The sequence below is a fragment of the Acidovorax sp. 56 genome, assembly GCF_002749705.1.
In the GTDB taxonomy this organism is placed as follows: domain Bacteria; phylum Pseudomonadota; class Gammaproteobacteria; order Burkholderiales; family Burkholderiaceae_C; genus Acidovorax.
In genome coordinates this window covers 4,019,306-4,931,668 of the sequence record NZ_PEEV01000001.1, presented here as the reverse complement: position 1 = coordinate 4,931,668, position 912,363 = coordinate 4,019,306, and the positions used below count along the sequence as shown (strand labels likewise).

At 63.5% G+C, this 912,363-nt stretch carries 818 protein-coding genes, 6 tRNA genes, 1 other RNA gene, 7 pseudogenes and 1 riboswitch (2 of these 833 only partly in view); of the genes and pseudogenes, 358 read left to right on the top strand and 474 right to left on the bottom strand.

Annotated features, from left to right (window positions below; translation table 11 throughout):
* Window positions 1-267: the start of an NUDIX hydrolase family protein gene (locus CLU88_RS21980; RefSeq protein ID WP_233205556.1), read on the bottom strand. It extends 582 nt beyond the left edge of the window; the window shows 267 of its 849 coding nt (coding positions 1-267); the start codon lies at window positions 265-267; its stop codon lies beyond the left edge, outside the window.
* 17 nt (window positions 268-284) lie between these two features.
* Window positions 285-1,268 carry a quinone oxidoreductase gene (locus CLU88_RS21975; RefSeq protein ID WP_099658424.1) on the bottom strand — a complete coding sequence of 328 codons (984 nt, stop codon included), beginning with the start codon at window positions 1,266-1,268 and terminating at the stop codon, window positions 285-287.
* A 183-nt stretch (window positions 1,269-1,451) separates the two neighbouring features.
* On the opposite strand from CLU88_RS21975, the gene CLU88_RS21970 reads away from it, so the two are divergent.
* Window positions 1,452-2,351: a DMT family transporter gene (locus CLU88_RS21970; protein WP_099658423.1), complete on the top strand. Its 900-nt coding sequence runs from the start codon at window positions 1,452-1,454 to the stop codon at window positions 2,349-2,351.
* Between the two features lie 21 nt (window positions 2,352-2,372).
* On the opposite strand, the gene CLU88_RS21965 is transcribed toward CLU88_RS21970, so the two are convergent.
* The 3 genes from CLU88_RS21965 to CLU88_RS21955 all read right to left on the bottom strand — a co-directional run bounded on the left by CLU88_RS21965 (window position 2,373) and on the right by CLU88_RS21955 (window position 7,183).
* Complete coding sequence (locus CLU88_RS21965) at window positions 2,373-5,042, bottom strand: EAL domain-containing protein (protein WP_099658422.1); 2,670 nt, start codon at window positions 5,040-5,042, stop codon at window positions 2,373-2,375.
* On the bottom strand, window positions 5,039-6,133 hold the full coding sequence (locus CLU88_RS21960) for a TRAP transporter substrate-binding protein (protein WP_099658421.1): 1,095 nt from the start codon (window positions 6,131-6,133) through the stop codon (window positions 5,039-5,041). Before CLU88_RS21960 ends, CLU88_RS21965 begins: the two co-directional genes overlap by 4 nt.
* Before the next feature lie 222 nt (window positions 6,134-6,355).
* Window positions 6,356-7,183, bottom strand: coding sequence for an SDR family oxidoreductase (locus CLU88_RS21955; protein ID WP_099658420.1), 828 nt, complete (start codon window positions 7,181-7,183; stop codon window positions 6,356-6,358).
* Between the two features lie 62 nt (window positions 7,184-7,245).
* Between CLU88_RS21955 and CLU88_RS21950 the strand changes: the two genes are divergently transcribed.
* On the top strand, window positions 7,246-7,929 hold the full coding sequence (locus tag CLU88_RS21950) for an SH3 domain-containing protein (RefSeq protein ID WP_099658419.1): 684 nt from the start codon (window positions 7,246-7,248) through the stop codon (window positions 7,927-7,929).
* A gap of 44 nt (window positions 7,930-7,973) precedes the next feature.
* On the opposite strand, the gene CLU88_RS21945 is transcribed toward CLU88_RS21950, so the two are convergent.
* The 11 genes from CLU88_RS21945 to CLU88_RS21895 all read right to left on the bottom strand — a co-directional run bounded on the left by CLU88_RS21945 (window position 7,974) and on the right by CLU88_RS21895 (window position 21,807).
* Complete coding sequence (locus CLU88_RS21945) at window positions 7,974-8,915, bottom strand: DMT family transporter (protein ID WP_099658418.1); 942 nt, start codon at window positions 8,913-8,915, stop codon at window positions 7,974-7,976.
* A gap of 221 nt (window positions 8,916-9,136) precedes the next feature.
* On the bottom strand, window positions 9,137-10,432 hold the full coding sequence (locus CLU88_RS21940; protein ID WP_099658417.1) for a DUF3422 family protein: 1,296 nt from the start codon (window positions 10,430-10,432) through the stop codon (window positions 9,137-9,139).
* A gap of 149 nt (window positions 10,433-10,581) precedes the next feature.
* Window positions 10,582-12,093, bottom strand: a complete 1,512-nt coding sequence (locus CLU88_RS21935) for a tripartite tricarboxylate transporter permease (RefSeq protein ID WP_099658416.1) — start codon at window positions 12,091-12,093, stop codon at window positions 10,582-10,584.
* Between the two features lie 15 nt (window positions 12,094-12,108).
* A complete protein-coding gene (locus CLU88_RS21930; protein ID WP_099658415.1) occupies window positions 12,109-12,597 on the bottom strand; it encodes a tripartite tricarboxylate transporter TctB family protein in 489 nt (162 codons plus the stop codon).
* A 142-nt stretch (window positions 12,598-12,739) separates the two neighbouring features.
* Window positions 12,740-14,533, bottom strand: a complete 1,794-nt coding sequence (locus CLU88_RS21925) for a GspE/PulE family protein (RefSeq protein WP_099658414.1) — start codon at window positions 14,531-14,533, stop codon at window positions 12,740-12,742.
* 97 nt (window positions 14,534-14,630) lie between these two features.
* The gene (locus CLU88_RS21920; protein WP_099658413.1) at window positions 14,631-15,395 is read right to left on the bottom strand and encodes a spermidine synthase; all 765 of its coding nucleotides are present in this window, start codon (window positions 15,393-15,395) and stop codon (window positions 14,631-14,633) included.
* Between the two features lie 4 nt (window positions 15,396-15,399).
* Window positions 15,400-16,029 carry a DNA-deoxyinosine glycosylase gene (locus tag CLU88_RS21915; RefSeq protein WP_099659074.1) on the bottom strand — a complete coding sequence of 210 codons (630 nt, stop codon included), beginning with the start codon at window positions 16,027-16,029 and terminating at the stop codon, window positions 15,400-15,402.
* Window positions 16,030-16,140: 111 nt separating this feature from the next.
* A complete protein-coding gene (locus CLU88_RS21910; protein ID WP_099658412.1) occupies window positions 16,141-16,977 on the bottom strand; it encodes a TatD family hydrolase in 837 nt (278 codons plus the stop codon).
* A 24-nt stretch (window positions 16,978-17,001) separates the two neighbouring features.
* Complete coding sequence (locus CLU88_RS21905; RefSeq protein ID WP_158235626.1) at window positions 17,002-19,557, bottom strand: PAS domain S-box protein; 2,556 nt, start codon at window positions 19,555-19,557, stop codon at window positions 17,002-17,004.
* Between the two features lie 251 nt (window positions 19,558-19,808).
* Window positions 19,809-20,561, bottom strand: coding sequence for a lipoprotein-releasing ABC transporter ATP-binding protein LolD (lolD, locus tag CLU88_RS21900; protein WP_199173489.1), 753 nt, complete (start codon window positions 20,559-20,561; stop codon window positions 19,809-19,811).
* Window positions 20,554-21,807 (bottom strand): lipoprotein-releasing ABC transporter permease subunit, encoded by a 1,254-nt coding sequence (locus CLU88_RS21895; RefSeq protein ID WP_099658410.1) that lies wholly within the window; start codon window positions 21,805-21,807, stop codon window positions 20,554-20,556. The genes lolD and CLU88_RS21895 overlap by 8 nt, the downstream gene beginning before the upstream one ends.
* A 112-nt stretch (window positions 21,808-21,919) precedes the next feature.
* On the opposite strand from CLU88_RS21895, the gene CLU88_RS21890 reads away from it, so the two are divergent.
* A complete protein-coding gene (locus CLU88_RS21890; protein WP_099659072.1) occupies window positions 21,920-22,882 on the top strand; it encodes a phosphoglycerate mutase in 963 nt (320 codons plus the stop codon).
* On the top strand, window positions 22,879-24,603 hold the full coding sequence (gene recJ / locus CLU88_RS21885; protein ID WP_099658409.1) for a single-stranded-DNA-specific exonuclease RecJ: 1,725 nt from the start codon (window positions 22,879-22,881) through the stop codon (window positions 24,601-24,603). Before CLU88_RS21890 ends, recJ begins: the two co-directional genes overlap by 4 nt.
* 187 nt (window positions 24,604-24,790) lie before the next feature.
* Here the strand turns inward: recJ and CLU88_RS21880 are convergent, their stop codons facing one another.
* Window positions 24,791-26,551: a methyl-accepting chemotaxis protein gene (locus CLU88_RS21880; protein ID WP_099658408.1), complete on the bottom strand. Its 1,761-nt coding sequence runs from the start codon at window positions 26,549-26,551 to the stop codon at window positions 24,791-24,793.
* 168 nt (window positions 26,552-26,719) lie between these two features.
* Here CLU88_RS21880 and CLU88_RS21875 point away from each other — a divergent pair, with 168 nt between their 5' ends.
* Complete coding sequence (locus CLU88_RS21875; RefSeq protein WP_099658407.1) at window positions 26,720-27,583, top strand: 3',5'-nucleoside bisphosphate phosphatase; 864 nt, start codon at window positions 26,720-26,722, stop codon at window positions 27,581-27,583.
* 21 nt (window positions 27,584-27,604) lie between these two features.
* Window positions 27,605-28,240, top strand: a complete 636-nt coding sequence (locus CLU88_RS21870; RefSeq protein WP_099658406.1) for an L-threonylcarbamoyladenylate synthase — start codon at window positions 27,605-27,607, stop codon at window positions 28,238-28,240.
* Between the two features lie 48 nt (window positions 28,241-28,288).
* Here the strand turns inward: CLU88_RS21870 and CLU88_RS21865 are convergent, their stop codons facing one another.
* Window positions 28,289-29,485 carry a methyl-accepting chemotaxis protein gene (locus tag CLU88_RS21865; RefSeq protein WP_099659071.1) on the bottom strand — a complete coding sequence of 399 codons (1,197 nt, stop codon included), beginning with the start codon at window positions 29,483-29,485 and terminating at the stop codon, window positions 28,289-28,291.
* 241 nt (window positions 29,486-29,726) lie between these two features.
* On the opposite strand from CLU88_RS21865, the gene CLU88_RS21860 reads away from it, so the two are divergent.
* The 7 genes from CLU88_RS21860 (at window position 29,727) to CLU88_RS21830 (ending at window position 38,466) form a co-directional block, all read left to right on the top strand.
* Complete coding sequence (locus CLU88_RS21860) at window positions 29,727-30,398, top strand: site-2 protease family protein (protein WP_099658405.1); 672 nt, start codon at window positions 29,727-29,729, stop codon at window positions 30,396-30,398.
* Between the two features lie 66 nt (window positions 30,399-30,464).
* Window positions 30,465-31,763: a tryptophan--tRNA ligase gene (locus CLU88_RS21855; protein ID WP_099658404.1), complete on the top strand. Its 1,299-nt coding sequence runs from the start codon at window positions 30,465-30,467 to the stop codon at window positions 31,761-31,763.
* Between the two features lie 207 nt (window positions 31,764-31,970).
* Complete coding sequence (locus tag CLU88_RS21850; RefSeq protein WP_099658403.1) at window positions 31,971-32,231, top strand: hypothetical protein; 261 nt, start codon at window positions 31,971-31,973, stop codon at window positions 32,229-32,231.
* A gap of 184 nt (window positions 32,232-32,415) precedes the next feature.
* Window positions 32,416-33,339, top strand: coding sequence for a formylglycine-generating enzyme family protein (locus CLU88_RS21845; protein WP_233205635.1), 924 nt, complete (start codon window positions 32,416-32,418; stop codon window positions 33,337-33,339).
* 139 nt (window positions 33,340-33,478) lie between these two features.
* Window positions 33,479-34,177 (top strand): response regulator transcription factor, encoded by a 699-nt coding sequence (locus CLU88_RS21840; RefSeq protein WP_099658401.1) that lies wholly within the window; start codon window positions 33,479-33,481, stop codon window positions 34,175-34,177.
* 147 nt (window positions 34,178-34,324) lie between these two features.
* Entirely contained in the window at window positions 34,325-36,064 is a 1,740-nt protein-coding gene (locus CLU88_RS21835; protein WP_233205554.1) for a FecR domain-containing protein, read from the top strand.
* 44 nt (window positions 36,065-36,108) lie between these two features.
* On the top strand, window positions 36,109-38,466 hold the full coding sequence (locus tag CLU88_RS21830; protein ID WP_099658399.1) for a CHASE2 domain-containing protein: 2,358 nt from the start codon (window positions 36,109-36,111) through the stop codon (window positions 38,464-38,466).
* Here CLU88_RS21830 and CLU88_RS21825 read toward each other — a convergent pair.
* Entirely contained in the window at window positions 38,429-39,853 is a 1,425-nt protein-coding gene (locus CLU88_RS21825; RefSeq protein WP_099659070.1) for a short-chain fatty acyl-CoA regulator family protein, read from the bottom strand. The two genes, CLU88_RS21830 and CLU88_RS21825, sit on opposite strands and share 38 nt — an antisense overlap.
* Window positions 39,854-40,017: 164 nt before the next feature.
* Here CLU88_RS21825 and CLU88_RS21820 point away from each other — a divergent pair, with 164 nt between their 5' ends.
* The 5 genes from CLU88_RS21820 (at window position 40,018) to CLU88_RS21800 (ending at window position 46,565) form a co-directional block, all read left to right on the top strand.
* Window positions 40,018-40,416, top strand: coding sequence for an acyl-CoA thioesterase (locus CLU88_RS21820; RefSeq protein WP_099658398.1), 399 nt, complete (start codon window positions 40,018-40,020; stop codon window positions 40,414-40,416).
* Window positions 40,413-41,594: a 2-methylcitrate synthase gene (prpC, locus tag CLU88_RS21815; RefSeq protein ID WP_099658397.1), complete on the top strand. Its 1,182-nt coding sequence runs from the start codon at window positions 40,413-40,415 to the stop codon at window positions 41,592-41,594. The genes CLU88_RS21820 and prpC overlap by 4 nt, the downstream gene beginning before the upstream one ends.
* Before the next feature lie 115 nt (window positions 41,595-41,709).
* Window positions 41,710-44,337, top strand: a complete 2,628-nt coding sequence (acnD, locus tag CLU88_RS21810; protein ID WP_099658396.1) for a Fe/S-dependent 2-methylisocitrate dehydratase AcnD — start codon at window positions 41,710-41,712, stop codon at window positions 44,335-44,337.
* 21 nt (window positions 44,338-44,358) lie between these two features.
* Window positions 44,359-45,558 (top strand): 2-methylaconitate cis-trans isomerase PrpF, encoded by a 1,200-nt coding sequence (gene prpF, locus CLU88_RS21805; RefSeq protein WP_099658395.1) that lies wholly within the window; start codon window positions 44,359-44,361, stop codon window positions 45,556-45,558.
* Window positions 45,559-45,704: 146 nt separating this feature from the next.
* Entirely contained in the window at window positions 45,705-46,565 is an 861-nt protein-coding gene (locus CLU88_RS21800; protein WP_099658394.1) for an oxaloacetate decarboxylase, read from the top strand.
* Between the two features lie 99 nt (window positions 46,566-46,664).
* Here the strand turns inward: CLU88_RS21800 and CLU88_RS21795 are convergent, their stop codons facing one another.
* Both CLU88_RS21795 and CLU88_RS21790 read right to left on the bottom strand, forming a co-directional pair.
* Window positions 46,665-47,990, bottom strand: coding sequence for a nitrate/sulfonate/bicarbonate ABC transporter ATP-binding protein (locus CLU88_RS21795; RefSeq protein WP_099658393.1), 1,326 nt, complete (start codon window positions 47,988-47,990; stop codon window positions 46,665-46,667).
* A gap of 44 nt (window positions 47,991-48,034) precedes the next feature.
* Entirely contained in the window at window positions 48,035-49,771 is a 1,737-nt protein-coding gene (locus CLU88_RS21790; RefSeq protein WP_099658392.1) for an ABC transporter permease subunit, read from the bottom strand.
* Between the two features lie 282 nt (window positions 49,772-50,053).
* Between CLU88_RS21790 and CLU88_RS21785 the strand changes: the two genes are divergently transcribed.
* From CLU88_RS21785 to CLU88_RS21740, 10 genes are all read left to right on the top strand, one after another.
* Entirely contained in the window at window positions 50,054-51,070 is a 1,017-nt protein-coding gene (locus CLU88_RS21785; RefSeq protein ID WP_099658391.1) for a LacI family DNA-binding transcriptional regulator, read from the top strand.
* Between the two features lie 78 nt (window positions 51,071-51,148).
* The gene (locus CLU88_RS21780; RefSeq protein WP_369827702.1) at window positions 51,149-52,153 is read left to right on the top strand and encodes an ABC transporter substrate-binding protein; all 1,005 of its coding nucleotides are present in this window, start codon (window positions 51,149-51,151) and stop codon (window positions 52,151-52,153) included.
* A 51-nt stretch (window positions 52,154-52,204) separates the two neighbouring features.
* Window positions 52,205-53,020 (top strand): iron ABC transporter permease, encoded by an 816-nt coding sequence (locus tag CLU88_RS21775; RefSeq protein ID WP_099659069.1) that lies wholly within the window; start codon window positions 52,205-52,207, stop codon window positions 53,018-53,020.
* Window positions 53,020-53,835 (top strand): ABC transporter permease, encoded by an 816-nt coding sequence (locus tag CLU88_RS21770; RefSeq protein ID WP_099658389.1) that lies wholly within the window; start codon window positions 53,020-53,022, stop codon window positions 53,833-53,835. The genes CLU88_RS21775 and CLU88_RS21770 overlap by 1 nt, the downstream gene beginning before the upstream one ends.
* Entirely contained in the window at window positions 53,825-54,910 is a 1,086-nt protein-coding gene (locus CLU88_RS21765) for an ABC transporter ATP-binding protein (protein ID WP_099658388.1), read from the top strand. The genes CLU88_RS21770 and CLU88_RS21765 overlap by 11 nt, the downstream gene beginning before the upstream one ends.
* Window positions 54,907-55,755: a phosphodiesterase gene (locus tag CLU88_RS21760; RefSeq protein ID WP_099658387.1), complete on the top strand. Its 849-nt coding sequence runs from the start codon at window positions 54,907-54,909 to the stop codon at window positions 55,753-55,755. Before CLU88_RS21765 ends, CLU88_RS21760 begins: the two co-directional genes overlap by 4 nt.
* Window positions 55,756-55,954: 199 nt before the next feature.
* Window positions 55,955-56,989 carry a dienelactone hydrolase family protein gene (locus CLU88_RS21755; RefSeq protein WP_233205553.1) on the top strand — a complete coding sequence of 345 codons (1,035 nt, stop codon included), beginning with the start codon at window positions 55,955-55,957 and terminating at the stop codon, window positions 56,987-56,989.
* Window positions 56,990-57,033: 44 nt separating this feature from the next.
* Window positions 57,034-57,429, top strand: coding sequence for a hypothetical protein (locus tag CLU88_RS23370; RefSeq protein WP_233205552.1), 396 nt, complete (start codon window positions 57,034-57,036; stop codon window positions 57,427-57,429).
* Complete coding sequence (locus tag CLU88_RS21745; RefSeq protein ID WP_099658386.1) at window positions 57,423-58,394, top strand: IS481 family transposase; 972 nt, start codon at window positions 57,423-57,425, stop codon at window positions 58,392-58,394. Before CLU88_RS23370 ends, CLU88_RS21745 begins: the two co-directional genes overlap by 7 nt.
* Window positions 58,369-59,160: a dienelactone hydrolase family protein gene (locus CLU88_RS21740; protein ID WP_233205551.1), complete on the top strand. Its 792-nt coding sequence runs from the start codon at window positions 58,369-58,371 to the stop codon at window positions 59,158-59,160. The genes CLU88_RS21745 and CLU88_RS21740 overlap by 26 nt, the downstream gene beginning before the upstream one ends.
* Window positions 59,161-59,297: 137 nt before the next feature.
* On the opposite strand, the gene CLU88_RS21735 is transcribed toward CLU88_RS21740, so the two are convergent.
* From CLU88_RS21735 to CLU88_RS21720, 4 genes are all read right to left on the bottom strand, one after another.
* Window positions 59,298-59,387, bottom strand: a tRNA-Ser gene (locus CLU88_RS21735).
* Between the two features lie 103 nt (window positions 59,388-59,490).
* Window positions 59,491-60,003 carry a DUF1993 family protein gene (locus CLU88_RS21730; RefSeq protein WP_099658385.1) on the bottom strand — a complete coding sequence of 171 codons (513 nt, stop codon included), beginning with the start codon at window positions 60,001-60,003 and terminating at the stop codon, window positions 59,491-59,493.
* 192 nt (window positions 60,004-60,195) lie between these two features.
* Entirely contained in the window at window positions 60,196-61,518 is a 1,323-nt protein-coding gene (serS, locus tag CLU88_RS21725; RefSeq protein ID WP_099658384.1) for a serine--tRNA ligase, read from the bottom strand.
* Window positions 61,519-61,551: 33 nt separating this feature from the next.
* Window positions 61,552-62,493 carry a threonine/serine dehydratase gene (locus CLU88_RS21720; protein ID WP_099658383.1) on the bottom strand — a complete coding sequence of 314 codons (942 nt, stop codon included), beginning with the start codon at window positions 62,491-62,493 and terminating at the stop codon, window positions 61,552-61,554.
* Between the two features lie 192 nt (window positions 62,494-62,685).
* Between CLU88_RS21720 and CLU88_RS21715 the strand changes: the two genes are divergently transcribed.
* Window positions 62,686-63,384, top strand: coding sequence for an HPP family protein (locus CLU88_RS21715; protein WP_099658382.1), 699 nt, complete (start codon window positions 62,686-62,688; stop codon window positions 63,382-63,384).
* Window positions 63,385-63,449: 65 nt separating this feature from the next.
* On the opposite strand, the gene ispH is transcribed toward CLU88_RS21715, so the two are convergent.
* A complete protein-coding gene (gene ispH, locus CLU88_RS21710; RefSeq protein WP_099658381.1) occupies window positions 63,450-64,445 on the bottom strand; it encodes a 4-hydroxy-3-methylbut-2-enyl diphosphate reductase in 996 nt (331 codons plus the stop codon).
* Complete coding sequence (locus CLU88_RS21705; RefSeq protein ID WP_099658380.1) at window positions 64,445-64,909, bottom strand: peptidylprolyl isomerase; 465 nt, start codon at window positions 64,907-64,909, stop codon at window positions 64,445-64,447. Before CLU88_RS21705 ends, ispH begins: the two co-directional genes overlap by 1 nt.
* A 110-nt stretch (window positions 64,910-65,019) precedes the next feature.
* Between CLU88_RS21705 and radC the strand changes: the two genes are divergently transcribed.
* Together radC and CLU88_RS21695 are read left to right on the top strand one after the other, a co-directional pair.
* Complete coding sequence (gene radC, locus CLU88_RS21700; protein ID WP_099658379.1) at window positions 65,020-65,733, top strand: DNA repair protein RadC; 714 nt, start codon at window positions 65,020-65,022, stop codon at window positions 65,731-65,733.
* A gap of 311 nt (window positions 65,734-66,044) precedes the next feature.
* On the top strand, window positions 66,045-66,695 hold the full coding sequence (locus CLU88_RS21695) for a Smr/MutS family protein (protein WP_369827701.1): 651 nt from the start codon (window positions 66,045-66,047) through the stop codon (window positions 66,693-66,695).
* A 317-nt stretch (window positions 66,696-67,012) separates the two neighbouring features.
* On the opposite strand, the gene CLU88_RS21690 is transcribed toward CLU88_RS21695, so the two are convergent.
* A complete protein-coding gene (locus tag CLU88_RS21690) occupies window positions 67,013-69,007 on the bottom strand; it encodes a bifunctional 2',3'-cyclic-nucleotide 2'-phosphodiesterase/3'-nucleotidase (RefSeq protein WP_233205632.1) in 1,995 nt (664 codons plus the stop codon).
* Between the two features lie 267 nt (window positions 69,008-69,274).
* Here CLU88_RS21690 and CLU88_RS21685 point away from each other — a divergent pair, with 267 nt between their 5' ends.
* A complete protein-coding gene (locus CLU88_RS21685) occupies window positions 69,275-69,601 on the top strand; it encodes an I78 family peptidase inhibitor (RefSeq protein ID WP_099658377.1) in 327 nt (108 codons plus the stop codon).
* A gap of 64 nt (window positions 69,602-69,665) precedes the next feature.
* Here CLU88_RS21685 and hemW read toward each other — a convergent pair whose 3' ends face one another.
* The 5 genes and pseudogenes from hemW to CLU88_RS21660 all read right to left on the bottom strand — a co-directional run bounded on the left by hemW (window position 69,666) and on the right by CLU88_RS21660 (window position 74,476).
* Window positions 69,666-70,913, bottom strand: coding sequence for a radical SAM family heme chaperone HemW (gene hemW / locus CLU88_RS21680; RefSeq protein ID WP_199173488.1), 1,248 nt, complete (start codon window positions 70,911-70,913; stop codon window positions 69,666-69,668).
* Window positions 70,914-70,940: 27 nt separating this feature from the next.
* Entirely contained in the window at window positions 70,941-71,540 is a 600-nt protein-coding gene (rdgB, locus tag CLU88_RS21675; RefSeq protein ID WP_099658376.1) for an RdgB/HAM1 family non-canonical purine NTP pyrophosphatase, read from the bottom strand.
* Window positions 71,541-71,604: 64 nt separating this feature from the next.
* Window positions 71,605-72,333, bottom strand: a complete 729-nt coding sequence (rph, locus tag CLU88_RS21670; RefSeq protein ID WP_099658375.1) for a ribonuclease PH — start codon at window positions 72,331-72,333, stop codon at window positions 71,605-71,607.
* 142 nt (window positions 72,334-72,475) lie between these two features.
* Window positions 72,476-73,378, bottom strand: coding sequence for a PP2C family serine/threonine-protein phosphatase (locus tag CLU88_RS21665; protein ID WP_099658374.1), 903 nt, complete (start codon window positions 73,376-73,378; stop codon window positions 72,476-72,478).
* Between the two features lie 82 nt (window positions 73,379-73,460).
* Window positions 73,461-74,476 (bottom strand): annotated as a pseudogene (locus CLU88_RS21660) (serine/threonine protein kinase).
* Between the two features lie 75 nt (window positions 74,477-74,551).
* Between CLU88_RS21660 and CLU88_RS21655 the strand changes: the two are divergent.
* The 4 genes from CLU88_RS21655 (at window position 74,552) to CLU88_RS21640 (ending at window position 78,718) form a co-directional block, all read left to right on the top strand.
* Window positions 74,552-75,469: a YicC/YloC family endoribonuclease gene (locus CLU88_RS21655; protein WP_099658373.1), complete on the top strand. Its 918-nt coding sequence runs from the start codon at window positions 74,552-74,554 to the stop codon at window positions 75,467-75,469.
* A 36-nt stretch (window positions 75,470-75,505) separates the two neighbouring features.
* On the top strand, window positions 75,506-76,126 hold the full coding sequence (gene gmk, locus CLU88_RS21650; protein WP_099658372.1) for a guanylate kinase: 621 nt from the start codon (window positions 75,506-75,508) through the stop codon (window positions 76,124-76,126).
* Window positions 76,127-76,143: 17 nt separating this feature from the next.
* The gene (rpoZ, locus tag CLU88_RS21645) at window positions 76,144-76,347 is read left to right on the top strand and encodes a DNA-directed RNA polymerase subunit omega (RefSeq protein WP_005794722.1); all 204 of its coding nucleotides are present in this window, start codon (window positions 76,144-76,146) and stop codon (window positions 76,345-76,347) included.
* Between the two features lie 94 nt (window positions 76,348-76,441).
* Window positions 76,442-78,718: a bifunctional (p)ppGpp synthetase/guanosine-3',5'-bis(diphosphate) 3'-pyrophosphohydrolase gene (locus tag CLU88_RS21640; protein ID WP_099658371.1), complete on the top strand. Its 2,277-nt coding sequence runs from the start codon at window positions 76,442-76,444 to the stop codon at window positions 78,716-78,718.
* 159 nt (window positions 78,719-78,877) lie between these two features.
* On the opposite strand, the gene greB is transcribed toward CLU88_RS21640, so the two are convergent.
* From greB to CLU88_RS21585, 13 genes are all read right to left on the bottom strand, one after another.
* Window positions 78,878-79,444 (bottom strand): transcription elongation factor GreB, encoded by a 567-nt coding sequence (gene greB, locus CLU88_RS21635; RefSeq protein WP_099658370.1) that lies wholly within the window; start codon window positions 79,442-79,444, stop codon window positions 78,878-78,880.
* A 251-nt stretch (window positions 79,445-79,695) separates the two neighbouring features.
* Window positions 79,696-80,376, bottom strand: a complete 681-nt coding sequence (locus CLU88_RS22915; protein ID WP_143226067.1) for a hypothetical protein — start codon at window positions 80,374-80,376, stop codon at window positions 79,696-79,698.
* A 174-nt stretch (window positions 80,377-80,550) separates the two neighbouring features.
* The gene (locus CLU88_RS23025) at window positions 80,551-80,721 is read right to left on the bottom strand and encodes a hypothetical protein (RefSeq protein WP_158235625.1); all 171 of its coding nucleotides are present in this window, start codon (window positions 80,719-80,721) and stop codon (window positions 80,551-80,553) included.
* Window positions 80,718-81,236, bottom strand: coding sequence for a hypothetical protein (locus CLU88_RS21630; protein ID WP_233205550.1), 519 nt, complete (start codon window positions 81,234-81,236; stop codon window positions 80,718-80,720). The genes CLU88_RS23025 and CLU88_RS21630 overlap by 4 nt, the downstream gene beginning before the upstream one ends.
* Before the next feature lie 2 nt (window positions 81,237-81,238).
* Window positions 81,239-82,195, bottom strand: a complete 957-nt coding sequence (locus CLU88_RS21625) for a hypothetical protein (protein WP_099658369.1) — start codon at window positions 82,193-82,195, stop codon at window positions 81,239-81,241.
* An 82-nt stretch (window positions 82,196-82,277) separates the two neighbouring features.
* Window positions 82,278-82,517, bottom strand: coding sequence for a hypothetical protein (locus CLU88_RS21620; protein ID WP_099658368.1), 240 nt, complete (start codon window positions 82,515-82,517; stop codon window positions 82,278-82,280).
* Window positions 82,514-84,409 carry a hypothetical protein gene (locus CLU88_RS21615; protein ID WP_099658367.1) on the bottom strand — a complete coding sequence of 632 codons (1,896 nt, stop codon included), beginning with the start codon at window positions 84,407-84,409 and terminating at the stop codon, window positions 82,514-82,516. The genes CLU88_RS21620 and CLU88_RS21615 overlap by 4 nt, the downstream gene beginning before the upstream one ends.
* An 11-nt stretch (window positions 84,410-84,420) precedes the next feature.
* Window positions 84,421-84,855, bottom strand: a complete 435-nt coding sequence (locus CLU88_RS21610) for a hypothetical protein (protein ID WP_099658366.1) — start codon at window positions 84,853-84,855, stop codon at window positions 84,421-84,423.
* Entirely contained in the window at window positions 84,852-85,637 is a 786-nt protein-coding gene (locus CLU88_RS22910; protein WP_143226066.1) for a discoidin domain-containing protein, read from the bottom strand. Before CLU88_RS22910 ends, CLU88_RS21610 begins: the two co-directional genes overlap by 4 nt.
* A gap of 1 nt (window position 85,638) precedes the next feature.
* Complete coding sequence (locus tag CLU88_RS21600; protein ID WP_143226065.1) at window positions 85,639-86,823, bottom strand: hypothetical protein; 1,185 nt, start codon at window positions 86,821-86,823, stop codon at window positions 85,639-85,641.
* Window positions 86,824-86,834: 11 nt separating this feature from the next.
* Complete coding sequence (locus tag CLU88_RS21595) at window positions 86,835-90,374, bottom strand: hypothetical protein (protein WP_099658364.1); 3,540 nt, start codon at window positions 90,372-90,374, stop codon at window positions 86,835-86,837.
* Window positions 90,371-90,790 carry a hypothetical protein gene (locus CLU88_RS21590; RefSeq protein ID WP_099658363.1) on the bottom strand — a complete coding sequence of 140 codons (420 nt, stop codon included), beginning with the start codon at window positions 90,788-90,790 and terminating at the stop codon, window positions 90,371-90,373. The genes CLU88_RS21595 and CLU88_RS21590 overlap by 4 nt, the downstream gene beginning before the upstream one ends.
* A 2-nt stretch (window positions 90,791-90,792) precedes the next feature.
* Window positions 90,793-94,734, bottom strand: a complete 3,942-nt coding sequence (locus CLU88_RS21585; RefSeq protein WP_099658362.1) for a tape measure protein — start codon at window positions 94,732-94,734, stop codon at window positions 90,793-90,795.
* Between the two features lie 12 nt (window positions 94,735-94,746).
* Here CLU88_RS21585 and CLU88_RS21580 point away from each other — a divergent pair, with 12 nt between their 5' ends.
* Entirely contained in the window at window positions 94,747-94,929 is a 183-nt protein-coding gene (locus CLU88_RS21580; protein ID WP_143226064.1) for a hypothetical protein, read from the top strand.
* A gap of 2 nt (window positions 94,930-94,931) precedes the next feature.
* On the opposite strand, the gene CLU88_RS21575 is transcribed toward CLU88_RS21580, so the two are convergent.
* The 16 genes from CLU88_RS21575 to CLU88_RS21500 form a co-directional block, all read right to left on the bottom strand.
* Window positions 94,932-95,711, bottom strand: coding sequence for a hypothetical protein (locus CLU88_RS21575; RefSeq protein ID WP_143226063.1), 780 nt, complete (start codon window positions 95,709-95,711; stop codon window positions 94,932-94,934).
* 70 nt (window positions 95,712-95,781) lie between these two features.
* Entirely contained in the window at window positions 95,782-96,525 is a 744-nt protein-coding gene (locus tag CLU88_RS21570) for a hypothetical protein (protein WP_099658359.1), read from the bottom strand.
* Between the two features lie 2 nt (window positions 96,526-96,527).
* Window positions 96,528-97,466, bottom strand: coding sequence for a major capsid protein (locus CLU88_RS21565; protein ID WP_099658358.1), 939 nt, complete (start codon window positions 97,464-97,466; stop codon window positions 96,528-96,530).
* A gap of 39 nt (window positions 97,467-97,505) precedes the next feature.
* Entirely contained in the window at window positions 97,506-97,874 is a 369-nt protein-coding gene (locus tag CLU88_RS21560; RefSeq protein WP_099658357.1) for a capsid cement protein, read from the bottom strand.
* Window positions 97,875-97,919: 45 nt separating this feature from the next.
* Window positions 97,920-99,287: a S49 family peptidase gene (locus CLU88_RS21555; RefSeq protein ID WP_099658356.1), complete on the bottom strand. Its 1,368-nt coding sequence runs from the start codon at window positions 99,285-99,287 to the stop codon at window positions 97,920-97,922.
* 4 nt (window positions 99,288-99,291) lie between these two features.
* Window positions 99,292-99,615, bottom strand: a complete 324-nt coding sequence (locus tag CLU88_RS21550) for a hypothetical protein (RefSeq protein ID WP_099658355.1) — start codon at window positions 99,613-99,615, stop codon at window positions 99,292-99,294.
* Entirely contained in the window at window positions 99,612-101,249 is a 1,638-nt protein-coding gene (locus CLU88_RS21545; protein ID WP_099658354.1) for a phage portal protein, read from the bottom strand. Before CLU88_RS21545 ends, CLU88_RS21550 begins: the two co-directional genes overlap by 4 nt.
* A 3-nt stretch (window positions 101,250-101,252) precedes the next feature.
* Window positions 101,253-101,492, bottom strand: a complete 240-nt coding sequence (locus CLU88_RS21540; protein ID WP_099658353.1) for a hypothetical protein — start codon at window positions 101,490-101,492, stop codon at window positions 101,253-101,255.
* Window positions 101,489-102,235, bottom strand: coding sequence for a hypothetical protein (locus CLU88_RS21535; RefSeq protein ID WP_099658352.1), 747 nt, complete (start codon window positions 102,233-102,235; stop codon window positions 101,489-101,491). Before CLU88_RS21535 ends, CLU88_RS21540 begins: the two co-directional genes overlap by 4 nt.
* Before the next feature lie 204 nt (window positions 102,236-102,439).
* The gene (locus tag CLU88_RS21530) at window positions 102,440-102,961 is read right to left on the bottom strand and encodes a hypothetical protein (protein WP_199173487.1); all 522 of its coding nucleotides are present in this window, start codon (window positions 102,959-102,961) and stop codon (window positions 102,440-102,442) included.
* Complete coding sequence (locus CLU88_RS21525; RefSeq protein ID WP_099658351.1) at window positions 102,958-105,033, bottom strand: phage terminase large subunit family protein; 2,076 nt, start codon at window positions 105,031-105,033, stop codon at window positions 102,958-102,960. The genes CLU88_RS21530 and CLU88_RS21525 overlap by 4 nt, the downstream gene beginning before the upstream one ends.
* A complete protein-coding gene (locus tag CLU88_RS21520; protein ID WP_099658350.1) occupies window positions 105,030-106,835 on the bottom strand; it encodes a DNA cytosine methyltransferase in 1,806 nt (601 codons plus the stop codon). The genes CLU88_RS21525 and CLU88_RS21520 overlap by 4 nt, the downstream gene beginning before the upstream one ends.
* Entirely contained in the window at window positions 106,835-107,392 is a 558-nt protein-coding gene (locus tag CLU88_RS21515; RefSeq protein WP_143226062.1) for a hypothetical protein, read from the bottom strand. Before CLU88_RS21515 ends, CLU88_RS21520 begins: the two co-directional genes overlap by 1 nt.
* Window positions 107,393-107,871: 479 nt before the next feature.
* Window positions 107,872-109,575 (bottom strand): DUF5906 domain-containing protein, encoded by a 1,704-nt coding sequence (locus tag CLU88_RS21510; protein WP_199173486.1) that lies wholly within the window; start codon window positions 109,573-109,575, stop codon window positions 107,872-107,874.
* The gene (locus CLU88_RS21505; RefSeq protein WP_099658348.1) at window positions 109,568-110,638 is read right to left on the bottom strand and encodes a toprim domain-containing protein; all 1,071 of its coding nucleotides are present in this window, start codon (window positions 110,636-110,638) and stop codon (window positions 109,568-109,570) included. The genes CLU88_RS21510 and CLU88_RS21505 overlap by 8 nt, the downstream gene beginning before the upstream one ends.
* 2 nt (window positions 110,639-110,640) lie before the next feature.
* The gene (locus CLU88_RS21500) at window positions 110,641-111,036 is read right to left on the bottom strand and encodes a hypothetical protein (protein WP_099658347.1); all 396 of its coding nucleotides are present in this window, start codon (window positions 111,034-111,036) and stop codon (window positions 110,641-110,643) included.
* Between the two features lie 168 nt (window positions 111,037-111,204).
* Between CLU88_RS21500 and CLU88_RS21495 the strand changes: the two genes are divergently transcribed.
* Window positions 111,205-111,498 (top strand): TPM domain-containing protein, encoded by a 294-nt coding sequence (locus CLU88_RS21495; protein ID WP_143226061.1) that lies wholly within the window; start codon window positions 111,205-111,207, stop codon window positions 111,496-111,498.
* 116 nt (window positions 111,499-111,614) lie between these two features.
* Here CLU88_RS21495 and CLU88_RS21490 read toward each other — a convergent pair whose 3' ends face one another.
* The gene (locus CLU88_RS21490) at window positions 111,615-111,887 is read right to left on the bottom strand and encodes a YdaS family helix-turn-helix protein (RefSeq protein ID WP_099658345.1); all 273 of its coding nucleotides are present in this window, start codon (window positions 111,885-111,887) and stop codon (window positions 111,615-111,617) included.
* 76 nt (window positions 111,888-111,963) lie between these two features.
* Here CLU88_RS21490 and CLU88_RS21485 point away from each other — a divergent pair, with 76 nt between their 5' ends.
* From CLU88_RS21485 to CLU88_RS21415, 17 genes are all read left to right on the top strand, one after another.
* The gene (locus CLU88_RS21485; RefSeq protein ID WP_099658344.1) at window positions 111,964-112,464 is read left to right on the top strand and encodes a hypothetical protein; all 501 of its coding nucleotides are present in this window, start codon (window positions 111,964-111,966) and stop codon (window positions 112,462-112,464) included.
* A 57-nt stretch (window positions 112,465-112,521) separates the two neighbouring features.
* Window positions 112,522-113,076 (top strand): hypothetical protein, encoded by a 555-nt coding sequence (locus tag CLU88_RS21480; RefSeq protein WP_099658343.1) that lies wholly within the window; start codon window positions 112,522-112,524, stop codon window positions 113,074-113,076.
* Window positions 113,077-113,160: 84 nt separating this feature from the next.
* Window positions 113,161-113,652 carry a hypothetical protein gene (locus tag CLU88_RS21475; protein WP_143226060.1) on the top strand — a complete coding sequence of 164 codons (492 nt, stop codon included), beginning with the start codon at window positions 113,161-113,163 and terminating at the stop codon, window positions 113,650-113,652.
* The gene (locus tag CLU88_RS21470; protein WP_099658341.1) at window positions 113,649-114,263 is read left to right on the top strand and encodes a hypothetical protein; all 615 of its coding nucleotides are present in this window, start codon (window positions 113,649-113,651) and stop codon (window positions 114,261-114,263) included. Before CLU88_RS21475 ends, CLU88_RS21470 begins: the two co-directional genes overlap by 4 nt.
* The gene (locus CLU88_RS21465; RefSeq protein WP_099658340.1) at window positions 114,253-114,459 is read left to right on the top strand and encodes a hypothetical protein; all 207 of its coding nucleotides are present in this window, start codon (window positions 114,253-114,255) and stop codon (window positions 114,457-114,459) included. Before CLU88_RS21470 ends, CLU88_RS21465 begins: the two co-directional genes overlap by 11 nt.
* Entirely contained in the window at window positions 114,456-114,713 is a 258-nt protein-coding gene (locus CLU88_RS21460) for a hypothetical protein (RefSeq protein ID WP_099658339.1), read from the top strand. The genes CLU88_RS21465 and CLU88_RS21460 overlap by 4 nt, the downstream gene beginning before the upstream one ends.
* Window positions 114,710-114,862, top strand: coding sequence for a hypothetical protein (locus tag CLU88_RS23020; RefSeq protein ID WP_158235624.1), 153 nt, complete (start codon window positions 114,710-114,712; stop codon window positions 114,860-114,862). The genes CLU88_RS21460 and CLU88_RS23020 overlap by 4 nt, the downstream gene beginning before the upstream one ends.
* A gap of 2 nt (window positions 114,863-114,864) precedes the next feature.
* On the top strand, window positions 114,865-115,002 hold the full coding sequence (locus CLU88_RS23015) for a hypothetical protein (protein WP_158235623.1): 138 nt from the start codon (window positions 114,865-114,867) through the stop codon (window positions 115,000-115,002).
* A complete protein-coding gene (locus CLU88_RS21455) occupies window positions 114,999-115,316 on the top strand; it encodes a hypothetical protein (protein ID WP_099658338.1) in 318 nt (105 codons plus the stop codon). The genes CLU88_RS23015 and CLU88_RS21455 overlap by 4 nt, the downstream gene beginning before the upstream one ends.
* Window positions 115,313-115,999: a hypothetical protein gene (locus CLU88_RS21450; RefSeq protein WP_099658337.1), complete on the top strand. Its 687-nt coding sequence runs from the start codon at window positions 115,313-115,315 to the stop codon at window positions 115,997-115,999. The genes CLU88_RS21455 and CLU88_RS21450 overlap by 4 nt, the downstream gene beginning before the upstream one ends.
* Window positions 115,996-116,331: a hypothetical protein gene (locus CLU88_RS21445; RefSeq protein WP_099658336.1), complete on the top strand. Its 336-nt coding sequence runs from the start codon at window positions 115,996-115,998 to the stop codon at window positions 116,329-116,331. The genes CLU88_RS21450 and CLU88_RS21445 overlap by 4 nt, the downstream gene beginning before the upstream one ends.
* A gap of 2 nt (window positions 116,332-116,333) precedes the next feature.
* Window positions 116,334-118,481, top strand: coding sequence for a ParB/RepB/Spo0J family partition protein (locus CLU88_RS21440; protein ID WP_099658335.1), 2,148 nt, complete (start codon window positions 116,334-116,336; stop codon window positions 118,479-118,481).
* On the top strand, window positions 118,478-118,783 hold the full coding sequence (locus CLU88_RS21435) for a hypothetical protein (protein WP_099658334.1): 306 nt from the start codon (window positions 118,478-118,480) through the stop codon (window positions 118,781-118,783). Before CLU88_RS21440 ends, CLU88_RS21435 begins: the two co-directional genes overlap by 4 nt.
* Window positions 118,783-119,295: a hypothetical protein gene (locus CLU88_RS21430; RefSeq protein WP_143226059.1), complete on the top strand. Its 513-nt coding sequence runs from the start codon at window positions 118,783-118,785 to the stop codon at window positions 119,293-119,295. Before CLU88_RS21435 ends, CLU88_RS21430 begins: the two co-directional genes overlap by 1 nt.
* Window positions 119,292-119,684, top strand: coding sequence for an ASCH domain-containing protein (locus CLU88_RS21425; RefSeq protein ID WP_233205549.1), 393 nt, complete (start codon window positions 119,292-119,294; stop codon window positions 119,682-119,684). Before CLU88_RS21430 ends, CLU88_RS21425 begins: the two co-directional genes overlap by 4 nt.
* Complete coding sequence (locus CLU88_RS21420) at window positions 119,681-120,640, top strand: phage Gp37/Gp68 family protein (protein ID WP_099658332.1); 960 nt, start codon at window positions 119,681-119,683, stop codon at window positions 120,638-120,640. The genes CLU88_RS21425 and CLU88_RS21420 overlap by 4 nt, the downstream gene beginning before the upstream one ends.
* Window positions 120,641-120,899: 259 nt before the next feature.
* A complete protein-coding gene (locus tag CLU88_RS21415; protein ID WP_099658331.1) occupies window positions 120,900-122,090 on the top strand; it encodes a tyrosine-type recombinase/integrase in 1,191 nt (396 codons plus the stop codon).
* 57 nt (window positions 122,091-122,147) lie between these two features.
* On the opposite strand, the gene CLU88_RS21410 is transcribed toward CLU88_RS21415, so the two are convergent.
* The 3 genes from CLU88_RS21410 to hrcA form a co-directional block, all read right to left on the bottom strand.
* Window positions 122,148-122,224, bottom strand: a tRNA-Arg gene (locus CLU88_RS21410).
* Window positions 122,225-122,404: 180 nt separating this feature from the next.
* Window positions 122,405-122,481 (bottom strand) — tRNA-Ile (locus tag CLU88_RS21405).
* 42 nt (window positions 122,482-122,523) lie between these two features.
* Window positions 122,524-123,528, bottom strand: coding sequence for a heat-inducible transcriptional repressor HrcA (gene hrcA / locus CLU88_RS21400; RefSeq protein ID WP_099658330.1), 1,005 nt, complete (start codon window positions 123,526-123,528; stop codon window positions 122,524-122,526).
* Between the two features lie 28 nt (window positions 123,529-123,556).
* On the opposite strand from hrcA, the gene CLU88_RS21395 reads away from it, so the two are divergent.
* The 3 genes from CLU88_RS21395 to rapZ are packed head-to-tail and all read left to right on the top strand — an operon-like array spanning window position 123,557 to window position 126,982.
* The gene (locus CLU88_RS21395) at window positions 123,557-124,450 is read left to right on the top strand and encodes an NAD kinase (RefSeq protein ID WP_099658329.1); all 894 of its coding nucleotides are present in this window, start codon (window positions 123,557-123,559) and stop codon (window positions 124,448-124,450) included.
* Between the two features lie 2 nt (window positions 124,451-124,452).
* Complete coding sequence (recN, locus tag CLU88_RS21390) at window positions 124,453-126,129, top strand: DNA repair protein RecN (protein WP_099658328.1); 1,677 nt, start codon at window positions 124,453-124,455, stop codon at window positions 126,127-126,129.
* Complete coding sequence (gene rapZ / locus CLU88_RS21385) at window positions 126,119-126,982, top strand: RNase adapter RapZ (RefSeq protein ID WP_099658327.1); 864 nt, start codon at window positions 126,119-126,121, stop codon at window positions 126,980-126,982. The genes recN and rapZ overlap by 11 nt, the downstream gene beginning before the upstream one ends.
* Before the next feature lie 21 nt (window positions 126,983-127,003).
* On the opposite strand, the gene mutY is transcribed toward rapZ, so the two are convergent.
* The 3 genes from mutY to mutM form a co-directional block, all read right to left on the bottom strand.
* Window positions 127,004-128,053, bottom strand: a complete 1,050-nt coding sequence (gene mutY / locus CLU88_RS21380) for an A/G-specific adenine glycosylase (protein WP_199173485.1) — start codon at window positions 128,051-128,053, stop codon at window positions 127,004-127,006.
* Window positions 128,050-130,011: a dynamin family protein gene (locus CLU88_RS21375; protein WP_099658326.1), complete on the bottom strand. Its 1,962-nt coding sequence runs from the start codon at window positions 130,009-130,011 to the stop codon at window positions 128,050-128,052. Before CLU88_RS21375 ends, mutY begins: the two co-directional genes overlap by 4 nt.
* Window positions 130,012-130,121: 110 nt before the next feature.
* Window positions 130,122-130,934 (bottom strand): bifunctional DNA-formamidopyrimidine glycosylase/DNA-(apurinic or apyrimidinic site) lyase, encoded by an 813-nt coding sequence (gene mutM / locus CLU88_RS21370; protein ID WP_099658325.1) that lies wholly within the window; start codon window positions 130,932-130,934, stop codon window positions 130,122-130,124.
* On the opposite strand from mutM, the gene CLU88_RS21365 reads away from it, so the two are divergent.
* From CLU88_RS21365 to pth, 7 genes are all read left to right on the top strand, one after another.
* Window positions 130,882-132,744: a tetratricopeptide repeat protein gene (locus CLU88_RS21365; RefSeq protein ID WP_233205548.1), complete on the top strand. Its 1,863-nt coding sequence runs from the start codon at window positions 130,882-130,884 to the stop codon at window positions 132,742-132,744. The genes mutM and CLU88_RS21365 overlap by 53 nt on opposite strands.
* A gap of 95 nt (window positions 132,745-132,839) precedes the next feature.
* Window positions 132,840-133,274, top strand: coding sequence for a lipoprotein insertase outer membrane protein LolB (locus tag CLU88_RS21360; RefSeq protein WP_233205547.1), 435 nt, complete (start codon window positions 132,840-132,842; stop codon window positions 133,272-133,274).
* 20 nt (window positions 133,275-133,294) lie between these two features.
* Complete coding sequence (gene ispE / locus CLU88_RS21355; RefSeq protein ID WP_099658322.1) at window positions 133,295-134,146, top strand: 4-(cytidine 5'-diphospho)-2-C-methyl-D-erythritol kinase; 852 nt, start codon at window positions 133,295-133,297, stop codon at window positions 134,144-134,146.
* 36 nt (window positions 134,147-134,182) lie between these two features.
* Window positions 134,183-134,259, top strand: a tRNA-Gln gene (locus tag CLU88_RS21350).
* Window positions 134,260-134,307: 48 nt separating this feature from the next.
* A complete protein-coding gene (locus CLU88_RS21345; RefSeq protein WP_099659062.1) occupies window positions 134,308-135,279 on the top strand; it encodes a ribose-phosphate pyrophosphokinase in 972 nt (323 codons plus the stop codon).
* A gap of 175 nt (window positions 135,280-135,454) precedes the next feature.
* Entirely contained in the window at window positions 135,455-136,087 is a 633-nt protein-coding gene (locus CLU88_RS21340; RefSeq protein ID WP_099658321.1) for a 50S ribosomal protein L25/general stress protein Ctc, read from the top strand.
* A 110-nt stretch (window positions 136,088-136,197) separates the two neighbouring features.
* Entirely contained in the window at window positions 136,198-136,809 is a 612-nt protein-coding gene (pth, locus tag CLU88_RS21335) for an aminoacyl-tRNA hydrolase (RefSeq protein ID WP_099658320.1), read from the top strand.
* Between the two features lie 196 nt (window positions 136,810-137,005).
* On the opposite strand, the gene CLU88_RS21330 is transcribed toward pth, so the two are convergent.
* The gene (locus tag CLU88_RS21330; RefSeq protein WP_099658319.1) at window positions 137,006-137,260 is read right to left on the bottom strand and encodes a YfhL family 4Fe-4S dicluster ferredoxin; all 255 of its coding nucleotides are present in this window, start codon (window positions 137,258-137,260) and stop codon (window positions 137,006-137,008) included.
* 231 nt (window positions 137,261-137,491) lie between these two features.
* Between CLU88_RS21330 and CLU88_RS21325 the strand changes: the two genes are divergently transcribed.
* The 6 genes from CLU88_RS21325 (at window position 137,492) to CLU88_RS21300 (ending at window position 144,414) form a co-directional block, all read left to right on the top strand.
* Window positions 137,492-138,454: an ABC transporter permease gene (locus CLU88_RS21325; RefSeq protein WP_099658318.1), complete on the top strand. Its 963-nt coding sequence runs from the start codon at window positions 137,492-137,494 to the stop codon at window positions 138,452-138,454.
* A 17-nt stretch (window positions 138,455-138,471) separates the two neighbouring features.
* Window positions 138,472-139,380 (top strand): ABC transporter permease, encoded by a 909-nt coding sequence (locus CLU88_RS21320; RefSeq protein ID WP_099658317.1) that lies wholly within the window; start codon window positions 138,472-138,474, stop codon window positions 139,378-139,380.
* On the top strand, window positions 139,377-140,402 hold the full coding sequence (locus tag CLU88_RS21315) for an ABC transporter ATP-binding protein (protein ID WP_099658316.1): 1,026 nt from the start codon (window positions 139,377-139,379) through the stop codon (window positions 140,400-140,402). Before CLU88_RS21320 ends, CLU88_RS21315 begins: the two co-directional genes overlap by 4 nt.
* Window positions 140,399-141,301 carry an ATP-binding cassette domain-containing protein gene (locus CLU88_RS21310; RefSeq protein ID WP_099658315.1) on the top strand — a complete coding sequence of 301 codons (903 nt, stop codon included), beginning with the start codon at window positions 140,399-140,401 and terminating at the stop codon, window positions 141,299-141,301. The genes CLU88_RS21315 and CLU88_RS21310 overlap by 4 nt, the downstream gene beginning before the upstream one ends.
* 114 nt (window positions 141,302-141,415) lie before the next feature.
* Window positions 141,416-142,906, top strand: coding sequence for an ABC transporter substrate-binding protein (locus CLU88_RS21305; RefSeq protein ID WP_099658314.1), 1,491 nt, complete (start codon window positions 141,416-141,418; stop codon window positions 142,904-142,906).
* A gap of 101 nt (window positions 142,907-143,007) precedes the next feature.
* Window positions 143,008-144,414 (top strand): amidase, encoded by a 1,407-nt coding sequence (locus tag CLU88_RS21300; RefSeq protein ID WP_099658313.1) that lies wholly within the window; start codon window positions 143,008-143,010, stop codon window positions 144,412-144,414.
* A 180-nt stretch (window positions 144,415-144,594) separates the two neighbouring features.
* Here CLU88_RS21300 and CLU88_RS21295 read toward each other — a convergent pair whose 3' ends face one another.
* A complete protein-coding gene (locus CLU88_RS21295) occupies window positions 144,595-146,019 on the bottom strand; it encodes a YdgA family protein (RefSeq protein ID WP_099658312.1) in 1,425 nt (474 codons plus the stop codon).
* Between the two features lie 278 nt (window positions 146,020-146,297).
* Between CLU88_RS21295 and CLU88_RS21290 the strand changes: the two genes are divergently transcribed.
* Both CLU88_RS21290 and CLU88_RS21285 read left to right on the top strand, forming a co-directional pair.
* Complete coding sequence (locus CLU88_RS21290) at window positions 146,298-146,906, top strand: hypothetical protein (RefSeq protein WP_099658311.1); 609 nt, start codon at window positions 146,298-146,300, stop codon at window positions 146,904-146,906.
* A gap of 28 nt (window positions 146,907-146,934) precedes the next feature.
* The gene (locus CLU88_RS21285) at window positions 146,935-148,275 is read left to right on the top strand and encodes a tetratricopeptide repeat protein (RefSeq protein WP_099658310.1); all 1,341 of its coding nucleotides are present in this window, start codon (window positions 146,935-146,937) and stop codon (window positions 148,273-148,275) included.
* A gap of 120 nt (window positions 148,276-148,395) precedes the next feature.
* Here CLU88_RS21285 and CLU88_RS21280 read toward each other — a convergent pair whose 3' ends face one another.
* On the bottom strand, window positions 148,396-149,310 hold the full coding sequence (locus tag CLU88_RS21280) for an AraC family transcriptional regulator (RefSeq protein WP_099658309.1): 915 nt from the start codon (window positions 149,308-149,310) through the stop codon (window positions 148,396-148,398).
* A gap of 96 nt (window positions 149,311-149,406) precedes the next feature.
* Between CLU88_RS21280 and CLU88_RS21275 the strand changes: the two genes are divergently transcribed.
* Entirely contained in the window at window positions 149,407-149,952 is a 546-nt protein-coding gene (locus CLU88_RS21275; RefSeq protein ID WP_099658308.1) for a carboxymuconolactone decarboxylase family protein, read from the top strand.
* A 101-nt stretch (window positions 149,953-150,053) separates the two neighbouring features.
* Window positions 150,054-150,755 (top strand): MOSC domain-containing protein, encoded by a 702-nt coding sequence (locus tag CLU88_RS21270; RefSeq protein ID WP_099658307.1) that lies wholly within the window; start codon window positions 150,054-150,056, stop codon window positions 150,753-150,755.
* A 277-nt stretch (window positions 150,756-151,032) separates the two neighbouring features.
* On the opposite strand, the gene CLU88_RS21265 is transcribed toward CLU88_RS21270, so the two are convergent.
* The 9 genes from CLU88_RS21265 to CLU88_RS21225 form a co-directional block, all read right to left on the bottom strand.
* On the bottom strand, window positions 151,033-151,704 hold the full coding sequence (locus CLU88_RS21265; protein WP_099658306.1) for a histidine phosphatase family protein: 672 nt from the start codon (window positions 151,702-151,704) through the stop codon (window positions 151,033-151,035).
* Window positions 151,705-151,826: 122 nt separating this feature from the next.
* Entirely contained in the window at window positions 151,827-152,474 is a 648-nt protein-coding gene (locus CLU88_RS21260; protein WP_099659061.1) for a LysE family translocator, read from the bottom strand.
* 147 nt (window positions 152,475-152,621) lie between these two features.
* Window positions 152,622-152,864, bottom strand: coding sequence for a hypothetical protein (locus tag CLU88_RS21255; RefSeq protein WP_369827679.1), 243 nt, complete (start codon window positions 152,862-152,864; stop codon window positions 152,622-152,624).
* A gap of 21 nt (window positions 152,865-152,885) precedes the next feature.
* The gene (locus tag CLU88_RS21250) at window positions 152,886-153,719 is read right to left on the bottom strand and encodes a DUF429 domain-containing protein (RefSeq protein ID WP_099658305.1); all 834 of its coding nucleotides are present in this window, start codon (window positions 153,717-153,719) and stop codon (window positions 152,886-152,888) included.
* A 175-nt stretch (window positions 153,720-153,894) separates the two neighbouring features.
* On the bottom strand, window positions 153,895-154,776 hold the full coding sequence (locus CLU88_RS21245; RefSeq protein WP_099658304.1) for a DMT family transporter: 882 nt from the start codon (window positions 154,774-154,776) through the stop codon (window positions 153,895-153,897).
* Between the two features lie 244 nt (window positions 154,777-155,020).
* The gene (locus tag CLU88_RS21240) at window positions 155,021-155,443 is read right to left on the bottom strand and encodes a BLUF domain-containing protein (RefSeq protein ID WP_099658303.1); all 423 of its coding nucleotides are present in this window, start codon (window positions 155,441-155,443) and stop codon (window positions 155,021-155,023) included.
* Window positions 155,444-155,445: 2 nt separating this feature from the next.
* On the bottom strand, window positions 155,446-156,174 hold the full coding sequence (folE, locus tag CLU88_RS21235) for a GTP cyclohydrolase I (RefSeq protein WP_099659059.1): 729 nt from the start codon (window positions 156,172-156,174) through the stop codon (window positions 155,446-155,448).
* 172 nt (window positions 156,175-156,346) lie between these two features.
* Window positions 156,347-157,573, bottom strand: a complete 1,227-nt coding sequence (gene clsB, locus CLU88_RS21230; protein WP_099658302.1) for a cardiolipin synthase ClsB — start codon at window positions 157,571-157,573, stop codon at window positions 156,347-156,349.
* 33 nt (window positions 157,574-157,606) lie between these two features.
* Window positions 157,607-158,344 (bottom strand): endonuclease/exonuclease/phosphatase family protein, encoded by a 738-nt coding sequence (locus CLU88_RS21225; RefSeq protein WP_099658301.1) that lies wholly within the window; start codon window positions 158,342-158,344, stop codon window positions 157,607-157,609.
* Window positions 158,345-158,585: 241 nt separating this feature from the next.
* Between CLU88_RS21225 and CLU88_RS21220 the strand changes: the two genes are divergently transcribed.
* Window positions 158,586-160,361: a tetratricopeptide repeat protein gene (locus CLU88_RS21220; protein ID WP_099658300.1), complete on the top strand. Its 1,776-nt coding sequence runs from the start codon at window positions 158,586-158,588 to the stop codon at window positions 160,359-160,361.
* Window positions 160,362-160,378: 17 nt separating this feature from the next.
* Here the strand turns inward: CLU88_RS21220 and nudB are convergent, their stop codons facing one another.
* The 14 genes from nudB to CLU88_RS21145 form a co-directional block, all read right to left on the bottom strand.
* Window positions 160,379-160,876, bottom strand: coding sequence for a dihydroneopterin triphosphate diphosphatase (gene nudB / locus CLU88_RS21215; protein ID WP_099658299.1), 498 nt, complete (start codon window positions 160,874-160,876; stop codon window positions 160,379-160,381).
* A gap of 38 nt (window positions 160,877-160,914) precedes the next feature.
* Window positions 160,915-161,736 (bottom strand): CsgG/HfaB family protein, encoded by an 822-nt coding sequence (locus CLU88_RS21210; protein ID WP_099658298.1) that lies wholly within the window; start codon window positions 161,734-161,736, stop codon window positions 160,915-160,917.
* 112 nt (window positions 161,737-161,848) lie between these two features.
* Entirely contained in the window at window positions 161,849-163,663 is a 1,815-nt protein-coding gene (gene aspS / locus CLU88_RS21205; RefSeq protein WP_099658297.1) for an aspartate--tRNA ligase, read from the bottom strand.
* Window positions 163,664-163,708: 45 nt separating this feature from the next.
* The gene (locus tag CLU88_RS21200) at window positions 163,709-164,329 is read right to left on the bottom strand and encodes a DUF502 domain-containing protein (RefSeq protein ID WP_099658296.1); all 621 of its coding nucleotides are present in this window, start codon (window positions 164,327-164,329) and stop codon (window positions 163,709-163,711) included.
* 9 nt (window positions 164,330-164,338) lie between these two features.
* Window positions 164,339-164,662, bottom strand: coding sequence for an FmdB family zinc ribbon protein (locus CLU88_RS21195; protein ID WP_099658295.1), 324 nt, complete (start codon window positions 164,660-164,662; stop codon window positions 164,339-164,341).
* Window positions 164,663-164,743: 81 nt separating this feature from the next.
* Window positions 164,744-166,189, bottom strand: coding sequence for a sodium:solute symporter family protein (locus CLU88_RS21190; protein ID WP_099658294.1), 1,446 nt, complete (start codon window positions 166,187-166,189; stop codon window positions 164,744-164,746).
* Between the two features lie 105 nt (window positions 166,190-166,294).
* Window positions 166,295-167,860 carry a ubiquinone biosynthesis regulatory protein kinase UbiB gene (gene ubiB / locus CLU88_RS21185; protein WP_099658293.1) on the bottom strand — a complete coding sequence of 522 codons (1,566 nt, stop codon included), beginning with the start codon at window positions 167,858-167,860 and terminating at the stop codon, window positions 166,295-166,297.
* Window positions 167,857-168,435, bottom strand: coding sequence for an SCP2 domain-containing protein (locus tag CLU88_RS21180; protein WP_099658292.1), 579 nt, complete (start codon window positions 168,433-168,435; stop codon window positions 167,857-167,859). The genes ubiB and CLU88_RS21180 overlap by 4 nt, the downstream gene beginning before the upstream one ends.
* A 40-nt stretch (window positions 168,436-168,475) precedes the next feature.
* The gene (locus tag CLU88_RS21175) at window positions 168,476-169,486 is read right to left on the bottom strand and encodes a Tim44 domain-containing protein (RefSeq protein ID WP_099658291.1); all 1,011 of its coding nucleotides are present in this window, start codon (window positions 169,484-169,486) and stop codon (window positions 168,476-168,478) included.
* A 47-nt stretch (window positions 169,487-169,533) separates the two neighbouring features.
* Window positions 169,534-170,265: a bifunctional demethylmenaquinone methyltransferase/2-methoxy-6-polyprenyl-1,4-benzoquinol methylase UbiE gene (gene ubiE / locus CLU88_RS21170; RefSeq protein WP_099658290.1), complete on the bottom strand. Its 732-nt coding sequence runs from the start codon at window positions 170,263-170,265 to the stop codon at window positions 169,534-169,536.
* A 183-nt stretch (window positions 170,266-170,448) separates the two neighbouring features.
* Window positions 170,449-170,865, bottom strand: coding sequence for a gamma-butyrobetaine hydroxylase-like domain-containing protein (locus tag CLU88_RS21165; RefSeq protein ID WP_099658289.1), 417 nt, complete (start codon window positions 170,863-170,865; stop codon window positions 170,449-170,451).
* 62 nt (window positions 170,866-170,927) lie between these two features.
* A complete protein-coding gene (locus CLU88_RS21160) occupies window positions 170,928-171,362 on the bottom strand; it encodes an HIT family protein (protein ID WP_099658288.1) in 435 nt (144 codons plus the stop codon).
* 163 nt (window positions 171,363-171,525) lie between these two features.
* Window positions 171,526-175,443 (bottom strand): DUF3683 domain-containing protein, encoded by a 3,918-nt coding sequence (locus tag CLU88_RS21150; RefSeq protein WP_099658287.1) that lies wholly within the window; start codon window positions 175,441-175,443, stop codon window positions 171,526-171,528.
* A gap of 126 nt (window positions 175,444-175,569) precedes the next feature.
* Complete coding sequence (locus CLU88_RS21145) at window positions 175,570-176,445, bottom strand: MOSC domain-containing protein (protein WP_099658286.1); 876 nt, start codon at window positions 176,443-176,445, stop codon at window positions 175,570-175,572.
* A gap of 146 nt (window positions 176,446-176,591) precedes the next feature.
* On the opposite strand from CLU88_RS21145, the gene CLU88_RS21140 reads away from it, so the two are divergent.
* The 5 genes from CLU88_RS21140 to CLU88_RS21120 all read left to right on the top strand — a co-directional run bounded on the left by CLU88_RS21140 (window position 176,592) and on the right by CLU88_RS21120 (window position 181,543).
* Window positions 176,592-177,728, top strand: coding sequence for an FAD-dependent monooxygenase (locus tag CLU88_RS21140; protein ID WP_099658285.1), 1,137 nt, complete (start codon window positions 176,592-176,594; stop codon window positions 177,726-177,728).
* Between the two features lie 60 nt (window positions 177,729-177,788).
* A complete protein-coding gene (locus CLU88_RS21135; protein WP_099658284.1) occupies window positions 177,789-178,517 on the top strand; it encodes a DsbC family protein in 729 nt (242 codons plus the stop codon).
* Window positions 178,518-178,706: 189 nt separating this feature from the next.
* Window positions 178,707-180,512 carry a M61 family metallopeptidase gene (locus CLU88_RS21130; protein ID WP_099659058.1) on the top strand — a complete coding sequence of 602 codons (1,806 nt, stop codon included), beginning with the start codon at window positions 178,707-178,709 and terminating at the stop codon, window positions 180,510-180,512.
* A gap of 147 nt (window positions 180,513-180,659) precedes the next feature.
* Window positions 180,660-181,439, top strand: a complete 780-nt coding sequence (locus CLU88_RS21125; protein WP_099658283.1) for an enoyl-CoA hydratase — start codon at window positions 180,660-180,662, stop codon at window positions 181,437-181,439.
* Window positions 181,440-181,466: 27 nt separating this feature from the next.
* Window positions 181,467-181,543, top strand: a tRNA-Met gene (locus CLU88_RS21120).
* Window positions 181,544-181,703: 160 nt separating this feature from the next.
* Here the strand turns inward: CLU88_RS21120 and arsA are convergent.
* Together arsA and CLU88_RS23365 are read right to left on the bottom strand one after the other, a co-directional pair.
* Window positions 181,704-183,530 (bottom strand): arsenical pump-driving ATPase, encoded by a 1,827-nt coding sequence (gene arsA / locus CLU88_RS21115; protein ID WP_233205546.1) that lies wholly within the window; start codon window positions 183,528-183,530, stop codon window positions 181,704-181,706.
* A 136-nt stretch (window positions 183,531-183,666) separates the two neighbouring features.
* A complete protein-coding gene (locus CLU88_RS23365; protein WP_233205545.1) occupies window positions 183,667-183,912 on the bottom strand; it encodes a tripartite tricarboxylate transporter substrate-binding protein in 246 nt (81 codons plus the stop codon).
* On the opposite strand from CLU88_RS23365, the gene CLU88_RS23360 reads away from it, so the two are divergent.
* A complete protein-coding gene (locus CLU88_RS23360) occupies window positions 183,890-184,132 on the top strand; it encodes a LysR substrate-binding domain-containing protein (RefSeq protein WP_233205544.1) in 243 nt (80 codons plus the stop codon). The two genes, CLU88_RS23365 and CLU88_RS23360, sit on opposite strands and share 23 nt — an antisense overlap.
* A gap of 57 nt (window positions 184,133-184,189) precedes the next feature.
* Here CLU88_RS23360 and CLU88_RS21105 read toward each other — a convergent pair whose 3' ends face one another.
* Both CLU88_RS21105 and CLU88_RS21100 read right to left on the bottom strand, forming a co-directional pair.
* Entirely contained in the window at window positions 184,190-185,044 is an 855-nt protein-coding gene (locus tag CLU88_RS21105) for a ZIP family metal transporter (RefSeq protein WP_099658280.1), read from the bottom strand.
* Between the two features lie 122 nt (window positions 185,045-185,166).
* The gene (locus CLU88_RS21100) at window positions 185,167-186,063 is read right to left on the bottom strand and encodes a dienelactone hydrolase family protein (protein WP_099658279.1); all 897 of its coding nucleotides are present in this window, start codon (window positions 186,061-186,063) and stop codon (window positions 185,167-185,169) included.
* Window positions 186,064-186,389: 326 nt separating this feature from the next.
* Here CLU88_RS21100 and CLU88_RS21095 point away from each other — a divergent pair, with 326 nt between their 5' ends.
* The 7 genes from CLU88_RS21095 to CLU88_RS21060 all read left to right on the top strand — a co-directional run bounded on the left by CLU88_RS21095 (window position 186,390) and on the right by CLU88_RS21060 (window position 191,813).
* Window positions 186,390-186,971 carry a GbsR/MarR family transcriptional regulator gene (locus CLU88_RS21095; RefSeq protein ID WP_099658278.1) on the top strand — a complete coding sequence of 194 codons (582 nt, stop codon included), beginning with the start codon at window positions 186,390-186,392 and terminating at the stop codon, window positions 186,969-186,971.
* A 67-nt stretch (window positions 186,972-187,038) separates the two neighbouring features.
* Window positions 187,039-187,479, top strand: coding sequence for a thiol-disulfide oxidoreductase DCC family protein (locus CLU88_RS21090; RefSeq protein WP_099658277.1), 441 nt, complete (start codon window positions 187,039-187,041; stop codon window positions 187,477-187,479).
* A 54-nt stretch (window positions 187,480-187,533) separates the two neighbouring features.
* On the top strand, window positions 187,534-188,493 hold the full coding sequence (locus CLU88_RS21085) for an NAD-dependent epimerase/dehydratase family protein (protein ID WP_099659057.1): 960 nt from the start codon (window positions 187,534-187,536) through the stop codon (window positions 188,491-188,493).
* Entirely contained in the window at window positions 188,490-188,924 is a 435-nt protein-coding gene (locus CLU88_RS21080; RefSeq protein WP_099658276.1) for a DoxX-like family protein, read from the top strand. Before CLU88_RS21085 ends, CLU88_RS21080 begins: the two co-directional genes overlap by 4 nt.
* The gene (locus tag CLU88_RS21075) at window positions 188,921-189,400 is read left to right on the top strand and encodes a DUF2269 domain-containing protein (protein WP_099658275.1); all 480 of its coding nucleotides are present in this window, start codon (window positions 188,921-188,923) and stop codon (window positions 189,398-189,400) included. The genes CLU88_RS21080 and CLU88_RS21075 overlap by 4 nt, the downstream gene beginning before the upstream one ends.
* Window positions 189,401-189,744: 344 nt before the next feature.
* Window positions 189,745-190,701: an IS110 family transposase gene (locus tag CLU88_RS21065; RefSeq protein ID WP_099654889.1), complete on the top strand. Its 957-nt coding sequence runs from the start codon at window positions 189,745-189,747 to the stop codon at window positions 190,699-190,701.
* A gap of 80 nt (window positions 190,702-190,781) precedes the next feature.
* Window positions 190,782-191,813: an SRPBCC family protein gene (locus tag CLU88_RS21060; protein WP_099658273.1), complete on the top strand. Its 1,032-nt coding sequence runs from the start codon at window positions 190,782-190,784 to the stop codon at window positions 191,811-191,813.
* Window positions 191,814-191,923: 110 nt separating this feature from the next.
* On the opposite strand, the gene yghU is transcribed toward CLU88_RS21060, so the two are convergent.
* The 3 genes from yghU to polA all read right to left on the bottom strand — a co-directional run bounded on the left by yghU (window position 191,924) and on the right by polA (window position 197,080).
* The gene (gene yghU / locus CLU88_RS21055; protein WP_199173556.1) at window positions 191,924-192,775 is read right to left on the bottom strand and encodes a glutathione-dependent disulfide-bond oxidoreductase; all 852 of its coding nucleotides are present in this window, start codon (window positions 192,773-192,775) and stop codon (window positions 191,924-191,926) included.
* Between the two features lie 70 nt (window positions 192,776-192,845).
* Window positions 192,846-194,222, bottom strand: a complete 1,377-nt coding sequence (locus CLU88_RS21050; protein WP_099658272.1) for a hypothetical protein — start codon at window positions 194,220-194,222, stop codon at window positions 192,846-192,848.
* 59 nt (window positions 194,223-194,281) lie between these two features.
* Window positions 194,282-197,080, bottom strand: coding sequence for a DNA polymerase I (gene polA, locus CLU88_RS21045; RefSeq protein ID WP_099658271.1), 2,799 nt, complete (start codon window positions 197,078-197,080; stop codon window positions 194,282-194,284).
* A gap of 54 nt (window positions 197,081-197,134) precedes the next feature.
* Here polA and CLU88_RS21040 point away from each other — a divergent pair, with 54 nt between their 5' ends.
* The 9 genes from CLU88_RS21040 to CLU88_RS21000 all read left to right on the top strand — a co-directional run bounded on the left by CLU88_RS21040 (window position 197,135) and on the right by CLU88_RS21000 (window position 208,197).
* A complete protein-coding gene (locus CLU88_RS21040; RefSeq protein WP_099658270.1) occupies window positions 197,135-197,494 on the top strand; it encodes a hypothetical protein in 360 nt (119 codons plus the stop codon).
* A gap of 135 nt (window positions 197,495-197,629) precedes the next feature.
* A complete protein-coding gene (locus CLU88_RS21035) occupies window positions 197,630-198,580 on the top strand; it encodes a homoserine kinase (protein ID WP_099658269.1) in 951 nt (316 codons plus the stop codon).
* Window positions 198,581-198,838: 258 nt separating this feature from the next.
* On the top strand, window positions 198,839-199,672 hold the full coding sequence (locus CLU88_RS21030) for a BPSS1780 family membrane protein (RefSeq protein WP_099658268.1): 834 nt from the start codon (window positions 198,839-198,841) through the stop codon (window positions 199,670-199,672).
* The gene (locus CLU88_RS21025) at window positions 199,629-200,441 is read left to right on the top strand and encodes a FecR family protein (protein ID WP_233205543.1); all 813 of its coding nucleotides are present in this window, start codon (window positions 199,629-199,631) and stop codon (window positions 200,439-200,441) included. The genes CLU88_RS21030 and CLU88_RS21025 overlap by 44 nt, the downstream gene beginning before the upstream one ends.
* A 288-nt stretch (window positions 200,442-200,729) precedes the next feature.
* Window positions 200,730-202,679: a PhoX family phosphatase gene (locus CLU88_RS21020; protein WP_099658267.1), complete on the top strand. Its 1,950-nt coding sequence runs from the start codon at window positions 200,730-200,732 to the stop codon at window positions 202,677-202,679.
* A gap of 356 nt (window positions 202,680-203,035) precedes the next feature.
* Window positions 203,036-204,259 carry an imelysin family protein gene (locus tag CLU88_RS21015; protein ID WP_099658266.1) on the top strand — a complete coding sequence of 408 codons (1,224 nt, stop codon included), beginning with the start codon at window positions 203,036-203,038 and terminating at the stop codon, window positions 204,257-204,259.
* Between the two features lie 2 nt (window positions 204,260-204,261).
* Window positions 204,262-205,743 carry a di-heme oxidoredictase family protein gene (locus CLU88_RS21010; protein WP_099658265.1) on the top strand — a complete coding sequence of 494 codons (1,482 nt, stop codon included), beginning with the start codon at window positions 204,262-204,264 and terminating at the stop codon, window positions 205,741-205,743.
* On the top strand, window positions 205,740-206,915 hold the full coding sequence (locus CLU88_RS21005) for an imelysin family protein (RefSeq protein WP_099658264.1): 1,176 nt from the start codon (window positions 205,740-205,742) through the stop codon (window positions 206,913-206,915). Before CLU88_RS21010 ends, CLU88_RS21005 begins: the two co-directional genes overlap by 4 nt.
* Window positions 206,899-208,197, top strand: a complete 1,299-nt coding sequence (locus tag CLU88_RS21000; RefSeq protein ID WP_233205542.1) for a DUF1513 domain-containing protein — start codon at window positions 206,899-206,901, stop codon at window positions 208,195-208,197. Before CLU88_RS21005 ends, CLU88_RS21000 begins: the two co-directional genes overlap by 17 nt.
* A gap of 87 nt (window positions 208,198-208,284) precedes the next feature.
* Here CLU88_RS21000 and CLU88_RS20995 read toward each other — a convergent pair whose 3' ends face one another.
* The 5 genes from CLU88_RS20995 to CLU88_RS20975 all read right to left on the bottom strand — a co-directional run bounded on the left by CLU88_RS20995 (window position 208,285) and on the right by CLU88_RS20975 (window position 212,586).
* Window positions 208,285-209,394 carry a putative zinc-binding metallopeptidase gene (locus tag CLU88_RS20995; protein WP_099659055.1) on the bottom strand — a complete coding sequence of 370 codons (1,110 nt, stop codon included), beginning with the start codon at window positions 209,392-209,394 and terminating at the stop codon, window positions 208,285-208,287.
* Window positions 209,395-209,611: 217 nt separating this feature from the next.
* Window positions 209,612-209,929, bottom strand: a complete 318-nt coding sequence (locus tag CLU88_RS20990) for a BON domain-containing protein (RefSeq protein WP_099658262.1) — start codon at window positions 209,927-209,929, stop codon at window positions 209,612-209,614.
* 152 nt (window positions 209,930-210,081) lie between these two features.
* The gene (locus tag CLU88_RS20985) at window positions 210,082-210,474 is read right to left on the bottom strand and encodes a DUF883 family protein (protein ID WP_099658261.1); all 393 of its coding nucleotides are present in this window, start codon (window positions 210,472-210,474) and stop codon (window positions 210,082-210,084) included.
* 85 nt (window positions 210,475-210,559) lie between these two features.
* Window positions 210,560-210,724, bottom strand: a complete 165-nt coding sequence (locus CLU88_RS20980; RefSeq protein ID WP_099658260.1) for a DUF1328 domain-containing protein — start codon at window positions 210,722-210,724, stop codon at window positions 210,560-210,562.
* A gap of 497 nt (window positions 210,725-211,221) precedes the next feature.
* Window positions 211,222-212,586 (bottom strand): CHASE3 domain-containing protein, encoded by a 1,365-nt coding sequence (locus CLU88_RS20975; protein ID WP_099658259.1) that lies wholly within the window; start codon window positions 212,584-212,586, stop codon window positions 211,222-211,224.
* A 123-nt stretch (window positions 212,587-212,709) separates the two neighbouring features.
* Here CLU88_RS20975 and CLU88_RS20970 point away from each other — a divergent pair, with 123 nt between their 5' ends.
* Entirely contained in the window at window positions 212,710-213,342 is a 633-nt protein-coding gene (locus CLU88_RS20970) for a response regulator transcription factor (RefSeq protein ID WP_099658258.1), read from the top strand.
* A 195-nt stretch (window positions 213,343-213,537) separates the two neighbouring features.
* Here CLU88_RS20970 and CLU88_RS20965 read toward each other — a convergent pair whose 3' ends face one another.
* The 4 genes from CLU88_RS20965 to gpmA all read right to left on the bottom strand — a co-directional run bounded on the left by CLU88_RS20965 (window position 213,538) and on the right by gpmA (window position 217,188).
* The gene (locus tag CLU88_RS20965; protein WP_099659054.1) at window positions 213,538-213,912 is read right to left on the bottom strand and encodes a response regulator; all 375 of its coding nucleotides are present in this window, start codon (window positions 213,910-213,912) and stop codon (window positions 213,538-213,540) included.
* Window positions 213,913-214,056: 144 nt separating this feature from the next.
* A complete protein-coding gene (locus tag CLU88_RS20960) occupies window positions 214,057-214,812 on the bottom strand; it encodes a molybdopterin-synthase adenylyltransferase MoeB (protein ID WP_099658257.1) in 756 nt (251 codons plus the stop codon).
* Between the two features lie 79 nt (window positions 214,813-214,891).
* Window positions 214,892-216,328: a S41 family peptidase gene (locus CLU88_RS20955; protein ID WP_099658256.1), complete on the bottom strand. Its 1,437-nt coding sequence runs from the start codon at window positions 216,326-216,328 to the stop codon at window positions 214,892-214,894.
* A 116-nt stretch (window positions 216,329-216,444) separates the two neighbouring features.
* Complete coding sequence (gene gpmA, locus CLU88_RS20950) at window positions 216,445-217,188, bottom strand: 2,3-diphosphoglycerate-dependent phosphoglycerate mutase (RefSeq protein WP_099658255.1); 744 nt, start codon at window positions 217,186-217,188, stop codon at window positions 216,445-216,447.
* A gap of 72 nt (window positions 217,189-217,260) precedes the next feature.
* Between gpmA and CLU88_RS20945 the strand changes: the two genes are divergently transcribed.
* From CLU88_RS20945 to CLU88_RS20930, 4 genes are all read left to right on the top strand, one after another.
* The gene (locus tag CLU88_RS20945; RefSeq protein WP_099658254.1) at window positions 217,261-217,668 is read left to right on the top strand and encodes a rhodanese-like domain-containing protein; all 408 of its coding nucleotides are present in this window, start codon (window positions 217,261-217,263) and stop codon (window positions 217,666-217,668) included.
* A 27-nt stretch (window positions 217,669-217,695) separates the two neighbouring features.
* Entirely contained in the window at window positions 217,696-217,956 is a 261-nt protein-coding gene (gene grxC / locus CLU88_RS20940; RefSeq protein ID WP_099658253.1) for a glutaredoxin 3, read from the top strand.
* Window positions 217,957-218,092: 136 nt separating this feature from the next.
* A complete protein-coding gene (gene secB, locus CLU88_RS20935; protein ID WP_099658252.1) occupies window positions 218,093-218,545 on the top strand; it encodes a protein-export chaperone SecB in 453 nt (150 codons plus the stop codon).
* A gap of 112 nt (window positions 218,546-218,657) precedes the next feature.
* Window positions 218,658-219,668 (top strand): NAD(P)H-dependent glycerol-3-phosphate dehydrogenase, encoded by a 1,011-nt coding sequence (locus CLU88_RS20930; protein WP_099658251.1) that lies wholly within the window; start codon window positions 218,658-218,660, stop codon window positions 219,666-219,668.
* Window positions 219,669-219,736: 68 nt separating this feature from the next.
* Here CLU88_RS20930 and lysA read toward each other — a convergent pair whose 3' ends face one another.
* A complete protein-coding gene (lysA, locus tag CLU88_RS20925; RefSeq protein WP_099658250.1) occupies window positions 219,737-220,981 on the bottom strand; it encodes a diaminopimelate decarboxylase in 1,245 nt (414 codons plus the stop codon).
* A gap of 159 nt (window positions 220,982-221,140) precedes the next feature.
* Here lysA and CLU88_RS20920 point away from each other — a divergent pair, with 159 nt between their 5' ends.
* Window positions 221,141-222,112, top strand: a complete 972-nt coding sequence (locus tag CLU88_RS20920) for a LysR family transcriptional regulator (RefSeq protein WP_099658249.1) — start codon at window positions 221,141-221,143, stop codon at window positions 222,110-222,112.
* 253 nt (window positions 222,113-222,365) lie between these two features.
* Here CLU88_RS20920 and CLU88_RS20915 read toward each other — a convergent pair whose 3' ends face one another.
* From CLU88_RS20915 to CLU88_RS20890, 6 genes are all read right to left on the bottom strand, one after another.
* Entirely contained in the window at window positions 222,366-222,716 is a 351-nt protein-coding gene (locus CLU88_RS20915; RefSeq protein ID WP_099659053.1) for an RNA-binding protein, read from the bottom strand.
* A 114-nt stretch (window positions 222,717-222,830) separates the two neighbouring features.
* Complete coding sequence (locus tag CLU88_RS20910; RefSeq protein WP_199173484.1) at window positions 222,831-223,070, bottom strand: hypothetical protein; 240 nt, start codon at window positions 223,068-223,070, stop codon at window positions 222,831-222,833.
* A gap of 316 nt (window positions 223,071-223,386) precedes the next feature.
* Entirely contained in the window at window positions 223,387-223,887 is a 501-nt protein-coding gene (gene coaD / locus CLU88_RS20905; protein WP_099658248.1) for a pantetheine-phosphate adenylyltransferase, read from the bottom strand.
* Window positions 223,888-224,091: 204 nt separating this feature from the next.
* Entirely contained in the window at window positions 224,092-224,787 is a 696-nt protein-coding gene (gene rsmD, locus CLU88_RS20900) for a 16S rRNA (guanine(966)-N(2))-methyltransferase RsmD (RefSeq protein WP_099658247.1), read from the bottom strand.
* A complete protein-coding gene (locus tag CLU88_RS20895; RefSeq protein WP_099658246.1) occupies window positions 224,784-226,145 on the bottom strand; it encodes a pitrilysin family protein in 1,362 nt (453 codons plus the stop codon). Before CLU88_RS20895 ends, rsmD begins: the two co-directional genes overlap by 4 nt.
* Window positions 226,146-226,165: 20 nt before the next feature.
* Window positions 226,166-227,662 carry a pitrilysin family protein gene (locus tag CLU88_RS20890; protein WP_099658245.1) on the bottom strand — a complete coding sequence of 499 codons (1,497 nt, stop codon included), beginning with the start codon at window positions 227,660-227,662 and terminating at the stop codon, window positions 226,166-226,168.
* 241 nt (window positions 227,663-227,903) lie between these two features.
* Between CLU88_RS20890 and ftsY the strand changes: the two genes are divergently transcribed.
* The 5 genes from ftsY (at window position 227,904) to CLU88_RS20865 (ending at window position 236,003) form a co-directional block, all read left to right on the top strand.
* Entirely contained in the window at window positions 227,904-229,211 is a 1,308-nt protein-coding gene (gene ftsY / locus CLU88_RS20885) for a signal recognition particle-docking protein FtsY (protein ID WP_099659051.1), read from the top strand.
* Between the two features lie 141 nt (window positions 229,212-229,352).
* Window positions 229,353-232,025, top strand: a complete 2,673-nt coding sequence (locus CLU88_RS20880; RefSeq protein ID WP_099658244.1) for an EAL domain-containing protein — start codon at window positions 229,353-229,355, stop codon at window positions 232,023-232,025.
* A 555-nt stretch (window positions 232,026-232,580) separates the two neighbouring features.
* The gene (locus CLU88_RS20875) at window positions 232,581-233,171 is read left to right on the top strand and encodes a hypothetical protein (protein ID WP_099658243.1); all 591 of its coding nucleotides are present in this window, start codon (window positions 232,581-232,583) and stop codon (window positions 233,169-233,171) included.
* 645 nt (window positions 233,172-233,816) lie between these two features.
* A complete protein-coding gene (gene rpoH / locus CLU88_RS20870) occupies window positions 233,817-234,758 on the top strand; it encodes an RNA polymerase sigma factor RpoH (protein WP_099658242.1) in 942 nt (313 codons plus the stop codon).
* A 231-nt stretch (window positions 234,759-234,989) separates the two neighbouring features.
* Window positions 234,990-236,003, top strand: a complete 1,014-nt coding sequence (locus CLU88_RS20865) for a tripartite tricarboxylate transporter substrate binding protein (RefSeq protein ID WP_099658241.1) — start codon at window positions 234,990-234,992, stop codon at window positions 236,001-236,003.
* A 71-nt stretch (window positions 236,004-236,074) separates the two neighbouring features.
* Here the strand turns inward: CLU88_RS20865 and CLU88_RS20860 are convergent, their stop codons facing one another.
* From CLU88_RS20860 to CLU88_RS20840, 5 genes are read right to left on the bottom strand one after another with little or no spacing between them, the layout of a single operon-like run.
* Entirely contained in the window at window positions 236,075-236,686 is a 612-nt protein-coding gene (locus CLU88_RS20860; protein WP_099658240.1) for an SCO family protein, read from the bottom strand.
* A 4-nt stretch (window positions 236,687-236,690) separates the two neighbouring features.
* Window positions 236,691-237,584, bottom strand: coding sequence for a heme o synthase (gene cyoE, locus CLU88_RS20855; protein WP_099658239.1), 894 nt, complete (start codon window positions 237,582-237,584; stop codon window positions 236,691-236,693).
* Window positions 237,581-238,777, bottom strand: coding sequence for a heme A synthase (locus tag CLU88_RS20850; protein ID WP_099658238.1), 1,197 nt, complete (start codon window positions 238,775-238,777; stop codon window positions 237,581-237,583). The genes cyoE and CLU88_RS20850 overlap by 4 nt, the downstream gene beginning before the upstream one ends.
* A 1-nt stretch (window position 238,778) precedes the next feature.
* Window positions 238,779-239,522 (bottom strand): hypothetical protein, encoded by a 744-nt coding sequence (locus CLU88_RS20845; protein ID WP_099658237.1) that lies wholly within the window; start codon window positions 239,520-239,522, stop codon window positions 238,779-238,781.
* On the bottom strand, window positions 239,452-240,246 hold the full coding sequence (locus tag CLU88_RS20840) for an SURF1 family protein (protein WP_369827678.1): 795 nt from the start codon (window positions 240,244-240,246) through the stop codon (window positions 239,452-239,454). The genes CLU88_RS20845 and CLU88_RS20840 overlap by 71 nt, the downstream gene beginning before the upstream one ends.
* A gap of 15 nt (window positions 240,247-240,261) precedes the next feature.
* On the opposite strand from CLU88_RS20840, the gene CLU88_RS20835 reads away from it, so the two are divergent.
* Window positions 240,262-240,483 carry a twin transmembrane helix small protein gene (locus CLU88_RS20835; protein WP_099659049.1) on the top strand — a complete coding sequence of 74 codons (222 nt, stop codon included), beginning with the start codon at window positions 240,262-240,264 and terminating at the stop codon, window positions 240,481-240,483.
* Between the two features lie 85 nt (window positions 240,484-240,568).
* Here the strand turns inward: CLU88_RS20835 and CLU88_RS20830 are convergent, their stop codons facing one another.
* The 8 genes from CLU88_RS20830 to CLU88_RS20800 all read right to left on the bottom strand — a co-directional run bounded on the left by CLU88_RS20830 (window position 240,569) and on the right by CLU88_RS20800 (window position 246,907).
* Complete coding sequence (locus tag CLU88_RS20830) at window positions 240,569-241,450, bottom strand: cytochrome c oxidase subunit 3 (RefSeq protein ID WP_099658236.1); 882 nt, start codon at window positions 241,448-241,450, stop codon at window positions 240,569-240,571.
* A 57-nt stretch (window positions 241,451-241,507) separates the two neighbouring features.
* The gene (locus CLU88_RS20825; protein ID WP_099658235.1) at window positions 241,508-241,735 is read right to left on the bottom strand and encodes a DUF2970 domain-containing protein; all 228 of its coding nucleotides are present in this window, start codon (window positions 241,733-241,735) and stop codon (window positions 241,508-241,510) included.
* Window positions 241,732-242,349 (bottom strand): cytochrome c oxidase assembly protein, encoded by a 618-nt coding sequence (locus tag CLU88_RS20820; protein ID WP_099658234.1) that lies wholly within the window; start codon window positions 242,347-242,349, stop codon window positions 241,732-241,734. Before CLU88_RS20820 ends, CLU88_RS20825 begins: the two co-directional genes overlap by 4 nt.
* A 10-nt stretch (window positions 242,350-242,359) precedes the next feature.
* Window positions 242,360-242,470 carry a cytochrome oxidase small assembly protein gene (locus CLU88_RS23355; protein WP_233194722.1) on the bottom strand — a complete coding sequence of 37 codons (111 nt, stop codon included), beginning with the start codon at window positions 242,468-242,470 and terminating at the stop codon, window positions 242,360-242,362.
* An 11-nt stretch (window positions 242,471-242,481) separates the two neighbouring features.
* Window positions 242,482-244,113, bottom strand: coding sequence for a cytochrome c oxidase subunit I (gene ctaD, locus CLU88_RS20815; protein ID WP_099658233.1), 1,632 nt, complete (start codon window positions 244,111-244,113; stop codon window positions 242,482-242,484).
* Window positions 244,114-244,143: 30 nt separating this feature from the next.
* Complete coding sequence (coxB, locus tag CLU88_RS20810; RefSeq protein WP_099658232.1) at window positions 244,144-245,313, bottom strand: cytochrome c oxidase subunit II; 1,170 nt, start codon at window positions 245,311-245,313, stop codon at window positions 244,144-244,146.
* A gap of 57 nt (window positions 245,314-245,370) precedes the next feature.
* On the bottom strand, window positions 245,371-245,847 hold the full coding sequence (locus tag CLU88_RS20805) for a DUF2244 domain-containing protein (RefSeq protein ID WP_099658231.1): 477 nt from the start codon (window positions 245,845-245,847) through the stop codon (window positions 245,371-245,373).
* Between the two features lie 151 nt (window positions 245,848-245,998).
* Window positions 245,999-246,907: a biotin synthase gene (locus tag CLU88_RS20800; RefSeq protein ID WP_099658230.1), complete on the bottom strand. Its 909-nt coding sequence runs from the start codon at window positions 246,905-246,907 to the stop codon at window positions 245,999-246,001.
* 45 nt (window positions 246,908-246,952) lie between these two features.
* Here CLU88_RS20800 and CLU88_RS20795 point away from each other — a divergent pair, with 45 nt between their 5' ends.
* Window positions 246,953-247,675 carry a ComF family protein gene (locus CLU88_RS20795; protein ID WP_099658229.1) on the top strand — a complete coding sequence of 241 codons (723 nt, stop codon included), beginning with the start codon at window positions 246,953-246,955 and terminating at the stop codon, window positions 247,673-247,675.
* 32 nt (window positions 247,676-247,707) lie between these two features.
* On the opposite strand, the gene CLU88_RS20790 is transcribed toward CLU88_RS20795, so the two are convergent.
* From CLU88_RS20790 to CLU88_RS20770, 5 genes are all read right to left on the bottom strand, one after another.
* Window positions 247,708-248,697 (bottom strand): branched-chain amino acid ABC transporter permease, encoded by a 990-nt coding sequence (locus CLU88_RS20790; protein ID WP_099658228.1) that lies wholly within the window; start codon window positions 248,695-248,697, stop codon window positions 247,708-247,710.
* Between the two features lie 11 nt (window positions 248,698-248,708).
* Window positions 248,709-249,593 carry a branched-chain amino acid ABC transporter permease gene (locus CLU88_RS20785; protein WP_099658227.1) on the bottom strand — a complete coding sequence of 295 codons (885 nt, stop codon included), beginning with the start codon at window positions 249,591-249,593 and terminating at the stop codon, window positions 248,709-248,711.
* Between the two features lie 69 nt (window positions 249,594-249,662).
* On the bottom strand, window positions 249,663-250,865 hold the full coding sequence (locus CLU88_RS20780; RefSeq protein ID WP_099658226.1) for an ABC transporter substrate-binding protein: 1,203 nt from the start codon (window positions 250,863-250,865) through the stop codon (window positions 249,663-249,665).
* A 76-nt stretch (window positions 250,866-250,941) separates the two neighbouring features.
* On the bottom strand, window positions 250,942-251,652 hold the full coding sequence (locus CLU88_RS20775) for an ABC transporter ATP-binding protein (RefSeq protein WP_099658225.1): 711 nt from the start codon (window positions 251,650-251,652) through the stop codon (window positions 250,942-250,944).
* A 1-nt stretch (window position 251,653) separates the two neighbouring features.
* A complete protein-coding gene (locus CLU88_RS20770) occupies window positions 251,654-252,424 on the bottom strand; it encodes an ABC transporter ATP-binding protein (protein WP_099658224.1) in 771 nt (256 codons plus the stop codon).
* Between the two features lie 343 nt (window positions 252,425-252,767).
* Here CLU88_RS20770 and CLU88_RS20765 point away from each other — a divergent pair, with 343 nt between their 5' ends.
* Both CLU88_RS20765 and CLU88_RS20760 read left to right on the top strand, forming a co-directional pair.
* Window positions 252,768-254,588: an ABC transporter transmembrane domain-containing protein gene (locus CLU88_RS20765; protein ID WP_099658223.1), complete on the top strand. Its 1,821-nt coding sequence runs from the start codon at window positions 252,768-252,770 to the stop codon at window positions 254,586-254,588.
* A 213-nt stretch (window positions 254,589-254,801) separates the two neighbouring features.
* The gene (locus CLU88_RS20760; RefSeq protein ID WP_099658222.1) at window positions 254,802-255,302 is read left to right on the top strand and encodes a tRNA (cytidine(34)-2'-O)-methyltransferase; all 501 of its coding nucleotides are present in this window, start codon (window positions 254,802-254,804) and stop codon (window positions 255,300-255,302) included.
* Here CLU88_RS20760 and CLU88_RS20755 read toward each other — a convergent pair.
* Window positions 255,299-256,261: a LysR family transcriptional regulator gene (locus CLU88_RS20755; protein ID WP_369827677.1), complete on the bottom strand. Its 963-nt coding sequence runs from the start codon at window positions 256,259-256,261 to the stop codon at window positions 255,299-255,301. The two genes, CLU88_RS20760 and CLU88_RS20755, sit on opposite strands and share 4 nt — an antisense overlap.
* Before the next feature lie 229 nt (window positions 256,262-256,490).
* Between CLU88_RS20755 and CLU88_RS20750 the strand changes: the two genes are divergently transcribed.
* Entirely contained in the window at window positions 256,491-256,805 is a 315-nt protein-coding gene (locus CLU88_RS20750; RefSeq protein ID WP_099658220.1) for a DUF4148 domain-containing protein, read from the top strand.
* A gap of 204 nt (window positions 256,806-257,009) precedes the next feature.
* On the opposite strand, the gene CLU88_RS20745 is transcribed toward CLU88_RS20750, so the two are convergent.
* The 3 genes from CLU88_RS20745 to CLU88_RS20735 form a co-directional block, all read right to left on the bottom strand.
* On the bottom strand, window positions 257,010-257,474 hold the full coding sequence (locus CLU88_RS20745) for a MaoC family dehydratase (protein WP_099658219.1): 465 nt from the start codon (window positions 257,472-257,474) through the stop codon (window positions 257,010-257,012).
* Window positions 257,475-257,567: 93 nt separating this feature from the next.
* Window positions 257,568-258,188, bottom strand: coding sequence for a ParA family protein (locus CLU88_RS20740; protein WP_099658218.1), 621 nt, complete (start codon window positions 258,186-258,188; stop codon window positions 257,568-257,570).
* Between the two features lie 135 nt (window positions 258,189-258,323).
* Complete coding sequence (locus CLU88_RS20735) at window positions 258,324-258,962, bottom strand: LysE family transporter (protein WP_099658217.1); 639 nt, start codon at window positions 258,960-258,962, stop codon at window positions 258,324-258,326.
* 206 nt (window positions 258,963-259,168) lie between these two features.
* On the opposite strand from CLU88_RS20735, the gene kefC reads away from it, so the two are divergent.
* The 3 genes from kefC to CLU88_RS20715 all read left to right on the top strand — a co-directional run bounded on the left by kefC (window position 259,169) and on the right by CLU88_RS20715 (window position 263,159).
* Window positions 259,169-261,076 (top strand): glutathione-regulated potassium-efflux system protein KefC, encoded by a 1,908-nt coding sequence (gene kefC, locus CLU88_RS20730; RefSeq protein WP_099659048.1) that lies wholly within the window; start codon window positions 259,169-259,171, stop codon window positions 261,074-261,076.
* A gap of 98 nt (window positions 261,077-261,174) precedes the next feature.
* A complete protein-coding gene (locus CLU88_RS20725) occupies window positions 261,175-261,471 on the top strand; it encodes a YciI family protein (protein ID WP_099658216.1) in 297 nt (98 codons plus the stop codon).
* Between the two features lie 680 nt (window positions 261,472-262,151).
* Window positions 262,152-263,159: an integron integrase gene (locus tag CLU88_RS20715; RefSeq protein ID WP_099658214.1), complete on the top strand. Its 1,008-nt coding sequence runs from the start codon at window positions 262,152-262,154 to the stop codon at window positions 263,157-263,159.
* Window positions 263,160-263,251: 92 nt separating this feature from the next.
* Here the strand turns inward: CLU88_RS20715 and CLU88_RS20710 are convergent, their stop codons facing one another.
* Window positions 263,252-263,542: a hypothetical protein gene (locus CLU88_RS20710; RefSeq protein WP_099658213.1), complete on the bottom strand. Its 291-nt coding sequence runs from the start codon at window positions 263,540-263,542 to the stop codon at window positions 263,252-263,254.
* A gap of 217 nt (window positions 263,543-263,759) precedes the next feature.
* Here CLU88_RS20710 and CLU88_RS20705 point away from each other — a divergent pair, with 217 nt between their 5' ends.
* The 4 genes from CLU88_RS20705 to CLU88_RS20690 are packed head-to-tail and all read left to right on the top strand — an operon-like array spanning window position 263,760 to window position 268,362.
* Entirely contained in the window at window positions 263,760-265,883 is a 2,124-nt protein-coding gene (locus tag CLU88_RS20705; protein ID WP_099658212.1) for a TonB-dependent siderophore receptor, read from the top strand.
* A gap of 35 nt (window positions 265,884-265,918) precedes the next feature.
* Window positions 265,919-267,097 (top strand): PepSY domain-containing protein, encoded by a 1,179-nt coding sequence (locus tag CLU88_RS20700; RefSeq protein WP_099658211.1) that lies wholly within the window; start codon window positions 265,919-265,921, stop codon window positions 267,095-267,097.
* A gap of 39 nt (window positions 267,098-267,136) precedes the next feature.
* Complete coding sequence (locus CLU88_RS20695; RefSeq protein WP_099658210.1) at window positions 267,137-267,985, top strand: hypothetical protein; 849 nt, start codon at window positions 267,137-267,139, stop codon at window positions 267,983-267,985.
* Window positions 267,982-268,362, top strand: a complete 381-nt coding sequence (locus tag CLU88_RS20690) for a hypothetical protein (RefSeq protein ID WP_099658209.1) — start codon at window positions 267,982-267,984, stop codon at window positions 268,360-268,362. The genes CLU88_RS20695 and CLU88_RS20690 overlap by 4 nt, the downstream gene beginning before the upstream one ends.
* Window positions 268,363-268,814: 452 nt before the next feature.
* Here the strand turns inward: CLU88_RS20690 and CLU88_RS20680 are convergent, their stop codons facing one another.
* Entirely contained in the window at window positions 268,815-269,267 is a 453-nt protein-coding gene (locus CLU88_RS20680) for a hypothetical protein (protein WP_143226058.1), read from the bottom strand.
* A 134-nt stretch (window positions 269,268-269,401) separates the two neighbouring features.
* Window positions 269,402-269,761 carry a DUF6232 family protein gene (locus CLU88_RS20675; protein ID WP_099658207.1) on the bottom strand — a complete coding sequence of 120 codons (360 nt, stop codon included), beginning with the start codon at window positions 269,759-269,761 and terminating at the stop codon, window positions 269,402-269,404.
* 449 nt (window positions 269,762-270,210) lie between these two features.
* Here CLU88_RS20675 and CLU88_RS20670 point away from each other — a divergent pair, with 449 nt between their 5' ends.
* The 9 genes from CLU88_RS20670 (at window position 270,211) to CLU88_RS20630 (ending at window position 281,706) form a co-directional block, all read left to right on the top strand.
* Complete coding sequence (locus CLU88_RS20670) at window positions 270,211-270,852, top strand: trimeric intracellular cation channel family protein (protein ID WP_099658206.1); 642 nt, start codon at window positions 270,211-270,213, stop codon at window positions 270,850-270,852.
* Window positions 270,853-270,963: 111 nt separating this feature from the next.
* Window positions 270,964-271,452, top strand: a complete 489-nt coding sequence (locus CLU88_RS20665) for a hypothetical protein (RefSeq protein ID WP_369827676.1) — start codon at window positions 270,964-270,966, stop codon at window positions 271,450-271,452.
* 122 nt (window positions 271,453-271,574) lie between these two features.
* The gene (miaB, locus tag CLU88_RS20660) at window positions 271,575-272,921 is read left to right on the top strand and encodes a tRNA (N6-isopentenyl adenosine(37)-C2)-methylthiotransferase MiaB (protein WP_099658205.1); all 1,347 of its coding nucleotides are present in this window, start codon (window positions 271,575-271,577) and stop codon (window positions 272,919-272,921) included.
* A gap of 16 nt (window positions 272,922-272,937) precedes the next feature.
* The gene (locus tag CLU88_RS20655; RefSeq protein WP_099658204.1) at window positions 272,938-274,395 is read left to right on the top strand and encodes a HAMP domain-containing sensor histidine kinase; all 1,458 of its coding nucleotides are present in this window, start codon (window positions 272,938-272,940) and stop codon (window positions 274,393-274,395) included.
* Window positions 274,385-275,104: a hypothetical protein gene (locus tag CLU88_RS20650; RefSeq protein ID WP_233205541.1), complete on the top strand. Its 720-nt coding sequence runs from the start codon at window positions 274,385-274,387 to the stop codon at window positions 275,102-275,104. The genes CLU88_RS20655 and CLU88_RS20650 overlap by 11 nt, the downstream gene beginning before the upstream one ends.
* Window positions 275,105-275,115: 11 nt before the next feature.
* A complete protein-coding gene (locus CLU88_RS20645; RefSeq protein ID WP_099658203.1) occupies window positions 275,116-276,546 on the top strand; it encodes a sigma 54-interacting transcriptional regulator in 1,431 nt (476 codons plus the stop codon).
* A 192-nt stretch (window positions 276,547-276,738) separates the two neighbouring features.
* Complete coding sequence (locus tag CLU88_RS20640) at window positions 276,739-278,358, top strand: glucan biosynthesis protein G (protein ID WP_199173483.1); 1,620 nt, start codon at window positions 276,739-276,741, stop codon at window positions 278,356-278,358.
* Window positions 278,359-278,396: 38 nt separating this feature from the next.
* Window positions 278,397-280,442 (top strand): glucans biosynthesis glucosyltransferase MdoH, encoded by a 2,046-nt coding sequence (mdoH, locus tag CLU88_RS20635; RefSeq protein ID WP_099658202.1) that lies wholly within the window; start codon window positions 278,397-278,399, stop codon window positions 280,440-280,442.
* Window positions 280,443-280,848: 406 nt separating this feature from the next.
* Window positions 280,849-281,706, top strand: a complete 858-nt coding sequence (locus tag CLU88_RS20630) for a C13 family peptidase (RefSeq protein WP_099658201.1) — start codon at window positions 280,849-280,851, stop codon at window positions 281,704-281,706.
* Window positions 281,707-281,770: 64 nt separating this feature from the next.
* On the opposite strand, the gene moaD is transcribed toward CLU88_RS20630, so the two are convergent.
* From moaD to CLU88_RS20590, 8 genes are all read right to left on the bottom strand, one after another.
* Window positions 281,771-282,025 (bottom strand): molybdopterin converting factor subunit 1, encoded by a 255-nt coding sequence (gene moaD / locus CLU88_RS20625; RefSeq protein ID WP_099658200.1) that lies wholly within the window; start codon window positions 282,023-282,025, stop codon window positions 281,771-281,773.
* A 43-nt stretch (window positions 282,026-282,068) separates the two neighbouring features.
* A complete protein-coding gene (gene glp, locus CLU88_RS20620) occupies window positions 282,069-283,316 on the bottom strand; it encodes a gephyrin-like molybdotransferase Glp (protein ID WP_099658199.1) in 1,248 nt (415 codons plus the stop codon).
* On the bottom strand, window positions 283,316-283,870 hold the full coding sequence (mobB, locus tag CLU88_RS20615; protein WP_099658198.1) for a molybdopterin-guanine dinucleotide biosynthesis protein B: 555 nt from the start codon (window positions 283,868-283,870) through the stop codon (window positions 283,316-283,318). The genes glp and mobB overlap by 1 nt, the downstream gene beginning before the upstream one ends.
* A 146-nt stretch (window positions 283,871-284,016) precedes the next feature.
* Window positions 284,017-285,462 carry a threonine synthase gene (gene thrC / locus CLU88_RS20610; RefSeq protein ID WP_099658197.1) on the bottom strand — a complete coding sequence of 482 codons (1,446 nt, stop codon included), beginning with the start codon at window positions 285,460-285,462 and terminating at the stop codon, window positions 284,017-284,019.
* A complete protein-coding gene (locus tag CLU88_RS20605; RefSeq protein WP_099658196.1) occupies window positions 285,462-286,796 on the bottom strand; it encodes a homoserine dehydrogenase in 1,335 nt (444 codons plus the stop codon). Before CLU88_RS20605 ends, thrC begins: the two co-directional genes overlap by 1 nt.
* A gap of 30 nt (window positions 286,797-286,826) precedes the next feature.
* Window positions 286,827-287,444, bottom strand: coding sequence for a hypothetical protein (locus CLU88_RS20600; RefSeq protein ID WP_143226057.1), 618 nt, complete (start codon window positions 287,442-287,444; stop codon window positions 286,827-286,829).
* Complete coding sequence (locus CLU88_RS20595) at window positions 287,441-288,460, bottom strand: DUF1176 domain-containing protein (RefSeq protein ID WP_099658194.1); 1,020 nt, start codon at window positions 288,458-288,460, stop codon at window positions 287,441-287,443. Before CLU88_RS20595 ends, CLU88_RS20600 begins: the two co-directional genes overlap by 4 nt.
* A gap of 42 nt (window positions 288,461-288,502) precedes the next feature.
* The gene (locus CLU88_RS20590) at window positions 288,503-289,738 is read right to left on the bottom strand and encodes a pyridoxal phosphate-dependent aminotransferase (RefSeq protein WP_099658193.1); all 1,236 of its coding nucleotides are present in this window, start codon (window positions 289,736-289,738) and stop codon (window positions 288,503-288,505) included.
* Window positions 289,739-289,889: 151 nt separating this feature from the next.
* Between CLU88_RS20590 and CLU88_RS20585 the strand changes: the two genes are divergently transcribed.
* The 4 genes from CLU88_RS20585 to CLU88_RS20570 all read left to right on the top strand — a co-directional run bounded on the left by CLU88_RS20585 (window position 289,890) and on the right by CLU88_RS20570 (window position 293,253).
* Window positions 289,890-290,264 (top strand): Mth938-like domain-containing protein, encoded by a 375-nt coding sequence (locus CLU88_RS20585; RefSeq protein ID WP_099659044.1) that lies wholly within the window; start codon window positions 289,890-289,892, stop codon window positions 290,262-290,264.
* A gap of 190 nt (window positions 290,265-290,454) precedes the next feature.
* Complete coding sequence (locus CLU88_RS20580; protein ID WP_099658192.1) at window positions 290,455-290,940, top strand: peroxiredoxin; 486 nt, start codon at window positions 290,455-290,457, stop codon at window positions 290,938-290,940.
* 184 nt (window positions 290,941-291,124) lie between these two features.
* Window positions 291,125-292,864 (top strand): PhoH family protein, encoded by a 1,740-nt coding sequence (locus CLU88_RS20575; protein ID WP_099659043.1) that lies wholly within the window; start codon window positions 291,125-291,127, stop codon window positions 292,862-292,864.
* Window positions 292,865-292,866: 2 nt separating this feature from the next.
* Window positions 292,867-293,253, top strand: a complete 387-nt coding sequence (locus CLU88_RS20570) for a hypothetical protein (protein WP_099658191.1) — start codon at window positions 292,867-292,869, stop codon at window positions 293,251-293,253.
* Between the two features lie 96 nt (window positions 293,254-293,349).
* On the opposite strand, the gene dnaB is transcribed toward CLU88_RS20570, so the two are convergent.
* The 5 genes from dnaB to rpsF form a co-directional block, all read right to left on the bottom strand.
* Window positions 293,350-294,771, bottom strand: coding sequence for a replicative DNA helicase (gene dnaB / locus CLU88_RS20565; protein WP_099658190.1), 1,422 nt, complete (start codon window positions 294,769-294,771; stop codon window positions 293,350-293,352).
* A 174-nt stretch (window positions 294,772-294,945) separates the two neighbouring features.
* Window positions 294,946-295,398, bottom strand: coding sequence for a 50S ribosomal protein L9 (gene rplI / locus CLU88_RS20560; protein ID WP_010463838.1), 453 nt, complete (start codon window positions 295,396-295,398; stop codon window positions 294,946-294,948).
* 12 nt (window positions 295,399-295,410) lie between these two features.
* A complete protein-coding gene (gene rpsR, locus CLU88_RS20555) occupies window positions 295,411-295,692 on the bottom strand; it encodes a 30S ribosomal protein S18 (RefSeq protein ID WP_005795932.1) in 282 nt (93 codons plus the stop codon).
* 17 nt (window positions 295,693-295,709) lie between these two features.
* Window positions 295,710-296,000, bottom strand: coding sequence for a primosomal replication protein N (priB, locus tag CLU88_RS20550; protein ID WP_099658189.1), 291 nt, complete (start codon window positions 295,998-296,000; stop codon window positions 295,710-295,712).
* A gap of 15 nt (window positions 296,001-296,015) precedes the next feature.
* On the bottom strand, window positions 296,016-296,405 hold the full coding sequence (rpsF, locus tag CLU88_RS20545; RefSeq protein ID WP_094285575.1) for a 30S ribosomal protein S6: 390 nt from the start codon (window positions 296,403-296,405) through the stop codon (window positions 296,016-296,018).
* 250 nt (window positions 296,406-296,655) lie between these two features.
* Here rpsF and grpE point away from each other — a divergent pair, with 250 nt between their 5' ends.
* From grpE to accD, 16 genes are all read left to right on the top strand, one after another.
* Window positions 296,656-297,207: a nucleotide exchange factor GrpE gene (grpE, locus tag CLU88_RS20540; protein ID WP_099658188.1), complete on the top strand. Its 552-nt coding sequence runs from the start codon at window positions 296,656-296,658 to the stop codon at window positions 297,205-297,207.
* 96 nt (window positions 297,208-297,303) lie between these two features.
* Window positions 297,304-299,256, top strand: a complete 1,953-nt coding sequence (gene dnaK / locus CLU88_RS20535; protein ID WP_099658187.1) for a molecular chaperone DnaK — start codon at window positions 297,304-297,306, stop codon at window positions 299,254-299,256.
* A gap of 103 nt (window positions 299,257-299,359) precedes the next feature.
* Entirely contained in the window at window positions 299,360-300,505 is a 1,146-nt protein-coding gene (dnaJ, locus tag CLU88_RS20530) for a molecular chaperone DnaJ (protein ID WP_099658186.1), read from the top strand.
* 178 nt (window positions 300,506-300,683) lie between these two features.
* Window positions 300,684-302,048, top strand: a complete 1,365-nt coding sequence (locus CLU88_RS20525) for an MBL fold metallo-hydrolase (RefSeq protein ID WP_099658185.1) — start codon at window positions 300,684-300,686, stop codon at window positions 302,046-302,048.
* A 262-nt stretch (window positions 302,049-302,310) separates the two neighbouring features.
* Window positions 302,311-303,321, top strand: a complete 1,011-nt coding sequence (locus CLU88_RS20520; RefSeq protein ID WP_233205540.1) for a LysR family transcriptional regulator — start codon at window positions 302,311-302,313, stop codon at window positions 303,319-303,321.
* Window positions 303,322-303,441: 120 nt separating this feature from the next.
* Complete coding sequence (gene leuC / locus CLU88_RS20515; RefSeq protein WP_099659042.1) at window positions 303,442-304,863, top strand: 3-isopropylmalate dehydratase large subunit; 1,422 nt, start codon at window positions 303,442-303,444, stop codon at window positions 304,861-304,863.
* Between the two features lie 11 nt (window positions 304,864-304,874).
* The gene (locus CLU88_RS20510) at window positions 304,875-305,006 is read left to right on the top strand and encodes an entericidin A/B family lipoprotein (RefSeq protein ID WP_099658184.1); all 132 of its coding nucleotides are present in this window, start codon (window positions 304,875-304,877) and stop codon (window positions 305,004-305,006) included.
* Window positions 305,007-305,017: 11 nt separating this feature from the next.
* Entirely contained in the window at window positions 305,018-305,668 is a 651-nt protein-coding gene (leuD, locus tag CLU88_RS20505) for a 3-isopropylmalate dehydratase small subunit (RefSeq protein WP_099658183.1), read from the top strand.
* An 85-nt stretch (window positions 305,669-305,753) separates the two neighbouring features.
* Window positions 305,754-306,824 (top strand): 3-isopropylmalate dehydrogenase, encoded by a 1,071-nt coding sequence (gene leuB / locus CLU88_RS20500; protein ID WP_099658182.1) that lies wholly within the window; start codon window positions 305,754-305,756, stop codon window positions 306,822-306,824.
* 316 nt (window positions 306,825-307,140) lie between these two features.
* Window positions 307,141-308,271, top strand: coding sequence for an aspartate-semialdehyde dehydrogenase (gene asd / locus CLU88_RS20495; protein ID WP_099658181.1), 1,131 nt, complete (start codon window positions 307,141-307,143; stop codon window positions 308,269-308,271).
* Between the two features lie 287 nt (window positions 308,272-308,558).
* Entirely contained in the window at window positions 308,559-311,078 is a 2,520-nt protein-coding gene (locus CLU88_RS20490) for a FimV/HubP family polar landmark protein (protein WP_099659041.1), read from the top strand.
* Window positions 311,079-311,137: 59 nt separating this feature from the next.
* Window positions 311,138-311,956, top strand: a complete 819-nt coding sequence (gene truA / locus CLU88_RS20485; RefSeq protein ID WP_199173554.1) for a tRNA pseudouridine(38-40) synthase TruA — start codon at window positions 311,138-311,140, stop codon at window positions 311,954-311,956.
* Window positions 311,953-312,723, top strand: coding sequence for a phosphoribosylanthranilate isomerase (locus tag CLU88_RS20480; protein ID WP_099658179.1), 771 nt, complete (start codon window positions 311,953-311,955; stop codon window positions 312,721-312,723). The genes truA and CLU88_RS20480 overlap by 4 nt, the downstream gene beginning before the upstream one ends.
* Window positions 312,701-313,978, top strand: coding sequence for a tryptophan synthase subunit beta (gene trpB, locus CLU88_RS20475; protein ID WP_099658178.1), 1,278 nt, complete (start codon window positions 312,701-312,703; stop codon window positions 313,976-313,978). Before CLU88_RS20480 ends, trpB begins: the two co-directional genes overlap by 23 nt.
* A complete protein-coding gene (trpA, locus tag CLU88_RS20470; RefSeq protein WP_099658177.1) occupies window positions 313,975-314,808 on the top strand; it encodes a tryptophan synthase subunit alpha in 834 nt (277 codons plus the stop codon). The genes trpB and trpA overlap by 4 nt, the downstream gene beginning before the upstream one ends.
* Window positions 314,809-314,927: 119 nt before the next feature.
* Window positions 314,928-315,800 (top strand): acetyl-CoA carboxylase, carboxyltransferase subunit beta, encoded by an 873-nt coding sequence (gene accD / locus CLU88_RS20465; RefSeq protein WP_099659040.1) that lies wholly within the window; start codon window positions 314,928-314,930, stop codon window positions 315,798-315,800.
* Between the two features lie 150 nt (window positions 315,801-315,950).
* Here the strand turns inward: accD and CLU88_RS20460 are convergent, their stop codons facing one another.
* Entirely contained in the window at window positions 315,951-316,514 is a 564-nt protein-coding gene (locus CLU88_RS20460) for a YggT family protein (RefSeq protein WP_099658176.1), read from the bottom strand.
* A gap of 264 nt (window positions 316,515-316,778) precedes the next feature.
* On the opposite strand from CLU88_RS20460, the gene CLU88_RS20455 reads away from it, so the two are divergent.
* The 12 genes from CLU88_RS20455 (at window position 316,779) to CLU88_RS20400 (ending at window position 329,804) form a co-directional block, all read left to right on the top strand.
* The gene (locus CLU88_RS20455) at window positions 316,779-317,414 is read left to right on the top strand and encodes an LON peptidase substrate-binding domain-containing protein (RefSeq protein ID WP_099658175.1); all 636 of its coding nucleotides are present in this window, start codon (window positions 316,779-316,781) and stop codon (window positions 317,412-317,414) included.
* A 2-nt stretch (window positions 317,415-317,416) separates the two neighbouring features.
* A complete protein-coding gene (locus CLU88_RS20450) occupies window positions 317,417-319,390 on the top strand; it encodes a nucleoside-diphosphate sugar epimerase/dehydratase (RefSeq protein WP_233205539.1) in 1,974 nt (657 codons plus the stop codon).
* 13 nt (window positions 319,391-319,403) lie between these two features.
* On the top strand, window positions 319,404-320,684 hold the full coding sequence (locus CLU88_RS20445; protein WP_099658174.1) for a lipopolysaccharide biosynthesis protein: 1,281 nt from the start codon (window positions 319,404-319,406) through the stop codon (window positions 320,682-320,684).
* Window positions 320,668-321,306 (top strand): acyltransferase, encoded by a 639-nt coding sequence (locus CLU88_RS20440; protein WP_099659038.1) that lies wholly within the window; start codon window positions 320,668-320,670, stop codon window positions 321,304-321,306. Before CLU88_RS20445 ends, CLU88_RS20440 begins: the two co-directional genes overlap by 17 nt.
* Window position 321,307: 1 nt before the next feature.
* On the top strand, window positions 321,308-322,390 hold the full coding sequence (locus CLU88_RS20435) for a glycosyltransferase (protein WP_099658173.1): 1,083 nt from the start codon (window positions 321,308-321,310) through the stop codon (window positions 322,388-322,390).
* Between the two features lie 63 nt (window positions 322,391-322,453).
* On the top strand, window positions 322,454-323,485 hold the full coding sequence (locus CLU88_RS20430) for a glycosyltransferase family 2 protein (RefSeq protein WP_099658172.1): 1,032 nt from the start codon (window positions 322,454-322,456) through the stop codon (window positions 323,483-323,485).
* Between the two features lie 15 nt (window positions 323,486-323,500).
* Window positions 323,501-324,238: a methyltransferase domain-containing protein gene (locus tag CLU88_RS20425; protein WP_099658171.1), complete on the top strand. Its 738-nt coding sequence runs from the start codon at window positions 323,501-323,503 to the stop codon at window positions 324,236-324,238.
* On the top strand, window positions 324,235-325,587 hold the full coding sequence (locus CLU88_RS20420) for a UDP-glucose/GDP-mannose dehydrogenase family protein (RefSeq protein ID WP_099658170.1): 1,353 nt from the start codon (window positions 324,235-324,237) through the stop codon (window positions 325,585-325,587). Before CLU88_RS20425 ends, CLU88_RS20420 begins: the two co-directional genes overlap by 4 nt.
* A gap of 5 nt (window positions 325,588-325,592) precedes the next feature.
* Complete coding sequence (locus tag CLU88_RS20415) at window positions 325,593-326,768, top strand: DegT/DnrJ/EryC1/StrS aminotransferase family protein (RefSeq protein WP_099658169.1); 1,176 nt, start codon at window positions 325,593-325,595, stop codon at window positions 326,766-326,768.
* A 29-nt stretch (window positions 326,769-326,797) separates the two neighbouring features.
* Window positions 326,798-327,418, top strand: coding sequence for a sugar transferase (locus CLU88_RS20410; RefSeq protein ID WP_099658168.1), 621 nt, complete (start codon window positions 326,798-326,800; stop codon window positions 327,416-327,418).
* Window positions 327,419-327,568: 150 nt separating this feature from the next.
* Window positions 327,569-329,113, top strand: a complete 1,545-nt coding sequence (gene lysS, locus CLU88_RS20405) for a lysine--tRNA ligase (RefSeq protein WP_099658167.1) — start codon at window positions 327,569-327,571, stop codon at window positions 329,111-329,113.
* A gap of 28 nt (window positions 329,114-329,141) precedes the next feature.
* Window positions 329,142-329,804 (top strand): mechanosensitive ion channel family protein, encoded by a 663-nt coding sequence (locus CLU88_RS20400; RefSeq protein WP_099658166.1) that lies wholly within the window; start codon window positions 329,142-329,144, stop codon window positions 329,802-329,804.
* A gap of 55 nt (window positions 329,805-329,859) precedes the next feature.
* Here the strand turns inward: CLU88_RS20400 and nagZ are convergent, their stop codons facing one another.
* The 22 genes from nagZ to CLU88_RS20290 all read right to left on the bottom strand — a co-directional run bounded on the left by nagZ (window position 329,860) and on the right by CLU88_RS20290 (window position 349,737).
* Window positions 329,860-330,951, bottom strand: coding sequence for a beta-N-acetylhexosaminidase (gene nagZ, locus CLU88_RS20395; protein WP_099658165.1), 1,092 nt, complete (start codon window positions 330,949-330,951; stop codon window positions 329,860-329,862).
* Window positions 330,952-331,001: 50 nt separating this feature from the next.
* Entirely contained in the window at window positions 331,002-331,424 is a 423-nt protein-coding gene (gene acpS / locus CLU88_RS20390; protein WP_099658164.1) for a holo-ACP synthase, read from the bottom strand.
* Window positions 331,425-331,481: 57 nt separating this feature from the next.
* Window positions 331,482-332,258, bottom strand: a complete 777-nt coding sequence (locus tag CLU88_RS20385; RefSeq protein ID WP_099658163.1) for a pyridoxine 5'-phosphate synthase — start codon at window positions 332,256-332,258, stop codon at window positions 331,482-331,484.
* Window positions 332,255-333,019: a DNA repair protein RecO gene (gene recO, locus CLU88_RS20380; RefSeq protein WP_099658162.1), complete on the bottom strand. Its 765-nt coding sequence runs from the start codon at window positions 333,017-333,019 to the stop codon at window positions 332,255-332,257. Before recO ends, CLU88_RS20385 begins: the two co-directional genes overlap by 4 nt.
* 105 nt (window positions 333,020-333,124) lie before the next feature.
* The gene (gene era, locus CLU88_RS20375; protein WP_099658161.1) at window positions 333,125-334,159 is read right to left on the bottom strand and encodes a GTPase Era; all 1,035 of its coding nucleotides are present in this window, start codon (window positions 334,157-334,159) and stop codon (window positions 333,125-333,127) included.
* Window positions 334,156-334,839 (bottom strand): ribonuclease III, encoded by a 684-nt coding sequence (gene rnc / locus CLU88_RS20370; RefSeq protein WP_099658160.1) that lies wholly within the window; start codon window positions 334,837-334,839, stop codon window positions 334,156-334,158. Before rnc ends, era begins: the two co-directional genes overlap by 4 nt.
* A gap of 3 nt (window positions 334,840-334,842) precedes the next feature.
* Window positions 334,843-335,208, bottom strand: a complete 366-nt coding sequence (locus CLU88_RS20365) for a DUF4845 domain-containing protein (RefSeq protein ID WP_099658159.1) — start codon at window positions 335,206-335,208, stop codon at window positions 334,843-334,845.
* Window positions 335,209-335,246: 38 nt separating this feature from the next.
* Window positions 335,247-336,221, bottom strand: coding sequence for a signal peptidase I (gene lepB, locus CLU88_RS20360; protein ID WP_099658158.1), 975 nt, complete (start codon window positions 336,219-336,221; stop codon window positions 335,247-335,249).
* A complete protein-coding gene (gene lepA, locus CLU88_RS20355) occupies window positions 336,221-338,029 on the bottom strand; it encodes a translation elongation factor 4 (RefSeq protein WP_099658157.1) in 1,809 nt (602 codons plus the stop codon). Before lepA ends, lepB (CLU88_RS20360) begins: the two co-directional genes overlap by 1 nt.
* Window positions 338,030-338,041: 12 nt before the next feature.
* Entirely contained in the window at window positions 338,042-338,305 is a 264-nt protein-coding gene (locus CLU88_RS22905; RefSeq protein WP_143226056.1) for a hypothetical protein, read from the bottom strand.
* A gap of 188 nt (window positions 338,306-338,493) precedes the next feature.
* Window positions 338,494-339,957 carry a DegQ family serine endoprotease gene (locus CLU88_RS20350; RefSeq protein ID WP_369827674.1) on the bottom strand — a complete coding sequence of 488 codons (1,464 nt, stop codon included), beginning with the start codon at window positions 339,955-339,957 and terminating at the stop codon, window positions 338,494-338,496.
* 181 nt (window positions 339,958-340,138) lie between these two features.
* Window positions 340,139-341,032 carry a MucB/RseB C-terminal domain-containing protein gene (locus CLU88_RS20345; RefSeq protein WP_099659036.1) on the bottom strand — a complete coding sequence of 298 codons (894 nt, stop codon included), beginning with the start codon at window positions 341,030-341,032 and terminating at the stop codon, window positions 340,139-340,141.
* Window positions 341,033-341,240: 208 nt separating this feature from the next.
* Entirely contained in the window at window positions 341,241-341,840 is a 600-nt protein-coding gene (locus CLU88_RS20340; protein WP_099658156.1) for a sigma-E factor negative regulatory protein, read from the bottom strand.
* A gap of 138 nt (window positions 341,841-341,978) precedes the next feature.
* Window positions 341,979-342,605 (bottom strand): RNA polymerase sigma factor RpoE, encoded by a 627-nt coding sequence (gene rpoE / locus CLU88_RS20335; protein ID WP_099658155.1) that lies wholly within the window; start codon window positions 342,603-342,605, stop codon window positions 341,979-341,981.
* Between the two features lie 780 nt (window positions 342,606-343,385).
* Window positions 343,386-344,630 (bottom strand): beta-ketoacyl-ACP synthase II, encoded by a 1,245-nt coding sequence (gene fabF / locus CLU88_RS20325; protein ID WP_099658153.1) that lies wholly within the window; start codon window positions 344,628-344,630, stop codon window positions 343,386-343,388.
* A gap of 47 nt (window positions 344,631-344,677) precedes the next feature.
* The gene (gene acpP, locus CLU88_RS20320; protein WP_044397886.1) at window positions 344,678-344,917 is read right to left on the bottom strand and encodes an acyl carrier protein; all 240 of its coding nucleotides are present in this window, start codon (window positions 344,915-344,917) and stop codon (window positions 344,678-344,680) included.
* A 104-nt stretch (window positions 344,918-345,021) separates the two neighbouring features.
* Window positions 345,022-345,768, bottom strand: coding sequence for a 3-oxoacyl-ACP reductase FabG (fabG, locus tag CLU88_RS20315; protein ID WP_099658152.1), 747 nt, complete (start codon window positions 345,766-345,768; stop codon window positions 345,022-345,024).
* Window positions 345,765-346,709, bottom strand: coding sequence for an ACP S-malonyltransferase (gene fabD, locus CLU88_RS20310; RefSeq protein WP_099658151.1), 945 nt, complete (start codon window positions 346,707-346,709; stop codon window positions 345,765-345,767). Before fabD ends, fabG begins: the two co-directional genes overlap by 4 nt.
* Window positions 346,710-346,767: 58 nt before the next feature.
* Window positions 346,768-347,745, bottom strand: coding sequence for a beta-ketoacyl-ACP synthase III (locus CLU88_RS20305; RefSeq protein ID WP_099658150.1), 978 nt, complete (start codon window positions 347,743-347,745; stop codon window positions 346,768-346,770).
* Window positions 347,745-348,797 carry a phosphate acyltransferase PlsX gene (plsX, locus tag CLU88_RS20300; RefSeq protein ID WP_099658149.1) on the bottom strand — a complete coding sequence of 351 codons (1,053 nt, stop codon included), beginning with the start codon at window positions 348,795-348,797 and terminating at the stop codon, window positions 347,745-347,747. Before plsX ends, CLU88_RS20305 begins: the two co-directional genes overlap by 1 nt.
* A 104-nt stretch (window positions 348,798-348,901) precedes the next feature.
* Window positions 348,902-349,084 (bottom strand): 50S ribosomal protein L32, encoded by a 183-nt coding sequence (gene rpmF, locus CLU88_RS20295; protein ID WP_005794249.1) that lies wholly within the window; start codon window positions 349,082-349,084, stop codon window positions 348,902-348,904.
* Window positions 349,085-349,185: 101 nt separating this feature from the next.
* Entirely contained in the window at window positions 349,186-349,737 is a 552-nt protein-coding gene (locus CLU88_RS20290; RefSeq protein WP_099658148.1) for a DUF177 domain-containing protein, read from the bottom strand.
* A 25-nt stretch (window positions 349,738-349,762) separates the two neighbouring features.
* Between CLU88_RS20290 and CLU88_RS20285 the strand changes: the two genes are divergently transcribed.
* Together CLU88_RS20285 and CLU88_RS20280 are read left to right on the top strand one after the other, a co-directional pair.
* Window positions 349,763-350,362, top strand: a complete 600-nt coding sequence (locus tag CLU88_RS20285) for a Maf family nucleotide pyrophosphatase (protein WP_099658147.1) — start codon at window positions 349,763-349,765, stop codon at window positions 350,360-350,362.
* On the top strand, window positions 350,359-351,174 hold the full coding sequence (locus tag CLU88_RS20280) for an SAM-dependent methyltransferase (RefSeq protein ID WP_099658146.1): 816 nt from the start codon (window positions 350,359-350,361) through the stop codon (window positions 351,172-351,174). Before CLU88_RS20285 ends, CLU88_RS20280 begins: the two co-directional genes overlap by 4 nt.
* Before the next feature lie 130 nt (window positions 351,175-351,304).
* On the opposite strand, the gene CLU88_RS20275 is transcribed toward CLU88_RS20280, so the two are convergent.
* The 4 genes from CLU88_RS20275 to CLU88_RS20260 all read right to left on the bottom strand — a co-directional run bounded on the left by CLU88_RS20275 (window position 351,305) and on the right by CLU88_RS20260 (window position 354,612).
* Window positions 351,305-352,381, bottom strand: a complete 1,077-nt coding sequence (locus CLU88_RS20275; protein ID WP_099658145.1) for a S49 family peptidase — start codon at window positions 352,379-352,381, stop codon at window positions 351,305-351,307.
* A gap of 117 nt (window positions 352,382-352,498) precedes the next feature.
* Window positions 352,499-352,867, bottom strand: coding sequence for a Rieske (2Fe-2S) protein (locus CLU88_RS20270; RefSeq protein ID WP_369827673.1), 369 nt, complete (start codon window positions 352,865-352,867; stop codon window positions 352,499-352,501).
* A gap of 52 nt (window positions 352,868-352,919) precedes the next feature.
* Window positions 352,920-353,591 (bottom strand): HAD family hydrolase, encoded by a 672-nt coding sequence (locus CLU88_RS20265; RefSeq protein ID WP_099658143.1) that lies wholly within the window; start codon window positions 353,589-353,591, stop codon window positions 352,920-352,922.
* Between the two features lie 10 nt (window positions 353,592-353,601).
* Complete coding sequence (locus CLU88_RS20260; protein WP_099658142.1) at window positions 353,602-354,612, bottom strand: RluA family pseudouridine synthase; 1,011 nt, start codon at window positions 354,610-354,612, stop codon at window positions 353,602-353,604.
* A 582-nt stretch (window positions 354,613-355,194) separates the two neighbouring features.
* Here CLU88_RS20260 and CLU88_RS20255 point away from each other — a divergent pair.
* From CLU88_RS20255 to queF, 4 genes are all read left to right on the top strand, one after another.
* Window positions 355,195-358,230 carry an Rne/Rng family ribonuclease gene (locus CLU88_RS20255; RefSeq protein WP_099658141.1) on the top strand — a complete coding sequence of 1,012 codons (3,036 nt, stop codon included), beginning with the start codon at window positions 355,195-355,197 and terminating at the stop codon, window positions 358,228-358,230.
* Window positions 358,231-358,608: 378 nt separating this feature from the next.
* The gene (gene yaaA / locus CLU88_RS20250; protein ID WP_099658140.1) at window positions 358,609-359,385 is read left to right on the top strand and encodes a peroxide stress protein YaaA; all 777 of its coding nucleotides are present in this window, start codon (window positions 358,609-358,611) and stop codon (window positions 359,383-359,385) included.
* Window positions 359,386-359,428: 43 nt separating this feature from the next.
* On the top strand, window positions 359,429-360,325 hold the full coding sequence (locus tag CLU88_RS20245; protein ID WP_099658139.1) for a 2OG-Fe(II) oxygenase: 897 nt from the start codon (window positions 359,429-359,431) through the stop codon (window positions 360,323-360,325).
* 61 nt (window positions 360,326-360,386) lie between these two features.
* Window positions 360,387-361,235: an NADPH-dependent 7-cyano-7-deazaguanine reductase QueF gene (gene queF / locus CLU88_RS20240; RefSeq protein WP_099658138.1), complete on the top strand. Its 849-nt coding sequence runs from the start codon at window positions 360,387-360,389 to the stop codon at window positions 361,233-361,235.
* Window positions 361,236-361,326: 91 nt separating this feature from the next.
* Here queF and CLU88_RS23570 read toward each other — a convergent pair whose 3' ends face one another.
* The 5 genes from CLU88_RS23570 to CLU88_RS20220 form a co-directional block, all read right to left on the bottom strand.
* Entirely contained in the window at window positions 361,327-362,256 is a 930-nt protein-coding gene (locus tag CLU88_RS23570) for a methyl-accepting chemotaxis protein (protein ID WP_369827672.1), read from the bottom strand.
* A gap of 30 nt (window positions 362,257-362,286) precedes the next feature.
* On the bottom strand, window positions 362,287-362,889 hold the full coding sequence (locus CLU88_RS23565) for a PAS domain-containing protein (protein ID WP_199173482.1): 603 nt from the start codon (window positions 362,887-362,889) through the stop codon (window positions 362,287-362,289).
* 238 nt (window positions 362,890-363,127) lie between these two features.
* Entirely contained in the window at window positions 363,128-364,687 is a 1,560-nt protein-coding gene (locus tag CLU88_RS20230) for a PAS domain-containing methyl-accepting chemotaxis protein (protein ID WP_099658137.1), read from the bottom strand.
* A gap of 155 nt (window positions 364,688-364,842) precedes the next feature.
* Window positions 364,843-366,054 carry a DNA polymerase IV gene (locus CLU88_RS20225; RefSeq protein ID WP_233205628.1) on the bottom strand — a complete coding sequence of 404 codons (1,212 nt, stop codon included), beginning with the start codon at window positions 366,052-366,054 and terminating at the stop codon, window positions 364,843-364,845.
* Between the two features lie 156 nt (window positions 366,055-366,210).
* The gene (locus CLU88_RS20220; RefSeq protein ID WP_099658136.1) at window positions 366,211-367,140 is read right to left on the bottom strand and encodes a DMT family transporter; all 930 of its coding nucleotides are present in this window, start codon (window positions 367,138-367,140) and stop codon (window positions 366,211-366,213) included.
* Window positions 367,141-367,219: 79 nt separating this feature from the next.
* Here CLU88_RS20220 and CLU88_RS20215 point away from each other — a divergent pair, with 79 nt between their 5' ends.
* Complete coding sequence (locus CLU88_RS20215; protein WP_099658135.1) at window positions 367,220-368,095, top strand: LysR family transcriptional regulator; 876 nt, start codon at window positions 367,220-367,222, stop codon at window positions 368,093-368,095.
* Between the two features lie 71 nt (window positions 368,096-368,166).
* Here the strand turns inward: CLU88_RS20215 and CLU88_RS20210 are convergent, their stop codons facing one another.
* The 6 genes from CLU88_RS20210 to CLU88_RS20185 form a co-directional block, all read right to left on the bottom strand.
* Window positions 368,167-369,429, bottom strand: coding sequence for a type II toxin-antitoxin system HipA family toxin (locus CLU88_RS20210; protein ID WP_099658134.1), 1,263 nt, complete (start codon window positions 369,427-369,429; stop codon window positions 368,167-368,169).
* Window positions 369,426-369,866: a helix-turn-helix transcriptional regulator gene (locus tag CLU88_RS20205; protein WP_099658133.1), complete on the bottom strand. Its 441-nt coding sequence runs from the start codon at window positions 369,864-369,866 to the stop codon at window positions 369,426-369,428. Before CLU88_RS20205 ends, CLU88_RS20210 begins: the two co-directional genes overlap by 4 nt.
* Before the next feature lie 141 nt (window positions 369,867-370,007).
* On the bottom strand, window positions 370,008-371,693 hold the full coding sequence (locus CLU88_RS20200; RefSeq protein ID WP_099658132.1) for a thiamine pyrophosphate-binding protein: 1,686 nt from the start codon (window positions 371,691-371,693) through the stop codon (window positions 370,008-370,010).
* A gap of 30 nt (window positions 371,694-371,723) precedes the next feature.
* Entirely contained in the window at window positions 371,724-372,950 is a 1,227-nt protein-coding gene (locus tag CLU88_RS20195; protein ID WP_099658131.1) for a pyridoxal phosphate-dependent aminotransferase, read from the bottom strand.
* Complete coding sequence (locus CLU88_RS20190; RefSeq protein ID WP_099658130.1) at window positions 372,947-373,879, bottom strand: amino acid ABC transporter substrate-binding protein; 933 nt, start codon at window positions 373,877-373,879, stop codon at window positions 372,947-372,949. Before CLU88_RS20190 ends, CLU88_RS20195 begins: the two co-directional genes overlap by 4 nt.
* A 134-nt stretch (window positions 373,880-374,013) precedes the next feature.
* Complete coding sequence (locus CLU88_RS20185; RefSeq protein ID WP_099658129.1) at window positions 374,014-375,558, bottom strand: aldehyde dehydrogenase family protein; 1,545 nt, start codon at window positions 375,556-375,558, stop codon at window positions 374,014-374,016.
* A gap of 256 nt (window positions 375,559-375,814) precedes the next feature.
* On the opposite strand from CLU88_RS20185, the gene CLU88_RS20180 reads away from it, so the two are divergent.
* Window positions 375,815-376,732 (top strand): LysR family transcriptional regulator, encoded by a 918-nt coding sequence (locus CLU88_RS20180; RefSeq protein ID WP_199173481.1) that lies wholly within the window; start codon window positions 375,815-375,817, stop codon window positions 376,730-376,732.
* 144 nt (window positions 376,733-376,876) lie between these two features.
* On the opposite strand, the gene CLU88_RS20175 is transcribed toward CLU88_RS20180, so the two are convergent.
* The 4 genes from CLU88_RS20175 to CLU88_RS20160 all read right to left on the bottom strand — a co-directional run bounded on the left by CLU88_RS20175 (window position 376,877) and on the right by CLU88_RS20160 (window position 381,492).
* Entirely contained in the window at window positions 376,877-378,376 is a 1,500-nt protein-coding gene (locus tag CLU88_RS20175; protein ID WP_099658128.1) for a sensor domain-containing diguanylate cyclase, read from the bottom strand.
* Between the two features lie 577 nt (window positions 378,377-378,953).
* Window positions 378,954-379,436 (bottom strand): TipAS antibiotic-recognition domain-containing protein, encoded by a 483-nt coding sequence (locus CLU88_RS20170; protein WP_233205538.1) that lies wholly within the window; start codon window positions 379,434-379,436, stop codon window positions 378,954-378,956.
* Between the two features lie 647 nt (window positions 379,437-380,083).
* Window positions 380,084-380,500 (bottom strand): hypothetical protein, encoded by a 417-nt coding sequence (locus CLU88_RS22900; protein ID WP_143226055.1) that lies wholly within the window; start codon window positions 380,498-380,500, stop codon window positions 380,084-380,086.
* Between the two features lie 146 nt (window positions 380,501-380,646).
* Window positions 380,647-381,492, bottom strand: a complete 846-nt coding sequence (locus tag CLU88_RS20160) for an IclR family transcriptional regulator (protein ID WP_099658126.1) — start codon at window positions 381,490-381,492, stop codon at window positions 380,647-380,649.
* A gap of 285 nt (window positions 381,493-381,777) precedes the next feature.
* Between CLU88_RS20160 and CLU88_RS20155 the strand changes: the two genes are divergently transcribed.
* From CLU88_RS20155 to CLU88_RS20125, 7 genes are read left to right on the top strand one after another with little or no spacing between them, the layout of a single operon-like run.
* On the top strand, window positions 381,778-382,887 hold the full coding sequence (locus tag CLU88_RS20155; protein WP_099658125.1) for an ABC transporter ATP-binding protein: 1,110 nt from the start codon (window positions 381,778-381,780) through the stop codon (window positions 382,885-382,887).
* Window positions 382,884-383,756, top strand: coding sequence for an ABC transporter permease (locus CLU88_RS20150; protein ID WP_099658124.1), 873 nt, complete (start codon window positions 382,884-382,886; stop codon window positions 383,754-383,756). Before CLU88_RS20155 ends, CLU88_RS20150 begins: the two co-directional genes overlap by 4 nt.
* Before the next feature lie 5 nt (window positions 383,757-383,761).
* Window positions 383,762-384,556 carry an ABC transporter permease gene (locus CLU88_RS20145; protein WP_056061258.1) on the top strand — a complete coding sequence of 265 codons (795 nt, stop codon included), beginning with the start codon at window positions 383,762-383,764 and terminating at the stop codon, window positions 384,554-384,556.
* Window positions 384,557-384,571: 15 nt separating this feature from the next.
* Window positions 384,572-384,868: a (2Fe-2S)-binding protein gene (locus CLU88_RS20140; RefSeq protein WP_233205537.1), complete on the top strand. Its 297-nt coding sequence runs from the start codon at window positions 384,572-384,574 to the stop codon at window positions 384,866-384,868.
* Window positions 384,865-386,265, top strand: a complete 1,401-nt coding sequence (locus tag CLU88_RS20135) for an NAD(P)/FAD-dependent oxidoreductase (protein WP_099658122.1) — start codon at window positions 384,865-384,867, stop codon at window positions 386,263-386,265. The genes CLU88_RS20140 and CLU88_RS20135 overlap by 4 nt, the downstream gene beginning before the upstream one ends.
* A complete protein-coding gene (locus CLU88_RS20130) occupies window positions 386,262-387,419 on the top strand; it encodes an FAD-binding oxidoreductase (protein ID WP_099658121.1) in 1,158 nt (385 codons plus the stop codon). Before CLU88_RS20135 ends, CLU88_RS20130 begins: the two co-directional genes overlap by 4 nt.
* 50 nt (window positions 387,420-387,469) lie before the next feature.
* Window positions 387,470-388,540 (top strand): ABC transporter substrate-binding protein, encoded by a 1,071-nt coding sequence (locus tag CLU88_RS20125; protein ID WP_099658120.1) that lies wholly within the window; start codon window positions 387,470-387,472, stop codon window positions 388,538-388,540.
* A gap of 88 nt (window positions 388,541-388,628) precedes the next feature.
* Here the strand turns inward: CLU88_RS20125 and CLU88_RS20120 are convergent, their stop codons facing one another.
* From CLU88_RS20120 to CLU88_RS20100, 5 genes are all read right to left on the bottom strand, one after another.
* Window positions 388,629-389,264 (bottom strand): plastocyanin, encoded by a 636-nt coding sequence (locus CLU88_RS20120; protein ID WP_099658119.1) that lies wholly within the window; start codon window positions 389,262-389,264, stop codon window positions 388,629-388,631.
* Window positions 389,265-389,352: 88 nt separating this feature from the next.
* Entirely contained in the window at window positions 389,353-389,826 is a 474-nt protein-coding gene (locus tag CLU88_RS20115; RefSeq protein WP_099659033.1) for a group 1 truncated hemoglobin, read from the bottom strand.
* 63 nt (window positions 389,827-389,889) lie between these two features.
* A complete protein-coding gene (locus CLU88_RS20110) occupies window positions 389,890-390,822 on the bottom strand; it encodes a DUF3034 family protein (protein WP_099658118.1) in 933 nt (310 codons plus the stop codon).
* A gap of 296 nt (window positions 390,823-391,118) precedes the next feature.
* Complete coding sequence (locus tag CLU88_RS20105) at window positions 391,119-395,618, bottom strand: PAS domain S-box protein (protein ID WP_099658117.1); 4,500 nt, start codon at window positions 395,616-395,618, stop codon at window positions 391,119-391,121.
* Between the two features lie 3 nt (window positions 395,619-395,621).
* Entirely contained in the window at window positions 395,622-396,530 is a 909-nt protein-coding gene (locus CLU88_RS20100) for a diguanylate cyclase domain-containing protein (RefSeq protein ID WP_099658116.1), read from the bottom strand.
* A gap of 392 nt (window positions 396,531-396,922) precedes the next feature.
* On the opposite strand from CLU88_RS20100, the gene CLU88_RS20095 reads away from it, so the two are divergent.
* Window positions 396,923-398,482, top strand: a complete 1,560-nt coding sequence (locus CLU88_RS20095; RefSeq protein WP_099658115.1) for a methyl-accepting chemotaxis protein — start codon at window positions 396,923-396,925, stop codon at window positions 398,480-398,482.
* 168 nt (window positions 398,483-398,650) lie between these two features.
* Here CLU88_RS20095 and CLU88_RS20090 read toward each other — a convergent pair whose 3' ends face one another.
* Entirely contained in the window at window positions 398,651-399,445 is a 795-nt protein-coding gene (locus tag CLU88_RS20090) for an anti-sigma factor domain-containing protein (protein ID WP_099658114.1), read from the bottom strand.
* 13 nt (window positions 399,446-399,458) lie between these two features.
* A complete protein-coding gene (locus CLU88_RS20085) occupies window positions 399,459-400,034 on the bottom strand; it encodes a sigma-70 family RNA polymerase sigma factor (protein WP_099658113.1) in 576 nt (191 codons plus the stop codon).
* 329 nt (window positions 400,035-400,363) lie between these two features.
* Here CLU88_RS20085 and CLU88_RS20080 point away from each other — a divergent pair, with 329 nt between their 5' ends.
* Window positions 400,364-400,927 (top strand): DUF3455 domain-containing protein, encoded by a 564-nt coding sequence (locus CLU88_RS20080; protein ID WP_099659032.1) that lies wholly within the window; start codon window positions 400,364-400,366, stop codon window positions 400,925-400,927.
* A gap of 112 nt (window positions 400,928-401,039) precedes the next feature.
* Here the strand turns inward: CLU88_RS20080 and CLU88_RS20075 are convergent, their stop codons facing one another.
* From CLU88_RS20075 to CLU88_RS20055, 5 genes are all read right to left on the bottom strand, one after another.
* Window positions 401,040-402,206, bottom strand: coding sequence for an alpha-hydroxy acid oxidase (locus CLU88_RS20075; protein ID WP_099658112.1), 1,167 nt, complete (start codon window positions 402,204-402,206; stop codon window positions 401,040-401,042).
* A 154-nt stretch (window positions 402,207-402,360) separates the two neighbouring features.
* A complete protein-coding gene (locus CLU88_RS20070) occupies window positions 402,361-404,634 on the bottom strand; it encodes a diguanylate cyclase domain-containing protein (protein ID WP_099658111.1) in 2,274 nt (757 codons plus the stop codon).
* Window positions 404,635-405,085: 451 nt separating this feature from the next.
* On the bottom strand, window positions 405,086-407,419 hold the full coding sequence (pbpC, locus tag CLU88_RS20065; RefSeq protein ID WP_099659031.1) for a penicillin-binding protein 1C: 2,334 nt from the start codon (window positions 407,417-407,419) through the stop codon (window positions 405,086-405,088).
* A gap of 89 nt (window positions 407,420-407,508) precedes the next feature.
* A complete protein-coding gene (locus CLU88_RS20060; RefSeq protein WP_099658110.1) occupies window positions 407,509-407,895 on the bottom strand; it encodes a VOC family protein in 387 nt (128 codons plus the stop codon).
* Window positions 407,896-407,962: 67 nt separating this feature from the next.
* Entirely contained in the window at window positions 407,963-413,986 is a 6,024-nt protein-coding gene (locus CLU88_RS20055; RefSeq protein WP_099658109.1) for an alpha-2-macroglobulin, read from the bottom strand.
* Window positions 413,987-414,207: 221 nt separating this feature from the next.
* Between CLU88_RS20055 and CLU88_RS20050 the strand changes: the two genes are divergently transcribed.
* Together CLU88_RS20050 and CLU88_RS20045 are read left to right on the top strand one after the other, a co-directional pair.
* Entirely contained in the window at window positions 414,208-415,554 is a 1,347-nt protein-coding gene (locus CLU88_RS20050) for a tol-pal system YbgF family protein (RefSeq protein ID WP_099658108.1), read from the top strand.
* Between the two features lie 150 nt (window positions 415,555-415,704).
* Window positions 415,705-416,820, top strand: a complete 1,116-nt coding sequence (locus CLU88_RS20045; protein WP_099655172.1) for an ISAs1 family transposase — start codon at window positions 415,705-415,707, stop codon at window positions 416,818-416,820.
* Between the two features lie 888 nt (window positions 416,821-417,708).
* On the opposite strand, the gene CLU88_RS20040 is transcribed toward CLU88_RS20045, so the two are convergent.
* From CLU88_RS20040 to argH, 4 genes are all read right to left on the bottom strand, one after another.
* Window positions 417,709-419,190 (bottom strand): rhomboid family intramembrane serine protease, encoded by a 1,482-nt coding sequence (locus CLU88_RS20040; protein ID WP_099658107.1) that lies wholly within the window; start codon window positions 419,188-419,190, stop codon window positions 417,709-417,711.
* A gap of 55 nt (window positions 419,191-419,245) precedes the next feature.
* Window positions 419,246-420,682: a diguanylate cyclase domain-containing protein gene (locus tag CLU88_RS20035; protein ID WP_099658106.1), complete on the bottom strand. Its 1,437-nt coding sequence runs from the start codon at window positions 420,680-420,682 to the stop codon at window positions 419,246-419,248.
* Between the two features lie 260 nt (window positions 420,683-420,942).
* The gene (locus CLU88_RS20030) at window positions 420,943-421,938 is read right to left on the bottom strand and encodes a Bug family tripartite tricarboxylate transporter substrate binding protein (RefSeq protein ID WP_099658105.1); all 996 of its coding nucleotides are present in this window, start codon (window positions 421,936-421,938) and stop codon (window positions 420,943-420,945) included.
* A gap of 38 nt (window positions 421,939-421,976) precedes the next feature.
* Window positions 421,977-423,464 carry an argininosuccinate lyase gene (gene argH, locus CLU88_RS20025; protein ID WP_099658104.1) on the bottom strand — a complete coding sequence of 496 codons (1,488 nt, stop codon included), beginning with the start codon at window positions 423,462-423,464 and terminating at the stop codon, window positions 421,977-421,979.
* 51 nt (window positions 423,465-423,515) lie between these two features.
* Here argH and CLU88_RS20020 point away from each other — a divergent pair, with 51 nt between their 5' ends.
* From CLU88_RS20020 to CLU88_RS20000, 5 genes are all read left to right on the top strand, one after another.
* Window positions 423,516-424,718 (top strand): sensor histidine kinase, encoded by a 1,203-nt coding sequence (locus CLU88_RS20020; RefSeq protein WP_099658103.1) that lies wholly within the window; start codon window positions 423,516-423,518, stop codon window positions 424,716-424,718.
* Complete coding sequence (locus CLU88_RS20015; RefSeq protein WP_099658102.1) at window positions 424,715-425,464, top strand: LytTR family DNA-binding domain-containing protein; 750 nt, start codon at window positions 424,715-424,717, stop codon at window positions 425,462-425,464. The genes CLU88_RS20020 and CLU88_RS20015 overlap by 4 nt, the downstream gene beginning before the upstream one ends.
* Window positions 425,465-425,540: 76 nt before the next feature.
* On the top strand, window positions 425,541-425,903 hold the full coding sequence (locus tag CLU88_RS20010) for a DUF2946 family protein (protein ID WP_369827699.1): 363 nt from the start codon (window positions 425,541-425,543) through the stop codon (window positions 425,901-425,903).
* A 146-nt stretch (window positions 425,904-426,049) separates the two neighbouring features.
* Entirely contained in the window at window positions 426,050-428,257 is a 2,208-nt protein-coding gene (locus CLU88_RS20005) for a TonB-dependent receptor (RefSeq protein WP_099658100.1), read from the top strand.
* A 15-nt stretch (window positions 428,258-428,272) separates the two neighbouring features.
* Entirely contained in the window at window positions 428,273-429,913 is a 1,641-nt protein-coding gene (locus CLU88_RS20000) for a PepSY domain-containing protein (RefSeq protein WP_099658099.1), read from the top strand.
* On the opposite strand, the gene CLU88_RS19995 is transcribed toward CLU88_RS20000, so the two are convergent.
* Window positions 429,842-431,512 carry an iron ABC transporter permease gene (locus CLU88_RS19995; protein ID WP_099658098.1) on the bottom strand — a complete coding sequence of 557 codons (1,671 nt, stop codon included), beginning with the start codon at window positions 431,510-431,512 and terminating at the stop codon, window positions 429,842-429,844. The two genes, CLU88_RS20000 and CLU88_RS19995, sit on opposite strands and share 72 nt — an antisense overlap.
* Before the next feature lie 99 nt (window positions 431,513-431,611).
* On the opposite strand from CLU88_RS19995, the gene CLU88_RS19990 reads away from it, so the two are divergent.
* From CLU88_RS19990 to CLU88_RS19980, 3 genes are all read left to right on the top strand, one after another.
* Window positions 431,612-432,676, top strand: coding sequence for an ABC transporter ATP-binding protein (locus CLU88_RS19990; RefSeq protein ID WP_099658097.1), 1,065 nt, complete (start codon window positions 431,612-431,614; stop codon window positions 432,674-432,676).
* A gap of 122 nt (window positions 432,677-432,798) precedes the next feature.
* Entirely contained in the window at window positions 432,799-433,209 is a 411-nt protein-coding gene (locus CLU88_RS22895; protein WP_143226054.1) for a hypothetical protein, read from the top strand.
* A gap of 196 nt (window positions 433,210-433,405) precedes the next feature.
* The gene (locus CLU88_RS19980) at window positions 433,406-435,052 is read left to right on the top strand and encodes a methyl-accepting chemotaxis protein (protein WP_099658095.1); all 1,647 of its coding nucleotides are present in this window, start codon (window positions 433,406-433,408) and stop codon (window positions 435,050-435,052) included.
* A gap of 124 nt (window positions 435,053-435,176) precedes the next feature.
* Here CLU88_RS19980 and CLU88_RS19975 read toward each other — a convergent pair whose 3' ends face one another.
* From CLU88_RS19975 to CLU88_RS19945, 7 genes are all read right to left on the bottom strand, one after another.
* Window positions 435,177-436,340 carry a Yip1 family protein gene (locus CLU88_RS19975; RefSeq protein ID WP_099659030.1) on the bottom strand — a complete coding sequence of 388 codons (1,164 nt, stop codon included), beginning with the start codon at window positions 436,338-436,340 and terminating at the stop codon, window positions 435,177-435,179.
* Window positions 436,341-436,603: 263 nt separating this feature from the next.
* A complete protein-coding gene (locus tag CLU88_RS19970) occupies window positions 436,604-437,344 on the bottom strand; it encodes a 1-acyl-sn-glycerol-3-phosphate acyltransferase (RefSeq protein WP_099658094.1) in 741 nt (246 codons plus the stop codon).
* A gap of 45 nt (window positions 437,345-437,389) precedes the next feature.
* Complete coding sequence (locus CLU88_RS19965; protein ID WP_099658093.1) at window positions 437,390-438,691, bottom strand: dihydroorotase; 1,302 nt, start codon at window positions 438,689-438,691, stop codon at window positions 437,390-437,392.
* A 197-nt stretch (window positions 438,692-438,888) separates the two neighbouring features.
* Window positions 438,889-439,851, bottom strand: coding sequence for an aspartate carbamoyltransferase catalytic subunit (locus tag CLU88_RS19960; protein ID WP_099659029.1), 963 nt, complete (start codon window positions 439,849-439,851; stop codon window positions 438,889-438,891).
* Between the two features lie 2 nt (window positions 439,852-439,853).
* On the bottom strand, window positions 439,854-440,375 hold the full coding sequence (gene pyrR / locus CLU88_RS19955) for a bifunctional pyr operon transcriptional regulator/uracil phosphoribosyltransferase PyrR (RefSeq protein WP_099658092.1): 522 nt from the start codon (window positions 440,373-440,375) through the stop codon (window positions 439,854-439,856).
* On the bottom strand, window positions 440,372-440,791 hold the full coding sequence (gene ruvX, locus CLU88_RS19950) for a Holliday junction resolvase RuvX (protein ID WP_099658091.1): 420 nt from the start codon (window positions 440,789-440,791) through the stop codon (window positions 440,372-440,374). Before ruvX ends, pyrR begins: the two co-directional genes overlap by 4 nt.
* A complete protein-coding gene (locus CLU88_RS19945; protein ID WP_099658090.1) occupies window positions 440,788-441,387 on the bottom strand; it encodes a YqgE/AlgH family protein in 600 nt (199 codons plus the stop codon). Before CLU88_RS19945 ends, ruvX begins: the two co-directional genes overlap by 4 nt.
* Before the next feature lie 21 nt (window positions 441,388-441,408).
* Here CLU88_RS19945 and CLU88_RS19940 point away from each other — a divergent pair, with 21 nt between their 5' ends.
* Window positions 441,409-442,881: a deoxyribodipyrimidine photo-lyase gene (locus CLU88_RS19940; RefSeq protein WP_099658089.1), complete on the top strand. Its 1,473-nt coding sequence runs from the start codon at window positions 441,409-441,411 to the stop codon at window positions 442,879-442,881.
* A 123-nt stretch (window positions 442,882-443,004) separates the two neighbouring features.
* On the opposite strand, the gene CLU88_RS19935 is transcribed toward CLU88_RS19940, so the two are convergent.
* The 6 genes from CLU88_RS19935 to CLU88_RS19910 are packed head-to-tail and all read right to left on the bottom strand — an operon-like array spanning window position 443,005 to window position 453,103.
* Window positions 443,005-449,217 (bottom strand): Hpt domain-containing protein, encoded by a 6,213-nt coding sequence (locus CLU88_RS19935; RefSeq protein ID WP_099658088.1) that lies wholly within the window; start codon window positions 449,215-449,217, stop codon window positions 443,005-443,007.
* 45 nt (window positions 449,218-449,262) lie between these two features.
* Window positions 449,263-451,551: a methyl-accepting chemotaxis protein gene (locus CLU88_RS19930; protein ID WP_099658087.1), complete on the bottom strand. Its 2,289-nt coding sequence runs from the start codon at window positions 451,549-451,551 to the stop codon at window positions 449,263-449,265.
* A gap of 21 nt (window positions 451,552-451,572) precedes the next feature.
* Window positions 451,573-452,100 carry a chemotaxis protein CheW gene (locus CLU88_RS19925; protein ID WP_099658086.1) on the bottom strand — a complete coding sequence of 176 codons (528 nt, stop codon included), beginning with the start codon at window positions 452,098-452,100 and terminating at the stop codon, window positions 451,573-451,575.
* A 15-nt stretch (window positions 452,101-452,115) separates the two neighbouring features.
* A complete protein-coding gene (locus tag CLU88_RS19920; RefSeq protein WP_044398821.1) occupies window positions 452,116-452,481 on the bottom strand; it encodes a PleD family two-component system response regulator in 366 nt (121 codons plus the stop codon).
* On the bottom strand, window positions 452,481-452,879 hold the full coding sequence (locus CLU88_RS19915; RefSeq protein ID WP_044398823.1) for a PleD family two-component system response regulator: 399 nt from the start codon (window positions 452,877-452,879) through the stop codon (window positions 452,481-452,483). The genes CLU88_RS19920 and CLU88_RS19915 overlap by 1 nt, the downstream gene beginning before the upstream one ends.
* Window positions 452,880-452,929: 50 nt before the next feature.
* The gene (locus CLU88_RS19910; protein WP_099658085.1) at window positions 452,930-453,103 is read right to left on the bottom strand and encodes a rubredoxin; all 174 of its coding nucleotides are present in this window, start codon (window positions 453,101-453,103) and stop codon (window positions 452,930-452,932) included.
* A gap of 94 nt (window positions 453,104-453,197) precedes the next feature.
* Between CLU88_RS19910 and CLU88_RS19905 the strand changes: the two genes are divergently transcribed.
* The 3 genes from CLU88_RS19905 to CLU88_RS19895 all read left to right on the top strand — a co-directional run bounded on the left by CLU88_RS19905 (window position 453,198) and on the right by CLU88_RS19895 (window position 457,332).
* A complete protein-coding gene (locus CLU88_RS19905) occupies window positions 453,198-454,151 on the top strand; it encodes a bifunctional hydroxymethylpyrimidine kinase/phosphomethylpyrimidine kinase (RefSeq protein WP_099658084.1) in 954 nt (317 codons plus the stop codon).
* Window positions 454,135-455,439: a glutamate-1-semialdehyde 2,1-aminomutase gene (gene hemL / locus CLU88_RS19900; RefSeq protein WP_099658083.1), complete on the top strand. Its 1,305-nt coding sequence runs from the start codon at window positions 454,135-454,137 to the stop codon at window positions 455,437-455,439. Before CLU88_RS19905 ends, hemL begins: the two co-directional genes overlap by 17 nt.
* Window positions 455,440-455,586: 147 nt before the next feature.
* The gene (locus tag CLU88_RS19895; protein WP_099658082.1) at window positions 455,587-457,332 is read left to right on the top strand and encodes an alkaline phosphatase; all 1,746 of its coding nucleotides are present in this window, start codon (window positions 455,587-455,589) and stop codon (window positions 457,330-457,332) included.
* 329 nt (window positions 457,333-457,661) lie between these two features.
* On the opposite strand, the gene CLU88_RS19890 is transcribed toward CLU88_RS19895, so the two are convergent.
* Window positions 457,662-458,441, bottom strand: a complete 780-nt coding sequence (locus tag CLU88_RS19890; RefSeq protein WP_099658081.1) for an IclR family transcriptional regulator C-terminal domain-containing protein — start codon at window positions 458,439-458,441, stop codon at window positions 457,662-457,664.
* A gap of 395 nt (window positions 458,442-458,836) precedes the next feature.
* Between CLU88_RS19890 and pobA the strand changes: the two genes are divergently transcribed.
* Together pobA and CLU88_RS19880 are read left to right on the top strand one after the other, a co-directional pair.
* On the top strand, window positions 458,837-460,021 hold the full coding sequence (gene pobA / locus CLU88_RS19885) for a 4-hydroxybenzoate 3-monooxygenase (RefSeq protein ID WP_099658080.1): 1,185 nt from the start codon (window positions 458,837-458,839) through the stop codon (window positions 460,019-460,021).
* Window positions 460,022-460,395: 374 nt separating this feature from the next.
* Window positions 460,396-461,103 (top strand): hypothetical protein, encoded by a 708-nt coding sequence (locus CLU88_RS19880; RefSeq protein WP_143226053.1) that lies wholly within the window; start codon window positions 460,396-460,398, stop codon window positions 461,101-461,103.
* Window positions 461,104-461,241: 138 nt separating this feature from the next.
* On the opposite strand, the gene CLU88_RS19875 is transcribed toward CLU88_RS19880, so the two are convergent.
* From CLU88_RS19875 to dusB, 4 genes are all read right to left on the bottom strand, one after another.
* A complete protein-coding gene (locus CLU88_RS19875; RefSeq protein WP_099658078.1) occupies window positions 461,242-461,766 on the bottom strand; it encodes a c-type cytochrome in 525 nt (174 codons plus the stop codon).
* Between the two features lie 33 nt (window positions 461,767-461,799).
* Window positions 461,800-463,407 (bottom strand): bifunctional phosphoribosylaminoimidazolecarboxamide formyltransferase/IMP cyclohydrolase, encoded by a 1,608-nt coding sequence (gene purH / locus CLU88_RS19870; protein WP_199173480.1) that lies wholly within the window; start codon window positions 463,405-463,407, stop codon window positions 461,800-461,802.
* 106 nt (window positions 463,408-463,513) lie between these two features.
* Window positions 463,514-463,747, bottom strand: coding sequence for a Fis family transcriptional regulator (locus tag CLU88_RS19865; protein ID WP_099658077.1), 234 nt, complete (start codon window positions 463,745-463,747; stop codon window positions 463,514-463,516).
* On the bottom strand, window positions 463,744-464,790 hold the full coding sequence (gene dusB, locus CLU88_RS19860) for a tRNA dihydrouridine synthase DusB (protein WP_099658076.1): 1,047 nt from the start codon (window positions 464,788-464,790) through the stop codon (window positions 463,744-463,746). Before dusB ends, CLU88_RS19865 begins: the two co-directional genes overlap by 4 nt.
* A gap of 166 nt (window positions 464,791-464,956) precedes the next feature.
* Here dusB and CLU88_RS19855 point away from each other — a divergent pair, with 166 nt between their 5' ends.
* Both CLU88_RS19855 and CLU88_RS19850 read left to right on the top strand, forming a co-directional pair.
* Window positions 464,957-465,439: a YqaA family protein gene (locus CLU88_RS19855; protein WP_099658075.1), complete on the top strand. Its 483-nt coding sequence runs from the start codon at window positions 464,957-464,959 to the stop codon at window positions 465,437-465,439.
* Window positions 465,440-465,642: 203 nt separating this feature from the next.
* Entirely contained in the window at window positions 465,643-466,590 is a 948-nt protein-coding gene (locus tag CLU88_RS19850; RefSeq protein ID WP_099659027.1) for an IS1595 family transposase, read from the top strand.
* Window positions 466,591-466,820: 230 nt separating this feature from the next.
* Here the strand turns inward: CLU88_RS19850 and ychF are convergent, their stop codons facing one another.
* Both ychF and serA read right to left on the bottom strand, forming a co-directional pair.
* On the bottom strand, window positions 466,821-467,915 hold the full coding sequence (ychF, locus tag CLU88_RS19845) for a redox-regulated ATPase YchF (protein WP_099658074.1): 1,095 nt from the start codon (window positions 467,913-467,915) through the stop codon (window positions 466,821-466,823).
* A 228-nt stretch (window positions 467,916-468,143) separates the two neighbouring features.
* A complete protein-coding gene (serA, locus tag CLU88_RS19840; RefSeq protein WP_099659026.1) occupies window positions 468,144-469,373 on the bottom strand; it encodes a phosphoglycerate dehydrogenase in 1,230 nt (409 codons plus the stop codon).
* A 269-nt stretch (window positions 469,374-469,642) separates the two neighbouring features.
* Between serA and ugpB the strand changes: the two genes are divergently transcribed.
* From ugpB to ugpQ, 6 genes are all read left to right on the top strand, one after another.
* Entirely contained in the window at window positions 469,643-470,950 is a 1,308-nt protein-coding gene (ugpB, locus tag CLU88_RS19835; protein WP_099658073.1) for a sn-glycerol-3-phosphate ABC transporter substrate-binding protein UgpB, read from the top strand.
* 134 nt (window positions 470,951-471,084) lie between these two features.
* Complete coding sequence (gene ugpA, locus CLU88_RS19830; RefSeq protein WP_099658072.1) at window positions 471,085-471,966, top strand: sn-glycerol-3-phosphate ABC transporter permease UgpA; 882 nt, start codon at window positions 471,085-471,087, stop codon at window positions 471,964-471,966.
* Window position 471,967: 1 nt separating this feature from the next.
* Window positions 471,968-472,819 (top strand): sn-glycerol-3-phosphate ABC transporter permease UgpE, encoded by an 852-nt coding sequence (gene ugpE / locus CLU88_RS19825; RefSeq protein ID WP_099658071.1) that lies wholly within the window; start codon window positions 471,968-471,970, stop codon window positions 472,817-472,819.
* 60 nt (window positions 472,820-472,879) lie between these two features.
* Complete coding sequence (locus CLU88_RS19820; protein WP_099658070.1) at window positions 472,880-473,884, top strand: sn-glycerol-3-phosphate import ATP-binding protein UgpC; 1,005 nt, start codon at window positions 472,880-472,882, stop codon at window positions 473,882-473,884.
* A 26-nt stretch (window positions 473,885-473,910) separates the two neighbouring features.
* Entirely contained in the window at window positions 473,911-474,252 is a 342-nt protein-coding gene (locus tag CLU88_RS19815; RefSeq protein WP_099658069.1) for a VOC family protein, read from the top strand.
* Window positions 474,253-474,275: 23 nt separating this feature from the next.
* On the top strand, window positions 474,276-475,031 hold the full coding sequence (ugpQ, locus tag CLU88_RS19810) for a glycerophosphodiester phosphodiesterase (protein ID WP_099658068.1): 756 nt from the start codon (window positions 474,276-474,278) through the stop codon (window positions 475,029-475,031).
* A 98-nt stretch (window positions 475,032-475,129) separates the two neighbouring features.
* Here ugpQ and CLU88_RS19805 read toward each other — a convergent pair.
* The 3 genes and pseudogenes from CLU88_RS19805 to CLU88_RS19790 form a co-directional block, all read right to left on the bottom strand.
* Window positions 475,130-475,780, bottom strand: a pseudogene (locus CLU88_RS19805) (Bug family tripartite tricarboxylate transporter substrate binding protein); the annotation flags it as partial.
* Between the two features lie 272 nt (window positions 475,781-476,052).
* Window positions 476,053-476,271, bottom strand: a pseudogene (locus tag CLU88_RS19795) (Bug family tripartite tricarboxylate transporter substrate binding protein); the annotation flags it as partial.
* A 188-nt stretch (window positions 476,272-476,459) separates the two neighbouring features.
* Window positions 476,460-476,738: a hypothetical protein gene (locus CLU88_RS19790; protein ID WP_099658067.1), complete on the bottom strand. Its 279-nt coding sequence runs from the start codon at window positions 476,736-476,738 to the stop codon at window positions 476,460-476,462.
* A gap of 76 nt (window positions 476,739-476,814) precedes the next feature.
* On the opposite strand from CLU88_RS19790, the gene hemA reads away from it, so the two are divergent.
* The 7 genes from hemA (at window position 476,815) to CLU88_RS19755 (ending at window position 484,381) form a co-directional block, all read left to right on the top strand.
* Window positions 476,815-478,122, top strand: coding sequence for a glutamyl-tRNA reductase (gene hemA / locus CLU88_RS19785; RefSeq protein WP_099658066.1), 1,308 nt, complete (start codon window positions 476,815-476,817; stop codon window positions 478,120-478,122).
* Window positions 478,123-478,236: 114 nt separating this feature from the next.
* Entirely contained in the window at window positions 478,237-479,349 is a 1,113-nt protein-coding gene (prfA, locus tag CLU88_RS19780; protein ID WP_099658065.1) for a peptide chain release factor 1, read from the top strand.
* 72 nt (window positions 479,350-479,421) lie between these two features.
* Window positions 479,422-480,258 carry a peptide chain release factor N(5)-glutamine methyltransferase gene (gene prmC, locus CLU88_RS19775; protein ID WP_099658064.1) on the top strand — a complete coding sequence of 279 codons (837 nt, stop codon included), beginning with the start codon at window positions 479,422-479,424 and terminating at the stop codon, window positions 480,256-480,258.
* 264 nt (window positions 480,259-480,522) lie between these two features.
* A complete protein-coding gene (locus CLU88_RS19770) occupies window positions 480,523-481,236 on the top strand; it encodes a DUF3053 family protein (RefSeq protein ID WP_099658063.1) in 714 nt (237 codons plus the stop codon).
* A 124-nt stretch (window positions 481,237-481,360) separates the two neighbouring features.
* Window positions 481,361-481,684, top strand: coding sequence for a Grx4 family monothiol glutaredoxin (gene grxD / locus CLU88_RS19765; RefSeq protein WP_099659025.1), 324 nt, complete (start codon window positions 481,361-481,363; stop codon window positions 481,682-481,684).
* A gap of 211 nt (window positions 481,685-481,895) precedes the next feature.
* Complete coding sequence (locus tag CLU88_RS19760; RefSeq protein ID WP_099658062.1) at window positions 481,896-482,903, top strand: AAA family ATPase; 1,008 nt, start codon at window positions 481,896-481,898, stop codon at window positions 482,901-482,903.
* Between the two features lie 161 nt (window positions 482,904-483,064).
* The gene (locus CLU88_RS19755) at window positions 483,065-484,381 is read left to right on the top strand and encodes a hemolysin family protein (RefSeq protein ID WP_099658061.1); all 1,317 of its coding nucleotides are present in this window, start codon (window positions 483,065-483,067) and stop codon (window positions 484,379-484,381) included.
* Between the two features lie 35 nt (window positions 484,382-484,416).
* Here the strand turns inward: CLU88_RS19755 and CLU88_RS19750 are convergent, their stop codons facing one another.
* Together CLU88_RS19750 and CLU88_RS19745 are read right to left on the bottom strand one after the other, a co-directional pair.
* Window positions 484,417-485,103: a lytic transglycosylase domain-containing protein gene (locus CLU88_RS19750; RefSeq protein WP_099658060.1), complete on the bottom strand. Its 687-nt coding sequence runs from the start codon at window positions 485,101-485,103 to the stop codon at window positions 484,417-484,419.
* 2 nt (window positions 485,104-485,105) lie between these two features.
* Entirely contained in the window at window positions 485,106-486,848 is a 1,743-nt protein-coding gene (locus tag CLU88_RS19745) for a proline--tRNA ligase (protein ID WP_099658059.1), read from the bottom strand.
* Between the two features lie 91 nt (window positions 486,849-486,939).
* Between CLU88_RS19745 and CLU88_RS19740 the strand changes: the two genes are divergently transcribed.
* Window positions 486,940-487,635, top strand: coding sequence for an RNA pyrophosphohydrolase (locus CLU88_RS19740; RefSeq protein ID WP_099658058.1), 696 nt, complete (start codon window positions 486,940-486,942; stop codon window positions 487,633-487,635).
* A 128-nt stretch (window positions 487,636-487,763) separates the two neighbouring features.
* Here the strand turns inward: CLU88_RS19740 and proB are convergent, their stop codons facing one another.
* The 4 genes from proB to rplU all read right to left on the bottom strand — a co-directional run bounded on the left by proB (window position 487,764) and on the right by rplU (window position 490,877).
* Window positions 487,764-488,903 carry a glutamate 5-kinase gene (gene proB / locus CLU88_RS19735; protein ID WP_099658057.1) on the bottom strand — a complete coding sequence of 380 codons (1,140 nt, stop codon included), beginning with the start codon at window positions 488,901-488,903 and terminating at the stop codon, window positions 487,764-487,766.
* Between the two features lie 67 nt (window positions 488,904-488,970).
* A complete protein-coding gene (gene cgtA / locus CLU88_RS19730) occupies window positions 488,971-490,041 on the bottom strand; it encodes an Obg family GTPase CgtA (protein WP_099658056.1) in 1,071 nt (356 codons plus the stop codon).
* Window positions 490,042-490,292: 251 nt separating this feature from the next.
* Complete coding sequence (gene rpmA, locus CLU88_RS19725; RefSeq protein ID WP_026437555.1) at window positions 490,293-490,550, bottom strand: 50S ribosomal protein L27; 258 nt, start codon at window positions 490,548-490,550, stop codon at window positions 490,293-490,295.
* A gap of 15 nt (window positions 490,551-490,565) precedes the next feature.
* Window positions 490,566-490,877 carry a 50S ribosomal protein L21 gene (gene rplU, locus CLU88_RS19720; RefSeq protein ID WP_010462012.1) on the bottom strand — a complete coding sequence of 104 codons (312 nt, stop codon included), beginning with the start codon at window positions 490,875-490,877 and terminating at the stop codon, window positions 490,566-490,568.
* 207 nt (window positions 490,878-491,084) lie between these two features.
* Here rplU and CLU88_RS19715 point away from each other — a divergent pair, with 207 nt between their 5' ends.
* The 7 genes from CLU88_RS19715 to CLU88_RS19685 all read left to right on the top strand — a co-directional run bounded on the left by CLU88_RS19715 (window position 491,085) and on the right by CLU88_RS19685 (window position 497,866).
* Entirely contained in the window at window positions 491,085-492,014 is a 930-nt protein-coding gene (locus CLU88_RS19715) for a polyprenyl synthetase family protein (protein WP_199173479.1), read from the top strand.
* Window positions 492,015-492,291: 277 nt separating this feature from the next.
* Entirely contained in the window at window positions 492,292-494,025 is a 1,734-nt protein-coding gene (gene pilB, locus CLU88_RS19710; RefSeq protein ID WP_099658055.1) for a type IV-A pilus assembly ATPase PilB, read from the top strand.
* A gap of 23 nt (window positions 494,026-494,048) precedes the next feature.
* On the top strand, window positions 494,049-495,266 hold the full coding sequence (locus CLU88_RS19705) for a type II secretion system F family protein (RefSeq protein WP_099658054.1): 1,218 nt from the start codon (window positions 494,049-494,051) through the stop codon (window positions 495,264-495,266).
* Window positions 495,266-496,138 carry an A24 family peptidase gene (locus CLU88_RS19700; protein WP_099658053.1) on the top strand — a complete coding sequence of 291 codons (873 nt, stop codon included), beginning with the start codon at window positions 495,266-495,268 and terminating at the stop codon, window positions 496,136-496,138. Before CLU88_RS19705 ends, CLU88_RS19700 begins: the two co-directional genes overlap by 1 nt.
* 2 nt (window positions 496,139-496,140) lie before the next feature.
* Window positions 496,141-496,755 carry a dephospho-CoA kinase gene (gene coaE / locus CLU88_RS19695; protein WP_099658052.1) on the top strand — a complete coding sequence of 205 codons (615 nt, stop codon included), beginning with the start codon at window positions 496,141-496,143 and terminating at the stop codon, window positions 496,753-496,755.
* An 89-nt stretch (window positions 496,756-496,844) separates the two neighbouring features.
* The gene (gene zapD / locus CLU88_RS19690; protein WP_099658051.1) at window positions 496,845-497,600 is read left to right on the top strand and encodes a cell division protein ZapD; all 756 of its coding nucleotides are present in this window, start codon (window positions 496,845-496,847) and stop codon (window positions 497,598-497,600) included.
* 32 nt (window positions 497,601-497,632) lie between these two features.
* Window positions 497,633-497,866: a DNA gyrase inhibitor YacG gene (locus tag CLU88_RS19685; RefSeq protein ID WP_099659023.1), complete on the top strand. Its 234-nt coding sequence runs from the start codon at window positions 497,633-497,635 to the stop codon at window positions 497,864-497,866.
* A 66-nt stretch (window positions 497,867-497,932) separates the two neighbouring features.
* Here CLU88_RS19685 and CLU88_RS19680 read toward each other — a convergent pair whose 3' ends face one another.
* The 5 genes from CLU88_RS19680 to CLU88_RS19660 all read right to left on the bottom strand — a co-directional run bounded on the left by CLU88_RS19680 (window position 497,933) and on the right by CLU88_RS19660 (window position 504,556).
* A complete protein-coding gene (locus CLU88_RS19680; protein ID WP_099658050.1) occupies window positions 497,933-498,340 on the bottom strand; it encodes an NUDIX domain-containing protein in 408 nt (135 codons plus the stop codon).
* Window positions 498,341-498,421: 81 nt separating this feature from the next.
* Entirely contained in the window at window positions 498,422-499,288 is an 867-nt protein-coding gene (locus CLU88_RS19675; RefSeq protein WP_099658049.1) for an ATP-binding protein, read from the bottom strand.
* Between the two features lie 66 nt (window positions 499,289-499,354).
* Entirely contained in the window at window positions 499,355-500,584 is a 1,230-nt protein-coding gene (gene argJ, locus CLU88_RS19670) for a bifunctional glutamate N-acetyltransferase/amino-acid acetyltransferase ArgJ (protein WP_099658048.1), read from the bottom strand.
* A gap of 98 nt (window positions 500,585-500,682) precedes the next feature.
* Entirely contained in the window at window positions 500,683-503,442 is a 2,760-nt protein-coding gene (gene secA, locus CLU88_RS19665) for a preprotein translocase subunit SecA (RefSeq protein ID WP_099658047.1), read from the bottom strand.
* 130 nt (window positions 503,443-503,572) lie between these two features.
* On the bottom strand, window positions 503,573-504,556 hold the full coding sequence (locus CLU88_RS19660; protein ID WP_233205536.1) for a M23 family metallopeptidase: 984 nt from the start codon (window positions 504,554-504,556) through the stop codon (window positions 503,573-503,575).
* Window positions 504,557-504,587: 31 nt separating this feature from the next.
* On the opposite strand from CLU88_RS19660, the gene CLU88_RS19655 reads away from it, so the two are divergent.
* A complete protein-coding gene (locus tag CLU88_RS19655) occupies window positions 504,588-504,896 on the top strand; it encodes a hypothetical protein (RefSeq protein ID WP_099658045.1) in 309 nt (102 codons plus the stop codon).
* 40 nt (window positions 504,897-504,936) lie between these two features.
* Here the strand turns inward: CLU88_RS19655 and CLU88_RS19650 are convergent.
* The 6 genes from CLU88_RS19650 to petA all read right to left on the bottom strand — a co-directional run bounded on the left by CLU88_RS19650 (window position 504,937) and on the right by petA (window position 509,146).
* Window positions 504,937-505,012: transfer RNA gene (locus CLU88_RS19650), tRNA-Thr, on the bottom strand.
* A gap of 47 nt (window positions 505,013-505,059) precedes the next feature.
* Window positions 505,060-505,587, bottom strand: coding sequence for a ClpXP protease specificity-enhancing factor (locus tag CLU88_RS19645; RefSeq protein WP_099658044.1), 528 nt, complete (start codon window positions 505,585-505,587; stop codon window positions 505,060-505,062).
* Between the two features lie 45 nt (window positions 505,588-505,632).
* Window positions 505,633-506,244 carry a glutathione S-transferase N-terminal domain-containing protein gene (locus tag CLU88_RS19640; protein ID WP_044400199.1) on the bottom strand — a complete coding sequence of 204 codons (612 nt, stop codon included), beginning with the start codon at window positions 506,242-506,244 and terminating at the stop codon, window positions 505,633-505,635.
* A gap of 104 nt (window positions 506,245-506,348) precedes the next feature.
* Window positions 506,349-507,107, bottom strand: a complete 759-nt coding sequence (locus tag CLU88_RS19635) for a cytochrome c1 (protein WP_099658043.1) — start codon at window positions 507,105-507,107, stop codon at window positions 506,349-506,351.
* Window positions 507,108-507,125: 18 nt separating this feature from the next.
* A complete protein-coding gene (locus CLU88_RS19630; protein WP_099658042.1) occupies window positions 507,126-508,538 on the bottom strand; it encodes a cytochrome bc complex cytochrome b subunit in 1,413 nt (470 codons plus the stop codon).
* 11 nt (window positions 508,539-508,549) lie between these two features.
* Window positions 508,550-509,146: a ubiquinol-cytochrome c reductase iron-sulfur subunit gene (gene petA / locus CLU88_RS19625; protein WP_099658041.1), complete on the bottom strand. Its 597-nt coding sequence runs from the start codon at window positions 509,144-509,146 to the stop codon at window positions 508,550-508,552.
* 203 nt (window positions 509,147-509,349) lie between these two features.
* Here petA and mscL point away from each other — a divergent pair, with 203 nt between their 5' ends.
* Window positions 509,350-509,784 carry a large conductance mechanosensitive channel protein MscL gene (gene mscL / locus CLU88_RS19620; protein ID WP_099658040.1) on the top strand — a complete coding sequence of 145 codons (435 nt, stop codon included), beginning with the start codon at window positions 509,350-509,352 and terminating at the stop codon, window positions 509,782-509,784.
* A gap of 111 nt (window positions 509,785-509,895) precedes the next feature.
* Here the strand turns inward: mscL and pdxA are convergent, their stop codons facing one another.
* Together pdxA and CLU88_RS19610 are read right to left on the bottom strand one after the other, a co-directional pair.
* On the bottom strand, window positions 509,896-510,921 hold the full coding sequence (pdxA, locus tag CLU88_RS19615) for a 4-hydroxythreonine-4-phosphate dehydrogenase PdxA (RefSeq protein WP_099658039.1): 1,026 nt from the start codon (window positions 510,919-510,921) through the stop codon (window positions 509,896-509,898).
* A 197-nt stretch (window positions 510,922-511,118) separates the two neighbouring features.
* Window positions 511,119-511,883, bottom strand: coding sequence for a Nif3-like dinuclear metal center hexameric protein (locus tag CLU88_RS19610; protein ID WP_099658038.1), 765 nt, complete (start codon window positions 511,881-511,883; stop codon window positions 511,119-511,121).
* A gap of 150 nt (window positions 511,884-512,033) precedes the next feature.
* On the opposite strand from CLU88_RS19610, the gene CLU88_RS19605 reads away from it, so the two are divergent.
* Entirely contained in the window at window positions 512,034-513,179 is a 1,146-nt protein-coding gene (locus tag CLU88_RS19605; protein ID WP_099658037.1) for a trypsin-like peptidase domain-containing protein, read from the top strand.
* A gap of 175 nt (window positions 513,180-513,354) precedes the next feature.
* Here the strand turns inward: CLU88_RS19605 and tatC are convergent, their stop codons facing one another.
* The 10 genes from tatC to galE form a co-directional block, all read right to left on the bottom strand.
* The gene (gene tatC / locus CLU88_RS19600; RefSeq protein ID WP_099658036.1) at window positions 513,355-514,161 is read right to left on the bottom strand and encodes a twin-arginine translocase subunit TatC; all 807 of its coding nucleotides are present in this window, start codon (window positions 514,159-514,161) and stop codon (window positions 513,355-513,357) included.
* A gap of 53 nt (window positions 514,162-514,214) precedes the next feature.
* Window positions 514,215-514,676, bottom strand: coding sequence for a Sec-independent protein translocase protein TatB (tatB, locus tag CLU88_RS19595; RefSeq protein ID WP_099658035.1), 462 nt, complete (start codon window positions 514,674-514,676; stop codon window positions 514,215-514,217).
* Between the two features lie 23 nt (window positions 514,677-514,699).
* Window positions 514,700-514,945 carry a Sec-independent protein translocase subunit TatA gene (gene tatA / locus CLU88_RS19590; RefSeq protein ID WP_099658034.1) on the bottom strand — a complete coding sequence of 82 codons (246 nt, stop codon included), beginning with the start codon at window positions 514,943-514,945 and terminating at the stop codon, window positions 514,700-514,702.
* A gap of 77 nt (window positions 514,946-515,022) precedes the next feature.
* Window positions 515,023-515,379, bottom strand: coding sequence for a histidine triad nucleotide-binding protein (locus CLU88_RS19585; protein WP_099658033.1), 357 nt, complete (start codon window positions 515,377-515,379; stop codon window positions 515,023-515,025).
* A 69-nt stretch (window positions 515,380-515,448) separates the two neighbouring features.
* Window positions 515,449-516,492, bottom strand: coding sequence for a patatin-like phospholipase family protein (locus CLU88_RS19580; RefSeq protein ID WP_099658032.1), 1,044 nt, complete (start codon window positions 516,490-516,492; stop codon window positions 515,449-515,451).
* On the bottom strand, window positions 516,485-516,871 hold the full coding sequence (locus CLU88_RS19575) for a hypothetical protein (RefSeq protein WP_099658031.1): 387 nt from the start codon (window positions 516,869-516,871) through the stop codon (window positions 516,485-516,487). The genes CLU88_RS19580 and CLU88_RS19575 overlap by 8 nt, the downstream gene beginning before the upstream one ends.
* Before the next feature lie 5 nt (window positions 516,872-516,876).
* Entirely contained in the window at window positions 516,877-517,272 is a 396-nt protein-coding gene (locus CLU88_RS19570) for a phosphoribosyl-ATP diphosphatase (protein ID WP_099658030.1), read from the bottom strand.
* A gap of 4 nt (window positions 517,273-517,276) precedes the next feature.
* Window positions 517,277-517,666: a phosphoribosyl-AMP cyclohydrolase gene (hisI, locus tag CLU88_RS19565; protein WP_099658029.1), complete on the bottom strand. Its 390-nt coding sequence runs from the start codon at window positions 517,664-517,666 to the stop codon at window positions 517,277-517,279.
* Between the two features lie 122 nt (window positions 517,667-517,788).
* Window positions 517,789-518,589, bottom strand: a complete 801-nt coding sequence (gene hisF, locus CLU88_RS19560) for an imidazole glycerol phosphate synthase subunit HisF (RefSeq protein WP_099658028.1) — start codon at window positions 518,587-518,589, stop codon at window positions 517,789-517,791.
* A 114-nt stretch (window positions 518,590-518,703) separates the two neighbouring features.
* Window positions 518,704-519,717: a UDP-glucose 4-epimerase GalE gene (galE, locus tag CLU88_RS19555; RefSeq protein WP_099658027.1), complete on the bottom strand. Its 1,014-nt coding sequence runs from the start codon at window positions 519,715-519,717 to the stop codon at window positions 518,704-518,706.
* Between the two features lie 171 nt (window positions 519,718-519,888).
* Here galE and CLU88_RS19550 point away from each other — a divergent pair, with 171 nt between their 5' ends.
* From CLU88_RS19550 to CLU88_RS19495, 12 genes are all read left to right on the top strand, one after another.
* Entirely contained in the window at window positions 519,889-521,307 is a 1,419-nt protein-coding gene (locus tag CLU88_RS19550; RefSeq protein ID WP_099658026.1) for a diguanylate cyclase domain-containing protein, read from the top strand.
* Window positions 521,308-521,310: 3 nt separating this feature from the next.
* A complete protein-coding gene (locus CLU88_RS19545; protein ID WP_099658025.1) occupies window positions 521,311-522,636 on the top strand; it encodes a glycosyltransferase in 1,326 nt (441 codons plus the stop codon).
* A gap of 1 nt (window position 522,637) precedes the next feature.
* Window positions 522,638-524,815 (top strand): TolC family protein, encoded by a 2,178-nt coding sequence (locus CLU88_RS19540; protein WP_233205535.1) that lies wholly within the window; start codon window positions 522,638-522,640, stop codon window positions 524,813-524,815.
* Window positions 524,816-524,867: 52 nt separating this feature from the next.
* On the top strand, window positions 524,868-525,893 hold the full coding sequence (locus tag CLU88_RS19535) for an HlyD family secretion protein (protein ID WP_233205534.1): 1,026 nt from the start codon (window positions 524,868-524,870) through the stop codon (window positions 525,891-525,893).
* A 447-nt stretch (window positions 525,894-526,340) separates the two neighbouring features.
* Complete coding sequence (locus CLU88_RS19530) at window positions 526,341-529,187, top strand: bifunctional glycoside hydrolase 114/ polysaccharide deacetylase family protein (protein ID WP_099658024.1); 2,847 nt, start codon at window positions 526,341-526,343, stop codon at window positions 529,185-529,187.
* Window positions 529,147-533,082, top strand: coding sequence for a tetratricopeptide repeat protein (locus tag CLU88_RS19525; protein ID WP_199173478.1), 3,936 nt, complete (start codon window positions 529,147-529,149; stop codon window positions 533,080-533,082). Before CLU88_RS19530 ends, CLU88_RS19525 begins: the two co-directional genes overlap by 41 nt.
* Before the next feature lie 70 nt (window positions 533,083-533,152).
* Entirely contained in the window at window positions 533,153-533,674 is a 522-nt protein-coding gene (locus tag CLU88_RS19520) for a penicillin-binding protein activator LpoB (protein ID WP_233205625.1), read from the top strand.
* 28 nt (window positions 533,675-533,702) lie between these two features.
* A complete protein-coding gene (locus CLU88_RS19515) occupies window positions 533,703-535,079 on the top strand; it encodes a PelD GGDEF domain-containing protein (protein ID WP_099658022.1) in 1,377 nt (458 codons plus the stop codon).
* Window positions 535,072-536,088 (top strand): hypothetical protein, encoded by a 1,017-nt coding sequence (locus tag CLU88_RS19510; protein ID WP_099658021.1) that lies wholly within the window; start codon window positions 535,072-535,074, stop codon window positions 536,086-536,088. The genes CLU88_RS19515 and CLU88_RS19510 overlap by 8 nt, the downstream gene beginning before the upstream one ends.
* The gene (gene pelF / locus CLU88_RS19505) at window positions 536,078-537,640 is read left to right on the top strand and encodes a GT4 family glycosyltransferase PelF (RefSeq protein ID WP_099658020.1); all 1,563 of its coding nucleotides are present in this window, start codon (window positions 536,078-536,080) and stop codon (window positions 537,638-537,640) included. Before CLU88_RS19510 ends, pelF begins: the two co-directional genes overlap by 11 nt.
* 1 nt (window position 537,641) lies before the next feature.
* Complete coding sequence (pelG, locus tag CLU88_RS19500; protein ID WP_099658019.1) at window positions 537,642-539,015, top strand: exopolysaccharide Pel transporter PelG; 1,374 nt, start codon at window positions 537,642-537,644, stop codon at window positions 539,013-539,015.
* A 130-nt stretch (window positions 539,016-539,145) separates the two neighbouring features.
* A complete protein-coding gene (locus CLU88_RS19495) occupies window positions 539,146-540,327 on the top strand; it encodes a spherulation-specific family 4 protein (RefSeq protein WP_099658018.1) in 1,182 nt (393 codons plus the stop codon).
* A 151-nt stretch (window positions 540,328-540,478) separates the two neighbouring features.
* Here CLU88_RS19495 and hisA read toward each other — a convergent pair whose 3' ends face one another.
* From hisA to CLU88_RS19440, 11 genes are all read right to left on the bottom strand, one after another.
* A complete protein-coding gene (gene hisA / locus CLU88_RS19490; RefSeq protein ID WP_099658017.1) occupies window positions 540,479-541,222 on the bottom strand; it encodes a 1-(5-phosphoribosyl)-5-[(5-phosphoribosylamino)methylideneamino]imidazole-4-carboxamide isomerase in 744 nt (247 codons plus the stop codon).
* 56 nt (window positions 541,223-541,278) lie between these two features.
* A complete protein-coding gene (gene hisH, locus CLU88_RS19485; protein ID WP_099658016.1) occupies window positions 541,279-541,947 on the bottom strand; it encodes an imidazole glycerol phosphate synthase subunit HisH in 669 nt (222 codons plus the stop codon).
* Window positions 541,948-541,997: 50 nt separating this feature from the next.
* Window positions 541,998-542,633: an imidazoleglycerol-phosphate dehydratase HisB gene (gene hisB / locus CLU88_RS19480; protein ID WP_099658015.1), complete on the bottom strand. Its 636-nt coding sequence runs from the start codon at window positions 542,631-542,633 to the stop codon at window positions 541,998-542,000.
* Complete coding sequence (gene hisC / locus CLU88_RS19475; protein WP_099659020.1) at window positions 542,630-543,754, bottom strand: histidinol-phosphate transaminase; 1,125 nt, start codon at window positions 543,752-543,754, stop codon at window positions 542,630-542,632. The genes hisB and hisC overlap by 4 nt, the downstream gene beginning before the upstream one ends.
* A gap of 14 nt (window positions 543,755-543,768) precedes the next feature.
* The gene (locus tag CLU88_RS19470) at window positions 543,769-544,221 is read right to left on the bottom strand and encodes a PIN domain-containing protein (protein ID WP_099658014.1); all 453 of its coding nucleotides are present in this window, start codon (window positions 544,219-544,221) and stop codon (window positions 543,769-543,771) included.
* On the bottom strand, window positions 544,218-544,442 hold the full coding sequence (locus CLU88_RS19465) for a CopG family transcriptional regulator (protein WP_099658013.1): 225 nt from the start codon (window positions 544,440-544,442) through the stop codon (window positions 544,218-544,220). Before CLU88_RS19465 ends, CLU88_RS19470 begins: the two co-directional genes overlap by 4 nt.
* Window positions 544,443-544,639: 197 nt before the next feature.
* Window positions 544,640-545,296 (bottom strand): sulfite oxidase heme-binding subunit YedZ, encoded by a 657-nt coding sequence (locus CLU88_RS19460; protein WP_233205533.1) that lies wholly within the window; start codon window positions 545,294-545,296, stop codon window positions 544,640-544,642.
* Window position 545,297: 1 nt separating this feature from the next.
* Window positions 545,298-546,296 (bottom strand): protein-methionine-sulfoxide reductase catalytic subunit MsrP, encoded by a 999-nt coding sequence (msrP, locus tag CLU88_RS19455; protein ID WP_099658011.1) that lies wholly within the window; start codon window positions 546,294-546,296, stop codon window positions 545,298-545,300.
* A 273-nt stretch (window positions 546,297-546,569) separates the two neighbouring features.
* Window positions 546,570-547,907, bottom strand: coding sequence for a c-type cytochrome biogenesis protein CcsB (gene ccsB, locus CLU88_RS19450; protein WP_099658010.1), 1,338 nt, complete (start codon window positions 547,905-547,907; stop codon window positions 546,570-546,572).
* Window positions 547,904-550,072, bottom strand: coding sequence for a cytochrome c biogenesis protein ResB (locus CLU88_RS19445; RefSeq protein ID WP_099658009.1), 2,169 nt, complete (start codon window positions 550,070-550,072; stop codon window positions 547,904-547,906). The genes ccsB and CLU88_RS19445 overlap by 4 nt, the downstream gene beginning before the upstream one ends.
* A 150-nt stretch (window positions 550,073-550,222) precedes the next feature.
* Window positions 550,223-550,852 carry a cytochrome c gene (locus tag CLU88_RS19440; protein ID WP_099658008.1) on the bottom strand — a complete coding sequence of 210 codons (630 nt, stop codon included), beginning with the start codon at window positions 550,850-550,852 and terminating at the stop codon, window positions 550,223-550,225.
* Window positions 550,853-550,992: 140 nt separating this feature from the next.
* On the opposite strand from CLU88_RS19440, the gene yihA reads away from it, so the two are divergent.
* Both yihA and CLU88_RS19430 read left to right on the top strand, forming a co-directional pair.
* Window positions 550,993-551,688 (top strand): ribosome biogenesis GTP-binding protein YihA/YsxC, encoded by a 696-nt coding sequence (gene yihA, locus CLU88_RS19435; RefSeq protein WP_199173549.1) that lies wholly within the window; start codon window positions 550,993-550,995, stop codon window positions 551,686-551,688.
* 55 nt (window positions 551,689-551,743) lie between these two features.
* A complete protein-coding gene (locus CLU88_RS19430; RefSeq protein WP_099658006.1) occupies window positions 551,744-552,652 on the top strand; it encodes an alpha/beta fold hydrolase in 909 nt (302 codons plus the stop codon).
* Between the two features lie 115 nt (window positions 552,653-552,767).
* Here the strand turns inward: CLU88_RS19430 and CLU88_RS19425 are convergent, their stop codons facing one another.
* Both CLU88_RS19425 and CLU88_RS19420 read right to left on the bottom strand, forming a co-directional pair.
* Window positions 552,768-553,637 carry a lysophospholipid acyltransferase family protein gene (locus tag CLU88_RS19425; RefSeq protein ID WP_099658005.1) on the bottom strand — a complete coding sequence of 290 codons (870 nt, stop codon included), beginning with the start codon at window positions 553,635-553,637 and terminating at the stop codon, window positions 552,768-552,770.
* Window positions 553,634-554,485 carry a lysophospholipid acyltransferase family protein gene (locus tag CLU88_RS19420; RefSeq protein WP_099658004.1) on the bottom strand — a complete coding sequence of 284 codons (852 nt, stop codon included), beginning with the start codon at window positions 554,483-554,485 and terminating at the stop codon, window positions 553,634-553,636. Before CLU88_RS19420 ends, CLU88_RS19425 begins: the two co-directional genes overlap by 4 nt.
* Before the next feature lie 131 nt (window positions 554,486-554,616).
* Between CLU88_RS19420 and metK the strand changes: the two genes are divergently transcribed.
* The 3 genes from metK (at window position 554,617) to CLU88_RS19405 (ending at window position 556,771) form a co-directional block, all read left to right on the top strand.
* Window positions 554,617-555,798, top strand: coding sequence for a methionine adenosyltransferase (gene metK, locus CLU88_RS19415; RefSeq protein WP_099658003.1), 1,182 nt, complete (start codon window positions 554,617-554,619; stop codon window positions 555,796-555,798).
* Window positions 555,799-556,114: 316 nt separating this feature from the next.
* Window positions 556,115-556,300, top strand: coding sequence for a DUF1328 family protein (locus tag CLU88_RS19410; RefSeq protein WP_099658002.1), 186 nt, complete (start codon window positions 556,115-556,117; stop codon window positions 556,298-556,300).
* Window positions 556,301-556,309: 9 nt separating this feature from the next.
* Window positions 556,310-556,771: a hemerythrin domain-containing protein gene (locus CLU88_RS19405; protein ID WP_099658001.1), complete on the top strand. Its 462-nt coding sequence runs from the start codon at window positions 556,310-556,312 to the stop codon at window positions 556,769-556,771.
* 21 nt (window positions 556,772-556,792) lie between these two features.
* Here the strand turns inward: CLU88_RS19405 and CLU88_RS19400 are convergent, their stop codons facing one another.
* Both CLU88_RS19400 and CLU88_RS19395 read right to left on the bottom strand, forming a co-directional pair.
* The gene (locus CLU88_RS19400; RefSeq protein ID WP_099658000.1) at window positions 556,793-558,043 is read right to left on the bottom strand and encodes a diguanylate cyclase; all 1,251 of its coding nucleotides are present in this window, start codon (window positions 558,041-558,043) and stop codon (window positions 556,793-556,795) included.
* 191 nt (window positions 558,044-558,234) lie between these two features.
* The gene (locus tag CLU88_RS19395) at window positions 558,235-558,906 is read right to left on the bottom strand and encodes an NUDIX hydrolase (protein WP_099657999.1); all 672 of its coding nucleotides are present in this window, start codon (window positions 558,904-558,906) and stop codon (window positions 558,235-558,237) included.
* Window positions 558,907-559,070: 164 nt separating this feature from the next.
* Here CLU88_RS19395 and CLU88_RS19390 point away from each other — a divergent pair, with 164 nt between their 5' ends.
* From CLU88_RS19390 to CLU88_RS19375, 4 genes are all read left to right on the top strand, one after another.
* Entirely contained in the window at window positions 559,071-559,928 is an 858-nt protein-coding gene (locus CLU88_RS19390) for a cysteine hydrolase (protein WP_099657998.1), read from the top strand.
* Window positions 559,929-559,974: 46 nt separating this feature from the next.
* On the top strand, window positions 559,975-561,168 hold the full coding sequence (pncB, locus tag CLU88_RS19385) for a nicotinate phosphoribosyltransferase (protein ID WP_099659019.1): 1,194 nt from the start codon (window positions 559,975-559,977) through the stop codon (window positions 561,166-561,168).
* Window positions 561,169-561,170: 2 nt separating this feature from the next.
* On the top strand, window positions 561,171-562,871 hold the full coding sequence (locus tag CLU88_RS19380; protein WP_099657997.1) for an NAD+ synthase: 1,701 nt from the start codon (window positions 561,171-561,173) through the stop codon (window positions 562,869-562,871).
* Between the two features lie 119 nt (window positions 562,872-562,990).
* Window positions 562,991-564,064, top strand: coding sequence for a bifunctional nicotinamide-nucleotide adenylyltransferase/Nudix hydroxylase (locus tag CLU88_RS19375; RefSeq protein ID WP_099657996.1), 1,074 nt, complete (start codon window positions 562,991-562,993; stop codon window positions 564,062-564,064).
* 134 nt (window positions 564,065-564,198) lie between these two features.
* On the opposite strand, the gene CLU88_RS19370 is transcribed toward CLU88_RS19375, so the two are convergent.
* The 7 genes from CLU88_RS19370 to CLU88_RS19340 all read right to left on the bottom strand — a co-directional run bounded on the left by CLU88_RS19370 (window position 564,199) and on the right by CLU88_RS19340 (window position 575,670).
* Window positions 564,199-565,722, bottom strand: a complete 1,524-nt coding sequence (locus CLU88_RS19370; RefSeq protein ID WP_099657995.1) for a methyl-accepting chemotaxis protein — start codon at window positions 565,720-565,722, stop codon at window positions 564,199-564,201.
* 137 nt (window positions 565,723-565,859) lie between these two features.
* Window positions 565,860-567,896: a bifunctional diguanylate cyclase/phosphodiesterase gene (locus CLU88_RS19365; protein ID WP_099657994.1), complete on the bottom strand. Its 2,037-nt coding sequence runs from the start codon at window positions 567,894-567,896 to the stop codon at window positions 565,860-565,862.
* 438 nt (window positions 567,897-568,334) lie between these two features.
* Complete coding sequence (locus CLU88_RS19360; protein ID WP_099657993.1) at window positions 568,335-569,591, bottom strand: Zn-dependent hydrolase; 1,257 nt, start codon at window positions 569,589-569,591, stop codon at window positions 568,335-568,337.
* Window positions 569,592-569,759: 168 nt separating this feature from the next.
* Window positions 569,760-571,214, bottom strand: a complete 1,455-nt coding sequence (hydA, locus tag CLU88_RS19355; protein WP_099657992.1) for a dihydropyrimidinase — start codon at window positions 571,212-571,214, stop codon at window positions 569,760-569,762.
* Between the two features lie 79 nt (window positions 571,215-571,293).
* Window positions 571,294-572,751: an NCS1 family nucleobase:cation symporter-1 gene (locus CLU88_RS19350; RefSeq protein WP_099657991.1), complete on the bottom strand. Its 1,458-nt coding sequence runs from the start codon at window positions 572,749-572,751 to the stop codon at window positions 571,294-571,296.
* Between the two features lie 198 nt (window positions 572,752-572,949).
* Window positions 572,950-574,257, bottom strand: coding sequence for an NAD-dependent dihydropyrimidine dehydrogenase subunit PreA (gene preA / locus CLU88_RS19345; RefSeq protein ID WP_099657990.1), 1,308 nt, complete (start codon window positions 574,255-574,257; stop codon window positions 572,950-572,952).
* A gap of 45 nt (window positions 574,258-574,302) precedes the next feature.
* On the bottom strand, window positions 574,303-575,670 hold the full coding sequence (locus CLU88_RS19340; RefSeq protein ID WP_099657989.1) for an NAD(P)-dependent oxidoreductase: 1,368 nt from the start codon (window positions 575,668-575,670) through the stop codon (window positions 574,303-574,305).
* Between the two features lie 287 nt (window positions 575,671-575,957).
* Here CLU88_RS19340 and CLU88_RS19335 point away from each other — a divergent pair, with 287 nt between their 5' ends.
* The 3 genes from CLU88_RS19335 to CLU88_RS19325 all read left to right on the top strand — a co-directional run bounded on the left by CLU88_RS19335 (window position 575,958) and on the right by CLU88_RS19325 (window position 580,748).
* Window positions 575,958-576,692 (top strand): TetR/AcrR family transcriptional regulator, encoded by a 735-nt coding sequence (locus tag CLU88_RS19335; RefSeq protein ID WP_099657988.1) that lies wholly within the window; start codon window positions 575,958-575,960, stop codon window positions 576,690-576,692.
* A 160-nt stretch (window positions 576,693-576,852) separates the two neighbouring features.
* Window positions 576,853-578,862, top strand: a complete 2,010-nt coding sequence (locus CLU88_RS19330) for a tetratricopeptide repeat protein (protein ID WP_099657987.1) — start codon at window positions 576,853-576,855, stop codon at window positions 578,860-578,862.
* 20 nt (window positions 578,863-578,882) lie between these two features.
* On the top strand, window positions 578,883-580,748 hold the full coding sequence (locus CLU88_RS19325) for a glycosyltransferase (protein ID WP_099657986.1): 1,866 nt from the start codon (window positions 578,883-578,885) through the stop codon (window positions 580,746-580,748).
* A 39-nt stretch (window positions 580,749-580,787) separates the two neighbouring features.
* On the opposite strand, the gene CLU88_RS19320 is transcribed toward CLU88_RS19325, so the two are convergent.
* Both CLU88_RS19320 and cysQ read right to left on the bottom strand, forming a co-directional pair.
* A complete protein-coding gene (locus CLU88_RS19320; protein ID WP_099657985.1) occupies window positions 580,788-581,567 on the bottom strand; it encodes a sulfite exporter TauE/SafE family protein in 780 nt (259 codons plus the stop codon).
* Complete coding sequence (gene cysQ / locus CLU88_RS19315; RefSeq protein WP_099657984.1) at window positions 581,564-582,352, bottom strand: 3'(2'),5'-bisphosphate nucleotidase CysQ; 789 nt, start codon at window positions 582,350-582,352, stop codon at window positions 581,564-581,566. Before cysQ ends, CLU88_RS19320 begins: the two co-directional genes overlap by 4 nt.
* Window positions 582,353-582,976: 624 nt before the next feature.
* Here cysQ and cysD point away from each other — a divergent pair.
* The 5 genes from cysD (at window position 582,977) to CLU88_RS19300 (ending at window position 588,585) form a co-directional block, all read left to right on the top strand.
* Entirely contained in the window at window positions 582,977-583,879 is a 903-nt protein-coding gene (cysD, locus tag CLU88_RS19310) for a sulfate adenylyltransferase subunit CysD (protein ID WP_233205624.1), read from the top strand.
* The gene (gene cysN, locus CLU88_RS19305; RefSeq protein WP_099657983.1) at window positions 583,879-585,789 is read left to right on the top strand and encodes a sulfate adenylyltransferase subunit CysN; all 1,911 of its coding nucleotides are present in this window, start codon (window positions 583,879-583,881) and stop codon (window positions 585,787-585,789) included. The genes cysD and cysN overlap by 1 nt, the downstream gene beginning before the upstream one ends.
* A 414-nt stretch (window positions 585,790-586,203) precedes the next feature.
* Window positions 586,204-586,770 (top strand): hypothetical protein, encoded by a 567-nt coding sequence (locus CLU88_RS22890; RefSeq protein WP_143226052.1) that lies wholly within the window; start codon window positions 586,204-586,206, stop codon window positions 586,768-586,770.
* Complete coding sequence (locus tag CLU88_RS22885) at window positions 586,757-587,449, top strand: hypothetical protein (RefSeq protein WP_143226051.1); 693 nt, start codon at window positions 586,757-586,759, stop codon at window positions 587,447-587,449. The genes CLU88_RS22890 and CLU88_RS22885 overlap by 14 nt, the downstream gene beginning before the upstream one ends.
* Window positions 587,446-588,585: a pre-peptidase C-terminal domain-containing protein gene (locus CLU88_RS19300; protein ID WP_158235622.1), complete on the top strand. Its 1,140-nt coding sequence runs from the start codon at window positions 587,446-587,448 to the stop codon at window positions 588,583-588,585. The genes CLU88_RS22885 and CLU88_RS19300 overlap by 4 nt, the downstream gene beginning before the upstream one ends.
* A 485-nt stretch (window positions 588,586-589,070) precedes the next feature.
* Here CLU88_RS19300 and CLU88_RS19295 read toward each other — a convergent pair whose 3' ends face one another.
* The 11 genes and pseudogenes from CLU88_RS19295 to CLU88_RS19245 all read right to left on the bottom strand — a co-directional run bounded on the left by CLU88_RS19295 (window position 589,071) and on the right by CLU88_RS19245 (window position 603,599).
* Window positions 589,071-590,081, bottom strand: a complete 1,011-nt coding sequence (locus tag CLU88_RS19295; RefSeq protein ID WP_099657981.1) for an IS481 family transposase — start codon at window positions 590,079-590,081, stop codon at window positions 589,071-589,073.
* Window positions 590,082-590,209: 128 nt separating this feature from the next.
* Window positions 590,210-591,002, bottom strand: a pseudogene (locus CLU88_RS19290) (IS5 family transposase); the annotation flags it as partial.
* A 122-nt stretch (window positions 591,003-591,124) separates the two neighbouring features.
* The gene (locus tag CLU88_RS19285) at window positions 591,125-595,873 is read right to left on the bottom strand and encodes a glycoside hydrolase family 99-like domain-containing protein (protein WP_099657980.1); all 4,749 of its coding nucleotides are present in this window, start codon (window positions 595,871-595,873) and stop codon (window positions 591,125-591,127) included.
* Window positions 595,874-595,875: 2 nt separating this feature from the next.
* Window positions 595,876-597,267 carry an ABC transporter ATP-binding protein gene (locus tag CLU88_RS19280; RefSeq protein WP_099657979.1) on the bottom strand — a complete coding sequence of 464 codons (1,392 nt, stop codon included), beginning with the start codon at window positions 597,265-597,267 and terminating at the stop codon, window positions 595,876-595,878.
* Complete coding sequence (locus CLU88_RS19275) at window positions 597,257-598,075, bottom strand: ABC transporter permease (RefSeq protein ID WP_099657978.1); 819 nt, start codon at window positions 598,073-598,075, stop codon at window positions 597,257-597,259. The genes CLU88_RS19280 and CLU88_RS19275 overlap by 11 nt, the downstream gene beginning before the upstream one ends.
* A complete protein-coding gene (gene rfbC, locus CLU88_RS19270; RefSeq protein WP_099657977.1) occupies window positions 598,075-598,623 on the bottom strand; it encodes a dTDP-4-dehydrorhamnose 3,5-epimerase in 549 nt (182 codons plus the stop codon). Before rfbC (CLU88_RS19270) ends, CLU88_RS19275 begins: the two co-directional genes overlap by 1 nt.
* Window positions 598,624-598,671: 48 nt before the next feature.
* On the bottom strand, window positions 598,672-599,556 hold the full coding sequence (rfbA, locus tag CLU88_RS19265) for a glucose-1-phosphate thymidylyltransferase RfbA (protein WP_099657976.1): 885 nt from the start codon (window positions 599,554-599,556) through the stop codon (window positions 598,672-598,674).
* 5 nt (window positions 599,557-599,561) lie between these two features.
* Complete coding sequence (gene rfbB / locus CLU88_RS19260) at window positions 599,562-600,635, bottom strand: dTDP-glucose 4,6-dehydratase (protein ID WP_099657975.1); 1,074 nt, start codon at window positions 600,633-600,635, stop codon at window positions 599,562-599,564.
* The gene (locus tag CLU88_RS19255; RefSeq protein WP_099657974.1) at window positions 600,632-601,747 is read right to left on the bottom strand and encodes a glycosyltransferase family 2 protein; all 1,116 of its coding nucleotides are present in this window, start codon (window positions 601,745-601,747) and stop codon (window positions 600,632-600,634) included. Before CLU88_RS19255 ends, rfbB (CLU88_RS19260) begins: the two co-directional genes overlap by 4 nt.
* Window positions 601,744-603,219, bottom strand: coding sequence for a mannose-1-phosphate guanylyltransferase/mannose-6-phosphate isomerase (locus CLU88_RS19250; protein WP_099657973.1), 1,476 nt, complete (start codon window positions 603,217-603,219; stop codon window positions 601,744-601,746). Before CLU88_RS19250 ends, CLU88_RS19255 begins: the two co-directional genes overlap by 4 nt.
* Complete coding sequence (locus tag CLU88_RS19245) at window positions 603,216-603,599, bottom strand: DUF2304 domain-containing protein (RefSeq protein ID WP_099657972.1); 384 nt, start codon at window positions 603,597-603,599, stop codon at window positions 603,216-603,218. The genes CLU88_RS19250 and CLU88_RS19245 overlap by 4 nt, the downstream gene beginning before the upstream one ends.
* A 340-nt stretch (window positions 603,600-603,939) precedes the next feature.
* Between CLU88_RS19245 and groES the strand changes: the two genes are divergently transcribed.
* The 9 genes and pseudogenes from groES (at window position 603,940) to CLU88_RS23560 (ending at window position 611,340) form a co-directional block, all read left to right on the top strand.
* Complete coding sequence (gene groES / locus CLU88_RS19240; RefSeq protein ID WP_099657971.1) at window positions 603,940-604,230, top strand: co-chaperone GroES; 291 nt, start codon at window positions 603,940-603,942, stop codon at window positions 604,228-604,230.
* A gap of 96 nt (window positions 604,231-604,326) precedes the next feature.
* Window positions 604,327-605,979, top strand: a complete 1,653-nt coding sequence (gene groL, locus CLU88_RS19235; RefSeq protein WP_099657970.1) for a chaperonin GroEL — start codon at window positions 604,327-604,329, stop codon at window positions 605,977-605,979.
* 921 nt (window positions 605,980-606,900) lie between these two features.
* Window positions 606,901-607,263: a hypothetical protein gene (locus CLU88_RS19230; protein WP_099659017.1), complete on the top strand. Its 363-nt coding sequence runs from the start codon at window positions 606,901-606,903 to the stop codon at window positions 607,261-607,263.
* A 272-nt stretch (window positions 607,264-607,535) separates the two neighbouring features.
* Entirely contained in the window at window positions 607,536-607,985 is a 450-nt protein-coding gene (locus CLU88_RS19225) for a DUF1924 domain-containing protein (protein WP_099659016.1), read from the top strand.
* Between the two features lie 26 nt (window positions 607,986-608,011).
* The gene (locus tag CLU88_RS19220) at window positions 608,012-608,494 is read left to right on the top strand and encodes a diheme cytochrome c (RefSeq protein WP_099657969.1); all 483 of its coding nucleotides are present in this window, start codon (window positions 608,012-608,014) and stop codon (window positions 608,492-608,494) included.
* 8 nt (window positions 608,495-608,502) lie between these two features.
* Window positions 608,503-609,282, top strand: a complete 780-nt coding sequence (locus CLU88_RS19215; RefSeq protein WP_099657968.1) for a cytochrome b/b6 domain-containing protein — start codon at window positions 608,503-608,505, stop codon at window positions 609,280-609,282.
* Between the two features lie 15 nt (window positions 609,283-609,297).
* Window positions 609,298-609,963 carry a response regulator transcription factor gene (locus tag CLU88_RS19210; RefSeq protein WP_099657967.1) on the top strand — a complete coding sequence of 222 codons (666 nt, stop codon included), beginning with the start codon at window positions 609,298-609,300 and terminating at the stop codon, window positions 609,961-609,963.
* A gap of 74 nt (window positions 609,964-610,037) precedes the next feature.
* Window positions 610,038-610,790, top strand: a pseudogene (locus tag CLU88_RS23350) (sensor histidine kinase N-terminal domain-containing protein); the annotation flags it as partial.
* Window positions 610,791-610,905: 115 nt separating this feature from the next.
* Complete coding sequence (locus CLU88_RS23560) at window positions 610,906-611,340, top strand: ATP-binding protein (RefSeq protein WP_369827698.1); 435 nt, start codon at window positions 610,906-610,908, stop codon at window positions 611,338-611,340.
* Window positions 611,341-611,395: 55 nt separating this feature from the next.
* Here the strand turns inward: CLU88_RS23560 and eda are convergent, their stop codons facing one another.
* Window positions 611,396-612,025, bottom strand: coding sequence for a bifunctional 4-hydroxy-2-oxoglutarate aldolase/2-dehydro-3-deoxy-phosphogluconate aldolase (gene eda, locus CLU88_RS19200; RefSeq protein ID WP_099657966.1), 630 nt, complete (start codon window positions 612,023-612,025; stop codon window positions 611,396-611,398).
* A gap of 118 nt (window positions 612,026-612,143) precedes the next feature.
* The gene (edd, locus tag CLU88_RS19195) at window positions 612,144-613,913 is read right to left on the bottom strand and encodes a phosphogluconate dehydratase (RefSeq protein ID WP_099657965.1); all 1,770 of its coding nucleotides are present in this window, start codon (window positions 613,911-613,913) and stop codon (window positions 612,144-612,146) included.
* 99 nt (window positions 613,914-614,012) lie between these two features.
* Here edd and CLU88_RS19190 point away from each other — a divergent pair.
* A pseudogene (locus tag CLU88_RS19190) lies at window positions 614,013-614,953 on the top strand (SMP-30/gluconolactonase/LRE family protein).
* Between the two features lie 16 nt (window positions 614,954-614,969).
* On the opposite strand, the gene CLU88_RS22880 reads toward CLU88_RS19190, so the two are convergent.
* The 3 genes from CLU88_RS22880 to pgi all read right to left on the bottom strand — a co-directional run bounded on the left by CLU88_RS22880 (window position 614,970) and on the right by pgi (window position 618,419).
* A complete protein-coding gene (locus CLU88_RS22880; protein ID WP_143226049.1) occupies window positions 614,970-615,428 on the bottom strand; it encodes a hypothetical protein in 459 nt (152 codons plus the stop codon).
* Between the two features lie 33 nt (window positions 615,429-615,461).
* Entirely contained in the window at window positions 615,462-616,688 is a 1,227-nt protein-coding gene (locus tag CLU88_RS19180; RefSeq protein ID WP_099657963.1) for an AGE family epimerase/isomerase, read from the bottom strand.
* A 168-nt stretch (window positions 616,689-616,856) separates the two neighbouring features.
* Complete coding sequence (gene pgi, locus CLU88_RS19175) at window positions 616,857-618,419, bottom strand: glucose-6-phosphate isomerase (RefSeq protein ID WP_099659015.1); 1,563 nt, start codon at window positions 618,417-618,419, stop codon at window positions 616,857-616,859.
* Window positions 618,420-618,601: 182 nt separating this feature from the next.
* On the opposite strand from pgi, the gene zwf reads away from it, so the two are divergent.
* The gene (zwf, locus tag CLU88_RS19170; RefSeq protein ID WP_099657962.1) at window positions 618,602-620,056 is read left to right on the top strand and encodes a glucose-6-phosphate dehydrogenase; all 1,455 of its coding nucleotides are present in this window, start codon (window positions 618,602-618,604) and stop codon (window positions 620,054-620,056) included.
* 199 nt (window positions 620,057-620,255) lie between these two features.
* Here the strand turns inward: zwf and CLU88_RS19165 are convergent, their stop codons facing one another.
* The 7 genes from CLU88_RS19165 to CLU88_RS19130 form a co-directional block, all read right to left on the bottom strand.
* Window positions 620,256-620,675 (bottom strand): VOC family protein, encoded by a 420-nt coding sequence (locus CLU88_RS19165; RefSeq protein WP_099659014.1) that lies wholly within the window; start codon window positions 620,673-620,675, stop codon window positions 620,256-620,258.
* Between the two features lie 5 nt (window positions 620,676-620,680).
* The gene (locus CLU88_RS19160; RefSeq protein ID WP_099657961.1) at window positions 620,681-621,655 is read right to left on the bottom strand and encodes a glucokinase; all 975 of its coding nucleotides are present in this window, start codon (window positions 621,653-621,655) and stop codon (window positions 620,681-620,683) included.
* Between the two features lie 123 nt (window positions 621,656-621,778).
* Window positions 621,779-622,843 (bottom strand): ABC transporter ATP-binding protein, encoded by a 1,065-nt coding sequence (locus CLU88_RS19155; RefSeq protein ID WP_099657960.1) that lies wholly within the window; start codon window positions 622,841-622,843, stop codon window positions 621,779-621,781.
* A 14-nt stretch (window positions 622,844-622,857) separates the two neighbouring features.
* Window positions 622,858-623,739: a carbohydrate ABC transporter permease gene (locus tag CLU88_RS19150; protein WP_099657959.1), complete on the bottom strand. Its 882-nt coding sequence runs from the start codon at window positions 623,737-623,739 to the stop codon at window positions 622,858-622,860.
* The gene (locus tag CLU88_RS19145; RefSeq protein ID WP_099657958.1) at window positions 623,729-624,607 is read right to left on the bottom strand and encodes a carbohydrate ABC transporter permease; all 879 of its coding nucleotides are present in this window, start codon (window positions 624,605-624,607) and stop codon (window positions 623,729-623,731) included. The genes CLU88_RS19150 and CLU88_RS19145 overlap by 11 nt, the downstream gene beginning before the upstream one ends.
* Before the next feature lie 531 nt (window positions 624,608-625,138).
* A complete protein-coding gene (locus CLU88_RS19135; protein ID WP_099657957.1) occupies window positions 625,139-626,257 on the bottom strand; it encodes a carbohydrate porin in 1,119 nt (372 codons plus the stop codon).
* Window positions 626,258-626,338: 81 nt separating this feature from the next.
* On the bottom strand, window positions 626,339-627,589 hold the full coding sequence (locus tag CLU88_RS19130) for an ABC transporter substrate-binding protein (RefSeq protein ID WP_099657956.1): 1,251 nt from the start codon (window positions 627,587-627,589) through the stop codon (window positions 626,339-626,341).
* 168 nt (window positions 627,590-627,757) lie between these two features.
* Here CLU88_RS19130 and CLU88_RS19125 point away from each other — a divergent pair, with 168 nt between their 5' ends.
* A complete protein-coding gene (locus CLU88_RS19125) occupies window positions 627,758-628,474 on the top strand; it encodes a response regulator transcription factor (protein WP_099659013.1) in 717 nt (238 codons plus the stop codon).
* Window positions 628,475-628,622: 148 nt separating this feature from the next.
* Window positions 628,623-630,014 carry a sensor histidine kinase gene (locus tag CLU88_RS19120; RefSeq protein ID WP_099659012.1) on the top strand — a complete coding sequence of 464 codons (1,392 nt, stop codon included), beginning with the start codon at window positions 628,623-628,625 and terminating at the stop codon, window positions 630,012-630,014.
* 146 nt (window positions 630,015-630,160) lie between these two features.
* Here CLU88_RS19120 and tal read toward each other — a convergent pair whose 3' ends face one another.
* The gene (gene tal, locus CLU88_RS19115; protein WP_099657955.1) at window positions 630,161-631,108 is read right to left on the bottom strand and encodes a transaldolase; all 948 of its coding nucleotides are present in this window, start codon (window positions 631,106-631,108) and stop codon (window positions 630,161-630,163) included.
* Between the two features lie 171 nt (window positions 631,109-631,279).
* Between tal and CLU88_RS19110 the strand changes: the two genes are divergently transcribed.
* Complete coding sequence (locus CLU88_RS19110; protein WP_099657954.1) at window positions 631,280-632,125, top strand: MurR/RpiR family transcriptional regulator; 846 nt, start codon at window positions 631,280-631,282, stop codon at window positions 632,123-632,125.
* Window positions 632,126-632,182: 57 nt separating this feature from the next.
* Here the strand turns inward: CLU88_RS19110 and CLU88_RS19105 are convergent, their stop codons facing one another.
* Entirely contained in the window at window positions 632,183-633,907 is a 1,725-nt protein-coding gene (locus CLU88_RS19105) for a hypothetical protein (RefSeq protein ID WP_099657953.1), read from the bottom strand.
* Window positions 633,908-634,345: 438 nt separating this feature from the next.
* Window positions 634,346-635,632, bottom strand: a complete 1,287-nt coding sequence (gene fabF, locus CLU88_RS19100) for a beta-ketoacyl-ACP synthase II (RefSeq protein WP_099657952.1) — start codon at window positions 635,630-635,632, stop codon at window positions 634,346-634,348.
* Window positions 635,633-635,742: 110 nt separating this feature from the next.
* Here fabF (CLU88_RS19100) and CLU88_RS19095 point away from each other — a divergent pair, with 110 nt between their 5' ends.
* A complete protein-coding gene (locus CLU88_RS19095) occupies window positions 635,743-636,420 on the top strand; it encodes a TetR/AcrR family transcriptional regulator (protein WP_099657951.1) in 678 nt (225 codons plus the stop codon).
* A gap of 1,029 nt (window positions 636,421-637,449) precedes the next feature.
* Window positions 637,450-637,884 carry a DoxX family protein gene (locus CLU88_RS19085; RefSeq protein ID WP_099657949.1) on the top strand — a complete coding sequence of 145 codons (435 nt, stop codon included), beginning with the start codon at window positions 637,450-637,452 and terminating at the stop codon, window positions 637,882-637,884.
* Between the two features lie 97 nt (window positions 637,885-637,981).
* Here CLU88_RS19085 and CLU88_RS19080 read toward each other — a convergent pair whose 3' ends face one another.
* The 10 genes from CLU88_RS19080 to CLU88_RS19035 form a co-directional block, all read right to left on the bottom strand.
* Entirely contained in the window at window positions 637,982-639,898 is a 1,917-nt protein-coding gene (locus CLU88_RS19080) for a bifunctional UDP-sugar hydrolase/5'-nucleotidase (protein WP_099657948.1), read from the bottom strand.
* A gap of 186 nt (window positions 639,899-640,084) precedes the next feature.
* The gene (locus tag CLU88_RS19075; RefSeq protein WP_099657947.1) at window positions 640,085-641,113 is read right to left on the bottom strand and encodes an ABC transporter ATP-binding protein; all 1,029 of its coding nucleotides are present in this window, start codon (window positions 641,111-641,113) and stop codon (window positions 640,085-640,087) included.
* Window positions 641,110-642,090: an ABC transporter ATP-binding protein gene (locus CLU88_RS19070; RefSeq protein WP_099657946.1), complete on the bottom strand. Its 981-nt coding sequence runs from the start codon at window positions 642,088-642,090 to the stop codon at window positions 641,110-641,112. Before CLU88_RS19070 ends, CLU88_RS19075 begins: the two co-directional genes overlap by 4 nt.
* 21 nt (window positions 642,091-642,111) lie before the next feature.
* Window positions 642,112-643,023 (bottom strand): ABC transporter permease, encoded by a 912-nt coding sequence (locus CLU88_RS19065; RefSeq protein ID WP_099657945.1) that lies wholly within the window; start codon window positions 643,021-643,023, stop codon window positions 642,112-642,114.
* Between the two features lie 131 nt (window positions 643,024-643,154).
* A complete protein-coding gene (locus CLU88_RS19060; RefSeq protein ID WP_099657944.1) occupies window positions 643,155-644,732 on the bottom strand; it encodes an ABC transporter substrate-binding protein in 1,578 nt (525 codons plus the stop codon).
* 59 nt (window positions 644,733-644,791) lie between these two features.
* Window positions 644,792-646,009, bottom strand: coding sequence for a M20 aminoacylase family protein (locus tag CLU88_RS19055; RefSeq protein ID WP_099659011.1), 1,218 nt, complete (start codon window positions 646,007-646,009; stop codon window positions 644,792-644,794).
* Window positions 646,010-646,207: 198 nt separating this feature from the next.
* The gene (locus CLU88_RS19050; protein ID WP_099657943.1) at window positions 646,208-647,188 is read right to left on the bottom strand and encodes an ABC transporter permease; all 981 of its coding nucleotides are present in this window, start codon (window positions 647,186-647,188) and stop codon (window positions 646,208-646,210) included.
* A 260-nt stretch (window positions 647,189-647,448) separates the two neighbouring features.
* The gene (locus tag CLU88_RS19045; RefSeq protein WP_099657942.1) at window positions 647,449-649,023 is read right to left on the bottom strand and encodes an ABC transporter substrate-binding protein; all 1,575 of its coding nucleotides are present in this window, start codon (window positions 649,021-649,023) and stop codon (window positions 647,449-647,451) included.
* A 328-nt stretch (window positions 649,024-649,351) separates the two neighbouring features.
* Entirely contained in the window at window positions 649,352-650,500 is a 1,149-nt protein-coding gene (locus tag CLU88_RS19040; protein ID WP_099657941.1) for a porin, read from the bottom strand.
* A gap of 330 nt (window positions 650,501-650,830) precedes the next feature.
* Window positions 650,831-651,871 (bottom strand): porin, encoded by a 1,041-nt coding sequence (locus CLU88_RS19035; RefSeq protein WP_099657940.1) that lies wholly within the window; start codon window positions 651,869-651,871, stop codon window positions 650,831-650,833.
* Window positions 651,872-652,174: 303 nt separating this feature from the next.
* On the opposite strand from CLU88_RS19035, the gene coq7 reads away from it, so the two are divergent.
* Entirely contained in the window at window positions 652,175-652,792 is a 618-nt protein-coding gene (coq7, locus tag CLU88_RS19030) for a 2-polyprenyl-3-methyl-6-methoxy-1,4-benzoquinone monooxygenase (protein ID WP_099659010.1), read from the top strand.
* A gap of 17 nt (window positions 652,793-652,809) precedes the next feature.
* Here coq7 and CLU88_RS19025 read toward each other — a convergent pair whose 3' ends face one another.
* The gene (locus CLU88_RS19025) at window positions 652,810-653,259 is read right to left on the bottom strand and encodes an OsmC family protein (RefSeq protein ID WP_099657939.1); all 450 of its coding nucleotides are present in this window, start codon (window positions 653,257-653,259) and stop codon (window positions 652,810-652,812) included.
* A gap of 377 nt (window positions 653,260-653,636) precedes the next feature.
* Between CLU88_RS19025 and ilvA the strand changes: the two genes are divergently transcribed.
* The 3 genes from ilvA (at window position 653,637) to CLU88_RS19010 (ending at window position 656,701) form a co-directional block, all read left to right on the top strand.
* A complete protein-coding gene (gene ilvA / locus CLU88_RS19020) occupies window positions 653,637-655,199 on the top strand; it encodes a threonine ammonia-lyase, biosynthetic (RefSeq protein ID WP_099657938.1) in 1,563 nt (520 codons plus the stop codon).
* 75 nt (window positions 655,200-655,274) lie between these two features.
* Entirely contained in the window at window positions 655,275-656,084 is an 810-nt protein-coding gene (locus CLU88_RS19015; protein ID WP_099657937.1) for an adenosylcobinamide-GDP ribazoletransferase, read from the top strand.
* A 20-nt stretch (window positions 656,085-656,104) separates the two neighbouring features.
* Complete coding sequence (locus CLU88_RS19010; RefSeq protein ID WP_199173544.1) at window positions 656,105-656,701, top strand: histidine phosphatase family protein; 597 nt, start codon at window positions 656,105-656,107, stop codon at window positions 656,699-656,701.
* A 63-nt stretch (window positions 656,702-656,764) separates the two neighbouring features.
* Here the strand turns inward: CLU88_RS19010 and CLU88_RS19005 are convergent, their stop codons facing one another.
* The gene (locus CLU88_RS19005) at window positions 656,765-657,214 is read right to left on the bottom strand and encodes a type II secretion system protein N (protein ID WP_099657935.1); all 450 of its coding nucleotides are present in this window, start codon (window positions 657,212-657,214) and stop codon (window positions 656,765-656,767) included.
* A gap of 48 nt (window positions 657,215-657,262) precedes the next feature.
* Here CLU88_RS19005 and gspG (CLU88_RS19000) point away from each other — a divergent pair, with 48 nt between their 5' ends.
* The 10 genes from gspG (CLU88_RS19000) to CLU88_RS18955 all read left to right on the top strand — a co-directional run bounded on the left by gspG (CLU88_RS19000) (window position 657,263) and on the right by CLU88_RS18955 (window position 667,385).
* Complete coding sequence (gene gspG, locus CLU88_RS19000; protein ID WP_304528998.1) at window positions 657,263-657,715, top strand: type II secretion system major pseudopilin GspG; 453 nt, start codon at window positions 657,263-657,265, stop codon at window positions 657,713-657,715.
* Window positions 657,716-657,827: 112 nt separating this feature from the next.
* The gene (locus tag CLU88_RS18995) at window positions 657,828-658,328 is read left to right on the top strand and encodes a prepilin-type N-terminal cleavage/methylation domain-containing protein (protein WP_199173543.1); all 501 of its coding nucleotides are present in this window, start codon (window positions 657,828-657,830) and stop codon (window positions 658,326-658,328) included.
* Window positions 658,325-658,714: a type II secretion system minor pseudopilin GspI gene (gspI, locus tag CLU88_RS18990; RefSeq protein ID WP_099657933.1), complete on the top strand. Its 390-nt coding sequence runs from the start codon at window positions 658,325-658,327 to the stop codon at window positions 658,712-658,714. The genes CLU88_RS18995 and gspI overlap by 4 nt, the downstream gene beginning before the upstream one ends.
* Window positions 658,715-659,407: a type II secretion system protein J gene (locus CLU88_RS18985; RefSeq protein ID WP_099657932.1), complete on the top strand. Its 693-nt coding sequence runs from the start codon at window positions 658,715-658,717 to the stop codon at window positions 659,405-659,407. It abuts the gene before it with no gap.
* A complete protein-coding gene (gspK, locus tag CLU88_RS18980) occupies window positions 659,404-660,417 on the top strand; it encodes a type II secretion system minor pseudopilin GspK (protein ID WP_158235621.1) in 1,014 nt (337 codons plus the stop codon). The genes CLU88_RS18985 and gspK overlap by 4 nt, the downstream gene beginning before the upstream one ends.
* Before the next feature lie 62 nt (window positions 660,418-660,479).
* Window positions 660,480-661,739: a type II secretion system protein GspL gene (gene gspL / locus CLU88_RS18975; RefSeq protein ID WP_099657931.1), complete on the top strand. Its 1,260-nt coding sequence runs from the start codon at window positions 660,480-660,482 to the stop codon at window positions 661,737-661,739.
* On the top strand, window positions 661,736-662,275 hold the full coding sequence (gene gspM / locus CLU88_RS18970; protein WP_099657930.1) for a type II secretion system protein GspM: 540 nt from the start codon (window positions 661,736-661,738) through the stop codon (window positions 662,273-662,275). Before gspL ends, gspM (CLU88_RS18970) begins: the two co-directional genes overlap by 4 nt.
* Before the next feature lie 152 nt (window positions 662,276-662,427).
* Window positions 662,428-663,171, top strand: coding sequence for a type II secretion system protein N (gene gspN / locus CLU88_RS18965; RefSeq protein WP_158235632.1), 744 nt, complete (start codon window positions 662,428-662,430; stop codon window positions 663,169-663,171).
* Between the two features lie 4 nt (window positions 663,172-663,175).
* Window positions 663,176-665,785 (top strand): type II secretion system secretin GspD, encoded by a 2,610-nt coding sequence (gspD, locus tag CLU88_RS18960; protein WP_158235620.1) that lies wholly within the window; start codon window positions 663,176-663,178, stop codon window positions 665,783-665,785.
* A gap of 211 nt (window positions 665,786-665,996) precedes the next feature.
* Window positions 665,997-667,385, top strand: a complete 1,389-nt coding sequence (locus tag CLU88_RS18955; protein ID WP_099657929.1) for a GspE/PulE family protein — start codon at window positions 665,997-665,999, stop codon at window positions 667,383-667,385.
* 53 nt (window positions 667,386-667,438) lie between these two features.
* Here the strand turns inward: CLU88_RS18955 and CLU88_RS18950 are convergent, their stop codons facing one another.
* The 4 genes from CLU88_RS18950 to lpxC all read right to left on the bottom strand — a co-directional run bounded on the left by CLU88_RS18950 (window position 667,439) and on the right by lpxC (window position 672,907).
* Window positions 667,439-667,807, bottom strand: a complete 369-nt coding sequence (locus CLU88_RS18950; RefSeq protein WP_158235619.1) for a DUF2845 domain-containing protein — start codon at window positions 667,805-667,807, stop codon at window positions 667,439-667,441.
* A gap of 115 nt (window positions 667,808-667,922) precedes the next feature.
* Window positions 667,923-669,572: a methyl-accepting chemotaxis protein gene (locus CLU88_RS18945; protein ID WP_099657927.1), complete on the bottom strand. Its 1,650-nt coding sequence runs from the start codon at window positions 669,570-669,572 to the stop codon at window positions 667,923-667,925.
* A gap of 204 nt (window positions 669,573-669,776) precedes the next feature.
* A complete protein-coding gene (thiC, locus tag CLU88_RS18940; RefSeq protein WP_369827670.1) occupies window positions 669,777-671,681 on the bottom strand; it encodes a phosphomethylpyrimidine synthase ThiC in 1,905 nt (634 codons plus the stop codon).
* Between the two features lie 121 nt (window positions 671,682-671,802).
* Window positions 671,803-671,926, bottom strand: a riboswitch (TPP riboswitch).
* Between the two features lie 57 nt (window positions 671,927-671,983).
* On the bottom strand, window positions 671,984-672,907 hold the full coding sequence (gene lpxC / locus CLU88_RS18935) for a UDP-3-O-acyl-N-acetylglucosamine deacetylase (RefSeq protein ID WP_099657926.1): 924 nt from the start codon (window positions 672,905-672,907) through the stop codon (window positions 671,984-671,986).
* A gap of 205 nt (window positions 672,908-673,112) precedes the next feature.
* On the opposite strand from lpxC, the gene CLU88_RS18930 reads away from it, so the two are divergent.
* Entirely contained in the window at window positions 673,113-674,885 is a 1,773-nt protein-coding gene (locus CLU88_RS18930) for a methyl-accepting chemotaxis protein (RefSeq protein WP_099657925.1), read from the top strand.
* A 283-nt stretch (window positions 674,886-675,168) separates the two neighbouring features.
* On the opposite strand, the gene ftsZ is transcribed toward CLU88_RS18930, so the two are convergent.
* The 21 genes from ftsZ to CLU88_RS18825 form a co-directional block, all read right to left on the bottom strand.
* Window positions 675,169-676,413 carry a cell division protein FtsZ gene (ftsZ, locus tag CLU88_RS18925; RefSeq protein ID WP_099657924.1) on the bottom strand — a complete coding sequence of 415 codons (1,245 nt, stop codon included), beginning with the start codon at window positions 676,411-676,413 and terminating at the stop codon, window positions 675,169-675,171.
* Window positions 676,414-676,570: 157 nt separating this feature from the next.
* Window positions 676,571-677,800 (bottom strand): cell division protein FtsA, encoded by a 1,230-nt coding sequence (gene ftsA / locus CLU88_RS18920; RefSeq protein ID WP_099657923.1) that lies wholly within the window; start codon window positions 677,798-677,800, stop codon window positions 676,571-676,573.
* A gap of 50 nt (window positions 677,801-677,850) precedes the next feature.
* The gene (locus tag CLU88_RS18915) at window positions 677,851-678,648 is read right to left on the bottom strand and encodes a cell division protein FtsQ/DivIB (protein ID WP_099657922.1); all 798 of its coding nucleotides are present in this window, start codon (window positions 678,646-678,648) and stop codon (window positions 677,851-677,853) included.
* A complete protein-coding gene (locus tag CLU88_RS18910) occupies window positions 678,645-679,631 on the bottom strand; it encodes a D-alanine--D-alanine ligase (RefSeq protein WP_099657921.1) in 987 nt (328 codons plus the stop codon). The genes CLU88_RS18915 and CLU88_RS18910 overlap by 4 nt, the downstream gene beginning before the upstream one ends.
* Window positions 679,628-681,061, bottom strand: a complete 1,434-nt coding sequence (gene murC / locus CLU88_RS18905; protein WP_099657920.1) for a UDP-N-acetylmuramate--L-alanine ligase — start codon at window positions 681,059-681,061, stop codon at window positions 679,628-679,630. Before murC ends, CLU88_RS18910 begins: the two co-directional genes overlap by 4 nt.
* Window positions 681,058-682,122 (bottom strand): undecaprenyldiphospho-muramoylpentapeptide beta-N-acetylglucosaminyltransferase, encoded by a 1,065-nt coding sequence (murG, locus tag CLU88_RS18900; protein WP_099657919.1) that lies wholly within the window; start codon window positions 682,120-682,122, stop codon window positions 681,058-681,060. The genes murC and murG overlap by 4 nt, the downstream gene beginning before the upstream one ends.
* Window positions 682,119-683,405, bottom strand: a complete 1,287-nt coding sequence (ftsW, locus tag CLU88_RS18895; protein ID WP_099657918.1) for a putative lipid II flippase FtsW — start codon at window positions 683,403-683,405, stop codon at window positions 682,119-682,121. The genes murG and ftsW overlap by 4 nt, the downstream gene beginning before the upstream one ends.
* The gene (gene murD / locus CLU88_RS18890) at window positions 683,405-685,309 is read right to left on the bottom strand and encodes a UDP-N-acetylmuramoyl-L-alanine--D-glutamate ligase (protein WP_099659004.1); all 1,905 of its coding nucleotides are present in this window, start codon (window positions 685,307-685,309) and stop codon (window positions 683,405-683,407) included. The genes ftsW and murD overlap by 1 nt, the downstream gene beginning before the upstream one ends.
* Before the next feature lie 212 nt (window positions 685,310-685,521).
* A complete protein-coding gene (gene mraY / locus CLU88_RS18885) occupies window positions 685,522-686,700 on the bottom strand; it encodes a phospho-N-acetylmuramoyl-pentapeptide-transferase (protein WP_099657917.1) in 1,179 nt (392 codons plus the stop codon).
* A gap of 43 nt (window positions 686,701-686,743) precedes the next feature.
* Window positions 686,744-688,171, bottom strand: a complete 1,428-nt coding sequence (gene murF, locus CLU88_RS18880) for a UDP-N-acetylmuramoyl-tripeptide--D-alanyl-D-alanine ligase (protein WP_099657916.1) — start codon at window positions 688,169-688,171, stop codon at window positions 686,744-686,746.
* Window positions 688,162-689,700 (bottom strand): UDP-N-acetylmuramoyl-L-alanyl-D-glutamate--2,6-diaminopimelate ligase, encoded by a 1,539-nt coding sequence (locus tag CLU88_RS18875; RefSeq protein WP_099657915.1) that lies wholly within the window; start codon window positions 689,698-689,700, stop codon window positions 688,162-688,164. Before CLU88_RS18875 ends, murF begins: the two co-directional genes overlap by 10 nt.
* Window positions 689,700-691,445 (bottom strand): penicillin-binding protein 2, encoded by a 1,746-nt coding sequence (locus tag CLU88_RS18870; RefSeq protein WP_099657914.1) that lies wholly within the window; start codon window positions 691,443-691,445, stop codon window positions 689,700-689,702. The genes CLU88_RS18875 and CLU88_RS18870 overlap by 1 nt, the downstream gene beginning before the upstream one ends.
* On the bottom strand, window positions 691,442-691,762 hold the full coding sequence (gene ftsL, locus CLU88_RS18865; protein ID WP_099657913.1) for a cell division protein FtsL: 321 nt from the start codon (window positions 691,760-691,762) through the stop codon (window positions 691,442-691,444). The genes CLU88_RS18870 and ftsL overlap by 4 nt, the downstream gene beginning before the upstream one ends.
* Before the next feature lie 85 nt (window positions 691,763-691,847).
* On the bottom strand, window positions 691,848-692,804 hold the full coding sequence (rsmH, locus tag CLU88_RS18860) for a 16S rRNA (cytosine(1402)-N(4))-methyltransferase RsmH (RefSeq protein WP_099657912.1): 957 nt from the start codon (window positions 692,802-692,804) through the stop codon (window positions 691,848-691,850).
* Window positions 692,779-693,207 carry a division/cell wall cluster transcriptional repressor MraZ gene (gene mraZ / locus CLU88_RS18855; protein ID WP_099657911.1) on the bottom strand — a complete coding sequence of 143 codons (429 nt, stop codon included), beginning with the start codon at window positions 693,205-693,207 and terminating at the stop codon, window positions 692,779-692,781. Before mraZ ends, rsmH begins: the two co-directional genes overlap by 26 nt.
* Window positions 693,208-693,576: 369 nt before the next feature.
* Window positions 693,577-694,914 carry an ATP-dependent protease ATPase subunit HslU gene (gene hslU / locus CLU88_RS18850; protein ID WP_099657910.1) on the bottom strand — a complete coding sequence of 446 codons (1,338 nt, stop codon included), beginning with the start codon at window positions 694,912-694,914 and terminating at the stop codon, window positions 693,577-693,579.
* A gap of 94 nt (window positions 694,915-695,008) precedes the next feature.
* Window positions 695,009-695,572 carry an ATP-dependent protease subunit HslV gene (gene hslV / locus CLU88_RS18845; RefSeq protein ID WP_099657909.1) on the bottom strand — a complete coding sequence of 188 codons (564 nt, stop codon included), beginning with the start codon at window positions 695,570-695,572 and terminating at the stop codon, window positions 695,009-695,011.
* A gap of 49 nt (window positions 695,573-695,621) precedes the next feature.
* Entirely contained in the window at window positions 695,622-697,379 is a 1,758-nt protein-coding gene (locus CLU88_RS18840) for a hypothetical protein (protein WP_099657908.1), read from the bottom strand.
* Between the two features lie 109 nt (window positions 697,380-697,488).
* The gene (gene dksA, locus CLU88_RS18835; RefSeq protein ID WP_099657907.1) at window positions 697,489-698,265 is read right to left on the bottom strand and encodes an RNA polymerase-binding protein DksA; all 777 of its coding nucleotides are present in this window, start codon (window positions 698,263-698,265) and stop codon (window positions 697,489-697,491) included.
* 191 nt (window positions 698,266-698,456) lie between these two features.
* Window positions 698,457-699,539, bottom strand: coding sequence for a GTP-binding protein (locus CLU88_RS18830; protein WP_099659003.1), 1,083 nt, complete (start codon window positions 699,537-699,539; stop codon window positions 698,457-698,459).
* Between the two features lie 151 nt (window positions 699,540-699,690).
* On the bottom strand, window positions 699,691-700,926 hold the full coding sequence (locus tag CLU88_RS18825) for a class I SAM-dependent rRNA methyltransferase (protein WP_099657906.1): 1,236 nt from the start codon (window positions 700,924-700,926) through the stop codon (window positions 699,691-699,693).
* A gap of 151 nt (window positions 700,927-701,077) precedes the next feature.
* Here CLU88_RS18825 and CLU88_RS18820 point away from each other — a divergent pair, with 151 nt between their 5' ends.
* The 3 genes and pseudogenes from CLU88_RS18820 (at window position 701,078) to CLU88_RS18810 (ending at window position 703,888) form a co-directional block, all read left to right on the top strand.
* On the top strand, window positions 701,078-701,599 hold the full coding sequence (locus tag CLU88_RS18820) for a chemotaxis protein CheW (RefSeq protein ID WP_099657905.1): 522 nt from the start codon (window positions 701,078-701,080) through the stop codon (window positions 701,597-701,599).
* 92 nt (window positions 701,600-701,691) lie between these two features.
* A pseudogene (locus CLU88_RS23465) lies at window positions 701,692-703,263 on the top strand (methyl-accepting chemotaxis protein).
* 76 nt (window positions 703,264-703,339) lie between these two features.
* The gene (locus CLU88_RS18810; RefSeq protein ID WP_099657904.1) at window positions 703,340-703,888 is read left to right on the top strand and encodes a DUF2799 domain-containing protein; all 549 of its coding nucleotides are present in this window, start codon (window positions 703,340-703,342) and stop codon (window positions 703,886-703,888) included.
* Window positions 703,889-703,906: 18 nt separating this feature from the next.
* On the opposite strand, the gene lepB (CLU88_RS18805) is transcribed toward CLU88_RS18810, so the two are convergent.
* From lepB (CLU88_RS18805) to dapF, 4 genes are all read right to left on the bottom strand, one after another.
* Window positions 703,907-704,575: a signal peptidase I gene (gene lepB, locus CLU88_RS18805; protein WP_199173476.1), complete on the bottom strand. Its 669-nt coding sequence runs from the start codon at window positions 704,573-704,575 to the stop codon at window positions 703,907-703,909.
* A gap of 246 nt (window positions 704,576-704,821) precedes the next feature.
* On the bottom strand, window positions 704,822-705,799 hold the full coding sequence (locus CLU88_RS18800) for a tyrosine recombinase XerC (RefSeq protein ID WP_099657903.1): 978 nt from the start codon (window positions 705,797-705,799) through the stop codon (window positions 704,822-704,824).
* A 161-nt stretch (window positions 705,800-705,960) separates the two neighbouring features.
* Entirely contained in the window at window positions 705,961-706,656 is a 696-nt protein-coding gene (locus CLU88_RS18795) for a DUF484 family protein (RefSeq protein ID WP_099657902.1), read from the bottom strand.
* Complete coding sequence (gene dapF, locus CLU88_RS18790; protein WP_099659001.1) at window positions 706,653-707,531, bottom strand: diaminopimelate epimerase; 879 nt, start codon at window positions 707,529-707,531, stop codon at window positions 706,653-706,655. The genes CLU88_RS18795 and dapF overlap by 4 nt, the downstream gene beginning before the upstream one ends.
* A gap of 131 nt (window positions 707,532-707,662) precedes the next feature.
* Between dapF and CLU88_RS18785 the strand changes: the two genes are divergently transcribed.
* On the top strand, window positions 707,663-708,379 hold the full coding sequence (locus CLU88_RS18785; RefSeq protein ID WP_099657901.1) for a glutathione S-transferase N-terminal domain-containing protein: 717 nt from the start codon (window positions 707,663-707,665) through the stop codon (window positions 708,377-708,379).
* A 126-nt stretch (window positions 708,380-708,505) separates the two neighbouring features.
* Window positions 708,506-708,703 carry a hypothetical protein gene (locus CLU88_RS22875; RefSeq protein WP_143226048.1) on the top strand — a complete coding sequence of 66 codons (198 nt, stop codon included), beginning with the start codon at window positions 708,506-708,508 and terminating at the stop codon, window positions 708,701-708,703.
* Window positions 708,704-708,719: 16 nt separating this feature from the next.
* On the opposite strand, the gene CLU88_RS18780 is transcribed toward CLU88_RS22875, so the two are convergent.
* Window positions 708,720-709,604, bottom strand: coding sequence for a LysR substrate-binding domain-containing protein (locus tag CLU88_RS18780; protein ID WP_099657900.1), 885 nt, complete (start codon window positions 709,602-709,604; stop codon window positions 708,720-708,722).
* 137 nt (window positions 709,605-709,741) lie between these two features.
* Here CLU88_RS18780 and CLU88_RS18775 point away from each other — a divergent pair, with 137 nt between their 5' ends.
* The gene (locus CLU88_RS18775) at window positions 709,742-710,944 is read left to right on the top strand and encodes an MFS transporter (protein WP_099657899.1); all 1,203 of its coding nucleotides are present in this window, start codon (window positions 709,742-709,744) and stop codon (window positions 710,942-710,944) included.
* Between the two features lie 85 nt (window positions 710,945-711,029).
* Here the strand turns inward: CLU88_RS18775 and CLU88_RS18770 are convergent, their stop codons facing one another.
* Window positions 711,030-712,046, bottom strand: coding sequence for a Bug family tripartite tricarboxylate transporter substrate binding protein (locus CLU88_RS18770; protein WP_369827669.1), 1,017 nt, complete (start codon window positions 712,044-712,046; stop codon window positions 711,030-711,032).
* A gap of 194 nt (window positions 712,047-712,240) precedes the next feature.
* Between CLU88_RS18770 and CLU88_RS18765 the strand changes: the two genes are divergently transcribed.
* The 5 genes from CLU88_RS18765 to CLU88_RS18745 all read left to right on the top strand — a co-directional run bounded on the left by CLU88_RS18765 (window position 712,241) and on the right by CLU88_RS18745 (window position 718,479).
* Complete coding sequence (locus CLU88_RS18765) at window positions 712,241-713,920, top strand: MBL fold metallo-hydrolase (RefSeq protein WP_099657897.1); 1,680 nt, start codon at window positions 712,241-712,243, stop codon at window positions 713,918-713,920.
* Between the two features lie 42 nt (window positions 713,921-713,962).
* Complete coding sequence (locus tag CLU88_RS18760) at window positions 713,963-714,766, top strand: rRNA pseudouridine synthase (protein ID WP_099657896.1); 804 nt, start codon at window positions 713,963-713,965, stop codon at window positions 714,764-714,766.
* 193 nt (window positions 714,767-714,959) lie between these two features.
* Window positions 714,960-716,228 (top strand): YjgN family protein, encoded by a 1,269-nt coding sequence (locus tag CLU88_RS18755; protein ID WP_099657895.1) that lies wholly within the window; start codon window positions 714,960-714,962, stop codon window positions 716,226-716,228.
* A gap of 1 nt (window position 716,229) precedes the next feature.
* A complete protein-coding gene (locus tag CLU88_RS18750; RefSeq protein ID WP_099657894.1) occupies window positions 716,230-717,480 on the top strand; it encodes a M48 family metallopeptidase in 1,251 nt (416 codons plus the stop codon).
* 333 nt (window positions 717,481-717,813) lie between these two features.
* Entirely contained in the window at window positions 717,814-718,479 is a 666-nt protein-coding gene (locus CLU88_RS18745; protein WP_099657893.1) for a peptidoglycan recognition family protein, read from the top strand.
* A gap of 494 nt (window positions 718,480-718,973) precedes the next feature.
* Here CLU88_RS18745 and rnpB read toward each other — a convergent pair.
* From rnpB to rtcR, 4 genes are all read right to left on the bottom strand, one after another.
* Window positions 718,974-719,313, bottom strand: an RNA gene (rnpB, locus tag CLU88_RS18740) — RNase P RNA component class A.
* A 10-nt stretch (window positions 719,314-719,323) separates the two neighbouring features.
* On the bottom strand, window positions 719,324-720,505 hold the full coding sequence (locus tag CLU88_RS18735; RefSeq protein ID WP_233205531.1) for an AAA family ATPase: 1,182 nt from the start codon (window positions 720,503-720,505) through the stop codon (window positions 719,324-719,326).
* Complete coding sequence (locus CLU88_RS18730) at window positions 720,493-721,452, bottom strand: RNA ligase family protein (RefSeq protein ID WP_099657891.1); 960 nt, start codon at window positions 721,450-721,452, stop codon at window positions 720,493-720,495. The genes CLU88_RS18735 and CLU88_RS18730 overlap by 13 nt, the downstream gene beginning before the upstream one ends.
* A 486-nt stretch (window positions 721,453-721,938) precedes the next feature.
* Entirely contained in the window at window positions 721,939-723,567 is a 1,629-nt protein-coding gene (rtcR, locus tag CLU88_RS18725) for an RNA repair transcriptional activator RtcR (protein ID WP_099657890.1), read from the bottom strand.
* A 711-nt stretch (window positions 723,568-724,278) separates the two neighbouring features.
* Here rtcR and CLU88_RS18715 point away from each other — a divergent pair.
* The 7 genes from CLU88_RS18715 (at window position 724,279) to CLU88_RS18685 (ending at window position 733,035) form a co-directional block, all read left to right on the top strand.
* Window positions 724,279-725,421, top strand: coding sequence for a slipin family protein (locus CLU88_RS18715; RefSeq protein ID WP_099657889.1), 1,143 nt, complete (start codon window positions 724,279-724,281; stop codon window positions 725,419-725,421).
* Between the two features lie 430 nt (window positions 725,422-725,851).
* Window positions 725,852-726,685: a hypothetical protein gene (locus CLU88_RS18710; protein WP_099657888.1), complete on the top strand. Its 834-nt coding sequence runs from the start codon at window positions 725,852-725,854 to the stop codon at window positions 726,683-726,685.
* 54 nt (window positions 726,686-726,739) lie between these two features.
* Complete coding sequence (locus CLU88_RS18705) at window positions 726,740-727,963, top strand: RtcB family protein (RefSeq protein WP_099657887.1); 1,224 nt, start codon at window positions 726,740-726,742, stop codon at window positions 727,961-727,963.
* A gap of 190 nt (window positions 727,964-728,153) precedes the next feature.
* Window positions 728,154-729,014 carry a nucleotidyltransferase domain-containing protein gene (locus tag CLU88_RS18700; RefSeq protein WP_099657886.1) on the top strand — a complete coding sequence of 287 codons (861 nt, stop codon included), beginning with the start codon at window positions 728,154-728,156 and terminating at the stop codon, window positions 729,012-729,014.
* Window positions 729,011-730,084 (top strand): RNA 3'-terminal phosphate cyclase, encoded by a 1,074-nt coding sequence (rtcA, locus tag CLU88_RS18695; protein ID WP_099657885.1) that lies wholly within the window; start codon window positions 729,011-729,013, stop codon window positions 730,082-730,084. Before CLU88_RS18700 ends, rtcA begins: the two co-directional genes overlap by 4 nt.
* 113 nt (window positions 730,085-730,197) lie before the next feature.
* Complete coding sequence (cysK, locus tag CLU88_RS18690) at window positions 730,198-731,115, top strand: cysteine synthase A (RefSeq protein ID WP_099657884.1); 918 nt, start codon at window positions 730,198-730,200, stop codon at window positions 731,113-731,115.
* Between the two features lie 210 nt (window positions 731,116-731,325).
* Entirely contained in the window at window positions 731,326-733,035 is a 1,710-nt protein-coding gene (locus tag CLU88_RS18685; RefSeq protein WP_099657883.1) for an NAD(P)/FAD-dependent oxidoreductase, read from the top strand.
* Between the two features lie 33 nt (window positions 733,036-733,068).
* Here the strand turns inward: CLU88_RS18685 and CLU88_RS18680 are convergent, their stop codons facing one another.
* From CLU88_RS18680 to CLU88_RS18635, 10 genes are all read right to left on the bottom strand, one after another.
* On the bottom strand, window positions 733,069-734,649 hold the full coding sequence (locus CLU88_RS18680; protein WP_099657882.1) for a methyl-accepting chemotaxis protein: 1,581 nt from the start codon (window positions 734,647-734,649) through the stop codon (window positions 733,069-733,071).
* A gap of 223 nt (window positions 734,650-734,872) precedes the next feature.
* Window positions 734,873-735,862 carry a tripartite tricarboxylate transporter substrate binding protein gene (locus tag CLU88_RS18675; RefSeq protein WP_099657881.1) on the bottom strand — a complete coding sequence of 330 codons (990 nt, stop codon included), beginning with the start codon at window positions 735,860-735,862 and terminating at the stop codon, window positions 734,873-734,875.
* Window positions 735,863-735,975: 113 nt separating this feature from the next.
* Window positions 735,976-736,917: a tripartite tricarboxylate transporter substrate binding protein gene (locus CLU88_RS18670; protein WP_233205621.1), complete on the bottom strand. Its 942-nt coding sequence runs from the start codon at window positions 736,915-736,917 to the stop codon at window positions 735,976-735,978.
* Window positions 736,918-736,996: 79 nt separating this feature from the next.
* A complete protein-coding gene (locus tag CLU88_RS18665) occupies window positions 736,997-737,929 on the bottom strand; it encodes an electron transfer flavoprotein subunit alpha/FixB family protein (protein WP_099657879.1) in 933 nt (310 codons plus the stop codon).
* A gap of 152 nt (window positions 737,930-738,081) precedes the next feature.
* On the bottom strand, window positions 738,082-738,831 hold the full coding sequence (locus tag CLU88_RS18660) for an electron transfer flavoprotein subunit beta/FixA family protein (RefSeq protein ID WP_099655119.1): 750 nt from the start codon (window positions 738,829-738,831) through the stop codon (window positions 738,082-738,084).
* 97 nt (window positions 738,832-738,928) lie between these two features.
* A complete protein-coding gene (locus CLU88_RS18655; RefSeq protein WP_099657878.1) occupies window positions 738,929-740,164 on the bottom strand; it encodes a CaiB/BaiF CoA-transferase family protein in 1,236 nt (411 codons plus the stop codon).
* A gap of 65 nt (window positions 740,165-740,229) precedes the next feature.
* Window positions 740,230-741,366, bottom strand: coding sequence for an acyl-CoA dehydrogenase family protein (locus CLU88_RS18650; protein ID WP_099657877.1), 1,137 nt, complete (start codon window positions 741,364-741,366; stop codon window positions 740,230-740,232).
* Window positions 741,367-741,376: 10 nt separating this feature from the next.
* Window positions 741,377-742,573: an acyl-CoA dehydrogenase family protein gene (locus tag CLU88_RS18645; RefSeq protein WP_099657876.1), complete on the bottom strand. Its 1,197-nt coding sequence runs from the start codon at window positions 742,571-742,573 to the stop codon at window positions 741,377-741,379.
* A gap of 45 nt (window positions 742,574-742,618) precedes the next feature.
* Window positions 742,619-743,794, bottom strand: coding sequence for an acetyl-CoA C-acyltransferase (locus CLU88_RS18640; protein WP_099657875.1), 1,176 nt, complete (start codon window positions 743,792-743,794; stop codon window positions 742,619-742,621).
* A 122-nt stretch (window positions 743,795-743,916) separates the two neighbouring features.
* Complete coding sequence (locus CLU88_RS18635) at window positions 743,917-746,034, bottom strand: 3-hydroxyacyl-CoA dehydrogenase NAD-binding domain-containing protein (RefSeq protein WP_099657874.1); 2,118 nt, start codon at window positions 746,032-746,034, stop codon at window positions 743,917-743,919.
* Between the two features lie 181 nt (window positions 746,035-746,215).
* Here CLU88_RS18635 and CLU88_RS18630 point away from each other — a divergent pair, with 181 nt between their 5' ends.
* On the top strand, window positions 746,216-747,178 hold the full coding sequence (locus CLU88_RS18630; RefSeq protein ID WP_099657873.1) for a LysR family transcriptional regulator: 963 nt from the start codon (window positions 746,216-746,218) through the stop codon (window positions 747,176-747,178).
* 55 nt (window positions 747,179-747,233) lie between these two features.
* Here CLU88_RS18630 and htpX read toward each other — a convergent pair whose 3' ends face one another.
* The 6 genes from htpX to CLU88_RS18600 form a co-directional block, all read right to left on the bottom strand.
* The gene (gene htpX / locus CLU88_RS18625; protein ID WP_099657872.1) at window positions 747,234-748,121 is read right to left on the bottom strand and encodes a protease HtpX; all 888 of its coding nucleotides are present in this window, start codon (window positions 748,119-748,121) and stop codon (window positions 747,234-747,236) included.
* Window positions 748,122-748,291: 170 nt separating this feature from the next.
* Window positions 748,292-749,092, bottom strand: a complete 801-nt coding sequence (locus CLU88_RS18620; RefSeq protein WP_233205530.1) for a DUF3025 domain-containing protein — start codon at window positions 749,090-749,092, stop codon at window positions 748,292-748,294.
* The gene (gene pyrC / locus CLU88_RS18615) at window positions 749,077-750,117 is read right to left on the bottom strand and encodes a dihydroorotase (RefSeq protein WP_099657871.1); all 1,041 of its coding nucleotides are present in this window, start codon (window positions 750,115-750,117) and stop codon (window positions 749,077-749,079) included. Before pyrC ends, CLU88_RS18620 begins: the two co-directional genes overlap by 16 nt.
* 166 nt (window positions 750,118-750,283) lie before the next feature.
* Window positions 750,284-751,312, bottom strand: a complete 1,029-nt coding sequence (locus CLU88_RS18610) for an IS30 family transposase (protein ID WP_099655696.1) — start codon at window positions 751,310-751,312, stop codon at window positions 750,284-750,286.
* An 83-nt stretch (window positions 751,313-751,395) separates the two neighbouring features.
* On the bottom strand, window positions 751,396-752,406 hold the full coding sequence (locus tag CLU88_RS18605) for a tripartite tricarboxylate transporter substrate binding protein (protein WP_099657870.1): 1,011 nt from the start codon (window positions 752,404-752,406) through the stop codon (window positions 751,396-751,398).
* Between the two features lie 47 nt (window positions 752,407-752,453).
* Window positions 752,454-753,641 (bottom strand): M20 family metallopeptidase, encoded by a 1,188-nt coding sequence (locus tag CLU88_RS18600; protein WP_099658999.1) that lies wholly within the window; start codon window positions 753,639-753,641, stop codon window positions 752,454-752,456.
* A 109-nt stretch (window positions 753,642-753,750) separates the two neighbouring features.
* On the opposite strand from CLU88_RS18600, the gene CLU88_RS18595 reads away from it, so the two are divergent.
* A complete protein-coding gene (locus CLU88_RS18595; RefSeq protein WP_099657869.1) occupies window positions 753,751-754,671 on the top strand; it encodes a MurR/RpiR family transcriptional regulator in 921 nt (306 codons plus the stop codon).
* 144 nt (window positions 754,672-754,815) lie between these two features.
* Here the strand turns inward: CLU88_RS18595 and CLU88_RS18590 are convergent, their stop codons facing one another.
* The 7 genes from CLU88_RS18590 to CLU88_RS18560 all read right to left on the bottom strand — a co-directional run bounded on the left by CLU88_RS18590 (window position 754,816) and on the right by CLU88_RS18560 (window position 761,284).
* Window positions 754,816-755,841 (bottom strand): hypothetical protein, encoded by a 1,026-nt coding sequence (locus CLU88_RS18590; RefSeq protein ID WP_099657868.1) that lies wholly within the window; start codon window positions 755,839-755,841, stop codon window positions 754,816-754,818.
* Window positions 755,842-755,971: 130 nt separating this feature from the next.
* Window positions 755,972-756,709 (bottom strand): amino acid ABC transporter ATP-binding protein, encoded by a 738-nt coding sequence (locus CLU88_RS18585; RefSeq protein ID WP_099657867.1) that lies wholly within the window; start codon window positions 756,707-756,709, stop codon window positions 755,972-755,974.
* A gap of 23 nt (window positions 756,710-756,732) precedes the next feature.
* The gene (locus CLU88_RS18580) at window positions 756,733-757,398 is read right to left on the bottom strand and encodes an amino acid ABC transporter permease (RefSeq protein ID WP_099657866.1); all 666 of its coding nucleotides are present in this window, start codon (window positions 757,396-757,398) and stop codon (window positions 756,733-756,735) included.
* 1 nt (window position 757,399) lies between these two features.
* Window positions 757,400-758,158, bottom strand: a complete 759-nt coding sequence (locus tag CLU88_RS18575; protein ID WP_099657865.1) for an amino acid ABC transporter permease — start codon at window positions 758,156-758,158, stop codon at window positions 757,400-757,402.
* A gap of 109 nt (window positions 758,159-758,267) precedes the next feature.
* Window positions 758,268-759,167, bottom strand: coding sequence for an amino acid ABC transporter substrate-binding protein (locus CLU88_RS18570; protein WP_099657864.1), 900 nt, complete (start codon window positions 759,165-759,167; stop codon window positions 758,268-758,270).
* A 111-nt stretch (window positions 759,168-759,278) separates the two neighbouring features.
* Window positions 759,279-760,172 carry an amino acid ABC transporter substrate-binding protein gene (locus CLU88_RS18565; RefSeq protein ID WP_099657863.1) on the bottom strand — a complete coding sequence of 298 codons (894 nt, stop codon included), beginning with the start codon at window positions 760,170-760,172 and terminating at the stop codon, window positions 759,279-759,281.
* 179 nt (window positions 760,173-760,351) lie between these two features.
* Window positions 760,352-761,284 carry a LysR family transcriptional regulator gene (locus tag CLU88_RS18560; RefSeq protein WP_099657862.1) on the bottom strand — a complete coding sequence of 311 codons (933 nt, stop codon included), beginning with the start codon at window positions 761,282-761,284 and terminating at the stop codon, window positions 760,352-760,354.
* 294 nt (window positions 761,285-761,578) lie between these two features.
* On the opposite strand from CLU88_RS18560, the gene CLU88_RS18555 reads away from it, so the two are divergent.
* From CLU88_RS18555 to dld, 7 genes are all read left to right on the top strand, one after another.
* Complete coding sequence (locus CLU88_RS18555; protein ID WP_099657861.1) at window positions 761,579-762,118, top strand: TRAP transporter small permease; 540 nt, start codon at window positions 761,579-761,581, stop codon at window positions 762,116-762,118.
* Entirely contained in the window at window positions 762,115-763,413 is a 1,299-nt protein-coding gene (locus CLU88_RS18550; RefSeq protein WP_099657860.1) for a TRAP transporter large permease, read from the top strand. Before CLU88_RS18555 ends, CLU88_RS18550 begins: the two co-directional genes overlap by 4 nt.
* A 73-nt stretch (window positions 763,414-763,486) precedes the next feature.
* On the top strand, window positions 763,487-764,521 hold the full coding sequence (locus CLU88_RS18545; protein WP_099657859.1) for a DctP family TRAP transporter solute-binding subunit: 1,035 nt from the start codon (window positions 763,487-763,489) through the stop codon (window positions 764,519-764,521).
* Between the two features lie 506 nt (window positions 764,522-765,027).
* Complete coding sequence (gene lldP / locus CLU88_RS18540; RefSeq protein ID WP_099657858.1) at window positions 765,028-766,704, top strand: L-lactate permease; 1,677 nt, start codon at window positions 765,028-765,030, stop codon at window positions 766,702-766,704.
* A gap of 22 nt (window positions 766,705-766,726) precedes the next feature.
* Window positions 766,727-767,512, top strand: coding sequence for a transcriptional regulator LldR (gene lldR / locus CLU88_RS18535; RefSeq protein WP_099657857.1), 786 nt, complete (start codon window positions 766,727-766,729; stop codon window positions 767,510-767,512).
* The gene (gene lldD / locus CLU88_RS18530) at window positions 767,509-768,648 is read left to right on the top strand and encodes an FMN-dependent L-lactate dehydrogenase LldD (protein WP_099657856.1); all 1,140 of its coding nucleotides are present in this window, start codon (window positions 767,509-767,511) and stop codon (window positions 768,646-768,648) included. The genes lldR and lldD overlap by 4 nt, the downstream gene beginning before the upstream one ends.
* Window positions 768,645-770,420: a D-lactate dehydrogenase gene (gene dld / locus CLU88_RS18525; protein WP_099657855.1), complete on the top strand. Its 1,776-nt coding sequence runs from the start codon at window positions 768,645-768,647 to the stop codon at window positions 770,418-770,420. Before lldD ends, dld begins: the two co-directional genes overlap by 4 nt.
* Before the next feature lie 213 nt (window positions 770,421-770,633).
* On the opposite strand, the gene CLU88_RS18515 is transcribed toward dld, so the two are convergent.
* The 3 genes from CLU88_RS18515 to CLU88_RS18505 all read right to left on the bottom strand — a co-directional run bounded on the left by CLU88_RS18515 (window position 770,634) and on the right by CLU88_RS18505 (window position 773,916).
* Window positions 770,634-770,978 (bottom strand): nucleotide pyrophosphohydrolase, encoded by a 345-nt coding sequence (locus CLU88_RS18515; RefSeq protein WP_369827668.1) that lies wholly within the window; start codon window positions 770,976-770,978, stop codon window positions 770,634-770,636.
* Between the two features lie 100 nt (window positions 770,979-771,078).
* Entirely contained in the window at window positions 771,079-772,011 is a 933-nt protein-coding gene (locus CLU88_RS18510; protein WP_099657853.1) for a 2-hydroxyacid dehydrogenase, read from the bottom strand.
* A gap of 54 nt (window positions 772,012-772,065) precedes the next feature.
* Window positions 772,066-773,916 carry an ABC transporter ATP-binding protein/permease gene (locus CLU88_RS18505; protein WP_099657852.1) on the bottom strand — a complete coding sequence of 617 codons (1,851 nt, stop codon included), beginning with the start codon at window positions 773,914-773,916 and terminating at the stop codon, window positions 772,066-772,068.
* A 40-nt stretch (window positions 773,917-773,956) separates the two neighbouring features.
* Between CLU88_RS18505 and CLU88_RS18500 the strand changes: the two genes are divergently transcribed.
* Complete coding sequence (locus CLU88_RS18500) at window positions 773,957-774,385, top strand: acyl-CoA thioesterase (RefSeq protein ID WP_099658997.1); 429 nt, start codon at window positions 773,957-773,959, stop codon at window positions 774,383-774,385.
* Window positions 774,386-774,445: 60 nt separating this feature from the next.
* Here the strand turns inward: CLU88_RS18500 and CLU88_RS18495 are convergent, their stop codons facing one another.
* The 17 genes from CLU88_RS18495 to CLU88_RS18415 all read right to left on the bottom strand — a co-directional run bounded on the left by CLU88_RS18495 (window position 774,446) and on the right by CLU88_RS18415 (window position 791,783).
* Entirely contained in the window at window positions 774,446-775,021 is a 576-nt protein-coding gene (locus CLU88_RS18495; protein WP_099657851.1) for a polymer-forming cytoskeletal protein, read from the bottom strand.
* A gap of 149 nt (window positions 775,022-775,170) precedes the next feature.
* Entirely contained in the window at window positions 775,171-775,665 is a 495-nt protein-coding gene (locus CLU88_RS18490; protein WP_369827667.1) for a thioesterase family protein, read from the bottom strand.
* Window positions 775,666-775,882: 217 nt separating this feature from the next.
* A complete protein-coding gene (locus CLU88_RS18485; protein ID WP_099657850.1) occupies window positions 775,883-776,659 on the bottom strand; it encodes an enoyl-CoA hydratase in 777 nt (258 codons plus the stop codon).
* Between the two features lie 99 nt (window positions 776,660-776,758).
* A complete protein-coding gene (locus CLU88_RS18480; RefSeq protein ID WP_099657849.1) occupies window positions 776,759-777,592 on the bottom strand; it encodes an acyl-CoA thioesterase II in 834 nt (277 codons plus the stop codon).
* 35 nt (window positions 777,593-777,627) lie between these two features.
* Entirely contained in the window at window positions 777,628-778,518 is an 891-nt protein-coding gene (locus tag CLU88_RS18475) for an alpha/beta fold hydrolase (protein ID WP_099657848.1), read from the bottom strand.
* A 303-nt stretch (window positions 778,519-778,821) separates the two neighbouring features.
* Window positions 778,822-780,021, bottom strand: a complete 1,200-nt coding sequence (locus tag CLU88_RS18470; protein WP_099657847.1) for an acetyl-CoA C-acyltransferase — start codon at window positions 780,019-780,021, stop codon at window positions 778,822-778,824.
* A 12-nt stretch (window positions 780,022-780,033) separates the two neighbouring features.
* Window positions 780,034-780,543: a DUF4442 domain-containing protein gene (locus CLU88_RS18465; RefSeq protein ID WP_099657846.1), complete on the bottom strand. Its 510-nt coding sequence runs from the start codon at window positions 780,541-780,543 to the stop codon at window positions 780,034-780,036.
* 11 nt (window positions 780,544-780,554) lie between these two features.
* Window positions 780,555-782,978 (bottom strand): 3-hydroxyacyl-CoA dehydrogenase/enoyl-CoA hydratase family protein, encoded by a 2,424-nt coding sequence (locus CLU88_RS18460; protein ID WP_099657845.1) that lies wholly within the window; start codon window positions 782,976-782,978, stop codon window positions 780,555-780,557.
* Window positions 782,979-783,105: 127 nt separating this feature from the next.
* Complete coding sequence (locus CLU88_RS18455) at window positions 783,106-783,543, bottom strand: DUF2147 domain-containing protein (RefSeq protein WP_099657844.1); 438 nt, start codon at window positions 783,541-783,543, stop codon at window positions 783,106-783,108.
* Between the two features lie 53 nt (window positions 783,544-783,596).
* Window positions 783,597-785,393, bottom strand: a complete 1,797-nt coding sequence (locus CLU88_RS18450) for an acyl-CoA dehydrogenase C-terminal domain-containing protein (RefSeq protein ID WP_099657843.1) — start codon at window positions 785,391-785,393, stop codon at window positions 783,597-783,599.
* 4 nt (window positions 785,394-785,397) lie between these two features.
* Window positions 785,398-786,162, bottom strand: coding sequence for a TetR/AcrR family transcriptional regulator (locus CLU88_RS18445; protein ID WP_099657842.1), 765 nt, complete (start codon window positions 786,160-786,162; stop codon window positions 785,398-785,400).
* Window positions 786,163-786,438: 276 nt separating this feature from the next.
* The gene (gene slmA / locus CLU88_RS18440) at window positions 786,439-787,104 is read right to left on the bottom strand and encodes a nucleoid occlusion factor SlmA (RefSeq protein WP_099657841.1); all 666 of its coding nucleotides are present in this window, start codon (window positions 787,102-787,104) and stop codon (window positions 786,439-786,441) included.
* Between the two features lie 386 nt (window positions 787,105-787,490).
* On the bottom strand, window positions 787,491-788,954 hold the full coding sequence (locus tag CLU88_RS18435) for a sensor histidine kinase (protein ID WP_099658995.1): 1,464 nt from the start codon (window positions 788,952-788,954) through the stop codon (window positions 787,491-787,493).
* 90 nt (window positions 788,955-789,044) lie between these two features.
* Window positions 789,045-789,737, bottom strand: coding sequence for a response regulator transcription factor (locus CLU88_RS18430; RefSeq protein ID WP_099657840.1), 693 nt, complete (start codon window positions 789,735-789,737; stop codon window positions 789,045-789,047).
* 158 nt (window positions 789,738-789,895) lie between these two features.
* Window positions 789,896-790,786 (bottom strand): acetylglutamate kinase, encoded by an 891-nt coding sequence (gene argB / locus CLU88_RS18425; protein WP_099657839.1) that lies wholly within the window; start codon window positions 790,784-790,786, stop codon window positions 789,896-789,898.
* Between the two features lie 116 nt (window positions 790,787-790,902).
* The gene (locus tag CLU88_RS18420; RefSeq protein ID WP_099657838.1) at window positions 790,903-791,175 is read right to left on the bottom strand and encodes a cytochrome C oxidase subunit IV family protein; all 273 of its coding nucleotides are present in this window, start codon (window positions 791,173-791,175) and stop codon (window positions 790,903-790,905) included.
* Between the two features lie 17 nt (window positions 791,176-791,192).
* Window positions 791,193-791,783 carry a cytochrome c oxidase subunit 3 family protein gene (locus tag CLU88_RS18415; RefSeq protein WP_233205529.1) on the bottom strand — a complete coding sequence of 197 codons (591 nt, stop codon included), beginning with the start codon at window positions 791,781-791,783 and terminating at the stop codon, window positions 791,193-791,195.
* A 268-nt stretch (window positions 791,784-792,051) separates the two neighbouring features.
* Between CLU88_RS18415 and CLU88_RS18410 the strand changes: the two genes are divergently transcribed.
* Genes CLU88_RS18410 through CLU88_RS18390 form a run of 5 tightly spaced genes read left to right on the top strand, consistent with a single transcriptional unit; the run spans window position 792,052 to window position 797,636 of the window.
* Window positions 792,052-792,477 (top strand): cytochrome c, encoded by a 426-nt coding sequence (locus tag CLU88_RS18410; protein WP_099657837.1) that lies wholly within the window; start codon window positions 792,052-792,054, stop codon window positions 792,475-792,477.
* A 48-nt stretch (window positions 792,478-792,525) separates the two neighbouring features.
* The gene (locus CLU88_RS18405) at window positions 792,526-793,956 is read left to right on the top strand and encodes a cbb3-type cytochrome c oxidase subunit I (protein WP_099657836.1); all 1,431 of its coding nucleotides are present in this window, start codon (window positions 792,526-792,528) and stop codon (window positions 793,954-793,956) included.
* Between the two features lie 2 nt (window positions 793,957-793,958).
* Window positions 793,959-794,810: a CbbQ/NirQ/NorQ/GpvN family protein gene (locus tag CLU88_RS18400; protein ID WP_099657835.1), complete on the top strand. Its 852-nt coding sequence runs from the start codon at window positions 793,959-793,961 to the stop codon at window positions 794,808-794,810.
* On the top strand, window positions 794,752-795,807 hold the full coding sequence (locus CLU88_RS18395) for a 4Fe-4S binding protein (protein ID WP_233205528.1): 1,056 nt from the start codon (window positions 794,752-794,754) through the stop codon (window positions 795,805-795,807). Before CLU88_RS18400 ends, CLU88_RS18395 begins: the two co-directional genes overlap by 59 nt.
* A complete protein-coding gene (locus CLU88_RS18390) occupies window positions 795,807-797,636 on the top strand; it encodes a nitric oxide reductase activation protein NorD (protein WP_099657833.1) in 1,830 nt (609 codons plus the stop codon). The genes CLU88_RS18395 and CLU88_RS18390 overlap by 1 nt, the downstream gene beginning before the upstream one ends.
* 47 nt (window positions 797,637-797,683) lie before the next feature.
* On the opposite strand, the gene CLU88_RS18385 is transcribed toward CLU88_RS18390, so the two are convergent.
* Entirely contained in the window at window positions 797,684-798,787 is a 1,104-nt protein-coding gene (locus tag CLU88_RS18385) for a glycosyltransferase (protein ID WP_099657832.1), read from the bottom strand.
* Window positions 798,784-799,671, bottom strand: coding sequence for a glycosyltransferase family 2 protein (locus tag CLU88_RS18380; RefSeq protein ID WP_369827666.1), 888 nt, complete (start codon window positions 799,669-799,671; stop codon window positions 798,784-798,786). Before CLU88_RS18380 ends, CLU88_RS18385 begins: the two co-directional genes overlap by 4 nt.
* Between CLU88_RS18380 and CLU88_RS18375 the strand changes: the two genes are divergently transcribed.
* The gene (locus tag CLU88_RS18375) at window positions 799,663-803,484 is read left to right on the top strand and encodes a methyltransferase domain-containing protein (protein ID WP_099657831.1); all 3,822 of its coding nucleotides are present in this window, start codon (window positions 799,663-799,665) and stop codon (window positions 803,482-803,484) included. The genes CLU88_RS18380 and CLU88_RS18375 overlap by 9 nt on opposite strands.
* 310 nt (window positions 803,485-803,794) lie before the next feature.
* Here CLU88_RS18375 and CLU88_RS18370 read toward each other — a convergent pair whose 3' ends face one another.
* The 17 genes from CLU88_RS18370 to gspE form a co-directional block, all read right to left on the bottom strand.
* Complete coding sequence (locus CLU88_RS18370; protein WP_099657830.1) at window positions 803,795-804,655, bottom strand: cyclopropane-fatty-acyl-phospholipid synthase family protein; 861 nt, start codon at window positions 804,653-804,655, stop codon at window positions 803,795-803,797.
* 56 nt (window positions 804,656-804,711) lie between these two features.
* Window positions 804,712-805,653 carry a class I SAM-dependent methyltransferase gene (locus CLU88_RS18365; protein WP_233205527.1) on the bottom strand — a complete coding sequence of 314 codons (942 nt, stop codon included), beginning with the start codon at window positions 805,651-805,653 and terminating at the stop codon, window positions 804,712-804,714.
* Between the two features lie 53 nt (window positions 805,654-805,706).
* Window positions 805,707-807,035 carry an ABC transporter ATP-binding protein gene (locus tag CLU88_RS18360; RefSeq protein ID WP_099657829.1) on the bottom strand — a complete coding sequence of 443 codons (1,329 nt, stop codon included), beginning with the start codon at window positions 807,033-807,035 and terminating at the stop codon, window positions 805,707-805,709.
* Window positions 807,032-807,832: an ABC transporter permease gene (locus CLU88_RS18355; RefSeq protein ID WP_099657828.1), complete on the bottom strand. Its 801-nt coding sequence runs from the start codon at window positions 807,830-807,832 to the stop codon at window positions 807,032-807,034. The genes CLU88_RS18360 and CLU88_RS18355 overlap by 4 nt, the downstream gene beginning before the upstream one ends.
* A gap of 134 nt (window positions 807,833-807,966) precedes the next feature.
* On the bottom strand, window positions 807,967-808,881 hold the full coding sequence (locus tag CLU88_RS18350) for a peptidylprolyl isomerase (protein WP_233205526.1): 915 nt from the start codon (window positions 808,879-808,881) through the stop codon (window positions 807,967-807,969).
* A gap of 88 nt (window positions 808,882-808,969) precedes the next feature.
* Complete coding sequence (locus tag CLU88_RS18345) at window positions 808,970-810,571, bottom strand: cell surface protein (protein WP_099657827.1); 1,602 nt, start codon at window positions 810,569-810,571, stop codon at window positions 808,970-808,972.
* A gap of 187 nt (window positions 810,572-810,758) precedes the next feature.
* Window positions 810,759-811,034 carry a hypothetical protein gene (locus tag CLU88_RS18340; protein ID WP_233205525.1) on the bottom strand — a complete coding sequence of 92 codons (276 nt, stop codon included), beginning with the start codon at window positions 811,032-811,034 and terminating at the stop codon, window positions 810,759-810,761.
* A gap of 304 nt (window positions 811,035-811,338) precedes the next feature.
* Window positions 811,339-813,708 carry a type II secretion system secretin GspD gene (gspD, locus tag CLU88_RS18335; protein WP_099657825.1) on the bottom strand — a complete coding sequence of 790 codons (2,370 nt, stop codon included), beginning with the start codon at window positions 813,706-813,708 and terminating at the stop codon, window positions 811,339-811,341.
* A gap of 679 nt (window positions 813,709-814,387) precedes the next feature.
* Window positions 814,388-814,948 (bottom strand): type II secretion system protein GspM, encoded by a 561-nt coding sequence (gene gspM, locus CLU88_RS18330; RefSeq protein WP_099657824.1) that lies wholly within the window; start codon window positions 814,946-814,948, stop codon window positions 814,388-814,390.
* Window positions 814,945-816,300, bottom strand: coding sequence for a PilN domain-containing protein (locus CLU88_RS18325; protein WP_099657823.1), 1,356 nt, complete (start codon window positions 816,298-816,300; stop codon window positions 814,945-814,947). The genes gspM (CLU88_RS18330) and CLU88_RS18325 overlap by 4 nt, the downstream gene beginning before the upstream one ends.
* Before the next feature lie 11 nt (window positions 816,301-816,311).
* On the bottom strand, window positions 816,312-817,151 hold the full coding sequence (locus CLU88_RS18320) for a general secretion pathway protein GspK (protein ID WP_233205524.1): 840 nt from the start codon (window positions 817,149-817,151) through the stop codon (window positions 816,312-816,314).
* Window positions 817,152-817,216: 65 nt separating this feature from the next.
* A complete protein-coding gene (locus CLU88_RS18315) occupies window positions 817,217-817,912 on the bottom strand; it encodes a prepilin-type N-terminal cleavage/methylation domain-containing protein (RefSeq protein ID WP_099657822.1) in 696 nt (231 codons plus the stop codon).
* Entirely contained in the window at window positions 817,909-818,316 is a 408-nt protein-coding gene (locus CLU88_RS18310; protein WP_099657821.1) for a prepilin-type N-terminal cleavage/methylation domain-containing protein, read from the bottom strand. Before CLU88_RS18310 ends, CLU88_RS18315 begins: the two co-directional genes overlap by 4 nt.
* The gene (locus CLU88_RS18305; protein ID WP_233195149.1) at window positions 818,313-818,798 is read right to left on the bottom strand and encodes a GspH/FimT family pseudopilin; all 486 of its coding nucleotides are present in this window, start codon (window positions 818,796-818,798) and stop codon (window positions 818,313-818,315) included. The genes CLU88_RS18310 and CLU88_RS18305 overlap by 4 nt, the downstream gene beginning before the upstream one ends.
* A 55-nt stretch (window positions 818,799-818,853) precedes the next feature.
* On the bottom strand, window positions 818,854-819,312 hold the full coding sequence (gene gspG, locus CLU88_RS18300) for a type II secretion system major pseudopilin GspG (RefSeq protein WP_099657819.1): 459 nt from the start codon (window positions 819,310-819,312) through the stop codon (window positions 818,854-818,856).
* Between the two features lie 78 nt (window positions 819,313-819,390).
* On the bottom strand, window positions 819,391-820,662 hold the full coding sequence (locus tag CLU88_RS18295; protein WP_099657818.1) for a type II secretion system F family protein: 1,272 nt from the start codon (window positions 820,660-820,662) through the stop codon (window positions 819,391-819,393).
* A complete protein-coding gene (gspE, locus tag CLU88_RS18290) occupies window positions 820,655-822,382 on the bottom strand; it encodes a type II secretion system ATPase GspE (RefSeq protein ID WP_099657817.1) in 1,728 nt (575 codons plus the stop codon). Before gspE ends, CLU88_RS18295 begins: the two co-directional genes overlap by 8 nt.
* A gap of 287 nt (window positions 822,383-822,669) precedes the next feature.
* Between gspE and CLU88_RS18285 the strand changes: the two genes are divergently transcribed.
* Window positions 822,670-824,640, top strand: coding sequence for a beta-galactosidase (locus CLU88_RS18285; RefSeq protein ID WP_233205523.1), 1,971 nt, complete (start codon window positions 822,670-822,672; stop codon window positions 824,638-824,640).
* 31 nt (window positions 824,641-824,671) lie between these two features.
* Here CLU88_RS18285 and rfbC (CLU88_RS18280) read toward each other — a convergent pair whose 3' ends face one another.
* The 4 genes from rfbC (CLU88_RS18280) to rfbB (CLU88_RS18265) all read right to left on the bottom strand — a co-directional run bounded on the left by rfbC (CLU88_RS18280) (window position 824,672) and on the right by rfbB (CLU88_RS18265) (window position 828,195).
* A complete protein-coding gene (rfbC, locus tag CLU88_RS18280) occupies window positions 824,672-825,220 on the bottom strand; it encodes a dTDP-4-dehydrorhamnose 3,5-epimerase (RefSeq protein ID WP_099657816.1) in 549 nt (182 codons plus the stop codon).
* Window positions 825,221-825,262: 42 nt separating this feature from the next.
* The gene (gene rfbA, locus CLU88_RS18275; RefSeq protein ID WP_099657815.1) at window positions 825,263-826,159 is read right to left on the bottom strand and encodes a glucose-1-phosphate thymidylyltransferase RfbA; all 897 of its coding nucleotides are present in this window, start codon (window positions 826,157-826,159) and stop codon (window positions 825,263-825,265) included.
* Between the two features lie 66 nt (window positions 826,160-826,225).
* The gene (gene rfbD, locus CLU88_RS18270) at window positions 826,226-827,116 is read right to left on the bottom strand and encodes a dTDP-4-dehydrorhamnose reductase (RefSeq protein ID WP_099657814.1); all 891 of its coding nucleotides are present in this window, start codon (window positions 827,114-827,116) and stop codon (window positions 826,226-826,228) included.
* Window positions 827,113-828,195 (bottom strand): dTDP-glucose 4,6-dehydratase, encoded by a 1,083-nt coding sequence (rfbB, locus tag CLU88_RS18265; protein ID WP_099657813.1) that lies wholly within the window; start codon window positions 828,193-828,195, stop codon window positions 827,113-827,115. Before rfbB (CLU88_RS18265) ends, rfbD begins: the two co-directional genes overlap by 4 nt.
* A 183-nt stretch (window positions 828,196-828,378) precedes the next feature.
* Between rfbB (CLU88_RS18265) and CLU88_RS18260 the strand changes: the two genes are divergently transcribed.
* The 3 genes from CLU88_RS18260 (at window position 828,379) to CLU88_RS18250 (ending at window position 830,781) form a co-directional block, all read left to right on the top strand.
* On the top strand, window positions 828,379-828,957 hold the full coding sequence (locus tag CLU88_RS18260; RefSeq protein WP_099657812.1) for a phasin family protein: 579 nt from the start codon (window positions 828,379-828,381) through the stop codon (window positions 828,955-828,957).
* Window positions 828,958-829,248: 291 nt separating this feature from the next.
* On the top strand, window positions 829,249-829,926 hold the full coding sequence (locus CLU88_RS18255) for a TetR/AcrR family transcriptional regulator (protein ID WP_099657811.1): 678 nt from the start codon (window positions 829,249-829,251) through the stop codon (window positions 829,924-829,926).
* A gap of 75 nt (window positions 829,927-830,001) precedes the next feature.
* On the top strand, window positions 830,002-830,781 hold the full coding sequence (locus CLU88_RS18250) for a hypothetical protein (RefSeq protein ID WP_099657810.1): 780 nt from the start codon (window positions 830,002-830,004) through the stop codon (window positions 830,779-830,781).
* 266 nt (window positions 830,782-831,047) lie between these two features.
* On the opposite strand, the gene CLU88_RS18245 is transcribed toward CLU88_RS18250, so the two are convergent.
* Entirely contained in the window at window positions 831,048-831,824 is a 777-nt protein-coding gene (locus CLU88_RS18245) for a type III pantothenate kinase (protein ID WP_099657809.1), read from the bottom strand.
* Window positions 831,825-832,064: 240 nt separating this feature from the next.
* Between CLU88_RS18245 and CLU88_RS18240 the strand changes: the two genes are divergently transcribed.
* Window positions 832,065-832,379, top strand: a complete 315-nt coding sequence (locus CLU88_RS18240; protein WP_099657808.1) for a hypothetical protein — start codon at window positions 832,065-832,067, stop codon at window positions 832,377-832,379.
* A 932-nt stretch (window positions 832,380-833,311) separates the two neighbouring features.
* Here the strand turns inward: CLU88_RS18240 and CLU88_RS18230 are convergent.
* Window positions 833,312-833,656: a hypothetical protein gene (locus CLU88_RS18230; RefSeq protein ID WP_143226047.1), complete on the bottom strand. Its 345-nt coding sequence runs from the start codon at window positions 833,654-833,656 to the stop codon at window positions 833,312-833,314.
* A 293-nt stretch (window positions 833,657-833,949) separates the two neighbouring features.
* On the opposite strand from CLU88_RS18230, the gene lysM reads away from it, so the two are divergent.
* On the top strand, window positions 833,950-834,450 hold the full coding sequence (gene lysM, locus CLU88_RS18225) for a peptidoglycan-binding protein LysM (protein ID WP_099657805.1): 501 nt from the start codon (window positions 833,950-833,952) through the stop codon (window positions 834,448-834,450).
* Window positions 834,451-834,587: 137 nt separating this feature from the next.
* Here the strand turns inward: lysM and CLU88_RS18220 are convergent, their stop codons facing one another.
* The 8 genes from CLU88_RS18220 to CLU88_RS18180 all read right to left on the bottom strand — a co-directional run bounded on the left by CLU88_RS18220 (window position 834,588) and on the right by CLU88_RS18180 (window position 842,849).
* Complete coding sequence (locus CLU88_RS18220; RefSeq protein ID WP_099657804.1) at window positions 834,588-835,007, bottom strand: rhodanese-like domain-containing protein; 420 nt, start codon at window positions 835,005-835,007, stop codon at window positions 834,588-834,590.
* Between the two features lie 79 nt (window positions 835,008-835,086).
* Window positions 835,087-836,181, bottom strand: a complete 1,095-nt coding sequence (locus CLU88_RS18215) for a M48 family metallopeptidase (protein WP_099657803.1) — start codon at window positions 836,179-836,181, stop codon at window positions 835,087-835,089.
* Entirely contained in the window at window positions 836,181-836,993 is an 813-nt protein-coding gene (locus CLU88_RS18210) for a 1-acyl-sn-glycerol-3-phosphate acyltransferase (protein WP_099657802.1), read from the bottom strand. The genes CLU88_RS18215 and CLU88_RS18210 overlap by 1 nt, the downstream gene beginning before the upstream one ends.
* Window positions 836,994-837,059: 66 nt before the next feature.
* Complete coding sequence (gene gmhB / locus CLU88_RS18205) at window positions 837,060-837,674, bottom strand: D-glycero-beta-D-manno-heptose 1,7-bisphosphate 7-phosphatase (RefSeq protein ID WP_099657801.1); 615 nt, start codon at window positions 837,672-837,674, stop codon at window positions 837,060-837,062.
* Between the two features lie 216 nt (window positions 837,675-837,890).
* Window positions 837,891-840,116: a glycine--tRNA ligase subunit beta gene (glyS, locus tag CLU88_RS18195; protein WP_099657800.1), complete on the bottom strand. Its 2,226-nt coding sequence runs from the start codon at window positions 840,114-840,116 to the stop codon at window positions 837,891-837,893.
* A gap of 8 nt (window positions 840,117-840,124) precedes the next feature.
* The gene (locus CLU88_RS18190) at window positions 840,125-840,427 is read right to left on the bottom strand and encodes an antibiotic biosynthesis monooxygenase (RefSeq protein WP_099658988.1); all 303 of its coding nucleotides are present in this window, start codon (window positions 840,425-840,427) and stop codon (window positions 840,125-840,127) included.
* On the bottom strand, window positions 840,427-841,341 hold the full coding sequence (gene glyQ / locus CLU88_RS18185; RefSeq protein WP_099657799.1) for a glycine--tRNA ligase subunit alpha: 915 nt from the start codon (window positions 841,339-841,341) through the stop codon (window positions 840,427-840,429). The genes CLU88_RS18190 and glyQ overlap by 1 nt, the downstream gene beginning before the upstream one ends.
* 425 nt (window positions 841,342-841,766) lie before the next feature.
* Entirely contained in the window at window positions 841,767-842,849 is a 1,083-nt protein-coding gene (locus CLU88_RS18180; RefSeq protein WP_099657798.1) for a type II asparaginase, read from the bottom strand.
* A gap of 209 nt (window positions 842,850-843,058) precedes the next feature.
* On the opposite strand from CLU88_RS18180, the gene CLU88_RS18175 reads away from it, so the two are divergent.
* Entirely contained in the window at window positions 843,059-843,973 is a 915-nt protein-coding gene (locus CLU88_RS18175; protein WP_099657797.1) for a LysR family transcriptional regulator, read from the top strand.
* A 210-nt stretch (window positions 843,974-844,183) separates the two neighbouring features.
* Here CLU88_RS18175 and fabB read toward each other — a convergent pair whose 3' ends face one another.
* From fabB to CLU88_RS18125, 9 genes are all read right to left on the bottom strand, one after another.
* Complete coding sequence (gene fabB / locus CLU88_RS18165) at window positions 844,184-845,404, bottom strand: beta-ketoacyl-ACP synthase I (RefSeq protein ID WP_099657796.1); 1,221 nt, start codon at window positions 845,402-845,404, stop codon at window positions 844,184-844,186.
* Window positions 845,401-845,922, bottom strand: coding sequence for a 3-hydroxyacyl-[acyl-carrier-protein] dehydratase FabA (gene fabA, locus CLU88_RS18160; RefSeq protein ID WP_099657795.1), 522 nt, complete (start codon window positions 845,920-845,922; stop codon window positions 845,401-845,403). The genes fabB and fabA overlap by 4 nt, the downstream gene beginning before the upstream one ends.
* 238 nt (window positions 845,923-846,160) lie before the next feature.
* Window positions 846,161-847,840 carry an apolipoprotein N-acyltransferase gene (gene lnt / locus CLU88_RS18155; protein WP_099657794.1) on the bottom strand — a complete coding sequence of 560 codons (1,680 nt, stop codon included), beginning with the start codon at window positions 847,838-847,840 and terminating at the stop codon, window positions 846,161-846,163.
* A complete protein-coding gene (locus CLU88_RS18150; protein ID WP_099657793.1) occupies window positions 847,840-848,718 on the bottom strand; it encodes an HlyC/CorC family transporter in 879 nt (292 codons plus the stop codon). Before CLU88_RS18150 ends, lnt begins: the two co-directional genes overlap by 1 nt.
* Window positions 848,719-848,927: 209 nt before the next feature.
* Window positions 848,928-849,659: a GNAT family N-acetyltransferase gene (locus CLU88_RS18145; RefSeq protein ID WP_099657792.1), complete on the bottom strand. Its 732-nt coding sequence runs from the start codon at window positions 849,657-849,659 to the stop codon at window positions 848,928-848,930.
* Between the two features lie 165 nt (window positions 849,660-849,824).
* Entirely contained in the window at window positions 849,825-850,766 is a 942-nt protein-coding gene (locus CLU88_RS18140; RefSeq protein WP_099657791.1) for a hypothetical protein, read from the bottom strand.
* Window positions 850,766-851,596: a hypothetical protein gene (locus CLU88_RS18135; RefSeq protein WP_099657790.1), complete on the bottom strand. Its 831-nt coding sequence runs from the start codon at window positions 851,594-851,596 to the stop codon at window positions 850,766-850,768. The genes CLU88_RS18140 and CLU88_RS18135 overlap by 1 nt, the downstream gene beginning before the upstream one ends.
* Window positions 851,593-852,474 carry an ABC transporter ATP-binding protein gene (locus CLU88_RS18130; protein ID WP_099657789.1) on the bottom strand — a complete coding sequence of 294 codons (882 nt, stop codon included), beginning with the start codon at window positions 852,472-852,474 and terminating at the stop codon, window positions 851,593-851,595. Before CLU88_RS18130 ends, CLU88_RS18135 begins: the two co-directional genes overlap by 4 nt.
* A 138-nt stretch (window positions 852,475-852,612) precedes the next feature.
* Window positions 852,613-853,095 (bottom strand): Lrp/AsnC family transcriptional regulator, encoded by a 483-nt coding sequence (locus tag CLU88_RS18125; RefSeq protein ID WP_099657788.1) that lies wholly within the window; start codon window positions 853,093-853,095, stop codon window positions 852,613-852,615.
* 229 nt (window positions 853,096-853,324) lie between these two features.
* On the opposite strand from CLU88_RS18125, the gene hppD reads away from it, so the two are divergent.
* The 3 genes from hppD to phhA all read left to right on the top strand — a co-directional run bounded on the left by hppD (window position 853,325) and on the right by phhA (window position 856,396).
* Window positions 853,325-854,458: a 4-hydroxyphenylpyruvate dioxygenase gene (gene hppD, locus CLU88_RS18120; protein ID WP_099657787.1), complete on the top strand. Its 1,134-nt coding sequence runs from the start codon at window positions 853,325-853,327 to the stop codon at window positions 854,456-854,458.
* A 61-nt stretch (window positions 854,459-854,519) separates the two neighbouring features.
* Complete coding sequence (locus tag CLU88_RS18115; RefSeq protein ID WP_099657786.1) at window positions 854,520-855,488, top strand: tripartite tricarboxylate transporter substrate binding protein; 969 nt, start codon at window positions 854,520-854,522, stop codon at window positions 855,486-855,488.
* A 65-nt stretch (window positions 855,489-855,553) separates the two neighbouring features.
* Window positions 855,554-856,396 carry a phenylalanine 4-monooxygenase gene (gene phhA, locus CLU88_RS18110; RefSeq protein ID WP_099658987.1) on the top strand — a complete coding sequence of 281 codons (843 nt, stop codon included), beginning with the start codon at window positions 855,554-855,556 and terminating at the stop codon, window positions 856,394-856,396.
* A gap of 19 nt (window positions 856,397-856,415) precedes the next feature.
* Here the strand turns inward: phhA and CLU88_RS18105 are convergent, their stop codons facing one another.
* Complete coding sequence (locus tag CLU88_RS18105; protein WP_099657785.1) at window positions 856,416-857,312, bottom strand: triacylglycerol lipase; 897 nt, start codon at window positions 857,310-857,312, stop codon at window positions 856,416-856,418.
* A 299-nt stretch (window positions 857,313-857,611) separates the two neighbouring features.
* Between CLU88_RS18105 and CLU88_RS18100 the strand changes: the two genes are divergently transcribed.
* From CLU88_RS18100 to CLU88_RS18065, 8 genes are all read left to right on the top strand, one after another.
* The gene (locus CLU88_RS18100) at window positions 857,612-859,297 is read left to right on the top strand and encodes an AMP-binding protein (protein WP_099657784.1); all 1,686 of its coding nucleotides are present in this window, start codon (window positions 857,612-857,614) and stop codon (window positions 859,295-859,297) included.
* 451 nt (window positions 859,298-859,748) lie between these two features.
* Window positions 859,749-860,702, top strand: coding sequence for a sugar ABC transporter substrate-binding protein (locus tag CLU88_RS18095; RefSeq protein ID WP_099657783.1), 954 nt, complete (start codon window positions 859,749-859,751; stop codon window positions 860,700-860,702).
* A 73-nt stretch (window positions 860,703-860,775) separates the two neighbouring features.
* Window positions 860,776-862,428 carry a sugar ABC transporter ATP-binding protein gene (locus tag CLU88_RS18090; protein WP_099658986.1) on the top strand — a complete coding sequence of 551 codons (1,653 nt, stop codon included), beginning with the start codon at window positions 860,776-860,778 and terminating at the stop codon, window positions 862,426-862,428.
* 73 nt (window positions 862,429-862,501) lie between these two features.
* Window positions 862,502-863,500, top strand: a complete 999-nt coding sequence (locus CLU88_RS18085; RefSeq protein WP_099657782.1) for an ABC transporter permease — start codon at window positions 862,502-862,504, stop codon at window positions 863,498-863,500.
* Between the two features lie 19 nt (window positions 863,501-863,519).
* Window positions 863,520-864,530 (top strand): LacI family DNA-binding transcriptional regulator, encoded by a 1,011-nt coding sequence (locus CLU88_RS18080; RefSeq protein WP_099657781.1) that lies wholly within the window; start codon window positions 863,520-863,522, stop codon window positions 864,528-864,530.
* 21 nt (window positions 864,531-864,551) lie between these two features.
* Window positions 864,552-865,505: a ribokinase gene (gene rbsK / locus CLU88_RS18075; protein ID WP_099657780.1), complete on the top strand. Its 954-nt coding sequence runs from the start codon at window positions 864,552-864,554 to the stop codon at window positions 865,503-865,505.
* On the top strand, window positions 865,502-865,891 hold the full coding sequence (rbsD, locus tag CLU88_RS18070) for a D-ribose pyranase (RefSeq protein WP_099657779.1): 390 nt from the start codon (window positions 865,502-865,504) through the stop codon (window positions 865,889-865,891). Before rbsK ends, rbsD begins: the two co-directional genes overlap by 4 nt.
* Window positions 865,892-866,201: 310 nt before the next feature.
* Window positions 866,202-867,143, top strand: coding sequence for an MBL fold metallo-hydrolase (locus CLU88_RS18065; RefSeq protein WP_099658985.1), 942 nt, complete (start codon window positions 866,202-866,204; stop codon window positions 867,141-867,143).
* A gap of 275 nt (window positions 867,144-867,418) precedes the next feature.
* Here CLU88_RS18065 and CLU88_RS18060 read toward each other — a convergent pair whose 3' ends face one another.
* Complete coding sequence (locus CLU88_RS18060) at window positions 867,419-868,018, bottom strand: DUF4124 domain-containing protein (protein WP_099657778.1); 600 nt, start codon at window positions 868,016-868,018, stop codon at window positions 867,419-867,421.
* An 86-nt stretch (window positions 868,019-868,104) separates the two neighbouring features.
* Window positions 868,105-870,090, bottom strand: coding sequence for a lytic transglycosylase domain-containing protein (locus CLU88_RS18055; protein WP_099657777.1), 1,986 nt, complete (start codon window positions 870,088-870,090; stop codon window positions 868,105-868,107).
* Window positions 870,091-870,104: 14 nt separating this feature from the next.
* Here CLU88_RS18055 and CLU88_RS18050 point away from each other — a divergent pair, with 14 nt between their 5' ends.
* The 3 genes from CLU88_RS18050 to CLU88_RS18040 all read left to right on the top strand — a co-directional run bounded on the left by CLU88_RS18050 (window position 870,105) and on the right by CLU88_RS18040 (window position 871,835).
* Window positions 870,105-870,677 carry a 5-formyltetrahydrofolate cyclo-ligase gene (locus CLU88_RS18050; protein WP_099657776.1) on the top strand — a complete coding sequence of 191 codons (573 nt, stop codon included), beginning with the start codon at window positions 870,105-870,107 and terminating at the stop codon, window positions 870,675-870,677.
* A 152-nt stretch (window positions 870,678-870,829) separates the two neighbouring features.
* The gene (locus CLU88_RS18045) at window positions 870,830-871,522 is read left to right on the top strand and encodes a glutathione S-transferase family protein (RefSeq protein WP_099657775.1); all 693 of its coding nucleotides are present in this window, start codon (window positions 870,830-870,832) and stop codon (window positions 871,520-871,522) included.
* Between the two features lie 4 nt (window positions 871,523-871,526).
* Window positions 871,527-871,835: an NIPSNAP family protein gene (locus CLU88_RS18040; RefSeq protein WP_099657774.1), complete on the top strand. Its 309-nt coding sequence runs from the start codon at window positions 871,527-871,529 to the stop codon at window positions 871,833-871,835.
* A 14-nt stretch (window positions 871,836-871,849) separates the two neighbouring features.
* Here CLU88_RS18040 and CLU88_RS18035 read toward each other — a convergent pair whose 3' ends face one another.
* The gene (locus tag CLU88_RS18035) at window positions 871,850-872,311 is read right to left on the bottom strand and encodes a hypothetical protein (RefSeq protein ID WP_099657773.1); all 462 of its coding nucleotides are present in this window, start codon (window positions 872,309-872,311) and stop codon (window positions 871,850-871,852) included.
* 35 nt (window positions 872,312-872,346) lie between these two features.
* Window positions 872,347-873,246: a hypothetical protein gene (locus CLU88_RS18030; RefSeq protein WP_143226046.1), complete on the bottom strand. Its 900-nt coding sequence runs from the start codon at window positions 873,244-873,246 to the stop codon at window positions 872,347-872,349.
* 40 nt (window positions 873,247-873,286) lie between these two features.
* Here CLU88_RS18030 and CLU88_RS18025 point away from each other — a divergent pair, with 40 nt between their 5' ends.
* Both CLU88_RS18025 and CLU88_RS18020 read left to right on the top strand, forming a co-directional pair.
* Complete coding sequence (locus CLU88_RS18025; RefSeq protein WP_099657771.1) at window positions 873,287-874,585, top strand: multifunctional CCA addition/repair protein; 1,299 nt, start codon at window positions 873,287-873,289, stop codon at window positions 874,583-874,585.
* Complete coding sequence (locus tag CLU88_RS18020) at window positions 874,582-875,034, top strand: GNAT family N-acetyltransferase (protein WP_099657770.1); 453 nt, start codon at window positions 874,582-874,584, stop codon at window positions 875,032-875,034. The genes CLU88_RS18025 and CLU88_RS18020 overlap by 4 nt, the downstream gene beginning before the upstream one ends.
* A gap of 142 nt (window positions 875,035-875,176) precedes the next feature.
* Here the strand turns inward: CLU88_RS18020 and CLU88_RS18015 are convergent, their stop codons facing one another.
* Both CLU88_RS18015 and CLU88_RS18010 read right to left on the bottom strand, forming a co-directional pair.
* Window positions 875,177-875,818, bottom strand: coding sequence for an NrsF family protein (locus tag CLU88_RS18015; protein WP_099657769.1), 642 nt, complete (start codon window positions 875,816-875,818; stop codon window positions 875,177-875,179).
* A 60-nt stretch (window positions 875,819-875,878) separates the two neighbouring features.
* On the bottom strand, window positions 875,879-876,463 hold the full coding sequence (locus CLU88_RS18010; RefSeq protein WP_099657768.1) for a sigma-70 family RNA polymerase sigma factor: 585 nt from the start codon (window positions 876,461-876,463) through the stop codon (window positions 875,879-875,881).
* A 200-nt stretch (window positions 876,464-876,663) separates the two neighbouring features.
* On the opposite strand from CLU88_RS18010, the gene CLU88_RS18005 reads away from it, so the two are divergent.
* Genes CLU88_RS18005 through CLU88_RS17990 form a run of 4 tightly spaced genes read left to right on the top strand, consistent with a single transcriptional unit; the run spans window position 876,664 to window position 879,108 of the window.
* Window positions 876,664-876,957 (top strand): DUF2282 domain-containing protein, encoded by a 294-nt coding sequence (locus tag CLU88_RS18005; RefSeq protein ID WP_099657767.1) that lies wholly within the window; start codon window positions 876,664-876,666, stop codon window positions 876,955-876,957.
* Between the two features lie 34 nt (window positions 876,958-876,991).
* Window positions 876,992-877,864 (top strand): DUF692 domain-containing protein, encoded by an 873-nt coding sequence (locus CLU88_RS18000; protein WP_099657766.1) that lies wholly within the window; start codon window positions 876,992-876,994, stop codon window positions 877,862-877,864.
* Complete coding sequence (locus CLU88_RS17995) at window positions 877,855-878,619, top strand: DNA-binding domain-containing protein (protein WP_099657765.1); 765 nt, start codon at window positions 877,855-877,857, stop codon at window positions 878,617-878,619. Before CLU88_RS18000 ends, CLU88_RS17995 begins: the two co-directional genes overlap by 10 nt.
* A 12-nt stretch (window positions 878,620-878,631) precedes the next feature.
* On the top strand, window positions 878,632-879,108 hold the full coding sequence (locus CLU88_RS17990; RefSeq protein ID WP_199173475.1) for a DoxX family protein: 477 nt from the start codon (window positions 878,632-878,634) through the stop codon (window positions 879,106-879,108).
* Window positions 879,109-879,256: 148 nt separating this feature from the next.
* On the opposite strand, the gene CLU88_RS17985 is transcribed toward CLU88_RS17990, so the two are convergent.
* The 11 genes from CLU88_RS17985 to CLU88_RS17935 form a co-directional block, all read right to left on the bottom strand.
* Window positions 879,257-879,715 carry a hypothetical protein gene (locus CLU88_RS17985; protein WP_099742949.1) on the bottom strand — a complete coding sequence of 153 codons (459 nt, stop codon included), beginning with the start codon at window positions 879,713-879,715 and terminating at the stop codon, window positions 879,257-879,259.
* 152 nt (window positions 879,716-879,867) lie between these two features.
* Window positions 879,868-880,302 carry a thioredoxin TrxC gene (trxC, locus tag CLU88_RS17980; RefSeq protein WP_099657762.1) on the bottom strand — a complete coding sequence of 145 codons (435 nt, stop codon included), beginning with the start codon at window positions 880,300-880,302 and terminating at the stop codon, window positions 879,868-879,870.
* A 79-nt stretch (window positions 880,303-880,381) separates the two neighbouring features.
* Window positions 880,382-880,576 carry a DUF2905 domain-containing protein gene (locus tag CLU88_RS17975; RefSeq protein ID WP_099657761.1) on the bottom strand — a complete coding sequence of 65 codons (195 nt, stop codon included), beginning with the start codon at window positions 880,574-880,576 and terminating at the stop codon, window positions 880,382-880,384.
* Between the two features lie 50 nt (window positions 880,577-880,626).
* Window positions 880,627-881,526, bottom strand: a complete 900-nt coding sequence (locus CLU88_RS17970; protein ID WP_099657760.1) for an ABC transporter permease — start codon at window positions 881,524-881,526, stop codon at window positions 880,627-880,629.
* A complete protein-coding gene (locus CLU88_RS17965; protein ID WP_099657759.1) occupies window positions 881,523-882,395 on the bottom strand; it encodes an ABC transporter ATP-binding protein in 873 nt (290 codons plus the stop codon). The genes CLU88_RS17970 and CLU88_RS17965 overlap by 4 nt, the downstream gene beginning before the upstream one ends.
* Window position 882,396: 1 nt before the next feature.
* Window positions 882,397-883,413 carry an ABC transporter substrate-binding protein gene (locus CLU88_RS17960; protein ID WP_099657758.1) on the bottom strand — a complete coding sequence of 339 codons (1,017 nt, stop codon included), beginning with the start codon at window positions 883,411-883,413 and terminating at the stop codon, window positions 882,397-882,399.
* Window positions 883,414-883,416: 3 nt separating this feature from the next.
* Window positions 883,417-884,463, bottom strand: coding sequence for an ABC transporter substrate-binding protein (locus CLU88_RS17955; protein WP_099658984.1), 1,047 nt, complete (start codon window positions 884,461-884,463; stop codon window positions 883,417-883,419).
* A gap of 118 nt (window positions 884,464-884,581) precedes the next feature.
* Window positions 884,582-885,478: a TauD/TfdA family dioxygenase gene (locus CLU88_RS17950; protein ID WP_099657757.1), complete on the bottom strand. Its 897-nt coding sequence runs from the start codon at window positions 885,476-885,478 to the stop codon at window positions 884,582-884,584.
* 272 nt (window positions 885,479-885,750) lie between these two features.
* Window positions 885,751-888,159, bottom strand: coding sequence for a hypothetical protein (locus CLU88_RS17945; RefSeq protein ID WP_099657756.1), 2,409 nt, complete (start codon window positions 888,157-888,159; stop codon window positions 885,751-885,753).
* A gap of 13 nt (window positions 888,160-888,172) precedes the next feature.
* Window positions 888,173-889,147 (bottom strand): tripartite tricarboxylate transporter substrate binding protein, encoded by a 975-nt coding sequence (locus CLU88_RS17940; protein ID WP_099657755.1) that lies wholly within the window; start codon window positions 889,145-889,147, stop codon window positions 888,173-888,175.
* Between the two features lie 153 nt (window positions 889,148-889,300).
* The gene (locus tag CLU88_RS17935; protein WP_099657754.1) at window positions 889,301-890,419 is read right to left on the bottom strand and encodes a class I SAM-dependent methyltransferase; all 1,119 of its coding nucleotides are present in this window, start codon (window positions 890,417-890,419) and stop codon (window positions 889,301-889,303) included.
* A gap of 10 nt (window positions 890,420-890,429) precedes the next feature.
* On the opposite strand from CLU88_RS17935, the gene CLU88_RS17930 reads away from it, so the two are divergent.
* The 6 genes from CLU88_RS17930 (at window position 890,430) to CLU88_RS17905 (ending at window position 895,171) form a co-directional block, all read left to right on the top strand.
* Entirely contained in the window at window positions 890,430-891,215 is a 786-nt protein-coding gene (locus CLU88_RS17930; RefSeq protein ID WP_099657753.1) for an SDR family oxidoreductase, read from the top strand.
* 37 nt (window positions 891,216-891,252) lie between these two features.
* Window positions 891,253-891,636 (top strand): dihydroneopterin aldolase, encoded by a 384-nt coding sequence (locus CLU88_RS17925; protein WP_199173473.1) that lies wholly within the window; start codon window positions 891,253-891,255, stop codon window positions 891,634-891,636.
* Window positions 891,637-891,640: 4 nt separating this feature from the next.
* Window positions 891,641-892,615, top strand: coding sequence for a tRNA 2-thiocytidine(32) synthetase TtcA (ttcA, locus tag CLU88_RS17920; protein WP_233205522.1), 975 nt, complete (start codon window positions 891,641-891,643; stop codon window positions 892,613-892,615).
* A gap of 142 nt (window positions 892,616-892,757) precedes the next feature.
* Window positions 892,758-893,372, top strand: a complete 615-nt coding sequence (locus CLU88_RS17915) for a DUF4136 domain-containing protein (RefSeq protein WP_099657751.1) — start codon at window positions 892,758-892,760, stop codon at window positions 893,370-893,372.
* 7 nt (window positions 893,373-893,379) lie between these two features.
* Window positions 893,380-894,018, top strand: a complete 639-nt coding sequence (locus tag CLU88_RS17910; RefSeq protein WP_099657750.1) for a histidine phosphatase family protein — start codon at window positions 893,380-893,382, stop codon at window positions 894,016-894,018.
* Complete coding sequence (locus tag CLU88_RS17905) at window positions 894,002-895,171, top strand: DSD1 family PLP-dependent enzyme (protein ID WP_099657749.1); 1,170 nt, start codon at window positions 894,002-894,004, stop codon at window positions 895,169-895,171. Before CLU88_RS17910 ends, CLU88_RS17905 begins: the two co-directional genes overlap by 17 nt.
* A gap of 76 nt (window positions 895,172-895,247) precedes the next feature.
* Here the strand turns inward: CLU88_RS17905 and ruvB are convergent, their stop codons facing one another.
* The 3 genes from ruvB to ruvA form a co-directional block, all read right to left on the bottom strand.
* A complete protein-coding gene (gene ruvB, locus CLU88_RS17900; RefSeq protein ID WP_099657748.1) occupies window positions 895,248-896,324 on the bottom strand; it encodes a Holliday junction branch migration DNA helicase RuvB in 1,077 nt (358 codons plus the stop codon).
* 21 nt (window positions 896,325-896,345) lie between these two features.
* The gene (locus CLU88_RS17895; RefSeq protein WP_099657747.1) at window positions 896,346-898,265 is read right to left on the bottom strand and encodes a trypsin-like peptidase domain-containing protein; all 1,920 of its coding nucleotides are present in this window, start codon (window positions 898,263-898,265) and stop codon (window positions 896,346-896,348) included.
* Between the two features lie 129 nt (window positions 898,266-898,394).
* On the bottom strand, window positions 898,395-898,967 hold the full coding sequence (ruvA, locus tag CLU88_RS17890; protein ID WP_099657746.1) for a Holliday junction branch migration protein RuvA: 573 nt from the start codon (window positions 898,965-898,967) through the stop codon (window positions 898,395-898,397).
* A gap of 86 nt (window positions 898,968-899,053) precedes the next feature.
* Here ruvA and CLU88_RS17885 point away from each other — a divergent pair, with 86 nt between their 5' ends.
* The gene (locus CLU88_RS17885; RefSeq protein WP_099657745.1) at window positions 899,054-900,004 is read left to right on the top strand and encodes a PhoH family protein; all 951 of its coding nucleotides are present in this window, start codon (window positions 899,054-899,056) and stop codon (window positions 900,002-900,004) included.
* A gap of 60 nt (window positions 900,005-900,064) precedes the next feature.
* Window positions 900,065-900,523, top strand: coding sequence for an rRNA maturation RNase YbeY (ybeY, locus tag CLU88_RS17880; protein WP_099657744.1), 459 nt, complete (start codon window positions 900,065-900,067; stop codon window positions 900,521-900,523).
* A gap of 100 nt (window positions 900,524-900,623) precedes the next feature.
* Here ybeY and CLU88_RS17875 read toward each other — a convergent pair whose 3' ends face one another.
* Complete coding sequence (locus CLU88_RS17875; protein ID WP_099657743.1) at window positions 900,624-901,961, bottom strand: MFS transporter; 1,338 nt, start codon at window positions 901,959-901,961, stop codon at window positions 900,624-900,626.
* Window positions 901,962-902,238: 277 nt separating this feature from the next.
* Here CLU88_RS17875 and cyoA point away from each other — a divergent pair, with 277 nt between their 5' ends.
* The 8 genes from cyoA (at window position 902,239) to CLU88_RS17835 (ending at window position 910,038) form a co-directional block, all read left to right on the top strand.
* Window positions 902,239-903,306, top strand: a complete 1,068-nt coding sequence (cyoA, locus tag CLU88_RS17870) for a ubiquinol oxidase subunit II (RefSeq protein WP_099657742.1) — start codon at window positions 902,239-902,241, stop codon at window positions 903,304-903,306.
* Between the two features lie 8 nt (window positions 903,307-903,314).
* Window positions 903,315-905,318: a cytochrome o ubiquinol oxidase subunit I gene (gene cyoB / locus CLU88_RS17865; RefSeq protein WP_099657741.1), complete on the top strand. Its 2,004-nt coding sequence runs from the start codon at window positions 903,315-903,317 to the stop codon at window positions 905,316-905,318.
* A complete protein-coding gene (gene cyoC, locus CLU88_RS17860; RefSeq protein ID WP_099657740.1) occupies window positions 905,311-905,943 on the top strand; it encodes a cytochrome o ubiquinol oxidase subunit III in 633 nt (210 codons plus the stop codon). The genes cyoB and cyoC overlap by 8 nt, the downstream gene beginning before the upstream one ends.
* Window positions 905,944-906,387 (top strand): cytochrome o ubiquinol oxidase subunit IV, encoded by a 444-nt coding sequence (cyoD, locus tag CLU88_RS17855; RefSeq protein WP_099657739.1) that lies wholly within the window; start codon window positions 905,944-905,946, stop codon window positions 906,385-906,387.
* A gap of 66 nt (window positions 906,388-906,453) precedes the next feature.
* Window positions 906,454-907,236 (top strand): SURF1 family protein, encoded by a 783-nt coding sequence (locus tag CLU88_RS17850; RefSeq protein WP_099657738.1) that lies wholly within the window; start codon window positions 906,454-906,456, stop codon window positions 907,234-907,236.
* Entirely contained in the window at window positions 907,220-908,584 is a 1,365-nt protein-coding gene (locus CLU88_RS17845; protein WP_099657737.1) for an ATP-binding protein, read from the top strand. Before CLU88_RS17850 ends, CLU88_RS17845 begins: the two co-directional genes overlap by 17 nt.
* Window positions 908,574-909,107 carry a response regulator transcription factor gene (locus tag CLU88_RS17840; protein WP_099657736.1) on the top strand — a complete coding sequence of 178 codons (534 nt, stop codon included), beginning with the start codon at window positions 908,574-908,576 and terminating at the stop codon, window positions 909,105-909,107. Before CLU88_RS17845 ends, CLU88_RS17840 begins: the two co-directional genes overlap by 11 nt.
* Before the next feature lie 190 nt (window positions 909,108-909,297).
* Window positions 909,298-910,038 (top strand): sulfite exporter TauE/SafE family protein, encoded by a 741-nt coding sequence (locus tag CLU88_RS17835; protein WP_099657735.1) that lies wholly within the window; start codon window positions 909,298-909,300, stop codon window positions 910,036-910,038.
* 78 nt (window positions 910,039-910,116) lie between these two features.
* Here CLU88_RS17835 and dtd read toward each other — a convergent pair whose 3' ends face one another.
* From dtd to CLU88_RS17820, 3 genes are all read right to left on the bottom strand, one after another.
* Complete coding sequence (gene dtd / locus CLU88_RS17830; protein WP_099657734.1) at window positions 910,117-910,572, bottom strand: D-aminoacyl-tRNA deacylase; 456 nt, start codon at window positions 910,570-910,572, stop codon at window positions 910,117-910,119.
* Between the two features lie 122 nt (window positions 910,573-910,694).
* Window positions 910,695-911,522, bottom strand: coding sequence for an amidohydrolase (locus CLU88_RS17825; RefSeq protein WP_099657733.1), 828 nt, complete (start codon window positions 911,520-911,522; stop codon window positions 910,695-910,697).
* A 3-nt stretch (window positions 911,523-911,525) separates the two neighbouring features.
* Window positions 911,526-912,363: the 3' portion of a tripartite tricarboxylate transporter substrate binding protein gene (locus CLU88_RS17820; protein WP_099657732.1), read on the bottom strand. The gene runs 176 nt beyond the window's last position; 838 of the gene's 1,014 nt are visible here — the last part of the coding sequence; its start codon lies beyond the right edge, outside the window; it ends in the stop codon at window positions 911,526-911,528.

Here is a 912,363-nt window from a genome sequence, read left to right as displayed (position 1 = left end):
TGGGGTGATCTCTTCGGGCGCCACCTGCAAGTGCCATGCGGGCCCTGCACCAAACTCCTGAATTAATAGCTGGTAGCGCTTATCCAGCAAGCGCTGCAGGCCAATTTGATTCAAAAAACCCTGGGCCACCGAACCCACCACCTGCCCTGCTGCCACCAGCGGCATGCGGGCCTGGGCTGCGGGCTGGTGGGCCGCCTGTCGGGCGGTCACCAGCCACTGGGCCAGGGCCGCATGGGGTGGCACGGGGCTGGGTTTCAACGCATTCAACACAGGCACACGCACCGTCACAGCGTGAGGATGGTGCAGCCGGTGGTCTTACGCGCCTCCAGGTCGCGGTGGGCTTGCTGCACGTCGGCCAAGGGGTAACGCTGGTCGATGTGGATCTTGACTTGGCCGCTGGCGACCACCGCAAACAGGTCGTCGGCCATGGCCTGGGTGGCTTCGCGCGTGGAGATGTGGGTGAACAGCGTTTGGCGCGTGACGTACAGCGAGCCCTTGGCGCCCAGCATGCCTGGGGCAAAGGCCGGCGCCGGGCCCGATGCGTTGCCAAAGCTGGCCATTAGGCCGAAGGGGCGCAGGCAGTCGAGGGACTTGTCCCAGGTGTCTTTGCCCACCGAGTCGTACACCACCTTGACGCCCTTGCCTCCGGTGATGTCCTTCACCCGGGCGGCAAAGTCTTCGGTGCTGTAGTTGATGGTGTGGGCCGCGCCGTTGGCCAGCGCCAGCTGGCATTTGGCGTCTGACCCTGCCGTGCCGATCAGCTGCAGGCCCAGGGCCTTGGCCCACTGGCAGGCGATGAGCCCCACCCCGCCCGCTGCGGCATGGAACAGCACAAAGTCACCAGGCTGCAGGCCTTCCACCGGCAGTGTTTTCTTGAGCAGGTACTGCGCCGTCAGGCCCTTGAGCATCATGGCAGCGCCGGTCTCAAAGTCGATGGCATCGGGCAGCTTGCACACTGTCTTGGCGGGCATGACACGCGCCTCGCAGTAGCTGCCGGGGGGCGCGCTGGCGTAGGCGGCGCGGTCGCCGGGTTGCAGGTGCGTGACACCCTCGCCCACGGCCTCGACCACCCCGGCGCCCTCCATGCCAATGGTGGCGGGCATGCCCAGCGGGTACAGGCCCGTGCGGTGGTACACGTCAATGAAGTTCAGACCCACGGCACGGTGGCGGATGCGGATCTCGCCGGGCCCGGGCTCACCCACCGGCACATCAACAATCTGGAGTTCTTCGGGACCACCATGCTGGCGGATCTGGACGGCAAGGCTCATGGCAACAGGCTCCTGTGAAAGATGGAACGCGCCCATGGCGCGTGCAGGACAAACGGCCGTCATCCTGCCATGAATCCGCCGGACTTGCCTGGTAAGACTTCTGTGGAGCCAAGGCGGGATGGTGGGCAGCGGACAGTACCCCTTCCCTGCAGCGCGTACGCCAGGGCCGTTACATTTCTGGGCATGACCCAAAGACTCACGCCCGGCACGGCGGCGCTGCTGGTGACTGCCCCCCTGCTGTGGGCCGGCAACGCCGTGGTAGGCCGACTGGTGCACACCATGATTGCCCCCATCGCCTTGAACTTCATTCGCTGGCTGCTGGCCTTTGCCATCCTGCTGCCCCTGGCGCACGCGGTGCTGCGCAAGGACAGCCCGCTGTGGCCGCACTGGCGGCGTTATGCCGTGCTGGGACTGCTGGGCATTGGGCTGTACAACGCGCTGCAGTACATGGCGCTGCAAACCTCCACGCCCATCAATGTGACGCTGGTGGGCTCCAGCATGCCGGTGTGGATGCTGGCGGTGGGCACGCTGTTTTTTGGCGCCAAGGTCACACGCCAGCAGCTGGCCGGTGCGGTGCTGTCCATCGCTGGGGTGCTCATCGTCTTGAGCCGGGGCGAGTGGGGCCAGTTGCTGGCGCTGCGCCTGGTGCCGGGTGACCTCTTCATGCTGCTGGCCACGGGGTCTTGGTCGTTTTACAGCTGGCTGCTGGTGCGCACCAGCGAGCCCGCCAGCCTGCGCGGCGACTGGGCGGCGTTTTTGATGGCGCAGATGGTGTTCGGCCTGGGCTGGTCGGGCGCGTTTGCGGGCGTGGAATGGGGCCTAGGCCGCACACACATCGACTGGAGCTGGCCCCTGGCGGCGGCGCTGGCCTTCATTGCCGTGGGGCCCGCCGTGCTGGCCTACCGCTGCTGGGGCGTGGGCGTGCAGCGGGCGGGGCCCGCCGTGGCGGGTTTCTTCATCAACCTGACGCCGCTGTTTGCCGCGCTGCTGTCGGCCGCGTTCCTGGGTGAGACGCCGCACCTGTTCCACGGCGTGGCATTCGCGCTGATCGTGGGAGGGATTGTGGTGTCGTCCAGGCGCTGAGGCGCAGTCCCTTGAAGAGCCTTAGGCCTCCAGACCGGCGGCAGCCGGATCGCGGGCCAGCAGGGCTTCCAGCTCTTGCACGGGCATGGGGTGGCCCAGCAAATAGCCCTGGAAGTAGTGGCAGCCGTAGCGGGCCAATGTGTCGCGCTGCTCGGCGGTTTCCACCCCTTCGGCAATCACGTCCAGCTCCAGGTTGCGCGCCATGCCGATGATGGTCTGCACGATCACATCGTCGGTCTGCTTGGCGCCCAGGTTGCGCACAAAGGACTGGTCAATCTTGAGCTGGTCCAGCGGCAGGCGCGTGAGGTAGGCCAGAGACGAGTAGCCGGTGCCAAAGTCGTCCACCGAAAACCGCACGCCCTTGGTCTTGAGTTGCACCATCTTGGCAATGGTGTCGTCCACATCGTCCAGCACCAGTGATTCCGTCAGTTCCAGTTTGAGCAGATGGGCCTGGGCCCCGGTCTCGCGCAGCACCTCCACCACCCGGGCCACAAAGTCGCGCTGGCGAAACTGCCGCGCGCTGACGTTGACCGACACCTGCACATGCTGGTAGCGGGCATCGCCCTTCCAGGCGGCAAGTTGGGCGCAAGCGGTGCGCAGCACCCAGTGGCCAATGGGCACGATCAACTCGCTCTCTTCGGCCACGGCGATGAACTGCCCTGGCGCCACCAGACCGCGCTCAGGATGGCGCCAGCGGATGAGCCCTTCGACCCCCACGATGCGCCCATCCAGGCGCTGCTGGGGTTGGTAGTGCAGCTCAAACTGGCTGCCCGTGATGGCCAGTTGCAGGTCGTTTTCCAGTTGCACCCGCTGGTTGATGGCGATCTGCATCTGCGGATCGAAAAAGCACAGCGAGTTGCGCCCCTGCGACTTGACCTGGTACATGGCGATGTCGGCCTGCTTGAGCAGATCAGTGGGGGGCTGCATGTCCAGCCCGATAAGCGTGGCGCCAATGCTGGGGGTGCTGTGGTAGGTGTGTGCACCCAAGGCATAGGGCATATTCAAGCGGCGCAAGATCTTCTCGCCCACCCGGCGGGCCAGTGAGGCGGCCTCTTCGCTGCTAGTGGCAAGGTTCTTGAGCATGATCACGAACTCGTCGCCCCCCAGCCGGGCCACGGTGTCTTCGGTGCGCACACAGGCCTTCAGGCGCTGGGCCACTTGGCGCAGCAGCACATCCCCCACCTCATGACCCAGGGTGTCGTTGAGGGTTTTGAAATGGTCCAGGTCCAAAAACAGCAAGGCGCCATGCAGGCCGCTGCGGGCGCTGGCGGCCACCGTCTGCTGGATGCGGTCCATCAGCAAACGGCGGTTGGGCAAGCCGGTGAGCGGGTCGTAGAAAGCCAGGTTTTCGATCTCGGCGCTCGCGCGGCGCAGCTCGGTCACGTCGTGGTAGGTGATCACCAGGCCTGCATCGGGCGTGGCACGCTCGGTGACCTGGATCACGCGCCCATCGGGCAGGCCCTGCTCATGTGGGCCCTGAGGGTTGCGCTGCACTGCCACGCGGTGCTCCACCCAGCGCAATTGCTCCTCGGCACTGGCGTTGTCCAGGTGGTGGCGGGCCTTTTCCATCAGCAGTTCCCGAAAGGGCACCTGCGCTGCCAATTGGCCCTTGAGCCAGGGGTAAATTTCTTCAAAACGCCGGTTCCACTGCACCAGGCGCATCTGGCTGTCGAGCAAGACAAAGCCGCTGACCATGGACTCCAGGGCTTCGTCCAGCGTGGCCTTGGAGTGGGCAATGGCCAGGCGGGCCTGCGTCATGCGGTCGAGGTAGCGCATGGACACCGCGCCCACCAACACCATCATCACCACAAAACCCAAGGTCGTGAGCAGGATGCCGTCGCGGGTAGAACGCCAGGCCGCCAACGCATCGTCACGCGGCACGCTCGCGGCGATACGCAAGTCCTGGTACATCAAAGGCCGGTACACCACCAGGGCCAGCGCCCCACTCAAACGCGCACGCGCTTGCCATGCCGGGCCCAGCACATCCAGATCGGCCAGTGGCGGCGCCAGGGAGCGGGCCAGCGCGTCTTCTTGCCGAGGCATGGTGAGCAGCGCCTGGCCCGCGGCGCGTTCCAGCGTCACTTGCAGCCCTGCGATGTCCATGCCCTGGGTCAGCACACCCGCCAGCGCGCTGACCGGCACTTCGGCCACGGCCAACATCTGGGTGCCATCGACCAGCCGCATCTGCCGGGCCAGGTACAGCACACGCTCGGCGCTGACAAAGCTCACGGCCGGTGCGCTGACCATCAGCATCGAGACCGGTTGTTCAAACACCGATGCCGCAAAGCCCGCAGGCAGTGACACCGATAGCGAGGCCCCGGCCGCGTCAGACGAAGCGAACACGCGCCCCTGCGTGTCCAACAGCGCCACATAGCGCACCATCAGGTTCTGGCGGGCAGAGCTGCGCAGGCGTTGACTGGCCACCTCAGGGTCCAGCCACTCGGGGCGCGCGCCTGACAGCTCCAGCATCTCATCCATGCTGGCCAACAACACGTCCACCGCCAGCAAGGAGCGGTTGAGCGCCGACTCCGCGCTGGACACAAATCGATTGGCACCGCTGGCACTATCGGCCAGCGCCACCTGCCGGGCGTTCAAGATGAGGGTAACGGCCACGGCCACCACGGCCAGCACGAACGACGCGACACCGCCCCACACGAAAAGTTTGATGCGCCGGGGTACCGCCACGTTCATGGGGCTTTGGGGGCCATGATGCCGCGCACCGGCCCGATGGTGGAGTTCCAGACTTGGGCACAGCGGGCGCCACAGCGCTGCAGCCAACGTGGGAGCACGGTCGAGGCCAGGATCTCACTGCGGCGGCGCTCATCCTGCGCAGACACAGGCACCACCACCAGACGCCCCTTGCGCCCACCAACGCACTCTGCCGCCCCCCGGTTGCAGGCCATGCCATCGGCTGTCTCCCGTTCGGACTCCGCCCAGATGGAGGACTCCAGCTTGGGCAACTCGCGCCGCAACAGCTCGCGCAGGTCTGCAGGCAATGCCGCCCAGGCCGTGCGATTGGCCCCAAACACCGCCAGCCCCCAGGTCACAGGCAGGGCGTGCACATGGGTCATGAGGGTGTGCAAACCCAAGGTGTTGCCCGACATGGTGCCGGTGATGGCACAGTCGGTGTTGCCCGCCGTGAAGCTGGGAACAATCTGCGCAAAGCCCGTCAGCACGGGCTCTGCGCCCAGGGCGCTCACAAAATCAGCCTGGGTGGACGAGGACACACGCACCCGCCGCCCCGACAAGTCCGACAGTCCACGCAATGGCTTGCCGCAAAACACCACCTGGGCTGGGTATACGTAAATGGCCAGAGGCTCCACCCCATGCTGCTCGCGCAGTGCCTTTTCCAGGTAGGGGCGGAATGCCGCCAGCGTGCTGCGCAGGGTGGCAATGTCAGGGTTCAATCCCGCCAGATCGGGGGCGGTGTACTCGGGGTACTGCGCCGTGAAGGAGCTCATCAGCGCCGTGCCAAACGGCACCACCCCCAGCTGCAACAAGCGCAGCATTTCGGTGCCCGGCACGCCAGCACGGTCAAAAGGGACGATCTCTGCGCTGTAGCGCCCACCGCTCAGGCGGGCAAGGTCATGCTTCCAAAACGGCTCTTCGCGGCGCGTGTACTGGCTCAGGTCTGCCAAGCCGCCCACGACACGCAGGTGGTAAGGCGCCGCCTGCGGCTTGGCCTGGGGCCATGCCGCCGTAGCCACCAAACCGCCCGCGCAGCAGCACACCAAAGCAGCGCAGTGGCGAAGCAATCGCAGCGGACGTGATAGGCGAAACATGGCAGCCGGACAACCCTGGTTTGTGAGGAGTCTTGCTTCTCCCAATCGGAAAAGCCCAAAAGCACCACCCTGCGGGCCACAGGCGTAGCGGCGCCCATTGTGCCTACGCTACGCCCGCACCGTCCCCCAAATAACCACGTTTGGACACATTTAATTGACACTAATCAAGAGCAGGTGCCCACCTCGAGCACAGCTCACCAGCGGTGCACGACTTGACCGGGCTCAAGCCCCTGGGTAAGCGCCGCCATCGGCCAGCACATTCTGGCCCGTCATGTAGGCAGCATGCACGCTGCACAAAAAAGCGCAAATGGCCCCGAACTCCTCAGGCGTGCCATACCGCCCGGCGGGAATCTGCGCCTGCTGCGACGCGCGGATTTCATCCAGTGCCTTGCCCGTCTTGGCCGCAGCCGCGCCAATGGTGGCGGCGAGCCGGTCGGTATCGAACTTGCCGGGCAGCAGGTTGTTGATGGTGACACCCTGCGCAGCCAGCTTGCTGCGGGCCACACCCGCCACAAAGCCCGTGAGGCCGCTGCGCGCACCGTTGGACAAACCCAACACGTCAATCGGCGCCTTCACCGCGCTGGAGGTGATGTTGATCACCCGACCAAAACCGCGCGCCGCCATGCCATCCACAGTGGCCTTGATCAGCTCAATGGGCGTGAGCATATTGGCATCCACCGCTTTGATCCAGGCATCCCGGTCCCAGTCGCGGAAGTCCCCAGGAGGCGGCCCACCCGCATTGGTGACCACGATGTCAAAGTCGCGCCCCGGCCCGCCTGCTGCGGCAAACACCGCCTCGCGACCCTGCGCCATGGTGATGTCGGCCGCGACGGCGAGCACCACAGGTTGCGGGTGTTTCAGCCCTCCAGCGCTGATCTGAATGGCGCTGTCAGCTATCAATTTTGTAGCAGACTGAGCCAGCACATCGGCGTTGCGAGCGTTGATCACCACGTTCACACCCTCGCGCACCAAGGCCTGCGCGCACCCCAACCCCAAGCCTTTGCTGGCGCCACACACCAGCGCCCATTTGCCCGCAATTCCCAAATCCATAACAATCTCCGGTTTGAATGTTGATGCTTGATTCCAAAGCATCATAAATTGAGGCATCCACCATGAACTGGCTGAACCACCTAGCCCTTGCCAGCGGCTTGGCTTTGACTGTTGCGATCCCCTTTGGCACGGCGCACGCGCAGACTGCCGTGGTCAAACGCTCGACGGAACTGCGCGAATCCCCCGCAGACAACGCCCCCAGTCTGGGCTCCATCCCCGCCAACACGCAGGTCACGCGGACTTCCGAGCGCAATGGCCCGTGGGTCAAGGTGCAAACCCCTGAGGGCGCCAGCGGCTGGGTGCACAACTTCGACATGGGGGCCGCCAACTCAGCAGCCCCATCGGGCAACAACAACGCCAGCACCGGCAACATGCGCACCCTGGGCGGCGTGCTGGGCCGGGGCGGCACCAGCACCACCACCCCCACCAGCACCGCCGGCACGCGGGGCTGGGGGAATGGCAAAGGCGCACAGGCCCCCGCCGGAGCCCACCAGTCGCAGGACGGGGAAGATGACGACATGGGCGAAGAGACCCCCGCCCCTACCAAGGGACAGCAAGGGGCACGCAACGCCAACACGGGCAATGGCAACAAGGCATCGGCCTACCAGCGCCCTCCCAGCAACAACCCACAAGCCCCTGCGGCCCCGGGCCTGTCGACCTATTCGTCGGGCAACAATAACAACTGGGGCATGGGCAACAACAGCAACAACAATGGTGGTGCCAACAGCTGGGGCAACAACAAGTAAGGCAGCCCCCCAAAAAAGCAGGGGCCCGCGCTGCGGGCTCCTGGCTAGCCTCCCACCGCCTTGCGCGCCAGGCGGGTGAACACAAAGATCCCTGCCACCACCAGGCAGGTGCCCACTGCCAACCACAGCGTGAAGGGCTCCCCCAAGATCCAAATGCCCATGAAGATGGTGGACAGGGGCCCCACCATGCCCGCCTGCGCCGCCATACCGGCCCCAATGCGCTCAATGGCCATCATCACCATGAGCACTGGCGCGGCCGTGCACAGCGTGGCATTGAGCACCGACAACCACAGCACCTGCGGGGCCACGATGGCGGCACTGAGCGGCCGCAGCACCACAAACTGAACCAGACAGCAGATGCACGCCACGGTGGTGGCGAGCCCGACCAGGCGCAATGCGCCGATGCGCTGGACCATCTCTCCGCTGTACACAAGGTAAACGGCATAGCTCACAGCGCTGAGAAACACCAGCAACGCCCCCCACGCCGCCTGCCCGCCCTGCGATTGGGCCTCCAGCCCAAAGACCAGCACCACCCCGCAGTAGCTGATGAGCATGCCCACCGCCTGCCCCCAATGGATGCGCTTGCCGTACAGCGCCCAGCCCAGCAGCACCACCAAGGTGGGGTTGAGATAGAGAATCAGCCGCTCCAGGCTGGCCGTGATGTAGACCAGCCCGGCAAAATCCAGAAAGCTGGCCAGGTAGTACCCCGTCACGCCCAGCCCCAGCACACCCCACACATCCTTGCGCGACAACGGCGGCTTGCCCCGACTGGCCCACCAGGCCATGGTGGCAAAGATGGGCAGCGCAAACAGCATGCGGTACATGATGAGCGTGACCGCATCCACCCCATGCCGGTAGGCCAACTTGACGATGATGGCCTTGGCGCTGAAGGCGATGGAGCCCAGCAACGCCAGCGCAAGACCCACCGCCAAGCCAGAGGCAGGAGGTTTGGCTGGCGATGCGGAGGAGGGATTGGACACGGGCATTCTTTCAGGCAAAGGAGCAAGCGACGGGGTAAGCAACGGCCGACGAATCGGCCCGCGCTGGGTGCATCTCAAACAGCACCGGCACGTGCCAGTGTGGCACGGCCCCGAGCCTGACGGGCATCGGCACTGAGGGTGGCGGACCACGCCGCACAAGATGCCTGCAAGGCGCACACCTCGGGCAGCCTCACAGGAGCCCACAGGGCAAGCAGCCCCGTAAAACCTCAGTGCTTGCGGAACAGCCGGTGGTGCAAGCGCCGCAGCGACCACCAAACCCCCAAGGCCACCACAGGGATGGCGACGGCCGCAGTGGATTCTGGCGACAGCGGCCAGCCCAGCGCCTTGCCGCCTTTGGCCAGGTAAGACACCAAGCCCACGATGTAGTAGGTGATGGCAGCCACCGACAGGCCTTCCACCGTGGACTGCAGCTTGAGCTGCAAATCCTGCCGCTGGTTCATGGTGGCCAGCAAGGCCTGGCTGCTTTGCTGCTGCTCGATCTCGACCCGGGTGCGCAGCAGATTGCTCATGCGAGAGACCCGCTGCGACAGCGCATCCTGGCGGCGCGCGGCCCACTCACAGGTGCTGCGCGCAGGGGTCAGGCGCCGGTCCATGAACTCGCCGATGGTCTGCATGCCTGCCAGGCGCGACTCGGCAATGTCCTGGATGCGCTTGTCCACCAATTCAAAGTAAGCGCTGCTGGCCGAGAAGCGGGAATGCGTGGCCGCGTACTGGCTCTCCACCTGCCCGGCCAGCCGGGTCAGGCGGTCCAGCAGCGCGGGCTCATCGTCGCGGTTGGCCGTGCGGATGGCGTTGGCCAGCTCGGCCAGCTCGCGCTCGGCAAAGGCCAGTACAGAAGAAGCCTCGCGCGCAGCAGGCAGGCCCAGCAGCGCGGCCATGCGGTAGGTTTCAATTTCCAGCAGGCGCTGAACCAGGCGGCCCAGGCGGCGGGGTGTCATGCCCCCGGCCAGCAGCACCATGCGCGAAAAACCATCGGCATGGATGGCGAAGTCGGTGTACACCTCACCGTGCCCATCGGCCACGGTCGATGCCACTAGCGTGTCTTCGTGCAGCACATGCTTGACGAGCGTGCCGGACCCAAACTGGTGCGTAGGTAATGCCCACAAATTCAAACTACAAAGGCACTGCCCCGGCAAAGCGGCCAGCCACTCACGCGGCACCGCCGTCGTCGCACTCACGGGCTCGCGCTCTCCAAACGCGTCCATGGCCGTGGGCACCATGAAGGTCCAGGAGACAAACTCGGTGTGCAGTTCCCAGCGAATGCGAAAGGCCCCCAGGTCCATGCGCAAGTGGGTGGTGTCTGCATCGGGCAGGGCCAGATGGTGGTCTCTGAGCAGCGCGGCCACATGCGCCCGGCTGGCCTCTCGTTCTGCGGCATCGGCCAGCATCACGACATGGGCGATGGCCAGGGGCGAAGACATGGCCTCTGGCGGGCGGGCGTGGATTTCGTTGTGCAGCAAAACCCGGTGCGGGTGCTGCGTGGGGCGGATCGTGGGTGGCATGGAAATCCCTGAAGGCTGGCCACCATTGTGTATCGAGCCCCTTGAACGACCTGGGATTGAACGACAAAAAACAACGGCACCCGAAGGTGCCGTTGTTTTGGTAGGGCGCAAGTCCAAAGGGGCGCGGGCCTTTGCCCCGCCCCACTGGCTTATTCCTCGACGAAGGCTTCTTCGCGCTTGTTCTTCACGGCAGGCAGCAGCACGATGATCAGCAGCAGCAGAGCAGCTGCCAACAAACCGGCCGACAGCGGACGCGTGACAAACACGCTCCAGTCACCACGCGACAGCAGCAGCGCACGGCGCAGGTTTTCTTCCATCATCGGGCCCAGAATGAAGCCCAGCAGCAAAGGTGCAGGCTCGGTACCCAGCTTGTGGAAGATGTAGCCAATCAAGCCAAACGCGCCCACCATCCACACGTCAAACGTGTTGTTGTTGGTGGAGTACACACCCACCGCGCAGAACAGCACGATGGAGGGGAACAACCAGCGGTAAGGCACTGTGAGCAGCTTGATCCAGATGCCGATCAGCGGCAGGTTCAAGATCACGAGCATGGCGTTGCCGATCCACATCGAAGCGATCAGGCCCCAGAACAGTTCTGGGTTGCTGGTCATCACCTGGGGACCAGGCTGGATGTTGTGGATGGTCATCGCACCCACCATCAGCGCCATCACGGCGTTGGGGGGGATACCCAGGGTCAGCAGTGGAATGAACGAGGTTTGCGAACCCGCGTTGTTGGCAGACTCAGGCGAGGCCACACCACGGATGTTGCCTTGGCCGAAAGGCACTTCGCCAGGACGCAGCTTGGTCTTCTTTTCGAGCGTGTAGGCAGCAAACGCGGCCAGCAACGCACCGCCGCCGGGCAAGATACCCAGAGCAGAGCCCAGCAACGTACCGCGCAGCACGGCAGGCACCATGTTCTTGAAGTCTTCCTTGGTGGGGAACAGGCCTTCCACCTTAGCTGTGAACACTTCGCGGTCTTCATCAGGGCGCGACAGGTTGGCAATGATTTCGCCGTAACCAAACACGCCCATGGCGATGGTCACGAAGCCAATGCCGTCGGTCAGTTCAGGGATGTCGAAGCTGAAACGGGCCACACCCGAGTTCACGTCAGTACCCACCAAACCCAGCAGCAGACCCAGCACGATCATGGCCACAGCCTTGAGCAGCGAGCCCGAGGCCAGCACCACGGCGCCAATCAGGCCCAGCACCATCAGCGAGAAGTATTCGGCAGGGCCGAACTTGAAGGCCACTTCGGTCAGCGGAGGAGCGAAGGCCGCCAGGATCAGCGTGCCCACGCAACCAGCGAAGAACGAGCCCAGGCCCGCAGCCGCCAATGCAGGACCCGCTCGGCCCTTGCGCGCCATCTGATAGCCATCGATCACCGTCACCACCGACGAAGACTCGCCAGGCAAGTTCACCAAGATGGCGGTGGTCGAACCACCGTATTGCGCGCCGTAGTAAATACCGGCCAGCATGATCAACGCAGCCACAGGGGGCAGCGCGTAAGTGGCGGGCAGCAGCATGGCGATGGTGGCCACAGGGCCAATGCCTGGCAACACACCAATCAGCGTACCCAACAGGCAGCCGATAAAGCAGTAAACGAGGTTCTGGAACGTAAAGGCGACGCCGAAGCCGAGCGCCAAGTTGTTAATCAAGTCCATGGAGGTGCTCCTGCCTTAACCCGAAATGAAACTAGGCCACACCGGGAACTGCAACTTCAGCGCCCACACGAAAGCCACATAGCTGCCAGCCGCCAACACGGTGGCCAGCACAAACACGGCCTTGGCATTGAACTCATTGCCCGCCAGGCTGGCAATGAAGGTCAAGGCGTAGATGCCAACGATCAGGCCCATAGCGGGCACACCGATGCTGGGCAGGCCGCCGAGCAAGATGCCGAACGCAAAGTTGGCCGCCAGGATGAAGAACAGCGGCTTCCAGGCCCACTTACCGATCTTGTCGCCATCGGCGGTCTCCACGGTGGTCGCCTTGAAGGTGATCACCAAGCCGATGATGGCCAGCAAGATACCCAGGATCAGCGGGAAATAGCCGGGGCCCATGCGGGCTCCATTGCCGATGTTGTACGTGGTCGCTCCCCACGCAAACGCTGTCCCGACGCCCATAAACATGAGGCCGGAAAAAAAGTCTTTCTGACTCTTGATATTCACGAGTGTGTCCCCTTCAGGAAATTCGGATCGGCCGATTGTGGTGGCCAGGGTCCAGCGACTCGATGTGGATTCCACCTACATTCGGTAACGCCCCTATGGGAGAGGGGACACACCCCGGGAAAACCCCGACCCTTGCAATGCGCTATTCAAGCGGCGGTGTGGCCGCGATCACCTCGTCCAGCGAAGTCACGCCCTCGGCCACACGCAGCGCCCCAGCCAAGCGCAGCGGGCGCATGCCGTCTTGCACTGCCTGGCGGCGCAGCGCTTCGATGGAAGGGGCCTGGTTGATCTTGTCCTTGAGCGTCTCCGTCACCGTGAGCAGCTCATACAGCCCCATTCGCCCCTGAAAGCCCGTCATGCGGCAGTCCACGCAGCCCACGGCCTTGTAAGGCTGGTAGGCACCGTTGAGCTTCCAGGGCTTGACCACATCGGCCAGCGTCTCGCGCTGGGCTGCCTCGTCAGGCTGCTTGCAGTGCTTGCAAAAGGTGCGCACCAGCCGCTGGGCCAGCACGCCCAGCAGCGTGGCGTTGATGAGGTACGAGGGCACACCCAATTCCATCATCCGCGTGATGGCGCTCGGAGCGTCGTTGGTGTGCAGGGTCGAGAACACCAAGTGCCCCGTCAGCGCCGCCTGGATCGCCATCTCCGCGGTTTCCAGATCGCGGATTTCGCCCACCATGATGATGTCGGGGTCCTGCCGCATGAGGGCGCGCAGGCCCTCGGCAAAATTGAAGTCGAGCTGAGGCTGCACCTGCGTCTGGTTGAAGCTGGGCTCGATCATTTCGATCGGGTCTTCCACCGTGCTCACATTGACCTCTTCGGTGGCCACACGCTTGAGCGTGGAATACAGCGTGGTCGTCTTGCCCGAGCCCGTGGGCCCCGTCACCAAAATGATGCCGTGCGGGCGCTTGACCAAGCCTTCCCAGCGCTGCGCATCGTGCAGCGAAAAGCCCAGCGCATCCAGGTCTTTGACGGCGTTGTCGGGGTCAAAAATCCGCATCACCATCTTCTCGCCAAACGCCGTGGGCAGCGTGGACAAGCGCATTTCCACCTCTTCGCCGCGCGGGTTGCGGGTCTTGATGCGGCCGTCCTGCGGGCGGCGCTTTTCCACCACGTCGATGCGGCCCAGCAGCTTGATGCGCGAGACCATGGCGTTGTGCACACCCATGGGCATCTGGTAGACAGGGTGCAGCACACCGTCGATGCGAAACCGGATCACGCCCTGCTCGCGCCGGGGCTCCAGGTGGATGTCGCTGGCGCGCTGGTCAAAGGCGTACTGCCACAGCCAGTCCACCACCTTGACCACGCCCTGGTCGTTGGCATCGAGCTGCTTGTTGGTCTTGCCCAGCTCCACCAGTTGCTCAAAGCTGCTGCCCGCATTGGCGCCACCCGCCTTTTGGGCAGAACGCACGGACTTGGCGAGCGCAAAAAACTCGGCCGTGAAGCGGTGGATGTCTTGCGGGTTGGCCACCACGCGGCGCACCGTGCGGCGCGACTGGCGCTCGACCTCGCCCACCCAATCGGTGATGAAGGGCTCGGCCGTGGCCACCACCACCTCCTTGGGCGTCACCTGCACGGGCAGCACCTTGTGGCGCTCGGCGTATGAGGCGCTCATGGTGTCGGCCACGCGGCCCACATCCACCTTCAGCGGGTCAATGCGCAGGTAGGGCAGGCCCGCGCGCTTGGCCAGGTATTCGGTCAGGGCCTCGATATCGAGTGGCCGGCCATCGCTGGCCCGGGCCATGGCCACGTTGGCCAGGCGCACCAGCGGGTTTTGCGCACTCTCGGCCTGCGAGCAGCGGGCAATGGTGCGCTGCGCTTCTTCGGCAGATATCACACCGTCCGCGCTCAGCCAGTCCACCACCTTGCGCCAGACCAGCGGGCCTGAAAAAGAAGTGGCAGTAGTACGTGCAGCGGTCGCAGTGTGAGGGGACATGGCAAAAACCTAGAAAAGACCAAAAGAGACCAGAAGAGACCGAGAGAAAACCTGAGAAATCAAAAAGGCCCAGGGACCACCAGCCCCATCCGGCCCGCTATGCCGCAACGGGCTTGAACACGCGCACCCACTTGGTGGCAGGCAGGCCCCAGCGCTCTTGCACCACCTCGGCCCGCGCCATCAGCTCGGCACGCTTGGGGCGCGAGGGGGTGCGCTGTGCCAGCACCACGGTGTTGCCCTCGCGGGTGGGCTTGAAGGCCCACAGCGCGTCTTCGCCAAACGCGCTGGCCATGCTTTTAAGGCTGCGCTCATAGCTCGACGAGCGGCCGAACAGGTTCACCGTCATGCAGCCATCGTCCGACAGCAGCGCGCGGCAGTCAGCGTAAAAGTCTGGGCTGTCGAGTACCGGGGCTGCGGCCTCGTGGTCGTACAGGTCCACCGCCAGTGCGTCCACCGTGCCCAGCCACATGGGGTTCTTGATTTCCTCGGCGGCATCGGCCAGCACCACACGCAGCTTGGCACCATCGGGCGGCAGCTTGAACCACTGGCGGCACACCGCCAACACCTGGGGGTTTAGCTCGATGGCGGTGGCGCACAGGCGCAGCTTTTTGTGGCAGAACTTGGTGATGGCCCCGGCCCCCAGGCCCAGCTGCATGGCGTGGCGCTTGGTAACAGAGGTGGGCTCAACAAACAGCAACCAAGCCATCATGCGCTGCACATATTCCAGCTCGAGCACAAAGGGGTCGTCCACACGCATGGAGCCCTGGATCCAGGGCGTGCCCAGGTGCAGGTGGCGCACTTCGCCATCGTCAGAGACGCTGACTTCTGGCAGCTCGGGGAGGGTATTTTTTTTGCGGGTCATGGGTTCAAAGCAATCCGTGCGCGGCCATCAACTGGGCCCACGCGGTCTGTTTACGTTCAAAGCTCCAAGAGGCGTTGGCCGGGCTGGTAGAGGGCAGAAGGGCCGACTGCACCTGGGCATCGGCATGCACACCCGCCCACTGCTGGCGCACCGCCGCACTGTGCTTGAAGCTTTCCCCGCCATTGTGGGCGATGGCGCGCAGCGCGGGGCATTCGCGCAGCAACTGCGCAAAATCATTGACCACGGCGCGGCGGATGCTGGTGTCCAGGCTGCCCTCGCGCTCGCAGCTCGCGTACACATCCCACACGCCCAGGCGACGCTCCAGCAGCCAGGCACAGCGCTGTGCATAGTGCTGCGGCCCCGCAGGCGGCAGCGGGTGCTGGGGCCACAGGCTTTGCAAAATGCGCCAAAAGTGGTTTTGCGGGTGGCCGTAATACTGCTGCGCCTTGAGCGACGCAGCCCCTGGGAAGCTGCCCAGTATCAACACCACCGTGCGGCCCGACACCACCGGCGGCAACCCCACCAGCCGGGTGGGCGCGCCTGGGGCCGCCAACGAGGGGGCGGCTGCGAGGGATGGGGGGAGGTCGGCGAAACCTGGGGATTTGGGGGCTTTCACGGGCACACCGCCCTCCATCTTTTTCATGCCCGGCATTGTGATGCGCTCACGTATCTGGAATGTATCCCGCCGGTGTCCGCTCTTGAAACGCTACCAAAACCGTAGCTGCCAGCGCTTATAGGCAAAGCGCTAGGGCCATTTTTTATTAAAAACTGAAGACAGCCCCGGCAAGGCGGCACAGGCGTTGGCGGTGGTCGCCTGCGCCAGCTCTGGCAGCGCCATGCCGCGCAGCTGGGCCACCACCTGCGCAATGCGGGGCAGCTCGGCGGGGGTGTTGCGCCCTTGGGCCTGGCCCTGTGCGCGCTGCGCAGCGGTGGCGTACAGCCAGTGGGGCGGGATGTCGGGGGCATCGGTCTCCATCACCAGGCTGTCCAATGGCAACTCGGCCGCCAGGCGGCGCAGCTGCAGGGCCCGGTCGTACGTCACGGCGCCGCCAAACCCCAGCTTGAAGCCCAGATCAATGAAAGTCTGTGCCTGCTGCAAGCTGCCATTGAAGGCGTGCGCGATGCCCCCGCGCACCTTCACCTCGCGCAGTGCTTTGAGCAACAAGTCGGCCGAGCGGCGCACATGCAGAATCACCGGCAGATCCAGTTGCCGCGCCAGCACCAGTTGCGCGCGGTAAAAGCGCTGCTGGCGCACGTTGTCCAGCCCCTGCACAAAGAAGTCGAGCCCGATCTCGCCCACCGCCACCAAACGCGGGTCGCTGCGGTGCTGCTGCAGGGCCTCGGCCAAGTGCTGCAGGTCTTCGTCCTGCGCGCGGCCGGTGTACAGGGGGTGAATGCCCAGGGCGTAGCTGTCACCATGCCGGTGGGCCAGCAGGCGCACGGTGTCCCAGTTGCTGCGCTCCACGGCGGGCAGCACGCAGTGCGCCACTCCGGCCTGCGCGGCGTGCTGGCGCACCGCGTCTGCGTCGTGCGCCAGCTCGGGGGCGTCCAGGTGGGCGTGGGTGTCTATCCAGAAAGTCATGGCGGCATGATGCCCCAAGGGCGCTCACGCCTCCCCGGGCGGCCCCTCGAAGCGCCCGCGCCCGTTGCGCTTGGCCAGGTAGAGCTTGGCGTCGGCACGGGCGATCAGGTCTGTGGCGCCTTTGGCGGGGTCCACACCAAACGCCAGCCCCACGCTGGCGCCCACAAAGACGGTGGCAGCCTGCAGCTCGAAAGGCGCCTGGGCCGCCTCCACGATTTTGGCGGCCACGGTGCGGGCGTGGTCCAGCTCGCGCACCTGCTCCAGCACCACGGCAAACTCATCGCCGCCCAGGCGGGCCACCGCGTCGCGCGGGCGCACCAGCGAGCGCAGGCGCTGGGCAAACAGCTTGAGCAGCTCATCCCCCACAGGGTGGCCGTAGGTGTCGTTCACGGGCTTAAAACAGTCCAGGTCGATGTACAGCAACGCCATGCTGGCACCGCCGCCCTGGGCCAGGCTACGCTGCATGTAGGCGTCCAGCCCGGCACGGTTGAGCAGGCCCGTGAGAGGGTCGCGCTGCGACAGGGCCAGCAGCCGCCCGGCTTCTTGGCGGTGCTCGGTAATGTCCTGGGCCATGGCCACAAAACCATCGACCTCGCCCGACTCGGTGCGCAGGGGCATGTAGTGGATGGACAGGTGGCTCGCAGGCGCGCGGTGCGCATAGTCTTTTTCAAAGGTGACCGTCTCTCCCGCCAACACGCGCTGCACCATGGGCAGGCTGCGCTGGTGCTCGGCCTCGCCCAGCACCTCTTGCAGCAAATGGCCCACCACCTCGTCGCGCCGCTTGCCATGCCAGCGCTCAAAGGCGCTGTTGATGAAGCGGTATCGCAAATCGGAGCCCACCACGGCCACTTGGGCAGGCACCACCTCGGTCACCGAGCGCAAGGTGTTGGTCTGGCGCAGCAGCTCCTGGCGGGCCTGCTCGGCGTGCGAGATGTCGCGCATCACCCCGGACAAGTGCTCCAGCTTGCCCTGCAGGTCACGGTGCCCGATCACCATGTGGCTCACCGGCAGCAGGCGCCCGCCTGCGCCGCACACCGTGATCTCGCCCGTCCACAGGCTGTTGCGCTGCACCTCGGGCACCACCACCTCGGCATGCAGCTGCAGCATGTCGGGCGGCAGCAGTTGGGAGAGCTGCACGCTGGACGCAGGCACCTCGGGCGCCAACCCCAGCAGGGCCCTTGCAGCGGGGTTGAGGTAGGTGATTTCACCCTGCACCGAGGCCTGCACCACAAAGTCCGACGTGCTCTCGATGATGTCGGACAGCATGCGCCGTGCACGCTCGGCCTGCACACGCTGGGTAATGTCTTGCACCGCCCCCACCAGGCGCACGGTGACGCCGTCGCGCCGCTCTGCCTCGCCAAACGAGCGCAGCCACAGGCGCTTGCCCTTGGCGGTGACGGCGGGCAGCTCCAGGTCCCACGGCTCGCCGGTCTGGACGGCGCGCTCCACCGCCTTGTGGATCAATGGGCGGGCATGGGGCTCGTAAAAATCCAGGGCATCCCGCATGGCGGGCACCACGCCCGGCTCGGTTTCGTGGATGCGCTGCATCTGCACCGTCCAGGCCGAATGGCCAGTGACCAAATCGCGCTCCCACCCGCCCACGCCCGCCACGTTGCCGATGCGGGCCAGCAACTGCTCGCTGGCCCGCAAGGCACGGGCGGCTTCTTTTTGGGCGGAGATATCTCGCCCCACCGAATGCAGGTAGGGCCGCCCCTGGGGGTCGTGCAGCAGGCTGTTGATCCAGGAGACCCAGCGCTCCCCCCCATCCTGGGCCGCATACACGATGCGGTCTTCGCCAACGCAGGACTGGCCTGTGCGAAACAGCTCGGCCAGCCGCTGGCGCAAGACCTCGCGGTCTGCGGGCAGCACGAAATCGTAGAGATTGCGGCCGACCACGCTTTGGCCCTCTAGGCCTGAAAGCCTGGCGTAGGCGGGGTTCGCATAAAAAATTTCACCGTCGGGCCAGGACAAGGACACCATCTCGCCCTGCCCCTCCACCATGGTCCGGTAGCGGGCCTCGCTCTCAGACAGGGCCTTCTCGTAATCGTGGCGCACGCTGAAGGCCCGGGTGAGCAGATCACGGCGCATGGCCAGCGCCTGCGAGGCCAGTTGCGACAGCGACTGCAGGCTGGCGCGCTGCTGGGCGCTGAGCTGGCGCACCTGCCGGTCGATCACGCACAGCGTGCCCACCCGCTCGCCACCCGGGGCATGCAACGGGGCGCCAGCGTAAAAGCGGATATGGGGCCCATCCACCACCAGGGGGTTGCGGGCAAAACGCTGGTCTTGCGTGGTGTCTTCCACCTCCAGCAGCTCAGCGCTGCGAATGGTGTGGTCACACAACGCGACTTCACGCGCCGTTTCGCTCAAGCCCCGCAGTCCCACATTGGCCTTGAACCATTGGCGGCGCTCGTCCACCAGACTGATCAGCGCTATGGGCACACCGCACACCTCGGCGGCCATATGGGTGATGGAATCAAACAGGGGTTCGGGCGGGGAGTCCAACACCATCAGGTCGCGCAATGCGGCCAGCCGCCGGGCCTCTTCCCGGTTCTCGGTCTGGTCCTGGGTCTGGCTTGGCAAGGAACCCTCCATCGGTAACCCTTTCCCTCCTGCATGCCCGGTGCTGGGCGGCGGCTTGGCGCGCGGGGGGCTGCGCCAGCAGATGCCTCATTTTGCACACGTTCTGTAACAAAACAACCCAAATACGGCCGGGCTGCCTAGCGCGAGCCCAAAATGAGAGGCGCCCGTAGGCACAAAGCCACGGGCGCCTAATCACGGACGCCTATAGCCAAGAGCCTGTTGACGATCCCGCAGGGGACCGTCAACCGCTTTTACGCAGAGGATTCGGACAACCGCCCTTGCACCAGGCGCACCACCCGGTGGCAGCGCGCCGCCAGCGATTCGTCGTGCGTCACCATCACAAACGCCGTGCCTTGGTCGCGGGCCAGTTGCAGCATCAGGTCAAACACGCCATCGGCGGTGTTGCGGTCCAGGTTGCCGGTGGGCTCATCGGCCAGCACGCAGGCGGGGCGGGTGACCAGGGCGCGGGCGATGGCCACGCGCTGGCGCTCGCCGCCGGACAGCTCGGCCGGGCGGTGCTGCAGGCGATCCTTCAAGCCCACGGCGGTGAGCACGCGCGCCGCCTCGGCGTGGCACTGCGCCAGCGGCAGGCGGCGAATGCGCAGCGGCATGGCCACGTTGTCGAGCGCGCTGAACTCCGGCAGCAGGTGGTGGAACTGGTAGATAAAACCCAGGTGCTGGTTGCGCAACTGGCCCTGCCGCTCGGGCGAGAGGGTGGACAACTCCGAGCCCTTGAGCCGCACCGAGCCTGCCGTGGGCGCATCCAGCCCGCCCAGCAAGTGCAGCAGCGTGCTCTTGCCCGAGCCCGAAGCGCCGACGATGGCCAACGCTTCGCCCGCACGGATCTGCAGGTCCACACCGTGCAGCACCGTGACATCCAGGCGGCCTTCGGTGAAGCGCTTGGTCAGGCCCTTGGCTTCGAGCACCACCTCACCACTCAGAGAATTTTGGCCACTTTGGCCTGTAGCGCCCTCTGAATAAGCGCGAGCAGCTACATTATTCATAGCGGAGTGCCTCTGCGGGATTGACACGGCTGGCGCGCCAGCTGGGGTACAGCGTGGCCACAAAGGCCAGCACCAAAGAAATGACGCCGATGGGCACGATGTCGCTGGCCTGCGGCTCGCTGGGCATCTTGCTGATGAGGTAAATGTCCTTGGGCAGGAAGCTGGCGTTCAGCGCCCGCTCAATGGCCGGGACGATCACATCGATGTTGGCGGCAATACCCAGGCCCAGCAGCAGGCCCACGCAGGTGCCGATCACGCCCACCATGGCGCCCTGCACCACAAAGATGCCCATGATGCTTTTGGGGCTGGCACCCAGCGTGCGCAGGATGGCGATGTCCGCGCGCTTGTCCGTCACCGTCATCACCAGCGTGCTCACCAGGTTGAACGCGGCCACCGCCACGATCAGCGTGAGGATGATGAACATCATGCGTTTTTCGAGCTGCACGGCGGCAAACCAGGTGCGGTTTTGCTGCGTCCAGTCGCGGATCAGCAGGTCGCCACTCAGGCTGCCCACCAGCTGCTGCGCCACCTCGCGGGCTTGGTGCAGGTCCTTGAGCTTCAGGCGCACGCCCGTGGGGCCTTCGAGGCGGAAGATGCGCTGGGCGTCTTCGTGGTGCAGCATGACCAGGGCCGAGTCGTACTCGTAGTGGCCCGAATCGAACGTGCCCACCACCGTCATCTGCTTGAGGCGGGGCACCACGCCCGCAGGCGTGACCTGCCCGGCCGGGGCGATCAGCGTGACGGCATCGCCCACACGCGCACCCAGCGAACGGGCCAGCTCACGCCCCAGCACCACATGGAACGCGCCCGGCACCAGTTGCTTGAGCACGTCGGCATTCGTGGCAGCCAGGTCAGTCACGGCGCCTTCCTTGTCCGGGTCAATGCCGCGCACCAACGTGCCCTTCATGTCCTCACCACGCGCCAGCAGCGCCTGTGCGGCCACAAAGGGGGCTGCGCCGATGACGGCAGGGTTTTGCTGCGCCTCGGCCAGCGTGCGGGCAGGGTCGGGCAGCGCTGCGCCGTGGGGCGCAAAAATCTCGATGTGCGAGACCACGCTCAGCATGCGGTCGCGCACCTCTTTTTGAAAGCCGTTCATCACGCTCAGCACGATGATGAGCGCCGCCACCCCCAGCGCAATGCCCAGCATGGACACGCCCGAGATGAACGAGATAAAGCCATTGCGCCGCGTGGCGCGGCCAGCGCGCGTGTAGCGCCAGCCCAAGGCCAGTTCGTAAGGAAGTTGCATAGTCACCTGAAATTTCGCCCGCCACGGCGCCCGAACTGGGCGACATGGGGAATGTGGGGAGATGTGGGCGACGCGGATTGTGGCATCCCGGACAATACCGGCACCTATGCACCTGTCAGACCCCCACCATTTGCTCATCCCCTGCGCGGCCAGCACCGCCGATGGAGCCCAGCAAACCCTGGACAGCCTGGCGCTGCCCCATCTGGCCGCCCTGCTCGCCCGCCTCACCCCCGACACCGCCCGCGCCCACTGGGGCGACGAAAACAGCTACTCCAGCCCCGCCGAAGTGGCCCTGGCCCACAGCCTGGGCCTGCCCACCGAAGACGGCCGCATCCCTTGGGCCGCCTGGCACCGGGTGCAGCAGGGCCTGGGCGCCGACAGCACCGCCTGGGCGTTCATCACCCCCTGCCAGTGGCAGGTCAGCACCAACCATGTCACCCTGGGTGACCCCGCCCAACTGGCGCTGGACGAAACCGCCTCGCGCGCGCTGCTGGGCATCGTGGCGCCCTGGTTTGCCGAAGACGGCATCGCCCTCACCTACGACCAGCCCACCCGCTGGCTGGCCCAGGGCGCGCCCCTGCAGGGCCTGGCCACCGCATCGCTGGAGCGCGTGCTGTGCCGCGACGTGCGCACCTGGATGCCCCAGGGCACCGACAAACAAGCCACCCGCACCCTGCAGCGCCTGTTCAGCGAGATGCAGATGCTGCTCTACACCCACTCCTTCAACGACGAGCGCAGCAGCCAGGGCCTGCCCACCGTCAATTCCTTCTGGGTGCACGGCGCAGGCCAGCTGCCCAGCCCCCCCGCCGCAACGGCCGCGCCAAACATTGACGCCTCCCTGCAAACCGCGGCCCTGGGCGAAGACTGGCGCGCCTGGGCCGCAGCCTGGCAAGCGCTGGACGCAGGCCCCCTGGCCCAACTGCGCCAGCAGGCCGAGCAAGGCCGCCCCGTGCGCCTGACCCTGTGCGGCGACCGTGGCGTGCAGAGCTTTCACACCGCGCCCCGCAGCCTGCTGCAAAAAATTCAAAGCCTTTTAAGCCCCCAGCGCCTGAAAGACGTGCGCGAAAAGCTATGAAAATAATAGCAAGAGACATCCCCCCCCGCGCCGCCTGGGCACTGGAGCAAGCGGGCGTGCACCCCCTGCTGGCGCGCCTGTACGCCGCGCGCGGCGTGCACAGCAAAGACGAGCTGGACGACGGCCTGGCCCGCCTGCTGCCCCCCAGCGGAGAAAAAGGCCTGAAGGGCATTGACGCCGCCGCCCGCCTGCTGGCCGACGCCATGGCGCAGAACCTGCGCCTGGTCATCGTGGCCGACTACGACTGCGACGGCGCCACCGCCTGCGCCGTGGGCGTGCGCGGCCTGCGCATGCTGGGCGCAAAAAACGTGGACTACCTCGTGCCCGACCGTGTGACCGACGGCTACGGCCTCACCCCCCCCATCGCTCGCCGCGTGGCCGAGCGCGGGGCCGATGTGCTCATCACCGTGGACAACGGCATCGCCAGCGTGGAAGGCGTGGCCGAGGCCAAGGCCCTGGGCCTGCAGGTGCTGGTGACCGACCACCACCTGCCTGGCCCCGCGCTGCCTGCGGCCGATGCCATCGTCAACCCCAACCAGCCCGGCTGCACGTTCGAGAGCAAGTCCATGGCCGGGGTGGGCGTGATGTTTTACGTGCTGCTGGCCCTGCGTGCGGAGCTGCGCGCACGCGGAGTCTTCGACGCCGCCACGCAACCCAAGCTCGACCCGCTGCTCACGCTGGTGGCACTGGGCACGGTGGCCGACGTGGTCAAGCTCGATGCCAACAACCGCCGCCTGGTCGCCCAGGGCCTCAAACGCATTCGCATGGGCCAGATGCCTGCCGGTGTGGCCGCGCTGTTCACCGCCGCAGGCCGCAAGGCGCCTGCCGCCACCACGTTCGACTTTGGCTTTGCCTTGGGCCCACGCATCAACGCCGCAGGGCGCCTGGCCGACATGACGCTGGGCATTGAATGCCTGCTGACCGACGAAACCGGCCGCGCCGCCGAGCTGGCCGCCACACTGGACGGCATCAACCGCGAGCGCCGAGATATTGAAAGCGGCATGCGCGACCAGGCCATGCTGATGGCCGAGAGCCTGTTCCAGGAAGACGAAGAACCGCCCCCGGCCATCAGCGTGTTCGACCCCGACTTCCACGAAGGCGTGGTGGGCATCGTGGCCAGCCGCATCAAGGACAAGCTGCACCGCCCCACCTTCGTGTTTGCTGCCAGCAGCGCGCCGGGCAAAGAGCACGAACTCAAGGGCTCGGGCCGCTCCATCCCCGGCTTTCACCTGCGCGACGCGCTGGACCTGGTGGCCAAGCGCCACCCCGGCGTCCTCCTCAAGTTCGGCGGCCACGCCATGGCCGCAGGCTGCACGGTGGCCGAAGAGCACTTCGAGGTGTTTGAGCAAGGCCTGGCCCAGGTGGCGCAAGAATGGCTGGACGCCGCCACCCTCACCCGCAAGATCGAAACCGACGGACCCCTCGCCCCCGAATACTGCCGCGCCGACATCGTGGACACCCTGCACCGCGAGGTGTGGGGCCAGGGCTTTTTGCCCCCCACCTTCAGCGAAGAGGTGCAGGTGCTAAGCCAGCGCCTGGTGGGCGAGGGCAAGAACCATCTCTCACTCAAGCTCATCCACCAGGGCAACCCGGTGGACGCCATCTGGTTCGGCCACACCGAGCAACTGCCTGCGCGGGTGCTGCTGGCCTTCCGCCTCGACGTGAACGAGTGGAAGGGGGAGCGCAAGGTGCAGTTTCTAGTGGAAGGAGCGCAGCTCTGAAGGAATGCGCAAGGCCGCGCCCCCTGTGGAGTGCATCAAACAAAAACCCTGGAAGGGCAGCGTCGCCCTTCCAGGGTTTTTTCATTGGCAAGCAAAGTAAAACCTCAAACCAAATGACCCTCTAGCGCTTTATTTACAAGCGCTAGAAGCTATTACTTCAATAGCAACCCCTTGCCCTCGCACTGCCTCAGAAGCTCTCCCACTCATCGTCATTGCCCTTGGCTGCCGCTGCCGCTGCCGCAGGCGCCGGGGCCTTGGCCGGGGCGGGCGCCTTGGCACTGCTGGTGAGCTTGGCCGCTGGCGCCGCCTTGCTGCCCGCCACTGCAGCCCGGGCAGGGGCCGGGGCAAAGCGCTGGGCAGGGGTGGGTCGGGGGGCCGGGGCAGGCGCGCTCGCGCGGGGGCTGGCGCCCACGTTGAAGACGCTCACCACTTCGGCCAGCCGCTGCGCCTGGTCGCGCATGGAGGCAGCGGCTGCGGTGGATTCTTCTACCAAGGCGGCGTTTTGCTGGGTCATCTGGTCCAGGTTGGCCACGGCCTGGTTGACTTGGCCGATGCCGTCGCGTTGTTCGGTGGACGATGCGGTGATTTCTCCAATGAGGTCGCTCACGCGGCGCACGCTGGCGACGATTTCGTCCATGCTTTTGCCTGCCTGGGTGACTTGTTCGGAGCCGCTTTCAACGTTTTCGACCGATTTGCCGATGAGGGTTTTGATTTCCTTGGCGGCTTCGGCGCTGCGCCCGGCCAGGCTGCGTACTTCGCTGGCCACCACGGCAAAGCCTCGGCCTTGCTCACCTGCGCGGGCAGCTTCCACGGCGGCGTTCAGCGCCAGGATGTTGGTCTGGAAGGCGATGCCGTCGATCACGCCGATGATGTCGCTGATCTTGCGGCTGCTTTCGGTGATCTGCTGCATGCTGGTGACCACCTGGCCCACCACTTCTCCGCCGCGGGCTGCCGCCTGGGCGGCGGTGCCTGCGAGCTGGTTGGCCTGGCGGGCGGTGTCGGCCGATTGGGTGACGGTGGCTGTGAGCTCTTCCATGCTCGATGCGGTTTCTTCCAGGTTGGCAGCGGTTTGCTCGGTGCGGGCCGAGAGGTCGTGGTTGCCGTTGGCGATCTGCACCGAGGCGCTGGAGACGGAGTCCACGCCCTGGCGCACTTCGCTCACCACGCCGCGCAGGCGCGCAGACATGTCCGAGAGGGCACGCAGCATCTGGCCGAGTTCGTCTTTGCGGGTGGATTGCAGCTCGCGCGTGAGGTCGCCTGCGGCGATGGCGTTGGCGGTGTCTACCGCACGGTGCAGCGGGCCCGTGACAGAGCGCACCAGCAAGGCCGCCAAGCCCATGCCCAGCAAAATCAAAACCAACACCACGGCGCCAGCCACCCACACCATCTTCGTGCTGGCAGCCTTGGCCGCTTGCACTGCCTCGTCGCGCTGGCGCTCTTGCAGCGCCACGAACTTGTCGATGGACTCCAGGTACAGCGCAATCTTGGGGCGGTAGACGGTCTCCAGGAATTTCTGCTTGGCTGCCGGGTCCCCCGCCTCGACCAGCTCTTTGATCTTGTCGCCCTGGCCGCGCACGTCGGCACGCGCAGCCGCCACAGCGGCCAGCGCGGCCTTGTCAGCGTCCGAGATGGCCGACTTGTTGATCTTTTCCTGCACCGGCGTGATGCGGGCGGTGAGCGCTGGCACCCGGGCGTCAAAATCTTCTTTGAGCTTGGCGTCGGTGGTGACGAAGCCGGACATCGACATCGTCACCGCCAGCTCCGCCAAGCCACGCCAGCTCACCGCCGTGGTGATGGCGCTTTCGTACCGCTCCACCAGGGCCTCGGTCTTGTCGGTCACGCTGCGGCTGTACAGCTGGATGCTCACAGCGGCCGCCAACATCAGCAGCAAGAGACCGAGGATCACGCTCCACATCTTGTGGGCTACACGCAGGTCGTTGAATTTCATGATTTTTTGTGGGTGGGCTGAGAAAAAGAGACGGCTTGGGGCTGCACACAGGCACCAGGCAACGAGAGTGAGGCATGATGCATCACATTTATCATTTGTTTTATTTTATTCAAAATAATAGAAGCTATCCCACCCTCGTGGTCTGGGGCAAACCCGTAGAATGAAACCGTGACTACCTACCTCAACGCTGATCTGCACTGCCACTCCGTGGTGTCCGACGGGACTTTGACGCCCGAAGACCTCGCAGCCCGCGCCAAAGCCAATGGCGTCGAGCTGTGGGCCCTGACCGACCACGACGAAATTGGCGGCCAACACCGCGCGGCCGCTGCAGCGCACAGCCAAGGTCTAGCGTATCTGACAGGCACCGAAATCTCTGTCACCTTTGCGGACACCACGGTGCACATCGTGGGCCTGGGGTTTGACCCCGACAACACCGCCCTGGCCCAGGGGCTGGCCGCCACACGCGGTGGACGCGGCCAGCGCGCCCAGGAGATGGCGGCGCAATTGGCCCAGGTGGGCATTGCAGGCGCCTACGAAGGCGCGCTGCAGTTTGTGGGCAACCCCGAACTCATCTCGCGCACCCACTTTGCACGCTTTCTGGTCGAAACCAAGGTCTGCCGCGACACGGCCGAGGTGTTTCGCAAGTACCTGATCGATGGCAAACCCGGCTACGTGCCCCACCGCTGGGCCACCCTGGGCGATGCCGTGCGCTGGATCACCGAGGCTGGCGGCGTGGCGGTGATTGCGCACCCCGCGCGCTACAAGTTCACCGCCACCGAGGAATACGCGCTGTTTTCCGAATTCAAGGCCCATGGCGGCAAGGGGGTAGAGGTGGTCACAGGCAGCCACAGCGCCGCCGAATACCTGACCTATGCCGACATGGCGCAGGAATTCGGTCTGGCCGCCTCGCGCGGCAGCGACTTCCACAGCCCCGACGAATCCCACACCGACCTGGGCGCCCTGCCCCTGCTGCCGGGCCACCTCACGCCCGTCTGGGAAACGCTGGCCCACCGCGTGCGGCCCGCCGCCTGAGGGCCCCAGAACACCCAAGCCATGGCCCAATACTTCGAAGTTCACCCCGACAACCCACAGCCCCGCCTGCTCAAGCAGGCTGCCGCGTTGCTGCAAAAAGGCGGCATTGTGGCCGTGCCCACCGACTCCAGCTACGCCCTGGTGTGCCACCTGGACGACAAGGACGCCGTGGACCGCCTGCGCCGCATTCGCCAGGTGGATGACAAGCACCACCTGACGCTGCTGTGCCGCGACCTGTCTGAGCTGGCCAACTATGCACGGGTGGACAACCGCCAGTACCGGCTGCTCAAGCTGGGCACGCCGGGGCCTTACACCTTCATCCTGGAAGCCACCAAGGAAGTGCCCCGCCGGGTGAGCCACCCCTCACGCAAAACGATTGGCCTGCGCGTGCCCGACCGCAAGGGCCTGCAATTGCTGCTGGAGCTGCATGACGCGCCGCTGCTGGCCACCACCTTCATCCCGGCGGGCGAGAGCGAGCCCCTGAACGACCCTGAGCAGATCCGCGAACGCTACGAAAAGGTGCTGGACGCCATCGTGGACGCAGGTGCCTGCCCGCTGGAGCCCACCACCGTGATCGACCTGACCCCCATGGGCACCGGCGGCGACCCCGAAGTGGTGCGCGAAGGCCGGGGCAGCCTGCAAGCCCTGGGGCTTTGAGAGCGCGGGCAGCGGCAGGCATCGCACCTGCCGCCCCGCCCCCACGGATTACAGCTTGAACGCGCCCACCGCGCGCTGCAGTTCCTGAGCCCGCCCCGCCAGGCCCGAGGCCGCGCTGGCCGCCTGCTCCACCAAGGCCGCGTTTTGCTGGGTGGCGCCATCCATGTGGGCCACGGCCTGGTTCACATGCTCAATGCCCGCCGTCTGCGCGTGCAGCGCGCCCGAGATATCGCCCAGCAGTGTGGTGACCTGGCCCACGGCCTGCACGATCTCTTGCATGGTCTCGCCCGCCTTGCCCACCAGCCCGGAGCCGTTTTCCACCTGATCCACCGACTGACTGATCAGCGTCTTGATCTCGCGCGCGGCCACAGCACTGCGCTGGGCCAAGCTGCGCACTTCGCTGGCCACCACGGCAAAGCCGCGCCCTTGCTCCCCTGCCCGCGCGGCCTCCACCGCCGCATTCAGGGCCAGGATGTTGGTCTGGAACGCGATGCCCTCGATCACCTGGATGATGTCCACGATCTTGCGCGAGCTGCTGCTGATGGCGTCCATGGTCTGCACCACATCACCCACCACGGCGCCGCCGCGCTCGGCAATGTGCGACGCGTTCACGGCCAGGGTGCTGGCCGAACGGGCGCGGTCGGCGTTTTCGCGCACCGTCACCGTCAACTGCGACATGCTGGCCGCCGTATCGGCCAAGGAGGCCACCTGGTCCTGGGTGCGCCGGGCCAGGTCGCTGTTGCCTGAGTCAATTTCGCCGGTGGCGTCCGAGATGGAGTCGGAAGACTGTTTGATGCCCGTGACCAGCTCGGTCAGCGTGTCTTCCATGGACCCGAGCGCCGTGAGCAAACGCCCAAAGTCGCCATGCAGGTCGGACGAAAACTCCTGGCTCAAATCCCCCGCTGCCACGGTCTCGGCAATCAGCAAGGCCTGCTTGAGCGGAGACACGATGGCGCTGCGCAGCACGCCAAACGCCACCACAGCCACCACACACACTGCCAGGCCCAGCACCACCAGCCACACCCGCATGTTTTGCAGCAGGCCATGGGCCTGGTCAGCGGCCCGCAACAGGGGCAGCTTTTGCGCTTGCTCCAGCCCCGTCACCGAGGCCACCGCCGTGCGGTAGGCGTCTTCCGCCTGCCCCATGCCCAGCCACACCACGCCCACCAACACCGCCACCAGCAAAGCCACCGTTCCAAAACCCAACAGCAGCAGCGTTCCAATCCGCAGTCGATCCAATCCCATGTCTTTGTCTCCGTCCTTTGGTTTTTTGCGGTGCGCGCGGCTGGCAAACGCCAGCGGTGGCACCGCAGTGTGTTGCGGCATCGTACCCACGAACGCGGTCTGGCGCTGGCGAGCACCGACCGTCGTCGCACATCCGAGACAATCTACAGCGTGCCGCCGTGGCGAGCAAAGCCCCGGGCTCACACAAGCCTGCAGGCCAGGGCACGCCAGAGACGCGGGCACCTTCTGAGACAATCTTCGCGTGGACACCTCCAATCTCATCCAAACCATCCTGATCTACGCCCTGCCCGTGCTGCTTGCCATCACAGTGCACGAGGCGGCCCACGGCTACGCAGCGCGCCACTTTGGCGACAACACGGCGTACATGCTGGGGCGCATCACCCTCAACCCCATCAAGCACATCGACCCGGTCGGCACCATCCTGATGCCGCTGCTGCTGCTCTTCGCAACCTCAGGGGCTTTTGTGTTTGGCTACGCCCGGCCTGTGCCGGTGAATGTGGGCGCCTTGCGCAACCCCAAGCGCGACATGATCTGGGTGGCCCTGGCGGGCCCCGCGTCCAACTTTGCGCAGGCCGTGGCCTGGGCGGCCCTGTGGGCAGTGCTGGCTGGTGTGGGCGTTGAGGAAGAATTTTTCATCGGCATGGCCCGCGCAGGCGTGCTGGTCAACCTGTCGATGTGGGCCTTCAACCTGTTTCCGCTGCCGCCTCTTGATGGCGGGCGCATCCTGGTTGGTCTGCTGCCCTGGAAGGCCGCGCAAGCGGTATCGCGGGTGGAGCCCTACGGCTTTTTCATCGTCATGGCCCTGGTCTATTTCCAGATCGTCTCGCAGTTCTGGATGACCCCCCTCATGACCATGGGCCTGAACCTGATCAAAGCCCTGGTGCTGTCGCCGCTCAACGCGTTGCTGCGCTGAGCGCGCGGACCACACCGGGCCCCACCGCCAGACCCCATTGTCCTTTTTGACCCCGTTTTTCCCTCCATGAGCACTACCCGTTTTCTGACCGGCATCACCACCACAGGCACGCCCCACCTGGGCAACTTTGTGGGCTCCATCCGCCCCTCGGTGCAAGCCAGCCTGCGTCCCGGCGTACAGAGCTTTTACTTTCTGGCCGACTACCACGCGCTCATCAAGTGCGAGGACCCCGTGCGCATCCAGCGCTCTACGCTGGAGATTGCGGCCAGCTGGCTGGCTGCGGGCCTGAACCCCGAACACGTCACCTTCTACCGCCAGTCCGACATCCCTGAAATCCCCGAGTTGAACTGGATGCTCAGCTGCGTGACGGGCAAGGGCTTGCTCAACCGGGCGCATGCCTACAAGGCCTCGCAAGACAAGAACACCGAAGCCGGCCGTGAAGCCGACGACGGCGTGACCGCCGGGCTGTTCATGTACCCCGTGCTCATGGGTGCAGACATCCTCATGTTCAAGGCCCACAAGGTGCCCGTGGGGCGCGACCAGGTGCAGCACATTGAAATGGCGCGCGACATGGCCAGCAGCTTCAACCACCTGTACGGCGAGCACTTTGTGCTGCCCGAAGCCGTCATCGACGACAACGTGGCCACCCTGCCAGGGCTGGACGGCCGCAAGATGAGCAAGAGCTACAACAACACCATCCCGCTGTTCTCGTCGCGCGAGCAGCTCAAGAAGCTCATCGGCAGCCTGCTGACCGACTCGCGCGCGCCCGGTGAGCCCAAGGACACCGAAGGCTCCGCCCTGTTCCAGATCTACCAGGCCTTTGCCAGCGCCGAAGAAACCGAGGCCCTGCGCCGCGCCTACGCCGACGGCATTGCCTGGGGCGACGCCAAGCAACTGCTGCTGGAGCGCGTGGACCAAGTGATTGCCCCCATGCGCGAGCAGTACGACGCGCTGATCAACGACCCCGCGCGCATTGAGCAAACCCTGCTGGCCGGCGCCGAACGCGCCCGCGCCCTGGCCACGCCTTTCATCAAAGAGCTGCGCTCGGCCGTGGGCCTGCGCAGCCTGTCGCAAGCCAGCACCGCCAAAGCCACCAAGGCAGCCAAAGTGGCGCTGCCCTCGTTCAAGCAATACCGCGAGGCCGATGGCAAGTTCTACTTCAAGCTGCTGGCCGCCGACGGGCGCCTGCTGCTGCAAAGCACGGGCTTTGATGCCCCCAAGGAAGCAGGCCAGGCGATTGCACAGCTGCAAAGCCAGCCTGACGCGCTGAGCACCCTGGCCGCCAAGCTGCCTGCGGTGGCCGGTGTGGACCCGGCCGACGTGCGCGCCGCGCTGCAAGCCCTGGCAGAGGCCAACGCCGCCTGAGGCGTGGCGGCGACAGCACCGCCCATCCCAAACGCTATCAAATCAATAGCTTCTAGCGCTTACCAATCAAGCGCTAGAAGCTATTTTTCATCAAGCCCCAACGTATCTGCAAGCACGACCAACGCTCGTCGCGCAACTGCAAGGTCCAGGGTCAGGCACACCGCAAACGCCTTGCCTTACACTGGCCCTTACGTCTTGAGGCCCTCCATGCAAGCACCCTTTCATGTTGCACCGCTGATCGCCGCACTGGCCCTGCTGGGAGGCTGCAGCACCGCACCCAGCCGCTCCTCTGGCCCGCCCCTGGCGCCTGACCGGACCTTCACCGTGCCCGTGTACGCCAACGAACCAGGCCGGGCAGACGCCACCGCCAAAGCAGAGTGCCGCAGACAAGGCCTGCACCACAAGCTGCTGCGCGACGACGGCGCCCGCATGACCTACCAGTGCGTGAACGAGGCACCAGCGCGCTGACCATCCCACCTCACCCCGGCACACCATGACCACCCCTCACGCCCTCTGGCAACGCCTCATCGCATGGGGCTTTTACGGTGGGCTGGCCTGGGCCTGTGCCGCTTGCACCACCACACCCACCACGGACCACACGCCTGTTGCGACCAGCCAGCCAGCGGCCACCCGGTTGACCAACTCGCTCGGCATGGAGTTTGTGCCGGTGCCCGCAGGCAGCTTCTGGATGGGCAGCGACGAGGCCCCGGGCGAGCTGGCCCAGGCGTTTCCGCTGCTGGGCAGCGCCCGCTTCACGGCCCTGGCCGATGAAGCCCCGGTGCACCCAGTGCGCATCAGCCAGCCGTTTTACCTGGGGCGGCACGAGGTCACGGTGGGGCAGTTCCGCCGGTTTCTGGAGCTGTCTGGCTACCAGCCCGAATCCGTGGCCGACAGCACGGGCGGCTACGGCTACAACGCACAGTACGACCCCGCCAGCACGGCGCGTGGCGACGCCTTTGAGGGGCGTAACCCACGCTACAGCTGGGCCCAGCCTGGCTTTGCGCAAGGCGACGAACACCCCGTGGTCAACGTCACCTGGAACGACGCCCAGGCCCTGGCCCGCTGGCTGACCGAGCGCGAAGGCGTGCGCTACCGCCTGCCCACCGAGGCCGAGTGGGAATACGCCTGCCGCGCCAACACCCGCACCCGCTACCCCCACGGCAACGACCCAGCCCAGCTCACCCAGTACGCCAACGTGTTCGACCAGACGGCCGCCCCCCTGTGGCCGCGCTGGCAGCAGCACGCCCTGCCCGGCAGCGATGGCCAGGCATTCACCGCCCCGGCGGGCAGCTACCCGCCCAATGCCTTTGGCCTGCACGACATGCTGGGCAACGTGTGGGAATGGGTGGCCGACTGGCATGACGAGGGCTACTACGCCCAATCCCCCGCCACCGACCCCCAGGGCCCGGCCACGGGCTCGGTGCGGGTGCGCCGGGGTGGCTCGTGGCACACCTGGGCGTTTTATGCGCGCTGCAGCTACCGCAACTGGAACAGCCCGGAGACCCGCTACACCCTGGTCGGCATGCGCCTGCTGCGGGAGTGGGGCGAGGCCACTGGCGCCGCCAGCCGCCCTTGACCGCCCCTGACCTGGCATCAAGATTCAAGAATCGCAAAACGTAAACAACCGTCAACTCACCCCGCCTGTTACACAGGCAGGGCGAGAAAACGGCAGGCCCTCGGAAATAATGGGCCATGACTTATCCGACAGGCAACCCATGCGCATAGCCGCGCTGGATGACGACGCGCTTCAGCTCGATCTCTTCAAACAGGCCCTGGAAGCCATGGGCCACATCTGTCACACCCACCTGACCGGAGCCGATCTGCTGCGCGAACTGCGCCGCGAGACGTTTGACCTGCTCATCGTGGACTGGCACCTGCCCGACACCACCGGCCCCGAGGTGGTGCGCTGGGTGCGCGAACATGTGGGTGCTCCAATGCCCATCCTGTTCGTGACCCACCGCCAGGAAGAGCGTGACATCGTGGAAGGACTGGGCAGCGGCGCCGACGACTTCATGACCAAGCCCGTGCGCATTGGCGAGCTGCGTGCCCGCGTGGGCGCCCTGCTGCGCCGCGCCTACCCCGACGCCCGGGACGAAGTGCTGGAGTTCGGCCCCTACCGCTTCTTCCCCGAATCGCGCTCGATTGAAATCAGCGGCAAGCCGGTTGAGCTCAAGAACCGCGAGTACGATCTGGCCCTGTTCCTGTTTCAAAACATGGGGCGGCTGCTGTCACGCGATCACCTCAAGGAAATCATCTGGGGCCAGGTGCCCGATGTGATGTCCCGCTCACTGGACACCCACATCTCCCGCCTGCGCACGCAACTGGATTTGCGACCTGCCAATGGGTTCATGGTGACGGCGGTGTACGGTGTGGGCTATCGGTTTGAAGCGGTGGAGAGAGAGCGCAGGGCCTGAGAACCTGTTCTAAGAAGCGGGTTTCACAACCTGCGTAGGGCCATGGTGCCGCAGGGGGTGCAGTCCACCCGCCGCGCGCCCACCTCTCCCGCTATTTGCACCGCAGTCCAGAAGCCCTTGCCGCCCGCCCCTACCAAGGAGTCTCTTTTGCACCTCAGTGCCCCTTTCCAACGCCTGCCTTCTGCCTTGTTGGTGGCCGGTCTGGCGCTCAGCGCCTTTGCCGCGCCCCTGGCCCTTGCGGCCGAGCGGGGCGACGAAATCCCCCACACCGTTCAACCCGGCGACACGCTGGAAGGGCTGGCCCAAAGCTACCTGGCCGCCCCCCAGCTGTGGCCGCGCCTGCAGGCACGCAACAAGGTCAAAGACCCCAAGCACCTGCAGCCGGGCTCGGTGGTGTGGATTCCGGTGGGCCTGCAACCGGCCGAATCGGCCAGCGTGGAGTTTGTGCACGGCAATGTCAAAGCGCTGCCGCCCACCCCCAACGGAAAGGCTGGCAACGCGGCACCGGCCAGCGCCCCCCTGGCCGCAGGCAGCACCTTGGCCGAAGGCACCAAGCTGGAAGTCGGGCCCGATGGCTTTGTCGCCGTACGCCTGGCCGATGGTTCCATCGTGCGGGTGAATGCCCAGTCGGACGTGCAACTGCGCCAGCTGCGCCGCCGGGGCCGCGCAGGGTCCGTGCAGTCGGTGCTGGAGGTCCAGCGCGGCAGCGTCGAATCCACCGTCACCCCCAGCAACGACAAACTGCGGCGCTTTGAGGTGCGCACCCCCCGTGCCGTGACCAGCGTGCGCGGCACCCGTTTTGGCGTGGCCCTGAGCGAGGACGGCAAAACCACGGCCGCAGTGCTGCAAGGCGCCGTGGCCGTGCAGTCGCGCACAGGCGAAATCCCCGTGCCCGGCAACACCCCTGCCGCCCTGCTGCAGCCCGGCCAAGGCCTGGCGGTGCAGGCCGACGGCACGGTGGGCAGCCCCCGCCCCCTGCTGCCCGCACCCGACCTGCAAACCCTGCCCAAAGCCGTGCACGAGCCCGGCCTGCTGGCGCTGGATGTGCCCCCACAGCCCAAAGCCACGGCCTACCAGGCCGTGGTGGCGCGCGATGCAGACCTGACCCAGGTGCTGCGCTCAGGCACCTTTGCCAACGGCCGTTTGCGCTGGCCGGGGCTGGAAGATGGGCCGTACTACCTCTCCGTGCGCTCGGTCGATGCGGCAGGCATTGCGGGCCTGCCGAGCACCCAGCCGCTCACCGTCAAGACCCAGCCGGTGCCGCCGCTGTACCAGCAGCCCGCAGCAGCAGGCGTGGTGTCCAACGCCGGTGGCCAGCTGCTGTGCACCCAGGTTCCCGGCGTGCGCTGGTACCGCATCCAGGTGGCGGCAGACGCGGCCTTCACCCAGCCTGCGCTGGACGAAGCCCGCCTGGACAACTGCAAGCTCTCGGTCGCCTCGCTGCCCGTGGGCAACTACTTCTGGCGCGCAGCCAGCGTGCGTGAGCTGGCCCAGGGCCAGGCCGACCAAGGCCCGTTTGCTGCGGCCCAAAGCTTCGTGCTGGCGCAGCAGCCCCCAACCCTCTCGGCCCAGTCCATGCAGGCCAGCGATGGGGACACCACCGTGAATGTGCGCTGGCAGGCCCAGGCCGGGCAACGCTTTCGCCTGCAATTGGCACGCGACATAGACTTTGACAAGCCCACGCTGGACACCACGCTGGACGCCCCCCAATGGACCGCAACCGACCTGGCGGCGGGCACCTACTTTGTGCGCATCCAGGTGCTGGACCCCTCAGGCCTGCAAAGCGACTTCTCGCCACCACGCTCCATCCGCGTGGGCACGGGCTTCAGCACCAGCTCCGGCCTGCCGGTGTCGGACTCCAGCGGCGAGGCCGTGCGGCGCCCCTGAGGCGCCAGCACCGGCACCGCATCACCCCAACCGCCCGCACCGCCATGCCCAAAGCAGCACGCACGCGCGCCCAGCAGCGGCGCTTTGAATGGACCCTGCTGGCGCTGGCGCTGCTGGCCCTGGTGGCCTGGCTGAGCCCTCCGGGGCAGTTGGCAGGCCCTAACCACCTGATCCAGGACCTGGGGCTGCGCGCCCTGGCGCGGCCACCCCACCCCGACATCGTGCTGGTGGCGGTGGACGACCGCAGCATCGCCACCATCGGCCGCTGGCCCTGGCGGCGCGCGCTGCATGCGCAGTTGCTGGAGGCCATCAGCGCACAACAACCCCAGGCCATCGGCCTGGACATTCTGTTCAGCGAGGCCGACGCCGATTACCCGCTGGACGATGCCCTGCTGGCACAGGCCATTGCGGCGAGCCACCGGGTGGCGCTGCCTGTGCTGCAGCGCAACTATGCGGGGCTGTCTGCAGGGGGATCTGAAGGGATGTCCGAGCGGCCCCTGGACATGTTCGCCCAGGCCGCAGCCGCCTTGGGCCATGTGCACGTGGCCCCCGATGGCGACGGTGTGGTGCGCGGCCTGTACCTGCAAGAAGGCCCGGCGGATGCGCCCTGGAGCCACCTCAGCCAGGCGCTGCAGTGCATTGCACAGCCCCCAGTGCAAGGCTGCAAACCGCAGGCTCCGTCAGAACCCGCCAGCGCCTTGGGCAACAGCACCCCCGTCCCCTGGGCCGTGGGCCAGCATGAGCTGATTGCCTACGCCGGCGGGCCCGCCCACTACCCCACCTATTCCTACATCGATGTGCTGCGCGGGCAGGTGCCCAGCAGCGCCTTTCGCGGCAAATACGTGCTGGTGGGCGCGGCGGCATCGGGCCTGGGCGACATGTTTGCCACCCCGGTCAGCAGCGGTGCCCGGCTGATGCCGGGTGTGGAAGTCGTCGCCCATGTGCTCGACAGCCACCTGGCCCAGGTGCGGCTGCAGACCGCCCCCACCGCCGCCAACATCGCCTTCAATTTGGTGCCTGTCGCGGCGGCCCTGCTGGCCTTGCTGGTGACGGGCCCCTTGGCGGCCTTGCTCACCAGTGCGGGGCTGGCGCTGGCCACGCTGCTGCTGTCCATGCTGTTGCCTGCCTGGACGGGATGGCAGTTTGCCCCCGCCGCCGCGCTGCTGGGCCTGGTGCTGGCCTACCCGCTGTGGAGCTGGCGGCGGCTCAGCGCCGCCGCCCAGTTTTTGCGCACCGAAATCGAACACCTGCAGCGCGAAGGCATGCTGGTGCTGAAGACCCCCACGGCAGGCACCGGCGATTTTCTGGAGCGGCGCATCAACGCGGTGGAGAGCGCATCGCGCCAGCTGCGCGACCTGCACCAGTTTGTGAGCACCAGCCTGCAGCAACTGCCCTCACCCAACTTTGTCTGCGATGCGCAAGGGCACATCCTGCTGGCCAATCTGGCGGCGCAGCGCCACACCGGCCTGGGGGCGTTCGAGCCGCCATCGGCACTGCAGGGCAAACCCATCACCCAGGTGCTGCACGACCTGCAAGACCCGCGCACCCAAGAGCCCCTGATCACCCAGGACAAATTGCGCAGCGGCCAGTTGCCCGCGCAAAGCGAGGGGCAAGACGGACAAGGCCGCAGCCTGCTCATGCTGTGCAAACCGTTCACCGACTTTGCCAACGTGGGCTGGCTCATCACGCTGGTGGACATGACGGAAATCCGCCGCGCCTTGCAGCAACGCGACCAGGCGCTGCACTTCATCTCGCACGACATCCGCGCGCCCAACGCCTCCATCCTGACGCTGCTGGAGATGCAGCGCGCCTACCCTGGCCGCATGCCTGCAGACACGCTGATGCAGCGCATCGAGAGGTACGCGCAGGCGTCCCTCGGCATGGCAGAAAACTTTGTGCGCCTGGCCAGTGCGCAAACGCAGGAATACCGCATGGTCCCCCTGGACCTGGTGGCCGTGCTGAACGAAACCGTGGACGACGCCTGGGCCCTGGCCAGCGAGCGCGATGTGCAAGTCACCCTGCAATCACTGCCCGACACCGCGCCCTGCCTGGGCGACCGCGCCTTGCTGTGCCGCGCCGTGGCCAACGTGCTGAACAACGCCATCAAATACAGCCCGGAAAACGGCGTGGTGCAGTGCAGCCTGCAAGCACGCGGCACGCACTGGGTGCTGGCGGTGCGCGATGAAGGCCCCGGCATTGCCCCAGGCCAGCAAGACCGCCTGTTTGCCCCCTTTGCCCGCCTGCACGACCAAAGCCACCCCCACATCTCTGGCGTGGGCCTGGGGCTGGCCCTGGTGCACACCGTGGTGCAACGGCACGGCGGCAGCCTGGAAGTGGAAAGCGAAGAAGGCCGGGGCGCTGAATTCAGGCTGGTGCTGCCGCTGGAGAGCCATACGGCGTGAACCGGCTCTGGTTCTCATCCACCTGCAGCGCCCGGCCCACGTACGGGAAGGCGCGCTGCGTGCAGTGCTCGCGTTCGCACACCTTGCACCCCATGCCGATCGGTACCGCCGCCTCGGGGTCTTGCAGGTCCAGGCCTTTGGCGTACACCAGGCGCGTGGCATGGCGCACATCGCAGCCCAGGCCGATGGAGAAGGTTTTTTGCGGTGCGCCGTACCCGCCCGCGCAGGTGGATACGCTGCGCGCAATCCACAGGTAGCGGCGCCCATCGGGCATGCTGGCCAGCTGCGCCTGCACGCGATCAGGGCGCGCAAAGGCTTCGTACACGTTCCACAGCGGGCAAGTGCCCCCAGCGCGGCTGAAGTGGAAATGCGTGGCCGACTGGCGCTTGGAGATGTTGCCCGCACGGTCCACCCGGATGAAGAAAAACGGCACCCCCGGCGCGCCCGGGCGCTGCAAGGTGCTCAGCCGGTGGCACACGGTCTCAAAGCCCACGCCAAATTGCTGGTCGAGCAAATCGATGTCGTAGCGCAGCGCCTCTGCAGCGCTGAGAAAAGCCTGGTAGGGCAACAACAGGGCCCCGGCAAAGTAGTTGGCCAGGCCCACGCGGGCCAACTTGCGTGAGGCCGGGTCGGCGGTGAATGGCGCCACCTGGATGAGGGCGTTGATGGCCTGCTCGCACTCCAGCAAGGCCAATTGCGTGCCCAGCTGAAAGGCCCGCTGCGAGGCATCGAGCGTGTGCGACAGCCGCAGCAGCCGCGTGTCGGGGTCAAACTGCCGCTTGCCTGCCGCTGGGTCTTGCGTCAGCGCCACCCGCACGCCATGGAGTTGCTGCAGCCGCACGGTCAGCCAATCGGCCAGGGGGCCGGGGTGAGCTTGGGCCTGCACGGCCAAGGCTTCTGCCGCACGGTCCAGTCCATCGAAGTAATTCTGGTGCGCAAAGAAGAAATCCCGAACCACCTCAAACGCCATGGCCCGGGGCGCCGATGCGGCCGAGCGGTCGTCCCCCAGCTGCAGCGACAGCGCCTCCAGCCGCTCCATCGCCTCCAGGTTGCGGCGGTGCAAGGCGATGACGGCGCGCCCCACCCCGGGCATCTGCGCGGCGATCTCCTGCAGCTCGGGCAGCCCGATGGGCTCAGCGCTGCCCGCCAGGGCCTCTTTGAGCCCGGCCATCAGCCGCGCCTCTTCGTCTTCAGAAAACTGCTGGATGTCCACGCCCAAAGTGCGGTGCAACTTGAGCAGCACCGACACCGTCAAGGGCCGCTGGTTTTGCTCCAGCTGGTTGAGGTAACTGGGGGACAGCCCCAGCGTCTGCGCCAACGCAATTTGGGAAAGCCCCTGCTCGGCCCGCAGCTTGCGCAGCTTGACGCCCATGAATGTCTTTTTCAAACCCTGCCCCTTTTTGCGCGCATGGATAGCGCCTTGATCGCGCATGTGCCGCGCACTTTTCGTGCACAGCAATTCGCAAAATTTGCAAATTGAAGGTTTGCTTTCGCAAAAATTCGCCCTTTTAGCCCTTCTTCAAGGCGTGTATTTTGCGTAAATTGCGAATCATGACAACACCCTTTGGAACGATGGAACTGCACGAGCTGGTGCTGCCCATGCACAGCAACCACCACGGCCAGCTGTTTGCGGGGCAAGGGCTTCAGTGGCTGGCCAAGGCTGCGTTTCTGACGGCACGGGGCCTGGCGCAGCGCGAAGTCGTCATGGCGGGCTTGACCCGCGTGGACTTCCTCGCACCGGTGCCTGTGGGCTGCCAGCTCACGCTGCGCGGCTGGGTGAGCCGGGTCGGGCGCAGTTCAATGACCGTGTGCATCCATGGCCTGGCCGTGCGGCCCCACATGCCGGGCGAAGACGTTCTCAAAGGGGTGTTCGAGATGGTTGCGGTGGATGCCACCGGCCGCCCCGTCACCATCCACCCTTCGCACTTGAACCAGGAGACAACACCATGAACACCACCCTCGCGGGCACGGCCCCCTCAGCCCCCTCGGCCACACTCCCCAAGCCCAAAAAATCCGTCGCCCTTTCGGGCGTGACGGCGGGCAACACCGCCCTGTGCACCGTGGGCCGCACCGGCAACGACCTGCACTACCGGGGCTACGACATCCTGGACATTGCCGAGGTGTGCGAGTTTGAAGAGATTGCCCACCTGCTGGTGCATGGCAAGCTGCCCACGCGTGCCGAGCTGAAGGCCTACAAAGCCAAGCTGCGCGCCCTGCGTGGCCTGCCCGGCAGCGTAAAGGCCGCGCTGGAGCAACTGCCCGCCGCCAGCCACCCGATGGACGTGATGCGCACCGGCGTCTCGGCCCTGGGCTGTGCCCTGCCCGAGAAGGACGACCACAACCTGCCAGGCAGCAGAGACATTGCCGACCGCCTGATGGCATCGCTGGGCAGCATGCTGCTGTACTGGTACCACTTCAGCAACTCGGGCCGCCGCATTGCGGTGGAGACGGATGACGACTCGATTGGCGGCCACTTCCTGCACCTGCTGCACGGCACCCCGCCGCCCGAGGGTTGGGTGCGCGCCATGCACACCTCTCTCAACCTGTATGCCGAGCACGAGTTCAACGCCAGCACCTTCACCGCCCGGGTGATTGCGGGCACGGGCAGCGACATGTATTCGAGCATTGCAGGCGCGATTGGCGCGCTGCGCGGCCCCAAGCACGGCGGTGCCAACGAGGTGGCGTTCGAGATCCAGAAGCGCTACGACAACCCCACCGAAGCCGAGGCCGACATCCGCCGCCGCGTGCAGGCCAAGGAGGTGGTGATCGGCTTTGGGCACCCGGTCTACACCGTGAGCGACCCACGCAACGTCGTCATCAAAGGCGTGGCACAACGCCTGTCGCAAGAGGCGGGCAGCACCAAGATGTTCGACATTGCCGAGCGGCTGGAGAGCGTGATGTGGGAGGTGAAGAAGATGTTCCCCAACCTCGACTGGTTCAGCGCCGTGAGCTACCACATGATGCAGGTGCCCACCGCCATGTTCACGCCGCTGTTCGTCATCGCGCGCACCAGCGGCTGGGCAGCACATGTGATCGAGCAGCGGGTGGACAACAAGATCATCCGCCCCAGCGCCCACTACACCGGGCCCGAAGACCAGGTGTTCGTGCCCATTGAAGAACGCTGCTGACGAAAAACGATAGCAGCCAGCGCTGGTTGGACGCCACTTTCAAACCATTCATGCTTGAAAATCTCATGTAATCAGCGCAAGCAGCTATCAAAAGAATAGTGAACATTTCCGCCCCATGACGAACACCGCCCACCGCAAACCCCTGCCCGGCACCACGCTGCAGTACTTCGACGCCCGCGAGGCTGTCGAACAACTCCAGCCCGGCGCCTGGGCCGCCCTGCCCTACACCGCCCGCGTGCACGCCGAAAACCTGGTGCGGCGCGCCGACCCCGCGCAGCTGGGTGCCTACCTGCGCCAGCTCATCGAGCGCCAGCGCACCATCGACTTCCCTTGGTACCCCGTTCGCGTGGTGTGCCACGACATCCTGGGCCAGACGGCGCTGGTGGACCTGGCGGGCCTGCGCGATGCGATTGCGAAAGAAGGGGGCGACCCGGCTGCGGTGAACCCGGTGGTGCCGGTGCAGCTCATCGTGGACCATTCGCTGGCCGTGGAGTGCGGCGGTTTTGACCCCGATGCCTTCGCCAAGAACCGCGCCATTGAAGACCGCCGCAACGAGGACCGGTTTCACTTCATCGAGTGGACGAAGAAGGCCTTTGCCAACGTGGAGGTGATCCCGGCGGGCAACGGGATCATGCACCAGATCAACCTGGAGAAGATGTCGCCCGTGGTCTACGTTCAGGAAGGCGTGGCCTTCCCCGACACCTGCGTGGGCACCGACAGCCACACGCCCCATGTGGATGCGTTGGGCGTGATTGCCGTGGGCGTGGGCGGGCTCGAAGCCGAGAACGTGATGCTGGGCCGCGCCAGTTGGATGCGCCTGCCCGATATCGTGGGTGTGGAGCTGACGGGCCAGCGCCCAAGCGGCATCACCGCCACCGACATCGTGCTGGCACTCACCGAATTTTTGCGCCACGAGAAGGTGGTGGGCGCCTACGTGGAGTTCTACGGTGCAGGCGCCGAGAGCCTGTCGATTGGCGACCGCGCCACCATCAGCAACATGTGCCCCGAGTACGGCGCCACCGCAGCGCTCTTCGCCATCGACGCGCAGACGCTGCAGTACCTGCGCCTGACGGGCCGCGAGGAGGCGCAGGTGCAGCTGGTGGAGACCTATGCCAAGGCCGCGGGCCTGTGGGCCGACACGCTGCGCGAGGTGCAGTACGAGCGTGTGCTGCGCTTTGACCTCAGCAGTGTGGTGCGCAACATGGCAGGCCCCAGCAACCCGCACCGCCGCCTGCCCACCACCGCGCTGGCCGAGCGCGGCATTGCCGCCCCCTGGGTGCAAGAGCCCGGCCGCATGCCCGATGGCGCCGTGGTCATCGCGGCCATCACCAGCTGCACCAACACCAGCAACCCGCGCAACGTCATCGCTGCCGCCCTGCTGGCGCGCAACGCCCGCCGCCTGGGTCTCACGCGCAAGCCGTGGGTCAAGACCTCGCTCGCGCCCGGCTCCAAGGCGGTGGAGCTGTATTTGAAAGAAGCCGGTCTGCTGGCCGACCTGGAGGCGCTGGGCTTTGGCATCGTGGCCTTTGCCTGCACCACCTGCAACGGCATGAGCGGCGCGCTCGATGCCGCCATCCAGCAAGAGATCATCGACCGCGACCTGTACGCCACGGCCGTGCTTTCGGGCAACCGCAACTTCGATGGGCGCATCCACCCGTACGCCAAGCAGGCCTTCCTGGCCAGCCCACCGCTGGTGGTGGCATACGCCCTTGCGGGCACGGTGCGCTTTGACATTGAGAACGACGCCTTTGCGGTGGTGAATGGCCAGCCCGTGCGCCTGAAAGACCTGTGGCCCAGCGACGCAGAGATCGACGCCATCGTGGCCCAGGCGGTGAAGCCCGCGCAGTTCCGCGCCGTGTACGGGCCCATGTTTGCGATACGCCAGGACGATGGCGAGGCAGTGAGCCCGCAGTACGACTGGCGCCCCCAGTCCACCTACATCCGCCGCCCGCCCTACTGGGACACCGAAGGCGTGGGCGCGCTGGCCGCCAGCCCGCGCAGCCTGAAGGGCATGCGAGCGCTGGCCCTGCTGGGCGACAACATCACCACCGACCACCTCTCGCCGTCCAACGCCATCTTGGCCGACAGCGCGGCGGGCGAGTACCTGGCGAAGATGGGCGTGCCCGAGGAGGACTTCAACTCCTACGCCACGCACCGGGGCGACCACCTCACCGCCATGCGCGCCACCTTTGCCAACCCGCAGCTCATCAACGAAATGGCGGTGGTCGATGGCCAGGTGAAGAGGGGATCACTGGCCCGCATCGAGCCCGAGGGCCGCGTGGTGCGCATGTGGGAGGCGATGGAGACCTACCTGCACCGCCGCCAGCCGCTCCTCATCATTGCCGGGGCCGACTACGGCCAGGGGTCGAGTCGCGACTGGGCCGCCAAGGGCGTGCGCCTGGCCGGGGTGGAGACCGTGGTGGCCGAGGGCTTTGAACGCATCCACCGCACCAACCTGATCGGCATGGGCGTGCTGCCGCTGGAGTTCACGCCCGGTGTGACCCGCCTGACACTGGGGCTGGATGGCACCGAGACCTACGATGTGCTGGGCGAGCGCACGCCGCGCGCCACCCTCACGCTGGTGGTGCACCGGCGCAATGGCGAAGTGCTGCGGGTGCCCGTGACCTGCCGCCTCGATACGGCCGAGGAAGTCTCGGTGTACGAAGCGGGTGGCGTGCTGCAGCGCTTTGCGCAGGACTTTTTGGAATCCAATGCCAAATCAGCCGCTAGCGCGCTTTCTTAAATCGCAAGCAGCTATCAAAAAATGAGCAAACCCCAAATCAAAATCCCCGCCACCTACCTGCGCGGCGGCACCAGCAAGGGCGTTTTCTTTCGCCTGCAAGACTTGCCCCAGGCCGCACAGCAGCCCGGCCCAGCGCGCGACGCGCTGCTGCTGCGCGTGGTGGGCAGCCCCGACCCGTATGGCAAGCAGACCGATGGCATGGGCGGCGCCACCTCGTCCACGTCCAAGGTGGTGATCCTCTCGCCCGCCACGCAGCCGGGGCACGATGTGGACTACCTGTTTGGCCAGGTGTCCATCGACCAGCCTTTTGTGGACTGGAGCGGCAACTGCGGCAACCTCTCTGCCGCCGTGGGGCCCTGCGCCATCCACATGGGCCTGATCGATGCCGCGCGCATTCCGCACAGCGGCGTGTGCACCGTGCGCATCTGGCAGGCCAACATCGGCAAGACCATCGTGGCGCATGTGCCCATCACCGAGGGACAGGTGCAGGAGACGGGCGACTTTGAGCTGGACGGCGTGACCTTCCCGGCCGCCGAGGTAGCGCTTGAGTTTCTGGACCCGGCGGACGACAGTGAGGGCGATGGTGGCGGCGCGATGTTCCCCACGGGCAACGTGGTCGATGCGCTGGAGGTGCCCGGCGTCGGCCAGTTCCAGGCCACGCTGATCAACGCGGGCATTCCCACCATCTTCCTCAACGCCCGCGACCTGGGCTACACCGGCACCGAGCTGCAGGGCGACATCAACGAAGACAAAGCGGCCCTCGCCCGCCTGGAAACCATTCGCGCCTGGGGCGCCGTGAAGATGGGCCTGATCCGCGACGTGGCCGAAGCCGCCACGCGCCAGCACACGCCCAAGATCGCCTGGGTGGCACCGCCTGCGGCCTACACGGCATCCAGCGGCAAGGCCGTGCAGGCAGGCGATGTGGACCTGCTGGTGCGGGCTCTGTCCATGGGCAAACTGCACCACGCCATGATGGGCACAGCGGCTGTGGCGATTGGCACCGCCGCCGCAGTGCCCGGCACGCTGGTCCACCTGGCAGCGGGCGGCGGCACGCGCAACGCCGTGCCGGGGTCGGTGCGTTTCGGTCACCCCTCCGGCACGCTGCGTGTGGGGGCCGAGGCGGCGGAGGTCAACGGCCAGTGGACGGTGACCAAGGCCCTGATGAGCCGCAGCGCACGCATTCTGATGGAGGGCTGGGTGAGGATTCCGACAACCCCCTGAGCGGCTACGCCGCTTCCCCCTTCTCTCACGCTTCGCGTGGGAAGGGGGACGCCGTCAGCGCGGCGGGGCGGCCCTTGCGCGACGGCCCCCGCTGGTACCGCGCCGAGTGCAGGCAGCGCGTACTTCGATCAACAAGGAAACCAGTGATGAACACCAAACAAAAACTCAAGCAACTCGTCGAAGCCCGCAACGGCCTGATCGTGCCTGGCGCTTTCAACGCCCTCTCCGCCAAGGTGATTGCCGATCTCGGCTTTCAAGCCATCTACGTGACGGGTGCAGGCGTGACCAACATGTGGTTCGGCATGCCCGACCAGGGCTTCATGGGCCTGCACGAGATTGCCGACCACACAGCACGCATCCGCGACGCCGTGGATGTGCCACTGATCGTGGACGCCGACACCGGCTTTGGCAATGCCCTGAACGTGGTGCACACCGTGCGCACGCTGGAGCGTGCCGGGGCCGACTGCATCCAGCTCGAAGACCAGGTGGCGCCCAAGCGCTGCGGGCACTTCAGCGGCAAAGAGGTCATCAGCACCGAAGAGGCCGTCAGCAAGATCAAGGCGGCAGTGGACGCACGGCGCGACCCGGATTTCCTCATCATGGCGCGCACCGACGCTGCCGCCACGCACGGCTTTGAGGCGGCGGTGGAGCGCGCACAGAGGTTTGCCGAAGCGGGGGCCGACATCCTGTTTGTGGAGGCCGTGACGCAGGCCGAAGAAGTGCGCGCCCTGCCCCAGCGGTTGCACAAGCCCCAGCTGATGAACATGGTGATTGGCGGCAAGACGCCCCTCTTCAACGCCGACCAGTTGGGCGAGCTGGGCTACGGCATCGTGCTGTACGCCAACGCCGCGCTGCAGGGCGCGGTGATGGGCATGCAAAACGCGCTGACCACGCTGCGCAACGCCAAGGAAGTGCGCGAGGACAGTGGCCTCGTCACCCCGTTTGCAGAGCGCCAGCGCCTGGTCGGCAAGCCTGCGTGGGACGCGCTGGAAAAGCGCTACACCTGACGATCCTCCTCACCCGCAGGGATGCCAGGGGGCGACTGCGATCCCGCCGCGCAGCGGCCTTGGGCAGACCCGCTGGCGGAGTGGCTGACGCTGCTCGACTCAGGCTGACGCGTCATCTCCTGCGGGCAAGCGCATGACCCTTGTGCGCGCGTCATATTCAAACACCTCCCCGTGACGTGCCCAGGTGATGGCGGTGCGCAGCACACGTTCGGCCTCTGCGTCTCCATGCTGCTCACTCAGCAGGTGCAAGAAGGGCTCTTCGCGCAGCTCACCTGTCGGCTCCTGCTCCAGGCTGTGGCGAATGTGGGCCACCAACGGAACGTGGGCCAGCAGTTGCTGCCCGAAGATGTCTTGCCGCAGGCTGTGGCTGCCCTCCACATAGCGACGGCCCAGCGGGGTCATCTGCAAGTCGCCACCCGCCAGCGTTGCCAGCCCCAGCTGTGCCACCGCATGGGCCAGAGGGAGCAGCTCCGCATCGGTCAGGCTGGTTTCCTCAGCCAGCTGCGGCAGGTCTGCACGGCCATCGAAGGGCGGCTCGGCCAGGAGCTCCAACAACCCGTCCATGCGCACCACGTCTGCGGCGGGAAGTCGGTCGGTCAGCAGGGCGAGTTCTTCCGGCTGCTCTGTCTCGGCATCACCGGGTGTGGCGCCATGGCGTGTGGCACCGGCGGTCATGAACGCGTAGACCTCATCGATCAGCGCACGCACATGGGCGCTGTCTGCGTTGCGGGGTCTTGGCAGCTGGATCGCCAGCTGAAAGCGGATGCGGCCCGGGTCGCTCGCGAAGATCAGCACACGGTCGGCCATCATCACGGCCTCTTCAATGTTGTGCGAGACGACCAGCATGGCTTTGGTGGGCATGGTGCCACTGCGCCACAACTGCAAGATGTCTTCACGCAAGCGTTCGCCAGTCAATACGTCCAGGGCAGAGAAGGCCTCGTCCATCAACAGCACGTCCGGCTCGGTCACCAGCGCGCGGGCAATGCCCACGCGCTGGCGCATGCCGCCCGACAGCTCCCGTGGCAGCGCCCCTTCAAAGCCCGCAAGGCCAATCAAGCCAATGGCCGCAGCCACCCGCGCGTCGCTCTCCACCTGCGGCACACCGCGCGCCTCCAGCCCCAGCGCCACGTTCTGCTGCACCGTGAGCCAGGGGAACAAAGCAAACGACTGAAACACCATGCTGATCGCGCGGGCAGGACCATGCAACGGTTGCCCGCGGTATTGCACGTCCCCCTGGTCGGCGGGCACCAGGCCAGCCATGATGCGCAGCAAGGTGCTCTTGCCCGAGCCCGACTGGCCCAGAAGCGCGACGATTTCGCCCTCCTTCAGGGTGAAATCCACGCCATGCAATACAGGCCGCTCTCGGCCGTCTGAAGAGCGAAAGGTTTTCCCAACGCCTCGAAGTTCAATGATGGATTGCGTCATGGTGGCAACAGTTGCGGTCTTGTGCGGTCTTTTCCCTGGGGGCGTCAGAAATGCATGCGGTCTTCCGCCAAGCGATAGAGCCTTCGCCACAGGAAGTGGTTCAGTCCCATGACGAACACCACCATGGCGCCAATGCCCAGCGCGATGCGAGGAAAGTCGCCGCTGGCCGTCATCTGGGCGATGTAGCTGCCCAGGCCTTGGGCCTGCAAGGTGGTGTCACCCCAGGTCACATATTCGGCCACGATGCTGGCGTTCCATGAGCCACCACTGGCGGTGATGGCCCCTGTCACAAAGCTGGGAAATACGGCGGGCAAGAGGTAACGCTTCCAGCGCAGCCAGCCCTTGAGGCCCAGGTTTTGCGCGGCCAGGCGCAGTTCGTTCGGAATGCTGGAGGCCCCGGCAATCACGTTAAAGAGGATGTACCACTGCGTCCCCAGGATCATGAGTGGCGAGAGCCATATGTCGGGGTCCAATTTCCAGTGCACCATCAGCATCACGGCAATCGGAAAGAACAGATTGGCAGGAAACGCTGCCAGAAACTGCGCCACCGCCTGCAAACGCCCAGACCAGCGCGGGCTCATGCCCACCCACACCCCAATAGGCACCCACACCAGCGCCGCCAGCGCAATCAGCACCAGCACGCGGACCAGCGTGTAGCCACCCAGGACGAAGACATGTGCCACCTCAGTCCAGCCCACCTCGGTGTGCACAAACTGCACCAACCGCGCCACGGCAAACAGCACACAAGCCGCCAACAACGCATCCCACACCCGCTCGGCCCTGGCAGAGACTGCGCGTGGTCTCGCGCGGATCGAGGTGCCGTCGTAGCTGCGCCGAAACCAGCCCAAGGTGCGGCCCAACAACCGTTGCCCGCCCCCCGCCAGGCTCTGCACGGCATGTGCGCGGCGCAGCCAGCTCAACAGCCAGGAGCGCGGCGCGGCATCGGCGCCGCTTTCTTCGAAACGAAACTTGTCGGCCCACGCCACCAGTGGCCTGAACAGCAACTGGTCATACAGCAAGATGGCCACCAGCATGCAGCCAATGGCCCAGCCGATGGCGCCCAGATCGCGGGCCTCAATGGCCAGCGCAATGTACGAGCCCACACCAGGCAGCTTGATGTCCTGGTGCGAAACGGAAATGGCCTCGGAGGCGACTACAAAGAACCAGCCCCCGGACATGGACATCATCATGTTCCACAGCAGTCCTGGCATGGCGAAGGGCAACTCCAGGCGCCAAAACCGCTGCCAGCCCGACAACTGGAACACGCGCGCTGCTTCCTGCAGTTCTGCAGGCACCGTGCGCAGCGACTGGTACAGACTGAACGCCATGTTCCAGGCCTGTGAAGTGAATATCGCAAAGATGGCCGCACACTCCACCCCCAGCAAGCTGCCGGGAAACAAGGCAATGAACCCTGTCACGGTAATGGACAGGAAGCCCAGGATGGGAATGGACTGCAATATGTCCAGCAATGGCACCAGCACGCGCTCGGCCCAGCGGTATTTGGCCGCCAGCACAGCAAACACGGCGCTGAAAATCAGTGCCGCCCCCATGGCGATGAACATGCGCAGCGTGGTGCGCAGCAGGTAGTAGGGCAGTTGCCAGGGATCGAGCGACAGCGGCAGCGTGTCGCCCATTTGAAAGGGCTTGGCCATCTGCGCCGCACCATAGGCCAGCACCACCACGAAGGCGAGCACCAAGGGCAACAAGGCCCAGTCCCAGCGATTGGGCGACGCCTCCACGATCTGGCGGGGAAGAAACTCACGGCGTCGGGGCTGAGTCATGGGAAGGCCAACAGCAAGCCTTGGCCACACCGAGGGATTCGACTGTGCGCCGGGCACCGGATGGTACGCGTTTTCACGCAGTTCATGGGTGTCGGCGGCGCTACCGCTACGGAGTCCGTGCATCCCATGGCGCCACCCGCCTGAGCCGACTTGATCCGTCCCTCCCACAAAACGGTTCGCACTCAAAAAACGCTCGCCACGGGAGACATGTCAAACCCAGGTCACACCCATGTCACACAAGCGCGGCCCAATGTAATCGATTACATCAGGCCAAGGAGCTGCGTGAATATCCAGGATGTTGCCCAGGCTGCGGGCGTTTCGGTCGCTACGGTCTCGCGGGTTTTCAACCTGCCGGACAAGGTCACCCCCGCCACGCGTGCGCATGTGGCGCAGGTGGCCCGCACCCTGGGCTACCAGCCCAATGCCAGCGCCCGCACCCTGCGCACGCAGCGCAGTCGCGTAGTGGGCGTGGTTCTGCCCACCCTCACCAACCCGGTCTTCGCCGAATGCCTTGAAGGCATTGCCCGCGCTGCGGCTGCGGCGGGCTACGCCATATTGCCCTTCACCACCGACTACCGGCTGGACCAGGAAGAGCGGGCCGCGTCCCTGCTCATCGCGGGCAATGTGGACGGGATGATCCTGACCGTGTCCAACCCCGGCACCTCCCTGGCGCTGCGCCGCTTGGCAGACACGGGCCTGCCCTATGTGCTGGTCTACAACCGGCATGCCGAGCACCCTTGCGTGTCGGTGGACGGCGAGCAGGCCGTGGCCGAACTGGTGGCGCGCCTTGCAGGCCTGGGCCACCGGCGCATCGCCATGGTCACAGGCCAACTCCACGCCTCAGACCGCGCGCAGCAACGCTGCCGGGGCTTTCAGCACGGCATGGTGCAAGCAGGGCTGGGCGATGGCACCAGTGCCCCGGTGCTGGAGGTGCCCTTTGTGGACACGGCCATCCAGTCCATCTGCGGCCTGCTGCAAGCCCGCGAACGCCCCACGGCACTGGTGTGCTCCAACGACCTGCTGGCCATCCGCGCGCTGCGCAGCGCCCATTTGGCGGGCCTGTCGGTGCCGCGCGATGTGAGCGTGGTGGGCTTCGACGGCATTGCGCTGGGCGAAGACCTGGCGCCGCAGCTGAGCACCGTGGCCCAACCCAATGCCGACCTGGGCCACGCCAGTGTGGAGCTGCTGGTGCAGGCCATGGCCAACCAGGCGCTGCTGCCTGCCCAGGCCAGCCTGACGCTGCCGCATGCCTGGCGTGCGGGCGAATCGTGCGGCCAGGCACCCAGCGGTTCTGCCTGACGCCCGAGATTTCTCATTCACCTTTTTTCCCTAAACCCCTCCATCCACTCAACCCACGGAGCTTCTTCCATGCGTTCCATGCTGCCTTCCCTCTTGCGCACCACAGCGCTGGCCATTGGCCTCACCGCCTCCACCCTGGCCATGGCCCAGACGGCCATTTGCTACAACTGTCCGCCCGAATGGGCCGACTGGGGCAGCCAGCTCAAGGCCATCAAGGCCAAGACGGGCGTCACCGTGCCGCCAGACAACAAGAACTCGGGCCAGTCGCTGGCGCAGCTGGTGGCCGAGAAGGCCCGCCCTGTGGCCGACGTGACCTACCTCGGCGTCACCTTCGCCATCCAGGCGCAAAAGGACGGCGTGGTGGGCAGCTACAAGCCCGCCGCCTGGGCCGATATCCCTGACGGTCTCAAGGACCCCAACGGCCAGTGGTTCAGCATCCACTCGGGCACCCTCGGTTTCATGGTCAATGTCGATGCGCTCAAGGGCGAGCCGGTGCCCACGTCGTGGGCAGATTTGCTCAAGCCTGACTACAAGGGCCTGATCGGCTACCTGGACCCCGCCTCGGCCTTCGTGGGCTACGTGGGTGCCGTGGCCGTGAACCAGGCGCGCGGCGGCACGCTGGACAACTTTGCCCCGGGCATCGACTACTTCAAGGCGCTGCAAAAGAACGAGCCCATCGTGCCCAAGCAGACCTCGTACGCCCGCGTGCTGTCGGGCGAGATCGCCATCTTGCTGGACTACGACTTCAACGCCTACCGCGCCAAGTACAAGGACCAGGCCAATGTGCAGTTTGTGATCCCTGCCGAAGGCACGGTGGTGGTGCCCTATGTGATGAGCCTGGTGGCCAACGCCCCGCACGAGGCCGATGGCAAGAAGGTGCTGGACTTTGTGCTGTCGGACGAAGGCCAGGCCATCTGGGCCAATGCCTACCTGCGCCCGGTGCGTGCAGCGGCCATGCCCAAGGAGGTGCAGGCCCGCTTCCTGCCCGCCAGCGAATACGCCCGCGCCAAGACGGTGGACTACCAAAAAATGGCCACCGTGCAAAAGGCGTTCTCTGAGCGCTATCTGAAGGACGTGCAGTAAGCCGCTGCGGCCACTGCCTTCAGCGACTTCCTCTTGCAATCTGCCACCGCCATGCGCTCCGGCTTTGCTCCTTCCCGCACGCTGCTGCTGGCCTGCGCCGCACCGGCGGCGGCTTTCTTTGCCGCGTTCTGGTTGCTGCCGGTGGCGCGGCTGCTGGCGCTGCCCGCCCACCAAGGCTGGGCCACGTACTTTGCCGTGCTCAGCCATGGCCGCTATCTGCAAAGCCTGCTGCAAACGCTGGGCCTGTCCATCGTGGTCACCCTGGCCACTCTGGTGCTAGGGGCCCTGGTGGGCATCACGCTGGCACGCCAGCGGTTTGTGGGGCGCAGGCTGCTGTTGTCACTGCTCACGCTGCCGCTGTCGTTCCCGGGGGTGATCGTGGGGTTCTTCATGATCTTGCTGGGCGGGCGCCAGGGCGTGGTGGCAGACCTGTCTGCACACCTGGGGGGTGATCGCATCACCTTTGCCTACGGGCTCACGGGCTTGTTCCTGGCGTACCTGTACTTCTCGCTGCCCCGCGCCATCACCACCTACACCGCGGCCGCCGAGGCCATGGACGCGCAGCTGGAAGAGGCCGCGCGCTCGCTGGGCGCATCGCGCTGGCGTGTGGCACGCGACGTGTGGATGCCCGAGCTGGCTCCCACCACGCTGGCCTGCGGTGCCATCGTGTTCGCCACGGCCATGGGGGCGTTTGGCACAGCCTTCACGCTGGCCAGCAAATTTGAGGTGCTGCCCATCACCATTTACAACGAGTTCACCAACTACGCCAACTTTGCCTTGGCGGCCAGCCTTTCGATTGCGCTGGGGCTCATCACCTGGCTGGTGCTGTGGCTGGCGCGCCGCGTGGGCGGCAAGGAGGCGTTTTGATGTCTACCCCACCCAACGCCTACAAAGCCCGCCAGGCCCCCTGGCTGCTCATCGCGCTCACCACGCTGGTGGCTATTTTCATGCTGGCGCCCATCGCCTTGTCGGTGATGACGGGGCTGGTGGTCAACTACAGCAAGGGCCTCGCCAGCGGGCTCACCACACGCTGGCTCGCCGAGGTCTGGGAGCTTTACGGCGGCACGGTGGGTGCATCGCTGTGGATTGCACTGCTGTGCGTGGCAGGCAATTTGCTGCTGGGCGTGCCCTGTGCCTACGCTCTGGCGCGCAGCCCATCGCGCGCGGCGCGGTGGTTTGAAGAGCTGCTCACCCTGCCCGTGGCGGTGCCGGGCCTGGCCAGCGCGCTGGCGCTCATCCTGGCCTATGGCCAGCTTTCGGGCTTTCGCCAGAGCTTCGCCTTCATCCTGGTGGGCCACATGGTGTTCACGCTGCCCTTCATGGTGCGCACCGTGGGTGCGGCGTTTCGCAAGGGGGAGCTGCGCGCGCTTGAAGAGGCTGCACGCTCGCTGGGGGCCAGCTTTGCACAGCGCTTTTTGGGCGTGCTGGTGCCCGCCGTTCTGCCCGCCATCGTGGCAGGCAGCCTGATGGTGTTCACGCTGTCGGTGGGCGAATTCAACCTCACCTGGATGCTGCACACGCCGCTCACCCGCACGCTACCCGTAGGCCTGGCAGACAGCTACGCCTCCATGCGCATCGAAATCGGATCGGCCTACACGCTGGTCTTCCTCATCGTCATCCTGCCCGTGCTCTGGGGCCTTCAGGCCATCGGCGCCCTCATCGAAAAACACCATGGAACTTGAACGCACGCGCGTGGACATCGTCCAGTGCGCCAAAACCTATGCCGACGGCACACGCGGCCTGCAGCCCACCGACCTGGTCGTGGAGCCCGGCGAAGTGCTCGCACTGCTCGGCCCCTCGGGCTGCGGCAAGACCACACTGCTGCGCCTGATTGCGGGGCTGGAGGCCCCCGATGCAGGCAGCCGCATCGCCTTTGGCGGCACCGACGTGACGCAGTTGCCCATTGAGCGGCGCGGCGTGGGCATGGTGTTCCAACACTACGCGCTGTTTCCGCAGATGAGCGTGGAGGCCAACATTGGCTACGGCCTCAAGATCCGCGGTGTGGCCGAAGACGAGCGCCGCCGCACGGTGGGTGAATTGGTCGATCTGGTGCGCCTGAACGGCCTGGAGAAAAAACGCCCTGCCGAACTATCGGGTGGCCAACGCCAGCGCGTGGCCCTGGCCCGTGCCGTGGCCGTGCGCCCGCGTGTGCTGCTGCTGGACGAACCGCTCACCGCGCTCGATGCCAAGCTCAAGGAATCGCTGCGCGACGAGCTGGCCGAGTTGCTGCGCCGCCTGCACATCACCACCATCCACGTCACGCACGACCAGCAAGAAGCCCTGGCCATTGCCGACCGCCTGGCCGTGATGCGTGCGGGCCGCATCGTGCAAGTGGGCGATGGCGAGACGCTGTACCGCACCCCGGCGCACCCGTTTGTGGCGGCCTTTTTGGGCAAGGTCAATCGCCTTGAACGCGACGCCGCCGCCCGCGATCGCCAGGTGCTGCCCCTGGGCGGCATCGACCTGCCCTGCCCCATACCCTGCCAAGGCCTGGACACCTTGCTGGCGCGCCCTGAAGACCTGGAAGTGACCCTGGACACCACAGGCGACGCATTCACCATGGCCTGGGGCCGCGCCGAGGTTGTTCAGCGCAGCTTTCTGGGCGACCGCGTACAGCTCAGCCTGCGCGTGGCCGACCAAAGCGCCCTGCTGAGCGCCGATGTGGCCCGCGACCACCCTGCACGCACGGGCGACATCGTCGGCATCCGCATCCACCCAGAGCGCCTCATGCCCTTGGCCGAGGAATCCACGCCATGACCACCACCTTGCTGCTGCAACTGTCCGACCTGCACATCCGCGAGCCAGGCCGCCTGGCCTATGGCCGCATCAACACGGCACCGTACCTGCAGCAGGCGGTGCAGAGCATCACCCGCCTGCCCCAGCGCCCCGATGCCGTGGTCATCACCGGCGACCTGACCGACTTTGGCCGCGCAGCCGAGTACGACCACCTGCGCGCCCTGCTGGCCCCGCTGGGGTCCATGCCCATCTACCTGCTGCCGGGCAACCACGACGACCGAAGCCAACTGCGCGCCAGCTTTCCAGAACACGCCCATTACCTGGGCAACCACCTCGGTCACGACGGGTTTGTGCAATACAGCGTGCCCGTGGGTGACCTGCAATTGATTGCGCTGGACACCGTGGTGCCCGGGGCCAGCACCGGCAGCCTGTGCGCCCAACGCCTTGCGTGGCTGGAGGCCGAGCTGGAACGCCAGAGCCACCGCCCCGTGGTCATCGCCATGCACCACCCACCGTTTCAAACACTGATCGGCCACATGGACCACATTGGCCTGCTCGAAGGCGCCCAGGCGCTAGAGGCCATCGTAGCCCGCCACCCCAACGTCGAACGCGTCATCTGCGGCCACCTGCACCGCAGCATCCAGGTGCGCTTTGGCGGCACCATCGCCTCCACCGTGCCCGCCCCCGCACACCAGGTCAGCCTGGACCTATCGCCGCAAGCGGCATCCACCTGGATGCTGGAGCCCCCAGGCTTCGCCATCCACGCCCTGCCTCGCGGGGCGCGCATGGTGTCTCATCTGGCAGCCAGTGGGGCATTTGAAGGGCCGTTCCCCTTCCATGAGCCGGACGGGCAGTTGATTGATTGACGGGTTGAACTGTCATCTCTTGAACTATTCATTCAAGCCGAAGACAAGGAAAATGCAATCAAGATATTCGTGAAGAACCATAGAAGGACAGGCATGGCCGACGGTACCGCCCTAATCACGCAAAGTCCACGATAAGCTCCAATCGATCGATTGGGCACTATGGCATGCACTTGGGCCAGAGACCTCTGCAGCCTTCCCGATGGACCGCCACACTCATGAAATGAGCATTCCCCATACTGGACGATTTCATATGAATTTTTCACGCTTGGCCGCCTTGATTGCTATCAGCATGGCATCGATGAGCAGCAATGCAAATGACGATGTGATCCCTGTAGAAAAATTTCAGCCGGCGATCACCGTGCAGTTCGCGCCAGAACGACCAAACGGTTGGGAGCTAGAGCGGCCCATGGCTGCTTACGGCATGAATCTGTTTTCCGCAAACGTGCCTTCCTACGACGGCAAAGGAAAGCTGATTTCTAGTTGGTCGCCACAGCTCGGAAAAGTCTTTGACCGGCCAACCGTTATCCTCGTCCACGGTGGACATGGTGTTTCCCCTGCAAACGTGGACATGGCTGTGTGGCTGCGCAAAGAACTCAAGGCCAACGTCCTGATTTTGGACTCTTACTGGTCGCGCGGCAGGACAGAAAACTGGCTCGCGTGGACGGAGTACGGTGCCAACATGCGTGTGCTTGATCTGATCGCAGCAGCGCGTTTTACGCAAAGCCAAGGCGCTGATCCGAAGAAGACTTTCGTGATCGGTGGGAGTCAAGGCGGTTGGACTGTGTTGCGAGCTTTCAGCAATCACAACCTCAGCAGTGAGGTGAAATCCTTGCTGGTCGGCGGTGCATCGCTGTACCCCAACTGCTACGTCAAGGAGTCGATCTTTGGTAGGTCCCCCAGCGGCACCACGGACAAGCAGTTTGCCCCGCCTCTTGGCAACTATGTGGCGCCTGTGATTGCGTTTACCGGCACGAATGACTCGGCAACACCCTTGTCTCAGTGCAATGTCGAGAAAGTGTTCAAGGGCGTTGAGAAGTGGACCAACTTTGAAGGCGCGACTCACTCGTGGGATTCACCCAGTGGCGGCATTGGTCGGCCAGGAGTCGATGGCAGTTGCTCTAACGCGCTCAACAAGTACAACCAGTTCCCGGTCTGCCGCAACAACAAGTACACCGAGATCATGCGCAGCGACATTCTTACTTTTATTGAGCGACACCTGCCGTCCGCGCAATAGTCGCGATCGCCACCATAGTTGGTTGAACCCTTGTTTACACAAAAATGAATCAACAAAAGCTCTCTGCTGTTTTCATCGCGGCGATTTGGACTGCTGCCTCCCTATCTCCTGCTGTGGAGGCCGCACCACTATCAGACCTCAGTGCTGGTCAAACCGGCCGCATTGAGTTCACATCCTCGACTCCCGATCAACGCTGGGCACTGATCCGTGGCCGGTTGGGTCCTGAGGTGACGGTTTACGGCGATCTGTTGATGCCAACCCAAGCGAGCAGCGGAAAGGTACCAGCGGTGGTGTTCTCGCACGGCAGTGAGGGCGTGAGTAGCTGTCGCATCCCGGACGATTGCATAGACTCTAAACGCTATCCGCTCTTTATGGCCCGAGCTGTTTTGAAGAAGTTGATAGAGTCCCTGCAATCCACCCCAGGAGTGACTCCATGCTGATAGCCCTGCACAAGAACGCCCGTACCACACCTGCCGTGCGTGCCGAGATCGCAGCGAGCAATGAACCAGCCAGCGTCCTGGCCCAACGCTTTGGGATCACTGAGCAGACGGTCTACAAGTGGAAGAAGCGTTCCGTCTTTGCAGACCGCTCGCACACGGCCCATTACCTGCAAACTGTGCTCACGCCTGCGCAAGAAACCGTGGTGGTTCACTTGCGACGTACCTTGCTGCTGCCTTTGGATGACCTGCTGGCCGTGACACGGGAGTTCATCTGCGCCCATGTCTCGCGCTCCGGGCTGGACAGGTGCCTTCGCCGCCATGGAGCGGGCAACCTCAATGCCCTCAAACCCCAGCAGCCTGTGCTGGCCTACAAGGCCTTCAAGAGCTACGAGCCAGGCTACTTGCACATGGATGTGAAGTACTTGCCCCAGATGCAGGATGAGAGCAGCCGACGCTACCTGTTCGTGGCCATCGACAGGGCCACGCGATGGGTGTTCGTGCAGTTCAAAACCAACAAGACTGCAGCAAGTGCACAGGCCTTCCTCAAGGCATTGCACAAGGCCTGTCCGATCAGGATCAACAGGCTGCTGACCGACAACGGCAAAGAGTTCACGGACCGTCTGTTTGCCAGCAAGGAACGCGAACCCAGCGGCAACCATGAGTTCGACCAACTGTGCCAGGAGCTGGGCATAGAGCACCGCTTGACCAAGCCGAGGACGCCCAGAACCAACGGCATGGTGGAGCGGTTTAACGGCCGCATTGCGGACGTTCTGAAGACCCATAGGTTCAACAGCCGCGAGGATATGGAGCAGACCCTGCTGCGCTATGTGGCCCTGTACAACCACCAGTTGCCGCAGTCAGCGCTCAAGAGCAGTACACCGATGCAGGCTATGAAAGAGTGGTACCAGACGCATCAGCATCTGTTTCGCAAGCGACCATATGATCGTCCGGGATGCGACAAGTAGCCTGTACTTCGATGTATGGGCCAAATCACTGAACAACGCGGGCTATGCCGTGTTCGTAGTGGACAGTTTCAAGCCGCGTGGCGAGGACCGAGTGACCGGCCCCACAAAGCAATTGACTTGGAACACGGTGGCCAACACCACTGATGCCCTGTATGCGCTCAAGTTGCTGGCAACCCATCCGCAGATCGACAATAGTCGTATCTTCCACATGGGTTGGTCGCGCGGCGGGCAAGCCTTGCTGGATGCTGCATGGCCAACATACCAGCAGCATGTGCTTCCCGCCAACCTGAAATGGTCCGGCAGCATTGCGGTCTACCCCGGCTGCAACATGCGCTATAGGGTGGATCACCACAGCAAGCTACCCGCACCCCTGCTCATGATTCTTGGTGAAAAAGACGACATGACCTTGCCAAAGCCTTGTATGGAGTTGGCAGATGAGTACGCGGCAGCAGGCAATCCGGTGAGCTACAAGATTTATCCGGGTGCCACGCATGTGTTTGACCGGCTCAACCAGCCATGGAAGAAATACAACGAAGGCAACTTCAATCTCTGTTCCATGGACGTGCGAATGCCCTATGGAACGAATGACCGCAGCTGGGGGCCAGCTCAAGACAAGTATTCAGGAAAGACCTTTACGGACAACGCCGAATGGAATGCCTACATACCAAAGTGCAGGCAGACGTCCTGGGTCACGGTGGAAAGTAACCAGAAGGCCCGAGAGCAGGCCGTAAAAGACGTTCTGGCGTTTCTGAAAGGCATCCAATGAAGTACGCCGCCAACAAAGACAGCGCCCAAATTTGAACGACAGTGCACAGCCCCCTCTTGAGCGCTGAATTTCTACGAACAAGCCAAAAAGAAAAAGACCCGGTGCTATTGATTAGATAGCTACCGGGCCTTAATACATGGCGGAGAGGGTGGGATTCGAACCCACGGTAGTGTTGCCACTACGCCTGATTTCGAGTCAGGTACATTCGACCACTCTGCCACCTCTCCAATGCGTCGAAGCCTGCGATTATAGCAAGCTTTTTTGAGCAGCACGCACCTGCTGCCGCTTAACGAGCGCGGGGGCACGCTCGGCACGTGGCGCTCTGTCCGCTCAGACCTTGCCCATGTAGTCGCGCTTGCCCAGTTCCACCCCGTTGTGGCGCGCCAGCGCATAGGCGGTGGTGACATGAAAGAAGAACTGAGGCAAGCCGTAGTGCAGCAAGTAGGCTTGGCCCACAAACTGCTTTTCACGCGGAGTGCCGGGCTGCAGGGTGATCTGGCGGGTGGCGGCTTCGGCGAAGTTCTCGGCGGGCAGGCCTTCGATGAATGCCAGCACCGCATCAATGCGTTCGTTCAGCTCTGCAAAGCCGGGGCGCTCGCCGTCAGGAAACGATGGCACCTCAACGCCAGCGAGCCGGGCGCAGACGCCCTTGGCGAAGTCGCAGGCAATCAGCACTTGGCGGGCCATGGGAAACATGTCGGGGTAGAGCCGAGCTTGCAGCAGGGCATCGGGCTCGATCTTGCGGGCGGTGGCGTGGGCCTCGGTCTTGGCAAGCACGTCCTTCAGGGCGCCCAGCATCTGGCGAAACACGGGGATGCTGGAGGTGTGCATGGGGTAGGTCATGGAAATCGGTCCTGGTAGGTGGGTGTGATCGCGACGCTGTGGCGTGGCGCCCGCAGCGGCAACGGATTGCACCACAACGCCCAGGATGCTGCTGGCGGCGCCACCTTAATACCTACCGGGCATGAAAAACGGGCCCGAAGGCCCGTTTGCAAAGAGCGCAAGAAGCGCAAGAAGCGCCGCAGAGGTTCCTACTTAAGCCTGCGGCGCAAGCTCCGACACTCCGCCCATGTAGGGGCGGAGAACAGCCGGAACCTCGACGGTTCCATCCGCACGCTGATAGTTTTCCAGCACGGCCACCAGGGTGCGGCCCACGGCCAGGCCCGAGCCGTTCAGGGTGTGCAGCAGCTCGTTCTTGCCTTGGGCGTTCTTGAAGCGGGCTTGCAGGCGGCGGGCCTGGAAGGCTTCGCAGTTGCTCACCGAGCTGATCTCGCGGTAAGTGTTTTGCGCGGGCAGCCACACTTCCAGGTCGTAGGTCTTGGCGGCGCCAAAGCCCATGTCGCCGGTGCACAGGCTCATCACACGGTAAGGCAGGCCCAGCTTTTGCAGCACGGCTTCGGCGTGGCGGGTCATTTCTTCCAGCGCTTCGTAGCTCTTTTCAGGGTGCACGATCTGCACCATCTCGACCTTGTCAAACTGGTGCTGGCGGATCATGCCGCGCGTGTCACGGCCGTAGCTGCCCGCTTCAGAGCGGAAGCACGGTGTGTGGGCTGTGAGCTTGATCGGCAGCTGGTCTTCAGCCACCACCACGTCGCGCACAAAGTTGGTCAGCGGCACTTCGCTGGTGGGGATGAGGTACAGCGCCGCGTTGTCGGGCACGGGCTCGCCGTCTTGGCCACCCTTTTTGGCGGCGAACAAATCGCCTTCAAACTTGGGCAACTGGCCGGTGCCTTTGAGCGAATCGGCATTCACGGCATAGGGCACGTAGCACTCGGTGTAGCCGTGCTCCTGGGTCTGCACGTCCAGCATGAACTGGCTGAGCGCGCGGTGTAGGCGGGCGATGGTGCCTTTCATGACCGTGAAGCGCGAGCCCGAGAGCTTGACGCCCATGTCAAAGTCCAGGCCCAGCGGGGTGCCCACGTCCACGTGGTCCTTCACATCAAAAGCGAAGGTGGCGGGGGTGCCCCAGCGGCGCACTTCCACATTGCCAGCCTCGTCGCTGCCCACGGGCACGGATTCGTGCGGCAAATTGGGCACGGCCACCAGCATGGCCAGCAGCTCGGCCTGGATCTGTTCCAGGCGGGCGGCGGATTGCTCCAGCTCAACCTTGCCTGCGGCCACCTGGGCCTTGATGGCCTCGGCACCGTCCTTGTCGCCACGGCTCATCAGCATGCCCACCTGCTTGGACAGCTGGTTGCGCTGGGCTTGCAACTCTTCGGTGCGGGTCTGCAGCGTCTTGCGCTCGGATTCCAGTGCCTGGAACGCTTCCACGTTCAGGAAGGCCTGGGGCTTTTTGCGGGTTTCCAGACGCGCGATCGCAGTGTCGAGGTCTTTGCGGAGAAGAAGAATGTCAAGCATGTGAGGATTTTAAAGGGGCGCTCGGCACTGGGCTCAGGCCAGCGTTGTCGGATCGAAATTGGCACCACACAGGATCAGGCCCACGGTCTCCTGCGGCTGCGGCTTATAGGCGCCGGTTTGTAGGGCAGCCAAGCCCAGGGCGGCTGCGGGTTCCACGGCCAGTTTCAGCTCTTTCCACAGCCACAACTGGGCGGCGCGGATGGCGTCATCGGGCAGCAGCAAGGCATCGTGCACGTGGCGCTGGCTCACTTCCCAGCCAATGGCGCCGATGCGCTTGGCCCCCAGGGAATCGGCGGCCACGCCGCCCACCGCCACATCCACCGGCTGGCCCGCCGCCCGCGCAGCGTGCAGCGTGGGCGCGCGCTCGGGCTCCAGGGCCACCACATGGGCGCGACTCTCGACCCATGCGGCCACACCGCCGATGAGGCCGCCGCCGCCCACGCTGACCAGCACCGTGTCGGGGAGATGGCCCGCTTGTTCTTCCAGCTCCAGCGCCAGGGTACCTGCACCGGCCACCACCTCGGACTGGTCGTAGGCATGGGCCTGCAATGCGCCGGTGGCCTGCTGGCGCGCCACGCAGGCGTCATACGCTTCGGAATAGGCTGCGCCGGTGACCACCACCTCGCCCCCCAGGGCGCGCAGGCGGGCGCGTTTGGCTTCGGGCGAAACCTCTGGCACAAACACTTCGCAGCGCACACCCAGGGCCTGGGCCGCCGCCGCCACGGCAATGCCTGCGTTACCACCGGAGGCAATGACTACGCCGCTGCTGGGCACCGGGTTGGCGAGCAGGCGGTACAGCATGCCCCGGGCCTTGAAACTGCCGCCCACCTGCAGGTGCTCCAGCTTGAGCCAGACTTCTGCGCAGTCCACCCCCAGCGCCTGCCCGGGCAGGCGCAGCAGCGGCGTGGTCCGCAAGAAGTGGGGCTGCAAGGCCAGGCGCTGGCGGGCGGCAGAGATGGCGGCGCGGTCGATCATTCAGAGGGCTCCGATGGGAAAGGGCTTGCAGTGTAGGGTGCAACGGCCTTACCACCCCTCCGCAGCAGGACTCAATGGCCTGGCCCCTGATGCCGATACCATCCGCTAAAGGCCGATCGCGCACAGAGTGGGAGATTCGTTTATCAACAAGCCCCTATTCGGCGCGCCAGCGCAGCCCCACAGGAGGTGGTGATGTTTTTTGTATTCGGCCCATCGGGCCAGATCTACCGAGGGGGGCCTGAAAACCTGGCCCAGATTGCCGCAGTGCGGCGGGTGGAGCGCCCCCAGGCGCTGCGCACGCGGGGCACGGACATTCCCCCAGACGCAGCCGCCGCCCCTGCTCCGCAGGATGCAAAGCATGCGCCCGCAGTCAACCTGCGTCTGCAGGATGCGGTGGCCGCCTATGTCCAGACGGGCAAGGGCCCTCAGCGCCGGCGCGAGCCCCTGACGCTGGTGCGCGATGTGATGAGCCACGGGGCCTTGAGTGTGGAGCCCGGCACGCGGGTGAACGACGCCTGGCAAACCCTGGCCGAACACAAGGTGGCGCAAGCCCCGGTGGTGGACGAGCGGGGCCGCGTGGTGGGGCTGCTGCTGCGTGCCGACATGGCCCCACTGGATTTGCTGCCCGAGCCCGGGGCAGTGCAGCAGGCCATTGCCTTGGCGCGCCGCCCGGTGTCTGAAGTGATGATCAGCCCCGTGACCACGGTGGCAGCCGACACCGCCCTGCGCCGCGTGGCCAGCGTGCTGCTGACCACTGGCTTGCCCGGTTTGCCGGTGACCGACGAGGCGGGTGTGCTGGCGGGGTTCATCTCGCGCACCGACATCTTGCGCGCCGTGGCGGCAGACCCGCCGCTGGATTTGTGGAGCGGGCCTGCGCCCCATCAACCTTGAAGCAAAAAGTGCCTCTAGCGCTTTATCAGCAAGCGCCAGCAGCTATGAAATAAATAGCAAACCCCTCAATGCGCAGCCGGACCCGTCTCCGGCATGCGCTGGGAAATCTCCAGCCCCGTGGCGGCGTCGATCTTGAGGCCCTTGGGCAGCGGGAACTTGATGGTTTCTTCGATGCCCGACATGCTGCGCACCGACACCGCCCCCAGTGCCTTGATGCGGTCGATGACTTGCTGCACCAGGATTTCGGGGGCGGAGGCACCCGCCGTCAGGCCCACGCGGGCGGCGCCTCCAAACCACTCGGTGCGCAGTTCTTCGGCGCTGTCGACCATGTAGGCCTGGGTGCCCAGGCGCGCCGCCAGCTCGCGCAGGCGGTTGCTGTTGGAGCTGGTGGGGCTGCCCACCACAATCACTACATCCACCTGCGGGCTCAGCACCTTCACGGCATCCTGGCGGTTTTGCGTGGCGTAGCAGATGTCTTGCTGCTTGGGCTCGCGCACGCTCGGAAAGCGCGCGCGCACCGCTGCCGTGATCTCGGCGGCGTCGTCTACGCTCAATGTGGTCTGCGTCACCACCGCCAGCTTGGCGGTTTGCGCAGGCTGCACGCGGGCCACGTCTTCCACGTCTTCCACCAGGTGGATGCCGTGGTCCAGCTGGCCCATGGTGCCTTCGACCTCGGGGTGGCCCTTGTGACCGATCATGATGAACTCGTAGCCCTCTTTGGCGAGCTTGGCCACCTCGACGTGCACCTTGGTCACCAGCGGGCAGGTGGCGTCAAAAATGCTGAAACCGCGCTGCTCGGCCTCTTGCTGCACCGCGCGGCTCACGCCGTGGGCGCTGAAGACCAGCGTGGAGCCGGGCGGCACGTCGGCCAGCTCTTCGATGAAGATCGCGCCCTTGGCCTTGAGGTCGTTGACCACATAGGTGTTGTGCACGATTTCGTGGCGCACGTAGATGGGAGCGCCAAACTTCTGGATGGCGCGCTCAACGATCTCGATGGCCCGGTCCACGCCCGCGCAAAAGCCGCGCGGCTCGGCCAGCAATACCTCCTGGGGGCTGATCATTACAAAACCCCGATCAACTGCACTTCAAACGTGACCGGCTGGCCCGCCAGCGGGTGGTTGAAGTCAAACAGCACGGCACCGTCTTCGCGCACCTGCTGCACGGCACCGGCGTAGCTGCTCAGGCCGTCGGGCGTGGGGAACTGCACCACATCGCCCACGTTGTATTTTTCGTCCGGGTCGCCCAGCTCATTGAGCAGCTTGCGCGCCACCCATTGCTGCATGTCGGCGTTGCGCTCGCCAAAGGCCTCGCCCGCAGGCAGCTCAAACGTGGTGCGCGTGCCCTCCGGCAGGCCCAGCAGGCGCTGCTCCATGGCGGGCGACAGCTCGCCCGTGCCCAGCGACAAAGTGGCGGGCTTGTCGGCAAACGTGTTGATCACATCGCCCGCCGGGCCAGCCAGGCGGTAGTGCAAAGTGAGAAAGGAGCCCGGCTGGACGGTGGGCAAAGCAGCAGCGGTTGTGGTCATGGCAGTCTCGATAAACTCCTGCGATTGTAGAAAACCGGGCAAACCCCTACTTTGCCACCCGCCCCGCCCGCTCGTCAGCCCCTCCCCCGCCTCTTCGACACAACCGCGCCATGGCCCTCAAAGACCTGCCCACCGACGCCCAGCCGCGCGAAAAACTGCTGGCCCGTGGCCCCGCCGCGCTGGCCGATGCCGAGCTGCTGGCCATCTTGCTGCGCACCGGCATCGTGGGCAAAGGCGTGCTGCAAATGGCGCAAGAGCTGCTAGATCCGCCTGCCGTAGACCCGGACACGGGCCACCTCACCGGCGGCTTTGGTGGCATTGCCGGGTTGCTGCACACCAGCGCGCCCGATCTGGAGCGCATCAAAGGCCTGGGCCCCGCCAAGCGCGCCGAGCTGGTCGCCGTGCTCGAACTCGCGCGCCGGGCCCTGGCCCAGCAACTGCGTGAGCGCGAAGTGTTCGACTCGCCCAACGCAGTCAAGCACTACCTGCAACTGCACTTGGCCGCCAAGGGGCACGAGGTATTTGCCGTGCTGTTTCTGGACGCGCAAAACCGCCTGCTGGCGCTGGAAGAGCTGTTTCGCGGCACCCTGACCCAGACCAGCGTCTACCCCCGCGAAGTGGTGCTGCGCGCCCTGCACCACCAGGCCGCCGCCGTGGTGCTGGCCCACAACCACCCCAGCGGCAGCGTGCAGCCCAGTCGCGCCGACGAGGCGCTGACGCAAACCCTCAAGACCACGTTGGCCCTGGTCGATGTGCGCGTGCTGGACCACGTCATCGTGGCGCCGGGCCAGGCCTTGTCGATGGCGGAACAGGGGCTGGTGTGACGCAGCCCACTCCGCCACAGCAGCCGCCCGCAGCCCCCACGGCGCCAGAGCTCGGCGGCGCCCTGGCCGCTGCTTTGACACGCGCGGCGCAGCCCGCCGGCCCTGCCAAAAAAGCCATAGAGCCAGCCGCAAAGACACCTGCGCCCCCCTCGCGTGCAGCGCGCCGGGCGGCGGCCGCAGCCCGCAAGGCGGCGCTGCAAGCCTGGCGCCAAACACCGCCGCACGCACCGGTGCCCAACACCCCAGGTGCGCAAGGCGCAACACAGCCCGCCAAGGCCCGGCGCACGCCCGCCGCCCCACGCCGCCCCAGCGTGCGCCTGCATGATTTGCACGACCTGGCCACCGTGGCCCGGCAACTGCGCGAGGAGCAGCAACGCGCCGAAGCCGAGGCCCAGACCCGCCGCGAAGCCGCAGCCCGGCAGGCGTCCGAGCGCACCCTGTTCAGCCGAGCCGTGGGGCCCATCACGCCCCTGCCCCAGCCCAACCTGGCGCGGCTGGAGCCGCAACTGCCCCCGCCCCTGCCGGTGCAGCACTGGCTGGACGAAGAGCGGGTGCTGATGGAATCCATCAGCGATGACTTTGACGTGAGCACCCTGCTCGACACCGATGACCAGCTGAGTTTTCGCCGCACGGGCATCGGGGTGGAGATCACCCGCCGCCTGCGATCGGGCCACTGGAGCATTCAGCGCCAGCTGGACCTGCACGGCCTGCGCGTAGACGAGGCCCGCGAGGCCCTGGGCGACTTCATCCGCCACGCCCACAAACTGGGCGTGCGCTGCGTGCGCGTGGTGCACGGCAAGGGCTTGGGCTCGCCCGGCAAAAGCCCGGTGCTCAAAGGGCGCGTGCAGGGCTGGCTGGTGCAAAAGAAGGAAGTGCTGGCCTTTGTGCAGGCCCGCCCCATGGACGGCGGCGCCGGGGCACTGCTGGTGCTGCTGCAGCCTGCGGGCGGGCGCAGCGCCTGAGGCCCTGAATCTTTGATAAAAACACCTGATTGGCGACCTACCGCAGACACCTTCTCGTCCCCACCCGTTCGGGCTGAGCCCGTCGAAGCCTTGCACGCACGCGGCAAGCCCTGGCTTCGACGGGCTCAGCCCGAACGGATGGAGTGATATCTGAGGCAAATAGCTAATCAGGTAAAACAGGCTCTAGCGCTTTATCCACAAGCGCTAGCAGCTATATCTTTAATAGCAAAAAAGAAACCACCCCGTAGATGCCTACGGGGTGGCTCCAATCCGATACCTCAGCAGCCGCCCGCCCATCAGGCAGACGGCCCACAGGCTTACTTGGACAAATCCACGGCGTACTTGGAAGTGCCCTTGCCACTGCCATCGTCCGCCGCCACTAGGCTCACATTGGCCAGGCCCGCAGCCTGCGCCACGGCCAGCCCGTTGGCACCCGAGCTGAACACCACCGGCCCGGCCACGGTGGCCTTGGCAAAGCGCCAGCTCTTGGCGGCGCCGTTGGCGGTGCGCGTCACGGCGGGGTTCTTGCGGATGTACTCGATCACCACGTCGCGGTTGGCATCGGGCGAGGCCCAGATGGTGCCCGAGCCGTCGAGCTTGTCGATGAAGCTCTTGCCGCTGGTGGCGCGGTAGTTGTTGGTGGCGATCACGAACTCCTGTGCGGGGTCCATGGCCTTGCCCAGATAGGTCAGGTTCTTGATGCGGCTGCCCTTGGCCTGTGTCACGTCGATGTCGTACTGCACATCGGCCGTGGTGAACATGTCGAAGTTGTACCCGGGGAAGGTGCTGATGAGCGCCTGCTCGGTGGTCTTGGTCGGGTCAATCTGGTTGAAGCGCTGGGCAGCGGCCTCGAGCCAGTTCTTGATGTCCGAACCATTCACCTTCACCGCGTACACGGTGTTGGGGTACAGGTACAGGTCGGCCGCGTTGTTGATGGCCAGCGGGCCCACCGCCACGTCGGTGTAGTCCGCCCCGCCCTGGAAGCCGCTCTTGAACGGCGCACTGACCGACAGCACGGGCAGCGCTGCGTACTGCGGCAGGTTGGCCTTGATGTAGGCCGCCACGTAAGCCTGCTGGGCCTGGTTCACGATCTGGATCGCGCCGGGGTCGCCCACATCGGCAAACAGCGTGCTCATGCGGAAGTCGGTCTGGCCGATGGGTGTCTTCACGTACTTGATCGCGGCCTGGTGCTGGGTCTCGATCAGCGGGGCGATGGTCGCATCCGCATCCACATAGACCGTGGCGCCTGCGGCATTCTTGCTCTGGATGTTGCGCAGCTCACTCTTGCTGGCAGTCTTGTTGATCACCCATTTGTTGCCATCCCATTGCAGCGCCAGTTGCACCACGCCCAGGGCCTTGCCCCAGGAGCTGGCCATCACCGCGGGCACGCCGTTGATGGTGCCCGCCTTGTGGTCCACGCCGGGCAGGTTGAAGCTGGGGGTGGCTGCCGTGTCGGGGAACACGCCGTGCTGGTGGCCCATCACCATCGCGTCAATGCCCGCCACCTTCGACAGGTGCAGGCCGGGGTTCTCCATGGTGGGCGAGTAGGCCGCGCTATCGAGCCCGCCGTGCAGCAGCGCCACGACGATGTCGGCGCCCTTAGCGCGCAGCTCGGGCACGTACTTGGTGGCCGACTCGACAGCGCCTTCGGTGTAGACCTTGCCTTCGAGGTAGCGCTTGTCCCAGTTCATGATGCCGGGGGTCGTAAAGCCGATCACGCCGATCTTGATGGGCAGCTTCACCTCCTGGCCATCGGTGCCCTTGGCCACCAGCGTGCGCTCCAGCAGTGTGTAGGGCTGCACCAGCGGCTTCTTGGTCTTGCTGCTGTACACGTTGGCCAGCACAGCGGGGTAGCCCGCGCCTGCGCATTTCTTGGTGGCGTCCACACCGTCCACATCCAGCCCACCGCCCAGCACCTGGTTCAAAAAGGGCAGGCCATAGTTGAACTCGTGGTTGCCCAGCGTGCCCGCATCAAAGCCCAGTGCGCCCATGGCCTTGTACATCGACAGCTGCTGCGTGCAGGGGATGGGGCTGATGGTGGCCTCGTAGTCGGCCAGCGCGGTGCCCTGGATGGTGTCGCCGTTGTCCACCAGCAAGGTGTTGGAAAACTCTTTGCGCGCAGCGCGCACCAGCGTGGCGGTGCGCTCAAAGCCGTAGCTCTTGTCTTCAGCGAGCTTGAAGTAGTCGTAGCTGCGCACGTTGAAGTGCAGGTCGGTCGTCTCCAGCACCGCCAGGGTGGCTGTGGCACCGGCGTTGGACGGGCCCCCATCGCTGCCACCGCAGGCAGTGAGCAGGGCCGTGGATGCGGCCATGGCCACCACGCCCAGCGTGGCGGTGCGGCGCGACAAGTGCCCAGGGTGCCCGGGCTGGGCGGGGTGAGCAGAGCGGAACACAAAGGTCTTTATCGACATGGGGAACCCAGGAAGAAACAAAACCACGAGTGTGTAAAGACAGTTTGACAGCGCTGTGACGGACCTTGCCCCCAAGCCAGCCAGCGCAAGTCCCGTTACGCGCCGACACCGCATCCCGGCCCAACTGCGCTATGGTGTGGTTCATTTTTCGGCACTAGGAGTTTTGGTATGAGACACACCCTCTGGATGGTGGCCTGCAGCACCGTGGCCGCTGGTTTGATGGCAGGCTGCGCAGGCCACGGCGCAGGCGCCAACCCCGCCCCGACCGCACCCGGCGCCCCACCCGTGGGCGGGCAGTGCAATGCAGCGCCCGCGCAGTCGTTTGTGGGCAAGGACAGCACTGCCAGCGTGGTCGAAGCGGCACGCGTGCAATCCGGCGCCCACATGGCGCGGGTGCTGCGGCCCGGCCAGATGATCACCAAGGAATACAACGAGCAGCGCCTGAACCTGCTGGTGGACGACAGCGGCCGCATCACCGCCGTGCGCTGCGGCTAAGGCTGACGACGGGCGCACCTGGCTTGGCGGGCGCGCGCTGCACGTCCACGCCCTGGAGCCCTGCTCAGTCCGCCAAAAACAACTCCTGCAGGTCGCTCAAGAAGTCAAAGCCCCGCTCGGTGGGGCGCACCTGCACGCCGTCACGCACGATCAGGCCTTTGCTCTGCGCCGCCTCCAGCGCCTTGGCGATGGCGCTGATCGGCAGGCCCGTGCGCTCGGTGAACTCGGGCAACGCAAACCCACCGCGCAGGCGCAGCGCGTTGAGCATGTATTCAAACGGCAAATCAGCGCGGCGCACATCGTCGTCCTGCGCCACGGCATGGCCTGCCAGGGCGTTGTCCATGTAGCGGGCCGGGTCACGAAAACGCACCTGCCGCACCACGCGGTGCGCAAAGCTGAGCTTGCTGTGCGCGCCCGCACCAATGCCCAGGTAGTCGCCAAACTGCCAGTAGTTGGTGTTGTGAAAGCACTGGTGGCCCTCGCGGGCGTAGGCTGAAATCTCGTACCGCGCCAGCCCTGCAGCGCCCGTCATCTCGGTGATGCGGTCGAGCATGGCGTAGGCCAGGTCGTCCTCAGGGATGGCGGGCGGGAACTTGGCGAAGTAGGTGTTGGGCTCGATGGTGAGGTGGTAGATGGAGATGTGCGGCGGTGCCAGTTGCAGCGCCTGCTGCATGTCCTGCTCCATCTGCGCCAGGGTCTGGCCCGGCAGCGCGTACATGATGTCGAGGTTGAAGGTGTCGAACGCGCTGGCAGCCTCTTGCACCGCTGCCAGGGCCTGGGCACGGTCGTGCACGCGGCCCAGGGCCTTGAGGTGCGCATCGTTGAAGCTCTGCACCCCGATGGACAGGCGCGTGACGCCCGCACTGCGGTAGGCGCGGAACCGGTCTTTTTCAAAGGTGCCGGGGTTGGCCTCCATGGTGATCTCGCAGTCAGCCTCCAGCCGCAAGCGGGCGCGGATGTCGCTGAGCAAGCGATCTATCGCCTGCGGCGCAAACAGGCTGGGCGTGCCGCCGCCGATAAAGATGCTGTGCACCGAGCGGCCCCAGATCAGCGGCAGCGCGGCCTCCAGGTCGGCCATGAGCGCGTCGATGTAGCGCTGCTCTGGCACCTCACCCGCAGCATTGCCACCGCGCGCTTCGTGCGAGTTGAAGTCGCAGTAGGGGCACTTCTTCAGGCACCAGGGCAGGTGCACGTACAGCGACAAAGGCGGCAGGGCTGTGAGTTGCAGCAGGCCGGGGCGCATGTAGTGCTGGATGTCGCGCACCACGGCGGGCGCATCGTCGGTGTGCGGGGCAATCGGGATATGGGTCACGGGCAGGCTCTTCTCACCACTCAATGTTCAAAACCAGCGCTCGCGCATCAGGGCGAGCATTTGCGCGGCGGAGCGGCCCCGGTGGCTGTTGGCGTTCTTCACTTCCACGGGCAGCTCGGCAAAGGTCTTGCCAAATTCAGGGATGAACATGATCGGGTCAAACCCAAAGCCATTGCTGCCACGCGGTTCGGTGGTGATCTCGCCCACCACGCGGCCCACGGCAATCAGCGGCTCGGGGTCTTGCGGGCTGCGTACGGCGACCAGGGTGCTGACCATGGCGGCGCGGCGGTGGGCCACGCCTTGCAGTTGCTCCAGCAAGGCGCGCACGTTGTTGGCATCGCTTTTTTCGTAGCCAAACTGGGTGCAGTAGTAGGCGGTGTCCACGCCCGGCAGGCCGCCAAAGGCGTCCACGCACATGCCCGCATCGTCGGCCAGCGCGGGCAGGCCGGTGTGCTGCGAGGCGAAGCGGGCTTTGGTCAGCGCGTTTTCGACAAAGGTGCGAAAGGGCTCTTCGGCCTCGCCCACCCCCAGGTCGCCCTGGCGCACCAGTTCCACGCCCAGCGGGGCGAACATGGCCTGCAGCTCGGCGAGCTTGCCCTGGTTGTTGGATGCCAACACGAGTTTCATAGTCAAATCAGGCCCTAGCGCTTATTTATCAAGCGCAAGCAGCTATCAAATAAATAGCAATTGATTAAACGGCCAGTGCTTGCTGCTGCCGTTGGATCAGCTCGGCAATGCCCTTTTCGGCCAGCGCCAGCAGTTGGTCCATTTCCTTGCGGGTAAAGGCCACGCCTTCGGCCGTGCCCTGCACTTCCACGTAGTGGCCCGCACCGGTCATCACCACGTTCATGTCGGTGTCGCAGCCCACGTCTTCCACATACTCCAGATCGAGCAGCGGCGTGCCTTGCACGATGCCCACCGAGATGGCGGCCACGGGCTCGCGCAGGGGCGACTGGGTGATCTTGCCGGCGGCAATCAGCATGTTCACTGCGTCTTGCGCGGCCACCCAGGCGCCGGTGATGGCGGCAGTGCGCGTGCCGCCATCGGCCTGGATCACATCGCAGTCGAGCTGGATGGTGCGCTCGCCCAGCAGCTTCAAGTCAAACACCGCGCGCAGCGAACGGCCGATGAGGCGCTGGATCTCTTGCGTGCGGCCGTTTTGCTTGCCGCGCGCGGCCTCACGGTCGCTGCGGGTGTGGGTGGCGCGGGGCAGCATGCCGTATTCAGCCGTCACCCAGCCTTCGCCACTGCCACGCTTGTGTGGGGGCACGCGCTCTTCCACCGAGGCAGTGCACAGCACCTTGGTGTTGCCAAACTCGATCAGCACCGAGCCCTCGGCGTGCATGGTGTAGTGGCGGATGATGCGCACGGGGCGCAACTGGTCGGCGGCGCGTTGGCCGGAGCGTTGGAAGGTGGTCATGGCACAAGCGATGGCATCGCAAAAGAAAAGACAGGAAAAGACAGGAGCAGGCAAGGCTGCAATGGAGCGCCAAGGGCGGCCCAGGGCCGCCAATAGACACCAGTCGCCACCAATAGCCCCGGTGCAAAAGGGTCAGCGCCCCTCAACCCCTGCGGGCAGCAGAGCGGCGGATGGCTTCGTTGATTTCAGCGATCGAGCGCTCGATGGCGGCGTCGTCCAGGTCATCCACCAAACCATCGAGCGGCCCGGCCTGGATGGTGGAGGCAAACACATCGTCGCTGATGCTGTCGGTAGACACGCCCTGGGTGGATTCGAACGCATCGGGCGTTTCCCACTCCAGCGCCACCACCGTCACGTTGTCGCTGCTTTCGCCCGCCTTGCGCAGTGCTTCTTCGACCAGGTCGGGCACGGCATGCGATACCGCCTGGCGGGCCATTTGCTTGGCGATTTCTTCGTCGCTCAAGGTTCCCCAAAGGCCATCAGAGCACAGCAGAATGCGGTCGCCCTGCTCCAGGTACACCGGGCCGGTGATGTCGTAGATGGGCTTGGTCGGCGAGCCCAGGCAGGTGAACAGCACGTTGCGGTTGATGCGGTCCAGCCCAGGGGGCGGCGCGTTGCGCAGCTCCAGGTACGAGTGGTCACGCGTGCGGGTCAGCAGCTCACCATCGCGCACCATGTACAGGCGCGAGTCGCCGCAATGGATCCACGAGGCCGAGCCACCCTGCAGCACTGCCGCCACCAGCGTGGTGCGTGGCGTATCGATCATGCCTTTCTCAGAGGCATACCGCAGAATCTGGTGGTGGGCCGCCAGCAGCGCGCCCGACAGGAATTCCTGCACATCCTGGATCTGGGGCTTGGCTTGGCGCTGGAACAGGGCCGACACGGTTTGCAGCGCGATTTGCGCAGCCACTTCCCCCTCGGGGTGGCCACCCATGCCGTCGGCCAAAACGAACAGGCCCGATTCGCGCGTGTAGCAATAGCCCATGCGGTCTTCGTTCTTTTCGCGGCCACCACGGCGGCTGATCTGGAAAACCGAAAATTTCATAGCGACTCACGCAAACAAGGATGCACGCTGGCATCGTCAATGAAGATGTGCCTTGCCCCAACCCGCTTTGCGTGGGTCGCCTTCATTTGGGCTTGGCTCCGATGCCGGTGGCTTCACCCACCTTTTGCACGTTCTTTTTGGTGTCAGACACCAGGGTGTCCAGCTGCAGGCGCATTTTTTCGGCCACCGTGAGCTTGGTGTAACGGCGCTCGCCCTCACGGCTCAGTTCCTTTTGCAGGGCGAACACCGACTGCGGGCGCGACAAGGGGTCCAGCGCCATGCACCACTCCACCACCTCGATCAGGTTGTCAGAGTACACGCCACGCAGCTTGGTCAGCGCCAGCGAGAGGCGGTCTTTTTCGATGCGCTGCGGCGCCTCGTTGGGCGGGAACCCTTGCATGCAAGCGTAGATGCATGCGCCGATGGCGTAAATGTCCGTCCAAGGTCCCATGGAGGAGTCGCGCCGGTACATCTCGGGAGCCGCAAAGCCGGGGGTGTACATCGGGCGGATGAAGTTGCCCTCTTTGCTCAGCACTTCACGCGCAGCACCAAAGTCAATCAACACGGCCTTGTTGTCGTCGGTGATGAAGATGTTGGCGGGCTTGATATCGAGGTGCAGCATCTTGTGCTGGTGCACGATGCGCAGGCCACGCAACACCTCGTCAAACAACGAGCGGATGGTGGACTCGCGAAAGACCTTCTGCGTCTTCAAATCGCGTGCGGTGATGATGAAATCCTGCAGGGTCGCGCCCTCCAGATAATTCATCACCATGTAGACGGTTTCGTTTTCTCGAAAGAAGTTGAGCACGCTGACCACCGAGGCGTGCGAGATCTGCGCCAGCGAGCGCCCTTCTTCAAAGAAGCTTTTGAGCCCCAATCGGTACAGCGAGAGCTTTTCGGAGGGCACCTTGGGCAGCAACTCGCCCGGCCCGCGCGTGGCCAGAGACGATGGCAGGTATTCCTTGATGGCGACCTGCTGGCCCTCAGGGTCCATGGCGAGGTACACCACACCAAAGCCCCCGAGGAGACCCTGCGAACCACGCGGTACCCACCAAGAACGGTGTCTGGCGGCAATGGAGCCGGCTTGATTTTTGACATATTTTGCGAAGATGACTCGGGGGTAAGGCGGAACCCGGATAATCGCCGGATCGCAAGCAACCATCAAAAAGTCCAATGCCAGTTTACAGCATGACCGGATACGCCAGTGCACAGCAAGGCGCGTCTGCCGCTGGCGCTGAAACCGAGGGCCGCGCCCCCCAAAATCGCAGGCTGGGCCTGGAGATCCGTTCGGTCAACAGCCGCTTTCTGGACCTGTCCTTTCGCCTGCCCGACGACCTGCGCGCGCTGGAGCCCACGCTGCGCAGTCTGCTCACAGCCCGCCTCAAGCGCGGCAAGGTCGAAGTGCGTGCGGCCATTGAAAACGAAGACAGCAACACCCTGCAAGACCCGCCAGCGCGCCTGCTGCAGCGCCTCAACACCTTGCAAGACTCCGTCAAGGCCTGGCTGCCAGGCGCCGCACCACTGAGCGTGGCCGATGCCCTGCGCCTGTGCGCCAACGCCAACACAGGATCGGAAGACTGGAGCGAGGCTGTGCCCGCCCTGGCCGAAGAAGCCCTCACCGCCCTGCTGGCCGCCCGCGAGCGCGAAGGCAAACGGCTGGCCGCCATGGTGCTGGACCGCGCAAAGCAACTGCGCGTGCTGGCCCAGCAGGCCGTGCCGCTGGTGCCCCAACTGGTGGAGCAGCAGCGCCAGCGCTTCATGGAGCGCTGGAAGGAAGCCATGGCGTTGACCGACGGCTCCACCCTGCCCGAAGCAGCCCGCGACCGTGCGTTGACCGAAGCCACTGCCTTTGCCATTCGCATTGATGTGGCCGAAGAAATCACGCGACTGGAATCGCACCTGGACGAAATTGAGCGTCTGATGAAAAAAGGCGGAGAAGTCGGCAAGCGCCTGGACTTCCTCATCCAGGAATTGCACCGCGAAGCCAACACCATGGGCTCCAAATCTGCAGCACTGGACCTGACCCGCATCAGCGTGGACATGAAGGTGCTGATCGAGCAGATGCGCGAACAAGTGCAAAATATCGAGTAACACTCATTTTTTGATAGCGCTTAGCGCTTACCAGCTATGGACTATCCCGGAAATTTATTCGTTGTTGCAGCCCCCAGCGGGGCGGGCAAATCCAGCCTTGTCAAAGCCCTTTTGGAGTTGGACTCGCGTGTGAGCCCCTCCATCTCGCACACCACACGCGCGCCCCGCGGGCAAGAAAAGCACGGCCGCGAATACTTCTTCGCATCGCAGTCAGAGTTTGACGCCATGGTGCAGGGCAACGCCTTTGTGGAATGGGCTTTGGTGCACGGCAACCGCTATGGCACCTCCAAAAAGGCCATTGAAGAGCGCATCGCCCAAGGGGCTGACGTGATTCTGGAAATCGACTTCCAAGGCGCACTCCAAGTCAAACAGGCCTTTGCCAATGCGGTGCTGGTGTTCATCCTGCCCCCGAGCTGGGAGGAATTGCGCTCCCGCCTAGAGCGGCGCGGCGAAGACTCTCCAGAAACCATCGAGTTGCGGCTAAAAAATGCAGCCACCGAGATGGAACAGGCCAACAAATTCGACTTCGTTATAATCAACGAGTTGTTTGAGCGCGCGCTTTTCGACCTGAAAGCCGTAGTTCACGCCCAGCGACTCAAGTACGCCGCACAGCGCCGCGCCCGTGCTGACACCTTCAAGTCGCTCAATATCACCTGAATCCCCGGAGTAAAACGATGGCACGCATCACCGTAGAAGACTGTCTGGAAAAGATCCCCAACCGCTTCCAGCTTGTGTTGGCCGCCACGTACCGCGCACGCATGCTGAGCCAGGGCCACGCCCCTCGCATCGAAAGCCGCAACAAGCCTGCCGTGACAGCCCTGCGCGAAATCGCCGAAGGCAAAGTCGGCCTGGAAATGCTCAAGAAGGTTCCCGGTTGAGCTTTGTCAGGCAATGCCCTCCGAAAAGCACCGCCCTGCGGTGCTTTTTTTTGCTTCCCCGTCGGCCCGCGCGCTCCCACGCTACATTTAAGGCATGAACGCGGTGCTCAATTCAACTTCTGCAACGCAGACCCGACCTGGCGACAGCCAATCCCCTGCCAGCCAAACCACTGCAGCCGCCAACGCAGCTGCAGCCAGCTTTGCTGCGCTGACAGAAAACCTGGACTACCTGGACGCCACCAGCATTGAGCAGGTGCGCCAGGCCTATCGCTTTGCAGACGAGGCCCACCTGGGCCAGTTGCGCAACAGCGGCGAACCCTACATCACCCACCCCATCGCAGTGGCGGCCCAATGCGCCACCTGGAAGCTCGATGCCCAAGCCCTGATGGCAGCGCTGCTCCACGACGCCATGGAAGATTGCGGCGTGACCAAGGCTGATTTGATCGACCGCTTTGGTGCGCCAGTGGCCGAGCTGGTGGACGGGCTGACCAAGCTGGACAAGCTGCAGTTCAACACCCGCGAAGAAAACCAGGCCGAGTCGTTTCGCAAAATGCTGCTGGCCATGGCGCGCGATGTGCGCGTTATCCTCATCAAGCTGGCCGACCGCACGCACAACATGCGCACGCTGTCGGACATGCCGCGCAGCAAATGGGGGCGCATTTCCTCCGAGACCCTCGAAATCTATGCCCCCATCGCGCACCGCCTGGGGCTGAACCAGACTTATCGGGAGTTGCAAGACCTGTCTTTCAGGCACCTGCACCCTTGGCGCTACGCCACGCTGTCCAAAGCCGTGAACAAATCACGCAACAGGCGGCGCGACCTGGTGCAAAAGGTACAAACAGAAGTCGATGCCGCCTTCAATCGCATCGGCATGAAGGTCCGTCTCGCGGGCCGCGAGAAAACGCTGTATGCCATCTACCAAAAGATGGACCTCAAGCACCTGAGCTTTGCGCAGGTCACAGACATCTACGGCTTTCGCGTGATCGTGCCCACCGTGACGGACTGCTACACCGCACTGGGAGTACTGCACCAGATGTACAAGCCCGTGCCGGGCAAGTTCAAGGACCATATTGCGATTGCCAAGCTCAATGGCTACCAGTCTTTGCACACCACCCTGGTGGGCCCATCCGGGGTGAACATTGAGTTCCAGATGCGCACCGACGAAATGCACGTGATCGCCGAAGCCGGTGTGGCTGCGCATTGGCTCTACAAGGCGCAGGACACCGACGGAACATCGGCAGAGCGATTGGGCACCAAATGGCTGCAATCGCTGCTGGACATCCAGAATGAAACCCGGGACGCGGCCGAATTCTGGGACCACGTCAAAGTGGATCTGTTCCCAGACGCGGTGTACGTCTTCACACCCAAGAGCCAAATCATGGCCCTGCCCCGTGGCGCGACCGTGGTGGACTTCGCTTACGCCATCCACAGCAACGTGGGCGACCGCACGACCGCAGCCAAAATCAACAATGAGCAGGTTCCCCTGCGCACCGAGCTCAAGAACGGCGATGTGGTGGAAATCATCACAGCCCCCGTGTCCACACCCAACCCCGCTTGGCTAGGGTTTGTGCGCACGGGGCGCGCACGCTCCAAAATTCGCCACTACCTCAAAACCCTGGCCCAAACCGAGTCCGAGGGCCTGGGCGAAAAGCTGCTCACCCAAGCCATTCGGGCCGAGGGCCTGGAGCAACTGCCGCCGGATGAGGGCGACACACATGTCCTATGGGAAAGACTGCTGCGATTCACGGGTAACCGTAATCGCAGTGAGCTCATGACAGATCTGGGATTGGGCAAACGCATCGCAGGCATCGTGGCCAAACGGCTGGTGGTGCTGCTGGGCGAAACCGGGCATCGCCCTGACGCACTGCTGCTCACCCGAGAACGCTACACCTCTCACGAGACGTTGTCACAGGGGGCCGTCACGCTGGATGGCAGTGAAAACGCGTCCGTGCAGTACGCACCCTGCTGCCGCCCTGTGCCCGGGGATCGCATCGTGGGCTACCTGGGACGCGGTGAGGGACTGGTTGTACACAACGCCCACTGCAGTGTGGCCAAGCGGCTGCAGCACAAAGACAGCGAACGCTTCATCGCAGTGGACTGGGCCGATGAGCCAATACGCATGTTTGAAACCGGCGTGGTAGTCACCGTTGCCAATGGCAAGGGCGTGCTGGCGCGCATAGCACAGGAACTCGCCAACTCCGAAGCGGACATCACCCATGTGGACATGGACGATGAGGTCGCCCTGGACACCACCGACCTGCGCTTCATCGTCGCCGTCAGAGACCAAGCCCACCTGGAAGCCGCACTGCGCAACCTCCGCCGCACCCAGGCGGTCCTTCGCGCCTCACGGATCACTCCGCAAGCCACCTGACAACCACAAGCACCTCAAGCCATCCACCAGTCAGGATGGCTTGGGTCTTATTGAGCAGCCTCTTTGTACTTGAAATATCCGTTCGGGTTGAGCTTGTCAAAACCTTGCGCGGTGCTTCGGCGAGCTCAGTGTGAACGGTTCAAGTAGGTTCGTGCCGGATCAATAGCCGGATAACACAGGCTTTGGATAAGTCACGGACAAAACCTCCAACGACCGCACCCCGCCCGGCGTAGGCAAAGGCACCTCATCGCCCACACGCGCCTTGAGCAGCGCACGTGCGACTGGAGAAATCCAACTGACTTGGCCCGCATGGCTATCGGCCTCGTCAATCCCCATGATGGTGATGGTGCGGTCGATGCCTTCATCGTCGCCATAGGTGACCGTTGCGCCAAAGAAGACTTGGTCACTGCCCGCGTGCAAACTGGGATCGACCACCTCGGCAATCTCTAGCCGCTTGGTCAAAAATCGAATGCGCCGATCTATCTCGCGCAGGCGCTTTTTGCCATACAGGTAGTCACCATTCTCCGAGCGGTCACCATTGCTGGCCGCCCAGTGCACCGTCTCAACCACCTTGGGCCGCTCGTTGTCGATGAGGTCCAGCAGCTCAGAACGCAAACGGGCATATCCAGCGGGTGTGATGTAGTTTTTTCCACCTGCGGGGATGGGAGACAGAGCGACTTCATCACCCTCATCCCCATCAGACTCTTTGGTAAAGGCTTTACTCATAGCGCGCTCATCCCCAAAAAGAATCAAGCGATCAGACAAATGAAAAAGCCTGCAACTTTTCAGTTGCAGGCTTTAAACATTGGTGCGGCTGGCAGGAATCGAACCCACGACCCCTTGGTTCGTAGTTTGCAAGCCGTCTGCAAGTGCTTGATTTTACTTAATTGATCGCCGTTCGTTCCGACGAATCTTGCACTGTAATGTACTGGAATTCTGCCGCCAGTCCCCCAGAACTCCCCCAAAGTTGCTGGGGGTCACTCATCTTGGAGGCCCCGATCCTGCGCGTATTGCTCTGCAAATTTAGCGACCTTATCTCCATCATTGTCATAAAAGCATATCAACTTAAATGACCTATTAAATGCAAACACGTAAATTGCAGATGCCCCATCAGAAGTTCGCTCAGTTAAATATGAAAACTGATCCGACAAATCTTTGTTTGACCTTTGGATTTCATGAGTTCTACCAAGCTTCGCAAGAAAATCACGATTTATGGGCGATTGTATTTCTGCAGCATTAGCAATAAAACTAGACCAAACACCACCATCATGCGAACAAATAATTCCCGTTTCGTGGAAATGAATTGCTTTTGTTAGCTTTTTGCCAAAATCCTCAACCATCCTAACCCAGGATTTTGGGAGCCGAACCACCGGCAAGTCCCTATGGGTATAGCCTGGAGGCAACCTTAGTTTTATATTTTTGGCAGCGCGCCGCTTCTCTACAACTGAGAGGCCCATCATTGACCTCATCTCCTGGGGATAGTTGCTAGCCAGCGTATCGATGTATTTGTTGAGCTGCGCCTCCTCGCTCAGAGAATCCTTGGCGGAATAAAGCCGAGATAGAAATCCAAGAATGTTCTCAGACTCTCTTGATTCGCCATTACAAATCGCGCACGCTGGAAAAATGAAATTTTCCGGCCAACTGCGATCAACAAACACACTGCGAGGGGGCAGTGATCCACAGTGGTCGCTGATACTCTACCTCCACAAAATATACAGAATGGTGACTTTGCCAAGGCTAAATCGCGCGCCTTGTTACTTTTTATTTTCGCCTGCCCTGCCATCTTGCGCCTTTCACTGAGGTGGATGAGTGCAGATGCTACAGGGAGTACTTCAGTAGATGCGCAGCGGTGGCGCTACCTCGCCTAGAGGCATCACATGCCGGGAAGCCCGGCTTTCGATGTCTCTTTGTCGTTCGCGCAACTCATGGCGCAAGCGCTGTTGTTGTCGCCGCTCGTACTTGCGGCCACGGGCAGCGCCCCGCGCTTGAAGTTGCGGACTCATGGCGCCAGCAGGGCGCGCTCGACGTCGACCTGCTTGCGCAGCAGGACTACTTCAGCGTCTCGCCTCGTAAGGTCTGCTCGGAGCGCTCCGACCACAGCAACCCCCTCGACAAGCTGTCGGTCGAAGGCTGCAAGTCGATCTGCCAAATTGCTGCAGGCAGCGGCGTTGCCCTCGGCTTGCGCTCGATAGGTGGCGGCTCTGCGCTCGGCATCGATCCGCACGCGCTCAGCGCGAGCAAGATCAACACGGTGCACGGCATCGCGCACCGGCTGTGAAGTCGTGAATTCATCGGAGTTCTCCTGTGTTTGCTGAGCGTGTGCGGCCTCTTTTCCTGCGGTCAAGCGCTCACCCTTGAGCGTTGCCGTGGCCTGGGCCTTCACGGCCTGGACAATTGAGGTCTTGAGCTTTTCGTGTTCCAGCTGCTCGACATGAAAGCGGGCGGTCTGCACCAGCAGAAGCACGCCAAGCACCAGCGCTGCGGCCTGGAAGCCATAGGCTTTGATCTTGTCGAGCACGATCAAACCCCCAACCACTGCGCATACCGCCAGCGCCTGGGCTCCAGCAGCACTGTCGCGCGCACATGGGCGCGATTGATGTCGAAAGCGCTGGCGCCGTAGCCCTGCCAAGGGGTGCGGCTTTTGTTGCTGTGGTGCTCCACGTGCCCAAACCAGCGTTGGGGGTCACATCCAGCAGTCAATGCGCACAGGTGGCGGTCTTGGGCCAGCCCACCCCAGCCGCCGTTGTAGGCGGCGTCACACATCGCCAGGCGCTCCATGGGCTCAACCACGCCCAGCGCCTCGATGCGCGCATGGCAGTCGCGCAGCTTTACCAAGATGCCACGCACGCCCAGCTCGGCCCGCGTGTACACGTTGTCCCAAGACCACTCGCGCAGGGCATCCGGCGCCAATGCCTGAGTCTCAGCCAAGGCATCGAAACGGGGCGAGCCATCAGCACGCCAGGTGCGAGTGATCTGGCCGAGACCCGCGCCCTCTTCCCGGCTGGTCTTCAGGCGCGCGGTCGTGCTCCAGCACTGGGGGTGTGTGATCGAGCGGCACGTTTCCTTCTCGATCAATGCCCCCACGTAGCTGCGCCGAGGCAGCGCGGGCCAATGCTGCTCAATCTCTTGCACGACCAGCGGGGCCAGCTGCTGGGCGGGCAATGGCACGCCCTGCGCACGCGCAAAGCCCGTGAAGGCCAGCACCAGCACCGCAGCGACAACACAAAGGCCCAGGAAGGCCAGCCCGGCGCCGATGGGATGCTCCAGCGCTTTGAGCCACGCCTGCCGCCCGTTCGCATAGTCAAACAGTGCCTTGCGGGCACTATGGGCCAGGGCCACACACAGGGCCGTCCATGAGAGCCAAAGCAATTTCACGACAGGCTCACGCCAGCCAGCCGGGCCGATTGAGTTTGCGGCGATGACCAAGATCGGCAAGGCCAGGATGGCCCACCAACGCCAGCGCTTGAGGGGGTTCATAGTGTTTTCCTTTCAGGGTTGGACAAAGAAAAAGCCCGCCTGTGTTGCCACGGGCGGGCTGTTGGGATTGATGGTTGGTGCGCTAAACCTCGATGCGGATCACCGGCAGATCTGGCGCCTCGCCCGTGATCGCACCTCCTTTCACGTAGACGCGAACACCCACTGCAAGACCTGTCGGGTTCTGGGCCTGCAAGATGCCGCCGCTGGTCATCTGGACGCGGACAACACCGTCGCCCACGTCGCTCAGGATCTGCCCAGTCATCACGGGCAGTTCCGATTGCAGGGCCTTGAAGCGCAAGAACAAATTGATGGCGGCGGTCATTCGGTACGCTCCACCACAAGTTGCTGGCGCACTGTCGGCACACCAGTGGTAACGGTGAGCCCGCGAACCAGGCCCCGCCACACTTCGCTCGGCTCCTGCACTTCGATCAAATAGCCGGGCAGGATGAGTCCAGGGTTTGTGCCGCCCGTCAGCAACGGCACGGTCATCGAGTGCCGCCGCTTCAGTGCTGCTGATGCCAGCACAGAGATACCCCGCTGACGGGCCGAGGTGACGTCGGTCACCAGCCGCTCTGACACCTCGGGCGCCAGCACATCCCCCACTGTTCCGGTGCGAACAACGTGCCCAACAATTGCCCCTTGCACATTGCCGGAGACGTACACAGCGTTGAACTCGACACCCGCCGTGGTCTGCAGGCCATCGTTTGTGATGATCTGGCCTGGCATCCGCACGTTCGGAGTTGCACCAGCCCACTCCCACGGGGCGTGCGGGAAGCGAGGCGCTACCTGAAGCTGCGGCAGCGTGCGGTGGCTGCGAAGCACTGCTCCGGCTGCTTCAGCCACTCGCTGTGCAACAGAAAGCGGCGTGCCCTGGTGGCTCCAGGCCGTGGCCGGAACAAGCCAGTCATCAATACCCCAGTCGAGATCCACGCCGGTGAACTGCAGCGCCTGCAAGATGATTTGCTGGGCAGTGAGCGCTGTGGTCGTGCTCCAGGTACTTGCGGGCACATGAGGCGATCCGAGGAGCGCAGTGACGCTGCTGCCACGCACCTGGACCACGTGCTCCAGAAACCGCCGCGACCGCTCTGGCTGCTCGACCGCAAACAAAAAGTCGATGCCGTCAATAGTCACCTTGATCTGCTTTGGCTCGCCATTCACAGGCGAGAGCATCTCAAGCAGTGGATTTGCAGGCCCACTCGCGGTAAAGCTCCAGCCGAAACCGTCGTCGTCTGAAGACACGGTGATGCCCTTGAGCGGCAAGCGCTCAAGACTCGGCAGCAATACCGCATCAATGGTGTGAACTGTCATGTAGACCCTCAAGAGTGGGATAACGAACTGCGGCGTTTCAGGGTCAGGCCCTGGGGTGTGGCGCTCGCACACAAAGACCAACCCCACGGGCTGGCTGGCGTCGTGCGGCTCATCAAAGACCAGGTGCACAGGCACGCTGGGCACGTAGCAGGGATCTGGTTGCGGAAACACCGGGCCAGGGGTAACGCCTGGCGGTGGCTTGCGAGCCTCTTCGTAGCGGGCGGCAATCGGACGCCCCAGCTGCGCAGCGTGCCCAAAGCCACCCAGCACCACAGCGCCCACGCGCTCCGCCTGCTGGTACTGCTGGGCGGCAGAGTTGCGCAGGCTGCGTGCTTGCTCAAAGCGCTGCAGGGCCACCAGGCCAACGCGGGCGGCCTGCTGGTACTGCTGCTGCACAGCCCGGCGCAGCGGGCGGGCTTGCTCAAACCGCTGGGCCACAGGCGGCGCAGCAACGGGCAGGGCCTGCTGGTAATGCTGGGCCACCACGGCCTGCAGCTGCTGGGCGCACTCAAACCGCACTTGCACCAGAGCACAGCGCTGCACAGCGCCTTGCCACACGTTTGCCACCACCGCCTGCAGTGGCTGGGCCTGCTCATAGCGCACCAGCACAGCAGCACGCACGGGCAGTGCCTGCTGGGCCGTGCTTTGCACGATGTTGACCAGCGGGCGGGCCACATTAACGTCATAAGCCACAGCTGCCACCCCTCGCATGCCCGTGATGCGGCCAGCAGCATTCGCACGCACCAGCTTGCGCACAGGCACGCTGCCGCGCATGCCAGTGATGCGGCCAGCAGCACCCAGCACGACAGTGCCAGCGCCGCCCGCGTCGTCGTCGCCAAAGACGATTTCAACAGGGCTGCCCGGTGGGTTGGCTGCAGCGCCAAAAAGTAGGTCAGTGCTTGCCACACGTCAGGCCCTCACGTCAGCGCCGTGGCGCCAAGCTGCACCAGCCCGCCCGCGTAGAGCAGTGGCGATGTTTCACCGGGCGGGGTGTCGCCCCCTTGCAGCTGCCATCCGCCGCCGTTGGCAGCGTCGGTGCAGTTGCTGGTGGCGATGATGGAGCCATCTGCAGCCACCCAATCAGCCCAGCGTGGCATGCCAGTGGACAGCACCAGCGTGCCCTCCACGTCGCGCGGCTTGAACACCAAGACCCCACCCACGATGGCCGCACATGGCTTGAGCAGCACCAGCTCAGCCTGTGGCGCATCAGTGCGCGCCACCGTGACCGATGCAGGCTGCGGCGTTGAGTAGACGCGCACCCGGGAAAAGCCAGCGCCCAGGTCAGCGCGGGTGATGGTGGCGGCCAGCTGCGCGGCAGCTGCCTCTGGCCCAATTTCCCACACGGCACTCATGGGGCCACCTCAGGCACCAGACGGCTGGCAGCCACAGGGCGGAAGTTGCCCGCCGCATCTTCAGCAAGGGCCAAAAACTCTTGACGGGTGTCGATGCCATCAAAGGCGAAATCGCCCGTAGCCGGGTCGCTCCACACCTCACGCACGGGCAGCTTGCTGCGCTGGTGGATCAAAACCACGCGGGCCTTGGTGGGCAGGTTGCTGGGGACTGCCTTGGTTTTGGTGGTGCCAACGATGCGACCGAACCCGCCGTATTCCATATCGGCAACCGAGCGATGCTTGGGGTCAACGGAGAGCTTCAAGGGCCCGGGCACAGACCTGAACGCCCACGTGGCCCTGGAAGTGCCCAGCGCCACCCCGCCATACGGTGCGGAAACGCCCAGCATGGTGTCCAGCGCAGAAACCAACCCTCCAGAGAACTCAACCAGCGGCACCAAGGCCGACCATGCAACCCCGTCATCTGAAAACGAAAGCCGTGGATTCGTAGGGTAATAGCCACTGTTGGGGTAGCAGCGCACCCGGTACACATCAACGGGCGATGCAAAGCGATATTGCACCCACTGCGGATAAGCCACACCGGAGGCCGTGGCATACAGCGTCGATGTGTTCTTGTCGAACAAATTGGCAATCAGGTAGGCGCCACCGTACTCACTACTTGCGGCAGCCACCCCACCAACCGACACATCCACACCAGCAGCATCAAAGAACCCCACCTCGCGCAAGTCCACCGTGGACGCAGGCCCCCTGTCGAACGTGAGCCTCCAATACAAATGGGCCGCCACGTCACACCCCCCAAGGGCCAGTCACATCGACGAATAGAACCCCGGTAGAAGGGCCACCAGGATCACCGACAGAAATTGCCTCAAACACCCGGCCTTCATAGACACCCTGGCCCGCAACGCGTTGCCCAACACCGAAGTAGCCACCCATAGCCACCGGCTGAGGCGAGTGGTACACGCCGGGCAGCACACCACGCAGATCACCACCGATGTACAAATCCACCGGCCCCAGACGCAGCGAGTTGTCCGATGGGTTCGGGAACGTGAGCGTGGCGAGTGGATACGTCACAGCACCGCTAAAAACCCGCGTCACCCCCGCCAATGGCCCCAACTTCATAACACCCACGGAACCACCAATCCCCAGCGCCCCCCGTGCTGCATAGCATCCGAAGTTGGTGCTTGCAGGAAAACTCACCGCAGCAGATCCGTCCCACACAGTGCTGCCGGTCCCGTTTGTGACACCCGTGCCGCCACCTGAAACGATGCATGCATATGGATCAACCCCCTTATTGGAAGGGAAGTCACCCAGCACGTACACGCCATAAGAGGTTGGCTGCGCAGAGTTTGGGGCGATAGCCAAAATGATCGCGCGCGAAGTGACATACATGCGCCAGGGGCGTGCCGCCGAAGTGGTCAACTCACTCTTAGGCAGATAGAGCCCACCGGACACCTGGGCAGTGGTCGGAAAAGGCCCCGCCCCCGTGTTGATATCGCTCATGCTTTCGTAGCCGACCATGCGGGCGGTGCTGGTGGTTGTGTCGTCAATGCGCAGCACACAGCCCGTGGCCTCTACCGCCGCGGGCTTGAGCGCGATCACATTGGCGAGCGTGCCTGCAAACAGTTCTTGCCAACCCGCTGGCGCAGCCTTGCTGGTGATGGAGCCGGTGGCAGCACCATCTGGCACGCCAGGCGCTGCGAAGGTGACCGCGTTGGCCGTGATGGACAAGATGACCTTGTTGCCATTGAGCGCCGCAGGCGTAGCCCCTGCGTACTGGGCCACATAGCCCACTTTGAACGGGTGCGAGCCAGAATAAGTTGCCGTTGCCACGCCACCGGAGACGGTCAGCGTTGCCACAGCGCCCGCACCAAACCCATCGATGGCGCAGGCCTTGATAACACCTCGCAAAGCGCCTTGCAGGCCGCTGAGCACCGGGGCACCAAGCTGGGTTGAATCAAACGTAAAAACCATGATGACCTCGATCAGATGACTGGGGTGGTGGGTGCGCGATCAATGTCGCCGCGCTCGGTGATTTCAAAGGCGTAATCGGTGCCCGTGGCCATGCCGGGCTGCACGGCCCGAATGAGGGCGAAACCATAGAAAGCCCCCACCGTGGATAGGAAAAGCACGTTGCCTGCAGCCCAGCCGCTACCCCAGCCAGCGGCTGGCAGACGGAAGTAAGGCGCGCCGCTGACTGGGTTGATGGGGGCGATTTCTGCATTGCGGCTGAAGGTGCCAAGGTTGCCGACGTGCTCGCCAATGACTTCGACATCGGTGCCGCCCGCCAGCACGCGCAGCGCAAAGCGCTCAGTGACCGCCCCGGCGTTGGTGACCACTACCGGAAATACACCATCGTTGTAAGACGCGCTTGCCGGGCCCACTGGCCCCACCGCGTCGAGCCAGGTGACGCCATCCCAGTTGAGCTGATCCCACACCGGCAGCGCCCGGGCGCGCAGCGAGCCAGCGACCAGCGCACTAGAAACCACGGACCCCAAAGGGAAGTCGTGCGAGAGCTGACTGGTGAATTTCAGCGTACCGTCAATCTGCAGATCTGCCACGCGCGTCATCTCTTCGATGCGGTGACGCACAGTGACGGGCTGCACCCATGTGGCAGCATCCACCACGGTAATCAACCCTGCATCCAGGTCCACGGTGTAGCCCGTGCGGATCAGCTTTCCATCGGCACCGATGAGGTACACCCGAGAGAGCCGGGTGCGGGCGCAGTTGATAGTCTGGCTATTGCTGTAAGTGGCTGCAGGCACGGTGCCGGTGTGCCCCACCACCACAAAGCCGCCCACGCGGAAGATGGGCACGCGGCCATCAGGCGGCAGGCGCACAGGGTCAATGCCCAAAATGTCTGCATCCAGCGGCAAGTAGAAGTAGGCCACGCTGTTGTAGCGCAGGGTGGACGGGTCCACAGGCAAGGGGCGCCAGATCTTGCCCGCCTGCACTGCCCCCACATCGGCGGCGCTGTACCACCATTCGGCCTTTTGCGCGGCGGTGAGCGTGGCATCGTCCACATAGTCGCCAAACTGCAACTCACCGTCGCCGCCTTCGTAGTCGATCTTGCCGCGTGCATGGTCGCCGCTGAGCGTGCCGTCTGCCGCCGATGTAACGGTGAGGGCATTGCCCGACAAGTCCACCAACGTGAGCACCAGCCCCTCAGGCTTGATCGGCGCGGCCTGGGTGCGGAAAAACACGCTAGCGGTGTTCCAGGCAGCGCGGCGCGTCCACAGACTTTGCAGCGTGACGGTGCCGGGCGCTGTGCCGACCACATAGTCGGTCAGCGTGGCAAGGCCTGCGGCGTAGTCCACCGACCCGCTGGCGATGCCTGGCGCAATGTCGGTGCGCCCCCGGTACAGCACGCCTTCAAAATCGTCATAGGTGTGACCCATCCACACAAAGCGCAGGCTGCCGGGCACGATGCGATCGGATGTGTACGGGCACAAGTCGATAGTGATGGCGGGCGGCACATAAGACTCAGTGACCGCAGTGGGCGCCAGCGGTGCCACCGCATACCGCACGATGACGGCGCCCAGCTGCTGGGCGCTGACTGCAGAGGTGCCGTACTCGCCGCCCTTGTTGTTGCTGGAATTACTCGCCCCCGGGCCGTCTGTCTCAAACGCCTTTGCATCTTCGTAGTCGGACTTGTAGCTGGCGGTGGACGAATCCAGGCTCACCACGCGCAGATTGATCGTCTTGGCGGCGTAGCTGACTGTGCCCAGCGGGGCCAAGAAGTTGCCTGCGCCGTCATCGGTGGCACGGTTAAGCGCTATCACGCGGCGACTGTTGGAGGCATCTTGCTGCGCCACACGGGAGTGCTGGGCAGACGTGGATGTCGCAGGAAAACTCACCATGACACCGCCAGTGATCGGATACCCGAGCACAGCCCCATCCTGAGCGAACTCATCCCGCCAAATGCGCGTCACGCCATCTGTCACCGTCTTGGTGGCGTCCACCGCCGTGAGCGTGCCACCGCTGGTGCTGGAGACCTCTTGCGCAGTCACCCAAACCACCTCGACAGACCCCGCCACCGGCTGTTGGGCCAGCGTGAGCGTGATGCTGCCCGTGACATCCACCGCAGGCGCTGGAAGCACCTCTTCCTGCTGCGTGCTGTATTCGTACGCCACAGAGATCTCAGCACCAGGGTCCAGCATGTATGACGGGCGCAGATAGACAGAGCCGGAGGGGTAGTCGACTTCCCCCACCCCCGCGCCAGTGATCTTGCCTGCGCCGTTGTCGGTTGCCGTGCGAATCACGCCACCCGATAGCCAGGTCCAAATCACCGAGTTGCGCTTGACCCCGCCATGCGCAAGGCGCCAGGCATATTCCGGCGCACGGATCTGCGCGCCTTGGGCGCTGCGGTTGGTGAACCCCACAGCCTCACCCCACTGAATGATGATGCTGCTGCCGTCATCAGGCAGCTCCTGCAGCGTCATGTCCAGGCTACCCGTGGTGTAAATAACGCGGCCCGAGCCCGCACCAGACAGCACACCGGCACCATCGTCGGTGAGGGTGTACCACCGCCCCAGCGCCCGGTAGCTGATGACCACCGTGCCCGCAAATGGCAGCGGCTTGAGCAGGGCAACAAACGAAGAACCCCGGTTGCTCTGCTTGATGCGAATGCGGCGGGTGTGTGCGGCCACGCCCACCTCTACGTTGCGCGGCGCGGTGGCCAGCACCATGGAGCGCACAGAGGCCGGGCGCTGGTCGAGCGCGGTGGTCTCTGTGCGAGAGCTGGGCACCAGCTGGGTGTAGATGCTGCTCACCCGCACCGAGTTGCCACCCAGCGTCGCTGCGGTAGTGATGGCCGATGCGCCGTAATACTCTGCAGCATCAGCCACCGTGGTGTCGCGCACGATGGTTTTGCCCGCTTGGTTGGCAAACTCGCGATTGGGCGATGAGCCCGGAAAGTTGTAGCGCAGCGAATCGGACAGATCCAGCTTGCTGACATCGGCCTCAAAGTCCACAAAGGAGCCGTTGAGCTGGTACGTGAAGGTGCGGCGGTTGGTCTCAGTGCGGGTAACGCGCACGTATTGCACGCGCTCGCCGCTGGTGCCCGCCTGGTAGGCCAGCACCAGGGTGCGGCCAATGTCGGGCACTGCGGTGCCAGGGCGGTGGAAGATCTGGATGGACTTTTGCCCGGCCACATGGTCCTCGAGCAGCGCGCCATTCCATACCACCGACTGGATCAGGTAATTGGCAACGGCCTGGGCAATCTCACTGCGGCGGGCAAACAGGCTGCACTTGGCAAGGCTGACCGACACGTTGGGGTCAGTGGGCAGGCGCGACAGGACGACATTTGCATCCAGCAACGCATCGGTGTTGGGCGTGAGCACGCCCATATGCACCTGCCGAATAGACACATTGCCGCCAGCGCGGCCCACTTCGGTGATGTCGTCAAAGATTGCGTTGCTGGTGCCGAAAGGGATTTCGGTACCCGTGGGGCCGCCGCCGCCTTCGGGCACATCGGCCATCACGCGGCTGGCCAGCAGTTTGATATCGCCTTCGAGAATGCTCATAGGGTTTCACTCGCTTCAATAAAGCGCAGCACCAGGCTGCAGTAATAGTCACCGTTTTCTTTGTCCGCGTAGTCGATAACGGCGGACATCCCCATCGCACGGGTCTCTTCTTCTTCACCGTGGTCGAACACCACGGTGAAAGCCTCGCCTCGCACATCGAGCGTCATGCGCAGTCCAGGGGTGCGCGCCCAAAGGTTCAGGGCCTCCAAGGTGCCGCGAGTAATCCATGCGCTGTCGCCATCGCCTTGCAAGGTGATGGGACGGCCACCATTGCGGGCCATGGCATCGATGACCAAAGTGCCGAAGATCGCGCGCTCTTTGCTTTGCGCGACGGATGACCATGTCAACTCGTCAGACCAGATCAGGTCGGACGGCAGTTCAACAGTCACGCCGCCGTTGGTAAGGGTGATATCCATGTTCAGTAGCCCAGTTGGTTGCGCTGCAGTTCCAGCAAGCGGAGCACTTCGCGGGCTATGGCCTCGATGCTCTTTTGGCCGTCTTCATTGGTTGGCACGCTGTAGGGGGTGCTGTTGCCGATGTAGACGTTGACGACGCGGGTGATGGGATTGCTGCCGGAGCCCGAGCCATTCGAGGGTGTGGGCGCCGGTGATGGTGTGGGCGATGGGGCAGGACTGGCGGGCGACTTGTTCTTGTCCGCCGCTTCCTTGTTCTTCTTGTCCTGCTCGATGATGTAGGCAGCTTCGTGCTTTCCGCTCTCGTCGTATTTGTAGAACTCAGCGACTTTTCCGAGGGCCTCGGCAAGCGTTCCAAAGTCCCCCGCCCAGCGCTTTTGCGCGGAGGATGCTTCATAGTCAACGCCACCGCGACTGTTCAAGAACTGCTTGGACGCTTGCTCGGCAACGATGTCATCGACCCCGGCCTGGGTCAGGTAATCGATGATGGTTGAGCGTGTCCATGCGAACTGAGACTCGCTGGCCTTCTTGTTTGTGATGCTCGATGCCGAGGTGTCCGCGTTCTTTTGGGTCAGAGCAGCATCTAGAAACTGGCCGTTTGCGGCCTGGGCTTTGGCTGCGGCGTCGGTGTATGCAGATGCCAGGGACTGCACAGCCCCCACCTGATCTCTGGCAGCACCGGCAGCGCTGCGGTGGGCGCTCTCGACCCCACCGATGGAATCGCCAGCACGCTTCATTGCTTCGAGCGTTGTGCGGCCCGCATCATCGACTTCGAGTTTGTAGCCGCGCGTCGATGCCTGGGCGGTGACCCAAGACGGAGGAATGCCGTTGTTCGCCTTGATCGCAGCCTCTGCCGCCACCTTGAACGCGTCAGACATCTCGCGTGCGCTGGCCTTGCCACTCTGCGCCATTGCGTCGTAAGACACGCGGGCCTGCGCGGCGGTGTCTTTGAGCGATGCGTCTGATGTGATGCCGAGCTGCTTCATGGCCTCGGCAATGCTGTTGATGCCTGGCTTGGCTTTGTCGAGGGCCTCGCTCAGTTCAATGGTCTTCTGCTTGGCTTGATCCAGCAGGCCGTCTGCAACCTTGTCGCCCAGCTGGCGGCGCAGGCCTTCAATGCGCGAGCGCACTTCATCGACCGCACGCTGGCTGTCGGCTGTGTCCAGGGCTTTGACGAAGCTGGCCTCAAGGGCGCGGCCAGCATCAAGCCCTTGTGCCTTCAATCGGTCAAGGCCCCCGATGATGGTGTCAAGGTCATTGATAGCCGAGCGTGACGTCGCGCTAATGCGCCCCTCAAGCGCAGAGAACTCCACACCCGTACGCGCCACTGCAGCGTTCAGCACGGTGTCCATCATCTGGGCCACGCGCTCACCCTCACGCGCCGCTACAGACATGGCGGCCTGTAGACGCTTTTGCAGTTCAGCTACCACCTCGGGCGATGCACCAGAGTCAACGGCCTGGCGGATCTGAATGCTGAGCTTTTGGGCCTCTTGCCCCGCAGCGGCAAACGCATTGCGTGCGAGCACTTCAAACTTTGCGAGGTCTTGACCGTCCAGGGCTGTGATCCAGGCTTGTTTGACCTGGTCGGCAGAGATCTTGCCGTCTGCGGCCAGCTTGTCGAGCGCCCCCGACATGTCGCGGATGCCCTGTGTCGTGCTGGGGTCGAAGTCCTTGCCGATCTTTGCAATGGCCGCGCTGGACGATTCGCCTGCCTTCGTCAGCTTGTCGAACTCGGCGATCAGGCCTTTGGACTGGTTCGTCAGATCAAAGGAGCGGTTGCGGGCCTCTTCGTACAGCAGTGCCTGGCGCCGCAGGGTCTCTGCGTGAATCTTGGCGGCTTCATCGGCTTGGCGCAGCTTGGCTTCGGCCTCTTCCATCACCTTGCCCCAGCCCATGGCCTTGGCGGTCTGCTCACCAAGCGCGCGGGTCAGGCTGAGAATCTCAGGAGTGAGCGCAGCCACTGCAATGCCCCAAGGCCCCATCAGTGCCGAAGCACTGCGCCACACGATGCCGCCCCGCGCTGCGGCGGCGGTGTTTGCCGCAAGGGCCGCTGTGCTGGCGGTAGTGGCTGCTGTGGCTGTGGCCTGCGCTGCGGCACCCGCACGGGCAAACGCGCCGATGTCGCCCCAGGCCTTGGCATTGGCTGCGCGGGCTGCTGTGTTGGCGGTAGTGGCTGCAGTGTTGGCAGCCTGTGCCGTTGCTGTCTGGGCCTGCGCCGTGGCGTTCACGCGCTGGGCGGCGGTGTTTGAAGCCGTCGCTACAGTGTTGGCTTCGACCGCCTTGGTCGCAGCCATGGTGCTCGTGGCCCACTTGGCAAAGTCTGCGACCAACCCAGCAATCTTGATCGCAGCCCAGGCCTTGCCTGCGGCTGTGAGCGTGCTCACGACTGTGTCGAGATTCGACGCCAGCGCATTGATGACCTTGGCAGCATTGGCCGAGCTGAGTAGGCCCTTGTCGGCGTTGCCGACGTAGATAGTCCACTGGCTACTCAAATTCTGCAGCGCACGGCCCACAGTTGCGGGCAGCTTGCCAAACTCGCCGGCAACTGCATCGGCCTGGCCCTCCAAGGCCCGCATGACGGTCTCGGAGGTCAGGGCGCCCTGCTCTGCCAATTTACGCAGCTCGCCTGTGGTTACCCCCAGGCCATCCGCCATTGCCTGAGCCAGGCGGGGCGATTGCTCCATCACGCTGTTGAACTCATCGCCACGCAAGGCACCACCCTGCAAACCCTGGACCAACTGGGTGATCGCGGCTTTTGAGGACTCAGCAGAGCCACCGGACAACTGGATGGCCTGGTTGATGGTCTGGGTCAACCCAAGGGCGCGCTGTTGAGCAGCCACTGCCGCGAGACCGCCCTCTTGGGATGCCTTGGTGAGCCGCGCGAACAAAGTGCCGGTTTCGTCCAATGCACTGTTTGTAGACAGCGCAATGCGCTGCACTTCGCCAAAGGACTTGGTGAACTGCGGCCCTTCACCAGTCGCCAGCTTCACGCGGGCTTCGAGGTTGCGGAACTCGTCGGCGGTCTCTGCCACCGACTTTGCCAAACCCCCAACGTAGCTGCCCCCGAGCGCTGCCGTTGCGATCTGCTGGATGCGCTGCAATTGGGTGCTGATGGAGGTCATACCTTCACGCAGCGTGCGCTGATTCTGTGCCTGCACCTGTGTGGACTGACTGGATGCAGCGGCGGCGGACTGGTAGGCGGGCGCCATGGTGGCGACCTCTTGCCGCACTTGGGCCACTGCGGCCTTCAGGGTCGCTTCAGACTGCGCCAGGTTGCTGGTGCTGACACCCACGGACTGCATGATCTCGCGCGTCTCAGACAACGCGCGGCGCTTGTTGCCCAACTCGGTGCTCAAGCGCACCGATGAGCCGATGGCCAACTCGTATTCCTTACGCAGTGCCGCCTCTGCGTTCTGCGCCTGGGTTGTGGCTTGCCCTGTGGTGCGCAGCGTGTCTTGCTGGGCCTTGATCTCGGCGGTGGCGGCTTTGATGCCATCCTTCAGGCCTGCGACCGTGGTTTTGTATTCGTCGCTACGGCGAGCCGCGCCCTGTGTCTCTTCGCGCACGGTTTTGAGGGCATCGCGCTTGCTCTGCAGGCTGGCGCGGGCTTGCTCCAGGGCGGTGGCCGCACTACGCTCAGCCGCGACGAGCGCCTGGGTGCTGGATGTCGCCTGGGGCAGCTCAGTGCCCAGGCGATCCACCTGTGCGGTGGCTTTGGTGAGAGCGCCTTCCAGATCTTTCGTTTCACGCTTGAGCGCAGAAAACGTATCGATAGCGCGCTGCTTTGACGCCAGCGACTCCAGCGCCTGGGCCGCAGCAAGAGCACCTTCTTGCAGATCGCCTTCGAGGACGTCACCGACCCCACGCAGCGTCTTGGCAAGCTGCTCGGCATCGGCTTCGCCCTTGACGGCGGCTTCGATGTCGTATTTGATCTTGGGATCGGCCATTTGGAGGATGAAATGAAAGGTTTGGTTTGGTGCTTCGCCCTGGTGGGCGCTGGCATTCCGCTGGCCCTGCTGGGCCTGCTGGTGGATTCAGAGCGCCTGATGGCGCTGGGCGGCGGGGCCATCGCCACCGTTGTGGTGGGATGGCCCGTGTTGTTGCTGATGGGCGCCGTACAGACGTCTGGACGGCGCGGCTAACGTCAGGTGGACGCGCCAGGCAGGCGGATTTCGTAGCCTTCTGTTTTGCCGGGGGGCGTGACGATTTTTCCGCTCAGCGTGATGCTGGAGAAGTCGGAGCCCAGGAAGTCGAACCCGTTGTTGGAGCCCAGCACGCACTCGTGCACGTCTGCTTCTACGGGCGAGCCGTCCACCATGTTCTGGCCGTCAAATTGCGCCTGGCAACGCACCTGGGTAACACGCCCGCCCAGAATCTTCTTCCCATCCACTGCCCCGTATGCACCTGAGAGCTTGAGCACTGCCGCTGCAACGGGCGCCCCAGCCGCAGTCGAGTGAAAGCGCACCAGTCCGCGCAGCCAGTTCATTTCGTAGTGGGTGCCGAGGTCATAGGTAACTGTTCCAGCGGCGTTCTTGAATTCAAAGCCAGAATCACTGATAGAACGCTTGCCCAACGGCAACCACTGGTCCAGAGCAGTGAGCGTGAAGTCTTGATTTGCAAAGCTGCCGGACGCTTGCGTTAGGTTCTGCACCAGGCCCTGGAACTGCATGGCGAGGGCTTGCACAGTTGCGGCAGCCAACTCAATGGTCAGCTCTGTGGGCTTGGGCAGGACCACACTGGCCCGGGCTTGACCGTAGTCCTTATGCGACCGGGACTCGCTGATCTTTTCCTCGAAGTTGGGTTTGATCTCGAACTTGTCGGCGTCAAGTTCATCGCCGAAGCCGTTGTAGGCCTGCGTAACGGTATTCCACAGGTTCAGCTTCACCAGGCCTGCGGCCAAGACGGCACGTGCGGTAGTAGTCATGGTCATTTCCTTCAGAAACGAAGAAGCCCGCACAGAGGCGGGCTTCGGGTTGGTTGATTCGATACAGGCGTCAGCCCGGATCGCGGTAATCGACCGTGAACAGGCCGAGCACAAGGCCGCCTCCCACGTCGAGGTTCTCAAGGCGGTAAAGCACATCGCCCTCTACCAGACCACGCGCGTCCAAGCGCACCAGCGCATTAATCGCTGGCAGGCAATTGCGCACGGCCCGCTTTGCGGCCCGGTAGTCAGCATGGGCGCCACTGCGGTCGCTCTCGGTGCGGTTGATAACCCCCACCGTGAAGCTGTAAGTGCGCTTGGCCGACTGGCCCGGCTGCTCGATGAGCTTGTCGGCCTGGTCCTCGAAAAAGACGATGCGTGCACCCGTCTGCAGGTCGCTGGCGCGCTTGGGGTTGTCCAGCACCGTGACGCCTGACAGTGCGGGGTCGGCACGCAATGCATAGACAATGGCCGAGCCGATGGCAAACGGGGCGCCCTGCGGCAAGGTATCGGGCTTGAGCGTGCTCATGGCGACACGCTGCCGAGCAGCGCCTCCATCTCCGCAGCCCTGCGTGCCGCCGTTGCCAGCGCCAGACTGCTCAGCGGCCTTGCGGTTGGCCTCGGCCTGCTCAGCAGCCAGGGGATCAGCTTCGGCCTTTTCAGCCGCCTTGCGGGCGGCTGAGTCGCCTGCACGGGGCTGCTCTGCCGTGCCGTCAGGGAGCGCATCGAATTCAGCCTTGCTCAGGTCGATGGAGGCGCCCACCGCGTACTTCTTCCCATCATGTTTGATGGGGGTGCATACGGTGTACTTCGGCATGATCAGGCCACCGCGTTCTTGAACAGGAAGCCTGCAGAGGCACCAGGCAGCACGGGCTGATAGGCGTCTGTCACTGGGTAGATCCAGCTGTTGGCGTTGCGGTCTTCGTAGCCTTCTTCCACCATCGGGCGGCCTTCCAGCTGGTAGGTGTAGCCGTAGCTGGGCGAGCCCATCTCTTGCATGCTGGCGGGGGTGGTGAAGGCCAAGATGGCGTCTTTGCCCCACACGTCCAGGAACTGCGTGCCGTCGTGATAAACGGCTTCGCCTTCCACGATCTGCTGCAGCTCAAAAAGGGCTTGCAGCTGCTGGATGGTTGCTGGTGGGCGGTCGGTGGAAGTAGAGAGGCGATCAAGCACCTTGGGGTGGGTGCGGAGCGATGTGAGCACCTTTGGGCCCAACGTCAGCACATTGGGACGCTCACCTGTTTTGGAGCGGATGATTTCCTTGCCGTCCATGATGTCAGTGAACGGATCGCTGCCCGCGTTGCTCCACTGGCTTGTGCCGCTCAATGTTTCCTTGTTCGACGCGCTGTAGCGGGCTTCATCACGCGCCAGATCGGCGGCGAGCTTTTCGCGCTCCAGAGCCATGGTGTTCTGCACGCGGCGAACAGCATTGCTGGATGCGTCAATGCCCGGACCGTTTTGCGCTTCTTCGGTGATTTCGTTGGGCGCAACACCTTCGAGGCGGTGATCAACCAGCGCATAAGGTTCGCTTGCATAGCCAAACTGCACGCGCTTCGTGTTGGCGCCAGGGGCGCGAGCGGTGCTCACCAGCTTGAAATCGTCAGGGCCAAAGCTGATGATGCGGCCACCACGCAGGCCGACTGGGATGATCGGAAACAGCACGTTGGCAACGGCCGCCTTGGGACTGCGGTATCCGCGCGCAACAGCGGTGAGGATGGCGTCAACGGACCGAGCTTGGCCTGGAGTTTGTTGAGGCATGAGGATGCTCCTGAAGTTGAGAATGGAGGGGCGCGCCGGTCAGGACGCTGGCGAAACGAGGCCCGCGCTGGGGACCAGCAGCACCTCAATGAGGGCACCAGCTGCGCCAGCGGGCTCCAGCGCACGGGCCACAGGGGACTTGCTGCCCACGGTGAGCGGCACCACGCGGCCAGCGGCATCGACCATGAGGGCTGCGTCTTTGGTCACGGCGGCACCGGTCTCCACGGTGGTAGTGCCCTGCACATCCGCAGGCACGAGATCGCCTGCAGCCGCAGCGCTGGTGCGCGTGACGCCGAAAGCAGCGGCACCTGCTGCCGGATAGGCCCCCGCCTGGGTGATGAAGCGATTGGCCTCCAGCAGACCAGCTGCGGCGACGGTGAGTGTGAGAAGGGGGAAGTTGCCAGACATGGCTGTGTTCTCCTGTTCGTTGCGGGTTACGGACGGGCCTGCGCGTTAGCGCGCGAAGCCCAGTTCCTTGAGGGCGGCCACCAGATCAATGCCCTTGGCTTTGGCGTGAGCCTGGGCTTCAGCGACCTGTTGGTCCTTGGTCTTTTCGCCCTGATCGGGCGGCGTGGCGCTGGGCTTGGCTGCAGTCGGCGCATCGCTGGCATGGGCACTGGCTGCAGCGGCGCGCTGGTTCTTTTCAGCGGCGAGCACGGACATGCTGGCATCAGCGGCGGTGGTCTTGCCGTCGAAGGCCAGGGTGGCGAGCAGCTTCTCGTGGCCGGGCAGGCCGTCGCCAACGGCCAGTACAGCCTGGATGCGGTCGCGCTCTTGCGTAGCGCCGAGGGTGGTGAACTCACCGCGCAACTGCGCGAAGAGTGGCGCGTGGTCCTGCTCGAAAGACGCACGCGTGATGGGAGCTTGGTTTTCACCGGGCATGGTGGGTTCCTTTTCACGGGTTGAGGTTGTGTCTTTGGGCGCGGCACCGGCGCTTGGGGACGGAAGGATCGCCGCAGCTTTGAACACGGCCTTGCGGCGCGCGGCAAATTGGGCGGGGTCTGTGGCCATCGCCTGCAGCAAGTCGTCGAGCGTGGAAACACCGTCCACGAGCCCAGCGTTTTGCGCCTGCTGACCACGGAACACGCGGCCATCGGCCATGTGCTCCAGGACTTGATCTGCCGAGACGCCACGGTTGGCGGCTACGGCGTCGACAAACAGCGTGTACACATAGTCCACATCGGCCTGCACCACGGCGCGGGCTTCGGCAGACAGCGGCTCGGCTGCATTGGCGAGGCGCTTGTATTTGCCTGCCGTTATGCTTTCAGTGCGGTAGCGAGACTGGGGGTCGTATTCACGGTCAACCACCACGCCAATGCTGCCCACAGTGACCATAGGGCCGCTGATGTAAATAGCGTTGGCGGCACTTCCTACCCAGTAGCCAGCGCTGCAGAGCTGGTTGTCGGTGTGTACAACCAGCGGCTTTTGCGATGCCGCCCAGAGCACTGCGTCGCCCATCTCGGGCACGCCCACCACGTTGCCGCCTGGCGTGTCGAGCGCAACGACGATGCCGCGTACGCGAGGATCTACAGCCGCGCTTTCGATCTGTTGGCTGGCGAGCTGGGTGCTGATGCCACCGCTGACGCGCATGAAGAGATTGGCCTTTGGCGACATGACGCCTGACAAGCGCAAAAGGGCTACGCCCCCGGGCTCCAGCGAGTAGTCCTGCTGTTCATGCGCCAGTGGACGCCCCAAGCGGGCTTCGATGGCTGCGATGTCGATCTTGTCGCCGCGCAGGTGCGTGGCATAGATGGACTGCAGCTCGCGCAGCATGTCGGGCTCAATGGCCCAGGCGCCGAGGATGAGGTCTCGCAAGGTCATGGGGTCACTTCCGTGTGGGCGACGCCGTGGGCGTGCTGCTGAGATTGCGGTTGACGTCGTTCACCGAGCGCTGCAGTTCTTTCACGTCGCCCTTGATCTCAGCCAAGGTGTCTTTGAGGCGCAAGTCCTGCTCACGCGTGCGCTCTACCACTGTCGCGGACTGCGACTCGATAAGCGTTACGCGCTTGTCGAGTGCGCTGTACGCAGAGAAGCCGGTGATCAGGAAGCCAACAAAAGTGAGCACGTGGCCGAGGTTGATGGTGGGGTCGAACGCCACGCGGCGACGATGGTGGGCTTCGACCAGGGGTGTGAAATCGCTGCTGCTCATTGGGCGTCTTCTTCGTTGGTAGGTGGTGCGTCAGGTGCAGGCTTGCCTTCGGGCTTTGGCGCGGGCTGCGGCGCAGCGGCCCCAGCCTTGGGCGTTGGGGCCATGCCGTCTTTGTTCAGGCGCTCGTGCTCCATCAGCTTTTGGGCGTAGGTGTCATTCCAGTCGCTGCCGAACAGCTCCCACTCGGCACGCTCGCCGGTGAGCAAGCGCGCTTCGATAGCGGCCACGTAGGCGGCCACTTCGTCCTTGGGGTTGATGCTGCCCATGCTGTCGCCGGGCCAGGCTGCACGCGTGTATGCCCAGCGCAGGATGGGGTCGCTGAAGAAGCCGAGGGCTGGCACGCGACCGATGGCGACGGCCTCGGCCATCCATGTCTCAAACACCGGCTGACAGAAGCTCTGCGAAAGCCAGTAGCGCACGCTGCGGAAGTAGACCCAGGCATCGAGCAGCGCGGCCTTGCTGGCGCTGTAGCTGGCGTTGAACTGCTTGACCAGCAGCTCATAGGGCAGGCCCAGAGCGATGCCCATCTGCTTGACAACAGCGTCGATGAAGGGGCCAAAGTTGGGGTTGGGGCGGCCGGGGTTGACCATCTTGGCCGTTTCACCCGGTGCCAGGCCCACCACGCTTCCCATACCCAGTCCGACGTCCTGTTGCTGCGCCACAGCGGCCTGACCGTCAAAAACGGGCGCGGCGTTGCCATTGGGCGTTTCGATGAATACGGTTAGGTAGGCCGTGATGACTGCGGCCATGATCTCGGCTTCGGTGTAGCGCGAGATCTGCTTGACGCAGTCGATGATAGGGGCCAGGTACGGCACACCGCGTGGCATGCCTGGCCGCAACTTGCGGAAGTGGTGCAGCATGCGGCGGCGGCCACTGCGGCCCAGGCGCTCTACCCACTGCCCGGCAAAAATGCTGCTGCCCGCTGCGGGCAGGTAGCTGCCGGGGTGCTGGTCGTAGAGGTGGTACGCCAGCGGTGCGCCGCTGGGGGTGAGCTTGACGCCGCCCGCCATGGTTGCTGTGTCCATCTGACCCAGCGGGTTGCCCACGCGCTCGGCCTCCAGCACCTGCAAGCGAAGGGCATAGGGCTGGGTGGCAGTGCGGTCGCCATCGGGCAGCAGGGTGAAGCAATCGCCGCTTTCCAGCGTAGCGCGCAACACCAAGGCCTGGAGCTGGTAAAAATTGAGTTGCTGCTCGATATCGCAGTCAGTGCTGTCAGCCCAGAGGCTGAACTCACGCTGTACCAGCGCTTTCCACTCGATGGCTTGCTCAGGCGTCCATCCCAGCACTTTCAGCGCGGGCTGCATGCTCAACGCCAGGCCCGTGCCGACCACGCGGTCGATGTTGGTGTTGATGGCCCCCACTGCAATGGGCGAGGTGCGCGCCAGTTCGCGCGACTGGGCGCGCTGCGTGGGCAGCTTGCGCAGAGTGTCGCTGCGGGCATCGCGGGCCACGGCGTTCCAGAAGCGGCGCGCGAAGCCGGGAGCGTTGCCGCCCGTGCTGTCGTCGGACGCTTGCACAGCGGTGGGATCTGGCAACGCCGACACAGCAGCAAGCTGCACGCGGGCCTGCACGCGTTTGGCCGCCCAGGCTGGCGCTACCGCTGCAATAGCGCGGTCAATTGGATGAACTCTCATGGCTTAGAAGGGACGCAGGCGAAACACGCGTCGGACTTGAGGATTGGCCGCCGTTTCGAGCTTGGCGATCTCGGAGTTGCACTCGCGAATGCCTGCCTGAACCGCATCCAGGTCCGCGCGGCGGTTACGGCGGGCGGTGCCGCCCTGCCCCACTGCATATTCCTGCGATTCAAGGATGCGCTTTTCGGAAGCGATGTAGCCAGCCAGGCGCTCGCGCCACTGCTCGATGGTGAGTGTGCTCATGCCCAAGACCCCCCGCGCGACTGCATTGCAGCCACAGCTTTTTCAAACTCAGGACGAAAGCGCTCCAGCGCCACACGTTGCACCACGCCAGAGAAGTCGAAGCGGCTGCTGTAGTTAGGAGCGTCCGAAGTGAAAACGAACAGCGCGCGAATGCGCTTGCCCTCGCGGCGCCAAATGCCGTCTGGGCGGTTGCCACCATTGGGCTTGCCGACGAACAGGTCGTTGGCGAGTTTGCTACCCCGGCCTGCACGTTGCCCCTTGGCCCCAACGCCACCCCGAATCCCCTTCAGGGAATTAAGGATGGTTCGTACCTCTGCGCCTTTAACGTTGCCGTTGGCGTCCAGTGACAAACCCGCCCCTGGCATAGCGTACTGATCGCCACGCAGCACACCGCTGTAACGCATGGCGTTTTCCATGCGCTTGTGGCCGCGAACGCCACCTTCCACTTCAGGCTGCAGGAACTTTTCTTGCGCCACGCCACTGCCGGTGCCTGTGTCCTTGACCATCACCCGGGCACTCAATGCGTCCTTGGTCGCTGGCTCAATGCGCAGCGAGTTGAGGGTGTAGGCCACAGGGCTGGAGAACACCCGGCGCATTTCTGCGGGCAGCTCGGTGCGTTGCGCGTACTGGGCACAGCGGGTGAGCGCCGTAGCGGCGGCATAGGGCACCATGCGGACAGGCACGCTGCGCATATCGGCGGCGATTTCTGCGAGCGTGGGGCCGCTGCGGCGGATGGTCAACATGGGTTTCTGAAACTCCAAAACAAAACCCCCGGCTCCTTGCGGAGACCGGGGGCGATACCACTTGCGCTTGCTGCGGTGGGGTGTTGGTAACAGGTGACGGACTTTTGAGACTTACCTGATTTAGGGTGAATTTTGGGCCATTTTGTCGGGTGCCGTCGAGCGCTAAAGTGTCGCCTCCACAGGCGACAAAAAAGCGCTTGACGCTCACTCCTCCAGTGCGCTACGTGCCGCCCGTGCGTGCTGCATGTTAGACAGCCGCCCTTCTTCTTCGGCCAGGATGTGCTTCGATGCTGCGTGTATGCGCTTGCGGAAGTCTCCCAGCACCGCATAGAAGTGCTGGCGCCCGATGCCAAGCGCTGCAGCCGCCGCCTTGATGGGGGCCACGCGGTGGATGTAGTACAGGTCAAACACCCGTTTGTCGAGCGCGTCGGGCTGGCAGGTGTAGGCAACGTGCAATGCGGCAAGTTCCGCACTGCAGATGGCGTCAGGCCCGCCCTGCTTGAGCGGGCGGGTGCGTGTGCCGCTGAGCTGGCCCAGCACACTGCCCATCGTGGGTGGCGGGCCGAACAGGCGGCGCGTGGCCTTCCAGTTAACCCACCGTTCGCACAGGTCATCGAGATCGCGCTGCTCCTCGCTCAGCTCGGGCGGCGCCTCGGGGCCGTGCTGCTGCGGCGCGGGGGCTGCAAGGCGCATGGCTTCGGTGTCGTAGTGGTTGTTGTCTGTCATGAAATCCCCCTTGAAAGAATACGGCGCCCCCCTGGTGGGGCGCGATTGATGATCGGCGCGGGTGCTGGTGCAGGGCTGGAAACAGGTGTGGGCGGCGGTTGTGCTGGCGCTTCGGCAGACCGTACAGACGTCTGGACGGTGGCTGCGACGGTCGCAACGGGTGCCGGGGGTGGCAATGCAGGCGCAGCAGGTGGCGCGAACAGATCGCCAGTGGGCGGGATGAGCTTGTCGCGCAGCCTCTGCCAGTCGAGTGCGCTCCACTTGTGCAGTCCCAGGCGGTAGGCAGTGGCAAGGTTGTAAACGGACAGGTCGAGCGGCTCATTACGGGCGCCGTTGGGTTTGATCCACTCACGCACGGCCCGCCCCTTGACGTGCCTTGTACGCGGCTGCTCCACCACGAGGCCTTCAAACCACTCTGTCGGCAGCTTGTCGTGAAAGTGCATTGCCCCTGGCCCTTCGACCAAGTGAAAGCGGTTGAACAGATGGTCCTTCGCCACATCAGTACCCACCATCCAGCGCTCTACCCCGCCCGGTCGCTTGGCGCCGCCCCAGTCGATGTCCACCTTGCTGGGCGAGTTGCTGATGATGGGCCTGTTGGGCCGTGGTGAGCCGCCAATCACCGTGCAGCCCAAGTGCGCGCGGGCGGCACCGTAGTTGTAAACGTCCTGCGTGTGGTGACCGCCCGCGTCAATGCTGTCGGCGCTGATCTTGATGGCGCGTCCACTGGCATGCAGCAATGGAGTGCGCCGGATTTCGTCCAGCCGCGCCCACACACTATTGGGGTCCTCGGGCGAATCCGAGGGCAGTCCAGGCAGCACGATGTAGTCGAGCACCCAGTGCTCCATGCCAGGGCCCCAGGCTTCGAGCTGCACCTCCAGTCGGGTATCTTGGGTGTCGGTTGCCATCGTGACCACCAGGGCCTGAGCAGGGATGACGCGGGGCGGGTTGGCTTCGGCCCGGTCCTGCAGTTGCTTGGCGGTGGTTGTAGATTCGCTGTTCTTGTAGCTCAAGCCCAGGCGGGTGTTGTAGAACACCATCATGCCGTCATGATCACCGCGTGCCAGTCGATTTTTTGCATTAGCGTATTGGCGAGCAAGGTCCAGCCAAGTGATGGCGCCCACGGGCATGTAGAACGCCGACATGGTGAAGCTAATAGTCGTACCATCGCCCTTCGACGTAGCCACCCAGCGCGCTAGGCCTCCGGCCTCCACGTCGCGCAGCATCATGGTCTTGTGGTGCTCATCAATCTCGCTACCGCATTCGGGGCACACAAACCAGGCGCGGTCCATGTAGCCTGTATCCGGGTCACGCTGGAAATGGAAGTTGGCAAGTTCCAGCACATGCAGGTGGCTGCAGTGCGGGCACGGCACGTGGTACTGCTCTTGCGTACCCATGGCAAACAACTCGTCGATCTTGCTAAAGCCTTCGGTCTTGGGGCTGCTGGTGTAGAAAAATTTGCAGTCATTGGCGTACTGCGTAGCGCGCGCCTCGGCTAGATCGACCGGATCGCCTTCGCCATCGACATTCAGCTCCATGCTGTCGATCTCGTCCCCGTAGATGTAGGGCGCAGAGACCTCGGCCAGATTGGCCGCAGAGCCCGAAGTGTTCATGTACAAGGTGGCGTCGCCGAGGAAGTCCTTGGCCTGCACGGTGTTGCGGCTGTCGCGGCTTTTGGCTGCAGCCACACGCTCGCGCAACTCGGGCACGTTGCGGATCATGGTGCTGACCCGGGCCGAGAACCGCTTGACCAGGGTGTCGGTGGGTTCCAGTGCCAGGATGTTGCGTGGCCTACGGTGCATCAGCGCGCCGATCCAGTTCAAAGCGGTCTGCGTCTTGAACATTTGCGAGGCCACCTTTGCCACCACCCGCTTGCAGGGATGACTGGGGGACAACACCTGATGCACACGCCGCGCCGGGTAGCTGCGGTCGAAGCGAAACGGCCCGGGCTGGGGGCCGCTCTTGGGCAAAACCATGAACTTCTCGGCCCATTCGTCCACGCGCAGCTCGGGGTCGGGGCGCGCTGCCTCGATGGCGGCGCGAATGACGAGTTCGTGACCGTCTGCCAGGTTCATGCGGCCTTCCTCATCGGAACCTTGCTGTTCCAGTTCGCTTCGATCACCGCACGCCCCAGAGGCGGTGGCACAGCGTTGCCACACATGCGAACCTGGGTGGACTTGCTGAAGACGCGCCCATCGTGGCCCCGGTCGATGATGTATGTCTTTGGAAAGCCGTTGGCGTTGTACAGCTCGCGGGGCGTGAGCATGCGCAATTGAATATCCACGATCACATAGGGCGTTCCCCGCAGCCAGACTGTCACCAGGGCGAGTCGATCCTTTGTGGTACTGGTAGCCATCGGTTCGCGCATGTCGCCCAGTTGCCCCCCCTGACCGTAGTAGCGGATCAGGAAAGCTGCGCAGCGCAGGGCGCCCTCTTCTGCCTCTGCTGACAGCGTGTACTCGATCAGCGCGTGGTGTTCCCCGCCCGCAGTCATTGTTGGAACAGGGTCGCGGGCGTCTTGTCCAACACAGTTCTGGCGCAGGGTGGCGAGGTGAGCTGTCACCACGCGCTGCTGCGATCCCGTGGCGGTGCTTGTGGAAAGGGGATCACGCGCATCGCGGGCCGGGGTGGCATTGAAGCCGCCATTGGCCTGCTCGACAAACGCAGTGACGGCGGCGAATTTTCCAGCCCCCACCACGGTGCCCAAGGGCTGGCGCGCATCGAGGGCGCGCGGCGCCTGGCCTTCGCGTTCGCCGTAGCCCATCTGCACCAGCGTGCCAAGGGCCACGGCCTGGCCGCCGCCGCTGGCAGTGACCGTGCCCACGGGGTCGCGCACACTCTTGTTGCCATGGCTCCAGCGGGGGGCATCGGGGGTTCCCTGGCCGTGGCCTGCTTGGACCATCACCGGGGCTACCACCGCATGCGACCCACCGCGCGGCCAGGCTGTGACGGTTGAGAGCGGGTCGCGGGCACTGGTGACACCATCGCGCGACCAGTTGGCGATCTGCACGATGAACGGGTCGGCGCTGTCCAGGACGTACCGCTTCATGCCGTGTGCGACCCGGCGCAGCGTGGCGTCGGCAAGCGGCTTGTCGCGCTCAAAGATGCTTTTGCCTGGGATGCTCCAGTCGATGCACTCAGCGGCAGAGCGCCAGCGCTTCTGACCCTTGGCTGGGTTCTTGAAGTGGGTCGGGTCGGGCCAGACGATTGGGGCACCGTCGCAGCGGGCCACCATGAACAGGCGGCTGCGGGTGGTGGGAGCGCCGTAGTCGGCAGCGCACAGCACACGGGCCTCGACAGCGTAGCCCAGGCGCTCCAGCGCCCGCACAAACGCACGCCAGGTGCGGCCCGCGTGCCGAGGGTCTGGCACCAGGTGCTGCTGCTGTACTGGCACGCGCTCCCCATCGGCGGCCACGGTGCCGTCGAGCTTCACAACCCGGCCCGTCTTCGGGCAGCGCTTGGCAATCAGCGGACCCCACTGGAGGATCTGCTTGACGTTCTCCAGCGTGATGATGCGCGGGCGCTTCACTCCAGCCCATCGCACCCCGATCCAGGCCAGGCCGCGCAGCTTTTTGCTGCGCGGCTGGCCGCCCCGGGCCTGACTGTGGTGGGTGCAATCGGGCGAGAGGTGCAACAACCCAACGGCGCGGCCCTTGGTAGCCCGGCGCGGACATACCTCGAACACATCCTTCCAGTGGTGCTCGGTCTGGGGATGATTGGCCGCGTGCATGCTGCAGGCGTCTTCATCGTGGTTGACGGCGATATCGACATGGCGACCAGTGGCCTGCTCGATGGCTTCGGACATTCCGCCGCCGCAGGCGAACTCATCGACCAGCAGCTCATCGTCCAGGCCCAGGATGAATTGAGGGTTCTGCATCAGGTAGTTTCCTTGTTGGGCAAAAGCGCAGCCATGCGGGCCTCGAAGCCCTCCAGCGCCTTGCGGGTTTCATCAACGATGACGTGCTCGATCTCACGGGAGTCGGCAAGTCCGATGCATCGAGGTGCGGCACGCTGGCCGATGACCATCACGGCATCGCGGAAGGCGCGCACCGCATCGAAGATGCCGCGCTGGACGTCAGCGCGCCCGACCAGCAAGCCTTGGTCTCTGAGGTTTGCGCGCACGGCCATTTCGGCGTCGGCCTTCTCGCGCATTGCTCGGTAGTCGGCATATCCCGGGCTTGCTGGCGCACCGGGCGCGGAATCCGGGCCGCTGGAGCGCGTTTCGCCATCGAGCAAGGGGGACCCGGCGTCAATTGCATCGCCCCCCGCCGTGCGCTTGCTATCGGCGCGGGCGCGGGTGTTCTTAGCCCACTGGATGTCCGCGACATCGGGGTCGATCTTCCCGTCGATGGTGCTGATTCGCCCCTCGGCGATAGCCTTGCGCACCGCCTTCTCATCGCACCCGCGATGCCGCGCATAGGCTGCCTTGCTCAAAAGCCGGACTGCCATCGGACTACGCCCCCGAAACCGGACTAAATCCCGGACTTTTCCCAGCGCCAACGACTAGCGCGCGCACGGGGGTCGAATTACCCCCACGGGGAAGTGCTCCGGGAGTACCTACTGGGGGGTGGGGCCCCACGGTGGTCTGGGCTTTCCAACCAGCAGCAGCCCGACCTTGCTTGAACCATTCCATTCCCATTTCCTTTTCCTTTCTTCTTTCAAAAAGAACAAACCGAGTTACGCGGTTATGCGCACGCGTAACACCACAACCCGCGCCACGCCTAGCGAGTTACGCGATTACGCGGTTACGCTGCACACGCACACACATGTATGCACGCACACATGCGCCCGCCTGCATGCCTGCACACATACGCACACGCATGTGTCGCGTAACTGCGTAATCGCGTAACTACCCGCGCCAGTGCTAGCTTTCAGCGTTACGCGCATGCGTAACCGTGTAACTCCGTGGGCGCTCATGCATCACCTCCATCTGCATCACTGCCATCGTGGGAGGGGGAGCCCGAGCCATAGCCGATGTACTTGCGCAGTGCAATTGCGAAGTCACTGACCGAGCTGCTGGCCCACTCCCCTTCCGTCATAGCTACGTCGTCAGGCCCGGCATCGGGCTTGCGCAGCACCGGCTCAGACACCAGCAGCATTCGGGTGGTCTTCTTCGCTTCGCCGGGCTTGGTGACGTTCATCGCCTTGGTACGGGCTTGCTTGCCCTGCCCCTCGGAGAACCGGGTCAGCGTGGGCGTGAACTGGTTGCGCTTGAATGGGTAGCGGTCACCCGTGCGCTGGCACCACTTCAGGTAGGCCGAATACGCCTGATCCACCGCACAGGCCTGGTAGGGCAGATCCAGCTCACCAGCAGACCATTCAGCCCAAAACTGCTCAGGGCTCTTGCGGTTGATCTCGATCAGCGCCACCTTCGCCGCAGTCATTGGGGCGGGCGAGTAAGGGTGGAAGCCATCCAGCGGGTATGTCAGCAGGAAGTGATAAAACGCCTCTGCGCCCCCGCTGTCACGCCACTCGCCCAGGCTGCGGTAGTACTCAGGGTCTTTGGCCCGGGGCGTGTACACCACCAGATAGCGCCGGTCAGAGTTGTCCAGTGCGAGCGGCTGCAGCTCATTCGAGAGGAACACGATATTCATCTGGTTCTTCTCTTCCCGCCGAGCCAGGTTCTTCGGGTTGATCTGCACCGTGGGCGAAGTGATCAGCGCCTTCAGCCGGTTCTTGTTGTGCACCAGCTCAGCGCGGCTTGACACCTCATCGCCCACAACAAACATCTTGCAGCTGCGCCAGTCGTTGAACTTGTCTTCCAGCTCATCCTGGCCGACCAGGGCGCCATACTTCCCGTAGATGTCCACCATGATGTCGAACAGGAGGTTCTTACCGGCGCCCTCATCCCCATGCATCACCACCGCTGTGCGCAGCTTGGCGCCGGGGTGCTGCAGGGGGTAAGCCAGCCAGCACAGCAGCCAATGCATGATCTCGTCGCACTCTGCCTCGTACTCTGCCGCGCGGCTGGTGAGATAGCGCACCAGGTCAAGGATCGGGTCCACATTGCCTTCTTTGGGCACCATGGCCATACCGTCGTAGAGATTGACGGTTGTCTCTGGGTCGCACTTCATAGTGGGGTCAAACACCACGTCATCCAGCCGCACAGTGCGCCGCCGTTCGCTGGTCTTCCACATGCGAACCATATCGGCGCCATGGGCGTGGCCCATGTTGGCGATCTTCATCTGCAGGCGCTCAGACCCGTCCCACACTGTGTCCGTGCCGTAGATCAGCACAAAGTGCTCGACCAGGTGGTTGAACTTCCCCCAGTCGATGGTCTTTTCCTTCTTGCGGCCCTGCACCGGCTTGCCATCGTCGCCAGCGTCATCTGGCGGCTCAGAATCGCCACCGAGGTCACCACCCCCATCCCCCGACATGCGCGCAGCTGCGCTACTTTGGGGGAGGGGGGGAGCGGGCGAGACAGGGCCTTCGGCCCCGGTTGCAGACGCGCTTTCACCGCCCTGCCCCTTGCCTGCGCCAAAGTCGACGCGAACGACAGAGCTATCGTGCGGCGCTTGCGCGCCGGGGGCAACGTGCGACTGCAATGCTTCGCTTGCAGTCGGTGCGGGCTCTACCGCCCCGCCCAGTGGCCCGCTGTCTGGCGTTGTCTCAGCCATAGCGCCTCGCCATCATCGTGACGACGCCAGACAGCTGCTTGCGCACAGCATCAAGGCCCTCGCGCGCCTGCAGATCGTTGAAGTCGGTGTCCTTTTCCTGCCGGGTCGCGTGCTTGAAGATGGGCCACACCAAATCTGCCCCCTCAACCTTGCGGGCCACAGCCCTTGCGGCATAACGGCCTGGGTTCGTCAACTCGCCCGACACCTTGTCACGGGTCATCCAGTCGTCGTCGGCCAGGATAAGGATGCGGGTGAAGGGGTACAGCTTGCGCAGCAACGGCACCACGTGCGCCAAGTTGCCAGCGTCCAGGGCCACAAACACCGGGTACTTGCCGTCGATAGCCGCCCGGGCCGTCAGCCCGGTGGCATACCCCTCCACCACCAACAGAAGCGGAGTCGCATCGGCATTGACTTCGCCCAGGCGCAGGCAGCATCCGGGCTTATCCATCCCCCGCTGATAAATCTTGGCCCCATCGGGCCGAATGAACTGGAGCGACCGCAGCGCCTCCTCACGGGGCAAGTCGTACCGCAGCAGCGGCACCAACACCGTGCCCGAGGGCAGGAACACCACTGTGTCATCCTCGCCCGGCTCACCCGTCCAGCGCAGCACAAAGGGCTCGGCCAGATAGCGGCAGGCCTCGCCCTTCACGCCCTTGCGCTCCAGGTAGGGCGAGTGGCCATCCTTCACACCCCGGCGCCACACATCAATAGCCTCTGCCATTGCGTTAGCAACCTCTGCCTTCCGCTCGGCTGCTGCCTTAGCGCGTTGCGCGCGCAGCTCCTCTGCCCGGCGTGCGCGCTCCTCGGGGGAGAGGGGCGCCCACTCGACATCAACCTTTTGCGAGGCCCCACCGTGCCGATAGGTGCCAAAGGTGCCAACGATGTACACCCCGCCGCCTTTGGCGCGGTCGCGCTCAAAGGTGTAGAGCTTGTACCAATCCTTGCCACCCTTGCCGCATGTCACGCTCTTCTTCGTGTTCAGCTTCAAGGGCAGATCGCGGCCCTGGCGCAGCTCGATACCAAACTGGGCCATCTGCAAGAGAACCTGCTGCTCGTTATCCACGCTCAAGCCATCCCCGCTTGCTTCAGCAGGGCCTGCAGCTGCTCCGCCACAGCAGGCAACTGTGACAACGCAGCCTCTTGGCGCCCGTCGCGGGGCTTGATGAACTTCTCCACCAAGTAATAGATGGGTACAAGATCGCCCGTGTGCGCCACATAGCGCTCCAGGTTGTCCACGCTGAAGTGCCGCGACGGATCGTCGCTGAGCTGCACGCTCAAATTGCTGGGCGCCTGGTCCAGATCGATGGACACGCGCTTGAGCCCGCGCTGGTACACGCCCGTGGCAATGCACTCGCGCAACGAGCCATAGCGGTCGCTGATGCCCGGCTCAAATGACAAAGTGAGCTGCTGCTCATTGCTGGCGGCGCCCGCTGGCAGGCGCTTGATAACTGCTGATTTCATCTGTTATCACCCGATATCACTGGTTATCAAATGGGGGCGTCAAAAATGGAGCCATGCCCCACACGAACCAACCCCAGGAAGAAAAAGCCGCCAGCCGCGCCACCCAAGGAGGGAGGAAGGAAGGAACGGAGAGCACAGCTACCGCTGAGAGCGGCCACGTGGCGGAAAATGACCCAGGGGCCGCTTACGCCCTTGAATCGAAAAGAACCATTGAAGGAATTGAAGGAACACATGAGCGCATCGAACGACAACACCCAGTCGCTGACAGCCGAAACAGCGAATGCCATCGTCAGCGCCCTCGGCGCGCTGGTCTTTGCAACCGTGCGCAGACTGCCGCCACAAGAGCAACAAGCGTTTGCCAAAGACTTGGCGGCAATGGCGAAGGCTGCCGAAAAGTCGGGCGAGACAGCCCTGGAAACCATCCTGATCGACCTGCACAAGGCTGCGGTGAAGGCCCCATAACGGCATCCACGTACCGGCACCGCGAGGCGCACCAGCCGGCGAAAGCATCCGCCAGTCGCTGCGCAACAGCGGCCTCGGTGCAACTGGCGCACTGCGCCAGGCGGCGGCGGGTGGTGCTACGCATGGGCGGCATCCTCCAGCACCTCGGCGTCCGCTCGCGCATAGACCTCGACCAGCTCAGGCCAGTTTTCATGCCAGTCGTCGGGGAAAAGGTCGCGGCGAGACACCTCGCCTTGCGTGAACGTCTCGATCTTGACGGCCAGCTTGTGGGGACATGGACGCTTGCCATCGGCAATCGCCCTCAAGAATGCAACCGATGCTTCGCAGCCCCTTGCCATGGCTGTAGCACGACCGCGTTCCGCGCTGAAATAGGCTTTGAGTTTGCTCATAGGGCTTGCAGTATAGCGTTGCTATTCGTTAAACGGCAAGCCATGCTATCCAATTGCATGAATAGCATTGCTGTCCATGGCTGAGAGCACGAAAGAAGTTGTCCCCGATCACATCCGAACTTCGGAGGGGGAAGCACTGCGCCGACTGATTGACGCCAGTGAGTTCAGCCAGCAGACGCTTGCCGCAGCGGCAGGGGTTGGCTCCAAAGGGTTCCTCTGGCAGATCGTCAGCGGCCACCGTCCGCTCAACCTTGAAGCCGCAGCCAAACTCGCCAAGGCACTGAAAGTGAAGATCGATGCCTTCAGCCCTCGCTTGGCCGACGTCGTCCGCGAGACCAGCTCGCTCGTCCTGCCCGCCAGCTATCTGCGGGAGCCAAACGGTGATTCACACGCCAACGCGCCCATACCGATCAGCCGCGCGACAGAAGCCCCAGCGCCACGCAGCGCATGGCCGTTCAGCAGCCTAACCCCAGCGGAATACGCAATCATCAGCCCCGAGTCACGGGCTGAAATCGACGCCATAGTCAGGGGCATGTACATCGAAGCCAGCAAGCGGGGAAAGATTCAAGGAGCCTGACACGACCTTCTGCTCAGATAATCCCTTTTCCAAAGTTTCATAGCCGTGGAGGGGCGAATGCAGAGGAAACATGAAAATCAAACAGGCAAAACACTGTTGATCATTGCCGTGTTGCTAGTGCTCGGTATCGGGCTCACGGTGTACAAAAACGAATCGCGCAAAGCTGCGACCACACAGCAGGCACAGCGCGAAGCCGACTTGAAGGCTCAACAAAACCGCGCCGACCAGGAGCGCGAAGCCCTCAAGAAAGCCGCAGAAGAGGCAAAGGCCAAGGACATCCTATCTACAGCACTCAAGAGTGCAGATGACGTGATGTCTCGATGGGACGATGCAGTCACCATTGCCACCAGCACATCGCGCATGTCTCTCTCAACCCCTATCGCTAATCTCCAAGCCATCAAGCGAGACGCAACGGCCCTCACCGTCCCGCCATGCTTGGCTGCGGGCAAGACCGAACTGATCAAGGGCATGGAACTCATGCTGGAGGGCTATCTAGATTTCATGGCAAATACAGGCAAGCTGGGCAACGTCATCGCGGCGTCGAAGTTTGACGAAGCAAAACCACACATCGACAACTACAAAGCCGCGAGAAGCGCCTGCCCAACACCTTAAACGCTCACATAGGATAGCGATGCTTGTCAATTGAGATAGCTTTGCTATACTGCCTCCACGCCCACCCCGGGCGATGGAGGTTTCATGTCATTCATCGGTACAGCTTGCAGCAGCCTCGCAAAGCAAGCCAACACACCCCGGCCACCCGCAGGCCAACCCTTCCCCGCCCACTACCAAGCGCACGGTCGCCTATACCGAGCCATCGTCTCGCTGCCCGATTCGATGTGCAAGCGCGACTGCCCGCTGCAAGAGCGCTGGGTTTTCTTCGACTGCCCTACAGGCAAGCGTCCAGACGTACACCTTGAGGCCCTGCTGGCCCTGGCCTGGAACATCGACACCACCAGCTGGTGCGATAGCGGCTTCATTCACAACATCACAGAGGCCCGCGAGCTGATCAAGCAGGGCGACGCGGACGATGACACCGCGCTGTTCGAGTGCGAATGGGGCTGCGAGGGCACCAAGCACGTGGCCCTGGCCGACGTGGACTTCTTCTGCACGCCCCGCGTGCGCGCACGGCTGGAGTTGGCGCTGCTGCAGGCTCATGTCGGCAAGGTGCTGGAAGGCAGTGCCGCATGACCGCCCAACGCCTCTCGCCAGCGATGCGCGCCATGCTGCGCAACATCATCACCCGCCAGCCCAGCATCCAGGGCCTGACCGGTGGCCCCCTCAAACATGCCGCTACCCGTCGAGCCCTGCAGACACGCGGGCTACTCGATCAAGAGCTGAAGGCGACAGCCTCAGGCCTTGCCGTTTTCGGAGCCCGAAACCCTGCCCCATACGTGGTGTGGCACCTCATCGGCCCCCAAGCGTGCGGCAAAACAAGGTACGCCCAGGCCTGCATCGCAGCCATCCAAAAGCTGGGCGGCGTGGGTACTCGCATGGAGACCTATGAATTTGAGGGCATCTTCGGGGGCAACCCCGAGCGCGTAGCCGAGGAGTGGCCGGGCCTGACGGTGCTGATGATCGAGAACAACATGACGCAGGCGGGCCGCACGCCACCCCACTACATGCTCGGTGATCGGATCATTGATCTGACCCACTACCTACACAACCGACGGCCCGGGATAGAGGGCATTCAAGTAAAGCTGCGACTCAACCAGCCCGGCTGGGATGAGCAGATGGTGCAAGTGCAAGCCAAGCACCAGTACTCGCCCGCTCAATATGGGGAGGCTGCACATGCGCAATAGCACCAGCGGCCAAGTCATCTACTTCACATCGGGCAGCGCCAACCCCTGCCCGAATCTGGGCGACAGACGCTTCTTCATCGTGAAGGTTGACGGCAAAGAGCACACGATGCTCAGCAGTAGCACCGGTGCAGTCATGGACAAAGCGTTCAGCCGCTTTCCCAACAACCGCAGCATCACAGCGGGGCCAAAACGATGAAGCGCCCCCAACAGTCCTCGACCACCATCATCACCTCGCCACAGCAGCGCAAGGTGATCGAAGAGCTTGAGCAAAAGCACCTGGAAGAAGGCGGCAGCATCTTCGCGCAGGTATTCCACGATGGGCTGCGCGTGAAGGTGCTCACCCCTACGCAAACCCAGGAGCTAAGCGCGGCGTTCAGCAAGGCCCTTGGCACACACGAAACGCGGCGCATTGTGCACTCGGTGTTCGACGCAGCAGGGGACAAGCCATGAGCGCCCCCATCCAGCTCATCCACCTGAAGCCACGCCGCGCCAACAAACGCGGCCTTCGCGTGGCCGTGCGCATATCCCTGGGTGCGCTGTGCCTGGCGCTGCTGGGCACCGCCGCTGGCGTCATCACCCGCATTGCCCTGGGGGTGTAGCCATGCGCATCTTTGTTTTCTTGCTGACATACCTGCGCAACTGGTGGAGCTTCGACTGCAACCACGTGCGCACCTCAGCAGCCACGCACATGGACATGGCCCTGCGCGAGCGCCGCAAGCGGCCACGGGGCAAGCAATGACCGGCGCCCTGCAGCTGCGCATACGCGGCCCGGTCACGTCGGCGATCTGCGGCACCACCAGGGCTGGCCTGCCTGTGCTCGACGTGCACCTGACCGACTCCGAATCGGGCCAGCACGTTGTGGCCCGCCACGTCTACCCCAACGGTAGCCCTGCTAGCCACTTCGCGGCCAACGCCCTGGCCCGCAGCCTGCGCGGCCAGGTGGCCGAGCTGGACGCAACCAACCCACGCTTTCGCGCCCGCCGCCTCGACTGCGACGCCGCACACATCGGCCTGCCCTATCAAGCCCCATCCACCCGAAAGGACCTGGAATGAACGAATCCACCACCATCATCGGCCTGACGGGCCCCATCGGCAGCGGCAAAGACACTGTGGCCGACCTGCTGGCTACGCACTGCAACGCCCGCAAGCTGGCATTTGCAGACGCCCTGCGCTGCGAGATCTCTGACGCCTTCAGCATCGAGCAGGTGTTCCTCACACGCCGCGAGACAAAAGAGCACCCCATGAGCGCCCTTGCGCTGTCTCGCTGCCTTGATACGGCGTTCGTGGGCCGCGTACTCATACTGAACCAGCACCCGGTTTTCAGCATGAGTTCAGAGTTCCTGAACGCGCCACGGAGCCCGCGCCAGATCATGCAATGGTGGGGCACCGAGTACCGCCGCGCCGCACAGCCTGGCTACTGGGTCAGCAAGGCAGCTCAGCGCATCTGCTACATGCACGAGACATTGGGCACCCGGCTCATCGTCATTACGGATGTGCGCTTTGACGACGAAGCCCGCCTCGTGCGCGCCCTTGGCGGGCAGATCTGGCAAATCAAGCGCCCGGGCTGTGAAGTGGGCAGCGCCGCGCATGTGAGCGAGGTGAGCGGTGAAGGCTTTGCCCCCAATCTGGTCATCGAAAACGACCACGACATGCGCCACCTGCAGCAGCTGGTGCTGGGTGGCTGGGCTGAACGGCAATGGCGCATCCCAGGCGTGCGAGTGGAGATCCCAGCATGAAGCGGCGCCCAATCTCCCCAGCGGCAGACACTCTGCGCCTGACCAAACCCAACACCACAGGCGTCCACCTCATCCACGGGCCACCGCCCGCGCTGCGCACGAACGGCCTGCAGCCCATCGACAAGACCACCAGCGCCCAGGTGCGTGAGGCCCAGCGCCGCATGGACGAGCGCCTGGAAGTAGCCACCTGGGACAAGCCCGTGCGCAACAGCACGGTGGTGGGCGGTGCGCCCTACACCTGCCCCGAGCTGCGCACCAACCCGCACCGCAGAGGCTCGGCAGATGCCTACGCACTGCCCAGCCGCACCGCCTTCAACAAAACCTCGGCGTGACCATGGCCACCAAAGACCCACTCATTGGCCGCAAGGCCCGCATCAACGACGACGCCACCACCCTCAAGGGCGGCAAGCCCCACCCCCAGGCGGGCATGGAGGGCGAGATCATCGGCAAGACCCCAGGCGGGCGGCAGTACCAGATCCAGTGCGGCGAAGTACTTGCAACGCTGCCCATGGCCGACTTCACTGTGCTGGACACGGGCAAGGCCAATGCCCAGCCAGCAAACAACACGCTGCCGCTCACATGCTTGGTGCGCAGCAAGACCAACCGGCACATCGCTGAAGACGAAGACTTGCTGGAGATGGCCGCAACCATGAAGCTGCACGGCGTGCTCACGCCACTGCTCGTGCGCTGCCTGCCCGCTGAGCGCCTGCAAGACACGTTCGAGGACGAAGCCACCCGCCACGCTACGCATGAAATCATCGCGGGCGAGCGCCGCTTTGTCGCGGCCCGCATCGCAGGCCTGCGCCAGGTGCCCGTGCTGGTGCGGGAGGCCGACAACACCACAGCCGTGGTCATGCAGCTCATTGAGAACCTGCACCGCAAAGACCTCAACCCCCTGGACGAGGCACGCGGCATCCAGCACCTGGTTGACGACTTCAGCCTGACGCGCGACGCGGTGGCCGACGCGATCCGCAAGAGCCGCACGCACGTCTTTGAAAGCCTGCGCCTGCTCACGCTCTGCCCTGAAGCCATCGCGGCGATCAAGGCTGGCGTACTCAAGCGCAGCGTGGCCCTGCTCGTCGCGCAGCGCCCTACTCCGGCTCTGCAGACCGAGTACACCAAGAAGGTACTCACAGGCGGACCCGATGGCGGGCCTCTCAGCCACCGCAGCGCCAAGGATCTCGCGCAGCGCAACTACATGACCGACCTCACCCAGGCCCCGTTCGCCCTGGACGATGCGAAGCTGATCCCCATCGTTGGCTCTTGCATGCAGTGCCCCAAGCGCACGGGCGCCAACTCCGAGCTGTGGGACAAGGCCGGTGCAGACGTCTGTACGGACACCGCCTGTTTTGCCGACAAGAAGGACGCCCACTACGAGCGCCTGAAGGCCGACGCCCATGCCAAGGGCCGCAAGATCATCACGGGCCGCGAAGCCCGCGAGCTGATGCCCACTGAAGGCGCCACCCCCAAGGGCTACATCCTGCTGGACAAGCCCAAGAAGGGCAGCACAGAGCCCATGCGCGAGGTACTGGGCCAGGAAGTGCCCCAGGGCAAGGTGGTGCTGATCGAAACGCCCACAGGCGGCGTAGTGGAGGCCGTGCCCGTGCGCGCTGCAGGCGAAGCACTGCAGGCCAAGGGCGCGGCGGGCAAGGCCGACAAGAAGGCACCCACACGCACCAAAGAAGAGCTGGAGGATGAATACCAGCAACGCTGGCGCAGCGCCGCAGTGCGCGCCACCATCGAGGGCCTGCGCGTGGATGCCGAGCCCGAGTCATTCGACCATCTGCCCGAGCAGGCGGCCTATCGCGTGATCCTCACCCTGGCGCGGGAAACAGACGACTCAGCCCTGCGCGCCATCTTCCAGTTGCCCGCGCACTTCGACGATGACGCACTGGAAGCCGCTGTGCGCAGCGCTGCCCAGGGCGCCCCCCGACAGCAGAACATGGTGCTGCTCATGCTCGCCGCCGCGTTCGACTGGGAGCGCCTGTACAACCGCCCAGCCGACGAAGCGCTGCACCTGGAGTCTGTTGCGCCCATCGCCAAGGTCGATATCGGCGACATAAAGCGCGAGGTGCAGCAGGCAATGAACGCCGAAGCCGTCGAGCGTGCGGCCGAGGCCGACGCCGATGCTGCAGCCCCCGCAGACAAAGCCAAGCCTACGCTCAAACCCAAGGGCAAAGGCAAGACGGTGGATGGCACCGGCAAAGCCAGCAAGGCCGAGGTACTGGCGGGCATCGCCCAGGCCATGCAGCAAGCCGAAACGCCCAACAACTTCACCGAGGGTCAAACGGTCAAACTCAAGACCAACGTCAAAGGCCCGTCGGGCGGCATGATCCAGTGCAAGGACCACACAGCCACCATCGTGCGCTCCAGCGGTCGCAAGTGGGTGGTAACGCTGCTCGACCCGTGGCCCTTCCCAGGGAAAAAACCCGAGCCCATGGAACTGACCGTGGACTACACCGAACTGGAGGCTGCGCAATGAACCGCCTCGACTACTGCCACTGCTGCGGCGCTCTCAGAGGCGTTGCCGCCAGCCAAGCTCGGTTCGCCCTCACCGACTTGGTTGAAATCAGCGCCCACCGACTCACGGAGCGAGGCGAAGGCCGGTTTTACGAGCAGTCTCCACAGCTGTCTGTGCACTTCAGCGTGCAGCGCAATGGCGGCGGGCTCGCTGACCGGGAGCACGTTTGCAATGATTGCCTGCTTGTCGGCGTTCGCCATGCACTGAAGATCTTGCGCGATCTGATAGGACAGCCCGCCGAAGAAACGAAAGGTGGCGCGTGATGGGCCTGCCACGCTACCGCATCCCTCAGCGCCGCCAACCGGCGCCTGTGAATACCATGTTCAAAGCCCTGGTGCGCGCATCCCGCCTCACAGAGGCCGAGATCCGCGAGACCATGGGCGCCGTCAACCACTGCGCAGCCCGGGCACGCGAGGGCGTTGCCACCGAACTGCAGGTGCAAACCCTGCGCACCACACTGCTCATCGCCCTGGAGATTGAGCGGCTGGGCTACGTGCGCGGGATGAAGGGCCACATCGAGGCCGCGCTGATCGTCATCAAAGCCATCTTGAGCCGAGGCAACGAACTGGACGAATGGCATCCCACGGAGTTGCAGCTCTACGAGATCGACGCCATCACCAGCGCGCTGGACCTGCACGACCACCAGCTGCGCCAACTCACCGCTGCTGAGTTGCAGAACGCCACCAAGCGTGTCATCGCACAGATGCAAAGCCAGGGCGGCGGGCAACTGCTGAACGTATCGCCCGCAGATATCGGCATGGAGACAGCAGCATGATCCCCGCACTCAGTATCCGCCAGCCCTGGGCTTGGCTCATCGTCAACGGCTTCAAAGACATCGAAAACCGCGACTGGCCTACCAATTTCCGGGGCCGATTGCTGGTGCACGCAGGCCAAACGATGGCCCGCCGCTACTACGACGAGACCTGCGAGGAGCTGCTGCGCATGGGCCTGCTGCCCGCCAGCATGCCCGCATACGAAGACCTGCCGCGCGGTGGGTTCGTCGGCTGGACGCACGTCACAGACTGCCGCCAGCACCACCCTTCGCCCTGGAAGCAGGACGGCACCCAAGGCTTTGTGCTGCGCGACAGCAGCCCCATTCCCTTTGTTCCCTGGAAGGGGCGCTTGGGATTCTTCAATGTTCCAAAAGAGGCGGTTTCATCATGAGCGAAAACACCAAGATCGAGTGGTGCGACCACACTTTCAACCCATGGGAGGGGTGCCAGAAAGTCAGCCCAGGTTGCGACAACTGCTATGCCGAGGCGCGCAATACCCGCTTCGGCGGCGGTACAGCCATCAACTGGGGACCAGGTGCGCCGCGCCGCCGCACTAGTGCCACGAACTGGGCACTGCCCAAGCGGTGGGATGCCCAGGCCGACGCCTTCATGACCCAGCATGGTCACCGCCAGCGGGTGTTTTGCGCATCCCTCGCTGATGTGTTCGACAACGCGGTGCCGGTGCAGTGGCGGCGCGACCTGTTCGACCTGATCGCCGCGACGCCAAACCTTGACTGGCTACTGCTGACCAAGCGCATAGGCAACGCACGCAGCCTCTACAGCGAGGCCTATCTGGATTCCGCTCGCGCATGGCCTGACAACGTCTGGATCGGCGCCACCATCGTGAACCAAGCCGAGGCCGACCGCGATATTCCAAAGCTGCTGGACGTGCCAGCTCGCGTGCACTTTCTGAGCATGGAGCCGCTGCTGGGGCCAGTGGATCTCACGCACATTGAGGTTTTCAGCGGCGATGCTGAAATCTATCCCCTCAAAGGAACGACCGACTGCGTGGATGACGAAGGCGCACCCACTGATGACGTCCCTGCGCTGGACTGGGTGATAGTCGGCGGCGAGAGCGGCCCAGGGACGCGGCCCATGCACCCCGATTGGGCCCGAAGCCTGCGCGATCAGTGCGCAGACGCTGGCGTGCCGTTCCTGTTCAAGCAGTGGGGCGAGTGGGCCGAAGCGGGTCCCAGCCCATCCCATGCCTACGCAATATCGCCAAATGGAGCCAAGCGACCGTGCGAAGGCACGCACTCGATGTGCGAGACCTTAATGGAAAAGGTGGGGAAGAAGGCTGCAGGCCGCAAATTGGACGGCCGCACCTGGGACGGGTTCCCCTCATGAAGCGCGGCCTCACGCAACAAGAAGCCATGACCTACGTCGGCGTCAAGCGCCGCACATGGGAGTCGAACTGGGCGCCCCGCCTGACGGGCCTGCACCAGGGCGTGTGCCTCATCTACGACAAGCAAGACCTCGACCGCTTGTTCGACACGATGAAAGCCGAGGCCCAAGGCGAGCAACCAGCACCACAAGACGCGGCGAACGATAGCGCGCACAATGCGGCCAGGAACGGACGGCCCACAGAAGAGAAAGGAAGGAACACATGGGCCAAAGACAAACGGGCATCTACCCCGACAAAAACAATACCTGGCAAGTCGACAAGTGGTGGCGCGGTGAGCGCATTCGCCAACGCGGCCTCGTTAGTTATGAAGAGGCGGAGCGCTGGCTGATCAAGCAGCTGGCCGACAAGCGTGAAGTGGTGCTCCACGGAGCCCGCCAAACGCGCATCTTCGACGGCGTGGCAGCACACTACCTGCTGACGAACCAGGACAAAGCCTCACTCGTAACCGAGGCCATCTTGCTGAAATCGATCATGCCCTTCATCGGCCAACTTGAACTCGCGCAGATCCACGATGCCACCTTGGCACCGTATGTCGCTGCGCGGAAGAAAGAAGGCCGCGCACACAAGACCATCAATCTCGCTTTGGGCGTAGTGCGCCGGATTCTCAATCTGGCCGCAACCTCCTGGCGTGATGAAAATGGCAAAACGTGGCTTGAAGGCGCCCCGAAGATCACCCTGCTTCCGCTTGTCGGCCACCAGCGTGACCCCGCCCCTATCAGCTGGCAACAACAGCGCAAGCTGCTGCCGCTGCTGCCCGACCATCTAGCCCGCATGGCGCTGTTCGTTCTGAACACTGGCGTGCGCGACGACGTGGTCTGCAGCCTGGAGTGGGCTTGGGAGATCCAGATCCCCGAGCTGGGCATATCGGTGTTCGATGTGCCCCGCGAGCACGTCAAGGGCAAGAGGCGCGGACGCCTTGTGGTGTGCAACTCGGTCGCTCAATCGGTCATCGAGTCCATGCGCGGGAAACACCCGCGCTATGTGTTCGTGTACCGACGCGAGCGCAAGGTCAACACCGAGAAGGCACCGCTGATGAAGTACCGGCGCATCCAGACCATGAACAACACGGGCTGGCAAAACGCACGGGCGGAAGCGGGGCTTGGTGATCTGCACGTGCACGACCTGCGCCACACCGTTGGGATGCGGCTGCGGGAAGCGGGCGTGCCAGAAGGCACGATTTCCGATGTGCTGTGGCACAGCACCCGGAGCATGACCCAGCACTACAGCACGGCACAGATCGTGGAGCTGCATGGGGCGCTTGAGAAGATCACCGCCGACTCGGGAGCATGGAATAAATCGTTGGCAACACTGCGCGCTGAACACCAGGCGCGTATTGCTGGTGGGGATGGTCCCCCAAAAGTCCCCCAACGGGCATTGGAGCGCGTAGCTTGAAACCTACGCCACAAAGGAAAAAGCCCTGCAAATCAAAGACTTGCAGGGCTTACCTATTGGTGCGGCTGGCAGGAATCGAACCCACGACCCCTTGGTTCGTAGCCAAGTACTCTATCCAGCTGAGCTACAGCCGCTAAGCTTTGAATTATAGCATAAATTTTTATAACTTTAAAAATTTATGCAACTTGTTTCTGTCAACTTAACAAAGACATCAACTTCATCGCATGCCTCAGATTGTAATGCACTCTGATGGGTGTTTTCCCCAAAATCTCAATTTTTCATAAAAAAGTAAGAGTGCAGACAACCGCTGGCTTTGGTAGGGCGTGAGGGACTTGAACCCGCGACCAAAGGATTATGAGTCCTCTGCTCTAACCAACTGAGCTAACGCCCCGGTACCAACCCGCTCTCGCGGAAGCCCCGGATTGTAAGGTGTTTATTTGCGGTAGCTGAGCGCGTTGGAGACCAACTTGGAGGTGATGTCCACGATCTGAATCATCTTGTCATACGGCATGCGCGTAGGCCCAATCACCCCCAGAGTGCCAACCACTTTGCCATCGACTTCGTAAGGCGCACTTACAACAGACAGCTCTTCAAATGGCACCACTTGGCTTTCACCGCCAATGTAGATACGCACACCCTCTGCCTGGCTGGAGATGTCGAGCAACCGCAGTATCTGCGTCTTTTGCTCAAAAAGGTCGAAGGCCCTGCGCAGGTTGCCCATGTCGCTGGAGAAGTCACTGACGGACAGCAGGTTGCGCTCGCCAGAAATCACGACTTCATCTTGCGCTTGTGAAAGCACCTCAGAGCTGACAGTCACCGCCGCTTGCATCAATGCAGCGATTTCTCCTCGCAGCAAATCCACCTCTGACTTGAGGCGCTCGCGCACCTGCTCCATCGCGAGCCCCGCATAGTGGGCATTGAGAAAGTTGGCGGCCTCTATCAACTGTGACTGGGAATAGTCGGCGTCCGTAAAGATCACGCGGTTCTGAACGTCACCTTCAGGGGAGACGATGATGACCAGAAAGCGTCGCTCAGAGAGCCGCAAGAACTCAATGTGCCGAAACACCGAGGTACGGCGCGGTGCCATGACCACGCCCACAAACTGAGATAAGTTTGAGAGCAAATGGGCTGCATTGGCAATGACCTTTTGCGGCTGCTCTGGCCTCAGTTGCGGCGCATCCAGCCCGTCGCGCTGAACCGTGAGCATCGTGTCCACAAAAAGCCGGTAGCCCCGGGCTGTCGGAATACGCCCGGCGGAGGTGTGTGGGCTGGCGATCAGCCCCAACTCCTCCAGATCCGACATCACATTGCGGATCGTGGCAGGAGAAAGGTCCAGCCCGGACGCACGTGAAAGGGTGCGCGAGCCTACGGGCTGCCCATCAGCGATATAGCGCTCGACAAGCGCTTTGAGCAACAACTTGGCACGGTCATCGAGCATTGTTTGATTTTAATGATGTAATTTCCAAATGACCCCGAAACTCCGTCGCGTCGCCTTGATTGGCAAATACCAAGCCTCTGCAGCGTCCGGCATGACTGACAGCAGCTTGCAGGCTCTGGAAGAAATTGCCAGCTTCATGACCCATATGGGCTGTGAAGTCATGCTGGAGGCCGAGACCGCTGCGAACACAGGTCTGCGGCAATATGCGTCCATAGAGGTTGATGCGATTGCCAACTGTGATGTCGGGCTGGTCGTTGGAGGTGACGGCACCATGCTTGGGATTGCCAGAAGGCTTGCTCGGCACGGTACGCCGCTGATTGGGATTAACCAAGGTCGATTGGGCTTTATCACCGATATCCCTTTCGATGCCTATCAGACCACACTGGGGCCCATGTTGCGAGGTGAATATGAAGAAGATTCCCGGCCATTGATGCACGCCAGGGTCATGCGCAACGATGAAATGGTTTTCGAAGCCTTTGCCATGAACGATGTGGTGGTAAACCGAGGCGGAACCTCTGGCATGGTGGAGTTACGCGTGGAAGTGGGAGGCAGGTTCGTATCCAATCAGCGTGCTGACGGCTTGATCATTGCATCACCTACGGGGTCCACAGCGTACTCTTTGTCTGCTGGCGGCCCCATGCTTCACCCCTCTATTCCAGGCTGGGTGCTGGTTCCTATTGCCCCCCACACATTGTCCAATCGCCCCATTGTTCTATCTGACGCGACCGAGGTGGCGGTGGAAGTGGTGAGCGGACGCGATGTCAGCGCCAATTTTGATATGCAATCGCTGGCCTCGCTTCAGCACGGAGATCGCATCCTTGTGCGCAGGTCGGAGCATTGCGTGCGCTTTTTGCACCCGGTCGGCTGGAACTACTTTGCGACATTGAGGAAAAAGCTCCGCTGGAATGAGGGAGGGTCCTGACCATGTCACTCAAGCGGATGGTGCTGCGCGATTTTGTCATCGTGGAATCGCTTGAACTGGAGTTGCAAGAGGGATTTACCGTTCTGACAGGGGAGACCGGTGCAGGCAAATCCATCTTGGTGGATGCCTTGCAAATCGCCTTAGGCTCCCGGACAGATGCCAGCGTAGTAAGAGAGCGCGCCACCAAGGCGGACATCTGTGCAGAATTTGACGTACCAGACCATTTGCGGCCGTGGCTGGAGCATTTGGGCATTGATGCCGACAGCACCGTTTTGTTGCGGCGCACGGTGGATACCCACGGTAGAAGTCGCGCTTGGATGAACGGCACCCCTGTCACAGCCACCCAATTGCGGGCTTTGGGGGAGCAGTTGCTGGACATCCATGGGCAGCACGCGTGGCAGAGTTTGACCCGCCCCGAGTCTGTCCGTGGACTGCTGGATGCCTATGCCAACACAGATCCCAGTTTGACGGCAGCGCTCTGGGCACAGTGGCGGCAAGATCAAAAAGCTGCACAACAAGCGCACGAAGCGCAGGCTACGCTGCAACAGGAGCGCGACCGTCTTCAGTGGCAAATTTCAGAACTGGACAAGCTCGCCCCGCAGCCCGATGAATGGGATGAGCTGGAGTCAACGCACAAACGCCTGTCCAACGCCCATGCATTGATCGAAGCCGCGCAGTCGGCCATTGACCTCTTGGAAGACGAAGACTCCGGTGTGCTGGCAGCGCTTTCCAGGTCTCATCTTCTGCTACAAAATCAAGAGCGTATCGAGGCCGATTTCAGCAGCATGGCCAACATACTGGCATCCAGCTTGGCCCAAGCTAGCGATGTTGCACACTCATTGCAAAGCTATTTGCGGCGCACTGAGATTGATCCCACACGATTGGCAGAGCTGGATGCACGGATTTCGCAATGGCTCCAACTGGCCCGCAGGCACAAGCGCCCCCCGCGCGACCTACCGGCTCTGCTCAAGGACTGGAAAACTTCGCTGGCACAGCTGGACGCCTCCAGTGATCTCGCCGCTCTTGTGACCAAAGCGGATGCCAGCGGCAAAGCCTTTCACGCTGCGGCCAGGGCCTTGTCAGTGCAAAGAACCAAGGCGGCACCAAGGCTGTCTTTGGCGATCACCAAGGCCATGCAAGGGCTGGGCATGCAAGGTGGCAAATTTGAGGTGGAGTTGCGCAAACTGCACGAGCCGGCATCGCATGGCTTGGACGAAGTGTCCTTCCTCGTCGCAGGTCATCCTGGCATGGCCCCCAAACCCATTGGAAAGGTCGCGTCTGGCGGGGAGCTATCGCGCATCTCGCTGGCCATTGCCGTGACCACCAGCCAGTTGGGCAAAGCACCCACGTTGATCTTCGATGAAGTGGATTCCGGAGTGGGCGGTGCCGTTGCCGAGACCGTGGGTCGCTTGATGCAAAAGCTGGGCGCAGACAGGCAGGTCTTGGCAGTCACCCATCTGCCACAAGTTGCCGCATACGCCCACCAGCATTTGCAGGTCTCCAAGCTGCGATCCAGCACAGGCACCACCAGCACGGTGAGGCACGTTACCAAAGAAGCTCGAACTGCCGAGATTGCGCGCATGCTCGGGGGCGAGCGCTCCACGGCCACCAGCCTGGCCCATGCCGCAGAAATGCTGCAAGCGGCCAACAGCGAATGCGGGGAAACCCATGGCGCTTGAAATCGTGTTGATCACCGGAATGTCGGGTTCTGGAAAGTCGGTGGCGCTCCATGCCATGGAAGATGCTGGCTACTACTGCGTCGACAATTTGCCTCCCGAACTGCTGACCGCATTTGTCGCTCTGGAGCATCAGCACCACGGCAACAGAGTGGCGATTGCGATGGATGTGCGCAGTGCCACCTCGTTGCCCCAGGTCCCCAAAGAACTCAACCGACTAAAGTCCCAAGGGGTCGTCGTTCAGTCTCTGTTCTTGGATGCAACCACAGGCACTTTGGTACGCCGGTTTTCAGAGACAAGGCGAAGGCACCCTCTCTCCCACGACGAAACCCAACAGGGACGCCAAGCACTGGTGCAAATCATTGAGTTGGAGCGGGAGCTGCTGGCCGACCTGCGCGAACAAGCCCATGTCATCGACACCAGCAACATCCGCGCATCCCAATTGCAAAGCTATGTCAAGGGACTGTTGTCCGTAGCGCCGGGGGGCATGACGCTGGTGTTCCAGTCATTTGCCTTCAAACGGGGCATTCCGGTGGACGCTGACTATGTGTTTGACGTGCGCATGCTACCGAACCCTCACTACGAGAACGCATTGCGAGACCTCACCGGGTTGGATGCGCCTGTGGCTGATTTTTTGAAGCAGCAGCCGGACGTATCCACCATGCGCCAACACATCGAGCAATTTCTAACCCACTGGCTGGACGTCTTGGAACAAAACCACAGGAGCTATGTCACTGTGGCCATTGGATGCACTGGAGGCCAGCACCGTTCGGTGTACTTGGTAGAGCAACTGGCTCAGATCTTCGAAACACGCTGGAAGGTTCTGCGGAGACACCGAGAGCTGGATGGACGCTGAAATGCCGCACGCCGAGAGCAGCTAGACCAAAGCGTCCAGCATTTTGCGAATCGGCGCAGGCAAACCGGTTTTGGACCACTGCTCTTTCGTCAACCACTGCCCGTCTCCATTGGGGCGAGAGCCTGTGGGCACCTGAGCCACAACGGGATGCAAGTGCAGGTCCCTGTGCGTCAAAACGTGCAGGAATGCACCCACTTCCCGAGTTTGATCCACAGAGCTCAGTGACGAAGCCAACGCCCACAAAGCATCACGGTCCGAAAATGCAGGCACACATTGCAGGCCTGCCCAGATGCCTTTGGGAGGACGTGTTTCCAACCAGACGGCACCATCGTCCCGCAGCACCACCAAAAGCCACCAAGACTCAGAACGGCGCGAGAGCTTGCGTGTCTTGACAGGGTACTTCTCTGGCTCACCCAATTTTTGTGCGGCGCACAGGCCCATCAAGGGGCATATCAGGCACTGCGGATTCTTAGGCACACAGATGGTGGCACCCAAGTCCATCATTCCCTGCGTGTAGCGCGGCATGCTCACCGAAAGCTCATCCACCGGCAGCAAAGATTCCGCATGGTCCCACAGAGCCCGCTCGTTTTTGGCAACGGACAAATCCGCACCGAATCCAAGCAGGCGCGTGAGAACCCTGCGGACATTGGCATCCAGAATGGGGGCACGCTGTGAAAAACAAAAAGCCGCGATGGCACCGGCCGTAGACCGACCAATCCCAGGGAGATCGGCCAGCAATGCAACCGTACCGGGGAAGAGACCGCCGTACTCTGCGACCACCCGTTGCGCACAGCGATGCAGATTGCGTGCGCGGCTGTAGTATCCCAGGCCGCTCCACAGACCCAGGACTTCATCCAGAGAAGCCGACGCCAAGGCCCTCACATCTGGAAAACGCGCCAAAAATCGGGCGTAATAGTCGAGGACTGTCACCACCTGGGTTTGCTGCAGCATGATCTCTGAGAGCCAAACCCGGTAAGGATCTCTGGTTTGCTGCCAAGGCAAATGACTGCGCCCGTGCTCAACCTGCCACCGCACAACACGCGTGGCCACTGAATCAGCAACCACGGTCATGCGATCAAGAAGTCCAATGAAGCGTCTTGATGCTCTTCCTCTGGCAACGAAATCAATTGGGCGGTGAGTTCCTGCAAGCGGTGCTCAAGCTGAATCAACTCATCCTCACCCGCCTCAATTTCGGCAATGCGCTCAACCAGTCCGCTGGCAGCTTGCTGAATGCGATCCACCGCCTCAATGCGGCGGGAGAAACTGCGCCGACGCTCCCTTAATTGAGCGTCGAGCTGTGCTGTCGCAGACTTGCTCCACAACTCCAGATCGTTGGCTGCCGATTCGTACACGGTACGCAAACGCGTTCCAAGTGCGCGCACTAAGCGCTCGGAAAACTCTGGTTGGGCCAGCTTCAGCGCATTGCTCACGCCAAGGTACTGCAAATGGCTTTGCTCAATTTGGGCCAGGTCGTGCAAAAAGTGCTCAAGCTGAGGTGGCGGTGGCACTTGCAAAGAGAACCCGAACTCCGCATTCAATTGCCTGAATGTGCCGCCCAGCATCGCCTGAATCTCGGTACCGGAAGCCTGGGCTTTGTCCAAGGTGCCGCGCAATCTGTCAAAGGTTTCCAGATAGATCTTACGTACCCCGAGCTTCAAGCCCTTTTGCTGGAGCAACTGCGACAGCTCCGTCAGCTCGGTTTTCAGCGCCTTGGAGCCGAGCTGATGAAACACCTCGCGCAACAGTTTGAGGTGCACGGCGCGCACAGCCTGAATCTTTGCAGTGCTGAGATCAAACTCCTGCTGTTCCTGCTCGATGCGATGCCGCATGCTCTCAATGACCGAGATATTCTTGCCGCGCAAGCTACGCAGCTCCGCCATCTGGTCATCGAGGTCACGGCGCCGGATGTTGATGACACGCGATGTTTCAGCGCGGAGATTGGCCACGCCCGTGGCCACAGCGGCACGCAAAATGGCTTGCCGTCGCCCCATCACGCCTTGCGCAAGTGCCTCTTCCAATGCAGGAAGTCCACTGGACTCCAGCAAAAGGTCGTCACAGGCAATTTTTGCGACCAGTCCTTTTTGGGCTGAGACAGGCACCACCTGATTCAACGGAATGCCCAGCATCTCTGCAGAAGTCCTGCACTGGCGATCCAGTTGCGCCTGCACCTGCTCTGGCGAATTCAAGGCATCCCACAAGGTGTCGATCTTGTTCAGAACAACAAGCCGCGCGTCCATGCTGTCAGTGGATGTGGCCAGATGCTCTCGCCAAATAGAGAGATCAGAGCGGGTCACCCCGGTATCCGCACTGAGGATGAACACCACGGCATGCGCCTGCGGAATCAGGTTCACCGTCAGCTCTGGCTCGGCCCCAACCGCATTAAGTCCGGGCGTGTCCAGGATGACCAGCCCTTGCTTAAGTAACGGATGCGGAATGTTGATCAACGCATGGCGCCACATGGGCACTTCCACCATGCCTTCAGCGTCTGGCACAGGGTTTTCTTCGGCAAGATCGTCGTGCCAAAAGCCCAAGGCCCTGGCATTGTCGAGACTCACCCGCCGAATTTCTGCGACTTTTTCGAGGGCTTTCGCAATCTGATCCGCGTCATTCACATCGAGCGGAATCTCAACCCAACGATCATGCTTAAGACGCCACTCTGCCAAGCCTTGCATCTGCAGACGCGTCTCAATGGGAAGTAGTCGCAAACTTGGAGCGAATGCGGGGTCGTAACCCAACTCGGTGGGGCACATCGTTGTGCGCCCAGCGCTGGCAGGCATGATGCGCCGACCATAGTCGGCAAAGAAAATGGAGTTGATCAGCTCCGACTTGCCACGCGAAAACTCGGCCACGAAGGCCACCATGACTTTGTCAGTCCGGACCTGATTTTCCAAGCGCTGAAGCCGCTCCTGCACAGCAGCATCCATAAGATCATGGCCAGACATCCACTCAGCGAGCTGCTTGAGCTGCTGAGCAAATGCACGTCGCCATGCACCATGCTGGTCGAACTGTTCGTTGAATGAGGGTCCCACTTTGCTCCCGGAATGCGATAGTCGGTCTGCAAGCAGACATGAACAAAATATAGCACCGACCGCTCTGCCTACATAACGCAGCCCATGATCAGCCCATCAAGCTGTTACAACTATCGTTGGCAAACAGGACAATAAAAGCTACTGCGTTGACCCTGGCGCACCATTTTGATGGGCGTGGCGCACACATGGCAGGGCGCTTGGGCACGCCCATACACCTGAGCCGCCGTCTGAAAATGGCCACTGGCACCATCTGCGCTAGAAAAGTCCTTCAAGCTACTTCCCCCCATTTGCACAGCCCTCTCCAGCACTTCGCAAATACTCTGGTGCAAGTGCTTGATCCGGGCAATCGTTAACCCAGAAGACCGCACTGTGGGGCGTATGCCTGCCAGAAAAAGGGCTTCGGACGCATAAATGTTGCCCACCCCCACCACCAAGCGCCCGGCAAGCAGCAGTTGCTTGATTGGCAAACGGCTCGACCGCACGCCTTGCACAAACGTATCAACGGCAAAGGCGCCTCCCAGAGGCTCCATGCCCAACCCCCCGAGCAGCTTGACCGCGACAGGGTCGCCCTCGTCCACTGCGTAAACCACAGCGCCAAAACGCCGTGGGTCATGCAAGCGCAGCGTCCCGCTGGAAGTCACCAAATCCCAGTGGTCATGCTTGTCCGCTTCGGGCAAATGCGACGCAAATCGCAAACTCCCCGACATTCCCAAGTGAACCAGCAACATCCCCCGATCTAGGTCCAGCAAGAGGTACTTGCCACGGCGCCGAACCCGCACCACAAATCGACCAACCACCGCGTGCGGCTCACACCCCAAGGGCCAACGCAAGGGCTTCCCCATTCGCATGGAGAGTACCTGAGCACCCGCAATGGCGTCCGCAAAGCTGCGTCGAGTGACCTCAACCTCTGGCAACTCAGGCATATGCAGTCTCTTCGAGCAAGGGGGTGTACATGTGGATTATTATGGTTCGATGGAGCATATTCATCGCTTTCGCTTGATCCCCCTGACCACTGTTTTGGCGCTTGCCGCGACTTGCAGTTGGGCTCAACCAGTACAAACAGCCAAACAAAAAACAGCCACGACCGACGTCGCAGAGGAAGGTATGCCGGCAGACGGTAACCTTTTCTACGAAGTTTTGCTTGGAGAAGTCACCACACGCACGGGCGACCCAGGTGCAGGCTATGCCTTGATGCTGGACGCCGCCCGGCGCAGCCACAGCAGCCAGCTGTATCAACGGGCTGCCGACATTGCCTTGCAATCACGCTCCGGCGAATATGCGTTGGCAGCAGCCAAGGCATGGCAAGAAGACCACCCCCAATCCCGGGAGGCCAATCGCTATGTGCTCCAGATCCTGATTGCCCTCAACAGAGTCAGTGAAACCGCAGCGCCATTGCAGCAACTCATCCAGCAAGCGCCTGCGCCCGGCAAAGTCGGCATTTTGAGCGCCATCCCACAGATGTATGGGCGCGTAAGCGATAAAGCTGCCGCAGCCAGAGCAGTGCAAGAAGCACTCAAAGCCGAAATAACCAACCCGTCCACCGGGGCGGCGGCCTGGATTACCGTGGGACGCATGCGTTTGGCCGCTGGCGACCAACCCGGATCGCTGGAGAGTCTCGCGAAGGCGCAGGCGATCGACCCCGCCTATGAAGGTTTGGCCAGACTCGCGTTGGAGCTTCTGGATGAAGGTCGTAACGAAGCCAAGCCTTTTGTTACACACTTTCTACAACAACACCCAGCCCCTGAAATCCGGATGCTCTATGCACGGGTTCTGCTTGCCCAATCCCAATTTACAGAAGCATCAGACCAACTGCATCGAGTCACCCAAGACAAGCCTGATATGGCAGAGGCATGGTTTGTGCTCGCCAGCCTGCAGGTGCAGGATCAAAAGCTGACACTGGCAGCAGAATCCTTGCGCAAGTTCATGGACATAGCCCAAGCTGCGGGTGATACCGAGATCAACCAGCGGATCATGACCCAAGCCTATGTGCTGGCCGCGCAAATTGCAGAAAAGCAAGGCGACCTGAAGGCGGCGCAGGGCTGGTTGGATCGCATCGAAAGTCCCAACGATTCTTTCAGCGTGCAACGCCAACGCGCGTCCATTCTGGCCAAGCAAGGGCGCATGAATGAAGCAAGGGCCTTGCTAAAAGAGCTGCCAGGCAGCAACGCAGAAGAGCAACGGATGAAACTGTTGGCCGAAGTGCAATTGCTCAAAGAGCACAACCAAAACGAAGAAGCTTTTCAGCTGCAGGGCAAAGCACTGAACGAGTCACCAGAAGACAACGACTTGGCCTATGACCAAGCCATGCTGGCAGAAAAAACGGGGCGACTGGATGTCATGGAAAAGCTGCTGCGCCAAGTCATCGCACGGCAGCCCGACTACCACCATGCCTACAACGCTCTGGGCTATTCGCTTGCAGACCGTGGGGTGCGGTTGAACGAAGCCAAGCAGCTCATTCAAAAAGCCCTTGACCTCGCCCCCGGTGACCCATTCATCACAGACAGCTTGGCGTGGGCGGAATTCCGTTTGGGCAACAAGGCCCAGGCACAGCAACTGCTGCAAGCCGCCTTCTCCAAAAAGCCCGACGCTGAAATAGCAGCCCACCTGGGTGAAGTGTTCTGGAGCCAGGGCAATACAGAGAAAGCCAAAGCCATCTGGAAAGAGGGCTTGCGGCTGAACCCCGACAACCAGACGCTCAAAGAAACGCTCAAGCGCCTCGGGGTTTCATTTTGATGCGTGGTGCGCGCCATTTGACATGTGATGCACCGCAATCCTCCCTGCGCAGAGGGATGCTTCTGAGTATCTCAAGCACCCTGTTGGGAGGGCTTGTGGGCTGCGCACTCCCCCCTCGCACCGCCAATGCAGAGACTCCATTCTGGTCGGGGCGCATTGCGCTACAGGTAGAAGGCGACACACCCCAATCGTTTGCCGCCTTGTTTGAACTGGAAGGCGAAGAAAGCAAAGGCCAGCTCACGCTGTTCAGCCCCCTGGGCACTACGCTGGGGCAATTGCGCTGGGATGCAGGCACCGCGACCTTGCAAACCGGCCAACAAATTCAGCGCTCCGACTCGCTGGACGCCCTGGTGGTCCAACTGACCGGTGCAGCATTGCCAGTCAAAGCCATTTTTCATTGGCTAAAGGGCTCCCAAGCAGAGGCAGCCGGCTGGACTTCTGACTTGAGTGCGGCCCACCAAGGTCGCATCACGGCGCAGCGGATCCTCCCCGAGCCCAAGGCGACGCTGCGCATCTCGCTGTCCCAATGAGCCAGGCTCACCACCAACGTATGCAAGCGCTTTACGACGTTCCCGCCCCAGCAAAGCTGAATCTGTTTTTGCATATCACCGGCCGCAGAGAGGACGGATATCACCTGCTTCAGTCAGTCTTCATGCTGCTGGACTGGTGCGACACGCTCCACTTTGAACTGCGGTCCGACGGGAGACTCAGCCGCGAGGATCTCGACACTGAACTGCCCGCCATGGACCTGACCCTGCGAGCAGCCCACGCACTGCAAGAGGCCACGGGCTGCCGCGCAGGCGCGCACATTGGAGTGCAAAAAAGCATTCCAGCGCAAGCTGGCATGGGCGGCGGCTCGTCAGATGCAGCAACCACCCTGATCGCCCTCAACCGCCTCTGGAAGCTGAACCTTCCCCGCCCAGCCCTGGAGCGCATCGGCTTGGCATTGGGTGCAGACGTTCCGTTTTTTTTGCGCGGGCACAACGCCTGGGTGGAAGGAATTGGTGAGACAATCCGGCCCCTTGAGCCAGGACAACAACCACCACCAACGCAGTTTGTGGTGGTCAAACCTCAGGCCGGATTGGAGACAAAAGCAATTTTTTCTTCACCCGCCCTGAAGCGTGATTCAAGTCATGCTACAATCTTAGGCTTTGCTGCAGCACATTACGACTTTGGTCGTAACGACTTGCAGCCAGTCGCAGAAAGTTTGTGCCCCGATGTGAAAAAAGCCATAAATTGGCTGAAGTCCAAAGGAATGCATGCTAGAATGACGGGCTCGGGTAGTGCAGTGTTTGCACAAATGCCGCGCGATGTCAATTTTCAGGACGCTCCCAGCGAATGGAAAATTAAAACATGCGGCAATCTGATGATTCATCCTCTGGCAGGGTGGGTTTCAGAATGAAATTAAGGTTGATTGCCTTCGGCAGTTGACCCGTGTAGGGGAGTCGCCAAGCTGGTTAAGGCACCGGATTTTGATTCCGGCATGCGAAGGTTCGAATCCTTCTTCCCCTGCCAAATTCTCGTTTACGCATACAGGCTTTTTTTCAGACTGCTGGGATGCTCATGCAAGCCAACCAACCCGACTTCATGGTTTTCACCGGCAATGCCAATCCTGGCATGGCAGCTGAAATTGCAAAACACCTTGGCACCCAATTGGGCGCAGCCGATGTGGGCCGATTCTCTGACGGTGAAGTCACTGTCGAAATCAAGCAAAACGTTCGTGCACGCGATGTGTTCGTGGTTCAGTCCACTTGCGCACCAACGAACGACAACCTCATGGAATTGCTGATCATGGTGGATGCGCTCAAGCGCGCATCGGCCGAGCGCATCAGTGCCGTGATTCCTTATTTCGGCTACGCCCGCCAAGACCGCCGCCCCCGCTCCACACGCGTGCCCATCACCGCCAAGGTGGTGGCCAACATGCTGCAGGCCGTCGGGGTGGCCCGTGTGCTGACGATGGATCTGCACGCGGACCAGATTCAAGGGTTTTTCGATATTCCCGTAGACAACATCTACGCATCGCCTGTGCTGCTGGGTGACCTGCGCCAAAAGAACTACGAAGACCTGATTGTGGTCTCCCCCGACGTGGGTGGTGTGGTGCGCGCTCGCGCATTGGCCAAGCAACTGGGTTGCGATCTGGCCATCATCGACAAGCGTCGCCCCAAGGCAAACGTTTCGGAAGTGATGCACGTGATCGGTGAGATCGAAGGCCGCAACTGCGTCATCATGGACGACATGATCGACACGGCTGGCACGCTGGTCAAAGCCGCCGAAGTGCTCAAGGAGCGCGGCGCCAAGAAGGTGTACGCCTACTGTACCCACCCCATTTTCTCGGGTCCTGCCATCGAACGCATTTCCAAGGGCTCGGCCCTGGATGAGATCGTGGTGACCAACACCATCCCATTGAGCGAAACCGCCAAGGGATGTTCCAAGATTCGCCAATTGTCCGTGGCACCGCTGATTGCAGAGACGATCCAGCGCATTGCCAAGGGCGAGTCGGTGATGAGCCTGTTCTCGGACCAAGACAACGCCTGATGACCAGCGGGCTCCCCTCAAGGGAAGCCGCTTTTTCATCGACGCTGGAACAAGCCTCCTTCGGGAGGCTTGTCCGTTCGAGAACAACCCAGTAGGTCTGCCATACGCGATACGCAGGCAGATCTTTTTTAACAGGGAACGACTGGTCGCGGTCGACCCTTTCCAGGAGCTAACTATGAACTTCGTCGCTTTTGAGCGCGCCAAGCAAGGTACGGGTGCGAGCCGCCGTCTGCGCAATTCGGGCAAGACGCCTGGCATCGTGTACGGCGGTGCTGCGGAACCCCAACTGATCGAGATCGACCACAACGCTCTGTGGCACGCCCTCAAGAAGGAAGCCTTTCACTCCAGCGTGCTGGACATGGAAGTGGCTGGCAAGACTGCCAAGGTTGTGCTGCGCGACGTGCAATACCACCCCTACAAGCAATTGGTTCTGCACATCGACTTCCAGCGCGTGGACGACAAGACCAAGCTGCACCTGAAGGTGCCACTGCACTTCAGCGGTGCAGAAGAGTCCCCTGCCGTCAAGGTGGACAAGTGCATGGTCAACCCCATCGTGAACGAACTCGATGTGACCTGCATGCCTTCGGACCTGCCAGAGTTCATCGCTGTCGATCTGTCCAAGCTGGAAAAGGGCGTGTCCCTGAACCTCAAGGACATCAAGCTGCCCAAGGGCGTGAGCGCCGTGATCCGTGGCAACAAGCAAAACCCTGTGCTCGTGTCGGTGGTGCCTCCAGTGGTGGTGGAAGACACCCCAGCTGAAGCCGCTCCAGCGGCTGACGCCAAGGGCAAGGGCAAGGGCAAGAAGTAAGCTCAGGCTTGCATTGACTCCCCTGCTGCTGCCCTATACAGGGTTGGCAGCCCAAACGGCCCACCCATGTGGGCCGTTTTTTTTGATCTGCTCCACAGATAATCGCCGACATGATCAAGCTGTTTGTGGGCCTGGGCAATCCCGGGCCAGACTATGAGGCCACGCGCCACAACGCCGGGTTCTGGTGGATTGATGCACTGGCACGCGAGTTGAAAGTGCACTTGGTGCCTGAGCGCAGCTACTACGGGCTGGCGGGCCGCGCCACGGTGCACGGGCAAAGCGTCTGGCTGCTGCAACCGCAGACCTTCATGAACCTCTCCGGCAAATCGGTCGCATCGCTGGCACGCTTCTTCAAGATCCAGCCAGATGAGATTCTGGTAGTGCACGACGAGCTAGACCTCCCACCAGGCCAGGTCAGGCTCAAGCGCGGCGGCAGCCACGCTGGCCACAATGGGTTGAGAGACATCCATGCCCAACTGGGCTCGCCCGACTACTGGCGCTTGCGCATCGGCATCGGCCACCCAGGCGAAAAAGCCGAAGTCCCCCACTGGGTGCTCAAAAAGCCGGCCCCCGACCAGCGCACGCTGATTGAAGACAGCATTGCCCACTCGCTCAAGGCCCACCCTGCCCTGCTGGCAGGCGACATGGACAAAGCCACCTTGCTGGTGCACACCACCAAGCCCCCACGCCCCAAGCCGCCTCGGCCTACCGAAGCGCTCTGATACTTCAACATTTTGCTATGCTTTAGATAGCTTCTAGCGCTTGATTGATAAGCGCTAGAGGCCAAATTGGGTCATAAATTCCCCAGCAAACGGGGCCCCATCCCCAGCCGCCCCGTTGGGACGACCAGCCCAAGCACGCCACACATACGGCACACCGTCGCCCCAAGCCTTGCGGGGCCATACCGACCCCACCGCCTCAGGATGCAGCGGCCTGCAGGCGCTGAAATTTCTGCCACAGGGTTTCGCGGCTTTCCACATGTTGCGGGTTCACCGGGATGCAGGCCACAGGGCAAATCTGCACGCACTGCGGCTCATCAAAATGCCCCACGCACTCGGTGCATTTGCTGGGCTCGATCTCATAGATCTCCTGGCCCAGGTAAATCGCATCGTTGGGGCATTCGGGCTCACACACATCGCAGTTGATGCATTCGTCGGTGATCATCAGCGCCATGCGAGGCTCCCACAGGCGCCAGGGGCCGCCTGAATACGAAGGGACAGGGCCATGGATGGGGCCACCGAAGAGGGCAAGGCAAACGTCATGGCCGTGATTATCCCGCGACCATGGCACAAAGCTTGCACGCCTGGGCACAACCCACTGCCCGCAGAAGGGGCGCTTTGCCGCTATGCTTTGTCCGCACATGCATTGATACCTCCTCTCTTGCCTCGCCACTGACACCTCCCCATGGGACTGTTTCTCCTCAAACGATTGACCACGCTGCTCGCCACCTTGCTCGGCGCGTCTGCGGTGGTGTTCCTGGTGCTGGAGATACTTCCGGGCAATGCCGCGCAAATGCTGATGGGCCCGGATGCGTCACCCGAGGCCGTGGCCGCCTTGGCCAGCAAATTGGGGCTGGACCAGCCCGCGCTGCAGCGTTATGGGCAATGGATCGGCGGCCTGGTGGCGGGCAACATGGGCGAAAGCTACGCCTACAGCTCGCCCGTGCTGGACCTGGTGCTGGAGCGGCTGGCCCTCACCGTGCCGCTGGCGCTCATGGCCATGGTGATCACCACCGTGCTCGCTTTGCTGGCAGGCGTCTATGCCGCCTCGCGCCACAACCGTTGGGGCGATGTGGGCGTGATGGCCCTGGCCCAGGTGGGCATTGCTATCCCCAACTTCTGGTTTGCCATCCTGCTGATCCTGCTGTTCTCGGTCAAGCTGCAATGGTTTGCGGCGGGCGGTTTTCCGGGCTGGACTGAGGACAGCGGTGGTGGACTTCTGCAAGCACTTCAGGCACTGCTGTTGCCCGCCGTTGCCCTGGCCGTGGTGCAAGCGGCCATCCTGGCCCGCATCACCCGATCGGCCGTGCTGGAGGTGCTGCGCGAAGACTTTGTGCGCACCGCCCGCGCCAAGGGCCTGTCGCAACGGGCCGCACTGTGGGGCCATGTGCTGCGCAACGCCATGATCCCGGTGGTCACCGTCATGGGGCTGCAATTTGCCTCGTTGCTGGCGGGCACCATCGTGGTGGAAAACGTGTTCTACCTGCCGGGGCTGGGGCGGCTGATTTTCCAGTCCATCGCCAACCGCGACCTCATCGTGGTGCGCAACTGCGTCATGCTGCTGGCGGCCATGGTGATCGTGGTGAATTTTGTGGTGGACATCCTTTACGCGGTGATCGACCCCCGCGTGAAGGCCAGCGACATCTGAGAGGCTGAACCTGCCCCATGGCCAAAGACACCTCCGCACTCGCTTCGGCGCAGGCCACAGGCCCACAGCCCGCGCCCGCTGCCCTGCGCCCGCCCACCTGGGCACAGCGTGCACTGCGCCACCGCAGCTTTGTGCTGGGTGCCGTGCTCACGCTGTTCATGCTCGGCACCGCCGCGCTGTCCCTGGTCTGGACACCATGGTCGCCCTACGAGGTGGACATGGCCAGCAAGCTGCAAGCCCCTTCAGGTGCCCACTGGCTGGGCACCGATGCCTTTGGGCGCGACATCGTCTCGCTCATCATGGTGGGCGCGCGCAACTCCATCCTCGTCGGCGTGATTGCGGTGGGCATCGGCATGGGCATCGGCACCGCGCTGGGCCTGCTGGCCGCTGCACGGCGCGGCTGGGTAGAAGAAGCCATCATGCGCCTGGCCGACTTCACCTTCGCCTTCCCTGCCCTGCTCCTGGCCATCATGCTCACGGCCGTGTTTGGCGCGGGCATCGTCAACTCCATCATTGCCATCGGCATCTTCTACATCCCGACCTTCGCGCGGGTCACCCGGGCGTCGGCCAATGCCGTGTGGTCGCGCGAGTACATCCTGGCGGCCCGCGCCTGCGGCAAGGGGCCCTGGCGCATCACGCTGGAGCATGTGCTGCCCAACATCCTTTCCGCTTTGATTGTTCAGGCCACCATCCAGTTTGCACTGGCCATCCTGGCCGAAGCGGCCTTGTCGTACCTGGGCCTGGGCACACAACCGCCCGAGCCCTCCTGGGGCCGCATGCTGAGCGAGGCCCAGACCCTCATGTTCCAGGCCCCCATGCTGGCCGTCTGGCCCGGCGTGGCGATTGCCCTGGCCGTGCTGGGGCTGAACCTGCTGGGCGACGGTTTGCGCGACCTGATGGACCCCCGTTTGGCGAGGAAGAGATGACATTGCTTGAAGTCTCCAACCTCCGCATCCGCTTGCAGACCCATCGGGGCCCAGCCGATGCGGTGCGCGGCGTGAACTTTGCGTTGGGGCGTGGCGAGACGCTGGGGCTGATTGGCGAGTCGGGCTGCGGCAAATCGCTCACGGCCATGGCGCTCATGGGGCTGCTGCCTGACAGCGCAGAAGTCTCGGGCAGCATCCAGTTTGACGGACAAGAACTGGTGGGCCGCAGCGACGCGCAGATGTGCCAGTTGCGCGGGCACCGCATCGGCATGGTGTTCCAAGAGCCCATGACCGCGCTCAACCCCGTCCACACCATAGGCCGCCAGGTGGCCGAGCCCTTGCGCAGGCACCTGGGCCTGGATGCCAGCACCGCACGCCAGCAAGCCATTGCTCTGCTTGACCGCGTCGGCATCCCCAGCGCGGCGCAGCGCTTTGACGCCTACCCACACCAGTTCTCGGGCGGCCAGCGCCAGCGCATCACCATCGCCATGGCATTGGCCTGCGGGCCAGACCTGCTGATTGCCGACGAGCCCACCACCGCGCTGGATGTGACCATCCAGCAGCAGATTCTGGACCTCATCAGCGACCTGGTGGCCGAGCGCCACATGGCGCTCATCCTCATCTCGCACGACCTGGGCGTGATCTCGCAGAACGTGGACCGCATGCTGGTGATGTACGGCGGCAGCGTGGTCGAGAGCGGACCCACGGCCTCGGTGTTTGCGGCCATGGCCCACCCCTACACGCGCGGCCTGCTGGCCGCACGCCCGCAGATGGGCGCGCAGCGGACACCCACAGCGCGGCTCGCCACCATCGCAGGCACGGTGCCCGAGCTGGTGGATTTGCCCACAGGCTGCACCTTTGCAGGCCGCTGCGCCTTCACCGCACAAGCCTGCCACGGCACCCGCCCGCAGGCCACCGTGGTCGCGCACGATGCAGACGGTGTGCACGAGGTGCGCTGCCTGCGCCCCGAGGCCATGCAGGCGGCCAGCCACACCGCCCAGACCACTCAGGCAGCTGCATGACCCAGTCCACCCCCTCTTCGGCCCCACCAGCCCTCGACGCGCCTCTGCTCGAAGTGACCGACCTGGTGCGTGAATACACCCTGCCCCGCGAGCACCTGCTGCGTCCGCCGGCCAAAGTGCAGGCTCTCAAAGGCGTGAGCTTTTCCATGCCCAGCGGCCGCAGCCTGGGCATCGTGGGCGAGTCAGGGTCGGGCAAATCCACCCTCGCCCGCACCGTGATGGCGCTGGACGCCCCCACCTCGGGCAGCGTGCACCTGCTGGGCCGCAACCTGCACCAGCTGACACCGGCAGCGCTGCGCCAGGCCCGGCGGGATTTTCAAATGGTGTTCCAAGACCCCTACGGCTCGCTGGACCCACGCCAGACCGTGGAGCGCATCGTGGGCGAGCCCCTGCAGGCCCAGAGCGAAACCACCCGTGCCATGCAGCGCGAGCAAGCCGCCGAGGCGCTGGCCCAGGTGGGCCTGCGCACCAACGACCTGGACAAATACCCGCATGAATTCTCGGGCGGGCAGCGCCAGCGCATTGCCATTGCGCGGGCCCTCATCACCCGGCCCCGGCTCATCGTGGCGGACGAGCCGGTCAGCGCCCTGGATGTGTCGGTGCAAGCCCAGGTGCTCAACCTGCTGCAGGATTTGCAGCAGACCTTTGGCGTGAGCTACCTGCTCATCAGCCACGATTTGGCTGTGGTCAACCACCTGTGCGATGAGGTCGTGGTGCTCTACCAGGGGCAGATTGTGGAACGCGGTGCACCGGCGCAACTGTTCCACCACGCGCAGCACCCTTACACCCAGGCCCTGGTGGCCGCGATGCCCCAGGTGCAGCCGGGGCGGGCGCGTGCAAGGCGGCTGGCCGCGGCGGCCGCACGCGCCAACAGCCCTGCCCCCGCGCCTGCGGCGTGACGTCCCAAAGGCTGTCGATGGTGTACAAAGCGCTCTGTCTCCCGCCCCGCTGCCACGCACCGATGCGCGGGCGGCTGCAGGTTTTTGTCTGGTCTTAGTCTGGAGTTTGCGAACATGCTGAACCGCCGATCCGTCCTCGCCACTGGCGCCCTGGCCGCCATCCCACTCGCCGCCCCTGTGAGCGCACTGGCCCAGGGCCGCAAAGACGCCGTGGTGCTCGCCATGACCCTGGAGCCCCCAGGCCTGGACCCCACGGCCGGTGCCGCGTCGGCCATTGCCGAGATCGTGCAATACAACGTGTTCGAGACGCTCACCAAGATCAACGCCGACGGCAGCGTCACGCCCCTGCTCGCCGAAAGCTGGGAGGTCTCGCCCGACCTCAAAACCTACACCTTCAAGCTGCGCAAAGGGGTGAAGTTCCAAAACGGTGAGCCCTTCAACGCAGCCGCAGTGAAGTTCTCGTACGACCGCGCAGGCGGCGAAAAAAGCACCAACAAAGACAAGCGCACCTTTGCCAACCTGACCACCCAGGTGGTGGACGAGTACACCCTGGTGGTGCTAAACAAGGACATCGACCCCGACCTGCTGTTTGCGCTGGGCCAGGCCACCTCCATCATCGTGGAGCCCAAGAGCGCCGACACCAACGCCACCAAGCCCGTGGGCACTGGCCCCTACCAGCTGGGGGCCTGGAACAAGGGCTCGTCCGTGGTGCTGACGGCATGGGATGGCTTTCGCACCCCGGGCGCCGCCAAAATCCGCCGCGCCACCTTCCGATTCATCTCAGACCCCGCCGCCCAGGTGGCCGCCTTGCTGGCGGGCGATGTGGACCTGTTCCCCCGCGTCACGCCGCGCAGCGTGGCGCAGTTCAAAGCCAACCCGCGCTTTCAGTTGCTGGTCTGTGGCTCACGGGCCAAGACCATCCTCGCCATCAACAACGCCAAGAAGCCGCTCGATGATGTGCGCGTGCGCCGCGCCATCGCTGCGGCCATTGACCGCAAGGCCGTGATCGAAGGCGCGGGTGACGGCTACGGCGCCCCCATCGGCAGCCACTATGTGCCCGGCGCGTTTGGCTATGTGGACACCACGGGCGTCAACCCGTTCGACATCGAAAAGTCCAAAAAGCTGCTGGCCGAGGCAGGCGTCAAGACCCCGCTGGAGCTGACCCTCACCTTGCCCCCCACGCCCTATGCACGCCAGGGCGGTGAGGTCATCGTGGCCCAGCTGGCCAAGGTCGGCATCGTGGCCAAGACGCAAAACGTGGAATGGGCGCAGTGGCTCAGCGGCACCTATGGCAACAAGAACTACGACCTGACCCTCATCTCGCATGTCGAGCCCTTCGACCTGGGCAACTTCGCCAAGCCCGACTACTACTGGGGCTACCAATCGGCCAAGTTCAACGACCTGTACAACCAGATCAAGAACGCAGCCCGCCCGCAAGACCGGGCCCGCCTGCTGGGCGACGCGCAAAAGCTGCTGGCCGAAGACGCTGTGCACGCCTTCCTGTACCAGCCACAGTGGATCACCGTGGCGAACAAAAACCTCAAGGGGTTGTGGAAGGACATGCCGGTGTTCGTGAACGACCTCTCCGCCCTCTCTTGGTCATGATGCCCATGCTGCCTCTACGGCAGCGGATTACTCCTTAAATGATAGCTGCCAGCGCTTTATTCATAGGCGCTAGAAGCCATTTTCATTGATAGCCCCCCGCCATGACCGCACTGCACGACCTGCCCGCCCACGAACTGCTTGCAGCCTACCGCCAGCGCACGCTGTCCCCCGTGGAGATCACGCAGGCCGTGCTGGCGCACATGGAGCGCTGGGAGCCCCACATCCGCGCCACCTACCTGCTGCGGCCTGAGCACGCGCTGGCGCAGGCCCGCCAGAGCGAAGCCCGGTGGCAGCGTGGCGAACCCCAAGGCCTGCTGGATGGCGTGCCTGTCACCATCAAAGAAAACATCGCCACCCAGGGCGACCCCACGCCGCTGGGCACCGCCGCCGTGCCGCTGGTGCCAGCGCTGGCCGATGCGCCCCCCGCCGCCCGCCTGCGCGAGGCCGGCGCCGTGATGGTGGCCAAGACCACCATGCCCGACTACGGCATGCTGTCGTCGGGGCTGTCGAGCTTTCACCCCCTCTCGCGCAACCCGTGGGATGTGAGCAAGGGCCCGGGCGGCTCCAGCGCCGGGGGTGGCGCTGCCGCAGCTGCGGGCTATGGGCCGCTGCACATTGGCACCGACATCGGCGGCTCGCTGCGGCTGCCTGCCAGTTGGTGCGGCATCTTCAGCCTCAAGCCCAGCCTGGGGCGCATTCCCATCGACCCACCCTACACCGGCCGTGCGGCGGGCCCCATGACGCGCACCGTGCAGGACGCCGCGCTGATGATGCAGGTGCTGAGCCTGCCCGATGCGCGCGACAGCATGAGCCTGCCGCCTCAGACCATTGCCTGGGACGACCACGACCAGGGCGTGCAGCGCCTGCGCGGCCTGCGCATCGGCCTGCTGCTGGATGCCGGTTGTGGCCTGCCGGTAGAGGACGAAGTGCGCGCAGCGGTAGAGCACGCCGCCCGCCTGTTCGAGCAAGCCGGTGCCCGCGTGACGCTGATGCAGCCCTTCATGACCCAGGCCATGCTCGACGGCATGGACCACTTCTGGCGCATGCGCTCGCACATGGATTTACAAGCCCTGCCCGATGCGCAGCGCGCCAAGGTGCTGCCCTACATCCGCGCCTGGGCCGAGAGTGCGGCGGGCTTCACGGGCACGCAGGTGTTCCAGGCCAGCCAACAGTTCCACCTCACACGGGTCGCCACGGTCAAGGCATGCAGCGCGTTCGACTATGTCCTCTCGCCCGTGGCCCCCATGCCCGCCTTTGCGGCCGAGCTGCCCTCGCCCACCAACGACCCGCTGCGGCCGCTGGAGCACATTGGCTTCACGGTGCCGTTCAACATGTCCGAGCAGCCCGCAGCGTCCATCAACTGCGGCTACACCGCCAGCGGCCTGCCCATCGGGCTACAAATTGCCGGGGCACGGTTTGATGACCTGGGCGTGCTGCAGGTGGCGCGGGCCTTTGAGCTGATCCGCGACCCGCAGCGGCCTTGGCCGCAACCCTCACTTCTTGATTGACCGCGCCTCAAACCGCTCACGCTGAGCCTGTCGAAGCGCCGCGCACGGTTTCGACAAGCTCAACCCGAACGGATATTTCAAGTTCAAAGCGGCCACAAAAGCCTGCCCACCAAAAAAGCCCCGCCGACCAGAAAGGCCGACGGGGCTTTGTCTTAGCTACGCAATGCAGCCGAAGCTACGTCAGTGCATGAAGTTAGGCAAATCCATCACCTTGCCATTGAGCTTGGCCTGGCCGCCTTCCATCTTCAGCGAGCTGGTCAGGTTGTCGCCCTCTTGGCGCACATAGCCTGCCGCCTGGGCCATGCCGATCATGCCGTCCATGTCCTCGCTCTTGAACTCTTGCTGGCCAGCGGCCTTGGCCAACTGGGGCAGCCAGGCCTTGGGCAGGCGCACATCGGCGTGCAGGGTCGAGTTCTTGAGCAGCACAGGGCCCCAACCGGCCTGGGTCACTTCGTCAGCAGAAGGGGCGCGGGTCACCTCGCCGCCGTACGACAGCTCGCCTTGTTGCCCGCCCAGCGTGGCAAAGAACTTCATCGAATACGCAGGCAACGCGGCCGTGAGGCGCTGGGCGTTGTCGGCCAGCAGCTTCATCAGCTTGCCGCCTTGCTCTTCGTTGGCCATGGTCATGGCCTTGAAACCGTCCTTGCTGTAGCTCTCGACCATCAGCACCTGCAGGCTCTTGAGCACGTCGGCGTCGATGCGCTGGAGCTTCTCTTCAAAGCCGATGGACTCAAAGTCCACCGGGCCGATCAGGCCCTTGCCCTTGATCGATGTGCTGACGCTCATCAGTTTGTCCGCACGGTCAATGGTGGTGGTGCCCGCCAAGTCCTTCAGCGACATCAGCGGCTTGGCAGCGCCGTCCTTGGGGGTGCTGGTCGCTTCAATCTGCGCAAAGCGCATGTTGCCCTTGCCGGGTGCCAGCATCCACAGGCCATCGATGATCTGGTTCTCGAAGTCGCCCGTCATACCCTTCATCGACACGGCAAAGCGGTCACCCGAGCCGCCCAGGTCTTCGTCCGCAGACTTGTTCACCCCCGAGAAAGACATCTCGGGCCACTGGAGGCTGCCCTTGACGCGTGTGCGGTCGCCATTGACCGAGAACTCGGTCTTCATCTCTTGCCAGCGCAGCGTCACCTCTTCGTCACCCATCTCACCCGCAGGCACCAGCAGCGTGGCATCGTGGCCGCCCATCAGACCGTGCACGGTCGTGAGCGTGGGGGCTGTCACCTTGGCCAGGTCCTTGGCGGCTTTTTCATCCAGGCCGTCCAGGGCAAAGCGTGTGTCCACCACGGCGGCGGCCAGGCGGGCACCGGCCAGCGGGCCGTGGCGCACCGCGCTGTTCACCACCACGCGCAGGGGCTGGGCTGGCTTGTTGGTCTCGGCATCGGCAGGCGGCGTCCATTGCAGCACCAGCTTGGCCTGCGAAGTGAAAAAGCCCTTTTGGTAGTCCTGCGACACCACGGCTTCAGCGCCCAGCACCTTGCGCACTTCCTCCAGCGCCTCGTTGTAGCTGGCTTGCGCACGTTGGCCCATGTACCAAGTGGCGCCACCATAGGCCACCACGGCCAGCGCCACGGCGGCGCCCAAAGCTGTTTTTTTGCTCATTTTGAATCTGTGAATTGGGTTACCCACCCCCTCGGATGGTGCGCGGGAGAATACCAGCGCCTCTGAGCACCCAGGCCAAGCCCCTACGCTCCATATGCAAGCAGATGTGCATTTGTAGGCACTGCAGCCCACAAATTGATCTCCCGCACGACCCACCCCGCACTGCGCAGCCTTTTTGCGGTGCTGCGTTGACTCGGCGGGAATATCCGCTATCTTTGGGTAAGACCGCCCTGGCGGCTAGCCCGCCTCTCTTTTTCACGCCTTCACCGCAGCACTTCATGGACCTTCTCTTCATGGCGATCCTCATCGCCTCCGGCACCTACATGCTCAATGCCAAAGAGCAGCGCAAGCGCATCGCCATTTTGGGCATGCACCTGAGCCACTACCAGATTGAAAAGCTCATGGAAGCCCTGACCGAAGGCTACATGCGCGCCCTGGGCGAGAGCAGCGCCGAGCGGCGCGACCAAGTGTGGTCGCTGCTGAGCACCACAGAGCAGCAACTCAGCGAGCAATTCAGCCGCTTTGCCGCCGATTTCGCCAAGGTCAGCGAAGAGGATGCACGCGTGAGCCGCTTGCCCATCGCCCTGCCCTTTGCCGACAAGCTGCTGCCTGCCCTCACCTTTGACATGCGCCAGGCCCTGGCCATCCACGCCAAGGGCATCGCCCATGTGGTGCAAAACACCGCACACCTGGCCACCAAAGACCGTGCCTTCATGATGACGGCCGAGCTGTTTTTGATGCAGCACACCTGCCACTGGTACTGCAAGTCCAAAACCATCGCCTCGGCCCGCATGATGGCGCGCCACCAGACGCCGCACGCGCAGTTGGTGGACTCGGTCTCTGAGACCACCCGGCGCGCCTATCTGGCGCTCATCCAGGGCGAATAGGCGCCCCGCCCGTCGCCAGCCACCTCACATGCAAGGCCGTGCACCCTCCCTGGCCGACAGCCTGGGCAACCCGCTCACGCTGCATCACGCAGGCAGCGTGGATGCGGTGAACGACTTTGTGGAAGGCTTCATCGCCTGCGAAGCCCGGGCCGTGAACGTGCTGCAAGCCGCAGGCGATACCAGTGCCATGGTGCAGGCCTGCTGCGCCGCGCTGCACATGTTTGCCGAATCGGCCGAGGCACCGGGCAACGCCCGCCCCTTCATCACCCAGGCGCTGACCAGCGCCCCCCAGGCCAGCGAGCGCGAGCAGCGCTTTGTGGCCGCCGTGGCCGCGTGGGTGGATGGCAATGTGCCCCGCGCCATTGCCCTGCACGAAGAGCAAGCCCGCCTGCACCCGCGTGACCTGGCCTCCCTCAAGCTGGGCCAGTACCACCTGTTCAACCGGGGCGACTCGCCCGGCATGCTGCGCCTGGCCTCGCAGGCCCTGCCCGCCGCGGCTGAGGTGCCCTACCTGCACGGCATGCTGGCCTTTGGCTGGGAGCAGTGCCACCGCCTCCAAGAGGCCGAGGCTGCGGCCCGTCACGCCATCGCCCTGTGCCGCAAGGAACCCTGGGCCCAGCACGCCCTGGCGCATGTGATGCTGACGCAGGGCCGCATCCACGAGGGCGCGGCCTTCATGGCCAGCGTGAGCGACACCTGGACGGGGCTGAACTCCTTCATGGTCACGCACAACTGGTGGCACCAGGCGCTGTTTTTGCTGGAGCAAGACCTGCACGCCGAGGCCCTGCACCTGTACGACACGCAGGTCTGGGGCGTGGTCAAGGAGTATTCGCAAGACCAGATCAACGCCATCTCCCTGCTGGTGCGGCTGGAGCTGGCGGGTATGGACGTGGGCGACCGCTGGGCCGATGTGGCCCGCCACCTGGCCGCGCGTGGGCAGGACCAGGTGCTGCCCTTTCTCGACCTGCAATACCTGCTGGGCCTGGGCCGCGCGGGCGAACACGCCGCCGCCGCACGACTGCTGGCCCACATCGAAGCCCATGCCGCCAGCCGCACCGAGGCACAAGAACGGGCGGTATGGCAAGGTGTGTGCGTGCCCGCTGCGCGCGGCATCCGCGCCTTTGCGCAGGAGCAATGGGGCGATGCGGTCGCAGGCCTGGGCCAGGCCCTGCCCCAGTTGGTGGAGATTGGCGGCAGCCATGCACAGCGTGACCTGTTCAGCCAGCTGTACCTGCACGCTTTGCAGTGCAACGGGCAATGGGCATCGGCCCAGAACCTGCTGCAGCCGCAGTGCAATGCGCAGCCGCAATCGCGGCGGCTGGCGCGGCAGATGCACACGGTGAACACGGCGCTGGGTTTGCCAGATTGAGAACTTGCTTTCTCTCTCCAACCCGTTAAGCCTTCAAGCCTTTCAGGCCTCTAGCGCTCTATCCACAAGCGCCAGAAGCTATCAAATCAATAGCAAACAATCAACCAAAGCATTGGCAGCTCAAGGCCCATCCACGGTCTCCGTCGTTTCTGCCTTGAGCCATGCACGGGGCGACGCCCCCACCACCTGCGTGAACGCCCGGCTGAAGGCCGCCGGGCTGGCATAGCCCAACCCGTCACTCACCGACTTGACCGCCGCCCCGCTGCGCAACTGTGCCCGGGCGATGGAAACCCGCCAGCGCAGCAAATAGTCGCCCGGCGGGGTGCCCACCGCCGCCTTGAATTCGGCGGCAAAGCCGCTGCGCGACATGCCTGCCACCTGGGCCATGCGGTCCAGCGACCAATCGGCGCCGGGTTGCTCGTGCACGGCAGTGAGCGCGCGGGCCAGCTTGGGGTGGGCCAGGCCCGCCAGCACGCCGGACTGGATACCGCTGTGCGCGGGCTGGTCCAGCAGCCAGCGCAGCATCTGCAGCAGCAGCACCTCAAACAAGCGGTCGGCCAGCAGGCGCTGGCCGCAGCGCACGCGCTCGGTCTCGGCAAACAGCAAGTCCAGCGTTTGCCCAATGCCCTGCACCTGGGCCACGGGCAGCGCCAGCACCGAGGGCAAGGCCTGCACCAGCGGGTGGCGCACGCCGCCATCAAAGTCCAGCGTGGCGCACACAAAGTCGCTGCCATCGACCGGGGCGTTGTGAAAGTCGTGGTCCAGCGGCCGGGGGTAGAACAGCAGCGTGGGCTCGCTCACCTGCAGGCGGCGCGGGGCCCCGCTGCGCGGCTGGTGCGTGACCACCATGTCGCCCCGCCGCAGCACATGCAAAAAGGCCCGGCCCGGCTGCGCCGCAAAGTGCGTGACGCCACACAGCGGCCCCGCGTGGAACAGGTGCGCCCGCACGCGAAAACGCTCCAGCAGGGCCGAGAGGCGGTCCACCCCTGCGTTGGGCGCCACTGGGGCTTCTGAAGAAGGGGTTGGTGCACTCATTGGACGATCTGCATTGTTTTATTGATTTTATGAGCCCAATCATACAAACATCCGCCCCACACTAGAGGCTCTTTCACACCACCCACAGGAGTCTTTATGAACCGCATCCCCCTCATCGACCGCGCCCACACCAGCCCCGACCGCAAGGCACTGCTGGACCAGATCCACGGCGCCTTTGGGGCCACCCCAAACATGTTCCGTGCCGTCGCCAATTCGCCCGCCGCGCTGCAAAGCATGTGGGCCGCCTTTGGCGCGCTGGGCAGCGGCACGCTCAGCGCCAAGCTGGGCGAGCAGATTGCCGTGGCCGTGGCCAACCGCAACGCGTGCGAGTACTGCCTGGCCGCCCACACGGCGCTGGGCCGCAAGGCCGGTGCCACCGCCGACGAAATGGCCGCCGCCCAGGTGGGGCAAGCGGGCGATGCAGCCACCCAGGCGGCGCTGAACTTCGCCCTCAAGGTGGTGGAGCAGCGCGCCCAGATCACCACCGACGATGTGCAGGCCCTGCGCACCGCGGGCTTCAGCGACGAAGCCGTGATGGAAATCCTGGCCCATGTGGCGCTGAACCTGTTCACCAACTATGTGAACGTGGCTTTTGAGGTGCCGGTGGATTTCCCAGCCGTCAAACTGCGCCCTGCGGCCTGATCTGCACGCGCAGCAATAGCCCACATCGCCCGCCCGTGGCGCGCAGGGCCCAAGTCGGGCCCTGCGCGCCACACCTTTGACCAAGAAACGCGAAACACCCCATGACACCACCCACCGCCCACATCCTGCAAGTGCTGACCGGGGCCGTGGCCCCACTGGGCGAAGCCGGTGCCACCAGCGCCATCGCCAAGCAGCCCGTGGCCCATCCGGTTGCCATCGGCCCGCTGGGGCTGGCGGGCGATGCCCAGGCCGACCTGCGCGTGCACGGCGGGCAGGACAAGGCGGTGCACCTGTATGCCTGGGAGCACTACGCCCAGTGGCAGCGCGAGCTGGGCGACCTGCCCCTGCTGCAAGCCCCCGGCGCGTTTGGCGAAAACCTGGCCTTGACGGGCCTGGACGAGGCCGGTGTGTGCCTGGGCGACCACTGGCGCGCGGGCAGTGCGGTGCTGGAGGTGACGCAGGGCCGCCAGCCGTGCTGGAAGCTCAACCTGCGCTTTGGCGTGCCCGACATGTCGGCCCGGGTGCAAAACACCCTGCGCGCGGGCTGGTACTGCCGCACGCTGCAAGGCGGTGTGGTGCAGGCGGGCGACAGGCTGAAGCTGCTGGAGCGACCCCACCCCGGCTGGACGGTGCAGCGCCTGCTGGCGCTGATCCGCGACCGGGAATGCGATCCCGCAGCGTTGAGCGGTGTGCTGGAACTGCCCCTGCCACACTCCTGGCGCAAGCTGTTTGCGCGGCGGCTGGAGCAGGGGCTGGCGGAGAACTGGGAGGCGCGGCTGCAAGGCGCCCAACCGGAACGCTAAGAACCTGTTCAAGATCTTTTTGGGGTCGCACAAGTGCCTTGCCGGGATGGGCTGCTAGGCGCAGCGCGCCGCCAATAGCCCGTGCTATTGGCAAGCGTTGCAACAACGCAGACCGCCCGGCAAGACACTTGCCCGAAGGGTTGGAGTGAAATCGGGCGATTGGACGCCCCGGCTGCTTGCATGGGCACGAGCCCATGCAGCGCATCCGAGGCATCCACTCATCCCGATTGCACTCCAATGCGATCCCCCAAAAAGATTTTGAACAGGTTCTAAGAACTCAGCGCACCAGCAATTTCTTCTGGTCGTACACCGGCTGCGCGGGCAGGTCTGCCAGGTGGCGGGTGTCGGCCCAGTGCAGCACCTCAATGGCATCGCCCTGCAGGCGCACACGGCTCAGGCCTGCGTTGGGGATGTCGCTTTGCCGGGGGCCGCTCAGGCCCAGGCCCTGGGCGGTGCGCCACACCATGTCCAGCACGCCGCCGTGGGTCACGACCATCACCGTCTGCCCCGCGTGCTGCGCAGCCAGGCGGCGCACGGCGTCCATGACACGGGCGTGGAACTGGCGTGTGGTTTCGCCCCCGGGCATGGCGTGGTCGGCATCAAAGCGCAGCCAGTCGGCCCAGGCCTGGGCGTGCTGCTGCTGGATGTCGCTCACCCGCATGCCATCCACCTCGCCAAAGTGCTGCTCGCGCAGCCCGGCATCGGTCAGCCCCTCCAGCGCCAAATGCGGCAGCAAGGCCTGGGCCACGGGTTGCGCAGTTTGCTGGGCACGGATGAGGTCGCTGCACACCAGGTGATCGACCACGCACTGCTCTTGCGCCAGCCGCTGCGCCAAGCGGCGGGCCTGCTCATGCCCCATCGCGTTCAGGGGCACGTCCACCTGGCCCTGAAAACGCAGCTCACGGTTCCAGTCGGTTTCGCCATGGCGGATGAGGATGAGTTCGGTCATGGTGTCATTTTTGAAGATACAGACACAAATGACAAGCAAAAACAGCGCCTAGCGCTTGAACCACAAGCGCTAGCAGCTATTCAATTCATAGCAAACTCTACAGCCTCTGCGCTGCAGGGGATTCAACGCTGTGAGGTCGCAAGGCGCACCGCCAGGCCCAGAAACACCACGCCTGCAATGCGGTTGAGCCACTGCTGCGCCCGGGGCGAGCGCAACAGCAGCGCGCCAAAAACGCCTGAGAAGCAAGCAATGGCACCAAACACCAGCAGCGCCGCCACGATGAACACCAGTCCCAGCACCATGAGCTGCCCGCCCATGGGTCCACGGGCAGGGTCGGCAAACTGCGGCAAAAAGGCCAGGAAGAACACCAGCACCTTGGGGTTGCTGAGGTTCATGACCACGCCGCGCCCCACCATGCGCCACAGGCTGGGGGCTACCGCGCCCGCCGATGCGGCCGCAGTGCCGCCCGCATCGCCCGACGGAGCCGGGGCCCGCAGCGCTTGCCATGCCAGCCACGCCAGGTAGGCAGCGCCCAGCAGCTTGAGCACCGTGAACGCCACGGCCGAGGCCGCAAACACCGCCGCCAGCCCCAGCGCCACGGCCGCCGTGTGCACCACCAGGCCCATGCACAGCCCCACCACCACGGCCATGCCCGCACGCCAGCCGCGCTGGGCCGATTGCAGCAGCACAAAGAGGTTGTCTGGCCCAGGGGTCAGGCCCAGAAGAATGGAGACGCCGAAAAAGGCCAGCAAGGTATCGGTAGAAGGCATGAATCCATCGCCACGCGAATGGCGCAAAGGTGCAAAAAAGCCCGTGGTGAAAGTGACGGGCAAACGGAACAAGCAGGCCGCCACGCCACGCCGGGCAGCAACCTGCCATTGTGCCGCTACGGCGCAGGCACAGCGCCGCAACAGGCGCTATCGCACAGGCACCACGATGACCTTTCGCCGGGGCTGGCAGCCGGGGCCGTCATAGGGCGGGCTGTCGCGCTCCCAGCCAGGGCCGGGCGAGGTCTGGGCGCATACCCGCGCACCATCGACCTTGCTGCGCCAGTAGTACCAGGGCGCTGGGGCGGCCTGCAATGCAGAGGCGGCCAGGCCCATGCACAACGCCAGGGCCGACAGACGGATACACCAGTGCAGGGGTTGGGGGTGGTTCATGGTGGGCAGAGATTCGAGGCACTAGGGAACAGGGGCGGTCACGATCCAGCCTTCCAGCGCATCGAGCCCCGGTGGCAGGCCATACAGCGCGTCGCCCTGTGCATGCTCGCGTTGCGCCCAGGCGGCTTGCAGCAGGCACAGCGTGGCGTCCAGGCTGTCGCCGCTGGCGTCTGCCACCAGTGCATCGCGTTGCGCGTGGCTGAGCTTAAGGCGCAGGCCCAAGCGGGTCTGCCCCATCTCCAGCGCGTTGACCAAGTCTTTGCGGGCGATGAGGCGCTCGGGCGTTTGCTTGGCACGGTCGTCGCTTTTGTAGCTGCGCCGCTGCAGCACCTCGCGCGCCAGCAGGCCAGGGTAGGCCTCCAGCGCCACGCGCTGGGCATCGCCTGCGCCGGGGGGCATCAGGCCGGGCAACCAGACCCCGGCCTCCAGCAACAAGGGCACACCGGCGTGCAGCATGTAGGCCACCGGCGGGTTCACCCACTTCATCGAGGGGCTGGAGCCTGCAGGGCCATCGGTGGCGCGGTGGGCAAACTTGCCGCCCACGGGCCGGGCATCGCAAAAGCCCGCAAATGCCTCGCGGATCTGCTCGCGCATGAGGCTGCGGTAGTGCTGCATGCAGGCACGCCAATCGGTGGGCCAGCGCAGCGTCTCCACCAATTCACGCGGCAGGCCAAAGGGCAGATCAAACCCGCCCACCCACGGCCGGGGTTGCGCCAGCCACTGGGCAAAGGCAGGCAAGGTCTCGATGCGCTCCAGCGCCAGCAATTGCACACGCACACCGTCGCTGCGACCCAGCGCCAGCACGATGGGTTTGCGGCGACTGGGGCTGCTGGAGAAATCGCAGCCGACTAACATGCCTATTCCTTTCAGACTCTGAACTACCTACGGGACGCAACCTACGCTACTGGCACGACAAACGCCAGCGCCCCCGCGCAAGGGCCGCCCCGCCCCGCAGGGGGCGTCCCCCACCCAACTCGCGCCGCAAGATGAGAGAGGGGGAAGGCGCGAAGCGACTCAGGGGGTGCATCTTTCATCCTAAGGCAAGCGCCGTGACACCCGCCGCAATGCACACGGCCCCGCACACACGCGCCAGCCGGTCGCCCTCGCCCAGCAAATGCCCGCCAATCAGCGCGGCAAACAGCATGGACACCTCGCGCGCCGGGGCCACATGCGACATGGGGGCCTGCTGCATGGCATACAGCACCAGCACATAGGCCACCGGGCTCACCACGGCCACCAGCAGGGCAAAGCGCCATTGCGCCAGCCACAGCGTGCGGGCCGTGGGCAAGTCGCGCAGCACCACGGGGGCCAGCAAACCCACGCGCACAAAGTTGCCCATGTAGTCGATGAGGATGGGCGACATCAGCAGCACCTTGACGGCATAGCCGTCCACCACCGTGTAGCTGGCAATGAACGCCCCGGTGAGCAAGCCGTAGGCCATGCCTTTGTGCACGCGCTCGCGTGCAGCGGGGTCGTGCGCGGCGCGCAGCAGGCCGGGGCCACCGGCAATCAAAAACACCCCGCCCACCACGCCTGCAATGCCCAGCGCGCCCAGGGCCGAGATCTGCTCACCCAGCAACGTGATGGCCACCAGTGACGACAAGAGCGGCCCCGAGCCCCGCGCCAGCGGGTACACCACCGTGAGATCGGCCACGCGGTAGCCCCGCAGCAAGATCACGTAATACAGCACATGCAGCAAGCCGCTGGCGACCACAAAGCCCCACTCCACCGCGCCCCAGCCCGGCACCACATCGCGCCCCAGCCACCAGCCCAGCGGCGCCCAGAAAAACATCATCAGCGCCGAGGTAAAAAACGCAAAACGCGAATCGCCCCCCGCTTTCTTGGCTGCAATGTTCCAGCAGGCATGGATGAGCCCGGCGAGGATGATGAGGGCGAAGGCGTTAAGGGTCACGGCTGAAAAGAAGAACGGCTTGAATGCAAAAAGCCGCAGCGCCTGGGGCTGCGGCTTGGTGTGGCGCGAAAGGGTCTGTCTATTGCAGGGTTGAATACCGCTCAGGGCATCTGCAACTGGCGCGACCCAAGCCAGCGGCCACCGTGCAAGGGCCGCCCCGCCGCACTGGTGGCGTCCCCCTGCCCGCACCGTGCAGCGGTGCGAGAGCGGGGGGAAGGCGCGCAGCGCCTCAGGGGGGTGATCTCTATGCCCTGCCGATGATGGAGGCCGTGGCCATCAGCTCTTCGAGCAGCGCAAACGACACCTTGCCCGACACGGCATACGGGTCCAGCTCGGGCTTTTCAGAGTATTTGAGCAAGATGGAATGGTTGATCTTGTTGAGATTGACCTGCCCCATGGTCCAGCCGCCAAAGCGGCGCTCGGAAATCTCTTCGTAGTGCAGCAGTTCCACATCCTTGTGGCGCACATCGCGCTGGATGTGGCCGTACAGCTCGCTGACGGCCGAGCGGCCGCCTTCGATGGCTTGCAGGAACACACCGCCGCCGTAGCAAAGCACGCCGGTGATGCCGCAGCCCGGGTTGTGCTGGCGCGACTGGGTGAGGATGGCTTCGATGGCGGCGGGCGAGGTGTCGACCGCGCGGCTGGCGTAGAGCAGGCGTACCAACATGGTCAGTTCTTTCTGGGGATGAGGGACAGGAATTCGCGGCGCAGGGCGCTGTCCTTGAGGAACACGCCGCGCATGACGGAGTTGATCATCTTGCTGTCCATGTCGCGCACACCGCGCCAGGACATGCAGAAGTGGCTGGCCTCCATGACGATGGCCAGGCCGTCGGGCTGGGTCTTTTCCATGATCAGATCGGCCAGTTGCACCACGGCTTCTTCCTGGATCTGAGGGCGGCCCATGATCCAGTCGACCAGGCGCGCGTACTTGGACAGGCCGATCACGTTGGTGTGCTCGTTGGGCATGACGCCGATCCAGATCTTGCCGATGACGGGGCAGAAGTGGTGGCTGCAGGCGCTGCGCACGGTGAGCGGGCCCACGATCATCAGCTCGTTGAGGTGCTCGGCGTTGGGAAATTCGGTGATGGGTGGCGCGGCCACGTAGCGGCCTTTGAACACCTCGTTGAGGTACATCTTGGCCACGCGGCGCGCGGTGTTGTGGGTGTTGTGGTCGCCCGCCGTGTCGATCACCATGCTGTCGAGCACGCCCTGCATCTTGGCTTCGACTTCGTCCAGCAGCTTTTCCAACTCGCCGGGCTCGATGAACTCGGCAATGTTGTCGTTGGCGTTGAAGCGTTTGCGAGAGGCGTTGATCCGCTCGCGGATCTTCACGGAAACGGGAGTGCCTTCTTCATCCGGCGGGGTGGGCGTCATAGCGGCAGCGGGTTGACTGGACATGGGCACATCCTACCAGCGATCGCACCACGCAGTGCTGCAAAGGTTTTAGGCCCCTAGCGCTTATTGGATAAGCGCTAGCAGCTACCAAATACATAGCAAACCACACAACCAATGCCGGCCAGGCCCGGCCATGCAGCACCACCCCAGGCGGCCAGGCGCCACGGCAGTGGTGTCAGTAGCGGTTGCCGGTGATCCACAGCGCCAGCCGCATCAGGCCAAAAGCCACGCGGTCCAGCACGCGCTGGCGCAGGGGGCGCCCAGCGTAGCGGGCCGGGTCCATGCGCCGCCCAGCGTGCTGCATGGCGTGTACCAGGCGCTGGCGCAGGTCGGCGGCAAAGGCGGAGTCTTCCACCACCACGTTAGCCTCGCGGGCCAGCAGCAGGCTCAGGGGGTCGAGGTTGGACGAGCCCACCGTGGCCCAGGGCTTGTCGCCCTGCGCATCGACCACGGCCACCTTGGCGTGCAGGAAGCTGGGTTCGTACTCGTGGATTTCCACGCCCGCCTCCAGCAGCGTGCCGTACACAGGGCGCGCCGCGTGGTACTGCATGAAGTATTCGTAGCGCCCCTGCAGCAGCAGGCGCACACGCACGCCCCGGCGGGCCGCCATCAGCAAGGCCTTGCGCAGCTTGCGCCCGGGCATGAAGTAGGCGTTGGCGATGATGACCTCATGCCGGGCGGCACCAATGGCACGCAGGTAGGCTTTTTCAATGCGGCTGCGGTTGCGCACGTTGTCGCGCAGCACCAGGGCCGCGCGCACGGGGGACGAACCCTGGCCTGGCCCGGCAGGTTGCTGCGCGTGGTGCTGGGCACTGGCCGTGCGCAACGCCAGCAGGGCTTCGGGCAGGCGGCGTTTGCGCACGTCGCGCACGGCCTGCATGCGCCACCACAGCTGCTCCATGGTGTCGCTGGCCTGCGCCACCAGGCTGCCCGTGGCGCGCACGGCAAAGTCAAAGCGCGGGGCGTCGAGGGCGCCGTGGTTGGGGTCGTGAAAGTCGTCCAGCACATTGATGCCGCCGCAAAACAGCACCCGCCCATCGACCACACACAGCTTGCGGTGCAGGCGCCGCCAGCGGTGGGGCAGCAGCAGGCCCAGGGTGCCCAGCGGCGAGTACACGCGCCACTGCACCCCGGCGGCACTCAGGCGCGCCGCCCAGGGCTCGGGCAGCCGCCCGGTGCCCACGCCGTCCACCACCAGGTGGGTGCGCACGCCCCGCTGCGCTGCGCGGATCAAGGCATCACCCACGCTGGCGCCCGCGCCGGTGAAGTCGAAGATGTAGGTTTCAAACTGGATGTCGCTGAGCGCGGCATCCATGGCCTGCACCAGCGCAGGAAACAATTCCTGCGCGCCTTGGTACAGCTGCACGTCGTGGTCGCGCGCAAACTCTGGCGTCTGGGTCATAGCCTGGGCGGAGATAAAGACAGGGCCACGGGGTCAGAGCTTGAATTCAGCGATCAGCGGCAGGTGGTCTGACATGCGCCACCAGATGCGGCCACGCGGCACATGCAGGCCCAGGGGCGTGAGGCCCCGCACGTAGACATGGTCCAGTTGCGCCAGCGGCAACCGCGCCGGGTAGGTGTAGGCCCGGGGGGCATCGAACTCGTGCAGCCCGTACCCCGCCAGGATGCGCTTGAGCTGGGGGCCCCAGTCGTTGAAGTCGCCTGCTACCACCACGGGTTCGCTGCGGGGAACCTCGCGCTCGATGAACTGCTGCAGCCGCTCGACCTGCCGCACGCGGCTGCCGGGAATCAGCCCCAGGTGCACCACGATGGCGTGCAGTGGCCGCCCCTGCACCTGCACCTGCACATGCAGCAGCCCGCGCTGCTCAAAGCGGTGGTCAGAGATGTCTTCATGCTGGTGGCCCACCACGGGCCAGCGTGTCAGCAGCGCGTTGCCGTGCTCGCCATGCTTGGTCACGGCATTGGTGCGGTACACGGCCTCATAGCCCTCGGGGGCCAGAAAGTCGGCCTGCGGCAGCTCGGGCCAGTGGTGAAAGTAGGCCTGCTCGCGCCGGTGCAGCTTGCGCACTTCCTGAAGGCAGACCAGGTCGGCGTCCAGTTGCTCCACGGCCAGGCCAAGGTTGTGGATCTCCAGCCGTCGCGCGGGCCCCAGGCCTTGCACGCCTTTGTGGATGTTGTACGTGGCTACGCGCAAGATGTCGGTGTGATCCATGGCGCTGATTGTGTCGCAACGGCGCCGCGCAGAGCGCATCAACGGGCTTTCCCGCATCCGCAAAGCCACCAAAGTGGGCATACACTAGCCGCAATTCACCCACAGGCCGTGTGCTTAAACACAGCCCAGTGGCTGCGCCACGAGCAAGCGGCGGAAACAAAGCCTTTGGCTCGTGCCGTTCGCAGTGGCAGAGGTGAACGCGCGATTTCAGCGGACCGTTATTTGCGAGACAGCACCCCCGATGGCCACAGGCAAAGATCAGGACCCTCAGGACAGCCAGGCACTGGTGATTGACAGCAATGCCACGTCACGCAGCATCCTGGTGGCCCAGTTGCGCGAATACGGGGTGACCAAGATCGTGCAATGCAGCCGTGTGCGCGATGCCCGCAACCGGCTGGAGCACACCGTGTTTGACTACGTGCTGTGCGAGCAATACTTCACCGAATCCAACCACTCGGGCCAGACCCTGCTGGACGATCTGCGCCGCGCGCAGTTGCTGCCGTTCTCCACCGTGTTTTTCATGGTGACGGCCGAGGCGTCCTACGCCGCCGTGGCCGAGGCGGCCGAGTCCGCACTGGACGGCTACCTGCTCAAGCCCTTCACGCCCAGCGCCCTGTTTGAACGCATGAGCCTGGCGCGGCTGCGCAAAGTCCACCTCAAGCCCATCTTCGACGCCATTGAGCAAGACGACTTCAAGCTGGCGGCCAGCCTGTGCGCAGAGCGCTTTGAGGCGCGCCAGCCGTATTGGCTGTATGCCGCGCGCATCGGCACCGAGCTGCTGCTGCGCCTGGGCCGCCACGCCGAGGCCCGTACTCTGTTCGAAGCCGTGATTGCAGCGCGTGCCCTGCCCTGGGCCAAGCTGGGGGTGGCGCGCGCGCAGATTGAGTCGGGCCAGGCCCAGCGGGCCATCACCACCCTGCAAGGATTGATTGGCGAAGACGCATCGTTTGCCGACGCCTACGACGTGCTGGGCCGCGCGCAGGTGGAGCTGGGGCACTTCAGCGAGGCCATCGAAACCTACCGCGTTGCCAGCGAACTGACCCCGGACTCGGTGGTGCGCCTGCAAAAGCTGGGAATGATGTCGTACTACATGGGCGAGCGGGCCACCGCCACCCGGGTGCTGTCGCGGGCGGCCATTCTGGGGCTGGACTCCAAGCTGTTTGACTGCCAGTCGCTGGTGCTGCTCACGTTCGCCTACTTTGCCGACAACGACCGCAAGGGCATTGAGCGCTGCATGGCGGACTTTGCGCGCCTGCTCGAACGCCACGAAAACACCAACAGCCCGCGCATCCTGCGGTTTGTCGAAATTTCCCGCACCCTGCAGCTCATCCAGCAACGCCAGTTCTCCCAGGCCGTGGCCTCGGTCAAGCAGATGGCGCTGGAAATCATGGAGAGCAGTTTCGACTTTGAAGCGGCCTGTAACCTGGGCAGCCTGCTGGCCGTGCTGGCCACCACGTCGATTGAGCTGGACGAGGGACCGATGTGGGTGAATGCCATTGGCATGCGCTACGCCAACACGCGGGGTCTCTGCGAGTTGATGGCCAATGCCTGCAACCTGTACCCCCCTTATGCAGACAGCGTGCGCGAGTGCCTGCAGCACATCAACAAAAGGGCCGAAAAGGCCATGGCCCGCAGCCTGTCCGGCGATGCCGCCGGCGCTGTGCGCAATCTGATCCGGCACGGAGGCGAGACACTCAACTCCAAACTGGTGGACATGTCGCAGCAGGTGTTGCTGCGACACCGCGAGCGCATTGAAGAAAGCGACGAGCTTCAGCAGGAGATTGACGCATTGCGTGCCCGCTGCGGCACGGCCCCAACGCGTGCGGTGCTGGGGCAAGACAGCGAACGGCACCCAGGCGGCGTGGTCATCCGCACACGCTCATCGTCGGGCGATGCCGAAGGAGCGGCGCGGCCACGCACGGACAGCGCGCCCCCCACTCCGGCCCCGGCGGAAGACCCCGCAGCGCAGTGGAGCGAGGCGGACCCGCTGGACAAGCTCAGGCTGCGCCCCGGTTGAAGCGGAGCCAGGCCGTGTCACCGCACCTGGGCTGCGAAGCGCGGCAGCCATAGGCAAGCCTCTGCATTGGAGGCTGAAAAACACAAGTCGGCAGCCTCCAGCCAAGGCAGCCACTGCCAGCGCATATGTTCACGCGGGTTGAGCCGCACCGGCGTTCCGACCGGCACACACAGACCAAACACCCGCTCGCGGTTGCGCTGCACCCCAGGCGCATAGCGGTGCAACCACTGGGGCCAGATGTCGTAGTGGTTTTCCAGCTGCCAGTCGGTCAATCTGCTGCCGGGGGCGCCGACGTCCATGCCGGTTTCTTCCTGCACCTCGCGCGCTGCCGTCTCGTGCCACGGCTCGTCCCAACGGTCTTTGCTGCCGGTGACCGACTGCCAGTGCTCCACACCCACCTCGGTGCCCGTGCGCTGGACCATCAACACGTCCAGCCTGGGGGTGTAGATCACCACCAAGACCGATTCAGGGATCTTGAACAAATCCTGGGCGGGCGCAGCGGGCGTGGCGGCCATGGGGGCAGGCAGTTCTGTGCAAACCGTTGGGGCCAGCATCAACGCTGGTTCTTCACCGCCACGGGGGGCGGCAACTCCTTGGCCTGCAGCAAACGCACCTGGGCCACCAGCTTGTTGTGCGAGTCCAGGAAGGCTGCGGCAATCACCTTGCCTTCGTTGGTGTTGCTCCAGCCCGCACCCGCCCCACCGCCCAGGCGGCCAAACAGAACACCGGCGGCGCCCAGGTCCGTGGTGCGGGCCGAGCCCGTGGCGGCAGCGACTTGTTCAGTGGTTTCGTTGTCGGTCAGCAGCAGCGCCGTCTGCGCCTCCTTGAGCTTGACCTGCTCTGCCAGCCCGATCAGCCCGGCAATGTCGCGCAGCACCGGAATCATGGCGATCACCCCCGCAATGCTGCGGCCCGCATCCTGCTCACTGAACGTCAGGCTGGGGATGAGGGTGTACTGGGCCTCGTAACCGCGCCCTTTGGCCACAGTGGACTTTTGCCGCAGGATGCCCGCGTCTTTCAGCTCTTGCTCCTGCACCGTGCCGCGCAGGCCCGCCGAGCGGTCCACCACCCGAAAGCAGCCGCTTTGCTGGGCGATCAGCCGAATCAGGGGCACGGGCGACGCGGGCAGGTGGTAGCTGCTGGAGACGGTGTAGCCGTTCGGGTTCTCTGCCAGGGCCAGCGTCGCCACCGGGGCGTCGCACTGCGTGAGCGACTTGTCTGCCCCCTTGGCGCCGGCAGGGCCTGCAGACCCTGAAACCACCGAGCCACCCTCGCCCAGCTCGGTTTTCTTCTCACCACAGCCGGCCAGAGCCAGGGCTGCGGCCAACACCACCAGACGGACACCCACACGGCGGCACAGCACGTTTTTTTTCATCTCTTACTCCCTGAATCGAAAAGGTAGGCTCCAACGAAAAAGCGGCCCAGACCAACGCCTGTGCCGCTTGGGTTCCTGCTACTGCATGCAACAGGCCTTGGTTTGTGTCCTATCAGCTGGCTTTGGCAGCATCCAGGTTGCGCAGGCGAATGTGCAGCTCGCGCAGTTGCTTCTCGTCCACGGGCGAAGGGGCCTGGGTCAGCAGGTCCTGGGCACGCTGTGTCTTCGGGAAGGCAATCACGTCACGGATGGACTCGGCACCGGTCATCAACGTGATCAGACGGTCCAGGCCAAATGCCAGGCCACCGTGTGGAGGCGCGCCGTACTGCAACGCGTCCAGCAGGTAACCAAACTTGGCGCGCTGGTCTTCGGGACCGATGTTGAGCGCCGCAAACACCTTGGCCTGCACATCTGCACGGTGGATACGCACCGAGCCACCGCCCAGTTCCCAGCCATTGAGCACCATGTCGTAGGCCTTGGCAATGCACTTGCCTGGATCGGTGTCCATCAGGTCCTCGTGGCCATCCTTGGGGCTGGTGAAGGGGTGGTGCACGGCTGTCCAGCGGTTTTCTTCCTCGTCATGTTCAAACATCGGGAAGTCCACCACCCACAGCGGCGCCCAGCGGTTTTCGAACAGGCCATTCTTCTTGCCGAATTCGCTGTGGCCGATCTTGATGCGCAGCGCGCCAATGGCGTCGTTGACGATCTTTTCCTTGTCGGCACCGAAGAACAGCAAGTCACCGTCTTGTGCGCCCGAGCGCTTGAGCACTTCGGCCAGCGCAGCGTCGTGGATGTTCTTGACGATGGGCGACTGCAGGCCGTCGCGCCCCTTGGCCAGCTCATTGACGCGGATGTAGGCCAAGCCCTTGGCACCGTAGATCTTGACGAATTCGGTGTAGGCATCGATCTCACCACGGCTGATGCCGCCGCCTTCGACCGAGCCACCGGGCACGCGCAGGGCCACCACACGGCCGCCCTTCATGTTGGCGGCCCCCGAGAACACCTTGAAGTCCACGTCCTTCATCACGTCGGTCAGCTCGGTGAATTCGAGCTTCACGCGCAGGTCGGGCTTGTCCGAGCCAAAGCGGTAGGCCGCGTCCTGGTACGTCATGATCGGGAACTCGCCCAGGTCCACACCCAACTGGGTCTGGAACACCTCGGTGATCATGCGCTGGAAGATGGCGCGGATTTCTTCTTCGTTCAGGAACGAGGTCTCGCAGTCGATCTGGGTGAACTCGGGCTGGCGATCGGCACGCAGGTCTTCGTCGCGGAAGCACTTGGTGATCTGGTAGTAGCGGTCATAGCCCGCCACCATCAGCATCTGCTTGTACAGCTGGGGCGACTGGGGCAGCGCGAAGAACTGGCCATCGTGCACACGGCTGGGCACCAGATAGTCGCGTGCGCCTTCGGGCGTGCTCTTGCCCAGCATGGGCGTTTCGATGTCGATGAAGCCTTCCTTGTCCAGGAAGTTGCGCACCTGGATCGCGGTCTTGTAACGCAGCATCATGTTGCGCTGCATGTGCGGGCGGCGCAGGTCCATCACGCGGTGCGTGAGGCGGGTGGTCTCCGACAGGTTCTCGTCGTCCATCTGGAACGGAGGTGTGACCGAAGGGTTCAGCACATTCAGCTCATGGCACAGCACTTCGATCTTGCCGCTCTTGAGACTGTCGTTGGTCGTGCCCTCCGGGCGGGCGCGCACCAGGCCCTTGACCTGCACGCAAAACTCATTGCGCACGCCTTCGGCGGTCTTGAACATCTCGGCACGGTCAGGGTCGCACACCACCTGCACGTAGCCTTCGCGGTCGCGCAGGTCAATGAAGATCACACCACCGTGGTCGCGGCGGCGGTTCACCCAACCCGACAGGGTCACGGTTTCGCCCATCAGGGCTTCGGTCACAAGACCGCAATAGTGGGAGCGCATGGCCATGGCATTACTTCCGGCGCCGCTGTGGCGCAATGAATGAAAAGAAAATTATTTGAGAGGCAACTGATTGGGGTCGGCTGGCGCGACAACCCCCATCGAGACGATGTACTTGAGCGCGGCATCCACGCTCATGTCGAGCTCCACACAATCGCTCTTGCGCAGCATGACGAAGTAACCGCCCGTGGGATTGGGGGTGGTGGGCACATACACGCTCACAAACTCGTCGCGCAAATAGGCTGCGACTTCACCATTGGGAGCCCCAGTGATGAACGCAATCGTCCAGACCCCTTCGCGCGGCCACTGCACGAGCACGGCGGTGCGAAAGGCGTTGCCGCTTTCTGAAAACAGGGTGTCAGAAACCTGCTTGACGCTGGAGTAAATGGAGCGCACCACCGGAATGCGGTGTACCAGGGCATCGCCCCATTGCACCAGTTTGCGTCCTGCAAAATTGCTGGCTACAGCCCCGACCACCAACAGGATCAGCAGCGTCAGCAGCACGCCAAACCCTGGGATGTGAATCCCCAGGAGTTTGTCTGGCTGCCACGCACCGGGCAGGATTTGCAGCGTCTGGTCCAGCGTGCTGACGATCCAGTTCAGCACCCACGCGGTGATGACGCCGGGCACGATGACCAGCAATCCGGTGAACAGCCATTTGCGCAAGGCGGACATGGCGGCCTGTCAGGTCGAAGAAGAGGAGCCACCGCCGCCTGCCGAAGGGGCAGGAGCAGCTGCGGGGGCAGGCGCTGGCGCGCTGGCAGCAGGCGCTGCGGCATCGGACTTGGATTCAGTTGCAGGGGCAGGGGCAGAACTGCCACCGCTGCCGCCACGAAAATCCGTCACATACCAGCCTGATCCCTTGAGCTGAAAGCCCGCGGCAGTGACTTGTTTGGAAAAGGCTTCTGCTCCGCAAGCGGGGCAAGTGGTCAACGGCGCGTCGGAGATTTTTTGCAGCACATCCTTGGCATGGCCGCAGGAGCCGCATTTGTAGGCGTAGATAGGCATGTCAGAGCGTTGAGGGAAAGTGCAAAACCTTTAATTATAGGCGGGCGTCTCTGCGCCACAGCCCTCGCCAGGCTCTGGGCGTCACTCCACCCCCACCACGCGGTGGTGCCCCGCATGGCTGTTGCGAATGGCCTGGGGGCCCAACGAGCCCGCAAGCATGCCCACCAGGGCGGCCAGAATGCCTGCCAACTGGGCCGGAAACTCCTTGCCAGCGGGTGTTGCCAAGAACAGCAGCCAGGTCAGCAACCCCAGCACAATGGCAAAAATAGCCCCCTGGGTAGTGGCACGCTTCCAATACAAACCAAACACCAGGGGCACAAACGCCCCCACCAAAGGCACCTGGTAGGCGCCCGAGACCAGTTCATAGATGGGCGTACCCTGCATGTAAATCGCATATGCCAGCACAAACAGACTGAACACCAGTGTGGTGACGCGCATGGTCAGCAGATGCTGGCGGTCAGACGCGTGCGGGCGGAACTGGCGCCAGATGTTCTCGGTAAACGTCACGCTGGGCGCCAGCAAGGTGGCCGAGGCGGTGGATTTGAGGGCGGACAGCAAGGCGCCAAAGAACAGCACCTGCATCACAAAAGGCATCTTGGACAACACCAGCATGGGCAGCACTTTTTGCGGGTCGTCCTTGAGCAGCTCGGCGGTTTCGCCCGGCATGATGATCAACGCACTGGCCACCAGAAACATGGGCACAAAGGCAAACAGGATGTAGCAGATGCCACCAATCACGGGGCCGCGCGTGGCGGCCTGGATGTTGTTGGCCGACATGACACGCTGGAACACGTCTTGCTGCGGAATGGAGCCAAACATCATGGTGATGGCAGCTGCCACGAAAAACACGATGTCGTGGAACTTGGGCTCGGGCAGGAAGCGGAACAGCTCGCGGCTGGAGGCGAACTCCAGCACCTTGCCGGCGCCGCCAGCCATGTTGCCCGCAAACACGGCAATGATGGCCAAGCCCACCACCAGGATGATCATCTGGATGAAATCGGTCACCGCCACGGACCACATGCCACCAAACAGGGTGTAGGCCAAGATGGACACCACCCCAATGACCATGCCTACCGAGATGCTAATGGCCCCGCCCGAAAGCAGGTTGAACACCAACCCCAGCGCCGTGACCTGTGCAGACACCCACCCCAGGTAGCTGAGCATGATGATCAGCGAACACACCACCTCCACCGTGCGGCCAAAGCGCTCGCGGTAGTAGTCGCTGATGGTCAGCAGGGTCATCCGGTACAGACGTCCCGCAAAAAACAGCCCCACCAAAATCAGGCAAAAGCCTGCACCAAAAGGGTCCTCGACCACATTGCCGAGCCCCCCTTCAATGAACTTGGCCGGAATGCCCAGCACGGTTTCCGACCCAAACCAGGTCGCAAACGTGGTGGTGATGATCATGTACAGCGGCAAATGTCGCCCGGCAATGGCGAAATCGGCCGCGTTCTTGACGCGCCTGGCGGCCAGCAGGCCAATGGCGATAGTGATCAGCAGATAGACGATGACCAGGGTCAACAGCACGGCATGCTCCTTGATGTCGCGGACGTTGGAGGAAAGAAAAACCTAAGCGAAAGTGGTGCCAGGGGCCCCGCAGGGCCCCTGGAATCTGCCCACGGCAAACGGGACTTAAAACAACCGAATGCGCACCAGCACCTGCATGGCCAGCAAACCCAGCACAAAGCCCAAGCCCACGCTGCAGATCAGTTGCAGCAAGCGGTTGGTCCGCTTCTGGGTCTCCACCAGCTCTCGCAGGGCTGTGTGCTCTTCGGAGGGGCGGCGGCGCAAAAAGTCGTGGAGCAGCCTGGGCAGCTCGGGCAGCAGCTTGGCGTAATGCGGGGCCTCGGCACGCATGTCGCGCCACAGCCTCTGCGGCCCCATTTGCTCCAGCATCCACTTTTCCAGGAAGGGCTTGGCCGTGCTCCACAGGTCCAGCTCAGGGTCCAGCTGGCGGCCCAGGCCTTCGATGTTGAGCAGGGTTTTTTGCAGCAGCACCAGTTGGGGCTGGATTTCAACATGAAACCGGCGCGAGGTCTGGAACAGGCGCATCAGCACCATGCCCAGCGAAATCTCTTTGAGCGGGCGGTCAAAATACGGCTCGCACACCGCCCGAATGGCGGATTCGAGGTCATTGGCCCGCGTCTCGGGCGGCACCCAGCCGCTTTCAATGTGCAGCTCGGCCACGCGCTTGTAGTCGCGGCGGAAAAACGCCACGAAGTTCTGCGCCAGGTATTCCTTGTCCACCTCGGTGAGCGTGCCAACGATGCCGAAGTCCAGCGAGATGTAACGCCCAAAGGTTTCAGGCTCCAGGCTGACCTGGATGTTGCCTGGGTGCATGTCGGCGTGGAAGAACCCATCGCGGAACACCTGGGTGAAGAAGATGGTGACGCCATCGCGCGCCAGCTTGGGAATGTCCACCCCCGCGTCGCGCAAGCGATCCACCTGGCTGATGGGCACGCCCTTCATGCGCTGCATGACCATCACTTCAGGGTGGCAGAAGTCCCAGAAAATCTCAGGGATCAGCACCAAATCCAGCCCCAGCATGTTGCGCCGCAGCTGCGCGGCGTTGGCCGCCTCGCGCACCAGGTCCAGCTCATCGTGCAGGTAGTTGTCAAACTCGGCCACCACCTCGCGTGGCTTGAGGCGCTTGCCGTCGGCCGACAGGCTCTCGACCCAGCCCGCCATCATCCGCATGAGGCTCAGGTCTTTTTCAATCACAGGCAGCATGCCAGGGCGCAGCACCTTGACGGCCACCTCGCGCTGCACGCCATCGCGGTCAATCAGCGTGGCGAAGTGCACCTGCGCAATCGATGCGCTGGCCACGGGCACGCGCTCGAACGAGGTGAACACGGTATCGACCGGCTTGCGAAAAGCCCGCTCGATGGTGGCAATGGCCACGTTGGGGTCAAACGGCGGCACCCGGTCTTGCAGCAATGCCAGTTCGTCGGCAATGTCGGGCGGCAACAGGTCGCGCCGGGTGGAGAGCACCTGGCCAAACTTGACGAAGATGGGGCCCAGTTGCTCCAGCGCCTCGCGCAGGCGCTGGCCTCGCGGTGCGTCCAGCTTGCGCCCAAACGACAGCATGCGCGACAACCAGCGCAAGCCGGGCTTTTGAAAGCTGTCCAGAACCAAACCGTCCAGACCGTACCGGAACACCACCCACAAGATGGTGCAGCCGCGCAAAAAACGCTTCATGCCGCAGCCCGGTCCACGCCGTCTGGTGCAGAGGCGGGCACCACGGCGCCCTGGGACACGCGGGCACCGACAAACTGGCGCAGTGCCTGCGCGGCGCGACGCGCCACGTTGCACAGTTGGTGGGCGGGCGCATCGCCCATCAAGCGGGCCAGGTCTTCCTCCAGATCCCAGCGCACATGGTCGGCCAGCCAGTTGATTTCTGCCGCCAGTTGCACATCACCCTCAATGCGAATGGCGGGCTTGTCGCCCCGCAAGGCGCCTTGGGCCAAGGCCAGCGGCGACAGCTCGGTCACCTCCAGCCGCAGATCAGGGGTATCGCCCTCGCCCGCCAGGTTGAACAACCCGGCAGGTGTGACCAGCAACGCCATGGAATAGTGGCGCCACTGCACGCGCGCAACGCGGCCCTTTTGGCGGCGCAGGCGCTCCATGGCCTCGGGCTCTTGCATCAGAACGTGGTTGATGAACAGCACGGCGCGCTGATGCACTTCGTGGACCAGCCATTGCGGAGGCTGCGGTCCAGAAGTGACGCGGTCAAAAATGCCATCCAGAAATGAAAAAGGGGACTGTGTTGCCATAGTCCCCGATTATTCCCTGAACTGGGATGACCCTGCGCGTTTACTGCAGAGCTTGCACGCCAGCCACCAGCCAGCCGCTGTTGCCAGTCTTGCCCTTGGTCATGTTCCAGACTTCGCGGAAGGGGCTGGGGCCCGCCGAGAGTTCTTCACGGATCATGCCGGAGAACTCCACGCTCGCCATGTAGCGGTCGTCCATTTCTTCGATGCCCAGCAACTGCGCTTCGATCATGACCACATCGGTGTGGTTGGGCTCTGCACCGCGCTGCGACTCGCGCTCGGCCAGCTGGGTGCGGATTTCTTCGAGCATGCTGTCCGTCATCATCGAGCGCAGCGTGGAAATGTCAGAGCGGTCCCAAGCGGCTTGCAGCGTCACGAAGTTGCGCTTGGCGGCCGACAGGAAACCGTCGGTGTCAAAGCCTTCTGGAACGCCCCAGTTTTGCGAGCCTGCCAGGCCAGAGCCGATCACCACGCCAGAGCCTTGGGCCTGGCGCGAGGCATCAAAGGCCATGCTGCTGCGCTCCCAGGGGCGGGCCGACGCGTCGTTGCCCACGTTCTCAGGACGGTAGGTGTTGGGAACCTGGGCCGCTGCCGGTGTGGCAGCCCCAGCGCCCGCACCTTGGAAGGCGAACGGTGCGCCACCTGCCGGGCTGGCAGCACCCGAGCGGCGAGCGCGCATGACCATGCCAATCACCGCAACCGCCGCCAAGGCCAGCAGTGCAATCATCAAGAACTGGCCGAACCCGGCACCCAGGCCCAAAGAGCTGGCCAGCCACGCCAGGCCCAAGCCTGCGGCCAAGCCACCCAGCATGGCGCCCCAAGGCCTCTTGGGCGCTGCGGCAGCAGGCGCTGCACCCGCCGGTGTGGCGGGCTTGGCAGCGGCTGCGTTGTTTGTGGCGTTCTGGGCAGGTGCCGCGCCGCCAGACGATTCGCGTTGGGTCACGTTGCTCGATTGCTGTCCAACGGACTTACCGCCCCCCATGCGCTTGGCTTCGGCGTCCACATGGACCACCGCCATCAGCGCCACCAAAACCACAGACCACAGTTTCATCATGTCATCTCCGTTGAGTCATTCATCAGCATTGAGCGCAAACATTGCGTTCAGCACTTGATTCCAACATGCAAAGCCACTACTCCGCCAGTCATGTTGTGATAGTCCACATGCCCAAAACCGCTTTGCTGCATGAGGGATTTGAGATCTTCCTGGCTTGGATGCATGCGAATGGACTCGGCCAGGTAGCGGTAGCTAGCGTCGTCGCCCGCCACCAGCTTGCCCAGTTGCGGCAGCACCTTGAAGGAATACCAGTCGTACACCTTCTCCAGCGGCTTGGCGACCTTGGAAAACTCCAGCACCAGCAGCCTGCCGCCGGGCTTGAGCACACGGCACATTTCTGCCAAGGCGCGGTCTTTGTGGGTCATGTTGCGCAGGCCAAAGGCCACGCTCACCACGTCGAAATGCGCGTCAGGAAACGGCAGTTGTTCGGCGTCGCACACCAGCGTGGGCAGCACCACGCCTGCATCGATCAGGCGGTTGCGCCCCGTGCGCAGCATGGCCTCGTTGATGTCGGTGTGCACCACGCGCCCGGTGCTGCCGACCTTTTTGGCAAACGCCAGCGACAGATCGCCCGTGCCCCCGGCAATGTCCAGCACCTGGCTGCCTTCGCGCAGGTTGGCCACCATCACGGTGTAGGCCTTCCAGGCGCGGTGCAGACCGCCCGACATGAGGTCGTTCATCACGTCGTACTTGGACGCAACCGAATCAAACACACCGCGCACGCGCTGTGCTTTTTCCGTTTCGTCGACCGACTCAAATCCAAAGTGGGTGTTGCTCATGGCATTGATGCTAGGCGCCTGCGCGCCTGCCGTACAGCGACAACCCCGCACTGATATGGGGCATCCATCGCAGGGTTGATATTAAAAAGGGGGCTAGCGCTTTCAGAACAAGCACCAGCAGCTACTATTTTTATAGCATTTTGCACGACCGCGTGGCCCCCCCACGAACGGACGGGCCGCACTTCAGTGGCTACCGCAGGCATGGCCACCACCTTTGGCGGCCATGGGGGCATCACGCTCCACACCGGCAGCGGCCAAGCGCTCAGCATATTGCTGCCACAAGGCGTCTTGCTGCTGGCCCAGCTCGTAGAGATAGTCCCAGCTGAAGATACCGCTGTCGTGGCCGTCCGAAAACGTGGGCTTGACGGCATAGTTGCCCACCGGCTCTAGGTTCACCAGCGTCACCTCGCGCTTGCCGGTTTGCAGCACTTCCTGGCCGGGCCCGTGGCCCTGCACTTCGGCCGAGGGGGAGTACACGCGCATCAGCTCAAACGGGATGCGGAACGCGGCACCGTCCGAAAATGCCACCTCCAGTACGCGAGAGGCCTCGTGGACCGTGAGCGCGGTGGGCGTCGGAGCGCCTGTTTTCAAACCAGCCATGCAATCACCTGTCAAAAAATGGAAGCGGGCCTGCGCCCGTCAAAAACTGGGAAAGCTACCGCTCAAGCGACAGGCATCACGGCATCCAGACGCGCCCGCAGTGCAGACTCCAGCGCGGGCAGCAGCGCATGCACGGCAGCCTCTTGGTCTGCAGGGCCAGGGCGTTGCGCTGCGGCCCAGACCGGCGCGGGGAAGTGGCTGTCCCAGTCAAAGCGTGCAATCACGTGCCAGTGCAGGTGCGGCACCATGTTGCCCAGCGCCGCGATGTTGACCTTGGTGGGGGCCAGGTGCTGGCGCAGGGCTTGCTCCACCACCGTCACCGCCTCCATGCAATGGCTGCGATCGGCGGCCGACAGATCAGAAAATTCGGCCACATGCGCTGCCCACACCACGCGGTAGAAGGCCGGAAAACCCGCCTCCTGCGCGCGGATCACGCGCAGCTTCTCGCCACACCAGACCAGCGCACCGCCGTCTTCTTCGCACAGGGGGCAGCTCATTGAGATAACTCCACGGAGCTTCTCATATCAAATGCAGCCCGCAACCGGCGCAGCCTATAGCCGTGGACGCCGAGCAAGGGCCGCCCCGCGGCGAGGGCGTCGTCCCCCTCCCGCGCAGCGAGAGAGGGGGAAGGAGCGAAGCGACTCAGGGGGAGCTTCATTGCTACACCAGCACCCGCTCGATGCCACCCTGGTTGGCGCGCTGCACATACTCAGGCATCCAGTTCTCACCCAGAATCTGCCTAGCCATCTCGATGACGATGTAGTCGGCTTCGAGCAGGCCGTTTTGCAGATCGCCCTCGTAGCGGTTCAGGCCCTGCAAGCAGCTGGGGCAGCTGGTCAGTATCTTGACGTTGTCCTGTGCCCCCACAGCACCGCTGGTGCGCAAGGCGGCTTCGCCCTTGCGGATTTCTTCTTCCTTGCGAAAGCGCACTTGCGTCGAAATATCGGGCCGCGACACGCCCAGCGTGCCGGATTCGCCGCAGCAGCGGTCGCTCTTGAGCACCTGCTCGCCCACCAGCGCCTTCACGGTCTTCAGGCTGTCCTGCTGCTTCATGGGGTTGTGGCAAGGCTCGTGGTACAGGTACGCGCCCTTGCCTTGCAGGGTGATGCCCTTTTCCAGCAAGTATTCGTGGATGTCGATGATGCGGCAGCCCGGGAAGATCTTGTCGAACTGGTAGCCCTGCAGCTGGTCGTAGCAAGTGCCGCAGCTCACCACCACGGTCTTGATGTCCAGGTAGTTGAGCGTGTTGGCCACGCGGTGGAAGAGCACACGGTTGTCCGTGATCATCTTCTCGGCCTTGTCGAACTGGCCGCTGCCGCGCTGCGGGTAGCCACAGCACAGGTAGCCCGGTGGCAGCACCGTCTGCACGCCCGCATGCCACAGCATGGCCTGGGTGGCCAGACCGACTTGCGAGAACAAGCGCTCGGACCCGCAGCCGGGGAAGTAGAACACCGCCTCCGACTCGGCCGTGGTGGCCTGTGGGTTGCGGATGATGGGCACGTAGTTCTTGTCTTCGATGTCCAGCAGCGCGCGGGCGGTCTTCTTGGGCAGGCCGCCGGGCAGCTTCTTGTTGATGAAGTGGATCACCTGCTCCTTGATCGGCGCGGTGCCCACCGTTGCAGGCGGCTTGGCCGTCTGCTTGCGGCCCACGGTGCGCAGGATGTCCACCACGGCGCGCTGGGCCTTGTAGCCCACGTCCACCACAGCGGTACGCAGGAACTTGATGGTGTCCGGGTTGGTGGCATTGAGCATGGCCATGGCCAGCGCGTTGCCGGGGCGGAAGGTCTTCTTGCCCATCTTGCGCAGCAGGTTGCGCATGTTCATGGTCACGTCGCCAAAGTCGATCTTGACCGGGCAGGGCGTGTAGCACTTGTGGCACACCGTACAGTGGTCGGCCACGTCTTCAAACTCTTGCCAGTGCTTGATGGACACACCACGGCGCGTTTGCTCTTCGTACAAGAAGGCTTCGACCAACAGCGAGGTGGCCAGGATCTTGTTGCGCGGGCTGTACAGCAGGCTGGCGCGCGGCACGTGCGTGGAGCACACGGGCTTGCACTTGCCGCAGCGCAGGCAGTCCTTCACGCTCTCGGCAATGGCGCCAATGTCGCTTTGCTGCATGATCAGCGACTCGTGCCCCATCAACCCGAAGCTGGGCGTGTAGGCATTGGTCAAGTCGGCATGCATCACGGGTGCATTAGAAGCATTTTTGGCCTCTAGCGCTTTCCCATCAAGCGCTGGCAGCTCCTGATTTCGTAGCAGCTTACCCTTGTTGAAACGGCCCTCGGGGTCCACCTTGCGCTTGTAGTCGGCAAAGGGACGCAGCTCGTCGTCGGTCAGGAACTCCAGCTTGGTGATGCCAATGCCGTGTTCGCCCGAGATCACGCCATTCAAGCTGCGCGCCAGCACCATGATGCGCGCCACGGCCTCGTGCGCGGTCTGCAGCATTTCGTAGTCGTCGCTGTTGACCGGCAAGTTGGTATGCACGTTGCCATCGCCCGCGTGCATGTGCAGCGCCACCCACACGCGGCCCTTGAGCACGCGCTTGTGGATGGCCACGGCCTCGTCCAGGATGGGCTTGAACGCCGCGCCGGTGAAGATGCCTTGCAGCGGCGTGCGCAGCTGGGTCTTCCAGCTGGCCCGCAGGGTGTGGTCTTGCAGTTGCGGGAACAGCGTTTCGACGTTGTTCAGCCAGCCTTGCCACAGGGCACGCACTTCGGCCACCTGGGCAATGGCCTGGGCCACGCGGTCTTCCAGCAGCTCGGCCGCGGGCACGTCCTCGGCAGCGTCTTGCTTGCCCAGGGGCAGGTTGCCACGCTCGAAAAAGTCGGTCAGCGCATCGCACAGCTTGAGCTTGTTGCGCAGGCTCAGCTCGATATTGATGCGCTCGATGCCGTCGGTGTACTCGGCCATGCGCGGCAGCGGGATCACCACGTCTTCGTTGATCTTGAAGGCGTTGGTGTGGCGGCTGATGGCGGCCGTCTTCTTGCGGTCGGCCCAGAACTTCTTGCGCGCATCGGCGCTGATGGCAATAAAGCCCTCGCCGCTGCGGGTGTTGGCCAGGCGCACCACTTCGCTGGTCACGCGGGCCACTTCGTCGGCGTCGTCCCCGGCAATGTCGCCGATCAGCACCATCTTGGGCAGGCCGCCATTGCCCTTCTTGCTCTTGGTGGCGTAGCCCACGGCCTTCAGATACCGGTCGTCCAGGTGCTCCAGGCCCGCTAGCAACACGCCACTGCGCTTTTGCTCGGCAAACATGTAGTCTTTGATGTCCACAATGCTAGGCACGGCGTCCTTGGCGTTGCCAAAGAACTCCAGGCACACGGTGCGCGTGTGCTCGGGCATGCGGTGCACCACCCAGCGCGCGCTGGTGATGAGGCCGTCGCAGCCTTCCTTCTGGATGCCGGGCAGTCCGGCGAGGAACTTGTCCGTCACGTCCTTGCCCAGGCCTTCCTTGCGGAAGGTGCGGCCTGGAATGCTCAGGCGCTCGGTGCGCACAGGCGTCTTGCCATCGGCCTCGAAATACTGCAGCTCGAAGGTGGCGATTTCCACATCATGGATCTTGCCCATGTTGTGGTCCAGGCGCGTCACCTCCAGCCACTGGGCATCGGGCGTCACCATGCGCCAGCTGGCGAGGTTATCGAGCGCCGTGCCCCACAGCACGGCCTTTTTGCCGCCTGCGTTCATGGCAATGTTGCCGCCAATGCAGGAGGCCTCGGCACTGGTGGGGTCCACCGCAAACACAAAACCGGCGCGCTCTGCCGCGTCGGCCACGCGCTGCGTGACCACGCCCGCTTCGGTCCAGATGGTGCCCACATCCCGGTCCAGACCCGGCAGGCGGCGCAGCTCCACCTCGGTCATGGCTTCGAGCTTTTCGGTGTTGATGACCACGCTCTTCCAGGTCAGCGGAATGGCGCCGCCGGTGTAGCCCGTGCCGCCCCCACGCGGGATGATGGTCAGGCCCAGCTCGATACAGCCCTTGACCAGCGCGGCCATTTCGGCCTCGGTGTCGGGGGTGAGCACGACAAAGGGATATTCGACACGCCAGTCGGTGGCGTCTGTCACGTGGCTCACGCGCGAGAGGCCGTCGAACTTGATGTTGTCCTTGGCCGTCAGGCGGCCCAGCGTCTTTTGCACCTGGCGGCGCAACTGCGCCGCGTTCTCGAACGTGGCGTTGAACTCTTGCACCGCACGGCGCGCAGCCACCACCAGCTCACCCACCAGGCGGTCGCGCTCGACGTCGTCGTTGGGGGTGCGGCGTTTTTCGATTTCGCCCAGGCGGTGGTTCAGTGCATCGACCAGCAGCTTGCGGCGGTCGGGGTTGTCCAGCAGGTCGTCCTGCAGGTAGGGGTTGCGTTGCACCACCCAGATGTCGCCCAGCACTTCGTACAGCATGCGGGCAGATCGGCCCGTGCGGCGCTCTTTGCGCAGTTGGTCCAGCAGGTCCCAGGCGGAGGAGCCCAGTAAGCGGATCACGATCTCCCGGTCAGAGAACGAGGTGTAGTTGTACGGGATTTCACGCAAACGGACAGGCTCGGCAGCCTGCGCCTGCAAGGCGGCCAACGCAATCGGAACATTCATGGGGATCAACCTGGGGTGGGCGCCGCGCGCCCATGAGCCTCGGGGGCGTGATTTTATGTCAGCGGCCCCAGCGGCGCGCAAAGCGGCAGGTAGAGCCCCTTTTCTGCTGAAAAAGAGCCCCCAACCTCAATCAAAACAATAGTTGGCGCCAAACCGCTGTCCTACGCGCAGCAGCGTGCCCGCACCGCGGACCACCACCGCGTTCATGCCAAAGGTGATAGCCCCCTGCAAGCGCTTGTCACTGCGGTAGGCGCTCAGGGCATCGCCTACCACCGGGCTGCTTTCGGCCGTGGTGGGGTCGATATTGGGGATCGGGCAGCGGGCGCAGGGCTTGACGTGGCGCAGGTGCACCACACTCTGCGCTCCTGCGTCAATGCGCAGGTCCTCAATGCGGTCTTCGTCATGTGCATCCACCCCGCCCAGCACCAGGTTGGGTCGAAACCGCTCCACCCCCACAGCCCCATGGCCTGCGGCCGCCAGCCGTTCGTTGAGCCCGTCCACGGACCCCTCACTCGTCACCAGCAGCGAAAAGCCATCGGCAAACTGGGTGTGGGCCTGCACGTCACCCGCCCACTGCTTGCTGGACCAGCGCCGGTGGTCGGGGTCAAACCGCACCAAGCGGCAAGGCTGGCCCAGAAAGTCACTGAACCACTGCGCTGCCACGGCCCCCATGTCCCAGGCAGGCACGGTGTCATCCCACACCGTGACGGTGGCGGGCGCCTCCACCACGTCCAGCGCCACATGCAGGGCCAGCATGCCGGGGGCGCGCAGCACCAGTTCGTCCAATTTGAGCTGCGGACGGATGAGTGCCATGCGCGGCAGGCTGCGCTGGGTCAGAAACTGGCCCTGGGCATCCACCACCATCCAGGCACGGTCCAGGTCCAGGCCGGTTTCGGTCAACAGGGCTTCTTGCACTTCAATGCCCGCACAGGACTTCACGGGGTAAACAAACAACCGGGCAATGATTCCTGTCACATCGGATTCGGCTTCAAATGACGACACGCTGCAGCGCTCCTGAAAAATGGGGACAAAAGGGGCGCACCAGCTCGCTTGCTTCGGTGGCACAGCCAAAAGCCCGAGCACGGGCGCCCATGCGGCGATTCTGCACTGCACCAGCAGGCTGCCGGGCCGCTCCTACAATCCCTGCCATGGCGCACACCTTTGATATCTGTATCCGTGGGGCTGGCATTGTCGGCCGCACCCTGGCTTTGCTGCTGGCCCGCGAACGCTTGCGTGTGGCCCTGGTCGCGCCCCCTGCCATCCAGCCACCTGCCACCGACGTGCGGGCCTATGCCCTCAACACCGCTTCGCGCACGCTGCTGGAGTCGCTGCGCAGCTGGCCCGACCCTGAACACGCCACAGCCGTCACCCGCATGCAGGTGCAGGGAGACCAAGGCAGCGCTGTGCACTTCGACGCTGCCACCCAGGGCGCCGATGCCCTGGCCTGGATTGTGGACGTGCCCGCACTGGAGCAGCGTCTGGCCGAAGCCGTGCGCTACCAACCCCAGGTGGAGGTGGTGCCTGCGCCGGTGGACGCCGCCCTGACCATCGTCTGCGAAGGCCGCGCCAGCAGCACGCGGGCCGAGTTTGGCGTGGAATTTGACGTCACCCCCTACACGCAGCACGCCATTGCCACCCGCCTGGTGTGCGAACACCCCCACGGCCAAATCGCAAGGCAGTGGTTTTTGCCGCAGGGCATCCTGGCCTTTTTGCCCCTGGATGGCGCCGATGGGCACACCGTGGCGGTGGTGTGGTCGGTCGAGCGCGAGCAAGTGGCCCCACTGCTGGACATGGCACCCGAGGCCTTTGCCGAAGAACTGCAGGCCGCCAGCCAAGGCGCGCTGGGCCAATTGGAGCTGGTCGCTCCCCGCGCAGCATGGCCTTTGCAACAGGCCCAGGCGGCGCGCTGGTGCGGGCCCATGGCCGAGTCGGGCAAAACCACACGCAGCTGGGTGTTGGCGGGCGATGCCGCCCACAATATCCACCCCCTGGCAGGCCAAGGCCTGAACCTGGGCCTGGCCGACGCCCAGGCGCTGGCCGCAGTGCTGCATGGGCGTGACTACTGGCGCAGCGTGGCCGACATGCGCCTGCTGCGCCGCTACGAGCGCGAGCGCAAAGCCGCCATGCTGCCCATGAGCCTGGCCACCGATGGCCTGCAGCAATTGTTCTCACGCCCCGAAAACCCGCTGCAAGCCCTGCGCAACTGGGGCCTTCGCGGCGTGGAGCGCAGTGGCCCGATCAAAAACTGGATTGCCCGCCAAGCCATGGGAACCCACGGGCTTTGAGCACACTCCCACCGACCTGAGCCCCCCAGACAACCCCCCTCTTTTTTGATTGATCTGCCCATGAAACTCATCTCCCTCCTGCTGGCTGCTGCGGCCCTCACCCTGGGCCTGTCGGCCCAGGCCCAGGAATCGGCCATCCGCAAAACCCTGGCCGAGCGCATTCCACAAATGGGCAAGATTGACGAGGTGCGTCCCACCGCCATGCCGGGCCTGTATGAAGTGCGCATTGGCACCGACGTGTTCTACGCCGATGCCAAAGGCAATTACGTCATCCAGGGAGAGCTGATCGACACCAAGGCCCGGCGCAACCTGACCGAAGACCGCATCAACAAGCTCACGGCGGTCGATTTCTCGGAGCTGCCCCTGAAAGACGCCTTCCCCATCGTGCGTGGCGACGGCAAGCGCAAGGTGGCCGTGTTTGAAGACCCCAACTGCGGCTACTGCAAACGCTTTGAGCGGGATTTGCAGAACGTGGACAACGTCACCATCTACCTGTTCCTCTACCCCATCCTGAGCCCGGATTCGGCCGAAAAGTCGCGCAACGTCTGGTGCGCCAAAGACCGCGTGGTGGCCTGGCAAGACATGATGGTGCGCGACAAGCAACCCAGCAACGCCAGCTGCGACACGGCCGCCATCCAGCGCAATCTGGCCTTTGGCCGCAAGCACAAGATCACCGGCACCCCCACCCTGATTTTTGCCAACGGCACCCGTGTCCCCGGCGCCGTGGACGCGCAAGAGGTGGAAAAGCGCCTGGCCGAAGCCGCCAGCGACACCACCAGCAAGAACTGACACGGCTGACGCAAACCGGGACGTGGCACCTGCCCCACCGCAGGACGAACCGTTTGCCTGAGCCCTGTTTTGCGTCAATCATGACTAAGCGGCGCCCGCCCGGCGGGCGCCCCAGAGGGTTTGAACCAAGCCCAAATCGGCACCCCACACGCCCCCACCCACACGCCCTGCGCACCCCGCAGCAACGCCATGCCCAAAACCACTGCCGCCCCCGCACCGGTTCACTACGAGGTGGCTGCAGCCAACTTGCAAGCCCACCTGTACCAAGTCACGCTGACCATTGCGCAGCCCCAGGCGCGGCAGATGGTGTCGCTGCCGGTGTGGATTCCGGGCAGCTACCTGGTGCGCGAGTTTGCAAAGAACCTGCAGAACCTGCAGGCCCGCCAGGGCAAGCGCGCGGTGCCGCTGCACCAGGGCGACAAGCAGTCCTGGGTCGCGCAGTGCCGCGAGGACGCGCCGCTGGTGCTGACCTACGAGGTGTATGCCTACGACAACTCGGTACGCACCGCCTGGCTGGACAGCGCCCGGGGCTTCTTCAACGGCACCAGCCTGTGCCTGCGCGTGCACGGGCAAGAAGCCGCCCGCCACAGCCTGTACATCGCACCCACGCCTGCCACAGCAGCGTGGTCGGTGGCCACGGGCCTTGCGCCGCTCAAGACCGACAAAAAGGGCTTTGGCCTGTATGGCGCAGCCCACTACGACGAACTGGTGGACTGCCCTGTGGAGATGGGCGACTTTTGGCTGGGCCACTTCACAGCCTGTGGCGTAGCCCACCGGTTTGTGGTGGCCGGGGCCGCTCCATCGTTTGACGGCGAGCGCCTGCTGGCCGACACGCAAAAAATCTGCGAAACCGCCATTCGGTTCTGGCACGGCAAAGGCAAGGCGCCGTTTGGCAGCTACCTGTTCATGCTCAACGCGGTGCACGACGGCTACGGTGGGCTGGAGCACCGCAACTCCACCGCCCTGATCTGCGGGCGGCGTGACTTGCCCCGCGTGGGCGACAAGCGCCAAAGCGATGGCTACACCACCCTGCTCGGGCTCATCAGCCACGAGTACTTTCACACCTGGAACGTCAAGCGCCTGCGGCCTGCCGAGTTTGCGACGTACGACTACGACCAGGAAAACTACACCCAGCTGCTGTGGTTCTTTGAGGGCTTCACCAGCTACTACGACGACCTGCTGCTGCGCCGCGCCGGGCTTATCGATGACGCCACCTACCTCAAGCTCATCACCAAAACCATCAACCAGGTGCTGCAAACCCCGGGGCGCAAGGTGCAAACGGTGGCGCAGGCCAGTTTTGACGCCTGGGTGAAGTACTACCGCCAGGACGAAAACACCCCCAACGCCACGGTGAGCTACTACACCAAAGGCTCGCTGGTGGCCCTGTGCCTGGACCTGCGCCTGCGCCAGGAAGGCAAGACCACGCTGGACGATGTGATGCGCGGGCTGTGGAGCCGCTGCAAGGCAGGCCCCATGGCCGAAGCCGACGTGCTGGCCGTGTTGGAGCAGTTGGCAGGGCGTTCCTACGCCCGCGAGCTCCAGCAATGGGTGCACAGCACCGATGAGCTGCCCCTGGCCGAGCTACTGGCCGCCCACGGCGTGGCCGCGAAAAGCGAGCCCGCCCAGCTGGCGCAGCGCCTGGGCCTGCGCGTGGCCGAAAACCACAGCGTGCAGATCAAGACCGTGCTGCGCGGCGGCGCCGCCGAGAAGGCAGGCCTGGCCCCCGGCGACGAATGGCTGGGCGTGCAGGTCAAGGGCCAGGGCTGGCGCATCAGCAAGCTCGACGATGTCGGCTTTTACGCAGGCAGCCAAAAGCAGCTGACCGCCGTGGTGGCACGCGACGGGCGCCTGCTGGAATTGCCCTTGCAACTGCCGTTGCCCGGCACCCCACCCGCCCCCGCCAAGGGCCGCAGCCGCCCGGCAACGCCCGACAACGTGGGCCTGACCTGCACGGACGCCACTGCCACCAGCCGCTGGCTGGCAGGCTCCGCCTGACGGCGGCTTGACGGTGGCGCGACAGCCCCGTGCAAGCCGCATGGGTATAGTCATTGGCTACCGTTTTGAACAGGCTTGGGCCACAGATTCCAAGAATCTGTTCCAAGCGATTCCCACCGGTTCTGATACCCCAAACCAGGAGACAACATGGCTTACGAAACCATTGAAGTGCGCACCGAAGGCGAGAAGGTCGGCATCATCACGCTCAACCGCCCCAAGCAACTCAACGCGCTGAACGACCAGCTCATGAACGAGCTGGGCGAGGCCCTCAAGGCGTTCGATGCCGATGAAAAAATCGGCTGCATGATCGTGACGGGCAGCGAAAAAGCGTTTGCCGCCGGTGCCGACATTGGCGCCATGGCCAAGTACAGCTTTGCCGACGCCTACAAGGGCGACTACATCACCCGCAACTGGGAAGCCATCCGCAGCATCCGCAAGCCCGTGATCGCCGCCGTGAGCGGCTTTGCCCTGGGTGGCGGCTGCGAGCTGGCCATGATGTGCGACTTCATCATTGCCGCAGACAACGCCAAGTTTGGCCAGCCCGAAATCAAGCTGGGCGTGATCCCCGGCGCGGGCGGCACGCAGCGCCTGCCACGCGCTGTGGGCAAATCCAAGGCCATGGACATGGCGCTGACCGGCCGCATGATGGACGCCACCGAGGCCGAGCGCGCAGGGCTGGTGAGCCGTGTGGTGCCCTTTGACAAGCTGCTGGACGAAGCCCTGGGCGCCGCGCTGATCATTTCGGACTTCTCGCGCATCGCCGTCATGGCGGCCAAGGAATCGGTCAACCGCTCGTTTGAAGGCACGCTGGCCGACGGGGTCATGTTTGAGCGCCGCCTGTTCCACGCGCTGTTTGCCACCCAAGACCAAAAAGAGGGCATGGACGCCTTCGTTGCAAAGCGCAAGGCCAATTTTGTGCACCAGTGATTTTTTTGGTCTATAATTTGAGGCTTCGGTGGTATAGCTCAGTTGGTTAGAGCGCAGCATTCATAATGCTGATGTCCCAGGTTCAAGTCCCGGTACCACCACCAAATCAAAAACCCTGCTTGGTTCGCCAAGCAGGGTTTTTTGTTGCCTGTGAGGGTTTGCGCCCTTCACGCCACGGCCTGCCACTGAGTGCCTGTTTTTTAGGTATTTTTGGGCTCCAAGGCAATATCGACAAGCGCAAGCAGCTATTTATTTCATAGCAAATTACGGCGCATCCACCAAAGCCCCCAGCGCCGCAACCCCCACCGGCGGCTGTGCCAGCCAGGGCAACACATAGGTGCGTTGCGCCAGGCCGTTGGCAATGCGTGCGGCCTGCTGTTGCTCGCCCGCCAGGCGGGCCTGCAGCAACGGGTCGCTGGTGCCGGTGGCCGCCACGCTTTTGTTGATGACCCAGGCCCAGGGCTTGATGCGGGCGCGGCGCAGGTCGTCCTGCAGCGCGGCGGCCTGGCTCACGGGCGTGACCTCGGGCAGGGTGACGATGACCACATGGGTCATATCCGCGTCCTGCAGGCGCATGAGCGGCGTGATGATGTGTTTGGCCATCGCGCCGCCCGCGCGGCCTTCGTACTGCTGCGTCATCTGCCGGTGGTAGGCGCCGGTGGCGTCCATCAGCAGCAGGCTGTGGCCGGTGGGCGCCGTGTCCAGCACCACAAAGGCGCTGCGGGCCTCGTTCACCACGCGGCTGAAGGCGTGGAACACGGCCACTTCTTCGGTGCAGGGCGATTGCAAGTCTTCCAGCAGCAGGGCGCGGCCCGCGTCGTCCAGCACCTTGCCGCGTGTGGCCATGATCTTGTCGATGTAGGCCTGGGTTTCGGCCTGTGGGTCGATGCGCCCCACTTTCAGCCCCGACAGGCTGCCATCGAGCTGGCTTTGCACATGGGCCGCCGGGTCGGTGGTGGTGAGGTGCACGCTGTGCCCGCGCTGCACCAGGCCCACGGCGAGCGCGGCGGCGATGGTGGTCTTGCCCACGCCGCCCTTGCCCATCACCATGATGAGGCCGTGGCCCTTGGCGGCCAGCGCGTCGGCCAGGGATGACAGCGGTTCTGCCTGCAACAGCACACCCGCCGTGGCGGCAGGCGCACCCAATGGCACATCGCCACCGCCCAGCAATGCCCGCAGCGCGGGCAGGCCCACGGTGTCAAAGGCGCGCAGCGGCACCTCGTCGCGCGGCAACTGGGCCAGCGCATCGGGCATCTGGTCCATGGCCTGACGGCCCAGGGCTTCAATGGCGTCGGCCACAGCGTCCTGCCCCGGTCGGCTGGCATGGAACACGCCGTTGATGGCCAAGCGCTGGTTGGCCAGGCCCAAGGCGCGCAGCTCCAACGCGGTGCGCGCGGCCTCTTGCATGGGTCGGGGGTCGGGGCGGGTGACCAGCACCACGGTGGTCAGGGCCGGGTCGCTCAGCGCGGCCAGGGCGGCGTTGAAGCGAGCCTCCTGCATCTTGAGACCCGAGTGCGGCCCCAGGCACGAGGCGCCCCGGTCATTGCCGGCCAGGAATCCGGTCCAGGCCTTGGGCAGGCTCAGCAGGCGCAGCGTGTGGCCGGTGGGGGCCGTGTCGAACACCACATGGTCGAACACATGGCCGGTGTCATTGCCCTCGCTGGCCAGCAGCGCGGCAAATTCGTCAAATGCAGCGATCTCGGTGGTGCAGGCGCCCGAGAGTTGTTCGCGCACCGTGGCGCGTTCATCGCTGGTGGCGGTGGCCTCCAGCTGCGCCAGCACACGCTGGCGGTAGGCCTCGGCGGCGGTATCGGGGTCGATGTTGAGCATGTGCAGCCCCGGCACCCCGGGCACAGCCACCGGCTGGTTGGACAGCGGCACGCCCAGCATTTCGTCCAGGTTGGAGGCCGCATCGGTGCTGACCAGCAGCACCTGCCGGCCTGCATCTGCCAGGGCAATGGCCGCAGCCGTGGACAGCGAGGTCTTGCCCACCCCGCCCTTGCCGGTGAAGAACAAGAAACGCGTGGGCTGGGCGAGCAGGCCCAAACGTACCCCAGTGGAATGGGACGGGGCAGATGCGGCAGAGTTCATGCCATCAGGATGGCACAGCCACCGCCTTTTGTCTGGCGCAAATTGCCCTCGGGTCTCAAGCACTCGCCAACCCACTGACCTGCATCAAGGGCCAGGGGGCACGGCGCCGCACGGCAAGCAGCAACCCGCTGGCCGCTTATTCCTTGATGTTCGCGGCCTTCACGATTGCGGCATACCGGGCGCTTTCGGTCTGCACAAACCGCGCAAACTCGGCCGCACTGCCCTTGCCCGCTACGGCGCCGCCGTCGGCCAGTTTGGCGCGCACATCGTCCATGCGCAGCACTTCGCCCAGTTCGCGGTTCAGGCGTTCCACCACGGCCGGGGGCGTCTGCGCGGGGGCAAACAGGCCCGTCCTGCGCGTGGCCGCCCTGCCCTCGGCCATGCACCTGCTGGCCGCGCCCTTGCAGCAATGGCTGGCGCAGCACCCCGATGTGGACCTGCGCCTGTACGACCCGCTCAACGACGACCTGCTGGCCGCGCTGCAGCGCGGTGAAGTGGACCTGGCGCTAGGCGTGGCCTTGGACTTGCCGCCGCAGATCAAAGCCATCGCCCTGGTGCAAAACTGCCTGGAGTTCCTCACCCAGGCTCTGCGCAACGCTTGAAACGGGGACTTGATCTGGGCGCCTTAGCTGGGTGCCTGCCCAACCCGTTCGACAACCTCAGTGGCTGTGCGCCGCCCCGCTCACCATAGTGACCACGACCATGCCCGCAATCAGCCAGGCAATCTGCGCAATGGTTTCGCGCGCCGTCAGGCGCTTTTGCAACTGCGGGATCAAATCGGCCAGCGCCACATACACAAAGCTGCTGGACGCCACGGCCAGGAAGTACGGCAGGAAGTCTTGCAACTGCCCCACCAAGAAGTAGCCCACCACGCCGCCCAGCGCCGTCACGGCGCCTGCCAGCGACACCTTCACCAGCGCCATGCGGCGGTTGGGGCTGGTTTGGCGCAGCACCACCAGGTCGCCCATGTGGTGCGGCACCTCGTGCGCCAGCACCGACACGGCGGCGATCACGCCCAGGCGCAGGTCGGCCATGAAGGCCGAGGCAATCAGGATGCCGTCGCCAAAGCAATGCACGCTGTCGCCCGTCAGCACCGCCCAGCCGCCCGCGCGCGGGCCGTGGTGGTGGGCGTGGCCATGGTCGTGCCCCTCATGGTGTTCATGGGCATGCGCAGGGGGGTGTGCGTGGGCATGCGCGTGACTATCGCCGTGACCGTGGTGGCTGTGCTCATGCCCGTGGTGCCACAGCTCAGCCTTGTCGAGCAAAAAGAAGAACACCACGCCCACCAGCAGCGTGGCAAACAGGTCGTGTGCGCCCGCCTGGCTTTCAAACGCCTCGGGCAAGAGGTGCATGAAAGCCGTGGCCAACAGCGCGCCGGCCGCCAGGCTCAGCAGGTGCTGGGGCCCCACGCCGTCGTGGCGCCCACCCAGGCCCATGCGCATCAAAAGGGCTGCCGCCCACACGCTGCCAATCCCCGCAGCCAGGGTGGCGATCAAGATTGCTATCAAAGTCATAGCTGTTAGCGCTTATTAATAGTGCCTTAGAGGCATTTTTCTTATCAAACGCTTGTGGTACACCCGAAAAAAAGCCGCCCCGAAACATCAGGGCGGCTGCGGGTTGCGGACCAGGGAGCGGCTTAAACCACTCCGTGGGTCTTGAACCAGGCCAGGGCACGCTTGTAGCCGTCTTCCGCCGCTTCCTTACGGTAGCTGGGGCGGTAGTCGGCATGGAAAGCGTGCGGGGCATCGGGGTACACCACAAACTCGGAAACCTTGGCTGCAGCAGAACCGCTGGCTAGGGCTGATTTCATCTTATCAACCGTGTCAAGAGGGATGCCGGTGTCTTTTTCACCATAGAGGCCCAACACGGGCGCCTTGAGGATGGGCGCAATCTCCACCGGGTGCTTGGGCGTGAGGTCGGTGGGCTGGCCCACCAGGCGCCCGTACCAGGCCACGCCCGCCTTCACCGGGCCGTGGGCTGCATACAGCCAGGTGATGCGGCCGCCCCAGCAAAAGCCCGTCACGCCCACACGGGCGGCATCGCCACCGTTGGCGGCGGCCCACTTCACGGCGCCGTCCAGGTCGCCCATCACCTGCCCATCGGGCACCTTGGACACCAGCTCGGCCATGAGCTTGGACACCTCGGTGTAGCTGGCCGCATTGCCTTGGCGCGCATACAGATCGGGGGCGATGGCCAGGTAGCCCGCCTTGGCAAAGCGGCGGCACACATCGGCAATGTATTCGTGCACGCCAAAGATTTCCTGGATCACCAGCACCACAGGCAGCCCGGTCTTGCCCGCAGGCGCGGCGCGGTAGGCGGGCACCTTGAAGCCGTCCACCTCATAGCTCACCTGGCCCGCCACCAGCCCCTCGGCAGACGTGGCAATGGCGGTTTGCGCCATCACAGGGGCCGCAGCGGCAGCGTAGCCCAGGCCCAGCGCAGCTTGCAGGGCCGTGCGCCGGGTGGCGCCCGCCTCGGTAGAACGCCCGGGCAGCAGGGCTTCGGTGTCCAGTTGGTGGTCACGGTTGAGCATCAGATACCTCCAGAGTGCAATCAGAACAAAGGAAACAAAGGCGCAAGCCCTTGCAAGGGAAACCCACAGAGCGGCTGGGCCGCCCCAGGGCCCATGGGAATGGGCGCAGGCATCGCCGCACCAGCGCGTGGCTCAGCCCAGGCCCTGCACAGCGCCATGGCTTACAGGTGGGCAGCCAGCGTCGGCGGCCCATATTAGCCATTTGTGCTTCAACGCGCTGGCTGCGCCCCCGTATCCATGCGGACCGCACCAAGGATTGAACGGCTACTTCACATCCTTCAATTTCTTTCTTGACAGAAATTACAGAAACCATGAGACTGCCCCCCATGGAACTCACACCGATCGCCAAGCAATTCGTCGTCCACTGGGGTGAAATGGGCAGCGCCTGGGGCGTGAACCGCACGGTGGCCCAGTTGCATGCCCTGCTGTTCTTCCATGGCCGCCCGCTCAACGCCGAAGAGATCGCCGACACCCTGGTGGTGGCGCGCTCCAACGTCAGCAACAGCCTCAAAGAGCTGCTGAACTGGCAGCTGATCCGCGTGACCCACGTGCTGGGCGACCGGCGCGACTATTACGAGACCAGCAGCGATGTGTGGGAGCTGTTCCGCACCGTGGTGCGCGAGCGCAAGACGCGCGAGTTTGACCCCACCACCCGCATGCTGCGCGAGCTGGTGCGCAAGCCCGACTTTGCCCAAGAGAGCCCCGACGCCCAGGACCGCGTGCGCGAAACCCTGCACCTGATGGAGTCGCTGGGCACCTGGGCGGACGAGATGCTGCGCCTGTCCCCCAACACGCTGGAGAAGGTGCTGCGCATGGGCGCCACGGTGCAGAAATTTGTGCGCGGTGGCGATGCGCCTGCAGCGCCAGCAGCCCCCAGCAGCACGGACCGCACGCCCCCTGCCTCGTAATTTTTTGGTGAAATTTTTTTGCCTTCACATTTCTCTTTTGACAGAAATTTCAGAAAGGATCGAGACCATGACCACAGCCCTCTATCCCCTCACGCTGTACTACGACAGCGCCTGCCCGCTGTGCGACACCGAGATGCACAACCTCATGCTGCGCAATCAGGCCGGGCAGTTGCGGTTTGAAGATGTGCAGGCCAGCGGCTTTGCCTGCCCCGAGGGCGTGACACGCGAGGCGCTGCTGAAGCTGATGCACGCCCGCACCGCAGGCGGGCAATGGCTGAGCGGCGTGGCCGCCTTTGAAGTGGCCTACGCCGCCGTGGGCCTCGCCTGGGTGATGGCCCCCGCCCGCATCCCCCTGCTGCGTGCGGGCATGAACGCGCTGTACCCCGTGGTGGCGCGCAACCGCTACCGCGTGCCAGGGTGGGTGATACGAACGTTTTTTGGCAAGGCCCTGCGCCGTGCCGCAGAGCGGGCAGCGGCCCAGCAATGCACGGACCAATGCATGCGTTAAGCCCCAAAGCCTAGAAGGCCCGCCATGACCACGCCCCTCACACACACAGTCCCCCTGCAGGTGCTCCTGACCGGGGCCACCGGCTTCATCGGCCGGGCCATTGCCGCCGCGCTGCGCCGGGCCGGGCACACGGTGCACACGGGCCACTCGCCCAACTCACCACGGCAGCCACACGCTGGCGGCGTGCCCATGGACTTTGCCCGCGACACTGACCCCGCCACCTGGCTGCCGCGCCTGCAGGGCATCGACGCGGTGGTCAACGCCGTGGGCGTGCTGCGCACCACCAACGCCCGCCCCATCGATGCCGTGCACCACCACACCCCCGTGGCGCTGTTTGAGGCCTGCCGACAAGCGGGCGTGCGGCATGTGGTGCAAATATCGGCCCTGGGCGTGCAGACCGGCAGCACCCGCTACGCCCGCACCAAGCGCGCTGCAGACGAGCACCTGCTGGGTCTGGCAGCGGCAACCAACGATTCCACCATTCCCCTGCGCGGCGTGGTGCTACGCCCCAGCGTGGTGTTTGGCCACGGTGGCGCCAGTGCCACCCTGTTCATGCGGCTGGCCCGCCTGCCCGTGCTGGCGCTGCCTGGGCCGGTGCTCACCGCACGCGTCCAGCCCGTGGCCGTGCACGACCTGGCCGATGCCGTGGTGGCGCTGCTGGGCAGCCACAGCCACGTGCGCGGCGTGGTGCCCTGCGTGGGCCCAGAGGCCCTGCCCATGGCCGCGCTGATAGCCAGCCTGCGGGCGCAACGCGGCCACCCGCCCGCCCATGCGCTGCGGCTGCCCACGCCGCTCACCCGCCTGTCGGCCCGGCTGGGCGACTGGTTGCCGGTGTCCCCCTGGTGCAGCGAAACGCTGGCCATGCTGGCCACCGACAACGTGGCCGACCCAACGCCGCTGCAAGCCCTGCTGGGCCACCCCGCCACGCACTACAGCCAGCTGGTAGAGCGCGCCTGGGCCCCATCCCCCACCGCCGCAGCGCCTGACGCCCTCCACCCCGGAGCCCCCTCATGACCCAATCCGTACACCGCCCAGCCCCACTGCCCGCCCCCACCGGCCCCACCGCCTCCTTTGTCCGACTTCTGCGCGCCAGCCTGGTGGCTGTGTGGCTGGGCACCGCCGTGGTCAGCGCCATCACCCACCGCACGCAAGGCGATGCCCTGCTGCGCCAGGCCGGGCTGACAGACAACGCATGGATACAAGCCCTCATCTGGGGCGGTGCAGCGGCCGACCTGCTGATGGGCATAGCGCTGTGGCGCTGGCCCGGCCGCTACAGCGCATGGGCCGCCCTAGGCCTGATGGGGGTGATGACCCTCACCGCCACCGTGCTGCTGCCCCACCTGTGGCTCGATCCACTCGGCTCCCTGCTCAAGAACCTGCCCATCGCCGCCATCCTGGTGGTTTTAGGAACCAGCTCCGCCCGCACCGAGGAAACCGCACCATGAACACCTACCTCATCCTCAAGACCCTCCACATCATCTCCAGCGTTCTGCTGGTGGGCACGGGCCTGGGCTCTGCGTTCTACCTGTTCTTTGCCAACCGCAGCGGCAGCGTGGCCGCGCAGGCCGTGGTGGGCCGTCTGGTGGTGCGGGCCGACTGGTGGTTTACTACCCCCGCCGTGATCGTGCAGCCGCTCACGGGCATTGCCATGGCCCACATGGCAGGCTGGCCCATCACCACCCCATGGCTGGCCTTGTCGATTGCGCTGTACCTGCTGGCCGGTGCCTGCTGGCTGCCCGTGGTGGCCATCCAGATCCGCATGGCCCGCATGGCGCAGGCCGCCCACGCCGCAGGCACCCCGCTGCCCGCGCAATACATGCGCCTGCAGCGCTGGTGGGAAGGCCTGGGCTACCCCGCCTTCATCGCCATGGCCGTGGTCTTTGCGCTGATGGTGAACAAGCCCGCGCTGTGGGGTGGGTGAGCCCAATGCCGCTGGCCACAGACACAAGGCACGGCATCCAATCACCCCACACCGTTCACGCTGAGCCTGTCGAAGCGCAGCGCAAGGCTTCGACAAGCTTGTATGGTTTAGCTCCCATCAACCAACCTGTAAGAAAGGGCGAGGAGCCGGGATGCAGGGACATCGACAAGCATCGGCAGTTGCTTCAGATCCAACTGACCGACCTACTGAGTCATTACCCCATCCCTGCGCCGAGCGTCGATAAGGAACCTGACGAGGGCAAGCTGCGCTTGGCAGCACCGATCGTCAATTCTTGCAAGCTCACGCCGACAGCAGGACACATCCCGGCGCTCGTATTTTGAGCGATGAACCCTCAACAAGCTACTGAGTTTGTCGGCGTGGATGTCGCCAGCGCCCATCTGGACGTGGCCGCGCAGGGCCAGGCCAGCGTGCGCCGGTTTGCCAATACACCCCAGGGCATTGCCCTGCTGCTGCGCACGTTGCGCCCCGCAAGCGTACTGGCGCTGGAGTCCACCGGCCGCTACCACGTGCCGCTTGCGCTGGCAGCGCACGCCGCAGGCCTGCGTGTCTATGTCCTCAATCCGCTGGATGCACGCCGCTACGCCCAGTCGGTGGGTCAGCGCGGCAAGACCGATCGGATGGATGCGCTCGTGCTGGCACGCTATATCTGCCACGAACATGCGCATTTGCAGCAGTGGCAGCCACCCACCGCTTGCCAAGCCGTGTTGCGCGAGCTCCTCGCACACCGGGCAACTCTGGTGCGTCAGCGCAGCGCACTGGCTCAAGCCGGCTGCCACAGCAAGACGCTTGCACGCCTGGACGAGCCAGTGCTGGCGGCCTTGCAACAAGCCATCAAACATGTCGATGGGCAAATAGAAACTACCCTGCGGGCTGATCTCAGCAGCCACCAAGCGTTTGAACACATCACCTCCGTGCCCGGCCTGGGGCTGGTTTGTGGCGCTTTGCTGGTGATGCTGTTTGGGCGGATGCAAGGCGGCAGTGCTGATGCGGTCATCGCATTTACCGGGCTGGACCCTCGCCCCAACGACTCTGGCAAGAAAACGGGGCAAAGGCGCTTGTCCAAGAGGGGCTGGCCAGAGATCAGGCGCTTGATGTACGCAGCAGCCATGTCGGCGGCGCGCACGAAGACGTGGAACGGCTATTACTGTGCTCAGCGTGACAAAGGCTTGAGCACGACCGCTGCACTTGTCGTGCTTGCCCGTAAGCTCTTGCGTGTGGCTTTCTCACTGTTCAAGCAGCAAGCTCTGTTCGATCCCGCGCTGGTCGCTGGCAGAGCTTGACGGGAACCATAGAACCTCAGCCCGAACGGATCTTTCTCATCCAGACAAACGACACACCACAACACATCCCGGGAGGAACCATGTCTGACAGCCCCACCAAGCCCCCCGCAGAGCCCATCGAGCCTGTAGACCCGTCGCCGTGGGACGCTGCCGACAACCCCTCACGCCTGCCCTTTGGCAAGTTCGCCCCCATCGTCTGCGGCATGGTGTTTGGCGTGCTGCTGCGCCTGGCGTTCAGCGGCGCACCCAGCAGCCGCTGGTCGGCCATGGTGGGCGCCTTCATCTGGCTGGCGCCCCTGGCCACCGGAGCCATCACGGTGTACCTGGCCGAGCGGCAGCAGCGGCGCAGCTGGTCTTATTACGCCTGGGCCCCGGCGCTGGCCACCTGCCTGGTCGTCATCGGCTCCATGCTGGTGCTGATCGAAGGGTTGATCTGCGCCATCGTCATCGTGCCGCTGTTCACCTTCATGGGCATGGCGGGCGGGCTGTGCATGGGGCTGGTGTGCCGCCTCACCCGCTGGCCCCGCCACGCCGCCTATGGCTTTGCTGTGCTGCCCCTGGTTGCCGCACTGGTCATGCCGCAGGGCGCACCTGCCCAGATGGGACAGGTAGAGCGCAGCCTGTGGATCAACGCCCCCGCCTCGGTGGTGTGGGAGGGCATCACCCACATCCGCAACATCCAGCCGCACGAAGTGGAAACCTCGTGGACCTACCGCATCGGCGTGCCCCCACCCGTGGAGGCCGTGACGGTGCAAGAAGGCACCGAGCGCGTGCGCAAAAGCCGCTGGGCCAAGGGCGTGCACTTTGACGAAATCATCCAGGAATGGGAACCCGGCCGCCACCTGCGCTGGACCTACCGCTTCGGGCCGGACTCCATCCCCGCAGGCGCGCTGGACGACCACGTTGCCATTGGCGGCGCCTACTTTGATCTGAACGACACCGCCTACACCCTGACCCCAGAGGCAGGCGGCACCCGGCTGCACCTGCGCGTCAGCTACCGCGTGTCCACCGACTTCAACACCTACGCCAACTGGTGGGCCCAGGCCCTGCTCGACAACTTTGCGCAGACCGTGCTGCAGCTCTACAAAACGCGGCTGGAAGGGTCGGCATAAACGACAAAGCGCCCCGGAATTCAGGGCGCCTTGCGTGCATTTCACTATCAAAAATATAGCTGCTCGCGCTTATTTATCAAGCGCTAGCGGCCATTTTTACTTCAATACCATCAAACCTTGGGGGCCGTAGCCAGCTTGTCCTGCGTCTTCGTCTCAAAGTCGCTGGCGTCGTGCCGCTCATGCAACTGGCTCGCCAGGTCGCCACGCACCCGGTTCACCATGCGGCCGCGCTGCACCGCGCGGCGCTGGCCCACCTGCTCGGCCCAGCGCAGCACATGGGTGTATTCATGCACCTGCAAAAACTCGCCCGCGTCGTAGGCCTCGCCCTTCACCATCAGCCCATACCAGGGCCAGATCGCCATGTCGGCCACGGTGTACTTATTGCCCGCCACGTACTCCGTCACGGCCAGGCGCTGGTTCAGCACATCCAGCTGGCGCTTGGTTTCCATCGCATAGCGGTCAATCGCGTACTCGATCTTGACTGGCGCGTAGGCATAAAAGTGCCCAAACCCGCCGCCCACAAACGGCGCACTGCCCATTTGCCAGAATAACCACGACAGGCACTCGGCCCGCGCCGCGCCGTCCTTGGGCAAAAAGGCACCAAACTTCTCGGCCAGGTACATCAGGATGGCCCCAGACTCAAACACCCGCACGGGGTTGGCAGGGTCGGTGCGGTCTTGCAGCGCCGGAATCTTGGAGTTGGGGTTGATGCCCACAAACCCGCTGCCAAACTGGTCGCCATCGCCAATGCGGATCAACCACGCGTCGTACTCCGCCCCGCTGTGGCCCAGCGCCAGCAGCTCCTCAAGCATGATCGTGACCTTCACGCCATTGGGCGTGCCCAGCGAATACAGCTGCAGCGGGTGCTTGCCCACGGGCAGCTCTTTATCGTGCGTAGCCCCGGCAATGGGCCGGTTGATGCTGGCGAACTGGCCGCCGTTTTCTTTGTTCCATTGCCAGATGGCGGGGGGGTGTAGGGGGTAGACATGTGCGCTCCGAGCTAAATATAGAAAAATGGGTGGGCAGCGGTTCCTACTGTGGGGTCGGAACTGACTTCGGTATCTTTCCAGGCTTGTCGTATTCAATCTTGCTGTCCCCAACAGCTAAGGAAATCTTGGATGCGCTACCGACTAGTGCAGAGGCCAACTCGTCTGCGGGATGAACCACCGGAGGCCCCTGATCGTTTTGCGTAAATAGGCCTCTGGTGAGACTCTCAATCAGGGGAAGAGGAATAGCAGAGTCGGACTCTTTTCGCCACTCTAAGCACGTCTCCACTACCCAATTCGCACGATTTACGTCCAAGTGAAACTGTTTAAGCGAATTCTCAGTAGCTGCAAATTGCTCAGCCCAACGAGTCTCCCAGCGGATGTAGTAGAGGATTGCTCCAACGAGACCAATCGTTAACAAGGAAAAGCGAATCCAAAGTGCAATCCGTTCGGTAGAAGCGTCATGCACCATTGCCGTTGCAAGCCCTAAATTTGCAGATGCAGCGGATGCGGAAGAGGTGGTCGGTGGTGCGGCCTGCAGGAGATTGGAAACCACCGCGGTGACCGACGACTGTGACTCGCGGCTCATATACAGCTCAATCGCAGTCCATCCCATCAACAAAATAAACAAGCCGATGAGACCCCACATGCCTAACGCCACAGGGTGGCGAGCATATCGGGTCACACCGGACACATCAAAATTTTTGACTCGCTCAGTTACATCATTCAGCATCCCATCGCGAATCTTTCGACGCGCAAAGGTGTTATCGCTGTCATCCAACTCCTGAGCGCGACGCTGAAGCTCCTCCTGCCTTTCTTTCAAATCGGCTTGCAGTCTTTTGATCTCTTCATCAGCAGCATGCTGCTTGGCTAAAAACGCCACCTCCAACTCTTCAGTCTTCTGCCGCACAGAATCATCGAGCTGCTGACGAACTTGAATCGTCTGCGCAAAAAGCTCTTCGAGTTGCTTTTGGAGTCGGGCAAAAGTCGACTCTTGGATGGCTTGTTGCGCCAAAACCGCTTCGCTGGCTTTGGCTGATTTCGGTACAGATACCGGGCGAAAAGCCGCAAGAACTGCGGCTGCTGCCTTCAGGCGTCCTGGATCGACGCCATTGAGATCAATCAAAAGATCATCAAGCACAGGTGACTTTTGAGCTGCGTCTCCAGAACTCCCCCCCCGGTAATAAATTACAGTTATGCCGCCAATACCTGCAGCGAAATAGTCAATGAGCTCACTATTCAGATCAATGACTTGCTGCCAGGTCGGCGGCGTTGGTTGGGCGGGAAACCTCACAGATCCCAGCCCATGCTGCAGCGCATTGGCGGAGACATCGAAATCTCCAAACTCTTGGCCAAGTTTGGTCAACGCGTGCACGATTTGAACGTCTGTCACACGCGGAATTTTGTAGAGCTGATTCGGCATACGTTCCCTCCCATACTATGAAGCGCGACAGACAGTTATCGTCCGTCGGCCACGGTCACTCAATGCGCCTTATCCCAATTCGCCCCCACCCCCACCTCCGCCAGTAACGGCACCTTCAGCGCCGCCACTTCCGCCATCAGGCGCGGGATGTGGGTCTTGAGCCAGTCCACCTCGCTCTCGGGCAGTTCGAACACCAGTTCGTCGTGCACCTGCATGATCATTTGGATGTCCGGCTTGTGGGCATCCAGTTCCTTCTGCACGGCCACCATGGCCAGCTTGATCAAGTCCGCCGCCGTGCCCTGCATGGGCGCGTTGATGGCGGCGCGTTCGGCCCCGGCGCGGCGGGGGCCGTTGGGGGAATTGATTTCGGGCAGGTACAGGCGGCGGCCAAACACGGTCTCGACATAGCCCATGGACTTGGCGGCGGCCTTGGTGTCATCCATGTACTGCTTCACGCCGGGGTAGCGCTGGAAGTATTTGTCGATGTACGCGGCAGCGGCCTTGGTTTCGATGCCCAGGTTCTTGGCCAGGCCAAAGCTGCTCATGCCATAGATAAGGCCGAAGTTGATGACCTTGGCGTAGCGGCGTTGCTCGCTGGTGACCTGATCGACCTCCACCCCAAACACTTCGGCGGCGGTGGCGCGGTGCACGTCCAGGCCCGCGTGGAAGGCGTGTAGCAGCGAGTGGTCGCCGCTCAGGTGGGCCATGATGCGCAGTTCAATCTGGCTGTAGTCGGCGCTGGCAATCACGCGGCCTGCAGGGGCCACAAAGGCCTCGCGCACGCGGCGGCCTTCGGGGGTGCGGATGGGGATGTTCTGCAGGTTGGGGTCGTTGCTGGACAAGCGCCCGGTCACAGCCACAGCCTGCGCGTAGTGCGTGTGCACGCGGCCTGTGCGCGGCAGGGCCAGTTGGGCGAGCTTGTCGGTGTAGGTGCCTTTGAGCTTGACGAGGCTGCGGTGCTCCAGCAGCTTGGCGGGCAGGGGGTAGTCCTCGGCCAGTTTTTCCAGCACTTCTTCGTCGGTGCTGCGGGCGCCAGTGGCCGTCTTCTTCACCACGGGCATGCCCAGCTTGTCGAAGAAGATTTCGCCGAGCTGCTTGGGGCTGCTCAGGTTGAAGGGCTGGCCTGCAATCTCATACGCCTCGGTTTCGAGCTGCAATATGCGCTGGCCCAGCTCATGGCTTTGCGCAGCCAGCGTGGGCGCGTCGATCAGCACGCCGTTGCGTTCGATGCGGTACAGGGCTTCGCTGCTGGCAATCTCCAGCTCGTAGATGAAGCGCAGTTTGTCGTCCGCCTGCAGCAGGGGCCACAGGGCGTTGTGCACGTCCAGGGTCTGGTCGGAGTCTTCGCACGAATAGGCGGCGGCTTTGTCTACGGGCACCTGCGCAAACGGTATCTGGTGCGCGCCTTTGCCGCACAGGTCTTCGTAGGTGATGCCCTTGCGGCCCGTGTGGCGCTCGGCCAGGCTGGTCAGGTTGTGGGGCTTGTGCACTTCGAGCACGTAGCTTTGCAGCATGGTGTCGTGCGCGTAGCCCTGCACCTCAATGCCATGGTTGGCAAACACGTGGCGGTCGTATTTGATGTGCTGGCCCAGCTTGGGGTGCTTGGGGTCTTCCAGCCAGGGTTTGAGGCGGGCGAGCACTTCATCCAGCGGCAACTGCGCGGGCGCATCGGGCCCTTCGTGCCGCAGGGGGATGTAGGCGGCTTCGCCGGGCTGCACGCTAAAGCTGATACCGACGATTTGCGCGCGCATTTCGTCGAGCGAGTCGGTCTCGGTGTCGATGGCCGTGAGCGGGGCCTTGTGCAGGCGCTCCAGCCATTGGTCAAAGTCGGCCCAGTTAAGGATGGTGTCGTACACCACCGTGCGGTGCTGGGCTTCTTCGGCCACGGTGCTGGCGGAATGGTCGGCAAACAGATCACCGCTTTGGCCGGGCATGGCAACGGTGGGGGCCGTGGTGGCAGAAGCAGTAGCGCCCTTGATGGCGGCAGCCAAGCCCTTGAAACCGTACTTTTCGTAAAACGGCAGCAGGCCAGCGTTGTCCGGCGCGTCCAGCGTGATGTCGTCAAACGCGGGCAGGCCGGGGATGTAGTCGGCCAGCGCGCAGTCTGTCTTCATGGTGACGAGCTGGCGGCTCAAAGCCAGCTGGCCGCTGGCAATGGCTTCGCGCAGGTTGTTGCCCGCCACGCCCTTGATGGCGTCGGCGTTGGCAATCAGGTTGTCGAGCGAGCCATATTCTTCCAGCCACTTGGCGGCGGTCTTGGGGCCCACCTTGGTCACGCCGGGCACGTTGTCCACGGTGTCGCCTACCAAGGCCTGGTAGTCCACCATCAGCGCGGGTGGCACGCCAAACTCGGCCGTCACGCCCGCCACGTCGCGGCGCTTGCCGCTCATAGTGTCGATGATGGTGATGTGCTCGTTGACCAGCTGGCTCAAGTCTTTGTCGCCGCTGGACACGATGACTTCAATGCCTTGCGCTGCGGCCGTGTGGGCCAGGGTGGCGATCACGTCGTCGGCCTCCACGCCGGGCACGGCCACCACCTTCCAGCCCAGCAGGTCCACCACCTCGTGGATGGGCTCGATCTGGCTGCGCAGGTCGTCGGGCATGGGCGAGCGCGTGGCCTTGTATTCGGTGTACAGCGCATCGCGGAAGGTGGGGCCCGAGGCGTCGAACACGCATACAGCGTAGTCGGCAGTCACCTCTTTGCGCAGGGCCTGCATCATGTTGATCATGCCGCGAATGGCGCCTGTAGCAGGGCTGGTGGGGTCGCCCGGCACGGCCCGCAGGTCGGGCATGGCGTGGAAGGCGCGGTACAGGTAGCTGGAGCCGTCCACCAGCACCAGGGTCTTTTTGTCAGTCATGCACGGATTGTGCACGGGCAGGCTGCCTCTGGACGGCGCTCTACAATCGGCCCCATGCGCGCACTCCACCTCTTCCTTTTGCTGGGCCTGGCGTCCAGCCCCCTGCTGGCCCAAAATACGAACCAAAATGCCCCTCAGGGCACAACGGAAAAGCGCGAGCAGCTATCAAATCCAGAGCAACTGGAAGGCCGCACCAACCAGCGCACCGAGCGCATTCGGGTGGAAGACGGCGGCAGCCGAGTGGACGAGGTGCGTGTGGGTGGCCAGACGCAAAGCATCAACGTGCAGCCCAAGGGCAGCGAGATGCCCGCCTATGAAGTGAAATCGCCCGACGGCGCCCGCAGCCGCGCTGGCAGCAACAGCGGTGCAGAGACCAACACCGCCCCGCGTGTGTGGAACGTGATGAAGTTCTAAACCCCTGCGCGGGCCTGCCTTGAGGGCCCGCCGCACTGCACGCCCTGCCCCGCACCCGCATGGGGGCCATGGCCTCGGCACGGGCTGGGCCCGTGATTCCCCCGCCCCTTACTTTCTCCCCTGCTGAGCTGAACGATGGCTGTTTTTACCGAAGTCTCCAAAAAAGATGCACGCGAAGTGCTGCGCCGATTGCAAATTGGCGAACTGGTGGAACTGCGCGGCATTGAGGGCGGCATTGAAAACACCAACTATTTTTTGACCAGCTCGCAAGGCGAGTTCGTCCTCACGCTGTTCGAGCGCCTGACGGCGGTGCAACTGCCGTTTTACCTGCACCTGATGAAGCACCTGGCGCACGGCGGCATCCCCGTGCCCGAGCCGCGTGGTGACAAGTACGGCGAAATCCTGCACACCGTGGCGGGCAAGCCTGCGGCGGTGGTGAGCAAGCTGCGCGGCAAGAGCCAACTGGCCCCCGAGCCCGTGCACTGCGCCGCCGTGGGCGCCATGCTGGCGCGCATGCACCTGGTGGGGCGCGATTTTGACCGCCACCAGCCCAACCTGCGCGGCCTGCCCTGGTGGAACGAAACCGTGCCCGTGGTGCTGCCGCACCTGGACACTGCCCAGGCCGCGCTGCTGCAGTCTGAGCTGGCCTACCAGAACCATGTGGCAGCGTCGTCCACCTACGCCGCCTTGCCCCGTGGCCCGGTGCATGCCGACCTGTTCCGCGACAACGTGATGTTTGCCGAGGACACCCTGACGGGCTTCTTCGACTTTTACTTTGCGGGCGTGGACACCTGGCTGTTTGACCTGGCGGTGTGCCTGAACGACTGGTGCATTGACCTGCCCACCGGCACACACCACACCGAGCGCGCCACGGCCATGCTCACCGCCTACCAGTCCGTGCGCCCCCTGACAGCGGCAGAGCGCGAGCTGCTGCCCGCCATGCTGCGCGCCGGGGCGCTGCGCTTTTGGATCTCGCGCCTGTGGGACTTTTACCTGCCCCGCGAGGCGTCCATGCTCAAGCCGCACGACCCGACCCACTTTGAGCGGGTGCTGCAGGGGCGCATTGCGCACCCGGTGCAAGCCTGACGTCCCATCGATCCATCCATCGCGCCCCTGCAACGCCAAAGCGCCAGAGCGCTCCCGGGTGCCGTCTGCACCGGCACACACGGTAGGTTTGCGGGGCCAGCAGCGCCCCTCAACCTCGGGCCCCGCACCAACACAACCCCAGGCGATAGCCCTTTGCCCAGACCGGCTGCAGCGCGCTGGGGTAAATTCACTCTCTGGCGCGCGATGAGCTAGCAGGCACACACACCGCCCGCCACGGACCACACCACCACCCACTCCATGAAACTCCACATCGTTCCCGCCAAGACTGGCTTCACCTGGGTCAAACTGGGCGTGCAAGCGTTCCGGCGCCAGCCCATGGCCCTGGCGGCGCTGTTCTTTATTTCGTTTGTTGCGATGCAGCTGCTGGCCAGCGTGCCCGTGCTGGGCAGCATTGCCTCGCTGGTGCTGCTGCCCTCCGTCACACTGGCCATGATGGTGGCCACGGGCGAGTCCATCCAGGGCCACCGACCCACACCGGCGCTGCTGCTGGTCACCTTCCGCAAAGGCCGCCAGCACCTGCGCCACATGCTGCTGCTGGGCGTGCTGTATGCGCTGGGCTTTCTGGGCATCATGGGCCTGTCGGCGCTGGTTGATGGCGGGCGCTTTGTGCAGGTGTACATGGACGGCACACCAGTCACCGCGCAAATGACGTCAGACCCGAGCTTTCAGAAAGCCATGTGGCTGGCCACCTTGCTGTCACTCCCTCTGTCGCTGCTGTTCTGGCATGCGCCGGGCCTGGTGCACTGGCACGGCGTCCCGCCCGTCAAGGCCTTGTTCTTCAGCATGATGGCCTGCGTGCGCAACGCCGGGGCCTGCCTGGTGTTCCTCTTCACCTGGCTGGGCATTGGGGTGCTGGGGGCGCTGGTGATCAGCATCATCTCGCTGCTGCTGGGGCTGGGTGGCGAAGGCATTGGCAGCCTGCTGATGGCCGCCGCCATGATGATGGCCACCATGATCCTGACTTGCGCGGTGTTTATCTTCAGGGACTGCTTTGAGCCGCCCGAGAGCCTGCTGCACGAGGCACCCCATGACACACCACCCTCCGACGCCCCAACTGCTGGGCCGAACTGAAGACGAGCTGCGCTGGCACCGGCGTCGCGGCCTGCTGCAAGCCGCCGCCGCATGGGCCACCACCGGTGGCTGGATGGCAGCGCAGGCCCAGTCCCGCAGCAATATCGTTGAGCTGCGTGGGGACGTGCTGCGCAATGGCCGGGCGCTGACGGCACACGACAGCATTGCCACGGGCGACCGCATTGAGACGGGCCCAGGCTCCACCGCCGTGTTTGCCGTGGGCAGCAGCGCCTTCATGCTGCGGCAGAACACGCGTGTCGCACTCGAGGGCGACGGCAAGGGCGAGGAGTCCACCACCGTCAAGGTGCTGCGTTTGCTGACCGGCGCAGTGGCCAGCGTGTGGGGCAAGGGCACAGACCGGCAGGTGGCCCTGCCCACCCTCACGGCGGGCATCCGGGGCACGGGGGTGTATGCCGAGGTGTTCCCCGAGCAGGCCCTGCGGGGCTATTTCTGCAATTGCTATGGCACGGTGGACCTGGCCGCTGGCAGCGAAAGCCTGGTCAGCCAGTCGGTGTACCACCAGTCCTTCTGGGCCGAGACCGCGCCGCGCAATGGCCGGCTGCTCACGCCTGCGGGCGCCATCAACCACACCGATGAAGAGCTGGAGTTCCTCGCCAGCCTGATCGGCCAGCGCACCGCTTGGCAGATTGCCGGGCGCAAAGGCACCAAGGATGGCAGCGGGCAGATGAACTACCCGGCGCCAGCCAGTGCGGCACCCAAGCCTGCGCGCACCGTGCAGCCGTCTTACGGGGAAAACAGCCCCTACTGAGCGGCCCAGGGCCCCGCAACAAGTCGCCCAGGCCACTGATTTTGGTGTTTGGTGGGTCTCTCATCCCCTGTCTCAAGGGACTCGTCGGGGTGCCACGCGTGCGCACAGACAACGCGGCGGATAGTGGGTGTCCGTCACGTAATTGACACAAAAGCATCAACGAAGTGTCACAGGATATTTCTAGCATCGCTGGCTGGTGATCACGACCACCGACCGCAGTGCCTGGCCCACTGGGTCGAACGTGGTGTGGTCTGCAGTAACGCAATACCCCACTGGAAATACCAAGACATGTCCCAATCCTCGCTGACCACCCGCCGCAAAGCACTGCAATTTCTGGCGGGGGTTCCCATGCTACCCCTGGGCGCAACGGCTGCCACCTCCTTTTTGACAGCCTGCGGCGGTGGTAGCGACAGCACCAGTGCCAGCTTTGTTTCCGCCAGTTTCACCTCGATGGCCGCACCCACGCTGGCCAACCCTGCCGCCATGGCAACCACCACGGTGGGCTCGGCACTGAACGTGACCCTGAGCGACAACTCCGTGCGCTCGTTCCAACTGGCCTACCAGCCCTTCTTCGTCACGGGCGACATGGTGTCTGATGGCAAGGGCGGCAAGCTGCTGGCTGGCGGCTACTACGACATCAACAACAAGGCCATCACGGACACCTCCGTGGCAGGGTCTGAGCGCCAGTTCTTCTCTGACTCGCCTGATGGCACCTCGCTGCTGACCGTGGCCAATGCCAAGGTGGACGGTGTCAAGGGCAAGCCTGTGTTTGCCGTGGTGCAGTTTGAATACACCACTTGGGCGCAAGACGGTAAGACCGACATGTACGGCAAGCTGCCATCGCCCATCGCCGTGCTGACGCTGGACCAAGACCAGGACACAGGCAAGCTCAGCCTGGTGAAGTACCACAACGTGGACACCTCCAAGGTGCACGGCCTGTGGATCACCTGCGGCGCCAGCCTCTCGCCCTGGGGCACGCACCTGTCCAGCGAAGAGTACGAACCCGATGCCTTCAGCATCGCCAGCAACACCATGTTCAAGGCCTACAGCAAGAACCTGTATGGCAACGAAGCCACGGCCAACCCCTACCACTACGGCCACATGCCCGAAGTGACCGTCAACGCCGATGGCACCGCCAGCATCAAGAAGCACTTCTGCATGGGCCGCATTTCGCACGAGCTGGTGCAGGTCATGCCCGACCAGCGCACGGCATTGATGGGCGATGACGCCACCAACAGCGCCTACTTTGTGTTTGTGGCAGACAAGGAAAAAGACCTGTCCTCGGGCTCGCTGTATGTGGCCAAGGTGGGCTCTGGCTTCTCCATCGACCCCGCAGCCAACAGCGCCGCTGCGCTCACCTGGATCAAGCTGGGCTCTGCCACCAGCGCCGAGATCGAGAACCTGGCCAACACGCTCAAGCCCACGGACATCATGACCGTGAAGACCACCGACCCGGCCGATGCCAGCTACACCAAGATCGTGGCCAACGGCAAGACCGAGTGGATCAAGCTGAACCCCGGCATGGAAAAGGCCGCTGCCTTCCTGGAAACCCACCGCTATGCCGCCTACCTCGGCGCCAGCCTGGGCTTCACCAAGATGGAAGGCACCACAGTCAACGCCAAGGACAAGATTGCCTACTCTGCGCTGCAGAACATCCAGTCGTCCATGGTGGCAGGCAACGCCGCCAACGTGCCCGGCAACGGCATCTCTGTGCCCAAGCAACTGGTGGCCGGTGCTGTCATGGCACTGAACCTGCGCGGTGGCCAGAAGGACACCGATGGCGGCGCCATCAACAGCGAGTGGATGCCCGCAGACACCAAGGTGCTGATGGCCGGTGAAGACATCACCGCCGACGCCCTGGGCAACACCGCCAACCCCAACAAGGTGGCCAACCCTGACAACCTGAAGTTCTCTGAAAAGCTGCGCACCCTGTTCATTGGCGAAGACAGCAGCCAGCACGTGAACAACTTCCTGTGGGCCTACAACGTGGACACCAAGCAGCTGTCCCGCCTCATGTCGATCCCGGCAGGTGGCGAATCCACCGGCCTGCACGCTGTGGACGAGATCAACGGCTGGACCTACATCATGAGCAACTTCCAGCACGCAGGTGACTGGGGCAGCATTCACAGCGTCGTCAAAGACACGCTGGACCCGATGATCCGCGCCAACTACAAAAACAAGTCGGGCGCTGCTGTGGGCTACCTCACCGGCACACCCAGCCAGATGAAACTGGGCTAAGCGCAAGCCTTGCCCCCAGCAAAAGGGGCACTACAAAAAGCCAGCCGGGCCATACAGCCCGGCTGGCTTTTTTGCTGGCCTGGGCAACACCGGAGCGATCAGACACCCGACCAGCACCCGCACGGCAACGCCTGCTGCGCAGTGCCTCCACAGGGTCAAGTATTCCCTGGCGTCAGGCACTGCATTAAATGCAAATCACTCTTATTAACTTACAATTCACTGCGGCACGACCCAGCGATCAGCTTGCGTGCCCAGCCCCCTAGCGTTGGCACCTCTGCCGCACGCACCTTCTTCCTATCCCTGGCCATGCACTGCTGCGGCAGCGCACAGGCCAAGCCATCTCTAAGGAGCCCAGCATGCACACACCTTTCACCAAAACCATGCCTGTCATGGCACTCCTGATCAGTGCACTGGGCTCGGCCGCATCGGTGGCCCAAGCCCAGGCTCCTTCCAGCCCAGCGGCGGTGGCCGCCCCCCAGGCTGCGGCAGCCGCCGTGGCAGCCCCCCAGGTGGTGGCGCACTACGCCCACCTGGTCCACACCAGCTACAGCGACACCCTCACCGCTGCCAAGGCTCTGCAAACGGCGGTGACAGCCTTCACCGCGCAGCCCTCGGCCGCCACGCTGGCCGAGGCCCGCAAGACCTGGCTGGCGGCGCGCGAGTTCTACGGGCAGACCGAGGCCTTCCGCTTTTATGGCGGCCCCATCGACAACGACAACGGGCCTGAGGGCCGCATCAACGCGTGGCCCATGGACGAGTCGTTTGTGGACAGCGTGCAGGGCAAGCCCAACGCGGGCCTGGTGAACAACCGCAAGTTCGTCATCAACAAGAAAAACCTCTCGGCGCAAAACGAGCGCGGCGGCGAGGAGAACATTGCCACGGGCTGGCACGCCATCGAGTTCTTCCTGTGGGGCCAGGACCTGTCTGAGACCGGCCCGGGCGATCGCAACTTTGAAGACTTTGTGGACGGCAAGGCCCCCAACGCCGACCGCCGTCGCCAGTACCTGAACGTGGTGACGGACCTGCTCATCGATGACCTCACCACGCTGGTGAAGGCCTGGGCCCCGGACGCCAAGAACAACTACCGCGCCCGCTTCGTCAAGGGCAACCGCGAGTCGGTGCGCAAGATGCTGGTGGGCCTGGGCTCGCTCTCGCGCGGCGAGCTGGCGGGCGAACGGCTGGAGGTGGCCCTCAACAGCCAGGACCAGGAAGACGAGCACTCGTGCTTCTCGGACAACACCCACCGCGACGCAGTGACCAATGCGCTGGGCATCCAAAACGTGTGGCTGGGCCAGTACAAGCAGGCCGATGGCACGGTGCTCATGGGCCCATCGCTGCGCGACCTGGTGGCCGCCAAGGACGCGGCCCTGGCCGAAAAGACCACGCAGCAAATCGCCGCATCGGTGGCAGCGGCCGAGGGCATCCAGGCGCCGTTTGACCGCGAGATCATTGGCGGCAAGGAAGCGCCAGGCCGCCAGCGCATCCAGAAGACCATCGACAGCCTGACGCAGCAAAGCAAGGACCTGGTCGCCGCCGCCAATGCCATTGGCATCACCAAATTGACCCTGGTGCAGCCTTGAGCATGCAGCGTCCGCAAGCCATTCGCCGCCAGCGCGCCGCGCGCCTGGCAGCAGCCAGCACCGGTATCGCCGCCCTCGCCTGCCTGAGCGTGGGCCTTTTGACGGCCGCGCCCCAGCCCGACCCCTTGGGTGAAAAAACGGGCGGCGACACCACGGTGTTTGCCACGGGGCGCAATGCGTTCTCGTTCCCCGCCGCCAACCTCAGCGACGAGGAGCGCACGCGCTTTGTCATTGGCAACTCGTTCTTTCGCCGCAACTGGGTCGAGGCCCCCGCATCGACCAAGGCCCGGGATGGCCTGGGTCCGCATTTCATTGCGCGATCGTGCGGTGGCTGCCATGTGCAGGACGGCCGGGGCGAGCCGCCAGCCATCTTCAACCGCCTGGGCGAGACCAAAGACCCGACGGTGGCGCTGCTGATTCGCCTGTCCATCCCTGGCGCCGATGCGCATGGCGGGCCCAAGCACGAGCCCACCTATGGCGACCAGTTCAACAACACAGCCATCCAGGGCGTGAAGCCCGAAGGCCGCGTGACGCTGCGCTACGACACCGTCAAAGGCAAGTTTGCCGACGGCACACCCTACGCGCTGCAAAAGCCCGCGTACGGCTTTGCCGACCTGGGCTACGGCCCCATGCACCCCGACGTGATGCTGAGCCCCCGGATTGCGCCGCAGATCATCGGCGTGGGCCTGCTCGAAGCCATTGCCGAGGCCGACATCCTGGCCAATGCGGCCGACCAGGCTGCTGCGGCAGGCCCCATCAAGGGCACGCCCAACCAAGTGTGGGATGCGCCATCAGGCCGCATGATGCTGGGCCGCTTTGGCTGGAAGGCCAACGTGGCCACCATTGCGCACCAGACGGGCGGAGCGTTTGTGGGCGACATGGGCATCACCTCGCGCCACTTTGCCGCCGAGGCCTGCACCCCTGCGCAAAAAGACTGCCTGGCTGCGCCCAGCGGCCAAAGCGCTGCAGTGCAAGGGCAACCCGGCGTGGAGATTGACGACAAGACCCTGGCCGACGTGATCTTCTACCAGGCCACGCTGGCGCCGCCTGCGCGCCGCAGCATCAACGATGCCCAGGTGCTGCGCGGCCAGGCCTTGTTTGCGCAGGCCCAGTGCGCCACCTGCCACCGGCCGAGCTACGTCACGCAAACCGGCCCCTTCCCGCACCTGACGAGCAAGGCGCTGAGCGGCCAGCGCATCTGGCCCTACACCGACTTGCTGCTGCACGACATGGGCGAGCGCCTGGCCGATGGCCGCCCTGACTTTGGCGCCAATGGCCGCCAGTGGAAGACCCCGCCGCTGTGGGGCACCGGCCTCATCAAGGACGTGAACGGCCACACCCGTCTGCTGCACGATGGCCGCGCCCGCGGTGTGCTGGAGGCCGTGCTATGGCACGGTGGCGAGGCCGAGGCAGCCAAGGACCAGGTGCTCAAGATGAAGAAGGCTGACCGCGAAGCGCTCGTGAAATTTGTGGAATCGCTATGACCCATGCACCCCAAAGCCGCACAAGCACGCCTGCAAGCACGCGCAAACCGTTGAGCCAGGCATGGGCACTGTGCGCACTGCTGCTGACCGTCGCGCCAACCCTGCACTTGGCTGCCCATGCACAGGTCAAAAACACGCCCCCCCACGCAGCGCCCACCTGGCAACGCGAGGCCGTGCCGTTTTATGACACGGTGCACGCACTGCAAGGCATCTACAGCCACTGGGCCCTGCCCCGGGCGCAGGCGTTTGACCGCAGCGCGCAGGCACTCACCAACGCGATGGCGGCAATGTGCAGTGGCAACGCGGACACCAACGCATCCAAGGCCGCACTGGAATCAGCCCGCAACGCATGGCTGGGCACCACCCGCGCTTGGGAAGAACTCTCGGCCATCGCCATCGGCCCGGTGATTGCGCGCCGCACGCAGCGCGCCATCGACTTCGCCCCCACACGCCCGGCCCTGATTGAAAAAGCCATCCAGGCACAACCCCAGGGCGCCAAGGCTTTTGAACGCATCGGCACCCCTGCCAAGGGCCTGCCAGCGCTGGAGTGGCTGCTGTGGACGCGCCCAGCACAGCCCGGCACGCCCGCTTGCAGCTACGCGCACGAAGTGGCCTTGGACGTGGCCCGCGAGGCCACCGCTGTGGCCGCCGACTTTGCCCGCACGGCGTCCAGTGACTGGGGTGCCGAGGAACAGCAAGAACAATCCACCCAGGCCATGAGCGAATTCGTGAACCAGTGGGTGGGCGGCATTGAGCGCCTGCGCTGGGCCCACATGGAAAAGCCCCTGCGCGCAGCCCAGGGCAGCAAGCCGCCCGAGTACCCACGCAGCGCCAGCCAGGACACGCTGGCCGCCTGGGCCGCCACCTGGAAGGGGCTGAGCACCGTGACCCAGCAACCCGCCCAAGCGCCCACGCCCGCCCCCGGCGAAGCGCTGGTGCCGCTGGAGACCTATCTGCGTGGCAAGGGCATGAACCCGCTGGCCGACAAGCTCCACCAGGCGGCGCAGAAGGTGGATGCCTCGATGGCGCAGGTGCAAAAGGCCGGGGTCAAAGGCAAGCCCGCCATCCAGCAGGCTGCGCGCGACCTGGCGGCGCTCAAGTTCCTGGCCGAATCGGAAGTGGCGCCTGCACTTCAGGTGAGCATTGGTTTTTCAGATGCCGATGGGGATTGAGCCCACATCAGCTACGGGCCAGGCTGCGCCAGCGGCGCTGCAGCGCCGCACCGCCCTGGCCCTGCTGGCAGGCCTGGGGGGGCTAAGTACCTGGGCGCTGCTGCCCCGCACAGCGCAGGCTGCCGCAGCCAGCACCCGCCCAAACAACGCCACCCACACCAACAGCGCCACCTTGGCCGCAGCGTGGGAGGCGCAGGGCAGCTTTCACATCGGGCTGCTGTCGGTGGCGGGCCTGCAACTGCGCGTGCAAGCGGCGTTGGAAGTGCCCTCGCGCCCCCACGGGGTGGTCGCCTTGCCCGATGGATCGGTGCTGGCCGTGGCCCGCCGCCCTGGTGACTGGATGGTGCGCTGGCACCCGGGCCGCCACACAGCACCGCTGTGGCGGTGGCAGACCGCCGAGGCTGCGTTTCCAGACCGCACCTTCAACGGCCATGTGCTGGCGGGCCCAGACGGCCAAACGCTCTACACCACAGAGACCGACGTGGAAACCGGCGTCAGCCTGGTGGGCGTGCGCGATGCGCGCACGCTGGAGAAAGTGGCCGAATGGCCCACCCATGGCATGGATGCGCACGAGCTGATCTGGGACCGCCACAGCACCAGCAGCAAAACCGGCGCCCCCACCCTCATCGTGGCCAATGGTGGCGTGCCCACCGCCCCCGAAACCGGCCGTGCCAAGCGCGACATGCACCGCATGGATTCATCGCTGGTGCGGCTGGATGGCACCACCGGCGAGTTGCTGGGCCAGTGGCGGCTGGACGACCCGCGCCTGAGCCTGCGCCACCTGGCCTGGAACCCGGCGGGCACGGTGCTGGGCATTGCGCTGCAGGCTGAGCACGATGACCCGGCCCTGCGCCACGCCGCCCCCGTGCACGCCCGCTTTGATGGACAGGCGTTGCACGCAGAGCCCCAGGTGGGCCATGCAGCGCAGACTGGAGCCAGTGCGCTGGCGGAGGCCTCCGTGCCCGCTGTGCAAGCGCCGACCAACTTGCAGGGCTATGGCGGCAGCATTGTGGCCACGCCCGAGGGCTGGGCCGTGAGCTGCCCCAAGGCAGGCTGCGCAGTGCTGTTCAATGCCCAAGGGCTGCGCACCGGGCAGATCGCGCTGGCGGAAGTGTGCGCGCTGGCATCCGACGGGGCCCGGCTGTGGGCCGGTGGCCTGGGCCAGAGCCTGTTGCACCAGCGGGTGCCTGGAGCCCCCGTCAGCACGCAGGCACTCACCCACCCGGGCGCGTTGCACCAGGCCAGGCTAGACAACCATTGGGGACTGGTCCGGGCCGCCTGAAGTCACGCGCCACCATCCAATTCATAACAAAATTGACCTCTAGCGCTTGATAAATAAGCGCTAGCAGCTATATTTTTTATAGCAAACTCACTGCATGTCGCTGCGACGGGCGTCGTCCGCCAGCCGCACAGACTGCACCAGCTCGTGCACAAACCGGAGCTTGCCCATGGCCCCAGCCGACAAGGCAAACGGGTAGGCATCGCTTTGCCCCAGGCTGCGGTTCAGGCTGTTGAGCAGCAGGGTGAGCGGCACCCATTGGCGCACCATGTCGTCAAACCCCGGCGGCGGGGTGCCAAAGGGGTCTTGCATGCTGTGCAGCCAAGAGGCATGCGGCTCGGGCACCATCACCGTGGTTTGGTAGCTGGCTGCGGTTTCCAGCAAGTCCACCAAGTGCAGGTAGTGCGCCCAGGTCTCGGCCCAGTCTTCCCAGGGGTGTGCTGACGCATAAGCGCTCACATGGCGCTGCGCCCAGTCGCCCAGGTCGTTGCCCTTGGCGTAGTGCGCGCTCAGGGCCTGGGCATAGTCTTGCCGCTCGTCGCCAAACACGCTGCGAAAGGCATCGAGCCTGCCGCCATCGCGCACCAGTTGATCCCAGTAAAAATGCCCGGACTCGTGCCGCAAATGGCCGATCAGCGTGCGGTAGGGCTCGCCCAATGCAATGCGCCTGCGGGCGCGCTCGTCGTCATCGGCCTCGGCCACATTCAGGGTGATGGTGCCACCCAGGTGGCCCGTCAGCACCTCTGGGCCGCCGGGCCAGTCGGCCAGAAACTCAAACACCGGCCCTGATCGACCGGGCACGGGCTCCAGCCCCAGGCGCGCCAGGGTGTAAAAAAGCTGCCTTTTGGCGGCCTCGACTTGCTGCCAGCGCCCCAGGTTGGCGGGCTCTGAAAGGTCTGGCAGCACGCGTGTCTGCCGGCACGAGACGCACAGCGGCGAATAGTCGTTGGCAGGCACAGCAAAGTTGCAGGCACCGTGGGCCGTGCGGTTGTGGCACATGCGGTAGAGCTTGCCGCTGTGGGCCGAGCCGCCGCGCTCGCCCATGCGCCGCCACAGGTCAGGGCCATCCTGGGGTGCAGGGGTCAGCGCCGCCATGCTGAGCTGGTCGGGCACAAATGCCAACGTGCTGCCGCAGTGCAGGCATTGCACGCTGTCAAAAAAAACCAGGTGACCGCAGTGGTCGCAATTGAATACGCGCATGGTGCCGAAGCTTACCCCTTGAGCAGGTTCGTCCGCACACGCCCCATGCAGCAAGCATGGGCCCATGCGGCAAGACTCTGGAAAAAAACAAACCCACCCGCTGCATGGCAACGGGTGGGCTTGCGATGAGCGACGGGGACTGCGTGGGCACCTGCGCCCTGTCGCTGTTGGGTCCAGGGGCCTTCACAGACCCCCGATCCGTCAAGGCATTACAACATCAAGGGCGCACCACGATGCTGTTGCGCACTTCGCGCACATGCTTGGTGTTGCGGGCGATGTTTTCGGCCTGGTTCTTCTCGGCCTGCGACTTGGCAAAGCCAGACAGCTGTACGGTGCCGTTCAAGGTCTCCACGCTGATGGAGGTGGCGGAAACGGTTTTGTCTTCTGCCATCTTGGCCTTCACGGCGGTGGTGATGCCTGCGTCATCGACGTAGGCACCCACAGTCTGCTGGTCTCGGGCCACGGAGCAACCCGTAGCGGCCAGAACGGTGATGCCGGTCACGGCAGCAAAAGCAAGGGCACGTGCGTATTTCATGGGAATTCCTTCGTTGGAGATTGGAGAACGCGGGTGCTGACAACACAATCAACCCACTGGCCTGTTGCACCCTCCGTGGCCAAGGGATTGAGGCTGGCGCAAAGGTGCGTGCCAGACACGGCACCCGCCCCTGCGCCCGCAGAAAATCAAATTCAATGCATGCGGTTGCGGCGCGACAACCACAGGGCCAATGCCCCCAAGGCGGCCCCCGAGGCCACAGCAATCGCAACCGATTTGCCGGGTTGCTCTGCCACATAGCGCGAGGTGGCTTCAGAGGCGTGGCGCAACTGGCGGCGGGCGCGGTCACTGGTTTCAGCGCAGTATTCAATGCTGCGCGCAGCGATGTCTTGTGCACGGGAAGCCAGGTCTTGAATCGCGGGGCTGGCGTCTTCGCGCAACTGGCGCACCCTGCCTTCGGCCAGGCTCAAAGAGGCATCTGCCTTGGTGCGGGTGGCCTTGACGGCTTCTTCTGCGCTTTGCAGCACGTCATCGGCCAGGTTGCGGGCGGTGTGGCTCAACTTCTCGGTACTCGTTTGGATGCTCATCGGTAACTCCTTGTCAGTGGTAACAGTGGATGTGGCAGTGAAGGACACGGGTGGCGGTGCACTGCAGGCGGGTGGGCCTTGAAGCTCAGCCCCGCTTGAGCAAGCCAAACACGAAGGTCACAACGGCCATGATCACAAACACAAAGAACAGAATCTTTGCGATGCCCACGGCCCCGGCTGCGATGCCACCAAAGCCAAACAGGGCGGCAACCAGCGCAATCACCAAAAACACAACGGCGTAATGCAACATGAACTTCTCCCAGAAAGTGCCAGCAGATCACCGGCGGTTGAAGAGCGCGCCGCCATCTCGGCGCTTGGCGTGATGGGCCACAGGTCACTGCACACGGCTCGGCAGTGTCAGGCCATGCCTGTTGTCTGCCCAGACTTTCCGGTAGGCCCGGCCCGTTCTGTTTGATGTGCAGAGAGTTGTGGAGCAACTCGCTGGGTTCCACTGTAGGTTTTCAAGCGGCCTGCCCGTGCCGGTGGCTGGCGCAGCCGCATGTCAGTGGGCAGACGGGGGCGGTGTAGGACGGCGCCTGACGGCCTGGGCCTGGGCGATGCCACGGGCCTGCGCTAGGCGCGAAAGTGCCCAGAAAGTGCCCAGAAAGTGCAGCCTGCCATGCGGTCGATGACGGCACGCCAGGGCCATCGCGGGCAACGGCCGGGCCTTATGCCGCGATGCCGCGAAGTGCGATCCGCTGGCCTGCTGGGCATGCCAGGAGCCCTCTGGCAGGCCAGCAGCAGCGATCAACGCTGCAGGGGCAGCACAGCAGACAGCAACGTGCCGTTGCCTGGGCTGGAGTGCACGCTCAGGCGCCCGCCGGCAGCCTCCACCCGGTGGCGCATGCCCGCCAGCCCGTGCGAGGAAACGCGCACGCTGGCGGGGTCAAAGCCCGTGCCGTTGTCATGTACCTGCACCGCCACATGCTTGGGGTGGGCGTGCACCGACACCAGCACTTTGGTGGCCTGGGCGTATTTGCCAATGTTGGTCAGTGCTTCTTGCACCATGCGGTACACCGTCAACTGCGCGCCCCCAGGGAGCTCCACCTGCTCCAGGTTGGTTTCCACCTCGATGCCAGCGCGCTGTGCGTATTCGCGGGTCAAAATTTCTAGCGCAGCCGTCAGCCCCAGGTGCGAGAGCGATGAAGGCCGCAGGTCTTCGATGATGCGGCGCTTGAGGGCGATGCCGCTGTTGAGCGTGTCTGTCAGGTGTTTGAGGCGCTCGGCCACGTCGGGCACCGTGGCGTCGATCTTGGACTTCAACCGCGCCACATCGAGCTTGGCCGCCGTGAGCAGCGCTCCCAGTTCATCATGCAGCTCGCGGGCCAGGTGGCCGCGCTCGTCTTCGCGCACTTGCTGCAGGTGGTTGGCCAGCTCGGACAGCGTGGCCGTGCGCTCGCGCACCAGGCCCTCCAGCCGGTCACGCTCGTACTCCAGCAGTGCCTGCTCGCGCTGGTTGACCAACAGCAGCGCATGGGCTTGGCGCAGGTACATGAAAAACGCCAGCAGGCCAATCGCCGTCACCGTCGCAATGCCAATGCGCGAGAGCATCAGCGATTGCAGAATCTGCTCCTGCCCCAGTTGGACCTTGGCCGAGCTGCGCTCAATCAGCGCATGCGCGTGTTTGCGGATTTCGTCCATGTTCTCGCGCCCCATGTCGGTGTGCAAGACGAACTTCCAGGCATCTTCATTGCCTTGCCTGCGCAGCCGCAGGCTCAGCTCCATCTCGGCCAGCTTGCGCGACACCTGGCGCGACAGGTGGGCCACCTCTTGCAAATCTTCTCTCGAATCCACGAACTGGTTGCGCAGCGTATCCAGGTGGCTTTGCACCGCCGTCATGGCCTTGTCGTAGGGCTCGAGGTAGGTGTCGTTGCCCGTGAGCAGATAACCCCGCTGGCCCGTTTCTGCGTCCAGCATGCTTTGCAGCAAACTATTGACCGCGCCGCGCGTTACCTGCCACTGGCTCATCTGGCGCACGGCATCCTGCGAACGCATGTGCCCCGTTTCATTGATACCCACCAATACTGCAGCGGCGAGTAGGGCCATGGGCAGGCTCAGCGCCATGCGCCGCACCTTGGGAAGCCAGCGCTGAAAGGTTGCTTGCAGTGTCATAGATTGGAATCAGGATAGAGTTTCATGGTCTGCGTGCTGCGCGCTACCGGCCAAACAGCACCCACCGCAGGGTTTCAACATCTCACCGCAGGCGGCTTGTCCGCCCTTTTGAAAGAACGTTCAATGATCAAAATTGGCATTGTGGATGACCACGCAATTGTTCGCACTGGCTTGCGCCAGTTCCTGTCGGAGCATGTTGATCTGCGGGTGGAAGGCGAAGCGTCTAACGGCCGTGAAGCCATCGACCTGGTGCGCAACCATGAAATCGACGTGCTGCTGATGGACCTGTCGATGCCCGGCCAAAGCGGCCTGGATGCACTGGCCATGCTGCGTGCCAAGGCGCCAGACATGGGCATCCTCATCCTGAGCGGCTACCCTGAAGAACACTACGCCATCAACCTCATCCGCCAGGGTGCCAGCGGCTATCTGAACAAGGAGTGCGAGCCTTCCGAGATCGTGGAAGCGATTCGCGTCATCTCGCTGGGAAAACGCTACCTCACCCCCACCGTGGCAGACCTGCTTGCGCAGCAGCTCAACCGCAAGGACGATGCCCCGCCGCATGAACAACTGTCCGAACGCGAGTTCCAGGTCTTCTTGAAACTGGCCAAAGGCGAAACCGCCGGAGACATTGCCAAAGACTTGTCGCTGAGCGTCAAAACCGTCAGCACCTACCGCACGCGGCTGATGGAGAAAATGGCACTCTCGTCCAACAGCGACCTGACGTACTACGCGCTCAAGAACCAGCTGATTGATTGACAGGGAGGGCAGGCTTCGCCTGCCCGATGGGCCATTGGGGTTGCGCCGCGCCCTAGGCCTTGCCACAAGCACGCAAGCCGCCATACCAGAGTCTCCAGCGCGTGAGGAAAGCGGCTCCCAACGATGGCCCCCACCGCGTGGGCGGCAGTGCAAAAACACAGTCAGTGCCACCGCACGATCACTGCAAAGCGCACCTCAAGGGCGGCTGCGTTCCATGCAGTAATCCACCAGCGCATCGATTTCGTTGGACTTGTCAAACACCGCATCCACGCCCAGTTGGGCGCAGCGCATGCGGATGTCAGGGGTGGCGTAGTTGCTCAGCACCACCATTTTTTGATCGGGGTTGCGTGCACGGCAAGCCTCCAGCACCCCCAGGCCGCTGCCTTGGCGCAAGAAGAGATCCACAATCGCCAAGTCCCACTGGGCTGCGCGCTCTGTGAGCCAGGTCTTGCCTTCGTCCTCGGTTTCGGCGAAACCTACCGGCTCTATCGACGCAAGCTCTTCCAGAGTGCCAATGAGATTTTCGCGGATGGTGGCGTTGTCTTCAACAATGTAGGTACGGAGTTTCACAGGCTGGCCCAATGCTCTGGCCTCCCACAAACGAGGTGCGGCCGAGCCCTTACTGTACGTGCATCTTTTTTACAATTTTGCCAGCCAGCACTGGCGCAGACCGTAGGAATATTCCTACTCCCTGCCCCATCGGCAGGCCTGTCGTTACGGGCCGCGATGGCTGCAAACCTTGCAGCCGCTGTCGCGCGGAACGTTCATCGTGCTCCACTCCATGCTGCGTCCGTCCAGCATCAAGAGCCGCCCCGTCATCGCTGGCGCAGCCCCCGACACCAGCTTGAGCGCCTCTGCCGCCTGCATGGCGCCTATCACCCCCACCAGCGGCGCAAAGACGCCCATGGTGGAGCATTGCACCTCTTCAAACTCTGCATCCGGCGCAAACATGCACGCGTAGCAGGGCGACGCCGCATCGCGTGGGTCGAACACCATGATCTGGCCATCAAACCGGATCACCGCCCCCGCCACCAAAGGCACACCATGGCGAATGCAGGCTGCATTGACGGCATGGCGTGTGGTGTAGTTGTCGCTGCAGTCCAGCACCACGCTGGCCTGGGGCACCCAGGTGTCGAGCAGCGCTTCATCGGCCTTCTGCTGCAAGGTCGTGATGTGCACATCGGGGTTGATGGCGTGCACCGCCTGCGCAGCCGACGCTACCTTGGGCTGCCCCACCCGGTCGGTGGTGTGGGCCACCTGCCGCTGCAGGTTGGTCAGGTCGACCACATCATGGTCTACCAGCGTGATGCGCCCCACCCCGGCAGAGCCCAGGTACAAGGCTGCTGGCGAGCCCAACCCACCGGCACCAATGACCAATGCATTCGCGGCCAGCACCCGCTCCTGTCCTTCAATCCCTACCTCATCGAGCAGGATATGGCGCGAGTAGCGCAGCAGCTGTTCATCGGTCATTGTTTGTCATCCACCACGTTAAAAAGGCCGGGCTCCTTGCGGGAGCCCGGCCTTGTTCACACAGAAAACCAAGCGGGGCTTAGTTTTCCTTCTTTTCTTCCTTGCGCTCGGTCAGCGTCTTGCTCACCAGGACTTCACGGCCCTTGAGCTTATTGAGCGCCTGCGTGAGCTGGAAGTCTTTGTCGGTACCAAACTCGGGAAGCTTGCGCTCAGCTGCTGGCTTTTTGGCTTCTTCTTCCAGACGCTTGCGCGCTTCCTCACGGGCCTTTTCGCGGGCCTCGTCCTTTTGCTCTTCGCCTTGGCCGCTGCCCAGGTGCTTGTCCAGGTCGGCTTCACGCATGCGCAGGGCGGCAAACACGTTACCCTCTTCCGACTCGTCGATCATGACGTCAGGCACGATGCCCTTGGCCTGGATGGACTTGCCGCTGGGGGTGTAGTAGCGGGCGGTGGTGAGCTTGATGCCCGTGTCCGGCCCCAAAGGCCGCACGGTTTGCACCGAACCCTTGCCGAAGGTCTGGCTGCCCATGATGGTGGCGCGCTTGTGGTCTTGCAACGCACCGGCCACGATTTCGCTGGCAGAGGCGGACCCCTCATTGACCAGCACCACCAGGGGCACCGATTTGATCCCTGCGGGCAGGCGGCGCAGAGGGTCGCTGCCGCTGCGGCGCTGGTAAAACTCGGGCGACGCCTTGTAAGTCGCTTTGCTCTCAGCCAACTGGCCGTTGGTGCTGACCACGGTCACGTTCTCAGGCAAGAAAGCTGCCGAGATCGCCACCGCCGCATCCAGCAAACCACCGGGGTCGTTGCGCAAGTCCAGCACCAGGCCCTTCAGGTTAGGGTCTTGCTTGTAGACGTCTTCGACCTTGCGCACAAAGTCGTCCACCGTACGTTCCTGGAACTGAGACAAGCGGATCCAGGCATAACCTGGCTCCATCACCTTGCCTTTGACGGACTGGGTCTTGATTTCTTCACGGATGATGGTCACCGGGAAGGAGCGGTTTTCGTCCTTGCGGAAGATGGTGAGCGTGACCTTGGTGTTGGGCTCGCCCCGCATGCGCTTGACCGAATCGCTGAGCGACAGGCCCTTGACGGCGGTGTCGTCGATCTTGGTGATCAGGTCGTTGGTCTTGAGCCCAGCGCGGAAGGCAGGTGAGCCCTCGATGGGGGACACCACCTTGATGAGGCCCTCTTCCTGCGTGATCTCGATGCCCACGCCCACAAAGCGGCCCGTGGTGCCTTCGCGGAATTCCTTGAACGACTTCTTGTCGAAATACTGCGAGTGCGGGTCCAGGCTAGAGACCATGCCCGAGATGGCATCGGTCATGAGCTTCTTGTCATCCACAGGCTCGACATAGTCGGTCCTGACAAGGCCAAACACGGCAGACAGCTGCTGCATTTCTTCCAGCGGAAGCGGCACCATGGCACCGCGTGCCACGGTCTGCAATGACACGGTGGTCAGCGCACCGGCCACCACACCTACCGACACCCATCCTGCAATTTTGAGTTTCTGGCCCATACAACACCTTTTACCGCTTCAATATACACCTTGGAAGGGCCGCGCCCGTCGCAGTTCCGCGCGGGCGCTCACTTTGGCAGGATCTGGAGGGATTTTCCCGCAGATTTACAGCGTCTTTACGCTTTGCCTTGCGAAGCCACGGCTGCAGCGGCCTTGGCCGCAGCTTCTGCATCGCCCAGATAGTAGTGGCGGATGGGCTTGAGGTTGTCGTCCAGCTCGTAAACCAGCGGAATCCCGTTGGGAATGTTCAGGCCCACGATATCGCCGTCGGAGATGTTGTCCAGGTACTTGACCAGGGCGCGGATGGAATTGCCGTGCGCAGCCACCACCACGCGCTGGCCCGAGCGAATGGCCGGGGCCATGGTGTCGTTCCAAAACGGCAGCACGCGGGCCACGGTGTCCTTGAGGCACTCGGTCAGCGGGATTTGCTCGGGGCTGAGCTGGCTGTAGCGGATGTCGCTGCGCTCGCTGCGGGGGTCGGTGGCTTCCAGCGCTGGCGGGGGGGTGTCGTAGCTGCGGCGCCACACCAGCACCTGCTCATCGCCATATTGCTTGGCCATGTCGCCCTTGTTCAGGCCCTGCAGCGCGCCGTAGTGGCGCTCGTTCAGGCGCCAGCTGTGCACCACGGGCAACCAGGTGCGGTCCATCTCGTCCAGGGCATGCCACAGGGTGCGCGTGGCACGCTTGAGCACACTGGTGTAGGCCACATCAAACTCGTAACCCTCGGCCTTGAGCAGGCGGCCGGCGTTCTTGGCCTGGTCCACGCCCGTGGGGGTGAGGTCCACGTCGGTCCAGCCGGTGAAGCGGTTTTCAAGGTTCCAGGTGGATTCGCCGTGGCGGATCAGAACGAGTTTGTGCATGGTTTCCCTAGAAAGAGCGGGTCAAAACCTTACATTCTAAAATTGCTCTGTTTGCCAACCCAAGGAATCTTCGTGAAATTCTTCATCGACAACTGGTATTTGCTCGTCGTAGCCCTCGCATCGGGCAGCATGCTGCTGTGGCCCACACTGCGCAGCGCTAGCGCTGGCTCGCTTTCCCCGGCCCAGGCCGTGCAACTCATCAACCGGGAAAAAGCCGTCGTCATCGACGTATGCGAAGCCGAGGAATTTGCCGCAGGCCACGTGGGTGGCGCTAAAAACGTGCCCCTGGGCCAACTCGAAGAGCGCCTGCCCAGCCTCGTCAAGAACAAAAGCCTGCCCGTGGTGCTGGTGTGTGCCTCTGGCGCCCGAGCCAACCGCGCGGTGGCTGTGGCCAAAAAACTGGGCTACGAAAAAGCCGAAGCCCTGGCCGGCGGCCTCAAAGCCTGGCGCGATGCCAGCATGCCCGTCGAAAAAGCCTGAACGCGCCATTTACTGCAGGAGAGCACCATGCAACCCGTCAAGATGTACACCACCGCCGTCTGCCCTTACTGCATTCGCGCCAAGCAGATTCTCAAATCCAAAGGCGTGGAGCAGATTGAGGAAATCCGCATCGACATGGACCCCGAAGCCCGCAACCACATGATGGAGATCACCGGCCGGCGCACCGTGCCGCAAATCTTCATTGGCACCACCCATGTGGGCGGCCACGACGATCTGGTGGCACTGGACGGACGTGGGGGCTTGATGCCGCTGCTGGGCGCTGCCTGATTCTGGCAACCCCACCTACGGGCGCTGCATAATGCAGCCCCATGTGCCCGCTGCGGGAGCTGATCCCCGGCGGGTTTTGTTTTGCAAGCAACTTCAGTTTGAGCAAACGTAAATCGTAAGTAGAGAGACTTAACCCATGGCCGATCAAGACACCCCCGTTTTCCAGATCCAGCGCGTTTACCTGAAGGACCTGTCGCTCGAGCAGCCCAACTCCCCCGCCATCCTGCTCGAACAAGAGCAACCCAGCGTGGACATCCAGCTGGGTGTGGAAGCCGCCCCCGTAGCCGATGGCATCTACGAAATCTGCGTCACGGCCACCGTGCAGACCAAGATCAAGGAAAAGACCGTGTTCCTGGTCGAAGCCAAGCAAGCAGGCATCTTTGAAGTGCGCAACATCCCTGAAGACCAAATGGGCGCCATCATGGGCATCGCTTGCCCCCAGATCGTGTACCCCTACCTGCGCGGCAACGTGGCCGATCTGATCAACCGCGCTGGCTTCCCGCCCGTGCACCTGGCCGAAATCAACTTCCAGGCCATGTACGAGCAGCAACAGCAAGCCGCAGCGGCCGACACCGCCGTGGCCCAGTAAGCCACCGGCATCGCTGCATTGGCTCCCATTTGCGATTCATTTTGCAGATTGGATTGCAGACCAACAAGGGGCCTTCGGGCCCCTTTTGCTTGATACAAGGGCGTAAGCAGCTATGAAAATCGTAGTACTCGGCGCAGGCGCCTGGGGCACTGCCGTAGCACTGAGCGCGGCGCAGCACCCTGCGGGCCACCAGGTCACGCTGTGGGCCCGTAGCGCAACACAGGCCAGCAGCATGCAGGCACTGCATGAAAACCGCCACTACCTGCCCGGCATTGCGCTGCCCCCCTCTTTGCAACTGGCCAGTGGCGACGCACTGGCCGCTTGCGCGCAGGCAGACCTCATCATCGTGGCCACCCCCATGGCCGCCCTGCGCGGCATGCTCACACAGTTGCAGGGCAGTGCCGCCCCTGTGGCTTGGCTGTGCAAAGGGTTTGAGGCAGCCCACGGCACGCACTCTGCCGCAGGCCTGCTAGCGCACGAGGTGTGCGCCCAGGTGGCGCCCGCGCTGCGCGCGGGTGTGCTCAGCGGCCCCAGCTTTGCGCTGGAAGTGGCCCGCAACCAGCCCACAGCGCTGGTCGCAGCCAGCGAACACGCGACCGTACGCGACACCCTGGTGGCCGCCTTCCACAGCCCCAGTGTGCGGGTGTATGCCAACGAAGACATCGTTGGCGTGGAGGTGGGCGGCGCGGTAAAAAACGTGCTGGCCATTGCCACCGGCCTGTGCGATGGGCTGCAGCTGGGGCTGAACGCCCGTGCCGCACTCATCACACGCGGCCTGGCCGAGATGACCCGGCTGGGCGTGGCACTGGGCGCGCGGCCCGAGACCTTCATGGGCCTGTCGGGCATGGGCGACCTGGTGCTGACGGCCACTGGCGACCTTTCGCGCAACCGGCGCGTGGGCCTGCTGCTGGCCGAGGGCAAAACGCTGCAGCAAGCCGTCGAATCCCTGGGCCATGTGGCCGAGGGCGTTTACTGCGCCCGCACTGTGGCGCAGCGCGCAGCGGGCTTGGGCGTGGACATGCCCATCACCCAGGCCGTGGTGGCGCTGCTGGACGGGGGCATGACCCCAGCCCAGGCCGTGGCAAGGCTGATGGGGCGCGGCCCGGCCTCAGAGCAGGTCTAAAAGAACCGCCGCTTAATCACGAAAACAAAAGGGGGCCGCCAAGGCCCCCTTTTGTTTTCGCCGAGGTGTTACAGCCCCAACTCCAGCGCCAGCAACTCGTCCACCGTCTGGCGGCGGCGGATCAGGCGGTGCTCAGCGCCGTCCACCAGCACTTCGGCAATCAGCGGACGGGTGTTGTAGTTGGAGGACATAGAGGCGCCATAAGCCCCCGTGTCGTGCAACACCACCAGGTCGCCCACCTGCGCGGCGGGCAGGTCGCGCGGCAGCACCACGCCACCGTCGCCCTGGGTGAACACATCGCCCGACTCGCACAGCGGACCAGCCACCACGGTGGGCTGGCTGGCGCCCTGGCTGCCATCGCGGCGCAGCACGCTCATGGCGTGGTAACTGCCGTACATCGAGGGGCGCATCAACTCGTTGAAGCCTGTATCGACCAGCACAAAGTGGTTGTTGCCCGCATTCTTGGTGGCACGCACCTCGCCCAGCAGCACGCCCGATTCGGCCACCAGGAAGCGGCCGGGCTCAATCTCCAGCCCCAGCTTGTGGCCCACGATGGCCTCGGCCTGCTGGCGTGCGGTGTTCCACAGGCCGTAGTAGTGCTGGGTGTCGATGACCGGCTCGCCCGCGCGGTAGGGGATGGACAGGCCACCACCGGCCGAGATGGCATGCAGGTCATGCCCGGCGGCATGCGCCGTGCGCACCAACTCCACCATGGCGCCACACACTTCGGCCAGGTGGCCGTAGTCCACGCCCGAGCCAATGTGCATGTGCAGGCCCGCCAGCGTCAGGCCCTGCTCGCGGATCGTCTGCAGCGCCAGCGGCAAGTCGGTGTGCCAGATGCCGTGCTTGCTGTGCTCGCCGCCCGTGTTGGTCTTGTTGCTGTGGCCATGGCCAAAGCCGGGGTTGATGCGCAGCCACACGGCGTGGCCCTTGGAGCGGGAGCCCAGCTGGCGCAGCATGTCGATGGAGCCTGCGTTAACGGGCACACCATGCTCTACCACGCAGTCGAGCGTGGCCGCGTCGAACAGATCGGCAGTGAACACAATTTCAGACGGCTCACCACCCGCTTTGAAGCCCGCCGCCAGCGCCCGCAGAATCTCGCCGCGCGAGACGGCGTCCACCTTCACGCCCTGCTCGCGCATGAGCTTGAGGATGTGGATGTTGGAGCAGGCCTTTTGTGCAAAGCGCACCGTATCGAAGTTGGACACCTGCGCAATGCGCTGGCGGATGGTGGCCGCGTCGTACACCCACAGCGGGGTGCCAAACGCGTCGGCCAAGGACCACAACTGGGCGGGGGTAAAGGGGTTGGACATGCAGGGCTCCAGGAATGCCGATCCACGGCAAGGAAAACGAACAACAAAAGACACCATGGCCCGCCATAAGGTGAGCAGCCTGCGCATCATGCCGCGGCCCATCCATCCAGTCCAATGGCAATTTTTCCATAGTCAATTCATTTTAGATATGCTTTGAACATGCCCACCCACCCTGCTTCAAACACCAGCCCCGCCCGCAGCGCCCTCATCACCCACCGGCACATCGAAGTCTTTCGCGCCGTGATGACGGCCAGCAGCGTGACCCATGCCGCCGCCCTGCTGGCCAGCTCGCAGCCCACCGTCAGCCGCGAGCTGGCCCGGCTGGAGCAGTTGCTGGGCTACCCGCTGTTTGAGCGGCAGCAGGGCCGGCTGCGCCCCAACGCCCGTGCGCTGGCCCTGTGGGATGAGGTGCAGCGATCGTGGCAGGGGCTGGAGCGCGTGGTGGAGCGGGCCGTGGCCCTGGGCCAATCGCACGAGGCCCAACTCTCGGTGCTGTGCCTGCCCGCCCTCGCCCACGCCCTGCTGCCCGGTGCCATCGCCCGGCTGCTGCAAACGCAGCCCCACCTGCGCGTGTCCATCACGCCGCAAGAATCGCCGCTGCTGGAGGAATGGATGAGCGCCCAGCGCTTTGACCTGGGCCTGAGCGAGCAAGCCGCCACGCCCCCCGGCGTGCAAGCCGTGCCGTTACTGACGCTGGACGAAGTGGCCGTGCTGCCCGCCGGGCACGCACTGGCGAACCAAGCCGTTCTGCGTTTGCAGGACTTTGCAGGCCAGCCGTTTGTGAGCCTGTCTGCCGACGACCCTTACCGCCGCCAGATCGACGAACGCTTTGCCCAAGCGGGCGTGGCGCGCCAGTTGCACCTGCAAACCCACAGCGCCGTGGCCGTGTGCGCGATGGTGCAGCAAGGCCTGGGGCTGGCCATCGTCAACCCGCTCACGGCCCTGGCCATGGCGGGGCCAGGGCTGGTGGTGCGCAGGCTGGGGTTCTCCGTGCCGTTCAGCGTCAACGCCTTGCTGCCGCTGTACCGCCCGGCGCTGCCGGAAGCCCAGCCACTGGTGCAGTCTTTGCAGGAGCAAGCCCAAGAAGTCACCGCCACGCTACAGCGCTTGCTGGCCCCACAGACATCCTGAGGTGGCGACGTACATTCAACAAAAAACAGGTCTAGCGCCTATAAAACAAGCGCAAGAAGCTACAATTTTCATAGCAAATTGCCCTGCTTCGCGTCCGCTGAAGCCCAAGGCGGCACGGCAGTGACTGCGACCACCGCGTTTGTCGCGTTAAACAGTGCTGCTGAATGCATGTAGCCCAGTGCAGTAAGCACAGACGAAAAAAACCGGCCTCAAGGGCCGGTTTTCGTTGAAAGCGCAGGAAGCCGCGCAGCAATCAGTAGCGACCGCCGCCGTAGCCACCCGAGCCATAGCCCACGTCGGAGCGTTTATTCGACGTGTACTCGCCAGCGTTATGCCCCCCGGCGCCACCACCGGCCTCACGCGGGCGGGCCAGGTTCACGACAATCGAGCGCCCGTCCACGGACATGCCGTGCAATGCGGAAATGGCCGCCTGAGCGACTTCTGCCGAAGCCATTTCCACAAAGCCAAAACCCTTGGAACGGCCGGTTTCGCGGTCCATCATGACCTTGGCGGAAGAGACTCCGCCGAACTCGGCAAAGTTGCTTTGCAGGCTGGCATCGGTCACGAAATAAGGCAGGTTGCCCACATAAATTTTGGTGCTCATGGAGAAGTCTTTCTGGTGAGGGGCGCGCAGCGAACGGCGCACGGGGAAGAATCGGTGTGCGGACTTGGAAGTCCGCCGCGATGGCAAAGGGTGGGTCGGCAGGGGGCTGATGGATCAGCACACCGGCGGGTGCGGCATGCAAGCTTGCAGCCAGCCCTGGGTCACCGCGAACAGACGGGCGGCTTCGGGCGAAGCAAAGGCTTTGTCAAAGCGGAACACGCGGCAGTAGCTGCCGTTGCCTTGAGACCGGTGGACCGAGAAGGAGGCGCGAAAGCGGCCACAGTCGGTCGGGTGTGTCGCGGGCGAAACGACGTACTTGCCCATGGAAATGGCTGTCTTGGAAATCTGGTGCATTCAGGGGAAACGCATACCCGGACCGGGTTGCGTGAGCTTCAAGGGAACACAGCTGGCGGTAGCTCTACCGTCCAGTTGGGCGACAAGGGTCGCAAAAGGCGGCTAGCACGCGCTGGTGAAAAACCGGCGTGCTAGCGTTGCAAAGACGGCGCGACTTGCCACGCCCTGTCAATACAACGGCACCCAGTATATGGCCAAACACATAAAAAGGCCAAACAATATTCTTCAAAGTTTTATAACGCCACGCTTGGCCGCTTGGCGCTCGGCCCATCGCCCATCGCAGGGTGGGGGCTGCCTGGTTGCAGCAGGGCCCCTATCACCCCGCCGCCATCCCCCGCACTTTCGCCGCCAGGCGCTCTTGCACGGCGGGCGAGACGAACTTGTCCACCTCGCCACCCAGCACCGCGATCTCGCGCACAAAGGTGCTGCTGATGAACTGGTACTTGTCGCTGGGGGTGAGGAAGACGGTTTCCACCTGCGGCATGAGGCTGCGGTTCATGCCGGCAAGCTGGAACTCGTAGTCAAAGTCGGTCACGGCGCGCAGGCCGCGCACCATGGCCTTGCCGCCGCGCGCCACCACAAAGTCGCGCAGCAGGCCCGAGAAGCTCTCGACCTGCACCTGCGGGTATTGGCGCGTGGCCTCGCGGACCATGTCGATGCGCTCTTCCAGGCTGAACAGGGTTTTTTTGTGGTGGCCGGCGGCCACGGCCACGATGACCTGGCCGAACAACTGGGTGGCTCTGCGCACCACGTCTTCATGGCCCAGGGTGATGGGGTCGAAGGTTCCGGGGTAAACGGCGAGGACGTTGTGGGCCATGGCGGGCTGTCTCCTGTGCTGACGGAATGGTCGTTGGCCCTGTGCCGGGCCGCGTGGGCGCATTATGCAGAGTGCACTGCAACATGGATGGCAGCGGCCAGCCCAGGCCACTTGGCAATTCACATAAAAATAGCTGCCAGCGCTTGATAAACAAGCGCTGGCAGCTATCAACTCAATAGCAACCTAATCGCAAATCAAGCGCAATTACAGCGCCACTGCGCGGCGCAGCAGGTGCGCGTGTACCGCCCCGGCCTTGAGGTGGCGGTGCACTGCCAGCCCCCAGGCGGCCAGCTCCTCGTCGGCCCAGGCGCGGGGCGCTTCCAGGTACACAAAGCCTTGCGCAGACACTGCCTGGGCGGCGGCTTGCAGGGCGGGGGTGAATAAGTCGCTGCCAAACGGCGGGTCGAGCAGCACCAAGTCCAGGCTGCCCGGCGCGGCTTGCTTGAGCGCGGCCACGCCGTCGCCGCGCTGCACACGCATGGCGGTAGCCTGCAGGCGCTGCTGCAGGGTGTGCAGCTGGGCCACCAGGGCGGCATCGCTTTCCACCAGTTGCACGCTGGCGGCGCCGCGCGAGGCGGCCTCAAACCCGAGCGCGCCGGTGCCTGCAAAGGCGTCCAGGCAGCGCCAGCCGCTCAGGTCCTGGCCCAGCCAGTTGAAGAGGGTTTCGCGCACGCGGTCGGGCGTGGGGCGCAGGCCGGGGCGCTGGGCCACGGGCAGACGGGTGCGCTTCCAGGCGCCGCCGATGATGCGCACCTCGCCCGCGCCTTTGGGGGCTGCCGCGGCAGGCTTGTCTTTGGCTGCACCCTTTTTGCCTGCCGGGGCGGCGGGCGCTGCGGCAGCGGCCTGGGCCTTGCGGATTTCGGCGTTGATGGCGGTGGTTTTCAGGGTCGAGCGGCTCATGGCTTGCCCCCTACCACCACAGTCACCATGCGTTCAGGCTGCAGCTTTTTGGCCATGGCCGTGCGCACGTCGGCCACGGTGAGGGCTTCCACCTTTTGCGTCCAGTGGTCCAAATAGTCGAGCGGCAGGCCGTTCCAGGCGATGTTGGCCACGTTGCCCAACAGCTTTTTGTTGCTGTCGATGCGCAGCGCAAAGCCGCCGATCAGGTTGTCCTTGGCGGCGCGCAGCTCGGCCTCGGTGGGGCCTTCGGCCACAAAGCGCTGCACCACATCACGCGCCACCTTCACGGCCTGGGCCGCCTGGTCGGGCCGGGTTTGCAGGCCGATGGTGAAGGCGCCAGCGTGAAGGCCGCCCGCAAAGTAGCTGTAGACGCTGTAGCTCAGGCCACGCTTTTCGCGCACTTCTTCGGTCAGGCGCGAGACAAAGCCACCGCCGCCCAGGATGTGGTTGCCCACCAGCAGGGCCAGGAAGTCCGGGTCGCGGCGCGGAAAGCCGGGCTGGCCAATGAGCACATGGGCCTGGGCCGAGGCGAAGGGGATGGCCTGCTCGGCCGCCGCCTTCAGGGGCTCGACCTCAGGCACCGCAGGCAGGGGCGCGCATTCGGCACCCGTGGCAGGCAGGCGGGCGAGCAGCTTGGTCACCAGCTCTTGCGCCTGGCTGCGGCTGACGGCGCCCACGATGCTGACACGGGCGCGGCAGGCCGCCACGGTTTGCGCATGGAAGGCCTGCAGGTCTTGCACGCTGATGCGGGCCAGCGTTTCAGGCGTGGTGCGCAGGCCGTAGGGGTGGCTGCCGTACACGGCGGTGGCAAAGGCCTCGGCCGCCACGTTGGCGGGGCGGGTGGCGGCCTCGCGCAGGCTGGCGGACCAGCGGGCGCGGTCGCGGGTCCAGATGTCAGCGGGCCAGCTGGGCTCGGCCAGTTGGCGGGCGGCCAGGCGGGCGGCGCGGTCAAGCAGCGGTGCGTCCGTCAGGGAGCGCAGCGAGTAGCGCAGGGCATCGTTGTCGGCCCCGGCTTCAAAGCCTGCGCCCAGGTCGGCCCAGGCCTCGCCCAGCGCGTTTTCGTCCAGCGCGGCTTCGCCGCCCTGCCCTTCTTTGTCGCCCTTTACGCCCTTGGCCGCCATCAGCGCCACTGCGCTGGCCAGGCCGGACTTTTCCGCCGGGTCGCGGCGGCTGCCTGCGTCAAAGTCGATTTGCACGTCCACCATGGGGATGACGGGGCTTTCGACCAGCCAGACCTTGGCGCCGCTGGGCTCTGTCCAGTGCTGGATGGGGAGCAGCGCCCAGGCGGGCGCAGCATAAAAAACCACGCTAGCGCATACCAGACAAGCGCTGGAAGCTACTTTTTTGATAGCAATCATGTAAATATCCAAAGCTGATGTCAGTGCAGGATCGCCCCGGCGGGCAAGGCGGGACGTGGGCGGGCGCCTTCCAGGGGCTGGGGCAGCAGGGTGGCCACGGTGAGCTGGTCGTCGCCAAAATACTTGGCGGCCACGGCTTTGACCTCCTCGGGGGTGATGGTGCGCAGCAGTGTGAGCAGCCGCTCTTCCGCATCGAGCGGGAAGCCCTGCACCCAGTTGCCGCCCAGCTCCTGCGCCTGGTTTTGCACCGAGTCGCGCTCGTACACGGTGGAGGCGATCCATTGCGTTTTGACGCGTGCCAGCTCGGCCTCGCTCACGCCGTCTCGGGCCACGCGGGCCACTTCGGCGCGCAGGGCTTCTTCGACCTGCTGGGCGGTTTTGCCCGCAGCGGGCACGCCGGTGAGCATGAACAGCGACGGCCCACGGCCCGTGACCATGGCCGAGCTGCCTGCGTTGTCGGCCACGGGCTGCTCGCCCTGGCTCAGGGCGCGCTCCAGCCGCGCGCCGTCGTAGCCGCTGAACACGGCCGACAGCACCAGCAGGGCCAGGGCATCGCGGTCAGAGGCCTGCAAGTCCTGCACGCGCGACAGCGAGGGCACCTTGTAGGCCAGTGCCACATAGGCTTGCTCTGCCGGGGCCTTCACGGCCACGCGGCGCAAGCCCTGCTGCACGGGTTCGGTGCGGGGCTTGCGCTCGGGCACTGCGTGCGCGGGCAGGCTGCCGTAGTACTTTTCGGCCAGGGCACGCACCTTGGCCACGTCCACATCACCGGCAACCACCACCACGGCGTTGGCGGGCGTGTACCACTGGCGGTAGAAGGCGCGCGCGTCGCCCGGCGTCATGGCGTCCAGGTCGCTCATCCAGCCCACGATGGGGCGGCGGTAGGGCGATGCGTTGAAGGCGGTGGCAAAGAGCTGCTCGGCCAGCATGGCGCGGGGCTGGTCTTCGGTGCGCAGGCGGCGCTCTTCCTTCACGACTTCCAGCTCTTTCTTGAACTCTTCGTCGGGCCATTGCATGTTGGCAAAGCGGTCAGACTCCAGCCGCATCACGTCTTCAAGGCGCTGGGCCGGGATTTGCTGGTAGTAGCCGGTGTAATCGCGGCTGGTGAAGGCGTTCTCACGCCCGCCCAAAGCAGCCACGCGGCGCGAAAAGTCGCCCGGCGGCACGGTTTTGGAGCCCTTGAACATCATGTGCTCCAGCACATGGGCCACGCCCGAAGTGCCGTCCACCTCGTCCATCGAGCCCACACGCACCCACACCATGTGCACGGCCGTGGGCGCGCGGTGGTCGGGCTGCACGATGAGCTGCATGCCATTGGCCAGCGTGAACAGCTGGGCCCCGGCCGCGTTGGCGGCCTGGGCGACCTTGGCATGTGGGCCAGAGGCCCCTGCCGCTCGCCCCGCAGAGGGCGCAGCCACAGGGGCTGCAGAGGAATCCAAACCCGCAGCCATCACGTGGGTGACGGCTGTGGTACTGAGGCAGGCCAGAAGGCCCAGTAGGGTGAAAGCGCGTTTCATAGAATGCAGTGATTCTAAGAACCCGCCAATGTTCAGTTTTTTCAAGAAAAAGCCCACCCCCTCGCCCGCGACGACTGATGCCCCGGCACCAGCCCCCGCGCCCGTCGCCACGCCTGAAGCTGCGGCCAGCCCCGCGCCTTCGGCGCCCCATGCCCCCGATACGCCCGCGCCAACGGCGCCCGCCCCCGCTGCAACCCCTGGCTTTGGCTGGCTACGCAACCCGTTTGCGGCCAAGCCGCCGATGCCAACGCCCGGGCCAGCCACCGCAGCGGCGCCAACACCAGCAGCACCAGCCCCTACACCAGCGCCTGCCAGCCCCCCTGTAGCCGCACAGCCACCGGCTGCGGCACCGGAGACTGTTGCACCAGTGACGGCTGCGCCAGTGGCCGCAGCCCCTGATGCCGCCCCCGCTGAGCCTGTGGCGGCCCATGCCCCGGCAGCGCCTGTACAAGCCGCCCCGCCAGCATCCCCTGCCCCGGCGCTGAAGGCACAACCCCCCGTAACGCATGCAGCACACGCAACGCAGGCAGCGCCCGTGGCAGCGCCCCTTGCGCCAGCGGCAAAAGCCCCGCAGGTCCCCGTGGTGCGCAGCCCACCCGCTGCGGCGCCAGCTGTAACCTCCGCTCCCGCGCCAACCCCCGTCGCGGCAGAACGCAAGGGCTGGCTCGATCGCCTCAAGGCCGGCCTGCGCAAAACGGGCTCCAGCATCGCCACCGTGTTCACCGGCACGCAAATCGACGATGCCCTGTACGAAGAGCTGGAAGAGGCCCTGCTGATGGCCGACACCGGCGTCAAGGCCACCCAGCACTTGCTGGACGACCTCAAGCGCCGCGTGAAGGAGACCAAGACCACCGACCCCGCCGCCGTCAAAGGTCTGCTGGCCGATGCCCTGGCGGAGCTACTGCGCCCTCTGGAAAAGGCCTTGGTGATTGGCGAGCACACCCCCACCGTCATCATGGTGGCGGGCGTCAATGGCGCGGGCAAAACCACCTCCATCGGCAAGCTGACCAAGCACCTGGCCAATGAAGGCGCCAGCGTGCTGCTGGCCGCCGCCGACACCTTCCGCGCTGCTGCGCGCGAGCAACTGGGTGTGTGGGCCGACCGAAACACTGTGGAAATCGTGAGCCAAGAAGGCGGCGACCCCGCTGCCGTGAGCTTTGACGCCGTGACGGCAGGCAAGGCCCGGGGCAAAGATGTGGTGCTGGTGGACACCGCAGGCCGCCTGCCCACGCAGCTACACCTGATGGAAGAGCTCAAAAAGATCAAACGCGTAGTGACCAAGGCCGACGGCACCGCACCACACGAGGTGCTGCTGGTCATCGACGGCAACACGGGCCAGAACGCGCTGGCGCAGGTGCGCTCGTTTGACGATGCGCTGCAACTGACCGGCCTGATCGTGACCAAACTGGACGGAACCGCCAAGGGCGGCGTGCTGGCCGCCATTGCGCAAGAGCGCCCCATCCCCGTGTATTTCATCGGCGTGGGCGAGAAGCTGGAAGACCTGGAGACCTTCAACGCGCGCGAATTTGCGCAAGCACTGCTGTCCTGACCTTTTACCGCCCCATTCAGGGCGCCCACGGGGTGCCCTGAAGTGCCCGCCGCCACATCGCCACGGTGCGGGGACAAATTCCGTTTACAAAATGCTGCAACCCCCGGATGATGGGCTTCCCCCTCACCCAGGCGGAGGCCCATGTTCCTTGAACTGCTCAAAGGCGTTGCACTGCTGCTGGCGTTGTGCTTTTTGCATGGTGTCAACATCCGTGTCTGGCGGCAAAAGCCCCTGATCGGGCAGATCGTCTCGGGCGCCCTGTTTGGCGGCATTTGCGTGGTGGGCATGCTGCTGCCCGTGGTGCTGATGCCCGGCGTGATCTTTGATGCGCGCTCCGTCGTACTGTGCATGGCGGGCCTGTTTGGCGGGCCTGTGGTCGCCATCATTGCGGGCACCCTGACCATGGGCTGGCGCCTTTGGATTGGCGGTGCAGGCATGGGCGTGGGCCTGCTGGTGGTGGTGATTTGTGTGGCGCTGGGCCTGCTGTACCGGCAGGCCCGCCAGCGCGGCAAGCTGGATGTAGAGCCGCGCACCTTGCTGCTTTTTGGGTTGCTGGTGCACCTGGCCGTGGTGGGGGCATTTCAGCTGCTGCCAGAGCCAGCGGTGCAGCGCATCAACCAGACCGTGGCCCTGCCCTTCGTGCTGATCTTCACCGTGGCCACCTTGCTGCTGGGCATGCTGCTGAAAGACGTGGAAGAGCGCTTGAACACCGAAAGGGCCTTGAGCGAAAGCTCTGCCCGGCTGCGCGCCATCACGCAGGCCATCCCCGACGTGCTGCTGGTGCTGGACCGCAACGGGCGCTACCTGGAGGTGCTGTCCAACGACAAGACGGCCCTGGTCGCCAGCGCCAAGGACTTGCTTGGCAAGCAGCTGAGCGATGTGCTGCCGCCAGAGCAGACGCAGTTGTATCTGCGGCTGATCCACGAAACCCTGCGCACGGGCCGCACCCAAACGCTCGAATACGAAATTCGCACCCTCGACGGTCTTCGCCAATTCGAGGGGCGCACCCAACCCCTGGGGGTGCCCGTGCAGGGGGACAAGGCGGTGGTGCTGCTGGCGCGCGACATCACTGCCCGCAAGCAGGCAGAAGCTGCCCTGCGGGAGTCCGAGCTGCGGTTTCGCTCACTGCTGCTCAACATCCCCTCCATCTCGGTGCAGGGCTACCTGGCCGATGGCACCACCAGCTACTGGAACAAGGCCTCGGAAACCCTGTACGGCTACACCGCACAAGAGGCCATGGGCAGCAACCTGTTTGACCTCATCATCCCGCCCGTGATGCGCGACACCGTGCGCACCCATGTGGAGCAAATGTTTGCCACCGGCGAGGTGATCCCGGCGGGAGAGTTGCAACTGCAACGCAAAGACGGCACTTTGGTCGATGTGTTCTCCAGCCACGCCTACATCCAGGTGCCCGGCCAGCCGCCCGAGATGTTCTGCATCGACATCGACATCTCTGGCCGCAAAGCCGCCGAAGACGAAGCCCGATACCTGGCTTTTTACGACGCTCTGACAGAGCTGCCCAATCGGCGACTGCTGGTAGACCGGCTGCAGCAAGTGTTGGCAGGCAGCACCCGCAGCGGCATGGCCACGGCCGTGCTGTTTGTGGACCTGGACAACTTTAAAACGCTGAACGACACCCGCGGGCATGAGGTGGGCGACATGCTGCTGACCGAGGTGGCACGCCGCCTGCAAAGCCATGTGCGCGAGCTAGACACCGTGGCACGCCTGGGCGGCGATGAATTTGTGGTGGTGCTGCAAAACCTGGGCACGGACCCCACCGAGGCTGCAGACCAGGCCCGTATGCTGGGCGAAATGCTGCGCGCCCGCCTGGCACAGCCTTACGACCTGGCCGGGCACGAGTACCACTGCGCTGCCAGCATCGGCATCACGCTGCTGCACGGCCAGCGCACCACGGTCGATGAAATCCTCAAACAGGCCGACATGGCGATGTACCGAGCCAAAGACGCGGGGCGCAACACGCTGCGCTTTTTTGACCCGGACATGCAGCAGGCCGTCAACCGCCGCGCCATGCTGGAAGCCGAACTGCACAACGGCCTCAAACAAGGGCAGTTTTTGCTGCTGTACCAACCCCAGATCGATGAAACCGGCCGCATCCAGGGCGCCGAAGCCCTGGTGCGCTGGCAGCACCCCGAGCATGGCATGGTGCCGCCCAGTGAGTTCATTGCCCTGGCAGAAGACACAGGCCTCATCGTGCCCTTGGGCCTGTGGGTGATGGAAACCGCCCTGCGCCAGCAAGCCCAATGGCGCAACGTCCCGGCCCTTGCACACCTGACCCTGGCCATCAACGTCAGCGCCCGCCAGTTCCACCAAGACGACTTTGTGACCCAGGTGCTGAACCTGCTGCACACCACTGGCGCAGACCCCACCCACATCAAGCTGGAGCTGACCGAGAGCCTGCTGCTCAAAAACGTGGACAGCGTCATCACCACCATGCGCGCTTTAAGGGCCTACGGCCTGGGCTTCTCGCTGGACGACTTCGGCACCGGGTATTCATCGCTCAGCTACCTCAAGCGCCTGCCGCTGGACCAGATCAAAATCGATCAGGGCTTTGTACGAGACGCCCTGGTGGATCCCAACGACGCAGCCATTGCCCGCTCCATCATCGCGCTGGCAGGTAGCCTGGGCCTGTCGGTTATCGCAGAGGGGGTGGAGACCGAGGCACACCACCAGTTCCTGCTGTACCACGGGTGCAAAGCGTTCCAGGGCTACTTCTTTGGCCGCCCGCAGGCGCAAGCCGCTTTTGAAGGCTTGGTACTGAGTGAGCACTACGGGGAATCAATAGGCGGGGACTGAGTTGCTACAGGTTTAATGGAAGCTCGATGAGCTTGGGGCGGTGCCAACGGAATCGGCAGCAGCCCAGGTCAGCGCTGCAGCGATTGCTGTCATCCAAACCGTGCCATCTAAGGCGCACTATCGGGCAAGAGCTGCCGCTGGCGGTTTGAAAAAGCACTCGCCGAATGTTTGCATTCACTGGCAGCGGCAGCCCCTGAATTCGCATGACGAGTCAAGGGCCTTAGGCTTCGCTCCATTTGCCATCCGGTTTACAGCGTCGCGTATCGCGTTTGGGCGACAGCGCGGCTCCTCTATCCATGAGCTTCAGGGTATGTGGTCACAACGATGCCGAGCACTCTGCGATTAGCCCTCTGAACCAAAGCTGGGCGGGATGCGAGTCATTGCGCAGATACCAAATCAGATCGAATACGATTTCAGGCAATGCGATCGGAGGCTGAAAAAACGCCAACTGGCGACCAGCCGGCGCCGGGCATGCTCGTCCGCCCCCGTCAGGCTAGCCACCTTGCGGCCACCGCTTCAGGACGAACGCGTCTTGCCGATAACCAGAAGGTTACGATGAAAAGCCTCCTCGCTCTGCTGCTGGTCAGCGCCTGCTTCCAGGCGCAGTCCGCCGACCTGCCTCCCTGCGACAAGGCGGTGCGTTTCAGTGCGGCCTGGTTCGTCGACCCGGAAGTGGACAGCACCAAACCGGCCGCCGAACTGACGAAGATCGGCGCGGGCGCCGGCCGCAGCGGTACGCAACTCGGCCACGTCGTTGTTGAGACCAAGCTGGCGGTGATGCCGCAGACCAGTTGCCAGGGCGTGGTCGTGCGGCTGGATTACATCAAACCGGTGCTGCGCGTGGCCAGCGAGATCCCGCCAGGCAGCTGTGCCTATGCGCACGTGATGAAACACGAGCAGACGCATGTGCGCATTCACCGCGACATCGCGCGCCAGTTCCGCGGGCTGGACTATCCCTGGGCCTCGGGCGGCAACAGCGCGGGCATCCTCGTCTACGCGAAACAGGAGCTCAGCCGCCTGATGCAAGCCCAGGTGCAGTTCGATAACCCAGAGGAATACGCCAGCAACTTCAGCGCGTGCGGTGGTGAGATCACGCGGCTGGTGAGGCCCGCGGCGTCTACCAAGTCGGGGCAGACACCGGGTTGAGGCAACTGCCTTCCGCGAAGGCTGATTGCTGGCGCCTTGGGCTGAATCAGACTGATGCCGACGGTCAGGCGTGCTGCCGCCGAGACCGCAGTGTGCCAGCGCGCCGACCTTCGACTGCGCCACTTGTTCCGCCCCCGCGCCCTACAGGCGTGCGGGTATAGAGCCACTCGCGAGGCTCACGGGGTCTTCGGCACATGAGTCAAAAGTGGCTTACTTCTGCATCGGCGCCAACACACCACAAACGAGGACGTGCATTTGTAGCGCCTTTGAGAAGCTGGGAAAGACATTACCCCAAAACGCGCTCATAGGAAGCCGTGTGGATGCCTTGAACCAAGGGGTTTGACATGCCATGTCATCTCAGGCGATGCATACGAGGATTGCTGAAATATTGCACAAAATTTAAGCAAACTCGTCAGCAGCAACGTCCAAAAAATCCATAAAAAATATACAAATCAATAGCTTACGACATTTTTTGCAAACCAAAAAATACAAAACTCAGTGAGAAAAATACAAAACTCACCGAGAATCGACAACAACAAGAGCCTTCGCCGCAATCCCATATGCCAACTGCGGGTGGGAACTTTGGCCTTAGCACTCTATCTATGAGAGTGCTAACATGATGCCATTGAGGAAAGGATTCCCGGCATGACACTTTCATCTGGAACCGCAATCACTGCTGTGACACCCACCAGCCCCTGGGCGCTGGTCCCGGCCCTGGGCAACTTGGACGCCTACATTTCGGCGGTCAATCGCCTGCCCCTGCTGACGCAGGAAGAAGAGCAGACTTACGCCCGCCAACTCAAAGAAAACAACGATGTGGACGCTGCGGGCCGCTTGGTGATGTCGCACCTGCGCTTGGTGGTTTCCATTTCACGCCAGTACCTGGGGTACGGGTTGCCCCATGGCGATCTCATCCAGGAAGGCAATGTCGGCCTGATGAAGGCAGTCAAGCGTTTTGACCCTGACCAGGGCGTTCGGCTGGTGAGCTACGCCATGCACTGGATCAAGGCCGAGATCCATGAATACATTCTGAAAAACTGGCGCATGGTCAAGGTGGCGACCACCAAGGCCCAGCGCAAGCTGTTTTTCAATCTGCGCTCGATGAAGCAGGGCTTCAAGGCCGATGCCAGCGCAGCCGATGCCGCCACGCACCGCGACACGCTGTCTGACCACGAAATCGATGTAGTGGCAGCGCAGTTGAACGTGAAGCGCGAAGAAGTCATTGAGATGGAAACGCGCATGTCGGGTGGCGATGTGCTGCTGGACCCCACCCCTTCGGATGACAGTGAGCAAGCCTTTGGCCCGATTGCTTACTTGGCCGATGCCTCGCACGAGCCCACGGCCATGATCGAGTCGCGCCAACGCGATGTGCTGGCGTCTGACGGTATTGCCAATGCGCTGGCCAGCCTGGACGAGCGCAGCCGCCGTATTGTGGAAGAGCGCTGGCTGAAGGTGAACGACGATGGCTCTGGCGGCATGACGCTGCACGAGCTGGCCGCCGTGTACGGTGTGAGCGCTGAACGCATCCGGCAAATTGAAGTGGCTGCGATGAAGAAAATGAAGAAGGCTTTGACGGAACCCGCCTAAGCCGTTGAAGCAAGGTGCGAGTGGGGTGCAGCGGGCATGCAGCCGCGCTACCATTTGCAAGCCTTGCCGATATACCCCACACAGGGCCCGCCAGGAACCTGTTGATGCTGATTGCGATGCCCCTGGGTGGTGGCTTCGCAAGCAGGTCAACAGATTTGGCGGGCTTTTCTTTTTGCGGTGCAAAGGCGCTTTGCCGTGTGCCGCACATTCATACACCTTGGAAGGAGCCCCATGCATCCCGTGTTCTCTCGCCGCAGTGCCGTTGTCCTGGCGTTGACGGCATTGGCTTCGTCTTGGGCTCTGGCCCAAAAGGCCCCCGCCGTTGCAGCCCAGGCCCCCTGGCCTACCAAACCGCTGAAGATTGTGGTCAGCTTCCCTCCGGGCTCTTCGCCCGACCTGACGGCTCGCACTTTTTCTGAGCCTTTGTCCAAGGCATTGGGGCAGCCGGTGCTGGTGGAAAACAAGGTGGGCGCAGGCGGCAACATTGGAGCCGATGCGGTGGCCAAGGCGCGGGATGACCATACGATTGGCTTGATGATCAATGGCAACATGACGATTGCCAAGCTGATCAATGCCGCCGTGCCCTATGACCCGCAAAAGGACTTGGCACCGCTGACGCTGGTGGGCACATCGCCCCTGGTGCTGACGGCCCCGCTGAGCCAGCCCGGGGTGTCGGCCACCGCCGACGCCCGCGAGTTCATGGCCGCTGCACGCAGCGCAGGCGACAAATGGAGCTACGGCACGCCGGGCGTGGGCACAGTGGGCCACATTGGCACAGAGCTGCTGAAGGCGCGCAGCGGCATCAACCCGGTGCATGTGCCCTATGCAGGCTACCCACAGGTGGCCACCGCCATGCTGGGCGGGCAACTGCAGATGGCGCTGCTGCCCCCGGCGCTGGCGCAGGCGCAAGTCAAGGCAGGCAAGCTGCGGGCGATTGGGGTGACATCGGCAGGCCGCAGCGCGCTGGCGCCCGATGTACCCAGCCTGAGTGAGGCGGGCATCCAGGGCTTTGAGCTGGAAATTTGGAATGCTTTTGCCGCCCCTGCCACCATGCCCAAGCACCTGCAGGTGCGGCTGGCCACCGTACTGGCAGAGATTGCACGCACCCCGGATGTGCGGGCCAAGCTGTTCCAGCAAGGCTGGCAAGTGGCTGGCACGTCCCCTGAGGGCCTGGCCAATCGCATCAAGGCGGATACGGCCACCCTGGGGCAGATCATTGCCCAGCGGGGCATCAAGGCAGATTGAGCCCGGTAGTCCGGTGGGGCCATGCCGATAGGCAGGCCCCGCTACCAACGCTGTACCAACTTACTTTCGCCCTACTTTGACTCTTTGAGCAAGGTGGCCACATCCGCCGCCAGGGCGGCTGCGCCGCTGCCGTAGCGGTGGTACACGCGCAGGCGACCTGCAGTGTCATACACGTAGCTGCCAGCCGAGTGGTCCATGGTGTAGCTGGTGGGCGTCTTGCCATCCACCTTCTTGTAGTAGATCTTGAAGTCCTTGGCCACAGCGGCCAGCTCTTGCGCATTGCCGCGCAGCGCCAGGAAGGTGGGGTCAAAGTTGGCCATGTAGGCCTTGAGCACTTCGGCGGTGTCGCGCTCGGGGTCTACGGTCACGAAGATGCCTTGCAGGCGCTCACCATCCGCACCCAGCGTGCGCTTGACCTCGGCCAGCTCCTGCATGGAGGTGGGGCAGACGTCCGGGCACTGGGTGAACCCGAAAAACACCACCACCACCTTGCCAGCAAAGTCTTTGAGGTGGCGCGGCTGGCCGTTGTGGTCGGTCAGGGGCAGGTCACGGGCGTACTCGGCGCCGGTGATATCTACCCCCTTGAACTCGGCCTTCTTCTCAGCACAAGCAGAAAAAAGTGCCGTAGCGCTTACCAATAAAGCGCTAGCAGCTATTATTTTTATAGCATTTCGTTTTTGCATGGGGTCACATCACGTAGTGGTCTACCAGCAGCGCGGCAAACAGCACGCTCAGGTGAATCAGGGAGAAGCGGAAGGTCTTGCGGGCCAAGGCATCTGAGTAGTTGCGCCACAGCGCAAAGCCGTAGCCACAGAACCCGGCACTCAGCACCACGGCAAAGGCCAGGTAAATCCAGGAGCTCATGCCGTACACAAACGGCATGAGGCAGCCTGCAAACAGGATCAGCGTGTACAGAAACACCTGAAGCCGCGTGAACTCATTGCCATGGGTGACGGGCAGCATGGGCAGGCCAGACTTGCGATAGTCCTCCACCCGGTACAAGGCCAGCGCCCAGAAGTGCGGGGGCGTCCACAAGAAGATGATGAGGAACAAGATCAAGGCCTCGGGCCCCACATCCCCTGTGAGGGACGACCAGCCCAGCACCGGCGGCATGGCGCCCGATGCGCCTCCAATCACGATGTTTTGTGGCGTCAGCGGCTTGAGGATGACGGTGTAGATCACGGCATAGCCCACAAAGGTGGCAAAGGTGAGCCACATGGTCAGCGGGTTGATCCACACATACAGCAGCACCGAGCCAGCAGCGCACAGCACCGCAGAGAACAGCAGCGTTTGCTGGTTGGACAGCTCGCCCTTGGCGGTGGGGCGCCAGGCGGTGCGCTTCATCTTGGCATCAATGCCCTGCTCCACGATGCAATTGAACGCCGCAGCGGCCCCGGCCACCAGCCAGATGCCTACACAGGCCAGCGCCATGGTGCCCAATTGGGCTGCACTGGGCAGGCCGGGCACCGCCAGCACCATGCCGATCAGGGCGCAAAACACAATCAACTGCACCACGCGCGGCTTGGTCAGCGCGTAAAACTGCGCGAATCGCGAAGGGGGGGAAACGGCAGCAACACTCATGCAATCACTCTCGGTGCGCGCAATGGCGCAGACATCTCAGGCTGGCCCACTGCAGCACGGCTGGCGGCAAGGGCCCAGGTCAAAACCACCACCAGCGCCGCAGCGCCGCCAGTGTGCAACACGGCAGCCACCAGCGGCCACCCCAGCACCACGTTAGACAGGCCCGTGGCAAGCTGCAGCGCAGCCAGCCCAGCCAGCCACTGCGCCTGTGCACGCAGCGCAGCAACGCGGCGCAGCCGCCAGGCCAGCCACACCAAGGCTGCCAGCACCAGGTAGGCCATCAGGCGGTGCACGTAGTGAATGGCCGTGAGCCCCGCAAAACTGATGTGGGAGCCGTCTTTGAGCAGGCCCAACTCGCGCCACACCTCAAAGCCCTGCGCAAAATCCATGGCTGGCCACCAACTGCCCTGGCAGGTGGGGAAGGTGGTGCAGGCCAGCACAGCGTAGTTGGTGCTGACCCAGCCGCCCAACACCACCTGTGCAGACACCAGTGCGGCCGTGGCCCACAACGCAGCGCGCAGCGGCCCCGGCAAGCCCACGCGCGCCACGCCCTGCGCCGCACGCGTGTGCTGCACGGCCTGCACGCACAGCAAGGCCAACAGCACCAAGCCACCGATGAGGTGCAAGGTGACGATGGCAGGAAACAGCTTCATGGTGACGGTGAGCGCACCAAAAGCCCCTTGCAGGCACACCCACAGCAAAGTGAAAGTAGGCCACCATGGGCTGCCACCCGGCGCGGGCCCCGCATGGGCCGTGGATGCCTTGGCGTGCCGCCAAGCCCGGTGCTGCACCCAGGCAGAAGCCGTCATGGCAATGATCAGCACGCCCACCCCGGTGGCCAGGTAGCGGTGGATCATCTCGACCCAGGCCTTGCGGTGGGTGACCGGGCCAGTGGGCATGGCATCTTGGGCGGCGGTGATTTCTGCTTGGGCCCCCACCGGGCTGGCGCTGCCGTAGCAGCCAGGCCAGTCGGGGCAACCCAGGCCCGAATCGGTGAGGCGGGTGAAGGCACCAAACAGCACCAGGTCAAAGGTCAAGAACAGGGTGAGCACCGTCAAAGCTTGCAGGCGGCGCATGGGCGATGCCCCACGGTTGCGCCAGCGCACCCAGGCCAGGGGCCCCAGGGCAATCAACAAGCCCAGCAGCATGAGCCTTGTCAGCGGAGCCAGGTCGTACAGCGGTTGGGCATCCATGTCAGGGCTTTCCGGGGCGGCCGGGCTCGTCCCAGGAGGCCGATGCACGCAGCAAGCGCTCCAGGTCTTTTTTGGCCTTGGCGGCGCCTGCGGCATCCATGGGGGCCGGGAAACGCATCATCCAATGACCCTGTGGGTCCACCACGTAGATGTGGTCGGGCAGTGCATGCCCGGGCGCGGGCGCCAGCCACTGGGCGAGCGCAGCACCGTCCACACGGCGCACCTGCGCCTGCTGGAGGGCCGGGGCCAGCGCTGCGGGTGGGGTCTGCCCATCAGTGACCAGCCACACCCAGTCCACCCGGTCCTTTTCGCGGCCCACGCTCTCCCGCAACTGGCGCTGCAGGTACAGGTGCTTTTGGCAGTCTGCATCGCATTGACTGCCTGCCACGCTCACCAGCAGCCACTGGCCCTTGAGGTCTGGCAGCGTGCCTGGGCTGCCATCCAGCGCCGTCGTGGGCAATGCGGGCATGGGGCGCTGGGGTTCGATCAGCTCACCATAGTTCTTGCGCCCCTCGGGCCGGATGACGTAGTAGGTGAAGTAAGACGCAATGACCGGAGCCGCGCAAATGAGCATGACCGCCAGCATCTTCCAGCGCCCATGGCGGGTGCGCTGCGCAGCATCCATGGCCCCGCCCGCTTCGGGCAGCGTGTGGATGGTCAGACCCAAAGGGTGCTCAGCCGCCACCGCTGGGGGCACGCTGGCGGCGTGGGCGAAAGAAGCGTCGGACGATTTGGAACCAGACATAAAGGAGTGCAATCAGGCCGCAAAGCCCGAACCATTGAAATGCGTAACCATAGTGTTTATCGACGCCCGACGAGACCACAGGCCAGTCGCGCAACAGGCCTTCACTGGGATCCCCCAACTGAACCACCGAGAGCGTGAGAATGGGCCGCTGCACCTCTGCACCCATGGCCGCCAAGTCGAGATTTTGCCGGATGCGGGAAGACCCCTGAGCGCTATCCCCCGCAACGAATTCGTACAAGCGCGAAGGCAAGGCCGCCACACGGCCCTGCACTTGCACCGGCCCTGTTGGGGTGTCCACCCTGGGCACCTGGGCGCGGTCTTGGAAATTGCGGGGCCCCCAGCCACGCTGTACCAGCACCACGGTTTTTTCATCGGACAACAACAACGGCGTCACCACATAAAAGCCTGGGCGGCCTTGCATCTGGCGGTTGTCCAGGTACACCGTGTGCTCAGGCAGCCACCAGCCTTGCAGCGTCACCGCGCGGTGCAGCAATGCCTCTGCGTCTGCAGCCATCGCCCCGCCCTCCCCCAGCTTGTCACGCAAGGCCTGGCCGTCCAGCGCGGGCATGGCGGCACGGGCCTCTAGGGTGGCCTGGTAGGTGACCTTCTCAGCCGCCCGCCCCAGTTGCCAGCGCCCTAGCGACGCAGTGACCCCCATGCCCACCAAGGCGGCCAAGGTAATGAGAACAAAAAGCACACGCTGTGCACGCGGGCGGGGTGTCACGGGATAATGGGCTCCATGAAATATCTTGTCGTGTTGGCGTTTATCGGCATTGTGGCCAGCCTGGGCTCGGCGCTGTTCTTCATGATGCGCAATGGCCAAAGCGATGCCGCCAAAGGCAAGCGTATGGCCCGCGCACTGGCGGTGCGGGTGGGTCTGTCCATTGTCCTGTTTGTCTGCATTTTGGTGGCCTGGCAATTGGGCTACATCCAACCCACGGGACTGCCTGCCACCCGTTAAGTGCCCCTCGGGCCGCCCCGAGGCAACACTGCACTACCCACAAAAAAAGCGCCTTACGGCGCTTTTTTCATTGGGCCAGCCAGATTTACATCCAGTACACCAGCACGTATAGGCCCAGCCAGACCACGTCCACAAAGTGCCAGTACCAAGCGGCACCTTCAAAGCCGAAGTGCTTCTCGGCCGTAAAGTGGCCTTTTTGCAGGCGCAGGGTAATGAACAGCAGCATCAACATACCCACAAACACGTGGAAACCGTGAAAGCCCGTCAGCATGAAGAAGGTGGAGCCAAACACGCCGGACGAGAGCTTGAGGTTCAGGTCGGTGTAGAGGTGGTAATACTCGTAGCCCTGCACGATCAAGAAGACGATACCCAGCAGCACAGTGGCCCACATGAAGGCAATGGTCTTGCCACGCTGGTTCTCACGCAGTGCGTGGTGGGCAATGGTCAGCGTGACGCCCGAGGTCAGCAGCAACGCGGTGTTGATGGTGGGCAGCCAAAATGGGCCGACGGTCTGGAAGGGCTCAACAATGCCAGCTGGCGACGCCGTCACCCCGGCCGCTAGGCTGGGCCACACCGCCTTGAAGTCGGGCCAGAGCAGTGCGTTGTCGAGACTGCCCAACGCGGGCACCGAGTGCGAACGCGCCCACCACAGCGCCGTGAAGAAGGCGCCAAAGAACATCACTTCTGAGAAGATGAACCAGCTCATGCTCCAGCGGTAAGACAGGTCGATCTTGTGACCGTAGAGACCGCCTTCGCTTTCGCGGGCTGCATCGCGGAACCACTGGTACAAGACAAAAAGCCACCAAACCATGCCCAGCGCCAGGGAGTACTTGCCCCAGTCATGGCCATTGATCCATTGGCCTGCGCCCAGGATCACAAAAAACAGCCCAGCAGCGGCCATCACAGGGTGACGAGACTCTGCAGGCACGTAGTAGTACGGTGTTGTGCCGTGTGTTGATGCACTCATTTCAGCTCCTGACTCTCTAAATCGTTGTTATCTGTCTCGGGGGGCGAGCCCACTGCGTCACACAATCCAGTTCACCAGCGCAATGAGCGCCAGCACCAGCGAAAAAACGGCCACCAATCCCACCACGATGATGTGGATGGGGTTGAGCTTCTCTACATCCTGCGCGTACTCAGAACCTTTGCGCAGACCGATCAAAGACCAAGCCACAGCACGCACCGTGCGCAAGAATGAACCCTTGCGCTGTACCGGCGTTACCTTGGGGGAAGAAGGCTTGGCTGCGCTCATGAGCCAGTCCCATCCTGCCCAGCCACGGCTGCAGCAGCAGACTGAGGTGCCGCAGGTGTCTTACCGCCCACCTCAAAAAAGGTGTAGGACAGCGTGATGGTGGACACGTCTTTGGACAAGCGTGGGTCGATCACGAACGCCACCGGCCACTCTTTCTTTTCGCCGGGCTCCAGGGTGTACTGGTTGAAGCAAAAACACTCCAGCTTGGTGAAGTGCGCTGCAGCCTGGCGAGGGGCATAGCTGGGGATGGCCTGCGCGGCCATGCGCCGGTTCTGCACGTTCTGAAACTCGTACATCACGGTGGTCAATTCACCGGGATGCACTTTCACTGAGCGTTGCGCGGGCTTGAAGTCCCAAGGCCCGCGTGCGTTGGCATCGAACTCGACCGTGATGGTGCGGCTCTTGTCCACCTGGGTATTGGCGGGCAGTTTGGCATCTTTGCCCGCAGATCCGCTGCCGGGCACCTGCCGCTCTGACAGCGACAGAATGTTGATGCCCGTCATCTCGCAAATGTGCTTGTAGATGGGTATCAGCGCGTAGCCAAAGGCAAACATGCCCGCTGCAATCACCAGCAGCTTGCCGACCATCTTGGCGTTTTCGCGGTGCAGGCTCATGGCAATGGGCTCAGCGTGACAGAAGCACGACTTTGACCATGAAGCCCACAAAGAAAGTGGCTGCTACAGACGCCAGGACCAGCGCCATGCGCAGGTTGCTTTTCTTTTGCTCGGGGGTCATGACGACGCTCCTCAGCCAATGACGCGCGTTGCCGTCGCATCCAGCTTGGGGGGAGTTTCATAGGTATGGAATGGCGCTGGCGACGGCACTTCCCACTCCAGGCCCTCGGCACCCTCCCAAGGCTTTTGCGGAGCCTTGGCACCCTTGCCTCGCATGGCAGGCAGCACCACAAACAGGAAGAAGTACACCTGCATCAGACCAAAGCCCAACGCGCCGACCGATGCGATCGCGTTGAAGTCGGCAAACTGCATGGGGTAGTCAGCGTAGCGACGGGGCATGCCTGCCAAGCCCAGGAAGTGCATGGGGAAGAAGGTGACGTTGAAGGTGATGAGCGAACCCCAGAAGTGAATCTGTCCACGGGTTTCGCTGTACATCACGCCCGTCCATTTGGGGGCCCAGTAGTAGTACGCCGCAAACATGGAGAACAACGACCCGGCCACCAGCACATAGTGGAAGTGGGCCACCACGTAGTACGTGTCTTGCAGCTGGATGTCGATCGGCGCCATGGCCAAAATCAGGCCGGTGAAGCCACCCATGGTGAACACAAAGATGAAGCCCACAGCAAACAGCATCGGGGTTTCGAACGTCATGGAGCCGCGCCACATGGTTGCGATCCAGTTGAAGATCTTCACGGCCGTGGGCACGGAGATCAGCATCGTGGCGTACATGAAGAACAGCTGGCCCGTCACAGGCATGCCGGTCGTGAACATGTGGTGGGCCCACACGATGAACGACAGGATGGCGATGGACGAGGTGGCATACACCATGGAGGCATAGCCGAACAACTTCTTGCGTGCAAAGGCAGGCACGATCTGGCTGATGATGCCGAAGGCTGGCAAGATCATGATGTACACCTCGGGGTGACCGAAGAACCAGAAGATGTGCTGGTACATCACCGGGTCACCGCCACCAGCGGGGTTGAAGAAGCTGGTGCCAAAGTGGCGGTCGGTCAAGGTCATGGTGATGGCACCGGCCAGCACGGGCATCACGGCGATCAGCAGGTAAGCGGTGATGAGCCAAGTCCACGCAAACATGGGCATCTTCATCAGCGTCATGCCAGGGGCGCGCATGTTCAGGATGGTCACGATGATGTTGATCGAGCCCATGATGGACGAAGCGCCCAGGATGTGCATCGCGAAGATGCCAGCGTCCATGGAGGGGCCCATCTGCAGCGTCAGCGGTGCATACAGCGTCCAGCCCGCAGCAGGTGCGCCGCCGGGCATGAAGAACGAGCTGACCAGCATCAGCGCGGCAGGGATCATCAGCCAGAAGCTGAAGTTATTCATGCGGGCGAACGCCATGTCGGAGGCGCCGATCTGCAGCGGAATCATCCAGTTCGCAAAGCCCACGAAGGCCGGCATGATGGCGCCGAACACCATGATCAGGCCGTGCATGGTGGTGAGCTGGTTGAACAGCTCGGGGTTCACCAGCTGCAGGCCGGGTTGGAACAGCTCAGCGCGAATCAGCAGTGCCAGGATGCCCCCCACCATCAACATGGTGAAAGAGAACAGCAGGTACAGCGTGCCAATGTCTTTGTGGTTGGTGGCGAACACCCAGCGGCGCCAGCCTGAGGGTGAATGGTGGTCATGGCCATCGTGTGCGTGATCGCCAGCATGCCCATGGTTGTCGAGAACTGCGCTCATAGTGAATTCCTCAATGCAATAGGGCGATGATTACTTGCCACGCTGGGCCACGATTTCTGCAGGCTGCACCAGCTGGCCGGTTTTGTTGGACCAGTTGTTCTTGGTGTAGCTCACCACTGCCGCAATGTCGGTATCGCTCAATTGCTTCCACGAGGGCATGGCACCGTTGGCTGCGCCGTTGAGCAGCACCTGAATCTGCTTGGCATGGTCGGCATCCAGCACGATGGCCGAGCCGTCCAGCGGCTTGATAGGGCCAGCGCCCTTGCCATTGGCCTGGTGGCAAGCAGCGCAGTTGGCGGCATACACCTTTTCGCCCCGCTTGAGAATGTCTGCCAGCGCCCACACCTTGGTGGGGTCGTCCAGCTTGGCAGCCGCCTTTTTCTTTTGCTCCGCCACCCAGCCCGAATAATCTTCCGCAGACAGCACCTTCACATGGATGGGCATGTAGGCGTGTTCCTTGCCGCACAACTCAGCACACTGTCCGTAGTAGTCGCCCACTTTCTCTGCCCGAAACCATGTGTCGCGGACAAAGCCGGGAATGGCGTCTTGCTTGATCCCGAAGGCGGGCACCATGAAGGCATGGATCACATCGTTGGCGGTGGTGATGATGCGGACCTTCTTGCCCACGGGCACCACCATCGGGTTGTCCACTTTGAGCAAGTAGTCCGCAGGTGCCTGAGACACATTGCCACTGTCGGACATGACACGGTGGCTGCTGTCGAGCGTGGAGATGAACGCCAAGCCTTCACCTTCGCCCGTGATGTAGTCATAGCCCCACTTCCACTGGTAGCCAGTGGCCTTGATCGTCAGGTCGGCATTGGTGGTGTCCTTTTGCGCGACCAGCACCTTGGTGGCGGGCAAAGCCATCAAGATCACGATGATGAACGGAACAATCGTCCACACGATTTCCACCGTCACCGACTCATGGAAATTGGCAGACTTGGCGCCTTTGGACTTGCGATGCTTCCAGATGGAATAGAACATCACGGAGAAAACGGCGATGAAGATCACCGTGCAGATGATGAGCATCATCCAGTGCAAGAAATGCTGCTCTTCGGCAATTTTGGTGACTGGCGGGGCCAGGTTCAACTGATTGACGGCGGGCCCACCGGGCAGGTCTTGAACGGCGTGGGCGGCGCTGCCCACCCATGCACCGGCCATCAGCAGCAGAGAAGCCAGCTTGTTGGGAATGCTCTTCATAGTTCTCATTTACTTCTATGCCTCAAATTAACCAATCCCCGCAGCGCCTGCGTGGGGTCAGGCGGCCCGCAAGGCCATGCGGATCTCAGACGCCAGAGCGGCACGAAGCTCCGGGCGCACAAAACGCCCCACCTCGACCGACCTGCCTCGTGCAGACAAGGTGATGAGCGACCTGTCACCGGTCTTGGGCTCTACTCGAACCCAGCGTCGGTCAAATTCAGCCCGCTCACGCCTGCCCGCTGTCTCCCTCTCCACCACAAGGCGAGACCCTTGCAGTGAAATCTTTTCGCCATCCGTCGCGTGACGAACGTACATGGCAAATGCAATTCCGACAACAGCAATTTCCAGGGATATGAAGGTCGACATCGGGTAAGCACCGAGGAACCAGAAGCCTGCGGCGACACCGAGCAACACACAACACAGTGAAAAGGGCACCCAACCGAGCGACACCGGGCTGACCGAGCCATGACGGACGAGACACCAGGCGATGTCCTGATCGGACACCGTGGCAAAACGCAGAACCAAACCAGCCACCGGAAATACTCACAAAAATTGCCTGCGGCTTCTGCTCGCTCCTGCAGAGCACGCCAGACAAAGTTGCGCGGGAAAATGCCCGAAATTTCACATCCCAACTCGCAAGAATTGTAGCTTGCCTTGTTCTAAATCATTGACACGGCGTTACGAGTTACTCATTAACTGGGCCGTTACGCAACATGGCACGCATGTCACTCAAAGAGACCGAGCTGCTGGGGCTCACACGCACGCGCGGCGCGGGTTTGAAGGCATGGCCGTAGATGATTTCAAAGGTCAGCGAGAGCGGCTTGTCCGCTCCATGACCGGCATCACCCAATCGATCTGACAAGGCCTGGAGCAATTGCTGGCGCCAGCGCTTGCCGCGCAGCGCTCCAAAACGCTCTGGGTGCAAATTGCAGCCCAGTTCACGCAACTCTTGCAGCAGGCGCTCGGGGGTCGCAAAGGTCAGGGTGATGCGCTCCATGTCCATCACAGGCTCGGCAAAGCCCGCCTGCACCAGCATGTCACCCCAATCGTGCATATCGGTAAACGCGTGGCCCGCCGGGGGCCAGCCCAGATCAGCATACACAGCGCGCAACTCCTGCGCAGTGTCAGGCCCCAGGCAAGAGAACATCAAATAACCATCCACAGCCAAAGCGCGGTGCCATTGGGCGATGAGCGCCTGGGGATCGGCCGCCATGTGCAGTGCCATATTGGCCCAAAGCATCTGCACGCTACCGTCGCCTGGCATCTCCACACGCGTGCCGCCACCCGTCCAGCGGGTGGGACTCCACCAAGGCTTGTCCAGGGCTTGGATTGCTGCCCCCTGGCTTGTAAACGAGGTCTCTGCAACCACGCAGTCGGCCTTGGGATAGCGCGCGCTGACGAGTGCATGCCCCTGCAGCCCCCCACGCACGGCGTCCCAGTGGCACCACGCCTGCGGAGCCTGCCGAATCCACTGCAAACGGTCTTCCATGCGCCGTGCCACCTCTTCATGCAGCCAGGGCGACTGGGCGGGCGCACTGGCGTGCCAACGCGCTGCCGCAACGGGGTCTATGGTGGGAGGGCGCTCTGTGGGCATGGGGCTCGGTACCTGGGTCAAACGGCAGGCGAGTATATTGATTCCATGCTTTTCAGGCGCTTGTCAGGCCTCTTGAGGCCCATCACCCAACTGGCACAGCGCGTGCCCAGCCAATGCTCCGTGTGCCATGCCTGGCCCGCACAGCGGGTGTGCAACGCGTGCGTGGCGCGGTTTGCGCAGCCCAGCCACCGCTGCACACGCTGCGCCTTGGTGGTGCCCGGTGGGGTGCCAATTTGCGGTGCCTGCCTGAAAGAGCCGCCCGCCATCGACACCTGCCTTGCGGCCGTGCCTTACGCATACCCTTGGGCGCAGGCCATCAAAGCCTTCAAGTTCCACAACGATCCTGGCTGGGCCAAGCCACTGGCCACGCTGTTGCGCAGTACGCCGTGGATAGAACCTGCGCTGGAAGCCGCAGACTGGGTCATCCCCATCCCGTTGTCTGACCATCGGTTGAAAGAGCGTGGCTTCAACCAGGCCGCACTGATAGCCCAGAAGCTGACCCCCACCAAAACAAACACCCAGGCCATGCTGCGCCTGCACGACACACCCGCCCAAAGCGGACTGACGCGGGCACAGCGGCTGCGCAATCTGCGCAACGCCTTCATGGTGGAACCCCGCTGCGCTGCCGCGTTGCAGGGCCGCCATGTGATCTTGCTGGACGATGTGATGACCACCGGCGCCACACTGGATGCCGCCGCCAGCGCGCTGAGAGCCTGTGGCGTAGCGCACATCACCGGAGTGGTCGTGGCGCGCACAGAGCGCGAGTAAGGGCAAGCAAGCCACCCCGGTCAGGCCGCGCTCTAGGTACCTTTGCGCCAGCGCGCTTGCAGGGCAATGATCTCGCCCATGATGCCCCGGCGGAACGCCAGCACGCACACCACAAAAATAAGCCCCGTGACCATGGTGACCGACTCACCCAGGGTCTTGAACCATTCCACACTGGTGAGTGCCGCCAGCAAATTGCCCAGCTCGCCAATCTTGTTTTCGAGCAACACCACCACCGCCGAACCGACCAGCGGACCAGACAGAGTGCCCAGCCCCCCCACCAGGTTCATCAAGATGACCTGGCCAGAGGCCGTCCAGTGCACGTCTGACAAGGTCGCAAAACCCAGCACCAGCGTTTTCAGCGACCCCGCCAAACCGGCCAGGGCCGCAGACAGCACAAATGCCAGCAGCTTGTAGCGATGGGTGTCGTAGCCCAGCGATATGGCCCGAGGCTCGTTTTCCTTGATGCCCTTGAGCACCTGCCCAAACGGCGAATGGACGGTGCGCACGATAAGGCAAAATGCGGCCACCACGATGACCAGCGTGACGTAGTACATGGCCAGATCGCTTTGCAGGTCAATCAACCCCAGCAGCTTGCCACGGGGCACGCCCTGCAAGCCGTCCTCGCCGCCCGTGAATGGCGCCTGCAGGCAAGCAAAGAACAGCATCTGCGCCAGGGCCAGCGTGATCATCGAAAAATAGATGCCCTGGCGGCGAATGGCAAGCCAGCCAAACAGCAACCCCAGCAAACCACCACTGGCGGTGCCAAGCAACAAGCCTACCTCGGGTGTCATGCCCCAGGCTTTGACGGCATGCCCAGCCACGTAGGCAGCGCCGCCAAAAAAGGCCGCGTGCCCAAACGACAGCAACCCGGTGTAGCCCAGCAACAAATTGAAGGCGCAGGCAAACAGAGCGAAGCACATGAGCTTCATCACAAACACAGGGTAAGCGCCTGCAAACGGCGCCGCCAACAAAGCCAGCAACAGCAGCCCGTATCCCAGCTTGGCGATTCTTTTCGAGTTCATGGACCGGCCCCTTATTTCTCTTTGCCGAACAAACCGGCAGGGCGGATCAGCAAAACAATCACCATGATGACAAACACCACCGTGGATGACGCCTCGGGGTAGAACACTTTGGTAAAGCCCTCAATCACACCCAAGCCCAGCCCCGTCAGGATCGAGCCCATGATCGATCCCATACCGCCGATCACCACCACGGCAAACACCACGATGATGAGGTTTTGTCCCATGAGCGGGGTGACCTGGTACACCGGCGCGGCCAGCACACCGGCAAACGCGGCCAGTGCGGCACCAAAGGCGTAGGTCAGGGTGATCATGACGGGCACATTCACGCCAAAGGCCTCGACCAGACGCGGGTTCTCGGTGCCTGCCCGCAGGTAGGCTCCCAGCTTGGTCTTTTCAATCACATACCAGGTGGCAAGGCACACCACGATCGACGCCACCACCACCCAGGCTCGGTAGTTGGGCATGATCATGAAGCCCAGGTTGGTGGCCCCCTCCAGCAGCTCCGGCGTGTCGTAACCCAGGCCCGACACCCCGTAGATCGAGCGGAACACCCCCTCAATCAACAGCGTGAGGCCCAGGGTCAACAGCAGCCCATACAGGTGGTCCAACTTGTAGATCCAGCGCAGCAACAGCCGCTCAATCACCACACCAAACACCCCCACCACCAACGGCGCCAACACCAGCATCCACCAATAGCCGATGCCCAGGTAGTTCATGGCCATCCAGGTCGCCAAGGCCCCCATCATGAACAGCGCACCATGCGCAAAGTTGATGACGTTGAGCAACCCGAAGATGACCGCCAGGCCCAGACTCAAGATGGCATAGAACGACCCGTTGACCAGCCCCAGAAGGAGCTGGCTGAGCAGGCCTGGCAAGGAGACACCGAAAATTTCCATGGGAGGCAGCGCCGGTGAAAGAGGGTGGGATTCAGTGCGTGAAACAGCGGGGCATCCAGACGGACGCCCTCACTTCCACAATGCGCACTTGCTCTCGGCCTTGGTGGTGAACACGGCATCACCTGGCAGCTTTTTGATGAGCTTGTAGTAATCCCAAGGCTTGGTCGACTCCGATGGCTTCTTCACCTCCATCAGGTACATGTCGTGCACATAGCGGCCATCGGCACGCAATTGGCCAGAGCCAAAGAAGTCATTCATCTTCATGCCCCGCCAGGTGGTCATCACCTTGTCGGCATCCGCACTCTTGGCGGCTTCCACGGCCTTGAGGTAATTCATGGTGGCCGAGTAATCGGCCGCCTGGATTTCAGTGGGCATGCGCTTGGTTTTCTCAAAGAAGCGGGCCGAGAACTTGCGCGTTTCCTCGTTCAAATCCCAGTACCAGCTGGTGGTGAACTGCAGGCCCTCGGTGTTGCGCAAGCCCAGGCTGTGCACGTCGCTGATGAAGATCAGCAAGCCCGCCAGCTTCATGGTCTTGCCAATGCCAAACTCCTTGGCCGCCTTGATGGAGTTGATGGTGTCCCCCCCGGCGTTGGCCAGGCCCAGAATCTGCGCCTTGGAGTTTTGAGCCTGCAGCAGGAACGAAGAGAAATCGGACGCATTGAGTGGGTGGCGCACAGCCCCCACCACCGAGCCGCCCTTGGCCTTCACCACAGTGCTGGTGTCTGCCTCCAGTGCATGGCCAAAGGCGTAGTCGGCCGTCAAGAAGTACCAGCTCTTGCCACCACCATCCACAATGGCAGAGCCCGTGCCTTTGGCCAGGGCCACAGTGTCATACGCATAGTGCACGGTATAGGGCGTGCACTGGTCGTTGGTCAATGCCGAGCTGGCGGCGCCGTTGTTGATGTAAACGCGCTTCTTCTCTGCGGCCACCTTGGCAATCGCCAAAGCCGTGCCCGAGTTAGTGCCGCCAAACACCATCGTCAGCCCCTGGGTGTCAATCCACTCGCGGGCCTTGGATGCAGCAATGTCGGCCTTGTTCTGGTGGTCGGCACTCATCAACTCGATAGGCATGCCCAGCACCTTGCCACCAAAATCATCGATAGCCATCTGAATGGCCAGCGCTCCGTTCTTGCCTTCTACGTCGGCATACAGGCTGGACATGTCGGTGATGAAGCCGATCTTCACCTTCTCCTGCGCCTGTGCCGCTGGGGCTGCCAGCCCTGCAGCGCCCAATACCAAAGCCAGTGCGGTAGCCAGTTTGCTCTTCTTCATGGTTTGTCTCCTGTGGGTATAGAGGGGTACGGTGTCACGAGATCGTTGACTCTGCAAAAGGCGGCGGCAGGGGGATTCAAACCCCAAGCAACTCGTTGAGCACGGGCATCTTGGCCTGCAGCTGGTCGGCCCCGAACTGCTCCACGATGCGCCCATGCTCCATGACATAAAAACGGTCTGCCAGCGGTGCAGCAAAGCGGAAGTTCTGTTCCACCATCACCACCGTGTAGCCCTTTTGGCGCAGCGTGGTGATCATGCGGGCCAGGGCCTGCACGATGACAGGGGCCAGGCCCTCCGAGATTTCATCGAGCAACAGCAAATTGGCGCCCGTGCGCAGAATGCGGGCCACGGCCAGCATCTGCTGCTCGCCGCCCGACAGGCGCGTGCCCTGGCTATTGCGCCGCTCCGCCAGGTTGGGGAACATGGCGTAAATCTCGGGCACCGACATGCCTGGTGTGCCGGTCTTCAAAGCCGGTGGCAACAGCAGGTTTTCCTCGCACGACAGGCTGGAGAAAATGCCCCGCTCTTCCGGGCAATAGCCCACGCCCAGGTGGGCAATGCGGTGCGTGGGCATGCCCACGGTCTCTATCCCATTGATCTTGACCGAGCCCTTGCGGGCCCCCGTGAGACCCATGATGGCGCGCATGGTGGTGGTGCGCCCTGCGCCATTGCGGCCCAGCAGCGTGACCACTTCGCCAGGCTGCACGACAATGTCCACGCCGTGGAGCACATGTGACTCACCGTACCAGGCTTCGAGGTTCTTGATTTCCAGTGCAGGGGTACCCATGTCAATGCGCCCCTTGGAGTTGGCCATCTGTCGTGCCCATATAGGCCTCCATCACCTGCGAGTTGCTGGAGACCTCGGCATACGGCCCCTCTGCCAACACAGCGCCACGCTGCAACACCGTGATGCAGTCGGCAATGGTGGAGACCACCTTCATGTTGTGCTCCACCATCAAGATGGTGCGCCCGGCCGAGACCTTTTTGATGAGTTGTGTCACCCGGTCCACATCCTCGTGCCCCATGCCTTGTGTGGGCTCGTCCAGCAGCATGAGCTCGGGCTCCATCGACAGCGTGGTGGCGATCTCCAAAGCGCGCTTGCGGCCATAGGGCAGGTTCACGGTCACCTCGTCGGCCAGGTCATCCAGGCCTACCTCGGTCAGCAGTTGCATGGCGCGCTCGTCCAGCTGCTGCAGGCTGCGCTCGCTGCGCCAAAAGTGGAACGACGTGCCCAGCTTGCGCTGCAGGCCCAGGCGCACGTTCTCCAGCAGCGTGAGGTGAGGGAAAACCGCCGAAATCTGAAAGGAGCGAATCACCCCTCGGCGCGCAATTTGCGCAGGGGCCTCTGCCGTGATGTCGCGCCCGTTGAAGCGGATCACCCCGGAGGTGGGCACCAGAAACTTGGTGAGCAAATTGAAGCAAGTCGTCTTGCCCGCCCCGTTGGGACCGATGAGCGCATGGATAGAGCCCCGGCGCACCGCAAGGTTGACATTGCTGACGGCGGTAAAGCCTTTGAACTCTTTGGTCAGGCTCTGGGTTTCAAGGATCACATCGCTCATTGCGCCTGGGTCACTCCATGGTGCGGGATGAAAACTGACTTGCGCAAAGGCTGGCGTGAAGCCGCTTTGCTGTGGTGCATCGTATGCCCCGACCGTGGTTGGCAGATACTGGTACTAATGCCTATGTATTAATGCCTAGACACAGACCCTATGCCCTCACCCTCGCGCCCAGCGCACCCCGATCCACAGCGATGGGCAATGACACGCAGCGATACATAGCGACATGAATTGACATCTACCGATATCTGGCGACACCCGCGCAACACCTGATCGCCCTACCATGCGCCATCACGCGGGGCACACAGCCCCGCCCTTCACAGCCCCTCTGTCCATCCCATACCCCATGGCCACACCCACTGCCCCCGCTGGCAACGCACGCGGTGCACCGCGCTCGCTCACCGGGCTTGTGCCCTTTCTCAAGCCCTACCGTGCGCGCATTGCGTGGTCGCTGCTGTGCCTGGTGCTGGCCGCGCTGGCCACACTGGCATTTCCGCTGGCGTTGCGCGATTTGATCGACACAGGTCTGGTCGCGGGCGACCGCGCCAGCCAGGCCATGGAACTGCGCGGACACTTTGGTGCGCTGTTCTTGGTGGCCGTAGGGCTGGGTGTTTTTTCTGCCGCCCGGTTTTATGCCGTGAGCTGGCTGGGCGAGCGGGTGACGGCCGACCTGCGCCAGGCGGTGTACAGCCACGTGCTGCGCCAAAGCCCCCAGTTCTTTGAAAGCACCCAGACCGGCGAGGTGCTGTCGCGCCTCACGGCCGACACCACGCTGGTGCAAACCGTGGTGGGCTCGTCGCTGTCGATGGGACTGCGCAATGCCGTGATGGGCATTGGCGCGCTGGGCATGCTGGTGTGGACCAACCCCTATGTGATGTCGGTGGTGCTGCTGGCCGTGCTGCTGGTGGTGCTGCCCGCCATGTGGATTGGGCGGCGCGTGCGCAAGCTCTCGCGCGACAGCCAGGACCGCGTGGCCGACTCCAGCGCCATTGCGGCTGAGGTGCTCAACGCCATCCCGGTGGTGCAAAGCTACACCGCAGAGCAGCGCGAGTCCGCCCGCTTTGCGGGGGCGGCCGAAAGCGCCTTCTCCACCGCCGTGCAGCGCACCCGCGCACGCGCCGTGCTGGTGGCCTTCATCATCATCGCCAACGCGGCCCTGCTGCTGTGGGGCTTATACCGTGGCACACAGGCCGTTCTGGCGGGCCAGATGACCGCCGGGCACCTGGGGCAAACCGTGGTGTACGTGATGCTGCTGGCAGGCGCCGTGGCCGTGCTGGGCGAGGTGTATGGCGACCTGCTGCGCGCCGCTGGAGCCACCGAACGGCTGATGGAGCTGCTGGCCACCCAATCGCCTGTGGCAGAGCCCGCATCGCCCCTGCCGCTGCCGCACACCGGCCGGGGCCTGGCGGTGGACTTTGCCTCGGTGCAGTTTCGCTACCCGTCGCGTCCCGACCAGCCTGCGCTGGCCGATTTTTCACTCACCCTGGCACCCGGTGAAACGGTGGCCCTGGTAGGCGCCAGCGGCGCGGGCAAGACCACGGTGTTTCAGTTGCTGCAGCGTTTCTACGACGCGCAAGCTCCGCACGATGACGCTGCGCCGTCGGGCATTTTCCTCAACGGAGTGAACATCCGCGACCTGGCACTCACCACGCTGCGCAGCCACATTGCCACCGTACCGCAAGACGCCGTGATCTTCGGCGCCTCGGCGCTGGAGAACATCCGCTACGGCAAGCCAGATGCCACCCCGGAAGAAGTGAAGGCCGCCGCCCAGGCCGCCTTTGCCGACGACTTCATCATGGCCCTGCCCCAGGGCTACGACACCTTTTTGGGGGAGCGCGGCGTGCGCCTGTCGGGTGGGCAAAAGCAGCGCATTGCCATTGCCCGTGCCATTTTGAAGAACCCGCCCCTGCTGCTGCTGGACGAAGCCACCAGCGCACTCGATGCCGAGAGCGAGCGCATGGTGCAAGCCGCGCTGGACACCGCCATGCAGCGCCACACCGGGCAGCGCACCACCCTGGTCATTGCGCACCGGCTGGCCACGGTGCAAAACGCCGACCGCATCGTGGTGCTGGAGCACGGCCGCATCGTTGAGCAAGGCACCCACGCCAGCCTGTTGGACGCCCAGGGCGTGTATGCCCAGCTGGCCAAGCTGCAGTTCACGGCCTGAGTGAGCCGCGTGGGATGAGGCAGCCCGCTAGGAGTCTGCGCGGCAGAAGGAGCATCGGCTGCAACGTGCGATAAACCGGTCTCGCGCGGTACTACCTCCTGCGCCCAGGGGGCCGCCCTGGGCTTGTCGGTAGCACCACGCGATCCTCGGTTTTCGCGCGTTTCGCTTCGATGCCTTCTGCCGCGCAGACTCCTAGGCAACGACAATAGCGGCATGTTTCACATTGTTCTTGTCGAGCCCGAAATCCCCCCCAACACCGGCAACGTGATCCGGTTGGCGGCCAACACCGGGTGCACGCTGCACCTGGTGGAGCCGCTGGGCTTTTCCATGGAAGACCGCCTCATGCGCCGCGCAGGGCTGGACTATCACGAGTACGCCCAGGTGCTCAAGCACCGCGACTGGGCCACGTTTTTGAGCGATGCCAAGCCCGATCCGGCCCGCATGTTCGCACTCACCACGCGGGGCACGCAGGGCGTGCACGACACGGCCTTTCAGCCCGGAGACTGGCTGGTGTTTGGCTCGGAAACCCGTGGCCTCGCGCCCGAGCTGCGCGAGACCTTTGCCCCCAGCCAGCGCTTGCGCCTGACCATGGTGGCCGGGCAGCGCAGCCTCAACCTCTCCAACGCAGTGGCAGTGACGGTGTTTGAGGCCTGGCGGCAAAACCAGTTTGCGATGCCCCAGCCCCCCGCACCAGAGGTGGCCGCCGGAAGTTAAGCCGACTCGCCAGCGGGCAGCCCGGGGTAGCTCTCGATCTGCTTGCGCATTGCCATTGACTTGCGCACCTGCTCGCTCAAAAAGTCCAGAAACACCTTGGTGCGCGCAGGCAGCATGCGGCCAGAAGGCAGTGCGGCATACACGGTGTAGCGTGCGTAGATCCATCCCGGCAGCAACTGCACCAGCTCGCCCTGGGCCAGGTACTCATGCGCCAGCAGGCGCGGCGCCACGGCCACGCCCATGCCGTCCACCGCGGCGCGCATCAGCACCTCGGTGCTGATCGACTGCAGCACCACCGACGGCACGTCCAGCTCTTGCGGGGGCTGCAGCCCATCCACATGCGACAGCCGCAGTTTGCGGCCCAACCCTGGATGGGCCCGCGCTGCCATGCCCGAATCGCGCAGGTAGTCGTGCTGCAACAGGTCTTGGGGCTGCTCAGGCAACGGTAAGCCCTTGCGCGCCAGGTAGCCAGGGGCTGCCACCACGATGGATTCGCCCTGCATCAAGGGGCGGGCGACGATGTTGGCATCGAAGTTCTCGGCCGCCACCATGAAGGTCACATCAAACTCGTCCACCCGGCTGGAGGCATAGGCGTCGATGTCAATGTCCAGCATCAGCCGGGGGTGCAGCGCATGCCACTCGCTGAGCAGTGGTGCCAGGAAGTTGGTGGCCAGCACCGGCGACGCCACGATGCGGATGGTGCCGCGCAGGTCGCGCGTGCTGGCGGCCGCTGCCGCTTCGGCGTCTTCAATCTCATGCAGGATGCTGCGCACCCGTGCCAGGTAGGCGTCGCCCGCCTCGGTCAGGGCCAGCTTGCGCGTGGTGCGCTGCAGCAGCCGCGTGCCCAGGTGCTGCTCCAGGTCAGCCACCAGCCGCGTCACCACCGGGGGCGACAGTTCAAGCCACCGTGCGGCAGCGGCAAAGCCGCCTTCGTCCACAACGGCCTGGAAAACACGCATGGTCAGAAGCCTATCCATTTGGGAAATTATGTTTTAGCCAAAGGTTGGATTATTTCTGTTTTGCGAATTATTCATTGCCAAGGATGCTATTTTTCAAAGGGATAACCCTAGATAAAGTTCACCCCATCGATGAGCGACACCGCTACGGACACTCACCGAGGCAGGCCCCGCCGGCGCACTGTGCACCGGGGTGGGTCTGAAGAAAAGCCCAACTTTTGAAGGAATCCTCATGAACACGTACCGCACCCTCGCCGCCGTCACCCTCGCCCTGAGCGCCTTTGCAGCACAAGCCGACTCGGTCCTGCCCAGCGATGGCAACTGGAACAACTACCCCCTGAGCACCCAAGCCAGCAGCACCCTGACCCGCGAAGCCGTGGTGGCCGAGCTGGTGGCCGCCCGCGCCGCAGGCACCCTGCCCCAAGACTCCGAGTGGTACAACGTGCCTGCGCCGCTGAACGTCAACGGCTCTGCATTGGCCCGCACCGATGCACGCAACGACGCCATGGCCGCAGCCAAGGCGGGCCGTACCTCCAGCGCCGAATAAGCGCCCGCACAACGCCAACGCAGTCGAGGACCGGCGCAGCATCTGCCCACAAACGGTCCACGCCACTGCACCAGCGTCAAAAAGGCCTGCCCGGGTTGCCCGGCAGGCCTTTTTTGCTGTGTAAGCGAGCGCTGCGGCCTTGGCCTGCAGGCCAACGCTCAACGGATTAACGGATGAACTGCTCAGCGGCCCAGCCGCCAAGACTCAAGGCGCTGCGCCGTAGTTGCGCGCCAGCGACTCGGCCACGCACACAGGCTTGTCGCTGCCCTCACGCTCCACCGTCACCAGCCAAGTCATCTGCATGCCATCCGGCTCCATGCGCTCGGCGGCCTGCAGCACCAAGCGGGCCCGCAGGCGGCTGCCCACCGGCACCGGCGCCGTAAAGCGCACGCGGTTGAGCCCGTAGTTCACGCCCATGCGGGCGCCTTCGATGGTGAGGCCCTGCTCAAAAAATTTCGGAATCAACGACAGCGTGAGAAAGCCATGCGCAATGGGTGCGCCAAACGGGCCGGCCTTGGCGCGCTCAGGGTCCACATGGATCCACTGGTGATCGCCCGTGGCCTGGGCGAACAGGTTGACCTGCTCTTGCGTGATGGTGATCCAGTCGGTCACGGCCACTTCCTGGCCCACGCAAGCGCTGACTTCGGTGTAAGAGCGAAAGATTTTCATCGCCCCAATGTAGCGCTGGCCTTCTACGGCCCTTGTCTGCCACGCGACAGGAACAGAGGGCGGGCCTGCCCCCGTTCAGCGCTCCAAACTCTATCAGGCGTCCAGCCAGTTGCAAATGCCCTGCCACTGCTCCAGGTCGCGCGCCACGCGGGTGGTGCTGCCCACGTCAAACACCGTGAGCCCCTGGGCAGCCAGGTGCACATAGTTTTGGGTGTCGCGCACATAGCCCAACACCGGCAGGCCCAGGCCTTCCACAAAATGGTGCAGTTGCTCGGCCGAGCGGGTGCGCTCGTCAATGCGCATGCCCACAATGCCCACCTGCACACCCGCTGCATGGCGGTGCTCGCGCAGCTTGTCCAAAAACGCCTGGGTGGCGTAGATGTCAAAAATGCTGGGCTGCAGCGGCACGATGACCTTGTCAGCGATCTTCAGCACGTCCTTGAGGGCGCTGCCGTGCAGGCCGGCAGGCGTATCGAGCACCGCATGGGTGGTGCCCTTGGGCGGCTTGGCCAGCGCGTCGGCGTCGGTATCCCAGCGGCCAATGGCGGCCACGTTGGCGGGGCGCAGGCTCAGCCACAGGTGGCCAGATTTTTGCGGGTCAATGTCACCCAGCACGACCGGGTGCCCCCGGCTGGCGTAGTAACCCGCCACGTTGGTCGAGAGGGTGGACTTGCCCACACCGCCCTTGGGATTGGCAACAACAACCACTGGCATATCGATCTCCTTGTGACGGGATGCGAAAAATAACAAACAAATTCGACGCTAGCGCTTTATGGATAAGCGCTAGCAGCTACAAAATCAATAGCAAAAAGTAGACCCAAGCCACTGATGGCAGGGGCCTCCCAGGCCTCAGGCGTGCTGCCCGCCACGCTTGACGAAGAACAGCCCTGCGCCCACAGCCATCAGCAGGCCGCCAAACACCCGATTTTGCACACGCACGGCGCGGGCGCTGCGCATCAGGCGGCGCAGCGCGCTGGCCCCTGCAGCGTAGCCGTGCATCACCACCACGTCCACGGCCATGGTGGTCACGGCCATCACCAGCAGCTGCGTCCACAGCGGGCGCGTGTCGGTCATGAACTGGGGCAGCACGGCCACCATGAAGATGATGCCTTTGGGGTTGGTGGCGTTGGTCAAAAAGCCGGTCAGGCAGCGCTTGGTCCAGGGGCCTGCGGGCGCTGCCTCGTCGCCGTGGATGGGCGAGCGGTCGCCCGCACGCCACTGGCTCAGGCCCACCCAGATCAGGTAGCAGGCGCCGCCCACCTTCACCACGCTGAAGGCCACCTCAGACGCCAGCAGCAGCGAGCCCACGCCCGCCCCGGCGATCAGCAAAATCAGCAGCAAGCCCAGCTGCAGGCCCAAAATGGTGGCACTGGTCTTGCGTACCCCGAACGACAGGCCATGGCTCATCGACAACACCGCGCCAGAGCCCGGCGACACCGCAATCAGACAAGACGCCGCAAAAAAAGCCAGCCAGGTTTGCAAATCCATGGGGTGCACCGCAATGAGGGAGATGAAGGGGCTGCATCATAGCGCCAGTTTGCGCATCCAGACCAGGATCAAAATCCGCCTTGCAGCAAGCCAGCAAAGCGCGAAACGCTACTGAATAAATAGCAGAAAATCACCATGCTGCGCAGATGCCAAAATTCTGCAGCACCCGCCCCTTCCACCCACACCACCGCACCACCGCCCGCCCCATGGAACACGCACCCACCTGGCTCACCTACGGCTTTTTGTACCTGAGCGCCGCCGTCCTTGCCGTGCCCCTGGCCAAGGCGCTGGGCCTGGGCTCCATCATTGGCTACCTGGCCGCAGGCATTGCCATCGGCCCCTGGGGGCTGGGGCTGGTGAGCAATGTGCAAGACATCCTGCACTTTGCCGAGTTTGGCGTGGTGCTCATGCTCTTTCTGGTGGGGCTGGAGCTGCAACCGAGCCGCCTGTGGGCGCTGCGCCGCCCCATTTTTGGCACCGGCACCGCCCAGGTGCTGGGCTGCGCGGCGGCGCTGTTTGCACTGGGCTGGCTGGCGGGGCTGCCCTGGCGCATCAGCCTGGTGGGCGCGCTGGGGCTGGCCCTGTCGTCCACCGCCATCGCGCTGCAGGTGCTGGCCGAGCGCAACCTCATGCGCACCAGCAGCGGGCAAGCGGGGTTTTCCATCCTGTTGTTCCAGGATGTGGCGGCCATCCCCATCCTGGCGATGCTGCCCATCCTGGGCGCAGCGGCGGGCGAAGGTGCAGGCCACACGCCCACCGATGTGGCACTCGAAGCCCTCAAGATCGTCGGCGTGATCGGCGCCATCATCCTGGGCGGGCGCTTGCTGCTGCGCCCCCTCTTGCGCTGGATCGCCAAGAGCAAAACCCCCGAAATCTTCACCGCCGCCGCGCTGCTGCTGGTGGTGGGCATCGCCTACCTGATGGTGCTGGTGGGCCTGTCGATGGCGCTGGGCGCCTTTCTGGCGGGCGTGCTGCTGGCCGACAGCGAATACCGCCGCGAACTGGAGGCCGACATCGAGCCCTTCAAAGGCCTGCTGCTCGGGCTGTTCTTCATCGCCGTGGGCATGAGCATCGACTTTGGCGTCATCCTGCGCTCACCAGCCCTCATGGCAGCCATCCTGGTCGGCTTCCTCGCGGCCAAAGCCATCGTCATCTACACGCTGGCCAAGCTGGTCAACATCCCCTACCAAGAGCGCCCCGTGTTCACCCTGCTGCTGGCCCAAGGCGGCGAGTTTGCATTTGTGGTGTTCCAAGCCGCCGCTGGTGCCAACGTGTTTGCGGCAGAAACCGCCTCGCTGCTCATCGGCGCCGTGGCGTTGTCGATGCTGATCAGCCCGCTGCTACTGGTGATGCTGGACCGCGTGCTGCTGCGCCGCTACGCCCGCCTCAAGATCACGCCCCAGGCCGAAGAAATCTCCGAGCCGCAAGAGGCGCCCATCATCATCGCGGGCTTCGGCCGCTACGGGCAGATCGTCTCGCGCGTGCTGCTGGCCGAAGGCATCCACACCACCGTGCTCGACCACAGCGTGGACATGCTGGAGGTAGCCCGCACCTTTGGCTACCGCGTGTTCTATGGCGACGCCACACGGCTCGATCTGCTGCGCATCGCGGGGGCTGAGCGCGCCCGCATCCTGGTCGTGGCGGTGGACGACCCCGAGCAGTCCCTCAAAATCGCCAAGCTGGCGCGCGAACACTTTCCGCACCTGCAGATCGTGGCGCGCGCCCGCGACATCACCCACTGGAACAAGCTGCGCGACCTGGGCGTGACGCTGGTGCAGCGTGAGCTGTTCGAGGCCAGCCTCAAAAGCGCGCATACCGTGCTGGAGCTGATGGGCCTCTCCGCCGCCGAGGCCACAACCTTCACCGACCGCTTCCGCAAACACAACATCGCCCTGGCCGACCGCATGTACCCGCACCACAAAGACCAGGCCAAATACATCGCCGTGGCCCGCGAAGGCCGCAGCCAACTGGCCGAGCAGATGGCCAAAGAGCGGCAGGAGAGCGCGGCGCTGCATGCATCAGGCGCGGCGTATCCGGGGTATGGCGGGGTGGAAGAGGCGGAGGAAGGCGGTGAGCCTGCCCATGCCAATCATTCAGATAAAAACAGGCTATAGGGCGCATTTACAAAGCGCTAGCAGCTATATTTCTAATAGCAAATTAACACCGCCTGGCTTGCCACGCCGCAGTTGCTTCGCCAACCCACCCGCACCCCATGCTCTTTGCCGTGATCCTCACCGACAAGCCCGGCTGTGGCGATATCCGCGCCGCCCAACTCCCAGCGCACATTGCGTGGCTGGAGGCGCACCAAGACATCATCCCCGTGGGCGGCTCTTTGCGCGCCGAGCACGGGGCGGTTCCGAAGGGCGGACTGTGGCTCGCAGAGGCCGAATCCAAAGCCCAGATCGAGGCCTTGCTCCAGACCGACCCATTTTTTACGGCAGGCCTGCGCCAGAGCTACGAGATCCTGCACTGGTCCAAGGCCAACGACGCACGCAAGGTGCTGATCTGACCGGGCCCGTTGAAAAGGCGCTTCAGCCCTTGCCATCACATTGCGCCAACGCGCCTTGAAACCCCGTTGGCTGCGCCTACAAGGCCATCAGAGGAAACCTTGGTCTCGGTAAGTCGTGGGGCAGAATTCGGCCAGGAGCAGCCGGTGGAAGCGAATGGAAGCGGACGCTCAACGCCTAAGTTAACGCGCGGCGAAGCCGTCGCGTTGAACGCCTTGTTGGGCCGCGAACCTTGATAGTAGCAACGGAATGCCACGCTCACGCCAGAACTCTGTTGCTATGCCGCCTGAGGACATTCCGCCATGAGCGTGCCGTTCTACTCTGAAGTGTTTCTGATGCGACACGGGGTAGCCAGTGAGCTTTAGAAAGGTTTCCTCAAGCAAAGACGACAATTCGTGGGATGACTCAGGAAGGGGAATGCCTTGAAATTGCTCTGCCATTTCCCGCCAGAGACAAGGGTCACCCCTTAAGCCCCATTGAATTGGCTCAGGGTCAAAAAGAATAGACATATTCATGACAGAGCTGCATTTCTCTTTAGGCCCAACGTAATGTAGACCGCACCAAGCCGCAGACCATATCTGGCGCTTGCGGTCTAAATTGGCGCGAAAAAAACGCGGAAAAGGGCTTGTAGCCTAGCTTGACGGCGCGTATGCTGTACAAAAAAACAGTACTAAATTCAGCCATGAAACCCGCCTCCCCTCCTGTGTTGCGCGCCACACGGTTGCTGGACCAGGTCCGTGAGCGAATTCGTTACAAGCACTATAGCCTGCGCACCGAACAGGCATACGTGCAGTGGGTGCGCATGTTCGTGAAATGGCACGGCTTGCGGCATCCACGAGACATGGGGCAGCTAGAAATCGAAGGTTTTCTAGCCATGTTGGCTAACGAGCGGCGGGTGGCGGCTGCCACACACAACCAAGCGTTGAGTGCACTGCTATTCCTCTACCGCGAGGTGTTGGGCATGGACCTGCCATGGCTCGATGGCGTGCAGCGCCCGCGCACGCCCAAGCGCATTCCTTCGGTTTTGACGGTAGATGAGGTGGCTGCTCTGCTATTGGCGCTGCCGACCGATATAGCCTTGCTGGCCCGACTGCTGTACGGTACCGGCATGCGGCTGATGGAAGGCCTGCGCTTGCGGGTCAAGGACGTAGATTTTGACCGTGGGGTGGTCGTGGTACGGCAAGCCAAGGGCGACAAGGATCGGGTTGTGATGCTGCCGCGCAGCCTGGCAGCCGAGCTGCGCCAACAGGTGCTGGCTGCACGCGCGCTGTGGGAGCAAGACCGGCAAGCGCAGTGCGGTGGCGTGGACGTTCCGCATGCATTGGAGACCAAATACCCCGGCGTGGGGCAGCGCTGGGGATGGTTCTGGGTGTTCCCCGCTTCGTCCCTGTCGGTGGACCCTCGCACGGGTGTTTGGCGGCGGCATCACGTCTATGAGGAGCGATTGCAGCGCGCACTGAAGAAGGCTGTGGCACAGGCGGGCATTTGCAAACCCGTTTCTGTGCACACCTTGCGCCACAGCTTCGCCACGCACTTGTTGCAGTCGGGCACCGACATTCGCACGGTGCAGGAGTTGCTGGGGCACTCGGATGTGAGTACGACGATGATCTATACCCATGTCCTGAAAGTCGCTGCCGCAGGAACCGCCAGCCCGTTGGACTCCTTGGCCTTGCAGCTGCGGCCTGCCTGAGTGACGGCTTTGGAGCTTCTAGCTGGTTGGCGGCTCAGGGCCCTGACCGGAACTAGCAACGTCCTACAAGCAGCCGCTCATATGAGCGAGCTTCACTTGGACGTGCGAACCACAAACGAAGGCATATGACCGGCAGCGCAGAAATCCAATGCTTGCTCGTACGAAAACCCTTGGTTGACGAGCCACTCCCTCAACTCTTCCACTGTCGGAAAGATTGGACTGACAGGACTTCCTTCGCTGATGTTTTCGTAGACTTGATAAGCCGTCTTCAGCGTTTCGTCCGTGTACCACAGCTGTTCAAGGTGTGCTCCTGCGATGTACTCGCCCTCATTGTCTTTTGGGTGCTGAAAGCCCAGCGGCACTCTCAAAATTTCTCTTCCCATCGCCTCGCTCCTAATCAATGACTGCTACTGGCCGAATTCTGCCTCAGCACAGTCCACAGCACAGCAATCGGCAAGACCACCAACAAGAACCATTCTCAATTAAAGATAGAATCACGCACTCCCTCTAGCGCAGGGTCTACACCCTTCGCGCTCTGTCCCGCCAGCCAGCGTTCCGACCACGCAAGCCCGCGCTCTTGCTCTTGCCTCGGAACCGCTCATGTCCCTGCCTCCTCTGGCCCTTCGGCCTTCCCGCATCACGCGCCGCTTTGCGCTGACGCCCATCGCTTTGTGCCTGGCACAAGCCGCCGCAGCACAAACACCGCCCACCGACGCGGCCCCCCAACTTCAAGAAGTCCGCATCAACGCCAGCACCGAACAAGACATGGGTTTTGCCCCGGTGGAGGCGCAGACGGCCAGCAAAGCGCCCATGCGGCGGCTGGAGACGCCGCAGTCGGTCAGCGTGGTCACGCGCGAGCAGATGGAGTCGCGGCAGATCACCAACGTGCAGCAGGCGCTGCAAACGGTGGCGGGCGTGAGCCCGGTCAACTTTGGGCGCCGGGGGTTTGATGACCTGAACATCCGGGGCTTTCGCTCCACCGAATCCATCCTGGTCGACGGCCTGGTGCAAAGCCCGGGCATGTGGGCCAAGCTGCAGCCCTATGGGTACGAGCGGTTTGAGGTGCTCAAGGGTTCGGCCTCGGTGCTGTATGGGCAGGTGCAGCCGGGCGGCATCGTCAACGCGGTGAGCAAGCGGCCCAAGAAGGAGGCGCTGAGCGAAGTGGGCATGGAAGTGGGCAGCTTTGGCCAGCGCACGCTGCAGGCCGACATCAACCGGCCACTGTCTGAATCGGGCAAGACAGCGCTGCGCATCAACGCGCAGGTCTCCAACGCCGACGACCCCACGCAGTTCGTCTACCGCAAGGATCGGTGGTTTGCGCCGTCGCTCTCCATCGACCTGGGCGCGCAGACCGACCTGGTGCTGTTTGCCACTTACAGCCAAAGCCAGTGGATGCGCCAGCAGGGCATCACGCCCTACGGCACGCTGCTGCCCAACCGCAACGGCACGCTGCCCGTCACCCTGTTCACGGGCGACCCGAGCTTTGGGGGGTATGACGTGGAGAGCACCACTGTGGGCTATGCGCTGGAGCACAAGCTGTCGGACACCATGACCTTCCGCCAGAACGTGCGCTACGAGAGCGAGAAGGGCACGGGTAATTTCGTCTCCAACCAGGCACTGCAAGCCAACCAGCGGCTGCAGAACCGCCAGGCCACGCGCCAGTACATGGACTACGACCTGCTGGCCACCGACACCTCGCTGCTGTCGCGCTTTGAGGCGCTGGGCGTGAAACACCAGCTGGTGACAGGGCTGGACGTGCGCTCTGGCCACTCTTACCAGGGGCAGCGCCGCTGCACCATTGGCGCGCTCAACCTGTTCAACCCGGTCTATGGCGTGGCCGCCACCTGCCCCGTCAACCTGACCAGCGATGCGCCCGAAAAACTCAACGTGATGGGCCTGTATGCGCAAGATCAGATCAAGTTTGGCCAGGGCTGGACGGCCCTGGTGGGCCTGCGCCGCGATTGGTCGACCAACGACATCGATGACCGGGTGGCCGCCAAACAAAACCGCCAAAGGGACAGCGCCACCACGCTGTCTGCGGGCCTGGTGTATGAGTTCAAGCCCGGCTGGTCGGCGTATGGCAGCTATGGCGAATCGTTCCTTCCGGTGTCGGGCCTCACGTTTGGCGGCACGCCGTTTGTGCCAGAGACAGGCAAGCAATGGGAGGCCGGGGTGAAGTACGAGGCGCCCGGTGGCCAGCTCACCGGCGCGCTCGCCGTGTTTGACCTGGTGCGCAACAACGTGACCACGGCCGACCTGGTGAACACCGGCTTCAGCGTGGCCACGGGCCAGCAGCGCGCACGCGGCCTGGAGGCCGAACTGGGCGCCGACCTGAAGAATGGCTGGAAGCTCACCAGCGCCTACACCTACACGCAGACCAAGGTCACGCGCGACAACAACGCCGCCATCGTGGGCCTGCCGCTGAACCTCACGCCGCGCCACACGCTCACCGCCTGGGCCACCTACAAGCTGCCGCAGGCCCCGCGTGTGACGCTGGGCATGGGCGGGCGGTATGTGAGCGAGCAGATCGGCTCCTACCCCTTCACGCTGCCGTCGTACTTTGTGGCCGACCTGTCCGTCAGCTACGTGGGCGAGAACTACCGCATCACCGCCGGTGTGAAGAACCTGTTCGACAAGGCGTACTACGACGGCGCCATCAACGCCAACGTGGTCTCGCCCTCGCTGCCGCGCAACTTCAGCGTGGGGCTGACGTACTTCTTCTGACCCTGCCCGCGACCGACCCTGCCCGCAAGCCGCCCATGACCAGCCAGCGCACCCTGAACCGCCTTTTTGTCCTGCACTCCTGGGCGGGCATCGTCACGGGGTTGCTGATGTTCATCGTGTGCTTCTCGGGTGCGGTGGTGGTGTTCAAGAACGAGATCGACCTGTGGGCCAACCCGTCGCTGGCGCAGCTGCCGCGTGCTGAAACGCCCGCCCCGCTGGACACCGTGCTGGCGCAGCTGCAGGCCCGCTACCCCGGCGCCATGGTGGAGACGATTGCGCTGCCCGACGCCATCAACCCCCACTACTTCGCCTTTGTGCGCGAGCCTGGGGCACCGGCCACCACCCGCACCAAGGTCGCGCTGCGCGCTGACACCGGCGCGGTGGTGGGCCCGGTGGACAGCCAGCTCGGCCAGTACCTGCGCATGCTGCACGTGTTCCTGTTCTTCGGGCCCCGGTGGATCGTGGGGTTTCTGGGGGCGGCCATGCTGGTGTTGATTGCCACCGGCATCGTCATCCACCGCAAGATCCTGGCAGAGCTGTTCACCCAGCGCTGGGGCCGCAGCCTGCGCGTGGTGATGTCGGACCTGCACAAATGCGTGGGCATCTGGGGCCTGGGCTTTCACATCCTGATTGCGGGCACGGGCGCCTGGATGGGGCTGGCGCCGCTGTTTGAGCAGAGCTTCAAGTACCTGACCGCACCCACCCCACAGACAGCGGCCGACAGTGCAGCGGCGGCCTCTCGCAAAGCGGCTGCTGCGGCGGCGGCCACCCCGGCGCCCATGGTGTCGCTGGATGCGCTGTACGCCGCTGCGCAGCAAGCGGCCCCGGGTTTGCAAGCGCGCTATGCATCGCTGCAGCGCTGGGGCACTGCCAGCGCCAGCGTGGCCTTCACCGGCAGCCTGCAAGGGCATTTGCTGAGCACGGCCAGGGTGGAGGCCAATGCCGCCACCGGCGCCATCACCCGCGTGCACGACCCGCGCACCCAGGGGTTCTGGTCGCAGTTCAATGGCTTGATGGAGCCCCTGCACTTTGGCGACTTTGGCGGGCTCACGCTGAAGTGGCTCTACTTTGTGCTGGGCATGACGCCCGCGTTTTTGTCCATCTCTGGCACCCTGATCTGGCTGGATTCACGCCAGCAGCGCCGCCGCACGGCCGTGCCTGCGCACACGGCACGGACCGCTGGGCGTGCCACGGCAGACGCTGCCGCGCCCTGACCATCCATCGCCTGACACATCGCCCCTGCACACGGCCCCATGAACCGACCCACCCGCTTTTACCTGGCACTGCACGCCACCCTGGCCGCCGCATTGGTGGGGGCCATGGCGCTGCACCTGGGGCCCATCCTGGCGCACTGGCCCGCCCTTGCACAGCGCCCCGTCTGGACGGTGTGGGTGTTGCTTGGCCTTTGGCTGGCACTGTCTGCCGCAGCCGTGACACTGCGCCCGCGGGTGCAGTGGCGCGTGGCCCTGGGTGTGGCCGCCGCCGCGTTGCTGGCCCTGGGGCTGGGCGGGTGGGCGCTGGGCACATCGCTGGCAGGGTCGGTGCTGGCAGGCTTAGCCGCCTGTGCCCTGGCTTGCGCGGGGCTGGCAGCCACCATCACCCCGGCACGCATTCAAGCGCCACGGGCTGCAGGCAAGGCCACTGGCAAGACTTCAAGCAAGACCGCCGGAGCCGTGGCGGCGGGTCCGTCCACCCGCGCCCCGTGGTGGCAGCGCCTGGCGGGCTGGCCGCACTGGCCCTTTGTGTTGGTGGCGGCCCTGGCGCTGGAGTCCTTTAGGCTCGGGCACATCGTGGCCACCGGGGCGGCGCGCCCTTCGGGCATGGCGGGCTTGCTCATCGCCTTTTTTCTCGCACTGCCAGCGGCCACGCTGCGGCACTGGTGGCCCCGCTGGGCCACCGCGCTGTGGCTGCTGGCTGGCGCTGCCTGTGCGGGCCTGGCCCACAAATCAGGCCTGCCGCAATGGGCTGTGGCCACCGCGCTGTGTCTGTGGCAGCCACTGTGGACGGAGGGAAAGACCATGGCGGTGCGCACGCGCCTGGGCGCGGCACGGCACCTGGGGGACGCGTCTCGCGCCAGCCCCGGCACAGAAAGCACCGCATGACCCTGGCCGACTTCGCACACCTGAGCGCTGTGCTGGCATCGCTGCTGGGGCTGTCGGCCTGGGCACACGCCACATCGACCCGTGCGTGGGGCGAGCCTGCCGATGCCCCGCGCAGCCCCCTAAACCGCCACCGCACCGTGGCGCTGGCCACCCTGCTGCTCCAAGGCGGCACCGCCCTGGCCACGGGGCAGTGGGTGGATGCACTCGCCCTGGTCGCAGCCGCCTGGATGGTGCTGGGCGGCGCCCTGGTGCTCGCCATGAACCAGTGGCCCGCAGCCACCCGCCTGTGGGCCCCACGGCTAGGCTGGCTGGGGGTGGCGGGCTGCGTGGTGGCACTGGGCGCCGCGCTGCTACCTATTGGCTTGAAAGCCTTGTAAAACAAGCGCAAACAGCTATTTATTTCATAGCAACCCAAAACCCCAGACCGCGCTGTCGTGCCCTGGCCAATGCATGTACAGAGAAAGTAGGCTCCTAAGAACCTGTTCCAAATCTTTTTGGAGGATCGCATTGGAGTGCAATCGGGATGAGTGGATGCCTCGGATGCGCCGCATGGGCTCGTGCCCATGCAAGCAGCCAGGGCATTCAATCACCCGATTTCACTCCAACCCGTAGGGCAAGTGCCTTGCCGGTCGGTCTGCGTTGTTGCATCGCTTGCCAATAGCACGGGCTATTGGCAAGCGCTGCGCCTAGCAGCCCATCCCGGCAAAGCACTTGTGCGACCCCAAAAAGATCTTGAACAGGTTCTAAAGTGGCGCGCAAACTCCTTTCGCGCCACTTTATTTGGCGCGATTCCGATTCGCGCCACCAGGAGCCCCGACTTTGAGGAAGATCACTTCCCGCATGTTTGCATCACTCGGATACTTCTCCAACGTTCGGCCCGTTCCGCCTCTGACAGCGAGATGCTGGATGCAGCCGTGATAGCGTTGTTGATATCGTGTTGCGAGGGACAAGGGCCGCTTGCGCGCGCGGGGGCCGACCCTGTAGGCGCCCCCGGCCGGTGCTGCACCGACTCCACGACGCCGTTGCGCGTGTACACCAGCCAAGTCTCGTTTGAGCGCTCGTAAATCACCTGGTCCGCTTGCGTGCCGCCATAGTTGTTGGCATTGACCTTGGTAGGCTGGCCCATGGCCTCTTGGAGTTGCGCACTCGTCATCCCCACCATCGGCCGCTTTGCGCGGATCGCCTCGGCCATCTCGTTGTCGAGCTTGAGCTTTGCGCGCTTGGCCTGGGCATCCGCTTGTTGAGATGGGTCTGGCGTGCCAGTGGAGGGGCGGATGTCCATTTTTGTGCCCTGGCCTGCACAGGGCGCGTCTTGATAGACCTGCCGCCCATCCGCTCCAGTGCATTTGTTGACTGCCCATGTCTGGCTACAGAGCAACACCGCCGCAGCTATCAGTGTCTGTTTGAGCATGCGCGTCAGCCCCGATGAACGATGGCTTGGTTCAGTGCCGCAATCACCTGGTTGAAGTACTCCTTGTCCACGGTGGAAAGCGCTTTGGTTTCGCCCCCTGCGGTGTTCAAAAAGATGTGGAAATAGGTCTTTTGGTTGTAGAGCAGAAACGCGGCGACAGCGACCACAGCAATGCCGAACCAGAGGTAATTCAAAGCAATCATGAGACCGACAATCAACACGACGATCAGCATCAGTCGGCTAGGTGCCTCTGTTGCAGGCTTGATGGACGTGACATTGCTCATGGCAAAAGTTTGCGCGTCCACAACAAAGCGGGCGTTGGTGACTTTGACGCCGTCGTGCTGAAAAAAGACCTTCTCATCCATTTGCTGTTCCTCTCTAGATTGGTTTGACAGTTGTCCTGGCTCCCATCGGGGGGCATCCGGCTATAGCCAAGGAGCAAATGCCACCGCCCCGGGCTTCAACTCCACCGAGCCAACGGGCCCTACAAATGGTAACAGTTCGTTTACATATCGCAGCTACCGAAACTGGTAGGCCCAGCGACTTCAGTCCGCTCTGTTCCCACATGCCCGCCAACCTGGCAGAGGTAAATCCGAGGCGGGCCAAACGGCTGGGCGGACTGGCTAGGTGTGGTGGGCTGCGTGGTGGCGCTGGGCGCCACTCTGCTACCAGTGGGGAGCGGAGCAAACATCAAACCAAATCAGCCCCTAGCGCTTATCCACAAAGCGCAAGAAGCTATAAATTGAATAGCAAAACCACCCACGCACTCGCAAGGCAGGCCCACGCTGCACAGCGACGCACGACAATCGCGGGCATGAAATGGACCGATGCCCCCTGGATTGAACTGTTGCGCCTGGCGCTGGAAGTGGCTGCCACCGTGGCCTTTGCCCTGTCGGGCGTGATGATGGCGGCGCGCAAGCGCTTTGACGCGGTGGGGGTGTGCGTGGTGGCGTTTGTGTCGGCCTTTGGCGGGGGCACGCTGCGCGACCTGCTGCTGGACCAGCGCCCCTTTTTCTGGGTGCGCCACACCGAGTTTGTCTGGGGCATTCTGGGGCTGAGCATGGCAGCCATGCTGTTCATGCGCCAGCGCCACTTTGAGCCCACCGAGCGCGCCATGCTGCTGCCCGACGCCATTGGCCTGGGTCTGTTTGCCGCCGTGGGGGTGGACATTGCCGCCGCCGTGGGCATGCCCCCGCTGATTGCCGTGATGATGGGCGTGACCACCGGCGTGTTTGGCGGCGTACTGCGCGATGTGCTGTGCAACGAGGTGCCCCAGGCCTTCAGCGACCACCGCCCCTATGCCCTGTGCGCCTTTGCCGGGGGCTGGGCCGACATGGCGCTGCGCCAGGCCGATGGCGCCGTGGTGAGCCCGCTGCTGGCCTGCGTGCTGGTGACGGCCGGGCTGCGCGGCCTGGCCTTGTGGCGCAATTGGCAGTTGCCCGCGTGGCGGGTGTAGAGCGGCGCACAAAGCCCCTGCGTGCCGCGAAACAACGCCCCCGCCAGGGCCAACGCCGTAAAATCGCCACCCCAGCCCCTGGATGAACACCACGAATTGCTGACACGCCCCATGACCACATCCCCCAGCACCCTGCACCACCCTGCCACCACCGACCTTCCAAAGGCTGGCACCCCGCGCCTGTGGCGTCCCTTGCTTGCCGCAGCCGCCCTCACCGGCCTGCTGGGCGCCTTGGCGCTTGAGCCCGTGCAGGCCCAGGTGGTCAACCCGCTGGGCAACGTGCGCAATTTCCCTGAAGCCGCCCTGCGCGGCACGCTCACCATCGTGAGCGTGCAAGAGGCCAAGCTCAACAGCAAAGACATCCGCATGGCCCCTGGCATGCGCCTGTTCAGCCCCCAAAACTCGCTGGTGCAGCGCCACACCGTGATCGGCCAGACCTACAAGGTGAACTACGTGATCGAAGCCAGCAGCGGCATGCTGCACTCGGCCTGGATCTTGAGCGAGGCCGAAGCCGCCAAGCCCTTCAAGGGCAGCGACACGGTCATCACCAACATCAACTCGGGCAGTGGCAACGTGTCCACAGGCAACGTCCTGAAATAACGCCCCTGGCGCTGCCACGGCGGCAGCGCCTTTGGCTCTTGGAGCCGCCCTCCAGAGCCCCTCCCCATCCCAGTCACCGTGCCCCAGGGCGGCGGTGTTTGCTTGCTATTTGCGAAATTGCCATGGCCAAAAAAGTCTTTATCAAAACCTTCGGCTGCCAGATGAACGAGTACGACTCGGACAAGATGGCCGACGTGCTCAACGCCGCCCAAGGCTACGAGCCCACGCAAAACGTGGACGAGGCCGACCTCATCCTCTTCAACACCTGCTCGGTGCGCGAAAAAGCGCAGGAGAAAGTCTTCAGCGACCTGGGCCGCATCAAGCACCTGAAGGCACGCGGCGTGAAGATTGGCGTGGGCGGCTGCGTGGCCAGCCAGGAAGGCGCCGAGATCATCAAGCGCGCCCCCTATGTGGACGTGGTGTTTGGCCCGCAGACCCTGCACCGCCTGCCCGAGATGCTGAACCAGCGTGAGCAGTTGAACCGCCCCCAGGTGGACATCAGCTTTCCCGAGATCGAGAAGTTCGACCACCTGCCGCCCGCGCGCGTCGAAGGTGCCTCGGCCTTTGTGTCGATCATGGAAGGCTGCAGCAAATACTGCAGCTACTGCGTGGTGCCCTACACCCGTGGCGAGGAAGTGAGCCGCCCGTTTGACGACGTGCTGGTGGAAGTGGCGGGCCTGGCCGACCAGGGCGTGAAAGAAATCACCCTGCTGGGCCAGAACGTGAACGCCTACCTGGGCAAGATGGGGGGCACGGCCGAGATTGCCGACTTTGCCCTGCTGCTCGAATACGTGTCGGACATTCCCGGCATTGAGCGCATCCGCTACACCACCAGCCACCCCAACGAGTTCACGCCCCGGCTGATCGAGGCCTACGCCAAGCTGCCCAAGCTGGCCAGCCACTTGCATCTGCCCGTGCAGCACGGCAGCGACCGCATTTTGATGGCCATGAAGCGCGGCTACACCGCCATGGAATACAAGAGCACGGTGCGCAAGCTGCGCGCTATCCGCCCCGACCTGGCCATGAGCAGCGACTTCATCGTGGGCTTCCCCGGTGAGACGGAAGACGACTTCAACAAGATGATGAAGCTCATCGACGATATCCACTTCGACAACAGCTTCAGCTTTATCTTCAGCCCCCGCCCCGGCACACCCGCAGCAGGCCTGCACGACGACACGCCGCACGACGTGAAGCTGCGCCGCCTGCAGCACCTGCAGGGCGTCATCAACGCCAACATCAAGTCCATCAGCGAAAGCCGCGTGGGCACGGTGCAGCGCATTCTGGTGGAAGGCGCCTCCAAGCGCGACGCCACCGAGCTGATGGGCCGCACCGAGTGCAACCGCGTGGTCAACTTTGTGGGCCAGCCCCGCCTGGTGGGGCAAATGGTGGATGTGACCATCACCGAGGCCAAGGCCTACACCTTGCGGGGCGAAGTGCTGGTGCGCGAGGGCGCCGCCCTCACCGCCTGACCCCCCACCCCAGCGCATGGCCCCACACCCCACGAGCCCCCCGCTGGCTCGCCCGCACGGCCCATCGTTTCAGCAACTGCTGCTGCTCGCCTTCTTGCTGATTGCGGGGGTGCTGGGCGCCAGCGCCCTGCGGGCGGTGTTCACGCTGGAAGCGCTGATGGGCCAAAGCCAGGCCAGCGCCGCCCAAGCGGCCGCGCTGAACGTGGCGGCCCAGGCGCTGAACCAGCGCGGCCAGGCCATGGAGCGCTCGGCCCGGCAATCGCTGGTGCTGAACGACCCCCTGCTGCGCCAAAGCTTTGACGATATGGCGGCCGATGCCCAGGGCATCGTGCGCCAACTGAGCGACGCGGGCCTGCCGCCCGCCCAGGCCCAGCAGTGGCAGGCCAGCATGCAAACCGTGCGCAATTTGCTGCGCGCACCGCCCTGGCAGTCGCTGGAAAACGAACGCAGCGTGGCCGAAGAGTTTGTGGCGCTCGACACCTTGCACGCGGCCATCACGCAATCGGTGCAGGAACTCAATGCCCGCCAGGCCAGCGAGCTGCAAGCGCGGGTAGACGCCAGCCGCCGCACCGTGATGCACCAACTGGTGGGCGCGATTGTGCTGGCACTGGTGCTGGCACTGTGGCTGGGCATCTGGCTGGCGCGCCCCTTCAAGCGGCTGGAGCGCGCCATTCGCCGCCTGGGCGAGAACCAGCTGGAGCAACCCGTGGCCATCACCGGCCCCGCCGACGTGCGCCGCGTGGGCCAGCAGCTGGAGTGGCTGCGCCTGCGGCTGCTGGAGCTGGACGCCGACAAGGCGCGCTTTTTGCGCCATGTCTCGCACGAACTCAAAACCCCGCTGGCCGCGCTGCGCGAAGGCGTGGCCCTGCTGCAGGACGGCGTGACCGGAGAACTGAGCGAAGGCCAGAAAGAAGTGACGCAGATCCTGCACCAGAACACCCTGGTGCTGCAAAGCGAGATCGAGGCACTGCTGCGCTTTAACGCCGCCGCCTTTGAGGCCCGCCAGTTGCAGCGGCGCGAGACCGATCTGATCGCCCTGCTGGAAGACCTGGTAGAGGCCCAGCGCCTGCAATGGCAGGCCCGCAGCCTGCGGGTGGAGGTGAGCGGCGAGCGCACCGTGCTGCTGCTGGATGCGGAGAAAATCACCTCGGCCATGGGCAACCTGCTGTCCAACGCCATCCGCTTCTCGCCCGAACAAGGCACGGTGCGCCTGGCTGTGTCGCGCGCGCCCGGCCAGGTGCTGGTGGATGTGACCGACGACGGCCCCGGCGTGGCCCCTGCCGACCGGGCCCATGTGTTTGAACCCTTTTACCGGGGCGAGCGCCAGCCTGAGAACGCGGTGCGTGGCACCGGCATCGGGCTGTCCATCGTGCAGGAATACATCCACGCCCACGGTGGGCGGGTGCAGGTGCTGCAGATGCCGAGCGACGCCCCCCGCTCATTTTTCCGAATCGAATTGCCCGATGCTTCCTGAACCGCAAGCCCTGCCGACCCTCCGCCCCGTGCACTGGGCTGCCCGCTGGGGCCTTGCCGCCTCGTGCCTGTGCGCGGCCTGGCTGACTGGCTGCGCCACAGCCCCCACCCCGCCCAATGCGGCCCCGGTGACCGCGGCCCACGCGGTAGAGGCCGCCGCAGAGCCCGCCACGGCCCCACCCGCGCCACTGGCCGCCGAAAGCGACGAGCCCACCACGGCGCCCAAAGACCTGCTGCGCGACACCCTGGCCTATGCCGACCGCACCCTGGGCGCCAGCACCACCGACCTGGCGCGTGAGACGGCCCGGCTGTCGGACCTGGACGAGAGCAAGCCCTCGCGTGCGCTGCGCCTGGCACTGGTGCTGGCCCAAACCCGCCAGCCCGTGGACACTGCCCGCGCCCTGGGCCTGGTGCAGCGCACCCTGGCCAACCCTGCCGCCCAAGAGCTGCACCCGCTGGCCCGCCTGCTGGAGGCGCGCCTGACCCAGCAGCGCCGCCTGGAAGACCAACTGGACCGCCAGGCCCAGCAACTGCGCGAAGCCCAGCGCCGAAACGACCAGCTGAGCGAGCGCCTGGAGGCCGTGCGCGCCATTGAACGCAGCCTGACCACGCGCCCCGCCCCAGCCGCCACAGCACCGGCCACAAGCCCCCCCGGCGCTGCCGCCAGTGGCGTGGGCAGCAGCAACGGCAATGGCACGGCCAAACCCTGAGGCACCACGCCATGACCGCATCCACGCGCCCCGCAACAGCCCATATCGCCGCCCACAGCCCCGCCCACCGCATCCTGGTGGTGGACGACGATGCCGACATGCTGCGCCTGCTGTCGCTGCGCCTCAAAGCCGCCGGGCACGAGGTAGTGGCCGTGGGCTCGGCCGAGGCCGCGCTGGCGCAGCTGGACGTGGCCCGCCCCCAGCTGGTGCTGAGCGATGTGCGCCTGCCCGGCAAGGATGGCCTGGCGCTGTTTGACGAGGTGCACGCACGCCACCCCTCGCTGCCGGTAATTCTGCTCACGGCCCACGGCACCATCCCCGACGCGGTCGAGGCCACATCGCGTGGCGTCTTCACCTACCTGACCAAGCCCTACGACGGCAAAGAGCTGCTGGAGAAAGTCGCCCAGGCCCTGGCCCTCAGCGCCCCCGCCGTGCACCAGGCCCACGCCAACGAGGCCTGGCGGGCCGACATCGTGAGCCGCTCGGCCCGCATGACCGACCTGCTGGCCGAGGCCTACCTGGTGGCCCAGTCGGACGCCAGCGTGCTGCTGCTGGGCGACAGCGGCGCGGGCAAAGAGCTGCTGGCCCAGGCCATCCACCGCGCCAGCCCCCGTGCGGGCAAGCCCTTTGTGGCGGTGAACTGCGGCGCCATCCCCGAGGCGCTGCTCGAATCGGAACTGTTCGGCCACGTCAAAGGCGCGTTCACCGACGCCGTGAGCAACCACAAGGGGCTGTTCCAGGCGGCCGAGGGCGGCACGCTGCTGCTGGACGAGATTGGCGACATGCCGCCCGCCCTGCAGGTCAAGCTGCTGCGCGTGCTGCAAGAACGCGCCGTGCGGCCCGTGGGCGCGAGCCAGTCCATACAGATCAACGTGCGCATCGTCTCGGCCACGCACCGCAACCTGGAGGCGGCCATGGCCGCAGGCCAGTTCCGCGAAGACCTGTACTACCGCCTGAACGTGGTGACGCTGCAGCTGCCCACGCTGGGCGAGCGGCGCGAAGACATTGCGCTGCTGGCCAACCACTTTCTGGACAAGCTGGCCCGCAAGTACGACAAGCGCCTGTCGGGCTTTGCGCCCGAAGCGCTCAAGGCGCTCACGGCCGCCGCCTGGCCCGGCAATGTGCGCCAGCTCTACAACGTGGTCGAGCAAGTGTGCGCCCTGTCCACCACACCGCTGGTGCCGCTGTCGATGGTGCAGCGGGCCCTGCGCATTCCATCGGCCCAGGTGCTGAGCTTTGCCGAGGCCCGCCAGCGCTTTGAGCGCGAATATCTGGTGGACCTGCTGAAGATGACCGATGGCAACGTGGCCGATGCCGCGCGCCTGGCGCAGCGCAACCGCACCGAGTTTTACCGGCTGCTGCAAAAGCACGCGCTGACGCCGGGCCAGTTCAAGGCCGACGGGGTGGCGGGCGACGATGTCGCTGAAGAGCGACACGAGTAATGCGTTGATTTGCTTGGATTTTTCTCCCACACGCCGCATCCCTGTCGCCAGATGCCGACAAAAAGGCCGCCATTTCCCCTGCCAGGCGCCCATTGGGCCTCTCTGCACAATTGCTTACGTGCAGATCCACTCCTAAGCCTCTGATTTAAAAGCACTTTTCCAAGCTGGCACAGGGTTTGCCCTAGTGCTGGTATGCAAGCCGCTTTTTATCCATCCGTGCGCCCCTCGACCCGGGCTGCACGGCCCGTGCTGGCGCTGTGCGCAGCACTGCTGGCCACGGCCGCGTCGGCCCAGGCGATGGACCTCGACGCCATCACCCAACTGGCCAAGCAGCGCGCCGCCCAACCCTACAGCGCCATGAACGTGCGCCTGCCCCCCGAGCTGGAGGCCATGGACTACGACCAGGTGCGCGACATCCGCTGGCGGCCTGAGCGCGCCCTGTGGCGCACCCGTACCGAGCCGTCGCAGGCGCCATCACAGTTGCCGTCACAGTTGCCATTTGAGGCCATGTTCTTCCACCTGGGCCTGTACCAGCGCGAGCCGGTGCTCATCAACGAGGTGTCGCCACAAGGCACACGCCACATCCCTTACCGGGCCGCAGACTTTGACTACGGCAAGAACGCCGTCAAGCCCCAGACCTGGGGCGACCTGGGGTTTGCGGGCTTTCGCCTGCACTACCACTTGAACTCACCCGATTACAAGGACGAGCTGGCCGTCTTCCAGGGCGCCAGCTACTTCCGTGCGCTGGGCGCGGGCCAGCAATATGGGCTGTCGGCCCGGGGCCTGGCCATCGACACGGTGGGCGGCCAGGGGGAGGAATTTCCGCGCTTTACCGAGTTCTGGCTGGTGCGGCCACAGCCCGGTGACACCCAGGCCACGGTGTATGCGCTGCTGGATTCACCCCGCGCCACTGGCGCCTACCGCTTTGACATCCGCCCCGGCGCGCAAACCACCACCACGGTGACGGCCCGCATCTTTGTGCGCGGCGGTGGCAGTGGCGCAGGCCCCATCAAGACGCTGGGCATTGCCCCGCTGACCAGCATGTTCCTGTTTGGCGAGAACCAGCCGCGCAAGGACGACTTCCGCCCCGAGGTGCACGACTCCGACGGCCTGATGGTGGCCACGGGCGAGGGCGAATGGCTCTGGCGCCCACTGCAAAACCCCAAGCAGCCCCTCGTCACCTCGTTTGCCACCACCAACCCCCAAGGCTTTGGCCTGATGCAGCGCGACCGGCAGTGGAGCAGCTACGAAGACGTGGAAGCCCGCTACGAGCGCCGCCCCAGCGCCTGGGTGCGCCCCCTGCACCCCTGGGGCCCCGGCCGCGTGGAACTGGTGCAGCTGCCCACCCCCGACGAGACCCACGACAACGTCGTTGCCTACTGGGTGCCCCAGCAACTGCCGCCCCCCGGCACCCCGCTGGAGGTGCGCTACGAGCTCGCCTGGCAAGGCGACCAGGGCGCCGGGCAGCAACGCCCGCCCAGCGCCTGGGCTACCCAGTCACGCAAGGGCGTGGGCTACACAAAGCAAAGCCCTGAAGCCCTGCAAAAACAGGTGCAGTACGTGATCGACTTTGCGGGCCCTGCCCTGCAAGACCTGCCCGCCGATGCCCCCGTGAAGGCCGTGGTGAGCAGCGATGCCAACGCCCGCGTGCTCGAAAGCGGCGTGTACCGCAACCCGGCCACCGGCCAATGGCGCATGACGCTGCGCATCGAACGCCTGCAGGGCAACCAGCCCATTGAGCTGCGCGCCTTCCTTCAACACCTTCAACACGCTGTGAGCGAAACATGGACCCACGTCATTCTTCCCGAGTAGGCCGGCCCGCAACACGTTTGCAGGCCCATTCGACCACCATGCTGCACGCGGCCACCGAGGGACTGGCACGCAAGGGTGCGTCTTACCCACGCAGTGCGGTGCCCGCGCAGAGCACGCCGATTGCCAGCCGCCGCAGCCCGCTGCGCGCCACACGCCACCCCAACAGCGTGACGGCGCCGCCCGTGCACCGGGGCTCCATGCCTGCCGTGCCCTGGCAAGGCTTCTGGAAAAGCATCGGCCGCGCGCTGACAGGCCGCACCGCCGCCCACACACCGCAACCCGAGCCAGCCCCCCAACCCTGGCAAGCCGCGGCACAGCGCCGCCGCTGGACCTTTGCGCTGCTGGTGCTGGCCAGCACCATCCTGGCCAGCCTGCTGTTTGCCCAGGTGCAGCCGCACTACGACAACGCCTGGCTGGGCTACGGCCAGATTGCGCTGTTTGCACTGCTGTCGGCGTGGGTGGTGTCGGGCTTTGTCACCGGCATGATGGGCTTTTGGGTCATGCTGCGGGGCGATCGGCATGCGCTGTCGGCACAGAGCGTGGCGGACCACGCGCTGGCGCCCGAGGCCCGCACCGCCATCATCATGCCCATCTGCAACGAAGACGTGGCCACGGTGTTTGCCGGGCTGCGCGCCACCTGCGAATCGGTGGCGGCCACAGGCCATGGCGCCACGTTCGACGTGTTCGTGCTGTCTGACAGCTACGACAGCGACATCGCCCGTGCCGAGCGCGCTGCCTGGGAAGACCTGCGCACCGCACTGGCCGCCAACGGCCAGCAACCCCAGGTGCAGGTGTACTACCGCCTGCGCAAGCGCCGCACCCACCGCAAGGCAGGCAACGTGGCCGATTTTTGCCGCCGCTGGGGCGAGGACTACAAGTACATGGTGGTGCTGGATGCCGACAGCGTGATGAGCGGCAGCTGCATCGTCTCCATGGCCAAGCTGATGGAAGCCCACCCGCAGGCCGGCATCATCCAGACGGCCACGCAGGCCATTGGCCATGTCACGCTGCATGCGCGTGCGCAGCAGTTTGCATCGCGCGTCACCGGGCGGCTGTTCACGCTGGGCATGCAGTTCTGGCAGCTGGGCGAATCGCACTACTGGGGGCACAACGCCATCATCCGTGTGGCGCCCTTCATGCAGCACTGCGCGCTGGCGCCCATTGCGGGCAAGGGCGGGTTGTCGGGCGGCATCATGAGCCACGACTTTGTCGAAGCCGCCCTGATGCGCCGCGCCGGTTACCACGTGTGGCTGGTGGCCGACCTGGTGGGCAGCTACGAGCAGCAACCGCCCGACCTGCTGGCCGAGCTGCAGCGTGACCGCCGCTGGTGCCAGGGCAACCTGCAAAACGCACGCCTCATGGCCGAGCCGGGGCTGCACGCCGTGCACCGCTCGATGTTTGTGACCGGCGCCATGGCCTACCTGTCTGCCCCGCTGTGGCTGGCCTTCATGACGCTGGGCACGGCCCTGTGGGTGTCTGGCGCACCCGTGCTGGCCGACTGGCACATCCTGCCCGCCGAGCTGCTGGCGCTGTGGGCCTGGACGCTGAGCATGCTGTTCCTGCCCCGCGTGCTGGGCGTGCTGGCGGTCTTCATGCGCAAAGAACAAGCGCAGTACGGCGGCGCTTTCAGCCTGCTCAAAAGCGCGGCGCTGGAAAGCACCCTGGCCATCCTGCAAGCGCCCGTGCGCATGCTGGCGCACTCGCTGTTCGTGCTGGTGGCCCTCACGGGCATCGCGCTGGAATGGAAGTCGCCCCCGCGCGAGGCCCAGGCCGTTCCCTGGCGCCACGCCATGGCCCAGCTCGCGCCCATGACCGCTGTGATCGCCCTGCTGGCCGCAGGCATTGGCGCCATCGACAGCGGCGCACTGCTGTGGCTGGCCCCCGTGGGTGTGCCGCTGGCCCTGGCCATCCCCATGGCGGTGGTCACCAGCCAGATCGCCCTGGGCCGCACGATGCGCGCCCAGCGCTTTTTGCTGATCCCCGAAGAGGCCTGGTCGCCCCCGGTGCTGCGCCGGGCGTGGCGGCATGCCCAGCGGCTGGCACAACCGGGCTTGCCCCTGGCACCCGCAGCGGCCATGGCCTGACAAAGGCCATGAAGGGGGGCTAAGAACCTGTTCACAGAGCCCCCGCGTCTCTCCCATCTGTGGTTTTTGTGACAAATGCCACACATCCTTGAAGCCGGCGCATGCGCCGGCTTTTGTGTTACATCGCTATCGTTTTCATAGCTGGTAGCGCTGAATGCGTCTGCCCTAGGCCGCAAAAAACCTGTAACAAGTACCCGGTTACAGGGCGCAAGGTCCTTTTTACCGTCACTTACGATACGGCGCTGGCCGCTACCGGGGCCCCGCCACCGGACACACCGCAGCCAGCCACGCGGGGCTCAGTGCCACGCCGGACGCCAGGCCCTGCCCGACCAAACAAACCCATGGCCGCAGCGCCTGCAGCCTGCAGGCCACGCATCCATTCACCACTTTTCGCCAAACAACGACCATGCCCTCCACTGCATTCGCATCCTCCCGCCGGGGTCTTCTGTCTGCCACGGCCCTCTATGCCACCTTGGGAGCCGTCCTGCTCGCCACGGGCTGCGCCACCGCCCCCGAGCCCGCGCCAGAACCCGTGGCACCACCCCCGCCCCCAGCAGCCGAAGCACCCGCCCCCGTGGCCCCACCCCGGCTGATCTTTGCGGGCTTTGCCATGCATTCGCAGGCCAAGGCCTTCCGCAACGACGTGCTGGCCGCCGAAAAACTGGCCAAACAAATCGACCCCAACGCACTCATCCTGAAGCTGGCTAACCCCGCGCGCGACCAGGCCAGTGATTGGCCCCAAGCCACGCTGGAAAACTTTGAACTGGTGATGACCAAGATGGCCGAAGTGGCCCGGCCGCAAGACCGGGTGATGCTGCTGATCTCCACCCACGCCAACCCCGGCACGCTGAACATCAACATCGCAGGCAAAAACGCAGCCCCGTTGACCGCCCGCACCCTGAGTGATGCGCTGGCCCCCCTGGCCAAGACGCCCACCCTGGTGGTGCTGTCGGCCTGCTACAGCGGCGCCTTTCTGGAGCCCCTGCGCGCGCCCAACCGCGTGGTGCTGACGGCCACCGACGTGCACAAGACATCCTTCAAATGCCAGTACCCCGGCGAGCACACCTTCTTTGCCGACGCGCTGTTCAACCAGGCGGGCGCCGAGCAACTGTCGATCACGGACTGGATGGGCGCAGCCCAGAAGTCCATCCAGGCCCAGGAAAAGCGCAAGCGCCTGGCGGCATCGGCGCCCAAGATGTTTGTGGGGGAAGAAGCCAAGGCCTGGGCCAGCCAGCCGCTCAAGAACTGGCTGGAAGTCCGCTGAACCTGGGCATAGCCAGAGGTTTATGAGTCCTCTGACTAGGCTGCATGGTGCCCGGTGAGGGCAATCAACCGCCCGTCACGGGCGGGAAAAAAGCCACCTCGGCGCCATCGGCCAGCACGGCGGCCTCGTCGCTGAGGTTCTGGTTCAGCGCCATGCGCACCGCCCGGCCACGGGCCAGGCTGGTGGCGTGGGCGCCGCCCCGGGCGATGAGTTCATCGCGCAAGGTGCCTAGATTGGCGGCCGTGGTTTGAACCGACTCGCTGCCTTGCCCAATGGCCTCGCGGATGGAGGCGAAGTAGCGGACTGTGATCGTTTTCATCGTCGGAACATTTCAAGGTGGAAAGCGTGCGGGCGCGCTGTCATTACAGCAGCTCCGAGAACGCGATGTACTGCACCGTGTCGCCCGCCGCAATGGTCTGGCCCGCAGGGTTGTCCACCACGCCATCGCCCCAGGCGGCCGAGGTGAGCACACCCGAGCTTTGGTTGTTGAACAGCTCCAGCCCACCTTCTGCATGGTGGCGCACGCGCAAAAATTCACGGCGTTTATCGGCCCTGGGCCAATCGAAACGAGCGGTAGCAGCTATTCTTTTAGGAGCAACATCGCTCACCCCCTGCAGGCGCAGCACAAAGGGCCGCACCAGCAGCCCGAAGGTGACGAAGCTGGACACCGGGTTGCCCGGCAGCCCCATGAAGTGGGCCTGGCCCACGGTGCCATACGCAAAGGGCTTGCCCGGCTTCATGGCGATCTGCCACAGGTCCAGGCGGCCCAGGGATTCCACAGCGGGCTTGATGTGGTCTTCTTCGCCCACGCTCACGCCACCGCTGGTCAGGATCAGGTCGTGCGCGGCGCTGGCCTCGCGCAGCGCCGCGATGGTGGCGTCACGCCGGTCGGGCACGATGCCGAAGTCTGTCACCTCGCAGCCCAGGCGCAGCAGCATGGCGCGCAAGAAAAAGCGGTTGCTGTTGTAGATGGCGCCCGGGGGCATTTGCTCGGGCGGCACATCGCCCGGCATGACCAGCTCATCGCCCGTAGAAAACAACGCCACACGCGGGCGGCGCGCCACCTGCAACTGGTGCAGACCAATGCTGGCCGCCAAGCCCAGCTCGGCCGGCGACAGGCGCGTGCCTGCGGCCAGCACCACGGTGCCACGGGCAATGTCTTCCCCCGCACGGCGAATCCACTGGCCGGGCTGGGGTACGGCGTTGATGCGCACGGCCACGCCACCTTCGGCGGTGGCGATCGCTTCGCAGTCCTCCTGCATCAAGACCGCATCGGCCCCGGCAGGCACGGGCGCGCCGGTGAAGATGCGAGCCGCCGTGCCGGGGGCCAATGGCTCGCCTGCGCTGCCTGCCGCAATGCGCTGCGAGACTGCCAACACCACACCAGCGGCCCCAACGTCAGCGCAGCGCACGGCGTAGCCGTCCATGGAGCTGTTGTCCAGCGGCGGCACATGCAGGGCCGAGGTGCAGTTCTGCGCCAGCACGCGGCCGTCCGCATCGAAGGTGGCAACGGTCTCTGTCTCGGCCAAGGGCTGCGCCTGGGCCAGCAGGTCGGCCAGGGCGTCGTCCAGCGGCTTGAGGGGCGGGCGGGGTTTTTGCAAGGTGTTCATCACAACACGTCTCCGTGCAGTTCCCAGTCGTAGTCAAAACGCTCGGCGTATTGCAGCAGCCAGTCGGCCACCTGCGCGGGGGCGTTCAGGTCCAGCAGGGGCAGTTGCGTGGGCTCGGGCAACTGGGTGGGCGCGTCGGTGGCCACGGCCACCACAAAGTCGTCCTCGGGGTAGCGCACGGGCTTGGCCGTTTGGCCGGGCTCTGGGGCACGCCAGACTTCGATCTTGAGCAGGTCGCTTTCCTTGAAGCCTTCCACCAGCACCCAGTCCACGCCCTGGTACAGCTCGGCCAGCAGGTGGTGCACGCTCAGCTCGGCGGGTTGTTCAAACTCGCGCACCAGCATCAGGCGCTTGTCAGAGGCAGCCACCACTTCAAAGGCCCCGGCCTCGCGGTGGCGGTAGGTGTCTTTGCCGGGGTGATCGATGTCGAAGCTGTGGTGGGCGTGCTTGACCACCGACACCCGCAGGCCGCGCATGCGCAGCTCGGGGATGAGTTGCTCGACCAGGGTGGTTTTGCCGCTGCCGGAGAACCCGGCAAAGCCTACAACCTTCATCCAATGCTCCTTGATTAGCTATGCTATTTATAGCTGCTAGCGCTTATCCAGCAAGCGCTAGGGGCATTTTTTTATTCAAAAACTGGGCCCATCGCCGCACCCGCTCGCCCACACAGGCGCATCGGGGCGGCACGGGCACATTGCCATCAGCCCAGCACAGCGGGCGCGCAGTGGCGCTCGATGTAGGCTTTGACCAGGTCCACATCGGCGGGCATGACCTGCACGCGCTTGGGCAGGTTTTCGATGCCGTCGAACTTGGCTGGCCGCTCGGGCGCGTGGCCCAGGGCTTCCTGGATGGTCTCGGCAAACTTGATGGGCAAGGCCGTCTCCAGCACGATCATGGGCACCTTGGGATCCTTGTGGTGCTCGCGGGCCACCTTCACGCCGTCGGCAGTGTGGGTGTCGATGGTGACGCCGTGGCGCTCGTAGTTGTCCTTGATGGTGGCCAGGCGGTCTGCATGGGTGCTCTTGCCACTTTCAAAGCCGTATTTTTTGGCGGCATCGGCAAACAGCGGTTCGGCGCTCAGGTCAAAACGGCCGTAGGCGGGCAGCGCTTTGGCAAACAACGCGTTCGTGCGCTGGCCGTTACGTCCCAGCAGGTCGAAAATGAATCGCTCGAAATTGCTGGCCTTGCTGATGTCCATCGAGGGGCTGGACGTTTCGTGCGTGTCGGCGCTGCTGCGCACGCGGTACACGCCAGTGCGGAAGAACTCGTCGAGCACATCGTTCTCGTTCGTCGCCACCACCAGCTTGGCAATCGGCAGGCCCATGCAGCGCGCCACATGGCCTGCGCACACGTTGCCAAAGTTGCCGGAGGGCACCGTGAAGCTGACCTTCTGGTCGTTGGTCTCGGTGGCCTGGATGTAGCCAGCAAAGTAGTACACCACCTGCGCCAACAGGCGCGCCCAGTTGATGGAGTTGACGGTGCCGATCTTGTACTTGGCCTTGAAGGCGTGGTCGTTGGAGACGGCCTTGACGATGTCCTGGCAGTCATCAAACACGCCTTCGATGGCGATGTTGTGGATGTTCGCGTCCTGCAGGCTGAACATCTGCGCCTGCTGGAAGGCGCTCATGCGGCCGTGCGGGCTGGTCATGAACACGCGCACGCCCTCTTTGCCGCGCATGGCGTATTCGGCCGCGCTGCCGGTGTCGCCGCTGGTGGCACCCAGGATGTTGAGCTGCTCGCCACGGCGGCCCAATTCATATTCGAACAGGTTGCCCAGCAGTTGCATGGCCATGTCCTTGAAGGCCAGCGTAGGGCCGTTGGACAGGGCTTCGAGCCACAGGCCGTCTTCGAGGTGGCGCAGGGGCACGATCTCGCCGGTGCCGAAGACTTCAGCGGTGTACGTCTTGGCGCAGATGGCCTTGAGGTCCGCAGCGGGGATGTCGTCGATGTACAGCGACAGGATCTGGAACGCCAGCTCGGCGTAGCCTTGCTCGTGGTAAGCCTTGCGCAGCTTGGTCAATGCGGCGCCAGTGATCTTGGGATAACTCTCGGGCAGGTACAGCCCGCCATCGGGCGCCAAGCCTTCGAGCAGGATGTCGCAAAACTGTTTGCGGTCTGCGTGGCCGCGGGTGGAGATGTACAGCATCAGTTCAGTTCCTCTTTGCGGATGCGTGTGATGGGCGCCAGCACCGTGGGCAGCGCTTGCATCTGGGCGATCACGGCATCCATCGTGCCTTCACGGGTGTCGTGCGTCAGGATGATGAGGTCGGTCTGGGTCGATCCTTCACCACCCACTTCGTCGGCTTCGCGCTGCAGCACCGCGTCGATGCTCACGCCAGCGCCTGCCAGCAGGCCCGTGACGGTGGCCAGCACACCGGCCTGGTCGGCCACGCGCAGGCGCAGGTAGTAGCTGGTGACCACCTCGCTCATGGGCAGCACAGGCAGGGCGCCCATGGCGTCGGCCAGGGTGTTGGCCTGGAAGGCCAGGTGCGGCACACGGTGCTCGGGGTCAGCCGTGTGCAGGCGGGCAATGTCCACCAGGTCGGCAATCACGGCGCTGGCGGTGGGCTCGCTGCCCGCGCCCTTGCCGTAGTACAGCGTGGTGCCCACGGCATCGCCCTGCACCACCACGGCGTTCATGGCGCCTTCCACGTTGGCAATCAGGCGCTTGGTGGGCACCAGGCTGGGGTGCACGCGCAACTCAATGCCCTTCTCAGCGCGCTTGGTGATGCCCAGCAGCTTGATGCGGTAGCCCAGTTGCTCGGCGTACTTGATATCGGCCGCGCCGAGTTTGGTAATGCCCTCAACGTAGGCCTTGTCGAACTGCACCGGGATGCCGAACGCAATCGCGCTCATCAGCGTGGCCTTGTGTGCGGCGTCCACGCCTTCGATGTCGAAGGTCGGGTCGGCCTCGGCGTAGCCCAGGCGTTGCGCCTCCTTGAGCACCACGTCAAAGTCCAGGCCCTTGTCGCGCATCTCGCTCAGGATGAAGTTGGTGGTGCCATTGATGATGCCGGCGATCCACTGGATGCGGTTGGCCGTGAGGCCTTCGCGCAGCGCCTTGATGATGGGGATGCCCCCGGCCACGGCGGCCTCGAAGGCCACCATCACGCCCTTGGCGGACGCAGCGGCAAAAATCTCGGTGCCGTGCACGGCCAGCAGCGCCTTGTTGGCGGTGACGACATGCTTGCCCGCGGCAATCGCTTCGAGCACCAGGGCCTTGGCGACGCCGTAGCCGCCGATCAGCTCAATGACGATGTCGATGTCAGGGTTGGCAATGATGGCGCGGGCGTCGTTGACGACCTGCACGCTGGGGCCGACCACGCTCTTGGCGCGCTCGACGTCCAGATCGGCCACCATGGCGATCTCAATGCCACGGCCAGCGCGGCGGCTGATTTCGTCTTGGTTGCGTTGCAACACGTTGAACACGCCGCTGCCGACGGTGCCGATGCCTAGCAGGCCTACTTGGATGGGTTTCATGCGGTTTTACCTGCGGATGAAGGGTTGAAATCAGTGTGTATTGCGAAAAACGGGGCGGTGCGCCAAAGGCTGGCCGGGCTTTGTAGGCCGGGGCTTCTGGGCCACAGCCAAGGTGACTTTGCGCCCGAGGGTGCGGCAGTGGCCCATCAGCCGGTCGACCCAGGCTTGCTCCACCAGGTAGCTGCTGCCTGCAATGTCGGCCAAGGTGGGGACCACGTCGGTTGCCAAACGGAGCGATTTTGCCAGTGCCAGCATGCGGCCCTCTTCCCGGGGGGTGAGTTCATTGCCCACCCTGGGGCGGGATGCGGCGTCGCCCAGAGATTGAATCCGGCCATCTTCGTACCAGACCATCCACACCAGAGGTACCGCGCCGGGGCGATCGCTGGCTGATTGCTGCACAAAGCAGAAATGGCTGGCGCGTGCTGCGTAGTGCGACGCATGGACCTCGTCCACCGTTTGCACATAGGCGCGCAACACGGCGCGGGGCAGCACATCGGAGCGCAAAGGCGTGGAGTAGACATATTCAGGCTGGGCCGGCACTTCACCAGCACCAGCACCGGCCAGGGCAGGCAGGCCGCAGGCCAGCAACAGGCCCAGGCCCAGCCCCCGCACAAGCCAGGGCAGCATCCGGTGCAACTGACGCGTCATTGGGTCACGTACGCCGGAAGCTGCCAGGCACCGCCCGGGAAGCCTCGGCACATGCCGTCGCCATGCTCACCGCTGAGCACGAAGCCCTTGCCATCAAAGCGCCACTCGCGCACCCACCAGCAGTCGCCAATGCCCCGCCCTTTCATGGACGAATGCACCGTGCCGGTCTCTGCGTCAAATTCGCCATCCACGTCGTCCAGCGGCTTGGGCTGGTACGGCGGGCGGTCATTGGCCATGAAAAGCAGGCTGCTGAAGTTGTAGGCGCCCATGCCGCAAGGCACCTCCAGCAGCACCCTGCGGTCGGTCAGGCGATGCACCTTCATCACGTCGGCCTCGGGCGTGCCGCCGGTGCACTGATCTTGCAAGGCTGCGGGCCCCAATGCTGCGAGCAGGGGCTTGAGCAGGGCTGCGTCGCCCTTGCGTGCGGGCACCGGCTTGACGGTCTTGAGCACCGGCGCGGGCACAGGGGGCAAGACGGACGACTCAGGCTTGCTGCCTTTGCGCACCAGCGCCCCCGGGGTGCCGATGCGACCCTGCACTTCGTCCATCTTGAGCAGCACCGCTGTAGCCCCAGCCAGTGAGAGCACCCACTTGTCTTTGCCTGCGGTCACGCTAGCCTCTTCGGCACGCACCAGCTCTTGCAGCAAGCGGGGCACCTGGGCTGCGGGTACAGAGGGGCTGTTGCCATCCAAGGCGGGCAACGACCATTTTCCCACCTTGAAGTGCAGCGCGGCCGGACTGGCTTTTTCGGTGTAGACCTGCAGTTGCACCTCTACCGTCGCATCAGGGCCCGCCTTGCGGGTCAAGAGCAAAGAGACAGGGTCCGAATCCCCCGCTTCAGACTGGTAGCCTGCAGCCCGGCAGGTGCGGGTGTTGTCGCATTGCAAGCCCCAGTCTTTGTACGAAAAACCCACCGTGCCCGGGCTGGCCGGCTGGGCCCCGGCCGTCAGCGAGGCCAAAGCCAGGGCGCCCAGCATATGCGGCAGGTGGGGTCGAGTCACAACACGCGAGACCATGCGATGCGGCTCCAGAGAGAGTCCAGGGGGCGATGCGCCCAATCAGGCCGCCACCACCTGCTGGCGCTTGCGGTACTGCTCCAGGAACTTCGCCACGCGGCCAATGGCTTCGCGCAGGTCGTCTTCGTGGGGCAGGAACACGATGCGGAAGTGGTCTGGCGCCCCCCAGTTGAAGCCCGTGCCCTGCACCAGCATGACCTTGGTTTCTTGCAGCAACTCCAGGAAGAACTGCTGGTCGTCCTGGATGGGGTACACGGCGGGATCCAGGCGCGGGAACATGTACAGGGCAGCGCGCGGCTTCACGCAGGTGACCCCGGGGATGGCGGTGATCAGTTCATAGGCCAGGTCACGCTGCTTGCGCAAGCGCCCGCCTTCGCACACCAGGTCGTTGATGCTCTGGTAGCCGCCCAGCGCAGTCTGGATGGCCCATTGCCCGGGCACGTTGGCACACAGGCGCATGTTCGAGAGCATGTTCAGCCCGTCGATGTAATCTTTGGCGGGCTTCTTGTCGCCCGACACCACCAGCCAGCCCGCACGGTAGCCACACGAGCGGTAGCTTTTGGACAAGGAGTTGAAGGTGAGGGTGAGCACATCCTCACTGAGCGAGCCCAGGGCCGTGTGCTTGGCGCCGTCGTACAGCACCTTGTCGTACACCTCGTCGGCAAACACCACCAGCCCATGCTCGCGGGCAATGGCCAAGATGCCCAGGAGCAACTCCTCGGAGTACAAGGCCCCCGTAGGGTTGTTGGGGTTGATGACCACAATGCCTTTGGTCCGCGGCGTGACCTTGGCGCGGATGTCGTCCAAATTGGGCATCCAGCCATTGGCCTCATCGCACAGGTAGTGCACGGGTGTGCCGCCTGACAGGCTGGCCGCAGCCGTCCACAGCGGGTAGTCTGGCGAGGGCAGCAACAGCTCATCACCGTCGTCCAGCAATGCGTTGGTGGCCATCACGATCAGCTCGCTGGCGCCGTTGCCCAGGTAGATATCGTCGAGCGTGACGCCCTTGATGCCCTGCTTTTGCGTCTCGTGCATCACCGCCTTGCGGGCGGCAAAAATGCCTTTGCTGTCCGAGTAACCTGCCGAATTGGGCAGGTTGCGAATCATGTCTTGCTGGATTTCTTCCGGGGCATCAAAACCAAAAACGGCGAGGTTGCCAATGTTGAGCTTGATGATCTTGTGACCATCCTCCTCCATCTGCTTGGCCGCATCCATGATGGGCCCCCGGATGTCGTAGCACACGTTGGCGAGCTTGGCGGATTTCTTGACGGTTTTCATGGCGGGCGGAAATGGCGTGGGGACAAAGGCCGACCCAGGCACGGCGTGCCTTGGCGAAACCTATAATTTGACCACAGTTCAGCCCACCCACACTGGCCTGAAGCGACGGCCCACCAAGGCCCGGCCCCTCACACAGCGCCCTCAGCACACCATGAAATTCCAACCCGACAAATCCAGTGCCCAGACGATTCACGGCTATGGCCCCGGATGGATTGGCGTGGATGGCACCAAACACACCCAAAGCCTGATCGTGGGCTCCAGCGGCCTGCTGCAAGCCTGGGACTGCGCGCATTTTGAAGCCCTGACCCCGGCACACTTTGAGTACCTGGCGTCACTGGAAACCGAGCTGGTCATCTTTGGCAGCGGCGTGCGCAATCGTTTTCCCAACCCCGCTTGGCTGCAACCCCTGATGGCCAAGAGACTGGGCCTGGAAACCATGGACACGGCCGCCGCCTGCCGCACCTACAACATTCTGGCGGGCGAAGGGCGCAACGTGGTGGCAGCCCTCATCCTGGAAACCGCATAACGGCCCGCAACCTGAGCGTGCAAATTTCATACATGCTTATGCAGCCATGTACATACATACAGGCCAAGCATTTGGCCTAGTATCATTTTCGGGGTAAAATCGCGGGTTGCGGTCGGGGGCACCACCAAAAGCAATAACACACCCGCTCCCCCGGCTTATCAACGACTACATCCTGAGAGATTGAAGTGATATGGCGATCGTTGTCAACAAACCCCTCCCTGAATTTGAAGCCAACGCCACCGGCGGGATCAAGGTGTCCAACACCTCCCACACGGGCCAGATTCTGATTCTGTACTTCTATCCCAAGGACAACACCCCGGGCTGCACCACCGAGGCCATGCAGTTCCGCGACAAGTACAAAGACTTTGCCAAGGCCGGCGCAGCCGTGTTTGGCGTGTCGCGTGACAACATGAAGTCGCACGACGACTTCAAGGAAAAGCTGGAACTTCCCTTTGAGTTGATCGCTGACACCGAAGAAAAAATGTGCCACATGTTCGGCGTGGTCAAAAACAAGATCATGTACGGCAAGAAGGTCAAGGGCATTGAGCGCAGCACCTTCCTGATCGGCCCCGATGGCCTGCTGGTGCAAGAATGGCGTGGCCTGAAAGTGCCGGGCCATGTGGACGAAGTCCTGAAGGCCGTGAAGTCCATCAAAGCACTCAAGAAGGCCGCCTGATCACGGCACCTGTTTGCAACAGCCCCACACCGAGCCGGCGCCTTGATCGCGCCGTCACACGGAATGGGCATAATGGGTCAATGCCCTTGCACCTTGCAACGACTTCCACCCCATTCAAAAGCCGCCTTGGCCTCCAGGCGGCTTTTTGCTTTTTGAACCCCCTTGTCTGAGGCCTTTGCACACCATGCCCTTGCCACCCGCCCCCAGCCGACGCGCCGCCCTGCTCTCACCAGAGGCCTATGACAACAAAGCCACACCGTCTCGCACCAATACCCGCGCTGCGTCAAGCGAACCAGACGCCGATGAAGCAGGCACCGCAGCCGTAGCCCCCGTCGCGAGCACCGCGCGCGCAAGCACGGCCCGCAGCAAAGCCAGCGCAAGCGCGCCGGTCGTAACAATAGCCGCAGCAACACCCGCCAAGTCCGCGCCCGCCACCCGCCGCAGCGCCCCCAGCAAGGCGGCCACACCCAGTGCGGCGCCGGCCCCCGCGCCAACCGAGGCGGCGCCTCGCAGCAAAAAAGCCCGCACCCAAGGCCCCGCCAAGCTGTTCGTGCTGGACACCAACGTGCTGCTGCACGACCCGACCAGCCTGTTCCGCTTCGAAGAACACGACATCTTCCTGCCGATGATCGTGCTGGAGGAGCTCGATGGCCACAAGAAGGGCATGACCGAAGTGGCCCGCAATGGCCGCCAAGCCAGCCGCACGCTCGATGCGCTGGCGGCAGCCCAAGGCGCCGACATGGCCAAGGGCCTCAAGCTGGACTCCACAGGCCAACGGGCTGCAGGCGGCCACCTGTTCTTCCAGACCGTGCCACTGGACTACAGCCTGCCCACCAGCCTGCCCCAGGGCAAGGCAGACAACCAGATCCTGGGCGTGGTGGAAGCCCTGCGCAAGCTGCATGCACCGCGCGAGGTGGTACTGGTCTCCAAAGACATCAACATGCGCGTCAAAGCCCGCGCACTGGGCCTGACCGCCGAGGACTACCAGAACGACAAGACGCTGGAAGACGGCGACCTGCTGTACGCCGGCGTGCTGGCCCTCCCGCCCGACTTCTGGGCCAAGAGCGGCAAGAATGTGGAAAGCTGGCAAAGCGGTGCCCACACTTACTACCGCATTGGTGGGCCCATCGTGCCGCAGCTGATGATCAATCAGTTCGTGTACTTCGAAGCCCCCGGCGAGCCCAGTCTGTTTGCGCGTGTGAGTGAAATCCGCGAGAAAACAGCGGTATTGCAGACCCTGAAAGACTACGGTTCTGCCAAGAATGCCGTGTGGGGCGTGAGCACGCGCAACCGCGAGCAGAACTACGCCATGAACCTGCTCATGGACCCTGAGATCGACTTCGTGACACTGACCGGCACCGCTGGCACCGGCAAGACCCTGCTGGCCCTGGCCGCAGGCCTGACCCAGGTGCTGGACGACCGCCGCTACACCGAGATCATCATGACCCGCGCCACCGTGAGCGTGGGCGAGGACATCGGCTTCCTGCCCGGCACCGAAGAAGAAAAGATGGGCCCGTGGATGGGCGCGCTGGACGACAACCTGGAGTTTTTGGCCAAGGGCGATGGCGGCAATGCGGGCGAATGGGGCCGCGCGGCCACCAACGAGCTGATCCGCAGCCGCATCAAGATCAAGAGCATGAACTTCATGCGCGGGCGCACCTTCCTGAACAAGTACGTGATCATCGACGAGGCGCAGAACCTGACGCCCAAGCAGATGAAGACGCTGATCACCCGCGCAGGCCCCGGCACCAAGATCATCTGCATGGGCAACCTTGCACAGATCGACACGCCGTACCTCACCGAAGGCTCCTCGGGCCTGACCTATGCCGTGGACCGCTTCAAGGGCTGGCCACACAGCGGCCACATCACGCTGGCGCGTGGTGAACGCTCACGCCTGGCAGACTTTGCCAGCGAGGTACTCTGACCATGGTGGGCTGGGTCACCGCGCTCAAGCTGGTGCCCTGGGGCGATGTCATTGAGGCAACGCCCCAGATCCTGCAAGCCGCCAAAAAGCTGCTGGGCGCCACCCGCAAGGGCAAAGCGGATGCTACGGCCACAGGCTCCATTGCAGACGCGGGCACCGAGCCCACCTTACCCACCGATGTGCAATTGCGGCATTTGCGGGAACGCGTGCTCCAGCTGGAACAGGAGCAATTGGACGGGGCCGCGCTGATCCAGTCCCTTGCTCAGCAAAACGCCCAGGTGATACAGGCGGTAGAGGACTTGCGCCAACGCAACCGCCGCTTGACCTTGGTTGTCACCGTGCTGGCATGCACCTGCATCGGGCTGCTGGTGTGGGCGCTCAGACAGTAGCAACCACCAGACAGCATACCCCGAGCCCCACCGCCCATTTGCTATAAATTCAATAGCCCCTAGCGCTTATTGCATAAGCGCTAGGGGCTATTTTTATTAGTAGTCGTCACCCGAACCCATGGCCAGATTTTCGAAGCGGGTCTGGTTCTTCTGGAAGAACAGCTTCACCGTCCCCGTGGGGCCGTTACGCTGTTTGCCAATGATGACCTCGGCCACGTTCGGCTCCTTGCTGTCCTTGTTGTAGTAGTCGTCACGGTAGATGAACATGATGATGTCCGCATCCTGCTCAATGGCGCCCGATTCACGCAAGTCAGACATCATGGGGCGCTTGTCGGTGCGCTGCTCCACCGAACGGTTGAGCTGCGACAGCGCAATCACCGGGCACTGCAACTCCTTGGCCAGCATCTTCAAGCCCCGGGAGATTTCACCCAGCTCTGTAGCCCGGTTGTCGGCACTGCCCGCACCCGAGCCGCTCATGAGCTGCAGGTAGTCGACCACGATCAGGCCCAGCTTGCCGCACTGGCGCGCCAAGCGGCGGGCGTTGGCGCGCAACTCACCTGGCGTGAGGCCGGGAGTTTCGTCAATGTGCAGTGACACCGTGCGCAGTTTTTCAATCGCCTCGGTCAGGCGCGGCCATTCGTCGTCTGTGAGTTTGCCGGTGCGCAAATTGCCCTGGTTCACCCGGCCAATCGAGCCCACGATACGTACCGCCAATTGGGCAGCACCCATTTCCATCGAGAAGATAGCGACAGGCAGGCCTTCGTTGAGCGCCACGTGCTCGGCAATGTTCACCGCAAACGAGGTCTTGCCCATAGATGGGCGCGCTGCCAGCACCACCATGTCACCCGCCTGCAGGCCCGATGTCATGCGGTCCAGGTCGGCAAAGCCCGTAGGCACACCGGTCACGTCCACCGGGTTGTCTGCCATTTCCTGCACCCGGTCGAGCAGGTCGATCACCAGGGTGTCGAGCGATTGGAAACCCTGTTTGGTACGCGAGCCTTCTTCGCCAATGGCGAAGATCTTGGCTTCCGCCTCGTCCAGGATGCGCTCGACCGTTTTGCCCTGCGGATTGAAAGCATTGGTGGAGATTTCGTCGCTGGCCGTGACCAGCTTGCGCAAGATGGCACGCTCGCGCACGATCTCCGCATAGCGGCGGATATTGCTGGCGCTGGGCACATACTGCGCCAGGTTGTTCAAGTAAGCCAGCCCACCCACCTCGTCGGCCTTGCCCAAGCTTTGCAAGTGCTCAAACACCGTGATCACATCAGCAGGCTTGCTGCCATTGATCAGACTGCTGATGGCCGTGAAAATCAACTGGTGCTCATGGCGGTAAAAATTGCTCTCCGCCAGCAAGTCACCCACACGGTCCCACGCATTGTTGTCCAGCAGCAAGCCCCCCAGCACACTGGATTCAGCCTCCACCGAATGCGGCGGAATGCGCAGGCGTGCCACCTCGCCGTCCTGGGCACTGGGGGCGGCGAAGCCTTGGTCATCTAGCGGGGGAAAGACAGCGGACATGGGAAAGTTCTCCGAACGAGGCCTGAATGCTACCCCCGCGCCTGTGAAGCAGGCCAGCAGGGATAAGCCTGTGGGTAATCCGTGGATGACCTGTGGGCCATCCTGTACAACTATTGCAGACCCAATGACAAAAGCCGCCCGAAGGCGGCTTTTTGACGGGTCACCTGAGGTGAATCAGGCAGTTTCGCCGTAGACCGAAACAGTCACTTCCACCACCACATCGGTGTGCAGAGCAACGTTCACGGTGCTTTCGCTCACGACCTTGATCGGGCCGTTGGGCAGGCGGATCTGGGCCTTAGCGACCTTGTAGCCTTGCTTGTTCAACTCTTCAGCGATGTCGTGGTTGGTCACAGAACCAAACAGACGGCCGTCCACGCCAGCCTTTTGCGTCAGCTTGACGGTGGTGCCAGCCAGCTTTTCGCCTTGGGCTTGGGCTTCTGCCAGCTTGGCAGCAGCGGCCTTTTCGAGTTCAGCGCGCTTGGCTTCGAACTCAGCCTTGGCGGCTTCCGTGGCGCGGCGGGCGCGGCCAGCGGGAATCAGGAAGTTACGGGCGTAGCCGTCTTTCACCTTGACGATTTCGCCGAGGTTGCCGAGGTTCACAACCTTGTCGAGCAGAATGATTTGCATGGGTTGTGCTCCTTAGATCTTGTGCTGGTCGCTGTAAGGCACCAGGGCCAGGAAGCGGGCGCGCTTGATGGCGGTGTTCAGCTGGCGCTGGAAAATGGCGCGCGTGCCGGTCAGGCGTGCGGGGATGATCTTGCCGTTTTCGGCGATGAAATCGCGCAGCGTGTCGACATCCTTGTAGTCGATTTCTTCAACGCCCGTCACCGTGAAGCGGCAAAAGCGCTTGCGCTTGAACAGCAGGGACTGGGTGTTGCGCTTTGGGCGCTTGTCTTTGTTGAACTTCTTGAACGTGGCCATTGCGGACCCCTTGAAAATTAATTTTGTTGAATATCCTGGATATGCAGCACCGCGTTTTTGCCATTGCGTGGGGTGGCGAGAAATCCAGAAAAAGTCCAGAGACTTCCGATGTTCTGCCGTGCCAGACGCTCTGCCATTGCACCAAAGGCAACAGCTTTCATGGCCGCCTTGACTTCGCGTGGATGGCCTGCTTCGGTTTGCTGTGACTCGTGTTCGAGCCGCAGGGTGATGGCAGGCAATCCGGCGGGCGTGTAGCGCAGGGACTCAGCCTCTGCGATACAAGCGGTCAAGACAACGCGGTTCTCCACTCCAACGAGGATGGATCAGCGCTCGCCGCGTTCGCCACCAGCAGCTGCGTACTCAGCTTGGCTGGCTTTGCGGGCTTCTTCGCGCTCAACGGTCTTCATCATGGAAGATGGACCCGTGTCGGCCTTCTTCTTCTGAACCGTCAGGTGGCGCAGCACGGCGTCGTTGAACTTGAACGCGTGTTCCAGTTCAGCCATCACAGCCTGGTCGGCTTCGATGTTCACGCACAGGTAGTGGGCCTTGGCCAGCTTGTTGATCAGGTACGCCAGTTGACGGCGGCCCCAGTCTTCCACGCGGTGCACCTTGCCACCGCCAGCGGTGATCATGCCCTTGTAGCGCTCCAGCATGGCTGGAACTTGTTCGCTTTGATCCGGATGGATCAACAAAATGATTTCGTAATGACGCATGCAGACTCCTTTTGGATGACACCACCCGCTGCGTCTAGAAGCGGTGTGGCAAGGCAAAGCCGTAAATTATAACTCGCACTTTGGCGCTTGTACACTTGGCAGGCTTTTCACGGGCTTCGGCACCCTGCACTGCGCGCCCAAAATCACGCATTTGCAGCCAAAACGTGGTTTCATCCATGTACCCGACTTGAAATGTGCGAAAGCCGCCCAACCTTCCGCGCGTACTGTTTTTATTCACAAAGACTTCGACATGTCCGACAACAGCCAGCACCACACCACACAAGCCGCCCCATCCCCCGAAGAAGTGGAAGCAGCCATGGCGGCCAACACCTCTGACGAAATGGCGCGCCTGCAAGGCGAGCTGGCCGAGCTCAAGGCCAAGAGTGCCGAGCTGGCCGACCAATTTCTGCGCGCCAAGGCCGAGGCAGAAAATGCCCGCCGCCGTGCCGATGACGAAGTGGCCAAGGCCCGCAAGTTCGGCATTGAAAGCTTTGCCGAAAGCCTGCTGCCGGTAGCCGACAGCCTGGACGCCGCCCTGGCCATCAAGGAGGCCACGCCTCAGCAGCTACGTGAAGGCGCCGACGCCACACTGCGCCAGCTGACCTCGGCCCTGGAGCGCAACAAGGTGCTGGCCATCAACCCCGCTGCGGGCACCAAGTTCGACCCCCACCAGCACCAGGCCATCAGCGTGGTGCCTGCCGACCAGGAAGCCAACACTGTGGTGGCTGTGCTGCAAAAGGGCTATGTGATTGCCGAGCGCGTGCTGCGCCCCGCCCTGGTCACGGTCACGGCGCCCAAGTAAATTTTTCTAGATAAATCGAGAGGGACGACTTGAAGCAACGCAAGTTATCCACAAGTTACTAGCCATCCAAATCATTCCAACATTGCGGAGAAGAACATGGGAAAAATCATCGGTATTGACCTGGGCACGACGAACAGCTGCGTTTCCATCATGGAAGGCAACACCACGCGCGTGATCGAGAACAGCGAAGGTGCGCGCACCACGCCTTCCATCGTGGCGTACCAGGAAGACGGCGAGATCCTCGTCGGCGCCTCGGCCAAGCGGCAGGCCGTGACCAACCCGCGCAACACGCTGTACGCCGTCAAGCGCCTGATTGGCCGCAAGTTCACCGAAAAAGAAGTGCAAAAGGACATCGACCTGATGCCCTACAAGATCGTGGCCGCCGACAACGGCGACGCCTGGATCGAAGTGCGCGGCAACAAGCTGTCGGCCCAACAGGTGTCTGCCGACATCCTGCGCAAGATGAAGAAGACCGCCGAGGACTACCTGGGCGAAGCCGTGACGGAAGCCGTCATCACCGTGCCCGCGTACTTCAACGACGCACAGCGCCAAGCCACCAAGGACGCCGGCCGCATCGCAGGCCTGGACGTCAAGCGCATCATCAACGAGCCCACCGCCGCTGCCCTGGCCTTTGGCCTGGACAAGAGCGAAAAGGGTGACCGCAAGATCGCCGTGTATGACCTGGGTGGCGGCACATTCGACGTGTCCATCATCGAAATCGCGGACGTGGACGGCGAAAAGCAGTTCGAAGTGCTGTCGACCAACGGCGACACCTTCCTGGGCGGCGAAGACTTCGACCAGCGCATCATCGACTTCATCATCAGCGAGTTCAAGAAAGAGCAAGGCGTGGACCTGTCTAAGGACGTCCTGGCCCTGCAACGCCTGAAGGAAGCCGCTGAAAAGGCCAAGATCGAGCTGTCGAACTCGGCCTCCACCGACATCAACCTGCCCTACATCACGGCAGACGCATCGGGCCCCAAGCACTTGAACATCAAGCTCACCCGCGCCAAGCTGGAACAGCTGGTGGAAGAGTTGATCGAGCGCACCATCGCCCCTTGCCGCGTGGCCATCAAGGACGCTGGCGTGTCGGTGTCCGACATCCACGACGTGATCCTGGTCGGCGGCATGACCCGCATGCCCAAGGTGCAAGATAAGGTCAAGGAATTCTTCGGCAAGGACCCACGCAAGGACGTGAACCCTGACGAAGCCGTGGCCGTGGGCGCTGCGATCCAGGGCCAAGTGCTGTCGGGCGACCGCAAGGACGTGCTGCTGCTGGACGTGACCCCCCTGTCCCTGGGCATCGAAACCCTGGGCGGCGTCATGACCAAGATGATCACCAAGAACACGACCATTCCGACGAAGTTCGCACAGACCTTCTCGACGGCCGACGACAACCAGCCTGCCGTGACCATCAAGGTGTTCCAGGGCGAGCGTGAAATGGCCTCGGGCAACAAGCTGCTGGGTGAGTTCAACCTCGAAGGTATCCCACCTGCAGCCCGCGGCACGCCACAGATCGAAGTGTCGTTCGACATCGACGCCAACGGCATCTTGCATGTGGGCGCCAAGGACAAGGGCACTGGCAAGGAAAACAAGATCACCATCAAGGCCAACTCCGGCCTGTCGGAAGAAGAAATCCAGCAGATGGTGAAGGATGCCGAGCTGAACGCCGCCGACGACAAGAAGAAGCTGGAACTGGTGCAAGCCAAGAACCAGGGCGAGGCCGCCGTGCACAGCGTGAACAAGAGCCTGGCCGAGCATGGCGACAAGCTCGATGCCGCCGAAAAAGAGGCCATCACCACCGCCGTGAAGGCGCTGGAAGAGGTCTTGAAGGGCGAAGACAAGGCCTCGATCGACGAGAAGACCACGGCGCTGATGGCCGCCAGCCAGAAGCTGGGCGAGAAGATGTACGCCGAGTCGCAGGCAGCCCAGGCGGCCCAGGCCGCAGGCGGTGCTGATGGTGCGGGTGCATCTGCCTCCGCGTCTTCGGCCAAGCCTGCAGACGACGACAACGTGGTCGATGCCGAGGTGAAGGAAGTCAAGAAGGGCTGAACGCCTCCCCGCTGACCCCAGCCGCCGCGCGGGGCCCGAAGAGCCTGACAAACAGGTTCTAAGGCTTGCGCGGCGTTCCTGTTCCAACCGGGCCAAGAGCACCATGTCGAAAAGAGACTTTTACGAAATCCTGGGCGTTGCCAAAAACGCCTCGGACGAAGAAATCAAGAAGGCTTATCGCAAGCTGGCGATGAAGCACCACCCCGACCGCAACCAGGGTGATGCCGCCAAGCCTGCCGAAGAGAAATTCAAGGAGGCCAAAGAGGCCTACGAGATGCTCTCTGACCCGCAAAAGCGCGCCGCCTACGACCAGTACGGCCACGCAGGCGTGGACCCCAACATGCGCGGCCCCGGCGGGGCAGGCGCTGAGGGGTTTGGCGGCTTTGCCGAGGCCTTTGGCGACATCTTTGGCGACATGTTCGGCCAGCAAGGCGGGCGTGGGCGCGGAGCCGGTGGGCGCCAGGTGTACCGTGGCGGCGACCTCAGCTACGCCATGGAGATCACGCTGGAAGAAGCCGCACGCGGCAAGGATGCGCAGATCCGCATTCCCTCCTGGGACTCTTGCGACACCTGCCACGGCAGTGGCGCCAAGCCCGGCACCAGCGCCAAGACCTGCGGCACCTGCCAGGGCTCTGGCACCGTGCAGATGCGCCAGGGCTTTTTCAGCGTGCAGCAAACCTGCCCGCACTGCCGCGGCACGGGCAAGATCATTCCTGAGCCTTGCACGGCCTGCCACGGCCAGGGCAAGATCAAGAAGCAAAAGACGCTGGAAGTGAAGATTCCTGCGGGCATCGACGACGGCATGCGCATCCGCAGCACCGGCAACGGCGAGCCAGGCACCAACGGCGGCCCACCGGGCGACCTGTACATCGAAATCCGCATCAAGAAGCACGACATCTTCGAGCGCGACGGCGACGACCTGCACTGCCAGGTGCCGGTGAGCTTCATCACCGCTGCGCTGGGCGGCGAGATCGAAGTGCCCACCCTGCAAGGCAAGGCCGCCATCGACATCCCCGAAGGCACGCAAGCGGGCAAGCAGTTCCGCCTGCGCGGCAAGGGCGTCAAGGGCGTGCGCTCCAGCTACCCCGGCGACCTGTATTGCCACATTGCCGTCGAGACACCGGTGAAGCTGACCGAGCACCAACGCAAGCTGCTGCGCGAGCTGGAGGATTCGCTGAAAAAGGGCGGTGGCCGCCACTCCCCCAGCGGCGAGAGCTGGACGGACCGGTTGAAGAATTTCTTCAGCTGACCCCCGCACCGGCATGCCCTTGGGCATGCCCCACCCTGAAGCGACCGCGCCCTGTGCCCGGTCGCTTTTTTCATGCACGGCGCTGTCTTCTTGATGCGCATCAAGCAAACCCATGCACGACAGGCTGGCAGCCCACGACAGGCCTACCATGGGGGCTCTGCAGCAATGGGGGACACACATGGGCGTGAACATCACCTTCCTGGGCGGCTCGGGCACCGTCACCGGCTCCAAATACCTGGTGCGCCACAACGGCAAAAGCCTGCTGATCGATTGCGGGCTGTTCCAGGGCTACAAGCAGCTGCGGCTGCGCAACTGGCAGCCCTTGCCGCTGGAGCCGGGGCAGATCGACGCCGTGGTGCTCACCCACGCGCACCTGGACCACAGCGGCTACCTGCCGCTGCTCACACGCGATGGCTTTCGCGGCAACGTGCACGCCACCCCAGGCACCCGCGACCTGTGCGCCATCCTGCTGCCCGACAGCGGGCACCTGCAGGAGGAAGACGCCGCCTTTTTGAACCGCCACAACCTCAGCAGCCACGCGCCCGCCTTGCCGCTGTACACGCGGCTCGACGCATTGCACAGCCTCAAGCAGTTCAAGCCGCACCCGCTGCACCACCGCTTTGAGCCCCTGCCAGGCTGGCACGCCACCTTCTCCAACGCCGGGCACATCCTGGGCGCGGCCAGTGTGCTACTGGAGGTGGGCGGGCGGCGCATTCTGTTCTCGGGCGACCTGGGCCGGCCCGACGACATGCTGATGAACCCGCCCGATGCCCCGCCCGCTGCCGATACGGTGCTGATCGAATCCACCTACGGCGACCGGGAGCACCCTGCCGAAGACCTGCTCAGCGAGCTGGGCCCTGCGTTGGCGCGCCTGGCCGCACGCGGGGGGGTGGCGGTGGTGCCGGTGTTTGCCGTGGGCCGGGCGCAGGTGGTGCTGCATGCCATTGGCTTGCTCAAAGCGCAGGGCGTCATCCCCCCCTCGCTCAAGGTGTTTTTGGACAGCCCCATGGCCGTGAGCACCACGGGCCTGTACCAACACCACCTGGGCGAGCACCGCCTCAATGCCCGCGAAGTGAATGCGCTGGAGCATGGCGCGACCATGGTGCAAACACCCGAGCAATCCAAAGGCCTGGCGCGGCTGCACGGCCCCAGGGTCATCCTGGCGGCCAGCGGCATGGCCACGGGCGGGCGCGTGCTGCACCACCTGGCCCTGCACGCGGGCGACCACCGCAACATGGTCATCCTGACCGGGCACCAGGCCCCTGGCACGCGCGGTGCACGGCTTGCAGATGGAGAAAAATCCGTCCGCATCCACGGCCAGGACGTGGCGGTGCGCGCCGAGGTGGTCAAGCTCAGCTCGGCATCGGCGCACGCCGATGGCAACCAGCTCATCGCCTGGCTGCGCAGCATGGAGCACGCCCCGGAGCAAGTGTTTGTGGTGCACGGCGAAATGGGCGCGGCCGACCACCTGCGCCAGCGCATTGCGCACGAACTGCGCTGGTCCGCCCAGGTGCCGGAACATGGCAGCAGCGTAAGCCTGTGAACACGCGGTGCACGCTGCGCACAGCGGCACATCAAAAAGATGAGCGGCTAGCGCTTTATTCATATGGTTTTAAAAGGTATTTCATATTGAAACCCAATGAATACAAGCGCTAGCCGCTATTGCTTTTGAAAGCCATGCCTCCGAGAGACGCTTCAAGCGATGCAATTCATCGCATTCAACGATGGCGTGGTATGAAAAATGGGTAGAAAATGCAGAGTCTTCGCAAAACAAGAAGACTTAAAGCCTTCTACGCCCCCACAAGATGAAAAGCTCCGAGCGCAGCTTTGCGCGCCGCATTGACCTCACATCGCTGCAATTGTTTGTGGCGGTGTGTGAGCTGGGCAGCATCGGCCGCGCGGCCGAGCGCGAATTCATCGCCGCATCGGCCGTGAGCAAGCGCCTGTCCGACCTGGAGGCCGCCGTGGACACCGCCCTGCTCTACCGCCACAGCCGTGGCGTGACCCTGACCCCCGCGGGCGAAAGCCTGCTGCACCACGCCCGCACCGTGCTGTTTGGGCTGGAGCGCATGCAGGGCGAGCTGAGCGAATACGCCGAAGGCGTGCGCGGCCATGTGCGCATGCACGCCAACATCTCGGCCATCTTCCAGTTTCTGCCCGAAGACCTGGGCGCCTTTGCCCGCGAGCACAGCCAGATCAAGATCGACCTGCAAGAGCACCTGAGCAGCGACGTGCTGCACGCCGTGCAAGAAGGCGCCGCCGACCTGGGCATCTGCAACGTGGGCCAGGGCAGCGGTGGCGCGCAAGAGCTGCCCAGCCGCCCCTACCGCTGCGACCGTTTGGTGCTGGTTGTGCCTACAGGGCACGAATTGGCTTCGCTAGGCGCTATTGATTTTGAAGCAGTCCTGGACTGGGACATTGTGGGCCTGCACGCCAACAGCAGCATCAGCCTGGCCATGCGCGCCGCCGCCGCTGCCGCCGCGCGCCCGCTGCGCCAGCGCATCCAGGTCACGGGGCTCGATGCCATGTGCCGCATGATCGACAACGGCCTGGGCGTGGGCCTGCTGCCCGACCGCGCCTTTGCGCTGATGCGCGGCGTGGGCCGCCTGCAAGCCATTCCGCTGACCGACGACTGGGCCCACCGCGAACTGCGCGTGGTGGCCCGCGACTTTGACGCGCTGCCCGTCACGGCCCGACTGCTGGTCGAGCACCTCACGGCCCCGCACCAAGCCCAACACCAAGCCCCCAGACACACCACGACACCAGCCCCGGCGCAGCCCGCCGAGGCCTCGCCCGAATCGGCACCGCAGCACTGACATGACTGACGCAAAACAGGACCCCGGCAGGAGGCGCGCCCACAGCAAAGGCCGTTGCTGCATCCCAAGTTGCGCAAGTCCTCACTAAAATCATTGACCCACCTGAAAGAAGACCAAGCCATGGGACGCACCCTCTACGACAAGATCTGGGACGAACACGTTGTCCACACCGAGGAAGACGGCACGTCCATCCTCTACATCGACCGCCATCTGGTGCACGAAGTCACCAGCCCCCAGGCCTTTGAAGGCCTGCGCGAAGCCGGCCGCAAGGTGTGGCGCACCAGCTCCATCGTGGCCACGGCCGACCACAACACGCCCACCACCGGCTGGGAGCAAGGCTACGACGGCATCACCGATCCGATCAGCAAAGAGCAGATCACCACGCTGAACGACAACATGGCGCAGATCACGCCCGCTGCGTTCTTCCCCTTCATGCACAAGCGCCAAGGCATCGTGCACGTGATTGGCCCTGAAAACGGCGCAACCCTGCCCGGCATGACCGTGGTGTGCGGCGACAGCCACACCAGCACGCACGGCGCATTTGGCGCATTGGCCCACGGCATCGGCACCTCTGAGGTCGAGCATGTGATGGCCACGCAAACCCTGCTGGCCAAAAAGGCCAAGAACATGCTGGTGCAGGTCGATGGCACGCTGGCCAAAGGCGTGACGCCCAAGGACGTGGTGCTGGCCATCATCGGCAAGATCGGCACGGCCGGCGGCACGGGCTACACCATTGAATTTGCAGGCTCCGTCTTCCGCGCCATGAGCATGGAAGGCCGCATGACCGTGTGCAACATGGCCATCGAAGGTGGCGCCCGCGCAGGCCTGGTGGCCGTGGACGACAAGACCATTGAATACGTCAAGGGCCGCCCCCTGTCACCCACGGGCGTGGAATGGGACCAGGCCGTGGCGTACTGGAAGACGCTGCACTCCGACGCCGACGCGAAGTTCGACACCGTGGTCAAGCTCGACGCAGCCGACATCCAGCCGCAAGTGACCTGGGGCACCTCGCCCGAAATGGTGCTGGGCATTGACGCCCGCGTGCCCGACCCGGACAAGGAAAAGGACGCCAACAAGCGCGGCGCCATCGAGCGCGCCCTGACCTACATGGGCCTGCAGCCCGGCAAGGCGATCAACGACATCACCATCGACAAGGTGTTCATCGGCAGCTGCACCAACAGCCGCATCGAAGACATGCGCGAAGCCGCCGCCGTGGTGAAAAGCCTGGGCCGCAAGGTGGCCAGCAATGTGAAGCTGGCCATGGTGGTGCCCGGCTCGGGCCTGGTCAAAGAGCAGGCCGAGCGCGAAGGCCTGGACCAGATCTTCAAGGCCGCTGGCTTTGAATGGCGCGAACCCGGCTGCAGCATGTGCCTGGCCATGAACGCCGACCGCCTGGAGCCCGGCGAGCGCTGCGCCTCTACCTCCAACCGCAACTTTGAAGGCCGCCAGGGCGCTGGTGGCCGGACCCATCTCGTCAGCCCCGCCATGGCAGCCGCCGCCGCCGTGCACGGTCATTTTGTGGACATTCGCCAATTCGCCTGAAGGAGCTCGCCATGAAGAAAATTGCCGCAACCCTCATCGCACTGTCTGCCGCCTTGCTGCTGGTCGGGTGCAACACCGTCAAGGGCGTAGGCCAGGACGTTCAACGGGCAGGGGGCGCACTCGAACGCGCCGCCAACAAATAAACAAGGCACCCATGCAGAAATTCACCTTGCTCAAGGGCCTTGTGGCCCCCATGGACCGCGAGAACGTCGACACCGACGCAATCATTCCCAAGCAGTTCCTCAAGTCGATCAAGAAGACCGGCTTTGGCGTAAATCTGTTTGACGAGTGGCGCTACCTGGACCACGGCGAGCCCGGCCAAGATCCCGCCAGCCGCAAGCCCAACCCCGACTTTGTGCTGAACCAGCCGCGCTACGCAGGCGCCTCGGTGCTGCTGGCACGCAAGAACTTTGGCTGCGGCTCCAGCCGCGAGCACGCGCCGTGGGCGCTGGACCAGTACGGCTTTCGTGCCGTCATTGCGCCCAGCTTTGCCGACATCTTCTTCAACAACTGCTTCAAGAACGGCCTGCTGCCCATCGTGCTGCCCGAGGCCACGGTGGCCCAGTTGTTTGACGAAGTGCACGCCTTCCCCGGCTACCAACTCACCATCGACCTGGAGCGCCAAGTCATCGCGCGCCCCCAGGGCGAAGAGATTCCGTTCGAGGTGCAGGCCTTCCGCAAGTACTGCCTGCTCAACGGTTTTGACGACATTGGCCTCACCCTGCGCCAGTCCGACAAGATCCGCGCCTTTGAAGCCCAGCGCCTGGCCACCAAGCCCTGGCTTGCGCACTCGATGGTCTCCTGATTCAGATTTCAAGTAATCAAGCAAAAATGGCCTCTAGCGCTTATCTAATAAGCGCTGGCAGCTATCAAAAGTAAAGCACCAGACAATGAAAATCGCAGTTCTGCCGGGTGACGGCATCGGTACCGAAATCGTGGCCGAGGCCGTCAAGGTTCTCAAGGCACTCGACCTGAAGTTCGAAATGGAATCCGCCCTGGTCGGCGGCGCCGCCTACGAGGCGCATGGCCACCCGCTGCCCGAGTCCACCCTCAAACTCGCCAAGGAAGCCAACGCCATCCTGTTCGGCGCCGTGGGCGACTGGAAATACGACAAGCTCGACCGCCCCCTGCGCCCCGAGCAGGCCATCCTGGGCTTGCGCAAGAACCTGGGCCTGTTCGCCAACTTCCGCCCTGCCATCTGCTACGAGCAACTGGTGGGCGCATCGAGCCTCAAGCCCGAGCTGATCGCGGGCCTGGACATCCTCATCATTCGCGAGCTGACCGGCGACATCTACTTCGGCCAGCCCCGTGGCCGCCGCGTGGCCACCGACGGCCACTTCCCCGGTGCCGAAGAAGCCTTCGACACCATGCGCTACAGCCGCCCCGAGATTGAGCGCATCGCCCACGTCGCCTTCCAGGCAGCCCGCAAGCGCAACAAGAAGGTCACCAGCGTGGACAAGGCCAACGTGCTCGAAACCTTCCAGTTCTGGAAGGACGTGGTCACCGACGTGCACAAGGAATACCCCGACGTCGAACTGCAGCACATGTACGTGGACAACGCGGCCATGCAACTGGTCAAGGCGCCCAAGGCGTTTGACGTGGTCGTGACGGGCAACATGTTTGGCGACATCCTGTCGGACGAAGCCTCCATGCTCACCGGCTCCATCGGCATGCTGCCTTCGGCCAGCCTGAACAGCAGCAACCAGGGCCTGTACGAACCCAGCCACGGCAGCGCCCCCGACATCGCTGGCAAGGGCGTGGCCAACCCGCTGGCCACCATCCTCTCGGCCGCGATGATGCTGCGCTTCAGCCTGAACCAGGAAGCCGCTGCCCAGCGCATCGAAGGCGCCGTGCAAAAGGTGCTGGCCCAGGGTCTGCGCACGCCCGACATCTACAGCGAAGGCACCACCAAGGTGGGCACGGCGCAAATGGGGGATGCGGTGGTGAAGGCGCTGGGCTGAACGACGCCAGCACGACCCACTTAAAGGGCGGCCATGGCCGCCCTTTTTTCTGCCAGGCACCTCTGTACGCAATCTCCCCATTGGCCAGCTGGCACATTCAGCTAGAATCCACACCCATGTTTGCCGCCCGCCCGTTCGTCCTGAACACCGCTACTGCCGCCCTGGCAGGCGTGGCTGTGCGCGCAATCACCACCAAAACCACGACCATTATTAAGGGCTGATCCAGCTCCGGTACCGTCGTGCGCCCTCCCTGGCCAGACGAGCCGGGGCAAACAGTCTGGTCTGGCACTGTTTCTTAATCTGAAAGGGCGTTGAAATGAGCAAGTTGGTAGGTTTGGTCGGCTGGCGCGGCATGGTCGGCTCGGTGTTGATGGACCGCATGATCGAAGAAAAAGACTTCGATCTGATCGAGCCATTGTTCTTCTCCACGTCCAACGCAGGCGGCAAAGCCCCCGCGCAGGCCAAGAACGAGACCACACTGCAAGACGCGTTCAACATCGACGCCTTGAAGCGCTGCGACATCATCATCACCGCGCAAGGTGGCGACTACACCACGGAAGTCTTCCCCAAGCTGCGCGCTGCGGGCTGGAACGGCCATTGGATCGATGCTGCTTCGACCCTGCGCATGGAAAAAGACGCGGTCATCATCCTGGACCCCGTCAACATGCCCGTCATCAAGGACGCGCTGGCCCACGGCGGCAAGAACTGGGTGGGCGGCAACTGCACCGTGAGCTGCATGCTGATGGGCGTGGGCGCGCTGTACAAGGCCGGGCTGGTCGAGTGGATGAGCACCCAGACCTACCAGGCGGCATCGGGCGGCGGCGCGCAGCACATGCGCGAATTGCTCACCCAATACGGCACGCTGAATGCCGAAGTGAAATCCCTGCTCGACGACCCCAAGAGCGCCATCCTGGAAATCGACCGCAAGGTCATCGCCAAGCAGCGCGCACTGACCGGCGCTGAAACCGCCAACTTTGGCGTGCCCCTGGGCGGCTCGCTGATCCCCTGGATCGACAAGGACCTGGGTAACGGCATGTCCAAGGAAGAGTGGAAGGGCATGGCCGAGACCAACAAGATCCTCGGGTTGGGCGAGGGCTTCAGCTCTGCGGCTATTCCCGTAGACGGCTTCTGCGTGCGCGTGGGCGCCATGCGCTGCCACAGCCAGGCCCTGACCTTCAAGCTCAAGAAGGACGTGCCCGTGGCCGACCTCGAAGCCATGATCGCCGCCGACAACGAGTGGGTGAAGGTGGTGCCTAACACCCGCGAAGCCACTATCAAGGACCTGACCCCCGTGGCCGTGACGGGCACCATGACCATCCCGGTAGGCCGCATCCGCAAGCTGGCGATGGGCCCTGAATATGTGGGCGCCTTCACCATTGGCGACCAATTGCTGTGGGGCGCTGCCGAGCCACTGCGCCGCATGCTGCGCATTTTGCTGGCCGCCTGATCCGGCTGCCGCACCGAAGGCGCGCAAAACTTCGGTTTTGCGCGCTTTTTTCATAAATGGGCGGGAAACAACCAGTTACGCCACGTTGCCGTTTGGCAACATGTTTTTGCACCAATTTGGGGCGCAATGCGGCGGACCAAAGCTTCGGCACCACCTCAGCTTGTCAGTGCAAAACATTGCTGCTATGGTGCTTTTTACATATTTTCACGCGCCGGGGCGGGAACCAGATCATGAGAAAAACAGCACCGCTCGACCGAGCCGCAAAACCTAATCAGTTGATGGCAAACATGCATCGTTGGAAATTTTCAGCTTTAGCGGCCGCGGCCGTGGTCTCTGCCGGTTTTTACACCAGCGAAGCATCTGCTCTGGCTTTGGGCCGCATCACAGTCCAATCTGCGCTGGGCGAGCCCCTGCGTGCAGAAATTGACGTGCCGCAAATCACCCCGGCCGAAGCCGAAACCCTGCGCACTTCCACGGCATCGCCTGAAGTGTTTCGCTCACAGGGCATGGAGTTCACCCCCCTGATGAACGCCTTGCAGGTGCAGCTGCAACGCCGCGCCGATGGCAGCGCCGTGCTGCGCGTCACCAGCGATCGCCCCGTCAACGAGCCCTTTGTCGATTTGGTGCTGGACACCACCTGGGGCACAGGCAAGATTGTTCGCAGCTACACCATGCTGTTTGACCCGCCAGCGCTGCGCCGCGCTGCGCCCACCGTGACGGCATCGCCCCAAGTGGCTGCACAGGCCGCAAGCCCTGCACCAGCCTCTCGCGCTACACCTGCGGCTGCGGCTGCGCCTGCCACACCCCGTGCAGCACCGGCACCCCGCCCTGCAGCGGCGCCCGCCTCTGGCGATGGCGTTACCGTCAAGGCCGGCGACACCGCTGGCCGCATCGCCAACGCCCACCGCCCCGCAGATGTGTCTCTCGACCAGATGCTGGTGGCCATGATGCGCACCAACCCCGATGCCTTCATCCAAGGCAACGTGAACCGCGTGCGCGCCGGTGCCGTGCTGCAAATGCCTGATGAGGCCACCGTCAAATCGGTGCCCACCAGCGAAGCACGCCAAATTCTGTCGGCCCAAAGCCGCGACTTCAACACCTTCCGCCGCAAGCTGGCAGACTCCGCACCGAGCACCACCGTGGCCTCGGCAGAACGCTCTGCCAGCGGCAAGGTGCAGGCACAGGTCGAAGACCGCAAGCCCGCCACCGCCGCCCCAGACAAGCTGACCATCTCCAAGGGCTCGCTCAAAGGCCAGAAGGCAGCAGAAGACCAATTGGCCAAGGACAAGCAAGCCAGCGAGGCCAACGCCCGCATGGCCGAGCTGTCCAAGAACATCAGCGACCTGAACAAGGTCAGTGCAGCGTCGGCGGCCGGAGCAGCCCCCGCAGCGGCTGCGCCTGCCAGTGCCCCCGCCGCCATCAAGGTTGAGGCGCCCAGCGTTCCAGCCACGCCCACCGCACCCGAAGCCCCAGCATCGGCGCCCGCAGTGCCTGCGGAAGCCGCCAGCGTGCCTGCTGAAGCAGCCTCTGCTGCGTCGGATGCCGCATCGGCACCAGTCGCGGAAGCCTCTGCCCCCGTGGCACCCAAGCCCGTACCGGTTCCACCACCACCCGTTGAAGAACCCAGCTTCTTCTCGGGCCTGTTCGACGACCCCATGATCCCATTGGCCGGTGGCGGCCTGCTGGCCTTGCTGGCTGGCTTTGGGGTGTACCGGGTCGTGCAGCGCCGCCGCAATGCCGACGGGGTGGACAGCTCCTTCCTCGAAAGCCGCATCCAGCCCGATTCGTTCTTCGGCGCCAGCGGTGGCCAGCGCATTGACACGGCCAACAGCGAGATGACCACGGGTGGTTCGTCCATGGCCTATTCGCCCAGCCAGCTGGATGCGGGTGGCGATGTCGACCCCGTGGCCGAAGCCGACGTGTACCTGGCCTATGGCCGCGACCTGCAGGCCGAAGAAATCCTGAAAGAAGCCGTTCGCCACAACCCCGCCCGCGTCTCGGTGCACGTGAAGCTGGGCGAAATCTACGCCAAGCGCCAAGACCGCAAGGCCCTGGAAGCTGTGGCGGGTGATGTGTTCAAACTCACCCAAGGCGAAGGCCCTGACTGGGCACGCATTGCCGACCTGGGCCGCACGCTGGACCCTGAAAACCCGTTGTACCAACCCGGCGGCCGCCCAGGCGGTAGCGCAGACCAGGCTCCTGCGGGCGTCTTTGCCTCGACCATGCCTGGTGCCGTGGGCGCAGCGGGTGCTGCCTTGCCTTCTGACCTGGACTTGGACCTGGACCTGGACCTGCCCGATGACGCACTGACCGATGCGCCTGCAGCCGGAGGCTTTGCGGCTGCCGCGGCAGCCTCGGGCCTGGCGCCTGATTTGGCCCTGCCCAACTTGGACGACGAACCCGAGACCGCCCGTGCCCCCATGGCCGAAGCGGCCCACACGTTGAACTCGGTGGACGACTTGACCATGCTGCCGTCGGCGCTGACCCCGCTGTCCGCCAGTGCACCTGATGCCAACGCTCTAGAGTTCGATCTGGGTGACCTGTCTCTGGACCTCACGGCCCCAGCACAGCCCGCCGCTCCTGTGGTCAGCGAAGAAATCATCACTGCGTCGGCCCCTATGGACGACGACGATGATGGCGAAGCTGCTGCCCACGACGATCCGCTGGCCACCAAACTGGCCTTGGCAGAAGAGTTCAACGCCATCGGCGACACCGACGGTGCCCGCACACTGATTGAGGAAGTCGTGGCGGAAGCCACGGGCGCGCTCAAAACCCGTGCCCAGCGTTTGCTCGCTGAATTGGGCTAATGCAGGCAGACGCCCCGCCCGAGCACCTGAGCCACCCAGCACAGCCCCCCAACCCCACTGTGAGGGTGGCGTTGGGGGTCAGTTACAACGGCCATGCCTACAACGGCTGGCAAAGCCAGTTGTCTGGCAACACCATTCAAGACAAGCTAGAAGCGGCCCTGGGCCGCTTTGCTACGCATGCGGTAGGCACTTTGTGTGCTGGCCGCACAGACAGCGGCGTGCACGGGCTGATGCAGGTGGTGCACTTTGACACCCCCCTGCGCCGCCCCGATGCCTCGTGGGTGCGCGGTACCAACACCTTTTTGCCACCAGACATCGCGGTGCAGTGGGCCCGGCATGTGCCGCCGGGCTTTCATGCGCGCGGCAGCGCTACGGCGCGGCGCTACGCTTACGTGCTGCTTCAATCGCCAGTGCGCCCCAGCGTGGATGCGGGCCGCGTGGGCTGGGTGTACCACCCGCTCGATGGCGATGCCATGCGCCAGGCCGCCAGTGCGCTGCTGGGCGAGCACGATTTCACATCGTTCAGGGCATCGGCCTGCCAGGCCAAGTCACCGGTCAAAACGCTGCAGCGCATCGACATCTCTTGCAACCGGCAGGCCGCCCCACACCCGGAGCTGGGCTGGGGCAGTTGCTACTGGCGGTTTGAATTCGAAGCCAATGCGTTCCTGCACCACATGATCCGCAACATCATGGGGTGCCTGGTGGCCATTGGCATGGGCAAGCAGCCTGCAGACTGGATGCAGCAGGTGCTGCAGGCCCGCTCGCGCGATGCAGCGGCCCCCACCTTTTCGCCAGACGGGCTGTACTTTCTCGGGCCCGTCTACGATGCCAGCTGGAATCTGCCCGACCGCACCCCTCCTTTTGATTGGCTGCCATGACGAACCGCGCCTTGGTGACAGACACACGCCCTCCTTCGCCACCCGCAGCCCGCACGCGCATCAAGATCTGTGGCCTGACTCGAGAGCAAGACGTGGATGCCGCTGTGGCGGCCGGTGCCGACGCGGTGGGTTTTGTGCTGTACGCCCCCAGCCCACGGGCGGTGTCGGCCGAGCGGGCGGCACAACTGGCCCGACGTTTGCCCCCGTTCGTGACACCCGTGCTGCTTTTCGTCAACGAGACTGCTACAAAAATAGAAGCTGCTAGCGCAATGGTGACGGGCGCTATCGTGCAGTTTCATGGTGATGAGACCCCGGCCGATTGTCTGCAGGCCACCGGCCACGGCCTACGTCCGTTTTTGCGCGCTGCACGCATACCCCTAGGCGATGGAGCTGAACGCTTTGACCTCGTAAAATACGCCCAGGATTTTTCACACGCCCAAGCCATCCTGCTCGACGCCCATGTCGACGGCTATGGCGGCGGCGGCAAGGCATTCAATTGGTCACTCCTTCCACCAAGCGTCAGCTCTCACCTCGTTTTGTCTGGTGGACTCACGCCTGCAAACGTGACCGATGGCATTTTGCAAGTCCGCCCGCGAGGCCTCTCGCTGGCGGTTGATGTCAGTTCCGGCGTCGAAGCCGATGGCCCCGATGGCAAGCCCATCAAAGGCATCAAGGACGCCGAAAAAATCCAACGCTTCGTTGCCGCCGTGCGTGCGGCCGATGCCCAACTTGCAAAGAACCCCCATGAGCTCCTATCAGCAACCTGATGCTTCCGGCCACTTTGGCCCCTACGGCGGCAGTTTTGTCAGTGAAACCCTGACCCACGCCATCCAGGAACTGCGCGACGCCTACGCCCGCTACCAGCACGACCCTGAGTTTCTGGCCGAGTTCGAATACGAACTCAAGCACTTCGTGGGCCGCCCCTCGCCGGTCTACCACGCCGCACGCACCAGCCGCGAAATGGGCGGCGCGCAGATTTACCTCAAACGCGAAGACCTGAACCACACGGGCGCGCACAAAATCAACAACGTGATCGGCCAGGCCATGCTGGCCAAGCGCATGGGCAAGCCCCGCGTGATTGCCGAGACAGGCGCCGGCCAGCATGGCGTGGCCACCGCCACCATCTGCGCGCGCTATGGGCTCGAATGCGTGGTCTACATGGGCAGCGAAGACGTCAAGCGCCAAAGCCCCAATGTGTTCCGCATGAAGCTGCTGGGCGCCACCGTGGTGCCGGTCGAATCGGGCAGCAAGACGCTGAAAGATGCGCTCAACGAGGCCATGCGCGACTGGGTCGCCAACGTGGACAACACCTTCTACATCATCGGCACGGTGGCAGGCCCCCACCCCTACCCGATGATGGTGCGCGACTTCCAGAGCGTGATCGGCAAGGAATCCATCGAGCAGATGCCCCCCATGCTGGCCGAGCAAAAGCTGCCCGCCCAGCAACCCGACGCGGTAATTGCCTGCGTGGGCGGCGGCAGCAACGCCATGGGCATCTTCCACCCCTACATTCCGTTTGAGAAAACCCGCCTGATTGGCGTGGAGGCTGCTGGCGAAGGGCTGGAGTCCGGCAAGCACTCGGCCTCGCTGCAAAAAGGCAGCGCCGGGGTACTGCATGGCAACCGCACCTTCATCCTGCAGGATGACAACGGCCAGATCACCGAAACCCACAGCATCAGCGCAGGGCTGGACTACCCAGGCGTGGGCCCCGAGCACGCGTGGTTGCAGGAAATCGGCCGGGCCGAATATGTCGGCATCACCGACAAGGAAGCACTGGAAGCGTTTCACTACCTGTGCCGCACCGAGGGCATCATCCCTGCACTCGAATCCAGCCACGCCGTGGCCTATGCCCTGAAGCTGGCCAAAACCATGCGCCCTGACCAGTCCATCCTCGTGAACCTGTCGGGCCGGGGGGACAAAGACATCGGCACGGTGGCCGACCTGTCCGGCGAAGATTTTTACGACCGCCCCTCCATGCGCGGCCTGTCCGTCAAGGGCGCTGTGGGAGAAGCCAAGCCATGAGCCGCATCCAGACCACTTTCAACCAACTGCAAGCACAGGGCCGCAAGGCGCTGATCCCCTACGTCACGGCCGGGTTCCCGTTTGCGGACATCACCCCCTCGCTCATGCACGGCATGGTCGAGGCCGGTGCCGACGTGATCGAACTGGGCGTGCCTTTCTCAGACCCCATGGCCGATGGCCCGGTCATCCAGAAAGCAGGCGAAAAGGCCCTGAGCATGGGCATCGGCATGGTGCAGGTGCTCGATCACGTGCGCGAATTCCGCAAGCGCAACACCACTACCCCCGTCGTGTTGATGGGCTACGCCAACCCGGTGGAGCGCTACGACCAAAAGCACGGCAAGGCTGAAACTGGCACTGCCACAGGTAGTGCGTTCGTGCGCGATGCCGCTGAGGCTGGGGTGGACGGCGTGCTCATCGTGGACTACCCGCCCGAAGAGTGCGAGGCCTTTGCGGCCGATCTGCGCGCCCACGGCATGGACCTGATCTTCCTGCTGGCCCCCACCAGCACCGATGAGCGCATGGCCCAGGTGGCCCGCGTGGCCAGTGGTTACGTGTACTACGTGTCGCTCAAGGGCGTGACGGGCTCGGGCGCGCTGGACACGGCAGCGGTGGAACAAATGCTGCCCCGCATCCGCCAGCACGTGCAGATTCCCGTCGGCGTCGGCTTTGGCATCCGCGATGCGGCCACGGCCCAGGCGATTGGCAAGGTGGCCGACGCCGTGGTCATCGGCAGCCGCATCATCCAACTGATCGAGGATCAGGAGCATGCCAAGGTCGTGCCACTGACCATCGACTTCCTGCGCGGCATCCGTAAGGCGCTGGACGCCTAGTCGCATAATGCAGCCCGGCGCGCCCGCCTCACCGGATGCGGCGCGCCACAGATTCCACCCGGCCTGCCCCAGGCGCGCACCGCGCCCCGGCGAGCCGAGCCACTGAAGAGGAGAACACCATGTCCTGGCTCGAAAAACTTCTGCCTTCCAAGATCCAGCAAACCGACCCCACCGAGCGCCGCCAGGTGCCCGAGGGGCTGTGGATCAAGTGCCCGAGCTGCGAAACGGTGCTCTACAAGGCCGATCTGGAACAGAACCAGAACGTCTGCCCCCATTGCAGCCACCACCACCGCATCGGCGCCCGCGCGCGGCTGGATGCGTTTCTGGACGCCGAAGGCCGCTATGAAATCGGCCAGGAAGTGCTGCCCGTGGACGCCCTCAAGTTCAAGGACAGCCGCAAGTACCCCGAGCGCCTGAAGGAAGCCCTGGAGAACACGGGCGAGACCGACGCGCTCATCGTCATGGGCGGCGCGGTCAAGAGCATCAATGTGGTCGCCGCGTGCTTCGAGTTCGACTTTATGGGTGGCTCCATGGGCTCCGTGGTCGGCGAGCGCTTTGTGCGTGGCGTGGAAACCGCCATTGAGCAGAAGGTGCCCTTTATCTGCTTCACCGCCACCGGCGGCGCCCGCATGCAAGAAGGCCTGCTGTCGCTCATGCAAATGGCCAAGACCAATGCGGCGCTGACCCGCCTGGCCAAGAAGGGCCTGCCCTACATCAGCGTGCTGACCGACCCCACCATGGGCGGCGTGAGCGCTGGTTTTGCCTTTGTGGGCGACATCGTGATTGCCGAGCCCAAGGCCCTGATCGGTTTTGCCGGCCCCCGCGTGATCGAATCCACCGTGCGCGTGACGCTGCCCGAAGGCTTCCAGCGTGCCGAGTTCCTGCAGACAAAGGGCGCCGTGGACTTCATCTGCGACCGCCGCGAACTGCGCAACACCGTGGCCAGCAGCCTGGCCATGCTGCAGCGCCTGCCAGCCGACGCCGTGATGTGAATCTGCTGCCCCTTGCCAAAGGGGCATGCAATGAAATTGCTATTAATTCAATAGCTGCCAGCGCTTAACCCATAAGCGCTAGCAGCTATTTTTATTTAAACCCTCAGGTTTGCAGAGGTTGGTTATGTCGGCCGAAGCCGCGCTGCGTCCTCAAAACCGCAAGACCCCCGTCAACGCCGCTGCCTGCAAATGCCCCAGCACGATCATCGCGATCTGCAGCAGCACCAGCAGCACCAGGGGTGACAGATCGAGCCCCCCGATCAGCGGAATCACCCGCTGCACGGGCCGCAGCAAGGGGGCGCACAGGCGCCCGATCACATCGGCCATGGGCGAACGGGTCTGCACCCACGACAAGATGGCATGCACGATCAACAGGCCGATCAGGCCAGAAATGGCCACACGCATCAGACCAAATGCCGCCATGAGTGGCACCACCGTGCCGGAGATCGCACCACCCGCAATCAGCCACAGCAGACCGTATTGCACCTGCTGCACCAGCAGAGCACCCACCAGGCTCGACACATCCCAGCGCCCAGTGGGCGGAATCAGCCGCCGCAGCGGCAGGATGAACCAGTCCGTCAACGCAAACACCAGGGCTCCCACGGGGTTGGAGAACGGCACACGCTGCCACTGCATGTAAAGACGCAGCAGGCAGGCCCCGGTCAGCAGGCCACCAATGACATCAAGCAACAACGTAGCGATCTGGTAGAGCATGGGCGTGAGGGAATGAAAAGGCGCACCCAGCGAAAGTGGGCAGCGCCGTGGGATGATAGCGACCTGAGAAACTGTTCCTCGCTGTCTGGGGGATTGCGGCAGCCGCCCGGGCATCACGCCACTCCACAGGGGGTGCGATGCACGCCCAGCCCCGGCCTGCGGGGCGCACCCGCTGGCCAGGATGCAACCCCTGCCCGCTTGGTGTGCGCGCCCGATGCCGCCACCCAACGCAGACCACTTTGAGCAGCTTCCAAGGCCCTGCCCATGACCCAAACGCTGACCCTCTCTTCCCTGCCCCTTTTCCCGCTGGCTTCGGTGTTGTTCCCCGACGGCCTGCTGGCCTTGCGCGTGTTCGAAGTGCGCTACCTCGACATGGTGCGCAAATGCCACCAGACCGGAGCCCCCTTCGGCGTGGTGTCACTCACCCAAGGCAACGAGGTGCGCCAGGCCGGCGCCCCCGATGAGCAGTTTCACGACGTGGGCACCCTCGCCATCATTGACCAGCTGGAAATGCCCCAGCCCGGGCTGATCACCCTGCTGTGCCGGGGCACGGAGCGGTTTCGCATCACCCAGCGCAACCACCTGGTGCACGGCCTGTGGATTGCCAACGTGGGCCAGCTGGACCGGGACCTGAGCATCCCCATCCCCGACGACCTGAAGAAAACCGCCACCGCCCTGATGCAGGTGCTGCACACCTTGCACGCGCGCGATGCCCTCAACCCCACCGCCATATTGCCCACCCCGCAGCAGCTGGACGACTGCGGCTGGGTGGCCAACCGCTGGTGCGAGCTGCTGCCCGTGCCCATGGAGCTCAAGCAGCGCCTGATGGAGCTGGACAACCCGCTGGTGCGGCTGGAGCTGGTCGGCGACGTACTGGAACGCACGGGCATTGCGCAGTGAGCATGCAGGGCCTGGACGACCGCGCGGTGCTGCAGCACATCCTTTCTTGGCCCCGCAGCACCAAGCGCCTGTTTGTGGCCGCGCTGGACGCGGGCATGGGCCTGTTTGCCATGTGGGTGGCCTTTACCCTGCGGCTGGACACCCTGCACTGGCCTGAGGGCAAACAGTGGATTGCCTACGCCCTGGCACCAGCGTTGGCGTTTCCCATCCTGATGAACCTGGGGCTGTACCGCGCCATCTTCCGCTACACCGGCATCCAGGCCCTGCTCACCACCGGCAAGGCCGTGGCCATCTACGGCGCGGTGCTGCTGCTCACGCTGCTCATTGGCAAGTGGGAGGGGATTCCGCGCAGCGTGGGCATTTTGCAGCCGGTGATTTTTCTGCTGCTGGTGGGCGCCAGCCGCTCGCTGGGCTGGCTGTGGCTGGCGGGGCGCACCGCGGCAGCTCCCCACCGGCTGCTGATTTACGGCGCGGGCACAGCCGGGGCGCAAACCGCAGCGGGGCTGGTCAGCGCGCGCAGCTACCACCTGCTGGCCTTTGCCGACGACGACACCAGCAAAGCGGGCCGCAGCATCAACGGTGTGCGCGTGTATGCGCCCGAGGCCCTGCCCGCCACGGTGCAGCGCCTGGGCATTACCGACGTGCTGCTGGCACTGCCCAGCGTGCCCCGCCAGCGGCGCCAGCAAATCATCGAAAGCCTGCGCCCGCTGCCGGTGCGCATCCGCACCCTGCCTGGCCTGACCGACCTGGCCAGCGGCAAGGTGACGGTGACCGACTTCCAGGACCTGGACATTGAAGACCTGCTGGGGCGTGCGCCCGTGGCCCCCGACCTGCCCCTGATGCAGCAACACATCGCGGGCCAGGTGGTGTTGGTCACCGGCGCTGGCGGCAGCATTGGCAGCGAGCTGTGCCGCCAACTGGCGCAGCTGGGTGCTGCGCAGTTGCTGCTGGTCGATCACAGTGAATTTGCGCTCTACAGCATCCACCAGGAGCTGCAGACCCTTGCACACCAAGGCGTGGTCCAGACCCAGCTCACGCCCCTGCTGGCCAGCGTAAACAACCCGCAGCGCATGGCCGAGCTGTGCCGCCTGCACCGCCCCGTCTGCATTTACCACGCAGCTGCGTACAAGCATGTGCCCATGGTCGAGGCCAACGCGGCCGAAGGCATCCAGAACAACGTGTTTGGCACCCTGAACATGGTGCGCGTGGCGCTGGAACAAGGCGTGGGGCACTTTGTGCTCGTCTCCACCGACAAGGCCGTGCGCCCCACCAATGTGATGGGCGCCAGCAAGCGCGTGGCCGAGCTGGTGCTGCAAGCCATGGCCCACGCAACGCAGCCCCCCTTTTCAGGCCCACCTGCAGGCCCACAAGCCAGCACCACCAACACGCACTGGCGCAGCCCCACCCGTTTTTCGATGGTGCGCTTTGGCAACGTGCTGGGCTCCAGCGGCAGCGTGATCCCGCTGTTTCGCCAGCAAATCGCGCACGGCGGCCCCATCACCGTGACGCACCCCGAGGTCACCCGCTACTTCATGACCATCCCCGAAGCCGCTCAGTTGGTGCTGCAAGCAGGCGCCATGGCCGAAGGGGGAGATGTGTTTGTGCTCGACATGGGCGAACCCATCCGCATCCGCGAACTGGCCGAGCGCATGGTGACCCTGGCGGGCCTGACGGTGCGTGACGCGCAGCACCCCAGCGGCGACATCGCCATCACCTTCACCGGCCTGCGCCCGGGCGAGAAGCTCTACGAAGAGCTGCTGATTGGCGACAACCCCCTGCCCACAGCGCACCCGCGCATCTTGCGGGCGCAAGAGGAGCGCTTTGACTGGGCCACGTTGAGCGCCCTGCTGACCCGCCTGCAGGCGGCTGCGCTGGCCAACGACCATGACGGCATGCGGGCGCTGCTGCACACCCTGGTGCCGGGCTACCAACCCGATCAGCCCGACCCACCCGAAGTGGCTGCGCAGGCGGCATGACTGAACAGGTAGCATGACCCAAGGGCTATTCAAAGCCACCGCCACGCTGCTCACCGGCAGCGTGGCCGCCCACGCCCTGCCCCTGCTGCTGGGGCCCGCGCTCACCCGCACCTATTCGCCCGAGGCCTTCGGCCAATTTGCCCTGCTGTGGGCCCTGGCCACCAATGTGGCCGTGGTGGCCTGTGCACGCTATGAATACGCCCTGCCTCTGGAGCGCGCCGAGCCCGAGGCCGCGCAGCTGATGGCGTTGTGCGGCCATGTGCTGGCTGCCGTGGGCCTGGCCACGCTGTGCGCTGCTGGCGTGCTGGCTTGGCGCAGCGGCATGACCGCCTACTGGCTGCTGCCACTGGCGGTGCTGGCCTTGGGGGCCACCCAGTGGCTCACGATGTGGGCCACGCGCTCAGAGCGCTTTGGCCTGCTGTCTAGCGCCCGGCTGGTGCAGTACGGTGGGGGTGCGGTGCTGCAACTGGCGCTGGGCTGGTGGGCTTTTGGGCCGACGGAGCACACCGCATCAACCGATGGCGCTGGGCTGTGGGGGTTGTGTGCAGGCGCCATCGCCACAGCACTACTGGCCGCCTGGCTGCTGGCGCGGCCGGCCCCGCTGGGCGGCTGGGCGGCCTGCCTGCGCGCCCCATGGCCCGCGTTGCGCGCCATGGCGCTGCGCCACCGCGACTTCCCCCTGCTCAACACGCCCCATGCGTTTGTGGGCGCACTGCAAGACACGCTCACCCTGCTGGCCGTCACCGCCTGGTCGGGTGACGCGGCCGCAGGCCTGTGGGCCATGTCGCTGCGCTACCTGAAGGCCCCCGCCAGCCTGCTGGGCGGGGCTTTGTCGCAAGCGCTGTACCCCCGACTGGTGCAGGCCCCCAACGCCCAGGCGGCGCGCCAGGCCGTGCACCACAGCATGCGGCTGTTGGCCGCCATCGCACTGCCCATGGCCGCCGTGCTGCTGCTGTGGGGGCCGGCCTTGTTCACCGCCTTTTTTGGCGCGCGCTGGGCGGGGGCGGGCGAGCTGGCCCGGGCCCTGGCCCCCTACATTGCGCTGCACTTCATTGCATCGCCCCTGGCCGTCACCACGCTGGCCTGGAAGTCCCAGGCCTGGGCACTGCGCCTGGCGTTGGTGGGCCAGGTGGCGTTTTTTGCAGGGCTGCTGACAGGCCTGGCGCTGGGTGGGCTCACTGGCGCGGCCTGGGGCATTTCAGCCTCCATGCTGCTGTACTTTGGCTACTATTTTTGGGCCCTGGCCACCTGGAAGGACATCCCCCATGAAGGACGCGATGAAAGCCTGGCTTAACCGCTGGCGCCGCCGCCTGTGGCAGGCGCTGTTCTACCGCATGGTGTTTGGCGAGCGCACCGCGCAAGGCACGCCCCTGCCCCACACCCGCATCGCGCCCAGCACCTGCATTGAGGGCGAAGAGGGCCTGCAGCTAGCAGACCATGTGTTCATCGGCCACTTCAACTTTCTGGACGCCGCAGGCGGCCTGCGCATCGACGAGGGCGTGCAGATCACCAACTTTGTGAGCATCGTCACCCACAGCTCGCACCGGGCCGTGCGCCTCATGGGGCGCAGCTATGCGACCCATGCAGGGACTGCGGCTGCACGCCCCGGCTACCTGCAGGGGGCCGTTCACATCGGTGCCTACGCCTTTGTGGGCCCGCACAGCCTGATCGAGGCAGGCAGCCGCATCGGCAAGGGGGCCGTGGTGTGCGCCTATGCCCAAGTGCGCGGCGAGGTGCCAGACTTTGCCATCGTCGCCGGGCAGCCCGCCCGCGTGGTGGGCGATGTGCGCACACGCGATGCCGCCTTGCTGGCGCAATACCCTGACATGCAGGCGCACTACGCGGCCTGGGCTGGCACGCAGCCCGCCTCGCCCGTCCCTGCATCCACACCCACGCCACCTTCCGATCCCGCCTGACATGCCCCCCATCCACCTGTGTCTGCTGGGCGATGCCACCAGCCCCCACATCCAGCGCTGGGCGCGCGAGATGCAGGGGCGCGGCTACCGTGTGTCGCTGGTCACTGCGCGGCCCGCGCCCATCGAGGGCGTGGAGCAGCATGTGCTGCGCCCGGTGCACCGCTCGGCCCAGTGGCTGCTGCGCGCGGGCGAGGCGCGCCGCGCCGTGCAGGCCCTGGCCCCCGACATCGTGCACGCGCACTACACCACGTCGTACGGCTACCTGGGCGCACGCTGCGGCCGCCACCCGCTGGTGATGACCGCCTGGGGCAGCGACTTGCTGGTGACGCCCCACACCAGCCCCTGGATGCGCTGGCTCACCGGCTGGACGCTGCGCCGCGCTGACCTCATCACAGGCGATTCGCAAAGCCTGGTCGATGCCGCGCACAGCTACCGCCCGCGCGCTGCAGTGCACTGCATCCACTGGGGCGTGGACCTGGCGCGCTTTGCGCCTGCGCCGTGGCAAGCCAAACCTGGCTTTGAGATCGTGAGCCTGCGCTCGTGGGAGCCCAACTACAACATCGCCACCATCATCGACGCCGTGGCGCACCTGCGGGCCAAGCAACCCGCCGTGCCAGTGCACCTGCACCTGCTGGGCGGCGGCAGCCTGGAGGCGGCCCTGCGCGAGCAAGTCGCCCGGCTGGGCTTGGGCGAGGCAGTGACCTTTCACGGGCGGCTGGACGACACAGGCATGGCCCGCGTGCTGGCGCGGTGCAAGGTGTCGGTGTCGGTGCCCACGCAAGATGCCACCTCGGTCTCGGTGCTAGAAAGCATGGCCTGCGGCCTGCCCGTGGTGGCCACCCCATTGCAAGCCAACGCCCATTGGCTGCCAGCCGAATGGCTGGTGCCCGCACAGGACAGCAAAGCACTGGCACACAAGCTCGCCACCCTGGCACAAGACAATGCCGCAGCCCATGCGGCAGGCCAGCGCAATGCCCAGCGCATTCAGCAAGAGGGCGACCGCGCTGTGCAAATGGACCGCATGGATGCGCTGTACCGCGGGCTGCTGCAGCGTCCTGTAACCGGCATCGTCAGCACCAAATAACAAGAAAATTGGCCGCTAGGGCAATCAGATAAAGCGCTAGCAGCTACATAAAATATAGCAACCATGTTCACCCAACCCGTCCAGCCCCAGCTGCTCAGCGTCATCGTGCCCTGCCGCAACGAGGCTGCGCACATCGACGCCTTTTGCGACAGCGCCTTGCAGCAGCAGTTGCCCCCCGGCTGGCAGATGGAGGTGCTGGTGGCCGATGGCTGCAGCGACGACGGCACGCGCGAGCGGCTGCAGCAGCGCTGCGCGGCCGACCCGCGCCTGCGCTGGGTGGACAACCCTGGCCGCATCGTCTCCACCGGGCTCAACGCCTGCCTGCACCTGGCGCGCGGCAGCGTGGTGGCACGGCTGGATGTGCACACCCAGTTTGCGCCCGATTACCTCGCCCAGTGCCTGGCCACGCTGGAGCGCACCGGGGCCGACAACGTGGGCGGCCCCTGGGTGGCCGAGGGGCGAGGCCCCATGGGCAGTGCGATCGCCACAGCCTTCCAGAGCCGCTGGGTGGTGGGCGGGGCCCTGTCGCGCAACAAAGCCTACGAAGGCCCTGTAGACACCGTGTACCTGGGCTGCTGGCCCCGCGCCACGCTGGAGCGCTTTGGCGGCTTTGACGAAACCCTGGTGCGCAACCAGGACGACGAGCACAACCTGCGGCTGCGCCTGGGCGGTGCGCGCATCTGGCAAAGTGGGCGCATCCAATCGAGCTACCGGCCGCGCGATTCGCTGCGCCACTTGTTTGCGCAGCAGCGGCAGTACGGCTACTGGCGCCCCTTTGTCATGCGCAAGCATGGTCAGCCGGGCTCTGTGCGGCAACTGGTGCCTGCGGCCTTTGTGGCGGCTTTGGTGGGCCTGCTCGCCATCAGCCCCTGGAGTGCCTGGCCGCTGGTGGCCCTGCTTGCAGCGTACGGCGGCTATGTGGGCGCGGCCTCGGTACTGGCCGCCCGTGCAGCAGGCCAGTGGCAAACCCTGCCCCGCCTGCCGGTGGTGATTGCGGCCTACCACGTCGCCTACGGCCTGGGCACCTGGCGCGGCCTGTGGGACGTGCTGCGTGGCCGCCAGCCCTCGGCCCAGTTTGCGCGCATCACACGCTGAGCACACCGCTTCACCATGAGCCTCGACCCCTCCCACGAACCCGCAGCCGTGCAGGCCCGATACGCCCGGCGCAATACCATGGCCGACGCGCAGCACTACAGCCTGTACGCCAGCGCATCGGCACTGCAAGCCCAGCAAGAGCGGCTGCGCGCCATGGTGCAGCTGTGGCGCACGCACGGCTGGCAAAGCCTGGCGGGCCTGCAGATCACCGAAGTGGGCTGTGGCAGCGGCGGCAACCTGCATGACCTGGTGCGCCTGGGCGCCCAGCCCCAGCGCCTGCAAGGGCTGGAATTGCTGCCAGAGCGCGCCGCCCAGGCCCGTGCCACCTTGCCCGCCGCGCTGGCCATCCATGCAGGCGATGCCGCAAGCGCCACCATCGCCCCCGGCAGCCAGCAGGCCGTGCTCGCGTTCACCCTGTTCAGCTCACTGCTCGACGCCGAATTTCGCACTGCGCTTGCGCAGCAGATGTGGCAATGGGTGGCCCCCGGTGGTGGCGTGCTGGTGTACGACTTTGTCGTCAACAACCCGCGCAACCCCGATGTGCAGGGCGTGCCGCTGACCGAAGTGCGGCGGCTGTTCCCGCAAGCACAATTGCATTCACAACGCATCACGCTGGCACCGCCCGTGGCACGCCGCCTGCCTGGAGGCCTGATTGCGCCCTGCGCCACGCTGCTACCCTTCTTGCGCACCCACCGCCTGACCTGGGCGGTGAAACCGGCCCTCAGCGCAGGGCCAGAAGCTTTACCGTCATGAAAATCACCGTCATCGGCACCGGCTATGTGGGCCTGGTCACTGGCGCTTGCCTCGCAGAAATGGGCAACCAGGTGGTCTGCCTGGATCTGGACGCTCAGCGCATCGCCGCACTGAACTGGGGCGAGATGCCCATCCACGAGCCCGGCCTGGGCGACGTGGTGGCGCGCAACGCCCAAGCCGGGCGCCTGCGCTTCACCACCAACATCGACACCGCCGTGGCGCACGGCCTGCTGCAGTTCATTGCCGTGGGCACACCGCCCAGCGAGGACGGCTCGGCCGACCTGCAGCATGTGCTGGCCGCCGCACGGGCCGTGGCCGAACGGATGCAGGGCTACAAGCTCATCATCAACAAAAGCACGGTGCCCGTGGGCACGGCCGACGCCGTGGCGAAGGAGGTAGCGCAGGTGCTGGCCGCACGCGGGCTGTCGCCCGACTTTTCCGTCGTGTCCAACCCCGAGTTCCTCAAGGAAGGCTCTGCAGTGCAGGACTTCATGCGGCCCGACCGGGTGATCGTGGGCAGCGACAACGAGCACGCCACTGCCCTGATGCGCACCCTGTACGCCCCCTTCATGCGCAACCGCGAGCGGTTGATTGAGATGGACGTGCGCAGTGCCGAGTTCACCAAGTACGCCGCCAACGCCATGCTGGCCACGCGCATCAGCTTCATGAACGAGCTGGCCCTGCTGGCCGAAAAGCTGGGGGCGGACATTGAGCAGGTGCGCACCGGCATCGGCACCGACCCGCGCATTGGCACGCACTTTTTGTATGCGGGCACAGGCTACGGCGGCTCGTGCTTTCCCAAAGATGTGCGCGCCCTAATCCAGACGGGCGAAAGCGCGGGCCAGCCGCTGCAGATTCTGCAAGCCGTGCAGGCGGTGAACCAGCGGCAAAAGCAGGTGCTCGTCGACAAGATCGTGGCCCGCTTTGGCCCCGACCTGCAAGGCCGCCGCTTTGCGCTGTGGGGCCTGGCCTTCAAGCCCGGCACGGACGACATGCGCGAAGCGCCCAGCCTGACGGTGATCGAGCAACTGCTGGCCCGAGGCGCTGAAGTGGTGGCCTATGACCCCCAGGCCATGCTGCAAGCGCAAGCCGTGCTGGGCCCACGGCCCCACCTGTACTACGCACCCCAGGCCGATGCGGCCCTGGCAGGCGCGGATGCGCTGGTCATCGTCACCGAGTGGAAGGAATTCCGCAGCCCCGACTTTGCCCACCTGGCCGCCACGCTGAAACACCCGGTGGTGTTTGACGGGCGCAATCTGTTTGAGCCCGATACGATGCGCAGCACTGGGCTGGAGTACTACCCTATTGGACGGGCTGCGGTGTCGTCCGTCACCCCTCAACATTCCTGATCGCCATGTCTGCCGTTTCCACCACACCGGTCCTCCCTTTCCTCCCCTTCGCCCGCCCCGACATTGGCGATGCCGAAATCGCCGCCGTGACCGAGGCCATGCGCTCCGGCTGGGTCACCACCGGCCCCGTCACGCGCCAGTTTGAGCAGAACTTTGTGGACTACCTGGGTGGCGGGCTGCAGGGCGTGGCCGTGAATTCGGCCACGGCCGGGCTGCACCTGGCGCTGGAGGCCCTGGGCATTGGCCCGGGGGACGAGGTAATCGCCCCCACGCTCACCTTCACTGCCACCGTCGAGGTGGTGCGCTATCTGGGGGCCGACGCGGTGCTGGTGGATGTGGACCCGGTCACGCTGAACATCGACCCGGAAAAGATCCGCGCTGCCATCACGCCCCGCACCAAGGCCATCATGCCCGTGCACTACGGCGGCCTGGCGTGCGACATGGACGCAATCCTGGCGATTGCCAAAGAGCACGGCCTGAAGGTGGTGGAAGACGCAGCCCATGCGCTGCCCACCACCTGGCGCGGCGCACTGGTGGGGCAGTTGCAGTCCGATGTGACGGTGTTCAGCTTCTACGCCAACAAGACCATCACCACCGGCGAAGGCGGCATGGCCGTGACGCGCGATGCCGCCCTGGCCCAGCGCATGCGGGTGATGCGCCTGCACGGCATGAACCGCGATGCGTTTGACCGCTTCACCTCCAAGACCCCGGCCTGGTACTACGAAGTGGTGGCCCCTGGCTTCAAATACAACATGACCGATGTGGCCGCCGCCATGGGTGTGCAGCAGCTGGCGCGTCTGCCGCAGTTTGTGCAGCGGCGCGAGCAACTGGCCCAGCGCTACCACGCTGCGCTGGCCAGCCTGCCCCTGGTGCTGCCCGCCACGGCCCCATCTGGCGACGTGCATGCCTGGCACCTGTACGTGGTGCGCCTCGCGCCGCAGGCACGCATGGACCGCGATGCACTGATCCAGGGCCTGTCGGACCGAGGCATTGGCACCAGCGTGCACTATGTGCCGCTGCACCGCCACCCCTACTGGCGCGATCGCTACCAGCTCACGCCCGAGCAGTTTCCGCAAGCCGATGCCGCCTACCAGGCCATGGTGAGCCTGCCGCTGTTCACCGCCATGGGCGATGCGGACCAGGAACGGGTGATTGCCGCGCTGCATGAGCTGCTGGGCTGAAGAACTCTGCCCGCCAACCTCTATCAACCATGTGGATCAAGCGCGCTTTTGACATGGCCTTCTCGGCCACCGTGCTGCTGCTGTTGGCACCGCTGCTGGCCGTGATTGCGCTGTGGGTGCGCCGCGACTCGCCCGGCCCGGTCATCTACCAGCAAGAGCGCGTGGGGCGGCATGGGCAGCTGTTTCGCATCTACAAGTTCCGCACCATGCGCGCTGGCGCAGAGGCTGCAGGGCCGCAGATCACCGTCGGGGCCGATGCGCGCATCACCCGCGCGGGCCGATTTTTGCGCCGCACCAAGCTCGACGAGCTGCCCCAGTTTGCCAATGTGCTGTGCGGCGACATGAGTGTGGTGGGCCCCAGGCCTGAGGTGCCCAGGTACGTGGCGCTGTACCCCGCCGAGGTCGCTGCGCAGGTGCTGAGCGTGCGCCCCGGCATCACCGACCTGGCCTCGCTGGCGTACCGCGATGAGAGCGAAGTGCTGGCGCGCAGCAGCGACCCCGAGCGGTCCTATGTGCAAGAAATTTTGCCCGCCAAGCTGCAATACGCCTGCCAATATGTGCAGCAGCGCAGCCTGTGGCTGGACCTGCGCATCATTGCCCGCACCGCTGCCGCCGTGTTCCGTGCGCCAGCGGGCCCACAGAAACCTTAAAATCACCGGTTCGGCTGTGCAAGGACATCCTTCTCAGCCTGCTGATTTCGCCCCCTACAGCGCCGAAGCCACCCCACTGCCACCCCACTGCCGCCCCTTTGCGCGCCGTGGCCCCTTCCAAAAGCCCTGCAGCCACTGCACCCAGCCCCTATGTCTGAACAGAACCACGCCCCCGCCCCCCAAGACGAGAACCAGCTCATCGCCGAGCGCCGCGAAAAGCTCCGCGCCCTGCGTGAAGCCCAGGCTCAGGGCGGCGCCGTGGCGTTCCCCAACAACTTCAAGCCCGCCCACAAGGCCGCGGCGTTGCAAGCCGCGCACAGTGGTGCAGACGCCGAGGCGCTGGAAGCCAACCCCGTCACCGTGAGCGTGGGCGGCCGCATGATGCTCAAGCGCGTGATGGGCAAGGCCAGCTTTGCCACCGTGCAAGACGGCTCGCTGGGCGACACCGGTGGCCGCATCCAGCTTTACATCACCCGCGATGCCGTGGGCGAAGAGCTGTACGCCGCCTTCAAGCACTGGGACCTGGGTGACATCGTGGGTGCCGAAGGCACACTGATGAAGACCAAGACCGGCGAGCTGTCGATCAAGGTCACCAGCCTGCGCCTGCTCACCAAGAGCCTGCGCCCACTGCCCGACAAGTTCCACGGCATGAGCGACCAGGAACAAAAGTACCGCCAGCGCTATGTGGACCTGATCACCGACGAGCAGGCCCGCAAGCGCTTTGTGGCCCGCAGCAAGGCCGTGGCAGGGCTGCGCGAATTCATGGTGCAAAACGACTTCTTGGAGGTCGAGACGCCCATGCTGCACCCCATCCCGGGCGGCGCCAATGCCAAGCCATTTGTGACGCACCACAACGCGCTGGAACAAGAAATGTTCCTGCGCATCGCGCCCGAGCTGTACCTCAAGCGCCTGATCGTGGGCGGTTTTGAGCGCGTGTTTGAAATCAACCGCAGCTACCGAAACGAAGGTATCTCGGTGCGCCACAACCCCGAGTTCACGATGATGGAGTTCTACGCCGCGTACTGGAACTACCAGGACCTGATGGAATTCACCGAAAAGCTGATCCGCGAAGTGGCGCTGAAGGCCACCGGCTCGCTGCAGCTGAGCTACGGCGGCCGCGAGGTGGACCTGAGCCAGCCATTTGCCCGCCTGACGATCCGCGAAGCCATCTTCCAGTACACCGAAGCCGGTGCCCATGTGGACGACGCCGCCTGGCTCATCAGCGCCCTCAAGAAGCTGGGCATGTCGGAAGAGAAGGACAAGCTCTCCACCCGCTCGCTGGCCAGCCTGCAGGTGTTCTACTTTGAAGAAACCGTGGAAGACAAGCTGTGGCAGCCCACCTTCATCATGGAGCACCCCACCGAAATCAGCCCGCTGGCCCGCGCCAACGACACCCGCCCCGAGGTGACCGAGCGCTTTGAGCTGTACATCACCGGCCGCGAATTTGGCAACGGCTTCAGCGAACTGAACGACGCCGAAGACCAGGCCGCGCGCTTCCACGCCCAGGTGGCCGCCAAGGACAGCGGCGACGACGAAGCCATGTTCTACGACCACGATTTTGTGCGCGCGCTGGAATACGGCATGCCCCCCACCGGCGGCTGCGGCATTGGCATTGACCGCCTGATGATGCTGCTGACCGACAGCCCCAGCATCCGCGACGTGATCCTGTTCCCGGCCCTGCGCCGCGAAGGCTGATCCACAGACCGCGTTACCTCGGATATCCATGGCGATTCCCAAACACCGCCTGCCGGAGTGGGTGCAAGACTGGCTGGAGGTGATCGTGCCCGGCGGCCAGATCCTGGGCATCATGCTGGTCGCCTTCTTGCTGCAAGGGCTGCTGCGGCGGCTGGTGCGCAAGGCGGCACGGCATTACCAGTTGCCCGGCGAGCTGGTGGTGCCTATCAACGGACTCATCCGCTGGACCATCATGGCCAGCGCCGTGCTGCTGGTGCTGGAGCGCCTGGGCGTCTCGGCCACCGTGCTGTGGACGGCCTTCACCGGCTTTGCCACCGTGGGCGCCGTGGCGTTTTTTGCGGCGTGGAGCGTGCTGTCCAACCTGTTCTGCGCGCTGCTCATCTTCACCGTGCGGCCATTTCGCATTGGCGACCATGTGGAGGTGCTGGACACCGCCGAAAAGCCCGGTGCCAAGGGCCGCGTGGTGGACGTGAACCTGCTCTACACCACGCTGGAAGAATTCAACACCCCGCCGGGCAGCGCCTGGGTGCAGATACCGAATGCGCTGATCTTCCAGCGCGTGGTGCGGCGCTGGCACGGGGAGCCGCCCTCACCGGCCGCCTTGGCTCCCGCCATGCCTGCCACGGGCGCAGAGCCCCAAGCCGCTAGCCCTGAAGCTCAGGCAACCCAGGCAACCTCCCCCGCGCCTTAACCTGCCCCTGGCAACGCTACCCACCCCTCCGGGTGGCGTTACCGTTGTCATTCCCTCACATCAACAGGTCCAGCGCCTGCATGTACGCAGGCTGCAGCATCAGCTCATCCCAGGGCTGGGGCAGTGTCTCGGGCAGCAGTGCCAGGCGGCGCGATTCGCTGTCCACACTAGGCTGCCACAGGCCCTGGGCTTGGGCCTTTGCCAGGCCGTCGATCAGTTCGTCCACCGCTTGGCCCTCGCCCAAGCTCTGGTTGCACAGCAGCACCAGGTCGCAGCCCGCCTCCAGCGCCGCCACGGCAGCAGCGGTGTAGCTCACCACCTGGCCGTCCAGGCGGCGGGCGCCTTCCATGCTCAGGTCGTCGCTGAAGATGGCGCCGTCAAAGCGCATCTGGCGGCGCAAAATCTCTTGCAGCCAGCGCTGCGAGAAGCCTGCGGGGCGGCTGTCCACCTTGGGGTAAATGACATGCGCAGGCATCACGCTGGTGAGCGTGGTGCTGAGCCAGGGGTAGGGCGCAGCGTCGTCGGCCAGGATGGCCTTGAGGCTGCGCTTGTCCACCGGCACTTCGGTGTGCGAATCGGCTTTGACGAAGCCGTGGCCAGGAAAGTGCTTGCCGCAGTTGGCCATGCCCGCCTGCAGCAGGCCGTGCATCAGGCTCTTGGCCAGCAAGGCCACCACACGCGGGTCGCGGTGGAAGGCTCGGTCGCCAATCACGCCGCTCTCGCCCCAGTCGAGATCGAGAACCGGGGTGAACGAAAAATCCACACCACAGGCCCGCAACTCGGTGCCCAGCACGTAGCCCGCCGCCGTGGCCGCATTGGTGGCCCGCAGCGCGCCGCTGCCGGGCACCGCCTTGGCGCCCTTGCCGTCATCCATCCACATCTCGCCCAGCGCGCGCATGGGCGGCAGGTGGGTGAAGCCATCGGTGCGAAAGCGCTGCACGCGCCCGCCTTCGTGGTCCACGCAGACCAACAGGTCGTCGCGCACCGCCTTGATGCTGCTGGTGAGCTGCAGCAGCTGGGCACGGTCCACCCAGTTGCGGGCAAACAGAATGACGCCGCCCACCAGCGGATGGGCCAGGCGACGGCGGTCGGTGGCGGTGAGCTCGGTGCCGGCTACGTCAATGATGAGGGGGGCGTGTTCGGTCATGGAAGATCGGATGGGTGATGAATTGCTATCAAATCAAGAGCTGCTTGCGCTTATAGGGAAAGCGCTGGAGGGCTATTCCCCTCCAAACGCTCCACCACGCAGAAGCTGGCGGCGTAATCGGTCTCGTCCGTCACGCTCAGGTGGGCATGCAGGCCGCGTTCTTCAAACCAGGTTTTCAGGGCCCCGTGCAGCACGATGACGGGCTGGCCGCTGGGCAGCTTGGCCACTTCGCAGTGCCGCCACGTCATGGGCATGCGCATGCCCAGCCCCACGGCCTTGCTGAAGGCCTCTTTGGCAGAGAAGCGCGTGGCCAGGTAGCGCAGGCCGCGGTCGGGCCAGCGCTCGGTGCGTTCGCGCCACACGGCCAGCTCGCCCGCCGCCAGCACCTTTTCGGCAAAGCGGTCGCCGTGGCGCTCCAGGCTCTCGCGGATGCGGCGCACATCGCAGATGTCGGTGCCAATGCCGTAGATCATGATTTTGAATGAAATATGCCTCTAGCGCTTGATAGATATGCGCAAGCAGCTATCAAATCAGGAGTTTCCAGCAGACGCAAAGCCCGCATCGATGCACGCCTGGTAGGCCTGCACGGTGGCAGCGTAGCCCAGCTCCAGCGCGTCAGCAATCAGGGCGTGGCCGATGGAGACTTCGAGCACACCGGGCACCTCGCACACAAAGGCGGCCAGGTTGTCGCGGTTGAGGTCATGCCCGGCGTTCACGCCCAGGCCGGCATCCAGCGCAGCCTGGGCTGCTGCGGCGTAGCGGGCCAGTTGCTCGGCCTGCTGGGGGGTACCCCAGGCTGCGGCATAGGGTTCGGTGTACAGCTCCACTCGGTCAGCGCCCACGGCACGGGCGGCGGCCATTTGCTCGGGCACTGGGTCCATGAACAGGCTCACGCGCACACCCAGCGCCTTGCATTCGGCAATCAGCGGGGCCAGACGCTCGGCGTCTTGCGGAAAGCTCCAGCCGTGGTCGCTGGTGAACTGGTCTTCGCTGTCGGGCACAAAGGTGGCCTGGTGCGGTTTCATGGCGCGGATGAAGTCCATCAGGTTCTGCGACGGATTGCCTTCGATGTTGTATTCGCGGTCGGGCCAGGCCTTCATCAACTCGGCCAGGGCGTACACATCGTCGCCACGAATGTGGCGCTCATCGGGCCGAGGGTGCACGGTAATGCCCTGCGCCCCAGCCTGCAGGCACAGCGTGGCCGCACGGGTCACGCTGGGAATGCCCAGGTGGCGCGTGTTGCGCACCAGGGCCACCTTGTTGACGTTGACGGACAGTGCGGTGCGGGAATGTGGGTGGGTGGTCATAAGCTTTGCAAATCCATCATGAGCTGGCGGGTGCGCAGCACCGGGCTGCCGCAATGGTATTGCAGCACGGCACGCAGCTGGGGTTTGAGTTCGGCCGCCACAGGGGCGCAGGCGCGCAGCGTGGCGGTGTAGCTGGCGGCTTGGTCCAGCGCCGTTTGCAGCGCGCGCCATTGGTTGCCACAGAGGCTGGCGCGGTCGGTGCCAGAAGCCGCCCGCAAGCCGCCTTCGGCCACCAGGGTGTAACGGCCCTCAGGCCGCAGGGTGGCGAAGGTAGCGGTCTCGGCATCGAGCGTGGGCAGCAGGCCCAACTCACGCAGCAGCAGCAGTTCAAAGCTGCGCAGCACGGGCTCCAGGGCATCGCCATGCTCGCTGGCCAGCACGCGCACCACGCCCGCATACACGTCAAACAGGCCCGCATGCGCATCGGCACGGGCCAGCAGGCGCAGCAGCAATTCGTTGAGGTACAGGCCCGACAGCAGGGCATCGCCCGTGGGCATCACATGCCCGCCCACCCACTCGGCGCCTTTGAGGGTGTGGATGTCGCCCACCCCGTCACCGGCCAGGGTGTAGGTGAGCAACAGTGGCTGCAGCGGCAGCAGCACGGGTCGGAAGTTGGAGGTGGGCTTTTTGGCCCCCTTGGCCACCAGCGCCACGCGCCCCTGGCGGCGGCAAAACACCTCCAGGATCAGACTGGACTCGCTCCAGTCGTAGCTGTGCAGCACGTAGGCGGGTTCGTCGGTGATGCGCTTGGCGGCGGCCACGGGAGGGCGTATCGGTGGGCTTGAGGAAAGGCGATGGTGGCAATAAAGGCATTCGACCCAGCACCACCGCCCAAAGAAAGGACGGCAGGCGCCGATGGAATGCGCTTACTCGTAGCCGAAGGAGCGCACGCGGGCTTCGTCGTCAGCCCAGCCGGAACGCACCTTGACCCACACTTCCAGGAACACCTTGGCTTCAAGCAACTTTTCCAGCTCTTGCCGGGCTTCGGTGCTGATGCGCTTGAGGCGCTCGCCCTTTTCGCCAATCACCATGGCTTTGTGGCCATCGCGCTCGACCACGATGGTCGCAGCCACGCGCACAAAGCGCTTGTGCGCCTTGCTGGGTTCTTCGTCGAACTTGTCGATGACCACCGTGGAGGTGTAGGGCAGTTCATCGCCAGTGAAGCGAAAGAGCTTTTCGCGAACGGTTTCGCTGACCAGGAATTTCTCGCTGCGGTCGGTCAACTCGTCCTCGGCGTACCACCAGCCTTGCTCTGGCAGGTACTTTTCGCAAATACCAAAGAGCCGCTCCACGTCGCCCTTGTTCTTGGCCGACATGGGCACAAACTCGGCAAACGGGTGGCGCTCTTGCATGCTTTTAAGCCAGGGGGCCAGCTCTGCGCGGCGGTTCACGGTGTCGAGCTTGTTGGCCACCAGCAGCGTCGGGATGCCGGGCTTGAACAAGGACAGCACTTTGGCATCGGCCAAGGTGAAGTTGCCTGCCTCGACCACAAACAGAATCAGGTCCACATCACCGATGGCGCCCATCACGGTCTTGTTGAGGGATTTGTTCAGCGCAGTGCTGTGCCGGGTCTGGAAGCCTGGCGTGTCGACAAACACAAACTGCGTGGCCCCCAGCGTGCGGATGCCGGTGATGCGGTGGCGCGTGGTCTGCGCCTTGCGTGAGGTGATGCTGATCTTCTGCCCCACCAGTGCATTGAGCAGCGTGGACTTGCCCACGTTGGGCTTGCCCACGATGGCGATCAGGCCGCAGCGTTGGCCATCGACCGGCGCAGCAGGCACACCCGCCGCCTTGACAGCACCCGCCGCACGGGCTGCCGCCAGCATGGCATTCAAGTCATCCGGGCCTTGCGCGCTCGCAGATTCTGCGCTGGCAGCTACATTTTTAGTAGCATCGTTCATAATTTCTTCGCTTTCAATGTGGCCAGCATGGCGCCAGCGGCGGCTTGTTCCCCCGCCCTGCGGGAGCCGCCGATGCCACGTTCGGTCAGCCCCAGTTCGGTGATGTCGCATTCCACATCGAAGGTCTGGCGGTGGGCCTCGCCCACGGTGCCGACCACGCGGTATTGCGGCAGTTTCATTTTGCGGCCCTGCAGCCACTCCTGCAATGCGGTCTTGGGGTCTTTGGCCACGGCCTGCATCTGAGGGTTGATCTCCACCCCCTCGAACAAGCGGTGCACCAACGCCTCGGCACCGCCATAGCCCGCATCCAGATAGACCGCACCAATCAAGGCCTCCAGGGCATCGGCCAAGATGGAGGGGCGCTGCTGCCCACCGGACTTGGACTCGCCCTCGCCCAAACGAAGCACCTCGGACACCTTCAAGCGCAGCGCGAGCTGGTGCAGAGTGTCTTGCTTGACCAGATTGGCCCGCACACGCGAAAGATCCCCTTCAGGCAACTGCGCCAGCCGCTGGTACAGCAAGCTGGCCACTGCCAGGTTCAAGACAGAGTCCCCCAAGAACTCCAGCCGTTCGTTGTGGTCGGCCGAGAAGCTGCGGTGGGTGACGGCCCGCTGCAATAGCGAGGGATCGGAAAAAACATGCTGCAGACGGGCCTGCAGCGAAGAGAGACTGGGATGCACTAATTATTCGGTCTGGTATTGCAAACGGTAGACAAGGAAGGCTGGGCCAGCCAACGCAATCTCGCGGGAGTACTTGAAGCCGACAACAGTCTTGTCACCGCGCTTGGTGATCTCCAAATCCTTACCAGAAACGGAGCTGATGTTGTCAATGGCCCCGGCGCGATCAAACGAAGCACGGATGTCTGCCACCGTAGAACCCTCTTTAGCGGCCTTGAGAGTGGCCTTGCGGATCGCCTGGTACTCCAGAAAAATCGGTATCGACTGTCCGCCAATCGCAAAGGCAGCCACGGCCAAAACGCCAATGAAAATGACACCGATAAAAGACAGGCCACGTTGACGCGCACGCGCTGTTGTGTAACGCAAATTCATACCAAACACCCTCCTGTTGTATACGGCCACTGGCCTGCTCAGTGAAACGGCCCAATGCGCTTGAAGTCGCCAAAGTTCATCCAGACGAAAAACGCCTTGCCCACGATATTGCCTTCAGGCACAAACCCCCAATAGCGGGAGTCCAGGGAGTTATCGCGGTTGTCGCCCATCATGAAATAGTGGCCTTCAGGCACCTTGCAAACCACGCCCTCCACACTGTAGCGGCAGTTTTCGCGGTAGGCAAAGTTGCTGGCACCTTGCACAAACGCAGGAGCTTCAGGGTTGTTGATGAGTCGATGCGGTTGCGCGCCCAGTTGCTCTTCAAACTGCTTGAAGTAGCGCATGCTTTCTTCTTCCAGAAAGTCAGGCTGGGCAGCCGTCTGCACGGGCTTGCCGTTGATAGTCAAGCGCTTGTTCAGATAGGCCACCTCGTCCCCCGGCACGCCCACCACACGCTTGATGTAGTCAAGCGTAGGCTGTGGAGGGTAACGGAACACCAGCACATCACCGCGTGCGGGCTTGTTGCCCTCGGTGATCTTGGTGTGAATGACCGGCAAACGCACGCCGTAGGTGAACTTGTTCACAAGGATCAGGTCGCCCACCCGCAAGGTCGGAATCATGGAGCCCGAAGGAATCTTGAACGGCTCAAACAGAAAGGAGCGCAACACAAACACGGCCACGATGACGGGGAACAGGCCTGCGGTCCAGTCCAGCCACCAGGGCTGCATAAGGATGCGGCCCTTGGCTTCTTCGGCGTCCACATCCACCTTCTGGATGCCCATGCGGTCCAGCTCGGCCCGGCGCTGCACAGCGGCATCTTCGATGGCTTGCGCAGCCTTGCGGCGCTGGGGCAAAAAGTAAAAGCGTTCGCCCAGCCAATAGGCCCCCGTCACAACGGTGGCCAAAAACAGCAGCAAGGCAAAGTTGCCTTCCAGCGCACCAAAATACCAAGCACCTATGTACCCGGCAAAAGCCGCCAAAATCAGCGACGTGAGAGTTTGCATGAACCGCATTAATCTTCCACCTGCAAAATGGCCAGAAACGCCTCTTGGGGCACCTCCACCGAGCCAATCTGTTTCATCCGCTTCTTACCGGCCTTCTGCTTTTCGAGCAGCTTGCGCTTGCGGCTGATGTCGCCACCGTAGCATTTGGCCAGCACGTTCTTGCGCAGGGCCTTGATGGTCTCGCGCGCAATGATGTTGGCACCGATGGCCGCCTGAATGGCCACGTCGTACATCTGGCGACTGATGATTTCGCGCATCTTGGCCACCACCGCACGGCCGCGGTATTGCGACTGTGAGCGGTGCACGATGATGGACAAAGCGTCCACCTTCTCGCCATTGAGCAGGATGTCCACCTTCACCACATCCGAGGCGCGGTACTCCTTGAACTCGTAGTCCATGGACGCATAACCGCGCGACACCGATTTGAGCTTGTCGAAGAAGTCGAGCACGATTTCGCCCAAAGGCATTTCGTACGTCAACATCACCTGCCGCCCGTGGTAGGCCATGTTCATTTGCACGCCGCGCTTTTGATTGGCCAGCGTCATAACGGGCCCCACGTAGTCCTGCGGCATGTACAGGTGCACAGTGACGATGGGCTCGCGGATTTCCTCCAGACGTCCCTGGTCAGGCATCTTGGAGGGGTTCTCGACCATGATGACTTCACCATCGGCCTTGACCACTTGGTAGACCACGCTGGGGGCCGTGGTGATCAGGTCCTGATCAAACTCGCGCTCCAGACGCTCCTGCACGATTTCCATATGCAACAGGCCCAGGAAGCCGCATCGGAAGCCAAAACCCAAAGCCTGGCTGACTTCGGGCTCATAGTGCAGCGAGGCATCGTTGAGCTTGAGTTTTTCCAGCGCATCGCGCAAGGAGTCGTACTCGCTCGCTTCGGTGGGGTACAGGCCAGCAAACACCTGGGGCTGGATTTCCTTGAAACCCGGCAGGGCTTCTACCGCAGGTCCGGCGTTGTTGGGCAGCTTTTTTTCCAGGGTGATGGTGTCCCCCACCTTGGCGGCCTGCAGTTCTTTGATGCCCGCAATGATGTAACCCACCTGCCCGGCCTCCAGCGCTTCCAAGGCCAGGTTGGCCGGTGTGAATACACCCAGATTGTCCGCGTTGTACACAGCCCCCGTGGCCATCATCTTGAAGCGCTCACCCTTGGCCAAGCGGCCGTCCACGACACGCACCAGCATCACCACCCCTACATAGGGGTCGAACCAGCTGTCAATGATCATGGCGCGCAAAGGGCCCGTGGGGTTGCCCTTGGGGGCAGGCACCTTGGCGACGATCAGCTCCAGGATTTCTTCAATACCCAAACCCGTTTTCGCGGAACAAGGGATAGCGTCCGCAGCATCAATGCCGATGACATCCTCGATTTCTGCCTTGGCGTTGTCAGGATCGGCGTTGGGCAGATCCATCTTATTCAGAACAGGAAGCACCTCTACACCCAGTTCCAGCGCGGTGTAGCAGTTGGCCACCGTCTGGGCTTCAACCCCCTGCGATGCATCGACCACCAGCAACGCGCCCTCGCACGCAGACAGGGAGCGACTCACTTCGTACGAGAAGTCCACATGCCCGGGCGTGTCGATCAGGTTAAGGTTATAGACCTGTCCATCCTTGGCCTTGTATTGCAGCGCCGCAGTCTGTGCCTTGATCGTGATCCCGCGTTCCTTTTCAATGTCCATGGAGTCCAGGACCTGGGCCTCCATGTCGCGCTCAGCAAGCCCGCCGCAACGCTGGATCAAGCGGTCTGCCAGCGTCGACTTACCATGGTCGATGTGCGCAATGATGGAGAAATTTCTGATGTGATTCATCAACGAAAAGCGTCAAATAATGGGATGAGAAAGGCGCGCACAAGAAAAAAGGGCGCGTCGAATGGCGACGCGCCCTGAACCAACAATCATTGGCAACTGCGATGGTTGGAGCTTCATTGTAGGCAAAAAGGCCATGCCAAACAGCCCGCTCCACCGCATGCGGGGGTCGTTGCCACGTTGCAACAAAATATTTACACACAGTTTATCCACAACATCGCCACTTAATTGGTGCACAACATGTGGGCGAGCTGTGGAACAGCTGTGAATGGCTTTCATGCATACCGTATCGTGGAGGAAGACCTCGCCGATATGCATTCAAGCGCTGAGAGCGGGCTCTATTCTATCGAAATCGGTAATTGCACAAATTTTAAGTTGGTGACAACTAACTTTCAGACCATTTTGAGAACGTGCAATGGCTTGACTTGCCGCGGCGTATCTCCGCAGGCGCACAGCCATCATCCAATTCAACGGGCTGGCGCAGGGCGAATCAGCGCGTATTGCGCCCACTCCCCGCGGCGGTACAACACACTCAAGGTTTTGCTCTTGTCGACCTTGCCCAAGATGGCATCAAAGTCCTTCACGCCAGACACCTCGGTATTGGCGATGGCCAGGATGATGTCACCCTCACGCAAGCCAGCCCTGGCAGCACCATCGACAGCGGCCGAAACCAAAACACCGCCCTTGAGCTTGAGTTCCTTCTTTTGAGCGTCCGGCAACTCCGTCACCGTCAACCCCACCTGCTGCCCAGCCGAAGAAGCCTTGGCGCGCTCCTCACGGTCCGTCGTTTTCACTGCCACTTTGTCTGGCTCAATCTCGGCAATGGTGACAGCAAGGTCACGGCTTTGCCCGCGCCGAAACACCGTCAAGCTGCTCTTGCTGCCCGGTTTGGTGTTGCCCACCAAACGAGGCAAATCAGCCACTTTTTCAATCGCCTTGCCTTCAAAGCGGATGATGATGTCTCCCGCCTCGACACCGGCCTTTTCCGCTGGCGAGCCCGACTCCACCCCCGTCACCAACGCACCTTGCGCCTTGCCCAGGCCCAGAGACTCAGCCACGTCCTTGGTCACGGGGCCAATCTGCACGCCAATACGCCCACGCGTCACGCGGCCGGAGGCACGCAGTTGCTCGCTCACTCGCATCGCCTCATCCATGGGGATCGCAAATGAAATCCCCATAAACCCCCCAGAGCGCGAATAAATCTGGCTGTTGATGCCCACCACCTCTCCGCGCATGTTGATCAGCGGCCCGCCAGAATTGCCAGGATTGATCGCCACATCGGTCTGAATGAATGGCAGGTAGTCACCCGTGTCACGCTGTTTGGCACTCACGATGCCTGCCGTGACCGTGTTCTCCAGACCAAACGGAGAGCCAATCGCCATCACCCACTCGCCGACCTTCAGGCGGCTGACATCACCCACCTTCACCGCAGGCAAACCACTGGCCTCAATTTTGACCACAGCCACGTCCGTGCGCTTGTCGGCGCCCACGATCCTCGCCTTGAACTCCCGTTTGTCTGCGAGGGTCACGATCACTTCATCGGCCCCTTCGACCACATGCGCATTGGTCATCACAACGCCGTCGGCCGTGAGAATGAACCCCGAGCCCACACCGCGTGGCTGCTCATCCTGCTGGGGGCGCTGCTGGCGCGGCGCGTTGGGAATAGGCACACCGAAGCGCTTGAAGAATTCCGCCATCTCTTCATCCATCGCACCAGCCCCAGAGCGGGCTGAGGCTTTCTCGGTGGTGCGAATATTGACCACCGAGGGACCCGCCAGCTCTACAAGTTCCGTAAAGTCTGGCAGGCCACGCACCACCGCTGATTGCGCAGCAGCGGAGACAGGCATCAACGCCGTCAGCCCAGACAGGCCAGTGAACACACCAGCCAAGGCAACGGAACGCAGCAACTTCCAATCCAGAGTAGACATCATGGGCCTTTCAAATCGAGGTAACAATTACCAATCACGAATGCATCTCTGAAGAGCACCCAAGCGAATAGGTTCCCAAACACGGGCTGATTTGGGAGCCGATTTTTTTAAAACAGAAGACCAATACAGGCAGCACACTCGGCAGACGAGTGAATGCACCGGCAGACACGTTCACCGAAACGGCTCAGCGCGACCGCTCCCAATGCTTGGAGAAAAGGTGCAGCGTCTTGCGCGGGACTTCTCCCACGATGGTCAGCCAGGTGTCTTCACCTGCTCTGCGCGCCAGCATCTGGGTTGCCCCCATGCTGACCTCCTGCACCTCCACACCACCGTGGCGCGTAGCGTCCATGGGCTCCATGAACAGCGACACAGACGCTAGGCCGTCAGAGTACAGGCACTGCAAGACACTGCGTGCACCGGCCTCTACAGACAGTGTGCGCCGGTAGCATTGGACAGGAACAAAGCCCTCAATCGGCTGGCGCAATACCCACCCCTCTTCCTGGGCAGAGGTCTTGCGCACCTCAGGTGACACGCGCTGGAATCCGTCCACTGCGTCCATCGCGCGTGACAGGTCTTCCGCTTTCACACTGGCATTCCAGTCAATTTCCGAGAATGCAGCCTGCTCCATCACCTTGGCGTTGGGCGACAAGGTTTGCAGCTTCATGACCAGTCCTGTTTCCTGGTCCGCCCAAATGCGGTAGCCCAGCCGCAGATCGTCTTGAGGCTTGAGCCACAGCACGTCCGCACTCCGTCCAGCCACACGCTCCAGTCCCAAACGCTGCACAGCGTAGAACTGTGAGAGCTTGGTGCCCGCCACTACGGAAGGCTGTGGAAACAAGGCTGGGGTGTCACTGCGATCCGTGCGCACGGTGCGCGACGATGCAAAGAAGGTCCTGACCTCACCGTTGCGCCGAAATACGGTGCGCGGCACACCCGACAAGGTTTCCACACGCTCCACTTGCAAACTCCCATCACAAGCGTGGGCAATGCGGGAGCTGGACATGGCCCCGGTGGCCGAGATCACAACAAAAGTACCCACATACGAGCGCCGACACGCAGCCCCTCGCATGTGAGCCATCCATTGCGTGACATCAAGGTCCACCGATACGGCTTGCGCCGAGGGCAAGGGAGCAGCAGATGCAGAAGACTCCGCAGCCACTGCCATGGGCACACCCCACCCCAAGGTAAGCGCAAGAACTGCGACACGCCCCCAAAGGCCAGCCATTCGATCCACGGATGCTTGCGTAACACAGAAGAGAGACCTCCCCTGCGCCAGCCAAGGCGAGTTACCGAGAAGGCTCTTCAAAAGTGGCATTGCGCAAAAAGCCCGCAGGCATCTGAAGAGCCGAAGTGCTACCGAATTGTTTGTGGGCTTGCAACAGTTCGTCCAGGCGCGGGTCGCGCAACATCACGGGCTGCCCTGCCCCCTCCGAAACGGCCACCACCGAAGCCGGTGACACAACTGGAGCAGAAGCCAATTGCGCGCCGCCGCCCCTCAAGGCTTCAACAGAATTCCAACCGATGGCAGCCACTGCAGCCATCGACGCAATACCGGCCACCATCTTCCAGCGAAACACCGACGCATTGGCCGCTGGCTGCGGCACATGGACAGACACCACCGGTGATTCAGATTGCAGTACCAAAGGCACACGTGCGGCGGCAGGCTCCTGGGCCAGTTGCTCCCGCAAGCGCCCCAGCAAGGGGCTCGATGCGTGTGCAGCCAATTCAGGCGAGCGCAACACATCGCCCACCAGATGGTAGAGCTCCCACGTGGCTTGGCTCCCTTCACCGTGGGCCAAGCGCAAGGCCTCAGCCAAGGCCTCGCCTTCGAGCTCACCATCCATTAACGCCGACAACTGCTCGCACTGATTCAAATCTTTGTCCATGATGTCACCTGTCTAACCAGCCCCCACACATACAGATCTGCACACTTCGGTATCGCATTCTTCCGCACCCGGCCAACTCCACAACACCGCACCCAGCGATCTCGCGGAACAAGGGAGAGAGGCGCAGCCACGCCTCAATCACCACCGCTTGCCAGACTGTTTGTCCAACAGCGGGCGCACTTTCGCAGAAATAGCCTCACGGGCCCGAAAAATCCGGGACCGAACCGTGCCAATAGGGCAATTCATCGCCAGCGAAATTTCTTCATAGCTCAGCCCCTCAATCTCGCGCAACGTCACAGCCTGCCGCAAATCCTCAGGCAAAGCCTCCATAGCGGCATTCACCACCCGTGCAATTTCCTGTGCAGCCAAAACGGTTTCTGGCGTTTCTTCGGTGGTTAGTTCATTGTCAACGCGGGAAGTTTCATCCTCATCGTCTCCGCCTCTGAGGGCGTTCTCGGAGATGACCGGATTGCGCTTCATGTCCATCAACGCCTTTTTGGCGGTGTTCACAGCAATGCGGTAGAGCCATGTATAAAACTGGGCATCCCCCCGAAACTGGTGCAGCGCCCGATAAGCCCGGATGAAGGTCTCCTGTGCGATGTCCTGCACCAGATCTGTGTCGCGCACCATCCGGCCGATCAGGCGCTCGATGCGCCTTTGGTATTTGATGACCAGCAGCTCGTAGGCTCGCTGGTCACCTGCAACCGTGCGCTCCACCAGTTGGAGATCGCTGTCTGCAGGAAGGGAAGGCGGGGTTACATTCATGGGCACTCAGAAATCACGCCTTAGGGCTCTCGGCTTGGCGCCTCGGTAGATTGGACAGCCGTGGGGGCTGCCTGCATGGCGGGCGAATATACCGCACGGCGCAAATCACCCCAGCGTTCAGGGCGCTGCGAGCGTTCGAGCCACAACCAAAGCGGGGCATGGCCATCCCTGTACGCCAGGATCCACAGCGTGTACTGCAAATCCAGAATAACGGCGGGCGCCTGCCGCAAGGCTGCGCCTTCCTCAGACACCCCCACTTGCTCCGAATCGGCAACTTGTAAGGCCCAAACTTGCCCGTTCCAGGCCAACAAGCCATGCGGAGACCGGCGCCAGTACTCCAAAGCACCCAAAGCCGCGATCACCCAGCCCACAATCGCTACCAAGGCAAAGACACCTCGACCCCCTGCAGTCCACACACTCGCTGCATACCAAGCAACACCACCACCGGAAAACACAGCCAGCCACACGCAAAGCCAGCCCAATGCGGCACTCCTTGCAAAAGGGTAGCGCACAGCTGGAGCCGTATATTTGACAGAGGCCATCATGGCATCCCGGGACGGCTGTTGTTTGGGCGCAAAAAAGGCAGTCGCAGCAGGCCAATGCAGAAGCAGCCACAGGGCCAACCCAACGAACCCAGGCTCAACCACCCCTGCAAAGGCCGCTGAAGCTTTCGCAACTGCACCCCCAAAAGACAAAAGGGCAGACATCCCACATCAAAAACATGGGACATCCACCCTAAGGCCACCAAGCGCTCAGCGCAACGTAGCTTGCATCCGTGCATCAAACCCGCTTGAAAACCAGCGAGCCGTTGGTGCCCCCAAAACCAAAGTTGTTCTTAAGAGCAATGTCGATCTTCATGTCACGCGCCGTATTGGCACAGTAGTCCAGATCACACTCAGGATCCTGGTTAAAGATGTTGATCGTCGGTGGCGCCTTTTGATGGTACAGCGCAAGCACCGTGAAAACACTTTCGATGCCACCCGCTCCGCCGAGCAAGTGCCCGGTCATCGACTTGGTCGAGCTGACCACCGTGTGGCGCGCATGGTCACCCAAAGCAGCCTTGATGGCATTCGTTTCGTTCAAATCACCCAGCGGGGTTGAGGTGCCGTGGGCGTTGAGGTAATCCACCTGGTCGGCATTGATGCCCGCATTGCGCAACGCATTGAGCATGGCGCGGCGTGGCCCATCCATGCTGGGAGCAGTCATGTGCCCTGCATCAGCACTCATGCCAAAGCCTGTCAATTCCGCGTAGATTTTTGCTCCACGTGCCTTGGCGTGTTCGTACTCTTCCAGCACCATCACCCCAGCGCCTTCACCCAACACAAAACCATCGCGGTCTTTGTCCCAGGGGCGCGAGGCCGTCTTGGGGTCATCGTTGCGGGTAGACAAGGCGCGCATGGCAGCAAAGCCGCCAATGCCCAGCGGAGACACCGTGGACTCTGTGCCACCGGCCACCACCACATCAGCGTCGCCGTATTCGATCATGCGACCGGCTTCTCCAATACAGTGCAAGCCCGTCGTACATGCGGTCACCACAGCCAGGTTAGGGCCCTTGAAACCAAAACGCATCGACACATGCCCAGCCACCATATTGATGATGGAGGCAGGCACAAAGAATGGCGTGATACGGCGAGGACCCCGGCTGGCGTACTCGACGTGTGTGTTTTCTATCAGCGGCAAACCGCCGATGCCAGAACCAATCACACAGGCAATGCGGGTGGCAAACTCTTCATCGAGCGCCTCGCCCGTAGGCAAACCCGCATCCTGCACAGCCTGCGCTGCTGCTGCGATACCAAAATGAATGAAGGAGTCCATCGCACGCGCATCTTTGGCGCTGATGTAGGACTCCAGGTCCAATCCCTTGACCTCGCCTGCAATCTGGCAGGAAAAATTCGACGCATCGAACTTGGTGATGAGGTCAATGCCGGACTTGCCGGCAAGGATGTTGGCCCAGGCATCGGCCACCGTGTTACCCACGGGGCTGACGCAACCCAGGCCGGTCACGACAACGCGACGACGGCTCATGCGTGAAAACCTTCTACTGATCGCTTGAGTCAGGCGCAGGGCGCCGCTCAGGCCTTCTGGTGATTGTTGGCGTAGTCGATGGCGTTTTGCACCGTGGTGATCTTTTCCGCGTCTTCGTCGGGGATCTCGATGCCGAACTCGTCTTCCAGTGCCATCACCAGTTCCACGGTGTCGAGGGAGTCTGCGCCGAGGTCAGCCACGAAAGACTTTTCGTTGGTGACTTGGGACTCTTCCACTCCGAGTTGTTCGGCAATGATTTTTTTGACGCGTGCTTCGATATCGCTCATGGTTTCCCTCTGGGGGTTGTGAATGAATCCGCGATTCTAGCTGGTAAGGAGATTCCCTCCTCATCAGCCCGCCGTCGGGATAAAGCGGCGTTAACTTGTCTCAATTACATGTACATGCCGCCATTGACGTGCAACTCCTGCCCCGTCACATAGCCAGCTTCATTCGAGGCCAGGTAGGCCACTGCGTGCGCGATGTCTTGCGGCTTGCCCATGTGGCCCAACGGGATCTGGGCATTGAGGGCTTTTTGCTGCTCTTCGGGCAACACGGAGGTCATGTCGGTCTCGATGAAACCGGGTGCCACGCAGTTGACAGTGATGTTGCGGCTGCCCAGTTCACGGGCCAGTGCACGCGTCATGCCAGCCACACCGGCCTTGGCGGCAGCATAGTTGGCCTGCCCTGGATTGCCCGAAGCGCCAACCACACTGGTGATGCTGATGATGCGGCCAAAACGCTGCTTCATCATCGGACGAATGGCCGCCCGGCTCACACGAAAGACTGCCTTCAAATTGGTGTCGAGCACAGCATCCCAGTCCTCGTCCTTCATGCGCATGGCCAGCGTGTCGCGGGTAATACCCGCGTTGTTCACTAGTACATGCAAGCCGCCTTGCTGCTTGACGATGCCATCCATGAGCGCCTCGACAGCGGCCACGTCATTGACATTCAAGTTGGCACCACGGCAACCGGGGTAAGCCGCCAGCGCCTGGCCAATGCGGGCAGCGCCTTCATCGGTCGTAGCGGTTCCCACCACTTGATAGCCACGCACGGCCAATTCCAGGGCAATGGCTGCGCCAATGCCGCGAGAGGCACCCGTCACCAAGGCCACCTGCACTGCTTTTACCGAATCCGTCATTTCACAATCTCCATCGCTTCAGCCAGGGTGGCTGGGTCATACAGGGGCACGCCCGTCAACTCGGCATCGATGCGCTTGGTCAAACCGGCCAGCACCTTGCCAGGGCCCGCTTCCACGACATGCGTGACGCCGCGCGCTTTCAACGCCTGCACACATTCCACCCAGCGCACAGGACCAAAGGCCTGGCGATAGAGGGCATCACGGATCTGTCCTGCATCAGTGCAGACGGCCACATCAATGTTGTTGACCACTGGAATCTGCGGCTCAGCCAATGCCAAGCCGTCCAAAGCCAGGCGCAGCTTCTGCGCAGCAGGCTTCATCAGGCTGGAATGGAAAGGGGCAGACACCGGCAATGGCAAGGCGCGCTTGGCGCCAGCTGCCTTGAGAAGCTCACAGGCCTTGTCCACGCCCACCTTGGTGCCAGCAATCACGGTCTGGGCAGGGTCATTGAAATTGACAGCCTCCACCACCTCGCCACTACCCAACGCCACCACAGCCTCAGCGCAGCCTGCAATGACCTTGGAGGCTTCCAGCCCCAAAATGGCCGCCATGGCCCCCACCCCAACAGGCACAGCCTCTTGCATCGCCGCCGCACGCAGCCGCACCAGCGGCGCTGCTTGCGCCAAAGTCAACACACCTGCCGCCACCAAAGCCGAATACTCGCCCAACGAATGGCCCGCCAGCGCCGATGGCTTGGCCCCACCCGCTGCGCACCACACACGCCAAGCGGCCACACCCGCCACGAGCATCACAGGCTGCGTGTTGGTGGTCAATGCCAAGGATTCCTTGGGGCCTTCATGAATAAGACGCCCCACATCTTCACCCAAGGCATCAGAGGCCTCGCGCAGCGTTTGCTGCACCGCCTGGTGGTCGCCCCAGGCATCCAGCATGCCCACTGACTGCGAGCCTTGTCCAGGAAAAACAAATGCGAATGATTTCATAGCTCTGCAATATTCAGATAAAAATAGCCTCTAGCGCGCATCAATAAAGCGCTAGCAGCTACATTTTTAATAGCACTGCACCCCAGGTAAATCCGCCGCCCACCCCTTCAAGCAGCACCGTCTGCCCGGCGGTCACCTGGCCATTGCGCACCGCATGATCGAGCGCCAAGGGAATAGAAGCGGCCGAGGTGTTGCCATGCTGATCCACCGTCACCACCACCTTGTCCATGGACAGCTTCAGCTTGCGGGCCGTGCCCTGCATGATGCGGATGTTGGCCTGATGGGGAATCAACCAGTCGATGTCGGCCTCAGTCAGACCGGCTTTTTGTAGCACCGCATGGGCTGCCTTCTCCAGCACGCCCACCGCCAGCTTGAACACGGCTTGACCATCCATCTTCAAGACAGGGTCACCCAATATGTGTCCGCCAGACACATTGCCAGGAACGCAAAGAATGCCCACATGCTTGCCATCGGCGTGCAAGTCGCTGGCCAGAATGCCAGGCTTGTCAGAAGCCTCCAGCACCACCGCCCCAGCACCATCACCAAACAAGACACAAGTGGTGCGGTCATTGAAGTCGAGAATGCGGCTGAAAACCTCGGCACCCACCACCAGCGCACGGCTGGCTGCGCCCGACTGGATCATCGCGTCAGCCACCGACAGCGCGTACACGAAGCCGCTGCAAACCGCTTGCACATCAAACGCGGGGCAACCATTGGCACCCAACTTGTTCTGCAAGATGCAAGCCGTGGACGGGAACACCATGTCTGGCGTGGAGGTCGCCACGATGATCAAGTCAATGTCTTGGGGCTGCACACCCGCAGCCTCCAGGGCTTGGCGTGCAGCCTCAAGCCCCAGGTCGCTGCTGGTGACGTCCGGCGCAGCAAAGTGCCGCGCCCGGATGCCCGTGCGCTCCACAATCCATTCATCAGAGGTTTCAATACCACGCTGGCCCAATTCAGCCACCAGATCAGCGTTGGTCAATCGGCGTGGAGGCAAATAGCTGCCTGTGCCGGTGATGCGGGAATAACGTCTCATCAATGTGTCGTCGCCGAAACACCGGCCTTGGCTTGTACATCAGCGGGGGCCAGGAGGGGCGCCGCATGCGCAATCCGGGTCCGGACACGGTCGAGCAGGTTGTTGCGGGCTGCATCATACGCCCGGTTCAAAGCCTGCTCGAAAGCCAGCACGTCCGCCGATCCATGGCTCTTGAACACCAAACCGCGCAACCCCAAAAGGGCTGCGCCGTTGTAGCGGCGGTAGTCAATGCGCTTCATCAAAGCTTTTAAAACAGGATAAGCAACGATGGCTGCAGCTTTGGTAAAAATATTGCGAGAAAACTCATTTTTGAGCCCGCCCACCACCATGGAAGCTACGCCTTCACTGGCCTTCAATGCAACATTGCCTACAAAGCCGTCACACACCACGATGTCAACGGTGCCCTTGAAGATGTCATTGCCTTCCACGTTGCCGTAGAAGTTCAGATCACCCAAACTGGCCGCAGATCGCAGCAATTCACCTGCTTTTTTGATGACTTCGCTGCCTTTGATGATTTCCTCACCAATATTGAGCAAGCCTACAGTGGGCTCCCCTCCGTCTTGGAGGGCTGACACCAGCGCAGACCCCATGACGGCGAATTGCAGCAGGTGCTCGGCCGAGCAATCCACATTGGCCCCCAAATCCAGCACCGTGGTGGCACCACCTTGTGCGTTGGGCAGCTGGGTCGCAATCGCAGGGCGGTCAATGCCATCCAGGGTTTTCAAGATGTAGCGAGCGATCGCCATCAAGGCACCCGTGTTGCCTGCGGACACAGCCGCAGCCGCCGCTCCATCCTTGACCTGCTGAATGGCCACGCGCATGGAAGAATCTTTCTTCTTGCGCAAAGCCACCTCCACAGGGTCATCCATGGCGACCACTTCAGAGGCCAGCACAACACTGGCCCGCTCGTGCGAGAACGATTGGAGACTCTCCTGCAAGCCGACCAGCAGCAAACGGGCTTGGGGGTGGGAATCTAGAAACTGGCGACACGCCGCGAGCGTGACGCGGGGGCCATGGTCGCCCCCCATGCAGTCAACAGCCAGTGTGATCATGGGCGACTTGTCCAGCCAACGGCTTTGGCTGAAAGAAAAATACGACGATCAAAACAAAGGCCCGCACTACACAAAGTAGTTGCGGGCCTTGATGGGTGCTGAAATTAGGCTTCAGACTTGTTCTTCAGCACTTGGCGGCCACGGTAGAAACCGTTAGGGCTGATGTGGTGACGCAGGTGGGTTTCACCAGTGGTAGGTTCCACAGCAATGCCTGGCACATTCAGTGCATTGTGCGAGCGGTGCATACCGCGCTTGGAAGGGGATTTTTTGTTTTGCTGAACTGCCATGATGGCTCCTGGTCTTGAATAGGGTTGGTAAAAACGCGATCAGCCCAATAAGACACGAGGGGGATTCGCGAGAAGCCCTCGATTATAACCCAAACAATAATTCATGTCCCTTTTTCGTCTTTTCGCAGCGAAGCGAGCGCTGCAAAGGGGTTGGGCTTTTCAGAGTTCGCAGCCTCAAAGTCCTCGTCCGACGATGCCAGAGGGACCGAGCTTGGGCACTCATCATGCTTTGGCACCACAGGCAAGGCCATCAGCAACTCATCTTCAATCAGCTCACGCAAGTCAAACTCCCGGCTCAGTGCCAGCAAGTCCTCATCGCAATCGTCATCCAGGGCTTCGGCGGTGGCCTCATCGGCCACAAATCGGAACGAGCGCTCCACATCCAGAGGCACATCCACAGGTGTCATGCACCGCTGGCATTCCATCGGGAAGCTGGCGTGCACCGCCAGATGCAACCAGACTTGGCCCGAGCCCCCCAGCTCGGTACGCACTTCACCAGCCACCTTCCAGTCCACGAGCAAATCCGGGTGCAAGCCTTTGGCCTCTTGCGCCAAGCGCTCGTATTTCAGAAGCGAGTCGTGACCTGACAGCTGCCCCCCCGCCTGCGCGAAAGCCTTGATGTCAAGCCGGTCGGGAGAGAATTCCTTGGTCATGGCGGCAGTGTAAGAGAATCAGCGCATGCATCAATCCCCCACCCTGCCACGCCCTCTGGTATTGGGCTCCACCTCGCCCTACCGGCGCGAGCTGCTCTCGCGCCTGAACATCGCCTTTAACGTGGCCGCCCCCCATGTCGATGAAACCCCACAAGCCAACGAAGCCCCCCGCGCACTGGCTTTGCGGCTGGCACTGGCCAAAGCGCAGGCCGTGGCACTGCTGCACCCGCAAGCCATCGTCATTGGATCGGACCAAGTGGCCGATCTGGCGGGAGAACCCCTGGGCAAGCCCGGCACCCATGAAAAAGCCACCCTGCAACTGCAAGCCATGAGCGGCCAGACGGTGGTGTTCCAAACCGCGGTGGCCGTGGTGTGCGCCAGCAGCGGGTTTCAACAAGTAGACCTGGCTGCAGTTGAAGTCAAATTCAGAACCCTCGACCCAGACGAAATCGAACGTTACCTGCAGGCCGAAAAGCCTTACGACTGCGCTGGCAGCGCCAAAAGCGAAGGCCTGGGCATCAGCCTGCTCGATGCCATCGTGAGCGACGATCCCACCGCCTTGATCGGGCTGCCGCTGATTCGAACCTGCCGCATGCTGCGCGCTGCAGGGTTGGTGCTGCCATGAGCCAGTCGCCAGCACCCGTCGCCAGCACACCATCGACCAACGCCGCGCTGGGGCGGCTTTATCTGGTCCCGGCGCCACTCGACTTTGGCTGCGACGTGCAAGCCCCCCTGCAAGAGGTGCTGCCGCAATCCACCATCCTGCAAGCCGCCCGGCTCAACCACTGGATTTGCGAGAACGCCAAAAGTACCCGGGCATACCTCAAGCGCGTTGATGCGCTGGAAACCCTCGCAGTCCCGGTGCAAGCCCAGCAAATTACAGAGTTACCGCGCGAAGTGCACAAAAAGGGAGACCATGGCGACAAAGGCGCCCCCGTATTTGACGCCCGCCCTCTCCTGTCGGCCGCACTGCAAGGGCACGACATCGGCCTGGTCAGCGAAGCGGGGATGCCTGCTGTGGCAGACCCAGGCTCGTCCATTGTGCGTGCCGCACACGATCTGGGCATTGCCGTGGTGCCACTGGTAGGCCCCGTCTCCTTGCTGCTGGCCCTCGCTGCCAGCGGCATGAACGGGCAAAACTTTGCTTTCGTGGGCTACTTACCCCAAAGCGGGCCGGAGCGCGCGCAGCGCATGAAGGAGCTCGAATCCATCGCGCTGAAAACAGGGCAAACGCAGGTGTTCATTGAAACCCCCTACCGCAATGCCGCCCTGTGGCAAGCACTGACCCAGACCCTGCAAACCAATACCCGATTGGCCATGGCCGCCGGGCTGACGCTGGAAACATCCCAAATACACAGCCAGCCGGTCAAGCAATGGCGCCAAAAAGCAGCGCCGGTGGACAACCGCACGCCCACCGTGTTCTTGATCGGTAGATAAGCACAGGCCAGCCACCACGCCGCCCCAACCGATACGCCAAAGCAAAACCCCCGGCTACCACACAGGCAACCGGGGGTTCAGATTCGAAAACCACCACTGGTAGCGTCGCTAGCGAGGCGACAGCACCCAGCTATCGCAGCTGCGGCGCCGCAATGGCAGTGGCCGCCTTGGCCGCGCCATACCCCATCGCCGCGCCAAAGCGCTTCACCAAACGCTCAGCCACATTGTCACGGCGGGTGTAGTCGATGATGTCTTCCGCCTTGACGATTTCACGGGCCACATAGTCGAGGTTGCCCAGCTTGTCCGCCAAGCCCATCTCCACAGCCTGCTGGCCCGTCCAGAACAAGCCACTGAAGGTCTCGGGCGTGGGCTTGAGCCGATCACCGCGCCCCGACTTCACCACGGCGATGAACTGCTGATGGATCTGGTTGAGCATGGCCTGTGCGTACGCACGCTGTTGCTCGGTCTGGGGGCTGAAAGGGTCCAAAAAGCCCTTGTTTTCACCCGCCGTGAGCAATCGGCGCTCCACCCCCAGTTTTTCCATCGTGCCGGTGAAACCAAAACCATCCATCAGCACGCCAATGCTGCCCACGATGCTGGCCTTGTCCACAAAGATTTCGTCCGCTGCCGCAGCGATGTAATACGCCGCCGAGGCACAGGTCTCCTCAACCACGGCATACACAGGCTTGTTGTATTTGGCCTTGAGGCGAAGGATTTCGTCATTGATGATGCCCGCCTGCACCGGGCTGCCACCCGGAGAGTTGATCAACAACACCACGGCCTTGGAGCCCTCATCCTCAAAGGCGCTGCGCATGGCAGCCACCACGAACTCGGCACTGGCCTCGGCGCCTGAAGCGATTTCGCCCTTGATGTCCACCACCGCCGTATGAGGGGCGCTCTTGTTGGCACTCGGGGCAGCCTGCATCATCGCGCCGCCAAAAATGGCAAGCACCAGGAGCAGCCAGGCAAAGCGAAAGAAAATCTTCCAGCGCCGGGCGGCACGCTGCTCTGTCAACGCGGCCAACGCGAGCTTTTCCAGCACCGCACGCTCCCAGCCAGGCTCGGCAGGCGGCGTGGCACGGGGGGCAGCACCGGGGCTTGAGGATGGCGCAGCTGCGGCAGCCTGGGTAGCCCACAGATCAGAAGCGGGCAAAGAATCCTGAGCACTGCCAGGATGATTGGAAGAGGGATTTTGTGGGTCAGTCATTCAAAGCCTCCCGCAGACACCCCGGGCCCAGGAACAGGCCCGGCATAGCGCTGCGGACAGAGAAAACAAGCAACAAAACAGGGAAATAGAACAGAACAAGGCACCTGGGAGCAACCCCTAAAACGCCACCGGCTGCAGGTTGTGCGCAGTATGCCAGTGCACCTGGCCACCGGCCTCGGACAAGGCAATTTTCACCAGCCCGCCCCTACAAGGCCCGCCAGCACACTGGCCAGTGCTGGGCAAATAAGCAGCGCCGTGCGTGGCACACAACAACCATTGACCTGTGTCATCAAACAAACGGTTGGGCTGGTAGTCCATTTCCATGGGCACATGGGTGCAGCGGTTCAGGTAGGCATGCACCACACCCTGGTACCGAATGGCAAATGCGCGGCAAACCTGGCCCGCATACTGCACATCAAACGGCACGGCCATACCCCCATCGCACAGCTCTGCGCTGCCACACAACAAAACAGCCTGCTCAGACAAAGGCGGCGCTCCTGGGCAGTGGCGAGAGATGAAAGCAAGACTGCAGCACGCCTCAAGCCTCCTGCTGCAGCCACTCGTGCAACTGCGCCACCGAATGCGCCACATACAGCGGTTGCAGCGCATGGAACGCATCGGGCTCGTGGGCGCCATAGCTGACCCCGACGCTGGCGCAGCCTGCGTTCTGGGCCATCTGCAGGTCGTGGGTGGTATCGCCAATCATCAGCAAGCGCTCAGGGGGCACATCAAACTCTGCCATCAACTCCTGCAGCATCAAAGGATGGGGCTTGCCCGCCGTCTGGTCAGCAGTGCGCGAGCCATCAAACACCCCGCGCAAATCCACCGCCTGCAAAACCTCATCAAGGCCACGGCGGCTTTTTCCGGTGGCGACGGCCAGCAGGTGCCCACGCTCGCGCAGGGCCGACAACATGGGCAACACGCCATCGAACAAGCTCAAATCATCCTGGTGCTGCAGGTAGTGAAACCGGTAGCGGTTGCCCAGCTCGGTGTATTTTTCAGGCGGCACATCCGGAGCGGCATACGCCAAGGCGGGCATCAGGGCCATGCCGATCACATAGGCCGCTTCCTTGTCCGATGGCACCGTGCCGCCCACATCGCGCACAGCCTCCTGGATGGAGCGCACGATGATGGCGGTGGAGTCGTACAAGGTGCCATCCCAATCAAAAGCGATCAGGTCAAAGCGGCGCGAACGGACGTGGGACGGCATGGCGAGGCAATCAAGCAGAGGGAATGAAGTCTGCCAGTTCAGGGGGCAGAGGGGCGTTCAATGTCACACGCTCCGCGCTGGCAGGGTGGCTGAACTGTAACCGCCACGCATGCAAAAACATGCGCTTGAGCCCCAGTCTGTGCAACCGCTTGTTCAGGTCAAAGTCGCCATATTTGTCGTCACCCACTATGGGATGGCCCTGGCTGGCCAAGTGGACCCGGATCTGGTGCGTGCGACCGGTCTTGATGGTGACCTCCAGCAACGTCATCGCAGGCAAGCCTTGCAAGGGCCGCGCAGGCACCGCTTGGCGCACCTTGACCAGGGTAATGGAACGCATCCCCTCCGGGTCATCGACCGTGGTGACACGCACCCGGCGCTCACCATCGGCCTGCAGGTATTTGTGCAGTGGCAAGTCGATCACCTTGTTGCTGGCCGTCCATGGACCCGTGACCAGCGCCAGGTAGGTTTTGCCAGTTTCCCGCTCCCTGAACTGGTCTTGCAAGTGAGTGAGTGCAGACCTCTTCTTGGCCACCAGCAGGATGCCGGAGGTTTCGCGGTCCAGCCGGTGCACCAGCTCCAGCAATTTGGCCTGGGGGCGTGCCTGGCGCAGTTGCTCGATGACGCCAAAGCTCACACCGCTGCCGCCATGCACCGCCACACCGGCGGGCTTGTCGATAGCGAGTACATGCTCATCTTCCAGAAGAATGGGGAATTCACGCGCGGGCGCGGGCCGCTCGGCCTTCTCGGCCACTTTGTCCGACACCCGCACCGGCGGCAGGCGCACCACATCACCAGACTCCACCCGGGTGTCGGCACTGGCGCGGCCTTTGTTGATGCGCACCTCGCCGCTGCGGATGATGCGATAGACGTGGGTTTTCGGTACCCCTTTGAGGTGGCGTATCAAAAAGTTATCAAGCCGCTGCCCCGCCGAATCCTCATCGACTTCGACCAGACGGACTGCAGGAGGGTTGGAAGCCGGGGCCCGGTCCAGCGGTGGTTTGCCCCCTATAATGTGTTTCACCTGCGCGTTGTTTTGTAAGTGGTTGATTTGTCTGGAGTTTAGTCCACTCAGCCATGCTACTAGCGCAGGCAGGTCGATGCCAGCGGGTGTCGCACACGCAGATTGCGGGCCAGATGCCTGCAATGGCCTGGGCGGCAGTCGGCGGGCTGACAAATTGAAACACTGATACGGAATCCCCCAAGCCGGCAGATGCACCCTACCAGGGACAGGTCTGCCGGTGGATCGAAGCGAGCATGTGGTTGTTGATGGCATGGATGATGACTTTGTGGCGGCGGCACTTGCCCCTGGCCCTGCACGTCCAATTGCCCGCAGCGCCCCGCCAGCAAGCGCAAGAAGCTATTAAATTTGTAGCAAATCTGCGCCATTCTCACTCGCCCCCATCCAAGCGCCCTTGCCTCCCGTGCTGAGTTCACCCTCGGCAGCCTGAGTCATCCCCGGCAATTCCCTTCGTTTCGATCCGTCAGTCCAGGCATTTACGGCTCCTATAGAGCTTGTCATTGGTTTGGAACTGTGGGCGGCAGCCCGCTACAGCAACTGAGCTGTGCCGCTGCTGTCCGCGAAACAACGAGAAGGAATCGCATCATGAAGCGGATGCTCATCAACGCCACGCAGCCCGAAGAACGCCGCCTGGCCATCGTCGACGGACAAAAGCTCCTCGACTACGAAATCGAAATCGAAGGGCGCGAACAGCGCAAAGGCAACATCTACAAGGCCGTCGTCACACGCGTCGAGCCTTCGCTGGAAGCCTGTTTTGTGGACTACGGCGAAGACCGCCACGGCTTCCTGCCCTTCAAGGAAATCTCGCGCAGCTACTTCACCCCCGGTGTCTCGCCCAGCCAGGCGCGCATCAATGAAGTGATCAAGGAAGGCCAGGAGCTGCTGGTCCAGGTCGAAAAAGAAGAACGCGGCAACAAGGGCGCAGCCCTGACCACCTTCGTCTCGTTGGCCGGCCGCTACGTGGTGCTGATGCCCAACAACCCCCGTGGCGGTGGCGTTTCGCGCCGCATCGAGGGCGAGGACCGCGCCGAGCTCAAGGAGGCGATGGACCAGTTGGAATACCCCAACGGCATGTCCATCATCGCGCGCACCGCTGGCATTGGCCGCACCGCGCCCGAGCTGCAGTGGGACCTGAACTACCTACTCAAGCTGTGGAACGCCATCGACGGCGCAGCCAAGGGTGGCAAGGGTGCCTTCCTGATCTACCAGGAATCGAGCCTGGTGATCCGCGCGATCCGCGACTACTTCAACAACGACATCGGTGACATCCTCATCGATACCGACGACATCTACGAACAGGCGCAGCAGTTCATGGCGCACGTCATGCCCGAGCATGCCGCCCGCGTGAAGCGCTACCGCGACGACGCCGCCCTGTTCAGCCGCTTCCAGATCGAGCACCAGATCGAATCGGCCTACGCCCGCACCGTGCAGCTGCCCTCGGGCGGCGCCATCGTGATCGACCACACCGAAGCGCTGGTGTCCGTGGACGTGAACTCGGCCCGCGCCATCAAGGGCGGCGACATCGAGGAAACCGCCACCCGCACCAACCTGGAAGCCGCCGACGAAGTGGCCCGCCAGATGCGCCTGCGCGACCTGGGCGGCCTGATCGTGATCGACTTCATCGACATGGAAGAGTCGAAGAACCGCCGCGAAGTGGAAAACCGCCTGCGCGACGCGCTGCGCCAGGACCGTGCCCGCGTGCAGTTCGGCACCATCAGCAAGTTCGGCCTGATGGAAATGAGCCGTCAGCGCCTGAAGCCCGCATTGAGCGAAGGCTCCTCCATTCCCTGCCCACGCTGCGGCGGCGCAGGCCACATCCGTGACACCGAATCGTCGGCCCTGCAGATCCTGCGGATCATTCAGGAAGAGTCGATGAAGGACAACACGGCCGCCGTGCACTGCCAGGTGCCAGTGGAAGTGGCCTCGTTCCTGCTCAACGAAAAGCGCACCGAGATCGCCAAGATCGAACTCAAGCAGCGCGTGAGCGTGCTGATGGTGCCCAACAAGACGCTGGAAACCCCCAACTACCGCCTGGAGCGCCTCAAGCACGACGACCCACGCCTGGACCACATCGACGCAAGCTACAAGCTGGCCGAAGACGTGGAAGACCCCACCGCCGTGACACGCCGCTCGCAAGAGCCGACCAACAAGCAAACCCCGGTCATCAAGGGTGTGCTGCCCGATGCGCCCGCGCCAGTGGCCGAGCCCCGCCCCGAAGGCGCTGCGCGCCCTGCCCGCAATGGCAATGGCCACGCCCCCCGCAACGGCACTGCTGCACAAGCCGCGCCAGCACCTGCCCCCGCCGCAGCTGTGCCACAAGAAAAGGGCTTCTTTGCCTGGCTCAAGAGCCTGTTTGGCTTTGGTGCCGCGCCTGCGACCGCCCCGGTGGCCGCGCCTGCGCCTGCAGCACCTAGCGACGGCAGCGGACGCGGCGAATCGCGCCGTGATGGCCGCAGCGAAGGCCGGGGCCGCCGTGGTAGCCGTGACGGCGCCCGCGATGGCAACCGTGACGGTGGCCGCGATGCCAACCGCGATACCGCCGGCAATGTGAGCGAAGGCCGTGGACGCCGCAACGACCGCGGCGCCGAAGGCCGTGCCCCGCGCGATGGAGACCGCCGCCCAGAAGGCGAAAACCGCAATGCCGAAGGCCGCAACACCGAGGCGCGTGAGGGCCGCAATGGTCGCGATGGCCGTGGCCGCCGCGATGCCGAAGGCCGCAGCACCAACGCCGCCCTGAGCGGTGAGCAAAATGCGGCCCCCGCAGAAGCCCTGGCCAACGTCAACGCCAATGGCGCTGATGCCGGCACAGCACCAGCACGTGGCGAACGCGGCCCACGCCGTGAACGCGGTGACCGTGGTGAGGGCGGCCGCCGCGAGCGCGGTGAACGCGGCCCGCGCAATGCCGAAGGCCAGGAGCGCAGCACGCCAGCGATGGACTTTGTGGACACATCGCCCATGGCATCGCTGCCCGATCTGGACCTGACGGGCAACGAGGTTGCCACCCCACCGGCAGCGCCCGCGACGGAAGAACGGCGTGAGCGCCGCTCCCGCGACCGCTACGGCCGCGACCGCCGCGAGCGTGGCGAACGTGCACCCCGTGAAGGCAGTGACAACGCCGCAGAGGCACAGCCACTGAGCGCAGCCCCAGCAGCAGACGCTGCCCCGGCCGTGTCCGAAGATGCACCACGCCGCAGCTACTTCAGCAGCCCGGCGGCAGAGGCACCCGCGGCGACAGAGCCAGCAGTGGCCGCCCCTGCGCAAGTGGCCCCCGCCCCCGTGGCAACGCCTGTAGCGGCAACCCCTGCGGCCAAACCGGCAACAGTGCCCTCGGCAGCACCAGCCCCGGTGGCGCCTGCGGGCATGCCCCGCGTGCAGTCCTACACGCTGCCGATGGATTCGCTGCACCAAGTGGCCACCGCCTCAGGGCTGCAGTGGGTGAACTCGGACAGCGACAAGGTCGCTGCCGTGCAAGCCGCCATTGCGGCAGAACCCAAGCCGGTGCACGTTCCCCGCGCACGCCCACCGGCTGTGGTGTTGGACGAAGGCCCGCTGGTGCTGGTGGAAACCCGCCGCGACCTGGCCGCCATGACCCTGCCATTTGAGCAGCCTCCTGCGGCGTAACACATGGCGCACACAGCCCGCGCCGTCTAGCGCGGCTGTCCCCACTCAAAGGCGGCCTTGGTCGCCTTTGTTTTTGGGGGCAACGCGCCAACACGGGGCATGAAGCGCTGCAGCCCAAAGGGGTACCCACGCCATGCCCACATCCCTCAAAATAAGACGTTGAGCGCATGGCGCAGGATCACTCAGCGCGGCTAACAAAACTCAGCGAAGCGGTTCTGGCCAGGCGCTGCGTCGCAGACAGTACGAACAGCACGAGCAGTACGACAAGACGCGGCAACAACGCCAGAAGAGTTTTGTTAGCCTCTCTAAGAACCTGTTCAAAGCCCTGCACAGCTTCGCTCTGCTTCACCCATCAGCCACCCTGCCCCTCATCGCACCATGCTGTTTTTGCTGTCCCCCGCCAAATCACTGGATTACGACACCCCCGTCCCAGAGAGCCTGCCGCACACACGCCCACAGTTCGTGCCCCAGTCCACCGCGTTGATTGAAGTGCTGCGCGAAAAGTCTGTGCAAGACATTGCCTCACTCATGGACCTGAGCGACCCCTTGGCGGCGCTGAATGTGGCCCGCTACCAGGCCTGGAAGCCCCAGTTCACGGCCCACAACTCGCGCCAAGCCGTGCTGGCCTTCAACGGTGATGTGTACGAGGGTTTGCAAGCCCGCAGCCTGGGCCATGACGACCTGGACTGGGCGCAGCGCCACGTCGCGATCCTGAGCGGCCTGTACGGCGTGCTGCGCCCGCTGGACCGCATGCAGCCTTACCGGCTGGAGATGGGCACGCGCCTGGCCACCGAGGCGGGCAACACCCTGTACCAATACTGGGGCCGCCAGATTGCCGAGCACCTGAACACCCAGTTGCGCTCAGACACCACGCCCGTGGTCGTCAACCTCGCCTCGCAGGAATACTTCAAGGCGGTAGACCGCAAGGCCCTCAAGGCCCGCGTGATCGAATGCGTGTTTGAGGACTGGAAAGGCGGCGCCTACAAAATCATCAGCTTTTACGCCAAGCGCGCACGCGGGTTGATGGCACGCTATGCCATCACCCAACGGCTGAGCACACCGCACCAACTCGAAGGCTTTGACCTGGAGGGCTACGCCTTTGACGCGCTAGCATCCGAACCTGAGCGCCTGGTGTTCCGGCGCAAGCCCGATTGACCCGCCCCTCTGTTTAGTTTTGTCCACGTTTGAGGTCCCGACCATGGCCCCATCCCCCGCCCAGCACAGCACCGCAACCACCCGCAAGCCCTCGGCCCAGTCCATCACCCCCGAGCTGCGCCGCTGGATCATCGAGCAGGCCCAGGCGGGTTTTGCGGCCCCTGTGGTGCTGCAGTCCATGCGCGATGCAGGCTGGGACGAGGACGTGGCCGCAGACGCCATGGAAACCACGCTGCAAGAGCACCTGAACGAGCTGGCCGTGCAACAGGGCCAACCCAGCGCCGTGCCGGTGCCCGAGCCCTTGCTGGGCGACTCCCCTGCCCTGCTGGACGCAGGCGACCGCCAGGTGCAGGTGCTGCTGCAACTGGCCAAGCCCCGCGTGGTGGTGTTTGGCAACCTCCTCTCTCCAGAGGAATGCGATGCCCTGATTGCCGCCGCCAGCCCACGCATGGCACGCTCGCTCACCGTGGCCACCAAGACGGGTGGCGAAGAGGTGAACGACGACCGCACCAGCGACGGCATGTTCTTCCAGCGCGGTGAAAGCACCCTGGTGCAGACCATTGAAGAGCGCATTGCCAAGCTGCTGCAATGGCCCATCGAAAACGGTGAAGGCGTGCAGGTGCTGCACTACCGCCCCGGGGCCGAATACAAGCCCCACTACGATTACTTTGACCCCAGCGAGCCCGGCACGCCCACCATCGTCAAACGCGGTGGGCAACGCGTGGGCACGCTGGTCATGTACCTCAACACGCCTGAAAAAGGCGGCGGCACCACCTTCCCCGATGTGTTCCTGGAAGTGGCCCCTCAGCGCGGCAATGCCGTGTTCTTCAGCTACGAGCGGCCCCACCCCTCTACCCAAACGCTGCACGGCGGCGCGCCGGTGATTGCGGGTGAGAAGTGGATTGCCACCAAGTGGCTGCGCGAGCGCGAGTTCAAATAAGCATCAAATCATTCTCTAGCGCTTGATTAACAAGCGCAAGCAGCTACTATTTTTATAGCAAATGACCAACACCCCTGAACAATCCCAACTGGGCAAGGCCTCGGCCTACACCGACCAGTACGACCCGACGCTGCTGTTCCCCATCCCACGCGCGGGCAAGCGGGCCGAGATCGGCATTGCCGATGCGCCACCGTTTTTCGGGGCCGACCTGTGGACGGCGTTTGAGGTGTCTTGGCTCAACCTGCGCGGCAAGCCCCAGGTGGCGCTGGTGCACTTCACCATCCCGTGCGAGTCGCCCAACATCGTCGAGAGCAAGTCCTTCAAGCTCTACCTCAACAGCTTCAACAACACCCGCTTTGCCGAAGCCAGTGAGGTACAGGCCCGCCTGCGCGCCGACATCAGCGAGGCCGTGTGGCGCGGCGCACCGCACCCCGCCACTGTGGGGGTCAAGCTGATTGCGCCCGAGCTGTTTGACCAGGAACCCGTGCACGAGCTGGACGGCCTGAGCCTGGACCGCCTGGACGTGGAATGCACCCACTACCAGCCCGCGCCCGAACTGCTCAAAGCCCAGTTTGACGAAGCCCCGGTGACCGAGGTGCTGACCAGCAACCTGCTCAAGAGCAACTGCCTGGTCACCGGCCAACCCGACTGGGGCAGCGTGCAGATCCGCTACACCGGAGCGCAGATCGACCAGGAGGGGCTGCTGCAGTACCTCGTGAGCTTTCGCAACCACAACGAGTTCCACGAGCAGTGCGTAGAGCGCATCTTCATGGACGTGTGGACGCGCTGCAAACCCATCAAGCTGATGGTGTACGCCCGCTACACGCGCCGGGGCGGGCTGGACATCAACCCCCTGCGCACCAGCCACCCCCAGGCACTGCCGGCCAACGTGCGCACGGCGCGGCAGTAAAACGCAGGGGCACCCGGCCTGCTACTGCCCGCGCCCCAAGCGATGCCCGCAGCCAGCCCATCGCACGGCCTGGCCTGCCCTCACACATCCATCAGACATCCATGTGAAAGACCTGCACCGCACGCGACAGCGTCTTGGTGCGGTCGCTCAGCACGCCCACAGCGGCGGCCGTCTGGTCCACCATGTTGGCATTTTGCTGGGTCACGCTGTCGAGCCGGTTCACGGCATCGTTCACCTGGGCAATGCCGATGGACTGCTCCCCTGTGGCGCTGGTGATCTGCGTCATCAGGTGGCTCACCTGCCGCACCGATCGCTCCACGCTGGCAATGGTGGCCTGCGCCTGCGCCGCATAGTCAGCGCCGCTGCTGACCTGCCCGGTCGATGCGCTGATGAGCTGGTGAATCTCGCGCGCGGCCTGCGCGCTGCGCTGGGCCAGCTCGCGCACCTCTGACGCCACCACCGCAAAGCCCCGCCCCTGCTCCCCGGCGCGGGCCGCCTCCACTGCGGCATTGAGCGCCAGGATGTTGGTCTGGAAGGCAATGCCTTCGATGATGCCGATGATGTCCTCCATGCGGCGCGAAGACGTTTCAATGGCTTGCATGGAGGCATTGGCACTGCTGACGGCTGCACTGCCCTGCTGGGCGATGTCGCTGCTTTGCTGGCTCTGCACGGCAATCTGGCGGGCCGCATCGGCCGTCTGGCGCACCGTGCTGGCCAGCTGCTCCATGGATGCCGCCGTCTCCTGCAGGCTGCTGGCCTGGTCTTCGGTGCGGGCCGCCAGGTCTTGTGCGCTGGACGAGATGTGCGTCGTGGCCTGCGTGAACACTTGGACCTCGGCACGCACATCGCCAATCACGGCGCGCAGATTGACTTGCACCTGCCACACCTTGCGGATCAGCGAACCCAGCACATGCGGGTGCGGCTTGATCATGCTGGACTTGAGGTTGCAGGCCGCCAAAGCCCCTGCAAAGTCATCCAGCTCATCGAGCACACTGGCCACACCCCAGTGAAACCACCACAACAGGCCTGCCGCCGCCGCGCCAGAGAGCCCCTAATGCGCCGCCAGGGCAGCCCCCCCGGTCATGCCCAGCGCCGCAGGCAAAGCCCCCACACCCAGCACTGCGGCCACACCCAGCGCCAGCCGCTGCGTGAGGGTGATGCGGTGCAGCGGCCCCAGCAGATCACGCCATCCCAGGGGCCGCACGCGCCCGGCATGCAGCTTGAAGGCGTGGCGCCCGCTCTCACGCTGCTGCGCCACCTTGGCATACAGCGCCTCGGCCGCCGCCACCTGCTCGCGCGTGGGCCGAAAGCGCACCGACATGTAGCCCACAGGCTTGCCGTGATCGAGGATGGGCGTGACGTTGGCCTCCACCCAGTAATAGTCGCCATTGGCCCGGCGGTTTTTGACGATGCCCGACCACGGGCGCCCTCGCCCTACCGTGGCCCACATGTCCTTGAAGGCCTCCGGCGGCATGTCGGGGTGGCGAATCAGGTTGTGGGGCTGGCCCATGAGTTCGTCGTAGCTGTAGCCGCTGACCTCGGCAAACGCCGTGTTGCAGTGGGTGATGCAGCCCTTGGCATCGGTGGTGGACACCAGCAGTTGAGACTCAGGGAAGAAATACTCTTTGTGGGAGACAGGGAGGTTGGTACGCATGGTCGGCGAAGGCTGGAGGATCTGTGCATCCGGCAGTTGTTAGTAGATGCAACAGCCCTCCAAGGTGCCAGAGAACGCCCTTTCGCGGGCATGCCAAATGCAGCGCAACCGCCCGCCATTGACCTAAAGCAATCGCTCACATCGCGCCCGTTGTGCCAATCGGACGCTTTTCAACCACAAGGCCTTGTGCTTTGCAGGGCCATAGTTTAGCAAGAAACAATTCGGAAAAGATTCAAGCTCAATTCATCTTAAAAACATCGACTGACAACCCCAGCGCGTGCGCGCTGGATTTGAGGTTTTGGGCAGACGCGGTGGACTCTTCCACCAACGCGGCGTTTTGCTGCGTCACGGTGTCGAGCTGCGTGACGGCCTCATTCACCTGCGCAATGCCAATGGCCTGCTCCTTGGTGGCAGCAGTGATTTGCTGTACCAGCGTGCTGACGCGCTGCACCGCGTCCACCACCCCGCCAATGGTGGCGCCCGCATGGTCCATCTGCTGCGCTCCGCTGGCAATCTGGTTGACAGTGACATGGATGAGGCCGCTGATCTCTTTGGCCGCACCAGCGCTGCGCTGCGCCAGGGCCCGCACCTCGCCCGCCACCACCGCAAAGCCACGGCCCTGCTCACCTGCGCGCGCCGCCTCCACGGCGGCGTTGAGCGCCAGCAAATTGGTCTGAAACGCAATGCCCTCAATCAACCCCACGATCTCATTGATCTTGGCCGACGACTGCTGCATTTGCCGCATGGCCTCCCCCAGCTCGTGCACCGCATGCCCACCGTCTGCAGCAATCTGGCTGCTTTGCGCACTTTCTTGCGAAACCTTGGCCGCCGTGTCGGCTGTTTGGCGCACGGTGCTGGCCAGCTCTTCCATGGACGCTGCAGTCTCTTGCAAACTGCTCGCTTGCGATTCGGTACGTGCCGACAGATCGTGGCTGCCTTGCGCAATCTCTGCCGCAGCTTCGGTGAAGTGGCGCACCTCCGTGCGCACATCGCCCACCACGGCGCGCAAGTTCACCTGGGTTTGCTGCAGGCGGTGCACCAGGCCCTGCAGCGGCTGCGGGTAATCGGCCCGCACGGTGGACGTGAGATTGCAACCCGAGATGTCCGCCGCAAAACGGCTGGCCTCTTCAAGGCCCTGCACCACGGCCACCTGAAACCACCGCAAAACAGCACCCGCAGCCAGCAGCAAAATCACGCCCCTTGCCGCCACCGCCTCCACGCCTTGCCAGCCCAGCGCATCGGGCACCAAGACCAGCAGTGCCATCCACAGCAACATCAGCGCCATGCGCTGGGTAAGGGACAAGCGCCCCAACCGCTGCGCCACACCACGCACGCCCACGCCATGCAACTCTCCGGCCTCCAGGCGAAAGTGCTCCTGGCCCGATGCGGAATCGGCCCGCATTTGCGCATACAAGGCTTCAGCCGCAGCGGCCTCTTGCGCTGTGGGCTTGGTGCGCACCGACATGTAGCCACGGGGACGTCCGGCGTCCATGATGGGCGTGACGTTCGCCCGCACCCAATAGTGGTCGCCATTTTTGCGGCGGTTTTTGACCAAGCCGGTCCAGGGCTCCCCCCGGCCCACGGTGCGCCACAGGTCCTTGTAGGCGGCGGCGGGCATGTCGGGGTGGCGGATGATGTTGTGGGGCTGCCCCATCAGCTCCTCGTAGCGGTAGCCGCTGACCCGCACAAAAGCCGAGTTGCAATGCGTGATCTCGCCCTTGGTGTTGGTGCATGACACCAGCAACTCATCGCCCGAAAAATCGTATGGCTGCTGCGTGACGGGCAAGTTGATGCGCATGCGGTCTCCTTCTCTTGTCTGTACCGCCAACGCCTCCTGGCCCAAGGCACCCGCTCCATGCGCCCTGTGCCGCAACCACTTCATTCACAGCGCCGCAGGTTGATACCCGTCAAGTTTAACCACTTGTTACACGAATTTGACTTTGTAGTGACAATTCAAAAAAGAGGGGCCGTGTGCACATCTCGCTGGCGTGGTTTGGGCGCTGGCACGGTAAGGGCCGCCCCCACTTTGGACTCCGCCACCTCGGCATCGGCAGGCTGCAAAGTGCCCACCCGCACCCCCAGCAAGCGCAAGCGTTTATCCAGCGGCACGCGCTTGAGGCACTGCCCCGCCGTGCGCCGGATCAGGGCCGCATCGCTGGTGGCCACGGGCAGCGTATGGTCTCGCGTGGCGGTCTTGAAGTCTTCATAGCGCAGCTTGATGCCAATCGTCTTGCCCACATAGCCTTTGCGCTGCAGGTCCTGCGCCACGCGCTGGCACAGGTCGGTAAAGATGCGCGACAACTCGGCCCGATCGCGCACGGCATGCAGATCGCGGTCGAAGGTGGTTTCGCGGCTCATGCTCACGGGCTCGCTTTCGGTCACCACCGGGCTGTCGTCGCGGCCCCAGGCCACGCGGTGCATCCAGGCCCCGGTGGACTGGCCAAAATGCCCCATCAGCCATTGCCCATCCTGCGCCGCCAGTTGCCCAATGGTCTCTATGCCCAGCCGCGCCAGCTTTTCGCCCGCCTTGGGGCCAATGCCGTTGATCTTGCGCACATTGAGCGGCCAGACCTTGCTTTGCAGGTCTTCCTCGTAAACGATGGAAATGCCGTTGGGCTTGTTGAACTCGCTGGCCATCTTGGCCAGCAGCCGGTTGGGCGCCACGCCAATAGAGCAGGTCAGCCCCGTCTTTTCAAAAATGCTTTTCTGGATGAGCCGCGCCAGCACCCGCCCGCCTTCGCGCTGGCCACCGGGTACATCGGTGAAGTCGATGTACACCTCGTCCACGCCCCGGTCCTGCATCACCGGGGCGATCTCGGTGATGGCGCTCTTGAAGGTGCGCGAATACTTGCGCACCTCTTCAAAATCCACCGGCAGCACAATCGCCTGCGGGCACAGCTTGGCCGCCTTCATCATGCCCATGGCCGAGCCCACACCAAACTGCCGCGCCGCGTACGTGGCCGTGGTGATCACACCCCGGCCCACATAGTCCTTGAGCAGCGGGAAGTCCTCCACAGGAATGAAACATGGCTCCCTGGGCCCCGAGCCATCGGGGTTCTGCAACAGCAAGTCATCCACCTTGCGCCGCCCGCCCCCGATCACCACAGGCAACCCCTTGAGTTGCGGGTAACGCAACAACTCTACCGAGGCATAGAACGCATCCATGTCCAGGTGCGCAATGCGGCGGCGCCCGACAGGCGCAGGGGCGTCAGTAGGAGCGGTATCGGCAGTGGGCTTTGCGGAGGGTTCAGCGGTCACGCCATCTATTTTGCGCGGAGGCAAGACAGGCTGCTGACATCCCAACGCATGGGCCTGCAACGGTCAACGCGCTGCGTTGCGCCGCTCTCCCAGGGCCATGGCACCCAGCATCAGTGCCACCCCCAGCACCTGCAGCGCACGCAGTGGCTCATCAAAATACACCGCATCCATGCCAATGGCGACCACAGGGTAGGCAAACTGCAGCACCGCTACACGCGCTGTGGGCAGGCGGGCCATGCCGACATACATCAACGTATAGGCTAACGCCGTGTGGACCAAACCCAGCCCAGCCAACCACCCCCAGGCCGCCCCCCAGGCGGGCCAGCCCTGCTGCCAGGGCTCTAGCCACAGCACCGCAGTGCCCAGCGCGCATTGCCACCAGGCCAACACCCCCACGGGCAGGGCCTGCAAGCGCTTGGCCACCAAGGTCACGCCTGCGGTGAAAAGCGCCCCCAGCAGGCACAACCCCACACCCAGCCCATAGCTGCCCGGGCTGGCAGCGGCCTTGCCCTGCAGCACGCCCGTGGCCAGCACCAGCCCCACCATGGCGCACAGCACAGAAGCCAAGCGCTGGCGCGATACCGACTCTTTGAGCCACCAGGCCCCCAGCAACAGCAGCCACAAGGGCTGCACATGGAACAGCACCACCGCCATGCCCGTAGGCACATGGCGCATGGCCGTAAAGAACAGCCACCAGCTGGCCAACATGCCGGTACTGAGCAGCAACACCCAGGGCAATGCACGCCAACCCACCCACAGGCCGCGCCATGCCCCACGCCAAAGCATCCACAGCGTGAGCCCGATCAGGCCAAAGGCACACCGAAACCAGGTGGTGGTGAGTGGCGCAGCCTGCGCCTCGTGCACAAACACACCAATGCTGCCCAGCAACGCATTGCCCAGCAGGAACCACAAGGTGCCCGACACCACCGAAGGCAACCCAAAGGAGCCAGGGCGGTCAGACACAGCCAAGAGACGAGAGGCCAATGAACGCATGGCGGCAGTGTGGGCCGCCTATCATCGCCAGCAAAGCGCATTATTCAAAACCCATCCGTTCGAATATCGAATACATCCCATGACGTACCGAGACCTGCAATTCGATTGGCTGCAATGCCTGGTGGCGGTGGTGGACGCGGGCTCTTTGTCGGGCGCAGCCGCAGAGGTGCACCGCTCGCAATCCGCCGTCAGCATGCAACTCAAGAAGCTGGAAGACGCTGTAGGCCACCGCCTGCTGGAGCGTGACGCACGCAAACAGCACCTCACGCCACAGGGCGAAACCCTGCTGGGTTACGCGCGCCGCATTCTGGCACTGCACGCCGAAGCACAGGACGCCATGCACGGCGCGCCCCTCACCGGCCGCGTGCGGCTGGGCGTACCCGATGACTACGCTGCCCGCTACCTCACGCCCGTGCTGCAGCGCTTTGCACCGCGCCACAGCGGGGTGGAGATTGAGCTGGACTGCGAGCAGTCCACCGCGCTGATCCCACGCGTGGCCAACGGCGATCTGGACCTGGCCCTCATCTCGCGCGACCATGCACGCCGGGGCATGCTGCTGTTCCACGAGCCCATGGTGTGGGTGAGCTCAGCTCAGTTCGATGTGTGGGCGCGCGACCCGCTGCCCATTGCCGTGTACGAATCCGCCAGCCTGGCGCGGCGCGGGGCCATCCAGGCGCTGGCACAGCAAGGGCGGCGTTACAAGGTGGTCTATCACAGCTCCAGCCTGGCCGGGCAGATTGCAGCGGTGGAGAGCGGCCTGGCGGTGGCCGCCCTCACCCACTGCAGCGTGCCGCCGCAGTTGCAGGTGCTGGGCACCGAACATGGCCTGGGGCCACTGGCCCCCATGGAGGTCGCCGTGTACCGCAGCCGCGCCTCGCGCGGAGCCAAAGCCGTAGACCGGCTGCAGGCGTTGCTGGTGCAGACGCTGCGGCCATCGGGCATCTTGCCCGCTTAGCCCACCCAACTTGCACCGGCTCGAACCACCCGGCGCACGCCCCTTGCAAACCACAAACCGCAAACAGGCTCTCAGGCAAAGGCCCGGCGTTGGGCTCGCAGTGCCTCTCGGTCAATGCTGGCATGCAGCAGCTCCATGTCGGTGCGGCCCACGCCTTGCCGTGCAAAGTGGGCTAGCCAACCATCGACCACACGCACCACCTGCCGGATGAGTTCAACAGCCCGCGCGCGCTTGAGGCCGAATTCACTCAGCTCAGTCAACGCATTTTCAAGGCTGGACTCCGCGCCAGCCAAGCCCACAGACATTGCCTGGTAGCCGAGGTTTTGCATCGTGGGCACTACGTCGTAGGCAGGGGTCAGTTCATAGTAGCCATCCAGCCCCAGGCGCAGGCTGTGGTTGCGCTCATGGTCGTCGGTGTTGTCCATGAGGATGTTGAACACCATGCGCTTGAACAGCTCCTCGCGCTGCGCCACTTGCGTATCGGGGTGGGCCAGGCGCAGCAGCACCGTGGCCAATGCGCTGTAGCTCTCGGGCAGCCGCGCAGCTCGCAGCGCCGTGCGGGCCGACAGGCAATGCAGGCGATATCCACCCACACGGTCAAAGCGCTCAATGGTCAACGCATGGCGCGCCTTGCCATGCCGGGCTGGGATAGGCAGCACGCCGGTAGCCGCCACGCGGATGCCTGCCTGCGCAGCCAGCGTCATGGTGGCGTGTTCGACCAGCGGCGTGTCCACCGCATCGTCCAACTCACTGAACTTGATGACACAAGGCCCCGCATCGATTTGCAGCAGGGCCTTGGGGCGTGCGCCGCCCAGCGTCACGCCGGGCTGGATGAGACGCTGCATCGCAGCAGTCACCGGGGCCTGGGTTTGCAGGTCTTCCATGGCGGCGCTCAACTGCGCCAGGTCCCGCAGTTGGGGATAGGGGCCCAAGGCGCGAGGCACGTACCGATCCGCAGAGACGGAAACACCCAGTGCACCAAACCGGTCATCGCCCGCAAACAGCAGCATCTCCAGAATGGACAAGCGCGCGGGCCGGTCCACATGGCGAATGATGCGCTCGCCCCAACGGTCGGGCCGGGCATCGTCGATGGCGCCGGGCGCACTGGTTCGCTCACCTGCGGTGAACTCCTGTCCTGACACCAAGGGCAAGTCTTCACTCAGCGGAAAGTGCCACCAGCCTTCGGCATAGCGAAAGGTGGCGCAGTCGGCCACGAGCTGGGACAAGCGCAATTCGCCCACCAGGGTGGGCTGCGCGGGGTTCACCAACGCCCACAGATAGAGCTGGTCTTGCGGCACATAACTGCGGGCATTCACCCCCACGCCCGGCTTCATCGCGGTGCCTTGGCAGGGCGAGGTTGCATGAGCGCAGCCAGCCCAACTGCCGCAGCCGGGACGGGGCGAGATGGCACAGGCGTGGCCGCTGTGCTGGCGCCGGGGCGCACCGCGTCTTTGGCGGTTTTGCGCGGACTACGAACGCGCGTGACCTCCCGCTCCAGCGCGGCATGGTCGTTCTGCGGCGCAATCACATCGGCCACCGCCACCGCGGGGTTCACCAGCCACATGCACATCACATAGCTGGCCATGGCCACGGACGGGTCGCCCCGCTCGATGCGTGCCATGGTGGGCTGAGAGACTCCCAGCCGCCGCGCCCATTGGGCCTGCGTCTCGCCCCGCCGCTTGCGGGCGATGGCGATGTGCTGGCCTAGCCGTTCAATCTGCTGCAGGACGGCCTGCGGGTACTCGGCAGGGCTGATGTTTTGCTTTGGCATTCATAGATGGTAGCCAAATTCACTTTTAAAGAAAATCTATGAATATTTCCAATCAAGACACCCAACAAGCCAAAATTTAGCATCAGCAAATTATTCATAGAAGTTGATTAATCAGTAATTTTCAAACTTCTATAAATCAATTTATCGCTTGGCCAGCGCCGCGCTGCGAATGCCCTGCAGCGTGCCGGTGGGCGTGATCGCCTCGGGATCGATCAGGCAGTGCAGCACGCTGGGCAGACCGCTGGCACGGGCGCGGGCGAGTGCAGGGGCGAAGTCTTCGGTGCGCTTCACCCGCTCGCCGTGGCCCCCAAAGGCCTGGGCGTAGGCCTTGAAGTCGGGGTTCTTGAGCTGCGTGGCGCTGATGCGGCCGGGGTACTCACGCTCCTGGTGCATGCGGATGGTGCCGTACATGGCGTTGTCCAGCAGCACCACGATGATGGGCAGGCCATACTGCACGGCCGTCGCGAACTCTTGCCCGTGCATGAGGAAGTCGCCGTCACCCGCGAAGATCACCACCTCGCGCTGGGGCCACAGGCGCTTGCCGCCCACACCCGCGGGCAGGCCGTAGCCCATCGACCCGCTGGTGGGCGCCAGCTGGCTCGCGTAGGTGGTGAAGGGCCAGAAGCGGTGAATCCAGGTGGCAAAGTTGCCCGCGCCGTTGCAGAAGATGGTGTCGGCGGGCAGCACGTCTTTGAGGTGCTGCATCACCTGGCCCATCTGCAGGTCGCCAGGAATGCCGATGGGCGCCGGGTCGCTCCAGGCCAGGTACTCGGCATGGGCAGCTTCAGCGTGCGCCTTCCAGGGCACGGGGGCCGTGGGGCGCACAGCATTCAAAGCCGCAGCGAACGCCTGTGGCGTGGCGTGGATGGCCTGGGTGGGGCGATACAGCTTGCCCAGCTCGTCCGCATCGGCATGCACATGCACCAAGGGCTGTGCAGGCGTGGGAATGTCAAACAGTTCATAGCCTTGCGACGGCACTTCAGACAGCCGCCCACCCACCACCACCACCAGGTCCGATGCCTTGACGCGCGCCAGCAGCTTGGGGTTGACGCCCAGGCCCAGGTCGCCGCCGTAGCAGGCGTGTGTGGCCGGGAACAGCATCTGGCGGCGGAACGAGCAGTACACCGGGATAGACCAGGCCTCGGCAAACGCCGTGAACTCGCGCACCGCCTGCACAGACCAGCGGCTGCCGCCCAGAATCGCTACGGGGCTTTTGGCGGCTTGCAGGCGCTGTGCCAGCTCGGCCATTTGCGCGGCGCCGGGGTGCGTCTCCGTCACCTGGTAGGGCAGCGCGTCGGCCACGGTGGCCGCTTCGGTCAGCATGTCTTCGGGCAGCGCCACCACCACGGGGCCGGGGCGGCCCGAGGTGGCCACATGGAAGGCGCGCGAGATCAGCTCGGGCACCCGGGCCGGGTCGTCAATCTGCACCACCCACTTGGCCATGGTGCCGAAGACAGCGCTGTAGTCCAGCTCCTGAAACGCCTCGCGCCCCATGGCACCGCGCGCCACCTGGCCTACGAACAGGATCATGGGCGTCGAGTCCTGGTGGGCGATGTGCACGCCTGCCGATGCATTGGTGGCACCCGGCCCGCGCGTCACGAAGCAGATCCCCGGCTGGCCGGTGAGCTTGCCCTGCGCCTCGGCCATCATGGCCGCGCCGCCTTCCTGGCGGCACACCGTCACGCCGATATCCGCATCGTGCAAGGCGTCCAGCACGGCCAGATAGCTCTCGCCCGGCACGCAGAACAGTTGCTTCACGCCATGGGTGATGAGCTGGCTGACCAGAATCTGGCCGCCGGTGCGGGAGGTGGTGGGTGCGGTAGTCATGTCAGACGGTCATTTCACAAAAACAAGAACTCAGAATAGTGCCGTGCATGCGCGCTGGATGCGCGCGCAGGCCTCTTGCAGGTCGGTCATGCTGGCAGCGTACGAGATACGGAAGTACGGCGCCAGCCCCAGCACGCTGCCAGGCACCACAGCCACATGGAACTCGCGCAGCAGGTAGTCGCAAAAATCCGCGTCGGTGCGCAGCGTGGCACCGCCCGGCGTGGTGCGGCCCAGCACGCCTTCGCAGCTGGCAAAGGTGTAGAACGCGCCCTCAGGCGTGCGGCAGCGCAGCCCCGGTGCCGCGTTGAGCGATGCCACCACCAGGTCGCGCCGCGCCTGGAACTCGCGGCAGCGCTCCACCACGATGTCCTGCGGGCCGGTGAGCGCCGCCACGGCAGCCGCCTGGCTGATGGACGACGCACACGACGTGGCCTGGCTCTGCACCACGGCCATGGCTGCGATCAGCGCGCGCGGGCCGGCGCCGTAGCCGATGCGCCAGCCCGTCATGGCGTACGACTTGGACACGCCGTTCACGGTGAGCGTGCGCTCGCGCAGCGCGGGCAGCACCGCCACGGGGGTCGCAAACGCATGGCCGTCGTACAGGATGTGCTCGTAGATGTCGTCCGCCAGCACCCACACCTGCGGGTGGTGCAGCACCACCTCCAGAATGGGCCGCAGTTGCTCGGCGCTGTACGCCGTGCCGCTGGGGTTGGACGGCGAATTGATGAACACCCAGCGCGTGCGCGGCGTGATCGCGGCGTCCAGCTGTTCGGCCGTGATGCGAAAGCCGTTGGCCTCGCTGCACGGCACCACCACCGGCACACCACCCGCAATCAGCACCATGTCGGCGTACGACGTCCAGTACGGCGCGGGCAGGATCACCTCGTCGCCAGGGTTCAGGCTGGCCATCAACGCGTTGTAGATGACCTGCTTGGCCCCGGCGCCCACCGTGATCTCGTTGGTGGCGAACTCCAGAGCGTTGTCGCGGCGGAACTTGAGCTGGATGGCGGCCTTGAGCGCGGGCGTGCCATCGAGCACGGTGTAGTGCGTATCGCCCTGCGCCATGGCCCGCTGCGCAGCCTCCTGGATGTGCACAGGCGTGTCGAAGTCCGGCTCGCCCAGGCCCAGCACGATCACGGGCTGGCCCTGGCGCTTGAGTTCGTTGGCGGCCTGGGTGATGCGCACGATGTCCGACACGCCGATGGCGCTGATGCGATCGGCCGCACGGAAGGCCGCGGCGGGGATGGCGGCGTTCATTGCTGGTAGGTTTCCAGAGGCTTGTCGTTGGGGGTGGCAAACAGCTGGCGCAGCGTGGCGCCCAGCGGCAGGTTCAGGCTCATGTTCTTGGGCGGGATGGGGTTCACGAACCACTTGGTATAGATCTTTTCCATCTCGCCGCTTTGCATCAGCCGGGTCAGCACACCATCCACCGCCGCCTTGAAGGTCGGGTCGTCCTTGCGGAAAAGCAACGCAATCGGCTCTGCGCCCAGCGGCTCGCCCACGATGCGGTAGGACGATGGGTCTTTGGAGTTGGCAATCATCCCGGCCAGCAGGTTGTCATCGAGTACAAATGCATCGGCGCGGCCTGACTCGAGTAGCAGAAAACTCTCGTGGTGGTCCTTGCCCAGCACGGTCTTGATGGGCGCGCCGCCCAGCGTGCGCTCTTGCTTGCGCAGCAGCTGCACGGCCGTGGTGCCGGTGGAGGCTGCAATGGTGCGGCCTGCCAGTTGGTTGAGGGATTTGAGATCGGAATCCTTGCGCACCGCCATGCGCACCTCGCTCACGTAGGTGGTCACCGCAAACGCCACCTGCTGCTGGCGCGCGGTGTTGTTGGTGGTGGGGCCGCAGCCGATGTCGAGCGTGCCGTTCTGCACCAGCGGCAGCGTGTTTTGCGCCGTCACGGCCATGTATTCGAGCTTGGCGTCGGGCACGATTTCTTTCAGCACCCGCTCGCACAGCTCCACGTGGTAGCCCACGTACTTTTCATTCGCGCCCAGCGCATAGGCCATGGGCGGCGAGGTCTCGCGCACGCCCAGCACGGCCTTGCCGCTGGCCTTGATCTTGTCGAGCGTCGAGGTCGTCGGCGCCGCAGCCGGCGCCTGCGCGTAGGCCACAGGCAGCGTGGCGCACCACAGTGCCAGTGCCGCAGCGGTGACTGCAGCGATTTTTTTGACGGAATGGGCCATGGTTTGTCTCCTGATCGTTATGAATGCCGTTGAAAAACACAGTGAAACCGGTGTTGTGGAATCGCGGAGCAGCGCATGCCCGGCAGGCCCTTGCGAGGCAGTCAGAGCCTGCCGACCACTGCGCCAGCGGCTCGTCACACGTCGAAAGTCACGCCCTGCGCCAGCGGCAGTGCGGTCGAGTAATTGATGGTGTTGGTCGCGCGGCGCATGTAGGCCTTCCAGCTGTCCGACCCCGCCTCGCGCCCGCCGCCGGTCTCCTTCTCGCCGCCGAATGCGCCGCCGATCTCTGCGCCGCTCGGGCCAATGTTCACATTGGCAATGCCGCAGTCCGAACCCACGGCCGACATGAACAACTCGGCCTCGCGCACATTGAGCGTGAAGATGGACGACGAAAGGCCCGCGCCCACGGCGTTGTTCATGGCAATGGCTTCGTCAATGGTGCTGTAGCTCACCACGTACAGGATGGGCGCAAAGGTTTCGTGCAGCGCGGGCCCTTCGTGCTTTTGCAGCTCCACCAGTGCGGGGCGCACGTAATACGCTTCGCCACCACCGATGCCTTCCACGCGGCCTCCGCCGTGCACCGTGGCACCCAGCGCGCGGCTTTGCTCCAGCGCCTTTTGCATGCCGTCAAAGGCCATGCGGTCGATCAGCGGGCCCACCAGCGTGCCGGGCGTGCGCGGGTCGCCCACCTGCACGTTGGCGTAGACCTTGGCGAGTTGGGGCACCAGTTGGTCGTAAATGCTTTCGTGCACAAACAGGCGGCGCAGTGTGGTGCAGCGCTGGCCCGCCGTGCCCATGGCGGCAAACGCAATGCCGCGCAGTGCCAAATCCAGGTCGGCCGTGGGCGCAACGATGGCCGCGTTGTTGCCGCCCAGCTCCAGGATGCCGCGCGCAAACCGCGCTGCCAGGCGCGGGCCCACGGCGCGGCCCATGGCGGTGGAGCCTGTGGCGGACAGCACGGGCACGCGGGCGTCATCCACCAGCACCTCGCCAATGTCGCGCTGGCCCACGATCAGCTCCAGCAGGCCTTCGGGTGCGTCGGTGCCAAAGCGTGCAATAGCGCGCTGTGCAATCGCATGCGTGGCCAGGGCGGTGAGCGGGGTCTTTTCCGAAGGTTTCCACACCACCGAATCACCGCACACCAGTGCCAGCGCGGCGTTCCACGACCACACGGCCACAGGGAAGTTGAAGGCCGAGATCACGCCACACACGCCCAGCGGGTGCCAGGTTTCCATCATGCGGTGGCCGGGGCGCTCGGTGGCAATCGTCAGGCCGTACAGCTGGCGCGACAGGCCCACGGCAAAGTCGCAGATGTCGATCATCTCCTGCACCTCGCCCAGGCCTTCGGACGGGATCTTGCCCGCCTCGATGGTCACCAGCAGGCCGAGGTCCGCCTTCGCGGCGCGCAGCTCTTCGCCCAGCAGGCGCACCAGCTCACCCCTGCGCGGTGCCGGCACATTGCGCCACGCCAAAAAGGCCGCATGCGCGCGGCCGACGGCAGCCGTGGCATCGGCCGGGCTTTGCTGTGGCACCTGGGCCAGCACCTCGCCCGTGATGGGCGAACGCGCCGCCAGCGTGCCGCCGGTGTAAGCGGCGCGGGGCACGCCCAGGCGTTGCAGCAGTTGATCGACTTCAGGCACAAGAGGGGTGATGGCAGGGGTGGCAGGGGTGGCAGACATGGCGACTCGCAAAGGTGAAGGGGGTGCAGAAAAACAGATCTGCGCAAGAGAACCTACGCAAAGAATGCGCCAATATCCGCCAATCCCAGGGGGCTGGATAGCAAAAAAATGGAACTACTTGATCACAATTCAGAATGAAGTGCCTGAAAATTGCAGAGCTGCCAGCGCTTGATACATGAGCGCTAAGACCCAAAACAGTGCACAGGCCGCACACGCCGCTCATTCCCCCTGCGCATGATCCACGCCATCACCCCACATGACCCTGCTGCGCCGCACCTTCCTACCCTCCACCGCCGACCTGCTGGCCTTTGAGGCCGCCGCCCGCCACCAGAGCGTGTCGCGCGCGGCCGAAGAGCTGCACCTCACCCAAAGTGCCGTGTCGCGCCAGATCCGCCAGCTGGAAGAGCAGATCGGCACCGCACTCTTTCACCGCGTACGCCAGCGTGTGGTGCTGACCGACGCGGGCCGCGTCTACGCGGCCGACGTGCAAAACGTGCTGCAGCAACTGTCGGCCAGCACACAAAAGGCCATGGCGTTCTCCAGCACCGACGGCCTGCTCAACCTGGCCGTGTTGCCCACCCTGGGCACGCGCTGGCTCATCCCGCGACTGGGCGGCTTCATGGCGCTGCACCCTGAGGCGCTGGTCAACTTCTCGGCCCGCACCGAGCCGTTTGACTTTGCGGGCACACCGTTCGACGCTGCCATCCACTTCGGCACCCCGCACTGGGCAGGCGCCGTGTGCGAATACCTGATGCACGAAGAAACCGTGCCCGTGTGCAGCCCCACTTACCGCGATCGCCACGGCATTCACACACCGCAAGACCTCACGCGCGTGGTGCTGCTGCAGCAAAGCACCCGCCCCACCCAATGGGCCGAATGGTTTGAGCTGGTGGGCGCCCCCACAGCCCTGGCCCTGCGCGGCCCCCAGTCCGAACACTTCGCCATGATTGCGCAGGCTGCCGTGTCGCACCTGGGGGCAGCGCTGCTGCCGCGCTTCTTGATCGAGCAGGAGCTGGCGGCAGGGAGCCTGGTGGAGCTGTCAGACCAGGTGCTGACCAGCACCGATGCGTATTACCTGGTCTACCCAGAGGCGCGGGCGCAGACGCCGCTGGTGAAGGCGTTCAGGGATTGGGTGGTGAAGGAGTGCCACACATTGCCTGCCGCTGCAAGGTGAGCCGGTAGAGAGAGATACAGCCTGCCACTGCAGACAATTCAGCCCGACCACAGGGTGGGTGCGCCGGGATATGGAACGTCTTCCACACAGGAACCTCAGGGCGCTCCACATCTCCGGAGCACGGTGCCATCATTCGCTGTCCGCTCAGGCCTCCACCCGATTGCGGCCTGAGGCCTTCGCCTGGTACAGCATACGGTCCGCCGCCTCAATCAGCTGCCGCTCGCTGCCTTCCCCGTAGGCACCAGCCATGCATGCGGCGCCCACACTGACCGTGACATGCCCGAAGGCGCTGGCGCCGTGGCGGATGGCCAGGGCCTCAATTCGCTCACGCACCACCTCAGCCACGACCTGCGCGCCTGACAGGGCAGTGTTGGGCAGGATGATGGCCAGTTCCTCGCCCCCATAACGCGCCACCAGATCCCCAGGGCGCTTTGCGTACTGCACCAGACATTTCGACACCGCCTGCAGACAGGCATCGCCCTCCACATGCCCGTAGGTGTCGTTGAAGCTTTTGAAGTGGTCAACATCGATGAGCAGCAGGGACAGCGAAGTCCCCTCTCGGGCGGCACGGCGGCACTCCACATTCAAGGTTTCATCAAAGCAGCGGCGATTGGCGAGGCCTGTAAGCTGGTCTTGCGCAGCCAGCGCTTCCAGCTTCTGGTTCACAGCCATCAGGTCTTCTCGCGCTGCCACCAGTGAGGCCTCGGCACGGGTGCGGCGGCGAATGTCTATCAGCAGATGCCACCCAATGGCCGTGATGCCCAGCAGCAAGGCCCCCACGACACCTGTGGTGAGCAATGCCTCGCGGCGCCAGCGGCTCAAGGCTTCCTCCTTGCCCAGGGCCACGGTGGTGATCACGGGATAGCGGTCATTCTTGCGGTAGGCATACAGGCGCTGCATTCCGTCAATGCCGGATTTGAACGCGGCAGTGCCGGACACTGCGCCCGAATAAAAGCGCTGGAAGTTGGGAGACTTGGAGAAGTCGCGGCCCATGTCCTGCTCACGGTAGGGGTAGCGCACCAACATCTGCCCGACGGTGGTTGATAAGCCAATGGCACCCTGCGTGCCCACATCGATCTTGCCAAACAGCTCCAGGAAATCCTTGATGCCCAGGCTCACGACCACAACACCGGCAAACCGTTTGTCCTTGCCGTCAAAGCGCCGACTGACGGTAATGACCCAATCGCCTGTGGATCGGCTTTGGATGGCCGGTCCGATGAAAGGCTCAGAGGACGGATTGTCCCGGTGGTGCGCAAAGAAGGCCCTGTCTGCCCCACTCCCATGGGCTGGTGCGGGGCCGATGGAGGACATCACCCTGTTGCCTGCATCGTCGTAGATGGCAATGCCATTGAGCTGGTTGAGCAAGTGCTCTTGCCGGGCAATCAGCCGTTGCAGGCGCTGCAGATGCCTGGGCTCCGTACCCTCTTCTTCAAGGCGCTCGACGATGCCCAGAAGCAGCATGGCACTTTGGGTAATGACGCCTTCCGTGTAGGTGTTCAGGGCCTGTGCCAGATTGAGGTTCTGGGTATCGATTTCGGCCAGTGAATGCTCTCGGGCCGACCATATTTGCCAGGCGGTGGTGGCAGACACCGACAAATACGCCACCACCAGCAGCAGCGCAGCCCAGCGAACATCACGCTTCATTGTTTATTACCCTCTCGCACACCAATTCCCGTGCCAGTCCCTACCGAGCGGTCAAGGGATCGCACAGGATTCGCCAACGCGGCGTAACTGGCTTCTCCCTGTTAGCCAACAATACTAAGTGATCAATGCCCCCTGCACCGGAGAGGTGCGGGCAGATCATCTGCTTTGCCAACCAAACCATGACCCACGGCAACCCAATGCAGGTCTGGCGTGCGAGCAGGCGCGCTGGCCACCACCGCCGCCTTCAGGATGGAGGCCTTGCATCACGCACACCATCAGCCAGTGCGTGCAGCCCAAGACGGGCGCAACACACTCCGTCTCACCGGTAAATCCCTGGCGCTGACAGAACAAAAGGCTGAGCAGGTTGAAGGCTTCCAGATCTCAGGCGGCCCCCACCCAATCTGCGCGGACCAAGGTCTGCAGAACCAGCCGTTGAGCGAGGCTGGCCACAGGCTACCGGGCGCACGCCCCACGGCTGATGTGGTGGAGGCGGTGCGGGTGGTGCAGAGATGGAATTCACGGGCATCCAGAATGCCTGGTCAGCTTGGCTGGCTGGCGGGCAGCCCAGACCGGGAACTCAGACCAGATTCTGCTGGGCATAGACATACACCGCCTCGGCCAAAAACTCCGCCAACTGGGGATGGTATGTCGTGTGAAATGCCTTCATGTCGGCGTTGTCTGCGTAGAACAGCGCAGTGCCCACATAGGCTTCGCGCGACGGCAGGTAAAAACGCGAGACGATGGCAAGGTGTTTTGCCATCAGGGCCTGAATGGTGGCGGACGCAGGCTCGTTCGCATCGATCAGCGGGGCCAGCTCTTTATAGAACGTATCGAAGTCGGCATGTGCCTGGGCCTTGTCAACATGCGCCCAGGGGTTGGTGCCAGCCAGTGATTGCTCCTGCTCAGCCCGCTGTGCGGCATTCGTCGAGGTATTCGGGAGTGGCTTGCGGGAAATCCATGAGGTTGGTTCTTTTTTCTTGAAAGCAGCGAGTGGGCCGCCGCAGCTGTCGTTGCAGGGCCTGCGCGGCCCCAGTCCGCAAATTTCGCCATGATCACTCAAGCCGCCGTGTCCCACCTGGGGGCCGCACCGCTTTCACGTTTTCTCATCGGAATGAACTGGCGGTAGATCGCCTTGTGGAGGCTTAGGACGAGATGCAGATAAAAGCACCTCTAGCGACCATATATAAAGCGTTGGCAGCTATAAAAACAGAAGCAATTTGCTCCGCCCAAGACTTTGATCCACGGGAAGAGTGTTGAGATAGTCCAGGCTTTTCGAGACAATGGGGAAGCGGAAAAGCTGCCATAAAAGCCAAACGGAACGGCATCAAGGCAGCCTGCATAGACCGTGGCGGACTCAGAACGGTTGGGCGTTGGGCACAACATCAGACCCATATGCCGCTATCGGCCACAACCGGCCGTTCATACTGAATACTCAAGACCAATGGCAAAGTGTCAAATTTGTGGGCGCGAGCTAGACAGGCGCGGCGACCTGTTGTCTCAAGATTGCGGCGGTGACTGCTGGGGTTGCGTCGGCGAGATTGAAGCCGATGGCGGTTGGGTCCCATCCCTTGAACAGGCGCGCAAAGAACACACCTTGGGCCTTCGGCCTGAATGCGTTGACCCTGCCAGCACGCAAGCGCCACATCCTTCTGACTGATTTCTTCACGGCGGCAGCAAGCCAGGAGTTCGCGTAACGAGTCAAGAGCCTTACGATTCGCTCCAAAATGATCTGTCACGAGCAAGGGCTGCAAACAACCAAACAACGCTCCCGGTGTCGGCGAAAAGTATCAGCAAACTCGTGGCAGCTACCGACAGCTTTCCCCAGGCGACTAACACTGCAATCGATACAAGGATTGAACCAACCAGGGGAATCCCAGAAGCATGCTTGTAGCCTTTCATTGATTTGCCATGGAGCATGGCGTACAGCGCAGGACGTAAAAACGAAAGGTGAAGATTCATTGCCATCGCCATTGATGCCAGTGCGATGAGCACCCAAGCTGTTGCAGGCTCTCGAATGTCATTAGGGGCAATCAAAGCGGAGCACACCGACCCAATAGAAAGCGCCAACGGTGACGCTATGAATGCGGAGAATGCGAAATTTTTGACGACAAGCGTTACACGCATAGAGCTAGCTTTTCGATCAATTGCAGTTGTGCGACCAATATAGCCTGCGCGACAAGCAGGCCCGTAAGTGAAGGGTCGGACTCATCAACTGTCCGCCTTGCCACTGTTTTGAGACGGACTGTTCAGGGCCCACAACCGTCTCCCGCCTACCCCGCCGACCCAATCACCTGACCCAGCGTCGCCCCACCCGACAAACTCTGCGCAGGCCGCCTCAACGTCACATCAAACGGATTGATCTTCGGCCCAATCGCCGCCGCTTCGCGCTTGAGCAACTCCACCACCGTGGGCAGGCGGTCGTCGTTCAATCGCGCTGAGATGGTGCCCACGCTCAGCGCCGCCACCGCGCGGCCTTCGCGGTCCAGGATGGGCACGGCCACACCGGCCATGCCTTCGAGCAAGCCGGTGTTGCGGCCCGCGTAGCCCAGTTGGCGCACGCGCTCGATTTCGGTGCGCAGGTACACCTCGTCAAACACACCGTACTCGCGCACGCGGGACAGGTTGAAGCGGATGACCTCTTCGCGCTCGGCCTCGGGCAAGAAGGCCAGGATGGCCAGCGCGCCCTGCCCCACGCCCAGGGCCACGCGGCCACCGATGTCGCCGGTGAACGAGCGGATGGGGAACGGGCCTTCGCTGCGGTCCAGGCACACGGCATCGAACCCGCTGCGCACCAAGAGAAAGATGCTGTCACCCAGGCTGGCGCACAGGCGCAGCAGCGCGGGGCGGCACAGGCTGCGCAGGTCGCCGGGGTTGCCCGCTTTGGCAGCCAGGGCGAAGAAATCCATGCTCAGGCGGTAGAGCTTGCTGCGCTCGTCCTGCTCGACCATGCCCTCTGCCACCAGCGATTGCAGCAAACGGTGCGTGGTGCCTTGCGTGAGGCCCACGGCACGCGCCAATTGGGTGACTCGCCCGCCCTCGGCCTGCACGGCCGACAGGGCCCGGATGACGGCAAACACCCGGGGTACGCCGCCGGTGGCGGTGGATGCGGCTTCCATACCTCGCTCCTGTGGAATTCGTTGATCAAACTGAAGGCATCATATTTCATTGAACGGAATAAATTTAATAAAAATTCTGTTTAATGGAATACCCGAAGCATTCTGGTTTGTTTATTGCAATAGATTCAATTGAATCGAGCGGCTGTTCCAGCTTTTGTATGGCACTTGCACCACCCCGGTGCAAGCACACCAAAGGCCCGCAGCCCCTCCATGCAACTCCACAGCAGGTGGCACGCACCGCCCCCAGGCAACCCGTGCGATGCCACCACCGGAAAGGCTTTCGCCATGTCGTTTCTCAAGCTCACGGATGTGACCAAGTTCTATGGCAGCACCTGCGCGGTGCAGGCCATGAACCTCACGGTGCAAAAGGGTGAATTTGTGTCGCTGCTGGGGCCTTCGGGCTGCGGCAAGACGACCACGCTGCAGATGGTGGCGGGGTTTGAAGCGGTGACCAGCGGGCGCATTGAGCTCGATGGCAAGGACATCACCCACGCCAAGGCCAACACGCGCGGGCTGGGCATCGTGTTCCAGAGCTATGCGCTGTTCCCCCACATGACGGTGGCGGCCAACGTGAGCTTTGGGCTGGAAATGCGCAAGGTGCCCAAGGCCGAGCGCGCCGAGCGCGTGGCCCAGGCCCTGGCCCTGGTGCACCTGGAAAAGCACGCCGCGCGCTACCCGCGCGAGTTGTCGGGCGGCCAGCGCCAGCGGGTGGCCCTGGCCCGTGCGCTGGTGATCGAGCCGCCCGTGCTGCTGCTGGACGAGCCCCTGTCCAACCTCGACGCCAAGCTGCGTGAGGAGATGCAGTTTGAGCTGCGGCAGATCCAGCGCAAGGTGGGCACCACCACCATCATGGTCACGCACGACCAGAGCGAGGCCATGTCCATCAGCGACCGTGTGGTGGTGATGGAGGCAGGCCGCGCCACGCAGATCGACCACCCGCACCGCGTGTACGAGCACCCGCGCACCCGCTTTATCTCCACCTTTGTGGGCAAGGCCAACCTGTTGCCGGGCAAGGTAACGCATGCCAATGGCACCCACACGCATGTGGCCGTGGGTGGGCTGACGGTGGAAATCAACGGCGCCCGCTACCGCCCCGGCGCCGCCGTGCTGCTGAGCGTGCGGCCTGAAAAGGTGCAACTGGTACCCGCCGTGCAAGGCCGGCTTGATGGTGAGGTGTGCGAGCGCTTCTTTTTGGGAAGCCAGTGGCTGTACCGCGTGGGCACGCCCGTGGGCGACCTGATGGTGCTGGCACCCAACGACGGCCGCGCCGCGCTGGCCGAGGGTGAGCGCACGGGCGTGGACTGGCCCGACCACTGCATGCGCCTGCTGCCCGCCGATGAAACCGCCCTGGCCGAGCTGGAGGCCGAAGACACCGCCGCCGAGGTGGCGCCATGAGCCTGGCCACCACCTTGCTGCACAAAAAGGCTGCGCCCTGGTGGCTGTCAGGCCCGGCGCTGGTGCTGTTCACGGTGCTGCTGCTGGTGCCGCTGGCGCTCACGGCCGTGCTGTCGTTCAACGCGTTCGACCCGGCGACCGGGGTGAAGGCGGGTAAGTTCACGCTGGAGCATTACGCCCATGTGTTCACCGATTCGTATTACCACACGATCTTCTGGCGCACGTTCTGGATTGCGGGGCTGGTCACGCTGATCTGCGTGGCCATTGGCGCACCCGAGGCCTACATCCTGAGCCGCATGGGCAGCCCGTGGCGTTCCATCCTGCTGCTGGTGGTGCTCGCGCCGCTGCTGGTGTCGGTGGTGGTGCGGGCCTTTGGCTGGAGCATGCTGCTGGGGCCGGAGGGGCTGGTGAACGGGCTATTCGGGCTGCTGGGATTTGGCCCGGTGAAGATGCTCTACACCGAGATCGCGGTGGTCATCGCCCTGGTGCATGTGATGCTGCCCTTCATGGTGATCCCCGTGTGGACCTCGCTGCAGAAGCTGGACCCGGGTGTGGAAAACGCGGCGCTATCGCTGCAGGCCTCGCCCTTCACCACGCTGCGGCGCATTGTGTTGCCGCAGGTGCTGCCCGGCATCCTGTCCGGCAGCCTCATCGTATTCGGCCTCGCGGCCAGCTCGTTCGCCATTCCAGGCCTGCTGGGCGGGCGACGGCTGAAGATGGTGGCCACGGTGGTGTACGACGAGTACCTGCACGAGCTGAACTGGCCCCTGGGCGCCGCCATTGCGCTGACGCTGCTGGTGGCCAACCTGGTGGTCATGCTGAGCTACAACCGATTGGTTGAAGGCCGCTACAAAAAATCTCTCGGGTGAGCACGATGCAAAAGAACGGCCCTCTCGCCCTCGCATTCAACGCGCTGGTCATCACCTTCATGCTCGCCCCCTTGCTGGTGGTGTGCATCGTGGCGTTCACGCCGCACAACACGCTTACGCTGCCCACCACCGAGTTCTCGCTGCGCTGGTTCAAGGCGGTGTTCGAGCATTCGGACTTTGTGCAGTCGTTCTGGAACAGCCTGTGGCTGGCGCTGGCCTCGGCCACGCTGGCCACGGTGCTGGCCGTGCCTGCGGGCATTGCCATCACGCGCTACGAATTTGCGGGGCGCGGCTTTTTGAATGGCTTGTTCCTCTCGCCACTGATCATTCCGCACCTGGTGCTGGGTGTGGCCCTGCTGCGGCTGTTTGCGCTGCTGGGCGGCACGGGCAGCTTTGGCTGGCTGGTGTTTGCGCATGCGCTCATCGTCACGCCTTACACCCTGCGGCTGGTGGTGGCTGCACTGGTGGGGTTTGACCGCAGTGCCGAGCATGCAGCCCTGTCGCTAGGCGCCAGCCAGGCCACGGTGTTCACGCGCATCACGTTGCCGATGATCCTGCCCGGCGTGACGGGCGGGTGGATGCTGGCTTTCATCAACAGCTTTGACGAAGTGACCATGTCGATCTTTGTCACCTCGCCCAGCACGGTGACGCTGCCGGTGCGCATGTACATGTACGCCACCGAATCGATTGACCCGCTGATGGCTGCGGTGTCGGCACTGATGGTGGCCCTGACGGCCTGCGCGATGGTGATTCTCGACCGGGTGTACGGCTTGGACCGCGTGCTCGTAGGGCGCAAATAAATGGGCACGACTTCCATGACTGTGAACACAGCCCTGCTCCACCGCGTGGCCGAAAAAGACCGTGCCCCCGTGCCCTTCTTACTCGATGGCGAACCCGCCGCTGCGCTCGAAGGCGACACGGTGCTCACGGCCATCCTCACCCACCGCGCCCAATTGCGCCGCAACGAGTTCAGCCACGAGCCGCGCGCAGGCTTTTGCCTGATGGGCGCGTGCCAGGACTGCTGGGTGATGACGGCTACCGGCGAACGCCTACGGTCTTGCGCCACCTTCATCCAGACGGGCATGCAACTGACTACCGGAGGGGCCGCATGACCGCCCCCACCTTGCAACCCGTGATCGTGGGCGCAGGCCCTGCGGGCATTCGCGCGGCGCAAACCCTGGTGGCGCATGGCGTGCGGCCCATGGTGATCGACGAGGCCGCGCGCGGCGGCGGGCAGATCTACCGTCGCCCGCCTGCCCACTTTGCCCGCAGCCCGCAAACGCTGTACGGCACCGAAGCATCACGCGCCACGGCATTGCACAGCACGCTGGATGGCCTGGCCGCCCACATCGACTACCAACCCAACAGCCTGGTGTGGAACGCCCAGGGTGGCCAGCTCGATGTGCTGCATGGCCCCGCACAGACCACGCGCACGGTGTCCTACGGCCAGCTCATCGTGGCCAGCGGCGCCACCGACCGCGTGCTGCCCGTGCCGGGCTGGACGCTGCCTGGCGTGTACACGCTGGGGGGCGCGCAGGTGGCGCTCAAGTTCCAGGGCTGCACCATCGGCCGCAACGTGGTGCTGATGGGCACCGGGCCGCTGCTGTACCTGGTGGCGTACCAATATGCCAAGGCAGGCGCCAAGGCGGGCGTGAAGGTGGCTGCAGTGCTAGACACCGCCCGATTTGCCGACCAGCTGGCCGCCCTGCCCGGCATGCTGACGCAGCCCGCCGTGCTGGCTAAAGGGGTGTACTACGTGGGCTGGCTGCGCGCGCACGGCGTGGCGGTGCACACCGGCGTGCGGCCTGTTCGCGTGGAGGGCGACACACGGGTCAACGCCGTGGTGTGGAGCGACGGCCAGGCCGAGCACACCGTGCAGTGCGATGCCGTGGGCTTTGGCTATGCCCTGCGGTCCGAAACCCAACTGGCCGACCTGCTGGGCTGCCGCTTTGCCTGGGCACCCATGCACCGAGCCCACCTGCCCGAGCGCGACGGGGCAGGCCGCACCAGCGTGGCCGGTGTGTACCTGGCGGGGGATGGCGCGGGCATCATGGGCGCCGATGCGGCCGAATGGGCGGGCGAGCGCGCTGCGCTGGCGCTGCTGGCTGACCACGGCGTGAAGGTGGACACTGCACGCGCGGCGGAGCTGGAACGCAAGCTGACCAAGCTGATGCCATTCCGCCAAGGGCTGGAGCGCGCCTTCCCCTTCCCCACCAACTGGGCGGCCCACGCGCCCGACGCGCTGCTGGTGTGCCGCTGCGAGAACATCACAGCCGGTGAGCTGCGCGCCTGTGCCCACGATGCTGGGGCCGACGAACTGAACCGACTCAAGGCCCTGACCCGCGTGGGCATGGGCCGCTGCCAGGGCCGTATGTGCGGTGTGGCCGCTGCAGAAATCCTGGCCCAAGCCACAGGCAAGCCTATCGATCAGGTGGGGCGGCTGCGCGGACAGGCGCCGATCAAGCCCATTCCCATCCACCTGCAAGCCCAGGCGGAGGCCAGCGCATGACCGCCACCCGAACCATCGACACCGACGTTGCCATTGTGGGCGGCGGCATCATGGGTGCATCGGCCGCACTGGCACTGCGCCGCAAAGGTGTGGCCGTGGTGCTGCTGGAGCGCGACCTGTGCGGCTCGCGCTCCAGCGGCGTGAACTACGGCGGCGTGCGCCGCCAGGGCCGCCCTGTGAGCCAGCTGCCGCTGGCGCAGCGCGCCCACCAGGTGTGGGCCGACCTGCCCGCGCTGGTTGGCACCGATGGCGAGTACCAACGCAGCGGGCACTTCAAGATCGGGCGCAGCGAGGCGGACATGGCCGCGCTGGAGGCCTATGCCAACCTGAGCCGCGACTTCGACCTGGGCATTCAACTGATCTCCGGCTCCACGCTGCGCGAGCGCTGCCCTTGGCTGGGCGGGCGCGCCGTGGGTGGCTCGCTGTGCCCCGACGACGGTCAGGCCAACCCACGCCTGGTGTCGCCCGCGTTTGCGCTGGCGGCCAAGCGCGCGGGCGCGCAGATTCTGGAGCGCACACCAATGACCTCGGTGGAGCACGACGGGCAGCTGTTTACCGTGCGCTCCGGCACCACCGTGGCGGTGCGTGCGCCCGTGCTCATCAACTGCGCTGGTGCCTGGGCCGGTGCGCTGGCCGCGCAGTTTGGCGAGGCCGTGCCCATTCACTCCGGCCATCCGGCCATGGCCGTGACCGAGCCCCTGCCCTTTTTCATGCACTGGAGCCTGGGTGTGGAAGGCGGCGGCATCTACTGCCGACAGGTGGCGCGCGGCAATCTGGTGCTGGGCGGCGGCGCAGGTGTGGCGCTGGATGCCGACCGCGCCCGCTCCGAGCGCAGCGCCATCTCGACCCTGGCAGTGCAGGCGGTGGAGCTGCTGCCCGCCCTCAAGAACGCGCACTTCATTCGCACCTGGAGCGGCACCGAAGGCTATCTGCCTGACCGCCAGCCGGTGCTGGGCAAGAGCCACACCACGCCCGGCCTGATCCATGGCTTTGGCTTTGCCGGTGCGGGCTTTCAGATTGGCCCCGGCGTGGGCGAGGTGCTGGCCGAGCTGGCACGCGATGGCCGCAGCACCACGCCGATTGATGCCTTTGCGATTGAGCGATTTCTCCCAACGACGGTGGCTGACGTGGCCAGCACTGCCGCTGCCCACTGACCCCGTTTGCCACCGACAAAACTCCCCTCCCCACCAGAAAGGAAACCACCATGACCTTCTCCCCCCGCATTGCCAGCCGCACCCGCCGCGCCCTTGTGACGGCCGCTGCACTGACCGCCGTGGCCGCCGCAGGCACCGCCACCGCGCAGACCAAAACGCTGTACATCGGCATGAATGGCGGCACCATGGAGAAGGCGTACACGCAGTACGTGTTCCCGGCGTTCGAGAAGCTGCATGGCGTGAAGGTGGTGGTGGTGCCTGGCACGTCCTCGGACATCCTGGCGAAGGCCCAGGCCAACAAGGACAAGCCGCAGATGCACGTGATGTTTCTGGACGACGGCATCATGGTGCGCGCCATGGGAATGGGCCTGTGCGAAAAGCAAAAGCCCAACCCGCACCTGAACGACATCTACCCCGCCGCCCGCTTCAAGGACGACCTGGCCAGCGGCGTGAGCCTGGGCATGACCGGCATCGCCTACAACACCAAGATGTTTGCCGAAAAGGGCTGGGCCGCGCCTACGTCGTGGATGGACTTTGCCGACCCCAAGTACAAGGGCAAGGTGGTGTTCCAGTCCATGCCGTCGTCGTCGTTCGGGCTGCACGGCTTTTTGATGTTCAACCGTATCCAGGGCGGCAATGACAAGAACGTGGAGCCAGGCTTTACCAACTGGGCCAAGACGATTGGCCCCAATGTGCTGGAGTACATCCCCAGCTCGGCCAAGATTTCGGAGATGGTGCAGACGGGTGAAGCGGCCCTCTTCCCACTCACCCCCACCGGCGTGGCGGCGCTCAAGATCAAGGGCATTCCGGTGGAGTACGCCCAGCCCAAAGAGGGCTCGGTGGTGCTGCTCACCGCCCAGTGCGTCATCGCCAAGAACAGCGAGCCCGAACTGGCCCAGAAGCTGGCGGAATTTTTGCTGAGCCCCCTGGCCCAGGCCAACGTGCTGCAGTTTGGCGCGCAAATCCCCACCAACCCGCAAGCGCCCGTGGTGGGTGATGGCGCCGAACAGGTGGGCAAGATCAACCAGTGGATGAAGAACGCCGTGACGCTGGACTGGGACAGCATCAACGCCAACCGCCCCGCCTGGAACGCGCGCTGGAACAAGACCATCGAGCGCTGACCCGCCGACGGCCGCTAAGCGCCATCAGCATCGCCATCACCGGCCCTGCAAGGGCCACCGGGTGGCGTACGGTGGCGAGCAATCCCTTTCAGTAATGCGCATGCGGCGCCGTGCCGCTGCCACTCGGCACCGCCGCAGCCGGGGCTGGCGCGGGGCGGCGTGGGCGCGGCACCACGCTCAGCTGCATCGTTTCAAGCACCGGGGTGGCCTGCACCTGCAGGCCCTTGCGGGGCAAGTCCACCAGCTGCTCGGCATGCCACACACGCAGCTGGGCGGCCCCGTCGGGCACGCTGGCAAAGCGGGCAATGCCGTCGGCATCGGTCTTCAGCGTCCAGGCCGAGTCGGTCACAAACACATGCCCACGCATAGAGCCGTGCAGGTGGCAGCCCAGCAAGAACACGCCGGGGCTGCGCAGCGCAACATCTGCTGACTGGGCAGGCTGGCCGTCTTGCTTGCCCGCCAGCCGCAGTTCAAACCCTTCATTGGCCGCAGCCCCGGTGGGCACAGGCCCGGCGGCATTGCCGCGGACATGGTGGTCCCACCGGTCCTGGTTGGTGAAACGGATGGTGGTGCCCGGCGCCACCACCGTGAGGGCGGGCACAAAGCGCATGCGCTCTTGTTCGATGGTGGGGCTGGCCTGCAACAGGCTGGGCGCGCTGCCGCCCGCAGCGGGGTACAGCACCACCACGGCATCGGGCACGGGCTTGCCATCCCTGTCCAGCACCTGGATTTGAACATTTCCGGCGCTAGCGCTTGATACACAAGCGCTAGAAGCTACAAAAAGCATAGCAACAGACAATGATTTCATGGTGTCACCGCTGGGTAATGATGTCGCGGTGCATGGGCGCCAGCAGCGCCAACAGGCGGTTTTGCTGAGCGAACGGTATGCCCTGGGCGTGCATGGCGGCTTGCAGCACTTCCACCAAGGCATTGAAGTGGCCCTTGGTGATGTCCATGTCGGCATGGGCTGATTTCATGTCAGCGCCTTCATATTGGCAAGGCCCCCCGCTGATCTGGCAGATCTGGTCTGTGAGGCTCTCTTTGAGGGCTGCGGGCTTGGTGTCCTTGAAGTGCGCGCCAATGCGCGGGTCCTGGACGGCGCGGTCCACAAAGTCGTCCATCAGCCGGGCAATGCCAGGCTTTTCGCCCAGCGCCTGGTACAGCCCGGCGGGGGCAGGCGCAGCGGCGCGTGCCATGGCTGGTGCGGCGGGCGATTGTTGTGCGGTGGCGGGCAAGGCCAGCAGCAGGGCTGCGGCCAAAACCCAGGGGGAATGGTGGGTGTTCATGGTGTGCTCCAAAGGTCGGGTCGCGTGGATGGCAAAGCGAGCAAAAGCGGCTAGAGAAGAGGACTAGAACGCCACCTGGGCCGAGAGGTAGTAACCCGTCTGGCGCCGGTCACGGGTGACGCCGGGCACGATGCGGCCCAGATCGACGTAGGCCAGCGTGAGTGACACGTTCTTGCTGGGCGCCCAGGCGATGAAGAGGTCCTTCCAGTCGTCCTCGCGCAGCGCAGCACCCAGGCCTGCCGCAGCGCCCAGCGCCTGCAGGTTGTTGGGCTTGAAGCGGTATTCGGCCCCCACGGCCAGGTTGGGCCGCAGCAGGTAGGCGATGGAGAACTCGGGCTGCAGGCTGCGGCGGTTTTTGCCAGGCGCTGCCGAGCCAAAGCCCAGCAGGCCGTTTTGGTTGGCATTGGTGTAGCGCAGCGTGCCATTGAGCAGCAGGCCCTGGCCCAGCAGCAGCTTGGTGGCGCTCACATACACATCGGTGCCGCTGGTTTGGGTGCCCAAAAAGTCGAGCACCGATTGCAGCGAACCCGGGCGCACCTGTTTGTGCTCCAGCCCCACGGCGATCTGCGGCATCCAGGTGTCGGCATCCAAAATAGCGTCGCCCGCCAGCCTCACCTTCAGGCCCAGCACGTCCATCTGGATGTGCTGGCCCGGCACCACGCCAAAGGGGGCAATGCCGTTCAAGGCAAAGGCGGGTGCGGCGTCAAAGTCTTGCCGTGCCAGCGACAGCTCCACCCGGTCTTTGTAGCCTAGCGCCACGCCGTAGCTGGTGAGAGCGTAGTCCTGCGTGCCTGCACGCATGGCGTAGCTGCTCACGCCCAGCTCCCCCTCGGTGGCGTTGGTGCCAATCACCGCCCAGGGCGTGATGCCGCCGCCAGCACTGCCGGTGATGGAGCTGACGCCCCCGGTGAGCAGCAGCTTGCCCGTGTCGGCCTGGGCGGCGCCCGCGGCCAGTGCACCGGCAGTGAGGAGCAGGGGGAGAAGGTGTTTTTTCATCGAAAAGCTCCTGAAGCAAGGGCAGACAGGTTGAACCAAAGCAGGAAAGAGGCACTGCACATGCGAGTGCCCCGAGTTGGAGATTCGTTTCATAAAGATGCCGAGCATCGCCGCCATGCTGCGTTGCAAATCCTCGCGATCGCTACGGCTATCGCTGCGGTTTGCGCCTTGCCTGACGACGATTTCGACCTCTTTATTTCATCAACGAACTTCCAACGCAGGACACTAGGCACACCTCTTGAATACGCAAGCCATTGCGGCATGGATTCAACGGGGCGCAAAAAAACGCCAGCGCCTCAGAAAGCCGATAGGTCTTCGGTAGGCAAGGCGCTGTCCAGCAGGGCCAGGGCTTCATCAAATGCCAGGGCATCCAGGTGCTGCTGCAGTGCGGCCTGCCGCTCGGGGCCCAGCACATGGGCCAAGGCGGGGGCCAGAGCGTCCCACTCGTCCAGCGCGGCCAGGTCGCGGTGCTGCAAGGCAGCGCGCAGCGGGCCGATGCGCGCCAGCGTGGCAGGGTCAAGGGCAGGCGTGTCTGCGCTCTGGCGGGCAGGCGCATGGGCCACCTCGGGCTGGGACTGCGCCAACGCCGCCTCCCAGCCCTGCAATGCGGGCTGCACCTGCGCAAGCACCTTGGCAAGCACCTCGGGCTGCTGCTGGCGCGCGGCGTCTTCGGCTTGCGATGCCAGGGCGTGCAGCGCCTGTGCGCCCACCGAGCCTGCCATGCCCTTGAGATCGTGCAAGGGCAGCTTCAAGGCGTCTATCTCCTGCGGGGTGGGCGCTGCGGACAACGCGGGCAGGCCGCCCACGCAGGCCACGATGCGCCGGGCCAATTGCCACAGCAGCGGCGCATGCCCCTTGAGCCGCGCATGCGACTGTGCAGCCGATACGCCGGGCAGCGTGGGCCAGTCAGGGGGCACGGGCTGCGGGCTGGCGGGCGGATTGGCATCGGCCGCCACGCCCGCGCGCTGCGCCAGCCCGGGCAGACAGCGCCACAGGGTTCGCACCAGCACGGGCGGGTCAAACGGTTTGCCCACCACCGCGTTCATGCCCGCACCGATGGCCTCGGTCTGCTCCGACAAAGACACCCCAGCCGTGAGCCCGATGACGGGCAAGCCCGCCAGGCTCGGGGTGGAGCGAATCTGCCGGGTGGCATCCAGCCCATTGAGCACGGGCATGTGCACGTCCATCAGCACGGCATCAAAGCCCTGCGGGCGGGCCAGCAGCAAATCCAGCGCGGCCTGGCCATGCCCTGCCACACCCACCTCGGCACCTTCTGCCTGCAGGATGCGGGCCGCAATTTCCTGGTTGGTTTCGTTGTCGTCCACCACCAGCAAGCGCACGCCCGGCAGCCCCTGCCCCATGGGCAGAGAGGGCGCTGCTTCGCGGTGCAGCAGCAGCCCCATGCTCCGGTGCATGGGCAACGTGACGACAAAGCGGCTTCCCTGGCCTACCTTGCTGTGCACTTCCACCGTGCCATGCATCATCTCGACCAGTTGCTTGACGATGGACAGCCCCAGCCCAGTGCCGCCATAGCGGCGGGTGGTCGACAAATCGGCCTGCACAAACGGGGCAAACAGGCGCTTGCAAGCGTCTTCGGCAATGCCAATGCCGGTGTCGCTCACGCTCATTTGCACCCGGAAGGTGCCGCTGCCCAACGCTTCGTGGCGCACCGTCAGGCGCACTTCGCCACGCTCGGTGAACTTCATGGCGTTGCTCAGCAGGTTGATCAGGATCTGCTGCAAGCGGGTGCTGTCTCCCTCCAGCGGCTGGGGCACGGGTTCGTTCACGTCCACCACAAAGGCCACGCCCTTTTCGCGGGCCTGCATGTCAATCAGGGCGGCCACATCGCGCACAACCTGGTTCACGTCCACAGGCACCCGCTCCAGGGCCATCTCACCGGCCTCGATTTTGGAGAGGTCCAGGATGTCGTTGATGACCGCCAGCAGGGCCTTGCTGGCCACCTGCACACGCCGAAGCATGCCCTGCTGCTCCTCGTCCAGCGCGGTGCGCGCCAGCAGGTACGACAGGCCCAGCACCGCATTCATGGGGGTGCGGATTTCATGGCTCATGTTGGCCAGGAAACGGCTCTTCGCTTCGTTGGCCGCGTTGGCCTGCTGCATGGCCACGCGCAGCGACTGCTCTTGCTCCAGCCGCAAACGGATGTCTGAGGCAATGCCCAGGTAGCCGGTGAACTGGCCGTTGGCGTCCTGCATGCGCGTCACCGCCAGCGACACGGGCACCCGCACGCCATCGGCCCGCCGCATGAACCACTGCGTCTGCGGGTCCTGCGTGGCCTGGTGGAACTGGGCCACACGGCGCAGCGCTCCAAACTCGCCTGCGCCATCCGTTTCGTCGCCCATGGGCTGGGCATCTTTCGCAGGGACATCGGCTTCAAAGAAGGCCAGCGCATTCGTTTGCCCGACCACTTTGTCGGCGTGCGTGTCCAGCAAAAGCTCTGCCCCTCGGTTGAGCAGCGACACCACGCCCCGGGGGTCTGTGGCCACAATGGCCACCTGGGTCGAAGCCTCCAGCACCGCGCGCAACAGGGCCAAAGTGCGCTGCAGCTCCAGCTCGGTGCGTTTGCGGTTGGTGATGTCAGTGCGGATGGAGACGTACTTCTCGACCCGCCCGTACGCATCCATGAACGGCGCCACCACGCTGTCTACCCAGTACAGCGTGCCGTCCTTGGCACGGTTGCAAACCTCTTCGCGCCAGCTTTGGCCACTGCTGATGGTGCGCCACATGCTGACCCAGAAGGCGCGGTCGTGCTCGCCCGAGTTCACGATGCGGTGGTTCTGCCCCAGAAGCTCTTGCCGGTGGAAACCCGAGATGTGGCAGAAAGCATCGTTCACTTCGATGATGCGGCCCGTGCGGTCGGCCACCGACACAATCGCGTGCTGGTTCAGTGTTTGCAGCAGCGCAACGTTATCGCGCTGGGCGGCTGCCAACTGCATGCGGCTTTCAGTCAGCTCGGTCACGTCATGCACAAAGGCATAAAAACCTTTGACGGCACCGTCCTGCGTGTCAGGCAGGTAGTGCACCAGCATGTGGCGGGCGGGCTCGGTGGCAGTGGCTGGGCGGGTTTGCTCAAAGCTGCGGGCTTCGCCGCTCAGGGCGGCTTCGGCGTGGGCCAGCGAAATGGCAAACATGTCCTGCCCAATCAGCTCGCTCAGGTGCATGCCACGTACCGTGGCAGGGTCAATGTGAAACCAGTCGCCGTAAGCGCGGTTGGCCACCTGATTGCGCAGGTCGCGGCCCCAGTACCCGATCTGCGAGGGCATGGCGTCCAGCACCGTCTGCAACGCGTGCCGCGCCGTCTCCAGGTCGCCCGTGCGTTCGCGCACCTGGTCTTCCAGGGTGGCATTGAGTTCGGCCACGCGCCGCGCCGCGGCCCGCGATTCGCGCACATCGCGCAAGGTCTTGGCAAGGCCCACCACGCGGCCATCGGCATCCACAATGGGCCCGGCCGAAATCGAGACCTCGACCAAGCTGCCGTCGCGGTGGCTGCGCACGGTTTCGTAGGCTTTGACATGCTCGCCTTGGGCCACCCGTGCCAGCATGGATTCGTCCTCGGCCTTGAGATGCACAGGCACCAGCAGCTCTTGCGCCGTGTGCCCCAGCACATCGGCTGCAGCGTAGCCAAACAACCTGCGGGCACCGTCGTTCCAGTCGGTGATCACGCCTTGCAGGGTTTGCACAATGATGGCGTCGTCTGACCCCTCCACAATCGCTGCGCGACGCGCCTGCTCCAGCCGCTGCACCCGGTTGCGTTGCCCGAGGTACACCATCGAGACCACCAGGGCCGAGGCCAACAGGGCAAACAGGCCGGCCTCCGTTGCCTTGCGCTGTGGCTCTTGCAAATGCAAAGAGTCCACAAACTCCTGGGTGGGCTGCAGGTTGACTTCCCACTCCCGGCCAAACAGCTCCAACAACGCCAGCGGCTGCTTGGGGAAGCCTGCCACGGGTGCCAGCTCTCCGCCGTAAAGCCACGCATCCGATGAGGCCAGGCGATCGCGCAGCGACATGGAAAAAAAGGCCTCTTCGGCATCCAGGTTGCGCAGCACTTCATCCATTTGCAAGGGCGCATACACCCAGCCCAGCAAGGCCAGTTCGCGGCCAGCCTCGGTGTTGGTGGGCATGCCATAGCGGTACATCGGCAACACCAGCAACAGCCCCGAAGAGCCCGCCTGCGTGTCCTGCATCAGGTTGACAGGCGCGCTGAGCGTGGTCTTACCCGACCGCATGGCCGCCACGGCGGTGGCCCTGCGCACGGGTTCGGAAGCAATGTCCAGGCCCAACACCCGCAGGTTGCGCTCCATGGGCTCGATGTACTGGATGATGTAGCTGTCACCCACATGCGGTTGCAACTGCCGTACCTCAAAGTCAGGCCCCATTTCGTCTTGGGCCCGGCGCATAAAGTGCGCCCGGTCGTCCGCCGTCACCTTGCGGATAAAGCCAAAGCCGCGGGCTCCGGGAAACTCGCTCTCAAAATCACGGCTTGCGCTGTAGCGGGCAAAAGAGGACCAGCTCAGGTCTTCCCCTACCGCAGCCATCATGCCGCGCGTGCCCTGCAGGCCATATTCATACAGCCGCATGCGCAAACCCACCTCCCCCAGCACACGGTTCTTGAGGCGGTCAAACCGTTCACCCACCTCCTGGATGTTTTGCTGTTGCTGGTGGATGTAGGCGAAAGCCGCCACGGCAAGGGTCAGGCACAGCACCATCGTGGACATCAGAATCGTCCGGTCCACAGACCCCATGGGCATGGCGACGGTGTCGCGCCGGTAGCGGATCATGGTTCAGCCCATGACCTCAGCGGCCCAGCGGTTGCGCCCTTGCGCCTTCGCGGCGTACAAGGCATGGTCGGCCGCGCTATAGAGCGACTGCGGGTCATGCCGGGCCATGTCCTGTCCGGTGCACACCGCCACGCCCACACTGATGGTGACGTGCTCCGCCGTGAGCGAGGCCACATGCGGCAACGCCAACGCCTGTATCAGTTTGACGGCATGCTCGGCCACCTCCTGCCCTCCGGCCACATCGGTGTCAGGCAACAGCACCACAAACTCCTCGCCCCCCAAACGCCCCACCCGGTCGGCAGGGCGCCGGGCCACCAAAGTCAAGGCCTTGGCCACCGCCTGCAGGCAGGCATCCCCGCCAGGGTGCCCATAGCTGTCGTTGTAGCGTTTGAAATGGTCGATGTCCGCCATCAACAGCGCAATCGAACTGCCGGTACGGGCACAGCGCTGCCACTCGCGTCGCATCAACTCATCAAAATGGCGCCTGTTGGCCAACCCGGTCAGGCCATCGGTGGTGGCCATGCTGCGCAACTCGTCGGCCATGGACTTCAGACGCAGTTGCGTGCGCACACGGGCCAGCAGCAGCGCTTCATTCACCGGTTTGGTGATGAAATCCACCGCCCCCGCCTCCAGCCCTCGCACTTCGGCATCGGTCTCGCCATGGCCCGTCACAAAAATGACCGGGATATCGGCCAGCGTGGCGTCAGCGCGGATGGCCTCACACACTTCATAGCCGCTCATGCCCGGCATCTCTGCGTCCAGCAACACCAAATCGGGGGCGGACTCCAGCATCAATTTCAGCGCCTCATCCCCCCGGGTGGCAAAACGCAGACGGGCAACCCCTTTGAGCATGCGCGCCATCAGCTGGACCATGCCGGTGTTGTCGTCCACGATCAGAATGCTCTGGCTCATGCAGCACACCTCGGCGGCAAGGACAGACGCCGATGGGGCGTGGGTAACAGCCCCCACGCCGCACAAACGTCCCTCTGGCAGGAGAAAGCAGGAGTTACAGGCAGCACCATGTCAGATCGCCCCATTCACTACCGTTTGTAACGGTGTCCACATCATAGTCATACGTCCCTACACACATCCAGTCAGTCGTGCCTGGCCCAGGCTGGGGCCACAGATTTCGCCCCGAAAACGCGTCCCGCTCGGTTCGCCCAAAGCACTTTCAGCGGCTTGCTATGGATCGCTAGCCCAAGGCAACACATTTCAAAATTATCATATTTATAACAATGATTGCATTTTAAACCTAATACATCTATCATTTGCCATCATTCCACAGATTGCAGTACGGAGCCTCCATGGGAATCACAAAACGACTTGGCTGGATGATTGCGGGGCTTGCCAGCACCGTGATCGCCTTTGGCGGTTTCAGCTACGCCAAGCTCACGGCCGTGGAAGAGACCGCGCAGCACACCAAAGACAGCCGCGTACAGCAACTGCGTGTGGCCGGTGCGATTGAGCTGAACATCACGCGCGCATCCTTGCAGTTGCGCCATGCCATGCTGGCGCGCACCCCTGCAGAACAGCAAACAGCCTTGGACGACGTGGCCGCAAAACGGACGATGGTGAACGAGTTGCTGCGCGACTACGAACGCCGCCTGTTCTCAGACAAGGGGCGTGCAGTGTTCAAGGCCATCCCCCAACTGAACGATGCGTTCTGGGCCGTGGGCGAGAAGAATGTGCAGCTCATTACCCAAGGGCAAAAGGACCAGGCGTTTGATTTCCTGGTGAAAGAGACGATTCCGGCGCGCAATGCCTTGCTCAGTGGGCTGGAAAGCGCGGTGGAGTACCAGACTGAAGCACTGACAGAAGACATCCAAAGCATCCGTGATGCGGTCAACCTGACACTGGTACTGCAGTTGTGCGCGCTCAGCGCCATTGTGGTCTTGCTCAGTGGCTTTGCTTGGTGGCTGCGCAAGTTACTTCGCAAGCGCATTGGTGCAGCCAGCACGATTGCACAGCGGGCTGCCAGTGGGGACTTGACCACCCACGCCAGCGATACCGGCAATGACGAATTCACCCCACTGCTGCTCTCCCTGCAAGAAATGGGAAGCTCATTGACGGACGTGGTCTCCAAGGTACGGATGGCGGCGGAAGGGGTTTCCAACGCCAGCCACGAGATTGCTGCCGGCAACCAGGATTTGTCCGTACGCACGGAACAACAAGCCACCTCCATCCAGCAAACCGTGGGCACCATGGAAGACATCAACACCACGGTGCAACGCAATGCGGAAAGCGCCAACGAGGCCAAGCAGCTGGCTGGCCGGGCATCCGGCGTAGCGCAAGAAGGGGGCGATGTGGTCAAGCGGGTGGTGACCACCATGTCGGACATCGCTAGCGCTTCGGCCAAGATCACCGACATCATTGCGGTCATCGACAGCATTGCCTTCCAGACCAACATCTTGGCGCTGAACGCTGCGGTGGAAGCCGCCCGCGCAGGCGAACAAGGCAGGGGCTTTGCGGTGGTGGCCAGCGAGGTGCGCGCCCTGGCACAGCGCAGTGCCCAGGCGGCCAAGGAGATTGGTGCGCTGATCCAGGCCAGCTCGGCCCATGTGCAACTGGGCTCGTCGCTGGTCACCCAGGCAGGCAACACCATGACGCACATCGTGGACGCGGTGCAGCGCGTGGACCAGATCATGGCGGAGATCAACGACGCCAGCACCCGCCAGGCCAGTGGCGTGCAGGCCTTGAGCCAGGCGCTGGAGAGCATCGACCATTCCACCCAACAAAACGCAGCCCTGGTGGAGGAGTCGTCTGCCAGCGCCGATGGCCTGCGTCAGCGGGCATCAGACCTGGTGCGGGTGGTGGCGGTTTTCAAGGTGTCGGACATGCCGCCGTCGCTGCCGCTCTTGCGGTAAGAGCGACTCAAAAAACTCCCCTGGCGTCGTTGTCCCGCCTCGTCGTACTGCTTGTACTGCCTGCGGCGAAACGCCTAGCCACGGCCGCTTCGCTGAGTTTTTTAGCCGCTCTAAGCACCTGCCGGCAGTCTTTGCCGGTTCGGGCAAGTACCTTGCCCTCAGGCCGCGCTACAGCACACGCTGAATGAGCGCGCCCTTGAACAGCACCGGCCCAGTGGGGCCTGTCTCGCTGGGTACGCCTCCTTTGGGCTCCAGGCTGATGGCCAGGGTGGGAACCTGCTGAACGTCCCTCTCTCCCGCCGTGAGGGTGAGCAACTTTTCATGCCCCAGCACACCCAGCGAGCGGGGGCCGCCCGCTGGGGGCAGCGCCCACAGTTGCAAAGATTGGTTCGCTCCTTCCTGAAAGCCCCCCACCCTCTGCAACACCAGCTTGTGGTTTGTCGGGTCGAAGGTCACCAACATGGAGGCATCGGCCTTGTCGTCGGCCAGCACCGCCACGTACTGAATCTGCGGCGTGGCTTGCAGCTGTTGCTGCAATGCGGCAATCTGTGCGCTGGTGGTGGCCTGCAGGCCGCCATGGGCTTGCAGGCCAACCACCACCGCCGCCAGGGTGGCCACGGCCCCTGCCAAAGCCGCGCCGCGCCACACCCACAGGGCACGCCACCAGCCCATGGGCTCAGGGCCTGCCGTGCGTTCCATGCGTGCTGCCACCATGGCGTGCTGGGCTTTGTCGGCCTGCACCAGGTTATGGATGCGCACCCACACCGCCGGGTCTGGCGTGCTGCCCGGCTGCAGCTCGGCCAGGCCGGACCAGTGGGTTTGCCACACCAGCGCTGCAGCGCGCACGCTGGCGTGTTCGCGGGCCAGGGATTCAAAACGGCGGCGCGCGCCGCCGCGCAGCGTGCCCAGGGCGTAGCTGGCCGCCAGGCGCTGCAGCAGTTCAGGGTGTTGGGTGATGTTCACAGCAGAGGGCCTCTCACACGTAACGCGCCATGCAGTTGCGCAACTGGTCCAGCCCACGCCGTATCCAGGTCTTGACGGTGCCCAGCGGCAGCTTGAGCTGCTCGGCCAGCTCGCCATGGCTTTGGTCGCGCAGATACGCCAGGCTGACGACTTCGCGCTGCTTGCCATCGAGCTTGGCAAGGCATTGGTGCAGCGCGAAAGCCTGCTCGCTGGCCTCGGTCACGTCCATGGGGTTGGCGCCGTCGCCCTCCAGCGTGTCCGACAACAGGTCGTCCAGTTCATCGGTCACATCGCTGCGGTCGGTTGTGCGCTTGCGCAGGGCATCCAGTGCCCGGCTGCGCACGATGAGCCCCATCCAGGCCATGGGCGGACTGAGCGACGCGCGGTAGCTGCCCGCCCCGCGCCAGATGGCCACAAAGGCGTCCTGCAGCACGTCTTCTGCGGCATCGCGCTGGCGCACGATGCGCAGCGCCAAACCAAACAGTTTGGACGAAGTGCGCTCATACAAGGCCTTGAGGGCCGAGTCGTCTTGCGCTGCCACGCGGTCGATGAGTTCCATGAGTTCGCGATCGGGGTGGAGGGTGCTCATGCGCCCATTGTCTTGGATAAGCGCCCTTGCAGACACCACGGTCGTCCATTGCCAAGTTAAGGCGCATGGCTACCTCACCCGAACCGGCCAATGCCTGCACAACGGATACGGGCACAGCACCCCTTTGGATTCAACGCAAGGGTCTCACCCACACCGCTTTTCAAAAGAATGTTCAAAAAGAGCATTTTTTGAATCCACTCTCCATCGGCCTGCGTATAGCCCTTCGTCACTGGAAAAAATGCTGCAGAGCCCGCCTTGAGCGTATGGACCACCCAGCCTGCAGCGCGATTTCGGTGCGCCCTATCCCAACCCGTCCCAAGGAAGCCACCATGCAAGCACGCACCCCTTTGATCGCCACGACCCTGCTGGCCGCCGCCGCCCTGACGGCCTGTGGCTCCATGGCCCCCGCCACCCCGATGCCTGCGTTCAACCAGAGCACCTTGCCCGCTGCAGTGCAAGTGCCGGCAGGCCAACGCGTTGCCCTGGAAACCGTGGGCACGGGCAGCATCACCTACGAGTGCCGGGCCAAGAAAGACATGCCCAGCGACTTTGAGTGGGTGTTTGTGGGGCCCGATGCCCAGCTGATGGACCGCGCAGGCAAAGCCATAGGCCGCTACTTTGGCCCACCGGCCACCTGGGAGAGCAACGACGGCTCCAAGGTCACGGCCACGCAGGTGGCAGTGGCCCCCGCAGGTGCGGGCAACATCCCGCTCCAACTGGTCAAGGCCAACCCCGCCATGGGCATGGGCGCAATGCAGGGCGTGACCTACATCCAGCGCGTGGCCACCCAGGGCGGCGTGGCACCCGCCATGGCTTGCGCTGCTGGCAACGTGGGGCAAAAGCAAGTGGTGAAGTACCAGGCCGACTACATCCTCTGGAAGGCCGCGTCTTGACAAGCCCTGCGGGCCGCATCGCCCTGACCGGTGCCTGAAAGCACAAGCCCCGCTTTAAGCGGGGCTGGCAGCAGGTCGGCTTGTCAACGGCGCCATCGCCTTCTCAATCAAGTCAAAGGCGAGGAATGGTGCCCGGCAACAGCACGCTACTGTCGACGTTGTTGATATTGGTGTGACCGCAAAACGCCATGGTGATGTCCAGCTCTTTCTGGATGATCTGCAGCGCGCGCGTCACACCTGCCTCACCATACGCGCCCAGGCCATACAGAAAACTGCGGCCGATCAGCGTGCCCTGCGCGCCCAGCGCGCGGGCCTTGAGCACGTCTTGCCCGCTGCGAATGCCGCCGTCCATCCACACCTCGATGTCTTTGCCTGCGGCTTCTGCAATGTGAGGCAGCGCGGCGATGGACGATGGTGCACCGTCGAGCTGGCGGCCACCGTGGTTGCTGACGATGAGCGCATCGGCGCCGCTGTTGACAGCCAGGCGCGCGTCTTCGGCATCCATGATGCCCTTCAAGATCAGCTTGCCGCCCCAGCGCTTCTTGATCCACTCCACATCGCCCCAGTTGAGCTGCGGGTCAAACTGCTCGGCCGTCCATGACGACAGCGAAGACAAATCGCCCACACCCCTGGCGTGGCCCACGATGTTGCCGAAGCTGCGGCGCTTGGTACCCAGCATGCCCAGGCACCAGCGCGGCTTGGTGGCCAGGTTGATGAGGTTGGCAAGGGTGGGCCTGGGCGGGGCCGAGAGGCCGTTCTTGATGTCCTTGTGGCGCTGGCCCAATATCTGCAGGTCCAGCGTGAGCTGCAGGGCCGAGCAGTTGGCGGCCTTGGCGCGGTCGATCAGGCGGTTGATGAAATCGCGGTCGCGCATCACATACACCTGGAACCAGAACGGGTGGCGGCCCGTGTGCTCGGCAATGTCCTCGATGGAACAAATGCTCATGGTGGACAGCGTGAACGGGATGCCGAACGCCTTGGCTGCCTTGGCGCCGAGGATTTCGCCATCAGCGTGCTGCATGCCGGTGAGGCCCGTGGGCGCAATGGCCACGGGCATGGCCACGTCCTGCCCCACCATGGTGGTGCGGGTGCTGCGGCCTTCCATGTTGACGGCCACGCGCTGGCGCAGCTTGATGCCCTGAAAGTCGGCCTCATTGGAGCGGTAAGTGCCTTCGGTGTACGAGCCCGAGTCCGCATAGTCGTAGAACATGCGCGGCACACGGCGCTGGGCAACGACCCGCAGGTCTTCGATACAGGTGATTTTGGACAGGTCAGGCACGCTCTCACTCCGTGTAAGGGGACAGCGCAGCATGGTAGACGCAGCCACCGCACCAGGCCATCAAAATTATTTGCGTGGCCTTGCAACAAATTTCCAAAGCCGAGGACGCACCTGCAGACCCGTGCGGCGGGTACGCAGTCACATCAACAAGATCTCAGGCCAAGGCCGCCTGCTGCACCACCAGCCTGGGCGGCTGGCCTGTGCCTTCGTACAAGCGCACCTGGTTGCGGCCAGCCTGTTTGGCTGCGTACATGGCCGCATCAGCGTGGCGGGTCAGCTCGTCCAGGTCGCGCCCATGCTCGGGGTACAGGCTGATCCCGCCGCTCAGGCCCATGGGCACAGCCACACCTTGCAGCATGAACGGTGCCTCGCATTGCGCCATGATTTTGCGGGCCACCACTGTGGCCTGTTGCGCGTTGCCAATGCCGGGCAGCAGCAGCACAAACTCATCACCCCCCTGGCGGCAGACGGTGTCTGTCTGGCGCACGGCAGCCTGCAGGCGCTGCGCCCACTGCACCAGCAGTTGGTCACCCACATCGTGGCCCATGGCGTCGTTGACTTGTTTGAAGCCGTCCAGGTCCAGGTACAGCACCCCCACATGCTTGCCATCGCGCTGTGCCTGGGCAATGGCTTGCTGGGCACGGTCTTGCAGCAGCACCCGGTTGGGCAAGTCCGTCAGCGCGTCATAGTGCGCCAGCCGCGCCATGCGTGCGGCCATGGCCACGGCCTGCGTCACGTCGCGCAACACGGCCACGGCCCCCGTCACGTGGCCATGGCGGTCGGCAATCGGGCTGGCCGAAAGCTCTACATCAAAGCGCTGGTGGGTGGCGCGGTGCTCGACCACGCCACGGGTGGCCGCCATGGGCCGGTCGTTCTGCATGGCGGTGCGCAGGGGGCTGTCCAGCTCCACCCCCGCATCGGTGGGCAGCAGGCGAATGACATCGTCCACATCACGGCCCGCCGCATCAAAGCCTTGCCAGCCGGTCAACCGCTGTGCCACGGGGTTCAGGTAGGTCACGTGGCCTGCGGCGTTGCAGCACACCACGGCATCGCCAATCGACTGCAAGGTCAGGCGCATCAGCTCCTTTTCCTCGAACAGCTGGTCTTCCATGTGCTTGCGGTCGGTGATGTCGGTGAGCTGGATGAACAGGCCAAGCACCTGCTCGCCATCGCGCTCGGGGGTGTAGGAAACGATGACGTGGCGCGCCATGCCCTGCTTGTCGGTCAACGTGGTTTCAAACACCTGGGGTTCACCCTCCAGCGCCTTGCGCAGCAGGGGTTCGGTGTAGCCAAAGCGCTTGGAACCCAGCATCTCGCTCATGTGCATGCCGCGCAGCTTCTCCAGCGGCACGCCAAACCATATCTCATGCGCCTGGTTGCCAAAGCGGTTGTACAGGTTGGAATCCCACGACCCCACCACCGACGGAATGCTGTGCAAGATGGTGCTCATGTCCCGCTCGGCCCGGTGCAGCCGGGCACTGATCGCCTGGCGGCGCTGCAACTCGCGGCTGAACAGCACGGCCAGCGCCATGCACGACAGCATCAGCAGCAGCGTGAACATGCCCAGGCCCCAGGCAGAACGGGTCCATTTGCTCTCGATGGTGGAGCGGGCCTGCGCCACATTCAAAATCAGGGGAAAGCGGCCCACACGGGTGAAGGAGTACGAGCGCTCCACGCCGTCCAGCTCGGCCAGGCCGACAAACGAGCCCTGGTTTTCTTTTTGGAAGCGCAGCATGTTGGCCGAACCGGCAATGCTCTTGCCCACGTCCAGATCACCATAGGGAAAGCGCGACACGATGATGCCGTCGGCCCGGAACAGGTTGACGCCGCTGTTGTCGCCCAGGTTCACCGAAGCGAAAAGCTCGTTGAAGTAACTCAAGCGCACCGCGCTCAGCACAATGCCAGCGAAGGCACCGTCCGGCGTGTGATAGGCCCGCGCCATGGGCAGCGAGTTCAGCTGCGACACCCTGGAGGGCACCGGCTTGCCAATGAACAGGCCTTCATGCCGCCCGTCCTTGAAGGCGCGGAAGTAATCGCGGTCTGCAAAATTGGCCTTGCGCGGCTCGCTGAAGCCCGAGTCCAGAATGATGTCACCCTGGGCGTTGAGCACCAGCACATCCCCCAGCCCCTGCAGGCGCATCAGGCCTTCAAAACGCACTTGCTGGCGCAACTGCGCGGTCGCAGACAGGTCCTTCACGCGCTCCAGCTCCGAAGCCACGCTCAGCAAAGATTGGTCCACAGCGTCCAGCGTCCACTCCAGCGAGCGCGACAGGGTGCCCACCAGGTTGGCATTGGCCTGCAGGGCGTAGTTCCACTCGTCGTTGCGCAGCGTCCAGAGGGTACGCACCGTCAGGGCGCCAATCCCCAGGGACAGCAACAAGGCCAGCCAGAGCAGGCGGTGAGAGAGGGACTTGCGAGACTGCGGCATGCCTGACTAACTTGCAGCCGTGCCCCGCAGCACCTGCAGGGTGCTGCACAAAACGCCAGTGCAGCCTTGGCAAGAATGACGCTGATTGAAAGGCATGGAGAGGCGGTGCCGCGCACAGAAGAGATGCCCCATTGTAGTGAGCAGGCCACGCCACATCGGTGCAAATTGGCAGGCAAACACCGGCTTGGCGCACCGGTTCAAGCGCCTGTGCACAAGAGGGGTCCTAGAGCCTGCGGACGATCTTCCAGCGGTCGCGCACCGGTCTTTGCGCAATGGCATGCGAGGCCCGGAGTGCCGCCCTCAGCTCAGCCACCGGCAAGCACCGCAGCGCAGCAGACCGCCCGCAAAGACCCGTGCCCGAAGGGTTGGAGCGAATTCCCCTGCGAGGCCATCAGCAGACTCTTTCGGGGGCTTTCGGGCTTTGTCGGTTTTTTGCCCGCCGCGCAAACGGTCAGCGCGCGCGCTGTGCCGCAGCCTGGGTTGCGCCCGGCGCCACGCCAGCGCCCCGCACTTCAAAGCGCACGGTGTCCAGCACCCGCCCCTGCGCATCGGTCAGCTCCAGCGTGTGGCGGCCCGGCCAGGGCAGCCATTCCAGCAGCGGCCCCCGGCCCAGCGCTTTGCCATCCATGCGCCATGCCACGCGGGCGCCCGCGTCGTCGCTCGCCTTCAGGCGCAGGCGCTGGGCCTGGGGAGGGATGTCCGGGTCCAGCGCAATGATCGTGCCCTGGACCGGCATCGCGATACGGGCAGCCTCGGGCGCCGCCTCCGCAGATTTAAGACTATTTTTGCCACTATCGCTTATGGAATAAGCGCTAGCAGCTACATAATTTATAGCAAATAACGCTTGCTGCGTGCCCTGCACAAACCACTCCTGGCGCGCAGCCTCCAGCGGCATGGGGGGCGTGCGGCGGCCTGGCTCTGCAGGGCCCGACGCGCCAAAGCGCACCGCCTGCTGCACCAGCCCCTGGGGAGCCCGGGGCGCGCGGCTGGGCTGGCGGGCGTGCAAAAAGCCCATCACCGCCGCCCACACCGGGGCCGCGCCGCTGGTACCGCTCACGTCGTGCATGGCCGCACCGCTGGCATTGCCCACCCACACGCCCACGGTGTAGCGCTCTGACCAGCCCACCGCCCAGTTGTCGCGCATGTCTTTGCTGGTGCCGGTTTTCACCGCCGTCCAAAAGCGGGTGGCCAGCACGCTGTCGGTGCCAAAGGTGCGGGCGCGGGCGTTGCCGTCCGACAAGATGTCGCCCACGATGAAGGCGGCACGCGGATCGAGCGCTGGCGTGAACACCGGGCGGGCGCTGGGCGGCAAGGCCGTGGTGGGGCTGAATCGCCCCCCGTTGGCCAGTGAACGGAACGCGTTGGTGAGCTGCAGCAGAGGCACCTCGGGGCTGCCCAGCGCCAGGCTGTAGCCAAAGTAGTCGCCGCTTTCGCGCAGCGGCAACCCCAGTGCCCCCAGCTGGCGGTGGAATGCATCGGGCGTGACCATGACCAGCGTGCGCACCGCAGGCACATTGAGCGAAGCCGCCAGCGCCGTGCGCGCCGACACCCAGCCCTTGAACTGGCGGTCGTAGTTCTGCGGGATGTACAACCCGCCAGAGGTCGCAATCTGCGCCGATGAATCGTCCACCAGCGACGCCGCTGTGAGCCGCCGCTCTGCAATCGCCTGCGCATACAAAAACGGCTTGAGCGTGGAGCCCGGCTGGCGCAAAGCCAGCACGCCATCGACCTCGCTGGCCTGGCTCAAGGTGCCTGATGAGCCCACCCACGCCAGCACCGCGCCAGCGGCGTTGTCCAGCACCAGCACGGCGCCATCTTCCACATTGCGGCCATGCAACTCGCGCAGTTGCTGCTGCAGGCTTTGCACCGCAAACCGCTGCAAGGGCGCGCGCACTGTGGTGCGCAGCGCCTGCTGGGCGGGGGCACCCACGGCAGCAGCGTTCCCGGCACTGGCGGCCTGGGTTGCCTTCGCAGCCTGCTGGCGCAACGCGTAGCGCGCAAAGTGCGGTGCGATGCCCTCGGTCGCATCAAAGGCACGGCGCTGCACGGCGGCGGTGGTGAACAGCTCCAACGCATCGCAGTCGGTCTGCGCAGCACGCGGCTGGGTTATGGCAGTCTTTGTGGCAGGCTGCATGGCACGCAGCACACCGCAGGCCCGCTGCGCCACCAGGGCGGGCTTGGCATTGGGGGCACGCACCAGGGCCGCAGCCACCGCAGCCTCGCGGTCGTCCAGGCCATGGGCGGCTTTGCCAAACAGGGTGCGGCTCAGCGCATCAATGCCCACCACCTCGCCACGAAACGGCACCAGGTTCAGGTAGGCCTCCAGAATCTGGTCCTTGCGCCAGCGCCGGTCCAGCACCTGCGCCGCCACCGTCTGCCCGATCTTTTGCACCACCGAGCGCCCGCCCGGCCCCTGGCGCCAGTCCCCATCGAGCAGCCCGGCCAGTTGCATGGTGAGGGTGCTGGCCCCCCGCGTGCGCTGGTTCCACAAGTTGCCCCAGGCGGCGGCCGATGCCGCGCGCCAGTCCACCCCGCTATGCTCAAAAAACCGCTTGTCTTCGCTCAGCACCAGCGCCGTGCGCAGCGCGGGCGACACATCGGCCAGCGGCACCCACTGGCCCCGGCGCACCGTGGCATCGGTGCGCAGGCGCTGCAGCACCTCGCCTTCGGCCGAGAGGATGACGGTGTCGGAGGGACGGAAGTCGGCGCGCACCTCGTCATAAGTAGGCAGCGCCCAGGCCACAGGGGCCACAACCAGGCTGGCGAGCAGCACAACCAGCCGCACACCAGATCGCGGCCATGTGGCGCAGGCACGGCGGGCAGACACTGGCGCCACGGCCTGCCTGTGCAACGCCTGGGCAGCGTGTTCTGGCTTCACACGGGAGCGTGGCACACCGCTTCGATGTTGTGCCCGTCCGGGTCCAGCACGAAAGCGCCGTAGTAATGGGGGTGGTAATGCGCCCGGATACCGGGCGCACCGTTGTCCCGACCGCCTGCCGCCAGGGCGGCCGCGTAAAACTGGTCCACTTGCAACCGGCTGTCCACACGGAATGCCACATGGACACGGGTGGGCGGCACGGCGCTGTCGATGATCCAAAAATCCGGCTTGGGCGGAACACCAAAACCCGCGTGGTCTGTGGTGCCCGTCTGGGCCGCAGAAACCTCCATCACCAGCGCATAACCGAGGGGCGCCAGCGCTTGCTGATAGAACGCGCGGCTTTTGGCAAAGTCCGTGGCGGTGATACCGATGTGATCGATCATGGCGATACGGTCTCCGTAGTGGCCTGTTCAAGCCGCTGCAAACTGCTGGACATGGGCGCGCGGGCTATCACTTCGCTGCCCCCACCTTCACCCGTGCATTCGGGTATTCGCCAAACATCTCGGGCGCATACATGGCCTCCACCCGGCTGGGGGGCAGGGCAAAGTCACCCACGTTGTTCAGGCGCACGGTGTATTCCATGGTGACGGTGCCCTTGGGCAGGTACTGGTAGTAGCTGCGGAAGGACTCAAAGCTGCGCTCTTCAAACGCAGCCCAGCCGCTGCCGCTTTGCTTTTCGCCCTGCGTGGCGATTTCCGAGTCGCGGCCCAGGCCGCTGCCCAGGATGGTGGCGCCGCCCGGGATCGGGTCGGTGATGGCCACCCAGGTCATGTCGGCGCTGGCGTTCACTTCCAGCTTCACGCGCAGCACGTCGCCACGGGTGTACTGGCCTGCAGGCAACGACTTGTTGGCCTGCTCGACGGGGGTCACGGTCTTCTTGATGGAGTAGCCCGCCGCGAACGGCGCCTTCAACTCCACCGCCGCCACCGATTGCAGGGTGAGCCAGGGCTTGCCTGTGCCCTGGTGGGTCACCTCCAGCGCCTCTTTGCCACCCGCCTTGCCCCAGGGCAAGAACATGCTGTTGTTCTTCAGGTTACCCGGTGCTGCGGGCGCGCCAAACCAGGTGGTCTGGTGGGTGGCGCCGCTGGCGTCGGTGGCCTTGATGCGTTCGACCTTGCTCCAGTCCACGCTGGCGTTGTTGCCGCCCATGGTCGCCTTGGTGGCGCCCGCCACGGGGGTGGCTTCAAACTTGGCGCTGAACTTCTCCAACGCCAGGCCGCCCCACAGGTTGGCGGTGGTGGTGTGCCAGGCACCAGCCTGCTGGCGGCTGATGAAGCCGTTGGCCAGGCGGCCCATGTCGTCCTTCCAGGTGGGGTCGTCCATCACGGCCAGCATCAGGCGTGCAGTGTTCACGTCACCGTTTTGCATCAGCCACCACCAGTAGTCGTCCTGCTCGGTGCTGAAGATGAGCTTGGTGCCCTGGAACGACAGGCGCGCACGCAGGATCTGCATGGCCTCGGCCAGGCGCTTGTCGCGCTCGGGCACATCGGCCACGCGCTTCAAAACATTCACCCAATCGATCACCGAGTGCGTGGGCCACTGGTTGGGCGCAATGGTGATGCTGCTGACCATGCGGCCCTGGGCCTTGCCATAGCGCGACAGTGCTTCGATGGCAGCGAGCTTGCGCATGTCCAGGTCTTTGCGTGGGCTCCAGAGGTTGCGCTGGATGCGGCCCTCGATGAAGGCGATCAGGCCACGCTCCATCGGCGCGCGGGCTTCGTCGGGCAGCGCAAAGGCGGGGTCGATGGCTGCGGCCTCGTGCGTGGCGGCCAGCACGTAGGCGGTGAGCGTGTCACTGCCGGTGTTGGCATCGCCGCTGCGTGGCGGGAAGTAGTTGGCCAGGCCGTCGCTGTCCAGGTACGTGGGCAGCTGCGCCACCACGGTTTGCCAGAGCTTGCCATCGCGCAGGCCCACGGCCTTGCTGGTCTTTTGCTCCAGGCAGGCAAATGGGTAGGCAGCCCACCAGTCGCGCACACCGGGCAGGCCTTCGGCCAGCTTGGGTTGCAGCGACATCTTCAGCCCGCCCCGGCCGGGGATGGCGTCGGCGGGCGGGGCTGCGTCCAGTGCGAACTTGCCATCCACCTGCACCAGCGTGGCCTGCTGCACCGTGAGCGGCACTGCAGGCACGATGCGCTGGCGGGCCTTCAAGGCATCGGTAGCGCCCGCCGTGGTGTCGCGCGCCTGGATTTCCCACAGGATGGCTTCGGCGCGGGTCTGCGCCAGCTGCGCGGGTGCGGTCACATCCCAAGCCACCTCGCGGGCTTCACCGGCAGGGATGTCGATGGTCTGGGGCTTGAGCTCCAGCAGCGTGGCGCGCGGTGCCACTTCGACCTTCATGGCCGCCTTGGTGGTGTTGCGCAGCGTGATCTGCGCACGGAAGTTATCGCCCTCGCGCACCAGTGGCGGCAGGCCGCTGATGATCTGCAAATCTTGCGTCGCGCGGATGCTGGTGCTGCCGGTGCCAAACAGCCCCGCAGACGCATCAGCCACCGCCACGATCTTGAAGGTGGTCAGGGCATCGTTGAGCGGCACCGTCACCTTGGCCTGGCCGTTGGCATCGAGCTGCACATTGGGGTTCCACAGCAGCAGCGTGTCGAGCAGCTCACGCGTGGGTGAGCGGCCACCGCCACCGCCTGCGGGCACGGCCTTTTTGCCGTAGTGGCGCCGGCCAATGATTTCAGACTGCGCGGTCGCTGTCTGCACGCCCCAGCTGCGGCGCTGCAGCATGGCTTCCAGCAGGTTCCAGCTGGTGTTGGGCATCAGCTCCAGCAGGGCCTGGTCTACGGCGGCCAGCGCTACCTCGGCATTGGCCGCAGGCTTGCCGCCGGGCAACGTGGCGGTGATGGTGATTTGCGCCTTGCCGCGCACGGGGTAGCTCTCCTTGTCAGCCGTCACCTTCACATCGATCTGGTGGGCCTGGGTGCCCACGCGGATCTCGGCCAAGCCCAGGCGGAAGGCGGGTTTGGACAAATCGACCAGCGCCGTGGGCGCCTGGTATTCCTTGCCTTCGTACCAGAAGGCACTCCACCACTCGGTGGGCGCCTTGAAGCCCCAGGTAAAGAAGCTGTACCAAGGCACCTCGCGCAGGCGCCCGCGCAGTGCCAGCACGCTCACATACACGTTGGGCCCCCAGTCCGACTGCACCTTGAGGCTCACGGTGGGGTCTTGCCCATTGAGCTGCACCACATGGGTTTCGATCACGCCCTCACGCTCCACCGCCACCAGGGCCGTGGCAAAGCGAAACGGCATGCGCACCTGGAACTTGGCGGTTTCGCCCACCTGGTAGCTCTTCTTTTCGGGCAGCAGGTCAATGCGGTCATGGTCCTCGCCACCAAACCACAGCTCGCCCTGGCGGGTGACCCACACGGACGAAGCGGCCTCGCTGGTGTTGCCATCGCGGTCGGTGGCAGTCACCACCAGTTCCACTTCGCCCGCCTCGTCCAGCTTGGCTTCGCACAGCAGCAAGCCCCGGCTGTCGCTCTTGCCCGTGCACACTGTGCCCAGGTCTTTGGTCGACGTCTGGTTGTCGTAGCTGTAGAAGCCGCCCACCATGCGCTTGCGCGTGGTGGTGGTGATGCGCGCCACGGCCTGCACCTGCAGCGCCGTGCCCGGCGCAGCCTGGCCGTTGTGCTGCAGGGCCAGGGCCTGGAAGCGGATCTTCTGGCTGGCCGATGCCCAACCCTCGGTCTTGACCCCCGCCACCACGCCCGCTGGCCACAGGGTGTGGGTGCTGCGCAGGGTTTGCACTTCGCCATTGGGGTCGGCGTAGGTGGCCTCCAGCAGCAGGTCTTGCGGGCGGCGGGCCTGGGGCAGGTTGTCGATGCTCACCTTGCCTGTGCCGTTCTTGTCCAGCGTCAGCGGCAGCTTGTCGGCCACCACGCGGGCGTCCTGGCTGGCGGCGGCTTCTTCGTCATCACCCGCCCCGGCCGATGCGCCTGCAGCGCCCTTCTGGCGCGGGGGGTTGAAGCTGAACATGTCGTAGTCGGGGTACTGCAGCACCTTGTCACGCACCAGGGCCGACACGCGCACCGGCAGGTTGGCCGCGCCACCACCGGCCACGTAGTTGATCTGCACATCGGTGGGCACCGCACGGGCCCGCACCAGCGGCTTGCTGTCGGACGGGGCGATGCGCCCTTCCAGCACGGGCAGGCGGAACTCCTCCACCCGGAATTGGCCGGTGGCGATGGTGCCCCGGTCGCTATCGTTGTCACGCAGCTCAATGGTGTACTGGCCCAGCTTGGCCGCAGGCGGAATGGCAAAACTGTTCATCGCGCTCAAGCCGCCCGTGGGCGTGCGGCGCCACTGCACGGCTTGCTCAAACTGCTGGCCACTGCCCACATGGGTGATGAGCAGGGTGCCAGGGCCGGACTTGGGAGTCTCCAGGCCCTTGCGCGACTCGTGGCGATAGAAGTGCTTCATCGACACCGTCTCACCCGCACGGAACAGGGCGCGGTCGAGCAGGGTGTGGGCGCGCTGGTCGGGCTGGGCCTGGCTGCTGGTGGGCACATTGAAGCGCCAGGGCTCAATGCCCTTTTGCCAGTCGCTCCAGGTGAAGGCCATGTCTTCCACACCGCCCTCGGTGTGGCGAGCGCTCACGAAATAGGCCGACGAGCCCTGGGCGTAGTCTTCATTGGTGTTGCACGAGGGCGGCACGGGCGACAAGCCTTCGATATTGGCCACGCCCTGCTCGTTGGTGATGGCCTGGGCCAGCTCGCGCCCGTTGCAGTCCGACACCCGCACCTTGGCACCCTGCATGGGCTTGCCCTTGTCCAGCGACGTGACCCAGACCACGGCGTTTTCACGCCCCAGCTTGAAGTGCACGCCCAGGTTGGTGACCAAGGCAGAGGTGCGCACGTACATGGTGCGGCCATCGCCATGGCGCTCGTCCAGCAGCGAGGCGCCCAGCTTTTGCGAGGCGATCTCCACCACATGGAAGCCCGGTGGCAGCGGAATGCCCACCACCTCGAACGGGCGCAGCTCTTTGCCGGTGACTTGGGGCAAGTCCAGCGTCTTGACACCGCCCTGCCCCGCCAGCAGCGAGAGCATGCGCGTTTGCACGTAGTCACGGTCGTCGTCCACCACCTTGGGCAGCGAGCCCTTCACATCCCGCGCGGCCACGCGGCGCTGGACGTTGTAGCTGTCGTAGCGGGCCACCTTGCGGAACCAGGCAATGATGTCTGCATCGGTGGACGGCTTGAGCGTGCTCACCTTGCCCGTAGGAGGTGTGAGCGATGTCGGCGCCACCATGCCGCCTGGCTGCAGGCCTTGCACTTTCAGGCCCGCCTCCACGTTGCGCAGGGTCACGGGCAGCAAGGCCGGGCCATCGGCCCCTTCGGCAAAGCGCTCGACCACGCCAAAGGACGCAGCCGCAAACTTGGCCAGCGGCGGCATGCCCGCCGTGGCCACCTTCAGCGGAAAGCTGGCGGCATTGCGCAGCGGCCGCCCTGCGGCGTCCTTGAAGTCCTTGGGCAATTCCACAGTGAACGAGGTCTGCTCGGGCAGGGGCGCATCGAACTGAATGCCGTTGACCAAGGCGTCGGCATCCTTGTCACCACCATCTTCGCGCCCATACGCAACCGCCTTGAGCGTTTCCTTGGCGGACTTGAGGCGAATCGCCATCGCCAACTTGCGCGGCACCGGGGCGTTGAAGGACAACACCATGGGCCGCAGCGGCAGGCAGGCAGCCTGGGCGTTTTCACGCTCGCAATTGAACTCGGCCGAGAACGGCTCGCGCACTTTGTAGGTGAAGCGCTTTTCGACCGCATTCGCCACGCCACTGGGTGTGGCCACGCCCTTGCCAAACACCAGTTGCAGTTGCGAGCCCGAGGTGAGCCTCCGGTTGCACGCCAGTGCTGGAAACTGCAGCGGGTCTTTGGCCGCCCGTTTGTCCAGACCCAGCGATTTGAGAATGTCGCTGCGTTGGGCGCCTTCGATCATGCGCACGGGCACGCGCTCGCCCACCCCGTCCAGCACGCACCACACGTTGGCCTGCACGCTCTCGGTGGTGGCGGGGCCATTGAGCTGCAGCACGAAGAACTGCTCTTCGTCGATCTGCTCGTAGGTGTTGGGACGCACGCTTTGCACGAACGGCCCGCCGCTATTGAATTGATAGCTTTTAGCGCCCGTCAATGCGGCGCCAGAGGCTGGTTTGAAGTCAGGCTTGACAGTGGCCGTGCAGCGCATGCCGGGGGGCAGGTCGGCCTCAAAGTCAAACACCCACTCGCGCTCGCTGGTCCAGCGGCCCGTGCCCTTGGAGGCTGCGGCGTCGTTGCAGCTGATGGCCAGGGGCGCTGGCGCCTTGGGGTCGCCAAAATTCACCGCCGCCGCGTCGAACTTGGCCACCGCCTGGCGCACCCGCGCCACCTCGCCCTGCGGGCTGAAGCTGACGATCTGCAACGCCTGCGCCTGGGCGGCCCACAACAACCCGCCCAGCAGCAGTGCGCTGACCGGGGCTTTCCTCCAAAGTGTCTTCATTTGTGCTTTTTGCTCTTGCCTGCAAGGGCTCTGAGCGTAGCCGATACACCCGCTCAGGCGCCACCCTGCGCCGCCTGTCCAGAGTGTGAATATGTGAGAAAGTGCTGCAGATGCGAGCACATGTGTGCGCCCTATACTCCTGCGCAACAATTGGCGCTGCCCAGGCACACAGAGGCACCACAAAGGCAGCGCACCCCGCGCAGGGAGGCGGGAGCACCACCATGGCCATACATGCAACGGGCATCGACCCATCTGCCCAGCCCGCCAAACGGCCCGCGCCGTTCTGGCAGCGGCTCAACACCTTCTTCACCTTTCCGCTGCAATCCAAGCCGCTGATGTACAGCCTGCTGCTGGCGCTGTCCAGCATGCTGTTCAAGGTGATTTTTTTCCTGCCCGACGCCCTGGGCATCCTGATCGTGGAGATCGGTATCCTTCTGGCTGCCTCCCGCTACAGCTTCAAGGTGACTGCCTTGGGCTCACGCGGCATCTACAAGGCCGAGGACTACCCCTCCGAGCTGGACCCCGACTGGAAAAACCTGCCCTGGAAGCTGTTCGCCATCCTGATGGTTCAAGGCTTCGTCGTAGGTTGGCTGCAGCGCCTGAGCCCCACCCTGGGCACCCTGGCCTGGCTGGCCGTGTGCTTCTTGCTGCCTGCCACGCAAATCGTGCTGGTGCAAACCTGCAGCTTTACGGAAACCCTGAACCCCGCCAACGCCTGGAACGCCGTGCGCACCATTGGCTGGCCGTACCTGCTGCTGTGCCTGTTCCTGTTTTTGCTGAGCCAGGGCACCTTCATTGCGCTGGGCATGCTGCTGCCGCTCTTCAAGGGCTGGATCCTGCTGCCCATCGTCAACTGGGTGCTCATCTACTTCAGCTGGGTCATGGCCAGCCTGCTGGGCTATGCCATGTACCAAAACCACGAGGCATTTGGCATTGACCTGCTGCCCGGCGCAGGCCTGGACGACGACGAAACCCCGGTGGACCGCCGCACCCCCCGCCAGATTGAGCAAGACGCCATCGACGCCCAGGTGGCCGAGTTGGTCACCGCAGGCAATGTGACCGCCGCCGTGGCCATGGCCTACGAAGAGCAGCGCACCCGGGGCGAAGAGGTGCCCGCGCAGCGCCGTTACCACCGCGTGCTGGCGCTGGCCGAAGGCAAAACCGCCACGCTGCTGGACCACGCGCAGCGCTACATCCCGCTGCTGCTGCGCTCGGGCCAGAGCAGCGACGCCATCAAGGCCTTCCAGACCTGCCGCAGCAAGGATGCCGATTTTGTATTGCAAGACGCCGCCGCCACCCTGAACCTGGCCAAGGCCGCCTGGAATGCGGGCGACGCTTCGCTGGCCTTGGCGGTGCTGCAGGGTTTTGACCGCCGCTTCAAGGACCACGACAGCGTGCCCGCCGCCTACGAGCTGGTCGCCCGTGTGCTGCTGCAGGGCTTGAACCGCACCGACATGGCCCTGCGCGTGCTGGCCACACTGGAGTCCCGCCACCCGGATGCGGAAGCGACACGGGAGACGCGCTGGCTGCTGCGCAACCATTTGCCGCAGGGGGCTGCGGGGGGTTGATAGTGGAATTAGGCGCTAGTGCTTATGGAATAAGCGCTAGCAGCTATTGAATTGATAGTGATTGCCTGGACGCCCCAGGGCAATCGCATCTAAATAGATGCAGCTATTTGCGGCGAAACTGCAGCGTGTGATCACCCAACCAACGCTCCCGTGACCCTGCTGCAGCACCTGCAAGTCATCCCCGACCCGCGCCTAGAGCGCACGCGTCGCCATGAACTCCAATCCATCCTGGCCATAGCGCTGTGCGCAACCATCGCAGGCGCAGACAACTGGGTGGAAGTAGCCGAGTTCGGCGAGTTGCACCACGACTGGTTCATTCGTTTCGTTCCGCTGCCCTCAGGCATTGCCTCGCACGACACCTTCGCGCGAGTGTTTCGCCTGCTTGACGCCAAGCAACTAGAGCTGGCCTGCCAACAGTGGCTGGCCCAAGTGGCGGGCCGGGTATACGGCACAGTGGCGATTGACGGCAAAAGCGTGCGCGGCAGCAGCAAAGGGGAGGCTCGCAGGCCACTGCACATGGTCAGCGCCTGGGCTGCAGACATGGGATTGCTACTGGGCCAGTGCAAGGTTGATGGCAAGAGCAACGAGATCACCGCCATCCCCGAGTTGCTCAGGCTGCTGCACCTCAAAGGCTGCATCGTCACCATCGATGCCATCGGCTGCCAAAAGAGCATCGCCCAGCAGCTTCACGAGCATGGTGCGGCTTATGTTCTGTCCCTCAAAGGCAACCAGCGGCACATGCACGCAGTGGTTCAAAAGCACTTTGAAGTGCAGGCGAGCCAAGAGCCGCCCGATGAGAACACCTACACCGAGCGCTCAAGCGGCCATGGGCGCCAGGAGCTGCGCAGCTACCGGCTCAGCCCCGTGCCCGAGGCATTGCAGCGAGCGGCAGTGCACTGGCCGGGGCTGGCCAGCGTGGTGCAAGTCACGCGCCAGCGCCAACAAACGGGAGGCGAGGCTAGCGAAGAAGTCAGCTACTACCTGAGCAGCTTGCCAGTGCACACGCCTGCACGGGTGCTGGCGCACAGTATCCGTTCGCACTGGGCGGTGGAGAACCAGTTGCACTGGAGTCTGGATGTGGCGATGCGCGAGGATGCGGCGCAGTCCTATAAAGACCAGGGACCGCACAACCAGACGCTGCTGCGGCGCATGGCGCTGCAGTTGCTCAAGAGTGACACGTCGGTGAAGGTGGGTGTGCAGGCAAAGCGCAAGCGCGCTGGCTGGGATGTGGGCTATCTGGCACATGTCCTGGGCATCAGGGTTTAGATGCGATTGCCCTGCTGGACGCCCCGGCCCGTTCGGGCTGAGCCCGTCGAAGCCTGGGCTTGCGCGCTGATCGGACGGCATGCCTGTGCTGAAGGCGGGTGCCGGGATGTGCCCCCGGCGGGGCACCTTCTTTTCTTGCGTCGCCAAGAAAAGAAGGCAAAAGAAGGCGACCCCACTGTCTGCGTCCCCAGCGCTGCGCACTGGGGCAACCTGCGGTGCTCGCGTCCAGCGGGGTCTCGCTCAAACTCGCTTCACTGCGTTGCGCTCAAACAGTCGCGAGCCCTAATCCGCTGGCCGCTACGCTCCTCGGCGCATACAGAGGGGCGGGACAGCCAACATCCACTCGGGCCATCGCTTCGCTCGGCCTTGCCTGCGCAGCGCGTAGCGCTTGCGCCCGCGAGGTGAGGTCGAGCGCAGCGACGACCCGTGTGGATGTTTGGATGTTCGGCTGTTTGGCTATCCACCCCCTGTGGCTGCGCCTGCGGCGGGGCGGTTGCGGGGTGGCACGCGCGTCGGAGCGCGCGTGCTTCGTGAACTGACTCGCCGCGGCTGTCCGAACGGAGCGCTTCAGCGCGCAGTGAGTTTCGCGGCGCACCCCGCAACCGCTCCGACGCAGGTTTGCCCCGAAGCAAAGCGCAGGGGTCGCAGACTTGGGGTCGCTTTTTCTTTGGTGACTTTCTTTTGGCGAAGCAAAAGAAAGTTACTGCGCCGCCGGGCGCACTCCCCGGCTCCCGCACTCAGCACAGGCATGCCACCAGATCAGCAAGCAAGCCCAGGCTTCGACAAGCTCAGCCCGAACGGACGGGGAAGTGATAACCAACTATCAAATTAATAGCTACCAGCGCTTACCCCACATGCGCTAGAGCCAAATTCAACGCAAACCACCTCCTACACCCCACCCAACACCTGCAACGCCGGACTCCCAGGTGCCAGCTGCTGCAACTGCGGCCCTAACAAAGCCGCCTGCTCCCGCCGCCCCGCATGGCACAGGGCCGACACCAACATGCCCAGCGTCTCACCCAACTCCGGATGCGTAGGCGCCGTCTTGTGCAAAGCGTTGAACAGCTTCTCCGCATCGCCCCACTGGTGCGCACGGGCAAAGCGGCGGGACAAGCGGGCCATGTCTTCCGGCTGCAAACGGGCACCGGGCTTGGCTTTCTCAAAATAGGTGCGATAGCTCGCGTGCTGAAACTGCAGCGTCTGCTCGTCATGCGCCTGCAGACGGAAGATGCGCCGCGCCGCGCGGTGAAAGTCTTCGCTGTCGGGCCACAGCGACGCCGTCTTGAACCAGGCGCTCAGCACCTTCTGGTCTTGCGGGCGCAGCTTGGCCGCTGCGCGCCACTGGCCCAGCGCCTGTTCAAACTTCATGCCCTGGGCCAGGCGCTGGGCGCTGGCTACGTGGGCGTCAAAACCATCGTCGGCTGCGGCATCGGCCTCCTCCTGCGTCACCGGCACCTCCAGCGGCTTGCGGCGCACCAGCATGACCAGCGCCATGAGCGAGGCCCCGGCGAGCAAGCCGCCCAAGTGGGCCATGTAGGCCACGCCCTTGCCGCTGAGCCAGTGCTGCAGCAACTCGTTCGCAATCCACGCGGGCAGCAGCAACAACGCAGGGGCCGTGACGTAGTTGAAGTAGAAAAACAGCTGGTAGAAAAACCGCACCCGACGCAAGCGGTACAGCACGGCATACATGCCCATCAGGGCCGATACCGCCCCCGAGGCGCCCAAGCCATAACTGCCCATGCCCGCATAGGCCCAGCCCGCTAGCAGCGAGCCCCCCAGGCCGCCCAGCAGGTAAAACGCCAGGTACAGGCCGCGCCCCAACGCCAGCTCGACGGAGAAGCCGAACAGAAACAAAAACACCATGTTGCCGATGAGGTGCCCATTGCTGCCGTGCAAGAACGTGGCCGTGAGCCAGGTGACCGGGCGCAGCTCAGCATCTTTGGCATAGCTTTGCGCCCACTTGCGGGTGAAGGGAGCGGGCAGCCGGCCTTCGTACTGCGTGCGGGCGGACTTCCAGTCCATGTAGTGCGCGTCCTGCAGGGGCACAAAGCCCGGGCTTTTCAGGCGCTGCTGAAAGCCGTCCTCCTGCTCCATCCAGCGCAACAGCATGCGGTAGTTGCCCGCCTTTTGCAGCGCACGGGCCTCCTTGAGGTGCTTGTCGCGGGTTTCCTCCAGCCAGGCCACAAAGCGGGGCACCTCGATGGCGGGCAAGGGGCTGGACACGTAATAGGTGGCAGCGCGGTCGCGGGCATTTTCTTCGCTGCGCTGAGGGCCCCAGAACACGATCATGTTGACCAAGATCAGCAGCACGGTCATCCACGGCGGGTTGCGCCAGGTGGGGCGGTGTTCCAGGGGTATGGCGTAAAACATCGGGCGATTTTGCGGGCATTTTGCGCAGCCGATGCAAAGCCGTTGAATGCGCGGTCTAAGGCGCCGGGTGTGTTGTGCCAAACGCCTCGGCCAAAGAGGCCACGCCTTTACCGTTGCGTTTGCTGGCGTACAGGGCGCGATCGGCGCGGTCAATGAGTGCTGTGAGCGGCTCCGTGGGGTCGCCTTGGAACAAGGCCACACCAATGCTGGCGCTGGCAAGCACGTACTGGCCATCGTCCAGACCAATGGGGGCCACCAGCGACAGCAGCACCTTGTCAGCGACATCCATGGCGATCTCTGGGGTCGTGACGGCATTCAACACCATGGCAAACTCATCCCCGCCCAGCCGAGCGGCTGTGTCGTTGGCGCGGGCGAGCCCGGCCAGCCGCTGGGCCACGCGTTCGAGCACCTGGTCCCCTGCGCGGTGCCCCAGGCTGTCGTTAATGCCTTTGAAGCCGTCCAGGTCCACCAGCAGCAGCGCCCCCGCCCGTTGGTCGCGGTGTGCCGTGAGCACGGCCTGCGAAAGGCGGTCGTCAAACAGGCGGCGATTGGGCAGGCCGGTGAGCCGGTCGTGGCTGGCAAGGGCCAGCACCTGCTGGTGAGCGCGCACCAGCCGTGCGCTGAGCAAGCCCAGCAACAGCGCAAACGCATACGACAGCATGACCACCAGGGCGGGAACCCGCCCAGCAGCATGCCAGCCACCCGCAGGCACTGCGGCCAAAATCCAGTTGCCGCCCCCTGGCAAGGGCACATCCAGGGTGGCGGGCGCTTCGTCAAAAATTTGCGGGCGGCCCATGAATACGGCCCCCTGGGCACCCATGGCATCGAGCCCGCGCGCAGCGATCTGAAAACCCATCTGCTCGGTGTTCAGCCCGGCATCGGCAAACAAGGCGTCGGCATTCACCGTCAGGGAGACGATGCCCCAAAAGCGAGGCTCGGCCACCACAGCGGGCTGTGGATTGGATGCGAGAAACACGGGCGTGCGACTGACAATGCCGAGCCCGCCCTGCACCAAGGTGATAGGCCCGGCCACCACGGTGCGACGGGTCTGGATGGCACGCTCCACAGCACCACGCTGCTGGGGGTTGTCCATGTAGCGCAAGCCCAGCGCCCGCTCATTGCCCAGACGGGGGTAGATGTCGCTGATGACGTTGTCAGGCGCCAGAGCCAGGTTGCGGATGTTGCGTTGGTGCTCCAGCAGTCGCCCCACCACGGTGGCAAAGATTTCTGGCGACATGCCCCCCTGCGCAGCAATGAAGGCCGACACTGTCTCTGGCACTGAAAGGGTGCTCTGCAACTGGCGGTCCAGCCGATCGCGAATTTGCAGCAGCTGGCTTTGGGCCTGCGCCATGATCTCGGTGCGCGCCTTGGTGTGCGATATATCAATGACCAGCCACGCCAGCGCAGCGGCCAGCGCGGCGCTGCACAGGCCCACCACCAAAGGCAGGAAGCGGTGCTGAATCCAGTTGGCAGGCAAGCGGTGGGTGGGCATGCAAGCTTTCTATGGTGACAAAGACCGACTAAAAGTCCGGGGCGCCGCAAGCCTCTTCACGCACCCCGGCCCCGCATTCAAACATGGATACCGCTGGGCAGCCGCACTGCGCACAGTGCGCGTCTGACCACACCAATCACCAAAGCGGACACCTCTGCCGCAGACCTCAGCGGACGGAGCACCTCTGCCCCGCTGGCCTGTTGCAGAGGACACACACTGCAGACATGACAAAGACGCGACAAGATCAGCGGGCGCCGCCCTCACTGCGCCACAAACCCGCTGTTCTTGATGATGCGCGACCAGGCCTGGGTGTAGGCGTTCTGGCGCGTGGTCAGCTGCTGGGGCGTCATGTAGCCCACCGTCAGGCCCATGGTGGTGAGCTGGCTGTTCACCTCGGGCATGGCCACCACCTTGGCCAGCGCGTTAGAGAAATCAACCACAAACTTCTGCGGCGTGCCTGCAGGGGCGTAGATGCCGTAGTACGGGAGGTCTTCAAAACCCTTGAGGCCCAGCTCGTCAAACGTGGGCACATCGGGCATGGCGGCCTGGCGCTTGGTGCCCAGCACGGCCACCACATGCACCTTGCCCGCCTTGTGGTTCTCGATGAAGTCCTGCACCGAGGCCACACCCGCGCTGATCTGGTTGCCCAGCATGTCGGCCATCATGGGGGCGCTGCCCCGGTAGGGGGCAGAGACCAGGTCGATCTGGTACTTCTCGCCCACCAGCTTGACCAGGAACTCGGGTGTGGAGGCGGGGGCCGGGATGCCCACCGCGCCTTTGCCCTTGCCCTGCGCCTTGACCCAGGCCACGTAGTCGTTGAACGACTTGGCCGGGGTGCCGCCCGAGACCGCGAACGCGTTCACAAACGTGGCAAAGCCGCCCACCGAGACAAAATCATGCACCGGGTCGTAGCCCGGGTTCTTCACCACCTGGGGCAGGATGGAGATGGTGTGGTCGTGCGACAGAAACAGCGTGTGGCCGTCGGCTGGCGATGCCTTGAGCGCCTGCGCCGCAATCTGGCCACCCGCTCCGGGGCGGTTGTCCACCACCACGGGCATGCCCAGTTCGTCCTTGAGCTTTTCAGCCAGCAGGCGGGCAATGGCATCGGTACCGCCGCCGGGCGGAAAGCCCACCAGAATGCGCACCGGCTTGGCCGACTGGGCCATGGCCAGCCCCATGGTGAGGGCAGCGCCCAGCGCCAGGGTGGCGCGGGCCGCACGCAGCAAGCCGCTGCGGCGCGAGAAGAACGTTGTCATGCGAGGGCTCCCGAAGTGGTGGTGCGGCTTTGCAAAAATCAAGCCAAACGGGCGCGGTGGCGGACCAGCTGGGCACGCACCTGGGCCGGGGCGGTGCCGCCCAACGTGTTGCGGGCGTTGAGCGAGCCGCGCAGGCTCAGGCACTCATACACGTCCTTTTCGATCTGCGGGTGAAAGCCCTGCAGCACGTTCAGGGGCAGTTCGGACAAATCGCAGTTGTGCGCCGTGGCGGCCTTCACGGCGTGGGCCACGGTTTCGTGCGCATCGCGGAAGGGCAGTCCCTTTTTGACCAGGTAGTCGGCCAGGTCGGTCGCCGTGGCGTAGCCCTTGAGCGCGGCCTGCTCCATCGCGGGCGCATTCACGGTGATGCCGCCTTCCTTCTTGCCCGTGGCAGGGTTCAGCTGGCCGCCCACCATTTCGGCAAAGATGCGCAGCGTGTCTTTGAGCGTGTCCACGGTGTCGAACAGCGGCTCCTTGTCTTCCTGGTTGTCCTTGTTGTAGGCCAGGGGCTGGCCCTTCATCAGCGTGATCAGGCCCATCAGGTGACCGACCACGCGACCGGTCTTGCCGCGTGCGAGTTCGGGCACATCGGGGTTCTTCTTCTGGGGCATGATCGACGAGCCGGTGGTGAAGCGGTCGGCGATCTTGATGAAGCCGAAGTTCTGGCTCATCCAGATGATGAGTTCTTCGGACAGACGGCTCACGTGCACCATGCACAGGCTGGCGGCGGCGGTGAACTCAATGGCGAAGTCGCGGTCGCTCACGGCGTCCAGGCTGTTCTGGCAGACCATGGGGGAGCCGTTCGCATCCACCATGCCCAGCGTCTTGGCCACGCGCTCGCGGTCCAGCGGGTAGGTGGTGCCAGCCAGCGCTGCGCTGCCCAGCGGCAGCACATTGGTGCGGCGGCGCACGTCGGCCATGCGCTCGGCGTCGCGCTTGAACATCTCCACATAGGCGAGCATGTGGTGGCCAAAGCTCACGGGTTGGGCCACCTGCAGGTGGGTGAAGCCGGGCAGGATCACCTCGACGTTTTGTTCAGCCACGTCGACCAGCGACACCTGCAGCTCTTTGAGCAGGTCGCCAATCAAATCAATCTCACCGCGCAGCCACAGGCGCACGTCGGTGGCCACCTGGTCGTTGCGGCTGCGGCCCGTGTGCAGGCGCTTGCCAGCGTCACCCACCAGCTGGGTCAGGCGGGCTTCGATGTTCAGGTGCACGTCCTCCAGGTCCAGCTTCCACTCGAAGGCGCCGGACTCGATTTCCGACGTGATCTGGGCCATGCCGCGCTGGATGGAGGCGTGGTCGGAGGCAGAGATGATGCCCTGCGCTGCCAGCATTTCGGCATGCGCCAGGCTGCCTGCAATGTCGGCCTGCCACAGGCGCTTGTCAAAGAAAACGCTGGAGGTGTAGCGCTTGACCAGGTCGCTCATGGGCTCGGAAAACAACGCAGACCAGGCCTGGGCCTTGGTGTCAAGCTGGTTGTGGGATGGCGCAGACGCGGCGTTGTTGGCTTGGCTGGAGGACATGGGAGGGCAATAATTGGATGGTTCAGACACCCGGACTGCCCGGATGCCGCAATGCAAAACACCCAAATTTTATCGACCCCGCCCCCCGCTCCGGCACAAGCGCCCTCTTTTGGGCCTGCGCAGCCGTCTGCGCAAGGGGGCAAAGCACCTGCAGGACGGGCTTTGGTGTTTGACGCCTGCCAACTGGGCGTGGTCCTGCGCGCCGTGCTGTTTGTGGAGGCCGTAGTGGGTGTGGGCACCATGTTCGGGGCCGAGACCTTTTACCAGTGGCTGGCCAATGTGGCCCTGATCACTGGCGGGGCCCTGCCCGCCACGCTGGCCTGGCTGGGCACGGCCTGCAGCATGAAAACGATGCTGCAGCGCCTGGGCACCGCCCACCAGTACACCGCGGGGGTGTTGCTGGGGGCGCTGGCAGGGGCCTATGCCTGCGCCATGCTCAAGCTGGCTGGTGTGGCCCCAGGCACCTCACCCTGGCTGGCGAGCGCGGCCTCTGGGGCACTGCTGGCGGCCATGCTGGTGGCAGCGCTGGTGCTGCGCGCACGGGGCCGCACACCCGCAGCCACCACAGCGCGCCTCACGGAGCTGCAGTCGCGCATTCGCCCGCATTTTTTGTTCAACACCCTCAACAGCGCCATTGCCCTGGTGCGCGAAGAGCCCGCCAAGGCCGAGTCGCTGCTGGAAGATCTGAGCGACCTGTTCCGGCACGCCCTTGTCGAGCAGGGCGAATCGGTCACGCTGGCCGAAGAAATCACCCTGGCCAAGCGCTACCTGGCCATTGAAGAAGTGCGCTTTGGCCACCGCCTGCAAGTGCAATGGAACCTGGACCCACGCACCGATGCCGCTCGACTGCCGCCACTGCTGCTGCAGCCGCTGGTGGAAAATGCGGTCAAGCACGGGGTCGAGCTGAGCCCGCGCGGCGGCAAGCTGCGGGTGCTGACCGAGCTGCGCGGCAGCCGGGTGGTGGTTCGCATCACCAACACTTTGCCGCCGTCACACATCAAGACAGAAGGAATGTCGCGCGGCCACGGCATTGCGCTGGCCAATGTGCGCGCCCGCCTGGCGCTGCTGCACGATGTGCAGGGCGAGTTCACCGCCGGGGTGCAAGATGGCCTCTACCAAGTGCGCATCACTCTGCCCGTAGAAGGCACCATGCGCCGTGCCCTGAAAGCCGAGCAAACCCTGGCCGCACGCAAGGCGCAGCGCAAGCCGCGCCGCCCCGCCCCCAGGCCCACCTCCAAAAGCCCTGCGCCATGAACATACTGATCGTTGACGACGAAGCCCTGGCCCGAAGCCGCTTGCGCACGCTGCTGAGCGACTGCGCCGACACCCTGCGCACCACCGTGGCCGAGGCCAGCAACACGGGCGAAGCCCTGGGCCTGCTCAGCCCGACAGGGGGGCGCGGGTTTGACGTGGTGCTGCTGGACATCCACATGCCGGGGCAAGACGGCCTTTGCCTGGCCCACGCCATACAGGCCCTGCCGCAGCCGCCTGCCGTGGTGTTCGTCACCGCCCACGCCGACCATGCAGTGAGCGCCTTTGAGCTGGACGCAGTGGACTACCTCACCAAGCCCGTGCGCCGCGAACGCCTGCAGCAAGCGCTGGCCAAAGTGCAGCGCCTGCAGCGGCCTGCCACCCCAGCCGCCATCGCCACCGTGCCCGAGGGCGAGACCCTGGTCATCCAGGACCGGGGCCGTACCGAGCGGCTGGCTCTGTCTGAGGTGCTGTACTTCAAAGCCGAACAAAAGTACGTCACCGTGCGCACAGCCACCCGCAGCTTCATCATGGATGGTTCGCTGAGCGAGTTGGAGACGCGCTACGGCACACGCTTCATGCGCATTCACCGCAACGCGTTGGTGGCCCGCCGCGCATTGCGCGCGCTGGAGAAGCACTACGACCCCGAAGAAGGCGAGGGTTGGGCTGTGCGATTGCAGGGCTCTACCGAGGTGCTTTCGGTGTCGCGCAGGCAAGTGGCTGCCGTGCGCGAAGAACTCGCCCGATAGGCACCGCAAACCGCCACATCGCTGCGCCAACGCAAGATGGCGCACCTGTCGCCCGGCATAATCCCCCGCCATGTCCATGCCACGCACCTTATCCATCTGGCGCCTTGTGCGCCTGTGGGTGCTGGCGTGGTTTGTCGGCTCCATCGGAGTGTCCGTGGCATCGCCACTGGTGCACCCACAGTCGCTAGAGGTCATTTGCTCGGGCTCGGGCGCCATCAAGTGGCTGGTGCAAACCGACGACGGAGCGGTCGAGATGGGCGCGACAGGCATGGACTGCCCTTTGTGTGCGCAGGCCAACGGGGCCCCGCCACCGTCCCCCGCCCAACCCCCACCGCCCACCAGCCCGCTGGCCCACGCGGTGCAACCGGTGCCCGCAGCGCGCATCGCCGCAGCCACAGCGGCGCCGCTGCCAGCGCGCGGCCCACCCTCTCTCCTCTGATCCGTTCGCTTTCTGCGTGCGCCTGACGGCATTGCCGTGGGGGTACGCAGGTCTTCGTTCGTTTGCACGGCAGCTCCCTACAACAAACCCGGTAGCCATTCTGGGCGCCGCTGGTGGCTGCACTGCCGTTTTCAGAGTGCCTCTTCATGCCTTCCCTTACTTCGCGCCGCGCTGCGGCTTTCCCGTGCCTGCCCCTTTCACCTCTTTGCCTGGGGGTGCTCGCCACCTGCGCGTTGGCCGCAGTGCCAGCCCAAGCACAAACTCCTGATGCCCCCATGCTGAAGACGGTGGAGGTGGTGGAACCCGCCACCTCCTCCAACGGCAAGCTCAGCCTGGACATCCCCGTAGACACCGGCAGCCGCCTGGGCCTGACAGCGCGTGAAAACCCAGCATCTGTCACCGTAGTGGACCGATCCACCATCGATGCACGCGGCGCGCAGAACACGCAAGAGATCCTGCGGGCCATCCCTGGCGTGGTGGCGCACAACGCGCCCGGCTCTATGGCCGCGCACTACCGGGGCTTCACGGCCAACTCGGTGGCTCAGCTCTACAACGGCATCAACCCGCAGTACGGCAGCGCCACCCGTGCGGTCGATAGCTGGATCTACGACCGCGTGGAGGCCATCGGCGGCGCCTCCAGCTTCCTGTACGGCTCGGGCGGCGTGGGCGGCTCCATCAACTACATCACCAAGACGGCCGAGCGCAGCGACTTTGCCGAAGGACAGTTGCGCCTGGGCTCGTACGGACTCAAAGAGGTGTCCGTAGGGCTGAACCGCCGCATTGCTGGCGGCGAGCAAGGCGCGAGCCCCGCACACTATGTGCGCATCGACATCAACCACCGCGACGCAGGCAGCTGGACCCACGGCACCCAAACCCAGGCCACACAACTGGCGACCTCCCTTCTGTCCGACCTGGGCGGTGGCCTCACCCACACGCTGGCCTACGAGTACCAGAAGGACCATGTGGATCGCCCCTACTGGGGCACACCGGTGCTGAACCCCGCTGTGGACGCCCTGGCCATAGACCCTGGAACGCGTTTTCAGAACTACAACAGCGCTGACGGCATGTATGAGCATCGCGTGCAGTGGCTGCGCTCTGTCGCGCAGTGGCGCATGTCCGATGCACTGCAGCTCAAGAACACGTTCTATGTGTACGACGCGCTGCGCGACTACCGCAATGTCGAGATCTACACCTTCAACGCCGCCAACACCGCCGTCACCCGCACCTCGTCTTACCTGCAGCGGCACGACCAGACGCTGGTGGGTGACCGACTGGAAGGCACGTTCCAAAGCCAGCTGGCAGGCAAGAAAAGCGACTGGGCTTTTGGCATGGACGTGAGCGTGAACAAGCAGACGCGTTTTCCGTTCGGCCCCTCGGTCACCGTGAGCACAGTCAATCCGTACAACTTCACCACCGAGAACTTCTTCGACATTCCTGGCATGTCGCCCACCCTGACCCCTGACAAAGACAACAAGATCACCAACACCGCGCTGTATCTGGAAAACCGCACGCTGGTTGCGTCGGGGGTCAATTTGGTCACCGCACTGCGGCATGAACGCATTGCACTGGACCTGGTGAACCGTCGCGCCATCACAGCCACTGCGCCCGCCACTTTCAGCCGCAGCTACAGCCCCACCACGGGCCGTCTGGCGGCGGTGTGGGACATTGCTCCCGGTGCCAACCTGTATGCGCAAGCCTCCAACGCCGCCGATCCACCCTCGGGCTCGCTGGCTTCGGCTTCGTTTGCCGATGTGCGCAACAACAGCGAACTGACCACAGGCCGCCAGGTCGAGGTGGGCAGCAAGTTCGACTTCTGGGGTGGCAAGGGCAGCGCCACGGTGGCGGTGTTTGACATCCGCCGCAAGAACATCGCATCGCAAGACCCATCCAACCCGAACCTCACGGTGCTGGTGGGCGAGCAGTCGTCCAAAGGCATCGAACTGGCAGCAGGCATTCGCCCCACTCCGCAATGGCAACTGCAGGGCAACCTGTCGCTGATCCGCGCGCGGTATGAGAACTTTGTACAGGGCGGGGTATCGCGCGCGGGCAACGTGCCGCAGCTGGTGCCACAGCAAGTGGCCAATCTGTGGGCGTCGTATGCCATCACCCCCACAGTGACTGCCAGCGCGGGGCTGCGCCATGTAGGCAAGGTGTATGGCAACGCCGCCAACACCAAGTTCTGGCCCTCCTACACGCTGCTGGACCTGGGGCTGGCCTGGAAGATCAACAAGACCACCACGCTCACGGGCCGCGTGCGCAATGCCACCGACCGCCTCTACGCAGAAGAGACACGGGACCAGGTCTACCTGGGCGCGCCACGCACGCTGGACGTGGCACTGCACACCGCGTTTTAAGGACAAGGGGTCACCATGCGGCACGCCAAACGCTGGCTCTATCTGGCTCATCGCTGGCTGGGGGTGCTGTTGTGCAGCTTCTTCGCCATGTGGTTCATCTCTGGCTTGGTGATGATGTATGTGGGCTACCCCAAGCTCACGCACACCGAGCGTCTGGAGCACCTGCGCCCCCTGCGGGATGTCCCCATAGCGCTGGAGCCCGCGCAGGCCCTGCAAGCGGCTGGCGTGTCAGGCCCACTGCAAGAGCTGCGCCTGGCGGTGGCCAGCGGCGGGCGTGCCGTGTACCTTGCTACGCCTGCTGCGCCCGACGAGGGCATACTTGGCAAGCGCCTTCGCAACGCAGCCCCGTTGGTCATCGACGCCAACACCGGCGCTGCGCTGCGTGAGGTGACGGCCGAGTACGCCATGGCTTCGGCCCACGCTTTTTCTGCTGCCAGCGCAGAGGGGGTCGCGCCACGCTATTTGGGACGGGTTGACGAAGACGCGTTTACCCATTCTCGGGCGCTGGACATACACCGCCCCCTGCATGTGCTGACCTTGGCCGATCAGGCAGACACTTGGCTCTACGTTTCGGGCACCACGGGCGAAGTGGTGCGCGATGCACCGCGCACCGAGCGGCTGTGGAACTACGTGGGTGCTTGGATCCATTGGCTCTACCCCCTGCGCGGCAACGCCTTCAACGCCTACTGGGCCGACATCGTGAACTGGCTGTCCATCGCAGGCACGGTACTGGCGCTGTCGGGTACGGTGGTTGGCGTGCTGCGCTGGCGCTTTGCGGGGCCACGCTACAAAAGCGGCGCCCGCTCGCCCTACCCCGGGGCCATGCTGCGCTGGCACCATACGGTGGGTCTGCTGTTTGCGCTGGTCACCATCACCTGGATCTTCAGCGGCCTCATGTCCATGAACCCCTGGAAGATGTTTGACAGCGGCGCCCCCGCCTTGCGCACTGCGGCGATGCACGGTGGAGCGCTGCAGATCAGCACTGCGGCAAACACGCCGCTGGCTTCGGTGCAGGCCCTGCTGGCCAGCGCCACCCCGAATACCCGTGAACTGCGCTGGGTGCGCACCGCAGACCACACCCTGGTGCAGGCCTGGGGCCCCACCAGTGCAGCCACTGTGCTGGATGCCGCCACCGCACAGCGCTACACCCTGGAGCCCGAAGCCCTGGCCGCCGCCGCAACGCGCCTGCTGGATGCACCGATACAACGCATCGAAACCCTGACCGACTACGACCTGCATTACTACGACCGCGCCACCCACACCATGACCGGCGGCACCGACAAGCCCCTGCCGGTGCTGCGCGTGGTGTTTGCCGATGCGCATGCCACCTGGGTGCACATGGACCCCCACACCGGCGCCGTGCTGGGCCGCACCGACAGCCACCGGCGCACCAGCCGCTGGCTGTTTGGCATGCTGCACAGTTGGGACTGGCTGCCCCTGCTGGAGCGCCGCCCCCTGTGGGATGCTGTGATGATCGTGCTGTGCCTGGGCGGCGCAGCCCTGAGCCTGACTGGCATGGTGGTGGGCTGGCGGCGGCTGAGGCACCAACTTAAAGCCAAGTCGCACCGGCTCCAGGCCGCCCATTTACCCCTTGCTGCGCAACGTACGGCTCAGCAAGATCACCGGCACCAGCCCCACGGCCACCAGCGCCAATGAGGGCAATGCGGCCTCACCCAGGCGCTCGTCGCGCGCCAGCTGGTAGGCCACCACGGCCAGGGTGTCGCTGTTGAAGGGGCGCAGCACCATGGTGGCAGGCAGCTCTTTCATCACGTCCACAAACACCAGCAGCGCGGCGGCAGCGGTAGAGCGGCGCAGCAAGGGCCAGTGCACCCGCGCCATGAGCCCCACACTCCCCATGCCCAGCATGCGGGCAGAGTCGTCCAGGCTGGCTGGTATGCGCGCATAGCCGCTTTGCACCGACTGCAGCGCCACCGCACAAAAGCGCACCAGGTACGCCCACACAATGCCCACCGCTGTGGCCGTGACCAGGGCACCAATGCCCCACTGCGGCGCCGCCGCCTGCAGCCAGCCCACGGGCAGCAGCAAACCCACCACAATCACGGCGCCCGGCACGGCATAACCCAGGCTGGCCAGCTGCACCACGCCACGCGTCACCCCATCCGGGCGGCGGCGCACGGCAAAGGCCAGCACCAGGGCCAGGGCCACGGCGATGGCGGACGTGATGCCCCCCAGGCGCACGCTGTGCCAGGCCCACTCCACAAACCGGTCCCACGGCAGCACCGACCAATCGGCCGCCAGCGGGCGCAGCATGAACACGATGGGTGCCACAAAACCCATGAGCACAGGCACCACGCACACCACCCAGGCCAGCACGCGCGCGCCGCCGCGTAGCACCAGCGGCTGCGCCTCGGACGAGCCCGCACGCCCCACTCCCCCGGCGGCAAAGCGCATGCGTTTTTGAGCCCGGTGCTCCAGGTGCAGCAGGGCCAGCACCACCACCAGCAGCATGGTAGCCAGCTGCGCTGCCGCCAGGCGGTTGTCCATCGACAGCCAGGCTTTGTAGATGCCGGTGGTGAAGGTTTGGATGCCGAAGTAGCTGGCCACGCCAAAGTCGGCCAGGGTTTCCATCAGCACCAGCGCCACCCCCGCCGCCACCGCCGGACGGGCCAGGGGCAGGGCCACAGCACGGATGCGGCGCGGCAGCGGCGCGCCCAGCAGGCGGGCGGCCTCCATGAGCTGTGCAGCACGCTCACCCAACGCCGTGCGCGCCAGCAAGTACACATAGGGGTACAACGCAAAGATGAACACCCACACCGCGCCGCCCAGGCTGCGCACCTCGGGCAGCAGGCGCCCCTCCAGCCCAAAGGCGTTGCGCAGGCCCACCTGCAGCGGGCCGCTGAACTGCAGAAAGTCGGTGTACGCATAGGCCGTGACATAGGCCGGCATGGCCAAGGGCAGCAGCAGCAGCCATTCAAACGTGCGGCGCCCCGGAAAATCAAACAGCGTCACCGCCGCTGCGGCGCCCGTGCCCACCACGGCCGCGCCCAAGGCGACCATCACACTCAGCCACAGCGTGGTGACCACATAGCCCGGCAACACGGTGGCGGCCATTTCGCGCAGGATGCTGCCCGCCTGGGCATCGCCTTGCCCCCAAGGCAACCAGGATGCCAAAACAGCCAGCACCGGCAAGGCGAGCACGCCAGCGAGCAGGATCAAAGCCAGGGAACTTAAAGCAAAGGGGCTGCGGCGCAAAGCAAACAATCTGTGGAAACGAGGTGAGAAGGCAGCGGCCATAGCCGCCCGCTTGCGCGGCAAAGCCCGTGTGAGCACCGCAATGGCAAGGATGCAAATGCGAATTTTAAGCATTCGCCCCCAGCCACCTAGAATGGCGGCATGTTTTTAGAGGTCTCCCAACTCGATGTGCGCTATGCGGGCCGCGCACAGGCGGCTGTCCAAGGCGTCTCGCTGGGCCTGCATGCGGGCGATATTGGCGTGCTGATTGGCCCCTCCGGCTGCGGAAAAACCACGCTGCTGCGCGCTGTGGCCGGGCTGGAACCCGTCTCGGGCGGCGAGATCCGGCTGACCAAGGAAGTGGTGGGCAGCGCCACGCGCAGCGTGCCGCCCGAACAGCGCCGCATTGGCATGGTGTTCCAGGACTACGCACTGTTCCCTCACCTCTCGGTGGGCCGCAATGTGGCCTTTGGCATCCACCAATTGCCGCGTGCCCAGCAAGCGGCGCGCGTGGCCGAGGTGCTGGAGCTGGTGGGCCTGGCAGGCAGCGAAAACCGCTATCCCCACGAGCTATCGGGCGGCCAGCAGCAGCGTGTGGCCCTGGCCCGGGCGCTGGCGCCCCGCCCCCAGCTCATGCTGCTGGACGAGCCTTTCTCCAACCTCGACGTAGACCTGCGCGAGCGCTTGGCACACGAGGTGCGCGGCATCCTCAAGGCGGCCGGGGCCACAGCGCTGTTCGTCACCCACGACCAGTTCGAAGCCTTTGCCATTGGCGACGTGATTGGCGTGATGCACGAAGGCCACCTGCACCAGTGGGACGACGCCTACACCCTGTACCACCGCCCGGCCACCCGCTTTGTGGCCGACTTCATCGGCCACGGCGTGTTTGCCCCGGCCACGCTGGTGCAGCGCGGCAGCAACGTAGTGGCCCAAACCCCCCTGGGTGATTTGACCGACCTGGCCGAATGCCCCTTGCCCAGCAGCTACCCCGGCGGCGAGTGCGACGTGCTGCTGCGCGCCGACGACATCGTGCACGACGACCAGGCCCCCGTGCAGGCGCAAATCGTGCGCAAGGCGTTCCGCGGCTCGGAGTTTTTGTACACCCTGCAACTGGGCAGCGGCCTGCAGGTGATGGCCCATGTGCCCAGCCACCACGACCACGCCGTGGGCGAGTGGATCGGCATCAAGGCGCAGGTGGACCATGTGGTGACGTTTGCGCGCGGGTAGGCAGCGCGCTGCGGATGTCAGCCCCCCGCATTTGCCCCGGACTGACCGTCGTGCGACGGCCCACCAGCTACGTATAGACTTCGGCCAAGCCCCTTGCAACGACCCAGGTCTTGGACACCCGAATGGCAGAACTTCTTTTGTGGCTTGCCGTGCATATGCTGCGTGCAGCAGGTGGCCCACTGTATGCATGGCTGTTTTGCGGGCCTGCAAAAAGAAAGTTACGCAAACAAGGCTCACAGCACCTCAAAGCCTTGTCAGTGCCTTCCAATCTGCCTGGCTACGCACTCATGGGGAGAGAGGTGCAAGTGCTGCGCACGCGGGAATCGTTCACGTTTGACGCGCACTTTGTCCTGCAATACCAGTGCATACGCGTGCTGAAAAACTTGCACGGTATCCACTTTTACTACCGCTTCCAAAGCGACGGATCGGCGCTGATCAAACCGATTCCTGAGGGCACCGCCAAAGTCCTTCTGAAGGGCAAGAAACCCCGACGTCCAGCGCCACTCGCCACTCCAAGTTTCACCCGGTCCTGATCCAACCGTTGCGCATTGGGGTGCCAACGGGTTTGACCCAGCCAAAAGCAAACAAATTGTCACAAATGGCAGGCCCAATACCTCTGGGCGATGTTGCCCGTTGAGCCCCCCTACCCGCACAGCACCGTGCCAGCACGCAAACGGCCGCCACCAGCGGCTGAGCGAGCGCGCCACAGCGGGGGCAAAAACACCTGCCATGACCGCTTCTGTAGATTCCAGCCCACGCACCACCAACATCCTGGGCCGCCGCCTGCTGGCCACTTTCATTGCTGTTCTGCTGCTCACGCTGGCGGGCTCGGCCATAGGCATCTGGTCGCTGCGCACGGTCGATGCGGCCACCCGCCACGCCATCGAAGACAACGTGGTGACCGAGCGCCTGGTGGCCGACGCCTACCGACTGCAGTCCATCAATGCCGAGCGCTACAAGGCCATGGCCTTGAGTTCCGAGCCTGAAGTGGGCGAGATTCTGGCGGCCGACATTGGCCGCACCCAGGCCCAGTACAGCGACCTGATTGCCCAACTGGCCAGCCGCCTGCAGGCCCCTGCTGAGCAGGCCTTGCTGACCGACACCCAGACCAAAGCGCAGGATTTTCAGGTCGCCGTGAAGGAGCTGGTGACCGCCCGCGACTTTGGCCTGACCGAGCGCATCCGCAAGGTGTTTGCCGAGCGCTTTGAGCCCAGCGCCGCTGCCCTGCTGGGCGCCTTGCAGCAACTGGCCCAATCGCAGCGCAACGCCATTGACGCCGCAGGCGCCCACATCGCCCAGCGCAGCCACAACGCCCAGTGGGCGCTGGCCCTGTTTTGCACGGCGGCGCTGTTGCTGGGCAGCGTGCTGACCTGGTGGCTGGTGCGCAGCATCTCGCGCCCCATCGGCGTGGCCAGCGCTACGGCGCAGCGGGTCTCCAGCCTGGACCTGCGCCAGGACATTGCGGGCCACGAACGGGACGAAGCAGGCCAGCTGCTGCTGGCGCTCAACACCATGCAAGAAGCCCTGCGCACGCTGGTGACGCAGGTGCGCCACTCGGCCCACAACGTGCGCCTGGCAGCCCACGAAATGGCGCAGGGCAATGCCGACCTGTCGGAGCGCACCGAGGGCACGGCATCGAGCCTGCAAGAGACAGCGGCCGCGCTGGAGCAGGTGACACAGCGCCTGCAGCAATCCACCGAAACCGCCCAGCGCGCAGAGCAGATGGCCAGCCAGGCATCGGCCGTGGCCCAGGAAGGCGGCGCTGCGATGGCCCAAATCATCGAGACCATGCAGGGCATCCAGCGGTCATCGCGCAAGGTGGAAGAGGTCACGGGGGTGATCGACGGTATTGCCTTCCAGACCAACATCCTGGCGCTGAACGCCGCCGTGGAAGCCGCCCGCGCTGGCGAGGCAGGCCGTGGCTTTGCCGTGGTGGCGGCCGAGGTGCGCCAGCTGGCCATGCGTGCGGGCGCTGCCGCCCGCGAGATCAAAGGGCTGATCGCCTCATCAGCCCACAGCGTGGAAGCCGGCACCACCCTGGTCAACGGCGCGGGCCACACCATGGGGCATATCGTGGAGTCGATCCGCAACGTGGCGGGCATGATCAGCGACATCAGCGCCGCCACCCATTCGCAAACCCGCGACATCCACGACATCAACACCGCCGTGGCGCGGCTGGACGAGATGACGCAGCAAAACTCGGCCCTGGTGGAAGAGTCTGCTGCCGCATCGGAAGGGCTGCGCCACCAGGCCAATGACCTGACGCACCTGATCAGCCAGTTTGTATTGCCTGCGGAGCGGGCCGAGCCGCTTCAGGTGCGCGATCCGTTGCGCAATCAGGTACGTAACGGGCTGCCCGCACTGCCAAGGCCTTGAACGCGGACGGCCCAGCGGGCACGTCCAGCACACGCCCCATGCGCAGGACCCACTGCAAACCCACGCTCCGTCCACGGATGCGTGGGCCAATCCGCATGTGAGTTCGCAGGACCCAGCACGCTGTTCAGGACTTTGCCTTGCGCTCCAGGGCCTCAATGCCGGACCAGCTCACCTGCGCCAGCAAGGCTTGCAGCGCCTGCACATCCATGTAGTCGGCACGCGCACTGAGCACAACGCCGTTCTTCAGAACCACATCGAACTCTGCGTGGCTGTTGTCCTTGTGATAGCGCTGACGCAAGGTGCGACCGCCCTCTTGCCAGGTCTTTTCCACACGCACTTCGTCTTCTTTTTCTGACTGGCCCATGCCTGCAGCCATCGCGGCCATCTGGCCCAGTGCGCCTGCATCGGTGATCTCCACCTTCACTTGCCGGTCACCCTGGGTGTAGGTGGCGCTGGCGTGGCTTGTGGGCAGGCCCAATGCCGCGCCGTCTTGCACTTCCAGTGCGGTGCGCGGCATGCCACCCAATTGCTGTGGCAAGGCCGCTTTCAGGCTCTGTGCGGGCAGCGCTTCACTGTTTTGCGCTTTCTCCATCTGGCGTGCCGCCTCCTGCATCTTCTGGCTGGCTGCCTCCAGGCCTGCGACATCCACCGAGACTTTGCCGGAAGGGGTGCTCACCGTCATGCCCCCGGCCCCGCCAAGCGCCACCGAGGGGCCGTGCGAGCGCGTGAAAAGGGAGCTGACCCCCATCATCAACAGCCCCATCACGATGGCGGCCACCACCACCACGGCCGTGTAGGCCAGTGATTTGTCCGGGGCACTTTTCATCAGCACCGGCAAGCCGGTGTAGAGCAGGTAAAACGAATACAAGGCCGCCAGCAGGCCGAGCATGGACAGCGCAGGCAGCAGGGTGAAAACACCGCCCACAAAGGCGGCGGTCATGGAGTAGGCCGCCAGCTTGAGGCCTTGGATCTGGCTCTTTTGCCCGCCGAAAGTCGGTGCCAGTGCATCAATGATCAGCCCAAGGACAAAGACACCCACCAGGCTCAGCGCATACGACAGCACCATGTTGACCAGGCCTGAGACCAGGGGCACGCGCACGGACACCCCAAACACGCTGAAACCAATCAACGACATCCCCACAAAGCCACACAGTGCGGGGATGAGCGCCAGTGGCATCACATAGCTCTTGAACAGGCTGAGCGTATCGGTGGGCTCCGCCTCGATGGTGCCCCAGGCTTGCTGGGGCTGGAGCAGAAGGTGCTTGGCGCGGTCAATGATGGATGGCATGTGCAGGCCCTGGGTTGGCTCGCGAGGAGGCACCACAGGGCCTCAGGCGAAAGAAGAAACACACCGCAAAGCGCCACAGACCCATGCCACGGACGCCTGGTCTTTGCGCGGGGCGCGCGGGACAAGGGCTGAACGGGTGCGATGGACCTGCGCCGCAAGCTGGCGACAGGAAGCGCGGACGATAGCGGACGTTGGCCGCAAAAGCGCACGGGTTGCCGCAGTGCGTTGGCAAAACCGTGTAAAAGTGCGCAGGAAGGGGTGCGTCAACCCTGCTGGCGCAGCCCGTCCACCACAGCCTGCAGGTGGAGCGCCCATGCGCGGCGGTCACGGCCCTGAGGGGTTTCGGGCTCGCCGTAAGTCACCACGGCCTCGATGGCGGGGGCGCTGAGCGTGCGCCAGATGGAGCCGAGCAGGGTTTCGTCGCCGATGTAGCTGGGCGCAAAACTCGTGGTGCCGCTGGCAAGGTCCACAAACCGGAGCCCCACAGGCTGCACCGGCGCATTGGCCACCACGGCAGCCTGCAGCAAATTGGCATGGAACGGCAGCATGGTGCGGCCGTCGCCCGTTGTGCCTTCAGGGAACACCGCCAGCACCTCGTGCCGCTCCAGGGCCTCTTGCATGGTGCGCACCATGCGCATGGCGTCGCGGCGCGAGCTGCGCTCAATGTACAGCGTGCCCGCCGCCGTGGCCAGGGTACCAATCAGTGGCCAGCCTTGCACGTCCGACTTGGAGATGAAACAGCAATGGCGCGCAGCGTGCATGACCGGAATATCCAGCCACGAGATGTGGTTGGCCACCAGCATGACGGGCCCACCGACCGGCGGCTGGCCCTGCACCCGCAGCGAGATGCCCACGCAGGCCAGCATCTGCTGCGACCAGGCCTGCACACGGATGTATTGCTGCTCGGGCGTCAGCCGGGGGAATTGCAGGGTGACCACCCACAGCCCCTTGAGTAAATGGCCCAGCAGGCGCAGCATGCGCCAGATGGCACGCAAGGCCTTCATGGTGCGGGCCTGCCTGCGGGTTGCCTACACCGCCGCACTCCCAACTCAGCCTGGCTCACGCTCAAAAGCCACTTGCCCGCCGACCACCGTGGCGCGCACGCTGCCGGGCAGCTCGTAGCCCGAGAAGGGCGTGTGCTTGCCCTGGCTGCGCAGGGCATCGGCCTGCACCGTCCATGCGGCCTGGGGGTCGAACACGCACATGTCGGCCACACCGCCTTCCACGAGCTGGCCCACGCTGGCTTGCAGGGTGCCCAGGGCCGTGCCCAGCACGCGGGCGGGCTCGGCGGTGATGGCGGCCAGCGCGCGCGGCAGCGGCACGCCCTGGTCTTGCGACCACTTGAGCGCCAGCGACAGCAGCAGCTCCAGCCCAGTGGCGCCGGGCTCGGCCTCGGCAAAAGGCAAGGTCTTGGCGTCTTCGTCCACGGGGTTGTGGTCGGACACCAGGGCGTCGATGGTGCCGTCGGCCAGCGCAGCGCTGAGCGCATCGCGGTCGCGCTGCTGGCGCAGCGGGGGCGACAGGCGGGCGCGGCTGTCAAAGAAGCCGATGTCCACGTCGGTGAGGTGCAGCGAGTTGATGCTCACATCGGCCGTGACCTTGAGGCCATCGGCCTTGGCGCGGCGCACCAGCTCCACACCGGCAGCGCTGCTGATGCGGCACAGGTGCACGCGGGCGCCGGTGGTCTTGAGCAGTTCAAAAATGGTGTGCAGCGCAATGGTCTCGGCCGCCACAGGCACGCCCGACAGGCCCAGGCGCGTGGCCAGTGGGCCACTGGCGGCCACGCCCTTGCCCAGGTGCATCTCTTGCGGGCGCAGCCAGACGGTGTAGCCAAAAGTGGCGGCGTACTGCAAGGCACGCTGCAGCACCTGGGTGCTGGCCAAGGGCACTTCGGCCTGGCCGAAGCCCACGCAACCGGACTCGGTCAGCTCGGCCATCTCGGTCAGCACCTCGCCTGCCAAGCTGCGCGTGAGGGCACCCAGTGGGAACAGGCGCGACTGGTGCAGCTTCTCGGCGCGGAATTTCAGCATCTCGACCAGGCCGGGCTCATCGAGCACGGGGTCGGTATCGGGCGGGCAGACCAGGCTGGTCACGCCCCCGGCCACGGCGGCGGCCATTTCGGATTCGAGCATGCCTTCGTGCTCATGGCCGGGCTCGCGCAGGCGCGCAGCCAAGTCCACCAAACCGGGCAGGACGATGCAGCCCGACGCGTCGATGGTGCGGGTGGGGGCGAAATCGGCCGGGGTGCGGTTCAGGCCCACGATGCGGCCCGCCGCCACGGCGACGTCGCCAATCTGGTCAAGGCCCGAGGCGGGGTCGATCACACGGCCGTTCTGGATCAGGATTTTCATGATTTCAAGCCAAATTGGCCGCTAGCGCCTGATGGATAAGCGCTAGCAGCTATTAAATACATAGCATTCACACCGCTCAACATTTTGCCCGGCTATTCGCACCACAGCCGACCGAATGCCAGTGCCACCGTGGAACCGGCTTCGCCGGGCCACTGGGGGCGTCCCCCTTGGGGGAAGACGCGAAGCGGCTCAGGGGGTTAGGCTTCATTCCCGGCAACGATGGACATGACCGCCATGCGCACAGCGATACCGAACGTCACCTGCGGCAGGATCACGCTCTGCTTGCCGTCCACCACGGCGGAGTCGATCTCGACCCCGCGGTTGATGGGGCCAGGGTGCATCACGATGGCGTCGGGCTTGGCCAGCTGCAGCTTCTCCTGCGTGAGGCCAAAGCTCTTGAAGTACTCCTGGCTGGAGGGCAGCAGCGCACCACTCATGCGCTCGTTTTGCAGACGCAGGGTGATGATCACATCCGCGTCCTTGATGCCTTCTTCGAGCGTGTGGCACACGCGCACGCCCATCTGCGCCATGTCGCTGGGCACCAGCGTGCGCGGGCCCACCACGCGCACTTCGGCACAGCCCAGGGTGGTGAGGCCGTGGATGTCGGAGCGCGCCACGCGCGAGTGCAGCACGTCGCCCACGATGGCCACCGTGAGGTTTGAAAAGTCCTTTTTGTAGTGGCGGATGGTGTACATGTCCAGCAGCCCCTGCGTGGGGTGGGCATGGCGGCCATCGCCCGCGTTGATCACATGCACATGGGGCGCCACATGCTGGGCAATCAGGTACGGGGCCCCCGACTCGCTGTGCCGCACCACGAACAGGTCAGCCGCCATGGCCGACAGGTTGGCGATGGTGTCGAGCAGCGACTCGCCCTTGCTGGCCGAGCTGCGCGCGATGTCGAGGTTGAGCACGTCGGCCGACAGGCGCTTGGCTGCGATCTCGAACGTGGTGCGCGTGCGGGTGCTGTTCTCAAAGAACAGGTTGAACACGCTTTTGCCACGCAAGAGGGGCACCTTCTTGACCTCACGGTCGTTCACGCTCACGAAGTTGGCGGCGGTGTCGAGGATGTGCGTGACGATGTCGCGCGGCAGGCCTTCGATGGAGAGCAGATGGATCAGCTCGCCGTTCTTGTTGAGTTGGGGGTTGCGCTTGTGCAGCACGGTCACGCCTCCTGGACTTGGAACTGGAAAGTGCCCTGGTCATTGCGCGCCAGGGCCAGCGACTGGCTGCCCGGCAGCGCCACGCGGGCGGCGGCATAGTCGGCCTGCACGGGCAGCTCGCGCCCGCCCCGGTCCACCAGCACGGCCAGGCGCACGCTGGCGGGGCGGCCGTAGTCGAACAGCTCGTTGAGCACGGCGCGGATGGTGCGGCCGGTGTAGAGCACATCGTCGAGCACCAGCACATCGGCACCGTTCACGTCGAAGGGCAGCGCCGTTTGCGCACCGGCGGCCAGCCCTCGCTGGGCAAAGTCATCGCGGTGCATGACCGAAGACAACACCCCGGCGGGCCCTTCCAGGCCCAGGTCTTTTTGCAGGCGTTCGGCCAGCCAGGCGCCGCCCGAGGCAATGCCCGCCAGGCGCGTGGTGGGGGTCAGCATGCTGCGCACGCCGCGCAGCAGCTCGCGGTACAGGGCCTCGGCGTCGAGCACGAGGCTGCCGGCCTGGCCGGCAGGAGAAGTCGTCATGGGAGGTTCCTCAAAAACTGTTCCAGGATGATGCAGGCCGAGGCGGCGTCGGCGTCCTTGGCGCCGCTGGCGATGGCTTCGGTGGTGCTGTAGCGCTCATCCACCTCAAACACCTGCAGGCCAAAGCGCCCGCGCAGTTGGCGGCCGAACTTCAGGGCACGCTGCGTGTTCTCGTGGCTGGCGCCGTCGGGGTGGTAGGGCACGCCAATCACCAGCGCGTCAGGCTGCCACTCTTTGATGCGCAGGGCCACCTGGGCAAAGCGGGCATCGCCCTCGGCCTTGATGGTCTCTTGCGGGCTGGCGGTGCGCAGCAGGCGGTTGCCCGAGGCCACCCCCGTGCGCTTGAGCCCAAAATCAAAAGCAAGAAAAATCTGAAACTGCGCGGGAACGGCGGGCTGAACGGGAAGCCCGGTCATGCGTGCCCCGCCTCAGGAGAGAGCATCCAGGCCTGCAGGCCCAGCAAACCCAGGGCCCGGTCATAGCGCTCGGGCACGGGGGTGTCAAAAATCACGGACAAATCCGCGCCGACGGTGAGCCAGGCGTTTTCGGCCAGTTCAGACTCCAGCTGGCCCTCCCCCCAGGACGAATAGCCCAGCGTGACCAGCACGCGGCGCGGCCCCGCGCCGGTGGACAAGGCCTCGAGCACATCTTTGGACGTGGTCATTGCCAAGCCGCCTGGGATGGCCATGCTGGACGCGTAGGCCGACTCATCGTTTGCCTCGCTGCCCGCGAGCATGGGCTCGTGCAGCACAAAACCGCGCTCGGTCTGCACCGGGCCGCCCTGGAACACGGGCGTCTGGGTCAGGTCATCGCGGCGCAAGGACAGATCGACCTTGTCAAACAGGCCTTTGAGGGTGATATCGGAGGGTTTGTTGATGATGAGCCCGAGCGCACCGCGTTCGCTGTGCTCGCACAGGTACACCACACTGCGCGCGAAAGACTCATCTTCAAGACCGGGCATGGCGATCAAAAAATGATGCGTCAGGTTGATGGGCGCAGAATCGGAAGACATTGCCTAATTTTAACGGTGAACATGGAGCCTTCTTACGCCACCGGCCTTGTCTGGTTCAGACGCGACCTGCGCGCACTGGACCATGCCGCCCTGTACCACGCACTGATCCAATGCCAGCAAGTGCATTGCGTGTTTGTCTTCGATACCGACATTCTTGCCCCCCTGCCCCGTGCCGACCGGCGCGTGGAGTTCATCCGTGAATCGCTGGTGGAGCTGGACGCACACCTGCGTGAGCTGAGTGGCCATGGCCAGGGAGGCCTCATCGTGCTGCACGCGGCAGCAGCCGATGCGGTGCCGCAGCTGGCCCAAGCCGTGGGCGCCCAAGCCGTCTTCACCAACCACGACGACGAGCCCCAGGCCCTGCAGCGTGACAGCGCAGTACGCACCCAGTTGGCGCGCAACGGCATGGCCCTGCACACCTACAAAGACCACATGGTGCTGGAGCGCGGTGAGGTGCTCACCCAATCCGGCACGCCATACAGCGTGTTCACCCCCTACAAAAATGCCTGGCTGCGCAAGGTGAACGCGTTTTACCTGAAAAGCTACCCGGTGGAGCGCCACGCGCACCGCCTGGCACCCCGGCCTGCGGCCCATGCACAGCCCGTGCCCACGCTGGACGATATCGGCTTTGAGCCCACGGCGCTGGCGCAGCTGAAGCTGCCCACCGGCAGCCGGGGGGCGCAGCAATTGTTTGACGATTTTCTGCAGCGCATAGAGCGCTACGAGGACACGCGCAACTTTCCGGCCGTGAAGGGACCAAGCTACCTGAGCGTGCACCTGCGCTTTGGCACCATCTCGCCCCGCTTGCTAGCCCGCACCGCACACGCCTTGGCACTGCAGGGCAATCCAGGCGCCACCACGTGGCTGAGCGAGCTGATCTGGCGTGACTTTTACTTCCAAATCCTGTACCACCACCCGCATGTGGTGGAGCACAGCTTCAAGCCCGCCTACGACGCCATTGCGTGGGAGCAAGGCGAAGCAGCCCAGATGCTGTTCAAAGCCTGGTGCGATGGGCAAACAGGCTACCCCCTGGTCGATGCGGCCATGGCGCAGCTCAACCAGACCGGCTACATGCACAACCGCCTGCGCATGGTGGTGGCCAGCTTTTTGGTGAAGGACCTGGGCATTGACTGGCGCTGGGGCGAGCAGTATTTCGCACAGCAACTCAATGACTTTGATCTGGCCGCCAACAACGGCGGCTGGCAGTGGGCCAGCTCGAGTGGGTGTGATGCGCAGCCTTACTTTCGCATCTTTAACCCCGTCAGCCAGAGTGAGAAATTTGACCCGGACGGCAAGTTCATACGCCGCTATCTGCCGCAGCTGGCCCACCTGCGCAACGCCGCGCTGCACGCCCCCTGGGAGGCCAACCCGCTGGAGTTGCAAGAAGCCGGGGTGAGCCTGGGCTACACCTACCCCCACCCCATCGTGCAGCACGACGAGGCGCGCCAGCGGACCCTGGAGCGCTACGCAGTAGTGAAAGCAGCGACCTCCTAGAGTCCGCGAAGGCAACAAGGTGGGGCAAAGCCCCACACCAGCCGCATCCCGCCCATGAAAAAGGCGCCCCGCAGGGCGCCCTTTGTGCGTGGTGCATCAAGGCCGCCACTGGCGGCCTTGGTTTCACACCTCGGCAGTCGCAGCCGCAAGGCGCGCGTAGTGCTGAATCAAGCTCAGCAGTTCCTCGTCCGAGTATGGCTTGCCCAGGTAGTGGTTCACACCCAGTTCCATCGCATGCTCGCGGTGCTTTTCAGCGATCCGCGAGGTGATCATGATGATGGGCAGGTCACGCAGTGCGCTGTCGGCGCGGATGTTGCGGGCCAAGTCGAAGCCATCCATGCGGGGCATTTCGATGTCGGAGAGCACCACGGTAGGGCGTTCTTCCTGCAAGCGTTCCAGCGCCTGCAAACCATCGGCGGCCAACGACACACGGTAACCTTCGCGCTGCAGCAAACGCTGCGTCACACGCCGCACCGTGATGGAATCGTCCACCACCAGAATCAACGGCACCTGGCTCGGCCCGGCCATCATCGACGAGGTGGGCGCCTTCGGTGCACCGGGGCTGTCGGTCTCCACCAGCATGGACACCCCTGCACTGGCCGCACGCACCTGATCGCCATACACCGTGGACAACGCCACTGGGTTGTAGATCAAGACCACCGCACCCGACGCCAGCACCGACATACCCGCCAAGCCTGGCAGACGCGACAGCTGTGGCCCCAGGTTCTTCACCACCACTTCCTGGTTGCCCAGCACTTCGTCCACGTGCATGGCGATGCGTTGCGAAGCGCTTCGGAAGACAACCACAGGGCGGGTCTTGCCTGCGGGCTCGTTACTGCGGGCGGACGATTGCAGCAATGCACCCGACCAGAAGAACGGCACACGCTCCAGGCCATCGTCAAAGTAGCCCGTGCGATAGGCCTCTTCCAGATCCTGCGCGGAGGTGCGGCGCACGATCTCCACCAGATTGGCAGGCACGCCCACAGCGAGGTCACCCGCGCGCAGCATCACCACCTGCGTCACCGCCGTGGTCAGGGGCAGAACCATCCGGAACGCCGCACCTTGGCCAGCCTGGGTGGATGTTTCGATACGACCGCCCAGAGCGTTGATTTCTGCACGCACCACGTCCATGCCAATCCCGCGACCGGACAAGCCCGTCACTTCGGTGGCCGTACTGAAGCCCGGCATGAAAATCAGGTTGGCGGCGACTTCGTCGCTCAGTTCATCCCCGGACTCCATCAGCCCTTGGGCCAAAGCCTTCTCACGGATACGAGGCAAGTTCAGGCCGGCACCATCATCGCGGAACTCCACCGACACGTCGTTGCCTTCGTGGCGCAGATCCACCGTGATCGTCCCGGTGGCCGGCTTGCCCGCAGCCAAGCGGGCTTCGGGCTCTTCAATCCCGTGGGCCACGCAGTTGCGCAACAAGTGCTCGAAGGCCGGAGTCATGCGGTCCAGCACGCCACGGTCCATTTCAATGGAGCCGCCGGTGATGTCCAGCTTGATCTGCTTGCTGGTCTCCTTGGAGGCCTGGCGAACCACAGCGTACAGACGCTCGGCGATGCCTTCAAACTCCACCATGCGGGTACGCAGCAGGTCACGCTGCAACTCACGCGCTTGGCGGCCCTGAGCGATCAGGTCGTCTTCAGCACCTTCCATGGCGCGTTGCAAATTGCGCTGCACCGTAGCCACGTCGTTCACCGACTCGGCCATCATGCGCGTCAATTCCTGCACCCGCGTGAAACGGTCGAACTCCAGCGGGTCAAACCCTGCGGCAGAGTCTTTGGCCAGCGCCATGCGAGACTGCATCTGCGACTCGGCCTGCACCTCGATGTCGCGCAGTTGTTGGCGCAAGCGGTCCAGGTTGCCTGACAGATCGGTGAGCGAACTGCGGAACTGGCCCAAGCGCACATCCAGGCGCGAGCGGCTGATCATCACTTCACCCGCTTGGTTGACCAAGCGGTCCAGCAGCTGGGCACGCACGCGCACCGACTGGTTGGCCGCCACACGCAAGGGCGCCAACTGCGACGGGCCAGGCAGGCGCACCGCAGGCGTGGAAGGCATCGCTTCACTCGCGGTAGTAGGCACCGCAGCCAACTGTGCTGCGTGGGCTGCGGCTGTGTCCGATACCGGTTGCTCTGCCTCAGTTTCTGGCACTTGACCGCCATTGGCACTCAAGGCGTTGAAGTTGGCTTCCAGTCCGTCAAAGCTGGCTTGCAGCGGCTCGACCTGGTCGGCAGTGACCGTTTCCACGTCGATCTGCTCAATCGCCGACTCCAGGCGGTGGGCCATTTCACCCAGACGCATTGCCCCGGCCAAGCGGGAGCTGCCCTTGAGGGTGTGCAAGGCACGCAAAACTTCACTGCGCGCGCTGAGATTGTCGGGCCGGGCAGCCCACTGACGAAGGGCACCACCCAATTGGGGCAGCAGTTCGGCAGCTTCTTCCTCGAAGATCGGGAACAGGTCAGGATCAATGACGTCGACCACATCAATGTCGTCGTCCACATCGGTACTGATCACCACAGGCGTGGCATCACGCTTGACGACCGACAGTGCGGGCGCCACCGGGCGAGGCACCACCACGGGCGCCACCGGCTCTTGGACGACCGGCACTTCGGCGACCGGCTCTTCCACCATGTCCAACACAGCCTCGGCCTCTGCAGACTCTGGCTCGGCATGCAACTGTGTGTGCATGTCTTCCAGATCATCGTCAGGGGGTGACAATGTGTTGTTGATCTCCGTCTGCAGAATCTGGCGCAAGGCCTCGACCACCTCGGCACTGGGCTCTTTGAGGAAGCCCGCAGCAAACTGGTGCAGCAAGCGGCGAATGTCTTCGGCGGCCGCCATGAACACAGCGGCTTGCTCTTGGGTGCCACGGGATTGCAGCTGCACATGCTGCAGCGCATGTTCCAGCACCCGCGCCATGTCGGACAACGCCGTAAAGCCCACCGTGGCCGAACTGCCAGCCAGCGAGTGCGCCAAGGCTACAGCGGTGTCAGGCACAGGCTCGTGGAGTTCGAGTGCCCATTCCTGCAGGCTGGTGACCAGACGGCGCGACCATTCATCGGCCTCGTTGAGGTACACGTTGTACAGCGGCAAGCCGATGCGCAGGGTCTCAATGACTTTGACCGCTTCTTCACGGGCCACATCTTCCATGGCCAGATCTGCATCACTGGCCTCGTCCGGCACCACCACGGCGGCAGGCTCTGCCACTTCGGCAACAGGCAGGTCCTGCACCACCAAAGGTTCTTCCGCGATGTCTGGAACCGTGAGATCCAGCGGTGTCTCTTCGACAGACAGCACATCCACTGCGGGTTCAGCCGCAGCTTCGACCAACTCAATGTCCAGCGCCGGGAGCGTTTCCTCGACCACAGGCAAGGTTTCAGCAGCCACTGCCTCCAACTCTGGAAGCGCTGGCTCCTCTGCCACCGCAGGGGCCGCCGAGGCGTCCATGAAGCCAAGGTCTGGCAATGACAAATCCAGAAGACCATCGTTGGCAGCTTCTGCGGCCGCCGCAGGGGCCGAGACAATCTCGGCTGGAGGTGTCGAGGCTGGCTGTTCAGATTCAGACAGTGCCGAGGTGAACGCAGAGAAGTCGATTTCTTCCGCCTCGGTGGCCGTCACAGGCTCTGGCAACAAGACTTCGTCGCTTTCGCTCAGCAGCAAACCATCTGCGGCAATTTCGGTGGACTGGAAGTCCTGGAGTGGCAGTACCGCCTCCACCACTTCAGGCACTTCAGGCACTTCAGGCACTTCAGGCACTTCAGGCACTTCAGGCACTTCAGGCACTTCAGGCACTTCAGGCACTTCAGGCACGATAGCCTGAATGGGCGCTGCCGCAACAGCATCTGGCAACGCTTGCTCCGCAGCAACGGCCGCTCCAGGCAGGGCCAACGGCACCACTGCGCCTTCGAGACGCATGGCATCGGCAGAGCGGCGGAACGCATCCGACTGCCACGGCGTTGTCGCACCTGTCGCAATGTCGCTGGCCCATCGATCAAAGGCCTGCAGTGCATCGGATGACAGCTGCAACAAGGCAGGTTGCATCGGCTTTTGCTCGGCCAGCCAGGCGTTGAGCAATTGCTCCATCGACCAGGCAGCTTCACCGAAATCATTCAACCCCACCATGCGCGAGCTGCCCTTGAGGGTGTGGAACGCGCGACGCAACGTGGTTTGTTCGCTGAGGTTGCCTGGTTCGCCGTTCAATGCCGCAATCGCCGTCGTTCCGTTGACCACGACTTCACGGGCTTCCTCCAGGAAGACTTCCAGCAGTTCATCCTCAACAGCCAAGGGCTCTTTGACTGCCAGAACCACAGGCGCAGGCTGTGCAACCGGAGCGGCCACAGGCGCGGGGGCTGTGTCGAAAGAAATCTCGGGGGCCAGCGGTGCCTCCACCGGGGATTCCAGCACCGGTGCCTCGTCCATCGCGCCAGGGAAAGGCGAGAAATCGGTCGGCACGCCATCGGGCTCTTCCACCTGGAAACGCGGAATGACGTCTGGCAACGGCAGCGGTGCGCGTTCTTCCAGCTTGGCAGGTGTTTCTTCACGCGCATCCGAGGCGCGACCACGTACCTTGCCCGTGAGAATGCGCAGCTCGCCCAACTCCTCGTCGTAAACGAACAGCTTGCGCGCCATGGCGCGCTGGTAGCTGAGCATGTCGATCAGGAAGCCCAGGGCCCCCAGGCTACTGCCCAGCTTTTCAAAGGCGCCGGGCTTTTCGTCTTCGGGCACTTCGTTGATCAGCAAACGTTCAACGGTGTCGCGCATGCGCACCACCGCCAACGAAGCCTGGTCCAGGCCCAGCACCGAGAGCACACCGCGCATCTGCGCCATGAAGCCCGGCACGGCAGCCAGCAAAGAAGTATCTTGTGGGCTGCGGAAAAAGAGGTCCATGGCCTTCTCGGCCTCGGCCAAGGTGGCACGCAACTCGTCCACCACACTGCCCATGGTCTGGTTGTCGCTGACACGGCGGTACAGCTCTTCCATCCAGAGTTCCAGAGGTTCTGGCTCTGCGCCGGCGCCCACTGCGGCCAAACGTTCAGCCAGGCGATCGGCGCGCTGCACCATCTGTTCGTCGGCTGCGTCCAGTTCTTCAAAAGCGGCCTGCAGGTACAACACCGAGGTGGCCACCTCCATCGCCAGGGCCGCAGAAGGAGGCTCACCCGTGCGGGTGACGGACTCCATCGTTTGCGTCAAGGCAACTGCCAGGCTTTCGCTGCCGGGGTTGAGTTTGCGCAACGAATCACAGACCAAACTGAACTGGTCTGCTGCGGGCTTGACCTTGTTACGGTCCCCTCCAGCCAAGGCAGACCATGTCTCCGTAGCGGCCGCAATGCGCTTGCGCGCCTGGGCCAGCAAGGCGGGGTCAAAACGACCAAACCGCACAGTTTCATAGTCAACGGGCTTGAAGCGGTCGAGCGCGAACGCGTGCCGAACCGCTTGCAGTGCAGGCGTTTGTGCGCTTTCAGATTGCTTGGCTTGCGAGCAAAAGAACAGCAAGTCCTGGACCAAACGGTCTGCAATGGTGGTGTCACCCTTGGCCAACGTGGCGTACTGCATGAGCACGCGCGACGCGACACGCTTCACGTACACATCGGGCGGCAACAGGCCTTCCGTGAAGGCTTCGAAGAAGCCTGCACAGATCTTCCAGAAAGCGCGGGCTTGGCGATCCTGCTGTGCTGCCACGAACCCCAGGCAGGTATCACGCATGCTGCGAGCGGCCTTGAGGTCGCCCGTTTTCACAATTTTCAGAACCGCTGCATCCAGACGCGCACGCGCATCTGCGCCGTAGAGCAAGGGGGTGGCCGTGACCGTCAGGTCGGGCTCCCTGAAGCGTCGCTCCACCGGCCACAGATCGGCCGGATGCACACGGTCCGCGCCAGCCAGAGCCTGGACATCGCGGTACTGCGGAAACAGCGCGACAGGTGAAGCAGGCTTGCCCGCAAGAACGCTTTCCAGGTACTCGATCAGCGCAAAGCTGGCCCGCTCAATAGTGGCAGCAGCATCGTCAGTGCAGAGTTCAGGGCGCTGTACAAACTTCTGGACAGCGGATTCCATGGCACGCAAAACCAAGGCCGTAGGGCCCATGCCCACCATTTCCAAGGCGCCACTGGCTTGGTGCAGTTGCTGCCTTGCAATGCGCAAAGAACCTGCGTCCAGAGAAGCCAGATCCGATTCATGGGCTTGTTCAGCATCGCGCACAAAGCGGCGCATCGATTTGACGGCCCCGCCGAGGGATTTACGCAGTTCGTCAAGCACCCAAGCCAGTGGCCCGAGATCTTGATCTCCGTGGGTCCACTCTGCGGCCGGTGCATTATTGACATCAATAGATGACATGGATTCGTCCCCGGCTGCAAAGAGCCAGCTGGTTGATGACTAGCGTCAGGCGATCTTGAAACGTGCCACCGATTGGCGCAGTTCTTCGGCCATATGCGAGAGCTCACGAACCTGTTGTGCCGTGGTGCGGGTACCTTCACCCGTTTGCTCGGTCACCGCAAAAATGTGCTGGATGTTGTCGGCCACTTCGTTGGCCAAAACGGCTTCACGGGATGTCGAAGACGAGATCAGCTCAATCAGTTCAGCCAGACGGCGCGACACGCGGTCAATTTCAGACAGCGCGGTACCGGCAGAGTCAGACAGACGCGCACCTTCCACCACACCCTGCGTGGAGCGCTCCATAGCGGCCACGGCGTCTTGGGTATCGGTCTGAATGGCCTTCACCAGCGCAGAAATCTGGCGCGTCGCATCAGCGGAACGTTCCGCCAGACGCTGCACTTCTTCCGCCACCACAGAGAAGCCACGACCGGCTTCACCGGCAGATGCGGCCTGAATAGCTGCGTTCAGCGCCAGCACGTTGGTCTGTTCGGTAATGTCAGAAATCAGCTCCGTAATTTCACCAATCTCTTGCGAGGACTCACCCAGGCGCTTGATACGCTTGGAAGTGTCCTGGATCTGGTCACGGATGGAGTTCATACCACCGATGGCGTTTTGCACGGCCTGCAGACCGGAGTCAGCGGCTTGCAGCGATTGGCGGGCCACCGTAGCAGACTCTTGGGCTTGGGTGGACACTTCGTTAATACGGGTCGCCATGTCCAGAACCGAGCGGCCGGTTTCACGAATTTCGCGCAGCTGCTCGGTCGAAGCCGCCAGCAGTTCAGTCGAAGTGCTGTCCACTTGGGCTGTTGTTTGGGCCACTCGGGTCGCTGTGTTCTGCACGCTACCCACCAGCTGGCGCAATTCTTCCACCGTGTAGTTCACCGAGTCGGCAATAGCGCCGGTGATGTCTTCCGTCACCGTGGCTTCCTGGGTCAAGTCACCTTCAGCCACCGATTGCAGTTCGTTCATCAAACGCAAAATGGCGGCCTGGTTGGCGTCATTGACGCGCTTGGCTTCCTGTTCTTGGCGCTTGGCGTCCTTTTGTTGAACTTCCGCAGTGCGTTGGCGGTTACGGCTGTCCAGCAGCTGAACACGCGAGAGCAAGAAACCGCAAACCAGCAAGAACGCGCTGGCCAGCACCAGGGCAGCCAATTGGCCGGCGCCCACACCGGTTTGGGCAGACAACTTGCTTTGCAGCGTTTCCAGTTGGCGACGCAGTGGTTCGCTGTCTGCAATGATGGCGGACTGGGCTTCACGCGCAGACACCAGACCTTGCAGGTTGCCCAGAATCGCGCTGGCTTGTGTGCGCGTCTGTTCGTACAGTTTCACCAGCCCGTCCAATTGCTCGCGGGTCTGAGCGTCCTTGGTGGCAGCCAAACGCAGTTCAGGGCTACCGTCCAACATGCCTTGTGCGATTTCCTTGAACGAGTTCAAGTCCTTGCCCAGCAAGAACACGGCCTCAGGGCTCACGCCTTCCATGGTCTGAAATTCGTTGGCAGACTTACCGATACGCTGGGTCAACATCACCAGCTGGCCCGCTGCAGAGATTTCAGAGGCTGGAGCGTTTTGCTGCAGCTTCAGGGAAGACACTGTTTCAGCGATTTCCAGCAGGTCAGACGACTGGCGGTTGATGGTGCGCAGAGCGTCACCCACCTGGGTCAGGATCTTTTGCTGGCCCATCACCACGCCAGCGTTGCGCTCAGCGCGCTCCATCATGGGGTTCACAGCGTCCAGTTCAGGCTTGTAAGGCTCGCCCAGCGCAGGCACGCCCAACTCGCCATCACCACCGGTCAAAGCGCGGATGTTACGGGCCAACACGCCCGAGCTTTCCACCACGTCCGGAAACGCCTGGGGGCTACCCACCAGCGCCTGCGAAACCGATTTGGCCAGACGCTGCGACTGCATCAAGGACTGCCCGGTCGCAGCCAGTTGCTGCGCAGACTGGTCGGCTTGGCGCAGCACCCATGCGGCAATCACACCAAGGGTCACCACGCCCACGGCCAGCAATGCCAGCAAACGTCGCTGGTGCGCAGCCGCTGTCGCACTGCCCAGCACAGGCAAAACAATCTGTTCTGCTTCAACGCCGAGGGCGTCGGCCGAATCGGCCTCAGGAGAGTAAGAGTCACCCTCGCCTTGAACACTATTCATGGCATCCACCTGATAGGGGTCACGCGACGTGCCCCCATCGGAGGTGCCAGCAGACAGCAAATCGTTGTTGCCGTCAGCACCCGGCTCTGCATCTTGCGGTGCAGGCTTGCGGTTGAACAGTTTTCCAAATTGATTGACGACGGACATGGTGCAGCCTTACAGAAAAACTCAAGCACTGATGCTTAGGAATGCGGGATGTTGGGACAGGATTTGGAGATTCAGCTCTTGCCAGCGAACGCCACCCGCGTCGACATAGACAGTGCCGAAAAAGGCAGGAGCATCTTCAGGAGGGGCCTCGGACGAAACAAAGGCGTCCGTGCCGCGCAAGCCAGCCAGGCGGTCCACCAGCAGCGCCGCATTGACATCCAATACGGCGTTGAACGCCAGCAAACTGGACTCCGACAGCATTTGCTCGGTCCGCTGCACGGACGAGCCCAGCAGGCCAGCCAGATCGACCACCCCCACCAAGCCACCGCGCAAATTGGCAACTCCCAGGAACCACGCCTGGGTGTAGGGCACAGGCTGCACAGCAACCCAGGGGAAAATTTCGCCCGACTGCGCCAGAGGCAACAAATAAGACTGGCCAGCAGATTCGACTGCCAGCCAGGATGACACGGACAAGCCCTCAACCCTCGCGGCCTGCAAACGGCCGGCAAGACGTACCTGGAGCTCCCGGAGGGCTTCGCGATTGGCCATGAACGCGCCGCTGCCTCAGTTCAGCGCGTCAATTTTGGACTGCAGCTCAGCCGGGTCCACCGGCTTGGTGATGTAGCCACGGGCACCTTGGCGCATCCCCCAGACGCGGTCTGTTTCCTGGTTTTTGCTGGTGCACATGATGATGGGCACATCGGCATACAGCGGGTCGCGGCTGATGGCACGGGTCAGTTGAAAGCCGTTTTGGCCAGGCATGACAACGTCCATCAAGATCAGGTCTGGTTTCTCTTCAGCCAGACGACGGAAAGCTTCTTCGGCGTTTTCTGCCGTGCGCACTTGCATGCCTTTTTTCTGCAGCAGGTCTGTCAAAAACATCAACTCGGTCTTCGAGTCGTCGACGACCAGCACTTTCTGGATGGGCATTACATCGCTCCTAGTTGGGAATTGCCAAATTGCTGCACAGCCTGCAGCAACTGGTCTTTGGTAAAGGGTTTGGTGAGGTATTCCTGGCAGCCGACCATGCGGCCACGGGCCTTGTCGAACACACCGTCTTTGGAAGAAAGCATCACCACCGGGGTATCTGCAAAACGGGCGTTGCGCTTGATGATCGCGCAGGTTTGATACCCGTCTAACTTCGGCATGAGGATGTCACAGAAAATCAGCTGAGGCTGATAGTCGTTCACCTTGGCCAAAGCATCGAAGCCGTCGTCAGCCAACAAGACTTCGTGCCCCCCCTGCTTGAGAAAAATCTCGGCGCTTCGACGGATGGTGTTGCTGTCATCCACCACGAGCACCTTGAAAGATGCGCCTGTTGTAGTCAATTGTTACTGCTCCCGATGGAAAAAATAAACACCGCAGCAGGAGCCGCGCTTCAAATCTGCACCATCTCAAAATCTTCTTTGCGGGCTCCGCATTCTGGACAAGTCCAGTTCATGGGGACCTGGTCCCAAGGCGTGTTGGGTGCGATGCCATGTTCGGGCGAACCAGCCGCCTCGTCATAGATCCAACCACAGATCAAACACATCCACGTCTTAGAGTCGATCACAGCTTAATGGGCCTTCACATAGAATGCAACGATTGTATCTAGTCATCTCTGCGGGCTGCTGCTTCTATGCCACCATTGATGCAGGAACTGGATCATGACAACTCACACCCCCCTCCCCCCCGCGCCCGATGACCTGGACAGCGATGCATCGGATGAATCCAGCCCGGCGTGCATTCTGGTCTTCAATGCCAGCGACCCTAGCGGCGCAGGCGGCCTGACAGGCGACATTGCCACCATTTCTTCCGTGGGTGGCCACGCCATCGCCGTGGTCACGGGCGCTTACGCACGTGACACCGCGCAGATCTTCGATCACTTCTGCCTGGACGACGAGGCCGTGGCCGAGCAGGCCCGCGCCGTGCTGGAGGACATGCCCGTGCAGGCCATCAAGGTCGGCTTTGTGGGCAGCCCCGAGAACATCAGCGCCATTGCCGAGATCACCACCGACTACGACGAGGTGCCCGTCATTGCCTACATGCCCAACCTGTCCTGGTGGCGCGAAGAGCTGATTGACGAGTACCTGGACGCCTTTCGCGAGCTGCTGCTGCCGCAGACTTCAGTGTTGGTTGGAAACCACAGCACGCTGTGGCGCTGGCTGCTGCCCGACTGGAGCAGCGACCGCAGCCCCACCGCCCGCGACATTGCCCGTGCGGCCTCCGAGATGGGAGTGCCCTACACCTTGGTCACCGGCATTCCGCTGCCCGAGCAGTTTGTCGAAAACGTGCTCGCCTCGCCCCAAACCATCCTGGGCAGCGGCAAGTTCGAGCTGTTTGACGCCACCTTCTCCGGCGCGGGTGACACCCTGTCGGCCGCGCTCACGGCCCTGGTGGGCAGCGGCAACGACCTGGGCGAGGCCACCAGCGAAGCCCTGAACTACCTGGACCGCTGCCTGGACGCAGGCTTTCGTCCCGGCATGGGCCACATCATTCCCGACCGCATGTTCTGGGCCCAGCCCGATGACGACGAGTCAGAAGACAGCGAAGCAGATTCCCTTGACGAAACACAGGCCATCGAAGGCTTTGTAATGCCCCCCCATGACACCAAGCACTGATCTCAATATTCCCCTGTTTGAACGCGCTAAGGCGCTGATCCCCGGCGGCGTGAACTCGCCGGTGCGGGCCTTCAAGGCCGTGGGCGGCACGCCCCGCTTCGTCAAGCGCGCACAAGGCGCCTACTTCTGGGACGCCAACGACCAGCGTTTCATTGACTACATCGGCTCCTGGGGCCCCATGATCCTGGGCCACGGCCACCCTGCGGTGCTCGAGGCCGTGCAAAAGGCAGCGCTCGAAGGCTTCAGCTTCGGCGCCCCCACCGAGCGCGAGGTGGAGCTGGCCGAAGAAATCCTGAGCCTGGTGCCATCGATGGAGATGATCCGCCTGGTCAGCTCGGGCACCGAAGCGGGCATGAGCGCCATTCGCCTGGCCCGTGGCGCCACCGGCCGCAGCAAGTTCATCAAGTTCGAGGGCTGCTACCACGGCCATGCCGATTCGCTGCTGGTCAAGGCCGGCTCGGGCCTGGCCACCTTTGGCAATGCCACCAGCGCGGGCGTGCCGCCCGAAGTGGTGCAGCACACCCTGGTGCTGGAATACAACAACGTCGCCCAGCTCGAAGAAGCCTTTGCCCTGCACGGCAAGGAACTGGCCTGCGTGATGATCGAGCCCATCGCGGGCAACATGAACTTTGTGCGCGCCAGCGTGCCCTTCATGAAGCGTTGCCGCGAGCTGTGCACCGAATACGGCGCGCTGCTGGTGCTCGATGAAGTGATGACGGGTTTCCGCGTGGCCCTGGGCAGCGCGCAAAGCGTGTACGCCAAGAGCATCCCCGGCTTCAAGCCCGACATCACCGTGCTGGGCAAGGTGATTGGCGGCGGCATGCCGCTGGCAGCCTTTGGTGGCCCACGCGCCATCATGGAACACTTGGCCCCACTGGGCGGCGTGTACCAGGCAGGCACCTTGTCGGGCAACCCGGTGGCCACCGCCTGCGGCTTGACCACGCTGCGCGAAATCAAGAAGCCCGGCTTCTTCGATGCGCTGTCAGCATCCACCCGCTCGCTGGTCGATGGTCTTGCGCAAGCTGCCAAGGAAGAAGGCGTGCCCTTCAGCGCCGACTGCGAGGGCGGCATGTTCGGCTTCTTCCTGCTGCCCGAGCTGCCCCAGAACTACCCCGCCGTGCTCAAGACCGACAGCGCCCGCTTCAACCAGCTGTTCCACGGCCTGCTCGACCGCGGCGTGTACATCGCCCCTGCGCTGTACGAGGCCGGCTTTGTCAGCGGCGCCCACACGGCCGACGACATTGCCGCCACCGTGGCCGCTGCGCGCGAAGTGTTCAAAACACTATAAAAAGAATAGCTGCTAGCGCTTATTGGATAAGCGCTAGAGCCCTATTTCCCTTCAACCTGCAGCAGAGGCGACAGCCCCTCTGCCCAGTTCACACCATCGTCATGCTGCGCAGGCAGTCTCGGGGGCTTTACCCCACCGGCCTGCGCCATGACCGACAAACTCCTCACCTCCCCCCACCCGATCCGCGACGCCGCTGAAGCCCACCCCAGCCGCCGTCGCTTTGTGCGCCAGATGGGCTTGGCCGCCGCCGCCCTGGGCACCCTGCCCCTGGCCGCCTGCGGCGGCAGCGACGATGTGCCCGCCGTGCAGTTTGCCCACGGCATTGCCAGTGGCGACCCGCTGGCCGACCGCGTGATGCTGTGGACGCGGGTGACGCCACCCGCAGGCCACACCAGCGACATCCCCGTCGATTGGGAAGTCGCCACTGACAGCACCTTCACCACCCTCGTGGCGCAGGGGCAGGCCACCGCGCTCGCCAGCAAGGACTTCACCGTCAAGGTGGATGCAACCGGGCTGAAGGCAGCCACTGCGTACCACTTCCGCTTCAAGGCCTATGCGGCCACATCCACCACGGGGCGCACCCGCACCCTGCCCACGGGCAGCGTGGCGCAGGTCAAGCTGGCGGTGTTCTCGTGCGCCAACTACCCTGCGGGCTACTTCAACGTGTACGCCGACGCCGCCAAGCGCAACGACCTGGACGCCACCGTGCACCTGGGCGACTACATCTACGAATACGGCCAGGGCGGCTACGCATCGGCCAACGCGGGCGCCATGGGCCGCCTGTCCGCCCCTGCCAACGAAATCCTGAGCCTGGCCGACTACCGCCAGCGCCACGCCCAGTACAAGACCGATGCCGACCTGCAGGCCCTGCACGCCGCCGCCCCCATGATCGCCATTTGGGACGACCACGAGATCGCCAACGACACCTGGCGCGACGGCGCAGAAAACCACCAAAGCGCCACCGAAGGCAGCTTCAGCGCCCGCAAGGCCGCTGCCATGCAGGCCTACCACGAGTGGATGCCCACCCGCAACGCGCAGCCTGAGCTGATCTACCGCAGCTTTGCCTTTGGCAACCTGGTGGCCCTGCACATGCTCGACACCCGCGTCATCGCCCGCGACGAGCAACTGAGCTACAGCAAGTTCTTCACCGCCAGCGGCTTCGATGCGGCAGGCTTTACGGCGGCAGTGGGCAGCACCACCCGCCAGCTGATGGGCACCACGCAAACGCAATGGCTGCAGCAGCAAATGGCCGCATCCAGCGCCACTTGGCAGGTGCTGGGCCAGCAGGTGCTGATGGGGCGCATGAACATCCCTGCGCCCATCCTCATGGAAACCCTGCAGCCCGGCGCAGGCGTCAGCGTCAGCCAGTACGCGGCCCTGGTGGCCCGTGCGCAAAGCAACCCCAGCAGCCTCACGCCCGCAGAGCAGGCCATCCTGGCGCAGCCCTCCATCCCCTACAACCTGGACGCCTGGGACGGCTACCAGGCCGCACGCGAAACGGTGCTGGCCACCTCGCGCAGCCTGGGCAAAAACCTGGTGGTGCTGGCGGGCGACACGCACAACGCCTGGGCCAACGAGCTGCTGGACATGAACGGCAAGGCCGTGGGCGTGGAGTTCGCCACCTCGTCCGTCACTTCGCCCGGGTTTGAGGAATACCTGCCCAATGAAAAGCCCGCCACACTGGCAGGCGCGCTGGAGCAGCTGATTGGCCCGCTGCAATACTGCGACACCTCACGCCGCGGCTACATGGTGGTCACCGCCACGGCCACCGAATGCCGAGCCGACTGGGTGTACGTGAGCACCATCACCAGCCGCAGCTACACCGCCAGCACGGACAAGTCCCTCAAGGTGGTGGCAGGCGCAGCAGGCGTGGGCCGCATCGTCGCGGCCTGAGGGCCAGCCGCGCAGCAACCCACCAGTCCATCAATCCATCGACCCAGCCTCGTATCCCCCACCTCCGTTCACGCTGAGCCTGTCGAAGCGCTGCACAGGACTGCACCCTGGCTTCGACAGGCTCAGCCCGAACGGTGGGGGGTGGGCTCGCGGAAAGTGCGGGCACAGGCAACTGGCCCACACACTCCCGCCCCGTTCACCCTGAGCTTGTCGAAGGGCAAGCACAGCCTGAGCCCCGGCTTCGACAGCCCGAACGGCTGGGGGTTCTGGCCAGGGCTCTGATGGCGGTTGGATGGATCGCAAACACGATGCCAGGCTACACCCCGCCGCTACAGCAGCCCCCGCAACTCGCGCGCTGCCTCCTGCAGCAGCGGCAGCATGTCGCGCTGCAGTGTCTGCGCCTGCATTTGCTGGGGTGATGCCACCACATTGAGCGCCGCCACCGTCTGCCCCTGCAGGTTGCGCAGCGGCACGGCCAGGGCGTGCACGCCCAGCTCGTGCTCTTCCACCGCCAGGCAAAAATCGTCGCGCCGCGCCTCGGCCACCACCTTGCGCAAGGCGCCCACTTGCGTGAGGGTGTGGGGCGTGAGCCGCTGCAGCGTGCAGCCCTTGAGCCACTGCGTGAGCTCTGCCACCGGCAGCGCGGCCAGCAGCACCCGCCCCGTCGATGTGGGGTGCGCAGGCAGCCGCGCCCCCAGGTGCAGGCCATAGGCCATGGTGCGCGATGGCGCGCCATACACCCCGCTGCGCGCCACGATCACCACCTCGTCCCCGTCCAGCACCACGGCAGAGAACGACTGCTGCGTCTGCGCCGCCAGCCGGTTCAGCGTGGGCTGCAGCACGCGCGGTAGCCGGGCCGATGCCAGGTAGCTGCCCGAAAACCGCAGCACCTTGGGCGCCAGCCAAAAGTAGCTGCCATCCGTCTCCAGATAGCCCAGGTGCGCCAGCGTGAGCAAATGCCTGCGCGCCGCCGCCCGCGTCAGGCCCGTGCGCTGCGCGGCCAGCGTGGCGTTGAGCCGCTGGCGCTCGGTGTCAAAGCTCTCCAGCACCGCCATGCCTTTGGCCATGCCTTCGATGAGGTCGGACTTGGCGATAGGAAAAGTGGCCATGGATGAATTCCTGCAGTTGCTGGGGTGACTTGATGCCTTGCGCAGTCCCCCACGGAGGCGCTATGGATACAGCATGACCCCCCTTGAACCGTTCAAGCTGAGCTTGTCGAAGCGCGGCGCAGGGCTTGGACAAGCTCAGCCCGAACGAATCGTTGAAGTTCAAAGATGCCTGCGCCATAAAACGCCACATACGGCTGCGCGACCACCCGCCACTTCAACGGGACCAGCCCGCTCCAGGCTTCATGACACATGTCAATTACTGCGCGATGATCGCACAACGCAACCGATCATCGCACGCTATCGAGCCCAGCCACTGGCCGCAGAACGCCTGGGAACCTACGCTCAACCCCGTTGATTTCCAAGATCCACAACGATCCATAACGAGGTACAGAGACATGCGAACCCAAGTTGCCATCATCGGTGCAGGCCCTGCCGGCTTGCTGCTCGGCCAGTTGCTGCACAAGTCCGGCATCGACGCCATCATCATCGAGCAGCGCAGCCCCGCCTACGTGCTCAGCCGCATCCGCGCCGGGGTGCTGGAACAAGTGGCCATGGACCTGCTGGACCAGGCTGGCGTGAGCGCCCGCGCCCATGCCGAAGGCCTGCCGCACGACGGCTTTGAGCTGCTGTTCAAGGGCCAGCGCCACCGCATCGACATGCACCGGCTGACCGGCGGCAGCCGCGTCATGGTCTACGGCCAGACCGAAGTGACGCAAGACCTGATGGACGCCCGCACCGCCGCAGGCCTCACCACCGTGTACGAAGCCGCCAACGTAAAAGTGCACGACTTTGACGGCGCCACGCCGCGCGTCACGTACGAGAAAGACGGCCAGACGCACACCCTCACCTGCGACTTCATCGCAGGCTGCGACGGCTTCCACGGCGTGTGCCGCGCCAGCGTGCCTGAAGACGCCATCCGCACCTACGAGCGCGTCTACCCCTTTGGCTGGCTGGGCCTGCTGGCCGATGTGAAGCCCGTGGCGCACGAGTTGATCTATGCCCACACCGACCGGGGCTTTGCACTGTGCAGCATGCGCAGCGCCACCCGCAGCCGCTACTACCTGCAAGTGCCGCTGACCGACAAGGTGGAGAACTGGAGCGACGACGCCTTCTGGGCCGAGATGCGCAACCGACTGGACCCCGAAGCCCGCGAGCACCTGACCACTGGCCCTTCGCTCGAAAAGAGCATCGCCCCGCTGCGCAGCTTTGTGGCCGAGCCCATGCGCTTTGGCAGCCTGTTCCTGGCGGGCGACGCCGCCCACATCGTGCCCCCCACCGGCGCCAAGGGCCTGAACCTGGCCGCGAGCGACGTGGGCTACCTGTGGAATGCGCTGGCCGACTTCTACAACGACAAGTCCCGCGCAGGCATCGACACCTACTCTGACCGCTGCCTGCGCCGCGTGTGGCGCGCCGAGCGCTTCTCGTGGTGGTTCACCTCGCTGATGCACCACTTCCCAGAAACCGGCGCCTTTGGCCAGAAGATGCAGGAGGCGGAGCTGGATTACCTGGTGAATTCGGAGGCTGCATCCCGCTCGCTGGCGGAGAACTATGTGGGGCTGCCGATGAATTTTGGTGCTTGATTCAGCGTCCTCATACCACTACTAAAACCATAGCTTCCGGCGCTTTATTTATAAGCGCTGGAGGCTATTTTTATTGCAAGACCTGCTTTATCAAAGAAGCGGGTGGTGAGCCAAACGGTGTTCAGCCGTAGCACCGCAACAACCGCCGAGACGAGAGCTTCGGTCCGGAGTAAGCTGGCAAGAGACATTGATCACGCAACGTCTAAGCGGTCTGCCATGCCCGGAAACCCATGGTGTCCGTCGGGCCGAACGTTGCACCAAGGTCCCTTTCACACGGAAGCTGTGTCTGGAATATCCCGGTTGCTCCATGCCTGTTCCGTAGGTTCTGCGGGATACATTACGTCAGATGTTATTTCCAATATCAAGGGGATCTTGTGGAATCAATCGCGACACTGACGGGGATGAGCGTAGGGTCGGCTGTCCTTGTAGCAACCATCGTAAGCCTCATTCACATAAAGAAGACCAGAGCTACTGCAATGCGAATCGCCGCACTTGAAGCAGATGCAAACGAGCACCAAAAGCAGCTCCACAAGCTCGAGGCGGCACATTTGAAGGCTAAGAACGATTTGGAACTAGAACACCACAGTTTTGCCAAACGCGCACGAGAGGAGCACTACAACGAGGGATTTCAGCACGGTGTGACATCAAGTCAGAAAGACCATCTTATTGAAATCACAAATCTTCGAGCGGCTCACCGGGAAGAGCTCGCACAGCGCGAGGCTGAGGCTGAAAAGCGCGGCCGTGCTATAGCCAAACTAGAACACGAAGCCCAGGTCAAGGCATTCGGAGTCGAGATCAGACCTTACGTAAAGATCGAAAAGGACATAGGGGTAATTTGGGACAACCACAAAAGCCATACCGGTTATCAGTACCAGCTCCTCGTTAACGGCATTCCCGCCTTCCAGCCCCATATCGTGGTCGAACACAGCGAGGAAATTAAACAGGTAGATAAAGAGATGGTTGCAGAGCTCGTGAAGCTCGCGCAGAAAGGAGCCGAGACCGCAGCTAAGGTATATCTTAGAGGAGCATCGCCCGGCGCATTGATTATTGGGCCCGAAATAGTTCAACAGGTTAAGGTCTAAAATTTTTATGGACTCCGATACCGCTTCGCGGCACGAATGCGATCGGTGATCTCGGGAAATGCCCAAATCCACACCCACTTGGGTTTCCGCTTTTCCTGAACTCCTCACAAACGGAAGCCCCAAAAGGATGCCGACTAACTACTGCGCAGACGCCGACTTCCCACCCTCCGCAATCGGCAAGCTCAACACCCACAGAGCCATCGCCTGCGCCTGCACTTCAGTGACCTGAGGGTGACGAGGCATCACAGTGCGCCCCCATTCACCCACACTGCCTTCGCGGATCTTGCGGGCCAGGTAGGCGGCGGCGTCGGGGCGGTCTTGGTAGCGGGCTGCAATCTGGCGGAAGGATGGGCCGACGTAGCGCCGATCCATGCCGTGGCAGCGCAAACAATCACTGGATTCCACCAAGGCTTGCCCGGCCAGTGAGGTGGTTTTGGGGGCTGCTGCGGCGTCTGAAGCCCCGGCGGCAGGAGCTGTAGGGTTTGCAGAGGCCGGTGGCTGCGGTACTACGGCCCCCGGTATTTCGACCTGCGGCGGTTTGGCTGTGAACACCATGCGCACGCCCAGGTTGAGCATGCCCAAGGTGATCAGCAACCCGAAGACCATCAGCGCCCACCCCAGCCAGCGCGGCCGGGGCGGTGGGGTGTCATCGTCTGGATGCATGGCGCAATCCAGGGATGCTTTGCGGTGCGCAGATCAATGGCGGAAGTGGCGCACGCCGCTGAACACCATGGCCACACCGCGTTCGTTGGCGGCGTCAATCACTTCCTGGTCGCGCATGGAGCCGCCGGGCTGGATGACGCAGGTGGCGCCTGCATCCACCACCACATCGAGGCCGTCACGGAAGGGGAAGAAGGCGTCGCTGGCTACCACGGTGCCTTGCAGCGACAGGTTGGCATGGCTGGCCTTGATGCTGGCGATGCGGGCCGAGTCGAGGCGGCTCATCTGGCCTGCGCCCACGCCCATGGTCATGCCGCCCTTGCAGAAGACGATGGCGTTGCTCTTGACGTACTTGGCCACCTTCCAGGCAAACAGCAGGTCGGACATTTCTTCCAGCGACGGCTGCTTGTGCGTCACCACCTTCAGGTCGATGAGCGACAGCTCGTGGTTGTCGGCCGACTGCAGCAGCAGGCCCGAGCCGATGCGCTTGGCGTCCATGGCGTTGCGGCCACGGCTCCAGTGCGTGGTGCCGCCGTGGGCGGGCAGCGCGATCTTGAGCAGGCGCACATTGGCCTTGGCTTTGAAGATTTCCAGTGCCTCGGCAGTGAAGTCGGGGGCCATCAGCACTTCCACAAACTGCTTGCTGACCTGGGCGGCGGCGGCGCCGTCCACCGCGCGGTTAAAGGCGATGATGCCGCCGAAGGCGCTGGTGGGGTCGGTCTGGAAGGCCTTGCTGTAGGCGTCCAGGGCGTCCAGGCCCACGGCCACGCCGCAGGGGTTGGCGTGCTTGACGATGACGCAGGCAGCGGCGTCAAAGCTCTTGACGCATTCCCACGCGGCATCGGCGTCGGCGATGTTGTTGTAGGAGAGTTCTTTGCCTTGCAGTTGCACGCCAGTGACCAGCGAGCCGGGCGCGGGGTGCAGGTCGCGGTACAGCGCGGCTTGTTGGTGGCTGTTTTCGCCATAGCGCAGGTCTTGCACCTTGATGAAGGCGCCGTTGCTTTGGCCAGGGAACTGCGTGCGCTCGGGCACGTAGGTTTCCGACAGCTTGGCTTCGTCGAAGGTGACGGAGGAGAGGTAGTCGCTGATGGCGCCGTCGTACTGGGCGATGCGGTTGAACGCGGCCACCGACAGGGCGAAGCGCAGTTTGTCACTCAGCTTGCCGTTCGCCTTCAGCTCGGCCAGCACGGCGTCGTATTGGTCGGCGGCGGTGATCACGCCCACGTCGGCCCAGTTCTTGGCAGCGCTGCGCACCATGGCGGGGCCGCCGATGTCGATGTTCTCGATGGCGTCGGCCAGCGTGCAACCGGCCTTGGCCACGGTGGCTTCAAAGGGGTAGAGGTTGACCACCAGCAGGTCGATGGTGTCGATGCCGTGTTCCTTCAGGGCCGCCATGTGGGCAGGCAGCTCGCGGCGGGCCAGCAGGCCACCGTGCACCTTGGGGTGCAGGGTCTTCACGCGGCCGTCCAGCATTTCGGGGAACTGGGTGACTTCGGCCACCTCGGTCACGGGCAGGCCTTCTTTGGCCAGCAGCTGCGCGGTGCCGCCGGTGGACAGCAGCTTGATGCCCAGCGCGTGCAGGGCTTTGGCAAAGTCAACAATGCCGGTCTTGTCGGATACGGAGAGGAGTGCGTTCATGGCCATGGTGGAGGTAAAGTTTGAAGTTAAATCGGGCTCTAGCGCTCATCCAATAAGCGCTAGAAGCTATATTTTTTATAGCAATCAACCCTGAGGGCACCTGGGGTACGGCTCAGAGCAGTTTGTGCTCCACCAGCTTCTTGCGCAAGGTGTTGCGGTTCAGGCCCAGCCATTCGGCCGCGCGGGACTGGTTGTTCTCGGCGTGGCTCATCACCACCTCCAGCAGCGGCTTTTCGACCACGCGCACCAGCATGTCGTACATGCCGTCGGGCGTTTCACCGCCCAGGTCGCGAAAGTAGCCCTGAAGGCTTTCACGGACGCACTCTTCTATGTGTTGTTTGCTCATGCAGGCAATCCCTCTTGTTCTTCTGCTTCAACCAGCGCCGCCGTGGCGGCGGGCATGCGGTCCATCTGGGTGCCCAGGGCTTCCAGAAAATCGGCCACCGCCTGCCACTGCGTGGCGCTGTCTTCTATCGTATTGATGTGCTGCCTGAAGGCCTCGCCACCCGGCAGAGCGCGCAGGTACCACGCAATGTGCTTGCGGGCGCTGCGCACGCCGGTCAGCTCGCCATACAGGCTGTAATGGTCGTGCAAATGGTCCAGCAGAAGGCGGCGCACCTCGGCCACCAGGGGTGGGGCCAGGTGCTCGCCTGTGTCCAGAAAGTGGGCGATCTCGCGGAAGATCCACGGCCGCCCCTGGGCCGCGCGGCCGATCATGATGGCGTCGGCACCCGTAGCGGCCAGCACATCGCGTGCCTTTTCGGGCGAGGTGATGTCGCCGTTGGCCACCACGGGCACCTTCACCGCAGCTTTCACGGCAGCGATGGTGTCGTACTCGGCCTGGCCTTTGTAGCCCTGCTCGCGCGTGCGGCCGTGCACCGTCAGCATCTGGATGCCGATGGATTCAAACTGACGCGCCAGGGATACAGCGTTCTTGTGCTGCTGGCACCAGCCGGTGCGCATCTTCAGCGTGACGGGCACGTTGAACGGCGCACACGCCTCGACCACCGCCTGGGCGATGGACACGGCCAGCGCCTCGTCCTGCATCAGGGCGGAGCCCGCCCACTTGTTGCACACCTTCTTGGCCGGGCAGCCCATGTTGATGTCGATGATTTGCGCGCCGCGCTCTACGTTGTAGACCGCCGCCTCGGCCATCATCTGCGCCTCGGTGCCGGCAATCTGCACGGCAATGGGGCCCGGCTCCCCTTCGTGGTTGGCCCGGCGCGAGGTCTTGAGGCTGTTCCACAAGTCCTTGCGCGAGGTCACCATCTCACTCACCGCATAGCCCGCCCCCAGCGCCTTGCACAGCTGGCGAAAAGGCCGGTCCGTCACGCCCGCCATGGGGGCGACGAACAGGCGATTCGCCAAAGAAAACTGGCCGATGTGCATAGGGTGTGCGGGAGGGGTTGGGCAGCGAATGCTGAAAAAGGAGGCAGGATTGTACCTGCTCAAAATTTCAGCAAATGAAAAACGCAACGGAATATTTCAGAAGGCCCCAAGGGTCACCGATGCCCCTGGACGTTGCCGCCGCAGCAGCCCCCTACACTCCCAGCCTATGGAAATATGGATGCACCAGTTGCTGCAATGGCTGGCCCTGCCGCAGTTTGGGCTGAGCACGGTGTTCGTGGTCACGTTCCTCTCGGCCACGCTGCTGCCGCTGGTGTCAGAGCCTGCGGTGTTCGGGCTCATCAAGCTCAACCCCGACCTGTTCTGGCCCGCCATTGCCGTGGCCACCATAGGCAACACACTGGGCGGCGCCGTAAGCTGGTGGATGGGCCTGGGCGCCCACAAGGCGGTAGACCGGGCCCGAGGCAGCGCCACCGAGGTGCGCGCCCTGAACTGGCTGCGCCGCTTTGGCCCCCCCGCCTGCCTGCTGAGCTGGCTGCCCGGCGTGGGCGACCCGCTGTGCGCCGTGGCAGGCTGGCTCAAACTGCCCTTTTGGCCCTGCCTGGCGTACATGGCGGTGGGCAAGTTCCTGCGCTATCTGGTGATGACCAGCGTGCTGCTGTACTTTATGCCGGGGCAGGTGGGGCTGTAGGGGCTGTAGGGGCTGGGAAGGCTGGCCTGGGCGCGCAGCATCGCCAAATCGCTATCTATTCAATAGCTGCCAGCGCTTATTCCGCAAGCGCTAGCGGCCATTTTTAGGCTCTTCTAGCGAATGCTAGTGATGAATCTTTAACAGGCGCGCTGCGCCCCCATCTCCTGAGCATGACGCACCAGCGTCTGCCCCAGGAGAAGGCCATGCGACAGCAACAGATGACGCGCTTGATCCACAGCCTGCCCCAGCTGACGCACCACCAGCGCCAGCAACTGGCTAGCCGCCTGCAGGCGCTGATGGATCGCAGCCAAACCAGTGCCATCATTGAGGCGCACGCCAGCGATGGCCGAGCTTGCCCACACTGCGCCAGCTCCCGGCTCGTCAAGAACGGCTCGGCCAATGGGCTGCAACGCTTCAAGTGCCGACAGTGCAAGCGCACCTTCAACGCCCTGACGGGTACGCCGCTTGCGCGGCTGCATCTGCGGGATAAATGGATGGGCCAGGCACAGGCCCTGGGCGAAGGGCTCTCACTGAACCAAACAGCCCAGCGATTGGGTGTGGCGCAAAGCACCGCCTTTCGCTGGCGCCACCGCTTCCTGGTCTGCCCCAAGAATCTGCAGGCACGCCAACTTCTGGGCATTGCCGAGGCAGATGAGTCCTACTTCCTGGTCTCCTGCAAGGGACACAGGGGGTTACTGCGCCGTCCTCGCAGACGTGGTGGAAAGGCGCTGGCGGGCTGCAAGGGCTCGGAGTACACCCCGGTGCTGATGGCGCGAGACCGAGCTGGAGCAACGGCAAACTTCATCTTGCAAACAAACCAAGCGGTGAGTGTGCAAGCGGCGCTCAAGCCCTTGCTGGCGCCAGACGCCATCCTGTGCACCGATGGCAGCGTCACGCTGGCCAGCGCTGCGCGGGCTCTGGGAGTGCAGCACCAAGCGGTGAACGTGAGCAAAGGCCAACGGGTAAAGGGGCCCTGGCATGTGCAGAACGTCAATGCCTATGTCAGCAGGCTGCGAGGGTGGCTGCAACGATTCAAGGGTATTGCGACGAAGTACCTTGATTCGTATTTGGGGTGGTTCAGGCTGTTGGACCGATCAGGCCCCAAGGGGCTGCAGCCCGCGCTGGTGCTGGCGGCGGCCATGGGAAACTAAAGCGTCACTAGCATTCGCTAGAAGAGCCCATTTTTATCTCAAACCCTGCCCTGCTATCGCCAGAAAAGACGACACGTCCCTGCGGGCGCCATCAGGCCAGGATGGTGTGAAACGCGCCTGGATACACCCAAGCCGGCCACCACAAGTACAAAGCCCCGCATCGGCGGGGCTTTGTACTTGGCGGGATTCAAACGCCTGCCAGCAGAGACGCTTAACGCCCCTTGCAGCGCTTAGACGTTGAACAAGAAGTTCAACACATCGCCGTCCTTGACCACGTATTCCTTGCCTTCGGCGCGCATCTTGCCCGCATCCTTGGCGCCTTGCTCGCCCTTGTATTGGATGAAGTCTTCAAACGCGATGGTCTGGGCGCGGATGAAGCCGCGCTCAAAGTCACCGTGGATCACGCCAGCCGCTTGCGGAGCGGTGTCGCCCACGCGGATGGTCCAGGCGCGCACTTCCTTCACACCAGCGGTGAAGTAGGTTTGCAGGCCCAGCAGCTTGAAGCCCGCGCGGATCAGGCGGTTCAGGCCGGGTTCGTCCTGGCCCATCTCGGCCAGGAACATGTCGCGGTCTTCGTCGCTCATTTCCGACATTTCGGATTCCATCTTGGCGCAGATGGCGACCACGGGGGCGTTCTGAGCCGCGGCGTATTCCTTGAGGCGGTCAAGCAGCGCGTTGTTCTCAAAGCCGTCTTCACTCACGTTGCCCACAAACATGGCGGGCTTGGCGGTGATGAGGCAGAACGGCTTGAGCAGCGGTGCGTCTTCCTTGCTCACGGGCACGGTGCGGGCGGGCTTGCCTTGGTCCAGCGCGGCCTGGATGGGCGTGAGCAGCGCAACGATCTTGGCGGCTTCCTTGTCGTTGCCCGACTTGGCCGCCTTGCTGTAGCGGTTCAGCGCCTTTTCCACGGTGGACAGGTCGGCCAGGCACAGCTCGGTCTGGATGACTTCGATGTCGGCGATCGGGTCCACGCGGCCTGCGACGTGGATCACGTTGTCGTCTTCAAAGCAGCGCACCACGTTGACGATGGCGTCGGTCTCGCGGATGTGGGCCAGGAACTGGTTGCCCAGGCCTTCGCCCTTGCTGGCGCCCGCCACCAGGCCGGCAATGTCCACAAACTCCACGATGGCAGGCACGATGCGCTCGGGAGTGATGATCTGGGCCAGTTGCTGCAGGCGCGGGTCGGGCACTTCCACCACGCCGGTGTTGGGCTCGATGGTGCAGAACGGGTAGTTCTCGGCGGCGATGCCCGCCTTGGTCAGCGCGTTGAAGAGGGTGGACTTGCCCACATTGGGCAGGCCCACGATGCCGCATTTGAGGCTCATGGAAATTCCTTGTGTATCGCCCCCTTTGTGCGCTTGTGCGCGCCACGGCCCTCACGGAGGCCGGGCTGCACATGCAGGCCAACGCCAGACGGGGCGGCGGCCTTGAAGGGGCTGGGAGAAAGACACCGCCACGCAAAACCGGACGAATCCAGCGGTTTGCGGCGACGGCGCCTTGGGGGTGGCGCGGATTTTAACCTTGGGCCACCGTTGCCCCCGCCCAGGGCACGCTCAGAACAGCACCCGGCTGCGCAAGGTGCCCGCCACGCCCGCCAGCTTGTCCAGCGCCAGCGGAGACGAGGCCGCGTCGATGTCGATCACCACATAGCCAATCTTTTCGTTGGTCTGCAGGTACTGGGCTGCGATGTTGATGTGGTTGTCCGAGAAGATGCGGTTGATCTCGGACAGCACGCCCGGCACGTTGCGGTGGATGTGCAGCAGGCGGTGCTTGCCAGGGTGGGCGGGCAGCGCCACTTCCGGGAAGTTGACCGACGAGGTGCTGGTGCCGTTGTCACTGTACTTGACCAGCTTTTCTGCCACCTCGGTGCCGATGTTGGCCTGCGCCTCCATGGTGGAGCCGCCGATGTGGGGTGTAAGGATGACGTTGTCCAGCCCGCGCAGGGGCGACTGGAACTCGTCCTTGTTGGTGCGCGGCTCCACAGGAAACACGTCGATGGCTGCACCCAGCAGCTTCTTGGCTTTCAGCGCTGCAGCCAGGGCGTCAATATCGACCACCGTGCCGCGCGCGGCGTTGATGAGGATGCCACCGGGCTTCATGGCGGCGATTTCAGCCGCGCCGATCATGCCTTCGGTCGAGGGCAGCTCGGGCACATGCAGGCTGACGATGTCGCTTTGCGCCAGCAGGTCGTGCAGCTTGTGCACCTGGCGCGCATTGCCCAAGGGCAGCTTGCTCACCACGTCAAAGAAGGCCACCTGCATGCCCAAGGCCTCGGCCAGCACCGACAGCTGCGTGCCGATGGAGCCATAGCCCACGATGCCCAGCGTCTTGCCCCGGATCTCGTACGCGTTGTCGGCCGACTTGAGCCAGCCGCCCCGGTGGGCCACGGCGCTTTTCTCGGGCACGCCGCGCAGCAGCAAGATGGCTTCGGCCAGCACCAGCTCGGCCACGGAGCGGGTGTTGGAGTACGGCGCGTTGAACACCGCGATGCCGCGCTCGCGCGCGGCATTCAGGTCGACCTGGTTGGTGCCAATGCAAAAGCAGCCCACGGCCACCAGCTTGTGCGCCTGCGCAAACACGGCTTCGGTGAGCTGCGTGCGCGAACGGATGCCGAGGAAGTGCACGTCAGCGATCTTGCGCTGGAGTTCATCGTCCGGCAGCGCGCCAGACACGGTTTCGATCTGGGTGTAGCCAGCGGCGCGAAGGATCTCTACGGCAGAGCTGTGGATGCCCTCGAGCAACAAAAATTTGATCTTGCTTTTGTCCAGCGAATTGGTGGTCATGAAAATCCCTGTGGAGTGAATTGGGGTGGCTGGGGCAGCGCGCACTGGCTGGTCGACAAGCATGGTGCAATGCACAAAACCTTGCAAGTCTGGGCAAATCCATCTCAAGACAGTCACACAAGCGTCACAATTGGACACACCGCCAGGGCCGCAACGGGTTTTCACCGTTGTGAGTGCCCAGGCAACCATGGGACAACGACACATGTTTGACACACAGCGCGCCTAGCATCGGCCGCTTTGTGCCCAACGCCATCCTTGGAGAAACATTTATGCAACTGAAGAAACTGGCCCTGACTGCCGCCATCGCCCTGGGCGCCTGCGTTCCTGCGCACGCCCAGACCGAGATCCAGTGGTGGCATTCGATGAGCGCCGCGTTGGGCGACTGGGTAAACGACCTGGCCAAGCAATACAACGCCAGCCAGACCAAGTACAAGATCGTGCCCACCTACAAAGGCACGTATGACGAATCGATGACAGCCGGTATTGCCGCCTTCCGCGCAGGCAATGCACCGCACATCATCCAGGTGTTTGAAGTGGGCACCGCCACCATGATGGCCAGCAAGGGCGCCATCGTGCCGGCAGGCAAGGTGCTGACCGACGGTGGCTTCAAGTTCGACCCCACCCAGTACGTGTCTGCCGTGGCCGGTTACTACACCGCCCCCAATGGCCAGATGCTGAGCTACCCGCTCAACAGCTCCACCACCATCTTCTATTACAACAAGGACGCCTTCAAGAAGGCCGGCCTGGACGCCAACAAGCCACCCAAGACCTGGCCTGAAGTGTTTGAAGCCGCCTCCAAGCTCAAGGCCAGCGGCCACAGCTGCCCGTTCACCACCAGCTGGATCAGCTGGACGCAGCTCGAAAGCTTCTCGCTGTGGCACAACACGCTGTTCGCCAGCAAGAACAACGGCTTTGACGGCACCGACGCGCAGCTGCAAATCAACACCCCGCTGCACGTGCGCCACTTTGAGAACCTGGCCAAGGCCTCCAAGGAAGGCAGCTTTGTGTACAAGGGCCGTGGCAACACCGCCGACGCCTCGTTCCCATCGGGCGAGTGCGCCATGATCACCGGCTCGTCGGGCCTGTACGCCCGCGTGGCCAAGGAAGCCAAGTTTGCCTACGGCATCTCGGCCCTGCCCTACTACGCCGATGTGAAGGGTGCCCCGCAGAACACCGCCATTGGTGGCGCCAGCCTGTGGATCATGGCCGGCAAGAAGTCTGAAGAGTACAAGGGCGTGGCCGACTTCCTGAACTTCCTGAACGACACCAAGGTGCAAGCCGCCAGCCACCAGCGCACGGGCTACCTGCCTGTGACCACGGCGGCCTACAAGCTGACCGAGGCCTCGGGCTTCTATGAAAAGAACCCCGGCACCGACGTGGCCGTGACGCAGATGATCCGCAAGGCCACCGACAAGTCGCGCGGCATTCGCCTGGGCAACTTTGCCCAGATCCGCACCATCATCGACGAGGAAACCGAGCAAATCTGGTCCGGCAAGAAGACTTCCAAGGAAGCTCTGGACAACGCCGTGACCCGTGGCAACGAGCAACTGGCGCGCTTTGCCCGCGCCAACCGCTAAGCGTTAGCGCTACCCCCTTGATGGGGCGAAGGAGCCAGGCCCGCGCCTGAATCCCTTGCCTTCATCGTTGGCCCGCACCCCCGCAAACCCCGGTTTGCAAGGGCTGCGGGCTGTTTTGTTCAGACGGATACCCTATGGAAAAACGCGTTCTATTTCGCTCTGCATGGCTGCCGTGGGTGCTTTTGCTCCCCCAGCTGGCCGTGATCAGCATCTTTTTCTTCTGGCCGGCGGGCCAGGCCCTGGTGCAGTCGTTCCAGATGCAGGATGCCTTTGGCATGTCCACCGAATGGGTGGGCTTCGACAACTTCCGCACCCTGTTTGAAGACCCGGGCTACCTCGCCTCGTTCAAGACAACGGCCTTCTTCTCCATCGCGGTGGCGGTGTCAGGCATCAGCATCTCGCTGGTGCTGGCGATCTTTGCCGACCGCATCGTGCGCGGCGCGCTGGTGTACAAAACCGCGCTGCTGCTGCCCTACGCCGTGGCCCCTGCCGTGGCGGGCGTGCTGTGGATGTTCATGTTCTCGCCCTCGCTGGGGGTGGTGGCGTATTTGCTGCGCAAGTCAGGGATGGACTGGAACCACTTGCTGAACTCCGACCACGCCATGACGCTGATCGTGATTGCGGCGGTGTGGAAGCAGATCTCCTACAACTTCCTGTTCTTCCTGGCGGGCCTGCAATCCATCCCCAAATCGCTGATCGAGGCCGCTGCCATTGACGGTGCAGGCCCTTGGCGCCGGTTCTGGAGCATCCAGTTCCCGCTGCTGTCGCCCACCACGTTCTTCCTGCTGGTGATCAACGTGGTGTACGCCTTCTTCGACACCTTCGCCATCGTGGACTCCACCACGCAGGGCGGCCCTGGACAGGACACCTCGATCCTGGTCTACAAGGTCTATCACGATGGCTTCAAGGCCATGGACATGGGCGGATCGGCTGCGCAATCGGTGGTGCTGATGGCCATCGTGGTGGTGCTCACCGTGATCCAGTTCCGCTACGTTGAAAAGAAAGTGCAGTATTGAAATGGTTGAACGCAGTCCTTTCTTAAAGGCGTTCTCGCACCTGATCATGGTGCTGGGCGTCATCATCGTGGGCTTTCCGCTGTACCTGGCGTTTGTGGCATCCACCCACACGGCGCAAGACATCGTGCAGGTGCCCATGCCCATGCTGCCCGGCGGCAATTTCTGGGAGACCTACAAAACCGCCCTGTTCGGCGGTGGTACGGGCCCCGGATCCAGCGCCCCGGTGGCGCACATGATGTGGGTGAGCTTCGTGACGGCCATGGTCATCACCGTGGGCAAGATCGCCATCTCGCTGCTGTCGGCCTTCGCCATCGTGTACTTCCGCTTCCCCTTCAAGGGCATCTGCTTCTGGCTGATCTTCGTCACCCTGATGCTGCCCGTGGAAGTGCGCATTGGCCCCACATACCAGGTGGTGTCCAACCTGGGCATGCTCAACACCTATGCGGGCCTGACGGTGCCGCTGATTGCCTCGGCCACGGCCACCTTCCTGTTCCGCCAGTTCTTCCTGACGGTGCCGGACGAGCTGGTGGAAGCCGCGCGCATCGACGGTGCGGGCCCGCTGCGTTTCTTCAAAGACATCCTGGTGCCGCTGTCGCGCACGTCCATCGCGGCGCTGTTCGTGATCCAGTTCATCTATGGCTGGAACCAGTACCTGTGGCCACTGCTCGTGACCACCTCGGAAGACATGTACCCCGTGGTGATCGGCATCAAACGCATGATTGCAGGCGGAGACACCGGCAACGAATGGAACGTGGTGATGGCCACGGCCCTCTTGGCCATGCTGCCCCCCGCCCTGGTGGTGGTCTTCATGCAGCGCTGGTTCGTCAAGGGCCTGGTGGACACGGAAAAATAAACAAAATCTGCCGCTAGCGCTTACCAATCAAGCGCTAGCAGCTATTAATTTAAGAGCAAAATGGCATCCATCTCTCTTCGCAACATCATCAAGCGCTATGGCCACGGCCCCAAGGCCAACCAGGTCATCCATGGCGTGAACGCTGAAATCAAGGACGGCGAATTCGTCGTCATCGTCGGCCCCTCGGGCTGCGGCAAATCCACGCTACTGCGCATGGTGGCCGGGCTGGAAGAAATCTCCGGCGGCGAGCTGCACATTGGCAACCGCGTGGTGAACGACCTGGAACCCGCCCAGCGCGACATCGCCATGGTGTTCCAGAACTACGCGCTGTACCCGCACATGACGAACTACGAGAACATGGCCTACGGCCTGAAGATCGCCAAGGTGCCCAAGGACGAAATCAAGGCCCGCGTGGACAAGGCCGCCAAGATCCTGGAGCTGTCGCACCTGCTCGAGCGCAAGCCGCGCGAGCTATCGGGCGGCCAGCGCCAGCGCGTGGCCATGGGCCGCGCCATCGTGCGCCAGCCCCAGGTGTTTCTGTTTGACGAGCCGCTGTCCAATCTGGACGCCAAGCTGCGCGCGCAAACCCGCCTGGAGATCCAGAAGCTGCACCGCGAGCTGGGCATCACCAGCCTGTTCGTCACGCACGACCAGGTCGAAGCCATGACGCTCGCCCAGCGCATGATCGTGATGAACGCAGGCAACATGGAACAGTTCGGCACGCCCGAAGAGGTCTACCACACGCCCGCCTCCACCTTCGTGGCCAGCTTCATCGGCTCGCCACCGATGAACCTGCTCAAGCACGCACCGAACAGCAAGCCCGGCACCATCCTGGGCATCCGCCCCGAGCACATGGACATTGGCAACGACGGCTGGGAAGTGCGCGTGGACACCATCGAGCTGCTGGGTGCCGAGCGCCTGGTGTACGCCTCCATGGGTGAAGACAACATGATCGTGCGCATTGACGAGGGCCGCCCCTCGCCCAAGCCCGGCGACACCATCCGCGTGGCCCCGCGTGAAGACCGCCTGCACTGGTTCAACGCCGAAACCGGCAAGCGGCTCTGAGCCCCCACACGGAGCCCAAAGCCCCCATGGCAGGCATCCACGCCACCGTGCCGGTGCTGGCATCGCTGGACTTGGCAGAGTCCCGGCTGTTCTACACCGAACGGCTGGGCTTTGACTGCCTGCATGCCTCTGCCGACTACCTGATGCTGGCGCGCGACGGCTGCGAGCTGCACCTGTGGCACTGCACCGAGCGCCACATCGCTGAGAACACCTCGTGCTACGTGCGGGGCGACACCGCCGCGCTGCACGCCGACTTTGCGCAGCGTGGCCTGCGGGTAGCGCCACCGCAGCTGCGCGACTGGGGCATGCGCGAGTTCTACGTCATCGACCCCCACGGCAACCTGCTCAAGTTTGGCGAACCCGCCTGAGCCCCACGCTTCACCCTTTGCCCATGACAGCGATCACCGCCCCCTCCTGGCCCTACCCCCGCTGGATTGCCCACCGTGGCGCAGGCAAGCTGGCCCCTGAAAACACCATGGCCGCCTTCCGCCTGGGCGCGCAGCACGGCTATCGCATGTTCGAGTGCGACGCCAAGTTGAGCAGCGACGGCGTGCCCTTCTTGCTGCACGACGCCACGCTGGAGCGCACCACCAATGGCCAAGGCACGGGCAGCGACCTGAGCCTGGGCGCACTGGCGCAGCTCGATGCAGGCCGCTGGCACTCACGCGCCTATGCGGGCGAGGCGGTGCCTACGCTGGAAGCGCTGGCCCGCTTTTGCATCGCCAACGGCTACTTTCTGAACATCGAAATCAAGCCCACACCGGGCCATGAAGAACGCACCGGCCGCGTGGTGGGCGAGACGGTCGCGCGCCTGTGGCAAGGCCAGGCCGTGCCGCCGCTGTTCTCGTCCTTCAAGCCCGAGGCGCTGGCCGGTGCGCAAGCCACAGCCCCGCACATTCCACGCGCCCTGCTGATCGATGCACTGTGGGACGGCTGCCTGGACGAAGCCCGCCGCCTGGGCTGCGTGGCCATCGTGTGCAACCACGCGCTGTGGGACGCAGCGCTGGTCGCCCAGGTCAAGGCCCTGGGCATGCGCACCCTGAGCTACACCGTCAACGACGAATGGGCCGCGCAGCGCCTGATCGACCTCGGCACCGACGGCATCATCACCGACCGCGTAGACCTGTTTTCGCCTGCGGCACTCTGAACGCCCCCACTCCAAACCAGCGCCACCGTGGAACCGGCTTTGCCGGGCCACCGGCGGCGTCCCCCTTCAAGGGGGAAGGCGCGCAGCGCCTCAGGGGGTCAATCGAGCTTCGCGCCTGACTTCTTCACCACCTCGGCCCAGCGCGGCATCTCAGCGGCCAGGAAGGCCGCAAAATCCTCGGCGCCCATGAAGGCCGGATCGGCCCCCTGGCTGACCATGCGGTTCCTCACGTCGGGCATCTGCAGCACCTGCTTGAACGCATCGCTGAGCTTGTTCACCGCCTCCTTGGGCGTGCCCGCAGGGGCCAAACAGCCATAGAACCCCACCACCTCAAAGCCCTTGATGCCGCTCTCGATCACGGTGGGCACATCGGGCAACGCTGGGTTGCGCTCGCGGCTCGTCACGGCCAGGGCGCGCACCTTGCCCTGCTTGTGGTACGAGGCGGCCTGCGGAATGCTCTCGGCCATGAACTGCACCTGCCCGGCCATCAGGTCGGTGAACGCGGGGGCGCTGCCACGGTAGGGGATGTGCACCATGAACAGGCCCGTGACGGACTTGAACATCTCGGGCACCAAATGGCTGATGCCGCCGTTGCCTGCGGAGCCAAAGTTGACCTGGCCTGGGCGTGTCTTGGCGTAGGCCATGAACTCCTGCAGGTTCTTGGCGGGCACGTTGGGGTTGACCAGCAAGGCCAGCGGCTGCATGGCCGTGCGGGCCACGGGCACAAAGTCTTTGAGCGTGGCGTAAGAACCTGTTCAAAGTCTTTTTGGAGTTGCACAAGTGTCTTGCCGGGATGGGCTGCTAGGCGCAGCGCGCGGCCAATAGCTCGTGCTATTGGCAAGCGGTGCAACAACGCAGACCGCCCGGCAAGACACTTGCCCGAAGGGTTGGAGTGAAATCGGGCGATTGGACGCCCCGGCTGCTTGCATGGGCATGAGCCCATGCGGCGCATCCGAAGCATCCACTCATCCCGATTGCACTCCAATGCAATATCCAAAAAGACTTTGAACAGGTTCTAAGACAGCTTGCTGTACAGCGCAGGGTTGATGACCATCACCCCCGTGTTGGCCAGCATGATGGTGTGCCCGTCGGCCGGTGACTTCATCACCTCTTGTGCACCCACCGTGCCCCCAGCGCCCGATTTGTAGTCCATCACCACGGGCTGGCCCAGCACGGTTTGCAGCTTGTCAGACAGCAGGCGCGCATGCTGGTCCAGAGGGCCACCGGCCGGGAAGCCCACCACGATGCGGATGGGCTTGGTCGGAAAGGTCTGGGCTGTGGCAGCCGTGGCGCAGGCCAGGGCTGCGACGGTCAGCAGGACGGCAAGGGGCTTCATGGGGTGTCTCCGGTTGTTATGGTGGGGTGAACCAAAAGACTAACACCCTGCCCGGCGGGGCAACTGCGCCGAAGGCTTAGGCGCTCAAGCGCTCAGGCACGCCAGATGCGTTGGCCCAGTCCATGCGATGTCGCGCAGGCCAGCACCAGGGCCGCGTAGGTAGCCATCTTCCCGTCGCGCCCCGTCAACCACAGGCCCGCCAGCAACACCAGCGCGCACACACCAAAATCCAACAGCCATTGCATGCCCCGCCCCAGGCCCGTAGCGCGCCCACGCAGCACCAGCCGCCCCAGCACGGCCATGGCCACGGCCATCCAGAAGGCGGGGGCCAGAAAATTGAGGAGATGGTTGAGGCTGTCGAGCGGACCCATGTGTGCAGTTGACCCAGATCAAGGCTTACCCAGGCTGGGCGCCGCAGTTTAGGTAAGGATTTTATAATCCGCCACCATGGCAGTCTGGGCCCTCGGCATCAACCACACCACCGCGCCGCTCGATCTGCGCGGCAGGTTTGCGTTCGCGCTCGATCAGATCGCCCCCACGCTGCACGGGTTGCGCCAGTCTTTGGGCACCACCGGCAGCCACCCGGGGGTGGAGACCGCCATTATCTCCACCTGCAATCGCACCGAAATTTACTGCGCTGGCCAGCAGCCTGCGCTGGACCACACGCTGGGCTGGCTGGCCCACAGCGGCGGCGTGAGCCCCGCGTTGCTGCGCTCGCACTCCTACACCCTGGAAGACAGCCTCGTCGCGCGCCACGCCTTCCGTGTGGCCAGCGGGCTTGATTCGATGGTGCTGGGCGAGGCGCAGATCCTGGGCCAGATGAAGGACGCCGTGCGCGCCGCCGAAACGGCTGGCGCCCTGGGCACCACGCTCAACCAGCTCTTTCAGCGCAGCTTTGCCGTGGCCAAAGAGGTGCGCACCAGCACCGAGATCGGCGCGCACAGCATCAGCATGGCAGCAGCGGCCGTGCGTCTGGCAGGCCAGCTGTTTGAAGACATCTCCGAGACCAAGATTTTGTTCGTCGGCGCGGGCGAGATGATTGAGCTGTGCGCCACGCACTTCGCCGCCAAGAACCCCAAGGCCATTGCCATTGCAAACCGCACGCTGGAGCGTGGCGAAAAACTCGCCACCCGCTTTGGCGGCGAGGTGATGCGCCTGGCCGACCTGCCCGAGCGCCTGCACGAGTTCGATGCCGTCATCAGCTGCACCGCCAGCAGCCTGCCCATCATCGGCCTGGGTGCTGTGGAACGCGCTTTGAAGAAGCGCCGCCACCGCCCCATGTTCATGGTGGACTTGGCTGTGCCGCGCGACATCGAGCCTGAGGTCAAGGCCCTGGGCGACGTGTACTTGTACACCGTGGACGATCTGGCCACCGTGGTGCAAACCGCGCAGGCCAACCGCCAAGCCGCCGTGGCCCAGGCCGAGGCCATCATCGACGCCGGTGTGCAAAGCTTCATGCACTGGATGGAGCTGCGCAGCCCCGTCGGCCAGGCCGGTGGTGTGGTGCCGCTGATCCAGCAGCTCAATGCACAAACCGACGAGTGGCGCGCCGCCGAGATCGCACGCGCCAAGAAGCTGCTGGCCAAGGGCGAGAACGTGGATGCCGTGCTCGAAGCGCTCTCGCGCGGCCTGACACAAAAGATGCTGCACGGCACCCTGGCCGAGCTGCGCGCAGGCGATGCCGAAATGCGCGCCCAGACGGCCCAGACCGTCTCGCGCCTGTTCCTGCGCTCGCAAAGCAAAAACGGCCAGTAGCGGCGCCCGCCCGCTCACTCGCCACTCCGATTTCAAACAAAATCGGCCTCTAGCGCCTGATTAACAAGCGCTGGCAGCTACAAATTTCGTAGCAAACCTATTTTCCGAATTGCCATGAAACCCTTTCTCCGAAGTCAATTGGAGCGCTATGCACAGCGCTTGGGCGAGCTGGATTTTTTGCTCTCGCGCGAAGACATCATGAGCGACATGGCGCAGTACCGGCGCATTTCCGTCGAGCACGCAGAAGTCACGCAGATTGCAGGCCGCTATGCCCGCTACCAGCAGCGCGAAGCCGACCTGGCCGGTGCCTGCGAAATGCTGGCCGACCCTGACATGGCCGAGATGGCGCAAGAGGAAATCACCGGCGCCGAGGCCGAGCTGCTGCAACTGGAAGACGAACTGCAGCGCCTGCTGCTGCCCAAAGACCCCGATGACGCGCGCAACGCGTTCGTCGAAATCCGCGCGGGTACGGGTGGCGACGAATCGGCCCTGTTCGCAGGCGACTTGACCCGCATGTACACCCGCTACGCAGCCACCGTGGGCTGGAAGGTGGAGGTGGTGAGTGAGAACGCGGCCGAGCTGGGCGGCTACAAGGAAATCGTGTTGCGCTTTGAAGGCGCGCCAGGGTCCGGCCCCTCCGGTAGCGGCGTGTACGGCGCCCTCAAGTTCGAGTCTGGCGGCCACCGCGTGCAGCGCGTGCCCGCCACCGAAACGCAGGGCCGCATCCACACCAGCGCCTGCACCGTGGCCGTGATGCCCGAGCCCGACGAGCACGAGGCCATCAAGCTCAACCCGGCCGACCTGCGCATCGACACCTTCCGCGCCAGCGGCGCGGGCGGTCAGCACATCAACAAAACGGATTCGGCCGTGCGCGTGGTGCACTTGCCCACCGGCATCGTGGCCGAATGCCAAGACGGCCGCAGCCAGCACGCCAACAAGGCCAAGGCGCTGCAGGTGCTGCAGGCGCGCATCCAGGAGAAAGAGCGCAGCGAGCGCGCAGCCAAGGAGGCCGCGCTGCGCAAAGGCTTGATCGGCAGCGGCGACCGCAGCGACCGCATTCGCACCTACAACTTCCCGCAGGGGCGGCTGACCGACCACCGCATCAACCTCACGCTGTACAAACTGCTGTACGTGATGGAAGGCGACCTGGGCGATGTGCTGCAAGCCCTGGCCCACGCACGCGAAGCCGAGCAGCTGGAAGAGCTGGAGATGGGCACCACGGGCTAACTCCCAACCAGATTTGAATCAAATTGCCTTCTAGCGCTTGATAGGCAAGCGCAAGCAGCTATCAAAACCATAGTGAACAACACAGCCCCCACTTTGGCCCAGGCCTTGGGCCAAGCCCACACCCTGGGCCTGGCGCGCATTGACGCGCAATTGCTGCTGCTGCACGCCGTGGGCCGCCCCGACGCAGGCCGCGCCTGGCTGCTGGCGCACGACACGGACGCGATGGACGAGGCCGTGCACGCCCAGTTCATCGCTCTGTGCCAGCGCCGCGCGGCGGGCGAGCCGGTGGCCTACCTCACCGGCCGCAAGGAGTTCTACGGCCTGCCGCTGCAGGTGGATACGCGCGTGCTGGACCCGCGCCCCGACACCGAAACGCTGGTGGACTGGGCGCTGGAGGTGCTTGCCCCGCTGACATCGCCGCGCGTGGTGGACCTGGGCACCGGCAGCGGTGCCATCGCCCTGGCGCTACAAAGCCAACGCGCCGACGCCCAGGTGCTGGCGGTGGATGCCAGCGCCGATGCCTTGGCCGTGGCGCAGGCCAATGGCAAGCGGCTGGGCTTGCCCGTGCAGTTTCAGCCAGCCAACTGGCTGGAGGGCGTGCAGGGCGTGTTCGATGCCATCGTCTCCAACCCTCCCTACATCGCCAACGCCGACCCCCACCTGGCCGCGCTGACGCACGAGCCCCTGCAAGCCCTGGCCAGCGGCACCGATGGGCTCGATGACATCCGCACCATCGTCGCCCAGGCCCCCGCCCACCTGCGGCCTGGGGGCTGGCTGCTGCTGGAGCATGGCTACGACCAGGCCCAGGCCGTGCAGGCGCTGCTGTTGGCGCAGGGGTTTCGCCAAGTCCAAAGCCGCACAGACTTGGCGGGCGTGGACCGCTGCACAGGCGGCTGCTGGATGGCTTAGCGCTACCGCGCCACCGTCTCCTCTGTCCACAACCGCTTGCCCCCGGGTTCTGCGGGCTGCCAGTGTCGGCAGCGCCCCACACACGGGGCATCGAGGTGGCCACATTTGCCAAAAAATGCCGATCCCTGCGCCTTGAAAGAGCGAGCTGCGCGGGTCTGGTGCGCTTTTTTTCATACAGTGACGCCATCGCTTTGCCCCCCCCGCTGCACGTGCCGTGCACGCCTTCGGCAAAGCCCCGATTTCTTCACATCAAGGCACCACACCATGGCCCATACCGCCCTCCTTCACCCCTCACGGCGTCGCGCCTTGCTCGGCTTTGGCGCCCTGTGCGCAGCGCCCACCCTGCTGCTGACGGGCTGCTTCTCCGAACCCAAGGAACGCAAGGCGTTCATTGAGTTTCTGGACAAAGAAGTGCTCTCTGCGCGTGGCATGTCCTACCCCGTGCCCAACGAAGGCAAGCGCCAAACGTTTGGTGACTATGCCAAGCACTATGACGTGGTGGTCCAGTTCATCGAAAAAATGGAAGCCCTGCCCCTGGCCAAACAGATCCAGGACGTGGGCATGACCACGTCACTCGCGCAGCTCAAGGCACGCCGCGAGCAGATCACGGCCATCAGCAACGGCATACCACAGGCGCTGCAAGACATCCGGGCGCTGGTCGCTACAGCCGACAAAGCCAAGGCTGAATTGAAGCAGCCCGAGGACCTGAAACCGGTGTACGACAAGGTGTACGCAAAGTACGTCACCCGCCACAGCGAGCTGATGCTGGGCATACTGCCTGCGCTGCAGAACATCTTCACGGCGTCGTTGGAGCTGCTGGCCCTGGCAGACCAGCACCCGAAAGAAATCACCACGGTGGGCGGCATGACGCAGGTCTCCAGCCAGCGCCTGCTCAACCAGGTCAATGCCATTTCCGCCAAGATGGTTAAAGAGGTGGAAGCGTTGAACAAGCTGGAGTCCGAGCTGCGCAAACTGTAAAGCCCGAGGGCTTTGCCAGGAGGCACGGCAGCAGGCCCCAAAGCCCTGCAGGCAGCCTGGGTTGCGAACAACGATAATGTGGGCTATCGCGCTTTTGCGCTTTGAACCCAATGGAACCGACACCATGAGCGACACCCAACAACGCATTGACGCCCTCGTCAAATCCAGCGACATCCTGCTGTTCATGAAGGGCAGCGCCAGCTTCCCGATGTGCGGCTTCTCCGGCCGTGCGATCCAGATCCTGAAGGCCTGCGGCGTGGACCCCAAGGCCGTGGTCACCGTGAACGTGCTCGAAGACGACGCCATCCGCCAAGGCATCAAGGATTACAGCAACTGGCCCACCATCCCGCAGCTGTACGTCAAGGGCGAGTTCATCGGCGGCTCGGACATCATGATGGAGATGTACGAATCGGGCGAACTCAAGCAAGTGCTGGGCACCGAGGGCTGATGCCTCCGAGGCCGCAGCGCCTCTTTGCCGCCAGACAGGCCGCCCTTTGGGGCGGCCTTTGTTTTTGGCGCGCCCCATGACAGCGGCAGCCAGCGCAGAGCCCCGTGCAGCATGCCTGCAACAGTGGCACTAACACAGGGCTTATCCCACGTTGAGGGGCGGCATGTTGTGTGCTTGAATGGGTGCGTGACCCACATCACAGGAGCATGCAATGACCAGCCATAGCCTTGTTCCCCAAAGCCCCGCACTGCACCTGCCGGTGGCCCAGATGCGCAATGTGTTCCACCCTGGCGATGTCGAGCGCAAGCTCGCACGGCTGCAGGATGCTGGCAGCCAGCGCGAATACGAAAACCTGCGCACCGTCTACGAACGCATGCTGGAGCGCGGCCCCGAGCGCTTTCACGTCAAGCCCTCGGGCGTGCCCGACATGAGTGGCCTGTACGAGCTGCTGCCCAACTTCACCGAGGTGCTGGACGACATCAAACGCCACGTTGCGCTGGCACAGGACAGCAGCGATGGCCTGGAAGTGACCCCGATGCTGCTGCTAGGCCCCCCCGGCATTGGCAAAACCCACTTTGCAAAGCACCTGGCCGACCTGCTGGGCACCGGCATGAACCTGCTGCCCATGAGCTCCATGACGGCAGGCTGGCTGCTGTCGGGCTCGTCCGCACAATGGAAGGGCGCCCGCCCCGGCAAGGTGTTTGAAGCCCTCATCGAGGGCGAATACGCTAACCCCGTGATCGTAGTGGACGAGATCGACAAGGCCAGCAGCGATGCGCAGTACGACCCACTGGGTGCGCTCTACAGCCTGCTGGAGCACGACACGGCGCAGAGCTTTACCGACGAGTTTGCCGAAGTGGCCATTGATGCGAGCCAGGTCATCTGGATCACCACGGCCAATGACACGCGCGGCATTCCCGACCCCATCCTCAACCGCATGAACGTGTTTGAGGTGGAGGCCCCGTCGCTGGAGCAAGCACGCACCATTGCCCTGAACCTATACCAGAGCATTCGCCACAGCCACGACTGGGGCCGCCTGCTGGACCCCGAACCACTGGACGATGTGCTGGACTGCCTGGCCCGCATGCCCCCGCGCGAAATGCGCCGGGCATGGATGACAGGCTTTGGCAACGCCCGACTGGACCGGCGATCGGCCGTGGAAGTGGACGACCTGCCCAAGGCCGCCACAGCACGGGGGCGCATGGGCTTTGTGCAGTAAGCGCCCCTGGGCAACGCGCCAGGAGCAGCCCGCGCGCGGGTGATTGCTGCGCCGCGCAAGATCCTCCAGTCCGAGGCACTCTGGCCACGGACTGGAGGCCATGTACGGGCAGATACACTCCAAGGGCCGGTGTGCCATAGCGCCACGCTCTGTCACCATTCATGACCCAAAGCCTTCTCGTCATCGTGCTGCTGATCGCAGCCAGTGCTTTCTTCTCCATGGCCGAGATCTCGCTGGCCGCAGCGCGGCGCCTGCGCCTGCGCCAGATGGCCGATGAGGGTGACCCCCGTGCGGAGCGGGTGCTGCGCATGCAAGAGCAACCCGGCGACTATTTCACCGTGGTGCAGGTGGGGCAAAACGCCGTGGCCATTCTGGGCGGTATCGTGGGCGAAGGGGCCTTGAGCCCCCACTTCAGCGCACTGTTTGAAGTCTGGATGGCTGAGTCCACCGCGCAGACTGCGGGCTTCATGGTCTCGTTCCTGATCATCACCTCGCTGTTCATTCTGTTTGCCGACCTGTTCCCCAAGCGCCTGGGCATGGCCGAGCCCGAGCGCCTGGCCGTGCGGCTGGCACAGCCCATGGCATGGTGCATGACGCTGCTGCGCCCACTGGTGTGGTTTTACAGCCGGGGGGCCGATGCCTTGTTCAGGCTGCTGGGCCTGTCGTCGCTGCGCGATGAACGCATCACCTCCGATGACATCCTGGCCATGATGGAAGCAGGTGCCCGGGCTGGCGTGCTGGCCGCACGCGAGCAGCAGGTCATCACCAATGTGTTCGAGCTGGACACGCGCACGGTGTCCAGCGCCATGTCACCGCGCGATAGGGTCGCGTTCTTCCTGCGCGACGAGCCCGACTCCGTCATCCGCCTACGCATTGCTGCGGAGCCGTTTTCGACGTACCCCGTGTGCGAAGGCGATATCGACCATGTGGTCGGCTATGTGGACGCCAAGGATTTGTTCCAGCGGGTGCTGAACAACCAGCCGATTTCGCTGGCCGATGACAGCCTGGTGCGCAAGGTGCTCATCGTGCCAGACCGGCTCACGCTGTCTGAAGTGCTGGAGCAGTTCCGGCAGGTGCACGAAGACTTTGCGGTGATCGTGAACGAGTACAGCCTGGTCGTTGGTGTGGTGACGCTGAACGATGTAATGAGCACGGTGATGGGCGACCTGGTGGTGGGCCCTGCCGACGAAGAGCAGATTGTTCAGCGTGACGACAACTCGTGGCTGATTGACGGAGTGACCCCCATCAGCGATGTACTGCGCGTGCTGGCCCTGGACGAGCCGCCCCATGCGGGCGAGTATGAAACCCTGGCGGGCTTTTTGATGGTGATGCTGCGGCGTGTGCCCCGGCGCACGGACAGCGTGACCTGGGGGGGCTTCAAGTTTGAGGTGCTGGACGTGGACAGTTACCGCATCGACCAAGTCATGGTGTCGCGCCAGCCCAGCACGGAAGCGGGCAGCGCACACAGCAACGGCTGAAGATCAGACCATCGCGGTCTGATCCTGCCTGCCCATCAACCAAGAGCGGTCTTGGCGTCCATGACCCAATTGCGCTGGGCCGAGAAAACAGCGTTGGGGTAAGGCGGCTTGCCACGGCTGCCGTTGTAACGCCCCAAGGCCATGAACAAATCGCCCTGCTCCCGGTCAATGTAGTGGCGCAGGATGACGCAGCCAAAACGCAGGTTGGTCTGCATGTGGAACAGCTTGCCTGCATCCCCATCACCGATCACCCGCGTCCAGAACGGCATGACCTGCATGTAGCCCCGGGCCCCCACGCTAGAAACTGCGAACTTGCGGAACGCGCTCTCGACCTGGATCAGGCCCATGACCAGCGATACGTCCAGACCAGCCCGTTTGGACTCGTACCACACGGTTTGCAGGAAGTCGCGGCGCACCTCCCACTCGGGCTTGCGCTTGCGCAGGCGGTCACTCATCGTGCCCAGCCAGCGCAGGTAGCCCAGGCGCGATTCGGTAGAGAAAAACTCTGGCTCCGGGGGAGCCTGGTTGGCAATGGCAGAACTCAAGGCAGTGCGCACAGAATCCATCAAAGGCTCTTCAAGCTGCCCGCCCGCATGGGCCAGGCCTGGCGCAGCCAGCCACCCCACAGGGGCGACAGCCGCCATCAAACAGGCCCGGCGCGACACGCCCAGCGGCCATTCCTTCTGCAAACTCACATCCCCACGCACACCGTCACCCTCCATCGTCATACCGCCATGCGGCCCTTCACATGGGCCCACACGTCTGCCACGGCCACTTTGGTGGCGGCCGCATCGCGGCGGTGCTGGTATTCGACCACACCGTCCTTGAGGCTCTTGTCGCCAATGGTCACGCGGTGTGGAACACCAATCAGTTCCCAATCGGCAAACATGGCGCCAGGGCGCTCACCCCGGTCGTCCAGCAAAACATCCACGCCTTGGGCCAGCATCTCGGCATACAGCTTTTCAGCGGCGGCCTTCACCTCTTCGCTGCGGTCCATGCCAATGGGGCAAATGACCACGGTGAAAGGCGCAATCGCGTCGGGCCAAATGATGCCCCGCTCATCGTGATTTTGCTCAATGGCGGCCGCTGGCAAACGGGTAATACCGATGCCATAGCAACCCATTTCCAGTGGCTGCGGCTTGCCGTTTTCGTCCAGGAAAGTCGCATTCATCGCACGGCTGTACTTGGTGCCCAGATAGAACACATGGCCCACTTCGATACCGCGCTCAATCGCCAGCTCGCCCTTGCCATCCGGCGACAGGTCGCCAGCCACCACGTTACGCAAATCGGCCACCACGTCAGGCTCAGGCAAATCACGCCCCCAGTTCACGCCGGTGATGTGGAAATCCACCTCGTTGGCGCCGCACACCCAGTCGGCCATGGCGGCGACTTCGCGGTCAACCACCAGCTTCAGGGGCTTTTTGAGGCCAATGGGGCCCAGGTAGCCGGGCTTGCAGCCAAAGTGGTCTTCGATCTCGGCCACGGTAGCAAAGCGGAAGTTTTCCAGCCCCGGCACTTTGTTGACCTTGATTTCGTTCATGTCATGATCGCCGCGCAGCAGGAGCAGCCACACCTGGGTTTTGACGATCTCGCCTTGCTCGTTGGTGGTGTCGGTGGCCAGGACCAGCGACTTCACGGTACGCTGCAGGGGCAAGCCCAGCAGGTCGGCCACGTCGGCGCAGGTGCTCTTGCCGGGCGTTGGTGTCTTGGCGAGCGCCTGGGCGGCCGCTGCGCGCGGGCCTTGTGGGGCCAAGGCCTCGGCCTTTTCCATGTTGGCGGCGTAGTCGCTGCCAGGGCAGTACACGATGGCATCTTCGCCTGTGGCGGCAATCACCTGGAATTCTTCGCTCAGGTCCCCACCAATGGCGCCGCTATCGGCCGCCACAGCGCGGTAGGTCAAACCAAAACGGTCAAAAATACGGCGGTACGCGGCAGCCATCACTTGGTAGCTGGCTTTGGCGGACACCTGGTCGCGGTCGAACGAGTACGCGTCCTTCATGATGAACTCGCGGCCACGCATCAAGCCAAAGCGGGGGCGGCGTTCATCGCGGAATTTGGTTTGAATCTGGTAAAAATTCTTCGGCAGTTGCTTGTAGCTGCGCAGTTCCTGCCGCGCAATGTCCGTCACCACCTCTTCACTGGTGGGCTGCACCACAAAGTCACGACCATGGCGGTCGCGGATGCGCAACAGCTCGGGACCCATCTTTTCAAAACGCCCCGTTTCCTGCCAAAGCTCAGCCGGCTGGATCACCGGCATAGCGCACTCCACCGCCCCTGCCCGGTTCATCTCCTCGCGCACAATCGCTTCAACCTTGCGGATCACCCGCAGACCCATAGGCATGTAGTTGTAGATGCCTGCGCCCAGCTTCTTGATCAGCCCCGCCCGCATCATGAGTTTGTGACTGACCACTTCGGCGTCGGCCGGAGCTTCCTTGAGGGTGGAGATAAAGAATTGAGAGGCTTTCATCGGAGCGATTTCAGTCTATTCAGACCGGTCCTCTTGTCGGCCGCATAGCGCCGTGCATAATGGACACAGTTTAAAAAATTGGGGTTCGATTATGCTTGACCGGGACGGCTTTCGGCCGAACGTCGGCATCATCCTGCTCAACCAAAAGAACCAAGTGTTCTGGGGCAAGCGGATCCGCACCCACAGCTGGCAGTTTCCACAAGGCGGCATTGACCGGGGCGAAACCCCTGAGCAAGCCATGTTTCGGGAATTGCACGAAGAGGTGGGATTATTGCCCAACCATGTGCGCTTGGTTGCCCGCACAAGGGATTGGTTGCGCTATGAGGTGCCTGACCGGTACATCCGCCGCGATGCGCGCGGACACTACAAGGGCCAGAAACAAATCTGGTATTTGCTACAACTCGTGGGACACGACTGGGACTTGAACCTGCGCGCCACCAACCACCCGGAGTTTGACGCATGGCGTTGGAACGACTACTGGGTGCCACTGGATGTCGTGGTGGAGTTCAAGCGGGGCGTCTATGAAATGGCGCTGACCGAGTTGGCCCGCTTCCTGCCCCGGCACGACCAACGCAATCGCTACCTGCGCAGCGGAATGCGGGCACGGGATCCGGAACAGGCCGCGCCAACGATGTTCAGAACGGGCTCACTGTTGCTGCACCCTGGCATGGAATTGCCGCCCGGCGCGAGCTTCGATCCCGATCCGCAAAACAGCATGCCAGCAGAGCTGGAGGCCATTCCGCCCTTGGCAATGGCCGTGGCACCATCAAAGTCTCAGCCCAGTTGAGAGCGGGAAGCACACCTTCACCGACCAAGAGCCAAACAGACGCCAGACAGACAAAAGGCCGCCCCCGGAGATTCTTCGGGGGCGGCCTTTTGCATGTAACCCACAATTCGCTTGAACCCTTGCGAAATTCAGACTGCGGACAAAACCAAGTTATCGCGATGCACCATCTCCGCCTCCGCGGTGTAACCTAGCAACCGCTCAAATTCGGTGGACGGCTTGCGACACAGCAATCGGGCCTCCGCCGCCGCATAGTTGGCCAGACCCCTGGCAATCTCCATGCCCGCAGGGTCTCGCACAGCGATCACATCACCCCGGGAAAAATCACCCTCCACACTGGTCATGCCAATGGGCAGCAGACTTTTCCCCTCCTCCCGCAACTTGGAAGCGGCGCCTGCATCCACCAACACCGCCCCACGCAATTGCAGGTGATCGGCCATCCACTGCTTGCGCGCCTGCGTCTTTTGGGTTTGGGCTACCAACAAAGTGCCCAGAGCATCGCCACCCGCGAGCCTCAGCAAGACGTCCGGCTCCCTCCCCCAGGCAATCACGGTCGAGGCCCCCGACCCTGCGGCGCGCTTGGCCGCCAGAATCTTGGTAATCATGCCCCCCTTGCCAATGCTCGACCCGGCCCCGCCCGCCATCGCTTCGAGCGCAAGGTCACCGGCTTTGGCTTCGTGCACAAACTGTGCGGCGGGATCACGGCGCGGGTCTGCGGTGTACAAACCCTTTTGATCGGTCAAGATGACCAGGGCATCGGCCTCCACCAGATTGGCCACCAGCGCACCCAGCGTGTCATTGTCACCAAACTTGATTTCATCGGTGACCACCGTGTCGTTTTCATTGATCACAGGAACCACCCCCAGTCGCAGCAGCGTCAGTAGGGTGGACCGGGCATTCAAATACCGCTCACGGTCAGCCAGGTCGGCATGCGTGAGCAGCACCTGGGCGCTGCCCATGCCTTGCTCACGCAATTTGGTCTCGTACATCTGGGCCAGACCCATTTGCCCAACGGCCGCGGCAGCCTGTAACTCGTGGATCTCTTGCGGGCGCGACGCCCAGCCCAGACGCTTCATTCCCTCGGCAATAGCCCCACTCGACACCATCACCACCTCGCGCGGCGCGCCCCCCTCGCCACGCACCAAAGCCGCAAGCTGGCGACTCCATTCGCCAATGGCCGCTTCATCCAGGCCCCGCCCCTCGTTCGTCACCAAGCTGGAGCCTACCTTGACCACGATGCGGCGAGCATCACGCAATACGCTAGAAACCATGTTGAAGGTCTTTTTATCCGTAAGCGCTTAATCTATAAGCGCAGCAAGCTACAAAATTTATAGCAAATCAGGACGACGCATCATCCGCAAAACGAGGATCGACTTCCACCGGGGTGTTTTCGACCATCTGCTCCGCCTTGACGTGGCGATAGATCGCATGGATCAAAGGCTCGCAACCCTCTCGCGTCAGCGCAGAAATCTCGAACACCGGGCCCTTCCATTTGAAGCGCTTCACAAAGTCCTTGACTCGCGCCTTGCGCTCCTCCGTCGGCACCATGTCGAGCTTGTTCAATACGAGCCAACGGGGCTTGTCGTAGAGCTGCGCATCGTATTTCTTGAGTTCACCCACAATGGCCTTGGCCTGGGCCACGGGATCCACCGCATCATCGAACGGCGCCAGATCCACAACGTGCAGCAACAAACGGGTGCGCTGCAAGTGGCGCAAGAACTGATGCCCCAGCCCCGCCCCCTCCGAGGCCCCCTCGATCAAGCCGGGGATGTCAGCAACCACAAAACTCTGCTCAGGCCCCACGCGGACGACACCCAGGTTCGGGTGCAAGGTCGTGAAGGGGTAATCCGCAATCTTGGGGCGTGCGTTGGAGACTGCAGTGATGAAGGTCGACTTGCCAGCGTTAGGCATCCCCAACAGCCCCACATCTGCCAGAACCTTCAACTCCAGCTTGAGATTTTTCTTTTCGCCGGGCCAGCCTGGCGTTTTCTGGCGTGGCGCACGGTTGATGGCGCTTTTGAAACGCATATTCCCAAAACCGCCATCCCCGCCTTTGGCGATGGTGATCACTTCACCCGGATTGAGCAATTCATAAAGCACTTCGCCCGTTTCCGCATCCGTGATGATGGTCCCGACAGGCATCTTCAGGGTGATGTCATCCCCCGCCGCGCCAAACATGTCCGAGCCCATACCATGCTCGCCCCGCTTGGCATCATGCCGGCGTGAGTAACGGAAATCCACCAACGTATTCAGGTTGGGATCCGCCACAGCGAAAACATGCCCACCGCGCCCACCATCGCCTCCATTGGGCCCGCCGAATTCCTTGTATTTTTCGTGGCGAAATGACACACAGCCATTGCCACCATCGCCTGCGGCAATGTCAATATAGGCTTCATCGACGAACTTCATGGGATATCCAGTTTACAAAAGAGGCTAGGTGCGATTGACCTTCCTACACAAAGAAGATCCAGGCCCCACCCCATCACCACAGAAAGGGCAAGGCCAGAGACATACCAACAGCCAAAAGATGCGCAACATCCAACCCCCAAGGGGCCGACCGCATCAGCGAATCGCGCATCTTGCCAGAACAGCCAAATGCGAAAACAAAAAACGACAAAGCCCCGACAGTGCGGGGCTTTGTCTTCAACCAGAAGCTAAGCTCAGGCTGGGGTCACATTGACTGTGTGCTTGGACAGTGCACCCTTGGTGCCGAACGAGACATGCCCGTCAACCAATGCAAACAGAGTGTGGTCCTTGCCCACACCGACGTTGCTGCCGGGGTGGAAACGGGTACCGCGCTGACGCACGATGATGGAACCAGCGCTGATTAATTCACCGCCGAAGGCCTTGACACCCAGCATCTTTGGCTTGGAATCACGACCGTTTCGCGTAGAGCCGCCGCCTTTTTTCTGTGCCATGACATTGACTCCTGATTAAGCAGCAATCGCACCGATTTGCAGCTCAGTGAACTGCTGGCGATGGCCTTGGCGTTTTTGATAGTGCTTGCGACGGCGCATCTTGAAGATGTGCACTTTGTCGTGCTTGCCGTGCGCCACAACAGTGGCTTTCACGGTTGCGCCGGACACCAGGGGTGTGCCGATCTTCAATTCTGCGCCGTTGCCGACGGCCAGAACTTGATCGATCACAATTTCCTGGCCTACGTCCGCAGCAATCTGTTCTACTTTAATTTTTTCGCCGGAAGCAACGCGATACTGCTTGCCGCCGGTTTTTATGACCGCGTACATGTGAGCCTCTTTGAATTGAGTTCTGCAGACCTATTTCTGCAGAGCCCTAGATTATGCCATAGACCACAAAAAGTATCACCCTCGCCACAAAGCCGCCGCGCGCGAGTCCAGCCATTCCTATAATTCAGGGCACTCTCGGTAGCCGCCATCTTGACTGATAACACCCCCACCACCACAAGCGCCCCCCTCTCACTGGTTGCAGAGGACATGCGAGAAGTTGATCGAGTTATTGGACAGCGATTGACGTCCACGGTGCCTCTGGTGGGACAAATCTCACAGTACATCATTGCTGCAGGCGGCAAGCGCCTGCGGCCAGCGTTGTTGCTGATGGTGTGCAGGGCACTGAACTACCAAGGTCGACACAGCCACACTTTGGCAGCCGTGGTGGAGCTCATCCATACCGCCACTCTATTGCATGACGACGTGGTGGATGCATCCACCCTGCGCAGAGGACGCGCCACCGCCAACGAAACCTTCGGCAACCCTGCCAGTGTGCTGGTCGGTGACTTCCTGCACACCCGGTCATTCCAGATGATGGTTGAAACAGGCAGCATGCGGGTGATGGAGATTCTCTCCGAGGCGACCAACATCATTGCGGAGGGCGAAGTCCTGCAATTGATGAACATGCACGACGCATCACTGACTGAAACCGACTACCTAAAAGTCATCCGCTCCAAGACAGCCAAGCTGTTCGAGGCCAGCGCACGCCTGGGTGCGGTTCTGGCCGAAAGCACGACACAGATTGAGGAGGCCTGCGCCACTTATGGACAAGCGCTAGGCACCGCGTTCCAAATTATTGATGACGTCCTCGACTACGACGGCAATGCCTCAGAGATGGGTAAAAATTTGGGCGATGATCTGCGCGAGGGCAAAGCCACCCTTCCGTTGATTGCAGCCATGGCACGCGGCACGCAAGAACAAGCCCAAACCATCCGCCACGCCATTGAACAAGGCTCAACAGAGCAACTGGCCGCCATCATCGACATCGTCAAACAAACAGGTGCTCTACAGGTCGCACGCCAAGCAGCCTCCGATGAAGCCCACCGCGCCATTGCGGCAATTGCCACATTGCCACCAACACCGCACTCCGACGGTATGCGCGCCCTAGCAAATCAACTGACCGAGCGCCGGGCTTAATAAAGAAGGGCGCGCACGAGGACAACCCACGGCCTCCGCATCCCCTCAAAGCACGCAGTCGCCAGCGCGCGGATCTGCCCGTCCCATCACAAGAGAGGGATGCGCAAATTGCCGACAAGGCCTAAACTGAGTTCTCACATTTCAACGGCACAACTCACTCCAGCCAGGCGACACACCACCGTTGCGGTAGAGCCACCAACACAGCCCCCCATACAGCCCAAAACCGGTGGGCGATGATAGGATGAGCTGCTGCTCACATTAATGGTCTATTGGTTACATGGCTGCTGTTGACACCGCTCCTAAAGACGCTTCTGCAATTGCTCTTCCCGGGTTGGGACGGGCACTCATGTCTGCGGGCAAGTTGGCACAAAAAGCCGCAGAGGAAATTTACCAAAAGTCACAAAATAATCGCACCAGCTTTATTGCCGAACTGACCGGCTCCGGTGTCGTTTCTGCGTCAGATCTGGCGCACACGGTTTCTGCAGTTTTTGGTGCTCCTCTGCTGGACTTGGAGGCTATTGACCCCCAACGACTGCCTAAAGACCTGCTAGATGCAAAAATCTGCCAGTCTTACAAGGTCGTGGTTCTCAGCAAGAGAAACAATCGACTGATTGTCGCTACCGCGGACCCCACTGATCAGGAGGCTGCAGAAAAAATCAAGTTCACAACCCAAATGGGAGTGGACTGGATCATTGCCGAATACGACAAGCTCAATCGCTTGGTCGAAACGAGCACAAAGTCCACGACGGAGTCGATGGAGAGCCTGACCAGCGGTGAATTCGATTTTGACGAATCGGTTACGGAAGAGGTTCCGGAATCAATCGATGCAGGCGCCAATGAGGTCGAAGACGCTCCTGTCGTTAAGTTCTTGCACAAAATGCTGCTCGATGCATTCAATATGCGGGCATCCGATTTGCACTTTGAACCCTACGAGCACCAGTACCGCGTACGCTTCCGTGTTGACGGGGAGCTCAAGGAAATTTCGTCGCCCCCCATTGCGATCAAAGATAAACTCGCTTCCCGTATCAAAGTGATATCTCGCATGGATATCTCCGAAAAGCGAGTACCTCAAGACGGGAAAATGAAGCTCAAGGTGGGGCCGGACCGTGTGATTGACTTCCGGGTCAGCACCTTGCCCACTTTGTTTGGCGAGAAAATCGTGATCCGTATCCTGGACCCCAGCAGTGCCAAGCTGGGCATTGATGCGCTGGGCTATGAGCCAGAGGAAAAAGAGCGTCTCCTGTCTGCAATTGGTCGCCCTTATGGAATGATTTTGGTGACAGGCCCCACAGGCTCTGGAAAAACGGTGTCTCTGTATACCTGCCTGAACCTGCTCAACAAACCGGGCGTCAACATTGCAACGGCGGAAGACCCTTCTGAAATCAATCTTCCAGGGGTCAATCAGGTCAATGTGAACGACAAGGCAGGCCTCACTTTTGCGGTGGCCTTGAAATCTTTCCTGCGTCAAGATCCGGACATCATCATGGTGGGTGAAATTCGAGACCTGGAAACCGCTGATATTTCCATCAAAGCAGCCCAAACAGGTCACTTGGTTTTATCCACACTGCACACCAACGATGCCCCCACGACATTGACGCGGATGCGCAATATGGGCATTGCACCCTTCAATATTGCATCGAGCGTGATTTTGATTACTGCACAACGTCTGGCTAGACGTTTGTGCAACGTCTGCAAGGCCCCTGCGGATGTACCCCATGAAGCCTTGGTGGAGGCCGGATACACGGAGGAAGAGCTCGATGGATCCTGGATCACCTACAAACCCGTGGGCTGCTCCGCGTGCAATAACGGATACAAAGGGCGCGTAGGCATTTACCAAGTCATGCCCATCTCTGAAGAAATTCAGCGCATTATCTTGCGCGATGGAAGCGCCCTCGAAATTGCAGAACAAGCACGCAACGAGGGCGTTCGATCCTTGCGCGCATCAGGCCTCTACAAGGCCAAACTCGGCCTCACTTCGCTGGAAGAAGTGCTCGCCGTGACCAATGAATAACAGACAGATAGACAGGGAACAGCATGGCAACCGCAGCATCGAGGGACATCAAAGAGTTTGTCTTTGAATGGGAAGGCAAGGATCGCGCAGGCAAGGTGGTGCGCGGGGAGATTCGGGCTGTCGGCGAAAACCAAGTTCAGGCCACGCTGCGCCGACAAGGCGTTTTTCCGACCAAAATCAAGAAGAGGCGTACCCGTTCCGGCAAGAAAATCAAGCCCAAAGACATTGCACTCTTCACCCGGCAATTGGCCACCATGATGAAGGCCGGTGTTCCACTACTGCAGTCTTTTGACATTGTCGGGCGTGGCAACACCAACGCCAGCGTGACCAAACTGTTGAATGACATTCGTACCGATGTTGAGACCGGCACCTCATTGAACGCCGCGTTTCGCAAGCACCCCATGTACTTCGACAGCCTGTATTGCAACTTGGTGGAAGCCGGGGAAGCGGCAGGTATTCTTGAAGCGCTGCTGGACCGGCTTGCGACTTATATGGAAAAGACAGAGGCCATCAAATCCAAGATCAAATCAGCCTTGATGTATCCGATCTCGGTGGTCATTGTTGCCTTTGTGGTGGTGACTGTGATCATGATTTTCGTGATCCCCGCATTCAAAGAGGTTTTTTCATCTTTTGGCGCCGATTTACCCGCACCCACACTGTTTGTAATGGCGATCAGCGAGGTGTTTGTCAAATGGTGGTGGTTGATTTTCACCATCATCGGCGGCGGGTTCTATTTTTTCATGCAGGCTTGGAAGCGCAGTGAAAAAATGCAGAAATTCATGGACCGTTTTCTGCTCAAGATACCTATTTTTGGCGCATTGATTGACAAGTCCTGCGTGGCCCGCTGGACGCGGACCTTGGCCACCATGTTTGCAGCGGGTGTTCCACTGGTGGAAGCGCTTGATTCCGTCGGCGGCGCCTCTGGCAACTCGGTGTACTCCACAGCGACCGAGAAAATTCAGCAAGAAGTCTCCACCGGCACCAGCCTCACCGTCGCCATGGACAACGCCAAGGTATTTCCCTCCATGGTGATCCAGATGTGCGCCATTGGTGAGGAATCTGGCTCCATTGACCACATGCTCGGCAAAGCCGCAGACTTCTACGAGGCCGAAGTGGACGAAATGGTGGCAGGCCTCTCTAGCCTGATGGAACCCATCATCATCGTATTCCTGGGCGGCCTGATTGGCGGCATCGTGATATCGATGTACCTGCCCATTTTCAAACTGGGTCAGGTCGTTTGATGGCGCTGGAATCTTTGCCAGCCTCAGGGCTGGCTGCGCTGTTTGGGCTTCTCATTGGCAGCTTCTTGAACGTTGTCATTTATCGACTGCCCAAAATGATGGAGCGGCAATGGGCTGCAGAGTCAGCAGCCTTTCAGGCCGAGCAGGCTGGCAGTGACGCGGAACCATCGCCACAGGAGCCCTTCAACTTGATGGTTCCCCGGTCACGGTGCCCCTCCTGTGGTCATCTCGTGGCGTGGTACGAGAACATTCCCGTTGTCAGCTACCTCTTTTTGCGCGGCAAGTGCTCTGAATGCAGCACCCACATCAGCCCCCGGTATCCGCTGGTGGAACTGCTCACAGGCGGGCTGTTCTTTTGGTGCGTGCAGCACTGGGGACCGACGCCTACCGGTTTGGCTTGGTGCGGTTTCTCCGCTGTTTTGGTCGCACTGGCTTTTATCGATTGGGATACGACGCTGTTGCCGGATGACTTGACTTTGCCATTGCTTTGGGCGGGGCTGCTGGTGTCGGTATTGCAGTGGACCCAAGTGCCACTGGCGTCCTCGGTGATGGGCGCTGCGGCAGGCTATCTCTCGCTGTGGCTGGTGTATTGGGCATTCAAGCTGGCAACGGGCAAAGAAGGCATGGGGTACGGGGATTTCAAACTGTTCGCCGCCCTCGGCGCATGGTTTGGGTGGGAGGGCCTAGTGCCCATCATTTTGATGTCGTCGGTCATCGGTGCCATCGTGGGCATTGGCATGAAGGTCTTCAGCAGCCTGCGCGAAGGTGGGTATGTGCCCTTCGGGCCCTTTCTGGTGGGGGCTGGCCTCACCGCGATGATCGCTGGGCCCAAAGCCATACTGGACACCGTGTTGCGTGGATTTGGGCTCTGAAGATGGGGCGATCCGCTCGCCATATCGGACTGACAGGTGGCATTGGCAGCGGCAAGACCACGTTCGGCCTGCTGCTCCAGATCCATGGCGCGGCCATCATTGACTCTGATCAGATCGCCAGACAAGTCACAGGCCCCCGTGGCGATGCGATGGATGCCATAGCCCAAACCTTTGGGCGGGAGTATCTGGACGAGACGGGAGCGCTGGACCGCGCACGCATGCGCCAACTGGCCTACAGCACACCCCAAGCCAAGTCTGCACTGGAAGCCATCGTTCACCCTCTTGTCAGTCTGCACAGCAGCCAGCAAGCGCAAGCCGCAGAGGCCTCAGGGGCTCGCGTCATCGTGTTTGATGTCCCTCTGCTGGTGGAGTCTGGCCGATGGGCCCAAAGACTGGATGCGATCGTTGTGGTGGATTGCCCAGAGCACCTGCAGATACAGCGCGTGATGGCACGAAACGGGCTGGAGCGCGCCACGGTAGAGTCGATCCTGGCAGCCCAGGCCCCTCGGCGCATTCGACGGGCTTCGGCCGATATCGTGATCGACAATGGCGATAATTGCGCGCTTGCCGACTTGCAACAGTTGGCCACAGAAACAGCCGCACTGTTCGGGCTATGATGCGCCTCAATCCCTAGAAGCACTGGCCAGCCCGTTCTTCCCCGACATCAGCGCCAGGCCCATTTCACTGCGCCCAGGAACCTGCCAGCGTGATCCTCTACGAATACCCTTTCAACGAACGACTCAGAACCTACCTCCGACTGGAGCAGTTGTTCCGTCGGCTGGGGGAGTTGATCCCCAGAGCACACCCGCTGGATCACCATTTTGCGCTGGTCACCGTCTTTGAAATCATGGACGTGGCGGCCCGCGCCGATCTCAAATCGGATGTTCTCAAGGACATTGAAAAGCACAAGCACCAGCTCGACGGCTACCGGGGCAACCCCTCCATCTCGGAAGCGGCCCTGGATGCAGTGATCGCACAGCTGGACCGCTGCTTCACCGCACTCAACACGCAATCGGGCAAGGCAGGGCATGCGCTGACGGAAAACGACTGGCTGATGAGCATTCGCAGTCGCGTAGGCATCCCCGGTGGCACCTGCGGATTTGACCTTCCGGCGTACTACGCCTGGCAACACAAAGATGCAACCGTTCGCCAAGAGGCGCTGCAAAACTGGGCCTCTACCCTGGCGCCGCTGGCCGAGTCCATCTACGTGTTGCTCAAGCTGTTGCGCGACTCTGGCGTACCGCAAAAAGTGGCCGCTGAGCGCGGCCAATTTCAGCAAAACCTCCCAGCGGGCCGCACCTTCCAGCTGCTGCGGCTTCGCATCGACCCAGCTTTGGAGCTGATCCCTGAAATCAGCGGGAACCGTTTGATCGTGTCAGTGCGGCTGATGAAGCAAGGTGCCGACGAACGCCTGCATGCGTGCACCGACGATGCGGCGTTCGAATTGACGCTGTGCGCGTGAGCGCCAAGCCGCCCCTATTGGAAACGCACGACATGGCTGCCAACACCCCGCCAAACACCGCCCCTCAGCCCTCTGCCACACGCACCGTGGTGTGCCCGACCTGCGGCGGAGACAGCCTCTACAGCCCCGCCAATCGGTACCGCCCCTTCTGTGGCGAGCGCTGCAAACAGATTGACCTGGGCGCTTGGGCCAGTGAAGACTTCCGCATGCCCACCGAAGCCCCACCGCCGGATGCGCAATACGGCGATCCTCGGGTAGAGCACTGAATTTCATACCAAATAGCCTCTAGCGCCCATCAACAAAGCGCAAGAAGCTATCAATTCAGGAGCAAATTAACCGAGTTGCTCCTGCTCCAGCCAGTCCAACACCGGGTACGCACCCGGCAGCACAGGGTCCACGGTCAGTGGAAATTGCTGCCAAGCCATGGCCTGGCCCTCGCGCATCTCAAAGGCGCCCGTCCATTCGCGCACCTTGCACCAGTGCAGGCGCACCAAAGCGTGCGGGTAGTCGTGCTCGGTCACCTTCCAGACCTGGGCTGGGCCGATGGTGATGCCCAACTCTTCTTCCAGCTCGCGGCGCAGGGCCTGTTCCACGGTCTCGCCGGCCTCCAGCTTGCCCCCCGGAAACTCCCAGTACCCCGCATAAGGCTTGCCCGGTGGGCGGGTCGATAGCAGCATGGCGCCATCGCTGCGCAGCAAGATGCCAACCGCCACTTCGGTGTGTTTGCGTGTCTCACTCATCTTGGCTCGCCTCGACGTTCGTTGGGAACATGGCACCACGCCGACTGGCAGGCACTGCGAAGCGGCCCAGAAGAATGCACCTCATGCCCGCCCCGCATAGTCGCGCGCAAACTGGTAGGCCACGCGCCCGCTGCGCGAGCCACGCTCCAGCGCCCACACCAGCGCCTCGGGGCGCGCTGCAGCAATGGCCGCGGCAGACACGCCCAGCGATGCCAGCCACTGGGCAACGATGGTCAGGTACTCTTCCTGGCTGAACGGGTAGAAGCTCACCCACAGACCAAAGCGCTCCGACAGCGAGATCTTCTCTTCCACCACCTCACCGGGGTGCACCTCACCGTCTTCGGTGTGGGTGTAGGTCAGGTTGTCCGCCATGTATTCGGGCAATAGGTGGCGGCGGTTGCTGGTGGCATAGATCAGCACATTGGGCGTGGCCGCCGCCACCGAACCGTCCAGAATCGACTTGAGTGCCTTGTAGCCCGGCTCGCCATCTTCAAAGCTCAGGTCGTCGCAGAACACGATGAATTTCTCGGGCCGCTCAGAGACCACATCCACGATGTCCGGCAAATCCACCAGATCGGCTTTGTCCACCTCGATCAGACGCAGCCCCTGGCTGGCAAAGGCATTCAGGCAAGCCTTGATGAGCGAGGACTTGCCCGTGCCACGGGCTCCAGTCAGCAAGACGTTGTTGGCCGTTTTGCCCTGCACAAACTGCAGCGTATTGCGCTCGATCTTTTCTTTTTGCCCGTCGATTTCCTTCAGGTCCGCCAACTGCATGGCCCCCACATGCCGCACAAGCTCCAGCGTGCCATGCCCGCTGCTGCGCTTGCGGTAACGCCAGGCAATGGCCTGCGCCCAGTCTGGCGCCGACAGCGGCTGCGGCAGCACCGATTCGATGCGGCCGATGAGCTGCTCGGCCCGCTCCATCAACCGTTCAAATTTTTCATTCATATGGGCACCTAGCGCCTGATAGATCAGCGCAGAAAGCTATCAAATCAATAGCAAATCAGTCTCAAATCAAGAACGGTAGTCGGCGTTGATCGTCACGTAGTCGTGGCTGAAGTCGCAGGTCCACACGGTGTCTGATGCCTCACCGCGCCCCAGAACCACCCGCACCGTGATCTCGCTTTGCTTCATCACGCGCTGGCCATCTTCTTCGCGATAAGCGGGGTTGCGCCCACCGCTCACAGCCACGTGCACATCGTCCAGGTACAGGTCGATGCAGGTCTGGTCCAGGTCTGCAATGCCCGCATAGCCCACAGCCGCCAAGATTCGGCCCAGGTTTGGGTCGCTGGCGTAAAAAGCGGTTTTTACCAGTGGCGAATGGGCAATGGCATAGGCCACCTGGCGGCATTCCTCGCCGGTCTTTCCGCCGTCTACCCGCACGGTGATGAACTTGGTCGCCCCCTCACCGTCGCGCACGATGGCCTGGGCCAGCTTTTGGGCCACGCCCAACATGGCGGCCAACAGGGCTTGCCCGTCAGCGCTGTCCAGCGACGTGATCGGTGCATGGGCGGCCTTGTTGGTGGCCACCACCACAAAGGAATCGTTGGTCGAGGTATCGCCGTCAATGGTCACCCGGTTGAACGAGCGGTCTGCCAGATGGCGGGCCAGTTGCTGCACCACCGACGCATCCACGCATGCATCCGTGGCCAAAAAGCCCAGCATGGTCGCCATGTTGGGACGGATCATGCCCGCGCCTTTGCTGATGCCGGTGATCGACACGGTGGCCCCCCCCACCGAGGCCTGTGCACTGAAGGCCTTGGGCAAGGTGTCGGTGGTCATGATGCCTTCTGCCGCGCGGGCCCAGTGGCCTGTCTGCGCATCGGCCAGTGCTGCAGGCAGCCCTGCCTCAATGCGATCGGTGGGCAGTGACTCCATGATCACACCAGTGGAGAAAGGCAGCACTTGCTCGGGGGCCACGTTCAACAAACCTGCCAGTGCCTTGCAGGTAGAGCGGGCACGGGCCAAGCCATCTGCCCCCGTACCAGCATTGGCGTTGCCCGTGTTGATGACCATGGCACGGATCCCTTTGCCAGCGGCCAAATGTTCACGGCTGACCTGCACGGGCGCCGCACAAAAACGGTTTTGCGTGAAGACCCCTGCCACGCTGGCCCCCTCGTCCAGCAAAAACACCGTCAGGTCCTTGCGGTTGGCCTTGCGGACGCCCGCTTCAGTCACGCCGATACGAACGCCTGCAATCGGATGCAGGTCAGCAGCCACAGGGGCCAGAAGATTTACGGGCATAGAGTGCTCTTTCAGAAAAACTGCGGAAGATTATGCGCAAAGGCATGGCATCCAAATGAAAACACGGGCCGCAGCCCGTGTTTCCGTCCTATCAGCGATCAGGCCAGCTTGCCGTGGCACTGCTTGTATTTCTTGCCGCTACCGCAGGGGCATGGGTCGTTGCGGCCCACACGCAGGCCTTCAAAAGCCCCTTCATCACCACCCAGCGCTTGTCCTTCAGGGACGGTCTGGGCTTCCCCAGTTTCAGTGGGGGCGGTATAGGTCACATTGGAGATGTGCTCGGCACGGGCTTCCAGCTGCTGAGCGGCTTCGTCGAGTTGCGCGGGCGACTGCACCTGCACCGTCATCAAAATCTTGGTGACTTCGTTCTTGACGCTGTCGATCAACTGGCGGAACAGCTCGAAGGCTTCGCGCTTGTACTCTTGCTTGGGTTGCTTTTGGGCATAGCCACGCAAATGGATGCCTTGGCGCAGGTAGTCCAAAGAGCTCAAGTGGTCACGCCAGTTGGAGTCAAAGCTCTGCAGCAAGACCGCACGCTCAAACTGGGTGAAGTTCTCACGCCCCACCAACTCCACCTTGGCATCGAAGGCGGCATGGGCCAGCTTGACCACGCGTTCCAGGATTTCTTCGTCGGTGATGGACTCTGATTGGGCAACCATGTCTTGCAACGACACGGCGATTTGCCACTCTTCATTGAGCGCCTTCTCCAGTGCCGGCAGGTCCCACTGTTCTTCGACCGACTCAACAGGCACGTACAAGCGCACCAAGTCGGTCATGGAGTCTTCACGCATGGCAGCAATCACGTCCGCCAGGTCCGATGCGTCCAGAATGTCGTTGCGCTGCTGGTAGATCACCTTGCGCTGGTCATTGGCCACATCGTCGTATTCCAGCAGTTGCTTGCGAATATCAAAGTTGCGGGCTTCCACCTTGCGCTGGGCCGACTCAATGCTGCGGGTCACGATGCCTGCCTCGATGGCCTCACCGTCGGGCATCTTCAGGCGATCCATGATGGACTTGACGCGGTCACCCGCGAAGATGCGCATCAGCGAATCGTCCAGGCTCAGGTAAAAGCGCGACGAGCCAGGGTCACCTTGGCGGCCAGAGCGGCCACGCAGTTGGTTGTCGATACGGCGCGATTCGTGGCGCTCGGTGGCAATGATGCGCAAGCCGCCCAGCGCCTTGATTTTTTCGTGGTCCACCTTCCAGTCGGCGCGCACTTTCTCGATCTGCGCATGGCGGGCGGCTTCGTCCAAAGACTCGTCCGCCTCAATCGCAGAGATGAGCTTTTCAATGTTGCCGCCCAGCACGATGTCGGTACCACGGCCCGCCATGTTGGTGGCGATGGTGATCATGCCCTCGCGCCCGGCCTGGGCCACGATGTCGGCCTCACGGGCATGCTGCTTGGCGTTGAGCACCTGGTGAGGTAAGCCCTCTTTGTTCAAGAGCTCGTCAATGATTTCTGAATTTTCAATCGATGTGGTGCCCACCAGCACCGGCTGGCCTCGCTCATGGCACTCGCGAATGTCTTTGATGGCCGCTTCGTACTTCTCGCGGGTGGTCTTGTACACACGGTCGAGCTGATCATCACGCAGACTCTGCCGATTCGGGGGAATCACCACGGTTTCCAGGCCGTAGATTTCCTGGAACTCGTACGCCTCGGTATCGGCCGTGCCGGTCATGCCCGAGAGCTTGTTGTACAGGCGGAAGTAGTTCTGGAAGGTGATCGACGCCAGGGTCTGGTTTTCAGCCTGGATGTTGACGCCTTCCTTGGCCTCCACAGCCTGGTGCAGGCCATCGCTCCAGCGGCGGCCCGACATCAAACGGCCAGTGAACTCGTCCACGATGACGATTTCACCGTTTTGCACCACGTAGTGCTGGTCGCGGTGATAGAGGTGATTGGCACGCAACGCCGCATACAGGTGGTGCATCAGCGTGATGTTGGCGGGGTCGTACACCGAGGCGCCTTCGGCAATCAGCCCCTGGCTGGCCAAAATGCGTTCGGCCGACTCGTGGCCCTGCTCCGTCAAGAACACCTGGTGGGTTTTCTCATCCAGCGTGAAGTCGCCGGGCTTGGTCACACCCTCGCCTGTGCGCGGATCGGCTTCTCCTTCTTGGCGCACCAGCAGCGGCACTACCTTGTTCATCGCGATGTACATCGCCGTGTGGTCTTCGGCTTGCCCACTGATGATGAGCGGCGTGCGCGCTTCGTCAATCAAGATGGAGTCCACCTCGTCCACGATGGCATAGTTCAAGCCCTGCTGCACACGGTCATGGGCTTCGTACACCATGTTGTCGCGCAGGTAGTCAAACCCGTACTCGTTGTTGGTGCCGTAGGTGATGTCTGCACGGTACGCGGCCTGCTTTTCCTCGCGCGGCATGTTGGGCAGGTTAATGCCCACCGTCAAGCCCAGGAAGTTGTAGAGGCGGCCCATCCACTGGGCATCGCGATTGGCCAGGTAGTCGTTCACGGTGACCACATGAACCCCCTTGCCAGACAAGGCATTGAGGTACACCGGCAGCGTAGCGGTCAGGGTCTTGCCCTCGCCCGTGCGCATTTCAGAGATCTTGCCGTGGTGCAGGGCCATCCCTCCCAGCATCTGCACGTCAAAGTGGCGCATCTTCATCGCGCGCTTGGAGCCTTCGCGCACTACGGCAAAGGCCTCAGGCAATATGGCATCCAGCGATTCGCCTTTGGCTACCCGGTCCTTGAACTCCTGGGTCTTGGCGCGCAATGCGTCGTCAGACAGCTTCTCATACTCAGGCTCCATCTCGTTGATGCGAGCGACCACTTTGCGGTATTGCTTGAGAAGCCGGTCATTGCGGCTGCCGAATATTTTGGTGAGGAAGTTGGTGGCCATGCGAACAGGACCGTTCAACACACCAATGCGGTGCCGTTGAACGACCGAAATCCCTAATAAGAATTGAGTTCAGTTGGGTCCGTCGCTCAAGAATGCAAGCACCCCGAGGCCGAACACAGGACTGGTGATTTTACCTGCCCGCAGGTGTAAGGTTTTGCTGCGCTACCACAGCCCCCTTGGATGCAGCCGCCAGCGCGAGATCCGCCTTGCCCGTTCCGGCATTCAGGAATTTTTGCGGGTCCTGAAAGACGCCTTGCACCAGCACTTCAAAATGCAGATGCGGCCCCGTTGATCGGCCGGTGGTTCCGACCTCCGCAATTTTCTGCCCCCGTTTGACCAGATCACCCTGCTTGACCAACGTGCGAGAGGCGTGCGCATAACGCGTCACCAACTGGTTCCCGTGGTCCACCTCGATCATGTTGCCGTAGGCAGGATGAAATTCTTGGGCAATGACCACCCCTCCCGCTGCAGCCAAAATGGGGGTGCCGGTATCGGCCTGAAAGTCCAGCCCCGTGTGCAACGCCGATTGACCCGTAAAGGGGTCCAGCCGCCAGCCGAACGCAGAGCCCGCCGCACGCCCACTGACCGGGGCGTGGGTGGGTACCATTTTTTTACGGATGTGCTGGTCAAAGAGCCTTGACTCCATCACAGTCATCCAATCGACCCGCTGGTTGGTCAGCTTTTCCAGATCATCCAGCGTGGCCTGCAACTCTTCCATCGACAGGTTGCGGGCACCCACCAGGGCACCGCCACGGCCATCATTTTTGGGGATGTCGGCGGGAGACATCCCGGACAGCCCCATGACACGGTCCCCAAGAGATTCCAGCTGCACCATGCGCGCCTGCATATCTCCCACGCGACGGGCCATCGCATCCAGATTGGCCCGCATGAACTTGTCACGCTCTTCAAACTCGTCTTTGACCACCAGCTTGACCAATGAGCCAAACACGGGCCACCCCTCGCGAGCGCCCTTCAGAAAAACCCAGTGGTACAACAGCGCAGCCACCAGCATCAGCCCCATCGAAAGCAGCAACCCAGCCAACACAAGGCGCACACCCGACAGATGAATAGACCGGGTACGGGCCGAACGAGCGTCCGTGATAATCAAATGCACAAAGTTATCTCCATGCCATAGAGGCCCACCCATGAACCGCCGCCATCACGCCGTTACGTTGCAGCAAGCCAGCGCCGAGTCCCCCACGCTGGCCATGCTGACCGCGCTCACCAGAGACTCCAGCGACCGGCTGAAGGCCATAGAACCATTGATTCCCCCAGGACTGCGAGGCACGCTACAGGCTGGCCCGATTGACGGAACAAGCTGGTGCCTTCTGGTCAGTAGCAACTCGGCTGCGGCCAAGCTGCGCCAGATCCTGCCTGCATTGCAGGCACATTTGCGGGTCCGGGGATGGGAGGTTAACTCCATTCGCCTGAAAGTTCAAACTGGCGTGCGTTGAACTGGCGAATGAAAGGATGCTGAGGCATCCATAAGAAAAATGGTGCCGGTTGTCGGAATCGAACTGACGACCTACCGCTTACAAGGCGGGTGCTCTACCAACTGAGCTAAACCGGCGAAGCCCGCATTCTATATCGAAAAACAGGCCCAAAACAAAAAAACCGCTATTTCACGCGTTTGAGCGAGGGGCGACCACCTGCAGGACCAGGCGTTGGGCGGGGCGCATCCCCCGCACCGGATTCAGCATCGGCTGCGGGCACCAGTTGAACAACACGCTCATCTGCCGCCACCGCGGGCGCCTCCTCCTCCAACACCACCGTGCTCGACGCTGGCGCAAGCGACACAGGCGAAGATGGCGCCACCAACCCATCTACCGGCGCTGGAAATGCCATGCCTTGCCCATTTTCACGGGCGTAAATGGCAATGACACGCCCGACCGGCACAAGGATGTCGCGCGGCTTGCCGCCGAAGCGGGCCTTGAACTCAATGAAATCATTGCCCAGCTGCAACGCGCTGGTCGCGTCGTAGCTGATGTTCAGCACGATCTCACCCTCGTGCACAAACTCCCGCGGCACCTGCACCGACTCGTCCACGCGCACCGCCACGTAAGGGGTCAACCCATTGTCGGTGCACCATTCGTACAAGGCACGAATCAGGTACGGGCGCGTAGAAGTCGATTCCTGAGCATTCATGGGCAATGAAACGGTTCGGTCGGTGAAAAGAAGGGACTGCCGCGCTTACTTGCGCATGACCTTTTCAGAAGGTGTCAGCGCTTCAATGTAGGCAGGGCGAGAGAAGATGCGCTCTGCATACTTGAGCAACGGGGCGGCATTTTTGCTCAGCTCAATGCCGTAGTAATCCAGGCGCCAGAGCAAAGGCGCAATAGCGACATCCAGCATCGAGAAGTTGTCGCCCAGCATGTACTTGTTCTTGAGGAACACCGGCGCCAGTTGGGTCAGTCGGTCACGGATATGGGCACGCGCCTTTTCCAACGCCTTTTCGTTGCCCTTGGTGGCACGCGATTCCAGCGTGTTCACATGCACGAACAACTCTTTTTCAAAGTTCAGCAAGAACAAGCGGACACGGGCGCGATCGACCGGGTCACCAGGCATCAATTGCGGATGCGGAAAACGCTCGTCAATGTACTCATTGATGATGTTCGACTCATACAGAATCAGGTCGCGCTCCACCAAAATAGGCACTTGCCCATAAGGGTTCATCACGCTGATGTCTTCTGGCTTGTTGTACAGGTCTACATCGCGGATTTCGAAATCCATGCCTTTTTCAAACAAGACAAAGCGGCAGCGGTGGGAAAAAGGGCAAGTGGTTCCCGAGTAAAGCACCATCATGGTGGGAGGCTCCTAAAAATCAAAAGAGTGGGAAGCACCAAAGCGCCCACTCTGTAAAAAATTCCGGCGAACCCGCATGCGGGTGTCGCCGGAAGATCAGCGAATTATTTGACGTCTTTCCAGAAAGACGCGTTCAGTCGCCATGCAATGATGGTGAAGAAGCCCAGGAAAATCAGAACCCAGACCCCAACACGGATGCGCGTGTTTTGCGCAGGCTCGGCCATCCACTGCATGTAGTTCACCAGATCACCCACCGCCTCGTCGTACTGAACCGGAGTCAGCTTGCCCGGAGTCACTTGCTCCCAACCCTTGAAAACATGGGTCTTTTTGCCGTGACTCTCTTGCTCTTCAAACACGGGACGACGCTCGCCCTGCAACTCCCACAAGGCATGGGGCATGCCTACATTGGGAAACACCAGGTTGTTCCAGCCGGTCAGCTTGGCGTCGTCTCGGTAATAGGTACGCAAGTAGGTGTAGAGGTAATCTGCACCAGACCCCGCCGAGCTGGCACGCGAACGCGCAATCACGGTGAGGTCAGGAGGATTGGCACCAAACCAAGCCTTGGCTTGTTTTGGATCAATCGCAGACTTCATTGTCTCACCCACCTTGTCGGTGGTGAACAACAGATTGTCCTTCACCTGCTGATCTGAAAGGCCAATGTCCTTCAGACGATTGAAGCGCATGTACGCCGCAGAGTGGCAATTCAGGCAGTAATTGACGAACAGCTTGGCACCATTTTGCAGAGATGCCAGGTCGTTGGTCTTGGCGGGCGCCCTGTCCAGCGCAACCCCGCCACCGGAAGCCATTGCAGAGCCTGCCACCAGACCCAGCGCTGCCACCATCGTGAGAATGAGTTTCTTCATTGTTATTTGCTCCTGCTCTCAGTGCGCAACGTAGGTAACGCGATCGGGCACGGGCTTGGTCTTGCCAATGCGACTCCACCAGGGCATCAACATGAAGAAGCCGAAGTAGAACAGCGTGCCCACTTGAGAAACCCGCTCACCCACAGGAGAAGGAGGCTGTACACCCAAGTAACCCAGGATCAGGAAGTTGATCACAAAGACACCGTAGAAATACTTGTGCCAATCGGGACGGTAGCGAATGGACTTCACTGGGCTGCAATCCAGCCATGGCAAGAAGAACAGAATGATCACGGCACCGCCCATGACCACCACACCCCAGAACTTGGCATCAATGGCCAGCATGAGAAGGATGACCACCGCTCCAGCACCTGCAATCGCGGCCTTGAAGATGCCAGGCAATTGAGCCTTCACCGCACCAAAAAGCGCACCCAGGGCCACGCAGGCGATCAGGGCGTACATCATCTCGCTGGTGATGGCACGCAGCATCGAGTAGAACGGCGTGAAGTACCAGACTGGCGCAATGTGCAACGGCGTCACCAACGGGTCGGCCGGGATGAAATTGTTGTACTCCAAGAAGTAGCCACCGAACTCAGGGGCGAAGAAGATCACCGCCGAGAACACCAGCAAGAAAACCGCAACACCAAAGATATCGTGAACGGTGTAGTAAGGGTGGAACGGCACGCCGTCCAGTGGCTTGCCCTTGGCATCGCGGGGCGCATTGGGGCCCTTGATTTCGACGCCGTCGGGGTTGTTGGAGCCCACATCGTGCAGCGCCAACAAGTGCGCCACCACCAAGCCCAGCAGCACCAAAGGCACCGCAATCACATGGAAGCTGAAGAAGCGGTTCAGGGTCGCATCGCCCACCACAAAATCACCACGGATGAGCAAAGCCAGATCAGGACCAATGAACGGAATGGCGGCAAACAGGTTCACGATCACCTGAGCACCCCAGTACGACATCTGACCCCAAGGCAGCAGGTAGCCCATGAAGGCTTCGGCCATCAGGCACAGGAAGATGGCGCAGCCAAAGATCCAGACCAATTCGCGTGGCTTGCGGTAAGAGCCATAGAGCAGCCCACGGAACATGTGCAGGTACACCACGACAAAGAAGGCCGAAGCGCCAGTGGAGTGCATGTAGCGGATCAACCAGCCCCAAGGCACGTCGCGCATGATGTATTCCACCGATGCGAAAGCCAGATTGGCATCAGGCTTGTAGTGCATCACGAGGAAGATGCCGGTGACGATCTGGATGACCAGCACCAGCAATGCCAGCGAACCAAAGATGTACCAGAAGTTGAAGTTCTTCGGAGCGTAGTACTCCGACATGTGCACGCGGTACGCATCAAACGCCGTGGGAAACCGGTTCTCAAACCAGTTCGTCACCTTGGCCGTTGCCGATGCGTTGGGGGAAATTTCCTTGAATTCAGCCATGTTGTGCTACCTCAAGCCTTCTTGTCTTCACCGATCAGCAGGCGCGAATCGGACAGGAACATGTGTGGCGGAATTTCCAGGTTGTCAGGCGCTGGCTTGTTCTTGAACACGCGGCCGGCCACGTCAAACGTCGAGCCGTGGCAAGCACACAGAAAGCCGCCATTCCAGTCGTCTGGCAGCGAAGGCTGTGGGCCCGTTTGAAACTTGTCACCTGGCGAGCAGCCCAGGTGGGTGCAAATGCCGACCCCGACGAAGATCTCGGGCTTGATAGAGCGGTGTTGGTTTTTGGCGTACTCGGGGGTGGGGTACGTCTTGCGATCTGACTTGGGATCGGCCACCTGGGGCTCGGTCTTGGCCAGCGAGGCGACTTGCTCAGGGGTGCGCTTGAGAATCCACACGGGCTTGCCGCGCCACTCTACGGTCAACTTTTCGCCCGGCTGCAGGGCTGAAATGTCCACCTCTACAGCTGCGCCGGCTGCTTTGGCTCTTTCCGAAGGCTGAAAACTGCTGACGAAGGGCACGGCTACAGCCACTCCTCCCGCAGCACCAGCGCATCCGGACGCAATCAGCCACGTCCGCTTACTGGTGTCGACTGGTGTGTCACTCATGGGGATCCTCGGTATACATCGCTATGTTGGGGTCAGCGGCGGATTGTAGCGGAGTGAAAACTCGTAACAACAGGCAAACCTCTTGAAATCAGCCTTGACAGCCCCATGCGCTGGGTAATACTGCGCCCCTGCCACCTAGATAATGCGGGGTTCAAACCGTCTCTGGGTACGTTTGTCAACCAATTTATGAAAATGGAAGAAACATGACCATCATCAAAGAGTTCAAAGAATTCGCAATCAAGGGTAATGTGGTCGATCTCGCCGTGGGCGTGATCATTGGGGGGGCCTTCGGGAAAATCGTGGATTCGGTGGTGGCCGACCTGATCATGCCGGTGGTGGGGCTGGTATTTGGCAAACTGGATTTTTCCAATTTGTTCCTGGTGCTGGGTAATGTGCCCGCAGGTACGGCCATGACGCTGGACGCGCTTCGCAAAGCGGGCGTTCCTGTGTTTGCTTATGGCAATTTTCTGACCGTGGCGGTGAATTTCATTATTCTGGCCTTCATCATTTTCATGATGATCAAACAAATCAACCGACTCAAGCGCGAAGCCCCCGCCGCCGCACCTGCGGCCCCAGCCCCCGAGCCAGAAGACATCGTGCTGCTGCGCGAAATTCGCGACAGCCTCAAGCAGCGCTGAGCCAGCCAAGGCTCGCGTTTTTGCGCCCCAGACTCTGCCGCCAACGCCCTGCCCAGCCCAGCAGGGCGTTTTACGTTGCGCCAACCGCCCGAGCGGGGGCTGCGCCTGCAGTCAAGCCAACTGCCGCGCCATGCGAACCGCCTCGATGAGGCTGGACGCATCGGCCACACCCTGGCCCGCAATGTCGAAGGCTGTGCCGTGGTCCGGGCTGGTGCGCACCAGCGGCAAGCCCAAGGTCACGTTCACGCCCTTGTCCACGCCCAGGTACTTGACGGGAATCAAACCCTGATCGTGGTACATCGCCACCACCACATCAAACGCACCCGGATGCCCTGGCGCGTTGCGGGCGCGCATGAACACCGTGTCTGGCGGCAAGGGGCCCTGCACATCCAAACCCTGGGCCTGCAGCCAGGCCACCGCCGGGGCAATGGTGTCGCACTCCTCGCGGCCAAACAAACCGCCCTCCCCTGCATGCGGATTAAGCCCCGCCACCGCGATCCGAGGGCTGCGCCCCAAGGTGCGCTGCAGCGCGTGGTGCGCAATCTGCACGGTCTGCACCACATTGTCATAAGTCACTGCAGCAATCGCGTCGCGCAGTGAGACATGGATGCTGACCAGCACCGTGCGCAGTTCGTCACTGGCCAACATCATGCGCACCGGCATGTCCGCCAGGGCCACGCCCCGGTGGGCGGCGGCTTCGGCCTGCAGCAGCTCGGTGTGGCCAGGGTACGCCACGCCCGCAGCCGACAGTGCTTCTTTGTGCAGGGGGGCGGTGACCAACGCGGCCACACCCCCACGCAGCGCCGCACGGGCCGCCCACTCCACACAATCAGCCGCAGCGCGCCCCGCCTCGGCACTGATGCGCCCCCAAGGCACCGTGCTGGCCAACCCTGGCAGTGGCAAGACGGGCACGCAACGCGTCGGGGCATCCCAGGCATCTTGAATGCCGTCCAACACCGCTACAGGCACGCTGGGGATGCCGGGGCGTGCAATGCACGCAGCAGCCCGGCGCAAGGTGGCGACGTCGCCCACCACAAAACAGCCCCGCAGCAGGTCAGGCGCGTCACGAAAGGCCTTGGCCACGATCTCAGGGCCGATGCCTGCCGGGTCTCCTTGGGTGATGGCGATGGGTTTCATGCAGATCCTTATCAAAATCTATCTCCAGCGCTTATTAAATAAGCGCTGGCAGCTATTATTTATATAGCAAACATTTGGAGCGGCTCACACAACCCAGCGAAGCGGCCCTGGCTAGGCGTTCCGTCGCAGGCACTACGGCAGGTACGACAAGACGGGACAACGACGCGACGCCAGGGGGGGTTGTGTTAGCCCCGCTCTTAGGCGGGGTTGTCAATCTCGATGAACTGGTGCGCGAGCCCCAGGCTTCGCGCCACTTCAGCGGCCAGGGCAGGGGCGCCATAGCGCTCGGTGGCATGGTGGCCTGCGGCCACAAACGCCACCCCGGTCTCGCGGGCCAAGTGCGCCTGCGGCTCTGAAATTTCACCCGTCACAAAAACGTCCGCCCCCGCGGCAATGGCTGCCTCGAAGTAGCTCTGCGCACCGCCCGTGCACCACGCCACCTTGGCGATGGGACGCTGCGCCCCCATGGCACCACCGGGCGCCACCAGCGTGACGGAGCGCCCCAACGCCTGCGCCACATGGTCGGCCACAGCCTGGGCACTGGGGTAACTGGCGCTGGCCAGACAGCCCAGCGCTTGCTCACCAAACTGCGATTCGCTCGTCCACCCCAGCACCCGCCCCAGCTGGGCGTTGTTGCCCCACAGAGGGTGCGCGTCCAGCGGCAGGTGGTAGGCAAACAGGTTGATGTCGTGCGCCAGCAGCCGCTGCAGGCGCTGCTTCATCCAGCCAGTCACTCGGCCATCTTGCCCCCGCCAGAACAGGCCGTGGTGCACAAAGATGGCGTCGGCACGGGCTTCAATGGCGGCGTCGATCAGCGCCAGGCTGGCCGTCACGCCGCTGACCACGCGCGAGATCTCGGCCCGCCCTTCGACCTGCAGGCCGTTGGGGCCGTAGTCCTTGAAGCGCTCGGGTTGCAGCAGGCCGTCAAACGCCTGCAAGAGTTGTTGCCTGGATATGCTCATGCCCGGTATTGTCGCGCGGCGCTGGCACCGGCTGCAGGGGCCCTCAGGCTTTGCGGACTGGGTTGACGGACAATGGCGACTGCGCAGGGACAGCATCGTCCACATGGCACTTTTTCTGCCCGCGCTTTTTTGCCACTCACACCCAAGACCATGAAACGCATCTGGCTGCTGTTTTCTCAGGCCGTGACAGTTTTTGCTGCGGCGTACTTTGTTGTTGCCACCCTCCAACCCGACTGGATCCGCCAAGGCGCCAAGCGATCTGGCGCGGGCATTGCGCTGCTGGAGGCCCCCTCAGCCCCCGCCGGCCAGCCCGCCCCGGGCAGCTTCAGCGGCGCGGCACGCAAGGCCTCACCGGCCGTGGTGAGCATCAACACCAGCAAGGCAGTGCGCCATCCACGCAGCAACGACCCCTGGTTCCAGTTCTTCTTTGGCGACCAGGGCCAGCAGGCGCAAACGGGCCTGGGCAGCGGCGTCATCATCAGCCCCGAGGGCTATATCCTGACCAACAACCATGTGGTCGAGGGCGCCGATGAAATTGAAGTGACCCTGACAGACAGCCGCCGCTCTCGCGCCAGCGTGATCGGGACCGATCCCGACACCGACCTCGCGATCCTGAAGATCGAGCTCGACAAGCTGCCCGTGATCACCCTGGGCAACTCCGATGGTCTGGCCGTGGGCGACCAGGTGCTGGCCATTGGCAACCCCTTTGGCGTGGGGCAAACCGTGACCAGCGGCATCGTCAGCGCCTTGGGCCGCAGCCAGTTGGGTATCAATACGTTTGAGAATTTCATCCAGACCGATGCCGCCATCAACCCCGGCAACTCGGGCGGCGCGCTGGTGGATGTGAACGGCAACCTACTGGGCATCAACACCGCCATTTATTCCCGCTCCGGCGGCAGCATGGGCATCGGGTTTGCCATTCCCGTGTCCACTGCGCGGCTGGTGCTGGACGGCATCGTGAAAGACGGGCAAGTGACCCGGGGCTGGATTGGCGTGGAGCCCAACGAACTCTCGCCCGAGCTGGCCGAGACCTTTGGCGTGAAAGCCACCGAGGGCGTGATCATCACGGGCGTGCTGCAAGACGGCCCCGCCGCGCAAGCTGGCATGCGCCCTGGCGATGTGATCGTGAAAGTGGACGACAAGGCCGTGGGCAATGTCTCTGAACTGCTGACGGCAGTGGCTGCACTCAAGCCAGGCACCGCCTCCACCTTCCAGGTGCAGCGCACCGACCGAAAGCTGGAGCTGAGCATCAACCCCGGGGTGCGCCCCCGTCCACAGCGCAACGTGCGGCGCTGACTACGCACAGTAGCGATCACCGCATCGCTATCAAATAAATAGCTGCTAGCGCTTACAGATAAAGCGCTAGCAGCTATTTTTATATCCAAATCACTTCAAGAAAAATGCCAAGGGGGCAAGTGCCGCCCCCTGGTCACCCCACGCTACAAGGCGGAGCGTGGGTTTCTTACGCTTCTCAAGAGGACGAAGAAGAGGATGCAGCCTGATCGTCCGCACTCTCGGGCGCCTTGGTGTGCTTGATGAACACCTGCGCAGCCCAGATGCCGATCTCGTAAAGAATGCACATAGGCACCGCCAGTGCCAGTTGCGACACCACATCGGGCGGGGTGACCACCGCAGCTACAACGAACGCCCCCACGACGAAATAGCCGCGAAAGCTCTTGAGCTTTTCCACGCTCACCACACCCATGCGGGCCAGCACCACCACGGCAATGGGCACCTCAAACGCGAGTCCGAAGGCCAGAAACATCGACAGCACAAAGCTCAGGTAGGCCTCAATGTCTGGTGCGGCCGTGATGCTCTTGGGCGCAAAGCTCTGGATGAATGCAAACACCTGCCCAAACACGAAGAAGTAGCAAAACGCGACGCCAATGAAAAACAGCAGCGTGCTGGAAACCACCAGCGGCAGCACCAGCTTCTTCTCGTGCGAATACAGGCCCGGCGCCACAAACGCCCACACCTGCCACAGCACAAAAGGCAAGGCGAGCAGGAAAGCCGCCATCAGCAAAATCTTGAGCGGCACCATGAAGGGGGAGATCACAGAGGTCGCAATCAGCGTCGCACCCTTGGGCAAATGCGCCACCAAAGGCGCTGCCAGGAAGTCATACAGCGGCCCGGGTCCCGGGAAGAAGAACAGGAAAGCCGCGGCCACGGCGATCGCAATAATGGCTTTGACCAGGCGATCGCGCAGCTCCATGAGGTGCTGCACAAAAGGCTGCTCGGTGCCAGCAAGCTCGTCTTCTTGGGATGGGGTGTCTGACATGTTGGGTTTTCTGGGGCGTCAAGGCAGCCCGAAACGCGCGCGAAAGCGCAGCGTCAATGGATCTTTTTGGGACGGTAGCGCGCCACGCGTGCGGCACCCGACAAGGCTTTGGTGCGCACACCACTGCGGGCTTTGTACCACTGCGGTGTGGCGCCTTTTTTGACGCGCCAGTTCTTGCCCGGGTGCTTGTAGGCCGGCACCACAGCAGAAGCGGTGTCATACCCCTCGCCCGCCAAGCTGGTGGCTTGCGCCCAGTCCTTCTCGAACTCGCTGGCACTGGTCTGGATGGACTGCTGCACGTCGCGCGCAGCGCCCTCCACCGTGTCCTTCATCTTGCGCAGCTCATCAAGCTCCATGGAGCGATTGACCTCCGACTTCACATCGGCCACATAGCGCTGCGCCTTGCCCAGCAAAGTGCCCACGGTGCGGGCGACACGGGGCAGCTTTTCGGGGCCGATGACGATCAACGCCACCGCGCCGATCAGCGCCATTTTGGACAGGCCAATATCGATCATGGAGTCAGCGTTCGCTCAGGCGATCAGCTCTTTTGCTTGGCTTCTACGTCGATGGTGGTCTTGTCGGCGGCCTGGCTGTTGGCCACCTGGCCCGGGGCAGGCGCTGCAGACGCTGCGGAGCTGTCGCCCGCGCCGTCCTTCATGCCGTCCTTGAAGCCCTTGACGGCACCGCCCAGATCGGAGCCCATGTTCTTGAGTTTCTTGGTGCCGAAGACCATGACGACGATCAGCAGCACGATCAGCCAGTGCCAGATGGAAAAGGAACCCATGGAATTTCTCCTAACGAATTGCAATCATTTTAGACGCGCGATGTGGCCCCAGCGTGAAGGGGTCGCGCCAAAACACTTCAGCCCTTGAGCCAAGGGCGCGGACCACCCATCACATGGATGTGCAGATGGTGGATTTCCTGCCCACCTTCAACCCCCGTGTTGGTCACGATGCGAAAGCCGCCCTCTGGATAAGGGTTGCAGCCCTGCTCCTGGGCCAATTGGGGTGCCAGAGCCATCATGCGCCCCAGCAGGCCTGCGTGCTCGGCGGTAACCTGCGCCATCGAAGGGATATGCGCCTTGGGCACCATCAAAAAGTGCACCGGAGCCCAGGGGTGGATGTCGTGAAAGGCGAAGATTTCTTCGTCTTCATAGACTTTGCGGGAAGGAATCTGGCCTGCAATGATTTTGCAAAAAAGGCAGTTGGAATCGTGCATGGTGGGCGGTGAAAAATGGGAGTCAGTGCCTGCGCGGGGCGCCGCTTTGCAGCGGGCTGTGCAGCGCCGTCAGGCATTGTCTGCGATCTGGATGGTCGGGCGCAGGCCCACGGACTGGCGATGGTCGGCCAGCCACTGCTGCCCCTGCTCGCGCCCCAGGGCAAACAGCTTGCGCACAAAGGGCAGGTCCGCACGGGTTTTGCTGTCAGCCCCGTAGGGCTCCAGCACGGCACCGCCATCAATGCGGTGCATGCGCACGCTCTTGTAGCGGCGAGCGTCCAGTTTGCCCTCGGCCAGCAGACGGCGCACAAACTCGATGGCCCGCAGCTCGGCCAGCAGGCTGGCATTGAAGGTGACTTCGTTCATGCGCTCCATGATCTCGGGCACCGTATCGGGCAGCGCACGGTGCTCAATGGGGTTGATCTGCACCAGCAGGATGTCGGAGGTCTCGGTCTGGTAGATCAAGGGGTGCAGCGCAGGGTTGCCTGAATAGCCCCCGTCCCAATAGCGCTCCCCGTCGATCTCCACGGCCTTGAAAAGCAAGGGCAGACAAGCCGACGCCATGACCGCATCGGCACTGAGCCGTGGGCCAGAGAAGATCTCGCCGCGCCCGGTGCGCACATTGGTGGCACACACAAACACCTTGGGTGTGGCGAGGGCCGCAGCGCCCCGCGCTTTGCACAACAAGTCAAAGTCCACCTCGCGCTCCAGCAGCAAGCGCAGCGGGTTGATGTCGAGCGGGTTGGTCTGGTAGGGCGAAAGCCATTGCGTCATCATGCCCAGCAAGGGGTTGGCGGCCGCCAGGGGCGCACCCCACATCAGGCTGCCCAGGGTGCCCACGCCTTCCCACAGGCGGGTCAACGTCTCGCGCGCCAGGGTGCAACCGGCGGCATGGGCCTCCACAGGGTCCTTGTGCTGGTGGGCCGCCTGCGCAAACCCATGGGCCACGGCTACGGCATTCATGGCCCCGGCGCTGGTGCCGCTGATGCCCTCCAACGCCCACCGACCATCCTCCAGCAGGGCGTCAAGCACGCCCCAGGTCAATGCGCCGTGCGAACCACCGCCTTGCAAGGCGAGGTTGAGCCGCACCAGGGGTTTGCCGCCCTCAGGCATCCAGGGCCTGGCTCTTGTTCATCGCCACCATGCCACGCACGATGCGGTACAGGAACCACAGGGAAATGAGCCCCCAGGCAATCCAGCCCGGAATCACCAAAATCCACAGCGGTGCCGTCAGCACATACAACACCCCAGCCCACACCACCGTGCGAATGCGCCAGGAGAAATGGCTGGCCTGCCAAGTGCCTTCGGCATCGCTCTTTTTGACCAGATCAATCACCAATGCCACCACCAGCAGCACAGCGCCGGGCTGAGCCCCCGGCATGACCGCACCCACCGCCACAATCAGGTGCAGCAGGTAACTGACCCAGCCAATGGCTTTGAGGTCTTCGGCTTGCTGGTCCTTGGGTTGCACGTCGGTGAAGTCATCGGCCATGGGATTCAACCTTTCTCGTCTGCCGCCCTGGCCGCCACTTTGCGCAGGGCTTTTTCTTCGATGCCGCTGGTGCCTTCACGGCGGACCAGCTCGGTGATCACGTCGGCCGGTGTCAGGCCATAGTGGGCCAGCGCAATCATGGAGTGAAACCAAAGGTCGGCCACTTCGTAAACGATCTTGGACTTGTCAGCGCCATGGTCCACATCCTTGGCGGCCATCACCACTTCGGTGGCCTCTTCGCCAATTTTCTTGAGGAACGCATCAGGCCCCTTGTGCAGCAGGCGCGAGACGTAGCTCTTTTCCGGGTCGCCACCGAGGGCAGGCTTGCGGCTTTCGATCACGGCGGCAAGGCGTGCCAGGGCGTCTTGCGAAGACAGGGCTGGGAAATCGTTGGAACTCATGGGCTTATTTGTAGATGGATTCGGGATCTTTCAAGACCGGATCGACCGGTTTCCAGGCCCCGTCCTTGAGCACGCTGAAGAAACAGCTGTGGCGGCCTGTGTGGCAGGCAATGCCAGGTTCGTGCCCCTGCTGGGTGACTTTGAGCAGCACCACGTCGTTGTCGCAGTCGAGGCGAATTTCGTGCACCGTTTGCACGTGGCCAGACTCTTCGCCCTTGAACCACAGCTTTTTGCGCGAGCGGCTGAAGTACACGGCCCGGCCCAGCTCGGCCGTTTTGGCCAGCGCTTCGCGGTTCATCCAGGCAAACATCAGCACGTCGCCCGTACCCTGCTCTTGCGCAATCACGGGCACCAGGCCCTGCGCATCCCATTTCACTTCATTGAGCCAGTTCATGGGCGGATTGTCGGTGATTTGGATTGCACGCCTGACTGCACACCCAAAATTTCAGTCATTTAGGCTGCCAGCGCTTATCAATCAAGCGCAAGAAGCTATCCATTTAATAGCAAACAATCGACTCACAACCGCACGGGGATGCCCCGCTCGGCCATGCGCTGCTTGGCTTGGCCCACGGTGTACTCACCGTAGTGGAAGATGCTGGCGGCCAGCACCGCATCAGCACCACCTTGCTGTACCCCGTCGGCCAGATGGTCCAGGTTGCCTACGCCGCCCGAGGCGATCACGGGCACGGTCACTGCGTCGCTCACCGCGCGGGTCAGGGCCAGGTCAAAGCCCGACTTGGTGCCATCGCGGTCCATGCTGGTCAGCAAGATTTCTCCGGCGCCACGCTGGGCCATTTCCTTGGCCCAGGCCAAGGCATCCAGCCCAGTGTTCTTGCGGCCGCCATGGCTGTACACATCCCAGCCTGGGCCCACCGGCTGGCCGTTGGCCCCCAGGCGCAAGGCATCTTCCTCAGACCGGCGTTTGGCATCAATGGCAACCACAATGCATTGCGCACCGTATTTGGCCGACACGGCGTTGATGACCTCGGGGTTGGCGATGGCGGCAGAGTTGAAGCTGGTCTTGTCCGCGCCCGCATTGAGCAGGCGGCGCACATCTTCCACCGTGCGCACACCGCCACCCACCGTGAGCGGGATGAACACCTGGCTGGCCACCGCTTCGATGATGTGCAGGATCAAGTCACGGCCATCGCTGGTGGCGGTGATGTCCAGAAAGGTCAGCTCATCAGCGCCCTGGGCGTTGTAGCGCGCGGCAATCTCCACCGGGTCGCCTGCATCGCGCAGTTCAACAAAATTGACACCTTTGACCACACGGCCTCCGGTCACGTCAAGGCAGGGAATGATGCGTTTGGCAAGCATGGCGCGGGAAGATTAAAAAGAGAATCAAAAAAATGAGCTACCTGGGGGGCGCCCCATTGGGCGAAGGCGCCAGCCCCTGCGCAGTCGCGCAAGATACCACGGCGCACAGCCGCTTCAGCGCTGCAAACTCGCGGCCACGCCACTTTGCCAGCGCCACGCGTCTTCGCACATCTGGTCCAAGCCCAGTTGTGCAGACCAGCCCAGCAGCTGCTGGGCCAGGGCCGGGTCGGCCCAGCACTGCGCCACATCGCCAGGGCGGCGGTCCACGATGCGGTAGGGCACGGGGCGGCCACTGGCCCGCTCAAATGCCTGCACCATGTCCAGCACCGACACAGGCCGGCCCGTGCCCAGGTTCACGGTGAGCAAGCCTGGATGTTCGCGCAAGTAGCGCAACGCCGCCACATGCCCATCGGCCAGATCGCACACATGGATGTAGTCACGCACCCCGGTGCCATCGGGCGTGGGGTAGTCGCTGCCATACACACTCAGCGCCTCGCGCAAACCCACGGCCACCTGGGCCACATAGGGCAGCAGGTTGTTGGGAATGTCTTGCGGGTCCTCTCCGATCAACCCGCTGGCATGGGCGCCCACCGGGTTGAAATACCGCAGGCGCGCAATGCGCCATTGCCCCGGCTCGGCGGCATCCACATCGGCAAGCACCTGCTCCATCATCAGCTTGCTCCAGCCGTAGGGGTTGGTGGCAGACAGCGGAAAGCCCTCGCGGATGGGCACAGAAGCCGGGTCGCCATACACCGTGGCCGACGAGGAGAACACCAGCGTGCGCACATTCGCCGCCCGCATGGCGCCGAGCAAGGCCACGGTGCCCGCTACATTGTTGTCGTAGTAGCGCAGCGGCTCGCGCACGGACTCCCCCACAGACTTGAGCGCCGCAAAGTGGATGACCGCATCCACCGCATGCTCGGCAAACACGCGCTGCAGCAGAGCGGCATCGCGGATGTCACCCTCAATGAAAGGCACAGGCACGCCGGTGATGCGCTCGACACGCTCCAACACCGAGCGGCGGCTGTTGCATAGGTTGTCGAGCACCACAAAAGGAATACCGGCATTCGCCAAGGCGACGCAGGTGTGAGAGCCAATAAAGCCTGCCCCGCCAGTTACAAGAATCACGCTGTTGCGCTCCTAAGGATGTGGATAGAACGGACGACTCCGCTCCAGGCCCGCCACTATACTGGCCGCGCCATAGACGCCGCAGGGGCCAAGGCACTGCCACCTTGTGCGCGCTCGATCACCATTGTTAACAATTGCCCATGTCCAGCACTACACAATGGTGCGTACCCCATGAACATGAACCCATCCACGGGCATCTCTTCCTTGCAAAACCCACCCCCTTCTGCACTTGAAAGCACCGTAGTGCTGCGCCCTTCCGGCAGCCTGCTTCCTCGCGAGCGTGATGCGATGGCCTTTACGTCGTGGCCCGCGTTTGTAGCTTCGGGCTTTGCCCCGTTGGGCTTTTACCTTGACGGCTGGACCGGGCCGGACGTGGCCACCCTGTGTGAATCCATACGGCACAGCCCCTGGTGGGATCGCCCGATCTGGGTATCGGAAAGCACTGAGCCCCAGCCGACGTGGGCAGATGCTACAGGCTCACTGAGCGAGGCCATTGCGGCAGGAGAGCGGGCCCTTGCAGCGCGCAGAAGCCTCAAGCTGGACCCCTCTGGTCTGCATTTTGACGAGCGGGTGCTGTACTTCATGTACCTGCGCGACGGCGCAGAGCTGACCCCCTTGTGTGACCGCAACAGCGCACAGTTGTATCGCTACCCCTTGGTGGAGGCATTGGCCCACGATGGAGACGACGTGGCGGCCTGTTTGGCCACGCTGTCGCGGCGGCGCCTGCTGGAGCCGGCAGAGTTGATCGACCGCACACGCCACTGCAGAGCCTGCGGCAGCGCCCACATCCACTACCTGGACGTGTGCCCCCATTGCTCCAGCATCCAAATCAACAAAGCCCCTTCGCTGCACTGCTTTACCTGCGGCCATGTGGCGCCAGAAAATGATTTTCACGACGACGGTGGCTTGACCTGCCCCAAATGCAGCACAGCATTGCGTCACATTGGCGTGGACTACGACCGACCACTCACCCAATATGCCTGCGGCAGCTGCCACCATGTGTTTGTCGAGACCAGCGTGGTGGCACGGTGCCTGGACTGCCGCAACACCACCGAACCCAATGCGCTGGACGTGCGCGAGATCGCCTCGCTCAGGCTCAGCGCCCACGGGCGCGCCGCCCTCAGGGCGGGGCAAATCCGTGAGTCGTTCGCAGCCCTGGACACCGCCAACTATGTGGAGCCTGCGTACTTCCGCCGTCTGCTGGACTGGGCTTTGGCCACCCACGCCCGCCACAAGGAAATGCACTTCGCGCTCATGCTCGTGGAATTCCAGAACGCGGCTGAAGTGATCGAAAAGCAAGGGGCTGCGCGCGTCTTCCTCATGCTGGACGAGTTTGCACGCCGTCTGCACGAGTTGCTGCGTACCTCGGACCTGACCACGCGCACCCAAGAAGAACGCTTGTGGTTGATGCTGCCGTTCTCTCACCCCGAAGGCCTGACAGCGCGGCTGCAGAAGGTGCTGCAAGAGCAGTCCAGCCAGCATGGGGAAGCGGCTTTGCGCGTGCGCATTCGCCACCTGCAGATCCCTCACGACCTGCAAAACCACGATACCGCGGTGCAACTCATGGGGCGCCTTCAGAACGCGGATTGACCCATGTGGGATCAGGTAGTTTTTGCCTTCGTCACGCTGTTTGCCAGCTCCACCCAGCAAAACTGGCTGGAACTGGCCTGGAAGTTCTTTCCCTTCGTCGTCCTCCTGGAGGCACCCTTCTTTTTGCTGGTGACCGCCGGCATGGTGCGCTACGGCCTGCGCAGGCACCGCCCCGAACGGCAACGAGAACGCTACCCACGGGTGTCGTGCGTAGTGACCTGCTATTCGGAAGGCGATGATGTGCGCAAGACCATTCAGTCGCTGGCGCAGCAGCTGTACCCGGGACACATCGAGATCATTGCCGTCATTGACGGCGCCATTCAAAACCGCCCCACCTTGCTGGCCGCCCGCAATGCCCGCGGACTTTTGGCAGGGCAAGCCAAGCGGGCGCTGGTGGTGCTGCCCAAGTGGCAACGCGGGGGACGGGTTTCATCCCTCAATGCAGGGCTTTCCATCGCCACGGGCGAAATCGTCATGGCGCTGGATGGCGACACGTCATTCGACAACGACATGGTACGCAACGCAACGCGCCACTTTGACGACCCCGGGGTGGTGGGCGTGGCAGGCAACCTGCGAGTGCGCAACGCCAAGAAAACGCTGGTGACCCGGCTGCAGGCGCTGGAATACATCCTGTCGATCGGTGCTGGCAAAACCGGCCTGTCCGAGTTCAACATCGTCAACAACATCTCGGGCGCCTTTGGCGTATTCCGCACCGGGTTCATCCGCAACCTGGGCGGTTGGGATGCGGGGTCGGCCGAAGACCTGGACATGACCACGCGGATCAAACAGTACTTTGGCAGACACCCCGGGCTGCGCATCGTGTTTGACCCACATGCCGTAGGGCACACCGATGCACCCGACACCTGGCGCATTTTTTTTCGCCAGCGCTTGCGTTGGGACGGGGACATGTTCTACCTGTTCATCCGCAAGTTCCGCTTCAACCTCAGGCCCAGGCTGCTGGGTTGGCGCAATTTTTTGTTTGTGGCCATCAACGGGCTGGTCATGCAAGTGCTGATGCCTTTTCTGATCGTTGCCTACACCGGGGTGATGCTCTTCACCCTGCCCATCGGGGCGGTGCTGGGCGTTCTGGCATTTATCTACTTGGTCTATCTGTGCGCCATTCTTTTTTATTTCATGCTCTACGTGATTGCCGTCTCTGAACGACCTGTAGAGGATCTGGACTACCTGCGCTTTCTGCCTTTGGTGCCGTTGTTCGCTTTTGCCAACCGCATCCACTGCGCCTTCTCCATCCTGCAGGAGCTTTTCCTGAATTCGCACCTCGACTCCTCGATGGCACCATGGTGGGTGCTGCGCAAAACCAAGTTCTGACATGTTGAAACGCAAGGATTTTTGGGCCCGCACACCCTTTGTCGTGGCCTTTTGGCTGGGGCTGCAAGCCTCCACGGCATGGGCCAACGCAGTACCGTTGTCAGATCTTGAAACCTGGGCCCAATCCGCAGCCCCCGCTGTGCGCGTTGCGCTGGCAGAAAAAGACTTGGCTGCACATCGCACAGAAGCGGCCAAAGCCGGCCAAGGCGGTCGCCTGTTTGGTGGTGCCAACCTGGGCACTGCACGCGAGGCCGTGACCGACACCACCAGCCGCAGCTACCAGCGGGCACAGATGCAGCTCGGCGTGCGGTGGCCCCTGCTGGGCAGCCGTGAAGCCCAACTGCGCAACGTAAGCGAAGCGGAACAAGCGACCACGGCAAGGCAGGTGCGCCTGCAGCAAACCCAAAACGAAGCCGTGCAAGCGGTACGCCGCGCCTATGTGCGCCACCTGCGCAGCGGGCAGCGCATTGCGCTTGTCGAGGCCTTTATGGCAGGACGCTCCACCACACAGGGCCTGCTACAACGCCGCACTCAAGCCGGTTGGATGCTGGAGGCGGAACGCTTGGGGCTGATGGCCACCTTTGACGCAGCGGAGGCCACGCTCCGGGCCCAACGCGCAGCACAAGAGGCAACGCTGCGTGAACTGTCGCGGCTGACCGGGCGCATGGTTCAAGCCGTTCAAGCGGCCCCCCTGACGTGGCCCGACGTGTGCCACCACCCTGAGACACTGCGGGCCCAAGCCGATGAACACCCAACCGTGCTGCTGGCACGCCTCGAGCTTGAGGCCGCAGACCAAATTGCAGGCCACTTGCGCAAAGAAGGCATTGCGGCGGGTGTGTCTGTGGCCCAAGGCATTAGCAAGGACCTGGGTGGCCCCCCAGGACACAACACCACCGTGGGTATCGACATCTCCATACCACTGGACTGGCGCGGGCAACGTGACGCCACACTAGGACAAATACAAAGCGAGCGCCACCGCGCAGAAAGCCTGTTGGAACTGCGACGAGGCGAATTTCTGGAGGGCCTGGAACAAGCCCTGGGCCAGTGGCACCTGAGTCAAGCCGAAGCGGCTGCACCGATGAAACAGCTGAGCGCCGCCAACGAAACCTTGCGTGTGGCCATGCTGCGGCATGAGCGCTTGGACGATGGTGACGGCTACGCGCGCCTGCTCACTGCCCGCTACGCGCTCATGCAGGTCGCCCTGCAAGTGGTCGACGCACAGGAGCGCCGCGAGGTGGCCGAGTTAGCGCTGGCCGCGTGGTCTAGCAACGGGTGCAGCCATCCTGGCGTCAACCCCCAAGACAAGTTGGCGGCAGCGCTAGCGCCTACCTTGCTTGCGCTATCACCCCAGGTCGCCAATGCCCCAACAGACACGGCAACAACAGCCCCACAACGCACGCTGCGAAGCACCGAAGGCACCGCCGATGCAAGCCTAGGCTGGTACGTGTGGGATGGGCAGGCCATGCTCCAACGTCCAGAGCAACTGCGAACACTACCGCCCGAAAGCCGCCGCGTTCTGCTGTCCTTCACCGCCAAACAGCTCGCAGGGCTGGAGCAGCCTGCGGGCCGCAGGCAACTTAGCCAATTCATCACGCAAGCCCAGCACAGGGGGCTGACCGTTGAGTTGCTGCTGGGCGAGCCCCTCTGGGTGCTTCCTTCACACAGGCAAAATCTTCTGGACCAGCTGGCGCGCATTCGCGACCTGCCTTTCCATGCCCTGCAATTGGACCTGGAGCGCAGCCAACTGCCCGAGGCCGATCAACCGCAATGGGGTGACCTGGTGGTGGAAACCCTGCGCGCTGCGCACGCCGTGGCGCCCTGGCCCCTGGGACTCACAACCCACTACCGTGAGCTGGAAGCTCCAGACTTCGCACAAAAGGTGCACGCCGCAGGTGCGACCGAACTGACCGCCATGGTCTACGTCAGCAACCCGGCCCGAGTGGTTGAAATTGTGAAGGGCCTGCTGCCGCTTCAAAGCCTGCAAAGCCCTGACGGGCTGCGCTGGTCCATCGCCCAAAGCGTGGAGCGCACTTTGTCACCACAAGAGAGCAGCTATCCAGCGGGCAAAGCCACCGCCTTGCAACGCTGGAAGGAACTGGCACAGGCCTTGTCTCAAGAGCCAGGCTTTGGCGGCATCGTCGTGCAGTCGTGGGAAGAGTTTAAAGAGGCACGCCCTTGAAAATACAGTTTGATGTTCCCCCAGCTCTCCACAGGAGAGCAATGGCCTGTCCGTGCGCTACGCTGCCTCCAAACGCCAGGTGCCGCGTTGGCGCTGGTACCTTCTGCTGGCCATGGTGCTCACACCTCCCGCCTACCTTATGGGACGGTTTGCCGTGTCGTACTGGTGGGAAACAACGCCCGGATTGGTTGTGACCGAACAAGTGGTCGTTCGGGCGCCTGTGGCCGGTCAAGTTGCACGCATTGCTGACGTTGGCGAACGGCTGCGCGCTGGCCAGGCTTTGATGGACTTGGAGCAGGAACCATCGGCATTACCAGACGTGGCAACACCCGCCAACCGCCAACCCCCTGTGCAGCCCATCGCGGAGCCATTCGCGCCCAACCAACCCCTGGCCATCCGTTTGGCCATGCAGGAGGAGACCCAACGTCTCACGCTGCAGCAACTGGCGCTTCAACAGGAAAAACTGAAAGCCTTGCAAGCCCTTCGTACAGAGGGTGCTGCGACGCGCAATGAAGTCGACAATGCCCAGGCCGTGGTGCTGCAAACACAAGCAGAAGCCAGCAGGGCCCGCGCTGCGGCCAGTGAGTCTCGAAGCCTGCTCGCGCAGGCAGGTGCGGCCACACTCCTCCCTGCGCCAACCACCGCCACGCCCTCCAGATCCGACAAGACCCAACCCACCAGAACGCCGACATTGAAGGCACCCTTTGACGCAATCGTAGTGCGACAGCTGGTTCGTTCCGGGGAACACGTAGAAGCAGGTGCCGATGTGGCCGTGGTGCAGGGCACAACCAAATCCCCCCTGGTACACGCCTACCTGCCCCCCGGACAAGCACGCTATGCCCAACCGGGCAGGCTAGCCACCCTGCACTTCATGGATGGCCGCAGCCTGCGCGCCGAGGTACTGGACGTGGTTGCAGAGGCAGAACGTACGCCTGCTGAGCGCGTCTCGCCCCTCACACCCCGCATGCCGTCGATCGTGGTGCGCCTCAAACCGCAGGCCGATCTGCCACCCGGCTACCGCATTCACTACCTGCCATTGGATGTGCGGTTCGACTGGGTTTGGGGCGGATGGTGGTAACAGCCCAAAGAAGCATCCGCGTCTAGTCCCGGTTCAGCAAATCTCGCTATCGCACGCGCACTTCATTCGCCTGGGCGAGTGAAGGTGAAGCAAGAACCGAAAGCCCCTTGCACCGGTGTGTGGCTGCACACCCACACCAGCCATGCACGGATTGCGAACAATGGTCAACACCTCAAGAACAAAGGCCGCGCTGACCGGGTAACTTTCCCAAAGCTCCAGCGCGTCTCCACAACGATCTCGGGTGCACCGAGACAGCCACATTAGTGTGTACACACATCCACCATGCCCCTTGATTTATTGAGGATTTTCTTGATATGCATCTAGCGCCCTAAAATCAAAACCTTTTGTTACACCCATTGAGCAGCATGGGCATGCGAATGCTGTCGGGCATTGCCAAGTGATGGTCGGTCCTGCACCATGTACAGCACTCCGCTACCACCACACACCATGATCTGGTCACTGCGCGGCTTCCTTATATTGACGCTGAGTCTGACCTCCCTGTGGGTGGCTGACGAGGCTTCGGCCAAGACCCGGCCCGCCATTGCACTGCACTATGGCCACAATGCACCCCTGGAAGACTTGAAGGTGTTTGACATCGTCGTGGTGGAGCCAGACCACGGCTATGACCCCATCGCCCAGCGCGCCAAGGGAAGCGAGCTTTACGCCTACACCTCGGTGGCCGAGGTTCAACCCAGCCGCAGTTATTTCAAAGACATCCCGGCCGTTTGGCAACTGGCACGCAATGGCCATTGGAACTCTGTCGTCCTGGACCAGACGCCCGCGCCATGGCCCTCCTTCTTTGCGGACCGCGTGATTGCGCCGCTGTGGCAGCGCGGATACCGCGGCTTCTTTCTGGACACGATGGACTCTTACCGTCTTGCCAGCCATTTTGATGAAGCCGCACAGCAAGCGGGCCTGGTCCGCGTCATCCAGACGCTGCACGAACGCTTTCCTGGCATCCGACTCATCATGAACCGGGGCTTTGACATCGTGCCCCGGGTCAAAGACAAGATCGAAATGGTGGCTGCGGAGTCCCTCTACCGCAGATGGAACGCAGGAGCCAACCGATATGAAGAGGTACCTGACGCTGACAGGCAGTGGCTGCTGACGCAACTGCGCACGATCCAGACCCGTGACGGCATTCCCGTGCTGGCGATCGATTACGTTCCACCAAACGATAGAGCGTTGGCACGCGAAACCGCCGAACGCATTCAGGCGGATGGGTTCACACCGTGGGTCAGTGACAGTCGCTTGGACACAGTGGGTATCGGCGCCGTCGAGCTGGTACCTCGGCGCATCCTGATCCTCTACAACGGGGCCGAAGCCCCTGCCGTCAACTACACCAGCGCCCATCGGTTCCTGCAGATGCCACTGAACCATATGGGGTATGTGGTGGACTATGCGGATGTGCGACAGCCACTTCCGAAGGACATTTACCGAGACCGCTACGCGGGTGTCGTCACCGCATTCAACGGATACATGCCCAGCGCACTGCGGCGCGAATTCAGCACATGGCTTCAAACGCTCAAAAACCAGGGTATGCCATTGGCCATGGTCGGTGACTTTGGTCTCGCCCCTGACAAGTCTTGGGCAGACACGTTTGGCATACAGGGCACCAGCCTCAGCATCTATCCTCCTTTGCAAGCACAAAAGCAGCACCCCATGATGGGGCTAGAGGCGGCCTCCCCCCCTGTGGAAAAGGACTCCGCTCCAGCCCGCCTGGTAGGCCCCCAAGCCGCCCAGGCCATCCCACTGGTTGAAATGAAGGACCAAAAGGGCCAGCGTTTCGTCGCCGCCGCGCTCATGCCTTGGGGTGGCTTTGTGCTGGACCCTTACGTGTACAACGAATTGCCTGGCACCGAGCAAACCCGCTGGGTCGTGGACCCTTTTGAATTTCTGCAGAAAGCACTGAGGCTGCCCTTTATGCCTGTGCCCGACATCACCACCGAAAGCGGACGCAGGCTGCTCTTGGCCCATATTGACGGCGATGGATTTCCTTCACGCGCAGAGATGCCCGGAGCGCCAGTGGCCGCGCTAGTGCTGCTCAAGGAAATACTGGAGAAATACCGCATTCCGCAAACCGTGTCTGTGATCGAAGGCGAGATCGCATCTCATGGATTGCACCCTGAGCTAAGCGGGCAACTAGAGGACATTGCTCGCAAGATGTTCAAGCTGCCGCATGTGGAGATTGCCAGCCACAGTTTTTCGCACCCATACCTTTGGGACACCGATGTCAAGCACGGCATTTTTTCCGACAGCAACGAAGTCGAGTACCACCTGAACATCCCCAACTACCAAGTGGACTTGACCCGAGAAACCGCAGGCTCTGCAGACTACATCCGCAAAAACCTTGCCCCCGCAGGCAAGCCCGTGCGCGTTTTTCAATGGACGGGAGATACCGCGCCCAACGAAGCCGCGTTGAAAGCCACCTACGACGCAGGGCTGCTCAACATCAACGGGGGAGACACCTTCATCTCTCGCAGCAACCCCTCGCTGACCGCCGTGCGGCCCCACGGAATCACCAAGGGCAACTACCTTCAGGTGTATGCCCCCATCGCCAACGAGAACATCTTCACCAATCTGTGGAGAGGGCCCTTTTATGGATATGAACGGGTTTTGGAGACGTTTGAACTGACGGATACCCCCAGGCGTATCAAGCCTGTGGGCATTTATTACCACACGTATTCAGCCTCCAAAGTGGCTGGACTGCAGGCCTTGCGCAAGGTCTACAACTGGGCACTGAACCAGCCTCTGCACCCGGTATTCACGTCCGAGTTCATCCGCAAGGTTCAAGACTTTCACACCTACGCCATTGCAACAGAGGGCGAAGGCTGGCGCGTGCGCGGTGCAGGCCATCTGCGCACCTTGCGGTTTCCCATCACAGCGGCAGCCATGGTGGCGCCCCTGTCAGCCAGCGAAGGCGTTGCCGGCGTGAGTGAAGGCGTGGAAGGCAGCTATGTGCATTTGACCGGAGCACAGGCCTGGGTCGCCAACCCCGCCTCAGCCTTGGGGCCGAGCGGATCCACCGCAGAAGCCCCCATTTGGCTGCACGATGCAAATGCACGCGTGACCCAATGGGAACGCAAACAGCAGGGCCTGCGTACCGACTTCAGCCTGCAAGGCCATGTGCCGCTTCAATTCACCCTTTCGGGCATGGTGCCCACTTGCAGGGTGAGTGCCAACGGCCAAACCTTGGCTGCGACTAAATCCTCTGAAAAAGAGCGCCCCGACCTTCGCACTTACCGCCTTCCTGATGCTGCCGCGCAAATCCAAATCCTCTGCGCCGGTCGCTGAGCGCCCCGTCCTGGCCAGCTACTGGATCACCGCCTTGCTGGCGGTGCTGGTCAGTGGCGCACTGTGGCTGATGTACCCCCGCCAAGACCTGGAAAGGCGCTTGGTGTCGTCCAGCCGCGACTCCAGCCTGTCTCTGGCGTACCTGAAGAACCTGCTGCGCAGCGACCCCACCAACGTGCAGTTGCAGCAACTGATGGCCCAGCGCGTTGCCGTGGAAGAAGAGCGCAAGAAACGAGAAGAAGCTCTCGCCAATCGCAAGCCCACCGCCTGGACCCGCTGGAGCGATGCCATGGACGGCTTCCACGCCCTACCCGAGGCAGACGCCGAGGCACGCAACGAACGGCGCACCGAACTGGTAGCGCAATTGCATGAACTGACGGCCGATGAGGTCCCGCCAGATGTACTCCCAGCGCTGGCGGAAAACGCCTTCCAACTGGGCGACCGGCTGCTGGGCATTCAGCTCTATCGCAGGCTGGGGGACGCGGCAGACTCCGCAGAAAAAGCCGTGCCACTTTACGTGCGAGCAGCCCGCGAAGCCCTGGCGGTATCCGCACACCCACAGGCCGCCAGTCTTTACATGAAGGCCAGGCATGCAACGACCAACCCAGAACAGGCCAAGGCGCTGTACCTGAGTGCGGTGGCGGCCATGCAGGCCTCTGGCAAGCCTGCGGAGGCTCTGGCCTTGGCACAGCAAGAAGTGGCAGGTCTGGACTCCGATCCTGTGGTCCTGCGGACCTTGGTCGAATTGGCTCGCGCGGCAGGCAAACCCGCTGTGGCAGAGCAATACGTCAAGCGACTGCTCCACCTGGCTTTACTGTTGCAGTGGCGAGCAGGTAGCGCGGTGCTGGCCGACGCCCCTTCGACGACGCATCCCGCGAGCCCAGCGCTTGTGCCAGCGTCCCATGCCGAGGGCTTCCCCATGGACCGACAAAGCGACCTGCAGCCCCGCTACGAAGATCGCGCCTATTTGCTGGACACTCGCCTGCTCAGCCGCCCCACCCACATGGGCATGCAACGATGGAGCACCGCCCAAGGCCAAGGACAGACAGCAGCCAAGGCAGGACCTGGCCTGCCCTTTGACAACCAGATCTACAGCCTGGGCTACCAGGTGTTTCTGGAAAACCGCAACCTCGAAGACGCTTGGTTGGTCGCCCGGTCTGCCGTGCAGCAGTCGCCTTCAGATTTACAGTGGCGTGAAAGGCTTGCGCAGGTAGCAGAGTGGACACAGCGCAGTGACGTGGCACTGGAGAACTGGCTGGTCATTGCCCGAACAACGCAAAAAGATGCCGCGTGGCAAGCCGTCTTGCGGCTCGCACCGGGCCTATTTGACGACTCCGCTTTGATCGAGGGGCTGCGCTATGAATTACGCCGTGCGCCACACAACACCAAACTGACCCAGGAACTGGTCATGGCCTATGAGCGGGTGGGCACGCCCCAGCCAGCCATTGACTTTTTGGCACACCAACCGCCCACACCTGCCAACCTGGAATTGCTGGCAGACCTCGCCACGCGATCGGGGCAAATGGATTTGGCGCTGAACACCTGGGCGCAGCTGCTGCGCGACCCCGCCCAACTGACCCCTGAGCGCGCCTTGCGCGCCGCGACCCTGGCCGTGGTGCGCGGAAAGCCCAGCCTGGCCATGGAGTGGCTGGAAAACGCGCGCGCCACCCTGAAGCCAGACACCCCTGAAGCCACAGACTTTTGGCGAATGACAGGGCTGCTTGCAGAACGGCAACAGCGCGACGCCGTGGCCTTGGATGCCTACCGCCAACTGCTGGCCAGGCCAGATGCGGCCATTGCGGACTACGACTCAGCCATCCGGCTGCTGCAAACCGACCACCCCCTGCAAGCCGCCGAAGTGGCGATACAGGCCTGGGACCGTTTTGACAAAGCACGCCACCTGATCCTGGCCATGACCACCTATGTGGGGCGCAGCCAGTGGCGCGATGTGAAACGCCTTCTGGACAAACTGGACCCCGCCAAAGAGGCCAGCCACCACGCCAGCGCCCCCCTGTGGCGCGAGCCCCAATTCCTTCGCCTGGCGGGGATTTACTACCAAAACACGGGCAACATCCCTCGTGCGGGACAGATGCTGGAGGCCGGCCTGCGACTCGCCCCAGATTCGGCCGAAATGCGCCAGGCCATTGTGTGGCTGCTCATCGACAGCAACGACAACGTGTCCTTGCGCAAGCTGCTGGCCACCCATGAACCCGATTGGAGCCAGGACAAAGAGATGCACGATGCCCTGGGTTCGGCCTACCAAGCACTGTCCTTGCCTGCCGTGGCCCTGGCACGCTATTTCAAGCCACAGCTAGCAGAGCGCCAAGGCGACTTCCTGTGGCTGATGAATTACGCCGATGCGCTGGACCAGAACCAGGAGACAGACAAGTCATGGCGCATGCGCAAACACTTGCTGTCGGCCGAGTGGGCGCAGGCCCACCAAGGCCAGTCGATGACCCGGGCGCAAGCGCGTGAGCGCTGGCTGACCGAAGAGGGGCTGGAGGCCACTCGCCGCCTCGCCCGTGCACGGCTGCTGCTACAGCAAAAGCCCGGCGACCCGGCATTCGATACGCTGCGCGAATTGCTGCGGCTGGACCGCGATGCCCAGGGCAACCTGTCCAACGCGGCGGCAGAGACTGCCATAGGCTGGCTGCAAGATGCAGGCCAGTACGCGGCAGAGCGCGGGCTGCTGTGGCAGCAGTACGCACGCAGCCAGAGCCTGCGCGCCAACCGACCGCTATGGGCCGACATCACGGTCGCCCTGGCAGAACAAGACAAGGCAGCGACAGGGGCTTTGCTGGAGACCTTTGGCGAACGCCTGCCTCGCTACGACCGCATCAACGCCGCAGTGGCCATCCAGGACTTGCGCCAAGCCCAAACCGTGGCCTTTGAAACACAGCAAGACCAGCCCGATGACAACCCCCTGCACCTGCAGCTGACAGAGAACCTGCTGGCTTTCAGCGACCATGCAGGGCCGCAGCTGGAGTTGCGCAAGCTGGGTGATCTGGACGAAACAGAAGCCACCGCGCAGTGGCACATGGCCCTGAGCCCCCGCCTGTCCATGGACCTGAGCCTCACCCGCATCGAGCGCACCGTGGGACTTTCGACGCAGCTCAGCCATCCCTCGCAAGAGCGCGGAGTGAAGATCGACCTGCGCTGGCAGGACCACGACTCGACCACCACCTTGCACCTGGCGCGGCGCGAAAGCCTGGCCAGCTACACGCCCGTGCAGATTGAGCAGGAATGGCGCATAGACAACCGCCTGACCCTGCGCATGGACCTGGGCTTGCAACTGCCCACGCAAGAAAGCACCGTCATGCGCATGGCCGGGATGAAAGACCGTGCGGGCATCAGCCTGCGCTACCAGGCATCGCGCATCGACCAGTTCACCATGGAGCACTGGCGCGAGCGCTACAAGCTACAGACCGGGGGAGCGCTGGGCTCTGGCAGCCACTCGGCCCTAACGTACATGCACTCATACCGGGTCGAAGCCCCCAGCCTGGAGGTGGGCGCGTTCTGGTCCCAGCATTCGTATGACCGGCGTGACCCCGGCGAGCTGGCGGGCCAGGACCTGGCCTTTTTGCAGTACCTTCCGCCCGAAGTGCGCCGCGTGAGCGACACCTACTTCCTGCCGGAGAACTTCAGCTACTACGGCCTGCAGATCTCGACCAACACGCGCTTTGAGCGCGATTACACCCGCGCACTGCAGCCCTATGGCAGCGTGGCCAGGACTTGGCACAGTCGCCAAGGCCCCGGCTACAACTTGCGCCTGGGGCTGTCTGGCAGTGTCTGGGGGGCCGATCACCTCAACCTGGGCTGGAGCCTGGGCAAAGGGGGCACCCTCACCCAAGGCCTGACCCGAGAAATCCAGCTGCGCTACCGCAAACATTTCTGAGCATTGAAGACTTCACCGAAAGGCAAACCCCATGACACGCCCATCCCGCCCTCGCCACGTTCTTCGCCCAATGAAAGTCATGGCCTTTGGGCTGCTGTTGACCGCCCTGGTCGCCTGCTCCACGGTAGACCGCGGCAAGGCACCGGCCCTGCAGGCCAATGCCGACTGGACCGTACTGCCTTTTGCCAACCACACTGAAACCCCCATGGCCGGCAGCCGCGCTGAAAGCGTTGCCGAAGCCTTGCTGCACGCCCGTGGCGTGGGGCGCGTCAAGCGCTACACCAACAGCGCCCAGGCCGAGGCATTGTTTGACGCAGCGGACACCAAGCGCCAGGAACAAGCGCTGGCCTGGGCCAAAGAGCAAGGGGTGCGCTACGCCTTGGGCGGCGCGGTGGACGAGTGGCGCTACAAGGTGGGCGTAGACGGTGAGCCTGCGGCAGGTCTCACCTTGCACATCATCGATGTGCAAAGCGGAGAGATCCTGTGGAGTGGCGCAGGCGGCAAGTCGGGCTGGAGCCGAGAAGCGCTGTCGGCCGTCGCACAAAAACTGATCCGTGAACTGCTGAATGCCGGTTTGTCCGGCGCACGTTAAATCGCCATAGCAACACCGCAGAGCCCGCATGCCACCCAACGCCCGCGCCCCCGAAGCGCCCGCCACCGAAGACACCGCACCATCGCCCGCGCGCAAGCCCGGCTTTGCAGGCGCCCCCTTGGGCAAATTGACGGCCGTGGGAGACCGCCCGCTGCTGGTGGCGTTGGAGTCCCTGGCCGTGCCCTGCATTGCCGTGGCACTGGGCTGGGTGGTGAGCCCACAAGACCCCTTGGGGGTGCAAGCCGACTTCCACTGGTCGTGGCTGGCGCCGATCATTGTGGCGTTGCGCTATGGGCCACTGGCGGGCCTGGGGGCGGCAGCCGTGTTGCTGTTGGCGTGGATGGCTCTCAACCTTGGGCAGATGGAGCAGTTTCCCCAAATCTTTTTCCTGGGTGGGCTCATCACCGTGATGCTGGTGGGCGAGTTCTCCAGCCTGTGGCGGGCCCGCACCCGCCGTGCGGAGGTGGTGCAGCATTACCTGGACCAGCGACTGGAGCATTTGATTCGCCAGTACTACCTTCTGCGCCTGTCACACGACCGGCTGGAGCAGGAGTTGATTGGCCGCCCCATGTCCATGCGCGATGCCCTCAAGACGCTGCGCGGGCTGGGCGATGCCCACGAGGACGCACAAACGCTGTTGCGCCTGCTGGCGCAGTACTGCCAGATCAGCTCTGCCGCGCTGCACCAGGTGCGCGCCGATACGCTGGAGACCACCGCCGTTGCCAGCATTGGCTCGCCCGTGGCGCTGGATGCCAAAGACCCACTCTTGCTCCAAGCCCTGGAAACCCGAACCCTGTGCCATGTGGTGCAAGCCACCGTTCGCCAAGAGTCCACACGCTATCTGGTGGCAGCACCGCTGCTGGACATTGGTGGCGATGTGCACGCCATACTGCTGATCGATGACTTGCCCTTTTTCTCGCTGCAAGACGAAAGCCTGCAAACCATCAACCTTCTGCTGGGTTACTACACCGATGGTCTCTCCACCCAGGCCCTGGCAGCCCCGCTGATCCAGGAGGTGCCCCAGTGCCCGCCAGAGTTTGCGTTTGAGCTGCAACGCCTTTGGCGCATGCACCAAAGCACCCAAGTCCCCAGCATGGTCGTCGCCTTGGAGTTCAACCAGGCGGCCATGGCAAAAGACTTACCCCAGCAGTTCTCGCGCCTCAAACGCCTGATGGACGAGAGCTGGGCGATTGCCGGGGAGACGCGGCACATCCTCGCGGTTCTGATGCCGCTGGGCGAGGCATCCACCGCCGAAGGGTTCATTGCACGGCTAGAGGAATGGATCGACCGCAAGGAAGGCACCACACTGGCGCAAGCGGGCATCTACCCCCACCAATTGCCGCTGGCCGACTCCGGCGGGCCCTCAGCCTTGCTGAACAAACTCCAGCAGTTGGCCCATGCTTAATACCAAATGGGGGCTGTGGGCCGTCTTGATGGAGCTGACCGCCTGGGCAGGCCCCACGCTGCTCGACGGCCACTCCGACGCGGCGTTACTCAGCTACCTATTGGCCCATGCCGGGGCCTGTGTGCTGCTGGCGCTGTTCACCCTGCCACTGCTCACCGCTGAGCAGTCGCGCCCCCGATTGCCCATGCTGGCGCTGATGGCCGTGTGCAGCTACGCCGTACCCATTGCAGGCTTTGCGGGTGTTTTGATTGGCACGCTGGTCTTGCGGTTTTACCGGGCCGCCCGCCCGCAGGAGGATTTTGAATCCATCCATCTGCCGGAGTTCGACCTGCACCAGCGCATGAAGAGCGGGTTTCGCCAAACAGGTCTGCGGGCCGTTCTGGGCAACAGCGAGGTGCCTGTGCGCTCGCGCATGCGCGCCATGGTCGCGCTGCAGCACATGTCCGGGCGCATTTCATCGCCGCTGCTGCGCAATGTGCTCAACGACTCCAGCGAAGACCTGCGGCTGCTGGCCTACGGCATGCTCGACGCACTGGAGCGCAACATCAGCCGCTCCATCGACCAGGAGCTGAGCACCTTGCGCACAGCCCAAGCCGAAGAGGGCGCCAATCCGCTGGGGCCTACAGGGTTGCAAGCGGCAGAAAAACTCTCTGCGCTGTACTGGGAACTGGTCTATCAAAACCTGGCGCAAGGCGACATGCGCGAATACGCAATCCGCGAATCATTGCGCTATGGCGAACAGGTGCTGGCGCAGCAACCCCACCAAGCACAACACCACTTGCGGCGCGGATTGCTGCTGCATGCGCTGGGCCAATTGGATGATGCCGAAAAGGCCTATGTCCAAGCCCAGCAATTGGGCCTGCCCGCCACCCGTGTGCTGCCGTACCTGGCAGAACTGAGCTTTGCGCAGCGCGACTTTGAAAAGACACGGCAACTGATGCAGCAACTGGACGAATGGAGCGCCCTGCCCCGCCTGCGCCCGGTCATCGACTACTGGAGTGCGCGATGACCCCCCCAAGGCCACGGAAGCGGACATTGCACTGCTGCTGGAAGGCACCTTTCCGTACGTGAGCGGAGGCGTCTCCAGCTGGATCAACCAGATCATCCGGGCGTTTCCAGAGTACCGGTTTGCCATCGTTTTCCTGGGCAGCCAGCGCTCGGACTACAGCAAGTTCAAATACGAGCTGCCCGCCAACGTAGTGCACTTTGAGGAGCACTTTCTCTACGACAACCTCTCGGCCCAGCACCTGCCGCGCGCACGTGAAGGAGACCCCGCCACCTTTGAGGTGCTGCGGGGCATTGTGACCACCCTGCGCGAGGGCCAGGCAGGCACCGAGCAGACGCTGCACATGCTGCGTGCCGTGACCCGTGAGATGGCGCCAGGGGGCAAATTTCCGCTGGACGATTTTCTGTACAGCGAACGATCTTGGGAGTTGATCCGAGACACCTACCGCGAATACTGCACCGACCCATCGTTCGTGGACTACTTCTGGACGGTGCGCATCATGTTCCAGCCGCTGTGGACGCTGGCCCGCGTGGCAGAGCAACTCATCCCCGTGCGGATGCTGCACAGCGCCTCCACCGGCTACGCGGGCTTTTTGGGCGCGCTGCTGCACGACTCCCGCAGCATTCCACTGGCGCTGTCCGAGCACGGCATCTACACCAAAGAGCGGCAGATTGACTTGCTCAAAAGCGAGTGGATTCGCGACAACCGCAACGTCTTTCAGCGCGACCCCACCGAACTCTCGTACTTTCGCCAGATGTGGATCCGGCTGTTTGAATGGATGGGCCGCTACTGCTACGCAGCGGCCGACCCCATCATTGCCCTGTACGAAACCAACCGACTGCGCCAGGTGCAAGACGGGGCCGATGCGGCTCGCACCTTCAACATCCCCAATGGCATCCAACTTGCGCGCTTTGCCCCCATGCGCGACAAGCGCCCGGCAGACGTACCACCTGTGCTGTGTCTCATTGGCCGGGTGGTGCCCATCAAGGACGTCAAAACCTTTATCCGTGCCATGCGCCGTGTGGTGAACCAGCTCCCCAACGCAGAGGGCTGGATTGCAGGCCCCACCGACGAGGACCAAGCCTATGCCCAGGAGTGCCAAAACCTGGTGCGCAGCCTAGGGCTGGAAGAGCACGTGAAGTTTCTGGGCTTTCAAAAGGTCGAAGACCTCATGCCCAAAATCGGGCTGGTGGTGCTCTCCTCCATCAGCGAAGCGCTTCCATTGGTCATTCTGGAAGGCTATGCCGCCGGCGTGCCTACCGTGTCCACCGATGTGGGCTCGTGCCGCCAACTCATCGAGGGGCTGGACGAACCCGACCGCGCCCTGGGCGCCAGCGGCAGCGTTGTCGGCATTGCCGACCCCCAAGCTTTGGCAGACGCCGCTATCGCGCTGTTGCGGGACCCGGCGGAATGGAACAGAGCCAGCCAAGCCGCCATTGTCCGCGTAGAGCGCTATTACACCGACAGCATGATGTTTGGCAGCTACCGCAACGTCTACCAGAAGGCACTGGGCGAGACCGCACTGAACGCGCCCCACAACGAGGAGGCCTGCTGACATGGCTGGCATTGGATTTGAACTGCGCCGCATGCTGCGCAAAAACACCCTGACGGGGCTGCTGCAAGCCTATGCCTATGCAGGGGTGATTGGCTCCGGGCCGTGGGTGTTTTCCATCATTGGCATCTTGCTGGTGGGTATCTTCAGCGCCAGCGTGGTGGTACCCAACTACCTGGTGACCCAATTCCAGACCTCAGTCACCTACCTGGTGGCCTGCAGTTTGATTTTGACGGGCTTCGTGCAACTGGCCTTCACCCGCTTTGTGTCGGACCGGCTTTTTGAAAAACACCGCGAGTCGATCCTGCCCAACCTGCACGGATTGCTGCTGGGGGTGATAGGGGTGGCCGCCGTGCTGGGCAGCCTGTCTTTGTTTGTCGTGTTTCCGGGCGAGCGGCTGCTGTACCGCATGCTCATGTTGGCGGGCTTTTGCATCATGTGCGGCGTGTGGGTGCTGGCGATTTTGCTGTCTGGCATGAAGCGCTACCGGGCCATCACCATCTTGTTTGGCGGGGCCTATGCCCTCATCGTCATCTCGGCGCTGTTGATGCGCCCCTGGGGACTGGAGGGCTTGCTCGGCGGCTTCGTTCTGGGCAACTTTGTGCTGCTGGCAGGAATGTGGGTACTGGTGGTGCGCGAGTTCAGTCCCAAAGGCCGGCTCATTGCGTTTGACTTTGCCGAACGCAAACTGCTGTACCCATCCCTGGTGCTGGTGGGCTTGCTCTACAACATGGCGATCTGGGCAGACAAGTTCATGTTCTGGTACTTCACGCCCACATCGGAGCCCATCATCGGCGGGCTGCGCGCCTCGCTCATCTATGACCTGCCGGTGTTCCTGTCGTACCTCTCCATCATCCCTGGCATGGCGGTGTTCTTGGTGCGCATCGAGACCGACTTCGTCGAGTTCTACGACAAGTTCTATGACGCGGTGCGCAGCGGCGGATCGCTGGAATACATCGAGTCCATGCGTGATGAAATGGTCTACGCCATACAACAGGGGCTGGGCGAGATTGCCAAAATCCAGACCCTGGCCGTGCTGGTGACCTTTGTGGCCGGCCCCGCCGTGCTGGATGCCCTGGGCATTTCCAGTCTGTACTTGCCACTACTGCACGTGCAGGTCATCGGCGCAGGGCTGCAGGTGGGCTTGATGGCGATTTTGAATGTCTTCTTCTACCTGGACCAGCGCCGCATTGTGCTGCTGCTGTGTGCCGAGATGGTGGTGCTGAACATCGGTCTTACCGCCGTCACGCTGAACCTGGGCGCCGCGTTCTATGGCTATGGGTTTGCGGGGTCCATGCTCATCACGCTGTGCACGGGCATTGTGCTGCTCACGCGCCAACTCAACCGCCTGGAATACGAGACCTTCATGCTGCAGTGACAGCCCGAGCAGAAGCTGTGCAACTCCCAGCCCAGCATCTCGCCCACAAGTGCTTTACAAAAATACGCGCGGCGATGCGACCCGATTGCAGTACCATTTTTTTTCACGTCACACACCGTCTACAGCCGCCATGCACGCCCCACTGAACGCACTCTTTCGCACTGCATCCCTGTTGTCTGCGGCAGCCCTGGCCACCGCCTGCGGCGGTGGAGGCGGTGGCAGTGACACCCCGGTGGCCAGCAATGTGCAGGTCACTGTGTCCACCCCCACCACCAGCGGTGGCGTGTTTTCGGTACAGGCGCCCATCGCGGTGCAGGCACAGGTCACGGTCAACAGTACAGCGGCCAGCGATGGCACGGCGGTTGCCTTGTCCCTGCCGGGTGGCAGCTTTGCACCAGTAGCCCCACAAACGCGCGCTGGCACGGCGTCCAGCACCCTGACAGGCACCACCCCAGGGCCCCAGGCCCTGACAGCCAGCGCCACAGTGAACGGCACCACTGGCACAGGCACCCAGACGATTTACCTGCGGCCCGTACCTGCCGCGCTGGAGCTGCTGGTACCCGCCTACTTCCACCCCTCCACCAACACCGGCTGGTCGCAACTGGCGACCTCGGCCAGCGCTGCGCCATCGGTGTCCATCACCGCCATCCTGAACCCATCCAACGGCATGTTCACTGCGGCAGACAGCCAAACCCTGCAAGCCGCCCGCAACCTGGTCAACGCCGGGGGCAAGGTGGTGGGCTACGTGTACACCCGCTATGGCACGGGCACACGCAGCCTGGCCGACATCAAGACCAACATCGACCGGTACTTTGACCTGTACGGCAGCACCGTGGTCAGTGGCATTTTTCTGGATGAAATGGCCTCGACAGCAGGCCAGGTTGAGTTCTACCGCGAGATCTACCAATACATCAAAGCCCGCAACGCCAACCTGCGGGTGATTGGCAACCCTGGAGCCATTCCGGCTGCCTCTGCCTACACCGGGGTGGCCGATGCGCTGGTGAGCTTTGAGGGCACGGCCACCACCTTCCAGGGCTTTGACCCGCGCACCAGCGCACCGTGGATGTACACCTTGGCCAACACGCGCAACGCAGCGCTGGTGCACAACGCCGACACCTGCGCTGCCATGCAGACCGCCGTGCAAACCGCAGCCACGGCTCGCTACAACCATGGTCTGGTGTATGCCACCGACCTGCAGTACAACCCCACCACCCAGGTAGGCAACCCCTGGGCCAGCCTGCCCAGCTATTGGGGGGCACTGGTGGGCACCGTGCAAGCGGTCAATGCCGGGACGGTACTGCCCAGCTGCTGAGCCCCACGGCAGCGGAAAGTCACAGTAGCCCCCAAACGCACCAAGGGCCTGAACCGGTATCGCACCCGCTTCAGGCCCTTGGGCATTCAGAAGTGGCCAAGCCCTGATGGCCTGGCATCACGGGCCCTGCAGACCCGCAGCTTGCCGAAGATCAGCCCTCGCCCAGCTCGTCCGCACGCGCCTGCGCAGCGGCAAAGTCCAGGTCGCCGCTGTAGATGGCACGGCCGCAAATGACGCCTTCCACCCCTTCGGATTCGACGGCGCACAGTTGCTCGATATCGGCCATGTTGGAGAGGCCACCTGAGGCGATCACGGGGATGCTCAGCGATTGGGCCAGCTTGACGGTGGCGTCGACGTTGATGCCCGAGAGCATGCCGTCGCGGCCAATGTCGGTGTAGATGATGGACTCAACGCCCCAGTCTTCGAACTTCTTGGCCAGGTCCACCACTTCGTGGCCGGTGAGCTTGCTCCAACCGTCGGTGGCCACCTTGCCGTCCTTGGCATCCAGGCCCACGATGATGTGGCCGCCAAAGGCGCTGCAAGCGTCCTTCAAAAAACCAGGGTTCTTCACCGCAGCGGTGCCGATGATGACGTAACGCAGGCCGCCATCGATGTACTTTTCAATGGTGTCCAGATCGCGGATACCGCCACCCAGCTGCACGGGAATGTCGCTGCCCACCTCTTTGAGGATGGACTTGATGGCGCTGTAATTTTTCGGAACACCCGCAAAGGCGCCGTTCAAGTCCACCAGGTGCAGGCGGCGCGCGCCCGCATCCACCCACTTGCGGGCCATGGCCGCAGGGTCTTCACCAAAGGTGGTGGATTGATCCATATCGCCTTGCTTGAGGCGAACGCAGTGGCCGTCTTTGAGATCGATGGCGGGGATGAGCAGCATGATGGGTTCGGGAGGAAAAGGGCGAGGTGAAACTCGGCCCGAACGGGTTGAGGGATTCAGGGATTCCAGTGCAAAAAGTTGCGGTACAGGGCCAGGCCGTGTTCCGCGCTTTTCTCGGGGTGAAATTGCGCGGCAAAAATATTATCGCGCGCAATGGCTGCGGCGAATACTCCGCCGTAGTCTGCTTCTCCGGCACAGTGCGCCGCGCTGTGCGGGCGCGCATAGAAGCTGTGCACAAAGTAAAAGTAGCTGTTGTCAGGAATACCTGCCCACACCGGGTGCACAGCACCACCATGGGGCACTTGGCGCACCTGGTTCCAGCCCATTTGCGGCACCTTGAAGCGGCTGCCATCGGGCTGGGTGCGGCCGGCCAGGTCAAACTTGATGACTTCGCCAGGGATCAAGCCCAGGCCCGGTGTGTCGCCCTCGGCACTGTGGTTGAGCAGCATTTGCATGCCCACGCACACGCCAAACAAGGGCTTGGACGCGGCGGCTTCCAGCACGGATTCCTGCAGGCCCGACTCGCGCAGCTCGCGCATGCAGTCGGGCATGGCACCCTGCCCTGGCAACACCACGCGCTGGGCAGCGCGCACGGCGTCGGGGCTGGAGGTGACGACCACCGTCCAGCCAGTGCCTTGCGCCGCAGCCTGCACGGCCTGCGAGACCGACCGCAGATTGCCCATGCCGTAGTCCACCACGGCGACTGTTTTTGCTTCTGTATTCATAGCTGTTAGCGCTTATTGGATGGGCGCTAGAGGCCTTTTTGGCTTAAAAATCAGAGACTGCCCTTGGTGGACGGGATGGTGCCTGCAGCGCGCGGATCGCGCGTGAGCGCGGAGCGCAGCGCACGGGCAAAAGCCTTGAACACCGTCTCGCACTGGTGGTGGGCGTTGATGCCCTTGAGGTTGTCGATGTGCAGCGTCACGCCCGCGTGGTTCACGAAGCCCTGGAAGAATTCGTAGGTGAGCTGGGTGTCAAAGCCGCCAATGCTGCCCGCCGTGAAGGGGATGTGCAGGTGCAAACCGGGGCGGCCCGAGAAGTCGACCACCACGCGGCTCAATGCCTCGTCCAGCGGCACGTAGGCATGTCCATAGCGCGAGATGCCCTTCTTGTCGCCCACGGCCCGCGCAAACGCCTGGCCCAGGGTGATGCCCACGTCTTCCACCGTGTGGTGGCCGTCGATGTGCAAGTCGCCCGCGCAGTCGATGTCTAGGTCGATCAGGCCGTGGCGAGCAATCTGCTCGAGCATGTGGTCAAAGAACCCGATGCCCGTGTGCAGCTTGGACTGGCCCGTGCCGTCGAGGTTGATGCGCACGGTGATGCGCGTCTCGGCGGTGTTGCGGCTGACTTCGGCAATGCGGTCGGCTGCGGAATCGGTGGCGGTGGAAGTGACGAGTGCGGAGGAGGTCATAAGGAGGCTTGGAGTGCGGCCAGCATGGTGGCGTTGTCCTGGGCGTTGCCCACGGTCAGGCGCAAACAGTTGTGCAGCAATGGGTGCATTGTAGAAACGTTCTTGATGAGGACCTTACGGGTTTTCATGCCCTCGTAGGTCTTGCCCGCGTCGGCCACGCGCACCAGCACCATGTTGGCCTCGCTGTTCCACACCTTTTCGATGCCCGGCATGGCACGCAAGGCCGCGATGAGCACGGTGCGCTGCGCACGCAGCTCGGCCGCCTGGGCGGCAAACACATCGGCATGCTCCAGCGCAAACAGGGCGGCTTCGCAATTGAGCACGCTCACGTTGTAGGGCGGGCGCACCTTGTCGATCTCGGCCACCAGCGCGGGCTGCCCCAGCATGTAGCCCAGGCGCACCCCGGCCAGGCCAAACTTGCTGAGTGTGCGCATCAGCAGCACATGGGCATTGCGCGCGGGCTCTGCCTGCATGCGGGTGAGCCAGGTGCGGCTGGCAAAGGGCTGGTAGGCCTCGTCCACCGCCACGATGCCGCCTTGTGCGCCCACGGCGTCGATGATGCGTTGCACCGCGCCCTCATCCCACAGCGTGGCGGTGGGGTTGTTGGGGTAGGCGATGTAGGTGATGGCGGGCTTGTGCTGCGCAATGGCGGCCAGCATGGCGGGCTCGTCGAGCTCAAAGTCGGGCGTCAAAGGCACGCCCACAAAGTCGAGCCCCTGCAGTTGTGCACTCATGGGGTACATCACAAACCCCGGCATGGGGGCCAGCAGGGTGGCGCGGTGGCCAGTGCCGGGCTGCGCGCAGGCCAGGGCCAGCAGCGTGATGAGCTCATCCGAGCCATTGCCCAGCACCACGTCGTATCCCGTGGGAGCCCCTGCGTAGGCAGCCAGCGCGGCTTTCAGGTCGTTCTGCCGTGCACCGGGGTAACGGTTGAGCGCCAGTGCGCCCAGCCGCTGGCCCAGCGCGGCCTGCAGGGCCTCGGGCAAGGCAAAGGGGTTCTCCATCGCATCCATTTTGAGCATGCCGGTGGACGGCTGCACCACGTACGAGTGCATGGCGCGCACATCGGGGCGGATGCGGCTCAGGGCGTTGGCGAGCGTATCGGTGCTGTCAGTGGGCATGGAGGTAGCAGAGGTCATTCGGCAGTGTCCAGTTCGTTGGGGGCCAAAACAAAGGGGTTGATGGCGCGCACGGCGTCCAGCACCTGGTCGTGCGGCAATGCTTCGGTCAGCAAGTAGCGGCAGCCCTGCTGGTGGGCTGACGAGACGATGAGGGCATCCCAGTAGCCCAAGCCATAACGGTCTTGCAGGTCCCACGCGCCATCGACGGTGTAGGCGTCCAGGTGCGGCGGCAGCCACACGCGCAGGCGGCGCACCTGAGCACGCACCTGCTGCAGCACGTGGGGACCGGAAAAACGCTGGATGGCTTGGTTGTACAACTCGTTGAGCACCTGCGAGCTGATGCGCCCGCTGCGCGTTTGCCAGCAAAAAGTGAGCCATTCGCGCGCACGCGCCTGGCGCTCGGGGTCGCGCTCGTCCACGCTGGCGAGCAGCACTTCGGTGTCGACAAAAATGAGGGGGGTGCTCATCGCTGAAACAAGGTTTCGCGTGGCACATAGGGGCCTGATGAGGTGCCCCAGGTCTCAAACGCCAGGGCCTCGCGCATGGCCTGGGCGTAAGCGTCTTCCTGGCGCATCTTCTCGGCCAGCCATTCACCCATGAGGCGAGAGACGCTGCTGCCGCGCTTGGCCGCCTCTACCCGCACCCACTCGGCCACGGTGTCGTCCATCGTGATGGTGACGTTTTTCATGGAGGCCAGTTTACACGAACTTCGTGGACCACGAAGTTCGTGTAGCCACCTGTCTCAGCGCACTCGCCGTAAGGGAGGGGTGCCGTCAACCCCTGAAAATTGAGGAGAAATTGGCCTCTAGCGCACTATCAATAAGCGCAAGAAGCTACTAAAAATATAGCAAAACCAGCGGAGTGGGTAACGGGACTCCACCAGAGTCAGCCCTTCAGCCTGCGCCACAGCCGCCAGCCCAACAGCGCCGCGATGATGGCGGCGTACACAGCCACTTCGGCAAAGTTGTTTTTGCCAGCGCGCATCCAAAAGAAATGCAGCACCGCCAGCAATGCGGCTGCGTACACCGAGCGGTGCAGCGCCTGCCAACGCTTGCCCCCCAGCGCCCGAATGGCCCGCTGAAACGAGGTGACCGCCAGCGCCAACAGCACCAAAAATGCCAGCGTGCCGACCAGGATGAAGGGCCGCTTGGCGATATCGGCCAGGATGTCTGGCACGTCCAGCCCCATATCGAGCCAGCTGTAGCTGAGCACATGCAAGCAGACGTAGAAGAACGCAAACAGGCCGAGCATGCGCCGCCACCGCGCCAGCGCGGGCATGGCAAACGCCACGCGCAGCGGGGTCAAGGCCAGCACCAGGCACAGCGCCCGCAGAGCCCAGTCGCCGGTAGAGCGGATCAGCGCTTCGGCCGGGTTGGCACCCAGCTGGTTGGTGGCTGCGGCCACCACAAGCCACACCGCAGGCAGCAGCGCTACGCAGAACAACAGCGGCTTGGCGGCGGGGTGCAGCAAAGCCTTGCGCCAGTCGCCCTGCGCGCGCACAAGGCTGGTAGCGCTGGCAGGGCGGCTTGTATCTGCCCGCACGTCAGTAGAACTTCTTGAGGTCCATGCCCGCATACAGCTGGCCGACCTGGGCTTCGTAGCCGTTGAACATCAGCGTCTTGCGTTTCTTGGCAAACAGGCCGTCCTCGCCAATGCGGCGCTCGGTGGCCTGGCTCCAGCGGGGGTGGTCCACATTGGGATTCACGTTGGAATAGAAGCCGTATTCCTGCTGCGCCGCCTTGTTCCAGGCGGTGCCGGGCTCTTTCTCGACAAAGCGGATCTTGACGATGCTCTTGGCGCTCTTGAAGCCGTACTTCCATGGCACCACCAAACGCACCGGAGCGCCGTTCTGGTTGGGCAACACTTCGCCATACATGCCAAACGCCAGCAGGGTCAGCGGGTGCATGGCTTCGTCCATGCGCAGGCCTTCCACATAGGGCCAGTCGAGCACGCGCGAGCCTACGTAGGGCATGGTGGCCTTGTCGGCCAGGGTCACAAACTCGACGTACTTGGCGTTGCCCATGGGCTCCACGCGCTTGATCAGCTCGGCCAGCGAGTAGCCCACCCATGGGATCACCATGGACCAGCCCTCCACACAGCGCAGGCGGTAGATGCGCTCTTCCTGCGCGCTGAGCTTGATCAGGTCCTCAATGCCGTACTTGCCGGGCTTCTTGACCAGCCCCTCCACCTCCACCGTCCACGGCGCAGTTTTGAGGGTGTGCGCATTGCGCGCAGGGTCGGCCTTGTCGGTGCCAAATTCGTAGAAGTTGTTGTAGGTGCTCGCGTCCTTGTAGTCGGTGAGCTTCTCCATCGACACAGCCCCAGCGACGGCCGACTTGGCGCCGGGCAACGCTGCCAGCTTGCCAGGGCGTGGCACCTGCTGGGCCATGGCCTCGCGACTGGCCCAGGCTGCCATGGCGGCACCGGCAGCGCCCCCCGCCATCAGCTTGAGCATCTGGCGGCGGTCTTCATAGATGGCCTTGGGGGTGATTTCGCTGGGAATCGGGTACTGAAAACCCGTGTTGCGAGGCGGTGTCCGCATGGGAAGTCTCCGGTAATTGGGCACTGAGGGCTGGTGTGCATAGGAGCACACTGGCGACTGTTAGTTCGCACTACAGACCAATCAGGTTACACCGGGGACGCAATAGTTGCAGATGGAGGGGAAAGCCCCGCTTTTCACGCCCTGCATCCCACCACGAGGTCGTCAAAAATGCATTCGGGCTGAGACCATCGAAGCGCCGTGTGAGGCTTCGACGGGCTCAGCCCGAACGGTTTGGGAGTGGGAATGGATCGGCAGCGCCCCCACCCCAAAGGCTTACAACGTGCCGTAGCTGTGCAGCCCACTCAAGAACATGTTCACGCCCAGGAAGGCGAAGGTAGTGACCACCAGCCCCACCAGCGCCCACCAGGCAGAGATGGCGCCGCGCAGGCCCTTCATCAGGCGCATGTGCAGCCAGGCCGCGTAGTTCAGCCACACGATCAGCGCCCAGGTTTCCTTAGGGTCCCAGCTCCAGTAACCGCCCCAGGCCTCGGCCGCCCACAGGGCGCCCAGCACGGTGGCGATGGTGAAGAAGGCAAAGCCCACCGCGATGGACTTGTACATGACATCGTCCAGCACCTCAAAGGTAGGCAGGCGCTCCGCAATGCGTTTGCGGCCAAACAAGATGCTCGCCACGATCAGAGCAGACACGCCGAAATACACCATCCAGTAGCTGCTGCCGCCTTCGGTGGCGTTCTGGCGAAACACGATAGGCTCAAAGCACAGCACCACGCCCAGCAGCCACAGCGGCGCCAGCTTATACCAGCGGGTCTCGCTGGCTTGCAGTTTGATCAGGTAGGCAAAGGCCACCATGGCGGCCAACGCAAACGTGCCGTAGCCAATGAAGTTGGCGGGCACATGCAGCTTCATCCACCAGCTTTTGAGGGCGGGCACCAGGGGCTGGATTTCATGCGCCTCGCGCACCACGGTGTACCAGAGCAAAAAGCCTACCGCCGCGCTCACCACCAGCATGACGAAGGCGCCCAGCGAGCGGGTTTCGTACTGCTCTTCGTAGTACAGGTAAAACGCCGCCGTCATCCAGCAGAACATCACGAACACTTCGTAGAGGTTGCTGACCGGGATGTGGCCGATGTCGGGGCCGATGAGGTAGCTCTCGTACCAGCGCACCAGCGTGCCGATGAGGGCCATGGCCACCGCCACCCACGCGATGCGCGAGCCGATCATGCCCATGGTGTGCCCCTCGCCCCGCGAGAACATGCCCACCCAGTAAAACGCCGTGCTCATGAAGAACAGCATGCTCATCCACAAGATGGCAGACTGGCTGGAGAGGAAGTACTTGAGCCCGAACACCGCATCCGCCCGCGCCAGGCTGCCCACGCCGTCCTGCTGGTACAGCCCAATCGCCATGAGGGCCACTGCCGCCACGGCCAGCATCAGCACCCGCAGGGGCCGCCAGAACCAGCCCAGCCACACGGTGCACGGCACGGCGCCAATCAAGATGCCTTTTTCATACACGTCCATGTAGGCGCTGTAGCGCTGAAACGCATACAGCCCCCCGATGGCGACCACGGCGGCAAACAGCCAGTCAAGCCAGTTTCGGCGGGTGAAAAAGCCCTCGTTCAGGGTGATGGTGGTGGTCGTAGCGGTGTTCATGCGTGGCCTGCTGGGGTCTGGGGCTGCGGCTGGGCCCCGATCAGTTTTTGAGCGAGCTGGACAAATTCCTTGTCCCCGTCCATCGTTTTGCGGTTGGTGGAGAGCGCCATCAAAGCATGCGAGCCCTGGCCTTGGGGGGATAACCACACCCAGACGCGGCGTTCACGGATGTAGAGCATGGCAAAAACGCCCAGGATCAGCAAGGCGCAGCCCAGATAGACAATGTTCTTGCCGGGGGCACGCGCCACCTGGAACACGCTGGCCTGCACCTGGGTGAAGTCTTTGAGTTCAAACGCGATCGGCGCGGGGTACATCACCGCATCGCTGAGCGACAGCACCGCCTGCGTCATGAAGCCCCGTGTGCGGTCGTCTTGTTCCAACGGTTTCAGCCCGGCGTTTTCGCGGGTCAGTTGCGCTAGCTCAAACAATGAACCGTTGAGGATGCGGATCAGCACCTCGCCCGCACGCGAGCGTTCGGCCTCGGGCACGTTGGCTTCCATGAAGTCGGAAATGGCCTGCAACCCACCGGCAGGCTTGCCCTGCGCCGCTGGCAACGCCCCAGCAAACACGGCCAGGGCGCGCGATGCGGATTGAGACAGTTGCTCTGCCAACTCGCGGCGCGAGGGCTCGATGGCCTGGGCCACGTAGCGGCGCACGGCTTTTTCACGCGCCGCCGGGTCGGCCAGCGCCGCCCGCATGCGCACAAAGCCGTCCATGCCGCCCTGGTCGTCTGCGGGCACACGCAGGTAGCGGAAGGGCTCGGACGGTGTTTCACGCACGCCCAGCAAGAAGACCGGCGTGCCATCGCCCGTGTCCACGGGCAACATGTAGTTGTGGAATTCACGGGCCTGGCCCGCGGCATCGCGCAGCTTGTAGCTCACGCTGGGGCCTACATTGCGCAGCTCTTTCTTGGTCACGGTCTTGTTGGCCGCGCCCAGGCGCGATTCGACCGATTCGCGCAAATCCACCTTGCGCACATCGGCGCCCGAGAGGTTCTCTGCCCCACCGGCAAAGTTCTCGACGTTGATGGTGCGCAGCGCCGTGAACTCCAGCGTCAGGGTGTCGCTGCCCGGGCCGCCGCCGTTGTTGGTGAGCTGGGTGGAGCTGCCCACCACGCCTTCCACATCAAACGCCTTGGCTCCCGCCACCATGGGCACGGCGCGCAGCTTCAGGCGCGAGCCGCCGTCGTCAAAGCTCGACTGGTAGATCTCGATGCCTTTGTAGCTGGCAGGGTGGTTCACCTCCACCCGGGCCGGAATCTTCTCGCCCGTGGCCTTGTCGTGGATGATGATTTCGCTGGCAAACAGCTTGGGCATGCCGGTGGAATAGTGCTCGACGATGAACTTCTTGAGCTCCACCGCAAAAGGCAGCTCTTGCAGCAGCACGCCGTCCGACTGGTTCAGGATGGCGGTGCTCGATTGCGTGCCCTCGGCCACCAGCAGGTTGCCCCGGAAGGTGGGGTTGCGCTCAGACAAGCGGTGTTCTGGCTTCACCTCGGCAATCAAGCCACCGCCTGCGTAAGGCGTTTTGCCGCCCAGCAGCATCTGGGCGCGCACGATCAGGTCACCGTCGAGCAAGCCGCCCACGCACACCAGCACGATGGCGCTGTGCGCCGCGATGTAGCCGATCTTGTTGGCAGCCCCCGCCTTGGCCGCCACCATCCAGCCCGTGCCAGGGCCGGCAGCGGTGTCGCGCTGCTGCAGTCGCACCTTCCAGCCGCCGCTGGCCAGCATGCCGCCAATGCGCCGCGCTTCGGCTTCGGTGGTCTGCGCGAGGGGGCTTTCGGCCTTGTGGTGGAAGGCGCGCAGGCTCTGCTCGCGGATATTTTCTTTATAGGCTTTGATGTCGCTCAAAAACTTGGGGGTGTTTCGGGCGATGCACAGCGAGGTGCTGACCACCAAAAAGGCCAGGATCAGCAAAAACCACCACGCGCTGTACACCGCATTGAGCTGCACGGCGCCAAACAATTCGGCCCAGAACGGCCCGAACTGGTTGACGTAGTTCACCGCAGGCTCGTGCTGCTTGAGCACGGTGCCAATAACCGAGGCGATGCAGATCACCGTCAACAGCGCAATGGCAAACCGCATGGAAGACAGCAGCTCAACCCCTGCGCGCAGGGCCCGTGAGCCAGACTGGACGCGAACGCCTTGGGTGGTTTCAGACATGGAGATAAAGGAGCGAGAAGCGGAGGGGGTGAGGCGAAAGAAAAAGGGCGGGGCCATCAGTGTGATGGACCCGCCCTTTTTGGGGTTGTTATTGGCGGTAGGTTCCGTGCTGCCCGGTCAAACAGGCCACGGTTTGTTGACCAAGATCAATCAGCGCAGGCCAGCGATGTAATCCGCCACGGCCTTGATTTCCTTGTCGTTGAGCTTGGCGGCCACCTGGGTCATCTGGGTGCTGTTAGCGCGGGTGCCGTCGCGGAAGGTGTTCAGCTGGGCCACGGTGTAGTCAGCGTGCTGGCCCGACAGGCGGGGGTACTGGGCAGGAATGCCTGCACCGTTGGGGCTGTGGCAGCCTGCGCAGGCGGCGATGTTGCGGTCTGCAATGCCACCGCGGTAGATGCGCTCACCCAGTGCCACCAGGTCTTTGTCCTTGGCGAAACCGGCCTTGGCGGGCTTGGAGGCCACCCAGTAGGCAACGTTCTTCATGTCCTCGTCCGACAGCATGGAGGCAAAGCCCTTCATGACCGCGTTGTTGCGCTTGCCGGACTTGAATTCCTGCAGCTGCTTGACCAGGTACTCAGGGTGCTGCTGCGACAACTTGGGGTTGGCAGCAATGGCCGAGTTACCGTCAGCACCGTGGCATGCCGCGCACACCGCAGTGAAGCTGGCCTCGCCCTTGACGAGATCCGGCTTGGCCGCTTTGGGTGCATCACCCGCTGCAAAGGCCGTGAAAACAGGTGCTGCGAGTACGGCAGCCGTCAGCAAGGAGGCGAGCAACTTCATATCGAGGGTGTGTTGTTTGTGTGCGCAAAAGCGTCACGATTCTACAATGAGGCTCCAGAGCATCCCAACTTTCCATGACTACCCCACCTTCCACGCCAGTTGACGGCGCCCCTGTGCTTGTGCCAGACGCTAAAACGGCCATGGGCTGGATGCACACCGCACGTTTTTTGACCACCGCGGCCCAATTGCACCACCTGCCGCCCATCGATGTGCCCGAAATCGCCTTCGTTGGCCGCTCCAACGCGGGCAAATCCACGTGCATCAACACCCTCACCCAGCAAAAGCAGCTGGCTTTTGCCTCCAAGAAGCCTGGCCGCACCCAGCACATCAACCTGTTCTCGCTGGGCAAGCAGGGCGTGACCGACGCCGTGCTGGCCGACCTGCCTGGCTACGGCTATGCCGCCGTGTCACGCTCGGACAAGGTGCGCTGGCAGCAGGTGATGGTCAATTACCTGGTCAGCCGCCCTGGCCTGACCGGCATCGTGCTGCTGTGCGACCCCCGCCTGGGCATGACCGAGCTGGACGAAGCCCTGCTCGAAGTGGTGCGCCCCCGCGTGGAAGAGGGCCTGAAGTTCCTCATCGTGCTGACCAAGGCCGACAAGCTCACCCGGTCTGAGCAAGCCAAGGTGCTGTCCATTACGCGACTGCAAGCGGGCGGCGGCGAGGTGAAGATGTTCTCGGCCCTCAAGAAGCAAGGCGTGGACGATGTGGCGCGGCTGCTGTGGCAATGGGCGCACCCGGTGCGCGCAGAAGGCACGCCAGCCGCCGCCGATGGCGCCCCGGGTGCTGCATCCGCCGACCCCGCCAGCGACGACGAGGAATCACAGCAAGAATAGCCTCCAGCGCTTGACAAGCAAGCGCGAGAAGCTATCAAACCCATAGCAACTCGCCATGATCCAAACCCGCACCGCCCTCCTGCCCCACGGCGTTTCATTGCAGTGCCGCGAAAGCGGCATGCCTGGCAGGCCGGTGCTGGTGTTTTTGCATGGTTTCCCTGAGGGGGCGTTCATCTGGGACGAGTTGCTGCTGCACTTTGCCCGGCCCGAGAACGGCGGCTACCACTGCATCGCCCCCTACCTGCGGGGCTTTGGTGAATCCAGCAGCCCCCCGGCCACCGAGGCCTACCGTGCCAAGCACTTGGTGCAAGACCTGATCGCCCTGATTTCCACCACCTGCCCCACTGGTGCGGTGGAATGCCTGGTGGCCCACGACTGGGGCGGCGCCGTTGCCTGGAACCTGGCCAACCAGCAGCCCCAGTGGCTCAAGCGCCTGGCCATCATCAACTCGCCCCACCCCGGGGCCTTTTTGCGCGAGCTGCAAAGCAACCCGGCGCAACAGGCCGCCAGCCAATACATGCACTTTTTGTGCAGGCCCGACGCTGAAGCGCTGCTGGCAGAAAACGACTTTGAGCGCCTCTTCGCTTTTTTCAACACGCCCGAGGGCCAGGCGCCCACTTGGCTGACCGCCCCCGTGCGCGAGCAGTACCGCACCCTGTGGCGCCAGGGCCTGACGGGCGCCTGCAACTACTACCGCGCCAGCCCCCTGCGCCCGCCGCGCGAGGGCGACCGCGCCGCGCTGGACGTGGAACTGCCCGAGTCGATGCTGCGCGTGGACGTGCCCACACTGGTGCTGTGGGCTATGGACGACCCGGCCTTGCTGCCAGGCCTGCTGCATGGCCTGCCCGACTGGGTGCACCGGCTGCAGCTGCGCCAGATCGAGCAGGCATCGCACTGGGTGGTGCACGAGCACCCCGAGCGCATCGCCCAGGAGCTGGGGCACTTCTTGCAGCTGAACTGGTAAGCTATAAAATCAATAGCTGCTAGCGCTTATTCTGCAAGCGCTAGCAGCCATTTTTGCATCTACTTCCACGCTCAATAGCCACTGACCGCCGCTGCAGCCACTGCGTGGCGCCCCCTCACTCGTACACCGACGCCTGCGCCTCAGGCCGCGTCTTGAAGCGCTTGTGCACCCAGTAGTACTGGCCGGGCATGGTGTTGATGTAGGTCTCCAACTCGCGGTTCATGCGGGCGGTGTCGGCTTCCACATCGTCGGTGGGGTAATGGTCCCAGGCAGAGGTCAGCTCGGCCACATAGCCCTCGGGGGTCAGGCGCGTGTACATGCCGATCACCTTGGCGCGGCCCAGGCGCGCAAAGCGCGAGAGCGACGGCACGGTGGCCGTCTGCACACCGTAAAAGGGCACAAAGATCGACTCGCCCGCGCCGAAGTCCATGTCAGGCAGCAGGTACAGCAGGCCGCCCTTGCGCAGGTTGCCGATGATGGGCTTGACGCCATCGGCCCGGTTGAGCATGCGCACATCGCCAAAGCGCTGGCGCCCCTGCATGAACCACTTGTCAATGGCCGGGTCCGGGTGGGTGGAGAAGATGGAGGTGAATGCGCGCTGCGTGCGCAGCGGCAGCACCAAACCGCCCGCGTCCATGCCGTAAAAATGGGGGGCGAAGATGATGGTGGGCACGTCCCCTTCCAGCTCGTGCACGGCGCCTTTGAGCTTGACGCGCCGCTCCACCACCGACTGCGGGGCCGACCACAGCCAGCTGCGGTCCAGCCAGGTCTGGCAAAACACGATGAAGCTCTCGCGCGCCCACTGTGTGCGCTGGGCTGCGGACGCTTCAGGAAAGCACAGCTCCAGGTTGCGCAGGGTGATCTTGCGCCGGGGCGCCGCCAGCACAAACAACACCCGCCCCAGCAGCGCGCCTATGCCGCGCAGCAGCGGCAGCGGCAGATGGGCCAGCACGCCCATGAACCACACACCCAGCCGACTCATCATGCGGACACCTCGGGCTGCGGCGCATCAGCGCGGGGTTGCTTGTAGCGGCCATAGCCCCACAGGTACTGGCCGGGGCATTGGCGAATCACATGTTCCATGGCGCTGTTGATCTGCCCTACGGCGGTGTTGAGGTCACTATCGAGCGGCTGGGGCAATGGCTCGGCATACATCACAAAGCCACGCCCGGCGCTCTCACGCTCGCAGCGCACCAGCAGCACGGTGGCCCCGGTCTGCAGTGCCAGGCGGGCGGCCAGGGTCATGGTGTAGGCCTCTTTGCCAAACACGGGCGACCACACGCCCAGCCCCTCGGGCGGCACCTGGTCGGGAAGCAGGCCCACGGCCTCGCCACGGCGCAGGGCCTTGATCATCTGCCGCACCCCCGACAACGTGGTCGGCACGGCCTGCATGCCAGGGCGGTTGCGGGCGGTCTCCTGCACCTTGGCCAGCCAGGCCTGGCGCGCAGGGCGGTACAGCACGGTGATGGGGCCCTGCTGCGCGCTCCAGCGCGTGGCAATGGCCTGGGCCGACATCTCAAAACACCCCAGGTGGGGGGTGAGAAAAATCACGCCACGCCCGGCGGCCCACGCCTGCTCCACACAGGGCTCGCCCTCAATGCGCACAGGCACGGGCGCGCCCAGCCACAGCCGGGGCAGCTCGGCCACCATGCGCCCGGCGTGCCCCACGGCGGCGCGCACTTGTGCAAACGAATACCCAGCCAACGCTGCATTGGCCAAGAAACGCTTGCGGTACACCCCAGAGGCAGCAAAAGCCACCCAGCCCAGCACGCACCCGATGCTGTGGAGCAACCACAGCGGGAACGCGGAAAAGAAACGAAAGACGACTGGCATTAAAATATGTGGGTCGCTGAGTTAAATGAGCAACTTGCAGGGCGACGTAAAAAAAATCTGCTAAAGCGTTCGCCAAAGCTCCCTAGGCTGCGGGCGACGCCCAAAATGCCGGAACACAGGAGTTTATTCAAATGGCGAACGACTTTCTTTTTACCTCGGAATCCGTCTCTGAAGGCCACCCCGACAAGGTGGCAGACCAGATCTCTGACGCGATCCTGGACGCAATCTTCGAACAAGACCCCAAGAGCCGTGTGGCCGCTGAGACGCTGACCAACACCGGCCTCGTCGTGCTGGCCGGTGAGATCACCACCAACGCCCACGTCGACTACATCCAGGTCGCACGCGACACCATCAAGCGCATCGGCTACGACAACACCGAGTACGGCATCGACTACAAGGGCTGCGCCGTGCTGGTGGCCTACGACAAGCAATCCAACGACATTGCCCAGGGCGTGGACCATGCGTCTGACGACCACCTGAACATTGGCGCGGGCGACCAGGGCCTGATGTTTGGCTACGCCTGCGACGAAACGCCCGAGCTGATGCCCGCCCCCATCTACTACGCCCACCGCGTGGTCGAACGCCAGGCCCAGTTGCGCAAGGACGGCCGCCTGCCCTTCCTGCGCCCCGACGCCAAGAGCCAGATCACGATGCGCTACGTGGACGGCAAGCCCCACAGCATCGACACCGTGGTGCTCTCCACCCAGCACAGCCCCGACCAGTCGGAGACCGCCACCAAGATGAAGGCCAGCTTCTACGAGGCCTGCATCGAAGAAATCATCAAGCCCGTGCTGCCCAAAGAATGGCTGCAGGACACCAAGTACCTGATCAACCCCACCGGCCGCTTCGTCATCGGTGGCCCGCAAGGCGACTGTGGCCTCACAGGCCGCAAGATCATCGTGGACACCTACGGCGGCGCCTGCCCCCACGGCGGCGGTGCGTTCAGCGGCAAGGACCCCAGCAAGGTGGACCGCTCGGCCGCCTACGCCGCCCGCTACGTGGCCAAGAACATCGTGGCCGCAGGCCTGGCGCGCCAGTGCCAGATCCAGGTGGCCTACGCGATTGGCGTGGCCCGCCCGATGAACATCACCGTGTACACCGAAGGCACCGGCGTGATCCCTGACCACGAGATCGCCAAGCTGGTGGAGGCCCACTTCGACCTGCGCCCCAAGGGCATCATCCAGATGCTGGACCTGCTGCGCCCCATCTACAGCAAGACCGCCGCCTACGGCCACTTCGGCCGCGAAGAACCCGAATTCACTTGGGAGAAGACCGATAAAGCTGCTGCGCTGCGCGCAGCAGCCGGGCTGTAAGCCCGCCGCGCTGACAGCGCGGTATCGGTCTTCGGGCGAAGTTCATATCGCGTCGGCGATGTGAACGCAGACCAAGGTACGGACAAGGCGGTAAACATCGCCTCTTCCTCCAGGGCCCTTCGGGGCCCTTTTTCATGCCCGACTCCAAGGGCAGGGCCATCGCCCCACAGGCGCCTTGCGCGTGGGCCCCTCTTGCGTGCACCTCCTACACGCCGCAGCTCGGCAGGCCTACAGCGCCACCACGAGCTCACGCCTATCGTGAAGGCTCTTGGCAACCCGCAGGTTGCCCTCTACACCACCCACGGAGGACGTTCCCATGCTCAAGTACGCGATCATCTTTGCCCTGATTTCCCTGGTGGCCGGGGCGCTGGGTTTTACGGGCGTAGCGGCCGGGGCCGCAGGCATTGCCAAAATCCTGTTTGTGCTGTTCCTGGTGCTCGCGGTGGTGTTTGTGGTGCTCGCCATCAAGGGCGCCAGTGCTGTGCGCAGTGCGCTGAAGTGAGGGCGCGCGATGACCATTTTTGAAGCCTTGCGCCAAAGCCATGAACTGCAACGCACGTTGGCAGCCAAGATGCTGCAAACCAGCGGCGACACCCCCGACCGCCACAGCCTCTTTGCCACGCTGAAAGACGAATTGGCCGTGCATGCGCTGGCCGAAGAGCGGCACTTCTACATTCCGCTCATGCAACTCGACCCGGGCGTGGACCTGTCGCGCCACGCGATTGCCGAGCACCACGCGATCGACGAACTGGTCGAGGCGCTGCAAGCCACCGATGCCTCCAGCCCCGGCTGGCTGCCCCTGGCGCGCAAGCTGGCAGACAAGGTGACACACCACCTGCACGAAGAGGAGCAGCGCTTCTTTCAGATGGCCGGCAAGCTGCTGACCGACGCGCAAAAATCCACGCTGGCCGGGGGCTACGTCAGCGAGTACGCGGCGGCCAAGGCAAGCCTGGCCTCTTCGGCCGCGGCGTGACCGCCCCAGCCGCTGCGCTCATCACGCGGCCGCGCCAGGCTCCTTCGCCTGCACCACGCAGTTACGGCCCTGCGACTTGGCCACGTACAGGGCCTCGTCTGCGCGCTTGATGAGGGCATGGCTGTCTTCCTTGTGGTCCCAGGTGGCCACGCCAAAGCTGGCGCTCACATGGCCCACCGCGTCAAACGGCGTGCCTGCAATGCGCGCGCGCACCGCCTCGGCGATGGCCATGGCGGCGTCCAGCGGGGTTTCCTTGAGCAAGATGATGAACTCCTCCCCCCCGAAGCGGGCCGCGCAGTCGGACGAGCGCAGCAGCTCGCGCACACGCAGCGCCGTGCTCTTGAGCACCACGTCGCCCGAGTCATGCCCGAAGGTGTCGTTGATGCGTTTGAAGAAGTCGATGTCGAACATCACCACCGACAGGCTGCTGTTCTTGACGCGGATGGCCGACATCTCGGTCTCCAGCCGCTCAAAGAAGCGGCGGCGGTTGACCAAGTCGGTCAGGAAATCCTTGGTGGCCAGGTCTTCGAGCTTGAGGTTCAGCCGCGCCATGGGCTCAATCACCAGCGACGACAGCGACAGGTTGAGCCCCACGAACAACAGCACAAAGCTGCCCACCAGCGCCCCCATCACGGTGTAGAACGTTTGCCGCGCCTTCTCCAGCGGGTAGAACATGGGCACCTTCACCACCTGCACGCCCACCGTCTCGTTCATGGCCCAGCCAAAGCCGTTCTTCTCGCCATAAATTTTGAGCATGGTGGGCGGTGCCACGGCCGGGCTGCTGTGGCAGGCCATGCACTGCGGCTGCTTGATGGTGATGGGGCGGGCCACGTACAGCGCGCGGTGCATGCCCTCGCCCACCTCGCCGCTGACTTCCTGCTTCAGGTCCACCTTGCCATCGCGAAAGTCCTGGATCACGCGCTCCTCCCACTCATTGGCGCGGTCGCGCGCGTTGGTGGGGTTGAGCACGGCTTCTTTGTACTCGTAGCCCGGGAAACGGTTTTGCAGGCGCTTGAGAGTTTCGGTGGCCGCATAGGCGGGCACCGTCTGGGGCAGGAATTTCTCTTCCAGCTTCTCGTCCAAGTGCGGCTTGACCAGCTCGGTCGTGTAGTCGCGGATCGCCATGGCCGAATGCATCATCAGCTGCGAGTTGTGGCGCACCTCATCAATGGCGGCCTTTTGCAAAAAGCCATGCACATAAAAGCCCGCGCCCGCCGCCGCCAGCAGCAGCACCACCGCCAGCACCAGATTGAATTTGAGTCGTATCGACATCCACACTCCCGCGTCTCGGCACCGGAGCCGACACATGCATCATGAGAAAAATAGTGCGCGCCGCTCAGCAGCAGCCCCGCGCGTTGGGTGCAGTGACCTTACCCGCCCTGTGTGACAGGCCACCGTGGCTGCGGTTGTGCCAGATTCAGCACCACCCGTCCAACAAATTTCTGCCAAACCGCCGCAATGGCCTACAAACCACGGCTGCTGGTTGACAAGCTGCCCCGAAACCCCGGCTTGATGCAGTACAGCTGCGCAGGCCGGTGCGCCGCCCCAGTCTGCAGCGCCCCCGGCACGGGCTCCAGCATGGCCAGCTCGTCCATCTTGCGGCGAAAGCTCACCTTGTTGACGGGCTCGCCCAGCACCGCCTCGTACACGGCCTGCAGCTGCGGCAGCGTGAACGGCTCGGCACACAGGTGCACGGGCATGGACGAATACTGGCTTTTGCTGCGCACGCGGGCCACGGCAGCATCGACCATGGCACGGTGGTCAAACGGCAGCGCGGGCAGCCCGGCCACTGGCACCAATGTGAACGGCGTGCCCGCCAGCACCTCGGGCGGCACCAGGGCGCAATACGCCACGGCCAGCGACCAGCCCCGAGGGTCGCGCACCGGGCCGGAGAAGGTGGCCAGTTGCTCCAGGTACGGGCTCTGCAGCCCCGCCTTGTCGCGCAGCACCCGGGCCGCGCTGGCCTGGGCATCGGCATCCTCTTGCGCATGGATGTAGCCCCCCGGCAGCGCCAGGGCCCCGGCAAACGGCGCGCGCTCGCGGCGCAACAGGGCCACTTGCAACGCGCCTTGCTGCAGGGTCAGCAGCACCACATCGACGGTACAGATCACAGCGGGCATGGTGGGTTCGGTCATGCTCCGAGTTTGTCACAAACATGAACAAACCAAGACCGGCCTCAGGCACGGAACCTTCTAGGGCGAGTTCCTCGCACTTTCCATGAAACAAGTCTTTTCAACTTACTTAGTTTATTTTTTGTACTAACAAGATTACACTGCACCCACACACCAAGGAGAAGCCCATGGCCCGCAACATCCAGCTGCTGGTGATCGACCCGCAAAACGACTTTTGCGACCTGCCTGCCGCATGGCAGCCCGTGGATGCCCTCACCGGCCAGCGCACCGCGCCCGCCCTGCCCGTGCCGGGCGCCCATGCAGATATGCAGCGCCTGGCGCAGTTCATCCGCCAGCAAGGCAGCCACTTTGACGACATCACCGTCACGCTCGACTCGCACCAGCGTTTTGACATCGCCCACCCCGGCTTCTGGCAGACCGGTGCGGGGGCCGATGTGGCGCCCTTTACCCCCATCACCGCCGCCCAGGTGCGTGCGGCTGAGTTCACACCGCGCAACCCCGCCGCCCTGCCCCGCACCTTGCAGTACCTGGACGCATTAGAAGCCCAAGGCCGCTACACCCTGATGGTGTGGCCCGTGCACTGCGAGGTGGGCAGCTGGGGCCACGGCGTGCATGCCGACGTGCTGGCCGCCTGCGGCGCATGGCAACTGCAGCGCCAGCGTGCGGTGCGCAACGTGTTCAAGGGCACCAACCCCTGGACCGAGCACTACAGCGCCATCGAGGCCGAGGTGCCCGATGCTGCGGACGAACGCACCGCCCTCAACACCGCCCTGCTACGCCAGTTGGGCCAAGCCGATGTGCTGCTGATTGCGGGCGAGGCCAGCAGCCACTGTGTGCGATCGACCACCGAACACATCGTGCAGCACCTGCCCCGCCTGCAGCCACTCTGGCAAGCCAGCCGCATCGTGCTGCTGACCGATGGCATGAGCCCCGTGGGCGGGTTCGAGTCGCAGCACCAGGCGTTTCTGGAGGGCATGCGCGCTGCGGGCGCACAGCTCGCCACCATGGATAAAATCAGCCTCTAGCGCTTATCCATAAAGCGCAAGCAGCTATTAATAAGTGAGCATCACCATGCAACCCGTCATCACCAGCCTGCTCGACACCGACCTCTACAAGTTCACCATGTGGCAGGCGCTGCTGCACCGCCACCCGCAAACGCAAAGCGAGTACCGCTTTGTGTGCCGCAACACGCCCGCCTACCCGCTGGCCGAGCTGCTGCCCGAGGTGAACGCCGCGCTGGACCACCTGTGCACCCTGCGCTTCACGCCCGATGAACTGGCCTACGTGGCCGGGCTGCGCTACATCCAAAGCGACTTTGTGGACTTTCTGCGCATCTTCCAGTTCCAGCGCAGTTTCATCAGCGCCTGGGCCGAAGGCGAGCAACTGCACATCGTGGCGCAGGGGCCGCAGGTGCATGTGATGGGGTTTGAGATTTTTGTGCTGGCCATCGTCAACGAGCTGTACTTCCGCCGCTTCGACGCCACTGCAGCCCTCGCCAGCGGCCGCGAGCGCCTGGCCGCCAAGGTGCAGCAGCTGCAGGCCCTGGCGCAAAAAGCCACGCTGCGCCACCCGTTCGAGCTGTTCGACTTTGGCCTGCGCCGCCGCTACAGCGGGGCCTGGCAGCGCGAGGTGGTGCAGACCTTTGCGCGGGAAGCGCCGCAGTGGTTCAAGGGCACCAGCAACGTGCTGCTGGCGCGCGATCTGGGCCTGGTGCCCATCGGCACCATGGCGCACGAATACCTGCAAACCTACCAGGCCCTGGGCGTGCGGCTGCGCGACTTTCAAAAGGCCGCGCTCGAAGACTGGGTGCAGGAGTACCGGGGCGACCTCGGCATTGCGCTGACCGACACCGTGGGCATGGACGCCTTTTTGGCCGACTTTGACCTGTACTTCGCCAAGCTGTTTGATGGCCTGCGCCACGACTCGGGCGACCCGGTGGCCTGGGGCGAGAAGGCCCTCGCGCACTACGCCCGCCTGCGCATCGACGCCCACACCAAGCGGCTGGTGTTCTCCGACGGGCTCGACCTGGAACGCGCCCTCATGCTGTACCGCCACTTTGGCGACCGCACGCAGCTCGGGTTTGGCATTGGCACGAACCTCACCAACGACATGGGTGCAGACCACAAGCCCCTGAACATCGTGATGAAACTCGTGCGCGCCAACGGGCAACCCGTGGCCAAGCTGTCGGACACGCCTGGCAAGACGCTGTGCGACGATGAAACCTACCTGGCCTATCTGCGTCAGGTCTTCCATGTGAAGGATTGACCATGCTCCGCATCACCCTCGCCCAACTCAACGTCACCGTGGGTGACATCGAAAGCAACGTGGCCCGCATGGTGGCCGCCGCGCAGCAAGCGGCCCGCGAGCAGGCCGACCTCGTCGTGTTCAGCGAGCTGTCGCTGTGCGGCTACTACCCCGGCGACCTGCTGGAGGAAAGCGCCTTCCAGCAACGCATCGCGGCTGGCCTGGCCGCGCTGCAGCAGGCCTCTGCCGCCCTGCCGCAATTGCACTGGGTGGTGGGCGCCCCCACACCCGCGCAAGGCCCCGGCAAAAAGCTGCACAACAGCCTGCTGGTGCTGCAAGGCGGCGCCGTGCGCCTGCAATACGCCAAGCAGCTGCTGCCCACCTACAACATCTTTGACGAGCGCCGCCACTTCGAGCCAGGCCCCGACGTGGCCAAGGTGCTGCGCATCGGTAGCGCCCAGGTAGGCCTGCTGATCTGCGAAGACGGCTGGAACGACCACGGCGCCGACTACGCCACCAACCCCTTCGAGCGCCTGCGCGACGCGGCCCCCGACCTGGTGGTGAGCATCAACGCCAGCCCCAGCCACATCGGCAAACGCGAACAGCGCCACCAGATCTTTGGCGACGCGGCACGCCGCCATGGCCTGCCCATCCTGTACGTGAACCAGGTCGGCGGACACGACCAGCTGGTGTACGACGGCGCTTCATTTGCCGCCGAGCCCGATGCGGGCGTGGTGTTTGAGGCCGCGCGCTTTGTAGAGGATGTACGCACCCTGCAGTTTGACAACGGCCACTTCCGCACCGCCGATGGCGCAACCCCCGCAAGCGTGCCCGCCGAGGGCCTGCCCACCATGGACTTCTACCGCCAGCAGATCGTGCTGGGCCTGCGCGACTACGCCCGGCGCTGCGGCTTCCAGCAAGTGGTGGTGGGCAGCTCGGGCGGCATCGACAGCGCGCTCACCCTGGCGCTGGCCGCAGAGGCGCTGGGTGCCGACAACGTGGTGGGTATCACCATGCCCTCGCGCTACTCCAGCAGCGGCTCGGTCGATGATTCAGCCGCGCTGTGCCAGAACCTGGGCGTGCGGCTCTTCACCCACCCGATTGCCGACTTGGTAGCAGGCTACGCGCAGCAGTTCGAGGCCAGCTTTGGCCAGCCGTTGGCGGGCCTTCCGCTGGAGAATTTGCAGGCACGCATTCGCGGCACGGTGCTGATGGAATACTCCAACGCCTTCGGCCACCTGCTGCTCACCACGGGCAACAAGAGCGAAATCTCGGTGGGCTACTGCACGCTGTACGGCGACACCAACGGCGGCCTGGGCCTGATTGGCGACCTCTACAAGACCGAAGTGTTTGCCCTCTCGCGCCACGTCAACGAACACGCCGGGCGCGCGCTGATACCGCAGGCCATCATCGACAAAGAACCCTCTGCCGAACTGGCCCCCGGCCAGCGCGATGTGGACAGCCTGCCGCCCTACCCGGTGCTGGACGAAGTGCTCAAGCTGCTCATCGAAGGCGACCGCCTTTCTGCTGCGGAGCACGCGGCGGCTCAAAACTTCGTGGCCCAGCTGCAAACCGACGACGCGGGCCGCGCCCTGGTGCAGCGCGTGCGCCAGATGGTGGCGCGCAACGAGTACAAGCGCCGCCAGGCCCCGCCCATCGTGCGCGTGCGCGCCCGGGCCTTTGGCAGCGGGCGGCAGATGCCGATTGCTGCCAGGTATGTTTGACGGAGTCCTCCACCATGCACGCCATAGCCCGCCGCGTAAAATCACTACAAAAACAATAGCTGCTTGCGCTGATCTATCAAGCGCAAGAGCGCTATTTCTCTCAAAAGCACTGGAGACCCATGCACGACACCGCCCTCCTCATCGGCCGCTTTGAACCCGTGCACAGCGGCCACCTGGCTCTGCTGCAAGAGGCCCTGCGGCAGGCGCCCCAGGTCATCGTGGTGGTGGGATCGGCCTGGCAGGCCCGCTCGCCCAAGAACCCCTTCACCTGGCAAGAACGCCAGGCCATGCTGCTGCAAGCCTTGCCCGAAGCCGACCGCGCCCGCGTGCAAGTGCTGCCGGTGCGCGACTACTACAACGAAGCCGTGTGGGTGCAGGCCGTGCGCGCCGGCGTGGCCGAGCGCACGCAGCCTGGTGCACGCATCGCGCTGGTGGGCCACTTCAAGGACGCGACCAGCAGCTACCTGCGCGCCTTCCCCGGCTGGTCCCTCATCGACCTGCCGCGCCAGGGCAGCATGGACGCCACCGCCGTCCGCGACGCCTACTTTGGCGCCACCGCAGACACCGTGGGCGAAGCACTGGCGCCACTGGCGGCAGACATCCCGGCCAGCACACGGGCGCAGTTGCAGGCCCTGGCCCAGACCCCGCACTACATGGCGCTGCAGCAAGAGTGGCGCATGCTGCGCGGCTACCGCGAAGCCTGGGCCAAGGCCCCCTACCCGCCCGTGTTCGTCACCGTGGACGCCGTGCTGCGTTGCCAAAACCATGTGCTGCTGATCCGCCGTGCCCACGCCCCCGGCAAGGGCCAGCTTGCGGTGCCCGGCGGCTTCATCGAGCAGCGCGAAACCGTGTGGCAGTCGTGCCTGCGCGAGCTGGTGGAAGAAACCCACTGCCACCTGCCCGAGGCCACCATGCAGGCCGCCTTGCAATCGGTGGCCGTGTTCGACCACCCCGACCGCAGCCAGCGCGGGCGCACGCTGACGCACGCGCATTACTTTGACCTGGGGGATGCGCCGTTTCCGGTGGTGCAGGCCGACGACGATGCGGCGCTGGTGCAGTGGACACGCCTCGACCAGTTGGCAGGCCTGGAGGAGGAATTCTTTGAAGACCACTTCCACATGCTGGACCACTTTTTGGGACTGACAGGCTCATTGATGTCCAGCGAACAGCTCAGCAGTACGAAACGGGCTTAGCGGCTAAAGCGGACGCGGCCCCAAACCAGAGCCCCCATGCAAGGGCCGCCCCGCCGCACCGGGGGCGTCCCCCTACGCATTGCGCAGCAATGCCAGAGAGGGGGAAGGCGCGAAGCGACTCAGGGGGTGCTCACTCAACCCACGCGGAACTTGCCCACCGTTTGCGACAGGGCCACGGCCTGGTGGCTGAGCGACTGCGCGGCGGCCAGGGCTTCTTCGACCAAGGCTGCGTTTTGCTGCGTGCCCTGGTCCATCTGCGTGATGGCCTGGTTGACCTGGGCAATGCCCGCGCTTTGCTCGCTGCTGGCGGCGCTGATCTGGCCCACCATCGCCGTCACACTCTGCACACCCGTCACCACCTCGCTCATGGTGCTGCCCGCGCGTTCGACCAGCTCGGCGCCCACGCCCACCTTGGCGACGGAGTCGTCAATCAAGGCCTTGATCTCCTTGGCGGCTGCGGCGCTGCGCTGGGCCAGCCCGCGCACTTCGCTGGCCACCACGGCAAAGCCACGGCCTTGCTCGCCTGCACGGGCGGCTTCCACCGCCGCATTCAGCGCCAGGATGTTGGTCTGGAACGCAATGCCGTCGATCACGCTGATGATGTCCACGATCTTGCGCGAGGACTGGTTGATGGAACTCATGGTGCCGACCACTTCGTGCACCACCTCACCCCCGCGCACCGCCATCTCAGAGGCGGCGCGCGCCAGCTCGTCGGCGCGGCGCGCATTGGCGGCGTTTTGCTGCACGGTGGAGGTCAGTTGCTCCATGGAGGCGGCCGTCTCTTGCAGCGCGCTGGCCTGCGACTCGGTGCGGGCCGACAGGTCGCCGTTGCCTGCCGCGATCTCGGACGATGCCGTGGTGATGGAGTCGGTGCTGTCGCGCACCTGGCGCACCAGGTGGGCCAGGTTGTCGCGCATGGCGCGAATGGCGTGCAGGATGCTGGTGGTGTCGCCCGGCAGGGTCTTCACATCCACCGCCAGGTTGCCTTCGGCGATCTGCGTGACCACATCGGCGGCGTACTGCGGCTCGCCACCCAATTGGTGCACCAGGGTGCGCAGCATTTGCCAGGCCATCAGGGCGATCACCAGCATCAGCACCGCGCCAATCGACAGCAGGATGGCGGTGTTGCGCCAGAAGGCGTTTTCAATGTCGTCCACATAGTCGCCAAAGCCGATGATCCAGTCCCAGGGCTCGAACTTGATGATGGCGTAGAGCTTGTCCACCGGCTCCTTGGCGCCAGGGCGGGTGCCCGGCGCCGTGACGGTGCCGATGGTGACGCCTTGCAGTGCCGCGCGGTAGCGCACACCGGCTTCCTTACCGCCCTTTTCATCGACGATGCCGATGCGCTTGGGGTTGGGGTGCACGTAGTTCACATCGTTGCTGAAACCGCGCACAAAGAAGTATTTGTCCTTGTCCACAAAGCTGCCGATGGTGCGGGTGGCTTCTTTGATCGCATCCTCGCGCGAGAGGGCACCGCTCTTTTCCTTGTCGTGCGCCTTTTGCGCGGCTGCATGGGCCAGCACCACCAGGTTGGACAGCTGCGCAGTGCGCTCTTTCATCATCGACTGGTACAGCGTGGTGAGCGCCACGGCCGACAACACGACCAGGCCCAGCAGGGTGGCGGCGCACAGCCACAGGATTCGGGTTTTCAGCTTCATGCTTGCGTGATCTCAAAAGAGGTGAAAAAGTAACCAGACGATACACCGAGATGTCACAGCAACGTGGTAACCCAATGCATTTGAGCCTTGGCTTTGTGGCGTAAATACAGCGCCTAACAACCGAAGTGGGTGAGCGCCTACGCGTCCCCAAGGGCGCGGTTTTTCAGCAATGCGGTGAACTGCCCTACCGGCAAAGGCCGGGCATACAGGTAGCCCTGGTACTGCGCGATGCCCTGCGCCACCACCCAGTCCAGCTGCTCCTGCGTCTCCACCCCTTCGGCCACGGCCGTGAGCTTCATCAACTGGCACAGCGACACGATCAGCTCGGCCAGCGAACGGTTGGCGTCCGAGCCCTGGATGAAGGTCTTGTCGATCTTGAGGGTGTGGATGGGAAAGCGCTGCAGGTAGGCAAGGTTGGAGTAGCCCGTGCCAAAGTCATCGAGCGCAATCGACAGCCCCAGCGCTGCAATGGACTGCAGCACCGCCAGCTGCCGGGGGTCGTGCCCCAGCAGCATGGACTCGGTGATCTCCACCTCCAGGCGCGCGGGGTCGGCCCCCGCTTGCTGCAGTGCCCGGGTCAGGTCGGCCAGCAGCTCGGGGTGCATGAACTGGCGGGCCGACAGGTTGACCGACACCACCATGTCAAACCCCTGCGCCGCCCACGCCACCTGCTGCTGCGCAGCGCGGGCAAACACCCACAGCCCCAGTTGCCGGATGAGCCCGGTGGTTTCGCACAGAGGGATGAACTGATCGGGCGACACCAGCCCCAGACGCGGATGGTTCCAGCGCACCAGCGCCTCCACCCCCATGATGGCGTTGCTGCCCGCCGCCACGCGCGGCTGGTAGTACACCTCGAACTCCTGGCGCGCCAGGGCGTGGCGCAGCTCGGCCTCCAGCTCGGTGCGGCTGCGCACGGTTTGCGCCATGTGCTCGTCATAGAACGCCATGGTGTCGCGCCCCTGGTCCTTGGCGGCGTACATGGCCAGGTCGGCGTTGCGCAGCAGGATCTCGATGGTGTCGCCATCGCGCGGGTACAGCGCCACGCCCACGCTGGGGGTCACGCGGGCGTCCACATCGCCAATGCGCACCGGGGTGGCCACAGCGGCCGAGATGCGATCGTGCAGCGCCGCCAGGTCTTTGCGGATGTCGGCCGACATCACCAGCACCAAAAACTCATCGCCACCCCAGCGCGCCACCATGTCGGTGCTGCGCTTGGCGTGGCGCAGGCGCTGGGCCATGGTCACCAGCAACTGGTCGCCGGCCGCGTGCCCCAGGGTGTCGTTCACGTCCTTGAAGTGGTCCAGGTCGATGAAGAGCAGCGCCACCTCCTGCCCCTGCGCCTGGGCCTCGGACACCGCCCAGGCAAAGCGCTGCATGAAGTGCGTGCGGTTGGGCAGCCCGGTGAGGGCATCGTGCAGGGCCTGGAAGTTGGCCCGCTCTTCGGTGCGCTTGATGGCGCTGATGTCCGCCTCGCTCACCAGCACGGCATGTTGCCCCGTCACCGCGTCGCGGCACTGGCGGGCCGATAGCTCGTGCCAGCGCTGCCCTGTGGGCGTGGGCACCGACAAGGTCAAGGTGCCCACGCCTTGGCTGGTCAGGCTGGCGGCCAGCGCGGCATAGGCAGCCGCGTCGCCCACGCGGTCTTCCAGGCGTTCGTCGGGCTGGAACACGGCGGCGCGCGCCGCCGGGTTGCGGTACAGCGCATGGCCGTCTTGCCCGTACAGCGTGATCATCACCGCGGTGTGCAGCAGTGCCTCGACCGAGCGCAGGGATTCGGGCGCCACGCTGCCCACGGGCTCGGCCTCGCACAACATGCACATGCGCCCATCGGGCAGCCGGTGGCCGCTGAAACGGACATTGAGCGACACCGGCACCCCGTCCGGGTACACCGTCCACTGCTCGTTAAAGCGCGCATCCGAGGCGGCAAAGTCGCTCTGGTACTGGGCCAGCCGCTGGGCCACAGAGCCCGACATGTCGCGCCCCATGTCCCGCGCGCACAGCGCCTGCAGCGATTCGGCCTGCCACACCGACAGCGCCGCCGTGTTGGCCCAATGCACCCGCTTGTGGTCGATGTCGAACACCCACACGGGGCGCGACAGCCACTCCAGCGCAGCGTAGCGCTGGGCCCGTTCAGCCAGCGCCAAGGCGTCTGGCGCGCTCAGGGGGATGGCCAAAGCCGCAGGGGGATTTCTGGGAAGGACGGGGGAAACCACGGTGCCCAGCCTCACGCCCGCCAGCCCAAGGGCCGGACACAGACAAGGGCATCCCACCAAGTGGGCAAAGGAGCGGGGACAAGCATGGGGAGGCAGCGCAGTCGGTACGCAAAAAGGGCGAGGAGAACACCTGAGGCCAAAGGCCTGCTCTGAGAACCTGTTCCAAAAGCCGTTACAGGCTTTTACATACTCTCATAACCCGCGCATTTTTCCACGCACTTTTTGACCCAAGGCAGAGGGGGACTGCTTACGCAGGCCCAGCGCCCCCGGGCGGCGCAGCGCAAACGCCCACTCTCTTCTCCCACCCCATAGGCCTTGCAGGCTTGTGCAGAAATTTCAATAAAAACAGGCTCTAGCGCTTTATTTAAAAGCGCCAGAAGCTATGTTTTTAATAGCAAATCAGGCCAAAGCACGCTCCAGCATGGCGTGCAGCAGCACGTTGCACCCGGCCGTGATGTGTGCGGGCTGGGCGTCTTCGATCTCGTTGTGGCTGATGCCGTCCTTGCAGGGGATGAAGATCATCCCCGCCGGAGCCAGCTTGGCCATGTACACCGCGTCGTGCCCCGCGCCGGACACCGCAGGCATGTGGCTGTAGCCCAGCTTGGCGGCGGCGCGACCCACGGCCTGCACGCATTCGGCGTGGAACTGCTGGGCCGGGTAGCTGGAGACGAGGTCGATCTGCACCTGCACACCATGCTCTTTGGCCACCTGGTCGGCAAAGGCCTTGACCTCGGCCACCATGGCATCGACCAGCGCATCGGTGCTGTTGCGCAGGTCGATGCTGAACTTGACCCGGCCCGGAATCACGTTGCGGCTGTTGGGGAACACCTGCACCATGCCCACGGTGCCGCGCCCGTGCGGCGGGTGGCGGTGGGCAGCGGCCACCACGTCTTGCATGATGCGCGTGGCGGCCAGCATTGCGTCCTTGCGCAGCGCCATGGGTGTAGGGCCTGCGTGGGCCTCCATGCCCGTCACCGTGCAGTCAAACCAGCGGATGCCGAGCACGCCTTCGACCACGCCGATGGTCTTGTCGTGGTCTTCCAGCACGGGTCCTTGTTCGATGTGGGTTTCAAAGTAGGCGCCGATGGGGTGGTCGCCCGGCTCCTGCTCGCCGATGTAGCCAATGCGTTCGAGCTCGCCCTTCACCGTTTTACCCTCGGTGTCGGTCGCGGCGTAGGCATGCTCCAGCGTGAAGGCCTTGGCGAACACGCCCGAGCCCATCATCACGGGCACAAAGCGGCTGCCTTCTTCGTTGGTCCAGAACGCCACCTCGATCGGCGCTTCGGTTTCGATGCCATGGTCATTGAGCGTGCGCACCACCTCGATGCCCGCCAGCACGCCGTAGTTGCCGTCGAACTTGCCGCCCGTGGGCTGGGTGTCGATGTGGCTGCCGGTCATGATGGGCGGCAGGCTGTTGTTGCGCCCGGGGCGGCGCATGAAGGCGTTGCCGATCTTGTCGATGGTGACGCTCATGCCCGCTTCGCGGGCCCAGCCCAGCACCAGGTCACGGCCCTGCTTGTCCAGGTCGGTCAGCGTCAGGCGGCACACACCGCCTTTGGGCGTGCCGCCAATTTGGGCCAGCTCCATGAGAGAGGACCACAGGCGGTCGCCGTTGATGCGCAGGTTTTCGATGTTGGGTTTGACTTGGGTGTCCATGGTGTTCTCCGGGGGATGTCTGGGATGTTGAATGCTTCCACCACCGTTCGGGCTGAGCCCGTCGAAGCCGGGGCACGAAGGCCGCCTTCGACAAGCTCAGGCAGAACGGTCTGGGGGAGTTGCGAAACTGTGGAAATCCCCATCTCCGTTCGCCTGCGGTTCGCGCCGTCAGCCGCGCGCCACCGCCGTGGGTGCCAGGTCCTGCGCACGTTTTTGCACGGCCTGGAAGTTGGCGCCAAATGCGGGGCGCTTGATGTAGCGGCCCTTGCCTTGCTCGGCGCGCAGGTCGCCGTTGGCGTACACCACGCGGCCCTGGCTCACGGTGTGGCTGGGGATGCCGCGCACGGTACGGCCTTCAAAGATGTTGAAGTCGCCCTTGCTGAACTGGGTCTTGGCGGAGAAGGTCTTGGTGCCTTGCGGGTCCCACAGCACCAGGTCGGCATCGGCGCCTTCGCCGACGTAGCCCTTGCGCGGATAGATGTTGAACAGCTTGGCCGCGTTGGCCGAGGTAATGGCCACAAACTCGCTGGGCGTGAGGCGCCCGGTGTTCACGCCGCCATCCCACAGCGCGGCCATGCGCTCTTCCACGCCGCCCGTGCCGTTGGGGATCTTGGCAAAGTTCTCTTTGCCCATGGCCTTCTGCGCGGCGCAGAAGGTGCAGTGGTCTGTCGCCGTGGTGTGCAGCTGGCCCGACTGCAGGCCGCGCCACAGCGCCTCCTGGTGGCCCTTGGGGCGGAAGGGCGGGCTCATCACATACGCGGCCGCCTTGGCAAAGTCGGGGTCGCGGTACACGCTGTCGTCCACCAGCAGGTGGCCTGCCAGCACCTCGCCGTACACGCGCTGGCCGCGCGCCCGGGCGCGGGCAATCGCATCGGCCGATTCCATGCAGCTCACGTGCACCACGTAGATGGGCACACCCAGCACGTCGGCAATCGCGATGGCGCGGTTGGCGGCCTCGGCCTCGACCATGGGCGGGCGCGACAGTGGGTGGCCCTCGGGGCCGGTGATGCCCATCTTGGCGACCTCCTGCTGCAGCAGGTACACCAACTCGCCATTTTCGGCGTGCACCGTGGGCATGGCGCCGAGCTCCAGCGCGCGCTTGAAGCTGTTCACCAGGGTTTCGTCGTCGCACATGATGGCGTTCTTGTAGGCCATGAAATGCTTGAAGCTGTTCACGCCTTCCTGCTGCACCAGCGTGCCCATGTCGGCGCGCACCTGCTCGCTCCACCAGGTGATGGCGACGTGGAAGGAATAGTCGGCCGCCGACTTTTCGGCCCAGCCGCGCCACTTGCGGTAGGCGTCCAGGATGGGTTCCTGTGGGTCGGGGATCACGAAGTCGATGATGCTCGTGGTGCCGCCCGCCAGGGCTGCCGCCGTGCCGGTGAAGAAATCGTCCATGGTGACCGTGCCCATGAACGGGAGCTGCATGTGGGTGTGCGGGTCGATGCCGCCGGGCAGCACGTACTGGCCGCTGGCGTCTAGCGTCTGCGCGCCCGCAGGGGCCTGCGCTGCGGCGCCCTCCCCCACGGCCACGATGCGGCCATCCACGCACAACACATCGGCGCGCTGTTCACGGTCGGCGTTGACCACGGTGCCACCGCGGATCACAAGGGCTTGGCTCATGGGGGTCTCCTTCAGGGATACGGATCAATTCAAAAAAGGGACCCTGCGCTGGCACCAGGCCCAGGCAGGGTCCAGGGCGTCACTTCTTCTTGGCGGTCACGTAGTAGTAGGTGCCGGCCACCGCCAGGCTAAAGAACCAGCCCGCATCGAACAGCGACAACCAAATGGCGGGCATGCCTGCCTTGTCCACCACGCCCGATACCGCCAAGTAACCCGGCAGGCAGGGCAGCACGCCCAGCGCAAAGGCGATCAGGGCTTGCAGGTTCCAGCCGTTGCTGTACTCGTATTCGCCGCCACGGCGGTACAGGTCGTCCACCTTCAGTTCGCTCTTGCGCACCAGGTAGTAGTCCACCAGCAAAATGCCCGCAATCGCGCCCAGCAGCGTGCCGTAGCCGCCCAGCCAGGTGAAGAGGTAGCCGCCCGAGGTGGCCAGGATCTTCCAGGGCATGAACACGAGGCCAATCAGCGCAGCAATCACGCCGCCCATCCGAAAGCTGATCTTGGAAGGCGCACACTGGCTGAAGTCATACGAAGGCGACACCAGATTGGCCGCCACGTTGGTCGTCAGGTTGGCCAGCAGGATCACCAGCAGTCCCAGGCCTGCAGCCACACTGCCCATCTGGGTGAGCAGGCCATCAGGGAACAGTTGCGCCTTGCCATACAGGATGGCCGAGGCCGAAAAGCCGATGACGCCCACCATGGAAAACAGCGCCATGGGAAGCGGCAGACCAATGGCCTGGCCCACGACCTGGTCCTTTTGCGACTTGGCGAAGCGCGTGAAGTCCGGGATGTTGAGCGCCAGCGTTGCCCAGAAGCCCACCAGCCCCGTGAGCGCCGCCCAGGTCTTGGGCCCACCTTCCACCACCTTGGCAGGCAGGTTGAAGAGCTGGCCCGATGGCACCTTCATCATCAGCACCACAACGAACAGCACCGAAGCGCCGATCATCAGCGGCGCGGCGATGACCTCCAGAAGGCGGATGGATTCCGGCCCCTTCCAGATGAAGTAGATGTGCACGGCCCAGAACGCGAGGAAGCACATGAACTGCGAGGTGCTGATGGTCTCGCCATCTGCCGGGCCTGCGAGCCCCATGCCCAGGATGTTCAAGAAGCCATGCAACGCCAGCGCGCCAAAGTAGCAGTTGATGGAGAACCAGCCACACGCCACCAGGCCACGCAACACGGCGGGCAGGTTGGCGCCTTTGACGCCAAACGATGCACGCGCCAGCACCGGGAAGGGAACGCCGTACTTGGGCCCCACGCGCCCGATGAGCACCATGGGCACCAGCACGATGCAGTTGGCCAGGAACACCAGCCACACGGCCATCTGCCACGTGAAACCCTGGTCCAGCATGGAGCTGGCCATGGTGTAGGTGGGTACACACACGACCATGCCCACCCAGAGTGCGGCAAAGTCTTTCCAGCCCCAGTGGCGCTGCGCGGGGGTGGTGGGTAGCAAATCTTCGTTGGCCAGCGGATTGCCCGCCGCACCGGGCGCATGCCCTGCCACGGGGGCCGCGATGCCTGAACTGTTTGTCATGCCGAAACTCCTGTCAAAGACCTCAGAGGGTTTGCACAAAACCCGCGCTGCACACCGGCAGCCCACGGGAGAAAAACGAAGCCGATACCGCAGTGCCGCACGCAAGAACTACACCAGAGCACCCTGCGCCAGCAACGCGACGGGCGTGGTGCACAACCCGGCAGCCAGGCTGCGCCGCTGCATGCGCGCAGGCCGCGCTTACGCCGCCACGCGCATCGGATTGTTCGGGTGCGTGGTCCAGTTGGCGTATTCGCCCGTCACTTTCTTGCCCGTTCGCACATCAACTTCGCCCGGCTCCAGCGCGCGCATGGTGATGCACTCGGGCACGGGGCAGATCGACACACACAGGTTACAGCCCACGCACTCGGCCTCGTTGATCTCGAACTTGCGCACGCCGCCGTCTTTGGTGAAGGTGATGGCCTGGTGCGAAGTGTCTTCGCACACCACATGGCAGCGGCCGCACTGGATGCAGGCATCCTGGTTGATGACCGCTTTTTCGATGTGGTTGAGGTTGAGGTTCTTCCAGTCCTTGACCGTGGGCACGGCCTGTCCCTTGAAGTCGTCGAGCGTGGCGTAGCCGTGGTCGTCCATGAAGTTGGACAGGCCGTCGCACATGTCTTGCACGATCTTGAAGCCGTAGACCATGGCGGCCGTGCACACCTGCACCGTGCCGCAGCCCAGCGCGATGTATTCGGCCGCGTCGCGCCAGGTGGTGATGCCGCCGATGCCGCTGATGGGCAGGCCAGCCGTCTGCGCGTCGCGCGCGATCTCGGCCACCATGTTCAGCGCGATGGGCTTGACGGCCGGGCCGCAGTAGCCGCCATGCGATCCCCAGCCGTCCGTGCTCGGGCTCATCACCATGCGTTCCAGGTCCACGCCCATGATGGAGTTGATGGTGTTGATGAGCGACACCGCATCCGCTCCGCCCGCCTTGGCGGCGCGTGCGGGCTGGCGCACGTCGGTGATGTTGGGCGTGAGCTTCACGATCACGGGCAGCTTGCTGTAGTGCTTGCACCAGGCCGTAACCATCTGGATGTATTCAGGCACCTGGCCGACGGCCGCGCCCATGCCGCGCTCGCTCATGCCGTGGGGGCAGCCGAAGTTGAGTTCAATGCCATCGGCGCCCGTATCTTCCACGAGGGGCAGGATGGCCTTCCAGCTCTGCTCCTCGCAAGGCACCATGAGCGAGACGATCATGGCGCGGTCCGGCCAGTTGCGTTTGACGCGTTTGATCTCTTCGAGGTTGGTCTGCAGCGGCCGGTCGGTGATCAGCTCGATGTTGTTCAGGCCGATCACGCGGCGGTCTTGCGACATGAGTGTGGAGTAGCGCGGGCCGTTGACGTTGACCACGGCCGGGTCTTCGCCCAGCGTCTTCCACACCACGCCGCCCCAGCCCGCTTCAAAGGCGCGGGTGACGTTGATCTCTTTGTCGGTGGGCGGTGCGGAGGCCAGCCAGAAGGGGTTGGGGCTTTGGATGCCCAGGAAATTGCTGCGAATGTCTGCCATGGGGTGCTCCCGTGTGTTGTGCTGTGTGGGGGATGCCGCTGCGCGTCAGGCAGCCTGGGCAACGGGGGCCGTCAGTGCGGTATGGATGGACCCTGCGGCCACCTTGCCGTGCTCCACAGCCTCTACCGTGAGGTCGCGCCCACCAGCGCGGCAGTCACCACCCGCCCACACGCGTGGCAGGCTGGTCTGGCCCTCAGCGTCCGTGGCAATGCGGCCCGCCTCCAAGGCTATGGTCTTGCCCGCAGACCCGGCTACATAGGTCTGCCCAATGGCCTTGAGCACCATGTCGGCTTCGAGCGTGAAGGTCTCGCCGGTTTCCACCAGCTTGCCGCCGCTCAGGGCCGTGGCAGCAAAGCGAACGCCCTTCACCGCACCGCCTTCGCTCAGCACTTCTTTCGGTGCCGCCCAGTGGCGGATGGTCACCCCATTGGTCTGCGCCCACTGCTGCTCTACCGCCGATGCGGACATGGCGTCAGCGCCCCGGCGGTAGACGATGGTCACATCTTCGGCGCCCAGCTTGCGCGACTGCACGGCGGCGTCCACCGCCGTCATGCCGCCACCAATCACCACCACGCGGCGGCCCACAGGCAGGGTGGAGAGGTCAGTGCTCTGGCGCAGCTCTGCGATGAAGTCCACCGCATTGCGCAAGCTGGTCACCAGAGGCTCTGACACGCCCAACGCATTCACACCCTGCAGGCCCAACCCCAAAAACACGGCGTCGTAGGCGCCCAGCAGGCTGTCGAGCGTGATGTCGCGGCCCAGCTGCTGGCCGGTGCGCACCTCGATGCCGCCGATGGACAGCAGCCACTCCACTTCCTTCTGCGCAAAATTGTTCGTCGTCTTGTAGCTGGCCAGGCCATATTCATTGAGGCCGCCCAGCTTGGGGCGCGCCTCGAACAGCACCACATCATGGCCGCGCACGGCCAGGCCATGCGCGCAGGCCAGGCCTGCAGGCCCGGCGCCCACCACGGCCACACGCTTGCCGGTGGCGGCCGCGCGCTGGAACAGGGGCGCGCTAGGCTGGGCAAAGAAGGCATCGGTGGCGTAGCGCTGCAGCGAGCCTATTTCTACCGGCTTGTCCTCGTTGGTGTTGCGCACGCAGGCCTGCTCGCAGAGCACCTCGGTGGGGCACACCCGCGCGCACATGCCGCCCAGCGGGTTCGCCTCCAGGATGGCGCGAGCGGCACCCCGGTTGTTGTCCTGCGCGATGCGGTGGATGAACGACGGGATATCAATGCCCGTAGGGCACGCCGTGGCACAAGGCGCATCGTGGCAGTAGTAGCAACGCTCGGCCTCGATCAGGGCCTGGGGCTTGGTCAGCGGCGGGTGTGCGTCGCTGAAGTTGGCGGCATAGTCGGCTAGGTTCAGGCGTGCGGCATGAATGCCGCAGGCACGGCTTGCGGGTGTGTCCATCAGAAAGCCTCCGGAAGATGGAGAGTGGGTGAGGGGTGGGGGGCGGGCAAAGCTGCCGCACGGCGCCGTCGCGGCACCACAGCCTGGAGCCCAGGCGTGCCAGCGCTTGCAATTTCCGGAGGTTTCATCGTGGTCCTCGGTAGGGCGGCCGATGCCCGGCGTTTGAATCGCTCGGTGCTCGGCCAGTGGTTCAATTTACTCAATGGTAAAAATTTACCAATTGGTAAAATCCCTAGAGCAAAGCCTGTGCCAGCTTCTGGCGACCGCGCTTGTTCCACAATGGTGCGATGACAGCCGCACGCCCACTCCATACATCTCCAACCCCATCCCCGGCCCGCCAACGCAGCGCCGCAGCCCGGCCTCCTGCCAACCCGTCTACCACAGAGCCCACCGCACGAGCCCCCAAGCCATCACGCTTACTGAAAGAGCGCGGCATCCTCCAGGAAGCCCAGAGCCATTTCGCCCAGTTTGGGTTTGAAGGCGCATCCCTTGAGAACATTGCCGCGGCAGCGGGCTTGAGCCGACACAACCTGCTGTACTACTTTCCCAGCAAGGAGGCGCTGTACCAACGCGTGCTGGACGACGTGCTGAACCAATGGCTGGCAGGCATGGACGACCTGTCGCACAGCAACGAGCCAGAGGCCGCCCTGCGCAAATACATCCAGGCCAAACTGCGCTACTCCCGCGAGTACCCCGATGGCGCCAAGGTGTTCACCAAAGAGGTGATTGCCGGTGCACCACGTTACGGCAAAGCCATCGCCGAGCGCGTTGGGCCTCGCCTCAAAGCCGAAGTGCGCACCTTCGAGCGCTGGGCCAAGGAAGGTCGCATCGCCAAGGTCAACTTCACCCACTTGATGTTCATCATCTGGTCGGTCACCCAGGCCTACGCCGACCAGGAGGCTCAGTTTGCACTGCTGCTGGGCAAGCCTGCGCTGACGGAGAAGGACTATGAGAAGGCGGAAGCGTTGATCTGCCAATTGGTCTTGTCAGGATTAGGCCTCCAGACCCGACCCAGCACATGAGCGCGGCCTCCTGCTCAGGCGCGCACGCCTGAGCAGCGGTGACTTGGGAACTGTTAACCAAAGCCCCGCATGGCTTAGACTCGCTCCGACCCGTTTGCCTGCCTGTGACTGCCTGTATCGCACAGTCGGCAAACCCTGGCATTCCTCCTCAAAAATTCTTATGGCTACATCGCGCAAAGCAACCTATCTATTTGCCATTGCCCTTGTTTTGGCAGTGCTGGGCATTTACCTGCCTGGCATTCGCAATGATTTGCTGTTTGATGACCTGCGATTGAACGATGGCACCATCTTTGGCGAATACGGCAGCCTGCTCCAATTCAAACAGCGGATGCTGTCTTATGGAAGCTTCGTTTGGCTACAAAGTTTGTTCGGCGAAGGGTGGTGGAAACAGCGATTTCTGAATATCGCGTTGCACCTGGGCACGGTCGCTTGCATTTATGCGCTACTGAAAGCGCTGTTGACCCAAGCCAAATTTCCCCAAGAGTTTGAGGATCAAACGCACTTTGAGGCCTCCCGCACCGCCGCATTGCAGGTGGGAGTCGCACTGTTCGCACTGAACCCGGTCGCCGTCTACGCGGTGGGGTACTTGGTTCAGCGCTCTATCGTTATGGCGACATTGTTTGCGGTGCTGGCCTGCTGGCTCTTCGTTCGCGGCCTGCAAACGGGGCGCGCTGGCTGGTACGCAGGGGCTTTGGGTAGCTATGTGCTGGCCGTGCTGTCCAAAGAGTATGCCGTCATGACAGCCGCCATGGCCGTCCCGCTGTACATCTACATCCGCCGCCCCGGCTGGAAAGCTATTGGTGTTGTCGCTGGCGGCGCGTTACTGGTGTTGGCACTCGCCGCCGCCGCGTTTTTTGGCATTTATGGGGCAGTGCTGGGCAAGGTGTTTGACCCACGCTCTGCAGCCTTGGTGCAACAGCTGGAGGCCATGCGCCCCGGGGTTACGGCCCAGATTTACCCTTTGAGCCTGCTGAACGAAGCGGCGCTGTTTTTTGCATATGGCCTGCTGTGGTTTGTCCCCAACGTGCAGTGGATGTCGGTCGATCTGCGTCCGGCGTTTCCGCTGGGGTTTGCTTCGTGGGGGCATTTGGCTGGTGCTTTGGGATACGTCTGCTTGCTTGGGATAGCGATTTGGATGGTGGTACGCCGCAAAGATGCCCTGGGTTTGGCCGGTCTGATCCTGCTGTTCCCGCTGCTTTGGTTTGCAACCGAATTTGCCACGGTCTGGGTGCAAGACCCGTTTGTGCTGTACCGCAGCTATTTGTGGGCTGTGGCCGTGCCTGGCCTTGTTGCCATTGTTCTGACCGGCTTTAAGCCCAAGACGATTTACACCGTGGGTGTCTTGATTGCATTGATCTTTGGCGGATTGGCATTGGAGCGCAACCTCTCCCTCAGGGATGAAGGCACTGCCTGGGCTGACGCAGCCGAGAAGATCGACACCAAAGCTCCGGCCAATGCCGTTGGACGCAGCCGCCCATTCTTGAACCTGGGCGCCTATCACCTTGAAAAAGGATCCCTCGCATTGGCAGAGCGTGCCTTTCTGACGGCCGATGCTCTGGGGGACTTGGGCGGGAATGCTCGCTTCAATATTGGGGTCACGCTGCAACAGCAAAAGAAGCATGCAGAAGCGCTACAGGCGTTTGCTGCTGCGCAGGCCAAGGGCTTCAGCGGGCAATCGCTGCACTACCACCGGGGCGAGTCGGCCTTCGCTCTGGGCCAATTCCCATTGGCGTTCGAGAGCTTTGGCACAGCCCTGAAAGACGCGCCCCAAGGAAACAACACCGATAAGAAAATGCAAGTATTGCTGCTGCAACGGCATGCTGATGCAGGCATTGCCGCCCAGCAATATGACGCAGCCATCAGCGACTTTGAAACCCTGCTGCAAATGAGCCCCAAACACCCCCGGCTCTTGCTGGGTATGGGCATGGCAATGGTTGGCAAGGGCGATACGCAAAAGGCGATCCCCCTGTTTGACGATTTAATCGCATCTGCACCCAGTGCCCCTGCTTACTACGGAAGAGGCGTTGCGTTGTACCGTGCGGGCAAACTGAATGATGGCCTGAAAGATATCGATGAGGCGATCAAGCTGGAGCCACGCAATGCGCAGTATCGGCAAGTGCGCGAGCAACTGGCCGCATCCACCAAACCATCCAACAAGTCCAAGCCCTGACGCAGACAAGCAGCTCGACCATGACGTTGCGAATCCTCCATGTCGGCAAGTTCTTTCCACCATACATGGGCGGGATGGAAGTCTTTTTGGCAGACCTGATTCAAGAGCAGCGACGCCAGGGCATCGACGCTCATGCCATGGTGCATGGAACCTCCTTGCCTGATGACCCCCCTTGGGTGCACAGGGTTCCAGTGCAGTTCAATTTGGTGTACGCGCCCATGGCCGTTGGCTTTCGGCGCGCGCTCGGACAAGCCATCGACCGCATCAAGCCGGATGTGCTGCACTTGCACATGCCCAACAACTCGGCGCTCTGGGCACTAACGCTCCCTAGTGCACGTAAAGTGCCTTGGGTGGTGCACTGGCATTCGGACGTGGTGGTGTCGAATATCAAGTGGTCTGTGGCTTTGGCCTACATGCTGTACCGGCCTTTTGAGCAAGCTCTTCTGGAACGTGCACAACAGATCTTCGCAACATCACCGCCCTACTTGCAGGCCAGCGCAGCACTGCGACCTTGGCTCGATAAATGTGACGTGGTGCCGCTGGGTATCAATCTGCAAGACAGTGCCCCTGGAGCGGAGGCCAGAGCACAAGCAACATCACTTTGGCGGGCAGAGACCCAATTCAGACTCCTATCGATCGGCCGGCTCACCTACTACAAGGGCTTTGAAATCCTGATTAAAGCGGTCTCCACACTGCCCGGTGTGGAACTGCTGATTGTCGGAAGTGGCGAGCTTCACGACTCTCTTGAAGAGCTGGTGCGCAGCACAACCCCTGCTGGTACTGCGCCCGCCACCCGGCTCTTAGGTGCTGTGGATGATGCCCAAAAGCATGCTCTGCTGGCCCAGTGCGACCTTTTTTGCCTGGCATCGCGAGAGCGCACGGAGGCGTTTGGGGTGGTGCTGCTGGAGGCCATGCAGCACTCACGCCCCTGTCTCGTGACGGATTTGCCAGGCTCTGGAATGCCTTGGGTGGTGTCCCACGCCCATTGCGGGCTGCATGTGCCTTTTGAAGATGTGGAAGCCTGGCGCAGCACCATAGCCCGCCTGCAACATGATCCCGACTTGCGTCAACGTTTGGGCAAAGCAGGCAATAAAGCACTGCAAGAGCACTTTGGGATTGGCCCTTGCGAGCGCGCCACTGCCCGCCATTACAGAAGCATGGCACCGGGCAGAAATACAGAGTCCTCCACACGCGGCTTGATGGTGGTGATTGCCACCCATAACAATGCCGCAGACATCGCCCCTCTGCTTCAACGCGTGCGCGCCTTGGTCAACGCTCCAGTGCTTGTGGTTGATAACCGCAGCACTGACGCAACCTGCCACTTGGCTGAGCAGCACGGGGCACGGGTGCTGCGCCCTCTTCTGAAAATGACGACCTGGGGCAGCTTGCAGACCGGCATCCGTCATGCGCTTGTGCAAGGCTACTCTTGCGCCATCACCATCGACGCAGAGGGCCGCTATGAAGTAGAGGAACTACCGGCGCTACTTGCTGCGGGCAATGAAGCTGACATGGCAGTAGCCTATTTCGCAAGCAGCAACAGCCTGCCGCGCCGTGCAGCCTGGCAGTGGTTTCGGTGGTTGACAGGCTTGGGATTGCGTGATTTTGTGTCGGGATTTCGGCTGTATAACCGCGCAGCCATGCAAGTGGCGGCATCTGCCGAGGCCACGCTGCTGGACTACCAGGACATCGGAACGTTGTTGCTGATGAGACGCGAAGGTAAGCGAATTGCCGAGGTGCCGCTTGCAATGCACACCTCCAAGATAGATCGCTCCAAAATTTTCAGATCCTGGGCCTATGCAGTGCGATACATGGTTGTATCAACACTTGTTGGCATTGCGCATGGGAGGCGTGCAAACAAGACCAGAAAAATTTCGCAAACCGCATAGCGTTTGTCAATTGGCCTCGATAGCGCCCCCAAGTTTGCGTCATACCATCACCTTGATCCCCGCCGCCATTAATACCATCGCGAGAGCCAACTGAATCCATCGGCCCGCAATTTTTCCAGCGAGCAGGCTCCCCAAAAGCACCGCAGGAACAGAACCCACCAACAAGCTGCCAAGCATCCATAGGTCCACCATTCCGGCAAACAGATAACCAATTCCAGCAACGGCCGCCAATGGAACCGCGTGCACGATATCGGTGGCGACTAGGCGATGAGGGGTCATCCGGAGTGGATAGAGATATAGCAACATTACAGTACCCAGCGCTCCCGCTCCTACCGAGGTAAGGGCTACACACAACCCCAAAACTGCGCCAGCAACCACCGTCAGCAACGGCTGAATGGCCTTAAAACGCACCGGTTCTTCGATACGCTGCTGGCGCGCAAGAGCCCTTAGATATGGCGCAGCCAGCAAGCCTGCGGCAGTGATGAGCACAACAATGCCAATCGTTTTGGTTAGCCACTCCACCTGCGCCATCCGAACACCGAAGCTGACTATCACAACGATGACCAATGCTACCGGCAAGCTCCCCATCCACAAGCGTTTAGCTACCCGCCAGTCCACATGACCACTGGCATGGTGTGCACGTGCGCCAACAAGTTTGGTGATGGCCGCAAACCACAAGTCAGTAGCGATGGCAGTGATTGGAGACACGCCAAAGACAATGAGCAAAATGGGCGTCATTAGTGCGCCGCCACCCACACCCGTGATGCCCACGACCAAACCGGTCAACGCACCGGCTAGCGCATAAGACGAATCAATCACTCGGGCATCCAGGCCATGCAACCAGCAGCAACGAACGAGGGATTGAATACCTCAGGTTTGCCATAACGCAGGGGGCGGCCTTGCAGGTCCAGCACCAAGCCCCCTGCGCCCTCTAATACAGCTTGTGCAGCTGCCGTATCCCACTCACAAGTGGGAGCCAAGCGTGGATACATGTCAGCCTCACCTTCCGCGATCCGGCAAAACTTCAATGAACTGCCCGCTTGCATCAACTGCACGGGTCCCAGCCGGTCGATCATTACCTTTGTATCGACATCCAAGTGACTTCTGCTGGCAATGACTCGGCACACTGAAACATCTGCAGGCTCAGCCACCCGAATGGCAATGGGCACATTGCCAATGCATCGCCACGCCCCCAAACCAGCACCTCCCCAATAGAGAGTATCGATCGCAGGTGCATACACCACCCCCAAGATGCTTCGCCCCTCCTCGACCAGAGCAATATTTACGGTGAACTCGCCGTTGCCGGCGATGAACTCCTTGGTTCCGTCCAACGGATCGATTAACCAAAACCGCCTACTTTGGCAGCGGCCGGCATGCGAACTCTCAGACTCCTCAGACACTACGGGGCAGTCCGGCAGCAATTGTTGTAAGTGATGAACTAACACCTGATGGGCAGACAAATCCGCTTGCGTCAATGGAGAAGTGTCTTTCTTCAACGTTGCCGCGAATTGCTCTGTGGCGTACACAGCCATCACTGCGCTGCCAGCAAGGCGTGCAATAGGCAGCAGCTTTTCGAGCAATTTAGTGATCTCAGCATGTCGCATATTGCAAAATTACAAAAATTTGTCGAAGATGTGCATCCTATCATTCAATTTTTCATAAATAAATTGAAAAATAATCAAATTGCGACAAACCTCACTCAAGCGTTGTTAGGCCTTGATGCCAAGCAGGTTTGGGATACGGAGCTTGCATACTCGCACCTGAAGAAATGTGGCGAAGCCGACACCAAACGAACCGCCGAGCGCAGACTCAACGCGCTAGGACTACTCCCACAGGGACTGAACGACGGTGATTTGCGAGACGAGCAAGGCCTCCCCCCCAAACGCTTGGTGCTGAACTGGGCGATGGAGCAAGCACGCAAACGACGCGACCGTGTTCTTTTTGCCCAGCTAAGGCCGCTACCGAATGGTGCACCCTGCCTGCATGCGAACGACGCGCGCGGCGCCCGCATCTGGGCACCACTGCCAGACTCGCAAAAAGAAACCATTTGGCAAGCCCTGCTGGCGCTGCAAAAACACATCAGCAAGCCCGTCGCGTTGTTTCCGCATGGTGCGCTGGTCGAAGCCCTGCGAACAGCACCAAACGCACCAAGCATCAACGTTCACTTACAGGCGTACCGATCCGCAATGCCCAACGGCAGGCATCCACAAAAGGGCAATTTGTCGTCGATGCCCCTCTCGCCACATCTCAGACAACTCGAGGCGGAAAGCATTTACATCCTCCGAGAAGCAGTGGCCGAGTCCCAAAACCCTGCAATGTTGTATTCCATTGGAAAAGACAGCAGCGTGATGCTGCACCTGGCGCGCAAGGCGTTTTACCCCGGGGTGCCCCCGTTCCCACTGCTACATGTAGACACCCGGTGGAAGTTTCAGGAGATGTACGACTTCCGGGACTGGATGGCCCGCGAAAGTGGGATGCAGCTGCTGACACACATCAACCCGGATGCCATTGAGAAAAACATCAATCCTTTTGACCATGGCTCGGCCCTTCACACCAACATTACCAAGACCGAGGCATTGAGGCAGGCACTCAACCAGCACCAGTTTGACGTGGTGTTTGGCGGGGCGCGACGAGACGAAGAGCAATCTCGGGCCAAAGAACGTGCGTTCTCGTTTCGCACCGCCAATCATCAATGGGACCCTAAGAACCAACGCCCCGAGCTCTGGAACTTGTACAACACGCGCAAAACCTCCGGGGAAGGCATACGGGTGTTTCCACTGTCGAATTGGACCGAACTGGACGTCTGGCAATACATCCTCCACGAGGGGATCCCGGTTGTGCCGCTTTACTTTGCCAAGCCACGCCCTGTCGTGGTGCGCCCAGGAATGATCATGCTGGTGGACGATGATCGCTGCCAGCTACTGCCTGGGGAGGAAATTCAAATACGTAAGGTGCGCTTTCGCACGCTGGGGTGCTACCCACTGACGGGCGCCATCGAGTCTGAAGCAGACACACTGGAAGACGTCCTGTTGGAACTTATCAACACCCGCCAGTCCGAACGACAGGGCCGCAAGATTGACACCGACAGCGCGGGATCAATGGAAAAGAAGAAGCAGGAGGGTTATTTCTGATGGCACACACCACCCAATCGCAAACAGCCCCATACCTGGCACGCAATAGCGACACAACCCACCTAGGCGACTGGCTCGCACGGCAGGCAGAACAAGACACGCTACGTTTTATCACTTGCGGCAGCGTAGACGACGGCAAAAGTACCCTGATAGGGCGTCTTTTGTGGGAATCTCACCATATTTTTGACGACCAACTGGCTGCTGTAACTGCCGCTTCTAAACGGCATGGAACACAAGGCGACAACATTGACTTGGCGCTATTGCTAGACGGCCTGTCTGCCGAGCGGGAACAAGGCATCACCATCGACGTGGCCTACCGGTTTTTTGATACAGCACGGCGCAAGTTCATCGTGGCGGACACCCCAGGGCATGAGCAATACACCCGGAACATGGTGACTGGCGCGTCTACCGCAGACTTGGCGGTTATCCTGATCGACACCAGAAAGGGTTTGCTGACGCAAACACGACGGCACGCCCGCCTAGTTTCACTGATGGGTATTCGTCACGTAGCGTTGGCTATCAACAAGATGGATTTGGTTGGGTTTGACGCCAAAGCGTTTGAACGGATCGAACATGACTTTGGCACGCTGGCCAAAAGCCTGCAGCTTGACACCGTGACAGCTATCCCAATCTCTGCATTGCAGGGCGACAACATCACTACCCGCTCTGCCCGAACGCCCTGGTACAGCGGCCCCACACTCTTGGGATATCTGGAAACGGTGCAAATCCATCCAGCCACCGACCAGCGATTGGTATTCCCCGTGCAATACGTCAACCGGCCCCAGGCCGATTTCAGGGGCTTAAGTGGCACCGTTGCCAGTGGACGAATCGCGGTGGGCACCCCGGTACGTGTCACGGCATCGGGCCAAACTGCACAAATCAAACGCATCATTACCCCGGCCGGAGACGCCTCAGAAGCCTTGCCAGGAAGCGCCATCACCGTAGTGCTGGACAAAGAATTGGATGCATCGCGCGGCGACATTTTGGCTCGCGCAGATACCCCGCTTGAGATGACCGACCAGTTCGCCGCCACCGTGATATGGATGCATGCAGACCAGGGAATGGTTGGCCGTAGCTACGAACTGAAACTGGCAAACCAATGGGCAGGCGCATCGCTCACCAGCATCAAGCATCGCATCGACGTCAACACCGGCGCGCACGAAGCGTGCAGAGAACTGAGCCTGAACGACATCGCCTTATGCAATCTGGCTCTTAGCCGACCGGTGGTGTTTGATGCCTATGCCAAATCTCACACAATTGGCGGCTTCATCTTGGTAGACCGGTTCAGCCGGGCCACCGTAGCCGCAGGCCTGATTACCCACAACCTGCGCCGTGCCGATAACGTGCACCGGCAAGCTTTAAGCATTACGCGGCAAGACCGTGAGCTGCTGAACGGCCACAAAGGGAAAGTGGTCTGGTTCACCGGCTTGTCCGGCTCCGGAAAATCAGCCATCTCAAACGCACTGGAAAAAGAATTGCACGCCCAAGGCAGGCGCACCTACATTCTGGACGGCGACAACATACGCCAGGGACTAAACCGTGACTTAGGGTTTACTGATGCCGACCGCGTGGAGAACATCAGACGAGTGGCGGAAGTAGCAAAACTCATGATGGATGCGGGCCTGATCGTGATGACTGCATTCATATCGCCCTTTCGTCAAGAACGCGAGCTTGCACGCAGTCTGATTGGCAGTGAGAACTTCGTAGAGGTCTACGTGGCGACTCCACTAGCAGTGTGTGAGCAGCGCGACCCCAAGGGACTTTATAAAAAGGCGCGAAGCGGGTTACTACCCAACATGACTGGGCTGACTAGCCCCTATGAGCCGCCGGACCGGCCCGACATGACAATCAATACTGCAGATATCCCTGTATCGGAGGCCGTGAAACGGCTCCTCACCCATTGCGCGTGAGTCAGCCATGAGGCTTGGCGCAGCAAGCGGCCATGTCCCAACAACCCCTTGCGGTCTGCCAGGGTGCGGCCTCGGGCAGTCCGAGGCGTTGCTTTTCCAGTCAATAGCTGTGGCATTGGCCGCCCAAAGACGCCTTGCGGCCTGTCCCGATCCGCACTATCACCGACTCGCGAGGGTTATGCAGGACATCCCTAGCAGCCCACTAAACAACTTTCCAATGCAAGTCAACAGAAGTCACATGACTTTTGAATTTTTACAACACACCAGACAACAAATTTGCTAATTGTAAATTTATTTTTACACTTCATCACCTGACTGGAAATAAAACTATGGGGCTAGTGATTCAATCAATCGAAAAATTCACCATTTAAAAAATCCAGCCCCGCAATTAAAAATCACCAGTATTAATATTAAATGCAATTATTAAGCCAACCCAAACAAAAGCAAAAACATCCAGCCATGGCACTATCACTCACAACCGCCTCCGGCATAAAAAACACATATCTCAAACCGAGATCAATGGCGAACTGTTTTTTGGTTTTTTTAGCTTTAACTGGCTGCAGCTCTATGGAGGGATCCGCACCATCACAGAACTTGCAGCAGGGATACAGTAAATCAACCACCCCGCAAAACACTGACAAAAAAGTTCTCCCAGCAATGAGAGGGGGTTTAAATGTTTACATTGACCCTCAGACGGGCGAATTTATCCAAGAACCCAGACAAGGGCAAGAAGCACTAAAAATAACTCCAGAAATGCAAAATGCAACAAGCACGTCGAGCGAAGGGCTTGTTGAAGAAATAAGTCCCGTTCCCGGTGGCGGCGTGATGATTGATTTAAAGGGAAGATTTCAGAGCCCACTAATCATTACACAAGACCCTTCAGGCAAGCAAAAAACTCGCCATCTGAACGATCTTCCCCTGTATGCGCCGCAGCACCCGACAAATAAAAATACAGAAGGTTCAGGCCATGAGCAAAAATAAAGCCAATTTTCTGCTATCACTATTAGTTGGTTCCATTGGTTTACTCGGTTCTTTATTACCAGCCAGCGTCAATGCAGCGACCGTCACCGTGGTGAATTTGGATAGCCAAGGTGAAGGTTTCAATGACACAACACCTGCCAGTCCAGTTGGTGGCAACAGCGGCACCACGATTGGTCAGCAGCGCACAATAGCGTTTCAGCATGCTGCAAATATTTGGGGCAGTCACTTGCAAAGTGCCGTTCCCATAAGGGTTGGCGGTCAATTTGACCCACTGCCTTGTACGGCATCCAGCGGCACCCTGGGCAGCGCCGGCCCCAAATCTGCCAACCGCGATTTCGCCGGCGCACCAGTCGCCGGCACTTGGTACCCTATTGCGCTGGCAAACGCCATAGCGGGGATCGATTTCCTTCCAAACGACAATCACATCAGCGCAACATTCAGCAGCACGATCGGCTCAACAGGCTGCTTGGAATCCTCTGGGTGGTATTACGGGTTAGATGCATCCCCCCCCCGGGAAAAATTGACTTTGTCAGCGTGCTTTTGCATGAGCTCGGGCATGGACTGGGCTTTCTCACTTACGTTGACCGTCAAACTGGTGCCAAAGCGCTTGGATTCGATGACGCCTACATGCGCCACCTTGAGCGTCATGGGTCAACACCACCTAGTTTTCCCAGTATGACGGACGCCCAAAGATTGGCCGCAAGCATTGACACAGGAAATCTACATTGGACTGGGGCCAATGTGCGCGCAGCGAATGGCACCCTGTTCGTCGGCACCGTGGGGGATCACGTGCGCATGTATGCGCCCAACCCTGTAGTGCCTGGTTCTTCCGTATCGCATTGGGACACGGTACTGTCACCCAATCAAATGATGGAGCCCAGTTACACGGTTCCAATTCACACCCCATCTTTAGAACTTCAATTATTCAAGGATATTGGGTGGGGGGTGAACACTCCTACACCCGGTACATATGCACTGAACGTTGCGGTAGCAGGCTCAGGCACAGTAACCAGTAACCCTAGCGGCATCAATTGTGGCGGAGACTGCTCAGAAAATTATGCCAGTGGTACCAATGTCACCCTGACAGCCACCGCTAACTCGGGTTATGTCTTTGGCAACTGGAGCGGAGCTTGTGCGGGAAGCAGCTCATCGTGCGTTGTCAATATGAACGCGGCCAAAAGCGTAACGGCTACATTCACCTCTACGCCGCAAGCCAATCTCTCCATTGCGAAAGTCGGCACAGGATCAGGCACAGTCTATCGAACTAACGGGGCCATCAACTGTGGCACAACCTGCTCAGAATCTGTAGCACCGGGCGCTATTGCAACCATTAATGCCTCACCGGCAACGGGCAGCGCATTTGCGGGCTGGAGCGGCGGAGCGTGCACAGGCACTGGCACCTGTTCCTTCAGCGTAAATGCAAATACCACCGTCAATGCACAATTTAATCTGATTGCTGGAGGTAAAACACTTACGCCTTTGCTCCTGTCGAACCTTTCTGGAGTTAGCGACTCATCGCAATACTATTCTGTGGCAGTTCCAGCGGGAGCCAGAAATTTAGTTATACAAATGAGCGGAGGGAATGGGGATGCAGATCTTTATGTTAGATACGGCCAACAGCCCAATTCAACAAATTATGATTGCCGCCCATATCTATCAGGCAACAACGAAAGCTGTAATTTTCAAACACCCAATGCGGGCATTTACTACATATCCATCACAGGCTTTCAATCATTTAGTGGATTGACGTTATCCGCCAGTTATCAAACCGTTATTTTCGACCCCTCAATTATTATAAATCTACTTATAAACTAGTTAATTCATAATTTTTAACAACAAACAATTACCTAAGACGAAATATGAAAAAATCATCACTAGCAGCAGTTCTCCTGACTTTTTCATCAATCACTTTCGCAGTAAGTGACACGGGAGAAAGACAAATTACCAGCTTCGGCATCCAGACCGGCGGCCCTTCAACCGTTGGATATCTGACAGTCACCCCCGCTGTATCGACTAACTGCCTATACGGAGTCATGTACATATATAACGCGACTGATCCTATACCCAAGTTGTTTTTTGCCACAGCTCTAGCAGCCTACTCGTCTGGAAAGCCCGCCAAGCGGATAGATTACGATTTAAGACCTGATGGAACATGCTCTATAACACTCATCAACTTCTGAGAGCCGTGTTGCACAACCCCTGTTTGGCTCGGCATTACACGAACCCCAGATGGGGTTGTGCCACGGCCGCAGTCACCTGAAGCTTGAACGTTCTGGCTGGCCTTGCTGCGCAAACCTAATTCAGGCGGAGATAACCCAACCCCCAGACGCAGCTACGCCATAGCTGTCGCATCCCGGACGATCATATGGTCGCTTGCGAAACAGATGCTGATGCGTCTGGTACCACTCTTTCATAGCCTGCATCGGTGTACTGCTCTTGAGCGCTGACTGCGGCAACTGGTGGTTGTACAGGGCCACATAGCGCAGCAGGGTCTGCTCCATATCCTCGCGGCTGTTGAACCTATGGGTCTTCAGAACGTCCGCAATGCGGCCGTTAAACCGCTCCACCATGCCGTTGGTTCTGGGCGTCCTCGGCTTGGTCAAGCGGTGCTCTATGCCCAGCTCCTGGCACAGTTGGTCGAACTCATGGTTGCCGCTGGGTTCGCGTTCCTTGCTGGCAAACAGACGGTCCGTGAACTCTTTGCCGTTGTCGGTCAGCAGCCTGTTGATCCTGATCGGACAGGCCTTGTGCAATGCCTTGAGGAAGGCCTGTGCACTTGCTGCAGTCTTGTTGGTTTTGAACTGCACGAACACCCATCGCGTGGCCCTGTCGATGGCCACGAACAGGTAGCGTCGGCTGCTCTCATCCTGCATCTGGGGCAAGTACTTCACATCCATGTGCAAGTAGCCTGGCTCGTAGCTCTTGAAGGCCTTGTAGGCCAGCACAGGCTGCTGGGGTTTGAGGGCATTGAGGTTGCCCGCTCCATGGCGGCGAAGGCACCTGTCCAGCCCGGAGCGCGAGACATGGGCGCAGATGAACTCCCGTGTCACGGCCAGCAGGTCATCCAAAGGCAGCAGCAAGGTACGTCGCAAGTGAACCACCACGGTTTCTTGCGCAGGCGTGAGCACAGTTTGCAGGTAATGGGCCGTGTGCGAGCGGTCTGCAAAGACGGAACGCTTCTTCCACTTGTAGACCGTCTGCTCAGTGATCCCAAAGCGTTGGGCCAGGACGCTGGCTGGTTCATTGCTCGCTGCGATCTCGGCACGCACGGCAGGTGTGGTACGGGCGTTCTTGTGCAGGGCTATCAGCATGGAGTCACTCCTGGGGTGGATTGCAGGGACTCTATCAACTTCTTCAAAACAGCTCGGGCCATAAAGAGCGGATAGCGTTTAGAGTCTATGCAATCGTCCGGGATGCGACACATAGCGAGCACCGACACAGACACAGACATCGTTGTCGGGTGCCCAAGTTGGGTAAAGCGGTTGAACAAAGCCACCCGCACCTGAAGTTATGTGACCTAGCGCTCGAACGTGCGCGCCATCACTCGCTCACCCAGGCGTTTGAGGCGGTGCATCTTTGCCTCCACCAAACTGCCCCGGTGATAACCGCTCCATATCTTCCAAATCTCGCGCCCAAAGCCCGCAGCGCCGCATGACAGTCCTTGATGTAATAAGCACCGTCGGTACGCACACTGGCTATCGATTCTTCAGGCGATAGCTGCGCCAGCAGTGCGGGAAGCATGGGCGCGTCGCCAACGCTGTTGCCTGTGACCTCCTCAATGGCCCGTATCTCCCGCGTGTAGGCATCAATGCCCAGGTGCACCTTGCGCCACTGCCGTCGGTATTCAGCACCATGCTTCTTTCGTTTCCACTCCCCTTCGCTCAGGAACTTGATGCCTGTGCTGTCCACCAGCAAATACCGCGCGATGGCGCTGCATTGGTAAGGCTGTCGTACCAGCACTGTCTTGTGGCGGCGAAGCACAGCGCTGAAGCCGGGAACCAGCCGATCCAGACCTGCTGGATGTAGCAAGCTCTGAATCAGCCCCAGGCTCTGGCGCAGGGCCAAACCAAACAGTCACTTGACGATGGCAGCATCCATGATGCGTCTGCTGGCGACCCCGCATGCCACCGGCAGATGCGTACCACTGCATGTCTTCGTCCAGCCAGATCGTCGCATCTGGCCTTGAGCGCTGCATTGTGTCTGACCCACTCAGTGGCCTTGTAGCGGGACTTAGGCTACTGGGATTTTCTCATCCCCCAAGACCACCAGCGTAAGGCCTGTGTTTGTCCAACAAAGCCGCTCATGCTCCTGATCCACCAACAGTTCAAGGAGGAACTTGTGCAACAGCGCTCCTTCAATCCCTCAATGATTTTAATTTCGTCCGCATCTCACATATCCATTGCTCGCAACACTTGTATTCTTCCGAGTTGAGCAACTCCATCCTGTCCGAATTATCCACAAAGGCGAGCGTGTGACCTCTATCAACGCTGTGCATGTAATCTCCGATATATTTATTCACCTCAAGACCCTCCCAATCAGAATTCTCCTTCGTAAAAATTTGAAGCGTCAGATAATAATCCTCCATAAATTTTTGATTTTCATGATAATTAATTTTTTGGCGATCAATTTTTGACAAATCAAGCATAAAGCTATGGAGTGGCGCATGGTTTAATTTCACAAATTCATCATATGAGTAGCCGTATTCATATGTGCGCTCTCGTTTTACAATAACACCTTCTACATATTTATAGCTTGTGGCATATACACGCCCAAAAGATACTGCCTTTCCTGTTTCGGTCAGTCTTGATAACAGCCATTGATAGGCTGTTGAAAAAAGTAAGTCGTCGTAATCCAGAAATGCCGCGTAACGGGTCTTAACTGCCTTAAGCCCCTCATTGAGGAGCTTGGAGCGCAAATCATCGCTTCCATTTTCAGAGAAGAATGGCAAGACGGTCGGCTTTACATTATTTGCCCAGGGTATGCAAGTGAGAAGTTCTTCTAACTGGATAGACTGAAACTCGCTCAGATCTTGCGTCACCACAAGTGGGGTAACTCTGCAGCCCTGCATTGCCGCAAGACAATATAGAGCGTTGCTCAATAGCTGAATGTCTCCAGACTTGTGAAATCGAATTACCGTTGTCACTTCTTCTATGGGCCTATCTTTCAAGGAAGATACATTGGTCACAAAGCAATGGGCATCGGTTCGGACGCGAAAATTTTTATACCCAATTAACTTACATTTTTTTGATAACAAACCAATAGCAGAATAATAAGCATACTCTGAAGACGTAGAACCATTTTCAGTTAAATTAGGTAACTCAGTTCGACTGTCATAGGTATTAGCAAGGACTACAGAGCTAGGGCAAGACAATGCTGTTTTGAGCATTTTTTCAAGCACATCTGCACCAAAAAACACCGCACGCCTAAACTCAACAATAAAATCCGCGCCGTCAGAATCTCCGATATATGCAAAAGGGCAGTCATCAATAAAATCTCCATTATCAAAAGAGATTTTGCAAATTTTAAAAATCGTTGAAGCAGCAAGGCACCTAAAAAAACGTGACCTCAACTGCTTGTCAATTTTAAACTGCGATGCGATGGATTCTGGAATCGTGATATGTACGATAATATTTTGGGGTATCTCCGCATCAACATTCAACTCCTGAGAAAGTGAAATCCCCGAAATCGCACGCCCCACAGAATTAAGATACGAAAATCCGTATCGCGAGTCTGGCTCCAAATGCGCGCCCTCCGCCCACTCATTCCAAGCATTTACAATAATAAACCTTTTGTCTTCAGGCAGGGTGCTTCTCGAATAATCAATCACACGATTCAACCAATCTGAGAAACAAGCGGGCGTACTACCGTGAAGTAGAAAGGCATCCCGGCCATATCTAGCAGTGTTATCCCACATTGGCACCACTGAGCGGAAATAGGTGAAAGGCTTCTCTTCCATTTGTTGGCTATAAAAATTAGCCACATCATGATATGGAAGCACGCTCCCATTTATAGGCTCATACTGATTAAGCTGATTCTTGATATCTGAAACTGCACCATTCGTCCAATCGTGCAAAACCCGCTCCGCGCCCGCATCCATTGAGAAATCGCAGGGATTTGTCGCACCTCTGGTTAGCACAGCCACAATGTAGGGTTTATTTACACCAGCCGTCTGACATTCTGCCTCCCAAATGCTTTGATACATTTGTGAATCCACGATAGAAGAAGGCCTGTAAATAAACAAAACTGGCCTGTCATCTATTTTAATATATCTTGGATCACTGAAAAATGGCAACAAATATTGGATGAAATCCTTGGCGTCCTCGCTCGAATAATTCTGTTGAAGCAAAACTTCGCTCTCATTACCATCCCAGCGCCGCGTCCAGTTTTCATTTGCCCAACAAAAACAAAACGGCATATCAATATCTGGATTTGCCAAAAGTATCTGAGCAGGCTTTTCTAGAATTAGCTTTCCAGAGAACCAATAATGATAAAAAATCTGGCCAGCAACGCCGGCTTTATGCATCATTTCAGCTTGCTTTTTCAGAATATCTGGACCATCGATGAGGTAGTAGCCTAAATCCGGATGAGGTATATGCTGCTGATAATGCCCAGGAAACAACGGATTTGACGCCCGCACCTTGGTCCACTCCGTAAAACCTTCCCCATGCCACAAATCATTTTCTGGGGTCGGATGAAACTGCGGCAAATAATAGGAAAGTATTTTAATATCACTGCTTTTCTTTACAAAAGAATAGTCGCGCTGATCCTCGTAATGCAGAAAATCATGAATCGAATCACCCTGGTGTAGTCTCATGAACTTTCCTGGGTGCGCATGCGCGAAAACAAACAGCAACCGCTCCAATGCATGCGCTAAGGTGCCATCAGGCTTTATCGGTTCAGGAGGGAAATCATTCCAATCCAAGGGCAAATGAAGAAAATCTTTGACACATGCTCCACGGGCCCAGAACATAAAGCCCTCAGGAAAATCAATTACAGGATAGTCCTCAATCCGCAATGCGGTGTATTTTTGCAAAAATTCTTTTGCAACACCAAAATTATCAGCCCAGCCTGTGCCATCCCTCAATATCCCAAAATCACCTTCTGGAAAGACGATTTTTGCCGAAGTCAATAGTTTTTCAAAAATTTTGGCAACACGCCCCCCACTACTGCCCGGAGCGCCAAACAAATTATCAAACAGCTTCGTTCGCCAAGACGACAAATTATTATTATGAATGCTCTTTTTAGTATGAAAATGACCTACAACATCATATTTACTCAATCGATCGCCAAACTGAATAATAAATGGCGCAATATCACGACCTCTATTTGGCGTAGATTCAACAAAAACCTCACAGACCAAAGGCAATTTTTCTTTTAAAATTGATTTAACATCATGAAGATCAATACCTTCTCGAACAGAAACAAATAAATCGCAACGGAATTTCACATTGGACAAATATGAAATCATTTCATCCAATAAATCCACATAAAAAATATGCAGATGAATACCAATTCTTGGATTTTCAAGGGATACAGGAGGTTTTCTATCCAATCCTGGATCAATATAAAACGGCTCTATGCTTATAGAACCATTTTGCCCGCCAATATTTCCAACAGACAAAGCACCTGAACGTAGCGGCTTGAATGCCTTCAGTGCTTGACGGAAAAACGCCACAACACCCTCATTGCTTATAACCCTGATACTGAGTCGAATAGTGGCGCCAACACCACCATTTCTCTTAATAATATCAGAAACCAATGTTACGGCATGCCTAATTTTTTGAGATAAACCGAGAACATATCTAAGAGGGGCCGTCACTTGCCAACTTTTACTGGCATATAGGGCGGAAATTGTCTTCTGCAGAGCACTGATTTCAGCGCTCAGACTCTCCGGCAAAACTCTTAAAGCAGAAAGTTCCCTCTCTCGTTCAATCGCGGATTGATTCAGCGTAGAGATTTTCTGATCCCGTTCAATAACAGCCTGATTCAGCGTAGAGATTTTTTGATCCCGCTCAATAGCAGCCTGATTCAGCGTAGAGATTTTCCGATCCTGCTCAATAGCAGCCTGATTCAGCGTAGAGATTTTTTGATCCCGCTCAATCAAAGATTTATTACATATAGAGATTTGAGCTTTATTATTTTCAATGAGCTCATCACATTTCTGAAGCAATATTTCTTGTGCAGATAACTCTGTTTTTCCCTTGATTATCCGATCGCTCAGCTTATCGCACAACTTTAAAATAGGTCGAATCCGTTCGATCTCTTCTTTCCATTTTTGAACGTAACTGGAATTTTGCAGCTCTTCAATCGATACAAGATCAATTGATGCATTCAAAAGCACGGAATAAATCTCGCGAACCAATGGCGAGGCAGCCTCATTGATCTCGACATCGGCGCTAGAAAATTTCGAGTGCCGCAATTTTTCATCTAAAAAATCGCTACGATAAACCGCTAATTTTTCAGTATCTAGAGGAGAGCCGAGCCAATTTGCCAATCGGTTAAGCTGTCCTTCGGGATCGATAATTAATTGATCATAGTCGAGCAAAATAAATGGTCGGCTTCCTATATTTGCAAGACCTGAAACCATGTGCTCCGCCCACAGAAAAAAAGATTTTTCTGGATCAAAACCATCTCGGCGTGTTAATGAATTCACTACACTGAGAGGGTTCCGAATGGCGAAAATATACCGCACATCAAAATCACCTTTGACAAAAACCCTCTCCCAAAAAGGAAGTAACACAGCGGTACGTGGGTCCTTTAAACCAAAGTATTCGAATCCATGGATTTTTGAATGCAGTAGATCGGTGGCCCTGGATAAGTAGCCACGATCACACAAATTCTCAATATCAAACGTTTGAATTGGATCAAGACTATGCCAACTACGACCAATGATTTCGAGCATTTCAGCATTCAGAGCAACAAAATCAAGATCCTCCCAGAATCCTTTTTCATTGTTACCCTTGGCAGGAGGCATCAAATGTTCACCCAAGGCAACGTCCATGGTCTGTAAGCCTCTGGCAATTGCACTGGTTCCACTGCGGTGCATTCCAAGTACGATAACCAACTGTGACTTTTCTTTTTGCATATTCACTGGATTTTGCATATTCAATTTTCTTCAATCATGATACTCGGTGAACAAGAGAAATCAATGATTCCAGTTGCCAAATCATCCGATTCAGAAAGTACGCGAAACATTGCGACATCAATCAGCCGATGTAAGTAAGTTTCACTTCCATTCACATCCCCAACTACACCAGCATTAAGAAAATAAATTCCTTTATTAATCCGGCAAGAAAACTCGAAACTTACCGAAAATACAGAACCGGAAGTCACATAAGGAAGGCTGGTGCGATTGGATGCAGCCGATACCGCTCCTCCCATTTCAATACCGGTTGTCGTCTTGATCATCATCCCAAACCTGACATTGCTGGCCGGGCGTTCAAATCGCACACGGTAACGATAGTAATAAGTATTGCCCCGTGTCAGGTTGTTAACACGCTCTCCCATGCTCGTATAGATTGCCGGATCTTCAATGATTGCGCCATAAGACTCATACGCGATGGTACTAACAGGTTTGAGAGAAGGATCGTAGCTATCGGATAGCTCATCAGCAGGCTCTGTCCTAGAAATAGAGGGAAACACGATGGGTCCAGCCTTCGCTAGACTGGCTGAGTCAACCTGCTGATTGGCATCTTCTAACCGAATTTCAGCGCGGATGGCATCGCGTTTATCGTTAGGTGCATAAAGTAATTTTTGATAACGTCCAACAATTTTCTTAGGCGAGCCAATGGCAAGACGCTCCCCCGCATCAAGTAGGATGGCACGGTCGCACAACTCGACAACAGTGCCACCGGAATGCGACACAAACAGGATGGTGGCCCCAGCAGAGCGAATCGCTTCAATCTTGGAGAAGCACTTTCTCTGAAAAAGCTCATCTCCCACCGACAGCGCTTCATCAACTACCAAAATTTGCGGATCTACGTTGATTGCAACCGCAAATGCCAGACGCACGACCATGCCGCTGGAATATGCCTTGACTGGCTGATCGATGAACGAGCCAATATCGGCAAATTCTGTAATTGCATCAAAGCGACTGTCAATTTCGCTACGGCTTAGCCCCAATACTGCGCCGTTAAGATATACATTTTCACGCCCGGTAAACTCGGGATTGAAACCAGATCCCAATTCCAGCAAGGCAGCAATGCGACCATTGGTAGAAATGACTCCAGTGGACGGGGATAAAGTCCCGCAAATTATTTGCAGTAAGGTAGATTTACCACTGCCGTTCCGACCAACAATTCCGACCGTCTCGCCTTTTTTAATCTCAAAGCCTATATCACGCAACGCCCAAAACTCACGAAAATATTTCTTAGCAGGCTTTCCAAGCGATCTATACAAATGCGGCAGGACAAATTGCTTCAGCCGATCGCGTGGTTGTTCATAAATCTCAAAGCACTTACTGAGACCTTCAACTCTAATTGCAACTTCAGAGGACATCAGAAAATCCATTTCTAGTCTTTTGAAACCAGAAAAAACCTAAGAAGGCAATTGCCGATGCAAAAATCCATCCAATGCTCAACACTGCAAAATCAGGTGTCTTTCCCCAAAATAAAATATCTCGCACTTGCTCAATTGCTGCAGTTAATGGATTTATATAAAGAATGTGGCGATATCGCTCAGGCAATGAAGCCAAAGGATAAAAAATAGGACTCATAAACATCAGCACTGCCGTCAAGACGCCGATAAACTGTGACACATCACGCAAAAACACACCCAACGACGCCAAAGCCCAGCTCAAACCCATTGTAAAAAAGCCCAATGGAATTATGATGAGAGGCAAATAAAATACAGTTAAATGAGGAATTCCAAAAAATAAAAAATACGCTACAAACCATACAGCCAGGCTTATGAGCGCATGATAAAGTGCGGAGAGAAAAACCACAAACGGTAGTATTTCCAGTGGGAATACCACTTTCTTAACATAATTTGGATTTGACAAGATAATGCTTGGCGCAGCATTAATACATTCCGCAAATAAATTAAAAATTATTAAACCAGCAAACAAAGCCAAAGCAAATTCTGTTTTCGAATCGCTCCCCGGGTTCCAGCGCGCTTTAAATACTTCGCTAAATACAAAGGTATAGACTACCAACATAAATAGCGGATTAAAAAACGACCACATAATACCGAGTACAGAGCCACGATAGCGCCCTATTACCTGACGCTTCGTAGAGACTTGAATAAGTTCGCGGTTACGCCAAAGACTGGCGAACATTTCAAATGGGCTTGCAGAGAACTGACGCATTAGAAGAACACCTCCGCCAGGCTCAAAGCCAGCCCCTGCGCATCCTTGGCCGATAGCAGCGGCTGCGCACCCTGCAGGCGCCAGTCAATGGCCAAGGTGGGATCATTCCAAGCGATGCTGCGCTCATACTGCGGCGCGTAGTAGTCCGTGGTCTTGTACAGAAACTCCGCCATCTCGCTGAGCACCACAAACCCGTGCGCAAAGCCCGGTGGCACCCACAGTTGGCGGTGGTTGTCTTCGCTCAGCTCCTCTGCCACCCATTGGCCAAAGCTGGGCGAGCTTTTGCGGATGTCCACCGCCACATCCAACACGGCCCCGCGCACCACGCGCACCAGCTTGCCTTGGGGTTGCTGGATCTGGTAGTGCAAGCCGCGCAGCACCCCCTTGGCGCTGCGGCTGTGGTTGTCTTGCACAAATTCGTGCTGGGTTCCCGTGGCTTCGTTGAAGGCTTTTTGGTTGAAGCTTTCAAAGAAAAAACCTCGGGCGTCTCCGAACACTTTGGGTTCGATCAACACAACGTCGGGAATGGCGAGGCGGGTGGCTTTCATAGGCAATGGCGTTGGATGCAAATAACGGTAGGCAGCGGCAGCGGCGGTTTAGTAAATCTTCTCTTTGAGCACCCGCATCAGGTACTGCCCATACCCGTTCTTGGTGAGCGGCTGGGCCAGGCGTTCTAGCTGGGCGTCGTCGATCCAGCGTTGGCGCCAGGCGATTTCTTCCAGGCAGGCGATTTTGAGGCCCTGGCGGTGTTCCAGGGTGGCGATGAATTGGCCGGCTTCGAGCAGGCTTTCGTGGGTGCCGGTGTCCAGCCAGGCGTAGCCTCGGCCCATGATTTCGACGTTGAGCTGGCCTTGCTCCAGGTACAGGCGGTTCAGGTCGGTGATTTCGTATTCGCCCCGAGCGGAGGGCTTGAGGCCCTTGGCCAGGTCGACGACCTGGTTGTCGTAGAAGTACAGGCCCGTGACGGCGTAGTTGGACTTGGGGGCCTTGGGCTTTTCTTCCAGGGACAGGACTCGGCCTTGAGCGTCGAATTCGGCCACGCCATAGCGCTCGGGGTCGTGCACGTGGTAGGCGAAGACGCTGGCGCCCTCGGTGCGGGCGCTGGCGCTGCCCAGCAGTTCATGGAAGTCGTGGCCGTGGAAGATGTTATCGCCCAACACCAAAGCCGAGGGGGCGTTGCCGACGAATTGCTCGCCAATCACAAAGGCTTGCGCCAGGCCGTCGGGGCTGGCTTGCACGGCGTATTGCAGGTTCAGGCCCCATTGGCTGCCGTCGCCCAGCAGTTGCTCAAAGCGTGGCGTGTCTTGCGGGGTGCTGATGACCAGGATGTCGCGGATGCCCGCCAACATGAGGGTGCTCAGCGGGTAGTAGATCATGGGCTTGTCGTACACCGGCAGCAGTTGCTTGCTGATGGCCAGCGTGGCCGGGTGCAGGCGCGTGCCGGAGCCGCCGGCCAGGATGATGCCTTTGCGCTTATTCATGTGATTTACTTATTTGTTGAGTTGTCATATTGCTTTTGCACCCACTCGCGGTAGGCGCCCGATTGCACCTGCGCCACCCACCCAGGGTTGCCCAGGTACCACTGCACGGTCTTGCGGATGCCGGTGTCAAACGTCTCGGCAGGCTTCCAGCCCAGCTCGCGCTCGATCTTGCGGGCGTCGATGGCGTAGCGGCGGTCGTGGCCGGGGCGGTCGGTGACGTAGGTGATCTGGGTTTTGTAGCTCTGGCCGTCGGCGCGGGGACGCAGCTCGTCGAGCAGGGCGCACACGGTGTTGACGATGTCGATGTTGGGCTTTTCGTTCCAGCCGCCCACGTTGTAGGTCTCGCCCAGGCGGCCGGCTTCGAGCACGCGGCGGATGGCGCTGCAGTGGTCACGCACGTACAGCCAGTCGCGCACCTGCATGCCGTCGCCGTACACGGGCAGGTTTTTGCCTGCCAGGGCGTTGACGATCATGAGGGGGATGAGTTTTTCCGGGAAGTGCAGCGGGCCGTAGTTGTTGCTGCAGTTGGTGGTGAGCACCGGCAGGCCGTAGGTGTGGTGCCAGGCGCGCACCAGGTGGTCGCTGGCGGCCTTGCTGGCCGAGTACGGGCTGTTGGGCTCGTAGGTGTTGTCTTCGGTGAAGGCCGGGTCGGTGGCCGAGAGGGTGCCGTAGACCTCGTCGGTAGAGACGTGCAGGAAGCGGAACGCTTCTTTTTTGATAGCTGGCAGCGCTTGCCAGTATTGCCTTGCAGCCTCCAAAAGCCTGAAGGTGCCGACAACGTTGGTCTGGATGAAGTCTTCGGGGCCGTGGATGGAGCGGTCCACATGCGATTCGGCCGCGAAGTTGACGATGGCACGGGGCTGGTGCTCGGCCAGCAGGCGCGCGAGCAAGGCGGTGTCGCCAATGTCGCCCTGCACAAAGATGTGGCGGGGGTTGCCCTGCACGCTAGCGAGGTTGTGCAGGTTGCCTGCGTAGGTGAGTTTGTCGAGGTTGACCACGGGCTCGTCGCCGTTGGCAATCCAGTCGAGCACGAAGTTGGCGCCAATGAAGCCGGCGCCGCCAGTTACTAATATGGTCATATTTTTGACCCAAAGAAAAAGTGTTTGAAAACAGCATGCCCCTGCAGCACCAGCCGCAGATAGCCCGCGCGGTAGAAGCGCTTGGTGACGCAATTATTCAGCGCATGGCTGTGCGGCTGAAAGTTCACCTGGAGTTGTTTGCGCTCTGCCCAGAATTCTGGTGCCCTGCGCAACGCATCGCGGTACACCCGTAACATCAGCAAAAACCGCCCGGACAAAGTGTGTCGGCCCATCATCAAGATGTGCGCTAACACCCAAAACACCCCATACCGCCACCAGAGATGGGAAGGTACCAACTTGATATGCATCCACAGGGCATTGCGCAGCCCATGGTACGCAATGAAAGGGTTATAGCCCCCCCCACTACTGGCCTGGCCTTCGTGCAACGCCAGCAGCTGGTCCAGATACACCGGGCGGTAACCCATCAGCACGGCGCGCATGACAAGGTCAGTGTCTTCGCAATAACAGAAAAAGCGGGGATCAAAGCAATAACCCGAGGCGGCTTTCAGTTGCTCTACCAATGCCCGACTGAGCATGCAGCACCCCCCGGTAGGGCCGACGTACAGGTCGTCTAGTGTTTTGCGGTCTGCGGGCATCAGACTGGAATACAAAGCGATGCCAAGCGTATCAACCTCAGCCGGATTGGCCAGTTTGTGCATACGCCCCCCGGCAAGGCCAGCCCCTTCGCCGGCGGCCTGCAATGCATCACGCAGCAATGCAAGCATGTCTTTTTGCGCAACAGCATCATTGTTAAGCAGCATGATGTAGTTGCAAGTGGCCTGCTTCAATAGCAGGTCAATCAGCACATTGCTTCCCTCGGCAAACCCGAGGTTTTGCTCAGACCGATAAATACGCAAGGACCCGACCTGCGGCGCACGCGCGCCTTCCAACAGATGGTGGTAATCGGCGGCTGCAGAGGCGTTGTCGAGCACAAGCACCCAATCCGGCAGCAGGGTCGATTGCTGGATGGATTCCAGACAGCGCAGCGTTTGCAGGGCTGTGTTGTAGTTGATCACGAGCACACCTACCCCCTGCCCTGAGCCCTCTGCCACAGCCAGACACAAGGCCTCTACAACGTCCATTGTTGGATTTGTATTGCGCAGCTCAGTCATGCAGCTTTGCTCACTGGTGGCACTCGACCGTAAACGTCATCCAAGCGGACGATATCGTCCTCTCCTAGATAAGATCCAGACTGGATCTCAATGATTTCCAGCGGCTGCGTCCCAGGATTACTCAAGCGGTGCGTTTGCCCCAACGGAATGTAGGTGGATTCGTCTTCCTGCAACTGAAAACAGCGATCGCCATGGGTGACTTCTGCAATGCCTTTGACCACGACCCAATGCTCAGCGCGGTACTTGTGCATTTGCAAGCTCAGGCTGGCCCCCGGATTAACCACAATGCGTTTGACTTGGAACCGCTCACCGCTATCGATCAGGTCATACCAACCCCAGGGGCGATGAACCTTTCGATGCTGGCTGGCAAGTTTGTTACCCCTTTGGTTTAGCTGGGCCACTACAGCCTTAACCTCTTGGGTACACCGTTTGTCGGCTATCAAAACGGCGTCTGGGGTCTCGACAACCACCACGTCTTTAAGACCGATACCCGCTACCAAACGGCTTGAGGACAAAAACAGGGAGCCGCTGCAACCGTGGTGTTGGACAGCATCACCCACCACGGCATTTCCTTCATTGTCGCGGTCTAACACGCTCCACAGCGCATCCCAAGAGCCAACATCTGACCAACCAGCCTGCAACGGAACCACACTGATTGGGATCCCCCATTCAGGATGGGCAGGCAGCTTCTCCATCACGGCATAGTCAATGGAATCCGAAGGACACGACTCAAATGCGGCGGCACTGGGGCGGATGAAATCCATATCGCACCGCGCTGCCTGCATTGCCCCCTCACAGCTGCTCAAGATGTCAGGTCGGCCTGCAGCCAGCGCCCTCAACCAGGTACTTGGCCGCATCATGAAAATGCCGCTGTTCCACAGATAGTTACCCTGGGCCAGGTATTGCTCCGCCAGCGCCAAGCTCGGCTTTTCCGTAAAACCCTCCACAGGAAACGCTTGATTGCCTTGTTCCCGCCGGTATTGGATGTAGCCATAGCCTGTTTCAGGATGCTGCGGCACCACACCAAAGGTGACAACCCCTCCCTCAGACGCCAGCCCATACCCCAGCCGCACGGCATGTTGAAAGGCGTCTATGTCCCTGATCACATGGTCTGCAGGCATGACAAGCATCACCGGATCTTCGTTGCCAGCACGTGCGTGCAGCGCGGCCAGAGCAAGTGCAGGGGCGGTGTTTCGAGCCACTGGCTCGAGGATGAGATCGGCATGACTAATACCGATTTCCAGCAACTGGTTGGCGGCCAAAAACCGATGATCCTCATTGCAAACCAGCAGCGGCGAAAAGGCCACAGCTATATCGCCCTCAAAGCCATGCAACCTCATTGCAGTCTGCTGAAGCATGGTTTGCTCACCCGCAAGTGCAAGAAACTGTTTGGGGTAACTCTCCCGAGACAAAGGAAAAAGGCGAGTGCCAGACCCGCCGCACAGGATGACAGGAAGCAGTGGACAGGTCATATGCCAGAGGAGTTGCCAGGCGACTGCTGCCCATGGTCATCTGTGCGAGCTTCCAAATCTGCCTGAAGCAAAGCCAAGCGCTGGTTGAGCCGACGCACATCGCGCTCTATGCGCGTATTCACCATGTCGGAGTGCAGTGATTTCACTAAAAGCACCATACATGCGAGCAAGAGCAGCAAGGCGGGTGGGTAGCTGATCCCGAGCAATGCCGCCAGCTTGTCAATCAGCCCTGGCCATGCACCCAACAATGCAGCGGCTCCCGCCACCAGCACCCAGAAAAGACCATGCATCACATAGAGATGGTCTCTGCGAATGAGATGGAGGATCAGCGCCGCAAGGCCAATGCCCATTAGCGTGGTGGTCAATTGCAAGGACGCCATTCGGTTTTGAGGAGAGTGAGCGCCTCACTCTGCATCGCAAGAGTGTTTACAGGGCAAGAGGCGCGGAGTAGGAAACGCCTGGGAAAGTCGAAGATGGGCGGACTCCCCTCTCCACAGCGTTCAGTGTGTTGTCAGATTGTATATAGCGGGTAAAGCGTCCCGAGTTGGCCCCAGGTAAAAGTTGTGGGGTGCACCAGAGGATCAGCCCTTGAAATGCCATCAAATGCCCCTATCATTAGCACTCACACAGGCAGAGTGCTAACAATGCCGTGCCATTAATTGCAAAGCGCTGGGGATGGCCTCTGGCGCGCCACGTAACTTTCATCACAGGAGAGATCCAATGAACCTTCGCCCTCTGCACGACCGCGTGATTGTCAAGCGCATCGAAAGCGAAACAACGACTGCCTCTGGCATCGTGATCCCTGACAACGCTGCAGAAAAGCCTGACCAAGGTGAAGTGCTGGCCGTGGGCCCTGGCAAGAAGAACGACAAGGGTGACGTGATCGCCCTGAACGTGAAGGTCGGCGACCGCGTTCTGTTCGGCAAGTACTCGGGCCAGACCGTCAAGGTCGATGGCAACGAGCTGCTGGTCATGAAAGAAGACGATTTGTTCGCAGTGGTCGAGAAGTAATTCTCTCTCCCTGCTGATTTACTCATTTTTTCATAGCTGCTCGCGCTTTCCAGACAAGCGCCGGCAGCCAGTTTGAACCCAATTTAGGAGCTCCAAATGGCAGCAAAAGACGTAGTTTTCGGCGGCGAAGCCCGCGCTCGCATGGTTGAAGGCGTGAACATCCTGGCCAACGCGGTCAAGGTCACGCTGGGCCCCAAGGGCCGCAATGTGGTGCTGGAGCGCTCGTTCGGCGCCCCGACCGTGACCAAGGACGGTGTGTCCGTGGCCAAGGAAATCGAACTCAAGGACAAGCTGCAGAACATGGGCGCCCAGCTCGTGAAGGAAGTGGCTTCCAAGACCAGCGACAACGCTGGTGACGGCACCACCACCGCCACCGTGCTGGCACAAGCCATCGTTCGCGAAGGCTTCAAGTACGTGGCCGCTGGCATCAACCCAATGGACCTGAAGCGCGGTATCGACAAGGCTGTTGCAGCCCTGGTGATCGAGCTGAAGAAGGCTTCCAAGCCCACCACCACCTCCAAGGAAATCGCCCAAGTGGGTTCGATCTCCGCCAACTCCGACGAAACCATCGGCAAGCTGATCGCTGACGCCATGGACAAGGTTGGCAAGGAAGGCGTGATCACCGTGGAAGACGGCAAGTCGCTGGAAAGCGAACTGGACGTCGTGGAAGGCATGCAGTTTGACCGCGGCTACCTGTCGCCCTACTTCATCAACAACCCAGAAAAGCAATCCGCCATTCTGGACAACCCCTTCGTGCTGCTGTTCGACAAGAAGATCAGCAACATCCGCGACCTGCTGCCCACGCTGGAGCAAGTTGCCAAGGCTGGCCGTCCCCTGCTGATCATTGCCGAAGAAGTTGACGGCGAAGCCCTGGCTACGCTGGTGGTCAACACGATCCGCGGCATCCTGAAGGTCGTGGCTGTGAAGGCTCCTGGCTTCGGCGACCGCCGCAAGGCCATGCTGGAAGACATCGCCATCCTGACGGGCGGCAAGGTCATCGCTGAAGAAGTGGGCCTGACCCTGGAAAAGGTCACCCTGGCCGATCTGGGCCAAGCCAAGCGCATCGAAGTGGGCAAGGAAAACACCATCATCATCGACGGTGCTGGCGCTGCCGCTGACATCGAAGCCCGCGTCAAGCAAGTGCGCGTGCAGATCGAAGAAGCCACGTCCGACTACGACCGCGAAAAGCTGCAAGAGCGCGTGGCCAAGCTGGCTGGCGGTGTGGCCGTGATCAAGGTCGGCGCTGCCACCGAAGTCGAAATGAAGGAAAAGAAGGCCCGCGTGGAAGACGCACTGCACGCTACCCGTGCAGCTGTGGAAGAAGGCGTTGTGGCTGGCGGCGGCGTGGCTCTGCTGCGTGCCAAGCAAGCCGTCGGTGACTCGGTCAAGGGCGACAACGCCGACCAGGAAGCCGGTATCAAGCTGGTGCTCAAGGCCATCGAAGCGCCTCTGCGCGAAATCGTGAACAACGCTGGTGGCGAAGCCTCCGTCGTGGTGAACGCTGTGTTGGCCGGCAAGGGCAACTACGGTTTCAACGCCTCCAACGACACGTACGGCGACATGCTCGAGCTGGGCATTCTGGACCCCACAAAGGTCACCCGCACGGCCCTGCAGAACGCTGCCTCCGTGGCATCGCTGCTGCTGACGACCGAAGCCATGGTGGCAGAGGCTCCGAAGGAAGAAGCTGGTGCTGGCGGCGGCATGCCTGACATGGGCGGCATGGGTGGTATGGGCGGTATGGGCATGTAATGGCCCAGGCGCTCTGACCCGAGAGCCCTACACAAAGCCCGCAGGCCTTCTGGCCTGCGGGCTTTTTTCATGGGGCAGCGCCGCCTCCTGGTGTGCCCTGCATGGATCCTTGGAGCGCACGGCTGATGGCGTTCAAAGGGATGTGGTGGATCAATGCCCCATAGCAGTATGAAAGGCTTGTGGTGCGCGAGCAAGCCCCGACCGCACCCGCCCCATTGCATGCACCCCTCGCGTCTAAGCGATATCGGCAGTTAACGCTTATCCACAATTGGCAACCCGCATGGGTTGGTCCGTCATTTTTCTTGGAAAAAATGATTTTGCAACGCCTGGATACACTCGCCTTCACCCGGCCACTGCCGGTGGTATTCCAGGCGAGCACTCGTGCAGCACACCGCCTTGGCATCGCATTCTTCCTCACGCCATGGCCTTCACCTCCCCTACCGTCACTGTCCTTGACCTCACCGCGCGCCTGGGTCTGTATTCGCTGGCGCACTGGGGGTGGCCAACGTTTCGGGGCCAGGCCCCTGGCTGCAAATTCCCCTGGCAGACGCCACCGTAGCCCCAAGAATTGACTGGCTTCGCCCCGCCAGCGCCAAAGAACTGAGCTTGCCCTCCCCGGCCAGCGCAGCGGTCATCTTGCTGATCGGCCCAGGCTCGGTGAATCTGCTGCGCGCCACCCTGGAATGGCTGGCAGCGTTTCGTCCGCCCGCTGTCTGGGCGCTCCTGATGCCCAACGCGCTCATGGAGGAGTCTGTCCTTCGGTCTGCACCGGCACAGCACCTGGCAAACCTCCAGGCGTACCAGCTGCCCGACAGCAGCCCTCAAACTTTGTGGTTCATCTTGATGGAGCAACTGGGCAAGCTCAGCGTCATGGACGAACTGGCCCTTCAACACGCCCACAACCTTTCACAAACCAACGATATGAGTTCCAACCTAAAGCAGTGCATGGACACCACCATGACCATTGACGGCGCCTTGGCCGCCGCCGTGGTGGACTACCGCAGCGGCATGTGCCTGGCCCAGGCAGGCAGTGGCATGAACCTGGATCTGGCCGCCGCAGGCAACACCGAAGTGGTCAAGGCCAAGCTCAAGACCATGGAGATGCTGGGCCTGCGCCGTGGCATTGAAGACATCCTCATCACCCTGGGCGACCAATACCACTTGATCCGCCTGATCCCGAACAGCGAGGGGCTGTTCCTGTACCTGGTTCTGGACAAGGCCAAGGGCAACCTCGCCCTGGCGCGCTACAAGCTCACAGACATTGAGCGATCGCTCAGGGTCTAGAGCCCCGCGGCCCCATCGGCACGGTCCCACGCCCGCAGCCCGCAAGGCCTGCGGGCTTTTGCGTTTCTGAAGCCCCCGCGTCCCGCACACGGGTCTATGACTGACTGGGAATACGCACCATTTACTATCATTTCCATAGCTGCCAGCGCTTATTCTGAAAGCGCTAGCGGGCATTTTCATTAAATACCCTAGACCCACAGCACCGAAGGCAGCAGTGGCAAGCACCGCCCTCGTTAAGCCATCCTTCATGCCCGGTGAGCACCATCGTGGGCATGAACACCCCACTTACACCCCACGCTTTTCGGTCAGCAGCTTGGCTGGCGCTGGCCTTGGTGCTGGCGCCAGCCCATGCGGGCGACACCACAGCAGCGCTGCAAATGCAGCGGTGGAGCGATGCCTCCGGCCAGCCGGTGAATGCCGAGCGCGGGCGCCAGCTGTTCGTCAACCGCCAGGGCGGCGAATGGTCTTGCGCGTCGTGCCACGGCAACCCGCCCACGGCGCCTGCACGCCACGCCAGCACGGGCAAGGCCATTGCACCACTGGCCCCCGCGTTCAACCCCGAGCGCTTCACCAACACCGCTAAGGTGGACAAATGGTTCAAGCGCAACTGCAACGACGTGCTCAGCCGCGAATGCACCGCCACCGAAAAGGCCGACCTGCTGGCCTGGCTGCTGCAGCTGGACGCGCGCACTCCCACCCGCCCCGTCCAGAGCCAGCCATGATCCAGCACCTTCACCCATTCCAAAGAATGCCGTCCGCCTGGGCGCGCCGTGTGTGCCAACGGGCCGCGCTGCTGGCCCTGGCATGCGCCCTTCCCGCCGCCTGGGCCGACCGCCGCGAGATGCCCGCCACGGCCATGCTGCCCGCCTACCAGCAAGAGTGCGCTGCCTGCCACACGGCCTACCCACCGGGCATGCTGCCTGCCGCCTCTTGGGCCCGCATGATGAAAGGGCTGCCGCAGCACTACGGCACCGATGCATCGCTTGACCCCGCTCTGGTGCGCCAGATCGGCGTGTGGCTAGAGGCCCATGCAGGCACCTACAAGCGCGTGCGCGAGGAGCCCCCGCAAGACCGCATCACCCAATCCGCCTGGTTCGAACGCAAGCACCGCGCCGTGGCGCCCGCCACCTGGCAGCGCGCCGCCGTGGGCAGCCGCGCCAACTGCATGGCCTGCCACACCCGCGCCGACCAGGGCGACTTTGACGACGACCGTGTTCGCATCCCCCAGTGAGCCTTGCCATGACCTCTCGCACCGCACCTCCTGCTTCGAGCCCCTCCGCGTCGCCAAACACACGCACCACCACCCCCACGCGCCGGGTGGTCGATGCCACCACACGCATGCTGCACTGGCTGATGGCCCTGTGCTTCACCGGGGCCTACCTCACGGCCGACGGCGAGCGCTGGCGGCTGGTGCACGTCACCCTGGGCTACACCCTGGCAGGCTTGGTGGTGGCGCGCCTGCTGTGGGGCGTGTTCGGGCCGCGCCCGGTGCGCTTGTCTGTGCTGTGGCGCAAGCTGCAGGGGCTGCCCGCCTGGGGCAAGACCTTGGCCGCCGTGCGCTCGCCAACGGCCCTGCACGCCACTTGGCGGCCCGGCCAAAACCTGCTGATGGCGCTGGCCATGGCGCTCATCCTGGCGCTGGTGGTGCCGCTCACCCTCAGCGGCTACGCGGTGTGGCACGACTGGGGTGGCGAATGGCTGGAAGAGGTGCACGAGTTCTTCGGCAACACCTTGCTGTGCGTGGTGCTGGCCCACATCAGCCTGCTGGCCTTGCTGAGCGTGTTGCGCCGCAAAAACCAGGCCCTGCCCATGCTGACAGGCCGTGTGCCGGGCCCGGGGCCTGATCTGGCGCCGCGCAACCACGCTGCTCTGGCGGCCCTGGTACCGGCCTGTGTGATCGCCTTCTGGGCATGGCAATGGAATGCCGCACCACCCGCCCCAGCGGGGACAAACGCCCACCAGAGCGAGAATGCACCCAACAGGTACGGCATCAGGCACGACAAAAAGCACGACGACTGAAGGAGAGAACGCCCCATGCGCATCCTGCTGGCGGAAGACGATGAACTGCTGGGCTCGGGCATCCGCGCGGGCCTAGCGCAGCACGGGTTTCAGGTGGACTGGGTGCGCGATGGCATAGCGGCCGAGCGCGAGCTGGCCACCGGTGCCTACCAGGCCGCCGTGCTGGACCTGGGCCTGCCCCGGCAAGACGGCATGGAGGTGCTGCGCCAGGTGCGCGCGCGCCGCAACGCCACCCCTGTGCTGGTGCTCACAGCGCGCGATGCCGTGCCCGCCCGCATTGCCGGGCTGGATGCCGGGGCCGACGACTACCTCATCAAACCCATTGACCTGCACGAGCTGGCCGCACGCCTGCGCGCCCTGGTGCGGCGCGCCCATGGCCAAACCGATGCCTGCCTGACAGCAGGCCATGTGGTGCTGGACCCCGCCGCCCACCGGGTGCTGGCCCACGGGCAGCCCGTGGAACTGTCGGGCCGCGAGTACGACCTGCTGCACGCGCTGCTGCTGAACGCGGGCCGCGTGCTCAGCCGCGACCAACTGGAGCAGCGCCTGTACCAATGGGGCAGCGAGATCAACAGCAACGCGGTGGAAGTGCACATCTACCACCTGCGGCGCAAGCTGGGTGCCGCGCTGATCGAGACCGTGCGCGGCGTGGGCTACTGCATCCAGCGAGAGCCCACGTGAACCACGCCACCCCGCCCCGGGCCCCGCGCTCGCTGCAAACGCGCTTGCTGACGACCGTGCTGGCCTTGGTGCTGATGGTCTGGAGCCTGGCGGCCGCCCTGGCGTGGCGCGAAACCCGCCATGAAGTGAACGAGCTGCTCGACGCCCACCTGGCGCAAACCGCCGCCCTGCTGCGCCTGCAGCCGCTGGACGAACTCGATGAAAAACAACTGAACGAGGCCCCCGACCTGGACCGGCACCAGCCGCATGTGGTGTTCCAGCTATGGCACGAGGACCAGTTGCTGGCCCGCTCCGCCAGCGCGCCGCAGCAACCACTGGCACAGCGGCGCAAGCGCGGCTTTGCCGACAGCGAGGTCGAGGGCAAAGCCTGGCGCGTATTCGTCACCCCGGGGCGCGAGCGCGATGTGCGCATCCTGGTGGGCGAAAGGCAATCGGTGCGCGACGAGATCGTGCTCGCCAGCCTGACCAGCATCCTCAAGCCCCTGGCCTGGGCCCTGCCCTTGCTGGCCCTGGGCATCTGGTGGGTGGTGCGTGGATCGGTGCGGCCTCTGGGGCGCCTGGGGCAGGCCGTGGCGGCGCGGCGCCCGCAATCGCTGGCGCCGCTGCCCACGCAAGGCGTGCCGCCCGAGGTGCTGCCGCTGGTGACGGCACTGAACGATCTGTTTGAACGCACGGCCCGGCTGCTGGCCACCGAGCAGCAATTCACCGCCGATGCTGCCCACGAGCTGCGCACGCCCATTGCCGGGATTCGCATGCAGGCGCAAGTGGCCCAGGGTGCCACCGACGCCCAAGAGCGCACGCAGGCCCTGGAAGCCACCGTGCAAGGCTGCGACCGCGCCACCCGGCTGGTGGAGCAACTGCTGCAATTGGCCCGGCTGGATGCCGAATCCACCTCGACCAGCACCGGCGACGGAGACACCGGCCACAGCACCCCACTGACCGATGCAGCACGCCAGGTGGCCGCCGATCTGCAAACCACCGCCAACCGCCGGCAGCAACGCATCGTGCTGCACGAGCCCCTGGCGCCCGGATTGCTTATCCCACTGCCCGAGGCGCTGGCGCGCGTGCTGCTGCGCAACTTGCTGGACAACGCTTTGCGCTACAGCCCATCAGGGGCCGAGGTGCACCTCCACATCACCTCACCGGGCAATGGGGGGTGGGCATGGGTGCTTGGTGGTGGAAGACAGCGGCCCTGGGCTGACGCCGCAAGAACAGGCGCGCCTGGGCGAAAGGTTCTTCCGCGTGCTGGGCACGGGCCAAAGCGGCAGTGGCCTGGGATGGTCCATCGTGCAGCGCATTGCGCGCCTGCACCACCTGAGCGTGAACACCGGCACCAGCCCCACGCTGGGCGGCCTGCGCGTGGAGGTCGGGTGGTAGGCGATACGCCAACGCCGTGGCAATCGCGATGCCAGGGCGTTGGCTGAACCACAGGTCAGTGGCCCGAGCGCAGCGCGTGGGTATCCCGCGCCAGCTGGGTGATGCGGGCCCAGTCGCCCGCGCGCACGGCATCGGAGGGCGTCAACCACGAGCCCCCAACGCAACGCACATTGGGCAGCGCCAGGTAGTTGGGCGCCGTGGCCTGGCTGATGCCGCCTGTCGGGCAGAAACTGACTTGGCCAAACGGGCTGGCCCAGGACTTGAGCAGCGGGATACCGCCCACCGCCTCCGCCGGGAAAAGCTTGAGGAAAGAGAACCCATCGGCCAGCGCCGCCATGATCTCGCTCGACGTGGCCACACCGGGCAGCAGCGGCAGGTTCAGGCCCTTGCAAGCGCTGCCCACTTCAGATGTGTAGCCAGGGCTCACCGCAAAACGCGCACCCGCCTCGCTCGCACGGCGGGCATCGTCGGCATTGAGCACCGTGCCTACACCCACCACCGCCTCCGGCAGGTTGCGGGCAATCGCCTCAATAGAGGGCAGCGCGGCGGCGGTACGCAGCGTCACTTCCAGCACCTTCACGCCACCGGCCAGCAGGGCCTCGGCCAGGGGCAACGCGTCTTCCACGCGGTCGATCACGATGACCGGAATGACGGGGCCATGGCTGGCGATTTCAAGAGGGTTCATGAGTTTGTGCTCCTTGGTGTTTTCGGTGTCGGATGCCGCAAGCGGCCTACAAAACTGGCGTGACGCGATACCAGTGCCCCCGTGGAACTGGCTTCGCCAGGCCACCGGGTGCGTCCTGCTACAGCCATGTGCAGGCTCCTTGTTCGGCGCCGCCAGCATGGCGGCGAAAGTTGGTGAAGAGTTCGCGGCCAAAGCCGGTTTGCGACGGGGCGTTGTAGGGCGCGGGGGTGCGTTCCGTCCAGGTGGCGTCATCGACCAGCACATCGAGAGTACCCGCCACCGCATCGACCCGCACGATGTCGCCATCGCGCACCTTCGCCAGCGGGCCACCGGCCAGCGCCTCGGGTGTGACGTGGATGGCTGCAGGCACCTTGCCCGATGCGCCGCTCATGCGGCCATCGGTCACCAGCGCCACCTTGAAACCGTGGTTTTGCAGCACGGCCAACGGGGGCGTGAGCTTGTGCAACTCGGGCATACCGTTGGCCTGCGGGCCCTGAAAGCGCACCACCGCCACCATGTCCTGCTGCACTTCGCCCGCACTGAAGGCGGCCAGCAAGGCCTCTTGCGAATCGAACACGCGCGCAGGCGCTTCGATGATGTGGCGGTCTTCCGGCACGGCCGACACCTTGATCACCGCGCGACCCAGACGGCCTTGCAGCAGACGCAGGCCGCCTGTTGCAGAGAACGGCTTGGACGCAGGGCGCAACACGGTTTCGTCGCCCGACACCACTGGTGCGCCCTGCCCGCCTGCGGCAATCCCACCGGCGTTCACACTCATCACATCGGCGTGCATGTAGCCGCCCGCCAGCAGCTCGCGCAGGATCCACGCCGGGCCGCCTGCTGCCTGGAACTGGTTCACATCGGCATCGCCATTGGGGTACACACGGGCCAGCAGCGGCACGGCGGACGAGAGTTCGTCAAAGTCCGTCCAGTCGATCAGGATGCCCGCACTGCGCGCAATCGCCACCCAATGGATCAAGTGGTTGGTGGAGCCGCCCGTGGCCAACAAGGCCACCATGGCGTTGACGATGCAGCGCTCGTCCACCAGCTTGCCGATAGGCGTGAAGCGGTTGCCCCGCTTGCCAATGTCGAGCACCGTGCGCAGCGCCTGGCGCGTGAAGGCCTCGCGCGCCTCGGTGCCGGGCGCTTCAAACGCCGCACCGGGCACATGCAGGCCCATGGCTTCGAGCAGCATCTGGTTGCTGTTGGCCGTGCCGTAGAACGTGCAGGTGCCAGGGCTGTGGTACGCGGCGGACTCGGCCTTGAGCAGCTCATCGCGGCCCACCAGGCCTTGCGCGTACTGCTCGCGCACCTTCGACTTGTCCTTGTTCGACAGGCCTGTGCCCATGGGGCCTGCAGGCACAAACACGCAGGGCAGGTGGCCGTAGTGCAGCGCACCGATCAGCAGGCCGGGCACGATCTTGTCGCACACGCCCAGCAGCAGCGCGCCATCGAACACATCGTGGGACAGCGCTACCGCAGTGGCCATGGCAATGGCATCGCGGGAGAACAGCGACAACTCCATGCCGGGCGTGCCCTGCGTGACGCCGTCGCACATGGCGGGCACGCCACCGGCCACTTGCACTGTGGCGCCATGCTGGGCAGCCTCGTCGCGCAAAACGGCGGGGTAACTCTGGTACGGCTGGTGGGCCGAGAGCATGTCGTTGTAGGCCGTCACAACACCGATGTTGGGGGCCTTCTCGACGGTGACCTTGAACTTGTCGGAGCCCGGCAGCGCCGCGTAGGCATGGGCCAGGTTGGCGCAGCCCATGCGGTCTTGCGCGGGCTTGCGGGCGATCATGGCGTCGATGCCTGCGAGGTAGGCGCCGCGGGTGTCTGCGCTGCGCTGGACAATGCGCTCGGTCACGCGCGCTACAACTGGGTGCATGGAAGTCTCCATCGGTGGGTGGCAAGGCCCCGTGCATGGTGCCGGAGCCCGTTGTCTGAGGCCCTAGAATGTAACTCGATAACCACCCCGCTTCAACCCATGCCCCTGCAAATCCTGCCCCTGCCGCCGTCCGAACTGGGCGAGTCCCCCTTCTGGTACCCCGAGGAACAGCAGCTCTACTGGTGCGATATCCAGGGCTTTGCAGTGCATGCGTGGAGCCCCCGCACCGGCCAACACCGGCAATGGGGTTTGCCCAGCGAGCCCGGCTGCTGCGCGCCAGCGGCGGATGGGCGACTGGTAATCGGGTTACGAAACGGTTTCTATCTTCTGGATACCGCGAAGGACAGCGCAGATCCCACCGCCCTCACCTGCCTGGCCCTGCTGCCGCCCGAGCAGCACGACACCGCTGTGCTGCGCCTGAACGACGGCCGCTGCGACACCGCAGGCCGGTTCTGGGCGGGCTCGGTCATCACGCCCCGCACGGCACCCCATGCCGCGCTGTGGTGCCTGCAAGCCGATGCCAGCAGCACCACGGGCTACAGCGTGCGCCACATGGCGGGCGACAACTTCACGGCCAACGGTCTGGCTTTCAGCCCCGACAACCGCACGATGTACTGGTCCAACACGCCGGAGCATCGCATCGACCGGTTTGACTTTGATGTGACCACGGGCGCAATCACCCACCGCCGCCCCTGGGTGCAGTTTGACCGCAAGGTGGACGGCCAGCCTTACGGCGGCAGGCCCGATGGCGCGGCGGTGGATGTGGAAGGCAACTACTGGGTGGCGATGTACGAAGGCGCTTGTGTGTTGCAACTCTCGCCATCGGGTGAGGTGCTGCAGCGCATTGCAGTGCCAGTGCAGTGCCCGACCATGGTGTGTTTTGGGGGGAGGATTTGCGGACGCTGTACATCACGTCGGCACGGGCGGGGAGACCGGTGGAGGAGCAGGAGGCAGCGGTGCCAGCTGGGTCGCTATTCAAGCTACAAGTCGAGACGACAGGCCTTTCAGTGAACCAATTTCAAGAACATGCTCCGACATAGGTGAGCTTGATTGTCACTACCGACTTTCGAAAGAATCTACCAATCGGTACAACGTCTGCAGCTTTGTCGCGTCGCCCGGCGCCCCTTCCAAAATGTCAATTTCATGCCGGACAAGATGGAACTCTGCCTCGGTTCTAATTTTGCCTCGCGTGAAGATCTTTCTAAGTCGATCCTCCTCCTTCACAAGAAATTCAGGGTAATACCCAGCAGCAGCGGTGTGCCATGCCTCAGCAACCTTGGCGCGCCATTCAGGCTGAATGTCTTGAATCAACATTGGTGTCTCACGCCAACTCTGCTCGAGTCCAGCCGCAATTTGTGATGGTGTGGGCTTGGGAACTCGCTTAAATGCGTCCGAGACAAGCTCGCGAACGCCGGAGCTTAATTGAGCAAGTCTATTGGCGGACGTGTCCGGCACATCCGAGATGGCTCTTCCAAACGCTTCATAAGCGGCGCACAGCTTTTCGAGTTTGGTCATATGGTTGAGACGTCCATGTGGATAGCAGCATTCTTACTCGTGCTTTGCCACACCCAGAACGTCATAACACGCCCCCATGTTGTGATAGTCCACCTTCCCCGCATTGCTCTTCTCGTGGGTGGTGTTGAGGTTGTCGCGGTGCAGGATGCGAAACCACGCGCCGTGCTCGTGGTCCACAAAGTGGGCCCAGCAGTAGGCCCAGATGCGGTCGTACCACTGCCAGTAGCGCTCGTCGCCCGTGCGCACTGCCAGCACGGCAGCGGCAGCCATGCTTTCGGCTTGCACCCAGTGGTACTTGCCGTCGTCGCAGATGCTGCCGTCGGGCGCCATGCCGTAGTACAGGCCGCCGTGCTCGGTATCCCAGCCGCGCTCCACAGCGGCATCGAACAGGCGCTGCGCGCAAGGCAGGTGCCAGTCGGCAGGCTGCAGCGCATCGAGTTGGAGTAGCAGCTTGGCCCATTCGGTCTGGTGGCCGATCTGGTAGCCCCAGGGGCGGAAGATGTTGCTGCGGTCGTGGCGGTTGTAGTCCCAGTCCACCGACCAGTCGGCATGGAAATGTTCCCACACCCAGCCTTCGGCAGCGGGGGCGCTGGCGGCTGTGGACAACGCGGCCTGCCGCTGGCAGATGCCTTGTGCGAGCTGCTCGGCACGCTCGATGTAGCGGCGCTCGCCCGTGGCGCGGAAGGCGGAGATCATGGCCTCGCAGGCGTGCATGTTGGCGTTCTGGCCCCGGTAGCTGGTCAGTTGCCAATCGGGGCTGGCCTCGTCGGCATACAGGCCTGCGGCGGGTTGCCAGAAATGTTGTTCGGCAGTGTCAAAGGCCTGGGCGAGCCATTCGCGGGCTTCGGGCACTCCGACCTCAAAGGCGCGGGCGTAGGCCAGCATGACAAAGGCCATGCCGTAGCAGTGGCGCGTGGCGTCTTGCACGGTGGCGCGACCGCCCTGCCAATCGATCAGCCATGCGTAGCCGCCCGTGGCGGGGTCGAGAAATGCATTGCGCAGAAACTGCAGTGCATGCCGCATGCCCGCCTGGTAGCGCGCCTCGCCCGTGGTGCGGTAGAGCATGGCGTGTGTGACCACAAAGCGGGTGGCGCTGACGAGGTGGCGCGTGCGGGGGTTGTAGACCGTGCCGTCGTCCAGGAAGAAATGAAACTGGCCGCCCGTGGGGTCGGTGGCCACGGGGTTGTAGAACGCCATGGTGTCCTGCAGGTGCTGGCGCAGGAAAGCGGGGGAGCGGAAGTCCGGTGCGGTCGCGGTCATGGCGGGAGTCTCCTGATCCGTTCGGGCTGAGCTTGTCGAAGCCTCGCGCAGCGCTTCGACAAGCTCAGCGTGAACGGATGTTTATTGATAGATGATGCTTGCAGGCAGATGCGCAGCGCTGGGCTTCGACAGGCTCAGCCCGAACGGACGGGATGGACGCATAGCGCATCAATCCACGCTGCGCAGCAGGCCCAGCCAGCCAGCGGTGGAGCTGTCGAGCCCCGTCGCATCGCCGCTGTCCAGGCGCGTTTCCAGGTCTTTGGCCAGCACCTTGCCCAGCTCTACGCCCCACTGGTCAAAGCTGTTGATGCCCCACAGGCTGCCGCTCACAAACACGCGGTGCTCTTGCAAAGCGATCAGCGCGCCCAGCGAGGCGGGGTTGAGCGATTCGAGCAGCATCAGCGTGCTAGGCCGATTGCCCGGAAAGTGGCGCTGGCCATCGTCGCTGGCCTTGCCCACCATCAGCGCCTGCGTTTGGGCCAGGGCATTGGCCAGCACCTTTTTCTGGTGGCCGGGCAACGGGTGCGAGGCTTTGCGCACAGCCACGATTTCCAGGGGCAGCACATCGGTGCCTTGGTGCAACATCTGGAAGAACGCATGCTGGCCATTGGTGCCAGGCTCGCCCCAGATGGCGGGCGATGTCGCGCAAGCCAGTGTGCTGCCATCTTGCGCCACGCGCTTGCCGTTGCTCTCCATCTCCAACTGCTGCAGGTAGGCCGCATACCGCCCCATAGATGCGTGGTACGGCGCCACGCAGCGGCTGGTAAAGCCGTGGAAGTTGCGGTACCACAGGTCCAGCAGCCCCAGTCGCACGGGCAGGTTGCGCGCCAGCGGTGCGGTACGAAAGTGCTCGTCCATGGCATGCCCGCCCGCCAGGAAATCGCGAAAGCCTTGTGCGCCCACCGCAATGGCCAGCGGCAAGCCAATGGCCGACCATAGCGAGTAGCGGCCGCCCACCCAGTCCCAAAAACCAAAGGTGGTGGTGATGCCCAGCGCGCGGGTGGCTTCCAGGTTGGTCGACAGCGCCACAAAATGCCGCGCCACATCGCGCCCGCCCTGGGCGGCAAACCACGCCAACGCCGAGTGCGCATTCATCATGGTCTCGGCCGTGGTGAAGGTTTTGGAAGCCACCAGGAACAGCGTGCTCTCAGGACGCAGGCCCTGCAGCACATGGTGCAGCTCGTGCCCGTCCACATTTGAGACAAAGTGAAAGCGCTTGCCCGGCGTGCGGAACTCGTCCAGCGCACGCACCGCCATGTGCGGGCCCAGGTCCGATCCGCCGATGCCGATGTTCACCACATCGGTGATCGATGCGTCGCTGCGCACCTGCTCGGCAAACGCGAGCATGGCGTCCAGCGTGCGATGCACATCTGCCAGGCGCTCGGGGGTTTCTGGCACATCACCGGGCAGCACCACACCCGCTGGGCGGCGCAGCAGCGTGTGCAGCACGGCGCGGTGTTCGGTGGTGTTGATGGGCTGGCCAGCAAACATGGCGTCGCGGTGGGCTTCCAGCCCCGTGGCGCGGGCCAAATCCAGCAAAAGCGCCTCGGTGCCCTGGTCCCACAGGTTTTTGGACAGATCGGCAAACACATGCGGCGCAGACTGGCTGAAGTGGGCAAAGCGGCCTGCATCGGCCGCAAAGGCCTGGCGCATGTCCAGGGCACGGCCCTGGGCGGTGAAGTGGGCCTCCAGCAGGGGCCAAGGTGCAGTCTGATCGCAACGGGTGGGCATGAACGTCATGTCGGCTGAAGATTGAAAAGCGCCGCGATAGTAACTTGATTACACAAAAAAGCGCTGATTTTCGAGATTCTTTCTGGTTACAAAAGACTGCAATCCAGAGATAGAGGGTGCAAAACGATGTAACGTGATTACAATTCCGAGCAACAAAACGATCCACCCATCACGGAGACACCATGAGTTTTGACCTCGTCCTGTTTGGCGGCACTGGCGACCTCGCCTGGCGCAAGCTCATGCCCGCATTGTTTCAGGCATTTCGGCATGGCACGCTGCCCGAGGGCGGGCGCATTATTGCCGTGGCGCGAGACGATCTGAGCGACGAACAATACCGCAGCCTGATCCAGTCACGCTTTGACGCGGTGGAACTGGCCAAGCGCCCCACACCGGACGAGTTTGCCCGCTTTGCCGCGCTGCTGCATTACCTGCGCATGGACCTGTCCAAAACCCAGGACTACGAGCGCCTGGCCGAGGTGCTGAAGGCACGCGGTGCGGAATCCGTGGTGATGTATGTGGCCACCGCCCCCAGCCTCTTCACCAACGTGTGCGAGCAAATCGCCGCCGTTGGCCTGAACGGTCCCACCACCCGCGTGGTGCTGGAAAAGCCGCTGGGCCACGACCTGGCCTCCAACCAAGCCATCAACGACACGCTGCGCCGCGTGCTGAAAGAAGAACAGGTCTTTCGCATCGACCACTACCTGGGCAAGCCCTCGGTGCAGAACCTGTTTGCGCTGCGCTTTGGCAACGCGCTGTTCGAGCCCCTGTGGCGGCGCGAGACGATTGCCAACATCCAGATCACCATTGCCGAAGAACTGGGCGTGGAATCGCGCGGGGCCTTTTACGACCAGACCGGCGCGCTGCGCGACATGGTGCAAAACCACGCACTGCAACTGCTGTGCGCCATTGGCATGGAGCCGCCCATCAACTCGGGCGCGACAGCCATCCGTGACGAAAAGCTCAAGGTGCTGCAAGCCCTCAAGCCCTGGACGCTGGAGACCATTGGGCAGCATGTGATCCGTGGGCAGTACGCCGCAGGCATGCACCAGGGCCAGAGCGTGCCGGGCTACGCGCAAGAAAAAGGCGTGCCCGCCAGCAGCAGCACCGAAACCTTTGTGGCGCTGCGCACCGAAATCCTGAACTGGCGCTGGGCCGGTGTGCCGTTCTACATCCGCACCGGCAAGCGGCTGGCGGGGCGCGACGCGCACATCGTCATCAACTTCCGCCCGGTGCCGCACCCCATCTTCAAAACGCCCGTGGGCGCAGCCAACCGGCTGGTGATCAACCTGCAACCCAAGGACGGGCTGGAGCTGCACCTGATGGCCCAAGGCGCGGCCCAACACCAGACCGAGCCTGCCCTCTCGCAAGTGCATCTGAACCTGGACTTTGACCAGCGCTTTGGCGCAGAGCGCGTGGGCGCCTACGAGCGCCTGCTGCTGGACGTGATCGCCGGGCGCCTGAACCTGTTTGTGCGCAGCGACGAGCAGGAAGAAGCCTGGCGCTGGGTGGAGCCCATCCTGCAGTACTGGAAGAACGACCCCGCAGGCCCCCGCCCCTACGCCGCAGGTAGCTGGGGCCCCCGCGCCGCCAGCGCCATGATTGCGCGCGATGGCAATTGCTGGAGCGAGGAGATGTAGGACATCCCCCTGAGGCGCTTCGCGCCTTCCCCCTTCTCTCGAATTGCCGTGCAATTCGGGAAGGGGGACGCAGCCAGTGCGGCGGGGCGGCCCTTGCACGGCTGCCGCTGGCACTACCCGCGCCGTATTCACATGCAGTGCAATGCCCACACCAATGCCCCCCGAACGTCATCACTTGGCGAGGTGGAGCGGCCCACACCTATATCGACTGAGGCCCCACCAACTCAATCGGCAACCCATCCGGGTCTGCCAAAAACGTGAACAGCGCGCCAGTGAACGGGTCTACCCGCACGGGCTCCACCGCCACACCATGCTGGGCCAGCTGCGCCACACAGGCCTGCATGTCGGCCACGCGCAAGGCCAGGTGGCGCAGGCCGCAGGCCTCGGGGTAGGAGGGGCGCGGCGGCGGCGCGGGGAAGGAGAAAAGCTCCAGCTGCGTCCCGTCGGGCAGCTGCAAATCGAGCTTGTGCGACTGGCGCTCGGCACGGTACGTTTCGTGCACCACAGGCAGGCCCAGCACCTGCGTGTAGAAGTGCTTGGAGCGGGCGTAGTCCGAGGCAATGATCGCTACGTGGTGGATGCCCGCGATCTGCAACGACCGGGGTGATGAACCCGCCATGGCGCTCACTCTGTGCCTGCGATGTCCAGCGCGCGCGCGGCGCCGTGCAATGCGGGGGTGGCCGTGGGGTCGATGATCCAGCACGGAATGCCGGCCAGGTACGACTGAAAGCGCCCCTTGGATTCGAACCGCGCGCGGAACGAGGATTGGTCGAACCAGGTGCCCAGGCGCGGCACCATGCCGCCGCCCAGGTACACACCGCCCCGCGCCCCCAGCGTGAGGGCCAGGTTGCCCGCCACGCTGCCCAGAAAGCCGCAGAACAAGTCCAGCGCCTCCAACGCCAGGGCGTCGTTAGATTGCAGGGCCAAATCGGTCACCTGGGCGGCCGAGCTGATCTCTTTGCCGCCGCGCTGTGCCAGCCTGCGCAGCGCGTGGTACAGGTCTACCAGCCCGGCGCCGCACACGGCGCGCTCGGCAGACACATGGCCGTAGCGCTCTTGCAGGATGGCCAACACATCGAACTCGCGCTGCGTTTGCGCGGCCAGCGTGACATGCCCGCCCTCGCCCGACAGCGGCACACCGTGATTGGCCCCCGGCGGGAACACCAGGCCCGAGACCCCGAGCCCCGTGCCCGGGCCCACCAGCGCAATGGCGCTGCCTGCCACGGCCGCACCGCCGCCCACCTGGCGCAGTTGTGCGGGGGCCAGCGTGGGCAGGGCCAACGCCAGCGCGGTGAAGTCGTTGATGACCACCAGGCGCTGCAGGCCCAGCGACGCCTTCAACGCGCTTTGCGAGAAGCACCAGCTGTGGTTGGTCATGCGCACCTCGTCGCCCGTGACCGGGTTGGCAATGCCAAAGGCGGCCTCGCGCGGGGGGCGGATGTTCACCTCGGCCAGATAGGCGGCAATGGCAGCATCCACCGTGGGGAACTGGGCGCAGGGCAGCACGCGGGTGTCGTGCAGGGGGCCATCGGGCTGGTCTTGCCAGGCCAGGCGGATGTTGGTGCCGCCGATGTCGGCCAGCAGGCGCAGGGGAGTCATGCGGTAATTTAAGTAAAAACGGTCTCTAGCGCTTACTCAATAAGCGCTAGAAGCTATTATTTTCATAGCAATTGAGCCGAGATTGCGAAGACAGAGGACATGCCGACCGACATGCCCTGCCTGTCACGCCAGGCGATTTTCGCTGCTGGCATCAAACCAGTGGGCGTTGGCGGGCTCTACCGCCAGGCCGACAGCGTCGCCGGGCTGCACACGGGTTTGGGCGTCGGTGCGCAGCGTGACGCTGCCTGCAGCGGTGTCCACCATCACGTAGGTGTCGGGGCCGGTGGGCTCGACCACGCTGACCTTGCCACGCCAGGGGGCGCTGTCTTGCATCACCAAGTGCTCAGGGCGCACGCCCAGCAGCACTTCGTTGGCGCTCGATGCTGGCGGCGCCAGGTTCAATGCCGCACCCTGGATGCCAAACTGCCCGCCCGTGGCCGCACCGCGCAGCAGGTTCATGGTGGGCGAGCCGATGAAGGTGGCCACATAGGTGTTGGCCGGGCGGTTGTAGATTTCGTCGGGCGTACCCAGTTGCTGCACCACGCCGCCCTTCATCACCGCGATGCGCGAGCCCAGGGTCATGGCCTCAACCTGGTCGTGTGTCACGTACACGCTGGTGATACCGCTGGCCTGGTGCAGGCGCTTGATCTCGGCGCGCATCTCCACACGCAGCTTGGCGTCGAGGTTGGACAGCGGCTCGTCAAACAGGAACAGCTGCGGCTGGCGCGCGAGCGCCCGACCCATGGCCACACGCTGGCGCTGGCCGCCCGAAAGCTGGCTGGGCCTGCGGTCCAGCAGGTGGCTGATCTGCAGCATGGCCGCCACTTCGTCGATGCGCTTTTGGCGCTCGGCCTTGGGCATCTTGCGCATCTCCAGCGCAAAGCCGATGTTGTCGGCCACGCTCAAGGTGGGGTACAGCGCATAGCTCTGGAACACCATGGCGATGTCGCGGTCGCGCGGGGGCATGCCCACCACGTTCTTGCCACCGATGCGGATCTCACCCTCTGTGGGCTCATCAAGCCCCGCAATGATGTTGAGCAGCGTGGACTTGCCGCAGCCCGAGGGGCCGACCAGGATGAGGAACTCGCCAGGCGCGACGTGGATGTCCACCTTGCGCAGCACCTCCACGCTTTTTTCGCCTTTGCCAAAGCGCTTGTTGATGCCTGCAATGTCGAGGGATGACGCCATGATTTCTTACTCTCTTAACCTTTGACGGCGCCAGCCGTCAGGCCGCGCACAAAAAACTTACCGGCCAGCACATAGATCACCATCGTGGGCAGGCCCGCAATGATGGCAGCGGCCATGTCCACGTTGTAGGCCTTCACACTGCTGCTGGTGTTGGCCAAGTTGTTCAGGCCCACGGTGATGGGCTTGGAGTCGGTGCCCGAGAACACCACACCGAACAGGAAATCGTTCCAGATGTTGGTGAACTGCCAGATCAGCGTGACCATGACGATGGGCGTGGACAGCGGCAGCACGATGCGCCAGAAGATCTGGAAAAAGCTGGCCCCATCCATGCGCGCCGCGTTCACCAGTTCCTTGGGGATGGCCGCGTAGTAGTTGCGAAAGAACAGCGTGGTGCCTGCCAGGCCCGCCAAGCAATGCACCAGCACCAGCCCGGTGATGGAGCTGGACAACCCCAGCCAGCCCAGCACCTGGCTCATGGGCAACAGCACCACCTGGAAGGGCATGAACACGCCAAACAGCAGCAGGCCAAACAGCGTGTCGCTGCCGCGAAACTTCCACAGGCTCAGCACATAGCCATTGAGCGCGCCCCACACGGTGGAGATCATCACCGCTGGCACGGCCATGGACACCGAGTTCCAAAAGAACGGCCGCAGGCCATTGCAGTCCACTCCCGTGCAGGCACTGGACCAGGCGGTGAACCATGCTGACCAGTTCAAGCCACCCGGCAGGGCCAGCAGCGAGGTCGATCGAATTTCTTCAGCATCCTTGAACGACGTGACCAGCATGGCGTACATCGGCAGCAGGAAGAACGCCACCGCTACGGCCAAGACGCCATAGACCAGCATGCGCCCCACGGACGGAAAAACAGATGAAGGCACTGAGGGATTAGCGGTCATGGGGTTTGCTCCGCAGTTCGCTGTACAGGTAAGGAATGACCAAGGCCGCGACGGTGGCCAGCATCATGGTGGCGCTGGCCGCGCCCAGGCCAATTTGCCCGCGCGAGAACGACATGGTGTACATGAAGGTGGCAGGCACATCGGTGGCAAAGCCAGGGCCGCCCGCCGTCAGCGCCATCACCAGGTCAAAGCTCTTGATCGCCAAGTGCGACAGCACCATGAGCGTGGAGAAAAACACGGGCCTGAGCGCGGGCAGCACGATGCGCCAGTAAATGCGCGGCAGTGAGGCGCCATCGACCTGCGCGGCCTTGATGATGCTGTCGTCAATGCCGCGCAGCCCGGCCAGGAACAGCGCCATGGCAAACCCGGCGCTTTGCCAGATGCCCGCAATCACCACGCAGTAGATGGCCATGTCGGTATCGACCAGCCAGCCAAATTCAAAGTTCGTGAAGCCCCAGTCACGCATCAGCTTTTCCAAGCCCATGCCGGGGTTGAGCAGCCACTTCCAGGCCGTGCCCGTCACCACAAACGACAGGGCCATGGGGTACAGGTAGATGGTGCGCAGTGCGCCTTCAGCGCGGATCTTCTGATCGAGCAGCACGGCCAGCAGCACGCCAATGAGCAGCGAGCCCCCCACATAGCCCACGCCAAAAATACCCAGGTTCTTGAGCGCGACCCACCAACGGTCCATGGCCCACAGCTTGTCGTACTGCGCCAGGCCCACCCATTCGTAATTGGGCAGCATGCGCGAGGCCGAGAAGCTGAGCACCCCGTTCCACACCATGAGCCCGTAAATAAACGCGAATCCCAGCACAAAGGCTGGCGCTACCACCAGCTTGGGCAGCCAGGTTTCAAAGGAATTCTTCATTGCCTACCGAATCTCTAAAGACTTACGCAAATCGGGATGCCACATCAGCCCCACCTTGCAGCGAACGGCTTGCTTGAGCCCTGTTTTGCGAGAGCCATGTCTCTGTTGCATACACCAACGTCCAACGCGATCAGGCCAAAGACCCGATCCATTCATCCCACACGATGCTCTTAGCTCCGCATAAAAAAGGGGGGTGCGCACAGAGCACCCCCCAATGAACAAAGTGTTTACCTCAGACTAACTCGCTCTCACTCTCTCACTTAGAACCTGTTCAAAATCTGTTCGGGGATCGCATTGGAGTGCAATCGGGATGAGTGGATGCTTCGGGTGCGCCGCATGGGCTCGTGCCCATGCAAGCAGCCGAGGCGTTCAATCGCCCGATTTCACTCCAACCCTGCGGGCAAGTGCCTTGCCGTGCGGTCTGCGGCGTTGCGGCGCTTGCCAATAGCCGGGCTATTGGCTGCACACCGCGCCTTGCATCCCATCCCGGCAAGGTACTTGTGCGCCCCCGAAAAGATCTTGAGCAGGTTCTTACCACCAGACCTCGTACTGCACCCCCACCAGAGTGCGCGAAGTCTTGCCACCGGCACCAAACGTCGAGGCGTTTGCCACCGCAGCAGCTTGGTTCCAATTGGCCTTGGTTACGTACAGGCGCAGCTCAGGGCGCGACCAGAAGTCTTCATTCAGTGCCAGGGCACCGGCCAGCGTGACCTTGCTCAGGCGCTGGTCAGGGCCTGTGCCCTTGCGTGTGGTGGTGGACAGCTCAGCCAAGCCCTTGAAGTTCTTGGTGAACGCGTACGAACCACGGCCACCCAAGGAGAAGTCCTTGGTCTCCACGCCGGTGATGTCGGCCTTGTTGGTCTGGTAGCCAATCAATGCCTGCCCCCCAAAGCGGCCAAACTGCCAGCCAATGGAGTCAGCGATGCGGGTCACGCGCTTGCCAGCCGATTTGCCGTCGATCGATTCAAACTCGCCATCGATGCGGGCATGGCCACGCGAGGCTTGCAGGAACAGGGCGTTGCTCATGCCCTTCGCCAGGAAGTCCTTCTGGTTGTGCGACACCGAAATACCGGAGCCCGAACCCCCGTTGACCTGGCCCGTGCCGCTCACCGAAGTCAGCAACACCCGCAGCTGACCGCCAGGGTTGGTGTTGATTTCGGAGATGTCAGCGTTCAGGCGGCGGGCCTTCACGCCGGTGGGCAGGTTGTTGTCAAACTTGTCACCGGTGAACACGCCCAGGCCCAGCTTGGCGCCGCCCAGCGAAATATCGGTCACGCCAGCGCCCTGGTTGTCGCCGTAGTTCATCAAGAAGTTGTCCACGATGTGGACGTCCTGGATACGCAGGCGGCGCTGACCAGCCCAGAACTTGGCCTCTGGTGCAAAGTCGAAGCCGCTCATTTCCACATAGGCCTGGTCGGTGCCGACATCGCCGCTGCCCCACTTGACGGGCATGTAGTGGACCTTCCACTTGATGCCTGCAGCCTCGAACCGCTTGATCAGGTCGATTTCAATACCGTTGTCTCCCTCGTTACCCAGACGGTACTTTTGCAGCTCACCACCGAGCGCCAGGTTGCCCTTGACACCATCGGTGTGGTTGAACACGGGGCCACCCCGTGAATAACCGGTGAACTCAAAGCCTGCTACGTCCATAGCAAAGGCACCATTCGCGCATGCGGCGGCCAAAGCCACCGCCGTGAGGCGGTTTCTTGTCTTCATTTGGGGTTCTCCTGTTTACTTGTTTTTCGCGGCGGTCGCGATCTTCTTCATGGCATCGGCGACGCTGATCTTGTCGTCGTTCCAGAACTGGCTGACAGCGTCCTTGATGGCGCCTTCGGTGGCGGGCGCGATGGCCATGCCGTGGGCTACGCTGGGGACGAGACCACCGGACTTAGCGGTGTCGGTGAAGTCCTTGGCCGAGGCCTTGGCGCAGTCGTCAAACTTGTCCATCTTCTGGCCTGCACGCACCGGGATGGAGCCCTTGTTCAGGTTGAACACTTCCTGGAACTCTGGGCTCATGATGGAGCTGGCCAGATCGCTCTGCGCCTTTTGCGCGGCGGCGTCCTTGAGCTTGAACAGGATGAACGAGTCCACATTGAAGGTGTAGGCATTGGCCGAGCCAGGGGCTGCCGCGCACATGAAGTCCTTGCCGGGCTGCTTGTTGGCGGCCAGGAACTCACCCTTGGCCCAGTCGCCCATCAGCTGAAAGCCCGCCTTGCCCTGGATGAGCATGGCCGTGGCCAGGTTCCAGTCGCGGCCAGGGGCAGCAGGGTCGGTGTAGCTCTTGATGCGGCGGAAGGTCTCCAGCGACTTCTTCATGGTGTCGCTGTTCAGGGCCTTGTCGTCGAGCTTGATCAGCGCGTCCTGGTAGAACTTGGCGCCACCCACACCCAGCACCACGGATTCAAATGTGGTGAAGTCTTGCCAGTTCTGGCCGCCGTGTGCCACAGGGATCAGCCCAGCGGCCTTGAGCTTGTCTGCCGCAGCGAAGAACTCGTCCCAGGTCTTGGGCATGGCGGCCACGCCAGCCTTTTTCAGGGCTTCGGAGCTGCCCCACATCCAGTTGACGCGGTGCACGTTGACCGGGGCCGCCACATAGGCGCCCTTGTACTTCATGATGTCGGCGACGACCTTGGGCAGCAGGTCATCCCACTTCTCGGCCTTGGCCAGCGAGTCCATGTTGGCCAGCACGCCTTCAGAGGCCCACTCCTGAATGGCGGGGCCCTTGGTCTGCGCCGCAGAGGGAGGGTTGCCAGAGATGACACGGCTCTTGAGCACCGTCATGGCGCTGTCGCCGCCGCCGCCGGCCACGGCAAAGTCACGCCATGTGTGGCCCTTGGCCTGCATGATCTTCTTGAGCTCGGCCGCCGACTTGGCTTCGCCGCCCGAAGTCCAGTAATGCAACACCTCCACCTCTCCCGCATGGGCAGCCACGGCTGCAGCCAGGGTGACCGCGACTGCGGCGACTTTTGTCAACTTCCACATAACCCTTGTCTCCTCGTTGTTTGCATCTGGGCTGATCGACCGGGCTGGTGCGTTCAGCGCAGTTCGTACTTTAATTACAATAATTAAAGAAATTCTCAGGGCTTTCCCTGAGGTGTGACACACAGCTGACACACGGGCACTCGCGAGGGCTTTGCTATGCTCAAACCCATGGCCACGATACTGATCGTCGAAGACGACGCCCTGCTGCTGGACGCGTTGAGCGGACAACTCAAGCAACTTAATTACAGCGTCTGTACCGCGACCAGTGTGGCGCAAGGCACAGCGTTTTTGCAGGAGCAGGCTGTGGATGGAATCATCCTGGACCTGGGCCTGCCCGACGCCGACGGGCTGGACTTGCTCACCTGGGCACGCACCCACATCGAGGGGTTGCCCGTGCTCATCCTCACCGCCCGCGACGGGGTGGACGACCGCGTGCGCGGCCTGAACGCCGGGGCCGACGACTACCTCACCAAGCCCTTCAACATGCAGGAGCTGCAGGCCCGCCTGCAGGCCATGCTGCGCCGCGCGCGCCAGCCCGCCTTCACCCAGGCGAGCAACGCCCAGGGCGGCCCCAGCACCACCATTGGCAGCCTGCATCTGGACCACAACAGCCGCATGGCCGCACTCGACGGCGTGGCACTGGAGCTGACCCAGCGCGAATGGGAGCTGCTGGAGCTGCTGGTGCACCGCTGCGGCGAAGTGGTGACCCGCGAAGACGTGCTCGCCGTGTGGCGCGCCAGCCCGCCCGAGCCGGGGCAAACCGCCGCCCCGCTCAACTCCAACGCGCTGGAGGTGTACGTGCACCGCCTGCGCAAAAAGCTCGACCAATCCAGCCTCAACATCCGCAACATTCGGGGGTTGGGGTACATGCTGAATAAACCGTGAAGTACCCCCTGAGTCGCTGCGCGCCTTCCCCCTTGAAGGGGGACGATGGCCTGTGCTGCGGGGCGGCCCTTGCTGGCCATCCTCGCAATGGCGCCGCGCCAGTGGCATCGGCAGTGGCTGCTGCGCAGCACCCCAGGTAGCCAAAACAATGCGCCAAGTCCCCGGTGTTTCGCTTCAACGCAAGCTGCTGCTGTGGCTGCTGCTGCCGCAGTTGGTGCTGTGGTTGTCGGGTGGTTTTTTGGCGTGGCGGATTGCGCTGCAGAACGGCGAGAAGGGCATCGACCAGACGCTGACGCAGTCGGTGCGGGCGCTGGCGCGGCAGATCAAACCCATTGGGGATGGGCTGCTGGTGGACTTTCCGAAGGCCGCGCAGGACATCCTGGAGCAAGACCCGGCCGACCGCATCACCTACATGGTGTCGTCGCCGCCCGGGCGGTTTTTGTTGGGCAATGCACAGCTGCCCCCGCCACCGCCGGTGAACGTGTTGGTGGACGAGCCGTTTCTCTACCACGCCCGGGTAGACGACCGCCCGGTGCGCGTGGCCCTGCTGGACGTGAACTACGGCACGGGCCCCACGCGCCAAAGCCTGCGCGTGCAGGTGGCGCAGAGCCTGACGGTGCGCGAGCGCATCGCACACGAGCTGCTGGAGCAACTGCTGCTGCCCATGGGCATGATGGGCCTGGTGCTGAGCGCGCTGGTGTACGCCGGGGTGCTGCGCGGGCTGCAGCCCCTCAAGCGGCTGGAGGCGCAGATCAAACGCGCGGGCAAGCGCAACCACAACCCGGCCAACCCCTTGCCACCCATCGAACTCACATCGGCCCCGCAAGAGGTCTATTCGCTGGCCAGCACCATCAACGGCCTGCTCGAAGCAGTGGCGCGCGGCCAGCAAAAGGAAAAGCGCTTTTTGAACGATGCCGCGCACCAGCTGCGCACCCCCCTGGCGGGCCTCATCGGCCAGACCGAGCTGGCCCTGCACGAAAGCCACGAGCCAGAAGTGCGCGAGCGGCTGCAGAAGGTGCTGTCGGCCGCAGAGCGCAGCGCCCACCTGGTGCACCAGCTGCTGCAGCTGGCCCGCTCTGAAAGCAGTGTGGTCATGGAGCCCCTGAACCTGCCGCAACTGGCCTGCGAGGTGGCCCGCGACTGGACGGCCAAGGCCCTGGCGGCGGGCATTGACCTGGGCTACGAAGGCGAGGAACACCTGAGCGTGCTGGGCCACCCCTTGCTGCTGCGCGAGGCGCTGAACAACCTGATCGACAACGCCCTGCACTACGCCGGGCATGGCGCCACCGTCACGGTGCGGGTGTACATCACCGCGCCGGGCATGGCCGCGCTGGTGGTGGAGGACGATGGGCCGGGCGTGCCAGCGGCCCACCTGGGGGATCTGTTCGCACGCTTTTGGCGCGGCTCAGACAAGCCCGGCGGCTGCGGGCTGGGCCTGTCGATTGTGGAAGAAATTGCGCTGCGCCACGGCGGCGAGACGGTGGCGGAAACGGCAGGCCCCCACGGGCTACGGGTCGGGCTGCGTCTGCCACTGGCGTGAGCGCCAGCCAAGCAGCGCCCCCGCTGCCAAGCCAAAACGCTATCAATTCAATAGCTTCCAGCGCTTGTATCTATTGCGCTAGCGCACAAAACAATGCCCAAAGCAAACCCACCAGCCCCTGCGCAAGGGGCTGGTGGCCCTGGCCCTCACAGCGCCAGGATCAGCTTTTCCAGCTTGACGGCATCCACCGCAAACGCACGAATGCCCTCGGCCAGCTTCTCGGTGGCCATGGCGTCTTCGTTCAGCGCGTAGCGGAAACCGGCTTCGTCGTAGTTCACCGCAGGCAGGTCCATCGCCCGGGCTTGGTCGGCGTTCAGGGCGCGCTGCAGCGGGGCATCGCTCGCGGCCAGCTGGGCCAGCAGCTCGGGCGCAATGGTCAGCAGATCGCAGCCTGCAAGGGCCGTGATCTGTCCCACGTTGCGGAAGCTCGCACCCATCACCTCGGTGGCAATGCCAAAGCGCTTGTAGTGGTTGTAGATCTGCGTGACCGACTGCACGCCGGGGTCGTTGGCACCAGCGCGCGCGGCCTCGTCCCAACTCGCGCCCGCCTGCTTTTTGTACCAGTCGTAAATGCGGCCCACGAAGGGCGAGATCAGCTGCACCTTGGCCTGGCCGCAAGCCACCGCCTGGGCAAACGAGAACAGCAGCGTGAGGTTGGTGTGGATGCCCTTGCGCTCCAGTTGCTCGGCCGCCTGGATACCTTCCCAGGTCGCGGCGATCTTGATGAGCACGCGGTCGATGTGGATGCCTTCGGCCTGGTACAGCTCGATGATGCGCTCGGCGCGGGTCACGGTGGCGCTGGTGTCAAAGCTCAGGCGCGCATCCACTTCGGTCGACACACGGCCGGGCACCGTGGCCAGGATTTCGCAGCCAAAGCGCACCAGCAGGCGGTCGATGATTTCGTCCATCGGGCGGCCCTTGAACTTCGCCACCGTGTCTTGCAGCAGCGGGGCGTACTCGGGCTTTTGCACGGCCTTCAAGATCAGCGACGGGTTGGTGGTGGCGTCTTGCGGGCGGAACTGCGCCAGCTGCTTGAAGTCGCCGGTATCGGCAACCACGGTGGTGAACTGTTTGAGGGCGTCGAGCTGATTCATGGCGTAAGTCTCATGGGAGAACAGTGGACAAGCAGGCCCCGCCGCCAGATCGCCTGGCTGGCGCGGCCACCGCAACCCGCAAGTGTAGACGGCTTGTTACTGCCATGGTCCCGAAGGTGAAACCGAGTTACATTGCGGTTACCTCGTTTTCGTTTTTTCTGTGGAACTGACATGCTCGAACGCATCACCGCATCCCTGAGTTCCCTGGCCCCAGCCGAGCAGCGGGTGGCCAAGCTGGTGCTGACCGACCCCCGTGCCTTTGCCCGCCTGCCCGTGCGCGAGCTGGCCGAACGCGCCCATGTGAGCAAGCCCACCGTGGTGCGCTTTTGCCGCAGCATGGGCTACGACGGGCTGGCGGACTTCAAGCTCAAGCTGGCAGGCAGCGTGAGCGAAGGCGTGCCCTTCATCCACCGCAGCGTGGACGTGGACGACAAGACGGGCGACGTGCTGGTGAAGGTGGTGGACAACGCCGTGGCCGCCTTTTTGCAATACCGCAATGCCGCCAGCACCGTGGCGCTGGAGCGCGCGGCCGAGGCCATTGCCAACACCTGGAAAAAAGGCAAGCGCATCGAGTTCTACGGCGTGGGCAACTCGGGCATCGTGGCGCAAGACGCGCAACACAAGTTCTTTCGCCTGGGCGTCACATCGATTGCCACCAGCGACGGCCACATGCAGGTGATGAGCGCCACGCTGCTGGGCCCGGGCGACTGCGCAGTGATCATCTCCAACTCGGGCCGCACCCGCGACCTGATGGACGCAGCCGACATCGCCCGCAAAAACGGCGCCACAACAATAGCCATCACCGCCAGTGGCTCGCCCCTGGCCAGCACCTGCCACATCCACCTGGCCGCCGACCACCCCGAAGGCTACGACCGCTACAGCCCCATGGTTTCGCGCCTGATGCACCTGCTCATCATCGACGTACTGGCCACCTGCGTAGCGCTGCGCATTGGCGGATCGCTGCAGCCCATCCTGCAGCAGATGAAGGAAAACCTGCGGGCCAAGCGCTACGCCTGACCCGGCGGCCCTGGCACACACAGCCCAGGCATCGGTGACGCGGCCAACTCCGCCCAATCAGAAGGTGATGGTGGCGGAGCATGTGGAGTTGCACATGCTGCAATGCGCAGCACCGCCAGGGCAGCTGGTCTCGTTGGCGTTGTTGCCATCGTCGCAAACCTCGCCGGCTTCCACAATGCCGTTGCCGCACATGGCAGGCACGACCACCGGCGTGATGGGCACCCAAGTGCAGGACGAGCTGCACACATTGCAGGAGGTGGCGCCGCCGGGGCAACTGGTTTCGGTGAATGTGTTGCCGTCATCGCAGGCTTCGCCACTCTCCACAATGCCGTTGCCGCACACTGCAGGCACCACCACCGGGATGATGGGCACCCAAGTGCAGGAGGCGCTGCACACATTGCACGAGGTGGCGCCACCAGAGCAACTGGTTTCAGTAACGGTATTGCCGTCGTCGCAGGCTTCACCACTCTCCACAATGCCGTTGCCGCACACGGGCGGCGTGACCGCCGGGCCAATGGGCACCAGCGTGCAGGTAGCGCTGCAGATGGTGCAGTTCGTCGCGCCGCCAGGGCACGTGGTTTCCGTGACGGTATTCCCGTCGTCACAAGCCTCGCCAGCCTCCAAGATGCCATTGCCGCAAGAGGCCGAAACCAAAGGGGCCACAGCAAGCCTTGCAATGCTCCAGCTGCCCGGCTTGTAGCGATTGCTTGCGCGGTATTCCCACTGAAAGTTTCCGGGTGTCGTGGGCGCGCCCAAAGCGAAGCTGCCGTCGGACTGCACGGTCAGCGACGTACCCGCCAAAGGCACCGACCCGCCTACAGCCACCGTGGTCGTGGAGCCCGCCACGCGAATCTCACGCACCTGCATAGCAGGGGTTCCCAGGCTATCGTTGGCCAGCAGTCCGGGGGCCGCGACCGACAGGGGAGTCCCCACGGTCGCGCTGAAAGGCCCATCGTCTTGCGTCACGCCATCACGGATGCCCAGGTCCACGTCATAGCGCAGGTGCAGCGTCGTGCCGTCCAGTTGCACGTACACCGCTGACAACTGCAATGGCCCAGACGCTGCGCTGCTAGCCACCGCAGGCGTGCTGCCCCAGTCGGCCGGGGCGCCGTCCCGCACGATGGCAGACCATGCCACCCCCACCACGAGCAGCAGGCACAGCCCGGCCCCAGACGCCGTCCACCGTCGCAGCCGCGCCGACCGTTGCGTGGCCCAGCCCAGCAAAGCCGCCAGAGCCACCACCCCACCAAGCCCCAGCGCAGGCACGGCCACGGCCCCTGGTGCGGCCAGCAACAGCACACCGCCCGTGCCACCCCCACTGGCCGACAGCAAGGCGGTTGGCGCCATGCTGCCGTCGTTGGTGCTGGCCGCAAAGCCCATGCGCAACGACGACGCTGGCGCCAGCAACTGGGCGTAGCTTTCAACCACATCCACCTGCGCCCCTGCGGCGGCCACACCCAACGACCACCGCAGCGGTGATGCAGGCACAAAGCTGGCGTCCGCCACCAGCACGCCCCCCTGGCAGATTTCGCGCGATACGTCCCCCACGGGGTCGGTGGCACTCAGGTCCACTCGCGTCACCGATGCCATGTCGGCCCCCGTGAACACCCCTGCGGCGGTCGTCACCGTGCAGCCCGTGGCCGGGTTGTTGTCGCTGTCGATCAGCGTGCGCAACTCCATCACCGTTTGTGCATGCGCCGCCCCCAACCCCAAACACAACACCAGAAACAACACCCAGACAGAGCGAAACGGGCGACTCAAAGCAGCGGCTGCAGCAAACATGGAAAGAGGCATGGAGGGGCAAAAGGAAGATTGAGCCGATGCCCAAAAGCACCTGACTCCAAGGTCCGCCCCGACGCACGCATCGCGGACGGCGGCGCATCATACAAACAGCTGCGGGCTTTGCAAAACCTTCAATGCGCAAGCGCGCAGCCCGCAGATGCGGGCAACCATCAACACATCTTTAACTCGCCCAAATGCCTGCAAGGCATGGCACGGCCCGCCGCAGAAAAGCGCGCCCCACCTGTGCGGTGGGGCCACCCAACCTAAGGCGACGCTGAACAAGTCCCCGCGATGCGGCGCGCTCTGCCTGGGGATGGGCAGCAAGGCGCAAACCACAGCAATAGCTACAGCTATTGCGAGGATTTGCAACGCCGCAGACCGCCTCAGGGAGAGATGCGCAGCGCGCGAGGGACTTGTTCAGCGTTGCCCTAAGCCGCCTCAGGCCCAACGCTTGAGCACCAGCGTCGCATTCACCCCGCCAAACCCAAAGCCATTGAGCATGGCGTGCTGCAGCGCCATTTTTCGGGGGTGCAGGGCCACCATGTCCAGCCCCTCGGCCAGGTCGTCGGGTTGCTGCAGGTTCAGCGTGCCCGGCACCACCTGGTCGCGCAGGGCCAGGGTGGTGAAGATGGCGGCCACAGCGCCTGCAGCGCCCAGCAAGTGCCCGGTGGCAGATTTGGTGGAGGCGATAGCCACCGACTTGCCCGTGCCAAACACGCGCCGAATGGCGGCCAGCTCGCCCCGGTCGCCCACGTAGGTGGAGGTGGCGTGCGCGTTCAAATGCTGCACTTCGCTGGCCTCCAGGCCCGCCTGGGCCAGGGCAACTTCCATACTGCGCCGGGCACCGTCGCCATCTTCCGGGCCGGAGGTGATGTGGTACGCATCGGCGGAGGTGCCGTAGCCCACCACCTCCGCCAGGGGCGTGGCACCGCGTGCCAGGGCATGCTCCAGCGATTCAAGCACCAGCATGCCGGCGCCCTCCCCCATCACAAAGCCATCGCGCGCGGCATCAAAGGGGCGCGAAGCCTGCTCGGGGTGGTCTGCGAAGCCTGTGGACAAGGCCTTGGCTGCGGCAAAGCCACCCAGGCTCACGCGGTCGATGGCGGCCTCGGTGCCGCCGCACACTGCCACATCGGCCTCGCCGCAACGGATCATCCGCGCCGCATCGCCAATGGCCTGCACGCTGGCGGCGCAAGCCGTCACCGGCGCGCCCATCGGCCCCTTGAGGCTGTGGCGGATGGACACATGGCCCGCCGCCAGGTTGACCAAAAACGACGGCACGGTGAACGGCGACAGGCGCTGCGGCCCACGGGTATCGGTGGTGCGCACGGCCTCGGCAATGGCGCCAAAGCCGCCGATGCCCGAGGCAATCACGGTGGCGGTGCGCGCCTGCGACCGCGCATCCGCGGGTGCCCAGCCCGCCTGGGCCAAGGCCTGCTGCGCAGCGCCCAGGGCAAAGGGAATGAAGCGGTCCATCTTGCGCTGGTCCTTGGGGGTGGCTGCGGTGTCCGGGTCCCACCCACCCTCGGGGTCCTCGGCCAGCGTGGGCACGGTGCCCGCCACTTTGGCGGCCATGCCGTCCACCACTGCATCCGGCAAGCGGCGCAGGCCCGATACGCCCTGCAGCAGGCGCCGCCAGGCCAATTCCACGCCGCAGCCCAGCGGCGATACCAACCCCATTCCGGTGATCACCACGCGTTGCACTTTGCCATCCACATTCGCCATTGCCAGTCCTTGGTTTTCAACACAGCGCGAAGCCATGCTTTTATGATTGCGTCCGTCATCATAAGTGGATCAGCGTCTTTTGCGCAAATCCATCATCAAAAGAAGATTCCATGAAAGTCACGAAATCGCAGTCTGCAGAAAACCGCCAAGGCATCGTGGACGCCGCAGCCCGCCTGTACCGCGAGCGTGGCTTGACGGGCGTGGGGGTGGCCGACATCACCCGCGATGCTGGGCTGACCCACGGTGGCCTGTACCGCCACTTTGAGAACAAGGACGCCCTGGTGCGGGAGGCCTGCGCGCGTGCACTGGAATGGTCCATCGCGTCACTGGACGGAATGTGTGACCCCGGCGATCCAGCGGCCACCGGGCTGGTCGCCAAGGTGAACAACTATCTGTCACCCCAACACCGCGACCACCCCGGCGAAGGCTGCGCCGTGGCCGCCCTGGCGGTGGACGCCGCGCGCGCTGGTGGTGGGCTGTCAGAGGTGCTTACCCAAGGCATCGAGCGCAACATCGAACGCTTTGCCCGGCTGGTGGAAGGTCTGGAACAAGGCAACCCGAGCCCCGAAAGCCGCACCCAGGCGATGCACATGCTGGCCACCATGGTCGGCGGCCTGGTACTGGCCCGCGCCACCGTGGCCGCCAACCCCGCGCTTTCCGACAACATCCTGGCCACCCTGCGCGAGCACCTGACTCCGCCCACCGAAGCCCCAGCACCCAAAACCCGAAAAAGCCGCAGTGGTGTGGCTACCCACGGCAGCGCCCGAAGCAAAGCCAAAGGGAAGTGATGCCTTTAGGTCGAAGACCCTTATTTAGAAAGCGCTGGCAGCTATTGAATTGATAGTGATTGCATTGATCGTTTCCGCCCGTTCGGGCTGAGCCCGTCGAAGCCGGGGCTTGTGTGTTGATCTTGCGGCATGCCTGTGCTGAGGGCGGGTGCCGGGATGTGCCCCCGGCGGGGCACCTTCTTTTCTTGCGTCGCCAAGAAAAGAAGGCAAAAGAAGGCGACCCCACTGTCTGCGTCCCCAGCGCTACGCACTGGGGCAACCTGCGGTGCTCGCGTCCAGCGGGGTCTCGCTCAAACTCGCTGCGCTCAAACAGTCGCGAGCCCTGATCCGCTGGCCGCTGCGCTCCTCGGCGCATACAGAGGGGCTGGGCAGCCAACATCCATTCGGGCCATCGCTGCGCTCGGCCCCACTTCGCGGGCGCATGCGCTCCGCGCTGGGCCAATCAGGTCGAGCGCAGCGACGACCCGAACGGCTGTTTGGATGTTCGGCTGTTTGGCTATCCACCCCCTGTGGCTGCGCCTGCGTCGGGGCGGTTGCGGGGTGGCATGGGCGTCGAAGCGCCCATGCTTCGTCATCTGACTCGCTGCGGCTGTTTGAACGGAGCGCCCCAGGCGCGCAGTGAGTTCCGCAGCGCACCCCGCAACCGCCACGACGCAGGTTTGCCCCGAAGCGCAGCGAAGGGGTCGCAGACTTGGGGTCGCCCTTTCTTTGGTGACTTTCTTTCGGCGAAGCGAAAGAAAGTTACTGCGCCGCCGGGCGCACTCCCCGGCTCCCGCCCTCAGCACAGGCATGCAACCAGATCAACGATCAAGCCAAGGCTTCGACAAGCTCAGCCCGAACGGGGGAGGAAGCCAAGGCAATCACTACAAATTCCATAGCTGCCAGCGCTCATCCAGCGGGCACCAGCCAACATTTCCATCAAAGCCCCGCCCCTCACCTTCCAAAACCTGTGCGCAAACGCACATCCCCCCAAGACCACATCCAGCGAAACTACAAGTCTTCCAACACATTCAGCGCAAGGGACGCACCATGAACACCAAACACATCGCCATGCCACCCGCCACCCCGAACACCGACGACGTCGGCAAGCTCGTGCTGCGTGTCGCCATCGGCCTGCTCGTGCTGCTGCACGGCATCTTCAAAATCACGCACGGCGTGGGCTTCATCGGCGGCATGCTCGACAAAGCGGGCCTGCCCGGCTTCCTGGCCTATGGCGTGTACATCGGTGAAGTGGTGGCGCCCCTGATGATGCTGCTGGGCGTGGGCGCCCGCGCCGGGGCGGCCATTGTGGTGGCCAACATGCTGGTGGCCCTGGGTCTGGTGCACATGGGCGACCTGTTCGTCATCACCAAACAAGGCGGCTGGGCGCTGGAGCTGCAGGGCCTGTACCTGTTCGGCGCACTGGCCGTGGCCCTGCTGGGCGCAGGCCGCTACAGCGTGATGCAGCCTAGCCGCGTGAACTGAAGACGCTACGTTTTTAATAGCTGCTAGCGCTTATTTAATAAGCGCTAGCAGGCCATTTCACTTCAAAAACCCAAACCCAAACCCAACGCCAACCCACTCAATTGGCAAAGCTCTTGGTGCTGTACAGCTCCACGGGCAGGCGCTTGAGGGTGGGCAGGCCGGTGACGGCATCCTTGGCCTGCTTGTCGATGTAGCTGAAGAACACATCGGCATCGAGCACGCCAATGTCCAGGCGGCGCGCGGCGGGCACGGCGGCCAAGGTCTTGTAGCCGTCGCCGCCGGTGGCGTTGAAGCTCAGCACAAACAGCTTGTAGGTCTTGGCCAGGTCGATCGCCGCCCACACGCCGGTGGTGGGGTTGCGCACTTCGATGTTGCTGGCACGCGCGCCCTTGGTGGCCTTGGCGTTCACGTCAAAGCGCAGGCCGCCGGTGTAGGGGTACGGGCCGGTGGAGCCGCCCGTGCCAAAGGTGGCCTCCAGTCCATCTTCGAGCATGCCCTTCACTTCTTGCCCCGTCACATCCAGGCGGAACAACATGTTGCCAAACGGCAGCACCTGGATGATCTGCGCTGCAGTCACCGTGCCTTGCAGCGGGATGCGCACACCGCCGCCGCTTTGCAGGCTGATGTCGGCCCCGCCGTACTGGGCGTTGGCCACCTCCAGGTAGGCCTGGGCCACCAGTTGCTGGATGTCGCCACCGCGCAGGCTCACGCTGCCTTCGGCCGTGCAGGCGGCGCTGGAGCGGCTGTAGTCCACCGAGCCCACCCCGCCCGGCACGCGGCGCGAGCACAGCTCTTGCGGCACCACGGCGGCCTGGGTCTGGTTGAACACGGCCACACGGTCCTTGAACGGCTGCAGCGCGGCCGTGGCGCTGGCTGCAGGCTGGGTGATGCGCAAGAAGCCCGTGGCGGCTGCGCTGGCCTTGAGGGCGGTTTTCTCCGCGTCGGTCGCGGCCTTGCCGCCGATGGTGAAGTTGTCGCCAATCAGCACATGCGGCGTGCCCTTGCATTGGCTGACGTTGCCCTGCGCATCAAAGCTCACCTTCAGCTCGCCCACCACCTGGGCGTATTCCCACGCCTGCACCACGCACACGGGCTTGCCGTCCTTGTCGGTGAGCTGGGTGGGGTAGGCGCCACCGGGCGTGCCCACGCCCGTGGTCGTCAGGCCCACGGGGCCGAGCAGGGTGTGCGAATCCGCGCCCACCACCACGTCCACGCCGCTGAGCTTGGGCGCAATCTGCAGGTCGTACTCGTAGCCCACGTGGCTCATCACGATGATCTTGTTGATGCCCTGGTTGCGCAGGCGGTCGATCTCGCGCTGGGCGGCGGTGGTTTCGTCTTCAAAAGTGGTGTCCGCATCGGGGCTGGACGAGGCCTTGGTCTTTTGCGCAATGGTCAGGCCCACGATGCCGATCTTTTGCCCGCCACGCTCCACCACGGTGGAGGGGCTGACGTAGCCCGGCGCGCGGCTGGCGTTGAGGGCCGAGTTGGCACCGAACTGCACATTGGCGCTGAGCACGGGCGTCTTGCAAGTGCCTTTGCGCAGCAGGTCGATAAAGCCCTTGAGGCCGCTGTCGCCCTTGTCAAACTCGTGGTTGCCCAGCGTGAAGGCGTCAAAGCACACGGTGTTCATCATGGCCGCGTCGGCCTCGCCGTTGCTGCCTGCGCGGTTGAAGTACAGCGTGCCCGTCAGCGCATCGCCCGCGTGCAGCTTGAGCACGTTGGTGCTCTGCGCCGCCAGTTCGCCGATGGCGGCCGTGACGCGGGGAAAGCCCGCAGCGTCCACCGCCACGTCCACCGCGCTGGCGCCACCGGCCGAGAGCTTGAGGGTTTTGGACTTGCTCTCCAGCGTGGAGTGGTGGTCGTTGATGTGCAGGATGGTCAGCTCCAGCGGCTGGCCCGCATCGTCGCTGCCCGAGCCACCGCACGCCACCAAGGCCCCGGCCACGGCCAGTGCCAGCGCGCCCATGCGCAACCCACGTCCTGCGCTCCACTGCTTTGCCCACATCGTTGTCATCGCAAATCCCTCTGTATCGGTTCAACCAAACGGCGATGGTGGGAGGTGTGCATGACAGGGCGATGAAACCCCGGGCCGGTGCGGGCCCCAAAACAAACAAGCTCCCGAGGGAGCCTGTTGTAAAGAAATCGGCCTCTAGCGCTTTATAAATAATCGCTAGCAGCTACGCATTTGATAGCAATCACTTCAAATACGCCCCTCTTCCACCGCATGGCACGCAATGCGGATGCCGCCAATGCTCAGCAGCTGGGGCCGCTCGGCGCGGCAGCGGTCGTTGACATGCGGGCAGCGGGGATTGAAGGCGCAGCCGGGGGGCGGGTTCAAGGGGTTGGGCACCTCGCCCTGCACGGGGGTGCGGGCCTTGCCGGTGTCGTGCATCTTGGGGATGGCATCGAGCAGCATGCGCGTGTACGGGTGGCGGGGCGTATCGAACAGCGTGTGCTTGTCGGCCAGCTCCACCAGTCGGCCCAGGTACATCACGCCGACCTGATCGCTCACATGGCGTACCACGGCCAGGTTGTGGCTGATGAACAGGTAGGTGAGTTGCCGCTGGCGCTGCAGGTCCTTCATGATGTTGAGCACCTGGGCCTGCACCGACACATCCAGCGCGCTGGTGGGCTCGTCGCACACCAAAAACTCAGGCTCGGTGGCCAGGGCCCGCGCGATGGAGATGCGCTGGCGCTGCCCGCCCGAGAACTGGTGCGGGTACTTGACCATGTCCAGCGGCGACAGGCCCACCGACTGCAGCAGCTCGCCCACGCGTTGCTTGAGCTCGGCCTTGTCGGTGATGAGGCCATGCTCCTTCAGCGGCTCGCCAATGATGTCCTCCACCAGCCAGCGGGGGTTCAGGCTGGCGTAGGGGTCTTGAAAAATCATCTGGATGCGGCGGCGCATGGCCTTGGCATCGCTGCCCTTGAAAGCGGCATGGGCGTCTTGCCCATCAAACGTGAGGCCGCCGCGCGTGGGGTCGTACAGGCCCACCAGCAGGCGGGCCACGGTGCTCTTGCCGCAGCCAGATTCGCCCACCAGGGCCAGCGTCTTGCCCTTTTCGATCTCGAAGCTCACGCCGTCCACGGCGTGCAGCAGCGTGCGGGGCTTGCCCTCCAGCACGCGGTTGAGCCAGGGGGCCGAGACGTCGAAGGTCTTGGCCAGGTCGTGCGCCTGCACCAGGGGCTTTTGACTGGCGTGGGGCGTGGGGTTCACGGCGCTGCTCATGCGGCCACCTTGGTGTTGTCAGCAGCGTGCAGCCAGCAGGCAGCGCGGGTGTTTCCGGCACTCATCAGGTCGGGGCGTTCGGTCATGCAGCGGTCAAAGGTTTGGGGACAGCGCGGGTTGTAGGCGCAGCCCTTGGGAATGGCGTTCAGGCGCGGCATGGCACCGTCGATCTGGTTCAGGCGCTCGCGGTCTTGCTCCATGTCGGGGATGGAGGCCATGAGGCCGCTGGTGTAGGGGTGCGATGGCTTGTTGATCACGTCATGCACCGGGCCAATCTCGGCCACGCGCCCGGCGTACAGCACGGCCACGCGGTCGCAGGTCTCGGCGATCACGCCCATGTCGTGCGTGATGAGCATGACGGCTGCACCACGCGATTTGCAGATGTTTTTCAGCAGCGTGATGATCTGCGCCTGGATGGACACATCCAGCGCCGTGGTGGGCTCGTCGGCCACGATGAGCTTGGGCTCGGCAGCCAGGGCCAGGGCAATCACCACGCGCTGGCGCATGCCGCCCGAGAACTGGTGCGGGTAGTGGTCAATGCGCGCCTCGGCCGCCGGAATGCCGGTGTCCTTGAGCAGCTGGATGGCGCGCTGGCGAGCTTCTGCCGCATTCACGGGCAGGTGGGCCAGGATGGTTTCCGTCAACTGGCGACCCACGGTGTACAGCGGGTTCAGCGAGGTGAGCGGGTCTTGAAAAATGGCCCCGATGCGCCGACCACGGATATGGCGCATTTCATCGTTGCTGAGGTTGTCGATGCGCTGGCCTTCCAGCAGGATCTGGCCCGAGGCCACGCGGCCTGGAGGCTCGAGCAGGCCGATGATGGCCGCACCGGTGAGCGACTTGCCCGCGCCCGATTCACCCACCACGCCCAGGATCTCGCCGGGTGCGATGGAGAAGGAAATGTCGTCCAGAGCGCGCAGGGTGCCGCGACGGCTCGGGAATTCGACAACGAGGTTTTTGACTTCTAGGAGACTCATGGGGTGGTCACTTCTTCTTGTTCAACGCAGGCGGGGGTTCAAGGCGTCACGCAACCAGTCGCCCAGCAGGTTCACCGACAGCGCAATCAGCACCAGCATGGCACCGGGGAACACGGTGATCCACCACTCGCCAGAGAACAGGTAGTCGTTGCCGATGCGGATGAGCGTGCCCAACGAAGGGGATGTGGGCGGTGCGCCCACGCCCAAGAAGGACAGCGTGGCCTCGGTGATGATCGCCGTGGCCACCTGGATGGTGGCCAGCACCATGACCGGGCCCAGCACGTTGGGCAGCACGTGCTTGCGCATGATGCGCAGCGAAGACACGCCGGTGACGCGGGCGGCCTGCACGTATTCCTTGTTGCGCTCGACCAGCGTGGAGCCGCGCACCGTGCGCGCGTATTGCACCCAGCCGGTGAGCGAGATGGACAAGATCAGCACGCCAAAGGCCAAGGACTCGTGCGCATTGGGGAACAGCGCCCGGCCCACACCGGCAATCAGCAAGGCCACCAGGATGGCGGGGAAGGACAGCATCACATCGCACAGGCGCATGAGCACAGCATCGATCCAGCCGCCCCGAAAGCCCGCCAGCAAGCCCAAAGCCACGCCCACCACCACTGACAGCAGCACCGAGGCCAGGCCCACCACCAGCGAGATGCGGGCGCCGTAGATCAGCGCAGAGAGGATGTCACGGCCCTGGTCGTCGGTGCCCAGCAGGTACTTGGCGGTGCCGTGTTCGCTCCAGGCCGGAGGCAGGCGGGCATCGCCCAGCTCCAGCGTGGCCAGGTCAAACGGGTTGTGCGGCGCCACCCAGCCCGCAAAGACGGAGCAGACCACGCACACCAGGGCAATGAAGGCGGCCACCATCGCCATGGGCGATGTGCGGAAGCTGTAGCCAACGTCGCTGTCGAGCCAGCGGGCAAGTGTTTTTTTCATCGTAGAAACCAGAGACATCCGCACACGCACCGGGCTTGTGGCCTGGGTGCATGGCGGTCAGTAAAACAAGCTAAGTCCAGCGCCACTGAGCGCAAGCCAGCAAAAGAGACCTCAAAGAAAACGCGAAACCATCAAGGGATGCTGATCCACTTGAAGTGCATGAAGTTGTCAGCCAACTGCACGATCTTGACCTTCTTGCTCACGCCCCAGGCCAGGGCCTGCTGGTGCAGCGGAATGTGGCCGATGTCGGCGGCGTGCAGATCAAACGCTTCCTTGATGTAGGCGTTGCGCTTGGTCTTGTCGGTCTCGGCCTGGACTTTCTTGGTCAGCTCGTCCACTGCGGGGTTGCAGTAGGCGCCCAGGTTGAACTGTCCAGCGCCCTTGTCGTCCACGCAGGCCATGATGGCATTCAGGGCGTTGTGCGCGTCGTAGGTGGCGGGGGTCCAGCCCAGCATATAGAAGCTGGTGTCGCGGCGCAGCACCTTGGGGAAATACGTGCCCTTGGTTTCGGCCTGCAGATTGACCTTGACGTTGATGCGAGAGAGGTTGGCGGCCACGGTCTGGCAGATGCGGCCATCGTTCACATAGCGGTCGTTGGGACAGTTCATGCCCACCTCAAAACCGTTGGGGTAGCCAGCCTCGGCCATGAGCTTCTTGGCGGCTTCGACGTCGTAAGGCAGGCGCTTCATGTCGGGTTGAAAGCCGTTGACGCCGGGCCCAATCATCTGCGCCGAGGGGTTGGACGCACCGCGCATCACGGTCTTCTTGATGCCCTCGATGTCGATGGCCTGGTAGAAGGCCTGGCGCACGCGCTTGTCCTTGAAGGGGTTCTTGCCCTTGACGTTGGAGTACAGCAGCTCGTCGCGCTTTTGGTCCATGCCCAGGAAGATGGTGCGCAGCTCTGGGCCCGTGATGGCGCGGGTGTTGGCGCTGCTGTTGACGCGGTCGATGTCCTGCACGGGCACGGGTTCCATCACGTCCACTTCGCCCGAGAGCAAGGCGGCCACGCGGGTGGCGTCGTTGCCGATGGGGGTGAACACCACCTCGGTCACGTTGCCTTCAATCTTGCCCCAGTAGGAGCCATTGCGCGTGAACACGGTGCGCACGTTGGGCTGGCGCTCGCGCACGCGGAAGGGGCCGGTGCCGTTGGCGCGGAACGAGGCCGCATTCTCAATGCCCTTGCGGCGGTCCACGGGCACGGTGGCCTGGTTGGTCTCGCACCATTTTTTGCTCATGATGTACACGAGCGAGAGCACGTCGGGCAGGATGGGGAACGGCGTCTTGGTCTCGATCTCGACCGTGTGGCTGTCGATCTTGCGCACTTCCTTGAAGTCGTTGGTGTAGCTCTTCATGTCAGAGCCTTCAACCTGGGTGCGGGCCAGGCTGAACAACACGTCGTCGGCCGTGAAGGGGCTGCCGTCGTGAAACTGCACGCCCTTGCGCAGTTCAAACCGCCACACGGTGGGGGCGGTCTGCTTCCAACTGGTGGCCAATGCGGGGGCCAGGCTCAGGTCTTTGTTGCGGCCCACCAGGGGTTCGTACACGTTGCCCGTCACGCTCAATTGCAGGGTTTCGTTGAGCGAGTGGGGGTCCATCGACAGGGAGTCCCCCTGGTTGGCGATGCGCACGGTCTGCGCACTGACCACGAGGCCTGCAGCAGACAAGGCGACAAACAATGCTGTCGCGGTGATTTTCCGTTGGATGCTCATGCGGTTCTCCTGGGAGGGTGGGGGAATGGCGGAAGCCGGTGGTCTGTGCCCAGCCGGCGTCAGGGGGTGGGCAAGGGCATGGCCTGCTCGATCAGGCTGGCATGCAGCGCAGAGCCCAGCGGCAAAATGTCGTCGTTGAAGTCGTAACGGCTGTTGTGCAGTGCACTGCCACTGGAGCCGGTGCCCTGACCGATGCGCAGGTAGGCGCCGGGCTTGGTCTGCAGCATGAAGGAGAAGTCTTCAGCGCCCATGCTGGGCTCCAGGTCGCGCACCACATGGTCGGCACCTACCAAGGATTCGGCCACGTCGCCCGCAAAAATGGCTTCGCTCTCGGTGTTGATGGTGGCGGGGTAAATGCGCTCGTAGTGGACGGTGGCGGTGGCACCAAAGCCCAGGGCAATGGCGCCGCACAGCTCCTGCAGGCGCTTTTCGACCTGCTCTTGCACCACGGGGTTGAAGGTGCGCACGGTGCCCACCAGCGTGGCAGAGCCCGGCAGCACGCTGAAGGCCCCCAACTCGCCCGCCTTGATGGCGCACAGGCTGACCACGGCGCTTTCCAGCGGGCGCACGTTGCGCGAGACGATACTTTGCGCCGCCGTGATGATGTGGGCGGCCACCAGCATCACATCCACGGTTTGGTAGGCGTGCGCCCCATGGCCGCCACGGCCCGTGATCTCGATGGTGATGCGATCGGCCGCAGCCATCATCGGGCCGGGGTTGATGCCCACGGTGCCCGGCTTCATGGCGGGCCAGTTGTGCATGGCGTAGATGGACTGCACGGGGAAGCGGTCAAACAACCCGTCTTCCATCATCACGCGCGCGCCCGCAAAGCCTTCTTCGCCAGGTTGAAAGACCAGCACGGCCGTGCCGTCAAACTCTCGCGTAGCGGCCAAATAACGGGCTGCGCCCACCAGCATGGCGGTGTGCCCATCGTGCCCGCAGCCGTGCATCAGCCCGGGCTTGCACGACTTCCAGGCAAAGTCGTTGTGCTCAGCCAGGGGCAGCGCATCCATGTCGGCCCGCAGGCCCACCATGGCGCCACTGGCCACGCTGCGCCCACGCACCACGGCCACGATGCCGGTGCGGCCAATGCCTTCATGGATCTCATCCACACCGCACACCTTGAGGGCTTCGACCACGCGCTTGCCGGTGTAGACCTCTTCAAAGCCCAGCTCTGGGTGCGCATGCAGATCGCGCCGCAGGGCGGTTAGATCGGGGTGAAACTGGGCGATGTGCGAAAACGCCCGGCCTCCGGCCTTGTATCGAAGCGATTGCATCTCAGTAGTCCAGAGCGCTGCACGCAACCCGCAATGCTTGAAACTGGCACGGCCCAGGCCAGTGCCGCCCCCGCGCAAGGGCCGCCAAGCCGCAAAGGCGGCGCGTTGCTGGCGTGCGCTGGGGGCGTTCCCATCCCGCATTGCAATGCAATGCGAGAGAGGGGGAAGGCGCGAAGCGACTCAGGGGGTGCTTCATCTCTAGTGCCCCCCGGCCTTGCCCACGCGAAGGCGTGGATCGACCACGAAGTACAGCAGGTCCACCACTAGGTTGATGACCACGAAGATCAGCGCGATCAGGCACAGGTAAGCCGCCATCACTGGGATGTCGGCAAACGTCACGGCCTGGATGAACAGCAGGCCCATACCAGGCCACTGGAACACGGTCTCGGTGATGATGGCGAACGCGATCAAGCCGCCCAACTGCAAACCGGTGATGGTGAGCACCGGCACCAGCGTGTTCTTGAGGGCATGGCCAAAGTGGATGGCCCGGTTGGACAGGCCGCGCGCACGCGCAAACTTGATGTAGTCGGTGCGCAGCACCTCCAGCATCTCGGCGCGCACCAAGCGCATGATCAACGTGAGCTGGAAGATCGCCAGCGTGATGGCCGGCAGCGTGATGTGGTGCCAGCCCTTGGCCTTGAGCAGCCCGGTACTCCACCAGCCCATCTGCACCACTTCACCGCGCCCAAAGCTGGGGAACCAGCCCAGCGTGACCGAGAACACCAGGATCAGCAGGATACCGATCAGGAAGGTGGGCAACGACACGCCCAACAGTGAGAGCGTCATGAACAACTGGCTGCTGAAGCTTCCCCGCTTGAGGGCGGCATACACCCCCATAGGCACGCCCACCAGCAAAGCTAGGAAGGCCGCCACCAGCGCCAGCTCCAGGGTGGCAGGGAAGCGCTCGGCAATCAGGCGCGACACCTTGGCACCCTGGCGCAGGCTCAGGCCAAACTCGCCCTGGGCTGCATTCACCAAAAAGTGCCAGAACTGCACGATAAAGGGCTGGTCCAGCCCCAACGCAGCGCGCAGCTCACGAATTTGCTCGGGGGTGGCATCTTGCCCCAACAAGAACACCACAGGGTCGCCCACATACTGGAACAGCATGAAAGCGATGAAGGCCACCGTGACCATCACAATCACTGCCTGAATCAGGCGGCGCAAAATAAAAGCAAGCATCGGAGAGTCGAGTTTGTTTTCGAAAGCGTGCCAGCGCTGCTTTTGGCAACGAAGACACTGGTTGGTGCCACCCAGTGCAGCTAACCGCCTGGGATCAAGCGCACCCGCTTGGCGGCATTGTCGCGCGGACAATGCCGCGCCACCGCTAAATCCCTATGGCCGCAGACTCTGCGGCACCCCATGGCACCTTAGCAAGAAAACCGAGGGCCGTGGCCCTCGGTTTTCGCATACACACTGTCAGTCTGCGAACACTCGCCGCATCAGTTCACCTTGACCATGCGCATGTCCACACGGTTGTCTGCTCGGTGCACCATTTCCACATTCTTCTTCATCGCCCAAGGAATCACTTGGTCATGCAACGGGATGTGCGACACGGTGTCGTTGGACAACTGAAGTGCTTCCGTCAACATGCGGGCACGCACGGGAGCGTCGGTTTCCACCTTGATGCGGTCTACCAGGTAGTCCATGCGCTGGTTGCTGTAGCGGCCCACGTTGTAGTTGCCGTCGCCGCCCGCGCCCACGGTGCGCACCAGCGATTGCAGGCTGTACAGCGCGTCGAAGGTGGGAACGCCCCAGCCCAGCATGTAGATGCTGGCTTCATTGCGCTGGATCATCGGGAAGTAGTTGACCAGGGGCAGCGTGCGCAGCTTGGCCTTGACCCCCACGCGCGACCACATGGCTGTCACGGCTTGGCAAATGGCCTCGTCGTTGATGTAGCGGTTGTTGGGGCAGGCGAAGTCCACCTCGAAACCATCGGGGTAGCCCGCTTCAGCCAGCAGTTTCTTGGCGGCGTCCACGCTGTAAGGCATGCGCTTGCCCACGGCTTCCGTCCAGCCCGCCACCTGCGGGGCCACCAACGTGCCCGTGGGTTTGCCCAGGCCCCGCATGATGCTGCGCGAGATCGTGTCTGCATCAATGGCCTGGTACAGGGCCTTGCGCACACGCATGTCCTTCAAGGGGTTCTTGCCCTTGATGTTGGAGCCCGGCAGTTCATCGCGGTACTGGTCCATGCCCAGGAAAATGGTGCGGTTCTCAAGACCGTCGACCACCTTGAGGTCGGGGTTGGCACGCAGGCGGGCCAAATCTTGAGGCGTTGGATCAATCACGAAGTCCACTTCACCGGACAACAGCGCAGCGATGCGCGTGGCAGCAGACTTGATCGGGGTGTAGACGATCTCGGTGGCGTTGCCTTCCATCTTGCCCCACCAGTTGGGGTTGCGCTTGAAGACCATCTTCACATCGGGCTGCCAGGACTCCAGGGTGTAGGGGCCCGTGCCCATCGCATTGCGGTGGGCGTATGTTTCTTCGGTGCCCTTGATGTCTTTGGGCTCCACCGACTTGTTCTTTTCTGCCCAGGCCTTGCTCATGACGCGCAGCTCGGTCAGTTGGCGCAGCAGCACGGGGTTGGGCGACGTCAGCAGGATGTCGATGTTCTTGGCATCCACCTTCACCACTTTGGAGATGCCCTGGGTGAATGGAGTGAAGTTGGAGGTCTTGGCCATGGCGCGGTTGAGGGAATACACCACGTCATCCGCCGTCATAACCGAGCCGTCATGGAACTTGACGCCCTCGCGCAGGGTAAAGCGCATTTGCGTGGGGCTGACCTCGCGCCACGCGGTGGCGAGCACGGGCTCGACCTGGAAAGTACGGCTGTTGTAGTACACCAGGCTTTCATACACATTGGCATGCAAGCCGCTTTGCAGCGCATTGTTTTGCGAGTGGATATCCCACGTGGAAATTTCACCCTGGCTCGTCCACTTGAAAGGCTTGGCCTGTACTGCTGGCACAAAAGACAGCGCCACGGCGGCGGACAAAAGAACGTGCTTAAACTTCATGGAACATTCTCTTTAAAATTTTTACTATGCAGTAAAGATAAGGTAAATCCAATGGGGTATCCCTGAATTCCCGCATGCCTCGATGCCATTTATTGACCTATTCGGACACACTGGCATCTACGCAAAATTGGTGCCAAATTGCATAAATCGCCCCCAAAAAAAGACACTGGGCACTTTGCAAATCACTCTTCCGGAGCAACCCACAAAATCACCCAGTGTTTTCAACCGACAACCCAGTCCGCAAACCCCACCACGCGGACTGGTCTCGGCTATCGCGTCAGTGCCTGCCGGCTCTCAAACAACAGCCAAGCACCAACCATCGCCGTCATCAGAAACGGTGGCGCAGCCCTACTGTGAAACCTGTGCGGCTCTTGGCACCATTCACACCCACACCTGCAGCGCTGCTGCTCAAAGACACATTGCCCTTCAGGCGCGTGTTGTCGACTTCAACGTAGGCATCTGTGCGCTTGGAGAACGCGTAGTCCAGCGCCATGGTGAAGAAGTTGGCCGTAGCATCCGCAGTAGCCACCGTGCCAGATTGCTTGGCATGGAAGTAGTGCGCACCCAGGTTGATTTGCGGAGTCAGCTGGTAGCCCACACCCAGCTTATAAATCGTGCGCTTGTTGGCCTGCAGGAAGGCAGAGCCACCAAAGCCGCCATTGATGGTGCCTTGCCACATGGCACCCAGCACAGCGAGGTCGGTCGCGCTGGTCAGCGGATCGACCTTGTTCTCACCATAGCCAGCATTGAAGTACCAGTCGCCAGTGCGGTAAGAGCCGCCCAGAGTCCAAGCCTCAACTTCTTTACCCGAGGCGAACTTGTAGCTCTCGTAGCCCAGACCAGCAGCCACACCACCTGTGGCATAGCGCAGGTAGCCACCCACGGTCTTACCACCTGTAGGGCTCTTTTCGTCGAAAGAGTACTGCAGGGCACCACGCACAGGGCCAATCTCAGCCATGTACTTGACCATGTTGTCAGCACGCGCACCCAGCGAGAAGCCAATTTCTGGCTTGTAGACATCCATGTAAGGCGAATAGGGGTACGAAGCGTAGGTGCTGGTGACCAGATCAAACAGCACGTTGTACTGACGACCCAACGTTACACGGCCGTAACCGCCTTGCAGACCGACCCAGGATTGCTGGAAGTAAGGACCCGTGGCGCCGGAGTTTGGTGATCCTGTGTCAGCGCCAAAACGGTTCTCCATGTTGACGAGTGCTTTAGTGCCGCCACCCAGATCTTCCGAGACGTTGATACCCCAACGGCTTTGCGACATGCCACCACCAACAAGTTGATTCAGTGACTGACCCACATTGGTGGCGGGGCCTTCGTTGTTCGTGTGACGGTAAGCCACATCCACAATCCCGTAAAGCTGCACGGAACTGGTGCCAGCACCAGCCGCAGCTTGGGCAAAGGCAGAACCGGAAACGAGAGCAACAGCTCCCAAGGCGAACAGTCTCTTGGCGTCTACTTTTTTCATGGATCCCGTCTCTTTCTGTGGTTGATGTGCTACCCAGCCAGTTTAGTAATTGCACTCCAACGTGGAACTTTTTGTTGCATGTTCCACACACAGGCTTTCCCTAATAGAACGGTCGTTCTATTTTCCAAAGAAGAGGCATCTCGCACACCCGCCGCAACCAATCAGCGCATCCAGGCGTAAGCGAAATCACCAAAACACAACCCTAACAAGCGAAGAAACAGAGAAACTGCCGCCACCAACCGAATCGACACAAACATGAAAAAAGCCCTCCCGCTTTCGCGGGAGGGCTTTTACTCATCTCAATGTCAGCGGGCTCACGCCCGCGTGCCATTAGAAGGAGTGACGAATGCCGAACTCGTAACCGTTGGCGTTCTTGCCAGCGACTTGAGTGAAGGACAGGCCGCCAGGAGTAGCACCGAAGCTAGCTGCGCCCTTGTTCTTCACGTGAGCCAGAGTACCGTACAGAGCTGTACGCTTGGACAGGTCATACACGTAACCAATGGCGAACTTCTGTGCGTCGTTGGAGCTGTTCTTCAGGTCCACATCGTTGTACGAAACGCGGATGGTGCCTGGGCCCACAGGAGCAGTCAGACCCAGCAGGTAGCTTTGGTACTTGACTTCAACAGCAGCCTTGTTCTTTTCTTGGTTGAAGCCGATGAATGGCTTCACAACACCCAGGTCATAGCTGGCGAAAATGTTGAACTGGTCAGCGTCAGCAGCTGCGGAAGCACCGCGGCCCTTGGCGAAAGCAATGGCCGTGTCCAGAGGACCGTTACGGTAGCCGATACGGGCGCCGAGGTAGTCACCAGCCTTGTCGTAAGCAGCGTTCGACAGGGATTCGCCGAACACGTACTGCACTTGACCGTAGATGCCGCCCAGGTTGGAAGGCAGAATGTAGCTGATGCCGTTGCCCTTACGGGTTTCGATCACGCCAGCGAAGTGGTTCTTACCGATCGAAGCGCCAACGCCGTTATCGCCGAACACGTCAGCTGCTGTGGAGTTGACATAGCCAACTGTCAGTTCGCGACCCAGACGGACTTCACCGAAGCCGCCAGCCAAGCTCAGAGTCGAGCGACGCTTGAATTCAAAACCAGGGCCTGCAGCGCCGCCGCCTTGGCCAGTGCCTGTATCGTTCTGGATAGCACCTTCCAGCCAGAAACCAGCCTTCAGACCGCCACCCAGGTCTTCTTCACCGCGGAAACCCAGACGGCTGGTAGCCAGACCGCTGTTGGTCACGCCAGTCACGGAAGTGCCACCGGAAGAAACGCGGCCAACGCCAGCGTCAACGATACCGAACAGGGTCACGGAAGACTGAGCCATTGCAGCGCCGGAAGCAGCCAGCACAGCCAGGGCAATCAGGGATTTTTTCATTGCGAGTTACTCCAAGGTTAAACATAGGGCGCCGGTACGAGGGGTCTTGGGTGCCAGGCACCAGCATAGTCCCGCCGGTTCCCCGGGCCAACCTCCTGGTGGGGAAGTTGCACCTATTGCACCAGAGCGCGTCCGGTTTCGCAAAGGAATTCACCCACAATTGCCCGGAACGCGGAAAATCGTTGCAGTGGTGCAACAACCCTTGAAGCAAAAAGTTAACAAACTTCTCCCTTGCAACGAGCGTTATTGCAAGCGATTTATTTGTATCTGATTGAAATTTCCAAGTCAAAACACATTCTGCCCATGGACCGCCTACTTTCCAGTCTCGACAACGCGCTGCGAACGCTGTTTGCCCAGCCGCGTGCCAGTGAATCAACCCCTGCAGCGCACATGCAAGAAGCAGACCTGAATGCGGAAGAAAAGAAGCTTGCCGGCGCATTGATGCGGGTCAACCACGTCGGAGAAGTGTGCGCCCAGGCGCTGTACAGCGCACAAGCCTTGGCCACCAAAGACGAAGCACTGCGCACGCACCTGCTGGAAGCCGCCAGAGAAGAAACAGACCACCTTGCCTGGACACACCAACGACTGCAAGCGCTAAGCGATCGCCCCAGCTTGCTCAACCCCCTGTGGTTCACGGGCGCTTTCGCCCTGGGCTGGGTGGCCGCTAAGGTGAGCGACAGGGTCAGCCTGGGTTTTGTGGTCGAGACCGAAAACCAGGTGGCGGCCCACCTGCAAAGCCATCTCTCGCGCCTGCCAGTGGCCGATCTGGCATCACGGGCTGTCGTGGCCCGCATGAAGGACGACGAGGAACGCCATGCAGAGCAGGCCCGCTTACGGGGCGCATTCCCCCTCCCCCCTATTGCCAAAGGCATGATGAAAGTGGCCGCTAAGGTGATGACGACCACCGCGCACCGCATTTAAGCCTGCACCCAGGCCAATCAGGCTTCCACGATATCAAAGCCGGTCGTGATTTCGGCCGTCTTGCCCAGCATGATGCTGGCCGAGCAGTATTTATCGTGGCTCATGGCAATGGCGCGCTCCACGGCCACGGCTGGAATGCCCCGCCCGGTCACCGTGAACTGCATGTGGATTTTGGTGAAGACCTTGGGGTCCACCTCTGCGCGCTCGGAGGTGAGTTTGACGCTGCAGCCGCGAACATCGTGGCGGCCGCGCTTGAGGATCAGCACCACGTCATAGGCGGTGCAGCCTCCAGTGCCGGCCAACACGGTCTCCATGGGCCGCGGGGCCAGGTTCTGGCCGCCATTGGCGGGATTGGCGGCATCCGGGGCGCCATCCATGGTCAAAACATGGCCGCTGCCGGTTTCTGCAACAAACCCCATGCCTGAGCGCGTGCCCGAGGCCCCTGTCCAACTGACGGTGCATTCCATAGATTTCTCTCCTGTGGTGCGCATTAGAACCCGTCCAATGCGTGGTTTTTTTCGCACGAATTCGGCATGCGCCTGAAAATTCGCTGTGAATTTTGCTGCATCGCAACAAGCATCCGGCTAGAATTCAACCAAGCGCGGTCACTTTGAACAAAAATGACCAATGGCAACCAGTACAAACACTGATGTGCCACGCACCAATTGTCTCCTCCATCTCCTCAAAGGATGGATTCAGCCCCAAGCCTCACGGCCTGGGGCTTTTTTTTGCCCAAATGGCGCCCCTGCCGCGCCGTGCCCCAACAAGGTTCAGCCCCCGGCTGCCTGCACCACTATGATGTGTGCCCCTGCCTGCCCCGCAGTGCGGGTGACCCAATCGCCCCATGACACAGCCACTCACCCCCGCCGATTACCTGAAAAAGATCCTCACCGCCCGCGTCTATGACGTGGCCGTGGAGTCCCCCCTGGAGCCCGCCAAGAACCTGAGCCACCGCCTGAAAAACCGGGTGTTGCTCAAGCGCGAGGATCAGCAACCCGTCTTCAGCTTCAAGCTGCGCGGCGCCTACAACAAGATGGCGCACCTGACGCCCGCACAGCTGGAGCGCGGCGTGATCTGCGCATCGGCTGGCAACCACGCCCAGGGCGTGGCCATGAGCGCCAAGCGCCTGGGCGTGCGGGCCGTCGTCGTCATGCCCACCACCACACCGCAGCTCAAGGTGGATGCCGTCAAGACACTCGGCGGCGAAGTCGTGCTGTTTGGCGACAGCTACTCCGACGCCTACGGCCACTCTCTGAAGCTGGAGAAAGAACAGGGCCTGACTTTTGTGCATCCGTTCGACGACCCCGATGTGATTGCCGGGCAAGGGACGATTGCGATGGAGATCCTGCGGCAACTGCAAAGCCTGGGCAGCAACCAGCTCAATGCGGTGTTCGTGGCGATTGGCGGCGGTGGGCTGGTCAGCGGCGTGGCCAACTACATCAAGGCCGTGCGGCCTGAGGTCAAGATCATCGGCGTGCAGATGAATGACTCGGACGCGATGATCCAGTCCGTCAAGGCGCACGAGCGCGTGACCCTGGCCGATGTGGGCCTGTTTTCGGACGGCACCGCCGTCAAGCTGGTGGGCGAGGAGACCTTCCGCGTCGCGGCCGGGCTGGTGGACGAATTCATCACCGTAGACACCGACGCCGTGTGCGCCGCCATCAAGGATGTGTTTGTGGACACGCGCAGCATTGTGGAGCCCGCCGGGGCCCTGGCTGTGGCCGCCATCAAGCAGTATGTGGACACGCACCACACCGAAGGCGAGACCTACGCCGCCATTTTGTGCGGCGCCAACATGAACTTCGACCGCCTGCGCTTTGTGGCCGAGCGTGCCGAGGTGGGCGAAGAGCGCGAAGCCCTGTTCGCCATCACCATCCCTGAAGAGCGCGGCAGCTTCCGTCGTTTTTGCGAAGCCGTGGGCGCCCTGCCCGGCGGTCCGCGCAACGTCACAGAGTTCAACTACCGCATCAGCGATGCCGCCCGCGCCCATGTGTTTGTGGGCCTGACCACGCGCGGCAAAGGTGAGTCGGCCACGATTGCACAGCACTTCAACCAGCAAGGCTTTGAGGCGCTGGACCTGACCCACGACGAACTGGCCAAGGAGCATTTGCGCCACCTGGTGGGCGGCCACTCGGCCCTGGCACAAGACGAGCGGCTGCTGCGCTTTGTCTTCCCCGAGCGGCCCGGCGCACTGCTCAAGTTCCTGAGCCTAATGCAGCCGACCTGGAACATCAGCCTCTTTCACTACCGCAACCAGGGCGCCGACTATGGGCGCATCCTGGTGGGCATGCAGGTGCCTGCCGAAGACACCGCCACGTTCGATGCCTTCCTGGCCACCCTGGGTTACCCGTATGTGGACGAGACGAACAACCCGGCGTACCGGCTGTTTCTCCGCTCCGCATCTTGATCAAAATAGCCGCTAGCGCCCATTAACAAAGCGCTGGTAGCTATTAAATCAATAGTAAAACTGACACACACTGCCATGCAAGCCCTGCGCCACTACCTGCTGGCCGTGCAGTTCTTCACCCGCATTCCCGTCACAGGGCGGCTGGCCGACTGGGTGGGGTACAGCCCGGCCATGCTGCGCGCCAGTGCGGCGCACTTTCCGGGCATCGGCTGGCTGGCGGCGGGCTTGTCGTGCGCCGTGGTGGCGCTGCTGCACTGGGGGCTGGGCGCGCAGCCTATGGCCCCGCTGGTGGCGGCTGTGCTCAGCACTGTGGCCACGGTGGTGATGACCGGCGGCTTCCATGAAGACGGCCTGGCCGACGTGGCCGACGGCCTGGGCGGCAGCTACGACCGAGAGCGCGCGCTGGACATCATGAAAGACTCGCGCGTCGGTGCTTTTGGGGCCATGGCGCTGGTGCTAACCCTGCTGGCCAAGGTGAGCCTGCTGGCGCTGCTGGGCGCACACAGCCTGGGGGCCGTGCTGGCCGCGCTGGCGGGGGGGCATGTGCTCTCGCGCCTGTGGCCGCTGTTCATCGTGCGCTGGCTGCCGCATGTGGGCGACACAGCCCGCTCCAAAAGCAAGCCACTGGCCGATCAGATCTCGCGCCGCGCGCTGGCAGCCGCCGCCTTGTGGTGTTTTGTGCCGCTAGCGCTGGTCTATCAAGCGCAAGCAGCTATATTTTTAATAGCATCTATCGCTCTCAGCATGGCGGCGGCAGCCTGGATGGGGCGCTGGTTTGCCCGGCGCCTGCAGGGCTTTACCGGCGACTGCCTGGGCGCCACCCAGCAAGTGGGCGAAATCGGCTTTTACCTGGGCGCCGCGCTGGCCCTGGGCGCCGCACGGTGAGCCCTGCGACCCTGTGGGTAATGCGGCACGCGGCGCCTTGCATCGCGCCCGGCACCTGCTACGGCCTGCTGGACGTGCCCGCCGACCCTGAAGCCACCCAGATGGCCGCACAGCGGCTGGCAATCTCGCTGCCAAATCCCCTGCTCTTATGCCACTCACCGCTACAAAGATGTGAGCATCTAGCGCTTTCTCTGTGCGCCCTACAGGCCAATTTAACTAGCAATGCAGACGGGCGCCTGCGCGAAATGGACTTCGGCCAGTGGGAAGGCCGCCTGTGGGCCGACATCGCCCGCCATGAGCTGGATGCCTGGACGCAGGACTTCACCCGCTACCGCCCCGGCCAAGGCGAAGACCTGGCCAGCATGCTGACCCGGGTAAGCGCTGCCTTGGGCGAGGCGCAACAACACCTGCAGCGCGGCACCCATGTGGTCTGGATCACGCATGCCGGGGTCGCCCGGTGTGTGGATTGGCTGGTGAGGCAAGGCAGCCTGGCTGCGGCGTTGCAAGTCACGGCAGAGCAATGGCCGCTGCACGCACCCGGGTTTGGAGAATGGCAAACCTATGCCATAGCCCCGCACGGAGTGCTGGCTGCGCTACAACAGGCGCAGCAGGGGTAACAGCCGTAACTGCAGCGGTCTTTCCGCAACACTGAAACCGGTCGCGCAGGGCCCCCAAAAAGATCAGCCCTTGGGCGGCATCTCCAGGCGCACCGTGGTGGGTCCATCCACCGTGGCCCCCAGCGCCGCCTGGCGCGGGCCCAGCGACTGCAGCACCAGCCCGGCATCCACCTGCGCCCCAATGCGGTAGGGCCGCGCAGGCTTGCCGTCCATGGCGATCAGTGCCGCACCGCCGCCGCTGGTGCGGCCCGACAGCACGCCCTGCAGCGCAAACCGGCTGGAAGGCGCGGCCACCGGGGCCTTGACCACCGCCGTAGCGGGCGATGCGCCCAGCAAGCGCGCCAGCGCGCCCGCATCAGGCGCGGCAGGGGCCGCTGCCGCTACCGGCACGGCCACACCCGAAGGCCGGGAGGACAAGCGCAGACCCCAATAGACCACGCTGGCGCCCGCCGCAGCCCACAAGACCAGAGTCCCCAATCGCATGCCCCATTGAGAGTGTGTGTTTGTCACCATGCGCAGATTATGATTCACGCGATCCGAGATCACCCGAGAACGCCTGCAGTGAACACCTCTCCCTCTTCCTTTGTGCGCTCCGCCCGCCAACGCCTGGCCCGGGGCTTCACCCTCATTGAATTGATGGTGGTGATGGTCATCATTGGCGTGCTGGCCGCGCTGATCGTGCCCAATGTGCTCGAACGTGCCGACGACGCCCGCGTGACGGCCGCCAAGACCGACATCGCCAACATCGTGCAGCAGCTCAAGATGTACCGCCTGGACAACCAGCGCTACCCCTCGGCCGAGCAAGGCCTGCAGGCCCTGATTGCCAAGCCGACCTCCGGCCCCATCCCCAACAACTGGAAGCCCTACCTGGACAAGCTGCCCAACGACCCCTGGGGCCGCCCTTATCAGTACCTGAGCCCCGGCATCAAGGGTGAAATCGACGTGATGTCGTTCGGCGCAGACGGGCAGTCGGGCGGCGAAGGCAAGGATGCGGACATTGGCAGCTGGCAGTGATGCCCCATTCTTTGCCACGCTCTACCACCTCATGAAACTGGCACGCCCCAAGCGAGGGATGCCGTGGAGCTGGCTTCGCCAGGCCACTGGCGTCGTCCCCTCGGGGGCTGAGATGCCGCGGCTCCAAGCCTGCCTGCGCAGGCTCGGACGGCATCGAAGAGCGGCCGCCTCTGGCGGCGGCACCGAGCGGGTGGCGGCTCAGGGGGGGTTCACTCTTCTAGAGCTGCTGGTCGTCATCAGCATCATGGCGCTGGCCACGGCCGGGGTGTCCATGGCCATCCGCGACAACGGCCAGACCGTGCTGGAGCGCGAGGCCGCGCGGCTGGCCGCGCTGCTGGAATCAGGCCGGGCACAGTCGCGCTCCACCGGGGGCCCCGTGCGCTGGCGAGCGACGGAGCAAGGCTTCAAGTTTGAGGGCCTGCCCGCCAGCGCCCTGCCCAGCCAATGGCTGGACCCAGGCGTGACGGTGCGCGGCACCGCCGTGTTGCTGCTGGGGCCAGAGCCCCTCATCGGGCCACAGCAAGTGGTCATCACCCACCAGAACTACCCCGACCGCGCCCTGCGCGTGGTCACCGACGGGCTGCGCCCCTTCACGGTGGAGTCCCTGCCATGACACCGCAGCGCACAGCCACTCGCCCAGCGCGTCGCCCGGCCCGTGGCTTCACCCTGGTGGAAGTGCTGGTCGCCCTGGCCATTGTGGCCATTGCGCTGCTGGCAGGCACGCAGGCCGCCAGCACGCTCACCCGCAATGCCCAGCGCCAGTCCGACATCGTGCTGGCCCAGTTGTGCGCCGAAAACGAATTGATCAAAGCCCGCCTGTCGCGCCAAATGCCCAGCGTGGGCGACAGCACCGAGCCCTGCGAGCAAGCGGGTCGGCAGTTCACGGTGAACGTGATCGTGCGGCCCACGCCCAACCCCCAGTTCCGGCGCATGGATGCGCAGGTGTTTGACGCAGACATGTCCATCCTGCGCATCTCCACCATCATCGGGAGAAACTGAATGCGCCCGTTGACCCAACCGAGCGGCGTGGCAAAGCCAGCCCTGCGCGGCTTCACACTCATCGAACTGCTGGTCGCCATCACCGTGATGGCGCTCATCGCCATCTTGAGCTGGCGCGGCATCGACGGCATGGTGCGCACGCAAGAAGCCACACGCCAGCGCGCCGACGACATGCTGGTGCTGCAAGCCTCTCTGGCCCAGTGGGGTGCCGACCTGGACGCACTGGTGTCCCCGCTGGCCCACACCACGCCACTGGACTGGGACGGCCAGGTGCTGCGCCTGACGCGCCGCAACACCGCCGTGCCCGACGAAGGCCCCGTGGTGGTGGCCTGGACGCGCCGCGAAACCAATGCCGGGGCGCAGTGGCTGCGCTGGCAGTCCCCCACCGTGCGTACCCGCACCCAATGGCAAGAGGCCTGGGCACGGGCCGCACAATGGGCCCGCACCCCGGGCGATGCAGAGCGCCGCAGCGAGGTCGCGCTCATCCCCATCGACGGCTGGCAATTGTTCTATTACCGGGGCGGTGCCTGGTCCAACGCATTGTCCAGCGTGGGCACGGTGCCCGGCACCGACGGCAGCAGCACCCTGCCTGAAGGCATACGCCTGCAAATCACCCTCAGCCCTGGCGGTGCGCTCAGCGGCCTGCTGGTGCGCGACTGGATCAGCCCCGCACTGGGAGGCAGCCGCACATGACGCTGCACCCGCCCGCCAAGCCCCAGCCACTGAGCGCCCCACGCCAAACCGGGGCCGCCCTGTTGGCAGCCATGCTCACCGTGACGCTGGTGGCCACCCTGGCCGCTGCCGCGATGTGGCAGCAGTGGCGTGCGGTGGAGGTGGAAACCGCCGAGCGCGGCCGGGTACAAGCCGCGTGGATCTTGGTGGGCGCACTGGACTGGTCGCGCCTGATCCTCAAGTCAGATGCCAACTCAAGCAGCGTAGACCACTTGGCAGAGCCCTGGGCCATCCCACTGCAAGAAGCGCGTTTGTCCACCTTTTTGGCGGCCGAGGGCAACGTCTCGCAGGTGGACGATGCCAGCACAGACACCACCGACGCCTTCCTGTCGGGCCAGATCACCGACATGCAAAGCCGCCTGAACATCACCAGCCTGGTCGATGGCGGGCAGGTGCAAGCGGGGGGGCTCAAGCAATTCACCCGGCTGTTTGAACGGCTGGGCCTGCCCCAGCAGCAGCTCACATCCCTGGTCGAAGCCTTGCGCAAAGCCCAGTCGGCAGCAGGTACGGACGACGCCAACGCCCCCCTCATGCCCCAGACCGTGTCGCAACTGGGCTGGCTGGGGGTGCCCGCCAGCACCATCGCCATCCTGAGCCCCCACATCACCATCTTGCCCGTGCGCACTCCGGTGAACCTGAACACCGCGCAGCTGGATGTGCTGTGGGCCGCTATCGATGGGATCGACCTGGCCAGCGCCCAAAAGCTGATCGCCAGCCGCGAATCGCGCCACTTCAAACTGATCTCGGACGCTACGTCGTTGCTTGGATCAAACACTGTGCTGGACGACACCCAGGTTAGTGTGGCGTCGCGCTTTTTCGAGGTGCGTGGGCGCCTTCGGCTAGGCGACTCCATCGTAGATGAGCGCTCCCTGGTGCGAAAAGACGCGTCCAACTTCGTTGTAACGCTATGGCGCGAGCGCGGCGTTTTTGACCGCGACCCCGCCACTGCAGCCGCACAGGCACCCCGCTGACAGGGCAGAACATGCCCCCAACCGACATGTCAGCCCCCTAAAATGGCCTGCAATACCTGCCCATGAGCTCCCTGATCCTTACCCTGCCCCTGACGCCACCGGGCATCGCCACCAAATACAGCTACACGCTGACGTCGGACGGCCACACCGCCACCGACCATGCGCGTGCGGCTGCTGCCTTGCTGCCCGAGCCCTCACGCCCCGGCGGCGAAGTGGTGGCCATGGTGCCGATCTCGGCTCTGTCATGGCAGCGGGTGCAACTGCCCCCCGGCATTCCGCTGGGGCCCAACCACCAGACGCCGCGCCTGCGCTCCATTCTGGAAGGCCTGCTGGAAGACCGCCTGCTGGACGACCCCGCCCAACTGCACTTTGCGCTGCAGCCCGGCGCCGAGGCTGGCAGCCCCGTGTGGGTTGCGGTGTGCGACCGCAGCTGGCTGCGCGACAACCTGCAGGCGCTGGAAGCCGCAGGCCGTGCTGTATCGCGCGTGGTGCCCGAGTTTGCCCCCGGCCCCACGGCCAGCGGCACCACCGAAATCTGCGCCCTGGGCAGCCCGAGCGAACCGCAAATGATCCTGTGCGGCCAGGGCCCCGACCAGAGCGTGACCATGCTGCCCCTGTCGGCCGCCGTGCTGGCACTGGCAGGGCTCACATCCACCACCGACGACGACGCCCCCGCCCCCGTGGTGCGCGCCGACCCGGCCGTGGCCGAGGTGGCCGAGCGCACCCTGGGCCGCCAGGTCACACTGCACACCGCTACCCAGCGCGCGCTGGATGCCGCCCGGGGCGACTGGGACCTAGCCCAATTTGAACTGGCCAGCACCAGCCGCATCCGCGCCATGCGCAAGGCAGGCACGGCCGCCAGCGCGCTGCTGTATGCCCCCCAGTGGCGCGCCGCACGCTGGGCTGCAGCCTTGCTGGTGGGCGTGCATCTGGTGGGCTTGAACCTGTGGGCCTGGCAAGAAAAGCAGGCACTGGCCGCCAAGCAGGTGGCCGTGCGCAACGCGCTGACCACCACCTTCCCCCAGGTCAAAGTGGTGGTGGATGCGCCCGTGCAGATGGAGCGCGAACTGGGCCTGCTGCGCCAAAAGGCAGGCAGCGTATCGCCGCGTGACCTGGAACCCCTGATGGCGGCCGTGGGCGCCAGCCTGCCGGACGACCGCGTGCCCACCACCCTTGAATTTGCCCCCGGCGAGCTGCGCCTGCGCGGCGTCACCCTGGCCCCCGACGAGGAATCTGTGTTCAACACCCGATTGCAGGCCGCTGGCTACAGCGCGCGCACCGAAGATGGCACCTTGCTGGTGCGTGCCGAGGGGACGCCATGAGCCGCGCCGCCGCTCTGCAAGCGCGCTGGAAGGCCTTGGCCCCGCGCGAACAAAGCCTGGTGCTGGCAGCCACTGGCGTGGTGCTGCTGGCCCTGTTGTGGTGGGTGGCCCTGGCCCCGGCCCTAGGCACCTTGCACCAGGCGCCCGAGCTGCATGGCAAGCTGGACTTGCAACTGCAGCACATGCAGCGCCTGCAGGCCGAAGCCCAGCAACTGCAAGCCCAGCCCCAGACCTCGCCCACCGACGCTGTGGGTGCGCTGCGCGCAGCACTCACCCAGCGCCTGGGCACTGCCGCCCAGATGAATGTGCTGGGCGACCGCGTCACCGTCACCCTCAAAGGCGCACCGGCCGATGCCGTGGCCCAGTGGCTGGCCCTGGCGCGCACCAATGCGCGCGCCGTGCCGGTCGAATCGCGCCTGACCCGCAGCACCGCAGCCACCCCGGCCAATGCCGGCCCTGCCACGCTGGGCAATACCGGCGCCGCGCCGGTGCCCCGCTGGGATGGCACCGTGGTGCTGGCCCTGCCCGCCCGTTGACACCGACTGTGCCCATCAACGCACCACACGCCGTGTCTACCCGAACCCGATCCAGCACCAGTCGCTCCAACAGCGCAGGCCACGCCAGCAACAAGGGCCGCTCACGTTCGCGCAGCGCCTCCAAGCCGCCCCGCGCCCCTTGGGGCTGGGCCATTGCCGGAGCCCTGGCAGGGCTGCTGCCCGCCATCGTGGTCTTTGCCCCCGCACAGTGGCTGACCCAGCGGCTGAGTGCCGCCACCGGGGGCCAAGTGCAATTGACGCAAGCGCGTGGCACTGTGTGGACAGGCTCTGCCCAACTGGTGTTGACCGGTGGCGGCGCCAGCCAAGACCGTGCAGCCCTGCCCGGCCGGCTGGAGTGGCAGCTGCGCCCCTCCTGGAGCGGGCTGCGACTGCAGGTGCATGCCAGCTGCTGCACCCAGCAACCCATTCAGGCCAGCATCCAGCTGCAGCTGGGGCGCGTGCGCCTGGCGCTGCAAGACAACAGCAGCCAATGGCCTGCCGCCGTGCTGGCCGGCCTGGGCACGCCCTGGAACACGCTGCAGCCGCAAGGGCAATTGATGCTGCAAACCCGGGGGTTGGAGGCGGTGTGGTCTGCCGGGCGCATGGTGCTGGCAGGCACGGCGCAACTTGATGCCATGTCCATGTCCTCGCGCCTGTCCACCCTGCGCCCCATGGGCAGCTACCGGTTGAACCTGGCGGGGGGCGAAGTGCCCACCCTCACCCTCAGCACCCTGCAAGGCCACCTGCAACTCAGCGGCAGTGGCCAGTGGGTGGGACAACGCCTGCGCTTTACCGGCGAAGCCACAGCGGCCCCGGACCGCGAAGCGGCACTGGCCAATCTTCTGAATATCATCGGGCGGCGCAGCGGCGCACGCTCCCTCATTACCGTGGGTTGACCCTATGACGACTTCCATCTTTTCGCCACGCCTGCGTTTTGCTATGAATAGCATAGCTTTTAGCGCTTTCTTGGCGTGCCTTAGCGGCCAAATTCATGCACAAACTGCGGTGGACACGGGCACCAGCAGCGTGCGCTCGGGCGAGCCGGTCACCCTCAACTTTGCCAACGCCGAGATAGAAGCCGTGGCCCGCACCATGGCCACCATCACCGGGCGCAACGTGGTGGTGGACCCCCGCGTGAAGGGACAGCTCACCCTGATCACCGAGCGGGCCGTGCCCCCGGCCGCCGCGTTCCAGCAGTTTCTGGCCGCACTGCGCCTGCAGGGCTTCACGGTGGTCGAATCTGCGGGCCTGTACAAGGTGGTGCCCGAGGCGGATGCCAAGCTGCAAAGCGGTGGCGTGAGTGTGTCGCAAGGCGGCAGCTCCAGCGGCCCCAGCGGCGGGCAGATCGTCACGCAGATCTTCAAGCTCAACTTTGAGAACGCGGCCAACCTGGTGCCGGTGCTGCGTCCGCTGATCAGCCCCAACAACACCATCAACGTGAACCCCGGCAACAACTCGCTGGTGATCACCGACTACGCCGACAACCTGCAGCGCCTGGCCCGCATCATCGCGGCCATGGACGTCTCCAACGCCACCGATGTGGAGGTGATCCCGCTGCGCAATGCGGTGGCGGCCGACATGGCTCCGCTGGTGTCACGGCTGATCGACGGCAGCAGCAGCGGCGCGGCCGCCGGTGCAGCGCAGGGCCAGTCCGACAACTCCTTCAAGACCACGCTGCTGGCTGAGCCCCGCAGCAATTCGCTGATTCTGCGTGCCGCCAACCCGGCACGCGTGGCACTGGTGCGCATGCTGGTCGAAAAGCTGGACCAGCCGCCCGTGCCCGGCAGCGCCGCGTCCACCGGCAACATCCACGTGGTGTACCTGAAGAACGCCGACGCCACCAAGCTGGCCACCACCTTGCGTGCGGCCATGGCCAGCGCCAATGGTAATGGCAGCTCCAGTGGCGGCGGCGTGTCTGCCAGCAGCACCAGCACGGGCAGCACCAGCGCATCGTCGCTGGGCAACAGCACGAGCAGCAGCAATGGCGGCGGCCTGGGCTCCAGCGGTGGCCTGGGGGCCAGCACAGGCGGCAGCAGCGGTGGCGCCACCAGCAACCAACCTTCGACCGGCGGACAAATCCAGGCCGACCCGACCACCAACTCGCTCATCATCAGCGCCCCCGAACCCCAGTACCGCCAGCTGCGCGCCGTGATCGACAAGCTCGACGGCCGCCGCGCGCAGGTGCTGGTCGAAAGCCTGATCGTGGAAGTCTCTGCCAGCAAGCTCGCACAGTTCGGCATCCAGTGGCAGGGCACCGTGGGCAGCAGCGGCAGTGGCACCGTGGGGGTGATCGGCACCAACTCCGGCACGGCAGGCACCAACATTCTGAGCGCCACAGCGGCGCTGGCCACGGGCTCCACGTCCAGCATTGCCACCGCCGTCGGCTCACTGGGCGGCGGCTTGAACATGGCACTGGCACCGCGCATCAACGGCCAATACTACCTGGGCGCGTTGGCCAACTTCCTGCAAAACAGCGGCGACGCCAACGTGCTGTCCACGCCCAACCTGATGACGCTGGACAACGAGGAAGCCAAGATCGTCATCGGCAACAACGTGCCGTTTGTGACGGGCTCTTACGCCAACACCACCGGCAGCAGCACCGTGAACCCGTTCAACACGGTAGAGCGCAAGGACGTGGGCCTGATGCTGCGCGTGCGCCCGCAGATCAGCGAAAACGGCACGGTGAAGATGGCGATTTACCAGGAGGTCTCGAAGATCGACGCCTCCACGCTCAAGGACACCAACGGGCCCACCACCAGCAAGCGCTCCATCGAGTCGAACGTGGTGGTGGACGACGGCAACATCATCGTGATTGGTGGCCTGCTGGAAGACAGCTACTCGCAGGCCGAAGACAAGGTGCCAGTGATGGGCGACATCCCCGTGGTGGGCGCCCTGTTCCGCAGCGAAAACCGCTCGCGCAAGAAGACCAACCTGATGGTGTTCCTGCGCCCCGTCGTGGTGCGCGACACCGTCACCAGCGACGCCCTCATGGCCGACCGGTACGAGTCCATCCGCGCGCTGCAGCAAGTGGTGCAGCCCGCCTCCAACCCGGTGATGCGCTCCGTGTCTGGCGCGCCCATCCTACCGCCACTGGAGCCCCGCCCCCGCGCCGAGGCCCCAGCGCCCGCCCCCGCAACCCCCGTGGAGGTGCCCGCACCGCTGATGCCGCAGCAGGTGGTGCCGCCGCCTGTGGTCACGCCCGCTCCTGCCGCAGCCCCTGTGTCAGCAGCACCCATGCCGCAAGCCACGGAGCCCGCAGCCCAGGCCGAGCAGGCACTGCCACCCACGTATTTTGTGAACGTGGGCATTTTTGCCAATGACAAAACCGCCACCGACGCGATGAACAAGCTGCGCAAAGCGGCACTGCCGATGAATGTGCAGACCGTGAACACCAACCGGGGCAACCGCACCCGCGTGCAGGTGGGCCCGTTCAACACGCAGCAGGCGGCAGACAAGGCGGCTGTGTCGGTGCGCGCCTTGGCACTGGAAGCCGACGTGATTCGGCAGTGAGCGGTGCGCTAGCGTGCTGCGCCCTGGACGCAAGAGGGCCCCGCCCGGCAGCGCAAGCGCCACGGCGGGGTCGGTGTTTGGCAGGCAGCATCTTTGCCTGCACACACCGCATGCACTACGCCTGAATTTCTGAGCAGCCCCTGGCCTTCTCGCCTCCGTGAGCCACCCTCCGCCCCCTAAGCCCCCAAGCCCCGTTACCCACCGAACCGCCATGCGCCACCCCCTGCCCTACGCCTTTGCCCGCTCATCGCAGCTGCTGCTCGAGGACGATGGCCAGCAGCTCGTGCTGTGGCACGGCCCTGCGCCCGACGTCACGGCGCTGTCCGAAGTGCTGCGCAAGCACAAGGTGCGGCACCTGCTGTCGCTGGATGCGCCCAGCCTGGCCCAGCGCATCAGCGCGGCCTATGCCCAAGGCGAATCCAGCGCGGCCACGGTGGTGAGCGAGGTCGAGTCCGATGCCGACCTCTCGCGCATGATGCAGGAGCTTCCCGCCGTGGAAGACTTGCTGGAAACCGCAGACGACGCCCCCATCATCCGCATGCTCAACGCCCTGCTCACGCAGGCCGCACGCGACGGGGCCAGTGACATCCACATCGAGCCGTACGAGCGCCACTCCAGCGTGCGCTTTCGGGTGGACGGCACGCTGCGCGAGGTGGTGCAGCCCAACCGCGCGCTGCACGCCGCACTGATCTCGCGCCTGAAGATCATGGCCGACCTGGACATTTCGGAAAAGCGCTTGCCGCAGGACGGGCGCATCAGCCTGCGCCTGGGCACCCGCGCCATTGACGTGCGCGTGTCTACCCTGCCCAGCGCCCATGGCGAGCGCGCCGTGCTGCGCCTGTTGGACAAGAGCGAGAACAAGATCAGCCTGGAAGCCGTGGGCATGCAGGGCGAGACCCTGCGCCGCTTTGAGGGGCTGATCAGCCAGCCGCACGGCATCATCCTGGTGACCGGGCCCACGGGCTCGGGCAAAACCACCACGCTGTACGCAGGCCTGGGCCGCCTGGACGCCACGCGCAACAACATCATGACGGTGGAAGACCCGATTGAGTACGAGTTGCCCGGCGTGGGCCAGACGCAGGTGAACAGCAAGATCGACCTGACGTTTGCCAAGGCCCTGCGCGCCATCCTGCGCCAGGACCCGGACATCATCATGATCGGTGAAATCCGCGACTTCGAAACCGCACAGATCGCCATCCAGGCCTCGCTGACCGGTCACTTGGTGCTGGCCACGCTGCACACCAACGATGCGGCCAGCGCCGTGACGCGGTTGATCGACATGGGGGTGGAGCCCTTCCTGCTGTCTTCCTCGCTGCTGGGCGTGCTGGCCCAGCGGCTGGTGCGCAAATACTGCGGCACCTGCCATGGCAAGGGCTGTGAGGCCTGCGGGCACACGGGCTATGCCGGGCGCACCGGGGTGTTCGAGCTGCTGGTGACGGACGACGCCATCCGCGCACAAATCCACGCCCAGGCCTCAGAAGCCGAGATCCGCACGGCCGCCCTGGCTGCAGGCATGACGCTGATGCGTGAAGACGGCGAGCGACTGATTGCGGCAGGAGTGACCAGCCGCGAAGAAGTGCTGCGGGTGACGCGCGACTGAGCGAGTGCCAATCACCCGGCATTGAGAGGCGGGCTACAGTCCTCAGCGCCTTGTTAAGGCACTGACTGCCCGTACACCAGCGACCACAGCCGCCCCCCGCGAAACTGCAGCCTGGCCGGCAGGTAGCCCACACCCCGGTCGTAAATCCACTCATCCACGGGCTGACAGGGGGCCAGCCAACGGCCATAGGGTGCGTTGTGCGGGCGGTCTATCCATTGGATTTCTACGGGTACGCAATAGGCCCCCGTGGCCGTGGGCTGGCCACACCGCAGGGCCACGGTGGCCATGGTGTCGCCCACCCCCACGCTGCCCGACTGGCATTGCAAAGACTCGGCCTGCGCAGCCCACGGCACGCTACCAGCCAAGCTGATCCACAGGGCCCACGGGGCCCAGACTCTCCGGCGGGGTGCAAGGTGTTTCATGGGGCAAAGGTATCGTCTATGCACCATTTTGGCCCAACGGGGATGGTCACCGTCAACCAGCCAACGGGCAAACCGTAACCAAGGCCCGGAGCTGATCCGCCCCCGCACCAGTCGGTCAAGCCAACTGGGGCACCACCGAATGCCCAGGCAGGGCATTGCCCCCATAGCCCATCGCAGCCCCGACAACGGAGGCCGAACGCATGCCCCCTGCGGGCAATTTGAACTGGGCCACGGCCCGGGTCAGTTGCACCGCCTGTTCGCGCAACGATTCGGACGCGGCCGTGGACTCCTCGACCAGCGCCGCATTCTGCTGGGTCATGTTGTCGAGTTGGCTCACCGACTGGCTGATCTGGGCCACGTTGTCGCTCTGCTCGGAAGACGATGCCGTGATCTCTCCAATGATGCTGGACACGCGGTGCACGCTGCCCACGATCTCGGTCATGGTCTGTCCGGCCTGGGTCACCAGACGCGAACCGTCTTCGACCCGCTCCACCGACGAACCGATCAGGCCCTTGATCTCCTTAGCGGCCTCGGCGCTGCGTTGGGCCAGGCTGCGCACCTCGCTGGCCACCACCGCAAAGCCCCGGCCCTGCTCGCCTGCGCGGGCGGCTTCCACCGCAGCATTCAGCGCCAGGATGTTGGTCTGGAAGGCAATGGAGTCGATCACGCCGGTGATATCGGCGATCTTGCGCGAACTGGTGGTGATCTGGTCCATGGTGGTCACCACTTGCGACACCACAGCCCCCCCTCGGGCGGCGACCTCGGCCGCCGAAGCCGCAAAGTCACTGGCCTGGCGCGAGGACTGGGCACTTTGCTGGATGGTGCCGGTGAGCAGTTCCATCGAGGAAGCCGCTTCTTCCAGATTGGCCGCTGTCTGTTCCGTGCGGTGGCTCAGGTCATGGTTGCCCGTGGCGATTTCAGAGCTGGCGGTCGAGATATTACCCGCGGCCTCTTGCACCTGGTGCACCAGGCCACGCAACGCGTCCTGCATGCGCGCCATCGCGCCCACCAGTTGCCCCACTTCGTCGGTGGAGGTGACTTGCACATCCCGCGACAAATCGCCCCCCGCAATGCGCTCGGCCAACTCGCTGGCCTGCGAGATGGACTGCGTAATGGAGCGAACACTGAAGAACGTGAGCGGAATCAACACCGCCAGGGCCAGCAGCAAGGCCCCACCAATCAGGCCCGACATGGTGGAGGTCAGAGAGTCCACGCCTTGGCGGGCCTCGTCCATCTGCTTGCGCGCATCCATGGCCAAGTCCAACAACAGCTTGTCGCTGGCCTCCATGTGCTTTTTGTACTTGTCGGCGTAGGCGCCGCCCACCGCACCGTCAATCTGCGCCCGCTCAATCTGCTCGAACACGGGGGAAATACCGGTTTCGTATTCCTTGACCTCTGCCAACGCCTTGTCGATGGACGCCGCAAAGTTGGCATCGGAGGTCTGCACCTTGCGCACATCGCTCAGCCCCTTGTTGAGCGACTGCAGTGACTTCTTCCACAGGTCGCGCTGGGTGGACACCTCAATCGTGTTGTTGAAGTTGATGATGATGTCCTTCTCCGCACGCCGCAAATCCCCCAGCGTGGTGCGCAGCTCGCTCATGTCGGTCAGGGTCTGCACCCGCTGGGTGAACAGCACCTCCAGCGTTGCGCGCGTGCGCTCCAGCGCCAAGTACCCCATGGCCCCAATCACTACCAGCAAGACCAAGGAAAACACCGTGCCAAAGTACAGGCGGGTGCGAATAGACAGTCGATTCAGGGCGTTCACGGCGCTTCCTTACATTTTTTAACAACCTGCCCAAAGAATAGCAACTTTGATGCCATTGCGCTGTGATGTGCACCAAAGAAGACACCCACTCTGGGGCAGGCAAATACTGGGCGCGACTGTATGCGCCCACACACCTGCCCCTTTACAGGGTATGCACCCGGTTCCCCGCCATGAACAGGGAAACGCAGGGGCCATTAGGGCGGCTTATTCAGCCTTCAATGGCACGTACAACTGCCCGCCATTGCGCTGGAACTCCACCGCCTTCACCTGCATGCCCTGGACCAGTGCGTTTTGCTCGTCCACGCCCTTCTGCGCGGCAAAGTCGCGCACCTCCTGCGTGATCTTCATGGAGCAGAACTTGGGCCCGCACATCGAGCAGAAATGCGCCACCTTGGCCGAGTCCTTGGGCAGGGTTTCGTCGTGGTATTCCTTGGCCGTTTCGGGGTCCAGGCCCAGGTTGAACTGGTCCTGCCAGCGGAAGTCGAAGCGCGCCTGGCTGAGCGCATCGTCGCGCGAGCGAGCGCCGGGGTGGCCCTTGGCCACATCGGCAGCGTGGGCAGCGATCTTGTACGCAATGATCCCCTGCTTCACGTCGTCGCGGTCGGGCAGTCCCAGGTGCTCCTTGGGCGTCACGTAGCACAGCATGGCCGTCCCCATCCAGCCGATCATGGCCGCGCCGATGGCCGAAGCAATGTGGTCGTAGCCGGGGGCGATGTCGATGGTCAGCGGGCCCAGGGTGTAGAACGGCGCTTCGTGGCAGGTCTTGAGTTGCTCGGTCATGTTGGCCTGGATCATGTGCATGGGCACATGGCCAGGGCCTTCGATCATGGTCTGCACATCGTGCTTCCAGGCCACCTGGGTCAGCTCGCCCAGCGTGTGCAGCTCGGCAAACTGGGCTTCATCGTTGGCATCGGACGCGCAGCCAGGCCGCAGGCCGTCACCCAGGCTGAACGACACGTCGTACGCCTTCATGATGTCGCAGATGTCTTCGAAGTGCTCGTACAGGAAGCTCTCGCGGTGGTGCGCCATGCACCACTTGGCCATGATGGAGCCGCCGCGCGAGACGATGCCCGTGCGCCGCTGCGCCGTGAGGTGGATGTAGGCCAGGCGCACACCGGCATGGATGGTGAAGTAGTCCACGCCCTGCTCGGCCTGCTCGATCAGCGTGTCGCGGAAGATTTCCCAGGTCAGGTCTTCGGCCACGCCGCCCACCTTCTCCAGCGCCTGGTAGATCGGCACCGTGCCAATCGGCACGGGCGAGTTGCGCACGATCCAATCGCGGGTGGTGTGGATGTTCTTGCCCGTGGACAGGTCCATCACGTTGTCGGCGCCCCAGCGGATCGCCCAGACGAGCTTTTCCACTTCTTCTTCAATGCTCGACGTGACGGCCGAGTTGCCGATGTTGGCGTTGATCTTGACCAGGAAGTTGCGGCCAATCGCCATCGGCTCCACCTCGGGGTGGTTGATGTTGGCGGGGATGATGGCGCGGCCCCGGGCCACTTCGTCGCGCACGAACTCGGGCGTGATGATGCGCGGGATGCTGGCGCCCATGGGGTTGCCCATCAGGCGCTGCTCGCGGCCTGCGTCCTGCATGTACTGCTCCATCCACTCGCGCTTGCCGTTTTCGCGGATGGCCACGTATTCCATCTCGGGCGTGATGATGCCCTTCTTGGCGTAGTGCATCTGCGTAACGTTGGCACCGGCCTTGGCACGCAGCGGCTTGCGCTGCAGCGCGGCGGCTTCGGCGCGCAGCTGGGCGAGGCGCGTGGCGTCTTCGCTCTTTTGGCCATCGTCCAGCGCCACGGGGGCACGGCCTTCGTAGTGCTCCACATCGCCACGGCCGGTGATCCAGCCGCCGCGCACGCTGGCCAGGCCTTGGCGCACATCGATCACAGCGGTCGGGTCGGTGTAGGGGCCCGAGGTGTCGTACACGCTGACCTGCTCACCGTTGGTCAGCGCAATGTCGCGCACAGGCACGCGCAGGTCGGTGTGCAGATGGCCGGGGATATAGGCCTTGCGCGATGCAGGAAAGGGTTCGCGGGTGCGGGCGAGCAGCTCGGCGAACTTCTCGGGGGTGGCCAGCTTGGCGAGGGGGTCGGGGGCGTTCATGGGGCAGGTCTCCTGGTTCCGGTGGCGGTGGGTCTGCTCCGGAATGGACCTGTGCACCCCTCGGGTGGCTGCGCATGGCAGCCCCTGAGGCAAGGCGTGCCCACAGGGAGTGCGGGCACGGGACAAGGAGGTCGGCTCTTCTTCCGCCGGTATGAACCGGATCAAGTTCGTCGGGTTCGCAAGCTGGCCTGAATTTCTTCAGGCCTCTCGCATCTCAGCGCATCAGCACACCCCGGAGCAGGCGCGAGTATAGGCCACAGAGGCAAAAGGAAGGCGCCCAGCCGAGATTGCGCAGCGCAGGCTCACCAAGCCCGTGCAGGCTGAGCGAAGCCGGCTGGGGCTGCGCGCTCGTCGTCAAAAGTGACAACATCCCAGGCATCGCGCTGGGCCAGCAGCTCACGCAGCAACTGGTTGTTCATGGCGTGGCCTGAGCGGAAGGCGCTGTAGGCGGCCAGCAAGGGCTTTCCAATCAGGTACAGATCGCCCATGGCGTCCAGGATCTTGTGCTTCACGAACTCGTCGTCGTAACGCAGGCCGTCGCTGTTGAGCACCTTGTAGTCGTCCATGACGATGGCGTTGTCCAGACCACCGCCCAGCGCCAGGCCGTTGGATCGCATCATCTCCACATCGCGGGTGAAGCCGAAGGTGCGTGCGCGGGCGATGTCGCGGCTGTAGTTGCCTTGCCCCAGGTCAAACTCCACGCGCTGGCCGGTGGAGTCCACCGCAGGGTGGTCAAAGTCAATTTCAAAGCTCAGCTTGTAGCCATGGTAGGGCGTGAGCTTCGCCCACTTGGCGCTGGGGCCGGTGCCTTCGCGCACTTCGATCGGGCGGTTCACGCGGATGAAGCGCTTGGGCGCACGCTGCAGCTCCACCCCCGCGCTTTGCAGCAAGAACACGAACGAGGCGGAAGACCCGTCCAAGATCGGCACCTCTTCGGCCGTGATGTCCACATACAGGTTGTCGATGCCCAGGCCCGCACAGGCCGACATCAAGTGCTCCACGGTGTGCACCTTGGCCCCACCGGCAGAGATGGTGGAGGCCAGGCGCGTGTCGGTCACCGACTCCGCATGGATGGGAATGTCCACCGGCTGGGGCAGGTCCACGCGACGAAAAACGATGCCCGTGTCGGGCTGCGCCGGGCGCAAGGTCAACTCCACGCGCTGGCCACTGTGCAATCCCACGCCAACGGCGCGGGTCAAGGTCTTGAGGGTGCGTTGCTGGAGCATCCGCACATTTTAGTTGCGCGCCCCGCAACATGCTGGCATGCGCCAACGCAGACTCGTTTTCCCTGACAAAGGGCGCCCCATGCCAGCCCCACAATCCATGAGGTTACTTGTTGTTGCAAGTCAAGGCAGACGCAGATAGGCGTGCACGCACTCACTGCGCGAGTCCTGGCATTGCTAGAGTTTGAGAGAAAACTGGAGACACACGATGAACAAGCTTGGATTCAAAATGAAGGTGCTGCTGATGCTGGGCACGGCGTTGGCAGCGTTGTTGTTCATGGCCGTCACAGCGCTGCTGCAAGAGCGCTCGCTGATCATCGAATCGCGGCGCGAACAATTGGCCACGGCCGTGCAGTCAGCGCACAGCATCGTGGCCGCCTACCAGGCCAAGGCTGCCAGCGGCGCCATGGGCCAGGAAGAAGCCCAAAAAGCCGCCAAAGAGGCCTTGCGGGTGTCCCGCTACGGCGGCCCCGAAGGGAAGACCGAATACTTCTACATCTGGTCGCTCGACTCCAAAGGCGTGATGCACCCCATCAAGCCCGAGTGGGAAGGCCAGGACATGGCGGGCAAGGTCAAGGACGGTGCGGGCACCGACATCCTCAAGACCATCTCGGACGCCCTGCGTGCCAGCAAGGACGGCAGGGTGTTTGTGCCGACCATGTTTGCGCGGCCCGGCCAGCAAGTGCTGGTGCCCAAGCTGCAGTATGTGATCCGTGTCGATGGCTGGAACTGGATGGTGGGCTCGGGCCTGTACACCGACGACATCGACCAGCAGGTGCGCAAAACGCTGCTGTCTGAACTGGCCGTCGTGCTGCTGGTGATGGCCCTGGTGGGCGGTGTGGGCTTCACGGTGGCGCGCTCCGTGCTGCGGCAAATTGGGGGTGAGCCCAGCGAAGCCATCGGCATCATGTCGCAAGTGGCGCAAGGCAACCTGGACACTGAAATCCCCAGAGCCCATCCAGGCTCCATCCTCGACGAGCTGGCACACATGGTGAATGCGCTGCGCCGCCTGGTGACCGAGGTGCGCTCGGCCACCGACAGCATCGCGACGGCGTCCACCGAAATCGCCCAGGGCAACAACGACCTGGCCCGGCGCACCGAAGACACCGCCAGCAACCTGCAGACCACGGCCAGCAGCATGGAAGAGCTGACCAGCACCGTGAAGCAGACCTCGGACTCAGCCCAGACCGCCAACCAGATGGCCACATCGGCCGCCGAAGTGGCCGCACGGGGCGGTCAGGTGGTGGCGCAGGTCGTGGCCACCATGCAAGACATCAATGCCAGCAGCAGCAAGATTGCCGACATCATTGGCGTGATCGACGGCATTGCCTTCCAGACCAACATCCTGGCACTGAACGCCGCCGTGGAAGCCGCCCGCGCCGGTGAGCAAGGCCGGGGCTTTGCCGTGGTGGCGGGCGAGGTGCGCAGCTTGGCCCAGCGCAGCGCCGAGGCCGCCAAAGAGATCAAATCACTGATCAGCGCGTCGGTTGAGAAGGTCGAATCGGGCACCAGCCTGGTGGGCAACGCCGGGGCGACCATGACCGAAATTGTGGCCAGCGTGCAGCGCGTGACCGACATCATTGGCGAGATCCGCGCGGCCACCTCGGAGCAAAGCCAGGGCATTGAACAGGTGAACACGGCCGTGAACCAGCTCGACCAGATGACGCAGCAAAACTCTGCCCTGGTGGAGGAATCGTCTGCCGCCGCCGACAGCCTGCGCGAACAGGCTGTGAAGCTCACCGAGGTGGTGGCCCTCTTCCGCGTGAACGGCAGCACGGCCAGCACGCCGCACGCACCCGTACCTGCTCCGGCCAGGGCCCCTGCACCACGCCCGACACCACGCCCCGCTACGGCCTTGCCCAAGGCCAAAGCCCCTGCCGCCAGCCCACGGGCACCGGCCCCCAAGCCCGCAGCCGCCCTGCCCGCCAAGTCCAGCCTCAAGCCGCCCGCAGGCGACTCGGGCGATTGGGAGAGCTTCTGACGCACCACGCGCTTTGCTCAGCCTGGGCACCCGCTGCTTCCAGCGGCGGGTGCCCAGGCCCCAACAAAAAAGCCCCGGTCTTGCGAACGGGGCTTTTTTGTTGCGGGCCTGAAGCCCTTGGGGCGCTATGTTTTTAATAGCTGCCAGCGCTTATTCAATGGCAGGCTTCAATACAAACACCTTGAAAGTCCTTTCAAAATAAGCGCTAGCAGCTCATATTTTCATAGCACCTGCATCTTACCAAGGAGCCCGAGCGTGCGTAACCGCGCGCTCGGGCTACCCATCAGTCAGCCTGCTTGCGCAGGAAGGCTGGGATTTCCAGATCGTCCATGCCGCCGGACGACAGCGCATCCACGCGGGCAGCGGCTTGCGTGCGGTTGGTGCGCCACACGCTGGGCACCGACATGCTGCCGTAGTCGGCTTGCGAGCCTCCAGCGTGGCCACCCGCCAGGCCCACGGCGCTGCCCATGCCTCCGGCCACACCGGCCACCGGCATTTGGTAGGCGATGTTGTCGGTGCCCGTGCGCAGGCCACCTTGCACCACCGAGATGGGCTGGCGGCGAGCGTTGGGGCGCGACAGACCGGTGGCCACCACCGTGACGCGGATCTCATCGCCCAGGCTGTCGTCGTAGGCGGCGCCGTAGATGACATGCGCGTCGGGCGAAGCGTAGGCGTTGATGGTGCTCATCGCCAGGCGGGACTCGGACAGCTTGAGGCTGCCCTTGGCGGCCGTGACCAGCACCAGCACGCCCTTGGCGCCCGACAGGTCGATGCCTTCGAGCAGTGGGCAGGCCACCGCTTGTTCGGCAGCGATGCGGGCGCGGTCTGGGCCGCTGGCCGTGGCCGTGCCCATCATGGCCTTGCCAGGCTCACCCATCACGGTGCGCACGTCTTCAAAGTCGACGTTCACATGACCGTATTCGTTGATGATTTCGGCAATACCGCCCACGGCGTTCTTGAGCACGTCGTTGGCATGGGCAAAGGCCTCGTCCTGGGTGATGTCATCGCCCAGCACTTCCAGCAGCTTTTCGTTGAGCACCACGATCAACGAGTCGACGTTGGCTTCCAGCTCGGCCAGGCCGTTGTCGGCGTTTTGCATGCGACGGCCACCTTCCCAGTCGAAAGGCTTGGTCACCACGCCCACAGTCAGGATGCCCATTTCCTTGGCCACACGGGCAATCACAGGCGCAGCGCCCGTGCCCGTGCCGCCACCCATGCCGGCGGTGATGAAGAGCATGTGCGCGCCATCAATGGCCGAGCGGATGTCTTCCACTGCGGCTTCAGCGGCATCACGGCCCTTGTCGGGCTTGCTGCCTGCACCCAGGCCGCTGCCACCGAGCTGGATCACGCGGTGGGCCGAGCTGCGCGTCAAGGCCTGCGCATCGGTGTTGGCGCAAACAAACTCCACGCCCTGCACGCTGCGGGCAATCATGTGCTCAACGGCATTGCTGCCGCCACCACCCACGCCGATCACCTTGATCTGGGTGCCCTGGTTGAATTCTTCGGCTTCGATCATTTCGATGGTCATCTGGGAGCTCCTGTTTCTTTACGGGTATTGGTTTGCCAATGGATGAATACGGTGGGGTCAAGGTCGTCGTGCAAGCGCGGCGGGCCAGTGCTTCGCCATCGCTCGCGATCGCGCAGGTGGGGGCTTTCCCGGGCTTGGCAGGTGGGGTGGTGCATCATCAGAAGTTCCCCACAATGAAGTCCTTGAAGCGGCCAAACGCGGTCTTCACAGAACCGCTCTTTTGCGCCACCTTGAAGCCGCGCAGCCGGGCCAGTCGGGCCTCTTCCAGCAAACCCATCACGGTGGCGGCACGGGGCTGGGCCACCATGTCGGCCAGCGCACTCGAATACTTGGGCACGCCACGGCGCACGGGCTTGAGGAAGATATCTTCGCCCAGCTCGATCATGCCGGGCATCACAGAACTGCCGCCGGTGAGAACAATGCCCGAAGAAAGCACTTCTTCGTAGCCCGACTCGCGCACCACTTGCTGCACCAGCGAAAAGATCTCTTCCACCCGCGGCTCGATCACGCCCGCCAGCGCCTGCTTGCTCAGCATGCGCGGGCTGCGGTCGCCCAGGCCCGGCACTTCCACCTGGGCCTCGGGGTCGGCCAGCAGTTGCTTGGCGTAGCCGCTTTCGACCTTGATGTCTTCAGCGTCCTTGGTGGGCGTGCGCAGCGCCATAGCGATGTCGCTGGTAATCAGGTCGCCCGCGATCGGGATCACCGCCGTGTGGCGGATCGCGCCGCCGGTGAAGATCGCCACGTCGGTCGTGCCCGCACCGATGTCGACCACCACCACGCCCAGCTCGCGCTCGTCGTCGGTCAGCACCGCCTGGCTGCTGGCCAGCGGGTTGAGCATGAGCTGCTCGACTTCCAGGCCGCAGCGGCGCACGCACTTGATGATGTTCTCGGCCGCGCTCTGGGCGCCGGTCACGATGTGGATCTTGGCTTCCAGGCGGATGCCGCTCATGCCGATGGGCTCCTTCACATCCTGCCCGTCGATCACGAACTCCTGCGGCTCCACCAGCAGCAGGCGCTGGTCGCTGCTGATGTTGATGGCCTTGGCCGTCTCGACCACGCGCGCCACATCGGCCGAGGTGACTTCCTTGTCCTTGACGGCCACCATGCCGCTCGAATTGAGGCCGCGAATGTGGCTGCCGGTGATGCCTGTGTACACGCGCTGGATCTTGCAGTCGGCCATCAGCTCGGCCTCTTTCAGCGCCTGCTGGATGCTTTGCACCGTGGCGTCGATGTTGACCACCACGCCACGTTTGAGCCCATTGCTGGGCGCCACGCCCAGGCCGGCCAACTTGAGCTCTCCGTTGGGCAGAACTTCGGCGACCACGGCCATGACCTTGGCTGTGCCAATGTCGAGGCCCACCACCACATCTTTGTATTCTCTTGCCATATCAGTTTCTGCCCTTCATGGTTCTTATGTGCTGCGCATACCCCACGCGGTCACCGGCGCACCGCCGGTGCGCCCTCGGCTCCCGCCGTGGTGGTCACCCCCCGCAGCTTCAACGCATAGCCGCCCGCGTGGCGCAGGTCGGCTGACTCCAGCGACTCCACGCGCCGCTGGTACTGCGCCGCCACCTGTGCCAGCGTGCGGGCAAAGCGGCGCGTGCGCTGCTGCAGCTCTTGCTCACTGCCGCCCCCGAGCTGCACCACGGCGTTGTTTGCCAGCTTGGCGCGCCAGCCGCCGCGCCCGTTCAATTCCAGCTCTTCCAGCTCCAGCCCCAGGGTCTTGAACACGGGGGCTACAGCGCCGTACATGGCCAACACCTCTTGCGAGCTGCCCTCAGGCCCTTGCAGGCGCGGCAGGTCTTCCTGCTCCACATCGCCCACGTTCGCCTCAAACACTTCGCCCTGCTTGTTCACCAGGCCCGAGCCCGTCTCGGGGCCCCAGTACGCCACGGCGTCGTGCTCTTCCAGCTCCACATGCAGCAAGCCGGGGTATTCACGGCGCACCGACGCCTTGCGCACCCAGGGCACTTCCTCAAACGCCTGGCGCGCTGCGCGCAAGTCCACGGTGAAGAAATTGCCCACCAGTTGCGGCCCCACATTGGCCCGCAAGGTCACGGCGTTGTTGTGCGACAGATCACCATGCACCACGATGCGCGCAATCGCAAAGCCGGGGTAACGCATCACCCACCAGGCCCCTGCAGCCAGCACGAGCAGGGCGCAGCCCACAAACAGGACCGAGGCGGTCATGTTCATGAGCTTGACGTCCAGCGGGGCTGGCATGGAGGGGTTCATGGTTGAGCGGCTCCTTCATGCCCGGCGGCAGAGTCCAGCGATGCGGTGGCCAAAATGCCCACGCACAGGTCTTCGTAACTCAGCCCCGCAGCGCGGGCCGACATGGGCACCAGCGAGTGGCCGGTCATGCCGGGCGAGGTATTGATTTCGAGCAGGAAGGGCTGGCGGTCGCTGGCGCGAATCATGATGTCGGCACGCGCCCAGCCCCGACAACCCAGGGCACGGAAGGCTTTCTCCACCAAGCGCTGGATGGCGACTTCTTCGTGCGCGGGCAGGCCGCTCGGGCAGTGGTATTGGGTGGTGTCGGTGAAGTACTTGTTCTGGTAGTCGTAGTTGCCCTCAGGCGCCACGATGCGAATCACCGGCAGCGCATGGGCTGCAGCCCCCTCGCCCAGCACGGGGCAAGTGGTTTCATCGCCTTCGATGAACTGCTCGCACAGTACTTCGGGGTCGTATCGCGAAGCCAGCGCATACGCCTTGGCGCATTGTTCGGCCGAGGTGACCTTGGTCAGCCCGATGGTCGAGCCCTCGCGCGAGGGCTTGACGATCATGGGAGCACCCAGGGCCTGCAGCGCCTGCTCTGTTTCCGCTGCGCTGGACACCAGACGCCAGTCGGGGGTGGACAGGCCTTCAAAGCGCCAGATGCGCTTGGTCATGATCTTGTCGATGGCAATGCTGGACGCCATCACGCCTGGCCCGGTGTACGGAATGCCCAGCAACTCGAGCGCGCCCTGCACCGTGCCGTCTTCGCCATGGCGGCCATGCAGCGCGATGAAGCAACGGGCGTAGCCGCCGCGCTTGAGTTCACTCAGGTCGGTTTCCGAGGGGTCGAACGCGTGGGCATCCGCCCCGCGCGAGCGCAGGGCCTGCAGCACGCCGGTGCCCGACATGAGCGAGACCTCGCGTTCTGCCGAGGAGCCGCCCATCAACACGGCCACCTTGCCCAGGGCCTTCACATCAACATTGGTATTCAACTGCGTCATTGCGCTTTCCCTGCAAGCGGTGCTAGCTCACTATTTTGTAGCAAATCGACCACCTTTCCAGGCACAGACCCTATGGAACCAGCGCCCATGCACATGACTACATCGCCAGCGCGTGCGTTGTCGGCAATGGCCTGTGGCAGATCTGCCACGTTGTCCACAAAAATGGGCTCCACCCGGCCTGCCACGCGCAGCGCGCGGGCCAGCGAGCGGCCGTCCGCAGCCACCACCGGCGCCTCACCGGCGGCATACACCTCGGTCAGCAGCACGGAGTCGGCGCTGCCGATGACCTTCACAAAATCCTCGAAGCAATCGCGGGTGCGGCTGTAGCGGTGCGGCTGGAAGGCCAGCACCAAGCGCCGCCCGGGGAAGGCACCGCGCGCGGCCGCCAGCGTGGCGGCCATCTCCACCGGGTGGTGGCCGTAGTCGTCGATGACGGTGAACTGGCCGCCGTCCTTGGCGGGCAGGTTGCCGTAGCTTTGAAAGCGCCGCCCCACGCCCTTGAAGCCCGCCAGCGCGCGCTGCACGGCTTCGTCGGGGATGTTCAGTTCCACCGCAATGGCGATGGCAGAAAGCGCATTGAGCACGTTGTGCTCGCCCGCCAGGTTGAGCACGATGTCCAGATCGGGCAGCGTGACGCCATTGCGCCGCTGCACCGTGAAGTGCATTTGCCCGGCCTCGGCCCGCACGTTGACGGCGCGCACCTGGGCGTCTTCCGAGAAGCCGTAGCTGGTGATCGGGCACGTCACGCTTTGCAGGATGTCGCGCACGGCCGGGCTGTCCACACACAGCACGGCCGTGCCATAGAACGGCATGCGGTGCAAAAAGTCGACAAACGCGCCCTTGAGCCGGCCAAAGTCGTGGCCGTAGGTCTCCATGTGGTCGGCGTCGATGTTGGTCACCACGGCCATCACGGGCAGCAGGTTCAAGAACGACGCATCGGACTCATCGGCCTCGACCACGATGTAGTCGCCGCTGCCCAGCTTGGCATTGGCGCCCGCACTGTTGAGCTTGCCGCCAATGACGAAGGTGGGGTCCAGGCCCGCCTCGGCCAGCACGCTGGTCACCAGACTGGTAGTCGTGGTCTTGCCGTGGGTGCCCGCAATGGCAATGCCCTGCTTCAGGCGCATCAGCTCGGCCAGCATCAAGGCGCGGGGCACCACGGGGATTTTTTTCTCGCGGGCGGCCAGCACTTCGGGGTTGTCGGCCGTGACGGCGGTGGAGGTGACCACCGCATCCGCGCCCTCGATGTGCGCAGCAGCGTGGCCCAGGCAGGTCTGGATACCCAGGCCCTGCAAGCGGCGCAGCGTGGCACTGTCGGCCAGGTCGGAGCCGGAGATGCGGTAGCCCAGGTTGAACAGCACCTCGGCGATGCCGCTCATGCCGGCGCCACCCAGGCCTACAAAGTGAATGTGACGGATGGCGTGTTTCATGCGGCCAACTCCTCGCACGCGGCCACCACTTCACGGGTGGCATTGATTTTTTGCATGTTTTTGGCCTTCTCGGCAATCTCTACAAGCGCTAGGCGCTCTGAATTTAATAGCATTTTGGCCAACCCCTCGGGGGTCAAATCGCCTTGTGGCACCAGCCAGCCCCCGCCTGCGCTCACCAGAAACTGGGCGTTGGTGGTCTGGTGGTCGTCCACCGCAGAAGGGAACGGCACGAACACCGCGGCAGCCCCCACGGCGGCGATTTCGGTCACGGTGCTGGCACCGGCGCGGCAAACGATGATGTCGGCGTTGGCAAACGCACTGGCCGTGTCATCGATAAAGGGCGTGCATTCGGCCTGCACGCCTGCGGCCTCGTAGTTGGCGCGCAAGGCGTCGATCTGCGTGGCGCCGCTTTGGTGGGTGACCACGGGGCGTTGCTCTGGCGCAATCAACGCCAGGGCCTGGGGCACGATCTCGTTGAGCGCCCGCGCGCCCAGGCTGCCGCCCACCACCAGCAGGCGCAGCGGGCCGGTGCGGCCCGCAAAACGCTCAGCCGGCGCTGCTTGGCGGGTGAAAGCCGCCCGCAGCGGATTGCCCACCCACTGGGCCTTTTTGAAGACATGGGGAAACGCGGTGAACACCCGGTCGGCCACACCCGCCAGCACCTTGTTGGCCATGCCTGCCACCGAGTTCTGCTCGTGCAGCACCAGCGGCTTGCCACACAGCACGCCCATCATCCCGCCGGGGAAGGTGATGTAGCCGCCCAGGCCCACCACCACATCGGGCTTCACGCGGCGCACCACCTGCAGTGCTTGCCAGAAGGCCCGCAGCAAGCGCAGTGGCAGCAAAGCCAGCGTGACCAGCCCCTTGCCCCGCACGCCCGAGAAATCAATCAGCTCCAGCGCAAACCCGTGCTGCGGCACGATGCGCGACTCCATGCTGCCCGGTGCGCCCAGCCAGTGCACGCGCCAGCCGCGTGCGCGCAGCTCTTCGGCCACCGCCAAGCCAGGGAAGATATGGCCGCCGGTGCCGCCCGCCATGATGAGTGCGGTTTTTTGCGTCATACGCGGCCTCCCCTCATCAGGTGCTTGTTCTCATAGTCCACCCGCAACACGATCGCCAACGCCACCAGGTTGAGCAAGATGGCCGAGCCACCAAAACTCATCAGAGGCAGCGTGAGCCCCTTGGTGGGCAAGGCGCCCAGGTTCACGCCCATGTTGATGAAGGCCTGAAAACCGATCCAGATGGCCACGCCCTGGGCCACCAGGCCCGAGAAGACGCGGTCCAGCGCGATGGCCTGGCGGCCGATGTGCATGATGCGGCGCGTCATCCACAGGAACAGGATGATGAGCGTGACCACGCCCAAGAGGCCAAACTCCTCGCCAATCACAGCCAGCAAAAAGTCGGTATGCGCCTCGGGCAGCCAGTGCAGCTTCTCCACGCTGCCGCCCAACCCTACGCCAAAAATCTCGCCGCGCCCAATGGCGATCAGCGAGTGCGACAACTGGTAGCCCTTGCCCAGCGCATGCTGCTCGCTGAACGGGTCCAGGTAGGCAAACACGCGCTCGCGGCGCCAGGGCGAGCTGGCGATCATCAAAGCGAACGCCCCCACCAGCACCCCCGCAATCAGGAAGAACATGCGCGCATTGACGCCGCCCAAGAACAGAATGCCCATGGCGATCACGGCCACCACCATGAAGGCGCCCATGTCCGGCTCGGCCAGCAGCAGCACCCCCACGATGGCCACGGCGGCGCCCATGGGCAGCACGGCGCGAAAGAAGCGCTCTTTGACTTCCATCTTGCGCACCATGTAGTCGGCGGCATAGATCAGCACGGCAAGCTTCGCAACCTCGGACGGTTGAAAGCCAATGGGGCCAATGGACAGCCAGCGGCGCGCCCCGTTGACGACCTTGCCCACCCCGGGGATGAGCACCGCAATCAACAACAAAAGCGAGCCCACAAACAACCAGGGCGCCACACGCTCCCACAGCTTCATGGGCACCTGGAAGGCCAGCAGCGCCGCCACAAAGCCAAACACCAGGTACATCATGTGCCGGGTGAGAAAGTGGGTGGGCGCGTAGTTGGCAAAGCGCGGGTTGTCGGGCAACGCGATGGATGCCGAATACACCATCACCAGCCCCCAGGCCAGCAACGCCACCACCACGCCGCACAAGGCTTGGTCAAAGCCCAGCACGCTGGCTGGGGTGGTGGTGGACTGGCGGTACTCGGTGCCGCCCACGCGCACGGGCAACACGTCTGCCGCCTTGTCAGACAGGCTGCCAAACCAGCCCTTCATGCGCGGCAACCAGCCTGCGCTGCGCTCTGGGGTGCTGCCTGCTGCGGACATCACACGCCCTCCACAGATTGCCCGGCGTCTTGCGCCAGGGCGCGCACGGCGTCGCAGAACACATGGGCACGGTGTTCGTAGTCTTTGAACATGTCAAAGCTGGCGCACGCTGGCGACATCAGCACCGCATCGCCCGCATGGGCACGCTGCGTGGCCGCGTCCACCGCCTGCGGCAGGTCTGCCGCGTCGATCAGTGCCACACCGGCATCGGCCAGCGCTGCGCGAATCAGCGGCGCATCGCGCCCGATCAGCACCACGGCGCGTGCATACCGGGCCACGGGGGTGGTCAGCGGAGAAAAGTCCTGCCCCTTGCCCACCCCACCGAGGATGAGCACGATGCGGCGGTCCGCACCCAGGCCTGTCAACGCGGCCACCGTGGCGCCCACGTTCGTGCCCTTGCTGTCGTCAAAATACTCCACGCCATTGACCAACGCCACGGGTTCGACGCGATGGGGTTCGCCCCGGTACTCGCGCAGGCCATAGAGCATGGGCGCCAGGGGGCAACCCGCGGCAGACGCCAGCGCCAGAGCAGCCAGCGCGTTGGTGGCGTTGTGGCGGCCGCGAATGCGCAGGGCATCGGCAGGCATCAGGCGCTGGATGTGCAGCTCTTCCTCGGCTTCGCTGCGGCTGCGTTTGCGGGTTTCATCGGCCTCCAGGGCACGCACCAGCCAGGGCATGCCGCTGACAATTTCAATGCCGAAATCGCCGGGGCGGCGCGGCATGTCGGCACCAAAGGTGAGGTGCTCGCGCTGCTGCGGCTTTTGCAGCTTGACACGCACGGGCGGCGGCAGCATCTGCATCACCTCGGCGTCTTCGCGGTTGAGCACCATCAGGCCGGTCTGGCCAAAAATGCGTGCCTTGGCCGCAGCGTAGGCGTGGATGTCGCCGTGCCAGTCCAGGTGGTCTTGGGTGATGTTCAGCACCGTAGCGGCCGTGGGCTCGAACCCGGCCACATCGTCGAGCTGGAAGCTGGACAGCTCCAGCACCCACACCTCGGGCAGGGTGCCCGCATCGATGTGCCCGGCCAGCGTGTCCAGCAGCGTGGGGCCGATGTTGCCCGCCACGGCCACGGTCTTGCCCGCCCGCTCCACCAGTTGCCCGGTGAGCGACGTCACCGTGGTCTTGCCATTGGTGCCGGTGATGGCCAGCACGCACGGTGCGTAAGCATGCTGGCTGCGCAGGTAGGCCAGCGCTGCAGCATACAAAGACAGCTCACTGCCTGTGACCAGGCCAATGGCCTTGGCGGCCTGGAACACGGGCGCAAAGGTGGCGGGGCTCAGACCCGGCGAGCGGTACACCGCGTGCAGCCCCTGGCCGTCAACCAGCGAGGCATCGAACGCACCGGCCACAAAGCGCACGCCGGGCAGCTCTTGCTGCAGCTGTGCCAACTGGGGCGGCGCCTCGCGTGTGTCGGCCACGGTGACCTGGGCACCACAACGCACGCACCAGCGTGCCATGGCCAGGCCAGAGGCTCCCAGCCCCAGCACCAGCACGTTCTTGTCCTGCAAGGGCGCCATGCCTTCACCCGGACGGCCTTGGGGCTCCTGCACAGCATCGGAGGCATCGGCCACGGGCGCCACCTCTGCGATGGGCAGGGGGGCGGCTTCGGGCTCGTCACTGGCGCGCACTTCGGCAAAGATCTGGGCCACAAAATCGGCAGCTGCCTTGGCCGCCGAGATGGTAGGCGCCACGTAGTTGTCGAGCACGGCTGGGCTGGTTGGCTCTGCCGGTGCAGCTCCTTCGAGCAGCAGTGCGGGCTCGGCAACGTCTTCGGCTGCGGCGTCTTCGGGTGCACCTTCGGCAACACCCTTAAAGGCCGCATCGTCCAGACTCTGCAGGTCTGCCGTCTGGGCATCGTCCACGCCGTCCGCGGTCACATCTTCTGCGGTGTCGGCCTGTTCCATCACCTGTGCAGACTCCACCCCGGCCTGCTCGGACAGGGGGGCCTGCCATTCCTGCGGTGCCGCAGCCTGGGCATCGTCCTGCGCTGGCACCATGGGCGGCAAATGTTCGACCGCCAAGCCTGCGGACTCTGCGGCACCGGGCACAACAGCGCCCGACGCGTCAAAGCCCGGCGCATCAGCGCCGTGGGGCAGAGGGGTTTCGTCGTGCGGGTTCATCGCAGTTTCAGCGTGGACAGACCGATCAGGCACAGCAGCATGGTGACGATCCAGAAGCGGATGACCACCTGCGTTTCCTTCCAGCCGCTCTTTTCAAAGTGGTGGTGCAGCGGTGCCATCTTGAGCAGGCGACGGCCTTCGCCGTAGCGCTTTTTGGTGTACTTGAACCAGGCCACCTGCAGCATCACCGACAGGGCTTCGACCACAAAGATGCCGCCCATGATGGCCAGCACAATCTCTTGGCGCACGATGACGGCGATGGTGCCCAGCGCACCACCCAAGGCCAGCGCGCCCACGTCGCCCATGAACACCTGCGCAGGGTGGGCGTTGAACCACAGGAAGGCCAGGCCAGCACCGGCCATGGCGGCGCAGAAAATCATCAACTCGCCCGAACCAGGAATGTGCGGAAAGAACAGGTACTTGGAGTAGACCGAGCTGCCCGTCACATAGGCGAACACGCCCAGGGCCGAGCCCACCATCACCACGGGCATGATGGCCAGGCCATCGAGCCCATCCGTAAGATTGACGGCGTTGCTGGAGCCCACGATGACGAGGTAGGTGAGGATGACAAAGCCGAGCACGCCCAGCGGGTAGCTCACCTCTTTGAAGAACGGCAGCTGCAGACCGGCCTTGGGCGGCAGGTCCAGCGAGAAGCCCGACTGCACCCAGTTCATGAACAGCTCCAGCACCTTGATGTTGGAGCTCTCCGAGATGCTGAACGCCAGGTACAGCGCCGCCACCAGCCCGATGACCGATTGCCAGAAATACTTCTCGCGCGAACGCATGCCTTCGGGGTCTTTGTTGACCACCTTGCGCCAGTCATCGGCCCAGCCAATGGCACCAAAGCCCAAGGTCACAATGAGCACGATCCACACGAAGCGGTTGGACAGGTCAAACCACAACAAGGTGGAAATGGCGATCGACAGCAGAATCAGCACCCCGCCCATGGTGGGCGTGCCGCTTTTGGACAGGTGCGACTGCATGCCATAGCCCCGGATGGGCTGGCCGATCTTGAGGGCCGTGAGCACACGGATCACCTTGGGCCCCGCCAACAACCCGATCAACAGCGCCGTCATGGCCGCCATCACCGCACGGAAGGTGAGGTACTGGAAGACGCGGAAAAAGCCGAACTCGGGCGACAGGCCTTGCAGCCATTGCGACAGCATCAGAAGCATGCGGCACCTCCCAGAGCGGCAGACAGATTCATGGCCAGCGGGTTCACTGCGCACCTCCTGCAGGGGCGGCTTGCGCGGGCTTGTGGGGTTGTGTTTGCGCGGCGGCGGCCAAAGCCTCCACCACCTGCTCCATCTTCATGAACCGAGATCCCTTTACCAGCACGCTGCCCACCTGGGGCAGCACGCCGTGCACCGCTGCCAGCAGCGATGCCATGTTGTCAAAATGCCGGGCCGCAGGGCCGCAAGCGGCCGCAGCGTGGGCCGACAAGGCCCCCAGCGTGTAAATGTGGTCAATGCCTGCACGGCGCGCGTGCTCACCCGCTTCCTCGTGGAAGGCCGGGCCCTGGTTGCCCACCTCGCCCATGTCGCCCATCACCAGCAACCGGGGCGCAGGCAAGTCGGCCAGCACATCGATGGCGGCGCGCATGGAATCGGGGTTGGCGTTGTAGCTGTCGTCCACCACCGCGACGTCTCGCCCCGCCAGCGTGATGGCGAAGGCCCGCGAACGGCCCTTGACGGGCACGAAGGCTTCCAGCCCTTGCACCACGGCCTGCAACGGCACACCCGCAGCCAACGCGCAGGCGGTGGCAGCCAGGGCGTTGGTCACGTTGTGGCGACCGGCAATGTGCAGACGGCACTGGGCAGAGCCTGCGGGGGTGCTGAACGCCACCGTCCAGCCGCCCTGCTGCCACTGGGCTGCTGTGCAGTCCACATCGCCGCCCGCGCCAAAGGTGATGCAGCGGCGCCCCTGTGCCAATCCCTGCCACAACGGCGTGTAGGTGTCAGCGGCAGGAAACACGGCCACGCCGTGGGGCGGCAGAGCGCTGATGACCGAGCCGTTTTCCTCGGCCACGGCCTGCACGGTGTGCATGAATTCCAGGTGCTCGCGCTGGGCGTTGTTGACCAGGGCCACCGTGGGGCGGGCCATGGCAGCCAGCGTGGCGATTTCGCCAGGGTGGTTCATGCCCAGCTCGATCACGGCCGCCTGATGGCTAGCGCGCAGGCGCAGCAGCATCAGCGGCACACCGATGTCGTTGTTGAAGTTGCCCTGCGTGGCAAAGGCCGCCTCACCCTTCCAGGCCCGCAAGATGGAAGCAATCATCTGCGTGACGGTGGTCTTGCCGTTGCTGCCGGTCACGCCAATCAACGGCAACTCAAGCTGGGCGCGCCAGCCCGCTGCCAAGGCCCCCAGCGCAGCCAGGCTGTCAGGCACTTCCAGGCCGGGCAGGCCCGCGGCCGCCAGGCCACCGTGCGCCAGGGCTGCCGCAGCGCCGCTGGCCTGGGCCTGAGGCAAGAAAGCATGGGCGTCAAAACGCTCGCCCTTGAGGGCCACAAACAGGTCGCCGGGCTGCAGGGTGCGGGTGTCGGTGTGCACACGGGCCACGGGGGTGGTGCCATCGCCCACCAATTGGGCCGACGGAATGCGCTGACGCACCAGGCCCAGCGCTTGTTGCAGGGTCATCATGCCCATGTGCTGCCTCCACGCTCTTGCAGCGCTGCGCGCGCCTGGGCCATGTCTGAAAACGGGCGGCGCACGCCTGCCACCTCTTGGTAATCCTCGTGCCCCTTGCCCGCAATCAGCACCACGTCGGCAGGGTCTGCCTCGGCCAGCGCCAGGGCAATGGCGGCAGCGCGGTCGGGCTCCACACGCACGGTGTCACCGGCGATGGTGCCCTGCAAGATTTGGTGCAGGATGTGGGCAGGGTCTTCGCTGCGGGGGTTGTCGCTGGTGGCCACCACCCAGTCGGCCTGCTGCTGGGCCACGGCACCCATCAGGGGGCGCTTGGTGGCATCACGGTCGCCGCCACAGCCAAACACGCACCACAGTTGCCCGCCGCGCTGCTGCGCCAGGGGGCGCAGGGCTTGCAAGGCTTTTTCCAAGGCGTCGGGGGTGTGGGCATAGTCCACGGCCACCAGGGGTTGCGCGGGCAACGCCAGTTGCTCCATGCGGCCGGGCACCGGCTGCAGTTGCGAGCATGCCTGCACGGCCTGCTGCAGCGGCACACCCAGGCTGCGCAGGGTGGCCACCACGCCCAGCAGGTTGAGCACGTTGTAATGCCCCACCACGTTAGATTGCAGCTGGTGCTGCTCAGCGCCTTCCACCACCAGCCACTGCAATCCTGCTTCGGCCGCTGCAATGTTGCGGGCGGCAATGCGCGCGGCGCCAGTGGCCGATACGGTCCACAAATCCAGCGCCGTGCCACCCTCGGCGCCATGGCCGCGCTGCGCCAGCTCGGCATGCAGGGCGGCACCTGCCGGGTCGTCGATGTTGATCACCGCCGTGCGCAGGCCGGGCCACGCAAACAGCGCGCGCTTGGCCAGCCAGTAGTCGGCCATGCTGCCGTGGTAGTCAAGGTGGTCTTGCGTGAAGTTGGTGAACACGCCCACACGGATCTGCGTGCCTGCCAAGCGGTGCTCGGCCAGCCCGATGGAAGAGGCCTCGATAGCGCACGCCCCCAGGCCCTGGTCGGCAAACTGGCGGAAGGCGCGGTGCAAGCGCACCGGGTCAGGCGTGGTCATGCCCGTGGACTGCAGCGCAGGCGGCACACCCACACCCAAAGTACCCACTACGGCGCATCCAGAAAGCGCAAGTAGCTCATTTTTTGATAGCAAATTCAGCGCTTCAGCCAACCACCAGGCGGTGCTGGTCTTGCCGTTGGTGCCCGTCACCGCCAGCACGTCCAGGGCTTGCGATGGGTTCTGGAACCACTGGGAAGCGATTTCTCCCGTCGCAGCCTTGAGCCCGTGCAACGCCACCAGCGGTGCGCCTGCGGCGAACACAAAGTTTTGCACGCCCTCGGCCTCCACCAGGCAGGCGGTGGCGCCGCGCGCCAGCGCGTCTGCCACATGGGCACGGCCATCGGTGGCGGCGCCGGGCCAGGCAATGAAGCCGTCGCCCGGGGCCACGCTGCGGCTGTCGGTCTGCAGCGTGCCGGTGACGCGCGCGCGCAGCCACGCTACGGCATCGGCCGGTTGGTTCAAAACCTGCACCGGGGCCATCACAGCGACTCCTCCACGGGGTTGGCCACGATTTGCGGCTTGACGGCCATGTCCGGGGGCACGCCCATCATGCGCAGGGTTTGCTGCACCACTTCGCTAAACACAGGGGCGGCCACCAGGCCGCCATACACCTGGCCCGCGCTGGGCTCGTCCAGCATCACGGCCACGATGATGCGGGGCTTGTCGATGGGCGCCATGCCGGTGAACCAAGCGCGGTACTTGCCCGCCGCATAGCTCTTGCCCACTTGCTTGCGGGCCGTGCCCGATTTGCCACCCACCGAGTAGCCCACGGTCTGGGCCTTTTGTCCCGTGCCGCCGGGCCCTGCGGCCATTTGCAGCATCTTGCGCACTTGGTCTGCGGTGCGCTCAGAAAACACCGGCACGCCCACAGCGGGCTCGTCCGTCTTGAACAAAGTGGCCGGAATCACACGGCCGCCGTTGGCGAACACGGTGTACGAGCGCGCCATCTGGAACAGACTGGCCGACAGCCCGTAGCCGTAGGACATGGTGGCCTGCTCCACAGGCCGCCAAGTCTTGTAGGGGCGCAGGCGCCCGCTGATCGCGCCGGGAAAGCCGATTTGCGGCTTTTGCCCAAAGCCCGCCGCCGAGAAGGTTTCCCACATCTCTTTGGCAGGCATCTGCATGGCGATCTTGGTGGTGCCCACGTTGCTCGATTTCTGGATCACGCCTTCCACGGTCAGCAGGCCGTAGTTGTGCGTATCGGAAATGGTAGAGCCCGTGATGGTGATGCGCCCCGGGTTGGTGTCGACGGGCGTCTCAGGTTTGACACGGCCAGACTCCAGCGCCAGACCGATCGTGAAGGGCTTCATGGTCGAGCCGGGCTCGAACACGTCGGTGAGGGCGCGGTTGCGCAGCTGCTCGCCGGTCAGGTTCTGGCGCTTGTCGGGCACGTAGCTGGGGTAGTTGGCCAGGGCCAGCAATTCGCCCGTGTGGGCGTCCATCACCACCACGCTGCCCGCCTTGGCTTTGTGCAGGGCCACCTGGTCGCGCAGCTTTTGGTAGGCGAAGAACTGCACCTTGCTGTCGATGGACAGCTGCATGTCCTTGCCGTCCACCGGCGGAATGGTTTCGCCCACGCCCTCGACCACGCGACCCAGGCGGTCCTTGATCACGCGGCGCGAGCCGGGCTTGCCAGACAACTGGCTGTTGAAGGCCAGCTCCATACCCTCTTGCCCCTTGTCTTCCACGTTGGTAAAGCCAACGATGTGGGCTGCGGCCTCCCCCTCGGGGTACTGGCGCTTGTATTCCTTGCGCTGGTAGATGCCCTTGATGTCGAGCGCGGCAATCTGCTGGCCCACATCCCAGTCGAGCTGGCGCTTGATCCAGACGAAGGTCTTGTCCTCATCGGCCAGCTTGGCCTGTAGGTCAGCCAGCGGCATGTCCATTAGCTTGGCCAGCTGCTTGAGCTTGGCCTTCACCTCGGGCTTGTCATGCTCCACGTCTTCCGGAATGGCCCAGATGCTGGCCGCTGGCACGCTGGAGGCCAGAATCAAGCCGTTGCGGTCCAGGATCTTGCCGCGGTTGGCGGGCAGCTCCAGCGTGCGCGCAAACCGCACCTCGCCCTGGCGCTGAAAAAAGTCATTGCCAAACACCTGCACATAGGCAGCGCGGGCGCCCAGGCCCACAAACCCCAGGCCGATCATGGCCACGATGAATTTGCTGCGCCATACCGGCGTCTTGCTGGCCAGCAGAGGGCTGGAGGTGTACAGCACGCTGCGGCTCATCGTGCGCCCTCCGCGCCAGCTTGGCGGTTGGGGGTGGTGGCCTCAACAGCACCGGCAGGGTCACTCACGTACTGGGTGATGGCCGGGGTGGCAGTGCGCATGTTCAACTGGGCCCGGGCGAGCTTTTCCACCCGCAGCGGGGTGGCCTGGGCGCGCTTTTCCACCTGCAGGCGCTGGTGCTCGGTGTCCAGGCGGCGGGCCTCGGCCACGGCGCGGTCCAGCTCGGTGAACAGGCGACGCGACTGGTACTGCGTGTGCACCAGGTACATCGCGCTCACCAGCACGGCCAGCAGCAGCATGAGGTTCAAGCGGGCCATGCAGCCCCCCGCACAGGGTGCACGCACGCGCCCTCACCCCAGGCCAGCGAAGGGCCTGCGGGGCTTAGCAACGTGCAAAGCAATGTCATGCATCCGTCCTTTGCGCGACGCGCATGATGGCGCTGCGGGAACGGGGGTTGGCAGCCACCTCTTGCTCGCTGGGCTTGATGCGGTCCAGGGCCTGCAGCTTCATGGCCTGCGGCACGGCAAAAGGCGCGCGGCGGTCAAACACTTCTTTGGAGTGCTTGGCGATGAACTGCTTGACGATGCGGTCCTCCAGCGAATGGAAGCTGATGACCACCAGCCGCCCGCCGGGGCGCAGCACCGACAGGCTGGCTTCTAGGGCCTGTTGCAGCTCTTCAAGCTCAGCGTTGATGAAAATCCGTAGAGCCTGAAATGTGCGCGTTGCAGGGTTCTGGCCCGCCTCGCGGGTCTTGACCGCGCCAGCCACGAGATCGGCAAGCTCGGAGGTGGTGGCAAGGGGGCCCCGTTCCTCGCGCCGAGCAACAATCGCCTTTGCAATGGGGCCAGCAAACCGTTCTTCACCGTATTCACGTATCACCTCCGCAATCTGCCCAACTTCGGCCGTGGCCAGCCACTCGGCCACGCTTTCGCCGCGCGTGGTGTCCATGCGCATGTCCAGCGGGCCATCGAAACGGAAACTAAAACCCCGAGAGGGGCTGTCGATCTGGGGCGAACTCACCCCAATGTCCATCAGCAGCCCCGAGGCACTGCCTGCAGGCAACTCGGCCAGGTGGCGGAAACCCTCGTGCCGAATGGAAAAACGCGCATCGGTGATGCGCGCTGCCTCTTGGATGGCTTCGGGGTCCTTGTCGAAAGCGACAAGATGCCCCTGGGGTCCCAGCCTCTGCAGAATCAGCCGCGAATGCCCTCCGCGTCCGAAGGTCGCATCCACCCAGGTGCCCGAGGGCTCTGGGCCGGCGTTGCCGAGCAGTGCATCCACTGCCTCGTTCAGCAAAACCGTGGTGTGTTGAAAAGTTGTTGTCACCGCGGCCTCAGAAAGAAAAATCCTTGAAGGCATCGGGCATCTCACCTTGCATGGCTTGCGCCTCTTGCTCGTCGTAAGTTGCCTTGTCCCACAGCTCAAAGTGGTTGCCCATGCCCAGCAGCACGGCCTCTTTGGAGAGCCCCGCTGCAGAGCGCAGCTCGGGCGACACCAGCACGCGGCCGGTGCCATCCATCTCCACGTCCATGGCGTTGCCCAGAAAAATCCGCTTCCACCACTGGGCGGACATGGGCAACTGGGCAATGCGCTCGCGAAACTTCTCCCACTCGGGGCGGGGGAAGACCATCAGGCACCCATGGGGGTGCTTGGTGATGGTGAGCTGGCCCGATGCCGTCGCCGCCAAGACGTCACGATGCCGGGTCGGCACGGAAAGCCGACCCTTCGCGTCGAGACTGAGCGATGAGGCACCTTGGAACACGGATGGATTTCCCAGCTTGATGGATCACCAGACGCCCTGGACTGTGGGCCGAATGGCACTTTTCACCACTTATTTGCACTTTTTTCCACTGTAGCAGGAAAAGCACACCAAGCAATAGGGACGCTACAAAGTTTTGCAATGAAATCAATGACTTAGCAGCGAATCCAAAGGTATCAGAATGACAAAATCTGTTGAAAAATAAGCACTTAGAACAGGCTATGCAAGTGATACCTGAAGCGCCAAGGCGCCGATAAGACTTGTTAACTATGTTGTCCCGAGAAATAGGGTATGTGCATCAAGCAAGCCCCAAGAAAATGCCCCGCCAGCGGGGCTGAGCGGGGCAATGCTGGCTTCAGAGGTCGGGCTGGGCTACAGGATGTAGCGCGACAGATCTTCGTCCTGGCTGAGCGACTGCAGCCGCGCGTCCACGTAGGCCGCATCAATCTGCACTGTTTGGCCCGACAAACGGGCGGCGTCAAAGCTCACGTCATCGAGCAGGCGCTCCATCACCGTAGACAGGCGGCGCGCGCCGATGTTCTCGGTGCGCTCGTTCACCTCGAAGGCGATGTGTGCCAGGCGGGTGATGCCCTCGGGGGTGAACTCCAGCGCCACGCCTTCGGTGGCCAGCAGCGCCTGGTATTGCTTGACCAAAGACGCATGCGTTTGCGTGAGGATGGCCTCAAAGTCCTTGACCGACAGGGACTCCAGCTCCACCCGAATGGGGAAGCGCCCTTGCAGCTCAGGGATCAGGTCACTGGGCTTGGAGAGGTGAAATGCCCCCGAGGCGATGAACAGGATGTGGTCTGTCTTCACCATCCCGTACTTGGTCGATACCGTTGTGCCCTCCACCAGGGGCAGCAAATCACGCTGCACGCCCTGGCGTGACACGTCGGAGCCACTGGTCTCCTGCCGCGTGGCCACCTTGTCAATCTCATCGATGAACACGATGCCGTTTTGCTCGGCATTGGCAATGGCGCGGACCTTGATTTCCTCTTCGTTGACCAGCTTGCCCGCTTCTTCTTCGGTGATGAGCTTGAGCGCCTCGGCGATCTTGAGCTTGCGGGCACGGCGGCGGTCTTGCCCCAGTTGGCTGAACATGCCGCGCAGTTGGTCGGTCATTTCCTCCATGCCCTGCGGGCCCATGATTTCGAGCGGGGGGCGGCTTTCGGCCACGTCGATCTCGATCTCTTTGTCATCAAGCTGCCCTTCGCGCAGCTTTTTGCGGAAGACCTGGCGGGCAGTGCTATCTGCGGCAGGCTCAGCCCCCACGGCGCCTGGCGCAGCGCCCCGGGCGGGCGGGATCAGCACGTCCAGAATGCGCTCCTCGGCCGCATCTTGCGCGCGCGTGCGCACTTTGTGGGTCTCGGCTTCGCGGGTTTGCTTCACGGCCATTTCGGCCAGGTCGCGGATGATGGCGTCCACGTCTTTGCCCACATAGCCCACCTCGGTGAACTTGGTGGCCTCGACCTTGATGAAGGGCGCATCGGCCAGTCTTGCAAGGCGGCGCGCGATCTCAGTCTTGCCCACGCCAGTGGGGCCGATCATGAGGATGTTCTTGGGCGTGATCTCGTGGCGCAGGCTGCCTTCGACCTGCTGGCGGCGCCAGCGGTTGCGCAGCGCAATGGCCACGGCACGTTTGGCGTTGGCCTGGCCCACGATGTGGTTGTCCAGCTCGGAGACGATTTCCTGGGGGGTCATGGAAGACATGGTGTCAGCCTGAATTCAATCAAAAATGGCTCTAGCACCCATTAATCAAGCGCTAGCAGCTATCAAAACAATAGTAAACCTACGCAGTCGCCGCTCAGAGCGTCTCGATGGTGTGGTTCATGTTGGTATAGATGCAGAGTTCGCCCGCAATTTCGAGCGACTTCTTCACGATCTCCTGCGCGGACAGATCGGTGTTGACCAGCAACGCCTTGGCCGCCGAGTGCGCGTAGGCACCGCCCGACCCGATCGCCACGATGCCCTGCTCAGGCTCCAGCACGTCGCCGTTGCCGGTGATGATGAGCGACGCGCTGGCGTCGGCCACGGCCAGCATGGCTTCAAGGCGGCGCAGCACGCGGTCGGTGCGCCAGTCTTTGGTCAGCTCAATGGCCGCACGGGTCAGATGGCCCTGGTGTTTTTCCAGCTTGGCTTCAAAACGCTCAAACAGCGTGAAGGCATCGGCCGTGGCGCCCGCAAAGCCCGCCAGCACTTTGCCGTGGTAGAGCTTGCGCACCTTGCGCGCCGTGCCCTTGACCACGATATTGCCCAAGGTCACTTGGCCATCGCCGCCGATGGCAACCTGTACGCCCGCCGGGGTTTGCCTGCGGACACTGATGATGGTGGTCCCGTGGAACACGGGGGATTCGCTGGATGACGTCATAGCCCCGAACGTGGGGCCTGCCGCTGCAATTGCAAGCGGCCCCCCAAGCTCAGTTCTTGCGCGGGATGACCCAGGCGTGTTCGTTGATGCCGATCACGTTGAAAAACACGGCGATGAGCCGGTGCAGGTTCTGGAAATGCACCACATAGCCCTTGGCCTGCTGGTCGGCCGCCCAGTTGAGCACCGAACCTGCCGCGGCAAAGTCGATGCGCATGAGCTTGTCGCAGGCAATGGGCAGTGGCACCCCGGGGCGCAGCATGGCCTGCAAGGGCTCCAGCAGCGGCGTAGCGTCGCCATCGATGATGCCGCTGAGCGTGGCCACCGGCCCCGTCTCCAAAGGCGCAGGTATCGACAGGTCGCCAAAGTCAGAGGCGAGCATGTCCCGCTCGTTCGCGGGTGAGGGCTCAGAGGAGGTCTGGGTGTCGTCGTCTGAGTAGCCGCACTTGGGAAACACCCAGGACGGGGGTGACACTTCATAGGTCACGCAGTAGTCCAAGGCCACCAGTTCGAACTCATCGGGGCGGCCCATGAGCCGCAAGGCCGACATGCGCAGGCGCCACCACTCTGGCCCCGACGCACGGTCGCCCGATTGGGTCATGATTTCCATGAGGGTGTTGAACTTGTCCACACCCGAGAACACGAACTGCCCTTGTTTGTCAGCCCAGCGGGTGAACAGGTCGGCCAACAACGGCACTGCCGCATCGTCCACCCCCGAAATGCGCGACCAAGACAGCGTCCACGGCGAGGCCGAGCGCTCAACCGAAGCCTGCAACGCAGCCACCGAAGACACGGCCAGGCGCTGCGGCGCGTTCCAGCTGAAGTCACGCCGGCCCGGCGCATCGGCCTGCAGCGCAGGGGCAGCAGCCGTCATGCCCAACTGCTCAGGCAGCGAGAACCACAGCGGCGCAGAGCGGCTGTACTGCGCTGCAAAATCAATGGCCAGGTTTTCAAACCGGTCGTGCTGCCCTGTTGCCCGGTACAGGTCAAACAGGGTCATCCACAGATCCAGTTGCTGGTCTGGGTTGTCATTGCGATGTTGTTGCAGAACCTCCAGCAAGCCGGACTCTGCCCCTTCGTTATCGCCATTGGCGTAGCGGATGGCCGCTTCTTCAAGGTCGGGTTCGTGCACGAATTTCTCCAGTGCGGCAACGGTCTGCGGAATCACGCCGGGCACCGTGGGGCTGAAAGAAGGCTCAGCCGCCACAGGGGTGGCTTGCAACTTGGCATCGGTGCCGCCGAATTTGCCCATCGCCATGCTGTCGTCCGCAAACAGCGGAGCCACCGGACTGGGACCGGGCTGCGCCAGCGGCGCTGCCAGGCTCACCGGAGCGGTAGGGGCGAAGGCGCGAGCGTCGGCCGCTTCTGTGTCGGCGCCCTGTGCGGGGGCTGGCTCAGTCGCCAAAGCCCCTGGAACCGTAACACCGCCGTCCGTAGATTGTTTGCTCTTCCACCACTGCTGAGACATTTGCGCCTCGATCTCATCGATCTTCTTGAGCGTGACGGCACGCTCATCGGGCGACGCCATGCTGCTCTGGAAGAACGAGGGGCGGTTGGTGGGGTCTTCGGTGCGATGGCCTTGCAGCACCTCGCGCTGGCGCAACTTGCGCAGCTGATCGAATTCGCGGCGGCGCACAAAGTCGTTGCGCCGCTTGCGCTCAATCATTTCCTTGAGCATCTGCTTGCTGTACTGGCTCTCGCGGTCATCCTGCAGAGAGTCCAGCTCCGTCCACTGGACGGTGGGGTTGCGCACAAACCGCACCATCTTGGACAACAGTCCGCCGGCTGGTGGGGTTTCTTCCTTGCTCATGGTGATTTGGCTGCGGTTGTCCTGAAGGCGTTCAGCATAACGCCTGAGTTGGAGGGTGTGAATGAACCCCGCGTGTCCAAGCGGGCATGGCGGGGGTTTTCACGCAAGCTCAGTCCCCAAACATCTTCTGCTTGAGTTCACGGCGCTGCTGGGCTTCCAGCGACAGCGTGGCCGTGGGGCGGGCGATCAAGCGGCCCACACCAATGGGCTCACCCGTTTCGTCGCAGTAGCCGTAATCGCCAGCGTCGATGCGGGCAATGGACTGCTCAATCTTCTTGAGCAGCTTGCGTTCGCGGTCGCGGGTGCGCAGCTCCAGCGCGTGTTCTTCTTCGATGGTGGCGCGGTCGGCAGGGTCAGGCACCACCACGGTGTCTTCACGCAGGTGCTCGGTGGTTTCACCGGCGCTGTTATGGATGTCTTGCTTGAGCTGCACCAGCTTCAGGCGGAAAAACGCCATCTGCTTGTCGTTCATGTATTCGCTGTCAGGCATGGCCAGCACTTCAGCATCTGTCAGCTCTTGGGCCGTCTTGGCTTTCCAGTTGTTGGCAAGCTTGGGGTCTTTTTTTGCAGCGGTGAAGGTGGGGTGCACTGGCGCGGTCGTGGGCATGGTGTGTTGGTAACTGGCTTTGGCAGCGGTCGATGCCACTGCCTGGGCCATGGATGGTACGGTCAATTGGGCCAAACGCGAAGAAGGCCGGGTGGTGCGCAGAGGCACCTGCGGGTCTGCCGGCGCGGGCACCGCCGCAGGCGCCACGGGAGTGGCTGCTGCGACCTTGGAGGAAGCAGCAGCCTTGATGGCCTTGGCTGGTGCCGGGGCAGCAGCGGCCTTGGCCGCGGGTGCAGACGCTTTGGTTGCCGCCTTGGGTTTGCTGGTTTCGGCTTTCACTTCCTGGTCTCCTCGCAATACGGGCAGGCCCCGGCTGCAAGTGCAGCCTGGGACGGATGGCAAGCCTTCCGGGGTTTTACCGGGGCGCGATTGTATCGACCTGCGCCGCTGCAAACGAAAACGTTGCAGATACAACACACCGAGGTCTTTCCCCAAGGGGAAAAGGCGCTCGCCACAGGCTCAAGCCTGGCTCACACCAGGCTCTGGTCCAGCCCCTGGCGGAAGATGTCCTGCGGCAGATCGATGCCGATGAACACCATCTTGCTCAACCGGGCTTCGCCCTCGGCCCACTGCGGCCCCAGGTCGCTGCCCATAAGCTGGTGCACACCCTGGAAGATCACCTTACGCTCAGTGCCCTTCATATTCAAGACCCCTTTGTAGCGCAGCATGCGCGGGCCATAAATGTTGACGATGGCACCCAGGAAGTCTTCGAGCTTGGCGGGGTCAAACGGGCGATCGGAGCGGTAGACAAAGCTCTTGACGTCGTCATCGTGGTGATGGTGGTGGCCATGGCCGTGCTGGTGCGAGGGGTGGTTGCACGCCTCGCCGGGAGCATGGTCGTGGTGCTCATGCCCCTCATGCGCATGGTCATGGTCGCCGTGGCTGTGGTCGTCCTCTTCTTTGAGAAAGTCAGGGTCGATGTCCAGCTTGGCGTTGAGATTGAAGCCCCGCAGGTCCAGCACCTCCTTGATCGGCACCTCGCCAAAATGCACCGCCTTGATGGGCGCACGCGGGTTCATGTGCTTGAGGCGATGCGTCAGCGCATCCACGTCCTGGGCGCTCACCAGGTCGGTCTTGGACAGAAAAATCTGGTCGGCAAAGCCCACCTGGCGGCGTGCCTCCTGGCGGTCGTTGAGCTGCTGCGCCGCGTGCTTGGCATCCACCAGGGTGATGATGGAGTCGATCAGGTAGGTCTCGGCAATCTCTTCGTCCATAAAGAACGTTTGTGCCACGGGGCCAGGGTCGGCCAGGCCGGTGGTCTCGATCACGATGCGCTCAAAGTCCAGCAGGCCCTTGCGCTTCTTGGCGGCCAGCAGTTGCAGGGTTTCGCGCAGGTCTTCGCGGATGGTGCAGCAGATGCAGCCGTTGCTCATCTGCACGATCTGCTCTTTCGAGTCCGTCACCAGGATGTCGTTGTCGATGTTTTCTTCGCCAAACTCGTTTTCGATCACTGCGATCTTCTGGCCATGGGCCTCGCTCAAGACACGCTTGAGCAAGGTGGTTTTACCCGAGCCCAAAAAGCCCGTGAGGATGGTGACTGGAATGAGTGCCATGGGAATCTCTTTCAAATGAAATAGGGCAGGGGTGAAAGCCCCCGCCCGTTGGGCAACCGAGCCCGCAGATCGGGTTGAAACCGGATTTTTCCAGTGTATCGATCGTGTCAAGCCCCCCCGGCGCGAAAAAATGCGCTGGGAGTGCGCAGCCTCAGCCCTTGCGCATCACCACCAGGCCCTTGAGGTATTCCCCTTCAGGAAACTCCAATGTCATCGGGTGGTCAGGTGCGCCCCCCAGGCGTTCGGTGATGTAGCCGTCAACCCCCGCATCGGCCCCGGCGGAAGCCACGATCTTGTGGAACAGATCGGCACTGATACCGCCCGAGCAGGAGAAAGTGAACAGCACACCGCCCGGATCCAACAATTGCAGCGCCAGGCGGTTGATGTCTTTGTAGGCCCGCGCCGCACGCTCAGCGTGCGCCGCAGTGGGCGCAAACTTGGGCGGGTCCAGCACGATGGCGTCAAAGCGCACACCGTCTTTCAAAAACTGGCGCAGCGATGCATTCACATCGGCATCCATGAACCGGGCCTGCGCCACGTCAAAGCCATTGAGCAGCACATGGGCGCGGGCCCGCTCCAGCGCGGGGCCGGATGAATCGATGGAAGTCACCTCGCCACCGCCCTGCCCGCCCGCCTGCTCGGCCGCCCGCATGCCCGCCAGCGCGGCCACGCTGAAGCCGCCGGTGTAGCAAAAGCAGTTCAGCACCTTGCGCAGGTTCAAGCGCTGCACACAGTCGGCAAAGCGCTTGCGGCTGTCGCGCTGGTCCAGGTAAAAGCCGGTTTTGTGGCCCTCGGCAATGTTCAGCGTCAGGCGCCAGTCGTGCTCGTGGATGGTCAGCTCCAGCGGCGGCTCGGGCTGCCCTGCCGCAGGCCCACCCCGCAGCCAGCCTGTGGCAGGCTCCAGCCCTTCCAGTTGGCGCACGTTGGCGTCCGATCGTTCATAGAGCTTGCTCAGCCCCGTGGCCTGCAACAAGGCATCGGCCAGCACCGCCTTCCAGCGCTCGGTGCCCGCACTGGTGAACTGGGCCACCAGCGTGTCGCCATAGCGGTCCACGATCAGGCCTGGCAGCCCGTCGGACTCACCGTGCACCAGCCGCACGCCATCGCTTTTCACATCAAATCGTGCTCTAGCGCTTATAGAACGAGCGCAAGCAGCTATGAAAAAAGAAGCATCAATGCGCTGCGTCTCGTCAAAGCTCCACACCCGCGCCCGGATGCGCGAGTTGGGGCTGAACGCCGCCCAGCCCAAAAATTGCCCCTCGTGCGACTCCACGCGCACCGTCTCGCCACTGTCGCCACCGCCTTTGGCGATGGCAGAGTCAAATATCCACGGGTGGCGGCGCTGCAGCGAGCGCTCCTTGCCTTGCTTGAGTCGGATCGTTTTCATCCCTGGATTGTGCAGGCAGCCATCCCCTGCACAAAACGCCCGCCCCCTAGCGGATGAGCTCACGTTGAAATAAAAATTGCCAAAATTGACACGCAACTATCTCATTGATAAAATTTGATTCACATTTTTATCATTTAAGCCGGAGCATCCGATGATCAACGCCGCAACCGCCACGCCCTCCTCCTTCTCAGCGTCCTCCAGTGGCACCGGGGCGCTGACCCAGATTCGGGAATTCCTGGCTTTCAAGATTGCCAACGAGGAATACGGCGTGGACATCCTGCGGGTGCAGGAAATCCGCTCGTACGAAAAGCCCACCACCATTGCCAATGCGCCCGAGCACCTCAAGGGCGTGGTGAACCTGCGCGGCGTGATCGTTCCCATCATTGACCTGCGCATCAAGCTGGGTGTGGCCGAGGTTCAGTACAACCACCTCACCGTCGTGATCGTGCTGAACATCGGCCAGCGTGTGATCGGCGTGGTGGTGGACGGCGTCTCGGACGTGCTGACGCTGGAGCCCTCGCAACTGCGCCCCGTGCCCGCACTCGACTCGAACTTCGACCCAGAACACCTGCTGGCCATTGGGTCGGTGGACGACCGCATGCTCATCTTGCTGGACATCGAGAAATTTCTGCAGGACTCGGTGATGGCCGCGCAAGGCGAATCGCTGCAGTGATACCACGGCCCGGAGCCAAGCCCAAACAACGGCATGGCCTCCAACTTGCTTGACTCGACCAACCGCTTAGCCCCTTGGAAAAAGGCACTGCCATGAACCTCGATAACATCCGAATTTCGACCCGTCTGGCCTTGCTGCTTGCAGCGCTGTGCCTTTTGACTGCGGTGATCGGCACCGCGGGCCTGCTGGGCATGCAACGGGCCAATCAGGGGCTCGACACCGTCTACCAAGACCGTGTTGTTCCCCTCAAACAAATCAAACTGGTCTCCGATGCCTACGCGATCAACATCGTCGACACCGCCCACAAGGTGCGCGATGGCGCGATGACACCCGCGCAAGGCCTGCAGTCCGTGGCGCAAGCACGCAAGGACATTCAAGAGCAATGGAGCGCCTACCTTGCGACAGAGTTGGTTGCGCAAGAAGTGCAGTTGGTGGCGAAATTCAGGAGCCTGCAATCGACCGCAGACACAGCGGTGGCCAACCTGGAGAAGATTTTGAAATCGGCGGACATGACCGCGCTGACCGCGTATGCCGCCAAAGAGATGTATCCGGCCCTGGACCCCTTGCAGGACGTTCTGGGCAAGCTGGTGCAAGTGCAACTGGACATTGCCAAAACAGAATATGACCAATCAGATGCGCTCTATTAGAGCATGGCCTTTGGCCTGATCGCTTCGCTGTTCATCAGCATTGCGCTCGCCCTGGTATTTGGGTACCTGGTCATTCGCTCCATCGCCCAGCCGCTGCGCCGCGCCATTGCCTTCTCTGACGCAATCGCCCAGGGCGACCTGACCCAGCACATCGAAGCGCGGGGCACCAACGAGACGGCACAGTTGCTGCACGGCTTCAAGAGCATGCAAAGCTCCCTGGTGACACTGGTGAGCGCCGTGCACCACGGCGCAGCCAGCGTGTCCGCGGCCTCTGGCGAAATTGCACAGGGCAACGACGATCTCTCAGCGCGCACCGAGCGGCAGGCCAGTGCCCTGGAGGAAACAGCGGCGTCAATGGAAGAGCTGAACTCCACCGTCCGCATGAACGCAGACAACTCGCGCCAGGCCAACCAGATGGCGCAAAGTGCATCGGCAGTGGCAGTCCAGGGGGGTGACGTGGTGGCCGAGGTCGTTAAAACGATGAAGGGCATCAACGAGAGCAGCAAGAAGATCAGCGACATCATTGGGGTCATCGATTCCATTGCCTTCCAGACCAACATCCTGGCCTTGAATGCAGCGGTGGAAGCCGCCCGCGCGGGGGAACAAGGGCGCGGCTTTGCCGTGGTGGCCAGTGAAGTCCGCAACCTGGCGGGGCGATCCGCAGAAGCTGCCCGCGAAATCAAAAGCCTGATCGGCACCAGCGTGGAGCGCGTGGAGGCTGGCACAGCGCTGGTAGACCGTGCCGGTCAAACCATGGGCGAGGTGGTGGGCGCGATCAAAAGGGTCACCGACATCGTGGGCGAAATCAGCGCAGCCAGCTCCGAACAGAGCCAGGGTGTGGACCAAGTCAATGAAGCCGTCACCCAGATGGACCAGGCCACCCAGCAAAACGCGGCCCTGGTCGAACAAATGGCCGCAGCCGCCGCGGGGCTCAATGCCCAGGCACGGGGCCTGGTGGAAACGGTATCGAGCTTCAAGCTCCCCAGCGCAAACCACGCCCTGATCGGGGCGCGCTGAACAGAAGGCGGGGCACACAGCCCCGCGCGCCAAATTTCACTGGCGGGCAGGTAAGGTGGCCGGTAGGATTTTGCCCATGAAAAAAATCCTACCCATCCTCGCCGCCAGTGCGGTCGCCGCCACGCTGGCAGGCTGCACCAGCATGAGCCCCGAGCAATGCAAAGTGGCCGACTGGTACCAGGTGGGGCTGGAGGATGGCAGCCACGGCGAGCCCCCGCGCAGCCAGCTGGCCGACTACGCCAAAGACTGCGCCGAAGTGGGCGTGCGCCCCGATGCCGAGCGCTACAGGGCGGGCTGGGAAGCGGGGATTCCGCGCTTTTGCACGCCTCACAGTGGCTGGCGTGAGGGCACCCAAGGCAACACCAGCAAACAAGACGCCTGCCGTGGGCGCCCGGGCGAAGGGGCCTTTGCCATGGCTTTGGGCGCAGGGCTGCAGGTGCACCGCACCCAGCAATCACTCAACAGCAACGACAGCGAGATTCGGCGGCTGGAAAAGCGTTTGCAGGACAAAAACCTGAGCGACAAACAGCGCGGAGAGACCCGTGACCGCCTGCGCTACCTGGACTTTGAACAATCGCGCCTGCGCCGCCTGCTGGCCGACCAAGAACGCATGGCACCACGCTGAGCACAGCCGCGCAGTGCGCTACAACGGCAGGCCAATGCGCTGCAGCCGGGGCGCCCAATGCCCCAGGATGTCTGCCGACACCAGCACGCGGCGTGCCTGCCCAATCAGCAGGTGGCGCGGGACCAGGCCGATGTAGCGTGAATCCACGCTGTCGTCTCGGTTGTCGCCCAACATGAGGTATTGGCCTGCAGGCACCTCAATGGCATCAAACGTGCTGCGTGCGGGCACGCCATGCAACCACTGCACGCGCCGCTCGTGCCCGCCCAAGCGCTCCGTCCAGCGCGTGGCCTGCACCGTAGCGCCCACACCCACGGCCTCTTGCACCACCTCGGGTGCGTCGTATTGGGCGGCCTGGCCGTTGATGTAAAGCACCTCGTTGCGCATCTCCACGCGGTCGCCCGGCACAGCGGCGATGCGCTTGATGAGGCGCGTGCCGTCTTGCGGCGACGTAAAGGTCACCACATCGCCACGCTGCGGCTCACCCAACGGCAGCAGCACCACGTCCGTCAGCGGCAGCTTGACGTCATACGCCAGCCGATTCACGAACACCACGTCGCCCTCCAACAACGTCGGCCGCATGGAGCCCGAGGGGATAGGGTTCCAGTCGGCCACGGCTGTGCGAAAGATGCCAAAGCACAACAACAGCACGAGGAACCCACGGTTTGACTTGATCCAGTTCCGCAGCATGTCAACAGCTCCACGGCCCCCACAGCGGGCGCCCCTCTGCTCGGATGCCTCGGCTCGCCTCTTGGTTCCCGTGCCTGGGCTATTTGGAAACATCGCTCAGCACCGTCCCACGGCGGTCATATCAGAGCCATCAGCCAGGCATATGGGCGCATGGGCAGCAGCGCGCGCGGCCAAACCAGCGCACCCGTGGAACTGGCTCCGCCAGGCCACCAGGTGCGTCCCCCTTGGGGGAAGCGGCGCAGCCGCTCAGGGGGATTTCTTTTTAGCCCGGGGGTGGGCCGCGTCATACACCTTGGCCAGGTGCTGAAAATCCAGCCGCGTGTACACCTGCGTGGTGGTGATGTTGGCGTGCCCCAGCAGCTCCTGCACCGCCCGCAGATCGCTGCTGGACTGCAGCACATGGCTGGCAAACGAGTGGCGCAGCATGTGCGGGTGCACCGGGGTGGTGAGCCCCGCCAACTGACTGCGCTGGCGCAGTCGCAGCCACACGGATTGGGCTGTGAGCCGCTTGCCGCGCTGCCCCACGAACAAGGCCCCATCGAGCCGGGCTGAGGAGGCCCCAAACGGCTGCGCCCGCAAGGCCAGCCAAGCCTGCAAAGCCTGCACCGCGGCCCGCCCCACGGGCACGCTGCGGCGCTTGCTGCCTTTGCCAAACACATGGGCTTCGCCCGCCTGCAAATCGACCCAGCCACGGCCTTCGCGCTGGGCTTGCGGGCTGGCCACGGCGTCCAGCCCCACCAGCTCGCCCACACGCAGGCCACAGCCGTACAGCAGCTCAACCATGGCGGCATCGCGCGCTTCCAGCCACGGGTCGGCCCCGGTGTTTTCGTAATCGGCCAGGCGCACCGCGTCGTCCACACCCAGGGCCTTGGGCAGCGGCTTGGGGGCTTTGGGTGCGCGCACGTCCTGCACGGGGTTGTGCGCCACCAGCCCCTGCCGCCCCGCCCAGGTGTAAAACCCACGCCAGCCCGAGAGGATGAGCGCAATGCCCCGCCCACTGCGCCCACCGCTGTGCATCTGCGCCACAAACCGGCGAATGTGCGCGCTGGTCAGCAGCAGCAGCGGCGTCTTCACCCCCTCCGCAAACTGTGCGAGCTTTTCCAGGTCCAGTGTGTACAGCGTGAGCGTGCGCGCCGCCAGCCGTTTCTCTACCCGCACATGCTCCAGATAGCGCAGAACCTGCGGATCGGGGGGTAACGCTGCGGCCGACGGCACCTCAGACATGGGCTCAACCCGCGTTCAACAGGGCAGACACTGCAGCCAAGGCCCCAGGTCGCCGCAACCGGCGCGGCCCAGGCCAGGGACGCCAAGCAAGGGCCGCCCCGCAGCAAGGGCGTCGTCCCCCTCGGGGGAAGGCGCGCAGCGCCTCAGGGGGGCATCTCACGTTACTTCAACCGCACCAGCGCCGCGCTGGCCAGCTCCGCAATGCGCGAGAGGAATTCCGTGCCCATGGTGGCATCAAAGCGCTGCGGGTCTTGCGATCCCAGCACCAGCAGGCCAAACGCGGGGGTGGCGCTGTCGATGGCGCCTTCGCGCAGCGGCAGCAAGGCCAGGGACTGGGCGGGCTCACCGCCCGCGTCCTGCGCCAGCCAGCCCGCAGGCTCAAAGCCCAGGTTGGGGCCGCAAAACGGCATGGTCAGCGACGAGGCAAACGCCCGCGCGTCCTCGCTGGCGCCTTGGGTGAAGTCGGCGTCGATGTAAGGGCCTGCCACCGTCCAGACGCGCACCGTGGCCTGGGGCACATCGAACAGGGTGCGGATGCCGCTGACCACCGCCTCGGGCAGGTCAAACGGGTCTTTCACGCGCAGCAGGGCGCTGGTCCACTGGTGCACCTTGGTGGCAATGGCGGTGTTGTCGTTGCTGTTGCGCACCATGTCCATGATGCGGTGCTCCAGCCCCTTGATCTTCTCGCGCAGCATCTCGGCCTGGCGCTCTTGCAGGCTCACGGCGCGCTGGCCGTGGGGGCTGGTGATCTGCACGCTGGCCAACACTTCGGCATGGCGTTCAAAGAAGCCAGGCGTGTTGGTCAGAAAGTTGGCGATGTCTTCTTCGGTGATCGGGGGGATGTGGGTGCTGCTCATAGGGTGTCAGGAATATCGATCTGGCCTTCGAACACGGTGGTGGCCGGGCCCGTCATGTAAAGGGTGTCCGTCTCCTGGCCGCTCCAGGCGATGGTGAGGCGGCCGCCGCGCATGTCCACATGCACTTCGTTGTCGAGCAGCCCCAGGCGAATGCCCGCGGCCACGGCCGCGCAGGCGCCGGTGCCGCAGGCCAGCGTCTCGCCCGTGCCACGCTCAAACACGCGCAGGCGCACATGGGTGCGGCTCTCCACCTGCAAAAAGCCCGCGTTCACGCGCTGCGGAAAGCGCACATGCCGCTCGACCAGCGGGCCCCAGATGGCCACGGGGGCGGTGTCCACATCATCGACCAGCTGCACCGCATGCGGATTGCCCATGGACACAACCGCTACCAAAACAGTAGCTGGTTGCGCTGGTACATCGAGCGCTAGAGGCCATTTTTGCCCTGAACCTTGCGCCACCGGCTGCAGGCCAGCGGTGTCAAAGGGCACGCGGGCGGGCTCCAGCACCGGGCGGCCCATGTCCACGGTGACGCGGCCATCGGGCGTGAGGCGGGGAGCGATGACGCCGCTGAGCGTTTGCACGCGGATGGTGTCCTTGTCCGTCAGGCCCTTGTCGCGCACATAGCGGGCAAAGCAGCGCGAGCCGTTGCCACACTGCTCCACCTCGCCGCCGTCGGCGTTGTGGATCACGTATTCAAAGTCGATGCCCTCTGCGGGCGAGGGCCGCACGGTGAGGATTTGATCGGCCCCCACGCCAAAGTGGCGGTCGGCCAGGTAGCGGTATTGCGTGGCCGTGAGCCCCAGTCGGCCCTGGGTTTCGTCCAGCACGACAAAGTCGTTGCCAGCGCCCTGCATTTTGGTAAAGCGAATCTGCATCTGCGGATTATCGTCGCTGCCCGCCAGCACTGCAGCAGGCCATCAAGGTCACAAAACCCTGATGGCACAACGATGTGTACGACGGTTTAGGCTGGTGGGTGTTTCAACCGTTCACACCCCCAAGGAGCACCATGCCCGACCACGCCAGCGCCCTCTCCCATTTCCCCATCACCCGCAAGTGGCCCGCCAAGCACCCTGACCGCCTGCAGCTGTACTCGCTGCCCACGCCCAACGGCGTGAAGGTGTCCATCGCCCTGGAAGAGCTGGGTCTGCCGTACGAAGCGCACCTGGTGAGCTTCGAGACCAATGACCAGATGTCACCCGAGTTCCTGTCGCTGAACCCGAACAACAAGATCCCCGCCATCCTCGACCCGAACGGCCCCAGCGGCCAGCCCCTGGCGCTGTTCGAGTCCGGCGCCATCCTTGTGTACCTGGCCGAAAAGACGGGCCAGCTGCTGCCCGCCGACGCCGCCGGGCGCTACGAAACCCTGCAGTGGGTCATGTTCCAGATGGGCGGCGTGGGCCCCATGTTTGGGCAGCTCGGTTTCTTCCACAAGTTTGCGGGCAAGGACTACGAAGACAAGCGCCCACGCGACCGCTACGTGAACGAATCCAGGCGCTTGCTGGGCGTGCTCAACCAGCGCATGGCCGCTCGCCAATGGATCATGGGCGACACCTACACCATCGCCGACATCGCGATATGGCCCTGGGTGCGCAACCTGGTGGGCTTTTACGAAGCGGGCGAACTGGTGGGGTTTGACGCTTTCCCCGAAGTACAGCGCGTGCTGGCCGCCTTCGTCGCGCGTCCAGCAGTGGCCAAGGGGCTGAACGTTCCGCCCCGGGGCTGAGCACCTGTCTGCAACCGCCCAAGGGCCGCAGTTTCTGGCGCGCCTTTGATCTCGATCATGCCCGCGCCGTGACCAGCATCAATACCAGCGCCTACCATCAAACCCACATAACAAAGGGAGTGCCCCATGGGTTTAACGGTCGAAGTTTTGAATGATCTGGAGGCACGCAACCTCCAGGCCGCAGCCCAGGCGGCCTTGGTGGAAAACAACGCCATTGCGTTGATTGAGCTGCTGGAAATGCTGTGGAGCTGCGACCTGGAAGGCGCCAACACGGTGATCGACGCCGTGCTGCAGCGCCTGCAGCAATTGCGCGCGCTGCGTTGATGGCTCAGCGGGGGCCTCAGCCCATGCGCTCCTGCAGAAAGTCGAGAAAGCACGCGATGCGCGCGGCCAGCTGCGTGTTGCGGTAGTACACCGCGTTGATGGGCTGGCGCACCTCCACCGTGTCGCGCGCCAGCACCTGCACCAGGCGGCCGACGTCGCGGTCGCCCGCGGTCATGAAGTCCGACAGGCACACCAGCCCCACATGCGCGAGCGCCAGCTGGCGCAGCGTTTCGCCGCTCGACGCGGTGAGGCTGGGCACGATGGGCCACTGGTCCCCATGCGCGCCCCGCAGCGGCCAGCGGTTGAGCGATTCGGGCTGGTTGAAGCCCAGCAACGTGTGCCCCGCCAGATCCGCCACGCTCTTGGGCCTGCCCGCGCGCGCCAGGTACTCGGGGCTGGCCAGCACCCGCAGGCGGGTGGTGCACAGGGGGCGCGCGTGCAGGGTCGAGTCCTGCAGCTGGCCGATGCGGATCGCCACGTCGGTGCGCCGCTCCAGCAGGTCGATGTAGCCCTCGTCCGTGTCGAGCTCCAACGTGATCTGCGGGTAGGCACTGCGAAACGCCGGCACCAGCGGCACGACAGAGTGCAGCATGAACGGCGTGGCCGCATTCACGCGCAACCGCCCCGCGGGCTGCTGGCGGCGCGCGGCCATGTGCTCTTCGGCGTCTTCGATGGACGCGAGGATGGCGCGCGTGCGCTGCAGAAAGGCCTGGCCCTCCTCCGTGAGTTCGGTACGTCGGGTGGTGCGGCGCAGCAGTGTGGTGTCGAGCTTTTTCTCCAGCCGCGCCAACGCCCGGCTGATGCCCGAGACCGTCTGGTCCAGGCGGTCGGCGGCCGCGGTGATGGAGCCGCCGTCCACGACGGCGACAAAGGCCTGCAGTTCTTCGAGCGTGGTTTTCATGGGATGCGCCTCGGTTCAGACAACCCGCCATTATTGATTTGGCAGCAAGTATCTTCTGCTGATCACCGTCTTTTTCTGCAAAGGACAAGCGCCCACACTCCAGGCATTCACCCATTGCCTACCAGGAGTGTTCTTCCATGCCCATTGCCTTGCTCGCGCTGACGCTCAGCGCATTCGCCATCGGCACGACCGAGTTCGTGATCGTGGGCCTGCTACCCACCGTGGCAGCCGACTTGGCGATCAGCATCCCGTCTGCGGGCCTGCTGGTCAGCCTGTACGCCCTGGGCGTCGCCGTGGGTGCCCCGGTGCTCACCGCCCTCACCGGCCGCGTGCCGCGCAAGGCGCTGCTGCTGTCGCTGATGGCGCTGTTCACCGCCGGCAACCTGCTGGCCTGGCAGGCCCCGAGCTACGAGACGCTGGTGGCCGCGCGCATCCTCACCGGCCTGGCGCACGGCGTTTTCTTCTCGATCGGCTCGACCATCGCCACCGGCCTCGTGCCGCGCGAGAAGGCCGCCAGCGCCATTGCCATCATGTTCACCGGCCTCACCGTGGCGCTGGTCACCGGCGTGCCGCTGGGCACCTTCATCGGCCAGCATTTTGGCTGGCGCGAGACCTTCCTGGCCGTGGCGGCGCTGGGCGTGGTGGCCTTCATCGGCAGCGCGTGGTTCGTGCCGCGCGGCATTGCGCACACGCCGCCGGCGTCACTGCTGCAACAGGCCCGAGTGCTGGCCGAGCCGCGCCTGCTGCTGGTGTACGCCAAGACGGCCGTCGGCTATGGCGGCACCTTCATCCCCTTCACTTTTCTCGCACCCATCCTCACAGACATCTCGGGCTTCAGCGCGGGCGCCGTGGGGTGGGTGATGCTGGTGTACGGCGTGTCGGTGGCCGTGGGCAACCTCTGGGGCGGCCGCCTGGCCGACCGGCTGGGGCCCATCCCGGCGCTGCGCATCATCTTTGCGCTGCTGGCCGCCGTGCTGTTGTTGCTGCAGTTCACGGCGCCCTACTCCTGGCTGGCTTTGGTCACTGTGTTGCTGTGGGGTGCCGTGGCGTTCGGCAATGTGCCGGGGTTGCAGGTCTATGTGGTCAAGCAGGCGGAGCGCTTCACACCCCAGGCGGTGGATGTGGCGTCGGGGCTGAACATTGCGGCGTTCAATCTGGGGATTGCGGGGGCTGCGTGGGGCGGGGGGTTGATCGTGACGCATCTGGGGTTGATGCATACGCCGTGGATTGGGGCGGTGGTGGTGCTGGTGTCGCTGGGGTTGACGCATTACAGCGGGGTGCTGGACACGCGCAGTGGGATACCGGTGCGGGGCGGTGGGGCCGTGCCTGTGGGGCATTGACGACCGACCTCACCACGCCCACGGTCAGGCACCTTTGCAGGCCTTGCGACCCAAGCGAAACCAGCGCCCTGCGGCTTCGGGCGTCCTACTCAATGGAGATATTGGCCGCCTTCACCACCTCGGCCCACTTCAGGCGGTTGGCGTGCACGGTGGCCTTGAACTGCTCGGGGGACTCCACGCGCACGGCATTGCCTGCGGATTCCAGCCGTGCCTTGACCTCGGGGGTTTCCAGCACGGTGCGCAAGGCGCTGTTCAAACGCCCGACCACGCGGGCGTCGGTGCCCTTGGGGGCAAACACGCCAAACCAGATGGAGCTGTCAAACCCCTTGGTGCCGGGCACACCGCTGTCGGCAATGGTGGGCACCTCGCTCACGGCGGGCACGCGCTGGGCGGTGGTCACCCCAAGCAAGCGCACCTTGCCCGCCTTGTAGTGGGCCAGGGCGGTTTGCACCTGGTTCATGATGCAGCAGGTCTCGCCGCGCAGCACCGAGGTGATGGCTTCTGGCCCCCCTTTGTAAGGAACGTGCAGCATGTCCAGCCCCGTGCGGGCATTGAATTCGGCAAACGCCATGTGCGTACCTGCGCCGTGGCCGGTGGAGGCAAAGGCGTATTTACCGGGGTTCGCCTTCACCAGGTCCACAAACTCACGGATGTTTTTGGCGGGCACCACGTCGGGGTTCACCATCAGCACATTCGACACGTCGATGATGGGCGCCACGGGCACAAAGTCGGCCTCCACATCAAAGGACAGCTTTTTATACAACGCCGCGTTGCTGCCGTGGGTAGCGGCCGTGCCAAACACCAGCGTGTACCCATCGGGCTTGGCGCGGGCGACGTATTCACTCGCAATGTTGCCCGCCGCGCCGCTCTTGTAATCGATCACCACCGGCTGGCCCAGCAGCTTGGCCAGAGGCTCCTGGATGGCACGGCCCACCACGTCAATGCCCGAGCCCGCAGGGAAGCCCATGATGAGCGTGACGGGCTGGGTGGGCCAATCGGCCTTGGCAGGCGCCTGGGCGCGCAGTGCGGGTGACAACAGGGCCAGCGACCCAAGGGCTGCAGCCCCACAGAGCGTGCGGCGGGCAGTGGATGAGAGAGACATAGAGAGCACCATTTCCGGGCAAAAGAGACAAGCTGGCCATTGTCGAATTTCACTCAGACGCAGGGCGCTTGTGTTTATTGCCAAAACATCTCAATGCCACCTCCATGCGCCACCCTTGCCGCACGGCCAAAGGGCTCGCTACTACACTCGCCAACGATCCAGGGCCACGCAGCCCAAGTGCCGATAATGGCCCCATGCCCCGCACCAGCCAACACCTGCATCCCCACCGCGAACCCGTGCGCCCCCTGCATGCCGCCACCGTGCTGCTGCTGCGCGATGCGTCACCCGGCGGCGACCTGGAAGTCCTGATGACCCGCCGCTCTGGCAAGGCCAGCTTTGCGCCCGGGGCCTATGTGTTTCCGGGCGGGGGCATCGACCCACTGGATGCGCAATCGCACACCGCCGCCGACCGCCGCCCCACGCAAAGCGACGAGCACCTGACCCAGGCCATCGCCGCCATCCGCGAAAGCTTTGAAGAGCTGGGCGTGCTGCTGGCCCGCCATGCCGACGGCCCACGCAAAGGCCAGATGGCCGATGCGCAAGACATTGCCGCGCTGGACCGCCACGCCCCGTTTGCCGCGCAGTGCACCGCGCGCGGCCTGCGGCTGGCGACCGACAGCGTGTTCCAGCTGGCCCACTGGACGGCCGACCGCGACCTGCCCAAGCGCTTTGCCGTGCCCTTCCTCGTGGCCCGCATGCCCGAGGGGCAAGAGCCCGTGGCCGACGAGGCCGAGCAGTTTGAGCCCGTGTGGGTGCGCCCGGCCGACGCGCTGGCGCGGCACGAGGCGGGGCAGTTCTTCATGATCTTCCCCACGATCCGCACGCTGCAACGGCTGGCCCGCTTTGCCAACACCCACGCCGTGCTGGCCGCGCTGGCGCACGAGCAACCGCTGTGGACGAGTTGCCCCCGTGCGGGCCTGCTGGGCGGCAAAGAGGCGCGCTACATGGAGGGCGATGCCCCCTTTGGCGAGCTGGCCCTGGTCTGCCCCGACGGCCAGGTGGTGCACCCGCTGGACTGGCAAACCGAGCGCCCGGTGCCGCTGCTCAAAAACGTGCAGCGCCTGACCGCCCCCAACTCGGGCGTGATGACCGGGCCCGGCACCAACAGCTACCTGGTGGGCGAGCCGGGCACCGGCTTCATCGCCATCGACCCCGGACCGGCCGACCCGGAACACCTGGAAGAACTCTGGCGCGCAGCCAGTGGCGATATCCGCATGATCGTGTGCACCCATTCGCACCCCGACCACTCGCCCGGCGCGGCCCCGCTGCAGGCCCTGTGCGAGCGCGCAGGCCGCCGCAAGCCGCCCATCCTGGGCCTGCCATCGGCCCCCACCGCACGGGTGGCCAGCCAGTTCGCACCCGACAGGCCGCTACAAAATAATGAGCTGCTTGCGCTGACTGGACAAGCGCTAGAAGGCCAAATCACCCATACCCTGCAAGTGGTGCACACCCCGGGCCATGCCGCCAACCATGTGTGCCTGCTGCTGGTGGAAGACGGCCTGCTGTTCAGCGGCGACCACATCCTCAACGGCAGCACCACGGTGATTGACCCGCCCGACGGCAACATGGCCGACTACCTGGAGTCCCTGGACCGGCTCGATGCCCTGTGCGCCGAGCGGGGCGTTGAGTTCATCCTGCCCGCCCACGGCTATGTGCTGGACAATGCACGGGGTGCCATCGCCCACCTGCGCGGCCACCGCCTGGCCCGAGAAGCCAAGGTGCTGGCCGCCATGCAGGCGCTGCCCGATGGCACGCCCGAAGACTGGGTGCGCCATGCCTACAACGATGTGCCCCCGCGCATGTGGCCCGTGGCCCAGCGCTCGCTGCTCGCCCACGTTGAGCGCATCCGCACCCTGCCGCCGGGCAACCACTGATCGACTTTTGCCCCCTTCACAAGAACAACGAGCCTTGCTTTCATGACCGCACACAACCCCGACCTCACCCACATCCGCCTGGCCAAACGCGTGGCCGAGCAACTAAGCTGCTCGCGCAGCACGGCCGAGCAATTCGTCGAAGGCGGCTTTGTGAGCGTGGACGGCCAGGTGGAAGAAGCCCCCGGCGCCCGCGTGCGCCCCGCCCAGACCGTGGTGGTGGCCCCAGACGCCAGTCTGCTGGAGTTGACCCCCGTGACGCTGCTGCTGCACAAGCCTGCGGGCTTTGAAGCGGGCCTAGGCCAGCCAGCCCCGGGCGGCGCTGCCCACGGCCACACGGCGCACAGCAGCCGCAGCCAGGGCGCCGCACAGGCCATGTCGCTGCTGGGCAGTGCCTCGCACCTGAGCGAGGACGCCAGCGGCATCCGCGTGCTGCAGCGCCACTTCAAGCAACTCGAATGCTTTACACCCCTGCCCACCGAAGCCAGCGGGCTGGTGGTCTACACGCAGGACAAACGCATCGCGCGCAAGCTGGCCGAGGACATTGAATCGCTGGAGCAGGAATGCATCGTCGAAGTAGCGGGCGAGATCGCTGCCAATGGCCTGCAGCGCCTGTGCCATGGCCTGTCGTTCAACGGCCGGCCGTTGCCCCCCATCAAGGTGAGCTGGCAAAACGAGACCAAGCTGCGCTTTGCCTTGAAGGGCATCCGTCCTGGGCAGATTCCGGCCATGTGCGAAGCCGTGGGCCTGCGCGTGGTGGCCCTCAAGCGCATCCGCATCGGCCGTGTGCCACTGGCCAAGGTGCCCGAGGGCCAGTGGCGCTACCTGCAGCCGTGGGAGAAGTTCTAAACGCACCGTGCGCCAGCCAGCGATGGGGCGAGACCGTGCCCATGAAACCCACGCAGGCCCCCCGTCGACCAGCCCGAACGCTATTAAATGCATAGCTTCTCGCGCTGATTGAATGCGCGCTAGAGGCCATTTTTTCTGAATAATCGCCTGCCCCCGGCCGCTGCTAAACTGCGCCGACCATAGGAGGGAGCGAATGAACCAGAACCCCAAAGACGCTGCGCAAGAGCAGCCGTCTGTCTTTATGTCTCAGAACATTGAGGCCTACCCGATGGAGTTCACGGGCAGCGGCGGTGAGTACTTCCGCGTCTGGATCGTGAACGTGCTGCTGGGCATCGTCACGCTGGGCTTTTACACACCCTGGGCGCGCCGCCGCACCGCCATGTATTTCTATGGCCACAGCATGGTGGCCAACAGCCCGCTCGAATTCACTGCGCAGCAGCGCAAGATGGTCATGGGCTTTGTGCTGCTGGTGCTCTTGTCCATCGCCTACAAGCTGGCGGCCAACACAGGCCAGGACCTGGCCGTGGCGTTGATGTTGCTGGGCGGCGCAGTGCTGGCCCCCTACATCTGGGCCAGTGCCATGCGCTTTCGCCTGGGCGCTACGCGCTGGCGCGGCCTGCGGCTGCAGTTTTCCGCCAGCTGGAAAGAGGTGTACCTGGCCAGCTGGCCCGTGTTTGCCCTGGCACTGGTGTGGTTTGGCGTGTTCTTTGGCATGCAGATGCTGTCGCCCGAGCTGGCCCAGATGCTGGACGAACCGGCCGTCAAAGGCAGCCCCAAGATTCGCCCGGAATTCACGCCCGCCATGGGCGGCTTGCTGGTGCTGGGCTTGATCCTGTCCATCCTGTGCTTCATCCGGCTGGAATACAACTACAAAAGCCTGCTGGTGCTGCGCGCCCGCCTGGGCGCCGAGCATGGCCGCTGGAAGCCGGTGTACATGGATTTTGTGAAGGTGTGGCTGGCCACGGTGGCCGTGTTCATTCTGTGTGCATTGCTTGTCTGGGCCGTCACGGCAGCGCTGATGGGCGGCTCCATCGCCATGCTGATGATGGGCCAGGGCAGCAAGGGCAACATCCTGTGGATCATCCTGATTGCCATCGTGGGCGTCATCGCATTCTTCTTCCTGCTGCTGCTTGCATCGGCCCCAGCGCGCGCCTACCGCGAGGCCCGCATGTTCCAGCTGCTGTGGAACAACATCGGCGTGAGCCAGATTGCCCGCTTCAAGTGCAACCTGCGCGCCGGCCGCTTTGTGCGCCTGCGCCTCAAAAACATGGTGCTGACGTTGCTGACGCTGGGCTTTTACCGCCCCTTTGCGCGGGTCAGCGAGTACCGCATGAAGCTGGAATCGGTCACGCTGCACATCAAGGGCGGCGCCGACCAAGTGGCAGGCGCGCTGGTGCGCCAGCAAGAAGGCGGGCTGGGCGATGCCCTGGCCGATGCCGCCGGGCTGGACCTGATCGGCTGACATGGACAAACCCCTGCGTGCGCCCACCCTGCTGGCGGGCCGCTGGTTTGACGGCCTGAGCAGCAAGCCCCGCCCCGTCACGGTGGCGGTGCAACCCGGCACCAAGGGCCCCTCGCTGGCGCTGCATCTGCTGTCAGAGCCCGGGGCGCCCGCTGCGGTGTTCACCCACGACCAGGTCGACTGGCCCGAAGCCTGGAGCGAGCGCCGCCCCCAGCCCCGCGTGGTGGTGGACCTGCGCGAGCGCGGCAGCCTGGAAGTGGACGCCGTCACCCAGTGGTACGCGGCCCTGGCCGCCGCCGGCGCCCGCCCCAGCGTGGCCCAGCGCATGCAAACGCGCTGGCCCTTGCTGCTGGTGGTGATGGCAGTCTCGGCCATCGGCCTGGGGCTGTTTTACCGCTATGGAACCCCGTGGGCGGCCACGCAGCTGACACGCTTTGTACCGCTGGGCTGGGAAACCCGCCTGTCTGACAACGTGCTGCAGCGCATGGACGGCGGATACCTCAAACCCAGCAAACTGCCTGCAGAGCGCCAGGCGCAGCTCACGGCACGCTTTGACGCCCTGGTGCAGCAAACCCCAGCCGGATTGCGGCGCTACCCCGGGTACCAGCCGCAACTGAAGCTGGAGTTCCGCTCGGGCATGCCAGCCAACGCCTTTGCCCTGCCCGGCGGCAAAGTGGTGATGACGGACGACATCGTCAAAGTGGCGGCCGACAAAGGCATCAGCGACGACGCGCTGGTGGGCGTGCTGGCCCACGAAATCGGCCACGTGGTGCACCGCCACGGCATGCGCATGGTGGTGGAGCAAGGCGTGCTGAACATGGGCCTGGGGCTGGCGCTGGGCGACGTGTCCGCAGTGGTGTCCACCGGCGCCACAGTGCTGACCGGCCGCGCCTACAGCCGCAACCACGAGCGCGAGGCCGACTGCTACGCCATCGCCCTGATGGGGCATGCGGCCTTGCCCACCGCCCCCATGGGCAAGCTGCTGCTGGCGATTGCACGTGAAGACGAAGCCGAGGACAAGAAGCGAAAGCCCGGCGAGACCACAGCATCGGCCAATCAGAACCCATCCCCCGCGCCCCAACCCGCCGAAGCGGGTAGCGCGCCCGCCAGTGCACCACAGCCTGCCCCCAAGGCCCCTGTCCAAGCCAAGGCACAAGCGCATCCGGTGTGGTCTTTGCTGAGCAGCCACCCCGACACCGTGCAACGCGCCACCGAGCTGGAGCAAGGGCACGCGCCGCATTGCCCGCGGTAAAGCACGGACTTTAAAGATGGGCTGCCGCACGTCCTGCGGCCTGCTGTAGCGCCGTCTCGTAGGGGTTATGCTGCCCACCCTCATACAGCACCCGGTGCGCCTCGGTAGGCCAGCATCAAACACCTCCCTGCGCTGCTCACCTCTCATTCGTTTAGGAACGTGAATAGGCCAAGCAATAGCGGCGTACCCAATGGCGCGAGAAATGCGGCCCCACAAAACACTGCCAACAGCAGTACAAACGCCCCACTAGTAATCGCACATATAGCCTCACGCGCCCTCAATAGGCACACTGCCACCTGACTTTTGACCCCATAAACTTCAGGAGGATCACCAATGAACGTGAATGCGCTTACCAGTTCGGGAACAGTGCCGGGGGGCAACGCGGCAAGCGAAGGTTTGATCATCAAAGACGGCTTTATCGCCGATCCGCGCGTGGTGGACAAACGCGTGGCGGCACTGGAACACGGCGCGATGACCAAGGTCGATGCCATCGTCCTGCACCAAACCGACAGCAGCACCATGAACCTAGACCACGCCAAAGCCGATGGAATCGGTGCGCACTTTTACATTGAGAAAGATGGCACCATCTACCAGACTGCACGTCTAGACCAAAGCGTGTACAGCGTCGGCAAAATTCGATCCCGATGCGATGACAGTCAGACCTGCGGCAAAGAAGAACAGACAGCGATCGATACGCTCATGCAATCCCATGCGAGTTACGGCGCTAAAGTCAAAACGCTCAACAACCGTGAGCAGGCCAAGGCCTACCCCGATCGATATCCGACCAACGGTGACTCGGTGGCCATTGAAGTGGTCGGAAAATTCGACTCCAAAACAAAGCTGTTCGAACGCCCCACAGCGGAGCAAACCGAATCCCTGCAATGGCTCACTCAAGCACTGAGCCATCACTACCAGCTGGACTTGCAAACGGACGTTTACCGTCACTCCGATATCTCTTACAAACAGGCCGACGAGGCTAAGAGTTTGGTGTTTCAATGAGGGCGCTACTGATCGCCCTCTTGTCTTGTGCGGCCTGTGCATCAGCAATGGCGCAACCACCAAAGCTACACTGGGTACAAAGTTTTGCAGTGAAAGAAAGCGCGCGCAACCACTGTGACGCGCCCCGCTTTAGCGAAGCCGAGTTGAGAGCGTATTTTTTGCACGAAGCCCAGCGGGTACCTGAAGAAGGTTTCGCGCAACGTGACTGGGCCGGTTGCTATGCAGAAGGCTTCGCGATAGACGCACGAGGTAGACGCCAGCTACGCTGGCAGCTCGACGTGTTGGGGACAGGGACCATCACTTGGGCAGATGGCCGAGTCCGTCACTTCGCGCGCGAGCAGTAAGGCATGTCCCGCTCACCGCCTGCTGCCTGCCTTAGCACCTCCCCACGACCAATGTGCGGGCAGCAATCAACGCGTAAGCAGCGAAGTGATCGAGCACACAGCCAAGATAAAGGGCTGGTGCACCTGTATGCACCAGCCCTTTTCAATAAAGTGTGAAGCGCGCCGATAAGCCGGATTCTGTGCACCACGGTTGCCCGCAGTGTGACCGCCATTAATCTGGGCCGGGTGTCGCCACCACGGCTCGGTGCTACCTACCCGCCAACTCTGCGGAACCACATCAACGTTGGCCTACTTGGTATTGCTGCGCGTAGAGATTGCCCGTTTCACCCCCAGTGGTCTACCTTGCGGCACTCCCCCGGGACTCGTCTCTGTTGCTCTGATCCTCACCTCACAGTGGGCAGCCGTTAGCTGCTACGCTGTCCTGTGCAGTCCGGACGTTCCTCCAGTGCCTGGTTTCCCAGATTGCACCAGCGGCGGTCTGGCGCGCTTCACGGCGTGGATTATCCCCCAGTTGGCAATGCCACTCCGCCCCCATACACAACATGGTGTGCTTCGGTCGGCAGAGGAGCCTCCCAGCGATGCAGCATTCGCAGTAATGCCGCATTGGTCAGCGTGGTGTCGCGACGCTGGTTGCGGCGCAGCAGTTCGGGCAAGGGCTGCTCCAAGTGCACGATGTCCACCTGCGCATGGTAGGCATACAACAGGTCCAGCGTCTTGTCGCGCATGCTGTGCGAGAGGTGGGTGGCATTCCATACGAACGGGGCCTGGGCGCGCAGCAGGGCACGCGCCTGGTCCCAAACTTGGTGGGCCACCTTGCCTTCGTTGTCGCCATGGGCCAAACCCAGAGCCTCGCGGGCATCGTCAAACGACACTACAGGAAGGTCTGGTCGGTGCGTTCCCACCCAATGGTTCTTGCCCGATGCGGGCAAGCCACACATCACCGTAACGCGCGATCCCGGCTGCGGGTGCAGCGGCTCGTCTGGATACAGGCGCGTGCCACGGAAGTACTGCAGCGCCGTGTGGACGTCCGCAAAGTGGCGCGGACGGTCCCACGCGCCCTCCTCTCGCACCAGTTCCTCCAGCAAAAGCAGATCTTCCAGATGGCTCGCCTGGTCCTGGCAAACGCGCCCCCGCATGTCGGCACGGGCCACAGCCAGCAATTCGGACCAGCGCAACTCCCATGACAGCTTGCGGACCACGTATTCCGGCGGAGTTCCCCGGTGCGAGTGCCACACGAAGAACGGCTGCTGGTGCACTGCGATCAGGCGGCAGATGGCCTCGCGCAGTTCCCACGGGCAGCCACTGAGCCACAGCAGCACCCGCGCGTCCACCGCGCCGCGCTGGGAATGCCCAGGCTGGCGGATGCGGCCCGTCGCCTCGTCCACCACGGTCGTGGCGGGCTTGGCAATGTCGTGCAGCAGCGCAGCCATGAACATCACCCACTGCCGGTCCAGCAAGGCCTGCTGGAAGGTCGCATCTTCGCGCAGGCACGCAATCGCCCAGCGGGTGTGGGTGCCGACATCGCCTTCGGCGTGGTGCACCGGGTCCTGCGGTGTGGTGTCGAGCACGCGCAGGGCTTCGATGGCCTCACAGCACAGTGCCCAGTCCAGGTCCTGCCCCGGCAGGGGCAGCAGCTTGCGCAGCACCGCATAGGGCGCCACGCGCATCATCAACGGCGCCATAGGGCACCTCCTTTCCGTGCGCGGCGCACACGCGCCGCGTCATTGGCATGGTGGGCTTGCAAAGCCTCCAGGCCGTATAAACATTGCGCCCCCAGGTCTGCCCAGTGGCAACTCATCTGTGGGGCATACAGATCCACACCCGAGGCCAAACCGTTGGGCACGATAGGACGCTCGCTGTGATGCGAGCCCGAATCCAGGATGTGCTGCACAAAATCCGCGCGCACCAGTTTGAAACGCGCCAGCACTTTGTGCTCGTCCTCCAGTTTCACGTACAGCCCCTCGGCCAACGGCGAGGGGTCGCTCTGCTGGCGGCACAGCGCGTGCGGCAGGCCCAGGCGTTCAATGCAGGCGTCCAGGGCCTCACTCCAGCCGGGTGTGCGTGCGAGCGATGGCCCCACCAGCGACCACAGCCAATCGGCCCGCTCGGGCATGGGGCCTTCATACAGCACGGGTACCGAGACCACCGGCAGTCGTGCCAGAAGAGCATGTCGCCGCGGGGTGGACAGAAAGCACTGCTGCGCACGGTCCCACACATCGAACTCCAGCAGGTAATGCGGAAGCTGGTCGTAGAACATCGAGTGCTTGGCAAACATCCATTCGCCGTACAGCACATAGCGGTCGTGCAAACACTCCAGCAGCGCGACTTCGTGCGCTCGGGCCCACGGGTGCAGGGCCGCAAACTGGCGCTCCCGCGCCCCACCCAGCAGGTAATGGCCACGGGACTGCAGGCACAGCTCACCACCTTCGGTGAAAGAGATGGCACAGTTGGCACCGTCCATCTTTTCTTCGATAACGGCGTGGCGGCCAGCCAGCGGCGAGAGGGGTTGCACACCGGGTGCATCGCCAGCCTGGTGGCGCGATCCCTCCAGGTGCGGCGTGCGCGGGTAGCGCAGGATGGGCAGCGAAAGCTGCGCAGCCACAGGGGTATTCAAGAGCGTATTCGCCATGGCGCGCTCCTCCTTACAAATCAGGTCTGATCGGAACGCAACCCGGGTTTGAGGGCACTCAGGCGCAAGGCGAAACGCCGCGCGCTGAGACAGAAGCGGTGCTCCCAGAGCACCACCACAGGTTGCGAAAAACGAAGAAGCCCGACCGCGTGATCTTGGGCGAGAGCAACCGCGCACGAAGAGGCGCGGGGCGAGGCTGGCAGGCGACATGCCGCTGCAGCGCTGAAAGCGATGCCCGCCGATCATGGCATCGGCGAGTACGTCCCAGAGGTGCAGGTCAGAGGTTGCCGGCGCGCGGCTTCAGCAAGCGATGAAGAAGGTATGCATGGAAACTCCTGGCGCCATGGTTCGACGCGATATGCAAGTCTTGAGGAGTGCTTGCCATAGTGAACATCGTCACTCTGGCAAGGGGCGCGATGCTAACGGCTGCACCACACGCAGGTCAATCCGCGCTGTGCGCGGAATGCAACACTCGCGCGCATCGACTCAACGCTGTACGGCCCGCTCCCAATCCAGCCCAAACCGCGCAAGGTATTTGCGCAGCCGGTCTGCATCGTTGACCACCGTGCGCTGAGCGCGCGAAGCCTGAAACAGCTGGCGCCCCGCGTCAGACAGAGTGCGCGCCTGACGGCAGACCTGCAGCACAGCGGCAAGTTGAAGCTGATCGAACAGGTCCATGGACTCCACGGCATCCCTGCCCAGCAACTCCGCCAGATCGTCACGGCCCAAAGTACCTGGGGCGGACGCGATGCCGTTGCGCGCATCGCTGGCAGGTTGCCATAGCCAGCGCAGGCGGGCCATCTCGGCCTCCACCAGGGGCAGGCCAATGCGGCCACTGTCGGCCAAGGTCGCCAGGCGCGTCACACTGGCTGACAAGTCGCGGAAATTGCCCGTCCACAGCGCCTCGGGCGATTGGGCGTAGCGCAGGTAGGCGGTGCGGGCCTCGTTCGACAGGCGCACGCTGCGGCCCAGCTCTTCGCCCGCGCGCACCAGCAGGTGCTCCACGTTGGGCTCTATGTCCTCAGGCCGCTGCGCCAGGCCGGGCAGCACATAGCTCCAGAGGTTGATGCGCGCAAACAGGTCTTCGCGAAAGCGCCCTGCAGCCACCTCGGTGCGCAGGTCGCGGTTGGTGCCTGCCACCAGCTGAAAGTCGCTTTCTACCTCACGGTCACTGCCCATGGGATAAAAGCGCTTTTCTTCCACCGCCTTGAGCAGCATGGCCTGCTCGTCCAGGCCCAGCTCGCCAATCTCGTCCAAAAACAGTACGCCCTCGTGCGCCGCGCGCAGCAGGCCGGGCCGGTCTGCCGCTGCCCCCGTGAAGGCACCCTTTTTGTGGCCAAACAAAGTGGATGCAGCACCATCCCCGCGCAGGGTGGCGCAGTTCACTTCCACAAATGCGCCCTGCACCTGGTGGCGCGCCTTCTTCAGCTCAAACATGCGCCGCGCCAGGTGCGACTTGCCCGCGCCCGTGGGCCCGGTGAACAGGATGGGTGCACGCGAGCGCACCGCCACGCGCTCCACCTCGTCGATCAGTGCGTTGAAGCGCGCGTTGCGCGTGGCAATGCCGCTCTTGAGGAAATCGACCGCATCGCGCTGCTCTGCGCCAAAGCGCTGGGCGATCACGTCGTAGCGCGACAGGTCGAGGTCGATCAGCGCATAACTGCCCGGGTTGCCCGACTGCTGTCGCTTGGGCGGTGAGGTTTGCACCAACACACCCGGAATGCGGCGCGACTCCACCAGCAAAAACAGGCAGATCTGCGCCACGTGGGTGCCGGTGGTGATGTGCGTCCAGTACTCCTCGCGCTCGGTGTCAAAGCGGTAGGTCTGCACCCAGTCAAACAGCTGCGCATACACCTCGCCAAAGTCCCACGGGTCGGCAATGGGCATGGGCACGAGGTTCACCGTAGTCTCGGGCGATGCGATGGCCATGTCGGACTGCACCAGCTGGGCCAGGTCTTTGTGCGCGGGGGTGTAGAGCAGTTCCAGCCGCTCGATCACCACGTCTTCGTGCTGCACCAGCGACACCGTGGGGCGCCACTTCTCCCACCGGCCCGCGCCCCGGCCAGAGTCGAGTTGCGTACCCAGAAAGCCGATCACCACCTTGTTTTTGCGCATGGCTATAAATCCAATTAACTAGCCTTCATTCTAGTAATTATTCATACAGCAGTTAGATGATTCAAACAGAGAAAAAACTTTATCCAATCAAATCAATACGTTAAAAGTATTTCACCCTCACACCAGCCACCTGGCATGCATCTGGCAATGGATAGAGCATCCAGCGCAAGCGGTGACCGCTCACAGGCCGGGGTTAGGACCCACGTTCGCCCCACCGGTGCAGGGAGTCTGGAGTCTCAAGACTCTGTCGATTCCCTGCATGCCGCACACCGCAAACGTTGGGTAAAGGCAAGGTCGTGGTGACGCCTCGCAAGAGGAGATGCCGGGTTCGACTCCCGGCTTGCCACCTTTGGTAGCTCATTGGTAGAGCAACCTCGCAAGAGGTCTGTAGCAGGTTCGATTCCTGCCCATGGTCGCAAGACCATTACTGGAAGTACCGGTCGAGAGACCACCCGCCGAACGCGGGGAGAGCCCCCCAGGTTGCGCCGCAATCGCAAGGGTCCCACCCCGTCAGCCGGTGGCGGTTTGTGCCAGCACCCGGCACAGCCCGCGCCCGCAGCCAGCCGCACTGCCGTCCGTCCCGCCAGGGACAGGACAGCAACCACGGCGCACTGCACGGCCCAGGCTGCGCCCCCTGGCTCCCCGCCATCGCTGTAACGGCAACCCGATATGTGACGAGTGACGACAACGAAGAAGAGAGAGGAAAAAGAGATGCTGAAGATGTTCCAACGCGCCACCGTGAAGAAAAACGAACGCGCACTGCTGCTGCGCAATGGCAGCTTTGACCGCGTGCTGCGCAGCGGCACCTACTGGCTGTTTGCTGGCACCGACGCGCTGCGCGTGGAAACCTTCGCCCTCGAACAACCCGCCTTCACCCACGGCCTGGCCGAGTACCTGATGGCGCAAGAGCCCGCCGTGGTGGCCGCCGAGTTTGTGCAGGTGAGCCTGTCGGAAACCGAAGTGGGCCTGCGCAGCGAAAACGGCGTGCTGGTCGAGATCCTGCCGCCCGGCACCCGCCGCCTTTATTGGAAAGGCCTGGTGGAGGTGAGCGTGCACGTGGTGGACCTGCAAGCGGGCGCTGAACTGCCTGCCGCACTGGTGGCGCGATTGACGCAGACCCAGCTGCGCCAGCGCAGCGTGACCGGATTGGCCGGTGTGCTGCAGGTGCAGGTGCCCGAGGGCCAGTGCGCGCTGTTGACGGTGGACGGCAAGGTGGAGCGCCTGCTGACGGCTGGCACCTACGCCTTCTGGAAATACGGCCGCACCGTGGCCGTGGAGATGGTGGATTTGCGCCTGCAAGCCGTGGAGGTATCGGGCCAGGACATCATGACCCGCGACAAGGTAAGCCTGCGTCTGAACCTGTGCGCCACCTACCGCTACACCGATGTGCTGCGCGCCTTTGCCCAGTTGCAAAAGCCTGCCGACCACCTGTACCGCGAGCTGCAGTTTGCGCTGCGCGCCGCCGTGGGCACCCGCACGCTTGACGAGCTGCTGGAAAACAAGACGGTGATCGACGAAGTGGTGACCGCACACATGGCCGCCAAGCTGCAGCCCTATGGCATGCAACTGGAGAGCGTGGGCGTGAAGGACATCGTGCTGCCGGGCGAGATGAAGACCATCCTGACCCAGGTGGTACAGGCCCAGAAGCAGGCCGAGGCCAACGTGATCCGCCGCCGCGAGGAAACCGCCGCCACGCGCTCGCTGCTCAACACCGCCAAGGTGATGGAGGACAACCCCGTCGCCCTGCGCATGAAGGAGCTGGAGACACTGGAACGGGTGGCTGAGCGCATCGACAAAATCTCGGTGTTCGGCGGCCTGGACCAGGTGCTGAACGGCCTGGTGAAGATGCGTTGAGCCAGGAGTGAAAAGAATAGGGGCGCGCTGGCATAGAAGGGAGCGCCACTGCCAAAAATGTTGTTATTGCCGGCAGCTCGGGTAACACCGAGTACAGCGGGAGAGTCGGTGAACGGGCAAGGTTGAGGATGCAGGTGCTGGCTCCGATGACGGGTCTGCCACTGGCGCGCGTTTCCAACCGTTCACTGGGCCAGAGGAGCAAGGTCACGCTGGACAAGTCTTCGCGATGGCGCAGACCCTGATTTGGGATGGGCTGCAAGGCGCAAAGCGCAGCCATAGCCATTGCTATGGCGAGCATTTGCAACGCCGCAGACCGCCCAAAGCAGGGTGTGCGACGCGCGATGGACTTGTTCAACGTGGCCTTGGACACCCTGGTCGCTGTATTGATGCGGGTTCGAATCCCGTCGCGTCCACCAGAAAGAGAACTGTCATGAAAAAGAAGAAAACCGAAACCCATGCAGCACTTGTGAGCGATCCAAGCAATGCGCTGGAGGCCGCCACGCAGGCGGCCTACAAGGCCTTTGCGAACTACCAGGCACCGCATGGACTGCTGGACGTTTGCACCGCCTGCTGCATGGATGCCGAGCTGGAGCGCGAGATGCGGCACCTGCCGCTACCCCAACTGACCGAGAAGCATTTCTACCAATACAACGATTCGGCCAAGAGCCAGGTGCAGCCTGCGGATGAAATCAAATACCTGGCCCCACGGCTGCTGGAACTGCTGGCCGAAGGCGCCCGGTTGCACCACTCCACCGAGCTGTATCTGGACCGGTTGGGCCGCTGCGAGCCCGGCTCCTTTTCAGCGACAGAACAGGCTGCGCTGCAGGGCTTTGCGCTGGCGTACTTTGCACAAGGCTTGGAGCAATGGCCCGCAGCCAGCGATTCGCTTTTCCAGGGGGATAACGCCTTCACCATCTTGCTCATGTGGGCCTATGCCCGCGTGCCGCTGGAGCCCTTGCTACAGCACTGGCTCGATAGCGACAGCGACGCATCGACCCTGAATTTTGTGGACGCGTGCTATTGGGACTATGTGTGGAATGCCAACCAGATGGGCAACGCGTTTGCCGCTGACCAGGCCGAATACAAACGCACCATGGAGGAATGGCTGAACAGGCCCGCCACCAAGGCACGTTGGGCGGAAAAGCTCCTGTGCCTGGTGGATACAGGCCCCACCAGTTCCTGGCTGCCAGCGGGGGCCGTGGACCATCAGCGCTACCCGCTCCCGGAGCGGATCAGCGCAGTTTTTGACGCGATGACCGCATAACGCCCATCGCCCTAGAAACGAACAACACAACAAAGAAACAACGAGAAAAGAACCATGACCAATAACTACGAACAACTCGAAATCCCGAACGGTGTGCCCGTAAAGATGTGGACGAACGGCGTGCCTGTGGAGGAAGACGCCAAGAACCAGCTGCGCAACATCGCGCGCCTGCCCATCGTGTTCAAGCACGTGGCGGTGATGCCCGACGTGCACCTGGGAATCGGCGCGACCATCGGCTCGGTGGTGCCCACCCTCAAGGCCATCATCCCGGCTGCGGTGGGGGTGGACCTGGGGTGCGGAATGATGGCGTGCAAGACCACGCTCACCGCCAGCGACCTGCCCGACAACCTGTCCGGCGTGCGCGCCGCCATCGAACGCGCCGTGCCGGTGGGGATGACGCCCAAGCGCTTTGGCCGCGATAAGGGAAGCTGGGATACGCCGCCCTCCGAAACCGACCGCGCCTGGGCTGGGCTGGTGGATGAGTTCAAGGAAATCTGCGAGGCGCACCCGCGTATCGAGAAGACCAACAACTACAAGCACCTGGGAACGCTGGGAACGGGTAACCACTTCATCGAAATCTGCCTGGACGAACACCAGTCTGTATGGGTGATGCTGCACTCGGGCTCGCGCGGGGTGGGGAACGCCATCGGCACCCACTTCATCGAGCTGGCCAAGAAGGATACCGAGATGAACCAGCGCAACCTGCCCGACAAGGACCTGGCGTACTTCGAAGAAGGCGCGCAGTACTTCGGTGACTACGTGAAGGCCGTCGGGTGGGCGCAGAAATTTGCCGCCGCCAACCGCGAGGTGATGATGGGCCGCGTGATTGCCGCGCTGCGCAAGGTGATCACCAAGCCCTTCGAGACGCACGTGGAAGCCGTGAACTGCCACCACAACTACGTGCAGCGCGAAACGCACTTCGGGCAAGACGTGTTCGTGACCCGCAAGGGCGCGGTGAGTGCCGAGCAAGGCAAGCTGGGGATCATCCCGGGGAGCATGGGGGCCAAGAGCTTCATCGTGCGCGGAAAAGGCAACCCCGAGAGCTTCAACAGCTGCAGCCACGGCGCAGGCCGCACCATGAGCCGCACCAAGGCGAAGAAGCTGTTCACCGTGGAAGACCAGATCAAGGCGACCGAAGGCGTGGAATGCCGAAAGGATGCGGACGTGATCGACGAGATTCCGATGGCCTACAAGAACATCGACGCGGTGATGGCGGCACAGGAAGACCTGGTGGAAGTGGTGTACACGCTCAAGCAGGTGGTCTGCGTGAAAGGGTGAGCGCCGGTGCAGAGCTGGCAACAGCACCGCACTGCAGATGAAAGGCCAGCATCGATCGCCCCATCCGTTCACGCTGAGCGCAGTCGAAGCGCCGCGCAAGGCTTCGACAGGCTCAGCCCGAACGGGTATTGAATTACTACATTTTTGATAGCTGCTAGCGCTTATAAATAAAGCGCTACAGCCCTTTTTTATGCATACATCAGAACAAAAAGAAATGCTGCGCTCCGCCCACCCGGTGGAGCCCCACATGCGCACGCAGGTGCTGGAAGCCCTGCACGACATCGAAGCCCGGCACGACGTGACCGTGCTCTTTGCCTGCGAATCCGGCAGCCGGGGCTGGGGCTTTGCCTCGCCCGACAGCGACTACGACGTGCGCTTCATCTACGTGAACCGCCTGCCCTGGTATCTGACCGTAGCCCCGGGCCGCGACGTGATCGAGCTGCCCATCAGCGGCGACCTGGATGTGAACGGCTGGGACCTTCGCAAGGCCCTGGGCCTGCTGCGCGAGTCCAACCCCACGCTGCTCGAATGGCTGGGCTCACCCATCGTCTACCGCGAAGAGGCAGACACCATGGCGCAGTTCCGCACGCTGGCGGCGCAAGTGTTCTCCAACGCCAAGGGCTGGCACCACTACGCATCCATGGCCAAGAAGAACTTTCGCGAGCACCTGCAGGCCGACGCGGTGCGCTACAAGAAGTACCTGTACGTGTTGCGCCCCCTGCTGGCCGCGCGGTGGATACGCACGCAGCCCGGCGTGCCACCCATGCGCTTTGCCGAACTGGCCCAGCACACGCTGCACCCCGTGCAGGATGCAGCGCTGGTCGATGAGATCAACGCCCTGCTGGAGGTGAAGATGCGCGCGGGCGAAGCCGCCACCAGCCCGCGCTGGCCCGGCATCCATGCGTTCATCGAGGCCGAACTGGCGCGCAATGCGGCAGAGCCGGTGCAGCCACTGCCCGTGCCCGGCTACGCCGCGCTGGATACGCTGCTGCATGACACCGTGTTGCGGTTCAGCACCCGCACGGCGGCTGAAGCGGAGGCATCGCCATGACAGAACTCGCTGTCACCCCCCTCACCCTCGACGGCTCCACCGGCGAAGGCGGCGGGCAAATCCTGCGCACAGGCCTGGCCCTTTCCATGGTCACGGGCCGGCCGCTGCACATCACGCGCATCCGCGCCGGGCGGCCCAAGCCGGGGCTGATGCGCCAGCACCTGGCCTGCGTGCAAGCGGCGGTGGCCGTGTGCGGCGGGCAGGCCGAGGGGGCTGAGCTGAACTCGCAAACGCTGGTGTTCACGCCCGGCGTGGTGCGTGCAGGCGACTACCGTTTTCAGATCGCCACCGCAGGCAGTTGCCTGCTGGTGCTGCAGACGGTGCTGCCCGCGCTGATGCTGGCCGATGCCCCCAGCCAGGTCGAGCTGATGGGCGGCACGCACAACCCGATGGCACCGCCGTTTGATTTTCTGGAGCGGGCGTTCGCGCCGCTGGTGCGGCGCCTGGGCGTGGGGCTGGAGCTGGAGCTCAAGCGCCGGGGCTTCTTTCCTGCGGGCGGTGGCGAGCTGGTGGCGCGCATCACGCCCACGGCATACACCCAGCAGCCGCTGGTGCCTGTGGATGTGCTGACACGCGGCCCGCTGCAAAACGCCTGGGGCGAGGCACTGGCGCCCGGCATCTCGCGCGGGGTGGCAGTGCGCGAGCTGCAGACCCTGGGCCAGCACATGGGCTGGACACAGGAGTCAGGCCAACTGCGCCAGCCGCCCACCCGCCAGAACGAGGGCCCCGGCAATGCGCTCATCGCCACGCTGGAGCATGCGCACATCACCGAGGTGTTTTGCCAGCTGGGCGAGCGCAGCCTGTCGGCCGAGCAGGTGGCCAAGCGGCTGGTGGACGAGGTGCGCGCCTACCAGCGCAGCGCGGGCGCCCTGGGCCCGCACCTGGCCGACCAGTGGATGCTGCCACTGGCCCTGGCGGTGTGGCGCAGCGGGCAAACGGCGCGCTACACCTGCACCCAGGTGACGCCGCACACAGAGACCAACGCGCAGACCATTGCGCTGGGGCTGCCCGTGCGGGTGCAGATCACGCCGGTGGAGCGGGCCATGCATGTCGAGATTGCACCCGCGTAATCCGCAGCCGATGCCGCAGCGCGGCATATCCATATCACCCAGACAGCACAACAAGTGGTTCAGAATGCGCGTCACATCCCTCCAACCCAATCCGACACCTCACAGGAGACGCCATGAAAGTTGACAACATTCTGCAAACCATCGGCAACACGCCCCACGTGCGCATCAACCGCCTGTTTGGCCCCGGCGCCAATGTGTGGGTGAAGTCCGAGCGCAGCAACCCCGGTGGCTCCATCAAGGACCGCATTGCGCTGGCCATGGTGGAAGACGCGGAAAAATCGGGTGCGCTGCAGCCCGGCGGCACCATCATCGAGCCCACCAGCGGCAACACCGGCATTGGCCTGGCGCTGGTGGCGGCCGTCAAGGGCTACCGCCTGATTCTGGTGATGCCCGACAGCATGAGCATTGAGCGCCGTCGCCTGATGCTGGCCTATGGCGCGCAGTTTGACCTGACCCCGCGCGAGAAGGGCATGAAGGGCGCGATTGCCCGCGCACAAGAGCTGCAGGCGCAGACGCCCGGCGCCTGGATTCCACAGCAGTTTGAAAACCCCGCCAACATCGAGATCCACGTGCGCACCACGGCGCAGGAAATCCTGGCGGACTTCCCCAATGGGCTGGACGCCATCATCACGGGCGTGGGCACCGGCGGGCACCTCTCGGGCACGGCCCGTGTGCTCAAGGCCAAATTCCCGCAACTCAAAGTGTTTGCAGTGGAGCCCACAGCCTCGCCCGTCATCTCGGGTGGCGCACCGGCACCCCACCCCATCCAGGGCATTGGTGCAGGCTTCATCCCCAAAAACCTGGACACCAGCCTGCTGAACGGCGTGATCCAGGTCGATGCCGAACCCGCCCGCGAATACGCCCGCCGCTGCGCGCGTGAAGAAGGCATGCTGGTGGGCATTTCGTCGGGCGCCACGCTGGCGGCCATTGCCCAGAAGCTGCCCGAGTTGCCCCCAGGCGCCAAGGTGCTGGGCTTCAACTACGACACGGGCGAGCGCTACCTGTCGGTCGAAGGCTTCTTGCCCGCCTGAGACGGGGATACAAGCCAAATTGGCATCTAGCGCTTTATAGACAAGCGCAAGAAGCTATTAAATATATAGCACAACAGACAGCTACACGCGGCAACCGGGCCCGCCACATGGCGGGCCTTTTTCATGGGCAGGGCTCTGCGCAGAGCACCCCAGTAAAATCGCGGCCCCACGACTTTGCAAGCCGCCCGATCGACACGGGCCCGCAAGACCATGATCCGACTCTCAGAAATCCGGCTGCCCTTTACCGTGGCCGAAGCCCCAGACGCGCCACTGCGCGCCGCCGTCCCACCCCTGCTGGGCCTCCAACCCGCAGACATTGCCCACATCCACGTCTTCAAGCGCAGCTTTGACGCCCGCAAGGCCGACCTGCTGGCCGTCTACATCGTGGACGTGACGCTGAACCAGCCCGAGCGCGAGGCCGCGCTGCTGGCCCAGTTTGCGGGCAACCCACACATCCAGCCCACTCCCGACATGGCCTGGCACCCCGTAGGCCAGGCGCCTGCCGACCTGCCCCTGCGCCCCGTGGTGGTGGGCTTTGGGCCCTGCGGCATTTTTGCGGCGCTGGTGTTGGCGCAGATGGGCTTCAAGCCCATCGTGCTGGAGCGCGGCAAGACCGTGCGCGAGCGCACCAAGGACACTTGGGGCCTGTGGCGCAAGCGCGAGCTGCATGCCGAAAGCAACGTGCAGTTTGGCGAAGGCGGCGCAGGCACGTTCAGCGACGGCAAGCTCTACAGCCAGATCAAGGACCCGCGCCACCTGGGCCGCAAGGTGATGAACGAGTTCGTCAAAGCCGGTGCGCCCGAAGAAATCCTGTATGTGGCCCACCCGCACATCGGCACCTTCAAACTGGTGAAGGTGGTGGAGAACCTGCGCGAGCAGATCATTGCGCAGGGCGGCGAGATCCGCTTCGAGCAGCGCGTGACGGACGTCATCGTGGAAGGCACTGGCGATAAACGCCACCTGCGCGGCCTCAAGGTGCTGAACCAGGCCACGGGCGAAACCACCGAGCTGCGCGCCGACCATGTGGTGATGGCGCTGGGCCACAGCTCGCGCGACACCTTTGCCATGCTGTACCAGCGCGGTGTGGCCATGGAGGCCAAGCCGTTCTCCATCGGCTTTCGCATCGAGCACCCGCAAAGCGTCATCGACCGCGCCCGCTGGGGCCGCCACGCGGGCCACCCGCTGCTGGGCGCGGCCGACTACAAGCTGGTACACCACGCCGCCAACGGCCGCGCGGTGTACAGCTTTTGCATGTGCCCCGGTGGCACCGTGGTGGCCGCCACCAGCGAACCGAACCGCGTGGTGACCAACGGCATGAGCCAGTATTCGCGCAACGAACGCAACGCCAACGCGGGCATGGTGGTGGGCATTGACCCAAGCGACTACCCCAGCGACCCCGCGGCGTTTGAAGCCCAGCTGGGCCAAACCTATGGCGTGGAGGCACTGCCTGCCGGGCAGTTTCACCCCCTGGCGGGCAGCGTGCTGCAGCGCCAGCTTGAATCCAACGCCTTTGTGCTGGGCGGGCGCGACTACAGCGCGCCTGGGCAACTGGTGGGCGATTTCATTCGGGGCACGCCGTCCAAGCAGCTCGGCGATGTGGAGCCCTCGTACAAGCCCGGCGTGGCCCTGGGCGACCTGCACGCCGCCCTGCCCGGCTACGCCATCGAGGCGCTGCGCGAGGCCCTGCCCGCGTTCGGCCGCAAGATCAAGGGCTTTGACATGCACGATGCGGTGCTGACGGGCGTGGAAACGCGCACCTCATCGCCCCTGAAGATCGGGCGCGGCGACAACCTGCAAAGCCTGAACACGCCCGGTCTGTACCCGGCGGGCGAAGGCGCCAGCTACGCGGGCGGCATTTTGTCGGCCGGGGTGGATGGCATCAAAGTGGGTGAGGCCGTGGCGCGCAGCCTGCTGGGCTGAGCGCCCGCACACCCAGGCACTGACCCAAACGCCTTAGCGCAGCGCCTTGTATTGGCCTTGCGCTGCGGGCAAGCGGAAGGCCTCGACCAACTCGGCCAGTTGCTGGGCCTGCACCCGCAGGCCGTGCGCGGCGGCGGAGGACTCTTCCACCAGCGCGGCGTTTTGCTGCGTCATCTGATCGAGCTGCGACACAGCCTCGCCCACCTGGCTCAGGCCCGTGGTCTGCTCGCGCGTGGCGGTGCTGATCTCGCCAATGATGGTGGCGACCTGCTGCACCGAGTTCACGATCTCGCCCATGGTGCCACCTGCGGCGTGCACCAGCTGCGTGCCTTCGTCCACCTGGCGCACGCTGTCGCTGATCAGGCCGCCAATTTCTTTGGCCGCCGTGGCCGAGCGTTGGGCCAGGCTGCGCACTTCGCTGGCCACCACGGCAAAGCCCCGGCCTTGCTCACCCGCGCGGGCTGCTTCCACCGCTGCGTTCAGCGCCAGGATGTTGGTCTGGAAGGCGATGCCATCGATCACGCTGGTGATGTCGGCAATGCGGCGCGAGGACTGGGAGATACCGTCCATGGTGCCCACCACGCGGTCCACCGCCTCGCGCCCGCGCCGGGCCACGTCGCTGGCGCCACCAGCCAGCTGGCTGGCCTGCGCGGCGGCATCGGCGCTGTGGCGCACGGTGGCCAGCAGCTCTTCCATGCTGGCCGCAATTTCTTCGAGGTTGGAGGCAGTCTGCTCGGTGCGGGCCGACAAGTCGCTGTTGCCTGCGGCAATTTCACTGCTGGCGCCCGCCACCGAGGTGCTGGCCTGGCGCATGCCCACGACCAACTCACCCAGGCGCGACTGCATGCCGCCCAGGCGCGCCAGCAAGGCTTGCAACTCATCACGGCTGCCTGCGGCAGATGCGGGTACGGCGGAGGTCAAGTCGCCCTCGGCAATGCGGTCTGTGACGTTGGCCGCATGGGCCAGGGGGTGCAGGATGGAGCGCGACAGCACCCAGGCGCACAGCAGGCTGAGCGCAAGCCCCAGCGCCGAGCCTGCGGCCAGCAAGAAGATGCCCTGGCTGGCGCTGCGGGCCGCGGCTTCACGGTCCTCGGCCACCCGTTGCTGCTGAAGCGCGGCGAGCTTGTCCACCGCTGCTGCATAGGCGTCCGCCGCTGGGCGCAGTTGGCTGGCGATGGCCTCGGGGGGCAAGGCTTCGCCCGACTTGCGGCGTTTGACAAGATCATCGCGCACCGTTCGGAAGGTGTTGCCTGTGCTGTCCATGGCGTCAAACAGGGCCTGGGATGCGGGGTCGTCGGCCAGCACGTCCAGGCGCTTGCGCACTTCGGCCGAGCGGGCCGACGTGGCCTTGCGGTCAGCATCGATGCGGGCGGCGTAGGCGGGGTTGTCGATCTCCAGCAGAGTCTCGGCGCGCACCGAGCTGAGCACCACAATGGAATGCAGCTCACGCGCGAGCACGGCGCGCTCTGAGGCGGGGCCGCCCAGCTCATCGGCAATTTGCTGCAAACCAGACAATCGCCAGATGCCTACCGCCGCAGACAACGATGTGACCAGGCAAACAATACCGAAGGCCAGCGCCAGGCGAACAGCAACGCGCAGATGGGAAATGGACATGAGAAGTCCCTCAATCGAAGGGGTGAAAAACGCTCTGAAACAAACTGGAGTCACACCGGCGCAAGGCCGATGCTCCCTCAGTGTATCGACACAGTTTGTCAATTTGTAAGAGGGATTTCACGCGCCCATGCCCGCGTAAGAATCTCACCACAGCCACCGACCCCGGACTTCGGTCCGGTTAACGATCTTTTCACAGTGCCCCCCCGGCGAGCCAGGAGTCACCTCAGTCGAGCTTGACCCCGGCAGCCTGAATGACCCGGGCCCATTTGGCAGTTTCTGCCTGGATGAATGCATCGCATTCCTGCGGACTGGAGCCCTCGGCAAAGGTGCCCATCTCAGACTCCAGGCGCTGGGTGACGGCGGGGCTGCGAATGATGCGGGCCACCTCTTCAGACATGCGCTGCACGATCTCACGGGGCACCCCGGCAGGAGCGAGCATGGCGGCCCAGGTACTGCCTACCAGATCGGGATAGCCCTGCTCTGCAAAGGTCGGGACGTCGGGCAAGGCAGGCAAACGTTTTTCGCTGGCGACGCCGATGAGGCGAATCCTGCCCGCCTTGGCCGGCTGGATCAGATTGGGCGGAGGGTCCAGAAACAGGGGAATCTGCCCGCCCAGCAGATCGGTCAGTGCCGGTGCGGCACCTTTGTACGGCACGTGCACCATATCGGTCTTGGTGACCAGCCGCATCAGCTCGGAAGTCAGGTGCGCGGCCGATCCATTGCCCGAAGAGGCGAAGCTCAGCTTGCCCGGATTGGCCCGCGCGTAAGCCACCAACTCCGCCGTGGTCTTGAAAGGCGCGTTGGCAGCCACCGCAGCCACCAGTGGCGATACGCCCATGAGCGATACCCCTACCAGATCTTTGCGGGGGTCGTAGGGCAGTTTGGGGTAGAGCGTGGTGTTGGCCGCGTAGGCCGCAATGACCACCGCAAAGGTATGCCCGTCAGGGGCTGCCTTGGCCACTGCATCCACCCCGATGATGCTGTTGGCCCCTGGCTTGTTGTCCACCACCACAGGCTGCCCCAGGCGCTGCTGCAAGCCCACCTGCAGCAGGCGCGCCATCTGGTCGGTAAAGCCACCGGCCGTGTAGGGCACGACGATGCGTATGGGCTTGCTGGGCCACGCACTTTGCGCCCAGGACGCAGGGGATAGCACGGCACCAGCGGCAAGGCCTGTGCCGCAGCGGATGAAAGCACGGCGGGTATTCAATGGCATGGGAGTCTCCTGGGGATAAGAGTGAAGAGTCTGTTTACGAGCCTTTTCCAATGCCCAGGGGCTTCCGAGCCATGCTCAACGACGCCAGGGCATCCGCACTGTCACAGTCGATGTCACTGCGCTGCCAGGCCCAGGCGGTCAATCAACACCTTGTCCTTGGCAAAGGTGTCCTTGGCCCACTGTGCATAGTCCGCCCCCGAGCGGTACCAGGACTCCTGATTGAGCTGCTTGAGCACCTCTGCATGGCGAGGATCGTCCATGGCCTTCTTGAAGGCGTTGTGCAGCTTGGCCGTGATGGCAGGGTCCATGCCCTTGGGACCCACCAGGCCGTAGGGCGAAGTGGATACCACTCCATAGCCCAGCTCCTTGGCCGTGGGCACGTCAGGCCAGCGGGCGGAGCGCTTTTCGCCAAAGGTCAGCAGCAAGCGCATTTGACCTGCTTCCACATAGGTGTCCCAGCCCGAGGCGTCGCTCGACGCCGTGACATGGCCGCCGAGCAGGGCCTGCTGCAAATCCGCATTGCCTTTGAACGGCACATGGTTGAGCGTGACCTTGGCGTTGATGGCCAGCTCTTCCACCAGCAGATGGGGGGACGAACCGATGCCTGTTGAACCGTATTCGACCTTGCCGGGACTCTTTCGCGCTGCGGCGATGTACTCGTGGAACGTCTTGTAGGGCGAATCCGAGCGCACGGTGAAGCCGAAGGTGTAGCCCGACAGACCGATGATGTAGGTGAAATCGGTCAGCGGATTCCAGGCCGGTTTTTGCATGTGCGCCATGCGCAGCATGGACATGGGGAACTGCGTGATGGTGTAGCCGTCAGGCTTGGCGGTGCGAGCCATGACACCGGGGCCCAGGGTGCCGCCAGCACCCGGCTTGTTCTCCACGATGATGGACTGCCCTAGCTGCTTGCCCGCCAGATCGGCCAGGGTGCGCATGTGGCGGTCGGTTGGGCCACCTGCCGGAAAAGGCACGATCAGGGTGATGGGCTTGGTGGGGAACTCCTGCGCCTGTGCACTGCCCATGCAGGCACCGGCCAGCATTGTCAGCCCCATCGATAGCAGGCTGCGGCGGCTTGAGAAGTGGGTCATTTTTGTCTCCTGTAGTTATAAATGGATATGACAGCCACTGGCCTCAGAGCGCCTTGACCAATTCAGGCACAGCCGTGAACAGGTCGGCTTCCAGCCCATAGTCGGCCACGCTGAAGATCGGCGCCTCAGGGTCCTTGTTGATCGCCACGATCACCTTGGAATCCTTCATGCCCGCCAAGTGCTGGATGGCACCCGAGATGCCGGCCGCGATGTACAGCTGAGGGGCCACGATCTTGCCGGTCTGGCCCACTTGCAGGTCGTTGGGGGCGTAGCCCGCATCCACCGCAGCGCGGCTGGCGCCGATGGCTGCGCCCAGCTTGTCGGCCAGCGGGGTGATGACTTCGTTGAACTTTTCCGCACTGCCCAGCGCACGGCCACCGGAGACGATGATCTTGGCGGCGGTGAGTTCAGGGCGGTCATTCTTGGCGATTTCGCTGCCCACGTAGCTGCTCTTGCCTGCATCGGCGGTCGCTGCTGCGGTTTCGACAGCGGCGCTGCCACCCGTGGCGGCTGCGGCATCAAAGCCGGTGGTGCGCACGGTGATGACTTTGACGCTGTCGGCGCTTTGCACGGTGGCAATGGCGTTGCCTGCGTAGATGGGGCGCTCGAAGGTGTCTTGGCTTACCACCTTGGTGATGTCGCTGATCTGGGCCACGTCGAGCTTGGCGGCCACGCGGGGGGCCACGTTCTTGCCACCTGCGGTGGCGGGGAACAGGATGTGGCTGTAGTTGCCAGCGATGGCCAGCACTTGCGCGGCGACATTTTCAGCGAGGCCGTGGGCCAGGCTTGCTGCATCGGCGTGAATGACTTTGGCAACGCCTGCGATCTGGCCAGCGGCAGCAGCAGCGGCGCCAGCGTTGTGGCCAGCCACCAGCACGTGCACGTCGCCACCGCAAGCGGCTGCAGCTGTCACGGTGTTCAGGGTGGCGCCTTTGATGCTGGCGTTGTCGTGTTCAGCAATAACGAGAGAGGTCATGTCGGTCGTCTTTCTCTTGAATCTTGGAAGGTGCCGCTATCGCCTGCGACTGCCCGGTGCAGTGCGGTGGGTGCGCGGGACACCGAGGAAGGGCCGCCCCGCACCGAGGGTGTCGTCCCCCTGGGGGGAAGGCGCGAAGCGGCTCAGGGGGGTCAAATGACTTTCGCTTCGTTCTTGAGTTTTTCAACGAGGGCCGCCACGTCGGCCACCTTCACACCCGCGCCGCGCTTGGCGGGCTCGGTCACCTTCAGGGTCTTGAGGCGAGGGGCCACGTCCACGCCGAGGTCTTCGGGCTTGACGGTGTCCAGCTGCTTTTTCTTGGCCTTCATGATGTTGGGCAAGGTGACGTAGCGGGGTTCGTTCAGGCGCAGGTCGGTGGTGATGACGGCGGGCAGGCTCAGGGCCAGGGTTTCCAGGCCACCGTCGATTTCGCGGGTCACATTGACTTTGTCGGCAGCCAATTCGACCTTGCTGGCGTTGGTGGCCTGGGGCAGGTCCGCCAGGGCCGCCAGCATCTGGCCGGTCTGGTTGGCGTCGTCGTCGATGGCTTGCTTGCCCAGGATGATGAGCGAGGGTTGCTCTTTGTCCACCAGGGCCTTGAGCAGCTTGGCCACGGCCAGGGGTTGCAGTTCGACATCGGTCTCGACCAGGATGGCGCGGTCTGCGCCAATCGCCATGGCCGTGCGCAGGGTTTCTTGGCACTGGGCTACGCCGCAGGAGACTGCGATGACTTCGGTCACCAGGCCTTTTTCTTTCAGGCGCACTGCCTCTTCAACGGCGATTTCGTCAAAGGGGTTCATGCTCATCTTCACGTTGGCGATGTCCACACCCGTGTTGTCCGACTTCACTCGGACCTTCACGTTGTAGTCCACCACGCGCTTGACAGGGACCAGAACTTTCATAACCACACACTTTCTTGAGAGAAGAACACAGGCGCATGACACGCCAGAAAATCAGTACCTGAGCGGCTCGGCAACCACCAGAGGCAAACGACAGGGGTCAGGTAGAAGGCAAGGTCAGCACGCCCTGCTGTTGCAATTGCTGAAGCTGCTCGTCGCTCATGGACAAAAGGCGTTGCAGCACTTCGCGCGTACCCTCACCCAGCGTGGGCGGGGCGTTGCGCAAAGGCAGGCGCTGCCCATCCAGGCGATACGGCGGCGCAAACACCACCGTGGTGCCCGCAACCGGGTGCGGCATGTCGCGCAACAGGCCAGAGCGATGAGTGCGCTCGCTGGTCAGCGCCTCGTGCAGGCCCGCCACCTTGCCGCACGGAATGCCCACGGCCTGCATGCGCTCGATCAGCAGGTCACGGGGATGGGTGCGAATCAGATCCTTGAGCAGCGGTGCCAGCTCCAGGCGATGCTGGGTACGGTTGACGTTGGTGGCAAAGCGCGGGTCTTCCACGATATCGGGCCGCTGCAGCACCTGCCTGCAGAACTTGTCGAACTGCGCGTTGTTGCCCACCGCGATGATGAGCGGGCCATCGGCGGCGTCGTACATGCCGTAGGGCACGATGGAGGGATGCGCATTGCCATAGCGCTCCGGGTCGCGCCCCAGCAGCATGGCGTCCAGGCCGTAGTAGCCGGTGACCATGATGCCGCAGTCGTACAGCGCCATCTCAATGAGCCGCCCTTTGCCTGTGCGCTCGCGCCGGAACATCGCCGCCAGCACCGCTTGCGCCGCGTACATGCCGGTCATCAGGTCCACCACTGCGACGCCAAACTTCAGCGGCGGCTGCGAGGCCTCTCCATTCAAGGCCATCAACCCCGCTTCGCCCTGGATGACCAGGTCATACCCCGGGCGCTTGGCCTCGGGGCCGCTGCTGTCATAGCCCGCCACGGCGCAGTAGATCAGATCGGGCTTGATGGCCTTGAGCTGCGCGTAGCCCAGGCCCAGCTTCTCGGCACCGCCGGTCTTGAAGTTGTGAACCACCACGTCGAACTGGGGCAGCAGATCGTGAACGATCTTCAGGCCTTCGGCGGTTTGCAGATCGAGCGTGATGGACCGCTTGTTGCGGTTCATGCTGTTGTAGTAGGTGGTCTCTGTCTTGCCAATGCGCATGCCCCAGTCGCGGGTGTCATCGCCCCGGCCCGGGTGCTCGACCTTGATGACCTCGGCGCCAAAATCGGCCAGCACCTGCGCGCACAGCGGCCCGGCAAACACGCGCGACAGGTCGAGCACGCGCACCCCTTGCAGAGGGAGATCGAGGTCGCCAGATACTTCTTGTTCGTTCACAGTCTTTGTCTCCTTGGATGGATGCGCCTGCACTTCGGGTGCGCAGGCGCATCGGGGGACGCAGCTCAGCGCTGCTGCCCCAGGGCGATGAAGCGTGCCAGGTGGTGATCTTCATCGCCAAACTGGTGATCCACCATGACCAGGCGCTTGGCGTAGTGCGACAGGGGCAGCTCCCACGTCATGCCGATGCCGCCGTGCAGCTGAATGCTTTCTTCAGCGACCAGCGCGCCAATACGGCCCATGGTGACCTTGGCGGCCGACAGCGCACGCTCGCGCTCGGTGCGGTCGGTGCTGTCCATCGCGGCCGCTGCGTTGATGACGGCAGAGCGGGCCTGCTCCACCTCCAGCAGCAAGTCGGCCATGCGGTGCTGCAGGGCCTGAAAGCTGCCAATGGGCACACCAAACTGCTTGCGCGTTTGCAGGTATTCCAGCGTGTGCTTCTTGGCCACATCCATCGCACCCAACGCCTCGGCACACACGGCCAGAATGCCCCAGCCCACGGCGTGTTCCAGCGTGGCAAAGCCTTGCCCTTCCGCACCCAGCAGCGCACCCGCGCCCACCTGCACGTTTTGCAACGTGACCTCGGCCACACGGCCACCGTCAATGCGGCCCATGCCACGGCGTGTGAAGCGTGCGGCATCGGCTGGGACGAGGAACAGCGAGATGCCGCTTTCATCGTCCACCGCGCCCGACGTCCGTGCGCTCACCAGCAGCATCTGAGCCTGGTCGCCGTGCACCACCACCGCTTTCTGACCGGTGAGCAACCAGCCGTCGCCATTGCGCACAGCACGGGTCATCACACGGTTCAGGGCATAGTGCGCGCCGGGTTCTTCGTGCGCCAGGGTCACCACGGTGCTGCCGTCGATGATGCTGGCGATGTGCTCCTTTTGCGCTGCGCTGCCGGCCAGGCCCAGCGCCCGGCCCACCACCAGAGCGCCCAGGAAGGGCTCCACCACCAAGCCGCTGCCCAGGGCTTCAAACACCACGGCCACATCAAAGCCTGCGCCGCCAAAGCCGCCATCGGCTTCGGGGAACAGCGCGCCAATCGCGCCCAGCTCGGCAAAGCGGGACCACAGCGCCGGGTCCATACCGTTGTCGCCGTAGGCAATGTGGTTGCGGGTTTCGATGCCGTACTGCTCGGCCACGAAGCGGTTCAGGGTGTCCGCCAGCATGCGGCGGTCTTCGGTATGTTCAAAGTTCATCGCAGCAACCTCACAGGCCCAAGATCATTTTGGAAATGATGTTCTTCTGAATTTCATTAGAGCCGCCAAAGATCGACAGCTTGCGGTAGTTGAAGTAGTTGGCGGCGGCAGTCGCAGCCTCCTTCGGGCCCACGGGTTCTTCGGCATAGCCCTCGTACTGCGCTTCTTCAATGAAGGGCAGCGCGTACGGTCCCACAGCGCGGCGGATGAGCGACAGGATTTCCTGGCGGATCTCGGTGCCACGGATCTTGAGCATGGAGCTTTCTGCCCCCGGCACACCCCCACCAGCCACAGCGGCAATCACGCGCAGGTTGGTGGTCTTCATGTTCTCCAGATCAATCTCGACCTGGGCCATGCGGGCGGCAAACAGCGGGTCCTGGTCCAGCGGCTGGCCGTTCTTCATCACCTTGGCGGCCACCACCTTGAGCTTGGCCAGTGCGGCAATGCAAAAGCCTACGCCTGCGATGCCGGTACGCTCGTAGGTCAGCAGGTACTTGGCGTAGGTCCAGCCCTTGTTCTCCTCGCCCACCAGGTTTTCTACCGGCACCTTCACGTCGGTGAAGAACACTTCGTTGACCTCCTTGTCGCCATCGAGCGTGCGGATGGGGCGCAGCTCCACGCCGGGCGATTTCATGTCCACCAGCAAGAAGCTGATGCCCGACTGCGCCTTGGCCTCGCGGTCGGTGCGTACCAGGCAGAAGATCATGTTGGCGTGCTGGCCCTGGGTGGTCCAGGTCTTCTGGCCGTTGACGATGTAGTGGTCACCCTGGCGCACCGCCGTGGTCTTGACCGATGCCAGGTCCGAACCCGCGCCGGGTTCGGAGTAGCCCTGGCACCACCAGTCCTCGCCGCTGAGGATGCGCGGCAGCCAATATTTTTTCTGCGCCTCGTTGCCGAACTTGATGAGCACCGGGCCCAGCATGTTCACGCCAAAGGGCACGATGCGCGGACCACCGGCCAGGGCGCATTCAGTGTCGAAGATGAACTTCTCGACCGCTCCCCAGCCTGGGCCGCCATAGGCCTCGGGCCAGTGGTTGGCCAACCAGCCGCGCTCGTTCAGGATGGCGTGCCACTCATCCTGATCGGCCTTGGACAGGCGCTGTCCGGCCTTGACCTTGTTGGCGATGCGTGCGGGCAGCTTGGCTTTCAAGAAAGCCTGCACCTCGGCGCGAAAGGCTTCTTCTTCGGGAGTGAAATTCAGGTCCATATCGGGTCGCTTGCGGTGTTCAGAGTTCGGTGGTGTGGCGCAGGGTCAGAAAATTTCAAACAGGCCTGCAGCGCCCATGCCGCCTGCAATGCACATCGTCACGACGCCGTACTTGGCCTTGCGGCGGCGGCCTTCGAGCAGTAGGTGGCCCACCAGGCGCGCGCCGGTCATGCCAAAGGGGTGGCCAATGGCGATGGCTCCGCCGTTCACGTTCAGCCGCTCGGACGGGATGCCCAGGCGGCGTTGGCAGTACAGGGCCTGCGAAGCAAAGGCCTCGTTCATTTCCCACAGGTCAATGTCTTGCACCGTGAGGCCGTGGCGTGCCAGCAGCTTGGGCACGGCAAACACGGGGCCAATGCCCATTTCGTCGGGCTCGCAACCGGCCACCGCAAAGCCACGGAACGCGCCCAGGGGCTGCAGGCCACGGCGCTCGGCTTCTTTCGCCTCCATCAGCACGCAAGCGCTGGAGCCATCGGACAGTTGCGAGGCATTGCCGGCGGTGATGAACTGGCCGGGGCCCTTCACGGGCTCCAGCTTGGCCAGGCCTTCCAGCGTGGTGTTGGCACGGTTGCAGTTGTCGTGCGTGGCGGTCACTTCGCGGTAGGTGATCTCGCCGGTCTCCTTGTTCTTTTCCATCATGCGCGTGGTGCAGGGCACGATCTCGTCAGCAAACACCCCCGCCTGCTGTGCGGCGGCGGTGCGTTGCTGGCTTTGCAGCGAGAACAGGTCCTGGTCTTCGCGGCTGATGCCGTAGCGGTGGGCCACGATGTCGGCGGTGTCGATCATGGCCATATAGAGGTCGGGCTTGTGCTCTTGCAGCCAGGGGTCGATGTCTGCCGGGTTGCCGGGGCGGATGGCCGAGATGCTTTCCACCCCGCCCGCCACCATGGCGGGCACGCCTTCGGCCACGATGCGGCCTGCGGCAATCGCCACCGACTGCAGGCCCGACGCGCAAAAGCGGCTGGCCACCATGCCCGCCACCGACAGGGGCAAGCCCGCACGCAGCGCCGCCTGGCGGCCGATGTTCTTGCCGGTGATGCCCTCGGGGTAGCCGCAGCCCATCACCAGGTCTTCGATCAACTCGGGGTCGATGCCCGAGCGCTCCACCGCCGCCTTGACGGAAAAGGCCGCCAGCTGCGGGCCAGGTGTGGCATTGAACTCGCCACGGTGCGACTTGGTCAGCGGGGTGCGGGCGGTGGAAACGATGACGGCTTCACGCATGATTTGCTCCTGATTTGATAGCTGCTTGCGCTTATTAATAGAGCGCTAGAGGCCAAAATGACTTGAATTCAATGGAATTGAGAGGCCGCCTGACGTGCTGTGCGCGTGGGGCGGCTTCTGCACTATTCGGCCTTGTTCAGGCTGTCAAAGTTGCGCCCCTCCCGCACCAGCTGCACTAGCAAGGGCGAGGGTTTCCAGAACAGCGGGTCTTCCTTCGCAAAGGCCTCGATGTCGGCCAGCAGCTGGGGCAGGCCCGTCATGTCGGCCCACTTCATCGGGCCGCCCCGGTGGCGCGGAAAGCCGTAGCCCGCCACAAAGGTCACGTCCACATCCAGCGGGCGCAGGGCGATGCCCTCGTGCACCACATTGGCCCCTTCGTTGACCATGGCGGCCATGTAGCGGCGCATGATCTCGTCGGCAGTGAAGCTGCGGGGGGTAACGCCCTTCTTGGCGCGCTCGGCATCCACAATGGCCAGCACTTCAGGGTCGGGCTGGCCCGTGCGGGAGCCTTCGGGGTAGAGGTAAAAACCGCGCCCGGTCTTCTGGCCAAACCAGCCGCGTTCGCAGATGCGGTCGGCAATTTCCACGTAGCGGGCCTGGGGGTCACGCGTCGCAGCACGGCGCTTGCGCGTGGCCCAGCCAATATCGCCACCGGCAAGGTCTGTCACCTGGAAGGGGCCCATGGCAAAACCGAAACCGCGCACGGCGGCGTCGATCTCATACGGGCTGGCACCGTCTTCCAGCAGGTAGTCGGCCGCTTGCTTGTACACGGCCAGGATGCGGTTGCCGATGAAGCCGTCGCACACACCGGCGCGCACAGGCACCTTTTTAAGTTTTTTGGCCAGTTCAAACGCCGTGGCCACCACATCGGTCGCCACTTTGGAAGGCACCACAATCTCCAGCAGCTTCATGATGTTGGCGGGGCTGAAGAAGTGCAGGCCGATCACATCCTGCGGGCGGCCGGTGGCAGCGGCAATGGCGTCGATGTCGAGGTAGGAGGTGTTGGTGGCCAGCACGGCACCGGGCTTGCACACGCGGTCCAGCTCGCGGAACACGGTCTTCTTGACCTCGATGTCTTCAAACACGGCTTCGATCACCAGGTCCACCTGGGCGATGTCGGCATAGCTGGTGCTGCCGGTGTAGCGCGCCATCACGGCGACCTTCGCTGCGTCGGTCATGCGGCCTTTGGCGACCAGGGCGTTGTAGACCTTCTCGACATTGGCGCGGCCACGGGCGATGGACTCCGCATCGCGCTCAATCATGGTCACGGGCAGGCCCGCATCCAGCGCCGCCACGGCAATGCCCGCGCCCATGGTGCCGCCACCGATGACGGCAATGCTGGCCACAGGGCGTGGCTGCGCGGCCTGTGCCTCGGGCACCTTGACCACTTCACGCTCGGCAAAAAAGGCGTGGATGAGCCCGGCGCGTTGTGGGCTGTCGATGCATTCCATGAACAGGGCACGCTCGCGGGCCACGCCTTCGTCAAACGGGAGTTGCAGCGCGGCCTGCACGCATTCGATGATCTTGAGGGGTGAGAACAGGCCGCGCGACTTCTTTGCTGTCTCGGTCTTTTGCTCTTCCAGCCAGGCCAGTGCAGCCTGCGGCTCGGCAATGGCGAGGTCACGCGTGCGGCGCACGGGGGCGTTGGCCGCCAGCAGCTCGCGCACGTAGGCCAGGCCTGCGGCCAGCGGATCAGTGCTGTCCATCAGCTTGTCGACCAGACCTGCCTGCAGCGCGGCCTGGGCCTTGAGGGGCTGGCCGCTGAGCATGAGGGTGGTGGCCGCCTGCACGCCCATCAGGCGCGGGGCGCGCTGGGTGCCGCCCGAGCCGGGCAGCAGGCCCAGGTTCACCTCGGGCAGGCCCAGCGTGGCGGCAGGCAAGGCCAGCCGGTAGTGGGCCGACAAAGCCACCTCCAGCCCGCCGCCCAGGGCTGCGCCGTGCAGCACGGCCACCACGGGCTTGTTCAGGTTTTCGATGGCGCGGCAGACCTCGGGCAAGATGGGAGAGACGGGTGGCTTGCCAAATTCGCGGATGTCAGCGCCCGCGATGAAGGCCTTGCCGGCGCCCACCAGCAGCACTGCCTTGACGCCGGGCTGCTGCGCGGCGTGGTCCATGGCCGCCACCAGGCCCTGCCGAACGGCTGCGCCCAGGGCGTTGACCGGGGGGTTGTCGATGGTGACGATCTGCACCTCGTCCTGCACCCGCCATTGAACGACGGACGCTGTGGCGTCATGGGCCATGCACTTGTCTCCTTGCTTGTTCTTGTTCCAGACAGGCTGGGCTCGATCTAGCGCCGAGCCAGCCCCATGGGCTTGTCCTCATTCTTATGGCGACAATGGTTTATGACAATCCCATCATTCATTGACATACTGTCAAATAAATTTATCCAATCGAACCCTTTTAACCCCCGCTGAAGCCCCCATGGACTCCCAAGCCCTGAACCTGCTGGTTGAAATCATTGACAGCGGCAACCTGAGCCAGGCGGCCCGCAAGCTCAAGATGACGCGTGCCAATGTGAGCTATCACCTCACCAAGCTCGAAAAAGACGTGGGGGTGCAACTGGTGCAGCGCTCCACCCGGCGGGTGGAGCCCACCGAGATCGGCATGCGGCTGTACCAGCATGGCCGCGCCATCCACAACGAAATCCTGGCAGCGCGCGAGGCAGTGACCTCGCTAGGACGCGGCCTGCAGGGGCGGGTGGGCATCAGCGTGCCCAGCGGCTATGGGCAGATCGTGATGAGCGACTGGCTGATCGAGTTCAAGCGCCTGTACCCAGGCATCGTGTTGGATGTGCTGTTTGAAAACCGCGCCGACATCCTGCGCGACGAGGTGGACATTGCCGTGCGCGTGGTGCCCGAGCCTCCGCTGTCCATGGTGGCGCGCAGCCTGGGCGATGTGCGCTACCTGGCCTGCGCATCACGCGAATACGCCCAGCAGCACGGGCTGCCCCGCACCCTGCACGAGCTGCGCAACAGCCCGGTCATCACCGCAGGCGTGACGGGGCGGCACCTGCGCCTGGCCGCCTACCAGGGTGCCGAGCGGTACGAGGTGCTGCTGGAGCCCACGATGATTTCAGAGCACTTTCCGTTCTTGCGCCAGGGCATCGTGGCGGGGCTGGGCGTGGGCCTGGTGCCAGACTACGTGGTGCAGGACAAGCTGGACAGCGGCGAGCTTGTCACCACACTGGACGAATACCGACTGAGCATCTTCGGCACGCAGATGTACCTGCTGTACCTGCCCAACCGCCACCAGACACGGGCTGTACGCACCTGCATCGACTTCATCCTGGCCAAGACCCGCCCCCCCGAGGACAGCGGCGGCGATGCGCCCGTATTGCCCGACGCCGCAGAAAAGCCGGCCCATAAAAAAAGCCCCTCCACCTGAGGCAGAGGGGCTTGGCTGACCCTGCAGCGGTGGCTGCAGGGTCAGGGATTCCGGATCAAGAGTTTTGTGCAGCCGATGCGTTTTGCAGGGCAGCAATGCGCTCTTCGATCGGCGGATGGGTGCTGAACAGCTTGCCAATGCCACCGGCAATGCCCATGGCGGCCACGCTCTTGGGCAGCTCGCCGGGGTGCATGCCACCCAGGCGGGCCAGCGCGTTGATCATGGGCTGGCGGCGACCCATCAGCTGGGCGGCACCTGCGTCGGCACGGAACTCGCGCTGGCGGCTGAACCAGGCCACGATCATGGCAGCCACAAAGCCCAGCACGATGTCGAGCACGATGGTGGTCACGTAGTAGCCGATGCCGGGGCCCGAGCTTTCCTCGTCGTTCTTGCGCAGGAAGCTGTCCACCGCGTAGCCGATGACGCGCGACAGGAACACCACGAACGTGTTCATCACGCCCTGGATCAGCGTCATCGTGACCATGTCTCCGTTGGCGATGTGGGCGACTTCGTGGCCAATCACGGCCTCGACTTCTTCGCGCGTCATGCCTTGCAGCAGACCGGTGGACACCGCCACCAGCGCCGAGTTCTTGAACGCGCCCGTGGCAAACGCATTGGGGTCGCCTTCAAAAATACCCACTTCAGGCATGCCGATCTTGGCTTCGTTGGCAAACTTGCGCACGGTCTCGACAATCCAGCGCTCGTCGGCCGAACCGCTGCCGTCAATCACACGCACGCCAGACGACCACTTGGCCACAGGCTTGCTGATGAGCAGCGAAATGATCGCGCCGCCAAAACCCATGATGAGCGCGAAACCCAGCAAGGCGCCCAAGTTCAGGCCGTTGGCGGTGAGGTAGCGGTTCACGCCCAGCAGGCTGGCCACCACCCCCAGCACCAGCACAACGGCCAGGTTGGTCAATACAAATAACAAGATCCGTTTCATGGCTTCTCCGTGGGTGAAACAAGGACACAGGGCATTTAAGTGGGGGATGACTGCCGTGAATCAAGACCATCGCTGGCAGCAACCCACGGCACGCCCCATCTGCCCCTTTGAATGGCCCGATGTTAGGGCGAAACCCCAAAACGGCACGAATCCCCAGGCCCCGGCGGGAATTAGCGCTGCGCTGCCCCACTCCGGGGGGGTCTGAACACCTGAGCGTCGTCGTAAAACGATGCGCTTTGGTTGGCCGACCACCAGCCGGGCACGCCCAGCACCGGCAGCGGCGCAAAGGGCTTGGTCGCCCAGGGTTCGGGCTGCAGGGCCTGGGCCAGCCAAGTGTCTAAATTTGCTATGGATTCAATAGCTGGTGGCGCTTTATAGACGTGCGCCACCATGGGTTTTCTGGGTGTCACCAGCTTTTCCATCAGCGCATGGCCCAGCAGCAGCAAGCGGGCTTGCCCCCACAGCGGGCGCAGGTCAACAAACAGGCGCTGCCAGTCGCGTGCATGCAGCGCGGCCCACAGGGGTTCTGGCGCCTGCAGCAGGGCGCCGTTTTCGTCGAACACCGTGAGCGCATCGCGCAAAGGCCCGCGCACCGCGCCCACGCCCTGGGCGGCAATGGCCTGGGCCTGCAGCTGGTTCATGCGGCGCTTGGCCTGCGGCCAGTGCAGCCACACCAGGCCGTTGAAGAAGTCGTGCAGGTTGTCGCGCGTGGGCACGCAGCGGGTGTCAAAGATGTGCTGCTCGTAGGCGGTGCCTTCGGGCAAATCTGACTGGGGCACAAAGCGCAGGGGGGCGCCCGGTGCAGCAGACAAGGCGGCATGCACGGGCAGGCCCGGCTCTGCTTCATCGGCTGGCGCCGCAGCCATGTCTGCCGTGGCGGCCACTATGCGCGCCGCCAGCGGCTCGCCCACCGCGCGCCAGGGCTGCAGCCACGGGGCCGCCCAGTCAATGCGCTCTACACCAGGCGCCACGGCAACGCTTCACCGGCGCGCAGGGGCTTGAGGTTGGCTTCGCCAAAGACGAAGCTCTCGGGCGGCGTCCACGATTCGCGGCGCAAGGTGATGGTGCCGGTGTTGCGCGGCAGGCTGTAGAAGTCGGGGCCGTGGAAGCTGGCAAAGCCTTCGAGCTGGTCCAGTGCACCGGCGTTGTCGAACGCCTCGGCATACATCTCCATGGCCGCATGGGCCGTGTAGCAGCCTGCGCAGCCGCTGGCGTGCTCTTTGAGGTGTGCGGGGTGAGGAGCGCTGTCGGTGCCCAGAAAGAACTTGCTGCTGCCGCTGGTGGCGGCTTGCACCAGGGCCACGCGGTGCGTTTCGCGCTTGAGCACGGGCAGGCAGTAGTAGTGGGGGCGCACGCCGCCCACAAAGATGGCGTTGCGGTTGTACAGCAAGTGGTGCGCGGTGATGGTGGCGGCAGTGAAGCCGTCGGCCTGCATCACGTAGTCGGCGGCGTCCTTGGTGGTGATGTGCTCGAAGACGATCTTCAATTCCGGGAAGTCGCGGCGCAGCGGGATGAGCTGCCGCTCGATGAACACGGCCTCGCGGTCGAACAGGTCGATGTCGCTGCTGGTCACTTCTCCGTGCACCAGCAGCAGCATGCCGGCCTTCTGCATGGCTTCGAGCGTCTTGTAGGTCTTGCGCAGGTCGGTCACGCCCGCGTCGCTGTTGGTGGTGGCGCCAGCGGGGTAGAGCTTGCAGGCGACCACACCAGCCGCCTTAGCGCGCACGATTTCTTCGGGAGGCAGGTTGTCGGTGAGGTACAGCGTCATCAGCGGCTCAAAGCTCACGCCTGCGGGCACGGCGGCCAGGATGCGCTGCTTGTAGGCCAGGGCCTGCTCGGCCGTGGTCACGGGCGGGCGCAGGTTGGGCATGATGATGGCCCGGCCAAACTGGGCGGCGGTGTGGGGCACGACGGTGTGCAGGGGTTCGCCGTCGCGCACATGCAGGTGCCAGTCGTCGGGGCGGGTGATGGTGAGGGTTTGGAGTGCTGCAGTCATGGGGCGATATTGTCCCACCAACCCTCGCGGCACCGGGCGCCAGGCACGCCCGACACGGGGGCACAGCGCCCGGCGGCAACCCGCCAATCGCTACAAAATCAATAGCTGCCAGCGCTTATTCATCATGGGCGGATTCAAGTCCAAGTGCAACATTGATTGCTGTTGCTCAGTGCACAGACTCAGGCTGCTGAGTCAAGCGATGCAGGTGCTGGGCATAGACCTCCAAGGGCGTGCTGTAGCCCAGGGTCATCCTGGGCCGCCCGTTGAGTTCATCGGCCACCGCATCAAGCTGCTCCTGGGTGTAGCCACTGAGCTCCGTACCCTTGGGGAAGTACTGACGCAGCAGCCCATTGGTGTTCTCGTTGCTGCCCCGCTGCCAAGGGCTGTAGGGGTCACAGAAGTACACCTTCATGCCCGTGTTCTGGGTGAGTCTGGCGTGCTCGGCCATCTCGCGGCCTCGGTCGTAGGTCAGGCTCTGGCGCATCGGGCTGGCAATTGCATTGAGTTTGTCGCTGAATGCCTTGAGCACATGTGCGGCCGTAGCCGGGTTGGGGTGTGGCAGCTTGACCAGCACCACTAAGCGCGTGGTGCGCTCGACCAAGGTTCCTATGGCGCTGGCGTTGTGGGCCCCCTTGATGAGGTCTCCCTCCCAATGGCCGGGAAGCTGGCGATCCTCTACCTCTGGAGGGCGCACGTGAATGCTCACAAGATCGGTGATTTCTCCTCGGCGGTCCTCGCCTTTGGAGCGGGGCCAGCGCTTGGCGTGAGCCATGCGCAGACAGGCCACCAACTCCTTCTTGAGCTCTCCCCGGGGCTGGGCATAGATGCAGGTGTAAATGCTCTCGTGTGACACTCTCTGGCGCCTGTCGTTGGGATGAAGTTTCTTCAGGTGTCCGGCAATTTGCTGGGGCGACCAATGCTGGCGCAGATACTCGCACACCTGCTTGAACAAGATGCCTGGGCGCAGTAGCTTGGGCTGGGGGCGGCTATGGATGCGGCGAATACGGCAGCGCTGTTGGGCAAACCGGCTGACGTAGCCATGGCCTCCTGCATTGCGGAGGATCTCCCGGCTGATGGTGCTGGGGCTGCGGCCTAGAGCCCTGGCAATGGCCCGCAGGCTTTGCTTTTGCTGCAGGCCCAGCGCTATGGCGTGGCGCTCGGATTCTGTGATCTGCTCGTAGGTTCTTTTGCTCATGGAGGCCTCAATTCTGAAAGGGGTGTTGCACTTCAGATTTGAGGCCGCCATGCGCCAGGCCGCTAAATGACTTCAAACCTCGTTCACTCGGCCGTGATGCCTGCGCGCTTGACCACGGCGCCAAACTTCACCAAACGGTCGGCCATCATTTTTTCAAAGGCGGCCGGGGCCATTTCTTCGGGCGGGATCACGCCCCGGTCCTTGAGGTTGGCAATCATGGCGGGCGATGTGGCCACCTGGCGCACGGCCTTGTACAGGGTCTGCACCACGGCCTCGGGCGTCCCGGCGGGGGCGGCCAAGCCGGTCCAGGAGGTGAGGTTCAGCTCGGGGTAGCCCACTTCGGCCAGGGTGGGCACATCGGGCAGCTGGGGCAGGCGCTGGTCGGCCGCCACGGCCAGGGCGCGCACTTTGCCTGCCTGGATGTGGGGCAGCATGATGACCAGGTTGTCGAGGATGAACTGCACCTCGTTGGCCAGCACGCCGGTGATGAGCGGTGTGCCGCCCCGGTAAGGGATGTGCGTGGTGAACACGCCCGTGGAGACTTTGAGCATTTCCACATTGAGCTGGCCCATGCTGCCCACGCCGCCGCTGCCGTAGTTGAGCTTTCCGGGGTTCTTCTTGGCGTAGTCGATGAATTCCTTGAAGGTCTTGAACGGCAAGCTGCTGTGCACCACCAGGGCGTTGGGCTGGCGGCCCAGGATGGCGATGTTCTCGAAGTCTTTGACCGCGTCGTAGCCCACCTTGGGCTGCGTGAGCGGGTTGGCCAGGTGGCTGCTTTGGGACGAGACCACGAGCGTGTAGCCATCGGGCTTGGCGCGCGCCACATACAAGGCACCGACCGAGCCGCCCGCCCCTGCGCGGTTTTCGACAATGACGGGCACGCCCAAAGCGCGCGACAGCGGCTCGGAATACTGGCGCGCCATGATGTCCACCGACCCGCCGGGCGGGAACGGCACCACCAGCGTGATGGGGCGCGAGGGGAATTTGTCTTGTGCCAGGGCGGGCAGCGCGGCAAGGCCTGCAAGGCCTGCAAGGCCTGCAAGGCCGAGGCCAGTGGAGAGAAGGCTGCGGCGGGAAGGTGTGTTCATGGCCATCGGTAAGCTCAAAAAATCAGGAGAAAGTTTCAACAAGGCAAGGCAGATCAAGGGTGGCCCAGCACGGCCAGCGCCACGGCCTGTGCGCGTGGCACAAAGGTGGTCAGCTCGCAGTATTCGCGCTCGGTGTGCGGGTGGCCGCCCACGGGGCCCGTGGCGCACAGCGTGGGCACGCCCACCGAGGCGGTGAGGCCGCTATCGGCCGCGCCGCCCGTGAATTCGCCCTGCACCTCAAAGCCCAGCGACCGTGCGCCCTGCTGGTACAGCGCCAGCAGGTACTCGGGCGTGGTCTTCATCGGCATGGTGCGGCGGGCCACGGTAATGCGGCCCTGGGTGCGGGGCACGGATTCTTCTTCGACGATGGCGCGCACGCGCTCCAGCAAGGCATCGGGGTCGGTTTCGGCGGTAAAGCGCAGGTCCACCTCGGCCTTGGCGTGGGGCGCCACCATGTTGGGCACGATGCCGCCTTGCACCACGCCCACGTTGGCGGTGACGCCGGTGGCGGGGTCTGTCAGCGCGTGCAACGCCAGCGTCTTGCGGGCCAGCGCGTCGATGGCGCTGGCGCCTGCGGCGTGGTTGATGCCTGCGTGGGCGGCCACGCCTTGCACCTCAAACTCCACCACCATCGAGCCCTTGCGGCTGGTGACCAGGTTGCCGCTGACGCGGCCCGGCTCGGCATTGAGCACCGCCCGTGCCCCGCGCGCGCGGGCAGTGATGAGGTCGCGCGTGGCGGGCGAGCCAATCTCTTCATCGCACGAAAAGAACAGGTGCAGCGGTGCCTGCAGGCCGCCACAGCGCGCAAATGCCTCGGCCACAAACACGTTGAGCACCAAGCCCGACTTCATGTCGGCCACGCCGGGGCCGTAGGCCCGGCCCGCTTCTTCGCGGTAGGGGCGCTTGGCCACCGTGCCTGCGGGGTACACCGTGTCCATGTGCCCCATGAGGATGATGGGCGCCCCGGCCCCTGCAGCGTTGACCTGTGCATGCAGCAACACGCCATAGCCAGGCACGGGCTCGAACTGCACGGGCACGCCCGCAGCCTGCAAACGTTCGGCCAGGGCATGGGCCACGGCCGTCACGCCCGCTTCGTCGCGGCTGCCGCTGTCGATGTTGACCACTTTTTGCAGCAGGTCCTGCATGGCTTGCTGCTGGCTGGCCAGCCAGTCCAGCACCTGGGTGCGCACGGCGGGGTCAATGGTCAGGGCGGTGGGGAGGGCTGCGGCAGTGTCTTGCATGGTTTCCTTGCGTCGATGGGGTAGCGCCCCGTCAGCGGGGTCAAAATCTGCAGATAAGTGTTGCATGCGCTGCCGGTGTTTGCAATACTTTTTTCATTAACACCACTCAATGAAATCTACATTGCAAACACCCATCGCCTTGCTGACCGAACGCCTGGCCCGCCAAAGCGCCACACTCACCAGCAGCGAGCGCGCCTTGGCCGAAGGCCTTGAGCGTGACTACCCCCATGCGCTGCTGGAATCGGCCACCGCCCTGGCAACGCGCCACGGCACCAGTGCCTCGACCGTGGTGCGGCTGTTTGCCAAACTGGGCTACGCCAGCTATGCCGAAGCCCAGCGCGAGGCCCGTGCCGAAGTCACGGCGCTGCTGCAGACGGCGGGGCAGCGCGCGCCCGTCACCATCGGCACCGAGCGCAGCCAGCAGCAATGCGTGGACGACGCCCTGCTGCACGACCAGCACAACCTGAACGCCACACGCGACGGGCTGGACATGGCGGCCTTTGAGGCCATCACCACCCGCCTGGCCGAGGGCACCGGCCGGGTGTACGTGCTGGCACAAATCAACAGCGCCCCCGTGGCCGCCTGGCTGGCCCTGCACCTGAACATGTGCCGCCCCGGCGTGCAGGAGCTGGGCGCCGGGGCCATAGACACCACCGATCAATTGCTGTGGGTGCAGCCCGAGGATGTGCTGCTGGCCTTCAGCATCCGCCGCTACGCCAGTGGCCCGGTGAAGGTGGCGCAGCGGTTTCGGGATGCTGGCGCGCAGGTCTTCAGCATCACCGACAGCAGTGCCGCGCCCTTGGCGGCCCTGGCCCACCAACGTGTGCTGGTGCGCACGTCCAATGCTTCACCGTTCGACTCGTACACCGCCGCCTTCTTCCTGTGCAACGCTCTGGTGTCGGCCGTGGCCCAGTTGCGACATGCAGCGGTGCCTGAGACCCTGAAGCGCCGCGATGACCTTTGGAAGGATGTGGAGGCGCAGCTCATCGTGGACAGCCACGCCCCTGCGGGACGGCGGGGCAAGCGCTAGCCGCTCGAGCGGGTGCAGAAGAAGCGCCGCGCAAGCAACACGCCCCAAAGCGCTTTTGTCTTCTGGAGAGCGGCTGCGCAGCCACTGCGTTGCATGCACTGCACCGCACTTTACGCACGACTGCTGCGTCTGCAGCACTTTGCATCAGGGCTCTTCACTGGGCCGACCAGCTGCGCGCAGGCTACGGCAAAAAGTGTGGCACCCACCCACCCCCTCACTCTTGTGCGCAGCGGAGTCCAAGGGGGGCGATACCAGCACCACCGCCAGTTGTGGCGTGAGCTGCAACAGATAGGCATCCGCACTGCTGGTGCCGGCATGCATGCTCACGGCAGGCTGGGCCTTGGTGCGGTGCCATGAAGCGCGCATGAGCACTTCGCCATACCGGGCCTGTCGACCGAAGAAAGACACCTTGGTGGAGGGCTGCGCTGGCGCATGGGCATTGGGCGTGCGCCAAGCCCCCCGCTCAAAGTTGAAGGGGTCCAGGGGCAAGTGGTCTGCATCCAATCGCGTGCGGGCCACCTGCACCGTGGGCCAATCTAGGCCGGCACTGATGTCCCAGTCACACAATGGGTAGGGAGGGCTCCCACCTTCCGCCTCATCCTTGCACTCCAGCTGCTTGGGCGTGGGCTGCGCGGGCACCACATCGAATGCACACATGCGCACCCCTTGCCGCGAGACAGACCGGACAGGCCGGGTGATGCGGTACTGGGAAGGCAGATCAAACGCCACACCGCAAGCCCGCACAGGCACGGCCCCCTCCGCAGCACCGCTGGGGCGTGCCTCTGTAGAAGACAGCGTGCGCGATGGCGGGGCCCAAGGGGTAACGGTCTCAGCGTCCAAATCCACCAGAAAATGCCCCAGCCGCCGGAGCTCTCCCGAGGATTTCGACGGCTCCAGGTATTGCAGTGCAAACACCCAGCCATCGGCGGTTTCGTGCGGCGACTGGCAACCATAGCGCCCCGTGGCGAGCCCCTCGCCCGCCAGTTGCGCGGTCTGGGCCACGGCTTTGAGCAACGCACAGGCCTGCGCCTGAGGAGACTGTGGATTGGCCGATGCCAGCCAAGGCAGGCAGCACAGCAGGGTTGCGCCCACGAACCCCGCCGCTGGCGCCAAGCTGGTGTTGCGGGGCAGGCACTTCGCGCGCAGCAGAAATCGGAGGATGGCAGTCATGGGCGGTTGGCGTGCAAAGGAGGGTGTCCGATTAAAGGGTACAAAGCGCGCCACCGCGGCACGTTCACCAGCGCAACGGCCAACAAAAAGGCACCCGAAGGTGCCTTTTTTCGCAAACCGTGAGAACAGTTCAGTGCTGCAGGATCTTGTTGAGGAAATCCTTGGTGCGCGGCTGGCGTGCATCGGGGTTGTTGAAGAAGTCGTCCTTGGAGCAGTCTTCCAGGATCTTGCCGCCCACGTCCATGAAGATCACGCGGTTGCTCACCTTGCGGGCAAAGCCCATTTCGTGGGTCACGCACATCATGGTCATGCCTTCGTTGGCCAGGCCCACCATCACATCCAGCACCTCGCCGACCATTTCGGGGTCGAGCGCCGAAGTGGGCTCGTCGAACAGCATCACGATGGGGTCCATGCTCAGCGCACGGGCAATGGCCACGCGCTGCTGCTGGCCGCCCGAGAGCTGCCCGGGGAACTTGTCCTTGTGGGCGATCAGGCCCACACGCTCCAGCATCTTCAGGCCGCGCTTCTTGGCGTCGTCCGCGCTGCGGCCCAGCACCTTGATCTGCGCGATCGTCAGGTTGTCCGTCACCGACAGGTGAGGGAACAGCTCGAAGTGCTGGAACACCATGCCCACGCGGCTGCGCAGCTTGGGCAAGTTGGTGCTGGGGTCGTGCAGCTTCACACCATCCACCGAGATTTCACCCTTTTGAAAGGGCTCCAGCGCGTTGATGGTCTTGATCAGCGTGGACTTGCCGGAGCCTGAAGGGCCGCACACCACCACCACCTCACCTTTTTGGATGGTGGCCGAGCACTCGTTGAGCACCTGCACGGGCCCATACCACTTGGATACGTTCTTGAGTTCGATCATTGTTTATTCCTCAATCTCTCGGATCACCGGATGATGGCGATCTTCTGGTGCAAGCGCTTGACCATCCAGGACAAGGCATAGCACATCACAAAATACAGCGCCGCTGCGGCCAGGTAGGCCTCAATCGGGCGACCAAAGTTCTTGCCAGCAACTTCAAAGCCCTTGAGCATGTCATACGCACCGATGGCGTACACCAGCGAGGTGTCCTGGAACAAGATGATGGTCTGCGTGAGCAGCACCGGCAGCATGTTGCGAAACGCCTGGGGCAGCACCACGAGCTTCATGTTCTGGCCATAGGTCATGCCCAGGGCCTGGCCTGCGTACACCTGGCCACGGGGAATGGACTGGATGCCCGCGCGCATGATCTCACTGAAGTACGCCGCCTCGAAAGCGATGAACGTCACCACCGCCGACACTTCCGCCCCGATGGGGCGGCCAATGATGGCGGGCATGAGCAGGAAGAACCACAGAATCACCATCACCAGCGGAATGGAGCGCATGCCGTTGACATAGATGGTGGCCGGCACATCCAGCCACTTGCGGCCCGACAGGCGCATGAGCGCCAGCAGCGTGCCAAACACCACGCCGCCAATCGTGGCCACCACCGTGAGCATCAGGCTGAAATACAGCCCCTTGAGCACGAAGTTGGAGATCAGGTCCCAGTTGTAAAACGAAAAGTCGAGATTCATATCAATGGCCTCCGCCCGAGGCACCGGCAATCACCACGCCAGGAATTCGCACACGCTTTTCGATGAACGCCATGATGCGATTGATGGCAAAGGCCGAGATGATGTAAAGCCCCGTCACCCCGAGGTACACCTCAATGCCGCGCGAGGTCTCTTCCTGCGCCTGCATGGCGAACATCGTGAGTTCGGCCACCGACACGGCAAACGCCACCGACGAGTTCTTGAAGATGTTCATCGTCTCGCTGGTCAGCGGCGGGATGATGATGCGAAACGCCATGGGCAGCAACACATAGCGGTAGGTCTGGAACGTGGTGAAACCCACAGCCAAACCAGCGTAACGCTGGCCGCGTGGCAAGGTCTGAATGCCCGAGCGCACTTGCTCGGCAATCCGGGCCGAAGTGAAAAAGCCCAGCGCAAACACCACCAGCACAAAGCCCGGCACACTCTTCATGGCCGGAATCAGGGTGGGCAGCACGTGGTACCACAAGAAAATCTGCACCAGCAAAGGTATGTTGCGAAACAGCTCCACCCACGCATTGCCCAGGCGCACCACCATCGGACTGTTGGGCAACGTGCGCAAGGTGCCAATCACCGCGCCAATCACCAAGGCCAGCAACAACGCGAGCAGCGAAACAGAAACCGTCCAGCCCCAGGCCGACAGCATCCAGTCCAGGTACGTGATGTCGCCGCCCTTGCCAAAGCAGCCCTGCACCACCTCCCGCTCCATGGTGTCCTGGCAGAACACCTGCCAATCCCAACTCATAGGATCACCCCTTTAATGTCTTGATATTGCATTGGGCACAACCTTGTGCCGGCCCAACAAAAAAGCCCCTTCAAACCCGCTGTTCGAAGGGGCGGCAGTCGTTCAAGAATTACTTCTTGGCGTAGTCTTCTGCAGGCTTGTCGTTGGGGTTAGCCCAAGCGGCCTTAGTGGCTTCAGACATGGGCAGGCCAATCTTGGTGTTGGTCGGTGGCACGGGTTGCATGAACCACTTGTCGTACAGCTTGGCCAGCGAACCGTCCTTGATCTGGCGCTTGATGGAGTCGTCCACGGCCTTCTTGAAGCCAGCGTCGTCCTTGGGCAGCATGCAGGCGATGGGTTCCACGCTCAGCACTTCGCCCACGATCTTGTAGTCGGCAGGGTTCTTGGACTTGGAGACGTTGGCAGCCAGGATGGAGCCGTCCATCACAAAGGCGTCGGCACGGCCGGTTTCCAGCATCAGGAAGCTGTCGGCGTGGTCCTTGCCGAACACTTCCTTGAAGTCGATACCGCCAGCGCGCTCATGCTTGCGCAGGGTTTGCACCGAAGTGGTGCCTGTGGTGGTCGCCACGCTCTTGCCGTTCAGGTCCTTGATGGAGGTGATGCCGGAGTTGGCCTTCACCACCATGCGCACTTCTTCCACGTAGGTGGTCACAGCAAACGCCACATCCTTTTGGCGCGTCGCGTTGTTGGTGGTGGAGCCGCACTCCAGGTCCACCGTGCCGTTGGTGACCAAAGGCACGCGGTTTTGCGATGTCACGGGCTGGTATTTGATGTCCAGCTTGGCCAAGCCCAGTTGCTTCTGGATATCGTGCAGAACGATTTCACCCATTTCGGTATGGAAGCCCACGTACTTGCCATTGCCCAATGTGTAGGACAGGCCAGAGGACTCACGCACCCCCAGAGTCACGCTGCCGGAGGCCTTGATCTTGGCCAGGGTGTCGGTGGCTTGGGCAAACGCACTGCCTGCGGCCAGAGCGGTCACGGCAATTGCCAGCAAATGTTTTTTCATGAGTATCTCCTTAGGGGGTTATCGAAAAGGGAGGGGTTGAGCGCGCTGCCCGGCCTGTCTTGCAAGCCAAGCAAATGCTTCCAGATGAAACTACGCCACCAGCGATCTTATTCAGAACGGAACCTGGTCGGTAGGGTACTTCCAAAAGTCCCTCAACAGGTAGCTGACCGGGATGTTCAGCGGCTTGTTGTGGGGCGGAATGGGTTGGGCAAACCACTTGTCGTAGATGGGATAAATCTCGCGGCTGGTGACCAGGCGGCGCATTTCATCGTCCACCAGTTTTTTGAAGTCCGGGTCGTTCTTGGGCAGCATGATGGCCAGCGGCTCGGTGGTCACAAACCGCCCCACCACCTTCAGTGCCTTGGGGTCGGGGCGCGAGGCCGCCAGGCCGTACAGCAGCACATCGTCCATCAAAAAGGCATCGGCCTCGCCCTTTTCCACCATCTCCACGCCCCGGGCATGGTCAGGGGCTTCCACGATCTGAATGCCCATCAGACGCTCACGGTTGGCCTGCACCACGGCCTTGAGCGGCGTAGTGCCCTTGGTGGACGCCAGGGTTTTGCCCTGCAAGTCTTCCAGGCGGTCGATGGGGCTGGCGGCCTTGACCAGCAGGCGCGCACCGGTGATGAAATGCGGCACCGTGAAGGCCACCTTCTGGCGCCGCTCGGCATTGTTGGTGGTGGAGCCGCACTCCAGGTCGGCCTTGCCCTGCTCGATCATTTCCATGCGGTTGGAGGGCGACACCATCACGAACTCCACGTCCATGTTTTTGGCGCCCGCCTTCTTGCGCACCACCTCGGCCAGACGCAGGCACAAATCCATCGCATAGCCTATGGGCTTGCCCGAGGCGGCATCGACATACGAGAACGGCACGGCCGACTCGCGGTGGGCAATCACCAGCTTGCCGCCCGCGCTGATGCGCTCCAGCACGGTGGCGGCCGAGGCGGCAGATGTGCAGCACAGGGCCGCAAGGCACCATGCCAATCCCCAATGCTGATGTTTCATGCGGCCTCTCGGTGAATAAACTGAAAACAGGTGTTTGCAATCTTCGTGCCATCACGCAGCCACTGCGGCGTATGGCGGAGCCCCGAAGCGCACGGCGCGAACTTTACGTGTCGCCCCTGTGAAATTCCAATGCCGTTTGCGCGCTCAACTATGCAAAATATTTATGTCGGTATTTACCCTTAGCATGGGTTGGCTTGGGTTTGCAGGTAGGCCCACAGGGCCTGGGCAGTGCCCTTGGGGGCCTCTTTGCCCGCTGGCTTCTCGCGGTAGGCGCGCACATCCATGAGCATTTGCAGCCCGTCTGTGTCCGATGGGGCGGCGCTGACCAGCCGCTTGGCACGCAGTTCTTTCTTGACCGCGCTGTGCGGAAGAAAGGCCACGCCATGCCCCTCCAGCGCCATGGCCTTCAGGCCCTCGGCCATGTCGGTCTCGTACACCCGCTCCAGGTGGATGGGCGTGGCGGACTCTTTGAGAATCAGCTCCGTCACCCGCCCCAGATAAGCCCCCGGCGCATAGCCCAGGTAAGGCAGCGGTTGCCCCGCACGGCCAGGCAGCCGGAACAGCGGCTCGCCATCCGCATCGGGCTTGCTGTAGGGCGAAAGCACCTCCTGGCCCAGGCTCACCATCTCGTAGCGGTCTGCATCCAGCTGAAAGGGTTGCGAGGAGTGGTGGTAGGCAATGAGCAGGTCACAACCCCCTTCCACCAGCCGCATCACGGCGTCGTGCACATTCAGCGCAATCAGGCGGCTTTTGAAGGGGCTGAACTTGTCATGCAGGCTCGACACCCAGGCCGGAAAGAACGTGAACGCCAGCGTGTGCGGCACCGCGAACTCGATCATGTCTTTGCCCGCACTGGTGTGCGCGCGCAGCATGGCGCGGGTGTTTTGCAGGGCCTGCAGCATTTCCAGGGCTTGGTCGTACAGCGTCTTGCCCGCAGGCGTGAGGCGCGTGGGGTACGAACTGCGGTCCACCAGATCGGTGCCCGCCCAGGCTTCCAAGGCCTGGATGCGCCGCGAGAAGGCAGGCTGGGTCACATGCCGCAATTGGGCCGATCGGCTGAAGCTGCGCGTTTCCGCGAGGCTGACGAAATCTTCTAACCACTTGGTTTCCATCGGCCGCATTATCCGCGCCTGCCCACGCTGTGGCGTGCGGCGCGGGTGAGGGTTTACACCCCATCCGAATGCTATGGGTGCTTATCGATGCGTCGCATAATGTAACGGGGGCTTTCATCGCGCGCCCGCGTCCTGTTCCGGGTTGCACAACATCCACGGGGCAGCGACTTTTCAGAACCCTTCTGCTCATGGCTTGTGCAAAACAGGGCTCAGGCAAGCAGCCCGCCTCACGGCAAAGGCGGCGGCTGCAACCCGATTTGCGCAAGTCTTACCGTTTTTCGCACCTGCTCTCCCATGTCCTCCAATCCCACCCCCAGCCCGTCTGAGCCAGAGGCCGAGCCCCGCTCTTTGCGCCTTGAAGACTGGCTCACCGTCATCGTCATGGCGGCCCTCGCGCTCATCACCTTTGCCAACGTGCTGGTGCGCTACTTCACCAACTCCTCGTTCGCCTGGACCGAAGAAATCTCCGTGTTCCTGATGATCGCGCTGGCCCTCATCGCAGGCTCTGCCGCCGTCGCACGCGACCAGCACATCCGCATCGAGTACTTTGCAGAGGGCGGCTCGGCCCTGCGCAGCAAGCGCCTGTCGATGCTGGGTGCGGCCACCGTGGCCCTGCTGTTTGGCGTGATTGCTGTGCTGAGCGTGCGCGTGGTGTGGGACGACTACCGCTTTGGCGAGACCTCGCCCGGCATTGGCGTGCCGCAGTGGTGGTATTCGGTCTGGCTGCCCGTGTTCTCGGCGCTCATCACGGCGCGCGCCGTGGGCCTGTTCATCCGCCGCAGCCGCAGTAGCGCCGATGGTGCTGAAGCCCACCCCCAGGAGCCCCAAGCATGATCGCCACGCTGCTGTTTGTGGCCTTCCTGGGCCTGATGTTTGTGGGCGTGCCGATTGGTGCCGCGCTGGGCCTGGCGGGTGCCACCGCCATCGCGCTGGCCAATGCCGACAGCCAGTGGTTTGGCCTCTTGGCCGTGCCGCAGAACTTCTATGCCGGGCTGGGCAAATACCCGCTGCTGGCCATCCCGATGTTCGTGCTGGTCGGCTCGATTTTTGACCGCTCGGGCGTGGCGCTGCGGCTCGTCAACTTTGCCGTGGCCATCGTCGGGCGCGGCCCCGGCATGCTGCCGCTGGTGGCGATTGCCGTGGCCATGTTCCTGGGCGGCATCTCGGGCTCGGGCCCGGCCAACGCCGCCGCTGTGGGCGGCGTGATGATCGCGGCCATGTCACGCGCGGGCTACCCGCCTTCGTTCTCGGCCAGCGTGGTGGGGGCAGCCGCCGCCACCGACATCCTGATCCCGCCGTCCGTCGCCTTCATCATCTACTCGGTGCTGGTGCCCGGCGCCTCGGTGCCCGCGCTGTTTGCGGCCGGCATGATCCCCGGCGTGCTGGCCGGTGTGGCGCTCATCGTGCCCGCCGTGTGGATGGCGCGCAAGCACAAGATGGGCGCGCTCGAAGCCACCATGCCCCGCCCCCCATTCTGGAAGAGCCTGCGCGAGGCCACCTGGGGCCTGGCCGCACCGGTGCTGATTTTGGGCGGCATGCGCGCAGGCTGGTTCACGCCGACGGAAGCCGCCGTGGTCGCGGTGTTCTACGGCCTGTTCGTGGGCATGGTGATCCACCGCACGATCAAGGTGCGCGACCTGTTCCCCATCCTGCGTGAATCGGGCGAACTGTCGGCGGTGATCCTCATCGTGGTCTCGCTCGCGGGCATCTTTGCCTACTCGCTGTCCACACTGGGCGTGATCGACCCGGTGGCCAACGCCATCGTGAACTCGGGCCTGGGTGAATACGGCGTGCTGGCACTGCTCATCGTGCTGCTCATCACCGTGGGCATGTTCCTCGACGGCATCTCGATCTTCCTGATCTTCGTACCGCTGCTCTTGCCCATCATGCAGCACTACAAATGGGACCCTGTCTGGTTCGGCGTGATCCTGACCTTGAAGGTGGCCCTGGGCCAGTTCACCCCCCCGCTGGCCGTGAACCTGATGGTGTCTTGCCGCATTGCCGGTGTGCGCATGGAATCGACCGTGCGCTGGGTGGGCTGGATGCTGTTCGCCATGTTCCTCGTGATGGTGCTGGTGATCGCATTCCCGCAGCTCGCCCTGTGGCTGCCCGCCCAGATGGGTTATTGAATGTGACAAAAATGCCTTCTAGCGCTTATCTATAAAGCGCAGAAAGCTATGTTTTTTATAGCAAGGAGACTTTATGAAACTGCGTACCTTCCTGACATCGGCCGTGGCCGCTGCGGCCGCCCTGGCCTTCACCGCGCCTGCCGCCATCGCACAGACCGCGTACAAGAGCGAGTACCGCATGTCGCTGGTGCTGGGCACCGCCTTCCCCTGGGGCAAGGGCGGCGAGCTGTGGGCCAACAAGGTCCGTGAGCGCACCCAGGGCCGTATCAACATCAAGCTCTATCCCGGCGTCTCGCTGATCCAGGGCGACCAGACGCGCGAGTTCAGCGCGTTGCGCCAGGGCGTGATCGACATGGCCGTGGGCTCCACCATCAACTGGTCGCCGCAGGTCAAAGCCCTGAACCTGTTCTCGCTGCCCTTCCTGTTCCCCAACTACGCCGCCGTGGACGCCGTGACGCAGGGTGACGTCGGCAAGCAGATCTTCGCTACGCTGGACAAGGCAGGCGTGATGCCCCTGGCCTGGGGTGAGAACGGCTACCGCGAAATCTCCAACTCCAAGCTGGCCATCAAGAGCCCTGCCGACCTCAAGGGCCTGAAGATCCGCGTCGTGGGCTCGCCCCTGTTCCTCGACACCTTCACCGCCCTGGGCGCCAACCCCACGCAAATGAGCTGGGCCGACGCGCAGCCCGCGTTTGCCAGCGGCGCCGTGGATGGGCAAGAGAACCCGATTGCCGTCTACCAGGCCGCCAAGCTGCACACCGTGGCCCAAAAGCACATCACCATGTGGGGCTACGTGAACGACCCGCTGGTGTTTGTGGTGAACAAGGACATCTGGAACAGCTGGACGCCCGCCGACCGCGAGATCGTCAAGCAGGCCGCCATCGACGCTGGCAAGGAAGAAATCGCCATCGCCCGCAAAGGCATGGTCGAAGCCGACAAGCCCCTGCTCAAGGACATCGCCGCCAACGGCGTGACCGTCACGCAGCTGTCAGCCGCCGAGCGCGACGCGTTCGTGAAGGCCACACGCCCCGTGTACGAGAAGTGGAAGGGCCAGATCGGCGCCGACCTGGTGACCGCCGCTGAAAAGGCGATTGCGGCAGGCAAGTAAACCCCAAACGCTCCTAAAACCATAGCTTCTAGCGCTTTATCAGCAAGCGCTAGAAGCTTTTTTTATGCCCAAAACGGCCCAGCATGCACAGCGGGCGGTGCCTGCCGATGGCCCACCCATCCCGCACTGGAATCGCCCAAGACCACACCGCGCAACCACACTCAGGCGGTCTGGCTAGTCACATAAAATTGGTACGACCAATAAACCAAAATCCAGGCAAATGACCATAACTCGGTATTTACCCTATAAATACCACCCCATCACACCGCCCAAAATACGACCAATTCGCACGGATTGGTTATTTTTGGTCATACCAATTTAATTCAATGTCTGCCAATGAGGGACAAGCGCACAGCCTGCCTTCATGCCAGCCCACCCCTCAGCCCCCCGGCCTGCGGGGCCAGTGGCCGGAGACAACGCTGCCCCCCAAGGCGGCGCATCCACTGCGGTGAAGAAAGCCATGGGCCCCTGGCCTTTGTCTGCGTTTCAATGCCTCACTTACCGTTATGCAAACCCTCTGGCAACAAAACTATGATCCGGCCGGGAACATCTGGCTCTCCGCGCTCGTAGCCCTCATCCCCATCGTCTTTTTCTTTCTGGCCCTGACCAAGCTGCGGCTCAAGGGCTACCAGGCGGGCACCGTGACGGTGCTGCTGGCCCTGGGCGTGGCACTGCTGTTCTACAAGATGCCCGTGAGCGCTGCGCTGGCCTCGGCCGTGTATGGCTTCTTCTATGGCCTGTGGCCCATCGCCTGGATCATTGTGGCGGCGGTGTTTCTGTACAAGCTGTCGGTCAAGACAGGACAGTTTGATGTGATCCGCAGCTCCATCCTGTCCGTCACGCACGACCAGCGCCTGCAGCTCATCCTGGTGGGTTTCTGCTTTGGTGCGTTTCTGGAAGGTGCGGCTGGCTTTGGCGCCCCCGTGGCCATCACTGCTGCGCTGCTGGTGGGCCTGGGCTTCAAGCCGCTGTACGCCGCTGGCCTGTGCCTGATCGCCAACACCGCCCCCGTGGCCTTTGGCGCCATGGGCATTCCGGTCATCGTGGCGGGCCAGGTGTCGGGCATCGACCCGTTCCTCATCGGCCAGATGGCCGGGCGCCAGTTGCCCTTCATGACCATCCTGGTGCTGTTCTGGATCATGGCCATCATGGACGGCTGGCGCGGCGTGAAGGAGACCTGGCCTGCCGTGCTGGTGGGTGGCGGCTCGTTCGCCGTGGTGCAGTTCCTCACCGCCAACTACATCGGCCCCGAGCTGCCTGACATCACCTCGGCCATCGTCTCGCTGATTGCCCTCACGGCCTTCCTCAAGGTGTGGCAGCCCAAGCGCATCTTCCGCTTTGACACCAGCGACAGCACGACAACGTCCGCTGCCAAGCCAGTGGCCGCCAGCGCAGCGCCTCTCACCGCAGGCGCCATCATCAAGGCCTGGTCGCCCTTCATCATCCTGACCGGCATGGTCACGATCTGGAGCATCAAGCCCTTCAAGGCGCTGTTTGCCGCAGGCGGCCCCCTGGCCTCCACCATCATCAACATCCCCGTGCCCATGCTGGACAAGCTGGTCGCCAAGATGCCGCCCGTGGTCGCACAGGCCACGCCGTATGGCGCGGTGTACACCTTCAACTGGCTGGCCGCCACCGGCACCGCCATCCTGATTGCCGCCATCCTGACCATCGCCTTCGCCCGTTTCTCCCCCGCCAAGGCCGTGGCCACGCTGGGTGAGACGGTGCGCGAGCTGGTCATCCCGATCTACTCCATCGGCATGGTGCTGGCCTTTGCCTTCGTGGCCAACTACTCCGGCCTGTCCGCCACGCTGGCCCTGGCGCTGGCCCATACGGGCAAGGCCTTCACGTTCTTCTCGCCCTTCCTGGGCTGGATTGGCGTGTTCCTCACGGGCTCGGACACCTCGGCCAACGCCTTGTTTGGCGCGCTGCAGGCCACCACCGCCAACCAGTTGGGCCTGTCGCCCGTGCTCACCGTGGCGGCCAACACCACCGGCGGCGTCACCGGCAAGATGATCTCGCCCCAGTCCATTGCCATTGCCTGCGCGGCCGTGGGCCTGGCAGGCAAGGAATCGGACCTGTTCCGCTTCACCGTCAAGCACAGCCTGGTGTTCGCCGCCATCATCGGCATCATCTGCACGCTGCAGGCCTATGTGTTTACGTGGATGATTCCGGGTCATTGAAACCCTGAATCTGAGAGCCCCCATGCGCCTAGCCGATCACGTTGTCGAAAAACTGCTTGCCCTGGTGCAAGACCGCGGACTGCAGCCCGGACAAAAGCTGCCCGCCGAACGGCAACTGGCCGAGGAGCTGGGGGTGTCGCGCACCTCGGTGCGCGAAGCCATCCAGAAGCTCACCAGCCAGGGCGTGCTCTCGGCCCGGCGCGGCGACGGCACCTACGTGCAGCAATCGAACAAACCTGCCGAGTGGCTGCAGGAAGCCATGGTGCCGCTGGCGGGCCTGATCGAATCCGACCCCCACTACCGCTACGACGTGCTGGAAACGCGCCACGCGCTGGAGACCAGCACCGCCTGGCTGGCCGCGCAGCGCGCCACCGCCCAAGACAAAGCCCACATCCAGCGCTGCTTTGAAGTGATGCTGCAGCACCAGCAAGGCGGCCACGCCGAGCTGGCAGCGCGCGCCGACGCGCAGTTCCACCTGGCCATTGCCGAGGCCTCGCACAACCTGGTGCTGGTGCAGGTGATGCACAGCCTGTTCACCGTGGTGCTCTCCACCGTGGAGCGCAACCGCCACGACATGTTCCGCCTGAGTGCCCCCGTCACGCTGCAAGCACTCACGGCACAGCACCAGGCGCTGATGCAGGCCATTCTGGACGGCGACCCGCAGCGCGCGCGTGCCTGCATCGGCGAGCACCTGGAGCATGTGCGCACCACCATCCAGCGCATGGACGAAGACCGCGCACGGCGCGAACGCTCCATGCGCCTGCCCCTGGATCTAGCCCCCCAAGACCTGAGACAGCCACCACCATGATCATCTCCTCCAGCGCCGACTACCGCACGGTGGCGCAAAAGTTTCTCCCGCCCTTCCTGTTCCACTACATCGACGGTGGCTCGTATGCCGAGCAGACACTGCGCCGCAATGTGGACGACTTTGCCGCCGTGGCATTGCGCCAGCGCGTGCTCAAGGACATGAGCCAGCTGGACACCAGCATCGAGCTGTTTGGCGAAAAGCTCAGCATCCCTGTCGCCCTCTCGCCCGTGGGCCTGACCGGCATGTACCGCCGCCGCGGCGAGGTGCAGGCCGCCCGCGCGGCCAGCAGGCACGGCATTCCGTTCACCATGTCCAGCGTATCGGTCTGCCCCATCGAAGAGGTGGCGCCCATGATCAAACGCCCCATGTGGTTCCAGCTCTACGTACTCAAAGACCGTGGCTTCATGCAAAACGCGCTGGAGCGTGCGCAGGCCGCAGGCTGCACCACCCTGGTGTTTACGGTAGACATGCCCGTGCCGGGCGCACGCTATCGCGACGCGCATTCGGGCATGAGCGGCCCCAACGCAGCACTGCGCCGCTACTGGCAGGCCATCACACACCCGTTCTGGGCCTTCGACGTGGGCCTGCTGGGCCGCCCGCATGACCTGGGCAACATCTCGGCTTACCGGGGCAGCCCCACGGGCCTGCAGGACTACATGGGCTACCTCAGCGCCAACTTCGACCCGTCCATCTCGTGGAAAGACCTGGAGTGGATTCGCGCCTTCTGGAAGGGCCCGATGGTCATCAAGGGCATCCTCGACCCTGAAGACGCCAAGGACGCCGTGCGCTTTGGCGCGGACGGCATCATCGTCTCCAACCACGGCGGCCGCCAGCTCGACGGCGTGCTGTCGTCGGCCCGCGCGCTGCCCGCCATTGCCGATGCAGTGAAGGGCCAGATCAAAATCCTGGCCGACTCGGGCATCCGCAACGGGCTGGACGTGGTGCGCGCCCTGGCCTTGGGCGCCGACTGCGCCATGATTGGCCGCGCCTACATCTACGCGCTGGCCGCAGGCGGCGAGGCCGGTGTGAAGCACCTGCTGGAGCTGCTGGAGAAAGAAATGCGCGTGGCCATGACCTTGACCAGCGTGGCCAAGGTGGCCGACATCTCCGCTGACTTGCTGGTGCGCGAAGCATGAACGCCGCCGCCCCCGTCTCCCCTGCCTCCCCCGTTTCCCGTGAGGCCCTGCTGGCCCAACTGCGTGATGCCGTGGGCGCCGCCCACGTCCTGACCGACGACCAGGCCACCCGGCGCTTTCGCAAAGGCCACCGCACCGGCGAAGGCCCGGTGCTGGCTGTGGTGCGGCCCGCCACCCTGCTGGAGCAGTGGAAAGTGCTGCAGGCCGCCGTGGCGGCTGACCGCATCGTCATCATGCAAGCGGCCAACACCGGGCTCACCGGAGGCTCCACCCCCGACGGCAACCAGTACGACCGCGAGATCATCCTCATGAACACGCTGCGCATCACCGGCGTGCAGGTGGTGCGCGGTGGTGAACAGGTGGTGTGCCTGCCCGGCGCCACACTCGACCGGCTGGAGCAGACGCTGATCCCCTTCAACCGCGAACCGCACTCGGTCATTGGCTCGTCGTGCATCGGCGCCTCGGTGTTGGGTGGCATCTGCAACAACTCGGGCGGCGCGCTGGTGCGCCGGGGCCCCGCCTACACCGAGCTGGCGCTGTACGCCCGCGTGAAGGGTGACGGCACGCTGGAGCTGGTGAACCACCTGGGCATCGAGCTGGGCCAGACGCCCGAAGACATCCTGACCCGCCTGCAAAACGGCAGCTACACCGAGGCCGACGTGCGCCATGAGCCTGAGCGCGCAGCATCCGACGCCCACTACGCGCAGGACGTGCGCGCCGTGGACGCCGACAGCCCCGCCCGCTTCAATGCCGACCCGTCGCGCCTGTTCGAGGCCTCTGGCTCGGCTGGCAAGGTGTGCCTGTTTGCCGTGCGGCTCGATACCTTCCCCAAAGAACCCAGCACGGTGTTCTACATCGGCAGCAACGCGCCCGAAGACCTCACCGCGGTGCGCCGCCACCTGCTCACCGCACTGCCGCGCCCGCCCATTGCCGGTGAATACATCCACCGCACCGCGTTCGACATTGGCGAGAAGTACGGCAAGGACACCTTCTTGCTCATCGACCGCTTTGGCACGGCACGCGTGCCTGCGGCCTTTGCACTCAAGAGCAAGTGGGACGGTTTCTTTGAGCGCCTGGGCATGCGCGGCTTTGTGGACCACGCCATCCAGGCCGTGACCCGCCTGCTGCCCAGCCACCTGCCCCGGCGCGTGCGCCAATGGCGTGACCTGTACGAACACCACCTGCTGGTGCGCGTATCGAACGACCAGGTGGAGGCCACGCGCGCCTTCCTGGCCGAGCACTTTGCACCCGCGCACACCGCAGGCGGCTGGTTTGAATGCGATGCCGACGAAGGGCGCAAGGCCTTCTTGCACCGCTTTGCGATTGCAGGTGCCGCCATCCGCTACCGCGAGGTGCACCGCAGCGAGGTCGAAGACATCGTGGCGCTCGATATTGCGCTGCGCCGCAACGACCGCGAATGGGTGGAGCAACTGCCGCAGGACGTGGAGCGCGATGTGGTGCACAAGCTGTACTACGGCCACTTCTTCTGCCATGTGTTCCACCAGGACTACATCGTGAAGAAGGGCGTGGACCCGCTGGCCATGGAGCACCGCATGTGGGAGCTGCTGGACGAGCGCCGCGCCGAGTACCCCGCCGAGCACAACGTGGGCCACCTCTACGTGGCCAAGCCCGCGCTGGCAGGCTTCTACCAGTCGCTGGACCCGACCAACACCTTCAACCCCGGCATCGGCCACACCCCGCGCGGGCGCGACTGGCAAGAGTGCAACCATGCCAGCGGCGGCTGGCCCAAGGGGTATTCAGAGGGCGCGTGACGCGGGTCGGCATCCCCTCGTCTCGTATCGTCCAGTCCTGCCCCACCCCAAACTGTTCGGGCTGAGCTTGTCGAAGCCTTGCGCGGCGCTTCGACAGGCTCAGCGTGAACGGTTGGGGGGCCAGTGGAATCAGTGAATTCACACCAGATTCATCACTGCGTGCAGCACTTCAACAAGCTCAGCGTGAACGGATGGTAGAAGCGGCCTCCGGGGTCAATCCACCGAAGCCGCACCAACGGGCGGCACCGGGTGCTTGACGGCGTTCTTCACCAGCTTGCGCTCCACCGCATCGCGCAGGTCCACGCCGGTGTGGTCGGCCAGCTGCAGCAGGTAGAGCAGCACATCGGCCATCTCCTCGCCCACGCGCTCTTTGCGCGCCGGGTCGGCGGTGAGCTGTTGCGATTCCTCGGGCGTGAGCCACTGGAACAGCTCCTGCAGCTCGGCCGCCTCCACCATCAGCGCCATGGCCAGGTTCTTGGGCGTGTGATACGGCTGCCATTGGCGGGCAGCGGCAAAGGCGCGCAGGCGTTGCTGCAGGTCGGCCAGGTCCAGCGTCATGCCACGCCCCTGGCGCAGCCAAAGCCACGTTTGCTGCAAATGCTACACATTTGATAGCTTTCAGCGCTTATTCCATAAGCGCCATCGGCCATTCTGATGCTCATAACGGCGTCACAGGCGCTTCGCCCGCCAGGTGGCGGCGGGCGTTTTCCATGAAGCGGTCCACCGAGTTCTGCACCGCTTCGGGCGACCAGCCCGCCACATGGGGCGTGAGCACCACGTTGTCCAGGTCCAGCAACTCGGCCGGGGGCGCGGGCTCGCTCTCGTACACGTCCAGGCCCGCCGCCGCAATGCGGCCCTCGCGCAGCGCAGCGGCCAAGGCGGTGGTGTCGATCACGCTGCCGCGTGCGATGTTGACCACCACACCGCGCGGGCCCAAGGCGTTCAGCACGGCGGCGTTGACCAGGTGCCGGGTAGCAGCGCCGCCGGGCGTGGCGATGACGAGAAAGTCCGCCCACTCGGCCAGCGCCGCCACATCGGCAAAGTAACGGTAAGGCACATCGGTGCGGGCGCTGCGGTTGTGGTAGCCCACCTCGATCTCGAAGCCCAGCGCACGCTGCGCGATCTTCTTGCCGATGGTGCCCAGGCCGATTAGCCCCAAGCGCTTGTGCGACACGTTGGGCGGCAGCGGCAAGGCCGTGCGCCACACACCGGCCCGCGTGGCCTTGTCCAGCGGCAGGATGCGGCGCTGCGCGGCAATCAGCAGGCCCCAGGTGTGGTCGGCCACACAGTCGTCGTTGGTGCCCGCACCCGTGGCCACCACAATGCCACGCGCCTTGGCATGGTCTACGGCCACGTTCTCGTAGCCCGCGCCCAGCACGCAGATCAGCGTGAGGGCGGGGAGCGCATCGATCTGCGCGGGCGACAAGCCGATGGCGCCGATGGTGAGCGCCACCCGCACGCTGGGGCCATGCTCGGCAATGGCCGCCGCAGCCGATGCGGCATCGGCTGCGTAGAGGACTTCAAACACCTCGGCCATCTGGGCGCGGTGTTCTTCCGACAGGAAAGTGAGGGCAAGCAGGACAGGCTTCATGGGTTCAACGTTAGTAGGACAAGGTGTTCAAACAGGGCAGCAGCAAGGGGCGCTTCAGGCAGCGCCATCGCTTTGTTGCAATGCCCACATGCTGGCGTAGCGGCCATTGAGGGCCAGCAGTTGCGCATGGGTGCCGCGCTCGATGATGCGACCCGCATCCATGACCAGAATCTCGTGCGCGTCCACCACGGTGGAGAGGCGGTGGGCAATGAGCAGCGTGGTCTTGTTCTGCGCGGCGCTTTGCAGCTCGGCCTGGATGGCGCGCTCGTTGGCCGAGTCCAGCGCGCTGGTGGCTTCATCAAAGATGAGGATGGGCGGGTTCTTGAGCAGCGTGCGGGCAATGGCCACGCGCTGCTTTTCGCCACCCGAGAGCTTGAGTCCCCGCTCGCCCACTTGTGTTGCGTAGCCCTTGGGCGTGCTGGCGATGAAGCCGTGGATGCGCGCTGCGCTGGCGGCGGCCTCCACCTCTTGCTGCGTGGCGCCCGTGCGGCCGTAGGCAATGTTGTAGGCCACGGTGTCGTTGAAGAGCACGGTGTCCTGCGGCACGATGCCAATGGCCTGGCGCACGCTGGCCTGCGTCACGCCGCGAATCTCTTGCCCGGCGATGGTGATGCGGCCTTGCTGGATGTCGTAGAACCGAAACAGCAGCCGCGCCAGCGTGGACTTGCCCGAGCCCGAGGGCCCGACCACCGCCACCGTTTTGCCTGCGGGGATCTCAAAGCTCACGCCTTGCAAAATAGGCCGTGCAGGGTCGTAGGCAAAGTGCACGTCCTCAAACCGCACCGTGGGCTGTGCCAGCCCTTGCAGCGGCTGCGCACCGGGCGCATCGGCCACCTCACGCTCCTTGTCCATCAGCACGAACATCTTGTCCAGGTCCGTGAGGCTCTGCTTGATCTCGCGGTAGATCACGCCCAGGAAGTTGAGCGGGATGTAGAGCTGGATCATGAACGCGTTGACCATGACCAAGTCGCCCAGCGTCATGCGCCCATCGACCACGCCCTGGGTGGCGCGCCACAGCATGGCCACCAGCCCGATGGCAATGATGAACTGCTGGCCCGCATTGAGCATGGACAGCGTGGTCTGGCTCTTGAGCCGCGCCAGCCGCAGGCGCTCCAGGCTCTCGTCGTAGCGGCGGGCCTCAAAGGCCTCATTGTTGAAATATTTGACGGTTTCGTAGTTCAGCAGCGAATCCACCGCCTTGGTGTGTGCGGCCGAATCGAACTCGTTGGCTTCGCGGCGAAAGCGCGTGCGCCACTCCGTCACCCACACCGTGAAGGCGATGTAGACCACCAGCGCAGTGATGGTGATCCAGGCAAACCACACGTCGAACTTGAGCGCCAGCACCGTGAGCACCAGCGCCACTTCGATCAGCGTGGCCACCACGTTGAACAGGGTGTAGGAGATGAGCGACTCGATGCCGCGCACGCCGCGCTCGATGTCGCGCGTCATGCCGCCTGTCTGCCGCTCCAGGTGAAAGCGCAAGCTCAGCTGGTGCAGGTGCTCAAAGGTCTGCAGCGCAATGGCGCGCGCGGCGCCCTGCGTGGCCTTGGCAAACACCAGTTCGCGCAGCTCTGAGAACAGCGAAGTGGACAGCCGCAGCGCCCCATAGGCCAGCAGCAGCCCCACGGGCACCACCAGCAGCGCGGTGGGGCTGCTGGCGGAGATGTCCATGGCGTCCACCAGCGTTTTGAGCAGCACGGGCACGCCGACGTTGGCCAGCTTGGCGCCCACCATGAACACAATGGCGGCCACCACGCGCCACTTGTACTGCCACAGGTAGGGCAGCAGGCGCCGGATGGTGACCCAGTCTGTGGGCTGGTGCGGTGCGGTGGCCGGAGCAGCCGCTGCAGCCGCAGAGGGGTTTGGAGGGGAATGTGGGGGGGCGGAGTCGCCGCGTTGGCGCATGGGGGACAATCCTGATTGTTGTTATCTAGTGATTGTGCCCATGTCTGCCTCCTTCAGCCCACCACCCGCTGCATTGCCCTGCGACCACGAGCTGGTGCTCAAAGTCATCCCCATGCCAGGCGACTGCAATGCCAATGGCGATATTTTTGGGGGCTGGGTGATGGCGCAAGTGGACTTGGCCGGATCGGTGCTGCCCGCGCGCTACGTGCAAGGCCGCATGGCCACCGTGGCCGTCAATGAGTTTGTGTTCAAGCAACCGGTGCGCGTGGGCGACATCCTGTCGTTCTTCTCGCACATCAACCGCGTGGGCAACACCTCGGTGACCGTGCAGGTCGAGGTGTATGCCGAACGCTTTTCAGACCAGGGCCGCTACGTGAAGGTGACCGAGGCCACGCTGACCTATGTGGCGATCGACGCCAACGGCCGCCCACGGCCGCTGCCCAAGCCGCAGGCGCCTGCCCAAGGCTAAGAACCCGTGGACGATCTCATAAGAGAGATCGCCCACAGGCTGTCAGAACAAGCGATTCCCTCAGGCCGCCAGAATGGCAGGCTCGGCGCGCACCACCGCAGGCGCCGCAATGGCGGGGCGCGTGGCCGCGCTGGCGCTGTTGAAGCCGGCCTCGATTTCACCGGCCAGTTGCCCGCCCTCTTCCACCACCAGCTTGCCGTAGCGGATCTTGCCGTTCACCTTGCCCGTGCTGTAGATGACGAGCTTCTGGCGCACGGTGAGGGTGCCATTGAATTCGCCATGGATCTCGGCAATGTCAATTTCAGCCGAGCCCTTGAAGGCCCCGTTCTCGGAGATCTGGATCACGCGCGAATCCATCGTGGCTTCCACCGTGCCTTCGACCACCAGCGTGTCGCAATCGGTAATCTCCACGCCTTTGAGCTTGATGTTGGGGCCCACGGTGAGCTTGCTGCCCGAGCTGTCGCTGCCCGAGGCCGCCACGGGCTTGTTGCCCGTGAGGCCACCACCCGATGGACCCACCGATGACGCGGCACCTGAGTTCAGGCTGTTCAAGCCATTGACGGAGGGGTTGGTGGCGGCATTGCGCTGGAACGAATCGGGTTCACGCTTGCCAAAGAAGGGGTTTTGCACGGCCATCGGATCTCCTTGAAAAGGATGCATCCTAGGTTTTCATGCTGTCAAAAGATGCCATCGTTACGCAAGAACGGTAACCAAACGGTTCGGCCGTAGCATGCACTTGCAAGGCTTGCAGCAGCACACGCCCTGCGCGCTGGCCGCAGCACAACTTACGAAACGATGTAAGCGGCCGCCCCGGCCGACATGAGCTGGCCATCGGGGCCCAAAAACTCCATGCGCGTGGTGGCCACGCGCGAGCCCAGGCGCAGCACCTCAGCGCGCAACTCAAAGTGGCTGCCAATGCCGGGGCGCAGGTAGTCAATGCGCAGGTCAATGGTGCCCAGCTTGGCAAAGCGGTGCAGGCGCTGCTCGGGCGGCTCGTCCATATGCTTGGCGCCAATCGCGGCCATCACCGCCAGCCCGCCCATCGCATCCAGCCCCGCGCTGATCACGCCGCCGTGGATGCGGTTGTAGGCATAGTGGCCCACCAGATCGGGCCGCATGTCGATGCGCGCCACAGCCCGCTGCGGCGCGATGCTGACCACCTTGAGCCCCAGCAGCTGGTTGAAGACGATCTTCTCTTCAAAGATGGCGGTGAGCCCCGCGAGGAACTCGGGCTCGAACGCGATGGCGGTGGAAGGGGCAGACGGAGCGGACATGGACATCCTTGGAGCTGCGGCGGGCCATCCGCCAGAACACTATTACTTTGATAGCTGCCAGCGCTTATCAAGCAAGCGCTAGCGGCCTATTTCATTCAATGCACCAGCGATGGCATTAGCGCCTGCGACACCTGATTTCAGACTTTGCTGAAATCAGGATGTCTTTTAGCGAAACACTTCCGCCCTGCTGCGCAGTGCGCGCTGGCTGCGCCAGCTCCAGACTTCAGACCTTGCTGAAATCTGGATGTCTTTTCTCCATAAACGCTCCAAACGCTTCGCGGGCGGCGGGCTCGCGCAGCATGCGGCCGAAGCTGGCCCCCTCTTCGGCCATCACGGCAGCGATCTGGGGCAGCTGGTGCTTTTTCATCAGGCGCTTGGTTTCGATCAGCGAAGACAAGGGCTTGGCCGCCAGCTTTTTGGCTTGGGCCTGGGCCACGCCGTTGCATTCGGTGGGGGGCACCACGCGGTTGACCAAGCCCACTTCCAGCGCCGCTTCGGCCAGGAAGGGCTCGCCCAGCAGCAGAGCTTCTGCGGCGCGGTGGTAGCCCAGCATCTGCGGCACGAGCAGGCTGGATGCCGCTTCGGGGCACAGGCCCAGGTTGACGAAGGGCATGGAGAACGCCGCGTTGTCGCCCGCATAGACCAGATCGCAATGGAACAGCATGGTGGTGCCAATGCCCACGGCCGGGCCGCACACCGAGGCGATCACGGGCTTGGGGAACGCTGCCAGGCGGTGCAGGAAGCGGAACACGGGCGAATCTTGCGTGGCCGGGGGCTGCTGCAAAAAGTCGCCGATGTCATTGCCCGCGCTGAAGATGGCTACATCGCCCTGGAACACCACCACGCGCACGCTGGCGTCTTGCTCGGCCGCGGCCAGCGCGTCGGCCATGGCCGCGTACATGGTGGTGGTGATGGAGTTCTTCTTGTCCACCCGGTTGAAGGTGATGCTGGTCACACCCGCTTCGGTGTGCACGAGGATGTCTTTGGTGGTGTCGGTCATGGTGGTAAGGGAGTATGAAGAGGTGAAGTGATGGCGCGTACTGGGCCGCGTTGGCGCTGGGTAGCGCTGGGTAGCGCCGGGTAGCGCCGGGTGGCGCGCCTACTCTTTGTAGTAAACGATCTGGTGGCTCGTGGCCAGCATGGTGCCGGCTTCGTTCCAAAGCTGCACGGTCTGGTCAAAAAACCCGTGGCGAAACTCTTGCCCACGGGCCTGGCCCAGCAGGTAGCCCGTGCCGGTCTGCGCCAGTTGCTCGCTGCTGGCATGGAAGTACACCGTGATCGACACCGTGCCCGCAGGCACCAGGTGCGCCCGGCGCAGCCACACGCGGGGGAAGAACAAATCGGCCAACGCCGCCAGCGCGCAGAAGTCCAGCGGCCGAGCGGGCGCGTCGCGCATCCACAGCTGCGACAGGCTGTGGTCACCCAACTGGCCGTTCCACTGCGCAGGCAGCCCACCCGAGATGGGGCGCATCTCGTAGCGGTGCAGCCACGCCATGGCCCCTGCTTCCAAAGGCCTGATGGCGCAGTCTGCCGGGGCAGGCACCGTGGGCATCGGCACATCGCCCGCGCTCCAGGTGTCGCGGCGCACGGCGGTGACGGCCGTGGCGGTCGTGGTCACCACCGGGGCACCGTCGGCATCGGCCTGCAGGATGGACAGCGTCCAGTGCTGGGTGGAGCGGTTGGTGCGCACCGGCGTGGCCTGCACCGTGAACGGCCCGGCCGTCAAAGCCCCCGCGTAGTTGACGGTGAGCGACAGCGGATCGCCCAGCCGGTCGGGGTGCTGCATGACGGCCTGCAGCAGCGTGGCCGCCGTCACGCCGCCAAACGGCCCCACCATGTTCCAGTAGCCGGGATGGGTCTGGCCCGTGTACGCACCGGGCGAAGAAGACGTCAGCGCAAGCGCCTCGTCCAAGGGATGCAAGGAGGAAGTCATGCCTTAAGTGTGCCGTGGATTGAAGAGGGCAAGCGTCATGCCGGTGACTGGCGCACGCTTGGGCTCTGTACCCCCAGGCCCGCCAGTGCGGCGGCCGCACGCGGCCACAGGCTTTGGCGAAACTGGTCGCGAAAGAACCCGAAGTGCCCAATGCGCCGCACCTGCAGCTCGGCAGGCGTGATGCGCTCCACGCGGCGCTCTGTGTGGGTGTACAGGTTGACGAGGTTGTGCGTGCCACGCAGCGTCATCAGCTCATCGTCGGCCATCGACAGCGCCAGCACCGGAAATCGCACCGCGCCATAGCTTTGCGCCACCGCGGGCCCCTCGGCACCCACGCTGTAGGCCGGGTGCAGGCACCAGCGGCGCCACTGCAAGATCACGCCCGCAGGCAGGTCGCCCACCTTCTTGAGCGCACGCCCCGGAAAGTACCCGCACAGCCGCGTGGCCAGCGGCACCAACACCCACCAGAAGTAGGGAACGATGCGTTTGAGCTTGGGAGCGTTGTCGCGCCAGTAACCGCTGCCCGCCGCCACGCTGAGCAGACCATCGACCTGCTCAGGCCGCGTGAGCAGGCCGGGCAACTGCGCGCCCAGGCTGTGCCCCAGCAGGTACAAGGGCTGCGCTGGCAACGCCGCCTTGGCCGCAGTGATCACCGCCTCGTAGTCCTGCGCCCAGTCAAACAAATCGGCCTTCACATCGCGCATCGCACCCTGCAGCGAATCGCCATGCCCCCGGTAGTCAAACGTGGTGACCCGAAACCCCTGCTGCGCCAACCACAGCGCAAAGGCCTCATAAAACGACTGCCGCACCCCCATGGCCCCGCCAATCACGACGCTGGCGCGCGCCACGCCCTCGGGCGCATAAACACGCAGCGCCAGCGCTACCGCGCCATCGCCGCAGTGGACCTGCAAGGTTTGCTTGTTCATGTCGGTCTCCTTGGTTCACACCGATCTGCGCCGGTTTGAAAAGAAAACGATGCGCCCCCTGGCGGGTCACCCGGTTTTGGCAGGCCCAGCCTGGGCCGCAGGAAAGTGCCCAGGCTTCGACAGGCTCAGCCCGAACGGGCGGAGGAAGAACTCATCCCTCGCCCCTGGTCTTCACACCCCGCCCTCAAGGGCGTAGCGAGCGGCATTCAGGCTAGGCGGACGGAGCACAGCAACCGGAACGTACTTCCTGTACGTGAGGATTGCGAGCACCGCCCAACGACGCATGAAGGCCGCGCAGTAGCCTCACACTGACTCGAAGATGCCGGCGGCGCCTTGTCCCATGCCTACACACATGGTGACCATCCCGTACTTGAGCTTGTTGCGCCGCAAAGCATGCACCACCGTGGCCGAGCGAATCGCCCCCGTGGCCCCCAGCGGATGCCCCAGCGCAATCGCACCACCCATCGGGTTGACCTTGCTCGGGTCCATGCCCAGCGTGTTCATCACCGCCAGCGACTGCGCCGCAAACGCTTCGTTCAGCTCAAACCAGTCGATGTCTTGCTGATTCAGGCCTGCGTAGCGCAGTGCCGCCGGAATGGCTTCGATGGGGCCAATGCCCATGATGTGCGGCGGCACGCCCTTGGCGGCGTAGCTCACGAAACGCGCCAGGGGCGTGAGGCCAAAGCGCTTCACCGCCGACTCGCTGGCCAGGATCAGCGCGCCTGCGCCGTCACTGGTCTGCGAGCTGTTGCCCGCCGTCACGCTGCCACGCGCCGCGAACACCGTCTTGAGCTTGGCCAGGCCTTCCAGGCTGGTGTCAGGGCGTGCGCCTTCGTCCATGCTCACGGTGCGGGTCTTGGCAATGGTTTCGCCCGTTTCCAGGTTGGCCGTGCGGTCGGTCACTTCGATGGGCGTGATCTCGTCGGCAAAGTAACCGGCTTGCTGCGCGGCCAGGGCCTTTTGGTGCGAGGCCAGGGCAAACGCATCCTGTGCATCGCGGCCCACCTTCCACTGCTGGGCAACCTTCTCGGCCGTGAGGCCCATACCGTAGGCAATGCCCACGTCGCCGTCACGCTCAAAGATGCTGGGCGACAGGCTGGGGCTGTTGCCCATCATGGGCACCATGCTCATGCTTTCCACACCGGCAGCGATCATCACTTCGGCCTCGCCCACACGGATGCGGTCGGCCGCCATCTGCACGGCCGACAGGCCCGATGCGCAAAAGCGGTTGACGGTGATGCCGCCCACGCTGGTGGGCAGGCCCGCCAGCACGGCACCAATGCGCGCCACGTTCAGGCCCTGCTGCGCCTCGGGGATCGCGCAGCCGCAGATGATGTCTTCGATGGCGGCGGGGTCGAGCCCGGGCGCTGCGGCCAGCGCGGCCTTCAGCGTGGTCGCCAGCAGGTCGTCAGGGCGCATGTTGCGAAAGAACCCGCGGTGCGAGCGCCCGATGGGCGTGCGCGTGGCGGCGACGATGTAGGCTTCCTGGACTTGTTTGGCCATGGGATAACTCCTTCAATTCTTGGCGGGGCGGCTGGCTGGAACCCAGGCCCACTTAAATACACATTCGACCGGCTCCACGCCGGCTTCGTCGGTCACGGTGACGGTGACCTGAACCTCGCCCTTGTCGCTGGCCTGCATGGCCGCGCACTGCTCTGGCGTGAGCGTGGCCACGGCCTTGAGGCCGCCCGTGGCGCGCTTCTTGAACGCCATGCTCAACTCTTTGGCCAGCGGGGTGCAGTCGTCACGCACGTTCATGCCAACGACCATGCCGGTGGCCGTTTCGGCCAGCAGGTTCATGGCCGAGGCGTGCACGCCGCCAATGTGGTTCTGCACGCGGTGCTCATTGGCCAGGTGCACTTCGACCCGCACGGGCGTCAGCGACACAAACCGGACCCCGGCCGTGCCGGTGAAAGGCACCGCACGGCGCAAGATGATGTTCTGCACAAAGCCCCGCATGAAGGCGGGGGCCTCGTCCAGGCGCATCAACGAGCGCTGCAGTTTGTTGGGGGCGCGGTCCGTCATGACTGAAGCCATCAGTTACGCACCGGTTTGCCCGTAGAGAGCATGCCCAGGATGCGCTCTTGCGTCTTGGGGTGCTCGATGAGCGCGCAGAACGCCTTGCGCTCCAGCGTCATCAGGTACTCCTCGCTCACCAGCGTGCCCGCGTCCACGTCGCCGCCACACACCACTTCTGCGATCAGGCTGGCGATGTGGAAGTCGTGCTGGCTGATGAAGCCGCCGTCTTTCATGTTGACCAGCGAGCCCTTGATGGTGGCAATGCCGCTGCGGCCCGCGACCGGGAACAGGCGCTTGTGCGGGGCACGCCAGCCGCCGTTGGCCATGGCCTTGGCTTCGTTGATGGCCACGTACAGCAGTTCGTCCTTGTGAGGCACGATGACGTCAGACTCCAGCAGGTAGCCCAGCTTGCGCGATTCGAGCGCGCTGGTGCCCACCTTGGCCATGGCGGCGGCGGTGAAGCCTTCGGTCAGGAAGGGCAGGATGTCCTTGCCTGTGGAGGTGGTGGCGTTCTCGGCCGCACGGCGGGCGATGTAGGTCAGGCCACCGGCGCCGGGCACCAGGCCCACGCCCACTTCGACAAGGCCGATGTAGCTTTCCATGTGCACCACGCGGCGGGCCGAGTGCACGGCCAGCTCACACCCACCGCCCAGCGCCAGGCCGCGCACGGCCGAGACCACGGGCACATTGGCGTAGCGGATGCGCAGCATGGTGTTCTGCAGCTCTTGCTCGGCCCCTTCGATGGCGCTCACACCAGCCACCATGAAGGCGGGCAGCATGGCCTGCAGGTCGGCACCGGCGCTGAAGGGCTCGTCGCCCGACCAGATCACAACACCGGCGTAGTCCTTCTCGGCCATGTCTACCGCCAGGGCCAGGCCTTCGGCCACATCGGGGCTGATGGCGTGCATCTTGGTCTTGATGCTGGCAATCACGATCCCGCTACCGGAGGGGCGATCTTCGCTGTCATCCAGCGTCCACAGGCGAATGCTGTCGTCCTCGTGCAGCGTCTTGCCAGCCGTCTGGTAGTCGGGCAACGATTCGCCCAGCAGCTTTTCAGGGAAATGCTGCTTCGCGTAGACAGGTAAAGCGCGACGCGCTACAAATTTCTGAGCAGATGCACTCCACGAACCTTGCGCGGTGTGCACGCCACCGGCTTCGGCCACGGGGCCTTTGAACACCCACTCGGGCAGCGGCGCGCGGCTCAATGCCTTGCCGGCGTCGATGTCCTCCTGGATCATCTGGGCCACTTCCAGCCAGCCCGCCTCTTGCCACAGCTCAAAGGGGCCTTGCTTCATGCCAAAGCCCCAGCGCATGGCCTGGTCCACGTCGCGGGCGTTGTCGGCTATGGTTGAAAGGTGCACCGCAGCGTAGTGGAAGCTGTTGCGCAAAATGGCCCACAGGAACTGGCCCTGCGCACCTTCGGCGTTGCGCAGCAGCTTCAGGCGCTGTGCGGCAGGCTTCTTGAGCATGCGGCCATACACCTCGTCGGCCTTCTGGCCGCCGGGCACGTACTCTTCAGCCTCCAGATCGAAGCGCAGCACATCGCGGCCCACCTTCTTGTAAAAGCCTGCCTTGGTCTTCTGGCCGAGGTTGCCGAGCTCCAGCAGTTTCTTGAGCACGGCAGGCGTCTCGAAACTGGCGTAGAACGGGTCGCTCTTCTCGTCGAGGTTGTCCTGCAGCGTCTTGATGACGTGGGCCATGGTGTCCAGGCCCACCACGTCGGCGGTGCGGAAGGTGCCGCTCGATGCACGGCCCAGCTTCTTGCCCGTGAGGTCGTCCACCACATCAAAGGTCAGGCCAAAGTTCTCAACCTCCTTCATCGTGGACAGCATGCCCGCGATGCCCACGCGGTTGGCGACGAAGTTGGGCGTGTCGTGCGCGCGCACCACGCCCTTGCCCAGGCCGCTGGTGACGAAGGCTTCGAGCTGGTCGAGCACCTCGGGGGCGGTGGTGGGGGTGTTGATCAGCTCCACCAGCGTCATGTAGCGCGGGGGATTGAAGAAGTGAATGCCGCAAAAACGCGGCTTGATGCTCTCGGGCAGCGCTTCGCTGAGCTTGGTGATCGACAGGCCCGAGGTGTTGGACGCCACGATGGCGTGCTTGGCCACATGGGGGGCGATCTTCGTGTACAGGTCCAGCTTCCAGTCCATGCGCTCGGCAATGGCCTCGATGATGAGGTCGCACTCCTTGAGCAGGTGCATGTGCTCTTCGTAGTTGGCCTGCTGGATCAGCGCTGCATCGTCGGCCACGCCCAGCGGGGCGGGCTTGAGCTTTTTCAGACCTTCGATGGCCTTGGTGACGATGCCGTTCTTGGGGCCTTCCTTGGCGGGCAGATCAAACAGCACCACCGGCACTTTCACATTGACGAGGTGGGCGGCGATCTGCGCGCCCATCACGCCTGCACCGAGCACGGCGACTTTTTTCACTTGGAATCGAGACATGGGTTCTTCCTCCGGGAAGAAGGTCTGCCCGGAGGCAGACCTGTTGAATGGCAGGCGCAACCGGGGTGGGTTGCGCGGCGGTTAGGGGTGCGCTGCCGCAGTGGCCGGGCGCAGTGGACTGCGTGGCTTACTGCAGGCGAATCCACGTTTGCGTGCGGCCAAAGGGGCCGATGGAGCCACGCACTTCCAGCTTCTTTCCGCCGTCGATGGGGGTGAGGCGCAGGGTGTAGTTGCGGCCGTTCTCGGGGTCGAGAATCTTGCCGCCCTCCCACACGTCTTTGTCCTCGGCCTTCTTGGCGCCACGGATGATTTCCAGCCCCAGCACGGGTTTGTCCTTGCGGTCGTCGGAGCATTCCTTGCACACGTCGTCCGGCTTGGCGTCCTTGGACAGGCGCTTTTCCAGCACCCCGAGCAGCCCACCCGCACCCGTGTCGCGGATGCGGATTTCGGCCTTGGCCTCGCCCGTCTTGTCGTCCACGTTGCGCCACAGGCCCTCGGGGGTCATCTGGGCCCAGACCGGAGCCCCGATTGCTACCAAAACAATAGCTGCTACCGCTTTAAACATGAGCGCTCCGTGGCAAAAAAGCTTGAAATGCACCGTGCATGGCGGGTCCGGGATCAGGCCAGGGCCAGGTCCGTGTCCATCAGCACCTTGCTGCCAGCACGGGCCGTGCGCATCAGCGTCGCGGTCTCAGGGAACAGCTTGGCGAAGTAGAAGCGGGCGGTCTGCAGCTTGGCGCCATAGAACGGGTCGGTGTTGCCCGCAGCAATCTCGCGCAGGGCCACCTGGGCCATGCGGGCAAACAGGTAGCCGAACACCAGGTGGCCTGCCACGCGCAGGTAGTCCACGGCAGCGGCGCCCACTTCGTCGGGGTTTTGCAGGCCCTTGAAGCCGATCTCGGTGGTGAACTTGGTCATCTGGTCGCCCAGGTAAGCCACGGGGTTGATGAACTCGGCCATCTTCTCGTTGACGCCTTCTTCTTCCACCAGTTTGCCAATCAGCTTGCCCAGCTTTTTCAGCGTGGCGCCGTTGTTGCCCAGGATCTTGCGGCCCAGCAGGTCCAGCGACTGGATGGTGTTGGTGCCTTCGTAGATCATGTTGATGCGGTTGTCGCGCACGTACTGCTCCATGCCCCATTCCTTGATGAAGCCATGGCCGCCGAAGACCTGCATGCAGGCGTTGGTGGCGGTGTGCCCGTTGTCGGTGATGAAGGCCTTGACGATGGGCGTGAGCAGGGCCACGAGTTCTTCAGACTCGGCGCGCACCTTCTCGTCGGGGTGGCTGTGCACCTTGTCCAGCAGCAGCGTGCAGTAGATCTGCAGGGCGCGGGCGCCTTCGGCGTAGGCCTTGGCGGTGAGCAGCATCTTGCGCACATCGGGGTGCACGATGATCGGATCGGCGTCCTTGTCCTTGGCCTTGGTGCCCGACAGGCTACGCATCTGGATGCGGTCCTTGGCATAGGCCAGCGCGTTTTGGTAAGCCACTTCGGTCAGGCCCAGCGACTGGTTGCCCACGCCCAGACGGGCGGCGTTCATCATCACGAACATCGCAGCCAGGCCCTTGTGCGGCTGGCCCACCAGGGTGCCGATGGCGCCATCGATGGCAATCTGCGCCGTGGCGTTGCCGTGGATGCCCATCTTGTGCTCCAGGCCCGTGCAGTAGATGGGGTTGCGGTCACCCAGGCTGCCGTCGGCCTTGATGTTGAACTTGGGCACCACAAACAGGCTGATGCCTTTGCTGCCCTTGGGCGCATCGGGCAGACGGGCCAGCACCAGGTGCACGATGTTGGCGGCCATGCCGTGCTCGCCCGCGCTGATGAAAATCTTGTTGCCGGTGATTTTGTAGGTGCCGTCACCCTGGGGTTCGGCCTTGGTGCGCAGCAGGCCCAGGTCGGTGCCGCAATGGGGTTCAGTCAGGCACATGGTGCCGGTCCACTCGCCACTGGTCAGCTTGGGCAGGTACAGGGCTTTTTGCTCGTCGGTGCCGTGCGCGTGCAGGGCTTCATAGGCGCCGTGGCTCAGGCCGGGGTACATGGTCCAGGCCTGGTTGGCCGAGTTCATCATCTCGTACAGGCACTGGTTCAGCACGAAGGGCAGGCCCTGGCCGCTGTAGGCGGGGTCGCAGCTCAGCGCCGCCCAGCCACCTTCCACGTACTTGTCGTAGGCCTCTTTGAAGCCGGTGGGGGTCTTGACCTCGTGCGTGGCTTTGTCGAGCACGCAGCCTTCGGTGTCGCCGCTGATGTTCAGCGGGAAGATCACCTCCGACGCGAACTTGCCCGCCTCTTCGATGACGGCGTTGATCGTGTCCACATCCACCTCGGCATGCTGGGGCATGGCCTTGAACTCGTCGGTGACCTTGAAGACTTCGTGCATGACGAATTGCATGTCGCGCAGGGGCGGCGTGTAGGTAGGCATCGGTTTACTCCTTGGAGGTGGTGGTCGTTGAAACGGAAACTTTGCGCCGCGCGGCGGCGGGGCGGTGGGCCGCCGGGGCGGCTTTGGCAGGCGCGGCCACCACGGCGGCGGCACCCGCAGCGCTGTAGCGCGCGAGGATGTTTTGGAACCCCATCACGGCCCGTTCGATGGAGCCCAGGTTCTGCAGGAAACGGGCTTCGTAGTGCAGCGCGAGGATGAGGCCGTGGATCTCGAACAGCATCTGCTCTTCATTGGTGTCCGCGCGCAACTCGCCGCAGTCCTTGCACTGCTCGATGGCGCGGCGCATGGCGGCGTGCCACGTCATGACCGAGCTGGCCAGCGCATCGCGCACGGGGCCGGTGCGGTCGTCAAACTCCACCGCGCCGCTGATGTAAATGCAGCCCGAGTCGATTTCGATGGAGGTGCGCTTCATCCAGTTGTCGAACATGGCGCGCAGGCGCGCAATGCCCCGGGGGGACGACATGGCGGGGTAGAAAACTTCCTGCTCAAACCGCGCGTGGTACTCGCGGATGACCGAGATCTGCAGTTCTTCGCGTGAGCCAAAGTGGGCGAACACGCCCGACTTGCTCATACCGGTGATGTCGGCCAGGGCGCCAATCGACAGCCCCTCCAGCCCGATGTGGGTGGCCAGGCCCAGGGCGGCCTCGACAATGGCGGCTTTGGTCTGCTGGCCTTTTTGCATGGCCCGGCCGGAGGTGGCACGGGTTCTGGGGGCGCGCGGCGTGGGGGGCTGAGGGGTGGCGGGCATGCGTGCAAATAAAAACGAACGTTCGTTCTATTTTGCAACATTTTTGATCTGCGGCGAAAGCCCCCGCAAAAAAAAGAGATAACACCCAAAAGCTGTTGCAGCGCTGCCACCTGCGGGACAGTGCCTACCCAGGGACGCCAAGCCTGGGGCGCCAGCCTGTCAAAACAGTGTACCGAGGCACACCCCGGCGTGCAGCAGGGTAAACGCGGCCCAAAGCAAAAGGCCCCGCACCCAACACGGGTGCGGGGCCTTTTGTGGCCAATCAGCGGCGGGGGATCAGTGCAGCATCAACGCCAGGCTGGCGTCCAGATGCTCTGTGGGGTTGCGGCGAAAACCTGAGCGGGCAAACCGCTGCAGGCGCCCCAGCGCAAACGACGTCAGCACGCTGGCTTGCACCTGCGCATGCACTGTGGGGGTGTCCGAGCCACTGGCGCTGGTGCGCAGGCACTGGCGCAGGGTGGACTCGATGCGGTCAAAAAACTGGTTCATGCGCTGCTGCAGGCGCTCGTGCTCAAACACCAGCGCATCGCCCACCATCACCCGCACCATGCCGGGGTTGCGTTCGCCAAACTGCAGCAGCAGCGCAATGATGCGGCCGGCCTGGCGCTGGCCCACTTCGGCGGCCTGGTCAGGCGGCGGCACGTCGCGCCCAGTGATTTGCGTCACCAGCGTGAAGATGGACTGCTCGATGAAATCGATGAGCCCTTCAAACATTTGCGCCTTGCTGGCGAAGTGGCGGTACAGCGCGGCCTCGCTCACCGAAAGGCGCGCGGCCAGCGCAGCGGTGGTGATGCGCTCGGCCCCAGGCTGCTCCAGCATGGAGGCCAGTGCTTGCAGGATCTGCACGCGCCGCTCGCCCGGCTTGGGCCGCTTGCGGGCCACCGGCGCATCTTCGGCGTCAACGGTATCGGCAGATTCAATCAGGGACGAGGTATCAGACATGCGCAAACCAAGCAAAGAAAAACCAACAAGGGGATGGGTGCACCAGCACCCTGTGGAGGCCTCACAGCCCTGCGCCCAGCATGCCAAGAGACGGCTAAAAAAGGGGGCTACAGCGGGGGACGTGCGGCAGGGCGTAAATCCTGTATGCAAATGATTCTCGCACACCCGTTCGGATGCGGTTTGCAAATGGTTTGCAAACCCTGCATCGGGCCCTTGCCCAGGCACGGGGGCGCGGCCGCATCGTAACCGCACGCCGCCGTGCCACGCCAGGGGTTGCCGACCACCCTACAGGGGCATGGCCACAGCCCCACCAGGGCACAGCAAACCCCTACGCAAACCCAATGACTTCAGTACCCCTATCCAAAGCAGGCACTCACATAGCAAAGCTAATTCGGGAAAAGAACCGCCACCCGCAAGCCACGCCCCTGGGCGCCAGTCTCCAGGGTGAGCGAGGCGCGGTGCACACGGCTGATTTCGTCGGCAATGGCCAACCCCAGGCCCGTGCCCTCCCCCGCCGAGCCAGGCACACGGTAAAAGCGCTGCATGACGCGGCCGCGCTCGCCCTCGGGCACGCCGGGGCCGTCATCCTCCACCTCCAGGTACACCCGGGGCGGGCCCAAGGGACCTTGGCGCATGCCGCAGCGCATGGTCACCACACCGCCTGCGGGCGTGTATTTGATGGCGTTGTCCACCAGGTTGGACATCAGCTCGCGCAACAGCCAGCCGTGGCCGGTGACGTGCACGGGCTGCACTTCCAGCCCCAGGTCCAGCCCCTTGGCGGTGGCGGCATCCAGAAAGCTCTCCAGCAGCGCCTCGCACAGGTCCTTCAAATCCACCCGCTGGGGGGGCTGCGCGTCCAGGCTGCGGGCATCGGCCCGGGAGAGCGCCAGCAACTGGTGCGCCAGCTGCGAGGTGCGGCGCGTGGCGTTGCGCAGCTTTTCGATCTGATCCACTCCTAAAAAAATAGCGCCTTGCGCTTGCCCTTTGCGCCCTAGAGGCCTATTTTGATGTAAATCGTCCCCGTCCGACGGGGGTGGATGGGGGTCTGCGCTCGCGGCCTTGGCCATCAGCGCCCAGGCCTCTACCTGCGCTTGCAGGCCCGCCAGCGGCGTGCGCAGCTGGTGGGCCGCGTCGGCCACAAAGCGGCGCTGCCCCTCGGCCTGCGCATTCACCAGGGCAAACAGGTGGTTCAAGGAATGCACGAGCGGGCGCACTTCGCTGGGCGAAGCGGCTTCGTCAATGGGGCTCAGGTCGCGCGGCGAGCGGTATTCCACCGCCTCGGCCAAATCCACCAGCGGCTTGAAAGCCCGGCCCACGGCCCAGTGGATGGCCAGGGCCGCCGCCGCCACCAACACCAGGTTGGGCAGCAGCACGCGCAGCAGCAGTTGCTGGGCCCACTGCTGGCGCGGGTCCGATCCATCGGCAATGGACACCACCAACTCGCCCGCACCGGTGCGCCCCCGCTGCACGGCCACGCGGTAGGTCACGCCGCCGTATTCGAGGCTGTGGAACTCTGGCTGGGCCGTGGCGGGCACCGCGCCATCCACCCAGGCATCGCCCAGCAGCAATTGGCCCTCGCTGTCGCGCACGCTGTAGCCTGAAAAACCGGCGTTCTGGCGCAAAAAGTCTTCAACCGGGGGGGCCAGCAAGAGCAGCGGCGGCTGGTGGTCGTGGATGGAGGGGGCCACCACCGAGTCGGCCAGTGCGGGCAACAGGCGCAGCAAGCGCTGGTCGTGGCGGCTGGCGGCGTCGTCGGCCGATCGGTAGTCCATCCACACGCCCACCACAGCCAACAGGCACAGCGGCAGCACCAGCAACAGCAACAGCCGGTTGCGCAAATCGGAGGTCATGCCGCGCAGCCCAGGGCGCTGGGCCTTGTGTGCAGAGGCGGGCGGGCTCATGCAGCCCGCATCCATGGAGCAGGCCCGTGCCAACGCATCTCAGAGCGGCGCCAGTTCGAGCCGGTAGCCAAAGCCCCGGATGGATCGCAGGGCCACGCCATGGGGTTCCAGCTTGCCCCGCAGGCGCGAGACGTATACCTCGACAGCATTGGGGGTGATTTCCTTGTCCCACCCGGTGAGCGCTTGCAGCAGCTTGTCTTTGCTGGCGGGCTTGGGGGCGTGGATGAGCAGGTATTCCAGCACCGTCCACTCGCGCGGCCCCAGCTCGATGGGGTGCTCTACATCACCCACCCGTGCACAGGCACGGCGCCCGGCGGTGTCCAGCTCCAGCGGGCCAAAGCTCAGCACGGCCGTGCTGGCGGCTTGCGAGCGGCGCAGCAGCGCACGCAGGCGCGCCAGCAGCTCGGGCAATTCGTAGGGCTTGACCATGTAGTCATCCGCCCCCAGGTCCAGCCCCTGCACCCGGTCATGCAGCGCATCGCGCGCCGTCAGAATCAACACCGGCATGCTGCGGCTGGGCATTTCAGGGCGGCGCAGGCGCCGGGTCAACTCCAGCCCGTCCATGCCTGGCAGGCCAATGTCGATGATGGCCGCATCAAACGACTCGGTGCGCAGCACATCCTCCGCCCGCTCGCCACTGCCCACCCAGTCCACCGCATAGCCCGCATCGGCCAGCCCCAGCTTGACGCCGCTGGCCACCATCACATCGTCTTCGACCAGGAGGAGGCGCATGTCACTCGCCCTCTGCGCCGCATACTGCCCACAGCCGATGCAACTGGCGCGGCGAAGGCCAGTGCCACCGTGGAACTGGCTTTGCCAGGCCACCGGTGGCGTCCCCCTCCCGCGCAGCGAGAGAGGGGGAAGACGCGAAGCGGCTCAGGGGGTGCATCTCAATGGCTACGGATCATGGTGCCGTAAGCCTGATCGGTCAGGATCTCCAGCAGCATGGCGTGCGGCACGCGGCCGTCAATGATGTGCACGGCGTTGACACCGGCCTTGGCGGCATCCAGCGCGCCCGCAATCTTGGGCAGCATGCCGCCCGAGATGGTGCCGTCGGCAAACAGCTCATCAATGCGGCGGGCCGTCAGGTCGGTCAGCAGGTTGCCCGCCTTGTCCAGCACGCCGGGGGTGTTGGTCAGCAGCATGAGCTTTTCGGCCTTGAGCACTTCGGCCAGCTTGCTGGCCACCACGTCGGCGTTGATGTTGTAGCTCTCGTTGTTCTCGCCAAAGCCAATGGGGCTGATGACGGGGATGAAGGCATCGTCCTGCAGCGCCTTCACCACGCTGGGGTCGATGGAGACGATATCGCCCACCTGGCCCACGTCGTGCTCCACGCTGGGGTCCTTGCTGTCCACCATCTTGAGCTTGCGTGCGCGGATCATGCCGCCGTCGCGCCCGGTCAGGCCCACCGCCTTGCCACCGGCCTGATTGATCAGGCCCACGATGTCTTGCTGCACCTCACCGGCCAGCACCCACTCCACCACTTCCATGGTCTCGGCATCGGTCACGCGCATGCCCTGGATGAACTGGCCCTTCTTGCCCAGGCGGTTCAAGGCGGTCTCGATCTGCGGTCCGCCGCCGTGCACCACCACGGGGTTCATGCCCACCAGCTTGAGCAGCACCACGTCTTCGGCAAAGTCGGCCTGCAAGGCGGGGTCGGTCATGGCGTTGCCGCCATACTTGATGACCATGGTCTTGCCATGGAACTTGCGGATGTAAGGCAGCGCCTGGGCCAGAATTTCTGCCTTGTCGCGGGGTGCAATCGAAAGAAGGTCGGTCATGGAGGCGTGCCATCCGGTGAAAACAATGAGGCGCAAATTGTGCCGCATTCGCGCTGCAGTCCGGCCAAGCCGCGATTCACGATCTTTTCACAGTTCCACCCTCAGAACTTGTGGCCCTACCCTCTCCCCACCGCATAGGCCACGGCAATCAAGGCAAGCACCAAGCCCAGCCAGCCCAGCAGTAGCCAGCGCCACAACAGGGGCGCATGGCGCATTTCCAGAAACACCTGGGTCACCACCACGCCCTTGATCGAGGTCAATGCCCACAGACCTGCCAATGCCCAGCCGCTGCCCGCAGCCACCAGGCCCATCTCACCCAGCACATAAGTGACCGCTGTGGCACCCAACAGCAACCACCAGGCGGCATTCAGCACCCGTGTTTCTTTCATGAAAGCTCCTTGCGCCCTCAGCGCAACACGTAGACCAGCGGAAACAGCACGATCCACAGCAGATCGACCATGTGCCAAAACGCGGCGCCCGTTTCCATCGCATGAAAATCCTTGCGGCCATAAGCCCCCCCGCGCAGGCGCACCGCCAGGTAGCCCAGGGCCAGCATGGCCACCACCACGTGCAGAAAGTGGAATGCCGTCAGCATGAGGTACAGCGTGTAGAAGGTGTTGGAGGTGAGGTCAATCCCCTCGCGCAGCTTGGCGGCGTATTCGGCCAGCTTGACGCCCACAAACCCTGCGCCGCACAACATGGCCGCCAACAGCCAGCGCAAACCGGGCTGCCGCGCGTCGCTGCGCACCGCCTGCACGGCACGGGCCACACACCAGCTGCCGGTGATCAGCAACACCGTATTGAGCGCACCGGAGTGCAAGTCCAGCGTGGCCTGCGCGGCGTTGAACGCGGCCACATCCCGCGCACGGGCAAAGGCATACGACACGAACAGGATGCCAAAGGTCAGCAACTCCGCCAGGATGATCAACCACACCCCCAGGTCACCCCGCAAGCGCAGCGCCGGTAGCGGCAAGCCAGATGCTGATGTTGACGACACAGTGAGACCTCCCCAAAAAAAGCAGACGAAATCCGGCACACGCGGGCGCAACCCGGGTGCCCTGGGGCCACAGCGGCCAACGCCCAAGCCCCCAAAGCGGCAGCCAGAAACCGCTTTGTCGATGCGCCTGAAGGCTGGATTGCCGAAGCAAGTGTGGGTATGATAATCAAAGATTCAAACAATATGAATCTTATTGAGAGAGATCAACGACCCACCGGCGGGGGATCGGTACCGTATCCCTCATCCCACTACAGAGAGGTATCCCACCATGAGCCAAGGCTTTACCAGCCAGATGGCGCGCAACATCTTCTACGGAGGCACCACGTTCTTCGTCTTGCTGTTTGCAGCGCTGATCTTCCACACCGAAACCAAGATTCCCGAGCGGTCCAAAGCCGCAGAGTTGACCCCCGCCGTGGTGCGCGGCAAGCACCTTTGGGAAACGCGCAATTGCATCGGCTGCCACACGCTGCTGGGTGAAGGGGCCTACTTTGCCCCCGAGCTGGGCAATGTGTACGAGCGCCGTGGCCCCGATTTCATCAAGGGCTGGATCAAGGCAATGCCCACCAACACACCGGGCCGCCGCCAGATGCCGCAGTTCAACTTCACCGACGATCAGCTCAACGATCTGGTGGAGTTCCTGCGCTGGTCGAACGGCATCAACACCGAGAAGTGGCCACCCAACATCGAAGGTTGAGCGCCCGCGCTCCCCGTGATGTCCTATCCATCCCTTCAGGACCCTCATATGCAACCCGCAACCCTTAAATACCAGTCGCAGGCGGTAGCCAAGCTCTACTTCATTGCGGCACTGGGCCTGTTCACCGGACAGATCGTCTTCGGCCTTTCGCTGGGCCTGCAGTACGTCATCGGTGACCTGTTCTTCCCGGCGATCCCGTTCAACATCGCCCGCATGGTCCACACCAATCTGCTGATTGTGTGGCTGCTCTTCGGCTTCATGGGCGCCGCCTATTACATGGTGCCCGAAGAGGCCGAGACCGAGCTGTACAGCCCCTTGTTTGCCAAGGTCCTGTTCTGGATCTTCCTGGCAGCAGGTGCGGCCACCATCCTCGGCTATTTGCTGGTGCCCTATGCCAAGCTGGCAGAAATGACCGGCAATGACTTCCTGGCCACGATGGGGCGGGAGTTCCTGGAGCAACCCCTGCCCACCAAGGTCGGCATCGTGATTGTGGCCCTGGGCTTTCTCTTCAACATCAGCATGACCGTGCTCAAAGGCCGCAAGACCGCCATCTCGATGGTGCTGCTGATGGGCCTGTGGGGCTTGGCGCTGATGTTCCTGTTCAGCTTTGTGAACCCCAGCAACCTGGTGCGCGACAAGATGTACTGGTGGTTTGTGGTGCACCTGTGGGTGGAAGGCACATGGGAACTGATCATGGCGTCGCTGCTGGCGTTCGTGCTGGTCAAGACCACCGGCGTGGACCGCGAAGTGATCGACAAGTGGATGTACATGATCGTGGCCTTCGCACTGATCACCGGCATTCTGGGCACAGGCCACCACTTCTACTTCATCGGCCTGCCAGGCTACTGGCACTGGGTGGGAAGCGTGTTCTCTGCCATGGAACCCATCCCCTTCTTCATGATGACGCTGTTCGCCTTCAACATGGTGCAACGCCGCCGCCGCGAACACCCCAACCAGGCCGCTGTGTTGTGGGCTGTGGGCACCGCCGTGATCGGGTTCCTGGGCGCTGGCGTGTGGGGCTTCATCCACACCCTCAGCACCGTCAACTACTACACCCACGGCTCGCAAGTCACCGCTGCACACGGGCACTTGGCGTTCTATGGCGCCTATGTGCTGGTGGTGCTAGCCATCATCAGCTACGCCATGCCCATCCTGCGCGGGCGTGAGGCCAACCCCCTGCGGGCGCAGCGCGTCGAGATGTGGAGCTTCTGGATCATGAGCATCGGCATGGCCGTCATGGTGCTGGCCCTGAGCGGCGCAGGTATCCTGCAAGTGTGGCTGCAACGCATGCCCACCACGGGCGCCATGCCCTTCATGGCCACGCAAGACCAGCTGGTGTTCTTCTACTGGGTGCGCGTGGCTGGCGGCGTGATGTTCTTGCTGGGTCTGCTGACCTACCTGAGCAGCTTCTTTGTCGGCCCTGCGGCCGATGAAGAAGGCATGGCCGTCGGCATCGGTACCCGTCTGCAACGGGCCTGACCATGGCTGCCACCTACGCCCAAGAGCGCCAGGTGGCTGCTGCCGGCACCGGCAGCAGCCCAGCCCAGCCCGGGCTGCCGTTCTACGCAGAACAGGGCAGCGAATGCGCTCTGTTCGCGCAGTGCCACGCGCAGCAACTGCCGCTGCTTATCAAGGGCCCCACAGGCTGCGGAAAAACCCGGTTTGTGGAACACATGGCGGCCCGCCTGGGGCGGCCTTTGATCACCGTGTCCTGCCACGACGACCTGAGTGCCGCCGACCTGGTGGGGCGGCATCTCATCGGACAGGGCAGCACCGTGTGGGCAGACGGCCCACTCACCCGCGCAGTGCGCGAGGGCGCCATCGTCTACCTGGACGAGGTGGTGGAGGCACGCAAAGACACCACAGTGGTGCTGCACCCGCTGGCGGACGACCGGCGCATTCTGCCCATCGAACGCACAGGCGAGCAGCTCAAGGCCCCGGCAGATTTCATGCTGGTGATTTCGTACAACCCCGGCTACCAGAACCTGCTCAAAGGGCTCAAGCCCAGCACGCGCCAGCGCTTTACCGCGCTGACGCTGGACTACCCTGCCCCTGCTGTAGAGCGTCGCATTCTGGAAACCGAGGGGCGCGCCTCGCCCGCCATCGCGGCCAGGCTGGTGCAATTGGCGCAGGCATTGCGCCGGCTCACCGACCACGACTTGGAAGAAACCGCCAGCACCCGCCTGCTGGTCATGGCCGCCCGCCTGGCTTCTGCTGGTATGGGCCTGCGGCAAGCCTGCCGTGCCGCCGTGGTCGATGCGCTGAGCGACGACCATGACACCGTCCTGGCGCTCGACGAAGTCGTGCGCGCCGTGGTGGGTGATGAAGACTGAGACCGAGCCCCCCGCTGGCCACAGCCTCGTGCACCTTGGCGCGCAGGGCCGTGGCCGCAACTTCTGGCGCGCCATGCCCTTGCAGCAGCGCCGCCGCTGGCTGCAAGGCGCTTTCATGGCTTTGTTCCTGCTCGCGCCGTCCCTGAATCTCTTTCGCTTTGATTTGAACGAAACCCAGCTGTGGGTGCTGGGCATGCGCTGGTCTTTGGGCATCGGCGCCTTTCAGCGTGGCGAAGCCAGTGCCATGCAAACCGGCTGGGCCATTTTGTGGCGCGGCTTTTTACCCGCACTGGGCCTGGTGGCCGTGTTTCTGGGCATCGCCTACAAGTATGGACGGGTGTACTGCGGCTGGCTGTGCCCACACTTCTCCGTCGTTGAGACCCTTAACGGCCTGCTGCACCGCGCCACCGGCAAGCTCAGCCTGTGGGACACCTCACGCACACCGCATCCCACACGCACCCCCAACGCAAGGTGGTGGCCCGTGTTTCTGGCCACCTGCCTGGGCTGCGGCTTGGTGTGGGCCATCACGCTATTGACCTACCTTTTGCCGCCCACGGAGATCTGGGGCAACCTGTACGCGGGCACGCTCACCGCCAACCAGGCCCGCTTCATTGGCATTGGCACGCTGCTGTTTACGCTGGAGTTCACACTGGCCCGACATCTGTTTTGCCGCTTTGGCTGCGCGGTGGGGCTGTTCCAAAGCCTGGCCTGGATGGCCAACCCCAAAGGCATGGTCGTGGCCTTTGCACGCGAGCGCGCCCGCGAATGCAAAACCTGCGACAGCCCACGCGGCAGCGCCTGTGACCATGCGTGCCCCATGCGCCTGCACCCGCGCAACATCAAACGCATGATGTTTTCGTGCGTGCAATGCGGCCAATGCCTGAGCGCTTGCGACACAACCCAAACGGAACAAGGGCGTACCCCCTCGCTGCAATGGCAGATTGGACTGGACGCCGTTCGAGAGACCCTGCGCCAACGGCGCGATGGAGCCCCCTGATGGAAGAGTGGATTGGCCAATGGTGGCACCGTGCCATCACCCACCTGGCAGAGCCGCAACGCACAGAAGCCCAGGTGGCACTGCAAGACATGCAACGCAGCATCACGCTGCTCTTTCGTGCGGGCGGCGGGGATGCCGCCGTGCGCGTAGCGCCCGTGGCGGCCAGCAGCCACGGCGGCCCCCGCCGCTGGCTGCAAAAGGTGGCCGGTAGCGGCCTGCGCAGCGCCCTGCCCGAGCTGGACGCCCAGACGCTGGCACTGCCCCCGCACATCGGCGTGTTCGATCGCACCGAGCTCAATCGCGACCTGTACCTGTGGCTGGCCGCCCTGGCAGCGGTGTTCGAGCCTACGGGCGACTGGATCGCTGACAACCGGGCCGCCACGGCCCGCGCACTGCAGCGCTTTGCCGGCCTGCGCGAGCGCCACCACCGCTTGGTCACCGCCCACCTGGCTCAGCGCCCGGCCCTGCACAGCCTGCGCGGCAAAGACGTGCCCTGGGAGGCGGCGGTGCAAGCAGCCTTGCGGGGCGAAGAGCACACGCCCCTGTTTGTGACACCCCGGCAGGTAGCGCCCGTGTGGCTGTGGCTCAACGCCACGGACACGTTCAGCGCAGAGAATTCGGCACTTGGCGCGGCAGCGCAAACGCCCGCCAACCCCCAGGACACGCCGCTGGACACAGACGCCCACCGCCGCCGCGCCCGCAAAACAGAGCACAAGCCATCGCGCAACAGCATGCTGCTGGCGGCCAAGACAGATTCACTGACCAGCTGGAGCGAGCTGGTGCGCCTGGACCGCGGCACTGACGATGAACCAGACCCCAACGCCGCCATGGCCGCCAACGACATGGACACGCTGTCACTCGTGCGGTCGGAGCAAACCACCGCATCGCGCGTGCGCTTTGACCTTGACCTGCCCAGCGCCAGCGCCGACGACCTGCCCTTGGGACCTGGAACCAAGACCCCTGAATGGGACTGGCGGTGCAACCGGCTTCAGCCCGACCATTGCGCCGTTCAATGCGTCGTAGCCCGGGTTGGCGCTCCTTACTGCCCCCCTGCCCACCTGAAAGCCACCGCGCGCAAAGTACGCAGGCGCCTGGAAATCCTGCAAGCGGCCCCACGTTGGCACAGGGCCCAGGCCTCGGGCGACGAAATCGACATCGACGCCTGGGTGCGCTTCCAAAGCGAATCCTGCGGCAGCGCCCAACACAGCGAAGCCCCCCCGGTGTATGCCCAACGCCAACGCACCGAACGCAGCCTGGCCACCCTGCTGCTGGCCGACCTCTCACTCTCGACCGACGCCTATGCCACATCGCAGGCCCGCGTGATCGATGTCATCCGAGAGGCGCTTTACGTGTTCGGCTCGGCGCTGTCAGGATCGGGAGACGCCTTCGAGATTCTGGGCTTCAGCTCAGTGCGTCGGCAGCATGTGCGCATCCAGCACATCAAAGGCTTCACCGAGCCCTGGAACGACGCAGTGCACACCCGCATCGACGCATTGAAGCCTGGTTTTTACACCCGCATGGGCGCTGCTATACGCGACGCAACGCGGCGGCTGGCAGAGCGCCCCGAACGCCAACGCCTGCTGCTGGTGTTGACGGACGGCAAGCCCAACGACATTGATATTTACGAAGGACGCTACGGACTGGAGGACACACGCCACGCCATCCAGGAGGCACGCGCCCAAGGCCTCAGCCCTTTTTGCGTGACCATTGACCACGAAGCCCACCAGTACCTGCCTCTGCTGTTCGGCGCACAAGGGTATGCGCTGGTGCGTCGCCCCCAAGACCTCGTCAAGCACCTGACGCAAGCCTGGACCACCCTGGCCCGCTAACGGAACCCCCTCCTGGTTTGTGGTGGCGATTCGCGCCACCCACGCCCTCAATGGCGCAACCAAGACGGCACTTTGAACCGAACAATAGCCAAGTAAGCCGACACATAGCTGATCACAAACAGGCAGCAAAAGCCCATCAGCAGCCATGTGTTGTTCCAAAACAGCACCGCCGGCACGACGGTGAGCAAGGTAAAGCCCCAGAGGTACGGCGAAGTGCGATTGTTGCGCATCAGCACCCGGCGGGATTCATCGTCATGGAAGACCCCCCGCACGATGCGGCGATAAATCAGCTGGTGAAAATGCAGCGCATCCGCCACGCCCGGCGAGATGCCCCGAACCGCTTTGCGGTAGATCGAAAAAATGGTTTCCCACACCGGGTAGATCAACAGCAGCATAGGAAACCAGGGCGATACGTCAGCATTGCGCTGCACCAACGAGATGCTGGCCAAAGCGATCACCACCCCCCAGATGTACGCCCCCCCATCCCCGGCAAACAACATGCCGCGCGGATAGTTCCAGATCAAAAACCCCCCGGTAGCCGCTGCCGTAGTCACCAACAGCGCCGCCAGCGCCCGGTCCCCCACCTGCAAAGCCACATGGGCCAGCGCCAGGCAGACGATCAAGGCCACCATGCCCGCCAGGCCGTTGTAGCCGTCGATGATGTTGAAAGCATGCGGCAACCCCGCCACGGCAAGCAAAACGATGCCCACGCCAATCCACGGGGCAAATGCCAACAAGGCATCCAGCCAGGGCAGTCCCAGACGAGGCAGTGTCAACCCTAGCCCCCAAACTGCAACCGAGCCAGAGAGCCCCGTCAAAAACAACCGATAACTGACGCGAAGACGCTGGGTCATGTCCTCCGCAATGCCCCCCAGTGCCGCAGGCAACAACACTGCCAGCCACCACAGCACCAGACCAGACCCCAGACGCAAAGACCCTGGATCACCCCATACGGACTGCGCCACCCCCAAAAGCCAACTGCCCCCCACCCCCAGCAAAACCGCCAGCCCGCCCAAGCGGGGCACATGCCCTAGGTGAAACCGCTGAGGCATGCCTTCGCCGTAATGCTCTGCATGGTCGTGCGCCCATCGCACCACCCCAGCAGCAACGATGGCGGAGATCAAAAAACCAAAAAAGGACAACCAAATCATGGGGGGCTGATCCTACCCCCGCTTGTTACATCTGACTGTAACAATTGGCGCGCCTGCCAAAAAGTGGGGGAGCACCAGAGCCTCAAAAGGCTTCGGATATGCCACGAGAGATGCCTCAAGCTTCGCCCACTAGCCCGCTGACCGACATGCTCTATCTTGGCCTGTGCACAAACCAAAGTCTTGCCCGAAAGACGCAAGCGAAGGCTCAAATCAACATCCTCGCAATACATGAAATACGATTCATCAAAGCCACCCAACGTCTGCCAAATGTTTTGAGGCAGCACCAGACATGCAGCATTAACCCAGTCCACACGGGTCTCCACTCGGCCCCAAGCCCTACGGAGTAATAAAGACCAAGGAGTGGGCAATTGCCTCTCCCCCGCCTGTAAACGCCCAAGTCCATCCACCTGTTGGGGATAGACACAACCAACACCCAGTTCTCCGGCCAGGGCGACCATTTCCACAAAGGGATCTTGCCCACGCAGACCAACATCAGGATTCAAAACCCCGACAAATCGTTCAGAAGCCCCCTCAAGGGCACGATTGTGGTTGGCACCAAAGCCCAGTGGATGTTGGTTCATGCGGACATCCAACTGAAAAGGCCAGCCCCCCGCTGGCGGAATGGGCGGCGGCTCCGGCACATTCAGAGTGAGTACGACCCGCGTAACAGACATTGCGCACAAGTGCGCCAAATCCTGCAGCAACGCCTGCACCAGCTCCCGATGTCCGTGGCTTACCAGAGATAGCACCAGCCCTGTAGATGCCCATGTTTCATGCGCCATAAGTCCGTCATTGTTACAGCTTTGCGCAATGAGACTCCAATCATCGAACGCATCCCGCCCCGGCAGCACAGACACGACGGCGATAATCAAAGAATGACGCATTCAATTGAGGACTTGCACGTTTATCTTCGCAGCATCAAGGCAGATGAACGCACATCGCTATCGGTACTGGCCAGTCTGGTGCATCCGGAAGCCGTGGTACTGGATCTAGGTTGTGGCAGTGGTGCCCTCGGGCAGTATTTGAAAGAGCACCGCAGCTGCACCATGGACGGACTCACGCTGAGTGAGGCCGAAGCAGAGCATGCCCGCCCTCACTACCGCAGGGTCGAGGTCAGCGATTTGGAGACCTGCGATCTCCTGGAGATGTTTTCTGGTCAACGATACGACTACATCATCTGCGCAGATGTACTTGAGCACTTGCGCAAGCCCGAACGGATTTTGCAAGCCTGCAGGCAACTGCTGAGCACGGACGGCAAGTTGCTGATCTCCGTGCCTAACGCGGCCTATTGCGGCCTGATCGCAGAACTACTGCAAGGCGAGTTTCGCTATCGCGAAGAGGGTTTGCTGGACAAGACCCATCTGCGATTTTTCACACGGCGATCGCTCACCAGATTCCTGAATGAGCAGAATTGGTCACTCGATGCGTTGGACGTGGTGACTCGCGAATTGCCTGATTCCGAGTTTCAAACTCGATTTGACAATCTGCCGCCGGCAGTGGCCAGGCACATGCTGGGAACACCCGATGCACTGACCTACCAGTTCATTGGCGTTGCACGCCCCATAAGCGACACCGGCATCTCGCCTCCCAGCGAAACACCGTTGCCTACGGCCAAAGCACTGTTCACAAGCCAGCTTTACCTCGGCACCAATGGTGAATATGCAGAAGACAAGAAACTCACGGCCACTGGCGTCATGGGCGAGGGACGCCAGACACTGAGATTTGAGCTCCCTGGTAGAGATTTGAATGCCCCCCCAGCAACACATCTGCGGCTGGACCCAGCAGATCGTCCGGGGTTCGCGCATCTTTACGCGCTGACCTTGCGAGGCGATCAAAACCAAGTGTTATGGCGCTGGACCCCCACAAATGGTCTACCCACACCCACAGACGTGGAGGCGCATCAACAAATCGTCTGGCAAACACTGCTTCCAGCTGCTAGCGGAGCCGTATTGGTTCTGCTGACGGGCGATGACCCTTGGTTCCAGATATCGATTCCTAGCGAAATACTTGCGACAGCAACGCAAAATTCACCCCACATAGCACTTGATGTCGAAATGGGATGGCCAATGTCTGCGGATTACCTCGCACTTTCAAGCCAGGTGTTACCACTACAGATTGAAAACAGCGGGTTAAAAAAACTTGCGGATCAAAATCGACAACGCGCTGACGACATTGCGTCCCAGCTTGGGGATACACAGTCCCAACTCAAAAACCTGACGATCGAGCTCCAAAAGAAAGAGGGATCTCAGCTTGCGATGCAAAAAGAAAAGCAAGAGCTGGTTGCCCACCGACAAATCCTGATCTATGAGCACCAAAAACTGTCCAAGGAATTTGATGCTTTGGCCTCTTATCTGAAGTCGATAGAGAATTCCACAGTTTTCCGAGCAACGCGTCCATTGGTTAACATCAAAATGAAATTGGATCAATGGTTGGGACGGACACCATCAAAATCCAATCCAGCAATTAGCGAGAGGCCAGCAACCCCTATCGCACAGCCAAATCACCCAGTCGACATTATCGTTCCGGTCTATCGCGGTTTGGCAGACACTCAGCTATGCATCAACACGGTATTGGCCAGCGATAACAAGACGCCATATCGTCTGATCGTGATCAATGATGCAAGCCCCGAAACAGAGGTGACTGAATGGCTGCGCGCTAAAGCTGCCGACGACCATCGGATTGTCCTTCTGGAAAACGAGGCAAATCTGGGATTTGTGGGGACGGTCAATCGAGGAATGGCCTTCAGCAAAGACAATGACGTCCTGCTACTAAACAGCGATACAGAAGTGGCCAATGATTGGCTGGATCGCATTCGCCGAGCCGCGTACAGTGACTCAAGAGTAGGGTCCGTCACGCCCCTGTCGAACAATGCCACGATTTGCAGTTATCCGAATTTCTGCCAAGACAATGAATTGCCGCATGGCCACACCACTCAAACCTTGGATCTGTTGTGTGCAGCAACCAACCCTGGAGCCGTGGTGGATGTCCCCACGGGGGTAGGGTTTTGTATGTATATACGTCGAGACTGCCTCACGGGGGTGGGGCTTTTCGACGTTGCCAATTTTGGCAAAGGCTACGGTGAAGAAAATGACTTCTGCCAACGAGCGCACTCCGCCGGCTGGAGAAATCTACATTTGCTGGACACCTTCGTTCTACACACCGGGGGTGTAAGTTTCGGCGCCAGCAAAAGCCCTCGCGAACAAGCCGCAATGGAAATTTTGCGTCGGCTACATCCAAGCTACGAGGCCGACGTCATGGCTTTTGTGCAAGCCGACCCCGCACGCCCCTACCGGACAGCATTGGATTTTGCCCGCATCCAAGCGTCGCAACGCCCAACCGTCTTGGCAATCCTGCATGATCGTGCCGGAGGCACTGTCAGGCATGTACGAGAGCTTGCTAAACATCTGCAAGACCAGGTCAATACCCTCACATTGACGCCATTGCCCGGGCAAGCAGTGAAGCTGTGCATGGCGGCAGAAGAGGAAGCGATGGCATTGCAGTTTTCGCTGCCGTCTCAATTGGATGAGCTACTTTTAGCTTTGCGAGCCTTGCGTGTTAGCCACGTTCATTACCACCATTTGCTCGGACATCAAGCCATAGTGCGTGATATTCCGGCATTGCTCGGCGTTGCATATGACTTTACGGCACATGATTTTTACAGCTACTGTGCACGCATTTCACTCACTGATAACAGCAATCGCTACGCACCAGAGCCAGAACCCGGTAAATGCGGGTGCTGCCCAGACCACAGTGCAGCACCCGATGGGGGCACCATGGCCCAATGGCGGGCGGCCAATCAAAGCTTTCTACAGTGCGCTCGGAATGTCATTGCACCCAGCATAGACACGGCGCGAAGAATAGCGGCCTTCGCCCCCGATGCCAACGTAATGGCTATACCCCATACAGATCTGAAATCGGCCATTCCACCCGTTTCAGTCAAAGGCATTGCCTCCGGCGAACGCCTCAAAGTAGTGGTGCTTGGGGCACTCAGCACGATCAAGGGTGCCGATGTACTAGAAGCCGTAGCCCAACTGGCTGCCAAACAAAAAGCACCCATCGACTTCCACTTGCTTGGGTATGGATATCGCCATTTACAGACCCAGCCCAAAGCACACCTCACGGTGCACGGAGGGTATGAAGAGGAAGAGCTTCCGCAGCTTTTGGAGTGGTTGAGCGCAGATCTGGTGTGGTTCCCCGCACAGTGGCCAGAAACCTACAGCTACACGCTCAGTGCTGCGCTGCAAGCAGGGCTTGCCATTGTGGCACCCGACATTGGTGCATTTGCCGAGCGGCTGGAAGGCCGTGAATGGAGCTGGGTCGAACACTGGGACCAGACTCCTGCTGATTGGCTGGCGTTTTTCACGCACATCCGGCAAGTGAATTTTGTGCCCCAACACTCACCCAAACCGGTAGAGCACGCAACCGCTGCACGCCATCACACGACAAAGCCAGCAATTCCAGCATGGGCATACACCACGGATTACATGCGCAGCATGGCCCCCACCCCGCTGGCGCCCACCGAAATGTCGCTGGACTTTTTCCGGGTACACATGCCAGCACTAACTCCCGCGCAAGAAACCCGCTCCAAAGCGCTGCAAACCCTCGTGTGGCTGCGTTCTCTGCCCCCTTTGCGCGGCGTGGCCCGGTGCATTCCACGGCACTGGCAAACTCGGGTGAAAAACTGGCTTCGCGCTTAGCGTGCTGGCAGCGCCACCCAGTAATGCCGCAGCCGCTGGCCTACCGCTTTGTAGCTGCTAGCGCTTATTTTATAAGCGCTAGCAGCTATCAATAAATGAGCAATTCAGAAACAAACTGCGGTAGATCGCAACACAGACTCGCACCACCACGGCTTCACTGCACCATCGGCATATCTACGCAGTGCTTTAGCCACCTAGCGCTTACGGAATAAGCGCTAGCAGCTATAAATTTAAGAGCATTTAGCCTTTTACGATGTGGTCCGCAGTGTGAACACCATCGCGTGATCGGGCCTGTCGCGACCTCAGGGGCTCAGTCCTTGCGTAGCAGCAGGAAAATCTCGTTGTTCACCAACCAGTCGCGAGGGTACTGCGACAGCAAACCCTCGGGCACCTCAAGGTCCACGGTGCGCCGCTCTTCCCTGGCAACGCTAAAGCCTGCACCCTTGGCGAATTGCACCAATTCGTCCGCTGTTAGTCGGTTCAGCGCCTTGTATTCATTGAAGACAAACCGCTTGTAGCCATCCACACCAAAATCAGCAAAGCCAAAATCTACTTCGGCCGGGTCGATCGGCCCCTGGTGGTTTTCGATCACCTTCCACAGCTCATCTTCCGTCGCCAGCAAATGGTGCCAGGGTGTGTCGTCGTAGCGGCGCAGGTGCGAGCCATACGGGGAGAAATACAGCGGCTCGATCTGGATGAAGAAATAGCCTCCTGGGCGAAGGCAGGCATGCAAATCGGCCAGGATGGTTGCCAATTGGTCACGCCGCACATGCTCAAAGGTGGACCAGCTCATGATGCCGTCGTACTGCACGCCCGCCTGGGCCAAGGCATCGCCCGACTGGATGGTTTCAAACGTGAGCGCCACGGGCACACGCTGCATGCCCAATTGCTCACGTGCAATGCGTGGCAGCTTTTGGTACTCGCGCCGCACGTCCACCCCATGAATGGAGGTGGCGCCATAGCGCAGCGCCAGCGACAAATCGGTAATGCCATCACCACAGCCAAAGTTCAAAAACCGCGACTTGGGTATGTCCAGAACGCCGCCCACCCAGTGGTTCACCACATCGGCGGCGTACTCAAAATGGGCTCGAAACCATTCGTCGGTGATTTGCCCAGCATCCCAGGGCGCGACCCCCAGAAGCCGCTCTTGCAGGCGCGCGATCAAACCCATGAATAACCTCCTATGGATGCCGCGCCACCGCAATCCCCAGCGCGCTCCGTTGTGTTTTACTGCTTGCGCAGCACGTAGGCGTCTTGGTGGTTCCAGAAATGCACCAAGGACTTGTGCACCAAACTCCCAGCCCCCACCGTCTCAGCAATGCGCGCCAGCACAAAGGGCTCGGCAGTGAAGGCCGTGCCGTATTCCTGGCCGTCGATGGCGTTGGACTCGCTCGAGGGCGCGAAGAAATAGCCTTCCTCATCGAGCGTGACATGGTCAAAGTTTGCCGCCTTGATCCCGTGGGTGGTGAACACCAGTAAACCACCGGGCTCCACCGCATCCCACAACACCTTGAGCCAGCGTGACCAGGTGCTGCGCGGCAGGTGGCTGAACAACGACAGCACAAACACCAGCCCATAGCGCCGGGGCCATTGCACCTGCTCAGGCACACTGGCAGACATGAAGCCTTGCACGCCAAAGGTTTGCGTTGCAAAGCCAACGGCATCGGGCACCACGTCAGACACCGTGACCCGGCTCGGCCCCAGCACCTTCACCAGGTGGCGGGTGAATCGCCCGTGGCCGCTGGCAAACTCCAGCACGCTGGGTGTCTGCAGCAAAGGCTGGCCCACTGCCTCCAGCAGCAGCATCAACTCCGACAACGTGCGCCACCCGTCTGCCAGGTAGTCACGCAAGGGGTTGGTGCTGGAGGCATGCCCGGCAAAGAAGCCAAAAATATCGTCTTGTGGGGAAATGGTGCAGTCCAACCCCATGATGTTGCGAAACGAGCCTACCAAGTCATTGGACTCGATCAGCGCATGGGCTTGCAACAGCGTGTCGCGCTCGCTGCGGGCGCGCGCAAGTACCTGGGCGGCACCCGTGCGGTCGCCCTGGCCCAGCAAAAGAAGCCCCTCTTGTAATAGCTGCTGGCCTGCACTGGGTGGCTGGTCTGGCTTGCAACCCAAAGCGGGCTCATGTGCATTGCCGTCCATGCGGCCTTGTTCATCGTTCATCTTTTTCTCTGCAATGTCTGTCACTGTCTATAGGGCCAAGGTGCCCCAGCCCATCAACTCCAGTGGTGGGGCAAACGCACCAAGCCCGGCAGGGGCTTGGGGAAAATAAACCGAAAGTGCATGAACTGAAACCACTCGTCGTACACCGCCAGCCCTGTCTCGTCGAACAAAAACGCGCTGATCACGTAGTCGCCGCTGTGCAGCGGAAGGTCAGGAAACGTAAGCACCGAGCACCATGTCCCATCAGGCTGCTGCACCGGATGTGCGCCATCCTCATGGGTTGCAAGCGAGGTGATGCCCACCCCTTTGGACTGCTCAATCATGAACCCAATGTGCGGTCGCTCTGCACCCCGTCCGCGCGCCTTGATCGTGACCACCAAATCCTGGCCTTGCAGTACAGCAGGCTGCCCATTCTGCGGCTCTGCCAGATTAGAAACATCCACGGACAAAATGCAGGCACCACCACCACCGTCGGTGGCAGCCACGGAGGCGGCAGGGCCAGCAGGCGATGGAGCGGGCTCCACAACAGCAGACACGGAGGCTTCAAATGAACCCGCAGATTCGGAGTCCATAGGCAAAGCGGGGGCTATGGGCTGCGCAGCCTCTGCCAAATCGCCCGCTTCTCGCTGGCGGGTGTACACATCGTAGGCCGCCAACACCTCTTCGGTGCCGCCGAACTGGGCCACTTGCCCGGCCTTGAGCCACAGGGCCCGGTCACACAAATGCCGGATGTGGTACGGACTGTGCGAGCAAAACAAAATGGTGCACCCGCTGTTGCGAAAGGCAGTAATACGCTCCACGCACTTCTTCTGGAAGTGCTGATCGCCCACGGCCAATGCCTCGTCAATGATCAGCACATCGGGCTGCACCGCCGTGACCAATGCGAACGCCAAGCGCACCGTCATGCCCGATGAATATGTCTTCACCGGCCTGTCCAGCGCCTCACCCAGTTCGCAAAATTCGATGATTTCAGGCTCCAGCCGCTCCATTTCTTCGCGGCTGATACCAATGAGACTGCCGCCGAAGTACAGATTGTCTCGCCCGCTGAAGTCGGGGTGAAAGCCTGCGCCCAACTCCAAAATGGCGGTAACTCGCCCTACGCGCTCAATAGAGCCTTGGCTTGGCTGCATGGTCCCCGCCAACAATTTAAGCAACGAGCTTTTCCCTGCACCATTGTCGCCAATGACTCCAATACATTCGCCGCGCTGAAGTTCGAACGAGACATCTCGTAACGCCCAATGGCTGCGATGCGTTGCCCTGCCAGTCAGTAACGCGCGCAAGCGCGACCGTGGTGAGGGGTATAGCTTGTACTCTTTGCTAACCGATCGAACCCTAAGTACGGGATTCGCGGCGATGGAATATTGCGGAGCTTGCACTGTCATAACCAGTCTACCAACTGGTCCCTACTGCGGCTTACCAGTACCGACAGCAAAACTGCGGCCAACCCCAGCCAACCCAAAGTTACCAACCATGCGCTCAAAGGGGGCCATACGCCGCGAAGAAGAATCTCTTGGTAGCCCTGCACCAGCGAAGTCATAGGATTGAGCCACAAAACCCACCTCCATTTTTCTGGAAACATGGTAAGTGGAAAAAGGACCGGTGAGAGATAAATTCCAACAGACAATAAGAAGCCAACCAGCTGCACAGTGTCACGCAATGCGGCAGCCAATATGGCCAATATAAAACCCAGCAGCAGACTCAAAAGCACTTGCAAGGCTAAAAATACAGGGAAGGCCAACACTGCAATATTGAAGCGATGTGATGGCGCATACAGAATTGCAACAACGAGCAGCAAGGGCACATAAACAATGAGGCTTGCCAAGACAGTCCGGGTAACAAACAGAACAGGCGGTAGCGGATTTTTTTGAAGCAGTCCGCCAGCATCTAGCAAACTGTTCATGCCACGGGATATTGCGTCACAGAACGCCATCCACGGCAGCGCCCCGACGATAAGAAATGCACCGACCGCGTGCGTTGGGGCACCATCACCCAGGCGCATAGAGAACACAACGTCAAATACCAAATAATAAGCAGCAACCGTAAGCAAAGGCTGCAGATAAGGCCATAGCACGCCCAACACGGTACCACTATGACGGGCCGATACCTCTCGACGTGTAAGCCCCCAAACCAGGGTGCGGGAGCGCCACAAGGTTCGAGCTTCATCCATCAAAATCATCATAAGGTCACGCCACTCACAGTAGCAAATATGTATTCCAGCAAAAACACCAAACCCGCCTACCGGGCGGGTTTGGTTTAGCTCATACCAAGCCAATAGGTATTGCTATTTAATTGGCCTAGCGAAAAGCAATTTAATTATTTTTGCGTGGGTGTGTTTGAGTATTCTGCTGCGAATGCAGATACTGCAGGTGCATTGACTTTCGCACCTTGTTGCAATTTTTGCGCTTCAGCTACCCGCGCCTCTTGAACCACAGAGCTTTTGACTTCCTTGATCAACTCATCTCGAACGTCTTCAAATGGTCGAATGCCAGCGGGACGCTTTTCTTCCAGCTGCAGTACGTGGAAGCCAAACTTTGTTTCGACAACACCACTGAGATCGCCTTTTTTCTTCAAAGCAAACGCCGCTGTTTCAAACTCTGGCAGCATTCTGCCTTTTGCAAAGAAGCCTAAATCGCCTCCCTTGGCAGCACTGCCTGGGTCTGCAGAGACTTCTTTGGCCAAGGCCCCAAACTCAGCACCCGATGCCAATTTTTTCACGACCTCGTCAATTTTCTCACGGGCATTGGGAGTTGTGGGGCTGATCAAAATGTGACGAACCCGAACCTGCTCATCTACCTTGAAGCGGTCTGACTTCGCTTTGTAAACGGTTTGCGCCATTTTTTCGGCAGCTTCATCGGTGGGGGCTGCCGCTTTGTCCAATTTTTCCAAGTAGGCGTCAGACAGTACTTTGTCGCGGGCAATGCGCAATGCCGCAACGACAGCAGGATCTTTTTCAAGGCCATCAGCCTCTGCACGCAATGCCATGGCTCTGCGTGCATACAAGTTGGAGGCGATTTGCGTCACCGTCTGCGGCTTGCCCAACACTTGTGGCCGCATTTCAACTGGCATGCGCAATGCGTCGGCCTGCATGTCTTGCACCGTGATTTTTATTTTCTCACCTTCGACCAGAGCATCATCAGCAGCCCAGGCGGGAGCGCACAACACGGCCGCAGCAACCAATACAGCACGCGACAAGAAGGGTGAATTCAAGCTTTTCAGTGTTTGAGACATCGACAGTACGTTCCAAGCAGTTAAAAAAAAAGGCGGGGGAAGCCCCCCGCCTTTTTAGATCACATTGCTGTGATTAAGTGCCCACGAATTAACGTGTGAAGCGGTGATCCCAAGTGATACCGTAGGTACCAGATGTGTTGGCAGTTGCGCTTGGGTTAGACAGCTTGATGAACGAAGAACCCAAGATTGGCAGACCCTTGCCGCTGTTGTTGGTCGACAGAACAGCCCAACCGTTGGTGTACACGCCGGACACGTTTTGACGTGCAACAGCACCACCCAACACCGACACGCCGGAGTCAGCGAAGCTCAGAACGCTGGTTTCGCCGCAGAAGCGAGTAGCAGACACTGTACCTGGAGAGAACACGGCACCGCTGGTCTTGGTGGTTTCTTCGCGGTCATAGAATGTCTGAGCATCAGCGTTCACGCAAATAGCACCGTTGGTTGCCAGAGCAGTCGTGTTGGCTGCAGTGAACATTTCGTCGCCGAAACCAACAGCTGCCAAGTCCGAGAACAGGCGGTAGTCGCTAGCAGCAGTGCTGAAAGCACCGTTGCTGGTAGCTGCGTAGTTCGCAGCCACGTTGTAGCGACGTGTAGGCATAGAGAACACCCAGTCTGTCTTAGCAGAGATGGATGCATCGTTAGCGTACTGGTTGGTGATGGAAGTCACCTTGATCGCGTTCGTCAGGTTGGTTGCTTGCGCCAGAGGAGCTGCAGCGTTCAAAGTCCCCACCGTGTAAGGTGTTGACAGGTCAGGCAGGTCATAGTTTGCAGCAGCAATCTTGGCACCGCTCACTTGAACGCCAGCAGCATCGCGAGAGTCTGTACGGAACAGCGGATCAGCCGAAGCCAGCATTGGCGCTGCATTGGCGTTGGCATTTTGTGGGAAGTGCACAAAGTTACCACGACCAGCAACACCAGTAGGTGTCAGAGCTGTAATAGCAGTGGCACCACCGGAGAACGTTGTTGTTTGGGCAACGTTGATGATGTACCAGTCGCCGTACAGACCTGTTGTAGGCGTGTTAAAGCCTGCAGTCGAAGCAGCAGCTTGCGTTGTGAAGTTTTGCAGAGTGTTATTCAACACCGATGCCGTGCAAGGTGCAACACCGTTCACGTGCTTGATAGCTGTGTACAGCGATGTAGTTGCAGTGTTTGCAGGAATGTCAGCCATGTTGAAAATTTCAACGTAGCCTTCACGGGTGTTGTTTGCCTTGTCAGCAGCGGTCAGAACAGAGTTCAGACGGTCTTGAACGAAAGCCTGAGCCACGCCCTTCGCCAGTGTAGGCAATGTGCAGGTGCCGTCGCCAGTTGTCAGAGTAGCCACGCCATCAGAACCAGCTGACACAGCAGCAGTCCACACGTCGCCAGGCGACATGAAGACTTGGAAGTCAAGAATGTCGTCAGAGTTCAGAGCGCCGCGGAAGCGAACCTTCACAGCCTTGCCGTTTGCAGTGTCGGTGTTCACAACGTGCAGAACGGTCATGTTACCGTTTTGAGCGTTGAAGTAAGGAACGATCAGCGAGTGACCGATACCACCTTGCGACACTTGCAAAGAAGTAGCCGTAGTGGTGTCCATCGACGTTCCAGGAATGAACGTACCGTTACCAGCAACCACATCAGCAGAAGCGACGCCGGCAAAGCCCAGGCCACCAATCATGGCAGCAATGCTCAGGGCCAGAACATTTTTTCTCATATCAAGAACTCCAGTTAAAAAGTTGGTAAGCGCAACTACCACGATTGATTACGCTAAGGTATGGTAGCACAGCGCGCGAGAGGCATGTCCAGCACAAGGCATCCAAAAAACCCCTCTTGTTGAAGAAATGCAACACTAGTTGATACGCGGCAGTTGCCTTGCTCAACCAGCGTGCGGAACAGCGCCATCAAAGGTCTTGATAGTGCCACCACTGGCCGTCTTCCAGCAGCCATGTCTCGTTCATGTAGGTTTCCACCTTGTCGAGCTTGAGCATGAGGATAGCGGGTTTCACACCCAATTTCATCTGCACCTCGCATTTTTCTGGCTCGCACACGACTTTTGACACAGATGCATCCACCACAGATACACCAGCACCAAACTGCAGCTTGTACTGCTCAGCCGTGCGCACCTTGCGGTAGCCCGGCGTAGAAAACTGGTACGCGACCTCGTACTTCGCACTCATTCGCGCCTTCCAATAGTCCGTAGCGCGCTTTTCTACGACCTGCTCTGGAGTCTGCGTGCCAATAGATGCGCAGCCAGCCAGCCCAACAACCCCAGCGGCCAAGGCAAGCAGAGCAAGGCGACGATAGTGAGGGTACTTACTACTCATAGGATAAAAGCTCCACGTTGATCAAATTGATTAAAGTTCGCACAGGCCCAGTGCGAGAGACGAGCACAGAGGTGTCATACAAAGGAGCGGCAACCCCATTCCAGGCGACGCCAAGAGCCCGCAGCCACTGCGCCAGCGGGTTGCCCTTTTTGCACAATTAGTTTGCAGTTGCAGGAACAAAAGGCTCCGCAGCTTGAGGCCGGTTTGCCTCTTTGTTGCTGGAAATGTCTTTGAGCCCTCGCAAGCGCTCCCGCAAGTCCTCGCTCACTTCGCGGATGTCTACATCAGAGCGAACAACACGCGGTGTGATGATGACCAACAATTCGGTGCGGGTACCTTTGGTGGTGTTTTGCGCAAAGAGGTTCCCGACCAAGGGCAACTCTTGCAACAAAGGCACACCGTTCTTAATTTTTGTCTCGTTGTTTTTAATCAACCCGCCCAAAACGATGGACTCACCTGACCGTACTGCAACTTTGCTGCCGATTTGGCGCTGCAAAAACGTCGGCTGGGTTGCAGACGACCCCGTAACCACATCGGTCACCGTCTGGTCAATCTGCATCGACACAATGTTGCCCGCATTGACGGAAGGAGTGACGGACAAATTGACACCCGTGTCTTTGTACTGATAAGTGTTGGTATTGGTTGCGACCCCAGTAATCACATTGGTTGTGGCGGTTTGGACTGGTACTTGATCACCCACCGTAATCGTCGCCGTATGGTTATCCAACACCATAAGCGATGGGTTCGATAGCATCTTGAGCAGCGACTTTCCTGCCAAGGCGCTGATGGTGGCCTTCAAGGCCCCAGCGCCATTCCTCAGTGCATATGAAAAGCCGTTTGTCAGGGCAGCAGTCGCCGTCGTATCCAACCCACCCACATTGCCAATACCAGAGTAGCCAGCCCGCGCATCACCACTGAAAGCCCATTTGAGGCCATATTGCAAGTCATCAGTCAAAGTAACCTCAATGATGCTTGCGTCTATGAGAACCTGGGTCAAGGGTAGGTCCAGCCGCTTGAGGGTTGCTTCGATCTTGCTGAACTCCGACTTTGTGGACCAGACCAATACAGAGTTGTTCAGCTCGTCAGCAATGACACGTATGGACCCCAAATTGGCAGCCACGGCGCCCTGCCCGCTCTGTTGCCCGGTAGTGCGTGTCGTTGTACTGCTAGAGCGACTATTTAAGCTGGACCCGCTTCCAAACGGCGACGCGTTGTTATTGGCACTCAAAGCCCCACCAGAAATACCGGACGAAGCTCCCGACTGCCCCAATGAGTTGCCAGTAGAGGTGCCCAGACCTGGAGCCACCCCACTGTTGGCGGTACTCCCAGTCGCTGGGCCAGAGCCAAAGAGCCCTCCTAGTACGCCAGCCAAATGGCGTGCATTCCCATTTTGAACAGGGTAGACAAACAGTTGGGGCTCTGAACCACTATCACTGGGCTTGTCCAAGCGCTCAATCCAACGGCGAGCCTCCTCTAGATAGGAGGCCTTCGGGGTGACCACCAAGATGCTATTGATACGGTCAATAGGCATGATGCGCAATGCGCCAAAAAAGGGATTACCCTCCCCCAAACTAGTCGGCGCCGCCGATTGCGCAGCACCAGGCGCTCTGGCCGCCAAAGTAGAAGATTGCTGAGAAGCGGCATCACCTGCGCCGCCACCGCCGCTGACCAGCCTCAGCGCCGCCTCGACCTCTTTAGTGCTAGCGTATTTAAGAGGGAACACCCCGACCGACATGCCCTTGAGCAAGTCCACATCAAAAGTGTTGACCAACTCCATCCAACCTTCTGCCTGTGTGCGAGTGCCCATCATGACCAGAAGATTGCGAACGGTGTCCACCCGCACCAAGGCTTCAGCAGACACCATGGGCCGAAGAATTGAGGCCATTTCACCGGCACCGATGTACTGCAGCGGAATAATGACAGCGCCATAGCCAGGCGCAATCACAGGGCTGCTGCCCCCCATCTGCCTCACAGAACCCGATATTCCTTTAAGCGCATCGGCTCGGCCCGCATGAAAGGTTCCACGCGCATCACGCACCAGTGCCAAGCCATTGGCCTGGAGCGCACTCTCCAGCAAAAACACTGCTTGGTCTGGGGCGATGGGGTTGCGTGTTGCCAAAGTCACCGTGCCTTGCAGCGGAGGGTGCATCACATAGTCCACCCCCAGAATGTCACCCAACACAGTGCGGATGACCTCAGCGACTGGAGCCTCCTCAAAACGAAAGGAGACTGGTGCGCCACTCACCGCAGAGACAGCCTTGGGAGCGGCAATGACTTGGCCACTCCCTCTGATGATGCGTGGCTCCGCCTCTGGAAGGGACTCAGGAGCAGGCTTTCCATCTACCGCGGCCTTTTCCCCAGCAACGCGCAGCTTTTCGGGCGGCGTTTGCGATGTCGGCTGGGGGGCAGAGGAAGACTGCGGAGCAGGCTGAGCACTGACCGCAGGGGTAGTGGGCACGGGCTGCGCCTGAGCCAATTGACAGGCGGCAAGGACAGAAGCAGCAAGTACGTAGCGTGAAGAGTTCATCGTAAAAAACGGGTTGAATGTGGGCAACGCACTCAGCGTGACCCACCAAAAACGGCACGAGAACGATTCTCGGGAGCGGCATTGGAGCCCGCTGCCGGTGGCGGTGCAGGTGGCTGCTGTGCCGCCGCATCTCGCCCTGCGCCCTCTCTGGGTGGAGTAGCAGCTGGCCGCGCTTGCGGCAAGCCCGAGTAGGTGGCAAGGGCGGCTCTCTGCAACGGAACTACTCGGGTCTGGCCGCTCTTTTCAAAGGAGGCCTGTGCACCACTGACGGACTGCAGCTTCCAGCCATCCAAATAACCATTGAGTGCAACCCTGCGATCTTTGCCTTCGTAGAAGATGATGATGCCGCCTCCCGCCTGCCCCTCATACACACCGGTGAGCTTTGCCTGAGCAAACCAGTTGACGGGTTCGGGGGACTCCACTTTGGGCGGTGGTGGAGGCGGGGGAGGCCGCCGGGTCATAGAAAAAAGCGGTCGCTCAAGCATACGCAAGAACTGGCTGGTGTCACTCTGGCCGGGTCCCGGCAAAGACGGAAGCAGCGCATGCAGGTCTACTTTGACAGACGAAGGGGGTTGCCACTGCATGTTGCGCAGCTCTCCCCCAGGCGTGATCCACATCCAGCAGATAGCGCCCAGCAGCAACAGGTTCAGCACCACAAGCAGTGCAAGTGCGTTACGCCTCATTTTTGCCCCCGCAAAATACTGAAACTGAACTGCACAGCCAAACGCGGCGATACCCCGGCAGGAAGGGTTTGCAGCCCCCCTATCGGCTGAACCTCCATGTCCTGGATCAAGATGAGGGGCAACTGAGTGGAGAGCACAGCCAAGGCGCTTTCAAGGGCCAACAGCTCACCTTCTGCACGAAAAGACAGAGGAATGCGCTCAAAACCTTTCTCAGGCTTGGGTGGCAAGACTTGGCTGCTGCTGATCTGCAGACCTGCGGCCGTAAGGATCTCGCGGATGCGCTGCTGCGCAGCATTTCCAGCCTGTGCCGCATCCTGAGAAGCCGGGTACACGTACTGATCGCCCGCCTTGCGGACATGCTCCAGCAATAGAGCAATATCGGATTCTTGGGCAGCAAGCCCCTTCAGACGCGCGTAACGTGGCTCCAATTGCTCCAAACGGGCACTGGCGCCTTGGTGCTTTTCATAGACATAGAGCCCAAGCGCCACCAGCGGCGCCAAAACGAGCAGCAGACTGACCAATAAGGCGAGCTGGCGGCGGTTTTTCTGCATGTTCATGGCTGCCCCCCTTTGCGTGCGGGGGCCGTCGCAGGAGACGAGGCCGCCGGTGTCGGCGCAGCGACTGTAGCCCGACCGCCAAAAGTAGCACCTCCACCAAAAGTGGCTCCCCCACTGCCCCCCGTTGAGCCACCAGGCACAGGTACAGGCGGCTGTACACCGGCTGCAGCCTGAGGATTGCTGGCAGCAAGCGATGCTGCCGACGCAGGTTGCACGGGTGCAGAGGCGGCTTCCACAGGCGCTGACGCACTGGTATCTGGCGATGGCGCCATTGCGCTATCCAATCCCGCGGGTGCTGCCAAAGGCACCGTCTTGATACCGAACACCTCCGGATCCAGCACCAACTCCACGGAAAACACCTCTTTCCCGGTGATTCCAAAACGGGTTGCCGCCGTGGGCGCGTGCACCTCTTTAAAGCCCGGCACTTCTCCCAGCAGTTGCATCAGTGCAGAAGCATTGCCCGTCTGCCCACCGAAAGAAAGCTTATTTCCTTGGAGCTTGAAACTTTGTAGCGCCACATCGTCGGGCAGCACTTGCGTCAGCTTGTCAAGCACCAACAAAGGCTCGATGCGTCCATTGGTCAACTCTGCCAGCGCACCCAACGAATCGACCGAAGCCATGAGCTGCTCTCGCTGCCGAACGGCCGAGGCCGACTTCGCAGCGATATCTTCATAGGCAGCAGCAGCGTCCATCGCACGAGCGCGCAGCTGAATGGAGGGCGTGACTGCAATCACCGCGGCCCCTAGTGCCAGTCCGGCCAGCAGCATGAAGCCCCAGCGTCGGCGGCGCACGCAAAAGGCTTCGCGGGCGGTCTCGCCGTAACCAGAAAGTATTGCCGGCGCCCCGGCGCCACCCAGCACCCAGACTTCGGGCGCAGCCTTGGCCAACGCGGCCGAAACACCCGCAGGCAGGGCAGCCAGATACTCTGCAACCTGCTTACGCGAGGCGATGACGAGCTCCAACAGCCCCCCGCCGGAAAGACCTCGGCCCTGACTGCTGTATCCCCAAACCAAATCAGCAGGATCAAATGGACTGGCACTGCGCGCCTCAAGGGTCATGGCGGCTATCGCGTCTTCATGCGCCATAGCAGGCAGCCGCAAGGATCTGCGAAGAACATACTCGTCAGGCAACTCCACCGCCGAGAATTGCGGAGCAATTCGGGCGCTGGTTTTTTGCCCCCCCTCCCAGATCGACCGCTGGCCGTCGGCCTGGTGCAAAAGCACTGCAGGTTGAGGGGTGAGCCACGCAAACACTGGCCATTGGTGGACATTGCGCCAAGGCTCGCGCATGTCACGCCACAGCAAGGCAAGATCAACGCCCAAAAACCGGGCATCAGAGGATATGAGAGACATGAATCTTTCTGTCAGGGACTTGAGCGAAGCGGAATGGGCTCAACCTCGCGCTGCATATGAAAGGTGGTCCAGGGAAATCCATCGCGAGAACGAGGGTTGATATCCACGTAGCGCGTGACGAAGTAGGCGCCGCCGTCTGCTGCAGAAACACGGGCCTGCAGCCGATAGCGCCGGACGGTTCCTGAACCAACAAAGGCAGCATCCAGTCCGGTCATGTCAATCCCCGGCTGGCCCGACTGACGACGAGCGTCGATCTGGCTGACCAACTCGGCATTGCCCCCTGCCAGCACCTGCAAGACCGCAGGCGGCGCGGCCAGGGGGTTCACCATGCCACTGCTGCGTATGTCGGCCGTAACGAGGCCAGAAAGTCTAGCATAGAGGTCGTAATTGACCCCAGGCACGCGCATGAGATCTTCCACCGCCTCAAACCGTCGGGGAACGCCTTGCGCCAAACGCTGTTCACGGTAATCCACGATGGCCTGAGCCACCGGTGTCGCAGCGCCCTCGGCCAAACCGCCTGCGACCGTCAGCAAACGCACAAGCAAAGGGATCTGGGCACTGTTGATGTCCACCAACCCGTTAAGGGGCATGACCTGCACGCCAATCTCTTGGCCCATATATTGGACTTGTACCGTGGTCATGCGATCTACCGGCTTCGGCTCCGCGCCCATCTGCTGCAGCACCAGCTGGATCGCGGCATCCCCCAACGCACTGGCCTGTGCACCTTGCCTAGCCAATGACAACATGCGAGCCTCGTCGCGCACGGAACGGCTCAAGCCGGTGACGATGATGGAAAGCGCCATGACGATCCACAGCACTGCAACCAAGACCACACCACGGCGGTGGATCACCCGCCCACCAACCGCACGACGGGTTGAGCGAGAGGCAACAGACGATTGCGACACAGACAACATGCTCAACGCGACCCACCAAATGTGGCCATGCCTGCGGCAAATGGATCGCTCCCAATCAAGGGGCGCATGGCCACCACCAGGGGAGGCCACACTCCACCATTGCGGGTGGCAAGCGACACCAGAACATGGGTGGGCACGCGCTCTTTGGATTCCCATGCAGCTTGCCACTCAGGTTTGTCCAGCCCAGCATCCTGATATTGCAAAGAGAAATCCGTCAGATCACGCACCAGCACCTCGGTGGTTGCACTGTCCCAATTGGCAGGTAGTACAGGCTCATCCATGGGCATGAACTGAAGGAGCAGAGCCCCAGAGTTACCAGAGTTCGCCTGACTCAATCGGAAAAACTGGCGACCCGCAGCACCGTAGCGGGCAGGCATGACACCGACCCAGACCAACTCCTTGGAATCGGCGCGAAAGAGAAAGGGGCTCTCATCCACCGACGTGATGCCCGCGCGCCGCTGACCGGAAACGCGGCCCAGCACAGACTGCAAAAAGCCTGATGTCACCCGAAGTTCGTCGTTGCGGGCGAGGCGTTGGTCCACACGCTCCTCCGTCTGGGCCGTAGCGCGCAGCGCTGAGCCCATGGCAAGCACCAGCAACGACAGCAAGGTCATGGCCACAAGCATTTCCACCAAGGTGAAGCCGCCTGAACTGCGAAGTTGCACCTGAGGCCGCCAGGAGGAAGCACCGCGTCTCATAGCCTTGCACCTCCTTGGGTGGGTTTCTTTTGCGGGCGCAGGGTTGCCAATTCCAGTTGCCGAATGCGCCCCCCCTGCGGCCAAGAAACCACCACGCGGATTTCGTGCAGGGGCGTGGCGGTAGGGCTGTTGACTTCCGTGGGATAGGGCGCACTGGCCACACGCCAGTCAAACCCCGCCACCTGCCCCGCTTCGGCCCAACCCTCTTCAGGGATTGCATCGCGCATGGCCAAGATCGACTCCGCCAGCACGGTAGCACGCTGATAGTGCTCCATGTCTCCGACAGCCCGGACGCTGCCGCCCGATGCGCGATAGAGCATGCCCAAGGAAATGGCCATGATGGCAAATGCCACCAGCAATTCCAAAATGGTGAAGCCGCCTTGACGGCGTGCAGACGATGTCACGGCAGGAGTGCCTCCTGTGTGACACGCCCTGACAGCCAGTCCACGCGCAGCCGAGTGCCTGCACCTGTGGCCCGCAGAATCTCAATGCTCCCGCCGGTAGCCCCACCTTGGGGCAGGAAGCGGATGGCGGCTACGTTCTGGGTGGTTTCGGTGCTCGCCACCGTGGCTTTGACATCCAATGAGGTTGGCAGCACTTTGGGCGCGGCACCATCCACCCGATACAGGCGCTGGCGCATGTCCAGCGAGAAGCGTACTTCACGCCCCTCGGTCAGCGCCTTTTGCCGGGCTGCCCGCATCTGCCCCATCATGGTTCGCACGGTGTCCCTGTATTCGGATGAGGCTTTGAAGCGGTCATATGCCAAGGGCGTCAGCGCGGCCAGCAGCGCCATGATGGCGAACACCACCAGCAGCTCCACCAAGGTGAAGCCGCCCGGGCGTTGCAAGCCCCTGCGCCGGTCAGAAAAAGCTGCGGCTGCGTACACGACGGCTCCTGTTGCACGGCACCCAATGGGCCGCTCCATGCAAATGACTCAGGCCTCAGGGCTTGTTGCGGATGTCTGCAGCTTCACCCTCGCCCCCAGGGGCGCCATCGGAGCCAAGCGAGACGATTTCAAAATTACCGTTACCAGGGTTTGCATAACGGTAGGCATTGCCCCAAGGGTCTTTAGGCAGTTCACCCCTGAGGTAGGGGCCATTCCAGCCATTGACGGAGCCAGGGCGCTTCATCAGAGCCTCCAGCCCCTCTTCCGTCGTGGGATAGCGGCCCACGTCCAGCTTGAACAGCTCCATCGATTTGTCGAGATCGGAAATCTGGACACTGGCCGTTTTGGACTTAGCGCCACCCAACTGGTTCAGCACCTTAGGCCCGACCAAACCTGCCAGCATGGTGAGAATGGCCAACACCACCAGCAATTCGATCAGGGTGAAACCCTTGGAGCGACGCACCGCAGCACGGGGCGTTTTGCCAAGAATGCGTTGAATGAGGGAAATTGCCATGAAGAGGCTCCTTGCACGAAATAGTGAAAACAGATGAAAGACGGACAAGACTGAGATGCAATGGGAAACCTGCGCGGGCTACACAGCCAGATCGTTGACCGAGAGAATCCCCATCAGGATGGACACGATGATGGCGGCAATCAGTACCCCCAGCACCAAAATCAGCACGGGCTCGACCAGGGTCAGCAGGCGTTTGATGCCGGTCTCCACCTCGCGGTTCAAAATAGCCGCCAGCTCCAGCATCATGGGGCCCACGCGGCCCGTTTCTTCGCCCACGCGGACCAGATTGATGGCCAGGGGCTCAAAAATGCCTGTGGACTGAAGGGCCTGCACGACCCGCCCCCCTTCCTTGACGATGGGGGCGACCCGCACCAACGATTGTTGCAACACGACATTGCCCACCGTATCGGTAGCGATGTGCAGAGCCGTGAGCATGGGAACACCATTGCCGAGCAGGGTTCCCAACGAGCGCGAGAAAAGTGTGAGCTGGTATTTCAGCGCGATACCACCCACCAGTGGCAGACGCAACAGGCGCGACTGCCACCAGCTGCGCCCACCAGGGGAGCGCAGCCAGCGACCAACCAGCCCGCCCAGCCCCACCACCGCAATGCCGATGACCAAACCGTACTGTGTGAAGGCCTTACCAAGCCCCATCACGATGCGCGTAGGCATGGGCAAGGCATCGCCCATCTCGGCAAACAGTTTTTCAAACTGGGGCACCACAAAGCCCAGCATGACCACCAACGAAATGATGGCCACCGTGACCAGAATGGCGGGGTAGATGGTGGCGGAGACAACACTCTCGCGCAGCGCGCGCTGGCGCTCCAGATGCTCCACCAACCGGTCCAACACGCCAGACATCTGGCCACTGGCCTCGCCAGAGCGGACCATGTTGATATAGAAGTCACCAAACAGGTCGCGATGGGCTTGCAAGGCGCGGCTGAGTGGGGTACCACCCTTGACGGCCTCCAAAATACCCTGCAGCAAGGCGCCCACTGCGGGCTTGTAGCTCATCTCGATCAGCACGCGCAAAGCGTTGTCCAGCGCTAGCCCGGCGCGCAGCATGATGGCCAGCTCAGAAGTGAAGGCCAACACGTCCTTGGCCTTGACGGGGCTTTTGTCGACTCGCACCTTGGCAGGTCGAAAGCCTCCCTCGCCAGCCACGGGGGCAGCCGACTGTACGGCCTGTGCCATACCCGTGCGCGCAGCCTGCTCAGCATCTTGCACCGCCAGAGGGGTCAGGCCTTGGCTGCGCAACTGGCGGATAGCCGCGACTTCGTTGGCAGCACTCAGCCGCCCAGTGGCTACATTGCCGTCTGCGGCAGCGGCTCGCCAGAAAAAATCAGGCATCGGACTGATCCTGCGTCACTCGGGCCAATTCGTCCAAGGTGGTCACGCCTGCAGCCACCTTGCGCAGGCCATCTTCGTGCAGGCTCAGCATGCCCGACTGCAGGGCAATGCCATGCAGCACGCTGGCATCGCGCCCGTCCAGCACGGCACGGCGCATGGGTTCGTCCAGCACCAGCAGTTCGTGGATACCGGTGCGCCCCTTATAGCCAGAGCCGCGGCACTCTTCACACCCGACAGGGCGGTAGACCTGCGTGCCGGGTTTGCAAAAGCGCTCCAGACCCGAGCCCTGTATCAGAGCAGGCTCCATGGTGTAGGGCTCCTTGCAGTGTTCGCACAGCGTGCGCACCAGGCGCTGGGCCAACACGCCGTTGACTGCTGAGGTGATCAGATAGCGTTCCACACCCATGTCCTGCATGCGGATGATCGCCCCCGCTGCGGTGTTGGTGTGCAGTGTGGAGAGCACCAAGTGGCCGGTGAGCGCGGACTGCACCGCAATTTGAGCGGTCTCGCCGTCGCGCATTTCCCCGATCATGATGATGTCAGGGTCTTGGCGCAAGATAGAGCGCAAGGCATTGGCAAACGTCAGATTGATCTGCGCGTGCACCTGGATCTGGTTGATGCCTTCGAGCTGGTATTCCACCGGGTCTTCGACGGTGATAATTTTCTGCGTGGCCGAATCAAGCTTGGCCAGCGCGGCATAGAGCGTAGTGGTCTTGCCAGAGCCTGTGGGCCCCGTGACGAGCAGGATGCCGTGCGGCTTGGCCAACAGTGCGTTGAAGCGCACCAGCAGATCGGATTCAAACCCCATCTTTTCCAGATCCAAGCGCACGCTGGCACGGTCAAGAACCCGCATCACCACGCTTTCACCGTGCACCGTAGGCACGGTAGAAACACGCAGATCCAACTCGCGGCCCTTCACACGCATCTTGATGCGCCCGTCCTGCGGAAGTCGGCGCTCTGCAATGTCCAGGTGCGCCAGCAGCTTCACCCGCGAGTTGACGGCGGCACTCAGTCGAGGGGGAACCACATCGGCGTTGTGAATGACACCATCCACGCGATACCGCACATGCAAGCCGTCATCGAAGGGTTCCAGATGGATGTCCGAGGCCCGCATATCGATCACACGGCTGACGATGGCGTTCACCAGGCGGATCACCGGCGCTTCGCTGGCCAGATCCTTGAGGTGCTCGACAAAGTCGCCCGCATCATTGCCGGTGTCGAAATCGTCGGACTCTTCCTGCACCTCCTCGCTCACCGGCTCGGACAGGGCTTTTTCAATGTCGGCTTCCAGCGCTAGGTGAGGGCGGATGGCGAGCCCGGTGGACAGGCGCAGCGCCTTGAGCACAAACGCATCTTGCGGACGTGCCATGGCCACGGCCAGCTCACCATCCGTCACCGAGAGCGGATACACCGCATTGGTATGCAGGAACTCCGACAGCAGCCCAGGCACCTCGGGGGGCTCTGCCGGAAACGCATCCACAGCAAGGAACGGGATATTGAGCTGACGGGCCAGCGCATGCGCTACATCCAGCTCAGACACCACCCCCAACTGGACCAGCACCTGCCCCAGCAGATTGCCCAACTCCTGCTGCGCAGAAAGGGCACGCTCCAAGTCGCGGGCCGACAGCTTGCCGGCTTTAACCAGCATTTCGCCCAGTCGCTCACGCTCAGGCGCGGGCTGTGACAAAGGATTTGCAAAGGTGGGTTCTGTGAGGGTCATGCGGATCAAGGATCACGTGCCGTGGTTTTTTAGCACCTGCGCTTCCCGGGAGCGGGAAATTCAGGCAGGCACCAACAGCGTGGAAGGGCCAGAGTGTAGCTGCGCCGCCTCGTCAGGGCTGCATGCGCTGGCTGTGCCAGGTCTTGCAATCTCTACGCGACAAGGCGTACCTAGCGCAAGCACACGCATAAACGCTATTATTTTTATAGCTTCTAACGCTTTTAAATAAAGCGCCAGAAGCCAATTTGGGCATAATTTCAAAACTTTACCTTTGCCCGCACGTGCCCATGAACACCTCTCCCTCTCTTCTGCGCTCTGGCTGGTGGCTCAGTGCGCTGGCAGCCAGCTTGGCGGGAGCACTGGGCGCGGGGGGATGGAGGCTGCACTCCCATCTCACCCAACCTGACGGCCCACTGCCCCGCCAGCAGCCCATGGTGCTGGCGCCCATGATTGGGGTGATCGAACCCTGCATCCTGCCCGCCAGCAGCGCACCGCAACCGGACTCACTGCAAACACAGTGCAGCAACGCACAGGGCTCGGCAGCTGCGCTGGTAGAGGCCACCCTGCGGGAACTCGCATCCACCCGCACAACCGCTGGAGTAAGCCACTCGGCTGTGCGGGAGGGCTGGGAGCTGGGCTACACCTTGCCCGTACCGCTGCTGCAACTCTTCAAAGAACAAGCAGGGGGCTGGCAGATTGACCAACCGCTGGTGGACAAACTGGCGCGCACTGTGCGCGACAGTGAGCGCCCCGTGGTGGTGTACCTGTTTGCAACCCACTTCGCGTCCCACGCCCCGTTGGAACAGGCTCTGGCTGCCGATCCACGCAACCTGGCGCAAACCCCCGACGGCCCCATGCCTGCAGGCAAGTACTACGGCGAGCCGGTGTACTACTGGAACATTGCCGACCCCGAAGCCCCCGTCAATCTGCGGCGCAGAGAGGCTGCTGCCGCCATGGTGGGCGCCTTGTGCGCGCTGGAGCCCCGCCACCGCAGCAAGATCCGCGCGGTCACGCTGCTGGGCGAGGTACACCACTACTTTCCGGACTTCGAGCAGGGCATGGGCTTTGGCGGGCCCTACCGCGTCACCGACTACAGCCCGGCATCGCAAGCAGGCTTTCAGGACTTTCTGCGCACCCAATTCGGCACGATCGAGGCGCTCAACAGAGCCGTGGGTGGCAGCTTTGCCTCATGGGAGGCGATCACCCCCCCGTCCAAGGACATCCGCACAGAGCCCCTTGCCCACTTCAATGAACACATCGACTCCTATGCCCAAGGGGTGCTGCCCGTATCAGGCTGGGCGTTTCGGGCAGGCCGCGCACCAGGCAGCCACGCCCAAGTGCTGGTCTATCGCAATGGCGAATTGGCGGGACGTGCTCCCATCAGCCTGAGCCGCCAGGATGTGCTGCAGGCCAAACCAGAGTTTGGCGAAGCCAACACAGGCTGGCGGGTGGACCTGGACTTTCGCCACTGGCCCGCTGGGCTACACCGGCTGGACTTTTATCTGCAAGAAGATATGCGCCCCCTGGCCCCACTGGGAACCCGCCAAGTGGCGATCATGGACCGACAACAAGCCACCCCGTTGGAGCAGCCCTTGGCAGGCCAGCTGCCGCAAACCGCAACCCAAGCGGCACCAGCCGTTGCGGCCTGGCAGGCGCATATCGACAGCCCTGCCCAACTCAGCTCCTACTACTACAACCCTTTGGTGCCCCTTTGGCACACCTTCAGGGCCAAGCAAGTGGCGCAGTACATCGAAGCATTTGGCAAAGCAGTGGTGCAGCCATCCTGCCTACACAATGTGCCCACCTACACGCACCAGATCGTGCCGTTCTCCAACCCCGGTTGGGATGCACAGAAATTTGCTGTCGAGGAATCACTGGCGGGTCTGCACAACATCCGTCTCGGTGTAAGCCTGTACGGAGAAGCCAGCTACGGGGACTCATTCGGCGCGTGGTACGCCCAGCGCCAACGCTTGCGAGCCCCCCGCTCCGGCCCAGAGGCCTATGGCGTGACAGAGTTCCACCCGCTCAAGGGCATGGATGCCACCGAGTGGAACAAGACACTGCAAGCCCACCAGCGGCGCGGCGCTGCATTCCTGTCATTCTTCATGGAGCCCCGCTGGGAAGGCCAGCGGGTGGAGCGCGGTCACAACATCTTCTCCATTGACCCGGAGAACCAGCAGTTTCGGTCAGACGCCCTGTACCGGGCTGCACAGCAAACGCTGGAGCACTCCGCGCCCGGCAACCCAGGCAGCCGCTAAACCGGCCAAGCCGATCCAGCCGATCGGCAAATCAGTCAAACACCTCAGCCAGGTTCAATGCCAGCCCCTGCGCATCCTTGGCCGATAGCAGCGGCTGCTCGCCCTGCAGGCGCCAGTCAATGGCCAAGGTGGGATCATTCCAAGCGATGCTGCGCTCATACTGCGGCGCGTAGTAGTCCGTGGTCTTGTACAAAAACTCCGCCATCTCGCTGAGCACCACAAACCCGTGCGCAAAGCCCGGTGGCACCCACAGTTGGCGGTGGTTGTCTTCGCTCAGCTCCTCTGCCACCCATTGGCCGAAGGTGGGCGAGCTTTTGCGAATGTCCACCGCCACATCCAACACGGCCCCGCGCACCACGCGCACCAGCTTGCCTTGGGGTTGCTGGATCTGGTAGTGCAAGCCGCGCAGCACCCCCTTGGCGCTGCGGCTGTGGTTGTCTTGCACAAATTCGTGCTGGGTTCCCGTGGCTTCGTTGAAGGCTTTTTGGTTGAAGCTTTCAAAGAAAAAACCACGGGCGTCTCCGAACACTTTGGGTTCGATCAACACAACGTCGGGAATGGCGAGGCGGGTGGCTTTCATGGGCAATGGCGTTGGATGCAAATAACGGTAGGCAGCGGCGGTTTAGTAAATCTTCTCTTTGAGCACCCGCATCAGGTACTGCCCATACCCGCTCTTGGTGAGCGGCTGGGCCAGGCGTTCTAGCTGGGCGTCGTCGATCCAGCGTTGGCGCCAGGCGATTTCTTCCAGGCAGGCGATTTTGAGGCCCTGGCGGTGTTCCAGGGTGGCGATGAATTGGCCGGCTTCGAGCAGGCTTTCGTGGGTGCCGGTGTCCAGCCAGGCGTAGCCTCGGCCCATGATTTCGACGTTGAGCTGGCCTTGCTCCAGGTACAGGCGGTTCAGGTCGGTGATTTCGTATTCACCCCGGGCGGAGGGCTTGAGGCCCTTGGCCAGGTTGACGACCTGGTTGTCGTAAAAGTACAGGCCCGTGACGGCGTAGTTGGACTTGGGAGCCTTGGGCTTTTCTTCCAGGGACAGGACTCGGCCTTGGGCGTCGAATTCGGCAACGCCGTAGCGCTCGGGGTCGTGCACGTGGTAGGCGAAGACGCTGGCGCCCTCGGTGCGGGCGCTGGCGCTGCCCAGCAGTTCATGGAAGTCGTGGCCGTGGAAGATGTTGTCGCCCAACACCAAAGCCGAGGGGGCGTTGCCGACGAATTGCTCGCCAATCACAAAGGCCTGCGCCAGGCCGTCGGGGCTGGCTTGCACGGCGTATTGCAGGTTCAGGCCCCATTGGCTGCCGTCGCCCAGCAGTTGCTCAAAGCGTGGCGTGTCTTGCGGGGTGCTGATGACCAGGATGTCGCGGATGCTCGCCAGCATGAGGGTGCTCAGCGGGTAGTAGATCATGGGCTTGTCGTACACCGGCAGCAGTTGCTTGCTGATGGCCAGCGTGGCCGGGTGCAGGCGCGTGCCGGAGCCGCCGGCCAGAATGATGCCTTTGCGCTGGGGGGTGGATGGGGTCATTTGGGGCGGGTCCGTAAAAGGGCTTGGAAGTACGTGCAGGCGCACGGGGCGCCGCAGCCGATGTGCTTACAGGATTTCGGTCAGCATGCGCTCAACCCCTGCTTGCCAGTGCGGCAAGGTGAGGCCGAAGGTGGTTTGCAGCTTGGTGGTGTCCAAACGCGAGTTGTGGGGGCGCACGGCGGGCGTGGGGAAGGCGCTGGTGGGCACGGGTGCAATTTCATTCGCTACTATTTTGATAGCTGATTGCGCTTTATTGGCGTGCTCAATCACGAATTTTGCATAGCCATTCCAGGTCACTTCGCCGCCCGCCACCAGGTGGTACAGGCCCGCGTCTTGCGGGCGCTGCTGCAGGTGGCGGATGGCATGGGCCGTCACATCGGCCAGCAACTCGGCACCCGTGGGGGCGCCCCACTGGTCGTCGATGACGGTGAGGCGCTCGCGCTCTTGCGCCAGGCGCAGCATGGTCTTGGCAAAGTTGCCGCCGCGCGCGGCATACACCCAGCTGGTGCGCAGGATGAGGTGCTTGGCGCCCGATTGCTGGATGAGCTGCTCGCCTTCGAGCTTGGTGCGGCCATACACGCTCAGGGGCGCGGGGGTGTCGCTCTCAACCCAGGGACGGGTGCCGCTGCCGTCAAACACATAGTCGGTGCTGTAGTGCACCAGCCAGGCGCCCAGGGCGGCAGCCTCGCGGGCCAGCACGCCGGGGGTGGTGGCGTTGAGCAGGCGGGCCAGTTCGGGCTCGCTCTCGGCCTTGTCCACGGCGGTGTGGGCCGCGGCATTGACGATGACGTCAGGCCGGAGGGCGCGCACGGTGGCGGCGATGCCTTCGGGGTTGGCGAAGTCGCCGCAATGGTCGGTGCTGTCATGGTCCAGGGCCGTGACTTGGCCCAGCACGGCCAGGCTGCGTTGCAACTCCCAGCCGACCTGGCCGCCTTTGCCAAAAAGCAGGATGTTCATGCCACAACCTTTGCCGTAGCGTTGGCTTGGTATTGCTTTTGCACCCATTCGCGGTACGCGCCCGATTGCACCTGCGCCACCCACCCAGGGTTGTCCAGGTACCACTGCACGGTCTTGCGGATGCCGGTGTCAAACGTCTCGGCAGGCTTCCAGCCCAGCTCGCGCTCGATCTTGCGGGCGTCGATGGCGTAGCGGCGGTCGTGGCCGGGGCGGTCGGTGACGTAGGTGATCTGGGTGCGGTAGCTCTGGCCGTCGGCGCGGGGGCGCAGCTCGTCGAGCAGGGCGCACACGGTGTTGACGATGTCGATGTTGGGCTTTTCGTTCCAGCCGCCCACGTTGTAGGTCTCGCCCAGGCGGCCAGCTTCGAGCACGCGGCGGATGGCGCTGCAGTGGTCACGCACATAAAGCCAGTCGCGCACCTGCATGCCGTCGCCGTACACGGGCAGGTTTTTGCCTGCCAGGGCGTTGACGATCATGAGGGGGATGAGTTTTTCCGGGAAGTGCAGCGGGCCGTAGTTGTTGCTGCAGTTGGTGGTGAGCACCGGCAGGCCGTAGGTGTGGTGCCAGGCGCGCACCAGGTGGTCGCTGGCGGCCTTGCTGGCCGAGTACGGGCTGTTGGGCTCGTAGGTGTTGTCTTCGGTGAAGGCCGGGTCGGTGGCCGAGAGGGTGCCGTAGACCTCGTCGGTGGAGACGTGCAGGAAGCGGAACGCTTCTTTTTTGATAGCTGGCAGCGCTTGCCAGTATTGCCTTGCAGCCTCCAAAAGCCTGAAGGTGCCGACGACGTTGGTCTGGATGAAGTCTTCGGGGCCGTGGATGGAGCGGTCCACATGCGATTCGGCCGCGAAGTTGACGATGGCACGGGGCTGGTGCTCGGCCAGCAGGCGCGCGAGCAAGGCGGTGTCGCCAATGTCGCCCTGCACAAAGACGTGGCGGGGGTTGCCCTGCACGCTAGCGAGGTTGTGCAGGTTGCCTGCGTAGGTGAGTTTGTCGAGGTTGACCACGGGCTCGTCGCCGTTGGCAATCCAGTCGAGCACGAAGTTGGCGCCAATGAAGCCGGCGCCGCCAGTTACCAAAATCATAGGAAGGGCAGTGTTGATACGCCTGCAGGCGAAGCTGGGGATTATCCCACCCACCGGCACAGGCATGTAACGGGATTTACCGCCAGCCCGGATGGGTCTAGACAGCCTCACCTAGCCCACAAGCCAGCACGCACCGTACAGTGCTTATTGTGTGTATTCACTATCCCTAACAGGAGGCTCTCGATGGCAAGCAAGAAATCTTTTCCCTTTGGCACGGACGGCAACCCCTTGGGCGGCGTGCCGTTGAGCGATGCGGTCAAGGAATCGGCGCAGCAGATTTGGCTGGCGGGGCTGGGCGCGTTCTCCAAGGCCCAGGCAGAAGGCGGCAAGGTGTTTGAAGCGCTGGTGAAGGAAGGCACCACCCTGCAGCGCAAGACCCAGACCGTGGCCGAGGAAAAAATCACCGAGGCCACGCAACGCATGGCCAGCGCAGCCAACGAGATGGGCTCGCGCGCCGCAGGCCAATGGGACAAGCTGGAGACCATTTTTGAAGACCGCGTGGCCAAGGCCCTGGGGCGGCTGGGCATCCCCACCGCGCGGGACCTGCAAGCCCTGCACGAACGCATTGACGCCCTGACCGCCGAACTGGCCCAGGCCCGCAAGACCAGCGCACCACGCACTGCCAAGGCGCCTGCCAAAACCGCAGGCAGAGCAGCAGGCAAGGCCACCAGCACCACTGCCGGAAAAACCGCAGGCAAAGCCGCCCATCCCACCCCCACCAAAAAGGCCACGCCCCGCGCACGCAAGCCAGCGGCCAAGTAACCGCCTGCACGGCGTAACCCGGCCAGTGGCCAGCACGGGTCGGCTCAGCACCTGGCCGCTGGTGGCAGGGCGTGGTGCCCCCAGCCTGCGGTGCTGCCGTACCGCGGCATGGGAAATCCCTAGGAAATTCACGGGGGTATGCCGCACTGCAGCATTTTTGGCTGGGTTAGAGTAAGTGCCAGGGAGCTTCTAAACGAGTCGCGGCGCCGTGTACCTCGGTAGCCTTTGGCAACGCGATGTGACAGCAGCGCCCCGGAGACACCTACAACACCGCAAAAGGGGGCGACACCCATGGCCAAGAAAGCGCCGCGCCGCACGGCACAACGCATTCTGGAAGTGACGCTGGACCTGTTCAACCGGTTCGGCGAGCCCAATGTCTCCACCACCCTGATCTCTGCCGAGCTGCGCATCAGCCCCGGCAACCTTTACTACCACTACCCCGCCAAAGACGCGCTGATCAACACGCTGTTCGATCAGTACGAAGCCGCGCTGAACGAGCTGCTGCAGGCCAGCGACAGCGTGCACAACGTGGAAGACGCATGGTTCTTTCTGCACACCCTGTTTGAGCTGATCTGGCAGTACCGGTTTTTGTACCGCGACCTGAACGACCTGCTGTCCAAAAACCGTAGACTCGAAACCCACCTGCAAGCCGTACTGCAGCGCAAGGAGCACGCCGTGCAAACCCTGCTGCAAGGCATGTGCGCGGCCCAGGCACTGCACATGGACGCCCCCACCCAGCACACCACCGCCACCAGCATGGTGGTGGTGCTGACCTACTGGCTCAGCTACGAATACGTGCGCGACCCGCGCCATGCACTGGAGCCCGCCAATGCCCAGCAGGCCCTGCTGCGGGGCGCCCAGCATGTGCTGAGCCTGCTGCTGCCCTACCTGGACGCTGCGCAGCGCAGCCACCTGCAAGCGCTGACGGGGGCCTATGCCCCGCCCCAGGCCGAAGGCACAGCGCCCTGACCGCCCAAGGCCGCCAGCACGCCACTCCACCCATCACCAGCCACCCAGCCCACAACAACACCAAGGAGACACACCATGGCCCACTGGACCCCCTTCCCCCACACCAGCGACTACGCCTGGGACGCCATCCGTGTGCAACAACAATGGGCCCGGCTGCACCTGGGCGATGCCGAGCCTTGCCCGCAAGACCCCGCTGCGCTGCAGGCCTGGGTGCTGTTCCATAACGGCGAGTTCGAGCAGGCCGTGGCCGCCGGGCTGGCGGCGGGCGGCGCAGGCATCACGGCGGCCAACAAAGCCACGGCGGTGTACGCCACCTACCTGGAGCCGCGCGAAAAGACCCGGCTCGACCTGTTCATGCAGATGGCAGAACGTGCCCAGGCCCAGGCTGCTGCAGACCCACAGCACGCCAATGCCTGGTACTGGAACGCCTATGCCCTGGGCCGGTATTGCCAGGGCATCAGCGTGGCCAAGGCCCTGGCGCAAGGGCTGGGGCAGCAAATCAAGGAGTCACTGGAAAAAGCCATCGCCTTGTCGCCCCGGCATGTCGAGGCGCGCATCGCCTTGGGCACCTTCCACGCCGAGGTGATCGACAAGGTGGGGGCCTTGATTGGCGGCATGACCTACGGCGCCAAGAAAGAGACGGGCTTGCAGCTGTTTGAAGAGGCGCTGGCGCTGCACCCCGGCTCGGCCATTGGCCTGGTGGACTACGCCAACGCCCTGGTCATGCTCGAAGGCGAGCCCCGCATGGACGAAGCAACGGCGCTGTACGAGCGGGCCGCCGCCTGCGAGCCGCTGGATGCGATGGAAGAACTGCACGTGGCCATGGCCCGCACCGAGTTGCACGAAGAGGGCTGAAAGAGCTGATAGCCATACTGTGCGATTCAGCCCGAACGGTTGGGGGTTGGGTTGTGCTGAGGGGGCGGATAGGCAACTAACCAGTACACCCCTGACCCGCTCACCCTGAGCCTGTTGAAGGGCTGGCGCGGCCTGTGCCCAGGCTTCGACAAGCTCAGCCCGAACGGTGAGGGGATCACACCTAGTGGTGAGGAAGGATAGCGGTGCGGCGCAAGAGACGTGGGGCAAATGGAGATGACCCCGCCTACCCCATCAAATCGCCCCAATCAACCGCCAAAGCGGCGCGCCGCAATCTCCAAGAGGCCGTCAAAAATCAGGTTGTCCACCAATTCAAACGGCCGGGTCATGCTGGGCGCCATCTTCCAGCCGGCGCCGCCGGTCATGATGCATGCAGGCTCTTGCCCACAATGCTGCAGCAGGTGCTGGTACATGCGCTCCACAGCCCCGGCAATGGCATAGGTGCCGCCACTGGTCAGGGCATCGCTGGTGTTGGTAGGAAAGGTCTGCACCTCGCCCGTGGGCACATGCAGCCCGGCGGTGCCGGTCTCCAGCGCGCGCAGCATGATGCCGTGGCCCGGCAGGATGAGCCCGCCCAGAAACTTGCCCTCGGCGTCGATGCACTCCACCGTCACCGCCGTGCCCACCATCACTACCACCAGCGGCCGCGCAAGCCCTTGGGCCAGCACATGGTGGCGTGCGCCCACCATGGCCACCCAGCGGTCCGAGCCCAGACGCGAGGGGTAGTCGTAGCCGTTGGTGAGTCCCGCCTCTTCGGCCGACGACACCACCCACTGCGGCGCCACGTCCCAGCGCACCATTTGCTCCATCTGCTCTTGCACCCGGCGCTTGGCAGCGTCTCCGGCCACCACGCAGCCCAGCATGTGCGCAGGTGCGGGCAACTGGGCCCAGCTGCTTTCGGCCAAGCGGTCGATGTGGTCGAGAAACTCGGCACCATGCGCGATGAGCGCTGCGCCGGGGCAGTGAGCGTCGTACAACGCCCATTTGAGACGGGTGTTGCCGACGTCGATGGCCAGAAATGTCATGGAGCGGATTATCCCGAGTTTTGCCAAGCCCCCCGAAACGCGGGATACACAAAGATACAGGCACTGTCACCTGCCGGACGGACCGGCTTCCGGTCATTCCTGAACGCTCAGCCCCTTTTGATCTGGTCACGCCGCCGACGGCGATGTAGGTCGCTGAGATCCGAAAACGGCGATCTTGTCGGTCAGAATTCGGCCACAAACTGACATCCACTAACGGCCGAGAAAAGCCGAGGGAACAACATGAATTTGGTCAACACCGGGGCCTTTGACCGCCTCCAACAAGCTTTAACAACCGAACTTCTACGAGCTATCAAGTCGGAGCTGGAAAAGGTTGATGCGCCTGAGGATATGGTCCATCACCTCACCAGTAGCATAGGCTTTGCAATTGCCAGCCTCATCGACGATACGGCAGGATTCGTTGCTGACGGGGAAAGTGTTTCACCAATGCTGACATTCCGCACCAGTGAAAAGACTTTAGAGTTTTGCGGCGGCAATTCCTACCTGCATGAGTACGTGGATCGAACGCTGCCGAAGCTGTTCGGATCCGAGAGTTGATACCTGATGACTGGACTTCTTTCGGCCAAGAGGAGCCGGTCGCGGCATATGAAAGCGGACGTTCAATATTGATATTCAGCGGATCAATCAGCGTAGCTGGCGCGGGTCCGCCGCAATAATGGGTCGGACCTCAAGAGCGCCCCCGCAACTCCGCAGGCTCTACCCAGAGTGATTGATATTTCTCTGGGGAAGTGCGAAGACCTTTGGTAGCTATGCGCGTTACTTCCAAAGACCCGACCAGGCAAGAGCCCTCCAATACTTGCAATGTCCGGCCTTCCCAGAGGCAATGTGGATAAACCTCGGGCGAAATCAGATGCACTTCGACCATCGCTGTCTCCCCAGGGCAAACGAGGCCGTGCGCTGGATACATGTGCATCCCGCTAGTCTGATAGTTTTCGTAAAGGGCGTGCTGAGGTCGATAGCCCGAGGTCACTGGCCGGTGCGACGCGAAGAGAGTAAACAAACCTTCAAAGTCGAATGGTCGATTCATGTGAATGATGCTGCCGATCAATTCGTCTTGAGTCAATGACCGCTTTGGGGAACAAGGCCAATCGGCTGCTCAGGGCCCATTGCGGTCTTTGCTTATGCTTGAAACCGATCATCTCTAAGGAAGGACTTTCCTCGCTACCTTAAGACTGCCCCACAGCGAAAATGGGATGGCGACAAAAAGCACGGGCAGAACCGAAAACATGAGGACCATACCTAACCCCATGTCGTTCGAGAGATCCTCTTGAACCGGAATGCCGTATTTGTTCCTATACCAAGCGACAGCGAGTGCGGAGGCGCCCCAGGCGACGCCAATCTCGAGCAAGACAAAGGAAGCGATGCAAAGAAGAATCCGAAAAACACTTCGCGGCCGGTTTGGCATTTTGCTCCCTGCTGATGATGTGGAATGTCACTTTTCGTCCGCTTCTGGCCGACTGCGCTGCGGGTTACCCCATCCGTTCTCCAGCTTCGGCACGTGGGTAGATGATGGTGAAGTCTGCTGGTCGCTCCGACTGATCGAGCGGTGAAGCCCCCACCTTGGCAGAATCGGCAAGCCGGTTGTCGTAGATCATTTCGTTCTCCAAGACTTCGATCACGAAGGGGAGCGCTGCGTCCAAGTTTGCAGTGGAGAGGTAGATGAGCATTGCATTTGTGATTTCCTCATAGTCGCAGCCGCTGTATGCCAGCAGGCCGTTCGAAACTTCAGCCAAGCGATCAGGCACGATGTACCGAAGATCAGTGTCTGGGTTCACCATGTGCCGGGGATCAAGACGGATCAGGACTGACGGCATATTCCTAGCTCAATTTTTGGATGACCAGTTTGCGGAAACCCCTACCAGCAAACGAACGACTCGTTCTGGCCGTTTGCTGCCGGTGACCGAGGATATCCGCTGCTGCTGTTCATGTCGCTGGCTTGATGAGTCTCCGTTACCAGAATATCCAGACCTCCGGGGCATGCCAAAGCACTCTGCATGCACTTCCACGCAATTGTCAAAAATTTTCATGCGCGCTTGGCCTACACCCTTTTGTCGCACATTCGCTCTACAGTGGGTCTCCCAACATTGGCACCACTAGGAGGTATCTCATGGGTCTTTTCAGTTTCATCAAAGAGGCGGGCGAAAAGCTGTTTGGCGGCAAAGAGGTGGAGGCCGCGGCGGCCCAGGCGGGCAGCAACCCCGCTCCCTTGCAAGACCTGAACGACAAGGCCGCGCGGGCCATCGAGGCCTATATCGCCTCGCAAAACCTGGGCGTGCAAGGCGTACAGGTGGCGTTTGACGGCACCAGCGGCAAGGTGGTGGTGCAAGGCCAGGCCCCTACGCAGGAGGCCAAGGAGAAAGTCACCCTGTGCTGCGGCAACGTGGCCAGCGTGAAAGACGTGGACAACCTGATGGCCGTGTCGGCCCCCGCGCCCGAAGCCCAGTACCACGACGTGGTGCGCGGCGACACCCTGTCGGCCATTGCCAAGAAGTTCTACGGCGATGCCAACAAGTACCCCGTGATTTTCGAGGCGAACAAGCCCATGCTCAGCCACCCCGACAAGATCTACCCCGGCCAGAAGCTGCGCATTCCACCACTGGCCCAGTGAGCTGCAGTCTTTAAGCAAAAAGAGCTGCCAGCGCTTGATAGATAAGCGCTGGCAGCTCTTTTTTTAGGAGCACCCATTTCATCCCTGGCCCGCGCCTGGATGAAAAGCCCCCGCAGAGGCGGTCTCAGGGTGAGCGCTCAGCCCTGCCGCCAGGGCAGGCCGTGAAAGCGCCAGCCGCCCTTGCGCCCGCGCTGGCCGTTGTCGTCCGGGTCGCCTTCAAAGCCTTCGAGGATGTTGTAGGCCGTGAGCCCCAGCTCGGTCGCTCGCTTGGCGGCGGCGATGGAGCGCACGCCGCTGCGGCACAGCAGCACCACGCTATGGCCTTGGGGCACAGCGGCGCGCAGCTGAGCATCAAAGTCAGGGTTCATGGCCATGCCGGGCCATTGCTTCCACGGCACAGCGGCGGCGTTGGGCACGCGGCCCACCCATTCCAGCTCGGCGCTGCTGCGCACGTCCACCAGCACGGCGGTGCCGTCTTGCACCCACTGCCAGGCTTGCTGGGGGGTGATGTCACCGGCGTAGCCTGCGGCCAGGGCGATGGCTTGGGGGGAGGTCATGGTCGGTTTCCTTTTGACGCTGGGAGGTTGGACAGATAGGCGCGGTCGGTGCTGGGCATTCAGTGTTCAGCGTCGGGAGCTAGTCCAGCAGCGGCGCAGGCTCTTCGCGCAAGTGGTTGCGCAATTCGGCGTAGTCGGGCACCACGGTGGCCACGGTGTTCCAAAAGCGGGGGCTGTGGTCCATCACCTGCAGGTGGGCCAGTTCGTGGGCCACCACGTAGTCGATGACGGCCGTGCGGTAGTGCACCAGCCGCCAGTTCAGGCGGATGGAGCCATCGGCCTTGGCGCTGCCCCAGCGCGTTTCGGCGCTGGACAGGCGCAGGCTCGTCCACTGCACGCCCAGCAGCGGGGCAAAGTGGTCCAGCCGCTCGATGAAGTAGCGGCGCGCATCGCGCATCAGCCAGGCCAGCACGGCGTCGCGGATTTGCGCGGCGCTGGCGTCGGCGGGCAGGCCGATGAACAGTTGCGCAGGGGTGCCTGCGGCCGGGGCATCGGCAGGCTGGTCAGCATTCGCTGGGACTGGCACTGCGGCCACCAGCGCCCCGCCCCGCCCGCTGCGGCTTTGGGTCGGGTCCAGCACCACTTGCAGGGGGTGGCCCATGTAGGGCAGCACCACGCCATTGGCCCAACAAATGCGCCCACCCTCCAGCCGCTGCTGGCGCTCGCGCGCCTGCACCAGCTTGGTCATCACCCAGGCGCTGCGCTCACGCAGCACGCCATCCACGGCCGACAAGGCCACCCAGGTCGGGGCGCGCACGGCCAAGCCATCGGCTCCCACGGTGAAGCCAATGGTGCTGCGCCGCGAGCGGTGCAGCGAGTAAGCCACCAGCGCATCGCCCAGCAGCACCTCGCGGTTGGCCTGGGGGTGGCGGAATTCAGTGGGGGGCAGCAAGGATGCGATGGGCGCAGGCGGAGCGCTGCGCAAAGGCTGCATTGCTATGACTTCAGGAGCTGTCAGCGCTTTATTAATGGGCGCCAGCGGCCTTTTTTGCTTCAAACCCTGCGGCACCGGGGCCGCCCGCTGGCGCCCAGGCGGCGCGGGTGGGGTGCGGCCCCTCGGTGCCTTGGCCTGGTTGGGCGAGGGCACAGGCGCAGCCCCCGGGGCGGGCGCCACGCTGCGCTGCACGCCCTGCGGGTCAAACAGGTCCAGCGCCAGTTGCACCAATCGCTCCATCACAGGCCGTCGCTGAGGTCGGTGGGCGCTGGCGGCTGCGCCGCTGCGTCTGGGGTGGATGCCAGCTCGGGGGCATCGCGGTAGGCGTCTGGGTCCAGGCGGCGCATTTCGGCTTCGATCCAGGCCTCCACCTCGCGCATCAGCTCATCGGCCTGGCGGCCCGCCGTGGGGATGGGCTGGCCAATGGACACATCCACCACGCCCGGGCGCTTGATGAAGGCCTTGCGCGGCCACACCTTGGCCGAGGTCACGGCGACCGGGATCACTGGCGCGCCCGCGTCGATGGCCAGGCGCGTGCCGCCGTTTTTGTACTGACCCTTCTCGCCCCGCTCCACCCGCGTGCCTTCAGGGAACATGATGACCCAGGTGCCTTTGGCCAGCAGCGCCTTGCCCTGCTGCACCACTTTGTGGAAAGCCCGGGCGCGGGCGCTGCGGTCGATGTGGATCATGTCCAGCCGCCCAATGGACCAGCCGAAGAACGGCACGTACAGCAGCTCTTTCTTGAACACGTAGGCCAGCGGGCGCGGCATGATCGCGGGCATCAAAAACGTCTCGTAGGTGGACTGGTGCTTGACCAGCAGCACCGCACCGCCCTGCGCATCCTTGGGCAAATGCTCAGCGCCGGTGATACGGTAGTGAATGCCCAGCAGCGGGCGGGCGCTGTTCACGCTCAGCGCCAGCCAGGCGCGCGCAATGCGGTAAACCGGCGCACCGCGCAGGCCCACCAGCGACGCCAGCAAAATGGCGAGCGTGTAGGGCACCACGGTGATGGCCATCCACAGCATGTGGATGATGGATCGGATCAACGCCATAGTTATGAGTCTTTCAGGCCGCTAGCGCTTGATACATAAGCGCTAGCAGCTATTGTTTTTATAGTATCAAGCCGCCACGCCAGGCACTGCAGGGGGCGCCGAGGGTGGCGCAGGTGGGGGCGATGCCTGGGCCGTGGCGGGCAGCAATTGCTCCACCCACTGCGCCAGGCTGGCATGCACCTGCGTGCCTTGCGGCCACACGGCGGGCAAGGGCTGCCCTGGCACCAGCGCGGCGGAGTGCCCGGTGCACACCACATGCAGCTGCGCGCCCAGGGCGGCCCCGGCCTGCAGGTGCGCCAGGCAATTGCCCACCACCAGCACATCGTGCGGCTCCACGCCATAGCGGTCGCAAATCTGCTCCAGCAGGCCCGGTGCGGGCTTGCGGCAAGTGCACTCTTCGTCGGCCGCATGGGGGCAGTAGAAGACCGCGTCAATGCGCCCGCCCACAGCGGCCACCTGGCGGTGCAGCTTGGCGTGGATGGCATTGAGCGCCACCACGTCCAGCAACCCCCGCCCCAGCCCAGGCTGGTTGGTGGCCACCACCACATGCCAGCCCGCATGGTTGAGGCGGGCAATGGCCTCCAGCGCGCCAGGCACGGGCACCCAGTCGTCTGCCGAGGTGATGTAGTCATCGCCCAAGGCATTGAGCAGGCCGTCACGGTCCAGGATGGCGAGTTTCATGAGAGGGGTCTACCTTGTGAGAACCGCCAGCCTAGCAGAAGGCGTGGGTGACAGAGGCGCGGCGTTGTACCTCGCTCGCGATCCACAAAACGCGCGCTGCCGAGGCCAGCGGTCGCCGCGCAAGGGCCGCCCCGCCGCGCTGGCGGCGTCCCCCTTCCCACATCGCGCAGCGATGTGAGAGAAGGGGGAAGGCGCGTAGCGCCTCAGGGGGATGCATCAGGACACCAGACGCGACAAGTCGGCCACGCGGTTCATCGCCTCGTGCAGGCTTTTGAGCAGGCCCTGGCGGTTCAGGCGCAGGTCCAGCTGCTCGGCGTTCACCATCACGTCGTCAAAGAACGCATCTACCGGCGCGCGCAGCACGGCCAGGGTTTGCAGGCTGGCGGTGTAGTCGCCCGCGTCAAACTGCGCATTGGCCTCGGGCACAAAGCGCTGCAGGGCAGCAAACAGGTCTTTCTCGGCCTGCTCTTGCAGCAAGGCGGGGTTCACATGCGCATCCACCGGGCCTTCGACCTCGGCCTTTTTCAGGATGTTGCCCACGCGCTTGTTGGCGGCTGCGAGCGCAGGGGCTTCGGGCAAGGCCGCAAAGGCGCGCACGGCGGCGAGTTGCTTTTCGACCAAGGCCAGGCGCTGCGGGCGCAGGGCCATGACGGCGTCGACTTCCTGCGCCCGGTAGCCCTGCTCGCGCAGGCTGCCTGCGAGGCGGTCGTAGATGAAGTCCTCAATTTGACCGACCACTTGCTCTTGAAATGGTGCTCGTGCCTGGAAAACACCCAAACCATCGCCAATCGATGCATTAAATGCGGTCAGCTGTATTTCCGAGTCATTGTGAACTTGCACAACGCTCCCCAGCAGGGCGCTCAAGTCCAGTGGCAGGTCCTTCTCGACCAGCATGCGAATCACACCCAGTGCGTGGCGGCGCAGCGCAAACGGGTCACGGTCGCCAGTGGGCAGGTTGCCAATGCCGAACATGCCGACCAGGGTTTCGAGTTTGTCGGCCAGGGCCACCACCACGCCCGCCGTGTTGCGGGGCAGTGCATCGCCCGCAAAGCGGGGTTTGTAGTGGTCTTCAATGGCGTGGGCCACGGTCTCGCCCAGGCCGTCGTTGAGCGCGTAGTAGCCGCCCATGATGCCCTGCAGCTCAGGGAATTCGCCCACCATGTCGGTCACGAGGTCGGTCTTGGCCAGTTGGGCGGCCAAATCGGCGTCTTGCACCAGTTGCGCATCGCCCAGCTGGGATGCAATCGCCTTGGCCAACTCTTTGGAGATGGCGCGCACGCGCTCCACGCGTTCACCCTGCGTGCCCAGCTTGTTGTGATAGACCACCTTGCTCAGGCCGTCAACGCGCGAGGCCAGCGTCTTCTTGCGGTCTTGGTCAAAGAAGAACTTGGCATCGGCCAGGCGCGGGCGCACCACGCGCTCGTTGCCGCCAGTCACAAAGCTGGTGTCTTCGGGGCTGATGTTGCTGACCACCAGGAACTTGTTGGTCAGCTTGCCTGCGGCGTCCAGCAGCGGGAAGTACTTCTGGTTGGCCTTCATCGTGAGGATGAGGCACTCTTGCGGCACGCCCAGGAACTGCTCTTCAAACTGGCAGATGACGACATTGGGGCGCTCAACCAGCGCGGTCACTTCGTCCAGCAGGGCTTCGTCTTCAATGGGGCGGGCACCGTTGCCCACTTTGGCAGCGGCCGCAGCGAGCTGGCGGGCGATCTCGGCCTTGCGCTCGGCAAACGATGCGATCACGGCACCGTCTTTTTTCAGCGTGGCGGCGTAGCTGTCGGCGTCTGCCAGCACCACGGGCGACACGGCCGCTTCAAAGCGGTGGCCTTGGGTGCTGTTGCCTGCTGTCAGGCCCAGCGCCTTCACGGGCACCACCGTGCTGCCGTGCAGCGCCACCAGGCCATGTGCAGGGCGCACAAAGTTCACACTGCTCCAGCCGGGCAGCTCGCAGTCGGTTTCGAGCTGGTAGCTCATCACCTTGGGGATGGGCAGCTTGGCGATGGCTTCATCGATGGCCTTTTGCAAGCCAGCAGTCAGCGTTGCACCGGGCACCACGCTGTCATAGAACAGGGCCTCGGCCTTGCCATCCTGTGCGCGCTTCAAGGCCGCCACGGCGGCTGCGGGGTTGGACACATCGGCACCCAGAGCCTGCAACTTTTTGAGCAGCGCAGGCGTGGCGTTGCCGTCCGCTTGAAGGCCCACGGTCACGGGCATCAGCTTTTGCTGCACGGCCTTGTCAGCGGCCTTGTCAGCCACGGCGGTCACATGCGCGGCCAGGCGGCGGGGTGAGGCGAATGGCGTGACGGCAGATGCCGCTGTGGCCAAACCTTGCGCTTTGAGCTGGTCTGCCAGCACGCTGGCGAAGGCATCGCCCAGCTTCTGCAGCGCCTTCGGGGGCAGCTCTTCCACAAACAGTTCGACGAGGAGATTTTGGGTGGTCATGGGATCAATCAGCTCAAAGACGGCGTGACCGCGTTGTAGTGCAGCACGGTAGGAAAGGGGTCGTAGAAATGGTGCAGCAGCGTGCGCCATTCCTGGTATTGGAGAGAGCCACGAAAGCCCTCGGTGTGGTCTTGCAGCGTGGCCCAGCGCACCAGCAGCACGTACTGGTGGTCATCTTCCACGCAGTGCTGCAGCTCGTGCCCTTGGTACCCGGGCATGGACGCAATGATGCGCTGCGCCTGGGCAAAGGCCTGCTCAAACGCGGCCGTCTGGCCGGGCTTGATCTGCAGGGTGGCAATCTCCAGAACCATCAGGCGGCCTTCTTGGCCGTGGGTGCCATCTGTTCCACCCACTCGCGCGGCGCCATGGGGAAGCCCAGGCGTTCGCGGCTCTCGTAGTAGCTTTGCGCCACAGCGCGGGCCAGGTTGCGGATGCGGCCGATGTAGGCGGCACGCTCGGTCACGCTGATCGCGCCACGGGCGTCCAGCAGGTTGAAGCTGTGCGCGGCCTTGAGCACTTGCTCATAAGCGGGCAAGGCCAGTTGCTGTTCCATGAGGTACTTGGCCTGCTTTTCGTGCGCGTTGAAGGCGGTGAACAAAAAGTCCGCGTCGCTGTGCTCGAAGTTGTAGGTGGACTGCTCCACCTCGTTTTGCTTGTACACGTCGCCGTAGCTCAGGGTGTCGGTCCACTTCAGGTTGTAGACGTTGTCCACGCCCTGCAGGTACATGGCCAGACGCTCCAGGCCGTAGGTGATTTCGCCGGTGGCAGGCTTGCAGTCGATGCCGCCCACTTGCTGGAAGTAGGTGAACTGCGTGACTTCCATGCCGTTGAGCCACACCTCCCAGCCCAGGCCCCAGGCGCCAAGCGTGGGGTTCTCCCAGTCGTCTTCGACAAAGCGGATGTCGTTCTTTTTCAGGTCGAAGCCCAGGGCTTCGAGCGAGCCCAGGTAGAGCTCCAGGATGTTGGCCGGTGCAGGCTTGAGCACCACCTGGTACTGGTAGTAGTGCTGCAGGCGGTTGGGGTTCTCGCCGTAGCGGCCGTCCTTGGGGCGGCGGCTGGGCTGCACGTAGGCGGCCTTCCACGGCTCGGGGCCAATGGCGCGCAGGAAGGTGGCGGTGTGCGAGGTGCCAGCGCCCACTTCCATGTCATAGGGTTGCAAAAGGGCGCAACCCTGCGCGTCCCAATAGGACTGCAGCTTCAGAATGATTTGCTGGAAGGTCAACATGAGGTGTGGGGCCCTGACAGAGCCAGGGCCGGGCAATAAGAAAGAATGAAAAGGCGGGTCGGCCAGCGCACTGCACACAAGCAGAGCACCCAGGCCGCCGGTGCAACCCCTGATTTTACGGCGCAGCCAGCACAGCCGCCGAGGGACGTGCCCCCATGAAAAAAGGCCAGAGCCCTTTTGGAGCCCCAGCCTTCCCAACCAGTCACGCAAGCAGTAAGCCGTTGCGCACCAGTGACCACCGTTTCAGGCAGCCCGTCGGCGCACCTGTTGTGCGCCAAGTCTCATATGAAATACCCACCGCTGCACAGTTCACCACCCGTCAAAACTGGCGCGAACCAAGCGAGCGCCCCCGCGCAAGGGCCGCCCCGCCGCGCCGGGGGCGCCCCCCCTCTGGGGGGAAGGCGCCGAAGGCGACTCAGGGGGAGTCAATACTCCCAGAAAATGCGCTGCAGTTCCTTGCTGTCGTTGGTCTTGGTCAAAGCGACCATAGCCAGGATGCGGGCCTTTTGGGGGCGCAGGTCGTGGGCCACCACCCAGTCGTACTTGTCATCGGGCTGCTCTGCATTGCGCAGCACAAAGCCATCGGGCACGCGGGCCGAGCGGATGATTTGCACGCCCTGGCCACGCAGGGTCTTGAGCGATTCCACGGCCTGGGCCGCCACCGAGCCATTGCCCGTGCCAGCGTGGATCAGCGCCTTGACGCCAGCCTTGCCGTAAGCCTCGATGCCCGTGGTGTTCATGTTGCCGTAGCCGTACACGATGTCCACGGCGGGCAGGGCCTTGATGTCGTCGATGTTGAATTCAGACTGCGCAGTGTGGCGCTTGACGGGGGCACGGAACCAGTAGTTCTTGCCCTCCACCACCATGCCCAGCGGGCCCCATTGGCTCTTGAAGGCTTCGGTCTTGATGTTGATGGTTTTGCTCACATCGCGGCCGCTCTGGATTTCGTCGTTCATGGTGACGAGCACGCCCTTGCCAGCGGCGTCCTTGCTGGCCGCCACGCTCACGGCGTCGTACAGGTTCAGCGTGCCGTCGGCCGACAGGGCCGTGCCAGGGCGCATGGAGCCCACCACCACGATGGGCTTGGTGGTGCGCACCACCAGGTTCAGGAAGTACGCAGTTTCTTCCAGCGTGTCGGTGCCGTGGGTGATGACGATGCCGTCCACATCGGCCTGCTTGGCCAGGGCCGAGACGCGCTGGCCCAGCTTGAGCAGGTGCTCGTTGGTGAAGCTTTCAGAGGCGATCTGGAACACTTGCTCGCCCGACACCTTGGCCACGTTGGCCAGCTCTGGCAGGCCTGCCAGCAGCTTGTCCACCGGCACCTTGGCGGCGGCGTAGGTCGCGCTGTTGGCGGCCGAGGCGCCTGCACCCGCAATGGTGCCACCCGTGGCCAGCACCACCACATGGGGCTGGGCTGCCTGGGCCATGGCGGCTGCAGACAGGGCCGAGAGCACCACACCCGCAAACCAGCGGCGGGTGATGGACGAGGACGAAGAAGAAATGTGCATGAAAAAGTCTCCAGATGATTTTGCGGGACCCGCCGGTTGCGGCTTCGGCCCCTTGCCCGTCTTGTAGAACGGTGCCGCATCCTATGAGAAACCCACACACAGTGAAGTGGAATAATTAACCCAACCCTGTGAGTTGAATTCACATCCATCAAGACGCCTGCAGCACGCCATACCCAAGATGGCGGCGGGCCCACCGCACCGAGCGCGCCATGAACCTGCGACAGCTGGAAGTCTTTCAAGCCGTTTTACAAACCGGCAACATGAGCGCGGCCGCCCGCCTGCTGTGCATCACCCCGTCGGCCGTCAGCAAGGCCGTGGCGCACACCGAGCTGCAGCTGGGCTACCGGCTGTTTCTGCGCACGCCATCGGGCCTCACGCCTACCCCTGAAGCGCAAGTGCTGGCGACCGAGTCCACGGGCATCTACCGCCAGCTGGACGCGCTCAAACGCACCGCGCGCAACCTGGCGGCCAGCGACTCAGGCGATGTGCGGCTGGCCGCGATCCCCTCCATCACGCACGAATTCTTGCCACGCCTGCTGCAACACCACGCCCAGCAGCACCCCCAGGTCGGCGTGGAGGTGCGCACACTGCACCAGGACCAGATGACGCAGGCTTTGCTCACGCGCAGCGTGGACTTTGGGCTGGGGTTCTACAAACACCCGCACCCACAGGTGGCCAGCGACCTGCTGGTGAGTGGGCGGCTGTACCTGGCCGTGGCCGCCACGGTGTGGGGGCAAGCCCCGCGCACCGCCAGCCCCGGCGCCCGGCTGGCCCAGGTGCCGGTGATCCGGCTGGTGGGCGACGACCCCATGCGCCAGTCCATTGACGAGATTGCGCAGCGGCTGGGCTCCCCGGCCGGGCCGGGCATCCAGGTGCAGACCTCGCGCTTGGCGCTGGAGCTGGTGCGCCGGGGCATGGGCTGGACGGTGGTGGATTTTTTGACCGCCACGGGGCTGGACCCCGCGCAGATGGTGGCACTGGAGTTGCACGAGCTGGCCCCCATGTCGCTGTACAGCTACCACGCCAGGTCGTCCCCGCCCAGCCTACCAGCCACCCGCATGCTGGCCATGCTGCCGGTGCTGCTGCATCAAACGCTCTCAGGACAGCAGGGGCCGCGTGCATGAATTAACCCAGCACCCGCTCGCCGAGAAGACGGCTTGTTTCGAGAGCCTCTTGCGCGCTCGTCAGTTATCGTTTGCAGCCTGTGCAATCGCAGGACCCAGACGAGGGCAGCCGTGCAAGGGCCGCCCCGCAGCACTGGCTGCGTCCCCCTCCCCGAATTGCACAGCAATTCGAGAGAAGGGGGAAGGCGCGAAGCGCCTCAGGGGGATCGCTCAATCTCCCCAGCGGCGCAGTACCAGGCTGGCGTTGGTGCCGCCAAAGCCGAAGCTGTTGGACAGCACAGTGGTCAGCTGCGCATCGCGCGTTTGCGTCACCAGGGGCATGTCGCCCAGGGCTGGGTCGGGCGTTTCCACATTGGCCGAACCGGCGATGAAACCCTGGTTCAGCATGATCACGCAGTAAATCGCCTCTTGCACGCCCGTGGCGCCCAGCGAGTGGCCGGTGAGCGACTTGGTGGACGAGAACGGTGGAACCTTGTCGCCAAACAGGGCTCGCATGGCACGCACTTCCTGCATGTCGCCCACCGGGGTGGAGGTGCCGTGGGTGTTGATGTAGTCGATGGGGGCGTTCAGCCCTTCCATGGCCTGCTGCATGCAGGCAATGGCGCCGTCGCCCGAGGGGGCCACCATGTCTTCGCCGTCGCTGGTGGCGCCAAAGCCCACCACTTCGGCCAGGATGTTGGCGCCACGGGCCAGGGCATGCTCCAGGCTTTCCAGCACCACGGCGCCGCCACCGCCTGCGATCACAAAACCATCGCGGTTCGCGTCGTAGGCGCGCGAGGCTTGCTCGGGCGTCTCGTTGTACTTGCTAGACATGGCGCCCATGCCGTCAAACAGCAGCGACATGCCCCAGGATAGTTCTTCACCACCACCGGCAAACATCACGTCCTGCACACCCCAGGCGATCTGCTGCGCCGCAGCGCCGATGCAGTGCGCCGAGGTGGAACACGCCGAGGTGATGGAGTAGTTGATGCCCTTGACCTTGAAGTTGGTGGCCAGGCAGGCGGACACGGTGGAGCTCATGCAGCGCGTGACCTGGTACGGCCCCACGCGGCGGATGCCCTTTTCGCGCAGCGTGTCGGCCGCTTCGATCTGGTTGGCAGGCGAGCCGCCGCCCGAGCCCATGATGAGGCCGGTGCGGGGGTGGCTGACCTGCTCGGGCGTCAGGCCCGCTTGTTGGATCGCGTCTTCCAGGGCGATCTGAGCGTAGGCCGCCGCATCGCCCATGAAGCGCAGTTGCTTGCGGTCAATGCGCGCTTCGATGTCGATCTCCGGCGCGCCGCCCACCTGGCTGCGCAGGCCCAGTTCCTTGAACTTTTCCACGGCCTTGATGCCGCTTTTGCCCGCACGCAGCGAGGCTTCTACCGTGGCCAGGTCGTTACCAATACACGAGACGATGCCCGCGCCGGTGATGACTACGCGCTTTTTGGTCATGCTGCGTCCTTGCCTTCTTCCTCGCGCTTGAACAAGCCCACACGCAGGTCGTTGGCTACATAAATTTCCTTGCCATCGGCCAGCAAACGGGCATCGCCAATGGCCATGACCAGCTTGCGCTTGATGACGCGCTTGATGTCGATTTCGTAGGTGACCAGCTTCACGTCTGGGCCCACTTCGCCGGTGAACTTGACCTCGCCCGCGCCCAATGCGCGGCCACGGCCGGGCAGTTGCAGCCAGGTCAGGTAAAAACCGATGAGTTGCCACATGGCATCCAGGCCCAGGCAGCCGGGCATGACAGGGTCACCCTGAAAGTGGCAGGCGAAAAACCACAGGTCGGGCTTGACGTCCAGTTCCGCGCGGATCTTTCCCAAACCGTGCGCGCCCCCATCGCTGTCGATGTGCGTGATGCGATCAAACATCAGCATGGGTGGCAGCGGCAGGCGCCCGCTGTCAGCGCCGAACAGCCGGCCCTCGCCCGAGGCGATCAGTTGTTCGTAGGAAAAGGAATCTGCCATGTTCAGTCGTGCTCCAGAACGGCGGCTTGGCCGCCTCAAATCATCGTTCGTGCAACCTTCACCCCTGGTTGCGGGCCTCTATTATCAAGGCTTGGCATGTCCGCCGGACGGGATACACCCTGATTGCGCTCGGGGCTCCCTTTCGCAACATGACCTGGATCAAGCCAGCGCACACCCAAGGCACGGCCCGTGGGGAGGTTTCAGCACCGCCCGCTCCAGGCCAAAGCCGGTCGGCGGCTCACTCCATACCAAACGGCAGGGGCCTGGAATACCCCCCAGGCGCCGGGCCGCGCCGACGTGCCACCCACGCCACACACACCACCAGCAGGCCCGCGCACCACAGGGGCCACAGCCCCCAACGCGACGCCCACCATGCAAAGGGGGTGACGCCCCCATCGACCGACACGCCCTGCCCACGCCCCTGTACCTCGGCGCGCAGCACCCCACGGGTATGGCGCTCCAGCTGGTGGGTAACCACGCCCCGGTGGTCAATGATGGCCGTGGCGCCAGTGTTGGTGGCGCGCACCATGGGGCGCTCCAGTTCCAGGGTGCGCATGCGGCTGATCTGCAGGTGCTGGTCAATGGCCAGCGTGTTGCCAAACCAGCCAATGTTGCTGAAGTTGACCATCACCGTGGGTGCCTGGGCTGGGTCGGCAAAGCGCGCGGCCAGCTCTTCGCCAAACAAGTCTTCGTAGCAAATGTTGGGGGCAATGCGCTGCCCCGCCCATTCAAACGAGGCCTGGCCCACCGTGCCCCGGTTGAAATCCCCCAGGGGTATGTTGAGCATGGCCGTGAACCACTTGAACAGTGGCGGAATGAATTCACCAAAGGGCACCAGGTGGTGCTTGCTGTAGGTGTAGACGGGCTCGGCCGCCCCGCCACTGGGCATGCCGGGCGTGCTGGACGGACTGGAGGGGCGCCAGCCCAGCACCGAGTTGGTGTAGCCCGCACGGGCATTGCCCAGGGGTATGCCCACCAAAGCGGCCTGCGCGCCCTCGGTGTACCGGGCCTGCAGCCCTTCCAGATAGCCCGGAATCAGCTGCTGCGGCAGCAGCGGTATCGCCGTCTCAGGGGCTACGACCAGCGTGGCCGTCTCGCTGCGCAACTGCTGCGCGTACCACTGCAGCGCCAGCGGCACACCGCTGCCTTCCTCAAATTTTTCGTCTTGCGGGATATTGCCCTGCAGCAGGGCCAGTGACAGCGGTGGCGCCGGGGCCCGCGACGGGGTGTAGCACAGCTCTACCGCACAGTGGCGCTGCAAGGCCGCCCAGCCGCCAACCGCCACCACAGCCAAGACGGCCACCCAGGTGGACCAACGGCGCAGATCCGACCCGCGGCACTGCACGCACGCCATGGCCAGCCCTGCGGACACCGCCCCCACCCCATACACCCCCACCCAGCGGGGCAGCGACGCCAGCGGCCCCTGCACATGGGCATAGCCCCCTGCGCCCCACGGAAAGCCCGTGAACCAGGTGCCACGCACCAGCTCCGCCAGTAGCCAAAGCGCTGCAAAAAGCATAGCTGCTAGCGCTTTATTGGCGGGCGCTAGCTTGCAAAAAGACCATAAAGCCGCCGCATAGTACAGCGCCAGGAACGCCGCCAAGGCCAGCACGGCGGCCGCGGCCAGCGGCGCAGCCAGCCCGCCATAGGTGTGCAAGGAAATGAACAGCCACCAGAAGGTGCCGCACAGCCAGGCCAGGGCAAACGAAAAACCCAGCCAGGCCCCCTGCCGCCCGCTGGGGCGCAGGTGGTGCAGCAGCCCTGCCAACACCAGCATCGACAGCCACTGCAGCCACCACACAGGCTGGCCCGTGCCGGGCCAGGCGAGCGATGCTGCCTGGGCCAGACCGGCCAAGGCAGACAGCCCCGTGGCAGCCACCATCGCAGGGCGGCTGCGCGACATCAACGCCCGGGCCATCAATGTTCGGCAGCGCCAGGCGCTTCCACCCGCGACACCTTGAACCAGCGCACCGCGCCACCCTTGGTGTGCAGCACCACAAAATGCAGCCCGCACAGTTGCAGGTGTTCGCCACGCTTGGGCACGCGACCCATTTCGTGGGCGATCAGGCCGCCAATGGTGTCAAACGCGTCCACGGGCTCGCTGCCCTGGATGTGGACGCCAAAGGCTTCAGACACCCGCTCGATGGGGGTGTCGCCGCTCACGCGGTAGGTCTTGTCGGCCAGGCCAAAGATGTCGCCCGAGTCTTCGGCAATGTCGAATTCATCTTCAATCTCGCCCACGATCTGTTCAAGCACATCTTCAATGGTGACCAGCCCGGCCACGCGTCCAAACTCGTCGATCACGATGGCCAGGTGGTTGCGGTTGCCGCGAAACTCGCGCAGCAGGTCGTTCAGGCCCTTGCTCTCGGGCACAAACACGGCGGGCCGCAGCAAGGCGCGGATATTGAGCTCTGGCGCCCGCTGCAGCTTGAGCAGGTCTTTGGCCATGAGGATGCCAATGATGTTCTCCCGCTCGCCCTGGAACACCGGAAAGCGCGAGTGGGCCGTGTCGATCACCGAGCGCAGCAGCACATCGGGCGGCTCATCGATATCGACCATGTCCATGCGGGGTGAGGCCACCATGACATCGCTGGCGGTCATGTCGGCCATGCGGATCACTCGCTCAATCATCACACGCGAGTCGGCGCCGATGACCTGGTTGTCCTCGGCCTCCGCCAGGGTCTCGATGAGTTCTTCTGCAGAGTCAGGGCCGGGGTGTATGAACTCGGCCACCTTTTGCAGAAAAGTGCGCTTGTCTTCCTTTTCGGGCAAACGCCCAGGGTGCGGGTCAGACACTGTCGTGGATTGCAGGACTTGCAGTAGTGGTGAACAGAGCCCAAGGATAGCGGATTGCGTTGACAAGGCAACGACGCAGCGCAGGGCGGCTGCTCATACAAGACTCAGGGGCACTGTGTGGGCGCGTGATTGCGCAGCAGGTGCGCGGCGCCCAGGAAATCGCAGGGCAGTGCGGCTCATTTGGCCGAAAGCCCCGCCCGTGTCAGCGCTTACTCAGCCGACTGGTGGCGTGCGTGCTGCACACCCCGGCGCACTTCCTGCACGCCGGACAGAAAATCCCAGAACTGCTTGGCTTGCTTTTTGAACTGGTAGTCCACCTCGGCAAACTGCTGCTCCACCATCTCGGCCACGCGGGTGTCAAAGCTGGCAGGCTGGATGTGCAGGTAGGCCTCGGATTCAGAGCCATCGCGCTGCACGGTGGCACCGGCTTTGCGGGCGATCTTGAGCATGGCCGTGTTTTCAGACAGGGCGTGGATGAACACCATGTTCACGCCTTCGTTGCGGGCGTGCATGACGGCACGCTCGAACAGGCGGGCACCAAAGCCCCGGCCGCGGGCCTGCTTGAGTACGGAAACCCCGAACTCTGCGCAGTGCTTGTGCTGGGGATGCTCGGAGAAAGCCAGGTGGGCCATGGCCACCAGCTCCAGGCGGCGGTTGTAGATGCCAAAAATTTCGTCGCGGCTGAAGTCGAGTTGCTCGGCGTAGCGGCGGATTTGCTCGTCATTGGCGGCGTAGCCAAAACGCAGGTAACGGTCTGCGGGCTCCAGCTTGAGCAAGTGGGCGGTAATACGCTCGCGGTACGAAGGGCCCAGCGAGCGGATAGGAACCATCAAGGGCGTGGAAGGCATGCCTGCCTCCTTGGAAGAATGACTGTTTCGGGTGCGCAGCATGCCGGTGCTGGCGTGCCAGGATGCCTTGAGCAGGGCTTTGGTTGCGATCATGGGGTGAACTTTAAGGGTTTTCCCTGATTTTTTCCAGCAGTTTTGCTGCAACGCAGCAAAATAGAGCCACCACCCCAGACCTCCGGCACCTGCCAAGTGCACCCAAACTGCCTCATGGTCGCTGCCAACGCAGCCAAATCACCTTACCCGGGGGCCCCCAGGCTTTCAAGACAGGGGTTTCCAGTACAGTGCCTGCCGAGCTGGTGGCTTGGACTGCTCCAATGCGCCCGACAGGGGCGAAACGCATGCGGAGTCCCCCAGCAAGGGCCGAGCCCCGGCCCCCAGCACCGGCTTGGCACCGGGCAGCAAGACGTGGGCACGGTCCACGGACACCCCCACGTCATTCCCAATGAGCAGGCGCAAGCGTTGCAGCCCCGCCGACTTCGTCAGGGCCACACTGCCCGTGGCGGCGCTCATGACCACCTCCCGCATGGCTGAGGCATCTACGCGCAGCGCTACCTTGCTCTCTGATGGCCGGGCAGGATCGCAGACTGGCATTTCGGGCCCATTGCGACCACCTTTTGACGTGCTGCAGTCGCTGCAGTCCGCCTGGGCCGCACGCAAATCGAGCGACGCCACATTGCCACTGACCCGCACAGCGACGCCATCCACCCGCAGCTCAGCGAGCGGCTCCACGGCATGGATGTCAGCCTCGGTCACCACCAGATGGCGAAACTGCGCTGGCACCGTGACGGAATGCAGCCGTGACCAGCGCCTGCGGTGCCCAGGAGACTGCGCTGCGGGCTCCTGGGCCGCAATGATCACCAGGGTGTTGCCCTCACGGAACACTCCCAGCCGATGCGCACCATCGTCCGCGTCAGTGGCCGTTTGCCCCAAGGGATAGGTGCGTGCCTCAATACCTTGCCCCGTCCCAACCAGGACATCAACCGAACGCCGGTAGCCTCCGGCATCGGCGCCCTGCACAATCTGCAAGCGGGTCAGGCCTGCAATGTCCTGGGCATCCAGCACAAAGGCGGGGTCTGACCGATAGCGTGGCTTGAGCACCTTGAGGCCCGTCAACCCCAAACCACCCCAAAAGAGCAGCAAGGCGGCCATGAAAATCCAGGGGCCTCGGCGGCGACGGCCCTGTGCCGTGGTGAAGGCCATCACAGCAGCTCTTTCTCTTGCAGGTTGACATACACCAGGCCCCACAGCAGGCCCGGCACCACGATCCACACCAAAGCATTGAGCCCATGCAGCCAGGGCGTGAACACCTCGGCTTCCAAGCTCCACCATACGGACAAGGATTCCGTGCGGGCCCCCGTCACCACCGTCCATAGCACCGTCAGCACAAACAGCGCAAACCCCACCACCAGGGCCTTGAGCATGCCCGCCTTGCGAAAGTACAGCGTGCCCGCCAAGACAAACGCCTGACTCGCCCACAGTGCCATCCACAACCCCATCTGGGCGCGCAGCGAGATCACAGCATGCTCTCCACCGTGCGGCCACCACGGCACAAACAAAAAGTACTTGTCCAGCGACACCACCCCTTCGCTGAGCAGGGGCCGCACAAACACCACCAGTTGCAGCACGGGCCAGGACATCAGCAAAAACAGGGCGCTGTAGGCCAGCGGGTAAAACACAGCCACCACCAGCACGCACAAGGCCCACTTCTCCAGCACCGATGCCGGCCGCATCAGGATCAGCAAGGCCGACTCGCGCTGCGCAATGCCATCAAAGTACCGGCCTGCAAACACATAGCCCGTCAGGAAAAGCCCTGAAAAATAAAACGCGGCCTGGACTTCTGCATCGAAGGCCTTGAAGCTGGACACACCCAGCGTCAACAGCAGCAGCACCGCATACAAAATGGCCAGCACCAGCAGATAGCCCAGGTAGTGGCGGCGCTGCTCTGCCCAATGGGCCAGCGCCAGGCATTCAAAACGCTGCCAGTTCCACGCCTGCGTGGATGGCGGGGTCGACGGTGTGTCTTGGCTCATGCGAGGGCTCCTTCTGCGGTGCGTGCACCATCCGCCGTGGCCAGGGCTTGCAGCATGGCGTCCCGGTTCAAACTCAAGGCTTTGTACAAGAGCTCCAGTTGCAAGGCACCTTCCTCTGGCACCCCCGCCACGCGCCGGGCCACATAGGCCACCTGTGCACCCAAGGCCTCCTGGTACAAAAGGCCGTCCGTCGGCAAGGCCTGCGCAGTGGCCGCCACCCCCATGGTCAAGCGCTCTGCCAATTCGTCCATGCGGGCGGCCAGGGCCAGCCGTCCCTGGTCGATGAACCAGATATGGCTCAGGATGCTCTCGAGGTCGTGCGCCTGGTGGGTGCTGATCATGACCACGCGCTGTGCCTGCTCAGGCCGCCGCATCAACTCACGAAACTGCCCCCGGCCCACGATGTCCAGACCGTTGGTCGGTTCGTCCATCAACAGCAACGGGGTCTGGGTGGCCAAGGCAAAGGCAATGGCGGCCTTCTTCTTCTGGCCCAGGCTCATGGCCTCAAACCGGCTGTCCACCGGCACCTCCAGCACCTGCAAGTAATCGCTGAACAGAGCGTGCGAAAACTGGGGGTAAAAGCTGCCGTGGGTGCGCGCCAGCTGGGCGGCAGTCAGGTTGGGCAGATGAAACTCCTCGGGCACGATGTAGACCGAGGCCAGAAAATCCGCCGCGCGTTGCCGGGGCTGAAAACCCAGCACCCGTACGCGCCCTTGCCAGGGCGTGAGCAAGCCACACAGCAGCCGCAACAAGGTGGACTTGCCGCTGCCGTTGCGGCCAAACACGCCATAAATACCCGGCTGCCCAATCTGGGCTGAAAAATCGGCATACAGCGCTGCCCGGCCATAGCCGTAGTGCAGGCCTTCTATCTGGATCATGTCCGCCTCCCGCCCGTCCTGCGGGCTGGCGGATTATGTCTGCGCACCAGGGCCCCTCTTGCTCTTGCGCCGCAGCTAACGCGGCTGCCGTGACTTTGGTCACGCTCTGCTCAAAGCATGCAGCGTCAGGACCTGCGTCTAGACAGGTACAGCGGTCGTGGCCTTCACGCTGTCCAGCACAAAACTGGTCTTGCAGTCTTGCACGCTGGGGTGCTTGAGCAGGGTGTCCATGATGAAGCGGCTGTAGTGCGCCATGTCCTGCACCACCACCCGCAGCAAATAGTCCATCTCCCCGGTCAGCGAAGAGCACTCCACCACCTCGGGCCAGGTCTGCACGCTGGCGCGAAACAGGTCCATGGGGTTGCGCTTGTGGCTCTCGGTGTGCTTTTCCAGGCGCACATTCAGGTAGGCGATCAGCCCCAGCCCCACCGCCTCGGGCTTGACCAGGGCTACGTAGCGGTCAATCACCCCAGCCTCTTCCAGCCGCTTGACGCGGCGCAGCACCGCGCTGGGCGAGAGGCCAATCTGGGCGCCAATGTCGTCGTAAGTGGCGCGCCCATTGATTTGAAGGATGCGAAGGACAGCACTGTCCAAGCGATCCAGCGTGTGTGCAGCAGTCATGCCCGGGATTATGAAAGCGGCGGATCGACGCCACAGCGCAAATCAGCACACAAACATCATGGTTAACCCTGAATGCGCACAAAACCTGCGCCCAATGCGAAAACACAGATTTTTCTTGCAACTCACTCGGGGCACTTTCTCCAAACGCTGTTTTATTGATCTGGGTGGCTTCTAAAGTGGACTCCACCGTGGCAGCTGGCCACACGTCCCTCATAACGGAGCCCCAACCATGAACGCAGCATTGCCCCAACAGGCCGCCCAGGCCACCGCCGCCTGGGAGAACCCCATGGGCACCGACGGCTTTGAATTCATCGAATTCGCCGCCCCCGATCCCCAAACCATGGGCAAGGTGTTTGAGGGCATGGGCTTCAAACCCGTGGCCCGGCACCGCCACAAGGCGGTCACCCTGTACCGCCAGGGAGAGATCAACTTCATCATCAATGCCGAGCCCGACAGCTTTGCCCAGCGCTTTGCGCGCCTGCATGGCCCCAGCGTCTGCGCCATTGCGTTTCGCGTGCACGATGCCAAAGCCGCCTACGAACGCGCACTGGGCCTGGGAGCCTGGGGCTACGCTGGCACCGCAGGCCCGGGCGAGCTGAACATTCCCGCCATCAAGGGCGTGGGTGACAGCCTGATCTATCTGGTGGACCGCTGGCGCGGCAAGAACGGCGCCAAGCCGGGCGACATTGGCAACATCGGCTTTTTTGACGTGGACTTCGAGCCCCTGCCTGGCGTCTCGGCCGAAGAGGCACTGAACCCCAAGGGCCACGGCCTGACCTACATCGACCACCTCACGCACAACGTGCACCGGGGCCGCATGACCGAGTGGGCCGACTTTTACGAGCGCGTGTTCAACTTCCGCGAGATCAAATACTTCGACATCGAAGGCCAGGTCACCGGCGTCAAGAGCAAGGCCATGACCAGCCCGTGCGGCAAGATCCGCATCCCGATCAATGAGGAAGGCAAGGAAAAGGCCGGCCAGATCCAGGAATACCTGGACATGTACAAGGGCGAAGGCATCCAGCACATCGCCATGGGATCGGACGACCTGTATGGCACCGTGGACGCCCTGCGCACCAGCGGCGTGCGCCTGCTCGACACCATCGACACGTACTACGAGCTGGTGGACAAGCGCATCCCCGGCCACGGCGAGCCGCTGCAGGCCCTCAAGGACCGCAAGATCCTGGTGGATGGCGTGGCGGGCAAATTGCTGCTGCAAATCTTCAGCGAGAACCAGTTGGGCCCGATCTTCTTCGAGTTCATCCAGCGCAAGGGGGACGACGGTTTTGGCAACGGCAATTTCAAGGCACTGTTCGAGTCCATCGAGCTGGACCAAATGCGCAGGGGTGTGCTGACCAAATAGCACGCCTGCGGAAACAGACCGTTACCTATACTGAGCAGCATTCGCATCCGGAGAAACCCACATGCTGCTTCGTTCCCTCTTCATTGGCGCACTGCTGTGCGGCGGTGCCACGCTTGCGTTGGCACAAAACCCCGGCGCACCGCTGACCATTGTGGTGCCTTACCCTGCGGGAGGCCCGCTGGACACCGCTGCCCGCCTGCTGGCAGACGGTGCCAAAGCCCAACTGGGCGCCATTGCCGTAGAGAACAAGCCCGGCGCAGGTGGCAACACCGGCGCCGAGCTGGTGGCCAAGTCACCCAAGGGCAGCAACCAGCTGCTCATGGGTGCTGTTGCCACCCATGCCGTCAACCCCTGGCTGTACAAAAGCTTCCCCTACAACCCGATCAAGGACTTCAAGCCGCTGGTGCTCGTGGCGCGCACACCCAATGTGCTGGTGATGAATGCAGAGCAAGCCAAAAAACTCAGCATCAACACCACCGCCGATCTGGTGCAGTACCTCAAGAAGAACCCGGACCAGCTCAAGTACGGATCGGGTGGCAACGGCAGCATCGGCCACATTGCGGCAGAAATGTTCAAGTCGCTGACCAACACCAAGATGGGCCATACCCCCTTCCAAGGGTCTGCCCCCGCCTTGGCGGCGCTGACTTCGGGGCAGGTGGGCCTGGTGTTTGACAACCTGGCATCGGCCCTGCCCCACATCCAGTCGGGCAAGTTCAAGGCCCTGGGGGTCACCACCCTCAGCCGCGACAAGGCGCTTCCGGACGTGCCCAGCATCAACGACTCGGTGCAAGGCTTCAATGTGTCGACCTGGTTTGGGCTGTTTGCCCCCGCCAGTCTGCCTGACGCCGACGCTCGCCGTTATGCCAACGCATTCACTGCAGTGATGCAGTCGGCGCCGGGCAAGGCAGGCCTGCAAAAGATGGGGATTTCGCCAGAAGAGCTGAGCCTGGACGGTTTTTCGCAGTTCGTGAAGTCTGAGTACAACAAGTACGAGTTCTTGATCAAGGCCGCAAAAATCAAAATCAATTAGCCGCCAAAGGTCGGGCGCATGCGGCCCGCAGAGTGAACAGGGCCTGGGCGGCACAGGAGCAAACCATGGGACAACCCCCTGTCGTCTACGGCCAATCCACCCGCCCACCCCGTGGCGACTACTCTCGCGCAGACGAGGGCTACACCTGCGCGCAAAACCACGCGGCCTACACCGCTGCCGACCACGACACCTACCGGCGCCTGTACGAGCGCCAATGCGCCCTGTTGCCCAGCCTGGCCAGCGATGCCTTCATAGAGGCCCTGCCCTCGCTGGGCGTGAAGGACCACATTCCGCGCTTTGAAGAAATCAACGACCGCCTGTACCGCGCCACACGCTGGGAGATCGTGGCCGTGCCGGGGCTGATCCCTGAGGTGCCCTTCTTCACGCTGCTGGCCAACCGCAAGTTCCCCGTCACCGACTGGATTCGCAAGCCTGAAGAGTTTGACTACATCGTCGAGCCCGACATCTTCCACGACCTGTTTGGCCATGTGCCCTTGCTCTTCAACCCCGTGTTTGCCGACTACGTGCAACGCTACGGCCAGGGCGGGCTCAAGGCCCAGGGGCTGGGGGCCTGCGAGATGCTCAGCCGCCTGTACTGGTACACGATCGAGTTCGGGCTGATCCGCCAGGCCAACGGCCTGCGGGCCTACGGTGCGGGCATTCTCAGCTCATCGGGCGAGCTGCCCTATGCCGTGCAAAGCCCTGAGCCACAGCGCCTGCCGCTACAGCTGCAGCGCACCATGCGCACGCGCTACAAGATCGACACCTACCAGCAGACCTACTTCGTGATCGACAGCTTTGAGCAGCTGTTTGACATGACCGCAGCGGACTTCACCCCCCTGTACGAGCAATTGCGCGGCTTGCCGGAGTTTGCGGCCGACGAGCGAGAAGCCGCCGTGGCGGCCTGAAACCTGCCTGAAATCGGCGTCAGGGCCTGGCGATTTCGTCCAGACACGCTTGCACCACCAACGGATGCAATGCCATTTGCAGGTGGGCCACATCGCTGATGAGGCGGTGCTGTGCCCCCGGCAAGGCAGCGGTGGAGGCGGGAAAAACGATGTTGTCGCAAGGTGAGTACCAACACACGAACAAGCTGCGCCGCTCGGGTGACTCTTGCCCCGCCAAGGCTTGCAGCCAGGGGCTGTCCAGCCGCATCTGGCGGCCATTTTCAGCATGGCTGAAGCGGCCCAGCCAGGTGCCTGCGTGGGGCGTACCCAAGGTCAACACGCGGTGCACGCGCGCATCGCCCTCCGCGGCCCGCAGCCACGCCCGGGCGGCCAGCCCGCCCATGCTGTGGCACAGCAGCACCGGGGGCTGGCCGGTCGCTGCCGTGACACGCTGCACGGCCTGCTCAATGGCATCGATATACGCATCGATGGAGCCGATGACGGGCTCCAGATTGACCGCCACATGGGCATGGCCCGCAGCCCGCAAGCGGGGCAGCCAATGCAGCCACACGCCCCGATTGCACATGAAGCCATGCACCAGTACCACACCCCGCGCCCCATTGGGCTGGGCAGGCAGCCAATCGGGTTCGGTATGGGCAAAAAAAGGCTGGCGCCAGCAAAACACGAGCAAGGCGACCCCTAGCTCGCACCACCAGGCCCGCAGCAATTGGGGCACCGAGGCCACCGGCACGGCATCGCGCCGATTGAGGCGCTGCATGGCCATGAACTCCAGGCCCATGACGGCCACAAACACCAGCAGCGGCAGCAACGCCGCCCCGCAGGCCAGCCACGGCCGCTCAGGCCACCACCACACCAGACACCCCACGGCGTACAAGAGCAACGAAAACAAAAACACCTTCTGAGAACGGGCAAGCATGGGCGGTGGCGCGGTAGGGAAATGTGAGGGCCCGGCAAGGCCAGAGCACGTTGGCGGGCAGTGTGCACCAGCCCGGCCAGGGGCGCCCGGCTAGGGGCGCCGCCCCGCAATTTCCAGCGGGTTCTGTCGCCTGCGAGACGTAGAACGCATCCACCCTAGGACAAGCCCGATAACCGCGCTGCCCCGCGTGCTCCCAGAATGGGAATGCAAGCCGTTTATCCCAGCGGCCACTCGGTTTATCAACCCGCCAAACCCGCCATTGCGCCTCAGGCCCTCATTGGCGAGCACAAGGAATTCGCATGGAAAAGATCTGGCTCAAGAGCTACCCCCCGGGCGTACCGCACGACGTGCAACCCGAGCAATACCGCTCTGTGGCCCACCTGCTGGAAGAGTCGTTTCGCAAGCACGCCAGCAGCCCGTTCTCCGTCTGCATGGACCGCTGGATGAACTACGGCGACCTCGAGCGCCTGTCGGGCGCCCTGGGCGCCTACCTGCAGGGGCTGGGGCTGCAGCCCGGCTCGCGCGTGGCCATCATGCTGCCCAACATTCCCCAGTTTGGCGTGACCATGGCGGCCGTGCTGCGCGCGGGCTACACCTGCGTCAACGTCAACCCGCTGTACACCGCGCGCGAGCTGGAGCACCAGCTCAAAGACTCCGGCGCCACCACCATCGTCATTCTCGAAAACTTTGCCCACACCCTGGCCGAGGTGGTGGACCACACCGGCATCCAGCATGTGGTGATGGCCTCGATGGGCGACCTGTTGGGTTTCTGGTTTGGCAAATGGATCACCTTTGCCGTGCGCCACCTGGCCAAGATGGTGCCCGCGTATGACCTGCCACTGACCAACGGGCGCAAGGTGGTCACCTTCAAAAAGGCGCTGGCCCTGGGCGAGCACCGCACCCTGAGCCCCAGCCCCGCCACGCTCGACTCGATTGCCTTTTTGCAGTACACGGGCGGCACCACGGGCTTGTCCAAGGGCGCCGTGCTCACGCACCGCAACATCGTGGCCGCCACACTGCAGGCCGAGGCGTGGTTCACCCCCGCGCTGTCCAAGATTGGCGATGTGACCAAAGCCAACAGCATTGCCGCGCTGCCGCTGTACCACATCTTCGCGCTCACGCTGTGCCTGCTGGCCATCCGCCAGGGCTCCAGCCTCACGCTCATCCCCAACCCGCGCGACATCCCCAAGTTTGTGGCCGAGCTGAAAAAGCGCCCCTTCCACATGCTGCCCGCCGTGAACACCTTGTTCAACGCGCTGCTGCAAAACCCGCAGTTCCGCGCGCTCGATTTTTCACACCTGTGCGTGTCGCAGGCCGGGGGCATGGCGGCATCGGAGGGCACGGCCAAGCAATGGCAGAAGGTCACGGGCAGCACCATGATCGAAGGCTGGGGAATGAGCGAAACCTGCGCCATCGGCACCAACAACCCGGTGACCAATACCGAGTTCTCGGGCTCCATCGGCCTGCCCCTGCCGGGCATCGACATTGCCATCAAGGACGATGCGGGCAACAGCCTGCCCCAGGGCGCCTCGGGCGAGATCTGCATCCGTGGCCCCAACGTGATGACCGGCTACTACAACCAGCCTGAAGAGAACGCCAAGGCCTTCACCCCCGACGGCTTCATGCGCACGGGCGACATCGGCATCATGGACGCACAGGGCTACACCCGCATCATCGACCGCAAAAAGGACATGATTTTGGTGAGCGGCTTCAACGTCTTCCCCAACGAGCTGGAACAGGTCATCAGCCTGTGCCCCGGCGTGGTGGAGTGCGCGGCCATTGGGGTGCCCGACGAGAAGCAGGGCGAGGCCATCAAGGTGTTCATCATCAAGAACGACCCAGCTCTGACCGAGGACGATGTGGCGGCGTTCTGCCACGAGAACCTCACCGGCTACAAGCGCCCCAAGTACATCGAGTTCCGCGACGAGCTGCCCAAGAGCAACGTCGGCAAGATCCTGCGGCGGGAATTGAGAACATCCCCCTGAGCGGCTTTGCCGCTTCCCCCTTCTCTCTGCGCGCTTCGCGCTCGGGAAGGGGGACAACACCAGCGCGGCGGGGCGGCCCTTGCGCGGTGTTTCTGGCATAAGGCAACGCGCCTGCCTCCAGCGCTTTTGCATGCCAATGCTTCGCGCCCTCTGCCACGCCTCATGCCCAGGCAATGCCCGGCATCGAGGATCCAGAGTTTGATGCAGGTACGTCCACTGCATGCTCACCTCCTTAGCCCTACCTGCGCGGCATAGTGGCAAAGCCGTTTTCCAACCTCTCCCGTCCAACTACCTGACGCAACCTCAGGGTTTCTCCCAGCAAGCAAACGTTTGCGCAAACGTTTGCTTTCGCTATGATTCGCGCCGCGGCATCGCTTTGGCGGGTCGCCCGAAGCGTTTTTGTGGGCGCCTTTCGGCGCTTTGAAGCCCCCCAATCCCAACTGGAGACACCATGCAGTTCACCCGCCGTTCCGTTCAAACCGCTGCCGCCATCGCCGTTTTGGGCGGCTTGCTGGCCAGCCCCGCCTGGGCGCAAGACAAGCCCAAGATCGCCCTGGTGATGAAGTCGCTGGCCAATGAGTTCTTCCGCACCATGGAAGACGGCGCCAAGGCCCACCAAAAGGCCCACGCCAGCGAGTACACGCTGATCGCCAACGGCATCAAGAACGAAACCGACACCGCCGCGCAGATCAAGATGATCGAGCAGGCCGTGGCGCAAAAGGTCAGTGCCATCGTGCTGGCCCCGGCCGACTCCAAGGCCCTGGTGCCCGTGGTGAAGAACGCTATCGACAAGGGCATCATCGTGGTGAACATCGACAACCAGCTCGACGCCGCCGCCCTCAAAGAGAAGAACATCACCGTGCCCTTCGTCGGCCCTGACAACCGCGTGGGCGCCAAGCTGGCGGGCGACCACCTGGCCAAGACGCTGAAGGCGGGCGACAAGGTCGGCATCATCGAAGGCGTGTCCACCACCTTCAATGCCCAGCAACGCACCCTGGGCTACCAGGACGCCATGAAGGCCGCAGGCATCACCGTGGTGGGCGTGCAGTCCGGCAACTGGGAAATCGAAAAGGGCAACACCGTGGCCGCCGGCATGATGCGCGAGCACCCTGACCTGGTGGCCCTGCTGGCGGGCAACGACAGCATGGCGCTGGGCATCGTGGCCGCCGTGAAGGCCGCTGGCAAGACCGGCAAGGTGCAAGTAGTGGGCTACGACAACATCGCCGCCATCAAGCCCATGCTGGCCGACGGCCGCGTGCTGGCCACAGCCGACCAGTTTGCCGCCAAGCAAGCCGTGTTCGGCATTGAGCTGGCCCAGAAGGCCCTGGCCGCCAAGACGCCCCAGGCCCAACTGCCTGCCGCCGTGAAGACCGACGTGGTGCTGGTGACCAAAGACAGCAAGTAACCCACGCGCAGTCTGAGGCGCGTGGCCTGACCGCCGCGCGCCTTTTTTGTTTTTTGAAGGCACTGCCCCCGCCATGACGCCCCACACCTCCGCCACGCCCCCTTCGCCCCTGCTGTCCATCGACGCCGTGGGCAAGGACTACACCGCCACCGTGCTCGACAACGTGACGCTGGCCCTGAACGCGGGCGAGGTGCTGGCCCTCACGGGCGAGAACGGCGCGGGCAAGAGCACGCTGTCCAAGATCATCTGCGGGCTGGAGTCGGCCACGCGGGGCGGTATGCGCCTGGGTGGGCAAACCTACACCCCCACCTCGCGCCGCGATGCCGAGCAGCACGGCGTGCGCATGGTGATGCAAGAGCTGGGGCTGATCCCCACCCTGTCGGTAGCCGAGAACCTGCTCATGGGCCGCCTGCCCCACCGCGCTGGGTGGCTACGCCGCGATGCACTGCACGCCGCCGCCAGCCAGCAGCTGGCCAAGATTGGCCTGACCCACATCGACCCGGCCACGCCCGTGTCGGCCCTGGGCATTGGCCAGCAGCAGATGGTGGAGATTGCGCGCAACCTGCACGACGACACGCGCATCCTGGTGCTGGACGAGCCCACCGCCATGCTCACCCCGCGTGAGACGAATTACCTGTTTGATCAGATCGCCCACCTCACCGCACGCGGCGTGGCCATCATTTACGTGTCGCACCGCCTCGAAGAGCTGCGCCGCATTGCCGACCGCGCCGCCGTGCTGCGCGACGGCCGCCTGGTGGACGTGCTGCCCATGGCAGGCCTGACGGAAGACGCGCTGGTGCAACGCATGGTCGGCCGCTCGGTCAACGACCTGGAAGACCGCCCCCGCCGCACCGCAGGCCCGGTGGTCATGGGCGTGCAAGGCATTGGCCGGGGCACTGCGGTGCAGGACGTGAGCCTGGAGCTGCGCGCCGGGGAAGTGTTCGGCATTGCCGGGCTGGTGGGCTCGGGCCGCACCGAGCTTCTGCGCCTGCTGTTTGGTGCGGACCGCGCCGATCGGGGCAGCATCACCTTGCACGACAATATTGAGCAAAAAGAGCCTCCAGCGCTTACAGATAAAGCGCAAGCAGCTATTAATTCAATAGCAAAAACCAATTCATCCGCCTCTCGCCCCCCGGTGCTGCGCACCCTGTCGCGGGGTTTTGCCACACCGCTGCAGGCCATTGCCGCCGGGGTGGGCCTGGTAACGGAAGACCGCAAATCGCAAGGCCTGCTGCTGGCGCAGCCCATCCGGATCAACGCCACGCTGTCCGACCTGGGCGCCGTCTCGCGCGGGGGCTGGTTGCAGCGTGGGCTGGAGAACCGGCTGGTGCAGGGCTTCATCCAGACCCTGCGCATCCGCTGCCGTGGCGGTGAGCAGCCCGTGGGCCAACTCTCGGGCGGCAACCAGCAAAAGGTGGTGTTTGCCCGCTGGCTGCACCGCCCCTGCAAGGTGCTGCTGCTGGACGAGCCCACCCGTGGCGTGGACGTGGGCGCACGCGCCGAGATTTACAGCGAGCTGGACCGCATGGCCGACCAAGGCCGCGCCCTGCTGATGGTGTCGTCCGACCTGCGCGAGCTGATGGCCATGGCCGACCGCATTGGCGTGATGAGCGGTGGCCGCATGGTGGCCGTGTTCGAGCGCGGCGAGTGGACGCAGCAATCGCTGCTGGCCGCCGCCTTCTCGGAGCAAGGCCATGCGCCCGCCGAGCAACCAGCGGCTGCATAGCCCCCACGCACCTCCCAACCACCGCCCTGTTCCACCGCCCTGTTTTGACCCTTTTCCTGACCGAGCCCTTCGCATGAACGCCCCCACCTCCACCCCTACGGCAGCGGCCCCTGCACCGCGCACCCCCTCCGCCTGGCGCAGCCAGCTGGGCACCTACCTCGGGCTGATCGCCGTGCTGGCGGGCATGGTGGCGCTGTTCTCGTCGCTGTCCGAATACTTCTGGAGCGCCGAGACCTTCATCACCATTGCCAACGAAATCCCGGCCCTGGCCGTGATGGCCGTGGGCATGACCTTTGTGCTCATCATCGCGGGCATCGATTTGTCGGTGGGCTCGGTGATGGCGCTGGCCGCCGCCACCTCGGCCGCCGCCATCCTGCAGTGGGGCTGGACGGTGCCTGCCGCCGCGGCGCTGGCCCTGGCCACCGGCCTGGTGTGCGGCACCATCACCGGCACCATCTCGGTGGCGTGGCGCCTGCCCTCGTTCATCGTCTCGCTGGGCATGCTCGAAGCCGTGCGCGGCAGCGCCTACGTGGTGACCGACTCGCGCACGCAGTACGTGGGCGATGCGATCTCGTGGCTGTCGGCACCGTTCTTTGGCGGCATCTCGTTCGCCTTCTTGCTGGCCGTGGTGCTGGTGGTGGTGGCACAACTGGTGCTGTCGCGCACCGTGTTTGGCCGCAGCGTGGTGGGCATTGGCACCAACGAGGAAGCCATGCGCCTGGCAGGCGTGGACCCGCGCCCCATCCGCATCATCGTGTTCGCTGTGACCGGGCTGCTGGCCGGGCTGGCGGGCCTGATGCAATCGGCCCGCCTGGAAGCCGCCGACCCCAACGCAGGCACCGGCATGGAGCTGCAGGTGATTGCCGCCGTGGTGATTGGCGGCACCAGCCTGATGGGCGGGCGCGGCTCGGTGGTGAACACCGCGTTTGGCGTGCTCATCATTGCCGTGCTGGAGGCAGGCCTGGCCCAGGTGGGCGCCAGCGAGCCCAGCAAGCGCATCATCACCGGCATCGTGATCGTGGCCGCCGTGATCGTGGACACGCTGCGCCAGCGCCGCGCGGCCAAGGCCTGAGCCCGCACGGGAGCCGCCCATGGCCACCATCAAGGACGTTGCCCGCCACGCCGACGTATCGGTCACCACCGTCTCGCACGTGGTCAATGGCACCCGCCATGTCAGCCCCGAAAGCCGAGCACGCGTAGAGACCGCCATCCGCGCCCTGGGCTATGTGCCCAGCGCCATTGCGCGCAGCCTCAAGAGCAACAACACGCGCACGCTGGGCATGCTGATCCCCAACAGCTCCAACCCCTACTTTGCAGAAATCGTGCACGCGGTGGAAGACCGCTGCTTTGGCGCGGGCTACAACCTCATCCTGTGCAACACCAACGACGAGGCCCACCGCCAGGGCACCTATTTGCAGGTGCTGGCCGAGCGGCGCATTGACGGACTGATCGTCGTCTCCACCGGGCACGACGCCACCTTGCCCAACCAGCTGGCGGGCCTGGGCATTCCCACCGTGCTGGTGGACCGCGAAATCGAGATTGCCGAGCAGCCCTGCGACCTGGTGGAAACCGCCCACATGCAAGGCGGCCTGCTGGCCACGCAGCACCTGCTGCAACTGGGCCACCAGCGCATTGCCTGCATTGGCGGCCCCACGGGCCTGGCCCCCAGCGAGCAGCGCATTGCGGGCTGGCGCAGCGCCCTGGCTGGCGCAGGCCTGGGCCAGGGCGACGGCCTGCTGTGGCACGGCAACTTCACCAGCCAGGGTGGCTACGAGGCCATGCACGCACTGCTGCGCGCGGCCACGCCGCCCACCGCCGTGTTCGTCTGCAACGACCTGATGGCCATGGGCGCGCTGTGCGCCGCGCACGAGCGCGGCCTGCGCCTGCCCGAGGCCCTGTCGATGGTGGGCTTTGACGACATTGAACTCACCGCCTTCACCAGCCCGCCGCTGACCACCGTGGCCCAGCCCAAGCAGCGCATCGGCGCGCTGGCCGTGGACATGCTGCTCGAGCGCATCGACGGCAAGCGCCAGGACGCCCGCAAGGTGATGCTGCAGCCCGAGCTGCGCGTGCGCGCATCGACCGCGCCCCGCCCCCAATAAATAACAAAGAATTCCCAACGCATGACGACGTCCCCTTCCACACCCCTCCCCTGCATCGCCGTGCTGGGCAGCCTGAACATGGACCTGGTGCTGCAGGTGCAGCACGCCCCCGGCGCGGGCGAAACCGTCCTGGCCCAGGGTCTTCACTACGTGCCCGGCGGCAAAGGCGGCAACCAGGCCGTGGCCTGCGCCCGCCAGGGCGCGCAGGTGCACCTGCTGGGCCGTGTGGGCAACGACGCCCACGGCGCCACGCTGCGCGCTGAACTGGAGCGCGATGGCATCGACCACAGCGCCGTGCTCACCGACCCCGAAGCCCCCACCGGGCTGGCCGCCATCACGGTGGAGGCCTCGGGCCAGAACCGCATCGTGGTCGTGCCCGGCGCCAATGCCCGCTTCACGCTCGACACACCGGCCCTGCAATCCCTGCTGACCCGCGCCAGCGCACTGGTCATGCAGTTGGAAAGCCCCATGCCCGAAGTGCTGGCGGCCGCGCAGTGCGCGCACAGCGCCGGGAGGCGTGTGGTGTTCAACCCCTCCCCCATCCAGCCCCTGCCCGATGCGCTGCTGCCGCTGGTCGATGTGCTGGTGGTCAACGAAGTGGAAGCCGCCGCGCTGGCAGGCACTGCGGTAGCAACCCCGGCCCAGGCCGCGCAGGCGGCCCAGGCGCTGCGCGCCAAGGGCCCACAGCAAGTCGTGGTCACGCTGGGCGCCGCCGGTGCCGTGGCGGCCGATGCCCAAGGCAGCCGCTACCACCCCGGCCGCAAGGTGCAGGCGGTGGACACCACGGCGGCGGGCGACACCTTTTTGGGCGCCCTCACCGTGGCGCTGGCCGAGGGCCAATCGCTCGACCTGGCGGTGCGCGAAGGCATCCGCGCCTCGGCCCTGTGCGTGACGCAGGCGGGCGCCCAACCCTCCATCCCCACCCGCGCCTCCGTGGCGCAAAGCCCCCTGCCCCCTGACTGGAGCCCCCTGTGAAACGCACCGCCTTGCTGCACGCCGAACTCTCCCACGCCATTGCCTCCATGGGCCATGGCGACATGCTGGTGATTGGCGACGTGGGCCTGCCCATCCCGAACGGCCCGCGCCGCATCGACCTGGCGATGACGCCCGGCATCCCTGCCGTGGCCGATGTACTGCGCGTGGTGCTGACCGAGCTGCAGGTGGAAAAAGCCGTGATCGCCACCGAAGCCGTGGAGCGCGCCCAGGGCCTGCTGCCCAGCTGGTGCCAGCTGCCCGTCACACCGCAAACCGTCAGCCACGATGAATTCAAGCGCCTGACCGAGCGCGCCCGCGTGGTGGTGCGCACGGGCGAGTGCACACCCTATGCCAACGTGATCCTGGTGGCTGGCGTCACGTTCTGATCGGGCACGCCACCCGTTCGGGCTGAGCTTGTCGAAGCCCGCCCCCCAGACCCCGTAGGTCGGGTTAGCCCGCAAGGGCATCACCCGACACCCTGGGGCTAGCGCGGCACTATCGTCGGGTTACGCTGCGCTAACCCGACCTACACGACTGCCAGCACCAGAGCGACACCCCCACCGCTCGGGCTAAGCCCCAAACGGGCAGCGGCAGTGCCCAGCCCCCTGCGCAGGCCCTCTCGGGGTTTTGGAGAGGCTGTGGGCCCGTGCGGTGCGCTACGCTGCAGGCTCTGCCGCAGCCACTGCCCCTCACGCCATGCCCGCACCCTCGACCGCCCCGTTGACCGCATCCCTGCCTCCCGGCATCACCGTGCTGGAGCGCGGCTGGCTCTCGGCCAATAACGTGGTGTGCATCGGGCCCGAAGGCGCGGCCGTGGTGGACACCGGCTACTGCACCCACAGCGACCAGACTGTGGCCTTGGTGCAAAGCGTGCTGGGCGCGCAGCCGCTGCAGCGCATCCTCAACACCCACCTGCACAGCGACCACTGTGGTGGCAATGCCGCGTTGCAGGCGGCCTGGCCCGGTGCCGCCACCCACATCCCCCCCGGCCAAATGGCGCTGGTGGCGCAATGGAACGCCTACGCCCTGAGCTACACCCCCACGGGCCAGGACTGCCCGCGCTTCAAGGCCGACACCGCCTTGCAGCCCGGCACCACCGTGCGCCTGGCCGGGCGCGACTGGCAAGTGCACGCCGCACCGGGGCACGACCCGCATTCGGTGGTGCTGTTTGAGCCGCAAAGCGCCACGCTCATCTCGGCCGACGCGCTGTGGGAGAACGGCTTTGGCGTCGTCTTTCCAGAGCTGGAAGGCACCGCCGCTTTCGACGAAGTGGCCGCCACGCTCGATGTGATCGAGCGCCTGGCCCCGCGCACCGTCATCCCCGGCCACGGCCCCGTGTTTACCGATGCGCCGCGCGCCATTGCCGCCGCACGCCAGCGGCTGCAGGGCTTTGCGGCCGCACCGCGCAAGCACGCGCTGTATGCCGCCAAAGTGCTGCTCAAGTACAAACTGCTGGAACTGCAGCACACCACCGTGCCCGCCCTGCAGCAGTGGGCCGAGGGCACGCCCTACTTCGGCATGCTGCACCGCACCCACTTTGCCGACCAGCCGCAGGCCGCCTGGCTGCACAGCCTGGTGGCCGACCTGGAACGCTCGGGCGCAGCGGTGCGCCAGGGCGAGGCGCTGCACAACGGCTGATACGGATTCGCTTTCTTTTTTTGGCAAACCCCAAACCGTTCGGGCTGAGCCTGTCGAAGCCTTGCGCGGCGCTTCGACAGGCTCAGCGTGAACGGCTTTCTATTTTTGAACGCATTGCGGTGGAGCCCAGACCTCGTAGGTCGGGTTAGCCCGCAAGGGCATCACCCGACGCCCACAGGGCACGCAGCGTTGATGTCGGGTTACGCTGCGCTAACCCGACCTACACGGCGGTGCCCACAGGCCTGCAGCCAAGCTGTCAGGTCCCATGCAATCGCTCAGTGTTTGAACTGGCTATCGCATCCCGTCACGTGGTTGTTGCTGCTGGACATGCATTGGTAGAACGATTTCTTGTTGCCGCTGGCAATCTGGCAATCGCCCACGCTGTACTTGCCCTTGGCCTCCTTGATCTTCGGGGCCGTGGCGTCAAAAGCCGCCTGGGTCATGTAGCCGTCGCGCACGTTCTTCTGGCCCACCTCCAGCATCAGATCGGCCTGGTAGTGGATGTTGCTCACCGCCACCGCGCAGTTCATCGGCACTTCCTTTTTGTCGACCGTGCCCAGGGCCTTTTTAAGGCCCTCGCCAAACTCCTGCACGTCCTTGGAAACCTTCTTGGTGCCGTCGGCGTTGTACTCGGTGGCGCCCTTGCCCGAGGCGCTCTTGCGGCCCTCCGCGCCCCCCGATCCTGTGTCGCTGCCGGTGGTCGTGCCATTGGTGCTCTGCAGCTTCATGGGCTCCACATCGTCCTTGCTGGCCGGGGGCTGCGAGCCGTAATGCGTCTTGCCGTTCGCATCCACCCACTTGTACACCGGCTGCGCCTGCACGCCCACTGCCCACACCACCATGGCGGCCATCGCCGCTGCCTTCCATTGCACCATAGCACCCTCTTTTGAATGAAATATGCCGCTAGCGCTTACCTATCAAGCGCTAGCAGCTTCTTTTTTGATAGCAGACCCTGCACCGCTCACGGCAGATCGGTATTCACCGCCGGGGCGGCCGCATCGCGCGGGCCCACGGTGCCCAGGCGGCTGCGCAGCGACTGGGGCTGGCCGGTGAGCATGGCTGCGTAGTTGGTGGTGTTGGCCAGCACCTTCTTCACGTAGTCGCGCGTTTCTGCAAAGGGCACGTTTTCGGCCCAGATGGCGGCGTCCAGCACGGGGCCGTTGCGCCAGTTGCGCGGACGGCCGGGGCCTGCGTTGTAGGCGGCTGCGGCCATGGGCATGGAGCCTGCAAAGTCGTCCAGCGCCAGCTTGAGGTAGGCCGTGCCGATGGTGATGTTGGTGTCGCGGTCAGAGATCTGGTCGGGGGTGAAGTTGGTGAGGCCAATCTTCTTGGCCGTCCAGCGGGCCGTCGCGGGCATCACCTGCATCAGGCCCGAGGCCCCAACGTGCGAGCGGGCGTCCATCACAAAGCGGCTTTCCTGCCGGATCAGGCCGTACACATAGGCCGGGTCCAGGCCAATGCCCTGGGCGCGCTCCACCACAGTGGCACGAAACGGCGTGGGAAAGCGCTGCGTGGTGTCGATGACGGTCTTGGTGCGCTCGCTGGTGTTGATGCAGCGGTCCCACACCTCGCGCTGGCAGGCAAAGTCGGCAGCGGCCAGCAAATCGCGCTCGGCCATGCCGCCGGGGTTGTGCAGGTTGGTGGCGTAGTTCCACTCGCGCACGCCTTCGCTGCGCAGGCCCAGCATGATGGCGTAGAGCGCGCGGTTGAGCGCCGGGTTGGCGCGGGCCGCAGCCTTTTCCTCGGCCGTGAGGGGCGCGGGCGCGGGCGGCACGGCCACGCGCTGGCCCAGCTCTTCCAGCGCCAGCTGCTCGTAAAAGCCCCGGGTGCTGGCAATGCCCTGCAGCCACTGGCGGGCTTCGGTGCGTTCAGCCTCGCTGGGTTTTTCGGCCAGCACAGCCTTGGCGCGCCAGTACACCCAGGTGCTGTCGCTGCGGGCTTCGTCGCTCATGGCCTCCACGGCTTTGCGCACCACCTTCCACTGGCCTGCGCGCAGGGCGGCGCGCACCTTCCAGCCCAGCAGGTCGTCGTTCAGGTCGGCATCTTTGGTCACGTTGCCAAAGTAGGTCATGGCGTCGTTCGACAGGCGCTGTGCGGCCTGCTTGCCAATCACGCCCCACACCCAGTTGCGCTCTTCGGGCGACAGGTGCACGCCCCATTTGCTGTCGAGCTGGGCTGCGGCGTTGTCCACATCGCCCTGCGCCAGCTTGATGAGGGCCAGCGCCACCAGCTCCTGGCGCGCCTTGCCACGGGCCGTGGCGCGGCTGTGCAGGTACTTGGCAGCCGAGTCCATCAGTTCCTTGACCTGGGCAGAGGATTCGGGCGAGACGATTTCTACGGCGCTGCGCGCTGCGCGCACGCGGTTGGCCTCCACCGCCAGGCGGGCCTTGCGCCACACGTCCTGGGCCGTGAGCTTTTTGTAGCCATACAGCTCGCCCGCCGCGTGGGTGCAGCCGTCGTCGTTGTCGCGCTGGGCGTACCAGTTGCGGCGCACCTCATCGGCCGCCGTGGCGGGGGCCGTGCCCTTCAATGTGTCGATCAGCAGGGCGTAGCAGCGCACTTCCTTGTCGTCCGACATGCGGTAGCTGGGGTGCTGCTCGGCAAACTGTGCCCAGTCGCGGCGCTGGCCCAGCAGCAGCAGCCAGTCGTTGCGCAGCCGGTCTTCCTGGTAGGTGCCAGCGTATTTCTGCAAAAAGCCCTGGATCTCCTGGGGCGACGCCTCGCCCAGGCGCAGCTTCAGCTCCCAGTAGGCGGCCCAGGGCTCCAGCGCGTGGCCCCGGGCGCTGGGCAGCAGCTGGTCCAGCTTTTTGCGGTCGCCTTTGCGAAACGCTTGCTGCATTTCAACCAGGGTATCGTCGCCACGGTTTTGCGCCTGGACAAGGGGCGCAGTGGTGGCCAGCACGGCGGCGGCCACAAGGGGTGTCAAAATCGCTCTGAGCAATTGCATGGGGGAATTATCTGATGGACAAAGCAGCCCTTCGGCGCGCCTTGATTGAAGAACGTCTCAACCTGCCCGATCGCCTACAACGGGCCGACGCGCTGCAGCAGGTCATGCGCATTTGGCTGGTGAACCGGCCCGACACCGTGATTGGCGCCTATTGGCCCATCAAGGGAGAGTTTGACCCCCTGCCCGCCCTGCACCGCTGGAAGGAAGACGGCGAGCTGCTGGACGAGCCCCTGCGCCGCCGCATCGGCCTGCCGGTGGTCAACAAGCAGCACAAAACGCTCACCTTCCACGCCTGGTACCCCGGCTGCCCCATGGAAGAGGACGCCTACGGCATCCCCAAACCCAAGGACACCGAGGTCATCGTGCCCACGCTGCTGTTTGTGCCCTGTGTGGGCTACGCACCGGGTGGCTACCGGCTGGGCTATGGCGGCGGCTTTTACGACCGCACGCTGGCCACACTGCAGCCCAAGCCCTTCACCGTGGGCCTGGGTTTCACCAACGGCTACCTGGACGACTTCGAGCCCGAGGAGTTTGACCTGCCGCTCGATGCCATCCTGAACGACAACGGCGTGGTCTGGCCGGTCTGACCCCCTCGCCCAGGCCCGCCCAGAACAGCACGATGGCCTGTGATGCGCGTTGCGCATCATTCAGGCCGCTTTTTCGCATCGCTGGCGCGCGCCACTGCCGCTAGCATGGCGGTCCGACTTTCTTTTCCCTGATTTCCATCGGCAGGTGCCCCATGCTCAAGCTCTACATCGGCAACAAGAACTACTCGTCCTGGTCCATGCGCCCCTGGGTGCTGCTCAAGCAGGCGGGCATCGTCTTTGAAGAAGTGCGCGTGCGCTTTGACAGCTTCGAGGCCGACTCAGAGTTCAAGCGCACCATGGGCCCCGTGAGCCCCACCGGCAAGGTGCCCGTGCTGGTCGATGGTGACCTGGTGGTGTGGGACACCCTGGCCATTGCCGAATACGTGGCCGAGACCTGGGCCGACAAGCAACTCTGGCCCGCCCAACCCAAGGCCCGCGCACGTGCCCGCAGCATCTGCGCCGAGATGCACAGCGGCTTCACCGCCCTGCGCAGCCACTGCCCCATGAACATCGAGGCCGACCTGGCCGACACCGGCGCCCTGATCTGGCGCGACCAGCCCGCCGTGCGCGCCGATGTGGCCCGCCTGGTGGGCATGTGGGGCGCGCTGCTGGAGGAACACGGCGGCCCCATGCTGTTTGGTGCGTTCTCGGTGGCCGATGCCTACTTTGCCCCTGTGTGCATGCGCCTGCACACCTACGCCCTGCCCCTGCCCGCCCCCATCGCCGCCTATGTGCAACGGGTGCGCGAGCTGCCCGGCGTGAAAGCCTGGATCATCGACGCGCTGGCCGAGAAAGACTTTCTGGACTTCGAGGAACCCTACCGCCTGAACTCTGGCCAGGAGTGATCCCATGGCGGTCACCATTTACCTGCGCTACGTGCTCAACACCAGCAAACTGAAAGAGTTTGAGCACTACGGCAAACTGTGGATTCCCCTGGTCGAGAAATTCGGCGGCCAGCACCACGGCTACTTCATGCCCAGCGAAGGCGCCAACAACATTGCGCTGGCCCTGTTCACCTTTGACAGCCTCGCGGCCTACGAGGTGTACCGCGAGCGGTCCATGCAAGACGCAGACTGCCAGGCGGCGTTTCGGTACGCCGAAGAGACAGGCTGCATCGTGAGCTACGAGCGGAGCTTTTTCAGGCCGGTGTTTGCCTGACAGCGGACGCGCGGTCAGCGCTGGCGAAACTGCTTGCGCAAAAACGCCTTGTGCCGCGCAATGTGCGCGAGCTGCGCCGGGGCCACGCTGCCGCCCAGGTCTTCGTCTTCGACATTGAGCACCTGGTTGGCGTAGGCCATGGCGCGGGCCACCACCTCTTCTTCGCTCACGCCCTGTGGGGCCGCCAGGTCCATCGCCACGCGGCGCATGGCGCGCTGCGACAGCATCCACATCGCGCCAAACGAATCCCACGCGGCCGCCACCTCCTTGAACTTGTCGTGCTCGGCCAGGATGTCGGCCAGCGGCTTCGCCAGGATTTCTTGCAACCCCTCGACCTTGGCCTGCAGGGCCTCGAACTGCGCCTCGCGCTGCAAGGCCTCGGCGGCGGCATTGGCTGCGGCGTCAGACGCCGTAGGCACGGGCACGCTGCCGTCGGGGTTGAGTTGGGCGATGGTGAGGTCGGAGGCTAGGGACATGGTGGTCGTTTGGTAGGTTGTGGATCAACGGCGAGTCATCGGCTTTGATGAAGACCTTTTTTTAGTCGCACCAGCGGCGCAATTTTGCGCCCCTCAGGATCGTGCCTCACCATACCAAACACCCTGGACTCGTGTATCACCTGCTGCCAACTTGCATAGCCATAGTTCTCTGGCTTTTCATTGGGGTGTAAGGAATGCAGCTTCTCCACCACGTCATGGAACAAGACTGCTCCGTCCACCCCACCGCATGCTGCAGAGCCCTGAACTGCATCGCGCAAAGCGTTAAGCAGCGGGGTTGCCTCCAAGGGAACCTTGCCACCGAACAAGAGCGCACTCCCCTGCGGACTGGCACAAAACGCAGCCATAGATTCCGACACCTGTATCCAAACTTTGGCAACGCCTTGGAGTTCAAGGCGAAATCGCTCCGCTTTCTCGTAACCCGCTTGCAAGCTCTCAAGCGCCTGAGCACAGCCGTCAAGACTCGTGAGATCGAAACGATCCACAAGGTGATGGACCCATTCGTTGCGCAGTAACACCATTTCCCGCATCGACGACTGCAAAGCCTCCAAACTCTCGGGCGACATTGACCATTGGTGACTGGTTCTGATTGAGATGCGGTCATCGGGCAAATCTTGCTCTTTCCGTTTACCAACGGGCATTTCGCTATTCGTGGCAATTCCATCAAAAAATGCGCTCACTAGGCCACCAAGAGTCATCGATGCCAGTTGCTTTTTTTCAAACGCACGGCTGACTTCAAACGCAGCAGCACCTTCACCCTCACGCCCAGAGTGGATCGCCGTTAAGTGAGCTTCATGCAGCAGCGCCTTCAACAGCCGCTCTGATTGCTGTAGCGACAGCATGCAACGCCCCAGCCAACGCTGCACTTGGCGTTGTGGTTCTGCGTATGTAGGTTCTGTTTGATCGATAAATTCCATATATGTACGGCCGTGAATCCGGCACCTCTAAACTCACCCCATGCAAATCTACATGGTAGGCGGCGCCGTCCGCGACAAGCTGCTGGGCCGCCCGGTGAATGACCACGACTGGGTGGTGGTGGGGGCCACGCCCGAGCAGATGCTGGAGCTGGGCTACCTGCCGGTGGGGCGGGATTTTCCGGTGTTTCTGCACCCCCAAACGCGCGAGGAATACGCCCTGGCACGCACCGAGCGCAAGAGCGGGCGCGGCTACCGGGGCTTTGTGGTGCAAAGCTCGCCCGACGTGACGCTGGCCGAAGACCTGTCGCGGCGCGACCTTACTATCAATTCAATAGCTTCCAGCGCTTATTCATCAAGCGCTAGCGAGCTATTTGATCCCTACAACGGCGTGCAAGACCTGCAGGCCAAGGTGCTGCGCCACGTGACCGATGCCTTTCGCGAAGACCCGGTGCGCATCCTGCGCGTGGCGCGCTTTGCTGCACGCTTCACCGACTTCACCGTAGCACCCGAGACGATGCAGCTGATGCGTGAGATGGTGGCCGAGGGCGAGGTGGACCACTTGGTTCCCGAGCGCGTGTGGCAAGAGCTGGCGCGGGGGCTGATGGAAGAAAAACCCTCGCGCATGTTCGAGGTGCTGCGCGCATGCGGCGCACTGCAGGTGCTGCTGCCCGAAGTGGCCTGCCTGTGGGGCGTGCCCCAGCCCCCGCTGCACCACCCCGAGGTGGATACGGGCGTGCACCTGATGATGGTGCTGGACATGGCCGCACGGCTGAACGCCCCGCTCACGGTGCGGTTTGCCTGCCTGGCGCACGACCTGGGCAAAGGCACCACGCCCGCCGACATTCTGCCGCGCCACATCGGCCACGAAGAGCGCAGCGCCACCTTGCTGCAAGGCGTGGCCGAGCGCCTGCGCGTGCCCGTGGACTGCCGCGAGACCGCCGAGGTGGTGGCGCGCGAACACGGCCACATCCACCGCAGCGGCGACCTGGGTGCCGGGCCGCTGGTGCGCCTGCTCGAGCGCTGCGACGCCATCCGCAAGCCCGGGCGTTTTGCCGAAGTGCTGCTGGCCTGCGAGTGCGATGCCCGGGGCCGCCTGGGCTTTGACGAAGCCGCCTACCCGCAGCGCCCGCGCCTGCTGGCCGTGCTGGCGGCCGTGCAAAGCGTCGTTACCCGCGAGATTGCGGCCAAGGCGGCAGCCAAAGGCGTGACCGGCCCCCAGGTGGGCGATTGGATCCACCAGGCCCGGGTGGAAGCCGTAGCGCAGTGGCTGCGCGCCACACCAGCCCCGACCCCACCAACCCCAACATCAGAAGCCCCCGAAACACCTGCCCAGCCATGAGCCTGCACATCCGCCCCGCCACGCTGGCCGACGCCCCGGCCATTGCACCGCTGTTTGACGCCTACCGCCAGTTTTACGAACAGCCCGCCGACCTGGCCGCCGCCCAGCGCTTCATCCATGAACGCCTGGAGCGCAACGAATCCGTCATCCTGATCGCGCAGGACGACGCGGGTGCCGCCGTGGGTTTTTGCCAGCTGTACCCCAGCTTTTGCTCGGTGGAGGCCGCGCCCATCTATGTGCTGTACGACCTGTTTGTGGCGCCTTCGGCCCGGGGCCAGGGCGCTGGGCGCTTCCTGCTGCTGGCCGCCGAAGACCATGCCCGCAGGCAAGGGCGTGTGCGCATGGACCTGACCACGGCGCACACCAACCACGCGGCGCAGGCGCTGTACGAGGCCATGGGCTGGGAGCTGGACACGGTGTTTCGGGCCTACACCCGCCGGGTGGGCTGAGAGCGACTCACCAAACGCCCCTGGCGTCGTTGTCTCGCCTTGTCGTGCGCCTGTAAAGCCTGCGGCGAAACGCTTAGCCAGAGCCTTAGCCAGGGCCGCTTTGCTGAGTTTTGTGAACCGCTCTAAACGCCCTGCCCCGTGGTTACCAGCGCAGCAAACGCGGCCCCAACACTGCGCCCAGCGCGGTCGGCATGGCCATACCCGCCACGTACCACACCGCTAAAAACGGCGTGGCCATTTCGGGGCAGTGCAGCGCATACACCAGCGCCCCCAAGGACCCCGCCAGCAGGCCCGCCCCCGCGCCAGCCCAGGCCAGCTGCGTAGGCGCGGCCCCGCGCAGGGCCCAAAAGCTGGCAATGAACGCAGGCACCGACAGCAACGCAATGTTGAACGGGCAGGTGCGCCAGGTGCTGCCCAGCACCAGGGCCCAGCGGTCTGCCGGGGCCTGTTGCAGCAAGGCCCAGGCGGCCATGGTCCACAGCAGGGCCACGGGCAAGGCCAACGTCCACGCCAGGCCCACCCACCGCGCGCCGGGGCGCGCCAGGCGCTGCAGCGCCCACACACCGGGCACCGCCAGGGCCGCAGCAAACGCCAGCTTGCCCCAGAACATGGGCAGCGCCGCTGTCTGCGCCAGGTCGGGCCGCAGGCCAAACACCAGCAGCATCAACACCACGCCCCCCCCCAGGCCCGCAGCCACGGCGCTGCCAAAGCGCCGCTCCAGCGCGTGCGCAGGCACTGGGGCGGCACCTGCGGCCAGCATCTCAATCCATTCATCGGTCTTCATGTCATTCCCCTTGGGACTTGTGCAAATCAGAGTGCCCGTGCTGGCCAGGCGCTGCGACGGTCAGTCTGCGGCACCCAACGATGGGCTGGTGCCCTGGTTGGCGTAAGCCATGTTTCTAATCTTGGCGGCCAGGGCCTTGAGCCCCCGGTGCACGCCGACTTTCACTGCGGACTCCGACATGCCGGTGAGCTGCGCGGTTTCAACCACGGACAACCCCTCCAGCTTCACGTGCACGATGGGCAGGCGCTGGCGGTCGGGCAGCGTCTGCAGCAATTGGCCCAGGTCGCGCTTGGCCAGTGCGGCCTCGCTGTCGGTGCTGGCAAACAACTCGCTGGCATCGTCCAGCGGGTCGTTCAGCGCCTCTTTCACGCGGTGCGAGCGCAGCCAGTCGATGAGCTTGTAGCGCGCAATCGCGTGCGCCCAGGCCGTCACCGGCATCTCGGGGCGGTAGGTGTGGCGCTGGTTGTGTATGGCCAGCAAGGTTTCTTGCACCAGGTCCTCCACCTCGTCAGGGCGCTGGGCCAGGCGGCGGCGCAAAAACGCCCGCAGGTGCGCACTCAGCTGTTTCAAAAACCGCTGGTACGCCGCCGCATCGGCCGCCAACCCGAGCAGCAGCAGCGTTCGAAGCTGTTCTTCTATCTCCATGCGTTCTCCATGACGGGGTATTCGCAGCCGCAGCCCCGCCGGTTACAGCAGGTCGAAAAAATATCTTCCGGTTTTTTGTGGCCGCTGGTGTAACCCGGCACCGCCACAGCGCGAATTACAACGCAGATCGACGCCCACATGCTGTCCGGCATCGGCCAAAGCGGTCTGGATTTTTCAACCCACCTTCAGGAGCCATCACCATGACATCTCGCAACATCACCCTGGGCGCACTGGCCCTCACCGCCCTGGTCTCTGGCGCCGCCCTGGCCCAAAACACCGCAGCCCCGATGGATGGCGCCAAGCCCACCATGGAGAAGTGCTACGGCGTGTCGATGGCCGGCAAGAACGACTGCGCCGCTGGCCCCGGCACCACCTGTGCAGGCACCTCCAAGGTGGACTACCAGGCCAACGCCTGGAAGTTTGTGCCTGCAGGCACCTGCGCCAGCATCAAGACGCCCAAGGGCATGGGCTCGCTCATGCCCATGAAGTCCTGACCAGCACCCTCGCACCACCGACCTCACCCACGCCATGGCACACGCACTGACGGCGGGCTTGTCCCTCAAGCCCCAGCACTTTGATGAAGCACTGCAGTGCACCGCCCCCGGCCTGTGGTGGGAGGTGCACCCCGAGAACTACCTGGCCGACGGCGGCCCGCGCCTGGCCTGGCTGCAGGCCATCCGGGCCCGCCACCCCATCTCGCTGCACGGCGTGTCGCTGTCGCTGGCGGCCGATGCACCGCCCGACGCAGCGCACCTGGCGCGGCTGGCTGCCCTGGTGCAGCACACCGAGCCGGTGCTGGTGTCAGAGCACCTGGCCTGGTCGGCCTGGCGCGGCACCTACCACCCTGATTTACTTCCGTTTCAGCGCACCCACGAGGCCCTGGCCCGCGTGGCCGACAACATTGGCCGCACGCAGGATGCCCTGCGGCGCGCCATTGCCATCGAAAACCCCACGCACTACCTGCCCCTGCCTGGCCACGACTGGAGCGAGCCCGACTTTCTGGCCGAGCTGGTGCGCCGCACCGGCTGCAGCCTGCTGCTGGATGTGAACAACCTGTACCTGGGCGCGCACAACCTGGGCGAACCCTGCGATCTGGACGCCTATCCACTGCACGCCGTGGCCGAGATCCACCTGGCAGGCCACCACGCAGACCCCGCCTTGGGCGCCAACCTGTTGATTGATGGCCACGACACCCCCGTGGCCGAGCCCGTGTGGGCGCTGTACCAGCAGGTGCTGGCGCGCACCGGCCCACGTCCCACCCTCATTGAGCGGGACGAGCATGTACCCGCCTTGGCCGAACTGCTGACCGAGCGCGACCGCGCACATGGCATGTTGACCGAGGTAGCCCGCAAACCCCAGGCACAGGGCGCGTCCATGACCGAGGCCATCCCATGCGTTTGAGCCACTTTCAAGACGCATTCGCTGCCGCGCTGTGGCACACACCTTCGCCCAGCGCCCACAGCGGTGCGGCACTGCCTGATGTCGTGCAGCACCCTGCCTTTGCGGTGTACCGCAACACCGTCACCAAAGGCTGCATCGATGCACTGCAGGCCAACTACCCCACGGTGTGCGCGCTGGTGGGGGAGGCTTGGTTTCGCGCTGCCGCGCACCACTACGCCCAGGCCCACCCGCCGCAGGATGCGCGGTTGACCCACTACGGCGGGGGCTTTGCCACCTTTTTGGAGCACTTTGGACCAGCGGCAGAGTTGCCTTATCTGGCCGATGTGGCACGGCTGGACCGCTGCTGGACCGAAAGCCACCTGGCTGCCGATGCCAACGCTTTGGATGCCGCCTGGCTGGCGGCACAAGACGCATCCACCTTGGCAACCATGGCGCTGCGGCCGCACCCCGCCGCCCGCTGGCACCACAGCCCCGCCCACCCCGCATTTGCGCTGTGGCAGGCCCACCGCAATGGGCTGGCGCTGCCTGCAGACATTGCGTGGCAGGGCGATGGCGGTTTGCTCACGCGCCCGCAGGGTGCTGTGCAATGGACGGCCTTGCCCGCGGCCGGGACGGCATTCCTGAACGCCTGCGCACGCGGCGACCGGCTGGAGACCGCAGCCCTCGCGGCCCTGGCCGCCGAGCCCGGCGCCGACCTGAGCGTCCTGATGGCCCTGCTGCTGCACGCAGGCGCGCTGGCCGCCCCTTCACCTTGAATGGAAAAAACCATGAGCCCCACCACCACCTCGACAAAGCCCGGCGAGCCACACGGGCTCCACCGCCTGGCGGCATTGGCGCAGCGCCTGACACCCCACAGCCTGCTGGCGCTGGTGGCCCGTGTGGCGCTGGCGGGCATTTTCTGGGCATCGGCCCGCACCAAGGTCGATGGCTGGTTCACTATCAGCGACGGGGCCTATGCCCTGTTCCGCGAGGAGTACCGGCTGCCGATACTGCCGCCCGAGCTGGCAGCGCAGCTGGCCACGGTGTCAGAGCATTTGTTTGCGGCCTTGCTGTTGCTGGGCCTGTGCACGCGCCTGTCGGCCCTGGCGCTGCTGGGCATGACGCTGGTGATTCAACTCTTTGTGTACCCCGACGCCTGGCCTACGCACCTGTCATGGGCGGGGCTGATGCTCTACCTGGTCGGGCGCGGTGGCGGGTGGCTGGCACTGGACCAGGCGCTGGCCCGGGCGCTGCATCGGCGGTGAAGGGCGGAGGGCAGCCACCGATGAAGAGCGACGTATTGAGAGCGGCTAAAACGACTCAGCGAAGCGGCCCTGGGTAGGCGTTCCGTCGCAGGCAGACAGGGGTGCGACAAGACGGAAAAACGACGCCAGGGGGTTTTGTTAGCCGCGCTTACTTGCCGCCGTTTTGCCGGTAGTCCGTCAGCAGGTGCAACGGCATCACACGCTCGGCCATCTCTTCGCGTGGGGTGACTTGGTAGGTGCGGCCTGCTAGGTACACCTCGATCTGCTGCCAACGGCCGTAGGGCGAACGCACGCTCATCAGGTTGCGCCCATCGCGCTTGAGGTTGTAGCCCGTGCCCGCAGGCTCGGCGGAGTAGCGCAAAGTCTTGCCATCAATGCCTGCCTCGTAAGCGGCCGCGCCGGTGATCTTGACCAGCATGTCGTTCATGCCGTGCTGGTTTTTCTCCAGGTAGGTGGCAATTTCCAGCTTCAGTCCGTCCCCCGCCAGAAACTGGCCGTAGGGGTTGACGATGGGTTTGTCCGTTTGCGCATAGGCCGGAGACATGGCCGTGATGACGGCCAGTGCCGCAGCAGCCAGCCAGGTGAACAAGGTGCGAAAGAGGGTCATGGTCGATGGGTCCGATAGGGTGACGCAGAGCAGTCCACAGCGCAGTGGCCACTCAAAGCGCGCCATCTTACGGGCGGCAGAGGCACAGTCGGGCTGCAAAGCCACCGCTGCACCACCCGCAGCCATCAAACCTTCGCCAAACGCGATTTATGTCACACCGCCGTGCGCACCCAACGGGCAATGTCCGCCACGCCCAAGGCGCCCGAGATGCGCGCCACCTCGGCCCCACCCTTGAAAATCACCATGGTGGGAATGCTGCGGATGGCATAGCGCGCAGCAATGGCCTGCTGGTCTTCGGTGTTGAGTTTGGCCAGGCGCACGCGCGGCTCCAGCTCGCGCGCGGCCTGGGCAAAGGCCGGGGCCATTTGGCGGCAGGGGCCGCACCAGGGGGCCCAGAAGTCCACCACCACCGGGATGTGGCTGCGCGCCACATGCTTGTCAAAGCTGGTCGCATCCAGCTCCAGCGGGGCGCCAGCAAACAGGGGGCGATGGCAGCTGCCGCAATCGGGCGCGCTGCCCAGTTGGGCGGCCTGCACGCGGTTGGTGGTGTGGCAGTGGGGGCAAACGATGTGCAGGGCTTCGGTCATGGGGTTCTCGTGGGGCTCAGAGCATTGACTTCGCAGTTGGGGACACACCCTTGCGATTCAACCAACCCCACCCAACAGTTCACACCCACTTGGCAATCAGGCTGGCCACAAAACTGAGCAGCAAGGTGCTGGCCAACGGGATGTACCAGTCACGCCCAAAGAGCCGAAACCGCCAGTCGCCCGGCAAGCGGCCCAGCCCCATGCGCTGCAGCCAGGGCGAGAAGCCATTGATCAACACCAGGGCGAGAAAGACAACGATGAGCCAGCGAAGCATGCTGCGAGTGTAGGGCTGCGCCGCCTTGCGTCACCACATCGGACAGACTCTCAGCGCTGCACGCCCCAGCGGCGCACCGTCACCCGCTCCAGCGCATGAAAGCCCAGGTTCTCCACCAGCAGGCCAATGGCAATCACCATGGCAAGGCCTGCAAACACCTTGTCGGTGTACAGCTCGTTGCGGTTCTGGAAGATGTACCAACCGAGCCCGCCCTTGCCCGAAGATGCACCAAACACAAGCTCGGCCGCAATCAGCGTGCGCCAGGCAAATGCCCAGCCAATCTTGAGCCCCGACAGGATGGACGGCAGCGCGGCAGGCACGAGAATTTGCAGCACATACGGCACGCCGCGCAGGCCATAGTTGCGCCCGGCCATGCGCAAAGTCTCAGGCACGGCCTGAAACCCTGCATAGGTGTTGAGCGCCAGCGGCCACAGCACCGAATGGACCAGCACAAACACCAGGCTGCCCTGGCCCAGGCCAAACCACAGCAGTGCCAGTGGCAGCAAGGCGATGGCAGGCAAGGGGTTGAACATGGCCGTGAGTGTGGCTAGAAGGTCACGCCCGATCTGGGTGGACACGGCCAGCGTCGTCAGCACAAAGGCTGCCACGATGCCCGCCAAATAGCCCTGCAACAGCACACCCAGCGACAGCGCCGCCTTGCCCAGCAGTTCGCCTGTGGCGATGCCATCGACAAACGCACGGGCCGTGGCCGTAAAGGTGGGCAGCAGCAGGTCGTTGTCCTGCCAGCGCGCGAGCAGCTCCCACACCAGGGCCAACACCAACAAGATGGCCGTCTTGCGCAGCCAGCCCTGTTGCCACAGGCGCGCCACCCAGGGCAGCGGGCGCTGCGGTGCCACACCGGTCAGGGGCTCCAGCGGGCGTTCGTATTCAGGCCGCACTGGCGGCTGCAGGCCGCCGATGAGGGCTGCATTTCCTGGGGCGGCGCTCATGCAGATTTCCTCCAGGGCTCGGCCGGGGCTGCGGCAGGCGCCACAGCCGGGGTATCCCCCTCAAACAGCAAATGGTGGATGCGCTGCGCCGCCGCCTGAAACTCGGGGCTGCCCGCGCTGTGCAGGCCAAAGGCGTGGCTGTTGATCTCGGCCCGCACCCGCCCTGGGTGGGGCGAGAGCAGACCGATGCGGTTGCCCACCACCAGGGCCTCTTCGATGGAGTGGGTGACGAACAACAGCGTGAAGCGCACCTCCTCCCACAGCGCCAGCAATTCCTCTTGCATCTTGCGGCGGGTCAGGGCATCAAGCGCTGCAAAGGGCTCGTCCATCAGCAGCACCTGGGGCTGCATGGCCAGGGCGCGGGCAATGGCCACGCGCTGCTTCATGCCGCCCGAGAGCTGGTGCGGATAGGCATCGGCAAACTTCGCCAGGCCCACCTTGTCCAGGTAGTGCAAGGCACGCTCGCGGGCCTCGGCCCGCCCCAGGGTGCGCGAGGCGAGCAGCGGAAACACCACGTTCTGCACCACGGTCTTCCACGGGGGCAACTGATCGAACTCCTGGAACACCACGATGCGGTCCGGCCCCGGGCCCCGCACCACCTGGCCGCCCAGGCGGATCTCGCCCTCAGCCGGGGCAATGAACCCCGCCACCGACTTGAGCAATGTGGACTTGCCACAGCCCGATGCACCCAGCAACACGAAGCGGTCGGCCTGGAACACATCAAAGCTCACGCGGTGCGTGGCGCGCACCACCGATTGCGGCGTGCGGTACTCCAGGCTCACGTTGTCCACCTGCAGCAGTGGGTTGGCAGGCCCTGGCGGCGCAGACTGGGCAGTGGTGACACCGGGCAAATGGGTGATGGTGGCCATGTCAGCTCCCTGGCGATGCATGCGCCTCTTCAAAGAAATAGTCTTTCCATGAAGTGGCGCGGTTCTTGATGACGCCCAGCTTCTGCAGCTCGTCGGCGTAAACGAAAGTGCGCTGTGGAGTCACCGTGAAGTCGTTTTCAGGGTCTTCCACAATGCGGCGCACCAAGTCTGGGGACAGCTTGGACTGTTGCACACGGATGAACACCTCGGCCGCCTTGGCTTTGTTGGCCTTGACGAACTGCTCGGCCTCGACCAGCGCGTTGTAGAACGCTTTGTAGGTCTTGGGGTTCTCGTCGTGGAACTTCTGGGTGGTGTAGAGCACATTGAACGTGGCCGGTCCGCCCAGAATGTCGTACGAACTCAGCACCTTGCGCACCTGCTTGTTCTCCAGCGCCTGGTAGTAAAACGGCGCGCTCGAGAAATGGGTGTTGACCTCGGAGCCGCCCTTGATGAGCGCCGCTGTGGCATCGGGGTGCGGCAAGCTAACCGAGATGGTGTCAAAGCGCTTGAAGTCGGCAGCGCCAAACTGGCGGGCGGTTTCAATCTGCAGGGTGCGCGACTGAAAACCCACACCCGCTGCGGGCACGGCAATGCGGTCCTTGTCGCTCAAGTCCTTGAGGCTGCGCACGTTGGGGTTGTTGGTGAGCAGGTAATTGGGCAACGAACCCAGCGACGCCACCACCTTCACGTTTTGCTTGCCCCGCGTGCGGTCCCACAGCACCAGGGCCGGGGGGATGCCCGCAGAGACGATGTCGAGCGATCCGGCCAGCAAGGCTTCGTTCATGACCGTGGCGCCTGAGAGCTGCGCCCATTCGACCTGCACCTCCACCCCCAGTTGCTTGCCGTGCTTTTCGATGAGCTGCTGCTCGCGCACCACATCGAGCAGCAGGTAGCCAATGCCAAACTGCTGCGCCACGCGGATACGGCCTTCCGCCTGGGCGGCAGTGGCCGTCGCGGCCAGGGCCGCCACGCAGGCCCACAGGCTACGGCGCACCCAACGGTTCAAAGACTGCGCCATGGATCAGCTCCCAGAGGCGACATGCGCATCGTCAAAGAAATAGTCCTTGAACGATGCAGGCTTGTTCTTGATGGCCCCCACGCGGTGCATGAAGTCGGCCAATGCAAAAGTGTTTTGCGGGGCGATCTTGAACTGCACTTCGGGGTTTTTGATGATCTTGACGAGGAAGTCCCGGTCGATCTTGGCGTTCGCCACCTTGATGTAGATGTCGGCCGCCTTCTCGGGGTTGGCGGCGGCGAACTGAGCAGCCTCGGTCAAGGCGCCGATGAAGGCTTTGTAGGTCTTGGGGTTCTCTTTGCGGAATTTCTCGGTGGCGTAGAGCACGGTGGCCGATGCCGGGCCGCCCAGCACGTCGTAGGACTTGAGCACGATGCGCGCATTGGGGTTGCCGGCCAGCTCCTGCTCCTGGAACGGCGGGTTGCCAAAGTGGCCGGTGATTTCGGTGCTGCCCTTGATGATGGCCGCCGCCGCTTCGGGGTGCGGCACGGCCACGCTGATCTTGTCCAGGCGCGCAAACTCTTTATCGCCCCACAGCTTGGCCGATGCGAGCTGCAGCACACGCGACTGCACCGACACGCCCACGGCAGGCAGTGCAATGCGGTCTTTGTCGGTGAAGTCAGCGATCGACTTCACGTTGGGGTTGTTGCTGACCAGGTAGTACGGGAAGTTGCCTAGCGAGGCCACGCCGCGCACGTTCTGCTTGCCATGGGTGCGGTCCCACAGCGTGAGCAGCGGCCCCACGCCCGCCCCGGCGATGTCGATGGAGCCGGACAGCAGCGCATCGTTGACGGCCGAGCCGCCCGAGAGCTTGACCCAGTCCACCTTCACGTCCACCCCCGCTTCCCGGCCATGCTTTTCGATGAGCTTTTGTTCTTGGGCCACGTTGAGCAGCAGGTAGACGATGCCGAACTGCTCGGCAATGCGCAGCTGCCCCTCGGCCCGTGCGGCGGCAGAGAAAGACAGGCCCGCAGCCAGCAGACTGGCCCCGGCCAGCAAAGCGGTGGTGCGACGCGCCCAGCGGCGGCGGGAGGGGAGGAAGGCAAAGGTCATGGTGGGTTTCTCCAAAAAATGCAGCGGCTCGCCTGGGCTCTGCCAGGCACAACGGCGGGGTTGATCACATGGGGGCGCCTGCCACATCGGCGGGCGCGTCAACGGGCGCCTGAGTGGGTCAATAAGGCACAGAGCCTTCGATGGTGGTGCGGTAGAGCTTGCGGCGCAGGTGCTCGGGCGTACCTGCAGCCAGGTGGGTGACGGAGCGGTTGTCCCAGAACACCATGTCCCCCGGCTGCCAGGCATGGCGGTACTGCAGCGCGGGCTGCGTGCTGTGGGCAAACAACTGGCCCAGCAGGTCACGGCTTTCGTCCTCGGGGATGCCGACGATGCGGGTGGTGAAATGCTCGCTCACAAACAGCGCCTTGCGGCCGTTTTCAGGGTGGGTGCGCACCACGGGGTGCACCACGGGCCGGACCTTGTCAATTTGCTCTTGCGTGAGCGCGGGTCGCCACGGGTTGCGGGCACGCAGCTCTTCGTAGCGGGCCAGGTAGGTGTGCTCGGCGCGCAGGCCCTGCACAGCGGTCTTGAGGTGCTCGGGCAGCCTGTCCCAGGCCAGGTGCTGATTGGCAAACAGCGTGTCGCCGCCCTCGGCGGGCAGCTCCTGCGCATGCAGCATGGAGCCCAGGCTGGGTTTTTCCACGTACGAAAGATCAGAGTGCCAGAAGTGCCCAGCGTCGCCCAGGCCGATGGGCTGGCCGTGCTCTTTGATGTTGGAGATGATGAGGATCTCGGGGTGCCCAGCCAGCGCAAACTGGCTCAGCACATGGATTTGCAGCGGACCAAAGCGGCGGCTGAAATCGACCTGCTGGGCTGGCGTGATGTGCTGGTCGCGGAACACCAGCACATGGTGCTCCAGGTGCGCACGGTGGATGCGGGCAAAGTCTTCAGCCGCCAGCGGGCGGGACAGGTCCAGCCCGATGACTTCGGCGCCCAGCACATCGCCCAGCGGAGCGATGGTGATGGGCGAGGTGGAGCGAGATGGCGCAGCGGTGGGGGTCAGGACAGCGGACATACATCAAAACCTGGAAATCGGCGAACCGGCGAGGCGCCGTGAATGGACCGTTGAAACGGGACTGGCCTTCACTGTACGGAGCCATTGCCATAACCAGAACAAATAAATATTTGATTGTTTAAAACCAAATCATCCGAGCACCACGCCCGTGCCGTGCTGAAAGCGGCTCAAAAAACTCAGCGAAGCGGCCCTGGCTAGGCGTTCCGTCGCAGGCAGTACAAGCGGTACGACAAGACGGGACAACAACGCCAGGGGAGTTTTTTGAGATGCGCTCACTCTTTGAAACGGATGAAATGCGCGGAAGACCAGGCCTTGCTGTCGTTGCGCTGGCGCCCGTGGAAGTACACAGGCCTGAAGCCAAAGGGCGCGTTGTGCGGCGCCACCGCAACCACGCCCTCCACAGACTGGGGCAAGGGCGCATCGGTCAGGCGCTCCAGGGCCACAAACAGCTCGGTACCGCCCAGGTCCAGTTGCAAGCGCCCGGCCTGCAGCAGATCAGCGCCTGAGACTTCCCAGTGAAAGTCCGGGCGGTGCACGAATGGGTTGGGCTGCAGCGGATCGCCCACCTTGACGAAGCTGTCGATGGTGCCGCTGACAACGATGTGCAGGTCTGCCAGGCGGCTGACTTCGATCTCGATGCCATCGGCATCGCCATAGGTGTCGCTGCGAAAGCCCAGCTCGGTGGGGCCTGCGCGCCAAGCGGATTCTTCGGCATGCTCAAAGCCATGGCTGCGAAAGCCCAGCACCGTGCCGCCCAACACCTGGATGCGGCCTTGCCAGGCGGCCCAGCGGTAGCGGTCAGGGATGCGGGCCCCGCCCCAGCGCAGGCGAATGCGCCGCTCGGAGTAGCCCAGTTCGCGGTGCAGATCGCGCTCCCAGATGCGGCCCGTGTGGTCGTAGGCCGCCAGATACTCCCACCCGCTTTGCCCCAGGAACTGGTAGTGCACGGGCGCCTCGCCCTGCCAGTCAAAGGCGTCGCCCTGGCGGTGTTCGCCAACACGGGTGATGACGGCGGCATGCTCGCCCGTCGTGGCCCAGGTGTGGCGTGCACGCAGGGCGCGGCCCACGCTGGCGCGGTCCAGCTGGTCGGCCAGCACGCCCGTCAGGCCGCCATGCACGCCAAACACCTGCACACCGGGCGCGCCGCCGCCGGGGCGGCCCCGGTGTTCGTCGCTGCTGGCGGCCACGCCCAGTTGGTAGCCGCGCCGGATCACGTCCTGGTACAGCCAGCCAAAGTGCCCCCAGGTCGATGCAATCTCTACCAGCCGCTCCAGCTGCGGGTGGTGCCAGTCAGGGATGTAACGGCGCCCGCCCACGTGGGGCATGACCAGGTGGTTCTCGGCATCGTCCGCGTACGCGGCCCACAGCTCTTGCACGGGCCAGCGGCCCAGCTGCACGCCCGTGCCCTTCATGTCTTCATTCCACACAAAGGTGCGGTTGTGCTCGCCCTTGGCGTTGTGCGGAAAGCCGGGGCGCTCCTCGCCCAAAAACACCACGTTGTGGTCCCCGCCCGCGGTGGAGCTGCCGCACCACTCTTGCACCGCATAGGCCACAAATTCGCCGGGCTGGTTGGCGGCTTGCACAGCCTGCAGGCCGGTTTGCCAGTTCGCGTCGGTGATCTGGAAATCGTTGGCGGTGTAGCCAAAGATGTCCACCCCGCCGATCTCGCGCGCATAGGCGGCGTTGTAGGCCGGGCTGTTGGTGCCCACGGTGTCGTGCGCGTGCACATGCAGGTCGGCATACAAGGGGCGTGCCGTTGGGAAGGCGGCAGACACATCCACGGTGAACTGCGCCACAGGCACCTGCGGCGTACCGGGCAGGTGCGCTTGCAGCTCGTAGCGGCCCTCGGGCAGGCGCAGCGCCTGGTCGCCCGCCAGGCCGGTGCTGGCCCAACGGTCAGCGTCAAAGGCCAGTGGCAGCTCTTGCACCACAGCCCCTTCCTTCAGCACCCGCAGCACCAAGGGCTGTGCCCAGTGGCGCACGATGTTGCCCCAGCGGTCCAGCGCCGAAATGCGCAACGGCAGGGGCTGGCCCGGTTGCGCATAGCGTGGCGCATTCAAAAAGAGCTGTGACGCAGGGCCGTGCGAGACGCGGATCACCACGTCCTCCGGCACCGCCACAAAGCGCGACGTGCCCAGCGGGTCCACATAGAACCGCACGTGGAAGGCGTCTTCCACAAAGGTCTGCACCCGCGTGCCCGGCCCGCCCCGGCGGCGGTCCCCCAGGCGGATGATGATGTGGTCGCCCGCGTTCAGGTAGCCATCCACCACGTCCACGATGACGGCCTTCTGGTAGGGCCGCTCGTGCCCTTTCTGGTCAAACCGCACGGCCAGGGACTGCACCGATGCCGGGCTTTGCCCCGGCAACAGCGGCCCCGCCTGGTATTCGGCGCTGATGAAGTTTGCGCCCGTGGGGTCGGAGGTCTGGAACAGGGCCCAGTCCGAGTAGAACTTGAAGGTGGCCTTGATCCAGGCGCCGTCCGCAACCCCCGAGGCGCCCACCTCGTAGTCCAGGACGATTTCCTGCCAGCTACCCGCCTCGATCTCGGTCACGTTGCAGGTGACGCGGCCAATGAACGGCAGGGATTTGCTGTATGCGTACAGCCCGGCGGGGGCGTAGTGCGCGCCTGCGGCGGCAATGGCAGGGTCGCGTTGCAGCGGGGGAAAGACGGGGGTTGTCATTGCGCAGCCCTGCTCACTCGGCCCGGATGCCGGCGGACTTGACCAGGGTGGCGTACTTGCCCGATTCCTGGCTCACAAACGCTGTGAAGCGGCCTTGCGGGTAGCCGGTGGCCCGGATGCCTTGCGCGGCCAGGTCGCTGCGCACGCGGGGATCGGCCAGCACCTTGGCGACCTCGGCACCCAAGGCCTCCAGCACGCCGGGCGGGGTGGCGGCCGGGGCAAACAGGCCAAACCAGGTGCCTGCGCGCAGGCCAGGATAGGTCTCGGACAGGGTCGGCACATGGGGCAGCAGCGGGTGGCGCGCCTCGCCACCGCTGGCCAGGGCCACCAGGCGCCCGGCCTGCACATGGGCCAAAGCGGGGCCCACGGCAATGAACATCACATCCACCTGCCCCGCCACCACATCGGCCAAGCCCACCGGGCCGCCCCGGTACGGAATGTGGGTGACGTAGATGCCCGCCTGCTGCTTGAGCAGCTCTGCCGCAAAGTGCTGGGGGCTGCCGTTGCCAGCAGAGGCGTAGTTGTATTGCCCCGGGCGGGTTTTGGCCGCGCGCACAAAGTCGGCCACGGTTTTGAAGCCTGTTTTGGGGTGGGCCACTAGCAGGAAGTCAGTCTCACCCAACGACACCACCGGCACCAGATCACGGCGGGGGTCATAAGGCAGGCTGGCGGCCAGCGTGGGCAGGATGGTGATGGGGCCGTCGGCCCCGGCCAGCAGCGTGTAGCCATCGGGTGCTGCCTTGGCCACGGCGTCAGTGGCAATCACGCCGCCCGCCCCTGCGCGGTTGTCCACCACCACGGGCTGGCCCCACTGGTCGGCCAGGCGGGCACCCACGCGCCGCGCCACGATGTCGAGCGCGCTGCCGGGGGTGTTGTGCACCACCACGCGGACGGGCTTGTTCGGATAGCTGTCGGCGTGGGCCAAAGGCGCCAGGGCCGCACTGGCCAGCAGGCACAGCGAAAGAAAGGGGTGGGGCAAAACGCGCATGGCAACACCGAGGAGAGCACCCCGGCCGTGAGAGCAAGAAGCCCTCAAGGCTAGGCACCACCCGATGGCCCGGCAACGAAGCTTCTCGCAGAACCTTATGCGCTGGGCAGATATGAACGGCGCCCCAGTCCAGCGCCCCAGCGGGCGCTTTGCCTACAACCGGTGTGACCGATCCCCGTGCACAAACCCCACGGGCTCCCAGGCATCGCCCGCGCCCAGGGCGAGCACCTTGAACAGCTCGCCCATCTCATGCTCCATGATCAATTTGGCCGCTGTGGCACGCTCTGCTTGCGCAAGCAGCTCCATTTTTGATAGCAAACCGCAGTTGATGAGGAAATGTGCCTGCGTGGTGTAGCCCAGCACCTGCAGCCCGGCCTCTTGTGCGGCCAGCGCCATGGCGGTGAAGTTGACGTGGGCGGTGATGTCCTTGCGGCCCACTTCCACCAGCGGGTCGCCATCGGCCAGGTGGCCCTGGTGGCACATCACCGTGCCCATGTGGCGCTGGGGGTGGTAGTACTCGTCTTCGCCAAAGCCGTAGTCCAGCAAAAAGGCGGCGCCGCGCGTGAGCCGATCGGCCAGCATGCGGATGAAGCCTTCGCCCTGGGCGTGGATTTCGGTCAGGTAGTCTTGCGGGCCTTCAATATCGATGGGCGGGCGCAGGTCGGTGGGGCGGTCGGCCCAGGCGAAGCGGCCGTCCTCGGCCACCGCCACGCCGCGCTCGTGCCACACCCCACCTTGCTGGCCGCCGTGTCGCGCCAGCAGTTGCACGGGCATGGCGTCCAGCACTTCGTTGCCCACCACCACGCCGCTGAATTGGTCGGGCAAGGCATCCACCCAGCGCAGCTTGTGGGCGTGCGCTACCAGCTTGGCCTGCTGGCGCGCGCGCAGGCTGCCTGACAGATCGACGATGGTGTAGCGCTGCACCTGGTCGCCCAGAGCATCCAGCAACTGCAGCGCCAGGGCGCCAGAGCCTGCGCCAAACTCCCAGACTTCGTCGGTGCCGGTTTGCGCGAGGGCCTCGCCCACCTGCATGGCCAGCGTCTGGCCGAACAGGGGCGTGAGCTCAGGGGCGGTCACAAAGTCGCTGCCCGACTCGGGCATGGCGCCGAATTTGGTGGAATCGTTGGCGTAGTAGCCCAGGCCGGGCGTGTACAAGGCGAGCTGCATGAAGCGGTCAAAACCCAGCCACCCACCCTCGGCGGCAATGGCCTGGGTGATGTGCTGGTGCAGGGCGGTCGTTAAACTGTCGGGTCTTTGGGTCACGGCCCGCATTGTCCACCACATGTCCCCCACCTCCCGTCCACGCACCGTTCTGGTCACCGGCGCTGCCAAGCGTCTGGGCCGCAGCATTGCCCTGGCGCTGGCGGCGGGCGGCTGGCAGGTGGCGGTGCACTACCGCACCTCGGCACAGGACGCTATCGATACCGTAGCTGCTTGCGCTGATTTGGCGGGCGCTAGCGCCCATTTTGATGCAGATTTTGAAGACGAGGCTGCCGTGCGCGGCCTGGTGCCCCGGGTGATCGCCCACTTTGGCCAACTGGACGCCGTGGTCAACAGCGCATCGCTGTTCGAGCACGACACCGCCCACACGCTGGGCTTTGCCGCGCTGGAAAAGCACCTGCGCAGCAACACCGCCACGCCCGTGCTGCTGGCCCAGGCCCTGCACCAGCATGTGGCCGACCGCGCCACCGCAGGCGATGCCGATGCCCAGGGCGCCGTGGTCAACCTGCTCGACCAAAAGCTGTGGAACCAGAACCCCGACTTCATGAGCTACACCCTCTCGAAAGCGGCGCTGGAGGCGGCGGGCACCATGCTGGCGATGGCGCTGGCCCCGCGCGTGCGCGTGGTGGGCGTGGCCCCGGGCCTCACGCTGACCAGCCACATGCTGAGCGATGAAAAGTTTGCCCAGTTGCATGCCTTGAGCCCGCTGGGCCGCTCATCCACCCCCGAAGACGTCGCCGCCACCGTGAAGTTTGCGCTGGAGAACCGCTCCATCACCGGCACCACGCTGCTGGTGGACGGTGGCCAGCACCTGATGAAATTTGAACGCGACTTCTCCCTGATGTGAGCCCCCTGCCCGCACGCAGAAAGAACGAGCCCCCACCATGACACAAGCCCCCTCCCAGATGACAGGCACGCAAATCCTGACGCTCACCGGTTTGCGCTTTGATGCCAACCTGGGCATCCTCGACCACGAGAAAACCGACCCGCAACCCATCCAGGTCGACGCCGAACTCAGCCTGGGCGTGCAGCCCCTGGCCCCGCGCGACGATGACATCGGCCATGTGCTGGACTACCGGCGTGTGCGCCAGATCATCATTGACGAGTGCACCGCAGAGCATGTGAACCTGCTCGAGAGCCTGATCGGCAAGCTGGCCAACCGCCTGATGCAGCTGCCCGGCGTGCTGGGCGTGCGCGTGAAGATCGCCAAGCTGGAAATTTTTGACGACTGCGAAGTGGCGATTCGTATGGAAACGGGGCAGTGGTAAACCTATGAACGCAGTGATCAACAACCCCAACCCCTCCTCTACCCACAGCGGCTGGACCGACGAGGTCGAAGCCCCCCAAGAGCCCACGGCCAACGCGGCCCGGCTGAAAATCGAACGCGAAACCCACAAGCTGGAAAAGCGCCTGTGCCGCGAGGTCGGCAAGGCCATCGTCGACTTCAACATGATTGAAGAAGGCGACAAGGTGATGGTGTGTATGTCGGGCGGCAAGGACAGCTATGCGCTGCTGGACATCCTGCTCAAGCTCAAGGCCCGCGCGCCCATCCACTTTGACTTGGTGGCCGTGAACCTGGACCAGAAGCAGCCGGGCTTCCCCGAGCATGTGTTGCCCGAGTACCTGGCCAGCACCGGTGTACCGTTCCACATTGAGAACGAGGACACCTACAGCATCGTCAAGAAGCTGATCCCCGAGGGCAAGACCACCTGCAGCCTGTGCAGCCGCCTGCGCCGGGGCATTCTGTACCGTGTGGCCGACGAACTGGGTTGCACCAAGATCGCCCTGGGCCACCACCGCGATGACATCCTGCAGACGCTGCTGCTCAACATGTTCTTTGGCGGCAAGATGAAGAGCATGCCGCCCAAGCTGGTCAGCGACGACGGCAAGCATGTGGTGATCCGCCCGCTGGCCTACGTGGCCGAAAAGGACACCACCCGCTGGGCCGCGCACCGCAACTTCCCCATCATCCCGTGCAACCTGTGCGGCAGCCAGGAGAACCTGCAGCGCAAGCAGGTGGGCGAGATGCTGCGCGAGTGGGAAAAACGCTTCCCTGGCCGGGTCGAGAACATGTTCAATGCCCTGCAGAATGTGGTGCCCTCGCACCTGCTGGACGGCAGCCTCTACGACTTCAAGAACGCCAAGGCCACGGGCATTGCCAACGAAGACGGCGACAAGGCGTTTGACAAGGAAGAGTTTGCTGCACCCCCAGCGCTGCCGGGCGTGCAGGTGGTGCACATCGGCTGAGTCCTCCTGGACGATCCGCCTGCAACGCGCCCCGCCCCACCCCTTTTGAACCCCAGCCAGGCAGCCCACTCCAACCTGAAGGCCACCCCAGCCAACGCGCTGCACTGCAGCCGTCCACTGCCAACGTTTCAGGAGACTTCACATGACCGCTTCGTCTTGGAAAAAATACGCCGTGCTGCTGGGCATGGCGACCTTGCTGGGAGGGTGCGCCACCCACCGCGTGGTGGAGGGTGATGTGCGCAGCTTCTCGCAGCTGCCCGCCACCGCCAACGCACAGCAACCCATGACCTACCGGCTGGAGCGCCTGCCCTCGCAGCAGGATGCGTCGTTCGACCCCATTCTTGCGCTGGCCGAGCAGGCCCTGGCGCGCGCGGGCTTGGCGCGTGACGACACCGGTGGGCAGTGGGTGGTGCAGTTGGGCGCACAGGCCGGCTTCACCCCACGGCGTGATCCTTTTTATGACGGCCCCGGCTGGGCGTTTGGCGGCTGGGGCTGGTACGGTGGCCGTGGCGGCTGGGGCATGCGCGGCATGTGGAACCTGGGTGAGCCAGCCCCCTTGCACCGCCGCGCCGTCAGCATCGTGATGCGCGACGCCCGCACCCAGACTGTGGTGTATGAAACCTCGGCCGTGCACGAAGATGTGTGGGTGTCTGACCCGGCCGTGTACGGCGTGCTGTTTGAAGCAGCACTCAATGGCTTTCCACAACCCCCCCAGGGCCCGCGCCAAGTGCGCATTCCCCTCCCGACCCAACCCTGACCTTTGCATGGAAGCCACCCGCATCATCGCCATCCGCCACGGGGAGACCGCCTGGAACGTGGACACCCGCCTGCAAGGGCACCTGGACATCCCACTCAACGACACCGGCCTGTGGCAGGCGCGCCAGGCCGCCCTGGCGCTGGCCGATGAGCCCATCGACGCCATCTACAGCAGCGACTTGCAGCGCGCCTGGGTCACCGCCAGCGCCATTGCAGAGACCACCCGAGCCCCCCTCACCGCCCACCAGGGGCTGCGCGAGCGCAGCTTTGGCGTGTTGCAAGGCCACACGTTTGCAGAGCTGGAGGCCAAGGCCCCAGAGCAAGCCCACCGTTGGCGCAAGCGCGACCCAGACTTTGCCCCGCAGGATGGCGAATCGCTGATCGCCCTTCGCGAACGCATCACAGCCACCACGCACGAGATCGCCGCCCAGCACCTGGGCGGGCAGATCGTGCTGGTGGCGCACGGCGGTGTGCTGGACGTGCTGTACCGCGCCGCCACCCGCCAAGACATCCAAGCCCCACGCACCTGGCTGCTGGGCAACGCCGCCATCAACCGCCTGCTGTGGACGCCCGACGGCCTCAGCCTGGTGGGCTGGGCCGACACACAGCACCTGGACCAAGCTGCACGCGATGAAAGCCACACCTGAAGCCCTGAACTCTCTCATCGGCCAGCGTGTCGACCAAATCGACACCCCGGCACTCGTCATTGACCTGGACGCGATGGACCGCAACATCCAGCGCATGGCCGAATTTGCCCGCAAGCACCAAGTGCGCTGGCGGCCCCACGCCAAGATGCACAAAAGCGCCGATCTGGCCTTGTTGATGCAACAGGCCGGTGCGCAGGGCGTGTGTGTGCAAAAGGTGTCGGAGGCCGAAGCCATGGCGGCTGGCGGCGTGCTGGACATCACCATCACCAACGAAGTGATTGCCATGCCCAAGCTGCACCGCGCAGCACGGCTGGCCGCAACGCTGGCCAGCCGTGGTGGGCGCCTGGCCGTGTGTGTGGACAGCACCGAAGGCATTGAACGCCTGGCAGAGGCCATCGCCCTTTCGGGCAGCGATGCAGGCATGGACGTGCTGGTTGAAATTGATGTGGGCCAGGGCCGCTGCGGCGTGCCACCGGGCGAGGCGGCTGTGGCGCTGGCCCTGGCCGTGGCGCGGCACCCCCGCCTGCGCTTTGCGGGGCTGCAGGCCTACCACGGCCGCGCCCAACACCTGGCCACTGCCGCAGAGCGGCGCGAAGCCATCGCCCAGGTGGTGCAGCAAGCCGCCCACACGCGCGACCTGATCGTTGCGGCGGGGCTGCCCGTTCCGCTGGTCACGGGCTCTGGCACCGGCACCCTGGTACACGAAGCGGCCAGCGGCGTGTATGGCGAACTGCAGGCGGGGTCGTTCCTCTTCATGGACGCCGACTACGCCCGCAACGAACGCGAGCCCGCCCAGCCCGCGTTTGAGCACGCCCTGTTCGTCAAGACCCAGGTGATTTCGGTGCGCGACAGCCACGCCGTGTGCGACGCAGGCCACAAGAGCCACGCCATCGACTCAGGCCTGCCCACCGTGGGCCAACTGTCGACCGGTCGTGCGCTGCGCTACGCCAATGGCGGTGATGAGCACGGCCTGCTGTATGCAGAAGGTGACAAAGCCCGCTTGCCCGCCCTGGGCCGCATGCTGTGGCTGATCCCCGGGCACTGCGACCCCACGGTGAATCTGTACGACTTCATGATCGGGGTGCGGGGCGGGTTGGGGCTGGGAACGGTGGAGCGCATCATCCGTGTGGATGCGCGGGGTGCGCTGACCTGAAAGGCGCTTGGCCTTGCCCGTTCAGGATGGAAGGCTCCACGCGGCCTCCTGGGCGACTGCCTCAGGTCCAACGTTGTCAGGCAGCGCCCGGTGCCCCATCAAACAGACCGTAACCTCCTGACGCCGGGGGCGAAACCCCCAAATGCCGAAAAGCCGCCAGTGTGGCAATGCGCCCGCGGGGCGTGCGCTGCAAATAGCCTTGTTGGATGAGGTAAGGCTCAATCACGTCTTCGATGGTGCCAGCCTCTTCGCCAATGCTCGCCGCGATGTTGTCGAGCCCCACAGGCCCGCCATCAAAGCGGTGAATCACCGCCTCCAGCAGCTTGCGGTCCATCACATCGAAGCCCTGTGGGTCCACGTCCAGCATGGCCAGGGCACGGTTGGCAATATCGACGGTGATGCGGCCATCGCCCTTGACCTCGGCGTAGTCCCGAACGCGGCGCAAAAGCCGGTTGGCAATCCGAGGCGTGCCACGTGAGCGGCGGGCAATCTCAAAGCCGCCCTCATCGTCCATGGGTGCACCGAGCAGCCCGGCGCTGCGCTTGACGATGCGCGCCAATTCCTCAGGGGTATAAAACTCCAGCCGCGCCACGATGCCAAAGCGGTCGCGCAACGGATTGGTGAGCATGCCCGCCCGCGTGGTGGCCCCCACCAAAGTAAAGGGCTGTAGGTCGAGCTTGATGCTGCGTGCCGCAGGGCCCTCGCCGATCATGATGTCGATCTGGTAGTCCTCCAGCGCAGGGTAGAGAATTTCCTCCACTACGGGCGACAGGCGGTGGATCTCGTCGATGAAGAGAACGTCGTTCTTTTCCAGATTGGTGAGCAGTGCCGCCAGATCTTTCGGCTTTTCCAACACCGGGCCACTGGTCTGGCGCAGGTTCACCCCCAGCTCCGCCGCAATGATGTGGCTGAGCGTGGTCTTGCCCAGCCCAGGCGGGCCGAACAAGAGCACATGGTCCAGCGCTTCCCCGCGCTTGCGGGCGGCACCGATGAAGATCTCCAATTGCTCACGCGCCTTGGCCTGGCCGACGTACTCCTGCAGCAGCTTGGGGCGCAGCGCCCTCTCCAGCGCCTCCTCTTGAGGGGAGGTAGGCGCGGCGGAAACCACGCGTTTGGCAGGAACTGGGGCGAAGTCGTCGGTCTGGATGGTCATGCAAAGAGCAAAAAGGAACGCTTACTGGGCGGCGGTCCAAGCGTAGTACATGGCGCCTTCGTACTGGAAGTCCTTGTATGTCTGGATCACGAAATCCCGCTCTGCCGCATTGATGGTGTAAAAGTGCGCGCCTGATTTCGCGTTGTAGAAGCGGAACATGGGAGACGCTCCGTTACCCGCAGCGCTTTGCGCATACCAGCTGATCGTCTCGTATTTGAATTGCGGGAAGTTTGCAATCACAAAGTCACGCTCTGCCGTGCTGCCTGAATAAAAGTGGGCACCCGAGGTTGCGTTGAAGAAACGGAAAACTGGGTCCTTGCCGGTACTGGAATCTGGATAGGCATAGAAGGCCACGTTTTCGTAAGAAAAATCGGGATACGTGCGAATCACAAAATCACGCTCAGCGGCGTTGGCGGTGTAGAAGTGAGCGCCTGTCTTGGCGTTAAAGAAGCGATAGACAGCGGTGCGCGAGCCAGAGGTAGGTGTTGCCGCCAGCCAATTTTTGAGTGCCGCGTTGTATGCGACGTCAAAGCGCCCGTAATAGTCAGAGAGCGCTCGGTTGGTACAGACTGCAGCACCACCATACAACGTGCCCACCACGCGGCCATTTTGGAAGAGTGCCGAACCGCTGCTGCCGCCTTCCGTGGTTCCTTGGCTCCAGGTCACCTGATAAAAGTTGCCGGTCGCGCCATTGCACTGGAACTGATTGCCCGCAGAAGACTGGCAGGAAGTTTGGCTATTGACCTTACCGAAACTGATTTTGAGCAAATCACCGCTGGGGTGGTGCAAACCAGTGACGGACGTTCCGGAAATCACCGTGTTGGCATCCCAGCCTGCGTAGACGGCCCCCACAGGTGGCGTATCGTTCAACAGCATGAACGACATGTCCGTGCTGCTGCTGGCGTACAGCAATTGTGCTCCGCCCGTCTTGCGAATGCTGGTGGACTGCAATGTTCCGCTGTTACAGGTGGGCGACCGATAGAACCAGTTGGTTTGCAGGGTGGATGCCGCTGTTTGCGTAGAAATACAGTGGTTGGCGCTCAAAAAGTAAGGCTTGCCCGAAGAGTTGCCATCGTTCAGCAGCGTGCCTGTACACAGGTAGCTCAAGCCGCCGCTGACGAAGCTCATGCGCGCAACAGCATTACGCTCCGTGGCGTTTTCGCTGTAACAAGTGGCATCCAGGTTGCAAGGGTCCGACTCGTTGACTTTGGTCGTCGCCACCTGAGCTTGGTACTCTTGCTCCGTAGGAAGAGACAAGTTGACGAAGATGTGCGACAGCTGCGGCACCGCAACGTCCAGGGTGCTCACGGCCACGCCAGGGGGCAGCTCCACCTCCAGGGTGGCCTCGCCCTCGCCAGTGTCTGGCGTCCACCAGGTGCGGCCCTGGTCGGTCTTGTCACCCGCAGCTTGGTTGCGCTCAATGAGTTGCAAGATTTCTTGGCCGGAAATCTGATAGACCGAGCCAGGAGTCGCCTGCGTGTAGACCCGCAAAATGGCGCTACCGGGAAGCTGCTTGACCAACACCCCCAGGCGAACACCATAGGCGCCTTCCGAGCGGAAGCTGATGGCAGCGACCTTGCCCCCCACTGCTGTGTCCTTCCACTGCCACTGCGTCTGGGTTTCAGCAGCCGACTTGGTGGCGGTGATATCGCGTGCCTGGCCCACCAAACGGGGGCCGATGGAGGACGATGTATCCACTTTGGACAGAGACAGCTCGCCCAATGCCACTACGGCTGCCTTGGGGGCCGCGTTGGCACTGCGCGACTTCACGCTGGCCACATCCTGCACTGCACTGGCGGGCTGGACGCGGCTTTCCACGCTGGTGATGGGCTGGGTTTTTGCGGTAGAGGCAGCATCACTGCTCCCCCCGCCACACCCCGCCAGCATGGCGGCAACGGCCGTCAGGGCACCTGCCCAACGCCTGATGGAAATTCCTGTCATTTTGGGTTCCTTTGTTCAGCAAAGACCAATGATTTCTAGCGACACCACTCGCTGGCGGGCACCAAGCAGCCTTCTAGCTCACTTCGTGCGCCCACGCAGCGACCTCCCGGCGGCGCGTCGGGGGGATTATCAGCGGGCAAGGGCCTTGAGCGCCAGCTTGATACCGTCGCTTACACCCACGTCCAGCGGCAGCGCTTTGAGGGCGGCTGCCGCTTCCTTGTCGTTGTAGCCCAGGGCTAACAGCGCCTGCAGGATGTCCGCCTGGGCATCGCTGGCGGCGTGGGCGGGGGCGCCAATGTCTACGCCCATCTTGCCCTTGAGCTCCAGCAGCAAGCGCTCGGCCGTCTTCTTGCCGATGCCCGGCACTTTGACCAGGCGACCGGCCTCTTGTAGCGTGATGGCCTGTGCCAGGTCGGCCACGCCCATGCCAGAAAGGATGGACAGTGCCGTGCGCGGGCCCACGCCTGAAATCTTGATCAGCTCCCGAAACGCCTGGCGCTCCTGCGCCGTGCCAAAGCCGTACAGCAACTGCGCATCCTCACGCACAATGAATTGCGTGAGCAGGCTGACCTGCTCGCCCACTGCGGGCAGGTTGTAGAAGGTGCTCATGGGCACATTCACCTCGTAGCCCACACCGTGGCAGTCCAGCAGCACCTCGGGGGGATTCTTCTCCAGCAGGGTGCCGGTCAATTTGCCTATCATTGGTGTCCTTTGGCGCCGCAGCATGCGTAGGCAGGCGGCGCGCTCTTTTTTGTCGTCATTGGCTTTTGCCGACTGGAATTATCAGCGTGATCCTGCGCCACACCTTCACCCCACACAACAACACGCGGCTCACCCACCTGTGCGGCCCGGCGGACGCGCACCTGCGCACCATCGAAGTGGCCCTCGAGGTAAGCATCGCCCATCGGCACGAACAGTTCAAGGTGGACGGCCCCAAGGCCAAGGCCACCCAGGCCATGGAGTTGTTGCAGGCGCTGTACGAGATGGCCGAGCGGCCCATCCCTGAAGACACGCTGCAAATCATGCTGGCGGGCGATTCTGGGCTGATTGAAGCACCTGAGGGCGCCATCGTGCTCAACACCCGCCGCGCGGACCTGCGTGGCCGCACGCCCACCCAAAGCCTGTACCTGCAGAACATTGCCTCGCACGACATCACCTTTGGCATTGGCCCTGCGGGCACAGGCAAAACCTACTTGGCCGTGGCCTGCGCGGTAGATGCCCTAGAGCGCAGCGCCGTACAGCGCATTGTGCTGACCCGCCCTGCGGTCGAGGCGGGTGAACGCCTGGGCTTTTTGCCCGGAGACCTGGCCCAAAAGGTCGACCCCTACCTGCGCCCGCTGTACGACGCCCTGTACGAGTTGATGGGCCACGACAAGGTGCAAAAGGCGTTTGAGCGAAACGCCATTGAAATCGCCCCACTGGCCTTCATGCGCGGACGCACGCTGAACAACGCGTTTGTGATCCTGGACGAGGCGCAAAACACCACCCCGGAGCAGATGAAGATGTTCCTCACCCGCATCGGCTTTGGTGCGCGTGCCGTGGTCACGGGCGATGTGAGCCAGATTGATCTGCCCAAGGGGGCCATGAGCGGCCTGATCGACGCCGAGCGGGTGCTCAAGCGGGTCAAGGGCATTGCGATCACGCGCTTTACCAGTGCCGACGTGGTGCGCCACCCCCTGGTGGCCCGCATTGTGGATGCCTACGACGCGCCACGCCGTGCCCAAGCGGCACGTGGCTGAACCGAATTACTATTATTTTTATAGCTGCCTGCGCTTATATATCAAGCGCTAGAGGCCAAAATGACACTCAACCAACTCTCCCTGTCCTTGCAGTTTGGCAAGTTTGACAAACTGGCAGAACATCGCGCCACCCTGCCCCGCCACAAGGTCACGCGCTGGATTCGGCACGCCTTGTCTACCGATGCGGAAATCACGGTGCGCATCGTGGGCGCGGAAGAAGGCCAACAGCTCAACCGTGAGTACCGCAAAAAAGACTACGCCACCAACGTGCTCACGTTTGACTACACGATGGAGCCCATCGTCACCGCCGACCTGGTGCTGTGCGCACCCGTGGTGGAGCGCGAGGCCCAAGAGCAAAACAAAAGCCTGGAAGAGCATTACGCGCACCTGCTGGTGCACGGCGCCCTGCACGCCCAGGGTTGGGACCACGAGACCAGCGCCGAGGACGCCGATGAAATGGAGGCCTATGAAACGGCCATCCTGCAAGAGCTGGGGTTTGCCGACCCTTACGCTAAATAAAGACCAACACCCAACCCCAGCGCAGAGCCCCTCGTGGGGCCGAGAGGTTGTTGGTTCAGGGGCTCCGCGCAAGTGCGGCAGCCCCCACCCAGCCCCACCTTCAAGCCTCTTTGCGCTCAATCAGCCGGTTGATACGCAAAGCAACCAGGGTGCACACCACGCCCGACAGCAGGTACAGCGACACGGCCCCCAGCCCAAACTTGGCCGACAGCCCCAAGGCCACCAGCGGAGCAAACCCCGCCCCAAGCAGCCAGGCCAAATCAGCCGACAGCGCTGCGCCGGTGTAGCGGTACTGGGCCGAGAAATTGGCCGTGACGGTGCCCGACGCCTGCCCGTACGACAAGCCCAGCAGCACAAAGCCCACCAGCAAGAACACGTTATTACCCGCCGACCCGGCCCCCAAAAGCCACGGCGCCGTGAAGCTGAACAGCCCGATCAACACCGCCATGGAGCCCAGCAGATTGCGCCGCCCCACCCGGTCGGCCAGCCAGCCCGACAGCATGATGGCCGCCGCCGCCAGAAAGGCTCCCACGATCTGCACCGAAAGCACCTCGGTGATGGACTGCTCTGAGTACATCGCAATCCACGACAGCGGGAACACGGTGGCGATATGGAATAGCGCAAAGCTGGCCAAGGCGGCAAAGGCCCCCAGCAGCACATTGCCCCCCTCATCGCGCATGACCTGGGCCACGCTCACCGGCTGCAACTCACGCTGCTGCAGCAATTCGGCATAAGACTGCCCCACCACCAAGCGCAAACGGGCAAACAGGGCCACCACGTTGATGGCAAAAGCCACGAAGAAGGGATAGCGCCAGCCCCAGTCCAGGAACTCAGCCACGCTCAGGCTGCTATACAAATAGGCAAACAGGCTGGCCGCCAGCACAAAACCCACAGGCGCACCCAGTTGCCCGATCATGGCAAACCAGCCGCGCCGCTCCTTGGGGGCGCTCATCGCCAACAGGGAGGGCAAACCGTCCCAGGTGCCCCCCAGCGCCAGCCCCTGGCCAATGCGCAAAATGATCAGGGCCGCAATCGCCTTGGAGCCCACCGACGCGTAGCTGGGCAAAAACGCCATACCCGCGGTGCAAGCCCCCAGCAAAAACAGCGACAGCGTCAGCTTGGTGCCCCGTCCCCAGCGCCGCTGCACCGCCATGGAAAGGGCGGTGCCCACCGGGCGGGCCACAAAAGCCAGGGCAAATATGGCAAACGCCATCAAAGTCCCATCCAGCCGTGACAAGAACGGGAACAGTAACGACGGGAAGACCAGCACGCTGGCAATGCCGAACACAAAGAAGTCAAAGTATTCGGAAGACCGCCCAATGATCACCCCCACAGCGATCTCACCGGGGGTCACATCCTCATCGGTGTGGGCGTTGGCCAAAGACACCGAACTATCAAAGCCTGGGACGGGCAGGGCTGCAGAACCTGGGCTGTACATATTGACGCTCCTCAAGAAACTGACACAACTCCGTTCTACACCCCTAGGAGGGCCCTCACAAGTGAGCTTTCGCTAGCCCAACGCGTAGGAAAACCCTGATTGCCAGCCCGCCAAACCCGCCTGCGACAGATCAAACCCAGACCAAAGAGCCAAAAAACACTGGCTGGCATTTGATGTTGGACAAAATGTCCAATCGACAAAATCGGTAGCGAGACTACATTTCGACACCTCAGCCATTCGTGTTTACACCTAAGCGCCCCTTTGTCGCGCCCCTAGCATGCTCAAAAACAAAGAATCTCGCAGGCCCGCCTGGCTTGCCGCGATCGCCCTGACCACCGGCCTGGCCGGTTGCAGCAAGGCCGTCGTACTCAACCCGGCCGGCGACATTGCCGCCCAACAGGGCCAGATGGTCATTACCGCCACGCTGTTGATGCTCATCATCATCGTGCCGGTGATCGCCCTGACCCTGTTCTTCGCCTGGAAGTACCGCCAGTCGAACACCGCCAACACCGAGGCCGACTACGACCCCGAATGGCACCACTCCACCACGCTGGAGCTGGTGATCTGGACGGTGCCGCTGCTCATCATCATTGCCCTGGGCGCCCTGACCTGGATCGGCACCCACAAGCTCGACCCCTACCGACCCCTGGACCGCATCGACGCCCAGCGCCCCCTGGACGCCAACGTCAAGCCCCTGGAAGTGCAAGTGGTGGCGATGGACTGGAAATGGCTGTTTTTCTACCCAGAGCAAGGCATTGCCACGGTGAATGAGCTGGCCGCCCCGGTGGACCGCCCCATCCTGTTCAAGCTGACCGCGACATCGACCATGAACGCGTTCTACGTGCCTGACCTGGCCGGCATGATCTACGCCATGCCCGGCATGCAGACCGAGCTGAACGCCGTCATCAACAAGCCTGGCGTGTTCAACGGCATGTCGTCGCACTACAGCGGCGCAGGCTTCTCGGGCATGACCTTCAAGTTCCACGGCCTGAGCAACGATGACTTTGCCCAGTGGGTGCAAAAAGCCAAGACCGAGGGCAAGCCCCTGGACAAGGGCTCCTATCTGAACCTCGTCAAGCCCAGCGAACGCGACCCCGTGCAGCGCTTTGCGTCGGTGGAAGACGGCCTGTACGACAAAGTGCTCAACCGCTGCGTGGAAGACGGAAAGATGTGCATGCACCACATGATGGCCATCGACGCCCAGGGTGGCGACGCCTATGTGCGCGCAGCAGGCCTGAACCTGCCCCAGGACGTGTGCAACGCACAAAACGCAGCCCAGGTGGTGGCAGCGCTTGAAACCCGCAACGCACCGGCCCCCACCTCCGGCGCCAGCATCCGCCAATGAGCCTCGCTATGACCTCCGAAACCGTATCTCCCGCCCACTGGGCGCTGGGCCGACTGAGCTGGGACGTTGTGCCCATGGCGCACGAACCCATCGTGCTGGCCACCTTCATTGCCGTTGTGCTGGGCGGCCTGGTCGTCCTGGCAGGCATCACCAAGTTCCGCCTGTGGGGCCCGCTGTGGCGCGACTGGATCTGCAGCATTGACCACAAAAAGATCGGGATCATGTACATGATCCTGGGCCTGGTGATGCTGCTGCGCGGCTTTGCCGACGCCGTGATGATGCGCCTGCAACAGGCCATGGCCTTTGGCGACAACATGGGCTACCTGCCGCCGCACCACTACGACCAGATCTTCACCGCCCACGGCGTGATCATGATTTTCTTCGTGGCGATGCCGCTGGTCACGGGCCTGATGAACTACCTCGTGCCGCTGCAGATTGGCGCACGCGACGTGTCCTTCCCGTTCCTCAACAACTTCAGCTTCTGGATGACCACCGCTGGCGCCGTGCTGGTGATGGTGTCGCTGTTCCTGGGTGAGTTCTCCACCTCCGGCTGGCTGGCACTGTCCAACCTGGGCTCGCAAAGCGCCAGCACGGGGCTGGACTACTACATCTGGGCCCTGCAGATTGCCGGGGTGGGCACCACGCTCTCGGGTATCAACCTGATCGTCACCATCGTCAAGATGCGCGCCCCGGGCATGAGCCTGATGAAGATGCCCGTCTTCACCTGGACTGCCCTGTGCACCAACGCGCTGATCGTGGCCTCTTTCCCTGTGCTGACGGCCGCACTGGTCCTCATGTCGCTGGACCGCTATGTCGGCACCAACTTCTTCACCAACGAGCTGGGTGGCAACCCCATGCTCTACGTGAACCTGATCTGGATCTGGGGCCACCCTGAGGTGTACATCCTGGTGCTGCCCGCCTTCGGCGTGTTCTCCGAAGTGGTCGCCACCTTCAGCAAGAAGCGCCTGTTTGGCTACACCTCCATGGTGTACGCCACGGTGTGTATCACCATCTTGTCGTACCTGGTGTGGCTGCACCACTTCTTCACCATGGGCTCGGGCGCGAGTGTGAACACCTTCTTCGGCATCACCACGATGATCATCTCGATCCCCACGGGCGCGAAGATCTTCAACTGGCTGTTCACCATGTACAAGGGCCGCATCCGCTTTGAGCTGCCCATGATGTGGACCGTGGCCTTCATGGTGACGTTCGCCATCGGTGGTATGACCGGCGTGCTGCTGGCCGTGCCCCCGGCCGACTTCGTGCTGCACAACAGCCTGTTCCTGATCGCCCACTTCCACAACGTGATCATTGGCGGCGTGGTGTTTGCCATGTTTGCAGGCATCAACTACTGGTTCCCCAAGGCGTTTGGCTACAAGCTGGACCGCACCTGGGGCGTGTACTCCTTCTGGCTGTGGCTGGTGGGCTTCTGGGTGGCGTTCACGCCGCTGTATGTGCTGGGCCTGATGGGTGTCACCCGCCGTGCCAACCACTTCGAAGACCAGTCGCTGCAGATCTGGTTCGTGATCGCTGCCATCGGCGCGGCCATGATTGCCGCCGGCATTGGGTGCTTCCTGATCCAGCTGGTGGTCAGCTTCCTCAAGCGCGAACAACTGCGCGACTGGACGGGCGACCCCTGGGACGGCCGCACGCTGGAGTGGGCCACCTCGTCGCCCCCGCCCAACTACAACTTCGCCTTCACCCCTGTGGTGCACGAGATTGACGCCTGGTGGGACATGAAGAAGCACGGCTACAAGCGTCCTCTGGCGGGCTTCCAGCCCATCCACATGCCAGCCAACACCGGCGCTGGCGTGGTGATCTCGGGGCTGTCGCTGGTGTTCGGCTTCGCGCTGATCTGGCACATGTGGCTGCTGGCTGCGGTGTCGTTCGCAGCCGTGGTGCTGGCTTCGATCATCCACACGTTCAACTACAAGCGTGACTTCTACATCCCGGCCTCCGAAGTGGTCGCCACCGAAGAAGCCCGCACACTCCAACTCGCACGCCATGTCTGATATCCGCATCCAAGCGGGCGCCGCAGGCGCCCTGGCCCCGCGCGAGTACCACCTCGCGCACGAGCCCCATCCCGAAAACGGCACCGCCCTGGGCTTCTGGCTGTACCTGATGAGCGACTGCCTCATCTTTGCCGCCCTGTTTGCCACCTACGGCGTGCTGGGCCGCAGCTATGCGGCAGGCCCCACCGGCGCCCAGCTGTTTGACCTGCCTTTGGTGGCCATCAACACAGCCTTCCTGCTGCTGTCGTCCATCACCTTTGGCTTTGCCATGCTGCGCAAGCAGTTGGGCGACGTCAAAGGCACGCTGCTGTGGCTGGGCATCACAGGCCTGTTTGGCCTGTGCTTCCTGGGGCTGGAGCTGTACGAGTTCCAGCATCTGATCCACCAGGGCGCTGGTCCTCAGCGCAGCGCCTTCCTGTCGGCCTTCTTCACGCTGGTGGGCACCCACGGCTTGCACGTCACCTTCGGCCTGGTCTGGCTGGTGGTGCTGATGCTGCAGATCAACAAGCACGGCCTGATCCCCGAGAACAACCGCCGCCTGATGTGCCTGTCCATGTTCTGGCACTTCTTGGACGTGGTCTGGATCGGCGTATTCACCTTTGTGTACCTGATGGGGGTGCTGTAAATGAGCGCACAACACGCAACGCACGCGCACGATGCGCACGGGCACGACGATCACCACCATGACGCGGGCCCCCACAGCACCTTCTCCGGTTACATGGTCGGGTTTGTGCTGTCCATCATCCTCACCGCCATTCCCTTCTGGCTGGTCATGTCCAAGGTGATTGCCGACCGCAACACCGCCGTGCTGGTACTGGGCGGCTTTGCCGTGGTGCAGATTCTGGTGCACATGGTGTGCTTCCTGCACATGAATGGCAAGGTCGAAGGCGGCTGGACGCTGCTGTCCACCATCTTCACGGTGGTGTTCGTGGCCATTGCCATCACCGGCACCCTGTGGGTCATGTTCCACATGAATGCGAACATGATGCCCGAGCACCCACAAGTGCCTGCCGCAGGCCAGCAGCAGCCCGCCGCCGAGCACGGTGGCGCGCACAGCACGGCGCCCTGACCGGCACCGGACGTGCACACACCCGCAGCGGGCCGCAAGCGCCCGCATTCCCATGCGACCCTGGCGATGCTCACTTTGGTGGGCATCGCCCTTTTTGTGGGCTTCATTTCCCTGGGGGTGTGGCAAGTGCAGCGCCGCGCCTGGAAGCTCGACCTCATCGAACGCGTGAGCGCGCGCATCCAGGCCCCGCCCGGCGCCCTGCCGTCCCCCGACCAGTGGCCGCAGCTGAACGCCGCCAGCCACGAATACCAGGCCGTGCGCCTGCAAGGCCAGTGGCTGGCCCACAAAACGGTGCTGACCCAGGCCACCACCGCCCTGGGAGCGGGTTACTGGGTGCTGACCCCTTTGCAGATGGCCGACGGGGTGCAAGTGCTGGTCAACCGCGGATTTGTGCCGCAAGACCAGCGCGCGCAGTGGCAAGCCCCCCAGGCACCCCATGCTGCAACCACCGACGAGCCCCCTGTCACGGTGGTGGGGCTGCTGCGCCTGAGCGAGCCCGGCGGCGGCTTCTTGCGCAGCAACGACCCCGCCCAGCAGCGCTGGCACTCGCGCGATGTGGCCGCCATTGCCCAAGCGCAGCAGCTTGGTCAGGCGGCCCCCTTCTTTGTCGATGCCGGTCTGCCTTCACGCCTGGGATCTACAGCGGCCGACCTGCCTGCCGATATGGCAGGCCCCTGGCCACGCCCCGGCCTCACAGTGGTGCGCTTCCCCAACAGCCACCTGGTGTATGCGCTGACCTGGTTTGGATTGGCACTCATGGTGGTGGGGGCGGCCGTGGTTGTGGCACGCTACGAACGTCGGCTGCGCGCGGCCCACGCATCCAACCCCGCCCATGACCAGCAGCACTAACGCCCCCCACACACCGCCACACGCGCAGCCCCCCACACAGCCCCAGAGCAAGGCCCGTTCGGCCAACGCCTCCGCAGGCCTGAGAAACCTGCACCAGCTCATCCAACTGCGCTGGATTGCGGTGGTGGGCCAGTTGCTCACCATCGAGGCCACCTACTACAGCCTGGGCATGCCCTTGCCCTTGCAGGCGATGCTGTCCATCGTGGCGGGCATGGTGGTGTTCAACGTGCTCAGCCTGCTGCGCTGGCGCACCCGGCGCAGCGTGCACGACGTGGAGCTGTTCATTGCCCTGCTGGTGGACGTGGGCGCGCTCACCGCCCAGCTGTACCTGAGCGGCGGCATCGGCAACCCGTTTGTCTTCCTGTACCTGCTGCAGATTGCCGTGGGGGCCATGCTGCTGCGCGGGGGCTACATCTGGTCCATCGTGGTGGTGGCATCGGCCTGCGTCATGCTGCTTTCACAGCACAGCCAGCCCCTGCCGCTGGCCACCAATGTGCACGACGGCTGGGCCAGCCCCTATGTGCTGGGCCTGCTGGTGTGCTTCATGCTCAACGCCATCCTGGTCGTGATCTTCATCACCCGCATCAGCCACAACCTGCGCCGACGCGATGCGCGGCTGGCCGCCGTGCGCCAGCGTGCGGCGGAAGAAGAACACATCGTGCGCATGGGGCTGCTCGCCTCTGGCGCCGCGCACGAATTGGGCACGCCCCTGGCCACCCTGGCCGTGATCCTGGGCGACTGGAAACGCGTCCCCGCCCTGGCCTCCGACGCTACGCTGCAAGAAGACATTGCGGAGATGGAAGCCCAGGTCAAACGCTGTAAAACCATCGTCAGCGGCATCCTGCTTTCAGCGGGCGAGACACGGGGCGAGCTCTCCAGCCAGACCACCGTGCGCCAGTTTCTGGACACCCTGGTGCAGGACTGGCGCACCACCCGGTCGGTGCAAGAGTTCGTATACGACAACCTCATCGAAGACGACAGCCCCATGGTGGCCGATGTCACGCTCGAGCAAATGGTCTTCAATGTGCTGGACAATGCGCGGGACGCATCGCCGCACTGGGTGAGCTTGCAGGCACAGCGCGATGCCGATGCGTTGCGAATCGTGGTCACCGACCGGGGACCGGGCTTTACCACCGACGTGCTCACGCACCTCGGAACGCCCTACCAGTCCACCAAAGGGCGCCCCGGTGGCGGCTTGGGCCTGTTCCTGTCGATGAACGTGGCGCGCACGCTGGGCGGCAGTGTGGTGGCACACAACCGGCCAGGCGGCGGCGCCGAGGTCACCATCACGCTGTCGCTGCCCGCCATCACCCTGCAAGCCACCGCCCCTGAGGACCATGGACACTGAACGCTTGCTGCTGATCGTGGAAGACGACGACGCCTTCGCACGCACCCTGGCACGCTCGTTTGAGCGGCGCGGCTACCGGGTGCTGCACGCCGATGGCATGGCGCGGATGGAAGAGTTGCTGACCGAGCATGTGCCCCAATACGCCGTGGTGGATCTCAAACTCAAAGGCGAAGCCACCGGCCTGGCCTGCGTGCGCACGCTGCACGAGCACAGCGCCAAGATGCGCATCGTTGTGCTCACCGGCTTTGCCAGCATTGCCACGGCGGTCGAGGCGATCAAGCTCGGCGCGGGCCACTACCTGGCCAAGCCCTCCAACACCGACGACATCGAAGCCGCCTTTGCCCTGCAAGAGGGCAACCCCGAGGTCGAACTCACCAACCGCTCCAGCTCCATCAAAACGCTGGAGTGGGAGCGCATCCACGAAGTGCTGGCCGAGAGCGACTTCAACATCTCCGAAGCCGCGCGCCGCCTGGGCATGCACCGGCGCACCCTCAGCCGCAAGCTGGGCAAGCAGCGCGTGTAAAGCGCATCCCACCTGGCCTTGAGCTCGCCGCGCCTGGGTCGTCCAGGGCCACCCAGAGCTATTTGCGACTTTTAAGCAAAGCACCTTAACTTCGCCCAGCGCAGGGCCAGCAGCAGAAGCCCCCGCAGTCCTCCTAAGATCGAAGCAAGCCGCCAAAGCAGCGGCTGCACATCCTGAATCTGGAGGAGACATGTTCGACAGCGCTTTGCTGCTGGCCGCAGCCTTTGTGGCCGGGGCCCTCAATGCCGTGGCCGGGGGCGGCAGCTTTTTGACCCTGCCCGCCTTGGTGTTCACCGGCGTTCCGCCCGTTATGGCCAACGCCACGGGCACGGTGGCCCTGCTGCCCGGCTACATCGCCGGGGCCTGGGGATTCAAGGAGGACACCGCGCCGCCACCGGGGCTGTCCATGCGCCTGCTGGTAGTGCTGTCGCTCATCGGCGGGGCCGCCGGGGCCGCCCTGTTGCTCGTCACCCCCGACACCACCTTTCGCCGCGTGGTGCCCTGGCTGCTGCTGGCTGCCACAGCGCTGTTTGCCTTTGGCCCTTGGCTGCGCGCCCGGCTGGCCGGGGGGCACCCGTCGACCACCAAAGCCACCGTGGGGGTGCTGGCCGTGGCGCTCTACGGCGGCTACTTCAACGGGGGCCTGGGCATTTTGCTGCTGGCGCTGTTTGGGCTGCTGGGGCAAACCCAGCTCAACGCGATGAATGGCCTCAAAAACTGGGTCTCGGCCCTGCTCACCGCCATTGCCGTGGCCATTTATGCCGCAGGCGGCGTGGTGCAGTGGCCGCAGGCGCTGATGATGATGGCCGCTGCCACCGCAGGCGGCTGGGGCGGCGCCCGCGTGGCGCGGCGCATTCCGGCGCCCTGGCTGCGCGCGGGCATTGTGGTCACCGGGCTGGTGATGGCAGGGTTGTTTTTCTGGCGGCAATAGCCTGATTTTTCAGATCAAATCAGGCCCTAGCGCTTATCCAATAAGCGCTAGCAGCTATCAATTTGATACCAAACACCTTTAGACAGCTGCCGTTGGCGCCATCCGCATCGGTATCGTCACCGGCCCATCGTTGACCAGATGCACCTGCATGTCGGCGGCGAACTGGCCGGTGGCGACATCGGGGTGCACCTTGCGGGCCTGGGCCACCAGGTAGTCATACAGCCTGCGCCCCTCGTCGGGTGCGGCTGCCTGGGTGAAGCTGGGGCGGTTGCCGCCGGTGGTGTCGGCCGCCAGGGTGAACTGACTGACCAGCAGCAGGCCACCCGCTGTGTCTTGCACGCTCTGGTTCATCTTGCCCGCAGCGTCGCTGAAGATGCGCAGCTTGAGCACCTTGGCCAGCAGCTTGTCGGCCTCGGCATCGGTGTCGCCGCGTTCGGCGCACACCAACACCAGCAGGCCAGGGCCAATGGCGCCCACCACTTGGCTGGCGACTTCGACGCGGGCCTCGCGCACGCGTTGCAATACTGCGATCAAAAGCGGCCTCTTTCCTTGAAGATCAAAACCGCGTCATTGTGCCGTTCACACAGCCCCGTCGAGGGGCTCAGCGTGAACGGTTTTCCCAAACGCACACGTCTACACGCCTGTGCTTTGTGCTGTCAGGCGTAAAGCTGCGCGCCCGCTTGCAACACCTGCTGCGCGCGCTCTGCACCCAGCGCTGCCACCACCGGCGTCCACACCGAGGCATAGGCGGGCAGGTCGTCCGGCGCAAAAGAGGTGTGCGGCCAATCAGAGCCCCACACCATGCGCGGGCCAAACAGCCCAGCCACGCGCTCTGTGGCGGCGTGCAGCGTGCCGTAAGGCGCAGTGGCCTGCAGCCGGTACCAGCCAGACAGCTTGATCCACGCCCCCGCATCGGCCAGCCGCGCCAGGTCTTGCCAGGCAGCGTCGTGCACGTGCAACTGCGCATGCATGCCCGCCAGGTGGTCCAGCACGCAGGGCAGCGCGCATTCGGCCTGCAGGGCGGCAATCTGGGCCAAATGCTGCGGCCCCGCGTACCACTGCACATGCCAGCCCAGCGCCCGCAACCGGGGGCCGAGCGCGCGCAGGGCCTCGGGTCCATTGCCCACGGGCGAGACGAGGTTAAAGCGCACCCCCCGCACACCCAGGGCGTGCATGGTTTGCAGCTCGGCATCGGTCACGTCCACATCGACCACCACCACTCCCCGGTGGCGGCCGCTCTCGCGCGCCAGCGCTTGCAGCAACACGCCGTTGTCGGTGCCGTACACGCTGGGCTGCACCAGCACCAGATGGCCAACACCCAGGGCATGGGCCTGCGCCTCTATGCGCTCCAGCGGCTGGTGGGCGGGCTGGTAGTGCCCGCCCTGCACCGGCGCATTGGCATCAAACACATGCACATGGCAGTCCCAGCCTGCATCGGCCGACAAGGCGGGAGATGAAGTCTGAGACGCTTGCAACTGAGCCATCGGTCAGCCCACCACGATCTTGCGTTCGCGGATGACCTTGCCCCACTGCGCCTGCTGGGCCAGGATGAACTTGCCCGCGCTGGCCTGGGTGGGGTCGGCAAAGGCATCGCCCCCCAGGGCGCGGATGCGGCCCAGCACTTCCGGATCGGCCAGCGCCTTGCGGATGGCTGCCACCAGTTGGGCGCGGGTGTCTGCCGCAATGCCTGCGGGCGCCAGCACCGGGTTCCACTCCAGCACCTCGTAGTTGGGCACCCCGGCTTCGGCCATGGTGGGCACATCGGGCAGCGAGCGCGCACGCACCGGCGCCGTGACCGCCAAGGCCCGCAGCTTGCCCGACTGGATGTGCCCCAGCGACGACGCCACGTTGGCAAAGAACAGTGGCACCTGCCCGCCCATCACGTCGTTCATGGCCGGGCCGCCGCCACGGTAGGGGATGTGCGACAGCCGCACGCCGGTGCGCTCTTCAAACAACGCACCCGCCAGGTGCTGCGCCGAGCCATTGCCCGACGAGGCGTAGGCCACGTCGTCCGGCTTGGCCTTGGCGCGGGCAATCACCTCTTTGACCGAGGTGACGCCAAACCCGGGGTGGCACACCAGCACGTTGGGGAAGGTGGCCAGCACGGCCAGCGGCACAAAGGCCTTGTTGCTGTCGTAAGGCAGCTTGGGGTATAGCGATGGGTTGACGGCAAACGAGGACGCATCCAGCAGCAGCGTGGCGCCATCCGGGGTGGCGCGCGCCACGGCCGATGCGGCCAGTTGGCCACTGGCGCCGGGCTTGTTGTCCACCACCACGTTCTGGCCCAGCGCCTCGCCCAGGCGGGGGGCGATGATGCGGGCCATC

Excerpts from the sequence above, each read along its gene's own strand:
- CLU88_RS21975 (WP_099658424.1), bottom strand. The coding sequence starts at position 1,268 with ATGAGCCTTGCCGTCCAGATCCGCCAGCATGGTGGTCCCGAAGAACTC.
- CLU88_RS21970 (WP_099658423.1), top strand. The coding sequence starts at position 1,452 with ATGACCCAAAGACTCACGCCCGGCACGGCGGCGCTGCTGGTGACTGCC.
- CLU88_RS21965 (WP_099658422.1), bottom strand. The coding sequence starts at position 5,042 with ATGAACGTGGCGGTACCCCGGCGCATCAAACTTTTCGTGTGGGGCGGT.
- CLU88_RS21960 (WP_099658421.1), bottom strand. The coding sequence starts at position 6,133 with ATGTTTCGCCTATCACGTCCGCTGCGATTGCTTCGCCACTGCGCTGCT.
- CLU88_RS21955 (WP_099658420.1), bottom strand. The coding sequence starts at position 7,183 with ATGGATTTGGGAATTGCGGGCAAATGGGCGCTGGTGTGTGGCGCCAGC.
- CLU88_RS21950 (WP_099658419.1), top strand. The coding sequence starts at position 7,246 with ATGAACTGGCTGAACCACCTAGCCCTTGCCAGCGGCTTGGCTTTGACT.
- CLU88_RS21945 (WP_099658418.1), bottom strand. The coding sequence starts at position 8,915 with ATGCCCGTGTCCAATCCCTCCTCCGCATCGCCAGCCAAACCTCCTGCC.
- CLU88_RS21940 (WP_099658417.1), bottom strand. The coding sequence starts at position 10,432 with ATGCCACCCACGATCCGCCCCACGCAGCACCCGCACCGGGTTTTGCTG.
- CLU88_RS21935 (WP_099658416.1), bottom strand. The coding sequence starts at position 12,093 with ATGGACTTGATTAACAACTTGGCGCTCGGCTTCGGCGTCGCCTTTACG.
- CLU88_RS21925 (WP_099658414.1), bottom strand. The coding sequence starts at position 14,533 with ATGTCCCCTCACACTGCGACCGCTGCACGTACTACTGCCACTTCTTTT.
- CLU88_RS21920 (WP_099658413.1), bottom strand. The coding sequence starts at position 15,395 with ATGACCCGCAAAAAAAATACCCTCCCCGAGCTGCCAGAAGTCAGCGTC.
- CLU88_RS21915 (WP_099659074.1), bottom strand. The coding sequence starts at position 16,029 with ATGGAGGGCGGTGTGCCCGTGAAAGCCCCCAAATCCCCAGGTTTCGCC.
- CLU88_RS21910 (WP_099658412.1), bottom strand. The coding sequence starts at position 16,977 with ATGACTTTCTGGATAGACACCCACGCCCACCTGGACGCCCCCGAGCTG.
- lolD (WP_199173489.1), bottom strand. The coding sequence starts at position 20,561 with ATGAATAATGTAGCTGCTCGCGCTTATTCAGAGGGCGCTACAGGCCAA.
- CLU88_RS21895 (WP_099658410.1), bottom strand. The coding sequence starts at position 21,807 with ATGCAACTTCCTTACGAACTGGCCTTGGGCTGGCGCTACACGCGCGCT.
- recJ (WP_099658409.1), top strand. The coding sequence starts at position 22,879 with ATGAAAATAATAGCAAGAGACATCCCCCCCCGCGCCGCCTGGGCACTG.
- CLU88_RS21880 (WP_099658408.1), bottom strand. The coding sequence starts at position 26,551 with ATGAAATTCAACGACCTGCGTGTAGCCCACAAGATGTGGAGCGTGATC.
- CLU88_RS21870 (WP_099658406.1), top strand. The coding sequence starts at position 27,605 with ATGGCCCAATACTTCGAAGTTCACCCCGACAACCCACAGCCCCGCCTG.
- CLU88_RS21865 (WP_099659071.1), bottom strand. The coding sequence starts at position 29,485 with ATGGGATTGGATCGACTGCGGATTGGAACGCTGCTGCTGTTGGGTTTT.
- CLU88_RS21855 (WP_099658404.1), top strand. The coding sequence starts at position 30,465 with ATGAGCACTACCCGTTTTCTGACCGGCATCACCACCACAGGCACGCCC.
- CLU88_RS21850 (WP_099658403.1), top strand. The coding sequence starts at position 31,971 with ATGCAAGCACCCTTTCATGTTGCACCGCTGATCGCCGCACTGGCCCTG.
- CLU88_RS21845 (WP_233205635.1), top strand. The coding sequence starts at position 32,416 with ATGGAGTTTGTGCCGGTGCCCGCAGGCAGCTTCTGGATGGGCAGCGAC.
- CLU88_RS21840 (WP_099658401.1), top strand. The coding sequence starts at position 33,479 with ATGCGCATAGCCGCGCTGGATGACGACGCGCTTCAGCTCGATCTCTTC.
- CLU88_RS21830 (WP_099658399.1), top strand. The coding sequence starts at position 36,109 with ATGCCCAAAGCAGCACGCACGCGCGCCCAGCAGCGGCGCTTTGAATGG.
- CLU88_RS21820 (WP_099658398.1), top strand. The coding sequence starts at position 40,018 with ATGACAACACCCTTTGGAACGATGGAACTGCACGAGCTGGTGCTGCCC.
- prpC (WP_099658397.1), top strand. The coding sequence starts at position 40,413 with ATGAACACCACCCTCGCGGGCACGGCCCCCTCAGCCCCCTCGGCCACA.
- acnD (WP_099658396.1), top strand. The coding sequence starts at position 41,710 with ATGACGAACACCGCCCACCGCAAACCCCTGCCCGGCACCACGCTGCAG.
- prpF (WP_099658395.1), top strand. The coding sequence starts at position 44,359 with ATGAGCAAACCCCAAATCAAAATCCCCGCCACCTACCTGCGCGGCGGC.
- CLU88_RS21800 (WP_099658394.1), top strand. The coding sequence starts at position 45,705 with ATGAACACCAAACAAAAACTCAAGCAACTCGTCGAAGCCCGCAACGGC.
- CLU88_RS21795 (WP_099658393.1), bottom strand. The coding sequence starts at position 47,990 with ATGACGCAATCCATCATTGAACTTCGAGGCGTTGGGAAAACCTTTCGC.
- CLU88_RS21790 (WP_099658392.1), bottom strand. The coding sequence starts at position 49,771 with ATGACTCAGCCCCGACGCCGTGAGTTTCTTCCCCGCCAGATCGTGGAG.
- CLU88_RS21780 (WP_369827702.1), top strand. The coding sequence starts at position 51,149 with ATGCTGCCTTCCCTCTTGCGCACCACAGCGCTGGCCATTGGCCTCACC.
- CLU88_RS21775 (WP_099659069.1), top strand. The coding sequence starts at position 52,205 with ATGCGCTCCGGCTTTGCTCCTTCCCGCACGCTGCTGCTGGCCTGCGCC.
- CLU88_RS21770 (WP_099658389.1), top strand. The coding sequence starts at position 53,020 with ATGTCTACCCCACCCAACGCCTACAAAGCCCGCCAGGCCCCCTGGCTG.
- CLU88_RS21765 (WP_099658388.1), top strand. The coding sequence starts at position 53,825 with ATGGAACTTGAACGCACGCGCGTGGACATCGTCCAGTGCGCCAAAACC.
- CLU88_RS21760 (WP_099658387.1), top strand. The coding sequence starts at position 54,907 with ATGACCACCACCTTGCTGCTGCAACTGTCCGACCTGCACATCCGCGAG.
- CLU88_RS21755 (WP_233205553.1), top strand. The coding sequence starts at position 55,955 with ATGGACCGCCACACTCATGAAATGAGCATTCCCCATACTGGACGATTT.
- CLU88_RS23370 (WP_233205552.1), top strand. The coding sequence starts at position 57,034 with ATGAATCAACAAAAGCTCTCTGCTGTTTTCATCGCGGCGATTTGGACT.
- CLU88_RS21745 (WP_099658386.1), top strand. The coding sequence starts at position 57,423 with ATGCTGATAGCCCTGCACAAGAACGCCCGTACCACACCTGCCGTGCGT.
- CLU88_RS21740 (WP_233205551.1), top strand. The coding sequence starts at position 58,369 with ATGATCGTCCGGGATGCGACAAGTAGCCTGTACTTCGATGTATGGGCC.
- CLU88_RS21730 (WP_099658385.1), bottom strand. The coding sequence starts at position 60,003 with ATGACCTACCCCATGCACACCTCCAGCATCCCCGTGTTTCGCCAGATG.
- serS (WP_099658384.1), bottom strand. The coding sequence starts at position 61,518 with ATGCTTGACATTCTTCTTCTCCGCAAAGACCTCGACACTGCGATCGCG.
- CLU88_RS21720 (WP_099658383.1), bottom strand. The coding sequence starts at position 62,493 with ATGATCGACCGCGCCGCCATCTCTGCCGCCCGCCAGCGCCTGGCCTTG.
- CLU88_RS21715 (WP_099658382.1), top strand. The coding sequence starts at position 62,686 with ATGTTTTTTGTATTCGGCCCATCGGGCCAGATCTACCGAGGGGGGCCT.
- ispH (WP_099658381.1), bottom strand. The coding sequence starts at position 64,445 with ATGATCAGCCCCCAGGAGGTATTGCTGGCCGAGCCGCGCGGCTTTTGC.
- CLU88_RS21705 (WP_099658380.1), bottom strand. The coding sequence starts at position 64,909 with ATGACCACAACCGCTGCTGCTTTGCCCACCGTCCAGCCGGGCTCCTTT.
- radC (WP_099658379.1), top strand. The coding sequence starts at position 65,020 with ATGGCCCTCAAAGACCTGCCCACCGACGCCCAGCCGCGCGAAAAACTG.
- CLU88_RS21690 (WP_233205632.1), bottom strand. The coding sequence starts at position 69,007 with ATGGCCGCATCCACGGCCCTGCTCACTGCCTGCGGTGGCAGCGATGGG.
- CLU88_RS21685 (WP_099658377.1), top strand. The coding sequence starts at position 69,275 with ATGAGACACACCCTCTGGATGGTGGCCTGCAGCACCGTGGCCGCTGGT.
- rdgB (WP_099658376.1), bottom strand. The coding sequence starts at position 71,540 with ATGAAACTCGTGTTGGCATCCAACAACCAGGGCAAGCTCGCCGAGCTG.
- rph (WP_099658375.1), bottom strand. The coding sequence starts at position 72,333 with ATGACCACCTTCCAACGCTCCGGCCAACGCGCCGCCGACCAGTTGCGC.
- CLU88_RS21665 (WP_099658374.1), bottom strand. The coding sequence starts at position 73,378 with ATGAAATTTTCGGTTTTCCAGATCAGCCGCCGTGGTGGCCGCGAAAAG.
- CLU88_RS21655 (WP_099658373.1), top strand. The coding sequence starts at position 74,552 with ATGCCAGTTTACAGCATGACCGGATACGCCAGTGCACAGCAAGGCGCG.
- gmk (WP_099658372.1), top strand. The coding sequence starts at position 75,506 with ATGGACTATCCCGGAAATTTATTCGTTGTTGCAGCCCCCAGCGGGGCG.
- rpoZ (WP_005794722.1), top strand. The coding sequence starts at position 76,144 with ATGGCACGCATCACCGTAGAAGACTGTCTGGAAAAGATCCCCAACCGC.
- CLU88_RS21640 (WP_099658371.1), top strand. The coding sequence starts at position 76,442 with ATGAACGCGGTGCTCAATTCAACTTCTGCAACGCAGACCCGACCTGGC.
- greB (WP_099658370.1), bottom strand. The coding sequence starts at position 79,444 with ATGAGTAAAGCCTTTACCAAAGAGTCTGATGGGGATGAGGGTGATGAA.
- CLU88_RS23025 (WP_158235625.1), bottom strand. The coding sequence starts at position 80,721 with ATGAGTCCGCAACTTCAAGCGCGGGGCGCTGCCCGTGGCCGCAAGTAC.
- CLU88_RS21625 (WP_099658369.1), bottom strand. The coding sequence starts at position 82,195 with ATGAACCCCCTCAAGCGCTGGCGTTGGTGGGCCATCCTGGCCTTGCCG.
- CLU88_RS21620 (WP_099658368.1), bottom strand. The coding sequence starts at position 82,517 with ATGACCGCCGCCATCAATTTGTTCTTGCGCTTCAAGGCCCTGCAATCG.
- CLU88_RS21610 (WP_099658366.1), bottom strand. The coding sequence starts at position 84,855 with ATGAGTGCCGTGTGGGAAATTGGGCCAGAGGCAGCTGCCGCGCAGCTG.
- CLU88_RS21600 (WP_143226065.1), bottom strand. The coding sequence starts at position 86,823 with ATGGTTTTTACGTTTGATTCAACCCAGCTTGGTGCCCCGGTGCTCAGC.
- CLU88_RS21595 (WP_099658364.1), bottom strand. The coding sequence starts at position 90,374 with ATGAGCATTCTCGAAGGCGATATCAAACTGCTGGCCAGCCGCGTGATG.
- CLU88_RS21590 (WP_099658363.1), bottom strand. The coding sequence starts at position 90,790 with ATGGATATCACCCTTACCAACGGCGGCGTGACTGTTGAACTGCCGTCC.
- CLU88_RS21585 (WP_099658362.1), bottom strand. The coding sequence starts at position 94,734 with ATGGCCGATCCCAAGATCAAATACGACATCGAAGCCGCCGTCAAGGGC.
- CLU88_RS21580 (WP_143226064.1), top strand. The coding sequence starts at position 94,747 with ATGAAAGGTTTGGTTTGGTGCTTCGCCCTGGTGGGCGCTGGCATTCCG.
- CLU88_RS21575 (WP_143226063.1), bottom strand. The coding sequence starts at position 95,711 with ATGACTACTACCGCACGTGCCGTCTTGGCCGCAGGCCTGGTGAAGCTG.
- CLU88_RS21570 (WP_099658359.1), bottom strand. The coding sequence starts at position 96,525 with ATGCCGAAGTACACCGTATGCACCCCCATCAAACATGATGGGAAGAAG.
- CLU88_RS21565 (WP_099658358.1), bottom strand. The coding sequence starts at position 97,466 with ATGCCTCAACAAACTCCAGGCCAAGCTCGGTCCGTTGACGCCATCCTC.
- CLU88_RS21560 (WP_099658357.1), bottom strand. The coding sequence starts at position 97,874 with ATGTCTGGCAACTTCCCCCTTCTCACACTCACCGTCGCCGCAGCTGGT.
- CLU88_RS21555 (WP_099658356.1), bottom strand. The coding sequence starts at position 99,287 with ATGACCTTGCGAGACCTCATCCTCGGCGCCTGGGCCATTGAGCCCGAC.
- CLU88_RS21550 (WP_099658355.1), bottom strand. The coding sequence starts at position 99,615 with ATGAGCAGCAGCGATTTCACACCCCTGGTCGAAGCCCACCATCGTCGC.
- CLU88_RS21545 (WP_099658354.1), bottom strand. The coding sequence starts at position 101,249 with ATGAGAGTTCATCCAATTGACCGCGCTATTGCAGCGGTAGCGCCAGCC.
- CLU88_RS21540 (WP_099658353.1), bottom strand. The coding sequence starts at position 101,492 with ATGAGCACACTCACCATCGAGCAGTGGCGCGAGCGCCTGGCTGGCTAC.
- CLU88_RS21535 (WP_099658352.1), bottom strand. The coding sequence starts at position 102,235 with ATGTTGACCATCCGCCGCAGCGGCCCCACGCTCGCAGAAATCGCCGCC.
- CLU88_RS21530 (WP_199173487.1), bottom strand. The coding sequence starts at position 102,961 with ATGACAGACAACAACCACTACGACACCGAAGCCATGCGCCTTGCAGCC.
- CLU88_RS21525 (WP_099658351.1), bottom strand. The coding sequence starts at position 105,033 with ATGAACCTGGCAGACGGTCACGAACTCGTCATTCGCGCCGCCATCGAG.
- CLU88_RS21520 (WP_099658350.1), bottom strand. The coding sequence starts at position 106,835 with ATGCAGAACCCTCAATTCATCCTGGGCCTGGACGATGAGCTGCTGGTC.
- CLU88_RS21510 (WP_199173486.1), bottom strand. The coding sequence starts at position 109,575 with ATGGCTGAGACAACGCCAGACAGCGGGCCACTGGGCGGGGCGGTAGAG.
- CLU88_RS21500 (WP_099658347.1), bottom strand. The coding sequence starts at position 111,036 with ATGAAATCAGCAGTTATCAAGCGCCTGCCAGCGGGCGCCGCCAGCAAT.
- CLU88_RS21495 (WP_143226061.1), top strand. The coding sequence starts at position 111,205 with ATGACCCAGGGGCCGCTTACGCCCTTGAATCGAAAAGAACCATTGAAG.
- CLU88_RS21490 (WP_099658345.1), bottom strand. The coding sequence starts at position 111,887 with ATGAGCAAACTCAAAGCCTATTTCAGCGCGGAACGCGGTCGTGCTACA.
- CLU88_RS21485 (WP_099658344.1), top strand. The coding sequence starts at position 111,964 with ATGGCTGAGAGCACGAAAGAAGTTGTCCCCGATCACATCCGAACTTCG.
- CLU88_RS21480 (WP_099658343.1), top strand. The coding sequence starts at position 112,522 with ATGCAGAGGAAACATGAAAATCAAACAGGCAAAACACTGTTGATCATT.
- CLU88_RS21475 (WP_143226060.1), top strand. The coding sequence starts at position 113,161 with ATGTCATTCATCGGTACAGCTTGCAGCAGCCTCGCAAAGCAAGCCAAC.
- CLU88_RS21470 (WP_099658341.1), top strand. The coding sequence starts at position 113,649 with ATGACCGCCCAACGCCTCTCGCCAGCGATGCGCGCCATGCTGCGCAAC.
- CLU88_RS21465 (WP_099658340.1), top strand. The coding sequence starts at position 114,253 with ATGCGCAATAGCACCAGCGGCCAAGTCATCTACTTCACATCGGGCAGC.
- CLU88_RS21460 (WP_099658339.1), top strand. The coding sequence starts at position 114,456 with ATGAAGCGCCCCCAACAGTCCTCGACCACCATCATCACCTCGCCACAG.
- CLU88_RS23020 (WP_158235624.1), top strand. The coding sequence starts at position 114,710 with ATGAGCGCCCCCATCCAGCTCATCCACCTGAAGCCACGCCGCGCCAAC.
- CLU88_RS23015 (WP_158235623.1), top strand. The coding sequence starts at position 114,865 with ATGCGCATCTTTGTTTTCTTGCTGACATACCTGCGCAACTGGTGGAGC.
- CLU88_RS21455 (WP_099658338.1), top strand. The coding sequence starts at position 114,999 with ATGACCGGCGCCCTGCAGCTGCGCATACGCGGCCCGGTCACGTCGGCG.
- CLU88_RS21450 (WP_099658337.1), top strand. The coding sequence starts at position 115,313 with ATGAACGAATCCACCACCATCATCGGCCTGACGGGCCCCATCGGCAGC.
- CLU88_RS21445 (WP_099658336.1), top strand. The coding sequence starts at position 115,996 with ATGAAGCGGCGCCCAATCTCCCCAGCGGCAGACACTCTGCGCCTGACC.
- CLU88_RS21440 (WP_099658335.1), top strand. The coding sequence starts at position 116,334 with ATGGCCACCAAAGACCCACTCATTGGCCGCAAGGCCCGCATCAACGAC.
- CLU88_RS21435 (WP_099658334.1), top strand. The coding sequence starts at position 118,478 with ATGAACCGCCTCGACTACTGCCACTGCTGCGGCGCTCTCAGAGGCGTT.
- CLU88_RS21430 (WP_143226059.1), top strand. The coding sequence starts at position 118,783 with ATGGGCCTGCCACGCTACCGCATCCCTCAGCGCCGCCAACCGGCGCCT.
- CLU88_RS21425 (WP_233205549.1), top strand. The coding sequence starts at position 119,292 with ATGATCCCCGCACTCAGTATCCGCCAGCCCTGGGCTTGGCTCATCGTC.
- CLU88_RS21420 (WP_099658332.1), top strand. The coding sequence starts at position 119,681 with ATGAGCGAAAACACCAAGATCGAGTGGTGCGACCACACTTTCAACCCA.
- CLU88_RS21415 (WP_099658331.1), top strand. The coding sequence starts at position 120,900 with ATGGGCCAAAGACAAACGGGCATCTACCCCGACAAAAACAATACCTGG.
- hrcA (WP_099658330.1), bottom strand. The coding sequence starts at position 123,528 with ATGCTCGATGACCGTGCCAAGTTGTTGCTCAAAGCGCTTGTCGAGCGC.
- CLU88_RS21395 (WP_099658329.1), top strand. The coding sequence starts at position 123,557 with ATGACCCCGAAACTCCGTCGCGTCGCCTTGATTGGCAAATACCAAGCC.
- recN (WP_099658328.1), top strand. The coding sequence starts at position 124,453 with ATGTCACTCAAGCGGATGGTGCTGCGCGATTTTGTCATCGTGGAATCG.
- rapZ (WP_099658327.1), top strand. The coding sequence starts at position 126,119 with ATGGCGCTTGAAATCGTGTTGATCACCGGAATGTCGGGTTCTGGAAAG.
- mutY (WP_199173485.1), bottom strand. The coding sequence starts at position 128,053 with ATGACCGTGGTTGCTGATTCAGTGGCCACGCGTGTTGTGCGGTGGCAG.
- CLU88_RS21365 (WP_233205548.1), top strand. The coding sequence starts at position 130,882 with ATGGCGTCCGCAAAGCTGCGTCGAGTGACCTCAACCTCTGGCAACTCA.
- mutM (WP_099658325.1), bottom strand. The coding sequence starts at position 130,934 with ATGCCTGAGTTGCCAGAGGTTGAGGTCACTCGACGCAGCTTTGCGGAC.
- ispE (WP_099658322.1), top strand. The coding sequence starts at position 133,295 with ATGCAAGCGCTTTACGACGTTCCCGCCCCAGCAAAGCTGAATCTGTTT.
- CLU88_RS21345 (WP_099659062.1), top strand. The coding sequence starts at position 134,308 with ATGCAAGCCAACCAACCCGACTTCATGGTTTTCACCGGCAATGCCAAT.
- CLU88_RS21340 (WP_099658321.1), top strand. The coding sequence starts at position 135,455 with ATGAACTTCGTCGCTTTTGAGCGCGCCAAGCAAGGTACGGGTGCGAGC.
- pth (WP_099658320.1), top strand. The coding sequence starts at position 136,198 with ATGATCAAGCTGTTTGTGGGCCTGGGCAATCCCGGGCCAGACTATGAG.
- CLU88_RS21330 (WP_099658319.1), bottom strand. The coding sequence starts at position 137,260 with ATGGCGCTGATGATCACCGACGAATGCATCAACTGCGATGTGTGTGAG.
- CLU88_RS21325 (WP_099658318.1), top strand. The coding sequence starts at position 137,492 with ATGGGACTGTTTCTCCTCAAACGATTGACCACGCTGCTCGCCACCTTG.
- CLU88_RS21320 (WP_099658317.1), top strand. The coding sequence starts at position 138,472 with ATGGCCAAAGACACCTCCGCACTCGCTTCGGCGCAGGCCACAGGCCCA.
- CLU88_RS21315 (WP_099658316.1), top strand. The coding sequence starts at position 139,377 with ATGACATTGCTTGAAGTCTCCAACCTCCGCATCCGCTTGCAGACCCAT.
- CLU88_RS21310 (WP_099658315.1), top strand. The coding sequence starts at position 140,399 with ATGACCCAGTCCACCCCCTCTTCGGCCCCACCAGCCCTCGACGCGCCT.
- CLU88_RS21305 (WP_099658314.1), top strand. The coding sequence starts at position 141,416 with ATGCTGAACCGCCGATCCGTCCTCGCCACTGGCGCCCTGGCCGCCATC.
- CLU88_RS21300 (WP_099658313.1), top strand. The coding sequence starts at position 143,008 with ATGACCGCACTGCACGACCTGCCCGCCCACGAACTGCTTGCAGCCTAC.
- CLU88_RS21295 (WP_099658312.1), bottom strand. The coding sequence starts at position 146,019 with ATGAGCAAAAAAACAGCTTTGGGCGCCGCCGTGGCGCTGGCCGTGGTG.
- CLU88_RS21290 (WP_099658311.1), top strand. The coding sequence starts at position 146,298 with ATGGACCTTCTCTTCATGGCGATCCTCATCGCCTCCGGCACCTACATG.
- CLU88_RS21285 (WP_099658310.1), top strand. The coding sequence starts at position 146,935 with ATGCAAGGCCGTGCACCCTCCCTGGCCGACAGCCTGGGCAACCCGCTC.
- CLU88_RS21280 (WP_099658309.1), bottom strand. The coding sequence starts at position 149,310 with ATGAGTGCACCAACCCCTTCTTCAGAAGCCCCAGTGGCGCCCAACGCA.
- CLU88_RS21275 (WP_099658308.1), top strand. The coding sequence starts at position 149,407 with ATGAACCGCATCCCCCTCATCGACCGCGCCCACACCAGCCCCGACCGC.
- CLU88_RS21270 (WP_099658307.1), top strand. The coding sequence starts at position 150,054 with ATGACACCACCCACCGCCCACATCCTGCAAGTGCTGACCGGGGCCGTG.
- CLU88_RS21265 (WP_099658306.1), bottom strand. The coding sequence starts at position 151,704 with ATGACCGAACTCATCCTCATCCGCCATGGCGAAACCGACTGGAACCGT.
- CLU88_RS21260 (WP_099659061.1), bottom strand. The coding sequence starts at position 152,474 with ATGCCTTCTACCGATACCTTGCTGGCCTTTTTCGGCGTCTCCATTCTT.
- CLU88_RS21255 (WP_369827679.1), bottom strand. The coding sequence starts at position 152,864 with ATGAACCACCCCCAACCCCTGCACTGGTGTATCCGTCTGTCGGCCCTG.
- CLU88_RS21250 (WP_099658305.1), bottom strand. The coding sequence starts at position 153,719 with ATGTTAGTCGGCTGCGATTTCTCCAGCAGCCCCAGTCGCCGCAAACCC.
- CLU88_RS21240 (WP_099658303.1), bottom strand. The coding sequence starts at position 155,443 with ATGTTGGTACGCCTGCTCTACGCCAGCCGCGCGGTCGACACCTCGCCC.
- folE (WP_099659059.1), bottom strand. The coding sequence starts at position 156,174 with ATGTCCAGTCAACCCGCTGCCGCTATGACGCCCACCCCGCCGGATGAA.
- clsB (WP_099658302.1), bottom strand. The coding sequence starts at position 157,573 with ATGACCCAGACGCCAGAGTTTGCGCGCGACCACGACGTGCAGCTGTAC.
- CLU88_RS21225 (WP_099658301.1), bottom strand. The coding sequence starts at position 158,344 with ATGGATCACACCGACATCTTGCGCGTAGCCACGTACAACATCCACAAA.
- CLU88_RS21220 (WP_099658300.1), top strand. The coding sequence starts at position 158,586 with ATGGCCACAGGCAAAGATCAGGACCCTCAGGACAGCCAGGCACTGGTG.
- nudB (WP_099658299.1), bottom strand. The coding sequence starts at position 160,876 with ATGGCCGCCACGCCCGCTGCGCCCGCCCAGGATTTGTTCAAGATCCCT.
- CLU88_RS21210 (WP_099658298.1), bottom strand. The coding sequence starts at position 161,736 with ATGAAAAAAAACGTGCTGTGCCGCCGTGTGGGTGTCCGTCTGGTGGTG.
- aspS (WP_099658297.1), bottom strand. The coding sequence starts at position 163,663 with ATGGCCATGCGCTCCCACTATTGCGGTCTTGTGACCGAAGCCCTGATG.
- CLU88_RS21200 (WP_099658296.1), bottom strand. The coding sequence starts at position 164,329 with ATGTCCGCCTTGCGCAAATGGCTGTTCACCGGATTGCTGGTCATCGTG.
- CLU88_RS21195 (WP_099658295.1), bottom strand. The coding sequence starts at position 164,662 with ATGCCTATCTACGCCTACAAATGCGGCTCCTGCGGCCATGCCAAGGAT.
- ubiB (WP_099658293.1), bottom strand. The coding sequence starts at position 167,860 with ATGAAGCGTTTTTTGCGCGGCTGCACCATCTTGTGGGTGGTGTTCCGG.
- CLU88_RS21180 (WP_099658292.1), bottom strand. The coding sequence starts at position 168,435 with ATGGCAACACAGTCCCCTTTTTCATTTCTGGATGGCATTTTTGACCGC.
- CLU88_RS21175 (WP_099658291.1), bottom strand. The coding sequence starts at position 169,486 with ATGATGAAACTGTGGTCTGTGGTTTTGGTGGCGCTGATGGCGGTGGTC.
- ubiE (WP_099658290.1), bottom strand. The coding sequence starts at position 170,265 with ATGAGCAACACCCACTTTGGATTTGAGTCGGTCGACGAAACGGAAAAA.
- CLU88_RS21165 (WP_099658289.1), bottom strand. The coding sequence starts at position 170,865 with ATGGCTGGTTTGAAAACAGGCGCTCCGACGCCCACCGCGCTCACGGTC.
- CLU88_RS21160 (WP_099658288.1), bottom strand. The coding sequence starts at position 171,362 with ATGAGCTGCCCCCTGTGCGAAGAAGACGGCGGTGCGCTGGTCTGGTGT.
- CLU88_RS21150 (WP_099658287.1), bottom strand. The coding sequence starts at position 175,443 with ATGAATGTTCCGATTGCGTTGGCCGCCTTGCAGGCGCAGGCTGCCGAG.
- CLU88_RS21140 (WP_099658285.1), top strand. The coding sequence starts at position 176,592 with ATGGCGCACACCTTTGATATCTGTATCCGTGGGGCTGGCATTGTCGGC.
- CLU88_RS21135 (WP_099658284.1), top strand. The coding sequence starts at position 177,789 with ATGAAACTCATCTCCCTCCTGCTGGCTGCTGCGGCCCTCACCCTGGGC.
- CLU88_RS21130 (WP_099659058.1), top strand. The coding sequence starts at position 178,707 with ATGCCCAAAACCACTGCCGCCCCCGCACCGGTTCACTACGAGGTGGCT.
- CLU88_RS21125 (WP_099658283.1), top strand. The coding sequence starts at position 180,660 with ATGGCTTACGAAACCATTGAAGTGCGCACCGAAGGCGAGAAGGTCGGC.
- arsA (WP_233205546.1), bottom strand. The coding sequence starts at position 183,530 with ATGAACTCTGCCGCATCTGCCCCGTCCCATTCCACTGGGGTACGTTTG.
- CLU88_RS23365 (WP_233205545.1), bottom strand. The coding sequence starts at position 183,912 with ATGGCCGAGGGCAGGGCGGCCACGCGCAGGACGGGCCTGTTTGCCCCC.
- CLU88_RS21105 (WP_099658280.1), bottom strand. The coding sequence starts at position 185,044 with ATGACTTTGATAGCAATCTTGATCGCCACCCTGGCTGCGGGGATTGGC.
- CLU88_RS21100 (WP_099658279.1), bottom strand. The coding sequence starts at position 186,063 with ATGCTCAACCGTGACCACCAACTGGACACCGAAGCCCTGCTGCCCGGG.
- CLU88_RS21095 (WP_099658278.1), top strand. The coding sequence starts at position 186,390 with ATGGAACTCACACCGATCGCCAAGCAATTCGTCGTCCACTGGGGTGAA.
- CLU88_RS21090 (WP_099658277.1), top strand. The coding sequence starts at position 187,039 with ATGACCACAGCCCTCTATCCCCTCACGCTGTACTACGACAGCGCCTGC.
- CLU88_RS21080 (WP_099658276.1), top strand. The coding sequence starts at position 188,490 with ATGACCCAATCCGTACACCGCCCAGCCCCACTGCCCGCCCCCACCGGC.
- CLU88_RS21075 (WP_099658275.1), top strand. The coding sequence starts at position 188,921 with ATGAACACCTACCTCATCCTCAAGACCCTCCACATCATCTCCAGCGTT.
- CLU88_RS21065 (WP_099654889.1), top strand. The coding sequence starts at position 189,745 with ATGAACCCTCAACAAGCTACTGAGTTTGTCGGCGTGGATGTCGCCAGC.
- CLU88_RS21060 (WP_099658273.1), top strand. The coding sequence starts at position 190,782 with ATGTCTGACAGCCCCACCAAGCCCCCCGCAGAGCCCATCGAGCCTGTA.
- CLU88_RS21050 (WP_099658272.1), bottom strand. The coding sequence starts at position 194,222 with ATGCCGAATCAGCTCTACAAAATTCCGCGTGTGACAGACGTTCAAATC.
- polA (WP_099658271.1), bottom strand. The coding sequence starts at position 197,080 with ATGACTGACAAAAAGACCCTGGTGCTGGTGGACGGCTCCAGCTACCTG.
- CLU88_RS21040 (WP_099658270.1), top strand. The coding sequence starts at position 197,135 with ATGCGCGCACTCCACCTCTTCCTTTTGCTGGGCCTGGCGTCCAGCCCC.
- CLU88_RS21035 (WP_099658269.1), top strand. The coding sequence starts at position 197,630 with ATGGCTGTTTTTACCGAAGTCTCCAAAAAAGATGCACGCGAAGTGCTG.
- CLU88_RS21030 (WP_099658268.1), top strand. The coding sequence starts at position 198,839 with ATGAAACTCCACATCGTTCCCGCCAAGACTGGCTTCACCTGGGTCAAA.
- CLU88_RS21025 (WP_233205543.1), top strand. The coding sequence starts at position 199,629 with ATGACACACCACCCTCCGACGCCCCAACTGCTGGGCCGAACTGAAGAC.
- CLU88_RS21020 (WP_099658267.1), top strand. The coding sequence starts at position 200,730 with ATGTCCCAATCCTCGCTGACCACCCGCCGCAAAGCACTGCAATTTCTG.
- CLU88_RS21015 (WP_099658266.1), top strand. The coding sequence starts at position 203,036 with ATGCACACACCTTTCACCAAAACCATGCCTGTCATGGCACTCCTGATC.
- CLU88_RS21010 (WP_099658265.1), top strand. The coding sequence starts at position 204,262 with ATGCAGCGTCCGCAAGCCATTCGCCGCCAGCGCGCCGCGCGCCTGGCA.
- CLU88_RS21005 (WP_099658264.1), top strand. The coding sequence starts at position 205,740 with ATGACCCATGCACCCCAAAGCCGCACAAGCACGCCTGCAAGCACGCGC.
- CLU88_RS21000 (WP_233205542.1), top strand. The coding sequence starts at position 206,899 with ATGCCGATGGGGATTGAGCCCACATCAGCTACGGGCCAGGCTGCGCCA.
- CLU88_RS20995 (WP_099659055.1), bottom strand. The coding sequence starts at position 209,394 with ATGCGCGTATTCAATTGCGACCACTGCGGTCACCTGGTTTTTTTTGAC.
- CLU88_RS20990 (WP_099658262.1), bottom strand. The coding sequence starts at position 209,929 with ATGAAATACGCACGTGCCCTTGCTTTTGCTGCCGTGACCGGCATCACC.
- CLU88_RS20985 (WP_099658261.1), bottom strand. The coding sequence starts at position 210,474 with ATGAGCATCCAAACGAGTACCGAGAAGTTGAGCCACACCGCCCGCAAC.
- CLU88_RS20980 (WP_099658260.1), bottom strand. The coding sequence starts at position 210,724 with ATGTTGCATTACGCCGTTGTGTTTTTGGTGATTGCGCTGGTTGCCGCC.
- CLU88_RS20975 (WP_099658259.1), bottom strand. The coding sequence starts at position 212,586 with ATGACACTGCAAGCAACCTTTCAGCGCTGGCTTCCCAAGGTGCGGCGC.
- CLU88_RS20970 (WP_099658258.1), top strand. The coding sequence starts at position 212,710 with ATGATCAAAATTGGCATTGTGGATGACCACGCAATTGTTCGCACTGGC.
- CLU88_RS20960 (WP_099658257.1), bottom strand. The coding sequence starts at position 214,812 with ATGACCGATGAACAGCTGCTGCGCTACTCGCGCCATATCCTGCTCGAT.
- CLU88_RS20955 (WP_099658256.1), bottom strand. The coding sequence starts at position 216,328 with ATGGGCCAGAAACTCAAAATTGCAGGATGGGTGTCGGTAGGTGTGGTG.
- gpmA (WP_099658255.1), bottom strand. The coding sequence starts at position 217,188 with ATGCACAAACTCGTTCTGATCCGCCACGGCGAATCCACCTGGAACCTT.
- grxC (WP_099658253.1), top strand. The coding sequence starts at position 217,696 with ATGCAACCCGTCAAGATGTACACCACCGCCGTCTGCCCTTACTGCATT.
- secB (WP_099658252.1), top strand. The coding sequence starts at position 218,093 with ATGGCCGATCAAGACACCCCCGTTTTCCAGATCCAGCGCGTTTACCTG.
- CLU88_RS20930 (WP_099658251.1), top strand. The coding sequence starts at position 218,658 with ATGAAAATCGTAGTACTCGGCGCAGGCGCCTGGGGCACTGCCGTAGCA.
- lysA (WP_099658250.1), bottom strand. The coding sequence starts at position 220,981 with ATGTCCAACCCCTTTACCCCCGCCCAGTTGTGGTCCTTGGCCGACGCG.
- CLU88_RS20920 (WP_099658249.1), top strand. The coding sequence starts at position 221,141 with ATGCCCACCCACCCTGCTTCAAACACCAGCCCCGCCCGCAGCGCCCTC.
- CLU88_RS20915 (WP_099659053.1), bottom strand. The coding sequence starts at position 222,716 with ATGAGCACCAAAATTTATGTGGGCAACCTGCCTTATTTCGTGACCGAT.
- CLU88_RS20910 (WP_199173484.1), bottom strand. The coding sequence starts at position 223,070 with ATGCACCAGATTTCCAAGACAGCCATTTCCATGGGCAAGTACGTCGTT.
- coaD (WP_099658248.1), bottom strand. The coding sequence starts at position 223,887 with ATGGCCCACAACGTCCTCGCCGTTTACCCCGGAACCTTCGACCCCATC.
- rsmD (WP_099658247.1), bottom strand. The coding sequence starts at position 224,787 with ATGAGCCGCTCGACCCTGAAAACCACCGCCATCAACGCCGAAATCCGC.
- CLU88_RS20895 (WP_099658246.1), bottom strand. The coding sequence starts at position 226,145 with ATGATTGCTATCAAAAAAGTAGCTTCCAGCGCTTGTCTGGTATGCGCT.
- CLU88_RS20890 (WP_099658245.1), bottom strand. The coding sequence starts at position 227,662 with ATGAAACGCGCTTTCACCCTACTGGGCCTTCTGGCCTGCCTCAGTACC.
- ftsY (WP_099659051.1), top strand. The coding sequence starts at position 227,904 with ATGCCAACGCCCGGGCCAGCCACCGCAGCGGCGCCAACACCAGCAGCA.
- CLU88_RS20880 (WP_099658244.1), top strand. The coding sequence starts at position 229,353 with ATGTTCCTTGAACTGCTCAAAGGCGTTGCACTGCTGCTGGCGTTGTGC.
- CLU88_RS20875 (WP_099658243.1), top strand. The coding sequence starts at position 232,581 with ATGAAAAGCCTCCTCGCTCTGCTGCTGGTCAGCGCCTGCTTCCAGGCG.
- rpoH (WP_099658242.1), top strand. The coding sequence starts at position 233,817 with ATGACACTTTCATCTGGAACCGCAATCACTGCTGTGACACCCACCAGC.
- CLU88_RS20865 (WP_099658241.1), top strand. The coding sequence starts at position 234,990 with ATGCATCCCGTGTTCTCTCGCCGCAGTGCCGTTGTCCTGGCGTTGACG.
- CLU88_RS20860 (WP_099658240.1), bottom strand. The coding sequence starts at position 236,686 with ATGCAAAAACGAAATGCTATAAAAATAATAGCTGCTAGCGCTTTATTG.
- cyoE (WP_099658239.1), bottom strand. The coding sequence starts at position 237,584 with ATGAGTGTTGCTGCCGTTTCCCCCCCTTCGCGATTCGCGCAGTTTTAC.
- CLU88_RS20850 (WP_099658238.1), bottom strand. The coding sequence starts at position 238,777 with ATGGATGCCCAACCGCTGTACGACCTGGCTCCGCTGACAAGGCTCATG.
- CLU88_RS20845 (WP_099658237.1), bottom strand. The coding sequence starts at position 239,522 with ATGTCTGGTTCCAAATCGTCCGACGCTTCTTTCGCCCACGCCGCCAGC.
- CLU88_RS20835 (WP_099659049.1), top strand. The coding sequence starts at position 240,262 with ATGAAATATCTTGTCGTGTTGGCGTTTATCGGCATTGTGGCCAGCCTG.
- CLU88_RS20830 (WP_099658236.1), bottom strand. The coding sequence starts at position 241,450 with ATGAGTGCATCAACACACGGCACAACACCGTACTACTACGTGCCTGCA.
- CLU88_RS20825 (WP_099658235.1), bottom strand. The coding sequence starts at position 241,735 with ATGAGCGCAGCCAAGCCTTCTTCCCCCAAGGTAACGCCGGTACAGCGC.
- CLU88_RS20820 (WP_099658234.1), bottom strand. The coding sequence starts at position 242,349 with ATGAGCCTGCACCGCGAAAACGCCAAGATGGTCGGCAAGCTGCTGGTG.
- CLU88_RS23355 (WP_233194722.1), bottom strand. The coding sequence starts at position 242,470 with ATGACCCCCGAGCAAAAGAAAAGCAACCTGCGCATGGCGCTGGTCCTG.
- ctaD (WP_099658233.1), bottom strand. The coding sequence starts at position 244,113 with ATGAGCGCAGTTCTCGACAACCATGGGCATGCTGGCGATCACGCACAC.
- coxB (WP_099658232.1), bottom strand. The coding sequence starts at position 245,313 with ATGAAGAGCATTCCCAACAAGCTGGCTTCTCTGCTGCTGATGGCCGGT.
- CLU88_RS20800 (WP_099658230.1), bottom strand. The coding sequence starts at position 246,907 with ATGCCCACAGAGCGCCCTCCCACCATAGACCCCGTTGCGGCAGCGCGT.
- CLU88_RS20795 (WP_099658229.1), top strand. The coding sequence starts at position 246,953 with ATGCTTTTCAGGCGCTTGTCAGGCCTCTTGAGGCCCATCACCCAACTG.
- CLU88_RS20790 (WP_099658228.1), bottom strand. The coding sequence starts at position 248,697 with ATGAACTCGAAAAGAATCGCCAAGCTGGGATACGGGCTGCTGTTGCTG.
- CLU88_RS20785 (WP_099658227.1), bottom strand. The coding sequence starts at position 249,593 with ATGGAAATTTTCGGTGTCTCCTTGCCAGGCCTGCTCAGCCAGCTCCTT.
- CLU88_RS20780 (WP_099658226.1), bottom strand. The coding sequence starts at position 250,865 with ATGAAGAAGAGCAAACTGGCTACCGCACTGGCTTTGGTATTGGGCGCT.
- CLU88_RS20775 (WP_099658225.1), bottom strand. The coding sequence starts at position 251,652 with ATGGGTACCCCTGCACTGGAAATCAAGAACCTCGAAGCCTGGTACGGT.
- CLU88_RS20770 (WP_099658224.1), bottom strand. The coding sequence starts at position 252,424 with ATGAGCGATGTGATCCTTGAAACCCAGAGCCTGACCAAAGAGTTCAAA.
- CLU88_RS20765 (WP_099658223.1), top strand. The coding sequence starts at position 252,768 with ATGGCCACACCCACTGCCCCCGCTGGCAACGCACGCGGTGCACCGCGC.
- CLU88_RS20760 (WP_099658222.1), top strand. The coding sequence starts at position 254,802 with ATGTTTCACATTGTTCTTGTCGAGCCCGAAATCCCCCCCAACACCGGC.
- CLU88_RS20755 (WP_369827677.1), bottom strand. The coding sequence starts at position 256,261 with ATGCGTGTTTTCCAGGCCGTTGTGGACGAAGGCGGCTTTGCCGCTGCC.
- CLU88_RS20750 (WP_099658220.1), top strand. The coding sequence starts at position 256,491 with ATGAACACGTACCGCACCCTCGCCGCCGTCACCCTCGCCCTGAGCGCC.
- CLU88_RS20745 (WP_099658219.1), bottom strand. The coding sequence starts at position 257,474 with ATGAAAATCTTTCGCTCTTACACCGAAGTCAGCGCTTGCGTGGGCCAG.
- CLU88_RS20740 (WP_099658218.1), bottom strand. The coding sequence starts at position 258,188 with ATGCCAGTGGTTGTTGTTGCCAATCCCAAGGGCGGTGTGGGCAAGTCC.
- CLU88_RS20735 (WP_099658217.1), bottom strand. The coding sequence starts at position 258,962 with ATGGATTTGCAAACCTGGCTGGCTTTTTTTGCGGCGTCTTGTCTGATT.
- kefC (WP_099659048.1), top strand. The coding sequence starts at position 259,169 with ATGGAACACGCACCCACCTGGCTCACCTACGGCTTTTTGTACCTGAGC.
- CLU88_RS20725 (WP_099658216.1), top strand. The coding sequence starts at position 261,175 with ATGCTCTTTGCCGTGATCCTCACCGACAAGCCCGGCTGTGGCGATATC.
- CLU88_RS20715 (WP_099658214.1), top strand. The coding sequence starts at position 262,152 with ATGAAACCCGCCTCCCCTCCTGTGTTGCGCGCCACACGGTTGCTGGAC.
- CLU88_RS20710 (WP_099658213.1), bottom strand. The coding sequence starts at position 263,542 with ATGGGAAGAGAAATTTTGAGAGTGCCGCTGGGCTTTCAGCACCCAAAA.
- CLU88_RS20705 (WP_099658212.1), top strand. The coding sequence starts at position 263,760 with ATGTCCCTGCCTCCTCTGGCCCTTCGGCCTTCCCGCATCACGCGCCGC.
- CLU88_RS20700 (WP_099658211.1), top strand. The coding sequence starts at position 265,919 with ATGACCAGCCAGCGCACCCTGAACCGCCTTTTTGTCCTGCACTCCTGG.
- CLU88_RS20695 (WP_099658210.1), top strand. The coding sequence starts at position 267,137 with ATGAACCGACCCACCCGCTTTTACCTGGCACTGCACGCCACCCTGGCC.
- CLU88_RS20690 (WP_099658209.1), top strand. The coding sequence starts at position 267,982 with ATGACCCTGGCCGACTTCGCACACCTGAGCGCTGTGCTGGCATCGCTG.
- CLU88_RS20680 (WP_143226058.1), bottom strand. The coding sequence starts at position 269,267 with ATGGACATCCGCCCCTCCACTGGCACGCCAGACCCATCTCAACAAGCG.
- CLU88_RS20675 (WP_099658207.1), bottom strand. The coding sequence starts at position 269,761 with ATGGATGAGAAGGTCTTTTTTCAGCACGACGGCGTCAAAGTCACCAAC.
- CLU88_RS20670 (WP_099658206.1), top strand. The coding sequence starts at position 270,211 with ATGAAATGGACCGATGCCCCCTGGATTGAACTGTTGCGCCTGGCGCTG.
- CLU88_RS20665 (WP_369827676.1), top strand. The coding sequence starts at position 270,964 with ATGACCACATCCCCCAGCACCCTGCACCACCCTGCCACCACCGACCTT.
- miaB (WP_099658205.1), top strand. The coding sequence starts at position 271,575 with ATGGCCAAAAAAGTCTTTATCAAAACCTTCGGCTGCCAGATGAACGAG.
- CLU88_RS20655 (WP_099658204.1), top strand. The coding sequence starts at position 272,938 with ATGGCCCCACACCCCACGAGCCCCCCGCTGGCTCGCCCGCACGGCCCA.
- CLU88_RS20650 (WP_233205541.1), top strand. The coding sequence starts at position 274,385 with ATGCTTCCTGAACCGCAAGCCCTGCCGACCCTCCGCCCCGTGCACTGG.
- CLU88_RS20645 (WP_099658203.1), top strand. The coding sequence starts at position 275,116 with ATGACCGCATCCACGCGCCCCGCAACAGCCCATATCGCCGCCCACAGC.
- CLU88_RS20640 (WP_199173483.1), top strand. The coding sequence starts at position 276,739 with ATGCAAGCCGCTTTTTATCCATCCGTGCGCCCCTCGACCCGGGCTGCA.
- mdoH (WP_099658202.1), top strand. The coding sequence starts at position 278,397 with ATGCTGCACGCGGCCACCGAGGGACTGGCACGCAAGGGTGCGTCTTAC.
- CLU88_RS20630 (WP_099658201.1), top strand. The coding sequence starts at position 280,849 with ATGCCCTCCACTGCATTCGCATCCTCCCGCCGGGGTCTTCTGTCTGCC.
- moaD (WP_099658200.1), bottom strand. The coding sequence starts at position 282,025 with ATGAAAACGATCACAGTCCGCTACTTCGCCTCCATCCGCGAGGCCATT.
- glp (WP_099658199.1), bottom strand. The coding sequence starts at position 283,316 with ATGAACACCTTGCAAAAACCCCGCCCGCCCCTCAAGCCGCTGGACGAC.
- mobB (WP_099658198.1), bottom strand. The coding sequence starts at position 283,870 with ATGAAGGTTGTAGGCTTTGCCGGGTTCTCCGGCAGCGGCAAAACCACC.
- thrC (WP_099658197.1), bottom strand. The coding sequence starts at position 285,462 with ATGCTGTACATCTCCACCCGCGGCCACGCAGACCGCAAACAGTTTTGC.
- CLU88_RS20605 (WP_099658196.1), bottom strand. The coding sequence starts at position 286,796 with ATGAAACCCATCCAAGTAGGCCTGCTAGGCATCGGCACCGTCGGCAGC.
- CLU88_RS20600 (WP_143226057.1), bottom strand. The coding sequence starts at position 287,444 with ATGACGCGTCAGTTGCACCGGATGCTGCCCTGGCTTGTGCGGGGGCTG.
- CLU88_RS20595 (WP_099658194.1), bottom strand. The coding sequence starts at position 288,460 with ATGGTCTCGCGTGTTGTGACTCGACCCCACCTGCCGCATATGCTGGGC.
- CLU88_RS20590 (WP_099658193.1), bottom strand. The coding sequence starts at position 289,738 with ATGAAAACCGTCAAGAAATCCGCCAAGCTCGCCAACGTGTGCTACGAC.
- CLU88_RS20585 (WP_099659044.1), top strand. The coding sequence starts at position 289,890 with ATGAAATTCCAACCCGACAAATCCAGTGCCCAGACGATTCACGGCTAT.
- CLU88_RS20580 (WP_099658192.1), top strand. The coding sequence starts at position 290,455 with ATGGCGATCGTTGTCAACAAACCCCTCCCTGAATTTGAAGCCAACGCC.
- CLU88_RS20575 (WP_099659043.1), top strand. The coding sequence starts at position 291,125 with ATGCCCTTGCCACCCGCCCCCAGCCGACGCGCCGCCCTGCTCTCACCA.
- CLU88_RS20570 (WP_099658191.1), top strand. The coding sequence starts at position 292,867 with ATGGTGGGCTGGGTCACCGCGCTCAAGCTGGTGCCCTGGGGCGATGTC.
- dnaB (WP_099658190.1), bottom strand. The coding sequence starts at position 294,771 with ATGTCCGCTGTCTTTCCCCCGCTAGATGACCAAGGCTTCGCCGCCCCC.
- rplI (WP_010463838.1), bottom strand. The coding sequence starts at position 295,398 with ATGCAAATCATTCTGCTCGACAAGGTTGTGAACCTCGGCAACCTCGGC.
- rpsR (WP_005795932.1), bottom strand. The coding sequence starts at position 295,692 with ATGGCCACGTTCAAGAAGTTCAACAAAGACAAGCGCCCAAAGCGCAAC.
- rpsF (WP_094285575.1), bottom strand. The coding sequence starts at position 296,405 with ATGCGTCATTACGAAATCATTTTGTTGATCCATCCGGATCAAAGCGAA.
- grpE (WP_099658188.1), top strand. The coding sequence starts at position 296,656 with ATGTCCGACAACAGCCAGCACCACACCACACAAGCCGCCCCATCCCCC.
- dnaK (WP_099658187.1), top strand. The coding sequence starts at position 297,304 with ATGGGAAAAATCATCGGTATTGACCTGGGCACGACGAACAGCTGCGTT.
- dnaJ (WP_099658186.1), top strand. The coding sequence starts at position 299,360 with ATGTCGAAAAGAGACTTTTACGAAATCCTGGGCGTTGCCAAAAACGCC.
- CLU88_RS20525 (WP_099658185.1), top strand. The coding sequence starts at position 300,684 with ATGGGCGTGAACATCACCTTCCTGGGCGGCTCGGGCACCGTCACCGGC.
- CLU88_RS20520 (WP_233205540.1), top strand. The coding sequence starts at position 302,311 with ATGAAAAGCTCCGAGCGCAGCTTTGCGCGCCGCATTGACCTCACATCG.
- leuC (WP_099659042.1), top strand. The coding sequence starts at position 303,442 with ATGGGACGCACCCTCTACGACAAGATCTGGGACGAACACGTTGTCCAC.
- CLU88_RS20510 (WP_099658184.1), top strand. The coding sequence starts at position 304,875 with ATGAAGAAAATTGCCGCAACCCTCATCGCACTGTCTGCCGCCTTGCTG.
- leuD (WP_099658183.1), top strand. The coding sequence starts at position 305,018 with ATGCAGAAATTCACCTTGCTCAAGGGCCTTGTGGCCCCCATGGACCGC.
- leuB (WP_099658182.1), top strand. The coding sequence starts at position 305,754 with ATGAAAATCGCAGTTCTGCCGGGTGACGGCATCGGTACCGAAATCGTG.
- asd (WP_099658181.1), top strand. The coding sequence starts at position 307,141 with ATGAGCAAGTTGGTAGGTTTGGTCGGCTGGCGCGGCATGGTCGGCTCG.
- CLU88_RS20490 (WP_099659041.1), top strand. The coding sequence starts at position 308,559 with ATGCATCGTTGGAAATTTTCAGCTTTAGCGGCCGCGGCCGTGGTCTCT.
- CLU88_RS20480 (WP_099658179.1), top strand. The coding sequence starts at position 311,953 with ATGACGAACCGCGCCTTGGTGACAGACACACGCCCTCCTTCGCCACCC.
- trpB (WP_099658178.1), top strand. The coding sequence starts at position 312,701 with ATGAGCTCCTATCAGCAACCTGATGCTTCCGGCCACTTTGGCCCCTAC.
- trpA (WP_099658177.1), top strand. The coding sequence starts at position 313,975 with ATGAGCCGCATCCAGACCACTTTCAACCAACTGCAAGCACAGGGCCGC.
- accD (WP_099659040.1), top strand. The coding sequence starts at position 314,928 with ATGTCCTGGCTCGAAAAACTTCTGCCTTCCAAGATCCAGCAAACCGAC.
- CLU88_RS20460 (WP_099658176.1), bottom strand. The coding sequence starts at position 316,514 with ATGCTCTACCAGATCGCTACGTTGTTGCTTGATGTCATTGGTGGCCTG.
- CLU88_RS20455 (WP_099658175.1), top strand. The coding sequence starts at position 316,779 with ATGACCCAAACGCTGACCCTCTCTTCCCTGCCCCTTTTCCCGCTGGCT.
- CLU88_RS20450 (WP_233205539.1), top strand. The coding sequence starts at position 317,417 with ATGCAGGGCCTGGACGACCGCGCGGTGCTGCAGCACATCCTTTCTTGG.
- CLU88_RS20445 (WP_099658174.1), top strand. The coding sequence starts at position 319,404 with ATGACCCAAGGGCTATTCAAAGCCACCGCCACGCTGCTCACCGGCAGC.
- CLU88_RS20440 (WP_099659038.1), top strand. The coding sequence starts at position 320,668 with ATGAAAGCCTGGCTTAACCGCTGGCGCCGCCGCCTGTGGCAGGCGCTG.
- CLU88_RS20435 (WP_099658173.1), top strand. The coding sequence starts at position 321,308 with ATGCCCCCCATCCACCTGTGTCTGCTGGGCGATGCCACCAGCCCCCAC.
- CLU88_RS20430 (WP_099658172.1), top strand. The coding sequence starts at position 322,454 with ATGTTCACCCAACCCGTCCAGCCCCAGCTGCTCAGCGTCATCGTGCCC.
- CLU88_RS20425 (WP_099658171.1), top strand. The coding sequence starts at position 323,501 with ATGAGCCTCGACCCCTCCCACGAACCCGCAGCCGTGCAGGCCCGATAC.
- CLU88_RS20420 (WP_099658170.1), top strand. The coding sequence starts at position 324,235 with ATGAAAATCACCGTCATCGGCACCGGCTATGTGGGCCTGGTCACTGGC.
- CLU88_RS20415 (WP_099658169.1), top strand. The coding sequence starts at position 325,593 with ATGTCTGCCGTTTCCACCACACCGGTCCTCCCTTTCCTCCCCTTCGCC.
- CLU88_RS20410 (WP_099658168.1), top strand. The coding sequence starts at position 326,798 with ATGTGGATCAAGCGCGCTTTTGACATGGCCTTCTCGGCCACCGTGCTG.
- lysS (WP_099658167.1), top strand. The coding sequence starts at position 327,569 with ATGTCTGAACAGAACCACGCCCCCGCCCCCCAAGACGAGAACCAGCTC.
- CLU88_RS20400 (WP_099658166.1), top strand. The coding sequence starts at position 329,142 with ATGGCGATTCCCAAACACCGCCTGCCGGAGTGGGTGCAAGACTGGCTG.
- nagZ (WP_099658165.1), bottom strand. The coding sequence starts at position 330,951 with ATGACCGAACACGCCCCCCTCATCATTGACGTAGCCGGCACCGAGCTC.
- acpS (WP_099658164.1), bottom strand. The coding sequence starts at position 331,424 with ATGATCTACGGCATTGGCACCGACATCTGCGATGTGCGCCGCATCCGC.
- CLU88_RS20385 (WP_099658163.1), bottom strand. The coding sequence starts at position 332,258 with ATGACCACCCACCCACATTCCCGCACCGCACTGTCCGTCAACGTCAAC.
- era (WP_099658161.1), bottom strand. The coding sequence starts at position 334,159 with ATGAACGATGCTACTAAAAATGTAGCTGCCAGCGCAGAATCTGCGAGC.
- CLU88_RS20365 (WP_099658159.1), bottom strand. The coding sequence starts at position 335,208 with ATGAATTTGCGTTACACAACAGCGCGTGCGCGTCAACGTGGCCTGTCT.
- lepB (WP_099658158.1), bottom strand. The coding sequence starts at position 336,221 with ATGCGGTTCATGCAAACTCTCACGTCGCTGATTTTGGCGGCTTTTGCC.
- lepA (WP_099658157.1), bottom strand. The coding sequence starts at position 338,029 with ATGAATCACATCAGAAATTTCTCCATCATTGCGCACATCGACCATGGT.
- CLU88_RS22905 (WP_143226056.1), bottom strand. The coding sequence starts at position 338,305 with ATGAAAGCCATTCACAGCTGTTCCACAGCTCGCCCACATGTTGTGCAC.
- CLU88_RS20350 (WP_369827674.1), bottom strand. The coding sequence starts at position 339,957 with ATGATGTCTACTCTGGATTGGAAGTTGCTGCGTTCCGTTGCCTTGGCT.
- CLU88_RS20345 (WP_099659036.1), bottom strand. The coding sequence starts at position 341,032 with ATGGCTCACATGCGAGGGGCTGCGTGTCGGCGCTCGTATGTGGGTACT.
- CLU88_RS20340 (WP_099658156.1), bottom strand. The coding sequence starts at position 341,840 with ATGGACAAAGATTTGAATCAGTGCGAGCAGTTGTCGGCGTTAATGGAT.
- rpoE (WP_099658155.1), bottom strand. The coding sequence starts at position 342,605 with ATGAATGTAACCCCGCCTTCCCTTCCTGCAGACAGCGATCTCCAACTG.
- fabF (WP_099658153.1), bottom strand. The coding sequence starts at position 344,630 with ATGAGCCGTCGTCGCGTTGTCGTGACCGGCCTGGGTTGCGTCAGCCCC.
- acpP (WP_044397886.1), bottom strand. The coding sequence starts at position 344,917 with ATGAGCGATATCGAAGCACGCGTCAAAAAAATCATTGCCGAACAACTC.
- fabG (WP_099658152.1), bottom strand. The coding sequence starts at position 345,768 with ATGACGGATTCGGTAAAAGCAGTGCAGGTGGCCTTGGTGACGGGTGCC.
- fabD (WP_099658151.1), bottom strand. The coding sequence starts at position 346,709 with ATGAAATCATTCGCATTTGTTTTTCCTGGACAAGGCTCGCAGTCAGTG.
- CLU88_RS20305 (WP_099658150.1), bottom strand. The coding sequence starts at position 347,745 with ATGAGACGTTATTCCCGCATCACCGGCACAGGCAGCTATTTGCCTCCA.
- plsX (WP_099658149.1), bottom strand. The coding sequence starts at position 348,797 with ATGATCACACTGGCTGTTGACTGCATGGGGGGCGACCATGGCCCCCGC.
- rpmF (WP_005794249.1), bottom strand. The coding sequence starts at position 349,084 with ATGGCAGTTCAGCAAAACAAAAAATCCCCTTCCAAGCGCGGTATGCAC.
- CLU88_RS20290 (WP_099658148.1), bottom strand. The coding sequence starts at position 349,737 with ATGACCAAGGAATTCTCTCCCGACCGGCTTGACATCAAGGCTTTCGCG.
- CLU88_RS20285 (WP_099658147.1), top strand. The coding sequence starts at position 349,763 with ATGCATCAATCCCCCACCCTGCCACGCCCTCTGGTATTGGGCTCCACC.
- CLU88_RS20280 (WP_099658146.1), top strand. The coding sequence starts at position 350,359 with ATGAGCCAGTCGCCAGCACCCGTCGCCAGCACACCATCGACCAACGCC.
- CLU88_RS20275 (WP_099658145.1), bottom strand. The coding sequence starts at position 352,381 with ATGACTGACCCACAAAATCCCTCTTCCAATCATCCTGGCAGTGCTCAG.
- CLU88_RS20265 (WP_099658143.1), bottom strand. The coding sequence starts at position 353,591 with ATGCCGTCCCACGTCCGTTCGCGCCGCTTTGACCTGATCGCTTTTGAT.
- CLU88_RS20255 (WP_099658141.1), top strand. The coding sequence starts at position 355,195 with ATGAAGCGGATGCTCATCAACGCCACGCAGCCCGAAGAACGCCGCCTG.
- yaaA (WP_099658140.1), top strand. The coding sequence starts at position 358,609 with ATGCTGTTTTTGCTGTCCCCCGCCAAATCACTGGATTACGACACCCCC.
- CLU88_RS20245 (WP_099658139.1), top strand. The coding sequence starts at position 359,429 with ATGGCCCCATCCCCCGCCCAGCACAGCACCGCAACCACCCGCAAGCCC.
- queF (WP_099658138.1), top strand. The coding sequence starts at position 360,387 with ATGACCAACACCCCTGAACAATCCCAACTGGGCAAGGCCTCGGCCTAC.
- CLU88_RS23565 (WP_199173482.1), bottom strand. The coding sequence starts at position 362,889 with ATGCGTACCAACCTCCCTGTCTCCCACAAAGAGTATTTCTTCCCTGAG.
- CLU88_RS20230 (WP_099658137.1), bottom strand. The coding sequence starts at position 364,687 with ATGCGCATCAACTTGCCCGTCACGCAGCAGCCATACGATTTTTCGGGC.
- CLU88_RS20225 (WP_233205628.1), bottom strand. The coding sequence starts at position 366,054 with ATGGATGCGTTCTATGCCTCGGTAGAGTTGTTGCGTTACCCGCAACTC.
- CLU88_RS20220 (WP_099658136.1), bottom strand. The coding sequence starts at position 367,140 with ATGCGTTCATTGGCCTCTCGTCTCTTGGCTGTGTCTGACCGCCCTGGC.
- CLU88_RS20215 (WP_099658135.1), top strand. The coding sequence starts at position 367,220 with ATGACGTACCGAGACCTGCAATTCGATTGGCTGCAATGCCTGGTGGCG.
- CLU88_RS20210 (WP_099658134.1), bottom strand. The coding sequence starts at position 369,429 with ATGAAGCCGGGCGTGGGGGTGAATGCCCGCAGTTATGTGCCGCAAGAC.
- CLU88_RS20205 (WP_099658133.1), bottom strand. The coding sequence starts at position 369,866 with ATGCCAAAGCAAAACATCAGCCCTGCCGAGTACCCGCAGGCCGTCCTG.
- CLU88_RS20200 (WP_099658132.1), bottom strand. The coding sequence starts at position 371,693 with ATGACTACCGCACCCACCACCTCCCGCACCGGCGGCCAGATTCTGGTC.
- CLU88_RS20195 (WP_099658131.1), bottom strand. The coding sequence starts at position 372,950 with ATGAACGCCGCCATCCCCGCCGCGGCCTTCCGTGCGGCCGATCGCATC.
- CLU88_RS20190 (WP_099658130.1), bottom strand. The coding sequence starts at position 373,879 with ATGGCCCATTCCGTCAAAAAAATCGCTGCAGTCACCGCTGCGGCACTG.
- CLU88_RS20185 (WP_099658129.1), bottom strand. The coding sequence starts at position 375,558 with ATGTCTGCCACCCCTGCCACCCCTGCCATCACCCCTCTTGTGCCTGAA.
- CLU88_RS20180 (WP_199173481.1), top strand. The coding sequence starts at position 375,815 with ATGACCCTGCTGCGCCGCACCTTCCTACCCTCCACCGCCGACCTGCTG.
- CLU88_RS20175 (WP_099658128.1), bottom strand. The coding sequence starts at position 378,376 with ATGAAGCGTGATGTTCGCTGGGCTGCGCTGCTGCTGGTGGTGGCGTAT.
- CLU88_RS22900 (WP_143226055.1), bottom strand. The coding sequence starts at position 380,500 with ATGCGTGTAACGCTTGTCGTCAAAAATTTCGCATTCTCCGCATTCATA.
- CLU88_RS20160 (WP_099658126.1), bottom strand. The coding sequence starts at position 381,492 with ATGGAAGCCGCATCCACCGCCACCGGCGGCGTACCCCGGGTGTTTGCC.
- CLU88_RS20155 (WP_099658125.1), top strand. The coding sequence starts at position 381,778 with ATGTCGTTTCTCAAGCTCACGGATGTGACCAAGTTCTATGGCAGCACC.
- CLU88_RS20150 (WP_099658124.1), top strand. The coding sequence starts at position 382,884 with ATGAGCCTGGCCACCACCTTGCTGCACAAAAAGGCTGCGCCCTGGTGG.
- CLU88_RS20145 (WP_056061258.1), top strand. The coding sequence starts at position 383,762 with ATGCAAAAGAACGGCCCTCTCGCCCTCGCATTCAACGCGCTGGTCATC.
- CLU88_RS20140 (WP_233205537.1), top strand. The coding sequence starts at position 384,572 with ATGACTGTGAACACAGCCCTGCTCCACCGCGTGGCCGAAAAAGACCGT.
- CLU88_RS20135 (WP_099658122.1), top strand. The coding sequence starts at position 384,865 with ATGACCGCCCCCACCTTGCAACCCGTGATCGTGGGCGCAGGCCCTGCG.
- CLU88_RS20130 (WP_099658121.1), top strand. The coding sequence starts at position 386,262 with ATGACCGCCACCCGAACCATCGACACCGACGTTGCCATTGTGGGCGGC.
- CLU88_RS20125 (WP_099658120.1), top strand. The coding sequence starts at position 387,470 with ATGACCTTCTCCCCCCGCATTGCCAGCCGCACCCGCCGCGCCCTTGTG.
- CLU88_RS20115 (WP_099659033.1), bottom strand. The coding sequence starts at position 389,826 with ATGAACACCCACCATTCCCCCTGGGTTTTGGCCGCAGCCCTGCTGCTG.
- CLU88_RS20110 (WP_099658118.1), bottom strand. The coding sequence starts at position 390,822 with ATGAAAAAACACCTTCTCCCCCTGCTCCTCACTGCCGGTGCACTGGCC.
- CLU88_RS20105 (WP_099658117.1), bottom strand. The coding sequence starts at position 395,618 with ATGATCCGCTACCGGCGCGACACCGTCGCCATGCCCATGGGGTCTGTG.
- CLU88_RS20100 (WP_099658116.1), bottom strand. The coding sequence starts at position 396,530 with ATGAGCCAGAGCATTCTGATCGTGGACGACAACACCGGCATGGTCCAG.
- CLU88_RS20095 (WP_099658115.1), top strand. The coding sequence starts at position 396,923 with ATGGGAATCACAAAACGACTTGGCTGGATGATTGCGGGGCTTGCCAGC.
- CLU88_RS20085 (WP_099658113.1), bottom strand. The coding sequence starts at position 400,034 with ATGAGCACCCTCCACCCCGATCGCGAACTCATGGAACTCATCGACCGC.
- CLU88_RS20080 (WP_099659032.1), top strand. The coding sequence starts at position 400,364 with ATGCAAGCACGCACCCCTTTGATCGCCACGACCCTGCTGGCCGCCGCC.
- CLU88_RS20070 (WP_099658111.1), bottom strand. The coding sequence starts at position 404,634 with ATGCCGCAGTCTCGCAAGTCCCTCTCTCACCGCCTGCTCTGGCTGGCC.
- CLU88_RS20060 (WP_099658110.1), bottom strand. The coding sequence starts at position 407,895 with ATGATCGATCACATCGGTATCACCGCCACGGACTTTGCCAAAAGCCGC.
- CLU88_RS20055 (WP_099658109.1), bottom strand. The coding sequence starts at position 413,986 with ATGAAGACACTTTGGAGGAAAGCCCCGGTCAGCGCACTGCTGCTGGGC.
- CLU88_RS20050 (WP_099658108.1), top strand. The coding sequence starts at position 414,208 with ATGGCCATACATGCAACGGGCATCGACCCATCTGCCCAGCCCGCCAAA.
- CLU88_RS20040 (WP_099658107.1), bottom strand. The coding sequence starts at position 419,190 with ATGTTTTACGCCATACCCCTGGAACACCGCCCCACCTGGCGCAACCCG.
- CLU88_RS20035 (WP_099658106.1), bottom strand. The coding sequence starts at position 420,682 with ATGCCCACCCACCGCTTGCCTGCCAACTGGATTCAGCACCGCTTCCTG.
- CLU88_RS20030 (WP_099658105.1), bottom strand. The coding sequence starts at position 421,938 with ATGACAACGTTCTTCTCGCGCCGCAGCGGCTTGCTGCGTGCGGCCCGC.
- argH (WP_099658104.1), bottom strand. The coding sequence starts at position 423,464 with ATGTCCTCCAGCCAAGCCAACAACGCCGCGTCTGCGCCATCCCACAAC.
- CLU88_RS20020 (WP_099658103.1), top strand. The coding sequence starts at position 423,516 with ATGCAAAACACCCAAATTTTATCGACCCCGCCCCCCGCTCCGGCACAA.
- CLU88_RS20015 (WP_099658102.1), top strand. The coding sequence starts at position 424,715 with ATGAACATACTGATCGTTGACGACGAAGCCCTGGCCCGAAGCCGCTTG.
- CLU88_RS20010 (WP_369827699.1), top strand. The coding sequence starts at position 425,541 with ATGCCACGCACCTTATCCATCTGGCGCCTTGTGCGCCTGTGGGTGCTG.
- CLU88_RS20005 (WP_099658100.1), top strand. The coding sequence starts at position 426,050 with ATGCCTTCCCTTACTTCGCGCCGCGCTGCGGCTTTCCCGTGCCTGCCC.
- CLU88_RS20000 (WP_099658099.1), top strand. The coding sequence starts at position 428,273 with ATGCGGCACGCCAAACGCTGGCTCTATCTGGCTCATCGCTGGCTGGGG.
- CLU88_RS19995 (WP_099658098.1), bottom strand. The coding sequence starts at position 431,512 with ATGGCCGCTGCCTTCTCACCTCGTTTCCACAGATTGTTTGCTTTGCGC.
- CLU88_RS19990 (WP_099658097.1), top strand. The coding sequence starts at position 431,612 with ATGTTTTTAGAGGTCTCCCAACTCGATGTGCGCTATGCGGGCCGCGCA.
- CLU88_RS22895 (WP_143226054.1), top strand. The coding sequence starts at position 432,799 with ATGGCAGAACTTCTTTTGTGGCTTGCCGTGCATATGCTGCGTGCAGCA.
- CLU88_RS19980 (WP_099658095.1), top strand. The coding sequence starts at position 433,406 with ATGACCGCTTCTGTAGATTCCAGCCCACGCACCACCAACATCCTGGGC.
- CLU88_RS19975 (WP_099659030.1), bottom strand. The coding sequence starts at position 436,340 with ATGCCATCCATCATTGACCGCGCCAAGCACCTTCTGCTCCAGCCCCAG.
- CLU88_RS19970 (WP_099658094.1), bottom strand. The coding sequence starts at position 437,344 with ATGAAGGCCTTGCGTGCCATCTGGCGCATGCTGCGCCTGCTGGGCCAT.
- CLU88_RS19965 (WP_099658093.1), bottom strand. The coding sequence starts at position 438,691 with ATGAAAATCCTGATCCAGAACGGCCGTGTGATCGACCCCGCCTCGGGC.
- pyrR (WP_099658092.1), bottom strand. The coding sequence starts at position 440,375 with ATGACGACTTCTCCTGCCGGCCAGGCCGGCAGCCTCGTGCTCGACGCC.
- ruvX (WP_099658091.1), bottom strand. The coding sequence starts at position 440,791 with ATGACCGGGCTTCCCGTTCAGCCCGCCGTTCCCGCGCAGTTTCAGATT.
- CLU88_RS19945 (WP_099658090.1), bottom strand. The coding sequence starts at position 441,387 with ATGTCTTCCGATTCTGCGCCCATCAACCTGACGCATCATTTTTTGATC.
- CLU88_RS19940 (WP_099658089.1), top strand. The coding sequence starts at position 441,409 with ATGGAGCCTTCTTACGCCACCGGCCTTGTCTGGTTCAGACGCGACCTG.
- CLU88_RS19935 (WP_099658088.1), bottom strand. The coding sequence starts at position 449,217 with ATGTCATCTATTGATGTCAATAATGCACCGGCCGCAGAGTGGACCCAC.
- CLU88_RS19930 (WP_099658087.1), bottom strand. The coding sequence starts at position 451,551 with ATGTCCGTCGTCAATCAATTTGGAAAACTGTTCAACCGCAAGCCTGCA.
- CLU88_RS19925 (WP_099658086.1), bottom strand. The coding sequence starts at position 452,100 with ATGGCCAATCGCGAAGCCCTCCGGGAGCTCCAGGTACGTCTTGCCGGC.
- CLU88_RS19920 (WP_044398821.1), bottom strand. The coding sequence starts at position 452,481 with ATGCCCATCCAGAAAGTGCTGGTCGTCGACGACTCGAAGACCGAGTTG.
- CLU88_RS19905 (WP_099658084.1), top strand. The coding sequence starts at position 453,198 with ATGACAACTCACACCCCCCTCCCCCCCGCGCCCGATGACCTGGACAGC.
- hemL (WP_099658083.1), top strand. The coding sequence starts at position 454,135 with ATGACACCAAGCACTGATCTCAATATTCCCCTGTTTGAACGCGCTAAG.
- CLU88_RS19895 (WP_099658082.1), top strand. The coding sequence starts at position 455,587 with ATGACCGACAAACTCCTCACCTCCCCCCACCCGATCCGCGACGCCGCT.
- CLU88_RS19890 (WP_099658081.1), bottom strand. The coding sequence starts at position 458,441 with ATGGCCACTTTTCCTATCGCCAAGTCCGACCTCATCGAAGGCATGGCC.
- pobA (WP_099658080.1), top strand. The coding sequence starts at position 458,837 with ATGCGAACCCAAGTTGCCATCATCGGTGCAGGCCCTGCCGGCTTGCTG.
- CLU88_RS19875 (WP_099658078.1), bottom strand. The coding sequence starts at position 461,766 with ATGCATCCAGACGATGACACCCCACCGCCCCGGCCGCGCTGGCTGGGG.
- purH (WP_199173480.1), bottom strand. The coding sequence starts at position 463,407 with ATGGCCATGAACGCACTCCTCTCCGTATCCGACAAGACCGGCATTGTT.
- CLU88_RS19865 (WP_099658077.1), bottom strand. The coding sequence starts at position 463,747 with ATGAGCAAACAACACATAGAAGAGTGCGTCCGTGAAAGCCTTCAGGGC.
- dusB (WP_099658076.1), bottom strand. The coding sequence starts at position 464,790 with ATGCACATCGGCCAGTTTTCTTTGGCGAATCGCCTGTTCGTCGCCCCC.
- CLU88_RS19855 (WP_099658075.1), top strand. The coding sequence starts at position 464,957 with ATGGAAATATGGATGCACCAGTTGCTGCAATGGCTGGCCCTGCCGCAG.
- CLU88_RS19850 (WP_099659027.1), top strand. The coding sequence starts at position 465,643 with ATGCGACAGCAACAGATGACGCGCTTGATCCACAGCCTGCCCCAGCTG.
- ychF (WP_099658074.1), bottom strand. The coding sequence starts at position 467,915 with ATGAGCCTCAAATGCGGCATCGTGGGCCTGCCCAATGTGGGCAAGTCC.
- serA (WP_099659026.1), bottom strand. The coding sequence starts at position 469,373 with ATGACCACCAATTCGCTGGACAAAAGCAAGATCAAATTTTTGTTGCTC.
- ugpB (WP_099658073.1), top strand. The coding sequence starts at position 469,643 with ATGCAACTGAAGAAACTGGCCCTGACTGCCGCCATCGCCCTGGGCGCC.
- ugpA (WP_099658072.1), top strand. The coding sequence starts at position 471,085 with ATGGAAAAACGCGTTCTATTTCGCTCTGCATGGCTGCCGTGGGTGCTT.
- ugpE (WP_099658071.1), top strand. The coding sequence starts at position 471,968 with ATGGTTGAACGCAGTCCTTTCTTAAAGGCGTTCTCGCACCTGATCATG.
- CLU88_RS19820 (WP_099658070.1), top strand. The coding sequence starts at position 472,880 with ATGGCATCCATCTCTCTTCGCAACATCATCAAGCGCTATGGCCACGGC.
- CLU88_RS19815 (WP_099658069.1), top strand. The coding sequence starts at position 473,911 with ATGGCAGGCATCCACGCCACCGTGCCGGTGCTGGCATCGCTGGACTTG.
- ugpQ (WP_099658068.1), top strand. The coding sequence starts at position 474,276 with ATGACAGCGATCACCGCCCCCTCCTGGCCCTACCCCCGCTGGATTGCC.
- CLU88_RS19790 (WP_099658067.1), bottom strand. The coding sequence starts at position 476,738 with ATGGGTCCGCTCGACAGCCTCAACCATCTCCTCAATTTTCTGGCCCCC.
- hemA (WP_099658066.1), top strand. The coding sequence starts at position 476,815 with ATGGCAGTCTGGGCCCTCGGCATCAACCACACCACCGCGCCGCTCGAT.
- prfA (WP_099658065.1), top strand. The coding sequence starts at position 478,237 with ATGAAACCCTTTCTCCGAAGTCAATTGGAGCGCTATGCACAGCGCTTG.
- CLU88_RS19770 (WP_099658063.1), top strand. The coding sequence starts at position 480,523 with ATGGCCCATACCGCCCTCCTTCACCCCTCACGGCGTCGCGCCTTGCTC.
- grxD (WP_099659025.1), top strand. The coding sequence starts at position 481,361 with ATGAGCGACACCCAACAACGCATTGACGCCCTCGTCAAATCCAGCGAC.
- CLU88_RS19760 (WP_099658062.1), top strand. The coding sequence starts at position 481,896 with ATGACCAGCCATAGCCTTGTTCCCCAAAGCCCCGCACTGCACCTGCCG.
- CLU88_RS19755 (WP_099658061.1), top strand. The coding sequence starts at position 483,065 with ATGACCCAAAGCCTTCTCGTCATCGTGCTGCTGATCGCAGCCAGTGCT.
- CLU88_RS19750 (WP_099658060.1), bottom strand. The coding sequence starts at position 485,103 with ATGGAGGGTGACGGTGTGCGTGGGGATGTGAGTTTGCAGAAGGAATGG.
- CLU88_RS19745 (WP_099658059.1), bottom strand. The coding sequence starts at position 486,848 with ATGAAAGCCTCTCAATTCTTTATCTCCACCCTCAAGGAAGCTCCGGCC.
- CLU88_RS19740 (WP_099658058.1), top strand. The coding sequence starts at position 486,940 with ATGCTTGACCGGGACGGCTTTCGGCCGAACGTCGGCATCATCCTGCTC.
- proB (WP_099658057.1), bottom strand. The coding sequence starts at position 488,903 with ATGGTTTCTAGCGTATTGCGTGATGCTCGCCGCATCGTGGTCAAGGTA.
- cgtA (WP_099658056.1), bottom strand. The coding sequence starts at position 490,041 with ATGAAGTTCGTCGATGAAGCCTATATTGACATTGCCGCAGGCGATGGT.
- rpmA (WP_026437555.1), bottom strand. The coding sequence starts at position 490,550 with ATGGCACAGAAAAAAGGCGGCGGCTCTACGCGAAACGGTCGTGATTCC.
- rplU (WP_010462012.1), bottom strand. The coding sequence starts at position 490,877 with ATGTACGCGGTCATAAAAACCGGCGGCAAGCAGTATCGCGTTGCTTCC.
- CLU88_RS19715 (WP_199173479.1), top strand. The coding sequence starts at position 491,085 with ATGCGAGAAGTTGATCGAGTTATTGGACAGCGATTGACGTCCACGGTG.
- pilB (WP_099658055.1), top strand. The coding sequence starts at position 492,292 with ATGGCTGCTGTTGACACCGCTCCTAAAGACGCTTCTGCAATTGCTCTT.
- CLU88_RS19705 (WP_099658054.1), top strand. The coding sequence starts at position 494,049 with ATGGCAACCGCAGCATCGAGGGACATCAAAGAGTTTGTCTTTGAATGG.
- CLU88_RS19700 (WP_099658053.1), top strand. The coding sequence starts at position 495,266 with ATGGCGCTGGAATCTTTGCCAGCCTCAGGGCTGGCTGCGCTGTTTGGG.
- coaE (WP_099658052.1), top strand. The coding sequence starts at position 496,141 with ATGGGGCGATCCGCTCGCCATATCGGACTGACAGGTGGCATTGGCAGC.
- CLU88_RS19685 (WP_099659023.1), top strand. The coding sequence starts at position 497,633 with ATGGCTGCCAACACCCCGCCAAACACCGCCCCTCAGCCCTCTGCCACA.
- CLU88_RS19680 (WP_099658050.1), bottom strand. The coding sequence starts at position 498,340 with ATGAGTGAGACACGCAAACACACCGAAGTGGCGGTTGGCATCTTGCTG.
- CLU88_RS19675 (WP_099658049.1), bottom strand. The coding sequence starts at position 499,288 with ATGAATGAAAAATTTGAACGGTTGATGGAGCGGGCCGAGCAGCTCATC.
- argJ (WP_099658048.1), bottom strand. The coding sequence starts at position 500,584 with ATGCCCGTAAATCTTCTGGCCCCTGTGGCTGCTGACCTGCATCCGATT.
- secA (WP_099658047.1), bottom strand. The coding sequence starts at position 503,442 with ATGGCCACCAACTTCCTCACCAAAATATTCGGCAGCCGCAATGACCGG.
- CLU88_RS19655 (WP_099658045.1), top strand. The coding sequence starts at position 504,588 with ATGAACCGCCGCCATCACGCCGTTACGTTGCAGCAAGCCAGCGCCGAG.
- CLU88_RS19645 (WP_099658044.1), bottom strand. The coding sequence starts at position 505,587 with ATGAATGCTCAGGAATCGACTTCTACGCGCCCGTACCTGATTCGTGCC.
- CLU88_RS19640 (WP_044400199.1), bottom strand. The coding sequence starts at position 506,244 with ATGATGGTGCTTTACTCGGGAACCACTTGCCCTTTTTCCCACCGCTGC.
- CLU88_RS19635 (WP_099658043.1), bottom strand. The coding sequence starts at position 507,107 with ATGAAGAAACTCATTCTCACGATGGTGGCAGCGCTGGGTCTGGTGGCA.
- CLU88_RS19630 (WP_099658042.1), bottom strand. The coding sequence starts at position 508,538 with ATGGCTGAATTCAAGGAAATTTCCCCCAACGCATCGGCAACGGCCAAG.
- petA (WP_099658041.1), bottom strand. The coding sequence starts at position 509,146 with ATGAGTGACACACCAGTCGACACCAGTAAGCGGACGTGGCTGATTGCG.
- mscL (WP_099658040.1), top strand. The coding sequence starts at position 509,350 with ATGACCATCATCAAAGAGTTCAAAGAATTCGCAATCAAGGGTAATGTG.
- pdxA (WP_099658039.1), bottom strand. The coding sequence starts at position 510,921 with ATGAAACCCATCGCCATCACCCAAGGAGACCCGGCAGGCATCGGCCCT.
- CLU88_RS19610 (WP_099658038.1), bottom strand. The coding sequence starts at position 511,883 with ATGAGCATATCCAGGCAACAACTCTTGCAGGCGTTTGACGGCCTGCTG.
- CLU88_RS19605 (WP_099658037.1), top strand. The coding sequence starts at position 512,034 with ATGAAACGCATCTGGCTGCTGTTTTCTCAGGCCGTGACAGTTTTTGCT.
- tatC (WP_099658036.1), bottom strand. The coding sequence starts at position 514,161 with ATGTCAGACACCCCATCCCAAGAAGACGAGCTTGCTGGCACCGAGCAG.
- tatB (WP_099658035.1), bottom strand. The coding sequence starts at position 514,676 with ATGATCGATATTGGCCTGTCCAAAATGGCGCTGATCGGCGCGGTGGCG.
- tatA (WP_099658034.1), bottom strand. The coding sequence starts at position 514,945 with ATGGGTTCCTTTTCCATCTGGCACTGGCTGATCGTGCTGCTGATCGTC.
- CLU88_RS19585 (WP_099658033.1), bottom strand. The coding sequence starts at position 515,379 with ATGCACGATTCCAACTGCCTTTTTTGCAAAATCATTGCAGGCCAGATT.
- CLU88_RS19580 (WP_099658032.1), bottom strand. The coding sequence starts at position 516,492 with ATGCCTGAGGGCGGCAAACCCCTGGTGCGGCTCAACCTCGCCTTGCAA.
- CLU88_RS19575 (WP_099658031.1), bottom strand. The coding sequence starts at position 516,871 with ATGGCCGATGACTTCACCGACGTGCAACCCAAGGACCAGCAAGCCGAA.
- CLU88_RS19570 (WP_099658030.1), bottom strand. The coding sequence starts at position 517,272 with ATGAGTTCCAACGATTTCCCAGCCCTGTCTTCGCAAGACGCCCTGGCA.
- hisI (WP_099658029.1), bottom strand. The coding sequence starts at position 517,666 with ATGAACTGGCTCAATGAAGTGAAATGGGATGCGCAGGGCCTGGTGCCC.
- hisF (WP_099658028.1), bottom strand. The coding sequence starts at position 518,589 with ATGCTTGCCAAACGCATCATTCCCTGCCTTGACGTGACCGGAGGCCGT.
- CLU88_RS19550 (WP_099658026.1), top strand. The coding sequence starts at position 519,889 with ATGAACATGAACCCATCCACGGGCATCTCTTCCTTGCAAAACCCACCC.
- CLU88_RS19545 (WP_099658025.1), top strand. The coding sequence starts at position 521,311 with ATGTGGGATCAGGTAGTTTTTGCCTTCGTCACGCTGTTTGCCAGCTCC.
- CLU88_RS19540 (WP_233205535.1), top strand. The coding sequence starts at position 522,638 with ATGTTGAAACGCAAGGATTTTTGGGCCCGCACACCCTTTGTCGTGGCC.
- CLU88_RS19530 (WP_099658024.1), top strand. The coding sequence starts at position 526,341 with ATGATCTGGTCACTGCGCGGCTTCCTTATATTGACGCTGAGTCTGACC.
- CLU88_RS19525 (WP_199173478.1), top strand. The coding sequence starts at position 529,147 with ATGCTGCCGCGCAAATCCAAATCCTCTGCGCCGGTCGCTGAGCGCCCC.
- CLU88_RS19520 (WP_233205625.1), top strand. The coding sequence starts at position 533,153 with ATGAAAGTCATGGCCTTTGGGCTGCTGTTGACCGCCCTGGTCGCCTGC.
- CLU88_RS19515 (WP_099658022.1), top strand. The coding sequence starts at position 533,703 with ATGCCACCCAACGCCCGCGCCCCCGAAGCGCCCGCCACCGAAGACACC.
- CLU88_RS19510 (WP_099658021.1), top strand. The coding sequence starts at position 535,072 with ATGCTTAATACCAAATGGGGGCTGTGGGCCGTCTTGATGGAGCTGACC.
- pelG (WP_099658019.1), top strand. The coding sequence starts at position 537,642 with ATGGCTGGCATTGGATTTGAACTGCGCCGCATGCTGCGCAAAAACACC.
- CLU88_RS19495 (WP_099658018.1), top strand. The coding sequence starts at position 539,146 with ATGCACGCCCCACTGAACGCACTCTTTCGCACTGCATCCCTGTTGTCT.
- hisA (WP_099658017.1), bottom strand. The coding sequence starts at position 541,222 with ATGCTGCTCATCCCCGCCATCGATCTCAAAGACGGCCACTGCGTTCGC.
- hisH (WP_099658016.1), bottom strand. The coding sequence starts at position 541,947 with ATGAATACAGAAGCAAAAACAGTCGCCGTGGTGGACTACGGCATGGGC.
- hisB (WP_099658015.1), bottom strand. The coding sequence starts at position 542,633 with ATGACCTCCTCCGCACTCGTCACTTCCACCGCCACCGATTCCGCAGCC.
- hisC (WP_099659020.1), bottom strand. The coding sequence starts at position 543,754 with ATGCCCACTGACAGCACCGATACGCTCGCCAACGCCCTGAGCCGCATC.
- CLU88_RS19470 (WP_099658014.1), bottom strand. The coding sequence starts at position 544,221 with ATGAGCACCCCCCTCATTTTTGTCGACACCGAAGTGCTGCTCGCCAGC.
- CLU88_RS19465 (WP_099658013.1), bottom strand. The coding sequence starts at position 544,442 with ATGAAAAACGTCACCATCACGATGGACGACACCGTGGCCGAGTGGGTG.
- msrP (WP_099658011.1), bottom strand. The coding sequence starts at position 546,296 with ATGCGGACACCGCCTCGCAACACGGGTTTTCAGTACCCGATTCCCAGC.
- ccsB (WP_099658010.1), bottom strand. The coding sequence starts at position 547,907 with ATGAACACCGCTACGACCACCACCATCACCCTGAACGAGGGCTTTTTC.
- CLU88_RS19445 (WP_099658009.1), bottom strand. The coding sequence starts at position 550,072 with ATGTCTGAAACCACCCAAGGCGTTCGCGTCCAGTCTGGCTCACGGGCC.
- CLU88_RS19440 (WP_099658008.1), bottom strand. The coding sequence starts at position 550,852 with ATGAAGTTGCTCGCCTCCTTGCTGACGGCTGCCGTACTCGCAGCACCT.
- yihA (WP_199173549.1), top strand. The coding sequence starts at position 550,993 with ATGGGCTGGATGCACACCGCACGTTTTTTGACCACCGCGGCCCAATTG.
- CLU88_RS19430 (WP_099658006.1), top strand. The coding sequence starts at position 551,744 with ATGATCCAAACCCGCACCGCCCTCCTGCCCCACGGCGTTTCATTGCAG.
- CLU88_RS19425 (WP_099658005.1), bottom strand. The coding sequence starts at position 553,637 with ATGATGAGTCGGCTGGGTGTGTGGTTCATGGGCGTGCTGGCCCATCTG.
- CLU88_RS19420 (WP_099658004.1), bottom strand. The coding sequence starts at position 554,485 with ATGCCAGTCGTCTTTCGTTTCTTTTCCGCGTTCCCGCTGTGGTTGCTC.
- metK (WP_099658003.1), top strand. The coding sequence starts at position 554,617 with ATGGCGAACGACTTTCTTTTTACCTCGGAATCCGTCTCTGAAGGCCAC.
- CLU88_RS19410 (WP_099658002.1), top strand. The coding sequence starts at position 556,115 with ATGCTCAAGTACGCGATCATCTTTGCCCTGATTTCCCTGGTGGCCGGG.
- CLU88_RS19405 (WP_099658001.1), top strand. The coding sequence starts at position 556,310 with ATGACCATTTTTGAAGCCTTGCGCCAAAGCCATGAACTGCAACGCACG.
- CLU88_RS19400 (WP_099658000.1), bottom strand. The coding sequence starts at position 558,043 with ATGTCGATACGACTCAAATTCAATCTGGTGCTGGCGGTGGTGCTGCTG.
- CLU88_RS19395 (WP_099657999.1), bottom strand. The coding sequence starts at position 558,906 with ATGACCGAACCCACCATGCCCGCTGTGATCTGTACCGTCGATGTGGTG.
- CLU88_RS19390 (WP_099657998.1), top strand. The coding sequence starts at position 559,071 with ATGGCCCGCAACATCCAGCTGCTGGTGATCGACCCGCAAAACGACTTT.
- pncB (WP_099659019.1), top strand. The coding sequence starts at position 559,975 with ATGCAACCCGTCATCACCAGCCTGCTCGACACCGACCTCTACAAGTTC.
- CLU88_RS19380 (WP_099657997.1), top strand. The coding sequence starts at position 561,171 with ATGCTCCGCATCACCCTCGCCCAACTCAACGTCACCGTGGGTGACATC.
- CLU88_RS19375 (WP_099657996.1), top strand. The coding sequence starts at position 562,991 with ATGCACGACACCGCCCTCCTCATCGGCCGCTTTGAACCCGTGCACAGC.
- CLU88_RS19370 (WP_099657995.1), bottom strand. The coding sequence starts at position 565,722 with ATGAAGCTGAAAACCCGAATCCTGTGGCTGTGCGCCGCCACCCTGCTG.
- CLU88_RS19360 (WP_099657993.1), bottom strand. The coding sequence starts at position 569,591 with ATGGACACCCAAGTCAAACCCAACATCGAAAACCTGCGCATCAACGGC.
- hydA (WP_099657992.1), bottom strand. The coding sequence starts at position 571,214 with ATGAGCCAAGCCCTTGTGATCCGCGGTGGCACCGTGGTCAACGCCGAC.
- CLU88_RS19350 (WP_099657991.1), bottom strand. The coding sequence starts at position 572,751 with ATGACAAACAGTTCAGGCATCGCGGCCCCCGTGGCAGGGCATGCGCCC.
- preA (WP_099657990.1), bottom strand. The coding sequence starts at position 574,257 with ATGGCAGACATTCGCAGCAATTTCCTGGGCATCCAAAGCCCCAACCCC.
- CLU88_RS19340 (WP_099657989.1), bottom strand. The coding sequence starts at position 575,670 with ATGGACACACCCGCAAGCCGTGCCTGCGGCATTCATGCCGCACGCCTG.
- CLU88_RS19335 (WP_099657988.1), top strand. The coding sequence starts at position 575,958 with ATGACAGCCGCACGCCCACTCCATACATCTCCAACCCCATCCCCGGCC.
- CLU88_RS19330 (WP_099657987.1), top strand. The coding sequence starts at position 576,853 with ATGGCTACATCGCGCAAAGCAACCTATCTATTTGCCATTGCCCTTGTT.
- CLU88_RS19325 (WP_099657986.1), top strand. The coding sequence starts at position 578,883 with ATGACGTTGCGAATCCTCCATGTCGGCAAGTTCTTTCCACCATACATG.
- cysQ (WP_099657984.1), bottom strand. The coding sequence starts at position 582,352 with ATGCGACATGCTGAGATCACTAAATTGCTCGAAAAGCTGCTGCCTATT.
- cysD (WP_233205624.1), top strand. The coding sequence starts at position 582,977 with ATGCCCCTCTCGCCACATCTCAGACAACTCGAGGCGGAAAGCATTTAC.
- cysN (WP_099657983.1), top strand. The coding sequence starts at position 583,879 with ATGGCACACACCACCCAATCGCAAACAGCCCCATACCTGGCACGCAAT.
- CLU88_RS22890 (WP_143226052.1), top strand. The coding sequence starts at position 586,204 with ATGCAATTATTAAGCCAACCCAAACAAAAGCAAAAACATCCAGCCATG.
- CLU88_RS22885 (WP_143226051.1), top strand. The coding sequence starts at position 586,757 with ATGAGCAAAAATAAAGCCAATTTTCTGCTATCACTATTAGTTGGTTCC.
- CLU88_RS19300 (WP_158235622.1), top strand. The coding sequence starts at position 587,446 with ATGACGGACGCCCAAAGATTGGCCGCAAGCATTGACACAGGAAATCTA.
- CLU88_RS19295 (WP_099657981.1), bottom strand. The coding sequence starts at position 590,081 with ATGCTGATAGCCCTGCACAAGAACGCCCGTACCACACCTGCCGTGCGT.
- CLU88_RS19285 (WP_099657980.1), bottom strand. The coding sequence starts at position 595,873 with ATGCAAAATCCAGTGAATATGCAAAAAGAAAAGTCACAGTTGGTTATC.
- CLU88_RS19280 (WP_099657979.1), bottom strand. The coding sequence starts at position 597,267 with ATGTCCTCTGAAGTTGCAATTAGAGTTGAAGGTCTCAGTAAGTGCTTT.
- CLU88_RS19275 (WP_099657978.1), bottom strand. The coding sequence starts at position 598,075 with ATGCGTCAGTTCTCTGCAAGCCCATTTGAAATGTTCGCCAGTCTTTGG.
- rfbC (WP_099657977.1), bottom strand. The coding sequence starts at position 598,623 with ATGAAAGCCACCCGCCTCGCCATTCCCGACGTTGTGTTGATCGAACCC.
- rfbA (WP_099657976.1), bottom strand. The coding sequence starts at position 599,556 with ATGAATAAGCGCAAAGGCATCATCCTGGCCGGCGGCTCCGGCACGCGC.
- rfbB (WP_099657975.1), bottom strand. The coding sequence starts at position 600,635 with ATGACCATATTAGTAACTGGCGGCGCCGGCTTCATTGGCGCCAACTTC.
- CLU88_RS19255 (WP_099657974.1), bottom strand. The coding sequence starts at position 601,747 with ATGACTGAGCTGCGCAATACAAATCCAACAATGGACGTTGTAGAGGCC.
- CLU88_RS19250 (WP_099657973.1), bottom strand. The coding sequence starts at position 603,219 with ATGACCTGTCCACTGCTTCCTGTCATCCTGTGCGGCGGGTCTGGCACT.
- CLU88_RS19245 (WP_099657972.1), bottom strand. The coding sequence starts at position 603,599 with ATGGCGTCCTTGCAATTGACCACCACGCTAATGGGCATTGGCCTTGCG.
- groES (WP_099657971.1), top strand. The coding sequence starts at position 603,940 with ATGAACCTTCGCCCTCTGCACGACCGCGTGATTGTCAAGCGCATCGAA.
- groL (WP_099657970.1), top strand. The coding sequence starts at position 604,327 with ATGGCAGCAAAAGACGTAGTTTTCGGCGGCGAAGCCCGCGCTCGCATG.
- CLU88_RS19230 (WP_099659017.1), top strand. The coding sequence starts at position 606,901 with ATGAGTTCCAACCTAAAGCAGTGCATGGACACCACCATGACCATTGAC.
- CLU88_RS19225 (WP_099659016.1), top strand. The coding sequence starts at position 607,536 with ATGAACACCCCACTTACACCCCACGCTTTTCGGTCAGCAGCTTGGCTG.
- CLU88_RS19220 (WP_099657969.1), top strand. The coding sequence starts at position 608,012 with ATGCCGTCCGCCTGGGCGCGCCGTGTGTGCCAACGGGCCGCGCTGCTG.
- CLU88_RS19215 (WP_099657968.1), top strand. The coding sequence starts at position 608,503 with ATGACCTCTCGCACCGCACCTCCTGCTTCGAGCCCCTCCGCGTCGCCA.
- CLU88_RS19210 (WP_099657967.1), top strand. The coding sequence starts at position 609,298 with ATGCGCATCCTGCTGGCGGAAGACGATGAACTGCTGGGCTCGGGCATC.
- CLU88_RS23560 (WP_369827698.1), top strand. The coding sequence starts at position 610,906 with ATGCAGCACGCCAGGTGGCCGCCGATCTGCAAACCACCGCCAACCGCC.
- eda (WP_099657966.1), bottom strand. The coding sequence starts at position 612,025 with ATGAACCCTCTTGAAATCGCCAGCCATGGCCCCGTCATTCCGGTCATC.
- edd (WP_099657965.1), bottom strand. The coding sequence starts at position 613,913 with ATGCACCCAGTTGTAGCGCGCGTGACCGAGCGCATTGTCCAGCGCAGC.
- CLU88_RS22880 (WP_143226049.1), bottom strand. The coding sequence starts at position 615,428 with ATGACCAAACTCGAAAAGCTGTGCGCCGCTTATGAAGCGTTTGGAAGA.
- CLU88_RS19180 (WP_099657963.1), bottom strand. The coding sequence starts at position 616,688 with ATGACCGCGACCGCACCGGACTTCCGCTCCCCCGCTTTCCTGCGCCAG.
- pgi (WP_099659015.1), bottom strand. The coding sequence starts at position 618,419 with ATGCCCACCCGTTGCGATCAGACTGCACCTTGGCCCCTGCTGGAGGCC.
- zwf (WP_099657962.1), top strand. The coding sequence starts at position 618,602 with ATGAGTTTTGACCTCGTCCTGTTTGGCGGCACTGGCGACCTCGCCTGG.
- CLU88_RS19165 (WP_099659014.1), bottom strand. The coding sequence starts at position 620,675 with ATGGCGGGTTCATCACCCCGGTCGTTGCAGATCGCGGGCATCCACCAC.
- CLU88_RS19160 (WP_099657961.1), bottom strand. The coding sequence starts at position 621,655 with ATGACTCCCCTGCGCCTGCTGGCCGACATCGGCGGCACCAACATCCGC.
- CLU88_RS19155 (WP_099657960.1), bottom strand. The coding sequence starts at position 622,843 with ATGGCGTCATCCCTCGACATTGCAGGCATCAACAAGCGCTTTGGCAAA.
- CLU88_RS19150 (WP_099657959.1), bottom strand. The coding sequence starts at position 623,739 with ATGACCGCTAATCCCTCAGTGCCTTCATCTGTTTTTCCGTCCGTGGGG.
- CLU88_RS19145 (WP_099657958.1), bottom strand. The coding sequence starts at position 624,607 with ATGAAGAATTCCTTTGAAACCTGGCTGCCCAAGCTGGTGGTAGCGCCA.
- CLU88_RS19135 (WP_099657957.1), bottom strand. The coding sequence starts at position 626,257 with ATGGACGTAGCAGGCTTTGAGTTCACCGGTTATTCACGGGGTGGCCCC.
- CLU88_RS19130 (WP_099657956.1), bottom strand. The coding sequence starts at position 627,589 with ATGTGGAAGTTGACAAAAGTCGCCGCAGTCGCGGTCACCCTGGCTGCA.
- CLU88_RS19125 (WP_099659013.1), top strand. The coding sequence starts at position 627,758 with ATGGCCACGATACTGATCGTCGAAGACGACGCCCTGCTGCTGGACGCG.
- CLU88_RS19120 (WP_099659012.1), top strand. The coding sequence starts at position 628,623 with ATGCGCCAAGTCCCCGGTGTTTCGCTTCAACGCAAGCTGCTGCTGTGG.
- tal (WP_099657955.1), bottom strand. The coding sequence starts at position 631,108 with ATGAATCAGCTCGACGCCCTCAAACAGTTCACCACCGTGGTTGCCGAT.
- CLU88_RS19110 (WP_099657954.1), top strand. The coding sequence starts at position 631,280 with ATGCTCGAACGCATCACCGCATCCCTGAGTTCCCTGGCCCCAGCCGAG.
- CLU88_RS19105 (WP_099657953.1), bottom strand. The coding sequence starts at position 633,907 with ATGTTTGCTGCAGCCGCTGCTTTGAGTCGCCCGTTTCGCTCTGTCTGG.
- fabF (WP_099657952.1), bottom strand. The coding sequence starts at position 635,632 with ATGGCGAATGTGGATGGCAAAGTGCAACGCGTGGTGATCACCGGAATG.
- CLU88_RS19095 (WP_099657951.1), top strand. The coding sequence starts at position 635,743 with ATGAAAGTCACGAAATCGCAGTCTGCAGAAAACCGCCAAGGCATCGTG.
- CLU88_RS19085 (WP_099657949.1), top strand. The coding sequence starts at position 637,450 with ATGAACACCAAACACATCGCCATGCCACCCGCCACCCCGAACACCGAC.
- CLU88_RS19080 (WP_099657948.1), bottom strand. The coding sequence starts at position 639,898 with ATGACAACGATGTGGGCAAAGCAGTGGAGCGCAGGACGTGGGTTGCGC.
- CLU88_RS19075 (WP_099657947.1), bottom strand. The coding sequence starts at position 641,113 with ATGAGCAGCGCCGTGAACCCCACGCCCCACGCCAGTCAAAAGCCCCTG.
- CLU88_RS19070 (WP_099657946.1), bottom strand. The coding sequence starts at position 642,090 with ATGAGTCTCCTAGAAGTCAAAAACCTCGTTGTCGAATTCCCGAGCCGT.
- CLU88_RS19065 (WP_099657945.1), bottom strand. The coding sequence starts at position 643,023 with ATGAAAAAAACACTTGCCCGCTGGCTCGACAGCGACGTTGGCTACAGC.
- CLU88_RS19060 (WP_099657944.1), bottom strand. The coding sequence starts at position 644,732 with ATGAGCATCCAACGGAAAATCACCGCGACAGCATTGTTTGTCGCCTTG.
- CLU88_RS19055 (WP_099659011.1), bottom strand. The coding sequence starts at position 646,009 with ATGCAATCGCTTCGATACAAGGCCGGAGGCCGGGCGTTTTCGCACATC.
- CLU88_RS19050 (WP_099657943.1), bottom strand. The coding sequence starts at position 647,188 with ATGCTTGCTTTTATTTTGCGCCGCCTGATTCAGGCAGTGATTGTGATG.
- CLU88_RS19045 (WP_099657942.1), bottom strand. The coding sequence starts at position 649,023 with ATGAAGTTTAAGCACGTTCTTTTGTCCGCCGCCGTGGCGCTGTCTTTT.
- CLU88_RS19040 (WP_099657941.1), bottom strand. The coding sequence starts at position 650,500 with ATGAAAAAAGTAGACGCCAAGAGACTGTTCGCCTTGGGAGCTGTTGCT.
- CLU88_RS19035 (WP_099657940.1), bottom strand. The coding sequence starts at position 651,871 with ATGAAAAAATCCCTGATTGCCCTGGCTGTGCTGGCTGCTTCCGGCGCT.
- coq7 (WP_099659010.1), top strand. The coding sequence starts at position 652,175 with ATGGACCGCCTACTTTCCAGTCTCGACAACGCGCTGCGAACGCTGTTT.
- CLU88_RS19025 (WP_099657939.1), bottom strand. The coding sequence starts at position 653,259 with ATGGAATGCACCGTCAGTTGGACAGGGGCCTCGGGCACGCGCTCAGGC.
- ilvA (WP_099657938.1), top strand. The coding sequence starts at position 653,637 with ATGACACAGCCACTCACCCCCGCCGATTACCTGAAAAAGATCCTCACC.
- CLU88_RS19015 (WP_099657937.1), top strand. The coding sequence starts at position 655,275 with ATGCAAGCCCTGCGCCACTACCTGCTGGCCGTGCAGTTCTTCACCCGC.
- CLU88_RS19010 (WP_199173544.1), top strand. The coding sequence starts at position 656,105 with ATGCGGCACGCGGCGCCTTGCATCGCGCCCGGCACCTGCTACGGCCTG.
- CLU88_RS19005 (WP_099657935.1), bottom strand. The coding sequence starts at position 657,214 with ATGGTGACAAACACACACTCTCAATGGGGCATGCGATTGGGGACTCTG.
- CLU88_RS18995 (WP_199173543.1), top strand. The coding sequence starts at position 657,828 with ATGCCGCGGCTCCAAGCCTGCCTGCGCAGGCTCGGACGGCATCGAAGA.
- gspI (WP_099657933.1), top strand. The coding sequence starts at position 658,325 with ATGACACCGCAGCGCACAGCCACTCGCCCAGCGCGTCGCCCGGCCCGT.
- CLU88_RS18985 (WP_099657932.1), top strand. The coding sequence starts at position 658,715 with ATGCGCCCGTTGACCCAACCGAGCGGCGTGGCAAAGCCAGCCCTGCGC.
- gspK (WP_158235621.1), top strand. The coding sequence starts at position 659,404 with ATGACGCTGCACCCGCCCGCCAAGCCCCAGCCACTGAGCGCCCCACGC.
- gspL (WP_099657931.1), top strand. The coding sequence starts at position 660,480 with ATGAGCTCCCTGATCCTTACCCTGCCCCTGACGCCACCGGGCATCGCC.
- gspM (WP_099657930.1), top strand. The coding sequence starts at position 661,736 with ATGAGCCGCGCCGCCGCTCTGCAAGCGCGCTGGAAGGCCTTGGCCCCG.
- gspD (WP_158235620.1), top strand. The coding sequence starts at position 663,176 with ATGACGACTTCCATCTTTTCGCCACGCCTGCGTTTTGCTATGAATAGC.
- CLU88_RS18955 (WP_099657929.1), top strand. The coding sequence starts at position 665,997 with ATGCGCCACCCCCTGCCCTACGCCTTTGCCCGCTCATCGCAGCTGCTG.
- CLU88_RS18950 (WP_158235619.1), bottom strand. The coding sequence starts at position 667,807 with ATGAAACACCTTGCACCCCGCCGGAGAGTCTGGGCCCCGTGGGCCCTG.
- thiC (WP_369827670.1), bottom strand. The coding sequence starts at position 671,681 with ATGAACGCCCCCGACCCCCTCGCCAAGCTGGCCACCCCCGAGAAGTTC.
- lpxC (WP_099657926.1), bottom strand. The coding sequence starts at position 672,907 with ATGCTCCAGCAACGCACCCTCAAGACCTTGACCCGCGCCGTTGGCGTG.
- CLU88_RS18930 (WP_099657925.1), top strand. The coding sequence starts at position 673,113 with ATGAACAAGCTTGGATTCAAAATGAAGGTGCTGCTGATGCTGGGCACG.
- ftsZ (WP_099657924.1), bottom strand. The coding sequence starts at position 676,413 with ATGACCATCGAAATGATCGAAGCCGAAGAATTCAACCAGGGCACCCAG.
- ftsA (WP_099657923.1), bottom strand. The coding sequence starts at position 677,800 with ATGGCAAGAGAATACAAAGATGTGGTGGTGGGCCTCGACATTGGCACA.
- CLU88_RS18915 (WP_099657922.1), bottom strand. The coding sequence starts at position 678,648 with ATGAACCCCTCCATGCCAGCCCCGCTGGACGTCAAGCTCATGAACATG.
- CLU88_RS18910 (WP_099657921.1), bottom strand. The coding sequence starts at position 679,631 with ATGACGCAGTTGAATACCAATGTTGATGTGAAGGCCCTGGGCAAGGTG.
- murC (WP_099657920.1), bottom strand. The coding sequence starts at position 681,061 with ATGAAACACGCCATCCGTCACATTCACTTTGTAGGCCTGGGTGGCGCC.
- murG (WP_099657919.1), bottom strand. The coding sequence starts at position 682,122 with ATGACGCAAAAAACCGCACTCATCATGGCGGGCGGCACCGGCGGCCAT.
- ftsW (WP_099657918.1), bottom strand. The coding sequence starts at position 683,405 with ATGTCCGCAGCAGGCAGCACCCCAGAGCGCAGCGCAGGCTGGTTGCCG.
- murD (WP_099659004.1), bottom strand. The coding sequence starts at position 685,309 with ATGGAACAGGCCGACACCGCAGAAGATGTGACCGCGGACGGCGTGGAC.
- mraY (WP_099657917.1), bottom strand. The coding sequence starts at position 686,700 with ATGCTTCTGATGCTGTCGCAATGGCTGCAAGGCCTGTCGCCCGAGTTC.
- murF (WP_099657916.1), bottom strand. The coding sequence starts at position 688,171 with ATGGGCATGATGACCCTGCAACAAGCGCTGGGCCTGGTGCGTCAGCGC.
- CLU88_RS18875 (WP_099657915.1), bottom strand. The coding sequence starts at position 689,700 with ATGGCCCCGGTGCAGGTTTTGAACCAACCGGCCGATGCCGTAGCGTGG.
- CLU88_RS18870 (WP_099657914.1), bottom strand. The coding sequence starts at position 691,445 with ATGAGCCGCAGCGTGCTGTACACCTCCAGCCCTCTGCTGGCCAGCAAG.
- ftsL (WP_099657913.1), bottom strand. The coding sequence starts at position 691,762 with ATGGCCCGCTTGAACCTCATGCTGCTGCTGGCCGTGCTGGTGAGCGCG.
- rsmH (WP_099657912.1), bottom strand. The coding sequence starts at position 692,804 with ATGCCTTCAAGGATTTTTCTTTCTGAGGCCGCGGTGACAACAACTTTT.
- hslU (WP_099657910.1), bottom strand. The coding sequence starts at position 694,914 with ATGTCTTCCATGACCCCCCAGGAAATCGTCTCCGAGCTGGACAACCAC.
- hslV (WP_099657909.1), bottom strand. The coding sequence starts at position 695,572 with ATGACGTCATCCAGCGAATCCCCCGTGTTCCACGGGACCACCATCATC.
- CLU88_RS18840 (WP_099657908.1), bottom strand. The coding sequence starts at position 697,379 with ATGAGCAAGGAAGAAACCCCACCAGCCGGCGGACTGTTGTCCAAGATG.
- CLU88_RS18830 (WP_099659003.1), bottom strand. The coding sequence starts at position 699,539 with ATGGCACTCATTCCAGTCACCATCCTCACGGGCTTTTTGGGCTCGGGT.
- CLU88_RS18825 (WP_099657906.1), bottom strand. The coding sequence starts at position 700,926 with ATGAAAACGATCCGACTCAAGCAAGGCAAGGAGCGCTCGCTGCAGCGC.
- CLU88_RS18820 (WP_099657905.1), top strand. The coding sequence starts at position 701,078 with ATGATCAACGCCGCAACCGCCACGCCCTCCTCCTTCTCAGCGTCCTCC.
- CLU88_RS18810 (WP_099657904.1), top strand. The coding sequence starts at position 703,340 with ATGAAAAAAATCCTACCCATCCTCGCCGCCAGTGCGGTCGCCGCCACG.
- lepB (WP_199173476.1), bottom strand. The coding sequence starts at position 704,575 with ATGCTGCGGAACTGGATCAAGTCAAACCGTGGGTTCCTCGTGCTGTTG.
- CLU88_RS18800 (WP_099657903.1), bottom strand. The coding sequence starts at position 705,799 with ATGTCTGAGGTGCCGTCGGCCGCAGCGTTACCCCCCGATCCGCAGGTT.
- CLU88_RS18795 (WP_099657902.1), bottom strand. The coding sequence starts at position 706,656 with ATGAGCAGCACCCACATCCCCCCGATCACCGAAGAAGACATCGCCAAC.
- dapF (WP_099659001.1), bottom strand. The coding sequence starts at position 707,531 with ATGCAGATTCGCTTTACCAAAATGCAGGGCGCTGGCAACGACTTTGTC.
- CLU88_RS18785 (WP_099657901.1), top strand. The coding sequence starts at position 707,663 with ATGCCCGACCACGCCAGCGCCCTCTCCCATTTCCCCATCACCCGCAAG.
- CLU88_RS22875 (WP_143226048.1), top strand. The coding sequence starts at position 708,506 with ATGGGTTTAACGGTCGAAGTTTTGAATGATCTGGAGGCACGCAACCTC.
- CLU88_RS18780 (WP_099657900.1), bottom strand. The coding sequence starts at position 709,604 with ATGAAAACCACGCTCGAAGAACTGCAGGCCTTTGTCGCCGTCGTGGAC.
- CLU88_RS18775 (WP_099657899.1), top strand. The coding sequence starts at position 709,742 with ATGCCCATTGCCTTGCTCGCGCTGACGCTCAGCGCATTCGCCATCGGC.
- CLU88_RS18770 (WP_369827669.1), bottom strand. The coding sequence starts at position 712,046 with ATGTCTCTCTCATCCACTGCCCGCCGCACGCTCTGTGGGGCTGCAGCC.
- CLU88_RS18765 (WP_099657897.1), top strand. The coding sequence starts at position 712,241 with ATGCCCCGCACCAGCCAACACCTGCATCCCCACCGCGAACCCGTGCGC.
- CLU88_RS18760 (WP_099657896.1), top strand. The coding sequence starts at position 713,963 with ATGACCGCACACAACCCCGACCTCACCCACATCCGCCTGGCCAAACGC.
- CLU88_RS18755 (WP_099657895.1), top strand. The coding sequence starts at position 714,960 with ATGAACCAGAACCCCAAAGACGCTGCGCAAGAGCAGCCGTCTGTCTTT.
- CLU88_RS18750 (WP_099657894.1), top strand. The coding sequence starts at position 716,230 with ATGGACAAACCCCTGCGTGCGCCCACCCTGCTGGCGGGCCGCTGGTTT.
- CLU88_RS18745 (WP_099657893.1), top strand. The coding sequence starts at position 717,814 with ATGAACGTGAATGCGCTTACCAGTTCGGGAACAGTGCCGGGGGGCAAC.
- CLU88_RS18735 (WP_233205531.1), bottom strand. The coding sequence starts at position 720,505 with ATGGCGCCGTTGATGATGCGCGTGGCGCCCTATGCGGTGCTGCGCAAG.
- CLU88_RS18730 (WP_099657891.1), bottom strand. The coding sequence starts at position 721,452 with ATGGCGAATACGCTCTTGAATACCCCTGTGGCTGCGCAGCTTTCGCTG.
- rtcR (WP_099657890.1), bottom strand. The coding sequence starts at position 723,567 with ATGCGCAAAAACAAGGTGGTGATCGGCTTTCTGGGTACGCAACTCGAC.
- CLU88_RS18715 (WP_099657889.1), top strand. The coding sequence starts at position 724,279 with ATGCTGAAGATGTTCCAACGCGCCACCGTGAAGAAAAACGAACGCGCA.
- CLU88_RS18710 (WP_099657888.1), top strand. The coding sequence starts at position 725,852 with ATGAAAAAGAAGAAAACCGAAACCCATGCAGCACTTGTGAGCGATCCA.
- CLU88_RS18705 (WP_099657887.1), top strand. The coding sequence starts at position 726,740 with ATGACCAATAACTACGAACAACTCGAAATCCCGAACGGTGTGCCCGTA.
- CLU88_RS18700 (WP_099657886.1), top strand. The coding sequence starts at position 728,154 with ATGCATACATCAGAACAAAAAGAAATGCTGCGCTCCGCCCACCCGGTG.
- rtcA (WP_099657885.1), top strand. The coding sequence starts at position 729,011 with ATGACAGAACTCGCTGTCACCCCCCTCACCCTCGACGGCTCCACCGGC.
- cysK (WP_099657884.1), top strand. The coding sequence starts at position 730,198 with ATGAAAGTTGACAACATTCTGCAAACCATCGGCAACACGCCCCACGTG.
- CLU88_RS18685 (WP_099657883.1), top strand. The coding sequence starts at position 731,326 with ATGATCCGACTCTCAGAAATCCGGCTGCCCTTTACCGTGGCCGAAGCC.
- CLU88_RS18680 (WP_099657882.1), bottom strand. The coding sequence starts at position 734,649 with ATGTCCATTTCCCATCTGCGCGTTGCTGTTCGCCTGGCGCTGGCCTTC.
- CLU88_RS18675 (WP_099657881.1), bottom strand. The coding sequence starts at position 735,862 with ATGCCATTGAATACCCGCCGTGCTTTCATCCGCTGCGGCACAGGCCTT.
- CLU88_RS18670 (WP_233205621.1), bottom strand. The coding sequence starts at position 736,917 with ATGGGGCTGACAATGCTGGCCGGTGCCTGCATGGGCAGTGCACAGGCG.
- CLU88_RS18665 (WP_099657879.1), bottom strand. The coding sequence starts at position 737,929 with ATGACCTCTCTCGTTATTGCTGAACACGACAACGCCAGCATCAAAGGC.
- CLU88_RS18660 (WP_099655119.1), bottom strand. The coding sequence starts at position 738,831 with ATGAAAGTTCTGGTCCCTGTCAAGCGCGTGGTGGACTACAACGTGAAG.
- CLU88_RS18650 (WP_099657877.1), bottom strand. The coding sequence starts at position 741,366 with ATGAACTTTGAACATACCGAAGACCGCCGCATGCTGGCGGACACCCTG.
- CLU88_RS18645 (WP_099657876.1), bottom strand. The coding sequence starts at position 742,573 with ATGGACCTGAATTTCACTCCCGAAGAAGAAGCCTTTCGCGCCGAGGTG.
- CLU88_RS18640 (WP_099657875.1), bottom strand. The coding sequence starts at position 743,794 with ATGCGTGAAGCCGTCATCGTTTCCACCGCCCGCACCCCGCTGACCAAG.
- CLU88_RS18635 (WP_099657874.1), bottom strand. The coding sequence starts at position 746,034 with ATGGCCCATGACGCCACAGCGTCCGTCGTTCAATGGCGGGTGCAGGAC.
- CLU88_RS18630 (WP_099657873.1), top strand. The coding sequence starts at position 746,216 with ATGGACTCCCAAGCCCTGAACCTGCTGGTTGAAATCATTGACAGCGGC.
- htpX (WP_099657872.1), bottom strand. The coding sequence starts at position 748,121 with ATGAAACGGATCTTGTTATTTGTATTGACCAACCTGGCCGTTGTGCTG.
- pyrC (WP_099657871.1), bottom strand. The coding sequence starts at position 750,117 with ATGACTGCAGCACTCCAAACCCTCACCATCACCCGCCCCGACGACTGG.
- CLU88_RS18610 (WP_099655696.1), bottom strand. The coding sequence starts at position 751,312 with ATGAGCAAAAGAACCTACGAGCAGATCACAGAATCCGAGCGCCACGCC.
- CLU88_RS18605 (WP_099657870.1), bottom strand. The coding sequence starts at position 752,406 with ATGGCCATGAACACACCTTCCCGCCGCAGCCTTCTCTCCACTGGCCTC.
- CLU88_RS18600 (WP_099658999.1), bottom strand. The coding sequence starts at position 753,641 with ATGCAAGACACTGCCGCAGCCCTCCCCACCGCCCTGACCATTGACCCC.
- CLU88_RS18595 (WP_099657869.1), top strand. The coding sequence starts at position 753,751 with ATGAAATCTACATTGCAAACACCCATCGCCTTGCTGACCGAACGCCTG.
- CLU88_RS18590 (WP_099657868.1), bottom strand. The coding sequence starts at position 755,841 with ATGACTGCCATCCTCCGATTTCTGCTGCGCGCGAAGTGCCTGCCCCGC.
- CLU88_RS18585 (WP_099657867.1), bottom strand. The coding sequence starts at position 756,709 with ATGATCGAACTCAAGAACGTATCCAAGTGGTATGGGCCCGTGCAGGTG.
- CLU88_RS18580 (WP_099657866.1), bottom strand. The coding sequence starts at position 757,398 with ATGAATCTCGACTTTTCGTTTTACAACTGGGACCTGATCTCCAACTTC.
- CLU88_RS18575 (WP_099657865.1), bottom strand. The coding sequence starts at position 758,158 with ATGAGTTGGGATTGGCAGGTGTTCTGCCAGGACACCATGGAGCGGGAG.
- CLU88_RS18570 (WP_099657864.1), bottom strand. The coding sequence starts at position 759,167 with ATGAAAAAACATTTGCTGGCAATTGCCGTGACCGCTCTGGCCGCAGGC.
- CLU88_RS18565 (WP_099657863.1), bottom strand. The coding sequence starts at position 760,172 with ATGAAACATCAGCATTGGGGATTGGCATGGTGCCTTGCGGCCCTGTGC.
- CLU88_RS18560 (WP_099657862.1), bottom strand. The coding sequence starts at position 761,284 with ATGGAAACCAAGTGGTTAGAAGATTTCGTCAGCCTCGCGGAAACGCGC.
- CLU88_RS18555 (WP_099657861.1), top strand. The coding sequence starts at position 761,579 with ATGTCCTCCAATCCCACCCCCAGCCCGTCTGAGCCAGAGGCCGAGCCC.
- CLU88_RS18550 (WP_099657860.1), top strand. The coding sequence starts at position 762,115 with ATGATCGCCACGCTGCTGTTTGTGGCCTTCCTGGGCCTGATGTTTGTG.
- CLU88_RS18545 (WP_099657859.1), top strand. The coding sequence starts at position 763,487 with ATGAAACTGCGTACCTTCCTGACATCGGCCGTGGCCGCTGCGGCCGCC.
- lldP (WP_099657858.1), top strand. The coding sequence starts at position 765,028 with ATGCAAACCCTCTGGCAACAAAACTATGATCCGGCCGGGAACATCTGG.
- lldR (WP_099657857.1), top strand. The coding sequence starts at position 766,727 with ATGCGCCTAGCCGATCACGTTGTCGAAAAACTGCTTGCCCTGGTGCAA.
- lldD (WP_099657856.1), top strand. The coding sequence starts at position 767,509 with ATGATCATCTCCTCCAGCGCCGACTACCGCACGGTGGCGCAAAAGTTT.
- dld (WP_099657855.1), top strand. The coding sequence starts at position 768,645 with ATGAACGCCGCCGCCCCCGTCTCCCCTGCCTCCCCCGTTTCCCGTGAG.
- CLU88_RS18515 (WP_369827668.1), bottom strand. The coding sequence starts at position 770,978 with ATGACGCTGGACCTGGCCGACCTGCAGCAACGCCTGCGCGCCTTTGCC.
- CLU88_RS18510 (WP_099657853.1), bottom strand. The coding sequence starts at position 772,011 with ATGAAGCCTGTCCTGCTTGCCCTCACTTTCCTGTCGGAAGAACACCGC.
- CLU88_RS18505 (WP_099657852.1), bottom strand. The coding sequence starts at position 773,916 with ATGCGCCAACGCGGCGACTCCGCCCCCCCACATTCCCCTCCAAACCCC.
- CLU88_RS18500 (WP_099658997.1), top strand. The coding sequence starts at position 773,957 with ATGTCTGCCTCCTTCAGCCCACCACCCGCTGCATTGCCCTGCGACCAC.
- CLU88_RS18495 (WP_099657851.1), bottom strand. The coding sequence starts at position 775,021 with ATGGCCGTGCAAAACCCCTTCTTTGGCAAGCGTGAACCCGATTCGTTC.
- CLU88_RS18490 (WP_369827667.1), bottom strand. The coding sequence starts at position 775,665 with ATGTCCATGTCCGCTCCGTCTGCCCCTTCCACCGCCATCGCGTTCGAG.
- CLU88_RS18485 (WP_099657850.1), bottom strand. The coding sequence starts at position 776,659 with ATGACCGACACCACCAAAGACATCCTCGTGCACACCGAAGCGGGTGTG.
- CLU88_RS18480 (WP_099657849.1), bottom strand. The coding sequence starts at position 777,592 with ATGACTTCCTCCTTGCATCCCTTGGACGAGGCGCTTGCGCTGACGTCT.
- CLU88_RS18475 (WP_099657848.1), bottom strand. The coding sequence starts at position 778,518 with ATGAACAAGCAAACCTTGCAGGTCCACTGCGGCGATGGCGCGGTAGCG.
- CLU88_RS18470 (WP_099657847.1), bottom strand. The coding sequence starts at position 780,021 with ATGGCCAAACAAGTCCAGGAAGCCTACATCGTCGCCGCCACGCGCACG.
- CLU88_RS18465 (WP_099657846.1), bottom strand. The coding sequence starts at position 780,543 with ATGACGGACCGCGCCCCCAACAAACTGCAGCGCTCGTTGATGCGCCTG.
- CLU88_RS18460 (WP_099657845.1), bottom strand. The coding sequence starts at position 782,978 with ATGTCTCGATTCCAAGTGAAAAAAGTCGCCGTGCTCGGTGCAGGCGTG.
- CLU88_RS18455 (WP_099657844.1), bottom strand. The coding sequence starts at position 783,543 with ATGTTTAAAGCGGTAGCAGCTATTGTTTTGGTAGCAATCGGGGCTCCG.
- CLU88_RS18450 (WP_099657843.1), bottom strand. The coding sequence starts at position 785,393 with ATGCCTACCTACACGCCGCCCCTGCGCGACATGCAATTCGTCATGCAC.
- CLU88_RS18445 (WP_099657842.1), bottom strand. The coding sequence starts at position 786,162 with ATGCCCGCCACCCCTCAGCCCCCCACGCCGCGCGCCCCCAGAACCCGT.
- slmA (WP_099657841.1), bottom strand. The coding sequence starts at position 787,104 with ATGTCTGATACCTCGTCCCTGATTGAATCTGCCGATACCGTTGACGCC.
- CLU88_RS18435 (WP_099658995.1), bottom strand. The coding sequence starts at position 788,954 with ATGACCTCCGATTTGCGCAACCGGCTGTTGCTGTTGCTGGTGCTGCCG.
- CLU88_RS18430 (WP_099657840.1), bottom strand. The coding sequence starts at position 789,737 with ATGCGCCTCCTCCTGGTCGAAGACGATGTGATGGTGGCCAGCGGCGTC.
- argB (WP_099657839.1), bottom strand. The coding sequence starts at position 790,786 with ATGACCGACCTTCTTTCGATTGCACCCCGCGACAAGGCAGAAATTCTG.
- CLU88_RS18420 (WP_099657838.1), bottom strand. The coding sequence starts at position 791,175 with ATGAAAGAAACACGGGTGCTGAATGCCGCCTGGTGGTTGCTGTTGGGT.
- CLU88_RS18410 (WP_099657837.1), top strand. The coding sequence starts at position 792,052 with ATGAGCCAAGGCTTTACCAGCCAGATGGCGCGCAACATCTTCTACGGA.
- CLU88_RS18405 (WP_099657836.1), top strand. The coding sequence starts at position 792,526 with ATGCAACCCGCAACCCTTAAATACCAGTCGCAGGCGGTAGCCAAGCTC.
- CLU88_RS18400 (WP_099657835.1), top strand. The coding sequence starts at position 793,959 with ATGGCTGCCACCTACGCCCAAGAGCGCCAGGTGGCTGCTGCCGGCACC.
- CLU88_RS18395 (WP_233205528.1), top strand. The coding sequence starts at position 794,752 with ATGACACCGTCCTGGCGCTCGACGAAGTCGTGCGCGCCGTGGTGGGTG.
- CLU88_RS18390 (WP_099657833.1), top strand. The coding sequence starts at position 795,807 with ATGGAAGAGTGGATTGGCCAATGGTGGCACCGTGCCATCACCCACCTG.
- CLU88_RS18385 (WP_099657832.1), bottom strand. The coding sequence starts at position 798,787 with ATGATTTGGTTGTCCTTTTTTGGTTTTTTGATCTCCGCCATCGTTGCT.
- CLU88_RS18375 (WP_099657831.1), top strand. The coding sequence starts at position 799,663 with ATGACGCATTCAATTGAGGACTTGCACGTTTATCTTCGCAGCATCAAG.
- CLU88_RS18380 (WP_369827666.1), bottom strand. The coding sequence starts at position 799,671 with ATGCGTCATTCTTTGATTATCGCCGTCGTGTCTGTGCTGCCGGGGCGG.
- CLU88_RS18370 (WP_099657830.1), bottom strand. The coding sequence starts at position 804,655 with ATGGGTTTGATCGCGCGCCTGCAAGAGCGGCTTCTGGGGGTCGCGCCC.
- CLU88_RS18365 (WP_233205527.1), bottom strand. The coding sequence starts at position 805,653 with ATGAACGATGAACAAGGCCGCATGGACGGCAATGCACATGAGCCCGCT.
- CLU88_RS18360 (WP_099657829.1), bottom strand. The coding sequence starts at position 807,035 with ATGACAGTGCAAGCTCCGCAATATTCCATCGCCGCGAATCCCGTACTT.
- CLU88_RS18355 (WP_099657828.1), bottom strand. The coding sequence starts at position 807,832 with ATGATGATTTTGATGGATGAAGCTCGAACCTTGTGGCGCTCCCGCACC.
- CLU88_RS18350 (WP_233205526.1), bottom strand. The coding sequence starts at position 808,881 with ATGTCTCAAACACTGAAAAGCTTGAATTCACCCTTCTTGTCGCGTGCT.
- CLU88_RS18345 (WP_099657827.1), bottom strand. The coding sequence starts at position 810,571 with ATGAGAAAAAATGTTCTGGCCCTGAGCATTGCTGCCATGATTGGTGGC.
- CLU88_RS18340 (WP_233205525.1), bottom strand. The coding sequence starts at position 811,034 with ATGAGTGCGAAGTACGAGGTCGCGTACCAGTTTTCTACGCCGGGCTAC.
- gspD (WP_099657825.1), bottom strand. The coding sequence starts at position 813,708 with ATGAACTCTTCACGCTACGTACTTGCTGCTTCTGTCCTTGCCGCCTGT.
- gspM (WP_099657824.1), bottom strand. The coding sequence starts at position 814,948 with ATGAACATGCAGAAAAACCGCCGCCAGCTCGCCTTATTGGTCAGTCTG.
- CLU88_RS18325 (WP_099657823.1), bottom strand. The coding sequence starts at position 816,300 with ATGTCTCTCATATCCTCTGATGCCCGGTTTTTGGGCGTTGATCTTGCC.
- CLU88_RS18315 (WP_099657822.1), bottom strand. The coding sequence starts at position 817,912 with ATGAGACGCGGTGCTTCCTCCTGGCGGCCTCAGGTGCAACTTCGCAGT.
- gspG (WP_099657819.1), bottom strand. The coding sequence starts at position 819,312 with ATGGCAATTTCCCTCATTCAACGCATTCTTGGCAAAACGCCCCGTGCT.
- CLU88_RS18295 (WP_099657818.1), bottom strand. The coding sequence starts at position 820,662 with ATGCCTGATTTTTTCTGGCGAGCCGCTGCCGCAGACGGCAATGTAGCC.
- gspE (WP_099657817.1), bottom strand. The coding sequence starts at position 822,382 with ATGACCCTCACAGAACCCACCTTTGCAAATCCTTTGTCACAGCCCGCG.
- CLU88_RS18285 (WP_233205523.1), top strand. The coding sequence starts at position 822,670 with ATGAACACCTCTCCCTCTCTTCTGCGCTCTGGCTGGTGGCTCAGTGCG.
- rfbC (WP_099657816.1), bottom strand. The coding sequence starts at position 825,220 with ATGAAAGCCACCCGCCTCGCCATTCCCGACGTTGTGTTGATCGAACCC.
- rfbA (WP_099657815.1), bottom strand. The coding sequence starts at position 826,159 with ATGACCCCATCCACCCCCCAGCGCAAAGGCATCATTCTGGCCGGCGGC.
- rfbD (WP_099657814.1), bottom strand. The coding sequence starts at position 827,116 with ATGAACATCCTGCTTTTTGGCAAAGGCGGCCAGGTCGGCTGGGAGTTG.
- rfbB (WP_099657813.1), bottom strand. The coding sequence starts at position 828,195 with ATGATTTTGGTAACTGGCGGCGCCGGCTTCATTGGCGCCAACTTCGTG.
- CLU88_RS18260 (WP_099657812.1), top strand. The coding sequence starts at position 828,379 with ATGGCAAGCAAGAAATCTTTTCCCTTTGGCACGGACGGCAACCCCTTG.
- CLU88_RS18255 (WP_099657811.1), top strand. The coding sequence starts at position 829,249 with ATGGCCAAGAAAGCGCCGCGCCGCACGGCACAACGCATTCTGGAAGTG.
- CLU88_RS18250 (WP_099657810.1), top strand. The coding sequence starts at position 830,002 with ATGGCCCACTGGACCCCCTTCCCCCACACCAGCGACTACGCCTGGGAC.
- CLU88_RS18245 (WP_099657809.1), bottom strand. The coding sequence starts at position 831,824 with ATGACATTTCTGGCCATCGACGTCGGCAACACCCGTCTCAAATGGGCG.
- CLU88_RS18240 (WP_099657808.1), top strand. The coding sequence starts at position 832,065 with ATGAATTTGGTCAACACCGGGGCCTTTGACCGCCTCCAACAAGCTTTA.
- CLU88_RS18230 (WP_143226047.1), bottom strand. The coding sequence starts at position 833,656 with ATGCCGTCAGTCCTGATCCGTCTTGATCCCCGGCACATGGTGAACCCA.
- lysM (WP_099657805.1), top strand. The coding sequence starts at position 833,950 with ATGGGTCTTTTCAGTTTCATCAAAGAGGCGGGCGAAAAGCTGTTTGGC.
- CLU88_RS18220 (WP_099657804.1), bottom strand. The coding sequence starts at position 835,007 with ATGACCTCCCCCCAAGCCATCGCCCTGGCCGCAGGCTACGCCGGTGAC.
- CLU88_RS18215 (WP_099657803.1), bottom strand. The coding sequence starts at position 836,181 with ATGGAGCGATTGGTGCAACTGGCGCTGGACCTGTTTGACCCGCAGGGC.
- CLU88_RS18210 (WP_099657802.1), bottom strand. The coding sequence starts at position 836,993 with ATGGCGTTGATCCGATCCATCATCCACATGCTGTGGATGGCCATCACC.
- gmhB (WP_099657801.1), bottom strand. The coding sequence starts at position 837,674 with ATGAAACTCGCCATCCTGGACCGTGACGGCCTGCTCAATGCCTTGGGC.
- glyS (WP_099657800.1), bottom strand. The coding sequence starts at position 840,116 with ATGACCACCCAAAATCTCCTCGTCGAACTGTTTGTGGAAGAGCTGCCC.
- CLU88_RS18190 (WP_099658988.1), bottom strand. The coding sequence starts at position 840,427 with ATGGTTCTGGAGATTGCCACCCTGCAGATCAAGCCCGGCCAGACGGCC.
- glyQ (WP_099657799.1), bottom strand. The coding sequence starts at position 841,341 with ATGTTGACCTTCCAGCAAATCATTCTGAAGCTGCAGTCCTATTGGGAC.
- CLU88_RS18180 (WP_099657798.1), bottom strand. The coding sequence starts at position 842,849 with ATGCACATTTCTTCTTCGTCCTCGTCCATCACCCGCCGCTGGTTTGCG.
- CLU88_RS18175 (WP_099657797.1), top strand. The coding sequence starts at position 843,059 with ATGAACCTGCGACAGCTGGAAGTCTTTCAAGCCGTTTTACAAACCGGC.
- fabB (WP_099657796.1), bottom strand. The coding sequence starts at position 845,404 with ATGACCAAAAAGCGCGTAGTCATCACCGGCGCGGGCATCGTCTCGTGT.
- fabA (WP_099657795.1), bottom strand. The coding sequence starts at position 845,922 with ATGGCAGATTCCTTTTCCTACGAACAACTGATCGCCTCGGGCGAGGGC.
- lnt (WP_099657794.1), bottom strand. The coding sequence starts at position 847,840 with ATGGCCCGGGCGTTGATGTCGCGCAGCCGCCCTGCGATGGTGGCTGCC.
- CLU88_RS18145 (WP_099657792.1), bottom strand. The coding sequence starts at position 849,659 with ATGATCGCAACCAAAGCCCTGCTCAAGGCATCCTGGCACGCCAGCACC.
- CLU88_RS18140 (WP_099657791.1), bottom strand. The coding sequence starts at position 850,766 with ATGGCCTTCACCACGGCACAGGGCCGTCGCCGCCGAGGCCCCTGGATT.
- CLU88_RS18135 (WP_099657790.1), bottom strand. The coding sequence starts at position 851,596 with ATGAGCCAAGACACACCGTCGACCCCGCCATCCACGCAGGCGTGGAAC.
- CLU88_RS18130 (WP_099657789.1), bottom strand. The coding sequence starts at position 852,474 with ATGATCCAGATAGAAGGCCTGCACTACGGCTATGGCCGGGCAGCGCTG.
- CLU88_RS18125 (WP_099657788.1), bottom strand. The coding sequence starts at position 853,095 with ATGACTGCTGCACACACGCTGGATCGCTTGGACAGTGCTGTCCTTCGC.
- hppD (WP_099657787.1), top strand. The coding sequence starts at position 853,325 with ATGAACGCAGCATTGCCCCAACAGGCCGCCCAGGCCACCGCCGCCTGG.
- CLU88_RS18115 (WP_099657786.1), top strand. The coding sequence starts at position 854,520 with ATGCTGCTTCGTTCCCTCTTCATTGGCGCACTGCTGTGCGGCGGTGCC.
- phhA (WP_099658987.1), top strand. The coding sequence starts at position 855,554 with ATGGGACAACCCCCTGTCGTCTACGGCCAATCCACCCGCCCACCCCGT.
- CLU88_RS18105 (WP_099657785.1), bottom strand. The coding sequence starts at position 857,312 with ATGCTTGCCCGTTCTCAGAAGGTGTTTTTGTTTTCGTTGCTCTTGTAC.
- CLU88_RS18100 (WP_099657784.1), top strand. The coding sequence starts at position 857,612 with ATGGAAAAGATCTGGCTCAAGAGCTACCCCCCGGGCGTACCGCACGAC.
- CLU88_RS18095 (WP_099657783.1), top strand. The coding sequence starts at position 859,749 with ATGCAGTTCACCCGCCGTTCCGTTCAAACCGCTGCCGCCATCGCCGTT.
- CLU88_RS18090 (WP_099658986.1), top strand. The coding sequence starts at position 860,776 with ATGACGCCCCACACCTCCGCCACGCCCCCTTCGCCCCTGCTGTCCATC.
- CLU88_RS18085 (WP_099657782.1), top strand. The coding sequence starts at position 862,502 with ATGAACGCCCCCACCTCCACCCCTACGGCAGCGGCCCCTGCACCGCGC.
- CLU88_RS18080 (WP_099657781.1), top strand. The coding sequence starts at position 863,520 with ATGGCCACCATCAAGGACGTTGCCCGCCACGCCGACGTATCGGTCACC.
- rbsK (WP_099657780.1), top strand. The coding sequence starts at position 864,552 with ATGACGACGTCCCCTTCCACACCCCTCCCCTGCATCGCCGTGCTGGGC.
- CLU88_RS18065 (WP_099658985.1), top strand. The coding sequence starts at position 866,202 with ATGCCCGCACCCTCGACCGCCCCGTTGACCGCATCCCTGCCTCCCGGC.
- CLU88_RS18060 (WP_099657778.1), bottom strand. The coding sequence starts at position 868,018 with ATGGTGCAATGGAAGGCAGCGGCGATGGCCGCCATGGTGGTGTGGGCA.
- CLU88_RS18055 (WP_099657777.1), bottom strand. The coding sequence starts at position 870,090 with ATGCAATTGCTCAGAGCGATTTTGACACCCCTTGTGGCCGCCGCCGTG.
- CLU88_RS18050 (WP_099657776.1), top strand. The coding sequence starts at position 870,105 with ATGGACAAAGCAGCCCTTCGGCGCGCCTTGATTGAAGAACGTCTCAAC.
- CLU88_RS18045 (WP_099657775.1), top strand. The coding sequence starts at position 870,830 with ATGCTCAAGCTCTACATCGGCAACAAGAACTACTCGTCCTGGTCCATG.
- CLU88_RS18040 (WP_099657774.1), top strand. The coding sequence starts at position 871,527 with ATGGCGGTCACCATTTACCTGCGCTACGTGCTCAACACCAGCAAACTG.
- CLU88_RS18035 (WP_099657773.1), bottom strand. The coding sequence starts at position 872,311 with ATGTCCCTAGCCTCCGACCTCACCATCGCCCAACTCAACCCCGACGGC.
- CLU88_RS18030 (WP_143226046.1), bottom strand. The coding sequence starts at position 873,246 with ATGGAATTTATCGATCAAACAGAACCTACATACGCAGAACCACAACGC.
- CLU88_RS18025 (WP_099657771.1), top strand. The coding sequence starts at position 873,287 with ATGCAAATCTACATGGTAGGCGGCGCCGTCCGCGACAAGCTGCTGGGC.
- CLU88_RS18020 (WP_099657770.1), top strand. The coding sequence starts at position 874,582 with ATGAGCCTGCACATCCGCCCCGCCACGCTGGCCGACGCCCCGGCCATT.
- CLU88_RS18015 (WP_099657769.1), bottom strand. The coding sequence starts at position 875,818 with ATGAAGACCGATGAATGGATTGAGATGCTGGCCGCAGGTGCCGCCCCA.
- CLU88_RS18010 (WP_099657768.1), bottom strand. The coding sequence starts at position 876,463 with ATGGAGATAGAAGAACAGCTTCGAACGCTGCTGCTGCTCGGGTTGGCG.
- CLU88_RS18005 (WP_099657767.1), top strand. The coding sequence starts at position 876,664 with ATGACATCTCGCAACATCACCCTGGGCGCACTGGCCCTCACCGCCCTG.
- CLU88_RS18000 (WP_099657766.1), top strand. The coding sequence starts at position 876,992 with ATGGCACACGCACTGACGGCGGGCTTGTCCCTCAAGCCCCAGCACTTT.
- CLU88_RS17995 (WP_099657765.1), top strand. The coding sequence starts at position 877,855 with ATGCGTTTGAGCCACTTTCAAGACGCATTCGCTGCCGCGCTGTGGCAC.
- CLU88_RS17990 (WP_199173475.1), top strand. The coding sequence starts at position 878,632 with ATGAGCCCCACCACCACCTCGACAAAGCCCGGCGAGCCACACGGGCTC.
- CLU88_RS17985 (WP_099742949.1), bottom strand. The coding sequence starts at position 879,715 with ATGACCCTCTTTCGCACCTTGTTCACCTGGCTGGCTGCTGCGGCACTG.
- trxC (WP_099657762.1), bottom strand. The coding sequence starts at position 880,302 with ATGACCGAAGCCCTGCACATCGTTTGCCCCCACTGCCACACCACCAAC.
- CLU88_RS17975 (WP_099657761.1), bottom strand. The coding sequence starts at position 880,576 with ATGCTTCGCTGGCTCATCGTTGTCTTTCTCGCCCTGGTGTTGATCAAT.
- CLU88_RS17970 (WP_099657760.1), bottom strand. The coding sequence starts at position 881,526 with ATGAGCGCCGCCCCAGGAAATGCAGCCCTCATCGGCGGCCTGCAGCCG.
- CLU88_RS17965 (WP_099657759.1), bottom strand. The coding sequence starts at position 882,395 with ATGGCCACCATCACCCATTTGCCCGGTGTCACCACTGCCCAGTCTGCG.
- CLU88_RS17960 (WP_099657758.1), bottom strand. The coding sequence starts at position 883,413 with ATGGCGCAGTCTTTGAACCGTTGGGTGCGCCGTAGCCTGTGGGCCTGC.
- CLU88_RS17955 (WP_099658984.1), bottom strand. The coding sequence starts at position 884,463 with ATGACCTTTGCCTTCCTCCCCTCCCGCCGCCGCTGGGCGCGTCGCACC.
- CLU88_RS17950 (WP_099657757.1), bottom strand. The coding sequence starts at position 885,478 with ATGTCCGCTGTCCTGACCCCCACCGCTGCGCCATCTCGCTCCACCTCG.
- CLU88_RS17945 (WP_099657756.1), bottom strand. The coding sequence starts at position 888,159 with ATGACAACCCCCGTCTTTCCCCCGCTGCAACGCGACCCTGCCATTGCC.
- CLU88_RS17940 (WP_099657755.1), bottom strand. The coding sequence starts at position 889,147 with ATGCGCGTTTTGCCCCACCCCTTTCTTTCGCTGTGCCTGCTGGCCAGT.
- CLU88_RS17935 (WP_099657754.1), bottom strand. The coding sequence starts at position 890,419 with ATGCGGGCCGTGACCCAAAGACCCGACAGTTTAACGACCGCCCTGCAC.
- CLU88_RS17930 (WP_099657753.1), top strand. The coding sequence starts at position 890,430 with ATGTCCCCCACCTCCCGTCCACGCACCGTTCTGGTCACCGGCGCTGCC.
- CLU88_RS17925 (WP_199173473.1), top strand. The coding sequence starts at position 891,253 with ATGACACAAGCCCCCTCCCAGATGACAGGCACGCAAATCCTGACGCTC.
- ttcA (WP_233205522.1), top strand. The coding sequence starts at position 891,641 with ATGAACGCAGTGATCAACAACCCCAACCCCTCCTCTACCCACAGCGGC.
- CLU88_RS17915 (WP_099657751.1), top strand. The coding sequence starts at position 892,758 with ATGACCGCTTCGTCTTGGAAAAAATACGCCGTGCTGCTGGGCATGGCG.
- CLU88_RS17910 (WP_099657750.1), top strand. The coding sequence starts at position 893,380 with ATGGAAGCCACCCGCATCATCGCCATCCGCCACGGGGAGACCGCCTGG.
- CLU88_RS17905 (WP_099657749.1), top strand. The coding sequence starts at position 894,002 with ATGAAAGCCACACCTGAAGCCCTGAACTCTCTCATCGGCCAGCGTGTC.
- ruvB (WP_099657748.1), bottom strand. The coding sequence starts at position 896,324 with ATGACCATCCAGACCGACGACTTCGCCCCAGTTCCTGCCAAACGCGTG.
- CLU88_RS17895 (WP_099657747.1), bottom strand. The coding sequence starts at position 898,265 with ATGACAGGAATTTCCATCAGGCGTTGGGCAGGTGCCCTGACGGCCGTT.
- ruvA (WP_099657746.1), bottom strand. The coding sequence starts at position 898,967 with ATGATAGGCAAATTGACCGGCACCCTGCTGGAGAAGAATCCCCCCGAG.
- ybeY (WP_099657744.1), top strand. The coding sequence starts at position 900,065 with ATGACACTCAACCAACTCTCCCTGTCCTTGCAGTTTGGCAAGTTTGAC.
- CLU88_RS17875 (WP_099657743.1), bottom strand. The coding sequence starts at position 901,961 with ATGTACAGCCCAGGTTCTGCAGCCCTGCCCGTCCCAGGCTTTGATAGT.
- cyoA (WP_099657742.1), top strand. The coding sequence starts at position 902,239 with ATGCTCAAAAACAAAGAATCTCGCAGGCCCGCCTGGCTTGCCGCGATC.
- cyoB (WP_099657741.1), top strand. The coding sequence starts at position 903,315 with ATGACCTCCGAAACCGTATCTCCCGCCCACTGGGCGCTGGGCCGACTG.
- cyoC (WP_099657740.1), top strand. The coding sequence starts at position 905,311 with ATGTCTGATATCCGCATCCAAGCGGGCGCCGCAGGCGCCCTGGCCCCG.
- cyoD (WP_099657739.1), top strand. The coding sequence starts at position 905,944 with ATGAGCGCACAACACGCAACGCACGCGCACGATGCGCACGGGCACGAC.
- CLU88_RS17850 (WP_099657738.1), top strand. The coding sequence starts at position 906,454 with ATGCTCACTTTGGTGGGCATCGCCCTTTTTGTGGGCTTCATTTCCCTG.
- CLU88_RS17845 (WP_099657737.1), top strand. The coding sequence starts at position 907,220 with ATGACCAGCAGCACTAACGCCCCCCACACACCGCCACACGCGCAGCCC.
- CLU88_RS17840 (WP_099657736.1), top strand. The coding sequence starts at position 908,574 with ATGGACACTGAACGCTTGCTGCTGATCGTGGAAGACGACGACGCCTTC.
- CLU88_RS17835 (WP_099657735.1), top strand. The coding sequence starts at position 909,298 with ATGTTCGACAGCGCTTTGCTGCTGGCCGCAGCCTTTGTGGCCGGGGCC.
- CLU88_RS17825 (WP_099657733.1), bottom strand. The coding sequence starts at position 911,522 with ATGGCTCAGTTGCAAGCGTCTCAGACTTCATCTCCCGCCTTGTCGGCC.